615 protein-coding genes, 3 tRNA genes and 4 pseudogenes are annotated in these 672,319 nt (G+C 66.2%); 326 read left to right on the plus strand and 296 right to left on the minus strand.

What is annotated here, in order from left to right; all coding sequences use genetic code 11:
- Positions 1-1,209 precede the first annotated feature (1,209 nt).
- The 4 genes from ACIA8C_RS04055 (at position 1,210) to ACIA8C_RS04070 (ending at position 4,065) form a co-directional block, all read left to right on the plus strand.
- Complete coding sequence (locus ACIA8C_RS04055; protein WP_397130762.1) at positions 1,210-1,323, plus strand: keywimysin-related RiPP; 114 nt, start codon at positions 1,210-1,212, stop codon at positions 1,321-1,323.
- A 254-nt stretch (positions 1,324-1,577) separates the two neighbouring features.
- Positions 1,578-3,335 (plus strand): asparagine synthase-related protein, encoded by a 1,758-nt coding sequence (locus tag ACIA8C_RS04060; RefSeq protein WP_397130763.1) that lies wholly within the window; start codon positions 1,578-1,580, stop codon positions 3,333-3,335.
- The gene (locus tag ACIA8C_RS04065) at positions 3,329-3,601 is read left to right on the plus strand and encodes a lasso peptide biosynthesis PqqD family chaperone (RefSeq protein ID WP_397130764.1); all 273 of its coding nucleotides are present in this window, start codon (positions 3,329-3,331) and stop codon (positions 3,599-3,601) included. Before ACIA8C_RS04060 ends, ACIA8C_RS04065 begins: the two co-directional genes overlap by 7 nt.
- A 2-nt stretch (positions 3,602-3,603) precedes the next feature.
- Positions 3,604-4,065, plus strand: coding sequence for a lasso peptide biosynthesis B2 protein (locus ACIA8C_RS04070; RefSeq protein WP_397131799.1), 462 nt, complete (start codon positions 3,604-3,606; stop codon positions 4,063-4,065).
- A gap of 369 nt (positions 4,066-4,434) precedes the next feature.
- Here the strand turns inward: ACIA8C_RS04070 and ACIA8C_RS04075 are convergent, their stop codons facing one another.
- The gene (locus ACIA8C_RS04075) at positions 4,435-4,929 is read right to left on the minus strand and encodes a hypothetical protein (protein ID WP_397130765.1); all 495 of its coding nucleotides are present in this window, start codon (positions 4,927-4,929) and stop codon (positions 4,435-4,437) included.
- A gap of 363 nt (positions 4,930-5,292) precedes the next feature.
- Positions 5,293-5,898 (minus strand): TetR/AcrR family transcriptional regulator, encoded by a 606-nt coding sequence (locus tag ACIA8C_RS04080; protein WP_397130766.1) that lies wholly within the window; start codon positions 5,896-5,898, stop codon positions 5,293-5,295.
- A gap of 70 nt (positions 5,899-5,968) precedes the next feature.
- Between ACIA8C_RS04080 and ACIA8C_RS04085 the strand changes: the two genes are divergently transcribed.
- On the plus strand, positions 5,969-6,670 hold the full coding sequence (locus tag ACIA8C_RS04085) for an NAD(P)-dependent oxidoreductase (protein WP_397130767.1): 702 nt from the start codon (positions 5,969-5,971) through the stop codon (positions 6,668-6,670).
- Positions 6,671-6,749: 79 nt separating this feature from the next.
- Positions 6,750-7,643: a class I SAM-dependent methyltransferase gene (locus tag ACIA8C_RS04090; RefSeq protein ID WP_397130768.1), complete on the plus strand. Its 894-nt coding sequence runs from the start codon at positions 6,750-6,752 to the stop codon at positions 7,641-7,643.
- Positions 7,644-8,175: 532 nt separating this feature from the next.
- On the opposite strand, the gene ACIA8C_RS04095 is transcribed toward ACIA8C_RS04090, so the two are convergent.
- Positions 8,176-8,257 (minus strand) — tRNA-Leu (locus tag ACIA8C_RS04095).
- 388 nt (positions 8,258-8,645) lie between these two features.
- Between ACIA8C_RS04095 and ACIA8C_RS04100 the strand changes: the two genes are divergently transcribed.
- Positions 8,646-18,005 (plus strand): fatty acid synthase subunit beta domain-containing protein, encoded by a 9,360-nt coding sequence (locus ACIA8C_RS04100; RefSeq protein WP_397130769.1) that lies wholly within the window; start codon positions 8,646-8,648, stop codon positions 18,003-18,005.
- An 11-nt stretch (positions 18,006-18,016) separates the two neighbouring features.
- Entirely contained in the window at positions 18,017-18,448 is a 432-nt protein-coding gene (locus ACIA8C_RS04105) for a holo-ACP synthase (RefSeq protein WP_396997862.1), read from the plus strand.
- A gap of 9 nt (positions 18,449-18,457) precedes the next feature.
- On the opposite strand, the gene ACIA8C_RS04110 is transcribed toward ACIA8C_RS04105, so the two are convergent.
- Positions 18,458-19,615 carry a PucR family transcriptional regulator gene (locus ACIA8C_RS04110; RefSeq protein WP_397130770.1) on the minus strand — a complete coding sequence of 386 codons (1,158 nt, stop codon included), beginning with the start codon at positions 19,613-19,615 and terminating at the stop codon, positions 18,458-18,460.
- 218 nt (positions 19,616-19,833) lie between these two features.
- On the opposite strand from ACIA8C_RS04110, the gene ACIA8C_RS04115 reads away from it, so the two are divergent.
- Entirely contained in the window at positions 19,834-20,646 is an 813-nt protein-coding gene (locus tag ACIA8C_RS04115) for an alpha/beta fold hydrolase (RefSeq protein ID WP_397130771.1), read from the plus strand.
- Here the strand turns inward: ACIA8C_RS04115 and ACIA8C_RS04120 are convergent.
- Complete coding sequence (locus tag ACIA8C_RS04120) at positions 20,643-21,263, minus strand: TetR family transcriptional regulator (RefSeq protein WP_397131801.1); 621 nt, start codon at positions 21,261-21,263, stop codon at positions 20,643-20,645. The two genes, ACIA8C_RS04115 and ACIA8C_RS04120, sit on opposite strands and share 4 nt — an antisense overlap.
- Positions 21,264-21,502: 239 nt before the next feature.
- On the opposite strand from ACIA8C_RS04120, the gene ACIA8C_RS04125 reads away from it, so the two are divergent.
- Entirely contained in the window at positions 21,503-22,786 is a 1,284-nt protein-coding gene (locus ACIA8C_RS04125; RefSeq protein ID WP_397130772.1) for a hypothetical protein, read from the plus strand.
- A 66-nt stretch (positions 22,787-22,852) separates the two neighbouring features.
- Here the strand turns inward: ACIA8C_RS04125 and ACIA8C_RS04130 are convergent, their stop codons facing one another.
- Positions 22,853-23,581, minus strand: a complete 729-nt coding sequence (locus ACIA8C_RS04130) for an ABC transporter permease (RefSeq protein WP_397131803.1) — start codon at positions 23,579-23,581, stop codon at positions 22,853-22,855.
- Positions 23,582-23,628: 47 nt separating this feature from the next.
- On the minus strand, positions 23,629-24,585 hold the full coding sequence (locus tag ACIA8C_RS04135) for an ATP-binding cassette domain-containing protein (protein ID WP_397130773.1): 957 nt from the start codon (positions 24,583-24,585) through the stop codon (positions 23,629-23,631).
- 100 nt (positions 24,586-24,685) lie between these two features.
- Between ACIA8C_RS04135 and ACIA8C_RS04140 the strand changes: the two genes are divergently transcribed.
- On the plus strand, positions 24,686-25,432 hold the full coding sequence (locus ACIA8C_RS04140) for a TetR/AcrR family transcriptional regulator (RefSeq protein ID WP_397130774.1): 747 nt from the start codon (positions 24,686-24,688) through the stop codon (positions 25,430-25,432).
- On the opposite strand, the gene bcp is transcribed toward ACIA8C_RS04140, so the two are convergent.
- A complete protein-coding gene (gene bcp / locus ACIA8C_RS04145; protein ID WP_397130775.1) occupies positions 25,429-25,902 on the minus strand; it encodes a thioredoxin-dependent thiol peroxidase in 474 nt (157 codons plus the stop codon). The two genes, ACIA8C_RS04140 and bcp, sit on opposite strands and share 4 nt — an antisense overlap.
- 243 nt (positions 25,903-26,145) lie before the next feature.
- Between bcp and ACIA8C_RS04150 the strand changes: the two genes are divergently transcribed.
- On the plus strand, positions 26,146-26,367 hold the full coding sequence (locus ACIA8C_RS04150; RefSeq protein WP_218474887.1) for a DUF3618 domain-containing protein: 222 nt from the start codon (positions 26,146-26,148) through the stop codon (positions 26,365-26,367).
- Positions 26,368-26,431: 64 nt separating this feature from the next.
- On the opposite strand, the gene ACIA8C_RS04155 is transcribed toward ACIA8C_RS04150, so the two are convergent.
- Together ACIA8C_RS04155 and ACIA8C_RS04160 are read right to left on the minus strand one after the other, a co-directional pair.
- Positions 26,432-26,782 carry an excalibur calcium-binding domain-containing protein gene (locus ACIA8C_RS04155; RefSeq protein ID WP_396997870.1) on the minus strand — a complete coding sequence of 117 codons (351 nt, stop codon included), beginning with the start codon at positions 26,780-26,782 and terminating at the stop codon, positions 26,432-26,434.
- An 80-nt stretch (positions 26,783-26,862) separates the two neighbouring features.
- Positions 26,863-27,840, minus strand: coding sequence for a pirin family protein (locus tag ACIA8C_RS04160; protein WP_397130776.1), 978 nt, complete (start codon positions 27,838-27,840; stop codon positions 26,863-26,865).
- 62 nt (positions 27,841-27,902) lie between these two features.
- On the opposite strand from ACIA8C_RS04160, the gene ACIA8C_RS04165 reads away from it, so the two are divergent.
- Complete coding sequence (locus ACIA8C_RS04165; RefSeq protein ID WP_397130777.1) at positions 27,903-28,370, plus strand: MarR family winged helix-turn-helix transcriptional regulator; 468 nt, start codon at positions 27,903-27,905, stop codon at positions 28,368-28,370.
- 105 nt (positions 28,371-28,475) lie between these two features.
- Here the strand turns inward: ACIA8C_RS04165 and ACIA8C_RS04170 are convergent, their stop codons facing one another.
- The 3 genes from ACIA8C_RS04170 to ACIA8C_RS04180 all read right to left on the minus strand — a co-directional run bounded on the left by ACIA8C_RS04170 (position 28,476) and on the right by ACIA8C_RS04180 (position 30,055).
- Positions 28,476-28,964, minus strand: a complete 489-nt coding sequence (locus ACIA8C_RS04170; RefSeq protein WP_397130778.1) for a DUF1992 domain-containing protein — start codon at positions 28,962-28,964, stop codon at positions 28,476-28,478.
- Positions 28,965-29,037: 73 nt separating this feature from the next.
- Positions 29,038-29,352 (minus strand): hypothetical protein, encoded by a 315-nt coding sequence (locus ACIA8C_RS04175; RefSeq protein ID WP_397130779.1) that lies wholly within the window; start codon positions 29,350-29,352, stop codon positions 29,038-29,040.
- A gap of 106 nt (positions 29,353-29,458) precedes the next feature.
- Entirely contained in the window at positions 29,459-30,055 is a 597-nt protein-coding gene (locus tag ACIA8C_RS04180; RefSeq protein ID WP_397130780.1) for a transglycosylase SLT domain-containing protein, read from the minus strand.
- Positions 30,056-30,785: 730 nt separating this feature from the next.
- Between ACIA8C_RS04180 and ACIA8C_RS04185 the strand changes: the two genes are divergently transcribed.
- The 3 genes from ACIA8C_RS04185 to ACIA8C_RS04195 all read left to right on the plus strand — a co-directional run bounded on the left by ACIA8C_RS04185 (position 30,786) and on the right by ACIA8C_RS04195 (position 32,766).
- Positions 30,786-31,145 carry a chitin binding peritrophin-A domain-containing protein gene (locus tag ACIA8C_RS04185; protein WP_397130781.1) on the plus strand — a complete coding sequence of 120 codons (360 nt, stop codon included), beginning with the start codon at positions 30,786-30,788 and terminating at the stop codon, positions 31,143-31,145.
- 255 nt (positions 31,146-31,400) lie between these two features.
- Complete coding sequence (locus tag ACIA8C_RS04190) at positions 31,401-32,240, plus strand: hypothetical protein (RefSeq protein ID WP_397130782.1); 840 nt, start codon at positions 31,401-31,403, stop codon at positions 32,238-32,240.
- Positions 32,241-32,259: 19 nt separating this feature from the next.
- A complete protein-coding gene (locus ACIA8C_RS04195; RefSeq protein ID WP_397130783.1) occupies positions 32,260-32,766 on the plus strand; it encodes a hypothetical protein in 507 nt (168 codons plus the stop codon).
- A 188-nt stretch (positions 32,767-32,954) separates the two neighbouring features.
- On the opposite strand, the gene ACIA8C_RS04200 is transcribed toward ACIA8C_RS04195, so the two are convergent.
- The 3 genes from ACIA8C_RS04200 to ACIA8C_RS04210 all read right to left on the minus strand — a co-directional run bounded on the left by ACIA8C_RS04200 (position 32,955) and on the right by ACIA8C_RS04210 (position 35,048).
- Positions 32,955-33,449 carry a DUF3592 domain-containing protein gene (locus tag ACIA8C_RS04200; RefSeq protein ID WP_397130784.1) on the minus strand — a complete coding sequence of 165 codons (495 nt, stop codon included), beginning with the start codon at positions 33,447-33,449 and terminating at the stop codon, positions 32,955-32,957.
- 635 nt (positions 33,450-34,084) lie between these two features.
- Positions 34,085-34,501, minus strand: a complete 417-nt coding sequence (locus ACIA8C_RS04205) for a hypothetical protein (protein ID WP_397130785.1) — start codon at positions 34,499-34,501, stop codon at positions 34,085-34,087.
- A gap of 34 nt (positions 34,502-34,535) precedes the next feature.
- Complete coding sequence (locus tag ACIA8C_RS04210; protein ID WP_397130786.1) at positions 34,536-35,048, minus strand: DUF2231 domain-containing protein; 513 nt, start codon at positions 35,046-35,048, stop codon at positions 34,536-34,538.
- A gap of 126 nt (positions 35,049-35,174) precedes the next feature.
- Between ACIA8C_RS04210 and ACIA8C_RS04215 the strand changes: the two genes are divergently transcribed.
- Complete coding sequence (locus ACIA8C_RS04215) at positions 35,175-35,867, plus strand: helix-turn-helix transcriptional regulator (RefSeq protein WP_397130787.1); 693 nt, start codon at positions 35,175-35,177, stop codon at positions 35,865-35,867.
- Between the two features lie 69 nt (positions 35,868-35,936).
- Here ACIA8C_RS04215 and ACIA8C_RS04220 read toward each other — a convergent pair whose 3' ends face one another.
- The 4 genes from ACIA8C_RS04220 to ACIA8C_RS04235 all read right to left on the minus strand — a co-directional run bounded on the left by ACIA8C_RS04220 (position 35,937) and on the right by ACIA8C_RS04235 (position 41,357).
- A complete protein-coding gene (locus ACIA8C_RS04220) occupies positions 35,937-37,403 on the minus strand; it encodes an amino acid permease (protein WP_397130788.1) in 1,467 nt (488 codons plus the stop codon).
- Between the two features lie 43 nt (positions 37,404-37,446).
- Positions 37,447-38,748 (minus strand): APC family permease, encoded by a 1,302-nt coding sequence (locus ACIA8C_RS04225; protein WP_397130789.1) that lies wholly within the window; start codon positions 38,746-38,748, stop codon positions 37,447-37,449.
- Complete coding sequence (locus tag ACIA8C_RS04230; RefSeq protein WP_397130790.1) at positions 38,741-39,904, minus strand: nitric oxide synthase oxygenase; 1,164 nt, start codon at positions 39,902-39,904, stop codon at positions 38,741-38,743. The genes ACIA8C_RS04225 and ACIA8C_RS04230 overlap by 8 nt, the downstream gene beginning before the upstream one ends.
- Positions 39,905-40,436: 532 nt before the next feature.
- Positions 40,437-41,357: a LysR family transcriptional regulator gene (locus ACIA8C_RS04235; RefSeq protein ID WP_397130791.1), complete on the minus strand. Its 921-nt coding sequence runs from the start codon at positions 41,355-41,357 to the stop codon at positions 40,437-40,439.
- A gap of 113 nt (positions 41,358-41,470) precedes the next feature.
- Between ACIA8C_RS04235 and ACIA8C_RS04240 the strand changes: the two genes are divergently transcribed.
- The 12 genes from ACIA8C_RS04240 to ACIA8C_RS04295 all read left to right on the plus strand — a co-directional run bounded on the left by ACIA8C_RS04240 (position 41,471) and on the right by ACIA8C_RS04295 (position 55,439).
- Entirely contained in the window at positions 41,471-42,151 is a 681-nt protein-coding gene (locus ACIA8C_RS04240) for an L-proline cis-3-hydroxylase (protein ID WP_397130792.1), read from the plus strand.
- Between the two features lie 5 nt (positions 42,152-42,156).
- A complete protein-coding gene (locus ACIA8C_RS04245) occupies positions 42,157-43,065 on the plus strand; it encodes a DMT family transporter (protein ID WP_397130793.1) in 909 nt (302 codons plus the stop codon).
- A gap of 346 nt (positions 43,066-43,411) precedes the next feature.
- Positions 43,412-44,851 carry an MFS transporter gene (locus ACIA8C_RS04250; protein ID WP_397130794.1) on the plus strand — a complete coding sequence of 480 codons (1,440 nt, stop codon included), beginning with the start codon at positions 43,412-43,414 and terminating at the stop codon, positions 44,849-44,851.
- A complete protein-coding gene (locus ACIA8C_RS04255; protein ID WP_397130795.1) occupies positions 44,848-45,276 on the plus strand; it encodes a RidA family protein in 429 nt (142 codons plus the stop codon). Before ACIA8C_RS04250 ends, ACIA8C_RS04255 begins: the two co-directional genes overlap by 4 nt.
- 2 nt (positions 45,277-45,278) lie before the next feature.
- Positions 45,279-46,655, plus strand: coding sequence for a hypothetical protein (locus tag ACIA8C_RS04260; RefSeq protein ID WP_397130796.1), 1,377 nt, complete (start codon positions 45,279-45,281; stop codon positions 46,653-46,655).
- 32 nt (positions 46,656-46,687) lie between these two features.
- Positions 46,688-48,025, plus strand: a complete 1,338-nt coding sequence (aroA, locus tag ACIA8C_RS04265; RefSeq protein ID WP_397130797.1) for a 3-phosphoshikimate 1-carboxyvinyltransferase — start codon at positions 46,688-46,690, stop codon at positions 48,023-48,025.
- 1 nt (position 48,026) lies between these two features.
- Positions 48,027-49,565, plus strand: a complete 1,539-nt coding sequence (asnB, locus tag ACIA8C_RS04270; RefSeq protein ID WP_397130798.1) for an asparagine synthase (glutamine-hydrolyzing) — start codon at positions 48,027-48,029, stop codon at positions 49,563-49,565.
- A gap of 18 nt (positions 49,566-49,583) precedes the next feature.
- On the plus strand, positions 49,584-50,825 hold the full coding sequence (locus tag ACIA8C_RS04275) for an ATP-grasp domain-containing protein (RefSeq protein WP_397130799.1): 1,242 nt from the start codon (positions 49,584-49,586) through the stop codon (positions 50,823-50,825).
- A complete protein-coding gene (locus ACIA8C_RS04280; RefSeq protein ID WP_397130800.1) occupies positions 50,822-51,193 on the plus strand; it encodes a hypothetical protein in 372 nt (123 codons plus the stop codon). Before ACIA8C_RS04275 ends, ACIA8C_RS04280 begins: the two co-directional genes overlap by 4 nt.
- On the plus strand, positions 51,193-53,004 hold the full coding sequence (locus ACIA8C_RS04285; protein ID WP_397130801.1) for an ABC transporter substrate-binding protein/permease: 1,812 nt from the start codon (positions 51,193-51,195) through the stop codon (positions 53,002-53,004). Before ACIA8C_RS04280 ends, ACIA8C_RS04285 begins: the two co-directional genes overlap by 1 nt.
- A complete protein-coding gene (locus tag ACIA8C_RS04290; protein WP_397130802.1) occupies positions 53,001-53,738 on the plus strand; it encodes an amino acid ABC transporter ATP-binding protein in 738 nt (245 codons plus the stop codon). The genes ACIA8C_RS04285 and ACIA8C_RS04290 overlap by 4 nt, the downstream gene beginning before the upstream one ends.
- 669 nt (positions 53,739-54,407) lie before the next feature.
- Entirely contained in the window at positions 54,408-55,439 is a 1,032-nt protein-coding gene (locus tag ACIA8C_RS04295) for an amidohydrolase family protein (protein WP_397130803.1), read from the plus strand.
- A gap of 105 nt (positions 55,440-55,544) precedes the next feature.
- On the opposite strand, the gene ACIA8C_RS04300 is transcribed toward ACIA8C_RS04295, so the two are convergent.
- A complete protein-coding gene (locus tag ACIA8C_RS04300) occupies positions 55,545-56,699 on the minus strand; it encodes a pentapeptide repeat-containing protein (protein ID WP_397130804.1) in 1,155 nt (384 codons plus the stop codon).
- A gap of 631 nt (positions 56,700-57,330) precedes the next feature.
- Here ACIA8C_RS04300 and ACIA8C_RS04305 point away from each other — a divergent pair.
- On the plus strand, positions 57,331-58,263 hold the full coding sequence (locus tag ACIA8C_RS04305; RefSeq protein ID WP_397130805.1) for an alpha/beta fold hydrolase: 933 nt from the start codon (positions 57,331-57,333) through the stop codon (positions 58,261-58,263).
- 274 nt (positions 58,264-58,537) lie between these two features.
- Here the strand turns inward: ACIA8C_RS04305 and ACIA8C_RS04310 are convergent, their stop codons facing one another.
- The gene (locus ACIA8C_RS04310; protein WP_397130806.1) at positions 58,538-59,749 is read right to left on the minus strand and encodes a pyridoxal phosphate-dependent aminotransferase; all 1,212 of its coding nucleotides are present in this window, start codon (positions 59,747-59,749) and stop codon (positions 58,538-58,540) included.
- 91 nt (positions 59,750-59,840) lie between these two features.
- Between ACIA8C_RS04310 and ACIA8C_RS04315 the strand changes: the two genes are divergently transcribed.
- Positions 59,841-60,422, plus strand: coding sequence for a winged helix-turn-helix transcriptional regulator (locus ACIA8C_RS04315; protein ID WP_397130807.1), 582 nt, complete (start codon positions 59,841-59,843; stop codon positions 60,420-60,422).
- On the opposite strand, the gene ACIA8C_RS04320 is transcribed toward ACIA8C_RS04315, so the two are convergent.
- The 4 genes from ACIA8C_RS04320 to ACIA8C_RS04335 form a co-directional block, all read right to left on the minus strand.
- A complete protein-coding gene (locus tag ACIA8C_RS04320) occupies positions 60,408-60,563 on the minus strand; it encodes a hypothetical protein (protein ID WP_397130808.1) in 156 nt (51 codons plus the stop codon). The two genes, ACIA8C_RS04315 and ACIA8C_RS04320, sit on opposite strands and share 15 nt — an antisense overlap.
- A 228-nt stretch (positions 60,564-60,791) precedes the next feature.
- The gene (locus ACIA8C_RS04325; protein ID WP_397130809.1) at positions 60,792-61,373 is read right to left on the minus strand and encodes a dihydrofolate reductase family protein; all 582 of its coding nucleotides are present in this window, start codon (positions 61,371-61,373) and stop codon (positions 60,792-60,794) included.
- Between the two features lie 66 nt (positions 61,374-61,439).
- Positions 61,440-62,348 (minus strand): helix-turn-helix domain-containing protein, encoded by a 909-nt coding sequence (locus ACIA8C_RS04330; RefSeq protein ID WP_397130810.1) that lies wholly within the window; start codon positions 62,346-62,348, stop codon positions 61,440-61,442.
- A gap of 704 nt (positions 62,349-63,052) precedes the next feature.
- A tRNA-Lys gene (locus tag ACIA8C_RS04335) sits at positions 63,053-63,125 on the minus strand.
- 305 nt (positions 63,126-63,430) lie between these two features.
- On the opposite strand from ACIA8C_RS04335, the gene ACIA8C_RS04340 reads away from it, so the two are divergent.
- Both ACIA8C_RS04340 and ACIA8C_RS04345 read left to right on the plus strand, forming a co-directional pair.
- Positions 63,431-64,645, plus strand: coding sequence for an Ig-like domain-containing protein (locus ACIA8C_RS04340; RefSeq protein WP_397130811.1), 1,215 nt, complete (start codon positions 63,431-63,433; stop codon positions 64,643-64,645).
- Between the two features lie 34 nt (positions 64,646-64,679).
- Positions 64,680-64,859, plus strand: coding sequence for a hypothetical protein (locus ACIA8C_RS04345; protein WP_397130812.1), 180 nt, complete (start codon positions 64,680-64,682; stop codon positions 64,857-64,859).
- A gap of 103 nt (positions 64,860-64,962) precedes the next feature.
- On the opposite strand, the gene ACIA8C_RS04350 is transcribed toward ACIA8C_RS04345, so the two are convergent.
- Both ACIA8C_RS04350 and orn read right to left on the minus strand, forming a co-directional pair.
- A tRNA-His gene (locus ACIA8C_RS04350) sits at positions 64,963-65,035 on the minus strand.
- Between the two features lie 55 nt (positions 65,036-65,090).
- Entirely contained in the window at positions 65,091-65,741 is a 651-nt protein-coding gene (gene orn / locus ACIA8C_RS04355) for an oligoribonuclease (protein ID WP_397130813.1), read from the minus strand.
- A 189-nt stretch (positions 65,742-65,930) separates the two neighbouring features.
- Between orn and ACIA8C_RS04360 the strand changes: the two genes are divergently transcribed.
- Positions 65,931-67,703, plus strand: a complete 1,773-nt coding sequence (locus ACIA8C_RS04360) for a helicase HerA-like domain-containing protein (protein WP_397130814.1) — start codon at positions 65,931-65,933, stop codon at positions 67,701-67,703.
- 78 nt (positions 67,704-67,781) lie between these two features.
- On the opposite strand, the gene ACIA8C_RS04365 is transcribed toward ACIA8C_RS04360, so the two are convergent.
- The 4 genes from ACIA8C_RS04365 to ACIA8C_RS04380 form a co-directional block, all read right to left on the minus strand.
- The gene (locus ACIA8C_RS04365) at positions 67,782-69,050 is read right to left on the minus strand and encodes a diaminopimelate decarboxylase family protein (protein ID WP_397130815.1); all 1,269 of its coding nucleotides are present in this window, start codon (positions 69,048-69,050) and stop codon (positions 67,782-67,784) included.
- A gap of 187 nt (positions 69,051-69,237) precedes the next feature.
- Positions 69,238-70,581: a diaminopimelate decarboxylase gene (lysA, locus tag ACIA8C_RS04370; RefSeq protein WP_397130816.1), complete on the minus strand. Its 1,344-nt coding sequence runs from the start codon at positions 70,579-70,581 to the stop codon at positions 69,238-69,240.
- A 153-nt stretch (positions 70,582-70,734) separates the two neighbouring features.
- Positions 70,735-71,538, minus strand: coding sequence for a mycolate reductase (gene cmrA, locus ACIA8C_RS04375; RefSeq protein ID WP_397130817.1), 804 nt, complete (start codon positions 71,536-71,538; stop codon positions 70,735-70,737).
- Between the two features lie 119 nt (positions 71,539-71,657).
- Positions 71,658-73,010, minus strand: a complete 1,353-nt coding sequence (locus ACIA8C_RS04380; protein ID WP_397130818.1) for an MFS transporter — start codon at positions 73,008-73,010, stop codon at positions 71,658-71,660.
- Between the two features lie 165 nt (positions 73,011-73,175).
- Between ACIA8C_RS04380 and ACIA8C_RS04385 the strand changes: the two genes are divergently transcribed.
- On the plus strand, positions 73,176-73,733 hold the full coding sequence (locus ACIA8C_RS04385; protein WP_397130819.1) for a PadR family transcriptional regulator: 558 nt from the start codon (positions 73,176-73,178) through the stop codon (positions 73,731-73,733).
- Between the two features lie 26 nt (positions 73,734-73,759).
- Positions 73,760-75,790, plus strand: coding sequence for an FAD-dependent oxidoreductase (locus ACIA8C_RS04390; protein WP_397130820.1), 2,031 nt, complete (start codon positions 73,760-73,762; stop codon positions 75,788-75,790).
- Between the two features lie 67 nt (positions 75,791-75,857).
- Here ACIA8C_RS04390 and ACIA8C_RS04395 read toward each other — a convergent pair whose 3' ends face one another.
- The gene (locus tag ACIA8C_RS04395) at positions 75,858-76,541 is read right to left on the minus strand and encodes a helix-turn-helix domain-containing protein (RefSeq protein ID WP_397130821.1); all 684 of its coding nucleotides are present in this window, start codon (positions 76,539-76,541) and stop codon (positions 75,858-75,860) included.
- 202 nt (positions 76,542-76,743) lie between these two features.
- On the opposite strand from ACIA8C_RS04395, the gene ACIA8C_RS04400 reads away from it, so the two are divergent.
- Together ACIA8C_RS04400 and ACIA8C_RS04405 are read left to right on the plus strand one after the other, a co-directional pair.
- Positions 76,744-77,952 (plus strand): cytochrome P450, encoded by a 1,209-nt coding sequence (locus tag ACIA8C_RS04400; RefSeq protein WP_397130822.1) that lies wholly within the window; start codon positions 76,744-76,746, stop codon positions 77,950-77,952.
- Between the two features lie 55 nt (positions 77,953-78,007).
- Entirely contained in the window at positions 78,008-78,373 is a 366-nt protein-coding gene (locus ACIA8C_RS04405; protein ID WP_397130823.1) for a VOC family protein, read from the plus strand.
- A gap of 5 nt (positions 78,374-78,378) precedes the next feature.
- Here the strand turns inward: ACIA8C_RS04405 and ACIA8C_RS04410 are convergent, their stop codons facing one another.
- The gene (locus ACIA8C_RS04410) at positions 78,379-78,945 is read right to left on the minus strand and encodes a cupin domain-containing protein (protein WP_397130824.1); all 567 of its coding nucleotides are present in this window, start codon (positions 78,943-78,945) and stop codon (positions 78,379-78,381) included.
- A 296-nt stretch (positions 78,946-79,241) separates the two neighbouring features.
- Between ACIA8C_RS04410 and ACIA8C_RS04415 the strand changes: the two genes are divergently transcribed.
- From ACIA8C_RS04415 to ACIA8C_RS04440, 6 genes are all read left to right on the plus strand, one after another.
- Positions 79,242-79,805 (plus strand): hypothetical protein, encoded by a 564-nt coding sequence (locus tag ACIA8C_RS04415; protein ID WP_397130825.1) that lies wholly within the window; start codon positions 79,242-79,244, stop codon positions 79,803-79,805.
- A 372-nt stretch (positions 79,806-80,177) separates the two neighbouring features.
- A complete protein-coding gene (locus ACIA8C_RS04420; protein WP_397130826.1) occupies positions 80,178-81,419 on the plus strand; it encodes an oxygenase MpaB family protein in 1,242 nt (413 codons plus the stop codon).
- Positions 81,420-81,640: 221 nt separating this feature from the next.
- The gene (locus ACIA8C_RS04425; RefSeq protein WP_397131806.1) at positions 81,641-82,624 is read left to right on the plus strand and encodes an alpha/beta hydrolase; all 984 of its coding nucleotides are present in this window, start codon (positions 81,641-81,643) and stop codon (positions 82,622-82,624) included.
- Positions 82,625-82,821: 197 nt separating this feature from the next.
- A complete protein-coding gene (locus ACIA8C_RS04430) occupies positions 82,822-83,235 on the plus strand; it encodes a nuclear transport factor 2 family protein (protein ID WP_397130827.1) in 414 nt (137 codons plus the stop codon).
- A gap of 30 nt (positions 83,236-83,265) precedes the next feature.
- Positions 83,266-83,697, plus strand: coding sequence for an SDR family NAD(P)-dependent oxidoreductase (locus ACIA8C_RS04435; RefSeq protein WP_397130828.1), 432 nt, complete (start codon positions 83,266-83,268; stop codon positions 83,695-83,697).
- A 14-nt stretch (positions 83,698-83,711) separates the two neighbouring features.
- The gene (locus tag ACIA8C_RS04440; protein WP_397130829.1) at positions 83,712-83,894 is read left to right on the plus strand and encodes an SDR family oxidoreductase; all 183 of its coding nucleotides are present in this window, start codon (positions 83,712-83,714) and stop codon (positions 83,892-83,894) included.
- Between the two features lie 3 nt (positions 83,895-83,897).
- On the opposite strand, the gene ACIA8C_RS04445 is transcribed toward ACIA8C_RS04440, so the two are convergent.
- A complete protein-coding gene (locus ACIA8C_RS04445; protein ID WP_397130830.1) occupies positions 83,898-84,518 on the minus strand; it encodes a TetR family transcriptional regulator in 621 nt (206 codons plus the stop codon).
- Positions 84,519-84,725: 207 nt separating this feature from the next.
- Between ACIA8C_RS04445 and ACIA8C_RS04450 the strand changes: the two genes are divergently transcribed.
- Genes ACIA8C_RS04450 through ACIA8C_RS04460 form a run of 3 tightly spaced genes read left to right on the plus strand, consistent with a single transcriptional unit; the run spans position 84,726 to position 87,329 of the window.
- A complete protein-coding gene (locus tag ACIA8C_RS04450; protein ID WP_397130831.1) occupies positions 84,726-85,841 on the plus strand; it encodes a ferredoxin reductase in 1,116 nt (371 codons plus the stop codon).
- Between the two features lie 21 nt (positions 85,842-85,862).
- Positions 85,863-87,011 (plus strand): fatty acid desaturase family protein, encoded by a 1,149-nt coding sequence (locus tag ACIA8C_RS04455; protein ID WP_397130832.1) that lies wholly within the window; start codon positions 85,863-85,865, stop codon positions 87,009-87,011.
- Between the two features lie 42 nt (positions 87,012-87,053).
- A complete protein-coding gene (locus ACIA8C_RS04460) occupies positions 87,054-87,329 on the plus strand; it encodes a hypothetical protein (protein WP_397130833.1) in 276 nt (91 codons plus the stop codon).
- On the opposite strand, the gene ACIA8C_RS04465 is transcribed toward ACIA8C_RS04460, so the two are convergent.
- Positions 87,330-87,863 (minus strand): DUF4254 domain-containing protein, encoded by a 534-nt coding sequence (locus ACIA8C_RS04465; RefSeq protein ID WP_397130834.1) that lies wholly within the window; start codon positions 87,861-87,863, stop codon positions 87,330-87,332.
- A gap of 395 nt (positions 87,864-88,258) precedes the next feature.
- On the opposite strand from ACIA8C_RS04465, the gene ACIA8C_RS04470 reads away from it, so the two are divergent.
- A complete protein-coding gene (locus tag ACIA8C_RS04470; protein ID WP_397130835.1) occupies positions 88,259-88,579 on the plus strand; it encodes a hypothetical protein in 321 nt (106 codons plus the stop codon).
- On the opposite strand, the gene ACIA8C_RS04475 is transcribed toward ACIA8C_RS04470, so the two are convergent.
- Complete coding sequence (locus tag ACIA8C_RS04475) at positions 88,576-89,238, minus strand: TetR/AcrR family transcriptional regulator (protein ID WP_397130836.1); 663 nt, start codon at positions 89,236-89,238, stop codon at positions 88,576-88,578. The genes ACIA8C_RS04470 and ACIA8C_RS04475 overlap by 4 nt on opposite strands.
- Positions 89,239-89,368: 130 nt before the next feature.
- Here ACIA8C_RS04475 and ACIA8C_RS04480 point away from each other — a divergent pair, with 130 nt between their 5' ends.
- Both ACIA8C_RS04480 and ACIA8C_RS04485 read left to right on the plus strand, forming a co-directional pair.
- Positions 89,369-91,426, plus strand: a complete 2,058-nt coding sequence (locus tag ACIA8C_RS04480; RefSeq protein WP_397130837.1) for a CocE/NonD family hydrolase — start codon at positions 89,369-89,371, stop codon at positions 91,424-91,426.
- A gap of 255 nt (positions 91,427-91,681) precedes the next feature.
- The gene (locus ACIA8C_RS04485) at positions 91,682-92,386 is read left to right on the plus strand and encodes a DUF4389 domain-containing protein (protein ID WP_397130838.1); all 705 of its coding nucleotides are present in this window, start codon (positions 91,682-91,684) and stop codon (positions 92,384-92,386) included.
- 32 nt (positions 92,387-92,418) lie between these two features.
- Here ACIA8C_RS04485 and ACIA8C_RS04490 read toward each other — a convergent pair whose 3' ends face one another.
- The 3 genes from ACIA8C_RS04490 to ACIA8C_RS04500 are packed head-to-tail and all read right to left on the minus strand — an operon-like array spanning position 92,419 to position 95,084.
- Positions 92,419-93,408 carry an ATP-binding cassette domain-containing protein gene (locus tag ACIA8C_RS04490; protein ID WP_397130839.1) on the minus strand — a complete coding sequence of 330 codons (990 nt, stop codon included), beginning with the start codon at positions 93,406-93,408 and terminating at the stop codon, positions 92,419-92,421.
- A gap of 1 nt (position 93,409) precedes the next feature.
- The gene (locus ACIA8C_RS04495) at positions 93,410-94,237 is read right to left on the minus strand and encodes an ABC transporter permease (RefSeq protein ID WP_397130840.1); all 828 of its coding nucleotides are present in this window, start codon (positions 94,235-94,237) and stop codon (positions 93,410-93,412) included.
- Positions 94,230-95,084, minus strand: coding sequence for an ABC transporter permease (locus ACIA8C_RS04500; RefSeq protein ID WP_397130841.1), 855 nt, complete (start codon positions 95,082-95,084; stop codon positions 94,230-94,232). The genes ACIA8C_RS04495 and ACIA8C_RS04500 overlap by 8 nt, the downstream gene beginning before the upstream one ends.
- A gap of 280 nt (positions 95,085-95,364) precedes the next feature.
- Between ACIA8C_RS04500 and ACIA8C_RS04505 the strand changes: the two genes are divergently transcribed.
- From ACIA8C_RS04505 to ACIA8C_RS04515, 3 genes are read left to right on the plus strand one after another with little or no spacing between them, the layout of a single operon-like run.
- Positions 95,365-95,688 (plus strand): hypothetical protein, encoded by a 324-nt coding sequence (locus tag ACIA8C_RS04505; RefSeq protein WP_397130842.1) that lies wholly within the window; start codon positions 95,365-95,367, stop codon positions 95,686-95,688.
- Positions 95,685-97,103 (plus strand): hypothetical protein, encoded by a 1,419-nt coding sequence (locus ACIA8C_RS04510; protein WP_397130843.1) that lies wholly within the window; start codon positions 95,685-95,687, stop codon positions 97,101-97,103. The genes ACIA8C_RS04505 and ACIA8C_RS04510 overlap by 4 nt, the downstream gene beginning before the upstream one ends.
- Positions 97,104-97,161: 58 nt before the next feature.
- A complete protein-coding gene (locus tag ACIA8C_RS04515) occupies positions 97,162-98,109 on the plus strand; it encodes a hypothetical protein (RefSeq protein ID WP_397130844.1) in 948 nt (315 codons plus the stop codon).
- A gap of 4 nt (positions 98,110-98,113) precedes the next feature.
- Here ACIA8C_RS04515 and ACIA8C_RS04520 read toward each other — a convergent pair whose 3' ends face one another.
- Entirely contained in the window at positions 98,114-99,349 is a 1,236-nt protein-coding gene (locus tag ACIA8C_RS04520; RefSeq protein WP_397130845.1) for an MFS transporter, read from the minus strand.
- 172 nt (positions 99,350-99,521) lie between these two features.
- On the opposite strand from ACIA8C_RS04520, the gene ACIA8C_RS04525 reads away from it, so the two are divergent.
- Together ACIA8C_RS04525 and ACIA8C_RS04530 are read left to right on the plus strand one after the other, a co-directional pair.
- Positions 99,522-100,229: a respiratory nitrate reductase subunit gamma gene (locus ACIA8C_RS04525; protein WP_397130846.1), complete on the plus strand. Its 708-nt coding sequence runs from the start codon at positions 99,522-99,524 to the stop codon at positions 100,227-100,229.
- Between the two features lie 108 nt (positions 100,230-100,337).
- Positions 100,338-101,792 carry a purine-cytosine permease family protein gene (locus ACIA8C_RS04530; RefSeq protein WP_397130847.1) on the plus strand — a complete coding sequence of 485 codons (1,455 nt, stop codon included), beginning with the start codon at positions 100,338-100,340 and terminating at the stop codon, positions 101,790-101,792.
- On the opposite strand, the gene ACIA8C_RS04535 is transcribed toward ACIA8C_RS04530, so the two are convergent.
- Both ACIA8C_RS04535 and ACIA8C_RS04540 read right to left on the minus strand, forming a co-directional pair.
- Entirely contained in the window at positions 101,765-102,028 is a 264-nt protein-coding gene (locus ACIA8C_RS04535; protein WP_150403242.1) for a GlsB/YeaQ/YmgE family stress response membrane protein, read from the minus strand. The genes ACIA8C_RS04530 and ACIA8C_RS04535 overlap by 28 nt on opposite strands.
- Before the next feature lie 191 nt (positions 102,029-102,219).
- Entirely contained in the window at positions 102,220-104,349 is a 2,130-nt protein-coding gene (locus ACIA8C_RS04540; protein ID WP_397130848.1) for a putative bifunctional diguanylate cyclase/phosphodiesterase, read from the minus strand.
- A 129-nt stretch (positions 104,350-104,478) separates the two neighbouring features.
- On the opposite strand from ACIA8C_RS04540, the gene ACIA8C_RS04545 reads away from it, so the two are divergent.
- Complete coding sequence (locus ACIA8C_RS04545) at positions 104,479-105,285, plus strand: SAM-dependent methyltransferase (RefSeq protein ID WP_397130849.1); 807 nt, start codon at positions 104,479-104,481, stop codon at positions 105,283-105,285.
- 4 nt (positions 105,286-105,289) lie between these two features.
- Here ACIA8C_RS04545 and ACIA8C_RS04550 read toward each other — a convergent pair whose 3' ends face one another.
- Both ACIA8C_RS04550 and ACIA8C_RS04555 read right to left on the minus strand, forming a co-directional pair.
- A complete protein-coding gene (locus ACIA8C_RS04550) occupies positions 105,290-105,826 on the minus strand; it encodes a hypothetical protein (RefSeq protein ID WP_397130850.1) in 537 nt (178 codons plus the stop codon).
- 176 nt (positions 105,827-106,002) lie between these two features.
- Positions 106,003-106,806 (minus strand): M15 family metallopeptidase, encoded by an 804-nt coding sequence (locus ACIA8C_RS04555; RefSeq protein WP_397130851.1) that lies wholly within the window; start codon positions 106,804-106,806, stop codon positions 106,003-106,005.
- A gap of 85 nt (positions 106,807-106,891) precedes the next feature.
- Between ACIA8C_RS04555 and ACIA8C_RS04560 the strand changes: the two genes are divergently transcribed.
- Positions 106,892-107,575 (plus strand): PAS and ANTAR domain-containing protein, encoded by a 684-nt coding sequence (locus ACIA8C_RS04560; RefSeq protein ID WP_397130852.1) that lies wholly within the window; start codon positions 106,892-106,894, stop codon positions 107,573-107,575.
- A gap of 1 nt (position 107,576) precedes the next feature.
- Here the strand turns inward: ACIA8C_RS04560 and ACIA8C_RS04565 are convergent, their stop codons facing one another.
- The 6 genes from ACIA8C_RS04565 to ACIA8C_RS04590 all read right to left on the minus strand — a co-directional run bounded on the left by ACIA8C_RS04565 (position 107,577) and on the right by ACIA8C_RS04590 (position 111,117).
- Positions 107,577-108,590 carry a YdcF family protein gene (locus ACIA8C_RS04565; protein WP_397130853.1) on the minus strand — a complete coding sequence of 338 codons (1,014 nt, stop codon included), beginning with the start codon at positions 108,588-108,590 and terminating at the stop codon, positions 107,577-107,579.
- A gap of 113 nt (positions 108,591-108,703) precedes the next feature.
- Positions 108,704-109,009 (minus strand): ANTAR domain-containing protein, encoded by a 306-nt coding sequence (locus tag ACIA8C_RS04570; protein ID WP_397130854.1) that lies wholly within the window; start codon positions 109,007-109,009, stop codon positions 108,704-108,706.
- An 81-nt stretch (positions 109,010-109,090) separates the two neighbouring features.
- Positions 109,091-109,486: a hypothetical protein gene (locus tag ACIA8C_RS04575; protein ID WP_397130855.1), complete on the minus strand. Its 396-nt coding sequence runs from the start codon at positions 109,484-109,486 to the stop codon at positions 109,091-109,093.
- Positions 109,486-110,160, minus strand: coding sequence for a hypothetical protein (locus ACIA8C_RS04580; RefSeq protein ID WP_397130856.1), 675 nt, complete (start codon positions 110,158-110,160; stop codon positions 109,486-109,488). The genes ACIA8C_RS04575 and ACIA8C_RS04580 overlap by 1 nt, the downstream gene beginning before the upstream one ends.
- Before the next feature lie 86 nt (positions 110,161-110,246).
- Positions 110,247-110,564 (minus strand): hypothetical protein, encoded by a 318-nt coding sequence (locus tag ACIA8C_RS04585; RefSeq protein ID WP_397130857.1) that lies wholly within the window; start codon positions 110,562-110,564, stop codon positions 110,247-110,249.
- A 40-nt stretch (positions 110,565-110,604) separates the two neighbouring features.
- Positions 110,605-111,117 (minus strand): hypothetical protein, encoded by a 513-nt coding sequence (locus ACIA8C_RS04590; RefSeq protein ID WP_397130858.1) that lies wholly within the window; start codon positions 111,115-111,117, stop codon positions 110,605-110,607.
- A 266-nt stretch (positions 111,118-111,383) separates the two neighbouring features.
- Between ACIA8C_RS04590 and ACIA8C_RS04595 the strand changes: the two genes are divergently transcribed.
- A complete protein-coding gene (locus tag ACIA8C_RS04595) occupies positions 111,384-112,559 on the plus strand; it encodes an alpha/beta hydrolase family protein (RefSeq protein ID WP_397130859.1) in 1,176 nt (391 codons plus the stop codon).
- Between the two features lie 45 nt (positions 112,560-112,604).
- Here the strand turns inward: ACIA8C_RS04595 and ACIA8C_RS04600 are convergent, their stop codons facing one another.
- Complete coding sequence (locus ACIA8C_RS04600) at positions 112,605-113,099, minus strand: MarR family winged helix-turn-helix transcriptional regulator (protein WP_397130860.1); 495 nt, start codon at positions 113,097-113,099, stop codon at positions 112,605-112,607.
- Between the two features lie 62 nt (positions 113,100-113,161).
- On the opposite strand from ACIA8C_RS04600, the gene ACIA8C_RS04605 reads away from it, so the two are divergent.
- Entirely contained in the window at positions 113,162-114,457 is a 1,296-nt protein-coding gene (locus ACIA8C_RS04605) for an amidohydrolase family protein (RefSeq protein ID WP_397130861.1), read from the plus strand.
- 69 nt (positions 114,458-114,526) lie between these two features.
- Positions 114,527-115,411, plus strand: coding sequence for a ketopantoate reductase family protein (locus ACIA8C_RS04610; protein WP_397130862.1), 885 nt, complete (start codon positions 114,527-114,529; stop codon positions 115,409-115,411).
- Between the two features lie 50 nt (positions 115,412-115,461).
- On the opposite strand, the gene ACIA8C_RS04615 is transcribed toward ACIA8C_RS04610, so the two are convergent.
- Both ACIA8C_RS04615 and ACIA8C_RS04620 read right to left on the minus strand, forming a co-directional pair.
- On the minus strand, positions 115,462-115,653 hold the full coding sequence (locus tag ACIA8C_RS04615) for a hypothetical protein (RefSeq protein WP_397130863.1): 192 nt from the start codon (positions 115,651-115,653) through the stop codon (positions 115,462-115,464).
- 73 nt (positions 115,654-115,726) lie between these two features.
- The gene (locus ACIA8C_RS04620) at positions 115,727-116,164 is read right to left on the minus strand and encodes a MarR family winged helix-turn-helix transcriptional regulator (protein WP_397130864.1); all 438 of its coding nucleotides are present in this window, start codon (positions 116,162-116,164) and stop codon (positions 115,727-115,729) included.
- A 75-nt stretch (positions 116,165-116,239) separates the two neighbouring features.
- On the opposite strand from ACIA8C_RS04620, the gene ACIA8C_RS04625 reads away from it, so the two are divergent.
- Positions 116,240-116,905: a maleylpyruvate isomerase family mycothiol-dependent enzyme gene (locus ACIA8C_RS04625; RefSeq protein WP_397130865.1), complete on the plus strand. Its 666-nt coding sequence runs from the start codon at positions 116,240-116,242 to the stop codon at positions 116,903-116,905.
- A gap of 255 nt (positions 116,906-117,160) precedes the next feature.
- Positions 117,161-118,915 carry a flavin monoamine oxidase family protein gene (locus ACIA8C_RS04630; protein WP_397130866.1) on the plus strand — a complete coding sequence of 585 codons (1,755 nt, stop codon included), beginning with the start codon at positions 117,161-117,163 and terminating at the stop codon, positions 118,913-118,915.
- 77 nt (positions 118,916-118,992) lie between these two features.
- Here ACIA8C_RS04630 and ACIA8C_RS04635 read toward each other — a convergent pair whose 3' ends face one another.
- The 9 genes from ACIA8C_RS04635 to ACIA8C_RS04675 form a co-directional block, all read right to left on the minus strand.
- Positions 118,993-120,003 (minus strand): DUF5914 domain-containing protein, encoded by a 1,011-nt coding sequence (locus tag ACIA8C_RS04635; RefSeq protein ID WP_397130867.1) that lies wholly within the window; start codon positions 120,001-120,003, stop codon positions 118,993-118,995.
- Positions 120,000-121,517 (minus strand): FAD-dependent oxidoreductase, encoded by a 1,518-nt coding sequence (locus ACIA8C_RS04640; RefSeq protein WP_397130868.1) that lies wholly within the window; start codon positions 121,515-121,517, stop codon positions 120,000-120,002. Before ACIA8C_RS04640 ends, ACIA8C_RS04635 begins: the two co-directional genes overlap by 4 nt.
- A gap of 68 nt (positions 121,518-121,585) precedes the next feature.
- Positions 121,586-121,912: a lycopene cyclase domain-containing protein gene (locus ACIA8C_RS04645; protein WP_397131808.1), complete on the minus strand. Its 327-nt coding sequence runs from the start codon at positions 121,910-121,912 to the stop codon at positions 121,586-121,588.
- Positions 121,913-121,914: 2 nt separating this feature from the next.
- Complete coding sequence (locus ACIA8C_RS04650) at positions 121,915-122,256, minus strand: lycopene cyclase domain-containing protein (RefSeq protein ID WP_397130869.1); 342 nt, start codon at positions 122,254-122,256, stop codon at positions 121,915-121,917.
- 33 nt (positions 122,257-122,289) lie between these two features.
- Complete coding sequence (locus tag ACIA8C_RS04655; RefSeq protein ID WP_397130870.1) at positions 122,290-123,240, minus strand: phytoene/squalene synthase family protein; 951 nt, start codon at positions 123,238-123,240, stop codon at positions 122,290-122,292.
- Between the two features lie 12 nt (positions 123,241-123,252).
- On the minus strand, positions 123,253-124,779 hold the full coding sequence (gene crtI, locus ACIA8C_RS04660; protein ID WP_397130871.1) for a phytoene desaturase family protein: 1,527 nt from the start codon (positions 124,777-124,779) through the stop codon (positions 123,253-123,255).
- A gap of 12 nt (positions 124,780-124,791) precedes the next feature.
- Positions 124,792-125,883 (minus strand): polyprenyl synthetase family protein, encoded by a 1,092-nt coding sequence (locus ACIA8C_RS04665; RefSeq protein WP_397130872.1) that lies wholly within the window; start codon positions 125,881-125,883, stop codon positions 124,792-124,794.
- 241 nt (positions 125,884-126,124) lie between these two features.
- Positions 126,125-127,009 (minus strand): MerR family transcriptional regulator, encoded by an 885-nt coding sequence (locus tag ACIA8C_RS04670; protein WP_397130873.1) that lies wholly within the window; start codon positions 127,007-127,009, stop codon positions 126,125-126,127.
- A gap of 101 nt (positions 127,010-127,110) precedes the next feature.
- The gene (locus ACIA8C_RS04675) at positions 127,111-127,647 is read right to left on the minus strand and encodes a MarR family winged helix-turn-helix transcriptional regulator (protein ID WP_397130874.1); all 537 of its coding nucleotides are present in this window, start codon (positions 127,645-127,647) and stop codon (positions 127,111-127,113) included.
- An 86-nt stretch (positions 127,648-127,733) separates the two neighbouring features.
- Between ACIA8C_RS04675 and ACIA8C_RS04680 the strand changes: the two genes are divergently transcribed.
- From ACIA8C_RS04680 to ACIA8C_RS04690, 3 genes are all read left to right on the plus strand, one after another.
- Positions 127,734-129,848: an MMPL family transporter gene (locus ACIA8C_RS04680; protein WP_397130875.1), complete on the plus strand. Its 2,115-nt coding sequence runs from the start codon at positions 127,734-127,736 to the stop codon at positions 129,846-129,848.
- 27 nt (positions 129,849-129,875) lie between these two features.
- On the plus strand, positions 129,876-130,736 hold the full coding sequence (locus ACIA8C_RS04685; RefSeq protein WP_397130876.1) for a class I SAM-dependent methyltransferase: 861 nt from the start codon (positions 129,876-129,878) through the stop codon (positions 130,734-130,736).
- A 79-nt stretch (positions 130,737-130,815) separates the two neighbouring features.
- Positions 130,816-131,367, plus strand: a complete 552-nt coding sequence (locus ACIA8C_RS04690) for a TerD family protein (RefSeq protein ID WP_397130877.1) — start codon at positions 130,816-130,818, stop codon at positions 131,365-131,367.
- Between the two features lie 46 nt (positions 131,368-131,413).
- On the opposite strand, the gene ACIA8C_RS04695 is transcribed toward ACIA8C_RS04690, so the two are convergent.
- The 3 genes from ACIA8C_RS04695 to ACIA8C_RS04705 all read right to left on the minus strand — a co-directional run bounded on the left by ACIA8C_RS04695 (position 131,414) and on the right by ACIA8C_RS04705 (position 134,048).
- Positions 131,414-132,010 carry a CocE/NonD family hydrolase C-terminal non-catalytic domain-containing protein gene (locus ACIA8C_RS04695; RefSeq protein ID WP_397130878.1) on the minus strand — a complete coding sequence of 199 codons (597 nt, stop codon included), beginning with the start codon at positions 132,008-132,010 and terminating at the stop codon, positions 131,414-131,416.
- Positions 132,011-132,115: 105 nt separating this feature from the next.
- Positions 132,116-133,177: a CocE/NonD family hydrolase gene (locus ACIA8C_RS04700; RefSeq protein ID WP_397130879.1), complete on the minus strand. Its 1,062-nt coding sequence runs from the start codon at positions 133,175-133,177 to the stop codon at positions 132,116-132,118.
- A 226-nt stretch (positions 133,178-133,403) separates the two neighbouring features.
- Positions 133,404-134,048, minus strand: coding sequence for a hypothetical protein (locus ACIA8C_RS04705; protein ID WP_397130880.1), 645 nt, complete (start codon positions 134,046-134,048; stop codon positions 133,404-133,406).
- A 545-nt stretch (positions 134,049-134,593) separates the two neighbouring features.
- Between ACIA8C_RS04705 and ACIA8C_RS04710 the strand changes: the two genes are divergently transcribed.
- The 3 genes from ACIA8C_RS04710 (at position 134,594) to ACIA8C_RS04720 (ending at position 136,412) form a co-directional block, all read left to right on the plus strand.
- Positions 134,594-135,559: a LysR family transcriptional regulator gene (locus ACIA8C_RS04710; protein ID WP_397130881.1), complete on the plus strand. Its 966-nt coding sequence runs from the start codon at positions 134,594-134,596 to the stop codon at positions 135,557-135,559.
- Positions 135,560-135,728: 169 nt separating this feature from the next.
- Positions 135,729-135,953 carry a hypothetical protein gene (locus ACIA8C_RS04715; protein ID WP_397130882.1) on the plus strand — a complete coding sequence of 75 codons (225 nt, stop codon included), beginning with the start codon at positions 135,729-135,731 and terminating at the stop codon, positions 135,951-135,953.
- A gap of 192 nt (positions 135,954-136,145) precedes the next feature.
- Positions 136,146-136,412 carry a hypothetical protein gene (locus tag ACIA8C_RS04720; protein ID WP_397130883.1) on the plus strand — a complete coding sequence of 89 codons (267 nt, stop codon included), beginning with the start codon at positions 136,146-136,148 and terminating at the stop codon, positions 136,410-136,412.
- A 328-nt stretch (positions 136,413-136,740) separates the two neighbouring features.
- Here the strand turns inward: ACIA8C_RS04720 and ACIA8C_RS04725 are convergent, their stop codons facing one another.
- Both ACIA8C_RS04725 and ACIA8C_RS04730 read right to left on the minus strand, forming a co-directional pair.
- On the minus strand, positions 136,741-137,184 hold the full coding sequence (locus ACIA8C_RS04725) for a response regulator transcription factor (protein WP_397130884.1): 444 nt from the start codon (positions 137,182-137,184) through the stop codon (positions 136,741-136,743).
- Positions 137,181-137,501 carry a sensor histidine kinase gene (locus ACIA8C_RS04730; RefSeq protein WP_397130885.1) on the minus strand — a complete coding sequence of 107 codons (321 nt, stop codon included), beginning with the start codon at positions 137,499-137,501 and terminating at the stop codon, positions 137,181-137,183. The genes ACIA8C_RS04725 and ACIA8C_RS04730 overlap by 4 nt, the downstream gene beginning before the upstream one ends.
- Before the next feature lie 232 nt (positions 137,502-137,733).
- Between ACIA8C_RS04730 and ACIA8C_RS04735 the strand changes: the two genes are divergently transcribed.
- Positions 137,734-138,009: a hypothetical protein gene (locus ACIA8C_RS04735; RefSeq protein ID WP_397131839.1), complete on the plus strand. Its 276-nt coding sequence runs from the start codon at positions 137,734-137,736 to the stop codon at positions 138,007-138,009.
- Here the strand turns inward: ACIA8C_RS04735 and ACIA8C_RS04740 are convergent.
- A protein-coding gene (locus ACIA8C_RS04740; protein ID WP_397130886.1) for an IS5 family transposase occupies positions 138,006-138,924 on the minus strand; the annotation gives its coding sequence in 2 pieces (ribosomal slippage) (positions 138,006-138,537 and positions 138,536-138,924; 921 coding nt in all). The genes ACIA8C_RS04735 and ACIA8C_RS04740 overlap by 4 nt on opposite strands.
- An 18-nt stretch (positions 138,925-138,942) precedes the next feature.
- On the minus strand, positions 138,943-139,275 hold the full coding sequence (locus ACIA8C_RS04745) for a hypothetical protein (protein ID WP_397130887.1): 333 nt from the start codon (positions 139,273-139,275) through the stop codon (positions 138,943-138,945).
- 218 nt (positions 139,276-139,493) lie between these two features.
- Between ACIA8C_RS04745 and ACIA8C_RS04750 the strand changes: the two genes are divergently transcribed.
- Entirely contained in the window at positions 139,494-139,916 is a 423-nt protein-coding gene (locus ACIA8C_RS04750) for a DUF6223 family protein (protein WP_397130888.1), read from the plus strand.
- Between the two features lie 1,297 nt (positions 139,917-141,213).
- Here the strand turns inward: ACIA8C_RS04750 and ACIA8C_RS04755 are convergent.
- The 3 genes from ACIA8C_RS04755 to ACIA8C_RS04765 are packed head-to-tail and all read right to left on the minus strand — an operon-like array spanning position 141,214 to position 150,708.
- Complete coding sequence (locus ACIA8C_RS04755; protein WP_397130889.1) at positions 141,214-146,784, minus strand: DEAD/DEAH box helicase; 5,571 nt, start codon at positions 146,782-146,784, stop codon at positions 141,214-141,216.
- Positions 146,774-147,859 carry a hypothetical protein gene (locus ACIA8C_RS04760; RefSeq protein ID WP_397130890.1) on the minus strand — a complete coding sequence of 362 codons (1,086 nt, stop codon included), beginning with the start codon at positions 147,857-147,859 and terminating at the stop codon, positions 146,774-146,776. The genes ACIA8C_RS04755 and ACIA8C_RS04760 overlap by 11 nt, the downstream gene beginning before the upstream one ends.
- A complete protein-coding gene (locus tag ACIA8C_RS04765; protein ID WP_397130891.1) occupies positions 147,859-150,708 on the minus strand; it encodes a hypothetical protein in 2,850 nt (949 codons plus the stop codon). The genes ACIA8C_RS04760 and ACIA8C_RS04765 overlap by 1 nt, the downstream gene beginning before the upstream one ends.
- Positions 150,709-151,011: 303 nt before the next feature.
- Between ACIA8C_RS04765 and ACIA8C_RS04770 the strand changes: the two genes are divergently transcribed.
- The 9 genes and pseudogenes from ACIA8C_RS04770 to ACIA8C_RS04810 all read left to right on the plus strand — a co-directional run bounded on the left by ACIA8C_RS04770 (position 151,012) and on the right by ACIA8C_RS04810 (position 158,830).
- Positions 151,012-151,374, plus strand: coding sequence for a transposase (locus tag ACIA8C_RS04770; RefSeq protein WP_397130892.1), 363 nt, complete (start codon positions 151,012-151,014; stop codon positions 151,372-151,374).
- Between the two features lie 194 nt (positions 151,375-151,568).
- Positions 151,569-151,721 (plus strand): hypothetical protein, encoded by a 153-nt coding sequence (locus tag ACIA8C_RS04775; RefSeq protein ID WP_397130893.1) that lies wholly within the window; start codon positions 151,569-151,571, stop codon positions 151,719-151,721.
- Between the two features lie 31 nt (positions 151,722-151,752).
- Positions 151,753-152,199, plus strand: a complete 447-nt coding sequence (locus tag ACIA8C_RS04780; protein ID WP_397131810.1) for a transposase — start codon at positions 151,753-151,755, stop codon at positions 152,197-152,199.
- Positions 152,200-152,615: 416 nt separating this feature from the next.
- Positions 152,616-153,266: pseudogene (locus tag ACIA8C_RS04785) on the plus strand (decaprenyl-phosphate phosphoribosyltransferase); the annotation flags it as partial.
- Positions 153,267-153,839: 573 nt separating this feature from the next.
- On the plus strand, positions 153,840-154,187 hold the full coding sequence (locus ACIA8C_RS04790; RefSeq protein WP_397130894.1) for a hypothetical protein: 348 nt from the start codon (positions 153,840-153,842) through the stop codon (positions 154,185-154,187).
- A 567-nt stretch (positions 154,188-154,754) separates the two neighbouring features.
- Positions 154,755-155,468 carry a transposase gene (locus tag ACIA8C_RS04795; protein WP_397130895.1) on the plus strand — a complete coding sequence of 238 codons (714 nt, stop codon included), beginning with the start codon at positions 154,755-154,757 and terminating at the stop codon, positions 155,466-155,468.
- Positions 155,469-156,142: 674 nt separating this feature from the next.
- On the plus strand, positions 156,143-157,306 hold the full coding sequence (locus tag ACIA8C_RS04800) for a protein kinase family protein (RefSeq protein WP_397130896.1): 1,164 nt from the start codon (positions 156,143-156,145) through the stop codon (positions 157,304-157,306).
- 91 nt (positions 157,307-157,397) lie between these two features.
- The gene (locus tag ACIA8C_RS04805; RefSeq protein ID WP_397130897.1) at positions 157,398-158,216 is read left to right on the plus strand and encodes a DUF3137 domain-containing protein; all 819 of its coding nucleotides are present in this window, start codon (positions 157,398-157,400) and stop codon (positions 158,214-158,216) included.
- Positions 158,213-158,830 carry a LemA family protein gene (locus tag ACIA8C_RS04810; RefSeq protein ID WP_397130898.1) on the plus strand — a complete coding sequence of 206 codons (618 nt, stop codon included), beginning with the start codon at positions 158,213-158,215 and terminating at the stop codon, positions 158,828-158,830. Before ACIA8C_RS04805 ends, ACIA8C_RS04810 begins: the two co-directional genes overlap by 4 nt.
- A gap of 18 nt (positions 158,831-158,848) precedes the next feature.
- Here the strand turns inward: ACIA8C_RS04810 and ACIA8C_RS04815 are convergent, their stop codons facing one another.
- Positions 158,849-159,295, minus strand: a complete 447-nt coding sequence (locus tag ACIA8C_RS04815; RefSeq protein ID WP_397131841.1) for a hypothetical protein — start codon at positions 159,293-159,295, stop codon at positions 158,849-158,851.
- Between ACIA8C_RS04815 and ACIA8C_RS04820 the strand changes: the two genes are divergently transcribed.
- The 6 genes from ACIA8C_RS04820 to ACIA8C_RS04845 all read left to right on the plus strand — a co-directional run bounded on the left by ACIA8C_RS04820 (position 159,238) and on the right by ACIA8C_RS04845 (position 165,104).
- Positions 159,238-159,870 (plus strand): pyridoxal-phosphate dependent enzyme, encoded by a 633-nt coding sequence (locus tag ACIA8C_RS04820; protein WP_397130899.1) that lies wholly within the window; start codon positions 159,238-159,240, stop codon positions 159,868-159,870. The genes ACIA8C_RS04815 and ACIA8C_RS04820 overlap by 58 nt on opposite strands.
- Before the next feature lie 385 nt (positions 159,871-160,255).
- Positions 160,256-161,485: a cytochrome P450 gene (locus tag ACIA8C_RS04825; RefSeq protein WP_397130901.1), complete on the plus strand. Its 1,230-nt coding sequence runs from the start codon at positions 160,256-160,258 to the stop codon at positions 161,483-161,485.
- Between the two features lie 69 nt (positions 161,486-161,554).
- Positions 161,555-162,226 (plus strand): DJ-1/PfpI family protein, encoded by a 672-nt coding sequence (locus ACIA8C_RS04830; protein ID WP_397130903.1) that lies wholly within the window; start codon positions 161,555-161,557, stop codon positions 162,224-162,226.
- Between the two features lie 48 nt (positions 162,227-162,274).
- Positions 162,275-163,315 (plus strand): L-tyrosine/L-tryptophan isonitrile synthase family protein, encoded by a 1,041-nt coding sequence (locus ACIA8C_RS04835; protein WP_397130905.1) that lies wholly within the window; start codon positions 162,275-162,277, stop codon positions 163,313-163,315.
- Positions 163,312-164,121, plus strand: a complete 810-nt coding sequence (locus tag ACIA8C_RS04840; RefSeq protein WP_397130907.1) for a TauD/TfdA dioxygenase family protein — start codon at positions 163,312-163,314, stop codon at positions 164,119-164,121. The genes ACIA8C_RS04835 and ACIA8C_RS04840 overlap by 4 nt, the downstream gene beginning before the upstream one ends.
- A 59-nt stretch (positions 164,122-164,180) precedes the next feature.
- Entirely contained in the window at positions 164,181-165,104 is a 924-nt protein-coding gene (locus tag ACIA8C_RS04845) for a UbiA family prenyltransferase (protein WP_397130909.1), read from the plus strand.
- 23 nt (positions 165,105-165,127) lie between these two features.
- On the opposite strand, the gene ACIA8C_RS04850 is transcribed toward ACIA8C_RS04845, so the two are convergent.
- Positions 165,128-165,817, minus strand: coding sequence for an HAD family hydrolase (locus ACIA8C_RS04850; RefSeq protein ID WP_397130911.1), 690 nt, complete (start codon positions 165,815-165,817; stop codon positions 165,128-165,130).
- 429 nt (positions 165,818-166,246) lie between these two features.
- Here ACIA8C_RS04850 and ACIA8C_RS04855 point away from each other — a divergent pair, with 429 nt between their 5' ends.
- Positions 166,247-167,086, plus strand: a complete 840-nt coding sequence (locus ACIA8C_RS04855) for an alpha/beta fold hydrolase (protein WP_397130913.1) — start codon at positions 166,247-166,249, stop codon at positions 167,084-167,086.
- A gap of 8 nt (positions 167,087-167,094) precedes the next feature.
- Positions 167,095-167,520, plus strand: coding sequence for a hypothetical protein (locus ACIA8C_RS04860; RefSeq protein WP_397130915.1), 426 nt, complete (start codon positions 167,095-167,097; stop codon positions 167,518-167,520).
- 179 nt (positions 167,521-167,699) lie between these two features.
- On the opposite strand, the gene ACIA8C_RS04865 is transcribed toward ACIA8C_RS04860, so the two are convergent.
- Positions 167,700-167,906 carry a response regulator transcription factor gene (locus tag ACIA8C_RS04865; RefSeq protein ID WP_397130917.1) on the minus strand — a complete coding sequence of 69 codons (207 nt, stop codon included), beginning with the start codon at positions 167,904-167,906 and terminating at the stop codon, positions 167,700-167,702.
- Between the two features lie 526 nt (positions 167,907-168,432).
- On the opposite strand from ACIA8C_RS04865, the gene ACIA8C_RS04870 reads away from it, so the two are divergent.
- The 18 genes from ACIA8C_RS04870 (at position 168,433) to ACIA8C_RS04955 (ending at position 196,320) form a co-directional block, all read left to right on the plus strand.
- Entirely contained in the window at positions 168,433-168,678 is a 246-nt protein-coding gene (locus ACIA8C_RS04870; protein WP_397130919.1) for an acyl carrier protein, read from the plus strand.
- Positions 168,679-168,738: 60 nt separating this feature from the next.
- Complete coding sequence (locus ACIA8C_RS04875; RefSeq protein WP_397130921.1) at positions 168,739-169,677, plus strand: acyl-CoA desaturase; 939 nt, start codon at positions 168,739-168,741, stop codon at positions 169,675-169,677.
- Positions 169,667-171,337 (plus strand): AMP-binding protein, encoded by a 1,671-nt coding sequence (locus ACIA8C_RS04880; protein WP_397130923.1) that lies wholly within the window; start codon positions 169,667-169,669, stop codon positions 171,335-171,337. The genes ACIA8C_RS04875 and ACIA8C_RS04880 overlap by 11 nt, the downstream gene beginning before the upstream one ends.
- Positions 171,338-171,360: 23 nt before the next feature.
- Positions 171,361-172,377 carry an SDR family oxidoreductase gene (locus ACIA8C_RS04885; RefSeq protein WP_397130925.1) on the plus strand — a complete coding sequence of 339 codons (1,017 nt, stop codon included), beginning with the start codon at positions 171,361-171,363 and terminating at the stop codon, positions 172,375-172,377.
- On the plus strand, positions 172,374-173,306 hold the full coding sequence (locus tag ACIA8C_RS04890) for an SDR family NAD(P)-dependent oxidoreductase (protein WP_397130927.1): 933 nt from the start codon (positions 172,374-172,376) through the stop codon (positions 173,304-173,306). The genes ACIA8C_RS04885 and ACIA8C_RS04890 overlap by 4 nt, the downstream gene beginning before the upstream one ends.
- Positions 173,299-174,159 carry a class I SAM-dependent methyltransferase gene (locus tag ACIA8C_RS04895; RefSeq protein WP_397130929.1) on the plus strand — a complete coding sequence of 287 codons (861 nt, stop codon included), beginning with the start codon at positions 173,299-173,301 and terminating at the stop codon, positions 174,157-174,159. Before ACIA8C_RS04890 ends, ACIA8C_RS04895 begins: the two co-directional genes overlap by 8 nt.
- A 10-nt stretch (positions 174,160-174,169) precedes the next feature.
- The gene (locus ACIA8C_RS04900) at positions 174,170-175,531 is read left to right on the plus strand and encodes an NAD(P)/FAD-dependent oxidoreductase (RefSeq protein WP_397130931.1); all 1,362 of its coding nucleotides are present in this window, start codon (positions 174,170-174,172) and stop codon (positions 175,529-175,531) included.
- Between the two features lie 83 nt (positions 175,532-175,614).
- Positions 175,615-176,349, plus strand: a complete 735-nt coding sequence (locus ACIA8C_RS04905) for an alpha/beta fold hydrolase (RefSeq protein ID WP_397130933.1) — start codon at positions 175,615-175,617, stop codon at positions 176,347-176,349.
- Positions 176,350-176,418: 69 nt separating this feature from the next.
- Complete coding sequence (locus ACIA8C_RS04910; RefSeq protein WP_397130935.1) at positions 176,419-177,474, plus strand: AfsA-related hotdog domain-containing protein; 1,056 nt, start codon at positions 176,419-176,421, stop codon at positions 177,472-177,474.
- Positions 177,471-179,099 (plus strand): FAD-dependent monooxygenase, encoded by a 1,629-nt coding sequence (locus tag ACIA8C_RS04915; protein WP_397130937.1) that lies wholly within the window; start codon positions 177,471-177,473, stop codon positions 179,097-179,099. Before ACIA8C_RS04910 ends, ACIA8C_RS04915 begins: the two co-directional genes overlap by 4 nt.
- Before the next feature lie 9 nt (positions 179,100-179,108).
- A complete protein-coding gene (locus ACIA8C_RS04920) occupies positions 179,109-180,041 on the plus strand; it encodes a TIGR03621 family F420-dependent LLM class oxidoreductase (protein WP_397130939.1) in 933 nt (310 codons plus the stop codon).
- 10 nt (positions 180,042-180,051) lie between these two features.
- Complete coding sequence (locus ACIA8C_RS04925; RefSeq protein WP_397130941.1) at positions 180,052-180,699, plus strand: HAD-IA family hydrolase; 648 nt, start codon at positions 180,052-180,054, stop codon at positions 180,697-180,699.
- A 38-nt stretch (positions 180,700-180,737) separates the two neighbouring features.
- Positions 180,738-182,864 carry an MMPL family transporter gene (locus tag ACIA8C_RS04930; RefSeq protein ID WP_397131812.1) on the plus strand — a complete coding sequence of 709 codons (2,127 nt, stop codon included), beginning with the start codon at positions 180,738-180,740 and terminating at the stop codon, positions 182,862-182,864.
- Positions 182,865-182,875: 11 nt separating this feature from the next.
- A complete protein-coding gene (locus tag ACIA8C_RS04935; RefSeq protein ID WP_397130943.1) occupies positions 182,876-188,677 on the plus strand; it encodes an SDR family NAD(P)-dependent oxidoreductase in 5,802 nt (1,933 codons plus the stop codon).
- 3 nt (positions 188,678-188,680) lie between these two features.
- A complete protein-coding gene (locus ACIA8C_RS04940; protein WP_397130945.1) occupies positions 188,681-192,697 on the plus strand; it encodes a type I polyketide synthase in 4,017 nt (1,338 codons plus the stop codon).
- A 67-nt stretch (positions 192,698-192,764) separates the two neighbouring features.
- Complete coding sequence (locus tag ACIA8C_RS04945; protein ID WP_397130947.1) at positions 192,765-193,781, plus strand: 3-oxoacyl-ACP synthase III family protein; 1,017 nt, start codon at positions 192,765-192,767, stop codon at positions 193,779-193,781.
- Positions 193,782-193,794: 13 nt separating this feature from the next.
- Positions 193,795-195,657 (plus strand): acyl-CoA dehydrogenase, encoded by a 1,863-nt coding sequence (locus ACIA8C_RS04950; RefSeq protein WP_397130949.1) that lies wholly within the window; start codon positions 193,795-193,797, stop codon positions 195,655-195,657.
- Between the two features lie 93 nt (positions 195,658-195,750).
- Positions 195,751-196,320 carry a hypothetical protein gene (locus tag ACIA8C_RS04955; RefSeq protein WP_397130951.1) on the plus strand — a complete coding sequence of 190 codons (570 nt, stop codon included), beginning with the start codon at positions 195,751-195,753 and terminating at the stop codon, positions 196,318-196,320.
- 80 nt (positions 196,321-196,400) lie between these two features.
- Here the strand turns inward: ACIA8C_RS04955 and ACIA8C_RS04960 are convergent, their stop codons facing one another.
- Entirely contained in the window at positions 196,401-198,617 is a 2,217-nt protein-coding gene (locus tag ACIA8C_RS04960) for an MMPL family transporter (protein WP_397130953.1), read from the minus strand.
- A gap of 73 nt (positions 198,618-198,690) precedes the next feature.
- Here ACIA8C_RS04960 and sigJ point away from each other — a divergent pair, with 73 nt between their 5' ends.
- On the plus strand, positions 198,691-199,611 hold the full coding sequence (sigJ, locus tag ACIA8C_RS04965; RefSeq protein ID WP_397130955.1) for an RNA polymerase sigma factor SigJ: 921 nt from the start codon (positions 198,691-198,693) through the stop codon (positions 199,609-199,611).
- Here the strand turns inward: sigJ and ACIA8C_RS04970 are convergent.
- The 13 genes from ACIA8C_RS04970 to ACIA8C_RS05030 are packed head-to-tail and all read right to left on the minus strand — an operon-like array spanning position 199,565 to position 212,539.
- On the minus strand, positions 199,565-200,338 hold the full coding sequence (locus ACIA8C_RS04970; RefSeq protein ID WP_397130957.1) for a hypothetical protein: 774 nt from the start codon (positions 200,336-200,338) through the stop codon (positions 199,565-199,567). The genes sigJ and ACIA8C_RS04970 overlap by 47 nt on opposite strands.
- A 24-nt stretch (positions 200,339-200,362) precedes the next feature.
- Positions 200,363-201,982, minus strand: a complete 1,620-nt coding sequence (locus tag ACIA8C_RS04975; RefSeq protein WP_397130959.1) for a class I adenylate-forming enzyme family protein — start codon at positions 201,980-201,982, stop codon at positions 200,363-200,365.
- A 60-nt stretch (positions 201,983-202,042) separates the two neighbouring features.
- Complete coding sequence (locus ACIA8C_RS04980; RefSeq protein ID WP_397130961.1) at positions 202,043-203,017, minus strand: 3-oxoacyl-ACP synthase III family protein; 975 nt, start codon at positions 203,015-203,017, stop codon at positions 202,043-202,045.
- Positions 203,017-203,181, minus strand: a complete 165-nt coding sequence (locus tag ACIA8C_RS04985; protein ID WP_397130963.1) for a hypothetical protein — start codon at positions 203,179-203,181, stop codon at positions 203,017-203,019. Before ACIA8C_RS04985 ends, ACIA8C_RS04980 begins: the two co-directional genes overlap by 1 nt.
- 6 nt (positions 203,182-203,187) lie before the next feature.
- A complete protein-coding gene (locus ACIA8C_RS04990) occupies positions 203,188-204,372 on the minus strand; it encodes a hydroxymethylglutaryl-CoA synthase (protein ID WP_397130965.1) in 1,185 nt (394 codons plus the stop codon).
- Between the two features lie 11 nt (positions 204,373-204,383).
- Positions 204,384-205,436 carry a hydroxymethylglutaryl-CoA reductase gene (locus ACIA8C_RS04995; RefSeq protein WP_397130967.1) on the minus strand — a complete coding sequence of 351 codons (1,053 nt, stop codon included), beginning with the start codon at positions 205,434-205,436 and terminating at the stop codon, positions 204,384-204,386.
- Positions 205,437-205,449: 13 nt separating this feature from the next.
- A complete protein-coding gene (locus tag ACIA8C_RS05000; RefSeq protein ID WP_397130969.1) occupies positions 205,450-206,547 on the minus strand; it encodes a phosphomevalonate kinase in 1,098 nt (365 codons plus the stop codon).
- On the minus strand, positions 206,544-207,557 hold the full coding sequence (mvaD, locus tag ACIA8C_RS05005) for a diphosphomevalonate decarboxylase (RefSeq protein ID WP_397130971.1): 1,014 nt from the start codon (positions 207,555-207,557) through the stop codon (positions 206,544-206,546). Before mvaD ends, ACIA8C_RS05000 begins: the two co-directional genes overlap by 4 nt.
- A 22-nt stretch (positions 207,558-207,579) precedes the next feature.
- The gene (gene mvk / locus ACIA8C_RS05010) at positions 207,580-208,542 is read right to left on the minus strand and encodes a mevalonate kinase (RefSeq protein ID WP_397130973.1); all 963 of its coding nucleotides are present in this window, start codon (positions 208,540-208,542) and stop codon (positions 207,580-207,582) included.
- A gap of 18 nt (positions 208,543-208,560) precedes the next feature.
- Complete coding sequence (locus ACIA8C_RS05015; protein WP_397130975.1) at positions 208,561-209,667, minus strand: 3-dehydroquinate synthase II; 1,107 nt, start codon at positions 209,665-209,667, stop codon at positions 208,561-208,563.
- Positions 209,668-209,684: 17 nt separating this feature from the next.
- Positions 209,685-210,470, minus strand: coding sequence for a hypothetical protein (locus ACIA8C_RS05020; RefSeq protein WP_397130977.1), 786 nt, complete (start codon positions 210,468-210,470; stop codon positions 209,685-209,687).
- Between the two features lie 38 nt (positions 210,471-210,508).
- Positions 210,509-211,492: a prenyltransferase gene (locus tag ACIA8C_RS05025; protein WP_397130979.1), complete on the minus strand. Its 984-nt coding sequence runs from the start codon at positions 211,490-211,492 to the stop codon at positions 210,509-210,511.
- Between the two features lie 6 nt (positions 211,493-211,498).
- Positions 211,499-212,539, minus strand: a complete 1,041-nt coding sequence (locus ACIA8C_RS05030; protein WP_397130981.1) for a polyprenyl synthetase family protein — start codon at positions 212,537-212,539, stop codon at positions 211,499-211,501.
- A 778-nt stretch (positions 212,540-213,317) separates the two neighbouring features.
- On the opposite strand from ACIA8C_RS05030, the gene ACIA8C_RS05035 reads away from it, so the two are divergent.
- Positions 213,318-213,740, plus strand: a complete 423-nt coding sequence (locus ACIA8C_RS05035) for a hypothetical protein (protein WP_397130983.1) — start codon at positions 213,318-213,320, stop codon at positions 213,738-213,740.
- Positions 213,741-213,786: 46 nt separating this feature from the next.
- Here the strand turns inward: ACIA8C_RS05035 and ACIA8C_RS05040 are convergent, their stop codons facing one another.
- The 5 genes from ACIA8C_RS05040 to idi all read right to left on the minus strand — a co-directional run bounded on the left by ACIA8C_RS05040 (position 213,787) and on the right by idi (position 218,678).
- Positions 213,787-215,139 carry a cytochrome P450 gene (locus ACIA8C_RS05040; RefSeq protein ID WP_397130985.1) on the minus strand — a complete coding sequence of 451 codons (1,353 nt, stop codon included), beginning with the start codon at positions 215,137-215,139 and terminating at the stop codon, positions 213,787-213,789.
- 22 nt (positions 215,140-215,161) lie between these two features.
- On the minus strand, positions 215,162-216,085 hold the full coding sequence (locus tag ACIA8C_RS05045; RefSeq protein WP_397130987.1) for a UbiA family prenyltransferase: 924 nt from the start codon (positions 216,083-216,085) through the stop codon (positions 215,162-215,164).
- 132 nt (positions 216,086-216,217) lie between these two features.
- A complete protein-coding gene (locus tag ACIA8C_RS05050; protein ID WP_397130989.1) occupies positions 216,218-217,027 on the minus strand; it encodes a TauD/TfdA dioxygenase family protein in 810 nt (269 codons plus the stop codon).
- On the minus strand, positions 217,024-218,055 hold the full coding sequence (locus ACIA8C_RS05055; RefSeq protein ID WP_397130991.1) for an L-tyrosine/L-tryptophan isonitrile synthase family protein: 1,032 nt from the start codon (positions 218,053-218,055) through the stop codon (positions 217,024-217,026). Before ACIA8C_RS05055 ends, ACIA8C_RS05050 begins: the two co-directional genes overlap by 4 nt.
- Positions 218,055-218,678 (minus strand): isopentenyl-diphosphate Delta-isomerase, encoded by a 624-nt coding sequence (gene idi / locus ACIA8C_RS05060; protein ID WP_397130993.1) that lies wholly within the window; start codon positions 218,676-218,678, stop codon positions 218,055-218,057. Before idi ends, ACIA8C_RS05055 begins: the two co-directional genes overlap by 1 nt.
- A gap of 529 nt (positions 218,679-219,207) precedes the next feature.
- Here idi and ACIA8C_RS05065 point away from each other — a divergent pair.
- A complete protein-coding gene (locus ACIA8C_RS05065) occupies positions 219,208-220,896 on the plus strand; it encodes an MFS transporter (RefSeq protein WP_397130995.1) in 1,689 nt (562 codons plus the stop codon).
- A 170-nt stretch (positions 220,897-221,066) separates the two neighbouring features.
- Here ACIA8C_RS05065 and ACIA8C_RS05070 read toward each other — a convergent pair whose 3' ends face one another.
- Positions 221,067-221,738: a hypothetical protein gene (locus ACIA8C_RS05070; RefSeq protein WP_397131843.1), complete on the minus strand. Its 672-nt coding sequence runs from the start codon at positions 221,736-221,738 to the stop codon at positions 221,067-221,069.
- On the opposite strand from ACIA8C_RS05070, the gene ACIA8C_RS05075 reads away from it, so the two are divergent.
- Positions 221,667-222,839 carry an IS701 family transposase gene (locus ACIA8C_RS05075; RefSeq protein ID WP_397130997.1) on the plus strand — a complete coding sequence of 391 codons (1,173 nt, stop codon included), beginning with the start codon at positions 221,667-221,669 and terminating at the stop codon, positions 222,837-222,839. The two genes, ACIA8C_RS05070 and ACIA8C_RS05075, sit on opposite strands and share 72 nt — an antisense overlap.
- On the opposite strand, the gene ACIA8C_RS05080 is transcribed toward ACIA8C_RS05075, so the two are convergent.
- Genes ACIA8C_RS05080 through ACIA8C_RS05105 form a run of 6 tightly spaced genes read right to left on the minus strand, consistent with a single transcriptional unit; the run spans position 222,840 to position 228,848 of the window.
- Positions 222,840-223,820 carry an acyltransferase domain-containing protein gene (locus ACIA8C_RS05080; protein ID WP_397130999.1) on the minus strand — a complete coding sequence of 327 codons (981 nt, stop codon included), beginning with the start codon at positions 223,818-223,820 and terminating at the stop codon, positions 222,840-222,842.
- Positions 223,813-224,862, minus strand: coding sequence for a ketoacyl-ACP synthase III family protein (locus ACIA8C_RS05085; protein WP_397131001.1), 1,050 nt, complete (start codon positions 224,860-224,862; stop codon positions 223,813-223,815). Before ACIA8C_RS05085 ends, ACIA8C_RS05080 begins: the two co-directional genes overlap by 8 nt.
- A 16-nt stretch (positions 224,863-224,878) precedes the next feature.
- On the minus strand, positions 224,879-225,874 hold the full coding sequence (locus tag ACIA8C_RS05090; RefSeq protein ID WP_397131003.1) for an LLM class flavin-dependent oxidoreductase: 996 nt from the start codon (positions 225,872-225,874) through the stop codon (positions 224,879-224,881).
- A gap of 39 nt (positions 225,875-225,913) precedes the next feature.
- A complete protein-coding gene (locus tag ACIA8C_RS05095; protein WP_397131005.1) occupies positions 225,914-226,918 on the minus strand; it encodes an NAD-dependent epimerase/dehydratase family protein in 1,005 nt (334 codons plus the stop codon).
- The gene (locus ACIA8C_RS05100; protein ID WP_397131007.1) at positions 226,909-227,523 is read right to left on the minus strand and encodes a dTDP-4-dehydrorhamnose 3,5-epimerase family protein; all 615 of its coding nucleotides are present in this window, start codon (positions 227,521-227,523) and stop codon (positions 226,909-226,911) included. Before ACIA8C_RS05100 ends, ACIA8C_RS05095 begins: the two co-directional genes overlap by 10 nt.
- Complete coding sequence (locus ACIA8C_RS05105; protein ID WP_397131009.1) at positions 227,523-228,848, minus strand: nucleotide disphospho-sugar-binding domain-containing protein; 1,326 nt, start codon at positions 228,846-228,848, stop codon at positions 227,523-227,525. The genes ACIA8C_RS05100 and ACIA8C_RS05105 overlap by 1 nt, the downstream gene beginning before the upstream one ends.
- 370 nt (positions 228,849-229,218) lie before the next feature.
- Here ACIA8C_RS05105 and ACIA8C_RS05110 point away from each other — a divergent pair, with 370 nt between their 5' ends.
- Genes ACIA8C_RS05110 through ACIA8C_RS05170 form a run of 13 tightly spaced genes read left to right on the plus strand, consistent with a single transcriptional unit; the run spans position 229,219 to position 241,857 of the window.
- On the plus strand, positions 229,219-229,548 hold the full coding sequence (locus ACIA8C_RS05110; RefSeq protein WP_397131011.1) for a TcmI family type II polyketide cyclase: 330 nt from the start codon (positions 229,219-229,221) through the stop codon (positions 229,546-229,548).
- The gene (locus tag ACIA8C_RS05115; RefSeq protein WP_397131013.1) at positions 229,545-230,816 is read left to right on the plus strand and encodes a beta-ketoacyl-[acyl-carrier-protein] synthase family protein; all 1,272 of its coding nucleotides are present in this window, start codon (positions 229,545-229,547) and stop codon (positions 230,814-230,816) included. The genes ACIA8C_RS05110 and ACIA8C_RS05115 overlap by 4 nt, the downstream gene beginning before the upstream one ends.
- Positions 230,813-232,012, plus strand: coding sequence for a ketosynthase chain-length factor (locus ACIA8C_RS05120; protein WP_397131015.1), 1,200 nt, complete (start codon positions 230,813-230,815; stop codon positions 232,010-232,012). The genes ACIA8C_RS05115 and ACIA8C_RS05120 overlap by 4 nt, the downstream gene beginning before the upstream one ends.
- Before the next feature lie 12 nt (positions 232,013-232,024).
- Positions 232,025-232,282 (plus strand): acyl carrier protein, encoded by a 258-nt coding sequence (locus ACIA8C_RS05125; RefSeq protein WP_397131017.1) that lies wholly within the window; start codon positions 232,025-232,027, stop codon positions 232,280-232,282.
- Between the two features lie 12 nt (positions 232,283-232,294).
- Complete coding sequence (fabG, locus tag ACIA8C_RS05130; protein ID WP_397131019.1) at positions 232,295-233,080, plus strand: 3-oxoacyl-ACP reductase FabG; 786 nt, start codon at positions 232,295-232,297, stop codon at positions 233,078-233,080.
- A 21-nt stretch (positions 233,081-233,101) separates the two neighbouring features.
- Positions 233,102-234,046: an aromatase/cyclase gene (locus ACIA8C_RS05135; RefSeq protein WP_397131021.1), complete on the plus strand. Its 945-nt coding sequence runs from the start codon at positions 233,102-233,104 to the stop codon at positions 234,044-234,046.
- A 4-nt stretch (positions 234,047-234,050) separates the two neighbouring features.
- Positions 234,051-235,505 (plus strand): FAD-dependent monooxygenase, encoded by a 1,455-nt coding sequence (locus ACIA8C_RS05140; RefSeq protein ID WP_397131023.1) that lies wholly within the window; start codon positions 234,051-234,053, stop codon positions 235,503-235,505.
- Between the two features lie 34 nt (positions 235,506-235,539).
- A complete protein-coding gene (locus ACIA8C_RS05145) occupies positions 235,540-237,051 on the plus strand; it encodes an FAD-dependent monooxygenase (protein WP_397131025.1) in 1,512 nt (503 codons plus the stop codon).
- Complete coding sequence (locus ACIA8C_RS05150; protein ID WP_397131027.1) at positions 237,048-237,974, plus strand: alpha/beta hydrolase; 927 nt, start codon at positions 237,048-237,050, stop codon at positions 237,972-237,974. Before ACIA8C_RS05145 ends, ACIA8C_RS05150 begins: the two co-directional genes overlap by 4 nt.
- 31 nt (positions 237,975-238,005) lie before the next feature.
- Positions 238,006-238,875, plus strand: a complete 870-nt coding sequence (gene rfbA / locus ACIA8C_RS05155) for a glucose-1-phosphate thymidylyltransferase RfbA (protein WP_397131030.1) — start codon at positions 238,006-238,008, stop codon at positions 238,873-238,875.
- 57 nt (positions 238,876-238,932) lie between these two features.
- Positions 238,933-240,054, plus strand: coding sequence for a DegT/DnrJ/EryC1/StrS family aminotransferase (locus ACIA8C_RS05160; RefSeq protein WP_397131032.1), 1,122 nt, complete (start codon positions 238,933-238,935; stop codon positions 240,052-240,054).
- Positions 240,051-241,433 carry an NDP-hexose 2,3-dehydratase family protein gene (locus tag ACIA8C_RS05165; RefSeq protein WP_397131034.1) on the plus strand — a complete coding sequence of 461 codons (1,383 nt, stop codon included), beginning with the start codon at positions 240,051-240,053 and terminating at the stop codon, positions 241,431-241,433. The genes ACIA8C_RS05160 and ACIA8C_RS05165 overlap by 4 nt, the downstream gene beginning before the upstream one ends.
- Positions 241,426-241,857 (plus strand): nuclear transport factor 2 family protein, encoded by a 432-nt coding sequence (locus ACIA8C_RS05170; protein WP_397131037.1) that lies wholly within the window; start codon positions 241,426-241,428, stop codon positions 241,855-241,857. The genes ACIA8C_RS05165 and ACIA8C_RS05170 overlap by 8 nt, the downstream gene beginning before the upstream one ends.
- Positions 241,858-241,865: 8 nt before the next feature.
- Here the strand turns inward: ACIA8C_RS05170 and ACIA8C_RS05175 are convergent, their stop codons facing one another.
- Positions 241,866-242,543, minus strand: coding sequence for a response regulator transcription factor (locus tag ACIA8C_RS05175; protein ID WP_397131039.1), 678 nt, complete (start codon positions 242,541-242,543; stop codon positions 241,866-241,868).
- 720 nt (positions 242,544-243,263) lie between these two features.
- Here ACIA8C_RS05175 and ACIA8C_RS05180 point away from each other — a divergent pair.
- Positions 243,264-243,977 carry a response regulator transcription factor gene (locus ACIA8C_RS05180; RefSeq protein WP_397131042.1) on the plus strand — a complete coding sequence of 238 codons (714 nt, stop codon included), beginning with the start codon at positions 243,264-243,266 and terminating at the stop codon, positions 243,975-243,977.
- A gap of 30 nt (positions 243,978-244,007) precedes the next feature.
- Here the strand turns inward: ACIA8C_RS05180 and ACIA8C_RS05185 are convergent, their stop codons facing one another.
- The gene (locus tag ACIA8C_RS05185; RefSeq protein ID WP_397131045.1) at positions 244,008-244,691 is read right to left on the minus strand and encodes an NAD(P)-dependent oxidoreductase; all 684 of its coding nucleotides are present in this window, start codon (positions 244,689-244,691) and stop codon (positions 244,008-244,010) included.
- 33 nt (positions 244,692-244,724) lie between these two features.
- Positions 244,725-245,333, minus strand: coding sequence for a TetR-like C-terminal domain-containing protein (locus ACIA8C_RS05190; protein WP_397131047.1), 609 nt, complete (start codon positions 245,331-245,333; stop codon positions 244,725-244,727).
- Between the two features lie 110 nt (positions 245,334-245,443).
- On the opposite strand from ACIA8C_RS05190, the gene ACIA8C_RS05195 reads away from it, so the two are divergent.
- A complete protein-coding gene (locus ACIA8C_RS05195; RefSeq protein WP_397131050.1) occupies positions 245,444-246,892 on the plus strand; it encodes an FAD-binding oxidoreductase in 1,449 nt (482 codons plus the stop codon).
- 77 nt (positions 246,893-246,969) lie between these two features.
- Here ACIA8C_RS05195 and ACIA8C_RS05200 read toward each other — a convergent pair whose 3' ends face one another.
- From ACIA8C_RS05200 to ACIA8C_RS05225, 6 genes are all read right to left on the minus strand, one after another.
- Positions 246,970-247,380: an arsenate reductase ArsC gene (locus ACIA8C_RS05200; RefSeq protein ID WP_397131052.1), complete on the minus strand. Its 411-nt coding sequence runs from the start codon at positions 247,378-247,380 to the stop codon at positions 246,970-246,972.
- Positions 247,381-247,399: 19 nt separating this feature from the next.
- On the minus strand, positions 247,400-248,455 hold the full coding sequence (gene arsB, locus ACIA8C_RS05205) for an ACR3 family arsenite efflux transporter (protein WP_397131054.1): 1,056 nt from the start codon (positions 248,453-248,455) through the stop codon (positions 247,400-247,402).
- Complete coding sequence (locus tag ACIA8C_RS05210) at positions 248,452-248,829, minus strand: ArsR/SmtB family transcription factor (protein ID WP_397131057.1); 378 nt, start codon at positions 248,827-248,829, stop codon at positions 248,452-248,454. The genes arsB and ACIA8C_RS05210 overlap by 4 nt, the downstream gene beginning before the upstream one ends.
- Positions 248,830-248,889: 60 nt before the next feature.
- Positions 248,890-249,333 carry a MerR family transcriptional regulator gene (locus ACIA8C_RS05215; protein WP_397131059.1) on the minus strand — a complete coding sequence of 148 codons (444 nt, stop codon included), beginning with the start codon at positions 249,331-249,333 and terminating at the stop codon, positions 248,890-248,892.
- A complete protein-coding gene (locus ACIA8C_RS05220; RefSeq protein WP_397131061.1) occupies positions 249,330-249,677 on the minus strand; it encodes a hypothetical protein in 348 nt (115 codons plus the stop codon). The genes ACIA8C_RS05215 and ACIA8C_RS05220 overlap by 4 nt, the downstream gene beginning before the upstream one ends.
- A gap of 92 nt (positions 249,678-249,769) precedes the next feature.
- A complete protein-coding gene (locus ACIA8C_RS05225) occupies positions 249,770-250,375 on the minus strand; it encodes a TetR/AcrR family transcriptional regulator (protein WP_397131063.1) in 606 nt (201 codons plus the stop codon).
- A 119-nt stretch (positions 250,376-250,494) separates the two neighbouring features.
- On the opposite strand from ACIA8C_RS05225, the gene ACIA8C_RS05230 reads away from it, so the two are divergent.
- Both ACIA8C_RS05230 and ACIA8C_RS05235 read left to right on the plus strand, forming a co-directional pair.
- A complete protein-coding gene (locus ACIA8C_RS05230) occupies positions 250,495-252,006 on the plus strand; it encodes an amidase (RefSeq protein WP_397131066.1) in 1,512 nt (503 codons plus the stop codon).
- A 99-nt stretch (positions 252,007-252,105) separates the two neighbouring features.
- On the plus strand, positions 252,106-252,753 hold the full coding sequence (locus tag ACIA8C_RS05235) for a carboxymuconolactone decarboxylase family protein (RefSeq protein ID WP_397131068.1): 648 nt from the start codon (positions 252,106-252,108) through the stop codon (positions 252,751-252,753).
- A gap of 35 nt (positions 252,754-252,788) precedes the next feature.
- Here the strand turns inward: ACIA8C_RS05235 and ACIA8C_RS05240 are convergent, their stop codons facing one another.
- The 3 genes from ACIA8C_RS05240 to ACIA8C_RS05250 form a co-directional block, all read right to left on the minus strand.
- Positions 252,789-253,580 carry an SDR family oxidoreductase gene (locus tag ACIA8C_RS05240; RefSeq protein WP_397131071.1) on the minus strand — a complete coding sequence of 264 codons (792 nt, stop codon included), beginning with the start codon at positions 253,578-253,580 and terminating at the stop codon, positions 252,789-252,791.
- A gap of 371 nt (positions 253,581-253,951) precedes the next feature.
- A complete protein-coding gene (locus ACIA8C_RS05245) occupies positions 253,952-254,413 on the minus strand; it encodes a hypothetical protein (protein ID WP_397131073.1) in 462 nt (153 codons plus the stop codon).
- Entirely contained in the window at positions 254,413-254,772 is a 360-nt protein-coding gene (locus ACIA8C_RS05250) for a GntR family transcriptional regulator (RefSeq protein WP_397131075.1), read from the minus strand. The genes ACIA8C_RS05245 and ACIA8C_RS05250 overlap by 1 nt, the downstream gene beginning before the upstream one ends.
- Before the next feature lie 275 nt (positions 254,773-255,047).
- Here ACIA8C_RS05250 and ACIA8C_RS05255 point away from each other — a divergent pair, with 275 nt between their 5' ends.
- Positions 255,048-255,422: a hypothetical protein gene (locus tag ACIA8C_RS05255; protein ID WP_397131077.1), complete on the plus strand. Its 375-nt coding sequence runs from the start codon at positions 255,048-255,050 to the stop codon at positions 255,420-255,422.
- A gap of 107 nt (positions 255,423-255,529) precedes the next feature.
- A complete protein-coding gene (locus ACIA8C_RS05260; RefSeq protein ID WP_397131080.1) occupies positions 255,530-255,769 on the plus strand; it encodes a hypothetical protein in 240 nt (79 codons plus the stop codon).
- Between the two features lie 105 nt (positions 255,770-255,874).
- Here ACIA8C_RS05260 and ACIA8C_RS05265 read toward each other — a convergent pair whose 3' ends face one another.
- Together ACIA8C_RS05265 and ACIA8C_RS05270 are read right to left on the minus strand one after the other, a co-directional pair.
- Positions 255,875-256,282 (minus strand): nitroreductase/quinone reductase family protein, encoded by a 408-nt coding sequence (locus tag ACIA8C_RS05265; RefSeq protein WP_397131082.1) that lies wholly within the window; start codon positions 256,280-256,282, stop codon positions 255,875-255,877.
- A 104-nt stretch (positions 256,283-256,386) separates the two neighbouring features.
- Positions 256,387-256,842, minus strand: coding sequence for a MarR family winged helix-turn-helix transcriptional regulator (locus tag ACIA8C_RS05270; protein ID WP_397131085.1), 456 nt, complete (start codon positions 256,840-256,842; stop codon positions 256,387-256,389).
- A 99-nt stretch (positions 256,843-256,941) separates the two neighbouring features.
- Between ACIA8C_RS05270 and ACIA8C_RS05275 the strand changes: the two genes are divergently transcribed.
- Positions 256,942-258,192, plus strand: coding sequence for an alpha/beta hydrolase (locus ACIA8C_RS05275; RefSeq protein WP_397131087.1), 1,251 nt, complete (start codon positions 256,942-256,944; stop codon positions 258,190-258,192).
- 98 nt (positions 258,193-258,290) lie between these two features.
- Here ACIA8C_RS05275 and ACIA8C_RS05280 read toward each other — a convergent pair whose 3' ends face one another.
- Positions 258,291-259,451 (minus strand): GGDEF domain-containing protein, encoded by a 1,161-nt coding sequence (locus ACIA8C_RS05280; RefSeq protein WP_397131089.1) that lies wholly within the window; start codon positions 259,449-259,451, stop codon positions 258,291-258,293.
- A gap of 278 nt (positions 259,452-259,729) precedes the next feature.
- Here ACIA8C_RS05280 and ACIA8C_RS05285 point away from each other — a divergent pair, with 278 nt between their 5' ends.
- Positions 259,730-262,078 carry a transketolase-like TK C-terminal-containing protein gene (locus tag ACIA8C_RS05285; protein ID WP_397131091.1) on the plus strand — a complete coding sequence of 783 codons (2,349 nt, stop codon included), beginning with the start codon at positions 259,730-259,732 and terminating at the stop codon, positions 262,076-262,078.
- Between the two features lie 56 nt (positions 262,079-262,134).
- Here the strand turns inward: ACIA8C_RS05285 and ACIA8C_RS05290 are convergent, their stop codons facing one another.
- Both ACIA8C_RS05290 and ACIA8C_RS05295 read right to left on the minus strand, forming a co-directional pair.
- Positions 262,135-263,481: a permease prefix domain 1-containing protein gene (locus tag ACIA8C_RS05290; RefSeq protein ID WP_397131094.1), complete on the minus strand. Its 1,347-nt coding sequence runs from the start codon at positions 263,479-263,481 to the stop codon at positions 262,135-262,137.
- A complete protein-coding gene (locus ACIA8C_RS05295) occupies positions 263,481-263,843 on the minus strand; it encodes a PadR family transcriptional regulator (protein WP_397131096.1) in 363 nt (120 codons plus the stop codon). Before ACIA8C_RS05295 ends, ACIA8C_RS05290 begins: the two co-directional genes overlap by 1 nt.
- A 202-nt stretch (positions 263,844-264,045) precedes the next feature.
- On the opposite strand from ACIA8C_RS05295, the gene ACIA8C_RS05300 reads away from it, so the two are divergent.
- Both ACIA8C_RS05300 and ACIA8C_RS05305 read left to right on the plus strand, forming a co-directional pair.
- Positions 264,046-264,741: a DUF899 domain-containing protein gene (locus ACIA8C_RS05300; RefSeq protein ID WP_397131098.1), complete on the plus strand. Its 696-nt coding sequence runs from the start codon at positions 264,046-264,048 to the stop codon at positions 264,739-264,741.
- Positions 264,742-264,834: 93 nt separating this feature from the next.
- Positions 264,835-266,304, plus strand: coding sequence for an aldehyde dehydrogenase family protein (locus ACIA8C_RS05305; protein ID WP_397131100.1), 1,470 nt, complete (start codon positions 264,835-264,837; stop codon positions 266,302-266,304).
- Positions 266,305-266,319: 15 nt separating this feature from the next.
- Here ACIA8C_RS05305 and ACIA8C_RS05310 read toward each other — a convergent pair whose 3' ends face one another.
- Positions 266,320-267,645, minus strand: a complete 1,326-nt coding sequence (locus ACIA8C_RS05310) for a bifunctional folylpolyglutamate synthase/dihydrofolate synthase (protein ID WP_397131102.1) — start codon at positions 267,643-267,645, stop codon at positions 266,320-266,322.
- 54 nt (positions 267,646-267,699) lie between these two features.
- Positions 267,700-271,641, minus strand: a complete 3,942-nt coding sequence (locus tag ACIA8C_RS05315; protein WP_397131104.1) for a WD40 repeat domain-containing protein — start codon at positions 271,639-271,641, stop codon at positions 267,700-267,702.
- Positions 271,642-272,275: 634 nt separating this feature from the next.
- Between ACIA8C_RS05315 and ACIA8C_RS05320 the strand changes: the two genes are divergently transcribed.
- Together ACIA8C_RS05320 and ACIA8C_RS05325 are read left to right on the plus strand one after the other, a co-directional pair.
- Complete coding sequence (locus tag ACIA8C_RS05320; protein WP_397131106.1) at positions 272,276-273,028, plus strand: transporter substrate-binding domain-containing protein; 753 nt, start codon at positions 272,276-272,278, stop codon at positions 273,026-273,028.
- Positions 273,029-273,345: 317 nt separating this feature from the next.
- Complete coding sequence (locus ACIA8C_RS05325; protein ID WP_397131108.1) at positions 273,346-273,900, plus strand: dihydrofolate reductase family protein; 555 nt, start codon at positions 273,346-273,348, stop codon at positions 273,898-273,900.
- A 30-nt stretch (positions 273,901-273,930) separates the two neighbouring features.
- Here ACIA8C_RS05325 and ACIA8C_RS05330 read toward each other — a convergent pair whose 3' ends face one another.
- Positions 273,931-275,115 carry an alanine--tRNA ligase-related protein gene (locus ACIA8C_RS05330; RefSeq protein WP_397131110.1) on the minus strand — a complete coding sequence of 395 codons (1,185 nt, stop codon included), beginning with the start codon at positions 275,113-275,115 and terminating at the stop codon, positions 273,931-273,933.
- 294 nt (positions 275,116-275,409) lie between these two features.
- On the opposite strand from ACIA8C_RS05330, the gene ACIA8C_RS05335 reads away from it, so the two are divergent.
- A complete protein-coding gene (locus ACIA8C_RS05335; protein ID WP_397131112.1) occupies positions 275,410-275,946 on the plus strand; it encodes a dihydrofolate reductase family protein in 537 nt (178 codons plus the stop codon).
- A gap of 36 nt (positions 275,947-275,982) precedes the next feature.
- On the opposite strand, the gene ACIA8C_RS05340 is transcribed toward ACIA8C_RS05335, so the two are convergent.
- Positions 275,983-277,236 carry a cytochrome P450 gene (locus tag ACIA8C_RS05340; protein WP_397131114.1) on the minus strand — a complete coding sequence of 418 codons (1,254 nt, stop codon included), beginning with the start codon at positions 277,234-277,236 and terminating at the stop codon, positions 275,983-275,985.
- A gap of 228 nt (positions 277,237-277,464) precedes the next feature.
- On the opposite strand from ACIA8C_RS05340, the gene ACIA8C_RS05345 reads away from it, so the two are divergent.
- Positions 277,465-278,448 carry a helix-turn-helix domain-containing protein gene (locus ACIA8C_RS05345; RefSeq protein ID WP_397131814.1) on the plus strand — a complete coding sequence of 328 codons (984 nt, stop codon included), beginning with the start codon at positions 277,465-277,467 and terminating at the stop codon, positions 278,446-278,448.
- Here ACIA8C_RS05345 and ACIA8C_RS05350 read toward each other — a convergent pair.
- Positions 278,425-279,267, minus strand: coding sequence for a hypothetical protein (locus ACIA8C_RS05350; RefSeq protein ID WP_397131117.1), 843 nt, complete (start codon positions 279,265-279,267; stop codon positions 278,425-278,427). The genes ACIA8C_RS05345 and ACIA8C_RS05350 overlap by 24 nt on opposite strands.
- A gap of 172 nt (positions 279,268-279,439) precedes the next feature.
- On the opposite strand from ACIA8C_RS05350, the gene ACIA8C_RS05355 reads away from it, so the two are divergent.
- From ACIA8C_RS05355 to ACIA8C_RS05365, 3 genes are all read left to right on the plus strand, one after another.
- Positions 279,440-279,985 carry an SDR family NAD(P)-dependent oxidoreductase gene (locus ACIA8C_RS05355; RefSeq protein WP_397131119.1) on the plus strand — a complete coding sequence of 182 codons (546 nt, stop codon included), beginning with the start codon at positions 279,440-279,442 and terminating at the stop codon, positions 279,983-279,985.
- A gap of 188 nt (positions 279,986-280,173) precedes the next feature.
- Positions 280,174-280,956 carry an oxidoreductase gene (locus ACIA8C_RS05360; protein ID WP_397131122.1) on the plus strand — a complete coding sequence of 261 codons (783 nt, stop codon included), beginning with the start codon at positions 280,174-280,176 and terminating at the stop codon, positions 280,954-280,956.
- 34 nt (positions 280,957-280,990) lie between these two features.
- Positions 280,991-281,722: an SDR family NAD(P)-dependent oxidoreductase gene (locus ACIA8C_RS05365; protein WP_397131124.1), complete on the plus strand. Its 732-nt coding sequence runs from the start codon at positions 280,991-280,993 to the stop codon at positions 281,720-281,722.
- On the opposite strand, the gene ACIA8C_RS05370 is transcribed toward ACIA8C_RS05365, so the two are convergent.
- Together ACIA8C_RS05370 and ACIA8C_RS05375 are read right to left on the minus strand one after the other, a co-directional pair.
- The gene (locus tag ACIA8C_RS05370) at positions 281,719-282,609 is read right to left on the minus strand and encodes a LysR family transcriptional regulator (protein ID WP_397131127.1); all 891 of its coding nucleotides are present in this window, start codon (positions 282,607-282,609) and stop codon (positions 281,719-281,721) included. The genes ACIA8C_RS05365 and ACIA8C_RS05370 overlap by 4 nt on opposite strands.
- A 69-nt stretch (positions 282,610-282,678) precedes the next feature.
- Entirely contained in the window at positions 282,679-283,611 is a 933-nt protein-coding gene (locus ACIA8C_RS05375) for an alpha/beta hydrolase (RefSeq protein ID WP_397131129.1), read from the minus strand.
- 95 nt (positions 283,612-283,706) lie between these two features.
- Between ACIA8C_RS05375 and ACIA8C_RS05380 the strand changes: the two genes are divergently transcribed.
- The 4 genes from ACIA8C_RS05380 (at position 283,707) to ACIA8C_RS05395 (ending at position 285,902) form a co-directional block, all read left to right on the plus strand.
- Positions 283,707-284,150 carry a nitroreductase/quinone reductase family protein gene (locus ACIA8C_RS05380; RefSeq protein WP_397131132.1) on the plus strand — a complete coding sequence of 148 codons (444 nt, stop codon included), beginning with the start codon at positions 283,707-283,709 and terminating at the stop codon, positions 284,148-284,150.
- 113 nt (positions 284,151-284,263) lie between these two features.
- Positions 284,264-284,755: a MarR family transcriptional regulator gene (locus tag ACIA8C_RS05385; protein ID WP_397131134.1), complete on the plus strand. Its 492-nt coding sequence runs from the start codon at positions 284,264-284,266 to the stop codon at positions 284,753-284,755.
- 244 nt (positions 284,756-284,999) lie between these two features.
- Positions 285,000-285,413 (plus strand): hypothetical protein, encoded by a 414-nt coding sequence (locus ACIA8C_RS05390; RefSeq protein WP_397131136.1) that lies wholly within the window; start codon positions 285,000-285,002, stop codon positions 285,411-285,413.
- Positions 285,414-285,491: 78 nt separating this feature from the next.
- Positions 285,492-285,902, plus strand: a complete 411-nt coding sequence (locus tag ACIA8C_RS05395; RefSeq protein WP_397131138.1) for a hypothetical protein — start codon at positions 285,492-285,494, stop codon at positions 285,900-285,902.
- Positions 285,903-285,923: 21 nt separating this feature from the next.
- On the opposite strand, the gene ACIA8C_RS05400 is transcribed toward ACIA8C_RS05395, so the two are convergent.
- Positions 285,924-286,553 carry a glyoxalase gene (locus ACIA8C_RS05400; protein WP_397131140.1) on the minus strand — a complete coding sequence of 210 codons (630 nt, stop codon included), beginning with the start codon at positions 286,551-286,553 and terminating at the stop codon, positions 285,924-285,926.
- Positions 286,554-286,753: 200 nt separating this feature from the next.
- Between ACIA8C_RS05400 and ACIA8C_RS05405 the strand changes: the two genes are divergently transcribed.
- Positions 286,754-288,058, plus strand: coding sequence for a glycosyltransferase 87 family protein (locus ACIA8C_RS05405; RefSeq protein ID WP_397131143.1), 1,305 nt, complete (start codon positions 286,754-286,756; stop codon positions 288,056-288,058).
- 47 nt (positions 288,059-288,105) lie between these two features.
- On the opposite strand, the gene ACIA8C_RS05410 is transcribed toward ACIA8C_RS05405, so the two are convergent.
- Positions 288,106-288,504, minus strand: coding sequence for a VOC family protein (locus tag ACIA8C_RS05410; RefSeq protein WP_397131145.1), 399 nt, complete (start codon positions 288,502-288,504; stop codon positions 288,106-288,108).
- 89 nt (positions 288,505-288,593) lie between these two features.
- Between ACIA8C_RS05410 and ACIA8C_RS05415 the strand changes: the two genes are divergently transcribed.
- The 6 genes from ACIA8C_RS05415 to ACIA8C_RS05440 all read left to right on the plus strand — a co-directional run bounded on the left by ACIA8C_RS05415 (position 288,594) and on the right by ACIA8C_RS05440 (position 296,106).
- Positions 288,594-289,601, plus strand: a complete 1,008-nt coding sequence (locus ACIA8C_RS05415; RefSeq protein ID WP_397131147.1) for a helix-turn-helix transcriptional regulator — start codon at positions 288,594-288,596, stop codon at positions 289,599-289,601.
- Positions 289,602-289,706: 105 nt separating this feature from the next.
- A complete protein-coding gene (locus ACIA8C_RS05420; protein ID WP_397131149.1) occupies positions 289,707-290,447 on the plus strand; it encodes an alpha/beta hydrolase family protein in 741 nt (246 codons plus the stop codon).
- 130 nt (positions 290,448-290,577) lie between these two features.
- The gene (locus ACIA8C_RS05425) at positions 290,578-292,035 is read left to right on the plus strand and encodes an AMP nucleosidase (protein WP_397131151.1); all 1,458 of its coding nucleotides are present in this window, start codon (positions 290,578-290,580) and stop codon (positions 292,033-292,035) included.
- Between the two features lie 440 nt (positions 292,036-292,475).
- Positions 292,476-292,976 carry a hypothetical protein gene (locus tag ACIA8C_RS05430; protein WP_397131153.1) on the plus strand — a complete coding sequence of 167 codons (501 nt, stop codon included), beginning with the start codon at positions 292,476-292,478 and terminating at the stop codon, positions 292,974-292,976.
- 87 nt (positions 292,977-293,063) lie between these two features.
- The gene (locus tag ACIA8C_RS05435; RefSeq protein WP_397131816.1) at positions 293,064-294,446 is read left to right on the plus strand and encodes a CAP domain-containing protein; all 1,383 of its coding nucleotides are present in this window, start codon (positions 293,064-293,066) and stop codon (positions 294,444-294,446) included.
- Positions 294,447-294,636: 190 nt separating this feature from the next.
- Complete coding sequence (locus ACIA8C_RS05440) at positions 294,637-296,106, plus strand: aldehyde dehydrogenase family protein (protein ID WP_397131155.1); 1,470 nt, start codon at positions 294,637-294,639, stop codon at positions 296,104-296,106.
- A gap of 3 nt (positions 296,107-296,109) precedes the next feature.
- Here the strand turns inward: ACIA8C_RS05440 and ACIA8C_RS05445 are convergent, their stop codons facing one another.
- Positions 296,110-296,985, minus strand: coding sequence for an LLM class F420-dependent oxidoreductase (locus ACIA8C_RS05445; RefSeq protein WP_397131157.1), 876 nt, complete (start codon positions 296,983-296,985; stop codon positions 296,110-296,112).
- Between the two features lie 206 nt (positions 296,986-297,191).
- On the opposite strand from ACIA8C_RS05445, the gene ACIA8C_RS05450 reads away from it, so the two are divergent.
- Together ACIA8C_RS05450 and ACIA8C_RS05455 are read left to right on the plus strand one after the other, a co-directional pair.
- Positions 297,192-297,761, plus strand: a complete 570-nt coding sequence (locus ACIA8C_RS05450) for a hypothetical protein (protein WP_397131159.1) — start codon at positions 297,192-297,194, stop codon at positions 297,759-297,761.
- Between the two features lie 219 nt (positions 297,762-297,980).
- Positions 297,981-299,030: an alpha/beta hydrolase gene (locus tag ACIA8C_RS05455; RefSeq protein WP_397131161.1), complete on the plus strand. Its 1,050-nt coding sequence runs from the start codon at positions 297,981-297,983 to the stop codon at positions 299,028-299,030.
- A gap of 4 nt (positions 299,031-299,034) precedes the next feature.
- Here the strand turns inward: ACIA8C_RS05455 and ACIA8C_RS05460 are convergent, their stop codons facing one another.
- From ACIA8C_RS05460 to ACIA8C_RS05470, 3 genes are all read right to left on the minus strand, one after another.
- Positions 299,035-300,522, minus strand: a complete 1,488-nt coding sequence (locus ACIA8C_RS05460; protein WP_397131163.1) for a protein kinase — start codon at positions 300,520-300,522, stop codon at positions 299,035-299,037.
- A gap of 79 nt (positions 300,523-300,601) precedes the next feature.
- Complete coding sequence (locus tag ACIA8C_RS05465) at positions 300,602-302,944, minus strand: TIM-barrel domain-containing protein (protein WP_397131165.1); 2,343 nt, start codon at positions 302,942-302,944, stop codon at positions 300,602-300,604.
- Positions 302,945-303,067: 123 nt separating this feature from the next.
- Positions 303,068-304,204, minus strand: coding sequence for a lactonase family protein (locus tag ACIA8C_RS05470; protein WP_397131167.1), 1,137 nt, complete (start codon positions 304,202-304,204; stop codon positions 303,068-303,070).
- A gap of 404 nt (positions 304,205-304,608) precedes the next feature.
- On the opposite strand from ACIA8C_RS05470, the gene ACIA8C_RS05475 reads away from it, so the two are divergent.
- From ACIA8C_RS05475 to ACIA8C_RS05490, 4 genes are all read left to right on the plus strand, one after another.
- Positions 304,609-304,782, plus strand: coding sequence for a hypothetical protein (locus ACIA8C_RS05475; RefSeq protein WP_396993171.1), 174 nt, complete (start codon positions 304,609-304,611; stop codon positions 304,780-304,782).
- A 207-nt stretch (positions 304,783-304,989) separates the two neighbouring features.
- On the plus strand, positions 304,990-306,840 hold the full coding sequence (locus ACIA8C_RS05480; RefSeq protein WP_397131169.1) for a cutinase family protein: 1,851 nt from the start codon (positions 304,990-304,992) through the stop codon (positions 306,838-306,840).
- Positions 306,841-306,893: 53 nt separating this feature from the next.
- Positions 306,894-307,823 carry a carbon-nitrogen hydrolase family protein gene (locus ACIA8C_RS05485; protein ID WP_397131171.1) on the plus strand — a complete coding sequence of 310 codons (930 nt, stop codon included), beginning with the start codon at positions 306,894-306,896 and terminating at the stop codon, positions 307,821-307,823.
- A gap of 249 nt (positions 307,824-308,072) precedes the next feature.
- Positions 308,073-310,826, plus strand: coding sequence for a PQQ-binding-like beta-propeller repeat protein (locus ACIA8C_RS05490; protein ID WP_397131173.1), 2,754 nt, complete (start codon positions 308,073-308,075; stop codon positions 310,824-310,826).
- Positions 310,827-310,833: 7 nt separating this feature from the next.
- Here the strand turns inward: ACIA8C_RS05490 and ACIA8C_RS05495 are convergent, their stop codons facing one another.
- Together ACIA8C_RS05495 and ACIA8C_RS05500 are read right to left on the minus strand one after the other, a co-directional pair.
- On the minus strand, positions 310,834-311,535 hold the full coding sequence (locus ACIA8C_RS05495) for an NUDIX hydrolase (RefSeq protein ID WP_397131175.1): 702 nt from the start codon (positions 311,533-311,535) through the stop codon (positions 310,834-310,836).
- A 29-nt stretch (positions 311,536-311,564) separates the two neighbouring features.
- Entirely contained in the window at positions 311,565-312,425 is an 861-nt protein-coding gene (locus tag ACIA8C_RS05500; protein ID WP_397131177.1) for a DUF1206 domain-containing protein, read from the minus strand.
- A 394-nt stretch (positions 312,426-312,819) separates the two neighbouring features.
- On the opposite strand from ACIA8C_RS05500, the gene ACIA8C_RS05505 reads away from it, so the two are divergent.
- Positions 312,820-314,256: a hypothetical protein gene (locus ACIA8C_RS05505; RefSeq protein WP_397131179.1), complete on the plus strand. Its 1,437-nt coding sequence runs from the start codon at positions 312,820-312,822 to the stop codon at positions 314,254-314,256.
- Here ACIA8C_RS05505 and ACIA8C_RS05510 read toward each other — a convergent pair.
- The 4 genes from ACIA8C_RS05510 to ACIA8C_RS05525 all read right to left on the minus strand — a co-directional run bounded on the left by ACIA8C_RS05510 (position 314,240) and on the right by ACIA8C_RS05525 (position 318,180).
- Entirely contained in the window at positions 314,240-314,377 is a 138-nt protein-coding gene (locus tag ACIA8C_RS05510; protein WP_397131181.1) for a hypothetical protein, read from the minus strand. The two genes, ACIA8C_RS05505 and ACIA8C_RS05510, sit on opposite strands and share 17 nt — an antisense overlap.
- Positions 314,374-315,747, minus strand: coding sequence for an OFA family MFS transporter (locus ACIA8C_RS05515; protein ID WP_397131183.1), 1,374 nt, complete (start codon positions 315,745-315,747; stop codon positions 314,374-314,376). Before ACIA8C_RS05515 ends, ACIA8C_RS05510 begins: the two co-directional genes overlap by 4 nt.
- A 175-nt stretch (positions 315,748-315,922) precedes the next feature.
- Complete coding sequence (gene sph / locus ACIA8C_RS05520; RefSeq protein ID WP_397131185.1) at positions 315,923-316,894, minus strand: sphingomyelin phosphodiesterase; 972 nt, start codon at positions 316,892-316,894, stop codon at positions 315,923-315,925.
- Between the two features lie 227 nt (positions 316,895-317,121).
- Positions 317,122-318,180, minus strand: coding sequence for a metallophosphoesterase (locus ACIA8C_RS05525; RefSeq protein WP_397131187.1), 1,059 nt, complete (start codon positions 318,178-318,180; stop codon positions 317,122-317,124).
- 207 nt (positions 318,181-318,387) lie between these two features.
- Here ACIA8C_RS05525 and ACIA8C_RS05530 point away from each other — a divergent pair, with 207 nt between their 5' ends.
- From ACIA8C_RS05530 to ACIA8C_RS05545, 4 genes are all read left to right on the plus strand, one after another.
- Positions 318,388-318,846 carry an SRPBCC family protein gene (locus tag ACIA8C_RS05530; protein WP_397131189.1) on the plus strand — a complete coding sequence of 153 codons (459 nt, stop codon included), beginning with the start codon at positions 318,388-318,390 and terminating at the stop codon, positions 318,844-318,846.
- 101 nt (positions 318,847-318,947) lie between these two features.
- Positions 318,948-319,502: a cysteine hydrolase family protein gene (locus ACIA8C_RS05535; protein ID WP_397131191.1), complete on the plus strand. Its 555-nt coding sequence runs from the start codon at positions 318,948-318,950 to the stop codon at positions 319,500-319,502.
- Between the two features lie 239 nt (positions 319,503-319,741).
- Entirely contained in the window at positions 319,742-320,914 is a 1,173-nt protein-coding gene (locus ACIA8C_RS05540; protein ID WP_397131193.1) for a methyltransferase, read from the plus strand.
- 88 nt (positions 320,915-321,002) lie between these two features.
- Entirely contained in the window at positions 321,003-321,455 is a 453-nt protein-coding gene (locus ACIA8C_RS05545) for a hypothetical protein (protein WP_397131195.1), read from the plus strand.
- A gap of 2 nt (positions 321,456-321,457) precedes the next feature.
- Here the strand turns inward: ACIA8C_RS05545 and ACIA8C_RS05550 are convergent, their stop codons facing one another.
- The 9 genes from ACIA8C_RS05550 to ACIA8C_RS05590 form a co-directional block, all read right to left on the minus strand.
- Entirely contained in the window at positions 321,458-322,135 is a 678-nt protein-coding gene (locus tag ACIA8C_RS05550) for a GntR family transcriptional regulator (RefSeq protein ID WP_397131197.1), read from the minus strand.
- Positions 322,136-322,175: 40 nt separating this feature from the next.
- A complete protein-coding gene (locus tag ACIA8C_RS05555; protein ID WP_397131199.1) occupies positions 322,176-323,609 on the minus strand; it encodes an amino acid permease in 1,434 nt (477 codons plus the stop codon).
- 46 nt (positions 323,610-323,655) lie between these two features.
- Positions 323,656-324,657 (minus strand): proline racemase family protein, encoded by a 1,002-nt coding sequence (locus ACIA8C_RS05560; RefSeq protein WP_397131201.1) that lies wholly within the window; start codon positions 324,655-324,657, stop codon positions 323,656-323,658.
- Positions 324,657-326,156: an FAD-dependent oxidoreductase gene (locus ACIA8C_RS05565; protein ID WP_397131203.1), complete on the minus strand. Its 1,500-nt coding sequence runs from the start codon at positions 326,154-326,156 to the stop codon at positions 324,657-324,659. The genes ACIA8C_RS05560 and ACIA8C_RS05565 overlap by 1 nt, the downstream gene beginning before the upstream one ends.
- Positions 326,153-326,461, minus strand: coding sequence for a (2Fe-2S)-binding protein (locus ACIA8C_RS05570; protein WP_397131205.1), 309 nt, complete (start codon positions 326,459-326,461; stop codon positions 326,153-326,155). The genes ACIA8C_RS05565 and ACIA8C_RS05570 overlap by 4 nt, the downstream gene beginning before the upstream one ends.
- Before the next feature lie 154 nt (positions 326,462-326,615).
- Entirely contained in the window at positions 326,616-327,824 is a 1,209-nt protein-coding gene (locus tag ACIA8C_RS05575; RefSeq protein ID WP_397131207.1) for an NAD(P)/FAD-dependent oxidoreductase, read from the minus strand.
- Entirely contained in the window at positions 327,821-329,293 is a 1,473-nt protein-coding gene (locus ACIA8C_RS05580) for an aldehyde dehydrogenase (NADP(+)) (protein ID WP_397131208.1), read from the minus strand. The genes ACIA8C_RS05575 and ACIA8C_RS05580 overlap by 4 nt, the downstream gene beginning before the upstream one ends.
- Positions 329,294-329,335: 42 nt before the next feature.
- Entirely contained in the window at positions 329,336-330,247 is a 912-nt protein-coding gene (locus ACIA8C_RS05585; RefSeq protein ID WP_397131209.1) for a dihydrodipicolinate synthase family protein, read from the minus strand.
- Positions 330,248-330,517: 270 nt separating this feature from the next.
- A complete protein-coding gene (locus tag ACIA8C_RS05590) occupies positions 330,518-332,008 on the minus strand; it encodes an alpha/beta fold hydrolase (protein WP_397131211.1) in 1,491 nt (496 codons plus the stop codon).
- Between the two features lie 211 nt (positions 332,009-332,219).
- Here ACIA8C_RS05590 and ACIA8C_RS05595 point away from each other — a divergent pair, with 211 nt between their 5' ends.
- On the plus strand, positions 332,220-332,924 hold the full coding sequence (locus ACIA8C_RS05595; protein ID WP_397131213.1) for a response regulator transcription factor: 705 nt from the start codon (positions 332,220-332,222) through the stop codon (positions 332,922-332,924).
- On the plus strand, positions 332,924-334,243 hold the full coding sequence (locus ACIA8C_RS05600) for an ATP-binding protein (protein WP_397131215.1): 1,320 nt from the start codon (positions 332,924-332,926) through the stop codon (positions 334,241-334,243). Before ACIA8C_RS05595 ends, ACIA8C_RS05600 begins: the two co-directional genes overlap by 1 nt.
- Positions 334,244-334,248: 5 nt before the next feature.
- Here ACIA8C_RS05600 and ACIA8C_RS05605 read toward each other — a convergent pair whose 3' ends face one another.
- On the minus strand, positions 334,249-335,040 hold the full coding sequence (locus ACIA8C_RS05605) for an SAM-dependent methyltransferase (protein ID WP_397131217.1): 792 nt from the start codon (positions 335,038-335,040) through the stop codon (positions 334,249-334,251).
- A gap of 99 nt (positions 335,041-335,139) precedes the next feature.
- The gene (locus ACIA8C_RS05610) at positions 335,140-336,180 is read right to left on the minus strand and encodes a hypothetical protein (protein ID WP_397131219.1); all 1,041 of its coding nucleotides are present in this window, start codon (positions 336,178-336,180) and stop codon (positions 335,140-335,142) included.
- A 209-nt stretch (positions 336,181-336,389) separates the two neighbouring features.
- On the opposite strand from ACIA8C_RS05610, the gene ACIA8C_RS05615 reads away from it, so the two are divergent.
- From ACIA8C_RS05615 to ACIA8C_RS05625, 3 genes are all read left to right on the plus strand, one after another.
- On the plus strand, positions 336,390-336,755 hold the full coding sequence (locus ACIA8C_RS05615) for a hypothetical protein (RefSeq protein ID WP_397131221.1): 366 nt from the start codon (positions 336,390-336,392) through the stop codon (positions 336,753-336,755).
- Positions 336,756-337,139: 384 nt separating this feature from the next.
- Complete coding sequence (locus tag ACIA8C_RS05620) at positions 337,140-337,952, plus strand: alpha/beta fold hydrolase (protein ID WP_397131223.1); 813 nt, start codon at positions 337,140-337,142, stop codon at positions 337,950-337,952.
- A 497-nt stretch (positions 337,953-338,449) separates the two neighbouring features.
- Positions 338,450-339,277 (plus strand): alpha/beta fold hydrolase, encoded by an 828-nt coding sequence (locus ACIA8C_RS05625; RefSeq protein WP_397131224.1) that lies wholly within the window; start codon positions 338,450-338,452, stop codon positions 339,275-339,277.
- 63 nt (positions 339,278-339,340) lie between these two features.
- Here the strand turns inward: ACIA8C_RS05625 and ACIA8C_RS05630 are convergent, their stop codons facing one another.
- Positions 339,341-339,601 (minus strand): hypothetical protein, encoded by a 261-nt coding sequence (locus tag ACIA8C_RS05630; RefSeq protein WP_397131226.1) that lies wholly within the window; start codon positions 339,599-339,601, stop codon positions 339,341-339,343.
- A 9-nt stretch (positions 339,602-339,610) separates the two neighbouring features.
- Positions 339,611-340,945, minus strand: a complete 1,335-nt coding sequence (locus ACIA8C_RS05635) for a S8 family serine peptidase (protein WP_397131228.1) — start codon at positions 340,943-340,945, stop codon at positions 339,611-339,613.
- Positions 340,946-341,395: 450 nt separating this feature from the next.
- Here ACIA8C_RS05635 and ACIA8C_RS05640 point away from each other — a divergent pair, with 450 nt between their 5' ends.
- On the plus strand, positions 341,396-341,857 hold the full coding sequence (locus ACIA8C_RS05640; RefSeq protein ID WP_397131230.1) for a hypothetical protein: 462 nt from the start codon (positions 341,396-341,398) through the stop codon (positions 341,855-341,857).
- Between the two features lie 219 nt (positions 341,858-342,076).
- Here ACIA8C_RS05640 and gndA read toward each other — a convergent pair whose 3' ends face one another.
- A complete protein-coding gene (gene gndA / locus ACIA8C_RS05645) occupies positions 342,077-343,531 on the minus strand; it encodes an NADP-dependent phosphogluconate dehydrogenase (RefSeq protein WP_397131232.1) in 1,455 nt (484 codons plus the stop codon).
- 272 nt (positions 343,532-343,803) lie between these two features.
- On the opposite strand from gndA, the gene ACIA8C_RS05650 reads away from it, so the two are divergent.
- Together ACIA8C_RS05650 and ACIA8C_RS05655 are read left to right on the plus strand one after the other, a co-directional pair.
- A complete protein-coding gene (locus ACIA8C_RS05650) occupies positions 343,804-344,763 on the plus strand; it encodes a purine-nucleoside phosphorylase (protein ID WP_397131234.1) in 960 nt (319 codons plus the stop codon).
- 130 nt (positions 344,764-344,893) lie between these two features.
- Positions 344,894-345,745 carry a siderophore-interacting protein gene (locus tag ACIA8C_RS05655; RefSeq protein WP_397131236.1) on the plus strand — a complete coding sequence of 284 codons (852 nt, stop codon included), beginning with the start codon at positions 344,894-344,896 and terminating at the stop codon, positions 345,743-345,745.
- 43 nt (positions 345,746-345,788) lie between these two features.
- On the opposite strand, the gene ACIA8C_RS05660 is transcribed toward ACIA8C_RS05655, so the two are convergent.
- From ACIA8C_RS05660 to ACIA8C_RS05675, 4 genes are read right to left on the minus strand one after another with little or no spacing between them, the layout of a single operon-like run.
- A complete protein-coding gene (locus ACIA8C_RS05660) occupies positions 345,789-346,904 on the minus strand; it encodes a FecCD family ABC transporter permease (protein ID WP_397131238.1) in 1,116 nt (371 codons plus the stop codon).
- Positions 346,901-347,926: a FecCD family ABC transporter permease gene (locus ACIA8C_RS05665; RefSeq protein ID WP_397131240.1), complete on the minus strand. Its 1,026-nt coding sequence runs from the start codon at positions 347,924-347,926 to the stop codon at positions 346,901-346,903. The genes ACIA8C_RS05660 and ACIA8C_RS05665 overlap by 4 nt, the downstream gene beginning before the upstream one ends.
- Complete coding sequence (locus tag ACIA8C_RS05670; protein ID WP_397131242.1) at positions 347,913-349,007, minus strand: iron-siderophore ABC transporter substrate-binding protein; 1,095 nt, start codon at positions 349,005-349,007, stop codon at positions 347,913-347,915. The genes ACIA8C_RS05665 and ACIA8C_RS05670 overlap by 14 nt, the downstream gene beginning before the upstream one ends.
- Before the next feature lie 7 nt (positions 349,008-349,014).
- Positions 349,015-355,884: an amino acid adenylation domain-containing protein gene (locus ACIA8C_RS05675; RefSeq protein ID WP_397131244.1), complete on the minus strand. Its 6,870-nt coding sequence runs from the start codon at positions 355,882-355,884 to the stop codon at positions 349,015-349,017.
- A 192-nt stretch (positions 355,885-356,076) separates the two neighbouring features.
- Here ACIA8C_RS05675 and ACIA8C_RS05680 point away from each other — a divergent pair, with 192 nt between their 5' ends.
- From ACIA8C_RS05680 to ACIA8C_RS05690, 3 genes are read left to right on the plus strand one after another with little or no spacing between them, the layout of a single operon-like run.
- Positions 356,077-357,012 carry a methionyl-tRNA formyltransferase gene (locus ACIA8C_RS05680; RefSeq protein ID WP_397131246.1) on the plus strand — a complete coding sequence of 312 codons (936 nt, stop codon included), beginning with the start codon at positions 356,077-356,079 and terminating at the stop codon, positions 357,010-357,012.
- A complete protein-coding gene (locus ACIA8C_RS05685) occupies positions 356,996-358,714 on the plus strand; it encodes an ABC transporter transmembrane domain-containing protein (RefSeq protein WP_397131248.1) in 1,719 nt (572 codons plus the stop codon). The genes ACIA8C_RS05680 and ACIA8C_RS05685 overlap by 17 nt, the downstream gene beginning before the upstream one ends.
- Positions 358,711-360,504, plus strand: a complete 1,794-nt coding sequence (locus ACIA8C_RS05690) for an ABC transporter ATP-binding protein (RefSeq protein ID WP_397131250.1) — start codon at positions 358,711-358,713, stop codon at positions 360,502-360,504. Before ACIA8C_RS05685 ends, ACIA8C_RS05690 begins: the two co-directional genes overlap by 4 nt.
- 139 nt (positions 360,505-360,643) lie before the next feature.
- Here ACIA8C_RS05690 and ACIA8C_RS05695 read toward each other — a convergent pair whose 3' ends face one another.
- Positions 360,644-362,290 (minus strand): (2,3-dihydroxybenzoyl)adenylate synthase, encoded by a 1,647-nt coding sequence (locus ACIA8C_RS05695; RefSeq protein WP_397131252.1) that lies wholly within the window; start codon positions 362,288-362,290, stop codon positions 360,644-360,646.
- A 67-nt stretch (positions 362,291-362,357) separates the two neighbouring features.
- Between ACIA8C_RS05695 and ACIA8C_RS05700 the strand changes: the two genes are divergently transcribed.
- The 6 genes from ACIA8C_RS05700 to ACIA8C_RS05725 all read left to right on the plus strand — a co-directional run bounded on the left by ACIA8C_RS05700 (position 362,358) and on the right by ACIA8C_RS05725 (position 367,394).
- Positions 362,358-363,167: an SDR family oxidoreductase gene (locus ACIA8C_RS05700; protein ID WP_397131254.1), complete on the plus strand. Its 810-nt coding sequence runs from the start codon at positions 362,358-362,360 to the stop codon at positions 363,165-363,167.
- Positions 363,168-363,199: 32 nt separating this feature from the next.
- Positions 363,200-363,847, plus strand: a complete 648-nt coding sequence (locus ACIA8C_RS05705) for an isochorismatase family protein (protein ID WP_397131256.1) — start codon at positions 363,200-363,202, stop codon at positions 363,845-363,847.
- Between the two features lie 32 nt (positions 363,848-363,879).
- Complete coding sequence (locus tag ACIA8C_RS05710; RefSeq protein WP_397131258.1) at positions 363,880-364,128, plus strand: phosphopantetheine-binding protein; 249 nt, start codon at positions 363,880-363,882, stop codon at positions 364,126-364,128.
- Entirely contained in the window at positions 364,125-365,432 is a 1,308-nt protein-coding gene (locus ACIA8C_RS05715; RefSeq protein WP_397131260.1) for a lysine N(6)-hydroxylase/L-ornithine N(5)-oxygenase family protein, read from the plus strand. Before ACIA8C_RS05710 ends, ACIA8C_RS05715 begins: the two co-directional genes overlap by 4 nt.
- A 184-nt stretch (positions 365,433-365,616) precedes the next feature.
- Positions 365,617-366,321: a hypothetical protein gene (locus ACIA8C_RS05720; protein ID WP_397131262.1), complete on the plus strand. Its 705-nt coding sequence runs from the start codon at positions 365,617-365,619 to the stop codon at positions 366,319-366,321.
- Between the two features lie 218 nt (positions 366,322-366,539).
- Entirely contained in the window at positions 366,540-367,394 is an 855-nt protein-coding gene (locus ACIA8C_RS05725) for a hypothetical protein (RefSeq protein ID WP_397131264.1), read from the plus strand.
- Between the two features lie 170 nt (positions 367,395-367,564).
- Here ACIA8C_RS05725 and ACIA8C_RS05730 read toward each other — a convergent pair whose 3' ends face one another.
- Positions 367,565-368,182, minus strand: a complete 618-nt coding sequence (locus ACIA8C_RS05730; protein ID WP_397131266.1) for a hypothetical protein — start codon at positions 368,180-368,182, stop codon at positions 367,565-367,567.
- 563 nt (positions 368,183-368,745) lie between these two features.
- On the opposite strand from ACIA8C_RS05730, the gene ACIA8C_RS05735 reads away from it, so the two are divergent.
- Entirely contained in the window at positions 368,746-369,348 is a 603-nt protein-coding gene (locus ACIA8C_RS05735) for a PadR family transcriptional regulator (protein ID WP_397131268.1), read from the plus strand.
- A 50-nt stretch (positions 369,349-369,398) separates the two neighbouring features.
- Positions 369,399-370,124: a VOC family protein gene (locus ACIA8C_RS05740; RefSeq protein WP_397131270.1), complete on the plus strand. Its 726-nt coding sequence runs from the start codon at positions 369,399-369,401 to the stop codon at positions 370,122-370,124.
- A gap of 223 nt (positions 370,125-370,347) precedes the next feature.
- On the opposite strand, the gene ACIA8C_RS05745 is transcribed toward ACIA8C_RS05740, so the two are convergent.
- The 4 genes and pseudogenes from ACIA8C_RS05745 to ACIA8C_RS05760 form a co-directional block, all read right to left on the minus strand.
- Positions 370,348-371,103, minus strand: a complete 756-nt coding sequence (locus ACIA8C_RS05745; protein ID WP_397131272.1) for a class I SAM-dependent methyltransferase — start codon at positions 371,101-371,103, stop codon at positions 370,348-370,350.
- A 38-nt stretch (positions 371,104-371,141) separates the two neighbouring features.
- A pseudogene (locus ACIA8C_RS05750) lies at positions 371,142-371,272 on the minus strand (IS21-like element ISAau2 family helper ATPase IstB); the annotation flags it as partial.
- A pseudogene (locus ACIA8C_RS05755) lies at positions 371,245-371,403 on the minus strand (SDR family oxidoreductase); the annotation flags it as partial. The pseudogenes ACIA8C_RS05755 and ACIA8C_RS05750, both read right to left, overlap by 28 nt.
- A 17-nt stretch (positions 371,404-371,420) precedes the next feature.
- A complete protein-coding gene (locus ACIA8C_RS05760) occupies positions 371,421-371,690 on the minus strand; it encodes a hypothetical protein (protein WP_397131274.1) in 270 nt (89 codons plus the stop codon).
- Here ACIA8C_RS05760 and ACIA8C_RS05765 point away from each other — a divergent pair.
- The gene (locus ACIA8C_RS05765) at positions 371,659-372,159 is read left to right on the plus strand and encodes a hypothetical protein (protein WP_397131276.1); all 501 of its coding nucleotides are present in this window, start codon (positions 371,659-371,661) and stop codon (positions 372,157-372,159) included. The two genes, ACIA8C_RS05760 and ACIA8C_RS05765, sit on opposite strands and share 32 nt — an antisense overlap.
- Before the next feature lie 104 nt (positions 372,160-372,263).
- Here the strand turns inward: ACIA8C_RS05765 and ACIA8C_RS05770 are convergent, their stop codons facing one another.
- Entirely contained in the window at positions 372,264-373,817 is a 1,554-nt protein-coding gene (locus ACIA8C_RS05770; RefSeq protein ID WP_397131278.1) for a CocE/NonD family hydrolase, read from the minus strand.
- Between the two features lie 641 nt (positions 373,818-374,458).
- Here ACIA8C_RS05770 and ACIA8C_RS05775 point away from each other — a divergent pair.
- From ACIA8C_RS05775 to ACIA8C_RS05785, 3 genes are all read left to right on the plus strand, one after another.
- Entirely contained in the window at positions 374,459-376,120 is a 1,662-nt protein-coding gene (locus tag ACIA8C_RS05775) for a CocE/NonD family hydrolase (protein WP_397131280.1), read from the plus strand.
- Between the two features lie 131 nt (positions 376,121-376,251).
- A complete protein-coding gene (locus ACIA8C_RS05780; protein WP_397131281.1) occupies positions 376,252-377,889 on the plus strand; it encodes a long-chain fatty acid--CoA ligase in 1,638 nt (545 codons plus the stop codon).
- Positions 377,890-378,005: 116 nt separating this feature from the next.
- Positions 378,006-378,599 carry a TetR/AcrR family transcriptional regulator gene (locus tag ACIA8C_RS05785; protein WP_397131283.1) on the plus strand — a complete coding sequence of 198 codons (594 nt, stop codon included), beginning with the start codon at positions 378,006-378,008 and terminating at the stop codon, positions 378,597-378,599.
- Positions 378,600-378,732: 133 nt separating this feature from the next.
- Here the strand turns inward: ACIA8C_RS05785 and ACIA8C_RS05790 are convergent, their stop codons facing one another.
- Complete coding sequence (locus ACIA8C_RS05790; protein WP_397131285.1) at positions 378,733-379,275, minus strand: TetR/AcrR family transcriptional regulator; 543 nt, start codon at positions 379,273-379,275, stop codon at positions 378,733-378,735.
- A gap of 455 nt (positions 379,276-379,730) precedes the next feature.
- Between ACIA8C_RS05790 and ACIA8C_RS05795 the strand changes: the two genes are divergently transcribed.
- The 4 genes from ACIA8C_RS05795 to ACIA8C_RS05810 all read left to right on the plus strand — a co-directional run bounded on the left by ACIA8C_RS05795 (position 379,731) and on the right by ACIA8C_RS05810 (position 383,992).
- Positions 379,731-381,089, plus strand: a complete 1,359-nt coding sequence (locus ACIA8C_RS05795; RefSeq protein ID WP_397131287.1) for a lipase family protein — start codon at positions 379,731-379,733, stop codon at positions 381,087-381,089.
- A gap of 93 nt (positions 381,090-381,182) precedes the next feature.
- Complete coding sequence (locus ACIA8C_RS05800) at positions 381,183-382,145, plus strand: AraC family transcriptional regulator (protein WP_397131289.1); 963 nt, start codon at positions 381,183-381,185, stop codon at positions 382,143-382,145.
- Between the two features lie 69 nt (positions 382,146-382,214).
- The gene (locus ACIA8C_RS05805) at positions 382,215-383,060 is read left to right on the plus strand and encodes an NAD(P)H-binding protein (RefSeq protein ID WP_397131291.1); all 846 of its coding nucleotides are present in this window, start codon (positions 382,215-382,217) and stop codon (positions 383,058-383,060) included.
- Positions 383,057-383,992, plus strand: a complete 936-nt coding sequence (locus tag ACIA8C_RS05810) for a TIGR03620 family F420-dependent LLM class oxidoreductase (RefSeq protein WP_397131293.1) — start codon at positions 383,057-383,059, stop codon at positions 383,990-383,992. The genes ACIA8C_RS05805 and ACIA8C_RS05810 overlap by 4 nt, the downstream gene beginning before the upstream one ends.
- 412 nt (positions 383,993-384,404) lie before the next feature.
- On the opposite strand, the gene ACIA8C_RS05815 is transcribed toward ACIA8C_RS05810, so the two are convergent.
- On the minus strand, positions 384,405-385,169 hold the full coding sequence (locus ACIA8C_RS05815; protein WP_397131296.1) for an SDR family NAD(P)-dependent oxidoreductase: 765 nt from the start codon (positions 385,167-385,169) through the stop codon (positions 384,405-384,407).
- Complete coding sequence (locus ACIA8C_RS05820; protein ID WP_397131298.1) at positions 385,166-385,933, minus strand: SDR family NAD(P)-dependent oxidoreductase; 768 nt, start codon at positions 385,931-385,933, stop codon at positions 385,166-385,168. The genes ACIA8C_RS05815 and ACIA8C_RS05820 overlap by 4 nt, the downstream gene beginning before the upstream one ends.
- A gap of 101 nt (positions 385,934-386,034) precedes the next feature.
- Between ACIA8C_RS05820 and ACIA8C_RS05825 the strand changes: the two genes are divergently transcribed.
- Positions 386,035-386,865: a helix-turn-helix transcriptional regulator gene (locus tag ACIA8C_RS05825; RefSeq protein WP_397131300.1), complete on the plus strand. Its 831-nt coding sequence runs from the start codon at positions 386,035-386,037 to the stop codon at positions 386,863-386,865.
- Between the two features lie 349 nt (positions 386,866-387,214).
- Here ACIA8C_RS05825 and ACIA8C_RS05830 read toward each other — a convergent pair whose 3' ends face one another.
- The 3 genes from ACIA8C_RS05830 to ACIA8C_RS05840 all read right to left on the minus strand — a co-directional run bounded on the left by ACIA8C_RS05830 (position 387,215) and on the right by ACIA8C_RS05840 (position 388,901).
- Positions 387,215-387,442, minus strand: a complete 228-nt coding sequence (locus tag ACIA8C_RS05830; protein ID WP_397131302.1) for a hypothetical protein — start codon at positions 387,440-387,442, stop codon at positions 387,215-387,217.
- Between the two features lie 224 nt (positions 387,443-387,666).
- Positions 387,667-387,900 carry a relaxase domain-containing protein gene (locus ACIA8C_RS05835; protein WP_397131304.1) on the minus strand — a complete coding sequence of 78 codons (234 nt, stop codon included), beginning with the start codon at positions 387,898-387,900 and terminating at the stop codon, positions 387,667-387,669.
- Positions 387,901-387,920: 20 nt separating this feature from the next.
- Positions 387,921-388,901, minus strand: a complete 981-nt coding sequence (locus tag ACIA8C_RS05840; protein ID WP_397131306.1) for a LysR family transcriptional regulator — start codon at positions 388,899-388,901, stop codon at positions 387,921-387,923.
- Between the two features lie 853 nt (positions 388,902-389,754).
- Here ACIA8C_RS05840 and ACIA8C_RS05845 point away from each other — a divergent pair.
- Both ACIA8C_RS05845 and ACIA8C_RS05850 read left to right on the plus strand, forming a co-directional pair.
- Positions 389,755-390,663 (plus strand): hypothetical protein, encoded by a 909-nt coding sequence (locus ACIA8C_RS05845; protein ID WP_397131308.1) that lies wholly within the window; start codon positions 389,755-389,757, stop codon positions 390,661-390,663.
- A gap of 64 nt (positions 390,664-390,727) precedes the next feature.
- A complete protein-coding gene (locus ACIA8C_RS05850; protein ID WP_397131310.1) occupies positions 390,728-391,681 on the plus strand; it encodes a CAP domain-containing protein in 954 nt (317 codons plus the stop codon).
- A gap of 213 nt (positions 391,682-391,894) precedes the next feature.
- Here the strand turns inward: ACIA8C_RS05850 and ACIA8C_RS05855 are convergent, their stop codons facing one another.
- The 3 genes from ACIA8C_RS05855 to ACIA8C_RS05865 form a co-directional block, all read right to left on the minus strand.
- Positions 391,895-392,854, minus strand: coding sequence for a lipase family alpha/beta hydrolase (locus ACIA8C_RS05855; protein ID WP_397131312.1), 960 nt, complete (start codon positions 392,852-392,854; stop codon positions 391,895-391,897).
- Positions 392,855-393,074: 220 nt separating this feature from the next.
- Positions 393,075-394,232 (minus strand): GDSL-type esterase/lipase family protein, encoded by a 1,158-nt coding sequence (locus tag ACIA8C_RS05860; protein ID WP_397131314.1) that lies wholly within the window; start codon positions 394,230-394,232, stop codon positions 393,075-393,077.
- Positions 394,233-394,258: 26 nt separating this feature from the next.
- The gene (locus ACIA8C_RS05865) at positions 394,259-395,314 is read right to left on the minus strand and encodes an amidohydrolase family protein (protein ID WP_397131316.1); all 1,056 of its coding nucleotides are present in this window, start codon (positions 395,312-395,314) and stop codon (positions 394,259-394,261) included.
- Between the two features lie 113 nt (positions 395,315-395,427).
- Between ACIA8C_RS05865 and ACIA8C_RS05870 the strand changes: the two genes are divergently transcribed.
- Complete coding sequence (locus ACIA8C_RS05870; RefSeq protein ID WP_397131318.1) at positions 395,428-395,997, plus strand: TetR/AcrR family transcriptional regulator; 570 nt, start codon at positions 395,428-395,430, stop codon at positions 395,995-395,997.
- Positions 395,998-396,099: 102 nt separating this feature from the next.
- Here ACIA8C_RS05870 and ACIA8C_RS05875 read toward each other — a convergent pair whose 3' ends face one another.
- Positions 396,100-396,612, minus strand: a complete 513-nt coding sequence (locus tag ACIA8C_RS05875) for a DUF664 domain-containing protein (protein WP_397131320.1) — start codon at positions 396,610-396,612, stop codon at positions 396,100-396,102.
- Positions 396,613-397,327: 715 nt separating this feature from the next.
- Here ACIA8C_RS05875 and ACIA8C_RS05880 point away from each other — a divergent pair.
- Positions 397,328-398,488 carry a lipase family protein gene (locus ACIA8C_RS05880; protein ID WP_397131818.1) on the plus strand — a complete coding sequence of 387 codons (1,161 nt, stop codon included), beginning with the start codon at positions 397,328-397,330 and terminating at the stop codon, positions 398,486-398,488.
- 63 nt (positions 398,489-398,551) lie between these two features.
- Here ACIA8C_RS05880 and ACIA8C_RS05885 read toward each other — a convergent pair whose 3' ends face one another.
- The gene (locus ACIA8C_RS05885) at positions 398,552-399,271 is read right to left on the minus strand and encodes a DsbA family oxidoreductase (protein WP_397131322.1); all 720 of its coding nucleotides are present in this window, start codon (positions 399,269-399,271) and stop codon (positions 398,552-398,554) included.
- A gap of 140 nt (positions 399,272-399,411) precedes the next feature.
- On the opposite strand from ACIA8C_RS05885, the gene ACIA8C_RS05890 reads away from it, so the two are divergent.
- Positions 399,412-400,410: a diiron oxygenase gene (locus ACIA8C_RS05890; RefSeq protein WP_397131324.1), complete on the plus strand. Its 999-nt coding sequence runs from the start codon at positions 399,412-399,414 to the stop codon at positions 400,408-400,410.
- Between the two features lie 18 nt (positions 400,411-400,428).
- On the opposite strand, the gene ACIA8C_RS05895 is transcribed toward ACIA8C_RS05890, so the two are convergent.
- Both ACIA8C_RS05895 and ACIA8C_RS05900 read right to left on the minus strand, forming a co-directional pair.
- The gene (locus ACIA8C_RS05895) at positions 400,429-401,733 is read right to left on the minus strand and encodes a class I SAM-dependent methyltransferase (RefSeq protein ID WP_397131326.1); all 1,305 of its coding nucleotides are present in this window, start codon (positions 401,731-401,733) and stop codon (positions 400,429-400,431) included.
- Between the two features lie 240 nt (positions 401,734-401,973).
- Positions 401,974-403,185: an ArgE/DapE family deacylase gene (locus tag ACIA8C_RS05900; RefSeq protein WP_397131328.1), complete on the minus strand. Its 1,212-nt coding sequence runs from the start codon at positions 403,183-403,185 to the stop codon at positions 401,974-401,976.
- A 161-nt stretch (positions 403,186-403,346) separates the two neighbouring features.
- On the opposite strand from ACIA8C_RS05900, the gene ACIA8C_RS05905 reads away from it, so the two are divergent.
- Together ACIA8C_RS05905 and ACIA8C_RS05910 are read left to right on the plus strand one after the other, a co-directional pair.
- On the plus strand, positions 403,347-403,574 hold the full coding sequence (locus ACIA8C_RS05905) for a hypothetical protein (protein WP_397131330.1): 228 nt from the start codon (positions 403,347-403,349) through the stop codon (positions 403,572-403,574).
- Between the two features lie 82 nt (positions 403,575-403,656).
- Positions 403,657-404,679, plus strand: coding sequence for a winged helix-turn-helix domain-containing protein (locus ACIA8C_RS05910; RefSeq protein ID WP_397131332.1), 1,023 nt, complete (start codon positions 403,657-403,659; stop codon positions 404,677-404,679).
- A 24-nt stretch (positions 404,680-404,703) separates the two neighbouring features.
- Here ACIA8C_RS05910 and ACIA8C_RS05915 read toward each other — a convergent pair whose 3' ends face one another.
- Entirely contained in the window at positions 404,704-405,708 is a 1,005-nt protein-coding gene (locus ACIA8C_RS05915) for a LacI family DNA-binding transcriptional regulator (protein WP_397131334.1), read from the minus strand.
- A 138-nt stretch (positions 405,709-405,846) separates the two neighbouring features.
- Here ACIA8C_RS05915 and ACIA8C_RS05920 point away from each other — a divergent pair, with 138 nt between their 5' ends.
- The 7 genes from ACIA8C_RS05920 (at position 405,847) to ACIA8C_RS05950 (ending at position 412,125) form a co-directional block, all read left to right on the plus strand.
- Positions 405,847-406,863, plus strand: a complete 1,017-nt coding sequence (locus ACIA8C_RS05920) for a substrate-binding domain-containing protein (RefSeq protein WP_397131336.1) — start codon at positions 405,847-405,849, stop codon at positions 406,861-406,863.
- Positions 406,860-407,834, plus strand: coding sequence for an ABC transporter permease (locus ACIA8C_RS05925; protein ID WP_397131338.1), 975 nt, complete (start codon positions 406,860-406,862; stop codon positions 407,832-407,834). Before ACIA8C_RS05920 ends, ACIA8C_RS05925 begins: the two co-directional genes overlap by 4 nt.
- A gap of 7 nt (positions 407,835-407,841) precedes the next feature.
- Positions 407,842-408,627: an ATP-binding cassette domain-containing protein gene (locus tag ACIA8C_RS05930; RefSeq protein ID WP_397131340.1), complete on the plus strand. Its 786-nt coding sequence runs from the start codon at positions 407,842-407,844 to the stop codon at positions 408,625-408,627.
- Complete coding sequence (locus ACIA8C_RS05935) at positions 408,624-409,610, plus strand: ribokinase (protein WP_397131342.1); 987 nt, start codon at positions 408,624-408,626, stop codon at positions 409,608-409,610. Before ACIA8C_RS05930 ends, ACIA8C_RS05935 begins: the two co-directional genes overlap by 4 nt.
- Positions 409,580-409,981, plus strand: a complete 402-nt coding sequence (rbsD, locus tag ACIA8C_RS05940) for a D-ribose pyranase (RefSeq protein ID WP_397131344.1) — start codon at positions 409,580-409,582, stop codon at positions 409,979-409,981. Before ACIA8C_RS05935 ends, rbsD begins: the two co-directional genes overlap by 31 nt.
- 48 nt (positions 409,982-410,029) lie before the next feature.
- A complete protein-coding gene (locus tag ACIA8C_RS05945; RefSeq protein WP_397131346.1) occupies positions 410,030-411,124 on the plus strand; it encodes a hypothetical protein in 1,095 nt (364 codons plus the stop codon).
- A 68-nt stretch (positions 411,125-411,192) separates the two neighbouring features.
- Positions 411,193-412,125 (plus strand): DMT family transporter, encoded by a 933-nt coding sequence (locus ACIA8C_RS05950; RefSeq protein WP_397131348.1) that lies wholly within the window; start codon positions 411,193-411,195, stop codon positions 412,123-412,125.
- A 30-nt stretch (positions 412,126-412,155) separates the two neighbouring features.
- On the opposite strand, the gene ACIA8C_RS05955 is transcribed toward ACIA8C_RS05950, so the two are convergent.
- Together ACIA8C_RS05955 and ACIA8C_RS05960 are read right to left on the minus strand one after the other, a co-directional pair.
- On the minus strand, positions 412,156-413,136 hold the full coding sequence (locus ACIA8C_RS05955) for an aldo/keto reductase (RefSeq protein ID WP_397131350.1): 981 nt from the start codon (positions 413,134-413,136) through the stop codon (positions 412,156-412,158).
- Entirely contained in the window at positions 413,136-414,014 is an 879-nt protein-coding gene (locus tag ACIA8C_RS05960) for an EamA family transporter (RefSeq protein WP_397131352.1), read from the minus strand. Before ACIA8C_RS05960 ends, ACIA8C_RS05955 begins: the two co-directional genes overlap by 1 nt.
- A gap of 129 nt (positions 414,015-414,143) precedes the next feature.
- On the opposite strand from ACIA8C_RS05960, the gene ACIA8C_RS05965 reads away from it, so the two are divergent.
- From ACIA8C_RS05965 to ACIA8C_RS05975, 3 genes are read left to right on the plus strand one after another with little or no spacing between them, the layout of a single operon-like run.
- Positions 414,144-414,584 carry an Lrp/AsnC family transcriptional regulator gene (locus ACIA8C_RS05965; protein WP_397131354.1) on the plus strand — a complete coding sequence of 147 codons (441 nt, stop codon included), beginning with the start codon at positions 414,144-414,146 and terminating at the stop codon, positions 414,582-414,584.
- Between the two features lie 46 nt (positions 414,585-414,630).
- Complete coding sequence (locus ACIA8C_RS05970) at positions 414,631-415,257, plus strand: vancomycin high temperature exclusion protein (RefSeq protein WP_397131356.1); 627 nt, start codon at positions 414,631-414,633, stop codon at positions 415,255-415,257.
- 6 nt (positions 415,258-415,263) lie between these two features.
- Positions 415,264-415,725, plus strand: coding sequence for an SRPBCC family protein (locus tag ACIA8C_RS05975; protein WP_397131358.1), 462 nt, complete (start codon positions 415,264-415,266; stop codon positions 415,723-415,725).
- A gap of 59 nt (positions 415,726-415,784) precedes the next feature.
- On the opposite strand, the gene ACIA8C_RS05980 is transcribed toward ACIA8C_RS05975, so the two are convergent.
- Positions 415,785-416,519 (minus strand): LppP/LprE family lipoprotein, encoded by a 735-nt coding sequence (locus ACIA8C_RS05980; protein ID WP_397131360.1) that lies wholly within the window; start codon positions 416,517-416,519, stop codon positions 415,785-415,787.
- Between the two features lie 362 nt (positions 416,520-416,881).
- Between ACIA8C_RS05980 and ACIA8C_RS05985 the strand changes: the two genes are divergently transcribed.
- Positions 416,882-417,781, plus strand: a complete 900-nt coding sequence (locus ACIA8C_RS05985; protein ID WP_397131362.1) for a serine hydrolase — start codon at positions 416,882-416,884, stop codon at positions 417,779-417,781.
- A gap of 1 nt (position 417,782) precedes the next feature.
- On the opposite strand, the gene ACIA8C_RS05990 is transcribed toward ACIA8C_RS05985, so the two are convergent.
- The 6 genes from ACIA8C_RS05990 to ACIA8C_RS06015 all read right to left on the minus strand — a co-directional run bounded on the left by ACIA8C_RS05990 (position 417,783) and on the right by ACIA8C_RS06015 (position 421,102).
- Positions 417,783-418,247, minus strand: a complete 465-nt coding sequence (locus ACIA8C_RS05990) for a group II truncated hemoglobin (RefSeq protein ID WP_397131364.1) — start codon at positions 418,245-418,247, stop codon at positions 417,783-417,785.
- A 146-nt stretch (positions 418,248-418,393) separates the two neighbouring features.
- Positions 418,394-418,969 carry a hypothetical protein gene (locus tag ACIA8C_RS05995; protein ID WP_397131366.1) on the minus strand — a complete coding sequence of 192 codons (576 nt, stop codon included), beginning with the start codon at positions 418,967-418,969 and terminating at the stop codon, positions 418,394-418,396.
- The gene (locus ACIA8C_RS06000; protein ID WP_396993257.1) at positions 418,966-419,478 is read right to left on the minus strand and encodes a F0F1 ATP synthase subunit B; all 513 of its coding nucleotides are present in this window, start codon (positions 419,476-419,478) and stop codon (positions 418,966-418,968) included. The genes ACIA8C_RS05995 and ACIA8C_RS06000 overlap by 4 nt, the downstream gene beginning before the upstream one ends.
- 6 nt (positions 419,479-419,484) lie before the next feature.
- The gene (locus tag ACIA8C_RS06005) at positions 419,485-419,742 is read right to left on the minus strand and encodes a F0F1 ATP synthase subunit C (protein ID WP_040742384.1); all 258 of its coding nucleotides are present in this window, start codon (positions 419,740-419,742) and stop codon (positions 419,485-419,487) included.
- A 47-nt stretch (positions 419,743-419,789) separates the two neighbouring features.
- Positions 419,790-420,587: a F0F1 ATP synthase subunit A gene (gene atpB / locus ACIA8C_RS06010; RefSeq protein WP_397131368.1), complete on the minus strand. Its 798-nt coding sequence runs from the start codon at positions 420,585-420,587 to the stop codon at positions 419,790-419,792.
- The gene (locus ACIA8C_RS06015) at positions 420,584-421,102 is read right to left on the minus strand and encodes a hypothetical protein (protein ID WP_397131370.1); all 519 of its coding nucleotides are present in this window, start codon (positions 421,100-421,102) and stop codon (positions 420,584-420,586) included. The genes atpB and ACIA8C_RS06015 overlap by 4 nt, the downstream gene beginning before the upstream one ends.
- 689 nt (positions 421,103-421,791) lie before the next feature.
- Between ACIA8C_RS06015 and ACIA8C_RS06020 the strand changes: the two genes are divergently transcribed.
- The 4 genes from ACIA8C_RS06020 to ACIA8C_RS06035 are packed head-to-tail and all read left to right on the plus strand — an operon-like array spanning position 421,792 to position 425,560.
- The gene (locus ACIA8C_RS06020; protein WP_397131372.1) at positions 421,792-423,636 is read left to right on the plus strand and encodes a hypothetical protein; all 1,845 of its coding nucleotides are present in this window, start codon (positions 421,792-421,794) and stop codon (positions 423,634-423,636) included.
- Positions 423,633-423,806 (plus strand): hypothetical protein, encoded by a 174-nt coding sequence (locus ACIA8C_RS06025; protein WP_397131374.1) that lies wholly within the window; start codon positions 423,633-423,635, stop codon positions 423,804-423,806. The genes ACIA8C_RS06020 and ACIA8C_RS06025 overlap by 4 nt, the downstream gene beginning before the upstream one ends.
- A 15-nt stretch (positions 423,807-423,821) precedes the next feature.
- Positions 423,822-424,226, plus strand: coding sequence for a hypothetical protein (locus tag ACIA8C_RS06030; protein WP_397131376.1), 405 nt, complete (start codon positions 423,822-423,824; stop codon positions 424,224-424,226).
- Positions 424,223-425,560, plus strand: a complete 1,338-nt coding sequence (locus ACIA8C_RS06035) for a hypothetical protein (protein ID WP_397131378.1) — start codon at positions 424,223-424,225, stop codon at positions 425,558-425,560. The genes ACIA8C_RS06030 and ACIA8C_RS06035 overlap by 4 nt, the downstream gene beginning before the upstream one ends.
- Here ACIA8C_RS06035 and ACIA8C_RS06040 read toward each other — a convergent pair whose 3' ends face one another.
- The 5 genes from ACIA8C_RS06040 to ACIA8C_RS06060 form a co-directional block, all read right to left on the minus strand.
- Positions 425,561-426,841 (minus strand): ABC transporter permease, encoded by a 1,281-nt coding sequence (locus ACIA8C_RS06040; protein WP_397131380.1) that lies wholly within the window; start codon positions 426,839-426,841, stop codon positions 425,561-425,563. It lies immediately after the preceding gene.
- Positions 426,841-428,007, minus strand: a complete 1,167-nt coding sequence (locus ACIA8C_RS06045; protein ID WP_397131382.1) for an ABC transporter permease — start codon at positions 428,005-428,007, stop codon at positions 426,841-426,843. Before ACIA8C_RS06045 ends, ACIA8C_RS06040 begins: the two co-directional genes overlap by 1 nt.
- Complete coding sequence (locus ACIA8C_RS06050; protein ID WP_397131384.1) at positions 428,000-429,514, minus strand: ABC transporter ATP-binding protein; 1,515 nt, start codon at positions 429,512-429,514, stop codon at positions 428,000-428,002. The genes ACIA8C_RS06045 and ACIA8C_RS06050 overlap by 8 nt, the downstream gene beginning before the upstream one ends.
- A gap of 24 nt (positions 429,515-429,538) precedes the next feature.
- Positions 429,539-430,633, minus strand: a complete 1,095-nt coding sequence (locus ACIA8C_RS06055; RefSeq protein ID WP_397131386.1) for a BMP family protein — start codon at positions 430,631-430,633, stop codon at positions 429,539-429,541.
- A 136-nt stretch (positions 430,634-430,769) separates the two neighbouring features.
- Positions 430,770-431,912 carry a metallophosphoesterase gene (locus ACIA8C_RS06060; protein ID WP_397131388.1) on the minus strand — a complete coding sequence of 381 codons (1,143 nt, stop codon included), beginning with the start codon at positions 431,910-431,912 and terminating at the stop codon, positions 430,770-430,772.
- A gap of 247 nt (positions 431,913-432,159) precedes the next feature.
- Here ACIA8C_RS06060 and ACIA8C_RS06065 point away from each other — a divergent pair, with 247 nt between their 5' ends.
- The 5 genes from ACIA8C_RS06065 to ACIA8C_RS06085 all read left to right on the plus strand — a co-directional run bounded on the left by ACIA8C_RS06065 (position 432,160) and on the right by ACIA8C_RS06085 (position 437,109).
- A complete protein-coding gene (locus ACIA8C_RS06065) occupies positions 432,160-433,299 on the plus strand; it encodes a diguanylate cyclase (protein ID WP_397131390.1) in 1,140 nt (379 codons plus the stop codon).
- A 362-nt stretch (positions 433,300-433,661) separates the two neighbouring features.
- A complete protein-coding gene (locus ACIA8C_RS06070) occupies positions 433,662-434,612 on the plus strand; it encodes a hypothetical protein (RefSeq protein ID WP_397131392.1) in 951 nt (316 codons plus the stop codon).
- Positions 434,613-434,623: 11 nt separating this feature from the next.
- Positions 434,624-435,244, plus strand: coding sequence for an LGFP repeat-containing protein (locus ACIA8C_RS06075; protein WP_397131394.1), 621 nt, complete (start codon positions 434,624-434,626; stop codon positions 435,242-435,244).
- A gap of 186 nt (positions 435,245-435,430) precedes the next feature.
- Positions 435,431-435,955, plus strand: a complete 525-nt coding sequence (locus tag ACIA8C_RS06080) for a hypothetical protein (RefSeq protein ID WP_397131396.1) — start codon at positions 435,431-435,433, stop codon at positions 435,953-435,955.
- Positions 435,952-437,109 (plus strand): MAB_1171c family putative transporter, encoded by a 1,158-nt coding sequence (locus ACIA8C_RS06085; protein WP_397131398.1) that lies wholly within the window; start codon positions 435,952-435,954, stop codon positions 437,107-437,109. The genes ACIA8C_RS06080 and ACIA8C_RS06085 overlap by 4 nt, the downstream gene beginning before the upstream one ends.
- A 76-nt stretch (positions 437,110-437,185) precedes the next feature.
- Here ACIA8C_RS06085 and ACIA8C_RS06090 read toward each other — a convergent pair whose 3' ends face one another.
- On the minus strand, positions 437,186-438,106 hold the full coding sequence (locus tag ACIA8C_RS06090) for an aldose 1-epimerase family protein (protein WP_397131400.1): 921 nt from the start codon (positions 438,104-438,106) through the stop codon (positions 437,186-437,188).
- Between the two features lie 100 nt (positions 438,107-438,206).
- Between ACIA8C_RS06090 and ACIA8C_RS06095 the strand changes: the two genes are divergently transcribed.
- The 8 genes from ACIA8C_RS06095 to ACIA8C_RS06130 all read left to right on the plus strand — a co-directional run bounded on the left by ACIA8C_RS06095 (position 438,207) and on the right by ACIA8C_RS06130 (position 446,086).
- Positions 438,207-439,007: a hypothetical protein gene (locus ACIA8C_RS06095; RefSeq protein ID WP_397131402.1), complete on the plus strand. Its 801-nt coding sequence runs from the start codon at positions 438,207-438,209 to the stop codon at positions 439,005-439,007.
- A gap of 172 nt (positions 439,008-439,179) precedes the next feature.
- On the plus strand, positions 439,180-439,935 hold the full coding sequence (locus tag ACIA8C_RS06100) for a hypothetical protein (RefSeq protein WP_397131404.1): 756 nt from the start codon (positions 439,180-439,182) through the stop codon (positions 439,933-439,935).
- A 423-nt stretch (positions 439,936-440,358) separates the two neighbouring features.
- Entirely contained in the window at positions 440,359-441,369 is a 1,011-nt protein-coding gene (locus tag ACIA8C_RS06105; protein ID WP_397131406.1) for a hypothetical protein, read from the plus strand.
- Positions 441,370-441,591: 222 nt separating this feature from the next.
- Positions 441,592-442,437, plus strand: a complete 846-nt coding sequence (locus tag ACIA8C_RS06110) for a class I SAM-dependent methyltransferase (protein WP_397131408.1) — start codon at positions 441,592-441,594, stop codon at positions 442,435-442,437.
- Between the two features lie 220 nt (positions 442,438-442,657).
- Complete coding sequence (locus ACIA8C_RS06115; protein ID WP_397131410.1) at positions 442,658-443,011, plus strand: hypothetical protein; 354 nt, start codon at positions 442,658-442,660, stop codon at positions 443,009-443,011.
- 16 nt (positions 443,012-443,027) lie between these two features.
- Positions 443,028-443,723 carry a hypothetical protein gene (locus tag ACIA8C_RS06120; protein ID WP_397131412.1) on the plus strand — a complete coding sequence of 232 codons (696 nt, stop codon included), beginning with the start codon at positions 443,028-443,030 and terminating at the stop codon, positions 443,721-443,723.
- A gap of 426 nt (positions 443,724-444,149) precedes the next feature.
- Positions 444,150-445,646, plus strand: a complete 1,497-nt coding sequence (locus tag ACIA8C_RS06125) for an MFS transporter (RefSeq protein ID WP_397131414.1) — start codon at positions 444,150-444,152, stop codon at positions 445,644-445,646.
- Complete coding sequence (locus ACIA8C_RS06130; protein ID WP_397131416.1) at positions 445,643-446,086, plus strand: hypothetical protein; 444 nt, start codon at positions 445,643-445,645, stop codon at positions 446,084-446,086. The genes ACIA8C_RS06125 and ACIA8C_RS06130 overlap by 4 nt, the downstream gene beginning before the upstream one ends.
- Positions 446,087-446,167: 81 nt before the next feature.
- Here the strand turns inward: ACIA8C_RS06130 and ACIA8C_RS06135 are convergent, their stop codons facing one another.
- The gene (locus ACIA8C_RS06135; RefSeq protein WP_397131418.1) at positions 446,168-446,869 is read right to left on the minus strand and encodes a hypothetical protein; all 702 of its coding nucleotides are present in this window, start codon (positions 446,867-446,869) and stop codon (positions 446,168-446,170) included.
- Positions 446,870-447,022: 153 nt separating this feature from the next.
- Complete coding sequence (locus ACIA8C_RS06140; protein WP_397131420.1) at positions 447,023-447,808, minus strand: hypothetical protein; 786 nt, start codon at positions 447,806-447,808, stop codon at positions 447,023-447,025.
- Between the two features lie 378 nt (positions 447,809-448,186).
- Between ACIA8C_RS06140 and ACIA8C_RS06145 the strand changes: the two genes are divergently transcribed.
- From ACIA8C_RS06145 to ACIA8C_RS06155, 3 genes are all read left to right on the plus strand, one after another.
- Positions 448,187-449,170 (plus strand): Acg family FMN-binding oxidoreductase, encoded by a 984-nt coding sequence (locus tag ACIA8C_RS06145; RefSeq protein WP_397131422.1) that lies wholly within the window; start codon positions 448,187-448,189, stop codon positions 449,168-449,170.
- A 326-nt stretch (positions 449,171-449,496) separates the two neighbouring features.
- Positions 449,497-450,072 carry a DUF6861 domain-containing protein gene (locus ACIA8C_RS06150; protein ID WP_397131424.1) on the plus strand — a complete coding sequence of 192 codons (576 nt, stop codon included), beginning with the start codon at positions 449,497-449,499 and terminating at the stop codon, positions 450,070-450,072.
- A gap of 286 nt (positions 450,073-450,358) precedes the next feature.
- On the plus strand, positions 450,359-450,724 hold the full coding sequence (locus tag ACIA8C_RS06155) for a phosphopantetheine-binding protein (protein ID WP_397131426.1): 366 nt from the start codon (positions 450,359-450,361) through the stop codon (positions 450,722-450,724).
- Between the two features lie 29 nt (positions 450,725-450,753).
- On the opposite strand, the gene ACIA8C_RS06160 is transcribed toward ACIA8C_RS06155, so the two are convergent.
- A complete protein-coding gene (locus ACIA8C_RS06160; RefSeq protein WP_397131428.1) occupies positions 450,754-451,479 on the minus strand; it encodes an SDR family oxidoreductase in 726 nt (241 codons plus the stop codon).
- A 47-nt stretch (positions 451,480-451,526) separates the two neighbouring features.
- Here ACIA8C_RS06160 and ACIA8C_RS06165 point away from each other — a divergent pair, with 47 nt between their 5' ends.
- Positions 451,527-452,423, plus strand: coding sequence for a LysR family transcriptional regulator (locus ACIA8C_RS06165; RefSeq protein ID WP_397131430.1), 897 nt, complete (start codon positions 451,527-451,529; stop codon positions 452,421-452,423).
- Between the two features lie 23 nt (positions 452,424-452,446).
- Here the strand turns inward: ACIA8C_RS06165 and ACIA8C_RS06170 are convergent, their stop codons facing one another.
- On the minus strand, positions 452,447-452,794 hold the full coding sequence (locus ACIA8C_RS06170) for a DoxX family protein (RefSeq protein ID WP_397131432.1): 348 nt from the start codon (positions 452,792-452,794) through the stop codon (positions 452,447-452,449).
- Positions 452,795-452,931: 137 nt separating this feature from the next.
- Between ACIA8C_RS06170 and ACIA8C_RS06175 the strand changes: the two genes are divergently transcribed.
- The gene (locus tag ACIA8C_RS06175) at positions 452,932-453,852 is read left to right on the plus strand and encodes a LysR family transcriptional regulator (RefSeq protein ID WP_397131434.1); all 921 of its coding nucleotides are present in this window, start codon (positions 452,932-452,934) and stop codon (positions 453,850-453,852) included.
- A 201-nt stretch (positions 453,853-454,053) separates the two neighbouring features.
- On the opposite strand, the gene ACIA8C_RS06180 is transcribed toward ACIA8C_RS06175, so the two are convergent.
- The 3 genes from ACIA8C_RS06180 to ACIA8C_RS06190 form a co-directional block, all read right to left on the minus strand.
- A complete protein-coding gene (locus ACIA8C_RS06180) occupies positions 454,054-454,650 on the minus strand; it encodes a peptidoglycan recognition family protein (protein ID WP_397131436.1) in 597 nt (198 codons plus the stop codon).
- Positions 454,651-454,769: 119 nt separating this feature from the next.
- Positions 454,770-455,789, minus strand: a complete 1,020-nt coding sequence (locus tag ACIA8C_RS06185; RefSeq protein ID WP_397131438.1) for an NlpC/P60 family protein — start codon at positions 455,787-455,789, stop codon at positions 454,770-454,772.
- 146 nt (positions 455,790-455,935) lie between these two features.
- On the minus strand, positions 455,936-456,667 hold the full coding sequence (locus ACIA8C_RS06190; protein ID WP_397131440.1) for a hypothetical protein: 732 nt from the start codon (positions 456,665-456,667) through the stop codon (positions 455,936-455,938).
- 110 nt (positions 456,668-456,777) lie between these two features.
- On the opposite strand from ACIA8C_RS06190, the gene ACIA8C_RS06195 reads away from it, so the two are divergent.
- Positions 456,778-458,247, plus strand: coding sequence for an APC family permease (locus tag ACIA8C_RS06195; protein ID WP_397131442.1), 1,470 nt, complete (start codon positions 456,778-456,780; stop codon positions 458,245-458,247).
- A 42-nt stretch (positions 458,248-458,289) separates the two neighbouring features.
- Here the strand turns inward: ACIA8C_RS06195 and ACIA8C_RS06200 are convergent, their stop codons facing one another.
- On the minus strand, positions 458,290-458,442 hold the full coding sequence (locus ACIA8C_RS06200) for a hypothetical protein (RefSeq protein ID WP_397131444.1): 153 nt from the start codon (positions 458,440-458,442) through the stop codon (positions 458,290-458,292).
- A gap of 63 nt (positions 458,443-458,505) precedes the next feature.
- Between ACIA8C_RS06200 and ACIA8C_RS06205 the strand changes: the two genes are divergently transcribed.
- On the plus strand, positions 458,506-459,759 hold the full coding sequence (locus ACIA8C_RS06205; RefSeq protein WP_397131446.1) for a fatty acid desaturase family protein: 1,254 nt from the start codon (positions 458,506-458,508) through the stop codon (positions 459,757-459,759).
- An 18-nt stretch (positions 459,760-459,777) separates the two neighbouring features.
- Here ACIA8C_RS06205 and ACIA8C_RS06210 read toward each other — a convergent pair whose 3' ends face one another.
- Complete coding sequence (locus ACIA8C_RS06210; protein WP_397131448.1) at positions 459,778-460,587, minus strand: SAM-dependent methyltransferase; 810 nt, start codon at positions 460,585-460,587, stop codon at positions 459,778-459,780.
- A 94-nt stretch (positions 460,588-460,681) separates the two neighbouring features.
- On the opposite strand from ACIA8C_RS06210, the gene ACIA8C_RS06215 reads away from it, so the two are divergent.
- The 5 genes from ACIA8C_RS06215 to ACIA8C_RS06235 all read left to right on the plus strand — a co-directional run bounded on the left by ACIA8C_RS06215 (position 460,682) and on the right by ACIA8C_RS06235 (position 465,127).
- Positions 460,682-461,863 (plus strand): cytochrome P450, encoded by a 1,182-nt coding sequence (locus ACIA8C_RS06215; protein ID WP_397131450.1) that lies wholly within the window; start codon positions 460,682-460,684, stop codon positions 461,861-461,863.
- 62 nt (positions 461,864-461,925) lie between these two features.
- Positions 461,926-462,531, plus strand: a complete 606-nt coding sequence (locus ACIA8C_RS06220; RefSeq protein ID WP_397131452.1) for a M23 family metallopeptidase — start codon at positions 461,926-461,928, stop codon at positions 462,529-462,531.
- A gap of 31 nt (positions 462,532-462,562) precedes the next feature.
- Positions 462,563-463,531 (plus strand): DNA polymerase domain-containing protein, encoded by a 969-nt coding sequence (locus tag ACIA8C_RS06225; RefSeq protein ID WP_397131454.1) that lies wholly within the window; start codon positions 462,563-462,565, stop codon positions 463,529-463,531.
- A gap of 27 nt (positions 463,532-463,558) precedes the next feature.
- Entirely contained in the window at positions 463,559-464,119 is a 561-nt protein-coding gene (locus tag ACIA8C_RS06230; protein WP_397131456.1) for a hypothetical protein, read from the plus strand.
- A gap of 132 nt (positions 464,120-464,251) precedes the next feature.
- Positions 464,252-465,127 carry an alpha/beta fold hydrolase gene (locus tag ACIA8C_RS06235; protein ID WP_397131458.1) on the plus strand — a complete coding sequence of 292 codons (876 nt, stop codon included), beginning with the start codon at positions 464,252-464,254 and terminating at the stop codon, positions 465,125-465,127.
- A gap of 15 nt (positions 465,128-465,142) precedes the next feature.
- Here the strand turns inward: ACIA8C_RS06235 and ACIA8C_RS06240 are convergent, their stop codons facing one another.
- From ACIA8C_RS06240 to ACIA8C_RS06285, 10 genes are all read right to left on the minus strand, one after another.
- Complete coding sequence (locus tag ACIA8C_RS06240) at positions 465,143-466,642, minus strand: alpha/beta hydrolase (protein WP_397131460.1); 1,500 nt, start codon at positions 466,640-466,642, stop codon at positions 465,143-465,145.
- A 52-nt stretch (positions 466,643-466,694) separates the two neighbouring features.
- On the minus strand, positions 466,695-467,258 hold the full coding sequence (locus tag ACIA8C_RS06245; RefSeq protein WP_397131462.1) for a phospholipase D-like domain-containing protein: 564 nt from the start codon (positions 467,256-467,258) through the stop codon (positions 466,695-466,697).
- 67 nt (positions 467,259-467,325) lie between these two features.
- Positions 467,326-468,228, minus strand: coding sequence for an N-acetylmuramic acid 6-phosphate etherase (gene murQ / locus ACIA8C_RS06250; protein ID WP_397131464.1), 903 nt, complete (start codon positions 468,226-468,228; stop codon positions 467,326-467,328).
- Positions 468,229-468,275: 47 nt separating this feature from the next.
- Complete coding sequence (locus tag ACIA8C_RS06255; RefSeq protein WP_397131466.1) at positions 468,276-469,151, minus strand: MurR/RpiR family transcriptional regulator; 876 nt, start codon at positions 469,149-469,151, stop codon at positions 468,276-468,278.
- A complete protein-coding gene (locus tag ACIA8C_RS06260; protein WP_397131468.1) occupies positions 469,138-470,310 on the minus strand; it encodes an anhydro-N-acetylmuramic acid kinase in 1,173 nt (390 codons plus the stop codon). The genes ACIA8C_RS06255 and ACIA8C_RS06260 overlap by 14 nt, the downstream gene beginning before the upstream one ends.
- Positions 470,310-471,839, minus strand: coding sequence for a sodium:solute symporter (locus tag ACIA8C_RS06265; protein ID WP_397131470.1), 1,530 nt, complete (start codon positions 471,837-471,839; stop codon positions 470,310-470,312). Before ACIA8C_RS06265 ends, ACIA8C_RS06260 begins: the two co-directional genes overlap by 1 nt.
- A gap of 73 nt (positions 471,840-471,912) precedes the next feature.
- Entirely contained in the window at positions 471,913-472,839 is a 927-nt protein-coding gene (locus ACIA8C_RS06270) for a BadF/BadG/BcrA/BcrD ATPase family protein (protein ID WP_397131472.1), read from the minus strand.
- Between the two features lie 196 nt (positions 472,840-473,035).
- Positions 473,036-473,590: a hypothetical protein gene (locus tag ACIA8C_RS06275; protein ID WP_397131474.1), complete on the minus strand. Its 555-nt coding sequence runs from the start codon at positions 473,588-473,590 to the stop codon at positions 473,036-473,038.
- 174 nt (positions 473,591-473,764) lie between these two features.
- Complete coding sequence (locus tag ACIA8C_RS06280; protein WP_397131476.1) at positions 473,765-474,370, minus strand: NADPH-dependent F420 reductase; 606 nt, start codon at positions 474,368-474,370, stop codon at positions 473,765-473,767.
- Between the two features lie 41 nt (positions 474,371-474,411).
- Positions 474,412-475,230: an inositol monophosphatase family protein gene (locus ACIA8C_RS06285; RefSeq protein ID WP_397131478.1), complete on the minus strand. Its 819-nt coding sequence runs from the start codon at positions 475,228-475,230 to the stop codon at positions 474,412-474,414.
- A gap of 115 nt (positions 475,231-475,345) precedes the next feature.
- On the opposite strand from ACIA8C_RS06285, the gene ACIA8C_RS06290 reads away from it, so the two are divergent.
- The 5 genes from ACIA8C_RS06290 to ACIA8C_RS06310 all read left to right on the plus strand — a co-directional run bounded on the left by ACIA8C_RS06290 (position 475,346) and on the right by ACIA8C_RS06310 (position 480,163).
- Complete coding sequence (locus tag ACIA8C_RS06290) at positions 475,346-476,281, plus strand: LysR family transcriptional regulator (protein WP_397131480.1); 936 nt, start codon at positions 475,346-475,348, stop codon at positions 476,279-476,281.
- A 116-nt stretch (positions 476,282-476,397) separates the two neighbouring features.
- Entirely contained in the window at positions 476,398-478,005 is a 1,608-nt protein-coding gene (locus tag ACIA8C_RS06295; protein WP_397131482.1) for an ABC transporter substrate-binding protein, read from the plus strand.
- A gap of 129 nt (positions 478,006-478,134) precedes the next feature.
- The gene (locus ACIA8C_RS06300) at positions 478,135-478,566 is read left to right on the plus strand and encodes an anti-sigma factor (RefSeq protein ID WP_396991937.1); all 432 of its coding nucleotides are present in this window, start codon (positions 478,135-478,137) and stop codon (positions 478,564-478,566) included.
- Positions 478,556-479,371 (plus strand): RNA polymerase sigma factor SigF, encoded by an 816-nt coding sequence (locus ACIA8C_RS06305; RefSeq protein WP_397131484.1) that lies wholly within the window; start codon positions 478,556-478,558, stop codon positions 479,369-479,371. The genes ACIA8C_RS06300 and ACIA8C_RS06305 overlap by 11 nt, the downstream gene beginning before the upstream one ends.
- A gap of 36 nt (positions 479,372-479,407) precedes the next feature.
- Complete coding sequence (locus ACIA8C_RS06310; protein ID WP_396991939.1) at positions 479,408-480,163, plus strand: NYN domain-containing protein; 756 nt, start codon at positions 479,408-479,410, stop codon at positions 480,161-480,163.
- A gap of 6 nt (positions 480,164-480,169) precedes the next feature.
- On the opposite strand, the gene ACIA8C_RS06315 is transcribed toward ACIA8C_RS06310, so the two are convergent.
- Positions 480,170-481,681 (minus strand): multicopper oxidase family protein, encoded by a 1,512-nt coding sequence (locus ACIA8C_RS06315; RefSeq protein WP_397131486.1) that lies wholly within the window; start codon positions 481,679-481,681, stop codon positions 480,170-480,172.
- A gap of 141 nt (positions 481,682-481,822) precedes the next feature.
- Between ACIA8C_RS06315 and ACIA8C_RS06320 the strand changes: the two genes are divergently transcribed.
- Positions 481,823-482,296, plus strand: coding sequence for a helix-turn-helix domain-containing protein (locus ACIA8C_RS06320; protein ID WP_397131488.1), 474 nt, complete (start codon positions 481,823-481,825; stop codon positions 482,294-482,296).
- Positions 482,297-482,359: 63 nt separating this feature from the next.
- Positions 482,360-482,977 carry a PIN domain-containing protein gene (locus ACIA8C_RS06325; RefSeq protein WP_397131491.1) on the plus strand — a complete coding sequence of 206 codons (618 nt, stop codon included), beginning with the start codon at positions 482,360-482,362 and terminating at the stop codon, positions 482,975-482,977.
- Between the two features lie 9 nt (positions 482,978-482,986).
- Here the strand turns inward: ACIA8C_RS06325 and ACIA8C_RS06330 are convergent, their stop codons facing one another.
- From ACIA8C_RS06330 to ACIA8C_RS06340, 3 genes are all read right to left on the minus strand, one after another.
- A complete protein-coding gene (locus ACIA8C_RS06330; RefSeq protein WP_397131493.1) occupies positions 482,987-483,844 on the minus strand; it encodes a hypothetical protein in 858 nt (285 codons plus the stop codon).
- Positions 483,845-483,907: 63 nt separating this feature from the next.
- Complete coding sequence (locus ACIA8C_RS06335; RefSeq protein ID WP_397131495.1) at positions 483,908-486,607, minus strand: discoidin domain-containing protein; 2,700 nt, start codon at positions 486,605-486,607, stop codon at positions 483,908-483,910.
- Positions 486,608-486,791: 184 nt separating this feature from the next.
- Entirely contained in the window at positions 486,792-487,739 is a 948-nt protein-coding gene (locus ACIA8C_RS06340) for an SMP-30/gluconolactonase/LRE family protein (RefSeq protein ID WP_397131497.1), read from the minus strand.
- Positions 487,740-487,874: 135 nt separating this feature from the next.
- Here ACIA8C_RS06340 and ACIA8C_RS06345 point away from each other — a divergent pair, with 135 nt between their 5' ends.
- The 3 genes from ACIA8C_RS06345 (at position 487,875) to ACIA8C_RS06355 (ending at position 491,470) form a co-directional block, all read left to right on the plus strand.
- Complete coding sequence (locus ACIA8C_RS06345) at positions 487,875-488,462, plus strand: PaaI family thioesterase (protein ID WP_397131499.1); 588 nt, start codon at positions 487,875-487,877, stop codon at positions 488,460-488,462.
- A 425-nt stretch (positions 488,463-488,887) separates the two neighbouring features.
- Complete coding sequence (locus ACIA8C_RS06350) at positions 488,888-489,208, plus strand: transglycosylase family protein (protein WP_397131502.1); 321 nt, start codon at positions 488,888-488,890, stop codon at positions 489,206-489,208.
- Positions 489,209-489,523: 315 nt separating this feature from the next.
- Positions 489,524-491,470: an MFS transporter gene (locus ACIA8C_RS06355; RefSeq protein ID WP_397131504.1), complete on the plus strand. Its 1,947-nt coding sequence runs from the start codon at positions 489,524-489,526 to the stop codon at positions 491,468-491,470.
- An 8-nt stretch (positions 491,471-491,478) separates the two neighbouring features.
- Here ACIA8C_RS06355 and ACIA8C_RS06360 read toward each other — a convergent pair whose 3' ends face one another.
- The 11 genes from ACIA8C_RS06360 to ACIA8C_RS06410 all read right to left on the minus strand — a co-directional run bounded on the left by ACIA8C_RS06360 (position 491,479) and on the right by ACIA8C_RS06410 (position 501,335).
- Positions 491,479-491,688 carry a molybdopterin-binding protein gene (locus ACIA8C_RS06360; protein ID WP_397131506.1) on the minus strand — a complete coding sequence of 70 codons (210 nt, stop codon included), beginning with the start codon at positions 491,686-491,688 and terminating at the stop codon, positions 491,479-491,481.
- Between the two features lie 53 nt (positions 491,689-491,741).
- The gene (locus ACIA8C_RS06365; protein WP_397131508.1) at positions 491,742-492,320 is read right to left on the minus strand and encodes a pyridoxamine 5'-phosphate oxidase family protein; all 579 of its coding nucleotides are present in this window, start codon (positions 492,318-492,320) and stop codon (positions 491,742-491,744) included.
- 109 nt (positions 492,321-492,429) lie between these two features.
- The gene (locus tag ACIA8C_RS06370; protein ID WP_397131510.1) at positions 492,430-493,170 is read right to left on the minus strand and encodes an SDR family NAD(P)-dependent oxidoreductase; all 741 of its coding nucleotides are present in this window, start codon (positions 493,168-493,170) and stop codon (positions 492,430-492,432) included.
- Complete coding sequence (locus tag ACIA8C_RS06375; RefSeq protein ID WP_397131512.1) at positions 493,167-494,186, minus strand: phosphotransferase family protein; 1,020 nt, start codon at positions 494,184-494,186, stop codon at positions 493,167-493,169. The genes ACIA8C_RS06370 and ACIA8C_RS06375 overlap by 4 nt, the downstream gene beginning before the upstream one ends.
- A gap of 49 nt (positions 494,187-494,235) precedes the next feature.
- The gene (locus ACIA8C_RS06380; protein ID WP_397131514.1) at positions 494,236-495,405 is read right to left on the minus strand and encodes a thiolase family protein; all 1,170 of its coding nucleotides are present in this window, start codon (positions 495,403-495,405) and stop codon (positions 494,236-494,238) included.
- Between the two features lie 119 nt (positions 495,406-495,524).
- Entirely contained in the window at positions 495,525-496,391 is an 867-nt protein-coding gene (locus ACIA8C_RS06385; protein WP_397131516.1) for a hypothetical protein, read from the minus strand.
- Between the two features lie 137 nt (positions 496,392-496,528).
- The gene (locus ACIA8C_RS06390; RefSeq protein ID WP_397131518.1) at positions 496,529-497,578 is read right to left on the minus strand and encodes an ABC transporter ATP-binding protein; all 1,050 of its coding nucleotides are present in this window, start codon (positions 497,576-497,578) and stop codon (positions 496,529-496,531) included.
- On the minus strand, positions 497,575-498,387 hold the full coding sequence (modB, locus tag ACIA8C_RS06395; RefSeq protein ID WP_397131520.1) for a molybdate ABC transporter permease subunit: 813 nt from the start codon (positions 498,385-498,387) through the stop codon (positions 497,575-497,577). Before modB ends, ACIA8C_RS06390 begins: the two co-directional genes overlap by 4 nt.
- Positions 498,384-499,163: a molybdate ABC transporter substrate-binding protein gene (modA, locus tag ACIA8C_RS06400; protein ID WP_397131522.1), complete on the minus strand. Its 780-nt coding sequence runs from the start codon at positions 499,161-499,163 to the stop codon at positions 498,384-498,386. The genes modB and modA overlap by 4 nt, the downstream gene beginning before the upstream one ends.
- 11 nt (positions 499,164-499,174) lie before the next feature.
- Entirely contained in the window at positions 499,175-499,573 is a 399-nt protein-coding gene (locus ACIA8C_RS06405) for a molybdopterin-binding protein (protein ID WP_397131524.1), read from the minus strand.
- A 496-nt stretch (positions 499,574-500,069) separates the two neighbouring features.
- Positions 500,070-501,335, minus strand: a complete 1,266-nt coding sequence (locus ACIA8C_RS06410; protein ID WP_397131526.1) for a PucR family transcriptional regulator — start codon at positions 501,333-501,335, stop codon at positions 500,070-500,072.
- A 336-nt stretch (positions 501,336-501,671) separates the two neighbouring features.
- Between ACIA8C_RS06410 and ACIA8C_RS06415 the strand changes: the two genes are divergently transcribed.
- The 5 genes from ACIA8C_RS06415 to ACIA8C_RS06435 all read left to right on the plus strand — a co-directional run bounded on the left by ACIA8C_RS06415 (position 501,672) and on the right by ACIA8C_RS06435 (position 507,536).
- Entirely contained in the window at positions 501,672-503,057 is a 1,386-nt protein-coding gene (locus ACIA8C_RS06415; protein ID WP_397131528.1) for a lipase family protein, read from the plus strand.
- Positions 503,058-503,241: 184 nt separating this feature from the next.
- Entirely contained in the window at positions 503,242-504,606 is a 1,365-nt protein-coding gene (locus ACIA8C_RS06420) for a glutamine synthetase family protein (RefSeq protein WP_397131530.1), read from the plus strand.
- 19 nt (positions 504,607-504,625) lie between these two features.
- Positions 504,626-505,351, plus strand: a complete 726-nt coding sequence (locus ACIA8C_RS06425; RefSeq protein WP_397131532.1) for a gamma-glutamyl-gamma-aminobutyrate hydrolase family protein — start codon at positions 504,626-504,628, stop codon at positions 505,349-505,351.
- On the plus strand, positions 505,348-506,706 hold the full coding sequence (locus tag ACIA8C_RS06430; RefSeq protein ID WP_397131534.1) for an aldehyde dehydrogenase family protein: 1,359 nt from the start codon (positions 505,348-505,350) through the stop codon (positions 506,704-506,706). Before ACIA8C_RS06425 ends, ACIA8C_RS06430 begins: the two co-directional genes overlap by 4 nt.
- A 50-nt stretch (positions 506,707-506,756) precedes the next feature.
- A complete protein-coding gene (locus ACIA8C_RS06435) occupies positions 506,757-507,536 on the plus strand; it encodes a 3-oxoacyl-ACP reductase (RefSeq protein WP_397131536.1) in 780 nt (259 codons plus the stop codon).
- 328 nt (positions 507,537-507,864) lie between these two features.
- On the opposite strand, the gene ACIA8C_RS06440 is transcribed toward ACIA8C_RS06435, so the two are convergent.
- Complete coding sequence (locus ACIA8C_RS06440; protein ID WP_397131538.1) at positions 507,865-508,191, minus strand: hypothetical protein; 327 nt, start codon at positions 508,189-508,191, stop codon at positions 507,865-507,867.
- Between the two features lie 512 nt (positions 508,192-508,703).
- The gene (locus ACIA8C_RS06445) at positions 508,704-509,093 is read right to left on the minus strand and encodes a hypothetical protein (RefSeq protein ID WP_397131541.1); all 390 of its coding nucleotides are present in this window, start codon (positions 509,091-509,093) and stop codon (positions 508,704-508,706) included.
- 123 nt (positions 509,094-509,216) lie between these two features.
- On the opposite strand from ACIA8C_RS06445, the gene ACIA8C_RS06450 reads away from it, so the two are divergent.
- Entirely contained in the window at positions 509,217-509,414 is a 198-nt protein-coding gene (locus tag ACIA8C_RS06450) for a hypothetical protein (protein ID WP_397131543.1), read from the plus strand.
- Positions 509,415-509,527: 113 nt separating this feature from the next.
- Here the strand turns inward: ACIA8C_RS06450 and ACIA8C_RS06455 are convergent, their stop codons facing one another.
- The 8 genes from ACIA8C_RS06455 to ACIA8C_RS06490 form a co-directional block, all read right to left on the minus strand.
- Positions 509,528-510,136 (minus strand): hypothetical protein, encoded by a 609-nt coding sequence (locus ACIA8C_RS06455; protein WP_397131545.1) that lies wholly within the window; start codon positions 510,134-510,136, stop codon positions 509,528-509,530.
- 281 nt (positions 510,137-510,417) lie between these two features.
- Complete coding sequence (locus ACIA8C_RS06460; RefSeq protein WP_397131820.1) at positions 510,418-511,719, minus strand: MFS transporter; 1,302 nt, start codon at positions 511,717-511,719, stop codon at positions 510,418-510,420.
- Between the two features lie 323 nt (positions 511,720-512,042).
- Positions 512,043-513,452, minus strand: coding sequence for a nitrilase-related carbon-nitrogen hydrolase (locus ACIA8C_RS06465; protein ID WP_397131547.1), 1,410 nt, complete (start codon positions 513,450-513,452; stop codon positions 512,043-512,045).
- A 75-nt stretch (positions 513,453-513,527) separates the two neighbouring features.
- Positions 513,528-514,199 carry a response regulator gene (locus ACIA8C_RS06470; RefSeq protein WP_397131549.1) on the minus strand — a complete coding sequence of 224 codons (672 nt, stop codon included), beginning with the start codon at positions 514,197-514,199 and terminating at the stop codon, positions 513,528-513,530.
- Positions 514,196-515,359: a sensor histidine kinase gene (locus ACIA8C_RS06475; protein WP_397131551.1), complete on the minus strand. Its 1,164-nt coding sequence runs from the start codon at positions 515,357-515,359 to the stop codon at positions 514,196-514,198. Before ACIA8C_RS06475 ends, ACIA8C_RS06470 begins: the two co-directional genes overlap by 4 nt.
- Positions 515,360-515,465: 106 nt before the next feature.
- Positions 515,466-516,227 (minus strand): SDR family oxidoreductase, encoded by a 762-nt coding sequence (locus tag ACIA8C_RS06480; protein ID WP_397131553.1) that lies wholly within the window; start codon positions 516,225-516,227, stop codon positions 515,466-515,468.
- Between the two features lie 141 nt (positions 516,228-516,368).
- Entirely contained in the window at positions 516,369-516,761 is a 393-nt protein-coding gene (locus ACIA8C_RS06485; RefSeq protein WP_397131555.1) for a hypothetical protein, read from the minus strand.
- Between the two features lie 95 nt (positions 516,762-516,856).
- Positions 516,857-517,423 (minus strand): TetR/AcrR family transcriptional regulator, encoded by a 567-nt coding sequence (locus ACIA8C_RS06490; protein WP_397131557.1) that lies wholly within the window; start codon positions 517,421-517,423, stop codon positions 516,857-516,859.
- Positions 517,424-517,520: 97 nt separating this feature from the next.
- On the opposite strand from ACIA8C_RS06490, the gene ACIA8C_RS06495 reads away from it, so the two are divergent.
- Positions 517,521-517,958: a hypothetical protein gene (locus ACIA8C_RS06495; protein ID WP_397131559.1), complete on the plus strand. Its 438-nt coding sequence runs from the start codon at positions 517,521-517,523 to the stop codon at positions 517,956-517,958.
- A 134-nt stretch (positions 517,959-518,092) separates the two neighbouring features.
- The gene (locus ACIA8C_RS06500; protein WP_397131561.1) at positions 518,093-519,304 is read left to right on the plus strand and encodes an MAB_1171c family putative transporter; all 1,212 of its coding nucleotides are present in this window, start codon (positions 518,093-518,095) and stop codon (positions 519,302-519,304) included.
- Here the strand turns inward: ACIA8C_RS06500 and ACIA8C_RS06505 are convergent.
- From ACIA8C_RS06505 to ACIA8C_RS06530, 6 genes and pseudogenes are all read right to left on the minus strand, one after another.
- Positions 519,225-519,626 (minus strand): PaaI family thioesterase, encoded by a 402-nt coding sequence (locus tag ACIA8C_RS06505; RefSeq protein WP_397131563.1) that lies wholly within the window; start codon positions 519,624-519,626, stop codon positions 519,225-519,227. The two genes, ACIA8C_RS06500 and ACIA8C_RS06505, sit on opposite strands and share 80 nt — an antisense overlap.
- 53 nt (positions 519,627-519,679) lie before the next feature.
- Entirely contained in the window at positions 519,680-520,885 is a 1,206-nt protein-coding gene (locus tag ACIA8C_RS06510) for an MFS transporter (protein ID WP_397131565.1), read from the minus strand.
- Between the two features lie 75 nt (positions 520,886-520,960).
- Positions 520,961-522,079, minus strand: a pseudogene (locus ACIA8C_RS06515) (transcription termination factor Rho, short form); the annotation flags it as partial.
- A 402-nt stretch (positions 522,080-522,481) separates the two neighbouring features.
- Positions 522,482-523,174 (minus strand): hypothetical protein, encoded by a 693-nt coding sequence (locus ACIA8C_RS06520; protein WP_397131567.1) that lies wholly within the window; start codon positions 523,172-523,174, stop codon positions 522,482-522,484.
- 245 nt (positions 523,175-523,419) lie between these two features.
- Positions 523,420-524,169 carry an SDR family oxidoreductase gene (locus ACIA8C_RS06525; protein WP_397131569.1) on the minus strand — a complete coding sequence of 250 codons (750 nt, stop codon included), beginning with the start codon at positions 524,167-524,169 and terminating at the stop codon, positions 523,420-523,422.
- A gap of 27 nt (positions 524,170-524,196) precedes the next feature.
- Positions 524,197-524,568, minus strand: a complete 372-nt coding sequence (locus tag ACIA8C_RS06530; protein WP_397131571.1) for a hypothetical protein — start codon at positions 524,566-524,568, stop codon at positions 524,197-524,199.
- Between the two features lie 190 nt (positions 524,569-524,758).
- Between ACIA8C_RS06530 and ACIA8C_RS06535 the strand changes: the two genes are divergently transcribed.
- From ACIA8C_RS06535 to ACIA8C_RS06550, 4 genes are all read left to right on the plus strand, one after another.
- The gene (locus ACIA8C_RS06535) at positions 524,759-525,325 is read left to right on the plus strand and encodes a sigma-70 family RNA polymerase sigma factor (RefSeq protein ID WP_397131573.1); all 567 of its coding nucleotides are present in this window, start codon (positions 524,759-524,761) and stop codon (positions 525,323-525,325) included.
- Positions 525,326-525,468: 143 nt separating this feature from the next.
- Positions 525,469-527,010 carry an N-acetylmuramoyl-L-alanine amidase gene (locus ACIA8C_RS06540; protein ID WP_397131575.1) on the plus strand — a complete coding sequence of 514 codons (1,542 nt, stop codon included), beginning with the start codon at positions 525,469-525,471 and terminating at the stop codon, positions 527,008-527,010.
- A gap of 74 nt (positions 527,011-527,084) precedes the next feature.
- Complete coding sequence (locus ACIA8C_RS06545; protein ID WP_397131822.1) at positions 527,085-528,128, plus strand: CobW family GTP-binding protein; 1,044 nt, start codon at positions 527,085-527,087, stop codon at positions 528,126-528,128.
- A 308-nt stretch (positions 528,129-528,436) separates the two neighbouring features.
- The gene (locus tag ACIA8C_RS06550) at positions 528,437-528,628 is read left to right on the plus strand and encodes a hypothetical protein (RefSeq protein ID WP_397131577.1); all 192 of its coding nucleotides are present in this window, start codon (positions 528,437-528,439) and stop codon (positions 528,626-528,628) included.
- 4 nt (positions 528,629-528,632) lie between these two features.
- On the opposite strand, the gene ACIA8C_RS06555 is transcribed toward ACIA8C_RS06550, so the two are convergent.
- The 4 genes from ACIA8C_RS06555 to glp form a co-directional block, all read right to left on the minus strand.
- Entirely contained in the window at positions 528,633-529,640 is a 1,008-nt protein-coding gene (locus tag ACIA8C_RS06555; RefSeq protein ID WP_397131579.1) for an AraC family transcriptional regulator ligand-binding domain-containing protein, read from the minus strand.
- Between the two features lie 89 nt (positions 529,641-529,729).
- Positions 529,730-530,164 carry a molybdenum cofactor biosynthesis protein MoaE gene (locus ACIA8C_RS06560; RefSeq protein WP_397131581.1) on the minus strand — a complete coding sequence of 145 codons (435 nt, stop codon included), beginning with the start codon at positions 530,162-530,164 and terminating at the stop codon, positions 529,730-529,732.
- Entirely contained in the window at positions 530,151-531,164 is a 1,014-nt protein-coding gene (gene moaCB / locus ACIA8C_RS06565) for a bifunctional molybdenum cofactor biosynthesis protein MoaC/MoaB (RefSeq protein ID WP_397131583.1), read from the minus strand. The genes ACIA8C_RS06560 and moaCB overlap by 14 nt, the downstream gene beginning before the upstream one ends.
- A 24-nt stretch (positions 531,165-531,188) precedes the next feature.
- The gene (glp, locus tag ACIA8C_RS06570; RefSeq protein ID WP_397131585.1) at positions 531,189-532,436 is read right to left on the minus strand and encodes a gephyrin-like molybdotransferase Glp; all 1,248 of its coding nucleotides are present in this window, start codon (positions 532,434-532,436) and stop codon (positions 531,189-531,191) included.
- Positions 532,437-532,575: 139 nt separating this feature from the next.
- Here glp and moaA point away from each other — a divergent pair, with 139 nt between their 5' ends.
- From moaA to ACIA8C_RS06595, 5 genes are all read left to right on the plus strand, one after another.
- Positions 532,576-533,634, plus strand: coding sequence for a GTP 3',8-cyclase MoaA (gene moaA, locus ACIA8C_RS06575; protein ID WP_397131587.1), 1,059 nt, complete (start codon positions 532,576-532,578; stop codon positions 533,632-533,634).
- Positions 533,627-533,869, plus strand: a complete 243-nt coding sequence (locus tag ACIA8C_RS06580; protein WP_397131589.1) for a MoaD/ThiS family protein — start codon at positions 533,627-533,629, stop codon at positions 533,867-533,869. Before moaA ends, ACIA8C_RS06580 begins: the two co-directional genes overlap by 8 nt.
- Before the next feature lie 255 nt (positions 533,870-534,124).
- Positions 534,125-534,832, plus strand: a complete 708-nt coding sequence (locus tag ACIA8C_RS06585; protein WP_397131591.1) for a YciI family protein — start codon at positions 534,125-534,127, stop codon at positions 534,830-534,832.
- Positions 534,833-534,834: 2 nt separating this feature from the next.
- Positions 534,835-536,064, plus strand: a complete 1,230-nt coding sequence (locus tag ACIA8C_RS06590) for an RNA polymerase sigma factor (RefSeq protein ID WP_397131593.1) — start codon at positions 534,835-534,837, stop codon at positions 536,062-536,064.
- Positions 536,065-536,256: 192 nt separating this feature from the next.
- On the plus strand, positions 536,257-537,762 hold the full coding sequence (locus ACIA8C_RS06595) for a M28 family metallopeptidase (protein WP_397131595.1): 1,506 nt from the start codon (positions 536,257-536,259) through the stop codon (positions 537,760-537,762).
- 67 nt (positions 537,763-537,829) lie between these two features.
- On the opposite strand, the gene nadE is transcribed toward ACIA8C_RS06595, so the two are convergent.
- Positions 537,830-538,657, minus strand: coding sequence for an ammonia-dependent NAD(+) synthetase (gene nadE / locus ACIA8C_RS06600; protein ID WP_397131597.1), 828 nt, complete (start codon positions 538,655-538,657; stop codon positions 537,830-537,832).
- A gap of 22 nt (positions 538,658-538,679) precedes the next feature.
- Positions 538,680-539,285 (minus strand): TetR/AcrR family transcriptional regulator, encoded by a 606-nt coding sequence (locus ACIA8C_RS06605; RefSeq protein WP_397131824.1) that lies wholly within the window; start codon positions 539,283-539,285, stop codon positions 538,680-538,682.
- A 141-nt stretch (positions 539,286-539,426) separates the two neighbouring features.
- On the opposite strand from ACIA8C_RS06605, the gene ACIA8C_RS06610 reads away from it, so the two are divergent.
- From ACIA8C_RS06610 to ACIA8C_RS06630, 5 genes are all read left to right on the plus strand, one after another.
- A complete protein-coding gene (locus ACIA8C_RS06610; protein ID WP_397131599.1) occupies positions 539,427-539,996 on the plus strand; it encodes an NAD(P)H-dependent oxidoreductase in 570 nt (189 codons plus the stop codon).
- 413 nt (positions 539,997-540,409) lie between these two features.
- On the plus strand, positions 540,410-540,643 hold the full coding sequence (nrdH, locus tag ACIA8C_RS06615) for a glutaredoxin-like protein NrdH (protein ID WP_150407919.1): 234 nt from the start codon (positions 540,410-540,412) through the stop codon (positions 540,641-540,643).
- Positions 540,644-540,683: 40 nt separating this feature from the next.
- Positions 540,684-541,178 (plus strand): class Ib ribonucleoside-diphosphate reductase assembly flavoprotein NrdI, encoded by a 495-nt coding sequence (nrdI, locus tag ACIA8C_RS06620; protein ID WP_397131601.1) that lies wholly within the window; start codon positions 540,684-540,686, stop codon positions 541,176-541,178.
- A 38-nt stretch (positions 541,179-541,216) separates the two neighbouring features.
- Positions 541,217-543,322 (plus strand): class 1b ribonucleoside-diphosphate reductase subunit alpha, encoded by a 2,106-nt coding sequence (nrdE, locus tag ACIA8C_RS06625; protein WP_397131604.1) that lies wholly within the window; start codon positions 541,217-541,219, stop codon positions 543,320-543,322.
- A gap of 172 nt (positions 543,323-543,494) precedes the next feature.
- Positions 543,495-543,893, plus strand: coding sequence for a VOC family protein (locus ACIA8C_RS06630; protein ID WP_397131606.1), 399 nt, complete (start codon positions 543,495-543,497; stop codon positions 543,891-543,893).
- Between the two features lie 34 nt (positions 543,894-543,927).
- Here the strand turns inward: ACIA8C_RS06630 and ACIA8C_RS06635 are convergent, their stop codons facing one another.
- The 3 genes from ACIA8C_RS06635 to ACIA8C_RS06645 all read right to left on the minus strand — a co-directional run bounded on the left by ACIA8C_RS06635 (position 543,928) and on the right by ACIA8C_RS06645 (position 547,170).
- Positions 543,928-544,920 (minus strand): LLM class F420-dependent oxidoreductase, encoded by a 993-nt coding sequence (locus ACIA8C_RS06635; protein ID WP_397131608.1) that lies wholly within the window; start codon positions 544,918-544,920, stop codon positions 543,928-543,930.
- Between the two features lie 33 nt (positions 544,921-544,953).
- Positions 544,954-545,703, minus strand: coding sequence for a class I SAM-dependent DNA methyltransferase (locus ACIA8C_RS06640; protein WP_397131610.1), 750 nt, complete (start codon positions 545,701-545,703; stop codon positions 544,954-544,956).
- A gap of 66 nt (positions 545,704-545,769) precedes the next feature.
- Positions 545,770-547,170 (minus strand): glycosyltransferase, encoded by a 1,401-nt coding sequence (locus tag ACIA8C_RS06645; protein ID WP_397131612.1) that lies wholly within the window; start codon positions 547,168-547,170, stop codon positions 545,770-545,772.
- Between the two features lie 310 nt (positions 547,171-547,480).
- On the opposite strand from ACIA8C_RS06645, the gene ACIA8C_RS06650 reads away from it, so the two are divergent.
- From ACIA8C_RS06650 to ACIA8C_RS06670, 5 genes are all read left to right on the plus strand, one after another.
- The gene (locus tag ACIA8C_RS06650; RefSeq protein ID WP_397131614.1) at positions 547,481-548,071 is read left to right on the plus strand and encodes a DJ-1/PfpI family protein; all 591 of its coding nucleotides are present in this window, start codon (positions 547,481-547,483) and stop codon (positions 548,069-548,071) included.
- A gap of 387 nt (positions 548,072-548,458) precedes the next feature.
- A complete protein-coding gene (gene mgtE, locus ACIA8C_RS06655) occupies positions 548,459-549,817 on the plus strand; it encodes a magnesium transporter (protein ID WP_397131616.1) in 1,359 nt (452 codons plus the stop codon).
- Between the two features lie 219 nt (positions 549,818-550,036).
- Positions 550,037-551,113 carry a phospho-N-acetylmuramoyl-pentapeptide-transferase gene (mraY, locus tag ACIA8C_RS06660; protein WP_397131618.1) on the plus strand — a complete coding sequence of 359 codons (1,077 nt, stop codon included), beginning with the start codon at positions 550,037-550,039 and terminating at the stop codon, positions 551,111-551,113.
- A gap of 142 nt (positions 551,114-551,255) precedes the next feature.
- Positions 551,256-551,783, plus strand: coding sequence for an RICIN domain-containing protein (locus ACIA8C_RS06665; protein ID WP_397131620.1), 528 nt, complete (start codon positions 551,256-551,258; stop codon positions 551,781-551,783).
- An 87-nt stretch (positions 551,784-551,870) separates the two neighbouring features.
- Positions 551,871-552,512 carry an FMN-binding negative transcriptional regulator gene (locus tag ACIA8C_RS06670; protein ID WP_397131622.1) on the plus strand — a complete coding sequence of 214 codons (642 nt, stop codon included), beginning with the start codon at positions 551,871-551,873 and terminating at the stop codon, positions 552,510-552,512.
- 57 nt (positions 552,513-552,569) lie between these two features.
- On the opposite strand, the gene ACIA8C_RS06675 is transcribed toward ACIA8C_RS06670, so the two are convergent.
- The 6 genes from ACIA8C_RS06675 to nrdF form a co-directional block, all read right to left on the minus strand.
- Complete coding sequence (locus ACIA8C_RS06675; protein WP_397131624.1) at positions 552,570-553,022, minus strand: hypothetical protein; 453 nt, start codon at positions 553,020-553,022, stop codon at positions 552,570-552,572.
- Between the two features lie 103 nt (positions 553,023-553,125).
- On the minus strand, positions 553,126-554,040 hold the full coding sequence (locus ACIA8C_RS06680) for a helix-turn-helix domain-containing protein (protein WP_397131626.1): 915 nt from the start codon (positions 554,038-554,040) through the stop codon (positions 553,126-553,128).
- Between the two features lie 876 nt (positions 554,041-554,916).
- The gene (locus ACIA8C_RS06685; protein ID WP_397131629.1) at positions 554,917-555,045 is read right to left on the minus strand and encodes a hypothetical protein; all 129 of its coding nucleotides are present in this window, start codon (positions 555,043-555,045) and stop codon (positions 554,917-554,919) included.
- Between the two features lie 77 nt (positions 555,046-555,122).
- The gene (locus ACIA8C_RS06690; protein ID WP_397131631.1) at positions 555,123-555,767 is read right to left on the minus strand and encodes a TIGR03619 family F420-dependent LLM class oxidoreductase; all 645 of its coding nucleotides are present in this window, start codon (positions 555,765-555,767) and stop codon (positions 555,123-555,125) included.
- Between the two features lie 74 nt (positions 555,768-555,841).
- Positions 555,842-556,207 (minus strand): MerR family transcriptional regulator, encoded by a 366-nt coding sequence (locus ACIA8C_RS06695; RefSeq protein WP_397131633.1) that lies wholly within the window; start codon positions 556,205-556,207, stop codon positions 555,842-555,844.
- 134 nt (positions 556,208-556,341) lie between these two features.
- Positions 556,342-557,304, minus strand: a complete 963-nt coding sequence (gene nrdF / locus ACIA8C_RS06700; RefSeq protein WP_397131635.1) for a class 1b ribonucleoside-diphosphate reductase subunit beta — start codon at positions 557,302-557,304, stop codon at positions 556,342-556,344.
- Positions 557,305-557,712: 408 nt separating this feature from the next.
- Here nrdF and ACIA8C_RS06705 point away from each other — a divergent pair, with 408 nt between their 5' ends.
- A complete protein-coding gene (locus tag ACIA8C_RS06705) occupies positions 557,713-558,120 on the plus strand; it encodes a hypothetical protein (protein WP_397131826.1) in 408 nt (135 codons plus the stop codon).
- 90 nt (positions 558,121-558,210) lie between these two features.
- On the opposite strand, the gene ACIA8C_RS06710 is transcribed toward ACIA8C_RS06705, so the two are convergent.
- Entirely contained in the window at positions 558,211-558,969 is a 759-nt protein-coding gene (locus ACIA8C_RS06710; protein WP_397131637.1) for a glycosyltransferase, read from the minus strand.
- 91 nt (positions 558,970-559,060) lie between these two features.
- On the opposite strand from ACIA8C_RS06710, the gene ACIA8C_RS06715 reads away from it, so the two are divergent.
- Positions 559,061-560,275, plus strand: coding sequence for a hypothetical protein (locus tag ACIA8C_RS06715; RefSeq protein ID WP_397131639.1), 1,215 nt, complete (start codon positions 559,061-559,063; stop codon positions 560,273-560,275).
- Positions 560,276-560,278: 3 nt separating this feature from the next.
- Here ACIA8C_RS06715 and ACIA8C_RS06720 read toward each other — a convergent pair whose 3' ends face one another.
- The 7 genes from ACIA8C_RS06720 to ACIA8C_RS06750 all read right to left on the minus strand — a co-directional run bounded on the left by ACIA8C_RS06720 (position 560,279) and on the right by ACIA8C_RS06750 (position 579,226).
- Positions 560,279-561,097 carry an ABC transporter permease gene (locus ACIA8C_RS06720; protein WP_397131641.1) on the minus strand — a complete coding sequence of 273 codons (819 nt, stop codon included), beginning with the start codon at positions 561,095-561,097 and terminating at the stop codon, positions 560,279-560,281.
- Positions 561,097-561,915, minus strand: coding sequence for an antibiotic transporter (locus ACIA8C_RS06725; protein ID WP_397131643.1), 819 nt, complete (start codon positions 561,913-561,915; stop codon positions 561,097-561,099). Before ACIA8C_RS06725 ends, ACIA8C_RS06720 begins: the two co-directional genes overlap by 1 nt.
- On the minus strand, positions 561,912-562,904 hold the full coding sequence (locus tag ACIA8C_RS06730; protein ID WP_397131645.1) for an ATP-binding cassette domain-containing protein: 993 nt from the start codon (positions 562,902-562,904) through the stop codon (positions 561,912-561,914). Before ACIA8C_RS06730 ends, ACIA8C_RS06725 begins: the two co-directional genes overlap by 4 nt.
- Positions 562,901-576,337, minus strand: coding sequence for an amino acid adenylation domain-containing protein (locus tag ACIA8C_RS06735; RefSeq protein ID WP_397131647.1), 13,437 nt, complete (start codon positions 576,335-576,337; stop codon positions 562,901-562,903). The genes ACIA8C_RS06730 and ACIA8C_RS06735 overlap by 4 nt, the downstream gene beginning before the upstream one ends.
- A 196-nt stretch (positions 576,338-576,533) precedes the next feature.
- On the minus strand, positions 576,534-576,989 hold the full coding sequence (locus tag ACIA8C_RS06740) for an AMP-binding protein (RefSeq protein ID WP_397131649.1): 456 nt from the start codon (positions 576,987-576,989) through the stop codon (positions 576,534-576,536).
- Between the two features lie 170 nt (positions 576,990-577,159).
- Positions 577,160-578,254, minus strand: a complete 1,095-nt coding sequence (locus tag ACIA8C_RS06745; protein ID WP_397131651.1) for an ABC transporter substrate-binding protein — start codon at positions 578,252-578,254, stop codon at positions 577,160-577,162.
- 165 nt (positions 578,255-578,419) lie between these two features.
- Positions 578,420-579,226, minus strand: a complete 807-nt coding sequence (locus ACIA8C_RS06750; protein ID WP_397131652.1) for a VOC family protein — start codon at positions 579,224-579,226, stop codon at positions 578,420-578,422.
- A 248-nt stretch (positions 579,227-579,474) separates the two neighbouring features.
- Here ACIA8C_RS06750 and ctaD point away from each other — a divergent pair, with 248 nt between their 5' ends.
- The 10 genes from ctaD (at position 579,475) to ACIA8C_RS06800 (ending at position 589,277) form a co-directional block, all read left to right on the plus strand.
- Positions 579,475-581,217: a cytochrome c oxidase subunit I gene (gene ctaD / locus ACIA8C_RS06755; protein ID WP_397131653.1), complete on the plus strand. Its 1,743-nt coding sequence runs from the start codon at positions 579,475-579,477 to the stop codon at positions 581,215-581,217.
- 123 nt (positions 581,218-581,340) lie between these two features.
- The gene (gene serB, locus ACIA8C_RS06760; protein ID WP_397131654.1) at positions 581,341-582,564 is read left to right on the plus strand and encodes a phosphoserine phosphatase SerB; all 1,224 of its coding nucleotides are present in this window, start codon (positions 581,341-581,343) and stop codon (positions 582,562-582,564) included.
- Positions 582,565-582,709: 145 nt separating this feature from the next.
- Positions 582,710-583,153, plus strand: a complete 444-nt coding sequence (locus ACIA8C_RS06765; protein ID WP_397131656.1) for a protease inhibitor I42 family protein — start codon at positions 582,710-582,712, stop codon at positions 583,151-583,153.
- Positions 583,153-583,959: an aminoacyl-tRNA hydrolase gene (locus tag ACIA8C_RS06770; RefSeq protein WP_397131658.1), complete on the plus strand. Its 807-nt coding sequence runs from the start codon at positions 583,153-583,155 to the stop codon at positions 583,957-583,959. The genes ACIA8C_RS06765 and ACIA8C_RS06770 overlap by 1 nt, the downstream gene beginning before the upstream one ends.
- 163 nt (positions 583,960-584,122) lie before the next feature.
- Positions 584,123-584,290 carry a hypothetical protein gene (locus ACIA8C_RS06775; RefSeq protein ID WP_397131660.1) on the plus strand — a complete coding sequence of 56 codons (168 nt, stop codon included), beginning with the start codon at positions 584,123-584,125 and terminating at the stop codon, positions 584,288-584,290.
- Between the two features lie 61 nt (positions 584,291-584,351).
- Positions 584,352-585,185 (plus strand): ABC transporter ATP-binding protein, encoded by an 834-nt coding sequence (locus ACIA8C_RS06780; protein WP_397131662.1) that lies wholly within the window; start codon positions 584,352-584,354, stop codon positions 585,183-585,185.
- Positions 585,186-585,353: 168 nt separating this feature from the next.
- The gene (locus ACIA8C_RS06785; RefSeq protein ID WP_397131828.1) at positions 585,354-586,124 is read left to right on the plus strand and encodes an NUDIX hydrolase; all 771 of its coding nucleotides are present in this window, start codon (positions 585,354-585,356) and stop codon (positions 586,122-586,124) included.
- A gap of 30 nt (positions 586,125-586,154) precedes the next feature.
- Positions 586,155-586,931 carry an enoyl-CoA hydratase-related protein gene (locus ACIA8C_RS06790; protein ID WP_397131664.1) on the plus strand — a complete coding sequence of 259 codons (777 nt, stop codon included), beginning with the start codon at positions 586,155-586,157 and terminating at the stop codon, positions 586,929-586,931.
- Positions 586,932-587,124: 193 nt separating this feature from the next.
- Positions 587,125-588,102: a class I SAM-dependent methyltransferase gene (locus ACIA8C_RS06795; RefSeq protein WP_397131666.1), complete on the plus strand. Its 978-nt coding sequence runs from the start codon at positions 587,125-587,127 to the stop codon at positions 588,100-588,102.
- Entirely contained in the window at positions 588,102-589,277 is a 1,176-nt protein-coding gene (locus ACIA8C_RS06800) for a class I SAM-dependent methyltransferase (protein WP_397131668.1), read from the plus strand. Before ACIA8C_RS06795 ends, ACIA8C_RS06800 begins: the two co-directional genes overlap by 1 nt.
- Before the next feature lie 6 nt (positions 589,278-589,283).
- On the opposite strand, the gene ACIA8C_RS06805 is transcribed toward ACIA8C_RS06800, so the two are convergent.
- Positions 589,284-590,624: a PQQ-binding-like beta-propeller repeat protein gene (locus tag ACIA8C_RS06805; RefSeq protein ID WP_397131670.1), complete on the minus strand. Its 1,341-nt coding sequence runs from the start codon at positions 590,622-590,624 to the stop codon at positions 589,284-589,286.
- A 283-nt stretch (positions 590,625-590,907) separates the two neighbouring features.
- Between ACIA8C_RS06805 and ACIA8C_RS06810 the strand changes: the two genes are divergently transcribed.
- Together ACIA8C_RS06810 and ACIA8C_RS06815 are read left to right on the plus strand one after the other, a co-directional pair.
- Positions 590,908-591,654 (plus strand): acyltransferase, encoded by a 747-nt coding sequence (locus ACIA8C_RS06810; RefSeq protein ID WP_397131672.1) that lies wholly within the window; start codon positions 590,908-590,910, stop codon positions 591,652-591,654.
- Positions 591,651-592,196, plus strand: coding sequence for a DUF1697 domain-containing protein (locus tag ACIA8C_RS06815; protein WP_397131674.1), 546 nt, complete (start codon positions 591,651-591,653; stop codon positions 592,194-592,196). Before ACIA8C_RS06810 ends, ACIA8C_RS06815 begins: the two co-directional genes overlap by 4 nt.
- 11 nt (positions 592,197-592,207) lie before the next feature.
- Here ACIA8C_RS06815 and ACIA8C_RS06820 read toward each other — a convergent pair whose 3' ends face one another.
- From ACIA8C_RS06820 to ACIA8C_RS06830, 3 genes are read right to left on the minus strand one after another with little or no spacing between them, the layout of a single operon-like run.
- On the minus strand, positions 592,208-593,461 hold the full coding sequence (locus ACIA8C_RS06820; RefSeq protein WP_397131676.1) for a glycosyltransferase family 4 protein: 1,254 nt from the start codon (positions 593,459-593,461) through the stop codon (positions 592,208-592,210).
- On the minus strand, positions 593,458-595,038 hold the full coding sequence (locus ACIA8C_RS06825) for a 1,4-alpha-glucan branching protein domain-containing protein (protein ID WP_397131678.1): 1,581 nt from the start codon (positions 595,036-595,038) through the stop codon (positions 593,458-593,460). The genes ACIA8C_RS06820 and ACIA8C_RS06825 overlap by 4 nt, the downstream gene beginning before the upstream one ends.
- Positions 595,035-595,808, minus strand: coding sequence for a methyltransferase domain-containing protein (locus ACIA8C_RS06830; RefSeq protein ID WP_397131830.1), 774 nt, complete (start codon positions 595,806-595,808; stop codon positions 595,035-595,037). The genes ACIA8C_RS06825 and ACIA8C_RS06830 overlap by 4 nt, the downstream gene beginning before the upstream one ends.
- 316 nt (positions 595,809-596,124) lie before the next feature.
- Here ACIA8C_RS06830 and ACIA8C_RS06835 point away from each other — a divergent pair, with 316 nt between their 5' ends.
- From ACIA8C_RS06835 to ACIA8C_RS06855, 5 genes are all read left to right on the plus strand, one after another.
- The gene (locus ACIA8C_RS06835; RefSeq protein WP_397131680.1) at positions 596,125-596,910 is read left to right on the plus strand and encodes an electron transfer flavoprotein subunit beta/FixA family protein; all 786 of its coding nucleotides are present in this window, start codon (positions 596,125-596,127) and stop codon (positions 596,908-596,910) included.
- Positions 596,911-596,940: 30 nt separating this feature from the next.
- On the plus strand, positions 596,941-597,897 hold the full coding sequence (locus ACIA8C_RS06840; protein ID WP_397131682.1) for an electron transfer flavoprotein subunit alpha/FixB family protein: 957 nt from the start codon (positions 596,941-596,943) through the stop codon (positions 597,895-597,897).
- A gap of 117 nt (positions 597,898-598,014) precedes the next feature.
- Complete coding sequence (locus ACIA8C_RS06845; RefSeq protein WP_397131684.1) at positions 598,015-598,635, plus strand: PadR family transcriptional regulator; 621 nt, start codon at positions 598,015-598,017, stop codon at positions 598,633-598,635.
- Between the two features lie 56 nt (positions 598,636-598,691).
- Positions 598,692-599,699, plus strand: a complete 1,008-nt coding sequence (locus tag ACIA8C_RS06850; protein ID WP_397131686.1) for an ATP-binding cassette domain-containing protein — start codon at positions 598,692-598,694, stop codon at positions 599,697-599,699.
- Positions 599,696-600,457: an ABC transporter permease gene (locus tag ACIA8C_RS06855; RefSeq protein WP_397131688.1), complete on the plus strand. Its 762-nt coding sequence runs from the start codon at positions 599,696-599,698 to the stop codon at positions 600,455-600,457. Before ACIA8C_RS06850 ends, ACIA8C_RS06855 begins: the two co-directional genes overlap by 4 nt.
- Positions 600,458-600,531: 74 nt before the next feature.
- On the opposite strand, the gene ACIA8C_RS06860 is transcribed toward ACIA8C_RS06855, so the two are convergent.
- A complete protein-coding gene (locus ACIA8C_RS06860) occupies positions 600,532-601,389 on the minus strand; it encodes a LysR substrate-binding domain-containing protein (RefSeq protein ID WP_397131690.1) in 858 nt (285 codons plus the stop codon).
- Between the two features lie 111 nt (positions 601,390-601,500).
- On the opposite strand from ACIA8C_RS06860, the gene ACIA8C_RS06865 reads away from it, so the two are divergent.
- The 3 genes from ACIA8C_RS06865 (at position 601,501) to ACIA8C_RS06875 (ending at position 604,910) form a co-directional block, all read left to right on the plus strand.
- Complete coding sequence (locus ACIA8C_RS06865; protein WP_397131692.1) at positions 601,501-602,793, plus strand: NAD(P)/FAD-dependent oxidoreductase; 1,293 nt, start codon at positions 601,501-601,503, stop codon at positions 602,791-602,793.
- Between the two features lie 252 nt (positions 602,794-603,045).
- Positions 603,046-603,873 carry a GNAT family N-acetyltransferase gene (locus tag ACIA8C_RS06870; RefSeq protein WP_397131694.1) on the plus strand — a complete coding sequence of 276 codons (828 nt, stop codon included), beginning with the start codon at positions 603,046-603,048 and terminating at the stop codon, positions 603,871-603,873.
- Complete coding sequence (locus tag ACIA8C_RS06875; protein ID WP_397131696.1) at positions 603,870-604,910, plus strand: lysophospholipid acyltransferase family protein; 1,041 nt, start codon at positions 603,870-603,872, stop codon at positions 604,908-604,910. The genes ACIA8C_RS06870 and ACIA8C_RS06875 overlap by 4 nt, the downstream gene beginning before the upstream one ends.
- Positions 604,911-604,922: 12 nt before the next feature.
- On the opposite strand, the gene ACIA8C_RS06880 is transcribed toward ACIA8C_RS06875, so the two are convergent.
- Positions 604,923-605,270 (minus strand): DoxX family protein, encoded by a 348-nt coding sequence (locus ACIA8C_RS06880; RefSeq protein WP_397131698.1) that lies wholly within the window; start codon positions 605,268-605,270, stop codon positions 604,923-604,925.
- Positions 605,271-605,520: 250 nt separating this feature from the next.
- Between ACIA8C_RS06880 and ACIA8C_RS06885 the strand changes: the two genes are divergently transcribed.
- The 6 genes from ACIA8C_RS06885 (at position 605,521) to ACIA8C_RS06910 (ending at position 613,229) form a co-directional block, all read left to right on the plus strand.
- A complete protein-coding gene (locus tag ACIA8C_RS06885; RefSeq protein ID WP_397131700.1) occupies positions 605,521-606,750 on the plus strand; it encodes a cysteine desulfurase family protein in 1,230 nt (409 codons plus the stop codon).
- Positions 606,750-607,874, plus strand: coding sequence for a tRNA 2-thiouridine(34) synthase MnmA (mnmA, locus tag ACIA8C_RS06890; RefSeq protein ID WP_397131702.1), 1,125 nt, complete (start codon positions 606,750-606,752; stop codon positions 607,872-607,874). The genes ACIA8C_RS06885 and mnmA overlap by 1 nt, the downstream gene beginning before the upstream one ends.
- A gap of 202 nt (positions 607,875-608,076) precedes the next feature.
- Positions 608,077-609,147 (plus strand): methionine synthase, encoded by a 1,071-nt coding sequence (locus ACIA8C_RS06895; protein WP_397131704.1) that lies wholly within the window; start codon positions 608,077-608,079, stop codon positions 609,145-609,147.
- Between the two features lie 116 nt (positions 609,148-609,263).
- A complete protein-coding gene (ligA, locus tag ACIA8C_RS06900; protein WP_397131832.1) occupies positions 609,264-611,393 on the plus strand; it encodes an NAD-dependent DNA ligase LigA in 2,130 nt (709 codons plus the stop codon).
- 109 nt (positions 611,394-611,502) lie between these two features.
- The gene (locus tag ACIA8C_RS06905) at positions 611,503-612,198 is read left to right on the plus strand and encodes an SDR family oxidoreductase (protein ID WP_397131706.1); all 696 of its coding nucleotides are present in this window, start codon (positions 611,503-611,505) and stop codon (positions 612,196-612,198) included.
- Positions 612,195-613,229 (plus strand): S-adenosylmethionine:tRNA ribosyltransferase-isomerase, encoded by a 1,035-nt coding sequence (locus ACIA8C_RS06910; RefSeq protein WP_397131708.1) that lies wholly within the window; start codon positions 612,195-612,197, stop codon positions 613,227-613,229. Before ACIA8C_RS06905 ends, ACIA8C_RS06910 begins: the two co-directional genes overlap by 4 nt.
- A gap of 21 nt (positions 613,230-613,250) precedes the next feature.
- On the opposite strand, the gene ACIA8C_RS06915 is transcribed toward ACIA8C_RS06910, so the two are convergent.
- The gene (locus ACIA8C_RS06915; protein WP_397131710.1) at positions 613,251-613,598 is read right to left on the minus strand and encodes a hypothetical protein; all 348 of its coding nucleotides are present in this window, start codon (positions 613,596-613,598) and stop codon (positions 613,251-613,253) included.
- A 221-nt stretch (positions 613,599-613,819) separates the two neighbouring features.
- On the opposite strand from ACIA8C_RS06915, the gene ACIA8C_RS06920 reads away from it, so the two are divergent.
- From ACIA8C_RS06920 to ACIA8C_RS06930, 3 genes are read left to right on the plus strand one after another with little or no spacing between them, the layout of a single operon-like run.
- Positions 613,820-615,064, plus strand: a complete 1,245-nt coding sequence (locus tag ACIA8C_RS06920; protein ID WP_397131712.1) for an ATP/GTP-binding protein — start codon at positions 613,820-613,822, stop codon at positions 615,062-615,064.
- Between the two features lie 49 nt (positions 615,065-615,113).
- Positions 615,114-615,461, plus strand: a complete 348-nt coding sequence (locus tag ACIA8C_RS06925) for a hypothetical protein (RefSeq protein ID WP_397131714.1) — start codon at positions 615,114-615,116, stop codon at positions 615,459-615,461.
- A gap of 52 nt (positions 615,462-615,513) precedes the next feature.
- Positions 615,514-616,041 (plus strand): GNAT family N-acetyltransferase, encoded by a 528-nt coding sequence (locus tag ACIA8C_RS06930; protein ID WP_397131716.1) that lies wholly within the window; start codon positions 615,514-615,516, stop codon positions 616,039-616,041.
- A 208-nt stretch (positions 616,042-616,249) separates the two neighbouring features.
- Here ACIA8C_RS06930 and ACIA8C_RS06935 read toward each other — a convergent pair whose 3' ends face one another.
- Complete coding sequence (locus ACIA8C_RS06935) at positions 616,250-616,900, minus strand: amino acid-binding protein (protein ID WP_014987212.1); 651 nt, start codon at positions 616,898-616,900, stop codon at positions 616,250-616,252.
- A 1,019-nt stretch (positions 616,901-617,919) separates the two neighbouring features.
- Here ACIA8C_RS06935 and gatC point away from each other — a divergent pair.
- The gene (gene gatC / locus ACIA8C_RS06940) at positions 617,920-618,219 is read left to right on the plus strand and encodes an Asp-tRNA(Asn)/Glu-tRNA(Gln) amidotransferase subunit GatC (RefSeq protein WP_194834604.1); all 300 of its coding nucleotides are present in this window, start codon (positions 617,920-617,922) and stop codon (positions 618,217-618,219) included.
- Positions 618,216-619,688 (plus strand): Asp-tRNA(Asn)/Glu-tRNA(Gln) amidotransferase subunit GatA, encoded by a 1,473-nt coding sequence (gene gatA / locus ACIA8C_RS06945; RefSeq protein ID WP_397131718.1) that lies wholly within the window; start codon positions 618,216-618,218, stop codon positions 619,686-619,688. The genes gatC and gatA overlap by 4 nt, the downstream gene beginning before the upstream one ends.
- Before the next feature lie 388 nt (positions 619,689-620,076).
- On the opposite strand, the gene ACIA8C_RS06950 is transcribed toward gatA, so the two are convergent.
- Complete coding sequence (locus tag ACIA8C_RS06950) at positions 620,077-620,922, minus strand: SDR family NAD(P)-dependent oxidoreductase (RefSeq protein ID WP_397131720.1); 846 nt, start codon at positions 620,920-620,922, stop codon at positions 620,077-620,079.
- 110 nt (positions 620,923-621,032) lie between these two features.
- Here ACIA8C_RS06950 and ACIA8C_RS06955 point away from each other — a divergent pair, with 110 nt between their 5' ends.
- On the plus strand, positions 621,033-621,620 hold the full coding sequence (locus tag ACIA8C_RS06955; RefSeq protein ID WP_397131722.1) for a TetR/AcrR family transcriptional regulator: 588 nt from the start codon (positions 621,033-621,035) through the stop codon (positions 621,618-621,620).
- A gap of 116 nt (positions 621,621-621,736) precedes the next feature.
- On the opposite strand, the gene ACIA8C_RS06960 is transcribed toward ACIA8C_RS06955, so the two are convergent.
- The 3 genes from ACIA8C_RS06960 to ACIA8C_RS06970 all read right to left on the minus strand — a co-directional run bounded on the left by ACIA8C_RS06960 (position 621,737) and on the right by ACIA8C_RS06970 (position 624,571).
- Positions 621,737-622,180, minus strand: coding sequence for an SRPBCC family protein (locus tag ACIA8C_RS06960; protein ID WP_397131724.1), 444 nt, complete (start codon positions 622,178-622,180; stop codon positions 621,737-621,739).
- A 145-nt stretch (positions 622,181-622,325) separates the two neighbouring features.
- Positions 622,326-623,780, minus strand: coding sequence for an alpha/beta-hydrolase family protein (locus ACIA8C_RS06965; protein ID WP_397131726.1), 1,455 nt, complete (start codon positions 623,778-623,780; stop codon positions 622,326-622,328).
- Positions 623,777-624,571, minus strand: coding sequence for a hypothetical protein (locus tag ACIA8C_RS06970; protein ID WP_397131728.1), 795 nt, complete (start codon positions 624,569-624,571; stop codon positions 623,777-623,779). The genes ACIA8C_RS06965 and ACIA8C_RS06970 overlap by 4 nt, the downstream gene beginning before the upstream one ends.
- 167 nt (positions 624,572-624,738) lie before the next feature.
- Between ACIA8C_RS06970 and ACIA8C_RS06975 the strand changes: the two genes are divergently transcribed.
- Positions 624,739-625,947 (plus strand): sensor histidine kinase, encoded by a 1,209-nt coding sequence (locus ACIA8C_RS06975; RefSeq protein WP_397131730.1) that lies wholly within the window; start codon positions 624,739-624,741, stop codon positions 625,945-625,947.
- Positions 625,948-625,989: 42 nt separating this feature from the next.
- A complete protein-coding gene (locus ACIA8C_RS06980) occupies positions 625,990-626,655 on the plus strand; it encodes a response regulator (protein ID WP_396992064.1) in 666 nt (221 codons plus the stop codon).
- Positions 626,656-626,667: 12 nt separating this feature from the next.
- Here the strand turns inward: ACIA8C_RS06980 and ACIA8C_RS06985 are convergent, their stop codons facing one another.
- A complete protein-coding gene (locus ACIA8C_RS06985) occupies positions 626,668-627,570 on the minus strand; it encodes a hypothetical protein (protein WP_397131732.1) in 903 nt (300 codons plus the stop codon).
- A gap of 272 nt (positions 627,571-627,842) precedes the next feature.
- On the opposite strand from ACIA8C_RS06985, the gene ACIA8C_RS06990 reads away from it, so the two are divergent.
- A complete protein-coding gene (locus ACIA8C_RS06990) occupies positions 627,843-629,663 on the plus strand; it encodes a protein kinase (RefSeq protein ID WP_397131734.1) in 1,821 nt (606 codons plus the stop codon).
- A gap of 10 nt (positions 629,664-629,673) precedes the next feature.
- Here the strand turns inward: ACIA8C_RS06990 and ACIA8C_RS06995 are convergent, their stop codons facing one another.
- The 3 genes from ACIA8C_RS06995 to ACIA8C_RS07005 are packed head-to-tail and all read right to left on the minus strand — an operon-like array spanning position 629,674 to position 633,229.
- The gene (locus tag ACIA8C_RS06995; protein ID WP_397131736.1) at positions 629,674-632,166 is read right to left on the minus strand and encodes an FtsX-like permease family protein; all 2,493 of its coding nucleotides are present in this window, start codon (positions 632,164-632,166) and stop codon (positions 629,674-629,676) included.
- Positions 632,163-632,870: an ABC transporter ATP-binding protein gene (locus tag ACIA8C_RS07000; RefSeq protein ID WP_397131738.1), complete on the minus strand. Its 708-nt coding sequence runs from the start codon at positions 632,868-632,870 to the stop codon at positions 632,163-632,165. Before ACIA8C_RS07000 ends, ACIA8C_RS06995 begins: the two co-directional genes overlap by 4 nt.
- Before the next feature lie 35 nt (positions 632,871-632,905).
- The gene (locus ACIA8C_RS07005; protein WP_397131740.1) at positions 632,906-633,229 is read right to left on the minus strand and encodes a hypothetical protein; all 324 of its coding nucleotides are present in this window, start codon (positions 633,227-633,229) and stop codon (positions 632,906-632,908) included.
- A 159-nt stretch (positions 633,230-633,388) separates the two neighbouring features.
- On the opposite strand from ACIA8C_RS07005, the gene ACIA8C_RS07010 reads away from it, so the two are divergent.
- The 9 genes from ACIA8C_RS07010 to gatB all read left to right on the plus strand — a co-directional run bounded on the left by ACIA8C_RS07010 (position 633,389) and on the right by gatB (position 645,447).
- Complete coding sequence (locus ACIA8C_RS07010) at positions 633,389-634,738, plus strand: sensor histidine kinase (RefSeq protein WP_397131742.1); 1,350 nt, start codon at positions 633,389-633,391, stop codon at positions 634,736-634,738.
- A gap of 28 nt (positions 634,739-634,766) precedes the next feature.
- Positions 634,767-635,462, plus strand: coding sequence for a response regulator (locus ACIA8C_RS07015; RefSeq protein ID WP_397131744.1), 696 nt, complete (start codon positions 634,767-634,769; stop codon positions 635,460-635,462).
- A gap of 43 nt (positions 635,463-635,505) precedes the next feature.
- Positions 635,506-638,034, plus strand: a complete 2,529-nt coding sequence (locus tag ACIA8C_RS07020) for a protein kinase (protein ID WP_397131746.1) — start codon at positions 635,506-635,508, stop codon at positions 638,032-638,034.
- Positions 638,035-638,053: 19 nt separating this feature from the next.
- On the plus strand, positions 638,054-638,914 hold the full coding sequence (locus ACIA8C_RS07025; RefSeq protein WP_397131748.1) for a hypothetical protein: 861 nt from the start codon (positions 638,054-638,056) through the stop codon (positions 638,912-638,914).
- 110 nt (positions 638,915-639,024) lie between these two features.
- The gene (locus tag ACIA8C_RS07030) at positions 639,025-640,593 is read left to right on the plus strand and encodes a protein kinase (RefSeq protein ID WP_397131750.1); all 1,569 of its coding nucleotides are present in this window, start codon (positions 639,025-639,027) and stop codon (positions 640,591-640,593) included.
- 100 nt (positions 640,594-640,693) lie between these two features.
- Positions 640,694-641,728 (plus strand): ATP-dependent 6-phosphofructokinase, encoded by a 1,035-nt coding sequence (locus tag ACIA8C_RS07035; RefSeq protein ID WP_397131752.1) that lies wholly within the window; start codon positions 640,694-640,696, stop codon positions 641,726-641,728.
- A gap of 80 nt (positions 641,729-641,808) precedes the next feature.
- Positions 641,809-642,252 carry a hypothetical protein gene (locus ACIA8C_RS07040; RefSeq protein WP_397131754.1) on the plus strand — a complete coding sequence of 148 codons (444 nt, stop codon included), beginning with the start codon at positions 641,809-641,811 and terminating at the stop codon, positions 642,250-642,252.
- Positions 642,253-642,509: 257 nt separating this feature from the next.
- Positions 642,510-643,889 (plus strand): alpha/beta hydrolase family protein, encoded by a 1,380-nt coding sequence (locus ACIA8C_RS07045; RefSeq protein WP_397131756.1) that lies wholly within the window; start codon positions 642,510-642,512, stop codon positions 643,887-643,889.
- Positions 643,890-643,941: 52 nt separating this feature from the next.
- Positions 643,942-645,447 (plus strand): Asp-tRNA(Asn)/Glu-tRNA(Gln) amidotransferase subunit GatB, encoded by a 1,506-nt coding sequence (gene gatB, locus ACIA8C_RS07050; protein ID WP_397131758.1) that lies wholly within the window; start codon positions 643,942-643,944, stop codon positions 645,445-645,447.
- Positions 645,448-645,592: 145 nt separating this feature from the next.
- Here the strand turns inward: gatB and ACIA8C_RS07055 are convergent, their stop codons facing one another.
- Positions 645,593-646,696 carry a PQQ-dependent sugar dehydrogenase gene (locus ACIA8C_RS07055; protein ID WP_397131760.1) on the minus strand — a complete coding sequence of 368 codons (1,104 nt, stop codon included), beginning with the start codon at positions 646,694-646,696 and terminating at the stop codon, positions 645,593-645,595.
- Positions 646,697-646,944: 248 nt separating this feature from the next.
- Here ACIA8C_RS07055 and ACIA8C_RS07060 point away from each other — a divergent pair, with 248 nt between their 5' ends.
- Positions 646,945-647,793 (plus strand): DoxX family protein, encoded by an 849-nt coding sequence (locus ACIA8C_RS07060; protein WP_397131762.1) that lies wholly within the window; start codon positions 646,945-646,947, stop codon positions 647,791-647,793.
- Between the two features lie 382 nt (positions 647,794-648,175).
- Here the strand turns inward: ACIA8C_RS07060 and ilvD are convergent, their stop codons facing one another.
- Together ilvD and ACIA8C_RS07070 are read right to left on the minus strand one after the other, a co-directional pair.
- Positions 648,176-650,062 carry a dihydroxy-acid dehydratase gene (ilvD, locus tag ACIA8C_RS07065; protein WP_397131764.1) on the minus strand — a complete coding sequence of 629 codons (1,887 nt, stop codon included), beginning with the start codon at positions 650,060-650,062 and terminating at the stop codon, positions 648,176-648,178.
- A 431-nt stretch (positions 650,063-650,493) separates the two neighbouring features.
- Complete coding sequence (locus ACIA8C_RS07070; protein WP_397131766.1) at positions 650,494-651,174, minus strand: PH domain-containing protein; 681 nt, start codon at positions 651,172-651,174, stop codon at positions 650,494-650,496.
- 328 nt (positions 651,175-651,502) lie between these two features.
- Between ACIA8C_RS07070 and ACIA8C_RS07075 the strand changes: the two genes are divergently transcribed.
- From ACIA8C_RS07075 to ACIA8C_RS07090, 4 genes are all read left to right on the plus strand, one after another.
- Complete coding sequence (locus ACIA8C_RS07075; RefSeq protein WP_397131768.1) at positions 651,503-653,431, plus strand: acetolactate synthase large subunit; 1,929 nt, start codon at positions 651,503-651,505, stop codon at positions 653,429-653,431.
- Entirely contained in the window at positions 653,428-653,931 is a 504-nt protein-coding gene (gene ilvN / locus ACIA8C_RS07080; protein ID WP_069163889.1) for an acetolactate synthase small subunit, read from the plus strand. The genes ACIA8C_RS07075 and ilvN overlap by 4 nt, the downstream gene beginning before the upstream one ends.
- A gap of 139 nt (positions 653,932-654,070) precedes the next feature.
- On the plus strand, positions 654,071-655,072 hold the full coding sequence (gene ilvC, locus ACIA8C_RS07085; RefSeq protein ID WP_397131835.1) for a ketol-acid reductoisomerase: 1,002 nt from the start codon (positions 654,071-654,073) through the stop codon (positions 655,070-655,072).
- Between the two features lie 186 nt (positions 655,073-655,258).
- The gene (locus ACIA8C_RS07090; protein ID WP_397131770.1) at positions 655,259-655,642 is read left to right on the plus strand and encodes a VOC family protein; all 384 of its coding nucleotides are present in this window, start codon (positions 655,259-655,261) and stop codon (positions 655,640-655,642) included.
- A gap of 72 nt (positions 655,643-655,714) precedes the next feature.
- Here ACIA8C_RS07090 and ACIA8C_RS07095 read toward each other — a convergent pair whose 3' ends face one another.
- The 3 genes from ACIA8C_RS07095 to ACIA8C_RS07105 all read right to left on the minus strand — a co-directional run bounded on the left by ACIA8C_RS07095 (position 655,715) and on the right by ACIA8C_RS07105 (position 658,656).
- Positions 655,715-656,020 (minus strand): hypothetical protein, encoded by a 306-nt coding sequence (locus ACIA8C_RS07095; protein ID WP_397131772.1) that lies wholly within the window; start codon positions 656,018-656,020, stop codon positions 655,715-655,717.
- An 818-nt stretch (positions 656,021-656,838) separates the two neighbouring features.
- A complete protein-coding gene (locus ACIA8C_RS07100; RefSeq protein ID WP_397131774.1) occupies positions 656,839-658,059 on the minus strand; it encodes a cation:proton antiporter in 1,221 nt (406 codons plus the stop codon).
- 177 nt (positions 658,060-658,236) lie between these two features.
- A complete protein-coding gene (locus ACIA8C_RS07105; RefSeq protein WP_397131776.1) occupies positions 658,237-658,656 on the minus strand; it encodes a PPOX class F420-dependent oxidoreductase in 420 nt (139 codons plus the stop codon).
- 96 nt (positions 658,657-658,752) lie between these two features.
- Between ACIA8C_RS07105 and ACIA8C_RS07110 the strand changes: the two genes are divergently transcribed.
- Positions 658,753-659,631, plus strand: a complete 879-nt coding sequence (locus tag ACIA8C_RS07110; RefSeq protein WP_397131778.1) for an AAA family ATPase — start codon at positions 658,753-658,755, stop codon at positions 659,629-659,631.
- Positions 659,632-659,639: 8 nt separating this feature from the next.
- Here the strand turns inward: ACIA8C_RS07110 and ACIA8C_RS07115 are convergent, their stop codons facing one another.
- Positions 659,640-660,044, minus strand: a complete 405-nt coding sequence (locus ACIA8C_RS07115) for a hypothetical protein (protein ID WP_397131780.1) — start codon at positions 660,042-660,044, stop codon at positions 659,640-659,642.
- 284 nt (positions 660,045-660,328) lie between these two features.
- Between ACIA8C_RS07115 and ACIA8C_RS07120 the strand changes: the two genes are divergently transcribed.
- Complete coding sequence (locus ACIA8C_RS07120) at positions 660,329-661,750, plus strand: VWA domain-containing protein (protein WP_397131782.1); 1,422 nt, start codon at positions 660,329-660,331, stop codon at positions 661,748-661,750.
- Positions 661,751-661,977: 227 nt separating this feature from the next.
- Here ACIA8C_RS07120 and ACIA8C_RS07125 read toward each other — a convergent pair whose 3' ends face one another.
- The 8 genes from ACIA8C_RS07125 to ACIA8C_RS07160 all read right to left on the minus strand — a co-directional run bounded on the left by ACIA8C_RS07125 (position 661,978) and on the right by ACIA8C_RS07160 (position 672,004).
- Entirely contained in the window at positions 661,978-662,457 is a 480-nt protein-coding gene (locus ACIA8C_RS07125; RefSeq protein ID WP_397131784.1) for a very short patch repair endonuclease, read from the minus strand.
- Between the two features lie 320 nt (positions 662,458-662,777).
- Positions 662,778-664,079, minus strand: a complete 1,302-nt coding sequence (locus ACIA8C_RS07130; protein WP_397131786.1) for a DNA cytosine methyltransferase — start codon at positions 664,077-664,079, stop codon at positions 662,778-662,780.
- Positions 664,080-664,111: 32 nt separating this feature from the next.
- Positions 664,112-664,738, minus strand: coding sequence for a hypothetical protein (locus ACIA8C_RS07135; RefSeq protein WP_397131788.1), 627 nt, complete (start codon positions 664,736-664,738; stop codon positions 664,112-664,114).
- A gap of 5 nt (positions 664,739-664,743) precedes the next feature.
- Positions 664,744-667,587 carry a Z1 domain-containing protein gene (locus ACIA8C_RS07140; RefSeq protein WP_397131790.1) on the minus strand — a complete coding sequence of 948 codons (2,844 nt, stop codon included), beginning with the start codon at positions 667,585-667,587 and terminating at the stop codon, positions 664,744-664,746.
- Positions 667,587-668,441, minus strand: a complete 855-nt coding sequence (locus tag ACIA8C_RS07145) for a PD-(D/E)XK motif protein (RefSeq protein WP_397131837.1) — start codon at positions 668,439-668,441, stop codon at positions 667,587-667,589. Before ACIA8C_RS07145 ends, ACIA8C_RS07140 begins: the two co-directional genes overlap by 1 nt.
- 137 nt (positions 668,442-668,578) lie before the next feature.
- Complete coding sequence (locus ACIA8C_RS07150) at positions 668,579-670,081, minus strand: ATP-binding protein (protein WP_397131792.1); 1,503 nt, start codon at positions 670,079-670,081, stop codon at positions 668,579-668,581.
- A gap of 192 nt (positions 670,082-670,273) precedes the next feature.
- Positions 670,274-671,113, minus strand: a complete 840-nt coding sequence (locus ACIA8C_RS07155) for a TIGR02391 family protein (RefSeq protein WP_397131795.1) — start codon at positions 671,111-671,113, stop codon at positions 670,274-670,276.
- A gap of 645 nt (positions 671,114-671,758) precedes the next feature.
- Positions 671,759-672,004, minus strand: a complete 246-nt coding sequence (locus ACIA8C_RS07160) for a hypothetical protein (RefSeq protein WP_397131797.1) — start codon at positions 672,002-672,004, stop codon at positions 671,759-671,761.
- Positions 672,005-672,319: the final 315 nt, after the last annotated feature.

The raw sequence follows: 672,319 nt of genomic DNA on the forward strand, positions 1-672,319 counted from the left end.
GTCCTGCACGACGTGTTCGCCACCGCGGTCGAGCAGATCGGCGCGGACCTCGACTGGGCGAGCGTCGCCGAAGTCACCCGGCAACGGTCCACCGGCCGGCCCAACTGAGCAGCACGTCCAGCTCCAGGACAGTCACCCCCGAGCTCGGCGAATTCATTCGGTCACCGCGCTGAGCAGCTAGCGCGGACAGTGGGTGCTTGTCAGCGATTCGGCCACCATCGCCGTAGACGAGACCGCCGTCAGCTACCCGGACAATCTGGTCGGTAGGTAGTTCGCCGAGGATCTTGTGAGGACACTGCGGCGGGACGGGCGCGTACTGGTTCTCGAACACGCGGTCTCGCATCCGATCGCGTCTTTGCGGTGCCGTGACTCGCGGTCGGCTCGCCGACCTCGGGAGCCCAGTAGATGGGGGTATCGACCGTCGTGGCGCATCAGAAAGTGGCGGCGGGCACTCGCGGAGATGGGGCGTGCCGGTACATCTGCCGATGGTCAGCGGCACGATGCCGAACCGTTGACCTCGGCCCAAGCTCTCGACCAGCGAGCGGCCCGAGTCGATGTCCGGAGCCCCATTTCGATTCGTGTGTTCAGCGCGTGGACACCCTGGACGCCGTGGTTGCCGAAATAACTTGCGAGGAGAGGATTTCCGATCCCGTACCTACGACTATCGGTTCGCGAGCTGCGCGCACAGTCCGCGCTCCCATCCCAGCCGTGTTGCAGCGTAAGGATTGTGGAGAAAGGCGACCAGTCGGAGTCTTGATTCCGTTGTCGTGCAAGGTATGTGACCAAAAGTGATGCAATAATTCAGCCGAACGGTTTGTACGACAAGAATGTATCAATATACATCAGGGGTGCATTCACCCTCTTTGCGGCAGCGCCCGACCGTCGGTTTCCCTGGGCCTTCAGGAACTTGAAGGAGGCCGAAAGGTGTTGCTATCGAACGAAACCCGACTGTCCTGCAGGTTGCTCCGCAGCCGGTGATCTCGCGGGATTCCCGGAAGGGGTGTGGTGATCGTGCGGCCGAATTCGATGATCGTGGCACTGCGTTGCGATCTGAGTTACGGAAACCCCTTACCCCGTAAGGCAATTGGAATAGGGGTGTGGCGTTGACACTGGAGGGTGTTGCGTGGACTATGGATTGGTCGACCGTTTCGGAAAGTCGACATATACACACTCCAGACCCTGAGACGCGGGAGAGGAGGTGAATCAATTATGAGTACCTATGAGCGTCCGACCCTGCGGGAGATCGGTTCCTTCACAGAGAAGACCGGCCTGCTACTTTTCCACCCGCCCGAGATCGATCACTTGACCGGATCACGACCCTGACCAAGGCCGACTCCAGCGGTCGGGTTCGGTAATCCACTGCCCGGCAAGCTGATTCAGTCGTTTGGTCGAGGTGACCGTGTGGTGGCGAGGCGCCCGCCATCACCCGGTTCGCGCCGACGAATGCGCAGTTTCCCAGGAAGGCACTCCTACCAATGGTTAGTCCGGTTGTGTCGGATCGTTTGTGGTCATGGTTCATGGTTCTGCCCGATTGTCCGGCGGCGGACTCGGTCGGCGCGCCCGGTACGGATGACGGTATGACCCGGATCCTCCGGCACGCATCCGGTCGCCCATGGCTACTGGTTCACGAAGGTGCCGGGGCCGACCAGATCGTCACCGCGCGGGCGGGGCAGACCGTGCTCGCGGTCATCGGCGAGCACGCGGTGTCGGCCGCCGCGCTGGCCCGCTTGGCCGACGGGATCGGTAGCGTCGTCGAACTCGAACGGGCGGCCAGATCGTGGGCGGGCAGTCTCCACGTGATCGCCTCGGTAGCTGGGATGGTGTGGGTGCGTGCGCCGATCAGCGGCTGGCGCCGGACGTTTCACGCCCGGGTCGGCGGGATCGCCGTGGCCGCCGACCGCGCCGACGTGCTTGCCCATCTCATCGCCGCCGAGCCCGACCCGTCGCGGGTGGCGCTGGCATTGCTCGGACCGCACGCGCCGACTCCGCTCGGGGATCATCCGATGTGGCGCGGCGTGCACGGCGTGCCGGGAGGCAGAGACCTGACCATCGATGATGTGGGTCGCGTGGTGGTGAAACGCTGGTGGACCGCCCCCGAATCGACGGTGGCGATGGAGCCGGGCGCCGCGGCGCTACGCGATGCCCTGGCCGCCGCGGTCGACCTCCGGACCAACGGCCGCGACCTGGTCAGCACCGATCTGGCCGGACTCGATTCGACCGCGTTGTGCTGCTTGGCTGCTCGTGGCCCCGCCCACGTGGTCGCCTACACCCACACGGGCGTCGATCCACGCGCCGACGACGCGGTCTGGGCACGCCGAACCGCCGCCGCCCTGAACGGCGCTATCGACCATCACGTCATCCCAAGCACGCTGACCGCCTTCGATGTGACCGACAGCGACGATATCGGTCAGGTATTCGATGAGCCGTGCGGACTCGTGCTCGACGGTAGATGGCGCTCGCTGGTCTACCTGGCCGGTGCACACGGATCACGGATGCACCTGTGCGGGCTGGGCGGCGACGAATTGCTCAGTGCCTCGCCAGCCCATCTGCACGATATGTTGCCGCGCACTCCTCGCACCGCACTGCGGAATCTGCGCGGTCACGCCGCGCTCGACCGCTGGCGCTACGCGGCCGCGCTGCGGCAACTACTTGACCGCCGCCCCTACCACGACTGGCTCGCTCGTTTCGCCGCCGGCCTGACCGACCCACCCCTCTCGGCGAGGTTCCCCGTCCTGGACTGGGGTTGGTCGATGCGGATGCCGCCGTGGGCGACGCCGGCCGCCGCCGAGGCCGTTCGCGCCTCGGTCACCGCCGCGGCGCCGACTGCCGAACCGTTAGGCCACGGACACGGGCAGCATCGAGATCTCGCGGCCCTGCAGGCCAACGCCCGCATGTTCCGCCATATCCGCGGGCTGATCGGTCGTCGCGGGATCACCTTGGCCGCACCGTATTACGACGACCACGTGATCGAAGCCGCGCTGTCGGTGCGCCCGCAGGAGCGCGTGACTCCTTGGCGTTACAAGCCGCTGATCGTCGCGGCGACGCGCGGCATCGTTCCCGACGAGAGCCGCACCCGCGACACGAAGGGCATCGGCGCCACCGACGCCGAGACCGGGCTGCGCCGCAACCGGGCCACGCTGCTGAACCTGTGCGAAGACACACTGCTCGCACGCATGGGCCTCATCGACGAAGCCACCCTGCACCGCGTGTGCAGCGGACCACTCGCGTCCGACATGACCATCCTGAACGTGCTGCCGACGCTGGCTTGCGAGCTGTGGCTACGCGGCTTGCCATCCCCTGCCACCACAAGCCGGGAGACCACGACATCATGCTGAATCTACGGAAGAACGTCCTCGACGCCCAGACCGATGACGGGCTGGCACTGCTCGACGGCGACACCGGCCGATACTTCGACCTCAACCCCACCGGCGCGCTCGTGCTGCGCGTTCTGCTGGAGGGCGGCACCCCCGCCGACGCGGCCCGGACCTTGACCATCGAATACGGCATCGACCTGCCCACCGCTACCCGCGACGTCGAAGACCTACTAGCCGAGCTGCGGGCCGCCCACCTCCTCGACGAGGGAAAGGAGCCGCTCCCGTGAGCATGCGCATGGTCATCGACCACGACCCACGAGCGGTGCCACTCGGTCTGCGCACCCGCACCCGCGTCGCCGTGCTGATCGCACGCTGGCTGGCCCGCCGCAGCCCTACCCGCATCCGCCGCACCCTCGAATTACTGCGCCGAGGCGCCCGCCCCGCCACCACCGAGCAGGCCGCCGCGGCCCGCAACGCCGTGGTATTGGTGAGCCTGGCCTGCGCCGGACGCGAGGGCTGCCTGCCCCGATCCCTGGCCACCACCCTGCTGTGCCGAACCCAGGGAACCTGGCCGACCTGGTGCGTCGGCGTCCGCCAACTACCCCCGTTCTGCGCTCACGCGTGGGTCGAGGCCGACGGCACGATGATCGGCGAGGACTACCCCGCCGACTACTTCCGCACCTTCTTTACCGTCCCGGCCACCCCGACACCGGGCCAAACCCTCGACGCCAACGGTGGTACCGCTCTCTAAGCGGGTAAGATCTGCTGTGCCGCAGTCGATTACGACGCACGATAGCGCGTCGAAGTGCAGAATCGGGTCCAACTCGCCGGTCCCGTGGCCGGGCACAGCCCCGGCGTGCCTCCTCATTCGCGTGCCATGGGGCGACAGAGCTGCTGGGTCAGACCGCATCGTATTGCCGCTATCCGGCGGAGCAAGAGGCCACACCCAGGTGCCCGACAGGTCAAAACCTATGCGGGCCCAGAACATCCGACACTGCCAACGCCGGGAAAACATCCGGCCATAGCCCATTATCGTGTGTTCGAAGCGGGTTGCCTGACGAGTGCGACGTCTCATCAAGCGGTGCAAGGGAATTCTGCCGTCAGTGACCGCTGGTCCTGCTTAATCGGGAATGCTCGGTTTCGGGTCGTAGCGGCTCAGGACATCTCGCAGTTCATTGTCGATGCCTCGCAGGAACAGAGCTTGGAGTTCGCTAATCGGCACGCACAGTGGTTGATAGTCGTCATCGAGGTCAGGCTCGTCGTCCGAGTCCTCGGGATCGTCGGGCACGATGACGAAGGGGTCATCGGGCTCGTCGACGTCTGCTCCGGGATGCGGGCGACAGTGCCATACCGTGCCGCAATGGCGGACCTGAACTTCGCCCAGGTACCAGGCCGCGACGGTGCAGAACGGGTCGTGCTCCGCCGCTTTGGCCTCTTCGTAGGTGGTGAACCGCTCCTGCACTATTTCCGCGAGCCGGTCCAGAGATGCGGGGGTGAAGTCCCAGGTGCCCTCGTGGCGCTGGGCCCACTCCGGGAATGCGGCTTCCTGCTCGGCCAGCCAGGTGTTGAGCCGTGGATTGTCCGCCCAGTCGTCCAGCCGTTCTGCGTCAGCCATGCCGGGAGCGTACTGAATCAGTGTGAAGTGGTGGGAGGTGATGGCGCAGATACAGCCGGTGGATCGATCGAGCCCGACGCCCGAATCCAGATGCACTGCTCCGCATTCCGGGCGGCCGGTCTTCGACTAGCTGTTTCAGCGCAATTGAGATGCCGTGGGGTTCAGATGGGTAGGCGCTCCGCGCACACTGCGACCGTCCCTACATGCCGCATGGCGCGCGTTTAGTCATGCGTCGAAATCGGTTGTCTGTCAGCACTTTCCAACGCACTCGTCTGCCGATGAGCGTGCGTACCAAGGACGTGCCCGTCGGAATCGCCTGATGTATTTGCTACTGTCCTGTTCCTTGTTGAAAGCGGTTGAGGGTCAGCGCAATACGGAGTTGTCCAGGGTGGTTGCGAGCCAGTTCTCGTAGTCGTCGTATGACCAGCCGCTGTCGGTGACGAGGCTGTCGTGCACTCCGGCACTCATCAGCGCCGCGACGATGTCGGCGGCCCGTTGATCGGTGGCATGGCCGGAGCCGTGGATTCGGTCGACAATCATCTCGATGCCGAGCCGATTGCGTCGCTGTCCTTCGGCCTGGGTGTCGGCGATGGCAGGGTCGACCGCCGCGCCGGAGTCCAGGATCGCGAGTATGTCGCCGCAACGCTGCCGGACTTGCCTGCTCCCCGCGGCCAGCAGCCGCAGCAGCTCGTGCGGGTCGGTCATGGTTTGCGATCTGGCGACCACGTCTTCTAGACCGGCTTCTTCGTCCATCAGATCGACCAATCCGGTCAGCACCCCGGCCTTGGAACCGAAGTGCGCGTAGATGGTCTGCGGTGCCACCCCGGCCTGTTCTGCGATGAGCCGGATTGGGGTGCGCGCATAGCCGTGCTCGGTGAACAGTCGACGCGCGGCGGTCAGGATCGTCCGCAGCGTCATCGCTTCGCGACGATCGCGCAGGCGGACTATTCCGGGAATGTCCTCGGGCATGTACTCTCCAACTTAGAACGACGTTCTAACTATTAGATAACTGTTCCAAGTCTAGCGAGTGGGGGAACCCATGAATCTTGTCGTGTTCGGTGCCAACGGCCAGACCGGGCGGCTGATCGTCGAACAGGCTGTCGCCGAAGGTCATTCGGTTACCGCGGTGGTCCGGCGCCCCAGCGGATTTCCTTCGAACGCCCGCGCGTTGCGGGTCGCGCAGGCCGACGCGATGGACGCGGACGCGGTCGATCGGGTGATCGCCGGTCACGATGCGGTGATCTCGGCGCTCGGTACTCCCGGCTATACGAAGGATCCGGTCGCCATCTACTCCGTCGGCACCGCCAACATCGTGAAAGCGATGCAGGCACATGGCCTTCGGCGCCTGATCTGTATCAGCAGCACCGGTGCGACGTTCGAAGCTCCGCCAGGTGAGTCGCTGTTCGTGCGCCGGGTGTACTTTCCACTGCTGTTGCGGATGGGCCGCACCGGGTATGAAGACATCGCCCGAATGGAAAGCATCATGCAAGACAGCGACCTGGACTGGACGATCGCCCGCGCGGGCGGGCTGTTCGACCGCACGGCCGACACCGAATACCAGATCGTCGCACCGGGTACCGCCGCGCGTTTTACCGCGCGGGCCGACCTGGCCGACGCGCTGATCCGGATGGCTGTCGATCGCGGAAACGTCGGTGATGTTGTCGATGTCGTCACCACGAAAGGTGCGCCGTCCCTGTGGGAGGTTGCTCGCAGAGAGGCATTCGGCCGGGCACAGCGTTGATATGAACGCGCTCATTCGGCGACACCTGGATGGTCGACGTGTGTCGTAGGATCTGTTTTGGCTATCGAGGGGGAGCATTATGCGTTCCGATGGTGATACCTGGGACATCGTCAGCAGGGTCGGTCGCACCGCGCTGTTCGTCGCGGTCTCGCGCGCGGCAGAGTCTAAGCGGCCTGACGCCCTGGTCCACGACGAATTCGCCGCGTTGTTCATCACGGCCTCCGGCGACCCGGACGCGAACGCACTGATCAAGGATCCAGAACTGTGGGCGCAGAGTCCGCTGAGCACCGGATTCATCGGACTGCGCAGCAAATTCTTCGACAGCCTCTTTCTCACCGCCGCTGAGAACGGGGTGCGGCAGGCGGTGATTCTGGCAGCCGGACTGGATGCCCGCGCCTACCGTCTGGACTGGCCGCAGGGCATGGTCGTCTACGAGATCGACCAGCCCAAGGTGCTGGATTTCAAGCGGGAGGTACTCGCCGACGAGGGCGCCACGCCCAAGGCCGACCGCCGGGAGGTGGCCGTCGACCTGCGGGAGAACTGGCCCGCCGCGCTCATCGACGCAGGCTTCGATCCGACCATGCCCACCGTGTGGTCGGCGGAAGGTCTGCTGACGTATCTGCCCGGCGCCGCCCAAGATGAGCTGTTCACCCGGATAGATGAGCTTTCCGCGCCTGGCAGCAGCATGGCCAGCGACGCCGTCGACATCGATGACGACTTCAAGCAACTCGCAGACAACCAAGCCGCGCAACTGCGGGATACCCCGTTAGAACAGGTCGACCTCACCGAGCTGTTCTACACGGATGAGCGCGCGGATCCGGCCGAGTGGCTCACAAAACAAGGCTGGACTGCGACCACCGCGTCATCCGGCGAACTAGCCGAACGGTACGGCCGACCTCTCACCAAGGCCCTCAACCCGCTGGCTCGGCTGCTCAACAACATCAAATACATGACAGCGGTCAAGCGGTCCTGACCAGAGCCAGGGCCAGCGAATCCATGTGTCCCCGCTCCGCGCCCGATATCTGCTGGTGCCGATGGGGTGTGGAAAGTAGACGCCGCTTATGGAACATGGCCGCTGCTGGCGACGATCACCGTTCCGCGGACGTCGGGACGCAGCAGCAGGGCACCCGAACGGGCATTGGCTACTTCCAGGCGAATGGAGGGGCGGCACCCTAGCGCGGACAGTAGGTGCTTGTCAGCGATTCGGCCACCATCGCCCCCCGGCGACACGCCGTAGACGAGACCGCCGTCAGCTACCCGGACAATCTGGTCGGTAGGTACTTGACCGTGGGTGAGCTCTTGAAGTTGACCTTGGGGCGGGATCAGCGCGGGGATCATGCGCACTCCCGTCCAGCAAACCCCTCGCGTGCCATCGATCGGGCCGTTTCTGGCCACGTGGTCGGAAGTTGGTGCAGGTCAGAGTTGGTAATCACGGCTCGCCTCTCGTGTGCTCGAGAGCGCTTGAACGCACGATGCGAACATCCGGCAGATATGCCGGTCAGAGGTGCGCGAGAGGGGACTTGAACCCCTACGTCCGTGGACACCAGAACCTAAATCTGGCGCGTCTGCCAATTTCGCCACTCGCGCGTGATGGTACGACCGTGCAAACTCTACCGGGCTTGACCGACTTCGCGAAGCTCCGGGCGGGCGTGGCGTACTGGTGGGTAACCCTACCAGGGATTATAACGATTTGATAACCGTCAACATGAGGAGCGCTCATGTTTCCTACGTGTTAGTAACCCGATGGACCAGCGTGTTCAAACATGAGGAAGAGTCATGTTTGGCATGATTCTGGCACGGACGTACACGAATACTCGGCAGTATGCGGTTTGGGCGCCGAGTAAACGTGAGGATTTCCTCATGATTTTGGCTATCCTCGCCGGTATCAGGCCCCAACGCTGAGGAACACCTGCGCACCGGAGGGAGCGGCGTGTCTCGCCAGGGCGCGTCGCCAAGAGAAGGAAGTCGAATCGTCTTGACGATCAACGAGAGCACCGAGACCGGTACCGGACAGAGCGCGAAGGTCGGCGCGGCCAAGGGGGCTGGGACCCGATCGCCACTGCTGGATCGCCTGCTGAGCGGGACGCCGTACGCGCTCGCCTTCGGCGGGCAGGGCGCCCAGTGGCTCGATGAACTGGAAGAGATCGGCCGCGACAGCGCGCTGGAGCCCGAATTGACCGCATTGGTCAACGAGGCGGAAGCGCTGCTGGAACCCGTTGCGGCACAGTTGCTTGTGGTCCGTCCCGTCGGCTTCGACCCGATCGGGTGGATGCTCGAGGACGAACTGGTCGACACCGACCAGGGCGAGGTTTCCGAGGCGCCGTCGGCGCAGGAGTTGCGTTCGGCGGCCGTGTCGATGCCCGGCGTGCTGCTCTCGCAGGTGGCCGCGATGCGCGCGCTGCGACTGCAGGGACTCGATCCCACCGAACACGCGCCGGTGGCCATCGTGGGCCACTCGCAGGGCCGCCTGGCGGCGACCGCGGTGGAGTCCGGCGGGCAGCGCGACGCCGAGATCCTGGCGCTGGCGCAATTGATCGGCGCGGCCGCCGGTTTGGTGGCCCGGCGGCGTGGGCTGATGCCGGTCGGCGAGCGCTCGCCGATGGTCGCGGTGTCCAATGTCGATCCCGAGCAGCTGCGCGCTGTGGTTGCCCAGGTGGCCGAGGGCGTCGATCCGGCGGCGGCCGCGGTGGTGTCCATTCGCAACGGGCGCAGGCGCGCGGTGCTCTCCGGCACGCCGGCGCAGCTCGAGCGAGTTCGCCAGCGCTGCGCGCAGATTCACGACGAGCAGTCGCGTGAGCGCGACACCAAGGTTCGCGGCGGCGCCATCTTCGCGCCGGTCTTCGAGGACGTGGCCGTCGATGTCGCGTTCCATCACCCGGCGCTGGCCGACACGGTGGATCTGGTGACCGCGTGGGCCAACCAGTGCGGATTGGACGCGGCGCTGGCCGGTTCGCTCGCGCAGGAGATCCTGGTCGATCCGATCGACTGGGTGGAAATCGTCGACGGCGTGGTTGCCGCTGGCGCGCAATGGATTCTGGACCTCGGCCCCGGCGACCTGCTGTCCAGGGTGACCGGCGGTTCGCTGAAGGGCACCGGCGTCGGCATGGTCGCCGCCGCGACGCGGGCGGGGCAGCGCAGCCTGCTCACCCCGGGTGCCGCGCCGGAGACGGCCGCACCGTGGACGGCGTTCGCGCCGCGTCCGGTTCGGCTGCCGAACGGCCGGATCGTGGTGGAGACCGCGTTCACCAAACTGACGGGCCGTTCGCCGATTCTGTTGGCGGGCATGACACCTACCACCGTCGACGCGAAAATCGTTGCGGCGGCGGCGAATGCGGGGCACTGGGCGGAGCTGGCCGGTGGCGGCCAGGTGACCGAGCAGATCTTCGCCGATCGAGTCGCCGAGCTGAAGACGCTGCTGCAGCCCGGTCGCACGGTGCAGTTCAACTCGCTGTTCCTCGACCCGTACCTGTGGAAGCTGCAGCTGGGTGGCAAACGACTGGTGCAGAAGGCCCGCACCGCGGGCGCCCCGTTCGACGGCGTGATCGTCACGGCGGGCATCCCCGAGCTCGACGAATCCGTCGCGCTCATCAAAGAACTCACCGAGGTCGGCATCTCCCATGTCGCGTTCAAGCCGGGCACCGTCGCGCAGATCCGCGCGGTGCTGCGGATCGCGGCCGAGGTGCCGGATTACCCGGTGATCATGCACATCGAGGGCGGCCGGGCCGGTGGGCACCACTCCTGGGAAGACCTCGACGACCTGCTGCTGGAGACCTACGCCGAGCTGCGCACCCACGAGAACGTGGTGGTCTGTGTCGGTGGCGGCATCGGAACCCCCGAGCGCGCAACGGAATACCTGACCGGCGAGTGGGCGACCCCGCACGGCTACCCGGTGATGCCGCTGGACGGCGTGCTGGTCGGCACCGCCGCCATGGCCACGCTGGAGGCGACCACCGCGCCCGAGGTCAAGCAGCTGCTCGTCGACACACCCGGCACCCGCGACTGGGTCGGCGCGGGCACCGCGTCCGGCGGAATGGCCTCGGGCCGTAGCCAATTGGGCGCCGACATCCACGAGATCGACAACGCCGCCTCGCGCACCGGGCGCCTGCTCGACGAGGTCGCCGGTGACGCCGACGCCGTCGCCGCCCGCCGCGAGGAGATCATCGAGGCGCTGAACGCCACGGCCAAGCCGTATTTCGGCGATGTGGCCTCGATGACCTACCTGGACTGGCTGGAGCGCTACGTAGAGCTCGCGGTCGGCCTGGACCGCCGCAAGGACTTCGACTGCGGCAGCGACATCGGCGACGCGATCACCGACGCCACCCGCTCGGTGTGGCTCGACATCACCTGGCGTGATCGTTTCGCGGAAATGATGCGGCGCACCGAGTCTCGGCTGCATGCGGCCGATCGCGGCGAGATCCCGACGCTGTTCGCCTCCGACGCGGAATTCGAGAATCCGGTCGGCGCGCTGTGCGCGCTCAAGGCGCGGTACCCGGTCGCCGAGCAGACGCTGCTGCACCCGGCCGACGTCCCGTTCTTCGTGACGCTGTGCAAGACACCGGGCAAGCCGGTCAACTTCGTGCCGGTCGTCGACGGCGACGTGCGTCGCTGGTGGCGCTCGGATTCGCTGTGGCAGGCCCATGATCCGCGCTACTCGGCCGACCAGGTGTGCGTCATCCCCGGCACCGTCGCCGTCGCTGGCATCACCCGCGTCGACGAGCCGGTCGGCGAGCTGCTCGACCGGTTCGAGCAGGACACGGCGTACTCGCTGGTGCGCGCCGGTGTGGTGCCGGTCGCCATCGACGCGCGCCGCGTCGCGAGCGTCACCACCGGTCCGATCGACACGGTGCTCGCCGCGCCGGACATCGAATGGTCCGGCCGCACCACCGTCAACCCGGTACACCGGCTCGGCGATCTCGCCGACTGGACCGTGGACGGCAAGGGCGCCGTGCACCCGCCGAGCGGTGCCACGCTCACCGAGACCACCGGACCCGAGGCCGACAGCTCCTACGTGGAGCTGACCGTTCCGCTGTTGGGCGGCAAGGCGGTTCGCATTCGTGTCACCGTGCCGGCAACCACCTACAACGGTGGCGCTCCGGTCGTCACCGAGGCCGACGCGCACGAGGCGATGGCCGCGCTGCTCGCCATCGCCGCCGGGCAGGAGCTGCCCGAGGTGAAGGGCAAGGTCGCCCATCTCAACATCGCGTGGTCGCCGGACCTGGTCGCCGACCATGCAGGCGTGACCGGCTCGGGTCTGCCCTCGGCACTGAGCACGCTCGGCCGCACGGTTCCCGACGTGCTGGTCGGTGCCTGCTGGCCCGCCGTGTTCGCCGTGCTCGGCGCCTCGCGTGCCGCTGATGGTGCAAGCGTTATCGAAGGCATGCTGGACCTGGTTCACCTGGATCATCAGATCGAGCTGGCTGGCGAACTGCCCAGCAGCCCAAGCGTTCTCGCGGTACGGGCGGAGGCAGGCGAGACGCTCGACACCGACCTCGGCCGCGTCGTCGAGGTGCGGGTGCACATCGCGGGCCTGCTGGACCGGCCGGAAACCGGGCTGTCCATGCCGACCGTCGCCACCCTCACCGAGCGGTTCGCCATCCGCGGCCGCAACGGGGCCGGCGAGCTCACCGATCCGCCGCGCGCGGCGGGCACGGTGTCCGACGAGGCCACCGACACCCCGCGCCGCCGTCGCCGTGACGTTACGGTCGTCGCGCCGCGCACCATGCACGCGTTCGCCGCCGTCTCCGGCGACCACAACCCCATCCACACCAGCGATTCCGCCGCGAAGCTCGCCGGTCTCGGCAGCCCGATCGTGCACGGCATGTGGCTCTCGGCCGCCGCGCAGCACGCGGTCTCGGCGGTCGACCCGGAGAGCGCGGTTCCGGCCCGCACCGTGACGGCGTGGACCACCCGTTTCCTCGGCATGGTCCGCCCTGGCGCGGAGATCGACGTGCGCGTCGAGCGGATCGCGGTGGACGCGGGCAGCGAGATCGTCGAGGTGTCCTGCCGGGCCGCGGGCGATCTGGTGATGACCGCGACCGGTCGCACCGCCGCGCCGAAGACCGTCTACGCGTTCCCGGGCCAGGGTATTCAGCGCAAGGGTATGGGCCTGGACGCGCGTACCCGCTCGAAGGCCGCCAAGGCGATCTGGGACCGTGCCGACAAGCACACCCGCGACGCGCTCGGCTTCTCCATTCTCGCGGTGGTGCGCGACAACCCGACCTACCTCAAGGCGCGCGGAGTCGAACACCGGCACCCGGACGGCGTGCTGCACCTGACCCAGTTCACCCAGGTCGCCATGGCGGTCCTCGGGGTCGCACAGGTGGCCGAGCTGCGGGAGGCCGGAGCGTTCGTCGAGGGCGCGATGCTGGCCGGTCACTCGGTCGGTGAGTACAACGCGCTCGCCGCGGCGGCCGGGGTGCTGCCGCTGGAGGCGGTGCTCGAGGTGGTGTTCCAGCGCGGATCGGCGATGCACGAGCTGGTGCCGCGTGATGCGCAAGGCCGCAGCGACTACCGGTTGGCGGCCATCCGCCCGTCGCAGATCGGGCTGCCCGACGACGAGGTGATCGACTTCGTCACCGGCATCGGCACGGCGACCGGCGAGTTCCTCGAGGTCGTCAACCTGAACCTGCGTGGTTCGCAGTACGCCATCGCGGGCACGGTCGCCGGACTGGAGGCGCTGGAGACCGAGATCGACCGGCGCCGTGCGGAATTCGGTGGCAAGCGGGCATTCATCGTGGTGCCAGGCATCGACGTGCCGTTCCACTCCACCGTGCTGCGCAAGGGTGTGCCGGAGTTCCGGCACAAGCTCGAGCAGCTGCTGCCCGCGGACCTGCACCCGGAAATCCTGATCGGCCGCTACATCCCGAACCTGGTGCCGAAGCCGTTCTCGCTGGAGCGTGAATTCGTCCAGGAGATCGCGGATCTGGTGCCGTCGGAGCCGCTCGCCGCGGTCCTCGCCGACTTCGAGGGTTGGTCGGCGCGACCCGTCGAGTTGTGCCGCGTCGTGCTGGTCGAACTGCTCGCGTGGCAGTTCGCCAGCCCGGTGCGCTGGATCGAGACCCAGGACCTGCTGTTCACCGACACCGCGCACGGCGGTCTCGGGGTCGAGCGGTTCGTCGAAATCGGTTTGGGCGCAACGCCTACCGTGGCGAACCTGGCCACCCAGACGCTGAAGCTGCCCGCGTTCAGCGGCGCGACGGTGGAGGTGCTCAACATCGAGCGCGAGGCCGGGATCGTCTACTCGACCGACACCGATCCCGCGCCGGTCGACGAGCCCGCCGACGAGACCGTCGAAACCGCTTCCGCCGCAACGCCCGCCGCGGCTCCGGCTGCGGTCGCCGCACCGGTGGCCAGCTCGGGCGGACCGCGTCCGGACGACATCGCGTTCACCGCCGCCGACGCCACCCGCGTGCTCATCGCGCTGTGGACCAAGCTGCGGCTGGACCAGATCGGCCCGGTCGACACCATCGAGGGCCTGTGCGACGGCGTCTCCTCGCGCCGCAACCAGCTGCTGGTCGACCTCGGTTCGGAGCTCTCGCTCGGGGCCATCGACGGCGCCGCCGACGCGGACATGGGTGCGCTGTCGGTCACCGTCGAGCGGCTCGCGCGCACCTACAAGCCCTTCGGTTCGGTGCTCTCCGATTCGATCGGCGACCACCTGCGCAAGGTGTTCGGACCGTCCGGCAAGCGGCCTGCCGCGATCGCCGAGCGGGTGAAGAAGGTCTGGGAGCTCGGCGACGGCTGGGCCAACCACGTCACCGCCGAGGTCTCCCTCGGCACCAGGGAAGGCGCCAGCGTCCGCGGTGGCGACCTCGGCGGGCTGGTCTCCGGCGCGCTGGGCGATGCCGCCTCGGTAGACGCCGCGATCGACACCGCCGTGCAGGCGGTCGCCGCGCGCCGCGGTGTCGCGGTATCGCTGCCGTCCACCGGTGGCGGCGGCGGTGGCACCGTCGACGCGGCCGCGCTCGGTGAGTTCACCGAGCAGATCACCGGCCGCGACGGCGTGCTCGCCACGGCCGCCCGGGTGGTGCTCGAACAGCTCGGCCTGGCCGAGCGGGCGACCGCGCCGGAGGCAACCGACAACTCCCTCGTCGACCTGGTCTCGGCCGAATTGGGTTCGGACTGGCCGCGTTTGGTCGCGCCCGCCTTCGATCCCCGCAAGGCTGTACTGCTCGACGACCGATGGGCCACCGCCCGTGAGGATCTGGCTCGGCTCTGGCTCGGCGACGACGCCGAGACCGCGGAGCTGCCGGTCAACGGCTACCTCGGCGCGGGCGAAGCGGTTGCCGCGCAGGCCAACTGGTGGCGTGAGCGGGCCAAGCACGAGGCCCGTTCGGTGCTTGCCGGTGTGTACGAGCGCATCGCGCAGGCGGCACTGAGCACCGACGATCGCGGCATCTGGTCCGCGGATATCGCGGTGATCACCGGTGCCAGCAAGGGTTCCATCGCGGCGGCGGTCACCGGGCGGCTGCTCGGCGGCGGCGCGACCGTGGTGGTCACCACGTCGAGCCTCAACGACGACCGCCTGAGCTTCTACCGGAAGCTGTACCGGGACAACGCCCGGCACGGTGCCGCCCTCTGGGTGGTCCCCGCGAACATGGCGTCGTACCAGGACATCGACGCGCTGATCGAGTGGGTCGGCACCGAGCAGGTCGACAACGCCGGTGGCGCGAAGATCAAGACCAAGGACGCGATGACGCCGACCATGCTGCTGCCGTTCGCGGCGCCGCGGGTGGCCGGTGACCTCGCCGACGCGGGTGCCCGCGCGGAAATGGAAATGCGCGTGCTGCTCTGGTCGGTGGAGCGGCTGATCGGTGGTTTGTCTACCGTCGGCGCCGATCACGACGTCGACGCGAAATTGCATGTGGTGCTGCCGGGTTCGCCCAACCGCGGGCTCTTCGGCGGCGACGGTGCCTACGGCGAATCGAAGGCCGCGCTCGACGCGGTGGTCACCAAGTGGCGGGTCGAGAAGTCGTGGTCGACCCGGGTCACCCTGGTGCACGCGATGATCGGCTGGGTGCGTGGCACCGGGCTGATGGGCCACAACGACCCGATGGTCGATGCCGTGGAGAAGGCGGGCGTGACCACCTGGTCCACTACCGAGATGGCCGACGAACTGCTCAAGTGGTGCACCTCGCGCGCTCGCCAGGTCACCGCGACCGGTCCGCAGCAGATCGACCTGACCGGTGGATTGGCCAGGGCCAAGCTCGATCTGCCCGCGCTGGCCAAGCAGGCCGCCGAACGTGCCGCCGAGGAAGACGCGGAAGTCGATGCGGCGGTTACGATTTCGGCTCTGCCCGCGCCGCCGACCATGTCCTCGGTGCTGCCGGTGCCCGAATGGGGCACGGTCACCACCGATCTCGCCGACATGGTGGTGATCGTCGGTGCCGGTGAGCTCGGCCCGTACGGCTCGGCGCGCACCCGGTTCGAGATGGAGGTCGAGGACCAGCTCTCGGCCGCCGGTGTGCTCGAGCTCGCCTGGACCACCGGCCTGGTCACCTGGGAGAACGACCCCAAGCCCGGCTGGTACGACGCCGAATCCGGTGACTACGTCGCCGAAGCCGAGCTGGCCGACAAGTACCACGACGCGGTGGTCGCCCGCTGCGGCGTGCGTCGCTACGGCGACGACGGCGCCATGATCGACAACAGCGCGCCGTTGATGACTTCGGTGTTCCTCGATCAGGATCTGACGTTCACGGTCGGCGGCGAGACGGAGGCCCGTGCCTTCCACGCGGCCGACCCCGAGCACACGGTCATTGTGCCGGTGGCGGATTCGGCCGACTGGACGGTGACGCGTAAGGCGGGCACCGAGATTCGGGTGCCGCGCCGGGCCAAGCTGTCGCGCACCGTCGGTGGCCAGATCCCGACCGGCTGGGATCCGACCATTTGGGGCATCTCCGCGGAGATGGCGAATTCCGTTGACCGCGTTGCCCTCTGGAACGTCGTCTGCACGGTGGACGCGTTCGTCAGCTCCGGCTTCAGTCCGGCCGAGCTGATGAGCTGGGTACACCCGAGCCTGGTCGCCAACACCCAGGGCACCGGCATGGGCGGCATGTCCTCGATGCGCTCGCTCTACGTCGACAACCTGCTCGGCGAGTCGCGGCCCAACGACATCCTGCAGGAGGCGCTGCCGAACGTGGCGCTCGCCCACGTTGTGCAGTCCTACGTCGGCAGCTACGGCGCGATGGTGCATCCGGTGGCCGCCTGTGCCACCGCCGCGGTGTCGGTGGAAGAGGGCGTCGACAAGATCCGTCTCGGCAAGGCCGAGCTGGTCGTGGCCGGCGGCTTCGACGATCTCGGCATCGAGGGCATCGTCGGCTTCGGTGACATGTCGGCCACCGCGGACTCGGCGGCGATGAGCGCCAAGGGCATCAGCGACCGGTACTTCTCCCGCGCCAACGACCGCCGTCGCGGCGGATTCGTGGAATCGCAGGGTGGTGGCACAGTGCTGCTGGCCCGCGGCGACGTGGCGGTGGAGATGGGCCTGCCGGTGCTCGGCGTGGTCGCCTTCGCGCAGTCCTTCGCCGACGGCGTGCACACCTCCATCCCGGCGCCCGGCCTCGGCGCGCTCGGTGCGGGGCGTGGCGGGCGCGAATCGCGGTTCGCCGCCGAGCTGCGCAAGCTCGGTGTCGGCCCGGACGACATCGCGGTCGTCTCCAAGCACGACACGTCGACGGCGGCCAACGACCCGAACGAGTCCGAGCTGCACACCAGGCTGGCCACGGCCATCGGCCGCTCCGACGGCGCGCCGCTGTTCGTCGTCTCGCAGAAGAGCCTGACCGGGCACGCCAAGGGCGGCGCGGCCGCGTTCCAGCTGATCGGCCTGTGCCAGGTGCTGGAAAACGGTGTGGTGCCGCCGAACCGGAGCCTGGACTGTGTCGACGAGAAGATGCAGGCCTACCCGCACCTGGTGTGGGCGCGCGAGCCGCTGCGCTTCGGCGAGAAGTTCTCGCTCAAGGCCGGTCTGCTGACCTCGCTCGGCTTCGGGCATGTCAACGGGCTGCTCGCGGTGGTGCATCCGGAGGCGTTCATCCAGGCGATCGACCCGGAGCGGCGCGAGGCCTACCAGGAGCGGGCGCAGCAGCGTCAGCTCGCCGGGCGGCAGCGCTTTACCGAGGCGATGTGCGGCGGGGCACCGCTGTACGAGCGTCCGGCGGACCGGCGTATGGGTGGTGACGGGACGCCTGCCAAGCAGTCGCGGCAGCTGGAAGCGGACGTGCTGCTTTCGGCCGAGGCTCGCCTCGGTGGCGACGGCGCGTACCGGGCCGACGGCTTCGGTTGCGGCGCTGGCCACACTGCGGACAGTTCGCGCACCGACCGCCAGACCAGGTCGTAGGCTCCCGGCCTATGACGATTCTCGGTATCGGCCTGGACTTGGTGACCATCTCCGAGTTCGCCGAACAGCTCGAACGCGCCGGAACAACCATGATCCGAGAGAGTTTCACCGCGGGCGAGCGACGCTACTGTCAGAGCAAGGCGACCGATCCGGCGCGCAGTTACGCGGTGCGGTGGGCGGCGAAAGAAGCGGTGATCAAGGCCTGGGCCTCATCTCGCTTCGCCCGCCGCCCGCAGATCGGCGACAATCCTTATCCGCTGATCGAGGTGGTCAACGACGCATGGGGCAGGCCGAGCATCAAGCTGCACGGCCTCGCCGCCGAATTCCTGCCGCGGGTACGGGTGCACCTGTCGTTGACGCACGACGGTGATACCGCCGCAGCAATGGTGGTCCTGGAAGATCCGGGCGAAATGGTCGACTTGATCGAGGGCCGCGAAGGGTAAGGCGGACAGTCACTCTCGGTGCGCGCGCCGCAGCCGCCTGCGCTGCAGCGCCCACCACGCTTCCAGGGCGCGGTCGGGATCGGCGAGATCGATCCCGACCAGCTCCTGGTAGCGGCGCAGCCGGTAGCGCACCGTGTTGGTGTGCAACTGCATCGCCTCGGCGACATGGTCCACTCGCATGCCGTTACTCAAATACTGTTGGGCGGTATCGAGTAGCGCTGTGGCGCCGTCACTTTCGCCGAGCGGCGTGATGTAGCGGTGGACCAGTTCCTCGCCGATTTCGGTGTCGGCCAATACCGCGGGCAACAGGCCGAGGTCGGCCAGATCGTGCACGCCGGCGAGCTCGAAGGCGTCGGCTGTCGCCATCGCCCGGGTGGCGCGGCGGAACGACGGCTCCATCCGGTCCAGCCGGGCGGCCGGGCCGATGCCGACCGCCGTCTCGATGCCGGCCGACGGGACGGCGTCCACGATGCCAGCGACGTCGCCGTCGACGACCGCGAGCAGCCCGTGCGGCCGCTCGCCGCCGACCGGCTCGAGCAGCTTGGCCAGCGGGTCGGCGGGTAGGTCGGCGCTCGGCCTGGCCCGGATCGCGTGGAACTCCCGGTAGGAGTCCAAGCCGTAGCGTTCGACCTGCAGGCGGATCTCGCCGGGACCGAGCGTGCCGAACAGGATGCCGCGCACCAGGTCGGTGCGGTGCTGCTGGTCGTGCCGGGTCTGCTGGAACTCCGCGTCGAGGTGACCGCGGGCCACCGCCAGGATCGCGGTATCGGTGAGCGCGAGGATGTCGTTGGTCAGTTCCAGCAATTCGCCGTCCGAGAGGCCGAGGCGCCGGCCCGTCGTGACTACCTCGTCGATCGCGGTCCGGACCGCGAGCCGCCAGCCGCGCAACATCTCGGTCACCGGAATGCCTTGGCGGCCACGGGTTTCGCCGTGCGCGGTGAAGACGGCCAACTCGCTGTCGGTCAGGTCGCGCTCCGCGGCAAGTGTCCGCAACAACTGCTGGACGGTACGGACCGCGTCCGGCAGCAGCACCGTCGGATCGATTCGCGCGTAGGTCGGAATCTCGGCACGCATCTTGTCGATCGTCCTGGCGGTCAGTTCGGTGGCGTGCGAGAACAACCGAGCCAACAGGGCACGGCGGTCGGCGGGTGGTGGGCGGCTGACCATTACTGAGCAGGGTAACTCTCGTTGGACTCAGCAACAAAAGGCGTGCGAGTAATTCGACGTCCGCACCATAGCCAGCCAGCATTTTCCCGGGTGATACTGGAGAGTCGGCAACGATGCCTATTCGTGCGGTTGTATTTTCGGACAAACAGGGCGGTCGTGGCCGAGTAGCGCAGGCGGATCGTGACTGTGCCCGATCGCACGACGAAGGGGTTTGCCCGATGACCGAATGGAATCGCATCGAACGTGGCGAAGGCCGTCCACTGGTGCTGCTGCACGGTGGTGGCGCGTCGGCACGGTGCTGGCTGCCCGTGCTGGACCGGCTGAGCGCCGAACGCAGGGTGATCGCGTTGGACTTTCCCGGCTTCGGGCAGACCCCAGCGCCGGGGCCGGATGTGCACTTCAGCATGGACTGGATCGTCGACGAGCTGGCCGCCGAGCTACTGCGCCTCGGGATCAACGCGCCGGTCGATCTGGTCGGCAACTCGATGGGCGGCCTGATCGGTCTGGAGGCGACCAAGCGCGGCCTGGCGAGCTCGTTCGTCGGACTTGCGCCGGTCGCGTTGTGGCACAAGCGGATGCCGTTGGCGCTGCGGGCGCAGTTCCAGGTGGGACTTGCCGCCGCGCTGCTGACCAGGACCGCAGCGCGTTCGGTGGTCGGCACGACCAGGTCGGTCGGCCTGTGGTTCCCGGTCGGCCACCCTGATCGGATGACCGCCGCCGAGGCCGTTGATTTCGTGCGCGACTTCGACCGCTCCGGGCCGACGTTGCGCCGCGCGCTGAAGATCGCGAAGAGGCTGCGCTTCGAGGGCGGGCAGGGGATCACCGTGCCGGTCACCATCGCGTTCGGCACCCTGGACCGGATGCTGCCGCCGAGCACCAGTCAGGTGCGCGATCAACTACCCGCGCACACCAAATGGGTCACGCTGCCCGACTGCGGCCACATGCCCATGTGGGACAACCCGCAGCTGGTCGCGGACACCATTCTGGACGGCGTCTCGACCACCCGATCGGCCGGGGAACAGACCGCCTAGCGCCCGCTGGCCGAGCGCGACTCCTTCTCCGCGACCAGCAGATACGCCACCATCAGGCGCTTGAGCTCGGACACCGCCTCGGCGTTGCTCTGCTCGTCCTGGACGGAGAAGTTCAGCATCGAATAGACCACGTGCACCAGCACCTCGGCCATCATGGTGCGGCGCGGCCGCGGTGTGCGCGGCGTGAGCGGTCGCAGCATCTGCGCGACGACCTCCGCGAACTCCTTCTCGTGGATCGCGCCGGTCGCCCTGGTCGACGGAGTGGACTGCATAGCCAGCCACACCTCGCGCCGGGACGGGTCGGTCATCCACAGGTTCGCCATGTGGTCGACGAACTGGTTCATGTGCCGCAGCCAGTCCAGCGACGGGATCTCGCCGTGGAAATCGGCGAGCTCCCGCGAAACGGCAACGAGGTCTTGCCGATTCAGTTCGCAGACGATGACGTACTTGTTGGCGAAGAACTGGTAGAGCGTGCCGATCGGAACCTCGGCGCGTGCCGCCACTTCTTCACAGGTGAACGACTCGAACCCCACCTCTACGAGTAGCTCCCTGGACGCCTGCAACAGCGCGTCGAACTTCTTTTTGCTGCGTTCCTGCGTCGGCCGTCGCCGCGGCATGAGCTCCTGTGGGTCGTCCTGCAGCTCCAACGCAGGGTCCAGCCGTTGCTTCGACCTGGCCTCCGCGCGTACTTCCACCCATCCAGGCTAACGGTAGGGACACACCCACGACACGCGCACGGCTTCTGCGTGTTCATCTTCTGTCCGAATTCACCACCCATCCGGATCGAATGTGGCACCGAACACATACCGAGCGCGCGTGGCTTCTGACACGCGCACGGACCAGGAAGGCGCGACCAGTGGTAGCTCGATCAGTGGTAACTCTCGGCGTTTCCACCGAACGCGGCGCCGTGCACGCGGTAGCTTTCGCCGACACCGGCGCCCGGCTACCCGAGCGCGTGCTGCTGCATCGGGTGAAACGGACGCCAGGCGACACCAAGGCGGACTTGGCCGAAGCGGTCGAGCTGGCGATGGACGAACTCGCCACCGAGCTCGGCCCCGAGCATGAGATCGCCGGTGCGGCGGTCGTTTACCGGGATGCCGCCGAGCGGCGCGCCATCGTCACCCGGCTGGCGTCCGGCCGCTGGCACACCGCGTCGCTGGTGTCGTCCAAGTCGGCCCATCTCAGCGTGGCCGGAATGATGACCTGGCTCGACGAATTCGACGATCTGCTGATCTGTGAGGTGGTGCCGGGACATCAGGCGTTCACCCTGATCGATCACGGCCGTCGCCGGATCCTCGGCGCGACCAGTCAGTCGGGCGGCGCAACGGCGGAGTCGATGGGTGCCGCGGTGACGGCGGCCTGGGATCAGTTCGAGGCGGCGGCGGTCCGGCCGGACGCGGTGGTGCTGATCGGCTCGGCCGCGGGCAAGCCCGCGGTCGTCGCGGCGGTGGACGCGTTCGGCGCGCCGGTGATCCCGTGCAAGACCTCGGCCGCCGCGTCCGCGGCCGGTGCCGCGCTGTACGCCATGGCCGACGTGGACGGTGTCGGCGGGACCGAGGAGCGGGTGCGCCGGGTGCGTGGCGGTGCGGCGGTGTTCGCGGCGGCCAGCGTGCTCGCGGGCGGGCTGGTGGTCGGCGGTGTCTACGTGTCGGGCGGTTCGGCGCGGACGCTGCCGGACGCGGCGCTCAAAGACGCGCACGTCACGGCGGACTCGAAGGTCGTCCGTGGCGAGGGCAGGCCCGAGCGGGTGCGCAACGATCCGCACAGCGTCGACGGCCCGGTGCTGGACCGCCCCGTACCGATCGCCATGCCGGAGCCCGAGATATCGGTCGTCACCATCGATCCCGCCGACGCCAAGCCGCAATACTCCGTGCAGCGGTGGGGCAGCCAGCAGGATCGGCCGGAGTCGCTGGTGCCCGCCGAGCCCGCGCACGAAGCCGAGACGAATCCTGCCTCGTCGCTGCTGTCCGGATCGGGTATTCCGGCCGCCACCACCAAGGTCGGCGCCCCGAACGGCGCGTTGCTCTTTCCTGGCGAGTTGCCGCCACCGGAGGCCTTCACCACGGAGTCCTACAACTGGTGGGACAACCACTTCCGCATGATGCTGCAATGGGCGGCCCAGCAGATCATGCCTGCCTGAGCAGGATTCGCACGACGTAAGGCCCGGCGCTCCCCGCTAGCGCCGGGCCGCAGGTCGGTCGCGAAGTCAGTCCCGCGTCCTGCGCCGGAACAGCGCGCTCGCGGCGAGATACCCCGCCAGCGCGATGCCTGCGCACCAGAGCACCGCCAACAGCGCACTGTTGCCGATCGGGGTGCCCATCAACAGACCGCGCATGGTTTCGGTCACCGGCGTGACCGGCTGGTTCTCGGCGAACCAGTGCAGCGCGCTCGGCATCGACTCCGTCGGAACGAACGCGCTGCTCACATACGGCAGGAACATGAAGAAGAACAGGCAGGAATTCGCCGCTTCGGGATTCTTCACCAGCACTCCGAACGCGGCCGCGAGCCAAGACATCGCGAGCACGAACATCGTGATGATGCCGTAGGCGGCGAGCCAGCGCAGCGGGTCGCCGGTCGGCCGGAAGCCGATCGCGACGGCCACCAGGATCACCACGGTGGTGGTGATCAGATTGCGCAGCACGCTCTCCACCACATGTGCGGTCAGCACCGACGAGCGGGCGATCGCCATGCTGCGAAAACGATCGATGATGCCGTTGGTCAGATCGGTGGACAGGCTCACCGCCGTCGTCGCCGAACCGGATCCGGCGCACAGCAGGATGATGCCGGGCACCACATAGTCGATATACGCGCCGTTGACGTTCATCGCGCCGCCGAACACGTAGACGAACATCAACAGGATCATGACCGGCAACAGGATGGACATGAGCATGGTGTCCGGGCTGCGCACGGTGTGGCGCAGGTTGCGGCTCAACATGGTGGCCGAATCCTGCACGGCCAGGCGGGAGTTGGTGATGGTAGTGGTCACAGCGCCGCTGCCTTCTGGGTGGAGGGGTGCCCGGTGAGCGCGAAGAAAACGTCATCGAGGTCGGGAGTGTGGATGGCGAGCTGATCGATGGTGATCGCCTGATCGTCGAACTGATCGAGCAGCCGTTTGAGGGTGCCGACGCTGCCGTCCGAGGGAACGAGCAGCATCAGCTGCTCGGCATCGATCTCGGCGTCCGGTATGGCGAGCGCCGCGGCGGCCAGCCCCTGCGCATCGGCGAACCGCAGCTGAATGTGCCCGCCGGGGGCGAGTTGCTTCAAGTCACCGGGCGTACCCTCGGCGACGATCTTGCCGTGGTGCAGCACCGCGATCCGATCGGCGAGTTGATCGGCCTCCTCGAGGTATTGCGTGGTGAGGAAGATCGTCACGCCGTCGGCCACCAGGTCCCTGATCACTTGCCAGAGTTCGCGGCGGCTGCGTGGGTCGAGTCCGGTGGTCGGCTCGTCGAGGAAGATGATTCGAGGCGTACCCATCATGCTCATGGCGAGGTCGAGCCGACGTCGCATGCCGCCGGAGTAGGTCGCGACCCGGGCATCGCCTGCCGAGGTGAGTTCGAACTGGGCGAGCAGGCGAGTGGTTCGGCGGCTGATCTCGGGCTTGTCCAGATGTAGCAGCCTGCCCATCAGCCGCAGATTTTCCATACCGGTGAGTACGTCGTCGACCGCGGAGTACTGGCCGGTGACGCCGATCAGTCGGCGCACGGCGTCGGATTCGTGTGCGAGATCGTGGCCTGCCACCCGGATCTCGCCGCTGTCGGCGCCGGTCAGCGTGGCCAGGATGCGCACCATGGTCGTCTTGCCCGCGCCGTTCGGGCCGAGCAGCGAAAAGACCGTTCCCGCAGCGACTTCCAGGTCGATGCCGGCCAGCACGGTCTGGTCACCGAAAGCTTTGGTCAACCCGCTGATGCTGACGGCGGGGATGGATGGGACTGTCATGGGGTTCCTCGGATCGAAACTGTGTATGGGCTAAACTTTGTTTAAACGGTACACAGTTTTTGGCGTGGGGGAAGAGGCAGCGAGAAAGAAAGGGTCAAAAGTGGTGGACACGCCGGAGGCGGACAGCGGCACATCGGCGGTAGCCAAGTCGTTCGCATTGATGTGGGGTCTGGACGAGCCGGGAACTCGCGGACCGAAGCGCGGGCTGAGTCTGGATCAGGTCATCGACGCGGCGATCGAGGTGGCCGACGCCGAGGGCGCGGCCGCGCTGTCGATGAGCCGGGTCGCCAAGCAGCTCGGCTTCACCACGATGTCGCTCTACCGATACGTGGACAGCAAGGACACGCTGATCACTCTGGTGTCGGATCGAGCGATGGGGCTACCGCCGGAACTGCCGACCGGCGTCGGCTGGCGGGCTGGGATCGAAGCGTGGGCTCGGGGAGTGGCCGCGTCGATGCGACGGCATCCGTGGTATCTGGATCTGCCGTTGGCCGCGCCGCCGATGGGGCCGGGCAATATGGCCTGGCTGGACGCAGGCCTGGCCGTGTTCGCCGAGACCGCCGTGCCCGAATCGATCAAACTGCAACTCGTACTGAATGTTTCGTTGTACACGATCGGCCGGATGCGCGTCGCCAAGGAGATGGCGGCGGGCGGGGACACCGACGAGTACCCGGCCCTGTTGAGCCAGGTCCTCGATCCGCGGCGTTTCCCAGCGCTGACGCGCGCCTTCGCTGCCCAAGCCTTCGATGACGACGACGTGGACTGGGACGACGCCGACCTGCGCTTCGGCCTTGACCGGCTGCTCGACGGATACGAGCAGTTCATCCGGTCCTATGAGCCGACCTAGACCGACAGGCCGCGGCGCAGCTTGGCGACGTGGCCGGTGGCGCGCACGCTGTACTGGGCGACCTCGATCTTGCCCGCCTCGTCCACCAGGAAGGTGGAGCGGATGACGCCGGTGACCGTCTTGCCGTACATCATCTTCTCGCCGAAGGCGCCCCACGCGGTGAGCACGGCCCGGTCCGGATCCGACAGCAGCGGGAAGGTGAGCTGCTCGGCGTCGCGGAACTTGGCCAGCTTGGCGGGCTTGTCGGGCGAGATGCCGAGCACGTCGATGCCCGCGCCGTCGAGGTCGGCGAGGTTGTCGCGGAAGTCGCAGGCTTCTTTGGTGCAGCCGGGGGTGCTCGCGGCGGGGTAGAAGTACACGATCACCTTGCGGCCGCGGTAGTCGGCGAGCGACACGTCCTTGCCGTCGGCGTCGGGCAGCGTGAAATCGGGGGCGGCATCGCCGGGGGAGAGTCGTTGATTGTCGGTCACGCCCTGCACCGTAACCGAAGGCTCGGACATAGCGCCGATAGACCGAACGACACTGTACGGACCGACAAGATCGGTCCCGCGCACCAGCCCGGAGCACTGTGTGGAATGACAGAACACCGCGCGCCCCGGGTAACTTCGGGCGGACCGATAGACTCGTCCGGGAGCTGAGGGTGACCCGCGAAGGCCGAGCACGCACCGCGATTCGAGCCCTGGCGCGGCACATCAAACACAGGAGGCCTGAACGTGGCGAAGGATACCGAGCGGATCGAGCAGGAGATCGAGGCCGCGCGCACGCGGCTGGCGAGCACGCTCGACGAACTCGCGGTGCGCGCGGATCCGCAGCGGATCGCGAGCGACAGCAAGCAGATCGTGCTGCGGAAGCTGAACGAGCCGAAGGTGAAGTACAGCCTGATCGGCGCGGCCGCCCTGGTAGTCGGGCTGGTCTTGCTGAAGATCTTCCGCTAGATCGTCGCCGGACAGCAGAACACCCGGTGTGCCTGGCACACCGGGTGTTTCTGTTTCACGAATATCAGACCGTTGGGCAGGCGAACCCGTCACCATCCGGATCCAGGTGCGGACCGTAGCCCGGTTCTCCGCGAAAGAGCGGAGCCCGTCCGGCCGCGCGCGCGTCGTCGCAATTAGCGAAAGCACCGCCCGCCGAACCGGTCTGCGTCAGACCGGCCGAACCGGTTGCGGCGGAGCCGGTATCGACGGCGGACGAACCGGTCCCTGAGGAACCTGAGGGGGGCTGGGCCAGCGCGGTCGGCGCCGCAAGGAGGGTCAGTCCCGCGACGGCAGCGCTGAAGGTAAGCCGACGAACGTTCATGTATTCCTCTAGATAGTTGCTGCGGTGGATAGGGCGTCCGACCGGACGCCGCATCCACTGTCGTGACGCCTCGCCCGCTTGTCAACCGGATCGCCGGAGAACTAGGGCATTAGGGGATGTCCGCGCGGCCGGGTTCACTCGCCCAAACGATGGCCCGCCAGGTGCTCGGCGGGGATGTTTCCCATGCGTCCGGCCTGGTAGTCGTCCATTGCCTGGATGATTTCGGCGCGAGTGTTCATAACGAATGGCCCGTATTGGACAACGGGTTCCTGAATCGGTTGTCCGCCGAGCAACAACACCTCCAAGTCGCCGCTCCGATTGTCTTGGCGCACATCGGCACTCACCGTGATCGCAGCGCCGGGACCGAAAACCGCCAGCTGCCCCTCGCGCAGCGGCCTGCGCTCGGCGCCGGCCGTCCCGCTGCCGGACAACACGTACGCCATCGCCGTGAAGTGTTGCGGCCATGGCGTTTCCAGCTGGCCGCCGGGACTGATCGAGGCGTGCGCGTAGGCGATCGGCGTGTAGGTCGACCCTGGCCCCTCGAAGCCGCCGACCGCGCCCGCGATCAGCCGGACCAGTGCGCCGCCGTCGTGCGAGCTGACCAGGGTCAGTTCGCTGCTCCGCAGATCCTGGTAGCGCGGCGCGGCGAACTTGAGCGCGCGCGGCAGGTTCACCCACAGCTGGATGCCGTGGAACCAGCCACCCGTCATGACCAATTGCTCGGTCGGCAGCTCGTCGTGCAGGATGCCGGAGCCCGCGGTCATCCACTGGGTGTCGCCCTCGCCGATCACGCCACCGCCGCCATTGGAGTCGTGGTGCACCATGGCACCGTCCATCACATAGGTGACGGTCTCGAATCCGCGGTGCGGATGCCACGGCGCGCCCTTCGCCTCGTGCGGCTCGTAGGCGACCGGGCCCATCTGGTCGAGCAGGATGAACGGGTCGGCGGTGCGCAGGTCCACGCTCGGGAACGGCCTGCGCACTTCGAAGCCAGCGCCCTCGCGCTGTTTCGGCGCGCTGACCACGCTGCGCACCGGGCGGTCGCGCATGGTCTCGGTGGGCTTGGGCAGGCGTGGCAGCACCATGAGGTCGGGGACGGTGATGGCTGGCATCGAAACCTCCTGGAAGGGGAGTTGGTGTCCATGTCAACCAAACGCGGGTAGACTTCATTCCCATGGAGTGGCTCAGTGACGACGAACAGGCGACCTGGTCGGCCTACATCCGCCTGCGCCAGCGATTGGACGCGGCGATCGCCGCGGGATTGACCAAAGACGGCCTGTCCGCCGCGGATTACGAACTGATGGTCGCCTTATCCGCCGCACCGGGTGACTGCCTGCGAGCAAAGGATCTGGCCGCCGAGGTCTGCTGGGAGAAGAGCCGATTGTCCAAGCATCTCGCCCGGATGGACGCGCGCGGACTCGTCGACCGGCAACCGGTGGCGGAGGACGCCCGCGGCGTACTGGTCCAGCTGACCACGGCAGGCCGTCGTCTACTCGAACGCGCCGCCCCGAATCATGTCCGGCTGGTGCGCGAGGTATTCATCGATTGCATCACCCCCGCGGAAGCCCGCGCGATGCAAGCACTGTCCGACAAAGTCGTTGTCGCAGTAGAGGAATCAACCCAGCCCGCAATCGGCGCCTGACCCCACAGCTGCGCAGGCACAGGTGCGGGTTAGTCGATCGACGTGAGTCAAAAGGCTGCTGTTGGAGATCAACTAACGACCATTCGACTCACCTCGATGCGGGTGTCAGGTGACGCGGCGCCTGCGGAAGAAAGTGCGCCAGCGGTTGGCGGGCCGCGACGGGGTGGTTGCATGTGTCGGCGCGGGCGAGGGCTTCGGCTGCCGCTCGGCACGCCACTGGGCGACGACTTCCTCGGTATCGACCGGCGCGATCCGGACGTACGGGCCGTGCGGCAGGCGCAGCCACTCGACCACCCGCTTGTTGAGTTCGCGTACCGTCTCGCGGACCGCACGCTCGGAGCTGAGCTTGCGCACGGTCTGCGGAAGGCGCTCGATATCCCGGCGCAGCAGCAGTGACGGCGGCAGCAGTGCGTCGCCGCTCACGCCTTCTCTCCGGAGGTAGCCGTTGAGCCACCAGTTCTCGTCGTCGCGGCCGCGCGGAATGGGTTTGCCCGCGCCGGGCAGATTCTCGAATTCACCACGATCGGTTGCCTCGCGGATCTGCTTGTCGATCCACGATTCGAAGTCCAGGTTCGCTGGTTTGCGCTCGGTCATCTCGTCACCTTTGACGGGCGGGTGCAGTACCACCATGCTACCGAAAGCGCCGAACCCGCTGTCCGGCAACAGGTCACGACCAAGGCGTGATCGGCGGCTTCACCCACATCAGTTTTTCGTCGGTGTGGGCGCGTCGCGCCGCGGGATGATCAGGGTGCTTGGCGGCCCAGTCGGTCTTCTCAGTGAGCAGGTCCGCCACCGTCACCCAGGTCTCCTCGGTGCTCGGTGGGTTCGTGTCGGCCGCCCTGGCGAGCTTGCGCCGCGTCGCCGCGGGCATCGCCAGCAGCTCGGGCCCGGAGATGCCGAGGTGCCAGACGTAGCTCGCAAGGCGCCGGGCCTTCTCGGCGCGGCTCTTGGCCGCCGTATCGCTGTGCGCGTAATCGGTCATCGCGGAAAGTCCAAAGGTCGGTGGTGCACGACCCTAGCCGGAGGGCGGGCCGGATGCGACGACGCCTCCCCGCGGGCAGGCGAGGAGGCGTCGTGGCAGGGGTGGCTCAGTACGCGCTGTTGACGTTGTCCATCGAACCGTAGGTCCGCGCGGCGTAGTTGCAGGCGGCGGCGATGTTGGCGACCGGGTCGTAGATGTCCCAGGAGGTGCCCTCGACGTGGTACGCGCGGAAGGTCGGGTCGATCACCTGCAGCAGGCCCTTGGACGGGATGCCCGCGGCGGCGTTGGAGTCCCACAGATTGATCGCGTGCGGGTTACCGGTCGACTCGCGCATGACATTGCGGTGGATGCCGTCGTAGCTGCCGGGGATGTTGTTGGACTGCAAGATGTCGAGGGCCTGGCGGATCCAGCCGTCGAGGTTGTCCGGGTAGGCAGGGGCCGGGGCAGGTGTCGGCTCCGGGAGCGGCACGGGGATCGGCAGCGGCAGCGGCGCGGGCATGGGTGCCGGGGCGGCCACCTCGACGGCGGGCGCTGCGGCCTTGTGCACCTCGGCCACCATCGCGATGCGAGACGGAACGCTGTCGTCGGCCACCGATACCGCCGAGGAAGCGGCAACGGCCACGACGCCCGCGGCGGCGATGGCGAAAGTTACGCCCTCGCGAAGCGTCGAGCGGCGGAGAGAAGAAAAGCGTCTGTCAGGCATGACGAAATCGGTTCCTTTGTCGGGGACTGGTTTCGATCCGGGCGCGCGCAGGCAGCACGGATCCAGGGCGGGCGCGTGGTTGGCGCTCGCCGGTGCGGGCTGATGTGCTGTTGTGGGGTTTTGTTGTGGGGGACGCTCTGGGTCCCCGGAACGCGACGGTTCAGTGCCGGGGCGCTCTACTGCGAGCCCGGCCGCGATGTCGCGCGGGACTCCGCATCTCGATGCGGAGATAAACGGCCTCTCGGCGCGTCCATTCGGCGGAGGTTAGGGTTAGCGGGTCCTTTGCCGGATCCCGATCCGCCGACCGCGGCGGACGTAGAGCCTGCCATTGCGGTCGTTTTCCGAATGTGGGTAGAAATCTCCTCGGTGTAACCAAACTCCAGGTCGCTTTATGACCTGATCGCAGAATGGTCACACTAGGTGAACGGACGGTAAACGAATCGTGAATGAACAGTGCCAGCGATCTTGGAACGCCACCCTCGCCGTTGCCGAACCGTTACCTACGCAGGGAGTTTGCTCCTAAACCGAATGTGCGTCACGTCACAGAAGTTTTCGGGTAACCCACCGCACTTCCGTTGGCGGACTGCGGTGTTGGTCCGGATTGGGATTCGTGAGACCGCCTCGAGCAGGCGGTTTTCGCCTGGAAACGATCCGACCGGTCCGCAGGACCGAATACAGGGAGCAGCCAGCCGCCGACGCCCCGCATCGGGGAGACAGGGAACTCCCGTCCATGAACTCGAACAGCCTGGTGCGTCGTTCCGGCGCCCTCGCCGCCGGAACCGTGATCGCGGTCCTGCCGTCCCTGGGCGTGGCGGCCTTCACGCTCGGCACCCTGGCCGCCGTTGACCTACCCGACGGGACCGGACGCGACATCGCCGCCCGCCAATACGCCGTCATCCCGATCGCAGCCCCCGCCGATTTCTGCCAGACCAAGGACGAGGGCTACTACGCCGACCCGCACGACCGAGCCGTCTTCTACCGCTGCCTGACGTCCCGAACCCGCCAGATGACCACCTATCAATTCCGCTGCACCGACAATGCGTGGTACGACCGCGAACACTTAGTGTGCGTCGCGCGAGATTCCCACTGACGGGAACTGGCCGATTCCGGGGCAATCCAACCGGCGACGCGGTATCGATGTGAATGGTGTTCCGGCACTGGCCTATTGAGCTAAGGCGTACCGCACGCTTCAGCCTGGACTTCAGGTTCGACAGGCGTGATCCTCGACGCCGGCGGAACCGGTGGATCGCACGGCTGAGCTCGTCGGTCGAACAGTGGATACCGGGTCAGGCCTGGGCGTGGCAATAATGTTCGCAAGAATCATCACCACCGGCTGGAGTCGGAAATGGTATCGCCGCCCGATCTGATCGGTTTGAAAGACTGGATTTATCGTGCGTCCAGCGATTTCGAGGAACGCGTCGCGCAGCATTCCGGCTTGACGTGGCGCGAGCGACGCCGGTTCCGTAATGAGGTCGAGTCGCTACGGCGGACGTGTGATGGATCGTCACACGGGCGGGCCGAGAATGCCGTGCGGCAACTGCTCGCGGCCGGCGCGGCACGGTATCGTGCCGTGTCGTCGTCGAACCAGTCGGGTGGCACACCGGAACATGCTGTCCTCGATTTTGCGGTATTTGCGATATGGCCGGTGGTGATCGCTCCCGATCTGCACGAAGACTGGTTCGAAGCGATCGCCAAACTTACTTCTCCGGACATAGCAAAACTCGTTGTCCATTGCCGTCTTTATCGGATTTCGGGAAATCCGATGAGTCCGAGCGAGCTATTGGCGGCACTGAGTAAGATCAGGTTCTCGTCTGGGATCGTCAATCTTATGGATGATCTCTCGAACCCGAATCGTGGGGGCGGGGCGCTCACCGCACTTGCTATTGCCACGGAGGTCGAACTGCCTCCGGCCGATCGGTCAGGCAAGAAGCTGGCCGCCTGGGTCTTCGGTGGAGTGAGCGCTGTCGTGGGTGCCGCCGGTGCCGGGGTGATCGGAAACCGGGCTGATGCGGCCGCGCTCGATCTATGGGATTGGTTGATACACGACAGCGCCAACGATGGGTCGAGTGGTTCGGGAAGCTCTGACTTCGACCCGTTCGGTTCCGACGTTCATGGAGCGTCGTCGAACGCAGCGGGAAACCACGGTGGGAGTCTGGTGGCGATGATAGAGAGCATATTCAACTAGTTTCAAGTGGAGTTGTCCGATGATACAGACCGCCTGGCAGCATATTTTGCATTACGGCACAGCAGCGTTAGTGCTCGGCGTCGCCGCTGCGGTTATCAACTTGATTCTTTTGCTGCTATGGTTCGGGAATATCAAGCGCGTATATTTTTTGCGTCGACTGCGCGCAGCATTACATGGCATACCCGACCAGATGCTACTCTCCTGCGAGTCCGGCACGGTATCGATTCTTACCTTCGATCGGGCAGCAGGCCGAGAAGTATCTCGGCGGGTGTATACCGGGATTCTGACGTGGCGAGGTAACCCGCGGCCGGCCAAGCGGGTGAAGTCACGCGCGGACCGGCAATATCGCTTCGGCGTCAGCATGATCGTGTTGGTATTGATTCCACTGGTGATCATTTCGATCTGGATGGCGCTGTTCGATGATTGGCGGCTGATCGGTGTCACCGCCATCCTGGCCATACATCAGTTCGTGCCTTTCTACATCTGGGAGTATCCAGGATTCAGCGAGCTGTTCGATAGAGATTGAGAGCGGATTCAGGCCGGGTCTTCGTCCCCGCGAGTGGCGTCGAGGCGTAGGCGCAATGAGGTCGCAAGTTCGACGTGACCAACGAGCGGGACCATCGATCTGAGTGGCGGCATCGCCAGCGGCGAGGACGGGGGTGAACACGAAGAGCGCGGGAGAAGGCCACAAGGCTTGACTGCTCGACGCCGGCGTCAGATTCGTTTGATCGTCGGCTGTTGGACCTCGGCGGGCAGCATCGTCCAAGCGACGGCCAGGAGCATGGCGGCGCCGAGGGCAGCGACGACCAATGACGGGTAGGTGAGGCGGATGAAAAGGAAGGCTTCGTCGACCATCGCGTGGTCGGGATCGTCGGGGTCGTAGCGGACCGAAACCTGTTCGCCCAGAGAGGTATATCGTGACGCGGAGCCGCCGTCGAACCGGACTGTCCGCCCGGCCGCTGTAGTGAACTCGATTATCGCGGAGGTGCCGTCCGGGCGGCTACCTCTGGTGTTGTCGTTGAGTTCCTGTCCGTGCTCGACCGCGGTGCCGCTCGCGAGTCGCGAGTTCGCCAGAAACAGCGCGTTGTATCCGATCGGCGCTGCGGCGAACAGGATTACGATCACTGCCATCAACGAGATCGCGAGCCTGTTGGAGTTCACCTGAGCGGTGAGCGAACGTTGCACGATGGTCCTTCCTGGAGCCCGCATCAGCAATCCTAGTGGGCGCCCGGACGAGATCGGCAGGTCCTGATCGTCACCGCTGTCCGTCGCGACAACACACCCGCCTGTCGCGTGACGCGCGTTGTCCGGCCGACCAGATCGGTCTCAGGCAGTTTGGGCGGGGTGCCGCGCGGGGCATCGACGGTGGTCGTTGCCGATCTCGGCAAGCACGCGGGCTCCGGCCGGTCGGCCGACCCGGGATCAACGCGTAATCGGGATGTTCGCGGAATTCGCGGCGGCCGAGGCTGTTTCGGCGCAAAACGGTCGGCTGGACAGAACCAGCCCACGAATCTTCGTAGGAGTGTTTGTCTGTCCAGACGCCCGTTCGATGTCGTTACATGGGCATGTAGGGGAACATCATGTTCCACATGCCTCGCATCATATCCATCATCTGCGCACACATCGGCGACATCACGATCATCACCTCCTGACTACTCCGTGCTAGCCAGTTGTTGCTTACCCCACGATGTCGTGGATATGCTCTGCGCCACAATTGAAATCGACGTATCCACGAGCATGTTGCACGGCACCGGAGGGCAACACGACGCGCTCCGATGACTTTTCGACTGGCTGAATATCGCGCGCCCTGTAGCGCGTTTTCCGATACGGGGATGTGCTGCGGTTCAGTTCCCGCCGACGCCGAGCGCGGTCAGCAGCACCAGAACGACGGTGGCGACGGCCAGCACGCCGTGTCCTGCGACGATCGCGACCGGGAAGTGGCGCTCGGCGGGCTCGGCCGACTCGGTGGCGGTGCGTGCCCGGTAGACCGGCAGCCACCGCAGCAGCATCGCGAGCCCGAGCAGTGCTACCGGGAGCAGAACCACGAAGGCGACCCAGGCCAGGGTGTCGTTGTCGAGCACGAGGTAGACGATCCACACGACCAGTCCGGCGGCAGCGAGGAGGAAGTGCCCGAAGATCACGGGTGCGGGCAGGTGGCTGGAACTGGGTTGGCGCGCACCGCCTTTGGCGATCCAGGTACCGAGCATAACGAAACCGCCCGCTGCGGTGAGCAGCCAGAGAATCAACGCTGCGATGGCCATGATCAGTCTCCCGAAGGGTGAGTAGGGATGAGTATCAGCGGCGAAAACCGCTGAGCTGGGTTGATTCGTCGGCAACCCGAACGCCGTAGTGATAGGCGAGTTTGCCGCCGAGATAACCGGATCCGCCCAGTACGGCCACGCTGAGGATCGACAGCACCAGCGGACCGACGGGCACCGCGCCGTGCGCGCCGGTGCCAGAATTGCGCCACCAGAAGTTGATCGCGTAGGCGATGGTGACGGCCAGATTCAAGCTCATGTGGATCAGGCCGGTGCGGAACGCGCGTGTACCGGTGGGGATCGCGAGGAAGTCCAGGAAGCCGATCGCGGCGGCGGCGAGAGCGCCGAGGACACCGATCGCGAGCAGCCACACCGCACCGCGCGCGAGAAAGTCTGGGTCGCCAACGATGTGCGATCCGATATCGAACACCAGGCTCGCAACCCACGCACCGATCGGCACCGTCACCAGGATCGGATGGAACGGATGCCCGTACGGTCCGGCCAGTGCGGCACTGACGGGTTGTTTCGCCTGCTGCATGTCCCCGGCCACGACAACCTCCCTGCCGTTGGAATTATGCCAATGATTATTGGCGCAATTAAGAACGCAGTCAACGCTGCCACGCCAGCGGTATCGCGTGAGATCTCGGCCAACAATGTTAGGCGTTATGGTGGTCGGGTGACCAGTGAATCCGCGATCGGTGCCGTGGCGGCCCTCGACGACGAGCTACGTCGTGGGATGTATCGGTTCATCCGAGCCGTCGGCCGTCCGGTCACCCGCGATGAGGCCGCCGAGCATGTCGGCATCTCCCGCAAGCTGGCCGCGTTCCATCTCGACAAGCTGGTAGACACCGGCCTGCTGCAGGCCCGCTATGAACAGGTCGACGGGCTTCGGCGGGTGGGGCGGGCACCGAAGGTGTACGAGCCGACCGAAATCGAAGTCAACGTCAGCATCCCCGAACGTCGCCACGAGGTCTTGGCCGAGATTCTGATGGGCGCGGTCCTCGGCCAAACCAACGGCGAGTCCGCCCACGAGATCGCCACCCGGGTGGCCGCCGATCGCGGTACGGCGCTGGGGCGGGCGACGCGCGAGCAACTACGGCCGGGCAGGCTCGGCACCGAACGGGCGCTCACACTACTGTGCTCAGTGCTCGGCGAGCAGGGATTCGAACCAGCCCGCGTCGCCCCGGACCATGTCCGGTTGCGCAACTGCCCATTCCACCCCTTGGCCGCGCAAGCCCCGGAACTGGTCTGCGGCCTCAACCACGCCTACCTATCCGGGATCCTCACCGGACTCCGAGCCGACACGGTGTCGGCCGTGCTCGCTCCCCAGACCGGCCAATGCTGCGTGGAACTACGTTCCGCCACCTGATCGCTAGGCAAACGAGCTTCGCGTTTTCGCCTCGGCGGGGGAGGCGAACCCGCTGATCGTGTTTGCCGGCTACGGCGTTCTCCGTGCATCAAACTCGGCAGGGTTCAGTTCCGGGCCGCTTTCCGTGACCTTGCCGGCGCGGTTCAGTCGGGAATGCCTTAGGCCGTAGGCGAAGTACCACAGCAGCGCGACGGCGACCCAAAGGAGGAAGACGTATATGGTCGCCCGGCGCAGGTCTTTGATGATCCATATGCAGCCGATCACTGACAGCACCGGAGTTATGGGATAGCCGGGAAGCTTGAAGGTGCGAGGCAGATCCGGCGCTGTTCGCCGCAGCACGATCACCCCGATCGATACGACGAGGAAGGCCACCAATGTTCCGATGCTGGTCATCTCGGCGAGGAAGTTGATCGGGATGAGGCCGGCGAGCATAGCGATGACCACACAGGCGATGACGGTGTTGCGCGCTGGGGACAGCGTGCCCGAGTTCACCTTGTGGAACACCGCGGGGAGCATCCCGTCCCGCGACATGGCGAACAAAATCCTGGTCTGGCCGTAGATGACGACCAGCGTGACACTGAAGATCGACGCCACCGCCCCCGCCGCCAGCAGCGTGCCCGGCCATGCCGCCCCGGTAACGCGTTCCAGGATTGCCGTCAATCCGGCCTTCTGATCGCGGAAGTCCGATGGCGGCTGTGCGCCGATGGCGACCACGACAACTATGAGGTAGATGCCGGTGACAGAGCATAGGGCGATAAAGATCGCCAACGGCATGTTCCGGTGGGGGGTCTTCACCTCTTCACCGGCAGTCGATATGGCGTCGAGGCCGATGTACGAGAAGAAGACGATCCCTGCGGCGGACATGATGCCGCCGACGCCGAACGGGGCGAAATCAGCGAAATGATCGCTGTGCCAACCCGTCATACCTACGACGCCGAACACCACCAGGATCGCCAGCTTGATGGCGACCATGGTGGCGTTGACCCTCGCGGATTCGCTGACGCCACGGATGAGAAGAAGGGCGCACAGCGCGACGAGCGCAACTGCTGGAAGATTGACGACTCCGCCTTGTTCGGGGGACTGCGACACCGCATCGGGCAACTGGAAGCCGAACACGTTGTGTAGCAGTGCGTTTAGATACTCCGACCAACCGACCGCGACGGCCGCCGCCGAGACTCCGTATTCGAGCAAGAGGCATGCGCCGACGGCCACCGCAGGGAGCTCGCCTAACGTGGCGTACGCGTAAGAATACGACGATCCGGAAACCGGAATAGCTCCGGCCAGTTCGGCATAGCACATCGCAGTGAGTCCAGCGACAACACCGGCCACGACGAACGAAATAATTGCCGCCGGACCGGCGACCGGAACAGCCTGCGAGAGAACGAAAAAGATGCCGGTGCCGACCGTCGCGCCGATGCCGAGCATCGACAGCTGGACCAATCCGATGGAGCGCGACAGGTCGCCGACATCGGCGCCGGTCTCGTCCGCCAGTTGCCATACAGGCTTGCGCCGCAACAGCTGCTGAATCAACGTCACTCCGCGCTCCCCGATGGGCCGCCACGCATTGTCCGGCTGTCCGTCATCCACCGACGTTACGGGTCGAAGTGTCGGCTTCCTTGCTCGGTACACTCAGCTCGTTCTTCGTATGACGCTGAGACTTCGCATGTTGCAGTCCCTGCCATATAAGTATGGAGACGAAAACTGCACCAGCTAATATCAGGTCGCGCCACGAGGCGACAAGCGTTACGAGTCCACCGCCAAGGGCGACTACAGAAATCGTCCGCTCACGCACCGATCGACTGAGGCGCAATAATGAACCACACGCCAGTAGATAGATCAGAAGGAAATTTACTCCGGCTATCGAAAACAGAACTGAGGCCGCATCTTTTCGGAACACGCCGAGTAGGCTGACGGTCGATATTATTCCGATACCCAAGGGCAGTGCGGCAATGGCGCTGCCACAGAATATGGGTCTAGAGAGTACGTGCGGCAGCGTTCTTTCGGTCGAGAACGTTGAGATAAGTGAAATGTATCCATACAGGTTCGCAAAAAGGCTGGCCAGCATGATCAGCGAGGCAAGAGCGTAGATGGCGGTCGTGTCGATTCCCAGTACCGATGCCGGAGCCGCGAGCGACAACGTATCATCGGTGCCCGATGATGGACCATCGCTCACTACCAGCAGCAGGTATAGACCGACGACAATTAACCAGCTGGCCGCGAGGACAGCGCGATAGGCACCACGGCCTCCCCGCATGTCCCGGCTGAGGAAAGTAACTAATTCCCAACCGGCAAAAGCAAAGAAGGCAATGCCGACCGCGCTGACCGACGCGGCGGATGGAGCTCCCACGTTGGTCAGATTGTCGCCGCTACCGTTCTTCCACAACGCGCCAGCCACGATACAAACGACAATAAGTAACGAAAACAAGCTCGTGACTGTCTGAAATCGGGATGACGATTTCGTGCCCAGCCACATCACCATGCCGGAACCGACGACAGCAGCGATCGTGACCAACGGGATCGGACTCGTCCAGTTGAATGTCGTCCTGATGTATCCGCCAGTGACCAGGGCTATACCAGGGATGCCGACGCTGAAGGTCGAGATCAGCAGGACTTTTACATAGCCGGACAGGCGTCTACCGAGACCGGCTTGTACCAGCTCGTGTATTCCGGAACTTCCATCGACATAAGTTTCCAGACGGTACAAGCACCACAGAATGGCGGCCATGAGGGCAGATCCTATAATCCAGGTCCACAGCGCGCCGTGCCCGGCGACGAGCCTTACTTGTCCTGGCAAGGCGAGCAGGCCACTGCCGGTAACAATCGATACCGCGAAGGCAAGTGTCGCCGGGGTGCCCAGTTTCTTGCTTCCCGCATCACCCATGTGCCGGGCATCCCTGCGATGCGACCTGTGCTTCTCGCGTCAGAAAGTTCGGGCGCAGAGTGAAATTAGGATTATCATACGACCGGTGAAACGTGGGGGTAGTGGACGCGGAGATCGGCGGGTTTATCCAGGACCAATCCGTGGGCACTTTCCGCTTACTCTGCGATTCGCGTTCCACATGCTTGATGAACTGTTTCGCGGCGGTATGGTGGTCGACGATGTGAACTCCGGCCTCGCTGTAGCTCCATTGCACAGCGTAGGTAAGCTCTACTGCCGCACGATCTTTCCATAATGTCGCGTCCCGCCGCGTATCCAGACCCATAGCGCGGGCAACAGAGGGCAGCATGTTGTACCGGCTCTCATCCGAGAGGTTCCGAGCGCCGATCTCGGATGAGACATACCATCCACTGAACGGCGCGGCGCGGAAATCTAGACCACCGATCGACAGTATCTTGTCGCTGATAGCTGGATTGACGTGCCATCTCAAACCCAACGCCCCGATATCCGGATAGTCCGGATGTTCGATCTGCACTTCCATGATGTATTGCGGCGGAATCTCGCACATCGTCACCCGACCGGATGGAGATTTGATCAACAGCGGCAGCACATCGAACGCTGTTCGAGCAGGGGCCCAACCCAACCGAAGAGCTGAATCGGTCAGCTCGACGTGCAGCGGATCGCCGAGGATCGAGCCGTCCGCTTGCCGATACCCCGCATACCTGATCAGTTGAGGATTCAGGATCTCGAACCCCGCACCGTTGCTCGACTGCGGAAACACGGAGACCACGGCCCGAAGGGCGCCGTTGTTGGTCGAGTAATCCAGGTGCTCCAAGCATCCGTCGAAGACGTCATGAACAGTATCGGCGCGCCGGAAATCGAGAACCTTAAGTGTGCGCCAATGCATTCTTCCATTGCACCGAGCATGGTTGCGCCAAGCGAGCATCGCGCCGAACCTGAGCTCGTCTCCGGTAAGCTCGTACGAACCGCCTTCTGCTATCTCCCGATCGACACTACATATCCTGGAATCAGGCACCGTGACGAACTCTCTCAGCGCCGTACAGAACCGCTGATATTCGTCGAAAAGTGAGGTTTCTGCGGTAATGCGCGGTGCGCTAGGAGACGCAATATGAGCGTCCTGGTGATCCAAATAATTCATGCAAGAGTTGTCGCCGTTTGATAAATGGCTACTCACTGGTGCATCCCCCGATCATATTAATGGTGTCGATAATAAAGCGCAATTCAGTACTTGCCCTGCATCATCCGGAAGTGGTCTTCGATGTGACAAGAATTCCCCTGCCTGCGGGCATCGAAGTGCTGAGGAGACGAGGGCGAATCAGCTTGCCGCGTCAGGCACTGCAATTCCGGAAGGCGATATCGGTTGTCATCAAGGCGCTGGCTCCGCGTCGATGTCATGGCAAACGTTAAGAGGGATTGCCGCATCGCGCAACCTTTTGATTTTCGATTGAGCAGAATGCGCAAGTTCGGGCCGGACTGCGTGTGCGTTCTGCGCACTGTGACAGATTTACGAAGTAAAAGCTGCTCCGCACGCCTGCCGCAGGGCTATCCGGACACGGACCGCTCGGTCAATCTTGCTCGCCTTTAAAGTCGCTCATTTGTTCCATGCTGTTATGGCACTGTTAATCTGCAACGGCTCCACATGCACGCGCTCAGGCTAGACGCGGTGTCCGTCAACCGCACACCGGCGTGAGAGCCGATGTTCCCGCGCGTGGAGTCGTTGGCGCGCTTACTATTTCGGCCAGCGGACGAACGGTGCGCCGGGCATGATCGACGAACGCGTCGATCTCGGGGCGACGGCTCGCACTCCAGATCAGGGACGAGATCACCGCCGGAGCCTGCTGCAGCGGTATGTAGGCGACGGCGGGGTGCTGGTAGAAGTCGGCAGTGGAGACAGGGGTGACCCCGAAGACCGACTGCGTCGTGGCGATCGTGGTTACCCAATCTTCGACATCGCTGGTAATTCTGTCGCGCACGCTGTTATGCGGGTGACCCCAAAGATGGTGCGGCGTAGTCCCGCCCTGGCTGTTGCGAACCAGGCCGTAGGCGGCGAGGTCGGCGAAGGAGACCGTCGCCCGAGTGGCGAGCGGATCGACGGCACTGACCGCGACGACGCGGGGTTCGCGATCGATAGGGAGGTATTCGTAGCGCGGGTTCGCGGTCCATTCGCGCACGAGCGCCAGATCGGCGGTGGCCGTATCAAGTGCCACGAACGGAGACGGCATGCGGGCGAGTTCGACGTCCTGGTGCGGGTTCTGCGCACGCCAGGTGCGAAAGAGCGTTTCCATCGCCGGGATCAATCCGGACCAGGCGTATGCGATGAGCAGGGGTGGAGTCTGCGCTGGCGCGTCCAGCGCACTGTCGAACGTCTTCAGGAGCCGGCGGGCGGTACCGGCGAATTCACGGCCGACGGTGGTCGGAGTTGCACCACGCCCTGCGCGGGTGAGCAGGGTCGTGGACAGTCGTTGCTCGAGTTCCTGCATAGCGCGGGTAACCGAAGGTTGGGTGAGGCCGAGCCGTTGTGCGGCCCGGACCATGCTGCCTTCGTCGACGATGGTCACGAAGATCCGTAGATGGCGCATCTCTACCTGCATACCTGAAGTTATACATCCTACGTATTCGGCATTCGTAGATCGCTGTATCGCCGGAAGTGCCCAGGCGGCAGCCTGATTGCGGAATCACACCTGGGACACGGAGGGGAAGTCTCATGCGTTCTCATGTCATCGCGCGCATCGATCTCGACAACGACCGGCTCGAGCCCGATCTCGAGTACTTGGCCATGGTGCCCCGGCTCGAAGAGGAGTACGACGAGTTCGCCTCGGGGTACTGGAAGAATCTGTCGCTGGCGAACTCCAGTGGCAACGCCGACGACAGTGCCTACCGCGACATCGTGGGTAGCGCGATCACGACCGACCACGGCCGCAACACTCCGTATCTGACGAATCTGGTGGAAACCGTGTTCGATCGGGATCGAGTGAAGATGGTGCGCGCTCGCAACCTGATCGACGCGATCGTTGTCCCACACCGTGACTTCGTGGATCTCGAGCAGGACAACGACACAAGCATCTTTGCCGACCGGTCCACCTATCGGACCGATGTCGAACCCGACATCCGGGCGCGGCGACCCTTCACCGACGATCACAAAGAACGCCTGCTGTCGCTGTCATCGGTCATCGACCGCCGCAACTTCAAGGACATCCTGTTCCTGCTGTCGAAGGTGCACTACGACTACGAGGTGTCTGCCGAGCACGTATACCCGTGGCTGTCGCAGATCTGCCGTTCCTCCGGTGATGAACTGCTCGCGGCTAAATCCGACATGCTCGCTGGCTATATGATCGACGCCCGCGCGCTGACCGAGCGATTCTCCATCAACGGCTGGGCGTCCTAGTCTCCGTGCCTACCGACTCCCGCGCGCTCGCGACACCGGACGCGGACAGCGAGAAACGGACAGCGTGGAATGTCTTGGCGCCCGCGCTGTTCGTTGTGATGTGGTCGTCCGGGGCGATCGCCACACCTTTCGGCCTGTCGCAGGTCTCCCCGCAGGCCTTCCTTGCCGTGCGGGCTGTCGGTTCCGCTGCGGCCGGCTGGGTGATCTGGACACTGATACGCGATCAGCTGCCGACCACTCGACGGCAGTGGGTGCGCACCGTCCTCGTCGCGGTGCTCACGCAATTCGCCTACCAGGGATGCTTCTTCGTCGCCTTGGACCGCGGCATCACCCCTGGTCTGCTTGCCCTCATCGTGTCCGCGCAACCATTGCTCACCGCGGTGCTCATGCAGACGCGGAGCCCGTGGGTATGGACAGCGCTCGTATTCGGCCTCGGGGGCGTAACGATTGCCGCGTCTTCCGAGTTGAGTACAGGGTCTAACACCGTCGCTGGGATCGGCCTCGCAGCAGGAGCGCTGGCCGCCATCACCGTCGGCGTCGTCGTCCAATCCCGCGCCGGCACGGAAGTGGGGCTCTGGGCCGCACTTGCCGTGCAATCCACCTTCAGCGCGGTAATGTTCACGGCGGCAACGGCGCTACTGGGCGTCGGTCGATGGCAACCGGGACTTGCATTCGTCGAATCGGCCGCCTGGATGGTCTTGGTGGTCAGCATCGGCGCCACTGCATTGCTGTACGCCATGGTGCGCAGCCGCGACAATATCTCGGTAACGGGGCTGTTCTTCACTGTGCCTGCGGTCACCGCAATCCTCGACCTCCTTGTCAACGGCACGAAGCTGGCGTTTCCAGTTCTACTCGGAATGCTGCTCACCATCGGCGCATTGTGGATCATTCAGCGCCGAACACGAGGCACGTAGTCGGGCACGTCCTCCGCTACTCGTCACCTGTACGGCAGTTGTCCATACCTTAGTGGGAAGTGGCCTCGTAAATACGCGATGATGTGTTACCGAGAATTCACGCAGGGTTATCAATACCAAGCCGATTGTTTGAACTTACCCGTCCGGATGTAATCGTGTGTGACGATCAACGTGCGGTCCACCTGAGGTATACGTCCTACGTATCCGCCATTCGTGAATCGTCGTATCGGAGGAACCATGCAGGCGGCAACCTGATTGAAGTTCGTTGCGAGGGAAAACGCGCTGGCCACAGCAACGTCGTTCGCTGAGGTCACGATAAAAATAGTAAGCCAGGGGGAGCTGTGCCTTGTTGATTGATAAAACTGAGCCGGGGACCCGATTTACTCATCGCCAAACCCTGGGCCTGATCGTCTTGTCCGCCGCGTTGTTCATGGGCGGGATGGACAGTACCCTGCTCAATGTTGCCTTGCCGGAGCTGTCTCGGGTATTGTCTGCGAATCCAGCCGAGACGGTATGGATCGTGAATAGCTATACCTTGACGGTAGCGGCGACAATAGTAACCTTGACCGATGTCGGATCCCGCTTCGGTCAGAAGCGCACTTTCTTGGTGGGCCTTGCCGGGTTCGCCGTAGCGTCGCTCGCTGCCGCATTCGGCAGATCACCCGTAGAAATTATTATATTACGCTGCGTTCAAGGAGTCTTTGCTGCAGCGCTCATGGCAACTGCTGTTCCGTTATTAAGCGCGATTTTCGCCGGCAGCGCACGACGGCGGCTGGCCATATCTATCTGGACCGCGAGTGCGAGCCTCGGTGCCGCACTGGGCCCGGTCATCGGCGGCATTCTATTGGAGCAATTCTGGTGGGGAGCGAATTTTCTGGTGAATGTTCCGATCGCCGTTGCCGCTGCAGTGGTCGGCTGGATCTATCTCGCGGACACACCGCGTGTCGCACGGCAGGTCGATCTACCCAGCCTGACGTGCAGCATCCTCGGCATCGGCGGGATCGCCTACGCGCTGCAGTCGTTGACCGAACCGGATCTTCGCAATGCCTTCGGGATCGCGGCGATCCCGGTGAGCGTGCTGGCCGTCGTGATCTTTATCAGGCGCCAATTAACGTCGCGCATGCCGATCCTGCAATTGCGGCTATTTCGTAACTCTATATTCACGACCGCGACGGTGGCGATCATGCTGTCCTGGGGCCTGTACGCGGCAGCGATATTCTCGATCACGCAGTATCAGCAGTTGGGGCTGGAGAGAACTCCGCTCATCGCCGGACTATTGATCGTACCGTTAGCCATCGCCAATACGCTCGGTGCGGTGACCACGTCTCGATTGCTGGCCAAATTCCGGCCGACGACCGCGCTGGCGACATCTTTGGTCATCGGCGCCATCGGGTTCCTGCTCCTGGCTGGCCTGGGCCTGAATACCGGATTATGGGCCATTGCCGTCGTCGGGATTTCGACAGGTATCGCCACGGCATCGGGCACCACACTGATGGTGGAAAGCGTCGGCGTCACTGCGCAGTCGGATGCAGGCGCGATACAGGAGACCGCTTTTTCGCTCGGCTCCGGCTTCGGTGTCGCCACCATCGGTATGAGTATCAGCCTCATCTCGAACCAGATCAGCAATCGATACGAAACGACCGTTGTTAGAGAGCTGGCGACGCGGTACTCGTACCTACTTCCCGCGATCGCACTACTTGCCATCTCGTTCGCGGTCCAGATGTCTGCACGCGGGCACCAGCCCGTGGTAGACGCACATAAGCAAGACGAGGAGATCGAAATATGACAATCAGCACCTACGAGGGTGGGACTCTAGAAACTAAAGAGTCGGGTCGCGTCGTTGTCTTCAGTCCCTCTATTTGGGAGCCTCAGATGGGGTATTCACGTGGAGTGCGGCAGGGTAATCACGTCTATGTCGCCGGGACGGTAGCAACCGATGGCGACGGCGCCGTCCAGGGCGAGGGCGCCTATGAACAGACGCAATTCATCCTCTCTAAAATCGAGGCGACTCTTCTGCAACTCGGCAGTTGTCTGGAGGACGTCGTCAGCACGACCACCCATCTTCGGGATTTCCTGCATTTCGATGCGTATTCCGAAGCGTTCAAATCCAGGTTCGCCGAAATCACGCCGGTCAATACCACCATTCGCGCGGAGCTCGTGAAACGTGAGCTATTGGTCGAGATCAGCGCTATAGCCATCGTTGGCGGGTAACAATGATATCGATACACAATGGCCGGAGAGATCTCTGTGGCATCGTCACCGCGCCAGCTTCCAAGCCGCACACCCAGCGCGCGCTCGTCACCAGCGCCTTGGCGCGCTCCGGCACTTCGATCGTCACCAACGCCGCCTGGTCGCGAGAGACCACGCTGCTGCTCGCGGGTTTGCACCAATTCGGTGCGACAACAACCATCGACGGCGAACGGACGTCGATAACGGTGCACCCGCATGCCGCATCGGTCTGCCACGTTCGTGAAGTCGATGTCGCGGGATCGGCGTTCAATCTCCGTACCCTCGGCGTGCTGGCCGCGGTCAGCGGCGGAACAACGCATTTCCAGGCGACCAGGGGAATGATGAATCGCCCGGTCGCGAAACACCTCGGTGTACTCGCGCATCAGCTCGGCTCCGTCTTGAGCAGTTACGGCACCGACTCGGATTATGTTGTCACGATCAAGGGCCGGGGAAGGCGGCGCGATCAGCGGGCGACGCATGTCGTCGATACGACTGATAGCTCGCAGCTCGTGACGGCATTGATGCTGTCTGCGCCGCTGATCAGCGAGGAACTGCGGGTGCGGGCCGCGAGTCGCCGAGTCGTCGGACACCCTTACATCGCGCTGACCCGCGAGATGTTGGGCGCGCTCGGCGTCGACACAGGATTGCGGCACAGCGCACAAGACGGCTGGGAGTGGTCGGCTGCTACCGAGCAAGGCGGGTATCCCGCGAGCACGTATCGGATCGCGACCGATTTCACGTCGATCACCTATTTCGCTGTGGTGGTCGCGGCAGGCGATGCGCTGCAGCACGAGGTCGCGGTCAAAAATTTCACGCCGTCCGGGCTCGAATCGGAGAACCTGTTTTTCCGCGCTATCGCCGCACTCGGCATCGAGGCAGTGCACGATCCGGACGAATCCACGCTCCGGATTCGACGGATCGGCTATCCCTCGGCGCCGGTGGTGATCGACGGAAGCGACGTGCCGACGGCGGTAACCAGCCTCGCTGCCATTGCCGCCTACTCGCGCGGTGCGGTAACGGTCGTCAACTGCGAACACGTGAACAACCACAAGACCCGCAGGGTGGAGTTGATCGTACAGACGCTGGCACGCATGGGATTCGATATCCGCGAGGTGCGCGACCACCGCAATATCGTGACCGGATTTCACACTGAGCCCATTGACGGCACACCGCGGGGCGGGATCGCCATCGATGACGGCGGTGACCATCGCATCCTGCTTCCGGCCATGGCCGCGGCCGTCGGCGCGAGCAACCCGGTCGGGTTCTCGAATCTGCACAGCCTGGTCGATAGCTTTCCAGAGTTCATCGAACAGCTGGAAGCACTCGGCGCCGAGGTAGACCGCACCGGCACTCAGTCCTGAACAGCAGAGATAGCACCATAGGAGGGGAAACCATGTCGACATCCACGGTCGCGCCGATCGCCGCTCGCATCACACCGAGCGGCAAGTTGAGCGGCACTGTCACGCCGCCCGGCTCGAAGAGCTACTCCGCCCGCGCCGTTCTTGCCGCTGGCTTGGCACCCGGCGCGAGCCGGATACGACGGATTGCCAACAGTCGCAATGTCCGGGCGCTGATAGCCGCCGTAGCGACATTGGGCGCTGAAATCAGTTACGAGGACAACGATCTCGTCGTGGTCGGGCCGAGCGAACTCAGGGACAAGCAGACCATCGACGTCGGCAACTCTGGCATCGTGTTGCGGTTGCTGCTCGGCGCCACGGCGCACCTGCACCACACGACGTTCGTGACGACCTACGCCGACTCGCTCGGGCGACGCTCGAATATCGAGATGCTCGACGCACTTCGACAGCTCGGCGTCGACGCCGACTGGCAGGAACGCGACGGACGGCTTCCGATCAGCACGTACGGCGTCGGAATCCACGGAGGAAGCACATCGATCGAATCTCGCAAGAGCTCGCAATTCCTCAGCGGGTTGCTCTATCTGGGTGGCAGGCTCGACTCGGCCCTGGAGATCCATGTGCCCGATGAGCTCAAAGCCCCGGCCATGGTGCGGACCACTCAGCAGGTGCTCGCTACCGCGGGAGTCGAAACCTCGGCATCTCCAGACGGATTGCACTATCAAGTGCCTTCCGGTACGGCGTTCGCGCCGGCCGAATTCTCCGTCGGCAGCGATCCCGCCAGCACGGCGGCCCTGCTGGCGCTCGCCGCAGCCATGGACTCCGAGGTCTCGATCAGGCATACCGGGCTGACCGAACTCGACGGAGTCGTCGATTATGTCCGGTCTGTCGGCGCGACCGTGACGGTCGGGCCCGATGAGATTCGTGTCCAAGGCAATCCGGCGGCGCTGAAGCCGCTCGATTTCGACGGTTCTTTATCACCGGATTCCGTACTTCCCTTGGCTGCGTTGTCCGCACACGCCGACGGAACCAGCGTCTTCCGCAACATCGAACACATCCGTTACAAGGAATGCGACCGGATCTCCGATTTCCGCAAGGAATTGCGCAAGACAGGCATCGAGTCGGAGGAAACCGCGGACAGCCTGGTCATTCACGGCGGCCCATCGGGTGCCACCGAACACGCGGTCATCGACTGCCACTTCGATCATGCGATTGTGCTCGCCTTCACGCTGATCGGCGCTCGAAGCAAGCATGGGTTGGTCATCGAGAACTCAGGGGTTGTCGGCCAGACCTACCCCGACTTCTTCCGCGATGCTGCCGAACTCGGCATCGACCTGAACCTGTCCTCGGAGCCTGTCGTAACGGCGGGTGCCTAGCATGTGCGGGATCGCGGCGATCATCACCAAGGGGGCCCGCTCGACCGATGGCACCTTGGCCGGTGCACTCGAGTCGATGTTGCTCCGGATATCTCATCGGGGCGATGCCGAGAACTTCGGGGAATCGCGGATCGCCGACCGATGGGCGGCAGGCACCAACAGGTTGGCGATCACGGACAGAGAGCACGGAGTACAACCAATTGCGCGAGACGGTCTGACGCTCTTCTACAACGGTGAGCTGTTCAATACCGACTTGCTACGAAACGAGTTGGTAGAACTTGGTTTCGACTTCGAGACCGGAACAGACACCGAGGTTGTCCTCACCGCGTACGTGGCCTGGGGAAAGGAAGCCCTCACCCGGCTCTCCGGCATGTATGCCCTCGTGATCTTCAGCGATGACGATGATAGTTTCGTCGTCGCGCGAGACCCCTTCGGCATCAAACCCCTCTACATCTCCGAGAACGACGAATCGGTGCTGATCGCCTCAGAACTGAAGAGTTTCAACGACATCGAGAGCCACAAGCCGGTGGAGTTCGAACCCGGGCACTGGTACGATGGCTCGACCTACCAGCGTTTCTCTACCGTCCTGGATGTATCGCCCGACCCGGGACAGTATCGAATCGATGAGGGCGCACTCATCCACAGGTATCGGGACCTGTTCCATGCGGCAGTGCGAAGTCATGTCGACACCGACCTCCCGGTAGCGGTCACGTTCAGCGGCGGAATCGATAGCGCCGCCGTGCTCGCGGCGGCGCGCCGCTATCACGACAACGTCGTCGCATTCACTGTTGGGTTCAAGGGCTCTGCGGACATCGCAGTCGCTCGACGGTATTGTGAAGAGCAGGGCATTGCTCATCATGTCGAAGAAATTTCCCTGTCCGATGTTATTGCCGCGATCCCGACCGTCGTGCAGTACGGGGAGTTCTTCGAGGCAATCGACGCGATGGATTCGTGCATCTCCTATTTCGCGTACCGGTTGATCCAACGACACGGCTTCAAAGTGGCGGTCTGCGGCGAGGGCAGCGACGAACTGCTCGGTGGCTACGACCTGTTCCGTATCCACCCCGATCCGATAGAGCTGGTTCGCTACCGCACACGTAACCTGCGCAGGACCGATATTCAGCGTGTCGACCGGATGAGCATGGTTCATTCGGTCGAGACCAGGGTCCCTTTCCTCGATCTGGATCTCGCGACGTTCACGCTCGGCCTCCCGTTCTCGGTGAAAATGCGCAATGGGGTGGAGAAGTGGATACTGCGACAGGCCGTCGCGGATCTGCTTCCGGACTACATCGTCCACCGTCCGAAAATCCGTATGCCGGACGGCAGTGGGCTGAAATCTCAACTTCGTGAATATGCTGCCGAGATGGCAGCGCAGATCGAATTGCCCGGCGGTGTGGACGTCCGGCTGGGCCTGACAGCTCCCGAGGAAAGGTACTTTCTCGCGGAGTACCTCGAGCAAGGTTATCCCGTCCCGGTGCAGCGGCACAAGTTGGCCGGGTACGACTACGACGAAACCGGATACTTTACTTTCGTTTCCTGATTGCAGGAGCTTTGTCACATGATTGATAATCACGCACCCGTAGTGGCCGTGATCGACCCCGTCGCGTCCGGTGGTCCGTACGGATATCACGCCAAACAACTGGGCATCGAGGCGATTGCTGTCCTGTCCCAAGAATTCACGTCGCGGTATGTAACCTCCAGTTTCAGCGCCGACGACTACAGCGATGTACTCAGGTATACCGACTACAGTGGCCTCGACGCACTCGTCGCGGAGCTCGGGTCACGTTCTGTCGGCGCGGTCGTCCCCGGCGCGCAAACGGGAGTCGGGCTCAGCGACAGGCTTGCTGCTCGGTTAGGGCTCTTGCACAACGACATCGGCCTACTCCAAGCGCGCGTGAACAAGGATCAGATGAAAGTCGCCTGGCGTGGTAAGGGCCTGGCGTGCGCGGACTGGCACTCGGTCCACTCGGTGGCAGAAGCTGCTGCCCTCGCAAGCAAGCTAGCGTATCCGGTTATCGCTAAACCCCTCTCCTCATCGGGCTCATCCCATGTGGTCAGATGTGATGAGCCCGGATCGGTCGTGCGGGCGGTCGAACGGATACTCACGATGCCCGACGCGTTCGACAACACCGCGACCTGTGCGTTGATCGAGAGCTACATCGATGGACCGGAATATTTCGCCAATCTCGCTCACTCACCGAATAGCGAGGCTCCGGCGATAGTCTGCGTCGCCAGCTATGAAAAGGTCAGCATCGGCGACAATCTCGGCGTGTACCGGAATTTTCGATCCATCTCGCCCGAGTCGGATATCGCACAAAACTCTATCGAATATCTTTTGTCGGTGAATAGTGCGTTGGGTGTTCGCGTCGGGATCAATGACACAGAGTTCAAATACACCGCAGCCGGGCCCGTCGCTATCGAGGTGAACAACCGGCTGCCTGGTGCGCTGACTCCGGACATGATCGAACAATGTACTGGAATAAGCCTGTATCAAGAAAACCTTCGATTGTTCTTCGGTGCTGAATGCTTCCCGTCGTTTCATTTCAAGAAGAACTTCATAGTCTGCTGCCTGATCAACAGAGGTGACGGAATTCTGCAGCGCGTAAACGGTCTCGATCTGATAGCCGAGTTGCCTTCGTACAGTCGGTCGCGGATCTTCGCGCGTGTGGGCGATCGCGTTCCACCGACGCTCGATCTCGGCAGCGCATGGGGATTGGTCTGCCTGGTGCACGAAGACTCCGATCAACTGGAGGAGGACGCTGAAGTGGTGCACCAGAAATTGACCTTGGAATTGAAGTGAGATCGCTCGATATCCGGCAGGGGCAACCGTTGTCGATGGCAGGATTGTCCGGCGCTCCGGCGCCTGATGGTATTCAGGGGCCGCACGAATCTCAGCACACCGTGCATTCACACGTCGGACTCGCACTAGAGGTGGTGCACCTGTCCGCAGAACGATCGGCGCTGGCCGGGATGCTCAGTGCCGATACCGAGATCGTGGTGACACCACGGTCCGGAGCCTTCACGCCGGGCGTGCCGGTCGACGGATGGCTGGTGAGCCTCTATTCGATCGGCGAAGAAGACTCCGGACCACTTTTACAACGATCCACCTCCGATGCCTCGGCCCAAGGGCTCATCGAGCTGATCGCCTCGGTAAGGAGGCTCCGCTGATGGTCCGCTTCCTGGTTGCGCTGGGAACGTTGCTGATGGTGGCGCCGATGTTGGCGGGGTGCGGCTCGCCTACTTCGGTGGCCGTCGGCGACATGTGTTCGCCGCCTGGTCTCGCGGCGGCGACGCCCGCGAACATGGACGCGGCCACGGCCGACGTGGCGCCGGATCGGTATACGACCGCAAGCGCCGTTCCGGTGCACCAAGTCGACACGAACAAGCTCGGTCTGCTCACGCCGGGCACGCTCAGCGTCGGCACATTGAGCGATGCTCCGCCCAACATCTGCGTGAATTCGAAGGGCTCCTACACAGGGTTCGACAACGAGTTGTTGAAGGCCGTCGGTGCCAAACTCGGTTTGCAGGTGGAGTTCTCGGGAACCGAGTTCACCGGGCTGCTTGCCCAGGTGGCCAACCGGCGGTTCGACGTCGGATCGTCGTCGATCACCACTACTGACGAACGCCGCAAGCTCGTCGGCTTCACCAACGGCTACGACTTCAGCTACTTTTCGCTGGTCGAGCGGAACGACAGCCTCATCAAAGGCTTCTCCGATCTGACAAGCGGAACCAGGATCGGTGTGGTGCAGGGCACCGTACAGGACGATTATGTGGCGAACACACTGCATTTCGACGCGGTGAAATTTCCCGACTACAACACCGCGTACGCCAACCTGAAAACCGGCCAGGTCGACGCCTGGGTCGCGCCGTCAGCGCAAGCCAAAGGCGCCATCAAGCCGGGCGATCCGGTATCGGTCGTGCAGAACACCTACAGCCCGAACAACTTCACCGCGTGGGCGGTGGCTAAAGGGAACCAGCCGCTCACGGACGCGTTGAACGCCGGTCTGGATGCCGTCATCGCGGACGGCACGTACGCCGCGCTGTATGTCGACTGGGAGCCACGTGAGCCGCCGCGCGGATGGCAACCAGGTTCGAGGGCCACGCCGATACCGCAACTGCCGGACATCAAAGCTGTTGCCGAACAACAGAAACCCATCGCCGCCGAGGCCGATGCGACGAAATCTACACTGACGCGGCTTGGTGAGACCTTCTTCGACTGGGGTCTCTATCGCACGGCAATTCCGGACCTGCTGGCAACCGGCTTGCCGAATACGCTTGTCCTCACCCTGGTTTCGGGCGTGCTGGGCACGCTGTTGGGCATGTTGCTCGCGGTGGCCGGCCTATCGGGCACCCGCTGGCTGCGTTGGCCTGCTCATGTTTACACCGACATCTTCCGTGGCCTGCCTGCCGTCGTAATCATCCTGGTCATCGGCCTGGGCATCGGCCCTGTGGTGCGCGATTTCACCGGAAATAACCCGTACTGGCTCGGGGCGGTGGCGCTCGCACTGCTTGCGGCGGCCTACATCGGTGAGATCTTCCGGTCCGGTATCCAGAGCGTCGAGTCCGGTCAGGTCGAGGCGGCTCGCGCCATCGGGTTCAGCTACCGGCAGTCGATGGCACTGGTGGTGATACCGCAGGGCGTACGCCGTGTCTTGCCTGCCCTGGTCAACCAGTTCATCGCGTTGATCAAGGATTCGTCGCTGATCTACTTCCTCGGCCTGTTGGCCACTCAACGTGAATTGTTCGCTGTCGGACGCGATCTCAACGCACAGACCGGAAATCTCTCACCACTGGTCGCGGCCGGACTGTGCTATCTGACGCTGACCGTACCGCTGACGCATCTTGTGAACTACATCGATTTGCGTCTACGAACCGGGAAGATCCCTGGCGTTGGACCACTCGATCCGATCTTCGTCGTAGAAAGGGATTCGCTGGTGACACAACAGCCGAATGGGCTCGGTCCTGGAGCGAGCAAGTGAGCGGACTATCTAGCTCAGCATTGACCGGCGTCGACCTGCATCTGTCCTTCGGTGTCAATCATGTATTGCGGGGAGCGGACATACACGTCGACGCGGGAACGACGACCACCGTCATCGGGCCGTCCGGGTCCGGAAAGTCGACATTGCTGCGGGTGTTGAATCGGCTCTATGAGCCGGATCGTGGTGACATCTCGATCGACGGTCGGTCGGTGCTGGGCGACAACCCTGATCAGTTGCGCAGACGCATAGGGATGGTGTTCCAGCATTTCAACTTGTTTCCGCATAAGACCGTCGCAGAGAATGTGGCGTTCGGCCCGCGCAAGCTGCGTGGCCTATCGCGCGAGGAGGCCAGGGCGCTTGCGGTCCAACAGTTGGACGCGGTCGGCCTGAAAGCGAAAGCGGACGCGCGGCCGGGTAGCTTGTCGGGCGGGCAGCAGCAGCGGGTGGCCATCGCCCGGGCGCTCGCGATGAATCCTAGAATCGTGTTCTTCGATGAGGCGACATCGGCGTTGGACCCGGAGTTAGTGAAGGGCGTGCTGGCGCTGATGGCCGAACTGGCTTCCGGCGGCATGTCGATGATCGTTGTCACTCATGAGATGGGATTCGCGCGGACGGTCTCGGACACAGTGGCTTTCATGGATCAGGGTGTCGTAGTGGAAGCCGGTACGCCAGCCGCGCTATTCGATGATGCGCAGACACCGCGACTACGTCAATTCCTGTCTCAGGTGTTGTAAGGCAATGCCCCACTATCGATACGCGCAACCCCCGAGGCGCCCGCACCTTTCGTGCCTGAAGCAAAACGGAAGCTCAGCGAAGAAAATGTGGCGCAGCATATGCCGGTGTATGCCCTCCCCGGGGCCGGGGCCGGGGCCGGGGCCGGGGGTGGGGCCGGGGGTGGGGGTGGACGGGCGGTCGGTCGCGGATCGCCCCGTCGGTGACCGGGGTCGAATCAGGGCAAATTCAGCTGCTGCGAGGAATGACGGTCTAGCGGTGGATTGACCTGCCCGTCAGTGCGGGCGTTTATCTGGTTGGAGCGGTCGGCGGCGGGCTTGCGGGCGGTGCCGGGATAACGCTGCCGGTCGGTTTCGGAGTCGGAGTAGTGCTAGGAGTCTTCTGCGGTGTCGCTAGGCCCGTCACGTCGGTGGGAAGGCGTGCGGGATCGGGGAGTTTTGGTCGCGTGACCTCGTCTCCAAAAGGTCCATGCCACGCCATAACTCCCGACGTGACCCAGCCTCATGGGATCTTGCGATTAGTCCGATAATCTTCCGTTGTCTCCGTAGCGTGACAGGCTTCAAGTGGTGGTGTGCGGTGAGCCTGCTGAACTTGCCGGTGCGACGCGTAATCGGTGATCTCTACGGCCCGAGCTGAAGGCGAACAGTCCTCGTCGACAATACGGAGGTGTCATGAGCGACAACTCGACGTCGAAGGCGCCCAAACTGCGCACGATCGCGCTCGAGGAACATTTCGGTCATCCTGCGGCGCTGAAGAAGACCCCCGCCGGCAATGTGGACTTTGACGCCTTGAGCGAATCCGAAGGGGTCCCGGCAGATGTGATGAAAATGGCGTGGGGGCTGCTCACCGATTTCGAGCAGACCCGGCTGGCCGAGATGGACGCGCACGGAATCGATATGTCGATCCTGTCGCTGACCACTCCCGGCGCTCAGGGGATGACCGACCCCGCTGCGGCCATCAGCACCGCGCGAGAGATCAACGACTTTCTCGCCGAGCAGGTCGCCAGGCACCCTAGCCGTTTCGCAGGCTTCGCCACCCTCGCCCTTCAGGACCCCAAAGCCGCTGCCACCGAGTTCGAGCGGTGCGTGCACAAGCTCGGCTTCAAAGGCGCGATGATCAACGGCTACACCTCCACCCCCGACGGCGGGGGCCGCTATCTGGACGACCCCAGCTTCCTGGAGTTCTGGGAGTGCGCCGCTGATCTCGGTGCCCCCATCTACCTCCATCCCAGACCTGCCCTGCCCCCGGTGCCCGCCTACGACGGTCACCCCGAGTTCGGCACGGGGGCCGCCCGGGCTTACGGAGTCGAGACCGCCAACCACACACTGAGGTTGATCTTCAGTGGCCTGTTCGACCAGTTCCCCGGCCTGACCCTCATCCTGGGCCACCTCGGCGAGTTGCTCCCGTACACGTTGTGGCGTACCCAGTACATCTTCGAGCGATTGCCCTACGGCAAGAAGACCGACAAGACGCTCGCCGAGTACTTCGCCGACAACATCTACATCACCACCTCCGGTGCGTTCAGCGATCAAACCTTGATCTCCGCACTGCTATTCGTCGGCTCGGACCGGATCCTCTTCTCCGTCGACTACCCCTACGCGGAAATGAAACACGCCACCGAATGGCTCGAGAGAGCGCCTATCAGCGTGTCGGACCGGCGGAAGATCGCCCATGGCAACGCCCAGCGTCTCTTCGGCCTATAGCGTCCCTCAGTAATTCTGCGTCAGCCTTGCGTTTACGGAAGATCGGTGAGAATCGGGCACGGCGTTCTGCTGCGCATAGTTCGGCACGTGAGGGTGTCAAGGCGGTTATTCCGCCCCGGCTCCGATCGGCTCAGGGGGCCAGACCTCCGGCAGTACATTGACCGGCTTCGTCGACGGGTCGGAGTCCCAATCGAACACCGGCGGCGGAGGCCCCCACTGCTTGGGCCCGTCGAACAACACACTCACCCTGCCGAAGTATACTTCCGTGAAATCGCCACCGCCCGCGTATGTCGCGGACACGAAAGTGGCTCCGCCGTCGAACGTCCCGTGCTTGAAGGTGGTTTCACCCGAGAACGTCACGGACTCGAAATCGGCGACACCGTAGATGTGCACGAGCGTGAAGTCGGCGGCGAAGAAGGCCGCGGATTTGAATCGGGTGTCACGCCAGAATGTCACGAAATCGAATCCGGCGCGGCCGGAGAACGTCGCGGATCCGAAGTTGGCGTCGCCGGAGAACGTCGCGGATCCAAAGTTGGCGTCGCCGGAGAACGTCGCGGACTCGAAATCGGCGTAGCGGTCGAACCGGGCATTCGCGAAGCTGACGCTGTCGACGAACGTCGCAGACCTGAAGGACGTGTCACCGGAGAAGACCGCGCGAAAGAAATTGGCATCCACGAGGACGGCGTCGCGGAAATCGAAATCGTTGCTGGACCAGCTGTATTCGACGAGAGGCACGAGGTGGGCGGTGATCACCCGCGTGATCGTCTTGCGAACCTCCCGATCGTTCTGACGATACTCGAAATGATCTTCGATATCCGCCCCGTCGCTGTCCGCCGCTTGTTTCCGGACTCGCTTGGTCTGGTGGTTGGCACCGAGGCCGGGACTGTAGGGCAGGCGGAGGTAGCCGCAGAGGACGTCGATGCATTGCTGGCGGCGCACGCCGTCGGATTCGTCGGCGACCCCGGCCATCGCGTACACCCCGGCCAACCGCACCGCCACGTCGCTCGCACCGAGTTGGGCCGCGGCCGCACCGAAGCGTTCCACGAACCGGCCCTGCTCGAGATCGCTCTGACGCCGGTAGGCGATGACCAGCGCCACCACGCCACCGACACCACCCACCAGGGTCAACGCCAGCTTCGTGACATCCACCGACGTCCCGCCCGCCTGCGGGTGGAAGGCGCCGAACAGTATCCACTCGGCCACCCCGGCCATGACGACGCCGGCCAGAATCGCCGACCCCACCGCCGTGGACAACCGCATCCTACGAAGTCGCCCTTTGCGTGCCAGCCAAGCCACCGAATGATTCTCTCGCACATCAACATCAGCCACCAGGGTTCGATGCCATGGACCAAGTCGGCACCAGAGACGCTGTTACCGCAGCAGATTCCCAATACAAGGACTTGATCCCGGCCTGGATCGGGTCCAGGTGCCCGGTGCGATGCTCCGTAATCGGCTGCCATGTGCGCGCGTTGAGAAGCTGTGTCAGCCAACCATTCTGGACCGCTGACCAACGCGCGCTCGGCGGCAGAACAGTGCGTTGCCTGAGCGCAATGATCGGCGAGATACACCGCATCGATCAGGTTGCCGTGCAACAGATGTGACGTTATCGTGGCCGAAGGTCGGGGGTCCTGGAGGCCAAGACTGAGGTTATCCAGGCTATTCCATCGTGGGGTGCGTATTGTTCGGTCGATTGTCGATGGTGATCGCAGCTGCGGTGTTCGTAGCCCTGATGGGGACGCCGTGCGCGACTGCTCAGCCGTTGATAGGGCTCGGAGCCGTGGTCGGATCGACACCCTTAGCGGACACGGAGCTGATTCCGCACGCGGGCAGTGGCTTTCGAATTGTGTATCGCACCACTGGGCAGAGCGGGGAATCCGAAGTCAGCGGTGGGATGATCTACCTACCCGAGGGGCAGCCACCGGCGGGCGGTTGGCCGGTTGTGTCGTGGGGGCACGGCACCTCCGGAATGACCGAGGGGTGTACGCCGAGCCGCAGCAATGGCGTCATCGATGGCACGCTTGATCAGACTCCGCACCTTTCCCGTTTGCTCGGTGCCGGATATGCCGTCGCCGCAAGCGATTACATCGGGCTCGGGGCGCCGGGTTACCACGAATACCTTGCCGGACGAGCTGAAGGGCACGCGATGATCGACATCGTCCGGGCCGCACGCATCCTCGCGCCGGATCTGTCGACCTCCTATGTCGCCTCCGGGCACTCCCAGGGCGGGCACGCGGCTCTGTTCGCCGCATCGATGGCGCGCGACTACGCGCCGGAGTTGAATCTACGTGGAGTGCTCGCGCTCGCGCCCGCATCGAACGTTGAGCTCTTGCTGGGACTGATGGGCCCGCACACCCCGGTCATCCCGTTGGTCAACGCAATCATGGTCAACGGGGTACTGGCCATCGCCGGTCTGGCGCACGCGCGCCCGGACCTGCCCATCACCGACTTCCTCACCGACCAGGGCCGGGCTGCAGTCCTACTCGCCGAGACGAGCCCCGAGTGTGACCTCGCGTCCCTGACACGCATGGTCCGCGGGCGACCACCAGGTCAATTGCTGGCGAAATCGTTGTCGGACCCGATCTTCGAAACCGCGCTGCGCGACTATCTCACCGTTCCGGCAGCCGGATACGACGTGCCGATCCGCATCGTTCAAGGCGTCCTCGACGACATCATGCCGCTTCCTGCGGCCAGCCTGCTCCAACAGCAGCTCGCCAAGGCCGGCGCATCCGCGGACTTGCGGACCTACGCCACCGCAACCCACAACAGCATCATGTCGATCTCCGGAGCGGACGGCCTCGACTTCCTCCATCAGACACTTGGGTGACGTAGCGCCGCTTGTCCTCAATCAGGCATGAGCGCGCGTCGGGAAACGCTGTGAGCCAACCAGTTTGGCCTTCCTGGCGAATTCCATCACGCTGAGATTCACCAGTGACGCCACAGTTTGGACGATTGACCGACGCGCGCTCCGCGGCAGTACCGAGATGTTCAGCGTTAGATGCCGATCGAGTGTGTGTATGCCGAAAGTCGCTTCTTGCGATAAGTGGGCGACCGCCGAGGCTGAACAGGTGCTGTTCAGTACAGCGGTGTTTGGGAGGCCGCTACTGGTGGTAGGTCGCCAGGAAACGTCCGATGCGTTCGATGATCGCTTCGATGTCGTCGGCGTGCGGGAGAGTCAGGATGCGGAAGTGGTCGGGGTGGGGCCAGTTGAAGCCGGTGCCTTGCACGATGTGGATTTTCTCCTGCAATAGCAGGTCGAGGACGAATTGTTCGTCGTCGCGGATGCGGTACATGTCCAGGTCAATGCGTGGGAACGCGTAGATGGCACCTTGCGGTTTGACGCAGGTGATGCCGGGGATCGCGTTGAGCGCCTCCCATGCCCGGTCGCGTTGTTCACGTAGTCGTCCTCCGGGCAGGGTGAGGTCGAAGATGCTCTGGTGCCCGCCGAGGGCGGCTTGGATTGCTTGCTGGGCAGGAACATTCGCGCACAGTCGCATACCGGCCAGCATGGTCAGGCCTTCCAGGAAGCTCTCCGCGTGCTGGGTGGGACCGGACACCACCAGCCAGCCAGAGCGGAATCCCGCGCATCGGTAGGACTTCGACAGTCCGGAGAAGGTAAGACACAGCAAGTCCGGGGCGAGCGCGGCGGCCGCGGTGTGTGTGGAGCCGTCGTAGCGGATCTTGTCGTAGATTTCGTCGGAGAGAACGATCAGTTGGTGTCGGCGGGCGATCTCGAGCAGTTGGCGCAACATTTCGGGCGGATACACCGCTCCGGTGGGGTTGTTGGGGTTGATGATCACGATCGCGCGGGTTCGGTCGGTGATCTTGGCTTCGATGTCGGCCAGGTCGGGATACCAGTCGGCAGCCTCGTCGCAGAGGTAGTGTACGGCTCGGCCGCCGTTGAGCGTGGTCGCGGCGGTCCACAGCGGGAAATCCGGTGCGGGAATAAGGACTTCGTCACCGTTCTCCAAGAGCGCGGTGAGCGTCATCATCACCAACTCGGACACGCCGTTGCCGAGGAATACCTCCTCGACGTCGATGTCGGTCAGACCGAGCGTCTGGTAGTACTGCACCACCGCGCGCCGCGCAGGCAGCAGGCCCTTCGACGAGGAGTAGCCGCTGGAAGCGGGCAGGCTGCGCACGATGTCCTGCAGGATCTCCGGCGGTGCCTCGAACCCGAACAGCAGCGGGCTGCCGGTGTTGAGTTTCACCACGTGATGCCCCTCGGCTTCTAGCCTGGCCGCGTGTTCGGCCACCGGCCCACGTATCTCGTACGACACTCCCTCGAGCTTGCTGGACTGCCTGAGCTGCATGATCATCCCCTTCTCGCTGCGACTCCCACACTGTACTTGGAATTTCCAAGTACGCACTTGGAAATTCCAAGTGCAAGGCTAGAGTGGATACGTGCCACATCGAAGCTACGACCACTATTGCGCCGTGAGCCGCGCCCTCGACGTCGTCGGCGATCGATGGAGCTTGCTGCTGATCCGCGAATTGTCTTCGGGCCCACGTCGATACAGTGATCTGTTCGCAGACCTGCCCGGCATCAGTACTGACATCCTGGCCGCGCGACTCAAGGACCTCGAACGCGATGGCATCCTGACCCGGCAGCGAGTCGGTCCGCGGTCGAGCATGGTGCTTTATGAACTCACCCCCGCTGGAACGGCATTACGTCCCGTCCTCGACGCACTCTCGGTCTGGGGGACCCCACTGCTCAACCGACGCCGCTCGACCGACGCTGTGCGCGCCCACTGGCTCGCGTTGCCACTGGGACGTGCCATTGCCCAACATATTTCGTCGGGCACCGTCACAGTCCGGGTCGGCGACACCGTCTTTCATGTTGTCGCCGATCGTGCAGGCAGTGTCTCGCACCACGACGGCCCCGCCCTCGCCCCAGATCTCGACCTCGACCTCGACCTGGACACCGCCATAGCTGTGGCAAGTGGCGACCTTCCGCTGACCGCCGCAGCATCAGGTTTCGAATAGCCCATTGTGATTGGTGGCCAGATCTTCGTATGGGGGTGGGTGACCGTCGAACGCGACGGCGACGATCTCGTCGACGTTCCAGAGCATGTACTCCGCGCAGTTGCCAACCGCGCCGGACCCGATCCGATACGGGCGCGACACCGCCGACTTCGATATCGGCGAACCGCTGGGTTCGGTGGCGGATCGCCTCCGAGTCGATGACAACGGCATTCACTGGTGGCTTAGCCTGCGTTGTGAAGCGCTGTCAGCCAACCGGTTTGGACGACTGACCGACGCCCGCCACCCGGCATCACCGGACGGGATTTCCGTCGGCATCCTCGATCTTGTGTCACCTTCGCAGTGGACCTCTCGCGTACCCGCTCAGATCGGTCAACGGTGCACGCGATAGCGGAGGTGAAGCACCCGGTTGCCCTGAATCACCACGTCAGGCTCCTCGAACAGGTGCTGCGCGTGGACCGACCCGAAGAAGCGTTTGCCGGACCCGAACATGACCGGTACGACGTCCATGCGCACCTCGTCGACCAGGCCTGCGGCAAGCACCTGGCCACCGACGTCGCCGGCGGCGACCTCGACTATGCGCTCACCCGCAAGTTCCTGCGCCTTGGCCACGGCTGCCTCGACGCCGTCGACGAAGTGAAACGGCGCCTCGGGGTCCCAGCCCTCGGGTTTCGGCCGGTGCGTCACGACGACCACATGGTCGACCCCGGCCGGAGGTTTCCCGTCCCAGCCGTCAGTGATGTCGAAGACGTGGCGGCCGACGAGCGTCGCCCCGATCTGGTCCCAGTACGGCCGGGTGTAGTCGTAGGACGCCTGCGACACCTTCAGCTCGCCGCTCTCGTCCAACGGGACGTCGCCGCTGGACAGCCAGTCGAACAACGGTCCGGGCTGGTCATGCTCGTCCGCGACGAAGCCGTCCATCGACACCGAGCTGTACATGACCACCTTGCCCACGGGGGCCTCCTTTGCTTTGGGGTGGCCTCAAATTAGCGCGTCGTGGGCTGTCGCTCTTGTAAGAAATCAATCGGCCGGCAGCGGCCAGCTGTCCAGCACGTGGCCGGGATGTTCGCGCAAGAATCGCCGCCGGACTTCGAGGTACCGAGTCGGCGTGAGCCCGGTGAACGCCCGGAACTCGTGGCCGAAGTGGGCCTGGTCGAAGTAGCCTGCGCCGCCGGCGAGGTCACCCCAGTCGATCGGCCCGGCGGGGTCGATCGCGAACACGGTAGTGGCGAAGCGGTAGGTGCGGGCCAGCCGCTTCGGCGTGACGCCGATGAGCTCCTTGAACCGCTGTGCCAGATGAGTGTTGCTGACACCGGCTGCCACGCTCAGGTCGCCGATCGCCACCGCTCCGCTGGTCGCCGCGATGACGCTGCTCGTATGGCGGACCAGCCCCAGACCGGCGGTCTCGCACAGCCGCCGCATCAACTCCTCCTCGAGCAGCGCCAGCATCTTGTGCGGTCCGTCCGCCGTGGCCAGCCGGTCTCGCAGCTCGGCGACGGCGGGCCGGCCCCAAACCTGCTCTACCGTCACCGGCCGGTCACACAGCTCGGCCGCGGGCATCGACAGGAACGGCGCCAGCCCCCACGGCTTGAAGTGCACGCCGACGGACCGGGTCGGGAGTGGGTAGCCGAACTCCAACGCGTGGGTGGGCATGGTAACCACACAGCCGTCGGCGTAGTCGGACGTCTCGATGTCGGTGCCGGCGCGGATGCGGAACGGCGCCCCGAGGTTGACAATGAGCAACGCCGCGGGCATCGGCGGCAGCATCAGCCGGTCGTACGGCGGCGCACCCTCCAGGTAGTAAAGGTCGTCGATCAGCCCGTCCAGTGGCGGTCGCGGCACTCTGGACACGTACTCCACGTCCATAGCATCGCCGACGCCCGCCGACATCGCGCGCTGGGATGGTCCAGCCGCGCTGCCGCCAGGCATCGAGCCGACGCCGATCCCGGACGGGCGCCCGGCTGCGGACCTTTGCGGGGATAACGCGTGCTGCGTGCGAGATGGAGGATTCTCGGCCCTGCTACGCGGTTCGCAAACACCCTGAATTCAGCTAGTTATGGTGCGTCGAGCGGGCCGAGATGATCTCGGCCCGTTGATCTTTCCGGGAGTCACGTGGACGGACCGACCTGAGACCGGCAGCGGGTCTTGCCCGAGGAACTGGTGCCCGTTCACGGCGGACCGATACGAAGCACGGCGTCGGCGTCGGCGCCGGACGGGGCGGGGATGGGGAGCTGACCGTTACGTGCGATCGCATACTCGCTATCGGCTGCCCCCACCACAACGAGCACACTCGGCGAACCGACCCGAATGTCGATCGGAGTGCCAGGCGCCCAACCCAATGACGAGAGCACCGCGCGCTCGGCGAAGCGTCCGGCCCATAAACGGCCGGCACTCGGCCGGCACCGGTCGATGGCATCGGCTCCGGCCGACCACCGCGGAGCCCGAGAGGAGCATTACGTGGAACGAGAGTTGCTGGTGCCCGACTCGTCTCCGGCGCTGGAACGGTTCGCGGTGACCAGCAAACCGTGGGGAAATTGTGGGATGACAGCGAGACTGCGGTTGCGCCGGAACCGGTGAAGGTTCCGTGACATGATGAAAGCCCTGGCTGAAACGCTGCCAGGGCTTTGAAAAGGTGCGCCATCAGGGACTCGAACCCCGAACCCGCTGATTAAGAGTCAGCTGCTCTGCCAATTGAGCTAATGGCGCTTGCTCCGTGTTCCGGTGCGGGACAAACCTTAACAGGCCGAGGCGGCAGTTGTGAAATCGCCTGCTGACCGGGGGTGATGAGCGGGTTGGGTGGGTGTTAACGCGGAACCCGGCAGTTCGGATCTATCGGGTGTAACACGTCTGTGTCGACGCGGCATTTGCGTTGGTGCGAGCAGTTCGCGCTGGCAGAATGACCGAACGTGGTTTCGACCGCTTCGCGAGCACGCCGGGTTGCGCTGTAAGCGGTTGCGATCCGAAGCCATCGGTGTGCTTCTGGTGCGCCGGGACTTGAAACGGGGTTTGAGATGAGCGTTGGTCGAGGTCGGCGTCGGTGGATGCGACATATCACCGCACCTGTCGTCGTGTTCGGGGTGGCCGCGCTGGTGTTGTCGGGATGCTCGTCGTCGAAGGCGCCGGATGCGTCGTCGGTCGTTATCGACCGTAACCCACTGCTCGAGCTGATCAAGCCAAAGCTGTTGTCTCCCATCAAGGATGGCGATATCGGGGTGTCGCCGGGGGTGCCGCTGGCGTTCCGGGTGGAGGACGGCAGGTTCACCAACGTGTCGCTGGTGAACGCGCAGAACCAGCCGGTGGGCGGCAGGCTGGCCGCGGACGGGCAGTCGTGGGAGACCACGGAGGTGCTCGGGTACGGCAAGGTCTACCGGTTGCGGGCGGACGCGATCGGTCTCGGCGGTGTGAGCTCGGCGACGCTGGCCTTCACCACCAGCTCGCCGGACAGCCAGACCCATCCCTACCTGTTGCCGGGCGAGGGTGAGGTGGTCGGTATCGGTCAGCCGGTCGCGGTCTCGTTCGACGAGACCATTCCCGATCGCAGGGCGGCCCAGGATGCGATCAAGATCACCACGGAGCCGCCGGTGGAGGGCGCGTTCTACTGGGTGAACAATCGCGAGGTCCGGTGGCGTCCCGAGCACTTCTGGGCTCCTGGGACCAAGGTCACCATCGATGTGAATGTGTATGGCCGTGATCTCGGTAACGGACTGTTCGGCCAGGACAATCTGCAATCGTTCTTCACCGTCGGCGATGCCACGGTCTTCACCGCCGACGACAACACCAAAGAGGTGGTCGTCGAGCAGAACGGTCAGGTGGTGCGGACCATGCCCACTTCGATGGGCAAGGACAGCACGCCCACCGACAACGGCGTCTACATCGTCAGCGACCGGTTCGACAAGATCATCATGGATTCCTCGACGTACGGCGTGCCGGTGAGCTCGGCGGCCGGATACAAGACACCGGTCGACTACGCCACCCGAATCTCCTACAGCGGCATCTTCTTTCACTCCGCGCCGTGGTCGGTGGGGCAGCAGGGCTACAGCAATACCAGCCACGGTTGCCTGAACCTGAGCCCGGCGAACGCGCTGTGGGTCTATCAGAACGCCAAGCGCGGCGACGTCACCATCATCAAGAACACCGTCGGCGGAACCCTTTCCGGCGTAGACGGTTTGGGTGACTGGAACATCCCGTGGCCGGAGTGGCAGGCGGGCAACGCCGACCGGCGTTGAGCGACAACATAAAACGGGCCACCAGTGTGCGCAGGTGGCGCGTTCGTCGTCGCCGACGATGGCCATCGCGCTGCCGGTCGCGACGCACGCCGGCTTGCCGCCCGACCCACTCGACGCCGAGCCGGTGCCGACGAGCCCGCCCGCCGATCCACTCCACGCCGAGCCGGAGTCCGGCATCCCCGGCAGCCCGATACCGCGGCCGCGGTCCCGGTAGCTCCGGTGAGAAGGGTGGCGCCGAAGAAAGCTGTTCGTGATGCGCGGCCTGATCCAATGAAAAAGCCCAGGTTGGGGATTTCTCCGCAACCTGGGCCTCTCAGGGTGACCGACGGGACTCGAACCCGCGACAGCCAGGATCACAACCTGGTGCTCTACCAACTGAACTACGGTCACCATCACCGGCTGAACACCGGCGCCGTCGATATTAGCGCGTTACCCCTTCGTCTCCCTAATCGGTTTCCGACGCGCCGTTGACCTGGGCCGATGCGGCGGGTGTCGCGGCGTTGCTGATCTCGGCGGCGACTGCGGCGATCTCGGTGGTGGACGGTCCGGGGGGCGCGACGAAGGCGGTGCGGCGGTAGTACTCCAGCTCGCGGATGGATTCCTTGATGTCGGCGAGCGCGCGGTGGGCGAGGCCCTTCTCCGGCTGGCCGAAGTAGATGCGCGGGTACCAGCGGCGGCACAGCTCCTTGATCGAGCTCACGTCGATCATCCGGTAGTGCAGGTGGGCGTCGAGCGCGGGCATGTCGCGGGCCAGGAAGCCGCGGTCGGTGGCGATCGAGTTACCGGCCAGCGGCACGGTGCCCGGCGTCGGCACGTACTGCTTGATGTAGTCGAGCACCTGCTGCTCGGCGTCGGCCATGGTGACGGTGGAGCGGCGCACCTCTTCGGTCAGCCCGGAACGCGTGTGCATGTCGACGACGACCTGCGGCATGGCGGCCAGCGCGGCGTCGTCGGCGTGGATCACCACGTCGACGCCCTCGCCCATGATGTTGAGGTCGCTGTCGGTCACCAGCACAGCCACCTCGATCAGCTTGTCGCTGTCCAGGCGCAGGCCCGTCATTTCACAATCCATCCACACCACGTATTTATCTGACACGGCAGCAACATTAGCTCTGTTGGATTTGCGGCGCGGGTGGCGTTACGTGTTTGCGGCCCTCTTGCTGGGTCGCAGGGCCACGAGCGGCGTGCACGGGGATACAGTTTCTGCAGATCGGCACAGGCGTTTTCGGTACGACAGCAAACACTGCGTTAGCAGTTCGAGTCAGACCCAGACGGAGGACGTGCGATGACTACCCCTCAGGAGAAAGCGGCTGCGGCGCGTAAGGCCGCCGAGGACGCGGCAAAGGTCGCGGCGGAGGCAGCGGCTGCTGCGGAGGCCGCCGAGCGTGAGCTGGCCGAGCAGGAGGCAGGCGCGAGCGGGGCGCAGGCCAAGAAGAAGGCCGAGAGCGCCGCTGCCAAGGCGGACGAGGCCGCCGCTGCCGCCGCGGAAGCCGCGAGCAAGGCAGAGCAGAAAACCGCGGCCGCGGGCGAGGGCGGCAGCGGATCGGCTGCCGCGCAGGAGATCGCCGCCGGGTACGCGTTCGACGGGGTGGCATTGGAGCTGGGCACAGTCGTGGTCGACGGCGAGGTGGATTCCGCCGCGCGCGTGCGCATTCCGATGCGCACCATGAACCGGCACGGCCTGGTGGCCGGCGCGACCGGTACCGGTAAAACAAAGACACTGCAGGGCATTGCCGAACAGCTGTCTGCCGCAGGCGTTCCCGTGGTGCTCGCCGACATCAAGGGCGACCTGTCCGGTCTGTCGCAACCTGGCGCGGCCAACGACAAGCTGAGCGCCCGCGCCGCCGAAACCGGTGCCGAGGACTGGCAGCCGACCGGCTTCCCGACCGAATTCGTGTCGCTCGGCACCAATGGCATCGGCGTCCCGATCCGCGCGACCATCACCTCGTTCGGCCCGGTGCTGCTCAGTAAGGTGCTCGGTCTCAACGAGACTCAGGAATCCACCCTCGGCCTGATCTTCCACTGGGCGGACAAGAACGGCCTCGCGCTGCTCGACCTCAAGGACCTGCGCGCGGTGATCACGCACCTCACCAGCGCCGAGGGCAAGGAGGACCTGAAGGGCATCGGTGGCGTCTCCGCGGCCACCGCGGGCGTCATCCTGCGATCGCTGGTGAACCTGGAGGCCGACGGCGGTGACACGTTCTTCGGTGAGCCGGAACTGGATCCGAGCGATCTGGTGCGCGTCGCGGGCGGCCAGGGCGTCATCACCCTGTTCGAGCTCGGCGCGCAGGCGGCGCGGCCGGTGATGTTCTCCACCTTCCTGATGTGGGTGCTCGCCGACCTGTTTCAGACGCTGCCCGAGGTGGGCGATGTGGACAAGCCCAAGCTGGTCTTCATCTTCGACGAGGCGCACCTGCTGTTCGCGGACGCGTCGAAGGCGTTCCTTGACCAGGTGGAGCAGACCGTCAAGCTGATCCGCTCCAAGGGCGTCGGCGTGTTCTTCTGCACCCAGCTGCCCACCGACATCCCGAATCCGGTGCTGTCCCAACTGGGTGCACGCATCCAGCACGCGCTGCGTGCCTTCACCCCGGACGACCAGAAGGCGCTGTCCAAGACGGTGCGCACCTACCCGAAGACCAGCACCTACGACCTGGAGAAGGCGCTCACGTCGCTCGGCACCGGTGAGGCCGTGGTGACGGTGCTTTCGGAGAAGGGCGCGCCGACTCCGGTGGCGTGGACCAGGATTCAGCCGCCGCGGTCGCTGATGGACACGATCGGCGATGATGCGATCAAGTCGCGGGCGCTGTCGAGTTCGTTGCACAGCAAGTACGGCCAGACTATCGACAGGGAGTCGGCTTACGAGATCCTGGCGGCGAAAGTCGCTGCGGCGGACCAGGCTCCGCAGTCCGCTCCGGCTCCGGGTCGGTCGCCGAAGGAAGAGGACACCACCGCCGAGCGCATCATGAAGAACCCTGCGGTCAAGAGCTTCCTGCGCTCCGCGGCGACCGCGGCGGGCCGGGAGATCAGCCGCAGCATCTTCGGCACGCGAAAGCGCTGACAGCCGCACGGTTCTCGATTTCCCGCATCTGAAATCGCATGCAATTCCCGGTGCGGGGAATCAGAGAGCGTGCGGCGGTCAGCTCGCGTCGCGGTCGAGCAGGGTCGGCTCGCGCCGCACGAGCTGCGCGTAGTGGCCCTCGCGGACCGCGATGACGCGGGTGCGCGGGGACCCGTGCTGGTAGGCGCCGGTGCACGGCACGGCGAGCAGCTCGCCCGGTCGCAGGTCGGCGGGCAGCCTGGCGTCCGTGGCGAGGATGATATCGCCCGCCCGGCCTGCGACTGTCGCGGTCACCAGCGGGCCGCCCGCCCGCCGATTCGCCACCACCACGCCTGCGAAAGTGCCTGTCCTGGTGCGGGTCTCACTGTCGATGACGACGGAGACGTGCCCGCCGTCGCTGTACTTGACCGACAGCACCCGATACAGCGTCACCCCGGCCCGCGCCACGATCCCGCGGCCTGGTTCGAGCGCGATATTCGGTCGCGGGAAGTGCTGACGGGCGCAGGCCGCGTCGAGGGCGTCCTCGATGATGGCGGACAGTTCGGTGAGGTTCATTTCGGCGTCGCCGTTGCGGTAGGCGATCGCGTGCCCGCCGCCGAGATCGAGATCGGTCAGGATGCGGTCGTGATCGTGCCGTACCAGTGCCATCTCGGCGACCATCCGGCGGATGGCTTCGCCGTAGTGATCGGGGTTGTAGATCTGCGAGCCGAGGTGGCAGTGCAGGCCGATCAGATCGAGCATCGGCGTGCCCAATACCCGTGCCACGGCCGCGGCGGTGGCCGCGCCGAGCGGGAAGCCTGCGGGGTTGTCCGGCGCCGAGTCCTGGTCGATGCCGGGCACAACCCGTAACAGCACGCGCTGCGGTCGGGCGGCAGCGGCGGCGAGCAGGTCGATCTCGGCGAGCGAGCCGACCACGATCCGGCCGACCCGCCTGGCGACCGCGACCTCTAGGGTCTCGCGGGATACGCCATTGGCGTGCAGGATGATTCGCTTCGGGTCGACTCCCGCGTCGAACGCGGCGATCAGCTCGCCCGCCGAGCACACGACCACCGAGAGCCCCTCATTGGTGATCCAATCGGCTACCGCGCCGATCAGCAAGGCCGTTGCGGCGTAGGCGATCTCGGCCTCAGGAAAGGCTTTGCGATACGCGCGGCAGCGCTGTCGCACCTCACGCTCGTCGAGCACTCGCGCGGCGGTGCCGTAGGTTTCGGCGATGTCGGCCAGCGCGACGCCACCGACGACGATCCTGCCCTCGGCGTTATAGCGCGCGTCGGAGGGCCATACCGCGGAATCCAGGTGCGCGGCCGTTTCCGACCGCGTCGGCGCGAAGAAGTCCACAAGCGTCACGGGTGCTCTCCTGATCCGCTCCCCGCTTTCTCCATCTGCGGGGCCTACCAAGACCTACGCCGCCAGACCTGGCGCGGGAAGGCTGCTTAGCGCAACGTTGACCACCCCCGACCTGATCTTGACGAATCGCTGACACGCCCGACCGCGCGGCCGGAACTGCCGCGCGGTCCGGGGTGTCTCGGTCAGCTCAGCAGCCGACGTCGCGGCACATCAGGTCCGCGATGGTCTCCCGGCGCACCAGTTCCCGGCACTGCCCGTGCCGCACCGCGACGATCGGCGGGCGGCCGACGCTGTTGTACGACGAGGCCAGGCTGTGGTGGTAGGCGCCCGTGCACGGCACCGCGAGCACCTCGCCGGGCCGCAGGTCCACCGGCAGCTGCACGTCGGTGGCCAGGATGTCGCCCGCCTCGCAGAAGCGGCCTGCGACGGTCGCGGTCATGCTCGCGCAGGTGGGGTGCCGGTTCGCGACGACGACGCTGTAGCGCGCGCCGTACAGCGCGACGCGCGGGTTGTCGCTCATCCCGCCGTCGACGGTGACATAGGTGTGGCCGCCCTCGATGTGCTTGACCGACAGCACCCGGTACAGCGTCACGCCCGCGTGCGCGACGATGGCCCGGCCCGGCTCGAGCGAGATGGTCGGGCGCGGGAAATGCTGTCGCGCGCAGGCCGCGTCGAGCGCGTCCTCGATGATGGCGGCGAGTTCGGTGAGGTTCATCTCGCTGTCGCCGGTGCGATAGGCGACCGCGTGACCGCCGCCGAGATCGAGCTCGGTGAGCAGGTGGCCGTGGTCCTGCCGGACCCGCGCCATCTCGGCGACCACCCGGCGCACCGCCTCGCCGTAATAGTCCGGGTCGCTGATCTGCGAGCCGAGGTGGCAGTGGAAGCCGACCAGGTTGAGCTTCGGTTGACGCAGAATCCGGGCCACCGCCTCCGCGGCCGTGTCGCCGCCGAGCGGGAAACCGAACTTCTGATCGGTGACGCCGGTGCGCACCGCGGGGTGCCCGTGCACGTCGATGCCGGGGGACAGGCGAAGCAGCACATTCTGCGAGTCGGTGACCAGCGCCGAGAGCAGGGTGATCTCGGCCAGCGAGTCGACCACGATCCGGCCGACGCCGGCCTTGATCGCGGCGGTGAGTTCATCGAACGATTTTCCGTTGCCGTGCATGATGATTCGGCGCGGGGCGACGCCGGCGGCCAGCGCGATAGCCAGCTCACCGGACGAGCACACGTCCACCGAAAGCCCCTCCTGGGCAACCCAGTTGGCGACCGCGCGGATCATCAATGCCTTACCCGCGTAGATGATTTCGGCCTCGGGGAAAGCCTTGCGGTAGGCCCGGCAGTGCTCCCTGACCTCGCGCTCGTCCAGGACATAGGTCGGAGTGCCGTACTGATCCGCGATGTCGGCCAGGGCTACCCCGCCGATCGTGATCCGGCCCGCGTCGTCGTAATGCGTGTCGCGCGGCCATACGGCCGAGTCGAGGCGTGAGGGCATCCCCGACTTCAGCGACGGGAAGATTTCCAGCAGCGTCACGGTGTCTCCTGTGTGCGCCCCCGCTATTCCGTATGCGGGGCCGTTGTCAGGACTACGCCGCTTTCCTCTTGGGCAAACGTTCAGCTTACGGGTGCTTGACGACCGGGAGCCCGATCTTGACGGATCCCTGACCCCGCGGTGACGGGGGTCTCCCTAGCCGCCGAGCTTTTTGTAGAAGGCGCCCGCGATCGGCGCGGTCATCGCACGCGGACCGTACTGGCCTGCCACGCTCATCCCCTTGCTGATCAGGCCGGGAACTATGCGCATCTTGTTGCGGGCCAGCGCGTCGATGGACACCTTCGCGGTGTACTCCGAGGACACCCACATGAAGTCGGGCACCAGCCGGTCGACGATCGACGCCTCGGCCGGATCCGGCACATCGGTGCGTACCGGGCCCGGTGCCAGCAGGGTGACGTTGACGCCGGATCCTTTCAACTCGCCTCGAAGCGATTCGGAGAAGGTGTTGGCGAACGCCTTGCTTGCCGCGTAGGTGGCGTTGTTGGGAATAGGCATGTTCCCCGCCGCCGATCCGCTGATCAGGATGCCGCCACCCTTGCGCGCGATCATCCCCGGCAGCACAGCAAGCGTAAGATCGTGCACCGCAACGGCATTCAGCTCCATCTGGGCACGCTCGTAACTCAGGTCCAACTCGGCGACCGCTCCGAACGTGGCGATCCCCGCGTTGTTGCACAGAATCGCGATGTCGCGCGCCGACAGCTCCTCCACCAGTGCCGCACGCTGGGTCCGATCAGCGAGGTCCACCGCCCGCACCTCGGCGGCGATCCCATGCGCCAGGGTCAACCGCTGCGCCAACTCGGTGAGCACCTCACCGCGCCGGGCAACCAGGATCAACGAATAGCCGCGCGCGGCGAGTTCAGCGGCCAGCGCGGTGCCGATGCCGGAGGAGGCGCCGGTAACCACCGCGCGGTTCTCGGAAGTAGGGGAGGGCAAGCTCACGCGAGGAGCCTATGCGATGCGGCCACGTCACTGGGCACGCCCGTCACGGAGTCCGGAGATGACGAGGGGGAAGTGGTGCTGGTAACGCGCGGGAGCGAATTGCACCAGTTCCCCCTCGATCATTTAGTCGGGGTGGGGGCTGCGGCGATCTCGGTGGGGTCGGGCGAGCGGACCGGGAGTAGGGCGAGCAGGCCGAGGGCGAGGACCAGGATGATGCCGATGATGCCTGCGCGGTCGTTGTCGAAGAACCAGACGAAGAGGCCGAAGAAGGTGGGGGCCAGGAAGGAGACGGCGCGGCCGGTGGTGGTGTAGAGGCCGAAGAGCTGGCCTTCGCGGCCGGGTGGGGCGAGGCGGGCGAGGAAGGAGCGGGCGGCGGATTGGGCCGGGCCGACGAAGACGGTGAGCAGCAGGCCGAAGATCCAGAACATCCGTGGGCCGGAGACGACGAGCAGGGCGAGGCCGCAGACGATCATCGAGACGAGCGAGACCACGATGACGATCTTCGGGCCGCCGCGGTCGTCGAAGCGGCCCGCGACGATCGCGCCAAGTGCGGCAACGACATTGGCGGCGATGCCGAACAGCAGCACGTCGGAATCGGCGATGCCGTATACCCGAACCGCAAGTACCGCACCGAAAGTGAACACCCCGGCGAGTCCGTCGCGGAAGATCGCGCTGGCGATCAGGAAGCCTGCCGTGCGCCGATCGGCTGCCCACAGCTCGCGCAGATCGCGGGCAAGCACTCGATAGGACCTGAAGAACCCGGCGTTGGCCGCGCCGGGATCGGCGTCGGTGCGCGGCAATTCGGGCACCGCGAACAGCACCGGCAGCGCGAACGCGGCGAACCAGACCGCCGCGACGATGGCTACCAGGCGGATATTGAGCCCGTCGTCGGTGGGGATGCCGAGCAGTCCTCGACTGTCACCGCTGCCGGAGATGAAGCCGAAGTAGCAGATCAGCAGTAAGAAGATGCCGCCGAAATAACCCATCGCCCAGCCAAATCCGGACACCCGGCCGACCGTCGCCGGTGTCGACACCTGCCGCAGCATGGCGTTGTATGGCACGCTGGCCAGCTCGAAGAACGCCGAGCCGAACCCCAGCAGCACCAGCCCGAGCCACAGATAGTGGTAGTCGTCGTGCACGAAGAACATCAGCGTCATCGACCCGATGCAGAGCCCGGTCAAAACGGCAAGGGAGCGTTTACGTTTCGCGGACGCGTCGAACCGTTGCCCGCTGACCGGCGCCGTCACCGCGACCACCAGGCCCGCGAGCCCCAGTGCCCACCCCAGCCAGGCACTCGGCGAGATCCCGCCCGGCAGATCGTCACCGACCTTGTCAGTCAGATACACCGAGAACACGAACGTCAGAATCACCGCGTTGAACGCCGAGGACCCCCAGTCCCAGAACCCCCACGCCAGCACGTGCCCGCGCCCGGCCGCCTGCCCCACCGTCGCCCGCGCGTCCACCTCACTCATGACTGCTCCTCGCCGGCGCCGCTATCCGCGCGATAACTCGCATCGCTCACTCATTGCCGCGCAGCCTAGTGCGATTTCGCCCACACAACGGGGGCAACACCCGACACCAAACCCAAGGTATGCACTCAGTTGCATAGTACCGTGTGTCACGGCTACTCTGGCCGCATGGCCCTCGAGCACGCGTTGCTGGTTTCGCTGACCGAGCGGGCCGGCTCGGGGTATGAGCTGGCCCGCCGCTTCGACAAGTCCATCGGGTATTTCTGGAGCGCGACGCATCAGCAGATCTACCGGGTGCTCAAGCGCATGGAGGAATCCGGCTGGCTGAACAGCGAGTCGGTGGCGCAGGAGGGCAGGCCCGACAAGAAGGTGTACGCGGTGAGCGCGGCGGGCCGCGCCGAGCTGGCCCGCTGGATCGCCGAACCGTCCGACACCAGCACCCCGCGCAACGAACTCGCGGTCAAGATCCGCGCCGCGGCGTACGGCGATATCGGCGCGCTGCGCGCCGAGGTCGCCCGGCATCGCGACGAACATTCCAAGCGCCTCGAGGTGTATCACCTCATCGAGAAACACGACTTTCCGGCACCGGATCAGCTCTCCGGTACGGCTCTGCACCAGTACCTCGTCCTGCGCGCGGGCGTCCGCGTGGAGGCGGGGTTCGTCGAATGGTGCGACGAAGTTCTACACGCCCTGCACCCGCGCGCGACAGCCCCGCGCGCGGATTGACCAACGGAGAAAGGTGAGACTCGCCGATGAGCGCCTACCCTCATTTATTCGAGCCTCTTGATCTAGGCCACACCACCCTGCGTAATCGCGTGGTGATGGGGTCGATGCACACCGGTCTGGAAGACCGCGCCTGGGATACGAACAGGCTGGCCGCCTACTTCGCCGAACGTGCCCGCGGCGGTGTCGGTCTCATCATCACCGGCGGTTACGCGCCCAACCGCACCGGCTGGCTGCTGCCGTTCGGTGCCAAGCTGACCAACAAGTCCGAGGCCTACCGGCATCGCGCGATCACCAAGGCGGTGCACAAGGAGGGCGGCAAGATCGCCATCCAGATCCTGCACGCAGGCCGCTACTCGTACATGCCGGGCAGCGTTTCCGCGTCGTCGATCAAGGCGCCGATCAACCCGTTCCGGCCGCGCAAGCTCTCGGCCAAGGGGGTCGAGCAGACCATCGACGATTACGCGCGCTGCGCCAAGCTTGCCCAGTTCGCCGGGTACGACGGCTGCGAAATCATGGGTGGTGAAGGCTATTTCATCAACCAGTTCCTCGCGCCGCGCACCAACAAGCGCACCGACAAGTGGGGCGGCTCGCCGGAGAACCGGCGCCGCATCGCGGTGGAGATCGTGCGCCGCACCCGCGCCGCGGTCGGCCCGGACTTCATCATCGTGTTCCGGCTGTCCATGGCCGAGCTGGTCGAGAAGGGTCAGACGTTCGACGAGATCGTCGCGCTGGCAAAGGAACTCGAAGCCGCGGGCGCGGACATCCTGAACACCGACATCGGCTGGCACGAGGCGCGGGTACCCACCATCGTGACCTCGGTGCCGCGCGCGGCTTTCGTCGAGTTCACCGCGAAAATCACCGAGCAGGTGAACATTCCGGTCTGCGCGTCCAACCGGATCAACATGCCGGAGATCGCCGAGGAGATCCTGACTCGCGGTGACGCGCAACTGGTTTCGCTGGCTCGCCCGTTCCTCACCGACCCCGAGTGGGTCAACAAGGCCAAGCAAGACCGGGTCGACGAGATCAACACCTGCATCGCCTGCAACCAGGCCTGCCTTGACCACGCCTTCGTGCACAAGACCGTGTCCTGTCTGCTGAACCCGCGCGCCGGACACGAGACCGAGCTGAAGCTGCTGCCCACCCGGCGCACCAAGCGGGTCGCGGTGGTCGGCGCTGGCCCGGCCGGGCTGTCCGCGGCGGTGAACCTCGCCGAGCGCGGGCACCACGTCGATCTGTTCGAGGCCGACGACAAAATCGGCGGCCAGTTCGACATCGCCCGCCGCATTCCGGGCAAGGAAGAATTCAACGAGTCGATCCGGTACTACCGCCGCAAGCTCGAAATCACCGGTGTGACGGTGCATTTGAACAAGCGGGTGACCGCCGCCGAACTCATCGCAGCCCGCTACGACGAGGTGGTGCTCGCCACCGGCGTGAAGCCGCGCATCCCGAACATCCCCGGCATCGACCACCCGATGGTGCTGTCCTACGCCGAGCTGGTCCGCGAGGAGCGCCCGGTCGGCAAGCGCGTCGCGGTGATCGGCGCGGGTGGCATCGGCTACGACGTCAGCGAATTCCTCACCGTCGAAGGACATCCCACGCTCAAGCTCGACGAGTGGAAGGAAGAGTGGGGCGTCACCGCCGAGGACGAGCAGGTGCGCGGTCAGCTCACCAAGCCGAAGCCGTCGCCCGCCGCCCGCGAAGTCGTGCTGCTGCAACGCAAGTCGACCCCGTTCGGCAAGGACCTCGGCAAGACCACCGGCTGGGTCCACCGCGCCGCACTGAAGGCCAAGGGCGTCGATCACATCGGCGGCGTGAACTACGAGCGCATCGACGACAACGGCCTGCACATCAGCTTCGGCGAGAAACGCCAACGCCCGCAACTGATCCCGGTCGACAACGTGATCATCTGCGCAGGCCAGGAATCCGTCCGCGACCTGGAGGACGAACTGCGCGCCGCGGGCATGAACCTGTACCTCATCGGCGGCGCCGAGCTCGCCGCCGAGCTGGACGCCAAGCGCGCCATCGACCAAGGCACCCGTCTGGCCGCCCGCCTCTGACACCGAGCCCTTCGGGCAACGACACCGGAAGCGCGGAGTTGCTGTCTCATCAGACGAGCACGCCTGCTCACGAGTGCCAGCGTTGCACCACCAGGACCATCTCCCGGCCGAGGTAGTCGAGGTATCGGCTGATCTCGTCCAGCCGGGCGCCCGCGGGCGTCGTGACGCCGAGGAGTTCGGCTCCGTGCCGGGCCGCCTCGACTCGTACGCCCGCGGCGCGGGCGAGGTTGAGCGTGGTGCGGTACCAGGTGGCGTCGTCGATGCAGTATCGCTCGCGGCGCGAATCACGTTCCCGGCGAATGAGATCGCGTTGCTCCAACGCGGCGATGGCGGTGGAGACGGATGCCGGGCTCACGTCGAGCCTGCGGACCAATTCGGCGGCGGTGAGACTGCCGGAATCGGTGAGATGCAGGCACGTCATTATCCGGGCTTGCATCCTTGGCATGCCGTCGTAGACGAACAACTCGGTGAAGTGTGCCGCGAAATCGCGTATCGCCGCGTTGTCAGCCGCGAAGTCCGCCGAAGCCGCTGACTGAGCCGCGGCCGCTTTGCTTCGTCGGGCCCGCGCCGCGGTGGCCCGGTGGGCTCGGTCCGCGCGGTAGCGGCCGGGTCCGCCGTTGCGGGTCACCTCGCGGCTGATCGTCGAGGCCGGGCGTTCGAGCTGGCGGGCGATCTGGGTGTATCCCAGCCCGTCGGCCAGTCCGATCGCGATGCATTCCCGCTCCTGCAGGGTGAGCCTGCCTCCTGGCATCGGTTCTCCTTTCATGCGTTCAGCGACATCTCATTGCATGCCGGGCGCCCGGCGGTTGCGTTCGACGACAAGGTCATTGCACGGACGAAACCGAATTTACCTGCGGTAATCCAGAATTGCAGCGCGATGTCTGTTGAGCAATCGCTGAACGCAACCTAGCGTTCGATGCCTGCTGAACTCGTGCGCCAGTGAGGAATTCGACATGACCGAGCCGCTGACCACCGCTGTCTCGTTGCCTACCACCCGTCCCGCGGGCTGCCCCTTCGATCCACCCGCCGGGCTGGCGCGGATCCGCGAGCGGAATCCGTTGACCCGCATGGTCTTTCCGGACGGTCACCGTGGCTGGTTGGCGACTGGGCATGCCACGGTGCGCGCCATCCTTGCCGATCCGCGCTTCAGCGTGCGCCCCGAGCTCACGCACTCCGCGCTGGCCGATCTCGGCCAACTGCCCCCGGCGCCGCCCGGCGCCTTCCTCAACCTCGACGCCCCCGAGCACACCCGCTATCGAAAGTTCTTGGCCGCCAAGTTCACCGTCCGGCGGATGCGACTGCTCACCGAGCGGGTAGCGCGGATCAGCACCGAATATCTCGATGCGATGGCACGAGCCGGTGGCCCGGTGGATCTGGTGACGGCATTCGCCCGTCCGGTTCCGGCGTTGATGATCTGTGCACTGCTCGGTGTGCCCGACGCCGATCGAGATCGGTTCCAGCGCTTGGTGACCGATCTGGTCGTCCAGCTGAACGACCTTGCGGTGGCCGCGGACGAGCATGTCGAGCGAGGCCTCATCGTCTTCGAGGAGGCCCAGGAATGCCTGCGCGACCTGGTCGCCGCCAAACGCGCCGAACCGACCGACGACCTGCTCAGCGATCTGACCGGCAGCGATCTCGCGGACGTCGAACTCGCCGGCGTTGGCGTGCTGCTGCTGATCGGCGGCTTCGAGACCACCGCGAATACGCTGGCACTCAGCACTTTCGCGCTGCTGCGCCACCCAGAGCAGCTGACCGCACTGCGCGCCGATCCCGATCGGACGGTCGAGGAACTGCTGCGCTACCTGTCCGTCGTGCACACGATGACCCGTTCCGCCCTCGCGGATGTGGAACTGGCCGGACAAGTGATCAAAGCCGGTGAGACGGTGGCGCTTTCGCTGCAGGCCGCCAATCGCGATCCGGCCGAATTCGACGATCCGGACAGTCTCGACCTGGGCCGTAACGCGGTGGGACATGTGGGTTTCGGACACGGCATCCACCAGTGCCTCGGCCAGCAGCTGGCCAGGGTCGAGTTGCGCACCGCGGTGCCCGCTTTGGTATCCCGGTTTCCGAGCTTGCGGCTAGCGGTGCCCGCAGACGAGGTTCGGATGCGCCCAGACGGTCCCGGTATCTATGGTGTGCAACAACTTCCGGTCACCTGGTAAGCATTGCCCACACCAGGCGCTAGAGGATGTCCTAGCACGCCACTATGGTGGACCGATGGCACCGGTCAAGCAGGTTCAAATCACCTTCGACTGCGCGGAACCCGAGCGCGTCGCTCTTTTCTGGAGTGCGGTGCTGGGGTACGAGCATCAGGGATCCGCAGCCGTTGATCCCTCAGGTGTTGGCCCGCGCCTGTACTTCCAGCGCGTGCCAGAAGAAAAGGTTGTCAAGAATCGGGTACATCTCGATGTACGGGTCGGCACCGGGCTCGTGGGTGCCGAACGCCTGGCCGCACTCGAGGCCGAGTGCGTACGACTGGTCGCACTCGGTGCGGTGCGCGGGCAACTACTGCGCGCTGATGGTGTGAACGAGTCGTGCCAGTTGATGCAGGACATCGAGGGCAACGAGTTCTGTCTCGACTGAGCGCGCTAGCGCTTCGGGATGCCGCGGTGCTCCGCGCCGACCATGACGGCGACGAGAACCGACGGTTCGTCGCCGTCGTTGCGCCAGCTGTGCACCACGCCGTTGATCACCAGCCAGTCGCCGGGATTGAGGCGAACCTCGTTGTCTTCCAACACGAATACCGATTCGCCGGACAACTGCATCACGCAGTCGACGGTGGCGCTGGCGTGCATGCCCGCGACGCCGGGCCGCGAGCCGTAGCTGCCGGGCGGATTCGGGTCGACCAGGAATCCGAGCCGCGCCAGGAGTTCCGGGTCGTGTAGCTCCTCGGACAACGCGTCCGGGTTGTACCTGGGCGGAAACGCCAACTTCAGCACCCTGAGTCCGCTGGGTGGCGGGACCTGCGAGTCGCTTACCCCCGGTGCGGTGCCGTCGTCGGGGAGGGTCACGGTGGCGTCGGCCGACCAGATTGCCCAGCGCCCACCGAATTCCGGTGGCGCCATGGACGGCACCCGCTCGTCGCCGACCACGATGGCCTTGCCGGTGCTGTCGTGGCCGGTGACGACCCGTCGAATAGCTTCGTAATCAGTCATAGCCCCACCTTGCTCGCCGGCCAGCCCGCACGCAAGAGAATATTGACCGCCGGTCCAGTTGCTCTGGCGAGCTGAACGCATTAAGTGGACGAACCCGCACACCGTCTGCCTGAGCTGTACTGGGGGTGCGGGTTGCATAGAGGGTGAGCATCCTGAACAAGGGGTGGGCGGCGGCCAGTCCGACGCTGTTCGCGATGTCGCATGAGCCGGTGAGAGCGCGGTGAAACTCGCGTGAGACTGCTGCCGCCGACACTTCGATGCGTACTCATCCATCGGTCACCTGTCTGGGGGCACCCATGAAATCCCTGATCAACACCTTGTCCGTAGCACGCACGGCCGCAACGGCTTTGATCGTGTCGGCCGTCGCCGCGACCACGGTGGGCGCGGCTGGTCCCGCGCACGCCGAGTTCGCGTATTGGCTCATGTACAACCGGGGGACCGGCCAGTGCATGACCACCGAGAACGACCCGCACAACGGGATCGGCGGCACCGCCCGATTCGCCCCGTGCAACGCCGGTGATCGACGCCAGTGGTGGCTGCGCGCGACGACCGGACCGGACACGGTCGCGTTCAGCACGCACGACCTGACCTCGCGAGGCAAGCATCAGTGCCTCGAAAATGCCCCGGGCGGTTGGGGTTTGGCCTTCCTTGCGGTCTGTGACGGCGGGAACTACCGGCAGAACTTCACGCTCGAATACGTCTTGTTCCCCGACGGTACCGGCAGCACCGTCTACAAGGCCGCGTTGGACAGTCGCCGTCTCAGCGTCCCCTACGCCGCGGGCACGTCCTACGTCACCATCCGCAATGACTTCCCGAACGAAGACCCGCGGATGCAATGGGACCAGCTCGGCACGCCGTGACATTCGAGGGTGCGCGATCGGCACTGTGGGGTGTGCCGATCGCTTCGAGGAAGTGACTGATGGTTATCGATGCTCATGACTTGAAGTGATGATGCGGGACGGCTACCGAGTCGATGACTCACCTGCTGTAGCCCCGTAGTTAGGAAGCTTCGTGTGTTGTGAAATATCCAGATGAGTAGCGATTTTGGGCCCTTGGGGGACTCGTATTGATCGCACAGTGAGAGAGATTCTGGATCAGTTTCTCAAACTCGGCACGCGCGGCATCTGCACTTGCTAAGTTAATGACTATTCTTCCATCGAAAGGCGCGAATCGGCGCTACCGCCGTCCCTGCGTCGACCCGATGGCGTCAGGACTCGGCGAGGAGTAGCGGCATGGACGGATTCAGCAGGCGCAACGTGTTGAAGGCGGGCGGGACGCTCGGCGCGTTCGGTGCACTGGCGGCGGTGGCGCCCGCTCGGGCGGAGCCGTGGACGTGGTCACCGGGCGGCTCGGTGGCGGGCAGCGGTTCCGGAGCCGATCCGCTGACGGTGTGGGATGCCGAGGCGGACCCGCTCGTCGCCGCGCTGATCGACGGTGGCGACGTACCGAGGGTGAACGAGCTCTTGCGCACGTGGACCAGAAACGGTCAGCCGTTGCCTGCCGGATTGCCCACGGAGCTAAGGGATTTCATGGAGTATGCCCGGCAGCTCCCGCAGTGGGCCGATCAGGGCAAGCTGGCCACCGCGGTTCAGTTCAACAAGAAGCGCGGCCTGTATCTCGGTGTGCTGTACGGACTGGCCAGCGGCATGATGAGCACCGTCATCCCGAAGGAGGCGCGGGCGGTCTACTACTCCAAGGGTGGTCAAGATCTGAAGGACCGGATCTCCAAGACCGCGAAACTCGGCTACGACATCGGGACCGCGAATGCCTATGCCCCCGATGGCGAAATGGTCGTGACGTGCGTCAAAACCCGGCTGGTGCATGCCGCGGTGCGGCACCTGCTGCCGCAGTCGCCGTACTGGGTGCACTCCGCCGAGGAAGACATTCCGATCAGCCAGAACGACATCATGGTCACCTGGCACAGTCTGCCGACGACCGTCATGAAGCAGCTGACCGCGTGGCAGGTGCCCATCCCGGGCAACGAGTCGGACGCTTTTCTGCATTCGTGGCAGGTGGGTGCGCACCTGCTCGGCGTCCGCGACGAATACATCCCCAATTCGTGGTCCGAGGCCAATGCGCAGGCCGCGCAGGTGCTCGATCCGATTCTGCAGCCGACCCCCGAGGGCGTCGCGCTGGCCGACCGGCTGCTGCGGCTCGGCGTGAACATCGACCTCACCGTGCTGAGTAAGCCCGTCCTCGGCGCGTTCACGCGATTCCTGCTCGGCGACAAGATCGCGGATGGGTTGGCCATCCCGCGGGAGCCGGTCTGGGATCCGCTGCTCCGGGTGAGCTGGGGACCGTTCATCGCGGTGCGCGAGGGCTTGCTGCCCGTCGTCCCACTGGCGCCGGACGCATACTGGCTGTTCGACGAGTTCCTGCGGCAAGCCGCGCTGATCTACCTGGCCGAACTGCGCCTACCGATCAGCATCGAGATCCCGCAGCTGAACCGGGATATGAGCCAGCCGCCACGCTGACCGGGACCCGCCGAAAACAATCGGCGATCGGACCAAACCGCCGCCACAACCAACGCGAATCCCCTTGCAATGCCGTGCCAGGACATCGGCGTCCTGGTACGGCAGCGCAATGCCGCTCCCGGACAGCGACGTCCCGGTGCGTCATCGGCCACCGTGGCCGAGAGTAAGCAAGCGAGAGGGGCTGCGACTTGAGAACACGGCGATCGACACGGAGGAGAACGCTGCACTGGGTGCTTGCCGGTGCGCTGGCCGCTGCGGCCCTGGTCGGCGCGGCAGGCACCGCCACCGCGGAACCCGGTGTGGTTGCGGTGCAGGACGTGAACGACCGGCAACAGGTTGTCACGGTTTTTTCGCCCGCGATGAACCGGCCGATCCCGGTGCAGATCATCCGCGCCGCGGACCGGGCGACGCCACGGCCGACACTGTATCTGCTCAACGGCTCCGGCGGCGGACCGAACGAGAGCGGTTGGGACGTGCAGACCGACGCCGTCAGCTTCTTGAGCGGCAAAGACATCAACGTGGTCACCCCGTTCGGTGGCGCCAATTCGTACTACACCGACTGGCTTCGCCCGGATGCCGTGCTCGGCTACAACAAGTGGCAGACGTTCCTCAACGATGAATTGCCACCGGTCATCGAGGGGTTCTTGGCCGCCGACGGCAATCGCGCGCTGGCAGGCGTGTCGATGAGCGGCACCTCGGTGCTTAACCTGGCGATCGCCAAGCCAGCATTCTGGAACAGCGTGGCGTCCTACAGCGGGTGCGCGCAGACCTCGGATCCGGTCGGGCACGAGTTCGTCCGGCTCACGGTGGAGAACTGGGGCGGTGGGCAAAGCGTGGAGAACATGTGGGGCCCGAGCAACGGGCCGCTGTGGCGCGCCAATGATCCGCTGGTCAACGCGGAACGCCTGCGCGGAACCGCCGTCTATTTGAGTGCGGGCAGCGGCCTCTCGGCCGCCCCGCACGACACCCCGGTCGATCGACGCGTGCAGGAGGGCCGGATTCCGCTGCCGGTGCAGATCGCCTTCGGCGGGCCGATCGAGGCGGCTATCCATTTCTGCACGATGAACCTGACGAACCGGCTGCACGAGTTGAACATCCCGGTGACTTTCGACGATCGGCCGGTCGGGACCCACTCGTGGGGTTATTGGGAGGACGACCTGCGCACCTCATGGCCGTTCCTGGCGCAAGCGCTCGGCAGCCGGTGAACTGAGCCGGGCACGCTATCGATTCGGGCTTGTCATCGTCGCCATGCTCGATTCGGTGCCCGATCGGCGCCTTCGGCGGCCGCATCGTGCGAGAAGTACGAGTCGAGACCGGCCCGGCGAGCAGTGGCGACCCATTCGCCGGTGACCTCGTCTGATTTCCGCCAGCTTTTCACCGGATCATTTGTAGCGTTGACACCGTGACCCAGGGCAACAAGGCTGTCGTGCAGAACGCGTGGAAAGCGTTCGCGGCGCACGACTTCGATGCGATAGCAGCATGTTTCACTGAAGACGCGGAGTGGCTCGCGCCCGCGAACAACGGCACCGCGGTCTACCTCGATGGCCCGAGCCACATGATCGGCCGAGCGGTGATCGCAGACTTCATCGCCCACGGTTTCCCGAAGCTGTTCGCCGAGAACGTCGCGCTCGCCTTCCGCGGCTGCTATGCCGAAGGCGACCGCGTCATCGTGGAAGAGACGATGAGCGCGACCCTCGTCAACGGCAACGCCTACGAGAACGACTACTGCTTCGTCTTCGAACTCCGCGACGGCCTGATCCACCGTGTCCGCGAATACATGGACACCGCCCGCGGCCACCAGATGATCTTCGGCTAGCCCGCGGGTCAGGTTGGCTAGCATCGGCGGATGGCGCTTTCGTATGTGGTGACCGGTGGCGGGCGGGGGATCGGTCGGGGGATCGTGGAGCGGCTGCTCGGCCGGGAGAACGTCGTGGTCGCTGTCGAACGGGATGTCGAGGCGCTGGAATGGGCTGGGGGCCGGGTGATTCCGGTGCTCGGGGATGCGTCGGCCGAAGCGATTGCCGAGGAGGCCGCGGATCTCGCGCAGCAGGCGGGGACGTTGACGGGCTGGGTGAACAACGCGGCCGTATTCCGCGATGCCTCAGTGCATTCCGACTCGGCCGAATGCGTCGTCGATCTGATCACGGCCAACCTGGCTCCGGCGGTGGTCGGCTGCACCACCGCCGTTCGCCGGTTCTTGGCCGCCGAAACTCCAGGTGCGATCGTGAATATCACCTCGCACCAAGCGCAACGAGCGGTGCCTGGGGCGCTGCCCTAGCCCTTGATCCTTCGGTGGCGGGCAAGGTAGAGCGGCAGCTGGCGGAGCTGCATCCGATCGGCCGCGTCGCGACCACCGGGGAGGTGGCCGCGGCCGTGGCGTATTTATTGTCGGCAGACGCGAGCTTTGTCACCGGCGCGGTGTTGCCCGTGGACGGCGGCCGCTCGGTGCTGGCGCTCGATCCCGAGGCGCGCTGAGGATCAGCGCTCCTTCGGCGGCCACCATGCGCCCATGCCGAGTGAGATCAAGCGCATTTGCTGGACGGTGCGGTCGATGATGTTGTCCTGCTCGCGCGGTAGGGCCGAGATGTAGGCGACGATGCCGTCGGTGACCGTTGCGACAAGTAGGTCGGCGGCAACCTCTAGGTCGGCGGGCGCCCAGGAGTCGAGGGCTGGGATGCGGGAGAGGTCCGCGACCAGTTCGCGGACGATCAGTTGGAGTTCCAGCGCGATGGATTTGCGCAGTGCGGCGGAGCCGCCGTGGCGTTCGCGGGTCAGGAAGCCGAACAGTTCGCGCTTCGGGCCGACCTGAGCGAACACGAATCGCACCGTGTCGGACAGGCTCGCGTCGGGTTTGCGCCGCACCTCGCGCAGCGCGAGCCGTAGCGCGGTGATGCCGTCGTCGACCAACTGCGCGCCGAGATCGTCCAGCGACGCGAAGTGCCGGTAGAACGCGGTCGGCACGATGCCCGCCGAGCGGGCGATCTCACGCAGGCTCAGCGCGGCGAACCCACGGTCGGCGGCCAGCGCCAGAGTGCCGTCCAAAAGGGCCTGTCGCGTGCGCTCCTTGCGCTCGCCTCGAGTTGCTGCCTGCTCGCTCATCACGGTGAGCATACATCCGTTCACCATTCCATTAATCCCAAGATGTTGTTCGTGTCACATGTTTTGCCGGTTGACACCGGACCCCGGTCATCCGTCACACTAGTTGAGTGTACATACGTGCACTGAAATTGGAACGCAACGTCGCGGGTCCTCACCCAGTCGAACAGCCCCGACCTGAGGCACCCCGACACGAGGCACGGAGAACAGATGGTGGATCTCATCAACCTGGTGCAGACCCTGACCACGCCACATCCGCTGGACCGATACCTGGAACTCGTGCGCCCCACGCTCACCGCGCGGGAGATGCGCGCCGAGATCCTCCAGGTGGACCGCTCGGTTCCCGGCTCGGTGACGCTCACCCTGCGCCCGACCCGGCAATGGAAGGGCCACGCCGCCGGGCAGTACGTCCAGATCGGCGTAGTGATCAACGGTGTCCGCCACGCCCGCTGCTATTCGCCGGTCAATCCGGCGGGCGGCCGGAGCAGGCACATCCAGCTCACCGTCAAGGCGCACCCCGAAGGCCTGGTATCGCAGTTCCTCGCGCGCAACGCCGCGCCGGGCATGGTGGTCGACCTGGAACCGGCCGCCGGGGTATTCAAGCTGCCCGACCCGCGCCCGGACCGGGTGCTGCTGATCAGCGGCGGCAGCGGCATCACGCCGGTGCTGTCGATGCTGCGCACGCTGGCCGACGAGGGCTACCCGGGTGAGGTCGTCTTCCTGCACTACGCGAAATCGCCCGAGGTGGTGCCGCACCGCGCGGAGCTCGACGCGATCGCCAAGCGGCACAAGAACTTCCGCATCGAACTGCGTCATCCGTGGCGGTCCGACACCACCCGGGTCGACGCGGCCGCACCCTGGGTCGACGTGGCACCCGCGCAATCGAGCGGGTACTTCGACTACGACGAGCTGGAGCGGGTGGCACCGTGGTTCGCCGACGCGCACACCTACGTCTGCGGCCCGCAGCCGCTGATGGACGCGGTGCGCAAGATCTACGAGGCCGAGCAGCTCGACGATCGGCTGCACACCGAGGAATTCACGCTCTCGCTCACGCCGGTCAATGCCGACGACGTGTTCGGCACGGTGAACTTCTCGGCCAGCGGTATCGCCGCGGACAACGACGGCGCGCCCCTGCTGGAACAGGCCGAAGCCGCCGGACTCACCCCGGAATTCGGCTGCCGGATGGGTATTTGCTTCTCCTGCACCGCGGTTCGCCGCACCGGTTGCACCCGCAACCTGCGCACCGGCGAAACCGACAGTGACCCGGATCAACCCATCCAGCTCTGCATCAACGCCCCCGTGGGCGACGTCGACATCGACATCTAGACCAAGCAAAGGATTCCTCTGATGACAATCCTGACCGAAACCAAAGACGGCCCGCTGGTACTGAGCCCGGACCAGATCGAAGAACTCGGCAAGGCGCTCGACGAGCTGCGTGCCAAGACCGTCGCCGACCTCGGCGATCGCGATCGTGAATACCTCTACTCGATCATCAAGGCGCAGCGCGGATTCGAGATCGCTGGGCGCGGCCTGATGTACCTCGGCTTCCTGCCGCCGGTCTGGCTGGCCGCGGTGGCCGCGCTGAGTGTGTCGAAGATCCTGGACAACATGGAGATCGGCCACAACGTCATGCACGGCCAGTACGACTGGATGCGTGAGCCAGGCCTGAATTCCCGTGTCTTCGAATGGGATACGGTCTGCCCGGCGGACCAGTGGAAGCACTCGCACAACTACATCCACCACACCTTCACCAACATCCACAACAAGGACCGCGACATCGGCTACTCCATCCTGCGGATGGACGAGAGCCAGTCGTGGAACCCGCTGCGCCTCGGCCAGCCGCTTTACGCCTTCGCGCTGATGATGCTGTTCGAGTGGGGCGTGATGGCGCACGACCTCGAGATCGAGAACGTGGTGCGCGGCAAGCGATCCTGGACCGACATCAAGCGCACCGTGCTCGGCCAGGTGAAGAAGGCGAGCAAGCAGGCGCTCAAGGATTACCTGATCTTCCCGGCGCTGACCGGCCCGCTGTTCGTCAGCACGCTCGCGGGCAACGTGACCGCGAACCTGGTCCGCAATGTGTGGGCCTACTCGATCATCTTCTGCGGCCACTTCCCCACCGGCGTACAGACGTTCACCGAGGAGGAGACCGCCGACGAGACCCGCGGCGAGTGGTACATCCGGCAGATGCTCGGCTCGGCCAACATCACCGGCAGCAAGCTGTTCCACATCATGTCCGGCAATTTGTCGCACCAGATCGAACACCACCTGTTCCCGGACATCCCGGCCGCGCGTTATCCGGAGATCGCGCCGGAGGTCCGCGCATTGTGCGAAAAATACGGACTGCCGTACAACACGGGATCGTTCAGCAAGCAGATCGGTTCGGTGTGGTGGAAGATTTGCAAGCTCGCGTTGCCGCCGAGCTTGGTCAAGAGCGATCCGTCTCCCGGTGTTATCGTGATGCGTCAGCGAAAGGCAAGCGAAGTGGGCGTGTGAATGATCGGGAAATTCGAAAGCAACAAAGATCTCATTCAAGAATTGACATCCTCGGGCGCCAAGCATGTCGGCAATATCGCCGGCATCATCGCGGGCACCGTCGCGGAGGTCACCAAGGAGATCGGTGAGTGGTTCACCGACGCGATCGAGATGAAGGAAGCCGCCGAGGCCGCCCGGCGTGATGCCGAGGCGCGCCACGGTCTTGATCTCGAGCACGACGACGATCTGGAACCCACGGCACCGAAGCCGACGGTGACCACCGAGGCGCCGTTCGTGGACGCCGAGGTGGTCGAGCCGGGGGTCGACGAGACCCGCTGATCACCACACCGGCAGCCTGCGCCGGTGCTCGGTGACATCGGTGATCAGATCCCGATATCCGTCGGTCAGTTCGGCGAGCCTGCACCACTGCAGGTGGGCTTCCCCGTCCACCTGCACCGGGTGCGTCCGCTGCTGCGGTGTTCGCCGCAAAGCTCGTTGTGCCGCAATCCATTTCGCCGCTAGTCGATCGATCACCGCGCCGAGCGTCTCGGTATGCAACGAGGCGCCGCCGCGGTGCTCGACATTGTCGGCAACCCAGGTGTCGATGCGCCCGACCAGTTCGGCCCGATGCCCGTCGATGTCCTCGACCAGCAGGCTGCACGCCGCGACCCGCCCCGCGGGCGCGCCCGGCGCGTGTGCCGCCTCGATCGCCGTGTTTCTTCGTTCGTGACATTCGACGAGTTCCCGTGCGGCACTGAGCACGCCGTGCCGGTGGTGGTTCGGGCCGTCGGGTTCGCGGAAGGCGCGCAATAGTTCGGCGGGCGGTGGTAACTGTTCGGTCCCGTTACGGACGCCTGCGTATTCGGTCGGCATGTGCGTACACCCCTGCGGTAACGATCCCATTCTGGATGCGCCAGGGCCGAGGGGGATTTCGGGGAGGGGCACCCCTCGGCTCCGGCGCAGCCCCGCGCTCGGACGCCCCCCACACAGTCCACCAGCACGGCAAAGTAACCGGGAAATCCGCGACGATGCGATGAGGAAGACGCCCCGAGAAATCGGGACTCTTTCAGGAAAGCGCGGTTGCCGAATCGGCGCAATAGTATGGTGTACAAATCTGAAAGCAGCTTGTAAATCGTTATGATCCGTTACGGACAGGTCACGCGAGTGCACCATCGGCATTACCGACCAGAGTGCGCAGGCTCACCGGCAGCTACCGGGTTCGGCGCGGCGGCTGCGCGGGGTCGTTCGATCGGCTAGCCTCGACATTCGTGCCCGCCTACGTGTCATCACCCGAGCTGACATTCGGGTTCATGTTCGCGCTGGAAGACCCCGAGCGAATCGGCGAGGTCGTGCGCACGCTCATCGTTCGTAAGACGGTCTCGGTCTTCCGCCTCGCCAGGCTCTCCGACGACGACGGACCGCCCGAGCGATACGTCGTGAACTGGGCCGCGATACCGCAGATTTCGATCACCACCGAGGCGCCGGAACCCGACGAACTCCAGGCGCAACGCATCATGCTGGTCAACGCATTCCTTAGTGAGGATGGCGAAGTGAGCCTGTATTCGGCGCAGGGGACCGGTCCGGGTTAAGCGTCCCATTCCGGAACGCCGAACAGCGCCATGGTGATCTGGTACAGATGTGCACCGAGCGCCGGTAATGCCTGCGGGCCAGGGCCTTCCAGGCAATCGCGGATGCGATCGTCGACGGCGCCGATGAGTGCGTCGAAGATATCCGGCGGAATGTCGGCCGGGATATCGCCCTCGCCGCGGCCGATCCGGAAGGCCGCGCGCATGCGGTGCGCGAGCAGCGTTTTCATCTGCCTGCGCTGCTCGGCGACGATCGGCCCCGCGACCAGGCATTCGATGTGCAGCGCGCGGGCGTAGATGCCGTTGTCGGCCAAGACCTGCAGATAGGTCTCCAGCGTTGTCCGGATGAGCGCGCGCCATTCCGAGCGCGGCATGGCCTGCACGCTGGTGTCGAGTTCGCCGAGTACCAGATCGACCGCGGCCTCGAAGGCCTCGGTGAAGCAGTCGTCCCGGCCGCGGAACAGCTGGTAGAAGGTGCGCCGCGAGACGTTCGCGCGGGCAACGATATCGCCGACGGTCGTTTCGCCGTAACCTCTTTCGGCGACGGCCTCCAGCACCCCCAGATACATCCGCATGCGCTGCGAGTGGGCCACCGCCTCCGGCGTCATGCCGTGCGTGCCACGCGGCAGACGGCCGCGATCGACGCCGGCTTCTAATCCCATCACCTGACAATAGTCGTTCCGCGAGAGTGACCGGAGTCATACTTGCCCATTCGATGTGGTCCTCGTTACTCTCACTTCCACCATAGGTACGCCAGCGTTTCTAAGTAGGCAGCTAAAGGGGTCGAGGTCGATGAGGACAGTTCGCCGCGCGTTGAGTCGGGTCGGGATCATGGCGATCGCGACCGCCATGACCGCGCTATGGGTGGTGCCGAGCACGGCCACCGCCGAGACGCCGCCGGACGGCGGTGACCTGGGGCGGGCGTGGACGGCCGCGCACGACGGCCCGGTGCAATACCCCGGGCCGGTGCACATCGACTTCGATGTACCGATCACCATGAGCGATGGCACGGTCCTGAAGGCCAACATCTATCGGCCGGTCGACGCGGCGGGCCGGATCGTGGACGAGCCGCTGCCCACCATCATCAACCTCACCCCGTACACGAAATTCGCGTCGCTGATCGCGGACCTCGCCCTCAACATTCCGGTCCTGTCCGACGCGCTGATCCAGCTGGTCAACCGGTTCGACTTCAGCGGAACGCCGTTCGACTCGATCACCGATCTGACCAAGGCGCTGGCCGGCGGCGCGCCGCGCACCTTCGGCGCGGACCGCACGCTGGTGCAGCACGGCTACACCTACATCGTGGCCGACGTGCGCGGCACCGGATACTCGCAGGGATCCTGGCAGTTCTTCCAGAGCCGGGAGAACCAGGACACCGTGGAAATGATCGACTGGGCGAGTAAGCAGCGGTGGTCGGACGGCAATATCGGCATGTCGGGCATCTCCTACTCCGGCATCAATCAATTCAAGGCGGCCGAACAGAATCCGCCCGCGCTCAAGGCGATCTTCCCGGTCGAAGGCAGCACGGACACGCTGACCGATGTCGCCTTTCCCGGCGGTGGACTCGGCTTGTTCGGGCCGCTGTATATCGCCGGGGTCGACCTGATCTCGAACTTTCCGGACCCGGTCGGCATCGCGCTCGGCCACCTCGACTACCAATGGCTGCTGGATCGGGTGGCCACGCCGCTGGAATTCTTCGATTACATCCTGATGGCGTTGTCGCTCAACGTGGATTCGGTGCCCAAGCCGTTGAAGGACCAACTGCTGCCCGGCAGCTCGCTGCGGTCGGCGTTCACCGACGGCCATCCGGAGCGGATCCAGGTGCCGACCTTCGCCTACGGCGGCTGGCAGGACATCTTCGCCTCGTCCAGTGCGCGCTCGTTCTCCGACATTCCGCTGCCGCCGGAGCGCAAGAAGCTGATCATGGGCGACACCTATCACTTCAATCCCGGCTCCGGCTTGGGTGATCCAGGCAAGCCGCCGCGCTTGGACGTGCTCCAAATGGCTTGGTACGACAAGTGGCTCAAGGGCATCGACAACGGCATCGACCAGTACGGCCCGGTCGCGCTGTGGCAGCAGGGCGGCGGCTGGACCACCGCGTCGTCGTTCCCGCGCCCGGGCCTGGATTACCAGCGGATGTACCTGTCGCCCGCGATCAGCGGCACCGCGACCAGCGTCTACGACGGCTCGCTGAGCGCGCAAAAACCAGATGCCGCAGCGCAATTGACGGTGTCGCCGATCGCCGGGCTCACCTCGCTGTGCTCCCGCGACGCCGCGGTGGAATCCGCGGGCGTCATCAGCCTGGCCAATTTCTGCGGCCGCGACGATCGCATCCACGAGCTGGGCGGCCTCACCTTCACCGGTGCGCCGGTCGCCGAACCAACGGTGCTGTCCGGCCCGATCAACGTGCACCTCAACACGATGTACGACAACATCGAGGGCTACTGGGCGGTGACCGTGAATGATGTTGCGCCGAACGGACAATCGACGGTGCTGGCCAGCGGTCAGCTCGCCGCCTCGCTGCGCGCGGTGGACGAGGACAGGAGCACCAAGGACGCCGACGGCGACTACACGCACACCGTCTACAAGCTGACCCTCGCCGATCGCCAGACCCTGGTGCCCGGCCAGCCGACCACGCTCGACGTCGCGGTCAACCCGGTCGACGCGGTGTTGCAGCCGGGACATCGGTTGCGGGTGAACGTCTTCGCAAGCAACTTCCCGCGCGGCTTCCTGCCGCCGCCGCTGCTCTTCGACGGCGGCATCCTGAATTCGGTTGCACCGCAACACCTTCTGCTCGACCCCTCGGCGCCCAGCTTCGTGAACGTGCCGTTGAGCAGGCCACTGGGTTAACCGCGCGCGACGGCTAGGCAGGTGTGGGCCGGGCGCTCCGGAGTTTCCGCCGGAGCGCCCGGGTAGCGGATCGCGGGAATCGCGCCTACCGGGCGATTACGGCGGAGTTTGCGACACGCCGATCCGGTGCGCCGCTATTTGTTGGCGTGTCGGTACCCGATCGAGGCGTCGGTGGCCACCGAATACGCGAGAATCACCGTATTCCGCACCTGGTTTGTGGCGTGGATCGAAAGGCACCCGAGAGGAGCGTCGATCATGGAACCCGAAAACCCTGACTACACCGCGCAACTGGCTTATCCGGTCACTCCGGTTCGTGTTAGAGGAGATCTGGATCCCGCGTTGTCACGGTGGATGTGGCTGGTCAAGTGGTTGTTGGCCATCCCGCACTACATTGTGCTTTTCTTTCTGCACATCGCCTATTTCGTCCTCACGGTGGTCGCGTTCTTCGTGATTCTGTTCACCGGTAAATACCCGAGGGCGATGTTCGATTTCAATGTCGGCGTGATGCGCTGGACGTGGCGGGTGGAGTTCTACGCGCTGTCGGTGCTCGGCACCGACAAGTATCCGCCGTTCAGTCTGGCGCCGAACGCGGAGTATCCGGCCGATCTCGAGGTCGACTATCCCGAACGGCTGCGCCGTGGTTTGGTGCTGATCAAATGGTGGCTGCTGGTCATCCCGCACGGCCTGATCCTTGGTGCGCTGTTCGGCGGTGGCGCGACGCTTGTCATGCAGAGCGACGACAATTGGGCGAGCTGGGCAACCGTGCCGCTGATTTTCTTCCTGCTGCTGGTCGCACTGATCGCCCTGCTGTTCACCGCGCGTTACCCGCAGGGCCTGTACGACTTCGTCGTCGGCATCAACCGGTGGAGCATCCGGGTGCAGGCCTACGTCACGCTGATGCGCGACGAGTACCCGCCGTTCCGGCTCGACCAGGGTGCCCGAGAACCCGAAACCCGTTGAGTCGCACTACAACACCGAATCCGCCCGCTGACTCAGCGGGCGGATTCGTATATCCGGCGGACCACGTCCTCGATCTCGGGCTCCTCGATGGACAGATCCAGCACCTCGGCCCGGTCGGAGACCTGCGCGAGCAGCTGTGCGGCCGTGGTCTTTTCCGGATCGAAGGCCAGCCGCTGCCGCATGCCACCGGCCTCGGACGCCAGCAGCTGCGCGCAGGGTAGGTCGTCGATGTCCGGTGTCGGCTCGGCCAGATCGACGACCAGCACGCGCCGCGCGCCCACCGTGGCCGCCAGCCCGGTCAGCGACCCGTCGTAGACCAGCCGCCCGTGATCCACCACGAGCACCCGGCCGCAGAGCCTTTCGATGTCGCCCATGTCGTGGGTGGTGAGCAGGAGCGTGGTGCCGCGTTCGGCGCGTTCGGCACGCAGGAATTCCCGCAGGCGCTGCTTGGACAGCACGTCGAGGCCGATGGTCGGTTCGTCGAGGATCACCAATTCGGGGGAATGCAGCAGCGCCGCCGCCACTTCCGCGCGCATGCGCTGGCCGAGCGAGAGCTGGCGCACCGGGGTGTCCAGTGTCTCGTCCATCTCCAGCTGCTCGATCAGTTCGTGTTTGCGTTTGCGCGCGTCGTCGGGGTCCAGCCGATGGATGGCCGCCAGGATCGAAAAGGATTCGCGCAGCGGCAGATCCCACCACAGCTGGGAGCGTTGTCCGAATACCACGCCGATCCGCGCGGCCAGTTCGCGGCGCTGCCGGACCGGTTCCAGCCCGCAGGTGCGCACGCTGCCCGAGGTCGGTACCAGGATGCCGGTGAGCATCTTTATGGTGGTCGACTTGCCGGCTCCGTTGGCACCGATATAGCCGACCGCCGCGCCCCGTTCGATCCGGAAGGACATTCGGTCCACCGCGGTGAGCGTCTCGCGGCGTCGACGCCAGTGCCTGCCGACCTTGCGGGACAGCACGAATTGCCTTGTCAGGTTCTCGATGTCGATGATCGCGTCCGATGAACCGGAATTCGCCATGTTATCCGCCGCCTCCCTGATAGTGCCGAGTACCGCATCGCCAGAAACTCAATGCCAGCAACCACACCCACAGCACCGCAACTGGGGCGAGCCAGGCCAGCCACGCGGGCAGCAATGGCGGGCCCGGCAGTCCGAGCAAGGCGATGGTGGGCAGATACGCGGTGAAGCAGACCGGGATGGCGAAGCCGAACAACAGCTTCAGCGGCGTCGGGAAGACCGTGGCGGGCTGTACCGCGGCGAACGAGCCGCCGTAGGTGAAGCTGTTGGTGAGCTCGGCGCCGTCGATCAGATAGAACTGTAATCCGGCCGCACACACGAAAACCCCACCGAACAGGGCGATTCCACTGACCAGCGTGAGCAATATCAGCGCGATGGCGGTCAGACTCCAGTCGATGTCGTTGCGCAGGAAGCCCAGGCCGAGCACCGTGATGGCCACGGCGGCGCGGGCGAAGCGGCGCAGCGAGATGTCGCTGGTGATGAGCTGGAGCAGCAGCGGCTGTGGGCGGAGGTGGTACGCGTCGAGCTGGCCCATCCGGATCAGCGTCGGCAGCGTGTCGAGGTGCCCGAACAACACCTGGGCCAGCGCGAAGGTGGACTGGCCGAACCCGAACAGCAGCAGGGCGGCATTCAAATCGAGGCCGCCGAGCACGCGGACGTTGTGGAAGATCACCCACACCTCGGCGAATTCGACTAGGCCGATCAGGAACGCGCTGAACACCTCGCTGACGAACGACAATCGGTAGGCCTGCTGGGCGCGGATCCGGGAGCGCAGCACCGCCGCGTACGGGGTGAACCAGGTCCCCGCCCGCGCGGCGCTCGGCTCAACCACCCTGCACCTCCAGTTTGCGTCGCCCGGCCGCAAGCAGTACCCGCCCGATGCCGCCGATCACGAGCACCCAGCACACCTGGACGGCAACCACACTCACCGCGGCCAGACCGGTGATCCGGCCGGACAGCACGTCGATCGGCGATTGCAGGATCGAGGGGAACGGCGTCGCCTGCGCGACGGTGCGCAGCCAGCCGGGGAACATGTGCACTGGCACAAACAGCCCGGCGAGGAAGGTGCCGGTGACCTGATACAGCACCCGGAGGCCGCGGGTCTCGACCACCCAGAAACCGATCAGCGCGACGGCGAATAGGCAGAGGAACGAAATGGCAACGGCGAGCAGCACGCTCACCGCGCCGAGCAGGTAGGGCAGCGGCGTGTTCGGCATGACCAGACCGAAGGTGAACACGCCGATCAACACGCTCGGCACGCCACGCGGCAGGATGGTGCACGCGGCGCGGCCGAGATCACCGGCCAGGTAACCGAATTGAACGTCGACCGGGCGCAGGAAATCGATCGCGATGTCGCCGTTCTTGACCCGATCGGCCAGGTCGAGCGGCGGCCCCATGAACTGCATCGCGCCGAGCAGGCCCTGCGAAAGCCAGACATACGCGCCGATCGAGCCCTCGGTGTAGCCGCCGAAATCGCCGGTGGCCCGCACCGCGGCGAGCATCACCGCCGCGCGCACGAAGCCGAAGACACAGTTGGTGAACAGGCCCGCGAACATGGCCAGCTTGTACTGGGACTGCCGTCGGAAACCCGCGCGCGCGAGGTGCGCGTAGACCGCGAAAGCGCGCCGAGAATGCCTTGTCGCGCCGAGCTGCCCGTCCCCTCCTGCTCTGTCGCGCACAAAGAGTCAAGCCTAATACTTGCTAGGAGACGCGCGGAACCCCTCTGGGCGGTTTTTGGAAAAGTGCTACATGTCGACCGTGGCAATGGTCCCGCGCACCGCCGCGGTCGCCGCCGTCTGCCGCTGACGCCGCGCCAGCGCATGACATTGTGCGCGATGGTTGCCATACTCAGGCGGCAGTGAGTCGCGAGGATCGGACACAGGGTGTCCAGGTCGCGCAGTAGGCTTGTCATCGAATCATGTCGCGGTAGCGAAAGACTGGGAACCCGGGAGGGGAACGGTGGACACGCTTAAGCTGGATCCGGCGGCGGTGGCCGCTTACACCGCGATCGCGGACGCGGTCTCCCAACAGTTGGCCTCGGCCGCCTCGGTCGCCTCCGGGGCGGTGAATAAAGATCAGCTGGTCGCCGACTTAGGGCTGGTCGGCGCGGATTTCGCCGCGCGATTCACCACGGCGGTCGCCGAACACGCCCAGGCCTTATCCACGGCAGGACAACTCGTCGGTACATACGGTCAAGTGCTGCGCGACTACAGCGCGGACATGCAGGGTGTCGACGCCGACACCGCGGGCGCCATCACCCGGACAGGGGAGACGCTGACATGAGAAGCCTTTCCGGACTACGCAGGCGCCCGGCCCCGGCGCGCACCGATACCGCCGCGCCGACCACCACGTACCTGGATCCGAATGTGGATCCGCCGATCGTCGCCGCGCTGGTCCGCCCGCTGCTGCAATTGCGATCCACCCTCGGCACCGGCGTCGGCGTGCCGAATCAGACCGCGACCAGCGCGCTGTCGTCCGCGTCCACCCAGGCCGCCGATGTGGAGGGCCCGCACCGCGACGGCCTGCACGCGCTCGAGTCGACCTGGACCTCCCGCGGCGCCGACGCCGCGGTGCCCGCGCTGCGCACCACGCAAACCGAGATCGGTGAAATCTCCGACCGGGGACCGGCTTACCTCAGCGTGCTCGGCGACGCGCACGCCACCAGCGCCCGCGCCGCGCAGACGGTGGACCGGATCATCGCGGACTTCCGGCGCGACGCGCGCGAGATCCTCGGCAACGCCACCGCGGCCCCGGACACCGACGCGGTGATCGCGCGGGCCACCCAGGCCCTGCGCGACGCGCTCACCACGGTCGATACCGCGCAGACCGAGATGGACGACCACAGCAGGCGATTGGACGAGATGGGCCCGCTGACGGTCACCCAGCCGTCCGGTGTCACCGCCGCGCAGCCGGGCACAACGGGGCAGTTCATGCCAGGTGGCACCAGCCAGTACGTGCCGAACGGCACCACCCCGCAGTACTACCCGGGCACCACGACTCCTGGCATCGGCGGCACCGGGCAGCCGGTGGACCCGGCCCTGGCCGCCCAGCTCCAGTTGCAGCAGCAGCTCATCTCCGCCGGCGTCCAGGTGGGCACCGCGGCCATCAACGCGGGCGTCGACATCGGCACCAACATCATCGACAAGATCGCCGGTGTCGGCACGCACATCATCGACAAGGTGGCCGACGTCGGCACGCACGCCATCGACACCGTGGCGGCGGGCGCGGACAAGGCGGTGACCGAGGCGATCCGGCCCGGCAGCACCACCAGCGGTGACCAGTCGACGGGCACCTCGAATTCGAGTACCTCGCCGAAGCTGTTCGACTTCGGCGGTGGCGCACGGCCGTCCACGCCGTCGACGCCGTCCGCTCCGTTCCAACCGACCGGTCCCGGCACGGTGATTCCGCCGTCGCAGAATGGATCCGCGCCGTCCGCACAGGTGAACACACCGCCCCCACCGGTGTCCGTGCCTGCGCCCGCGCCGGACGTACCGGAGCAGTCGGACACCCAGTCCAAGCCCGCCACCCCCGACCAGCAGAGCCATCCCGGCACCAATGGCGGCGTGGCGATGCCACCGCCGCCGCGCGCCGACGATCAGGAGCACAAGCCCAAGGACGGTCAACTCGGTGTCACCGTGCCGACCGCGGCAGTTGCGGTGACCCCGGTGCTGGGCGACTACGACGATGACACCCTCTGATCCGAATTCTCCGAGTCGGCAAGAGGGGCATGGTAATCCGTTCGACACGGGCCTGCCCATGCTCCGCACACCCACCGGCAAGGCCAAGAAGCGGCGGCGCTCGTCCGGCCGCCGCGCGCCGGTGCGGCGCCGAGATCCGGAGGTCGCCGTGTCCGAGCAACCAGCCCCGGACCACACGGATCGACCGCGGCGGACCGGGGAGTGGGAGGAATGGCTCGACCCCCCGCTAGCGGCGGAGCCGCCGCAGGCACCGCAGGTCGAGGCCGACCGGCGGCGGGTTCGCGCGGACGAGTTCGCGGCCGACGGCTACGTCGAGGACGTGAATCCGGCGCCCGCGATCATCAACCGGTCCGGCATCCATCCCGGTGTCCCGCTGCGCCACCCCACCAAGCGGCGTGATCCGCGGCGCGGCAACAAGGTGCTCGCGGTGCTGATCGTGTTCGGCATCGGGATCGCGGTCGTCTCGATCCTGCTCGCCGCCGTGCACGGGTTCGGCAAACGCAGTCCGGCGGTCGAGGCCACCCCGACCGGTCTCACCCCGGCGACCGCTCCCGTGCGGAATTCCGCGGGAACCTCGGCCGCGCCGACCACAACGGTGCCCGCCGCGCCCGCGGCCATCGCGACGCAAGGCTGCGAACAGAAACGCACCCCCGAAGCGGTCTCCGGCACCGACCCCGGCGGCACCGCCAACGGACCGGACGCCATCCTCGCCTTCGAATACGCCTACTACGTGGAACGTTCCGGCTATCGGGCGCGCGCGGTGGTCGCCGACAACGCCATCGTGTCGCCCGCCGAGCAGATCCAGCGCGGCATCAACCAGATCCCCGTCGGCACCCGCTACTGCGTGCAGATCACCCAGTCCCGCGACGGCGACGACGGCCTCGCGCACTGGCAGGTGCTGCTCACCCAGCAGTACCCGGGCGAGCAACCCAAGACCTTCACCCAGCTCATTACCACCCGCACCCTCGCGTCCCGCACCCTGATCACCGCGATCGCCTCCGCCTGAGGCGTCATTCGCGGTCCCGCCGCCAGGGCAGCAGAGCCGGTGTGACCAGCATCAGGATCGCCCCGATGGCCAGCGCGGTGCGGGTACTGGTCTGGCTCGCCAGCACGCCCCACACGACGATGGCCGCGGCGGTGACCACGCGGACGGTGATGGTCCAGGCGGTGAGGACGCGCGCGACCTTGTCGTTCTGCGTGTGCAGGAGGCGATAGGTGGCCAGCGACGGGTTGAAAATGCCGATGCAGGTGATCATTCCGAACTCGACGGCGATCACCAGCAGCAGTCCCTTCGCGCCTGCCTGCACGAAGGGCAGGCCGAGCAGCCACGGCACGCGCGCGACGCCGAAGGCGAGCAGGATCTTGCGCTGCCCGTAGCGGCGCACCAGCGGGCGGGCCAGCCGGGCGCCGAGGATCCCGCCGAGGCACGCGACGCCGAAGCCGAGACCGTACTGCCAAGGCGTGAAGGCGAGGTCGTTGAGCATCAGATAGGCCAGCAGCGGCGCGGTCGCCATGATCAGCGTGTTCACCAGCACCGTGTTGCACAGCAGCAGGCGCAGTACGGGATTCGCGGCGATCGTGCGCCACCCCTCGGTGATCTGCACCAGGCGTGACGTGGCGTCGGGCCGGGGTGGCGGGGCGGGCTCGGGGACCTCGATCGAGCGAATGCACAAGGCGGACAACACGAAACTGACCGCGTTCAGCAGCACGGTGACCACGGGGCCCAAGGCGCCGATGAGGACGCCACCCAGCGGTGGCCCTACCGCCGCCGAGACCCAGGTCGCGCTCTCGAAGCGGCCATTGGCCGCCAGCAAATTGTCTTGGGCGACAAAGCCTTTCAGATGCGCACTGCTGGCGCCGAGGAAGACGATATCCGCGACCGCGACGACCATGGCCGCCACCAGCAACTGCGGATAACTCAGCGCGTCCGCGAAGTACGCGACAGGCACCGTCAGCAGCACCAGGAACCGAACCAGATCGGCGCGGATCATCAGCCTGCGCTTGGGCCGGAACTCGATCCAGGTACCCAGCGGAACCGCGAGCACCGCACCCACCGCGCCGCCTGCGGCCGCGATCAACGAAACCTGCAGCGCGCCGACATGCAACACTAGAATGGCGACCAGCGAAAAGGCGTCCAGCGCAAGGAATGTACCCACCATGCTGACGGCGAACCCGCGCCACAGTCGCTCGAAGTCGCGGCCGAGCCCGGCCACCATTGGCTGAGTCGCTATCCGATCGTTGACCATCGAGCGATCAAACCGGGCGGCACCGCCGGAGGCAAGCCCCCAGTTCACCCCGGCACGCGGTGCCGAGGCTGACAATCACGGCAGAACAAGGAGGCCGTTAGGTACTTGTTTGCCGGGCGGGTGTCTGCGAAGGTGGTGCATACCTCGGATAGTTTCAATTTCTATCAGTTCGATGGAGAAGGCGGGTCGGCAGATGATGTCGGTGCTGTGGATCATCCTGCCTTACAGCGCGTTTCTGTCCTTTATCGTCGGCCACCTGTGGCGCTACCGGCACGATAGATTCGGCTGGTACGGCACCGGCGCGGATACCGATCGGACGCAGCGGATCGGGTCGACCGCGTTCCGGATCGGGATGAGCGGCGTGGTCGCCGCTCGAATCACCGACCTGATCGCCTCCGGGCCGCACTCGCGCCCCGACGGCTCGCTCTATGTCACCCTCACAGTCGTCGAGATAGCCGCGCTGGCGACCGCGACGATCGGCGCGGTACTGCTGTTCGTGCCGGACATGATCGGCACCCCGGCCCGGCCCGCGGTCAGTCCGCTGGACCGCATCACCTTTCCGATGCTGGTGGCCGGGCTGCTGACCTGGGTGGCCATCAAGTTCGACCCGAACTCCTCGGACGACAGCTATCGCACCGCCGAGACGCTGTTCACCTGGTTCCGCTCGCTGTTCACGCTGCACCCTGACCCCGAATCGATGGAGCACGCGCCGTTCATCTATCAGGCCCGCGGCCTGGTCCTGATGTTGTTCATCGCGATCTGGCCCTACACCCGGCTGGCGAGCATCATCGCGGAACCGGCGTACCGGGTGGTCCGGCACCTCCGGTCCGCGGCCCCGGCCGCGCCCGCCCGGGAATTGTCCGCTCCGCATCGAATGTGACGCGCCGCAGCCGGTTTCGTAGGCCATACTGCTGGTCGGACACAGTGACAGCTCGACGGGCACTACTCGCACTTCCATAGCTGTTCCCGGACAACGGAAGGCGGGTCCATGACCGACGAGCGACGCGACGCGGGCGGTTCCATCGAGCGCCGCACCATCGAGGTGATTCCCGATGCCGAACGGCACGGCACGCCGTTCAGCCAGTTCACCCTCTGGTTCGGGGCGAACATGCAGATCACCGCGGTCGTCGACGGCGCGCTCGCGGTGGTGTTCGGCGCCGACGCGCGGTGGGCGATTATCGGCCTGCTGCTCGGCAATATCCTCGGCGGCATCGTGATGGCCCTGCATTCGGCGCAGGGTCCTCGGCTCGGCCTGCCCCAAATGATCTCCAGCCGAGCACAATTCGGCGTCTTCGGGGCGGTGCTGCCGCTGCTGCTCGTGGTGGTGATGTATCTCGGGTTCGCCGCGACGGGCACGGTGCTCGCGGGGCAGGCGGTGAACAAGATCCTGCACATCGACAACCCGACGGTCGGCATACTCGTCTTCGGCGCGCTCACCGCGGTGGTCGCGGTGACCGGCTACCGGCTGATCCACATCGTCGGACGGATCGCCACGGTGGTCGGCGTCATCGGCTTCACCTATCTCGGTGTCCGGCTTTTCACCGAGTACGACGTGAGCTCCTATGTCGGCGTGAATTCGTTCGACATGGTGACTTTCGTGCTGGCCATCTCGCTAGGCGCGGGCTGGCAGCTGACCTTCGGACCCTACGTCGCCGATTACTCGCGTTACCTGCCCCGCTCGACCAGCGACCGGACCACCTTCCTGGCGACCTTCGCGGGGAGCGTGCTCGGCTCGCAGTGGTCGATGACGTTCGGCGCGTTGGTGGCGGCAGTGGCGGGAAAGGCGTTCTTGGGCAACCAAGTTGGTTTCATCGGCGACCTCGCGGGCCCGTCCGCGCTCGCGCTGCTGATCTATCTGGTGATCGTGGTCGGCAAGCTGACGGTCAACTGTCTCAACGCCTATGGCGGGTTCATGTCGATCCTGACCTCGGTGACCGCGTTCAACCGGCAGTCACGGACCACACCGTTCGCGCGCGCCGCCTACATCGTCGGCTTCACCGCGGTATCGATGCTCGTCGCGATCGGGGCCAGCGCCGACTTCCTCGGCAACTTCAAGAATTTCGTGCTCACTCTGCTGATGGTGTTCACGCCGTGGAGCGCGATCAACCTGATCGACTACTACCTGATCTCGCGCGAACGCATCGACATCCCGGCGCTGTACGACCCGGACTGCCGGTACGGGCGCTGGAACGGCACCGCGCTGGCCTGCTACGCCCTCGGCGTGCTCGCCCAGATCCCGTTCCTCGCGCAGCAGCTCTACACCGGTCCGATCACCGAAAAGCTTGGCGGCGCAGACGTTTCCTGGATCGTCGGCATCGTCTGCACGGCCGCGATCTACTACCCGCTCGCTCGGCGCACGAGTAACCCGCCGGATCGAATGATCTATCCGGCGGGCACCGTGCACAGTGTCGGCGCTCAGACTCGCGCGCGCACGAACTTGTAGATGACCAGCAGGATCACCGCGCCGACGATGGCGCCGAGGAAGGCATGGTTGACCGGCGGTTGCAGGGTGAACTTATGTGGCGCGAACACCAAGCTGCCCAGCGTGCCGCCGACGTAGCCGCCGACGATGCCGAGCACGATCGTGCCGATCCAGCCGAAGTTCTCCTTGCCGGGAACCAGCAGGCGCGCGATGGCTCCGGCGATGAGACCGATGATGATCATCGAGATGATGCCCATGGATTCGCTCCTTGAAACTCACAGGGTGTGACGCACGGGAGACGCCGCGATCAGTGTGCGGGATACCCGAGTTCCATGGGCGGTAATCGCACGCCGTGTACGTGTCACACGTCGGAAGTTCACCTCGCGTCGAGCATCGGCGCGAGGTAGCGCGCAGTCGCGGCACGCGGGGAGTGCGAGGTTCGGCGCGGCTAGCTCAGGCGCAGATCGGAGACGTCGAGCAGGGTCGTCACCTGATCGGCAGGCATGGGGTAGTGGAAGTGCCAGCCCTGGGCGGTGTCGCAGCCGAGGTCGCGGAGTTGGTCGGCCTGGTGGCGGGTTTCGACGCACTCGGCGGTGACGGTGAAGCCGAGGGCGTGGGTGAGATCGATGATCGTCTCGAGCAGCAGCAGGTCGGTGGGGCTCGCGGTGTCCGGGGTGCGGATGCGCTGGATGAATGGGCCCGCGAGTTTCACCACGTGCAGCGGGAGTTGGCCTAGATAGGCGAGATTGGAGTAGCCGGTGCCGAAATCGTCGATGGCGATGCGGACTCCGGCGTCGGCGAGGGTGTGCAGGGCGCGCAGCGGCCGTCCGGTGGTCTGCATGAACGCCCGCTCGGTGAGTTCCAGTTGCAGCAGGCTCGCGTCGATGCCGGTCTCCGCGATGACCTGTTGCACGTGGCCGAGCCAGGTGGGATCGGCCACCTCGGCGGCGGAAACGTTGACGCTCACGGTGGGGGTGTGCGGAAAGCGGTCGTGCCATTCGCGGCTGGCGCGGCAGGCGGTCTCCAGCACCACCGCGCCGAGCGCGCCGATGTGACCGTTGTCCTCGGCGATATCGACGAACCGGGCCGGGCTGAGCACGCCGAGATCCGGATGCCGCCAGCGCACCAGCGCTTCTACCGCGACGGTCTGCCCGTTGGTGAGCGAGACGATCGGCTGATAGTCGAGGAAGAACTCGCCGCGCCGCAGGGCCGACGGCATGGCCGCCGACAGTTCGGTGCTGGTGTGTTCGCGGCGGCCGCGGTCGACGTCGAAGATCGCGTACCGCCCGCGGCCCGCGGCCTTGGCCCAGTACATGCTGGTGTCGGCCGCCTGCAGGAACTCGCCGGTGGACAGCCGATCCGCGCGTTCCTCCATCACACCGATGCTGGCGGTGACGGTCAGCTGATGCTCGTGCACGTAGAAGGGCTGGGCCAGTGCGTGCAGCACGGTCCTTGCCACGTCGGACATTTCGTCGACGCCGGTGGAATGCGGGATGAGCACCACGAATTCGTCGCCGCCCATGCGCGCGACCAGCTGATCGGTCCGCGAGACGCAGCCGTTCAAGCGCGCGGCGACCTGCGCGAGCAGTTCGTCACCGACCGCGTGCCCGAAGGTGTCGTTGACGGTTTTGAAGTGATCGAGATCGATGTAGCAGAGCCCGACCCTGGCGCAGTCGGCGAAGGCGGCGCTGAGCGCGTCGAAGAAACGGGCCCGGTTCGGCAGCCCGGTCAGCTGGTCGTGGTGCGCGCGGTACTGCAACCGTTCGCGCAGCGCTCGCCGCTCGGAGACGTCCTCCACCAGCACCAGCGTGTACTGCGGATTGCCCCGCTCGTCGCGGATGAGCGAGACGTTGATGTGGGTCCACACCGTGCCGCCGTCGCGGTGCCGGTAGGCCTTCTCCAACTGCACGTTGTCGTATTTGCCCGCGAGCACCCCGGCGTATTTCCGCCACATGTCCGGGCCGTCGTCGGGATGGGTCAGATCGGTGACCGACAGCGAGCACATCTCCTCGGGCCGATAGCCGAGCATGGCCGCGAAGGCGTTGTTGACCTCGATGATTCGCCCGGTCATGTCCGAGAGCCCGGTGCCGATTCCGGCCTGCGAGAACACCGCGCGCAGCCGGGCTTCGCTGGCTCGCAGCTGCTGCTCCATCACGCGGCGCGCGGCGATGTCGGCGGCCCGCACGCTCTCCTGCTCGGCGAGCAGCCAGGCGCGGAAGGCGCGCAGATAACCGGTGGCAAAGGCGGCCAGCAACTCGGCAGCTCGATCGGTGGGCACCGCACCGGGGCCGAGCAGGTAGGCGTTGAGTACGGCCAGGCTGCGCCCGAGCACCTCGTCGCCGACGAAATGCGCGCGGGCAAGCTCGCCGCCGAGTTCGCCGACGCGCGCCGCGGGCGCCGAGCCGACTGCTGCGGCGACGAATTCCTTGGCCAGAGTGGTGAGCAAACGGCGGGTTTCGGCCGAGCTCATGGGCACGACGTGATTGCGCGGCCCGCCACCGAGTGCGGCCGCCCACTGCCCGGCCAGTTCCGCGTGCGGCCCGCCAGGATCGGAACCGCTCCCGGCATCCCACGCCATAAGCTCTGATGGTAGTCCGATTTGCGGTCTTCCGCCCAACTGCACGTGCGCGTGAAGCCCGCTACGATGACGATGCTTTCGTCGCTGGCGTGCGATGTCGTGCGATATTTCGAGAAGGGTTGGCGATCGATGACCAGACCGAGTTGGGCTCCCGAGGGTATCGATCTGGATCGTCCCAGCGCCTCCCGCGTGTACGACTATTTCGTCGGCGGAATGCACAACTTCGAGATCGACCGGATGCTGGCGCGCCAGATCGAGGAGTTCACCCCCGGCGTCGGTGAGACCATGCGCGCCAATCGGGATTTGCTGCGTAGATGCGTGCGATTCCTGGTCGACGCGGGCATCACCCAGTTCCTCGATATCGGCTCCGGCATCCCGACCGTCGGCAATGTGCACGAGGTGGCGCAGGCGGTAAATCCCTCGGCGCGGGTGGTTTACGTCGACATCGACCCGGTCGCGGTCGCGCACAGCCGGGCCATCCTCGACGGAAATCCGGCCGCCACTGTCGTCCAGGCCGACATCGGCCAGCCCGACACCATTCTGTCCGACCCCGAGGTCGCGAAGCTACTCGACTTCGACAAGCCGGTGGCCGTATTGATGCTCGGCGTCCTGCATTTCGTGGCCGAGCACGCCGACCCCGCGGGCTGCGTCGCCCGCCTTCGGGACGCGCTCGCCCCCGGCAGTTACCTCGCCATCACGCACGCCACCGCCGACGGGCAACCCGACGAAGTCCTCGAGGCGCAAAAGTTGTCCGGCCGCACCTCCACCGAGATCGTGCTGCGGGCCAAGCCCGAGATCGCCGCGTTCTTCGAGGGCTGGACCGTGCTCGAGCCCGGCCTCGTCCACCTCCCGCTGTGGCGCCCCGACAACCCGTCCGATGTCGGCGACCACCCCGAACGCTCGGGTGCCTACGGCGCGCTCGCCCGTAAGGACTGACCGCTCAGGCGATTGCCGTGCGGAGCGCGAACCAGCCGGTCGCCGGGTCGGCGAAGCCGTGATAGGTCAGGCGGATTCGCTGGTCTATCGCGAAATGGCGGTAGACCGCGAGCATGGCGCGGCGCATCGCCTCCTCTTGGAAGTCCTCGGTGCGGCGGAAGCCGATGGGGCGTTCGGGGAGTAGGGCCAGCCGGGTCATCTCGGCGGGGTCGTCCAGGTCGAGGCCGACCGGTGCGGTGTCGGTGATGTGGCGGTCGTGCAGGATGGTGCGGATCCGGCCCGGATCGGGCACGCCGGACAGGAACGCGCGGAATTCGGTGTGCACCAATGGGCCTGGCGCGGCGGAGTCGGTTTGGACCAGCTCGACGAGCTCGGTGTCGGGGGTCGGCGCGGCGGTGCCCTCGGCGAGCGGCGCCTGTTCGAGCAGGTGCAGGATGCTGCCGCCGGGGATCAGCGGTTCGGGGGCGAGGAACAGGGTGACGGTGGGGCAGGCGCAGCCGTGGCCGAGCAGGCAGATCTTCCGGTGCGATGGATCGGGCATTGGAGCCTCCTCCAGGAAATGGGCCGCGTGCTCGGGCCCTAGGGCGGATCGGGACTTCGAGATATGCCGATCGCTGAATTGCCGTGGCGCTCCGGCGGTCGACCGTGCCGCAGTTTCTCAGTGTAGGAGCCGGGCCATGCCCGCGTATAGCCGCGGCAGGTCGGTTTTGCCGCGGCTCAGCGAATGGGGAAGTCGAAGAAGGTCGTCGGGAACGGTTCGTTTTTCAGGGTGAAGTGCCACCATTCCTCGGCGAGGTTGGTGAAGCCATGCTCCTGCATCAGTTCCGACAGCAGCGTGCGGACGGCGCGCTGGGTGCCGCCGACGGCCGGGTTGGCGGTGTGCGCCGCCGGATCGAAACAGTCATAGCCGGTGCCGAAGTCGAGCATGTTGTCGTGGAACCGCTGGTCGACGGGGAGGAAGCATTCGCGCAACGGATCGCCGTCGTGATAGGCCTCGGGGTCCGTCGCGGGCAGCGCGACGATGGCGAGGTCCAGCGTGCTGCCGCGACTGTGCCCGGACTTCTCGGCGATGTAGCCGTCGCGGAACAGGTTCGCCTTGTCGACGGTGGGGTAGAACTCCTTCTTCATCTTCACATCGCCGAGATCCTTTGCCCACGTGACGAATTGGTCGACGGCGCGCTGCGGGCGGTAACAATCGTAGGTCTTGAGCGTGAGGTTCATCGGCCGCAGTTCTTGCTGCACCTCGGCCAGCGCGGCCGCCGCCTGCTTGGTCAGCAGGCAGCGTGGTGCCTCATAGCCGGCGATGCGAGTACCGAGAAAGTTGTGCTCGCCGAAATAGCGGGCGTCGACCAGGATCGTCGGATCGAGATCGGTCACCGAAACGAACGCCGTCTCATCGGGCACCGGCGTACTCGAGGCAGGCGCGTCATGGCGCGAATCCCCGCATGCCGCGATGGCCACAACCACCACGCAGGCCAGCGTCAACGAGCCGATACGCCGCAACCGCAGCACAGAATTCATCTCTCGCTCCTCGCGATTCGGGCTGGAGCTTGCAAATTATCGGGCCGGGTTCCGAAGCGGGACCGTTTCGGCGGATACTGGGGTGATGACGCTGGGCGAAGAGGTTGCACCGGAGGCGGTGACCGCGATGGAAGAGACCATCGGCATCGACGCCTGCGCGGAGCCGGGATGGTTTCGATTCTGGTTTGCCGACCAGCGGTGGGAATGGTCCGACGAGCTCGCGGCGATGTACGGCTATGCGCCGGGTGAGGCGAAACCGACGACCGAGCTGCTGTTGTCCCACAAACACCCCGATGACCGGGAGCATGTCGCCAGCTGCATCGCCGCGGCGGTGGAAACCGGGCAGCCGTTCTGCGGCAGGCACCGGATCGTCGACACCAAGGACGAGGTGCGCGAGGTGGTCGTGGTCGGCGATCTGTTCGCCGATGACGACGGCTCGGTGATCGGGACCGCCGGCTACTACGTCGACGTGAGCGAACGGCTCGAGGAGCAGCGCCAGGAAGTGCTCGAGGAGGTCCTGCCCGAGGTGATCGAGGCACGCGCCGTGATCGAGCAGGCCAAGGGCGCGTTGATCCTCGCGTACGGGGTGAACGCGGAGCAGGCGTTCAAGGTGCTGCGCTGGCGCTCCCAGGAGACCAACACCAAACTGCGCGACCTCGCCGCGCGGTTCGTCGACGAGCTCAGGATGCTCAACAAGGAGACCGCCGGGTTCCGCACCCGTTTCGATCACCTGCTGCTGACCGTGCACGAACGCGTCGACCGGTCCTGATTCATCGATAGGCGGGCAAGCCGCCGGTGGCAAGCGCGAGCAGCAGCGGCAACGACACGAGCGTCAGGCACGTGACGGCGTTGGTCCACTTGTAGGCGACGACGATCGCGACGAACTCGCGCAGGATCGCGCTCGGCAGGTAATAGAAGGCGGTGCGCGCGCCGGTCACCTCCGCGTCCAGCTTCAGCCTGCGCGCCAGAATCGCCGTGCGTAAGATGTGAAAGTTGCTGGTAACCAACACCATTCGCGTCGTCGTCCCGCGCTCGCCGAGTAGCCGCTTGATGAACAGCAGGTTCTCCCGCGTCGTGGTCGAGCGATCCTCGCGCGCCACGCTCTGCTCCGGGATGCCGCGGGCCTGCAGATAGTCCGCCATCGCGGCGGCCTCCGACACCGCCTCGTCGGACCCTTTGCCGCCGCTGGCGATGATCACCGGACGGCGGCCCTCGGCCAGTTCCGCCCAGTAGATCTGAGCCGCCCGGTCCAAGCGACTGGCGAGCAGCGGCGACACCCGCGCACCGACCAGACCCGAGCCGTGCACGACGATCGCGTCCATGCCGGGCCGGTACGGCAGCCATCCGTAGAGCAGCGAATACAACACGAAACTGGTGAATACGAATCCGAAGTAGCTCACCGCCATGGCCAGCGACGCAAGCAGGACCGAGCGGACGCTGCCGGTCGCGATGGCCACGCCGAGCAGCACGTAGGGCACCAGCAAGATGATCCCCGGCCCGATGGAGAGCAGGTTCGCGATCCGCAAGCCCTCGCGGCGCACCATCTGCATGCCGTTGGCGATGAGCAGCCCGGCCAGCACGAGCACCACCAGCGGTGACAGCACCACCAGCAGCCCGACCAGCGCGAGGGTCAGATCCGCGTTGTCGCCCGAGCCGATCGCCCACGCGCTCAGCACCGCGACGCCTAGCAAAAGATAGACACCATTGCTCAGCCGCCGTCGGTCCAGATGGAACCGCAGTGCGAAGACACCCAACAGAACCAAGCCGATGGTGAGCAGGATCACCCGCGCACGGTAACCCGCCGGTCGTGCTCGATCGCAGCGGGGCCGGAGTTAGCTATTCGAATGTCCGATACGTCCCAACGGGTTTCGCGCTGATCCGACGGAGTCAGCGCTGGTCAGGGCTCGAGGTTGGGTTTGCGGGGGTGCGCGATGTGCAGCAGGTAGTCGACCTTGGCGCGCAGTTCCGGGGGAGCGAGGTCCAGCGAGGGAAGTTCGGCGATCAGTTGCGCGGCCAGCGCGCGAAGCTTGACGTTGGTGGCCTGCGAACGACGGCGCAACATGGTGAACGCCTGCTCGGCGTCGACGCCGTAGGCCAGCATCAGCGCGCCTTTGGCCTGCTCGATCACCGCCCGAGCCGCCAGCAGATCACGGGAGGGGCGCCCGAGGGACGGTTGGCCGCGTTCCTCGAATACATCGCTCATATTCGGGGACTACCCAACGAGCCGATTGTTATTGGGGCAGTTGGCAAACCTTCCTGGCCGGGTCCAGGACTGGTCGGTCCGCTATGGCGCGATGCGCTCCAGCAGCCAACCGGGTCCGACGGTGCTCGCACCGAGCGCTTCGACGCGCTCGCGCAGCCCGCGGTCCGCCGTCACGACGGTGACCGCTCGCCCGCTGTCCCGCTCGACGGCCGCCGCCACCACATCGACGATCGCGTCGTCTCCCGACCCGTCGGCCAATACCACCCGCACGCCGTCGACCTCCGGATCCGCCGCCTTCGCTTTACCTTCGAGCACGACAACCACCTCGGCGGGCCGAGCCAGCCGCGGTGCCAAACCCGTCAGCTGCTCGAGCAATGTTCGCGCCGCGCCTGCTCGATCACGCCACCAGCCATTCGGCCGCGACCCGACGACATTCGCGGCGTCCACCACGATCAGCTGAAGTTCGGCATCCGGCACTAGGGTGTGTCTCCCAAGGCGGCCACGGTGGAAATGGCCTGACTCGATTCCGCGTCGTCGAGGGCGTCGTGCAGGTTCTTGATCACGCCGCGGGCGAGCGCGTAATTGCCGACACCGCCGACCACCGCGCCGATACCGGCCGGGATCACCTTGCCGAAGGCGAGGGCGCCGCGTTTGACGATGAACTGCACGACGAACCGCTTGACCGGGGTGTCGTTCATCCGCCGGATGATCGGAAGTTTGCTGGCCAGCTTGGTATCCCACTGTTTGGCCGAGCGTCCGGCGGTGCCGAGGGACGCGGTGCCCGCCTGGCCGAGCACGACGGCCGAGACCAGCGGCGGCCGTGGGGCGGTAGCTTTGCGCCCCGAAACCCCGGTCGCGCCAACGGCATACACGGTGGACGCCTCGAGGAAGAACAGCGTGTCCGCCCCGGCCGCGGCCAATCCCACCAGCGTGCCGACGCCGGGAACCGCCGCACTCAACCCGACGACCACGCCGCTCGCGGTCACCGCGACCGAGTAGTGCCGCCCGAGTCGATCGATGAGCTGCTCGGTCGACTCGCTCGGATGCCTACCGCGAACGAACCCCGTGTACTTGCCGACCAGCGGCGCCTGCACCCGCGCCGACCTATCGATCAACGAGACGACACCCTTGTCGAGGAACTTCCGCAGCATTGCCAACAGCCCTTTCGGTCGGTCATTACCCGTACGACAACGCTCGATTGCCGACTGTGCAGTCGACCCGTCTGAGCTTACGTTTGTCACGCCGTGTGGCTGGTGATACCCGCCACCGCGGGTCCGAACCGCGCGTCGCGACCCGACATCGGGTCGGCGCGCAGCAGTTCGCCCGCTCGCACCATCCGGTCGACCATGCCCTCGGAGGGGATACCGGCCTGGAAGCAGCAGCGCGCCCCCTCCAATCGGCCGTGCGCGACGGCCACCTGCAACAGTTCGCGGGAGTGGTGCGCGAACTGCCGGGCCCGCGGGCCGCCGCTGTCGGCCACCTCGGCCGCGCGCGCCAGCCAGCTCTCGAAACTCGGATACGGATAGTGCAGGATCATCGGCGCGTCGACTGCCAAGGAGAACGGTCTTCCCGATGCGGGCTGACCGCGGCCGGTCTCAGCGCGGCAACATGGGTATCGGGCTCGGCTCGGCCACGGTCACCAGCACGACGACATCCGCATAGGGCGCATCCCCGTGCCCGAGACGATGGGCGAAGCGCGCCACCGGAATTCGCCACCGGTACTTCGCGGCGATCTCCGACTCCACATGGGCCAGCAGCGTGCCCGCGGTCACCAACTGGGCTTGGCCTTGCCGCTGGTGCGAGCCGAGCGCCGGGTTGCCGCGCCGGTCACCGGGCTGAACGAGGACCCGGCCGTCCCGCGCCAGCTCTTCGCATTCGGCGGACCGCGACGACACGCGGAAGGCCAGCTGAGTGTCGCCGATCGGAATGACAAGTCGCGGCACCGAGGTCAGCTGCCGTGGCCCGGTAACCCGAGTCACCAGAACGGTTTTGGCGTCACGCCACACAGCCGCGCCGGTCGCGTTTGCACCACCGTTGGCCAATTGCGGTCGGACATCGGGCCGCGCGACTTGCCCGTCGAGGGCGAGGTCGACGAGGGTACCTGTCATAGCGTTCGTTCCTTTCCCCTGAAGAATCCACCGATCAATCGGTGCCGGGTTCCCGACAACACAGGCGGGCCCACATTTCCTCAGCCGTACCCCACCATCGCCCGCTCAATCACACCGGTCGACCGCGGACCCATCCAGCGAAGTCCCGCCGTCGTGGACTCGGGATAGACTTCCACCGCGGCCGGGGGCGAGCGGTGCCAGCGGCAAGGGAGGGAATTGTCTTGCGGACGAGTCTATTTCGATGTGCTGCTGTCCTCGTACTGCTGATGTTGACCACGGTGGATGTCATCGCCCGAGCTGAACCGACCCCGCCGCAACCGGTCTCGGTGCTCGTCACTCTGCCGGAGCCGACCGGTGCCGACGCGATCGGTGTGGTCGACCTGCATCTGGTCGATACCGCGCGGCGCGATCCGTATGAGGCGGCCAATCCACGTGAGCTGATGGTCAGCATCTGGTATCCCGCTACCGACGTGGCGGAATTGCCCGTGCGGCCATGGCTCTCGCCCGGACTCGCCCAAATGTATGCCGACAGCGTGACTCCGGTCGGTGCGCCCTCGCAGCGGCGATGGGCTTTCGGACCCAGTCACGGCTACCTCGGCGCGGGCGCGGAGATCTCCCGTGGGCGCCGGCCGATAGTTGTCTTCTCGCCGGGCAAGGGGCTGCCGCGTGAGCTGAGCACCGCGCAGGCCGAAGATCTCGCCAGCCACGGTTTTGTGGTGGTCACCCTGAGCCACACTCACGAAACATCCGCGACGGAATTCCCCGGCGGGCGGATCGAAGAGAGCCTGCTGCCACCGGCCACCGATCCCGGCGAAGACGAGGCCCAGGGCACTACCGCGTTAGCGACGCGGGTAGCCGACACCCGGTTTGTGCTCGACGAGCTCACCGACCTCGCCGCGGGGCACAACCCGGACGCTGACCAGCACGCGCTGCCCGCGAATCTCGCTGGCGTACTCGATGTTTCGAAGGTCGCGATGTTCGGGCATTCCTTGGGCGGCGCCACCGCGGCGCAGGCGATGCACGACGATCGCCGGATCGCGGCGGGGGCCGATCTCGATGGCCGTCTCTGGGGATCGGTGGTCACCGAAGGACTGGATCGCCCGTTCATGCTCATCAACCGCGAAGGCCACGACCGCGCCAACATCCCGGGCATGAAACAGTTCTGGGCAGCTGGTCGCGGACCGAAACTCAATTTCCGGCTCAACGGCGCACAACACCATTCGTTCTGCGACAACCAGCTGATCGCCGCGCCACTCGTCGCCGCGGGTGCCGTCTCCTCCGCCGCCGCGTCCCAGCTGGTCGGCACCATCGATCCGCGGAACTCGATCGATCTGCAGCGCAGCTACCTGCGCGGTTTCTTCGACATGGCCCTTGGCCGATACGACGATCTACCCCAGGCGCCTGCCGCCTTCCTGCACCCGGAGATGGTCCCGGTGCCATAGGCGCTCGGCCGCATGGACTTTCGTGCCATGTGGCGATAGGCAGAGTCAGGCCGAGTTGGGTTCTTCCGTCGGCGTGCTGTCCGTTCGGCTGTCACCGGCCGACGACACGGCCTGCTCCAAGTTCGCGATCAGTCGCGTCAGCAGAGCCGCGAGAAGCTGGATCTCGCTGTCGTCGAAGCCGGTGAGTGCGTCCGTGTGGCCTTGCGACAACACGGATCTGGCCTCGGGCAGCAGCGACAGCGCCTGATCGGTGAGCGCGACGAGGCTGCTGCGCCGATCGTGCGGGTGCGGTGTGCGCTGGATCAGGCCGTCGCGTTCCATGCGGGCCAGCAGTTCGGCCATGGCTGGCTGCCCGGCGCTGGATCGGGTGGCCAATTCCTTTTGGGTCAGGGCGGATCCGTCCGCCAGCGTGCCGAGAACAGGGATCTGGCCTGCCGTGATGCCCAGTGTGCGCAGGCGACTGTCATGCAGCAGGGCGAATAGCCGGGCCGCATGGTTGATCAGCTGGGCGGGTGCCGCTTCGGGTCGCCATTCCGTCATGCCGTCCAAGATACATCGGATCCGATCTAGAATTAATATCGGATCCGATGTACTTTGCTCACATGATCATTCGAAACGTGACAGTCATCGACGGAACCGGCGCAGCGCCGATCGAAGACGCGGAAGTCGTCGTTACCGGCGACCGGTTTACCGAGGTCCGGCCAAGCACACCGGACGCGGCGCCTGCCGATGGCGAGGTCGTCGACGGCCGTGGCGGCTACCTGATCCCGGCCTTGTGGGAAAGCCACACGCATTTGGCCGGCTACGCGGCCTCCCTGCCGGAACCGGAGCAGGTTCCCTACGTCATCCGGACCCTGGCCGATTTCCTCGCGGCGGGAATCACCACGGTCGTGGACTTGGGTGGATCACTGGCCATCGACCAAGCTGTGCGGACCCAAGCTGATCCGGGCGAGACGGCCGAACTCTTCTACGCAGGCCCGGTGTTCACCGGGGTCGAGGGCTGGCCGATGCAGGCACACGGCAACCCGGCCATGGCCCGTCAGATCAGCGATCCCGAGCAGGGCCGCCGACTGGTGCAAGAGCTGGCCGAGGATGTCGACTTCGTCAAATTCATCTACGACGGCGAACCGGGGGCTCCGGACAAACTGTCCCGCCGCGCCTTACACGTCATGGTGGAGGCCGCGCACGAGGCGGGCAAGAAGGTGCTCGTGCACATCCGCACGCACGCCGACATCGAGGACGCGGTAGCGGCCGGGGCGGACTGCGTCGAACACGCCCCCTTGCCGTCGGGAGACGACGCGCTCACCGAAGCCGGGAAACTCGCCGATCTGCTCGCGAGTTCCGGGACCTACTACTGCCCGACCCTGGTGACCTGGGAACAGCTCGGGCACGGCGGGGACCGCGGCTACCTGGCGGAACTCGTCGTAGCCGGCATCATCGACGAAGCCGCGGCGCGGGCGGTGGCGGCGCGGCCGGGATTCGGTCGGCCGTTCCCGCACCACCCGGCGGACGAATCCATGGCACGTTTCAGGTACGGGATGCGAACGCTGCCGATCATGCACGAGGCAGGGGTGAAAATCGTTGCCGGAAGCGACGTCGCGCTGATGATGCCGTCCCCGCCGTTGGCGTTGCTGCGCGAACTGCAATTGTTCGCCCAGGCGGGGTTGTCACCCGCCGAGATCATCACCACGGTGACCCGGCACGCCGCGGAACGAATCGCGATGCCCGAATACACCGGGACCATCACCGCAGGTTCGGTGGCCGACGCGTTGCTACTCGACCGCGCACCACTCGCGGACCTGAGCGCGCTGTCCGACCCGACCGCCCGCGCGGCCACGATCCGCCAGGGCAAGGTGCTGCCGCGGGGCTGGCGCCCGGAGCGCGACACCGAGGCGTAGCCGCTGGTCGACGGCTGCGATGTGGATGATGGGTTGTCGAATCATGTTGCGGGAGAGTAGGCATCAAGGATGTCCCAACCTATCGACACGCCTGGCTTGCGCGTCGCGGTCATCGGCCCCGGCGGAATCGGCAGTACCTTCGCCTTCCAACTGTCCCGCGCAGGCCACGACGTCACCGTCATCGCTCGCGGCGCTCGACTGCAGCACCTGCGCCAAACCGAGGCAATCGTCACTACCGCCGGTGAACGAGCCGCCGTGCACGTAGCCGACGAGCTGGACACGACCACACCATGGGATCTCGTGCTGGTCACGGTTCTCGTTGCACAGGTCGAGGTGCTGCTTCCGAGTCTCGCCGCCTGCGCCGCGGACACCGTCATGTTCATGTTCAACACCTTCCAGTCCCTGGACCGCCTCCGTGACGCCGTAGGTGCGCAGCGGGTGGTGTTCGGCTTCCCGGGAATAGTGGCCGGTATCGAAGACGGCAGACTGGCGTCGACCATTCTCCGCCGAGGCATACCCACCACTGTCTCGGAGGATCGGTGGGCGACTGTCTTCTCCGACGCCGGGATACCCTCGGCCGCACACCCTGATATGCAGAGTTGGCTGCGTACCCACGCGGCCCTCGCCGTGCCGCTGATGCTCGCCGGACTCAGCGCACATCGTAGGGGCCGGGGGGTGAGCCGACGCGAAGCGACGGAGCTGGCTCGCGCCCTGCGTGAAGGACTGAACCTGGTGCGCCGACTGGGAAACACCCTCACGCCGAGCCCGGTCGCCGTCCTCGACCGCCTTCCTGTTCGGGTAGTCGCCGCGCTGCTGTGGGCCCTCACCCGGCTTCCGGCATTCGTCAGAACAACGTCGGTGGCGCCGAAAGGTGAGGCGGTAATGCTGATCGATGAAATGAACTCCGTTGCACCGCAGGGCACCCCGGCGCTGCTGGCAGTCCGGCCGGGGTGATCCTGGACATCGGCAGGACGACCGCGGTGGCCGCTACTCGCTCCGCCGCGCTAGCCGACGGTGTGCAGCACCGCTAGCACGATCGGCGTGCCTACGGCGACGACTACGGCGAGGAACAGGAGGGCGAGCACGGTCTTGATGGCACGCCACACCGGCGAGACCGGGCGGCGCGATCGCCGCGCGAGACGGTACGAGTCCGCGCTGGATTGCCTTGCCCACGTGGAGAATCCTGGATCGGTCATGATGACCCCCTCTGGTTTTGGTAAGTCTATCTGACTAATTTAACCAGTCTCGCTGACTTATTTCAACCATGGATCAGGCGTATGGATCGGTGATCTCGCGCAGTTCGCCGAGCGCCTCGCGCAGTTCGCGCATGCGCCGGGTGCCCAGGTGTGCGGCCCACTCGGCTTCGATCCGATCGGCGACCGAGTTGGCGAATTCGGCCACCTCCTTGCCGCGGGCGGACAGCCGGACCAGGCGGGCGCGACCGTCGCTCGGATCGGGGACGCGGTGCACGTATCCGGCGCGTTCCAGCTGGTCTACCAGGAATCCGGCGGTCTGCTTGGTGATCTGCGCCTGCTCGGCCAGCTCGGTGAGGCGGGTGCCATCGGCGCCGATGCGCTGGGCCACCCTGCCCTGGGCCACGGTGATGTCGTCGAAGCCGGCCGCGCCGAGTTCGGCGAAGATCCGGTCCTCCATCGACCGGTGCGCGATGTACATCAGCAGCCCCGCGTTCAGTTCGCCGTCGGCCATTCCGCTCCTTGACAATAGTACGACCCACTGACTATTTTAATCAGTGATGCTGACCAATGCTATCGGAGGTGTCCGATGACGGCGCAAGTACGACAGCCGCTCGACCGCGAAGCAAGCTGGCGGGTCATCGAACAGCAGCGCCTCGCCATCGCCGACCTGCTCGCGGAGCTGACCCCCGCGGAGTGGGAGTCGCCGTCGCTGTGCGCGCATTGGCGGATCCGCGACGTCGCCGCGCACCTCGCCCTGACGCCGCAACCGCCGTCGCTCGGCGCGCTGTTCGTCGCCGGTCTGCGCGCGAACGGGAACTACAACCGGCTCATCGACGACCTCACCGTCCGCGCCGCGAATCGTCCGGTCGCCGAGCTGGTATCGGTGATCCGCACCCACGCGGCGTCCCGAAAACTGCCGGGCCCCACCAACTATCGCAACATCCTGTTCGACACCATGGTGCACGGTCAGGACATCGCCATCCCGCTCGGCCGCACCATCGACGTCCCGCTCGAGGCGGCCGCGACGGGCGCCGGCATCGCGGCCGAAATCGGTTGGCCGGTATGGGATAAGCGCCGGCTCGACGGACTCGCCTTGCGCGCCACCGATATCGACTGGTCGCACGGCGAGGGCGCCGAGATCCGCGGCCCGATCAAGGCGCTGCTCCTGGTGGTCACCGGGCGGGCGGCCGCACTGGAAAGCGTGACCGGCGAGGGGGTTCCGGCGCTGACCGCCCGACTGCTCGCCGACTAGGCCTCGACGGACGTAATCGTCTGACTCGTCTCTGGACTCGCCGACTTTACGATCGTGTCGCGCCAGGCGCATTAGCAACCTCTGAGCTATCGTGATGCCCGCGTGCAGGTGCGTGCAAAGGATCGGCGATTCCGGACAGGTGATCAGCAAGCGAACCCGAGAGGAGAACCGCTATGCGTAAGCGAAGCGCGACTGCCGAGGCCGAGCTGCTCGACCCGTCCGGCGTCCAGCCGACCGCCGCTGCCTGAGCCGCAGATGGCAGAGAACGTGATCGGACGGCGTGCGCTGCTCGGCACCGCGGTCGCCGCGGGCGCAATGGCGGCCACCACGTCGTGCGCGGCGCCCTCGGCCCGAACCGATTCCGCGCGCTCTTTGGACCGCAGCGTGGAACTCGCCAGGGAGATGCTGCAGGTCGACGCGGACGGCAAGGACTTGAAGCTGGCGTATCTGCGGACGCTCATCGACGCCGGCCTGCCGAAAACCGTTGCACCGAAACGGGTTCTGGTGATCGGTGCGGGCCCGGCCGGATTGACCGCTGGCAACCTGCTCGCCGATGCCGGGCATCAGGTGACCGTGCTCGAAGCCAACGGCAGCCGAACCGGCGGCCGGGTCAAGACCTTTCGCGGCGTGTTCACCGACCCGAACCTCTACGCGGAGGCCGGTGCCATGCGCCTGCCGAGCGCCCATCCACTGGTGCTCGCCCTGGCCGACAAGCTGGGTCTGCGGCGGCGGCAGTTCCACAACGCCGATGTCGCGCCGGAAGCGCGCTCCGCGTCCGTTACCCCGGTCGCCTACCGGTCGTTCACCGGCGAGCAATGGTCCAACGGCCCCGCGGCCGAGTTCCGGCCGCCACCCGCCGCGGGTCGCAGCCTGATCGACACGAATGGCAAGATCGTCAGCCGCGCCAACTACGCCGCCGATCCCACGACCGTGCACAGTGGCTTCGGCGTCGGCCTGACCACCCAGGCCCGGGTCGCGCTCGACCACGCCCTGCGCCGGGTCGCGGTGTCCGACGACTGGCCGATCGAACGCCGAATCGACAGCTGGGCAAAGGTTTTCAATACTTATGAGGATTACTCCACCCATGGTTATCTGATGGAGCAGGGCTGGAGTCTCGGGCACTTCGCCGCGGTCGGCACCCTGGAGAACCTGACCTCTCGGCTGCACTACGGCGTCATCTCCGCGATGGTCGATCACACGCTTATCCGTCCCGACGCCAGCTACTGGGAACTCGAAGGCGGCACCGCGACACTGACCGATGCGCTCACCCGGAAACTCGGTCCCGCCGTACGGCAGGGCAAACGCATGACCCATATCGAACAGACCGACCGCGGCGTCAAGGTCTGGACCACCGCCGAAACCGGCAATGAGCATACCGATGGCCAACCCGTCGACCCGATCGAAACGTTCGAGGGCGACTACGTCATTCTCGCTATCCCGTTGACCGCCACGCGCTTCTGCACCTTCGAGCCGCCGCTGTCCTACCCCACCCGGCGGGCCATCACCGAACTGCATCACGACGCGGCCACCAAGGTGCTGCTCGAGTTCAAGACCAGGTTCTGGGAGCAGGGCCCCGGCGGTTTCCGCGGCGGCGGCTGTGTGTCGGACTGCCCCAACCGGTTCACCTATTTCCCCTCCCACGTGCCGGAGGCCGAGGGCGGCGTGGTCCTGGCCAGCTACACCTGGTCCGACGACGCCATGCGCTGGGATTCGCTCACCGACAGCGAGCGCGTGCATTTCGCCCTCGCGGGCATGCGCCGCATGTTCGGCCCCCGCGTCGACGCCGAATTCACCGGCGTCGGCCTGTCCCAGTCCTGGCAACGCGCCCGCTACGCCCTCGGCGAAGCCGTCATTCCCACCCCCGGCCAGCTCCACGAGCACCACGCGGCGACCCGCACGATCGAGGGCCGCATCCACTTGGCCGGCGACCACACCAGCCTCAAACCGGCCTGGATCGAAGGTGCGCTGGAAAGCGCGGTCCGCACCGCACTCGAAGTCCATCAACGCTGACGCGCCGGACGTGCGGATCGAATACGTCGAGTGGCATCAGGAGCAACGGCGGCGGATCGGAGGCGCCGCCGCGTAGCTCATCGAGAGCGGGTGCGCAGCTGGTAGCGGCGCTCGGCGTAGGCGAGATCGTCACGCCACAATCGGGTGGCGGTGTGATTCATCAATGGTCGAAGCAGCGGCAGCGCGCGGCGCGCGTGGCGGAAGCCCGGCCGGTCCGAATTCGCGATCACCGCCTCGACCACGGCGGTGCGCGCCTTGCCGTCCGGCCCGAGTCCCATTGGTGTGGCATGGGTTTCGACCACGCTACCGGCTCCCTCGCCGGAGCGGATACGCATCACGATGGTCCGTGGATCGGGGCAGGTGAACTCGGCTTCGACGGGGACGCCGAGGCGCCGGCTCACTCGGAAGGTCACGTTCAGCAGGAAACGGTGATTCTGTTCGGTGATATCCGTCAGCGGCGGTGTCTGCGTGACGTCGAGCCTGGCGAAGGAATAGGGATGGAACCAGGCGCCGTGCCATGGGTCGAGCCGGTTGGCGATGATGTCGCGAGGTTCGCACACCCCCACCAGCCTGGTGACGGCATGCACGGCAGTGTCCGCCGGACGTGACTGGATAATCGGTGCGTCCGTGGGGGTTTCACCACCGACCGCATCGAGGCGGACCCACGCGAGCACGCCGTCGTCGTGGCTGGGGAAAGCGCGCCAGCGCGCCGAACCCGCCGCGCCGACCCGCATCCCGTGCCAGCGGCAGATCAGCGCGGCATCCTCGACCTCCGCGAGGTCGAGCGGAGCGCCCAGATGTGGACACGCTCCGGGGCCGACATGCAGCTCACCGGCCCGGTCGCGCCAGGCGACGATCTCGCGACCGCCGATCGTCGTGCCGAACGGGCGGTCGCCGCGCACGCTGGTGCTCGCGGCGAAGGCGTACCAGTTGCCCGAGGGCCGCTGCTGCGACCAGCGCAGCGCGCTCTCGATCAGCCGCGGGTCGGCGGCATCGTAGGTCGGTTGCTGCCTGGCCCACTTCTCCGGCGAAAAGCGTTGCAATGGCGTCTTTTCCAGCCACTTGGCGGGATCTCGGCGATTACTCATGGGGTACTCCTCTCCCGGGTCGCGAAGCTACGCAGTACCGCGGAACGACCTCGGACCGGGACCGTCTCCAGCGGATGTCCGGCCGCACCCCACTGCCGCAGCAGCGCGTTCGCCGCGAGCCACCCGGTAGTCGCGGCTCGTTCCATCAGGGCGACCGGCAGGTCGACTCGAATGCCGTCACCGGCGAGCGCCAACCGCGGGTGCGGGGTCAGCACACCGGGCCGCCGAGCGAAGTCGCCCGGCGCGAACCGCGGGCAGTCCTGCCGCCACAGCATCCGCTCGGCGACGATCGGCGCACCGGCGGTCTCCGGATAGAGCTCGTGCAGCCGCGCGAGCAGCCGGTCGCGTAGCTCGGCATCGGTGGCAGGCTTGCTCGATACCGCGTAGGCGTGCAGTTCGACCACGCTGCCACCGGTGCGGCGGGCCCATTCGGCGGCCTGGCGTTCGTAGCGGTCCAGCACACTGATGTTGTCGAGTGGGTCGAGACCGCCGGTGGCCAGGAAACCGGTCCGGTCGGCGCGTACCGGCCGGCCCAGCCACAGCCGGTGCACCGCGAACGGCGGAGCGGTCGCCAATTCGGCTACCCGCGAACGCCATTCGCGGTCACCGAGGGTGGGGGAGGCGGCGACGATCGTGCGTAGCGCGGCGACGTCGACGGCCAGCACGACCGCGTCCGCGTCGAGAACCGCGCCGCTCTCGTCGGTCACCTGGAACGTGGCGGCGCCGCCGACGTCGACGCGTGCGACGGCCCCGCCGGTATGGAATTCCACCTGGCCCGCGCGCCCCGGAACCTTCGGCGCGCTGAGGTACTCGGCGAGCGGGTTCCACAGGCTGACGTCGAAATTGTCCTGTGCCACATCGAAAATCAGGCCCTCGCTGGAACCGAGGAAATAGATGTGGAACATCGCCGCCAGCTCGGCAGCGGACATCTGCCGTGGTTCGACGAAGAAGCTGCGAGAGAAGACGTCGAATGCCAGATGGCGGGCCGCTTGCGGAAAGTTGATGGTGCGCAGGAAGGTTTCCGCGTCGAGGTGATCGAGCTGCTCGTAGATCCGCGGGACCGACACCGCGGCCAGCGGTGCGGCGGCGCGTGCGTTCATGCGGATCAGGTCGGGTAGCCGGAAGGTCGGGCTGCGCAGAGCGAAGGCGAGCGCGTTCCACGGTGGGGTGCGCGGCAGGTGGCGGAAGGTGTCGCGGCGGCCGTCCGCGTCGACGAGCGGATAGTCGTCGACGCGGCGCAGCCGAGTCAAGCGGGGATCGCTGCGCGCCAACAGTTTTCGGAGATTATAGTATTGCGCGAAGAAGGCGTGGAAGCCACGATTCATCCCCACGGCGGTGCCGTCGGCCAGTTGCTCGGTCCAACCTCCGGCCCGGCCGCCGAGATACTGTTCCCGTTCGAGGACATCGACGTGAAAGCCCCGTTCGGCCAGCCCGGTCGCGGCCGCGAGTCCGGCGATTCCCGCGCCGACCACCACCGCCCTCGGCCGCGTCCCGCCGGCACCGACATCCGGCACTCCCGGCGCCCCCGGATGGTTGACTCTTCGCCGATCCCGACCGGTTGTCGGCTCTGCCACCCCGTTTCTCACCGGGCACACCTTTCCTGTCGTTGCCGGGCGTGCTCCCAGCCGAGCAGCACCGAGGTCACCAAGGCGAAACCGAACAGGAAGTCCTCAACCGGGATATCCCACGGAAACCGCAGTCCGAGAAGGTGATCAGGGTTGTAGCGAACGATCGGCGCGGTGCGTTTGGTCAGCCAGCCGTCGACCAGGATTTGGAAGCCGAGCACGATCGCCATGGACAGCCAGTAGGCGGGGCGCCGGAAGAGCCCGGTCCGCAACAGTCGGCATTCGGCGAGGCAGACGGCGCCGACGGCCGCGACGGCGGGCAAGGTGTAGCCCAGTCCGGTCACGCTCATCCGCTGGTCTCCGCCCGTGCGCGCGCACCGCGCCTGCGGCCGAGCAGGTGCTCGACCGCGGTGAAGGTGAGCAGTCCGCACAGCGGGATCACCGCGAAGAACAGCAGCTCTTCCAGTGGCATCCCACCCGGCAAACGCACGCCGATCAGATACGCGGGGTTGAAATCCCAGATGTTCGCGGCGATCGCGAGAAGATCCCAGATGATGAACAGCGCCACCGGCAGTACGGCGCCGAGCAGTAGCCGCGGCCGCCGGTAGACACCCGGTCCGAAGAACTCCAGCGGCGCGGTCAGCGCCAGACAGGCGATCAAGAGGAAAAGATAGTGCCAGTGATCCATCGCGCTCCCTTATGTTTTCGGGAATCCGGGGCGTTATGCGGATGACCGCACGGGGTCGGCCCTGCGTCCTCGGCGCGCCCACCAGGCACGCACCAAGCCTTCGACGCCGACCCGAACCCGTCGTCTGGTCCCAACCACGGCGCGCCGGCCGAACACTTCGAAATCGTTGTCCTCGATGCGGCGCAGGATATCGGAGTACAGCACCAGCGCCGTGGCGACACACGGGCGCGATCGCGGGGCCAGCCGCTCGATCCCGCCGCGCGCGAAAGCATAAGTTTGCCTGGTGATTTCGTGCTGCGCGGCCAGCGCCCTGCGCACCCGCGGCTCCACCCGTCCGCGTTGCCTGCACCAGCTCAGCAACTCCCGGTCGACGCCGAACACGGCCAGTTCATCGGCGGGTAGGTAGACCCGGTCGCGGGCCAGATCCTCGTCGACGTCGCGCAGGAAGTTGGTGAGCTGGAACGCTTTTCCGAGGGCCGCCGCGTACGGCGCCGCGTCCTGCGTTGATTCCGTCGTGCCGAGAATCGGCAGGAGTTGCAGTCCGATCACCTCCGCCGACCCGTAGACGTAGCGATCCAGTGCGGCGCGGTCGGGATAGTCGGTGACCGACAGGTCCATTCGCATCGACGCGAGGAAGGCTTCGAACAGCTCACGCGGTATCCGATAGCTGTCCGCGGTATGCAGCACCGCCGCGAGCACCGGATCGCCATCGGTCGCACCGGAGTTGAATTGCCTTGCCAGCGTAGCTAATTGGGCTGCGCGCTCGGCGGGGTCGAGGCGTTCGTCGAAGTCGTCGAGGATGTCGTCCGCGCGGCGGGCGAAGCCGTAGAGTGCGTGCACGCCGGGCCGCTGGTCGGGGGCGAGCAGGCGGGTGGCCAGGAAGAAGGTCTTGCCGTGCTTGGCGTTCAGGGTGCGGCACCGTTGATAGGACTGGCGTAGCGCCGGATCGGTGATCCGTGCCGCATCGAGTTCGGTGCGTGTCATCTCGAAGTCCGATCAGCTCGGGGAGCGGGTTGGGGTGCCCGGCCGCGATAGCGCGCCGGTGCGTACCGGTCCGGTGATGCGGTCGGCGGCGAGACGTCCGGAAACCAGCACCGGCGGGATGCCGACACCGGGCACGGTGGAGCCGCCGGCCAGCACCGCGTTGTCGATACCGCGAATCATGTTGGCGGGCCGGAACGGACCGGTCTGGGCGAAGGTGTGCGCCAAGGCGAAGGGGCTGCCCGCGAGCATGTCCTTGGCTGCCCAGTCCTCGGGAGTGATCACCCGGAGTAGTTCGGCGCCGCGGATTGCTCCGGCGCCAAGGCGATCCCGGGTGATGTCGAGTACCCGCTCGGCGTAGGCGGGCCCGAAACTCGGCCAATCTATCTGTCCGCGTTCGAGATTCGGCACCGGCGCGAGAATGTAGAGCAGTTCGCGCCCGTCCGGTGCCAGCGTGGGGTCGCTCGCGGTGGGACGGGTGAGCAGCAGCGAAGGGTCGGACATGACGCGACCGTCCTGGATGATGTCGCGGAACGCCGATTCCCACGCCGCGCCGAACAGCAGCGAATGGTGCGGGATATCGAGGGCGCCGCGGTCGCAGGCGACATGCAGGATCGCCGCGGAGGGGGCGGCGCGCACCGGAATCGGCCGCCGCGAACGATGGCCGAGCAGCTGGTAGGCACGATGTCGCTCGGTGGTCAGCACGATGGCGTCACAGTCGATTCGCTCGTCGGTGTCGGTATGGACGGCGTGCACTCCGGTGCTGTCGCGGATCAGGTCGGTGACCGTGGTCCCGTAGCGGAACCGCACGCCCGCGGTTTCGGCCGCCGCGGCGAGCGCGTCGGGCAGCGCACGCATCCCACCGCGCGGAAAATAGACTCCCGCCATGGTGTCCATGTAGGCGATCACCGCGTAGGCGGCCAGCGCGTTGGCGGGCGCGACACCCGCGTAGAGCGATTGAAAGGTGAACACCCGCCGCAGCTCCGGGTCGGTGATGAACCGCGCGACCTTGCGATCCCAGCCGCCGAAGCCGCCAAGCGCGGCCAGGCGGGCCAGCGCAGGCGTGGCCAGGGACAGCGGCGAGTCGAAGTTCGACGCGATGAAGCTGTCGAACTCCGCGTGATAGAGCCGAGTGAGCCACTCCCGCAGCCGCCGATAGCCCGCGGCTTGGCCGGCGCCGGCGAACTCGGTGATCGCGCGCACCATAGCCTGCTCGTCGCTGTGCACGTCGAGGGTGCGTCCGTCGGCGAACCGGGCGCGATAGGCGGGCGCTATCCGGTGCAGCTCCAGCCGATCCCGGGTCTGCTCGCCGACCGCGGCGAACACCTCATCGATCAGATCGGGCATGGTCAGCACGGTCGGGCCGGTGTCGATCCGGTAGCCGTCCAGATCCAAGCGGCCCATCCGCCCGCCCGGCACCGACTCCCGCTCGACGACCGTCACCGTCCTGCCCCGACCGGCCAGATGCAGCGCGGTGGCCAGGCCCGCCAAACCGGCTCCCACCACAACGACGTGGTCCGTAGCGCCCTTGACTGTGCGCATCCGATGCCTCCTCTACAGCTGCCGCGCGGTGCACAGCAGCGCCATCTGGTCCAGAGCCGAGCGCTGCCCGAAATCGAGCGGTCCGGCGCGCAACACGGCCCTGGCCGCGTCGACGTGCTCGGCGATCATCGCCTCGATCCGCTCGGGTGCGCCCGACCCGCCGATCAAGGTCCGGCACCGGGCGATCACGGCAGGGTCCAGGATTGGGCGACTCATCAGTTCGAACAGTTCCCGCCGGGACGCCGGGTCCGCCGACTCCAGGGCGACGATCACGACGCTGGTGGCCTTGTGCTGACCGAGGTCGCTGTCCTCGGGTTTCCCGGTGATCGCGGCCGAGCCGAAGATGCCGAGCAGGTCGTCGCGGAGCTGGAACGCTTCGCCGATGTGAGTCCCGTAGTGGGACAACATCTTCAGCGTGCCGTCGGGGCAGCCCGCCAGCGCGGCGCCCAGCTCGAGTGGTCGCTGGACGGTGTAGTTCCCGGACTTCGCGCGGGCGACGTCGAGTACCTCGTCCAGGGTGGGCCGACCGCGAACGTCGTTGGACAGATCGCCGAACTGGCCGATCGCCAACTCGATCCGCATCGCGTCGTAGCCCGGCCACACCCGGGCCAGCGCCGCGGCTTCGACACCGCTCTCGCGCAACATCTGCTCGGCCCACACCAGGCACATGTCGCCGAGCAGCGTCGCCGCGGCGGCGCCGAATCGGTTGTCCTGCTTGCCTTCGGCCAGGCGAATATGTGCCGCTGCTTCGCCGCGGCGCAACACCGCGTCGTCCATCACATCGTCTTGCAGCAGAGCGAACGCGTGCAGCAGTTCCAGACTTGCCGAGGCCCGCAACGCGGCACCGTCCGGTTCGGCGCCACACAGCCAGCCGAGGTACATGAACGTCGAGCGCAGGCACTTGCCCCCGGTGGCGTATTGGCGCAGCACGTCTTCGACGCCTGCCGAGCGCAGGCGGTCGATCCGTAACCCACCGAGGAAGTTCGCGACCTCATAGAGCACGCGGGTCCGCACCTCGGCCCGCCAGCTCTCGAACTCGCTGACGTCGGCGGTTCGGCTTCGGGTGGACGATGGCCACGACGCGTCGACAGAAACGGTGCTCACCGGCGGTTCCCTTCTCGAGTACCCGGCACGCCGCGCCCGTTGCCTGCTGACGCGTCCGGTGGCGAACTGAGCTGCGCGAGCTGGTCCGAAATCGTGTCGGACGGTCGGCGTGCGAGCTCGGGGTATGTGCCCACGCGTCTCCTTCCGAAACGGATCTGCTTATCGTACCTCAAGCGATGCAGAAACGATGCAGTGCGATGGTTCAAACTATTTCAGAAACTTAATCACGTCGCAACTCCGGCTACGTGTCGACATCGGGCGCCGCTGCGGCGCGGCACAGTTCTTCGATCGCCTGCTCGAGCGATTCGGCCTGCTGCGCACCTATCACGTCGGCAGTTCCTGCCCATCCCGGCCCGACCAGCAGCACCTGCGCGGACGCGGCGCGGGCGACGCGGACCGATTCCGGACGCGCGGCGGCGGGCACCTGCGACCACAGCGCCAACACGGGTGTGCGCTCGTGCTTCGACAGCGCGCTGACCAGCGCGTCATCGGGCACCGACTGGCCGAGGAACACGGCGGGCACACCGCGCTCGGCCAAGGCCGCGCGCAGCACCTCGAGCGGAATCGTGTGGTACTCACCGTCGGTGCAGGCGAGCACGACCCGACGGAGCCGCTCGGTATCCCGTAGTGGCGGACTCACCCGGTGTAGTCCGGCGACGACCGCCCAGGAGAGCGCGTGCTCGACGTCGACATCGCCCCCCGCGGCATGCTGTCGGCCGACGACGGCGGCAAAAGCGGGCCGGCACAACCGATTCCAGGTCGCGATCACGCCGTGGTGGGCGAGGTGGGCGGAGATCGTCGCCAGTAGCTGCGTGGAATCCAGTCGCACCGCCGCGGATATCACGGGTTCGATGTCGCCGAGCGCGGGAACCGGAGCGTCGACCGCCCGCGCCGCGTGCGCCGCGCTCTCGGGACTCGCGCCCGCGCGGACCAACTCGACCATCCTGGCGATGATCGCGACATCGTCAGGCGTGTAATGGCGATGCGTGCCCGGACGGTGCCGCGGCGGCCCGAGTCCGTACCGCTGATTCCAGCTCCGCAGCGTCGCCACCGGTATGCCGAACCGGCGAGCAACTAGACCTATGCGGTATTCGACCGGCGGCGCACCCTGCTCTCCGGCTGTCATCCAGGGTGCGCTCCTTCGCGAGTAGGCCTACGTCGAGCATAGGCGCTACGATGCAAAAGCGATGCATATCTCGCGGCTTGTCGCCGCCGCTGCCGAACCGCTCAGTTCGCCTCGCGCGCCGGTGCGGCGTCCGCGCCGTCGGTCAGTTCGGCGAAGTAGGTGCGCATCGCGCCGACGACGGCCGTGAGCACGCGATGGGCCGCCAGCAGATCGGCCTCGGGAAGGTCGGCCATGGCCGCGCGGGTGCGCAAACCGAGAGGGGTGAAGAAGGAGCTGGCGACTTCCATGCCGTGCTCGTCGTAGCGGAGTAGCACCTTGCGGCGATCGCTGGTGTCGGTCTCGCGGCGGATGTGGCGCGAGCTGATCATTCGATCCACCAGGTAGGTGATGGCGGCGGGGGACACGCCCATCGAGGTGCCGAGGTGTCCCGCGGTCAGCGGGGTGCCCTCGGCATCGGCGGTGGCGATGTGGGTCAGCGCCCGGAAGTCGTTGGGACGCAGATTGTTCGACTGGGCGAAGACGTGCCCGAGTTGCTCGGCGGCGGTGGTCAGCGCGCGGATGTCCAGGGCGATGTCGGTTTCCAGGCGGTCGCGGTCGCCGTGCTCGGTGCTGCTCTCGGCCGGGTTATCGATGGGCATCGGCGTCCTTTCTGACTAGATCGCCAGAATATCCGCCGGTGCCGTGCAAGTTGTCATTTAGTTAAGATTCTGAAAGAGTTGGTTCAGTGAACGCATGGGACCGGTACGCGGCAACGGTCACCGGACGTCGCTCATGGGCGTTGCTCGTGGTGCTTCTCGCGGCGTCGGCGGCCCTCATTGGATTCATCGGCGGGAACGACGCGGCAGGTCAGGCGCCGCGATCACTGCCCGATGTGGCCGAATCGGCCAGGGTCGAGCAGGCACTCGACGCGTTTCCTGGCGCCGATGTCGCGTCCGCGATCGTGGTGGCGAGTCGTTCTGATGGTGCGGAGCTGTCCGCACCGGACCTAGCGGCGGCCGACGCGGCGGTAACCCGCATGCTGGCCGTCGAGCGGCAGGCCCCGTCGACACCTGACCGGCCCGCCCTCGTGCCCGCGCCGGATCGCAAGGCGGCGATCGGCCAGGTTCCGGTCCCCGCGGACTCGACCGGCACCGCGCTGGTCGAGCGGATCGGTGAACTTCGGGACGCGGCGAAAAACACTGCGCCGGAAGGTCTTACGGTGCAGGTCACCGGAGGCCCCGCGTTCGCCGCGGACATCGCCGACTCGTTCTCCGGTGCCGACGTGACCCTGCTCGCGGTGACCGCGCTGGTCGTCGCGGTCTTGCTGATCGCGACCTATCGCTCGCCGGTGCTGTGGTTGGCCCCGTTGCTTGTGGTCGCGCTCGCGGACCGCGTGGCCGCCACCGTCGGCACCGGACTCGCCCAACTGACCGGGTTGGCCTTCGACGGTTCAACCTCGGGCATCACCAGCGTGCTGGTGTTCGGCGCCGGAACCAACTACGCGCTGCTGCTCGTCTCCCGCTACCGCGACGAACTGCATCGCACGCCGGATCATCGCGCCGCATTACGGGTGGCCGTCCGGCGTGCGGGTCCGGCGATCCTGGCGAGCAATGTCACCGTGGTCGCGGCGCTGCTGACCTTGCTGGCGGCGCTGCTGCCCAATACCCGCAGCCTCGGCGCGTTCGCGGCCGCCGGGTTGCTCGTCGCGGTGCTGTTCGTGCTGTTCGCGTTGCCCCCGATACTCGCGCTGTGCGGTCGAAAGGTGTTCTGGCCCTTCATTCCTCAGGTGGATGACCGCGACGCGGCGCGGACCGGATGGTGGCACAGGGTCGCGTCCGGCGTGGTGCGGCGCCGCGCGGTGGTGGTCGCGGGCGCGCTGGTGCTCTTGGCGGTGTGCGCGAGCGGACTGCTGAGCACCCAGGTGGGTCTGTCGCAGACCGAGCAGTTCCGCGTCCGCGCCGAATCGGTGGACGGTCTGGACACGCTGGCCGCGCACTTCCCCTCCGGTGCCGTCGACCCGGCGATCGTGCTGGCCAAGAGCGCTTCCGCGCCCGCGGTACAGCAGGTCCTCGACGCGACCCCGGGAGTTTCGAAGTCGAACGCCACCGGCGATACCGACGGGCTGAGCCGATGGTCGGTGGTGCTGGACGCGCCGCCCGGCTCCGGCCAGGCCTTCGGCACCATCGAGAAAATGCGCGCGGGACTGGCCGAGGTGCCCGGCGCGCAGGCCATGGTCGGCGGCAGCGACGCGAAGGCGCTGGACACTCGGGACGCGGCCAGGCGCGACCAGGCACTGGTGATGCCGCTGATCCTCGCGGTGGTGCTCGTCGTGCTGCTGGTATTGCTGCGTGCCATACCCGCGGCGGCGCTGCTGGTCGGCGTCACCGTGCTGAGCGCGGTCGCCGCACTCGGCATCGGCAGTCTGATCAGCGATCATGTCTTCGGGTTCCCGGCACTGGACACCAACGTGCCGCTGTTCGCGTTCTTGTTCCTGGTCGCGCTCGGCGTGGATTACACCATCTTCCTGGTCACCCGTGCCCGCGAGGAAACCCCGGGGCACGGCACCACCGACGGCATCGTGCGCGCGGTCTCGGCCACCGGCGCCGTGATCACCAGCGCCGGAGTGGTTTTGGCCGCGGTGTTCTGCGTGCTCGGGGTGCTGCCGTTGATCACGCTCACCCAGCTCGGCATCGTCGTCGGGTTCGGCATTCTGCTCGACACCTTCTTGGTCCGCACGGTCGTCATCCCCGCGCTGTTCAGCCTGATCGGGCCGAAGATCTGGTGGCCGAGTGCGCTGTCCCGGAGCGTCGCGGCCGAGGAGCTACCTGATCGGACCGACTTGGTCCACCAAAACCGTTGAAACAAAGCACAATACGAGTGGTCACCTATGCAGCAAGGTCAACCGAGTCGGACCGCGCTCGGTGCGGCCCGTGCCCGCGCGTTCCATCAGACCGAGGACGCGCCGCACATCTTCGCCGATCCGCTGGCGGTAACCATCGCCGGTGCCGCCACCGCGGCGGTCGCCTCGACCGAGCGGCCCGATGACGACGGAATTCCCGCTGAGGCAAGGCTTTTCCTGGCAATGCGGCATCGCTTCGCCGAAGACGCCCTCGCCAAGGCCGCAGGCGGCATTCGCCAGGTCGTCGTCCTCGGCGCCGGCTTGGACACCTTCGCCTACCGCAACCCATACCCGGACCTGACCGTGTTCGAGGTCGACCATCCCGCCACCCAGGCCTGGAAGCGCGACCGGCTCGCCGACGCCGGGATCGCGGTCCCCGCCGAGCTGCGGTTCGTCCCGGTCGACTTCGAAACCGGCACGCTCGCCGAAGGCCTTGCCGCCGTGGGATTCTCGCGCACCGAGCCAGCGTTCTTCCTCTGGCTCGGCGTCGTCCAATACCTGACGCCCGACGCGGTCGAAGCCACCCTGCGCTACATCGTCGAGCACGGCGCCGCCGCACAGGTCGTCTTCGATTACAGCGAGCCGCCCTCGGCGCTGCCCGCACCGCATCAGCCGATGGTCGAGGCGCTCGCACAAGTGATGGAACGCCTCGGCGAGCCGTGGCTGTCCCTGTTCACCGTCGATGACATCACCGCGAAACTCCAGACGATCGGGTTCGACGAGATCGAAGATCTCGACTGGCGGCAGATGATCGCCCGATACGCGCCCGACAGCCCGGCCGCCGATCTCGTCGGCGGCCACGTGCTCCGTGCCGCGCACACCGGTCACGTGGAGGTATTGGCGCCGTAAGGATTCCGTTAATGTGATGACCCTGGTTACTCGCGGCGATGCGTTATCAGGATCCGGTCGCCCTGTAGGAGGGGGACATGTGCCCGTCACGCTTCGCGGCAACACCGGTACGCGGCTCGATCACGTCACGATGGCGCTCGGCTGGGATCCGGTGCGCCGCGGCCGCTGGTTCGGGGGCCGCGCCAGGGACATCGATATGAACGCGGCCGCGCTGTTGTTCAGCGGCGAGCAACTCATCGATGCCGTCTATCATGAGCGGCTCACCTCGACCGACGGCTCGATCCGGCACCTCGGCGACAGCGTCAACGGGGAAGGCAAGGGCGACAACGAACTCATCGCGGTCGACCTCACCCGGTTGCCGCTCCAGGTGACGGCGGTGATCTTCCTGGTCACCTGCTACACCGGCCATTCCTTCGCCGAGATCGAGAATGCGTTCTGCCGGTTGGTCGACGGCGGGTCGGGCACCGAGATCGTCCGTTACGAACTGCACGGTGAATCGCACACCGGTCTGGTGATGGGCGCGATGCGCCGCACCGATGACGGCGGTTGGACGTACCACGAGATCGATGCGGGCATCACCGCCCGGCATCCGGCCGAGGCCGCGCCGCAGGTCCGGCAATACCTGTACTGATCGCCTGCACCAGTCGGCGGGCGCCCCGGCCGTGCAGCGCTACCGGCTAGCCGGACGTCCGGACTGGAATCGCGATCCAAGAGGGGCGTTGCGGACCGTGGTGTATGTCGAGGTCGCTGGACTCGAGCAGCCTGTGCGGATCGCCGAGCACATGCGGAAAGTCCGAATTTTGGATGGCGAGACGCGGTCGATGGCCTGGCTGGATCACCGCGCCGGTGGGGAATACTTCGACCTCCACCTCGACCGGTTGATCAATCGGCATGGGCGCCTGGGATTCCCGGGTGAACGGATGCCACGGCCGCACGATCATGCCGTCGCGAACCACCGATTCGGCCTGGTCGAGTTCGCGCAGTGACAATCGCTGGACTCCGGAACTGAGCTGGATGACCGCCCCGTCCGGGGCGACATCTTCGACACGGACGACGACAATGCCGTCCGGAGACCGCGAGCCGACGACCAGATGCGCGCTGATCGCGCCGGCTAGGTGCAGCGGAGTCTCGGCAACGGGCAGGTCATAGGTAAGACCTTCCATGTCGTTTGCCCGCTGATCGGTGACGCACGACTTATCAAGCATCGCAGGCAATCCCGACAGCGCCTGGGCAGTGGACGCCGAGCACAATCCGGCCAGCGGCCGCGCGGGCACGACATCGGGTCCGCCGTCGCCGTCGCCGGTGGTGAGGCCGCCGGGGCGGCCGACCTGCGCGTTGCCTGCCAGGGAAAGCTTTCAGTAACTGACGTCGGCGGGCGGCTACTGGGTGGTCGTCCGGTATTCCCCGGAGCCCAATTCGACATAGGTGACCGGTGCGATGTCGTCGTCCAAGGTGGGGTCGGGCACGTCACGGACGTAGTGGTCGAACCAGCGCAACGCCAGCTCCGGCTGGTTCGGCCCGGAGAGCGGTTCCGTGTGCAGCGGCGATCGGGTGCCGCTCGCCGCGGTCGCGGCGGCGCTGTGCATCCAATCGCCGATGATCATCTTGACCGGTACGTTGTTCGCCGCCAGTCGCTGATAGAGCAGCGGTCCGCCGCGTTGGAACAAGTCGTAATGCGAGGTCGTCATCAGCGTCGGCACGGTGATCTTGTCAGCCACTTCGCTCGCCGAGCGTTCCCGATACCAAGGGCCGTCGAAGGCGAAGTCGCCATCACCTTGCTGTCCGGGTAACACCTGGAATCCGACGTTGTGCTGTAGCCGGTCGATGACCTTCCCGACCGGATCGCCCAACGCCGAGGCAGACACCGGTGGCAGCGAACCGCCGCCAGTGATGATGCCGATCAGCCCCGACTCCATCGCGGTGGAATTGACTCCGCCGTTCATGAACAGATCCCGAAATGCGTCCACCATGCCCACCGCCGGGAAGATCACCCGCAGCGCCTCCGGCTGCTGAGCAGCGGTGGTGAGGGCGGTCAAGCCGCCGTACGAGGCTCCGGTCAGCCCGATCCGCCCATCGCTCCATTCCCGCTCCGGCGCGGCCGCCCAATTCACCAGTTCCTTGCCGTCCAACTGGTCGCGGGCACTGTTGAGACCCCAGACGCCAGCCGAACTTCCGGTACCGCGAATCTCGGCAGTCACCTGCACATACCCGCGCTCCACCAGATAGTCGAAGGGAAAAGCCAGCGGCGGGAGATTCTTCTGGTGGGAGGTCTGGGTGGCGATCACCGGAAACCGTCCCGGCACCGCCCGCCCATTCTCGGCGGGCCTGCGAATATCCGCGCGAAGGACGACCCCGTCGCTCATCCGGATCTCGGTGTCCTTTTCCACCACCATGTCGTACGTCGCCGGTCGTGCACTCCAGGCCGCCGTATCGCCGGGCACCGCATGCGCCGGAACCGTTGTAGCGCAAAGGATCCCAAGCACTCCCGCGAAGTTGCGAACGCCATGCGGCATGGCCCCTGCCCTCCAACCCGTGCGGCGGCGCCGCTGATGGTGCTACTGGGTGTCCCGACCTGTCAGCGTGCCACGCCGACAGCTACGGGCGCGCTAACTCAGTCGCCCCCGCGTTTCCGGTGCTGAGCGGGCTGGAAAACCCGACGGTCTCGGCTCAGAGGTAGGTGGTGTACGAGGTCGCGCTGTCGGGTTCCTCGATCACCAAAACCCCGGCCGGGTCGGCGAAGTACTCGATCGCAGACGAGGCGGTCAACCGTGAGCCGGGGTGCACGAGCAGCCGGTAGCCCGCCGTATGCAGTGCGCCGACCACTGCCAGCGCCGCCCACCGGGTCGACTCCGGGCTGGCCTCGGGTCTGTTGATGTGCAGGCACACCAGACGCCGAGACCATGAGCTGTGCAGCGACACGACCACATCGCCTTCGCGGTCGTTGCCTTCGTCCGCGACGGAGATTCCCGCGTTGCGGAGTACCTGGGCGGCTCGCGCGGTTTGCTCGAACTTGGCCAGTATGTCCAACGTGATCTCCGGCGGCCAGGCCGCCGAGGTGCGTCGCACGATCTCGCTGCTGCCCAATCCCTGCCGCTTCGCCGCGTGCACCAACTGAACCAACCGGCGGTTGGCCGCGACGAAAGCGCTGACAGCCGCATCCAGTTCCGTTGCGGCGGTGGGCACGTCGCCCGCGTGTTCTTCGGCGGCCTGCGCCGCGGCGGCAGGGTGATCGGCTGATTCTCTGTTCGACTCGTGATTTTCGAGCGCTAACGCTCCCGTGTCGTATGTGGTCACGTCGTCGTACAGGTTCATGGCGGCATATTAGGGCCGATCCGGTCGGCGGTGACCATTGTTTAAGGCAATCTAAAGTTCGCTAAGCGATTGTGTTCCCTGGCAGTACGTCGAGATTTGACTTGCGTAGGCGGCTGTCGGAATCGTTTGGCGGATTGCACAACGGCGGGCTCGATTTATGGACAAATGTCACGACCGAGCCGTGGTTGTGTCCAGGCACAAAATTGCGATCTTTCCGGGCCCGGGTTCGCGGGATTGCCCATCGGCGACGGCTCGGAGAAGTAATGCCGCGGCCGCGGCGGCGTGATCTGGGCGCCACTCAGGGTTAGTGTTACTTAGGGTTTGACGTACCTATCGCCGCTAGTAGATACTGCTGACGCAAGACGGCAGAACACTCCGAAAACGGTCCTCACCACGGCAATTCGTGGGATGAACAGCGGGCGGAAGAATACGATTCCGGCCCGCGTGTACAGGCGCGCCATGACCAGGTGACGTAATGCCACTTATCTCTGTTTCTGGACCGAAGGTGCTATAGAAGGGTCGATAGCTCGACATGGAGATTGCCGATGCCTGAATATCCGCTACTCACTCCTAACACCATCACGTTGCGCCAGTTCGACTACTTTGTGAGCGCGGTGCAACTGGGCTCGCTATCGGCCGCCGCCAGGCGGTTCGGAATAACGCCGTCGGCCATGTCGCAACAGATCGACGCGTTGGAGACCTCGCTCGGCCACAAGGTATTCGACCCGCAGTCGCGCAGGTCGCGGCTCACCGAGTTCGGCAGCGCATTCTTCGCGCAAGCCTCGAATGTCGTGGAGTCCGCCCGTCAGGCAGTAGCCATGGGGCAAACGTTCGGCGACGGCGGGATGACCGTCGGCACCACGCCAACCATTGCCCAGAAGCTGCTGCCCCCGCTCATCTACCGGATGCGGCACGAACGAAACATCGACAGCATAGAGGTGCGATCGTTCACCGATATCCGTGAGTTGAACGCGACCTTCGCGGCGGGCACCCTCGATCTCGCCGTCGGCCCGCTCGGGCAGACGAGTTCACCGGTCGTGCACTGCTTCGGTGCGGAAGAACTCGTCGTCGTCTGCCACCCCAGCCGGCGAAATAGCTTCGACGGCTCATGGAAACAACTCGTCGAGGCGCCCTGGATCCGCTGCGGCGCGAACTCCGATCTCACCGACACCGTTACGCGCGAGGCGGGTCTGGCCGGCGTGCAAGTCCGTTTCACCGTCCGCGCACCCGATGTGTCCACCGCCCTGTGCATGGTGGAACACGGTGTCGGGGTCGCGCTGGTGCCGAAGATGGCCTTACACGGCCCGGGCCGCTTGCTGTCCATTGTTCGATTGTCCCGGCCGATCCGCCGGAAACTGGCCGTCCACGCCCGCGACAAATCACCGCATGTAGTGAAATTCCTCGAGGTCATCAGCGACACCGAACTCATCCGAAAGTTCGGGGCCGCGGGACTGCTGGAGATGCGGACCCCGGATCATGAAGCGGAGCAGGCCTGCTCGCTTTCCGGATAGAGCCTTACCTTCGACTGCCAGGTCTCTCTCGGCGACTGCCAAGATCACTTGTGCGGGCTGGTTTGTCGATTTGATTTCAGTACTCTTCAGGTTGGCGAGTGGGAGTTCTCGCCAGCACAGGTAGGGGGCACATGTGATGCCTTCCGCAACCGAGGAGAGGATTCACCTGATGAAGCGCACCGCGTATGGCTTCGCGATCAGTGCCCTGGTCACCGGCGCACTGGCTGGTGCTGTCTGGACCGGCGGTACCGCTGCCGCCCAAGGCGGCGGCATGACGTACCAGGAGTGCATGTCGACGGGCAAGGACAGCTACCGGCAAATGTACGGCTCGGAAGCGGTCTGCGTCGAAGACGGTTACGGCACCTACAAATTGGAGCCCGACGTAGGGCAGTAATAGGCATCTCGCTCACATTCGATATTGCCAAGGTTTTGAGAAACTGATAGCTTTTTCTCGGGACGTCAATCACGGGGAGATGGACGATACATGGGGATGAACTTTAGAACATGTCTCGCCGAAAATCTTGCTCATAATTCCAGGGGTGACGCCTTGTCTGAATCAGCCGTTCATTACATAAGGAGTTTGTAAATGTCTACCAAGAAACTGATCGCTGCCATGTTTATCCCCTGTGTGTCGGCGGTCGCCGTCGCGCTTTCGGCCCCCGCGTCCGCTGCTCCGGCGCAGCAGATCGACGACTGCTACACGATCGAGACCAAGCAGGGCTGCGTCGGCGAGCAGGAGTGGAACGATTTTCAGCACGGTATGGCGTGTGCCGCACGATTCGGTATCAACCCGATCACAGGTATCGGGAACCTCGCCAACGCGGATTACCGCCGCGAGTGCTTGGGTCTGTGAATCACCGATCATACGGGGCGCCAGTCTCTCGGCGCTCCATGTGAATCTCGCGAGTGCGGGCCCGCTCAACCCTGACTGAGCAGACGGGTACGGCTCCCGCCAGGATTGTCCCAACAACCTTGGTGGGAGCCCACCCATACTCCAAACCTAAGACCGTGTCTCACGTGGCCATGATTCGTTCGGATTGTGTCGGGATCGGCTGTGCTGCATGATGTTCGGTTAGTGGTCGATGAATTGCCGAAACGTCTTGTCCCGGACGAGTTGTGCTATTCGGTTATGCACCAACACTTCTCAGTAGCCGAATACCGCGCGGATCGAATGGTCCGCGTCAGAGATTGCGTGGAGCGACCAGCCCTGACTCGTAGGCCAAGACGACGAGCTGGGCACGATCGCGGGCGTGGAGGTTGGTCATAGCGCGGTTGATGTGGGTTTTCGCGGTGAGTGGACTGATGACCATGCTGCGGGTGATCTCGTCGTTGGTCATGCCCCGAGCTACGAGGGTGACGGCCTCGCGTTCACGGACGGTCAGTTCGTTCAGCTGGGCCGCTGACACGATGGGGGTGAGCGGCTGGGAGACGTATCGGTTGATGAGTAGGACAGGCATCTGTCTATCGATGAGCGCGATGTCGGGCAGATACCGGCGAGCCAGGGTTAGGGCTTGGCTGCCGTCGGCGGCCTCGGTTACCACCTCGATATCGTCTTCGAGGTCGAGCAGAGCGCGGAACCCGCTACGAATCAATGGCTGGTCATCGACGAGCAGGATACGGATCATGACGGCTCCACGGGCAGTTCTGCGTGGACAGAGAAGCCGCCCGCTGGCTTGGGTCCGGCGTGCAGGCGTCCGCCGAGGGCGGTGACTCGTTCTCGCATCCCGAGTATTCCGACGCCGTGTACCGGATCGCTGTCCGGGTGCGCCGCGCCGTCGTCATCGACACGCACGAGCACAGCGCCGTGGCGGTAGTCGATACGGACCGAGGCCGTCGCGGCGTGTGCGTGCCGGGAGATGTTGGTCAGCGATTCCTGCACGATTCGGTAGATGGTGCGCTCCAGTGCGGCTGGTAGGTTCTGGTTCTCTCCCGCGATGGTCAACGTAGTGTCCAAACCCGTGGCACGAGCCCGCTTTACCAGCTCTGGAACCTGCTCTGGACCGGGCCGAGATACGTCCACGTCTTCGCGAAGAGCTTCCAACGTCGCGCGTAGTTCGCGGGCTGCTTCCCGGCCGGCCTCCCGGATCGCCAGCAGCGCCGGGGGGCACTTGTTCACCTCGTTTGTGGGCGACGTGCACCGCAGCCTCGGATTGGATTTTGATGACCGAGATCTGGTGGGTGAGCGAGTCGTGCAGTTCCCGCGCGATATGCAGCCGCTCCTCGTCCGCGCGGTGCCGGGCGGTCTCCTCGCGGGTGCGTTCGGCTTCCTCGGCGCGCCGCTCGGCTTGGCGCAATGCCTCACCGGCCGCACCGGCAGCGACCAGCCACGCCAGTTGCAGCGCGCCGCGTGCCTCGGTGAATGCCCGGCCCACAGCCCAATCAGGATGAGCGAGCAGCATCGCGAACGGCAGCGTGAGTACCAGCAGTACCGAACCCGCTACCGCGACTAGGTTATGTCTCCCAATAGCTTGAGCCATTCAACTGCCAGCGCCATCACGAACCCCGCGCGGTAAGTCATGGCGAGTTTGTCGTACCGGGTCGCGACACCACGCCAGTGTTTGGCCTTGTTGAAGGCACGTTCGACGACGTTGCGGCCTTTGTAGGCAGCCGAGTCGAACGCTGGTGGTCGCCCACCGGTGCGTCCGCGCCGTTTCCGGTGGGCGATCTGATCAGCACGCTCGGGAATGACCGAGCCGATACCTTTGCCACGCAACAAGCTCCGGTTGCTCGCCGAGGAGTATGCCTTGTCAGCGAGTACCCGGTCAGGATTGCGTCGCGGCGGGCCACCGGTCAGCCGAGGCACCGCTATCGCGTCGAGCACCGCCGCCATCACCGGTGAATCGTGGGCTTGTCCGCCGCTGAGCAGCACCGCCAGACCACGACCGTTGCCGTCGGTGGCCAGATGAGCTTTCGTGGTCAACCCGCCCCGAGACCGGCCGATGGCATGATCAGCCGGCTCATAACTCACCGTCCGGGCCAGCAGGGGCCCGGTCACCACGAGATGCGTTGGCACCGTGTTGATGCACCCGCATGATCGAAGAATCCACCGACACAACCCAATCCAGATTCCCGGTCGCATCCGCCAGCGCGGTCAACGCGACCAGCACTCGATCCCAGGTCCCATTACCGGCATACCGGCGATGCCGCTTCCATACCGTCTGCCACGGACCGAACACCGCTGGCAGATCCCGCCACGGCACTCCCGTCCGCAACCGAAACAACATCCCCTCCACCACCAGACGATTGTTTGCAAAGTTGCGGCCGACCTGCCCATCGGACTTCGGTAACAACAGCTCGAGCAACTCCCACTGCTTGTCCGTCAGAACCCGATACCGATCACCAACAATCGTCGCCACGGCAAACATGATGCCCGACCCCGCGATCTACCGGACACTATCCACAGAACCCGATTGGGAGACATGACCTAGTCGTTGCCCGGCCCGGAACATGGCGTAGACCGCGACCAGGAACCCGATCGCGGGGGCCTCGAAACCGATGGCCTGATAACCCAACACAGCCGAACCGGAGATCGCCAGGACGGCGAAAGGAGCCTGGCGGGCCGCGGTGAGCGTGAGCCCGGCGATGATCAACAGCGCGTAGCCGAGTACGCCGACAGCGGTCGGCTCACGGTGCGCACTAAGCCCGGCGACCAGCAGCACGGCCGTGACCGCGGCGGCGACCGCCCATTCTGCGATGCCGACGCGCGCTCTGCTCATGGGTGCACCCTAGCCGCGATCGCGTGGCAGTAAATCTTGTGTAGAGACGATCAATCGTCTACTACGAACGCGGTAGTTCCGCGGCGGATACGGCAATTGCGGCAGTCGGCTACCGCGCCAGCAGCGTCACGAATTGTCTACGCCCGCAAGATGTTCGGTGAGTATCCGGCGGACATGATGTAGTGACGCCGCTTCGCCAAAGCTTCAAGGAGCATCCGATGTCTGTCCGCTATCTCCCTGCCGTCACTGCAGCGGTCCTGCTCGCTGGTGTCGCGGTTGCCGCACCGGTCGCAGCCGAAGTCCAGCTCAGCGCTGCCACCGCCGGGCTGACCTCCGGTCGAGTCGGACCCTCCGTGACCGCGTTGTTTGGACTGATCGGCGTTGCGGTCGGCAGCCGCGCGTTGAATCGGGTTGGCCGCGGCGCCGGCAACGTCCGGAAACAGGCAGCGTCGGCTCTGGTCGCAGGGCTGATGAGCCTGGCTCTGGGAAGCTGGTTCGCGGCCACCGCCGAGGGCGGCCCCGGCACCGGCAACGGAATAGTCGGTGCCTGGGCCGCCATGCTGTTCGGACTGGTCGTCGGCGTGGTACCACTCAACCGATCTCGCCGTGGCGCACGCCCGTGTCGGCGAACAAACGGATGATCGCGGTGTCGCGTCAGTCTTCGAAGCTAGTTCCCCCACAGTCGGCCGTAACTTGCGTAAGGCATCGACCGCCGGCACCGGCGTTGGCTTGTCCGGCACGGTCGGCGGGATCATCTTCAGAAACGGGTCCACGTCCAAGATCTCCTCGCGCGCAAGGTATTTGCAGAACTGCTGAAGACTGCGGTACTGCCGGTTTGCGAACTCCGGGGTGATCGGGCGGTCTGTGCGCTAATTGGGGCGAGTCAGGGCGTCTTCGATGTAGGCGTTGAAACATCGGCAACTTCCGCAAGCTCTTGGTGCGCAAGGAGTTGCCGACCACCTCGGTCTCACTGACCAAGCCGATCCCGCGCCGGTAGGTATTGATCGTGCCGGTGGACTTGTTGGCCTGACACGACGCTCCTACGACGCGTAGAGCGGTTCCCGGGACGCCACAGCTGACCTGACCAGCACACACGCACACTCAAAATTCGGCGTTTAGATCCGTAGCCGTGCGGAAACTTTAAGCGCAAAGCTGCGACCCGCTATTTCAGCGAGCCGCAGCCTGTGGCGCCCCCGGCGGGGCGCAATATAGATGGAAACAGTACCGGCCAGGATCTTCTTGCTGGTCGGTTGGTGATGAAGCCGATTTTGCGTTGTGAACGGCGACAGGATCCGCGTGTCGGCTCGAACCGCTGGCCAGGTTCGAACTCGCAACTACTAGTGGTTAGTTCGGGGTGTTTTGTTATTCACGGTTGATCATGGGCGACCACACGTAGCTGCCGACCTGCGTCGATGCGATAACGCACTGCATACCTGTGCATGGAGGATCACGCGGACTCGCCGAGAAAGCTTGGATTTTTGGGATAGGTCGAATCCACCCACCCATGGTCGCGAACCATTCCGTCGGCGGTGTTATGCGGGCTTACTCGAACCAGAACGCCCTAACTTTCAGGTCCGAGCAGATCCGCGAAAATGTCTCTGAACAGGTCAAACGTGAGCTCTCTTTGGATAAGTCGAAACGGCGGAAGCTCAGGCGTCGCCTTACCGATCAGCAACCAGCCGCGATCATCGCGAGGGCGGTTCGTCAACGATCCCGCTCACCACCGAATATCGACTCAGCAAGGACGCCATCCTTATCCGCGACGGTGAGTCGCTCGCCAGAATCGCCGAGCGGCTCGTGGTCGCCCTCATCACGGTCCCCGGTACGCTCCAACGCCGGACAGCCACGGAGCACCAGATAAGTCCGCAAACTCAGATCCGTTTGAACGGCGGATGAGCGGGTTGCAAACTCATCGCCGACACCGGGCGGCGCGACCGCCTACGTGTACAATCTCAGCCCTAGCCACCGCATTACCTGCTGGCTGGCAACCGGCAGGTTGTGCATGATGACCATGTCGTCGATCGGATAGATCGGGACGCTGCCCAATCGTTGGGCCTCGGCCAGCTCCGCAGTAGGCGGGGTATCAACGGTCAGCGGCCTCTGTATGTAGAAGATTCGATTCACACCCGTCCCTCGAGCCAGGATCGGGGCAGTGATCTTTCCTAGTCCGTCGATGACAACAGGCTCGTTTGTAGCAAGTTCTATTCCGTCGAGGTCGCGGCTCCGCAGGTCAGCCAGCAGTTTGTCGGTCGCCTGGCTGATTCTCACGTTGTCGAGTGCCGGAGCGGTGCCATTCAGGACGTACCTGAGTAGCGCCGCGCCCACCTTCCGATCGAGCAGGCCATGTTCGAAACGGTTGCGGAAGCTACGCAAGCACCGATAGCAGGACGCGTCACAATTCGCCGGACAAGCTTCCAATCGTTCGAGCGCCTTCACGAAGATCGCTCGGCCGTATTCGTGGACCCCGCGGGTGAAGCCTGCCCCGCCTGCCAACGTGTCGTATATGTAGATCTCCGCCTCTAAGCCGCTATTTCCGGCCTGAGTCAGGGCGGGGCGATGTTCAGCTTGAAGTTCGGTTGCGTCGATGTCCAACTCGGTCGCCGCCGAGATAGTGAGGGCCTCGGCGATCGTTCGGAGCGCCACCTGGGTGGACAGTAACTCCGGTCGCAAAGTTATCGGCTGATCGACATTGAGCCGCACCAGCAGCACGTCCGAGATGAAGTCGGTGCCGAGCACCACAGCGTTAGACGAGGCAGAGCCCGAACAGCTCGGTTCTCGCTCGTCGGGGTAGGGCTTGCGGTGGATGCCGACAACAGATCCAGTTGCAGCCGCGGACGGCTCGATCAACCCGCAGCGGGTGCAATAGGTGTATCCCTCGCCACGGGGACCGGTGTTCGTGACAAGCAGTCTGCTGCGTTGATACGTCTGCTCCAGATGGTGGGTTGTGTGGATCCACGCACTGTCCTCTTCTGGACCTTCCGCGACAAGCTTCGCTCGCGTTGCGTAACTGTTCGCGGGCACGTCGTCTGGGCTCGTGCCGGGATTGTCGTTCACGCGGTGGGCGAAACCAGGCGGCCGCATCCAGGTCATCGCCTTACCGAATTTTCCGACGGCGCCACAGGCGGGGCAGTCTCGCACTTCACCACGTCTTGCCTGCTCGTATGGGTAGTGCTTGGCGTGGTGGCAGACCTGGCACTCTAGGTAGAGCCGCCGGTCCTGCCACGCTTGAAAGCGCTCCATGTGGACTGGTGCGTAGATGGCGCCAGATGTCCATTCCTTGTTGTCGATCCACACAGATTTGCCCGGAGCGTATTGGCTCAGCGCGATCGGCAGCCCCTGGCTTGGTTCGTAACGGAACTCGGTGTGGAACGGCTCAGAATTGTCGCGGTCGAATACATGGAACGAGACCACATCCGTCGGGAAGGCATACCGCGGCAGCACGCCTTTGTAGAGCAACCGGTCGAGTAGGTTCGTCTGGCTACGCCGCTCGCTCGGCAGCTCTGAGCCGTCCTCAGCAGGCCCTTCGTCCTCGACCACCTCGCCCTCGTGAGTCGCATACTGGTGTGGCTCAGGCCGAGTGCCGTCAGGCTTGATATCAAGAGCGGTGTCAATTTCCCGCATGGTTTCGGCTACCAACCCGTCAAGGATATCCGCGCGATCGGCTTGTGCGAGCTCAGTCGGCAGCCACTTGCTGATGTCATTCCTCAGCGCTGCCCTGCTTTGTTTCAGCCAGTCCTCGAAGTCGGCTCTGTTGAGTGGCGAAGTCGTTTCAAGGAACCCACGTACAGTCCCAAGTACCTCGAAGAGTTGGGGCTGGTCCTCGGGATCGATGCTAGGCAGCCGGTCCTGGTTGTAGCGCTGCAGCAGATACGCGTTCACATGCCTGCGCACAATCGAAACATTGTCAAGTGTCAGCGTCGGGTCATCGACGTCACCACGGATCATGTGTTCGGGGTTGCGGAAGTAATGATCGTCGTGTGTATCCGCGCTCCCGAATGCGATGACCGTGGCGACTGAGTTTCCGCGGCGTCCAGCGCGACCAGCTCGCTGCTGGTAGTTGGCACGGGATGGCGGCAAGTTACGAAGCGCGACCCCTGACAGGCTCCCAATATCGATACCCACCTCCATCGTGGTAGTGCAGGAGAGCACGTCGATGGCGGCACGCTCTGGCTCGCCAGGCCGCGGCAGGCCGACGTTCACGTCCTGGAACAGCAACTCGTACTCTTCAGCGCGCGAGAAGGCCGCATCGGACTGTGACGCGCCTAGCTGCGCCGTGTGCTCGGCCGAAACAATGCTCATGGGTGATTCAGGTGAAGTCTGCAAGGCACGTGAGGTACTAGCACGGTAGTAGCCCTTGCGTGCTTGGAAGACCTCGTCGGTCTCGGGGTCAAGCGTCCGGACCTTGCCGGCACCGCAGCTGATGCACTTGTCGGACCCGGGGAACGGCCGCTGGGTAAACCGGCATCGCTCGCAGTAGCCCCATAGTCCACCCACCTCCAGAGCGACATTTCCGGCCAGCAGCCGGAATTTCTGACCCGTCCGTTCACAGAAGTTGGTCTGAAGCGTCGGAAGCCACGTAGTCTTGAAGTTCTTCATACCATTTGGTTTGCCCATCCATCGTTCGATTGCTTGGAAGGTTCCGGCATGCGGTTTTACCCCGTCTTTTTGGCGCCACCATTCCTCGGTCATCGATGGGAACCAGATACCGAGCGCGGGGGTTGCCCACTGCCCCAACCATATGCGTATTAGCGCAAGTTTTTCCTCGTCAGTGGTTGCGACTCCATCAATACTCGGCAATTCAGCCAGCAATGCTTCAGTCATGCTTGCCTTCTCGCATAGTGATGCAAGGCCAAGCGCATTCAGACCGTAATGCTTGTCCGTGAGTGCGAGGTGCATGGTACGGAGCAGGGATTGAGGCGGCGTAGCCGTCAGCATGAGGAGTTCCACCGTCGCATTGGTGTTGCCTGTAAGCGCCCCATTCTCGATTGCCTTCTCGACATCTCGGAGGACGTGAAGTGATTCGGTCTGCCGCAACTCGGGCCTCAAACGAACCCGTAACACCTTGGCGCCTACCAACACTGCCAGATAGAGACGCTCCAGGCTTAGCTGCGGAAATATGCCAGGCTGAGCGGCGAGGTCCGTCCAGCCACGAAGGATAAGCGGCCGAATGACATCGCGCATCGAGTAAGCCTGCAGGTTGGGTGCCAGCCGAGCTGCGACTTGGCGTGAGTCTGAGAACGCCAGTACCTTACGACCGCGCAGGGGCGCGAAATCTGTGTATTGGGCACTTGGCGGCTGAACCTCAAGTTGTCGGGCTACTAGAGCCTGGAATGGTTGATCGCCCTTTGTTTGGTGATCCTGTACTGACGACCGACCGAATCCAGCGAGTTGACCGCAGACACCGCATGGCTTGAACTCCCCGTCTGCATGGCCCCGGTCATCACCATCCTCGCTGGTCACGTTCTCGCCACGTCGCAGCGGCGTAATGAATACGGTTCGCTGGCGCGTAGGAGGCTTATCTGGACGAAGACAGCCCGTTACGAGGTCGATTTCGCAGACCTTCACAGGACCGGCAGCCGGTTCTTCAAGAAGCAGATCTAGCGGGAATAGCTCAGGGATCGAGCCTGAACTTGTGTGAAAGAAACTGCCTTGCTCATTCCAGAGGAACGAGGGTTCGGCCAAGTTATCGGTATATGTCCGAGCGTAGGCGGAACCACAGTGGCGGCAAGTAAAGAATTCGAACACCCGGGCTCCGCAATCGCAAGTCGCTTGCGGTTGTGCGTAGAGTTTTCCGATCGGGCTCGGTCCCGGCGGCAGCGCGGTGCGATCGACCGCGTCGCATTCAGGGTCGATACACGCCCAGAGCCCTGGAAGGCCCCGGAAGAAGGCGTGGATCCGACATGGCAAAAGGCCAGCCTCGTCTGGGGTGCGCCGTGCCGCACTGCCTAACGTTACTAATGCCGTCACCGCCCGATGAGCCAGCGAAGGCTCGACGCCCGGGAAGATCGTTTGACCGAGATCGCCAACTGCCTGCGCATTCTGCATGAGTTCGTTGACAAGCAGACTCATAGGACCGTAAGTGACAAGCGCCTCGTCGAGCAGCACTCCGATGCTTCGATTTTTATCGTGAACTCGGCGATAACTCAGAAAGTTTGTAATGGCCTCGGCTCGGGCCGCATCGTTTTCTCCGGCGTAGAAGCTGTTAAGCTGCACGGCGGCAAGTATTGTGGCGTCCGTTTCAGTTCCTTCAATGGCGCCCTCCCGAAGGGCCCACTGGCTGGTGACAGTTCGGAAGTCGCTCGGCTTTTTGCCAGTGAGCTGGGCAGAAAAGTTTCGTGCATACTCGGCGCTGGAGAAACTGGCACTGGTGCAGATTACTTGGAGGCGCTCAGCTGGAATCCCAAGTCGAGATCGGAGACGCCGGAGCAGGAGCGCAACTTCGGCTCCCGCGGCCCCTCGGTAGAGGTGCGCTTCATCCACGATCAGAAGGAATTTCTCGTCGGGTTTGTCGACCAGCCACTGGCGAGTGGCATCAAACACTGGTCGCTCCAGCGGCCGCATCAGCATGTACTCCAACATCGAGTAGTTCGTGATGAGTACGTCCGGAGGCGCAGCAAGTACTTCATGGCGGGTCAGCAGTTCGGGATCGTCCGGCAGCGTGACTGCGCGAATGAAGGCACCGTTCTCGTCCTGCCAGCGCGAGCCTTTCGGTCCGTACCATGCTTTCAGGTCACGCTTTGCGGGCCACTTTCCTCGGGCCTCAAGGCTTCCTTTTAACGCCTTGGCTTGTTTGTGCCACGGTGACCTGACATCAGCAGCCTCGTCAATGAGACGCACGTAGAAGTCCTCGATGGCGCGGAGCCGCTGCTGATCCTTTTTTGTGGTGCGGACGCCGGGGTACAGACTGCGGCTGGTGTAGCGGGCAAAGCGTGCCGGCCTTCCTGCCCATGCCTGGAACTGTGTAGTCACGCGGGGGTCGCCGAGCAGCAGCCGCAGACGCCCGAGTTGATCGTTCACGAGCGCGTTCATCGGATAGAGGATCAGCGCACGGACTGCTGGCGCTTTGAAAGATGACGGATTGCTCGCGGCCTCGGTCGCGAGTTTGGCCACCATCGGTAACAGAAATGACTCGGTCTTGCCGGAACCGGTGCCGGTAGTGATCGCGAGGCTCGCCCCGTCGCGCGACGCCCACTCCAGCGCTTCCGCCTGGTGGGTGTACGGCGGGTTGTAGAGAACACGATCGAAGTCACCGCGCCTCTTCGTCAGCTCATCGAATAGCTGGTGGATGGCTCCGTCGAGGTCGAGGTCCTCGAACTTACGGTCTGTCTGATACCTTGGCGTGCTCTCGATAAATGGTGCTCTGAACAGCACGCCTTCGGCCTCAAGCAGCTGCCTACGCTGCTCGATGATCGTTGGGTGACCGACGTGGTACGTCGCCTCGATATAGTCGCGTAACGCAATCTGTATCTTGGAGATCGTCTCCGAGATCGTGGGCGCGTCAGACGTCATCGTGTACCTCCATTTGTGTCATCCAGAGCATGTCTTTCAGAAACGCAGCCGCGCTGTCGACTGCTTTGGTCGGCACGTGAAACGAGAACAGCGCCTGGGTGGTCCGGCCGAGAGAAAGACCGACGAGTTGTAAATATCGTTCAGCGAAGCTGGGCAGCGGCGAGTAGAAGTCGAATCTTGTGTCGGCGTCAAGATCCTGGCCTGTACGAATACCGAATTGCTGGGGAACGCCGTGCAGCGCGTCGACGGCCGCCTGGTAGCGCCAGGCTTCGTCTCGTCCGGGGACGACGGGATCAGCGATCGGCAACTCGACAAGCCGTTGGGGTATGCCTGCCTCGAAGCGGGCCAAACACCAGAGGTCGGCACCGTAGGCCTGCGGCCGCCGAACGACGAAATCACCCGTGTCAGTGGTTGTAGGCGACCGCCATCGACCGCGGTAATAGCGCACACTCCCCGGACCCAGCAGTTTGAGACCATCGAGTTGTCCAGCTTTGTTGGCTACATTGAGACGAGAGCGGTAACGGTCGACAAAGGCAACTTGCGTTGCCGCCGCGGGGCTCGCTACCCACTGTTCCCGCGGAATTTGTTGAAGGCCGAGCGCCTGAAGCGTCCGGGGAGCCTCTGCTGGGTCGAGTCTCAAAGTGCGGGTGTGCCCTTGATACTCGATGTTCATCTCGGTATCGGTTTCAAGTAGCGCTGCGCCGAATGGCCTAATCCCTAAGACGAGATAGGTGCCAGGCATCCGTTCGATATTGGACGGAGGTGCCAGATAAAGCAGGCGTGTTGGCCGGTCGGTCCCCTGTCGGAGCTCAAGAAGGTCCCCAGATGTAACGAGCAATTCGAGTACAGCGGAGACGTCTTCGCGGCTTAGCTTTCCTACACAGAGCGGATGAATTGCGCTGTAGACAGCGTCGATCAGTGCACGTGGGTCGGTAGGACACATGAACGACGCCGCCCGGCGCAGTGAGGCTGACAATCCCTCAGTAGACACAAGTTCAACGGTGGCCTTATCCAAGTGCAACGTTTCGACCGCGAGGTCAGCCGCTGCGCTCGCCGACAACTTGGTGATCTTCATCAAACCACCCGCCATAAGCCATCGGCGTCGTTGAGTGCCCTCGTGCCCAGTACTGCAAAGCGCGCTGCCCGATAAAGGACCGGCGAGTGCAATATGCGGTCGATGAGAGGTGCGGCCTGCGATGCTTCCCACTCGCCAGTGATGGAGCCCGGCTGGTCGGCGAGCATCAGGATGAACCGCAAAGTCGATCGGTTTACTGGGATACCGGATCTTGCCAGGTGAGGCGCAGCGATGGCGCCGAAGCCGCGTAACAGGGCTTCGGGGGTCGACCACTTGTACAGGCTGAAGGCGATATTTGAGGCGATCGCTTTGTGGGTGCTGTTTGTGCCCACCGCGTCCTGCATCGCACCGAGGAGATCCACCGGATCTGCAGCCACCGCAAGGCGGTGCTCGATCTTTGCCCAGTGGCGGCCTCCGACCATGGCACCAATTGCCCGAGCAATAGCCTGACACGCAAGTCGCTGCGGATGGACAGCAAAGGGATCGGCAGGAAGTGCGGCCGTGCCCCATTGGTTGTGAGCCTGGGCGAGTCGAAGGAGCTCCTCTGACCGCCGTGCTTGTGGGGAGACTACGGGGCGCGCAGGAGCCAACTGCCGCACGGCGTTGGGGTCGGTCGGAAGAATGGTTGCGGCTGTTGCGGGGCCTGCACGGGCGACCGCAAGCCCGCCACGTGGTGGCACATCGAGCGGAACACCCGCATCCTTGCGCACGGCCGCCGTTGGTTCCTCGACATCGAAGAAGTCGACGTAGGTGTCACCGCCGTCCGTGCGGTCGACGAGGGTTGCAACAACTTTGCCATCGTTCGAGCGGGCGAAGTGCCAACGCAGCGGCTGGAATCCTCGTTCACAGGTGAGCGCCGCGAAGCCGACACCATCACGTGAAATCGTGACCACACAAGATTCGGACTGGTCGTATGCATTCCGGTAACGGTGGTTCGTTCGGATAGATTTCGAGATCGCCTTCCAACAACTCTCATCAACAGGCAAGCGAACGGACCGCTGGAGTTGTGCGAGATCGTTGCCAAGGTCATCTCGAAGAGCCACTCTAAGTTCCGCATCAGCCCCAGGAGGGCCGTCGATGGTCAAAATCGAACGCCCGTCCCATAATTCGTTCAAGGTCGGGCGCGCTGGCGCACACAGCATACGGATCCCCTCACCAGTGGTCCCGCATTCGGGGCGAACTAGAGGGTCACGGATCCGAATGGCGATTGAACTCATGCCAAGTCTTCTGTCGTTGGCACCGAGCAGGGTCACTCGGATCTCATGCGTGCCGACGGCAAGGTCCTCGACGGTGAACAGCAACTCCGCGTCGCCCGGTGCCCAATCCAGGAACTTTGCCGTGGCGTCGACAAACAACTGGCAACGCTGGGGGAGTAGATCCGACCAGATTCTAAGGGTGACAGGCTCTCCAGCGAGCCAGTCAGCCTCGGCCTCATCGTCTCTGGCACGTGCGACGACGCCAACAGGACTGATGGCAATATGGGAGATGATCTCTAACCCAATGCCGCGAAGCGCTTTCGCCTCGCTCTCATTGACTTGTTCGGGCACGGACAGCTCATAGGCGCGGGCGTCGTGTACGTCCACTTCGACTTCCACACACCACGGGACTGGCATCGGTGGCGTCGTTATCTTCGCGCCGACAAGGAGGTAGCTGCGTCCAGGACGAACGAACTTCCCTTTGATTTCTACCGCAATGCCAGCGCTCTGACGGTAGAACAGCCACCATGGACCCCGTGTGATGCCGCTGCAGTGGTCAGCGAGAACTTTGTTGGTTGCTTCATCTCCATACAGAAGTTGGAAAAATGGCTGTTCTGGATTTGGCCATGTGGCCAATTGCATCTCCTGACCTGGGTAGAGGAGGGCGCTCGGGGGCACAGGCCGGACGCCTCCGTCCACAGTGGCACGTGAAGTCCGCAGTTGCTCGTATGTGCCGGGGAAATCGGCCCTAAGCGAAGAAAGGTCAGGCAGTTCCGCATGGGCGGTCCACCTAGCCTCACCCCTTAGGAACAGGCGCGGATATGTCTGGCGCGACTTCCGTCTGAGTTCAGGCGCACTGTCAGTTACTTCCGTCTGTGAATGGGAGCCACGGAGTTGGCTGGCTGACCGCCGAGCGGACATGAGCCAGTGGCGTGCCTGTTGTTCCGCGGAGAGACTTCTTACGATCCGATGCAGAGCGGCGGCGGTGAGGGACGGTGTCGGCTCATCGTCACCCGATAGGAGCGCGGCAGCGACCTGACCGACCAGCCTCGTATTCTCGCAGAAGATCCGGAACCGCTCGGTGTATGTCGAAGCACGGTGGGCAAGCAGGGTGCCCAGGGTTGCCGGGTCATTAAGTAGCTCCGTCGTCAGCTCCGCGCTGAACTCGTACAGCAATTGAGCTAGTTGGCGCTGTAGGTACGTCGGCAAAACCGCGTGCGTGATTGGCCATGCGATGATCGTGAAGTTGGATGCAAATGCTCCTGTCGGAACTGCACCACCATAGTTACCGGCGAACGTCTGGAACCAGGCTTTGATCCACCGACGATGATCGCTGTGCCAGCCGGGTGTCGACTGCTCGAAGCTCCCCCAGAACTCGGCCCCGGCGTAGTCATACCCAGACTCGGCGGCGTACACGACGAATGGCAGCCACCATTGCCATTCGCGGCAATCCAGCCCCTCCTTAACCGCGACGCGGACGGCAGACATCAGGAGGTTGAGGTCATCGGGAGGAAGGTTGTGCTCAAGCGCGAACACTGGCGATCTTGTCCCCGATTCCTGGCGTGCCGTGCTCAACTCCGAAAAGTGCAGATCGAGCGACTCATGAAGGTACTCAAGCCATTCGACAGCGGTCTGGGGCGCAACGTCGATCACGGCTGCAGATCCTCCCTGTGCGGTCTCAATCTTGCTGTGGCCCTCAGTGTGGCGCAAGGGTCCGACATTGATTATGTAAGGCGTGTTCCCGCGCTGGTCGTGACTCTGGGTCCGACTGACACTCTGCTGGGTTGTCTTCCAGTTGATCTGTCCGGCCAGTGGCGGGAGCCGCAAGTCTCGCACGGAGGAGGAGGCGGACATGACTTAATCAGGAGCCAGGCAGTTCCCTCTTCAATGTCTTGTCTGCCCGCCCCTCCTTCGGCGTGAGCTCCCCGCCGCACGACGAAGGAGCCCTTTCTCAGCATGACAGAACCCCGCGAGGTCGTTGCGGGCGTGGACACCCGCGCCGACACGATCCATGCCGCAGTGATCACCACGACCGGCCGGGAGGTCGATGACCGCGAGTTCCCCACAACACCAGCCGGTTACAAGGCTGCTGTCGCATTCCTGACCGGCCACGGCATGGTGCTACTGGCGGGGGTGGAAGGAACATCGAGCTATGGCGCCGGGATCACGCGGGCACTGACCGCGGCCGGGATCGAGGTCCGCGAGGTGATCCGGCCCGACCGCAGTGACCGGCGCCGTCACGGCAAATGGGATCCCCTCGCCGCCTACACCGCCGCGCGGATCGCCCTGGCCGGTCGCGACCTGGATACCGAAGGCTGAACAGACCACCGCCCTGCGGGCTCTGCTCACCACCCGCCGCTCCGCGGCCAAGGCCCGCACCGCCGCGATCAACCAGATCAAGGGTCTGCTGGTCAGCGCCCCCGATACGATCCGCGAAAAATACCGCAGAACAACAATATCGGCGCTGATCACCGCGGTGGCCCGCTGCCGTCGCCGACCCCATCGCCGCAGCGGTGCTGATCGCGGCGAAGGCGTTGGCCGAGCGGGTCGAGTTCCTGCAGAACCAGGACGCCGCACTGACCGCCCACATCGACCGGGCCGCACCGCCATCAATCCCGCGTTGCGCGCGGCCTACGGTGTCGGGCCCGACACCGCCGCGCAGCTGATCGTCACCGCTGGCACCAACCCCCATACCGCCTGCACAGCGACGCAGCGTTCGTCGCGTTGTGCGCGACCGCGCCGGTCCCGGCGTCGTCCGGGAAGACCCGCTGCCACCGGCTTTCCCGCGGAGGAGACCGGGCCGGCAACAACGCACTGCACCGAATCGCGCTGGTACGCATGTCCAACCACCATCCCACCCGCGACTACGTGACCCGCCAAACCGCCAACGGACCCCGAAGCAGCAAACTCGACATCCTGCGGCTGCTCAAACGCGCTATCGCCCGCGAGGTCTTCAAACTCCTCACCCGAGAAGTCCCCATCCCCGACTACCGCGACCTGCGACCGGCACGGCAAGCCAAAAACATCACCGCCGCCGCCAACCACTTCGACCTCTGGCCCACCACCATCTCCCGCATCGAACGAGGAATCCAACGCAACGACGACCTCGCCAACACCTACCGACAGTGGCTCACCACCGCTTGACAGGGATAGGAGCATCAAGTAGTTCCTGTCGGGCAACTGACGAGGGCCCTAATGCCCCATTGAGACCGGCGAGTTTGTTTTCTGTGGTTCGTGAGGCGCGAGTGAACGCGTACCGTAACCGATCCCGGCTACGTCGCCATGTTTGCTACCTCTGGCCCGCGATCACCGACCCCACTGCCGCCCTGGCCTTGCAGCAGCGGACCGCAGGCGACCAAAGGCCACTATCTTGGGACGGGCTGAATCGTCATAGTGTTAGCGGAAGCTAGCGGTGGGGAGTGAAGAGTTGCACTTACAAACACCGAACCGGCCCCGGGCACTTCAACTGACGGCCTGAGCATCTGAACTTGGTCCGACGAATTGACGATCGCGTAAAGCCGCGATGTAGTGGCCGGGTCCGTATGACGCGGCGGGATCGGAAGCGCTTCCGCCCGATCGCCGCCGGAGTGGTTCCGGTGCGTCTGGCCTACGCGCTGTCGGTGGCGCTGCTGACCGCTTCAATCCTGATCTCGTTCGTGGCGACGTGGCAGCTGGCCGTGGTGATGGCTGCTTACGTCAGCATCCAGCTGGCCTACTGCTTCGGTCTCAAGCACCAGGCCGTCCTCGACGTCTGCACCGTGTCATCGGGCTTCCTGTTGCGCGCGGTTGCCGGTGGCGCGGCGGCGAGTATTTCTCTGTCGCAATGGTTCTTGCTGATCGCGGCGTTCGGTTCGCTGTTCATGGCCGCGGGCAAGCGCTATGCCGAGTTGAAACTCGCGCTGGACACCGGCGCCAAGATTCGTAAGTCGTTGCAGTACTACACGCCCACCTATCTACGTTTCGTCTGGACCTTGTCGGGCACCGCGGTCGTGGTCTTCGATGGGCTGTGGGCGTTCGAGCCCGATCACAAGAACAACCCGTGGTTCGCAATCTCGATGATTCCCTTCACAATCTGCATCCTGCGTTACGCGGTTGACATCGATGGGGCCGGAGCCGGTGAACCCGAAGAGATCGTGCTGGGCGACCGCATTCTGCAGTCATTGGCCCTGGCGTGTGCCGCAACAATCGGTGTGGCCGTCTACCTCACCTGAGCAGACATATGGGGCACTTGCCGCATCATGAGCGGACATCATGGCTTGGGCTCGAAAAACCGACGACCTGAAATCGACAGATCTGGACGTTCCAAAGCGTTGGTTGCCGAGCGGTCCGAGGCCCGGCCACCGTCCGCTCGGAACCCGCGGGTCGCGGCAATAGCGGACGTCACGCAGGAATGGTGAGCCGGGTTCGTCGGCCTTCAGCATGTGGTGGGCGCGTTTCGTTCAGTCCGAAGCCCGGGTATGGGCGAATGACGTGGCTGGTGGGGCGGGCAAGCCTCCCTCAGCATGGTGAAAACTGCTTCCCCGCCAGCGGTGCTGGCGGGCGTGTGTGGCCCAATGGTACTTGCACACAGGAAGCGGCCACGGAGACCTCTCCGTGGATGATTCTTTGTTGGGGCCAAGGCGTTTGAGTTCCATGACGCCCATCCGTGGCGCGGCTGACGCCGAATACCGAGAGGTAGAACGCTGCGCCCGTTCTGATCGGCCCTGGACGCCTTCTAACGGTACCTCGACTGAACGGCAAGCTGCCTGCTGCAACGACACTGCCCCTTGAGAATGGAGATAGAAATGCCCCCTATTGTCGCCAAAGGCGTTACTCTCGGCGTTTGCTGCCTTACGATCGCCGCAGGCTTGAGCGTCTTCGCTCCACCAATCCTGGCTCAGGCTGGCGCCAGTTACCTTTGCGACGAAATCGAGGTCAACAAAACTCCGCGCGGAGAAGGAGCTGGCAATTGCAAGGCATCCGGAGGTGCCCCAAAAAATGGCAAAATCACACAGAATTTCGAGATATTGGATCGCACGGACCCAGATACCTGGCTCGAGTGCAAGTCGGATAAAAAGAATCCTGCCGGTGAAGCATCTCTTCCGTCCAAGGTAACCGGCTCTAAATGCGAAATGATGTCCCAGGGCGAATGATTCTCGACACCGTCGTCGCCGTCTGTGTCGAGGGAGCCCGGTGGTTCTGCTAGCACAGATTCAAACGCTGCAAACACGACGGTCTCTCTTGAACCGACACCCACAACACTTCACAAAGGCTGCTGCGCACCTCTACCCCTAGCTACGTAGGCGTGGAGGCCAATTTCTTCGACCTTCCGAACTAAGCGCGGAATGGGACGACTTCAACGTCCGCGACATCTGCTAGCGATTTGCCCCGACCCGATTTCGTCTCGCGTCGGGGCATTTTGCCGTTTCGTGTTCGAGAAGCTGCGCCGACGGATTTTCAGACGGTCACTGCTCTGGGGACGCACGGAAATCGGCTACTTAACACCGGCGGTAGGACTTGATCCCGGCCAGGATCGGGTCCAAGTACCCGGTGAGAAGCTCGCAAATCGGCTGCCCACCTGCGTCATTGGCGTGGCTCTCACATGGCTTGCGTCTCGCCGGGCATCGTGCCGTGAATGGCTGAAGAGGGGTTTGCCCAGCTCGAAGTAGCGGTGCCTTCCCGCACGGACCTCACACGCCGATTCGGGAAGGACGCCACTGGTGAAGGTCATCATCGGAATGGACCCGCACAAACGCTCAGCCACGATCGAGATCATCGACCCCACCGGCACCGCGCTGGCCACGGGCCGATACGGCACTGACAACGCTGGCTACAGCGAAATGCTTATCGCTGCAAGGAAATACAAGGATCGAGTGTGGGCGATCGAGGGCTGTAACGGCATCGGCCGCCATATCGCGCACCGGCTGGTCCACGACAGCGAGACCGTGATCGACGTGTCGGCGAAACTCTCCGCGCAGATTCGGGTTTTCACGACCGGCAACGGCCGCAAGACCGACCCCGTCGATGCGCATTCGGTGGCGTTGGCGGCGTTGCGGTCACCGAATCTTCGCCAAGTGCACGCCGATTCGGAGCTGATCGCGTGGGCATGCTCGCTGATCGCCGCGGCGAACTCGGCCGCGCCCGCACCGACACCGTCAACCGGCTGCACCGGTTGCTGCTGGAAGCCTGACGATCAGCAGCTGAAGTCGACATTCGAAGGTGCGCTCGCTCGAGCCACCGCCGGTGAAGGGGTTCGGACCGATAGCGGACTGGACTTCGAGACCTTCACCGCGTTGGCGAACGTAAGCGCGGCCTGGCCGACAGTCCCACCGACGCTGATCGAGGCTGCACGAGCAACCTTCGCTCGCCAACTCGACGGTTCCAACGGCGCAGTCGACGTGCCCTCATTCCTGCGCGGAAGGCGAGATAGCTGACGCGGTCAGCCATCTGACCGCACGTGTTCCGGCAGGTTGTCAATGGCGTTGACCTACCGATGCGCCGAGATCACCCGGACTTCCCCGAGCTACCGCACGAAGTCCGGTTCGTCGTCGAAATCGAAGGAGTTCCTTCGTCGCGAACGACCATCGATCCGGCCCCCTCGCTGGATCCGAATGCAGCCCAGCGCAACCCATCCCTGCCGCAGGGTCCTCCATGCTGCCGCGGCCAGCGTGTTCAACTGCATTCCCGTCGTGATCGGGGCTTCTCCCGGCTTGTTCACGATGCCGGTCCCCGGTGCCTGGCAGGCGAGGAGCTAGACATGGGAGAACATGACCAGCGAGAATGCGCACCGAACAGACCCGACCGCCACCGAGCATGATCGTCGGCTGGTTGCTCGTGGACCGCAGCCCGAGGGGGACTTTCGGTCCGCTCCTACGCGTGCCGGTCACACGACTGGAATCCCACTATCGCTGATCTCGCTTCCCCTCGGCTTACCATGCAGGTAGGCAACGAGGCCCTGTGACAAAAGTCAATTCGGTACGAGCGCGCGTTGAGAAGGGCTGTCAGCCAACCAGTTCGGGACGGTTGGCCATCGCGCGCCACGGCGGGATTCGCGGATGTTTGGCAAGTCAAAGATCGCGATAGGCTGCCTGTCGATTGCGGCGGAATCGTGAGTGCAACTGGGGGGATCGTGGTGATGCGCGGCGAAGAAGCGATATCCCGCGACGCGGCGGTGACCCGTGATATCTCGCGCCCGGAGCGCCTGCACGTCCACGGAGCTGTCTCCACGGCCCTGGCACTGCACAGCGATCTTGCGTTGCGCGAGCTCGTAGATGCGGCCGTGCCGATCGGTTCCGGTATCGGCGGGAAGTCGGCGCTGCTGGAGATCGCCGGAAATCCAGTCTTCGTGAAGCGAGTGCCCCTCACCGACCCGGAACGGCAGCCGGAGCACGTCCGGTCCACGGCGAACCTGTTCGATATGCCGATGTTCCTCCATTACGGCGTCGGCCTCATCGGTGGGGCGGGTTTCGGAGCCTGGCGCGAACTCGCCGTGCACACCATGACGACGAATTGGGTGCTCGCTGCCGAACGCGAGGGCTTCCCGCTGATGTACCACTGGCGGGTGCTGCCGGATACGACGCCGCTACCGACCGAACTCGCCGACATCGATCACGCCGTCGCCTACTGGGACGGCCGACCCCAGGTCCGCCACCGGATCGAGACCCTCCGGGACTCTTCGGCGAGCATCGCGCTGTTCCTGGAGTACATCCCGCACACCCTGCACGAGTGGCTGAACGCCCAGATCGAGGCGGGCGATGAGGCCGCCGACCGGGCCTGCGCCATGGTGGAGCGGGAACTGGCCGTCGGCACCGCATCCATGAACAGCCGTGGGCTCCTGCACCTCGACGCGTACTTCCAGAACATCCTCACCGACGGTCGACGCCTCTATTTCGCCGACTTCGGCCTCGCGCTCTCCTCCGGGTTCGACCTCTCGCCGCAGGAAGCCGCGTTCTTCGACCAGAACCAGAGCTATGACCGCGGCTTCACAGCCACCTACCTGGTGAACTGGCTGCTCACCGCCCTGTACGGGCTCCGGCGGGAAGATCGGGAGACACGCGCCGCGATGGTGCGCGCCATCGCCGAGGGCACGCCGCCGGAGGGTTTCCCCGAGAGAGCCGCCGCGGTCCTCACCCGGCAGGCGCCGGTCGCCGCGGCGATGTCCGCGTTCATGCATACGTTCCAGCAGACGAGCCGGAGCACCCCGTATCCGGACGAGGAGATCCGCCGCCTGCTGGACGGCCAGGCTTCTGTGTCCGTCTCCACTCGCCCCTGACCATCAGCCGTTTGTAAGAACATCGCAAGCCTCATGAAGATCATTGAGGCATCCGCGCCCGCGGTGTGACACAAGGAGAGCAGTGAGTGGCATGGCCGATGATCAGAGTGCGAGGGGTCCGATCTGGGCGCGGCCTCGCGTTTTCCACACGTTGACGTTCATTACGTTCGTGGTCCTGGTGATCGTGCAGGGCATGTGGTGGCGCGATCATGGGAAACCGTTGTCGTGGATACTGTTGCCCGCCACGCCGTTTCTGGCCTTCCTGCCCTCGGGGCTGATCGTCAAGGCGTTCCGGAAACGGTGGACCGCGCAGTGGGCCGAGCAACACGGGTTCAGCTATCAACGTAAAGCTGGCTGGGCGGTACCGGTATGGAACTTCCCGCCGTTCACGATCCGCCGGGCGCGGCGCATGCGGGTTCGGGACGCTATGCAAGGCAGCGTCGGCGCCTACCCGGCGAGCTTCTTCCATCTCACCTGGCTCAACAACAACAAAATCAACGTGAGCACCCATTACCGGAATGTTTTCGTCCTGGAACTTCCCACGGCACTGCCCCGGTTGACTATGGGCCCGAACTTCGACACCACCGCCGGCACTCAGGTGGAGTTCGAATCCGCCGACTTCAACGACAAATTCTCGGTGTACTCCTCGAATCCGGCTTTCGCGCATGCGGTTTTCACCCCACGCACCATCGACCGGCTGATCGACATCGGCCGACGCGAACCAGCGGTGCGGCTGACCAAATTCGAGATCACCGGGAATCGCTTGGTCGGCGTAACCACGCTCGGCAATCGTCCCTGGGAGATCGGCTCGGCCTTCGACGCGATGCAGGTAATCGCCGAAGGCATCCCGCGGTTCGTATGGTCCGACAGCACTACGACAGCGACCGCTCCGAAAAGGAATGTGGCATGAGCAGCACCGTATGCATCCTCTTAGCGCTGGCGATAACGCTGATCGTGATCCTCTGGTACTTCGCGGTGTACAACGATTTTGTGCGGTTGCGGAACCTGGTGGCCGAATCTTGGCAGCAGGTCGGCGTCGAACTGCAACGCCGCCACGACCTGGTGCCGAATCTGGTCGCAACGGTCGAGCAGGCAGCGGCCTTCGAACGCGGCAGTTTGACAGCGGTAGTCGAGGCACGCAATCGTGCACACGTCGCCGGAACTTCGACGTCGGCGCCCGGCCAGGGACACCGAGCTGCGGACGTCTCGGAGGTTGCGATTGCGGAAAACGCTCTCACCACGGCATTGGGCAGCTTGCAGGCACTCGCCGAGCAGTACCCCACCATGGGCACCGTACGAAACTACCGAGCGTTGCAAAGCGACCTGGCCGATATCGAAGACCGCATCGCCGCGGCGCGGCGGTTGTACAACGGCAATGTGCGGGCGTTGAATACAAAGATCGAATCCGTGCCCGCCGCCGCCATCGCTTCTTTCCACCATGTTTCGCCCGCCGAATACTTCGAGATCAGTGGCCCCGAAGCAGGGCAGGTAACCGACGTCCGCGGACTGTTCGGCGCCTCATGAACGCCGGCCTTGCTTCTGCTACTTGCCTTCACGTTCTATGCGTCGGGCGCGGTCGTAGTCGGTCTCACCTTTGACGTTCCAGGAGATCGGGTGTGCGCCGGGTCCGCAGTCCTGCGTGAACGTCTCGGTGGTGTTGCCCGCCATCCGGTGCGCGGGTTCGTACAACGTCCTCAGGTCACTGCACACAGTGAGGCCGACTGCGGTGCCCGCGCCGACATCGGTATTGGTGCAGGTGACTTCGAGGCGCGAGTCGACCGGCACCGGAACACAATTCACCTTGCCGGGCGGCGCGGCGTGCACCAGGGGCGCCGCGAGCATCGTTCCCGCTGCCGCGGCGACGGCAACCAATCCCGCGTGTACTGACCGACCGATTCGCACGGAGACCTCCAGCGGGCGTTGTCCGCCGAATGACGGTTTCTGCCTGGCCCGCGCCGTCATGGTGCCACCGCGAACCGGTCCGGACATGCCCCCAATCTCTGGGTTGCCGCACTCAGAGGTGGTGTCACATAACGTATTCCGTTCAATCGATAGATATCCTCGCCGTTGTCGGGTGCTCCCCGTTCGGTATCGAGTACTTCAAGGGCATTGCCCACGAGATCGTGACGATGCATGGCAGGATGCCCGATGCCATGGTGATTCCCAGTTCGCGTGGGGATCTGGCACACGGCATCTACCGAGGATTCACCGAGAGCGGACGGGGCATGCCCAGGCTGTATTTGGTCGAACCGTTTCCCCGGCTGCACGCGGTCCTCGAGCAGGGTGCCGACTTGCGAACAACCTTCGGTGGTGAGACCCAGCTACTCCCCTCGATCGCGGGAGACACCACCACACGTCAGTCAGTCGTGGCGGCCGCCGGTTCCGATGGCGGAGCGGTCGTCGTGTCCGGCCTGCGGATGCCACGGTCGTGGTGGCGGCCTCGCGTGGCTTCAAAGGGCTGTAGGGGTGAAACCAAATGCAGGGCAAGCCGTTTGACAGTTCATCGTCGCCGAGGGGCCCGGTCAGCAGCCCTGTCTGCTCGAGCTGCGTGCTCAGCTCGTTGACAGCGCTGAGCGTCGGGCGCCAGTCACCAGCGTCCATTATCAGACCTCGTTTTCCGTGGTTTCCGTATCCGCGCCAGCGACGCGCGAACACAGTCGATGATCGTAGTCACGGATCCGAAAGCGCAGGGCAGCAGAGGAATCCACCCTGGTGCGATGTCATGACGAGATGTGGCCGCATGCGGCCATCCGGTTGTGCCGGGTCGCGGCGTCGTGCTGTAGTCGAATAGGCCCGGCGGACGGTGGAGCGTCTGCCTGTAAGGCTGGCGTTACGGGTGGAAAGGCTGGGGGTGGGGATCGTTTCGATTGACAGCGAATCAGTGTCCGGACACGGTCGCGAGATTGGCGATCAGGGGAGGACGAATTGGTAATAAATGGAGCGCATGAGATGCCCGATAATATCGTCGTACCCGATCTTGCCGTGCCGGAGATGTTCACGCCGGAGTTCTTCCAGAATCCGTATCCCTTTTATGCCTGGCTGCGCGACAATGCGCCGGTCCACCCGATCACTATCCCGGGTGTGAATATCAGAGTGTGGTTGGTGAGCCGGTACGACGATGTCCGGGCAGGCTTCGCCGACCCGCGGCTGAGCAGCGACTACCGATCCGCGCTGCCCGAATTCCGCGCGGCTCGCCTCGCTTTCGGGGCGGGCACGGTCGGCGAGCGCACGATGGTCAACCTCGATCCGCCGGACCATACCCGCATCCGCGGCCTCGCCGCGGCTACCTTCACGGCGGCGCGGATCGCGCAGTGGGAGGCCACGATTCGCGCAACGGTCGATGAACTGCTCGACGCGCTGCCGGTCGGCGAACCCGTCGACGTGATGGCGCGGCTCGCCGCGCCGCTGTCGATCCGGGCGATCTGTGCGGTCCTCGGCGCGGAGCCGAATGACGAGGATGACCTGCGGCGGTGGGCCGACCTCGTGTTCACCGCCGATCCCACGGAATTGGCCAAGGTGCCCGAGGCTATTGACTGCCTACTGGGGTACGCCGACAAGTTGATCGCGCGCAAGCGGAACCGTCCTGGCGACGACCTGTTGTCCGCATTGATCACAGCGAGTGATGATTCCAATGAACTGAGCTCCGATGAGCTCGTCGGCACCGCCATGGGTTTGATGGTGGCCGGTTACCAAAGCACCATCCAGCTGATCGGCGACACACTGCTCGCGCTGCTCGACCACCCCGATCAACTGAGCGCGCTGCGCGAGGGCAAGCACACCGCGGCGGACGCGATCGAGGAAACACTTCGCTATGACGGTCCACAGGTCAGCTCGCTGTGGCGGTTCGCGACCGAGGACATGACGATCGCGGGCACCGCGATTCCGGCACACGAGGCGGTACTGCTGCTTGTCGCTTCGGCACATCGAGACGAGCGACAGTATCCGAATCCGGAATCCTTCGACCCCGGCCGAGCGGACAAGCGACACTTGGCCTTCGGGTACGGCATACACCGTTGCCTCGGCGCGGCTCTCGCCCGGCTGGAGAGCAGAGTCCTGCTCGAATCACTGCTGGCCCGCTATTCCCGGCTCGAGCTGGCCGTGCCGCGCGTGGAGGTCCGCTACAAGCCGTCCCTCGTGGTTCGCGGGCCCGGCGAATTGCCACTCGTGCTCCACCACTGAACTGACGCCGCAGTGCTGCCGAGCGCGGGCACCTGTTCGCTAGCGCATTCATTCCACCAGGAGGACTTCGTGATCATCGCTCTCGGCCTATATCAGGGCTTCACCGCACTGGACGCGATCGGGCCGTACCAGGTATTCACCACCGTGCCGGATGTCGAGGTGGTGCTGTGCGCCGCCGAAACGGGCCGGCTCGATGACGATCAAAACCTGCTTCACCTGCAGATCGACGCCACGTTCGCCGATGTGCCGCGTCCCGATATCCTCCTTGTCCCCGGCGGCCCGGCCTCGCTCGCACTCGCCAGGGACAACGCCCCAATCGTCGACTGGGTGCGCGAGGCCCACCCGCACACCAGGTGGACCACCTCGGTGTGCACCGGGTCGCTCATCCTCGCGGCCGCGGGCCTGCTCGAAGGGCTGCCCGCCGCCACGCACTGGTTCTTCCGCGACGAACTCGCCAAATACGGTGCGCAGCCGACCGAGCAACGTGTCGTCATGGGCGACCGAATCGCCACCGGCGCAGGCTCTGCCGCGGGCATCGATCTCGCGCTGACGCTGGTGGCGGAATTCGTGGCTCCCGAGCTCGCACAGGGCATCCAACTCGCGCTCGAATACGATCCGCAGCCCCCGTTCGACTCGGGCACCCCGAGCAAAGCGGCTGAACCGATCGTCGACGCCGTCTCGTTCATGATCGGCACACACGCAAATGAGTACGGTCGAACAGCTGCCGCCCGCACCAGGTAGGCGTGACAGGCCCGGCACCGCGCCGCTGACTCTCGAAGGTCCGCCGAAATGACCACCGCCGCAATCAGAATACCCACCGCGACAGCCGATTCCGCGTACAACCTAGCCAATAGCGTTGTTGCCGAGCATGTTCTGCGGATCGTATTCCGCCGCCGCCGTACCGCCGACCCCTCGGCGCCCTGCACCACTGATCCATGCCCGGAATGCTTTGCCCCGCATCTGGATACGGTCCGATGGTTCATCGCGGCGGGCAAGCCGATCCACTTCGTGATTCCGGCCTTCCCCGCCAAGTCGCGCAACCATCGCAAGACCCTCGGCAGGCTGCCCGATCTCGGCGAACGACTCGCACTGGATTCCATGCAAAGCTTCTGCGAGCAGATCTCGGCGGTGTACGCACCCGGCGCCGTGGTCACCATCTGCTCGGACGGGCATGTGTTCAGCGACGTGCTCGGCATTCCGGACGAGCACGTCGACGACTACGGCGCCGAACTGGTGCGGATCATCCGAACGAGCGGCGGTGGTGCGATCGGTCTCTACGGGCTGCGCGATGCCATGCCGGACCTGACCTGGGATGAGCGCAGGCGCGAGCTGCTGGATCGGCATGCCGATACCGTCGACGAGATTCGCGAGGCGGTCCGCACCCAGGTCGCCGCGCGCCGAATGTTCAACGGCATCCACCGCTTCATCACCGAGGATCACGCGGTGCTGCTGCCGGAACTCAGTGCGACGCAACGACGTAACCGCGCCAAACGGACCACCTACGAGGTGGTGCAGCGCAGCCAGGCGTGGAGCCACGTCGTCGAGCAGGCCTTCCCCGCCGCGGTACGGCTGTCCATCCACCCGCAGGCCAAGCACAGCAGGAAGATCGGCTTTCACCTGCTGCGCACCGCAGACAGCTGGCTCACCCCGTGGCACGGCGTCGTACTCGACGACGGCGTCCGGCACGTCCTGGTCAAGCGCGCCGAGGCGGAGGAATTGGGCGGACGGCTGGTGTGGCGCAACAGCAGGCCGAGTCATTTCGTCATCGGGGATCCCATCGATCCCGTTCGCGCCGAATCGGCGCCGGCCTTATCCGGAGGAGAGCCGTGACCAATCAACTGCAGCACGCCGTACTCGCGGGCACCGAGCTGTCGCCGTTCGGACGGCTCGTCACCGCCGACGCGGCCGGGCGCAGCCTGGCCGATGTGCCCGTCGATACCCTGCTGACGACCACCCTGCAGGCCAAAGTCCTTGTGCTGCGCGGATACCGCGCCCTCGACAAGGCCGATCTGGAGTCCTATTGCCGGGCCGCCGGTGAGCTGGCGGAGTGGGAGTTCGGCACGATCATGGACCTGGTGGTTCAGGACGATCCGAAGAACTACCTGTTCGACTCCGGCGACGTACCGTTTCACTGGGACGGCGCCTGGTCGGCGCGAGCGCCGCGCTATTTCCTGTTCCAGTGCATCCAGGGCTGTGAACCGGGTGCCGGCGGCGAGACGGTGTTCTGCGACTCCGCTCAGGTGTATCGCGAGGCACCCGACGATCTGCGCGCCCTATGGGCGCGCGCCATGGTCACCTACCGGACCGATCGACTCGCCCACTACGGCGGCACCATGACGCACCCACTGCTGGCTACCAGCCCGGTGACCGGCGAGACCACCATCCGCTATGCCGAACCGCTGGATCCGGCGATCTATCGAAATCCCTTGTTCCTCACCGTCGAAGGGCTCACCGCCGAGGAAGCCGTGCGGGTGATGGACGACCTGCGTGTCCGCCTGCACGACCCGCGCTACTGCTACCACCATGCCTGGGCGACCGGTGACATCGTCGTCGCCGAGAATCACGCGCTGTTGCACGGCCGCAACCGGTTCACCGGCCCGACCGCGCGGCATATGCAGCGGATCCAGATCATCTGACCCCGAATCCGGAAACCGAGTCCGCACACCAAGATTGGAACACTGCGGTGGTTGATCTCATGACGACAGCCAGGTCTGTACGGGCGTACGGACGGCTGGCCAACCTCTATTTTCTCGACTACAACCTCGCCTATCCGATGGTGGCGACGCTGCTGCCCGCCTCGGTCGCGCGCGGCACCACCACGTGGGTCGCCTTCGGCATCATGATCGCCGGATACTTCCTGGTGCACTGCGCGACCATCGCCTTCGACGACATCACCGGATTCCGCGACGGCAGCGACGCCACGAACTACCGCGACAATCCGAGCGCGCTGCGCCGTGCGCGCTGGAAGCCGTTGGTAACCGGGGAACTTCGACTTCCGGAGGCGCTGCGGTTCGCGTGGACCTGCCTGCTCACGGGTTTGACACTGCTGGTGATCGGCCTGCTCGTCGCGCCCTACCATCCACTGTGGCTGATCGCCCTCGCGGTCGTCGGCGCGTGCGTCTCCGTCCAGTACTCCTACGGTTTGCGGTTGAGCCACATCGGATTTCAGGAGCTGGTGCTCTTCCTGTTCACGCTGGAACTGGTCTTGATTCCCTATGCGGCGCTGACCGCCGCGGTGACCGCGCGCGCTGTCATCGAGGGCTCGCTGTTCGCTTTCTGGCTGATGATGGTGTCGTGGTACTCCAACCTTCGTGATTGCGATACCGACCGGGGCGTCGGGCGGATCAATATCGCGACGATGACCCGTGAGCGCACCTACATCGCCATACTCGGCGTGCTCGCCGTCGCCGATATTGTCGTGGTCCTCGCGCTGATCGCCTGGGGGGCACTGCCGCCGATTTTCGGGGCACTGCTGTGGCCGGTATTCGTCGCCCGGCTGTTCCAGTTCCACTTCGGCGCGACCAAACGCGATCCGCTGTTCGGGCGGTTGGTCGGTCGCCGCCTCGCCTGGGCGGGCGCGCTGCTGATGGCTATCGGCAATGTGCTGACCACCAGCTGAGCGGCGGCACCGAGGCCGCGGCCTCAGCCAGGTAACCGTTCGGCCGGATAGTCGCGCAGCTGGTGGTCGACGTCGCCGACCACCACCGGCCGGCCCACCAGATCGAACATCGCGATGTCGGAATGGTGATCACCGAAGGCCGCACACGCACCGAGGTCGACTCCCGTGCGTTCGGCGTAACCGCGCAGTGCGGCGGCTTTGTCCGTGCCGACCATGGTCGCGCGCACCGCACCGGTGTAGCGACCGTTGGCGACTACCAGTTCGGTGCACAGCGTCTCGTCGGCGCCGATGTGGTCGGCGATCGGACCTAGCGCCGCGTCGAATGACCCGGACACCAGGATGATTCGCGTGCCTGCGGCGGCAAGCTCGCGCAGCCTGCCGACCACCGAGGCATTGAAGAAGTCCGGGGTCCGCATGCGCTCGGTGAACCAGTCGCGGCCGATCCGTCGTATCTCCTCGACTTCGCGTCCGTGCCACAGCCGGTAGAACTCGCGGTGGGATTCGGCACGGCCGGCCCCCGCCGCACGCAGGGCCCGGAACTCGCGCAGCAGCGGCTCCGGATCCGCACCGCGGCAGCGCGCGTCGAAGGTGAACAGGGACAGAAAGCTGATGTCCCGGACCAGGGTGTTATCGACGTCGACAAAGGCGGCGGCCACCGCAGTCGGCGCGGCGGCGGCAGGGCGGCGGGCGGGGTGCACGGGCTTGATCGTCACGAGCGCATCCTCGCATCATTGCCCGGATAACGTGTGAATCCGTCTCTCCTGGAATAGTATTCGAGTTCATCGCGATGGGCGGGATGCCGCGTGCGTGCGCCCGACGGGGGGAGCGTCAGGTCTCGATGAGTGCGATTGGTGAGCACGGCACGCAGGTGCCGCCGGTAGGTGCGGGCAGTGGAAGGAATCCGATACGGTGGTATCGGCGGCGTCGGCCCTGCTCGTCGAAGTCGGCGAAACCGTGGGCTCGGATTCCTCGAATCCGTGGCCGCACTGGGGAGATCACCGAAGGCATCGCCGCCGTGGATGCCGATCATCGCTTGGTTCTGGAGGCGGGTGTGGGTGCGTAGTGACTCAGCCGCGCGAGTGAGACCTGGCCGCGGCAGGCCGAATTCGGCCCGCCGGAGGAATGAACACAGGAGGCAGTGAATGTTCGAAGTGCAACTTCCAGCGGGCGTAATCGAATACGAGGACACCGGCGGCGACGGACCGGTGCTGGTCTTCATTCACGGCCTGCTCATGGACGGTACGGGTTGGCGGCACGTGGTGGACAAGCTGCGCACCGAATACCGATGCATCGTCCCGACCTGGCCGCTCGGCGGACATCGCAAACCCATGAACGAGGACGGAGATGTGTCCTTCCTCGGTATGGCCAAGTTGGTCGGGGACTTCCTCGATGCGCTCGAGCTGCGGAATGTCACGCTGGTCCAAAACGATTGGGGCGGTGCACAGCTGCTGCTCGGCACGCGGGGCAGCGACCGCGTCGGCCGACTCGTGCTTACCTCGTGCGAGGCCTTCGACAACTATCCGCCCAAACCCGCGCGCCTCATCGTCGCCTCGGCGAAGGTGCCCGGCGGGTTGCGCACCGCGATGGCGTTGCTCAACACCCCGCTTGGGCGGCGTGGCCCCGCTACCTGGGGGTGGATGAGCAAGCGCCCGGTGCCGAAAGAGGTGATCGACAGCTGGTTCCGCCCGGCGACGGTCGATCGCCGTATTCGACGGGATCTGGCCAAATACCTGAACACCGTGCCGCCTCGCGCCACACTGCTCGAGATCGCGCAGCGTAATGCGGCCTTCACCGGGCCGGTGCTGATCGCCTGGGCGATCGAGGACAAGATGATGCCGATCGCACACGCCCGCCGCCTCGCCGAGCTCTATCCCGACGCCCGGCTGGTGGAGATCGAGGACAGCTACACCCTGCTGCCCGAAGACCAGCCGGAGCGGCTCACCGAGGTCATCGGCGAGTTCCTCGCTGCAACGGAGTCATGATGGAAGCGGTGTCAGCCCAGACGAATGAATCGGCGGCAGCGGGCGGCGAACGCCGGAAGCGGTTGCTGTTCATCGGAATTCTCGGATATCTGTTCGGCTACGGCGCACATTCGGTGGAACACTGCGTGAGCCTGATGAACGTGACGCCGGTGCCGACGATTATCGCGGGATCACTGGCCTGGGTGCTGTTCGTGCTGGTGGTCGTTGCGGTCCGCCGCGGCCATCGCCTCGCCGCCCAGGCCGAGGTGTTCCTCGGCGCCGTCACGCTGGCCGGGCTACTTGCCGTCCATCTGCTCCCGGACTGGGGGCCGTTCAGTATGCCGTGGGTGAACAGCAGCACAACGATCGTCATGTGGCTGTCGCTGGTAGCGGCGGCGATCGGGTTCGTCGTCACGATCATCGCGGGGTGGCAGGCCCGCACCGCCGTTCGATAGCTGGGAGATCGGCCACCCGCGAATCTCCCGACGTCGGTAGATCCGACGTCGGGAGATTCGCGGAGTTCTGTTCGGACGACCTCCGCCGTTCCAGCGGAACGCGGCTGCGGCGGCGAAGTCCCCCGAGTGGGCGAAGCCGGTTTGGGAACGACACCCAGGACTCGACTCCGGCAGCTCGGTTAGATGAGTCCCATGCGGGCCGCAAGGACGCCGGCCTCGAATCTGCTGCGCGCTCCGAGATGTCCCATGAGTTGTTGTGTCAAACGTCGGACCGTGCGTACCGATAAATTCATCCGACGAGCTGCGGCCTCGTCGGTGTGTCCCTCGCAAAGTAGTTGAATGAGCTCGAGCTCGCGTGCACTTGGCAGTGTTTCTCGAACTATCATGCAAACCCCTCACGACTAGCTCTGAATAGCCACCTGTCTGTCCGTCGATGGTGGCTGGCAGACCCCCGGTTAATTCGTGCTGCCAATCCGATGTTATTGGCGATTCCGGGCGTTGGCAACCCGAAATGGAGCAAACCTGCAGCTCTGGAGGTGAAGCCGTCATTCGACCGGCTGAGCCGAATGCGGGCAATCCACTGGTAACCCTTATCGCGCTTGCCACCAATCTTGGGGGGTCTGCGGTTTACAATTCTATAGTTTTCGCAGTGTATAATTGCAGCGCCTATCCGCAGGCGTGCCCCATGAAATAGGGGATGCCGATTCTTGCCTCTTGGTGCATGTTGTCAAGCCTTGCTGCCTCGTTGGCAGCATGCGGCCATACGGTTGCGCCCGCTGCCGCGGTCATGTTGTAGTCGAATAGAACGTCGGCGCGAATTGTTTATCGAACGGCTGACGTCTCAATCGCCCAGTGGCCGCTGGGTGCATTGTTTAATCCGATCATAAGCACCACATTAAGGGGCGGCAGTCAATGATTGAGCTCGAAGAACTCGTCATTCTTATTCGCAAGCAGCTGCGTGGCCGTCAGGATGTAATTTCGCTGACCGAGGATACCGTGATCGCCGATATCGGTTTATCCAGCTTGCAGTTCGCCGACATCGTCTTCACGCTGGAGGAGGAGTACGAGGTCGAGTTCGACCCGGCGAAGGCTGCCAGCGCCAAGACGGTCGGTGACGTGCTTGCGGTTGCTAATTCCGCGATCTCCGCAAGTTTGTAAAAGCAAAGGATCGAGATGGACGGCCGTCGTCACCAAGTATTCATTCTTCTGATATCGATTGTGCCCTTGCTCGGTGTTTTCGCGGCGATGATCTTGCTGTGGAACAGCTACTTCCAGCTGTCGGACCTTGTGGCGTTCGTCGCGATGTATATCGTTGCCGGACTGGGTGTTTCGACGGGCTACCACCGGCTGTTCGCGCATCGCGCCTTCAAGACGAGCAGGCCGGTACGAATCTTCTTCGCCGTCGCCGGTTCGATCGGGTCGCAAGGCCCGGCGCTGATCTGGACGGCCCATCATCGTCGTCATCACCGGGTAGCCGACAAGGCCGGTGATCCGCACAGTCCTTATCTCGACCTGGAGCCGGGGGCCAAGGCCGGCCTCAAGGGCTTGTGGCACGCTCATCTCGGCTGGTTGTTCGACAAGGAGCTGACCTCGGACCCGGTGCGATATTGTCCGGACCTGGCCCGGGACAAGGACATTCGATGGGCCTCCAACAACTTCGCCTGGCTCGTCCTGCTCGGCATCGTCCTGCCGGGTTTCATCGGCCTTGCTGTCGGGCAGACACCGGCGTCGTTCGTCACCGGCATGCTCTGGGGTGGGTTGGTCCGGATCTTCGTCGGCAACCACGCGACGTATGCGGTGAACTCGATCGGTCATGTCTTCGGGTCCCGCCGCTTCTCGACACCCGATGAATCGCGCAATAACGGCTGGCTCGCCATCCTGTCCTTCGGGGAGAGCTGGCACAACAACCATCACGCGTTCCCCCGCTCGGCGCGGCACGGATTGCGCTGGTACGAACTGGATATCAGCGCGATCGTGATCAAAGTGCTCGAAAAGCTCCACTTGGTGCATGACGTCATTCGAATCGACCGAGCGCGGCAGAGTCAGCGTCAAGCCGTGTGGGCACCGACCGGCGGCGGCCGGTTCGCGCGATCGACGCCTGCCAAGCCGCTCGCGGAATCGGCTCCGACCACCATGGGAATCGTCGATGTGGAGTAGCGACACCAGCGCGAACGGCCTGTGGCAAGGACTGCTCGGGCAGTCTCGTCCCCGCACTCATTCGCTGATGGCCTGGGAGAACGAACGATACGTGCGCACACCGTGGGCAGAGGTCGCCCAGCGCGCGCGGCACATGACCGCCGGTCTGCGCCGGCGTGGTGTCGCGCCAGGGACCCGCGTCGCTTCGGTGCTGACCAATAATTCCGACGTGGTGTCGGGGGTACTCGGCATCTGGCTTGCCGGTGGCGCTTTGGCTTCGTTGCCGGTTCCGTCACGGGGAATGGGGTCCGAGGAGTATCTCGCGTCCCTCGGGGGCATGTGCGAACAGCTCGATCCCCAGCTGGTGGTCCTGGACGCGGGGCTGCTCACCACCTTGCCCGATTGGTTTCTGGCCAGACATCAGATATGCAGTTGGCAGGATCTGATCGGCTCGGGCGTGGTGGACGAGTGCCCGCCCGGCGATGCGGACGTCGCCTTTATCCAGTATTCGTCGGGCAGTACCGGAGTGCCCAAGGGCTGCGTCCTGACTGCCGGGGCGATCGCTCGGCACATCGACATGTTGCTGTCGTGGATCGGTGTCCGCTTCGGCGGCGACGTGGTGTCGTCGTGGTTGCCCCTGTCGCATGACATGGGGATGTTCGGAACATTGCTGTCCTCGTGGCAGAGCGACAATGACCTGTACTTGTCGACGCCCGAGCGGTTCTCGATGTCACCGCGCACCTGGTTCGGCGACATCGCGGAATACGGCGGCACCATCACCGCCGGTACCAACACGGGTGTTTACCTGTCCGCCAGAGGATTTCGGCGCGGCGCACGGCCTCGCGCGGCCATCGATATGCGCACGTGCATTATCGGAGCCGAGCGAATCGAATGGCAGACATTGGAATTCGCGACAGAAGTGCTGGGCGAGTTCGGGCTGACGCCCCGCATGTTCATGCCTGCCTACGGAATGGCCGAGGCCACCCTCGCGGTCACCGCCGCCCGACCGGACGAAACTCCGCGACGGATGACGGTGGACGCGGTCGAGCTGGCCAGGGGCGAACTGCGGCTGGTCGACGGCGATCACGAGTCGGCGACCAGTATTGTCAGCGCTGGCCGTCCGCTGCACGGCGTCAGTGTCGGGGTGAGTGGGGCGGACCAGATCGGTCGAATCCGCATCCAGTCCCCGAGTCTCGGGTCGGGGTACTGGAATTCTCCCGAGCTGACCGACGCCCACTTCCGCGACGGTGAATTGCTCACCAATGACCTCGGCTTCGTGGTCGAGGACAACCTCTATCTGGTCGGTCGTAGCGACGACATGATCAATGTCGCGGGGCGAAAGGTCTACGCGCGGGGCGTCGAGGAGGCGATCGAGCAGGTCGAGGGAGTCCGACGTGGCTGCTCGACCCTGGTGGAACGGACGATCGGCGATCGTGCCACGCTGACACTGCTGCTGGAATTGGACTCCGGCACCAACGGCCATCGCCAGATCGCGGATCAGGCCGCCTCGGCCGCGATGGCGAAAGCCGCTGTCGCGGTGGATGAATGCATGTTCCTTGCGCGTGGCGCGCTGCCCAAGACGCCGAGCGGCAAGATCCAGCGCTATCGGTGCCGTCAACTGTTGGAGGGCGGCGAGCTCGACCCGTGGGCGGTCGTCAGCATGTCGGAAGGCGGGTTGTGACTATGTCCGGACAACGAAGAACAGTGCTTCTCACTGGTGCGTCCGGGGTTGTCGGTCGCGCGATCGCGGCGGAGTTGCGGGAACACCGGGTGATCGGCCTCGCGCACTCGGACCCGACCGCAGGCAGCTCGGAAGAGGTTGTGCTCGGCGACGTCTCGCGCCCACGGTTCGGCCTCGACGCCGAAAGCTGGGCTGCCCTTGCCAAGACGGTCGACGTCATCGTGCACTCGGCGGCGCTCACCGAATGGGGACAGCCCGACGAGCGCTACCAGCGGATCAATATCGATGGCACCGCTCATGTCGCCGAGCTCGCGCAGGCCGCCGATGCGCCGGTGCACTACGTCGGTACCTGTTTCGTCCGGGCGATCGAACTCGGCCGGGTGAGCGAGCTTTCGGACGGCAACGTCGTTCGCCCCTACATCGCGTCGAAGCTGCGCGCCGAACAGGTACTGGCGGATAGCGGTGTTCGGTATTCGGTGTACCGCCCGACCAACCTGGTGGGGGACTCGCGAACCGGGGCCAGCTTCCGCCCGCAGATCGTGCAGATGATGTCGCAATGGATCTGCCGGGGGAAAGCGCCGTTCTTCCCGCTGCACGCGGGTAACCCGATCGATTTGCTGGCCCTGGACACGACAGCGATGGCGATCGCTCGTGCGGTCGAGGCAGATGACCTCGGACGAATCTACTGGTTGACCAGCGGGCAGGACGCGCTGAAGGTCGACGATGCACTGAACGTCGTGCTGGCCCACGCGAGTTCGCGCGGCAAACCCATTTCCGCGCCGCCGGTGCTCGACCCCGATGCCATCGATGCCATTGCCTGGGGCCAGGTTTCGGCGACATCGAGGGCGTTCATCAAGGTGCTGATCGATGTCAGTGAGGTCACGCGTGCAAGCGGTGGTGTGCTTCCCAGCTCATTGCCCGAGCTGACCAGCCGCTACGGACTGCCGGCGGTGTCGGTGGCTGAGGCGTATCGGAAGAGCTTGGAGTTTTGGGCCGGAGAGCGTGCGTCGTCGCACCGGACAACCGAGGAGTTGGTGTGAGTTCCAAACCTATCGGCTGGGTGCCGCCGGATCTGCGCGGCACAGTTGCTCTGGTTACCGGCGCGAGTCGGGGAGTCGGGCGTGGCGTCGCACTCGCCCTGGGCGAGGCCGGCGCAACGGTATACGTGACAGGTCGCAGTCGCGCCGGAAGTGTGACCGAAGATCTGCCGGGGACGGTGGCCGAGACCGCAACCGAGGTTTCCCAACGCGGTGGCCGCGGCATCGCGCTCGTCTGTGATCATTTCGATGACGACGAGACCGCGGACGTTTTCCGGTACATCGAGAAAGAGCAAGGGCGCCTTGATGTCCTGGTGAACAACGCCTGGGCGGGCTATGAACGCGGCGAGGACGCGAAGTTCGACGCGCCGTTCTGGCAGCAGCCGATGTGGCGGTGGGATCTGTTCGAGAAGTCGCTGCGCGGTCAGTACTACGCGGCCCGGTTGGCCGTCCCGCTCATGCAGGCCGCAGGCACGGGGTTGATCGCCAACATGTCGTTTACCAATGGCGATACCTACCTCGGCCAGGTCGCCTATGACATCTCGAAGACGAGCTCGGACCGGATGGTCGTCGGCATGGCCTACGACCTGCGAAAGACCTCGATCACCTCGGTGTCACTGCACCCCGGCCTGGTTCGGACCGAACGGGTCGATGCGGCCTGGCAAGCGCTGGGTGCAGGCCCCGCGGCCGTGGCGCATTCCCCGGAATACGTGGGCCGGGCGGTGGCGTCGTTGCTGTCGGATCCGGATCGGCACCGCTGGGCGGGCCAGAAGCTCGCGGTCGGTGATCTGGCGCAGGCCTATGCCTTCGATGATGTCGACGGCAGGCGACCTGGTGCTTTCACGCTCGAAGGCAGGATGACCTTGGCGACGCGCATGCAGCGGCTGAACGGCATTGTCGCGTCGACGCGGGCGGAGGCGACCGTTGACTGAATACGACGGCGCTTCGGCCACCGCGATCCAGCTCCACTACGACCTCAGCAACGATTTCTACGCTCTCTGGCTCGACAAGCACCAGATCTACTCGTGCGCAATGTGGTCTGAGCAGGACACGCTGGAACAGGCTCAGCTGGCGAAGCTCGACTACCTGATCGCAGGCGCTCGGGCGTCGGGTGTCAAGCGGGTGCTCGATGTCGGATGCGGGTGGGGTGCGCTGCTGCATCGGCTGGTCGATGTCTACGGTTCTGAACAGGCGGTCGGCCTCACGCTCAGTCAGGCGCAGTACGAACATATTTCGGCGGGATCGGAGCCTGCGGTCGAAGCTCGGCTGGAGAACTGGATCGAGCACCAGCCGGACGAGCCGTACGACGCCATCATCTCGATCGGCGCCTTCGAGCACTTCGCCGAGTACGGGATGCCGCGGGCCGAACGTATTGCGGCGTACCAGAAGTTCTTCGCCAGGTGCCACGAATGGCTGCCGGCGGGCGGCCGCCTGGCACTCCAGACAATCGTCAAGGGCAGCAATACGAAGATGTCGCGCCAGACGGTGCGTGACCTGCTTTTCATCATCGACCGGATCTTCACCGAATCGGAATTGCCCTGGCCCTCGGAGATCTTCGAGGCTTCGGAACGACTGTTCGATGTCATCACGGTAACCAACGATGCCGATGACTATGCCCGCACCTGCGCTGCCTGGCGCGAGCGTCTGGACGCGCGCACCACCGAGGCGCGGGCACTGGTCGGCGACGACGCGGTCGCCGACTACCAGCGCTACCTGACCGCGTCGAGCAAGGCCTTTACGGACCGCCACATCGGTTTGGCGCGAATCATTTTCGAGAAAAGGTAACGGAGTCCCGGTGGTTGCTTCAGTTCCGACCCGAGCGGCCGTTGGCGAGCGGGGAATTACCTACGGTGTCTTCTGGCGCGAGACCGAGGAAGTTTCCTACGGTCCGTCGCTGTCCGGCGAGCACGCTGCCGACGTCTGCATTATCGGCGGTGGCTACACCGGGCTGTGGACGGCCCACTATCTGAAGAAGGCGGAACCCGGACTCCGGATCATCGTCCTGGAGTCCGACTACGCGGGTTCGGGAGCCTCCGGTCATGGTGACGGGTTCATGACACCGACGATCGGGCACAATCTGACGAGTTTGCTCAAGGCATACGGGTCTGATCGCGCGAAGCTCGCCTACACGGTGGTGGGGAAGTCGATCCTCGAGGTGCAGCGGTTCGCGGCCAAGCACGGGATCGATGCCCAGATCGAGCCGACCGGGTATCTCAACGTCGCGACGAACGCGCGACAACTGCGAATGTTGGAACGTGACCTGGACCTGATCGATCGTTTGGGCGCCAGCTCGTTGCCCGAGCTGCTGGACGCGCGAGGAATTCGGGCTCGCGTCGACAGTCCCGCGTTGCTCGGTGGTTTCGAAGTCGGTGGGGCCATGGTGAATCCGCATCGCCTGGTGCGCGGCCTGAGCCGGGTCGTGCGGGCCCAAGCGGTCGAGATCTTCGAGCGGTCGCCGGCGGTCAGCGTGGCGAAGGGGCCCTCCGGCTTTCGCGTTCGAACCCCGCTCGGCGCGGTATCGGCCGGCCGTGTCGTTTACGCGACCAATGCCTACCAGCACCAGTTCCCCGAATTGCAAGCGATGGTGCGGCCCATGTGGAGCTACGCCATCGTGACCGAGCCGTTGACGCCGAAGCAGCTGGCGAGCCTGCGTTGGCCAGGTCGTGAGGGCTTTGTGGAAGCCCGCAATCTGATCGCCTTCGCGCGACTCACCGCACAGAACCGGCTGCTGGTCGGTGGCGGTCCGGTTCCGTATCACTACGGCCGCGACATGGCGGACGCGCATATGCGCGCTCGCCGTCCGCAGCGCTACCTGACCGGGTTGCTCGGTAAGTACTTCCCGATGCTGCGTGAGCTGCGGGTCACCCACGCGTACGGCGGATGTATCGACATGACCCCGGACCTGGTGCCGCACGTGGGTCGTCTTCGCAACGGGGCGTTGTACGCGCACGGCTACTGCGGCAACGGGGTTGCCTTCACCAACACGGTCGGGAAGGTGATGCGAGATCTGGTTCTCGATCGCGAGACCACCTACACAGACCTGATGTTCGTTGGGCCGCAACAACGTTTGTATCCCGCTGAGCCGGTCGCTTGGCTGAAGGCCAGGATGCACGACGTGGAAATGCGGGTCCAGGACCGCTTGCCTGCCCTCCCATAGCACTTCTCGTCGGGAGTCCCTCCGGACGAGGCGAATTCGGCGTCGGCCGTGACGTCGGCACTCATCAGAAAGGTTCGAACACCATGAAACCAGTGGTTGTCTACGTCCACGGTGCATTCATCTCCGACAGCACGTGGTGGTGGAGTTTCGTCGCGGAGAAGCTTCGCGAACACGGGATCGAAAGCCGTGCAGTCGATTTGCCGAGCTGCGGTCCTGCGGGCCCACTCGGCACGCTCTCCGACGATGTCGATGCGGTCCGCAAGGTCATCGCGGACGTCGCGACGCCGGTGATCCTCGTCGGGCATTCCTATGGCGGGGCGGTCATCTCGGCTGCCGCGGTCGATCAGCCCAGCGTGAACCATCTCGTCTACATCAGTGCGGTTGTGCCCGAGGGCACTTCGGTCGTGGACTGCGGGTTCATTCCCGAGGATCAGGTTCCGGAGCTCGACATCCGGGAGGACGGCACGGTCAGCGAAGGTCCGCAGCACTTCAAGAGCCGCGTGCTCGAGAGTCTGCCGACCCCGGAGATGACCGAGGAGGCGGTGAGCAGGCTGACCCGCCAGTCGGTCGCGTCCTTCACCGAGATCGCGAGCGGCGAGGCCTGGCGCACCGTTGCCTCCAGCTACATCATCACGCAGTTCGACGCGGACGTGCCGGTCTCGGCGCAGCGCGCGCACGCCGCCCGTACCGGCAAAGTGCACGAGGTGCCGACCAATCACTTCGCCCACCTCGAGCGCCCGGACCTGGTGGCGGAGATCCTGCTCGGCATCGCCGCTGCGGATACGAAAGCCACTGCGGCCGACGCAACTTCGGCCTGAGCATGGCAACAAGGTAGAGCTGCGGACAGACGCGGTGCTGTCGGCGGTGACGTGAGAAACGGGGAAAGCATGGTTTCGACAAGACTCGAGCATCGGATCCTCGATAGGTTCGGCACGGCGGATCGAGGAGTCGCCGAGCTGCGGAAGCTGGTCGATCATCGGCAGACCGTTCCCCGTGAACTGACGCACCGCCGATCAGTATCGGAAGTGTTCGTGTGCGACCGCACTCGCATCGCTCCCGAGCTGTTCGTGATCGCGGTGCAGCTGCCGCGCGCGCATTCGCTCTGGGCGGACGGGCATTACGAATATCACGACACCTTGCTGGCCGCCGAAGCCGTCCGCCAAGCCGCGATCATGTCCGGGCACGATTTCTTCGAGATCGCACCCGAAACGATCATGGTGGCAAGGTCTTTCGATATGGCGGTGCTGAATCCCGATGCGTTCCACGATGATCGGCGAAACCCGCTGGAAGGGGTTCTGCTGTTCGCGTTGACGCCGCTGAACGGGGCCGAGGGGCCGAGTGGGCTGACCTTCGAGACTGTGCTGCTGATCGGTGACGCACCGGCCATGACCATGTCTGGCTCGCTGATGTTCGCGGCAGAGTCCGACTTCGCCCTGGTCCGGGCCATGTCGCGAGCTCAGCTCGGCAACCGTGCCGAGCATGCGGTCACGGTGGGTGAGGTTCCCGCACCCGAGCTGGTCGGGCGAGACTCGGCGCGGCATGTGGCGATCCGAGCTGTCGCCGAACCCGCTGGGATCGACCGCATTTCGGTGCTGGTCGACCTGGATAACGCGGCGTTCTTCGATCACCCGCTGGATCATGTTCCGGGGCAGCTGATTACGGAGGCGGTACGCCAAGCCGCTACCTGGAACCTATCGCGTACCCGGGGTGCGGATAGGGCGGGCGGTGTGCCGATGGTGACCCGCGGCCGCGCGGCGTTCGACGGGTTCGCCGAGCTCGACGTGCCCGCCGAGCTGGAACTGATCGTCAAGGCGCTCGATGCCGCGGATACCTATCAGGTCGATGCCACGGTGGTGCAGTCGAGCAAGCAAATCGGCACTGTCGCAATGGAAGTGGAGTTCAGGTCGGATGCCGGCCGAATCGCGAACGGAGAACGGTCATGAATGAGCGTATCGATGTGCTGATCGTCGGGGCCGGGCCAACCGGGCTGACGCTCGCCTGTGAGCTGATCTCCCAGGGGATTTCGTTTCGAATAATCGACAAGTCGACGAGCTCGACGAAGGCCTCCCGCGCGATCGGCATTTCCGCCCGTGCGCTGGAGGTGCTGCACCACTTCGGTGCCGCGGAGCCGTTGGTGCAGCGCGGTGTCCGGTGCGGGCATGCCTACTTTCAATCCGGCGCGCGGCGAACCGCGAAGATCTCGGCGGCGACCGTGCGGCACTGTCGCTTTCCGTTCATGTTGTCGGTCCCGCAATCGGCGACCGAGGAGGTGCTCGAGCACCGGTTGACCGAGCTCGGTGGCACTGTCGAGCGCGGTGTCGAGCTGGTAGGGCTCAACGTTCGCACCGACAGCGTCATCGCGACGGTGGCCACCGCGGACGGTGCGGCCGAGGAGTCGGTGACGGCAGGCTGGGTTGTCGGCGCCGACGGATCGCACAGCGCTGTGCGGAAATTTTCCGGGATTCCGTTCGAAACTCAGGAGGCACCCGAGACGTTCATGATCGTCGATGTATTCGGCGAACGCTCGTCGACCGATGCCGGTCACTATTACTTCCATCCCGATGGCATGGCTCTCATAGCGCCGCTTCCGGACGGCTCGTTCCGGTTGGCGGCGACGGTGCATGGCGCGCAGGGGCGCACCGCGACCCTGGAATATGTGCAGGAACTGTTCGATCGTCGAACCGGCTCGGGGATTCGGGTGCGGGAGCTACGCGATGCCGGTTGGGGCGTCGCCACGGTCAAGGTGCGTACCGGGATAGCTTCGCGGTACCGGTCGGGCCGGTGCCTGATCGCCGGCGATGCCGCGCACAGCTACGGCCCGCTCGGCGGGCAGGGTATGAATGGCGGCATTCAGGACGCTTTCAATCTGGCCTGGAAACTCGCCTTGGTCTGCCGAGGCGTGGCGGGCGAGTCCCTGCTGGACAGCTACGAGAAGGAACGATTGCACGGGGCGTCGCTCGCGATGCAGGCCGCCACCTCCCAGACGAAGTTGGCCACCATCCGGCCGCGTGTCTTGCGGCAACTCCGTGATGCGTTGCTGGGTCTCGGCACCGTCACCGGCCTGTTGGACCGGCTGCTCGTCCCGACATTGACGCAGCTCTCGATCGGTTATCCGGTCGAGGCGTTGCCGGGCTCCGACAAGGCCACGTCCGCACAGACCGGGCGCCGCGTGCCCGATGTAGCGATCGCCGGTGGCTCGGCGACCGTTCGGGTTCACGATCTACTGAAGCCCGGCCGGTTCACGGCACTTGTCCTCGGGGCGCGGCAGCCGGACGTTCCCGAGATCGAGCGCATCGCAAAGCATTTCGAAGCTCGGCACAAGGGTTTGGTGTCTCCCGTCGTACTCGGTCGGGAAACAATCGCGCTGTCGCTCGCGGGCATCGAGCAGCAGGTGGACGCCGGCGGCGTCGTGCACGACGTGCTGGCTGCCGACCGGCCAACCGTCCTGCTGGTTCGCCCGGACGGACGACTCGCGGGTCGGCGAAGCCTGGCCGAGGCTCAGGAATTCGATAGCGTTCTAGATCAGGTTCTCGGTTCGACGGCGCCTCTGGCCGCCGCGACTCGGTGAGGGGGGATCTTGAGCAGAACATTTCGGTTCGGCGTGCAGGCGAGTGGGGCGTATACCGCAGGAGCGTGGCGGGACAAGGCCCGCGAGGTCGAGGCGCTCGGCTACTCGAGCCTGTTGATACCGGATCACCTTGACACCCAATGGGGTCCGCTGGTTGCGATGACGGTGGCGGCCGAGGCGACCGAGCGCTTGACGGTCGGCACCCTGGTGCTCGCGAACGACTACCGGAATCCCGTTGTTCTCGCCAAGGAGATCGCGACCCTGGACGTCGTGTCCGGCGGCCGGGTCGAATTCGGTATCGGTGCGGGGTGGCGCGAAATGGACTACCGCGCTGCCGGAGTGACGTTCGATCCCGCGGCCGAGCGAATCGATCGACTGGGCGAGAGCTTGGCCATTATGAAGGATATCTGGGCCACCGCCGCGGTGCGGCGCACCGGCGCGCACTACGCGGTGAGCACGAATTACGGTCATCCCCAACCGATTTCGGCACCCTACCCGCCGATCCTGATAGGTGGTGGTGGGAAGCGGATGCTGAGTCTCGCCGCACGGGAGGCCGATATTGTTGGTGTCAATCCCAAGATGTCCTCGGGCCGAATGGATTCCGGTGCGGGCCGCGCCGCGGTCGACGACGCGTTCGACGAGCGAATCGGCTGGATCCGGGATGCGGCCGGAGATCGGTGGGGCGACATCGAGCTGCAATGCCTGGTGGTGACCTGCCGGATTACCGCCGACCGCGAAGCGTCCGTGCGGACCTATGCGAAGGCCATCGGGATGACCGAGGACGAGTTCGGTGCCACGCCGATGGCGCTGGTGGGAAGCGTTGACGAGATCTGTGACCAACTGATCAAGCATCGCGAACGCTGGGGATTCACCTACTGGGTGGTCTCCGACGGCGCGGCGCGAGCGTTCGCCCCCGTCGTAGCCCGACTGACCGGAAGCTAGGTCGACTTCGATGAGTAACGGCGGGAATCAGAGACCGGCGGTCTGGTGCGATTTCGCGGGCGTGCTCACCGCCCCCATCGCCGACACTTTCACTACCTTCTGCGCCAACATTCGGGTGCGTCCTGAGCAGCTGATGGCATCGATGCTTGCGGTGGCCCGCGAGTTCGGTACCGACGACATCATGCTGCCCTTGGATACTCCGTTGCTCAGCGGTATCCAGTGGGTGCGCAAGATGGAGTCATTGCTGGCGCGTGATTTCGCAACGATCGTCGACCTGTCGCGGTTCGCCGAGCTCTGGTTCGCCGAGCGTCCGCCGAACGCGGCCATGATCGACTTCGTGCGGACGCTGCGCGCCGAGGGCGTATTCGTCGGCATGGTGTCGAACATGCCGCCGGACTTCGATCCGTACTGGCGCGCGATCGTTGGGCCCGAGCTGTTCGACGAGGTCGTTCTCTCCTTCGAAGTCGGGTGCCGCAAACCTGATCGCGATATCTACGAACTCTGTGCTGCGAAAGCATCGGTGCCCGCCCCTTCGTGCGTGCTGATCGATGACCTTTCGGTCAATTGCCGCGGCGCCGTCGAGTTCGGCTGGCAGGCTATCGAGTTCAAGGACACCGACGACGCGATTGCGCGTGTCAGAGAGGCGGTTGGTCTGTGAACTGGGTTGACGTGGTGTTGGATCGCTTACGCTCCTTTGTGGAGCGCCATGCGTGGTCCACGGTTGCGGTCTGGGGGTTGTTGATAGCGCTGGCGGCCGCTGGGGCCGCGAATCAGAACGCGCACTTGACAAGTGGCGGCTTCGAAGCGCCTGGAAGTCAGTCTCAGCGTGTCGACGAACGGATAGCGTCGGACTTTCCCGCGGCGGCGTCGGCGACGCTCGCGGTGGTTCTGCGGTCGGCCCCAGCGCAAGTGTCGGTGCTGGGACAGGCACAAGCCGAGGCGGTCTCGCGTATCGGCGACCTGTCCGGCGTCTCGATCGTCCCTTCGGCCCCGGCGGCGGGACAGCAGCATCCGGATATCCGCGTCATCCCGCTGATCGTCACCGGCGGCCAGGATTCGTCGATCGATATCGCGAAGGAAATCGCGAAGCGATTGGGTATCAAGCACCACAAACCCGCGCAGTTGGCCGACGGTCAGGTTCAGGCCTATCTGACCGGACAGGGCGCGCTGTACGCGGAAGTGCAATCCGAGACGACCGACGCCGTCACCAAGGGGGAACTGTTCGCTTTCCCGCTGATCGCGCTGACGCTGTTGCTGGTCTTCGGATCGCTGCTGAGCATGGCGCTTCCGGTCGGGGTTGCCATGGCGGCTGTTGTCGTCACCGGTGGGATCACCTACTTGCTCGCCCAAGTGATCAGCATGTCGATTTTCGTATCGAACGCGGTGTCGATGGTGGGTATCGGGGTGGCCGTCGACTACACGCTGTTTGTGCTCGTCCGCTTTCGTTCGGAGGTCAGGGGCGGCGCAACGATCGAGCAGGCCCGTCGAACCGCGATGCTGACTTCGGGACGTGCGGCGGTGCTGTCCGGGTGCACGGTCGCGCTCGCCCTGGCCAGTCTGTTCATCATCGACTCGACTGCGTTGCGATCCATCGCGATCGGCACCATCACGGTCGTTGCGGTGGCCATGACCGCAACGGTCACGCTGGTGCCCGCCATCGTGGCACTGCTCGGCGCGCGATTCGCGGCAATCAAACCGCGCCGCAATCTGATTCGAGCCCGGCGGGATCCCGCCCGCGCCGGCGATTTCTGGATGCGCTGGTCGGACACCGTGATGCGCCGTCCGGTGCTGTTCGTACTCGCCGCTTCCGCGCTGTTGCTGGCACTCGCACTGCCCGCCACCAGGCTCGAGATGAGCAACAGCGTGCTGCGTCAGCTGCCGGACACCAATCAAGCGCGAGAAGGTACCGAACTCGCGGGATCGGTGCTCGGTCCCGGCACGGGTAGCCCGGTTCAAGTGCTGGTGACCGCTGCGGGCGACGCGGATTCGCTGCCTGCCGACAGTCCATCGGTAGCGCAAGCCCAGCGGATCATCCAAGCGATCGACAACGTCGATGGTGGCGTGTCGACGACCACCGGCACGAGCGGGAAGAGCGTACTGATCCAGGCCGTGCTCACGTCGGATCCCGAATCATCCTCGGCGCGAGACACGGTCACCGAGTTACGGGGCGCGCTCGGCGACATCGCCGGGGTAACCGCCCTCGTCGGCGGGACCACCGCCACCATCATGGACTTCGACAATCTGGTGTCGCAGGCGATGTGGTTGATCGTCGCGTTCATTGTGATCGCTGGATTCGCGCTGCTCATGGTGATTTTGCGCTCGCCGGTCCTGGCGGCCAAGGCGATCGCCATGAACCTGTTGTCGCTGGCCGCCGCCTACGGCGTGCTGGTGATGGTGTTCGAATGGGGATGGCTGTCCTGGCTCGGAATCCAGGCCGCGCCGACGGTAGACACGATTACGCCGCCGCTGATTCTGGCCATCACTTTCGGTCTGTCCATGGACTACGAGATCTTCCTGTTGTCGAGGATCCGTGAAGGGTGGGAGGCCACCGGGGACAACGCGAGGGCCGTCGCCGAGGGGCTCGCCGCCTCGGCGCGCTCGATCTCGAGTGCGGCCCTGCTGATGGTGCTTGTCTTCATCGCGTTCGTCCTCACGGGATTCCCGTCTGCCCAGCGCCTGGGACTGGGGTGCGCGGTTGCCGTCGCGGTCGACGCGACGGTGGTGCGTCTGGTGCTCGTTCCGGCGGCCATGCGGCTGTTCGGGCGCTGGAACTGGTGGTTCCCCGGCCAGCGCGCGCCAGCCCGCGTAGAAGTCGAGATATGAAGGAGCCCAAGATGAATCGCACTTCGCTCGCCGCCAGGCTGGCAACCGCCGAACCGTCGCAGCGATTTGATGCGGTGCTCGCCGAGGTGTGCGCCATCGCGGCCGAGATGCTCGACGGCGATACCACCGTCGAGGTGGACCGCCCCTTCCACGATTACGGCTACACGTCGCTGGCGGCGGTCGAATTCACCCGACGCCTCTCGGCCGCAGCGGGTTTCGAGATCCCCGCCGTGCTCCTCTTCGAGCATCCGACGCCTACGGCTGTGGCCTGGTACCTGTATTCGCACTTCGATTCCGGCGCCGCCGGAGACGGTTCCGGCGACCCGGCGACGCCGCCGCGGCGTCGGATCGAGGAGGTTGCCACCGCCTCGACCGATGAGCCCATCGCCATCATCGGTATGGCGTGCCGGTACCCCGGCGGGGTTGCCGCGCCCGAAGACCTGTGGCGGCTGGTGGAATCCGGCACCGATGCGATCACCGGGTTCCCGGCCGACCGAGGCTGGGATCTGGAAGCGCTGTATCACCCCGACGCGGACCATTCCGGAACCACCTACGTGCGATCCGGCGGCTTCCTGGACCGTATCGGCGAATTCGATCCGGAGTTCTTCCAGATCAGCCCTCGTGAAGCGCTCGCGATGGACCCCCAGCAGCGGCTGCTGTTGGAGGGAGCGTGGGAAGCCTTCGAACACGCCGGAATTCCGATGTCGTCCCGCACCGGAAGCCGGACCGGGACATTTCTTGGCCTCTGCGGATCCGACTACGCATGGGTCGCGCAATCGTCGAGAGCGGAAGTCGAAGGGTATTGGGGGACGGGCACGGCGGGTAGCGTCGCGTCCGGCCGCCTTGCGTACACCTTCGGGTTCGAGGGCCCCGCGATAACGGTCGACACCGCATGTTCCTCGTCGCTGGTCGCGCTCCATCTGGCGGCCGCATCGCTCAGGTCGGGTGAATGCTCGCTGGCGCTCGCCGGCGGCGTTACGGTGATGACGACGCCGAACATGTGGCTGGAATTCACCAAGCACCGGGCGCTGTCGCCGGACGGGAGATGTCGATCGTTCGCCGCCGATGCGAACGGGACGGCCTGGTCGGAAGGCATGGGACTGGTTCTGCTCGAGCGGCTGAGTGACGCGCGGCGCAACGGCAGGCGAATCCTCGGCGTGGTTCGCGGATCGGCCGTCAATCAGGACGGACGCAGCAATGGCTTGACTGCCCCGCGCGGCGGAGCGCAGGAAGCTGTCATCCGGCAGGCGCTGGCCAACGCGGGATTGACGGGTGCCGACATCGATGTTGTCGAAGCCCACGGCACGGGCACACCGCTCGGCGATCCGATCGAGGCGCGCGCGCTGCTCGCCACCTACGGCCGCCAACGCCCGAGTGATCGTCCGCTGCTGCTCGGGTCCCTGAAGTCCAATATCGGGCACACCCAGGCGGCGGCGGGCGTCGGTGGCATCATCAAGATGCTCCTCGCGATGCGCCACCGCATGCTGCCGCGCAGTCTCTACGCCGCCGAACCGACCCCGGATGTCGATTGGTCGAGCGGCGGTGTGGCGCTGCTGCACGACGCGGTCGAGTGGGCGCCCGGAGCGCAACCGCGTCGAGCCGCGGTCTCCGCGTTCGGCGTTGGCGGTACCAATGCCCATCTGATTCTGGAGGAGCCGCCGGCCACGCCCGAGCAGCCGGCAGGGGCAGCCGGTCCGGTCGCCTGGGTGCTGAGTGCGAAAACACCGGCCGCGCTGTCCGAGCGACGTCGGCTGTTGGCCGAATTCCTCAGTGACCGAGCGGAATTGGACCCGCTCCAGATCGCGAGTGCGCTCGCGGCCCAGGAGCAGCAGCTCGAATATCGCACCGTTGTGGTCGGCACCGGTCGAGGCGAACTGCTCGCCGGACTGAGCCCGCTGGTAACCCCGTTCCGCACCGACGAGTCCAGCCGGGACTCCCGCACCCCGCGCGGAAAGGTCGCGTTCGTATTCCCTGGTCAGGGTTCGCAGTGGCGCGGAATGGCGGTGGAGCTATTGGATTCGTCGCCCGCCTTCGCGCAGACGTTCCATGATTGTGCGATCGCGTTGGCGCCGCACTTGGACCGCGCGCCCTCGGATTTCGAGGCGATTGTTCGCGACGGCGACGACGCGTCCTTCGAACAGGTCGATGTCGTGCAGCCGGTGCTGTTCGCCGTTCTCGTATCTCTCGCGACGCTGTGGCGTTCCCATGGGGTAGAGCCCGATGTCGTCGTCGGGCACTCACAGGGCGAGATCGCGGCGGCCTACATCGCCGGTGGCCTGTCTCTCGACGACGCCGCGGCGGTGGTGGCCTTGCGTGCCAAGGCAATCGCCGAGCTGGCCCGCGGTGGCGGCATGATATCGGTCGCCGAGTCGGCCGACGCCGCGGCCGAGCGGATCGAGCGGCACGCCGGGGTGTCCCTCGCCGCTGTCAACAGTCCGACTTCGGTGGTGATCTCCGGCGAACGCTCGGCGTTGACCGCGATCCTCGACGAATGCGAGCGGGAAGGGCTGCGAGCCAGGCGGATTCCGGTGGACTATGCGTCACACTCCGCCCATGTCGAGCCGCTCAAGACCGAACTGGTACGAGCTCTATCGGGCATCTCGCCACATAGCGGCCAGGCGGCCTTCTATTCGAGTGTCACCGGAAACCTGCTGGACACAGCTGATTTGGACGCGCGGTACTGGTACCGGAACCTGCGCCGGACAGTTCGGTTCGAGTCGGCCGTCTCTCGTCTGATCGATATCGGTGTGCGCACCTTTATCGAGATCAGCCCGCATCCTGTGCTGGTTTCGGCGATCGAGGAGACCATCGAGCAAGCGCCGAGTCACGGGGGACGGATTCAGGTCACCGCAACGGTCACCAAGCACGATGGGGGACTGACCGCATTTCTCGGATCGGTCGCGAAGCTCTACACCGATGGCGTGCCGGTCGACTGGCAACGCGCCTATCCGCGAAGATCGGATCTGGCCATCGACTTGCCGACCTATCCGTTCGCCCGTGATCGATACTGGATCCGGCCCGGCCAGGTCGCGGTGCCGTCGGAACTCGGGCTGAGTTCGGTGCCGCACCCGCTGTTGGCCGGTGCCTTGAAATTGGCGGCCGAGCCGGATTGTCATGTGTGGACCGGAACGTGGTCACTGGCGGAGTACCCGTGGATCGCGGACCATCGGGTGTGCGGTGCCGCTCTCGTGCCGGGCACCGCCTTTGTCGAACTGGCCGCCTATGTCACTGCCGCGGTCGGTGGCAACGAGGTCGAAGAGCTCCACCTGGAAGCCCCGTTACCACTGCCGGACTCGGGCTCCGTCCGGATTCAAGTGTGGGTGGGAGCACCCGACTCGAGCGGCAAACGAGCGCTGGCCATCCATTCCACCGAAAGTGGCGCCGCGGCTGCGAGCGGACCGAGCTGGCAGCGACACGCGACAGGCATCATCGCCGACACCGTGCTCGAGACGAACCCAGGGCCTGCGGCGGCTTGGCCGCCTGCGCAGGCGACGCCGATCGACATCCGCACGATGTACGGCGACCTCGCGCGCGAGGGGCTCGGCTACGGGCCGGCGTTTCAGAATGTGCGCAAGGCTTGGTCTGCCCAGGGCGATACCGGCGAATTGCTGTTCGCCGAAGTCGAGTTGCCCGGTGAACTGCTCGGCGGCTCGTATGCCGCGGCGCATCCCGCGCTGCTGGACTCCGCGTTTCACGTCGCCCTGGAGCACGGCGCGGCGGATCGAAATCCGGAAGAGGTATGGATCCCCTTCTCTTGGCGCAATATTCGAGCGCTGCGGCCGTCGGAAGCACGCGGCTCGCTACGTGCCAGCATCTGCCGGACCGGTGACCGTCAGGTTTCGCTGACCGCGACCGACGAGAACGGGGTACCGGTGCTATCGGTGGGGGAGGTGGCGCTGCGACCTATTCCTGCCACCGTGTTGTCGGCGGTGGTAGCTGCGCCCGCCGAGACCTTTCATAGCCTGCGTTGGATTCCGGTGACTCGCCCGATCGAGCCGTCCACCGGCCGCCGCTGGGTCGTCATCGATCCGACCGGTGAATTCGAGTGCGCTGGCATCGATGTCGATCGCTGGGACGGCATCGGCCCGTTGCTCGACGCCATGGACCGGGGTGCCGTCGCACCGCAGCTGGTTCTCGTCCAGCTCGATGGGCCTCGGGATCGATCCGCCGACGTGGTCGAAGCGGGCCTGCTCGCCGGGCTGCGCCTCGTGCAGCGCTGGCTCGCTGACGATCGACTGAGCGATGCTCGATTGGTCCTGCTGACCACGGGGGCTACCGGGTCGAGCGCGCAGGCATCGCTCACCGCGGCGGCGCTGTGGGGGCTGGTCGGCAGTGCGCAATCCGAGCACCCGGGGCGGTTCACCCTGCTAGACCTCGACAATCCGGCGAGCACACATCTGCTGCCCGCGATCGTGGAACTGCCCGAGCCCCGGATCCGAGTGCGCGGCGGATCGGTCGAGGTGGCGAGGCTGTTCGCCGAGCAACGACGCTCGACCGAAAGCGTTCAGCCCGACGCCGACACGACGATTCTCATCACGGGCGGAACCAGCGGAATCGGCGCCGCGATCGCGCGCCATCTTGTCGATCGCGGCGCCCGCCACCTCGTCCTGGTGAGCAGGCGAGGGGAGCGCGCGACGGGCGCCGAATCCCTTGCCGCCGAACTGCGTTCCGCCGGGGCGGTAGTCACGATGGCGGCCTGCGATGTCGCTGACAAGAACGCGATGAGCGAGATCATCGATGCCATCCCCGCGGCGCACCCCTTGGCCGGGCTGATCCACTCGGCGGGCGTGCTCGACGACGGCCTGATCGCGACACTGACCGAGGATCAACTGACCAGGGTATTGCGGCCGAAGATTGCCGGAACCCTGATCCTGCACGAGTTGACCGAACATCTCGACCTGAGGTTCTTCGTGCTGATGTCATCGCTCGCCGGTGTCATCGGTGCTGCCGGACAGGCAAACTACGCCGCGGCGAACTCCTGCATGGACGCCATGGCCCGGCTACGCCGTAGCCAGGGACTAGCGGCCACCTCGATTGCCTGGGGTCTATGGGAGGACGCCTCAGCGATGACCGAGCATCTTGCCGGCGGCGGCGTCGCGCGGCTTGCCGACCGCGGCCTGGCCCCCATGCGCACGCCGGAGGCGCTACGAATGTTCGATGTCGCGGTCGGACAGCCGGACGCATCGATCATCGCGGCAGCCATCGATACGCAGGCGCTGCTGGCGGACCGTGCGTCGGGTGGGTTGGCGCCGATGTTCGATACCTTGCTGCCGGATCGGGGCGAGGAGCGTATCGACCGGGTGGCAAACCCGCTCGAAAACCTTGCGGACCAACCGGATTCGGAATGGGATGCCGCGGTGACCAGGTTCGTCCGGGCCGAGATCGCCGCAGTGCTTCGCTTCGGCGATGGTCCATCGCTCCCCGTCGACCGGTCGTTCCAGGATCTCGGACTCGACTCGCTCGGAGCGCTGCAACTGCGCAACCGAATCAACGCGAGCGTCGGGCTGACTTTGCCGGTATCGGTGGTTTTCGATCACCCGACGGTCTCTCGCCTCGCACAGCACGTGACCGAACAGCTACGGCAGCGAGATCGGGCGAATCGAGATGGCGTCGTGGCCGGGGCGCTGGCAGACCTACGACGCCACGTACAGGCGTTGGATGTCGACGCCAGATCGTCGGCGCTGGCCGGCCTGACGGATCTGGTCCGTGAGCTGAGTGCCGCCACGTCCTCGGGCGAACCGCCGTCGTCGATCGAATCAGCCTCGGTCAGTGAGCTTTTCGACATGATCGACAATGACATGGGGGTGGCTTGAGTAATGGGGGATGAGACAGCGGGGGCGCCTGCGGCGGAGCAGACCCTCCAGTACCTGCGGCGGGTGACAGCCGAGCTCGATCGGACCAGACGGCAGTTGCGGGAGGTCACCGAGCGGGCTGTCGAACCCATCGCGATCGTCGGCATGGCCTGCCGCTACCCGGGCGGGGTGACCTCGCCCGAAGAACTGTGGCGACTCGTCGTATCGGAGACGGACGCGATCTCGGACTTCCCGGCCGACCGCGGCTGGCAGCTTGACGAGCTCTACGATCCGGATCCGGATGCGCCGGGTAAGACATATACGCGCCACGGTGGATTCCTCGGCGACGCACCGGGATTCGACGCCGAATTCTTCGGCATCGGTCCTCGGGAAGCCGCGGCAATGGACCCGCAGCAAAGAATGCTGCTGGAATCGGCGTGGGAAGCGATCGAGCACGCTGGCATCGTTCCTGGCGCACTTCGGGATGGACGCACCGGTGTCTTCGTCGGCCTTATGCACCAGGAGTATTTCCTCGGCGCGCGCGCTGACGCCGACCGGTTCGGCGGCCTGTGGGGCGTGGGAAACGCGGGCAGCGTTGCCTCGGGACGAATCGCGTACCACCTCGGTCTCACCGGGCCCGCACTGACGGTTGACACCGCATGCTCGTCGTCGCTGGTTGCTGTGCATCTTGCCGTCCAATCGCTGCGCCGGGGCGAGTGCACCAGTGCCCTTGCCGCCGGGGTGACGGTGATGTCGAGCCCCAGCGTGTTCGTCGAGTTCAGCAGGCAAGGCGGTTGCTCGGAATCGGGACGATGCCGATCTTTTGCCGCCGCGGCGGACGGAACGGGATGGGCGGAGGGCGTCGGCACGATCGTTCTCATGCGCCTGGCCGACGCCGAGCGGCACGGGCATCAGGTGCTCGCGGTCATTCGGGGCACGGCCGTCAACCAAGACGGTGCGAGTTACGGGCTCACCGCACCAAATGGTGTTGCGCAGCAACGGGTCATCGCCGACGCGCTGGCCGATGCCCGACTCGGGGCCGCCGATATCGATGTCGTAGAGGCGCACGGTACCGGGACCGTGCTCGGCGACCCGATCGAAGCACAGGCGCTGCTCGACGTTTTCGGACCGGGACGGTCACCGGAACGGCCACTGTACGTGGGGTCGGTGAAGTCCAACATCGGGCACACCCAGGCGGCGGCAGGCATCGCGGGGCTCATCAAGATGGTCATGGCGCTGCGCCACGACACGATGCCGAGAAGCCTCCACATCGATAGGCCCACACCGAAGGTCGACTGGACGTCCGGTCCCGTAGCCCTGCTCGAGCAGACCCGGCCATGGCCACGCACGTCCGAGCGGCCGAGGCGGTTCGGGGTGTCGGCGTTCGGGATCAGCGGAACGAACTGCCACCTCATCGTCGAGGATGCCGGCGCGGCAGCACCGTTGCTGGAAACTGCTGGTTCTTTCGAAAAATACTTCAGCTGGATCTTTTCGGCAAAGACCATTCCGTCTCTGCGCGACCAGCTGACGCGTCTGCATACCCAACTCACCGACGATTCACCGTCGACCCCGGCCGAGCTCGCGCGGGCGCTTGCGACGACACGGACGCACTTCGACCAGCGGGTGGCTGTCATCGGCTCCGACCGGCAGCGCATGGCGGACTCGATCCTCGCTCTCACCGGGGAATTGGACTCCGCGGCAGTGCGGGCCGCACGCGAGGGCCGCATCGCGTTCATGTTCACCGGCCAGGGCGCCCAATACGCCGGCATGGGGACGGCACTCGATGACCCCGCTTTTCGCGCATACACCGAAACGCTCGAGCAGGTCTGCGCGGCCTTCGACCCGTACCTGGGCACCGCGCTGATTTCCGCGCTGTCGGACTCCGATGCGCTGGCATCGGCCAGCGTGGTGCAGCCCGCGCTGTTCGCGATGGAGGTCGCGCTGTTCCGGCTGTTCGAAAGCTGGGGGGTACGACCGGATTACCTGATCGGCCATTCCCTCGGTGAGTTCGTCGCGGCATACCTGGCGGGCGTTTTCACACTCGATGATGCTTGCCGGGTCGTAGCCGCGCGTGGTCGCCTGATGCAGTCGCTGAGCACCGATGGCGCGATGTTTTCGATCCAGGCCTCGGAGGCGGAAGTCCGCGCGTCCCTTGCCGACGATGCTTCTCGGATCGCTATCGCCGCGGTGAACGGCCCGCGTTCCATCGTGGTGTCCGGCGAAGCCGAGTCCGTGGCCGCGTGCGCTGATCTTTGGGCTGCGCGCGGTAGGCGAACCCGAAGTCTGCAGGTTTCCCACGCATTCCATTCGCACTATGTGGATGCCATCCTCGAGGACTTCGCGGCGGTCGTCGAGAGCGTGCGGCTCGAACCGCCTGCGACACCGATCGTTTCCGGGATGACCGGTCGGCCGATCACCGCTGCCGAAGCGAAGGACCCCGGATACTGGGTGCGGCATCTGCGGGCAACGGTTCGCTTCCATGACGGGATTCGCTGGCTCGCGGGCGCGGGCGTCACGCATTACTTGGAGTTGGGGCCCGCCGCCGTACTCACCTCGCTCGTCGACGAGTGCCTCATCGGGACCGGTGCCGAGGCAAGAACTGTCGCCGCTCTCGATCGCAAGGTGCCGGCCGCCCAACAGGTCGTCGCGGCCGCGGCAACGCTGCACAGCAATGGTGTGCCCGTCGACTGGGACGCGTACTACGCGAACTCCCCAGCGGGCCACTGTTCGCTGCCGGTCTATGCCTTTCAGCATGCACGGTTCTGGGTTCCTGAAATCCCTTCCGGCGTACGCACATCCGGTATCACCGGCAGCGACAACACGGCGATTCCGATTCAGCCTGCGGCGGTGAGCGCGCCACAGCGATGGCGAATCCCGACCGGGGATCCGGCGCCCACCTTGCTCGAACTCGTCCGGGTGGAGTTCGCGAGGGTGCTCGGTGTGGACGATGCCGCGTCGATCGACCCGGACCGCAGCCTGCTCGAGCTCGGCATCGAGTCGATGAACGCGGTTCGCCTGCACAAGCGATTCGCCGCCCTGACCGGGGCCGAGCTGTCGCCGCAATTCCTCATCGATAATCCCACCGCAACCACGGTGTCGCAGGCGCTGCTCCCGTTGGTGCAGCGATCGGCCGCGGACCTGCCTGCGCAGTCGGCCGTGGCCGAACCCGTTGTCGCTCCTAGCATCGTGCCCGCGGGGATGGACAGCGCAATGGGGACTCTGACGAAGCTGCTGTCCGCCGCGGTGGCCGGGGGCACCACAGCCGACATGATCGGTGTCCTCACCGCGGCATCCAGATTGCGTGCACCGCAACCGGCGCACGCGCAGCGCCCCGACGGGGCGGTGCTGCTGGCAGACGGTCCTGGCGACACCGAAATCATTTGTGTCCCCTCATTTCTGGCGGGGTCTGGGCCGCATCAATTCATCCGCTTCGCCAGTGCCATATCCGCTCTCGGCCGGGTCCGTGGATTGACGCTGCCTGGTTTCGGCACCGCGGATCCGCGTCCCGAGTCCTGGCACGGGGCGATCGCCGCGGCGGCATCGGCGATCGCCGCGGTAACCGGTCAAGCCGATCGGGTGGTCCTGGTCGGGCATTCGATGGGCGGTCTGCTTGCCAACGACATCGCGATCGAGCTCGAATCTCGGGGCTATCCGGTGGTGGGTGTGGTCATGCTGGACACCATCGAGCCAAACCAGGAACTCCTCGACGACACCTTTGCCTGGGCGATGGGGCATATCGTGCGACGAGACCCCGACGGTGCGGTGCTCGACGACAACAACCTGCTTTCGATGGGAACCTATCTCGACCTGTTCTCGCAGTGGAAAGCTCCTGATAGAAAAGAACTTTCGGCCGCGTCCGTGCTACTGGCCGCGGCGCGCACCGTCGAATCCGATCCGGCGTACACCTGGCGTCATTGGGATTTCGCGGACGAGGCGATCAGGGCGGATGCCGATCACTTCTCCATTCTGGAGGCCGACGCCCGTGCGACGGCCGATTCGGTACTCGATTGGTTTGCCCGGCAGAGCAATCGGCGCAACTAGCAATAAGGGAGGACAGGTATGGAGCAACAGCTCGGCAATGTCATCGGAGAATTCCTCGGGGAGACCCGTGCGTGACGTAGGAATCGTGGGATTCGGAAGTTATGTCCCGGCGCGAAGACTCGGCGTCGAGTTCTTCGGTGACGCGTCCGCGGACCAGTCGGCCGCCCCGGCGCTGACCCGCCCGCCGCGCTTTCGGCACCATGTCGCGCCGGACGAGCGAGCGGCCGAAATGATCGAGCGTGCGGCGCGCACCATGTTCGACCGGCTGGCGCTCTCGCCCGAAGGCAACGTCGACATCCTGCTGACCAATGTGCTCCTGCCGGACGCGCTGTTCACCGGATCGGGTGCCGAGGTAGCGCATCGACTCGGGTGTGATCCCAAGATCATTCTCGACCTGCACAACACCGGCTGTGCCTCGTTTCCCTACCTGCTGAAGCTGGCAAAGCTGCTGATCGACAGCGGGGAAGGCGATACGGCACTGATCGCCAACGTGCAGAATTCGGCAGGCCAGATCTTCGCGCAGGACCAAGTTCGAGGGCGCGGGCACGCGTCGACGCCCGGTGACGGGTGCGGGGTTGCCTATCTGACGGCAGGCGGGCCGTCCCCCATCCTGGGTGTCTTCACCAAGAACAGTCCGGAGTATGCCCGCGACGTTCGGCCGGTGCGCCAGGACGGCAGAAAGTACTGGGAGCCCGGCGACAGCGAAGTCGATGTCGAGTTCGACAAGGAGCTCGGGGCCGACATCATTGCTCGCGGCAATCGCCTTGTGCCCGAAGTAGTTTCAGGCGTGTGCGCGACGGCTGGGATAGCACGCGACGATATCGACATCCTCGTTACCAACCAGCCGAACCGGATCTTCCTGAAGAACTGGTCGGCGGATCTCGGACTCAAGTCCCACCAGCACATCGACACGTTCGATCTGTTCGGAAACCTGTACGGGGCAGCGGCCCCGATAACCATGGATCACGCCATCCGGGATGGCTCGATCGATCACGGCGATCTCGTGGTGATCGCCGGATTCGCCCATGCGGGCGACTTCGCGGCCGCCGGTCTCGTGCACTGGCACGGCGCGTCCCAGCACTGAGAGATGGATAAGAATGAGTCATTTCCGAAGCAATGTCAGAGATCTCGAGTTCAACCTCTTCGAGTCGTTGAGCCTTGGCGGACTGCTGGATTCGGGCGCCTTCGGCGACCTGGATTCCGAAACCGTTCGCACGATGCTCGACGAGGTTCGCCGGCTTGCTGAAGGGCCCCTCGGGGCTTCGCACATCGACGCCGACCGGAACCCGCCGGTCTTCGATCCGGCAACCTTCAGCGTGCGGCTCCCGGAAAGCTTCAAGCAGAGCTTCGGCGCCCTGCAGAACGCGGGCTGGGCCGGTGTGGGGAACTTGAAAGAGCTCGGCGGTCTCGGTGCCCCCGCGGTGGTGAATTGGTCGATCGCCGAAATGATCCTCGGCGCCGCGCCCGCCGCCTATATCTACGCCACCGGGTCGGCGTTCCTGAATGCCCTGCACAAAAGCCTCACCGACGAGCAGAAGCGATGGTCGGTACTGATGTCGGCCCAGAACTGGGGCGGGACAATGGCATTGACCGAGGCGGACGCCGGTTCCGATGTCGGGGCAGGCCGGACGAAGGCGATCGAGCAGCAGGACGGCTCCTGGCATATCGAGGGCACCAAGCGTTTCATCACCAACGGTGACTCCGATGATCTGTTTCCCAACATCGTCCACCTGGTACTGGCCCGCCCGGAGGGCGCCGTAGCGGGAACGAAGGGCCTGTCCCTGTTCCTCGTGCCCAAGTTCGACTTCGACCACGACACGGGTGCGCTGGGCGAGCGCAACGGTGTCTTCGCGACCAACCTCGAGCACAAGATGGGCTTGAAGGTCTCGGCCACCTGCGAGGTCACCTTCGGCGGCAACGGCATTCCGGCCAAGGGCTGGCTGGTCGGGGAGACCCACAACGGCATCGCGCAGATGTTCGAAGTCATTCGATCAGCACGAATGATGGTGGGCGTCAAGGCAACCGCGACGCTCTCGTCGGCCTATCTGCATGCTCTCGGCTACGCGAAGACCCGCGTCCAGGGCGCCGACCTCAGTCAGATGGCGGACAAATCCGCACCGCGAGTAGCGATCACGCACCATCCGGATGTACGCCGTTCGCTCATCTTGCAGAAGGCGTACGCCGAGGGCTTGCGTGCCGTATACATGTACACCGCAGCACATGGCGATCCGGTTGTGGCCGAGCATGTTTCAGGTGCCGATGCGACATTGGCCGCCGGCGTCAACGACCTGCTGCTGCCGATCGTCAAGGGTGTCGGCTCCGAGCGGGCCTACCAGTACCTGACCGAGTCGCTGCAGACCTTCGGTGGCTCCGGCTACTTGCAGGACTACCCGATCGAGCAGTACATCCGCGACGCCAAGATCGATTCGCTGTACGAGGGCACCACCGCCATCCAGGCGCAGGACTTCTTCTTCCGCAAGATCATTCGCGACCGCGGCGTCGCGCTGGCACACGTGGCGGGCCAGGTGCAGAAGTTCATCGAGACGGAGGGCGGCAACGGCCGCCTGAAGGCCGAGCGCAAACTGCTCGCCACCGCCCTCGAAGATGTGCAGGGCATGGTGGCTACCCTGACCGGGCACCTGATGGGCGCCGAGCAGGACCCGAAGGAGCTCTACAAGATCGGCCTCGGCAGCGTTCGCTTCCTGATGTCCGTCGGCGACCTGCTCATCGGCTGGCAGCTGCTGCGGCAGGCCGAGATCGCCATCAAGGCCCTGGACGGTGCAGGCCTGAGCGACCTGCGAGCAGGCACCGGCGGCGGCTCCACCGAGGCGTTCTACACCGGCAAGATCGCAACCGCGCAGTACTTCGCGCGCAATATCCTGCCCGAGCTGACCACGACCCGCGCCGTGCTGGCGAACCTCGACAACGACATCATGGAGCTCGACGAGGCCGCGTTCTAGCGCTTGATTTAACAGACTCGTCTGCAATCGAATTGCGGCACCGGGGGAGTGGTCGCGGGTGTACGACAATCGATGTGAAAGAGGGGGTGCGTGATGAACGAGCTTTCACGTCAGAATTCTTCGGCGAGGGTCGCCCATCCGGATCGAAGGCCGGTATCGGTCAGCGCGGTGTCGTGGCAGCCGAGGACGTCGCTGAAGTGCGAAGAGTGGTTACGGCACGGCGAACAGCTCGGCACCATCGGTCGCGCTGCCGCCTGGTGGATCGGGGACTGGGTCAACTACGGCAATGCGAAGTTCGGTGAGAAGTACTCGCGCGCAGCGCGAATCACCGGCTACGACGTGCAGAGCCTGATGAATATGGCCTACGTGGCCTCGCGATTCCCACCGGAACGACGTAGGGGCAAGCTCTCCTGGAGTCACCACGCCGAGGCGGCGGCTCTCGACACCGAGGATCAGGACCGGTGGCTTCGGCACGCCGAGGCGTTACGACTTTCGGTGCGCGGCTTTCGTGAAGTGCTGCGCACCGAACGCCGTAGGTCGAAAGCGGGGCGGGACGGCGAGCAGGGCAGGCCGCAAGAAGATGACGGCGAGGTCGGTGGACAACCGGCGGCCGTGTGCCCGAGCTGTGGCTTCGACTTGCATCAGAGCCAGTTGGCACGCTGAGGAGAACGCCGATCTCAGCCCGAACGGCAGCGGACGTCCGCTCGAAGTGCGGGTCGTGCGCTGCCGTTCGGGCCGTTCGGCTATCCGGTCGTCGAGCGCACCGGCTCGGCCGACTCGGTACCCGAATGGTGCAGGCGGGTTCGTTCGAAGATGTTTCGCAAGAACAGCGGTGCCCACCAAGCCGCCTTGCCGCAGAGTCGCATCGTGGCAGGCAGCAAAGCCCCGCGGACCAGGGTGGCGTCCATCAGCACCGCCAACGGCAACCCGATACCGAACGCCTTCGACAGCGAGATTCCGGAAACCGTGAAGGCCAGGAAGACCACGGAGATGACCAGGGCGGCCGCGGTGACGATCCGGCCCGTTCGCTCCAGACCGACCGCGACGGCAACGGTGCCGTCACCGGACTTGTCGTATTCCTCGCGGATTCGCGCGAGCAGGAAGACCTGGTAGTCCATCGCCAGACCGAAGGAAAGCCCGAAGAGCATCGCCGGTATCGAGGCCGACAGTGCGCCGGTCGCGGTGAAGTCGCCGAGCAGCCAGGACAGGTGCCCGTCCTGGAATATCCACACCAGCGCGCCGAAGGTCGCGGTCAGGCTCAGCACGCTGAGTACCAGCGAAAGGAACGGCACCAGCACGCTGCCGGTCACCAGGAACAACAGCACGACCATGAAGATCGCCACCGAACCGAGGGCGTACGGCAGCCGGTCGATGATCGCCCGGGTCGCGTCGTAGTTGACCGCCGCGATGCCGGTCACCATGGTCGGGAACGGTGCCTGCGTCTGCCGCACCGATTTGACCAGCGCGTCGGAATCGCTCAGGCCCGATGGTGTCGGCAGCACGGAAAAATAGGCCGCCGTCCCGTTGGTGAACCTGGCGCTCTGCGGACCGGCCGCGGCCTTCTGGGTTCCCGATGCGAAGGAGCCGGTGGCCGTATCGACCTGCGCGACCGCGGGCAACGCCGAGAGCCGCGTCGCGTATTCGGTGAGCGCTGCCGGATCGGCGTTCGCCTCGGGCGCGACGATCAACAGGCTGTTCTGACCGCTGGTGTCGAAGTCGCTGCGGAGGGTGTCGGCGACCTGTCGGGCCATGGTCGAGGTCGGCAGGATCCGCTCGTCCGGCATGCCGAGTTTCATGCCGAGTGCCGGTGCGCCGAGCAGCAGCAGAAATGCCGTCACCAGGATGGCGACCGGGATCGGCCGCCGCATGACCGCCGAAGCCAGCCGGTGCCAGAAGCCTTCGGTGACATCGGTTTCGGCCGCCGCCGGGCGGTGCTTAAGCACCCGCCACTTCTCGATCCGGGGGCCGAGGGCGACGAGCAAGGCGGGTAGCACGGTGACCGACGTTGCGCCGGCGGTCAACCCGGTGATCACGCCGACGTAGCCCATCGACCGGATCGCATCGAGGGGGAACCAGATCAGTCCGGTCAACGCGATGGCCACGGTGATCGCGGAGAAGATCACCGTGCGACCCGCGGAGTTCATCGTGATCCGGATCGCGGCGGGAACGTCGCGCCCAGCGCGCAATTCCTCCCGGTACCGGTTGACGAACAGCAGGCTGTAGTCGATCGCCAAACCGAGCCCGAGCAAGGTGACCACGCTGATGGCCAGCGTGGAGAGGGTCGAGACGTACAGCAGCGCCCACATGATCCCCATGCAGATCAGCATGGCCACGATCGCCACCGCCAGTGGCGTCAATGCCGCGACCACGCTGCCGAAGATGAGCACGAGCAAGACCAAGGTGATGGGAAAGGCCAGCGACTCACCTTTCGTCGCGTCCTTCTGCCCCTGCACGTTCATCTCGTGCTGGAAGACGGCATTGCCGCCGACCGTGACCTGCAGGCTGCCGAACTCTTTCTGATAGTCCTTTTGAATTCCGGTGATGCGCTTCTCGACGGCGGTTTCGTCGCCCGCGATGGTCCCGAGGACGAGCGCCTGCCTGCCGTCTCGACTGCGCAGTTGTGGCGCTTGGCCGCTGGTCCAGTACGAGCTGACACCCTCGACTCCCGGCTCGGCGGCCAGTTTCTCGGCCAATGCCCGCCCGTCCCTGGCGGTTTCGGTCGAGTCGATGCTGTCCGGGCTCTGCACCAGCAACGTCAGGTTCGACGCATGGCTGCCGAACTCCGATTGCAGGAGCTCGGCACCGCGCGCCGAGTCCGAGTCCGCCACTGCGAATCCGCCCGCCGACAGCTTGGGATAGAGGGCGGAACCCGCTGCGCCACCGGCGAATACGAGCAGCACCGCGAGGATCAGGCAGATGCGCGATCGGCGCACGATCAGCGCTGAAAGACGCTCCAACATGACTTTCCTCCCGTCATAGGGTTTAGGTACTGATAGGAGATTTGGCGATCCGGAAGTGTGACATCATGGCTGGGTGGTTCATGTCACACCGGGGGATTCGGCGGCGCTCGACGCTGCCACCACGGAGTTCGAACAGCACCGAGATCTGATCTTCGCCGTCAGCTACAACCTGCTCGGCTCGGTAGCCGAGGCCGAGGACGTCGTCCAGGAGGCGTGGCTGGCCTGGGCCTCGGCTCGGCGGGCCGACATCGTCAACGTGCGCGCCTACCTCGTCCGGATCGGCGTCAACGATGCGCTCGCCCGGCTGAACCGCGCGCGCCGCGAACGCGAGACCTACCCGGGACTCTGGCTGCCCGAGCCGTTGCCGACCGACGTGGACGGCGAGGTGAACGCGATGCAGTCCGAGGCGATCTCGTTCGCGATGATGGTCGTGCTGGAGTCGCTGACTCCGCTGGAACGCGCGGTGTTCGTGCTCAACGAGGTTTTCGGCTACAGCTACCGGGAGATTGCCGACGTCGTCGAGCGCAGCCCGGATTCCGTCCGTCAGGTCGGTCACCGGGCACATCAGCACATCCGGCAGCGTCGCGGTCGCTACCAGGCCGATCCCGATGTGCGCCGGGCGGTTACCGCGCGGTTCCTGGTCGCCTCGCAGGGCGGCGACCTCAACGCACTGCTGGAACTGCTCGCCCCGGACGTGGCGATGTGGACCGACAGCGGGGGTCTGGTAAAGACCGCCCGGCGCGTCATAGTCGGACGCGAGAAGGTGCTTCGGCTGCGCGACGGCGCCGAGGCACTGTTCACGGATCAATTGGTGCCGTCGATGGTGCACATCAACGGTGGGCCCGCGATCCTGCTGTCCCGCGACGCCGCCCCCTTCGCTGTGGTCGCGCTCGATATCGATCCGGACGACTACACGATCCGCGGTATCTACTCCGTGGTCAGCCCGGTCAAACTGCGTATCCTCGATCTTTCGGCGCCGCGACGACTGCCGTGACCGGCTTCGCCGCGCCGGACACCCGAGGCAAGGCCCACGGATTCCGGCCCTCCTCCCGCATCTTCCGCACCAGTGCGACGGTGTAGTAGACATCGAATCCGATCACGATCACGCCCAAGACCGGGATGACGAGGCTGTACGGATACAGCGACACCGACATCAGCACACCGAGTGCGGAACCGATGCCCTTACAGAGCGCGATGTACAAGGACTGGCCCGCCGAACTCTGCCTGCGAATCAGGGTGCGCACGAACATCACGCTCATGATGCTGTTCAAGATCAGACCCGTGTAGGCACCGTAGAAGTCGTTGATCTCGATCTCTATCGCGGCGATCATGAGCACGCCGACGCCGCAGACCGCGGCGACCATCCGCTTGAACTGCCGGGCCGACAGCTCCGGATAGTCCTTGTGCCCGTGGCGGAGCACCTGCGCGATGATCAGCAGATCGAGCAGGAACCAGGCGAAATTGAAGGGACGCTGCCAGGCGGAATGGTTCACCACAAACGAGTCGTTCAACTCCCAGCCGATATTGAGTGCGCAGGCGATCGCGGGAATGCCCGCCCGCCCGTCGATCCGCGCCTGGGCGATCGCGAAAACGTAGGCGCTCAACCAGAATGCGCCGACGATGAGGACCAGTCCCACGTAGTACCGGTCCGGCAGATCCTTGGCCGCTCGGATGATCGGCGGTGTCGGGATTCCGGCCACCGGCTCAGGCCACCACATCATTTGTCCTCCATCCCTTTTCGGCGATCAGGTCCACTGACCGCTGCCGAGGCCCATCGCCTCGCCGAGTAGTTGCTCGCGGAGGCCGGATCTGCGCACCTTCCAGGTGGCGGTGCGCGGCACGTCCGCCCAGCGCAGCACCCTCGGCTCGGCCAGTTCGATCAGTCCGGCGACCGCGCGATCCCAGTCCTGTTGGTCGAGTAGGCCATCCGGCGTGCAGACGACCGGAACCGGCGGCCCGTCCGGTGTGGCGAGGACGACCACCTCCGAGGCGCGGGGGAGGCGGTCGAGCAGGGTGCTCTCGATCTCGATGCAGCTGACGCCGGGCAGCAGATCGACCTCGCGGTCGACCAGTTTGATCCGGCCGAAGCCGGCGCGCATGCCGAGATCGCCGGTGTTCCACCACTTTCCGTCGACCTTCGCGCGATGCCGATCGGCTTCGCCGAGGTAGGTCAGACACCGGGTCGGTGTCTTGACCATGATCAGTCCGGGACCGCCGCGTGCGGCGCGCCGGCCGGTGACCGGGTCGACGAGGCGCACGCGCACCAAGGTGGGCCAGCCGATATTGGTGGCATCGTGATTCGCGCGCGGGCCCGGCCGTACGGTGCGCCTGGTGAAGATGTTCGCACTGATTCCGGCGATCTCCGATTGCCCGAGACCCCAGGCCCAGACCGGGAATCGGGCCTGGGAGATGTCGAGGAACTTCCGCACGGTGCGCGGATGGATAGCATCAAAAGTACTGATGAATCGCTTGACCTGCGCAAATAATTCCGGCCTTCGGTCGGCCAGTTCTTCCCAACGTTGGAAGACGTTCGGCAACGCCTCCAACGAGGTCGGTAGATGGCGCGCGAGTGTGCGCGCGGCGCTGTCGGGGTCGGGGTCGGAAATCACGACCATGGCCCGCGGCGCGATGCTGAGTTGCGAGCGTGTCCAGGACAGCGCCCGCATGTGCGCGAACGATATGCAGCTCGCGACCACATCGTCGCGTCCCGAGGTGAGCAACGGAATCCGGGTGGACTCCAGCTGGTACGGCCGGGCACCGAGCGCGGTGTAGGCGGAATGCACGACGAGTTTGGGCACGCCGGTGGTGCCCGAGGTGTGCGTCACGATCATCGGATCGTGGTCGCCGCCGATCCGCACCGGCGGATTCGGTCCACCGCGCAGATCATCGAGCGAGAGCGCGTCGGCAGCGGCGAGCGCGGGGTCCGTGCCGACGGCGATCAGCGGACCGCGATGGACGGCGAGTGTCGTTCCGGCCGCCGCGGCACGGGCAAGCACGCTCGCGCCGGCGACCAGCACCGCTGGATCGATGCGCCCCACCATGATTCGGATCGCTTCGATCGACGCGATCGGTGCGATCATCACCGGTAGCGCGCCGATGCGCGCGGCCGCGGCGGCGGTGAGCACTATATCGAAATGGTTGTCCTTGACGATCGCCAACCGGTCGCCGCGCCGCAGCCCCGCCGCGGCCAGGCAGGCGGACAGCTCGTGCACCAACCCGGCCAGTGCGGCGCCGTCGAGGGTGGTACCCCGGTCCGGCGCGACATCCAACGGCCGATCGAGCTGGATCACGGTCTGTCTGGAATTTGCCGCGTGCCAATCGAAGACAAGGCCGATATTGATCGGCGCGGCATTACGCTTTCCCATTGTTTTCGACATCCTTCTAGGCGTGGATCGCCCACACCGATAGCTGTGTCCGCCTGGTTGTCAATGCCATTCGAGCAGGCCGAGCCCGACCGACATGCCGCCGCCGAAGGCCACGAGCAGAACCTGCTGTCCCTGCTGTATGCGCCCGGCACGCACCGCGTTGTCCAGCGTGATCGGGATCGAGGCCGCACCCGTGTTGCCGTATTCGGTGACCGTGCGATGCATTACCGCCTTGGTCAGCCCGAGCCGGAACGCGATTTCCCCGAGCATCACCCCGTTGGCCTGATGCGGTACGACGTGGTCGATCTCGTGCGCGAGCACGTCGTTGTCGTAGAGGAAATCCTTGACCAGCTCGGGCAGTTCGGTGACGACGAAGGCGCGGACGCCACGGCCGTCCATCGTGAAATAGTGCGATTCCTCGGCGTCCGGGTGCGGTGAATACGGTTGCCTGCTGCCGCCGCCGGGCACCGAAATGAGTTCCGACATATGGCCGAACGTGTGCAGGCGGCAATCCAGCACGCCACCGTTGCCCGCTGTGCGGCCGAGGACAACGGCCCCCGCGCCGTCGCCGAACAGCACGACGGTGCGGCGATCGCGCGGATTGAGGATGCGCGAGTAGACGTCCGCGCCGATCACCAGTGCGTAGCCTGCCGTTTCGGCGACAAGTGCACGCGCCGTTGCCAATCCGAAGACGAACCCGCTACATACCGCGTTCAGATCGAACGCGGCGCCGCCGGCGCCGAGCGCGTGTTGCACATACGCGGCGGTCGGTGGCTGCGGACGGTCCGGCGTAGAGGTCGCCACGATGATCGTGGACAACTGCGTCGCCGAGATCCCCGCGGCTGCCAGCGCCCGCCGCCCGGCCCGCACTGCCAGATCGGAGGTCGCCAGATCGGGCGGCGTCCATCGGCGTTCGCGAATCGCGGTCTTGCGCCGAATCCAGGCGTCGTCGACCTCGGCTGCCGCGCCTGCCACGTCGTTCGTGACGATCAGGTCGGGCACATACGCCCCGGTGCCGAGAATTCCGACGCCCATCAGCGCCGCCTGTCGTTCGGTTCGCGATGCGCGGGCACGGTCGCCGAGTAGTCGGCGACCGCGCAACCGCAACAGCATCCGGCCACGTGCCGGGTGCCGCGGTCCGAACCCACGTGTGCCAGGTACACCCACGCGGTGTCCGCGTACTTTTCTGCTCTTGTCATCGCGCGCTATCTCCGAGACCGTGCCTGATAGATCCGCTTGTGCCCGGAGAGCCCGGCCAGCCGGTACGGGCCGCGCCCCTCCTCGACGAGGGCGTGATCACCACCGTCGACCGGCAGCGAAAGCTCGTGCAGCGAGCGATATCCCGCATAGTCGATCGGTGTCCGATCCGCGATCGCCGCGCGATGCCCCGCGGTGCGCAGGTGCTCGCGATAGCCGGGCATTACGGTGCCGCCGAAGAATTCGGCAACGCTGCCGGACCCGTAGCTGAACATGGCGATCGGCTTGCCGGCGAGATCGTCGCGGTGGTCGAGCAACGAGGCGAGCCCGAGATACAGCGACGCGGTGTAGCTGTTACCGATCACGCGGTTATAGAGCGTGCTGGTGTGGATCGCGTCGTGGATATCGTCGGGTTCGGCTGCCGCGCCGGAGAATTCGGCCAGGTGCCGATGCGCCTTATGGGCCATCTTGGTGAACGGCTGGTGATAGCAGAAGGCGGCGAACTCGTCGATCGGCCTGCCGCCGCGCTCGGTGTAATCCTTCCAGGCACCCTCGATCGCTTGCAGATACGCGGCGATCGACGTCTTTCCGTCGACCACGGCGGTCGAGCGGTAGTTGGGCCGCCAGAAATCCATGATGTCCGCGGCGAACAAGCCGGAGGGCCGATCCAGCCGCAAGATCGCGGGTTCGGCGGTGACCAGCATGGCAGCGGCCGCGGCGCCCTGGGTGGACTCGCCCGGTGAGCCTGCGTCATACCGGGCGATATCGGTCGCGATGACCAGGACGCGCTCGGACGGATCGCGGCTCACCAGCGCCGCGGCGAATTGCAGCGCGGCCGTCGCCGCGTAGCAGGCCTGCTTGAGTTCCAGAACCCTTGCCGCCGAAGGCAATCCGAGCAGCGAGTGCACATAGAGGCCAGCCGACTTGGCCTGGTCGACGCCGGTTTCGGTCGCCAGCAGCACGGTGCGGATATCCGCGGTGCCGTATCGGTCGATGATCGGCCTTGCCGCGGTCGCGGCCATCGTGACGATGTCCTCGTCGGCGGCGGGCACGCTCATCGCCTCCTGGCCGATGCCGAGGTGGAATTTGTTGATGTCGACGCTGTAGTGGTTGGCTATTTCCCTGTGGTCCAGCACGTAGTGGCCGGTTGCGAAGGACAGGTCGTGGATACCGACCGCGGAATCCTTATGCACTTGTTTACTCCTCAGTGTCCGGAAACCAGCTCACGTTCCAGCCGGACGTGAGCTTGCATGAGTTCGCCAGGATTGGTTTGCGCCGCGAGCAGCGAGAGTTCGCCGCAGAGCACCGTGGCGGCGGCGATCACCGCAAGCCGTCGCGCACCGTCGCCGACGTCGCGCACCTCGCGACAGCCGAGCCTGGTCAGGTTCGCCTCGACGAAATCGAGGCGCTTGCCGTTGCCGACGCTGCCGACGATCAAGTTGGGCAGCGTGCAGGAAAAGTAGAGGTCGCCGTCGCGGTCCTCGACGTGGGTGATCCCTTGCGAACCCTCGACGATGTTGGCCGCGTCCTGCCCGGTTGCCAGATAGAAGGCGAGCAGCATGTTGGCGTAATGGGCGTTGGCGGTGCGGATTCCGCCCGCGACGATGCTGCCGATCAGGTTCTTGCGCACGTTGAGCGTGGCGATCCTGGCCGCCGAGGTGCGCAGCACATCGGCCACCGTGGCACGCGGGACGAGCAGTTCGGCGACCACGTTCTTGCCGCGCCCCAGTATCCCGTTGACCGCGCTGGCCTTCTTGTCCGTGCAGTAGTTGCCCGAGATCGACCCGTAGGACACACCGGGAACCGTCTCCAGGATGTGGCGCATCAGCAGGTCGGCCGCCAGGGTGACCATGTTGTGGCCGGAGGCGTCGCCGGTGGTGAATTCGAACCGCAGGAAGATCAGGTTGCCGATCACTTCGGGCCGCATCCCGACCAACTCGATGAACCGGCTACTGGTCGCCGCCACCTCGCGCAATTGTGCTGTGCTCGAGGTGATCTGCCGCACCGCGACATACGCGCTCGCGGCGGTCGCCGCCTCGAGCAGGATGGAGCGGGTCATCCGCTCGTCGATCAGCGTCGCTGTCACGCCCGTTTCAGTCGCCATCGAGATCTTGGCGCCGCGCTGGACCGAGGGCCACAGCGGAGACTCGAAGGTGGCCAGCGGTACCGCGGTCTCGATGTCGGCGACATTGCCCGAGATCTTGATCGGCCCAACCCATTTCATGGGTATCGATGCCGCCAGGAGATTGTCGTCCATTCAGGAACCGTCCTTATCGTTGTCGATCGCCCGGAATATTGATTGCCAGCGGGCGGATGCCTGCGTGGCGCCACCGCGTCCGCAGGTGGTCCAGCTCCGGCTGTTCGGCGCCGGTGAATGCCGCGATACCGCAGTCACCACCACCCGAGCCGGACGGTTTGGCCTCGCCCCCGGCCTCTGCGGCGGTGCGGCACAACGTATTCAGGCGGTCGGTGAAGATCCCCACCCGTGCAACGCGATCGGCCGTCTCCATCAGCTGGCGGAAACGCCGGATCTGTTCAACCAGGCCCGCGCTGTCGCCCGCGCGCAGCGCCGCGAGGCTCAGGTGTACACATTCGTCCGAACGCCACAGGAACGATCGATAAAACGTGCTGTACTTGCGTTTGTGCCGGGCCAGCCCGGCCACCATCACCGGGCTGGAGGATGGTGTCCCGGTCCAGCCCACCTCGAGCGTCAGATTCGCGGGCGGTGTCAGCCGCTGCACCGAAAGACCCGGCCAGTCCGCGTGAATCGTGTGATCGACGCCGAATCGTTCTGTCATGGCCAGGATCTCGGTGCGGTCGGGCGCACTGTAGGCGACCCAGTCCTCCCAGGTGCTTGCGGCGAGGTCGCCACCGGAGGACTTCGGGTCGACCCGCGCGGTGGCGAGCATGGCCAACCGGAATCGCTGCTCCAACGGTAGGTCCAAGCCGTGGAAGGCGCTGAGGGCGGCGACGGTCGCGACCGTGACCGCACCGCTGGAACCCAACCCCAGTTTGATGCCGTCGTCGTGCAATTCGCTGGTGATGGCCACCTGGATGGGCAGCACCGGCAGGCCGCGCTCGGCGACGAAGCGCTGCACCACCTCGATCGCCGAGACCACGTGGCGCAGTTTCGCCGGATGCGGGCTGCCCGCGATGGTCGGCCGCAGGCGTACTTCGGATCGAGTGAATCCGACTGTGCTGGACAGCATGTCGGAGCCGATGGTGACGTCGGGTAGCGGGGCGGGCGCCGCCGCGACAGTGACCGAAACCCGCCGGTCCACCGGCATCACGATCGCTTGCCTGCCCGACTCCACCACGGCGTACTCGCCGACCACGAAGAGTTTTCCAGGGGCGGTGCGGGTGATCATCGAGGCTCCTCCGCCGTGATCCGCGCGCCGGGGCCCGGTCCCGCCACGATCACCTCGCGCGTCACCGTCAGCTCGCGCAGTGCGGTGGCGACCGCGTCGGCCGCGGCCTTGGCGCAGATGACCTTCACATTCGGTCCCGCGTCGACCGTCGCGTAGGCGCCGACACCGGCGCGTCGCAGTTCGGCAACCCGGTCGAGCACCGTGAGTGAGGCTTGCGACAGGTACCGCACCGCGGGACGCGCCGCCAACATGGTTGCGTGCATACCCAACGCGTTGCGCTCGGCGATCTCGCCGATGGTGTCGAGATCGCCGCGCCTGAGCGCCGCTCGCATGGCCGCGAGATCGAGCCTGCTCGACTCGACCCAGGCGCGGAACAGTGGGGACGTGCGCACGGTCCGGCTCATCGCCTCGCGGCTGGAGATCGGTTTCGCCGCGGTCTCGACGACCGCGACGACCAGCGCCAGGTCCACCGCGGCGTCGATGGGTTCGGCGTAGGAGCCGCTGTCGCCCGCCGCTCCCCGGCCGGTGCCCGCATGCCAGATGCTGAAGCCGCCGTAGACGGAACGGCTTGCCGATCCGGACCCGCGCCGGGCAAGCGCGGACAGGGTGACGTCCTGGATGTCGAGCCCGTACACCCGGGTGGCAGCGAGCGCGAGTGCGGCGAAACCGCTTGCCGAGGAAGCCAACCCGGCACCGGTCGGCACCGTGTTCACGGTCTCGACGACCAGGCGTTCTGGCCGTTGCGCGCGAGCCCGGACCAGCTCGAGGAACTGCTCGACCCGGCGCAGTGCCCCGCCATCGGCAGGCACCCCGTTGATGGTCAGCTGGTCGGCCGCGCCGTCGTGGGTCCACACGGTGGTCGTGGTCGGATAGATATCCAGCGTGATCGACAAACTGTCCGAGCACGGCAGGATGTATTCCTCGTCGCGTTTGCCCCAGTACTTGATCAACGCGATATTCGGGTGGGCGACGGCGGTGACCGTCGAAGGACGGATGCTGGTGCTGGTCATGTGCCTCTCCTTTCGCGAAAGGTCAGCCGGAGAATCGCTCGGTCGCGACGGTCCAGGTGGCGGTCGCGCCTGCCTCGCGGAGTGCGGCGGTCACCGTCGCGACGTCGGCCGGTTGCTCGACCAGCGCGACCACGCAGCCGCCGAGGCCACCGCCACTGAGCTTGGCGCCCGCACAGCCCGCGGCCAGTGCGGCGGTAACCAAGCGCTCCGTCTCGACCGTGCTGAGCTCCAGCCCGCGCAGCACCTCGTGGTTGTCGGTGAGCCGGCGCCCAAGGTCGGCGACCCGGCCCCTGGTCAGGTCCTCCACGGCGGCCGCGGTGATCCGGGAGGACTCCTGCAGGAACCGGACCTTGGCCGCGGGCTCCACCTCGAAGCGTCGGCGAAGCTGGTCGACCGCCGTCTTCGTCGCGCTCGACACACCGCTGTCGGCGACCACGAATACGGCGTCGATGCCGATGGCCAGCTCCTTGGTCGCGCCGCTCTGGAACCAGATCGGGCCCGGTGAGCCGGTCGCGACGGTGTCGACCCCGCTCGGTGACCCATGCGCGACGCGTTCGGCGGCCTGGACCAGATCGAAGACCAGCTCCGCATCGGCGGCGCGGTCGAACAGATCGGCGAGCGCCAGCACCACGGCGCGGGCGCATGCCGCGCTCGAGCCGAGACCACGGCCGAGCGGAATCGCGCAATCGACACCGAGATCCACTGCGGGACTGCCGAGGTCGGTCGTCCGCAGAAACGATCGGACCAACTCGTGCAGCCGTGGATCGAGTTGTTGCGGCCGGTCGGTCGAGCCGGCCTGCTCGCCCGTGACCGCGTCGGTCAGCGCCACGCGGCCATCCGGCGCACCGGAAGCGTTGGCCCGCACCGTCACTGCCAGATCAAGCAGGGGCAGTGCGACCGCGGGGGCGCCATAGACCACCGCGTGCTCACCGAACAGAATGGTTTTGGCGTGGGCCCGGCCCACGCCGACCTTGTGTGTACTCACCCCGGTCACCCCGTGCGATCAGTATTCGGTGATCTGTTCGGAGACCTTGATCCCGACATGCCTGCCGGGTTCGGCAAGATGCCCGAGCAGTGCGGTGCCGGGACGCACGTTCGTCAGGTTCAGCGGCTTGCCCTCCGCGCTCATCACCCGGACGTGCCAGTCGTCCTGGAGGAACACGTTGACCTCCACATCGCCGTGCCGGGCGGCGATCAGGCGCAGCGGGCGCAGTTCGACCTTCACCCGGCCGACCGATACCTCACGGAACCGGCCGTCTGCCGAGACAGCGCAGGTGGATTCGCCCGCCGCCAGGTCGGTGATGTAGGCGGTTTCCTCGGTGCCGAAGACATAGGAGTGCACCGCTCCCGCGTTGACCCGGAACGGGCGCAGGTTCATGTACGGCAGATAGTGCACCTCCGCGCAGACGAGAATGCCGCCCGCCGAGGTCGATCCGACGATCATGCCCTCGTCCTCGCCGAAAAGGCTTGTGGTGTCGACACATCCGCGATAGCCCATGCCGATCGGCTCGGCGCGGACCACCTCGAGCGGTACCAGCTCGCGCCGCTCTTCGCGGCGCTTGCGCAGCACTCGGGCCACCCGATCCAGATCGGTGAGATCATTGGCGATCACCACCAGTCCGGCAGGCCCGCTTTCCAGGACCCCAGCGACGCTCACCGCCTCCGCCCCGGAGAGCAGTTCCTTGAAGACCTGCGTGCGGGTGCTCTGGGCGCGGGCCAGCAAAAGCTCCAGCGGGATGTTCGTGGTATCGGTGAAGGCCGCGATCAGCACGTCGACCGAGCCGATGACGGACGCGGCGAGGTTCATGCCGTCGGCATCGTCGATCTGGCAGCGCACGCCGACCGGCCTGCCGTCCGCGATGGCGCGCACGCCGTCGAGCTCCGCCGGGGAGTCGGCGATCAGCGTATGCACCCGCTGATCGTCGAGGGCGCCCAGCTCGTCGGCGGTGCCGAGCCCGGCGATCCGAATGCGTTCCAGCGGTTCCCATTCCGTCAGCTGCGACGGCCGCAGCACGATCGCGGAGATCTCGGAGTTGCGGGCGTAGGCCAGCGCCGCGGGCGTTGCGGCGGTGGTGACGGTGTGAATATCGGCCCAGAGTTCGGCAGTCATGATGATCGATCCCTTCTTCAGTACGACACCGGTTCGGCGTGCGGACGCAGCGCAACCTCGCCGTGGACAATGGATTTCAGCTGTGCGGTGGCCCCGACCGGATCCGCGCTGCCGAAGATGTGCCTGCCGACGCACAGGCCAGCCAGCCCGACGCCGATGGCGTTCTTGGCCGAGCCGATGAAGTCGTCCCAGGATCCGGTGGGCGCCCCGCCCGCGATCACCACCGGTATGTCGACGCACGACGCGAGGTCGGCGAGGTACTCGTCACCCGGATGTGCGGATTTGACGAGGTCGGCGCCGAGTTCGGCCGCCACGCGGGTGGTGTGCAGTACCGCGGGGCCGTGCGGCCGGTCCGACGGGACCGGATAGGTCATCACCAGCAGCGGCAAACCAAGGGAGTCACAGGATTTGGCCACCAGCGCGAGATCGGCGAGGGCCGCGCGATCCTCCGCGGCGCCCGCGCCGAGCGTGACGTGCACGGAGACCGCGTCGGCGCCCATCGCGATCGCGGTTTCCGGATCACAGACCCGGACTTTCACCTCGGGCCGCTGACTCAGATCGGTGCTGCCGGACAGGTGCACGACCAGAGCGGTCTCGCGCTGGACCGGCATCCCGTGCGCTGCCGAGCCGCGATGGGCCACCACCCCGTCGGCCCCGCCGCGCACGACCGCGCGCAGCACCGCGCTCATGTCGGACAACCCGCCGACCGTGCCCGTGGTCAGCGAGTGGTCTACCGCGACAAGCAGAGTTTTCCCGTCGGCACCGAACAATCGCCGCATGCGGCGGCGCTTTCCATCCATCATTTTTCTACCTCGAATGTTGTAGCGAATACGTGCGGTGGCTATCCCGTCACGAATAGGTAGAGCGCGGGGATTCCGATTCCCAGAAATCCCAGGTTGTACGCGATCAGCCCGAGCCTGCGGGCCGCCAGCCAGTCCTTTTTCGCCGGTCCGACAGCGAGCTGGCGCAGGTGCAGCACCGTCGCGGGCAGCATGGTCAGCAGGGTCCACCACGGAAAATATTCGCGGCGGACGGCGAACAGCGTGGTGGCAATGGAGGCGAACGCAAGGAAATACAGCACTGCGGTGATGAGCTGGGGCCCGGCCGTGGTTGCCAACGTTTTCCGGCCGACGCCGCGGTCGCCGACGATATCGTTCATATTCGAATAGCTGCTCACCATGACCATCCACAGCCCGAGCAGCACGCCCGCCGACACCGCCGACCCGGACCACCGGCCGGTGACGGCGACATACGGCGCATAAAGACCGCAGGCGGTCGCCGCGAACAAAATGAACTCGGCACCGCCCCGGTGATAGCTCACCCGCAATCCGGCCGAATACTGCATGCTCAGTACCAGTCCGGCTACGTAGATGAAGTACGCCGCAATCGGCGCTTGCCAATCCAGCGCGTGAAAAGCGATGCCCCCGGAAATAAGGGCAACAGCCGCGGCGCCGATCACGAATATTACTGCGCTACGTTCGGATACCGCGCCACTGAGCAGCGGTTTTCGGCGGACATCGCGCCGGGTATCCCCGTGCAAATAGTTTACCGCGTCGCTGCCATTGCGAAAGCCGACGATATCGTCGAGCGCGCAAGTGGCACCGACGATACCGATCGAACCGACCAGAAACGCGCACATGGCGACCACCACGTCCGCTCGGGTCGCGAGCGATGGAGCCACCAGAATCCAGGCAAGTGCCCAGCCGAAGTAATGCTGGAAAACGGCTACCTTCGACAGCCGGATGAATCCGGCCAGCGTTTCGCCGAGCGAAGGGGTCCGACTAGGTACGGCGGTGCCGATCGCGGTCGGTGAGCTGTTCGCCATCGCCACTCACTTGTCCCGGTAGGCGACCATGTGCGCCATGGCGATGAGTTCCTGGCGCCAGCCGGGTGCCAGGTCCGCGGCGGAGATCGCCTCGCTGCCCAGCGCGACGAGTTCGTTGATGTGCACCTCGACCTCGCCGCAGATGCCGGAGTCGAGTAGTGCGTCGCGCAGTCGGTCTGCCGTCGCGCCGGGCTCGACGACGAGCTCGCGTACCGCCGGATCCCGCTGCATCGCCAGGGACAGCAGCAGTGTCATCTTGTGCTGTTCGAAATCCAATTGGGCGGGCTTGCCGAGGGTTTGCGTGTCGCCGAGTAGGTCGAGCAGGTCGTCGCGCAGCTGGAACGCTTCCCCGACCGCAAGCCCGTAGGTCCGGTACAGCGGCGCCAGCTCCGGCCTGCTCGCCAGGATCGCGCCGATCACCATCGGCCGGTGGATCGTGTAGTTGCCCGACTTGACCTGCGCGATGGTCCGCGACAGCGCCGGGTCGCTGTCGAAGCGCGCGGCGGCGGCGACGTCGAGGTACTGCCCGACGATCAGTTCCGCGCGCAGATCGCGCCACGCCTCGGCGACCATCGGCGTCATGCCTGCCATGAAGTCGTCGGCATAGATCAGGGCAAGATCTCCGGCCAGGATCGCCACGCTTTCCCCGAACCGGCGTGGCTCGCCCTGCCACTGCCCGCTGCGATGTTCGGTGGCGTGCCGTTGATGCACCGTCGCCGCGCCGCGCCGCCAGGCCGAGTCGTCCATGACGTCGTCGTGGATCAGGGCACAGGAATGCAGGAGTTCCAGTGCCGCCGCGGTCGAGACGACCGCGGACCCGTCCGCGTCGCCACCCGCCGCAAGGTAACCGCTGATACAGAATGCGGGGCGGATACGTTTTCCGCCTGCGCGGACCAGATCGGCGATCGCGTCGACCGGCGTCGCGGCCCGCTTATCCAGTGCGGACCACCGCCCTTGCTCTTGCTCCAGAAAGTCGATGGCCAGATTCTCCGCCTTTTTCATCAACTCGCGCCGGATTTCCAGGATCGAATCACTGGAGTTTGTCATGTGCACAGTCATGGGTCACCTCTGACGGTTATTCCGACAACATGAGATAAGGCGTCGCGACGTATGCCTGCGACGGCCGATTAATGCCGATTGCGCACTGATCGCAGATTGCGAAGCTTAGTGCGGAAGATAGTTGAGTTAACCTGATTTTGGGCAGCCTGGCTGCACCTCCAGCATGACAGATCGGGCATAGTGATTGAACCCGAGCGTATGTGACATGCATCACATTGATGGCCTTGGAGGTGATTCCCTTATAATCGGCTAAGTACTCGATATAGCCTCGGTTCAGATATATCGCCGAGACCGCTGGACGCATCATATATTGTCGCGGAATTCGGCCACTGGCACCGTTGCTCGGTATTCGATGTGCATCTGTATGATCGGCAAACCTCCACGTATCTGCGGAGGTGAAACGGGGGAATAAATGCGCAGTACTCGGCTTCCCGTCATGTGCATGTCACAACTCCATGGCAAATCAGAAGCTGTCTCGTTGCCTGGACTGAAGTTGTGCCCCCATTGTTTGGGGCTGACGCGGCGCAATATAGATCTGGCCGCCGATATCTATGACGCCTGCGCGGCTGCCATGGTGCTGCCCGCGGCGGCCGGCGTACGCGAACGAATTCGAGGCAACCGCTCGGATAATCTACCGTTGTCGGAAACGGCATTGACCGCACGTTTGCGTATACACGACTGCCTGACCAGCTGGACCGACATGGTTGTCGATGAGCGAACGTTACCGAACAGGCCGCGACGCACGGTGCCGGACCAAGCAGGTTTCTTGGGCACCCAACTGTCTTGGCTGGCCGGTCATTTCGCGGGCAATGACTTCGCAGGCGAGCTCGACGAGGCCGTCGGCGCCGGACGGGCGGCCGTCGAACTGATCACCGTCACTGCCGAGAATTCCCGGTGGGGATGTCGCGTGCCGGACTGTGACGGCACGCTCCACGTCTCCCGGGACGCGGACACTTCGGGGCGACCGCTCGAGGTGATATGCACCAACGGGCATCGGCTCGGGGTTGGTCGCGAGCACGCGCGACCGTCCAGGCCGGTGCCGACGAAGGTGGCCGCCTGGGCCGCCGGAGTATCGGAAGACACGATCCGGCAGTGGGTTCGGCGCGGCAAGATCACCCGCTACGGCACAACCCGGCGCGCCGAATTCGATCTGACGGAACTGCTGCAAGTGGCCGCCCGGCGGCGATAACGCCGAAAGGCGCGGGCGGCCAACGGTTTACCGCGACGAGCCAGGGCTACGCGGTGGGCAGCGCCACGCGTGGATCCGCGACGGAGCGGCGATCCGAGACCGAGCCCAACCGCACCGGCACCCGGTCGAAACCGCGCAGGACCGCGAGCCCGCGCAGCTCCGGGGTGCCATCGAGCGCGAGATTCGGGAAGCGCTCGAACAGCTTGCGCAACCCGATGGTGCCCTCCAACCGGGCAAGCCGCGCGCCGAGGCAGGTGTGGATGCCCTGACCGAAAGCCACGTGCTCACGCACTTTTTCGCGGGTGACATCGAAGCGTGCCGGTTCGGTGAACCGCTCCGGATCACGGTTGGCGCCACCGAGCAGCAGCATCACCACCTCACCCGCGCGGATGTGATGACCTGCGATCTCGACATCCTCGTGCGCGGTGCGCATGGTCATCTGGGCCGGACTCTCCGTCCGGAGAATCTCCTCCACCGCGGTCGGCCACTGTTCGGGGTCGGCCCGCAGCTTGGCGAGCTGGTCGGGATTGCGCAGCAGCAACACGATGCCGCTGCCGAGCATGTTCATCGCCGTCTCGAATCCGGCACCCATGATGATCGACGCGATGGCCATCAGCTCGTGCTTGGCGAGTCCGCCCGTCGCGACGACATGACCGAAGATGCTGGGGCCCGGCTGGATACGCAACCGATCGACGTGGTCGCCGAAGTACTGCTGCGCCTCGGTGAGCGCCTCGATACCGCGCCGGTAGCCCGCGTGCCGCACGCCGATGTCGAACAGCGGCGCCCCGCTGTTGCCCCATTCGAGCAACTTCGGGTGATCCTGCTCCGGTACCCCGAGCAGGTGCGCGATGATCGCGACCGGCAGTTTCGCCGCGAAGTCATGGATCAGATCGGCGTGCGAGCGTGGTTCGAGCTCGTCGAGCAGTTGCTCGGTCACCACGCCGATTCGGTCGGTCATGTCTCGCATGGCGGCGGCGGTGAACGCCGAGGTGACCGGACGACGCAGGCGACTGTGATCCGGTGGGTCCAGCGCGATCAACGCGGGCGGATCGGTGGGGTTCGGCAAGTCCTGTCCGGTGTGCTCCAACATCCAGCGCACCGGCTTCGGCATGCTCATATGACTGGGCTTGGTCGCCCCGAACCGGCTGTCGCGCATGATGGTTCGAACCACATCGAGGTCGACGGTGAGATTGAGCAACGGTGTCGGCACCACCCGGCCGCTGGCCCGAATCCGCTCCAGGTCCGGGTACGGGTCGATGCCGCGCCCCGGGCCGACGAGCAGGGTGGCGAACGGGTCCCCGCGGCGCGCCATCAACCGCAGCATCATGCCCGCCGCACCGTGCAGCACCAGCCAGCGAACCCAAATCTTGCCTCGCCGTATGGTTTTCGAGATATTCATCAGTGTCCTTTCGCTGCTGAGTTCAGTTCGCGACGATCAGGTTGCCGAGGGTCATCAGCACGGCACCCGTCCAGGCGAGCCTGCGACCGAGTAGCCGGCCGACGAGCGGATTGCGTTTGATCGCGCCGAGCCGGAACTGGACGAATCGCAGTGCGAACACCGGGCACAGCAGCAAGCCGAAGGCAAGGGGTAACTCATCGATGGCGATCAGCGTGAACACCACGATCAGGTCGGCGATCGCCAGCACGCCGAGCAGATTGATGTAGGTACGCTCGCCGGTGATCGTCGCGACGTTGATCCGGCCGACCCCGCGATCGGTTTCGATATCGCGCAGGTTGGAGTACCAGGACACCATCATCAGCCAGAACGCGAACAGCGAGCCCTCGATCATGCTGCGCGTGCTGACGCCACCGGTCAGCGCCCAGAACGGCACGAAGACCAGCTCCATGGTGAACAGGAAAAGCACCAATTCCTGGAATCCGATGTGGCTGAGCTTCAATCCGTAGGAGTACTGCACCGAAACGCAGGCGCCGACGATGGCGAGGGCGATCAGCCAGAGCGGGTGATATGGGGCGATGAGCAGCCCGGCCACCAGCAGGGCAAGGCCGGACAGCAGACAGATCCAGGAGAACCGCAGCGCCTGCGGGAGCCGGAGTTCCCCGGTTACCAAGGGCTTCCAGTGTGCCCGCCGCAGTGCGCTCGGGTTGTCGCGGTAGTTCTTGGCGTCGCTGCCGTCCCGGAATCCGGTGATGTCGTCGAACGCGATCAGCGCACAGTGCACCAGGAAGTATCCGGCGATGATCACGCCGAACGCGGCCCAGGTGCGGCCTTCCCGAACGACGGCGGCGGGCAGCAGCGTCGCCACCATCGGATAGGCGAGGTTGTAGTCGAGGAAATAGAGATTGGCGAGCCGTCCGTACGCTCGCACAGACTTAACGGGTGTCATGACATCGACCACGACGGGTATTCCAATCTTGTTGTGTTGCAGGGTTCGACGCGCGGCGGTCGGCAACGGACAGCAGAAGTTCGGCGCCCGCGTCGCGAGCGCCGTCGTCTGGCGTCGGCGGGGCAGGTTCGGCTAGATGATCTGGATCCGCTGCATGTGCCGGGCCGTCGGGCCGAGGAAGCGGTTGCGGCCGTGCAGCAGCGCGTGATTCTCGGCAATGACGATGTCGCCGGTCTGCCACGCGTGGTCGTAGCAGTAGCGCGGGTCGTGCAGGCGGTCACGCAGGTCGTCCATCACCCGGACCGCGTCGTCGGCGCCGGGTCCTTCGACGGTGAGGAACAACGGGTTTCGATAGCGCGCCGGATCGAGCGGTTCCGCGTAGCGGATGGTCGTTTCGCCGGTCGTCGGATGGGTGGCCAGCAGCGGCTGTGCCATCGTGCCGCCATAGTGCGCCAGCTTGTCGGTGCGGTAGGTCACCGAGGTGCGCGCCCACAGCTCGCGCAGCTCCTCGGGCGCTTCGCGATAGACCTGGGTCGAATCGCAGAAGACGGTCTCACCGCCCGCGCCAGGCGCACAACCCTGCACGCATTGGAACAGGAAGAAGCGCGGTGCGCGCGCCGACCACGCGCCGTCCCAGTGGAACGGGACGTCCCCCGAATCGAACAGGTAGTTCTGCGGATCTTCCTGGACGACCAGATCCAGGATGGTGCCGAACTCCCACTGCACCAGCTCGCCCGCGGCCATGCAGTAGGCCTCCAGGTCGCTCTTGTCGAGCAGGTCGTACCCGCGCAGCACGAGGACTTTGGCCGACAGGGTGGTCGCCAGCAATTGATCGATCGGCACATCCGCCAGGGTGCGCCCACCGATGTCGGCGGTCACCAGGCGGCCGAACGGCGCCAGATCGGTGCCGTCGAGCAGTGTTTGCTGAAGTTGGTCGGTCATAGTTCTCCTCCGGAAATAACCAAGGCTGATTCGGTGCGGTCATCGACCGGCTCGCCGATGACGAAGTGACTCGGCCTGCTGTTGCGCCACACCAGGCGCCCGCCCAATTCCTCTGCGCGAGCACGTTTCACGAGGACATGGCGAACACCGTCGTCGAGCACGACGCCGTGCCACGGGGTGAGCCAGCCGTCGACGGTGCGCAGCAGGTGAAAGCCGATCTTGGCGCTGTGGTGGTCCTGCGGATGGATGGACAGGCGCACCGCGGCGGGGAAGACCGCGCCGACGAGCCTGCTCCAAGCCTGGCTGCGCTGCACTACTTCGTAGGCGGTCTGCTTGGCCTGATTGCGCCTGCGGGTGGCACTGAGTTCGGCATGCAGCACCGCGTCGTCTTCGGTGACGAACCGGTGGATGCCGTTGAACATGCTGCGCGCGGCCGGATCGGTGCGGACCGTCTCCCTGATCTCATCGACGGTCTCGGCGTACTCCGCGAGCAGCCTGGCCCGGCGCTCGCTCCAGGACAGGTCCGGCATCGCATCCCGCAGCCCGTACAGGCCGATCGCGCCGCCGCCGATCGATCGGATCATCCGCATCAGTTCCCGGCCGTAGTCATCGATGTGATCGTCCGGGATGCCGAGCACGTCGCTGAACACATGCCCGTCCGAACACACCGTGACGACCGCGCCGGGCTCGTACACCGTCGACACCTGCTCGCAGAAGCCCTGCACGGATTCGAGCGCGAGCTGCTCACCCAGGTCCGGCAGCCGCCCGATGGTCTTGCGCCGATTGCGTGATTTGGCAGGGAAGGCAGGAATGACGAAGTGGATCGGCTTGTTGGCCGCGATGAACTCCCCGACCGTTTTCAGGTGTGGGGCAAAACAATCCGGGCACGGGTTCGTCGCGCAGGGGTCGGCGGGATCGGCGGTGCGGCGCCGGCGAAAGACAATGCGCAGAATCCGTTCGGCGACAGCGTGGTCGGCGGGGGACAGCGTGGTCTCGCGGATGGCCCCGGCTGCGGCAGTTGTGGTCATTACCCTTCCTTTCCGGAAGTGATCGCGGCAGCGGCGGGCACGCCTAATGGCTCGCGCCATCGCCGTGGCAGTAAGTCGGCGGTCAGCATCGGCCACTGCGCGGGGTTGCCAGGCAGACTCGTCAGCTCGGTCAGTTGTAGTCGGCACCACGGCGAGATCCGCAGCGCTTCGGTGCGCACCAGCGAGCCGAAACCGCGCCAGTCGATCCACGCGTAGTCATCGACCTCGGCCGGGTTCGGCGCCGGGTCGTCGTCGACGAAAGCTACGAATACCGGGCATATTTCGTTCTCGACGATGCCGTCGTCCATGACGGCGCGGTAGCGGAAGTCCGGCAGTGCCATCCCCCATCGGTGCGGCGTCAGGCCGAGCTCATCGGACAGCCTGCGCAGCATCGCGTCGGCCATCTTTTCGCCGGGTTGCGGATGTCCGCAGCAGGAGTTCGTCCAGATACCGGGCCAGGTGCGCTTGCCGGTGGCTCGTCGAGTGACCAAGAATTCGCCCCCCGGCCCGAATACATAACAGGAGAATGCCAGATGCAACGGCGTTTGCCGGTCGTGGACCGAGGCTTTATCCGCCGACCCGAGCGGAATTCCGGATTCATCGACAAGTATTACATGTTCCATGAAAACTCTCATATCACGATATCGACGGAGTTACCTACACGTCTTTTTGAACCCTCCCGGAACCGAAGATACCGCACCTCGGGAGTGGGCGCAATCACATACATCGAGTCGATGGTGTTAGCATGCCATTTCTTCTATGGGCAGGTAGCCGGAATATGACAAATTATCGATTTGACAAATTATCCAGGCGACCGCGTGACGGATGTAACAAACTATCGGACCTGACAAACTATGTCGGGGATTGTGGGCTTTCGGCGTCTGTTGCGGGTCGCAGGGCGGTCGTCGGATTTCCAGGCATCCGCTGAATGATCCTGTGCCGCAGGTGATTACGAGTTTATCCGGCACTGATTTCGGCTGCTGGCGAATGGCAGGTTACCGCTACTGAGGAGGCATTGCAGTCGCTGCCCAGGTCTGTAGCATTCATTCTGTTCGCGGCGAGGTTATGTTGTGTTCGGCCCTGTTGATCAGGTGAGCACCAGAGTCGGCGTGGCGTCGTCGGTCGCATCGTTCGAGCGAAATCAGGAGAGCTGTGGCACAGGATCTCGAGTACCCTCATGTCGACCGGTCGACGCCACCCGATGGCGACCAGGTATCCGTCGACCCGCGCCGCTGGATCACCTTCGCAATCGTGCTGGCAGCGGGCTTTATGGATTTGCTGGACGTCACGATCGTCAATGTCGCGGTGCCGAGTATCCAGGCCGACCTAGGCGCCCGGTATTCGCAGATCGAATGGATCGTCGCGGCCTATGTGCTCGCCTTCGCCGCGGTACTCATCACCGGCGGACGACTCGGTGACCTCTACGGGCGCAAGCGAATCTTTCTCATCGGTATGGTGTGCTTCACCCTGGCCTCGGCGGCCTGCGGCCTGAGCCCCGGCCCGACCGCGCTGATCATCGCGCGCCTCCTGCAAGGGGCGGCGGCAGGCCTGATGGTGCCGCAGATCCTCGCCATTCTCCGGGTCACCTTCCCGGCCAGGGAGCGCGCCAAGGCGATCGCGGTGTACAGCGGCGTCTGTGGGTCCGCGACGGCGGTCGGGCTCGCGCTCGGCGCGCTACTGGTGCAGTGGGATCTGTTCGAACTGAGCTGGCGGCCGATCTTCCTGGTCAACATCCCCTTCGGTATCGCAACGGTGATCGCGGGCTGGCTGGTGATGAAGGAATCCCGCTCGGCGGCCGCGTCGCGGCTGGACATTTTCGGCGTGACGCTGATCGTCGCCGCGATCCTGCTGCTCACCTATCCACTCACCGAGGGCCGCCGACTCGGTTGGCCCACTTGGGCTTTCGCCATGATCGCGGCCTCGTTCGCGGTGCTGCTCGTGTTCATCGGATATGAGCGCAGGCGGCGCGAAACTGTCGGCTCACCGCTGATCGACCTCAGCCTATTCCGGCTCCGCCCGTTCGCGCTCGGTCTGGCGAGCTGGCTGCTCTTCTGGATTTGTTTCGGCGGGTTCTTCCTGGTGTGGACGCTGGTCATGCAGGTCGGCCTCGGCTGGTCGCCGATGCGGGCCGGGCTGACCTCGCTGTTCTTCGCGGTGGCCACCGGTGTCGGTGCCGCGGCATCGGCCGGGGTGCTCGCGCCACGTTTCGGCAGGCGGGTGCTGATCGCCGGCGGCGTGGTCACAGGCATCGGGCTCGGGCTCTACGGCTGGATCGTCACCCATTTCGGGCCCGAAACCACCTCGTTGGACATGCTGGCTCCGCTGCTGGTGATCGGGCTCGGCTTCGGCCTGGTGGTGGCGCCGACCATCGATCTGGTGCTCAGCCAGGTGCAGCACGAGGATGCCGGAGCGGCGTCCGGGCTGCTCAACACCGGACAGCAACTCGGTGTCGCACTCGGTGTCGCACTGGTCGGCATCGTGTTCTTCAACCAGCTGGACCACGACTCCGCGCGTGGTGTCGACGAGACGACCGCGTCGATCCGCACCGAACTCACCGCGGCTGGTCTGCCTGCCCCCGCGCAGGAGCAGATCCTCGCCAATTTCCGTGCCTGCGTGCAGGATCGGTCGGCTCAGGTCGATCCGTCCGAGGTCCCGCACAGCTGCACATCGACCGGCGGCCCAGCCGACGTGGTTGTCGCGCGCGTGCTGGCCGACGCGGGGGAGCGCGCCACCGCGATCAACTTCGCGCATTCCTTCCGGTACACCCTGGCCTACGGCATCGGCATCATGATCCTCATATCGCTGGGCTTCTTGGCCTTGCCGCGCACCGCGAAGCTGTAACGCACGGCGGCGGAATCGGAACTGACCGAGTCCTTTCCGGTCCCGGGCACCGGTTTCGCCGCCACCGTATCGCGCAACGCGCTACTCGACGCGTACGCGCGCTCCGGCGGCGGTCAAAGGGACTGACCGAGGCGGCAGCGCAACGGCGTTCGCCGATCAGGCCGCCGGTGTCACCGTTGCCGACTCGATGAACTGGCGCGCGCCGCGCTCGAGCCGCTCGCTCGGTGATTGCCGAAGGGACCGAGCGAGCGGCGGACGCAGCGGAGATCGAACCCGGCAACGGGGGCTTGGCCGCGTGCAATGCGCCGCGGCCCGCCCGGCTGGATATCGCGCCGCTGGTGCAACGCGACGGCGAAAATGGCGGCGATCATCAGCCAAGGCAACGACGGTTGGCGAGAATCCGTAATTGTTTGGCAATTCACCCTGTTCCACATCGCGAGGTTATCGGCTACCGTTCGCGCGTGATCGATGTCCAGGCCGTCAAAAACCGCGCTGACCTGGGCATTTTCGTGTGTGCGGGCAGAGTCTCCGCGTGTTGGCCGCGGCTCGCTGGTGCTCGATGTCAGATCTTTGTCAGAGATGAAACCGGTATCTCCAATTGCGTGGTGCGGCAATGTCAAATCTTTGTCAAATGCGACGAGGTGAGCTTTTCGAATTATGTCACATGTGTAGAGTAGCAATCGTTGGACGGCGCACTCGCGAGTTGGTCGATAAACTTCGGGGCTGTCTGGAATCTCTGCGTTCACAGCGATATTGGGGTGAGTATTCGTATGTTCGAAGATTTCGAAGAGACTGCCGACCTGTGCAATGTTCTGTTCGCTTCGCTGCCGCGTAAAGATCAACGTAGTCGAGCTGCGCTATATTTGAAAGGGCTGTTGAATTCACCCGGACGCAAATCGGTGCGTAATATCGCTCGTTCGCTCGACGGATCCGTTACCGATCAGAGCCTGCACCATTTCATCAGTGCGTCGAACTGGGATTGGATGCCGATCCGACGCGCGTTCGCCGAGTATCTGTTCGCCAGGCAGCCGATCGAGTCGTGGGTGGTCCACTCGATGGCGATCAAGAAATCGGGACAGCATTCGGTCGGTGTCGAGCGGCGCTTCCTGCCCACCGCGGGGCGAGTGATGAATGTGCAACAGGCGACCGCGATCTGGGCGCTGTCCCCCGAGATCACCGCTCCCGTCGACTGGCGCCTGCACCTGCCGCGCGGTTGGCTCGATGACCAGCACCGGCGCTCGTCCGCCGCGATACCGTCCGACCTGCTGCCGCAGCTGCGGGAGGATCTGATCGTCGAGCTGTGCCTGCAGCTGAAGAACAACTGGCACCTACCCGTCCGGCCGGTGGTGCTCGACGCGCGTGACCTCGATATCCGCGCCGTGGTCCCGCGCTTGCATGCCCACGGTATTCCGTCGCTGTCGCGCATCGATCATTCGACCGAATTGCACGTCGCCGATGAGATGCTGACCGGACACCGCGGTGATTGCCTTATTCCGGCGGGCGGCATCATGAAAGCCGCAAAAGGAAATTGCCGCAGAATTCTGCTGCAGCCAGGGGGAGAGCTGCCGGGCAAAATGCGATCGCCGAGGGTGGCGCCGGTGACCGTCGGTTTCGTCCCTCGTTCGCGAAGTTCTGTCGGCGGCCAGGTCGCGGAGCTTGCGCTGCTGGAAATTCCCGCGCAGACCGGTTCGTCCACCCGGACGCTCTGGCTGACGGATCTGCCGACCGACCGGGTCGGCGACCTGGTCCGGTTGGGGATGGCGCTGTCGCGGGTCGAGCGCGACAGCGCCGAGGTCGCCGACAAGGCAGGTGTCCGAGACTATTCCGGCCGCAGCTACGGCGGCTGGCATCGGCACGTAACGCTGGCCTCCGTTGCGCACGCGCTGATGATGCGGCTGGCGGCTGATCGGGACAAGCTGGCGCCGATGGAGGCGGCCGGGTGATCACGGTAGTGGCGGGCACACCGAGGTAAGGGTGGCGAAGGCAGCGGCCGCGGCCTGCCAATCTTCGCCGCCCGCCCGGGCAGGCGACACCGAAACGACCGCACCACGGCCCCCGCGCATCGCGGGGTGCCTGCGCGCGACGGTCGACAATCCTTGTCCGGGGCCCGCTTCGACACACACGATGTGGTCGCAGGACTCGACCAGTGCGTCGAGGGTCGGCCAGAAGCGCACGGTCGCCACGGGATGATGGGCCCAGTACGCCGGGTCGGCGATCGTCGCCTGGTCGAGCGGCTCGGTTGTATAGCACGAGTAGACCGGTATCCGTGGTGCCCGCGGCGTGAGCGACGCGAGGTACTCGATGCTCCCCGTGGCGGCGGGCAGCAGCATCGGGCTGTGGAACGCGCTGAGCGACGGCACAGTTCGGCAGGTGCGGCCCGCCGATCGCAAACCGGCGGACACCGCGTCCAGCGCGATGTTCGGTCCGGCGAGGATCGTCTGCCTCGGCGCGTTGATCGCCGCGACCGCCACCTCGCGCGACAGGTACGGTTCGACTTCGTCGACCGTCGCGGCGACGGCGAGCATGCCGCCCGCCGGTGCGGCGGCGATCCGGTGCACCCGATCGAGGATCACCCCGGCGGCGTCGGGCAGCGACAGGATGTCCGCGAACGCCGCCGCGGCCAGTTCGCCGATGCTGTGCCCGATGACGACGTCGGGCGCGAAGCCCCAGTTCGTCACCATCCGGGCCATGGCGAGATCGATAGCGAACAACAGTGGCTGGGCCCGCGTGACGTGGTCGATCGGCACGGTGGGCGCCTCGGCCAGCCAATCCGCGCGCAGCGGTGGGCCTTCCGTGCCGAAGGCATCGAAGACCTCGTCCATCGCGTTGGTGAAGGTCGGTTCCTGACGATAGAGTCCGGCGGCCATGCGCGGATACTGCGAACCCTGGCCGGGGAACATCATCGCAATGGTCGGGCTACTCATGGGAATTCCCGTCGGCATCGGCCACCCATGATGGGCGGCTGAGGATTTCGACCACGGCGCAGGACCAGCTGAAGCCCGCGCCGACGCTGGCCAGCAGGCACAGATCGCCGGGGCCGACCGCACCACTGCTGACGAGGTGGTCGAGACCGGCGATGGGATCACCCGCGCCGAGGTGGCCGATGGTCCGGCTCCACGACCAGGTGGTGCGGTCGAGGTCGATGTCGAACTGGGCCAGGAAGCCGGCCTTGATCCGGCGCCACCCCATATGCGGCAACGATATTCGCGTGATGTCGGCGAGGCCGACGCCCGCCTTCGCGAGCGCGCTGTGCAGCGCGGCGCGCTGGCCCGCGGCCACCCGCGCCGCGCTGAACTGACGGCCTCTGGCGGCGACGTACGCACGCTTGTGCGCCTCCAGATCGACGGTGGGTTGGCGGGTCAGCGCGGGCGGGCCGAACGAGTCACCGGCCCGGTGCATCCCTTCCAGCTCCGGGTCGGAGACCGTGTGCAGTGCGCGCAGGACCGCGAAACCGGAACGCCGAGAGACCAGCAGGGCCGTCCCGCCGTCCGCGTAGACCGTGCCGGGGTCACTGCGCCAGCGATCGAACTCCGGCGGGCTCATCCGGTCACCGCTGGTGATGAGCACGCTGTCGCGATCCGCGGACGCCGTGAGGTAGGCACCGGCCAACTCGACCGCGGCCATGCCACCGTTGGAGACCTGCCGTATTTCCATTGCCGGACACTGATTTCCGACGGCGGCCCGTTGGATGTACGACGCGGGCGACCACAGGTGATGGCCCTGGAAGTACAGGCTGGCGTGCAGGATGAGGTCGATCTGGCCTGGCGCGATGCCCGTGCGGTCCAGCACCGCGGTCGCGGCGGCGGCGGCCATCTCCGGCCCGGATTCCTTTTCCGCGACGGTGACCGACGCCATGCCGGTCATGGTCGCCAGCTTCTCGTCGCAATCACCCGCCGCCACGGCCTGCTCGGCCGACATGGTCGGCGGCAACCAGGTGGCGCATCCAGCGATATACAGCTCGCTCATGCGGGTCTCCGCTCGATCATCGTGCCGCGCCTGCCACATCGTGCTGTTCGGCCAGCAAGGGTGGCAACTGCTGGCTCACCAGCTCGATATTGCGCGCCACCAGGTCGTCCGGCATCCCGGCGATATCGGCCCAGAAGATCAAGTGCCGCACCGGCAATCCCGCGATGCGCTCCTTGATCCTGGCCGCGGCCTGTTCGGGCGTCAGTATCTCCAGGTGCCCCCAGGAACCGTCCGCGGGCCGCATCCGCAGGTCGGCCGGTCCGAGCGGCGGCGGCGCAGGCCGGTCGGTGCCTTCGACCGAGGAACTGCGGTAGGTGTTCTTCTGGTGTGCCAGATGGGGAGCGACCCGGGCCCACGCCGCCTCGGGGTCATCGGCCAGCAGAATCGGCACCAAGTCCGAGACGCGGGCGGACTCGGGGTCATGACCACCCTCGATCAGGCCCGCCCGGTAGTGGGCGAACATCTCGTGCGAGATGTGCATCAGGCCGATGCCGAGCCGCCCGGCGAGCCGCGCGCCGCGCGGACGATAGAAACCGCCCCACAGTGGCACCGGCTGTTGTACCGGGCCGGGCGTGACGCCGTCGGTCTCCCACAGTCGGCGCACCTCTTCGATCGTCGCACCGGTGCGCGCGAACCGGGTGTTGAATTCGGCGTCGAACAGCTGGTATTCGGGCACCCGATAGCCTGCGCCGAGGCCGAGTTCGAGTCGGCCACCGCTGATCAGGTCGACCACCGCTGCCTCTTCGGCGAGCTGCGCCGGCTTACGCAGCGCGGGCAGTACGACGGCCGTCCCGATCCGGACGTTGCGGGTGCGGGCCGCCGCGGCGGCCGCGAAGGTCAGCGGCTGCGGCAGGTAGCCGTCCTCGAAGAGGTGGTGCTCGGTAAACCAGATGCCACCCGCCCCGCGCTGGTCGGCCTCCGCGCAGAACTCCAGTGTGCGGGCGTAATGGTCGGCCCAAGGCCGCTGCCACCGGGCGGGGTTTCGGAGATCGAAAACAAATCCGACGTCCATGTGCGCTCCATTCTTCAGCTGCGGCGTCGACGCGCCGGATCAGCCTGGCGTTGGTTCGGTGGTGAGCTGTTCGGCCGCACAGAACTCGATGGTCCGGCGCAGTGCCACGTCGAGCGGCACGGTGGGTTGCCAGCCGGTCACGGCACGGAAGGCGGTGGCGTCGATGGTGATGTTCACCAGGTCACCGGCCTCGGCGTGGGCGGGGGGCGGCACCGAAACGACAGGTACCCGGTTGCCGGTGTGCTCCGCGACCAGGTCCGCGATCGTGCCGAACAACTGCCCGAGTGGAATGCCGTGGCCGGAGCCGAGCACCCAGGCCCGCCCGGCCAATTCGGCGGTGTGCTCGGTCGCCGCCACCAAGGCACGGGCAACGTCCTCGACGTACACGACGTCGCGCCGCACCGTGCCGTCGTGCCACATGGTCAGCGAGTCGCCTGCCAGCGCGCGCCGGACCATCATCGAGACGACCCCCTTGTCCCGCGCGGTCGAGTGCGGGCCGCTGCCGAAAACCGTTGGCAGCCGGATCGATACCGCCCGATGCGGGCCCGCCGCCAGCGATTCGAGCAGCAGTCGCTCGGCGCGCAGCTTCTGCCGGTCGTATTCGCCGGCGGGATTGTCGATCTCGGTGCCGTCGATGACCTCGCCCGCACCCTTTCCGACCTGGGACACGGCACCGGCGAAGACCACACCGACCGGGCTTGCCCGCCGCTCGAGCGCCGCGACCAGGTCACCGACGATGCCGACGTTGACCCGTTCGGCGGCGTCGTCGCCCTCGGCGATCCGCCAGGTGGACGGCCCGTCGTTGATATACGCGACGCAGTGCACGATGACGTCCGCGTCCGCGATGACCCGCGCTACCACGCCGGGCGCGGTGAGGTCTTCGGTGCATATCTCGACCGTGGCGAGCGCGTCCGGCGGCACCGGTGCGGGATGCCGGGCTACCACGCGGAGCCGGATCGGACGCGCGGCCAGTTCCCGCAGCACCGCCGAACCGACGAACCCGGTGGCGCCGAGCAAGGTGACCAGGGGAGGTGTCAGTGCCACAGCTTTGCCTCCAGCTCGACGCAGGTCGCGTAGTCCGGCAGCAGCCCGCGCTTGCCCGCCTCCGCGAGAGTGAGTGCGGCGCTGTCTCTTTCGGACTGCTCCGGCCGCGGGACGCGCGGAATCGGCAGCCCGATCTCCGGGTCGAGCGGGGAAACGGCGAGTTCGTTGGCCGCCTCATACCCTTCCGACATCACATAGACCACGATCGAATCGTCTTCCTGTGCAAGGAAAGCGTGTCCGACGCCCATCGGGATGAACAGCGCCTTGCCCCGGTCGCCGCCGCCCAATTCGGTTTGCTCCCAACGGCCGAACGTCGGCGAGCCGACTCGTAGATCGACCAGGTAATCGGTGACGCGGCCGTGCGGGACGTACACGTACTTCGCGCGGCCGGGCGGGGTGGTCGTGTAGTGGATGCCGCGCAGCACGCCGCGCGCCGAGACATTGTGGCTGATGTCCTTGACCGGAAACAGCCCGTGGCCGAGTGCGGCGTCGAACGCGCCGAGCTGGAACGGGCTGGTGAAAAGCCCACGGCTGTCGCGGTATACCGGCACCGAGAACTCCACCGCGCCTTCGATGCCGAGCTGCCTGATCTCGAACGAGGTCATCACACACCTACCTTCGCCGCGGCGATCGCCGTGCTGATCCGGTCGACCACCGTGCTCGGGGCAGGTAGGCCGTGCATCTCCTGTGCCACCTCGGCACAGGCGTCGCGGTGGCTCGGTGAGTCGAGCAGCGCGCCGAGCGACTGTTCGATCGTGGTCGCCGCGATCTGCGCGGTATCGAGCCGCAGTGCCACCCCGCGCGACACCGCCAGCTGCGCGTTGGTGTCGCTGTCGGTGCCGCGATCCGGGAGCACCAACTGCGGGACACCGGCGTCCAGTGCCGCGTACATGCTGCCCGCGCCGCCGTGATGGACAACGGCCGCACAGGATTCCAGCACCGCGCGCAGCGGCAGCCATGGCACCGGGCGTACGTAGTCGGGCAGCGGGCCGGGCAGCGTGGCGTCACCCGTCATCAGGATCACCTCGACATCCAGGTCCGCGGCGCCTTTGATGATGTGCCGCAGCAGCGTGCCGTCCCCGTAGGTCGCGGTCAGCGAACCGAGGGTGGCCGCGATCCGGCGCCGACCGGTCCGTGGCGCGCGCAGCCACGCGGGCAGCTCGCCGCCCCCGTTGTAGGGGAGGTAGCGCATGTGCTCGATGAGGCCCGCGTAGGTCTCCGTCGGCGCGGGCGTTGTCCGATGGTGGATGGCCTCGAGCGACGGTGGGCTGACATCGATCTCGATGTCCGCCTCGGCGTACTCGGTGACGCCGAGATCGGTTGCGGCGCTGCGCAGATGGGCGAGCGCGGGGCCGTAGGTCGGCCACCGCGTGCCGAGACCGTGCACGATGGCTGTCTTCCCCGTCGCGCGTGCGGCCACCAGGCCCGCGACGGCCATGGGTGTGTACACCACGGCATCGGCGTCCCATTCCCGGATGGCCTCGACCAGTCCGCCCAGCATGAGATTTCCGGTCTCGCCGAAAGCGGCGGCGAACTGGGCGTGTAATTCGGCGGGCGGCAACTTCTCGGTCATGTCGGTTTCGCCGATCCGGCGCACGATTTCGTCGTACGGCCGAGCCGATGCACCGTCGTCCACGGCGAGCGCGTGTAATCCGGCCGCTACCGCGGCGGGCAGCGCGGGTCCGGCGCACGCCACGCGCACCTCGTGTCCTGCGGCGAGTGCCGCCTGCGCGAACGGCACCAACGGCAACAGGTGCGATGTGCCGGGCAGGGTGGTGAGCAGGAATCGCATTACGATCGGTACCTCCGGATATGTCGTTGTGCTGGCGACCGGCTGGATATTCGTCCGGTGTGCGGAATACTTTCTCGACGCGGCGGTGGTCGGCGTCCGCTTGGTCCGCGCCGCACCACGAGGCGGCGAGTCGGTCATATCGATCTCAGGACAATGCTCGCCAGTCGAATGTCGATTGGCAATACTGCGTCTTTCATATTTGTGTCAATTCTTGGTCAAGTCCGAATCGCGGCGCGCTGGCCAGGTCACGGGGCAAAGTTGACACTCCGTTGACATTTCGGCGTATCCCGGTATTTCCGTGCGGCGGCGGGCAGTCAAGTTTGACATTGTCCTGACCGATTCGAATCTTGATAATTGTCGATTGATTCAAGATGATGGAAACCGGGGGGTCGAAATCGCTACCCGATTGCGCGGAGTACCGAATCCTCGCCAGTGCAGTCCGCTCGCCGATGTGGGCGATCTTTTCTGGGATTGCGAGCGTCGAATCTAGTAGAAGGAGATAACTCCGATGCACAGCACATTGATTGTGGCGCGGATGGATCCCGGATCGCATCCGCAGGTCGCTGATCTGTTCGCCGAGTTCGACGGCAGCGAGATGCCGCATCTCATGGGTACCCGGCGCAGGCAGCTGTTCTATTACCGCGGATTGTATTTTCACCTGCAGGATTTCGACGCCGCGGACGGCGGCGAGCGGATCGAGCAGGCCAAGACCGATCCGCGGTTCGTCGGCATCAGCGCGGATCTGCGGCCGTTCATCGACGCCTACGACCCGGCGACCTGGCGGACGCCTGCCGACGCGATGGCCACCCGCTTCTACAGCTGGGCAGCCGAATCGTGAAGGACAGAAGGGTTGTCGTCACCGGCATGGAGGTGCTCGCGCCGGGCGGAGTCGGTCGCGACGCGTTCTGGGATCTGCTGAGCGCAGGCCGCACCGCGACCCGTGGCATCACCTTCTTCGATCCGGCGCCGTTCCGATCCAAGATCGCCGCCGAGGTCGACTTCGATCCCGAGGCGGGTGGCCTGAGTCCGCAAGAGGTCCGGCGGATGGATCGGGCGGCGCAGTTCGTCGTCGTTGCCGCGCGTAACGCGTTGGCGGACAGCGGAATCGATATCGACGCCAACGACCCGTATCGGGTCGGCGTCACGGTTGGCACCGCGGTCGGCGCGGCCACCAGCCTCGACTGGGAGTACCGGGTGGTCAGCGATGCCGGGCGGCTGCACCTGGTCGACCACGAGTACGCGGTGCCGCACCTCTACAACTGCCTGGTGCCGAGCTCGTTCGCCGCGGAGGTGGCCGAGCTGGTCGGGGCGCGCGGTGCGAGCACGGTGATCTCGACCGGTTGTACCTCCGGCATCGACTCCGTCGGCTACGCGGTCGATCTGATCCGCGAGGGCAGCGCCGACGTCATGGTGGCAGGCGCCACCGACGCGCCCATCTCGCCGATCACGGTGGCCAGCTTCGACGCGATCAAGGCGACCTCACCGCGCAACGACGAACCGGGCACCGCCTCACGCCCGTTCGACGGCACCCGCAACGGTTTCGTGCTCGGCGAGGGCGCCGCGATGTTCGTGCTCGAGGAACTCGAATCGGCCAAACGCCGTGGTGCGCGCGTCTATGCCGAGATCGTCGGCTACGCGACCCGGAGCAACGCCTATCACATGACCGGCCTGCGGCCCGACGGCATCGAGATGGCGGAGGCCATCCGGGTGGCGCTGGACGAGGCCGAGATGAACGCCGACGAGATCGACTACATCAATGCGCACGGTTCAGGCACCAAGCAGAACGACCGGCACGAGACGGCGGCCTTCAAACGCAGCCTCGGACAGCGGGCCTACGAGATCCCGGTGAGTTCGATCAAGTCGATGGTCGGACATTCGCTCGGTGCGATCGGCTCGATCGAGATCGCGGCGTCGATACTGGCGATGGCCAACAACACCGTCCCGCCGACCGCCAACCTGCACAACCCGGATCCGGAGTGCGATCTGGACTACGTGCCGCTGACGGCTCGCGAGCACGTGACCGACGCCGTGCTGACCGTAGGCAGTGGTTTCGGCGGTTTCCAGAGCGCCATGGTGCTGGCCCGCGCCGAGCGGAGCGCGGCATGACGGCCGCGGTGGTGACCGGATTCGGCGTGGCCGCGCCCAACGGCCTTGGCACCGAACATTATTGGAATGCCACGGTGGCAGGTAAATCGGGCATCGCCAGGGTGTCGCGGTTCGATGCGAGCGGGTATCCGGCACAGCTTGCCGGGGAGATCCCCGGTTTCGAGGCCGCCGACCATCTGCCGGGCAGATTGCTGCCGCAGACCGACCGGATGACCCAGCTGGCTTTGGCCGCGACGGACTGGGCGTTCGCCGACGCCGGCCTCGCGCCGAGCGAGCTGGCGGAATTCGATCTCGGTGTGATCACCGCGAGCTCCGCGGGCGGATTCGACTTCGGCCAGCGCGAACTGCGGAACCTGTGGCAGCTCGGCAGCCAGTACGTCAGTGCGTATCAGTCCTTCGCCTGGTTCTACGCCGTCAACAGCGGCCAGATCGCCATTCGCAACGGCCTGAAGGGCCCGGCCAGCGTGCTGGTCAGCGACCAGGCGGGTGGCTTGGATGCCGTCGCCGCGGCCAGGCGCGCAATTCGCAAGGGCACCAGCGCCATCGTCACCGGCGCGATCGATTCCGCGCTGTGCCCATGGGGCTGGATCGGGCAGCAGGCGAGCGGACGGTTGAGCACCAGCGACGACCCCGCGGACGCGTACCTGCCGTTCGACGCCCGCGCCAATGGCCATGTGTCCGGCGAAGGCGGTGCGATCCTGATCGTCGAATCCGGCGAGCACGCGCGCAGGCGTGGCGCCCGGTCGTACGGCGAGATCGCCGGTTACGCGGCGACATTCGATCCGGCCGGGCCCGGCCTGCGCAAAGCTATCGAGCTCGCGCTTGCCGATGCCGGGCTGGCACCCGCCGACATCGATGTCGTCTTCGCCGATGCCGCGGGCTTGCCCGAGCTCGATCGCACTGAGGCGCAGGCCATTTCGGAGGTCTTCGGGGCAGGCGCGGTACCGGTTACCGCACCGAAGACGATGACCGGCCGCCTGTACTCGGGTGCAGGCCCGCTCGATCTCGTCGCCGCACTACTGGCCATGCGGCACAGCCTGATCCCGCCGACCGTCCATGTCGAGTGCGATCCCGCTTCTCGGCTCGATCTGGTGGTCGGCCAGGCCCGCCAGGCCGGCGTGCGCGCCGCGTTGGTGGTGGCGCGTGGCTATGGCGGATTCAATTCGGCGCTCGTCCTGACCAACGAAAACTCATGAAGGAGAACGACAATGGCTGAGGGATTCACACTCACCGACCTAGGGCGAATCATGCTCGAGGCGGCGGGTGACGAGGGTATCGACTTCGCCGAACCAGTGCTCGACGTGCTGTTCGACGAGCTCGGTTACGACTCGCTCGCGCTGCTGGAAGCCAGCGGCCGGATCGAGCGCGAGTTCGACATCTCCCTGGACGAGGACACCCTGCTGTCCGCCACCACACCGCGCGCCCTGATCGGCGCAGTCAACGCACGTCTCATGAACGCGGCCTGAGGAGGAGTGCAGATGTCGAATGTCGAAGCGCCGGTGGCCCTGGTGACAGGTGCGACCAGCGGTATCGGACTGGCCGTCGCGCGCTTGCTCGGCGGCTCGGGGCACCGGGTGTTCATCGGCGCGCGTACCGCGGAGAACGTCACCGCCACGGTGAAGCAGTTGCGCTCCGAAGATCTGACGGTGCACGGCGCCGCGGTGGATATCCGCTCGGACACCGAGGTGCGCGGTTTCGTCCGAGCCGCCGTCGACGCGTTCGGGTCGATCGATGTCCTGGTGAACAACGCGGGCCGCAGCGGCGGCGGTGTCACCGCCGATATCACCGACGAGCTGTGGAACGACGTCATCGAGACCAATTTGACCAGCGTCTTCCGCGTGACCCGCGAGGTGCTCAACACCGGCGGCATGCGCACGAAAGACCGCGGCCGCATCATCAACATCGCCTCCACCGCGGGCAAACAGGGGGTGGTGCTCGGCGCGCCGTACTCGGCGTCCAAGCACGGCGTTGTCGGGTTCACCAAGGCGCTTGGTAATGAATTGGCGCCGACCGGCATCACGGTCAATGCCGTATGCCCCGGCTATGTGGAGACGCCGATGGCGGCGCGGGTGCGACAGGGCTACGCGTCCGCGTACGGCCAGAGCGAGGCGGAAATCCTGGCGAAGTTCCAGTCGAAGATCCCGCTCGGCCGCTACTCCACCCCGGAGGAGGTGGCCGGACTGGTCGGCTATCTGGCCTCCGACACTGCCGCATCCATCACGGCGCAAGCGTTGAACGTCTGCGGCGGCCTTGGCAATTTCTGAGCTCGAGGAGTAGGTATTTCGATGACTACCAGCACTATGCGCGAGGTCGAGCACGAGATCGAGATCGCCGCACCCGCCGACACCGTGTACGCCCTGATCGCCGATGTGGCCAGCTGGCCACGCATCTTCGGACCGACGATCTACGTCGAACAGCTCGAGCATGGCGAGGGTGCCGAGCGGATCCGGATCTGGGCCACGGCCAACGGTACCGCGAAGAACTGGACCTCGCGCCGCACGCTCGATCCCGCGGCCCGGAAAATCACCTTCCAGCAAGAGGTTTCGGCTTCGCCCGTGGCCTTCATGAGCGGCACCTGGTTGATCGAGGCCACCTCGGACACCTCCGCGCTGGTCCGGCTGCAACACACCTACCGGGCCGTGGACGACGACCCGGACGGCCTCGCCTGGATCGACCAGGCGGTCGACCGCAATTCGCGCAGTGAGCTGGCGGGGCTGCGGGTGGAGCTCGAATTCGCCTACGCCGCAGCCGAGTCCACCTTCTCGTTCGAGGACTCGGTGCAGATCGCGGGTTCGGCCGCACAGGCATACGAGTTCATCGACCAGGCACAGCTCTGGGCCGAGCGGTTGCCGCACGTCGCGGCGGCGCGGTTTGAAGAGCCGACGCCCGGCCTGCAGACACTCGAGATGGACACCAAGACGCGCGACGGTTCGGTGCACACCACCAAGTCCTACCGGGTGACCTACCCGCACCACACCATCGTCTACAAGCAGGTGACACTGCCCGCGCTGATGTCGCTGCACACGGGCCGGTGGACCTTCGTCGAGAACACCGACGGCGTGCTGGCGACCTCGCAGCACACGGTCACGATCAATGCGGAACGGATCGCGTCGATCCTCGGTGCGGACAAGACGCTCGCGGATGCCAAGGACTATGTGCGGAACGCGTTGAGCACCAACAGCATGACCACTCTGCAACACGCGAAATCCTTCGCTGAGCGACGCGGCTGAGGCGATGACCGAACAGACGCAGGTAGTCGTCGTCGGTGCGGGCCCGGTCGGTCTGATGCTCGCGGGGGAGTTGCGGCTCGGCGGCGCCGAGGTCGTCGTGCTCGAGCTACGGGACACACCGTCGGCGGAGTCGCGGGCGACGACCTTGCACGCGCGGACGATGGAGATCTTCGACGCCCGTGGGTTGCTGGACGAACTCGGCACCGTGCCGAACGATCCGCGCGGTCACTTCGGTGGTATCCCGTTGGATCTCACGCTGCCCAGCCGTTTTCCCGGCCAGTGGAAGGTCCCGCAAACCAGAACCGTTGAGTTGCTGCACGGTTGGGCCTCGGCGCTCGGCGCGGAAGTCCGGCGCGGCTGGCGGGTTTCCGCGGTGCACGACCACGGCGACAGTGTCGAGGTGGTCGCGGCGACCGCGACCGGAACCCGGCGGCTACGTGCGGCATTCGTGGTCGGTTGCGACGGCGCGGAAAGTACCGTGCGCGAGCTCAGCGGGGTGGAGTTCGCCGGCCGGTCGGCTACCCGCGAGCTGCTGCGCGCGGACGTGACGGGCATCGAGATCGAGGACCGCCGGTTCGAGCGTTTCGAGCACGGATTCGCCACGGCGGCGCGTAATCCCGCCGGCATAACCCGGGTGATGGTGCACCGCTTCGGATCCGGCTGCGCCGAGCGTCCAGGGCCGCCGTCGTTCGACGAGGTGGTCTCGGCCTGGCAGCAGGTCACGGGCGAATCCATCGGGCACGGAAAGCCGGTGTGGGTGAACGCCTTCGACGACACCAGCAGGCAGGTACGCGAATACCGCAGGGGCCGAGTGTTCTTCGCGGGCGACGCCGCGCACCAGCAGATGCCAAGCGGTGGCCAGGCGTTGAATCTCGGCCTGCAGGACGCGGTGAACCTGGGCTGGAAGCTCGCCCGCGCCCTGGACGGGACCGCGGGCCAGCTGCTCGACACCTACCACCGGGAGCGAAGCGTGGTCGGCGCACGGATCCTGGCGAACATCCAGGTCCAGACCGAATTGTTGCTCGGCGGACCGGAAGTCGAGTCGTTGCGGACCATGTTGGGCGCGCTGATCGCGGCGGAGCCGGTGCGCGCGCACCTCGCCGGGATGATCAGCGGACTCGACGTGTGTTATCCGGCCGAGCCGGGGGCGCACCCGTGGCTCGGCCGCCGGCTGCCCGACCTGCCGATGCACCAGCACACCGAGTCGAGCACCGCGTTATTGCGCGATGGCCGCGGTCTCGTGCTCGGGTCCGATCGGGCGCAGGTCGACGCGCTGGAGAAGGTCGCGGCGCCCTGGTCGCGGTGGGTCACCGTGGCCGAGGTCGCGCCAGGCGACCAGGTCGGTACCGACGCCGTGCTGGTGCGACCGGACGGCTATGTGATCTGGGCGGGCTCCGTGGACGCGGATCTCGACGGGCGGTTACGGCACTGGTTCGGCACACCCAGGTCCGTGGACTGACCGTGGGCACCGTGCGGAGACAAGGAGGGCACACGTGGACACCGATGTGATAGTGGTCGGCGCCGGACCGACCGGCCTGCTGCTTGCCGGCGAATTGCGGTTGGCCGGAGCCGAAGTTGTAGTCCTGGAACAACTGCCGGCGCCGACGGGGCAGTCCCGCGGGCTCGGCTTCACTGCCCGCGCGATGGAGACCTTCGATCAGCGCGGCCTGCTCGCGGCCGTCGGCGGGCTGGAGCATAGCCCGATGGGCCACTTCGGCGGCCTGCTGTTCGACTACACGGTGCTCGAGGACTGTCATTTCGGTGCTCGCGGTGTACCGCAAGCACAGACCGAGGCGGCGCTGGAGCAGTGGGCGGGTGAACTCGGCGCGGATATCCGGCGCGGCTGGGCGGTGCGTCGGCTGCACGACAACGGTGCGGATATCTCGGTCACCGCGCTGGTCGCAGGCGACGAAAAGACGCTGCGCGCAAAGTATCTGGTCGGCTGCGATGGCGGGCAGAGCGTCGTGCGAAAGCTCGCCGGATTCGAGTTTCCCGGCACCGCGGGCACCCTCGGCATGTATCTGGCCGACGTGGTCGGCTGCGATATCAAGCCGAGGCCGTTCGGCGAGCGTCTCGCAGGCGGGATGGTCATGGCCATGCCGCTCGGGTCCGGCGTGGATCGGGTCGTGGCCTGCGAGCACGGCACCCCCGTGGTCGAGCGCGGAGTCGAGGTCGGTTTCGCCGAACTGGCGGCGGCCTGGGAACGGATCACCGGTGAGTCGATCGCGCACGGTCGCGCGGACTGGGCCAGCTCGTTCTCCGACGCGACCAGGCAGGCTTCGGAATACCGCAGGGGCCGGGTGTTTTTGGCGGGCGACGCGGCGCATATCCATCTCCCGGCCGGCGGTCAGGGTTTGAGCACCGGTGTACAGGATGCGGCCAATCTCGGCTGGAAGCTCGGGGCGGTGGTGCGCGGTCTTGCCGAACCCGAACTGCTCGACACCTATCACGCCGAGCGTCATCCGGTCGGCGCACGACTGCTGGACAACACCCGCGTGCAGGGCATGCTCTACATCACCGGCACCGAGGCGGATCCACTGCGTGCGCTGTTCACCGAATTGATCGCCTACGACGACACCAAGCGGTATCTAGCGGGCACGGTGAGCGGGCTCGATATCAAGTACTCGTCCGACCCGCAGGCACATCCGTTGCAGGGCAGGCGGATTCCGCCACGCCCGCTGCGCACCGCCACCGGCACGATCACGACCACCGAACTGCTCCACCCGGCGCGCGGCGTGCTCCTCGACCTGGCGGCGGACAGCACGCTGCACGCCGTCGCCGAGCCCTGGCGCGACCGGGTCACCGTCGTCACGGCCACGCTGGAACAGCGGCGCGGCCTCGAGGACGTGACAGCCGTGCTGATCCGCCCCGACGGCTACCTGGCGTGGGTAGCCGACGACCACCGCGACACCACGGCGTTGACGGCTGCGCTGCGCCGCTGGTTCGGCCCGGCCGACGGTGTGCCACGCACCGCGCAGGCCTCGGCCACCGAGGCACCGCGGTGACAACGGCCCAGCTCGCGCGCTCCGGCGGCGTCCGTCCGATGCTGCTGGACGGCGACGGGATCATGCTGTCCGCCTTGCTCAGTCGGCCCGATGGGGCGCCGCGCGCCACCATCGTGGCCCTGCACGGCGCCGGGATGAGCGCGGGATACTTCGACGGGCAAGCGGCTGCCGAGGTCTCGCTGCTGACCCTCGGTGCGCGGGTCGGCTACACGGTGCTCGCGGTGGATCGGCCCGGCTACGGTCACTCCAGTGCGCGACTGCCCGAAGGACAATCGCTGGACGCGCAGGTGCGCTCGCTGCGGGCGGCGCTCACCGGATTCGGGGCCGAGCAGGACACCGGTGCGGGCATTTTCCTGCTCGCGCACTCGTTCGGCGGAATGCTCGCGTTGCGGATGGCCGATGGTGGGTTCGGCTCGGCCAGGCTGCTCGGCCTGGACATCTCCGGCTGCGGGCAGCGCCACGCGCGACGCCTGTTCCAACTCGGTGATCCGCGCAGGCGGTCGCTGCGTGGCTGGGGACCGCCGCGGCTGTATCCACCCGCCACCTTTCGAACCAGCGCGACCATCGTCGCGCCGACGCCCACCGTGGAGCTGGCCGAAGCCGCACGCTGGCCGGTGGTGTTCCCCCGGGTCGCCGCCCGCGTCACGGTGCCGGTCCGGTTCACCTTCGCCGAACACGAAGCACTGTGGCGGCACGACCCGGACACACTGCGGGACTTGACCGCCCGCTTCACGTCCGCGCCGAGCGTCGCGGTCGAGCGGCAACTCGGCACCGGGCACAACATCAGTCTCAGCTGGGCCGCGCGCTCGTATCACTTGCGCGCACTCGGATTTCTCGAGCAGTGCCTGCGCACCGACGGCACGACGCCGGGCACCGATGCGGATCGGGTCCGCGCGATGCGGCCGACCACCCCCGAACTATGAAGCTGCACAAGCGATCCTGGAGGCGATGGGCGTGAAGGGGATTATTCTCGCCGGCGGCAGTGGAACCCGGCTGCAGCCGGTCACGCTGGCGGTGTCGAAGCAACTGCTGCCGGTCTACGACAAGCCGATGATCTACTACCCGCTCTCGGTCCTGATGCTGGCGGGCATCACCGACATCGAAATCATTGCCACACCGGAGGATCTGCCGCGCTTCCGGATGTTGCTCGGCGATGGGTCGGCACTCGGGCTGTGCTTGACCTACGCCGAACAGGACAAGCCGCGCGGCCTCGCCGACGCGTTCCTGGTATCCGAGAAGCACATCGGCGACGATCCGGTCGCCTTGATACTGGGCGACAACATCTTTCACGGGCCCGGCTTCGTGGAGGTGCTGCAATCGAGCAGCCTGGACGTCGACGGATGCGTCCTGTTCGGCTACCCGGTGCTCGATCCGCAACGCTACGGGGTCGCCGATATCGACGCCGACGGCAACCTGCTCGACCTGGTGGAGAAGCCGGCCCAACCCCGGTCGAATCTCGCGGTCACCGGTCTGTACTTCTATCACAACGACGTCGTGGCCGTAGCCAAGGAGCTGAAGCCTTCAGCGCGTGGCGAACTGGAGATCACCGACGTCAATCGCACCTTTATGGCGCAGGATCGGGCTCGCCTGGTTCCGCTCGGCCGCGGCTTCGTCTGGCTGGACATGGGCACCCACGAGGCGTTGCTCGAGGCGGGCCAGTACGTGGAAATCATGGAGCGTCGCCAGGGCGTGCGGGTTGCCTGCGTCGAGGAGATCGCGCTGCGCATGGGCTTCATCGACCAGGAGTCGTGCCACCGGCTCGGCAGGCGGCTCGCGAAATCGCCCTACGGCCAATACGTCATGGAGATCGCGGCAGCCGTCTGAGTGCGCCGGTTCCGCGATCGTCTTTCCGACCACCCGAACAATCAGAGGAGCAAACCTATGAATACCCGTGTGTGGGACTACCTACCCGAGTACGAGAAGGAACGGGAGGACATCCTCGACGCGGTGCAGACCGTTTTCGGCTCGGGTCAACTGATCCTCGGCGAGAGCGTACGCGGTTTCGAGCAGGAATTCGCGGCCTACCATGGGCTTTCGCACTGCACCGGCGTCGACAACGGCACCAACGCACTGAAGCTCGGGCTGGAGGCGCTCGGCGTCGGACCAGGCGACGAGGTGATCACCGTGTCGAACACCGCGGCGCCCACCGTCGTCGCGATCGTCGGTGCGGGCGCGACGCCGGTCTTCGTCGACGTGCGGGCCGAGGACTTCCTCATGGACACCGACCAAGTGGCCGCCGCTATCACGCCGCGCACCAAAGCCATTGTGCCGGTCCATCTTTACGGTCAGTGCGTGGACATGGCGGCGATCGAGCGGCTGGCCGCCGAGCACGGGCTGCAGGTCCTGGAGGACTGTGCGCAGGCACACGGCGCCAGGCAGGGCGAGCGCCTGGCCGGCACCATGTCGAATGCCGCGGCGTTCTCGTTTTACCCGACCAAGGTGCTCGGCGCCTACGGTGACGGCGGTGCCGTGATCACCCCAGACCCGGCCATCCAGCGAAATCTGCAGCAGCTGCGCTACTACGGCATGGACAAGGTCTATTACGTGATGCGCACGCCGGGCCACAATGCCAGGCTGGATGAGGTGCAGGCCGAGATCCTGCGCCGCAAGCTCGGTCGCCTGGACGGCTACATCGAGGGCCGCAACGCCGTGGCGCGACGGTACGAGCAGGGCCTCGGCGATCTCGCGGACTCGCACGGATTGCTGCTGCCCGCAACGAATCCCGGCAATACCCACGTCTACTACGTCTACGTGGTGCGCCACCCACAGCGCGACGCGATCATCGAGGCGATGCGGGCGCACGACATCCTGCTCAATATCAGCTACCCGTGGCCGGTGCACACGATGACCGGGTTCGAGTACCTCGGCTGGCGCGAGGGACAGCTGCCGGTGACCGAGGGGCTGGCGAAGGAGATCTTCTCGCTGCCGATGTATCCGGCGCTGAACGAGGCCGAGCAGCACCACGTCATCGATGTGTTGCGCACCGTGGTGGCGGGGTTGTGAGCGTGCGCTCCGTGCGGACCCGCTCCGACGAGGATCTGTCGGAGCGGCTTGCGCTTTCGGCCGCGGCCACCGAGGCGGGGGCGTGGCTGCGCACCGCTGACTTTCCCCAGTGGCTGTCCGGCCGGGCGGCGGCCAACCGATTCGAGGTGCGGCGAATTCCGTTCCACGAGATGGATGCCTGGTCCTTCGCGCCCGACACCGGCAACATGCGGCACCGCACCGGGAAGTTCTTCAGCGTCGAGGGGCTGTCCGTGCAGGTGGACGAGGGTTCGGTGCGGGCGTGGCAGCAGCCGATCATTCTGCAGCCCGAGGTCGGGATACTCGGCATCCTGGCCAAGGAGTTCGACGGCGTCCTGCACTTTCTCATGCAGGCCAAGATGGAGCCGGGCAACCGTAATCTGCTCCAGCTCTCGCCTACCGTGCAGGCCACTCGAAGCAATTACACCGGCGTGCACCGCGGCGGCAATGTCCGATACCTCTCCTACTTCGCCGACCGCGGCACCGGCCGGGTACTTGCCGACGTGCTGCAGTCCGAGCACGGCGCCTGGTTCTATCGCAAGTCCAACCGGAACATGCTGGTGGAGACCGAAGACGACGTCACGGTGCACCCGGACTTCTGCTGGCTGACCCTCGGCCAGATCGGCGCGCTGCTCGGTGCGGACAATGTGGTGAACATGGACTCGCGGACCGTGATCGCGACCTTTCCGATGGACGGAACCAGCGCTGTCGCACTGCGTTCCGACGCGGAGCTGCAGTCGTGGTTCACGGTCGAACGGGCCAGGCACGACGTGGAGATCGCGCTGATTCCGCTTGCCGATGTGGCGGGTTGGCACCGCAGCGAATCTCATATCGCCCGACCCGATGACAGGTTCTTCCGGCTCATTGCCGTGCAGGTGGCGGCGGGCAGCCGGGAGGTCACCTCCTGGACTCAGCCGTTGTTCGAACCGCGCGGCCAGGGGATCGCGGCCTTCGTCTTCCGCCGGATCGACGGTCTGCCACATCTTTTGGTGCAGGCGAAGGTGGAGGCGGGCTTCCTCGACACGGTGGAACTGGCACCGACCGTGCAGTGCGTGCCTGCCAACTGGGATCAGCGGCCGCCGTTCCTGGATGTGGTCCGGGACGCGAGTCCGGATCAGATCCGCTACGACGTCGTGCATTCCGAGGAGGGGGGAAGGTTCCTCAACGCGGAGAGCCGGTACATGTTCGTCGAGGCCGACGTGCCGCTCGAGGTGCCGCGCGACTACTGCTGGGCCACCCCGGCTCAGTTGAATTGGCTTGCGGGGCACGGTCATTACCTCAATGTTCAGGCGCGGACGCTGTTGTCCTGTCTGAACGCGGGGGCCGTCTCGCTGAATCAGGACTTCGCACACCATGGTTGATACTCGAGATCGTCTCGCGGCTTTACTCGACAAGGCAGAGCTGGTCGAGCTCGTCGATCGCTACGTGCACCACCTGGACTTCGACCGGGACAACGACGCGTGGCTCGACACGGTGTTCACCGAGGACGCCGAGCTGATCTTCCCGCAGGGCACCTTTCGCGGCATGGACGAGCTCCGCGAATTCCAGCGCGTGGCGTACGCGAAGTTCCCGCGCTCGCACCACATCGGCGCCAATCACCGGGTGGTGTTCGAGGACGACACCGCGGCGGTGACCGTGCACCTGATCGCCGTGCATATCGGTGCCGCTGCGGGGCCGGCCGGGCACACCTCGTTCGGCGGATTCGGTACAGCCACCGCGATACGGACCACGATGGGCTGGCGGATTCGCCGCTTCGCCTTCACCGTGGCATGGAGCGGGCAGTAACCGGTCGGCTAAGCGTGCTGTGCGCCGTATCGGTGTCCGATGAAACGGAAGCCGATACCGCGCACGGTGACGATCCACTCGCTGGCGCCCAGCTTCTTGCGCAGGCTGTTGATGTGGGTGTCCACGGTGCGACTCGACAACGTTCCGTCCCAGACCTCCTCGGTGATCGCGCTGCGCTCGATGACCTTGCCCGGATTGGACGCGAGCAGGAGCAGCAGGTCGAATTCCTTTCTCGTCGTTTTGACGAGATCGCCGGCCAATTCGACGCGTCTGGCGTCGACATCGATGGAGAGCGGGCCGTGTCGGATCGGTTCCGCCGCGGCGGGTACCGGCGTCACACACCGGTCGGGGATGAATCTGCGCAAGACCGCCTGGATGCGGGCGATCAATTCCCGGGATCCGTAGGGCTTGGTGATGTAGTCGTCTGCGCCGGAACGCAATCCGAGAACTCGATCCAGGACCGATTCCCGGGCGGTCAGGATGATGATCGGGACCGCACTCGTATCGCGGATGGCGCGGCAGACCTCGATTCCGTCCAGGTCGGACAGGTCGACGTCGAGGAGAACCAGATCGGCATCGTGGTAACACTCCAGTGCGCTGCCCGCTGTGTCGACCGCGGTCACCGAGTATCCGTGGCGCATCAGGCGCTCGGCCAGTGAGCGTCGTTCTGCCTCATTGCTTTCCACCAATAGCACGTGGTGGCTCGCCGATCGGTCGGTGTCGAAACATTGTAGCTCCATAGTCCCCCGATGCATCACAGCTGGTATTGCACACTTGCGGTGGGTGAGCGCATTGCTCCGGCGGCCATGCCGTCGGACTCAGCTCCACCGTTCCTCTGAATTGCTTAGTCGCGGTAACCTTTTACCGGGCGGCGCAATGCGTGCTCCGTGGAATAGATGTAATCGTGATGGCCTGGCCGCTCGACGCTGGGCGGTTCGACCGGGATGGTGTAGGGGTCTTGTGAATCATGTTGCGGCAGTTGTTATTTGGCCCCTCTCTGTCGCAGGTCGGACAACGTCCAGGACCATACCAGATGGAATGATACGAGGTCTTCGTATTATCAAGTGGCGCAGGCTATGTCAATGGAATACTAGGTTTTTGGGGCAGCACGAAAAGTAGATGACGCGTGAATTATCTCCTCTCCGAACAATGTGAACTAAACATGAAGCCGACGAATCATGTAGTAGCGCACACGCTCCGAGCTCGGACGGTAGTGCTGTGGTACTGTTGGGTTTGCCGTCGGACGGCGACCTTTGGCCCGGCGGATATCCTGTCTGGGGTACTGCTTTACAGGTTGCCATGCTTCAATATTGGGGAAGTTCGGGGGGTATTTCGACGTGCAGTCTGGACAGCGAAATCTGACACGGGGTCCGATTACTCGACAAGGGGAGCCAAGTGCGGCCGCGATGGCGAAATGGTCTGCCGGGCAACGAATCCTGATTGTCGACGGCAACCCGGCATCGCGGGCGGAGCTGGCCAAATACATGACCCGCCATGGCTACGAAGTGGCGGAAGTGGAGTCCGGCATCGAGGCGGTGGATGCGTGCACCGCCTATGACCTGGTTATCGTGAGCCTGGAACTGCCGGATATGGATGGCCTCTATGTATGTCGAAGTGTCGCCGAGTGCGGCGTACCGATAATTGTTACCGCGGAACGGAAGTCCGAGCTGGATTGCGTGCTCGCGCTGCAGACCGGAGCGGACGACTATATCGCGAGGCCATATCACTTCCGTGAACTCGCGGCAAGGGTCGAGGCGCTGATGTGGCGCCGGTCGGCAGGTATGCGCCATGCCGAGCCGACATTGCAGCGGGGGCCGCTGCGCATCGACGCCTTGGCCCGCGAGGTCACCGTGTTCGGCCGCCGAATCACGCTCACCCGCAAGGAGTTCGACCTGCTTGTGCTGCTGGCGGAGAACAACGGGCGCGTGGTGCTGCGGGCCGAGATCATGCGCGCGGTATGGGGTCACAACTGGTCGCGTCGCACTGCCGATACGCACGTCAGCAGTCTGCGCGCCAAGCTGGGGGCCAGCGAGTGGATCATTTCGGTCCGCGGCGTCGGCTTCAAACTCGTCAGCGACGCCTACCCCACCTCGCATCAGCCCATGGTCGACACCGGCTGACCGCACGCTACCTCGCCTCGGCATCGCGGGCTATTTCTGGCCGCGCCGGAAGCTGTCGGTCAGGCGCGGGACGCCCTCGGTGGTCACCACGTCGACCGTGGCCTTGACATTCCGGTTCTCGGTGACCTCGCGCAGCAGTGCGTCCGCCAGATCCGCGCGTGAGGTGTAGCGGCCGGGGATGCTCGACGCGGCGATGGTGTAGTCGGTGACCCGGGTGCCGTCGAAAAGTCCCGAGGCCCGGACGATGGTCCAGTCGAGGCCACTGTTCCGGACGATCTCCTCCATGCGGCCCATATCGAAGTACGCGGTGCGGCCCAGGGTGCGCAGGATGGGCAGCAGCGCCGCGCGGAAGAGGAATGTTTCGCCCGGTGCGGCTTTTCCAGGGACGCACACCGAGCTGACGCACACCAGACGTTTGACATTATGAGTCGCCATGGCGGGCAGGATGTTTCCCAACCCCTCGGAGAATATCGACACCGGCTTCATCGTGTATTTTCCGCCGAGGATGGATATCACCGCATCCTGGCCGGCCACCGCGTTCTCGACCGATTCGGCGTCGAGGGCGTCCACCCGCACAACCTGCAATGAGGGCGCGGTGAGCGGGAATTCGTCGGGACGACGAACTGCGGCGGTGACTTCGTAACCTTTGTCTATTGCTTGCTGGACGACCTGTAATCCGGTCGGCCCGCTGGCACCGAATACAACAAACCCCATCGTGTTTCTCCCACCAGCCGGTTCATCTATTTGCTATTTCGCATATCCGGTGAGCAGCGGAAGGATCAGTGCATCGATCACCCGCTCGAAATATGCGCCCTCCATTGGTTCTTCCTTGTCGAGCAGTCGATAGAAGATCATCGCCGGAACGACGTCCGCGATAAGTTCGGTGTCGGCCCCTTCGATGATCTCGCCGCGCTCGCGCGCACGCTCCACGATGGCGGCGTAGGCCGCGCGGCGCGGTTGCGAGATGACCCGTTCGACGGTTTCGCGCAATTGCTCGTCGCGATTGATCACCGACGCCAGCGCGGACAGAATCGAGTCACGCTGGCTGCTCGGATCGAGGTACATGGCTCCCACCGCGATCAGGTCGGAGCGCAGGCTGCCCGTATCGGGTATCGGCTCGTCCCAGATCAGGGCCTGGATGGCGTCCCGGACAAGTTCCGACTTGTCTTTCCAGCGTCGATAGACGGTGGCCCGGCCCGCGCCCGCTCTGGCCGCGACGGCATCCATGGTCAGCCGGTCGTAGCCCACCTCGGGCAGGATCTCGGTGACCGCGGCCAATAGCGCGCGGTCGCGGTCCGGATCCCGGGGTCTGCCACCGGATTTGGCCTTGGCGTCGCCGCCCTGTTGTGTCGACACATCGACAGCGTAGCCCCCGAGAGGTTACGAAACAAGCGTGTTCTGTATCGCATCTATAGTTACGAAATGAGTGCGTATCGTTTCGTAATGAATCCCTCGAAAGGAATGAAATGAGTGCAGGTCAGGACGGTAAGGGCGGGTCGTTCGAGCTGAGCCGCCGCCGTTTGCTAGTGGTCGGAAGTGGCCTTGCGGTGGCAGCGTGCACGACGGACGGGTCGAATTCGACGGCTACTCCGGGCAACGATTCGACGCTGCGCCCCGCCGTGCGCGGACGGGTGCTGCTACCCGGCGACGAAGGGTTCGACCTGGCTCGTAAGCCATGGAATCTGACGGTCGACCAGTCGGTGCGCGCCGTCGTCGAACTCGCCGATGTCGAGGACGCCGCGGCGCTGGTGCGGTATGCCAAAGACGCAGGCAGTACGCTGGCGGTGCAGCCGAACGGCCACAATCCCTCGCCCGCGGTGAACGGGACGATTCTGGTACGCACCAAGGCGCTGAACGAGATTCGGGTCGATCCGGTTGCCCGCACCGCCCGAGTCGGTGCAGGCGTCTCCTGGGGGCAGGTCCAGCAGATCGCGAGTTCGCATGGGCTCACCGGTGTAGCAGGAAGCGCGCCGGGTGTCGGCATCACCGGCTACACCCTCGGCGGTGGATTGAGCTGGTTCGCCCGGAAGTTCGGGTGGGCCGCCGACAGCGCCACCGCGTTCGACATCATCGACGCCGACGGCCGGACCAGGCGGGTGACCGCCGCTACCGAACCAGATCTGTTCTGGGCCTTGCGCGGTGGCGGCGGCGACTACGCGCTAGTCACTGCCATCGAGTTCGGACTGCACCCGATTCCGGGTCTCTACGGTGGCCGGGTGCTCTGGCCCGCGGACCGGGCCCCGCAGGTGATGGCGGCGTTCCGTGAGGTCACCGCGACGGCCCCGGACGAGCTGACGCTCTGGTGGAGCCTGCTCCAATTCGACGGCGCCCCACCGATGGTCGGCCTCGACGCCACCTTCCTCGGCGATGAGGCGGCCGGACAAGCGTTGTTGCGTCCGTTCGACGGCATCGACGGCAAGATGCGCGACACCCGCAGGGTGATGGCGATCGCCGAACTGGGCACCATCACCGGAGAACCCGCTGACCCCAGTCCCATCCGCTCACAGATCGAACTGCTGAACGGGCTCACCGACGCCGATGTCGCGACCCTGCTCGCCAAGCCGATGGCACCGGTCGCCGCGATTCAGATCCGTCATCTCGGCGGCAGGCTCGCCCACCCGTCCGACACCCCGGCGGGCACTGTCGCCAGCCCGTACTACATCGGCTTGATCGCACCCGAGGTGACGCCGGAAATGGCCGCCGCCAACATAACCAGGATGGAGGAGTACCTGACTGCCCTTGGCTCGTCCCGTAGCCGTCGGACGCCGCTGACCCTGCTCGGTCCCGGTCAGACCGCCATGGACGCCTTCGCCCCCGAGAGCCTGGCCCGGTTGCGCGACATCAAACGCCAGTCGGACCCACATGGCTTGTTCCGCAGCAACTTCCCGGTCCTCGACTCGAAGTCCGGCCGCTGAACAATAGTAGGTCCACTTGCCTCGCCGGGTCGCGACAGCCGCGCGGGGACGAGGAGTTGCCAGTGCCGTGCCAGTGATCAGGCGTGCGCCGGTCTGAGCTCGGCGATGAGCACCTCGACGCGTGCTCTGATCTCGTCGCGGATCGGGCGCACCGACTCCACGCCCTTGCCGGCGGGGTCCGCGAGAACCCAGTCGCGGTAGCTGACACCTGGGAATACTGGGCAGGTGTCACCGCAGCCCATCGTGATGACGACGTCGGAGGCTTCGACCGCGTCGAAGGTCAGGATTTTCGGGGACTGGTCGGCGATGTCGATACCGAGCTCTGCCATGGCTTGTACCGCGGCGGGGTTGACCGAGTGCGCGGGCGCGCTACCGGCGGAACGGACCTCGATGGCGTCACCGGCGAGATGGGTGAGAAATCCCGCGGCCATCTGGGAGCGTCCCGCGTTGTGCACGCAGACGAAAAGGACGCTGGGTTTGGATGCCATGTGTAAGAACCTCTTTCAACTAATTGGGGAATCGTTTGCGCAGTGCGAGCGAGACATAAACCAGGCCGACGAGGACCGGGACTTCGATCAGCGGTCCGACGACTCCGGCGAGTGCTTGTCCGGAGCTGGCACCGTAGGTGGCGATCGCGACGGCGATGGCGAGTTCGAAGTTGTTGCCCGCGGCGGTGAATGCCAGCGTGGTGGTGCGCTCGTATCCCAAGCCCATGATCGCACCGAGGAGGAAGCCGCCACCCCACATGATCGCGAAGTAGGCCAGCAGTGGGATCGCGATGCGCACGACGTCCAACGGTTGGGAGGTGACCTGTTTGCCTTGCAGCGCAAAGAGAATGACGATTGTGAACAGCAACCCGTAGAGCGCCCACGGCCCGATGCGCGGCAGGAACGTGGATTCGTACCAGGCGCGGCCTTTGGCGCGTTCGCCGAGGCGGCGGGTGAGGAACCCTGCCAGCAGTGGGATGCCGAGGAAGATCAGCACCGATTTCGCGATCTGCCACGGTGCGGTGTCGATGGTGGTTTGTGCCAGGCCGAGCCGGCCGGGCAGCACTGAGAGGTAAAACCAGCCGAGCGCGGCGAACATGATCACCTGGAAAATCGAGTTCAGCGCGACCAGCACGGCTGCGGCCTCGCGGTCACCGCACGCGAGGTCGTTCCAGATGATGACCATGGCGATGCAGCGGGCCAAACCGACGATGATCAGCCCGGTCCGGTACTCCGGCAGATCAGGCAGCAGCAGCCACGCGAGCGCGAACATCAACGCCGGGCCGAGGATCCAGTTCAATACCAGCGAACCGATCAGCAACCTGCGGTCGCCGGTGACGGTGCCGAGGCGGTCGTAGCGGACCTTGGCCAGGACCGGGTACATCATGATCAGCAGCCCGATCGCGATCGGCAGGGAAATGCCATCGATCTCGACCGCGCCCACCGCGTCACCGAGTCCGGGGATCATCCGGCCGAGGAGTAGTCCGGCGGCCATCGCGACGCCGATCCACGCCGGTAGAAACCGATCAAGTGTGGACAGTTTGCCGACCACGCCGGTGCTTGTATTTACGCTCACGCGTTCGCTCCTGCGGTGGCGCCGCTGTCGGCGAGCAGGACGTCCGAGAGTCGTTGCAGTGCACCGGGAACAACGCGGTAGTACACCCAGGACGCGCGTCGTTCACTGTCGAGCAGCCCTGCTTCGCGCAGCACTTTGAGGTGGTGGGAGATGGTGGGCTGGGTCAGGTCGATGCCTTCGGACAGATCGCACACACATGCTTCCTGGCCTTCGCGGCAGGCGATCGAGCTGAGCAGCCGCAACCTGATGGGGTCCGACAACGCTTTGAACACTCCGGCGAGCTCGCCGGCGGTCTCGGCGGTCAACGGTTCGCGGACGATCGGCGCGGCCGAACACGATTGGACCGGTTCCACCACCAGCTCTGACTTCGACATCCGTCTATATTGATCGATATCTAATCGAGGGGCAAGCAAACAATCAGTCAACGTGTGCCTTCAGCGCTGACAGCCGCCCCCGGCCGAAGCGGTATCGGTGGCGAAAGGTATTGGGCAGCAGGGGATTGCGCTGCATTCCAGGAGGTTCTCGCAGCCGGCTTCCACCGCGGCAGCCAGGGTGTTTCGCACGGCGGCGAGTTCGGCGAGTCCGGTGTCGATTTCGGCGAGTTTGGCGGTGGCGTGAGCGCGTAGTCCGGTGTCGGCGCGGCGCTGGCGCAGGGGGGTCGCTTCGAGGAGGTCGGCGACTTCTTCGAGGGTGAACCCGAGCCGTTGGGCGGCCTTGATGACCCGCAGCACCGTCACGGCGTTTTCGGGGTAGAGCCGATGCCCGCCCAGTGAGCGGTCCAGCTCAGCGAGCAGTCCGCGGCGTTCGTAGTAGCGCAGTGTCTGCACGTTGACCCCGGCCGCGGCGGCGAGCTCTCCGGTGCGCAGTCCGGCGCTCACCGTGCATCCTTGACGGTGATGGCGCGCACCCGAGCGTCGAGCGCGTCGAGTACGTCGACGTGCGCGGCCGGGACCTGAATACTCATCACCGCGCCAGTATCGGTGTCCTCGAACGTGAACGTGAAGAACGAGCAGCACCCGGATTCGCGTGCGGCCAATTCCTGCCCGGCCTGGTGCCCACCGGAAGTCAGTCGCAGGTCCAACCTGGTGGGTTCGGGTCGGCTCAATTCGCGCACCGAGGTGTCGAAGAACTCATCGAACTCCGCGACACGGATCGGGCGTTCGACGGTGGGCAGCGTGCAGGACTCCGGTACCCAGTCCTGCGAGGTGAAATTGATCGTCATACCTTCACGGTAAGGCTGTGCCCCGGTACCGAATACCACCCCGGAAGCTGATCGGACGGGCCGAGGACGCAGACGTCTGTGCCTGGCGTGGGTCAGGTCAGGTCGTTGGCGGCGCGTTCGAGCATGGCGACCATCAGTTCGAAGGCCTGGTCCACCCGATCGCGATCGCCGGTGGTGATCAGGTCGATCTGCAACCCGCGGATCTGGGCCAGCACGAACGTCGCCGCTTCGGGAGCGATTTCCGGAGGACAGCCGTAACGGATCAGGGATTCCGCGAGTAGGGTGACCCAATTCGTGATCAGCGTCTCGGACAGGGTGGTGTCCCGGGTGCCCGAATAGCCAACGGCGGCGGCCAATTCGAACAACACCCGGAATTGCCGCATCTCGCGAGGCTGGCACAGGCGATGCCATATCCCGCGCAGCACACCGACTCCCGACGTGGCGTCGCTCAATTCCTCGGAGAGCAAGCGAGTTTCGAAGTCCGCCCGGATGCGGCCGAGCACCTCGGCGATGAGACCGTCCTTGGTCTGGAAGTGCCGGATGAGCGTTCCGTGGCTCACCCCGAGGGCGGTGGCCAGCGGGCGCAGCGACAGATCGGCCACGCCGTGGTCGAGCACGTACTCCGTCGCCGCGGCCAGCAGCTCCGGGCGGCGGTGCTGGTAGCGAAGCTTGCGGCCGTCGATTCGAGGTTCGGTCATCGCCAGTCATCGTAGCTGGTCAGCCGTCAATTCCCAGATAGGCGGACCGATCGGTTGCGTAACCGCGTGGACCTGCTATCGTCGAAAACATAGTTGCTGATCGCGCTCTAGGAGGGCCAATGCGCTACGACGAATACCGAGCCCACGACGCGATCGGCCTGGCCCGCCTTGTCGCCGACAAGCAGGTACACCCCACCGAACTGCTAGAGGCCGCACTCGCCCGCTACGAACAGGTCGATCCAGCGCTCAACGCGGTGAGCCTGCTCATGGCCGAGGTCGGCCGCGCCCGCGCGGCGGAGCCTGTCGAGGGACCATTCGCCGGGGTCCCGTTCCTCGTCAAAGATCTCCTGCAGGATTACGCCGGATACCCGACGGCTTCGGGAACCCGTGTGCTGCAGGCACTTCCCGCCGATAGCCACAGCATCATGGTGCGCCGCTGGCTCGATGCCGGGCTGGTGATCTTCGGCAAGACCACCGTGCCCGAGCTCGGGATCAAGCCCATCACCGAGACCTCGGCCTACGGCGCCACCCGCAACCCGTGGAACCTGAACCGCTCACCCGGCGGCTCGTCGGGCGGCTCGGCCGCGGCGGTGGCCGCGGGCATCGTGCCCGTGGCCGGCGGCAACGACGGCGGCGGCTCGATCCGGATCCCAGCCGCCTGGACTGGACTGTTCGGGCTCAAACCCGGTCGCGGGCTGCTGCCGTGCGGTACCAAAGGGGGCGACTATCTGCACGGCCTCGCGACCGAGGGGGTCCTGTCGCGCAGCGTCCGCGACACCGCAGCCATGCTCGATGTCCTCGCCGGGCCCGATCCCGGCGCACGGTATTGCCACGACGGCCCCGGCTATGTCTTCGCCGAGGCAGTCTGCAACCCGCCCCGCCGACTGCGCGTCGGCGTCGCTCCTGAATCCCCGATCGGCACCACGGTACACAGCGAGGCGCTGCGCGCGACCGAACACACTGCGGCCCTGCTGGAATCGCTCGGCCACCACATCGACTACGCGGCGCCCAAGTTCGACGGCCGACAGCTCGCGGCCGACTTCGGCACGGTCTGGGCCGCACACGCCGCCGCAGACGTCGACCAGATCCGGCGACGCACCGGCGCCTCCGAACGCGACTTCGCCTTCGACACAAGGGTATTGGCGGCCGCCGGGCGGACCACCCCGGCCAACGAACTGGTCGCAGCCTACGAGCGCTGGAACGACTACACCCGAGCCCTCGCCGATTTTCACGAAGACTACGACCTGCTACTCACCCCCACCGTCGCCCAACCCGCACCACGCATCGGCCAAATGGAGACGCCGTCGGTGCTCAAGTTCCTGGCCGGTCCGCTACTGGAACTCGGCGCTGGCCGCCCGATCACCCATAACAGGATCTTCCGCGACTTCGTGATCGCCAACCTCGCGGTCGTCCCGTTCACCCAGCTGGCCAACATCAGCGGACGACCTGCCATCACCGTCCCCCTCTACCGCACCCCCGACGGCCTCCCGCTCGGCACCCAGCTCGTCGGCGGTCCCGGCAGCGAATTCCTACTCCTGCAACTCGCGGCGCAACTGGAAACCGTAAGCCCCTGGGCCCATTTCGAACCGCCGGAACCCGTACTCAACGCACCGGCGGCTCTTGCGCGGTGACGTAACAAGCAGCACCGCAACCGATCCCGGGCTCGGCAATGTTCAACCTCTCGATAACGGCCCCGGACAACCCTCTCAAAAACTCACAAGGAGGTTCGGATGTCTCCGTCGACCACCAAGGACTCGCCCGTATTCCGCAAACGCTTCTACACCCTGCCGCGACTGTTCGCCGACGTGCGAGTGCTGGTCGGCCGCCGAGCGGACGCGCGCGAGATCTTCGGAAAGCAACGGCTGGACCCGCAATTACGCGAGCAGGTGATGCTGGCGGTGTCGGCGGTCAACGCGTGCGGCTTCTGTACTTACATTCATCATGAAACCGCCTTGGCCACCGGAGCCGACATTCGTGAGGTCGCCGAATTCTCCGGCATGGACCCCGATTCCGTCGACGAAGACCATTTGATCGCCGTCATGTGGGCCCAGAGTCGTGCCGAGGCCGGACTCGGCGCGGCGGGTGAGCACCTCGAACGCACCCTGGCGGCACGATTCACCGATCAGCAGCGCCGCGACCTGGACACCGTGGTCCGGACGATGACACTGTCGAACCTGGCAGGCAACACCCTCGAGGCATTCGTCCGCCGTGTCCGAGGACGAAAAGTCCCCGGCAGCAGGCTGTTCGACGAACTGGTCATCGGCGGCGTGTATGTTGCGGGCTCGATTACGACAGGCCTGCGCACCGCCCGGATGCGCGGAAAGTCAGTGCGCGAGGCAGCGCGGGAAGCCGCCGCGACGATTCGCGCGAGTGCGTAAAGGGCGTCGGCCGCGAACCGTTCTCCGCATTTCCGCTACCGCCAATGCAGGTCGCCGACCGCCGCCGCTTCCGAACCTCCGTCGGCGAATATGATCTGGCCGGTCACAAAACGGTTGTCCGCGCTGGACAGCCAGCAGATGAGCTCGGCGACCCATTCGGGCCGCCCCGGAAATCCGCCGAACGGTTGCGGCGCAGCGGATTCGACCGCGTTACGGATGTCTTCGTCGGCGAAGATCCAAGAGGCCGCCGGTGTGTCGACTACCCCCGGGGCCACGACGTTGAGGGCTATGCCGGAGCCAGCCCACTCGGCGGTCGGGGCGACCCTGCGCACCCAGCGATTCAACGCGCGTTTCGCAATCCCGTAGCCACCGGTCACGCCACCGAGCGAAGGATCGGCCTCGAGAGCAGCGACAGCGGCAGCCTCATCGCCATCCAGACATGCCTGCACGACGCGATCGTCCGCCGGTGCCAGCGAGGAAGTCGACGATACAGCCACGGCGCGGGGCGCAGGGCTTTGCGCCAGCAGCGGCCGAAGCCCCTGCAAAGTCGCAACGGCACCGAAGTAGTTCGTCTCCAGCAGACCGGTTTTCCCGCCCCCGGCGATGGCGAGTACCGCATCGATCGGCCCATACCCGGTCACCTGATCGATCAGCGATCGCCGTCCATCGGGTGTGGACACATCGGCTCGAACCTCGGCGTCGTCCAGATCGCAGCCGATGACATCGGCGCCGCGTTCTCGAAGCAGCGCGGCGGTCGCCGCGCCGATACCGGATGCCGAACCAGTGACCACATACGTTCGGCCCGCGAATCCTGCATGCGACGTCACTGTTCCCTCTTTCTGTCAGCCCGTCCACCACTGCCGCGGCTGGTCGCGGGGATCCGTCAGCAGGATATGCGTACCAGAGCACCATATGCGCCTGCCGCTATTGCGTCGCCCCCGGTCTCGATGAGATCGTCTGCGCCGCAGAGCATCCGCTTCAACCGAGCTCGTCGATCGGCACCTGATGCGGTAGTTCGCCAGGTTGCGGCAGAACGTTTTAGGTCCATCCTCAACTCGGCAGATCCGGATGTTCTACAGACTCTGGCGGCCAACGGATCTGGATGCCTGACCGCCGCGCCCTGCGCAGCATGTGAGTGCGTTGAGTGTAGGTATCAAAAGGATCGTGGACTGCTCGGCACCGGTCGGAGGGGAGGTGCCTATGGTGCGATGCCCATCGCCCGCATCGCGGCGGCGGGTTCCGGCATCGAGACGGTGACGGTACGGCCGCTGGCCAAGCGCAAGCGAAGGGCGGGGCCGAGTTTCGGGAGAAGGAACCATCCGCGTGTTCCGCGCCGGAACACGCCCGGAGTGCTCGGCAATTGCATTGTCGAAAGGATCTGCTCGGCGTGGGTGATATTTGTGCGGGCCATCCTGACGCGCGGTATTCCGAAGGGGCCGAGACTCACCGCCAGGCCGGCGGGGCTCGCGGTCACGCGCTGGCTTATCGCGAGCACGCTCATTGCGAGATTGAGAAGCAGACTGGCTGCGACAATGGAAACCGCCCACCACGCCCCATCTGCTATCCAAAAGTAGATGCACTGGCTGGCGAGGAGGGAAACGTTGATCCCGAACATCGACCAGTTCGTGACGCGGCAGGTGTAGACCGTCGCGGCGGGCATTACATCAACTCCTCTATCAAACCGAGCACCTCGGCCTTGCTGTAACCGTTGGTTCTTGCAGCCTCGATCAGCTGGCGTGCAGCCTGCTCCACCGGTGCCGAGGCGGGCGCGGTCGCGGTGACCCGCACGCCACGCCCGCGTCGGAAATCTAGGAGGCCTTCGGCGCGGAGCTGCCGATACGCGGCCAGCACAGTATTGCGGTCGACGGACACTGCCTCGGCCAATTCCGTTGCGGGCGGCAGTTGTTCGTTGACCGCCAACTCCCCGGAGGTGATCGCGCGTCGAGCGCAGGCCGCGATCTGATCTTGCAGCGACGCCCGGGATGCCTGATCGATGAACCACAACATGGTGACAATCAAACTAGCACCATCATCTAGGCGGCGCATCGCGAACGGTACGTCACGGACGTTCGGTCACGGCCTGTTGTCCGACTTCTACACGATCGTCCTCGAACTGCTCGATCATCGATCGACTGTCGCCGATCGCGGCCAGCCGGACGCGCGGGTCGCGGCAGCTGAGTGCGTTCGGGTCTCGATCGGTCGAAGCGGTCAGATGCGACGGCGCCCAGGACGCTGATATGTTCGATCCAGACGGCCGACTGGGGGTAGTTGAATTGGCAAGGGGCAATTCGCAAGTGACGCTGCACGACTATCAGCTGGCGACGCTGCATCCGATGTGCGACAGCGCCCCAACCCGCGCGGCGGAACTGCTGCACGCCGTTGGCGCGACTCGTTCCGATGCCGCGGAGGCCGAACACCGCTGGCTCGCCTGGCTGGAGAACGACCAGACCGTAAACGACTACGAGGCGTTGGGGTGGGGTACCGCCGACTACAACGAGATCCATAACCAGCATGGACACGAAATCCGTTATGCACGATGGGTCGCCCAAGGCCGCCATTGCCGGTCCGGGTCCTGCGCTGAATCCTTGTGCTGCACAGCGTCGCACCGTTCCTGGTCGCCCGAGGCATCCGGCCCGAGCACGCGCCTGCGTGATCCGCAGTGCCGGTAGCGGTGATGCCACCGGCGCTCAGGGCGTAGCAACTGACGGCAGCCGACCGGGTGACCTTCTCACTACCGTTGTGCGCGCATCACGTGCATCAACGAAAGGTGTTGTCGATGAAGCAGTTTGGAATTACCGCACTGGTTGCCGGGGCGGTTGTGGTCGGTGCGGTGTTCGCCGCCGCGCCCGCGATGGCGAGGCCGGGCCTTCCGCTGGAAGCGTCGACTGTCGGCACCGATGCGCAGCAGGTGGGGGACATCTCGCCGTCCGGGTCGGCGAATTCGCTGGCGTCCGGTTCGGCGTGGCTGCCGTGCTTGCTCGGCCAGAAGTCGGCGTTCTGCAATTACGTCGGCTGATTCGGATCGACCGGCCGGTGCCGTGGTTCGGCACCGGCCGCGGCGCGAACGACCGGCACGCGGCGATACAAGACGTTTCTCGGAAGCCCGCGGCCAGGCCACGAATCAACTGATTCGGGTGAGCCGCAGCACCGGGATCCGTCGCCGTGTCTTGGCCTCGAACTCGGCGAAGCCCGGTTGGACGGTTATGGCCTTCGCGAGCAGCCGGGTACGCTCTTCACCCTCGGTGGGCGTCGCTTCGGCCCGGTAGCTGTCGGCACCGACCTCGACGGTGAGTTCCGGGTTGGCGACGAGGTTGTGATACCAGGCCGGATTCCGGTCGGAACCGGCGGCGGAGGCGACGACGAAAATGTCGCCACCGTCGGTGAAGTACACGACAGGGCTGATGCGCGTCAGGCCGGTCCGGGCGCCGACGGTGGTCAGCAATGCCAGATCGAACGCGGCGAATCGGCCGCCGACCCGGCCGCTGTTGGCACGGAACTCGGCGATGACTTCAGGGTTGTACTCGAACATTCCGTTCCGATCGTCGATTCGAATGTTGTTGGGACAACGAGGATCGCATACTCGGCAGTACCGGACGTTTGCGTCCACCGAAGCCTGCCGGACACGCGGCGTTGTCACAGCCGGTCGTAGATTCCGACGAGTCTGTTCAAGACCTCGGTCGCTGAGGCCAGCGCGGCGTTGTCTTGGTCGGCCAGTTCCTCGTTCAGGTTGTCGGACAGGGCGTTCATGCGTTCGCGGCAGCGGGCCCGGCCTGCGTCGGTGAGCGTGACCAGGGCCGAGCGTTTGTCTCCCGATGACCGTTCGCGAGTTACATAGCCGGCTGCGACCAGGCCGTTGACTAGTTGCGTCGTTGCGGCATTGGTGGTTTCGGCTGCGGCGGCCAGTTGACCGATCGTGAGCGCGCCTTGGTCGGCGAGGACGCGCAGGGCGCGAGCGTGGGTAAGGGACAGGGCCTCCGGCGATCGGGTGGCGCGCCCGCGTAGCCGGGAATCGGCGGCGCTGAGGCGGTAGGCGGCGCGGGCGAGTTGGTCGAGTGCCGCTGCGCGTGCCGCGCTTGGCTGCTCCGGCAAGGGTGAGTCTCCCGTCACTGGTTCCGGTGGGTTGACAACCAGCATAACCTAAGTACTTAATGATTAAGTACTTATTCAATACTGGAGAGGACTTCCGCCATGACCACACGTTCGATCGGCCAGAGCTGGGCGCTCGACATCGCCCTCGCGCAGGGCGGCTTCGACGCCTTGCACCCGGAAGCCAAAGGCACCATGGAACAGCTCGGCCACGACCACAGCGATTTCGACAAGGTTTTCGCCCTGGTCAAGAGCGGGGTGATGATGCCGAAAGCCTGGGCGAGCGTCGCCGCGCAGGCACAGGAGCGCGCCGCGCACCACGAGCGCAACGGGTTCACGCGCACCGCGGCCGATCTCTACACGCGGGCCGCGGTGATGTGGGGACGGGCCCAATACTCGATCTTCGACGCCTCCGATCCCAGAAAGCTCGCTCTCCGAGCGCGCGCTGATCACTGTGTCGAGCGCTTGGGGCAGTTGCGTGGCGGCCTGATCCGGCGGGTGGCACTCGACTTCGAGGGCAAACAAATCTTCGCACTACTGCACCTGCCCGCCGGTCCGGTGCACGACGCACCGGCGGTGATCCTCGGGCCCGGCATGGACATGATCAAGGAGGACTACATCCAGGCGGCCGAGCGGTACTACACCTCGCGCGGTGTCGTCGCGCTCTCCATCGAGGGCCCCGGGCAGGGCGAAACCCGCGCTAACGGCCTGACCGTCGATCTCACCAATTACGAACGCGCCGTGGGTCGTTACCTCGACTACCTCACCGAACTCCCCGAAGTGGACCCCGGGCGCATCGGCATGTTCGGGATCAGCATGAGCGGCTATTGGGGATCGCGGGCCGCCGCGACAGATCGCCGACTGGCCGCGCTCGCGGCGTTCGAGGCGCCAACCGGTGATTTCCGCACCATCTTCGAGCGTGCCCAGCCGAGCTTCAAGAACAACTTCATGTACATGGCCGGCTACGACGACGAGACGGCGTTCGACCGCGAACTGATGGCCAACATGCCGTTGGGTGAGCTGGTCGGCGACATCACCTGCCCGGTACTGTACGGAATCGGCGAGTTCGACGAGCTGACCCCACTCGAACAAGCTCTCGCCAATTACGAACTCGTGAAGGCGCCCAAAGAGATTCGCGTCTACGAAGGCGAGTTCCATCCGCTCGGCGGCGTCGCGGCGGAGGTATTCCGTTTCGGCGCCGAATGGCTGGAGCGGGCACTGGCCGGGGAGTTCTCGCAGCCGAAACGCGATGTGCGCCACTATGTTCACCGAGACGGGCGTACCACCGACGGCACCGCCGATCCCCAATGGTGGCTGGGCACAGTACCATCCGAGATCGCGCGACTCCGGTGATCGCGGCTCTGCTTCCGGAGCCGATGAATGGCAATGGTCGCGGCTGTCAGCCGAATTCACCGTTCACGCCGCCCGCAATGCCAGCAGGTTGGTGAGTCCTAGGTTCGGCCGATCGTCCTGAGACAGAAGTGATGTCGCATGTCGTGGTCGGTGTCGGCATCGTGCTCCGGCTCCGCGATCACCACGATATTGCCGCCCTCGCGTTTTGCTTCATACATCGCGGTGTCGCAGCTGTGCATGATGCGTCGCATGACCGCCGGATCGCGTAGATCGGTGGTGGGGCACAGGGCCGCGCCTACGCTGGCGGTGACGACGACCGGCAGGTCCGGCATGGTTTCGATGGCGCCGCGTAGCCGCTCGGCGATGGCGGCGACCGGCTCGTCGCGCACGCGACCAAGGACCACGAATTCCTCACCACCGGTGCGGGCGACGACCGCGTCCGGATCGGCGGTCGAACGCAACCGTTCGGCCGCCCGCGCCAGGACCTGGTCGCCGAACGAGTGGCCGAAGGTGTCGTTCACGTCTTTGAACCGATCGAGATCCAGGTTGGCCACGTAGGCGTATTCCGCCGGGTTCGGGTGGAATACGTAGGACAGGTGGTAATCGAGTCCGCGCCGGTTCAGCAGCATGGTCAACGGGTCGAGTAGGGCGTGCTGGCGCCACAGCCAGTGACAGAACTGAACGGTGGGCAGTCCGACCAGGTTGAGCGCCACCAGGATCAACATGATGGCGACAGCGAGCCGGACGTCGCCGGCCGCGACGCCGGTGTGCACCGGGTCGTCGGCCACCAGCAGCACGACGAGCAGCAAGCCCGACGCCAGCGACCAGCAGATGTGCAGGCCGAGAATCAGCGGTCCCTGGAAGATCACGAACATGCCGACGACCACCATCAGCGTCGATACGAGGGCACCGTAGACGCGGTGCTCGGCGGCAAGCGCACCGAAGGTGATGGCGAGATCGGCTCCGGCGCACCACATCAGCGATTCCGCCCGACTCGGCCAGGGCAGCACCCACCAGCGCACCGCCCACAGCGCGGTGAGCCCGACGATCAGCCAGCAGCCGATCTCGAAGAACGCATTGCGCGGCCCGATGTTCGAGATCAGGGAAACCGCGGTGACCAGGCACATCACCGCACCGCCCGCGCCGATCATCGCCTTGACATAGCGCACCGCCGCGTGGATTTCGAGCACGTCGACCAACCAGTCGTAACCGGCCCGATCGCGCCACCAACTCCGCATCAGCGCCCGGTTGTCGGCCATCAGAACCACCGCCTTGTTCCGGCAGACATATCGTCGGCCGTCTTGTGATCTACGCCCCTACATCTAGGTAGCGGAATGGTAACTGTTTTGCAGTTCATTTCCAATCGGAATTATTTATTCGTCACAAAGCTGGGCCCGAGGACGGTGGTTGGGGGAGTCATGCCGCGGTCGTGCAATGTACGGCGACGCCGGGTTCGCGAACCAGGTGCGCTCGAAGCCGAACTAGGCTCGGACGCATCCGACCACCCGGCGTCGACTCGCCGGAGAGGAGCAAGGCGATGACCGACGTCACCGAACCGAAATACCAGCGCGGCGGCGACGCTGCGGTCGATCTCGGCGCCCTGTCGGAGATCGAGCGCCGCACGCGCTGGCTGGCGGTGGCGATGATTCATCACGCCAACCGGGTGCGGCCGAACCCGAGCGGCTTGAAGGTGGGCGGTCACCAGGCGTCGTGTGCGTCGATGACCACGATCATGACCTCGTTGTGGTTTACCACCTTGCGATCCGGCGACCGGGTCTCGGTCAAACCGCACGCCTCGCCGGTGTTACATGCCATCAATTATCTGCTCGGCGAGTTGGACGAGTCCTACCTGACCACCTTGCGTCAGTTCGGTGGCCTGCAGTCATATCCCAGCCGATCGAAGGACCCTGATCCGGTCGACTACTCCACCGGATCGGTCGGGATCGGCGCGACCGCCCCGATCTGGGGCGCGATCGCCCGCCGCTATCTCAACGACGCACTGGGTGCCGATACCGGCACCGGACGGCAGTACTCCCTGGTCGGCGACGCGGAGCTGGACGAGGGCGCGGTGTGGGAGGCCATTGTCGATCCCGGCAACGTCGATCTCGGTGAGATCGTGTGGATCGTCGATCTGAACCGCCAGTCCCTGGACCGGGTGGTGCCCAATATGGCCGCGGGCCGACTGGAGGCGATGTTCGCCGCCGCCGGTTGGCAGGTGCTCACCGTCAAGTTCGGGCGCCTGCTGGAATCGCTGTTCACCCGGCCCGGCGGTCCGGCGTTGCGCACCAGGGTCCTCGACATGCCCAACCCCGAGTACCAGCGACTGCTGCGCTGCGATGCCGACGAGTTGCGGCGCCGACTGCCCGGCAGCGGCGCCGATCATGCGCAACTGGCGGAATTGATTGCCGGACTGGATGATTCGACGCTGCTGGCGGCGATCCGCAACCTCGGCGGGCACGACATGCAGGCCCTGATCGACGCCTATGCGCAGATCGACGACACCCGCCCGACGGTGATCATCGCCTACACCATCAAAGGCTATGGACTGCCGACGCAGGGGCACCCCCAGAACCATTCGTCGTTGCTTTCGGTGGCCGAGTACGAGTCCCTCGCCGCGGAACTGGGCCGGGATCCGAAGCGGCCTTGGGAACGGTTCGGTGACGACAGTCCGGCCGCCAAGCTGTGCGCGGACACCGCGGCGAGGCTGCGTCGCGATCCCGTCAACCCGGCCGAACCGCCTACTGTGTCAGGGGATTTCGGCCGCACGCCGAAAGGTACCGCCACCACCCAGGCGGCGTTGGGGCGAACGCTGCTCGATCTGACCCGCGCGGCACCGGAACTGGCGCGGCGCGTGATCACCGTCAGCCCCGACGTCAGCTCCACCACCAATCTGGCGGGCTGGATCAACAAGGTCGGCGTGTGGTCGACCGCCGAGCGGCACGACTGGTTCGCCGACGACGCCGAAACCCTGGTGCGGTGGCGCGAGCAACCCACCGGCCAGCACATGGAACTCGGTATCGCCGAGACGAATCTGGTCGGGCTCATCAGCGAACTCGGTGCGACCTGGAGCCGCTGGGGGCAACCCCTGTTCCCGATCGGAGTGCTCTACGACCCGTTCGTCGAACGCGCGCTCGAGCCGTGGACCTACGGCATCTACGCGGGCGGTCAGTCCATTCTGATCGGGACCCCGTCCGGCGTCACCCTTGCTGCCGAAGGTGGTGCCCACCAATCGATTACGACGCCGTCGATCGGCATCGAGACCCCGGGGCTGATCTGCTACGAGCCTGCGTTCGCCATCGACGTGGAATGGACGCTGCTGGCCAGTCTCGCGCGGTTGGGCCGGCCGGACGGGAGCTCGGCGTATCTGCGGCTGTCGACCAGACCGGTCGAGCAGCACCTCGCCGAGGTGCCCACCGATCCCGCCGCCCGCGAACGGCGCCGCAAACAGGTTGTCGCAGGCGGATATCCGCTGCGCCGGCGTGACGGCGCGGTCGTCACCATCGTTGCGATGGGTGCCGTCATGACCGAGGCGGCGGCGGCCGCCGAGCGTCTCGATTCGGCCGGAGTCGTGGCCGACGTCGTCTGCGTCACCAGCCCCGGACTGCTTTTCGAGGCGATGCAGGCCAGGCAGGGCCGCGGCCACGGCGACAGCTGGATCCTGGATCAGCTGTTCCCGGCAAGCCGGGCCACGCCGATGGTCACCGTCCTGGACGGGCACCCACACACGCTGTCCTTCCTGTCCGGAATCAACCGCGTACATCACATCGACCTGGGCGTGACGCGCTACGGACAGGTCGGCTCCCTCGACGAGGTATACCGCTACCACGGCCTCGACACCGACAGTATCGTGTCCGCCGCCCTCGACGTCCTCGGCGCCGCAGGCTGACCTCATGTCGGTTGCTCAGCAGGCAGGTGCGCCAATGGGATTCGTCGGGCTCGTAGTTAAGCGAAGTCGAAAATTGGTGGTAGGACGATGATTACGGCTGCGGCCCAGGTGCCGTAGACCGGCAGGTACTGGGTCTGCCAGCGTTCGACGTCGGCGAATCCGCGTCGGCCGCGGACGAATCCGAAGCCGAGCCGGACCGACCATGCCAGGTTCACCAGCAGTACCAGGTTCATGCCGAGCGCCACTGTCTTGTTCGGGGTGAAGCCGAATTCCGCGATGCGCGACAGCATTGCGGCCAGCATCACCACGTCGACGGCGAGGGCGCTCACGACCAGGATCAGCTGTAGCCAGTCGAAGGTGTCGGGACAGACGTGCGGATCGCGCGCGGAGATCGCGTACAACAGCAATCCGAGCACCACCACGAGGATCAGGTCCATCAGGATCAGCAGATTGCGGTCGATGTCGATGACGCTGCGGTTGGCCGCGAACGCCACCAGCAGCGCGAGCAACATCACGACGGTGAGCGGGGTGAAGACGCGGGTGAGCACCGGGGCGATGTTCTCCACCACGTTCTGTTTGGCCTCGACCAGCCAGGCCGCGACGATCACCGCACCCGCGACGCCGAACGGCATCACCCAATCTTGGATGACCCATTCGATGTTCACGTCGAGCGTGCTGAACGCGTTGACCGTCAGGGCCATCAGTACGCCGCCGCCGAAGGCGAGCAGGGTGAGGTAGACAATCCATTCACCGGTGAATCGGATGAAATCCATTCGGCGCCGGTCGGATCGCCAGTCCCCGCCGACGTAGCCGAGGCCGACGACGAACCACAGCGCGATCGGCGCGTGGATCGCGGTGATGATCTCGGTCGATCCATCCGGGTCGAAGGGAAAAACGTTCAGCACGATGGCGGCCAGTGCGAACGGCACAAGCAACGCGGCGGCGAGGCGCGGCGTCACCTGACGCTTCCACGCGAAATACCCAGCGAGGAACGGTAATACGAACAGGCTCACATTGCGCGCTGCCGCGGCACCATCGAGTACCGCGAGGCCGACCTTCAATGTCAGCGCCGCGATGACGGCCAAGGCGAGCACGACGAGCAATTCGCGTTTGGGCCGGACGTGCCCGTCTTCGGGTTCGGCGGGCAGCAGTACCAGCTGTTTCCACAGCCGATCGGAATGTTCGCGCGCGAACTCGCGGGAGATCGAGTCCACGCTGCCCATTCGTTTGACCGCGACCAGGAACGCCTCGTCGGATGCCAGTCCGGCGCCGGTCAGATCCGAAACCTGTTCGCGCAGATGATCTTCCATCTCCTCGACGTCGGCGGCCGATATCGCGTGCTGCCGCTGGACATATCCGCGCCACTGCCCGATCTGCGATTCCAGCTCGGCATCGGTACTCATCACGCCCATCCCTTCGCCGCGGTCGGCGGCTGCTCGACGCTGCGCCAGACCTGCCCGAGCGCCTCGGCCACGACGGCCCATTGGGTGCGGCGTTCCGCGAGCGCGACCAGGCCCGAATCGGTGATCGCATAATGTTTGCGCCGCCGCCCACTGTCGGCGGCCTGCCAGCTCGACGTCACATGGCCCAGCCGTTCCAGCCGGTGCAGCAGCGGATAGAGCATCCCGTCGGTCCATTGCATACGTCCGCCGGACAGCTCGTTGACCCGCTTGAGGATGGCGTACCCGTAGGACTCGCCGTCGGCGAGTATCCCGAGTACCAGCGGCGTCGCCGACGCCGCCACCAAGTCTTTGTCGATATGCATCGGACTCCTATACCTAGAGCTGCTAGGTATCGACGCTAGCAGAGACCGCTTCTGCTAGCCACGATTTCAGCACCTGCTGTGGTGTGTCCACGGTGCGCCACCGCGGGTCGTCGGCAGACCGTCCGACCGATTCGGCTCGAGTGCGATGAATTTCGGGGCAGTGTCGGGTCACTACTTCATAGCACCGAGCCTGGAGGAAACCGTGACCGAGAAGACCACCACCCCCTTGCCCCCCGTCGTCGATCAGCAGACCTGGCAGGCCGCGCTCGACGAACTCCGGATACGGGAGAAGGCCGCCACTCGTGAACTCGACGCCATCGCCGCCCAACGCCGCAGACTGCCGATGGTCGAGCTCCCGGACTACACGCTGATCGGCCCGGACGGCCCAGTCCGGTTGGTCGATGTGTTCGACGGGCGTTCCCAACTCATCGTCTACAACCACATGTGGTCCGACGGTGCGGAGTGGCAGTGCGGCGGCTGCACGGGACTCACGTCGCAGTACGTTCGCCTGGGTCACTTGGACAATTACGATGCTCGCTTCGTGATCGTCACCAACGGGCCCATCGACGAAGCATTGGCGTACAAGGCCAAGGTCGGCAACACAATGGACTGGTATTCGTCGTCGGAAAGCTCGTTCGGCGCCGACGTCGACGCGCCACCCGGCGCGGGCTTCGCGGTGAACGTCTTTCTCCGCGACGGCGACAAGGTCTACCGCACCTGGCACACCAACGGCCGTGGTACCGAACAGCTCAGCTACACCTTCGCCTTGATCGACATCCTCCCGTGGGGCCGCCAAGAGGAATGGCAGGATTCACCCGACGGTTGGCCGAAGTCGCCCACTTACTCCAACTGGCTCGACTCTCCCGACGTGGCCCGGCTCTACGGACCGACCGGATAACCGCCTGCCGAACACCCAGGCCCGCCGAGTGCGCTGTCGACGCTGTGAGACCATTCGCACGAATCAATTTTCCTGAGCTAAGGATCTCACTCCATGCCGACAGAATTTGATTTCCTCGACCCGGCGACCTGGACAGGCCAGCTATTCAGCGACGGTTGGCATGCGGCGCAGGTGACCGTCCCGGTGATCGAACCAGCCACCGGGTCCGAGATCGGCCGCACGGGCGTGGCCCTGGTCGATAACGTCGCCGGGGCGGCGCGATCCGCGGCTGCGAACCAACGGGCATGGGCTGCTCGTCCATTCACCGAACGGGCTGCCGTGCTGCGTCGGGCCGGCGATCTGTTTCATGAGCACGCCGCCGACCTGCAGCACTGGCTGATCCGCGAGGCGGGATCGGTGCCTGCGAAGGCAGCGGTGGAAGTCGAAGCGGCGGCGCAGGAATGTTTCGAGTCGGCCGCTTTGGCCTCGACGCCGCCGGGAGTGTTGTTACCCACCGAGTACGACCGGCTCTCGATGAGCAGGCGCGTGCCGGTGGGGGTTGTCGGCGTGATCGCGCCGTTCAACTTCCCGCTCACCCTTGCCATCCGCTCGGTCGCCCCCGCTCTTGCCCTCGGCAATGCCGTGTTGCTGAAACCGGATCCGCGCACCGCGGTCTCCGGCGGTGTGGTGCTCGCGCGGATCTTCGAGGCGGCCGGGCTGCCCGAAGGGGTGCTGCACGTGCTGCCGGGTGGCGCCGAGATCGGTGCGGCGTTGATCGTCGATCCGTTCGTGCCGGTTATCTCGTTCACGGGTTCGACAGCGGTCGGTCGCAGGGTCGGCGAGCTGGCCGCCCGTCACCTCAAGCGGGCGCATCTAGAACTCGGTGGCAATTCGGCGTTGATCGTGCTGGACGACGCCGATCTCGATGCGGCTGTTGGTCTCGGTGCGTGGGGAGCATTCCTGCACTCGGGTCAGATATGTATGGCGACCGGCCGTCATCTGGTGCACGAAAGCCTGGTCGACGACTATGTCGAGCGCCTCGCCGCCAAGGCCGATGCTCTCCCGGTCGGCGATCCGGCCACCGAACAGGTCGCACTCGGGCCGGTCATCGACGCCGGACAACGCGACAAGATCCACCAGTTCGTGACGTCAGCGGTCGATGCGGGCGCCGAGTTGGTGGCCGGCGGGAAGTACCGCGAACTGTTCTATCGCCCCACCGTGCTCGCCGGAGTATCGGAGACGATGCCGGTCTACGCGCGCGAGGTGTTCGGCCCGGTCGCCCCCGTGCTGTCGTTCCGCGACGAGGACGAGGCAGTGCGGCTCGCGACAGCCAATGAATACGGACTCAGTCTCGGCATCGTCACTGCGGACGCGGCACACGGGCTCGCGCTCGCCGACCGGATCCCCACCGGGATAGTGCACATCAACGATCAGACCGTCGGCGGTGAAGCGGTCGCGCCGTTCGGCGGATTCGGCGCGTCGGGCACCGGTAGCCGGTTCGGCGGCATTGCCGCGAATCTCGAGGCGTTCACCGAAACCCGTTGGATCACAATGCAGCGCACGCCAGCGACCTACCCGTTCTGAGCAGCGGTCGTGCGGTCAGACCAACAGGGTTCTGGCCTCGCCCGCCGTGACGATCGACCCCGTGATGAGCACGCCGCCACCGGTGACCGGGCAAAGCTGTTGCGCGGCCGTGATCGCGCTGGCCAGTGTCGCTTCGGTGTGCACCCGCTGCTTACCGAAGACCTGCGTGGCGATGACGGCGAGGTCGGTGGCAGGCAGTGCCCGGGCGCTGGCGTTCACGCTGACGACGATGCTGTCCAACACCGGCTCCAGCGCGCGCAGAATGCCTGCGACGTCCTTGTCTCCCATGATGGAAACGACGCCGACGAAGGCGATGCCGGGAAACGCGTCGGCCAGTGCTCGCGCGGTAGTGCGCGCTCCCGCCGGGTTGTGCGCGGCGTCCAGCACGGTCAACGGCGTCGAGCCGACCACCTCCAGCCGGCCGGGTGAGGTCGCCGACGCTATCCCCGCGCGAACGAGATCGAGGTCGAGGTCTGTTTCCGGCCGGAGAAAAGCCTCGGCGGTGGCCAAGGCGACCGCGGCATTCTGCGCCTGGTGCGGGCCGTGCAACGGCAGTTCTAGTTCGCCGAACGTGCGGCCGGACGGCAGCCGCACGTCGAGAACCTGCCCGAAGTCGGTGGGGGTGCGGGCAACAACGGCGAAGTCTTCGTCCTCCCACCATGCGGTCGCGTCGACTTCGGCTACCCGAGCTGACAGCACGGGCCGCACCTCATCGAGTTGGCGGGCGATCACGACGGTGCTGTCTGGTTTGATGATTCCGGCCTTCTCCGTGGCGATCTCGGCGGGGGTGGAGCCCAGGAACTTCTGGTGATCCAGATCGATCGGAGTGATCACCGAGACCACCGAATCGACGACGTTCGTCGCATCCCACGCACCGCCGAGCCCGACCTCGATGACTCCCACGTCGATCCGCGCTTCCGCGAGAGCGGCGAACACCACGCCGATAAACGCCTCGAAATAGGACATGGTCAGCGGCTGCGTGCGATCGACCTGCTCGATGAAGGGCTGCACCCGGCGGTAGGTCTGCACAAAACGTTCGGCCGAGAGCGGCTGACCGTCGATGGTTACCCGCTCGGTCAGTGATTGGAGGTGCGGGCTAGTGAAACCACCTGTTTTCAATCCATGGGCCCGGAGCACCGCCTCGGTGATCCGGCTGGTGGACGTCTTCCCGTTCGTTCCCGTCAGATGCACGACCGGGTAGGCCCGGTGCGTGCCGCCCATCAGATCGGTGAGGGCGCTGACTCGGTCGAGACTCGGTTGCGGAGAGGATTCCGGCACTCGGGACAACAATTCTTGCTCGATGTCCAGAAGCTCTCGATACCAATCTGTCTCGGTCGCCATATCGAACGACGATAGCGGTTGGCCCAGCCGGGGTCAGCGGCCGTGAAGTGAGGGTTAGCACACATCCGACCGGAATGGCACCGCAGGCAGGTAGTGCTCCCACCATTGCCGAGTCAACGTAGCCCGCGCCGCCGCGCACATGCCCGCCACCGCTGTATTCGGGTCCAGGTCCCAGGAATAGGCGCTCCCGTTCTGGCCCACTGCCACCAGGCTGCGGCCGTCGGGCGCGAACTGCAGGTTCCACCGGGTAGGCCGGACTGGCACGATCGAACGCCCGATGGCACTGACCTCGGCCGCATTTGCGGTGTCCCACAGCTGGATTCCGGCGTTGTTGCTGGCCGCCGCCAGCATCCGGCCGTCCGGGCTGAATGCCACTGAGGATATTTCCGAGGGTGCTCCTGTCGGCGCCAGCGTGGACTGCCGTAGCGGATGAGCCGGATCCGCGAGATCGAAGAGTTGAATCGAACCGTCCTGGCTGCCCGCGGCCAGCAGGTGGCCATGGGGGCCGAACGCGAGGGCGCTTACCGCGGGGTAGCCGACCACCAACGGTTCCCCGAGCTGCTTGGGATGGGCCAGGTCGCTGACGTCCCACAACCAGATTCTGCCGTCGGCCGTTCCGACAGCCAGCGTGCGGTCGTCCGCATCGAAAGTCGCGGTGGTGATCCAGCTGCTGCCCTCGGCCGCGACCTTGCCGAGGGGTACCGGTCGGCTCAGATCGGTGAGATCCCAGATGGTCATCGACTGATCGGTGTCCCCGGCGACAAGGTGCTGGCCGTTGTTGTCGAAGGCGAGCCCGGTGAAGTACTTGCTCTGGGTGGGCAGGATGGCGCCGGGCGTGCGTGCGCGATCGGCCAGATTCCAGAGGGTGATATTGCCGCTACCGGAGGCGGCCTCGGCCAGCACCGATCCGCGGGGGTTCATGGCCATGGTCAGGATGGGGATGTTTCCGGGGATGGGGTACTGATCACGCCGCCATTGTGTCGACCCATTCGGGCTGTCCCATTTCAGGACACCCGCTTCGCGAGATTTCAGGGCGAGATGCAATCCATTGGGGCTGATCGCGGCACTCGCGACCCCGGCCTGCTGGTCCGCGATATGCGCCTTCGGCAGCGACCAGATGCGCACCATGCCGTCTTGGTTTCCGGAAGCCAGGATGCCCCGAACCGGATCGAAGGACACACTGTTGACTCCGCTGTTGTCGGCCAGCGGCTCTGCTGCCGGAATCGGTGCCGCTGGGTTGGCTACCTCCCAGATGCTGATCGTTCCGTCCCAGCTGCCCACCGCAAGCTGGGTGCCATCCGGGCCGAACGCCACCGACCAGACCGGGCCCGTCTGGTCGGTCAGAGCCGGACCAACCTGCACGGGTGTGGCGGGAACTGTTACGTCCCAGAGCTTTACGGTGTGATCGTCGCTTCCGGCGGCTAGCAGACGGCTGTCCGGGCTGAACGCCACCGAATGGCTGATGTCGGTGAATCCGGTCAGCGGCGGGCCGAGCGAGGTAGGAGTCAGCGGGTCGGTCACGTCCCAGAGGCTGATCGTGGTGTCATTGCCGCCCGCGGCCAAGAGATGCCCGTCAGGGCTGAACGCAAGAGTGCGCACCGCGTTCTTGGCGCCGCTGATCACCCGGGCCAACGTCGGATGCTCGCTGATACTCCACAACCGGATGGTCGCATCCCGACAGGCCAGGGCCAATATCGGCAGGCGAGGATGGAAGGCAACGGTGAAGATCGAACTGCAGCCCGCGTCGATCGGTGCGCCCACCGGCCGCGGATGCGCCGGATCGGACACGTTCCACAGGTAGATGACGCCACTCTCGGTACCGGCCGCGAGGAATTGACCATCGTTCGAGAAGGAGACCGAACTGACCCACCCCCGCTGGGTGGGCAACGGCGCACCGAGCGGACGGTAATCGGCGGGATCAGCGGTGTCCCAGAGTCGTACGGTGCTGTCATTGCTGGCCGAGGCCAAGACTCGACCGTTCGGGCTGTGCGCGACCATATACACGGCACCGGTATGCCCCGGCAGTGACGTGGCCATCGGGTAGTTCTGCGCGGCCAGCAAGCGCGAATAGACCTGCGGGTCCTTGGGGCGCAATTGGTGGGCGACCAGGATCAGCTTCGCAGCCAGATTGGGATCGTTGGCCCTGGCATCGTCGGCTTGGGCCAACAGCGAGGTGAATATCGCGTTGTCTCGTTGCTCCGCCGAAACCCTGGCCTGCCGAACGGCATACGTTGCCGAGGTGGTCGCGACGACCAGCAGGATCGTCAGCGCCGCGATGGCAGCCACTTTGAGTCTGGTGACCCACTGCCGGTTACGTTGCGAAGCGGACAGGAACTCACTCGCCAGTCCCGCCAGGTGCTGGCGGGAGCGCGCCGCTTCGCTCCACTCGACGGCTTGGCCCAGGCGATGACCGGTGTAGAGCAGCTGCTTGTCCCGTCCGGCCGAATCCCATTCCTTCGCTGCCTCTTCCAGGCGTTGCCGCACGATGTTGCCGCTGCGATCGACATCGATGAGTTTCCGTAGCCGGTCCCAGGAGGTGATCACCGCTTCGTGCGTGAACTCGACCAGCTCCGCGTCGATCGTCACCAGCCGGGCATCGGTGAACACCTCCAACGCCGTACGGGTAGCCCGAGGGTCGCTGGAATGACCGATGAGCTCATCGATGGGAACGCGACGACGCGTATCCGCGGCATCGTCGCCCACATGGACCAGCCGTAACAGCAGATCTTCTGCGACAACCTTGCTCGCGTCGTCGAGCCGTGCCCACGCCTGCTCGCCGGTGACGGTGACCGCGCCCGAGATGCCGCCCGCGTTCCGATAACCCTTGACGGTCAGCCGCACTCCGTTTTCCCGTTGCCGCCAGGTGGCGGCAAGGACATGCGACAGCAGCGGCATCGAGGCGGGTGTGGCCAGCGATTGCTTGGTCCCGCTGACCGCGCCGAAATCGTGCAGGATCATGTCGACCAGCGCGGGTTCCACCCGTAATCCGGCCGACCGTGCGGGCGACAAGATGACGTCACGGAGTTCGCCGAGGTTCATCGGCCGCAGCACCATGGCCCGCCGCTGCACCGAATTCGCGAGTTCTGGATATCCGAGGCAGTACGAATAGAAGTCGGCGCGCACACCCACCACGACGGCACAGCGGGCGGTCGAGTCGCCTGGCATCGGAGTCGATGCCACCGCCAGTGCCGTGATGAAGGCAGCGCGTTCATCCTCGTCCGTGCACAGCGTGAAGATTTCCTCGAGCTGGTCGACCACGACCAGTACCCGGTCCGTCGCCGCTAAGGCCTGCTGGATCTGGTCGCCGAGGACCGTGCGCGGATCTCTGCCCGGCACAAGCAGAATGGTCGACCATGTTTCCCCGGGCTCGAGTCGCAGCAGACCTTGTTGGGCCGCCGGTACCAGACCTGCGCGCAGTAGTGAGGACTTGCCTGCGCCGGAGGCCGCGATCAAACTGACGATCGCACCGTCGGACGACTCCGATAGGGCGGCTCTGGTCACCGCGACCAGCTCGGAAATATGCTTACCCCGACCGAAGAACCGGTCGCTGTCCGCTATCTCGTAGGGGGCGAGGCCCAAATAGGGACACGTGGACTGCGGCAGCACAGCGGTGTCAGCCGGTCTGTCGTTGCCGCCATCGGCGGACGTAGCGGAGCGCGCGTGCTCCCATCGCTGCGACCACCACCGCATTTCGTACATCCCGGGCCGAGGCGCGGGAACGGACCTCATGCGAGCGTTCTTGACGAGAACCTCGAGCACCAGCTGGAAAGCATCGAACCGAGCCGGAACCCGGCGCCCGTTGCGCCACTCGCTGATTCTGGGCGCCGTCACTTTGATCGGAACCGCCCCTTGATATCTGCGCCGTTGGATATCCGATACCTCAGCGGCCAGCCGGGCGAGGGGCGGCTCACCGGCGGCTGTGTACAGCAGTGCGAAGGACTCGGCCAGGACCTCACGCGGGTTCATGCCTGAGGTCTCAGTTGCTTCCGTATCCACGGGCGTACCGTACCCGCCCGTTCGTTTCCGAAAAATGAAAACATGGCTTCACCAGGAGATTCAACCTTGCCGACCGATCTGCCTTCGGGTACCGGCGCGGCTGGGGTCGTGCGACTCCCGCTTCGCTTTCGAAACATCCGAAACCGGTTGTGACCAGCTGTTCTCGCGTGGAAGTTGCCGCACTGCTTGCCCGGTCGCCGACCGTCGATGACGCTGGTGTTCGGCATGCGCTCGCCAGGGGGATCCGCACTGCCACGAACGTACGAACCAGATGTGTGTGCAACTCGCGTCGCCCGGAGGGGAGCCGACGCGGGTGAGACTCGCACCGGAGAACGGAACAGGTAGGTGCGATAGCAGTTCTGTTGACAGGTGTGCGGAATTCGAGTCGGTTCCCTGCCGGATCCTTGGGGTGGAAGCGCCGTCGGCCGGGGATCTCGGCCGGATCGGCGAGCTCAGTGTCGCGTCATTCTGAATGATCGCGGCCGCCGACAGCGTAGGTGCCAACAAGGCCCAATTCCGCATACAGGCACCTCGGTGCACCGTGATGGGGATACTGTCGAGCAGATCGCGCTCAGGTCGGTTTGCGCGGGGCGTGGACGTATTTGCTCTCCGCCCACCGAAGGGAGGGATTCTCGTGCGCCGCAAACTGTTTGCCGCCGTCATGCTCACCGTCGTCGCTGCTAGCGGGCTAAGTGCCTGCGGCAGTGGCGATCCGAACGTGTTGAAGATCGGCACCGAGGGAGTTTACGCGCCCTTCAGCTACCAGGGCTCCGACGGCAAGCTCACCGGATATGACATCGAGGTAGTCCAGGCGGTCGCCGAAAAGCTCGGCAAGAAGGTCGAATTCGTGCAGATTCCGTGGGACGCGATCTTCGCCGGACTCGAGTCGAAACGTTTCGACCTCATCGCCAACCAGGTGACGGTCAATGACGAGCGCAAGGTCAAGTACGCGCTGTCGCAGCCGTACACGTTCTCCGAGGGGGTGATCGTCACCCGAACGGACACCAACGGCATCACCTCGCTCGCCGACCTCAACGGCAAGACCTGCGCAGAGTCCGCGACAACTACCTGGGCCAAGGTCGCGACGAACGCGGGCGCGAAAATCGAAGCGGTAGAAGGCTTTGTGCAGGCTATCCAGCTGCTGAAGATCGGCCGCGTCGACGCCGTCGTCAACGACAACCTCGCCGTCGCCGAATACACCAAGAAGACCGGCGATACCAGCGTGCGGATCGCGGGCAAAACCGGCGCCGCCAGCCTGCAATCGCTCGCGGCTCGCAAGGGTGACGCGCTGATGACCGATGTCGACAAGGCGTTGGACACCCTGCGCGCCGACGGCACGCTGGCGAAGATTTCCGAGAAGTACTTCGGTACCGACGTCAGTAAATAGGAGTCTGTCGCCCGTGGTGACCGCTCAGGCTGGAACTATGGGCGCTTGCGTCGAGCGCCTCGAGCACGGCGTCACCGTTCGCCCTCGCCCATGCATGCTGAAGCTCCGCGGCGGTGAGGTCGCGCAGAACTAGCCGAACTGCCTTACGCCGCAACAGAAAGCCGACGGCTACATCCTGACGTGTGTGGGCCATCCGCTGTCGAAGACCACTCTCGACATCACCAACCCCTGAATTCCGGCTTGCCCGCACCGGTGAATTTCGGATGGATACCCCGTCGATACCACTAGAGATACCGACAGCACTGGAAGGCACTGGGATGCGTAAGTTGATTTTGGGGTTTTACGTTTCGCTCGACGGCAAAAGCGCGGACGCGGACAACGGAATCCGGGACGTGATGATGAGCATCGATGACCCCGAGCAGGAGAAGTACTTTGTCGACCAGTTGTGGGACGCGGGCGCGTTCCTCATGGGCCGCAACACCTACGAGATCATGGCCGGATACTGGCCGAACTCCGACCACCCGTCCGCCAAGGCCATGAACGAGATCCCCAAGGTCGTGTTCTCCCGGACCCTGACATCCGCCGACGAATGGCCAGAGACCCGGATCGCCAGCGGTGACACGGCCGAGGAGATCGCCAAGCTCAAGGCTGAGCCCGGCAAAGACCTCGTCGCCGCGGGCGGCACCGAATTCATGCACTCGCTGATCAAGCTCGGCGTGGTGGACGAGTACCGGCTGTGGGTGCTGCCCGCGGCCACGGGCAAGGGCGCGGCGCTGTTTCCCGAGCTGGATCAGCCGGTGAACCTGCGCTTGGTGAAAAGCACCGCCTTCGCGTCCGGAGTCCTCGAACTGGTGTACACGACAGCCGACTGATCGGCGACGGCCTGCCCGATCTCTGGCGTGTCAGCTGACACCGGCTTCGGTGTTCAGGTACACCACGAGATCGGGGGGCAGGCCGTGGGTGTCGTGCAGGTAGTGGTAGTCGCTCTCGGTCAATGGTCCGGTGAAGCGGCTGTGGGACAAAACTTTTCGTCCCCGCTGGAGCAGTAGGCCGAATTTGCGTTCCTCGTCGAGCAGGGTGGTGCGCACCTCGTGTGGGTGCACGGGTTGCCGGAAGTGCCCGAGGGTGTGTTCCAGCAGCTCGTTCGGCAGGTCGGACAGGGTGCGGGTCGGGTCGTCGCGCCACAGCGTGGTCAGGGTGCGGCGGATCAGGCGGCGGAGTACATGACCGCGGCCGGACGGAGATGGCGTGACCCGGTCGCCGAGAATGACGATGCTGGAACGCAAATGATCCGACAGCAGTCGCAGCGACCGCTCGTCCAACGGGCCCCAGATGCTGAGCAGGGTGCTCAGCCAGGGCTGGAAAACGTCGATCTCGAAGACGGACCGCGTGTTTCGCAGGATTCGCACCAGTCGTTCCACACCGAGGCCGGTGTCGATGCCGGGACGGCGCATCGGTTCGAGGCTGCCGTCGGGATGCCGGACGTATCGCATCATGACGTGATTCCACACCTCCACCCATCGATCATCGGATGTCGGTGTGCCCTGCGGCTTTTCGTCTCCCGTCCAGACGAAGATCTCGGAATCTGGTCCGCAGAGCCCGGTCGAGCCGTTCGACCACCAGTTCTCGTCAGTGGTCGGTTCGACCGGTAAGCCGAGCTCTTCCCAGGTGCGCCAGGATTCGTGGTCAGGTCCGACATGTTCGTCGCCGCCGAACACCGTGACGTGCATCCGGCCGGGGTCGATGCCGAAGCCGTCGCGCAGCAGTTCCAATCCCCAACGCAGGCTCTGCGGACCGCCGTAATCGCCGAGTGACCATGACCCGAGCATCTCGAACACGGTGAGGTGGGTGTCGTCACCGACCTCGTCGAGATCGGTGGTGCGAAGGCATCGCTGCAGGCTGGTGATCCGCTGCCCCAGCGGGTGCGGCCGACCCAGCAGATAGGGGGTCAACGGATGCATTCCGGAGGTGGTGAACAGCACCGGATCTCCCGCCGGGGGAATGAGCGATCCACCCGGCGTGCGTTGATGCCCGCGTTCGCGGAAGAAGTCGAGGAAAGTCTGAACGGTTTGGTCTGTCGTGATCACGGGTGCTCCATCGAGGTGAAATCGACCGGAAGCGACCGCATGGCGAGACCGACGCACACCAGCGGACCGTTTCCGGTCGCCGGCATGGGAAAAGAGGTCAGGCGGCAGCGACCGGCGAGCTGAAAGCTCGTGCGGCCGCAGCAGCGATTCGTGAATAGACCTTCATGCCTGCAAGCTAGCAACCGGGCCGTCCAGAGCGCGACCGATTATCGGGCGACCCACCGGATTCCCCCTGCCTCGATCTGCGCGATCGTCGGAAACTGTTTGCCACGCAGGAGGGGGATAGCGAGTGCGATGTTTGCTTGGTGTGGCCCCACCGCGCACTGGCCGAACCGGACCGAGCCGGGCGGAAGCTACGGACTCGACGACTACTTCACCCGCGATTTTCGCAACAATATCGGCGCTGAAATCATGGGGCGCAACAAGTTCGGCCCACAGCGCGGGCCGTGGGAGAACTATGACTGGCAGGGGTGGTGGGGTGACGAACCGCCGTTCCGTACCCCCGTTTTCGTCCTGACCCACCACCCGCGGTCCTCGATCACCCTGGGCGAAACCACTTTTCATTTCCTCGACGCATCGCCGAAAGAAGCGCTGGCACGGGCATTCGAGGCCGCCGACGGCAAGGATGTGCGCATCGGCGGTGGGGTCAGCGCCGTCCGCGATTTCCTCGCCGCGGACCTGATCGATCAGCTGCACATCGCCGTCGCGCCGGTCGAACTCGGGGGCGGGGAAAGATTGTGGACCAGCCCGGACGAGCTCACGGACCGCTTCAAGCTGGAGTGGGTCCCCAGCCCGAGCGGGGTGACGCACCATCTGTTCCGGCGCCGCTGACCGGAACGAAACCCGTTGTTCCCCAGCGTGATCGGTTCAGGCGGTGCAGTAGACCGGTAGCCGGGAATGCCCGTTGGAGATGAAGCTGCGCACCGGCCGCAACTCGGTCGGATCGGCGGCCAGGCGCAGCTCCGGGAAGCGCGCGAACAGGGCGGGCAGCGCGACCAGCGCTTCGAGCCGGGCCAGCGGCGCGCCCAGGCAGTGGTGGACACCATGCCCGAACGCGAGGTGCTGGTCTTTGGTGCCGCGGTGCACGTCGAAATCGTCGGCAGTAGGCCCGTGGACCTTGGGGTCGCGGCCGGTCGCGGCGTAGGAAGCGAGGATCGCGTCGCCTTGCGGAATGCGCAAGCCGTCGATGTCGAGATCCTCGACCGCGAACCGTAGCGGCAGGTGCGCGAGCGGCGCCTGATAGCGCAGCGTCTCCTCCACCACGCCGGCCCAGTCCAACGTTCCGTCGAGCACGCCGGCCCGCTGCGACGGATGGGTCAGCAGCGCGAAAATCGCTTGGTCGAGCAGGTTTACGGTGGTCTCGTGCCCGGCGCTGATGATAAGCATGAGGGTGTCGACGAGTTCCTTCTCGGTCATCCGAGTGCCGTCTTCGTCGTAGTTGGCGGTCAGCAGGCTGGTGATGTCGTCGCCGGGCTCGGTTCTGCGGTAGGCGACGAGTTCGCTGACCAGCCCGTGCATTTCGAGGTAGTTGGCAGGCGGATCTTTGCGCGTGTCCGAGGTGTCGAAGAACCGATCCACGCAGGCGTGCAGCGGCCCGGCCAAATGATCTGGGACGCCGATCAATTCGCTGATCACGCGAATAGGCACCGGGTAGGCGAACCGCTGTCGCAGATCGACCACCGCGCCGGGCGGGGTCGCCGACAGCTGGTCGAGCAGGTCTGCGGTGATCGCTTCGATCCGCGGCCGGATCGCCATCGTCCGGCGGTGCGTGAACGCCGGAGCCACCAGCTTTCGCAGTCGCCGGTGCTCGGGTCCGTAGGCGGTGAACATGTTGTCGACGCCGACCCACGAGCGCAACGGCCAATTCGAGGGGATCTCTCCCGTGGTGAATGCCGTCCAGTGCTGCCGTGCGTCCTTGGACACCCGGGAGTCGGTCAGCAGTCGGCGGAGCACGGCGGCGTCGGTTACCGACCAGGCGGGCACGCCGCCGGGCAGTACGATCCGGGTGATCGGCCCGCGTCGGCGGATCCGGGCCGACTCGCCTTGGATGTCGATACCGCTGGTGTCCAGCACAATTGGGTCGTGATCGAGCAGTGGGGCGTCCGAATTCTGTTGGCTCACAAGTATCCTCGTCCGCGTACGGATGCCGCGATCGGCTGATCGGGCTACCTGCGAAGCCTAGGAAGATCGGCACCGTGCACGAGTGCACCGCCGCGCCATCTGGATGGAACCTGCCCGCCATGATCTCCACCGCATCGCCAGCAGCCTCGACCCCAGGTGCGCGGGCTTGAACTGGGGCGAGTGCCAAAATAGGCTCCGAGCAGCGAACACGAAATGGATCGGCAGGTGATGGACAGCGCTGGAACAGAGACCGGCGACTCGCACGGAGGGTTCTCCCTGGACTCCACCGGCGCGGGCGCTGTTTCGCGCGGTTTCGACAACTTCCGGCACGGGTGGCAGACGCAGGTCGGCGATGCCTTCCCGCTGCCGACTTTCAGCCAGGCCACGACCGGTGACTTCCGGGTCCGGAGCCGGGTGGCGAAGGTGCGCGATGTGGCGATCACCGATCTCGGCAGCGCGTCCATGATCCGGACTGCAGGCACCCCGTACGGCTATGCCGATCAGGTACGGATGTACGTGGTGCGGCGCGGCATCTGGTCGTTGGGCGGCGTACCCGGGCGCGCCGAACACACGGTGCCTGCCGGGCAATTCCTGCTGCGGCACGGGCCGCCGTTGCATTTCGGGGCGGCGCCACACACCACGGTGCAGATCCTCACGCTGCCCTCCGCCGCGTTCGAGCCACGGCTGCGGAACCGCAGCGTCGCCGAATCGGCGGACTCGGCCGAGATGCGCCTGCTGCTGGCCCATACCAACATGGTTCACGCGACGGTGACCGACCTAGGCCCGGCGGGTGTGCACGCCGCGCATGGTGCCCTGCTCGAACTGGCGAAGGCAGTGCTGGCGGGCCGGTTCGACGACGCCGAACCTGAACTGCGGCCCGCGCTCGTGTACGCGGCGAAGGTAGCGGCGGATCGCCTTCTCACCGACCCGGAGCTGTCTCCGGCGCTGCTTGCCCGGGAACTCCACGTCTCCGTGCGCACCCTGCAACGGGCTTTCACCATGGCGGGTGAGTCGGTGACCGGCTACATCCGGCACCGCAGACTGGAACAGGCCCGGATCGCCCTCGTCACCCAGCCCCGGCTGCCGAGTGTCGCCGAGCTGGCCGCGCACTGGCAATTCTCCGACAGCAGCCACTTCATCCGCGCCTTCAAAAAACGCTACGGCCAGACACCCGTCGAATACGCCCGCTCAGTGCGGCCGGCCGGGTCCTAACGACTCCGGGGAAAGCGCACCTCGTGCGCCGACCGCGTCCGCGACGCCCAAACATGTACTGCCGCCGAAGATTCCGAGCTCATAGCGCACCGAATCGACATCGAAGGAGCGGACCCGAACACCGATCTCGTAGTCGCCGGGATAGGTGACCTCGCCGATGTAGTCGATTCGATACGACGACGGCGACAGATCGGGCACCAGCCCGTCCTCGTCCATCGCCACGGTCGTGAACGCCGCGACGGCCTCGTCATACCAGGTGGTCAGGGCGAGGTAATTGACATGCTGATTGGCGTCGACGTCGCCGATCCGCGCGCGCAGCGGAGCGAAGAACGGGTAGTGATCCCGTTGCGCTCGCTCGGCGCCAGGACGGGTCGTCGCCGTCTCGCTCGAATCCGGGACAGATAAATCGGTGAGATCCGCGATCAACTCCTCCGGAAGAGCGAGCGGCCCCGCGGCACCGAGATTCAACACCGTGGCCTCGCCGCCACCCACCCGCTCGCCGCCGGCGAACACCACTTGTTCATAAGTGAACGACGAACGCCCGATGCGACGAATCCCGGTGTGCACCTGCACATCAGCGTCGGTGCGGTAGACGGGTGCCACTCTTTCGATACTTTGACTGACGAAAATGATCTGATGCGGGCCGAACTCACCGGCAGCGACGAGTCGCTCGAATCGAGGCATCCTCACCCGTATCCGAGCGTCCTCCAGCCACCGTGCCACCCCCACCGTGCTCGCGGCCCCGTCCCGACCGAGATCGCCCTGCCGCACCCGAATATCGCACTGGACCGGAAATACGGAGCTACTGAGAGGACTCATGAAAACACCATAGGAACGTCACCACGGCCCACACTTGAACAACCGCGCCAACCGAATGGAACGGTTACGCCATACGTACATGGGGTCTGTCGGCTTGTCGCCGCCTGTCAGACGGCGTCGAGTCGGCTGGCGGACAACATTCGAGGGGATGCGGACTCGGTAGGATAATCGAATGGATCTCCGCCTTACGGAGCGTTGCATCATCGTTTCCGGCGCCAGTAGCGGAATCGGCTTGGCCACCTCACGAATCCTCCTCGAGGAGGGTGCCTCGGTCGCGGCTTTCGCCCGCGACGCCGAGCGCCTATACGATTCTCATGCCGATCTCTCCGCAGCAGCACGGTCACGCCTGCTATTGGCATCGGCCGACGCCGGAGACCTGCAATCGGTCAGTAATTTCGTCGACCACGCTGTCGATAGGTTCGGCCGCGTCGACGGGGTCGTGGCCAATGCGGGAATCGGCATCGTCGCATCGGTCCAAGCACCCGCCGAGATTTGGCTGGAACAGTTCTCCACCAAGGTATTGAATGCACACAACTTGATTTCTTCGGCCCGCCCGTATCTGGCTGCCAGTGCCGATTCAGCTATTGTGATCATTCGGCTTATACGACCGGCACGTCTATCGATGTGTCGGGGGGTTTGCATGGCAGAACCTGAGCGGCCGAAACTTGCCATTTCGCGCTTGCGTTGTTTTCGCGGTCCCAGCCGTAGCGTCGGATAGGAGTGGCCGGCGGGCTATAGGCTTCCCCTATACCGTCTACTGCAAATTCGTCTTTGCCTCCCGCTCTTTTTCGGACGTACCGTGAAACAGCTCGACGAAGTGCGCACCGCGATTCTCCGAAGATTCGCGTTCCGCGCACGTCCATTTTCCGTCGGGCCGACTATCACGCAATCGAAAGGACCGGTGGCATGACCACGATCGGAAACGGGTCGGGAACGCGGGAATTCGCGGGGAAGCGGGCCCTGGTCACGGGTGGTTCGCGCGGCATCGGAGCGGCCATCGTGCGCCAACTCCTGGATGCGGGCGCCGAGGTGGTCACGACCGCCAGGTCGGCGACGGGCACGGTGCCGGAGGGGGCCACTTTCGTGCAGGCCGACGTGCGGACCCGGGCCGGTGCGGAGGCGATCGCCGCGGCCGCGCAGGAGGTGCTCGGTGGGGTGGATGTCTTGGTGCACAACGCGGGTGGGGCGCAACCGTACAAGAGTGCGTCGGACATCCCCGACGAGGTGTGGCAGGAGGCTTTGGACTTGAATTTCCTGGCGTCGGTGCGGCTGGACTCGCTGCTGGTACCGGCGATGCGGAAGCAGCGCCAGGGGATGATCGTGCACGTCTCCTCGGCCGCGGTCCCCACCGCGTCGCCGCAGTTCCTGCACTACGTGACGGCGAAGGCAGCGCTCGAATCCTACAGCCGGGGAATGGCTTTGGAGCTGGCCCCGTTCGGCATCCGGGTCAACACCGTGTCTCCCGGCAAAACCGCCACCCCCGGTGGTGAAGAAACGCGGGAGCTGTGGGCGCGGGTGGCTTCGGGCGAGAACGACACCGCGGCGCCGACCGGCATCACCACGCCGCTGGGGCGCGATGGTCAGCCCGAGGATATCGCCAACGCGGTGCTGTTCCTCGCGTCCGACCGGGCGAGCTGGCTGACCGGCAGCAATCTCTTCGTCGACGGCGGCGAATTCCCCAGAGGCTGAAGGTCTTTCCCGAAATCACGAGAGGTCACAGAACATGGAATTGCAGGGCAAGACGGCATTGGTCACCGGCGGCACTTCTGGTATCGGTCTGGCGACCGCTCGATTGCTGGCCCGCGCGGGAGCCGAAGTTGTCGTCACCGGCCGTGACGTCGTACGCGGCAAGAACGCCGAGCACGCCGCGCAGGAGGACGGCGCGGTCCGATTCACCCCGGCCGACTTGGCGGATTTGGACTCGGTCGCGGAATTGAGCCGCCAGAGCGGTCCGGTCGACATCCTGGTCAACAACGCGGGCGCTTTTCCCACCGCACTCACCGTCGAACAGAGCCTGCAGGACTACGAACGGATCTTCGACACCAATGTGCGCGGTGCCTATTTCCTGGTCGCCGCGCTCGTGCCGCACATGTTGGAGCGGGGTGAAGGCAGCATCGTCAACGTCACTTCGCTCGCGGCGTTCCGGGGCTTCCCGGGCGCTTCGGTCTACAGCGCGTCCAAAGCCGCGCTGTCCTCGCTGACCCGCACGTGGGCGAAGGAGTTCGCCGATGGCGGCGTGCGGGTCAACAATGTCGCGCCCGGTCCGACCCGCACCGAAGGCGTGGTCGCCGAATGGGGTGCGGACGGAAACGAAGGCGTGGCAAAGGATTTGGGGCTCGCCCGGACCGCCGAGTCACGCGAGATCGCCGAGGCGATCTACTTCCTCGCCTCGCCGCGTGCCAGCTACATCACCGGCACCACGATCCACGTCGACGCGGGCGGCGCGGTCTTCTAGGACGCCGGTGCGAACGACCTGGCCCAACTCTGCTGACGCAGCTGGGCGAGCAGGGCTGCCTCCGCCGCGCCCACCGTGGACCGGACCACGGCGATGACGGGCTGGGTCACGGCCGGGGACACCGGCCGCACGAGGTGCTCGTGGCTGGGCGGCACCGCGGAGGACGGGACGAGCGTCACCCCAAGCCCCTGCGCGGCCCAGCGCACGGCCGTCGCCGTCTGGGATACGCGGGCAGCCGTGGTCGGGGTCAACTCGTTGTCCCGCAACACCTTCAGCAGCACGCGGTCGAGCGCGCTGTCCCGGTCGAACCGCACCCACGGCTCGCCAGCCAGTTCGCGCAGCTCGACCCGGTCCGCGGCGAGCAGTCGGTGTCCGGCGCCGAGCACCACGACGAACTCTTCGTCGCCGAGGTGGTGGGCGTCCTCTGGGGTCCGCTCGCACTCCGCCATCAGCGCGAGATCGAGCATGCCCCGACGACACAGCCGATCCAGCTCGGACGAACTCGGCTCCTCGAAGACGGTGACCTCCAGCCGCGGGAAGCGGCGACGCAGCGCGCTGAGCGCACCCGGCAGCTGCCTGGCACCGAACCCGAGCTGCGCGGCGACCACCAGCTCGCCGACCAGCTCGTCGGCACCGGCTCGCGCCGTCGCCCGCGCCCGCCGGGACGCGCTCACCGCGATCTCCGCCTCGCGCAGGAACGCGTGGCCGACCGCGGTGGGCACCAGCCCGGTCGGCGTGCGGTCGAACAGCTGCACGCCGAGTTCCCGCTCCAGACCGCGGATCTGCTGGGACATCGACGGTTGCGCGACGTGCAGCAGCTCCGCGGCCGCCGTCACCGAGCCCGCCTCGGCGACGGCCAGGGCGTACTCGTACTGACGAAGGCTCATCGGCTCCCGTTCCCTCCGTGCGGTGGACCGCGGTTAGTGACAAGCGCTACAACACGAGACGCGCCACGTTTACTCCACACGTGCCTCGTCCGCGGGCACTGAGCCGAGCAACTGTCGCTGCAGGAAGGACAGTTCGGCTTCGACGGCCTGTTCGTGCGCGTCGAGAAACGGGGTGTAGTGCCCGCCGGGTAGGCGAACCACCTCCGCCCGGGCCGCCCGGCGCGCGGCCCGCACCGAGGGCTCCGGCGGCGCGGTCTGATCCTGGTCGCCCACGAGCACGAGCAGCGGGCAGGTGATGTGAGCGGCGTGGCGGCCGGGGCGGTACAGGGCGATCCGGAGTCCGGTGCGTGCGGCGACGACCTGCTGCCACTCCGGATACCTGTTGCCCGGGTTGAGCGCTCGGTCGCCATCACGACTGTCCGGCGTGGTGAGCATGGCGACCGTGCCCGGCGCTCCGGCGAGCGGCACCAGCAGCGGTCGTCGTCCGACCAGTCCGCCGAGCGCGTCGACGATGCCGCGGCCCAGGTACCGCAGCATGGCGAGCGGCCGCTGATGACGTCCAGACATGGCGGCCGCGGTCACCCCATCGGTGAGCGGTGTCTGCGCGATCGCCGCGCCGAGCCGCGGATTCCGGGCCGCCGCGCGCCAGACGTGCCCGCCTGAGAGGGAGAATCCCCAGATCGCGATCCGGTGTGTTGCCACGTCCGGCAGTGTCGCGGCGTAGGCGATCGCGGCCTCCAGGTCGGCGAGCTGCTCGGGTATGCGGACGACCTGGCGCGGTGTCCCGCCGCTCTCCCCGAGATGCCGGTAGTCGAACGCGAGCACGGTGAACCCCGCGGCGTGAAATCGGCGGGCAAACCGATCTGTACCAGGCTCTTTGGTGACCGCGCCACCGGCAGACATGACCACGCAGGCGCCGTTGCTTCCGCGATAGTGCCAGCCGACGCACTCGGTGTCGCCGCTGCTGAAGCGCACCTTCGTCCGTTCCGAATCCTCTTGCATGTCAACCTCCGACCGAAGCAAATATCGTATGAGTTTGATACTATACTGAAATCGTAGTTTACGGATGCGATACTTTCTGAGAAGGGTGCCAGGCCATGAACGCAGACAGCCACCGCCGGATGACCAACACGATCAACAAGGTCATCGTCGGATTGCAGCGCAGGGGAGTGGCTTTCGGGCCGATGCAACTGCTCACGGTCAAGGGGCGACGGACCGGACAACCGCGCACGTTCCCGATCGCGGTGAACAAACTGGGGGACGGCCGATACATCTTCCAGGCCTTTCCGAAGGCCGCGTGGGTGGCGAACGCGCGGGAGGCGGACACCGTCACGCTGACCCGGGGGCGCAAGTCGTCGACCGCCCGCCTGGTCGAGGTGCCGGTGGAGCAACGTCGTCCACTGCTGCGCGAACTGGTGACGTCCAGCCCGGCGAGTGTCGGCAACCGCTTCGTCACCACCGGCCTGGCCGATGCCGCAACGCCGGACGGGATCGCCGCGGCGGCGCATCGGATCGCGGTATTCCGCGTCGAACCGGCCTGATCTGATCGGCCGGGTTCGTCGAGTACACGCCGACCCGGTCTCGGTGGCATCGAATGGTCCGGCGCCGCGATACGATACGGAATCCATACAAACTGACGTGAGAGTAGTGCTGTGTGAGTTCAGGAGCGGATCGGACCGTGGCGCGGCAGCGACGGCAACTCACTGTTGCCGTCAAAGAAGCGGTGCGCGACTTGAACATTCAGCTGTCGCTGCTCAACCGCAGATTCGGCAACCGGGTCGAGCTCAGGGACATCGACTGGACCTGCCTCGACCTCGTCAATCGGTACGGGCCGATGACTCCGACCGCGTTGGCGCGCCAGGCCGGGCTGCATCCGGCGACCCTCACCGGAATTCTCGACCGGCTGCAGAAGGGCGGCTGGATCGAGCGCACGCGTGATACGGAATCGACCGATCGCCGCGCGGTCACCCTGCGCGCGGTGCGCGAACGCAATTCGACGCTTTTCGAGGTGCTCGCCGGAATGAACACCCGAATGGACGACGTCTGCGACCGCTACTCCGAAGCCGAACTCGAGGTGATCGCCGACTTCCTGCGCCACACCAGCACGGCAGGACAGGAGTCGGCCGAGGAGTTGGCCGAGGGCTGACGCGATCGGTGTTCGTCTCGAATTCGATTGGCGCAGCTGAACTTCAAGCGCGATTAGGCGGGTCTTAACTTGCCGACATGACTGCGGTGTTTCGCTACGCTGACTCCGAAACAGCTGCCGCTGCGCAATGGTGCGCTATCGCCGGGGGTTTGGGGTTCTTGTGGTCGTGCGTGTGGTGCGGCCATGAATGTTGTTATGCGGGAAGGGTTATCGAGTGATAAGGGCACGGCGAAGGTGGGCGGGGATGGTGGCAGCGGTGAGTGCTGTGGTGTGCATGGGAGTGGCGGCGGCGCCGGCGCAGGCGGATCCGCTGCCGCAGGTGACGACGGTCGGCACCACGTTGTTCGCGTTCGGCGACGCGAAGGTCTGTGCGGGCCTGATCGACGTGGCGCTGGAGGCGGCGCCGTGGCGGCCCGGTCACGTGCTGGCGCATGTGACGCCGCGGGGGTATCTGGGTGGTCCGTGTGGCAATCAGGTGAAGCTGGGATGGGTGGGGTCGGCGGGCCCGCGGACTCAGGATGTCTGGGTTGGCGCCGATGCGACGCCTGGGGCATCCGTCACGGCGGATCTGTGGGTCGGGATGGGTCCGGCCAAGGTGATGGCGGCGTCTTGGCCGATCAAGGGCACGTTTGCGGAGTGGTATCTGCTGGTGCCGTAGTTCGGCACTTCCTTGACATACCTTTGACTTCAAATTAACTTTGCAATCAAAGGTATATCGGCGCAGGGAGCGTTCGGCATGGTCCACGAAGAGTCAACGCCACCCGCGACGGGCCGCATCCTGACAATCGGTCTACATCCGAAATCCCTTGACTACAGCCAATTCCCGGACCTGGACGAACCGAAGCTGCTCGCGCGCATCGAAACCGGCCACGCCGCGATGCGCGCGGCAGGCTTCGACGCCGTCTCCTGCTTGGTCGGCGCCGACCCCGACGACGCCGAACGCGACCTCCGCGCACACCTCGCCGAAGGCCCGATCGCCGTCGCGATGATCGGGGGAGCGATCCGGCTGATCCCGGAGCACACCCTGCTGTTCGAACGCATCATCAACGTGCTCAGCGGCACGGTCTTCTGCTTCAACACCTCACCGGAAACGACCGTCGACGCGCTGCGCCGCGCGGGCGTCCCGGCCGCCCTGGCGCCGGAATAGCCGCGAACCGTTCAGCCTCGGCTAGTGCCCGGCTTCCCAGCCGAAACCGTCCGGGTCGGCGAACGGGCCGATACCGCTGCCGAGGACGATCCGATGCGACCCGCTGCCCGCCGGGTCGACGCCGGCGTCCTTGGCGGCGGCCTTGCGCCCGTACAGCGCCAGCTTGACCGACCCGGCCGGCGCCTCGAACTCGACGTACTTGCTACCGAAGCTCTTGCCGACGGTCAGGCCGCGGTCGACGTAGAACTGCTTGGTCGCCTTGACGTTGTCGACGCCGAGGAGCACAACGAAATCGTCGACCTCCCTGGTCGCCGGGCCGGTGTCCTTCTTCGCCGACGTCGCGATCTTCCAGATCGCCCCGTCCGGCGCCTGGACCACGCCGCCGTAACCCCAGAAGCTCTTCTTGGCCGGCTTCACCGTCGTCGCGCCCGCGTCGAGCGCGGTGCCGATGAGGCTGTCGACGGTGCTCGGCTGCGACACCACGAGCGAGAGGATATAGCCGCGGAATCCGGAGGTCGGTGCCTCGGCCGCGCGGACGCGCAGTTGGTCGCCGAGCCCGAACGCGGCGGCGTAGAAAGCGGTGGCGGCCGCGGTGTCGGGCACCTCGAGGGTGACGGCTTCGATAGTGGTCTGATCAGTGCTGATGTTCATGAGGGCAACGCTATGCGCCGGGCGGTAACCGGCGCTTCTCGATTCCTGATCACCTGTTTTCTCGAGGCCCGGCGATACGCGTGCCGGTCGTGTACCCGCGCACGTCCGTGGGTATGCCCAGTTGCGGTCCCGCTGGAAAGAGCGCCCGAGCGCCGCTAGCGTGGGGTGGCGCGAACGAAGTCCGATATCTGGGAGATAGTTTGTCGAGTTCGACCATCGAGAATATTGAGTCCGCCGCCGCACCGAATGCTTCGCCGCGCACCATCGCGCCGGTGGTGTGGTGGACGATCGTAGTGACGGGTGTCGTCGCGGGCGGGTACTACCTGGTGCAGACGCTCGAGCATCGGCAGGTGATGCTGCATCTGATCGACCTGAGCGTCTATCAGATCGCCGGCGACCGAGTGAGCCATCATGTTTCGGTCTACGACAGTCCGCTACTCGGCAACACCCGAGGCGTCTGGGAGTTCGTCTACACGCCGTTCGCCGCGCTGCTGTTCGTTCCGCTGCGCTGGCTACGCGGTGATCTGTACACGGTCGTCGGTGGACTCGGCAATTTCGTGCTGCTTGCCGTGTCGTGCTGGGTGGCACTGTCGATGCTCGGCTATCGACGCGACCGTCGGCTGGCCGTCGCGGCCGTCGCGATCGCCGGACTGCTGCTGTGGTGCGAGCCGATCCGCATGACCATGGCCTTCGGTCAGGTCAATATTCTCCTGCTGCTGATCGTCATCGTGGATATGGCGTTGCCTGACACGTCGCGGTGGAAGGGCGTGCTGACCGGTATTGCCGCGGGCATCAAACTGACTCCGGCTTTCTTCGTGCTCTATCTGCTGGTCACCCGGCGTTACCGGGCGGCGGCGACTGCGCTGGGATCGTTCGCGGCGACGATGGTGATCGGTTTCGCTGTGCTGCCGAAGGATTCGCTGACCTACTGGAGCGGCGCCTTCATGGACCCGCAGCGCGTCGGCATACCCGCGAACCTGTCGAACGAGTCGTTGCGCGGCATGATCGCGCGCTCGGTCGGCGTCGAGGGCGCGCATCAACTGCTTTGGCTGGTCGGCGCGGCCGCGATGGCGGCAGTCTGCCTGTACCTGGCGCGTAGGCTCTCGCAGAGCGGACGCGAGCTGCCCGCCGTGGTCTGCGTCGGCGTCACCATGACAGCGGTTTCGCCGTTCAGCTGGGTACACCACTGGGTCTGGCTCGCACCACTTCTCATCTACCTAGGCGATCTGGCGCTACGCCGCCGCGGCCTCATCGCCCCACTCGCTTTCATCGCGACCGCCCTCGTAGTCTCCAGCGGCGTACTGACCTTCTACGATCCGACCATAGTCAGCATCTTCGACTACGCCGACCGAGCCCGCCCAAGCCTGCTCTACCGCAACGCCTACCTCTGGTTGACGGTCGTCCTCCTCGCGGCCGCCGCCTTAGCCCTACGCCGATCCCCAACCCCCACACCCCCTCCGGTCGGCACGCTCTCCCCACGCGCGGAATCCACCGCCGGCAGTTGACCGTTGGCCGCCCGTCCGGACCGGAGGTTGGGGGCGTCGAGATCAGTTCAGCGAGTGAACTTTTCGATGGCGGTCGGGGTTACGGGGGTGAAGAAGTTGATGAGGTTGCCGTCTGGGTCGCGGAATAGGAGGGCGCGGTTGCCCCAGGGCATGGTGGTGGGCTCGTTGACGAAGTCGGTGACGAATGCGGTGAGGTTTTTGTACACGGTGTCTACGTCGTCGACCAAAAATTCGAGGATGACGCTCTGGTTGGCGGCGGGGTGGGCGGAGCCGGGGGCGAACAGGGGGACGGTGCGGGTGCTGGCGATGGCGAGGGTGGCGGAGGTGGTTTCGAGTTCGGCGAAGTCTTCGGTGGACCAGTTCGCTCGGAGGCCGGTGGCGCGTTCGTAGAAGTCGACGAGGCGGGTGATGTCGCCGGTGATGATGCGGATCGAGACGAAGTTCATGGGTTTCTCCTGATCGGTCGGTGCTGTTGACCAAAGGTTATGACTGATACTGGACAGAATCCGCCCGGTATCAGAGAGAGACTTTCGTCATGTCCCGACCGATCGCTCGCGTGCTCACCCTGCTGGAGCTCTTGCAGGCGGGCGGCACCCGGACCGTGGCCGAACTCGCCGACCGACTCGACGTCGACGAGCGCACGGTGCGCCGGTACGTCGACCACCTGCTCGACCTCGACGTGCCCGTCGAGTCGGTGCGCGGACGCTACGGCGGCTACCGGCTCGCCTCCGGTTACCGCATGCCGCCGCTCATGCTGAGCGATGATGAAGCGCTGGCCGTGCTGCTCGGCCTGGTCGCGGGCCGGCGCGCGGGCTTGCTGACGAGCACGGGCTCGGCCAGCGAAACGGCGGCGGCGAAGATTCGGCGGGTGCTGCCGGAGCGACTCGGGCGCAAGCTCGATGCCGTGCTCGGCTCGCTCGCCTTCACCGCGCCGCCCGGCGAGACGACCGTCCCGGAGACCGCGGTCCTGCTCACGATCGCCGACGCGGTGCGTCAGCACTGGCCGATCTCGATCCGGTACACCGCCGCCGACGGCCGCCGCAGCGAACGCACGCTGCACCCATACGGACTCGTCGCGCACTCGGGTAAGTGGTACGTGACGGGTGCGGATCCCGCGATCGGCGAAGACCGGACTTTCCGGCTGGATCGCATTGCTGCCGCACGGACCATGCCCGGATCGTTCGAGCCGCCTGCCGAATTCGACCCGGCGCAGCGCGTGCTGACCGGACTGGCCACCGCGCCGTACCGACACGAGGTGACGCTCCGCATCCAAGGCACCGCCGAGCAGATCCGCACCCGACTTCCCGCCAGCGTCGCGATCGTGACGGAGAGCGGCGCGGATGCGGACTGGTCCCGCGTCGAACTGCGTGCGGAAAGCCTCGACTGGCTGCCCGCCGTGCTCGCGTCGCTGGACCTGCCCTTCGTCATCGAACGACCCGATGAGCTCCGCACCCTCGTCGCGGCGTTCGCCGCCCGACTCTTGCGTTCGGCCGAACGGAATCCCGGGCAGACTGGAGCGCATGGCGATGGTCACCATTCCTAAAGCGATACCCCGGGACGAACCCGAACTCCTCCACGAATTCCGCATCGAGGGCGCCTACGTCGACGACATCTTCATGGCCCGCACGATCTGAGAGGAGAGTGGCCGATGACCGATCACCAGAGTTTCGAGCAACAGGAACAAGCGGTAATCGAGCGTCTACTGCGGCAGAGCGGCGACATGGGCGCCGTCACCTCCTACGGCTCGCACCCGGACCAGGTGATCGAAGTATTCGGCGAATCGGGGCCGACCGTGGTGTTCGTCCACGGCGGCTACTTTCGACCCGACACCGATCGGACCCACGCCAGGCCGTTCGCCCGCGCCCTGGCCGGTGCCGGTCTGCGCGTCGTGCTGTTGGAATATCGGCGTGTACCAGGCAATCCCAGGGCGGCGATCGAGGATCTGGACCTGTTCGAGACGCGCTTGGACGCACCGGCGTTGTGGGTCGGCCACTCCGCGGGCGGCATGCTGGCGCTGGCCCGGGCTTACCGAGGACAGGCCGCAATCCTGGCCCTGGCACCGGTAGCGGATCTAGCCCGCGCAGCCCGACTCCGCCTGTCCGGCGACGCGGTCACCACCTGGATGGGCGGGACTCCCGAACAGCAGCCGCGCCGGTACGCCGACCTGGACCCCCAGGTACGCCTGCCACCGCGCCCACCCGGCGTGCTCTTGGTGCACGGCAGCAACGATCAATCCGTGCCCGTCGCGTTGAGCCAGGACAGCCCCGCCGAATCGGTCGTCCTGCCGGACGCCCACCACTTCGATCTCATCGACCCCGAGTCCGAAAAGTGGACCCAGATACTGGAATTGGTGCTCTCAGCGGTGCAGGAGCTGGCTCATAGCCAATGAGCCGGCTCGCCGCCGCGATGAAACTTTGCGCCCGGTACGGCGAACATCTCGCGTGCGAGCCGCAGCCGGGTAGGCCCGGTGAAATACGGTGTCCTTGCGACAACTTTCCGAACGCGACGCAGGGAGACTTATGCCGAATCGGCCACTAGCCAGTTCGTTGACCAGCGCCGAGGCACTGGATCAGCTGGAAACGCGCTATCAGCGGTCCGTCGACGCGTTGCGCGAGGCGATCCGGGCCTTCGTCGAGAACGGCACGGTGCCCGACGAGGCAACCCGCGACGCGGGCCTGTTCGTCTATCCCGAACTGCGCATCAGCTGGGACGGCGCCGCACCGCCGAAGAACCGCTCCCGCGCGTGGGGACGATTCACCAGGCCGGGCAGTTATGCCACCACGATCACCCGCCCGGACCTGCTGCGCCACTACCTGACCGAACAACTCGAGATGATCGAGCGCGACTACGAGGTGCGCATCGAGGTATCGCCGTCCCGGCAGGAGATCCCGTTTCCCTACGTGATCGATCGCGCCGATCTCACGCTGGACAGCTCGATGGCCGCGGTGATGGCCCGGTATTTCCCGACCACCGATCTGGCCAGCATCGGCGACGAGACCGCCGACGGCATCTTCAATGCCATCGACACCTTTCCGCTCAGTCATTTCGACGCGCTGCGCACCGATTTCTCGCTGGCCCGACTGCAGCATTACACCGGAACGCCGGTGGACCATTTCCAGCCCTTCGTGCTGTTCACCAACTACACGCGGTACGTCGACGAATTCGTGCGCTGGGCCTGCGAGCAGATCGCCGACCCCGACAGCCCCTACGATGGCCTCTCCTGTCCGGGCGGCACCGTGGTCACCGCCGAAACCCTCGGCGCGGCAACAGCTTCGGATCTCGCCTGGAAGAAACACCAGATGCCTGCCTGGCATCTGAGGTCCGCCGATCGACGCGGCATCACCCTGGTGAACATCGGCGTCGGGCCGTCGAACGCGAAAACCATCTGCGATCACCTGGCGGTGCTGCGCCCGCACGCGTGGCTGATGATCGGCCACTGCGGTGGCCTGCGGGAGAGCCAGGCGATCGGCGACTATGTGCTCGCCCACGCGTATCTGCGCGACGACCACGTGCTGGATTCGGTACTGCCGCCGGACATTCCGATCCCCAGCATCGCCGAGGTGCAGCGGGCGCTGTACGACGCCACCAAGATTGTCAGCGGCATGCCCGGCGAAGCGGTGAAGCAGCGCTTGCGCACCGGCACCGTGGTGACCACCGACGACCGGAACTGGGAACTGCGCTACTCCGCGTCGGCCTTGCGTTTCAACCTGAGTCGCGCGGTCGCCATCGATATGGAAAGCGCCACGATCGCCGCGCAGGGATATCGCTTCCGGGTGCCCTACGGCACTTTGCTGTGCGTCTCGGATAAGCCGCTGCACGGCGAAATAAAACTGCCCGGCCAGGCCAACCGCTTCTACGAAGGGGCCATCTCCGAGCACCTGCAGATCGGCATCCGTGCGGTGGAACTGTTGCGCGCCGAGGGGGATCGGCTGCATTCGCGCAAGCTGCGCACCTTCAACGAGCCGCCGTTCCGGTAACTGTTGCCAGCCACCACAGCCCGGCAGATCAGCGTCCCTGATCGCCGGGCTGCGCTGTGTCGTGCCGAAGGACGCGCGGCAGCATGCACACCACGCCCGAGCGCGGCTTGGTCCGTCGCCCAGCCGGGCGGTCGGCAGCATGTCATCGAGGTCGTTCGTGATCCGATGTGATCGGGGCGTGATCGGACCGTGATCGCCTGTGTCGCTGTTAATCAGCCCTCAACTCGATTTTAGAATTCGGCCTACAACTCGTGGGTTGCCGCGCCGAGTTCTAACCTCGAACGCGGGATCAACAATTTGGTGGCACCGGCGAGCTAGGCCACCCGACCAACGGTGATCGGTAGGTCCCGACATGCAGCTCGACTCGGCAGCACCGAGCCTGTGCCTTTGGGGGACAGGCGATCCGACACGCGATCGACCAACTCCGAAAGAAGCGTCTCATGGGTAAGCACAGCGCACCTAGCAAAAACCAGATCCCGGCCCGATTGGCAATTCTGTCGACGGCCACCCTGATCGGCCTCGGCGTCTCGGCGCACAGCGGAGCGGGACAGGCCGTCGCGGAAACGACGACCACCGTCGCCGACGCGAGCGACCACGTGGCGCCGGCGCCCGCCAAGGCGAAGCGGGTACTCGCCGCGAACGGGCAGGGCCACCACAGCCGAAATGTGGCGCCGCCCAAGAAGAAGAAGCCCGGCGCCAAGCCGAAGGGCAAGCCCGCGGCGGACAAGCCTGCGGCCGACCCGCTGGAGCTGCTGAACAGCGGCAGTGCCACGCTCACCGGTTTGGCGAAGAGCCTGAACACCGGCAGTGCCGCCGTCGCGCCGCTGGCCAAGGCGCTCGGCACCGGCAGCACGGCGGCCGCGGGCAGCGCCGCGACCGGCAGCAAGGCGGCGGGTGGCCTCGCGCCCCTGCTCGGCCTGCTCTCCGGCAGCGCTCTCTGATTTCGAGCGCCGCACGGCCGCCAACCAGCAACAAGAAGGCATTTCATGGGTAAGCACAGTGCACCGCGGAAACTTTCGCCGGGAACAATGCTCACATTGTCGACCGCTTTCGGAGTATCAGCTTTCGCTGCGACTTTTGCTGGAGCTCCTTCGGCCTCGGCGGGCCCCGATTCGCCCGCCGATGAGGTGATCAGCCTGACCAACGCTGCACGCACCAAAGCCGGCTGCTCTGCTTTGAAATCCGAAGAGCATCTCACCGAAGCCGCGCAGGCCCACACCAAGGACATGGCGGCCAGCGGCAATCTGGACCACAACTCGTCGAAAGGTGATCCGGGCGACCGGATCAGCGCGGCGGGCTACAAGGCGCAGACCTGGGCCGAGAACATCGCCGAGGGGCAGACCAGTGCGTCCGAGGTGGTCGACGCGTGGATGAACAGCGAAGGCCACCGCGCGAACATCCTGAACTGCGGACTCAAGGACATCGGTGTCGGCTACGCCAAGAGCGGCGACGGCACCGCCTACTGGACACAGGATTTCGGCGCGAGCAACGGCTCCGACAAGGACAAAGATAAAGACAAGGACAAGGACAAGGACAAGAAGAAAGACAAGGACAAGCCGTCCGGGGGAGACAAGGACAAGCCCTCTGATGGTGACAAGGACAAGCCCGGCGGCGGTGACAAGGACAAGCCCGGCGGCGGTGACAAGGACAAGCCCGGCGGCGGCGACAAAGACAAGCCCGGCGGCGACGGAGACAAAGACAAGCCTGGCGACGACAAGGACAAGCCCGGCGGCGACGAATCCACCGAGGACCCTTCGGATGACGGCTCGCAAGTCCCCTCGGAGGGCGAGGACGATTCGTCCGACGATCCTTCCGGCGACGGCTCCGACGAGTCTTCGGACGGTGCAGGTGATTCGTCCGAGGACCCCTCGGGTGACGGTTCGGACGAGTCTTCGGACGGTGAGGGTGATTCGTCCGAAGACCCGTCGAGTGAGGGTTCGGACGAGTCCGCAGATGACGGAGGTGATTCAGCGGAGGACCCCTGGGGTGAGGGTTCCGACGATTCCTCGGCGGACGGAGGCGATTGGTCCGAGGACTCGTCGGGCGACGGGTCGGACGAATCTGCCGACGACACAGCCGGTTCGCCCGAGGATTCCTGGAGTGACATCTTCTCCGACGACGCAGGCGATTCCTCCGCTTACGGCGATGCGGGCGATGCGTCCGCCGACGGCTTCGATTGGTTCGGGGACGGCGGCGGCGACTCGGCCGACGGTCTCGGAGCCCTCACCGGCGGCGGTGACGACTTCGGCGGTCTCGGCGACCTCCTCGGCGGCCTCGGCGGCGCCGGAGACGCGTTCGGCGGACTCGGCGATGCCGGCGACGCCTTAGGCGGACTCGCCGGTGCGGGTGACGCTTTGGGTGGACTCGGCGGTCTCGGCGATGGCCTCGGCGCACTCGCCGGTGGATTCTAGCCGGTCGGCTATTCCTACTCGATCGCCGAACAGGGTTGACTGCCAACCTTGTTCGGCGATCGCCCGTTATATACCGAAAGCGCCATGATCGTCGGTTCGGACCGGCAGGCCGACATTTGGAAGGACACTGGGGCGGGAGTGCGGAAACCGCACCCGAACGAGAACCTTCCGACGTCGAGGTGGTCGATTCATGCCAACTCCATCAGACCTGCTCGAGCCGACGACGTGGGCAGGCAAGATCTTTCGCGACGGATGGCGCGATGCGGCCAGCACCGCACCGGTCATCGAACCGGCCACCGGCGCCGAGATCGGCCGCCTCGGCATTGCCGGTATCGACGACCTGTCTGCCGCGACCCGATCCGCCGTTGCGAGCCAACGAGACTGGGCCGCCCAGCCGTTCCATGAACGCGCCGCCGTCTTGCGCCGAGCCGGAGATCTGTTCCAGCAGTACGCCTCCGACATACAGCACTGGCTGGTCCGCGAAACAGGATCGGTCCCCGCCAAGGCGACCGTGGAAACCGATGCGGCGGCGCAGGAATGCTTCGAAGCGGCCGCGCTGGCCTCGACGCCGATGGGCGTGCTGTTGCCCACCGAATACGACCGCCTCTCCATGACCCGCCGGGTGCCGGTCGGCGTGGTCGGGGTGATCGCGCCGTTCAACTACCCGCTCATCCTGTCCATCCGTTCCGTCGCGCCCGCCCTCGCCCTCGGCAATGCCGTTGTCCTCAAACCCGATTCGCGCACCGCCGTGTCCGGGGGAGTGGCGCTGGCCCGGGTGTTCGAAGCCGCCGGGCTGCCCGATGGCGTGCTGCAGGTGCTGCCGGGTGGTGCGGATATCGGCGAGGCGTTGGTCACCGATCCGCTCGTCCCCGTCCTCTCGTTCACCGGTTCTACGGCGGTCGGTCGCCGGGTCGGTGAACTGGCCGCGCGCCACCTGAAGCGGGCGCATCTGGAACTCGGCGGCAATTCAGCGTTGATCGTGCTTGACGACGCCGACCTCGCCGCCGCGGCCGGCTTGGGCGCGTTCGGTTCCTTTCTGCACAGTGGCCAGATCTGCATGGCGACCGGCCGCCATCTGGTGCACGAAAGCCTCGTCGACGACTACCTCGCCCTACTCGCCGCCAAGGCCGACGCGCTCCCGGTCGGCGACCCGGCCACCGAACAGGTCGCGCTCGGCCCGGTCATCGACGCGGGCCAGCGCGACAAGATCCATCACCTCGTCACGTCGACGGTCGACGCGGGCGCCCGCCTGGTGGCGGGCGGCAGCTACCGCGACCTGTTCTACCGCCCCACCGTGCTCGCCGGGGTCTCGGCGACGATGCCCGCCTACGCCCAGGAGGTGTTCGGCCCGGTCGCACCCGTCCTCTCGTTCCGCACCGCGGACGAGGCGGTGCGCCTCGCGGCCGACGACGAATATGCGCTCAGCCTCGGCATCGTCACCGCCGACGCGGCGCGGGGTCTGGCCCTCGCCGACCGAATCCCCACGGGGATAGTGCATATCAACGACCAGACCGTCGGCGATGAAGCCGTCGCCCCGTTCGGTGGCTTCGGCGCCTCGGGCACCGGCAGCCGATTCGGCGGTACCGCGGCGAACCTCGAGGCGTTCACCGAAACCCGGTGGATCACCATGCGGCACCGCCCCGCGACCTACCCCTTCTGAGCGTCAGCCGAGTTCGGCGAGCTGCGGCACCGCCGGGGCCATGCTGTCGATCCACGCGGCGGGTGATCCGGTGGTCGGGCTGATGATGACGGCGTGCACGCCGAGCTTCGCGTAATCGGCCATCGTCCGGACGAATTCGTCGCGGGTAGCCGGGGTCGGCCGCGGATTGTTGGCCATGATGGTGATCCGGAGGTCGTCGTAATTCCGGCCGACGTCGTCGCAGTGCCGTCGCAGCACGTCCAGCTTGTGCTCGACATCCGCTGGCGCGCTGCCGAAGAGGTTGCACGCGTCGCCGTACTGCGCGACCAGCCGCAGCGTCTTGCGCTCGCCGCTGCCGCCGATGAGTACCTTGGGACGGTTGATCGGCTGGGGCGCGCAGAGCGTCTCGGCGAGCTGATAATGCTTGCCCTCGAACGGTCCGTTGTTCGCCGGATCCCACATCTGCAGACAGATCCGCAATGCCTCTTCCAGCCGCTCGAATCGTTCGGCGATCGGCGGGTACGGCACGCCCAGCCCGAGGTGCTCGCGCTCGAACCACGCCGCACCGATGCCGAGCGTGGCCCGGCCGCCGGAGAGCACATCGAGGGTGGTGACGATCTTGGCGAGCAGGCCGGGGTGCCGATAGGTCACACCCGTGACGAGCAGGCCGAGTTCGATATTCGAGGTATGCGCGGCCAGGAAGCCGAGCGTGGTGTAGCCCTCGAGCATGTTCGACTCGGCGGGCAGCCCGGTCGGCTCGATCTGGAAGTAGTGGTCCATGAAGGACAGCCAGGTCGCGCCGGACGCCTCCGCCGCGGCACCCACCCTGGCCAGCTCACCGGCGATCGCCGTCGTGCCACCGTCGATATCGAATATCGGAATATGAAAGCCGAGTTCCATGAAAACGATCCCCTCGTATGTCGGCAACTCAGAGGCTCTACGCTACGACCTGGAGTGCACTCCAAGTCAAGGGCTGGCCGGTCACCCGTCCGCACAGGTGCTCCGAGCGGCCGACGCCGCACATGTCCCACGGTTGGCCGAGCGACGAATGTACGTTCGTAGCAGTTCCTAATCGCTGGGAGCCGGTCGACGAGGAAGTAGGTGCGATGCACTGGGACCAGATGACCGCCACGCCGGACGAACTACGCGCGCACGCGAACCGGGTGCGCCGCGCGGCCGGGCAGCTCGGCATGCTGGAGTCGATCATCAACGCGGCGGACGGTCCGTGGCTCGGCGCGATGGATGCCGACGGACGTGGTGCGGCCGAACTCAAAATGCATCTCGCCGGGCGCTACCGCTTGACCGCGGTCGTGACGACCGCCGGAAAGCTCAGTCACGTGCAGATGAACGCGCCGGCCGACGGGCTCGCCGGTGAGCGGGTGCTCTCCGCGAAGACGGCGGCCCGGCGCGGCTGGGACGCCACCGAGGAGATGCCCAAGCAGCCGGACTGGCTCGACTACGTCGTCGCGTGGGTCAGCAAGGCCAGCGAGGACGTCGACCGCCGCGGCGTCATCGAATGGCGCCTGTCCGGCGCCGACCTGAAGCTGGCCGCCATGAACGACACCATCGACAGCATGCGCGCCAGCCTGCTGGAACGCGAACAGCTGCGCGACGAACTCGCCGCCGAGGTCGTCGAACTGCGGAGCGAGCTGGAATCTCTCGACAAGCAAGGGTGATTCACCCGTTCCTGCCCGGAAACTACTGGGACAGTTGCTCGAGGAGGCGATAGCGAAATTCGGAAATGTGGGCGGACACCGTGGCTTTATCGTGGTCCGGCGAACTACTTTCCGCGTGTTTGCTTGACTGCCCGGTGAATTTACCTCACAGTGATCTCGATTCCGCGACCGTCGAGTCGCATTCCCTTGTTTACATTCTTTGGAAACGAGAGGTGAGAGTTGCGTACCGAACGACTCGGTAGGGGTTGGTCGATAAAAACCGGCCGCTCACTAGGTGCTGTTTTTCTCGCGGCCACCGTTCTGGCAGGTCTCGCGATCGGTGCCGCGCCTGCCGCGGTGGCCGAAGATGGTTTCGCGCCAGGCGATGTCCCACTCAGCCGGTATGCCGAACTCGGCCCCTACGAGACGGCGCAAACCACCGCGACGCACAGCTGCGATTCCTCGCCGTACGGGTCGACCATCAACAACACCTGGCGATTCTGGGGAAATCAGTCGGAACTGCAATGCACCAATATATTTCCGTCGGGAACGGATTCACCGATCGGTGTCACCTTCTACTACCCGAAGGACATCGCGAACATGGATCGGCTTCCGGTGCTCGTCTACTCGCCGGGCACCGGCCAGGAACCCGGGTATTACGACGCCAGCGCGCGCTTCTGGGCCAGCTACGGATACGTGATCGCGATGCCGTACGACCTGGTCAATTCGACCCCCGAAATGGGTCTCGGTGGCGTACAGGCTTTGTCGAATGCCAACAAGAATCCGGAAAGCCCGATGTTCGGCAAGGTGGATCTGAGTCGCGTCATCTTCGCCGGACACTCCGGTGGCGGCGGAGCGACTCAGCTCAATGCGAGCCTGCCGCCCGACGCCTGGCACCTCATCGATCCGGACGTGCGGGTTATCGGCGCGGTGCCTACCGAGCCGAGCGCGCTGGCACTTGGCATCCTGCTCACCGTGCCGACCCTTTACCTCACCGGCTGTAACGACGGCCTCGTTTGGCATTGGTACTACCCGATGTGGACCCAATACCACACTGCCATAACGGTTCCGGCCTATCTCGCGTGCGTCAGGGGCGGCACGCACATCACCCCCATGGACGACCCGGCGCACAATCCGTTCGCGCCACTCACGCTGGCGTGGATGCAGTATCTCGCGAAGGGCGACAAGGACGCGGCCGGTTATTTCGTCGGCCCGCACTGGACGCTGCCCGGTGACCCCGGCGTGGAATACGTGATGCGCAACGCCCTGGCCGACCAGCTTCCCGAATAGGGCCTTACCGGCGGGCCCGCAACCAGCGGGCCGTCGGTGGGGACAGGGTGAATATCAGCGTCAGCAACAGCAACGCCAGCCCCATGGCCATCGTCCACCCGGTCGTGCCATTCGGGCTGTCGTATTTGAACCGCACGGGAACCAGGCTCGCCAGATAGCCCAGACTTCCCAGCACCACCAATACCCGACCGAACCGCCTGCGGGCCAACAGCATTAACGCGCCGCAGAACAACAGCACCGCCGCGCCCGCGGCCGCGACACCCGCCGCGGCATAGGGCGCGATGTGCGGGTCGCGAAACTCGACGAGCGCGCGGATGACCCGCACCCGCGGGTTCAGCACGACCAGCGCGGCCACGCAACCGAGCAGAAACGCGAGCACGCAGGCACCCATCGCGCTGCCGCGGCCGCTCGCCGGTACCGGCCGGGGTGCGGGCTGCGCCGAAGTGGACTGGACAGCTGGTGCCGGAGTGGGCTTCGCGGCCGGTGGCTGAGTGTGCTTGGCGACCGACGTCGGAGTGGGCTTCGCGGCCGGTGCCGGAGTGGGCTTGGCGACCGCTGTCGGAGTCGGTGCGCTCGGCCGACTCTGACCGTTCTGATTCACCGCCGTCGGCGCTATCCGGCCGGGCGGCGGCGTTATTCGCGCCGGAGCCGCTCGGCCGTGCAGCGAATCCCACGCCACCGAGGTGAACTCTCGGCAGCTGCCGAAACGCTCGCCGGGCCGCTTGGCCATCGCCTTGGCGATCACCTCGTCCAGCGCGGGCGGTGCGTCGGGCCGAACGGAACTGAGTCGCGGCACCGGCTTGCTGATATGCCCGGCGACGACCTGTCCCGGATTGGTCGCCGCGAACGGCGCGTGCCCCGCAAGCAGCGTGAACAGGGTGCAGGCGAGCGAGTACTGATCCGAACGGTGATCGACCGCCTCGCCGGAGAGCTGTTCGGGCGAGGCGTACGCGAGGGTGGCGTTGAACGTCCCACTCACGGTCAGCTGGGTGTTCGAGTCGAGCAGGCGAGCGATGCCGAAATCGGTCAGCACCGCGCGTTCGGCCCGACCCGTGTCCGGCGACGACAACAGGATGTTGGCCGGTTTGATATCGCGGTGCAGCACCCCACGGCTGTGCGCGTAATCGAGCGCGGCGCCGGTTTCGGCGACGATGCGCAAGGCGCGGTCGATCGGCACGTCCCGCGGATTCAGCCGGGCGGCGTCGGACCCGTGGATATATTGCATGGCGATCCACAGGTGCCCGTCGTGGGTGCCCCGGTCGTGAATGCCGACGATGCCCGGATGATCCAGCCGCGCAACAACATTGGCCTCCTGCTCGAACCGCCGCCGCAATTCCGGATCCGCGGAGACCTCCCGGTTGAGCAGCTTGAGGGCGACCCGGCGCGGTAGCCGCGGATGCTGCGCCAAATACACGGTGCCCATCCCGCCCCGGCCGAGCACACCCTCGATGAGGTAGTCCGCGAACGACTCGTTCACTCCGAGCTGTACCACGCCTACCCCTACTCCCTTCGAGCACCACAGTCCGAGGAGGAGTTAACCACCCTCACTCCCAACCCGCACCCTCCGATAATCAGCGCAGCGTCACCGCCTGACTGTTCGCCGCGGCGATCGGATCGGTTTTGACGTGCACGACGCCGCCGCGATCCGCCGGATCGAACCACCAGCCGTTGGGCGCGCGATCGAAGTCGGCCCGGCTGGACCGTTGCGTCAGCGTACCTGCCGCGGTCTGCACGGTCTTCGGGGCCGAAGCGGTGTGCACCGTGAGTTGGTAGCGACGATCGGCGGGCTTACCCGGATACGAGCCCGTGCTGGCGCCGATGGTCACCTCGACCGAACCGGACTGCGGTGCGCGCACGGCGAAGTTCTGCGAAGCTTGTTCGCCGCGCTGATAGCCGCGGGTCACCCCGTCGTCCTCGACCAGCGTGAAGTTGCCCGCGGCCTGTGGGTAGACATCGAGATCAAGCACGCTCTTGTCGCGGGTCTGCCACGACTGGGTGCCCTCCGCCCACATCGGCACCACCGCGCCCGCGCGCACGAACAGCGGCAGCGTGTCCAGCGGAGCGCGATAATCGTTCACCGTGGTTGGTCCGGTCCAGGAGCGGCCGCTCCAGTAGTCGATCCAGGTGCCCTCGGGCAGGTAGATGCCGTCGCGCTTTTCCGCGTCGTTGTACACGGGAGCGACGAGAAAGTCCTTGCCGGAAAGGAATTCGTAGCGAGCCTGGTCGCCCCACGTCGCGGGATCGTTCGGGTACTCCAGCGCGAGCGGCCGAACCTGGCCGACGCCGGTGCGATTCGCCTCGACCGAGTACGAATAGGTGTAGGGCAGCAGTCTTTCCTTGAGCTGCAAGTACTTTCGGTTGATCGAGGTATAGGGCTCGCCGTAGCGCCACGGCTGCTTGTCGTTGGGTGCCCAGCCGTCCATCGACATGATGGTGGGCAGGAACGCCTTCCACTGCAGGTCGCGCGTGTACGTCCGGGGGCTGCCGCCGAAGATTCCGTCCACGTCGCCGCTGTTGTAGGCGATGCCCGACATCGTCGAACCCGCGTAGGTGGGGATCTGCCAGTGGATGTAATCGTAGGAGCCGGACTGGTCGCCACTCCACAGCACCGCACAACGTTGCGCGCCTGCCCAACTCACCGGAGTCCAGACGAATCCGCGAGCGTCGCTGTTGTCTTCGATGCCGCGGTGCGCGCTGTCGCAGCCGTCCAGCGCGAACTGATAGCCGCGGCCGACCCAGGCCACGTCCAGCTTGCGCACTCGCACACCGGCTTTGACCTCCTCGGCCTGATGCGGCAGCCCGTTCTCGGTCCACAACCCGAGCTGCATGTTGTCCTTGCGCAGGCCCTCGCCGACCTGCGGCAGATTCTCGTACCCGCAGCCGTAGCCGTCGTTGACCAGCATCCAGCCGTTCGGCATCTGATTGCGCACATACCCGTCGGCAATGCCGACCGCGTCGAGAGTGTGCCGCTCACCGCGGTTGGCGTTGTGCAGATAGCAATCGGAGTCGCCCATCTCCAGCCCGTAGATCGGCGGCAGGAACGGCCTGCCGACCAGCCCGGTATAGGCGGAGATCACCGCCTTGGGGCCATTGCCTACGACGTAGACCGCATCGAAGCGGCGTTCCTCGTGGGTGGTGCGGGCCGGATCGGTGAAGGCGTAATTGCCCGGCGCGAAGGTGTTGCGCAGCACGCCATAGCCGTTGCTGGACAGGTAGAAAGGTTGCGAGTTCGGTGCGCCGCCGTCGTTCCAGTTGTCGTCGGCGAAGATCTTGATGGTCTGGTCGCGGTGGCTGAACCGCCCGTTCTGCTCCCCGCCGCCGAAGAACTGCTCGTTCTTGCCCCGGCCGAGGCTCTGCGTTGTCGCGGTCTTGGTCCAGGACAACGGGGCGGTCTCGGCCCAGATCTGCCGCGCGTTGGCACTGTCGTAGAGAGCGAAACGCAGGGGCGATTTGTAGGCGCGCAGGGTGACACCGGAGGTGGCGATCGCCCAGTAGTCGCCCTTGTCGGTCCGTCGCGCGGCGGCGGGCGGGAACTTGGTCGGCAGCATGATCTTGTCCCGGGCCGGGTCGGTGAACTTGCCGTCGGGAGCCAGTTGCACGCGCACCACGCCGGAGTTGGGGAAGCTCACCCGGACCGCGGCCGCGCCGGAACGCAGGGTGGTTGTCAGGCCGTCGTCGGCGATGCTGTTGAGGTTGCCGAGCCGTCCGGCGTCCGCGTCGGCCAAGGCGGTAGGCGTAGCGACCAGGCTGCCTGCCACGATCAGCAAACCCAGCGTGATATGCGTGATCCTGCGCATGTCGATCACTGCGCCGTACTCGGACCTGGCGCCGTGCCGGTGTCGAGATGGCGGGCTGTGGACAGCGATCGCTGCGGTGGCGGCGGCGCGGGCCGCACTGCGATGGGTGCGATTCATGACCAAGTAGAACCACACCCGGCCGTCCATCTCGACTGGGCACACAACTGGGGACCGAGCGGCCCGTATCGTCCGGCGATTCGGAATGTGTTGTGCGAGGGCGGAACTGGGCTGGATACCGCGCTACTCGAACAGTACGCAGGTAACCGTCGGTACGTTCAGCGGAGCCGACGGCGCGGCAGGCAGACCGGTGGTGGGATCGAGGTCGAGCACGGTCACCGCGTTCGACTTCTGATTGGCGGCGTAGAGGTGCCGACCATCCGGACTCGATGTCAGATCGCGGGGGAACTTTCCGCCACACGGCGTGCTGCCCACCGGCATCAGCAACCCGCCGACAATCGCGAAGGTCGCGACGTTGTCGTGGCCACGGTTGGCGAGGTACAGGAAACGGCCGTCCTTGGCGACCACCGGCGCGGACGGATAGTTCCGATCGCCGCCGCCGTTCAGATCCGCGGGCAGCGACTGCCCGGTGCGCAGTTCGCCGCGATCGGCCTGCCAATCCAGCACGGTCACCGTGGAATTCAACTCGTTGGCCAGAAACGCGGTGCGGCCGTCGGGGTGGAAGGTCAGGTGCCGTGGCCCGCTGCCCGGCGCCATCGCGACCCGCGCGTGCTGGTTCAGCGTGCCCCCGGCCAGCTGGTAGACGTAGATCGAGTCGACGCCCAAATCCACCACCAGCACCCATCGTCCGGACGGATCGATCGACACCTGGTGTGCGTGCGGTGCGGACTGCCGCTCGGGATCCGGTCCGCTGCCGGTGTGCTGGACGACATCGACCACCGCGCCGAGTCGTCCGTCGCCGGCCACGTCGAGCACGCTGACGCTGCCCGACTCGTAGTTCGCGGTCAGAACGTACCGGCCATCCGGGGTGACACATAGGTGAGTGGGCGCATTGCCCTGCACCGCAACCGTATTCAATACCGTCGGTCGCGGTGACCGCAGATCGATCGCGGTGGCCGTGCCCGCGCCCGATCCTTCGTTCACCGCGTACAGGTAGCGCCGGTCCGGCGACAACGCCAAGAAGGACGGATCGGCCACGTCGACAGTGCTTTCCACGATCAGCCGACCGGTGCCGGGATCGACGGTGGCGACGCTGATGCCGGAACCGCCTGCGCCACCGGAGGTATACGAACCGAGGAAGGCGCGAGTCCCGCTCGCCGCGCCCGCTATCGCGGGCCGCACCGCTCCGGTCGTAACCGCGATACCCGCGCCACCCAGTATCCCGAGGAATCCTCGCCGTCCGAGCTCACCATTGCGCACCGATTTCTCCTTACGTCCGCAGCGGATCTCTCCGCGTTCGGGTCAATATGTCGCACGACATCCGGGTCCGCAACTGGCGCAACAAATATTGCGTAGTTCGCAATCTGGGTTGCCTGGCGTTGCAAGGGATGGACCGTCTGTGGCCGCCGACGCGAAAATCCTTGCCGGAGATCCCCAGTGCGGAGTGGGGAGATCAGAAAAGCCGCCGGTCTGCCAGTCGCATTCGCTTCGAATGCCCTACTACGGACCAACTTCCCCAGTTGAGTGTCTGGACGCGGCGGGGATCCCAGGGGAATCTTGTGGCTGCCAACATCCCATAGTCACGGCACCTGAGCTCAGGTGCTGCTCGGTGTAATACCGTTACAAGACAGGCGGTTTGAGACATGTCGACTCTCCTCAGCGTTATGGACACCGTTCATTACATTGCCGCGAGCACCGGGTCCAGTGATTCCGGGTCCAGCGATGCCGGCGATTCGCTCAGCGGTGGCGGATCATCGACCGGATCCCTCAGCACCGGGCTGGATGTGGCCAAATTGGCCCTCAAACTTCTCAGCCTGCTGGTCGGCAATGTGTCCTGACCGGTAATTCGCGTTATTCAGCGCGGCGCCAACGGACGCCGCGCTGAATACGCGCGTGATGCTCAGGAAACCCCGCGCGATATCGCATCGTCGGCTTTCCTCGTTGTTCTCCGGTCGAATCGGCCGACTCTGCCGTTCGGCGATGAGCGGTCGACCGAGCTCGGTAGTGAGGTTCAGATGTCAGTCCCGCATTCGTCCAATCGCTACATGGTGGCGACAATAGTGGCCATCGGGGTGGCCGTCGCTTCCGCCACTGTCGCCGCCCCGGCCATCGCGCACGCGGCACCGGCTGACTGCGCGGAGACCTTCAACCTATTCATTCCCGGCACCTGGGAGACCAACGAGAACGCCGACCCCGCGCAGCCGATCGGCATGCTCCGCCCGATCGCCGAGGCCATCCAGCGCCAGCAGGGTCCCAAATCCGACATCTACTTCACGCCCTACATGGCCCGCGCCTTCGACAACGGCCACACCTACGCGGACAGCAAGAACACCGCGCTGGTGAATGCCCGCAAAGCGTTGCGCGACTACGACAACCGTTGCCCCACCGCGAAATTCACCATCACCGGCTACAGCCAGGGCGCGGACGCGGCCGGCGACGTCGCCGCCGAGATCGGCAACGACCGCGGCCCCGTGCCGCCGGACCGGGTCCTGGCCGTCGGCCTCATCGCCGACCCGGCGGCGGGCACCAAGGGCGAAACCGCCATCGGCCCGCACACGGCAGGCTCGGGAATCGCCGATCCCCGCCCGCAAGGCATGGGCAAGCTCACCGGCCGGGTCAGCTCGATCTGCGACCCCGGCGACCTGTATTGCTCGATCAAGAAGGGCGACAACCCGTTACTCGGGAAACTCGGCTCGCTGCTGAGCAAGGTCCTCGGCAATTCCAGCATGGCCAAGACCTTGACCTCGAACGTCAGCAAAGCCGACCTCCCCGGTTTGGCCAACGCCGTCGATGAGCTGTCCACCAGCCGGTCCGCGCCGGGCGGCATCAACCTGACCCGCGTTCGCGACACCGCCGCAAAGCTGGAGGTCACCCTCAAAACGCTGGCGGGCCTGCAAGATTCCAGCGCCGCCGATCGATTGGCCGCCGCCCCGGCCGGATCGGCCGAGCACAACGCGGGCCAGGTGCTGATCAAGGTCGGGGAGTCGGACCTGACCGGCGCCGCGACGGCGGTGAGCACGATTGCCGACACCGCGACCAGCCTGCTGAGCAGGGGTATTCGCACACTCCAAGCGAATTCGCCCGACGCAGCCACCTTGACGATCAAGATCGACGCACTGGTCGGTCAGGTCGAGCCGCTGGCCGACCTGCCCTCGGCCGTGCTCGGCTCGGCCGCGAAGATCCTGGCAATGTTGAAACCCACTGTGCTGGTTGACCAGACGCTCGATGTCGTCGGCAATGTGACCGCGCTGGACTTCCGCGCGATACTGGACAACCTCGCACTGCTGCCGCAGAAGGTCGCGGCGATGGATGCCCAGGGCGCCCATCAGATCGCCGGTGCGCTGAACAACCAGTTCAAACCGCTGGTCGACCTGGTCGCGAGTGCCGACCTGAAGTCGGTCGCACAGGTGCTGTCGACGGTCCCGAACTCGCAGGGCTACGTGCAGATCGCGACGTCGATGACCGCGATCCTGTCCAACGTCGACGTCATCCGGATGGCGACCCTCGTCGGCCAGATCCAGGAAATCGCCTGGTCGGTGCTGGAGAAATTGGCACCGCCGCCCGGGCGGGCGCCCGACCCGGCCGGTGCGGCGGCCGTGCTTTCCGGTCTGCTGCCGGTCGGCTTGGAGTTGGCTACGGTCGCGACCGGCCTGCTCACCAGCAACAACACCCAGCACGTCGACCTCGAGGACTTGAGTGGCGCACTCGCCAAGACCGCGCCGTCGAGCAGGGGCGTCAACCTGCTCGGCCTGATCCGCGACGGGCTCAGTGCCGCAAGCTTTTTCGCCTCGAACGCGCACATCAACTACGGCGCCCTGGTGGTCGATGATTCGGGACGCAACGCCATCCAGTGGCTCGGCGACTGGATGAACGGGCAGATCGGCGAGGGCAATTGAATGAGCGGCCGCCTGAACGGTCGTGCATCAGGCACTGTGGTTAGTGTCGGAACATGAGAATTGCTGCGGCGCAGGCGCGGCCTGCTTGGCTCGACCCCACGGCCGGGACGAAGATCGTTGTCGACTACTTGACGCAGGCCGCGGCGGCGGGGGTGGAACTTGTCGCCTTCCCGGAGACATTCCTCTCCGGCTACCCGATCTGGCTAGCAAGGACCGGCGGTGCCCGGTTCGACAATCCGGCCCAAAAGGCCGCTTACGCTTACTATTTGGATGCGGCGGTGACCCTCGACGGCACACATCTCGCGACGGTGCGCGAGGCGGTCGCCGACCTGGGCGTGTTCTGTTACCTCGGCATCACCGAGCGGGTGCGCGGCACGGTGTACTGCACCCTGGTCGCCATCGACCCGACCCGTGGCGTGGTCAGCGCGCACCGCAAGCTGATGCCGACGCACGAGGAACGGATGGTCTGGGGGATCGGCGACGGGCATGGGCTGCGCGCGCACGACGTGGGTGAGTTCCGCGTCGGGGGATTGTCCTGCTGGGAGAACTGGATGCCGCAGGCTCGGCACGCGCTGTATGCCGACGGTGCGACCCTGCACGTGTCCACCTGGCCGGGCTCGGTCCGAAACACCAAAGACATCACCCGTTTCGTCGCCATGGAAGGTCGGGTCTACTCGCTCGCCGTCGGCGCCGTGCTCGACTATGCCGACGTGCCAACCGATTTCCCATTCCGCGACGAACTTCTCGCGCTCGACAAGTCAGCGGGATACGACGGTGGGTCCGCCATCGCAGGCCCGAATGGCAGCTGGCTGATCGAACCGGTGGTCGGCGAAGAGCGCCTCGTCATCGCCGATATAGATCCGGCCGAAGTGGCAAGGGAGCGGCAGAATTTCGATCCGACCGGTCATTACGCCCGCCCCGATGTGTTCACGGTGACCGTGGATCGCCGGCGCCGGAATGCCGCGACCTTCGTGGAGGACTAGGGGCGTGTCTCCCGATAGCTCGAGCCATACGGATCAAGGCGTCACTCGCCGACGCGGCCAATCAAACGGTCGGCTCCACCACGTTCTCCGGGGATGCCACGATCTTCGTGTGTGGCAGCACCAATTGTTAGCCTGAACATCGGTGATACAGCGCGCGAACTGTAGCGAGAGGCCGCGTCACGGCCGGTTTGTTCCAATAGAATTATTTCCGTGTGGAAATGTCTGATAGGTCTTTTCATTATCCTGACTGTGGTTACCGCACCAGGTCCGGCGTACGCGGCGGACGCCTCGGTCGAGGCGCGGGGCACGGTATTCATCGACTTGAACGGCAACGGAATTCGCGACAGTGGCGAGCAAGGACTGGCCGGCGTATCGGTCACCGATGGAGCGGTCTGGGCGAAGACCGATAGAGATGGCGGTTACCGCCTGCGGATCGATCCGGGTCGTCGGGAGACCGACCTGATCAACATCGTCTCGCCGGACGGATACACCCCGGTACTGCGCGAGGATTCGGTCCCGCGCTACTTTCGCGCGCTCGACGAGGGCAAGCCCCGACAGGACAACATCGACTTCGCCCTTGTTCCCGACAAGCGCGCGGCGGATCCGCGCGAGCCGTGGTTGATGTTGTCCGACAGCGAAACCGACAATCGCAGCGACGCTTCCGCGGCGAACACGCTGGCGCAGTGGACCGGCCAGGTCGAGGCAATGGCGCGGAACCGGGAAGCTACCGTCGCCATCGCGACCGGCGACATCACCGTCACCGATTACACCGCGCCCGAGCGTCGCCAGGGCAGTTACGACATCCTGCGCACCGGCCTGACTAAAGGCCGCTTCGGCCGTCCGTTCTATCCGGTGATGGGCAACCACGACGCGGGCGGGACCGGAAAGACCAATGGCTACGCCGCGAGCATGGAGATCTATCGGCGCAACATGGGACCGGAGTGGTACAGCTTCGACCGCAACGGCCGTCACCTGGTGGTGCTCGAGGACAACTACGACACCTCCGGTCTCGGCCCGCAACTGCAATGGCTACGTGAGGATCTGCGCCGCCATGCCACCGGTAAACAGGTGTTCGTCTTCGCCCACCGGTCGCTGTTCACCAAATGGGGTCCGGGACAAGCCATTCAACCGATCATCGACGAGCTCGCCCGCTACGACGTGCGGATGTTCGCCGCGGGGCACAATCAGCAGACCGAGTTCCGCCGTGGCGCGTTCCCGCGCTCGGTGGAGGTGAACAATATGGGCGCGACCTACGGCATCGACGGCGCTCGGCCCGGCTACAAGGTGCTGGACTTTGCCGGCATCACCAACGATCCGGCGACGCCGGTGAACGAGGACACCGGTTACGTTTCCGGCACGCACCGGCAGTTCTTCGTGCGCGATCGGACGGCACTGGTCAGCCCCGCACCGGACAGCGCGCATCGGGCAGGCGCAATCCCGGTCGACCTGTATGTCGAGGATGCCGGGCGGACTCCAGCTACTGCTCAGGTCCTGGTGCGTGATGAACGCGGCGGCGAGGTATGGCGTGCCGACCTGCGCTTCGGCAGCACGCAAGCACCCCCCGGCTGGGTGAACTGTTATACCCCGCCGGGCGGGCGGGCCGAGTCGTGTCCGGCCGTTCGCGCCAATTGGACGACCGCACATGGCAGCATTCCGTTTCTGCAGCCGGGGACCTACCGCGTCGAGGCGACCGCGACCGATACGGCGGGCGGGAAATGGCCTGCGCTGCAGGGCATGTTCCGCGTGCTGCCCGTCGGCCCGCCGCCCGCGGCCGGTGCCGACTGGCTGCGCCAGGGCGGTACCGAATCAGGGGGATCCACTGCGGCGTCCGACCCGGGCGCGGTGCTGGACCAGCGGTGGTCGGCCAATACCGGCGAGCAGTTCGGACTGAACGGTGCGGCCGTGGCCGGTGACCTCGTCATCGTGGCCTCCCAGGCCTTCGCCTCGCCCTACAACCAGGTGCTGGCCTATCACCGCGACACCGGCAAGGAACTATGGCGCACCTATCTCGATGGTGACGCCGAGTCATTCCCGACCGTGCAGGGCGGCCGGGTGTACCTCACCACCGGAGTCGGCCGGGTCTACGCGCTCAATACGCGCACGGGTGTCGTCGACTGGCAGACCATCGACGATGAGCACCGCACCGGAGAGACCGTGCGCCGCTACGGCCGAGCAGGCGGCCCGGTGAGCGTCTTCGACCTGCCCGAGCAGCATCGCGCGGTCGCGGTCTACCAGGCCTACGACCAGATCGTCTGCCGCGACGCAGGAACCGGGAACCGGCTCGACGGCGGTTTCGCCGCACCCGCAGGGTGGGGCGAGTTCCACAGCACCGCCGTGCGCGGAGCGGACGCGAAAACGGCTTACCTGCAGTCGGGTTCGAGTCAGTCACTCATCGCGATGGACCTGACCACCTGTGCCCGCCGATATTCCGTCGACACCGCTGGCGGACTGTTCAGCCACTCCTCGCCCGCGCTCACCGAGGGAAATCGCCAGCTGATCACCATGACCGGCGGCGGTGTCAGCGGCCATGATCCGCGCGACGGCCGCGCCCTGTGGCATGCCGACATCCCGGGCAGCGCTTGTGAACCGGGGCCGCCGCCGGTGACCAGTCCCGCCGTTCGCGGGCAGCTGGTCTACGTCGCGTCCATCGACGGCACCGTCCGCGCGTTCGACACTTCGGCGAGTAAACCGGCGGAACCCTTGTGGCAGACCGGAATCGGCTACCTGCCAGGCACCGGCCCGCTCGACGACCCCGCACGGGTGGCGGCGGGCTGCACGGCCGCGCCCAACGCACCCGCGATGCACGCCCTGACCACCGAGACGGTGGTGTACGTGGGCACCTGGGACGGGCGGCTGGTCGTGCTCGACCGGCGTACCGGAAAGCTGTTGAACCAGTACGACTTCGGTGGGTCTGTCGCCTCGGCGATGTCGGTGACGGGCGACTGGCTGTTCGTGCTGACCACGGACGGCACCGTGCACGCGCTGGCCCGCCGCGCTGCCTGAAACCGGGTCAGTGCTGGGTCCAGTCGGGTTGGCTGAAGTGGGCTACTCGGGCGTGCGTGTGCTCGTGCCCGAGTAGCACCACCGCACGGAACTGCCAGAGCATCGCGCCGGTCGGGGCGTGGATGGTCATGCCGTCGCCGAGGCGCATCTGTAGCAGGCCAACACTTTCCGGCACCGCCGCCGCCGTGTCGCGGATTTCGGGTTGCCGCACCGCCTCGTGCGGCGCGACCCAGTGCGGCACGTCCTCGGCGGCCAGCCGGGCGAGCCGCACCAGGTGTACCGAGTGCACCTCGTCGGGGCTCGGCTTCAGCTGGGCGGCGTCGGACAGCGCGGCGACGAACGGGGTGATCACGAAACCCGATGCCGCGGGGAAGTCGTCGAGCCTGCCGAGCAGGTCCGCGGGGGTGGCGGTCAAGCCGAGTTCCTCGTGCAGCTCGCGCACTACCGCCTGCGCCGCGGTCTCACCCTCGTCCAGCCTGCCGCCGGGCAAGCCCCACTGCCCGGCGTTGCGTCCACGGTAGGCCCGCCGGATGACGATCACCGACGGCGTGCCGTCGCTTTCTCCGACGACACACAGCAGCACCGCCGCCCGGCGAATACCCGGGTCGTCCGGAACTTCGGTGTGCGGGAATTCGCGCAACCGGGTGCGCGCGAGGTCGCGGAACGCGTCAACGGTCGCGGGGATCAGCGGTCCGGTGGTGGAGCTCATGCCCTCGATCTTGCCCCACCCGGCCGCCGCTACATCTTGGCCTGGCGTGCCATGACGAAGCTGTAGAGACCGTAGGTGATGATGCCGAGGCCGGCCACGATCAGCAGGATCACGCCATAAGGCTGTGCCCCAAGGGTTTTCAACGCACCGTCGAGACCGGCGGCCTTGTCCGGCTGTGCGTGACCGACGGCGAGGATCACCAGCACTCCGATGGCGGCAACGGCAAGTCCCTTTGCGATGTATCCGGCCATACCGAGCCGCCGCACCAAATCGCCGGTGCTGCCTTCGAGGTCCTTCAAGAACTTGCGGCTTATCCCCTTGTAGACGTGGTATCCGCCGACCCCGATGATGATCGACCCGGCCACGACGAGCGCTACCTTGCCCGCCGTATTCTGCATCAACCGCCCGGTCATTCCCGTGCTCTGCGCGCTGCTCGATTTCCCGCTACCGCGCGCGAATCCGAACGCGGACAGGGCGAACGAGAAATAGATTACCGCCAGCGCCACCGCCTTGACCCGGCGGAACGCCTCCGATTTCGTACTGCCGGCATCGGGTTTCGACGCACTGCCGAAGACCGCTTCCGCGAGCCGCCACAGTCCCATCAGCAGGAACGCGAAAACGCCGATCCACATGATGATCACGCCACCCGGCTTGCTCGCCAATTCGGCCATGGCACCGGAGTGATCGGCATTGCCCCCTGGCCCGCCGAGCGCGATCCGAATCGCGATGTACCCGATGATCAGATGCACGATCCCGGTCATGACGAACCCGGCCCGCGCGAACCGCTCGAACACGCTGTTCTGCGCCATCCGCCCGGCGGCGGACGACGAACTACCGGCCCCCGCCCGCTGACCGCGCGACCGGTCCGTCCCTGCCGACAACCCACTCATCAGACGCCCTCATCTCCGTCGAACCGAACGTCCCGCAGATACCCGGCGACGAGCGATCGAAACAGCCGACGAGCCGGACTCCCGTTGGACCACCGCCGCGCTGCGGGTGCTTATCCGGCCGGAAAACTTACGGCTTATTTATGTGGTGGTAATCACCGATGTCTCGATCGGCAGTTACGGTAGATTGGCTAACGAATACCTGTATTCGGTGGGAGCGCATGCTTTCCAATCCGGCCGGGAGACAACCTGTGTCGGATGCGTGACTATTCGGTGCGATAACCGGAATCCGCTATTTGGGCGTATTGCCCGACCTTGTCGATACCGACGAGCTGATCGGTCTCGGCCGCGGACGAAAGACGTAATCGATCGCGCGGCCTGATGTACAGGAGCGTTCATGGCAACCATTACTCGCGGCTTCCGTGCCGATCGGGACAACAGCACTCGGCACGGTAAGTCCGCGTCGGCGGCGCCGGTGTATGTCAACCTCACCGACAAGGCGTTCCTTCGGCTGCACCACGGTTACGGCATGCCCGTCGTCACGCAGACGCTGACGGTGCTCGGCCGCCGCCCCAGTGACGAGCAGCTGAATTCGATGTACGCGCGGCTGAAATCCGGGCCATTGACGCGGCGCGTGCACCGCTCCACGGTGCCGTTCGCCCGTGCGCGCTGGGTACCCGCCGACACCGCGCTGCCACTGTCGGTCGGCACCGATCCTATCGACGAGTCCGACGCCTTGACCTGGGCGAACGAGCAGGCACAGTATCGCCTCGATCCCGACGCGGGATACGGGTGGCGATTGTCGGCGGTGCCAACGCATTCCGGCGGCATGGTTGTCTGCCTGACCAAATCGCACGCCGTCGCCGACGGTCACGCGGGATTGCTGGCCGAGGCCGGTCTGGTCGACCCGGAGCTCGTGATGAACGGCGGTCTCGATACCGAGGTCGGCGTGTGGAACGAACTCGCCGACGGGGCGCGCCGCAGCGTTACCGTTGTGCGACAGGCACTTACAGAAATGCGACGAGCCTCGCGCGACCCTCGCCATCGAGCGGCCGTGCGCACGGCCCTGTTCTCTCGCGCGCCGGAGCCCGAACCCGACCCGAGCGGTTGGCATGAGCAGTCGGTGGTCGTCACCTTCGATGCGGCGCAATGGAAGTCGGCGGCCGAACGCGACGGCGGCACGACCAACACGCTCTATCTCGCGCTGACCGCCGACCTGCTGCGCCGCTGCCCCCTGATCGACAACATCCCGCCGGTGCTGACCCCGGCCGTGCGGATCCTGCGGGAACACGATCAGCAGGACGCGAATTCGTTCACCAGGGTGCCGGTCGTTGTGCAGCGAGAATGGCTGGACAACCACGACCTGGTCGCGCTGCGCGCGGTGAGCAAGGCGGCGTTCGAGGCGGTGTCCACGGTCGGTTCCGGCGTGCTCTCGCAGCCGCGCCAGATGCCGCCCGAGCTGCTCGACGTGCTGCCCGACGGGGTGGTGCATCGCCTGCTGGAGACGGTGCCGATCACCGTCGGAATGTGTTCCAACATGGGCGTGCTCGACTCCTTCATCGCGCCGCAACTCGCCAGCTGCGAGCCGACCCTGCACCTGAAACGTGCCGTGGTGCAAGGCATCGACGTCCCGCGCACCGCACGACAACCGGTCGCGCTGGCGACCTGGCTTTCGGAATCCGGCGGCAAGATCCACTGGGCGCTGGAAAGCCTCAAACCCGAGATGGCGCATACCGCGGCGGAATTGGCCGACCACGCGAAGCGAGTCGCCAGGTCGTGGGGGCTGCACCCGGTGCATGTCTACACCGGAGACACCACTACTGGAACAACTTGAGCAGGTTGACGATCAAGCGGTCCAGTCCGTAGGCGAAGGGCGCGGCGACCCACAGCCAGCTGAAGACCAGCAGCGGAATACGCCGCGGCGCGGCCGTTTCGGCGTCGTCGAGTTCGGTCATGCGAGGGTTCCCTCCGTGCGAACGGCCTCCGTGCGGACCTGCCGATGGTATTTCGCCGCCACCGGGCGAATCAGTTCGTTGGCGACGAAGCCGACGCAGAGCAGGGTGATCATGATGGCGAACGAGAGCCCGTACAGCTCAGGCCCGGACTTTCCATGTCGCGCACCGGAATCCGCGATGGCATTGACGATCAGCGGCCCCGCGACACCCGCCGCGGACCACGCCGTGAGCAGCCTGCCGTGGATCGCCCCCACCTGGTAGGTGCCGAACAAATCCTTGAGATACGCCGGAACCGTGGCGAATCCACCGCCGTAGAACGACAGGATCACCATCGCGCCGAGAATGAACAGCGGCTTGCTGGTCTGGCCGACCGACCACACCAACGCGTAGGCCATCGCGCCGACGCCGAGGTAGATCCGGTACATGTTCTTGCGGCCGATCACGTCGGACAGCGACGACCAGCCGATCCGCCCGGCCATGTTGGCCGCGGACAGCACCGCGACGAAGCCCGCCGCCGCGGCCGCCGTCACCGGGGTCGAGGTCTGCTTGAAGAAGTCGACCACCATCGGCGCCGCCTTCTCCAAGATGCCGATGCCCGCGGTCACGTTGAAGCACAACACAATCCACAGCAGCCAGAACTGCGGCGTCCGGATCGCGTCGTTGGCCGCGACATCGTGTTCGCTGACCAGCTTCGCGGTACTCGTCTTCGGCACCCAGCCCGCCGGTTGCCAGCCCGGCGGCGGCACCCGCACCAGCAGGACGCCGACCGACATGAACACCGCGTAGACCAAGCCCATGACCAGGAAGGTCTCGGCGATGCCGACATGGCCCTTGCCGAAGGTCGAGAGCAGCTGGGTCGTCCACGGCGACGCGATCAGCGCGCCGCCGCCGAAGCCCATGATCGCGAAACCCGTTGCCATGCCTGGCCGGTCGGGGAACCAGCGGATCAGGGTGGAGACGGGGGAGATGTAGCCGATGCCGAGCCCGATCCCGCCGACGAACCCGTACCCGAACACGATGAGCCAGTAGGCATTCGCGTACGCGCCGAGCGCCGAGATCAGCAGGCCGGACGAGAAGCACACCAGCGAAACGGTCATCGCCCAGCGCGGCCCACGCCGTTCGACGAGCGTGCCGCCGAAGGCCGCCGACAGCCCGAGCATGACGATGGCGATCTGGAAGGGCAGCGCACTGCCGGTCCCCGAGATGTCCATCGCCTTTTCGAGGGGCGGCTTGAACACGCTCCAGGCGTAGGCCTGTCCGATGGCGAGATGAATGGACAGCGCGGCGGGCGGAACCAGCCAGCGGCTCCACCCCGGCGGCGCGATGACACGGGAATATCCGGTCGTACCGGCGTTGGTAACTACGGCCATGCGGCGATCTCCACTCTCACTGTGTGGCGATCATAGGGCGCGCGACCCGGTTCTGTGGCAACAACTTTCAGGCGCCATCGCCGCGCCGGAATCGATGCTCGGAATCTTGTGACCTACCAGCGGAAACCGTGCCCGCCCCTGATGGCTGAGAGGCGGGCACGGTCCGCTCAGCGGATCAGACGCCCGCGGTCACCGGGTAGTGGTCGGACAGGTTGGTGTAGGTGTAATCCTTGCCCTGGCTGGTGACGGTCCAGGCGGGACATGACTCCTTGATGACGCGGTTCTGCCAGCTCGCGGGCTTGGCGTGGCCCTTGCGGTGCAGGACGTAGTCGAGATCCTCACGCGGGTCGCTTGGATAGCGGTAGTTCGCGATCGAATTCTCCTTGGTGTCGAAGGAGAACGGGTGGCCGGTGCGGGCGGTCGCGGGCTCGAGGCGGGCGTCGGCCAGCATCGAACCGTATTCGGCGCTGTGCGAGTCGACATTCAGATCGCCGGCCAGCAGCACCTGCTCGTTCGCGGGAATGTTCTTCGCGGTGAGAAACGCGTCGATCTCCTTGAACTGCAAGGACCTATCGCGCGCTGCCTCGCCGGCGCCGCAGCCGGGATCGGTCGACTGGCTGTGGGTGCCGACCACGTGCACCTTGCTGCCGTTGACCGACAGCACCACGTAGGCGATCCCCTTATTGGCCCACCAGTCGGCACCGCAGGCATCGGCGAAGATGAACTGCTCCTTGCGCACGATCGGCCACTTGCTGAGGATGGTGACGCCGCCGTCCTCCGGCGTCGCGGCGCTGTACTTGCCGCCGGTGGCGTCCCAGCCGTCCTTCGAACGGCCGACGACCGGAGTCTGATTCGGGTATTCGGCCTTGGCTTTCGCCTTCAGCGCGTCGGAGGCCTCGTTGTCGAACATCTCCTGCAGCACGACGACGTCGTTGCCCTTGAAGAAGTCGGACTTCGGGATCTCCGCGGCGCGGTGGTCCTGGCCCCAGTTGGGGTACAGGTTCTTGCTCATCAGGAAGGTGTTGTACGTCAGCACCTTGATTGCGGGGGTGGCGGCGGGTGCCGCTGAGACCTGCGGAGCACCCACCATGAGGGTGGTGGCGAGTGCGGCGATGATGCTGAGCCGGGTCGGCTTCGGTAGCGGCATGGCACTTCCTCGAATCTCGTAGATTCCGGATATGACAGGGGTGATAGGACCAGGCGTCGATGACACGCTGATGACGTTTTCATGATCATCCGTCCGCCATCGAGCATCCGATCGATGGCAGACTGGGCGAATCAACCTGGGCCGGAAAACTTCTCGGGGCTGGTCGGGGTAGCAGGCAGTGGCCCAACAAGTTTGACGGCACTTGTTGCGCGGGGGACTGGGGAATATCAGCGTTGACGGACGTGGGTATAAGCCGGGCGTGCCGTGCTGTTCGCGACATCGACGGTGTAGGCGTCGAGGGTGACCGTGCTGCGGCGGATCTTCGCGATCATGAAGCCGAGGCTCGAAAAGTCCTGCCAGAATGACTTGTTCGTGATTGCGGACGAGCCGTCGTTCTTCTTGGCGGAGGCGCCGCAGATGATCTGCTGGGTGCCCCGCGCCGCGTCGGCGGTGTCCAGGATCTGCAGGGTGTGGTCGTGGCCGGACAGGATGTAATCGGCTCTGCCACAGACGACTTCCTCGAACAGCTCCTGCAAATGACGACCGCTCATGTAGTCACCGGAACTGATCCCGTCGTAAGCGCCCGCGTTGCCGTGCTTTCCGTTGTTGCGATACGGATGATGGGTCAGCACGATCTTCCACGTCGCGCGCGACGCGGTCAGCGCGCGATCCAGCCACTGGCGCTGCTGGCGCATGTACGGTCCGTTCCACTGGTAGTTGGGATCGGTCTGCAGCACCGTCGAGGAGACGGGGACGGTGTCCAGCGCGAAGAACTCGGCCAGCGGTTCACCCGAGTTCGGCAGCGCCACCTGGTAATACCGGGACGGCATGTACCAGCGGGCGGAGCGCTGATGGTAGGCGACCTCGTGATCGCCCTTGCTCGGGTTTCCGCCGCTGCCGGGGAAGGTCCCGCTGCAATCGTGATTGCCGAGCACCATCAACCACGGCACGTCGATGCCCGCGTTGGGTTGCTCGAACTTGGTGGCGAACTCGTCGTCGTCATCGCTTTCCGCGCCGTCCTCATAGATGTTGTCGCCGAGGCCCACCGCCAGCGACACACCCTCGGCCTGGCAGATCCGCTTCGCCGCGGTGGCGACCGCGCGCTGTCCCGCCTCGCCGGTGCCCGCGTCGCCGGTGATCAGGACGTTGATGTCGGTGCCGGTAGGCATCGGAAACTTGCTGCCCGCGTTCGCGATACCGGGCAACGCCAAACCCCCGACCAGGACACTGGCGCCGACCAGCAGGCCGCGCCTGGAAAAACACAACTGGGTATAACGATCGTTCACTTACTGGCTCCCCTGTCCGATAGATTGAAGTGACAACGTTTAACTGGGCAGAACGAACTGCGCGCGGTAAACATCGGGCGAATCGCCCTCTTCCGGGCAAACGGGAGGTTGCGGACAGCCCGCGCGACGCTGGCCCGGCAATCGGGGCGCGGTGCTCGCGGCCCTACACCTGGCGCAACCCGGCCGCGAGGTGCTTCGATCAAGGGCATGACGGACAACACCGAGCCTTCGCGCACCGTGACCGCCAGCCGCGACATCGCGGCCGCGCCGGACCGAATCTTCGAGCTGATCGCCGACCCGGCCGAGCAGCCGCTCTGGGACGGCAACGAGAATCTGGCGAAAGCCGCGGCGGGGCAGCGGGTTCGCGCGGTGGGCGACGTATTCACCATGACGCTCACCACCGGCGCCGACCGGGACAACCGCGTAGTCGAGTTCGAGGAGGGCCGGCTCATCGCCTGGCAGCCGTCCGAGCCGGGCAAGCAGCCGCCGGGCCACCTGTGGCGCTGGGAAGTCGAGCCCATCGACGAGACGCACACCCGGGTGACGCACACGTACGACTGGTCGCGGTTGACCGACGAGAAGCGCCTCGTTCGCGCCCGCGCTACCACCCCCACCAAGCTGCGGGCATCCCTCGATCGGCTGGCCGAGATCGCCGAGCGGCAGTGAATTCGCCTGCGGGACAGCTCGGCTCGACCGAACTTGTCGGTGGCCCGGTCTACCGTGGCCGACATCGCCAGCGCCTGTTCGGCCAGTAGAGGAGACCCTTCATGACAGTGCTGTCAGATCGACCCAACACCGCCCTGCTGGTGATCGACGTACAGAACGGCGTCGTGGCCGAGGCGTACCAGCGGGACGCCGTCGTCGCCACCATCGGCCGACTCGTCGACAAGGCGCGTGAACAGGGTGTCCCTGTCGTCTGGGTGCAACACAACTCCGAGGAACTGGTGCGGGGGAGCGACAACTGGGCCTACGTCCCGGAACTGGTCCGCCTCGATTCGGAACCGCTGGTACACAAGATGTTCGGCGACTCCTTCGAGGACACCGACCTGGCAGAGGTGCTGGCGAAGGTCGGCGTCGGACGCTTGGTCGTGGCCGGCGCCGAAACCGATGCCTGCGTCAGGTCCACGATCCACGGCGCGTTCGCCCGCGGCTACGACGTCACCCTCGTCGGTGACGCACACACCACCTTCGACAAGAGCCAATGGGGCGCCCCACCACCGGAGCAGGTCATCGCACACACAAACCTCTACTGGCGTTTCCAGGACGCTCCGGGCCGTACCGCGGCGGTGCGGAACGCCGAGGACGTGGAGTTCAGCGGCTGAGCGAGCGCGGCCACCAGGAGTCAAGGCGTCGTTGTGCGGTGAGATAGCTGGCGGGACACCGTAATTCGTCACGGCATCGCATGCGATAACCCAGCGGGGCAGCCTGGGTTCCGGATATCCTCAGCCCGCGCGGGCTTGCTGGTAGGAATCTTCGGCCGTCCGGCCTGAGAGGACGTCAAGTCATCGCTCGATGATCAGCGCATAGTGACCCGAGGTCAGTACAGCTGAGGAGATGCACGATGGCACATTCCAAAAGCCCGATCGAGGACCGCGCGCCGCTGCCGGATCCGGCAGTTCTACTCGACCCGGGCCCGCACAGCGATCTCCGCCGAGAGCGGTTGCTGATGCGGGCTTTTCAGAGCCGGATCGGCGGTCCGCTGCTGCGGCGCTTCGCCGACCCGCAGCAGATCCTGGAGACCGGGATGGGGTTCTGGCCGTCCCGGGTCGTGCTCACCGCGGTCGAGTACGGCGTGTTCACCGAGCTGGCGGTGGGTGCGCTGTCGCAGCAGGAACTGATGAACCGGCTGAACTGGCATCCGCGTGCGGTGGGGCCTTTCCTCAGCGCGCTCGTCGACATCGGTTTGCTGCGGCGCGATCACGAGGGGCGCTACGCGAATTCGCGGCAGGCCGCGCTGTTCCTGGATCGCGCCGAGCCCAGCTATATCGGCGGGCTGATGGAGCTGTCGAGCACTCGACTCTACGACCTGTGGTCCGGGCTTGGCGATCTGCTCCGGACCGGCCAGCCCGGGGCCGAAGAGGAACAGGGGGAGAGCGAATTCTTTTCCACGCTCTACGGCGACCAGGTAGCGCTGCGGAAATTCCTGGCGGGCATGACCGGAATCTCGACCGGTGAGGCGATGCTGATCGCCGCGCGCTTTCCCTGGAAGCGGTTCCGGACCTTCTTGGATGTCGGTGCGGCGCAGGGGGCATTGCCCGTACGGGTCGCGCTCACCCACTCGCACATCCGCGGGGTCAGCTACGACCTGCCCGCGGTGCAGCCGATCTTCGAGGAATACGTCGCCTCGTTCGGTCTCGGCGAACGGATCCGGTTCACCTCCGGTGACATGTTCGGCGGTCCGCTGCCCGGTGCGGATGTGATCAGCTTCGGCCATGTGCTGCACGGCTACAGCGAAAAGGTGCGGCGCGAATTGATCGCCAAGGCATACGAGGCGGTCCCGCCCGGCGGCGCGCTGCTCGTCTACGACGCCATGACCGACCCCGCGCGCAAGAACAACCTCATCAGTTCGCTGTCCAGCCTGAACATCATGCTGGAGATGCGCGAAGGCTTCGAGGCCACCACTACCCAGTGCGCGGGCTGGCTGCGGGACGCGGGCTTCGTGCAGATCAAGCAGCGGCACCTGATCGGGCCGACGTCAATGGTGTTCGGGCGCAAGCCAGGTCGATTGGCGTAGCCCGGCCAAGTCGGTCGAACGACGGATACAGACCGGATGCTTCGACCCCTAACGTAGGCCATATCACATGGCACACCTTAGGAACCGCATGTCAGGACTCATCGCTCCCGCGAAGGTCGGCATCGTGCTCACCGCGGCGGCGCCGATCACCACCGTCGCCGCCGCGGTGCACATGGCTGCCACGAAGAATCCATCGTTCACCGACCGCAGACTCAAGTACTACAAGACGCCGGGTATCGGCGAGTTCTGGACCGTGCGCGCGCTGAATCCCGGCGAGGCCCGCAGGCTGGTGACCGACCACGAGCCCGCACTGGCGATGTTGATCGACGCGGGCGGCGGCCTGCATATCCAGACAGTGTTCTATCCCGCGGGCAAAGGCGCCCTTGTCTCGTTCCTGGCGATCAACTACGACGTGAACGGTTTCCTCCAGATCGCCAGCGCGTTCTGGTGGGCCGACGCGCTGGCGAAGCGAACCGCGGAGTTCCTCGCGGAGTCGGACGTGTCCAGCGAGTTGGAGACAAAGCGAATGCGCAGCAGATAGTCCTACGGGACATCCTCGTCGGGTGCGTTCCCGGCAGCCCAGATGCCGCGAACGTGCCCGATGTGCTTGCGCAGGAACTGCTCGAGCTGCTCGTCGTGTCGCTGCTCGATCAGGTCGATGATCGTGTGGTGCTCCTGTGCCGACTTGTCCAGCTCGCCGCGCTCGACGAGCGCGGCGAGGCCGAACAGCCGGGTCTGCGCGCGCAGGTCGCCGACGATCTGCGACAGCCGCGGGTTGTGGCAGTAGTCCAGCAGCATCAGGTGGAATTGCCGGTCGGCGTCGACGTATTCGACCAGATCGCCGCGCTTGGCCGCGTCGACGATCTTGTCGGCCTGATTCCGCAGACCTGGCATATCCGATTCGGGGATGTCGCCGACGATCGAGCGAACACTCGGCGGCTCCAGCAGCATCCGGATCTTGGCGATCGAATCGAGGTCGGCGTCGGAGATCTCGGTGACCCGGAAACCCTTGTTCGGAACCGAGATCACCAGACCCTGCTTGACCAGGTCCAGCATCGCCTCGCGCACCGGCGTCGGCGACACCCCGAAGCGCTCCGACAGCCACGGCGCCGAGTAGAGCACGCCGGGCTCGAGCTCACCGGAGATGATCGCGGCACGCAGCGCGTCGGACACGTGATCGCGCAGCGTGGGCCGCTTGGGTATCGCCAACCGTTCGATCATCACCGCTCCGGGTTTCTCCTGTGTGCGAGCACGACTGCTCTCAGACTAGTGAACTTTCACTGTCGTTCAGCTTCGAGTGCCGGTAGCTGAAGGCTACGTATACCCCGAGGCCGAGCAGCAGCCAGACGACGAACCGCAGCCAGGTGACCCAGGTGAGGTGGCTGATCAACCAGATCGAGAAGACGATCCCGATCAGCGGCACCACCGGCACCCACGGCGTGCGGAACGCGCGCTCGACCTCGGGGCGGGTCCGGCGCAGCCGCATGACGCCGAGCGCCACCACGATGAACGCCATCAGGATGCCGACATTGGTGAGCTCGGCGGCCTCCCGGATCGGCAGGAAGCCTGCGATCAACGCCGACACGATGCCGACCGGCCAGATCACCCGCGACGGCACCTTGCGCACCGGGCTCGACTTGGCGAAGTAGGACGGCAGCAGACCGTCGCGACTCATCGCGAAGCCGACCCTGGTCACCGCGAGCATGTTGGCGAACGCCGAGGTGGTGACGCCGACGACGGCGCCGACGGCGATGATCAGGCCGAGGATGCCCATGCCGATCGAATCGAACGCGCTGGAGAACGGCGAGGAGACATTGATGTCGGTGTAGTTGACCATCCCGACGATGACGAGACAGACCAGCAGATAGACCACCGACGCGATGCCGAGGCTGATCATGATCGCCTTGGGCATCAGCTTCTTGCCGTCCTTGGATTCCTCGGCGGCGGCGCTCATCGCGTCATAGCCGTAGACCGCGAAGAAGGCCAGCGCCGCGCCGGAGACCGCGCCGCCGACACCGAACGGGAAGAACGGCTGATAGTTGCCCGACTTGATGTGGAATGCGCCCGCCACCACCACGATGGCGACGATCACCATCTTCAGCGCGACGAGTCCCGTTTGCACGCGCGCGGATTCGCGGGTACCCCGGGACAGCAGGAAGGCCAAGAGCAGACAGAGCAGGACGGCGAAGAGGTCGACTTTGTGTCCCGATCCGGTGCCCGGTGCGCCGAGAGCCCAAGTGGGCAAATCGAATCCGACGTAATGAGTGATGTAGTTCAGGTACCCGGACACCGCGATCGCAACGACGGACACGATGGCGGTGTACTCCAGCAACAGATCCCAGCCGATCATGAAACCGATGATCTCGCCGAGCGCCACATAGGAGTAGGTGTAGGCCGATCCGGCTCGCGGCACCATGCCCGCGAATTCGGCGTAGCAGAGCCCCGCCGCGCCGGACGCGATGATCGCGATGGCGAACGAGACCAGCACCGCAGGCCCCGCGACCTCATTGGCCACCACCCCGGCCAGCGAGAACACCCCGGCCCCAACCAGTCCGCCGAGGCTCAGCGCGACCAGCTGCCATAGGCCCATACTCTTCTTGAAATCGCCTGTGTCGGCGACGATTACCGGCATTCGGCGCAGCACCCCACTCTTGGTGAGCGGCGGGCGTGCGGGTCTGGTGACGACTGTCTTCATTGACGAGGGCCTTTCGAGGTGGAGCTAGTGGAGCGGGTGGTGCTGGTTAGAAGACGAACCCCTCGGGGAAGGGATCGGTGGGGTCGAGGAGGTAGTTGGCGGTGCCGGTGAGCCAGGCTCGGCCGGTGATGGCCGGCACGATGGCGGGGCGATCGCCGACCGTGATGGTTTCCACCGCCTGCGCGTAGAAGGTGGTGCCGATGAACGAATCGTTTTGCAGCACTTGGTCTTCGGTGAGCAGGCCGCGGGCGTGCTGGCGGGCGAGCAGCGCGGAGGTGCCGGTGCCGCAGGGGGAGCGGTCGAACCAGCCGGGGTGGATGGCCATCGCGTGGCGGGTGTGTGCGGGCTCGGACGCGGGGTCGAGGAACAGGACGTGCTTGCATCCGGCGATCTGCTCGTCCTCGGCGTGCACCGGACGGCGGAACTCGTTGATGGCGGCCATGATTCGCAGGCCCGCGTCGAGTATCCGGTCCTTGTGCGCGCGGTCGAACGGCAGTCCGAGTTTGCCGAGGTCGACGATGGCGTAGAAGTTGCCGCCGTAGGCCATGTCGTAGCGGACCGTGCCGAGACCGGGGACCTCGACTGCGTTGTCCAGGCTGTCGCAGTAGGCGGGCACATTGCGCAGGGTGACCGAATCCGCGTGGCCGGCACGCACCGCGACCGACGCGACAACGCGTCCTGCGGGGGTGTCGAGGCGGACTTCGGTGACCGGCTCGGTGACCGGCACCATGCCCGCCTCGACCAAGGCGGTCGCGACGCCGATGGTGCCGTGGCCGCACATCGGCAGCAGGCCGCTGACCTCGATGAACAGCACGCCGTAGTGGCCGTCGGCGGTGGTCGCCTGCTGCAGGATCGCGCCGCTCATCGCCGCGTGCCCGCGCGGCTCGTTGACCAGCAGCTTGCGTAAGCCGTCGAGGTGTTCGATGAAGTGGATTCGCTTGGCCGCCATGGTGTCGCCGGGGATGGTGCCGACGCCGCCGGTGATCACCCGGGTCGGCATGCCCTCGGTGTGGGTGTCGATCGCGGAAATGATGGTGTTGCTTCGCATCAGGACTGTCCTTCGTCTAATCGCGGTGTTCGTTGGCCCTGCGTGGTTACCCGAGCTGCCGCCGCCGGTCCGGTCACTCGCACCGCGTCGCTGTCGAGTTCGGCAAGTTCACGCAGGCGCACCGGCGCGGCCAGCGGACGCCATGCGGGGGTAGCCGCCGCGAGACCTGCCGTCGTCGCGGTCTGGTCGGCGTACGGTGTGCCGCGCAACGCCTCGATGTTCGCCGCGCACATGCGGCCTTGGCACGGGCCGAGTCCGGCGCGGGTGGCCAGCTTGGCGGCGCGATAGCCATCGCCGGTGTCGCTGGACCAGGCGCTGGTCAGCTCGCCACAAGTGGTGCCCTCGCAGCGGCAGATGACGGTGTCGGGTTGCGACCAGGTCAGTACGCCGGGCCGGATCGGGTGCGCGGCCGCGAGGCGGGCCACGAACTGTTCGGCCGTGCGGTGGCGCGCCCGCAGCGCCCGGTCTGGGCTGGCGCCTGCCGCGGCCAGACCGGCAATCGTCCCTTCGACGGCGGCAACCTGAGCTCCGCCGATGCCGGTGATTTCGCCTGCGGCCCAAACGCCTTCGGCGCTGGTCTGCTGGTTGTCGTCCACCCGCACAAAGCCGTTCGCGGTCAGCTTCGATCCGGCGGCGACCGCGAGTTCGTGCTGCGGGGTGAAGCCGTGCGAGACCGCGACCGCGTCCACCGGCACCGTGCTGTGGCTGCCGGGGATCGGTGTCCAGTTCTCGTCGAGCCGGGCAACGGTGGCTTCTTCCACCCTGCCGTCACCCGCGACCGCGACCACCGCGTGTGCGGTGCGTAACGGAATCCGGTGCCGCACACCGGATGCCACGTACTCGACCAGTTCCAGGGCTTTCCCCGCACTGTGCCGGAGCTCCCACGGCCTGGCGGCCCAGTGCCTGGCGATCTTGCGACCAGGGTTGGCTTCGAGCACCGCCCGCACCTGAGCTCCGTTCTCGGCCAGTGATTGTGCGACCGGCAGGAGGAACGGGCCGGTGCCGGAAAGCAATACGGACCTGCCGACCAGCAGTCGCTGCGTCTTCGCGAGAGTCTGTGCGGCACCGGCGGTATAGACGCCGGGCAGATCCCAGCCGGGGAACGGGCACACTCGGTCGTAGGCGCCGGTGGCGAGAACGAGTGCGTCCCCTTGCACTACCCGATGCTCGCGCCGGTCGCCCTCGGCGCCGATCAGCAAACGTACTGCGGGACAACCATCTTCGGAATGTGGCTCGATCTGATAGACCGCCGCCCACGCCAGGTACTCGCAGCGTGGGTGCTCGACCAGCAGCCGGGCCCGCCGAGCGGCCGCGGCGTATCCGTGCCCGATGGCGAGCGGCCGACGAACCCTGTACGCGGCTGGGATGCGCCGGTTGTACTGCCCACCCAGCGCCTCGTTCGAATCGATCAGCGTCACCGTCGCGCCATGCCGCAGCGCGGATTCGGCCGCCGCGGTGCCCGCCGGCCCGCCCCCGATCACCACTACATGCCGACTCATTGTGCGGCCGAACGGTGTTGAATGGTAACGCGGTCACCATCACGAGCCGGGCGACGGCACAGCCGAACATCCGGAACCCCGTTGACGGTGGCGACACAGTCGAAACACACACCGATGCCACAGAACACCCCACGCTGACCACCGGTAGGCGCGGTTCGCCAGTGCGAACGACCATCAGCCATCAGCACGGTCGCAAGCGTCTGACCGTGCACACCAGCAACAGTCGTGCCATCAACAGTCACCACCAGCCCCCGATCATCCCGCCCAACCGAATCGCCCGCCGCCCCGATCAACCGCGGGCTCACTCCATCCCTCCGCCCCGACCGAAGGCGCCCTTCACTCCAAACAACCGATCAAAGGTCGCCTTCGGTCGAACACCCGTCGGCGACCGAAGGGCGCTTCCGGTCGGTCTGGACGGCTGAAGGTGCCCTTCGGTCGAAGGGGGGTTGGTGGGTTCGGTCATCGGGATGCCTTTGCGGTGGGGGTGGTCAGGACGGCGGGGCGGTCTATGGCGAAGGGGGTGATGTCGAGTTCGTCCGGACGACCGGCCAATGCCGACGAAATCAGTTGGGCGGTACCGACGGACAGGCCGATGCCCGCACCCTCGTGGCCGGTCGCGTGCCATAGGCCGGGTAGCCGTGGGTCGGGGCCGATGACCGGGAGGTGGTCGTCGACGTAGGGGCGGAAGCCGCCGTATGCCCGCATGATCGCGACGTCGGCGAGGATCGGGTAGAGGCGCAATGCCTTTCGGGCGATGGCGGCCAGGCTGTCCGGCCGTATCCGATCGTCGAAGCCGCACTGGCGGCGTGACGAACCGAGCAGCAGCGGGCCGCCTCTGGTCGATTCGATTACCGCCGAGGACTGCAAGGCGGCATCGGAGCTACCAACGGCGCCAACGTAATCCGCGTCATAGACCTTGTGGAATACCGTCGGCGGCATCGGTGCGGTGATGAGCACGTCGCCCCGGCGCGGCTTGATCGCGATCGGCGCGCCCAACAGTTCCGACACCGCGCCCGACCACGGACCCGCCGCATTGATCACGACATCGGCATGCCGCGGCCCGCGGGTGGTTTGCACGCCGATCAGTCGCCCGCCGTGCGTCAGCGGCGCGGTGACCTCGCAGCGGGTCTCGACTATCGCGCCCGCGGCGATGGCCGCCTCGAGCAGCGCGGTCGCGGCACCGGCCGGTTGGACCTGCGCGTCCTCGGAGTAGTACACGGCCGCGCACACGTCGCGGGTGAGTGCGGGCTCGGCCGCCGCCAACTGATCCGCGTCGAGATGCTCGCATTGAACCCCGGCACCTCGCTGACCGTCGGCGAACTCGGTCAGCGCGACGGCGCCCGCGTCGGTGGTGGCAACGACTATGCCGCCCTTGGATTCCCATTCGACGGCTGCCGCGCTGGACGACAGCCGTTCGAGGACGATGGGCCACAGTCGCCGAGACAACTGGGCGAGCGCCAACTCGGGCCCCGGCCCCTTGTCCGAGACGAGCACATTGCCTTCGCCGTGCGCGGTGGTGCCGGAGGCGACCCCGCCCCGCTCGCAGACGCGGACCGAGGCGCCGTCCAGCCCCAGTCGGTCCGCGAGCGCGCACCCGATCATTCCGCCACCGATGATCAGGACGTCGGTTCCGCGCGGGGAGGTGGCGTTGGGCGGGGCTGCGGTCATCGCGGGCGTGCTCCGTTCACCGAGCGCGGCACGGAAAGCGGGTTGTCCGTGCGCAATTCGAGCGGCAGCAGTTCCTCGGGCACCGACTGGTAGGTCACCGGGCGCAAGAAACGTGAAATCGCCGCGGTACCAACGGAGGTCGCCGTCGGAGCCGTCGTTGCCGGATAGGGACCGCCGTGCTGCTGCGCGAAGGTCACCGAGAGTCCGGTGGGCCAGCTGTTCCACAGCACCCGCCCGGCCGTGCCCACCGCGGCGGCGGTCAGCGCGCGGGCGGTGTCGTCGACTCGGTCACCGAAGAGCGAGACCGTCAGTTGGCCGCCGACCGAACGGGCCAGCTCGAGCAATTCGCCGCTATCCCGATAGCTGACCAGAAGTGTTGCCGGACCGAACATCTCGTGGAGCAGGGCGTCGGGGTCGGACAGCACCGCGCGTGCCGTGGTGGCGAGCAACAGTGCCTCGCCTGGCCCGCCGCCCGCGAGCAGTTCCACGTTCGGGTGCGCCCGTACCTGCTCGACAGCACGGGTGAATCCGGCGGCGATCTCCGCGTTGAGCAGGTCGCCGGTCGGCACCGGCCGGTTCCGGATCAGCTCGGCCAGCTCGCGGAAAACCGCTGCCCCCTCGGGTATTGCGACCAAGCCAGGCTTGGTACACAACTGACCCGCGCTGGCGCTGACCGCGGTCAGCAGCCCCGACGCGATCTCCGCCGCCCGGGTCCGCGCGGCCTCGGCGGTGACGAATACCGGGTTGATGGAACCGAGTTCGCCGTAGAACGGGATCGGCACCGGACGACGCGACGCCAGGTCGTACAGCGCCCGCCCGCCCGCGGTCGAGCCGGTGAACGCCGCGGCGGCGACGGCAGGGTGGGTGAGCGCGCGCACACCGGCGTCGCGACCGAAGACGAGCCCGAAAGTCCCACTCGACGCTCCACATTCGGCAAGTGCCGCATGTACGAGTCGTCCGACAGCGCGGGAGAGCTCGGGGTGCCCGGGGCTGGCCTTGACGATCACCGGGCAGCCCGCGGCGAGCGCGGCGGCGGTGTCGCCACCCGCCACCGAGAAGGCGAACGGGAAGTTGCTCGCCGCGAAGTTGAGCACCGGCCCGAGCGCGATATTCATCCGCCGCAGGTCCGGGCGCGGCGCACCCATCGGCCACTCGGCGTCCGCGGTGTCGATGCGCACGTCGAGGAAATCGCCGTCGAGCACCACCTGTGCGAACAGGCGCAACTGGAAGGTGGTGCGCCGCAGCTCGCCGACCAGCCGCGGTTCGGACAGGTGCGTCTCCCGCATCGCCAGCGGGATCAGCTCCGTGGCCTGCGCGTCGAGCCGGTCGGCGAGGCCGCGCAGCACCTTGGCTCGATCGGTCAGCGCCATGGCCGCCCAAGCTGCCGCGGCCGCCGCGGCCGTGGTGGCAATGGCGTCGACCTGCTCGGCGGTCGTGTCGCGAATGGATTCGACCGTGCTTTCGGTCATCGCTGGCTCCTCGTCTTTCGTCTGTACCGGCTACGTAACTGCCTACCGGTAACCCTTGGCGAGCACGTCACGGGTGTCCTCGGTGATCTTCGCGATCAGCTCCGGCGCCAGCGGCACCCGCGGCGGACGGCACTTGCCGCCCGGCCTGCCCGCCAGATCCATGGACAGCTTGATGGCGTGCACGAACTGCGGCTTCGAGTCCCATCGCAGCAGCTTGTGCAGCTCGCGGTACAGCGGAAGCGCCTTGTCCAGATCCCGGTTGATCGAGGCGTTGTACAGCTCGACCGTCGCCCGCGGAATCGCGTTCGGGTAGCCGGACACCCAGCCGACCGCACCCGCGATGCCGAGTTCAAGGACCACGTCGTCCGAGCCGACCAGGACGTCGAGTTCGGGGGCGAGTTCCTTGATCTCGTAGAAGCGCCGGACGTCGCCGGTGAACTCCTTGACTCCGACGATCAGCCCCTCGCCGTGCAGTTCGGCCAGGATGTCGGGGGTCAGGTCGATGCGGGTGTCGAACGGGTTGTTGTAGGCCACGATCGGCAGGCCCACCTCGGCCACCGTGCGGTAGTGATCGAGGATCGAGTCCCGGCCGCCGCGATAGGTGTTCGGCGGCAGCAGCATCACGGCCTGTGCGCCGGCCTCGGCGGCTTGCGCGGCCCACTTACGCGCCTGCAAGGCACCGTATGCCGCGATGCCTGGCATCACGGTGAACCCGTCCGGTGCGGCCTCGATGGCCGTCGTCACCACCCTGGCCCGCTCCTCGTCATCGAGGGTCTGGTATTCGCCGAGCGACCCGTTCGGGCTCACCCCGTGGCAGCCGTTCGCGGCCAGCCACTGGACGTGCTGAGCGTAGGCGTCGTAGTCGACCGAGTAGTCCTCAGCGAACGGCAGCGTCGTCGCGACCAGGATCCCGTGCCAGGGCTTGGTCACGGCTGAGGTGATCGGTTCGGACATGTGAAGCCTCCATCTGCGCGTTTATCCGGACTCGGCAAGCAGTCCAGATGTGATGTGACGTGTGACATTGCACAAGATAGCGAAGTGATGGCGGTCACGCAAGCGGGGCAGAGTGACTGGGGAAACGCGAGTTCTACGATCCTGGATACGCGGAAACGCGCAGCCCCGACAACAGCGTCAACCGTCCGCTTGCGCAGGGATGGCGTTGCGGCTGTTCGACTTTCGATCAGCGCGCGCTGTGTCGGGGCTGGACGTTGTTCAGGAGGTAGCTCAGCGGGAAACCGGGGTGACCGCGATCGGCGGGATGGAATTCACGCAGGAGGTCGGCCCGGTGTTGCCGGTTCGGATGAAGCGGGCCACCAGGTCGGTGACGCACCCGCTTGGCTCCAGGTCGGGGACGTGGCCGGTGTTGGGGACGGAGAGGAAGGTCGCGTTCGGGAAGCCTGCGGCCACCCGCTTGCCGTTCGCGTCCGGGGTGATGGCGTCGAGGTCGCCGGACATCACCAGCACCGGGACGTTCGGCAATGCGGAGACCGGGCGGCCGGGGTATGCGCTGGTGACGGCGGGCCACTGGATGCACGCGTCGCCGCCGTCGCGCTGACCGGCACCGAATCCTTCGGCACTGAAGGCGCCGACGCCATCCGGTCCGGCCGAGGCGAGCCCGGCCCGGTATTGCTGAACCCGCTCTGGCAGCGGCGACTGCCGGTTCCAGAGGTTGGGGTAATCGTTGCAGGCGACGGTCATGAAGAGATCGATGTTCTCAGCGGTCGGCTCGGCGCCCGCCTGCTCGGCCCAGTGTCGAAACCCGGTGTCGTCGCCGTTGGCGGCACCGTGCAGGGCGGCAGGCAGCGCGCCCAGCAGGGTCGGTTGCCTCGGATCGGCGCCGACGTTGGTACTTGCCACCTCGAAGACGAGGGTGGCGAGCTTGCTCTCGCTGAGCTGAAACGGATTCCGCCCGGCGATGGTCAGCGGCTGGGCGGCCGAGCGCTGTGCCACGGTGCGCAGGTCGGCGACGGCGGTCGCGCCATCACAGGCCCGGCTGCGGTCGCAGATCCGTTGCAGCGCAAGTGATACCGCTTCAGCGCTGGGTCGTGACAGCAGGTCGAACTCGGGCGGGTAGGCGCCGGACAGCACGATGGACTGCACGGTGTCGGGGTGGCGTTCGGCGTAGATCGGCATCAGGTAGGTGCCGTAGGAGATGCCGTAGAGCACCAGTTTGGGGATGCCGAGCCGCGCGCGGATCGCGTCGAAGTCGTCGGCGGTCGCGGCCGAGGTGTAGCCGGCCGCGCGTTGGCCGAGCTGTTCGGCGCATCGACCGACCGTCTGCTGCTGGTATTCGCGGGTGCCGAGCTCGTAGCCCGCCTCGTCCGCGCCGCAACCCAAGGGGCTGGACAGGCCGGTGCCGCGCGGGTCGATGAGCAGCAGGTCGTGATCGTCGAGCAATTGCGCGGACAGCTGGGTGGCCTGGGCGGCGTGTGCGATCAGCGGAACACCGGGTCCGCCCGGATTCGGCGCGATCGTGCCCGCGGCCGGTACGTCGAGCTTGCTTCGCCGGATGAGCGCGTAACTCACTGCGACGGTACCCAATTCGGGTCGGTCGGCCACCAGCGGCCGGGACTGCACGCCGCAATCGACCTGATGCCCTGGCACGGTCGGGCACCAGTCCGGGCCGCGCGGCGCTTGTTCGCCGCACGCCGTGACCAGCGTCGTGGCTGCCAGCGCGGCTAGTAGGCCCGCGACTGCCCGCATTCCTTTGCGCATCGTCGAAATCCCTTTCCTCGGTACAACTCCCGCATTCAGTGGAGCGTTGAGAAAAATCCTGGGCGGTCGAGGTCAATGGACTGAGAGGGCTACGGAAGAATCAGGTAAGAATCCGTTTTCCGGATCCCAGCGAGCCGAGCGCGGTGACGGCGGTCACGAAGTGAACAGCCTGATACCCACAAACTCGCTACTCGCCAGCAACAATGACAGCGTGACCACACCGAGTTCGTCAGCACCCGCCGCGTCGGTGCTCGTCGTCGAGGACGACCCGCACGTGCGCAGCACCCTGGACCAGCTGCTCCGTTTCGAGGGCTACACCGTGCACCTGGCCGAGGACGGGCAGCAGGCCCTCGACATGCTGACGGAAATAGCGCCGGACCTGGCCGTGGTGGACGTGGTCATGCCGCGCATGGACGGACTGTCGCTGTGCCGCCTGCTGCGCAGGCGCGGTGATCGATTGCCGATCCTGGTGCTCACCGCCCGGCAGCAGATCGGCGATCGGGTCGCGGGGCTGGACGCGGGGGCCGACGACTATCTGCCGAAACCGTTCGCGATCGATGAGCTGCTCGCTCGGCTGCGGGCACTGCTGCGGCGCAGCACCCTGGACGAGGACAGCGCCGTCCTGTCCGTCGCGGATCTGACATTGAATCCGGCGACCCGCGAGGTGTACCGCGGCGATCGGGCGATCGAGCTCACCAAAACCGAATTCGACGTGCTCGAGCTGCTGCTGCGCAACGCGCGAATCGTGTTGACCCGCAGCCGGATCTACGAGCACATCTGGGGTTTCGACTTCGACACCGATTCCCGTTCGCTCGACGTGTACATCGGCTACCTGCGCCGGAAAACCGAGCAGGAGGGCGAATCCCGGTTGATCCACACCGTCCGCAACGTCGGTTACGCCGTGCGTCCCGCGTGATGCTGCGCGCCAGGATCACCCTCGTCGTCATCGTCGCCGTGGTGGCGGCGATCGTCGTCACGCTCGCGACCTCGTATCGCGGGGTCAGCGAGCTGGTCGGCGATCAGATCGATCGCAGCCTCAACGACCGGGTCGATGCCGTCATCGCGGTGTTGCCCGCGGTGTTGCCCGAGCGGTCCGACACCATCGAGCAGCTGCTGTCGGCCGACGGCACGGCCCACCCGGTGGCACCGGGCCGGATGCCGCTCCCGGTGGCCGAGTCCGATCGCGCCGTCGCCCGAAATGGCAGTGGCACAGCCGAATACAATCTCGATCTGGACGGTGAGCCCTATGGGATCCTGACCAAGCCACGCCCCGGTGGCGGTGCGGTGATGGTGGCGCAGCAATACCGCGAGTCCGAACGGATCGATAACGAATTCCTGTGGCGCACCGGCGGTATCACCGCGATCGCGGTGGCGCTGTCGGCATTGCTGAGCTGGCTGGCCATCGGCCGCATCCTGCGACCGGTCCGCCGCTTGCTCGCCGCCACCGAGCACATCAGCTCCACCCAGGACTTATCGGTCCCGCTGCCACCTACCGGTCGCGACGAAATCGGCAGGCTCACCGGCAGTTTCGATACCATGCTCACCGCCCTGCGCCGCTCCCGCGCGCAGCAACACCGGCTCGTTCAGGACGCCAGCCACGAGCTGCGTACCCCACTGACCTCCATCCGAGGCAGCGCCGAACTCTTGCAGCGCGCCAAAGGCCGACTCGGACCCGAGGACGAGACCCAGGTCCTCAACACCCTCGTGCAGGAGTCCGTCGCGCTCGACGACCTGGTCGCCGAACTCGTCGAACTAGCCACCGACCAGCACGCCACGGAGGAACCCGCCGAACTCGATCTGCCGACGCTGGCCGAAGACTGCGCACAACGCTTCCGGCACCGCAGCGGCCGCACCATCACCGTTACCTCAGACCAGCCCGGACCCGTACTGGCCAGGCCGCGGGCCCTCGCCCGGTGCGTCGACAACCTGCTCAGCAACGCGATCAAATTCAGCCCGCCGGACACCCCCGTCGACGTGCACATTCACCACACCGAATTGACGGTGCGCGACCAAGGCCCCGGCATCGCCGCCGACGACACCGCCGCTATCTTCGATCGGTTCTATCGCGCCGCGAACACCCAGGGCACGCCTGGATCCGGGCTGGGTCTTGCCATCGTCGGGGACATCATCACCGCGCACCATGGCACCGTTTTCGCCGAGCATGGACCCGGCGCACGCGTCGGTTTCCGGCTCCCGCCGCTAGCACAGTCGCCGGGGCGAGGTCGCCGAAGCTGATGGGTCTAGCCTGCCTTGCGGCCGAGGCCGCCGTAGATCACCAGGCGGGTGGCGGGCAGGTCGTCGTCGAGCCATTCCTGCGCAGGCGCCACGCCCGGGTCGATCAGGTCGAACCCGTCGAAGAACGCCGCTGTCTCCTCCCGCGATCGGTACTTGACCTGGGATGGACTGTTGTTGGTGTCGTCGTGCGACTGGTTGATGAAGTCGGGATGAGTGTCGTTGGAGCCGTGCGTGATCGCGAGGTAGCTGCCCGGCGCCAGCACATCGCGGAACTTGGCGACAATCCCGTACGGGTCTTCGTCGTCCATCACGTAATGGAGCACGCCGATGATCAACAGGGCGACCGGTTCGTTGAAATCGATGTGCGAGCCGGTTTTCAGGCGGTCGATAATGTCGTCCGGTTGGCGAATGTCGGCTTTCAAGGCGGTCACGCCGGGCGAATGCGCCAGCAGCGCGTCGCAGTGCGCGTGCACGATCGGGTCGTTGTCGATGTAGACCACGCTGGCCGACGGCTCGATCTCGCGGGCCGTCTCGTGCACATTCGGCGAGGTGGGGATGCCGGCGCCTAGATCGATGAACTGCCGGACGCCCGCATCGGCGGCCAGCCGGACCGCCTTCACCAGGAACTGGCGGATGAACCACGCCAAGGTCTTGGTGTCCGGGGCGATGGCTAGCATGCGGTGCGCGATTTCGCGATCGATGTCGTAATTGTCTTTGCCGCCGAGCATGTAGTCGTAGATCCGGGCCGAGCTCGGCACATTCGGATTGAGTCCTGGCGCTCGGTCTACGTCCGACAAGGTGTCCTCCCGATCCTCGACCACAATCGTAGCGATCTTCCCGGCTGGATGTTGTGCTATGCCATAGTGGCGCAGTCGCGCCGAAGTCCACTTACCGAATCACCCTTTCGCGGCAAGTGTATTCGCTCGCGCCATCAGCGCGTCGGCCACCGGCCGTGGGCGGCGACCGAGACCGCACGCGGTGGCCACGCCGTCGACCGATCGACCGAGCGCCCGCTCGATGACCTGCAATGTCTGCAGTTGCTCCGTCTCGGTCGGAGTGTCGTGCACCATGCCCGCGTAGAAGTCGGTGCCCTCGCCCAGCGCCAGATTCTTCAGGGGCACATAGAATTTGGGATTCGTGGAGGGCGGGATGTCGCCTGCCGCGAACGGTGCGTGCACGAACGTCAGGGTGCGATCCGCGGGCCAATGCCGGACTATCGAATTGGCGAGATCCACGAACGGCCGAACGTTGCGCAACGTTGCACGGGCCTTGTTGTTCATGCTGCCGAGGCAGAGGTGCACCCCGAACCGGGTACCCGGCGGGCACGCCGCGGCCAGCTCGGCGATGCCTTTGCCCAAACCGAGCACTCGATTTGCCAGCCGGTGCAGCGGCTGTGTGTTCGCCATCAGCACCAGTTCCGCGGTCGCCTCGAACTGGATGACGACGTCGTCTCCGGCCAATTCTCGAATCGCGACGATGTCGCGCACTGTAGCGTCGGTGAAGGCCTTCTTGTTTCGCAGCACACCGGCGGCACCCATCGTAATGAACGCCATGGTGAAATCGGTCGGCATCCCGAGCTGCAGGGTGATACCGGACAACTCTCGCTCCGCGCGCAGTGCGTTGAATACGGGCACGGCTTCCTCGGCCTCGCGAAAATAGCCGAGATCCATCATGTCGCCGGTGAGCTTCTTGCCGCCCGCGGCTCGATAAATAGTCCGTTCCCGGCTCGTGCGCCACTGGCCGGCTCGCTTCGATTCCAGTGCGCCCTGCTTCACCAGATCGTCGATGATGGGGCGGATGTAGAACTCGTAGCGGGCCGTCTCGCCCGTGGGCAGTGTCCGTAGTTGCGGACCCGCGCTGTCCAGCATCGCTCTCATCGCGGCGTCAGTGCTCTCGGCTGGAAAACTTCCGACGAAGTGCACCGCTCGCGTACCCATGGGTCGGATACTAGACCGACAGGTTGCTGCGCGCGATTCCCATACTGGTTGGGTCCTACTCGTTGTCGTACCGTTACCTCCGGCGAGCACCGGACCGCAGGCTGGGTCCGCCCTGCCATACGGGTGCTGCGAATCATGTTGACGGGTACCATGTTTCGCCGAGTGATGGTTCGAAGCACGACCAGCCCATGCCGAGGAGGCGTTCGACCATGAAGAAGCTCTATGCCCGGATGATGAAGGCCGCGTGTCCGATTGATCCCGAAACGATGGCAACCACAGTTCCGTTCCTGCAACACGACACCATCCCGCACGCTATGGCCGATCACGGCGCGCGGCAGATCTTCTTCTTCGTCGATCACCAGGACGACACGGTCTTCTCGATCACCATCTATGACACACAGGAAGACCTCGACAACGCGATGCGGGAGTCCGGCAGCGAATTTCGGTTCGCAAGCCTCGCCAAGCTGGGGTGTACGGCGCTCGACGCGCGCGCGTTCGAGGTCGTCGCCGGTGCGGTGAATCCGGACGCCCCCGAGGTCGACTTCGCGAAAATCATTCCGCCGATCAATAACTGAGCATTTGTCCAACTGGTTGATGCGGTATACGCAAACATCGCAAAGCATCTCCGTCGGCGGTTCCGACAGTCACGAATAGGTGTAGATCTTTGTGATAGTCGTTGCGCATCAACCAGTTTGCGGGCTAGCCTCCGATTTATCACTGAAGTAGGGTGCCAAAATGGTTATCCTCGTGTAACTCCGAGGGGAGCGCGTCTCGTGCGGGCCTTCTTAAATGCATTTGTCGTGTCAACAATTCTCTGTCTGGCACCTGGGCTTGCCCACGCCGACAATCCCATCCCACCGAATAGCTGTACGGCGGTTTCCTTTCCGGTGCCGCCAACGGGCACTTTGGCCGCAACGCTGTGCATGCCGGCGACGCCGACGAGCACCATCATGGTGTTGATGCCGGGGTCCAACTACAACCACACCTATTGGGATTTCCCGTACGCACCGGAGACGTATAACTTTCGGCGCGCGATGAACGCCGCGGGTTATGCGACGCTGGTGGTCGATCGGCTCGGCGACGGTGCGAGCACCAGGCCGCCGAGTGCAGTGCTGACCGCGACCGGCTCGGTCGTCGCCCTGCATCAGCTGGTCGGCGCGGTACGGCAGGGGCTGCCCGGCGTGCAGCCGTTCAGCAAGATCATTACCGGCGGCCATTCGCTCAGTTCCGGTGTCGCGGTCATCGAGGCGAGCACCCACCATGATGTCGATGGCGTTCTGCTCACCGGGTTTTCGCACAGCCTCGACCTGCTGGGGACGACCGGCGTCGTGGCCACCTATCATCCAGCGGCCGACGACCCGCATTTCGCGGGCCAGGGGTATGACCCCGGCTATTTGACCACCCGGCCAGGAACACGGGCGGCGGATTTCTACGGTGCCGGTGACTACGATCCCGCGGTGCTCGCGACCGACGAAGCCACCAAGGAGGTCTTCTCGCTGACGGAGTATCCCGACGGCCTGACGTCCACCCTGCCGCCCGCGACCAACCTCATCGACGTTCCGGTGCTGGTCACCGACGGAAGCATGGACCGATTGTGCCTGAACGCGTGCGCGAGCACCGCGGCGTTGGCGGCCGAAGAGGCACCGTATTTCAGTCCCGCCGCGAAGCTGCGCACTTATGTGTTGCCAGGTAGCGGGCATTCGGTGAATCTCGCCCTGAACACCGCCGCTTATCAAGCCGCAGTAAAGGATTGGATGGCATCGATGTTCTGACGGTCACACCGCGCGTCGGCGCGGCGGTGGACCACGGGTAGCCCTGAGGGCGGGAGCCGGTCGAGCTCCCGCCTTCAGGCGGCTCTCGCCCGGCTTGCCCGAAAAGCGAAGTCCGGCCGGAGTCTCGACTGGCAGAGCCGGTTATCAAGTGCGGCAACACATCTCCTGCGGCGGTGGTGGGCAGCCGGAGTAGCCACATCTTCGCGATAGGTATTGCGCATCAACGTCGGCGCGGGATAACCTCCCGGTTGATGACTCAACAAGGATGCCAAAGTGGTTATCCTCGTGTACCTCCGAGGGGAGCGCGTCGCGTGCGGGCCTCAATACGGGCTTTTGTCATGTCAACAATGCTCTGTCTGACGCCGGGTATTGCCCAGGCCGATCAAGTTTCGCTGCCGGATCGCTGCCAGGAGATTACTTTCCCGGTGCCGCAGGGAACTTTGGCCGGGACGCTGTGCCAGGCCACGGACAGGCCAACAGATACCGTCATGGTGTTGATGGCGGGTTCCAATTACAACGGCTCGTATTGGGATTTCCAGTACCAGCCGGACACTTACAACTTCCGGCGTGCGATGAATGGCGCGGGCTATGCGACCCTCGTGGTCGACCGGCTCGGCAACGGCGCGAGTACTCGGCCGCCGAGCGCGACGCTCACGGCGACGGCCACCGCGGAAGCGCTGCACCTCATCGTGCAGCAGCTGCGCCAGGGCCTGGCCGGCGCGCGGCCATACGGCAAGATCATCACCGGTGGACATTCGCTGAGCTCGGGCACCTCCGTCATGGAGGCCACCAAGTATCACGACGTCGACGGCGTGCTGCTCACCGGATACTCACACACACTGAACATTCCCGGGGTGCTCGGCGTGATCGGCACGTACTACCCGGCCGTTCAGGATCCGGCATTCGCCGGACGCGGCTACGACCCCGGGTATCTCGTGTCCCGGCCGGGTGCGCGCCGGGCCGACTTCTATGGACCGGATAACTTCGATCCACAGGTGGTCGCGGCCGACGAGGCGACCAAAGAAACCTTCTCGCTCACCGAATATCCCGACGGGCTGACGTCCACCCTGCCCGGCATGTCCAGCTTCATCACCGCGCCAACCATGGTGGTCAACGGCAGCATGGACATCCTGTCCTGTGGGCCGGGATTCGCGATCTGCGCGGACAGCGCGACGCTGCAGGCCGCGGAGGCACCGTATTTCGGACCCGACGCGAGGTTGCGCACCTTCGTGTTGCCCGGCAGCGGGCACGCGGTGAATCTCGCACCCAATACCGCCGAGTATCGGGCCGCCGTCATCGACTGGGCGGACTCGATAGCCCGATAGCAGTACCGAGTCCCGGCGTCACCGATCGGTGGCGCCGGGCTACTGCTGTGCCGGAACCGACTTTCAGGTACGAGGTTTCGGGTCGCAGCCCGATCCGTTACCCGGTTCGATGCGCGGGTCGGCGAAGACCTCGACGCCGGGGCCCGCGGTGGTCATGCGCGCCGCGGCGGCGTCGGTCACCCGCAGCGCGTACAGGCCGGTCGCCGGATCCACGGCGACCAAGCCGTAGGCGGTATCGACGTCGTCAGCGGTGAGCTTCAGCTCCCGCAGGGCGGCCTCCAGGGTCGCCGCCTCCTGCGGGAGCCGAACGGTGAGCAACGGCATGCCCCTACGTTACGCGCGGGCGGCCGTTCGATTCAGCTCCGCGAGGATCGCGGCGGCGTTGGCGACACCGTATCCGTAGTCATAGTTGTAGCCGCCGGTTTGCGCGATCGCGGTGCGCTGCACCAACGCCCGCAGCTGCGCGGGCGGCAGCTGCGTCGCCGACCATTTTGTTCTGATGGCCGTCACCAGGCCCGCCGCGACCGGCGTGGCCGCCGAGGTGCCGGTGTCCGGTTCGGTGGCGCCGAAAGCCGTCGACCCGAGGAAATGGGTGTAGGAGCAGATATCCGGCTTGCGGTCGGCCAGTCGGCCTGGGCCTTGCGAGGAGTAGCCGACCCGCTGGCCCTTGGTGTCGACCCCGCCGATGGACAAGACGCTCGGATGCGAATTGGCGCCGCCGATCGGCTTGTCGGGATAGGCGCAGCGGCCGTCCGGGCAGTCGCGCCCGCAATTTCCCGCGGCGAAGAGGATGTCGGCACCCGCGGCCTCGAGCGAGCCGACAATCACGTTGAACGGGTGGGACGGATTGTCGGAGTAGTTACCGGGCTGCCCGACGGGGAAATCCCAACTCGGCGAGAACGATCCCCAGCTGTTGCTGATCACCAAGGCCCGCGACGCTGCGGGCTGATCGGTGAGCACGGTCCGCAGGTGGGCGTACGCGGCCAGCGCATCCGACAGCAGTCCCGCCATGACGGTGCCGCCCTGCCGCTTGCTCTGCAGCACCGGGATGTCGAGCAGCGACGCCTTCGGTGCGCCGATGAGTGCGTCGAAGGCGCACATCGAGCCGTGGTCCACCGGAAACTCGCCCGGAGTGCCGGTGACACCGGCCGGATTCCAGCTGCGTGCCTTGTCGATGGTGACCTGTCCGCCGCGCACCTGCTTGACCTTCGCGGTGTTGATACCGGTATCGACGATGGCCAGTGCCACCGACGAACCGTCCAAGCCCGCGGCCGTGAGATCGCCGTGCCGCAACAGGGTTTCGACATCGTGCCAGTTGCCGACCGCGGGGGTGCCGCCGCACGTGAGATTGGTCTGAATCACCGGATCCGCGAATACGCCGGTGACACCGCGGGCTGCCGACAATTGCGACACGCTGTCGGCGATAGCGTCATCATCGATCTCGCCGCGCACCAACACCGACGCGTCCGCCGGGTCGTGCGAATAGCTCGGCCGATCGGTATCGGACACCGGCGGAACGGATTTCGGCACCGCGACCGGAACATAGGAGCGATCCAGCACAATCCCGGGCAGATGCCCGGCAACATCGGCGGAGGCGACCGGAACCGCACGATCGGCCACTGCGGTAATCAGATCGACGGACGGACGAAGCTGAATAAGTACGCGCATATCTGCCATGATGCCGCGCCGTTCGGCAAAATTCGCGCCTGACGTGCAAAGTGCCGCCGCCTCGATGCGCAACGGCAACCGGGACAACTGCAAGCTGCCAGCAATTACTCCGCGGATCGTGGTACGGATCACATCCGCTACGCCCGGGCGGGTTTGCCGAATACGAATCAGGCACACCGGACAGCGGCGGCTGGTTCGCGCGCGGCGCTCCGTCCTGCGCCACCTTTTGCGCTGTCTCCGCAGGTCATCGCCAGAAACACTGTGCCACAGAGGTATTGAGGTCTTGCTAGTCGAGATCCCTTTTGCTAGAGCGCATTTCAATTTCGCTAGCATTGCCACGTTCCCGTTGCGCTCGTTAGGCTGGTTCCGGTTGCCGATGCTGTCGACCGTTATACCCAGCGTGGCAACCATGTTCATCCAGTACATCTCGATCATTGATGGGACGGTCCGATGAAATCAGGAACCCGCTCTGGCCTATTGCGCGTCGCCGCGATCGCCTGCCTCGCCGTAACCGCCGCCGGAGCCCCCGCCGCTTTCGCCGCCCCGAACGATCCCTCGGCGCCGATCTGCACGATGAGTTACCCGGTCCCGGTAGAACCGTTCCAAACCCCTGCCTCCAGCGACGTATTCGCGATCTCCAGCAGCGGCGCGGTCGATCTGAAAGTCCACACCAACGCGGGCACGGATTTCGCCTACGACCAGAAATTCACCGTCAACTGGGCAAATATCACCACCGGTAAGAGCGGTGTAGCCGACACCTCCGCCCAGGTAAAAGGCCCCGACAACACCCTGACCGTCACCGGCATCCCAACCAAGCCCGGCCGAATCCTGTTCAACCTGGGCGTCTTCAACCACGGCGAGGGCCAGAACTACACCAACGGCGAATGCAGCGTGGAGTACCAAGCCAGCTGACACTCCAGCCGCCCTTCGCGACTGTGTGAGTCATCCGGCCACTGCCGCCATCCCGCTACCAATGTTATGGATCCACAACATCGACATCACCCTCGCACCGATCTATGACGTAGCGAGTTCACCTCCATATGCTCGCAGCGGGCGAAGGTGGGCGCGGCGGGCTGTTGGACGGCACACGAATGCCCGGCCTTCGACGGCCGGGTACTCGGTTGGGTTTGGTCAGTCGGCCTGGATTTCGGAGCGGTCGGCGCTCCACAGGGTGTGGTACTTGCCTGGCATGTCGATGCGCTCGTAGGTGTGGGCGCCGAAGTAGTCGCGCTGGGCCTGGGTGAGGGCGGCGGGGAGGCGCTTGGCGCGCAGGCCGTCGTAGTAGGCGAGGGAGGACGCGAACGCGGGGACCGGGATGCCGAGTTGGACGGCGGCGGCGACCACGCGGCGCCAGCTGTCGATGGCGTTCTCGATGGCCTGCTGGAAGAAGGGATCCAGGATCAGGCTCGGCAACTGGGCGTTGGTGTCGTAGGCGTCTTTGATGCGGTTGAGGAACTGGGCGCGGATGATGCAGCCGCCGCGCCAGATGGTCGCGAGATCGCCGGGGTGCAGGTTCCAGTCGTATTCGGTGCTCGCGGCGGCGATCTGGTCGAAGCCCTGGGCGTAGGCGACCACCTTGGACGCGTACAGCGCGCGTTCGATGTCCTTGGTGAACTGCTCGGCATCGGTGGGCTTGTCGGCGAGCTGCCCCGAGGCGAGGCCGACCGCGGCGCGGCGCTGGTCGGTGGCGCCGGACAGCGCGCGGGCGAACACGGCCTCGGCGATGCCGGTCACCGGAACGCCGAGATCGAGCGCCGCCTTGACGGTCCAGCGGCCGGTGCCCTTCTGCTCGGCGGCGTCGAGGATGACGTCGACCAGTGGCTTGCCGGTCTTGGCGTCGACCTGCTCGAGCACCTCGGCGGTGATCTCGACCAGGTAGCTTTCCAGCTCGCCCTGGTTCCAGCCGGTGAACACGTCGGCGATCTGCTTGGCGTCGAAGCCGAGCGCGTCGCGGAACAGGTGGTAGGCCTCGCCGATGAGCTGCATGTCGGCGTACTCGATGCCGTTGTGCACCATCTTCACGAAGTGGCCCGAGCCGTCCGGCCCGATGTGCGTGCAGCACGGGGTGCCGTCGACCTGCGCGGCGATCGACTCCAGCAGCGGGCCGAGCACCTCGTAGGACTCCTTGGGGCCGCCGGGCATGATGGCCGGGCCGTTGAGCGCGCCCTCCTCGCCGCCGGAGATGCCCGCGCCGACGAAGAGCAGGCCGCGCTCGCGCAGCGACTTTTCCCGGCGGATGGTGTCGGTGAACAGCGCGTTGCCGCCGTCGATGATGATGTCGCCCTCGTCCATCGCGGCGGCGAGTTCCTCGATCACCGCGTCGGTCGGGTCGCCCGCCTTGACCATGATCAGCACCCGGCGCGGCTTCTGCAGCGCGCCGACGAACTCCTCGATCGTCTCGGTGCGCACGAAATCGCCCTCGTCGCCGTGCGCCGCGAGCAGCGCGTCGGTCTTGGCGATGCTGCGATTGTGCAGCGCGACGGTGTGTCCGTGCCGGGCGAAGTTGCGCGCGATATTGCTGCCCATCACTGCGAGGCCGGTGACCCCGATGTGGGCGCGTGCGTTCGATCCCGCCGATGACGTCATGCTGATGGGCCTTTCACTCGGCGCGGACCTCGCCGCGCTCCACCGACTGTTCGACAAACGAGCGCACAGCTGATCGCTCGAGCAAGCATGCGCACCGAAACCGCAGGTGGTGAGGGTTCGGTGGTTCCGCTTGTGCCGCAAGAAAACCTGTCGTCCAACCTACATGGGTGGCTTTGCGCGATTGTCGGGTCGTCCTCGGTTGGCGCGACCGGCCGTTGGGCCGGCCGCAGTGCGCAGGGTGGCGACAAGGGGCCTTGTCATAGGATCAGCCGATGCCCTTACGTCGCTGGATAGTCGCGTTGACGGTGTTCACGACGGTCGCCATGGCGGCCGGTTGCGGCGACGGGGAGACGTCGAACGCGGCACCGGTCAAAGTCGGTGTGCTGGTCATCACGATGTTCGATCCGGAGGTCGAGCCGTGGCTGCAGCGCGAGTCGCTGCCGATCACCGTGGACGTGCCGACGTCGTACAAGCCGGTGCACTGCAACGCCGATGGACTGTGCGTCGCCGAGACCGGGCAGGGTAAGACCAACGCCGCGGCCACCATGATGGCTGTGCTGGACAGCCCGAAATTCGACTTCACCAATGCCCACTTCCTCACCGTCGGCACCGCGGGCGCGCCGCCCGATCAGGCCACCCTCGGCTCCGCGACCTGGGCCCGCTGGATCGTCGACTTCGATCTCGGTAACCACCTCGTCCCGGCCGAGGCGCCCGGCCTGCCGCACGGCTACCGCCCCGTCGAGAACTACAACACCGCCGCGTACCACCTGAACGAGCAGTTGGTCGACACCGCGTTCGGCCTGACCGAGCACGCCACCCTGGCCGACAGTCCCGAGGCCGCCGCCGAGCGTGCCCAGTTCGGCCAAGGCGACCGGAAACCGTCGGTGACCAAGTGCGACACCATGACCGGCGACGACTGGTACTCCGGCAAGGAGCTCTCCGATACCGCGAGCTACATCATGGGCGTCCGCACGAACGGCCAGGGCAACTACTGCACGACGCAGATGGAAGACAATGCCACCGCCGCCGTGCTCGACCGCCACGGCTACCTCGACCGGTATCTGTCGCTGCGCACCGTGAGCAATTTCGACCAGCCCTACCCGGGCCAAAGCGTGCTCGACCACCTCGAGCAGCGGTCCGCGGGCTTCCGCCTGTCCCTCGACAACGGCTACACCCTCGGCCGCACCGTCGTCGACTACTTCCTGAAGAACCGGTACCAGCCGGCTCGTTGAGTAGCCACCACCTTGCCTGCGAAATTAAGTTAGGCTAACCTCATGTTTTGCGCTGTGGGGGAGCGCGGTCGATGGGGTTTCCATGCAACGCAAGGGATGTCACGCACATGATGAAGATCGGCGCGGCCGAATGAACCGAGCTGCTCATCGCGAACGAATCGCCGAGGTGCTCGATCGGGCGGCCGGTGCGGCCAAGGTGCCGTACCCGATCGGGCTGCGTGAGTTGGCGGTGCGGAACGCGCGCATGGTCGGCGCCGGATTACGGCGGTTGACCTTTGCCGGGCCGGAGCTGGCCGGGTTCGAGAATTACGCGCCCACCGAGCACGTTCGGCTGATCTACCCCGACGCGGATGGCACGCTGCGGCTACCCGAGCAGGTTGACCTCAAGCTGAAATGGCCACGCCCGCTGCCGATTTCGCGGGAATACACGGTGCGCCGCTACGATTCGGTCGCCGGCGAACTCGACATCGATTTCGCGCTGCACCCCGGCGGGCACGCGGCGGAGTGGGCGGCAGCGGCGACGCCGGGGGACACCGTCTACATCGCGGGCCCGCCCGGCGGATTGATCGTGCCGTTCAGCTACGACCGGTACCTGCTCGCCGGCGACATCACCGCACTGCCCGCCATCGCCGGCTGGCTGGAGGCGCTGCCCGCGGACGCCGCGGGCTGGGCGTTCATCGAGGTGGTCGATGCCAGCGAGGAGATCGAGCTGGTCGCCCCCGACGGCATCGAGGTGCGGTGGCTGCACCGCGGCGCTGTGCCCGCCGAGCGCTCGGATCTGCTCGACCAGGCCGTGCGCGCGGTAGCGCTGCCCGAGGGCGAGCGGGTGTACGCGTGGATCGCCGCGGAGGCGGGCGTGGTCCGGCCGTTGCGCCGCTGGGTGCGTGAGGTTCTGCGGGCCGAGCCCGGCGACGCCGAGGTGGCCGCCTACTGGAAAGCGGGGCAAGCGGACTTCGACGAAGACGACGAGGCCGACCACTGAACTGCGTTGTGTCTCAGTGAACTGCGCCGTGTCCCAGGTGCGTTCAGTTCCGCGATTTCCACCATCGCCGCCATGGCGCGCGCTCGAACGCGGTCGCTAGGTTCGCGCGCAGGATCAACAACACCAGGAAGGGACCGCCGATTGCCGCCGTCACCACTCCGACCGGTAGCGGATCGGCGAACAGGGTGCGGGAGCAGAGGTCCGCAGCGGTCAGCAGGAGCGCCCCCATGATTCCGGACGCGAGCAGCGGCGGCGACGCGAGCCGGCTCAGCCGCACGGTCACCTGGGGTGCGATCAACGCCACGGCGAAGACCGGCCCGGCCGCCGCGACCGCGATACCCGTCAACAGCACCGCGGTGAGCAGCAGCGACAGCCGCACCGCGGTGAGCCGGACGCCGAGCATGACGGCGACGTCCTCACCAAGGGTGATCGCACGCAGCGGGAAGGCGAGTGCGATCGCGACGAGCGTCAGTGCCCCGATGCCCCACACCGTCATCCACACCTGCGACCACTGTCGCGGCTCCAGTGCCCCGACCAGCCACAGCTGCGCCTGGCCGACATCGCGAATGTCGGCTTTCACCAACATCCACTGGGTCAGGGCCGTCATGATGGCGGTGACCGCGACACCCACCAGCACCAGCCGCTGATTGCCGACCCGGCCGAGGCCGCTCACCGCGAGCACGAAGATCCCGGTGAGTAGTCCGCCGGTCATCGCGGCCAGTGGCAGTCCGAGCGCGGAGAGCGTCGAAATGGTGTGGCCGCCAACGCCGGTCACCACGGCGACCGCAGCGGCACCCGCACCACCGGTGACACCGAGCACGTCGGGTGACGCGAGCGGATTGCGGGCGATGGTCTGCACGATCGCGCCGCCGACCCCGAGCGCCAGTCCCACCAGCACCCCGAGTACCGCTCGTGGCAGCCGGAGTTCGTGAATAACGAAGGCGTTCATGCTGTTTCCGCGACCGAACAGGGTGGCAAGCACGTCAGGCAGCGAGATCGCGAGATCGCCGGTGCCGAGGCTCAAGCAGAACAGCGCGAAGGTCGCCACGGCGCCCGTCACGGCCACCACGACAGGACGCAAGCGCCAGCGGACCGAGAGCTGGGTACCGGGTATGCGCACCGTGGGTGTCGGCCGTCGAGCCTCGATCTGCGCTGTCATCGCGCCCCCGCCTTCCGCCACAGTACGACCGCGAGAAAGAACGGCGCACCGAGCAGCGCGACGACGATCCCGGCCGGTAGTTCGCCGGGCCGCACCGTCACGCGGCCGACGATATCGGCTGCCAGCAGGATGACCGCACCGATCAGGGCCGAGCACGGCAGCAGCCACCGATAGTCGGGTCCGGTCAGCGCGCGCGCCAACCGGGGAACCATGAGACCAAGGAAGGCGATACTTCCGCACGCCGCCGTCGCCGCCCCCGCGAGCAGGGTGACGGTCAGGATGCCGACCAGCCGACCCCGGAATACCTGGACGCCGAGTGCCGCCGCGACATCGTCACCCAGATCCAGCGCATTGAGCACTGGCGCGCACAGGGCCGCGAGCACGAAGCCGATCACCAGGAACGGCAACACAACTCGAAGAATCGGCCACGCCAGGCCGCCTACCGAACCCGCGCCCCAGAACCGCAGCGCATCCAACGACGTGCGGTCACTCAGCGCGATCGCACCGGTCACCGCCGACAGCGACACCGAGATACCGGCGCCGACCAGCACCACCGACAGCGGCGACGCGCCCGACCCGAGTCCGGCGATGGCGAAAACCATTGCCGCGGCGAGCGCCGCGCCGAGGAATGCGAACCAGACGTAGGCCGTCGGGGAGGTGAAACCGAACACGGTGATCGCTAGCACCACGGCCAGCGCCGCGCCCTGCGTGATGCCGAGCAGACCCGGATCGGCCAGCGGATTACGCGTGTATCCCTGCGTCAGTGCACCGGCGAGGCCGAGTGCCGCACCGAGGACCACCGCGAAGACGGTGCGTGGAATGCGAATGGTGCCAAGGATATCGGCGGCCGCGCCCGGGGCGCCCGACAAGCCGTGCCACACCTGCGCGGGTGTCAGCGATCCCGACCCGATCAGCAGGGACAGAACCATGGCTGCCGCCAGTCCCGCCGCTAGCAGCCCGAGGGCGAGCGGCGGGGCCATGGTCCGGCTACGGCGTGACATCAGCGAGCTACGGCGTGCCATGAGCGGCGGCGCTCAGCTTCGGTAGCGCATGCGCGACGAGCCACGGGATATTCAGCACACTCGGCGCACTGATCGCGTACACCAGTGGCGGATCGGTCAGCGCCACATAAGAATTCCCCTTCACCGCGGCCAGCGAGCGGAAGATGGGATTGGCCTCGACGCTCGACTGGAGCGCCGGTTGCAGGTACCAGCTGAGCAACACATCCGGGTTGTAGCGGGGGATGTTCTCCCAGCTGACCTCCGCCGCGAACTTGGCCGGATCGGTCTGCTGGCGCAGCTGCGCGAGTTCGGGCAGCGGGGCGAAGCCGAATGCCCGCAACAGTTCGATGCGCGGATCGGTATCCAGGTAGACGTTCAGCCCGTCCGGCTTGGTCGCGCTGACCATCGTCGCGGTCTTCCCGGCGAACTCGGGGTGCTTGGCGCGTGCCTGTGCGAGTTGCGTATTCGCGTCGGCGACGAGCGCGGTGGCCTCCGGCTCCTTGCCGAGGGCCTTGCCTGCCAGCATGGTCTGATCCTGCCAGCTGGTCTGCCACGGCTTGCCCGGATAGCCAACGGTCGGGGCGATCGCCGACAGCTTGGCGAACTGGTCCGCGGTGACGCCGGACTGCACGGCCAGAATCACATCCGGACGCAGGGCGGCGATCTTCTCGTACGGCATCGACTTGCTCGAGGCTTCGAACACCTCGGGCGTCGCAGAGCCGAGTTTGTCGCGTACCCAAGGCATTACCGGGTCGGTGCTGCCGGAATCGGACTTCATGTTCGGTATGCCGACTGGTGTCACGCCCAGCGCGACCGCCACCTCGGTGGAGCCCCATCCCAGGGTGACCACTCGCTTCGGCGCACTGGGGATCGTCGCCGGTCCCAGCGCCGACTGGATGGTTAGCGGGAAGACCCCGCCCGCCGGTGCGCTTGACGTGTCGGTGGATTGCCCGTCGCTGGTGCAGCCGGTCGCCAGCAGCATCGACACCGCCGCGGCACCGGCGGCCACGGCCCGGAACATCCGTCGGCGGACCGGGCGACGGCAGCGGGCGTGGGCGGGCGCGGATAGCTCCGGCCCTGGGCGAAGGGAACTTTCTACCATGAGGGGCTCACTCTCCTGTCGACCAACGCCCGAGGGCGTCGTTGAGGATCCGGCCGATCTCGGCGATCGGACCAGGCTGGGTCATATCTTTGTGTTCGCAATCGATGTCGTGGTTTTCGATCCCGCCCGCGAAGTACGGCTGCCACAGGTCATAGGTGGCCTTGGTCGCGGGATTGCGGGACGCCGTGAAGAACAGCAGGTCCCCGTCCACGCGCACCTGGCGCGGCTCGGATTCGAGCACCACCGCGTTCGCGAAGTTATCGATCATGGCGCGCGGTGTCACCTCGGTGATACCCGCCAGCGCACTGCCCTCACCGCGCAAAATGTCCACCACCTGCCGACGATTCAGCGATCGGCCCTCGGTGAGCAGCGGTGCCGGATCGTAACCGACCATGTACAACAGCGCGGCCAACGCATCCTGTTCGGTGGGAATCGACGGCCAAGCATCGGAGGGAAACGAGTCGAGCATCGCTACGATGCCGACCGCGCGCCCCCGCGCCTGCATTTCCGCGGCCATCGCATGCGCGACGACCCCGCCCAGCGACCAGCCGACCAAATGGCAGGGGCCTTCCGGGACAACGGATTCGATGTACTCGAGGTATTCGGCCACCATTGCCTCGAGGGTAGGGGGTGGCGGCGTGCCGGTAGCCAGATTCGTGGCCTGGATGCCATAGAGCGGATATCGTGCGTCGATATGGCGCAGCAACCCGGCGAAGCCCCAACTGATCCCGCCCGCCGGGTGGAAACAGAACACCGGTGTTCCATCGCCGCTGGTGCGCAGCGGCAGCAGCACCTCCAGCCCGGAAGTGCTTGCTGCCGTGCCGGTTTCGATAGCCGAGACCAGCTCAGCTGGCGTCGGTGCCGCGAAAAGCACGGCTACGGTGGCGGTTACCCCGAATTCTGCGGAGATCTCGGCCATCATCGTCGCCGCCAGCAGCGAATGCCCACCCAGATCGAAGAAGTTGTCGTCGATCCCCACCGCGTCCAGCGCCGTTGCGCGCGCGAACAATTGGCACACCTTCTCCTCGCTCGCGTTGCGCGGGCCGCGGCCGATGATGCGGTGCGCGATCTGTGGGGCAGGCAGGTTCGATATGTTCACCTTCCCATTGGGCAGGCGGGGGAATTCATCGAGGACGGCGAAGGTCGACGGCACCATGTAGTCGGGCAGCCGGCTCGCGCAACGGCGCATGAGCGCATCGCGGTCGAGTGCCGTGTCCGGCGCCAGCGTGATATACGCGACCAACCGCTCGGCCACGACCTGGACCACCACATCCTCGACCTGCGGGTCCGCCGCGACCACCGCCTCGATCTCGCCGAGCTCGATCCGGAATCCGCGCAGTTTCACCTGGTGATCGGCGCGCCCGTAGTAGTAGATCTGCCCATCCTCGCCCCACCACACCAGATCGGAGGTGCGGTACATGCGGGTGCCATCCGCAGCGAAGGGATCGGCGACGAACCGCTCCGCGGTCTTGGCGGGTTGGTTGCGGTATCCCCGCGCGACGGATCCACCCGCCAGGTACAGCTCCCCGACGCAGCCCACCGCCACCGGTCGCAGCCAGCGGTCCAGCACATAGGCGGGCTTGCCCGGGTCGGGGTACCCGATCGAGACGGGCCCCCGATGATCGGCGGGCACCAGTGCCAAGGTCGCGTTGACCGTGCATTCGGTGGGACCGTAGGCATTGAACAGTCGGCGCCCTGGCGCGTACCGAGTGATCAGCGCCTGGGTGAGTTTCTCCGCGCCGAGCATGAGATCGATGCCGGGTGGCAGGTCCACACCGGGCGGGAACGCGGCCGCGAAAGTCGGTGGGATGCCGACGAAATTAGCGCGATGGCTGGTGATCACCTCCAGTAGCGGGGTACCAGGCAGCCGGTCTTCCTCGCGGGCGATGATCAGCGTGCCGCCCGAGCAGATTCCCCACATCACCTGCCAGAAGCCGAGATCGAAGCTGATCGATGAGAAGTGCAGCGCCCGGGTGTGCGGTCCCATACCGATCACATCCCGTTGCAGGACAAGTAAGTCCACCAAGCCACGGTGGGTGACCTCTACGCCCTTCGGCACGCCGGTGGAGCCGGAGGTGTAGATCACGTAGGCCAGGTCGTCCGGTCCGGGGGCACGGCGGCGACGTGTTTCGATCGGTGCGGCCGGTTCGCCGGCCCGGAGGCGTGCGATATCCGCCGGATCATCGAGGATCAGCCGGGGTGTGCTGTCGGCGAGCATGTGCGCCAACCGATCCGGGGGATAGGACGGGTCGAGTGGCAGATACGCCGCGCCGACGCGCAGCACCGCGACCACCGCGACCATGAGTTCGGTCGTGCGGGGTAGCTGGAGCCCGACGATATCGCCGGTGCCGACGCCCACCTCGGCGAGCCGATGCGCCAGGCGGTTCGACCAGTCCAGCAGTTCGGCGTAGGTGATGGCGTCGGCGCCGCATTCGATGGCAGTCGCCGTCGCGTGCCGCGTCGCGATAGGAACAAAGATGTCGGCGAACTCCACCGGGGTGCGATCGTGCGGTCGAATGCCGAAGTGCCGCAGCCGGTTCTGCTCGCCCTCGTCGAGTGCGCTGATCCCGGCGATGGGCACGCCCGGTTCGGCGGTGAGGCGTTCGAGCAGCAGCGTCACCCGCCCGAGCATCGCCTCGGCGGTGGCGTCGTCGAACAGTTCGGTCGAATACTCCAGCGCGGCAACAATGCCCGAGACATCGGGCAACTGCGTGAAGCGCAACGACGCCTCGAACTTGGCGGTGTCGGGCGTCACCGTGCGGGTGGTCACCGGGTGGGTGCCGAATACCGTTGTGCCCGAGGGTTCTTCCCAGTGCGTGAGCATGACCTGGAACAGCGGGTGCCGCGATCCGGACCGTGGCGGGTTCACCGCCTCGACGACGGCGTCGAAGGAGGTTCGCGCGTGATCGAAGGCCGCGACGTCGGCAGTGCGGACATCGGCCAGCAACTCGAAAAAGGTCATTTCCTCGCGTACAGCGCAGCGCAGCACCACGGTATTGACGAAGCACCCGATGAGCTCGTCCGCGGCCGAATGGGTGCGGCCCGCGAACGGGGTGCCGATGCTCAGGTCCAGGCCTGCGCCGGTGCGCGCCAGGGCGACGAGCAGAGTGGCGTGCAGCACGATGAAGGGGGTGACGCCCGCCTGGCGGGCCACCGCGAGCACCGCCTGCTGGACCTCGGGCGCCAGCCTGCGGTCGATGGTCCGCCCGGCGTGCGTCGGCAACGCGGGTCGCGGCCGGTCGGTGCGCCAGGACAGTTCGTCCGCCGCACCCGTCAAATAGGACCGCCAGAAGTCGGAGTCGTTGCGGTCGGCACCGTTGTCGATCTGCCATTGCGCGAGTTCGCGCACGCGCGGCCCGGTTTCGGAGAGTTGTGTCGGCAGCGCTCGTCCGGCCAGGCGTGCGGTGTAGGCGTCGGCCAGCTGCCGTACCAGGATCTGCCGGGAGAACTCGTCGCCGATGACGTGATGCATCACCACGCCGATACCGTTGCGCGAGATGAAGAACCGTACCGGAGGGGCGAGCTCGATGTCGAAGCCCGCGGCGAGCGCGTCGGCCAGCGCGGCGTCCAGGTCGTCGACGTCGGCGATGTCGGGTGCCGAGGACGCGGGCTGTTGCACAGGCCGCCCCTGTACCACCGGGAATCGCGTGCGCAGACTCTCTTGCGCCCGGACCACATCGCCGATGGCAGCCCGTGCGACAGCGGGGTCGAGCACCGCGTCGTCGGCGGCGAGTTCGATCGCGAGACCCATCACATAGGTCGCGGGGCCGTCATGTCGGTCGAGCAGCCAGATCCGATGTTGCGCGGGGGTGAGATCAACCGGCGCATCGGCTGCCAAGCGCGCGACGGGCTGGACCGGCCGATGGTCACCGCCGGCTTCGGCCAACGCGGCGAGCGCGCGCGGCGTCGGATGGTCGAAGATATCGCGGAAGCGAAGTCCTTCCAGCCCATCGGTCGTCGCCAGTTCGCGTAGCAGCGCGACCGCGCGCAGCGAGTGCCCGCCGAGTTGAAAGAAGTTGTCGTCGGGGCCGATTCGGTCGACGCCGGTCGTCCGTGCGAAGGCCGCGCAGACCAACCGGGTGATCGGGTCGACGACCTCGTCGGTGCCCGTACCGTGCAACCGCGGCTCGGGCAGGGCACGCTTGTCGACCTTGCCGTTCACGGTGAGCGGTAGGGCGGGGACGATGACGATCAGCGCGGGCACCATATAGTGCGGCAATCGATCGGACAGATACCGCCGAATCGGTTCGGTGGCAGTCGGATCCGCGGGCCCGGTGACGTAGGTGACCAGTGCCTCGGTCTCCTTCGGCAGTGGCCGAGGCACGGTCACCGACGCGGTCACGGCGGGGAATGTGACTGCGACAGCGTCGATTTCGGCGGGTTCGATGCGGTAGCCGCGCACCTGCACCTGATCGTCGCCGCGACCGAGATACCGGAGGTCGCCTGCCGCGGTGACGGTCGCCAGATCGCCGGATCGGTAGAGGCGCCCGCCCGCGGCGTACGGGTCGGCGACGAAGCGGCCTGCCGTCAGGCCGGGCCGGCCGAGGTAGCCGTCGCTGAGACCCGGTCCGGCGATGCAGAGTTCGCCGACGGCACCCGGCACCACCGGCCGCAGCACGCCGTCGAGCACATAGGCGCGCAGATCGGCGATCGATGTCCCGATGACCGACTCATCCCGGTCGGTGTCTTCGAGGCCCACCGGATATGCCGTGACATGCACCGTCGTCTCGGTGATGCCGTACATATTGATCAGCCGCGTTTCCGGCGCGAATGTCAACCATGGCCGCAGCGCGGCGGGTTTCAGCCGCTCGCCGCCGAAGATGATGTAGCGCAACCGATTCGCGCCGAGTTCGCGCAGCTCCGGGATCAGCGCCTCGAATGCGGACGGGGTTTGGTTCAGCACGGTCACCCCGGAATCGACGATCAAGCGCGCGATCGCTGGGGTATCCCGCACATCGGTGTCGGTGGGGACTGTCAGTGTCGCACCGTGCAGGAGTGCACCCCAGATCTCCCACACCGAGAAGTCGAAGGCATAGGAGTGGAACAGTAACCATCGATCGTCTTGCCGATGGTCGACAACGGATTCGGTTGCGGTGAAAAGCCGCAACACGGCCTGGTGGGTGATGGGTACACCTTTAGGCGTACCGGTCGACCCCGAGGTGTAGATGACATACGCCGTGTCTTCGGCAAGACGGCGGGCGTGCGGATCGTGCACGGCGATGCCCGAGATACCCAGAGTGGCAGCGATTTTCGCATCGGCGACGATGAAATCCGTACGCGCAGCAGGCGAATTCGGATCGGTGGGCAGATACCCGGCGCCGCTGCGCAGGACGCCGAGGATCGCCGCGACTACCTCCGGGCCGCGCGGTAACGCGATACGGACGAGATGACCGGGGCGAATGCCGCCGGCGCGCAGTATGCCGGCGATTGTTTCGGATCTGTCGCGCAGCTGGGCGTAGGTGACCGTCGGTTGGCCGGGGCCGATCAGCGCGGGGGAGTCCGGGTACCGGGCGGCGACCGCGTCGAACGCGGTGACAAGATTACCGCCGGAATCCGAGCCGCGAGCGGCACTGGCGATGGGTCCACGGTCCGCGCCGGTCGCGCGCCGCCAGAGCTTCGTGTCGGCTTCGGTACCGAACCCCTCCCCACCGAGGTAGTGCACGAAGCGATCGGCATGCAGGGCGATGTCCGTGGCCGAATAGGTGGCCGGGTTGCCTGCCAGTTCGACGATGAGCAGGGCCTCGTCCGCGGAATCGCCGGGTGCGCTGGTGTCTCGGGTGATGCGGATGGCGATGTCGGCGATCGGACCTTCGGCGAGGATCTCGAGGTGTGCCGGTGCGCCGGGCAGATTCAGCGTCGGCGTGAACGGCATGATGTTGAGCAGCGGGCCGCCGCTCACCGGAGTCGGGCCGTTGTTGTCCCGCTGTTTGCGCAGCTGTTCCGCCGCGGCGTCGATCAGCGACTGGTCGATGCCAGGGGACTGCCTTAGTCGATCGCGATCGAGTGCCGGGAAGTCGAGCGTGGCCAGGTAGGTCTGTGCCAGCGGTGTCCGCCACTGCTGCATGGTTTTTCGACCGAGCACGGGCAGGTCGACGCGAACCGAGTCCATGGCCCGCAATTGTGCGGTGTAGCCGACGACGGCGGCCAGCGCGGTGGTGATCCAATCGTCCGCCGCGATCCGGGCCGTCCGGCCGGCGCGCACCGGCAGTGGCCGTGGCGGCGCGTTGCGCCCCGACCAGGTTGCTGCCGGAGTCGCATCGGTGCGGTCCGGTTCCGGAAGCCGGTTCTCGGGCTGGAGGTCCGACAGTGGTGGGAAGGTGGCGGGCGGTATCTGCTCGCCGCGGAGCCTGGCGGTGTAGATCTTTTCGATTCGCTGCCGCAGCAGCAGATAGCCGAATCCGTCGAGCAGCAGGTGGTGTGCCCGCAGATACCAGGCGACGCGGCCGTCGCCCAGCGAGATGAGCGCGGTCCGGAGCAGCGGTGCGCCGAGGTCGGCTGGGTCCTCGTCGATCGCCTGGATATCGCCGGACATCATCGCGCGGGCCGCTGCCTCGTCCGCGACGTCGAGGAGTTCGACGCTGATGCGCTGGTTCGCGTCGACGATCATGCCGTGATCGGTCTCGTTTGTAGTGAATCGCACTGCACCCAAACGTGATTCGTCGATAGCCCGGGCGATGGCGAATTCCAGGTGCGTGTGGTCGAGGTTGCCCGCACTGTCGAACCAGGTGACCTCGGCCGTCCGATAGGCGGCCGGGTCGACGGCTACCTGGTGTCCCCACCAGAGCTCGCGCTGTGCGGCGGTCAGGTCGAAGTGTTCGGAGCTGGATGGTTCGGTACCGGATACTTCGATACCGCTATCGATCGGGCCCAAGCTCATTGCCACTTCCTCTTAGTTTAGGCTAACCTCTGAACGCTTGGGTAGCCTAACCTAATAATTCTCTGAAGCGGTACCTGCCCATGCGGCGGTAGCCCGGACCGGCTCTGCCCTGAACTGCAGTGAAAGCAATGGTTGACGAATTCACCGCGGCCACCGACCCGTCGGCCGCTCTTCTAGATCGGGTGGGATGACATGCGCATTGTTACTTTCGGCTTCCAGACCTGGGGGCATCGCACCCTGCAGGCCATCATCGGCTCCAAACACGAGGTGGTGCTGGCGGTTACGCATCCGCCCAGCGACAATCCCTATGAGCAGATGTGGAACGACTCGGTCGAGGAACTCGCTATAGCGAACGGGATTCCGGTACACATCGCCAAGCGTCCGGATGCCGAGCTGCGGCGCGTGGTGGACGAGGCCGCGCCGGACCTCATCGTCGCCAATAACTGGCGTACCTGGCTGCCGGAAGAGATCTGGCGCAAGCCCCGCCTCGGCACGCTCAACGTGCACGATTCACTGCTGCCCAAGTACGCGGGCTTCTCCCCGCTGATCTGGGCGCTGATCAACGGCGAGCCGCAGGTCGGCGTGACCGCGCACATGATGGACGAGCGCTTGGACGCCGGGCCGATCGTCGCTCAGGTCGCGGTCCCCGTCGGCGCGCAGGATCGCACCGTCGACCTCTTCCGCCGGACCGTCGACGAAATCGAGCCGCTGCTGTTGCACGCGCTCGATCTGCTCGAATCCGATACCGCACAACTGATTCCACAGGACCCTGCGGCGGCGACGTACTTCCACAAGCGGTCCGCGCGGGATTCCCATATCGACTTCAGCTGGCCGGCCGAGGTCATCGAACGGCTGGTTCGCGCGCAATCCGATCCGTACCCGAATGCCTTCTGCTACTTCAAGGGTGAGCGACTGCGGGTGCTGTCGGCCTCGGTCTCGGCCACCCGATACGGGGGTACCCCCGGCCGGATCACCGTCGAGGATGCCGGCGGTATCGCGGTCACCGCCGGTCCGCAGGCGTGGAGCGGCGCGAATCGGGCGCTGGTGCTGCATCGGCTGCGCACCGACGACGGCGTCGAGCACGATGCCCTGACCTACCTGGGTAATTCGGGTGGCTATCTTGAATAATCCGGACGGTACGGGCTGGCGACCGTTCGCGCTCGCGCCCGAACTTCCGGTGTCGACCACGCAGCCGCGAATCGATCAGAGCACCACCGCGCGACAGCTGGTGCTGCGAGCCATGATGGCGCATCGGGGCCTGATGATTCCGGCGATCGCGCTGTCGGTGCTGCACCAGGCGGGGGTGATGCTGGTCCCGGTGATCGTCGCGCAGACGGTCGATCGCGCGGTGGCCGCCGGCGACGGCGGCGCGCTGGCGAGTTGGATCGCCCTGCTGGCGGCGGTGTTCGTGGTACTGAGCGTCAGCTATCGGTTCGCCTCCCGATTGGGTTGGCTGGCAATGAATTACGTCGATCACGCACTGCGGATGCGGGTGGTCGATCGGATATTCGATGCCGGTGGTCTCGGTGGTCCGCCACGGCAGCCCGGCGAATTGCTGTCCGTCGCTACCGTCGACACGCAAACGGTGGCCAGGGCCAAAGCGGCGCTGATCTATCCGTTCGGTCAGCTGATCGGGATTTTGCTCGGCGCGGGGATCCTGATCACCATCTCGTGGCCGCTCGGCGTGGCAGCGGTGCTCGGCGCGACGCTGGTGGTCGTCGCCGCCGACCGCATTGCCGCGCCGGTCGCCAAGCGCATGCAATCGCAGCGGGGCGCCGCTGCGTCGGCCGCCGCGTCGGCCGCCGACATCGTGGCCGGGCTGCGGGTGATCCGTGGCATGGGTGCCGAGCGCACAGCCTTTGCCCGCTATCAGCGCGCCTCCGAGAAAGCCTTGACCGCAACACATTCCGCGAACCGCGCGGCCGCCGGGCTGACCGCGCGGCTGAGTGGGTTCGGTGGGTTGTTCGTGGTCGGGATCGGGGTCTACGCGGCGATCCTCGCGGTCGACGGTCGGCTGACCATTGGTCAGCTGATCACCGTGATCGGTATTTCGCAACTACTCATCGATCCGATGAGCGCACTGGGCAAGATACTCGGCCTGTTCTGGAATTCCGCGCTGGCCAGTGCGGTGCGTGTGCTCGCGGTCGTGCAGACCCCACCGCTGCTGTCCGCTGCCGAGATTACCGATCCCGCGCCCATACCCGGGCAGGCCGAACTGACCTTCGATCTCGGCGAGCGGACGATCTCGCTGGCCGCGGGGACGTCATTGGTGGTGTCCGCGCCGCATGCCGAGATGGCCCCGCTGGTTCGCGGCCTCGCGCTCGACGGACCGCCGACCGGTGGCCGGATTCTGTTGGGGGGACAAGACTTAGCCGGTCTCGGCCCCCACGCGGTGCGCCGCCGCATCGTGGTCGCACCCCATGAAGCGCAGCTCTTCGAGGGCACCATCCTCGAGAATGTGACCGGTGACAACCAGGGGGAACCGACGGAGCGGCAGGAACGTGCGCTGCTGGCCGCGGGTCTTGCCGATGTGCTCCAGATACTGCCCGACGGCGCAGGCACCCAAGTGGGTGCGGGCGGCTACGAGCTGTCGGGTGGGCAACGGCAGCGGGTAGCGCTTGCCCGCGCGCTGGCCGCCGATCCCGATATCCTCGTCCTCGTCGATCCGACCACCGGAGTCGATTCGGTGACCGAAACCGCCATCGCCGCAGCGGTACTCGCCTTCCGGCGCGGCAGATCCACGCTGGTGCTCACCTACTCACCGGCCTGGCGGGCGGCCGCGGACACCGCGGTCGTGCTGGCACCGGACGTCGTGGGAGCCACCCGATGAATCGTGAACAGCTGACCATTGCGACCCCCGCGCAGGTGCGGCAGGCCGTGCGAGCGCAGCTACCGGGCCAATGGGCCGCCGTGGCAGGCGCCACCGCCGCGCTCACCCTGGCCGCCGCCGCCGCGCTGGTCCCGCCCGCACTGATGGGTGGTCTGGTAGATCTGGTCGCCTCCGATCGTCCGATTCGCTTGCTGGGCAGCGGGTCTGGCGCGGTGTGGCGGGCGGGTGGGGTGATGGTTGTCGCGACGATCGTGTCGGCCGTCGCGGGCGCGTATGGATTCTTCACCAGTGCCAGGATCGTCAGTTCTATCCTGGCCGTACTCCAGCAGCGAGTGGTTCGCGGCGCGCTGCGGCTGCCGCTGGCCCGGATCGAGAAGGCCGGGGCCGGTGACGTGGTCTCCCGCACCGCCGAAGACGTAGCCGTGGTGAACCAGACCATCGGTGAGGCGCTGCCGCTCGTCACCAGCGCCGGATTCGCCGTGGCCGTCACCATGGTCGGAATGGCCTCGGTGGACTGGCGATTCGCGCTGACGATGCTGATTCTGCTGCCCATCTACTGGCTCGGGGTGCGCCGGTATCGGCTCGACGCGCCCCAGGTCTACGCAAGCGAACGTGCCGAACGTGGTCTTCGCGCGGGGGAGATTCTGGCTTCGATCCGGGGTCTGTCGACCGTGCGCGCCTTTGAGCTCGAGCAACGCCAGCGTGCCCGGATTTCCCGGCACTCCTGGTCGGTCGTGCGCCTTTCGGTGCTGACCCGAGTTTTCGCCAATCGCCTCACCGGGCGGATCAACCTGGCGGAATGGGTGGGCATGAGCGCGCTGCTCGTGGTCGGTTTCTACCTGGTGCGCAGCGCGGGGGTGACCGTCGGCGCGGTGACAACGGCAACCCTGTTCTTCCTTCGGCTTTTCGGACCGATCTCGCAGTTGTTGTTCTTGGTCGACCAGCTGTCTTCGGCGGCGGCATCGCTGCGGCGGATGGTCGGCGTCGCCTTGGAGACAGCCGATCTCGTGGACCGCTCGCCCGAGGGCGCGGGCCACGTGGTCGCGGTTGACCGGCCCGGACTCGTCCTGCGGGATGTCGGTTTCGACTACGGCCGTGGTCCGGTGCTGCGCGAGGTGACCGCGCATTTCCCGCCGGGCACCACCACCGCCATTGTGGGGACGTCCGGGGCAGGCAAGTCGACCCTCGCGGCCCTGATCGCCGGGATCCGGGAGCCGGAAACCGGGACGATCACCATCGGCGACACCGATGTCGGTGAGCTCGATCCGAGACTTCGCGCGCGCCAATTATGTTTGGTCACACAGGAAGTGCACATTTTCGCGGGATCAATTCGGGACAACTTGACGTTGGTGCTTCCGGCCGACGCGGCACCCGACGATACGGTGCTCTGGCAGGTCCTGAGGGCCGTCGGCGCGGCCGACTCGGTGGCGACGCTGCCCGACGGGCTGGATACGGTGGTCGGCTCGCACGGCCATCCACTCACGGCTGTGCAGTCCCAACAGGTCGCGCTGGCCAGAGTCCTGCTGCTGGACCCGCCGGTGCTGTTACTCGACGAGGCCACCGCCGAGGCGGGGTCGGAGGGGGCCGGAGAACTCGAACGCGCAGGCTGGCAGGCGACCCGCACGCGCACGTCGATCGTCATCGCCCATCGCCTCAGCCAGGCCAGACATGCCGACGCGGTGCTGCTGATGCACGAGGGCCGGGTCGCCGAACGCGGTACGCACGAGGAACTTCTCGCCGCGAACGGCCGCTATGCCCGCCTCTGGCAGGCCTATGCCGGGGACATGTGAGGAAGGCGGCAAGAACATCCGCCGCGGTTTGACGTGCGCGGCCGTCGTTGCGGCACAGCCGATTTCGCCGATCAGTCGCCGTGATCGCCGACCAGCCGGTCGTCGATCGCGGCGACTGAGCCCGTGCGGCCGACTCCGTTCAGGAGTCGGCCGCCGCGCGTGCACTCAATTCGGCCCGCAGGCTGCGCCGGCTGATCTTGCCGACGCTCGTCTCCGGGAAGCTGTCGACCACCTGAAGCAGATCGGGGATCTTCCAGGTCGCCACGCCGCGGTCCCGCACGAACTGGCGGATTTGGCCGAGCGCGGGCGGGGTCGCCGGGTCGGCGGCAAGCACGAACACGCAGCTGCGCTCGCCGAGCCGCTCGTCAGGCACCGAGACGACGATCGCGTCGCGAATCAACGGATGGTCCAGCAGATGTGCTTCGATCTCCTCGGCCGAGATCTTCTCGCCGCCCCGGTTGACGCGGTCGCCGAGCCTGCCCTTGACCACCAGATTGCCATCCGGACGCAGGTTGACCACATCGCCGGTGCGGTACCAGCCGTCCTCGGTGAACGACGACGCATTGGCCTCCGGATTGCGGTAGTACCCGCGAATCGTGTACGGCCCCTTAGTGATCAGCAAGCCGTCCATGCCAGGCGGGACGTAGTTGCCCGCCTCGTCGACCACCGCGACCTGATCGTGCGGGGACATCGGGCGACCCTGGGTGGCGAGCACCACATCTTCCGGGTCGTCGAGCCGGGTGTAGCAGACCAGGCCCTCGGCCATGCCGAACACCTGCTGCAGGGTCGCGCCGAGGGCCGGGCGGATGCGGCGGGCCAGTTCGTCCGGGCAGCGGGCGCCACCGACGAGCAGCACCCGCAGGCTGGAAATGTCGTACTTGGTACTGGCTTCCGCGCGTTCGACCCACAGCCGGGCCAGCGGCGGCACCAGTCCGGTGATGGTGACGCCGAACCGCTCGATCGCGCTGAATGCGGTGGTGGGGGAGGGGTCGATGGCCATGGCTACCGTGCCGCCCGCGACCAGCGCGCCGAGAATGCCCGGCGAGCTCATCGGGAAGTTGTGTGCCACCGGCAGCGCCGCGAGGTAGACGCTTGCGCTGTCGAGCTCGCACAGCTCGGCGCTGCGGCGCACGCTGTAGAGGTAGTCGTCGTGCGTGCGCGGGATGAGTTTCGGGGTGCCGGTGCTGCCGCCGGACAGCTGCAGGAACCCGACGTCGGAGGCGTCGACCTCCGGCAGATCCCTTGGCGCGGCGCGCATCTCGTCGAGGGCGCGGGTGCCGCCCGGGAGCGCGGCGCCCTGCTGGTCCGGGACGATGATCAGATGCCGCAGCGCGGGCGAGTTGTCGCGCAGGATCGCGGCGAGCGTGGCGTGGTTGAACCGCTGGTGGTGATGGCAGGTGACCATCGCCACCGCGCCGCTGGCCTGTGCGATCGGCACCAGCTCGGACTGGCGGTGCGCGGGCAGGCAGAAGACCGGCAGCGCGCCCGCGTAGAAGAGGCCGAAGATCACCTCGACGAACTCGGCGATATTGGGCAACTGGACCAGCACTCGATCGCCCGGGCGCACGCCGAGTTCCAGGAACCCGGACGCGAGCGATGTGGCGCGCGTCTCCACTTGCGCGTAGGTCCAGCGATTTCGATCGTCTACTACGGCGATCGCGTCCGGCGTCGCCGCGGCGCGGGCGCTGAGCATGCTGCCGAAGGTGTCACCGGTCCAATACCCCAACTCGCGATATTGCTCGACTTCCGTTGCGGGCCAGGGGGTTAGGTCGGATTGAGACGGCATTGTCGAACTCCTTCTTGCCGAAACGTTCGTGTTTACTTTCATTAAGAATTTAGGTTAGGCTAAGCAAATGTCGAGGCAGAGTAAAGCCGATGGCGGTGTGATCATCACCGGCGCGGCCGGTGGTATCGGCCGCGCCGCAGCCCAGATCTTCGCGGCCAGGTCGGCGGCGCCGGTGGTGCTGTGGGATCAGGATCCGTCCGTGCACGCCGCCGCCACCGAGCTCGGTTCGACCCGAGCCGAGAGCAGCACCCATGCGCAACAGGTCGACGTGACCGACGCCGATGCCGTGGACAAGGCGTTCGCCGCGGCGGTCGAACGGGTCGGACCCATCGAGTCCGTCGTGCATGCGGCCGGCATCCTGGAAACCGGATCGGTCTCGGAATTGACCGGGGCGCAATGGGATCGGTGCCTGGCGGTGAACGCCACCGGGACGATGAATGTCACCCGGCGGGCGGCCGCCGTGCTCGCCGCGAACGGCGGCGGTTCGATCGTGGTCGTCACCTCGAACGCCGCGGGCACCCCGCGGGTCGGGATGGCCGCCTACGGGGCGTCGAAGGCCGCGGCGCGCGCGTTCGCCATGGCGCTCGGCCTCGAGGTCGCCGCCCTCGGCGTCCGGGTGAACATGGTGTCTCCGGGATCCACCGACACACCGATGTTGCGCGGCATGTGGACCGAGGCCGCGGCCGAATTGTCCGAGTCTGCCCGCGATCAGGTGCTGGCGGGTGACCCCGCGAACTTCCGCCTCGGTATCCCGCTGCGCCGGGTGGCCCAGCCCGAAGACGTCGCCGAAAGCATCTACTTCCTGACTTCCCCCCTGGCCCGCCACATCACCATGCATGACCTGCGCGTCGACGGTGGCGCGACGTTCGACGCCTGACACCGTCCGAATCACTGAACAGGAGAAGACTGTTGGCCATTCCGCCGATAGCACCGTATTCGATACCGGCGCGCGACGACGTCGTGGCGAATCAGGTGCCGTGGCCGGTGGATCCGTCGCGCGCCGCGCTGCTTATCCACGACATGCAGCGGTACTTCATCGACGCGTATCAGCCGGACCTGGAACCGATCTCGACTGTCATCGCGAACATCCGGCGCCTGCGCGAGCAGTGCAACGCGGCCGGTGTTCCGGTGATCTACACCATGCAGCCCGGCGACCAGCATCCTTCGCGACGTGGCATTCTCGCGGATTTCTGGGGCAGCGGGCTAACCAATGGGCCGTCCACCGAGGTCGTCGGCGACCTGACGCCCGGCCCGGCCGACATCCAGGTCACCAAGTGGCGCTACTCGGCGTTCCAGCGGACCGACCTGCGCGAATTGCTGAACCACTACAACCGCGACCAGCTCCTCATCACCGGCGTGTACGCGCACATGGGCTGCATGCTCAGCGCCGCGGACGCCTTCATGAACGACATCAAGCCGTTCGTCGTGCTGGACGCGACCGCCGACTTCGGCCGCGATGAGCACGTGATGGCCATGAACTACGTAGCCCGCCGGTGTGGCGCGGTGACGACGACCGAGGCGCTGGAATTCGCGCTGCGGCAATCGAATGCGGCCTGACGCGGGTCCGCTGAGCTACACGGAGGATGAACATGACCGAGCCGGTTACCATCGGCCGTCAGGACGTGATCGCCGATATCGCGGCCGCGTTGGGTGTGGCACCACACGAAGTGCCTGAAGACGCGGATCTCACGGACGCGGGCCTGGATTCGGTACGACTGATGTCGCTGGTGGAGAAGTGGCGGTCCGATGGCGCGGATCAGGCCGACTTCGCGACCTTGGCGGCCGAGCCGGTGCTGAGCGCGTGGCTGGACGTCCTCGTGCCGGCGGACCGGGCATGACCGCGCGGTCCGCGGACGAGATCGTCGATATCGCGGGAATCGGTTTCGGACCGTCGAACCTGGCGCTGGCCATCGCGCTCGAGGAGCACAACCAGAACCTCGCACCGCGACAGCAACTGACCGCGCGGTTCGTCGAGGCGAAGCATCGCTTCGAATGGCACCCCGGGATGTTGCTGCCCGGCGCGACGATGCAGATCTCATACCTCAAAGATCTTGTCACGCAACGCAATGTGCGTAGCCGCTACAGCTTCTTGAACTATCTGAAGGAGCACGACCGGCTCAACGACTTCATCAACCTGTCGACGTTCCGGCCGACCCGCCTGGAGTTCCAGGACTACTTGCGTTGGGCCGCGAGGACGGTGGATGTCCAGGTGGACTTCGGCACCACGGCGGTTTCGATCGAGGCGATGGGTGACTGCTTCGAGATCCGCCTAGACGGCCGTGCCGGTGGCGTGCTGCGGGCCCGGAACATCGTGGTGGCGGTTGGTCTTTCGGCACGGATGCTGGACGGGGTCGCCGCGTCCGAGCGGGTCTTCCACAGTCACGTGCTGCTGCCGGGTCTTGCCGCACTGCCGCGGTTGCGGCACAACAGATTCGTGGTGATAGGGGCAGGGCAGAGCGCGGGCGAAGCCGTCGGGCACCTGCATCAGACCTACGGAAGTTCGCGTGTGCACGCCGTTTTCGGCAAGTACGGGCTGACGCCCGCCGATGATAGTTCCTACGCGAACCGGATCTTCGACCCCGCCGCGGTGGACGATTTCTACGCCTCGTCGCCGGAACTGCGCACGCGGTTGATGGGCTATCACCGCGGTACCAACTACTCCGCGGTGGAACCGGAGCTGATCGAGCGGCTGTACGCGCACGAGTACGCCGAACGGGTGGCGGGCGACCGGCGGCTGTTCATGCACGGCGCCTCGGCCATCACCCGTATCGATGATTCCGAGGACGGCGTTCGGGTCGATGTCATGCACGGGCCGACCGGCCTGACCGAGACGCTGGTCTGCGATGCGGTGGTGTGCGCCACCGGTTTCCGGTCCGGCGATGTGCGCTGGCTGCTCGGTGAGTTGTCCGGGTCGGTGGCGTTCGAGGACGCCGGGCCGCAGGTGACGCGGGACTACCGGCTGGTGCCGACTTCGCCGCTGCCAGGCGACATCTACCTGCAGGGTGGTACGGAACACACGCACGGTATCTCGTCGTCGCTGCTGTCCAATATCGCGGTGCGCACCGGCGAGATCGTCCGGTCCGTCGCGCGTTCCGCCGCGGGCGCACGATCGGATAGCGCCGTCGAGCGGGCAGGAAGGTAGCGCCGAGCCGGCCGAACCGGCCGCCGACGGCGGCAACACGGGTAACCCGGTGCCTGTCTTGGCATCCGGGGTGATGAAGCGCGCCCGGAACTGGCCGCTACGCCGAAAACGTACCTGTTGACAGGATTAGGTGTGGCTATCCTAAGCTCGCCTCATCCCGACCACACCTATGAAGGACCTGAGAATGCTGATGAGGAAATTCGCCGTGACGACCACGCTGCTGATCGCGGCGCTGGGTGTCTCGGCAGGCACCGTCAACGCGGCTCCGGCCGCGGCTGCGGACGCGCCGATCAACTTCACCGCCGAGTCCACCGACTCACAGTCCATCGTTTCCATCGACTCGGGCTCCATCGTTGCCGAGGATGGCGCGCTGAAGATCAAGGCGGCCAACGGCAATGTCGTCGCGGGTACCCCGCTGAAGTTCCGTCTCGACGACTTCGAGTTCCCCATCGCCGCGGACATCGCGGGCCGCACCGCGACCCTCACCCCGCAGCTCGACATGAGCAAGGCCGTCTACACCCCGGTCGCGCTGCCCTTCGAGGACAAGGCGCCGTGGAAGTCCGAGTACGACCGTGAGCAGGCCGCCTGGTCGCGGATGACCGGCACCATCGGCCTCGGTGCCAGCATCGCGACCCTGGTCGGCGGCATCGGCGGCGCGGCCGTCGGTTGTGTCCTCGGCGGCATCGTCGGCGTCGTCGCTGCGTCGGCCACCATCATCGGCCTGTTCGGCCCGTTCCTGCCCGCCGCTGCCGTCGGCTGCCTCGGCGGCATCATCGCCGTCGGCGCGCTCGGCACGGTCGCGGGCCAGATCCTGATCACCGCCCCCGTCGCGATCGGCGCGGTAATTCAGTACTTCACTACGATCAATGCCCCATTCCAGGGTAAATGATCTGACCTGGGGAAATAGATCGTCTTAACCTGCTGAACTGCGGGTTTGATGAGTATGCGATATGGGTCACATGCAGCCTCCGGTGCCGGACACTATTAGGGTATCTGGTGCCGGGGCATTCATCGGTCGAAAGCGGCGGTGGCAAGCCCCGTAAGGGCGCGGCAGCAGTTCGAGCGAAGATCGACAACAGAAGCATCTGCGCGAGTTAACATCTAGAAATGACTGTGGGTCGGTACGCGGAGATGCCATTGCAGGATGAAACGGACACCGACAAGTACGGTGCCGTATTCGTGCTTCGACGCAAGCCCGTTCAGGACGCTTCTATTCGACTTGCAGGCTGGTCGGCACACGTAAGGCGCGAGGTGTCCGCAGTTGTCGTACATGGCAACGGTGGCAGCACAGATTTTTCCGGCACCTTACCGGAAGCGCTTGAGGCGGCGAACAACGCGCTAGATTACATGTCCTTCCGAGGGTTAGCGGATGTGGCAATCATCGATGCCGTCGATGACTGCCTGGTTTGGTGGCCAGAGCCCGGCGGAATCGTAATGCGGGCAAATCTTGTTCATACGATGACATCACATTCATCGGCTACCGTAACGGTCCACGATTCCAATGGAAACCTGGTACCCGGCGTGCCGCCCACTCCGCTACAGCGAGATGCGTTTCGATTTGTTCGGATGTCGCGAACCTCCGATTATCTTCATGACGCTTACCGAAACATGTTCCTGGCTCTTGAATCTGTGCTCGATGATATTCTTCCGCATACGCGCGGAGGGGAAGCGGACTGGTTCAAAAATGCGCTTAGGCAGGCAGATCAGTTGGAGTCAGTTTCGCTTCTTGCCCCGGCTGCGATCTCTGATCCGATCGACTGGGTGTACCGCAACATGCACGGGCCTGAGAGATCTGGCCTTATGCATTCGAAGGCAAGCCGCGGGTACATTATTCCGCAGGATCTCAGCACGCGAAATGCGATTCAGGGTTCACTCAGTCGATTGTCTACGTACGTTCTGAGTCTGCTTGGAAAGCGTATCAATATCGACCATATGTCTGGCGGAATTGTCCAGGGCGGATAGGAGCTCTTGGCGGGCAAGGTGCTATCAGAGCATCGTATTGCATTATCTAATGATGCGCCCCTGGTTGAAGTGCGGCGTGTCCAGGTATGGCGTGGGCCAGTGCAGGACTCCAGCTCTCGAATCCGTCCTATGTAATAGTTGCGGGCCAGCATCTCGGCGCTGTCGGCGGATTACCAGTCGATGTCGTGGCCTGTGTCGGGTTCGGGCTGGTATGGGTCATTCTGGTTGGCGCTGTAGTCGTCGGTGTACTCGGTGTGGTGGCCGAGGTCGGCGGCGCGGATGGCGTCTGCGATTTCCTGCCCGGCCGGGTCGGGGTTGGTGGGTTGTGGGTCGGCGGGTTCGGGCTGGGTCTGGCTGTCCGGATGTCGAGTTGGGTCCGGTTGGTTCGTGGTGATGGCGTTTTCGTCGATTTCCAGGCGTGCCCAGAGTGCGGCGGCGGGCATCTCGTCGGGGAGCGGTTGTTGCTGTGCGGCTTGGGTGAGTTGGTGTTCTATGTCGATTCCGGCGCGGGAGGCGGCGTCGACGTGGCTGGCGATGACGGGCAATGTCGGGTCGGTGCTGATGCGGGGGTCGATGCGGGCAACCGTTGCGGCCCAATGGGTTTGGGGCAGTTGGGTATTGGCGTCGTTGTCGAGAATGCGGCGTTGTAGTTGTTGCTGATGTGCGCGTTCGATGGTGGTGTGGCGGGTCGGTCCGGTAGGTCGGTGCTCGGTGTCGAGGATGTGGAGTCCGGCACGCCAAATAGACAGGTCGGCAAGGAGTTCGGCCAGATCAGCGACACCGCCCAAGCGTGGACCCCGGCCACCGCGCCCGATGGGCGCGAAACCTCCTCGCCGCCCCCCACGTCTGAACACGGCACCCGCTCAATTCATGGTGGGAAACGAGGGTCCATCGCACAACACGCCGACGTCTGCGAGTCCGCGTGCTCCCGGCCCCGATCAGTGGCGCAAGCTGCCGCACCGCACAACCCGCACGGGCTCGTGGGGCCACCTTACGCTCGGGAAGATCGACCGGCCGAAATGATCTCGGCCAGCCGATCGCACGGAAATAGCCGATGACCGGATATCTGTGCGTCGGTGAAGGTTCCGGCCGCGATGAGATCGAGCAGACGGCGGTGAAGAGGATCAATCACGTCTCGATGAGATCTAAGTAAATGCAGGTCATCGGTGGTTAATTAGCAAATTCGGATCTTCTCGTGCAGTGCGTTGGTCGCCGCCTGAGGCACAGCTAGATGCTCGTGCGCGGCCTTAGGCAGCACGCGTCTCGCATGTAACCAAATTTGGCTAATACATTCGAAGCGGGTACCGTTCCTGTAGTAGCCAAATTTGGCTACCCAGGCGGAAGGGGTTCCATGAAGTCGGTACGACTTCTGGTCCTGGGAGCGCTGCGCAGGCGCGGTCGCGCACACGGCTATCAGATCCGCACGGATCTGGAGTCCTGGGGTGCACACGAGTGGTCCACTGCCACATCGGGTTCGGTTTATCACGCGCTCAAGAGCATGGCCGGACAGGGCCTGCTGGCGGCGACGTCCGATGGGGATCCCTCGGTCGCCGGGGGCCCGCCCAGGATCGAATACGAGCTGACCGACAAGGGCGAGCAGGAGTATCTCGGCCTCCTGCGTCGGGCCTTGGCCGACCGCGAGCCGAGGCTGGACGTCCTGTGTGCCGCGGTGGGCCTGATCGAGGACCTGCCCCGGGAGCAGGCCCTGCAGGTCCTGCGCACCCGGGCCGACGCGATGCGCGACTGGCGCGCCGGTATCACCGGACACCTGCCCGCGGACGCGGAGCTCGACTCCTGGGGCCCAGTGGGCGAGGTCATCTCGCTGTGGCTGGCGACCGCCGATACCGGCGCCCAGTGGACCCGGCGGCTGATCCACCGCCTGGAAGCGGGCGCATTCAGCATGGCCGGCGAGCCCGGTTCCCCCATCCGCCGCCCCGGGCAGCCGACCGAGTAGTAGCCGCCGTGAGCATCGGCGATGCCTTCCCTTCGAGACGGAGCAATGTCATGGCCCACGAGATAACCGTTCCGCTGCTTCCATGCGGGTCCATCGACGAGATCGTCGAGTTCTACACCATGCTCGGCTTCACCCGGACCTACTACCAGGCCCGGCCGTATCCGTGCGTGGGCCTGCAGCGAGAAGACCTGCAGCTGCAGTTCTTCGGCATGCCGGATTTCCAGCCCGAGGACTCCTACGGCAGTTGTGTGGTACTCGTGCCCGACACCCAGCAGCTCTTCGAGGCGTTCGCCACAGGCATGCGCGCGGTCCACGGCAAGCTCCTGATCGCCGGGATCCCGCGGATGACCCGCCCGCGGAAACGCAAGAACGCCGACAACTACTCCGGGTTCACGGTCGTCGACCCCGGCGGGAACTGGATCCGGATCTTCGCGTCCCCGGGTACTGGCGGCACCGGTGCGCCCGCGGTCGGCAAGCTGGCCAGGGCCCTGGAGAACGCCGTCGTGCTCGGCGACTCCAAGGGCGACAATCAGCAGGCGGCGAAGATCCTGGACGCCATGCTGGCCCGGGAGCAGGGGCGCGCACCGGCTGCCGAACTGGTCGAGGCGTTGGCCTACCGCGCCGAACTCGCCATCCGCGCCGAGGACACCACCGCCGCGGTCGATGCCCTCACCCGCGCCCGCGCCGTCCCCCTCACCGAAGCCGAACGCAGCGAACTCACCACGCACCTGGCCGGCCTCGAAGACCTGCAGGCCGTCCTCGGACTCGCGCCCTAACGGCAACGCGCTTCTGCCGCGTATCGCGCGTTCTGCGCGGCGAGATCGACTGCCGCGCAGAACATCCGATATTGCCGATGTGCGTGCATCCATGTGGACGCGCGCTTCTGCCGATACGTATGCACCTCTGTGTCAAGGCCGATCAGTTGCTCCCCATCTAGTCCGGTTGATCGTGACCCACTCCGGCCGTTGGGGAGGACGTGTCTGGTGTCCGCGCAGTTGGTCAGTCCGTTGCGGTTCGTTTCAGAATGATCAGCGGGGTGACGTAGTGTTCGACCACGTGGCCGCCGAGGTCGTTCACCGCTTGCGCTGCTTCGTCGACTTCGGCGGCGTTCCAGTTGCTGAAGGTGGTGAACAGGTCGTGGATCTGATCGGTGCCCAGTTCGATCGTCCAGCGGAAGTGCTCGACGTGGGTGGTGCTGAAATATCCGCTGCTGGTTAGCTGATCGATCCATGCGTCGGTGTCGAATTCTCCGGGTACCGGCGGCGGTGGCGCGTAGTCGCCTCGGCGCGCGGTGATCGCCGTGATTCGCCGCCGGAACGGAGTGACTGCGATCGAAGGGACACCGAAGGCATTGCGCCACACCGCAAGGTGCCCGTCACGCACCAAGGTGCGATGGAGTTTCGGCAGCACCACGTCGAGGTTGAACCAATGTATCGCGGTCGCCGCGGCGGCGAGATCGAAAGACGCTGCTGGCATGGGGGCGGCTTCGGCGGTGCTGAGGTGAACGGTCGCTTTCGGCCAACGTTGGTGCAGGAGGGCGGCAAGAGCCTCACCAGGCTCGACTGCGATGACGGAGGCGCCGGCCTGGAGCATCGGGCCCGTCGCCAGTCCGGAACCGGCGCCGAGTTCGAGGATCCGAACACCCGGTCGGAGTAGTCCGATGTCCTGCAGCCGTTTCCACAACGCTGCCGGGTACGGCGGCCTGCCGCGATCATAGATCGCGGCGTGAGCGTTGAAGTGCAGCGCGTCGGACACTGCGCCAGCCTATCCAAATGCGCTGTTCCAATCCGTGTTCAATCGTTGGTCTTGGCCGCGGGAACCCGGCCGAGGTCGCGGTCCTTGAGCCGGCTGCCGTCCTTGAGGGAGATGATCTCGGCGCGGTGGACCAGGCGGCGATCATGGCGGCGGCGATGTCGTCGCCGAACCGCCGTCGACCGGGATGATGGCACCGCTGATGTAGGCGGCGTCGTCGGAGGCAAGGAAGCTGATGGCCGCGGCGACTTCGTCGGGTCGGCCGATGCGCGCCGCCGGTATCGCCTTAAGGGCGGCCTCGCGCGCGTCGTCGGATACCTCTACAGAAAAGTGAAGAACGCAGCCAAATCACGGGCGTACCCGTGCTGGGTCGCCAACGCGGCCGACCGCATCCCCGACGAACCGAAGAATCCGTTCAGCTCCACGTCGTACTCGAACAACGGCGACACCAGAAACGGAGTCCCCACCTCGAGACCCGCAGACTCAACCCAGTCCGTCCACCCGGCCACGTCGACCTCGAACGGCAGATCGGTTCGGGCCTGCGGCAACTCCTCGCGGATGAATTGCACCCGCCACACACCAGTGGTCATCGGCCACGATCATTCGGTCAATGACCGGCTGTGCACAAGGTGTGATCAGCAAGAAATTGGACTCCGCCTACGAGCCTGGTCGGCGTTCACCGCGGTGGGTCAAGACACCGTTGCGTCGCACCACCGAAGGCATCGTCGTTGGCTGGATGCCGGGCGGTGGCCTACGTTCGGATCCCTAGTGCTTGCCGGAAATGACGACACCGGACGGCTGCGGTGTATCGGTTGCGTCGGAACAGGATTCACCATGGCTGCCCGCCGGGCCCTACGTAGCGCGCTGGATCAACTCACCCGCACCAACAGCCCACTCGACGCTCCGGCCCCCGCCGCCCGGACGGCACGCTGGGTCGATCCAGTCCTGATCGCCGATATCGGACACCGCGAGCTGACCGTTGAGGGAATCGTCCGGCACCCCAGTTTCCGCGGTATCCGCACCGATCACACCGTCGCCGATGTGGGCTGGCCCCAATGAAACATGACTTCGCAATCAACCCGAACCTCCCATAATGCCGGCCATGGCGGAGACGACGGGGCGGTTGCGGGTCTGGCGCCGTAGGAAGCCGATCCTGCTGGTGTTCAGCCGAAGACGGGTAGTACCAGTTGTGACGGGTGTGCTGGATCGTGGAAGATCTCGATCCGGTACGGAGTCGTGGATACAGCCGTCGCGGCGGGTTCGTCGGTGCCGTGGTTACGAGAAAAGCGGGGGAAGGCGCCCCCGGCCAGCTGTACTCGAATTCGATGACCTCTCCGGAACCGGTAGGCGGTCGGGGTGACTGCCACGTGCGCTGTCACGATGCCGTCGTCATCGGCGGCGGGTGCACCGGGGCGCAAGCGCACGATTCCGTCTGTGACGTTGCGTGAGATGCCTTTCTCATCGACGTCGCATAGGCGCACGAAGACGTCCGCGTGCCCGGAGGTGGTGCGCACGTGGATCGTGGCGGTGAGCTCGCCGATCAGGTCGAGATCGCGTTCGAGCCGGTCGCCGGTGAACACCAGCACGTCCGTGCGTGCCTCGACCTCCCGGTTGTCCTGGTCGTGGGATTTGCCGATCAGGATCAGGCCGCCCGGGGACGGGGTGGGGTCGGCGGGGTCGTAGATGAAGGATTGCGGTGCGGACTCGGCCAACTGCGAGCCGAGGCGACCACTGGCTTGCAGGAACGTCGGCACTGGAGTCGAGGGCGGTGGCCAGTTGTCGAAGTCGAGCCACTGTCTGGCCTGTTGCAGGAACAGTCGCACCGGTGGGCGTTGTAGTTGCGCGCGGTCGTCGAGCAGGTGAGCCCGCAGCCATGACAGTTGGTCACGCAGCATGTAGGGATGCATGTCCGAATCCTGGTGTGCCCAGGGGCCGATGGTGATCCGCGCTTGACGGCCCGCGGCACGCGCGCGTTGGAAATCTTGCAGTTGGGCGGAGATGAACAGGTCATACCAGCCGGTGACGGCGCTGGTCGGGGTGGTCACGGCCTCCACCTCAGCACTGTGATCGATGTGGTCCCAGAACGCGTGGTTCTCGGCGTTGGCGACGATCTCGGAGAAGAATCGCGACGGTTCGCCCATCGCGGCCACGGCCACATCACGCAGTGGCAGCGAGCGCATGGCCGCGCGGGTGCGGCGCCCGAACCCGAGGAGGGGATGTAGCTGTTGGAGTCCGGCGGCTTGCCGTTCCTGAATTCCGGTGAACACCGCCCACTTCAATGCATTATCCAGAGCGATCGTCCCCGCGGGATATATCGAGGTGCCGAACTCCGAGGCGGCCACACCGACACACATCGCTTCCAGTGGCTTGTCCAGATACGGGGCGACCGCCCATTGAGCCCAGCCGAGATAGCTGGCACCGGCCATCGCGATCCGCCCGTCACACCAGGGCTGCTCACGCAACCACGCCACGGTCGCCAGACCGTCTTCGCGCTCCTGATGGAACGCCGAGAATTCTCCGCCGGAACCGAAGGTGCCCCGTGTACTTTGCGTCACCACCTGCAAGCCTTGGCGGGCCAGCACCGGCCCGAACATGCTCACGAACATCCCGCTCCTGCCGTAGGGGCTGCGGATCAACACCACCGGCATGGGTGTCTCGCCCGGTGGGCGCAGCCGATCCGCGAGCAACTCCACCCCGTCGGGCATCGGAATCCGCATGTTCTTTCTCGACTCGGGGACCGCGACCACTGCGCGCGGCACTCCCATGTATGCATCGACCGCGCGGCCGATTGCCGCAGCCGGCGCGTGCCGCCAGCCGAATCCTCGCCGCGCACCGGACTCCCCGGCGACGCCGTCGGTATTCGCATTCGAACGATCTGAACCACTGGTAACCAGCGCTGATATTGTCTCTTTCACCGTGATTTCCCTCTCGCCCACCTCAAACTACAATATGTAACCTACGATTTGTAGCGTAGGTCACACGGTTGCACAAGAGGCGAAGGGCCATCTGCGTTGGCAGCTCGTTCTGTGAAGTGACGCAGCCTCGCTCGATGTCCGCGCCGACGACCTGACTACCCCTGATCGAGTGCTGCTTGCGGGCCAACACCCCGCAGCCCGGGTCGGCAGAACCGAGGATCCCTCTCTTGTGACCCAGCTCTCGTGTAACTACAAAAGGTAGGTTACATTAAGTAGGTAGGTGGGGCTTCGAGAGGAAAGATGACCATGGAACATTCGACATCGTTGTCGCTGTCACGCGGTTCTAGTCACCAACAGGCCGATGCAGCCGCCGCAATCGCCGCACGGTGGGCCTCGGCCCACTCCGGCCTGTGCTGTTGCGGACTCGGGAGCGGAGCGCGGCGATGAGCTTGGATTGGCGATATGCGCGCTCCGCGGCACTCGGACGACTGATCGATGCGTGGCTGAAAGTTCCGGCCGCGACCATTGCCGTTCCGCAGGAGACCCGGGACATGCGAATCCCGATGCCCGATGGAGTCGAACTGCTCGCCGACCGGCTACGCCCGCCGGGCGAGACAGCGATGCCGGTGGTGCTGATCCGCAGTCCGTACGGCCGCAGCGGTGCGTACATGAGCTTGTATGGACCGGTTTTCGCGCGTCGTGGAATGCAAGTGGTGACAGTCAGCTCGCGTGGCACCTTCGGTTCCGGCGGCACGTTCCGGCCCTTCGACAATGAGAAGGAAGACGGACTGGCAGTCATCGAGTGGCTGCGTGAACAGCCGTGGTGTGACGGGCGGGTCGCCACCGCCGGTTCCAGCTATCTCGGCTTCACCCAGTGGGCTGTGGCCCCGTATCTGGACAAGCCTCTGGAAGCGATGTGCGTGGGGGTTGGCGCCTCGGAGTACGTCAGCTCGATGTATCCCGGCGGGGTCCTCGCCCTGGACAACGCGCTGCAGTGGTCTGTGCTGATCGGGGTGCAGGAACAGGATCTGGGCGGGATGCAACAGATCATTCCAGGATTCGGATTCATGCGCCGAACCCGGAAGGCCATGCACATGCTGCCGCTGTCTGGCGCGGATACGGCCGCCCTCGGCAGGCCGTCACCGTTTTTCACCGATCTGGCCAGCAATGCCGAGTCCATCGAACGCTGGGATCCCATCGACCACAGCGCGGGCGTACCGACCCTCATGACTCCTATGGCCAGCACCACCGGGTGGTATGACCTGTTCGTGTCCGAGACGCTGCGTGACTTCGCCCAGATGCGCGCCGCGGGACAACAAGCGCGGCTCACTGTCGGCCCGTGGGGCCACGGTGACCTGGCCAGCCTTGCCTATCTGGTTCGAGACCAACTCTCGTGGCTCAGCGCGCATCTGCTCGGAGACACCACACGATTACAGCGTCCTGCGGTGCGGCTGTTCCTGCAGCAGGCCGATACCTGGCTCGACTTCGACAACTGGCCTCCACCCTCGACTCCGGTCCCGGTGTTCCTGCACACCGCGGGCCGCCTCGACCAGACCCCTGCCGAATCCCCGCCGGACATGATCACCTACGACCCCGCCGACCCCACCCCGTCGGTGGGCGGGTTGATCCTGATCGGCAAAACCCGAGGCCAGAACAACCGTGACATCGAGAAACGCTCCGACGTGCTGGTGTTCACCGGCGAGCGGCTCGAGCGCGATCTGGACCTGATCGGTGAGATCAACGCCACCATCCACGTGCGCACCGCATCCGGGCACGCCGATGTGTTCGTGCGCCTGTGCGACGTCGACGCTAAAGGTGTCTCGCGCAATGTCACCGATGGGATCCTGCGGTTGCGCCCAGGTACGCCCGCCGCCGATGACGACGGCGTGGTGAGCGCACAGGTCGCACTCACCAGCACCGCCTACCGATTCCGGCGCGGGCATCGGGTCCGGGTCCAGGTCAGCGGCGGCGCGTTCCCCCGCTTCGCCCGCAACCACGGAACCGGTGAACCCACCCTCACCGCGATCAGCACCACCCCCTACACCCTCGAGATCTTCCACGACCTGGCCCGACCCTCCCGGGTAGTGCTGCCCGTCTTCGACTGACCCGCCGAAAAGCCCTGCGCACCACAACGGCCCAGGCCGAGACATTCATTGTCCCGGCCTGGGCCTGTGGACCGAACCCCGCCGCGGGCTTCGCGCTGGGACCACCCCCGAAATCGAACGAGAGCCACACCATGTTGAGCACCATGCAGGACGAGCAGCTATCGCTGGCGACATTGCTGCGCTACGCGGCCACCTTCCACGCTGAGAGCACCGTGTCGACTTGGACCGGCGGCGCGGTGCGAACCCAGACCTACGCCGAGATCGGCCAGGATGCGGCACGACTGGCGAACGCGTTGCGGCAGATGGGTATCGGTGAAGGTGACCGGGTCGCCACCTTCATGTGGAACAACAACGAACACATGATCGCCTACGTCGCGGTGCCGGCCATGGGTGCGGTACTGCACGCATTGAACATCCGGTTGTTCCCCGAGCAACTCGTGTTCGTGGCAAATCATGCCGAGGATCAGGTGGTCATCGTCGACGCGACACTGCTGCCCATGTTCGCGCAGTACGTGCCGAGGCTGACATCGGTGCGCCATATCATCGTCGTCAATGAAGATGCCGCCGCGCTGAGAGCGCCCGAGGGCGTACAAGTGCATTCCTACACCGAACTGCTTGCCGTGCAGCCGGAGACCTACGACTACCCGGTCATCGACGAGCGTTCTGCGGCGGGCATGTGTTACACCTCCGGCACCACCGGTGACCCGAAGGGCGTCGTGTACTCCCATCGCTCGAACTGGTTGCACGCCGCGCAGGTGTGCGCGCCCAACGGCATGGGCTTCACCGCCGCCGACACCGTGCTGGCGATCGTGCCACTGTTCCATGCCAATGCCTGGGGTATTCCGTATGCGGCCATGATGTCGGGTGCGAATCTGCTGATGCCGGACCGGTTCCTGCAACCGGGACCGCTACTGGAGATGATGGCCGTGGTGCGCCCGAGCTTCGCCGCGGCGGTACCGACCATCTGGGGCGGCGTGCTGGCAGGTTTGGCGGCGCAACCGCAAGACATCTCGCATCTACGGACCTGTGTGGTCGGCGGCGCCGCGGTGCCACCATCGATGATGCGGGCCTTCGAGGAACACCACGGTGTGAAACTGCTGCACGCGTGGGGCATGACCGAGACCTCCCCGCTGGGATCGGTGGCGCACGCCCCCGCCGCAACCGAAGGCGAGCAGGCGTGGGCCTACCGCTACACCCAGGGCCGGTTCCCGGCCGGTGTGCAAGCACGATTGATCGGCGACGACGGCAACGTAGCCCCCAACGACGGAAAGTCCTTGGGCGAGTTGGAAGTTCGCGGTCCATGGATCACCGGCTCCTACTACTCGCCGACCGGTGAAGTGCTCGACGCGGACAAATTCCACGACGGCTGGCTGCGCACCGGCGATGTCGGCACGATCAGCGCCAACGGCTATCTGACTCTGGTGGACCGCGCCAAGGACGTCATCAAGTCCGGTGGCGAATGGATATCCTCGGTCGATCTGGAAAACGCGGTCGTCGCGCACGCCGCGGTCGCCGAGGCCGCGGTCATCGGCATTCCAGACCCGAAATGGGACGAGCGCCCACTCGTCGCCGTCGTGCTGGCCGAAGGTGCCGAGGCCAACCCCGAAGAGCTGCGCGAGTTCCTGACCGCCAAATTCGCCAAATGGCAGCTGCCCGACTATTGGGCCTTCATCACCGAGGTGCCCAAGACCAGCGTCGGCAAGTTCGACAAGAAACGGTTGCGCGCTCAGCACGCCGACGGCGAGTTGACGGTCATCGAACTGAGCTGAGCCGGGCTCACAGCGGGAAGCCCATCGAGTCGCCACGCACTGGCGGAAGGGGCGACGCCAACCCAGCAACCTACATTTTGTAGCGTATGCTGAGTGGCAACGTATGGGAGGAAAATGTGCCTAGAGTGTCGCCCCGGCTGTCCCGCCAGGACCGCCGCGAGCAGTTACTCGACACCGCGTTGGCGATTGTGCGCACCGAAGGCGCCGACGGCCTGAGTCTGCCGACCCTGGCCGAAGCCGCCGGGGTGAGCAGACCGATCGTCTATGACCACTTCGGCACTCGCCCAGGCCTGCTGGTCGCGCTCTACCGCCAACTTGCCGATCGCCTGCGCACCGTTTCGACCGAGGCGTTAGTCGATGCCGCACCGACAGCCGCCGACATCGCGCGGGTATTGAGCACCAGTTATCTGGCGTGCCTGACCGAAGTGCCGGAGTGGCACGCGATCGCCGCGGCGCTGAAGGGCAATCCGGAATTGGATGCTGTCGAGGGTGAGTTGTGTGATCTGTACGCGGGGGTGATGATCGCCGCGTTGGGCCCGTACTCCAGTCTCGGCCTCGACGAGCTGCGGCTGCGATGCTTCGGCGCGATGGGAGCGGCCGAAGCGATCGGCACCGCGCTCAATCGCGGGCGCACCGACATCGCCGACGCGATCTCCGCGCTGACCGCGCTGATCCTGGGCAGCGTTGCCGTCAACGCCGAGGTCCACTAACCGCCCGACAACAACGGTATGAGAGTGAAAGGTGCAGTCCCGCTAGCGATGTGATGATTACCCATCCTCGTACGCGGGCGGCTACGACAGACAGCGAGTCGCGGGGACGGCATGAGCGGAGACCGTGTACCGCTCAGCAGTCGTTTCGTGCGCCGAGGCCGCTGACCATGAGATCCACCAGTGTGGTGACCGCTTGCTCGCGGGTCGTGCGGCCTCGGTTCAATTCGGCGGCGATCGCGCCGGCCGCACCCAACAGACCTACGCAGCGCAGTGCGAGCGCCGCGGTAGTGAGGTCCGTGTAGGGACGTAGCGCGGCGATCATCGCATCCATATACCTGTCGAACATGACCAGATGGATGGCCTCCATGTCTGGATTGCCTTGCAGCGCCGCAGCGACGGAGTCGAACTCCGGCATGTCGACCGCACAGGCGAAATACACCTCACTCATGACCCTGGCGACCCCTCCGGCGGTGGCTTCAGCATCGGCCAACGCCTGCTCCGAGGCGGTTCGGTGCGCTTGATAGAGACGTTCATACAGCGCCAGCAGTAGCCGCGGCCGATTAGCGAAATGGTCGTAAACGATCGGCTTGCTCACCCCTGCGGCGTCGGCCAGGACCGGCAGGCTCAACCCATCGGCGCCCACGGCACGCACGATCAGCACGGCCTCGTCGAGCAACTGCTCGCGCCTTGCCTGCTTGGACAACCGGTTGGAGGTGGTCATCTTCCAGTCCGCCTTGTCTTCCCGATTAATCTACCAATAGTAGGTTTCAAATAGTAGGTTACAGATGGTAGTTAACTGAGGGATCGAAACGAACTAGCCATACCGTGGCCACAACTTGGTGCTTCACACACAGAAGCTCATGCGACCAGATTCGCTCTTTCGGCGGCCGAGCGCGAGCGGCGGACCCCGCCGCGATTGGAACTTAACCTCTGCACACCCATAGCGAGGAGTCATGGCGGCCTCATACGCAGGTGGGACTGAGCAGCAGAGCGCAGCGCGACCCAACCCGGACGATCGCGGGTGCGATCGCGCGTCCGTTCCGGTGCGTGAAAGAGCAGAACAGACAACATGATCAGCGCGCTGAGCCCATGAAGGCATCAGCATTGCAGCGCCACCGGAAAGGGATCGACATGAACCGTCACACAGCGAAGGTGCGCGTGCGGTGCTCGGCTATCGGGATACTGGCAACAGCGGTGAGCGCGCTCGGCGTCACGCCGATCGCAGCCCATGCTGAGGACAGTTTCTACAGCTATCAGGGTCAGACGGCTCTGGCGTCGTTGGCTCCCGGTGCGGTCCTGAAAACGCGGACCTTGCCCTACCACGTCTTCGGGGTGGCCACACCGATCGAGGCGATCCAGCTGCTGTACCGCTCGACGGACTCGCTCGGGCGCGCCACCGCCAACGTGACCTCGATCCTGCGTCCCCCGGCAGCCGCGCAGCCGGTCAAGGTGGTGTCGTATCAGTCGGTCTATGACTCCCTCAATCCGCGCGATAGTCCCTCGCGGGCCATCGCGGGCGACGCGCGAATCGGCGGCATCACCGAGGCCGGGAACCTCACGGTCGGAGCGATCGTCGCCTCGGGTGAGGCGCCGATGTTCGCACCGCTGCTGAACGCGGGCTACACCGTCGTGATCCCCGACACCGAGGGCCCCAACGCCAACTTCGGGGCCGGCCCCGAATACGGGATGTACACGCTGGATTCCTTGCGGGCCGCCCGCAACACCGCCGCCACCACCATGACCGGGACGACCAAGATCGGCTTGTGGGGCGACTCCGGGGGCGCGATCGCCACGAACTGGGCCGCGATACAGGCACCGACCTACGCACCAGAGATCAACGCCAGCCTCGTCGGCGCCGCGGAGGGCGGTGTGCTCGTAGCCCCCGGGCGCAGCCTGCGTTACGGCGCGGGTACCCCGGCGTGGGCCGGAGTCGTCGCGATGGCGCTGGTCGGGGTATCGCGGGCCTTCGATATCGACCTGACACCGTATGTGAATGATTTCGGCCGGGCGACGATCGCGAAGTTGCGCGATGCCTCGATCCTCAACGCCTATCTGCAATATCCAGGCTTGACCTGGGCGCAGATGGCCTCACCGCCCTACCCCGACCCCAACTCGATCCCCGCGTTCGTCGATGCGATCAACCGCCTCAACATGGGTTTGGCTCCGATTCCCACCACACCAATGTTCATCGCCCAAGCCGCCAACGGCGTCCTGGAAGCCACCCCTGCCGGCGGCCCCGACATCGGTGCCGGCGACGGGGTGATGATCGCCGGTGATGTACGGGCACTGGCCAACCGGTACTGCGAGGCCGGACTCGCGATCCAATACGAGCAATACGACGCGCTGAGCCATGTTTCCAGCGCAGCACTGCGGATGGCCGCACAAGCGCGATGGCTGCTGGAACGATTCGACAACTCTCCAGCACCGAGCAGCTGCGGGCAGATTCCGGCGGGCAACCAGCTCCTGGCCGAACAGCACCACCCGGGGTGACATGACAACCCGGCGGAGCGGCACCGGAACCGCAACGAGACTGGCGATCGACGAATGGAGGCTAGACCTTTGCAAACCTCTAGTGTTGCCCAGGTGGACGCCTTCGCTGACTTGGTCCGCGGGATACGCGCGAACAACGCGTGTGTGGGATACGCGACCTCGACACCTCCGTGGTCACAGCGTTTCGCACACCGCGCGGAGTTGACACTGTGCACGATCCTGCGCGGGGACGCCTGGATCACCCCATGTGGCGGCGACCCGATCCGCGTGCGCGCCGGCGATATCGCGATCGTGCGCGGACCGGACCCCTTCGTGGTCGCCGACGCCCCACACCGCCCACCCCAGATCACCGTCGACGAGGACGGACCCCGCCCGGGCACGGCAGCCGCTGGCATCGACCCCGACACCTGGCCAGGACCGCGACTGCACGCAACCATTCCCGCTGGAGCCTCAGTCCTGGTGATGGGCGCCTATCGAGCACCCGGCGATGTGTGTGGCCGACTGCTCACCGCACTGCCCCCGGTGGTCGTCGTGCCCGGGACACACGCCCCGGGTGCCGAGCTGGCGCTGATCACCAGCGAGGTGTTCACCGAGCAGCCGGGCCAGCAGGTGGTCCTGGACCGGTTGCTCGACCTGCTGCTGGTGTGCACGTTGCGGATCTGGTTCACACTGCCCGATGCCGAACCACCCGCCTGGTATCAGGCACTCGCAGATCCCACCGTCGGACCCGCCTTGCGCGCCATCCACGACAACCCGCACAAACCGTGGACCGTGTGCTCGCTCGCCGAGGTGGCCGGAGTGTCGAGAGCGACGCTGGCCCGTCGCTTCACCGCACTGGTCGGCGAACCACCACTGACCTACCTCACCGACTGGCGGATGACCCTGGCCGCGGATCTGCTCAAACGATCCGGCAATTCCATCGCCTCGGTCGCCGCCACGGTCGGATACAGCGACGCCTTCGCCTTCAGCACCGCCTTCAAACGCCTACGCGGCACCACACCGAGCCAATACCAAAAGCGCGATCGCGCACAGACCGACCGAGCCACCCCGAGTTGAGACGATCACCAAGGTTATTGAGACCAGCGACTATGGATCGGCTCGTCGGTAGCGGGTTGGGTAAGAACCATGACAACAACACTGGTTCTCGGAGCTACAGGTAAGACCGGCCGCCGGGTGGCCTCGCTGCTGCGCGACGCCGGGCACGAGATCCGCGCGGCATCGCGCTCGGGTGACGTGCGCTTCGACTGGTCCGATGAGTCCACCTGGGATCACGTGCTGATCGGAGCCGACGCGGTGTATCTGGTGTGCGCCGACGACAACATCGATCCCGTACCCCGGTTCATGCAACGCGTGACCCACCATGAGGTACGCCGGGTGGTGTTGCTCTCCGGGCGCGGTGCCGAGAAGGTCGATGACCTGCGCTACCTGACCACGGAACGAGCGGTCAAAGAGTCCGGAGTGTCTTGGACGATTCTGCGGCCCGCCTCGTTCTACCAGAACTTCGACGAGGGATTCTTCCGCGACGCGGTGCTGTCGGGATCACTGATCCTGCCGGTGGGCGAGGGCAAAGAATCGTTCATCGACGCCTGGGACATCGCTGAGGTCGCCGTCGCGGCACTGACCGATTCCCGCCACGCCGGGCACACCTACGAGCTGACCGGTCCCCGCGCCTACTCCATCAGCGAAGCGTTCTCCCTGATCTCCGCTGCCGCCGGGCGCGACATCACCTTCACCGACATCGCTCCCGCGGAGTTCAACGCCGGTCTGATCGCCTCAGGGATTTCCGAAGCTAACGTCCAGACTCTCGATCGATACCTGGGCCTGGTACGCGAAGGGGCCACCGAGCCGGTGACCGACGCTGTCGAACACGTCCTAGGTAAACCCGCACGCGACTTCGAGTCCTACGTCGCCACCACCACATGGAATCCGACAACCCAGCAACCGGTCGATTCCGTGACCAGCGCCGGATGAACCCGACACCGCCGGTATCGACCAGCCCAGGACGACACCTCACCGCTCGACTCGGCACAGTCGGTGTGTGGTCGGGCAACCTCAACGCGACATCGACCGAGGTCTCGCAGGCCGCGGCCGCCGAAATCGAACGTCTCGGGTATGGGGCGCTGTGGATCTCCGAAGGCTTCGCGTCCAAGGAGGCATTCACCCACGCCGGGCTCTTGCTCGCCGCGACCGAGCGCATGGTCGTGGCCACCGGGGTGGCCAATATCTGGGCCCGGGACGCGACCGCCGCCAACGCGGCCACCCACACACTGAGCGAGGCCTACCCCGACCGATTCCTGCTCGGACTCGGTGCCAGCCACGGCCCTGAAGTCGACGTTCGCGGCCACGCCTACAGCAAGCCACTGACCGCGATGCGTGCCTACCTCGACGCGCTCGACGCCGCCGGATACGACAGCCCACGCCCGCCGCGGCCCCCGATGCGGGTGCTGGGCGCGTTGCGTCCCAGGATGATGGCCCTGGCCAGGGATCGCGCCGATGGTGCGCACCCATACATGGTGACACCCGACCACACCGCGAAAGCGCGCACGATCCTGGGCGATGGGCCGCTGTTGGCCCCCGAACAGGCCGTGCTGTTGGAAACCGATCCGGCCGTCGCCCGTGCCCTGGGCCGCCGACGCTACCTCGCCCTCTCGATCGAGCGACCCAACTACATCAATCACCTGCGTGAGCTGGGATATGACGAGCAAGACCTCACCGCGGGCGGTAGCGACCGGCTGGTCGACGCGCTCGTGGCTTGGGGCGATCACGAGACGATCCGCCGGCGAATAACGGAACATCTCGACGCCGGCGCCGACCACGTCGCGATTCAACCCATCACCTACGCACCACACCAGCTGGGCCTGGACCAGCTACGAGAACTCGCACCAGCACTCTTACAACGCTGAACCGCGCGGACGCAACCAGTTGTTCCAGCGGCATTACCTGCTCGTGGATGGTCAGCAGCAGGCGGTCGAATTCCGTCACCGCTCGCGGGTAGCAGCACCTTGAACGTCGGCGGCCACGGAGTACTTGAACATCAGCACTCCGTTGGCTCCCTCGATCGCCGCGCGTGACTCGATGACTTCGGGCATGGAGGTGTCCGGGGTGTGGCTTCGATGGAGGCAATGGTGTTACCCAACTCGATGCAATAGCCGCCCCGTGCCCACCGGGTTGAGCGGACGGAGTGCTGAATCCCGGCATCCGCACATGCCGCCTACCGCGCGTCCGGCGACGTGAGATGTCGTGCACGCTGGCACCACGTGGCATGATCACCGCCGCGCGGACCCGATCCCCGTTGACGTTGCGAATTAGCATCCGTCAGTGCGCGGTGAGACCGCCGTCGACAACGAGCTCCGCGCCTGTGATGTACGAGGATTCGGCACTGGCGAGGAAGAGCATGGCGTACGCGATCTCCACAGCCAGACCTGCGCGGCGCATGGGTGTGCGCACAATGTCGGGTTGTTCGTCGCCCTGCTCATCGAGAATGTCCTGGATCATTGGTGTCGCGATGACCCCCGGGTGCACGGAATTGACCCGCACGCCGCGCGTGGCGTACTCGACGGCGGCGGTCTTGGTCAGCAGCCGTACCGCGCCCTTGGACGCGTGGTAGGCGGCGGCCCCGCCACTTCCGACGATGCCGAGAACCGACGAGGTGTTCACGATCGAGGCGGCACCCGATGCACGCAGCAGCGGCATGGCCGTTTTCATCCCAAGCCAAGTGCCGGTCTGATTGACCGCGATCACTCGGTCCCACGCATCGTGCTCAGTGTCTTCGACCCCGCCCCAGTCCACCACCCCCGCGACATTGATCAGGATATCGAGACCGCCGAACTGCCGACCGGTCGACTCGACGACCCGCGCCCACTGCTGCGCCGACGAAACATCCAGCGCGGCACCGAGAACCTCGGCACCGTCGGCCCGAAGTCGCGCCGCGAGCGTCTCGACCGCGTCTTCGTCGAGATCGGTGATGACCAGCCGCGCGTGCTCACGGGCGAACAGTTCCGCGGTAGCCAGCCCGATGCCGCCGGTCGCGCCGGTGATGAGCGCGACCTTGCCGGTGAGTCGTCCGTTCGGCAAGCTCACTGTGCGGTCCAGCCGCCGTCGACGGCCACCAGCGCGCCGGTGATGAAGCTCGACGCATCGGAGCACAGGAAGGCGACGGTCTCGGCTACCTCCTCGGGGCGCCCGATCCGGCCGGTCGGATGCGCCGACCCGAACGAGGCGAGCATCTCGCGGCCGTTGTCGACCACGCCGTCCATGATGTCGGTGTCGATCACGCCGGGCAGCACCGCGTTGGAGCGAATTCCCTTGGGCCCGCCCTCGATCGCGAGCACACGCGTGATCTGCGCGAGCGCGCCCTTCGACGCGGCATAGGCGGTCTGGGTGGCAAAGGCGACGAGCGAGGAGACCGACGCGATTGAAACGATCGCCCCGCCACCGTCGGCCTCCATCACTCGAAACGCCTCACGGGCCTGCACGAAGTTGCCGCGGGCGTTGATCCGCATGATCGCGTCGAACTCATCGACGCTGGTTTCGGTGATCGGCTTGTTCAGGGTGCGGCCCGCGTTGTTGACCAGGATGTCGAGGCGCCCGAACCGGTCGATGGCCGATCGCATGGTGACGCGCGCCAATTCCTCATCGGAGACGTCGCCGACGAGGGCGGCCACGTGCTCCGGGTCGTTCGTGGCCAGCTGCTCGACGGCGTCGAGGCGGTCGGTGACAACCAACCGGGCGCCGCGCGCACGCAGCAGGGTGGCGGTGGCGTGGCCGATGCCGCGGGCAGCGCCGGTGACAACGGCCACCCGGCCGGTGAGATCCCAGGAGGACGGAACAGTCGTTTGTGTCATGCCTACCACGATGGCCGGATCGTGGTCGGCCTGGCAGGCAGCCGTTCTCCTGGGAGTAACGCACCCATGAACGCCGTCGCTATCCCGCATACGATGCGGACATGGCAGCATCCGAACTCGGCGACTATCTGCGTGCCCGCCGCGCACAGCTGCGGCCGGACGAGGTGAATCTCCCGACCAGCGGTACGCGCCGGGTACCCGGCCTGCGGCGCGAAGAGGTCGCACTGTTGGTCGGGCTCAGCGTCGACTACTACGTGCGGCTCGAGCAGGGACGCGAACGCGGACCGTCGGCTCAGGTGGTCGATGCTCTGGCCACCGCGTTGCGCCTGGACGAGGATGGCCGCCTGCACCTGTTCCGGCTGGCCGGGCTCAGCCCACGGGCCCGCGCGGCCGCCGTGGCCGACCGCGTCGACCCGAGCTTGCTCCAGCTCATGGACGCCTGGCCGGACAACCCGACCATCATCTACAACCGCGCCTACGACGTCCTCGCCGCGAACGCGATCGCCGACGCGCTGTTCCACGAGTGGACCCACTCACGCAACCTCATGCACATGGTCTTCACCGATCCGGCCGCGCGAAGGTTCTACGTGGACTGGCATGACGTCGCCCGCAACTCCGTCGCGGGCTTCCGGCTCGGCTACGGCGCGGCCCCGCAAGACCCGAGAATCCAGCAGGTTCTGACCGAATTACGTGACGGCAGTTCCGAATTCGCGCAGCTGTGGATCGCCAACGACGCGCGGGGAAAAACGATGGAGAGCAAGCGCTTCGAGCACCACGCCGTCGGCCCGTTGACACTGACGATGCAGACGTTCGACGTCCGCTCCAGTCCGGGCCAGGCGCTCGTCATCTACCACGCCGCCCCCGGCTCCCCGAGCAGCGAAGCCCTCGCGCTCCTCGGATCACTGGCCGCCACTGCCCGCGAAGGCATTTGATCAACCCTTGCATCGCCATGAGGACCTGCGAGACTGACGGCCTGCGGGCGATAGGGCAGGCATCGTATGCCAAAGTGCTTCAGATCGAACGTCCGCAAATCAGCGTGGCGCGCGTTGGTCAGCAGTCCAAACTGGCTGGCTGACAGGATCTCTCAACGCACCCTCGTAGCCGATGTGCGAGCGTTCGACCGACCGTGATCGAGCGGTCGGCCGAACGCTACGCACACGCCGCGACCCGCGCCTTCCGAGTGGACAGTTGCCATGTCCGGCGCGCCGCAGTTGATCTTTGAGATGCCGCAGCCACAAAGCCCCCGGCGCGGGACGGACAGTTCCGCGCCGGGGGTCTGCGCTAGTTCGACAGGTACAGGTAGTACAGGCCGTCGCCTTCTTGGCGGCAGTCGTAGGTGGTCCACTTGCTGTTGTCCTTGTTCACCTGCACGCTCGGACCGTCGGCTTGACAGGCCGCCAGGGTGGCGTAGCTGCCTTCGACCTGGACTTCGTCGGCCGCTGCGATACCGGCTCCGGTAACAGCGGCGCCGAGGGTGATGAGGCCGGCCGCGACAATGCTCTTGATCATGACTGCTCCTCTCGATACGGCGCGGTTCTGCACGCCAGATGAAGAAACACCACGTGGAAGACCATCTCGTAACTGCACGAGCGGGATTTGGCGTTCGATGACGCGCCCTACGCTCGCACCCATGAGGCTCAGCCAACCTATCATTCAGCTAACTATCAGCTATTGAACTGTGGTCGGGATCACGCAGACACCGACATCGGAGTGTCGGCCAATTAACGTCCGCTTCATGCCGCGGAGCGCGTTCTGCCGTCTATGGTGCGTACGCGGTTGGCGATCAGCACGTGCGTATGCAAGTCGGGATCGCTGGCCCTCGAGTCACGGTGGTCGAACGTCGCGGCGATCGCGCCTTGCACCTGGACTTGGCGAACACCGTTGCGCCCCAACCGGGTGTGTGGCAGTCGGCCAGGACGACTATGTAGCTGCCCGGTAAGCCTGATGCTTACCGGGCCTTCGTGCAATTCGCCTGGCGCCGCGGGGATCAGTTGGGCAATGGCCCGACTGGCACCGGTGTGCGGTGTGCCACTTCGGGTTCCGGGCGCCGGATCTCCAGTAGTCCGGCGGCGCCGAACTTTCGGACGAGTTCCGAGTCGCTGATGACCTCGAGGAATTTCTCGACGTGTAGCGATTTGTCCCGCGCGTGCACCGTCAATTCCCGGCGAATCGGGCGGGACAGTCGAATGATGGATAGCAGCCTGGCCGATCCGTGCAGTGCCATCTTCGGCACCAGCGCGATGCCGACGCCGTGTTCCACCAGGCTGAGCGCGGTGGTCACATCGGGGGCGCGGACAGCGAAGCGGACATGCACGCCCGCGCGGCCCGCCTCGCGCGAAACGGTGTCGGTGAGATCGGAATTCGAGCCGCAGCGGATCCACGGCGCCTCGACCAGTTGTTTCCACGAGCCGTCGAAGCTGCTGCGCTGGCTCGGATGGCAGACGACGACGAGTTCTTCCTCGCCGAAGCAGTGCACGACCCGCGAACTCGACTGCTCCAGCGGTCCGACGGCGACGTCGAGCGCGCCCTCTTCCAGTGTCGCGTTGAGCTCGCGGATGTCGGTGAACGACCTGACCTCGATGCTGTCGATATTTCGTTCGTGCCGCATCCGGTAGATGAGCGGCGGCAACAGCTTCTGCGCGATGGTCGGCGTGGTGCCGACGGTCATCACCCCGTCGCCGAATGTCTGCCCCATGGCCATGGCCTGCCGGGCGGACTCGACGACATCGGAGGCCTGGGTGAAGAACTCGCGGCCGAACTTGGTCAGCCTCGACCGGCGCGACCGCGGATCGAAGACCTTTCGGCCGAGCGAGGTCTCCAATGCGTCGATCTGTTGCGACATCGCGGACGGCGTTATTCCGAACCGCCTGGCGGCGGCCGAGAGCGAGCCGAGTTGGACCGCGTTCACAAAGTAATCGAACTGTCGCAGCGTGATCGTATTGGAAGTTAGTACGGGATAATCAGACATCGGCAACCTTTGTATCGAGCCGTCGGCTCATCTGCAGCACGTTCGGTCCATCACTGAAAATTAAGTGAGCATTCCGTCACCGAGTCCTGGCACCTGCCGGTCGACGTGGACCGGCAAACACATCACATTCTTTCGTTAACTGTGCGTTCATCCGCGAATTGTGGCGAGAGTCTGAAGGACTGCCTTCGAGGTGTTACGCCGACTTGTGTGCAAGCAGTATCTACTGCGTTGATCGTTACGTCAAACGTTACGCCAGGCTAAACCTTCCTGTTACCCAGATCACCTTGTTGCTTCAACTGCATAACTCGAAGAAGCCCCGACCTGGGGCTCATCATTGGAGAACGGTCACTCGCCAAGTGAGGGCGCATGACCTTCCTTCGCGGTCGCAGGATGCTCGTCACGTATCCATTTTGACCACAAATGGCCTTGCCTAGGTGCTGATTCAAGGGAAATCTGACATGACTTTAGCTCCTCTAACAACCGCTGCTCGGCGCCATTAACGACCCATGATCTCGGCATTGCCGAAGATTCGCGACTCGGCTCGAACGGAGTCGTCTGTGGCCGTGGTGTGATGTTGCGGTGATCTGCTGGGGTAGTCCGCGTGATCTGGCTGTGATCGGTCATCTTCATGACAGTTAATCGCATCTTGATTCGATGTAAGAATGTCCGTTCTGCTTGTTCGTCACACCCCCGAGTTCTACGCTTCCAGATGGAAGCCGACAGCCCGAATTGCCGCGTACTTGACCGCAGAGCGGCGGTCGAACGGCTCCCGACCGGCAAGTTCGAACCAGGTCGTACCCAGCGGTGGGCTGTCGGCTTCGCCAGCGAACGGTCATTTCGAAGGAAGGCACTCATGGGCAAGCACAGCGCGCCGCGAAATAACGTCGTCCCGGCCCGATTGGCGATGCTCTCGACGGCGACGCTGATCGGCCTGGCGGTCTCGGCCAACGGCGCTGCGGGGCAAGCCATCGCGGACGACACCAACTCGGCCGCCACGTCCGGCGACGGCGGGTGGGTCGCGCCGTCGAAGAAGGCGGTGCTGACGGCGGTGCCCGCCACCTATCAACAGCAGAGTCGTCCGCATCCGGTCGCGGCCAAGCGGCCTGCACATCGCGCTGATCGTCCGACCGTCCGGCCCGGCGGAAATGCCAAGCCGGGCATGGGCGCTCAGCCCGGCGGCGCGGCCAAGCCCGGCACCGGGGCACCGCTGGCCGCCATCGTGGACTCGCTCGCCACCGGCAGCGCGGCGTTGCCCGCCCCGCTGCGCACGGTACTGGAGGACCTGGTCAAGCAGGTCGGCCCAGTATTGGCGAAGGGCTTGATCGAGATGATCGCCAACGGAAACCCGCAGAGTCCGAAGACACGGCACGCGGCACCCGCGCCTGCCGCGCCTGCCGCCAGTGTTGCCGGGGACGACGCCGGTGACGCTGTCGACGGCGGCTTCGACGCCGCGGACGACGGGGCCGATGTCGGTGCCGCCGACGATGACGGTAGCGCCGCTGCCGCGGACGACGACGGTGCCAATTTTGGTGCGGCGGGCGACGATAGCGACTTCGATGTCGCTGAGGACGACACCGCCGACTTCGCTGCCGCGGACGACGACGGTGCCGCGTTCGGTGCGGCGGGCGAAGACAGCGACTTCGATGCCGCTGAGGATGACGGTGCCAACTTCGGTGCCGCTGCCGACGACATCACCGCCGACCTCCCCGACGACGACGCCGACTGGGCCCCGCTCGCGCTCGGCCCGAGCACGGTCGGCTGACCTGTATTTGTTTCTATAAGTTCGACAACTCTCGAAGGAAATAGTGCGTTTCTCTCCCGCTACAATGCTGTCCTTTTCCACCGCAGTCGGCATCTCGGCTTTTGCCCTCTGTACCGTCGCCGGGGCCCCAGCGGCCATCGCGGCGCCACAATCCCAGTCCGCCGCCGACGAGGTGGTAAGCCTTACCAATAATGAACGCGCCAAGGCGGGATGTGCACCGCTGAAAGCGGAAAGCCACCTTACCCAAGCCGCGCAAGGTCACTCGGAGGATATGGCCGCCGGTGGCTTCATGGATCACAACTCGTCGAAGGGCGATCCCGGCGATCGGATCAGCGCGGCGGGCTATCACGCGCAGACCTGGGCGGAGAACATCGCCGCCGGTCAGCGCAGTGCGTCCGAAGTGGTCAACTCGTGGATGAACAGCGCGGGCCACCGCGCGAACATCCTGAACTGCGGGCTTAAGGACATCGGCGTCGGCTATGCCAAGGCGGGCAACGGTACGGCCTACTGGACGCAGGACTTCGGCACCTCCAATAGGACGGGTGACGAGAAGCCCGCGGAGCCCGGTAAGCCGGGTGACGGTAAGCCCGGCGACGGCAAGCCCGGTAAGCCCGGCGGCGGTAATCCCTCGGATGGCGGCGACGGTAAGCCCGGCGGCGAGCAGCCCGGTGGCGAGCAGCCCGGTGGCGGTGATTCGCCGTGGGATCCATGGAACCCGTGGGATGGTTCCGATGGTAATCCGGACAATGGCGGCGATCCGTGGGGCGACGGCAGTCCGGACAATGGCGACAATTCGCCGTGGGATGGCTCTGACAATGGCGGCGATTCCTGGGATCCCTGGGGTGGTTGGAATCCGTGGGGCGGCGATGCCAAACCAGGTGCGGGCGACACCTCATGGGACCCGTGGAGCAATGGCTTCGACAAGCCGTCGAGCAACGGCGGCGATTCACCGTGGGGCGCGTGGGGACAAGAATTCGACAACCTGCTCGGGCAGCTCGCCGGTAAGGGTGGCTGGTAGCACGCCTCATCAGCGGCGCCGCCGGACTCAACGAGGAGTCCGGCGGTGCTTTTCTGTCCGCTGACCGCGGTGCCGTGGTCAGCGGATTCGTTGTGTCCACAGTCAGTCGTGCCGAGCAGGACGGCACGCACGCATCGATCACAAAGCCCGCCGCGCCAAGGGGTTCGGCGCGGCGGGCGATGAGTTGTGTTGTCGTGGTGGGTAGTTCGGACGTCAGCTGTTCGGCGGGGTGCTCGTGCAGGTGGGTTGCGCGGTATTGTTCGGATCGAGCGCGTTGAGCACGAGTTGGGCCACCACCTTGTCGTAGGGCAGCAGCAGGTGGTCAGTCAGATCACCCGGGCAATAGTCCTGGACGATGTGATTGGTGATGCTCGGACTCTGCACGATCCCACTGGAGTACGGCACCACGAATTCGTCATGGCTGGTGACGATGTTGGTATAGGTGACGCCGGGAACCGTCGGGCCACTGGCGTTCAGCTTGCGCAGGAATTCCGAGCCGGCCTGAATCTGCAAGCAGGCGGCGCAGATCGGGTCGACCACGGCCCCCAGCGCTGGCGTCAGCTTCGATCTGGCGGCAAGCGCGGCGAAAAGGGCCGCGAACCCGAGCGAGTTGGTGCCGTTCCAACCGGGGCCGATCGAGATGAAACGGTCGATCTTGTTCGCGCCACCGAGGAACTTGGCGTAGTAGTCGGTGACCAGGCTGCCTTCCGAATGCGCGACGATGTCGACACTGTGGGCTCCGGTGGCGGCGCGCACCTTGATGATGAAGTCGCGCAGTTGCTGCGCGCTCTGCTCGATCGGCAGCAGCCCGCCGAGTGCGCCGAGCGGCGCGGGCATGCCGGGGAGCGAACCGTAGGTCAAGGCGTAGACGCAGTAGCCGTTGTTGGCCAGCAACGGTGCGAGCGCACCCCAGTCCAGTCGCACGGTCTCCGGACCGCCATGCACCAGCACGATCGGATTCGGGTGTGCCTCAGTCGGTGTGCACGTCCAGTCGTTGGTGCCGGCCGGCGCCGCGCCGGGGTTGTCGGCCTCGGCGTCCACCGCATCGCTGAACAGGTAGGAGACGGGGAACTGCGATCGCGCGTCGGCCGGCGCGCCCGAGGCGGCGGGCGCGGTCATGGCTCCGGCGAAAATCGCGGCAACGGTCATCCAGACAACGGGCTTAAGGCGCATAAACTGGACCCCTTTCTGCGATGTAGTCCAGACCCACTATCTGTCCGCGAAGTGACCACGACAACACACCACGGTTGACATCCTGTTGTGTTTGTCACCGCCGCGCAACGAAGATCAGCGCAACTTAATTTGGATAAGTGGCACAACATATTTGAGCGATCGGGTTCGTGGACAATGCCGTTGACCAGACAGCATTGTCCACGCGCAACCCGCCGCGTGCTCAGGCGCCGAACACGCCCGCTTCGCCGAAGGCCAAGTCGGCGAAGCGTTCTCCGATGCGGCGATGGGTGGCGGGGTCGGGGTGAAGTTGGTCGGGCAGGGGCAGGTCGATGAAATCCTTTTCGCCGTAGAGGGAGCGGCCGTCGAGGTAGTGCAGGTTGGCGTCGTCGGCCGCGCGCTGTTTGATGATGTGGGTGAGTTCGTCGCGGATGACGTTGAGGGTCAGTTTTCCGGCCGCGCGATCGGCTGGGTCGCCGGTGGCGCGGAAACTCACTCTCGTGCCGTCGAATTCGAGGGCACCGGGGCCGGGGGTGTCCTCGTGGATCGGGCAGAGAATGGGCGAGACGACGAGTAGCGGTGTGCTGGGGTGTCCTTCCCGGATGGTGTCGAGGAAGCCGTGCACCGCCGGTCCGAAGGCCCGCAGCCGCATGATGTCGCCGTTGACGATATTGATACCTAGCTTCAGGCTGATCAGGTCCGCCGGTGTATCGCGGATGACGCGTGCGACGAACGGATCGAGCAGCGAATTGCCGCGCAGGCTCAGGTTGATCAGCTCGACACCGCCGCGTGCGGCGGCCAGCGCGGGCCAGGTCGACGTCGGGACGTCGGCGTTGGCGCCGTGGCTGATCGAACTGCCATGGTGCAGCCAGGTTTTGCGGCCGCGGTCGGGCGTCACCTCGACCGGCGCGTCGGTGCGCAAGGCGACCAACTCGGTGATTTCCGTGTGCGGCAGCCAGATTTCGACGTCCTTCGTCTCGGCAGGCAGGTCGGTGAATCGGGCGGTGCCTGCCGATCCCTGCTCGGTGACCGTGGACTGGGTGGCCAGGTCGAAGACGAGCCTGGTGCCGCCGGGCACGCTGGCCCGACCCGCGTGCCTGCCGTCGACGAGCAGTTCGTACACGCCCTCCACAGGCGGCGGTGCGCCCTGGTAGAAGGTCCGCGTTGGCAGCACATCCAGCTCGATGGCGGTCGCGCTGGTGCGGAAGACCACGCGCACGCCGGCGGGCTGGGCCTCGACCATCGCCAGATAGTCGTCCGGGAACTGCTTGCGCGCCCATGCCGGAAGTCGGTGCGGCAGTATGCCGTTCGCGGTGCGTTCGAGATCGAGCGCGCCACGCAGGATGGGGGGTCCGATAGGGGTGGTGATCCAGTTGGTCATGAGGTGTTCCTTAGCGTTCATAAAAGTTACAGCCGATATGTTCGGCGGGCGGTGTCCGAAAACATCGAGGCCAGTTCGGTTGCCGAGGCGCCGGTGGCGAGCCGCTTGAAGGTGTTCCACAGCGTCGCGTATCGAGTTCCCATTTTGTCCACGGGAAAGTTGCTCTCGAACATGCACCGCCGCGGCCCGAAGGCGTCGATGCAGGTCTCGAACCATGGAAGCCACAGGGCGGCAAGCTGTTCCGAGGTCGGCGGGGTCGGTGCGGTCCGATAGTCGAAAGCGGCGGCGGTGGCGAGGATGCCACCGAGCTTGCACACGACGTTCGGCCGCTGCGCGACTTCGCGGATGCCACGCGCCCAGGTCGCGAAGTGCTCGGCACGGTCGGTGGCGTACGGCCCGAAGCCGAGCGGCGCGCCGCAGTGGTTGAGCACCAGCCGCAGCTCCGGAAACGCGTCGGCCAGTTCGGCGACGTCGGCCAACTGCGGGGACAGGATCCACAGATCGAGGGCCAGGTCGCGGTCGGCGACCACGCGCACACAGTCCCGAATGGCCGGCTCGGCGAGCATGCGCGGACGATTGTCGGGATGGCCGAGCTTGATCTCCGGGCTCGCATCCCAGCTCGCCCCGAACCGCAGGCCGCGAAAGCGGCCGTGACCGGCGGCGAGGTGATGCTCGATGACGTTGTCGACGCTCTCGGCGCCGAGGGCGAAGGCGGCCCGCCCGATGATCCCGGCGGCCACCCTGGTCGGGCCACCGGCCGCATCGCTGGCCGCGGCCAGATCGGCGACGAACTCCGTCTCGCCGACCGGACGCAATTCCGTCGGCCCCTCGGTGCGGTAGGCCGACATCGCCTCGGCGTACACCGTCGCGATCACGTGGTGCCCGCTGCCCGTGTCCGCCGCGAATTCCTCTAGGAGATAACGAAATCCGGGGTGATACCAGAGGTGATGGTGCGGATCGATGATGGGCAGCTCGGGTAGCAGGATCTGCTCCCGTGGCTGTCCCGCCAACCAGTTTTCGTCTGGCGGAAAGATCCGGCCGAACTCGGTCGGGCGCGCGGTATGGGAAACCGATGCGTTCATGGTGGAGGTCTCCCCTCGATCGTACCTACTAGCTTGTTTGACAAGTAGGTACGCTAAATTACCTAGAGACATTAGGCAAATGAGTTAAAGATGTAGGCAATGAGGAGAGCGGCATGGCGCGCGCAAGGATGACCGACGAGAGCCTGATCCAGGCGGCGGCGGAACTGGCCGACGAGGTCGGCTTCGACAACGTGACCGTCTCGGCGCTGGCCCGCCGGATCGGCGTCAAAGACGCGAGCCTCTACTCGCGGCTGGAAAACGCGCGCGACCTGCGGGTAAAGGTGGCAGTCCTGGCGCTGGCCGAACTCGCCGACAAGGTCGCGGAGGCGCTGGCCGGCCGCGCGGGCAAGGACGCGCTGGTCGCCTTCGCCAACGCCTACCGCGACTACGCCAAGGAGCACCCGGGCCGTTACGCCGCCGCCCAACTCGACCTCGACCCGGCGACGGCCGCCGCCAGCGCGGCACTGCGGCACTCGGAAATGACCCGCGCGATCCTGCGTGGCTACGACCTGTCCGAGCCCGACCAGACCGACGCGATCCGCCTGCTGCACGGCACGTTTTACGGATACGTCACCTTGGAAACGACTGGGCGCTATGACAGCCACCCGCGCAATGTGGAGGACTCCTGGTCCCGGGCGCTCGACGCGCTCGACGCCGTCTTGAAGAACTGGCCACCGGCCTGAGCTGGCTACGCCTTCGCGCGTGCTCGTTACGAGCAAGAGCCTGCCTGTGCCGCAACGGCGCGGCACAGGCAGGCGCCGGGTAAGCCGTGGCGGTTACCGAGATTACCTGCGGCGCAACAGGACTCCGCGGATGAAGGCGGCCTGGCCGGAGTGCTGGATATCGTCGTCCACGACGCTGATCAGCCGGACGGCGAGGGTGACGGGGGGATTCCAGCGGGTGTCGACGACGCGGGGGAGGTCGGCGTCGGTGAGGCCGGAGACGTACTTGATCGTCTGTTCGTGCACGGCGTCGTAGTAGCCGAGAAGGAGCTCCGCCGATACCTTGCCGAGCTGGGTGATCGCGTCCGGGTTGTCGCCGTAGCCGGTCGCGGTGTCATCGAATGGCAGGGCGAAGCGTTCGGCCCAGCCTGCCGCGGTCCACACCTGTTCGGTGCCCGCGACGTCGGCGATGTGATCGTCCTGCACGCGGGTCAGATGCCAGATCAGCCAGGCGATGGAGTTGGCGCCCGGATCGAGCTGCACTGCCAGTTCGTCGGGGGTCAGGTCGGACACGGCTCCGTGGACGTTCTCTTGAACGCGGCCGAAAGCGTCGATCAACAAATCAGCACTGGTCATGATCGGGTCCAATCGTGGGGTTGGCGTTCATTATTCCCGCGTCCGGTGATCCGCCGCACAGCGGTGTGGGTCTGGCTATCGAGCAGCGCCACGGTTCGCGTGACCGATGGCCGGACGCCCGTGACCCACGCGCGGTGAATTCGGCCGGAGCACTTTGTTAGAACAACATGAATTCTTTGCATCGGTACTTACACGGATAGACCGTCGTTGCCCTCGCTATTACGCTGACCGCACGACAGCAACGAGACAGCCAACTCGGGAGTACGCCACGATCGGATAATTACCGATAACCGTAGGAAAATCTGTGAAGGAAAACTACATACGATTCAAGTCGGCCTACACAGTGCCCGACGGATCTTTTCGCCAAGGCCATGGGTGCCCGGATCGATGATGAAAACCCCTGGCCAGCAAGCTTGTTGCGCACAAGGCCGACCCGTTGGGTATTGCCGCACAGCGGGCGTAGCGCAACTTTAATTCGTATTAAGACCGGCATGTAATCTGCGACACTTTCGCACCGGCACGCCCACGACAAGTGGTGAGTCGATGACTATTGTCGTTTCGCGCCCGTGAAATGCAGTTCACCGGATCACCTGAAATTCTCGCGATGCAGTGGAGGTATAGCCCAGTGGGTAGACGACTTTTTCGGTTGGCAACCGGTGGCACGAAACTCAGACCGATCCTCGCGGCGTTCGGCGCGCTGACGATCAGCGCGGTCATGGCCACCGCGGGCACCGTCACCGCAAACGCCCAGCCGATCTGGCCGAACCCGGACCCGGACCCGTTCTACGCCGCGCCGGCCGACATCGGCAGCAGGGCCAACGGTGACGTGCTGGACAGCCGCCCGATGCCGCCGCTGTTCTTCTTCCCCAACGCCTCGGTCACCCTGATCAAGTTCCGCTCGACCAACTCTCAGGGCAAGCCGATCGCGGCAACCACCACGGTGCTGACGCCGGCCGGCCACCGCGCGGACGCGCCGCTGCTGTCGTTCCAGCACATCATCAATGGGCTCGGCACCCAGTGCGCGATCTCGCACGGGCTCTACGCCAACGACACGAACTTCATTGTCCCGTTCGCGCCTGCGCTGAACATCGCGCTGCTGCGCGGCTGGTCCGTCGCCCTGCCCGATCACCTCGGCCCGAACAGTGCTTACGGCGCGGCGAAATTGGGCGGCCAGATCACCCTCGACGGCGTTCGCGCCGCACAACGACTGTCGCAGCTCAGCCTCGGAAAGAGCCCGGTGGCGTTGGCCGGTTACTCCGGTGGCGGCATGGCGACCGCTTGGGCCGCCGCGCTCGCGCCGAAGTACGCGCCGGAGCTGAACATCGTCGGCGCCGCCGAGGGCGGTGTCCCGATGAACCTGCAGACGATGGGCTGGGCCATCGGGCACAACCAGCACCCGGCCTTCGGTCTCGGCTTCGCCGCCGTGCTCGGCTTGGAGCGGGAGTACCCGGACCGGCTGCCGATCACCGACGCCCTGAGCGCGCGCGGGCTCGCCGCGGCCAGGGACATCGCCAACAGCTGCACCAATGACCTGATCGCGCGTGGTGCCGGACACACCTTCGACGATTACGCGAAAGATAATGTGATGGCTCATGATCCGAAGGCATGGGCGGTGGCGGACGAGAACAGCGTCGAGCTTTACGGCGGTGTGCCCGACGCGCCGATCTTCGAATGGCATTCCCCGCAGGACAACCTGATTCCGCTGGACGCGATCGCGAACACGGTCAACCGCTATTGCCACGCGGGCGTGCGGGTGGAATCCGAGCTCTTCCCCTCGCCGGACCACCTGACGACCGCTGTCGTCGGCTTCCCCTCGATGCTGAACTGGCTCGACGGCCGATACAGCGGCAAGCCTGCGCCGAGTAACTGCGCGTAGTCAGACGGCGATCGCCCCTGATCGGTAGCTATCGGTCAGGGGCGATTCGCTTGTCCGGCAAGGTTAATCGCGCGCGGGCAGCGCGCATCCGTCCGGACCGCACGCGTCCGCGCCGCCGATCGTCTGGATAACCGGTTCGCGCTCGCCCCACGCCTGATCGAGCGCCTGCGCGAACACCGCGACGGGCTGCGCGCCGGAGACGCCGTACTTGCGGTCGATCACGAAGAACGGAACGCCGGTCGCGCCGAGCTGTGCCGCTTCCCGCTCGTCGGCCCGCACCGCGTCGGCATAAGCCTGCGGATCGGCGAGCACCGCGCGCACGCTCGACTCGTCGAGTCCCGCGTCGACCGCGAGCCGGACCAGGCGCTCGTTGTCGCCGAACAGCGACTCCTGCTCCGCGAAATTCCCGCGGTAGAGCGCGTCGAGCAGCTGTTCCTGCTTACCCTGCGCCAACGCGAAGTGCAGCAGCCGATGCATGTCGAAGGAGCTGCCGTAGTCGCGCCCCTCGGTCAGATACGGCAACCCGAGCTCGGCCGCCTGCGCCCCGATACCCCGCTCGTTGGCTGCGGCCTGCGCCTCGCTGATCCCGTACTTCTGCGCGATCTTGGTGATCACCGGCCCGGACTCGTCGGCGGCCAGGCTCGGATCCAACTCGAACGACCGATGCACGACCTCGACGTCGTCACCATGGGCGAACTCCGCCAGCGCCTGCCCGAACCGCTCCTTACCCAGGTAGCAGAACGGACAGTTGATATCAGTCCAAATCTCGACCCGCACGCTCATCCTCAGTCTCGTCTCGACCCCCGCTGAAGCAACACTCGAGCTAAGGGATCTGTTCCGGGCCGAGCTCTAGATATGAGTGAGACAGGCTGTTACTGTAAACATGTGTCACATTAACCTCGACTGGATATGAGGTAGACGTCATGGCTACGAAGTCGGCAACGGCGCCGTCTGGGACCGCGGCGCGTAGCGCGTACGCGGGGATCCTGACGACGCTCTCCGAAGGTTCGGTGAACAAGCACTTCGATCCGTATACCGAGATCGACTGGGATGCGCCGGAGTGGGCGGTGGTGCCCAACGATCCGCGCTGGATTCTGCCTGCGGACAGTGACCCGCTCGGCGCGCATCCCTGGTATCTGGCGCAGTCCGAGGCGCGCAGGATCGAGATCGGGATGTGGCGGCAGGCCAACGTCGCGAAGGTGGGGCTGCAGTTCGAAGAGGTGCTGATCGGCGGCGTGATGAACTATCTGTTCGCCGTGGTGCCCAACGGATCCGGCGAATTCCGCTACCTCAATCACGAGGTCGCCGAGGAGATCAACCACACCCTGATGTTCCAGGAGATGGTCAACCGGATCGGCGCGGACGTGCCGGGTATGAGCCGGTTCATGAAGGCGGCGGGCCCGCTGGTGCCGCTGCTCGGCCGCTTCTTCCCGACCACCTTCTTCGTCGCCGTGCTGGCGGGCGAGGAGCCCATCGATCACGTGCAGAAGTCGGTGCTGCGCGCGGGGGAGAACGTGCACCCGATCATGCGCGACGTGATGCGGATCCACATCGCCGAGGAGGCGCGCCACATCGCCTTCGCGCACGAATACCTGCGGCACCGGGTGCCCAAGCTCGGCCGGGTGCAACGTGGCACGCTGTCGCTGGCCTACCCGATCATCATGTTCATCGCCTGCGACCTGATCGTGAAGCCGCCGCGATCCCTGTTCCGCGAGTTCGACATTCCGCTGCGCATTCGCCGAGAGTTGTTCTGGCGCAGCGCCGAAGCGCGCGCTCGCCGCCGTGACTTCTTCGGCGAGGCTCGGATGCTCGCGTCCGATATCGGGTTGATGAATCCGGCCGCCAAGCTGACGTGGCGGTTGTTGCGGATCAACGGCGGTCGGTCCCGGTATCGCGGCGAACCGGTGCGCACCCGCTCCTGAATCCGCCAGGCCCGGCGCTCACATCCAGGCGCGCCGGGTTCCAGGCATCCCGGTGTGCCCCTGCGCATCCGGCACCACGCCGAGCACCTGGTGCAGCCCGAGCCCGCCGTCCTCGAAACCCAGCGCCGAGGCGGCCATATACAGCCGCCAGATCCGGGCGCGCCCTTCGCTGGCGAGCGAAACCGCTTGATCCCAAGCGCTTTCCAGATTGGCGACCCAGGCACGCAGCGTCAGTGCGTAGTGCTCGCGCAACGCCTCGACGTCGCGCACCTCGAATCCGGCCCGCTGCATCGCCAACGCGACCTCGCCGACGTCGACCAGCTCACCGTCCGGGAAGACGTAGCGACCCACGAACGAGCGAGCGCCCATCACGGACCCGCCCGCGGAGGAGATCGCGTGGTTGAGTAGTCGTCCCTCGGGCCGGAGCAGGGCACGCAAGGTCTCGAAGTACGCCGCGGCCCGTTTGGTGCCGACATGCTCGAACATGCCGATCGAGGAGATGGCGTCGAACTGCTCGCCGCGCAGATCGCGATAGTCGGACAGCCTGATCTCGACGTTCGCGGACAGCCCCGCGTCGGCGACCCGCTTGCGTGCCAGCTCGATCTGGGCGCCGCTGATCGTCACGCCGACCACCTGCACGCCGTAGGTCGAGGCCGCGTGGATCGCCATCGATCCCCAGCCGCACCCGACGTCGAGCAGCCGCATCCCCGGCCGCAGATCGAGCTTGCGGCAGATCAGATCGTGCTTGGCGCGCTGGGCATCCGCCAAGGACACGGTGCCGTTCGCGCCAGCCTGACCGTCGTCGCCGTCCGCGACGAACCGCGCACACGAGTACGTCATGCTCTCCCCGAGCACCAGCCGATAGAACTCGTTCCCGACGTCGTAGTGATGGCTGATCGCCGCCGCGTCTCGCCGTTTGGTGTGCAACGGTCCGCGCTGGGGCCGCGCCTCTTCCGGCGGCAACTCCGGGCGCCGTCCGAGCGCGCCGAGCTGCCTGGCCGCACCGATGGCCTGCCACGCCGCGACGGCGCCCAGCTTGGCATCGCCGGGCGCGGTCGACGCCAGTGATCGAAGGATCGTGAAGATGTCACCGTCGAGGTCGACCATGCCGGATACGAAGGCCCGGCCGATACCGAGTTCGCCTGGGGCCCAGACCATGTGGCTCAGGGCGTCTTTGGAGTTGATGCGGATCGTCCCGGCGCTCGTGCCCTCGGGTTCGATCGAGCTGCCGTCCCAGAACTCGAACCGCACCGACGGGTGCGCCCCGAGCGCGGCCCGTGCCAAGGGTTCGAACACCGCCGCGACCGTCGTCTTATTACCCATGAGTCCACTATGGCCCGAGTCGCCCGCCGACCGGGTCAACGACTGGCGGAAAGTCCGAGCCGTCCGATCGGCGGGTGACTAGAACGTCGTCCAGGACAGCTCAGGTGCAGCTGCTCGGCGCACGGTGAATTGCCTGTGCTGCCCCGCACAGCGTCGTCGCTGGTGCGGCGGCGTGCGCGAATTTTCCAGCCATCGGCTTTCGGCGGAAATGCAACCCGGCCGGGCAAGCGCCGCTCTACGTCACTGCAACAGCTCCTGTGCATAAAGGGTGTAAACGGCTGCGGCCGAACGCATCTTCTGCTCGTCCACATATTCGTCAGGCCCATGTGAGACATCGAGTCGGCCCGCGCCGTAGGCGAAGGCTGGGATGCCGAGCTGGGCGTACCAACGGGTGTCCAGGATGCCTGCGCACATCTCGAACGACGGCTCCGCGCCGGTCACCCGCGAGATGCATTGGGCAAGAGCATGTCCGGCCGGATGGTCTCGATCGGTACTCGCCGAGGGCTGGAACTGGGTCAGCTCCACGGTCACCTCGGCACCGATGCCGTCGGCGGCGGTCTCGATGATCGTCGTCAGGTTCTTCAGTTCGACTTCGAGGTCCTCCTCGGGATTGAACCGGCTGTCGATGGTGAACCAGCTCGTACCGGGAACCACGTTGAAGTTCGACCCGCCGCCGGACAGCCCGCCGACGACGACCATCGAGCCGGGCGCGTCCTTGTTGTCCATCGCGAACGCCGTGTGCCGGTCCTGCATGGTGCGGACGTACTTTTCCAGCGGTACCGCGATCCGCACCATGTGCTGGAACGAGTTGATGCCGAAGGTCGCCTGCCCGACGTGCGCCTCGCGCCCGTGCACGGTGACCCGCAGGCTGACGGCCCCGCGCGCGGCGTGCCAGATCTTGCCCGCGCTCGGCTCCGCGGTGACCATGGCGACCGCGGCCGGATCGATCAGGCCATGCTGCCGTAGAAAACCCGACCCCGCGACGCTGCCGGTCTCCTCGTCGCACACCAGGTGGATCACGATCTTGCCGTCACCGAGCAGCCCGAGTTCCTTCGCCGCGGCGGCGCCGTACAGCATGCTGACGATCCCGCCCTTCATGTCGGCGGTACCACGCCCGATGATCTTGCCGTCCGTCCGCCGAGCGGTGAACTGCCCGCGATCCTGCACCGGTACCACATCGAAATGCCCATGGAAATAAAGGGTTTTCGCGCCATCGCCGACGGCCGCACGGACGATGCACGGATCTTCTTGCGCGTCCATCGCGGGCACCCCGATGATTTCGCCGTCGAGCCCGAGCCCGGCCATCGCGTCGGTCAGCGCTCTGGCACAGTCGCGCAGGCCACGACCGGGCGGATTCTCCGTGTCGTGTGCGACGAGCGCGGTCAGCAATGCCGCCATCTCGTCGGCGCGCGGTGCGAGCCAGGCTTGTACCCGGTTGGAATCGATCGTCACGAATCCGAGTGTTGCCGACATCAGCCGATTACGGGCCGGTTCACCGCCGAGACCTTTGCGAGCCGCACCGGTTGCTCGGTGTTTCGGCCTGAACCGAATCATGGTGACTACGCACCGCACTGCTTCATAGGCTCTGAACAGTGACAACGAGGAGCTGGAAGATGATGGAAAACACAGCGGTGCGGACCGACGGCGGCGTCGCGATGACGGTGGCCCGGCTGGCCGACAGCGTGGTGGCGGAATGGAAACGGGGTCGGCAGCGGTTGGCACCGATGTGGTCGCGGCGCGACGAGTTGGCGATGAAGGAGTCGCTGACCGCGGCGAACGCCGACGACCTTTTGACAAGGCTGGACCCGCTCGTCGCGGTACGGTGGCGTGGTTCTTGGTGATCGGAGGTGCCGTCTTGCGGTATCGGATGGGCGGGGGACCCGGCGTTGCCGGTCCGTCGGCGCGAAGGCGAGGTGGCTGCGGGTGAAGCAGATTGTCTGCACGCCAGAGGATTTGATGCGCGTCCGGATCGGGGCCCCGCTCGGTGCCATCGCGGAAACGATGCTGGCCACTCGGGTGATACAACGCAGGAACATCGCGGGTTTCGCGGGCTGGCGCAGCCAGGTACGTGGCGCGATACCGGCTGATTTCGGGGTGCTCGCCGACATCCTGCCCGCCGACGACGCGTTCCTGGATCTGATCACGCCTACCCTCGGCGCCCGCTCGATGCCCGCGGGTATCGAGGCGTTGCATCTGGCGTCCCGCGACGAACTCCGGATGGAGCTGGACAGTGTCGATCGCCGCCGCGCGGAGGTCGGTCGACCGCCGCTGCCCTCGTGGACGAGGGAGCTGTCGGAGCGCGACGGCGCCGCGCGCCGCAATGTCGCGGCTGCCGTGCAGGCCTTCCACTCGGTGGCGTTCGCCGGGCGTTGGGCGCACATCCAGTCCTATCTCGAAATGGCCGCCGAGCGGATGGCCCGAACGATCGCCACCGAAGGCGTCGAGCAACTGTTCGCCGGGCTGGCGCCGTATGTGACCTGGCGCGCGCCGATGCTCCAAGTACACCGGATGCTGTCCTGTCATAACGAGAATCTCGGCGGCCGCGGATTGGTCATCGTGCCCTCTTTCTTCGCCTGGCCCGAACCGCTGACCCTGATGTCCTTGGCGGACAAGGAAGCGCCGATGATGTTGGTTGTTCCGGTCATGCGCGATATCAGTGATTTCGCTGCCGCGTGGGGACCGCGCGCGACCAACGAGGCATTGACCGCCCTGCTCGGCCGGACCCGCGCCGCCGCCCTCCAGGTGATCGCCGAAGGCTGCAGTACCACCGAACTCGCTCGCCGGCTGAGTGTTTCACCCGCCACGGCGAGCGAGCACGCGTCGATCCTGCGCGAGGCCGGTCTGATCGACAGCTGGCGGCACCGCAATGCCATGCGCCACGAGGTGACAACGCTGGGCGCCGCGCTGCTGGACGGCGATCTGAGCAACAGCGCCCGCATCGCGTAATGCCATGCGCCCCAGCGGGATAAATCAGAACTCATCCGCACAGCCGCAGGAGCCGCGGGTCGTCAATTCCGCGCCGAGGCTGACCACGCCCGGCTCGGCCGAGCCGGTGTCGATCTGCTTCAGCAAGAGCTCGACCGCGAGTTCGCCCATCTTCCGGGTCGGCTGGACCATGGTGGTCAGGCCGGGTCTGGTGTAGCGGGCGTATTCGATGCCGTCGAACCCGACAATCGCGAGATCGTCAGGGACGCGCAGATTCGCGTCGTAGGCCGCCCGCAGCATGCCCATCGCCTGCAGGTCGCTGGTCACGAACACCGCGGTGGGTGTGGTCGCGCCGCGCATCAGCTCGTCGAGCGCGTGGTAACCCGCGGCGCCGCCGAATTCGGCACGCACGACCACGCTTTCGGGCAGCCCCGCGTCGTGTAGCGCCTGCCGGTAGCCCGCAACCCGCTCGTCGGCGGTCGACACGTGTGGCCCGCTGAGGCAGGCGATGGCGCGATGCCCGTGGGAGATCAAGTGCTGCACGGCGATTCGCGCGCCGGACAGTGAATCGCACATGACGTGCGCGCAGCGGGCCGGGTCGATGATCCGGTCCACCGCGACCAACGCCATGTCGGCCGCCGCGCAGGCGTCGGCGATGCCAGACTCCCAGGACGACGAAATGGCAAGCAGCCCTTCGACTCGGCGGTCGATGAACGCGCTGACATACGCGCGCTCCCTTGCCTCGTCGCCCGCGGCGTTCCCGACGATCAGCGGGAAGCCGCGCGCGAACGCGGCCGCCTCGACGACCGCGGACAGCTCGGCGAAAAACGGGTTGGCCCCATCGGGAATGACCATCCCGAGCGCATGGCCGCGGTTCATCCGCAGGCTGCGCGCGGACATGTTGGGCCGGTAGCCGAGCTGCTCGATGGCGGCTTCGATGCGGGCCCTGGTCGCTGGGGCGACGCTGCGCGGACCGTCGTTGAGGACGTAGCTCACCAGCGCCGGTGAGGTGCCTGCGAGCCGGGCCACGTCGGCTCGGGTGACTGCCATCGGGTCACTCCTGTCGTGCTGGCAATTCGTGCGAGCTGCCGAAGAACCCTTGACAGTCTCGTGATTCGGGTCACACACTACGCATCAACTCGTGTTGTCAACACGAGTTGAACTCGTACAGGATAGGTCGAATACCAGATGAGCACTCGATACCGGATCGGGCTTGTGGCCCTGGCCCTCGTCAGCGCGGCGGCCCTCACCGCCGGATGCGGCCGCGGCGGCGACGCCTCGTCGGACTTCAAGATCGCCGTAGTCACCCGCAACTTCACCAACCCCTACTGGGCGGCGCTGCGCGACGGCGCGATGGCGGAGGGCAAGCAGCTCGGGGTCGACGTCGCGGTGCAGGCGGGACAATCCGAGACCGACGCGGACGGCGAAAACGCCCAGATCTCAACCCTGGCCGCGCAGGGCTACGACTGCTTCGCCGTGGTGCCGGTCAACGCGACCAACGTGATCACCCCGCTGGTTCCGGTGGCCCGCAAGAACATTCCCATCCTGAACCTGGACACCCAGATCGACGCGAACGCCTCGAAGCAGGCCGGCGTCGACTACGCGAGCTTCATCGGCTCCGACAACCTCGCGGCAGGCAAGACCGCGGGCGAGAAGATGCTCGACGCGCTCGGCGGCAGCGGCAAAGTGATTGTGCTGCAGGGCATTGCCGGTGAACAGAACGGCATCAACCGGGACAAGGGCTTCACCGACGCCGTCGCGGGCAAGCTGGAAATCGTGCAACGCGCACCCGCCGACTACGAGCAGGACAAGGGCCTTACCGTCACCGAGGCGATCCTGAAGGCGCACCCGGACATCACCGGCATCTTCGCGGCCAACGACACCATGGGACTCGGTGCCGCGCAGGCGATCAAGAACGCAGGTCGGACCGGGCAGGTCAAGGTGATCTCGGTGGACGGCATCCAGGCCGCGCTCGCCGCGGTCAAGGCGGGCACCCTGTACGGCACCGTGACCCAATACCCGTACGCCGAAGGCGAACTCGCGATCCAGGCCTGCCTGGCGAAGCATCAGGGCAAGGCCATTCCGGACCGGGTGGTCGCGCCGATCGCGTTCATCGGGTCGGACAATGTCGATCAGCAGATCGCCGCATTCCCCCGGCCGATCACGACATTCGACAATCCGCTGGCCGGGCTGGTGAACAAATGAGTGTGGTGTCCGACGTCGCGCGCGCCGCGCCCGGCCGGCTTGGTGCGCGGCGCATTCCGACCAAGCTCGCCGACTACGCGGCGCCGATCGCCCTGGTGATCGTGTGGCTCGGATTCTTCATCGCCACGCCGAACTTCTTGACCGCCAGTAACATCGACGATCTGCTCGTCGCGTCGACGATCCTGACCGTGCTCGCGCTCGGGCAGCAGTTCGCGGTGGTGGTCGGCGGAATCGACCTGTCGGTGGGTGCCACGCTGCCATGGTCGGCGGCGCTGCTCGGCTACTTCACCAGCCACGGGTATCCGGTGACGACCGGCATCGTGGTGGCGATTCTGGGCGGCCTGCTGGTCGGGGTGATCAACGGGGTGCTGATCGGGCACTTCCAGATGACCGACTTCGTCGTCACGCTCGGCTCGTTGAGCGTGCTCAGCGGCTGCACCCTGCTGCTCACCAGCGGCAACAGCGTGGCGGTGAATTCACCGTTCCTGCAGAGCCTCGCGCTGGACGGCGCCGGACCGTTGCGCTGGTTCTGGCTGCTCGCGCTGGTCGCGGCGCTCGGTGTGGCGGGCATCCTGTTCCGCACCAGGGTCGGCACGCACCTGCTTGCCACCGGCGGCAATATCGACTCGGCCAGGGAGACCGGCATTCCGGTGCGCCGGATCCGGTTGCTCGCCTACAGCGCCTGCGGGCTGCTGTGCGGTGTCGCCGGGGTGATGCTGGTCGCCCGCAACGGCGGTGCCGACCCGTCCCTGCAGACCACCTACCTGTTGAGCTCGATCGCCGCGGTGGTGCTCGGTGGTTCGTCGTTGAGCGGCGGCAAGGCGTCGGTGCTCGGCACCGTGTGTGGCGCGATCCTGTTCACCTCGCTGATCAACGGGTTCACCATCCTCGGCATCTCGCAGTACTACCAACCGATCGCGGTGGGCGCGGTATTGCTTCTCGCAGCGGCTATTTCGCGATTCCGGAAGTAGGCATGTCATGACCGAACCGATGCTAGAGGCGCGCGGCCTGACGAAGTCGTTCGACTCCGTCCGCGCGCTCGACGATGTCAGCCTGACCATTCCGGCAGGGGAGGTCACCGCGCTTGTCGGTGACAACGGGGCGGGCAAGTCCACCCTGGTGCGCTGCCTTACCGGCGTTCAGCCACCGGATTCGGGGGAGATCCTGTTCCGTGGCGCGCCGGTGCGGCTCGGCTCGCCGGAGGGCGCCCGCAAGATGGGCATCGAGACCGTGTACCAGGATCTTGCCCTCATCGACGATCTGACCGTGTGGCAGAACCTCTTTCTGAACCGGGAGCTCGTCTACCCGTCCTGGCCGATCAAGATCGTCAATCGGAAGGCGATGATCAGCAAGAGCGGGGAGATCCTGCGCGATCTCGATGTCGATGTGCCCTCGGTCCGCACCACCGTGCGCCGGATGAGCGGTGGCCAGCGGCAGAGCATCGCCATCGCCCGCGCGGTCGCCTGGGGCAAGTCGATGGTGATCATGGACGAGCCGACCGCCGCGCTCGGCGTGCGGGAGACCGCCGCCGTCGAGAAGCTGGTGCGCGGGCTGCGCGATCGCGGGGTGACCGTGCTGATCATCAGTCATGATCTGGCGCAGGTGATGCGCGTCTGCGACAACGTGGTGGTGCTGCGGCGGGGTCGCTCGGTGGCCGCGCATCGGGTGGACGAGATCGATGGTGATCGGCTCGTCGCGTTGATCACCGGGGCCGCGCCGGGCAATCTGGAGGCGAAGCCCGCTGTGGAACAACAGGTCTCGTGACCGGGCGGATCACGGTCATCGGATCGGTGAACCAAGATGTGGTCTGCGAGGTAGCGAGACTGCCCGGCCCGGGGGAGACCGTGCTCGCGGTCGGGGCGCGGACGAATCCGGGTGGTAAGGGAGCCAACCAGGCGGTCGCCGCGGCGAAGGCGGGCGGGCGTGTGCAGTTCGTCGGGCGGATCGGTGGTGATTCCGTCGCGGCGACGCTCCTTGACTCGATGGCCGAGGCCGGAGTGAAAACGGTTGGGCTGCGGGAAGTTCCGGGCGAGCGAACCGGCCGGGCCTATGTCACCGTCGCCGCGGGGGAGAACCAGATCGTGGTCGACCCCGGTGCCAACTTCGCCTGGGAATCCGACGCCGACCTGGCGGTGCTGGCCGAGGCCGACCTGCTCGGATCGGCGGATGTGGTTGTCGCACAGCTCGAGATACCGCTCACGGTGGTTACCTGGGCCGCGGGACTGGCCCGCCGGTTCGTGCTCAATGCGGCTCCGGCGGCAGTTCTCGGCGATGAACTGCTGCGCCGGTGCGATCCGCTCGTGGTGAACGAGTACGAGTTGGCCACGGTCAGCGGCGCACCGACCGAGACAAGGGAACAGGTGGGTCGAGCGGCGCGGTCGCTGTGCTTGCGCGGAGCGGCGTCGGTCGTCGTCACGTTGGGCGCGGCCGGTTCGATCCTGGCCCGTCGAACGGCGGCGTCCATCGAGCTCACGTATCAGCCCGCGCCGCGGGTCAACTCGGTGGATTCGACCGGAGCGGGTGACGCGTACGTCGGCGCGTTGTCGACCGCCCTTGCCGACGGCGTCGAGTTGGCCGATGCGGTGGCCTATGCCACGGCCGCCGCGTCCCTGTCCGTCCAGTCGCTCGGCACCCACACGTCCTATCCCACTCGCGAGCGGGTCGTCGCGGCGCTCGCCGCGCTGCCGCCCGCCGACTCGAGTTTCGCCACAACCAGATGGGAAGCACCTTGCGCACCGGTGGATTGATTCACGCCGAACTGATGTCGGCACTCGTCGGCCTCCGCCACACCGACACCTTCGCCGTCAGCGATTCGGGCCTGCCCGTGCCGCCCGGCGTGCCGGTGATCGACCTCGGAATCAGCTACGGCATGCCGCGATTCGCGCCGGTGGTCGAGCTGATCCTCGACGAGGTCGCCGTCGAGGCCGCCTGGGGCAGCGCCGACGTGGTCGCCGCGAACCAGGAGGCGGCCGACCTGCTGACGAACCGGTGGCATGCCGAGTTGCTCGAGCACGAGGAGTTCAAGCGGCGGATCGGCCAGTGCCGCTTCGTCGTTCGCACCGGTGAGGCGCGCCCGTATGCCAACGTGTTGTTCCGCGCCGGAGTGCCGTGGTTGTAATGCGCCGATCGACCGCTATGCGGCGTCGTGATCGGAGAGACTGGGACGGTGCGGGAGCTGACGATGATCCGGCGTCGATCGGTTTCGGTCGCCGCCTGCGCGGCCTCGGCGATGCTGCTCGGTGTCACCGGTTGCACGGACATACCGCCGGGTGTCATCGAACCGCAGGCAAAGACTGACATCTTCGCGTACGCGACCAGTACCGAGCTGATCGTCGCCGACGGCACCACAACCGTGTCGCGGACGCCGGGAGCCTTCGATACGACGCGCGATGTCGGGCTCACGAAGGACGCGAAATTCGCCTTCTGGAAGGAAGATTCGCGTAACGGTGACGGGCCTGTCGTTGCGGCAGTGTCCACGGGAGCGCACGCCACGGCGATCCGCGTGCCCTGCGGCTGCCGTCAGGTCCTGCCGTTCAGCGGTAGCACCATCGTGTGGTTGCAGGCGCCTGGCACCGTGATGCGCATGGACCTCGCTGCGGCGCAACCGAAGCCGGCCGTGTGGCGCACCATCACGCCGGCTCCGCAAGCACAGCAGCACATCGATATCTTGGCGATCGAACAGGATCGACTGTTGCTGAACCGGTATGACATAGAGCAGCAGTACGACTCGATCAAAAGCCAGCTCTTCACGATCGAGGCCAACGGCGAAACACGGACGCGCGGACCGCTCTCCGACATCAAGGCGTACTTCTACAGCGGCGCGTTCAGCCCCGACGGTCAGTCGGCCGCACTGTCGCAATACGCGGTCCCCAGCAGCTATGTCCGCGACATGGCGTGCAGCCAAGCCGTCATCTACTTCCTGGATCTGACCACCGATGCCCTGCGACCCACGGTTCCTGCGCCCGAGAACTGTTCCAGCGCATTGAAACTCCGCTGGGATACGCCGGACGGCCCGACCATCGCCGTCGACCGGTGGCCCGCGTTCAGCGCACCGGCCGGCGCGCAGACAACGCGCTGGCAGCGCAGGCAAGGCACGTGGTCGCCGCTCGACCCGCCGATCGCGGACCGCGCCAAGACCTGGGCAGGCGCGACCATCGAACTCGCCAAGCCGGGCAGTGCCGACTACTACGACGTCTACTTCATCAAGAACGATCAACGAACCAGGATTGCCGAGCAGGTCTATTCCATCGCGGTCCCGTGACCAGCACAACAATCGCGATGGCCGAAAACCGCGTGAGTTCGCGCCGCAGGTGATCTAGCGTTCGGTAAATGGAGCAAGTCGTTCGCTCGGGCGATCGCAGGGCCGTTGTCGCGGCCGCGGTCACCGTGGTGCTGTGGGCCTCGGCCTTTGTGTTCATTCGTGCTGCGGGGGAAGACTTTTCGCCGGGTGCACTGGCGCTGGGGCGGTTGCTGACCGGAGCCATCGCGTTGGTGGTGATCCTGGTCATCCGGGGCGAGGGCATGCCTGCTCGGGGTGCGTGGCGCGGGATTCTCGTGTCCGGTGTGCTCTGGTTCGGGGTCTACATGGTGGCTTTGAACTGGGGCGAGCAGCATGTTGATGCGGGCACCGCGGCGATGGTGATCAACATCGGTCCCATCCTGATCGCGGTGCTGAGCGGACTGGTGCTGAAGGAGGGATTTCCGGTGCGGCTGATTGCGGGGATCGCGGTCGCCTTCGCCGGGGCGGTCGTGGTCGGGCTGTCGAATTCGGGCGGCGGCAGTGCCGCGGTGCTCGGTGTCGTCCTGTGCCTGACCGCCGCGCTGGCCTGGGCGGTCGCTGTCGTCGCGCAGAAGCCCGCGCTGGCGCACGCTTCCGCGTTGCAGGTAACGACCGGAGGGTGCGTCATCGGCACCATCGCCTGCTTGCCGTTCGCGGGCCAGCTGTTCACCGAGGCCGCCGAAGCGCCGCTGTCCTCGACGTTGAGCGTGGTGTATCTGGGTGTGTTCCCAACCGCTTTGGCGTTCACCACCTGGGCTTACGCGCTGTCTCGCACCACGGCGGGGAAGATGGGCGTGACCACCTACGCCGTCCCAGCCCTGGTGATATTGATGGCGTGGATCGCGCTCGACGAGGTCCCCGGGCCACTGGCCGTGGTCGGTGGTCTGCTGTGCCTGTCCGGTGTGGCGATCACCAGGTCACGGGCGGACAAGCCGGTTGAGCCCGAAGATACTGCGGCACAAGAGGTATCGAGCCCGACCTGAAAGCAACACGGGACAGGTATCAGCCGCGGATCAGTGGTGGCCGAGCACGGCGTGCGGCCGATACGGTGCCTGCAGGGTGGCCACTTCGTCCTCGCTCAGCCGTATCCGCGTTGCGGCGACCGCGTCCTCCAGGTGCTTCATCTTGGTCGCTCCGATGATCGGCGCGGTGACCCCGGGGCGACCGAGTAGCCAGGCCAGGGCGATCTGCGCGGGTGGCAGGGCGCGTGCGGCGGCGACTGTGCGCACTGCGTCGACCACATCGAAGTCCTCGTCGACATACATGGCGTCGGCGATGGGATCGGCGCCGGATCGCGCGGTGGTCGGCCCGCCGCCGCGCTCGCGGGTGCCTGCCAGCAGTCCCCGTGCCAGCGGGCTCCACGGGATGATGCCGACACCCTGGTCCAGGCAGAGTGGGATCATCTCCCGTTCCTCCTCGCGGTAGACGAGATTGTAGTGGTTCTGCATCGAGACGAATTTCGTCCAGCCGTGCGCCTCGGCGACCTGCTGTGCCTTGGCGAACTGCCAGGCGAACATGCTCGACGCGCCGAGGTATCTGGCCTTGCCTGCCGCGACCACGTCGTTGAGCGCGCACATGGTCTCTTCGATCGGTGTCTCGTTGTCCCAGCGGTGAATCTGGTACAGGTCGACGTGATCGACGCCGAGCCGGTCGAGCGAGGCGTCGATGGCGGCCATGATGTGCTTGCGCGACAAGCCCTTGTCGTTCGGACCCGCGCCCATCGGGTAGTAGACCTTGGTGGTCAGCACGTAGTCGTCGCGGCGAGGGAACAGCTTGGCGAGCAAGCGCCCGGTGACCAGTTCGCTGACGCCGCCGGAGTACATGTCCGCGGTGTCGAAGAACGTCACCCCCGACTCGATGGCCTGCCGGACGATCGGCTCCGCGGCATCCTCGTCGAGTATCCAATCCCGGGCGACGGGAGTGCCGTAGCTCATCATGCCGAGACAGAGCCGGGACACGGCCAGGCCGGATGTGCCCAATCGAAGGTATTCCATCAGTTCTCCTTGTTTTCCTGTGTTTGCTGGTGGATCGAGACGCCCCCGGCGATCAGCGCGATGCCGATCAGCTCTTGGACGGTGGGGACCTGGTCGAGCAGCACGATCCCGATCACCGTCGCGACCGCGGGCAGCAGGCTCAGCATCAGCGCGAAGGTGTGCCTGCGTAATCGGGCCATGGCGAGCTGGTCGGTCACGTAGGGGATGACCGACGAGCAGATGCCGACGCCTATTCCGGCCAGCAGCGCCGTCGGACTGGTGAAGGCCGGGATCGCGGCGCCGAGGCAGCACGGCGTCGCGACCAGCGCACCGATCAGCATCGCGGCGCCGATCTGGTCGATTCCGGAGATCCCGGCGCCGGTGTTGGCGATGCGGTGGCCGAGGACCACATAGAGCATGAACAGTGCGCAGTTGAGCACCGCGAAAACGAACTCGAGCGGCGCACCGGCGAACTGGATGTCGGTCAACGCGAGCACCCCACCCACGGCGAGCACGAGGGCGATCACGTTGCGGCCGTTGCGCATTCCGATGGCGGCGAGCACGATCACGCCGAGGAACTCGATCGCCCCGACGGTGGCCAGTGGCAGCCGTGCGATGGCCTGGTAGAACGCCGTGTTCATGACCGCGAGCAGCACACCGAGCCCGAGCAGCAGCCGCCGCTGCGCCGGGGTGAGCAGCGCGAGCAACCGCCACGGCCGCCGCCACAGCGCGAACACCACTGCGGCGCTTGCGATCCGGAGCCAGACCACGCCGAGCACGTCCACCCTGGCAAACAACACCACGGCGAGGGCGGGGCCGAGATAGTGGAAGATCGCGCTGAGTCCGAAGTAGGCCGAGGCAGGCACTCGTGGCGCCGTAGTCTCGGACGATGTGATCATGCGGAGTATCTTCCAAAGAAATACCCGCGACCGGAATGGCACTATCCAGGAAGTTGGCGTGAGTTGTCTGGAAAATTAAGGCCAAATGGCCAAGATTCCTTCACCGAGCGATCACGCCTGCTAGATGAGGTGAACGTCCGGCTGCTCAACGAACTGCACGCCGATCCGCGACTGTCCATGTCCGAACTCGCCCGCCGCGTCGGCATGTCGGCGCCCGCGGTGACCGAGCGGGTGCAGCGCTTGACCCGGCTCGGCGTGATCACCGGCTTCCGGATGGAGGTCGACCCGGCGGCCCTCGGCATGCCGGTGACCGCCCTGGTGCGCATCCGGCCGGGACCAGGCCAGCTTCCCAAAATCGTTGCGGCGGCCCGGGACACACCGCAGGTGGTCGAGTGCTTCCGGATCACCGGCGAGGACTGCTTCCTGCTCAAGGTGCACGGGCCGTCGATCGGTGAGCTCGAGGAATTGCTCGACGGGTTTCTCATGTTCGGGCAGACGACCACCTCGATCGTCGTTTCCGAGCCGGTGCCGCGGCGACCACTGCCCGTTCCTGTTCTGGATGGCCGATAGCGAGTCGACGCGTGCACTATGTAGGACCGACTGGAAAGAGGTTGCCGTGGTAGAGGATCGGAAGCCGCCGGGTGCCGCGGGGAAGCGCAGACTGCTCAGGGCGACCGCGGTCGCGGCGACGGGCCTGGTGCTGGTAGTGGTCGGCGCGAATGTCCGGCTGTGGATGGCGTCGTCGGGTCATCGGTTCGGCCCCGGCGCCGCGCCAACGGTGCCGGTCGTGATCGTGCCCGGAGCAAAGGTCGGCCCGGACGGTGCGCCGATGGCGTATCTGCGTGGACGGCTCGATGTCGCGATCGAGCTCCTACAGGCGGGCAAGGCTCGCGAGATCCTGGTGTCCGGTGACGCGGCCGGTACGTCGGGCGACGAGATCGCCTCGATGACAAAGTATCTCGTCGACCACGGGGTCGATCCGGCACTCGTGCGACCCGACGGCGACGGTTTGTCGACACGTGCGACGTGCGAACGTGCGAAGCGGCTGTTCGGCATCGATCGCGCGATCATCGTCACCCAGTACCGCCATCTGCCGCGCGCGGTCGCGCTGTGCCGCGCCGAAGGCATCGACGCCGACGGAGTCACGGCCTATTGCGACTGCCGTCGAAAGACAGTGATACGCAACAACATCCGCGAATGGCTTGCCGCGCCAAAGGCCGTCGCCGCACTGATCGGCCGCTGACCAGCCATGCGACCCATAGTGGTGACCGTCGGCACCGACACTTCGGCTGCGCCGCAACGGCTCTGGGACCTGCTCACCGACTGGGAAAACCAAGGCGAGTGGATGCGCGAAGCCGCCGACTTCGCGGTGACCTCGCCGCAGCGCTGCGGCGTCGGCGTCACGGTAGCGACCACCGTGCGCATCGCCGGAATCGCCACCCGCGACCGAATCCGCGTCGACATCTGGCAGCCACCGGCCGAAGCGAACCCCGGTCACCTAGGAATCGTCCACCTCGGCTGGATCAAGGGGCGCGGCGACATCCGCCTGACAACCCTGCCCGACGGCCGCACCCGCCTCGCCTGGACCGAACGCCTACAACCCCCACTCGGCCCGGTTGGCGCAACCGGAATGCGCCTACTGGCACCGCTTTTCGCCCGAACCTTCCGCCGAGACCTCGCGCTACTCCGCACCTTGGCGGAGCACCCCTGACCCCATCACGCCAAAATCCCGCACCCTCTCTCGGGATGCGGGATTTGGCTTCTCGGGGGTTACTTGTCGGGGTTCGGGGGGAATTGGCCCTGGGCGGTGACACTGGAGCCGTTCAAGGTGAAGGTCACGTTGGTCGGGCCGCCGGACGGGCAGCACAGTGCGTCTTCGGGCTTGGCCCAACGGTATTGGACCGAAACGGTGTTCCTGGTCTTACCGAGCATCGTGGTGTAGCCGTAGTACTTGGATGTCGCCGTCCCCAGGTACTTGCCGTCGGTGAAGAACAAGACGTGGTAGCCGGGGTGGCTGCCGTTCCAGTTGACCAGCAGATAGGACAGGACGCCGGCGCAGCCCGCCGAGATCGGGTCGGTGCTGCCCTCAACGATGGTCCACGGGTAGCCGCCGGCGTTCGGCGCCAATCGGCCTACCGAGCTGTGCGCGAGTTCGGAGTTCAGGTCGAAGCACAGTCCGTGCCCGCTGCCGTAGGGGCTCGGGTTCTGGGGCGGCGGTGGCGGGGCGGGTGCGGGTTCCCGCTGATCGACCGGCACGCTCGCGACCGGCGGCGCGGTGTCGACGTCCGGTGCGTTCTGTCTCGTCTGCGGCGAGTTGGTGGGCTGGTCGGCCTCGCCCGGCTGCGCCGGGGTTGTTGCGTTACCCGGCGTGCCGGGCGCCGCAGGAGCGGCCGACGGGATCGGCGTCCTGGTTGCCGCCTGCGGTGTGGAGCTGGAACCGCAGCCGGTCGCGCCGAGGACGACGCTGGCGGCTAGTGCGGCAAAAGCCCATGACTTGACGTTCAAGTGAACCCCCGGAATCGGTGTGGTCGGTATGTGGTTAGCCCGTACTGCGGTGTCTTCGCAAATGCGCCGGTCGCCCGGAGCACGCACGCGGTCCTCCATCCGCGAACCTGCGATGACTAACTGGACATCGGGCCGATTTCAGTGCGTGTTACTAAGTTTCACGTGATTTGGGGCAGGTAAAAATAGTGCCCCTACTGTCGGGGGCACCGACATGCCAGGCGCGAATTGCCGCCGCTGCCGAGTGTCGGGTTGCTCCCGCGCGGTCCGCTGTGAAAGATGCTGGACAACGAGCACTGCCGGTGACCTGCATTTTTTGTCCAATGACACAGCCCGTCTAGCGATCAAGCGAGGGATGGACGTTCATGCGGAAGTCGAAGGTTCCCCTGATGCTGTCCGGCCTGCTGGTCGCCGGTTCGCTCGTCGCGGCCGCGATGATGTACCAGCCGCGCGGGGCAGCGCACGAGACCCCGGACCGAGCGGGCCCCGCACGCGAGGCGATCGGCGCTCCGCGCGGATTCGATCCCGCGTTCAAATCCCGCATCGCGCAGGCCGAGGCGTATGCGAAGAGCCGTCCCGGGTTCACCGGGATCGTGGTGCGCGATCGCCGCACGGGCGCGGTGTGGCGCAATGCGGATGCGGCGACACCGATCTGGGCCTGTTCCACGCCGAAGTTGGCGATCGCGGTGGACCTGCTGCTGCGCGACGACCTCGGCTCGATCACGCTCGGCGCCGAGGACCGCGAGCTGATGCACCGGATGCTGCATGCCAGCGACAACGATGCGGCGACGAGCCTGTGGGAGCGCTACGGCGGCGAGAAGTCGTTCGCGCCGCGGTTCCGGTCGTTCGGCATGGCGGGCATCAAATTCGCGGGCGGGCACCCGGATTCCTGGGGGTGGATCCAGGCCACCGCCAACGATCTCGAGCAGCTCATCGACTTCGTGCTGGAGAAGCTGCCCGCCCGGCACCGCGACTACCTCGTCGGCGAGATGCGCTCGGTCGACGGCGGCGACTCGCTCGACACCAACCAGCGGTGGGGTGTGTGGGGCGCGGGCGACAAGGCGGCGCCGGGGAACAAGAACGGCTGGTCCGACGACAACGACGACGGCTCCTGGCTGATGAACTCCGTCGGGTTCGTCGGGCCGCGTGAGCAATTCACCGTTGCCATCATGAACAACACCCAGGTGGTCGACGACGGCTACCGGGTCGGCAAGGAGACCGTCACCAAGGTCAGCGAGATCCTGTTCAGGGACTACTTCAGCTGACTCAGGGCTGATAGGGCGGCGCTTCGCCCCAACCCCAGTGCGGCATCGGCGCTTTCAGGGGCGGCGTGGCATCGGGCTGGGAGTTCGAGTGGGCGAGGCGGGTGCCCCATTCGATGTAGGCGAAGAAGGCGGAGCGAAACTCCGGGTCGTTGGGCATGCCCACCTCGTCGGCGGCGTCTATCAGCAGATTCACCCACCGGCGGCGTTGTGCTTCGGTAATCGCCTTGCCGAGGTGCTGGCGGACCATATGCGCGTAGCCGCCGCGTTCGGTGCTGTAGGTCTCGGGGCCGCGGAAGACTTCGGCCAGCCACATCGCGACGTATTTCGGATGTCCCGGATCCATGCCAGCGAACAGCGGGCCGACCAGCTCGTCCTTCAGGACCTCGCGGTAGAAGACCTCGGTAAGCGCCTCGAAAGCCGCTGTGCCACCGGCCCATTCGTACAGGGTGGGTGTTGCCTCCGTCATTATTGAACTCCGATCCATAACGGCATGGCAGTATTCGAACAAGCGCCAGCATAATGACCGCAGCCGGAGAAGGCCGAGCGATTTTCTTGCCGGAGGGCCCCGCTCGAGCGTGGCGAGTGGGGCTCAGGTCCGTCGAGGGTGGGTTGTCAGTTCCACTGGGACTGGGTGCGGGTCCGGCCGGACGATCCGGTGTTCGCCATCGCCTGGAGGTCGTCCAGGAACTTTTCGACGGCATCGGATTTGATCTGTGGCGATTGGACCTGCTCGCGCACGCTCTCGGTGGTGTGCGCCATCACCTGCTTGGAGAAGTCGGCCTTGAGGTCGCGGATCAGCTGCCTGCGCATCAGCTCGATCTGGTCGCGGCCTTGCTTGCCGACCCGTTCGACCTCGGCGGCGGCGGTCTCCCGCATCTTCACCACGATGTTGTCGGCGTCGGCGTGCGCGTCCTCTAGCAGCTGGGCGAGTTCGGCTTTCGCCTCGGCCATGCCCTCGTCATATACCTTCTTGGCCTTGCTGAGCCGAGCCGAGGCCTGCTCGTTCTCTTCGATCTGTTTCCGAATATCACCCTGCGCCTTGGCCATGATCTTTTTGACCCACGGCACAATGTATTTGACCATGAACCAGACGATGACCGCGAAGCCGAGTAGCTGGCTGAAGAACACCTGCCACTCGAAATGGATCTGGTAGATGCCTTCGGCAAGGATGTCGCTGCTAGGAGTCATGACGACGCCCGTCCTGTCTGCTGGCCTCGACTCGTCTCGGCCCGCCGCTCTTCATCGACACCGACCACGCGGTTGGCCAGCGATCGAGCGAGTGGCTCGACGGTCTCGCGCAACTCCGCGGCGATCTGATCCGCCTGCGCCCGCAATTGCGCCTCGGCCTCCGCGACAATGCCGTTGGCCTCTTGCTGCGCCTGCCCGCGCATTTCCTCGAGAATGTCCCGGCCCTCGGCTCGCGCCTTGCTCCGGATCGCGGCCGCTTCCGACCGCGTTTTCTCCAGTGCCGCTTGATGCTTGGCTTCGGCCTCGGCGAACAACTGCCTCGCCTCTTTGGTCGTCGCCAGGGTTTCTGCGGCCCGCTCTTCGCGTTCCTCCAGCACCTTGCGGATCGGTGGAACAACGAAGAACCAGATGACGCCGAGCACGATCAGAAAGATCAGCAACTCGACGAAGAAGGTGCCGTTGGGGATTAGGAAGTTCTCCGCGGCAACTACATCGGTTCTCGGAGACATACCCGGTTACTTGCCGGGAGTCGCGAATACGAAAAGGGCCATGAAGGCTAGATTGATGAAGTACGCCGCCTCGACCAGACCGACGGTCAGGAAGAAGATGCCGCGCAACCGACCCTCGGCCTCCGGCTGACGGGTCACACCATTGATCAGCGCCGCGCCGGCCAGGCCGTCACCGATGCCTGCGCCGATGGCGCCGCCAGCCATGATGATGCCGCCGCCGATGAGGGCGCCCTGGATGATGGACGCGGTGGTTGGGTCTGCCATTTTCTACTTCCTATTCTCGGATGTGGACTCGATCGGCACCTCGCCGATCAGTGGTGTTCGTCTTCCAACGACATCGACTGGCTGAAGTACAGGACTGTCAGCAGCGAGAAGATGAAAGCCTGGATTGCGCCGACGAACAAGTCGAACAGTTTCCAGACGGCATTGGGGCCCCAGCTGATCCAGAAGGGGAAAAGCGTGATCACGGAGAGCATCACGCCACCCGCGAACATGTTTCCGAACAATCGCAGGGACAGCGAAAGCGGCTTGGCGATTTCCTCGATGACGTTGATGAACACCATCGGGCCCCAGCCGGTATGTCCCTTCAGCAGCTGCTTCACGTGTCCGAACGGACCGCGCCGCGCGATGCCCGCGGACTGGTAGGCGAGGAACACGAACAACGCGAGCGCGTAGACGAAGTTGACGTCGGAGGCAGGCGGCGCGAGCAACTCGCCGTCGCCGATCTGCACCGGCAGCACGGACAGCCAGTTCGACAGCAAGATGTAGACGAACAGAGTGACCGCGAGCGGCAGCGCGAACGGCGCGACCTTCATGCCGATGGCGCTTTCCACCTGGGTGCGCATCTGGACCGTCACGGCCTCGAAGAACAGCTGGACGCCGTTCGGCACCCCGGAGGTGATCTTCAGGCGCAGGAAGAAGGCCAGGCCGAGCACGATGAGCGCGGCCACCGCGGTCGACACGATGGTGTCGACATTGAAGGCCATGCCGAACGCGTGCGCGACCGCGTGGTGACCGACCTTGATCTTCGGTTCTTCCGCGGGGGCCTCTTGCGCGAGCACGGTGACGCTCGAGGCCAGCTGGGCAAATGAAATGGCTGGGATCGTCATGGCGTCTGGCGAAGCCCTTTCAATTCAGGCAGGACAGTGTTGAGGACCAGGGCGACTTGAAACAGCGCCAAGCCGAAGAAGATACCGACGCCATTGGGACGCGCGAGGAAAGCCACCAGGAGGGCGACGGCGGTAATGCCGAGCAGTCGTAGCGCGGAGGAACCTACCAAACGCTGCTTGCTCGGGGCTTCGGAACTGGCAATTCGGGTGATGGCCCACAAGGTGAGTTGGGCATTCAACCAACCGACCGCGAGTCCAGCGCACATGAAGGTACCGAGCAACAGTCGGTCGATCAGGCCGGTTATCCCCAGAGCCAGCACACCCAGAGCGATCGCGGCAATGGCCGCGCGCCGTATCTGGATCTTATTCACGTCCACACCGACACCGCCTTCGCCCATACCCCCACCGCATGGTGGGGGACGTGATGAATCCAAAGCATACACATGCCAACCACCCTGCGTGGCAAGGTTTTTGATCTTTCTTGACTCGATCTTGATATTGGCCGCAGGCATCATCTGGTTACTGTGGCGAACCGTTCTTTGTTCACATCTTGTACCGGCGCAGCGCCATTCCTGAAGTCCCGCAAAACCTTTTGAGAACCATCTGACGTGGGAGAAGTCTGCCGTGCGTGGAATCGGTGTTGATGCGAACGATGGGGCCGGGTGCCGCGTGCGAGGAGTATAGCCACTAGGCTGGTAAATCAGCGGCAACTCGGCGACATCCGTCAGGAGCCTTGTCGATGACGCGTCAGCGCCGATTTCAGTTTGCCCCAACTTATACATTTTGTCTGTTTTGTCCGTATTTTGGATGCTGATTACTTGCTGTTCTCGACCGTCTGTTCTTCCACCGCGGTACGTCCCGCTCGGGCAAGTGCACAAGAATCGGCCCGAGCGATTAGAAAGTCCAGGCCACCGCGCCCGCCATCCGTCGGCTGCCTACGTCGAGCATTCGGGAACCGCTGAGTGTCATCTGCCCTGCCTCGGCTCGACTATCGACGAGAAGTGCGGGAATGGCCCGGTTTTCGCGCGCCGCCGGTCGCCGAGCGCGTCGTCAAGATCGGCAAACTGGGATTCGACCCCATTTTGAATGCGTCCGCGCTGTGAGAGGTCCCAGAGATGGCGGCGACGCGTGATCTGTTGCATACCTCCGTGTTCGGTGGGCATCCGAGATTGAAGAGACTTCGAGTTACAGAGAGATGTTCGCGATGACGCCTGAGTTCGCGGTGGTAGCAAAGGGTTCGCAAGGCGGCGGCGCCGCGTTGGATCAGGTCATCGGGCTGACCGTCGCCGCGATGGTGATCGCCGCGGGTTTGTTCTGGCTGGCCTATCTGCATCGCACCCGCCGGATCAGCTGGCTGAAGAACGCGGCCGATCGGCTCGGGCAGTGGGGCAACCGGCCCGGTTGGGTGGCGTTGCCGGTCGCGCTGTTCATCACGACCATCATCACGGCGCTGTTCGGCTTCATCTGGGACGTGAGCCTGCACATCGGCAAGGGGCGTGATCCTGGGCCACTGGCCAATCCGGCGCACTACTTCATCCTCGTCGGCCTGTTCTTCCTCTTCATCGCGGGCATGCTGGCCGTTATCCTGCCGCTGGACGAGAAGCCCGGCCCGGCGGCCATCCGGATCACCCGCACCTGGCACGCCCCCGTCGGCGGGGTGCTGATGGCGGCGGTCGGGTTGTACGCGCTGATCGGCTTCCCGCTCGACGACATCTGGCACCGGTTGTTCGGCCAAGACGTCACCCTGTGGGGGCCGACGCATCTCATGCTGATCGGCGGCGCCGGGCTCTCGCTGGTCGCGGTGCTGCTGCTGGAGTTCGAAGGCAGGCTCGACCGGCCCGATCCGGAGCGCGCCGACGGCCCGTTCCTGTGGGTCTTCCGGTCGCTCGCCTTCGGCGGCTTGCTGATCGGATTGTCGGTCTTCCAGGTCGAATTCGATTTCGGGGTGCAGCAGTTCCGGCTGGTCTTCCAGCCGATGCTGATCGTGGCCGCGAGCACGGTCGCCCTGATCTCGGCCCGATACACGCTCGGGCGGGGGAGTGCGCTGGTGGCGGTGGCGTTCGCGTTCCTCGTGCGCGGTGTGGTCGCGGTGCTGGTAGGCCCGATTCTCGGCGAGCCGCACAACGTATTCCCGCTGTATCTCGGCGTCGCGGTGGTGGTGGAACTGATGGCGCTGCTGCCGCTCATCGACAGGCCGGTGTGGTGGGGTGCGCTCACCGGCTTGGCTGCCGCCACCGTCGGGATCTGGCTCGAATCGCTCTGGGTCGACGGCATGTTCGTCGATCGGTGGCCGACGAGCATGTGGCCGGAACTGCTGGCGATGACGGTGCCGGTCGGTGTCGCGGGCGGCGCGCTCGGTGCGCTGCTCGGCATGGTGCTGCGCGGTGAGCCGTTGCCGCGGCCGCCGCTGCGGCGTGGTCTCGTTGTCGCGGCGGTGCTGATCGCCGCGGCGGCGACCGCGAACGGTTTGCGCATCGATGTCCCCGAGAATGCCGGTGCGGCGGTCCGATTGCAGGACGCCGAACCCGTGCACGGCGGCCGGATGGTGACCGCCGACATCACGCTGACCCCGACGGACCTGGTGAGTGACGACCCCGAGTGGATGCAGCTGCTCGCCTGGCAGGGCGGTGTCGGCTCGGCGCGGCCCGGTCGCGGCCTGGTGGTCGATCAGTTGCGGCGGGTCGGGCCAGGTCACTACGTCAGCACGAAACCTGTTCCGGCCGATGGCAACTGGAAAACGGTGCTGCGGGTGCAGGACGGCCGTACGCAGACCGCGTTGCCGGTCTACCTACCGGACGATCCCGGTATCGACGCCAAAGAGGTGCCCGCGCTCACCGAGTTCACCCGTCCGTTCGTCCGGGAAATCACGGTGCTGCAACGGGAACGCTCGTCGGACTTTCCGTCATGGTTGTTCACGGTGGCGTCATTGATCGTGCTCGTATGTTCGTTGGTGATCGTCTGGGCGCTGGCGTGGGGCGCGGCCCGGATCGTGCTGGCCTACCGCGCCGACGTGCGCGCGGAGCGGATGGCGCAGGCGGTCCGCCGGTGAGGTACGAGCCGGGCGTCGACGTTCTCGCCAGTCACTCCCTACTGCTGGCGATTCCGGCTTTCGTGCCCGCACTCGCCGTGGTTGCGGTGGTGGTGGCGGTCGCGGTACGCGATCGACGAGCGGAGCGCCGCGAGAATACCGAGGCCGCGAAGGAATCCGAAGATGATTGACCGGAAGGGAAATTGATGTCCAACTTCAGGCGGGCGAGCGTACTGGCCGTGGTCGCGGCCGCTTCGGTGCTCATGACGGCGGCGTGTTCAACAACGACTTCCGACCCACCGGCCGCCGGGACGTCGTCCGCGTTATCCGCCGAGGCGTCGCCCGATGTGGTCATCTCGGTACGTATCGCCGGTGGCACGGTCACCCCGACGAACGCACACGCCGAGGCCGAGGTGGGCCAGCCGATCGTGGTCAAGGTCGACAGCGACGCCGACGACGAACTGCACGTCCATTCGGATCCGAGCCAGAGCTTCGAGGTCGAACCGCGGCAGGGGCAGGAGTTCCGCTTCGTGGTGAGCGTGCCGGGCAAGGTCGACATCGAACTCCATCACGCCGGTAAGACGGTGACCACGCTGCTGATCCGGCCGTGACCAGGTCGCTGGCGCACGGGCTGAACGGCTCCGCGGATCTGCCGATTCCATTGCCCTACGCGCTGGTCGGCGCGGCGTGGGCGTTGACCTTTTCGTTCGCGATACTGCTGGTGGCCTGGAAGCGGCCACGGCTGGATCCGGACAACCCCGGCCTGCTGTTGCCTTCGGTCGTCCGTGCGGTGATCGATGCTCGTGCGGTCCGGGTAGTGATCGCGACGGTAAGCATCGCCGCCGCGGTGGTGGTCGGTTCGGTCGCGGTGTTCGGTTCCGCTTCGTCGCAACGCAATCCGGTTCCCGGGGTGTTCTATATCTACATTTGGGTCGGGGTGATGCTGGCGTCGCTCGTGGTCGGCCCGGTCTGGCGGGCCGTCTCGCCGATGCGTGCGCTGCATCGCTTCGGATGCTTCGCGCTGCGGCGCGATCCCGGATACGGCTTCCGCGAGTACCCGTTGTCCTGGGGATGCCGACCTGCGGTGCTCGGGTTGTTCGCTTTCGTGTGGCTCGAACTCGCTTCGCCCGATCCGGGTTCGGTCGCGGCGGTGCGCTGGTGGCTGCTCGGATACGTCGTGCTGACGCTGGCGGGTCTGGTGCTGTTCGGGACAGCGTGGGCCGAGCACGCCGATCCGTTCGAGGTGTACAGCAGTCTGCTCGCCCGGCTCAGTTCGTTCGGACGCCGCGCATCGGGCGAGTTGGTGTTGCGTGCTCCGCTGCACAACCTCGCGGGAACCCCGGTGCTGCCCGGATCGGTGGCGCTCGCGGCGACCTTGCTCGGCTCCACCGCCTTCGACAGTCTTTCCGCGTTGCCCGGTTGGCGTAACCTCGTCGATTCGCTCGGCGGCGGTTCGGTTTTCGGGGCGACAGTGGTGCGCAGCGTTGGTCTGCTCACCGTCATCCTGATCGTCGGCACCGTTTTCACCGTCGCCGCGCGCGCGACCGGCGGTCTGACCCGTGCCGAGCGCGCCGAGCTACCCGGCCTGCTGGCGCACAGCATCACGCCGATCATCGCCGGTTATATCGTCGCGCACTACCTGACCTTTCTGGTGGAGAAGGGGCAGGCGACGTTGTCGCTGTTCGCGGATCCGTTCCAGCGTGGTGCGGACATAGGCGGACTGGCGCACTATCAGGTGCACTACATACTGTCCGACCATCCGACGGTGCTCGCCACCACGAAGGTGCTCGCCGTGCTCGCCGGTCATGTCCTCGGCGTTACGGCCGCGCACGACAAGTGCCTGCGGCTGCTGCCGTCCGAGCATCGGGCCACCGGTCAGCTCGCGCTCATGCTGACGATGGTCGGCTACACCTTCACCGGCTTGTACCTGCTGTTCGGCGGATGATCAACCGGGGACGTACGGTTCGCCGTCGGCCTTGGGCGGGCGCACCTGCCCGACCGCGCCCGCCACGGCGATCACCGTCAGCAGATAGGGCGTCATCTGCAGCACCTCGGTCGGAATGGGCGTCGCCAGCACCTGTAGCTGACCCTGCAGCGCCTTGGTGAAGCCGAAAAACAGTGCCGCACAGGTCGCGCCGAGCGGATGCCAGCGGCCCATGATCACCGCGGCGAGCGCGATGAACCCGTTGCCCGCCGTCATCTCCTTGGTGAAACCGCCGGTCGATCCGATGGTGAAGTAGGCCCCGCCGAGCCCGGCTATCGCACCCGCGAGCAGCACGGCCTGATACCGGACCCGCAGCACCTTGATCCCGACGGTGGCCGCGGCGCGCGGATGCTCGCCGACCGCCCGCACCCGCAACCCCCACCGCGTCCGATACAAGACGAACCCGAGCACGGCGACCGCGACGACCATCGCGTACACCAGCGCGGTCTGATCGAACACCGTCGGGCCGATGATCGGGATGGACGACAACACCGGAATGGCCAGCGGCTGCATGGTTCCCGGATTGTTGAACCGGGACGCACCGTCGGTCAGGTTGACGAGCTGATCGAAAAGGAAGCCGGTGATACCGGTCGCGAACACCACGAGCACCACGCCGAGCACGATCTGATTCACCAGATAGCGGATCGAGAACACCGCGAGCAGCCAGGCGATGAACACCCCCGCGACCACCGCGGCCAGCGCCCCGACGACGAAGCTGCCGCTGACCGTCGCGAGGATCGCGGCCGCGAACGCACCGGCGAGCAGCTGACCTTCGATGGCGATATTGATGACACCGGCCCGTTCACACAGCACGCCCGCCAGCGCACCGAGAATCAGTGGCGTCGACAGGGCGAGGGTGCCCTGAATCTGATTGGTGAGCGGGAAGGTCTTGCCCGACGCCGCCCAGCACACGAAGGTCACCACGAACGCGACACCGAACACGGTGAACAGCACGGCCGCCCACCGCCCGGCCAGGCCACGCCACAGGTGCGCGATCGCGATCGCGAGGGCGACCACCGACAGCAGCAGCGCCGCCGGTTTGGCCGGCACGTTCAGATCGGACGGACCCGCCGCATCCGGTGCCGCCAAACGGAAGTCGACGGTGCCCGACTTGGTGAACACCGCGAGAGCGACCGCGGTGACCGCGAGGACCAACAGCAGGATGCCGAGGCGGAGCCGCTGCTGATGCTTCTCCGGTGACTCGAGCCCGCGGGCGGCGGCACCGGTCGTGGTCGTCACCATCAGTTCCACCCTTTCGCGAGTACCGCGTCCGCGCGCTCGGCCCGGATCCGGAAGACGGTGCGCACCAAGGCCGGTGCCGCGACCAGCACGACGATCACCGCCTGCAACACGGTCACCAGGGTGAGCGGTGTGCCGGTCGCCGCCTGCATCTCGTTGCCGCCCGCGTTCAGCGCGCCGAAGAGCAGCGCCGCGTACACCGTGCCGATCGGACTGCCTCGACCGAGCAACGCCACGGTGATGCCGTCGAAGCCGAACGATCCGGCGATCCCGTTGGTCAGCGGCAGGTCGGTGCCGAGCACCTGCTGGGCACCGGCGAGTCCGGCGAGGCCGCCCGCGATGAGCATCGCCAGCACATACGCGCGGCCGACATTCATCCCGGCCGTGCGCGCCGCGTCCGGGTTGGCGCCGACCGCCCGCAGCTGGAAACCCAGCGTCGATCGGGACAGCAGCCACCACACAAACACCGCCGCGCCCACGGCGACCAACAGGCCGAGATGCAGTCGGGTATCCCCGAATCGGGGCAGTTGCGCGGTGTCGTCGACCACCGGGCTGATCGGCTCGTTGCGGCCGGGCCGCTGCAACCACGAGGTGGTGAGCAGCCAGGTGAGCGCGTACAGCGCGACGTAGTTGCCCATGATCGTGGAGATGACCTCGTGCGCACCGGTGCGCGCCTTCAACAGTCCGACGAGCCCGCCCCACAGCGCGCCACCGGCGATGCCCGCCAGCAGGGCCACCACCACGTGCAGTACCGGCGGCAGATGCACCGCGAAACCGACCCAGCCCGCGAACAGCGCGCCGGCGATGAGCTGGCCCTGCGCGCCGATATTGAACAGACCGGTGCGGAACGCGAGCGTCACCGCGAGGCCGGTGCAGATCAATGGCGTTGCGGCCACCAAGGTTTCGGCGATCTGATGCTTGCCGCCGAACGCGCCGAGGAACAGCGCCTGGTACGTGTCGCCGACCGCGGTGGCCGCCGCCGACACCGTATCCATCGGCCGCGCGAAGAAATAGCCGAACGCGCCGGTCACCTTCGGATCGCTGACGATGATGAGCAGCGCGCCGACGATCAGCGCGAGCAGTACCGCCAGCGCGCTGACGATCAGTTCGCGCACCCAGGGCCGGTCGGATACACCCCGCTTCGAATCGCTACGCGGTGCGTCAGTCAACGTCCCTCCCCGGTTGCACGCCCGCCATCATCAGGCCGAGCTGATCGCGCGGGGTGTCCGGGCCGACGATGCCGACGATCTGCCCGCGATACATGACGATGATCCGGTCGGACAGCGCGTAGATCTCGTCGAGTTCGGTCGAGACGATCAGCACGGCGGTGCCCTGGTCACGTTCGCGGACAATGCGTTTGTGCACGAACTCGATCGATCCGACGTCGAGGCCGCGGGTGGGCTGGCCGGCGACCAGCACCTCCAGCGGCCGGGACAGCTCCCGTGCGAGGACGACCTTCTGCTGATTGCCGCCCGACAGGGTGCGCACCGGATCGGCGGTGGAGCGGACCCGGATGTCGAACTCCTCGACCCGTTGCGCGGCATTGCGTTTCACCGCGGCCGGGGACAGCACGCCATGACGGGAGAACTCGGGGCGATCGATCAGATCCAATACGAGGTTCTCGGCGACACTGAAGGTGCCGATGCAGCCGTCGTGCGAACGGTCCTCGGGCACATAGCCGATGCCCGCGTCCAGGTGCTGGCGCGGCGACCGGCCGACCACCTCCCAGCCGCCCACCGTAATGGTGCCCGACACCGGGGTTCGCAGCCCGAGCAGCGCGCTGACAAGTTCCGACTGCCCGTTGCCGACAACGCCTGCGATGCCGACGATTTCGCCGCCGTCGACCCGGAAGGACACCTCGTCGACCACCACCGTTCCGGCCGCGTCGACCACCGTCAGGTCGGCGACGACCAGGGTGGGTCCGGTCGGCGCGGCGGGCGTCTTGGCGACCACCAGGTCCACCGAACGGCCGACCATCAGCTCCGCGAGTTCGGCTTCGGGCGTGGCCGGTTCGACGGTGCCGACCACCGCGCCGCGGCGGATGACGGTGATCCGATCGGCGATCCGGGTGACTTCCTTCAGCTTGTGCGTGATGAAGATGATCGAGGTGCCGTTCGCGGCGATGGAGCGAAGCACGCCGATCAGCTCGTCGATCTCCTGCGGGGTGAGCACGGCCGTCGGCTCGTCCAGGATCAGCACTTCGACGTTGTTGGCCAGCGCCTTCAGGATCTCCACCCGCTGTTGTTCGCCCACCGAGAGGTTGGCCACCAGCGCGTCCGGGTCCACCGGAAACCCGTAGCGCTGCGACAATTCCCGCACCTGTTTGCGCGCCGCCGCGCGATCGAGCACGGCGAAACCCTTGGTCGGTTCCCGGCCGAGGATGATGTTCTCCGCGACGGTGAACACCGGGACCAGCATGAAGTGCTGATGCACCATGCCGATGCCCGCGGCGATCGCGTCGCTGGGCGACAGGCAGGTCACCGCCGTGCCGTCCAGCAGGATCTCGCCGTCGTCGGGCTGCAGCAGCCCGTAGAGCATGTTCATCAGCGTGCTCTTGCCCGCGCCGTTTTCGCCGAGCAGGCAATGGATTTCGCCCGGTTCGACCACCAGGTCGATGTGGTCGTTGGCCAGCAAAGTGCCGAATCTTTTGGTGAGACCGCGTAGTTCGAGCCGCATATCGCTCCCGGTGACGGCCGCGGCTCACTTGGCTGCGGGCTGGGCCTTCGACGTGAGGGTGATCTTTCCGTTCGCGAGATCGGTGGTGAGCGCGGTGATTTCGGCCTTCAGCTCGGCGGGGATGGTGGCCTCGAACTCGTGGTACGGGGCCAGGCTGACACCCTTGTTCGCGATGGTGCCGACATAGGCCTGGTTGCTGAACTGCTTGTTGTAGGCGTCGGTGATCGTCTTCGCCACGGCGACGTCCATCGCCTTCTCGACGCTGGACAGCAGGGACGAACAGTATTCCGCGGCGCTCACGCAGCCATCGGTGTCGACCCAGATCGCGGTGACCTTGCCGCCCGAGGAGTGCGCGGCCTCCAGCGCGCCGAGGCCCGCCGGACCCGCCACCGGGAGAATGACATCGGCGCCCTGGCTGATCAGATCGTTGGCCTTGGTCTTGCCGATGTTCTTGTCCTGGAAGTCATTGGTGATCACCCCCTGCTGGGTGGCCTCGTCCCAGCCGAGCAGCTGGACCTGCTTGCCCTTCGCCTTGTTGTAGTAGGCGACGCCCTCGGCGAAACCGTCCATGAAGATGGCGACGGTGGGAATGTTGATCCCGCCGAAGGTGCCGACCTTGCCGGTCTTGGTCTGTGCCGCGGCAAGATAGCCCGCCAGGAACGACGGCTGAGCGGAGTTGAAGGTCAACCCCTGCAGGTTCGGCAGCGGCGGGTTCTTCGAGGTATCGGTGTAGGCGTAGTCGACGATCGCGAAGTCGACATCCGGATTGGCCTTCGCCGCGGCGTAGGTGGCGTCGCCCTGCTTGAAGCCGATCGTCACGATGATGTTGCACTTCTGCCGGACCATCGTGTTGATGTTGGTCGGATAGTCGTTGTCCGACTTCGACTCCAGTTGTGCCTTCGAGATGCCGAGGGCGGCGACCGCGTCGGTGACCCCCTTGAGGGAGGTCTGGTTGAACGACTTGTCGTCGAACTTGCCGGAGTCCGACACCATGCAGGCCTTGAAGTCCTTGGTGCCCGCCGCGCCGCTCTTGCCCTGCTCGGACGGCGGACTACCGCACGCGCCGACGGTCAGCACGAGAACACCGGCAGCGGTGAGGGTGTGCAGCCACCTACCCATATTTGCCTCCTGAAACGCGAAACCCCGCAACCCAACTCACCGAAACTGCTGGAGAGTGCAGTGGTGGTGGGAGTTTAAGACGCGGAACCGATCTTGGCTCGGTTTCCGCGCCATCTCCGGCATCCGGTTTGCCCGGTTAGTTGTTCGCGGGGGCCGAGCGCAGGATCAGCACGGTGACTTCGCTCGGTGCGAAAACGCGCAGCTGCGGGCCCCAGAAGCCGGTGCCACGGCTGGTGTAGAGCTGGGTGTGGTCGCCGTGGCGGCTCAGGCCAGCGACAACCGGTTGGTCGAGACGGACCAGGTAGTGGAACGGCCAGATCTGGCCGCCGTGGGTGTGGCCGGAAATCTGCAGCGCGACGCCCGCCTCGACGGCGGCGTTGATCTGCTTGGGCTGGTGGGCCAGCAGCACCACCGGCAGTCGCGGGTCGGCACCGGCCAGCGCGGTCGTCAGGTCGGGGCCGTGGCCGGGGAGACCGACGCCGGTGGGGTCGTCGATGCCCGCGATCACCAGGAGGTCGCCGCCGCGGGTCACCGTCTGGTGCTGGTTGCGCAGCGGCTGCCAGCCGATGGCGGCCATGTGGTCGATCCAGCCCTGCGCGTCGCCGAAGTATTCGTGGTTGCCGGTGATGTAGAAGCGCCCGAGTGCGGCATCGACCTTGCCGAGCGGGTCGACCTGTGAGTGCCGCTTCGCGACCGAGCCGTCCGCGAGATCGCCTGCGTGACAGGCGATATCGGGCCGCTGCTCGTTCACGACCGCGACCACTTTCTCCGACCAGCGCAGGCGATCGAGTGCGGCGAAGTGGGTGTCGGTGACGACCACCATGCGCAGTCCGTCGAGTCCTTGCCCGAGGCCGGGGATGGACACCTCCACCGTGCGCACCCGAGGCACCCGCCGCGCCTCGATGATTCCCCATGCCACCAGGGCGATCGACACCGCGAACACGCCAACGGCGACGATGCGGGAGCGGTCCGGATCGCCTACGCCACCGAGGGCAAGACCCCCTCCGACGATGGTGCCGATCACCGACCAGCTGAACACCACCCACGCGATGCCGAGCAGCGTGTCGCCCACGATGGACGCGGCATCCGACTGCGCGGGTCCGTGGCCGAGGAACATCGACGCGGGCAAGCCGACAAAGGCAAGCGCGAATACCGCGGTGCCGAGCCAGAACATGGGGCCGGTGCCTTCGGTGGGCGCGCCGACCAAGGTCCACCACGGAACCAGGAACAGGATGGCGGGGATCGCCAAGAACAGGGCAACGCGCGGCACGTATTTCAAGAGACCATCCTCGTCGGCGGGGGCGTGCTTCGCGCGGTCCCTCCGCCCCGGCGCTGGCCTTGTCGACGATAACAGCGCGCGGCCGCGGGTTTACCGGTAGCAGATCGGGGCGCAGACGCGCGGATCGGGTTCAGTGCGACTCTCGGTTACAGTTAACTGTCAGCTATGTGCGCAAGCTATGCGGGCAACGGGCCCAACCGGCCGACGGCACGATGCCGGCGCCGGGCCGACACAAGGCGGTGACTCGATGGGTGACGTGCGGTCGATCTTTCAAGCATGGTGGCGAGATCGGGTCGACTATCGCTGGCTGGTCGCCACCTTCCGCGCTCGGTCCGCGCTCGTGCCGATGAAGATCATGGTCGGCTCCGGCGGCCTGGTGATGGTGGTGATCACCCTGCTGGCACTGGTGTCGCGCGCGGGCCAGTCCGGGACAGCCGGGGTGACGCAAGCGATCATCGCGGCCACGCTGGCGGGGCTCTGGACATTGCGCTGGTGGCTGCTGCCGTGGCCGAGTGCGGCGGAGTCGCTGATCTGGGTCGCGGTGGTGGATCTCGCGGTCACCGCCAACAATGTGATGGTGCAGGACCGGCTGCTCGGAGCGCTCGGGATCGTCCTGCTGGTCACCACCGGCGGTTACGTGACGATCTTCCACGGACCACGAATACTTGCCATCCACATCGGCTGGTCGGTGCTGTCGATCGTGCTGGTCGCGACCCTGCTGGTAATCGGCTGGCCCGGGAACGATCCGCACGCTACCGGCGACATCGCGCTCGGTATCGGCGTCGTGTTCGCCAACATCGCGGTGGCCTGCGTCGTGCTCCCCATCGTGCAGTTCTCGCACTGGCTGCTGCGGCTGGACGCGCTGTCGGATCCGCTGACCATGCTGCTGAATCGGCGCGGCCTGGACTTCCACCTGGCGAACCTGTCGAGTTCTACCGTCGAGGGCGCGGTGTATGTCGTGCTGATCGATCTGGATCGATTCAAGTCGGTCAACGACAGCATCGGGCATGCGCTGGGGGACGAGGTGCTGGTGCGGACCGCCCGCTGCCTGCGCGCCGCCGGGCCACCCGGAGCCGTCGCGGCGCGCACCGGCGGTGACGAGTTCGTCGTCGTCGGTTGTCCAGGGGGCGGGGGAGTCGTCGTCGCCGAGCAACTGCGCGGTGCCATCGAGGCGATGGCCGGTCTGCCGATCATGATCACCGCCAGCGTCGGGGTCGCGGTCGCCGATCCGGTGCTGGACGCCGATCCACGCACCGGTTCGATCTATCGGAGCCTGTTCCGGCGCGCGGACTCGGCGATGTATCAGGCAAAGCAACTCGGCGGCAACGCGGTCGTCGTCGCCGAGGCCGCGCCTGAATACCTCACCACGGTCCAGAAATCGGGGTAAGCCACGGTCGCGGCTTCTTCCACTGGTGCCGGGAAGGTCTGCGGTGGCAACGAGGAGGTGTTTCGGTTATTGCCGGAAATGTTGTCCATGTGCACAATTGGCTGCGCCGGCTATCGGGGCGGTGCACATTTTGCTCTGCCGCAGTAGCTCTCGGCGTTACCGGGTGTCCGGATGGTTAACGGAGGGTTGTCGACATGGTGATCTTTTGTGACAACTATTACCGGATGAACACCCTTTTCTTTGTTGACGCCTCTTGAATTATGGCCATAGCGTGGCGTTCCATATTCAGCTCTCGACGAGGTATCGGTACGATGAATGTTCGACTCGCTGTGTTGCCTCGCCTGTCCAGAATTGTTCTCGGAGTGGCTATTTCGGTGTTGATGGTGGACGCTGCGCTGGTGTCGGCCGCGAATGCCGACCCCGATGCGCGGGATCTCGACACGTTGTTCGGTGGGATGGGATCTCACCAGGTGGCGCAGACCGCTGCAACGGTGGCCTGCCCCGGGCCGGGGGCGCTGAGCGGTGAGAATATGGTTGTTCCTCGCCGCTGTCAGGGCACATTCCCGTTCGGGTCCGGATCGCCGGTCGGCGTTCAGTATTACTATCCAGCCGATATCGATCGGTTGGGTAAGGTGCCCGCGGTTGTCTTTACCCCTGGCATCCTCGCCGACCCAGGGTTCTACGACGCGATGTTCAGGCAGTGGGCCAGTTACGGATTCATCGTCGCGGTGTCCTTCGACTACCTCAACACGCTGTCGGAAATGCAATTCGCCGGTCTCGGTGCATTGAAGGAGCGTGACCTCGACCCGGGCTCGCCGCTGGCTGGAAGGGTCGATTTCCGTCGAATCCTGCTGGCCGGTCAGTCGGCTGGCGGCGGCAGCGCGTTGCTCGCCTCGAATATCGCGCCGCGATTCCGTGCGCTCGACCCGGCCTTTCGGGTGGTCGGATCGCTGGCGCTGGAACCGGGTCCGCTGGCGGTCACCAACTTTGTGCCGACGCCGACCTTGATCATTCAGAACGCCAGGGATTCGGTGGTGCCCGCCGGTGGGTGGGTGGACTGGTATCAGTACCCGGGACTGCACGAGGCGCCCGCATATGTGGCGACCCGTAAAGCGGTGACACACACCGATGTAGAGAACGCGTTGCTCGCGCTGAACGGCGAACACAGCCTCGCATTGGCCTGGCTCCTGACGGTCGGCATGGGGGATCCGATCGCGAGTCGCTTCTTCACGGGCCCGGACTGGAAGCTGCCGGACGAGCCGAACTACGCCGACGTCCGGCGCAACTCCAAGGCCGACGAATGGCAGTTGTGAGAGGTATGGCGATGCGAGACAACATGATTCGAGTCTTTGCGGTGCTGACGATGGCGGTGGCGGCTGGGGTCGCGGTGCTGGCAGTCCCCGCCGGAGCCGAAGTATCCGTCGGAGCGTTCGCGGTCGGCGGACCGATCGAGCAGACGTTCCTCGAAACAGGCGGCCGGCCAGTGTGGGGCGGACCCCTCGACAACGCACGAGGCACCGCTGACGGCGGACAATTCCAGCCGTTCGAACACGGCGTCTTCTACACCAAGTCGAACGTCGATGGCGGCAAGGCATATGCGTTGAACGGGCCGATCCTCGCGAAATGGAGGGAACTCGGCTGGGAGCGCGGCGCCCTCGGATATCCGACAAGCAACGTGTACAAGCTGTCCACCGGAGGTTTCGCCATACCGCTGATCGGCTACTTCGGCGACACTCCTGGCCTGTGGAGCAAGTTCGAGCACGGGGTGATCTATTGGACGGAGGGCACCGGCGCACACCCGGTGGCCGGCCCGATCTATGACATCTGGCGCAAGGCCGGATACGAAAGCGGTGCTTACGGATACCCGATCGGCGACGATTACCGCACCCCGGACGGTGCTGTGGCGCAGCGATTTCAGCGCGGAATCATCACGGCCACATCATGATTCGGTCTCATGCGGTGGTGCGGTGGTGGGGCCGCCGAGTGGGTGAGGCTTGGGCTTGACTCGGTTGCGGAGGCAACCTAACCTCGAACGGCCACGCGGCAACCATCGTCGATAGCGTACGTCGATAGCTTTCATTCGGTGGCGTTGCGGACCAGTGGGGGATCGATTGATGGAGTTGAAGGCAGCGTGAAGGGCGAGCGGGAGTTACGTCGCCGCCTGCGTCGTCTGCTCGTCGAGTTGGACATTCAGCCGCCGTTGGACGTGGCCACGTTGTGCCGTCGGGTGGGTGAGCAGCGGGGAAAACCGATCCAGCTGGTGGCGCACCCGATTCCGATCCCTGGCCCATTCGGGGCGTGGATCGCCACCGCTACCGTCGACTACATCCTGTATCAGCAGGAGACCACCAAAGCCCACCAGGATCACATCGTGCTGCACGAACTCGGGCACCTGCTGGCCGGTCACCACAGCGATGAGCAGGATGATTCGCTGATGACCGAGCTGTTCCCGTTCAGCGGCCTGAGCCCCGACGACGTGCGAACCGTGCTGCGCCGCACCTGTTACGACACCGTCGAGGAACGCGAAGCCGAGACGGTGGCCACCATCATCCTGGAATGGGCCTCCGTGCTCGACCAGATCACCACGGGGCCGATATCGGACGCGGCCGCACAACGCCTCGGCTCCGCGCTGAACGACCGGCGGGGCTGGCTGTGATCGGCATCCAGATCGTGGTGGGGATCGGGATTCTCACGCTGGCGTGGATGCTGTCCCTGGTGGCGCTCAAACCGCGCGACGTGCGGTTGCGCTCGATCACCGCGGTAGTCGTGTGCTGGACCATGGGGTTGCCCTTTGTGGTCTACGCCTCCAGAGGCGTGGATTTCCACGGTCTCCAGCCGATGTGGTCCCAGGTGACCAACCATGTGCTGATCATGACCGGCGCGTACTGCCTTGTCTGCTTCTTCTCCTACAGTGCGTTCGATCGCCGCGAGGCCGGTGTCCGAGCCAAATGGCACGCGCTCGTGCTGGTCGCCGTGGTGAGCACGCTGATCGTGACGGCCGCGTTCATTCCCGCTGAACTGCGTACTGTCGCCGCGCAGGTGACGACGGGTAAGGGACAGGAAGCTCGCGGTGTATTCAGCATCAGCCTGTTCTACACAGTCGCGAATTGCTATCTGCTGTCCGCGTTCCTGAGCTCGGCGCTGGCCACTCGGCGCGTCGTGCGGCACGCCAAGGGTGGGCTTCGGTTCGCGCTGCGGATCACCATGGCCGGGCTGGCCACCCTGATCTTGGCCTTCACGATCTTCGCGGTCAGTAGCAGTCTGCACTTCGCGAACACCGACCTGCCCGACCCGGCCCGGGTGGCCGGAGTGATGTTGCTGCTACCCGGCTTCGGGCTGTTCCTGCTCGGCATCACCGTGCCCGCCGCCGTCACCAGGGTGGCCGCCGGGCGCATCTGGTGGCGCCATCTGCGGGCGTATCACACGCTCACGCCGCTGTGGACGCTGCTGCACGCGGAATTCCCCGAGGACGCGCTGATCCGCGTGCCGACCAGCCCGCGACTCGACCGGCTTCGATGCACCGGCGTGCACCGTCGCTTCTACCGCCGGGTCATCGAATGCCGGGACGGGTTGGTCCGGATCAGTCCCTACCTGGCCCACATTCAGGCCGCCGCGCCCCAAACCGCTTCCGCGCCAACTCAACTAGCGCAGCAGCTGCGGCAAGCTCTGCAGGCCCGCGCGTCCGGCGTCGAGGTGCGCGGCAGGCCGATGCCGATCGCCAGTCCGGCGACCGACGGACTCGACGCCGACGTCGACGAACTCCTCGCGCTGGCCAGTGCGCTGCAGCCGGTCGGCGCGTCGGCACGCTGAGGCGATCGGCACGCTGCGGCTATCGTCACGCTGCGGCTATCGTCACGCTGCGGCTATCGTCACGCTGCGGCTATCGTCACGAAGGGGTCAGTCGTGCACCCCAGCTGGTCCGCACGGTGGCGCCGGGCGTCAGCCGGATCAGCCCGTCGCCGCTCTGAAAAGCGTTGGGCGGACAGGTCATCGGCTCGGCGGCGAGGCCGGTTCGACGATGTGACGGAGCGAGGGTGTCGGCGGTGAACAGCTGGATCACCGAATAGGAGTCGTCCACCCAGAGCTCGGCCACGGCTCCGTCGTTGCCCCGCAACCGTACCCAGGCGCGGCCGTCGTCGTCGCGGGCAAGGTCGGTGAACGGATGATCGATCGTCAACGCGCCCAGCGGCTTCGGTGTGGTGAAGTCGAACGGGGTACCGGCGACGGATTCGGTGCCGATCGGAAGCTGACGGTCGTCGTCGGTGACGATCCGGGTCGCGGCCTCGAAATGCAGGACCGCGTCATCGATCAGGCCGTTCCCCGGCGAGAGATACGGGTGCTGGCCACAACCGTAGGGTGCCGCGGTCTCGCCGAGATTGGTTGCGGTGGTGGTGACGGTGAGGCCGTCGTCGGCGAGTGCGTAGCAGATGGCGAGGTCGAGATAGAACGGGTAACCCTTGCGCGGGTGCAGCGTGGTCCGCATGGTGACCTCGTTCTGCTGCGCGTCGGTCGCCCGCCACGGCCGCCAGCGCAGCAGCCCATGGATCGCGTTGTGCTTCGCCGGTTCGGTCAGCGGCAACTGCTGGTCGACACCGTCGAAGCGATACTTGCCGTCCGCCAACCGATTCGGCCAAGGAATCAGCGCGCCACCGCGACCACCATCGGCCATCGCCAGCACGTCGTAGGGCTCCAGCACGTCCCGTCCGGCCATCCGGTACTCCCGGATGCCGCCGCCGACCTCGACGATCACGGCCCGCTGGTCGCCATGGCTGATGGAGAACTGCTGTCCGGATGGTGGCGGAGTCATGACCGAGGACGCTACCGTGCCCCGAGTCCTGAACTTGCCCACCGGTCGGTCGCTATGGATCTACCGTGGTGTTAAGGGGGTCTGCGGGTCAGGAGAACCGATGATCGACATCTTCACATTTCGAGGAACCAACGAGACGCGTAGCCCCGACGGCGCACCGATGGGCATGACGGCGGCCGTCACGGGGCTGCTCGACCCGGGGTATTTCCGCAGTTACGAACCGGATTGGACGGCGTCGATCGGGCCCGACCCGGATCTGTGGGGTCCGTCGCTGGACACCTCGGTGCAGGAAGGCATCGCCGCCGGGGTGCAGGCGATCCAGGATTCACCGAATGTCTGCGGGATGGTGTCTTATTCCCTGGGCGGCATCTGCGCCAGCCGAATCCTCGAGGGGGTGCACTGCGGGCAGTACACCAACACCGACGGCAGCCCGCTGGAGATCGCGTTCGCGGTCAATATCGCCAATCCGCTTCGGCGCGAGGGAGATTCGGTCGACAATCTGTGCCCGCCGTCGACCTTTGGACTGCACGGCCAGCACGGGCCGTGGCCGGAGCGGGTCCAGACACGCGAATACGCCAATCCGGCCGACATCATTACAGCGTCCCCGGCGGACTCGCCGCTGCGGATCATCGATGTGGGCATCTCGCCGTTCTCGTTCGTGGAGGGCGCGCGCTTCGGCGATGTCGGCTATCTGATCTTCGACGAGCTGCTGCGGTGGCTGCTGCACGACCCGGTGGGCAACCTCGACCGCTATGCCGAGGCAGTGCGCGGCGTCATCGGCCTGCTCACGCCCTGGCCGAACGGCCCGCACGTCGCCTATTCGGCGCAGAACCTGCCCGGCACGAACGTGGTGTGGACGACGCACGCGGCGAACTACATCAACGACACGTTCGCCCAATGATTCCGGCAGTAGCGCGATGACGCCGCCTGACATCGATTCAGGCCGACGTCATTTGGGCGTGCTGCCCACAGCTCTGGTGGCCTGAACTCTAACGTCCTGTGGCACAACCGGGTATGAAGCTACTGTCACGCCCATGACTCGCGCTTTATGGCATGTCCGTGGGATAGGCGCAGTGGCGGTACTGGCTTCGACTTGCGCGATGCTGACCGCGTGCGGCACCGACGCGCACAAGACAGCCGATCCGCAGCGCAGCGACTCGGCGACATCGACTCCGGCACAGTTGGGTTCGACCGCGTCGGTGGCGCAGGCCGCCCCGCAGACGATCGTGCCGATCGGCGATGTCCCCGGAAATCCGGACGCCGTCAGGGCGATTCAGCCGTGGGCGCGCGATCTGGTCGCCGACGACCTCGACCGACTGATCCGTAACTGCTGGACCATCGACCCGGCGCGCGCCCGGGAGATGTACAGCGACAAAGCCGGAATCCTCGCGGCGCTGGCACAAACCGGCCGCGACGGGCAGTTCACCGTTTCCTGGAGCGGACCGACCGAGGCTGTCCACTTGTACCGTGACGAAATCGCTTCCGGCTACGCCTGTCCGCGAGTAGCGCCGACCGGATCCGACACCACCCTCGACGAGGCCGACGCGCGTTACGCACTACACCGCTACCTGGCCCGCAGGACCGGATCCCCAGTGCACCCGCAAGATACAGAGCACAAGTACCGCCTCCTCTGTCTCGGTTCACCATTGGCCGACAACCCCGGAAAACTCAACGGCATCACCGTATTCGACGAGCGCAAGTCGGCCCTCGAGCCGACGGACTCGTACGGCTATAAGATCCAGGTTCCAGTGAGCTCCACCCGGGCCCAGTCAGTAACTTTCACGCTGTCGATCGGATCCACGGGCTACTGCGTCAACGATGCCAATTGAATACTGACACAGGAGAACTCGCTACGACACCGGCTCGCCTCCACAGAGCTCGAGGCGGCACATCACGCCGAATACCACGCAGCCGTGGCACCGTCGGCGGTGGGTTTGTCGGCTTCGGTGCGGAAATCACGAAGGACTCGTGGCGCCATGTCCGTGTGACGCCTGCCCGCCCACCTCCGAACACCTTGCGACACTGCAGGTTGCTGCTCGAGCAAACTGACCCGCAGGATCTTCTCGCAGCTGTGTACCGCTACGCCAGCGGAATCCGATTTACCTTGCATGTGTGACCAGATCGATGGACCATCACAATCCGGAGCCGGATCGGGGCCAGCGGGGGATTCGTCCAGTGACGAGAATTCAACCGCAGTCCAACCGAACTCGGCCCAGGCGCAGGATTTCAGCCCACTGCCGCCGATTCCGGTGATGGAGCAACCGGACGCCGAACTGGTGGGCACACCGGAGTGCACCGAACTATTGAAGGCGATCGCCAGACGGCGGGCTCGGATACACCGCCGACTGGTGGGCTCGACGTATTCGGTCTCGATCGTCCTGATGATCGCGCTATGGGTGATGCGGCAGTACGAAATCGCGATCGCGGTGACCGCGGTGGTCGCCTTCTCGGTGTTTCTGCGGCGGCTGGGGGCGGGTCCGTTGGCTCGGTCGTACCGGGCCGTGATCCCGCCGGACGGGCAGGCACTGACCATTCGGTTCGGCCCGGAAGCATTCGAACTGCAGACCACCGACAATCGAGCCCGCTTCCTGCACAGCCACTTCCGCGCGATAACGGTGGAACCGGCTTCGATCACCCTCCGCATGAGAAACACCGAGATCGCATTCCCGCGGCAATTGTTCCCGGACACTACGATCGACTACCTGCGCGCCCGAATCGCCGGGCGTGAAGATGTCGCGACCCCGCCGCCGCTGCCCCCGCTCCCGTCGCTGGATCAGCCGACTGCCACGGTCACCGCGGGACCTCACACCGCCGCACAGCTGGCCTGGGCGGTCACCTGGCGAAGAAACCGGCTGTTGACCCAGACCGGGGCCGCCATTGCCGCGATACTCATGCTGATCGCCGTCGCGATCGCGGGCACGCAGGGGCTGGTCGCCGGTGCCTTCGGGGCGGGCGTGATGATCCTTATCGCGCTGGTCACCCACTCGACCGCGGCGAGGGTCGACTTCGCCCGACTGCGACGAGGATTCACAAACTCCGCCGCCGACGGCGACCTGCTCGCCACCCGGTTCGGCCCCGACGCGGTCGACGTACGCACCCCCGAGTTCTACAGCCATGTGCGATACGACCAAATCACCGAGCTGACCATATGCCGCCACGCGGTGCTCATGAACCACGATGGACGCGCCATGGCCATTCCGCGGGAATTGTTCCCCGACCGCGCGATAGCCCACCTGCGTGCCGCCAACCCGGGCCTGCTCTGAGCTGACACACCCGCGAATCTCCTACGGCGCGGCTGAGCGACCGAACGCGGCAGGAGCGGACGTTCGTTGGGTTCGAACGTAGGGTGAGGGCTCGTGGAGCCAGATCGTGGCTGCCGCGCGATTTGGCTGTGGCCGTCAGGGCGCTTCAGGCGCATCCTGTGAAGTGCGCATGGTGAACGTGCGTGACCGGCATGCTGGGTTCTGGCCGGCGAGGAGGAATGCATGGAGAGCGCGCCGAGCAGGACAGCGATGTTTGCGGCTGTGTCGCGTGGATTGTTTCGCCTGGAGACGGCGTCGCCGTGGGTACTGGACGATGTGCTGGCCCTGGTGCTTGTCGGCCCGGTATGGCAGCAGCTGCGAGACCAGTTCGATCCGCTGTTCCCCGGCCCGGTCCGTCGCGAATCCCGCGCGGCTGTCTGCACCCGCAGCCGGTACGCCGAGGACCGGCTGGCTGCCGGCGCCTTCACGCAGTACGTGATTCTTGGCGCGGGGCTTGACTCGTACGCGTGGCGGCGGCCGGATCTGCTCGGCTCGCTGACGGTGTTCGAGGTCGATCACCCTGCCTCGCAGGCCTGGAAGCTCGAGCGGGTCAGGGAGCTCGGCCTGCCGCTCAACGACTCGCAGGTATTCGTGCCGGCTGATTTCGAGGCCGAACCGGTTCAGGATGTGCTGGGCGCGGCCGGGTTCGACTGGGCGCGGCCGGCGATGTTCTGCTGGACGGGCGTCGCTCCCTATCTGACGGCACCGGCGATCGAGTCGACGTTGCGCACGATCGCGGCGGCTGCTCCCGGGTCTGAGGTGGTGTTCTCCTACCGGGCCGAGGACTGTGTGCTCGACGACGCGGGGACGGAATTCGCCCGTATCTACACGCCGATCGCGGCTTCTGTCGGTGAGCCTCTTCAGCCCGGCTGGCCGGTATCCGAGATCGAGAGGCTGATCAGCCGGTGCGGGCTGAAGGTCGTGGACCATCCCGCACGGGCAGACCTCCAGCAGCGGTACTTCGCCGGCCGTACCGATGGGCTGCGGCCCTATACCTTCGAGACCCTGGTGGCCGCGCGGGTCGTCTGAGCGAGCGGAGACGATGAACTGGTCACCGCGGCGGGCGGCCAAGGTGGCTGCCCTACGGATGGGGCGTAACCGGCCGTCCGGCCCGCTGGCGGCGGCCATGCCAAGTGCCACTACCGACCCCATCACCCCCGATTCGCCACGGCGGGTCGAGGTCACGGCCGTCACACCACCGGCTAGGATTTCTTGCACAATGACGCAGTTACGGGACACACTCGGGGGTGTGGGCTTCCGGGATTGGAAACAGGCCGTTTCACACGGCGACAGCGACCGTGCCATCGCCGCGCGCATGGGCACCAATCAGATGCGGGTGGCACGCCACCTCAGCGACACCCCGGTTGCCGAGACCGTCATCGCATTCAGCCGCACCTATGGCGTGAGCCCGGTAGAGGGCTTGATCGCGGCCGGGTTCCTGACCCGCGCCGAAGTGCAGCGGGCGTCAGTGCGCGAGGCACTGCAGGATGCCAGCTCGGAAGAGCTCGCCGCCGAAGTCGGCCGCCGCCTCACCGCCGACACCCCGCCGCCGGCCCCCCGGTCCCGCCGTGAGCGACTCAGCAAAGGATTACGCGAGGAATGAAGGGAGCACGCGAGGGATGACCGACGGCCTGTTCGGCCTCGCGATCGTGGTGACCGCCCTGACGGCGCTCGCCCGGCTCTCGGTCTGGCGCACCGCCCCGCAGACCCGGCTGCTCACCGTGATACTCGCACTGCTGGCTGCTGCGGCAGTTTTCGCGCACGATCGGCTCAGTGACGCGCTCGACGCCCACTTCGACGACCCAGGCTGGTCCGGCATGGGCTATGACGTGCTGCTGCTCACCGCCGTCTGCCTCCTGTGCGCCTACCTGGCGCGGATTTGGGGACATCCTCGCCTCGCCAGGGGTGCCGCGCTCGCCGCACCCGTCCTCGCGGCGCTGCTGATCATCACCTATGCCCTGGCCGAGCACCACGGCGAGCACCGTCATTACATCGGCGAGGAGCTCAGCCCCACCGCGACCGTGCACGGCCTGCTCGTGTCGAGTGCCCTGCTGCTGGCCAACCTCGTCATGGCCGTCACCGTCGCCGCCGCTCGGCCCCCGACTCGGACCCAATTGTGGTTCGGTGTGGCCGCCCTGGCCGGCCTTGTCGTGGCGACCTTGCGGCTCAGCGCGACCATCGACCCGGGCCGTTTCTCCGACGCCTTCTGGGACCTGCGCTACCCCCTGGATACCGTTGTCCTGCTGGCGGTTTCCGCGGCCGGGATCGATAATCTGCTCCGTAAGCGGCGATCCCAGGCGGCCTCGAATAGTTGATCACGGGCCGCTCGCTGCCCGCTGGAGGGTTCGGATCCACGCGACAGCGACGAGGCCGTCTCCCGTGGCGTGAACTCTGCCTCCATCCGTGGCTTATGCTCACGCGCCCCTTACGGGTACAGGCGACTCATTTTCGAGATATGCACTCAAGAGTGACGCTCGCCTCACCTGCCATCCTTGGCCATCATGACCAGTAGTTTTCTGGTGCGAAGCCGACCATCGGCGGCAAGCGTACCGAAAGCGGCTTGCGTCTGTGAACCATAATTGACACAGTGTGTCTCATAAGTGAGTGACGGCGGCTCTGTCCCGTCTGGCCTGGCCTGATCGACTGCTGATCGGCGGCCCGCTGCCCGGACTCGCCACCGCGCCGGTCCCGTTCCACTACCGACAGCCGAACACCATGTCGAGCATTCTTGGAGAAAATCAATGACCGACCCGAATACGGAGAAAGTAGGTGCCCCGCTCCGAGCTTGGCTCGGTTTGCCGGTGCTGGTTCTGCCGGCGTTCCTTGTTGCGATGGATATGCCCGTTCTGCATCTCGGCATGCCGAATGTTGAGCGCGCGCTGCATCCGTCGCCGACAGCGGCCATGTGGGTTATCGATATCTACGGATTCAGCCTTGCCGCGCTTTTGGTGACGATGGGCAATGTCGGCGACCGGATCGGCCGCCGCAGGATCATGATGATCGGCGCGGGCGTCTTCGGTGCGGCCTCGACGCTGGCGGCGTTCGCCCCGAACGTCGGCATGCTGATCGCGGCACGAACGTTACTCGGGATCGGCGGCGCGATGCTGCTGCCGACGAGTCTCGCACTCATTTCCGACCTTTTCCCTCGCGGTGGCCGCGCACGCAGTGCGGCGGTGGGCATCTGGACCGCGTTTTTCGCCAGCGGTGGCGCCGCGGGATCAGTGATCGGGGGGGCGCTGCTGCACGAATTCTGGTGGGGCTCGGTATTTCTGATCAACCTGCCGGTTGTGCTGATCGTCATGGCGTTGGCACCGTTTGTCCTGACGGAATCTCGCCGGACCGCTCTCGGCCCCATCGACGTGCTCAGTGTCGGCCTGTTCGCCGGCGCCGTGCTGCCGCTGGTCTACGCGATCAAGCACACCGCCGTCGACGGTCTCGACAGATACAGCACGGGCACCGCACTGGCGGGACTCGCCGCGTCTGTTTGGTTTGTCCACCGGCAACGGCGCTTGGCTACGCCATTACTGGATCTGTCACTGTTACGGCGACCCTCCTTCACCATGGCGCTGGCCGCGGCATCGATCGGAGCGCTGTCCTGGGCCGGCATGACCTACCTCACCTGCATCTACCGCCAAACGGTGCTCGGCTGCGATGTGCTCGACGCGGCGTTACTAGGAATGCCCATGGCCGCAGCGGTTTTCCTTTCCTCAGTGGTCGGTGTGCGCATCGGATCACGATGGGGCGTGACCCGGACAATCCTGCTCGCGCTCGGCGCGGCGGCGGCGGGAAATCTATTGCTGGTCGCCACCGGCGTACATGCGGGCCTGCCCTGGTATGTCGCAGGCTCGACTACCGCCGGGCTCGGCTACGGGGTGTTGTTCAACTTCGCCTCGGACGCGGCCGTATCCGCGGTCCCGACATCGGAAACCGGTGCGGCGGCAGGCATTTCCGAGACGAGCCTGGAATTGGGTGGCGGGCTCGGGGTCTGCCTGATCGGATCGCTGACGGCGACGATATTCCGCTCCAGCGGCCATTTCGCCGGCACCTTGGAAGAAACCATTGCGGGAGCGCGCGGCGACCCGGCCACCATCGAATCCGCGCGAAACGCCTTCGTCACGGGTATGCATATTGCGACGGTCGCCAGCGTTGGCGCCGTGGTGATCACGGCCGCCGCAATTTGGGTGATGACCGTGCGGGCCAGGAGGAAAAACCACAACGAAGTAGGAGACCCAGAATGAATCGCAGGAAAATCATGACCGCCGTTTCCGCCCTCGCCGCCGCAGCCGCGCTGCTCGCGACGGCGACACCTGCCACCGCCGATACGGGCGGAGGTTTTGCCACAATGTATTCGCTGGCCGACGGCCCCTGCGTCGCCCAGGTCAAATCCTCCGTGCACAGCCCGGCTTACCCCAACGCCGCCGGGTTCACCGTGGAAACGCTGATGCCCGGCGTCGGTCCCTGCCACCTCGACGTCACCTTGCAATGGCACAACGTGGACACCGGCGAAAGCGGCACCTTCACCCAAACCGCGGTCGGCCCCGGAATATGGATGACACCCGGCCGGTCGCACATCTTCTACCCGGGATTCGGGCGGTTCGTCGGCACGGTCTCGCTCGGCCCGGCGCATTTTCCTGAGTCCGGCGAGGTGGCGTTCACCGTGGAGCCGTATCAGGACTGACAGCATGCGCCACCGTGTACGAGCTGGATATGCGCTGAGGGCCGCGACAACAGTCGCGGCCCTCCGGCACATGTGGAGCGTTCAGGATCGGCGCGTGCCGCGCGCTCGCGATCGCCCTTTGCCGCGCAGGTTGGTTACTCCGGCCGCGGAGATCGCGAGCAGGAAAACCGTGGCGAGGGCGTATCGCGAACTCCAGAACGGATCAGCGAAACGGCCTGGATCGATAGTGGCGCAGGTGCGCAGGCAGGCGAGCACGAGGCCGGCCGCCGCAGCGATCCCGAACCACAGCTGGGTGAGACTCGCCGGTCGGGCCACGAGCACGGTCACAGCCATCACCAGCGTCACGACCAATAGCCCGAAAGACACGATCAGCCCGTACACGGTGGCCGGACGGCTCAACTCCTGCCCGATGTAGTGGCGGTGCCTGCCGGAATGTTCAGCGAAAACGTAGGCGAGCGCCAGTGCCGCGGCAAGTACCGGCGCGGCGCAGGCCGCGACTCGTGCCACAGCGGTGAACCCCCAGACGCGCGCCAGGTAGGCGCACATGAGGCACACGGCGGTCAGCAGCACGACATCATCCACTATCCCGCTCCATCCGGGCAGATGCCGGTTGGCGTCGACGGTCTCCCGCACCCACGGATGCGTCGCGGTCCCCGACACCGCGAACAGCGCCAGCACGACTGTCAGCAAATGGGTCTTCGGCTCGGATTGCCACACCGATATCCGAGCCAGCGTCACCGCGATGGTCACCACCAGCGCAGCCGCGAGCAAATTCTCGGCCATATTGCGATTCCTCTGACAATCCTCGATTAATCCGTTCCAGACGAGATCGCCGCAGCTCCGAGACCAGCCCGGGACTGACCTACCCGGACGCCGCGAGACCCCGCTCCGCGCAAAAGCGGGCGGGGCCTACGTCTGGTTACCCTGTGGCGCAATTCAGGACTGCGGCGCGAAGTCGACAACGGCGGCATTATCGAAAATCGCGGCGGTATCGGCACCCGGAGCATCGTCGACGTTCGGAGCGTTGTCGACATTCGGGTTGTGGGCCGCCTGGTTGGCGCCGTCCAGAGCGCCGACACCGGCGCCGATACCGGCACCGATGAGCGCGCCCGCTCCTGCGCCGAGCGCCACCGGGATCGCCTCGCCCGCGGCGAAGCCCAGTGCGGCCCCGCCCGCACCGCCCGCGGCCGCGCCGACCACCGCGCCCGTGGCGCCGCCGAGCAATCCGCCGACCTGGCCACCCAACATGGTGGCGACCGGAATCGCCGCGATTGCCGCGGGCACGCCTTCGCCGCCGGCCAGAGCCGCTACCACGACGTCCGCGCCGGCGGCGGCTCCGAGCAGTGCGGCGCCGCTGCCTGCGCCGAGCGCACCACCGGCCGCCGTGCCCACACCGGTGCCGACGACCGCACCGCCGACGCCGCCGACCGCAGCGCCTGCCACGCCGAGCGGCAGACCGACGACCCCGCCGGTGATGCCACCGGCCACCGCGCCGATGCGCGCGCCGTCCGCAGCGCCTTGAAGTGCGCCCGCCTGCACCGGATCCACCGGGGGATCGGCCGGTGCGTCAGCCGGCACGACGGCCGCAGTTCGGACAGGAGCCTCGATGGCCTGCGGCCCGTCGACAACGGTGGCGTTCGCGGCGCCGGTACCGGTCAGGGCGACCCCTGCGGCGGTGGGCAGAGCGATGCAGGCGACACAGAGAGCATTACGAATACGCATGATGATTCAACCTCGAATTTTGTTGGGGGACAGTGTTTTCCATATCCGGACAGCGTTCTGATCGCGCTGTACCGAATACGTTTCATACTGTACGGCTATCGTTGCAGGTATGCCAGTTTCTACTCGGTCGATCAAGCGGTTTCAGCACCCAGGCAAAACCGTCTCGCGCACGTATGCACAGCTCAAACGCACACAAGCTGGCTGTCTGTGGGTTGCAGCACACAGTGCGCCTGGACGTCAACTGGCGCGATAGATTGACTCAGATATGTTCCATTGGAGACCTCGGATCCGGCGACCGCAGACCAGTCATTGGACGAATCGCCATTCGCGCGCCGCCACCCAGGCCTTCCCCTCCGCAGTACCGACGAAAGGAACGTCATGAATGCACTCGGACCAGATAGCGACACACTCAGAGCCGCCCTCCGGTTGGCTGCCCGCGCGCCGTCCATACACAACACCCAGCCGTGGCGCTGGGAGCGGCGGTTCGACACCATCGACCTCTACGCCGACCCCGACCGGCAGCTCATCGTCTGCGACCGCCAGCGGCAACAGCTCGAGATCAGCTGCGGCGTAGCGCTGCACCATCTGCGCGCCGCATTCCTCGGCCTCGGTTGGGCCAGTCAGGTCCAGCGCCTGCCCGACGCCGGCGACTCGAACCATTTAGCCCGGCTGTCGCTGCGCCCGCGGTCGGCGCGGGGAATCGACCGCAGCCTGGCCGCGGCGATTCCGCTGCGCCATACCGACCGCCGACGGTTTCTGCGGCGTCCAGTGCCCGCCGGGTATCTGTCGGCAATATCGATCTGCGCGGAGAAATACGGCCAGGCGGAGGTGCACCGGATCCGCGTCGTGGACCAATCCCAGCTTGGCGAGTTGATGTGGTCGGCAGTCCGGCGGCATGCCGCCGACCCCGGATATCAGGCCGAGCTCGCGGCATGGAGCGGCCGCCTGGTCGACGACCACGGTGTCCCGGCCGGTAACGCCGTGCCGGTCGGCGGCGGGGACGCGATCCCGCGTCGAGCGTTCGCGGCGCCGGCCTGTGCGGAATTCTCCGCCCAATCCGACGGGGCCGAATGGCTTGCGGTGTGTACGACGACCGATTGCCAGCTAGCCCGCATCCGCGCCGGCGAGACGCTCAGCGCCCTGCTCCTGTCGGCAACCCATTTGGGCTTGGCGACGGGAGTGCAAACCGAGCCGCTCGAGCTACCGGAGATCCGCGACCGGATCCGCATCTCCATATGCGACGGTCACCACCCCCACACGATGGTCCGCATCGGATGGACCCCCGGGTGCGCGGCACCGATTCCCCTCACCCAGCGCCGCGGCAACGACGAGCTGCTGAGACTTGCTCTCGGCACGTCGTAACCGGCTGACCCACCGGCACGTCGAGCGCCCCACGCAAAGGCAAGGAACCCGGTGGCCTTGCTGGAGCATCCTGCACGCGGAAGTTCGCACCAGATGCGTGTCAAAAATTGTTCGCAGTGCACCATAATCGGACGGGGTGGTGCAGGTCATATATGGCGATACCTGACCAGGTCAGATAGTATTTCGCAGCGAGAAATGCGTTCGTTGACTGCGAGGATCCTTCGCAGACCCCTTGCCGTACTGAACCAAATACGGGACAGTATGAAACGGGAATCAAAAACCATCCATTAGAAGCACGACAGGGGTTAACCATGAAGATCAGGACTTTGACGGCCACCGCACTACTCAGCATCGGCGCGGTTGCGACGGTTACGGGCAGTGCGTACGCGCAGCCCATGCAGATCGAGCACAACCAGGTTCAGCCAGCCGGGGACGTGTTACAGGGTGAGGACCACGGCGTCGGTATCGCCACGGGTTTGGCGCCGGACGCCAACAGCGTGGTAAGCGAGCTCAACGGGGGCACGTTCGCGCTGTCCGGCGATGGCAAAGCTGTCACCGCCACGGCCGACGACGGCACGGTCCTGGACACGATGCCGCTGGCATATCAGGCTGGCGGGCACACCTTCGACCTGACTCCGCAGATCGATGAAACGGGCCGCAAGCTGACCCTGACGCCGGTCGGGTCGCCCACCATGGATCAGGCACAGCGGAGCGATCTGCAGCTCCACTTCGTCGACTATGCCTCCGACCTGGCCCGCCATCAGTACAACGCGGGCGTGGGCGCGCTCATCGGCGGGGGCGTGGGCGCGCTGATCGGTATGCCGTTCTTCGGCGTCGGCATGATTCCCGGCGCGATCGTCGGCGCATTGGTTGGCGCGGGGATCGGCTGGGTGTCGCCGTAAGCGCGCAGCGATAAGCCGAGGCCGATACTGCCCAAAGATCATGGTTACCGCGACCCTGGGGCGGAACCTATGAACTATCCAGCAGTCCGTCTGCAGCGGTTGGTCCGCTGCGGCGGGCGCTGGTCGGCCACCATCGCGGCCGCAGATCGGTGTCGTCAGAAGCGCCCGGTCGTTCCCGGGGACAGGCCGACCGGGCAGGTTACCGGCCAGCACCGCGTTCGGCGCCATCCGGTGCTGGCCGGGACCGCACCAGCCCAGTAATCCGTCAAGATTGGAGTTGATCATTATGCGTGTTCGTAAAGTCGATGCCTGCGCCGCAGGTGTACCCGCCGCCGCCGGAACCGCTCTTCTCGATCCCCCCGCCGCCGAGGTTGGCCGGCTACAGGTCAACAGCGCGCCTGCCCTGATCGGGCCGTCCGATGACGCTCTCGCCGACTTCGACATCGCGGTCAGCCGTATCCGCGCAGTTCTCCGCGAGTCCATCGGTACCGATCCCTATTCCGACAGTTTCACCGAGCTCGACATGAACGAGTACGACGTAGCCGCTTTCCTCTGCGCGGTAGAAGACGAATTCGGCCTCTATATCCCCGACCAGGACGCCGATCGACTCACCAACGTGGGGGACGTCGCCAGATACGTTGAGCACAGCTGATCGTCAGGCGCTCAGCCATCGGCCGCGGGTCACCAGGGCACCGTTCCGGCGTCGTCGAAGAATCCGCCGGTCGGGCCGTCGTCGGGCAGGGTCGCGAGATGAATCGCGATGGCCGCGCCTTGTTGCGGTGTACGGTCGCCGCGAAAACCGTTGAGGTCGGTGGCGGTGAAACCGGGGCAGCCGGAGTTGATCAGGATGTTGGTATCACCCAGTTCCTTGCGGTATTGGATGGTAAGGGCGTTGAGGAAGGTCTTCGAGGCCAAGTAGGCGGCGGGAACCGGGCCCATGTCGATGCCGGGTGTGGTTTGCAGGGCGAGCGAGCCGACGCTGCTGGACATGTTGACGATTCGCGGTGCTGCCGAGGCGCGCAGCATCGGCAGCATCGCGTTGGTGACCCGGATGACCCCGATCACGTTGGTTTCCACCACGATTCGCACGGTCGCGGGATCGAGCGTGGTCGGTGTCTGCGGCATAGCGCCGGTGATCGCGGCATTGTTGACCAGAACATCGAGCCCTCCGGCCTCGTCGGCGATCAAGGTGGCCGCCGCGGCCACGCTTGCGTCGTCGGTCACGTCCAGCGGCACACCGAAGGCATCGGTCCCGGCCGCGCGCAGCTTCGCCACCGCGGTGTCGCGGCGTTGCCGATCACGCGCGCCCACACCGATTCGCCAGCCCAGCGCGCCCAGGCCAGCGGCGATCTCGTATCCGATTCCTTTGTTCGCGCCGGTCACCAGCGCAATCGTCTGTTCACTCACACCCCGATCCTGCTGCGGCCCTGGGTATAGCGTCCAAGACCGATCGGGTGGGCGGCGATACCGCACGGGTATTGGTCGTGGTCATCGCCGGATACCATGACCTGGTGGAGACGCGGGAGTTGCGCTATTTCGTCGCCGTCGCCGAGGAGTTGCACTTCGGACGGGCGGCGCAACGGCTCACGATCGCGCAACCACCACTATCGCGAGCCATCCAGCAGCTCGAACGGCGGCTCGGAGTCGTCCTGCTGCACCGCACTTCTCGCGCAATCACTTTGACCGAGGCCGGGTCGGTGCTGCTGCAGGAGGCCAGGCTCGCCCTCGAAGCGGTCGACGCCGCCGAGCGCCGCACTCGCCGCGCCGCTGTCGACCGGCCCGGTGTGGTGCTGGCCGTCAAGGCGGGAGCGTCCAGAGAACTGTTGTCGAAACTGCTGGACGCCTACGCCGCCGAGCCCTTCGCTGTCGCAGTCGAGGTGGTGCTCTGCGGGCCCGGCGAACCGGAAGGCTTGCTACGCAACGGGAGTGCCGACATTGCTCTGCTCCACCGGCCCTACGACACGACCGCCGGATTCGACACCGAGGATCTGCACACCGAACAGCAGGTCGTGATCCTGCCTGCGGGACATCCCCTCGCCAACCGGGCCCACATGTCGATGGATGAGGTCAACGCCCTGACGGACCTGCCACTGCCACGCTGGCCACGACGGGATGGGAGTTATCCCGACGGCCCCGGACCGCAGGTTCGCGACCACACCCAATTGACCCAGCTGATCACGCTCGGACGGGCCTGCGCGCTCATGCCCGAGTCGCACCGAGCCCAGCTACGCGACGATCACGCCATCGTGCCCGTGCCAGACGCACCGGCCGTCACGACCGTCATCGCCTGGCCACCACACAGCAGATCCAAAGCCGTCGCCGACCTCGTCCGTACTGCGACACGCCTCTAGCCATGAGCCCAGAGCGGGACGGCTTACCTCGCCAGCTGCAGCACTAACGTCGCGGCGGCGGGAACGAGATAGAGCACGGGGAAAATCGAGGTCTTGTAGGAACGCGCCCGAATCGCGGTCGCGCTCGCACCCAGGAAATAGATGATCAACCCGATCGCCGCCGCCACACCCATCACCGGCACGAAGAAGCCGACAACCAGTCCCAATGCGCCGGCGGTCTTGGCTGTGGCCAGCCAGTTCCACCACGGCCGCGGAACCCCGTACTGCTCGAGCGGCTCGACGACGAACTGCTGCTGGGTGAACAGCGAATACCCCGAGAAGCCGACCCAGAGGGCGGCAACCACGCCCACGATGTAGTAAGCGGCGTTCATGGCCGATGTCCTCTCGAAAACTTATGACGTCCCGAAACCTGCTGTGTCGGTGCCATTGAGAGTGCCGGTGCGGGCCAGGCCGAACAAGCAGGCATTATGGAACAATCTATTAGCGATACTCACAGATCGGCGGCGGGATGCTCGAACGGTTCGAACTCGAGGCTTTTCTGACCTTGTCCGAGGAACTGCACTTCACCCGGACCGCCGAACGTCTGCGGGTCACCCCGGGTCGGATCAGCCAGACCATCAAGAAGCTGGAACGCCAGATCGGCGGTCCACTGTTCGAACGCACCAGCCGCCACACCGCCCTGACGCCCCTGGGCCAACGCCTACGTAAGGATCTCCTGCCCGCCTACCACCAGATCCAAGCCGCCGTCGAAACCGCCACGGCCCTCGCCCGCGGCATCCACGCAGTTTTGCGCGTCGGGTTCACCGCGGCCTGGGCCGGGAACCTGATCGTGCGCGCCGCAGAACGTTTCCGAGACCAATATCCCGGCTGTACGGTCGAGCTCCGGGAAGTCACCTACGGTGCGGCACGAGAATCCCTGGGCAGCGGTGAGATCGATCTGATGCTGGCCGAAACCGCGATCATCGGCGGCGATACCGAATTCGTCATCGGGCCCACGATCTTCTCCCGGCCTCGGGTCCTCGCTGTTCCTTCGGTGCACCCCCTTGCCGCCCGCGACAGCGTCTCGGTCGAAGACCTCGCGCAGATCCCGATCATCGCCCCCGCCGGGGTCCCCGACGCCGTTCTCGATATCCATATCTTGCGGCACACCCCCTCCGGTCGTCCGATCCCGCGCGGTCCGGTCGCCGCCGGATGGCAAGAGATGCTGTCACTGATCGGCGCGGGCAAAGGCGCCACTCCGACCTGCGATTGGGCGGCCGATTATTACGCGCGGCCCGACGTCGCCTTCGTCCCGTTCTCCGACCGAACACCCTTCGATCAGGCCCTGATCTGGTCACCCATCAGAGACACCCCCGCGATCCAGGCCTTTGTTCATACCGTCACCGAACTGGCCGACTCCGAGGACGGGCACCACATACCCTCACGCTGAACGCACACTGACGCCACGCCATGGCAATTCGAGCCGCCCGTCTCCATGGGCTGGAAGCGTCGGGTTGGCCGGTTTCCACCGGTCCGACGCCTCGAACATTCGTGAGTGGGTCGATTCTCGACTCTCGCTGCTACCTGGCCCCGATTGCCGGAAGATCTCAGCTCGGATCGGAACGGTTTGTGTCACAACCGGTTCGTCGGGCTAACTGCCATAGGGTTGCAAGGCTTCTGCCCGTAGGAGGGGGAGGCGGTTGTAGAGGTGGTCGCCGGGGCACCCGGTGGGGCCGGCGATGTCGGACCAGTCCCGGTGGCCCGAGATGGCCGGCATGTCGACGGTGAGATTCGTGGTCGGATTGATGTAGCGGACCTGGGTCAGTGGATTCAGACCCAAGCCGGCGCACAGGGTGCCGAGGACATCACGCAGTGCGATGACGGCGGCTGTGGTCGGCTGTGTGACATCGAAATTCCCGATCAGGCAGATGCCGATATTGCCCGGGTTGGCGTTGTAGACATGGCCCGCCTGAACGACTTCCACACCGGGGCGCAGCACTGCGCCGGGCCGGAAGATCGGAGCGGAGTCGCCGGTATCGCGCCCGGCGTAGACGACCCCGTTCGGATCTATAACCAGGTGGTAGCCGATATCGCCCCAGCCCCGGCCACCGTGGGCGGACGAGGCGTGGAATTCGTACACCGCGCGAACGACCTGTCGGTAGTCGGTGGCACCGCTACCGTCGAAATCCAGAGTGTGGTGGACGGTGATCAGTTGAGCCGGATCGAACTGGTGGTCCGTCCATGTCATCAACGACTCGTCGGCCGACCAACCCTTCCGGGTCACTGCGGCGAAGCCCCACGTGAACGACGTTTCGGTGGGATCCCTGAATGGCGGGGCGACGGCCATATCTCCAGAATAGCTGCGGCTCAGTTGTGCAGGTATCGTTCTGCACCCCAATAATCCGTGCCGAAACGGACCGGGGTGATGCGTACCGGCGTGGCGGAGTCATATGCCTCGATCATCAGATCGTCTCCGATGGACATCGCCACGTGATAGATCGAGTCGGGGTCGTGGGTGTCGTGTGCATAGAACAGCAGGTCACCAGGTTGTAGATCATTGCTGTCGACCGTGCGGCCGTTTCCCTCGGTGGCTTGCGGTCCGGCGTCCCTGGGCAGGGTGATCCCATGGACCTGATAGATGGTCGAGGTGAACCCGGAGCAATCCAATCCGAACGCGGAGCGTCCGCCCCACAGATAGGGGCGATCCACGAACATGGACGCGAACCGCACCAGATCGGCGGCGGTTGGATAGGGAATGTCGCTGGCCTTCTCATAGACGTCGACGGTGCGGGCGTCCAGCCATTTCGGACCGCTGTGTGGGGTGGCGACCATAATCCCATCGCCGATGCGGCCCAGCACGGGAAGCCGAGTGCCGGCGCTGATTTCGATGTCTCGACGAGCGAGTCCGGGGTCGCTGTGCAGCCAGGTGGTCGGGTGGTGGTCGACGAGCGCGAAGGGGGCGCGTGCCTTCAGGGCGGCGAAATCCGGGCTGGTGGTCAGCTGAACCGTGGGTATCCAGCCGGGATAACCGAGCGCGTTCTTCGGTGTGGGCTGCCCGGGTACCGCCACCTCGGACCAATCTCCTTGCTGCTGCAGGACATAGACGCGATCTCCATACAGTGCCTGGGTCTGGGTGAGATTGTCGGAGGTGAGGGCTTCCTGCTGTGCCAATGTCATATCCGCTATCCAGCGGGGGACGTCGACCGGGTTGGTCAGGGCCGGCTGGTCAACCGGACGGGGACTCTGCGGCGAGGTCCATACCGTTGCCGCAGCGACATCGACATATGCGCTGGGCGGTTCCGGCGGAGGCGTGGGGTCTGCATGGGCCGGGATCGACAGTGCGACAACGATACTCAGTGCGCACAACAGGATGCCTGGACTGCTCATGACGTCATCCGTTCGGGTCGAGTCCTTCCGGAAAGCTGCCTGAAATCTCACCATACCTCCGTCCGTATATGGTTCAGCTCAATCACTTTCGAATCGCCTCGATCGAGATATCCTGCTCGCACAGCCGGTGTCGCAGCACAGTCCTATTACCGTGGGCATCGTCCAGCGGGTAATTGTCGAAGATGGTTGCCGACCCACTGGGTAAGCCGGTCGAGCAAGGCAATTCCGTCGGCGAAGGTACCCGACTTCGGTCGTGCGCCCAATACCACGGCGGTCCAGCCCGATCCGTTGGGAATCACGCCCAGTTGCCGGGCCAGGTGTACCCCCTTCTCGTCGGGACCCCAGCCGCCCTTGGCGGCTGCCCCGGGCAACCGCGCCAATCCCCATTGATGCTCGGGATCAAGCGTTCGCATCAGCGCGAGGACATCGGTGCCGACCTCGATGCACGGAAGGTGAGCGGTGAACAGGGCTTGTTGAGTAGTGCTCCATTGGGTCTGGCCGAAGGCTGTGTACTCCGACCGGACACGTCGCGATTGCACCCGGGTGACGGTGTCGCCGCCCTCACGCAGCACGGCGTCTACCGCTGCGGCGGCGACAGCCGGGGGCCCCAGCATGGACCACAGCTGCTCGGCCGCGGCGTTGTCGGAACGCGAGATGGCCTGTACCACATGGGGTTTCGCGGCTATCGGAGCTGCCCGCAACGCGGCGACCGCAAGCGGCACCTTGCTAGTCGACCAGGCGACGCCACTGGCCCAATCGCCGAGTGCGACGACCCGCTTTCCGCCGACGGGGGCATAGGCGAGCCCGACGGTTCCGAGCAGTGTCACGCCGTACGAGGCGAAGCTCGAGGCCACGGATCGGCCTGTGTCGGCAGACATACATCAGTATGGTCCTCCCGCGGCGGAACAGAGGCGGGAAAATGACGATCTGGCCGCGCAGGGAGGGAGCAAGCCCGCATGATCGTAGTCAGGAGACGAAGGGGGTGGGTATGACAGCCGCCGATCCCGCCGGAGCCCCGGGTCTGGCACGAGGCGCTATCGGATTGCGCGAGGTCCTGTTCCAATCTGTAACCTCCATGGCGCCTGCGGGCGCGGTCGCGCTGTCGATCGCGGTCGGCGCCAGCTACGCGGGTGGCGCACTGCCGCTCGCCGTCCTGCTCGCATTGGTCGCGTGCCTGCTGGTCGCGAGCTCGATCGGGCAGCTCGCCAAGCACCTGCCGTCGGCAGGCAGCATCTATACCTATCCTGCCGAGGCACTGCACCCGGTGATCGGATTTTTGGTCGGCTGGGGTTACGCGCTGGTCGAGGCGCTGATCGGTCCGACGACGACGGTCCTCGTCGGCTATCTGGTGGGTTCGGTGATGCACAGCGAGTTCGGCTGGCCGTTCACCGCCACCTGGGTCGTGATCATGATCATGGCGGCCGTGGTGATCGCCTTGCTGAACTATCGCGGCGTGCGTGTCAGCGCACAGGTGGGCACCATCCTGGGCCTGTTCGAGATCCTCGTTTTTCTCGTACTGGCAGGCTGGCTGGTGGTCAAGGCGGGGGGAGCGAACACGGGGGCCGTTTTCACCCTGCACTTCGCGACTGTCGAGGGCTACCACGGGTTCTCCGGCGTCGCCGCGGCATCGATCTACACCATCCTCGCGTTCATCGGCTTCGAGGCCTCCGCGCCACTTGCCGAGGAAGCCCGCAAGCCGCGCCGCACGATCCCGGTCGCCGTCATGGCGTCCTGCTGTGCCATCGGCGTGTTCTATGTCTTCACCACTTATGCGGGCGACGTGTTCTTCGGGCCGCACCAGTACTCGGCCTTCGGCGAGCTCGGCAACGGGAGCCCGTGGATAACACTCGCACGCGACGTGTGGGGAGTCGGTTGGGTGGTGGCATTGTTCGCCATCCTGAATTCGACGTTCGCCAACGGGAACGCGGGCACTCTGGCGACGACCCGCACCTGGTACGCCATGTCCCGGATCGGGCTGCTTCCCGCCGCGCTGTCCCGCACGCATCCGCGGTGGAACTCGCCGCACATCGGCGTGGTCGTCCAATTGCTGGTGACCCTCGCCATCGGCCTGCCCATCGGCATCCACTTCGGCCCGACGGTAGCCTTCGTGCTTCTCGCCACGATCCTCGCAGGCGTCATGATCGCCGTCTACATGGTGTTCAACCTGTCGTGCACGATGTTCTACCTACGACGGCAGCGTGCCGAATTCAATTGGCTCCTGCACCTAGTGATTCCGGCCCTCGGCATCTTGGCGTTCGTCCCGGCCTGGCTCACTGCGATGGGGATCGGCGCCTCGGTGCTGAAGTTCGTCACGCCACTGACTTACCCGTCGAGCGAGGCGGGCCTTGTCATCGGAACCTGGTATCTGATCGGGATTGCCGTGCTCGTCTACCTGTATGTGCGACATCCGGCCCGGCTGCCTGAGATGAGGCGGGTGTTCGTCGACGAGCCACGTTGACCGCGCCGAGACCATCGCCGTCGCGATCGAGCAGATGAGAGGTCACGAGTGAAGGTGGCGCCACCAGCGGGTGCGAAAATCGCTTGTGACGAAACGCAATTGGGGGTCGGTGGCATCGAGCGGCAAGTGGGCGAACGCGATCTCGGCGCCGCTGTCGAGCATCCAGGCGTTGTCGTACCTCGTCATCCAGAGCATGTGTTCAACGATGTACGCCTACGCTGTAGATACGCGCTGTGACGGAACTCGAGGGCACCAAGAATGGCAATTAGTGACGTCACTGCCTATGCGCACCTGAGCGCGGGGGATGTCGAGGCGCTCGGGCTCGAGTTGGATGCGATCCGGAGCGACATTCAGGAGCGGCGTGGTGCCCGCGACGCGACCTACATCCGCCGCACGATCACGTTCCAGCGTGCCCTCGATGCCGCGGCCCGGCTGACGATCGAGCTCAGCCGCGGCCGCACCGGCTGGCTTGCCGGGACCGCCGGGCTGGCGCTGGCGAAGAGCATCGAGAACATGGAAATCGGCCACAACGTCTGCCACGGCCAGTGGGATTGGATGAACGACCCTGAGGTCCACTCCAGCACCTGGGAGTGGGACATGGCCGGTGTGTCGGCGCAGTGGCGCTATTCACACAACTATCGCCACCACATCTACACGAACGTGCTCGGCATGGACGATGACATCGGCTTCGGCGTCATGCGGGTGACTCGCGACGAACAGTGGAAGCCGGGACATCTCCTGCAGCCGCTGCGAAACCTATTGCTGGCGGCCGCCTTCGAGTGGGGTATCGCGTTGCACGGTCTGTATTCCGAACGCGATCGCGCGGAGGGCGCGGCGCAGAAGGCCGCGCAGACCAAGGCGCTTTTGGGGAAGATCGTCAGGCAGGCGGGCAAGGACTATCTGCTCTTCCCGGCGATGAGCGGGCGACGCTGGCGGCGCACCCTTGCCGCGGACGCGAGCGCGAATGTGCTGCGCAACCTGTGGGCCTATGTGGTGATCTTCTGCGGCCACTTCCCTGATGGCGCAGAGAAATTCGAGCCGGCGGTGGTGGCGGACGAAACCAAGGGGGAGTGGTATCTGCGGCAGATGCTCGGCACCGCGAATTTCGACGCGGGCCCGATGCTGGCCTTCCTCAGCGGGAACCTCTGCTACCAGATCGAGCACCATCTGTTCCCCGATCTGCCGAGCAATCGGTACGCCGAGATCGCGCTGCGGGTAAGGGCGCTCTGCGAAAAGTACGACCTGCCCTACACCAGCGGGACACTGCTGCACCAATATCTGCTGACCCTGCGCACCATTCACAAACTGGCGCTGCCGGACAGCTTCCTGACCGCGACGCCCGACGACGCTCCGGAAACTGCCTCGGAACGAAAGTTCCACGGCGACAAGGTAATCGACGCGCCCGATAACGGACGCCCAGTCGGCCGCAACGGCCTGCGGACCGCGCTGCGCCACGCCGAGATGTCTCGCGTGGCCATGCGGCGACGCCCGATTCGGATCGATCCGGTCTGACCGCTGATCCGCAGGCGGTCAGGGGAGGCGGGCCACCGCGCCGAGCATGGAGACCGCCTCCGGCCTCGGATGGGGTCGCCACTCGCCGGGCCGCCACGTCATCACCGAGCCGATGCCGGGGGAGACCAGGTCGAAGCCGGTGAAGAAGCGGGTGAATTCCTCGGTGGTGCGTAGCCGGAACGGAACGCCGCTGCGCAGGTTGGCCGCGTTCGTCTCGGCGAGTTCCTCGGCGGAGAGATGGTCGCTGGTGGCGTGGGTCATCACCAGGTAGCTGCCCGAGGGCAGCGCGTCGCAGAGCTTGCGCACCAGTTCGTAGGGGCCGTCGTCGTCGGTCATGAAGTGCATGATGGCCACCAGCATCAGCGCGACGGGCTGGTTCATGTCGAGGACCCTGGTCAGGTCGGGGTGGTTGAGGATGCGGTCGGGATCGCGGATGTCCGCGTCGAGATAAGCCGTCGCGCCCTCCGGTGAACTGTTCAGCAGTTCGCGGGCGTGCGCCAGCACGATCGGGTCGTTGTCGACGTAGACGACGCGCGATTCGGGGGCGATACTCTGCGCGATCTCGTGCACGTTGCCCGCGGTGGGCAGGCCGGCCCCGATATCGAGGAACTGCCGGACGCCCTCGTCGGCGAGGTAGGCCACCGCGCGGCGCAGGAAGCTGCGATTCTCCAGCGCGGCGAGGCGAACGGTGGGAAATGCCTCGGCCACCACGTCGGCGGACTCCCGATCGGCCGGGAAATTGTCTTTACCGCCCAGCCAGTAGTCGTACCGGCGCGCCGGATGCGGTTTCGACACATCGATCTTCGCGGCTACCGGCTCCGAGTTCACAACGCCCTCAATTCATCTCGACTATTGTCATCATGTCAGCTCGAGTTGCGAACCGGTAGCGATGGTGACGTCGCACCGACCGGAAGGCTCCGCCATGCCACTGCAGTACAGCCCTTACGATTTTGACGTACACCGCGACCCATACCCGTACTACGCCGCGCTGCGAACTGAGGCGCCGGTCTACCGCAACGATACCGATGATTTCTGGGCGCTCTCCCGGCACGCGGATGTCCTTGCCGCACTGAGGGATTCGGATCGTTTCTCGAACGCGAACGGTTCCATCCGGATGGAACCGGCGTTCTGGGGGCCGCAGGCGGAGCAGATGTTCTCCTTCGTCGCGATGGATCCGCCGCGGCATACCCGGCTGCGTGGGCTGGTCGCGCGTGCCTTCACCCAGCGCCGGGTGCAGGGGTTGGCGCCCCGGTTGCGGGAGATCGCTCGCGGGCTGCTGGCGCCCATGCTCGAGCGCGGCAGCTTCGATTTGATGTCCGAATTCGCGGGTCCTTTCCCGACCGAGGTGATCGCCGAATTGGTCGGCGTACCCGAGGCCGACCGGGACATGCTCCGCAAGCTCGGCATGGAGATCATGTACAACGACGAGGAATCCACCGACCTGCGCCCCGAGGCGGTGCAGGCGATCGGCGCGGTCATCGGCTACTACACCGATCTGACCATCAAGCGCAGCCAGGACCGGCGCGACGACCTGCTCTCCGGCCTGCTCGAGGCGGCGGACGGCGACGATCGGCTCACCCCGGAGGAGATCGTGGGGGTGCTCATCCTGCTCGTCGGCGCGGGCATCGAGACCACCATGCTGACCATGGGCAACCTCTGGCACGCCGCGTGGCAGCACCCCGACCAGCGTCGCAAGGCGTTCGACGGCCAGATCGACGAGTGGATCGCCGAGGCGATGCGCTACGAACCGTCGACGCAGACCACGCTGCGCACGGCGACCGAGCAGTTCGAGCTGCACGGGGTGACGGTCCCGGCCGGAGCGCGCATGCTCCTGGTGATCGGGTCCGCCAATCGCGACCCCGAGGTTTTCCCGGATCCCGACACGTTCGACCTGGACCGCGACACCAGTGCGTCGCTGGTCTTCGGCAGCGGTCGCCACCACTGCCTCGGCGTCAATCTCGCCCAGTTGCAGATGCGCGTCGCACTCGAGGAGATCGTCGCCAACGTCGCCGACTACGACATCGACCCCGACGGCGTGCGTCGCGTCCACGCCTCCAACACTCGCGGCTTCGCCGCCCTGCCCACCACCATCACGGCCCGCTGAGCGGACCGAACCCGCACGTTCGGTGCCCTGCTCCCGATATCCGATCGGAGAGGAGGGCACTCATGACCCGATACTGGCCCATCGCCCGCGAAACACTGACCATCGGTTCGCCGTTCGGCCCGCGCGAGGACGGTTTCCACACCGGGCAGGACTTTCCGGCGCCCGACGGGACCCCGATCTACGCGTGCGCGGGCGGCACGGTGCTATATCTCGGCGCCGCCGCGGGGTACGGCGAGTGGATCGTCATCGACCATCCGGCCGCGGACGGCGGCGGGGTGAGCGAATACGGGCACATGTGGGACGCGCGCGCCACCGGACTGACGGTCGGTGACCGCGTCGAGGCGGGGCAGCTGATCGCCTACGTCGGCAACAACGGCGGATCCACCGGCCCGCACCTGCATCTGAGCGTCATGCCGTACGGGTACGACCCCGCGGCCAAGATCGACCCGATGGCCTGGCTCGGTGATGCCTGCTTTCCCGGCGATTTCCTCTGGGCGCTCGGCGACGACGAACAGCGCGAACTGCTCGACCGGACTCGCGCGGTGTGGACCCAGCTGTGCGGTCCCGACGGCATGGGCTGGCCGCAGCTCGGCCGCGACCAGGACGGGCGCCACCGCACCGTCGTCGATGCGCTTGCTGCGTTGCCGCCGGTAAAACACTCGGGTTGACCGCGCTGCCCGTGGCGGGCAAGGTGAGCCGATGGGCAGTGCAGAGGTCCGCGCCGGGGTAACGCTGACCAATCTCGACAAGCCGCTGTTCGACGGTGCCGAGGCGACCAAGCGCGATCTGGTCGACTACCTCGAGGCCGTCGGCGAGCGGCTGGTGCGGCAATTGCGGGATCGTCCGCTGTCGGTGAAACGGGTCCGGCCTGGGCAGGAACCGTTCATGCAGAAGAACCTGCCCAAGTACACCCCGGACTGGGTGCCCCGGGTGACGGTGTGGGCCGAGAGCTCGCACCGGGAGGTGACCTACGCGCTGGGCAACGACGTCCGCACGCTGGTCTGGTTCGGCAACCAGCGCGCAGTCGAGTACCACCCGACGCTGCTGCTCGCCGATCGCGGTCAGGGCCCGACGCATTTGATCCTCGATATCGACCCACCACCGGATCAGCCGTTCCGTCAGGCCGTGCTTGCCGCGAAGCTGATCCGCGAGGCGCTCGCCGATGACGGCCTAGCCGGTGCGGTGAAAACCAGTGGCGCCAAGGGTGTGCACGTCTTCGTACCGCTGGTACCCGGCCTCGCCATCGAGGACGTCGCCGCGGCGACCCGCGCGGTCGCGGCGCGGGCCGAGCGCCTCGATCCCGACCTCGCCACCACCGCCTTCATCGTCGAAGACCGTGCTGGGCGTGTCTTCCTCGACTCCACCCGCGCGGGCGGCGCGACGGTCGTGGCCGCCTACAGTCCTCGAATTCGGCCGGGCACCACGGTGTCCTTTCCGGTCGGCTGGTCCGACCTCGATAACGTCACGCCCCGCGATTTCACCGTCCGCTCCGCACCCGGCCAGCTCGGCGATCGAGACCCATGGGCCGACGAGATGCCCGAACCACAAACGCTGCCCGCCGATCTCATCGAGGAAGGGCACACTATTCCCATCGCCCGCGTTCAAGCAATGCACGAGGGTAAACGCCGTGCCCGCGCGCGGCGGGAAAATTCGCCACCTGAGACGTAAATCGGATTGTGCGGTTGATTTCTCCGCGTGCCCGCGCCGGTGCGCGTGAATTCTCTTGCAATACTGGCTGGTCGGTTATCTCGGCTACCAGAAATGGAAGGGATTCAAAAGGTGCTACCTGGAAGTATTTTGCCGTCCGTCAAGGGCTTGGTGCTGGTGTTGGCTGGGGTGTTCGGGATGGGCTTGCTGGTCGGGGTCGCGCCTGCCGCACACGCGGCTACCTGTGCGGCGGTATCTGATCGCAACTCCTACGACGGGGGATGGAAAGGGGGCGAGCACAATACGCTGGTGACCGGATTCAACGGTCTGATCGGCTTCGGGGAGACGAAGTACACCAAAGCGGGCTCCGAGCCGGTGGTCTGGCTCGGCCAATTCACGGTGGACGCGAAGAATGTGCTGACAAAATGGAGCGGAACGCAGCTTATCGGCGACGGCAGCACCCTCGACGCCGTCGTGTCGACGGTGCTCTGCGATGCGAACAACAAGCCGATCAGTTTTACGGCCGACGTCAGCAATACCACCACAGACCACAAGAAGACAGATCTGGGCACTTTCACCCTGAACAGGGTCGCGGTGGGTTCGGCATAGCCGTAGTAGATCTGGCGACCGGCCCCAGCTGGAGATGCGGCTGGGGCCTAGGGGAATGCCCGCGTACTCCCGGTGGTTTCACCAGTCCCGGCGCTACGGCGCCGGATTGGGCTATCAGGAGAAGGGCCAGCGATGCCGGTTAATGATTTACCTCGGGTCGAGCACAAGTTCGTCGAGGTCGACGGGGTTCGAGTGTTCTACCGGCAGGCCGGACCCGACGACGCACCGGTTCTGCTCCTGCTGCATGGTTTTCCGTCCGCGTCACACCAGTTCCGTCGGCTGATCGACGCGCTCGGCCGCAGCTACCGGCTCATCGCGCCCGACTATCCGGGCTTCGGGCACACCGAAGCTCCCGAGTCGTTCACCTATTCCTTCGACCGGCTGGCCGACATCGTCGAAGGCTTCCTGAAGCAGCTGGAACTCACGCAATTCTTCCTGTACGCCTTCGATTTCGGCGCGCCGGTCGGTTTCCGCATCGCGACCAGGCACCCACAATGGGTGGCCGGGCTGGTGGTGCAGAACGGAAACGCCTACGAGGAGGGACTTTCCGACGGAGCCCGCGATTTCGTCGCCTTACGTCCAGACCAGCCTGCCGCCGAACCCGCCATCCGTGAGCTGCTGACCCTGCCCGGCACTCGCGGCCAGTACGAGCACGGTGTCTTCGACCCCGACCTGCTCGCGCCGGACGGCTGGACTCTCGACCAGCACTTCCTCGAGCTGCCCGGTCGCAAGGCAGCCCAGGTCGCGCTGGCCTTCGATTACCACTCCAACGTCGCCCGATATCCGCAGTGGCAGGAATGGCTGCGCACCGCCACCCCGCCGACCCTGATCCTCTGGGGTCGCAACGACCCCTTCTTCCCGGAACCCGGCGCGCACGCTTATCTTTATGACGTCCCCGATGCCGAACTGCACATCTTCGACACCGGCCACTTCGCCCTCGAGGAAAAGCTCCCCGACATCGCACCGCTCATCGCCGACTTCCTGGATCGGCACTGGCCGAAAGACTGACGGCCAGGGCGTGTCCTAGTCGGGCAGCACCAGGCCCGTGGCGGGTGCGGTGCCGTCGATGAGATAGCGGGCGATGATGTCCTGGGTTCGGCCCGGGTGCAGGAACGAGGTGTGTCCGTCACCGTCGCGGGTCACCAGGACGGCTCCCGGAATCTGGGTGAGCATCAGCTGTGCCCAGCCGTAGGACGTCGACGGGTCGTGGGTTGCGTTGACCAGCAGCGGCGTGATGGTGGGCTCGGCACTGGTTTCCCGTGGGGGATTGCTGAATTCGGCGGGCCAGCCCTGGCAGCGCGCGACGTAGCCGTAGGACTGACTGACGCCGCGGGTGTGCGGCGCGACGGTGCTGAGCAGCGTCTGCTGGGCTTGCAATGCGGAGTAGGTATCGAAGTCCGCCTTGAAATCCGCGCAGCCGACGGCGAGGTCGGCGTGGTTGCTGTCGGCGGTTTGCACCGACGGGGCCAACCCGCTCGCATCACCGTTGCGGGCCCGGTCGAGCGCGGAGGCCAGGCCCGCCCAGCCCTCGGTGCCGAAACCAGGGATGGGGTCCTTGAAGATCAGCTGTGCCTGGATGTTGGTCAGCAGGTCGAAGGCGTCGAACCCGTTGCGGCACGCACCGGAGCTCTGGCACCCCGGGGCGGGCAGCGGCTGTTGCGCAGCCCTGGCGACCAGATCGTCCAGGATCTTGGACGGATCCTGGTCGCGCAGTACACATTCGGTGGCTGATCGACACCACTGTGCGAAGCGGTTCCAGCTGTCTTCGAAGGCGATGGATTCGTAGTAGCTCATGGTGCCCGCCGGTTGGGAATGGACGAGAGCTCCATCCAGCGCCAGGGTGCGGCTCTTGTCGGGGAAAAGGCGGGCGTACTCTGCGCCGATCTCGGTGCCGTAGGACAGGCCGAGGTAGTTCAGTGGCGCGCCGCCGAGGCGTTGGCGCAGCACTTCCAGATCGCGGGCGACGTGCACGGTGTCGACATGGTCGAGCAGATCACCGGTCAGGCGCTGACAGGACTCGCCGAATGCCCGATTCGCGGCTACCAGGTTGTCGAATTCCTGCTGACTGCTCGGGAATTGGTTCGGCGGTCGGTTGGCGAGATCGGGATCGCAATGAATGGACGGCCGACTGGTGCCGACCCCGCGCGGATCGAATCCGATCAGGTCGAAGCGCTGCCGGATACTCGCCGGGAACAGGCCGGGTTCGGCGCCTTCGGCCGCCACGATCTCGGTGCCCGCGCCGCCGGGCCCGCCCGGGTTGAACACCAGATCCCCGATCTTGCGCGCCGGGTCGCTCGCGGGGAGCCGATTGACGCCGACTTGAATCTTCTTGCCGCCCGGATCATTCCAGTCGAGGGGCACGTCGATGGTCGCGCATTGCACGGCGGTGCCATACGTAGGCGGGCAGGAGCCCCACGCGATGGGTTGTGTGTTGTCCGGCTTATCGCCGGTGCCACATCCGGCGCAGCACGCGACGGCGGCCATGGCGGAAAGTGCCAGGCGCGCTGCGTTTTTGATGCCCATCGCGGATACCCCTCCAGGTCGGTGAGATCGGTTCGGTGCGACTGTCCGGCATTCAGACCGAGAGCGGGAGCATCGGAATAGACTCGTCGCCGAAGTCGGCCGGGGGTGCCTGCATGAGCTGTAGTTCGCGTTCCTCGGTCCAAGCGTAGTGGCGCAGGGTGTTGAACTGGGCGACGAAATGGTCGCGCCAGACCTGCGCGCCGAAATTCATCGCGGTGTTGACCTGCAGCCAACCGGTGGCGCTGAAGTTGACCGAACCCTCCCAGCATTGCGGGCCGCCCGGGGTGTCCACCACGAGTCCCTTGGTGTGGCAGATGTATTTGCGGCCACTGGTGCTGGTGCCGATGGTGACCTCCACTCCGGCGTCCACCAGCCGCTGCACGATCGGCTGCTGCGTATGGCCCGAGGACTGGGTGTGATCCAGGTAGAGGTGTAGCGGCACGCCGCGGTTGTGCGCGGCGATCAGGTTGTCGGCGGCATCGGTCAGGGTGAAACCGTAGGCGATGAGCCAGGTTTCGCCCGGCGCCGCGACCAGCTCGAGGAAGCGTTGTTCGGCTTCCGCGTGGTCGTCGGGCATCAAGTAGCACGTCATCGGACCATCGATCACGAAGGGCATAACTGCACCGTACCGGCGATATCGGCTGGCGAGCCGGAGGCGACAGCAAGTCGCCCGACTGCACCGCTCAGTTGCCACCGCGGACGGCGGCCCCGACGAATCCGCCGGCACCGGCCAGCAGCTTCCTGGCCGCCGCCACGTCGACGCCGGCCAGCTGCATGACGATCGCGGTCTTCGGGTGGCCGTCGGCGGCGTCGAGCAGCGCGGCGGCGGTGGCGTAGTCGACGCCGGTGGCATCGGCGATGATGCGGCGGGACCGGTCGACGAGCTTGGCGTTGGTGGGCTTCAGGTCCACCATGCGGTTGCCGTAGACCTTGCCGCACTGCACCATGGTCGCGGTCGACAGCATGTTGCACACCATCTTCTGCGCCGTGCCCGCCTTCAGGCGCGTGGAGCCGGTCAATATCTCAGGGCCCGTTTCGATTTCGATGCCGACGTCGGCGTGCTCGCTCAGCTCGGCGTGGCGATTGCAGGAGACGCCGACGGTGGCGGCACCGATGGATCGGCCGTGCCGCAATGCGCCGATCGCGTAGGGGGTCCGGCCGCTCGCCGCCAGCGCCACGATCACATCGTCGGCGGTCAGGTCGATATCGGAGAGGTCGTCGACGGCACGGCCCGGGTCGTCCTCGGCACCTTCGACCGCGTGCGCGAAGGCGACCGGGCCGCCCGCGATGATTCCGATCACCTCGTCGGGCGCGGTGCCGAAGGTGGGCGGGCACTCGACCGCGTCGAGCACGCCGAGCCTGCCGCTGGTCCCCGCGCCGACGTAGATCAACCGGCCGCCGTGCCTGCGCGCGGCGACGATCAGATCGACAGCCCTGGTGATCTCCGGAATCGCCTGTGCGACAGCGGAAGCGATGCCCGCATCCTCGGAGTTCATGGTGCGCAACAACTCCTCGACCGACATGGAGTCGAGCGCGGATGTCCGCGGATTCGCTTCCTCGGTCGTCAAGGTGCTGAGCTCGCTCATATCGCCTCCTGGGTCATAGGGCAATGCCGGTCGAACGAGTGGAGCGGTCATGTCGCCTTCCGCGTGCCGCGCGAGATCCGGCGATCCGCCACGGCGTCATAGGTTCGGCGCAGCGCGATCGCGGCCGAAGGTGTGCGTTGCAGGACTCCGATATACAGCGCGTCGACGATGAGCAGCTGGCTCATCCGGCTAGCCATCGCGGCGGAACGGAAACCGTCCTCGCGACCGGCCACCAGCACCGTGTGCGCCGCCGACCGCGCGAGCCTGGACTGTGCGCCCGCCGTGACGGCGACGGTGGTCGTCGGTCTGCCGACGGCGCGGTCGACGGCGTCGACGATCGCGGCGGTTTCGCCGGAATGGGAGAACGCGATGATCACGTCGCCGGCCTCGAGCAGGCTGGCTTGGACCAGCGCGTCGTCCTCCGATGTGCAAGCGCCACACCACATTCCGATCCGAGTGAGCTTCTGCGCCATGTCCATCGCGACCAGCCCGGACGCGCCGATCCCGATGAGCTCGACGCGCCGGGCGTGCACCAGGGCGTCGACGACCGCGGCCATGGTCGCCGGATCGGCGAGGTCCGCGGTGGCCACCATGCCCTCGGTCTCGAAGGCGGTGAGCTTGAGCAGCACCTTCGACAGCGGGTCGTCGCCGGCGATGTCGGTCGCGAACACCGGCGAGCCGTCGTCCTTGCTGGTGGCCGCCAGTGCCAGCCGCAGCTGCGGATAGCCTTCGTAGCCAAGGGCTTTGGACAATCGGACGACCGCGGACGTGCTGGTCGAAGCGCGCTCGGCAAGCTCGCTGACGGTCAATTGCGCGGCGGCGGCGGGATCGTCGCGGATTACCTGGGCGACCCGCAGCCCGGTCGGGGTGAGCCGCGGAATCGCCCCGAGTAAGCGAGTGCGAACGTCGTCACCCTCGGACATGGCTCACCAGCCTGAGCTGTCGCGGTGCCGCGCTGGGCGTTTCGGGCAGCGGGAGCCGGTCCGCGCCCGGCGTGATGGAACCGAGCACCGCCGCCCGCGACGCTCCGGTGCACGCGGCATGACTACCGGGGAGCCCGTGCATCGTGAGGAAACCGAGCACGGCGAACGCCGCGGCCTCCTTGGCGGCCGACGGCAGCCCGAGCTCGTCGGAGGTGCATAGGGTCGCGGTACCCAATCGCTCGCCGAGCATGCCCATCAACGTCGGATTCCGGGTCCCGCCGCCGGACACGATCACTTCGTCCGGCTCGAACGGCGCCACTGCGTCGGCGATGGTCTGGGCGGTCAGGACGGTCATGGTGGCGACGATATCGTCTGCGGTGAGCGGGTAGTCCGGCAACACTCGCTCGACGTAGGCGCGGTTGAACAGCTCCTTGCCGGTCGTCTTGGGCGGTGCCGCCCGGTAGTAGTTTTCGGCGAGCAGCGCTTTGAGCAGCCCTTCGTCGACCGTTCCTCGCGCGGCGCGCAGGCCGTCACGGTCGAAGTGTTCGGTACCGCCGGTCGCCAGTTCGACGGCCGCGTCGATCAGCGCGTTGCCCGGGCCGGTGTCGAAGGCGACGGGGGTCGGGCCGGTGACGGTCGCGTTGGCGATGCCGCCGATATTGAGCGCGGCCGAGCGTCCTGGCCGCCCCGCGAGCCACAGCAGGTCGAACAGCGCCACGAGCGGCGCACCCTGCCCGCCCGCGGCGATGTCGCGGGAGCGGAAATCGCTGACGACCGGCAGCCCGGTCAACTCCGCGATCCAGGATGGCTGGCCGAGTTGCAGTGTGCCGTAAGTCTTTCCGTCGGCCACCCAGTGGTAGACGGTCTGACCGTGCGACGCGACGAGATCGGCTGTGCCGTCGAAGAACTCGCGCGCCGCGGCATCGGCGGCGGCCGCGAACTCCTGTCCGATCGCGGTATCGAGCCGGCATACCGTGGCCAGCTCGACCGTGCCGGGCGGCAGCGCGGCGATGAGTTCGGCGCGCAGCCGATCGGGGTAGGCGCGGCTCAGCTGCCCGATCACCTCGACGTGAATAGTGCTGTCTCGCAGCTGAATATCCGCGCCGACCGCATCGATCGCATCGTGCGATGTGCCGGACATCAATCCGATGACGCGCACTAGGCCACCGCCTCGACCGGCTCCGGTGGGGTCGGCGCGGGCGCCGGATGGAACAGGCTCGATGCCCCGCCGACGACCAGCGTGACGAGCACCCCGATCGGCACCAGCCACTGCGCGGCGATGCCCTTTTCGGTCACCTTCCCCGCGACGGTCACATCGATCTTGATGACCCGCACCACGAAGGTCATCACGATCACCGTGACCACGAACGCCAGCACCGCGTCGAACTGGTTGGCGCGCTTGATAAGCCGGCCGAGCAGGAACGCGCCGAGCAGCGCGCCGTAGGTATACCCGGCGATCGTCAGCGCGGTGAGGTACACGTTGCCGGTCGTCGCGCTGAAACCCATCGCGAACAGCGCCATCAGCACCGCCCAGACGAGTGTCATGTAGCGCGCCAGCTTCAGCAGCGCGTCATCGGAGATCTCGCGGCGGGAGAAACTGCGGATGATGTCGGCGACGGTCGAGTTCGCCATCGAGTTCAGCGCCGAGGACAGCGATCCCATGGCGGCGCCGAGGATGCCCGCGACAAGCAGCCCGGAGATCACCACCGGCAATCCGTGCAGGATGAAGTTCGGGTACAGGTTGTCGGCGGTGGCCAGGCCGAGCTCCTTGGGCGACTTCCCGCCGTTGTACGACCACAGCAGCGCGCCGACCAGCGAGAACGCGGCGAACTGGATGGCGACGAAGATGCCGGAGCCGATCATCGCCTTTTGGCTGTCGCGCAGCGTCCGCGTCGACAGGATGCGCTGCACGATCAGCTGATCGGAGCCGTGCGAGGCCATCGCGAAGATCGCGCCGCCGACGATCGCCGTCGGCAGGGCGAAGGTGCTGGTGAGCACGTGTGCCAGGCCGAAGTCGGTATCGAAGATGTGGAACTTGCCGTTGTGCAACGCGTCCGACCAGCCCTTGGCCCCGACGTGACCGGTGAGCACGCCGATCGCGATGATCGCGCCGGACAGGTACAGACCCATCTGCAGCGCGTCGGTCCAGATGACCGCCTTGATGCCGCCGAGGTAGGTGTACACGACGGTCAGCAGCGTCAGCGCGATGATGATGATGTCGTAGCCGAGGTCGAGGCCGAACTCGGCGAGCAGCAGCTTGATCGGGATGGCGGAGGCGAACAGCCGCACGCCCTCGGCGAGCAGCCGGGTGAACACGAATGTCACTGAGGCGACGCCCTGGAGGTAGCGGCCGAAGCGCAGCTCGAGATACTGGTAGGCGCTGACGAAGCCGCCGCGTTTGTACAGCGGGATCAGCGCGGTCGCCACGATGGTGCGGCCGATGATGTATCCGATGGCCAGCTCGACGTTGCCGAAGGCCTGGTCGGTGTACGCGCCGCCGGGCACCGAGATCACCGTGAGCACGCTGGTCTCGGTCGCCACGACCGAGAAGCACACCGTCCACCACGGCATCTTGCCTTCGCCGACAAAGTAGTCGGTGCTCGACTTCTGTTTGCCGGAAAGGCGCAGGCCGATCCACGCGACAACGACGAGGTAGACGACGATGACGGCGACGTTGAGTGCGTTCATCGCAGCTCCTCGGTAACGCGACTGGCGGATTGAAAGTAAGTGTCAGGGCCGACTTGAGTTCTGTCAATGAGTGTCACGTGATTCGCACCACCAATGCCTCCAGCACCGTGTTCGGGTCGACGGCGAGTAGCGCGGCACCGTCGATCGGGCCGCCGTGCGCGGTCCGGCGATCGATCACCCGCGCTATCGCCGCGTCGAGCGGGTCGAGCAGCGCCGGGCCGAGGTTGGCCAGTCCGCCGGTGATCGCGTAGGGCACCGGCGGCGTGATGCCGGACCGGTCGATCGTGGCGAGGACGGTGCGCGCGAGCGCGCGGCCCGCGGCCGTCATGATGGCGGCCGCGGTGTCGTCGGTCCCGGCGGCCGCCGCGACGACGGGGGCGAAGCGCGCGGCGAGCAGGGCCGGATTCTCGTGCTGGCCAAGGTGTTTCGGTAGTTCTTCGAGCCGCACCCGGTACTGCTCGGCGGCTTTCGCGGCGAGTTCGGTATGGGCGCCGCGCCCGTCGAAGCAGCGCAGCGCGGCGCGCAGTCCCTCGGTCCCGATCCAGGCACCGCCGCCCTCGTCGCCGAGCAGCGGACCCCAGCCGTCGGTCCTGGTGAATCGTCCCGCCGCGTCGACCGCGGTGGCCACGGCGCCGGTCCCGGCGGCCAGCACCACGCCGGGCGCGCCGCCGAGCGCTCCGGCGTGCGCGGTGACGGCGTCGGAGGTGACGGCGACCGATCGCGCGCCGGGGATATCGGCCAGCCGCCGCGCGAGGAGTTCGGCCGCGTCCGGCGCGGCGGCGGCACCCGCGGCACCGACGAACAGTGTGAAGGTGGTGTCGGCCAGCGCCAACCGCGCGACCACCGCGCGAATCGCGCTGTCCGCCGCCACGACGCCGCCCGCGTTGGCGAGGCCGGGTGCGCCGGGCCCGTCTGCGGATCGCGTCTCGCGTCCGTCGAGCCGAAGGGAACCGCGGCAGCCGGTTTTACCGAGGTCGATCGCGAGAACGTGGTCGGTCATCCGACCATCCTCGCGCGGTTGCCCGCGTTCCGGTGTGCTACGTCGGGAACATTCATCGACGACGAGAACTGGGGAAAGCGCCAAGGGCGGGTACGTGGATCAGACGCACAAGTAGTTTCACCGGCCGCACGCGGCCCGTACTGCTCGGCTGACGCGGACAGTCTGCGGGTGCCCGCGTCAGCCGAGGTTCAGCCGATCACGGTGTGGAGTAACCGATCAGGGCGCCGATGCCCGCGCCGATCGGAATCGTGACCAGCGCGCCGACGCCGCCGAGGAAGAACCCGATCACCGCGCCGATGCCCGCGCCGATCAGTGCGCCGACGCCCGCGTTGTACTGCTTGCGGGCCACGGTGTCGTCTTGCTGATCGACGAGTTGTGCCAGGTGCGAGCTGATTTCCGGGGCACTGACGGGTGTCATGGTCAGGGTGCGCCCTGCATCGGTGAGTTGGGGCCGCAGGGCGAAAGTCTGGCCGTTCGCGGTGAAGGAGGTGGGTAGCGTCGCGATGACATTGCCGACGCCGTCGGTCAGGGTGACCGCGGCAGCATCGCTGGTCAGCGCGAAGACACCGGCGTCGACGGTGGTGCGCACCCCGCTGCCGTCGGTTGCCGTGGTGTATCCGACTCCATGATCAACGCTGGACACGCTGACCTCGGCCGATGGCTCCGTTAGCGGTTGAGCGTCGACGACGCCCGCGGTAATTCCGGTGGCCCCTACTGCGAGAAGGGCGGTGGCAAATCCTTTGACTTTCATCATATTTCCCCACATGTTCTCCTCGGCCATAACAGCCGATACGTCCCCGTGAAGCCGGATCAGGCCACCTCCATTCTCGCTCCGCGGCGCGCGTCTAGTGATCGATTCCGCGAATTCCGCGCAACGAAATCCGGTGTATTTATTTGTGCCGAATCGATAAAGGGCGCAGGGGATTCAGGCCGCGACGGTCAAGGCGAATGGGACGAATCCCCGGTTCCGGATGAGCGAAGGGACAAGCAGCATCAGGGCTTCCGTGCCGCGGGCGGTGCTGAGGTCGCCGAGGTCTTCGATCCACTCGGCGGGCCAGTCGAGATCGGTGAGCAGCGCGGTGACCACTGCTTTCGCGGAATCGTCGTTGCCGGAGAGGAAGGCGGTTGGCGGCACGCGCAGGCTGTGCGGGTCGGTCATGACGGTGAAGAACATGGTGTTGAGTGTCTTCACGACTCGGGTGGCGGGTAGCGCGGTTTGGAGTTGTTCGGCGAGGCTGGGTTCGGATCCGCTGGGGCTGTGCGGGTTCGAGACGTCCACGAGGATCTTGTTCGCCAGCGCCGCGGCGAGTGCGCCGAGTCGTTCGATCGCGCCGTCGCCGGGAGTGGCGTTGATGATGATCTGTGCGCCGCGCGCTGTCGACTCGTAGTCGGCGATGGTGATGGGTGCGCCGGCCCAGTTCAGCGCGTCGGCGTTTCTGGTGCCGAGGGCGACTTCGTGTCCTGCGGTGGCCAGCTTGTTCGCCAGTGCGGTCGCTACGCGTCCGGAGCCAAGTATGCCGATGGTGCTCATGATGTTTTCCTCAGTGGTTGTAGGACAAAAGGTTTCGGCGATCAACGGATTGCGGCGAGGACACGCTGTGCTGCCGCGTGCACTCCGGGAGCGGCCGCGAGGAAGTCCGGGCTGCTCAGTTGCCAGCGGGCGCCATGGATGTCGGTGACGATGCCACCCGCTTCGCCAACCAGCAGCGCACCGGCCACCAGGCCCGATCGGACATCGCTGTACTGCCAGAACACATCCGAGCGTCCGGCCGCGACCTGGATCAACTGCAGTGTCGAGGGCACCGAGACCTTGGTGACGAGTGCGGCGTCGAGCATTGCGGCCACCGATTCGCCGATGCGGCGGAACGTATTTCGGACCTCGCCCGGCTTCGCCTGCCCGGTGCCGACGAGGGCGGCATCGAGGTTCTGCTTGGCCGAGACGCGCATCGCGACACCATTGCGGAAGGCGCCGCCGCCGCGCACCGCGGTGAAGGTCTCGTTCAGCAGCGGGAGGTGCACCGCGGTCAGGACCGGCTCGTTGTCGCGGACGAGAGTGGCGGTCACCGCCCAGTCGGCCATTCCGTGGATGTAATTGATGTTGCCCTCCACCGCGTCGGCGACCCACCATTCGCCGGCAGGCAGGTCGCCTGCGGACTGTTCGTCGTCGATCCACCCGGCGCCCGGCCTGGCCGCCAGCAGCGGTTCGCGCAGGGACCCGAGAGATTCCGCGTCGGCGGCCTGGATCGCGGCGACTACTGCGTCGAGGCTGTCCAGCTCGGTCCGTGGCACAAAACGTTCGTGCAGGTGTGCCCCTGCGGCGTGCACCGCGGAAACCACCGCGGGGAGGAGTTCGCGGTCTGCCTCGACGGCGGCGTTCAGCAAGTTCGACATGATGATCCTGTTCAAAGAGAAATCGGGAGAAGTGTTTTCGTGAGTTGCTCCCTCAACGCTAGGAACCGGAACCGTTGTCGTCAAATGCATTCCAGTAAGTAATAGAATTACTCTCATGCAATTGGATTTGAACCTGCTGACCGCGTTGGACGCGCTGCTGGAGGAGGGCAGCGTGGCCGGTGCGGCGGATCGGCTGCACCTCACCGCACCCGCCGTGAGCCGCGCGCTCGGGCGGATCCGGCGGGTGATGGGCGACGAGATCCTGGTCCGCACCGGCCGGACGATGACCCCGACGCCGCGAGCGCTCGCGGTGCGTGCACAGGTGCACGCGCTGGTGCAGCAGGCGCAGCTGGTGCTGTCGTCCGAACACGATCTCGACCTGACCACGCTCGATCGCACGTTCACGCTGAAAGGGCATGACGCCGTGGTCAATACGATCGGGCCTGACCTGCTCGCGGCGGTCCGCGCGCAGGCGCCCGGCGTCCGGCTGCGTCTGCTGGCCGAAGCGGACACCGATACCGACGAGCTGCGCCACGGTCACGTCGATCTCGAGATCGGGTCGAATCTGCCTGTGTCGGCTGACATTCGGCACGACGTCATGGCGAGCGACCGTCTCGTGGTCGCGGTGCCCGCCGACCATCCGGCGCACGCCTTCACTCTGGAGAATTACGTTGGCGCGGAACACATCACGGTGTCGCGGCGGGGGCGCCTGCACGATCCGATCGATGATCTCCTGTCCGCGCGCGGCCTGACCCGTCGGGTGGTCGCCACCGTGCCGACGGTGGCCGCGGCGCTGCGGTTCGTCCGGCGCGGCGATCTGGTGACGACCGTGCCGGAGCGGATGACCGGTGCGGCGGCGGCCGAACTCGGCCTGCGCCTGATGCCGCTCCCACTGGAGCCGATATCGATCCCGATGATCGTGGCCTGGCATCAGCGCTACGACGGCGACCGGGCGCACACGTGGCTGCGCGAGCAGCTCCGCGCCGCCATCTACCAGGCCGTCGGCCGTCCGGACAAAGCCGACAACGGCCAGCAGCCGCCGATCACATGACAGGGCCCGGTGGAATCGCTACTGTCCGAGGACATTCAAGGCAGATCGTGTCGGCAAGCGCTGGTGACCTCACGCGTGTCGCGGGTTCTGCCCCTTCTCGACCTGGGGAGAACGCAGTGAGATTCACAAGAGCCGGTGCGTTGACGGCGGCGGTATTACTGGCCACAAGCCTCGGTTTGGCGGCGTGCTCGTCGGACGACAGCACCGACGCGGGCATCGTCACGACCAACATCACCGAGCCGCAGAACCCGTTGCTGCCTGCCAACAACAACGACAACAACGGCAGCCGCATCGTCGACCGGCTCTTCGCCGGACTGAAGTACTACGACGCCAACGGCGTGGCCCATAACGACATGGCGCAGTCGATCGATACGACGGACCGGAAGAACTACAAGATCACCATCAAGCCGGACTGGAAGTTCTCCGACGGCACCGCGGTGACGGCGAAGTCGTATGTCGACGCGTGGAACTACGCCGCACTCGGCAGCAACACACAGCTGCAGGGCTATGTCTTTTCCAACATTGTCGGCTACGACGAGGTGGCGGCGGAAAAGCCGACGGCACAGACGATGTCGGGCCTGAAGGTGGTCGACGACCACACCTTCACCATCGCGCTGAAGAGCCCGTCGATCGACTTCGAACTCGCGCTCGGCTTCACCCCGTTCTACCCGCTGCCGGAGGCGGCGTTCAAGGACATCAAGGCGTTCGGCGAGAACCCCATCGGCAACGGCCCGTACAAGCTCGCGCGCACGGGAGCGTGGGAACACAACGTCAAGGTCGATCTGGTGCCGAACCCGGACTACCAGGGCGCGCGCCCGGCCAAGAACAAGGGCCTGCGATTCGTGATGTACCAATCGTTCGACACGGCCTACGCTGACCTGCTCGCGGGCAACCTCGACACCCTCGACACGATCCCGGACAGCGCGGTGTCGTCCTACAAGAAGGACCTCGGCGATCGCGCGATCACCAAGCCGACCGCGCAGAACCAGCACATCAGCAGCCAGACCAACATCCCGCACCTCGGGGGCGCGGAAGGCGTGCTGCGCCGCAAGGCACTCTCGATGGCGATCAATCGGGAGCAGATCTGCGAGAACATCTTCCACGGCACCAGGGTTCCGTCGCGTGACTTCACCGCGATCACGCTGCCCGGCTTCAACGGGAATCTGCCCGGCTCCGAGGTATTGAAGTACAACCCGGAGGAGGCCAAGAAGGTGTGGGCCCAGGCCGACGCCATCTCGCCGTGGTCAGGTCGTTACGAGATCGCCTACAACTCCGACGGCGGCCATCAGGCCTGGATCGAGGCGGTGGCCAACAGCATCAAGAACACCCTCGGCATCGACGCCATCGCCGCGCCGTACCCGACGTTCAAGGACATCAGGACCGCGATCACCGCGCGGACCATCGGTAAGGCGTTCCGCTACGGCTGGCAGGGCGACTATCCGACGATGCTGCAGTTCCTCACCGCCGAGTACTACACCGGCGCGGGCACCAACAACGTCGACTACGCCAACCCCGAGTTCGACAAACTCATCGACGCCGCGCTGGCCGCGTCATCGCCGGAGGAGTCCTACAAGCTGTCCGGCCAGGCGCAGGGCCTGCTGTTCCGCGACATGGCCGACATTCCGGTGCTCGATTACATCGCCACCGCGGGCCTGGGGGAGAAGGTGAAAAAGGTCCAACTCACCTGGAACGGCCAGTTCGATTTCGAGAATATCGAGAAGTAGTAGCGCAGTACGCCGCGCCGTCGGAACCGGCGGCGCGGCGGCACGGGTGTGCCCGCTGCAGGGTCCGGTGTGGTCCGGGTAGGCTGACCCGTCGATCGGACACGCGCACGTAAATGAGGTGGTGGCGGAATGAGTGAACGGGTATCCGAATCCGTGACGGGGACAACCACGGTCGCCGTCACGGTGCCCGCGTCACCGGAGCAGCTGACGATGCTGCGCGCGCTCGCCGAGACCGTGCTGCTGATCGCCGACTTCGGCCTCGACGAGGTGACCGATATCCGCCTCGCGCTCGACGAGATCGCGACCGTGCTGATGCAGGACGCGGCACCGGGTTCGACGATCGATTGCGCGTTCTCCTATCGCGAAGGCGTGCTCAACGCCAATATCCGCGCGGTGGGCGTCTCCGAAACCGAGGTCGGGACAGGCAGTTTCGGCTGGCACATCGTGCAGACCCTGACCGAATCGGTCACCGCGTCCAGGGCGCCGTTCGATGCCGCCGTTTCCGGCTACCCGACTGTCGTGGACTTCGTCTGGGCCCGGGGCGACCTCGATGAACAATGAAGCGACGACGTCCGGCGTCGGCCATGAGCCGCGTCGGCGTGGTGGGGACAGCTACGACAATATCGAGCCGCTGTTCCGCGAGCTGAGCGAGCTCGACGCGGACGACCCGCGGCGCGCGGCGGTACGCGAAGAGCTGATCAGCCGCTGCCTGCCGCTGGCCGAGCACATCGCGCGCAAGTTCACCGGGCGTGGCGAGAACTTCGACGACCTGCTGCAGATCGCCCGCGTCGGCATGGTGGCCGCGGTGGATCGCTTCGACGCGTCGCATGGCTCGCCGTTCCTCGCGTTCGCGGTGCCGACCATCATGGGTGAGGTGCGCAGGCACTTCCGCGACTACACCTGGTCGGTGCGAGTTCCGCGGCGGCTCAAGGAGATTCAGCAGACCATCGCGCCGGCCATCGAGACGCTCGCGCAGCGGCTCGGCCGGATGCCCAAGGCGCGCGAGATCGCCGAGGAGCTCGGCGCCGACCTCGTCGAGGTCACCCAGGCCCTGATCGCCCGCAACGCCTACCAGACCTCCTCCATCGATGTGGGCCTGGACAGCGACGACGACAGCGCGCCGCGCTCGCCGCTGGACACCCTCGGTGCCGAGGAGCCGGAATACCAAACCGTCGAGGACTACCTCGCGGTGAAACCGCTCATCGCGGCGCTGCCGGAACGCGAACGCCAGGTGCTGATCATGCGGTTCTTCGAGTCGAAGACCCAGGATCAGATCGCCGCGCAGCTGGGGGTTTCGCAGATGCAGGTCTCCCGGATCCTCTCCAAAACATTGAGTACGCTGCGCGAACAGGCACTACGCGACTGACCTTGTCCGGTAGTCGACCGACGAACGGGGAGTGGCTTGAGTAGCGACAACGCGACGCGGCTTGCGGTGCTGATCGATGCCGACAACGCGCAGCCCGGTATCGCCGACGGCCTGCTTGCCGAGGTGGCCAAGTACGGGACGGCTCACGTCAAACGGGCCTATGGCGACTGGACCAGTACGAACCTGAAGGGCTGGAAGGATCAGCTGCTCGCGCAGTCGATCCAGCCGATCCAGCAGTTCGGCTATACCACCGGCAAGAACGCCACCGACTCGGCGATGATCATCGACGCGATGGATCTGCTGTACACCGGCAACCTCGACGGGTTCGTGATCGTATCCAGTGACAGCGATTTCACCCGTTTGGCCAGTCGTATCCGCGAATCCGGGCTGACCGTCTACGGATTCGGTCAGCACAAGACGCCGAAGCCGTTCGTCGCCGCCTGCGACAAGTTCGTCTATACCGAAAACCTCACCGGCACAACGGATGAGTCGCCGACGCCGACGCGGCGGCCCGCCGCCAATCAGCTCAAGGGCGACGCCAAGCTGATGAATCTGCTCCGCAACGCGGTCGACGCGGCCTCCGACGACTCGGGCTGGGCCACCCTGTCCAGCGTCGGCTCGATCATCAACAAGCAGCGTCCCGACTTCGACCCGCGCACCTACGGCTACAGCAAGCTCGGTGAATTATTCACGGCGACAACGCTTTTCGATTCGGATACGCGTTCTCCCGGGGAGGGCAAGCAGGCTGTCACCTACGTGCGCGACGTCCGGAATCGGCCTGCCGCCAAGTAACGCGGCTCAGCCGTGGTGACCGGGATGGGTGCCCTCGGTAGGCATGGACGCCATGCCCGGCATGTCCATGCGCGTCGGTGCGGGCTGCTGGCCGGGGGCGAGCACCAGGAATTGGCCCATCATGCCGTGGTCCTCGTGCAGCAATAGGTGGCAGTGGAACATGTAGGGGTAGGTCGGGTCGCTGTGCTGCGCGAAACGCATGGCAAGCCGGTAGGTGAACTGTGGCTCGGTGTACAGGGTGTCCTTCCAGCCTGCGAGGGCTGGCGGTGGGGCATGTCCATCGATGTCGACCACCTGGAACTGGACGTCGTGCACGTGGAAGTTGTGCGGCCAGTTGTCGTTGTTGCGCACCGACCACACCTGGTTGCTGTCGACGGGGATGGTCATGTCGATCCGGTTCATGTCCATCCGGCGGCCGTTGATCATGAACCACTTCAGTTCGAAGGTGTAGTCCGGTGCGGTTCCCGGCGCCACGAGGGCGGGCATCGTGGCGAGCGAATCCGGAACGGGCGCAGACTGTTCGAGGCTTCCCGCGCGCAGTTGCAGGATGTCGATGGTGTCGTCGAAGCCGAAGGCGGCGGCGCGGTCGATATCCCTGCGCTGCTCGATCGCTAACGAGCGCAACATGATTCGCTCTCCGGCGCGCAGTTCGACCACCATCTCGACGCGTTCGCCCGGACTGACCTGGATGTTGCGCAGCGTTGCCGGTGCCGCGAGCAGTCCGCCGTCGGTGGCGATGAGCTGGAAGGCGCGGTGGTCGTCGAAGGCCAAGTTGTAGATCCGGCCCGACGACCCGTTGAGTACGCGCAACCGAACTCGGTCGGTGCGCACGTCCAGATGGGCCCCCGCGATGCCGTTGACGACGATCGTGTCGCCGAGCAGGCCGACGTCGGTGGGATCGGATTCGTCCAGTGCGCCGGACGCGGTGAAGCGCCGGTCCTGGATGACGAGCGGAATATTGTCGACGCCATACTCTTTCGGCAGAGCCAGGGTGTCGGTGGTCTCGTCGTCGACGAGGAACAGCCCCGAAAGCCCTCGGTAGACATGCTTTTCGGTGGCGCCGTGCGGATGCGGGTGATACCAGAGCGTCGCGCCCTGCTGGTCGATGGTCCACGCCGGTTCCCACGTGCCGCCGACGGCGATCGTCTGGTGCGGGCCGCCGTCGCACCGGGCGGGCAGGTGCATGCCGTGCCAGTGCACCGTGGTGGGCTCCGGCAGCGAATTCCGGATGGTGAACGCGACCGATTCGTGGCGCGTCGCCCGTAGCGTCGGGCCGAGGATCGAGCCGTTGTAGCCCCAGGTTGGCGTGTGCTTGCCGGGCAGCAGCTCCGACGTGCCCTGCCGGATGTCGAGGCTGAAGCGGCGAACGCCGTCGGCGTCCACCGCGGACGCGGCGAGCGGGGGAATCGGGAGTGGCCTGGTCGCGGAACCGGGGACCGGCGCGCCCGAACGGGCCGCGCACCCGGCGGCGAGCGGCACTACGGCGAGTCCAGCGAGGAAGCCTCGTCTCGAGACCACGAATTACTCCTTCGATCGGTGTCCGATCCAGCTTTGGTTGCCCTGACCCCCGCTCCGCGGCCATACTCAAGGGGTGTTGCACTTATAAGTGTAATTGGCTATGTTGGATTGACCACGCATTGCGGAAAGGAGCACCAGCCGATGAGCGAGACAATTATTCGCGACGACAGGGCGGTCGTGTCGATCACTTCCAGTGAAGTCGAGCAGGCTCGTGCGTTCAAAGCCCGCGTCGACCAGGTCCACCACGTTGCCGCGGAGGAGGATAGGGCCGGAGTCCTCATCGGGCTCCGCGGCGGCGATACCGTGGAGATGCCTGCCGAACTGTCTTCGCTCATCGGCCAAGTTCTTGACCTGGTCAGCCGCGGCTGCACAGTGACGGTGGCCAGCGTGCCCAACGAACTGACTACGACTACCGCCGCGAAGATTCTCGGCATGTCCCGTCCAACGTTGATGAAGCTCATCAAGGACGGCGCACTGCCTGCGCACAAGGTCCGTTCGCACACCAGACTGCTCAGTAAAGACGTTTTCGCATTCAAACAACAGCAAAGCGCAGAGCAGCGCCTGGCCTTCGAGGATCTCCGTCGACTGGAAGACGAACTTGGCCTGGTCGAATGACCAATTACCCTGTGTATCAGCCTATTTCGTAACCTTTGCCTGATCGCCAGTAGCATGCTCGGCATGGTCAGCGGGTGGGGTACCAAAGTTCTGGTCGACGCCAACATTCTGTATTCACGCACGTTGCGTGATTGGCTGGCCTTGCTGTACCTGCACGGAGGCGGCGAGATGTTCGAAGTGATGTGGACCGACGACATCATGGCTGAGTTCCACTATCACCTGCGCAAAAGGAACCCGTTTCTCGATGACGCTCAGGTTGGTGGCATCCGGCGGAGGCTCGAGGGTGTGTTCAAGGCTGGACGGATCAGCGGTTACACAGTCGATGCTGCTGCGACGTACCCGGACCCGGGCGATGCGCACGTCCACTGTGCCGCAGTCCATGGCAACGTGGACATCCTGCTGACCGATAATGTCAAACACTTCCGAGAAATCGAAGATCTACCGTATGAGACCTACTCAGCCGACGAGTTTTTCGAGCTCGTCGACGATACCGCCCCTCGTGCCGTGCACGCTGTGACGAAGGAACAACTCGTCTACCACGTTCGAAAGAGTGGTGACGGCAGCGTCTCCCTGCCCGAGATGTTGAAGAAGGCCGGTGCGCCGTTGTTTGCCGAGCGGGTTCGACAACACCTGAACGCGCTCGACCTCACAGCGCTGCTGAGCGCGCCCACATCCTCGTAGGTCACCGTCTCAGGTGGCGCGTTCGGCGCGGATCCGTCGGTCGCTGGGGGTGCGGGTGGCGGCGGCTATTAGGCGGGTGAGGGCGTCGGACTCGAGTTGGGTTGGGTCGACGGTTGGGCCGCCGTAGCGGAATAGGTCGCCGTCGACGAGGGTCGCTATTCGTGGTTCGCCGAGGCTGGTTGCGGCGAAGGTGTAGATCGGGACCCGTTTTGGCAGGATCAGGCCGAAGTCGATGGCGCGGGCCGTGCGGCCCTCGTCGGCGAGCAACTGGTGAATCGAGTAGTCGTGCAACGGGTATCGCCTTGGAAAGACGTTGCGCAGGTCCAGGAACAGCCCGACCGACCTGGTGCGCGGATCGGCGAGGCGTGGGCCGAGCCGGGCGAAGCGGCCCAAGGCCAGGGCGGGGCACTCGATCAGGGCGTGCGTGAACAGGACCCGGGCCAGGGTCACATTGATCATGAGCTGTTCGACATCCAGCTCGGCCTCGGCCAGCGGCTGGTTCTCCAGGTAGCCGGAGACGATGCTGAGGTTGTGCGCCCGATACCAGCTGAGCGGGGACGGCGCGGCGAGAAACCGCTGCCACAGTCGCGCGCCGGGCGTCGACGCGCGGTCGCTGTCACCGAGCAGTGTGGCCTCTAGTTGATCGTGCAGGAGACGATCGTTGATCGCGCGCCACCACGGACTGCCCGACACCGGATGCAGGACGCCGCGAGTGAGTTCCCATCGCAGAAAGGTCAGTTCGGCACGCGCGTAGGCACTCAGCTGCGCCGGATAGCAGCTCGCCGTCAGCGCCAACCGCTGGTCGGGGTCCGCGTGCACGGCTCCGACCTGTTGCGCGGCAAGCTCGCTGGCACGATCGTGGTTCATCGTCGCTCACTGTACCGACGCGGCGCGGACTCGGCTTGGGACGCGAAGTGCTGACCGTCCGGCCTATTTCGGTGCAGCGGCGATCTCGAGTTCGCGCAGACCTGGATGGACGGCCGGGTCAGCGGCCGAGATGTCCAGCCGGACATAGCGGGCGGAGATCGGACTGCTGAGGGTGCCGGTTTCCTGGTCGACGGTGACGGTGGTCCAGGTCTTGTCGTCGGGAGATACCGAAACGGTAGGTGCCGTCGGCGCCGGATCCGACCAGTGCGGAAGTATCCGGCCGACAGGGGTTTCTGTGCCGAGGTCGACGGTGAGGGTGCCTCGGTCGGCGTCGGGCGCCCAGCCGGTGGCGACGCTGCCGTCGACCGCCGCCTCGGCGTATCGACCGGGTTCGGCCGAACTCGCGGACACGGACTTGCAGCGGGCAATGTTGTCGGTCGGTGTCAGGTCCGGTCGCCGGGTCTTGACGCTCAGTGGATGGTCGCGGCTGACCAGCTGCGTGCCCGTCGCGGTCCGGACCTGCATCGCCGCACCATCTTTCAGTGTGATCCGGGTATCGTCCGGCCCGATCTCGGCGTCGAAAGTCCTGCCCTGCCAATGCATGCCGCGAATGTGCAGCCCGGCCCTGAGCTCCGGCGGCAGTATCGGATCGATGCGAACCTCGCCTTCGCGCAGGCGTAACCCGAGCAGGCCATTGGTGAACGTCTGCAGGAACCCGCCCGCCGCGGTGACGAAGGTGAAGGCAGGCGCACCCGCCAGCGCGTCCTTGCCACCGGCCTTGTTGCCGCGCGCCTCCGCGAACTGCCCGAACGGCGCGCGCTCGAACGGCCGCACCGCGCGTTCCAGGTAGGTGTCCGTCGCGCAGCCCGGCGTGCCGATCGCCGCGGCGTCGATGGCGTGCACCGAGTCGGTCATCGCGGGACCGTCGGGATCGGTGCGCTCGGCATAGTATTCGAGCGTATCGGCCGAAACCTTTTGCGACATAGGCCATTCCAACGGATAGATCAGCAGCACGGTATCCGCCTGCTTGATCGGCGTGCCGGGATAGCCGTCGTACTGGGCGAATATCTGCCGCGCCGGGTCGAAGGGCATGCGCAGGTGGTCGGCAATCGCGGTCCACTCGGGCGGCGCGGGCTGGCCGAGTATTTCGGCGGCCCGGACCGCATTGCGCAGTGCCAGTGCGGCAACCGCGTTGGTGTAGACCCCGTCGTTGACACCGTTGCTGTATTCATCGGGGCCCGCGACATTGTCGATCGAGTAGCTGCCGTCCGGATCGGGCGTCACCCGCGAGGCCCAGAATTCGGCAAGGGCCCGCATGATCGGCCAGCTCCGACCGCGCAGGTAATCGGTGTCGCCGGTGGCCAGATAGTACTGCCAGGCCGCGAGGGAGATGTCGCCCTGCAGATGGATCTGGGTCAGGCAGTGCGGCGGATCCCAGCTGTGGCATTCCGCGAGGGCGCCCCGGCTTTCGCTGGTCCATGGATAGAAGGCGCCGCGATAGCCGAGCTGTTGGGCGTTGGCCTGCGCGGCGGGCAAGGTCTTGAACCGGTAGTCCACCACGGATTTGGCGAGATCGGGTGCCAGTTGGAGCAGGCCGGGGAACATCCAGATGTCCGCGTCCCAGAACACCGCACCCGCATAGTTGTCGCTGCTGAGTCCGACCGGCGAAATGCTGTTGTCCTGTTGGGAATTCGTGCTCGAGTACAGCGAGTAGAGCGCACCACGGGCCCACGTCTGCAGGTCGGCGCCGCCGGGTATCTCGATATCGCCGCGCCACAGCGCACGCCATTGCGCCGCCGTGCCCGCCAGCAGCTCCGGCCAGCCCTTACGTGCCGCCCGCTGCGCCGCGTCCTTGGCCGCGGCCACCGGATCCCGGGCGGTGAGCGCGGTGTCGACGCCGACGAATTTGGTTACCTCATAAGCCCTTCCGTCGCGCACGGAGAGCCGGTTCTGCTGGCTGACGGTGAGATCGCGCGCCGGGGCGGGTTGCTGCGCGGCCCCGGTGCTCAGCACGGACGCGACCGCGCCGACCACTCCGGTGCCGTCGGTGCGGAAGCCGACCCGAATGGCCCCATCGCCCGCGCCGCCCTCGGTCTGCGTCATCCGGCGGGCGCCCGCGCCGTCGAGCAGATCGGTCACGGCGAGCTCACCGGACCAGTGCGGGACGAGCGTGAGATGGACCGCGCCCACATGCTGATCGACCCGATCCGTGACGACGTCGTACACCAGATCGGTGGCCTTGCCGTCCCGGCTGGTCCAGGTGAGTGCGGTGCGCACCATTCCGCAGCGCAGGTACCCGGTCTGCGAGAAGTTCGTGATCTGAGCGGGCGGTGTGTTCATGGAGTAGGTGTCGTCACCGACGCCGACGGTGAGCGCGGACCAGTTCGGCAGCGCCGCCGCGACCTCACGATCGTCGGCCAGCCCCGGCGTGTGCCCGTACAGACCGGCCACGAACGCCCCGTCGTACCGAGGGGTGTACAGCGGCCAGCCGCTCGGCTCGCCGGTCAGCGCGTACCCCGTGCCGCGCGGCGGCACCCGCAGCCCGAGGTAGCCGTTGCCGACGAACGGATGCCGCTCGAACCCGGCATTGACGTCGGTATTCGACGACGTCCAGCCGGGCGCGGACGAGGCGTCGTCACCCGGGCATACCGGCGTGGCCTCGTCCCGCGCGGTGTCCCGGATCGCGAACAGGATCCCGCAGGCCACCAACGCGATCGCCACGACAAAAGCGGTCCCGATCAGGATCTTGGTGCGCGAACGCAATCCGTACCTCCATGTGCCGCATGGACGACCGTGCCGTGCTCGGCGACGCGGCCCGAGCTCAGGCAACTACGCCCCGGGCGGTCACCTGCAGCCATCCTATGGTCAACCATGGCACCCGAGATGTCGCGGCCGCGGACGGGATCGGTCTCCTCGCAGTCGGCCTGCTTGCGTTGCGTTGGGTGGCCTATGGGGTGGCGGTGCGGGCATTCGGGTCGAAGCCGCCGGGGATTTCGTAGACCACGCCGGTGAAGGTTGCGCCGAAGAGGCGGCCCGCCGAGAAGCCGGTCGTGCCTCGGCCGTAGGTGAGGACGCTGGTCATCGGGTTGCCGCTGCCGAGGACGCAGTACTGGTTCGGTGCGTCGATCCGGATGACCTGGCCTGCCGCATTGAGGGGGACCACCGGGCGGTCCAGCGAGTCCAGTGTCAGGCCGTCCGGCGCGGCGAGCGCGTCACCGCCGCCGAGATCGAGCAGTGACTGGGGCGCGCCCGGGTTGGCGGTGGGGATCCGGCTCACGCCCGGGTTGGCGAATGTCCTGCTGACGTACAGGTATTCGTCGTCCTTGCCGAGGACGGCGCCGTTCGCGCTCGGGAAGGACGTCCAATCGGCTTGGGCCACACCGTTCGGATAGACGCGGCCGACGAGGTTGCCGAAATCGTTGGTGGCGTAGACGGTTCCGTCCTGCGCGACATCCATGCCGTTCGCGGCGCTGAGCCCCGCGGCGAAGGGGCGGACCGCGCCGGTATCCGGATCGAGCTCGATGATCCCGGCATGGCGCAGCGTGTCGCCGACGAAAGAACGCGCGTCCGCGCCATAGCCGACCAGCAGTTTGTCGTCGGGTGTCCAGGCGAGTGCGCCGCCACCGCCGCTCGGCACGGTCGCGATGGGGACCGGTGCCGCGCCTGGCACGTCGATCCGGTACACCCGGCCGGTCGCCAGGTCTGTTGTATAGGCCCGGCCATGTGCGTCGACGGTGAGTCCCTCCAGCGCTCCGGGCAATGCCGCGGCCAGCACCGTCGGCTGGCCCGCACCGCCGCATACCGGTGCGGCGCTCGCCGCGGGCGCGGCAACCGCCGACAACGCGGCGAACGTCAGGGCCGCCACGGCGACCGTTGCCTTGTCCATGCTGCTCATTGCACACCTCGGCTGTCTGGTGATGGGTGCGATTCGCCGCCACGGAGCAGGAATCGCCGAATGGGCCTGGCGATCCAGTGCAGTATGCGCCCGTGCCATGGGAGATTCACGCACCATCGGTGATTCTGGCGTGGCATGTGCGAGACGATCAGCGCCGCACCGGGTTTGCGAGCGCACGGGTTACGCTTCGATGCGATCGGCCGAGGCGGCAGCAACGAGGTGCTTGTCGCCTCCGGTGCGAAGGGATGGTGCGGGATGAGTGACGAGGTGCAGACGCCGCCGTTCGCGGAGATCGTCAACGGGGCACTGGAATTCACCATTCCGGTCGCGCACCGGATGGGAGTGACGGCGGTCGAGGTACGGCCGGGCTTCGCGGCGACGACGGTGCCGATCGAGGGCAACGGCAACCACTTCGGCACCATGTACGCGGGCGTGCTGTTCACGGTCGCGGAAATCCTCGGCGGCGCGATCGCGATCGCCACGTTCGACAACTCCGCGTTCTATCCGCTGGTCAAGGATCTGCACGTGTTCTTCCGCAAGGCCGCGAAGACCGATGTGCGGGCCGAAGCGACCTTGCCCGCGGACGAGATCGCCAGGATCACCAAAGAGGCCGCCGCGAAAGGGAAGTCGGACTTCACCTTGCGGGCCGCCGTCACCGATGCCGACGGCGTACTCGTCGCGGAGACCGAGGGGCTTTATCAACTGCGGGCGCACGGTAAGTAGGAGATTGCGGATCCGTTCGTCCTGCGGGTTCGACGGATATTCGATGCGTGCACAGTGAAGTTTTCATTCGTGTCCCGCTGAGTGGGACGATCGACGCTCGGCGTGCGACCGAAGACACAATTTCTCAGTGATCTCGGGCACATAACGTAACAATTACCGTTCGGCTTGTCGTTTCCTTTTGCCTGCTCGTGATGCATAAACGAGATAACCCTCGACCAGCGGTCAAGGTTGTTCCGGCGTGATCGGAGCGTGATTCGCAGCGACTTCTTCGCTACCGTCGCCGGAGCCCGATCGATGACGGGCTCGAACTCGAACCGCTGAATGCCGGTAACCCTGTCCCGCGGTTCGAGGATCCCCTACCTACCTGGGGACAGGGACACGGCGAGCACGTGCCGTGCCGGTGGGCGCAGGCAGGAATTTCCTACATGTCGCATAACCGCAAGTTCAGCACCCGCGTCCTCGCCGCACTTGGCGCCCTCGTTGCCGTCCCCTTCGGCCTGTCCACCGCCACCGCGTCGGCCAACAACTGGGACGCCGTCGCACAGTGCGAGAGCGGCGGCAACTGGGGGACCGAGACCGGCAACGGCTTCTCCGGCGGCCTGCAGTTCACGCAGAGCACCTGGACCGCCAACGGCGGCGTCGGCAGCCCGAGCAACGCGAGCCGGGCCGAGCAGATCCGCGTCGCGGAGAACGTGCTCGCCACCCAGGGCCCCGGCGCCTGGCCCGTGTGCGGTGCCTACCTGTAAAGCCTTGACCGGCGCTTACCGCGAAAAGCGGTAGGCGCCGGGCTATTTCAGGGCGATCATTTGTTCGATGTAATTATGTGACGTCAGTCGTGTTTTCATTACGGATGAAATTGTTTTCGTAATTTCGAATTCAGATGCGTTGATCAAGCGTCTGGATGTTTCATCCCACGAATTAGAACTAGAACACGTTTCGGTCTCGTGTCGCGAAATGCCTGCGGCCGGTGGTGCCAATCACTAGCCTGTGGCCACCCGGTCCTTCGTGCCGGCTCGACGTAGAGCCGGACGAGATGCCGTGGCTAGAAAGGCATCTCGACCATGAGTTCCACCCAGACCGCCGCACCGCCCACCATTCTCACGGGCCTGTGGCAGCGCAAGCTACCGCACTATCCCGATACGCCCGCCCGCTCCTGGTATCTGACCGTTGTTGTCATCGCGTCGATCGGGCTCTACTACCAGTTGTTCGTTACCGGCGCGGTGGGCAATGAGCTGATCGCCTATTTCCACCTGTCGTTCGCCTACTTCGTCTGGATCTTCATCATCGGCGCCGCGTTCGGCGCGGCCGCCTCGGTGCTGGCCGGCCTGCTCGATCGGTGGGGCCGAGCGAACATCGTCGCCTACGGTGTGGTGATCTGTTCGCTGCTGACGCTGTTCGCGGTGCCCGCGACCACCACGAAGGAGCAGTATCTCTTCGTCTATGTCGTGGTGAGCATCGTCGAAGGCGCGGTGCTGGTGGCCACACCCGCGCTGATCAGAGACTTCTCGCCACAACTCGGCCGGGCCTCCGCGATGGGCTTCTGGACCCTCGGCCCGGTCATCGGCGCCCTGGTCACCACCCAGATCTCCACCCGCTCGCTGGACGCGCATCCGGACTGGCAGTACCACTACCGGCTGTGCGGGGTGATCTGCCTCGTCATTGCGGTGATCGCGCTGATCGGCCTGCGGGAACTCAGCCCGCGGCTGCGCGACCAGATCATGGTGTCACTGCGCGATCGGGCGCTGATCGAGGCGCGCGCCCGCGGACTCGACGTCGGCGCGCTGGAGCAGGGGCAGTGGCGGCAGATGCTGCGGCTCAATATCGTCGGCTCGGCGCTGGCCATCAGCCTGTTCCTGGCCTTCTTCTATACGATCGTGTCCTTCCTGCCCGTCTATATGGCGACGAACTTCGGCTTCAGCCCGGCCAAGGCCAACGCGCTCGGCAACTGGTACTGGACCGCCAACGCGGTCGCGCTGGTGCTGGCCGGGATCGCCTCGGACTTCCTCAAGGTGCGCAAGCCGTTCATGATCGCCGGGGCGGTGATCAGCGTGGTTGGCATGTATCTGTTCATCGGCTACACCGACAAGCCGGACACCGGCTACTACACCTTCGCCTGGGTGTTCGTCATCATCGCCGTCGGCACCGGCATCGCCTACTCGACCTGGATGGCCAGCTTCACCGAGACCGTCGAGGAGCGCAATCCGGCGGCGACCGCGGTGGGGCTCGCGGTGTGGGGCGGCACGCTGCGCAGTGTCGTCACCGTCGTGCTGTTCGGCTTGCTCGTGGTGGTGAACGCGGCCGGTCCGCTGGTCAATTACGGTCCGCGGCTGCAGGAGATTCAGGCGAAGTACGGCCCGCAGCTGGCGACCATTCAGCAGGTCGGCGCGGAAACCCTGGCGGCGCTGAGCAAGAACCCGAACGACCAGACTGCCCAAGTGGCGGCGCTGAACAAGCTGACCGGCGCGTCACCGGCCGAGATCCAGACGGCGTTCGGGCTCACTGCCCGATACTCCGAGGAACTCGCGACGATGCAGGCCATCGAACCGGCCACGCAGGCGACGCTCGCCGCGAACCCGGCCGACGGGAACGCCGGGCTCGCGGCGGTGGGGCAAGTCGCCAGGAAGTTCGACATCCCGGTCGATCAGGCGATCGCCCGGCTCACCGCCGTCCAGCAGATCCCGCCCGCCGACCTCGCTGTCCTCGGCACCGTGGGCTCGAAGCTCGCGCAGGCGGGAGCGCAACTCCAGTCGGTCGGCACCATCCCCGCCGACGACCAGGCTTACCTCGCCGCGCACGCGACCGAGGTGCAGCAGGCCAAGGCCGATTCGCCGCACCAGTGGGCACGCTGGTGGTGGATCTGTCTCATCGCCCAGATCGTGTTCCTGCCGTTCGTCTTCCTGATGGCAGGGCACTGGAGCCCGAAGAAGGCCGCGGCCGAGGCCGCCGCGCATGACCGGCTGGTGCAGCAGGAACTGGCGGAACTGACGCCGCTGCCTACCGCTCGGTAACCGGCGGGCTACTCGACGCCGAGGGTGACCTCGGTGGATTTGATCAGCACCTTGACCCGGACGCCGTCGGCGAGTTGGAGGTCGTCGACGGCGTCGCGGGTGATCGAGGAGGTGATCTCGTTACCGCCCGCGAGGCGGACCCGGACCACCGCCATGGCTTCGCCGCGGGTGACCGAGATGACGGTGCCGTCCATTTGGTTGCGGGTGCTCAGTCGCATGGCGGCGAGCATACGCAGGGCGAACCCGGCCGAGCGGGATATGCGGGCGGTGTCTAGCGGGGAATGGCGGAGGGCAGCGGGTGGTCCGGCTCGAGCGCGGGCAGGCCGTCGAGGCTGGTCGCGTTGTCGCCCGCGATGCGGCGGGCGAAATCGTCGTCGGTGCGGCGGCCGTGCAGCGCGTCGAGCACCGGGCGTTCGTCGATGAGTTCGAGGTAGGGGACCGAGTAACCGCAGGAGTCGGCGATCCGGTCGACGCTGACGACGATGGCGGCGCGCAGGCCCGGGTGCTGCAGGCCGAAATGCGGTCGCATGGCGTCGAATTCGGCGGAGTCGGGGCGCACCACGCGGCCGGTGCCGAAGAGCCGCAGGATCTTCGAGGTGCGGGTGAACGAGCAGAACATGATGGTGATGCGGCCGTTTTCGCGCAGGTGCGCGATGGTTTCCGAGCCGCTGCCGTATAGGTCGAGGTAGGCGACGGTGTGATCGTCGAGGACGGCGAAGGTGTCGCGGTAACCCTTGGGGGACAGGTTGACCCGTCCGCCGTCGACGGGTGCGGTCGCTACGAAGAACATAGACTGCTCGCCGATGAACTTGCGTAGCGCGTCATCGAGATGCGAGAAGACCTTCGCCATCAGGGCCCCTTCCCTAGTCGTCCCATGACAGGACTTGGGTTTCGAGCCTAACTCCGGGCGCGGGCCCCGATGGGCGGCTGAGGCTCAAATCACGTGGTCGGGGTGCCCGCTAGGCCCGCCAGAGTTGGTCTCCCGCGCGGGAGATGACGATGTTCGGCACCACCGCGTTGCGGGACAGACGGGTGATCGCGAGCACCATCTCGGCGATGTCGCCGGTGGTCAGCATGGCCGACTGGTCGAGCACGTCGCGTTTCCACGCGGTCATGTCGGTGTCCACGTAGCCGGGGGAGATGGCGGTCGCGCTGACGTCGTTGGCCGACTCCTCCAGCGAGATGGTTTCGCAGAGCGAGATCAGCGCGGCCTTGGTCGCGCCGTATGCGGCGAGTCCCGCTTCGCCCGCGACACCCGTAATGGAGGCAAGAGCAATGACCTTCGCGCCACGCTGGGGATCGTCCTGTGCGCTCTTGCGTAGCAGCGGGAGTGCGGCCTGGATGAGGGTGATGGGTGCGCGGAAGTTGACGTCGAGCATGCGTTCGTAGGTTTTCACCGGCATGTCCGCGACGGTTCCCGCGGTGCCGGTGCCCGCGCTGAGTACGAGGGCGTGCAGGCCGTCGAAGCGGTCGGCGTGTGCTTGCACGAGCGCGCGCACCTGGTCGAGGTCGTTCATCTGGGCGACAACGGGATTCACCTCGACGCCGGTCTCGTCGTGCAGCCGGGTCGCGGTTTCGGCGAGCACGTCCTTGTTTCTGGCGGCGATGCTCAGGTGGTAACCCTCGTGTGCCAGTCGGCGGGCCACCTCGGCACCGATGCCGCGCGAGCCGCCGGTCACCAGGGCGCTGCGGACGGTCATCCGAGCGTCTCCAGTCCGGCGTCGAGCAGCAGTGGCACGGCCGCGCCGATGGTGGCGAATCCGTCGCCCACCGTCTTGCCCGCGAGGAAACGCTGGTGAATGCCCTCCGCGATGACCGCCAGCTTGAAGTAGCCGAGGGCGCGATAGAAGGGGAGATGTTCCAGGGAGTAACCCGTCGCGGTGGCGTAGCGGTCGGCGATCTCGTCGACGGACAGGAAGCCGGGGTTGGCGCTCGGCGCGTGCCGGACGCCGAGCACCGGCTCGCAGCGGTCGTCCCAATAGACCTGGAGCAGGCCGAGATCGGCGAGCGGGTCGCCGAGGGTGGCCATCTCCCAGTCCACCACGGCCGCGATGGTGCCGAAGTCGGCGCGGTCGACGATCGTATTGTCCAGGCGGTAGTCGCCGTGCACGATGGTTTCGGCCGCTTGCTCCGGCAGTGCGGTGCGCAGTGCGTCGGTGAGCCGGTCGAGGGCGTCGAGTTCGCGGGTGGCGACGCGGTCCCACTGGCCGCGCCAGCGTTTGACCTGACGAGCGAGATATCCTGCGGGGCGGCCGAATTCGGCGAGGCCGACGGCGGTGTAGTCCACCGCGTGCAGCGCGGCCAAGGTGTCGATGAGGGCTGCCGAGCAGGCGCGAGCCTGCTCGGTGCCGAGGGCGGCGGTCTGGTCGCCGTCCTGCAGGACATGGCCGTCGACGAAGGCGACCACCGCGAACGGCACGCCGATCACCTCGGTGTCCTCGCACAACGCGATCGCCTGTGCGACAGGGACGTTCGTGTCTCGCAGGGCCGCGACGATGCGATATTCGCGGGCCATGTCGTGTGCGGTGGGGGTGAGCGGGCCGAGCGGTGGGCGGCGCAGCACCCAGTCGTTCGTTCCGTCGTTCAGGCGGTAGGTGAGGTTGGATTTGCCGCCCTTCAGCAGGGCCGCCGTCAATGGTCCGGCGGTCTGCGGCACGTGTGCCTCGAAATACCGTTGCAGCGCGGGGAGATCGAGGCCGGCCAGTGCCGCCGTCATCGGTGCGCCTTGGCGATGGCCGGGCCGCCGCTTCGTCTGATCGTCGGCGTCATCCGAGGCGCTCGATAATGGTGGCGTTGGCCAATCCGCCTGCCTCGCACATGGTTTGCAGGGCGTAGCGGCCGCCGGTCTGCTCGAGATGATTGACCATGGTGGCCAGGATACGGGTGCCGGAGGCGCCGAGTGGATGACCGAGGGCAATCGCGCCGCCGCGCGGGTTCAGCTTGGCCGGATCCGCGCCGAGTTCGCGCTGCCACACCAGCGGCACCGGCGCGAACGCCTCGTTCACCTCGTAGGCGTCGATGTCGTCGATGCTCAGCCCGGCTCGTTCCAGTACCTTGCGGGTGGCCGGGATGACGGCGGTGAGCATGAGCAACGGATCGTCGCCGACCACCGAGAACGCGTGGAACCGGGCGCGGGGACGCAGGCCAAGCTTGTTCGCCGCCTCCTCGCTCATGATCAACGCGGCCGAGGCGCCGTCGGTGAGCGGTGAGGAATTGCCCGGCGTGATCAGCCATTCGATCTCCGGGAACCGTTCGGTGAACCGCTCGTCCACGAACGCGGGCTTCAGCCCCGCCAATCCCTCGGCGGTCGTTGTCGGGCGGATGGTCTCGTCCGCGGTCAGGGTGCCCGCCGCGACCAGCTCGTTCGCGAACCCGCCCGCCGCGGCCGTTTCCGCGGCGAGCCGATGCGAGCGCGCGGCGAACTCGTCGAGCGCGGCGCGATCGAACTTCCATCGCGCGCTGATCACCTCCGCCGCGATACCTTGCTGCACAAGCCCTTCCGGATACCGATGCGCCAACGGCCCCTGATTCGGATCCTTGCCCTGTGCGTTCGAGAACATCGGTGCCCGGCTCATCGACTCCACGCCGCAGGCGATCGCGATGTCGTACGCGCCGGAGATCACGCCCTGCGCCGCGAAATGCGCCGCCTGCTGACTCGACCCGCACTGCCGATCCACCGTCGTCGCGGGCACCGACTCCGGAAACCCCGCGGCCAGCGCCGCCGTCCGACTGATGTTGAACGCCTGCTCCCCGCTCTGCGTCACACACCCGCCGACCACATCGTCGACCACCGCCGGATCCAGCCCGTTGCGCGTCACCAACTCGGCAAGCACCCCGGCGAGCAGCGTCGCCGGATGCACCTCCGACAACCCACCCCCGACCTTCCCCTTGCCCGACGGGGTACGAACGACATCGACGATGACGGCGGACCTCATAGCCCTCTCCGATCAGCTAAGTTAGTTGCGATTCTCGTCTAAGTTAACACGGATTCGCGGTCGGCTGTGCTGATCGACCAGGGCTGGACATGAGCTGCTCCGGGCGTACGGATGCTCGGCTAGTCGCCGAAGATTGCATCCAGCGAGCTGGCGACAATCGTTTTGTCCATCCAGGCTTCGAGCTGTTCGGTATCCGCGCAGGCGAGGATGTGGGCGCGGAGGTCATCGGGGACCACGAATCCGCGGGCGACAAGGGCGCGCATCAGCATCTTCGCCTCGCCTCTCGCTTCCCCTCTCGCCTCGCCTTGCTCGAGCAAGCCATCGACGAAGTCATCTCGGTAGGTATGGCTGGCCATGAGCTCCTCCAGGGCTTTTTTGGCCGCGTCCGTGGCGGCGTGCTGGACAAATCGAGTGTAAGTGGTGCGGGTCTCGCGATCGAGGGTGGCAAGTTTATCGAGGACCATCCGGCGGTTGCTGTCTTCGGTCAGGTCGAGGGCGTGGGTGAGGGCGGCGAGCACGGTGAGTTCTGGTGCGACGCCCGCGAAAGCGGGGTTCCTGGGATCCGGGGTGTTGTGTGGGCCGATGACGATGGGCTCGAGACTGAATCCTGGATGGCCGGTGTGGATGGTGCGGCGGCAGGCGCGGGCAGTGGCTCGACTCGCGGCGATGACGACCAGCACGGCATCGCAGTTGTGCTGGGATTGGGCTACCGCCACGTAGGCGGGCCAGGCCCTGCGTTTGCGGCGTTTCGGTGCGGCCGACTGGGATTCGGTGATGACGGCCAGCTTGCTGCCGTCGGTGCCGTGGAGCAGCGTCACGGCGTCGGCCCGGAATTCGGGTGGGTTACAGGTGGTGAGGTTGCTGTCGCTGACCGTCGCGGTCGCTCCGGCGGGTAGTTGGATGCCGGTATCGGCGAGCAGCGCGGCTGCTAATTGCGGGTTGTGGCGCAGCAATTCGAGAGGGACCTCGTGGCGGATGCTCGGCATGGCGGGAAGATTGTCACGGGCCACCGACAGGTTTCTGTGGCTCAGGTCGTCTCGGCCGAGACACACCGATTAGCTTCGCACACAGTTTATTTCGGCGTGTGATGGTAGGTGCTGGTGGCCGTGCGTGGGAGTGCGGATTACGCCGGATAGGTGTGTGTTTCAGTGGCTTTTACTGCGGCCCACAGTTGCAGGCCTGGGCGGAGGCGGAGGTCGGCGACGGTGGCGGGGGTGACGTCGGCGAGGACGGGTGGGGTGCCGTCGAGGCGGAGACGGATGGTGTGTGCGTGTTGTTCGATGCCGGCGATGGTGACCGGCCAGGCGTTGCGCTGGCTGCCGGTGGGGCGGTCGGGGTGCAGGCTGACGGCGGTGGGGGCGAAGGCGATGTGTACCGCGCCGCGGCCGGGTTCGGCGGCGGTGAGGGTGCCGCCGGTGTCGAGTTCGACGGTGGTGTCGTTGGCGATGCCGCGATAGAGGTTGAGGCCGACGAGATTCGCGACGTAGTCCGAGCGGGGACGGTGCGCGACTTCGCTCGGGGAACCTTCCTGGACGACGACGCCGTTTTCGAGGATGACGAGGCGGTCGGCCAGCACCATGGCGTCGAGCGGGTCGTGGGTCACCAGCACGGTGTGGCCGGGATAGTCGGCGAGGTGATGGGCGAGGTCGGAGCGCACGCGCAGGCGGGTGCTCGCGTCGAGTGCGGCCAACGGTTCGTCGAGTAGCAGCAGGGCGGGGTCGGTGGCGAGTGCGCGAGCAAGGGCGACGCGTTGGGCTTGACCGCCGGACAGCGCACGCGGTTTGGCCAGCAGGTGTTCCGAGAGGCCGACGCGGTCCAGCCATTCGCTGGCACGGGCTCGGGCCGCGGTGCGGCGCTCGCCCCTGGCACGCAGGCCGAACGCGACATTGTCCAGCGCACTCAGGTGGCCGAACAGCAGGTAGTCCTGGAAGACGACGCCGACCTCGCGCCGCTCGGCGGGTACGAACACCTTCGGCGGTGCGTCCCAAGTCTTTTCGCCGATCCGCAGCATACCGTCGGTCAACGGTGTCAGCCCGGCCAGCGTCCGCAACGCGGTGGTCTTACCCGCACCGTTGGGCCCCAGCAGGGCGACGACTTCGCCCGGCGCCACGGACAATTGGATGTCGAGCTCGAATTGCCCTCGAGTGACTCGCAATTGGGCATCGAGAGTCATACCACGCCCCGAATCCACCGCTCGCGCAACGCGACGAGCACGGCGACCGAGACCGTGAGCAGCACTAGGCTGAGCACGATCGCGTCCTCCGGATCGGCTTCGAGCGCCAGGTACACCGCAAGCGGCATGGTGGTCGTCTTTCCGGGGAAGTTGCCCGCGAACGTGATCGTGGCGCCGAATTCGCCGAGCGCCCGAGCCCAACACAGCACCCCGCCCGCGACCACGCCCGGCAGTACCGAGGGAAGCGTCACGCGCCGGAATGCCAGCCACCGCGACGCGCCCAGCGTCGCCGCCGCCTCCTCGAAGCGCGGATCCGCCGCGCGCAGTGCGCCTTCCACCGAGATCACCAGAAACGGCATCGCCACAAACGCTTCCGCGACAACGACGCCCGCCGTCGTGAAAGGCAATGAGACGCCGAACCATTCGTACAGGTATCGCCCGAACAACCCACGTCTACCGAGCACGAGCAAAAGCGCGACACCGCCGACCACGGGCGGCAGCACCAGCGGCACGGTGACCAGCGCCCGCAGCACCCCGCGTCCCGGCACCTCGCCGCGCGCGAGCAACCACGCCAACGGCACCCCGAATAGCAAGCACAGTAGCGTCGCGAGACTCGCGCACTGCAACGAAAGCCGAAGGGCCTGGCCAACTTCGGCGTTGAACAGCCGACTCGGCAGGCCGCGCCACGGCGTCCGCCACAGCAGTCCTGCCAGCGGAACGAGCAGAAACGTCAGCGCGCACAGCGCGGGCAGCACCAGCACGAGCGGTCGCCGCCCCTTGGCAACCCGTCGCCGCGGCACCCGTGTCACGGTGCGTCGAATCCTGCCTTGGCGAACACCGTCTTCGCCTGCTCGGACTGCACGAAGTCGACGAACGCCGCGGCCGCGGCCGGGTTCGGCGCGTGCGCGAGCGGCGCGACCGGGTAGTCGTTGATCGCCTTCGCTGCCTCGGGGAAGTCGATGCCCGCCACCTGGGCACCCGCGGACTGCACGTCGGTCCGGTACACCAGCGCCGCATCGACCTCGCCGAGCTTGACCTTCGTCAGCACCGCCTTCACGTCGGCCTCGCGGGTATCGGGCTGCGGGGTGACGCCCGCGACGTCGAACACCGTCTTGGCGGCGGCACCGCACGGCACCTGTTCGGCGCACAGCGCGATCTTCGGCTCGGTCTTGCCGAAGTCGGCCAGGCCGGTGATGTGGCCCGGGTTGCCCTTGGGCACCGCGATCTCCAGCCGGTTGCGCACGAAGGTGACCGGCGCGCCGGTCACCTCGCCCTTGTCCTGCACCTGCCGCATGTTCTTCGGCGCGGCCGAGGCGAAGACGTCGGCCGGGGCGCCCTGGTTGATCTGCTCGGCCAGCGCCGAACTGGCCGCGAAGCTGTAGACCACCTTGACGCCGGGGTGCGCGGCCTCGAACTGCTTGCCGAGCTCGGTGAAGGTCTCGGTCAGCGAGGCCGCGGCGAACACCGTGACGGTGCCGCCGACCTTGTCGGTGCCCGCGGGCGCCGCCTTGTCGTCGGAGCCGCAGCCGACCAGCGTCAGTGCGGCCACACCGGCAACGGCGGCGACGCTCAGCGAACGAATCATGGTCGACCTCATCAACTTTCCGGAATCTCGACGACGACGTGTGTCGACTTGACCGAGGCCACCGCGACGCTGCCCACCTCGAGCCCGAGCTCGTCGACCGACTCCCTGCTCAGCAGCGACACCAGCCGGAACGGTCCGGCCTGCATCTCGACCTGCGCCATCACGGTGTCCTTGAGCACCCGCGTGACGATGCCGCGCAGCCGATTGCGGGCGGACGCGGCCACGGTGACGCCCGGCTCCGGGGTCTCCGCGGTGGCCTGCAGGAATTCGGCCAGTTCCCGGCCGCGCACGCCCTTGCGTCCGTTGCCGAGCTGGATGGCGGTGAGCTTGCCCTGCTCGATCCACCGCCGCACGGTGTCGTCGCTGACACCCGCCAGCACCGCCACTTCACTGATCCGCAAATCCGACACGATCCGTAGTTTATTGACGCATCTGCGGAAAGCAAGTGGCAATCGGGGCGGCGTGACGGGCCCGGCCGGGTCGTGGTGCTCGTGGTTCGTCTCGACTGCGCGGCGGGCGGCGATCTCCGTCGCCATCGACACTGTGCGGTATCGCGACCGATTCTTCCGATATGTGGTTGTTGTGGTCGCTGTGGCGGAAATTCCGGTGAACTGTCTCACAACGGCCAGTGCCCGAATTATCGATGGGGTTCTTCGGGAGACGTTGAAATCCCTGTTGGACATATCATTTCGCGAACTATCCGCGCGTCATGTCGTGCCGATTCCGTCGATCGAAAGGCCCGGACGCCTCCCGCGATCATTACATTGGAGGGGATTTCGCAGTCCCATCTGATGGAGGAATTTCGGTGCCGATTATCGATCTGGGTTCGTCAGCGTTGAATCTCGCGAACGTCGTGACGTCCATTGCCGCCAACATCACCTACCTGTTGCAGGCCTGGCACGTCATCTAGTCGACCCCGTGACCCGGCGGCACCGCGGCATCCGCGTCGGCCGCCGGGCACAGTCGATGGATCGTCAGCGCCGCCGCGAGCAGCCGGGAGTCGTGCGGTTCGGTCGGATCGATGCCGGTGAGTTCCGCGATGCGGCGCAGGCGATAGCTGAACGTATTGGGATGGACGTGGATCTGCGCGGCCGCCGTCTTGCGATCCGAACCATGGCGCAGGTGTGCGTCCAGCGCATCGATCAAATGGGGGCTTGGCAGGATCGGCGCGATCCGCTGCACCAGTCGCTCCCGCGCCGGACCCGGCCTGGTGAGCTGGTGTTCGAGCAGTAGATCATCCAGGCGATAGACACCCGGCGGCCTGCCGAGCAGTCGGGCCAGTTCGGCTAGGTCGGTCGCCTCGCGCGCCGCCTCCGGCACGGATTCCCTGGCGACCGAACGATATTCGGCCACGAACACCGCGACACCGAACTGCTCGGCGAGCTCCGCCGCCAGGTGTTCGTAGCGCTGCTCAGCGCGGCCTGATTCGGACACGTTGGGCAGCAACGCGATTCCGGTCGAACCATCGAAGGTGGCCAGCGCGGTGGTGCCGGTGAGCCCGTCCAGCGCCCGCTGCAGGATCCTGATCCGGCGCCTGCTGATCAGCGTGGCCACGGTGCTCGGCTGCTCGCCGTGCCGAATGTGGATGGCCAGCACGGTATATCGCTCGGCCAGCGCGGTATCGGCCCGCGCGGCAAGCTCTTCGGCCGGTAACCCGCCGAGCAGCGCGGCGCACAGCGCGCGCCGGGCTTCGCGCTCGGCGTTGTAGATCGATTGTTCGACCTCGGTATAGGTCTCGACGACGGTGACATTGATGTGCATCAGCAGGTCGAGCAGCCGGCCGCCGATGGCGGTCAGCTCGTGCATCTCCGCCGTCGTGGCCAGCGCCACCGCCTCCTGCAGTACCGATTGCGCGGAGCCGTGGATGGCCTCGATCAACAGTGGCAGCGGAATCCGGTCCTCCGCGTGCCGTTGCGCCACCGGGACGACGAAGCCCGCGACCTGCGCTTTGGTGAACTCGCGCTGCTCGCCGATGGCCTGCAGCACGGCCCGGCCGCACGCGTAGATCGCGGGCAGCACCTCGGCGGTGAAATGTCCCTCGGGCAGATCCGCGGCGGGCGGGGTGGCGCCGAGCCCCGCGGCCAGCATGCGTTCGGAGATCTGCGGCCAGCGGGCGAGCAGCCGAGTGACCAGGGGCGTGCTGCCGGTCGGCAGAGATAGGGCGAGGGACATGAACCGATTGTTTCCAACGACAGGTTTCGCGGCAAGGTAACCCATACATCGACCGGAACTTTGTCTCTGGCAACAACTTCGCGTGGACATTCTCTCTCCGGCGTGCAGTGACAACGGCATGGCAGCGTCGTTCGCGGCCCGATTCCGCTCGGCCGATACGGCGTCGATGCATCGAAGACGCGGCACAGCACGGCCTGAGCACGGTCACGCACTCGATGAAGAAAGATCGGTGCGCGAATTGTGTTCCGCGACAATTCCTTTCCCGTCAGTGGATTGCTAGCTTGACGGTGGACAAATCGCGATGACCCCGGCCGCCGTTCGAGAGGGATGACCACCATGAGCGCCGACCCCGCGCCGGGCGTCACCGGTCCACTGGTCGAGCCGCGCCGCACTGATCCGATACCGCCCGAGGCGGATCCGTTCTACGCACCGCCGCCCACGCTCGAGCAGCTGCCGCCCGGCGGCATCGTCCGCTCGAGGGAGGTCGAGATCGCGTTGTTCGGTCTTGTGCCGCAGCGCATCTCGGCCTGGCAGTTGCTCTACCGGACCTGCGACCTGGACAACGTCCCCGAGGTCGCGGTCACGACCGTGCTCTTGCCGTGGGGCGCCGACCCCGCGGCACCGCGCCCGCTCGTCTCGTTCCAGTGCGCGATCGATGCCGTCGCCTCGAAATGCCTTCCCTCCTACGCACTTCGGCGCGGCGCTCGGGCGGTCGGGTCGATTCCGCAACTGGAGCTGCCACTCGTGGCCAGCGCGCTGGCCCGTGGCTGGGCGGTGTCGGTGCCCGATCACGGCGGAACCGGGGGCCGGTTCGGGGTGGCGCGCGAACCGGGCTACCGTGCGCTCGACGCGATTCGCGCCAGCTTGGCGTTCGTACCACTTGGGCTCGCCGCGACCACTCCCGTTGCGCTGTGGGGCTATTCGGGCGGCGGCTTGGCCACCGCGTGGGCCGCGGAACTCGCCGCCGAATACGCTCCGGAACTAGATATCGTCGGCGCGGTAGCCGCCTCGCCGGTCGGTGACCCGGCCGCCGCCTTCGTCCGCCTCAACGGCTCACTGTTCGCCGGCTTCGCCGCCGTGTTCACCGCGGGCCTGCGCCGCGCCTATCCCGACCTCGACCTCCTGCTGCGCACCCACCTGGACGCGCGCTATCTCGGCTGGCTCGCGCAGACCGAGACCACCGCGACGTTCCAGCTGCTGTACCGCTTCGCCCGCCGCGACCTCGACAAACATTGTCGCGGCGGCCTTACGGCACTGCTGGAGGCACCGGAACTCCAGCGAGTCCTCGGCGACATCCAGCCCGGCCGCCGAACCCCGGCCATGCCGATGCTCATCCTGCAGGGCGTTTACGACGAGGTCATCGCGGTCGCCGACGTCGACGCCCACGTCGACCGCTACCGCGCGGCGGGCGCCGACGTGCGCTACCTCCGCGACCGCCTCAGCACCCATCTGCTGCTGCAGTACATCGCCCTGCCAGTGATGATCGACTGGCTCGCCGATCGCTTCGCCCGCCGTACACCCGCCCCGGCCGCCACCGAAACCGTCTGGTCACTCGCCCTCTCGCGCAGCGCCATCGCCGGTCATCTCGACTTCGCTCGCGTCCTCGCCCGGATGCTCTTCGCCCGCGCGATTCGAGCAATGCGGCAGGCGGATAGCATTCCGCGCCCGGCGGTTCACCTTGTCCATAACCCTCTCGATAGCACCGCCGCACCCTCGGTCTGATCGCGAGAATGTCCTGTCCGAAGTTCTGCTGCGGGCCGCTGGTGGATCGGCCGCCGTACGCCCCCCGACCCGGTCGAGCCGGGTGCGCCTATCCCGGCTGCCCGCGCTGAAGTTTGTGTGTCCGATCACGAATGTCCGGCTTTTGCTCTAGCGTGGGCACGATTGGTGCCGAGAGGGGCTGTGGATGCGTAGCGGGATGTTGAGTCTGGCGCGGTTGCGGGAACTGGTCGCGGTCGGGGAGATCGATACGGTGTTGGTCGCGATGACCGACATGCAGGGTCGTTTGCAGGGAAAGCGTTGCGCGGCACAGTATTTCCTGGACGAGGTGGTGCACCACGCGACCGAGGCGTGCAACTATCTGCTTGCCGTCGACGTGAATATGGCGACGGTCGACGGATACGCGATCTCGTCGTGGGACACCGGCTATGGGGACTTCGTGCTGCGGCCTGACCTGACCACGATGCGCCTGGTGCCGTGGTGGCCGGGCACCGCGCTGGTGCTGTGCGATGTCGAGAAGGTATCGCCGGAAGGCGAGCCCGTCGGTGTGTCGCCGCGGCAGGTGCTGCGCGCGCAACTGGACCGGCTGGCCGAGCGGGGACTGCGCGCGTTCGTCGGGACCGAACTCGAATTCCTGGTGTTCGACGACAGTTACGAGGCGGCGTGGTCGGCGGGCTATCGCGACCTGCGCCCGGCCAACCAGTACAACGTCGATTACTCGCTGCTCGGCACCGGACGCATCGAGCCGCTGCTGCGCCGCATCCGCACCGAAATGGACGGTGCGGGAATGTATGTCGAGTCAGCCAAGGGCGAGTGCAACCCCGGTCAGCACGAGATCACCTTCCGCTTCGACGAGGCGCTGACCACCTGCGACAACCACAGCATCTATAAGACCGGCGCGAAGGAAATCGCCGCCCAGGAGGGGCGCAGCCTCTCGTTCATGGCGAAATACGATGAGCGCGAGGGCAACTCGTGTCACATTCACCTCAGCCTGCGCGGTGAATCCGGCGAGGCCGTGCTGGCCGGCGACGAGGCCAACGGATTCTCGCCGCTCATGCGGCATTTCGTCGCGGGCCAGCTGGACTGCCTGCGTGAGTTCACCTATCTGCTCGCGCCGAACATCAACTCCTACAAGCGATTCGTGCCGGGCAGCTTCGCGCCGACCGCGGTCGCCTGGGGCCGCGACAACCGGACCTGCGCGCTGCGCGTGGTCGGGCACGGGCAGTCGCTGCGGCTGGAGAACCGGGTGCCAGGCGGCGACGTGAATCCCTATCTCGCCGTGGCCGCCGCCATCGCGGCCGGGCTGCACGGCATCGAGCATCGGCTGCCGCTGGAGCCGGAGTTCACCGGCAACGCCTATCGATCGGAGCGGCCGAGGGTGCCGCGCACGCTGCGCGAGGCCGCGCAGCTCTTCGGGGACAGCAAGGTGGCGCGGACCGCGTTCGGTGATGATGTAGTGGAGCACTACCGCAACGCGGCGAAGGTCGAGCTGGACGCCTTCGACGCCGCCGTCACCGACTGGGAGCGAATTCGTGGATTCGAACGACTCTGAGGCTTCACCCACTGGAGTTGTGCATACCGGGCCGCGTCCCGTGATCGGCCTGCCGACCTACCTGGAGCCCGCGCGTTTCGGCTCGTGGAATGTCGACAGTGCCGTGCTGCCCGCCAGCTATGTCCAGATGGTGGCGGAGGCGGGCGGCATCCCGGTCTTGCTGCCGCCGATCGGAGTCGCCCGGCCGGAGCTGGTGGCGCGGCTCGACGGGCTGGTGCTGACCGGCGGGGCCGACGTGTCACCTGCGCGATACGGCGCGGTGGAGCACGCGCTCACCTACACCCGGCCCGATCGGGACGAGTCCGAGTTCGAGCTGTACGCGCTGGCGCGGGCGGCGGCGCTGCCGGTTCTCGCGGTGTGCCGCGGCCTGCAGATCGTGAACGTCGCGTTGGGCGGCACGCTGAGTCAACATCTGCCCGACCTCGTCGGGCACGCCGAGCATTCGGGCACCGTTGGCGGCTTCACCGTCACCGAGGTGGTGACCGTGGCCGGCAGCAAGGTCGCCGCGATCGCCGGGCCACAGGTGAAGGCCAACTGCCATCATCATCAGGCGATCGACGTGCTTGCCGCGGAATTGGTGGCTACCGCGCACGCGGCGGACGGCACCATCGAGGCGGCGGAAACGCCGGACGGCCCGTTCCTCGTCGGCGTGCAATGGCATCCGGAGGTGGACACGGTCGACCGCCGATTGATCAGGGCGCTGGTGGTGGCGGCCGAAGACTATCGAAGGGAGCGGAATTCGTGACGACAGCGCAGGTGGTCAACCCGGCGACCGAGCAGGTGGTTGCGCGGGTCGACTTGCTCGGCGAAGCCGAGACCGACGCCGCGATCGAGCGGGCGCAGCGGGCGGCGGCGGGATGGCGCGAGGTGGCCCCTGGCGATCGGGCCCGGCTGCTGCGCCGGTTCGCCGAAGCCGTCGACGCGGATCTGGAGCGGCTGGCCCAGCTGGAGGTCGCCAACTCCGGGCACACCATCGGCAATGCGCGCTGGGAGGCGGGCAATGTCCGTGACGTGCTGCACTATGCGGCCGGTATCCCAGAACGGTTGCTCGGCAACCAGATTCCGGTGGCGGGCGGTGTCGACATCACCTTCCACGAGCCGCTCGGCGTGGTCGGGGTGATCGTGCCGTGGAACTTTCCGATGCCGATCGCGGCGTGGGGCTTCGGGCCCGCGTTGGCGGCGGGGAACACGGTCGTGCTCAAGCCCGCCGAATTGACGCCGTTGACCGCGATCCGGCTCGGCGAGCTCGCACTCGAAGCCGGCCTGCCGGAATACGTCTTTCAGGTCTTGCCCGGCAAGGGTTCGGTGGTCGGGCAGCGGTTCGTGACCCATCCCGCCGTGCGCAAAGTGGTGTTCACCGGTTCCACCGAGGTGGGCACCCAGATCATGGCCGGTTGCGCGCAGCAGGTGAAGCGGGTGACGCTGGAGCTCGGCGGCAAGAGCGCGAACATCGTGTTCGCCGATGCCGATCTGGAGCGGGCGGCGGCCACCGCGCCGTACGGTGTGTTCGACAATGCCGGCCAGGATTGCTGTGCCCGGTCGCGAATCCTGGTCCAGCGCAGTGTCTTCGATAAGTTCTTGGCGCTGCTGGAGCCCGCGGTCCGCGGGGTGAAGGTGGGTGATCCGGCGCTGGAATCCACCGAGATGGGGCCGCTGATCTCCGCCGCGCACCGCGAGCGAGTCGCCGCGTATATCGAGCCGTCGACCAAGGTCGCGTTCACCGGCGAGCGGCCCGACGGCCCCGGATTCTGGTATCCGCCAACGGTTGTGCTGCCGGACGCGCCTAACGATCGGGTGCTCACCGAGGAGGTGTTCGGTCCGGTTGTCGCGGTGCTCCCGTTCGAGGACGAGGCCGACGCCATCCGGATCGCCAACGACACCGAGTACGGGTTGTCCGGATCGATCTGGACCAACGATGTCGGCCGAGCGCTGCGGGTCTCCCGCGCTGTCGAGGCCGGAAATCTGTCGGTGAATTCGCATTCCTCCGTGCGGTATTGGACGCCGTTCGGCGGTTTCAAGCAGTCCGGGCTCGGCCGTGAACTCGGCCCCGACGCGGCGCTCGCGTTCACCGAAACCAAGAACGTCTTCATCGCCACGTAGTTAACGCCGAACTCACCCGGGCCGGCTCCGTCGGCCTACCGCCCCCTACTTTGACAGGAGATGCCTTGCAGCGCTTACAGGATCGAGTCGCCGTCGTTACCGGCGGCGGGAGCGGCATCGGCCTTGCCACGGTCCGCCGCTTCGCCGCCGAGGGGGCGAAGGTCGTAGTCGCCGACATCGACGCCACCACCGGCGCGGCGGCAGCCACCGAGGTCGGCGGCTTGTACGTCAAGGTTGATGTGACCGACGAGGCGCAGGTCGAAGGACTGTTCCAGACCGCGGTCGATAACTGTGGCGGGCTCGATATCGCCTTCAACAACGCGGGAATCTCACCGCCGGAAGATGATTCGATCCTCACCACCGGCCTCGACGCGTGGCGGCGGGTCCAGGAGGTCAACCTGACCTCGGTGTACCTGTGCAGCAAATACGCGATCCAGCACATGCTGGAGCGTGGCAAGGGGTCGGTCATCAACACCGCCTCGTTCGTCGCGGTGATGGGCGCGGCCACCTCGCAGATCTCCTACACCGCCTCCAAGGGTGGTGTCCTCGCGATGAGCCGGGAACTCGGAGTTCAGTTCGCCCGCAACGGCATCCGGGTCAACGCGCTCTGCCCCGGACCGGTGAACACGCCGCTGCTGCAGGAACTGTTCGCCAAGGATCCGGAGCGGGCCGCCCGCCGCCTGGTACATATCCCGACGGGACGCTTCGCCGAACCCGAGGAGATCGCCGCCGCTGTCGCGTTTCTCGCCAGCGATGACGCCTCGTTCATCACGGCATCGCAGTTCTTGGTGGACGGTGGCATCTCCGGCGCCTATGTGACGCCGTTGTAGAACTGGTTAAAAGTGAACTCCCGCAACACTTCCTGGGGAAGGTTGCGGGAGTTCACTGCGGTCGGCCGCGCGAGCGCGGTGTGTCGCGGCGCGACCCGACGCCGGGGGGTCTAGGGCGTCGCCGATGAAGCCGCACGAGGCTTCAGCAAGTTGTTCAGTTCGGTCAGGCTTTGGGTCAGCCTCTCCACGTTGGCCGCAAGCCCGGGGTCTGCTGGGCTACCAGCACCGCCCGATTTCAACGGGTCGCTTTGCTGGGCCGGGCTGCCTCCGGTGCCTGCACCCGCTCCATCCCCTGTCCCTGCGCCGCCTTGCTGCGGTGCGCCGCCGTCTACTCCGCCCTGTTGAGCTGCGCCACCTGTGCCTGCGCCGCCTTGCTGGGCTGCGCCGCCTTGCTGGGCTGCGCCGCCTTGCTGGGCTGCGCCGCCGCCTGCATCTGCTCCGCCCTGCTGGGTTGCGCCGCCTTCCGCGCCTGGGCCGCCTTGCTGGGCTGCGCCGCCGCCTGCACCTGCTCCGCCCTGCTGGGCTGCGCCGCCTTCCGCGCCTGCGCCACCTTGCTGGGCTGCGCCGCCTTGCTGGGCTGCGCCGCCACCTGCGCCTGCGCCACCCTGTTGGGCTGCGCCGCCTCCTGCGCCGCCTTGCTGGGCTGCGCCGCCACCCGCGCCTGCGCCGCCTTGCGGGGCCGTGCCTGGCGACGATGGTGCCGGGGCACCCGCGGCGGGCGGCTGGAAGGCGTTGGCCTCGGCAACACCGGCGAACAAGAGTGTCGCGGTCAGCCCTGCGGCGGCCGCGGTTCCTAGCAGGATTTTCATGTGGAGCCCCTTCTCGTATCGAAGTGGTGCACGTTTATTCAAATGCTCAACCGCTAGCGGCTCGGCACATTGCGTAAACGCCCGACTTACTGGGGCGACGCAGATCTTCGGTAGTCACGCCATCAGGGGCGCCGCATGGTTCTCCGGCGGATTGGTCGGGAGGTGTAGCCGGGTGTCGTCGCCGAGTATCAGACTCGGCGACGACGCCGGGCAGTTCGGGTCCACGTCGATGCCGCAATATCGCCATTGAATAGCGGCGCCACACTAGGGCTGAACTCCGGATCGCTTGTGGCATTTCGAGCGGACCAACTTGCTGTTCAGCTGTGGCATCGCACGCGCGGTGCCGCAGTGGTGACTATCAGCCGGTCGGCAGTATGCCCTTCGGCAACAGGTTTGCGCCCGGGAGACTATTCAAGTCCGGCATGCTCGGTGCTCCGGGGATGCCACCTTGCGCACCGCCCTGAGCGCCACCTTGGGCGCCGCCCGCACCCGCGCCACCTTGCGCACCGCCCTGGGCGCCGCCTTGCGCGCCACCGGCACCGCCTTGCGCACCGCCCTGGGCGTTACCTTGTGCGCCACCGGTGCCGACGCCACCTTGCGCGCCGCCCTGGGCGCCACCGGCACCGCCCTGTACGCCGCCTTGTGCGGCGGGCGGTGCGGGCTGCGCGGGTGGCTGCTCCGCTGCGGCGACGCCGGCGAACAATAGTGATGCTGTCAACCCGGCGGTGGCCAGGGTTGCGATCTTCATGCGATTCATGTGTAGCCCCTTCTCTAGTCGAAGTGGTACATACGTACATGCTGATCAAACGTTCAACACGATAGTGGCTCACATCACAATGAGCAAAACTGGTCGGTATGCAATGCGCCTGACATGCGGGAATTGGTCCGTATCGGCGAGGCGTTTCGGCGTCGCTTCCGGTGCAGGGTCGAAAAAGCGGGCGGCGTGAAACCCGTCTTGGCTGATGGCCAGCTCGACGCAGCAGAGGCGGAGCTGAAGCCGATGCGCGTCGTCGCCGCGCGGCAGCACGGCGACGACGCCGAACAGTTTCGGGTTCGCTTCGACGCTTGACCCTTACCGCCGGAACGGCGGTTGCCGCCGAGGTGGCGGTGGCACGGGCGGTTGTTGAACACGTCGAGCGTGCCGGATGGCCTGTTCAGGTGCGGAAGTGCACCGAATGAGTATCAGCGAGTTTTGCGGGCGACGCCGCCAGGTGCAGGGGCAGGATCTGTGGCGCCGCTCGGGTCGGACTGGGTGCCCGTGCCCGTGCCCGTCCCGGTGCCCGCGCCGGTGCTGGGAGCGCTCTTGCCGTTGGTGCCCGCGCCGCCGGTGCTGGGAACGCTGTTGCCGTTGGCGCCCGCGCCGCCGGTGCCAGGGGTTTCCGCGCCGGTACTGGGGGTGTCCGTACCCGTGCCGGGTGTATCAGTGCCCGGCGTGGTTTTGCACTTCTTCGGGTCGCTCGTCGTGGCGTCTCCGTCGCCGGTCTGGCCGGTGGTCTTGCCGGTTGCACTGCCGGTGTCGAGGCCGGTCGGCAGCGCGGGCTTGGCGTCGCCGGCTCCGCCGCTCTGCGCGCCGGGGGTGGTTTCTTCCTGCGTGGTGCCGGACTCGCCCTGCTTGCTGCCGTCCGTCCCGCTCTTGCCGTCCGGGCACGTTGGGTCGTTGTCGGTCTGACTCGCCACCGTGAATCCGCCGATCGTTTGATCGGTCTGGAATGTATTCGCCCCGGCGGCGCCGGTTAGCAATAGTGTCGCGGTCAGCCCTGCGGCGGCCGCGGCTCCGATCTTGCCAATCATATGTGTAGCCCCTTCTCGTTTCGAAGTGGTACATGCTGTGCAAACGTTCCACACGTTAGTGCCGATACTTCGAAATGAGCAGGACGCCGGTAGGCCAGGCAAGTCACCCGCGATCATGCCTCGCCAACCAACAGGACCGAATTGGAATTAATCGAGTCCTGCCATTTATCGACCGCGCACCATTCCCGGAATCGAGTGAAATTAAACCCCATGAATCGGAAACAGCCGACAGTGCACGGGACACGGCGCGGACGCCCGGTCATGTCCCGTGCATTGCTCGGTCAGGGGGCGATGGCGGCCTTGCCAGGCAGTAGCGAGTCCAAGCTGAGGTCGTCGCCCGCGTCGGGGACTTCCGTGCCGCGCAGCGACGTTCCGGCGGTCTCTCGGAGGAAGCACCAGGCGACGAGGCCGATGAGGCTGGCGCCGACCATGTAGGCGGCCGGGAACAGCGACCAGCCGGTCCATTCGATCGCGGCCTCGTTGACCAGCGGGGCCGTGCCGCCGAAGGCCGCGGTGGACACGTTGTAGGCGAGCGCGAAGCCCGCGTACCGGACCTGCGTCGGGAAGATCGCGGGGAAGGTGGAGCTGATCGTCGACAACTGCGGGATGTACAGCAGGCCGAGCACGATGAAGCCGGTGATCGCCCAGCCGGTGCCCTGGCCCATCAGCCAATACATCGGGATGGCGAGCAGGCCCAAGCCGACCAGCGAGAACAGCCACATCGGCCGGCGGCCGACCCGGTCGGACAGTCGGCCGAAGAACGGCAGCACCAGCATCATCACCGTCTGGCCGATCAGCATCATCGTGGTGGCGGTCGATTCGCCCATGCCGATGGTCTTCTGCAGATAGGTGGGCTGATAGGTGAGCAGCGTGTAGTTCACGACGTTGAGGGCGACGACCAGCCCGGCCATCGTGAGCAACTCGCGCCGGTACGTGGTCACCAGCTCGCGCAGGCCGCGGAGGCCGCCGGGCGGATGCTTGGTGTCCTCCTGCGCGACCTCGCTGAACACCGGGCTCTCGTCGAGCTTCGAGCGCAGGTACCAGCCGACCAGGCCGAGCGGGACGGCGAGCAGGAACGGGATGCGCCAGCCCCAGCTGTGCATCGCGTCGGAGCCGAACGCGAGCTGGCAGACGAGCACCGTCGCCGATCCGCCGACAAAGCCTGCGAGCGTGCCGAATTCGAGGAAGCTGCCGAGGAAGCCGCGTCGCTTGTCGCTGGCGCATTCGGCGAGATAGGTTGCGGCGCCGCCGTATTCACCGCCGGTCGAGAAGCCCTGCACCACGCGCAGGGAGATCAGCAGAATCGGCGCGAGCACGCCGACCTGGGCATGGGTCGGCAGGATGCCGATGGCGCCGGTGGCCGCGGCCATCAGCAGAATCGTGGTGGCAAGCACCGCTTTTCGGCCGATTCGGTCGCCGAGTGGACCCCACACCATGCCACCCAGCGGGCGCAGCAGGAACGAGACGGCGAAGCCGAGCATGGTGCCGAGGGTGCCGAGATTCCCAGGGAAGAAGGCGTCGGTCAGGTAGGTGGCCGTTGCGGCGTAGACACCGTAGTCGAACCATTCGGTGGCGTTGCCCATCGCGGAAGCGGCGACCGATCGCCGTAGTGGAAATTTCTCTGGGTCCCCGTCAGTCACGTGCGTGTCCTCTCCAGCCCGGCGAGCGGACCTCGTTTCGGCCTGCCTCCGGGTCCTGACACCAGAGACTCGGCACGAATTAGACCGATACCCACGTTTCAATCGGCGCAAACAGTGACGTCCTGGTGCGTACACACCGGACGGGCGGCACGACCTGCGATGAAGTGCGTGAATGTCGAAATGATAACGAATTGATAACGGTGCCGCAACCGGGCAGCGCCTGCTCGTCGCCGAGATCGCTCCAACGGCGCGGCGAACGCCGTTCGTCAGGCCGTCGGTCGTCGCCACGCTGTCCCGCCGAGCGCGGCGCCGAACAGCGCAACGCAGGTCCATCCGAACCAGTTGCCGAATCGCGCGTACATGGTGTTGCCCGAGGTCAACGGAATTTCCGCGAGTACGGCCCTGGTCAGCGTGACATCGGTTGGCGCGGAAGCGAGTACGCGCCCGCGGGAGTCGCTCGCCACGAGTTCGCCGAGTTGCGCCGCCCGTGCGACACCCATCCCGGATTCGACGCCACGCATGACCGCCATTCGGCTGTGCAGCCAGTGATCGTCGGTGAAGTCCAGCGCGGGAACCAATAGCAACATCGCACCGCGGCGCCGGTTGGCCAGGACGAGGTCCGGATGGTCCAGATCGAAGCAGACGGCCAGGGCCCAGGGCTTACCGGGAACGCTCTGCCACTGTGTGCCGGGCTGGTGCTCGTCCTCCAGCCCGGGAATCAGGTAGTGCTTCGCGTACTGCGCGCCGGAGGGGTAGTCGATCGCGGCGTTGTAGCTGACGCCGCCGGTGGTGTGGATCAGTCCGGCGACCACGTCGACGTTGCGTCGAGTCGCTAACTCCGTCAGTGGCCCTGACAGCGCCGCGATGGTGGAATCATCGGCGCGCCAAGACTTTTCCGGAAGTAAGACTACTTGCGCGCCCTGGTCGGCCAATCTTTCGATCTCGCCGACGACCCGCGCCACCATGTCGCGTCCGTCGGCGGACTCGACCGGAACGTAGTCCGGCGGCTGTGCCACCGCCACCAGCCCGACCCGCACCGCCGCACCCTCCTGCGGCGTGGCCAACCGCCAGCAGCCGAAGGCGCCGAGCGCGCTCAGTACCACCGCGGTCGCCCCGCCCACTCGAACGCGTTGCGCCCGAGTAACTTCCGGCGCGCCAAGCACCGCCGCCGCCGACGGCACCAGCAGAATCAGAAAGGTGACGCCCCACGCGCCGGTGAGCGAGGCCGTCTGAATCACCGGCAGCACATCGGCTTGGGTGTAGGCGATGCTCCACCACGCGCCGAACGGACCCGCCACCGCGAGCAGGAATTCCACAGTCACCCATCCGGCGGGCAACGCGACCACCGCGAATCCGGGTCGACCGCGCACCAGCAGCGCCCGCGTCAGCGTGACGGTCCCGCCGAACAGCAGGGCAGTTCCGCCGAGCAGCAGCACCGTCACCGGAACCGGTTGTTCGAGGGTTTCGGTGAAGTAGGGCCAGATCTGGAGCTCGCCACCCAACCACGACAGGGCGCCCGCCGCGAACGCCGTCACCGCGGACACCCGCGGCGCCAGCAGCAATACCGGCAGCGGCGCAAGGAAGACCAACCCGGGCAGCGGCCGAAGGCCGGTACCGTAATGCCACAGCAGCGCGGAGATCAGGGTCGCCGACGCGGCGAGCAGAAAGCGTTTCACCCCTTCGATATTCGGCGCCCGCGCGGTCGGGCACATCGCCGCAAAGACCGAACTCGACCTCGCTCGTGCGGCGGATCAACTCGGTGGCGCCGAGGATCCCGGCTGCACCAGACCCGCCTCGTACGCGAACACCACCGCCTGTACCCGATCGCGCAGGCCGAGCTTCGCCAGCACCGAGCTGACATGGGTCTTCACCGTGTGCTCGCTGACCACCAGCGCCGCGGCGACTTCGGCGTTCGAGAGCCCACGTGCCAACTGACGCAACGTATCTCGTTCCCGCTCGGTCAGCTCGTCGAGGCGGCGCGCGAGCTCGGGCCGCGGGTGGCCCCGCTCGGTGAGCTCGGCGATCAAGCGCCGGGTCACCGTCGGAGCGAGCAAGGCCTCGCCCTTGGCGACGACGCGAACCGCGTCCACCAGCTCCTCGCGGCGAACATCTTTGAGCAGGAACCCGCTTGCCCCGGCTCGCAGGGCATCGAATACATACTCGTCCAAGTCGAACATGGTGAGCACCAACACTTTCGCTGAGGTCTCGGCACAGATGCGGTGGGTAGCGGCCACGCCGTCGAGGCGCGGCATTCTGACGTCCATGACCACCACATCGGGTGCCAGGGCACGAGCCTTGCCGATCGCCTCCAGCCCGTCGGCGGCCTCGCCGACCACGGTGATATCCGGTTGGGCGTCCAGGATCAGGCCGAAGGCGGCGCGGAACAGATCCTGGTCGTCGACGACGAGTACGCGCACGCTCAACCCCGTTGTCCGAGCGGGAGTTCGGCGGCTACGTCGAAACCGTTGCCCGAGGGGCCGTGCCGCAGTGTTCCGCCGTTGCCGGTGACCCGTTCGCGCATCCCGAGCAGCCCGTATCCGCCGGGCTTCGGGTGCACCGGCCCCGTGCCGTCATCGGAAACCCGCACCGTCAGTAGCTGATCCGACCAGCCGAGCGAGACCCGCACGCCGGTCGCACGGGCATGTTTGCTGGTGTTGGTCAACGCTTCCTGCACCACGCGATACGCGGTGACGGCGACATCGTCGGACACCGCACGCCGTGGTCCGTGCTCATCCAGCGACGCGGCGAGCCCGCCCCGGCGCGACAGCTCGACCAGATCGGCGATCGCCTCGATGCCTGGTTGGTGTCGCGGGTCGGCCGATTCGCCGCGCAACGTCTCGAGGCTGCGCCGAAGTTGCTGCACCGCAACGCGGCCCGTCTCCGCGATGCTCGCGAAGGTGTCGTCCGCCCGTGCGCGGTCGGTGCCGGTGAACAGCGGGCCGGTCTCGGCCTGGACGATCATCGCACCCACCGAGTGCGTGACGATGTCGTGCATGTCCCTGGCGATCCGCAGACGTTCCCGGTCCAGCGCCGCAACCCGTTCCTCGTCGAGCCTGCGGGCGCGTTCCTCGAGCATCTCGATCTGCGCCCGCCTGGCTCGGACACCGGTGCCGAGCGCCCAGGCGGTGAGGAAGGACATGGCCGCGTAGGCATAGGAATCCGGGCTTTCGTCGGGAATAACCAGGGACAGCAGGATGCCGACGATGCCGGCCAGGAAGGCACCGCGCCGCCGCACGGGCGGGCTGTACGCGGCGATGGTGTACGCACAGACCACGGTGCCGTAGGGCAGCTCGGGCATGGCGTGCAGGCAGGCGAGCACGGTGATCGCCGGACCGACGACAAGAAAGATGGTGAGCGGCGCGCGCCGCCGCCACAGCACCGGCACGGAGGCCATCGCCGACAGCCCGAGCACCCACCACGGCTGACCCGCCAGCACGGCGGGCAGCACCGTGGCAATGGTGATCACCGCGGTCAACACGAGATCGACCACGCCGGGCGGGAATCGCTCGCACCGTTCGGTGACCCGCCGCGTCACGTCGTCGACGGCACCCGCGGCCCGGGTGATCACATTGAAAGGCCTCACAAGCATCAGTCTGAACTGTCCACGCGCCCCATGGCCTCACTCTTCGGGCTGATACCCCGCTCACCCCTGCGGATGAGATTGCGGCAGCGCGGCTTCGGGGCGGGCCTCAGCCGCGCTGCTCGGCCAAGAACTCTTCCCACGTCCGCTGCCCGAGCTCGGTGCCATCGAAGGTCAGGTTCGTGCCTGCCCGATACACCTTGCCCGCCTTGCCCGGCATCCGCACCGGCAGCAGCGGCCGCCGCTTTCCGCTGGCCCGCAGGTAGTCGCGCACCAGCTCCGCCAGCCCGTACACAGTCGGCCCGGCCAGATCCGGTACCTGCCCGGCCGGTTCGTCCAGCGTCAACTCGACGAGCCGAGCCGCGACGTCCCGCGAATCGACCGGCTGCAGCCGTACCCCACCCGGAATCGGCACCACCGGCAGCTTTGCCAGCGCGCGCACCGCCTTGAACACCAGATCATGGAACTGCGCGGCCCGCAGGGTCGTGAACGGCACGCCCGACTGCGCGACGATCCGCTCCGCCTCCGCCTTGGCCTTGAAGTAGCCGAGCGGAATCGTGTCCGCCGCGATGACCGAGATGTACACGAGGTGCCGCACCCCCGCCCGCGCCGCCGCGTCCACCAGATGCCCGGTGGCTACCTCATCGCCCTTCGGCCCACCCGCGAGATGCAGCACGACGTCGGCCCCGGTGACCGCCGCCGCCACCCCGTCGCCCCCCAGCAGGTCGCCGGTCACATAGTCGATGCCGACCGCAGGCTCATGCGCGTTACGGCTCAACAGCCGCACCTTCGCGCCCGCGTCCAGCAGCAACGGAACCACATGCTGCCCCAACGTGCCGGTTCCACCGGTAACCAGAATCGTCCCAGTCATGATCGTTCCCTCTCGTCCGGACCGAGAGTCCACCTCCCGGCCGCCTCAGCAGCTCTTCACCGATATGACGAGACCGGGTGCGAGAGTGTGACAAGCGGACCTGAGGCATGGCTGGCGGTGCGCGCCGGATGGGGGTGGGGATCAGCTGCTCGCGGGCCAGGTTTCCTCGATGATCAGCCGGTCCGTGCGGACCGCCGCCGCGTGGTGTTCGGCGACCAGGTCGGGCGGGTAGGTGGGCCAGAGGGTGATGGCGCCGCTGGCCTTGTCGATGGTGCTCACCGTGCCGCCGATGGGCAGCGGGCTTGGCGGAGTGCGGGTTTCGGTCGGCGGGGGTGGGGCGAAGATGGCGACGACCACGAAGCAGCTCTCGAATTCGGTGATCCGGTTGGTGATCCCGCGTCCGGCGTCGTCATCGAAGGACAGGTAGCGCTCGGTGAGGCGTTCCGCTTCGGCGAGCGTCACCGGAGTGGTGCACTCGGTCGGGTAGGCATGGATGTCCATGGTGTCGACGGCGGCCACCGGTGGTGGCGCCAACTCCTTTCCGCAATCCTGGTGCCCCACTGTGCCGTACGCGCGCGGAGGTTGCTCGCGTTGTCCGGGATTTGCTGTCGGACGGTGGAGTTTGCCGGTCAGTCGAAGTGCACGGTGGCGAGCATACGGCGCGCGAGCACCTCGGGGTCGGTGCCCGCGGCCAGACTCGAATTATCCAGCGCCCCTTCGCGCCACAGCGCGGCGAACCCGTGCACCAGTGACCAGGCGGCCAACTGCGTGGCCTGCTGCCGTTCGACATTGCCGGGGTGGATGCCGGACACGCCGGAACGCAGCGCGCCCGCGGAGCGGAGTCTGGCCTCGTCCAGGCGCGGATCATCGGCGCGTAACAGGCTGTGCCGGAACATCACATCGAAATGCCCGGGATGTTCGCGCGCGAACCGAATGTAGGCGGCGGCGACCTCGCGGAAGTCGGCACCGGCCAGGGTGAGCTCCGCGGTGAGCAATTCGAAACCCTCGATGGCCAGCGCGGTCAGCACGCCGGCCCGGTCGCCGAAATGGTGCGCGGGCGCCGCGTGGGAAACCCCTGCCCGACGGGCCAGCTCGCGCAGCGACACCGCGTCGACGCCGTCGCTCGCGATCTGGTCGGCCGCCGCGGCCAGGATGGTGGCCCGCAGATCCCCGTGGTGATAACCGCTTTTCGCCATGACTTGATGGTGCCCGAGAATCTAGTCATTGACAAGTTACCGCGTTAGCTCTAATCTTTCCAGTGTCAAGATTGATCGTTGGACGTAGGAGACTTTGATGGCCCCGCTGGTTGTACTCGCCGTCGTTACCGCACTGGCCCGGCTCATCGGCCTGCTGGCCGGACCCGAGTGGCTGGATTCCTGGCCGCACGCCATCGCGCTCGGCCTGGCGGCCATGTTCGTGCTGACCGCAAGCGCGCACTTCCTGCCCCCGCGCCGTGCGGCGCTTATCGCGATGGTGCCGCCCAAGCTGCCGAACCCGGCCGCACTTGTTGCCGTCACCGGCGTCCTCGAACTGGCGGGCGGCGCCGGGCTACTCATCCCGGCCACCTCGAAGCTCGCCGCAGGCGCACTGATCCTCATGTTGATCTGCTTGTTCCCGGCCAACATTCGCGCCGCGAAGGCCGATCTCGGCATCAAGACCATGCCGCTTTCGTTGCGCTTCGTTGTTCAGGTCGTCTTCATCGCGGCCCTGAGTGTGGTCCTGTTCGGCTGAACCTGGGAAAGCCCGCTCTGGCAACGAGAACTGTTGCCAGAGCGGGCTTTGCCGTGTTGTCGTTGGTCCATGGCGAGTCGAGGTCGGCGGTATCCCGCTGGAGTGCAGGCAGTGTCGGGTTCCGGGGAGTGGCATTGACGGCGTGGCTGACCTCGGCACCGGTTGCCTGGTCGGTGATCGGCTACGTCGCGATCATTGTGGGCGGGCGGCTGCTTCTCGTCCGAGAAGCCCTGTTCGACCAGCTGATCAATCAGCTGTTCCTGTGGAGTCTTGCCGCCCTGCTGCTGTACCGGTGCACGCTGACCCCGACCATTACCTCGCTGGCGAATCAGCTCGCGCTGGGCTGCATCCTGATGACCACGACGTATATGGCCACGATCGGCAGGTCGGCGGACGAGGCGGCGGAGGCAAATCCGGGCATCGTGTGGCGATACCATCGGCTCCGCAGCTTGATCGCGCTGGGTGCGACGGTGACGATCGTGGTCGCGGGAACGTCGGCACGCAACGACGGACGCCTGGTCGCGATGAATCCCGACCGGGAAGGCATTGTCACCGGTCTCGCCTTCGGCGTGCCACTGCTGTGGCACACGGTGGTGTACGGCCGGCTCGGTGTCCGCGAACTGCGGTCCGGCAACCTGCCTGTTTGGGAGCGGCTCGTGCTCTGCGTCATGTTCGTCTCCACCGCGTACATCTGGCTCTGCGAAGGACTTTCGATAAGCCAGTCGTTCACCGGATGGCCTGCGCTCGGCCCGCAATTGCCGCGCATCGCGGCGTCCTTCACGCTTTGCGTCATCGTCAATATCACCGTTGTCGCCGTCCCGCTGGTTCGGCTCGTTGGCACGAAGGCGGGCTTGGACAGTGCGGCGCGCTCGTGCCGCAGACTGTCGCCGCTATGGCGAGATCTGACCGCCGCGGTGCCCGAGATCGTGCTGTCCCCGGCCGAGCCGCGCCGCGTCGATGCCACCGCACGGCTGCTCAGGATGACCGTCGAGATCCGGGACGCGCTGCTCCATCTCGGACCGTATCTGCCTGCCGCGCCGGACGTTCCGGGACCGGAACCGGTCCGGCGCGGCAAATCCGACTGGACGACAATCGCTTACGCGCAACAGCTGGCCCATGCCGCGCATGCCAGGAAATACGGCCTGCGGCCGATCGGTACCGGTGGTGCGATGCAGTTGCCGTGGCTCGCCGATGATTTCGACACCGAACTCCGGCAATTGCTCGAACTGGCTCGGGTGTGGTCGGCGACAACTCTTTCCGGGTCGCCTACAGTACAGCCTGGGTCTGCGTCACCTTCACGACCAGTTTTCCTGCGTCATCGCGGATTTCGGTTTCCACCACGATGAACGTGCGGCCCGCGTGCAGCGCAGTCGACGAGGCGGTGGCGTAGCCGGAGCGGACCGCCCTGACGAAGTTGGTCTTCGATTCGACCGTGGTGGTACCCGCCTTGCCCTCCGGCAGGTTCAGGTATGCGCACACCGCGCCGGTCGCGTCCGCCAGTGACATCAGCACGCCGCCGTGCAGCACGCCGCCGAGGGTGCATAGCGATTCGTCCCAGGCGATGCGGCTGCGCACCAGTTCGGGCCCGTGCTCGAGCACCTCGATGCCGAGCCGCTCGGTGAACGGCATGGTCTGGTGGAACAGCTTGGTACCCGGCTCATCGATCATGTCACGATCTTGCCCGATATGCCGCGGCCGGTCGATTACTCGCGAGGTAATGCTTACCGATCGGGCCAGCTGCGACGCTGCGCGGCATGGGTGGCCACCGCGACGATCACCAGCACCGCGGTGCCGCCGCCGAGCAGCATCACGGTGGCGGGCGAGCCGCGGTCCACCACTAGACCGCCGGCCAGCGCGCCGAGCGAGAACGTCGCCTGGAACGAGGCGGTGAAAAGCACCGAGGCCGCCTCGGGCGCGTTCGGCGCCGCCTTGGCGAACCAGCCTTGGCTGGACACCGGCACCGCGCCGTAGCCGATGCCCCAGATAAACAGCAGGACAAGCGCGCCCGCCTCCCAGCGGCCGAGGACCGGCAGCAACAGCATCGCGCCCGCCATCATGGCCGCGGCGCCTGCGAAGGCGGCGTGCGGTCGCCGCACGATCGTGGCGCCGCCGAGGAAATTGCCGAGAATGCCTGCGACACCATAGATCAGGAGCAGCAGCGTGATCATGCCCGGCCCGATATGGGTGACCTGTTCGAGGAACGGTGTTACATAGGTGTATGCACCGAACTGCGCGAGTACGACGAGAAACGTTGCCAGCAAGGCGAATCGGACGTTGATCCCGCGAAGCAGCCCGCGCAGCACCGCCGCTCGGGTGACGGTACGAGCGGGCAGCGGCGGCAGGAACGCCGCCAGCATGCCCAGCACCACCGCCGAGAGCGCGCCGACAACCACGAATGCCATTCGCCAGCCGGCGATTTCGCCGAGCAGGGTGCCTGCGGGCACGCCGAGCACGGAGCCGAGCGGCACCGAGGAGAAGATCACCGCATTGGCCCGGCTCACCGAGGGCGCCGGCACCAGGCGTTCGGCCAATCCCGCCGCGATGGACCAGAACCCGCCGATGGTGACGCCGATCAGCACCCTGGACGCCAGCACGACCCAATATTCGGGCGCGACCGCCATCAGCGCGTTGGCGAGGACAAGCAGAAACATGAATAGGCACAGCATGATTCGGCGATCGATCCGGCCGGTGGCGACGGTCGCCACCGGCGCGGTGACGGCGGCGATCAGTCCAGGCATGGTCATCATCAGTCCGGCCATGCCATCGGAGATGGTGAAGTCGGTGCCGATCGAGGTGAGCAGGCCGATCGGCAGGATTTCGGTGGTGACGATCGAGAAGATGGCGATCATCACCGAGACGACGGCGAGCCAGCCGGTCAGTGCGCTGCGGGCGGGCGCCGGGGCTGGGGCGGTGAGAACTGTGGTCACCTGGCCGAGTTCACCAGCGACCCGGCCGCGGCTCTGGCGGGTTTACGCCATTGCCGTATCAGGGCGAAAACCCGCTCAGCGGCGCCCGGCGCGCATCGGCGCGAGGAACTCGGCGTTCGTCTCGGACTTGCGCAGGCCATCCAGCAGCAGGTCGAGGGCCTGCTGGTTGTCCAGGGTGGCGAGGGTCTTGCGCAAAGTCTGGGTGGCGGCGAGCTCGTCGGGTGTGAGCAGCAACTCGTCCTTGCGGGTGCTGGACTGGTTGATGTCGACGGCGGGGAAGACCCGGCGGTTCGCGGCGCAGCGGTCCAGTTTGAGCTCGGCGTTGCCGGTGCCCTTGTACTCCTCGAAGATCACCGTGTCGGCCAGCGAGCCGGTCTCCACCAGCGTGGTGGCGATGATGGTGAGCGAGCCGCCGTTCTCGATATTGCGGGCGGCGCCGAGGAAGCGCTTGGGCGGGGCGAGGGCGGAGGCTTCGACGCCGCCGGACAGCACCCGGCCGGAGCCCGGACTTGCCAGGTTGTAGGCGCGGGCGAGGCGGGTCAGCGAGTCGAGCAGGACCACCACGTCGCGGCCCATTTCGACGAGGCGTTTGGCGTGTTCGATGGCCAGTTCGGCGACCGCGATGTGTTCGCGCGCGGGCTGGTCGAAGGTGGCCGCGGCGACGTCGGCGGGCACCGCCCTGGTGAGGTCGGTGACCTCCTCTGGACGCTCGCCGACCAGCACCAGCATGAGCTCGCATTCCGGGTGGTTCTTTGCGATGCCGTGCGAGATAGCCTGCAGCACAGAGGTTTTACCGGCCTTCGGGGGCGCGACGATGAGGGCGCGCTGGCCCTTGCCGATCGGCATGACGAGGTCGGTGACGCGGGTGGTCATGGCGTGCTGTTCGGTCTCGAGGCGGAGGCGTTCGTTGGGATAGATCGGCACCAGGTCGGCGAAGGCGGGCCGGTGCCGGATCTTGTCCGGCTGCTGTCCGTTGACGGTGCCGACGGTGAGCAGTGGCGCGGGTTTGCCGTTGTTGCCTGCGGATTGTGTTGTGCCGGTGAGGAAGTCGCCGCGACGCAGGCGGTGTTCGCGGATCAGTCGTTGCGGCACGGTGACGTCGCGCGGTCCGGGCAGGTAGCCGTCGAGGCGCAGGGTGCCGCGGTTGTCGTGTAGGTCGAGGATGCCGGTGACGGTGCGGGTGGAGTGCTGTTCGGCCGCTGGGTCACCGGTGGATGTTTCGTTGATTGTGTTGGTGTTCATGGGATTTCCTTCTGGGAAGTGAGGGTGGGTACGGCGAACGGCCGTGAATGCGACGGCATGGTGCACGTCGCGGGCAGGGATCCTCGGAGGTATTCCGGAACGGCTCTGTTGACCGGGTCGGAAAGGGGGATCTCGAAATTCTTGTGGGAGAACTACCTACATCCACAAGGAGAAGACGTGGCCGAGAGTACAGGTTCGATCATCGGCGCGCAATGCTCTCGATGCACTCAACGACCTTCATCGCAGAAGTATTCCCATGAGCGGTGGTGCGGCAGGCAGGGGTCGGGCAACGACGACGAGGCCCGGCAGGCGACGAAGAGTCACCTGCCGGGCCTCGGCGGTATGTGGTGCTGTTTACCCGTAGACGGAGCTGAAGAACTGGACCGCGCTGGCGATGCCGACCGGAACGCCGAGCAGGATCATGCCCGCCGCCGCGCCGAGGGCGATGCCGACGCCCGCGCCCGCGATGCACAGGCCGATCGGACCGGCGAAGAACGTCGGAACCACCAGCGGTGCGCCGATGATGGCACCCGCGACACAGCCGAGTGCGCCACCGACAATCGTGCCGACCAGCGTGCCGATGGCGGTGGCCAGGCCGAACTGGGTGGCGGCCGTGCTCAGCGCGGTGTTGAAGTCGACACCCGCGACATCTTTCGCGTCCACCGGCTTCAGCATCGCGGCGGGGTGCGCGTCCGCCACGTCGGTGCTCGGGGTGAAAGTGGCGGTGTTGCCGTCGATCTGGGCCGCGATGGGCCATTCCATGCCGTCTTTGAGATAGGTCAGCGGCATGCCAGCAACCAGATGTCCTTGATTATCCAGAACCTGGAATTGCGTGCCCTGTGTCGTCAATGATCCGGCCTCGGTCTTCAGCACTACCGATTTGTCGACCACGTTCGCGGTGTAGTGGATGCCGGGCAGAATGTCGGTCTGCACGGTCGACCCCGGTGCGGGCGCCTGCGCGGTTGGCTCTGCGTAGGCGGTGCCGCTCGTGATCCCGACAGCCGCGATGACCAGTGTGGATGCGGCAGCGAACTTCTTGACCCTCATACTTTTGTGAACACTTTCCTCAGCAGGAGCGCCGTCGGTACCTCGGGGAGCACGAGTCGGCGCGGCCCATCATTACGAACCTCTGCAAAGGGTCGTCGCAATTTATTACGAGGATGTAACAGGGGCTGCCAGGGAAGCGTCAAATACAAGTGGAATGTGTTAAAGAAACATAAATTCAGACATTTGGTTAACTCTTGGCATCCGATAATGTGGCGCGCGACACTTTATTCGTCCAATGCCCGGATTCAGCTGATGCGGGAAACCACGGCGCCCGGCAATAGCGGCAGCAACACGTCGAGCGCGCGCCACGGCCACGCCGGAACGCACGCCCGCCGCTGCTCCTTCTCGATCGCGCCGATCATTGCGGCGACACCCTTGTCCAGCGGCGCCACCAAGCGCGTGTCGCCCGACTTGGCGGCCATGTCGGTGGCGATGAACCCGGGCAGCAGCGTGGTGACCGCGATCGGCGACCTCGCCAATTCGGTGCTGAGCGCCTGCCCGAGCGCGGCCAGACCCGCCTTGCTCGCCGAGTAGGCGGCCTTTTTACCCGGCAGCCCGCGCACCGCGCTCATCGAGGACACCAGCACCAGATGCCCGGCGTGCTGCGCGCGGAAGATCTCCAGCGCCGCCTCGGCCTGCGCGAGGGCGCTGACGAAATTCGTTGTCGCCGTGGCGATATTGGCGCCGGCCCGGCCGCTGCCGATGACCGCGCCCTTGCCGAGACCCGCGTTGACGATGACCCGGTCCAGCCCGCCGAGCTCATCGCGCAGCTCGCCGAAGACCCGAGGTACCGCCGCGTGCTCGTCGACGTCGAGCGCGCGGACCGCGACGGTGATGCCGGGATGGGCCGCGACGAGTTCATCGCGCAGCGCCTCGAGCGCGGTCAGTCGCCGGGCGCACAGCGCGAGGTCGCGGCCCTTGCGCGCGAAGTCGCGTGCCATCGCGGCACCCAGTCCCGCGCTTGCGCCGGTGATCAGAATCTTGGTCCTCGTCATGGGCCTGACCCTAGCGAGGCGTCGGCCTCAGCCGCCGAACGATCCCGTGCGCGGCGGCGGCGGCAGCAGCCGCCACGGCCCGCAGTTGGTGGTCTTGAAGCCGACATCGGTCGGCTTGATCTCCACGCGGACCGGGCTGAGGCGGGTGAAGTTGTTGCCGATGATGTAGTTCATATCGGTGTTGTCGCCCGCCACCTTCCACAACCTGCGCCAATCGCAGCCGGCGGCCGGGTCGGGTGTGCCAGGCGCCTCCCAGACGCCGGGGTAGATATCGACGCCAACCAGGTAGACGCCGTCCGACGGCATGGTGTTCGCGGGTTCGGCCGCCGCCGTTCCGGCTCCGAGTAGGGTCACCGCGGACGTCATGGCACCGGCGATGAGGAGCGTGCTTGCGCGCATGGCGATGTTCTCCCTCGAATCGTGCTGCAACCGCCGCGCAGCGGCTGACCTGGGAGATCCCCAAATCTCCGGGGCCAAGATTTACCAGACGTCCTGGCTGAATGTGCTGCATTCCACATTTCTTGTGCGGATGCATTATTAAATCGCGCACGATGTTGTCATCGGCCAGGCCCGCCGCGATATCCGAGGTATGACATGTGTTCGGCTCGATTCCGTCCGGATGGTGCGGCGGTCGACCTCGTGCGGCGCGCACTGCGCGGGACTGTGCACCGACGCCGGGCTAGCCGCGGTGCTGGCGACCGACCGGGCGTTGCTGCATTGGCGGGCGCTGCGTGCGCTGGGCGATAGCGGGCTCGCCGAACAGGCGGTGCAAGAGTCATTGCTCCGTGCATGGCGCTCGTGCGCGTTCTTCGACAGCGCCAAGGGCAGCGTGCGGACCTGGCTGCTGGCGATCCTGCGCAACGTCATCATCGACACGGTGCGCGCGCGAGCCGCCCGGCCGGGAGACACCGGCTGGGACGAGGTCGGCGAGCTCAGCGACCTCCGCTACGCGCATCCCGATTTCTCGGACGGCCTGGTGGACGGGCTGCTGGTCGCGGAGCTGCTGGCCAGGCTGCCCGGCCCGCAGCGCGAGGCCGTGGTCGAGGTGATCCTGCGCGATCGCGCCTACCAAGAGGTGGCCGACGACATCGGGGTTCCGGTCGGCACGGTGAAGACGCGGGTGCACTACGCCCTGCGGTCGCTGCGCGGCGCCTGATTCCCCTCGAACACACCACCGCAGCGGTAACGGTTGGATAACTGGGGTTGCTATGCTGGTGCTCGCGTTGCGAGAGTGAACCACTGGGTTTGGTGTTACTAATGGGAAGGGAGGGGTGCCCTGTCCCGGGGCACCGACCGAACATGAAGCAGCCAAGCATCATCAGGGCCGGAATCTGTTCCGCCGTCACTGCCGCGGTCACGGTGACGCTGTCCGGTTTCGTCCCGGTCACCGCAACGGCAGATCCGGCACAGCCGGACCTGACGACCAAGCTCGCGGGCAAGACGGTGTTCCTCGATCCGGGCCATCAGGGTTCCGGCCACGGCGAGAACGTCGCCAAGCAGGTCAGCGACGGCCGCGGCGGCACGAAGGACTGCCAGACCACCGGCATGGTCACCGTGAACGGCGTGCCGGAGCACACCATCAATTGGAATGTGGCGCAGCTGGTGAAGACCGCGCTCGAGCAGTTCGGCGCGCAGGTCAAGTTGAGCCGCCAGGACGACCAGGGCTGGGGCGGTTGCATCGATGACCGCGCCAGGGCCGCCAACGAGTCCGGTGCTGCCGTCGCGGTGAGCATTCACGCCGACAGTGCGCCCGCCGACCAGCGTGGCTTCCACCTGATCGTGCCCGAGCTGCCGATCCCCGACGCGACGATCAACGCGATCCAGTCCAACGCGGGTCTGGCCGCGTCGACCGCGATGCGCGACGCCTACCTCGGGGCCGGGTTCGTTCCCGCGAAGTACGCGAGCGCGGACGGCCTGATGCCGCGCAAGGACATCGCCGGTCCCGCGCTCACCGCCGTGCCGGATGTGTTCGTCGAGATGGGCAACGGTGCCAACGCCGAGGATGCCGCGGTGTTGGAGAGCAAAGAAGGTCAGCTCAAGCACGCCGTGACCATCACAACCGGGCTGGTGGGATATCTGCTCGGGCCGCAATCGGTGACGCCGAATGTGACCGGCGAGCGACCTGCCGCGGCGCCCATACCGCAGCAGCACCCGGCGGCGACCGATCCGGCGGGGGCCGGGCCGCAGGCGCAAGCGGCGCCGCAGGTCCAGCCGAATCCGGTGCAGTCGCAGCAGCATCCGGCCTCGACCGAAGCGCCGGCGGGCGCGGCGGCACCGCAGGCGTTGACCGAGCCGCAGGTGCAGGCGCCACTGAATTCGCCGCTGCAGCCTTATCCGGCGTCGACTGAACCGCCGGCGGGCGCATCGGCGCCGCAAGCCGCGCCGCAGCTCCAGTCGAAAATGCCGCAGTTCCAGCCTAATCCGGCGTCGACCGAGCCGCCTGCGGGCGCAATGGCGCCCCAGGCCCAGGCGCCGCAGGTTCAGGCTGCGCCGCAGGTTCAGACCGCACCGCAGGCCCAGGCGCCGCAGGTTCAGGCCGCACCGCAGGCTCAGACCGCACCGCAAGGCCAGTCGTCACCCTTCACGCCTCCGGCACAAACCGGTCCCGGCACCTCGGCCTGGCCGGGCACTACCCAGCAGTCGCAGACAGCGCCGGGCACCACGCCGACCGTGCCAGGCGAGTCCAGTGACATGTCGTCCGTCCGCGAGATCATGGACATGGTCCTGACCCTGCTGATGCCGCTGGCCAAGTCCCTCGGCGTGGACAACAACCTGGTGACCGCCGAGATGATCAACCTCGCCTACGCGTTGGCGGCCAAGTTCATCGCCCCCGCCAAATAGCGCCATCGCACGGCCGGACGTCACCCTCGCCGAGGGTGACGTCCGGCTTTTCCGTGGCCCTTGCGCCGCCAAGTATGGTGGTCGGCGTGGCTGACCGGATTCCTGTGGTGATCGTCGCGGGGTTTCTCGGTTCCGGGAAAACTACGCTGCTCAACCACCTGTTGCGCAACAGCCGAGGCACTCGAATCGGCGTGGTGGTCAACGACTTCGGCGCGATCAATATCGACTCGATGTTGGTCGCCGGGCAGGTCGACGCAATGGTCTCGCTCGGCAACGGCTGCGTCTGCTGTGCCGTCGACGTCAGTGAATTGGACGAGCTGTTCACCCGGCTCGCGCAGCCGCGCGCCAAGATCGACGTGATCGTGGTGGAGGCTAGTGGGCTTGCTGAGCCGCGCAACCTCATCCGGATGGTGGTGGGCAGCGACAATCCGCGCATCCGGTACGGCGGCCTGGTCGAGGTGGTCGATGCCGAGCAGTTCGCGGCGAGCAGCGCGCGCCACCCCGAGCTGACCACGCATTTGCGGTTGGCGGATCTGGTGGTGGTCAACAAGGCTGACAGGGTGCCCGCCGCAGAGCTGAGCGCGTTGCGGCAGGACATCGCGGAGCTGATCGGGCAGGTGCCGGTGTACGCGACCACGCACGGGCGGCTCGAGCCCGGCTTGCTGTTCGACGAACCGTTGCGCGAAACCCCGAGGGTCGCCGAGCAGTTGAGCTTCGACGAGCTGCTCGACACCCACGATCACGACCACACCGAGCACCGTCATCTGCACGACGACTACCTCAGCGTCTGCTTCACCAGCGAGCAGCCGCTGGACCCGCGCGGCTTGGTCGGTTTCCTGGAGGACCCGCCGCCCGGCCTGTTCCGCGCCAAGGGTTTCGCGGCCTTCGCCGTCGCGGACGAGCGCCGCAAGTTCGTGCTGCACCTGGTCGGCCGCCACCTCGTCTTCGAGCCGGCGAACTGGGCGCGCGGCGAATCCCGCACCACCCAACTGGTGCTGATCGGCGCGGGCCTGGACGCCGAGGTGGCAACGAAACGGCTGCAGGACACCGTGCACCTCGAGGAGACCCCGCTCGACCCGCAATCCATGCTCGGCGTGTGGCGCTACACGCCGCATTGAACTCTCACCCACCCCGTCGGCTGCGCCGCCCGCCGTCCCGCTGAACTCACCCACCCCGTCGGCTGCGCCGCCTGCCGTCCCCTGAGTTCACCCACCCCGTCGGCTCCGCCTCCTGCCGTCCCCCGGCAACGAGTTTGGCGCGTTCGGCCCGAAACTGGCGCGTTCGGTGCTAGCGGCGGTGTCGGGAGGACATGAGACTGTCCTGGTGTCCGCCGCGTCGGCACGTGCGCAAAGGTGCGAGCAGGCCGCGCGTGATGTCGGGTCGGCGCACCGATTCATATTCGACCTGCGACCGATGGGAGTTTTCCATGTCAGATTCGCTGGAGAGCGCCACCGCGTACGTGATCGAAGCGCTGGAGGCCAAGGGCACCGCCACGCGCTACGACTTCGACGTGTCCGGCATTGTGGCCGAGTCACATGCCATCGCCAACGGCTGGAATTTCCGCACGATCGAGGACACCACGTTCTGGGGCATCGTGGCGCGTTTCCTGAGACCGTGAGGCCTCAGTCGAAGCGGGCCGCCTGCTGCCCGCGGGGCGCGGCCGTCCAGCGCCGGGCCGCGCGGCGCATCGAGCCCGCGTCGGAGTAGCCGAGCAGTTCGGCCTGTCGTGATCGGCTCAGCGGGCCGCCGGAGGTGGCCTTGCTGAGCCGGGCCGTGCGGGCCCGATCCAGTTCCTGCCGCCACGTGGTGCCCGCCTCCATCAGTCGGCGCTGCAGCGTGCGCGGACTGGTGGCCAGCCTGCGTGCCACCTGATCGAGCGAGGTATCGCCGGTTTCCAGCGCGTCGGCCAACGCGGTCGCGACCCGCTCCGGCCAGGCGGTGGCCAGCGGCGGCGGTGGCGGCAATGCCTCGGCGAGCGGCCGCAGTATCGCGGCGAGCACCGGATCGCTGGTGGTCAGCGGCAGGTCCATGTCGCTGGCGCGAAACACCATCGCGTCCACCGGTGCGTCGAATTCGATCGCGGCGGTGCCGAACACCTCGATGAACGTCTCCATCTTGGCCGGCGCCGATTGACGCAGTGAAATCCGCAGCGGAACAATCGGTTCGCGGACCACCCGCCGCGCGCGGCTGAGCACGGCCGTAAGCCCCCACAGTTGGGTGAGGTCACGACCGCGGCCTTCGCCCCTGATCATGTCGAGGTACAGCGTCACTTCGCCGTCGCGCTCGGTGACCAGGTCGAAACGGTGATTGGTGGTGACGGCGGTGACGTACGGCCCGCAGGTCGCCAGGCCCGCGCCGAGCGTAGGCGCGGTGGAGAACAGGTAGTCGTACAGGCCGAGAGTGGGCAGTTGATAACGCCGCGCCACGTTCAGCGCGACGTCCGGATCGCCGAGCCCGTGTTCGCCGATCTCCCACAGCCGGGAGAAGGTGTGGCTCGGCAGGTGCACGTCGTCACCGGCCATGGTCCACTCGGGCAGCCCGGTCTCGCGGATCAGCCGATCGCGATCGAGACCGGCCGCACTGAGCTGAGAGATGACGAACCGGTGCAGCAAAACCTGATCGGTACCCATCGCGTCCTCCCGCGCCTCCGCCGAACTGCGTGTGCGGAAACGCTATCTCCGGCGTGTTGATTCGTCATGGGGTTCTTGTCACAGATCGGTTAACCGCAGGCGTTCACCCATTCGGATAACCCGTCGGCGAACAGCTGTCTTTTCCAGATCGGCACCTCGTGCTTGATCCGGTCCACCAGGGCCGCGCAGGCGGTGAACGCCTCGGCGCGATGGGCGGCGGCGACCGCGACGACGATCGCGTCGTCACCGACGGTCAGCGCGCCGATCCGGTGCACGGCCGCGACCGGCAGGCCCGCCGATTCGGCCAGCTCGGCGCAGACCTTGTGCAGGAAGCGCTCGGCCTCGGGATGTGCCGAGTACTCCAGCGCGGAAACGGCCTGTCCGCCGTCGTGGTCACGGACCTTGCCGGTGAACACCACGACCGCGCCGTAGTGCGGCCCGGTCACCGCAGCCTCGACCGCGGCGGCGTCTAGGGGCTGGTCGCTGATCCGGGCCAGCCGGACGGTGGGTTCAGTGCTTGTCATGGCTTCCGCCTCCGGCTACTTGCGCGAGCAGATGGTCGAGCAGCGGTTCGAGCACTGCCATGCCGTCCTTGACGCCGCCGGGGGAGCCAGGCAGGTTCACCACCACCGACCGTCCGGCCAGCCCGGCCACGCCGCGGCTGAGGGACGCCAGCGGGAACTTCGCGGTGCCGCGCTGGCGGATCGCCTCGGCGACGCCGGGCAGTTCCCTGGTCAGCACGGCGAGGGTGGCCTCAGGGGTGGCGTCGGTGGGGGAGGCGCCGGTGCCGCCGGTGCTGATCACCAGCGCTGGTTCGAAGCGCAGCGCGTCGGCCAGTCCGACGGTGATGTCGGCGTCCGCGTAGACCAGTGGTCCGCGTACCGAAAAGCCGAGACCGGCAAGCCATTCCGTGAGAACGGGGCCGGTGGTGTCGACCCGGGTGCCCGCGGCCGCGCCGGTCGAGGCGACCAGGACAACCGCGGCGCGGGGCTCCGAAATAGGCTCCGGCGCTGGGTTATTCGCGTCGTTGGCCGCAGATTCGCGGACGGCGGACTCGGGCCGCTCCCAATGTCCGTGTTTGCCACCCTCTTTGGTGAGCAGTCGCACCCCGTTGAGCGTCGCCGCCGGATCGACCGCCTTCACCATGTCGTGCAGCGTGAGCCCGGCGACCGCGACCGCGGTCAGCGCTTCCATCTCGACGCCGGTGGGCCCCTTGGTCTTCGCGGTGGCCTCGATGGTGATGGTGGACTCGGTGAAGCCGAATTCGACCTTCACCGAAGACAACGCGAGCTGATGGCACAGCGGGATCAGCTCCGCGGTCTTCTTCGCCCCGGCGATGCCCGCGATCCGTGCGGTGGACAGCACGTCGGCCTTGGGCATGTCGTCGGCCCGCACCAGCGCGATCACCTCGGCGGTGGTCTGCAGTTCCCCGCCGGCCACCGCGATGCGGGTGGTGTCGGACTTGGCGCTGACATCGACCATGCGGGCCCGGCCCTCGCCGTCCACATGGGACAACTCACTCATCGAAAACTCCTGGGACAGGGCGGTTCACAGCGACCACACGCGGACGACGGCACCCGCGGGTAGCGAGGTGACCTCGGCTGGAATATCGATCAGCACGTCCGCCGACGCCATGCTCGCGACGAGATGAGATCCGGGGCCGGACACCACCTCTACCGCCTCCGGATGCTGGTGCGGCGCAGCAAGATCGCCGCGCGCGGCGCGAATCAGCTTGCCGCGCAAGAACTGCCGCTTGCCATGTGGCGAGCGGGCCACCTCGTTGCGCAGCGGCAGCTCGTAGCTGTCGACGTGCGGCAGCCCGGCGAGGGCACGCAGGATCGGCCGGGCGAACACCTCGAACGACACCATGGTGCTGACCGGATTGCCGGGGAAGCTGAGCACCGGCACCCCGTCGACAACGGTCAGGCCCTGCGGCCCGCCCGGCTGCATGGCGACCGAGCCGAACGTGCCGCCGAGCGGTCCGAGCACGTCCTTGACCACCTCGAAGTCGCCCTTGGACACCCCGCCGGAGGTGAACACCACATCGGCGGATCGGGTCGCGTCGGCCAGCACCCTGCGGAACTGGCCGGGATCGTCGGTGCTGTGCGCGACCGAGACGACGCTGACCCCGTTCGCGGTGAGCGCGGCGGCCAGCGCGATGCCGTTGGAGTTGTAGATCTGTCCTGGCCGCAGCGTGCTGCCTGCCGGCACGAGTTCGTCGCCGGTCGTGATGACCGCCGCCCGGACCGCGCGGAACACCGGCACGGTGGGCAATCCGACCGCCGCGAGCGCCGCGATGTGCCGTGGCTCGAGCGTGGCGCCCGCGTTCACGAGCAGCTCACCGGCCCGCACATCGGTGCCCGCATCACGCACGAATTCGCCTGCGCTGCGGCCGCGTTCGATGGTCACGGTGCCGTTGCCGGAGTGCACGTCCTCCACCGGGACCACGCAGTCCGCGCCGGGCGGGATCGGCGCGCCGGTCATCACCTTGATCGCGGCGCCGGGCGGCAGCGGTGTCTGTCCGGCATTGCCCGCCGCGACGACACCGGCCAGCCGCAGCGTCACCGGCGCGACCACCACGGACGCGGCGCGCACCGCGTAGCCGTCCATCGCCGAGTTGCGGAACACCGGCAGATCGACGGGGGAGCGGAGGTCCTCGGCGAGCTGCCTACCGAGTGCCTCCGGCACCGAGACGGTTTCTATCGGGCGCGCGGCAAGCGGCCGCAACAGCTGTTCGATGCTGTCTCGGTAGTCGTCGACAGGCCGGGCCGAGACGCTGGCGGGCCGAGGGTTCATGTGCGCAAGCCTAACGTCCGCTGATCGAGGTCAATCGGGCGTCTGGCTTGTGTGAACCTCACAATCTCGCGGTGCCCGCGGCGCACTATTCCGTACCTTCCGCGACTGACCAACGACGGACGAAGGTCATAATGGGTAGGTGACTCTGGTCGAGATGGGGATTCCTGCCGTGCGTTCCGGGCGTCCCTCGCTCGACGGACGCCCCGACACACCATTGCTGCTCGACCGATTCGGGCGCGTGGCTCGCGATTTGCGCGTCTCCATCACCGAGAAGTGCTCGTTGCGCTGCACGTACTGCATGCCCGAGGAGGGGCTGCCCGCGATACCGCACCATGAACTGCTCACCGCCGCGGAAATCGTGCGCCTGGTGACGCTGGCGGTGCGCGAGCTCGGGGTGGCGGAGGTCCGGTTCACCGGCGGCGAGCCGTTGATGCGGCGCGATCTCGAACAGATCATCGCGGGCTGTCATGAACAGGTGCCGGATACGCCGTTGGCGATGACCACCAACGGCGTCGGACTCCAGCATCGCGCCAAGGCGCTCGCCGCCGCCGGGCTGAGCCGGGTGAACGTTTCGCTGGACACCGTGGACCGGGCCGGATACGCCGAGCTGACCCGGCGCGACCGGCTCGACTCGGCGCTGGCAGGCATTCGCGCCGCCCGCGACGCCGGACTGGCCCCGGTCAAGGTGAACGCCGTCCTCATGCGCGAAACCCTGTCCGGTGCGGCGGATCTGCTGCAGTGGTGCCTGGACGAGGCGTGCTCGCTGCGGTTCATCGAGGAGATGCCGCTCGACGCCGACCACGAATGGGCCCGCGCCAATATGGTCACCGCCGCCGAACTGCTCGACGTGCTCGGCACCCGCTTCCGGCTCACCGCGGCAGGCCGTGACGATCCCTCGGCCCCGGCCGAGAAATGGCTGGTCGACGGCGGCCCCGCGACCGTCGGCATCATCGCCTCGGTCACCCGCAAGTTCTGCGACACCTGCGACCGCACCCGCCTGACCGCCGACGGCATGCTGCGCTCCTGCCTGTTCAGCGACCAGGAATACGACCTGCGTCAGGTGCTGCGCTCCGGCGCCGACGACGCCGAACTGGCCACGCTGTGGCGCGGCGCGATGTGGAACAAGTGGGCGGGCCACGGCATCGACATCGAGGGCTTCGTCCCGCCGGAACGCACGATGGGAGCCATCGGTGGTTGAGATCCGCTACTTCGCCGCCATCGCCGACGCCGTCGGCAAGGACCGCGAGACCCTCGACCTGCCGGTCGGCGCCACCGTCGCCGACCTGCGCTCGTCGCTGTCCGCCTCGTACGGCCCGGGCCTGGACAAGATGCTGTCGGTGTGTGCTTACCTCGTCGGCGACGAGCTCACCCGCGACCCGCACACGGCGTTGACGCCACGGGTGGACGTGTTGCCGCCGTTCGCGGGCGGCTGAGTCGACGCTGGCGAGTTGGCCCTAGGTTTCTCGCCCAGTCGGGGCAAGCGGGTTAGCATCGGCGCGCCACCGCCTTTCGCCGCTCGAGGAGGCCGACGGGACATGATCCACGCGATGACCACCGAACTGCTGCGTCGCGAGCACGCGAAACCGGAGTAGAAATAATTTCGCGGCGATGTGGATAACGCCGTGTGTTGTTCGTCGTCCAGGTAGGGAAGGGTGACGGGCTCTTCCATTCGAGGAAGGTTGGCGACCATGCATTACTTGGCGACGATTGTGGGCAGCGGGCAGACTCCGGCGCCGGAGAGTCCGGAGTTCAAGGCGGGGGTCGAGCGGTACGCGGCCTTCCAGGCGGCGGCCGGCGCGGCGATCTCGGGCGGCGCGGCGCTGTTCCCGGCGGCCACCGCGATCAATGTCCGGCGCGGCGGCGATCAGACGTTGGTCACCGACGGGCCGTTCACTGAGCAGGCCGAGGTGGTCACCGGTTATTACGTGTTCGACGCGCAGGATCTGGACGAGGCCATCCAGCTGGCCCGCCGGATTCCGGCGGCCGAGAACGGCACGATCGAAGTGCGCCCGATGGCGATGTGGGCGCCGCCCGGCGTGCCCGGCGCGGACTGGTGGCTCGCGCTGCTGTGGGAGTCGCCGGCCAACTTGCTCGCGCCGGAAAGTCCGGAGTGGGCCGCGATGGCGGCGGAACACGGGCAGTTCGCGGAGAAGGTCGGCGATGCTATCCGTGGCGGCGGGGCGTTGCAGCCGCCGGACACCGCGACCATGGTGCGCGTGCAGGACGGACAGTTGCTGCTCACCGACGGGCCGTTCACCGAGGGCGCCGAGGTGGTCGACGGGCTCTACGTTTTCACGGCGGCGAGCCCGGCCGAGGCGACCGAGATCGCGGCCCAGATCCCGCGGGGCCCGCAGGGACGTTCGGAGCTTCGGCGCATCGTCGACCTCGGTTTCTGACCGTGCCGGGCCCGGCCATCGCGTTCGACGGCATCTATCGCGCCGAATTCGGCCGGGCCCTGGCCACGGTCGCCAGGATGATCGGCGACCTCGGGCTGGCCGAGGACGCGGTGCAGGAGGCGTTCGCCGACGCGTTGCGCAGCTGGCCGGACCGCGGCATGCCTGCGAACCCGGGGGCCTGGATCACCACCGCGGCGCGCAATCGCGCACTGGATCGGCTGCGGCGCGAGTCTGCCAGGGGCGGAAAGGAGCAGGACGCCGTCCTGCTGACCGGGCCGAGCGAGGAGATCGACATGTCGCCGGTAGCGGACGACCAACTGCGGATGATCTTCACCTGCTGCCATCCGGCATTGTCGCCGGAGTCCCAGGTCGCGCTGACGCTCCGGTTGGTGTGCGGGTTACGGACGTCGGAGATCGCCAGGGCCTTTCTGCAACCGGAACATACAGTGGCCCAACGTCTTACCCGAGCGAAGGCGAAGATCCGCCAGGCGGGTATTCCGCTGCGGGTGCCGCCGGCGCCGCTGTTGCCGGAGCGGCTCCCCGCGGTGCTGGCATGTATCTATTTGGTCTTCACCGAGGGCTACTTCGCCACCTCTGGTCCGACCGCGGTCCGGGATGAGCTGTGCGACGAGGCAATTCGGCTCGGCAAGTTGTTGTGCGCGCTGCTGCCCGACGCGCCGGAGGCGCGATCATTACTGGCACTGATGCTGCTCAACGACAGTCGTCGCACCCAACGGCGAAGTGCGGAAGGCGAATTGGTGCCGATCGAAGAGCAGGATCGCGCCGAGTGGAATCGGGTGCAGATCGATGCGGGTCTGCGCTGCCTGATCTCGGCCGCCGCTGCGGGCACCGGCCCGTACCTCGCGCAGGCGCGGATCGCAGGCGCCCATGCGATCGCGCCCACCTGGGAGCAAACGGACTGGGCCGCAATAGTTTCCGGTTACGACGAACTGCGCGCCTATTCCGACTCGCCCGTCATCCTGGTGAATCGCGCGATCGCCGTCGGGTTCTTGCGCGGCTTCGCCAGCGGCCTCGCCGCCCTCGACGAGATCGCCGACCATCCGCGCTTGGCCGGTGCGCATCTCGTCGCCGCGACCCGCGCCGACCTGCTCAGGCGGGCCGGCCGCTACCCGGAAGCCGCCACGCACTACCGCATCGCGCTGGACCGCACGTCCAACGAGCAGGTCCGCCGCTTCCTGTGCCGCCGCATCGAGGAGGTGACGACGGAGTAGTCGAGGTGCCGCGCCGAATCTCGTTGTGGCGATCGGCTGCCCGCTGATTCGGTGGCCGGAACCGCTGAGTGTGCGGGCGGATTGCCAACCCCGGCAACGCATTTCCCCACAACAACTGGGGTTTCATCTGGGCGACACACCACTTTAACCTCCGATCCATCGGGATTTATCCGTCCCTTGGAGGAGCTGACTATGCCCCGAATCTTCCGCAGTGCCACCGCCGGTCGTGTCATCGCGACCGCCGCCGCGCTGCCCCTCGCGCTATCCCTGGCCATCGCGGGGTCCGCGTATGCCGACCCCAGTCCGCCGCCGGGCCGACCGGCCGACTCGATCAAGGCGCCCGCCGTCAAGCAGCACCTGGAAAAGTTCCAGTCGATCGCCAATGCCAACGGCCGCACCCGCGCCGCGGGCACCGCAGGCTACGACGCCTCCCGCGACTATGTGGCCGGCGAACTACGTCGCGTGGGCTACCAGGTCACCTTGCAGCCGTTCACCTTCCAGTCCTTCCGGGAACGGACGACGGCGGTCTTGGAGCGGGTCTCGTCCGCTCACACGGCTTATAAGGCCACCCCACCGGACCGTAGCCAGCTCGGCGACTTCGCCACGTTGACCTATTCGGGCTCGGGCAAGACGAAGGCGACGGTTCAGGGCGTCGATCTCACGTTGTCGCCCGGCTCGTCGGCGAACGCCTCCACTTCCGGCTGCGAGGCCGCGGACTTCGCCGGGTTCACCCGCGGGAATATCGCGCTGCTGCAGCGCGGCACCTGCACGTCCGCCGACAAGGCCCGAAACGCCCAGGCCGCCGGGGCTTCCGGGGTGATCATCTGCAATGAGGGCCAGCCCGGCCGCACCGACACTTTCGCCGAGCCGCTCGACGAGACCGGCATCACCGTGCCGGTGGTCGCCACCAGCTTCGCCGTCGGCAAAGACCTTGCGGCCACAGCGAATACGGTCGTCCGGCTCGAGACCGACACCGAGGCGCTGCCCGCCACCACCTACAACATCCTGGCGGAGTCTGCGCAGGGCAACCCGGACAAGGTCGTGATGGCCGGGGCACACCTGGACTCGGTGCGCGCCGGGCCGGGCATCAACGACAACGGTTCCGGCAGCGCGGGTCTGCTCGAGGTCGCCTTGCAGATGGCAACGACCACACCGAAGAACAAGGTCCGCTTCGCTTGGTGGGGCGCCGAGGAACTCGGCCTGGTCGGCTCCAAGTACTACGTGGCGAATCTGTCCGCGGCCAACCGCGACAAGCTCGAGCTCTACCTCAATTTCGACATGATCGGCTCGCCGAACTACGCCTACAAGATCTACAACGGCAGCCAGGGCCCGGCCGGTTCCGCCCAGATCGAGCAGGACTTCAACCGCTACTTCGACGCCAAGGGCCTGCGGCACAACCGCGCGGCGCTCGACGGCCGCTCGGACTACGGCGCATTCATGCGGGCCGGAATCGCGGTCGGCGGCTTGTTCACCGGCGCCGAGGGCATCAAGACCAGCCAGGAACAGCAGTGGTTCGGCGGCCAGGCGGGCCGCCCCTACGACTCCTGCTATCACCGGGCCTGCGACACCATCACCAACCTCAGTGACAAGGCATTGACCGACAACACCGGCGCGATCGCCAATGCGATGCAGACCTATGCCGCCAGCGATGACCCGCCCGGCACTGCCCGCACCGCGGAAAGCCCAGCACACGAGTAGCGACGTGAGCGGTCGGCAATAGCGACCACCGGGGTGCGGGCGGGCACGTGCCCGCCCGCACCCGAGGTCAGTCGCGCCACCAGGTGTCGAGTGGTGTTACCGGAAGGGCCCGCTTGTGCCGCGTGTTGAGGTAGATCGATTCGATCCGCTCGGCCACCTCGGGCGTGACGTCCTTACCCTCGAGGTAGTCGTCGATTTCGCGGTAGGTCAGGCCGAGCGCTTCCTCATCAGGCAGCGACGGCCGGTCGTCTTCCAGATCAGCGGTCGGTACTTTCGACCAAAGATTTTCCGGCGCACCCAATTCCCGCAGCAGTGCCGCACCCTGATGCTTGGTGAGGCCGGTCAGCGGGGTGAGATCGACGCCGCCGTCGCCGTATTTGGTGAAGAAGCCGGTGACCGCCTCCGCCGCGTGGTCGGTGCCGACCACGAGCATGTTCTCCTGACCGGCGAGCGCGTACTGGATCACCATGCGCTCGCGCGCTTTGATATTGCCGCGCACGAAATCCCGGAGCTTGTCGATCTTCAGCGCGGAGGCCACCTCGCCCGCGGTCGCGTTGGCGCTCGGCCGCACATTCACCGACACCGTCTTATCCGGCTGGATGAAGCGCAGCGCGGCTCGCGCGTCGGCCTCGTCGGACTGCACGCCATAGGGCAGGCGCACGGCGATGAACGTGGCGTCCGCCCCGTCCGCCCGCAGCTCTGCCGCGGCCAGCTGGCACAATCGGCCGGTCAGCGAGCTGTCCTGGCCGCCGCTGATGCCGAGCACGAAACCCTTTGCGGGAGTGGCGTTCAGATAGTCCTTCAGGAAATCGATCCGGCGCCGGACCTCGTCCTTCGGCTCGATGCTCGGTTGAACGCCCAACTCGGTGATGATCTGTTCGCGCAGGTTCCGCATGGCAGCCCACTTTACTGTTCATTCACGCCGAGACAACGCGTCGAACGACCGCTTCCCAATTGTCCCCGATCTGATCGCGGCTGTAGCCAAGTGCGCGCATCTGATGCATGACGAGCGCGGCGCTGAGCGCGCCGAGCAGACTGTCGGCGACCAACGGAATGTCGCCGGGCATGCTCGCCTGCCGCAGCAACATCGACACGTGCGCCTTGAGCAACATGTACGGCGCACCCGAGTATCGATCGGCCGCGCTGCCGACCTCCGCGGCGCGATACAGCTCGCCCTCCACATCGATATCGAGCAGTCGGGCGCGACCGAACGCGACGAGCCGCTCTACCGGCGCCGCGCCGGGCCCAAGCGGCGGCGGCCCGAACATGAACGCCTCCTGCGTCTTGCGCTCGGAGTGGTCCAGCAATGCCATCAGCAATCCGGACCGGTTGCCGAACCGCCGGAAGACCGTGCCCTTGCCGACCCCGGCCCGCTTGGCCAGCGCGTCCATGGTGAGGCTGTCGACGCCTTGCTCGCGTACCAGCTGTTGCGCGGCGTCCAGCAGCAGCTGCCGGTTGCGTGCCGCGTCGGCGCGTTCGGGCGGTCCGGCCGTGCCTGGTTCGGGCGGTCCGATGCCGAGCAGCGGACGCGCCCCTGGCACGGGCGGATCCGATGTGGGGTAGCTCACAGCAGGCACGCATTCTCCGCGGGAAGTAATCGGACCACGGTCCGGTTAGTCATCAATGAAAGTTCGGACACCACATTCAGTACACCAGGAGTTGTCATGAGCCAGACCCGCATCCTCGCTCTCGTTGGCAGCCTTCGTGCCGCCTCGATCAACCGGCAGCTTGCCGAGACCGCCGTGCAGACGGCTCCCGAAGGCGTCGAGGTCGCCATCTATGAAGGCCTCGCCGATATTCCTTTCTACAACGAAGACCTCGATGTCGAGGGCGCGGTACCCGTCGCGGCGCAAGCCCTGCGCGACGCTGTCGCCGCCGCCGACGGCCTGCTCGTGGTGACCCCCGAATACAACGGCACCCTGCCCGGCGTGTTGAAGAACGCCATCGACTGGGCCTCCCGTCCGTACGGCGCGGGCGCCATCAAGGCCAAGCCGACCGCCGTGGTCAGCGCGTCGATCAGCCCGAACGCCGCGCAATGGGCACATGGCGACGCGGTCAAATCGCTCGGTGTGGCAGGCGCGCGCGTGGTGGAATCCGCCCACCTGCACTTCGCCACGATCGGTGCGCGGTTCGCCACGACGCACCCGCGCGAGGATGCCGAGGCGCTCACCGAACTGGCCGCCACCGTGCACGAGCTGGTCCAGGCCACTCGGGGCGAATACGCCGCCGTGTAAGCTTCACGTCCGGTCTTCCCGAGGGTCATCTCCGTGTGCTGGAGGTGACCCTCGTCGTCTGATCTGGGAGTTTGCTGGAAATCTGCTGCGGTACGAAATTGTGATCTGCACCACGGTCGTGTCGGGTTGCGAATCGAGCGTCCAGGTACTTACCGCCTTAGAATTTCATCAATGTGACTCGCAACATGTCGTGTTGGATGAATCTGTCGGCCACTAGGTGTAGTGTCTTCGGTACTGGAAGACGGCAAGGCACCCCGCTCTGCGAGCACCAGCCCGAAGGGGCTGAGCAGGGGATTCGAGTCCAGATCCAGGAGTTTGCGCAGCAAGGTCGGAACGTGCATCGCTAGGTCGCTCGAACGATCGGCATACGGATCACAGGCTGTGGATCAGGCACAAGGAGAAGAGGGATACCAATGACCGTCACCGTGTACACCAAGCCCGCTTGCGTCCAGTGCAATGCCACCTACAAGGCCCTCGACAAGGTCGGGGTGGACTACGAGGTGATCGACATCTCCGAGAACGACGAGGCACGTGACTACGTCATGGCCCTCGGCTACCTGCAGGCGCCGGTCGTGGTGGCCGGTGAGGACCACTGGTCCGGCTTCCGTCCCGACCGCATCAAGTCGCTCGCCACCGTGGCGGCCTGACCGCTTCCGCTTTTCGTTCCTCCGGGAGGAGAGGGTGACCGTGTCCGAAGACAGCATTTACGGTCACTCCGCGGGCTACGCTCCAGCCGCGCTCGTCTACTTCTCCAGCGCCTCGGAGAACACGCATCGCTTCGTCGAGAAGCTGGGTCTCCCGGCAACTCGCATTCCACTGCACACCGCCGATTCGCTGCGCGTCGACGAACCCTTCGTGCTGATCGTCCCTACTTACGGGGGCGGTCGGCACGTCCTGGGTGGGAACAGATCCGACAAGGATTTCGTGCCGCGGCAAGTCGCCAAGTTCCTCAACGATCCGCACAACCGTGCTCTGCTGCGCGGGGTGGTCGCGGCGGGAAACACGAACTTCGGCGATACCTACTGCTATGCGGGAGACCTGATCTCGCGTAAATGCGGGGTGCCGTACCTGTATCGCTTCGAACTCATGGGAACCGCCGAGGACGTCGAGCGCGTCCGAGAGGGATTGGGATTGTTTTGGCAACAACAACGACAGCACCGGCCGGAAAAACGGCTCGCTTAGAGCAGCCATCGGGCCGCGGTGCGGAGGCCGGCGAGGTCATGGACTACCACGCCCTCAACGCGATGCTGAACCTGTACGGCCCGAACGGTGAGATCCAGTTCGACAAGGACCGTGAGGCCGCGCACCAGTACTTCCTGCAGCACGTCAACCAGAACACCGTCTTCTTCCACAACCTGGACGAGAAGCTGGACTACCTGGTCGACGAGAAGTACTACGAGCCCGAGGTGCTCGAGCAGTACAGCCGCGGCTTCATCAAGCAGCTGTTCCAGCAGGCCTACGCCAAGAAGTTCCGGTTCCCCACCTTCCTCGGCGCGTTCAAGTACTACACCTCGTACACGCTCAAGACCTTCGACGGCAAGCGCTACCTGGAGCGGTTCGAGGATCGCGTCTGCATGGTCGCGCTCACCCTCGCCGCCGGCGACGAGGTGCTCGCGGGCAAGCTGGTCGACGAGATCATCGACGGCCGCTTCCAGCCCGCCACCCCGACCTTCCTTAACTCGGGCAAGAAGCAGCGCGGCGAGCCGGTGTCCTGCTTCCTGCTGCGCATCGAGGACAACATGGAGTCCATCGGGCGCTCCATCAACTCCGCGCTGCAGCTGTCCAAGCGCGGCGGCGGGGTCGCGCTGCTGCTCAGCAACATTCGCGAGCACGGCGCGCCGATCAAGCAGATCGAGAACCAGAGCTCGGGCGTCATCCCGATCATGAAGCTGCTGGAGGACTCGTTCTCCTACGCCAACCAGCTCGGCGCGCGACAGGGCGCGGGCGCGGTGTACCTGCACGCGCACCACCCGGACATCTACCGGTTCCTCGACACCAAGCGGGAGAACGCGGACGAGAAGATCCGCATCAAGACGCTCTCGCTCGGCGTGGTGATCCCCGACATCACCTTCGAGCTGGCGAAGAAGAACGAGGACATGTACCTGTTCTCGCCGTACGACGTGGAACGCATCTACGGCAAGCCGTTCGCCGACATCGACGTCACCGAGAAGTACTACGAGATGGTCGACGACAAGCGGATCCGCAAGTCGAAGATCAAGGCGCGTGAGTTCTTCCAGACCATCGCCGAGTTGCAGTTCGAGTCCGGTTACCCCTACATCATGTTCGAGGACACGGTGAACCGGGCCAACCCGATCGCGGGCAAGATCACCCACTCGAACCTGTGCTCGGAGATCCTGCAGGTGTCGACGCCGTCGATCTTCAACGACGACCTGTCCTACGCCAAGGTCGGCAAGGACATCTCGTGCAACCTCGGGTCGCTCAACATCGCCAAGGCGATGGACTCACCCGACTTCGCGCAGACCATCGAGACGTCCATCCGGGCGCTCACCGCCGTCTCCGATCAGACGCACATCTACTCGGTGCCGTCGATCGAGCAGGGCAACAACGAGTCGCACGCGATCGGCCTCGGCCAGATGAACCTGCACGGATACCTGGCCCGCGAGCGGGTGCACTACGGGTCCGAAGAGGGCATCGACTTCACCAACATGTACTTCTACACCGTGGTCTACCACGCGATTCGGGCGTCGAACCTGATCGCCAAGGAGCGCGGCAGCTACTTCGGTGGCTTCCCCGAGTCCAAGTACGCCAGCGGTGAGTACTTCGACAAGTACACCGAGCAGGCGTGGGAGCCGAAAACCGAACGGGTGGCGCAGATCTTCGCCGAAGCCGAGGTGCGGATCCCGACCCAGGACGACTGGCGCGAGCTCAAGGCCTCGGTCATGGAGCACGGCATCTACAACCAGAACCTGCAGGCCGTCCCGCCGACCGGTTCGATCTCCTACATCAACCACTCCACCAGCTCCATCCACCCGGTGGCGTCGAAGATCGAGATCCGCAAGGAAGGCAAGATCGGCCGCGTCTACTACCCGGCCCCTTACCTGGACAACGACAACCTCGAGTACTACGACGACGCCTACGAAATCGGCTACGAAAAGATCATCGACACCTACGCCGCCGCCACCCAGCACGTCGACCAGGGCCTGTCGCTGACGCTGTTCTTCAAGGACACCGCCTCCACTCGCGACCTCAACCGCGCCCAGATCTACGCCTGGCGCAAGGGCATCAAAACCCTCTACTACATCCGCCTGCGCCAAATGGCGCTGGAGGGAACCGAAGTCGAGGGTTGCGTCTCCTGCATGCTGTAGGGATCACCTAGGTCTTTACCGCGAAAACCTCAGTGCGATGGCCGCACTGAGGTTTTCGTGTTTCCGGACCCCGTTTGTCCCACTGTTACCTTCTCGCGTCGGCATCCGTCATACCGACGACGACCAAATATGTCCGAGGTCGTCTGGGCGACAATGGGAGTGGAGAACAGCGATGCTGACGAACATCATGTACGCGACGATCTATGTGACCGATCAAGACCGGGCGCTGGCGTTCTATACGGAGGCGCTCGGAATGGAGAAGCGTATCGATGTCACCGGACCCGATGGGCGGTTCCTCACCGTCGGCGTTCCCAGCAGTCCGGTCGAGATCATCTTGTGGTCGCATGCGCCGTCTGCAGGACAGCCGGTCGTGCGAGAAGCGGAGGTGGCTCCCGGTCCGCTGATTCTCGAATTCGATGACCTGAGAAGGGATTTCGAGGTGCTTCGGGAACGAGGCGTGACGTTCACGCAGCCACAACCGGAGGACTATCCGTTCGGCGTCCGGGTCGAAGCGGTAGATCCGGACGGCAACCGGATCTCGCTCCGTCAACAGCGCCGCGCCGAGGGCTGACCGTCCGGACCTGATGGCCGAGGCCTAGCGCGAGCTAGGCCAGTGCGGGCGCTACCTCGCGCTCGAAGAGTTCGATGCCGGAGGTGTCGTAGGCGGATTCGGGGAAGTTGAAGATGGCGTAGCCGAGGCCGAGGTCGCGGAGGGGGGTGAGGCGTTCGATGATCTGTTCCGGGGTGCCGACCGCAGCGGAGGGGCGGAACATGTTGTCGACGAAGGTTTTTGCCTGATCGTCGCCGATCACCGAGGCCAGTTTGGCCTGGACCTCGGCAAGTCGTTCTTCGACTTCGGCTTCGGTGGATGCGATCACCGCGTTGAAGTTCGAGGAGCGCACGATGGCGTCGAAATCGGTGCCGACGTCGGCGCAGTGCGCGCGCAGGATTTCGGACTTCGCCGCGAATTCGTCCGGCGCGCCGCTGAAGTTGGTGTACTGGGCGTACTTCGCCGCGATCCTCAGCGTCTTCTTCTCGCCGCCGCCCGCGATCCACACCGGAATCCCGCCGTCCTGCAACGGAAGTGGCCGCACGATGGCCTCGTCGACCTGGTAGTGCTTGCCGTCCAGGGTGGCCTTACCGGTGGTCCACGCCTGGCGGAAGATCTGCACGCCCTCGTCCAACCGGCCGAGCCGCTCGCCAGCGCCTGGGAAGCCGTAACCGTATGCGCGCCATTCGTGTTCGTACCAGCCGCCGCCGATACCCATCTCGACCCGGCCGCCGGAGATCAGGTCGACGGTGGCCGCGACCTTCGCCAGATATGCCGGATTGCGGTAGCTCATCGCGGTGCACATCTGCCCGAGCCGGATCCGCGAGGTGGACGCCGCGAACGCCGACATGAGGGTCCACGCCTCGTGCGTGGCCTCCTCGGTCGGCACCGGAATGGTGTGGAAGTGGTCGTACACCCACAGGGACTCCCAGGTGTCACTGGCATCCGCGCGTTGCGCGAGATCCCGCATCACCCGCCACTGGTCCGCCGGGTCGATGCCGACCAGGTCGAGCCGCCAGCCCTGTGGGATGAAGATGCCGAAGCGCACAGATTTCTCCTTCGTTGGTTGCCTCAAACCTAGTCAATCATCCCGTGATGGGCCGATCATGGGCTTTTCCCAGAGCGAGACGTGCTTGCGGCTCTCACTGGTGAACGGCTCGCCCGCCCAACCACTCCAGCGATCGCGCAGCCGTAGCCCGGCGAGCTGGGCCATCAGGTCGAGCTCGGCGGGCCACACGTAGCGGAACGGGATCGATCGGTATTCCCCTCGGCCGTCGACGATCTCGAGATAGTTCGAGCTCATCTGCTGGGTGGCGACGTCGTAGCGGTCGAATGCCCAGCTGGTGGGGCCGTCGTGCAACGGGACCATGGTCTGGCCGGGCGGCAGGCTACGCAGGTCGGGCACGCCGACCTCGATGATGAAGCAGCCGCCCGGTTCGAGATGGGTGGCGACGTTGGCGAAACAGGCGACCTGTTCGGCCTGGGTCGTCAGATTCATGATGGTGTTGAAGACCAGGTAGGCGACGGAGAACGGGCCGTTCACCCGGGTCGTCGCGAAGTCGCCGATCGTCACGCCGATCGCGGCGCTATCGGGTTTGGCGCGTAGCCGAGTGACCATCGCGGGCGACAGGTCGATGCCGTGCACCGGGACGCCGCGGCGCGCCAGCGGTAAGGCGACGCGGCCGGTGCCGATGCCGAGCTCCAAGGCCCGGCCACCGTCCGCGAGCCGGACGAGCAGCTCGACCATCGGTCCGACGACCTCCGGCTCGAACAGTTCCGCGTACGACTCGTCGTACCTGGCCGCTACGCGCTCGCCGAAATAGTCGTTCATCGCCGGACGGTACCGCGCCGAACTCCTATGGTGCACACGCTTTTCCGGCGTGCCCGGCCGAATAGGTCAGCGATCGCGGCGTTGCCAGGTCGTCCAATAGCGGTCATCGGTGGGCGGCGAGTCGTTGGGCGGGAGGACGATCGGGTCCGGCTCGCCCGGGGTGATCTCCGGCGCGACCTCATTGGTCGGATAGGGATGCGAACTATGGATCGGCGTGGCACCGGTCTTGGCCGCGTGCCCGATCGGATGTCCGGCGAAATGCCGTTCCAGCAGCTCGGCGCCGCGCAGCGTGCCACCCGCCGCGGCGAATCCGGCGGCTACCGCGCCCGCACCCGTGCGGCAGGCCATCGCGTTGTCGATACCGGCACGCAGGGTGGCGGCGGTGAGTCGCTTCGCGGACACCCAGCTGCCCGCCTCGTTGCTGACCACGCGCCGCGCGACCTCGGACTGGCCGCGGCCGAACGGCACCACGCACACCGGAACGCCTGCGGCCAAGGCCTTTTGGGTGATCCCCATGCCGCCGTGCGAGACGACGACGGCGGTCCGGTCCAGGAGCAGCTGATGCGGCACGAACCGCTCGACCCGCGCGTTCGGCGGGACCGTGAACGTCCCCGGGTCGATCGCCCCCGAGGTGACGACCGTGTACAGGCCGCTGTCGGCCAGCGCGTCCATCGCGGCCTGCGCGAGCTTGCCGTCGTCCTGGAACTCGGTCGAACAGGTCACCAACGCCAGCGGCCGATCGATCTCGTCCAGCCACCCGGGCGGTTCGGCGTCCGGCGCCCACAGGCCCGGCCCGATCTGCTGGACCGACGGCGGCCAGTCACCGCGCGGATCGTCGAACGGTGGTGCGGTGAAGTTGAGCAGCAGCGGCGGCTGCCGCAAGTAGTCGACGGTGTTGTCGAGCAGGTCGAGCCCGTAGTACTGGCGCATGTGATTGAGCTGCGGCAGCACCTCGTTCCAGCGGCGATCGAGGAACCAGCGCAGGCTCCTGTCGCGGGTTCGGCCGAGCAGGTCGGTGCGCGGCCGCAGTCCTGGGCCGAAGGGCGGCACGTCACGGGAGGGGATCGGCAGCAGCGCCGGTGCCCACGACGCCCAGGGCAGTCCGCTGGCCGCGGCGAGGATTTGGGCACCGGGCGCGGTGATGTCGATCAGCAGCGCGTCCGGCCGTTCGGCGATGATCGCGCTGCGCAAGGCCTGGATTTCGTCCGGGATGCGGGCGATCAGCGCGCGGAGCGTCGCGCGCAGGGTCGCGATCCGCGAGGTGGTCGCCCAGTCGTCGAGGGTGTCGCGCGCGAGCACCGGCGGCAGTTCGCGGACCGTGATGCCGAACGGCTCCAAGGCCTGCCCGCTGCCGGGCAGCGTCAGCACGGTCACGTCGTGGCCGCGCGATACCAGCTCCGCCAGGACCGGCGCGATCGGATACAGGTGTCCTTGTGCCGGTGAGGTGAATGCCAGTATTTTGGTCATGCAACAGGCTAACTTGTAGCTAACAGGTACGTCACCTGTCCGGCGATAACGTTATGGGCCGCGAATTTGGGGTGAGGTAGACGATATGGCTTGCCATAAGGCGTGATAGCAGTGGCTTTCATGGCGGAGCCGTGATGACTGGTCGGTCGGCGGGGTGGGAACCAAACTTGAAGTATGAGAAAGCCTCGAGCGCCTTACCGGCTTGCATGGCAAACGGTTAGTTGTCAGATGCCATGGGTCGCCGCTCGCACGGACCGTTACCGTCTATACGAGACTCCAGCCCGCGAGTACGTCAGGCGTGAGGAGAGGTATGACGCGCACCATCGGTCTGCTGCTGTTCCCCGGGGTGGAAGAACTCGACGCGGTCGGCCCGTGGGAGGTGCTCGCCTTCTGGACGCAGTACTACCCCGACGACGGCTACACGGCGTTCACGTTCGCCATGGACGGCGGGCCGATCAAGTGCGCGAAGGGCCTGACGATCGAGGCGGAGTACTCGTTCGACACCGCGCCGCGCCGCGACGTGCTGATCTTCCCCGGCGGCAGGGGCACCCGGCCGATGATCGACGACGAAGCGATGCTGACCTGGACCCGCGCGCAACGCGCGACGACACCGCTGATCACCAGCGTGTGCACCGGCTCGCTGGTGCTCGCATCGGCGGGCCTGCTGGCCGGGCGACCGGCGACCACGCACTGGAAGTCACTCGATCGGCTGGCCGAACTGGACCCCACCATCAAGGTCGACGCCGAGCAGCGATATGTCGACGACGGCGACATCATCACCTCGGCGGGTGTCTCCGCGGGCATCGACATGGCGCTGCACCTGGTGCGACGGCTGGCAAGCGCCGAGCGCGCCGAAGAAGTGCGCCGCCTCATCCAGTACGACCCGATGCCGCCGATCTGACCCGTTGCGCGGGAAAAGAATTCGCTCGCCTCGAAACGGCTGTCCGAGTCATGCTTAGACGGAAATGACGGATAGCTAGCGGCTGTCGCAGCCACGCTGGTCGACTGACCAGCGTGATCGTTCATGGTCAACACTTCAACCGATTGCCTGTATCCTGCACAAGGATGCTTTCGCATCCGATCAACGTTTCACTGATGGTGCAGGCGAGTCGGGTCTGCGGCAGCGACGAGAAGGAGGTGGGGTTGCATGCGCAGCGAACCTCCCAGTCGAAGGCCGCGCGGCGTCGCCCCTTCGCACTCCTGAGTAGTCAGCGACGGTTGGGGCGGGCGCCCGCGGTGTGAATTCTCGCGCTCCCATTCACTCACGCGTATTTGCTGAGGACATCCCATGTCGCAGATCATCGAAGTACGTCCGACGCTGTCCGAATCACTGCAGGACATCGCCGACAGCCACCGCGTCGACGCCGCACTCGCCTGGCTCGACAACCGCCCGCCGCACGTCATCGCCGACCAGCTCGCCCGGATGGACGCCGTCCAGGCCGGGATGGCGTTCCGGCTGCTCGACAAGGACCTGGCGCTGGCCGTCTTCGAAGAGCTCGAACCGGTCGACCAGCAGCAGATCCTGCAGGGCCTGCGGGATCAGAGCTTCCGCGACCTGATCGAGGGCATGGCGCCCGACGACCGCGCCCGCATGCTGCGGGAGGCGCCCGCGAAGGTCGCCAAGAAGGTGCTCGCCGGGCTGAGCCCGCGCGAGCGGCGGATGACCGCCGCGCTGCTCGGCTACCCGGAGGGTTCCGCGGGCCAGTACATGACCCCAGAGGTCGTCGCGCTGCCCCAGAACCTGACCGTCGCCGAGGCGCTGACCATGGTGCGTGCCAAGGGCGCCACCGCCGAAACCGTCTACACGCTGCCCGTCGTCGACGCGGGCAGGCGACTGACCGGCATCGTCGAACTGCGCGAGCTGGTGCTCAGCAAGCCGGACACGATGATCGCCGAACTGGTCGTCACCGAACCGGCCTGCGCACGCGCCACCGATTCCGCCGAGAAGGCGGCTCGGCTGATGCGCGAGACCAACGACCTCAACATGCCCGTGGTGGACAGCGAGAATCGGCTCGTCGGCCTGCTCACCATCGACGACGCCGTCGAGGTCATCGAGGCCGCGGACAGCGAGGACGTGGCCAGGCAGGCCGGCTCGGCGCCGTGGGAGGGCCACTACATGGCCGCGGGCGTGTTCCAGCTGGCCCGCTATCGCGCGATGTGGTTGCTGCTGTTGCTGTTCGCCGCGACGCTCACCGTCAGCGTCACCGACATGTTCGAGGGCACGCTGCAGCAGGCCGCGCACCTCGCGCTGTTCATTCCGCTGCTCATCGGCGCGGGCGGCAACGCGGGCGCGCAGGCCGCCACCTCCTGCGTGCGCGCGCTCGCCGTCGGCGAGGTACGGGTGACCGACCTTTTCAAGGTGATCTGGCGCGAATGCCGGGTCGGTCTGGTGCTCGGATCCATGCTCGCCGCAGCGGGATTGGTGATCGGCGGGCTGTTCGTCGGCCCGCGCGTCGCGGTGGTCGTCGGCATCACCCTGGTGCTGATCTGTGGCTGGGCCGCGACCATCGGCGGCACCATGCCGTTGCTCGCCAAGAAGCTGCGCATCGACCCCGCGGTGGTGTCCGCGCCCATGGTCACCACCCTCGTCGACGCCACCGGCCTGATCATCTACTTCACCACCGCCAAGCTGGTCCTCGGTATCTGAGCCGCGACCGTCCGCCGCGTTTAGCCCAGCTTCAGGAGTCCGCATGGATCCGTTCGGCTTGCTAACGTCGGAGCGATTCGCGAGGGACGATGGCGGGTTCGGTGGACGGCAGCGGCACGAGCGTGCGTCGGGTATCGACCAGGCCGGGCAGTGAAAAGGTGCCCGTGCGTTGATGTTTCAATTACTCGACTTTTCCGTTGACGGCCGCATGAGGGGCGCATGAGACTGATTTTGTACTCGGCGATGATCGCGCTGGCGGTCTCGATCACCTTGACACCCTTGCTGATCAAGGTGATGACGAGGTTGAAGATCGGGCAGGAAATCCGGGCCGAGGGACCGGCCAGCCACCAGGCCAAGCGCGGCACGCCGCAGATGGGTGGCATCGCGATCCTGATCGGTATGTGGGCGGGGTATCTCGGCGCGCACCTGATCGGCATCCGCCACGATGCGGAGGGGATTTCCGTGTCGGGGCTGCTGGTGCTCGGCTTGGCCACCGCGCTTGGTGTGGTGGGTTTCCTCGACGACTTCATCAAGATCCACAAGCGACGCAACCTAGGGTTGACCGCGACCGGCAAGTACATCGGCCAGCTTGCCGCCGCGGTCGTCTTCGGGGTGCTCGCGTTGCGGTTTCCGGATAGCACGGGGCTGACGCCGGGCAGTCGGCACATGTCCTACGTGCGTGATGTGGAGACCGTGTCGTTCGGGCTGGTCGGGTTCCTGCTCGTGGTCAGTTTCCTGGTGGTGGCCTGGTCCAACGCGGCGAACATCACCGACGGCCTCGACGGGCTCGCCGCCGGATCGATGAGCTTCGCGCTCGGCGCCTATGTGATCATCACCTTCTGGCAGTACACCAATTCCTGCGCGGCCACCCCGAACGCCGGGTGCTACAACGTGCGCGATCCGCTCGACCTCGCTGTGGTCTGCGCTGCCGGAGCGGGCGCCTGCATGGGATTCCTGTGGTGGAACGCGGCACCGGCCAAGATATTCATGGGTGACACCGGCTCGCTTGCCCTCGGCGGAATGCTCGCCGGCCTGTCCATCACCACCCGCACCGAACTGCTCACCGCGGTAGTCGGCGCGCTGTTCTTCGCCGAGATCCTCTCCGTCCTGCTCCAGATCGTCGTCTTCCGCACTACCGGCAACCGACTCTTCAAACTGGCCCCCTTCCACCATCATTTCGAACTCAGCAACTGGGCCGAAACCACCGTCATCATCCGCTTCTGGTTGCTGGCAGGCATCGCCTCTGCCGTCGGCCTGATGCTCTTCTACGGCGAATACCTAGCTGCCATCGGCTGACCGGAGGTACCACCCTCGGGGGTGATTTCCGCACCCCGTTGCGGCCCAGCTACCTCCCAAGGGTGCCTTTTGGCGTGGTCGCGTTTGCTCGAACATTGGTTCAGGCAAGCAACGCAACAACTTTCACCAGAGGGATCCGACCTTGACACACTTCATCAGCCGCGCCGCCGCGGGACTGTTCTTCGGAACTGTCACCGTCGCAGGCATTGTCGCTGTTCCCGCCACCGCGAACGCCGCGCAGCCGGACGACATCGTCACGATCCAGCAGGTGTCCAGTGGCCGCTACCTGGACGCGTGGGCCGACGGCTCGCACGACTACAACGTCGTCACCCGGCCGAAGCAGGGCGACGCCAGCCAGCAGTGGCGCATCCACTGGGATCAGAGCGGTACCGGGACCGGCACCGTGCAGCAAGTGAGCAGCCATCGCTACCTCGACGCCCACGAGATCGAGTCCCTCGACTATCACCTGGTCACCCGCCCCGCCCAGAACAACCCCACCCAGGTGTGGCACATCAATTCCATCGGCGCAGGCAAGTACACCATTCAGCAGGCTTCCAACAATCGCTACGTGGATGCCCATGAATACGCCGAGAAGGACTACGGCGTAGTGAGCCGCCCTGCTCAGAACAACCCGACCCAGCAGTTCGTGCTGGTAGTAGTCGGACACTGACCAGCGGTAGTGCCGCCGAAGTGGCACGGGCGAAAGTCGACGAAGTGGTACTGGTGAACGTCAATTCGGCAGACAATGCTGGAAAGCATGTACGTCCCCGCACATTTCGCTGCCGATGAGCAGGCCGTAGACGACCTGCTCGCCCAGCACGGCGCCGCCGATCTGATCATCGCGACACCGGACGGCATGGTCGCCACCATGCTGCCGTTCGTCTACGACTCCGGCGCGCGGACGCTTCGTGGTCACCTCGCCCGCAACAACGATCAGTGGCGGCGCACGGTGCTCGGCGAGGCGCTGGTCATCGTGCGCGGTCCGGACGCGTACGTCTCGCCGGCCTGGTACGCGAGCAAGGCCGAACACGGCCGGGTGGTCCCCACCTGGAACTACATCAGCGCGCACGTCTACGGACAGCTCATCGTGCACGACGACCCGGCCTGGGTCGAACAACTGGTCCGCGACCTGACCGAACACCACGAGTCAGGGCGGCCGCAGCAATGGTCCGTCGACGACGCGCCACCAAAGTTCATCGCCGGTCAACTGCGCGCGATCGTCGGCGTAGAACTCGCGATCACCCGAATCGAAGCCAAGTTCAAACTCAGCCAGAACCGCCCCGCCGCCGACATCGACGGCGTGGTCTCCGGGCTCACCGCCGACGGCCACGAACCCATCGCCGACGCCGTACGGCGTGTGAACATCGGGGACGTACCCGGCGATTTCCGCCGCCCATAGACCTACCGACGGTGCGAGACCCCCACCTCCAGCAGGGGTCTCGCACTCTGTTTCGAACTACTTGTCGCCGTTGGGTTGCCGCAGAATGTACAAAATCTGTGCCACATCGGACTTGATGTCGCTGACATCGGACTCCACCGTCGCCAGCCGGGCCTCCATCGACTTCTGCCGCGCCTCTATCGACTCCAGCCGGGCCTCCATCGACTCCTGCCGGGCCTCCATCGACTTCTGCCGGGCCTCCATCGACTTCTGCCGGGCCTCCATCGAATCCTGTCGAGCCTCCATCGACTCCTGCCGAGACAACAGGTTGCCGATGTCGACACTCATCGAAATCAACCGGGACGCCACCGAGCGCCCGCCCAAATCGCCGATACGGCTGTCCAGAACGCCGATGCTGGCCCGAATTTCACCCAGGCCGGCGTGGACGGCGTCGAACTTCTCCTCGAATCCGGTCACTGTGACAGTATCGCGCGTGATTTGCTGATCGCGCCACCGTTCCAGCTCGTACACACGATCCTCCAAAGATTTACCGCTGTTGTTCATAGGTCGAGCCCTCTCCCCGTGCCGCCACTGCATCGAAAATTGATCGGTTCACATCTGTCGACATCGACACCTAATCGCCTCGGATAGACCGGGTTTCAGACGGTGTGTGCTCACCGAACTCCTTTGCGATATCGAGGATGAGAGCGTGGCTGTCGGCATCCGTCAATGCCAGGCGTTCGAGGTCGGTGTGCGCGGATCGGTACGCCGCAATCTCCTCGGGACGCTCCAAATAAAGATCGTCGGTGAAGCCTTGGACGTAGACCACCGGTGGCTCTGTCAGCTGCGTGGCGGGATGTGGGGGAAACTCCAGCAGGACGAAGGTTCCGAACGTCAGAGCCTGATAGGTGCCTGCCGAAGTGGGTACCACACGCACTGAAACATTCGGTCGCTGTGCGGTTTCGGCGAGATGCGTCAACTGGCCGGCCATGACTCGCGAATCGCCGGTCGAGCGGCGCAGCGCCGACTCGTCGATGAAAACGTCCAGCGTCAGGGGATTGGCATCACTGAAGAGGCGAGCCCGTCGCAGGGTCACGATGTCGATCGTGGTCTCGACATTCGATTGCGGCCTGCTCGGGTTCTCGAGCCACAGCATTGCGCGGCGGTACTCGTTGGTTTGCAACATTCCGGGCAGGAACGTTGTCTGATAAGAAATAATACGGTGCGCCGCTTCTTCCAATCCGAGGAACAGCTCGAAGCTCTTGGGGATCGCATCGTCGAACGCATGCCACCACCCTTTGTCCTTCGTCTCTTCGACGAGCGTCAGCAGTACCTGCGTCAGTTCGGCCGATACCCCGTAGATTTCGCATAACCGCTTGACGAACAACGGGTTCAACCGGGTCGGGATCCCGTTCTCCATGCGCCAGAACGTTTGTTTGCTGACACCGATCTGAATCCGCGCGGCATCCGAGCTCATTCGCGCGGCCGCACGGGCGTTGCGGAGCTCGCGGGCCAGTAGCCTGCGCGGAAGGGTCGAACCAGTCGTCATGGCTGCATCTCCGAAGGGTTGCTGAAGAGGTGGTCAGTAATGGAACGCATAGGTGGCAGCAACCGTGGAACATTCCAGAAATGCTGGCGAGCTCAGTTCTGGAATGTTCCACTGTTTCGCTGCGATATTGCAGTAGTGGCGTGAAAGCCGACCCCAATCGGCCTCCGTGCTCATACAATCAGCTGACTGTAATGGTTGTGCACGAAATTGCCGAATTACCCACTGCCGCACCGCAACAGGAACAATCCAGAATGGCGATTCCTTATCGGAAAGGATTATTTGCAAGTTTTCAAGGGCATGAAATGGCGACGAGAAGTTGGCCCGCCGCGGGCAGTGCTCTGCCCCGGCACTCGGAGGGGAGTGTCGGGTCTCGGGGGCACGCTGTACGGCATCCCACACGTATTGACCGCGCATTCGCTGGAGCCGCGACGGCCGAACACCTCGGCGGCACTGGACGGTTGGTGCACTACGAACCGAGTACGCCCGAGGAGTACGAGCGAGCGTTGGGCGCGGCGATTAACGAGGTTGCCGGCGATCCTGCGCTGGCCGCCGAGTTCGGCGCGGACCCGGGCGATCGCCGAGTTCGATTGGCCACAGCGCCGCACAGACCGTCAGCGTCTACAAACAGGCCCGCAAGTCCTGACCTCACCTCCCGCTGCCGAGAGCGCTCATCGACGTGAGTCAAATGGTCGCCAAAAGATCTTGTAAAGCGACCTTTTGACTCACGTCGATGAGCGAGAACGACCTTTTGGCTCACCTCGATTGCGGAAGGTGCCTCAACGGGACGACCGCACGCTGGGACTTGAGCGTTGCATGTGGAGGAAGGGGCTGGTGTGCGGAGTTGACCTATCTGTCGCTTGGTTTGGTTGGGGTCGGTTAGTTGGTGAGGTTGAAACGTTCAGCGAAGCGGGACATTTCGTCGAATAGGTGCTCGGGGTCGATGCTGCCGATGACGATTCGGGTAACGCCCTCGGACGCGAGGCCTTCGACGCGTTCAATGGGCATATCGATCGACCCCCACCTTGTGTACTCCAGTGCCGCCGGATCGCGTTCTGCGGCAACGGCTTCCGCTCTGGCGAGGTCTAGTTGGTGGGCGCGTTCGAGGGGGCGAGCATGCCGCCGGGGAAGTAGCCGTCGCCGCGCCGGCCGGCCCTTCGGGCGGCGGCGCGACTGGAGCCGCCGATGTGGATCGGTAACAGGGACGCGCCAAGGGGTTTCGGGAAACTGACCAGTGCGTCGAAGGCGAAGAACTCGCCGTCGAAGCTGACACCGTCCGCGCCGCCCGACCACAGCAGTCGCAGCACATCGATCGCCTCGTCGGTTCGTCGGCCGCGGGTGGCGAAGTCGACTCCCGTCGCGGTTGCTTCGCCGGGCAAGGTGCCGAGACCCACGGTCAGCAAACGCATGCGGCCGCGGGACAGGACATCGATGGTCGCGAGGCGTTTGGCCAAGACCACCGGGTGCCGGTACGGCAGCAGCAGCACGCCGGTGCCGAGCAGGATCCGTTCGGTGGCCGCGGCGACGAAGCTCAGGCAGTCGAGCGGATCGGGATAGGGCAGGGTGGCGGGCATCTCGAAATTGCCGACCTTCGCGCCGGGATACAACGCGATGTGGTCCGGGAGATACAGCCCTTCGAATCCACAGGCTTCGGCGTGCTTGGCGAAGGCGATGATCCGGTCGGGGTCTGCTCCGTAATACGGTGTGCTGTAACTGATCGCAAATTTCATCGAGCGTTCCTCGGGTGACGTGGGCAGCGACGATCGCACCACCGGTCTATCGAAACCGGTTGCCGGACAGGTGGTTACCCGAATTCCCAGGCAGGCTCGGCACCGGCCAGCCGGTGCCGGAGTTCCGTCTGCAAAGCGGTCAGCCTGGTGAGCGCGTCGTCCACCTCGTCGAGCTTGCGCCGCAGCACCGCGACCGAGTCGGGGCAACCATCACCGGAGCTGTTGCCCGCCCGCAGGCAGGTGACGAACGGGCGGATGTCGTCGAGGTCGAAACCGTCGTCGAGCAGCGTCCGAATCTTGCGGACCACCGGCAGTTCCGTCTCGTCGTAGACGCGATACCCGTTGGTGGAGCGCCGCGCCCGCACCAGCCCGTGCTGCTCGTAGTACCGCAGGGTGCGGGTACTCGTTCCGGCCTGTTGCGCCAGCTCACCGATCAGCATCCGACCTCCTCCGAGCGACCGTCACGGCCACGCTAAACGTTGTCGCCGGTGTCAACGCAAGCGTCGCCGTGCACCATCCCGGGACGCGAAACGGCGGCGGAAGAATCCGCCGCCGTTGTCACCGGGTGAGTCGCTCAGAACTCCCAGTCTTCGTCTTCGGTGTTCACGGCCTTGCCGATCACGTAGCTCGAACCCGACCCGGAGAAGAAGTCGTGGTTCTCGTCCGCGTTCGGCGAAAGCGCCGACAGGATGGCCGGATTCACCTCGGTCTCGTCCTTCGGGAACAGGCCCTCGTAGCCGAGGTTCATCAGCGCCTTGTTCGCGTTGTAGCGCAGGAACTTTTTGACGTCCTCGGTGAGGCCGACCTCGTCGTAGAGGTCCTGGGTGTATTCGACCTCGTTGTCGTACAGCTCGAACAGCAGCTCGAAGGTGTAGTTCTTCAGTTCCTCGCGCTCGGCCTGGCTGACCAGTTCCAGGCCCTTCTGGTACTTGTAGCCGATGTAGTAGCCGTGCACGGCCTCGTCGCGGATGATGAGCCGGATCAGGTCCGCGGTGTTGGTGAGCTTGGCCCGCGAGGACCAGTACATCGGCAGGTAGAAGCCGGAGTAGAAGAGGAAGCTCTCCAGCAGCGTCGAGGCCACCTTGCGCTTGAGCGGATCGTCGCCGTTGTAGTAGTCCAGCACGATCTCGGCTTTGCGCTGCAGGTTGCGGTTTTCCTCCGACCAGCGGAACGCGTCGTCGATCTCACGCGTGGAGCACAGCGTGGAGAAGATCGAGCTGTAGCTCTTGGCGTGCACCGACTCCATGAACGCGATGTTGGTGTACACCGCCTCCTCGTGCGGGGTGAGCGCGTCCGGGATCAGGCTCACCGCGCCCACGGTGCCCTGGATGGTGTCCAGCAGCGTGAGGCCGGTGAAGACCCGCATGGTGAGCTGCTTCTCGTCGGCGGTCAACGTGCCCCACGAGGGGATGTCGTTGGACACCGGAACCTTCTCCGGCAGCCAGAAGTTGCCGGTCAGCCGGTCCCAGACCTCGGCATCCTTTTCGTCGGGCACCCGATTCCAGTTGATGGCCGATACCCGATCGATCAGTTTCATCCTGCCTCCACACCTTTCCCGAGCCCGCTGCCGTGACGGATTTTCTCTCCCTCGGACACTACTCCTTGGGGGTGACAAGTCCGTGCAGCACAACACCTTGTGTCGCTGCGATGCGTGTCACCGAGGCGAGATACGCCGGGAGCCATCGCGTGCGGCCCCTATTCTGCGTCACGATCGCGCGAACAGCCACATCGGTGCTGGCGCGCCGCGCGAGATCGCTCATTGTTTGCTTGCGAACCTCTCGTGGCCCGCGGCGAGCGGGCACCACCGGACGAACGACGCGCGGCGCGTTTGCCCAGCCCGGATCGGGGGTCGTCACGACCCGGTGACCCGCCCGCCGATCTGCGTCGATTTTGCCTGTTCACGGGCTACGTTGGGCCGAAAGGTGTGCCACGCGTTTCGGAAGGAGTGTGTGTTTTGACCAGTCCCGGCCCCGCCCGACCCGGCCCCGTGCTCAATGACATGACCATCTTCGCCGGCGTCCTCATCCTCATCACCGGCCTACTGCATCTGCTGTCCGCGATAGCCGCCATCGCCGGCCGCGATATCTTCGTCGTCACCAAAGACCAGGTTTTCCTCGTCGACGTCTCCGCATGGGGTTGGATCCACCTGGTAATCGCCGTCCTGATGCTGATCGCCGGCTTCGGCATCGTCACCGGCAAAACCTGGGGCTACCTGGCCGGCATCGTGATGGCCGCGATAAGCATCCTCGACAACTTCCTCTTCGCCCCCATCTACCCGTTCTGGGCCCTGGTCATCATCGCCATCGACATCCTGGTGATCTGGGCGCTGGCCCGTCAATTCTCCGTCCAGTAACCCCCGAATCCCTCGGCCCCGGTATCCCTTTCGGACACCGGGGCCGAGTTGTGCGGTCGAGTGACCCACGACTACCGCGGCAGTCGTGGGTCACTCACCGATTGGGAGAAGATCGGACCAGCCGGGTCCGGCGCGAAGTGTCGCGGCGCGCTGGCGAATCAGCGAAATCTGATCCCCCCCCCCTGTGAAAAGCGACGTTTGAGTGGAGCGTTGGTTGCGGTGGCGGCGGTAGCGCAAGGTACGGGTATCAACGATCGCGCAGGGGGACAAGGCGGAGGCGGACATGAGCAGGCCCGTATCTTCCATGCCGCGCATGGCTGCCCAGCCACCGGTGGCCAGGAGAAGGTTGCGGTGCCACATCACGCCGGCGGGGTGTACAGGTAAGCGGTCGGCCGTCCACGCATCGATCAGTGCCCCGCGGGGGAGCAGGCCTGGCGTAAAGGGGATCGGAACATCCACCAGCTCACCGGAATTCAGTAGGTCCCCGGCCGTGCCGACGGCGAAACCGGCGGACGGGTGCCGGTGCAGTGCGGCGCTGAGTACGGCCAAGGCTGTCGGTTCGAGTTCATCGTCGGCGTCGAGATTCTGGATCAGGGCCGCGGCCGCCCGACCGAGAGCGACGTTCCGGGTGATCGCTGGGCCTTCGCGGGTGCCGTTGAATGCCAGGCGGGTTCGTGGATCGTCCGCGGCGCCGCAGTCGATCAGCGTCGCGCGCACCGCCGCGGCGTCGCCGTCGACCTGCACCAGCCAGTTCCAGTCCGGATGGGTTTGCGCCCGCAGTGACCGCCAAGCCGCCGGCAGGTAGCGGGCATACTCGGCGTGCACCGCTGTGACGACCTCTACCCGCATATCGAGCAGTGTGCCATCGTGACGAGCATGGTCCGGATGTGGTAGGCAGTGAGCTCGGGCATGCTGGGGTCGTCGGGAGGCAGGGGCACGGATGGATCACCAAGTGGTCGAACAGGCACTCGCGGCACTGGCGACCTCGGGTTCGCGACAGCTGGACCGCGACTGCGATCGTTACGCGCGGCGGTACATCGCCGAGGGTGTAGAACCGCAGTTCGATGTGAGCTCAGTGGATTTCGGCCGCGACCCCTACTTCATCTGTGCCGACCGATACTGGAATCACCGGATGTCGGACGAACCGACCCTGCACACCGCTGTCGAATGCGCGGGGTGGCTCCGCGAGCACGTCGCACCGGGGTGCCGCACCGAGATACGCGAAAAGTGGTCTCTTGGTTACGCATTCATCACCCGTGACTCGGTGGAGTCGCTGGACGAGGTCGCCGACGCGACCCGCGACATCGTCGCCAACGACGATCAGGAGTGCAGCCGAGCCTATTTCGCCACGCTGTACCACGCGGGAAAGCTGCGCGCGAACTTCTGCTTCGACGAGCTCAACCAGTTTCTGCAATCCTCGCCGCTGTCCATGGCTGCCGGATCACACCGCGAGACACCGCTTTTCGTCGCACTGCAAGCCTTCGCGGCGTTCGGCAGCCGCCGGGTCACCGAGGAGTACGCGCGCAGCCTGTTCGACCGCGCATGGAGCGCGTCCGGCCGGACCTACGCGGCAACCGATATCGCGCTGAACGGGCTTGCCGTCGGTGTTCCCTTCGCCGGTCAGGGCGAACTACTGAGCGCGCACGCCGAAGCGGCGCTGGCCGAGCACCCCGACAACCACATCTTCTACTACCGGCTTGCCACCGGCCAATACCTGTGCGGCGCCCACGACGCCGCGCTGAACAGCATCGACACGGCCTTGCGACTGCTGCCCGCGATCGGCTGGCGGGTCAGCCACGAGCTACTGCAAGGCCAATACCTGACCAAACGCGAAGCAATCCTCAACGGCCGCACCGAAGCACACCGCGCAGCGGCGGACCGCGAACGCGTACAACACCACGAGCACACGATCGCCGGAATGACCGACACCGTGCGTAACTCGATGCTGCGCACCATAGAGGTCGTCTCGATCTTCGCGGCCGTCATCGCCTTCGCCGTCGGCTCCCTGAACATCTCCCTGAACGGCAACCTCCGCCTCGCCGACCGCCTCTGGATCGTCACCCTCCTAGGCGCCGGCCTGATCCTGTTCGCCCTCCTGATAGTCGGCGGCAGCTGGCTCATCGCCCGCCGCCTCGCCGGGGACCGTAACGAGTAACGGTTATCTTCTGCTGGCGCGGCGGTAGCCGATGGCGGCGGGGATGGCGAACAGGATGATGGCGCCGAGGGACCAGGCGAGGGTGAGGGTCAGGGGGCGGGTCAAGGGGCCTTCTAGGGCAAGGGCTTTCATGGCGTCTACGGCTACCGACATGGGTTGGTTGCGGACTACCGGTTGGATCCATTGGGGGTAGGCGGCCAGGGGGACGAAGCCGGTGCTGAAGAACATCATCAGGGACGTGAGGATGGTAATGCCTTCTACCAGGGCGGCTTTGGCGTTGAAGACGGCCACCGAGGTGACCACGGTGGCGAATGCGAGGCCGAAAAGTACTGGTATGGCAAGGAATAGGAGGGTGGGGAGGGCGCCGTGGTGGAAGCGGAAGCCGAGCAGATAGCCGACGAGGATGATAGTCAGGGTTCCGGCGAAGATGCGGCAGCCTTCGGCGAGGATGCGGGAGGCCAGGCCGGAGGCGCGGTGCACCGGCAGTACCCAGAAGCGGGCGAGCAGGCCCGCTTCGCGTTCGCGGCCGAGCAGGACACCGCAGGAGATCGCTCCGGACACGGCACCGGTAATGGTGACCATCGGCACGGAGCCGTACAGCGCACTGTCGCCGGTGAACTTCCGAATCTGGCCGCCGACCACCGTTTCCAGCATGATCAGCAGTAGACACGGGATGATCAGCGCTTCCAGCAACGTGATCGGGTTGCGCACCCAGCGCAGCAAGAGGCGCTGCGTCTGAATCAGGGTGTGCCGCAACAGGGCTGCGGGCGACACCTCCGAGTCGCCGCGGATTTCTTCGGTGCGATCGGCCAGTAGTGCCATTACGCCCTCCCCGAGCTCAGCCGGATGGTCAGCGGAATACTCAGGACAAGGATCGCGGCCGTCCAGGCCAACGACGGCCCCATCAGCGACCACGTCACCTGCCCCGCGTTCCCCGACGGGTCGCCCGCCAGCGCACGCAGGGCGAGCACGAACTGCGAAACCGGCTGATTGCGCACGAACGGCTGCACCCACGCCGGAAATTGGTGCGCCGGAGCCAGACCCGCGGACAGCATGCCGAAGATCAAGGGTGGCAGCACAAGTGCCTGGGTGACCGCCTCCGGGCTGCGCGACACCGTGCCGATCACATCCGCGCCGAGCGTCAACGCGGTGCCGATGAGCATCGACAACAGCAGGAAGCCGATGGTGTGCGCGGTGTCAAGGTAGAACCGGAACCCGATGACGTAGCCGCAGGCGATGGCGGCGCAGAGGGACAGCGCCAGCCGGAAGACGTTGCCGGACATCCGTGCCCCGGCGGGCACAAGCCGCCCGACCGGCATCGACCCGAATCGCCGATTGAGGCCCGCCACCGAGTCGGTGGCGGATCGGAAGGCGGCCGAGATGGCGGTGAACGCGGCGGCCTGCAACACCACCAGGGGCATCATGAACTGCGCGTAGCTGCTGAACCCGGTGCCCGCGAACGTCATCACCGTCTTGAGCGGAATGTAGAACCCGGCGGTGAAGGTCGCCGGAGCCAAGAGCGAGGTCAGCACCTCACCGGTCTTGATCGAGGGCACGATCAGCCGCGTGGTGAGCACCCACCACTGCCGCGTGCGGTCCGGTGTCGCTCCGACATCGGCCAGCCAGGTGCCTGCGGTCATGAGACCGCCTCCACATCAACCGTTTTCGCTCCGTCAGCGGAGGCGAGGTGCCCGGTCAACTGAAGGAAAACATCATCGAGCGACGGCCTGCGCAGCGCGATATCGACCAGTTCCACCTCCGCGCCGTCCAAGCGGCGCAACGCTTCCGCGAGGGTCTTCGCGCCATCCGGTGCGGGGATGGTGATGCGGTCCGAGTCCGGTGTCAGCGCGGCCCGATTGTCCTCCGGCAGCAGCGATCCGAGCGCCTCGGCAATCACGTCCAGATCCTGCAGGTCCAGCGGCACCACCTCGCAATAACTGCCACCGGTGCGCGACTTCAGTTCATCCGCGGTGCCCTGTGCGATCACCACACCGTGATCGATGACGATGATCCGATCACTCAGCGCGTCGGCCTCTTCCAGATACTGGGTGGTGAGCAGGGTGGTGATGCCCGCCTTCTTGAAACTGCGTACCAGATCCCAGACCCCTTGCCTGCTGCGCGGATCCAGCCCGGTCGTCGGTTCGTCGAGGAACACCACGTCCGGCCGGACGACGAGACCGCAGGCGATGTCGATACGCCGCCGCATGCCTCCCGAATAGGTGCCGACCCGGCGACCCGCCGCCCCGGCGAGATCGAACTCGGTGATCAGCTCGTCCGCGCGGATCCGGGCGGCCCGCTTGCGCAACCCCATCAGCCTGCCGAACATCACGAGATTCTCGTGGCCGCTGAGCATGTCGTCGAGCGCCGCATACTGCCCGGTCAGCATGATCGATCGGCGCACCGCAGCCGGATCGGCGACGACATCGTGCCCGGCGACGACGGCCCGCCCCCGGTCCGGCGCGATCAGCGTCGAGAGGATGTTCACCATGGTGGTCTTGCCCGCGCCGTTCGGGCCGAGGATGCCGAGAATCTCGCCCGGCGCCGCCGTGAAATCGACTCCGCGCAATGCCTTTACGGCGCCGAAGGATTTCTCCACTCCCTCGACGACGACGCCCTGATCGGAATTCATGCCTGTCCCTTCACCTGTTCATCGAGTACGCGCGCGATGATCGGCAGCACGTGCGGTGCGGTCAGCTCGTTGTGGGTGACGTCGATGTCGTAGTTGATGACCGCGCCGGTCGCGTACGGCCGCCAGCCGTCCGGGCCGACGGCATCGGAGCTGTCCACGGTCGCGCTGAAATACAGCAGGTCACCGTCGAATACCGGCCGCTGATACCCCGATCGAGCGCGCGCCGCCGCGTTGTACGACTCGGTCAGTCGCTCGATCATGTCCGCGTCGACGACCGTCACGCCGCCGAGCCGATCGCGGATGAGGTTCGCCGCCTCGGCCGCGGTGGCCTCGGCGGGCACGTCGTGGATCCCGAAGATCGCGCCGAAGCTGTTGACGAAGGCACCCGCGGTGAGTTGCTCGACGTCGGCGCTGTCGATGTCGGCCGACTCCGAGTCAAGCAGCGCGACCAGGCCGACCCGGTCGCCGGTCTCTTGCAGCCGTACCGCGATCGCGTGCGCGATCAGTCCGCCGAATGACCAGCCGAGCAGGTGGTATGGGCCGGACGGCTGGATCGCGCGGATCTCGCGCACGTACCGGTCGGCGAACTCCTCGATCGAGCGCAGGGACGGTTCGTTGCCACTGAGATCCGGTGCCTGCAAGGCGTAGATGGGGCGGCCTGGCCGCAGCGCCTGCGCGAATCCGAGGTAGCTCCACGAGATTCCGGACGACGGGTGGATACAGAACAGCGCGGGCTCGGTGCCGTCCGTTCGGATCGGCAACACCACGTCGAGTCCGAGCGTGGCTGCCAGCGCGGGTCGGCTCACTGCGACCGCCGCCGCTTCCTCGGCCGCGGCGGCTTCCGCCGCGGGGGTTCCGGCGAATTCGGCTGCCGCACGGAGCACATCGACCCACAGCCCCGCCAGTTCGGCGACCTCCCCACGCTCAAGCAGCGTCTTCGGATAGGTGAAGTCGGCACGCAATCGAGCACCGGCCAGCATCGCGTTCACCTCGAGCACCGCCGACGCCGGCGTCCGCGGATCGGCGACGGTGGGCAGGTCGCCGAACTCATCGGTCGATGTCCAGCCGAGGCCGTCCAGCCCGGCCGGGGCATCACCTGCCGAACTCCGGTCGCGGTAGCTGAAGCTGACCTGCCCCGGATCGGCCACGCTCAGTTGCGATCTCGTATCGGCGTTGAGGTAGCGCAGTAGTCCGAACCCGATCCCCTTGTCCGGCACCGACTTCAGTTGATGCTTCACCGCACGGATCGTCGTGCCCATCGCCGGGCCGCCCGCGAACGCGTGATCGACGTCGATGTCGTCGAGCTCGAGCCGCACCGGGTAGCTGGTGGTGAAGGAGCCGATCGTGCGGGAAAGCGCGGCCCCGGTGATCGTTTCGTCGCGCCTGCCGTCCCCCTCGAGCCGGATCGTGACGCCCGTCCCGGTCTCCCCGGATCGCCGCGCACGCCAGCGCTCCAGCGACAGCGTGAGCGCGGCGAGCAGAGTGTCGTGGACGGTGCCCGCGAACTGAGTGGGCAACGTGGTGAGTACCGCGGTGGTGACCTCCTCCGACACCTCACAACGCACGGTGCGCAGCGTGTGTGCCTGATCAACCGTCGCGTCCAGCGCACGGGCACCGAGCGGCGGGTCCGCGGCCGCCAGCACACCTTGCCAATGTCCGAGCTCGAAAACCCGCTCGGCCGACCAAGATTCATCTACCAGGGCGTGTGCCCACCGACGCATCGACGTGCCGGTTTCGGCGAGCACCGGGGCACTGCCGACCGACACCTGCGCCCAAGCTGCCATCAGGTCCGGCAGCAGAATGCCCAAGGACGCGTCATCGATCAGCAGCCGGTGCACCAGCACGATGAGGCGGCCCGCCCTGGTCCGCGTACCGGCATCGCCTACCGGATCGAGCCAGAGCAACCGCAGCACAACGCCGTTCGCCGGATCCAGTCGATTCGACTCGGAACGCAGTTCCGCGGCAACGTATTCCCGCAGGTCGACCGGATCCGCGGCGCCATCGAACTCGATCCGGCGCACCAGTGCGCCGACATCGACCGAGCCGGGCTCGCGCACCGAAAGCCGCCAACCATCCACCTCGTTCACCAGCCGTGCGCGCAGCATGTCGTGCCGGTCGACGGCCGCCGCGAGGGTGGCGACCAGCTGTGCCCGCTCGATGCCGACCGGCAGCTCGAGCACCGCCGTTCGAGCCGAACGGAGCTGCCCGCCTTGTTCGATCAGGTATCGCATCCACGGCGTGAGCGGCATGTCGCCGATGCCGCCGCCGGGCAGCTCGGTCAGTGTCACCACGGTGCTAGCGGTGTCCACCGCCGCGGCCAGGGCGGCCACGGTGCGGTGCTCGAATACCTGCAGCGGGGTGCAGGAGATGCCCCGCTGCTTCGCCAGGGATACCAGCTGGATCGCGAGGATGCTGTCACCACCGAGCTCGAAGAACGAGTCATCGACGCCGACCTTGTCGCGACCGAGGAGCTCGGCGACGATCTGCGCCAATGCTTCTTCCGGCGGTGTCCGGGGCGCCCGATACTCGGTCTCGTCAGCGCTGAATTGCGGCGCGGGCAACGCTTTCCGGTCGAGCTTGCCGACCGCGGTGAGCGGGATCTCGTCGAGGACGACGAAAGCGGACGGGACCATATAGCCGGGCAATGTCGCTGCCGCGATGGCGCGCACCCGGGCGATATCGAGATCCACGTCCGGCTTGCGCACCAGGTAGGCCGCCAATGCGGTCGACCCCGTCGGCCCCGCGACACCGAGGGTGAGGGCGAAATCGACGCCATCCATCCGGCCGAGCACGGCATCGATCTCGCCGAGCTCGATCCGCTGACCGCGCACCTTGACCTGGAAGTCGGTGCGGCCCAGATATTCCAGCGTCAGGCCGCGCTCCGCGTCGGTGGCGGAGCGCGTCCAGCGCACCAGGTCGCCCGTGCGATACATCCGCTCGCCCGGCGCACCATAAGGATTCGCGACGAAGCGGCCTGCGGTCAGACCGTGCCTGGCGTGGTAACCCCGCGCCAGCGCGTGCCCCGCGAGATAGAGCTCACCCGCGACGCCGACCGGAACCGGATGCAACCGCCCATCGAGCACCATGGCGGCCACCCCACGAATGGGCGGACCCAGGGAGACTGGGGCACCGGCGTGCAACGTGGAACCCGTTGCCACCACAGTGAACTCGGTCGGCCCATACAGATTCACCATCTGCCGGTGCGGTGCCCCACGCCGCCGTGCCGGGTTACCGCGACCGTCCAGATCGATCGCGTCGGAGCCGATCCAACGCTCGATGAGCTCGGCACCCACCGCCTCGCCGCCCACCGCGAGCACGCGTACTCCGGAAACCGCCGCGGGATCGATGGTGGCGAGCGCGGACGGGGTGATCATCACGTGGGTGACCTGCTCCGCGGCGATCACCTCGGCGAGCGCGCTACCGCCGAAGACCGCCGCGGGTGCGACGACCGAAGCACCACCCCACCCGAACGCCATCAACGCCTCCAGAATCGACGCGTCGAAACTCGGTGAGGCGACCTGCAACACCCGGGAGCCCGAATCCAAGTCGAGCAGATCACGCTGCGCCGCAACGAAGTCGGCGATACCACGATGCGAGACGGAGACGCCCTTCGGCGTGCCGGTCGATCCGGAGGTGTAGATCAGCCAGGCCGGGTTGTCCAGCCGGATCGGTCGCGGCAACTCGCTGTCGCGCAGTGGCCGCGGGCTCGCGGCGGACCAGCGTTCCACCAAACGCAATTCATCGAGGACCAGCCACTGCGTGCTGTCCGGCAGCATCGACCGGTAGGCGACTGTCGTGAGGCCGACTCGCGCACCGGAATCGGTCAGCATGTGATCGATCCGCTCGATCGGGTGCTTCGGATCGACCGGCAGGAAGGCCGCGCCGATCTTCGCCGCCGCCCACATGCCGGTGAGCAGGTCGGACGAACGCGGAAGGCCGAGGGCAACCACGGTTTCCGGCCCCGCGCCCGCTTCGAGCAGGAGCCGAGCGAGTCGGTTGGCGTGTGCGTCGAGTTCCCGGTAGGTCGTCGTATCTCCGGCGGCGACCACGGCGGGACGATCTGGATAGCGGGCCACGGACGCGGCGAGCAACTCGGGAAGTGTTGTTGTGCAGATGCTTTCGAGACCACGCACCGGGACCAGCGTCGCTCGTTCGCTTTCGTCGAGGATGTCGATATCGGCTAGCCGCACCTCCGGGTCGGCGAGCACGGTCGCGAGCACGCGCCGCCAGCGGGTGGCCAACGCCGCCACTGTCGCCTCGTCGAACAAGTCCGTCGCGTAGGTGAGCACACCGGCCAGCCCGGCCGGGCCGGTCGCGTCGAAACGCTCACGCAGGTCCAGCGTCAGGTCGAATTGTGAAGCGCGCCGGTCGAAGTCCGCCACCTCGAAGCGCAGGCCGGGCAGTTCCAGCACCGGCTCGACGAAGTTCTGCAGCGACAGCGACACCTGGAACAGCGGGTGGTGCGCCGTCGACCGGGTCGGATTCAACGCCTGCACAAGACGTTCGAAGGCCACATCGGCGTTGGCGAAGGCGTCGAGATCGGCCGAGCGGACCGCGTTGAGAAAGTCGAGGAATCCGGCTCCGGGATCGACGGATGTGCGTAAGGCGAGCGTGTTGACGAACATGCCGACGAGTTCGTCCAGGGCTTCCTCGCCGCGCCCGGCCACCGGTGTCCCGATGACCACGTCGTCGGTGCCGCCGAGCCGGGCCAGCAGCAGGGCGAGCGTCGCATGCGCGACCATGAAGACGCTGACGTTGTGCGCACCGGCGAATTCGACCAGGGCACTGTGTAGTTCGGCCTCGACGGCAAAATCGAGGTCGGCGCTGTGCATCGTCTGCACGGCGGGCCGTGGCCGGTCGGCAGGCAACTCCAGCACATCCGGTGCCCCGGTGAGGGTTTCGGTCCAGAACCGAACCTGCCGCGCCGCCACCGATTCCGGATCGGACTCGCTGCCCAGCACCTCGCGATGCCAGAGCGCGAAATCGGCGTACTGCACAGCAAGCGGAACCCTGGTCGTCTCCGCACCCGACGACCGCTCCGAGTACGCGGCGACCAAGTCGGCGGCCAACGGTGCCATCGACGCGCCGTCCGCGCTGATGTGGTGCACCACCAACACGACAACGTGCACTGAAGCGGCTTCCGGCGTGCCACTCACCGGATCGGCGAGATTCGAATCCACGGAATGGCCGGATGACACGGGGGCCACACCAACCGATGGGCTGGAGGATACGGTGGGAGCGCCGACGAACGGCCCTGACGACACCGGCCCGGAACCCGCAGTGTGCGCGGACGCAACCGGCACCTCTCCGGCAGTGAGCACCGGCGCGTTGGCAGTCCCGTCCGTTGCCTCGGGACTCGCGGCGATGCGGAACAGGCTGGCCCGCAGCGGTGGCTCTTTGGCGATGTCGAATCCCTTGCCCGCCAGCCCATTGAGCCGATCCCGCAGGGCGGCACCGTCCTCGGTGACGACCACCGCCAGTGCAGGCGCGGCCATTTCGGTACCCATGATCACCTGGCGCGGGCCCTCGGCGTCGGCAGGATAGATCGTGCGCAGGCTTTCGTGCCGTTCGATGACATCGGCCAACGCCATGCGCATCGCGCCAACGTCCAGTACGCCGGTCAAACGCAGGGCGACCGCGATGTTGTACGCGGGCGAGGCCGGATCGAGCCGGTTCATCACCCACATCCGCTGCTGCGCGGGCGACAGCGGGATGCGGTCCGGCCGGATCCGCGGCGCGAGAGCGGGTCGACCCGGCTGACCGCCGCTCGGGATCACTCGCCCGGACAGTTGCGCGACGGTGGGCGCGTCGAAGAGATCCCGCAGCGCGATCGTCGAGCCGAGCGCCGAATTGACCCGGGCGACAACCTTGGTCGCGCTGAGCGAGTTGCCGCCGAGCTCGAAGAACGACTGGTCGACGCTGACCCGCTCGCTGCCGAGCACCTCGCCGAACACCGCGGCCACCGCCTGCTCCACCGGCGTGCGCGGCGCGAGGTACGGCCGGTGAGTGTCCGAGAAGTCCGGCACCGGAAGGGCTTTGCGGTCCAGCTTGCCGACCGGCGTCAACGGAATGGCATCGAGTACCACGAGATAGCCGGGCACCATGTACCCCGGCAGCGCACCGGCGATCCGCACGCGCAGCCGCTCGGTATCCAGCTCGACGCCCTCGGCGGGCAGCACATACGACACCAGCACGGTCGCACCGGCGGGCCCGGCCCGGCCGATCGTCACCGCGTACTCGACCTGCTCGTCACGCGAGAGCACCGCGTCGATCTCGCCGAGCTCGATGCGCAGGCCACGGATCTTGACCTGGAAGTCACTGCGCCCCAAATACTCGAGCTCATAGCCGTCGCGTCCGGAAACCCAGCGCACCATGTCGCCGGTCCGGTACATCCGCTCGCCCGGATCGCCGAACGGGTCGGCGACGAACCGGCTCGCCGTCATCTCGAAACGGTTGAAGTAGCCACGGGCGAGCGCGGGCCCCGCCAGATACAGTTCACCGGCGATGCCGACGGGCACCGGCCGCAGCCAGGTGTCGAGCACCATGTTCGCCGCGCCACGGATCGGCCCGCCGATCGTGATCGGTTCGCCCGCAACGAGTTCCGCGGGTCCGGTCGCCCAGATGCTGAACTCTGTCGGGCCGTAGAGGTTCACCATTCGCCGACCGGCCGACCAGCGTTCGATCAGCTCCGGCGTGGCCGCCTCACCGGCCACCGACAGCACCCGCAGGTGGTCGAGGTCGGTCGGTTCCATCGTGGCCAGCGCGGACGGCGTGATTACCGCATGGGTCACCCTTTCGGCGCGCAGCAGTCGTTCGAGTTCCGCGCCGCCGTAGACATCCGGCGGCGAGACCACCAGCCTGCCGCCCGAGCCGTGCGCGGTCAGCAACTCGAATACCGAGGCGTCGAAGCTCGGCGAGGCCACTTGTAACGCGCTCGCCGTCGGATCCAGGTCGAGCGAATCACGCTGGGTAGAAACCAGATTCGCGATGCCGCGATGACTGAGCAGCACAGCCTTCGGCTTGCCGGTCGAGCCCGAGGTGTAGATGAGATACGCCGTTTGGTCGATATCGATCGGACCACCGCGCTCCGCGTCGGTGATGGGGTCGGCGGAAACGGTCATGACCCGGCGAATGGTGTTCAGGTCGTCGAGCAGCAGCCAGTCGATGCTGCCGGGCAGCGTCTCGCCGGTCGCGGTGACCGTAACGCCGATGGGCGCCCGCGAGTCGGTGAGCATGTGCTCGATCCGCTCGACCGGATAGTTGGGATCCAGCGGTGCGAACGCCGCACCGGACTTGGCCAGTGCCCACACCGCGACCACCGATTCCAGCGATCGGGTGAGGGCGAGCACGACGAACACCTCCCGCCCGACGCCCCGGCTCAACAGCAGCCGTGCGAACCGGTTCGACCAGGCGTCGAGTTCGCCGTAGGACATGGTGAGTTCGCCCGCGCTGACCGCGATGGCGTCGCTGTCGATCGCGGCACCTGCGGCCAGGATCTCGGGCAGCGTGCGCACGGGCAGCGACCGCGGTCCCCGAACCGGCAGCAGCGCGGCGCGTTCGGTGTCGTCGCAGTACTGCAGCTGCGAGACGAGGGCGCGCGGATGGTCGGCGAGCTGGGTGAGCAACCCGACAAAGCGGTCCAGCAGTGGTTGTGCAACGGCGGGATCGAGCTGATCGGCCATGAACTTCACACTGACGCGCAAGGTGTCGTGGCCGTCGGTGCCGCGCAGCGGAATGACCATGAGATTCAACGGGTATGGCGTCGCGTCGGTGCCCTCGACATCGAGTACCCGCATGCCCGCGATGTCGAGCGCCTGGGAGAGGGCCTCGCGGTCGATCGGGTAGGACTCGAAAACGGTCAGCGTGTCGAACAATTCGGCAAGCCCGACGGCCTGGTGGATCGCGGCAAGCCCGACGTGCTGGTGATCCATCAACCGGGCCTGCTCGGCCTGCAGGCGGCCGAGCAGGTCGACCACCTTCTCGGCGGGATCGAGCCGCACCCGCACCGGCAACGTGTTGATGAACAAGCCGACCATCTCTTCGACACCGGCCAGCTCCGGCGGCCGGCCGGAAACCGTGCCGCCGAACACCACATCGGTGCGGCCGGTGAGCATGGCGAGCAGCATCGCCCAGCTCGCCTGCACGAGAGTGTTGACGGTGGCACCGGATTCGCGGGCGGTCGACTCCAATCGCGCGACGGTGTCGGCGGACAGGTCGGTGGACACCATCCCGGTCTCGGTCGACTCGATGCCGGCCAGGGTGGGCACCGCGCGGGTCGGGGCATCGATCCCGGCCAGCGATTCCGCCCATGCGGCAATCGATTCGGCGTCGTCCCGCTCGTCCAGCCAGGACAGGAACTCGCGATAGGAATGTGCGGGCGGCAGCGCGGACGCGTCGCCCGAGGTGACATATAGCGCGAGTAGCTCGCGCACCAGCAGCGGCGTCGACCAACCGTCCAGCACCAGATGGTGATTGGTGAGGACGAACCGGTACGCGTCGGCGGCGGTCCGGATCAGCGTGCACCGGATCAGCGGCGGCCGGGTGAGCTCGAACCGGGTGCGGGCGTCCAGCGCGATCACCCGGTCCAGTTCCCGCTGCCGCCCCTCGGGATCGGCGATGTCGGTCAGATCCACGTCCTGCCACTGGATCTCGGCCTCGGCCAGGACGAGCTGGCGCGGGCCGTCGTCGGTCTCCACGAAGGCGACCCGCAGGTTCTCGTGCCGGGTCACCAATGCCTGTGCGGCGGTGCGCAATCGGGCCGCGTCGACGGTGCCCGCCAGGGTGAGCAACGACTGCACGGTGTAACCGTCGGCGGTGTCGGAGTCGTACAACGCGTGGAAGAGCAGGCCGTACTGCAGCGGTGAAAGCGGCCACACGTCGGCGAGGTCGGGGTAACCGCGTTCCCACGTGTCGATCTGTCGCTGGGTCACCGGGACGAGGCCGAAGTCGGAGGGCGTGCGCCCGCCCGCGCCCGCGGACTCCGCGTGCGCGGCGAGTGCCCGCAGCGCCTCGGTCCACAGCTCGGCGAGCTGCGCCACCTGGTCCGCGTCGAGCAGCCGAGAGGCGTAGGCCCAGGTCACTTCCAGGCCGGTGTCGGTGAGCACGGCGTTGATATCGACCACGGCAGCCAGTGGCGCGCGATCGTCCTGCGTGGCCGCGAAGCGTTGCGGGAGCCAGGGTCCCGTTTCGGAGCCGCTGTTCGCCCGGCCGAGATAGTTGAAGCTGATCTGCGGGATAGGGCTATCGGCCAGTGCCGCAGCGGATTCGGCGGCGAGGTAGCGCAGCATGCCGAAGCCGATGCCTTTATCCGGCACCGTCCGAAGCTGTTCCTTCGTCGTCTTGATGGCAGCGCCCGCCGCCGGACCACCGGCGAACGCGTCGGCGAGATCGATGCCCGCCAGGTCGACCGCCACCGGGTAGACGCTGGTGAACCAGCCGACCGTGCGCGCGACATCGGCGCCGGGCAGGATCTCCTCGGCGCGCCCGTGCCCCTCCAGGGTGAACAGCGTCGCCGTCCGGCCGCGCCACCGGCCCACCGCCATCGCAAGCGCGGCGAGCAGTACATCGTCTGCGCCGCAATGGAATCGATCGGGCGCGGTGCTCAGCACGGTCTGTGCGATCACCGGAGCGATCACCGTCCGATGGTGTGCCATGGTTGCGACGACATCGACGGCCGGATCGGGCAGATCAGTGCCGAGTGCCGGATCGGGCGTCGCCAGGATGCCTTGCCAGAGCGTCAGTTCGGCGGCACGCTCAGCGGCCTGCTCGGCCTGACCGTGTGCCCAGCGCCGGAACGAGGTGCCGACGGGAGCGAGTACGCCACCCATGGCGGCGGTCGCCAGATCCGGCAGCAGGATGCGCCACGAAACCCCGTCGGTCACCAGATGATGTAGCACGAGCCACAGCACGGGCTCGGTCTCTTCGATGAGCACGAAGCGCGCGACGACACCGGCCGCCGGGTCGAGTAGATCTGCGGCACGCTGCAATTCACGCTCGCGCGTCTCCGCCGCGTCCGTACCGGCCGCGACGGCCTCCACCAGGGATTCGGCATCGATGGCGCCGCGCTCGGCCACCGTCCATTCCCAGCCGTCGTCACCCCGCCGCAGCGCGGAACGCAGCAGATCATGATGATCGAGCAGCGCCTGCACCGCCGCGACGAGCTGCCCGCGCTGAAAGCCGGCGGGCAAGCCGACGAGCACCGCCTGGCTGAACCGCGGCCAACTATCGCCCTGATCCAGCATGGCGTGCACGATCGGCGTGAGCTCGACCGCGCCGACCCCGCCGCCGGGCAGCTCGTGCACCACCTGCGCGCGTACTTCGGTGGCGACGGCGGCCAGCGCGGCAACGGTCTTGCGCTCGAACACATCCCGTGCGCTGAGCCCGATGCCCGCCGCTTTCGCCCGCGACACCAGCTGGATGGATACGATGCTGTCACCGCCGAGTGCGAAGAAGCTCTCGTCGACGCCGACCGTTTCCAGCCCGAGCACCTCGGCGAACAGTGCCGCAAGCGCCTCCTCGCGCGGCGTGGACGGCGGGCGGCTGACGATGGTCCGCGCCCCGAAATCCGGTGCGGGCAACGCCTTGCGGTCCACCTTGCCGAGCGGGGTCAGCGGGATGCGATCGAGCACCATCACCACGGCGGGCACCATGTAGGCCGGAAGTGTCTCCCCGGCAGCGGCTTTCAGCGCCTCGGAATGAACTTCGGCGCCAGGTTTCGGCAGCACGTACGACACCAACGCGGTGGCACCGGCGCCGGTCTCGGCACCGAGGGTGATGGCGAAGTCGATGTCCGGTTGCCGTTGCAGCGCAGCGTCGATCTCGCCGAGCTCGATGCGGAAGCCGCGAACCTTCACCTGGAAGTCGCTGCGGCCCTGGTACTCCAGCTCGAGACGCCCGCCGCCGGTGCGCCAGCGCACCAGATCACCGGTGCGGTACATCCGCGCACCGGCTTCGTAAGGGTTGGCGACGAACCGGCCCGCGGTGAGCCCGTTTCGCTGGTGATAGCCGCGTGCGAGTCCGGCACCCGCCAGATACAGCTCACCGATGGTGCCGGGCGGAACCGGCCGCAACCAAGGGTCGAGCACCACGGCGGAGACGCCGCGCACCAGACTGCCGATGGTGACCGGTGCGCCGGGCACGAGCGCCTCGCTCAATGTCACGGTCACGGTGGTTTCGGTGGGCCCGTACCCGTTCAGCAGCGTGCGTCCGGCCCACTTGGCCACCAGCTCGGGCGGGCAGGCGTCGCCGCCGACGATCACGGTGCGCAGCTCGGGCAGCGTCGCCGGATCGAGCGACCCGACGACCGTCGGCGTGACATTGAGGTGGGTGACGCGGTGGGCGCGCAGCACCTGCGCCATCTCCTCGCCCGCGTACGCGGCGGGTGGCACGACGGCGAGGGTGGCACCGGCGGCCAGGGTCACCAGGATCTCCTCGACCGAAATGTCGAAGCTCGGCGATACCGCGTGTGCCACCACAGCATCGGCGGTCACCCCGAAGCCCGCGGCCGAGCCGGTCGCCAGGTTCGCCAGTCCGCGATGCGAAACCAGCACGCCCTTGGGCAATCCGATCGATCCAGAGGTGTAGATGATGTACGCGATCTGGTCGAGACGCATGGCGACGCCGATGGCGCTCGCGTCCTGTTCGCGCACGTTGCGCGCGGTTGTCTCGTCGTCGAGGATCAGCCAGTTCACCTTGTCCGGCAATGACTTCCGTGCGGCGGCGACGGTCACGCCCGCGACCACTCCGCTGTCGCCGATCATGTGCTCGATCCGGTCGACCGGATAGGTCGGATCGATCGGCACGAACGCCGCGCCCGTCTTGGCGACCGCGATCATCGCGAGCACCGACTCTGCCGAACGAGGGATCGAAATAGCTACGGTGCGTTCAGATCCGGCACCGGCGGCGATGAGCACCCTGGCCAGCCGATTCGTTTGTTCGTCGACCTGCCGATAGGTGAACGAGGTCGTCCCCGCGCGGATCGCCACCGCCTCGGGATCCAGTGCCGCACCGGCCGAAAGGATTTCGGGCAGCGTACGAGGCGTGACACCCGCGGGCCCACGGGCAGGCACCAGCTCGGCCTGCTCATCGCCGGACACCACCGGCACGGTGGACAGCGCCGCCTCGGTTCCGGCGGCGAGAAACGCGTGCAGGAACAACAGGAACCGGCGGTGCTGCGCCGCCAATTCGGCGTCGCTGTACAGGTTTCCGTTGCCCTGGAAGTCGATATGGGTGCTCTCGCCGCCGACGCCGGGATAGACGTTGACGAACAGATCGTCGATCAACCCGGAGGTCAGCACATGCAGCCGCCCGGTGACCGCGCCGAGCTGAATCCTGGTATCCACCATCATCAGGTTCACCGAGGGTCCGAACGACGCGGCCTCGTCCATCGGCCAGCCGAGATCGCGGAAGATGTCCTCCTGCCGGTAGCGCTGCCGCCGCAGCGCCCCGGTCAACTCGCCCTGCGCCGCCCGGATCACGTCACCGACCGTCGTGGTCGGCGTCATGGTCAGCCGCAGCGGAACGACATTGGCGATCATCCCACCGGACCGACGCAGAATCGCCGTGGTGCGCGCCGAAACAGGAAGGCTCAGAACCACTTCCGGAGCACCGGTCATCGCGGCAAGATACGCGCCGAACGCCGCGACCACGGTCGGCGCGACCCCCGACGACGCCGCCTTCGCGACGGTGTCGAGCAGCGCCGTGGTCTCCCGCGGCAACGCCCCGGCAACCCGGCTCGGGTGCGCGTCGACAGCCGCGGTGCGCCCGGCCAGGCTCACCGGATCTGCCATCCCGTTCAGATGGTCGAGCCAGTGCGCCCGGTCGGCACCGAAACGATCCGAATTGCGATAGGCAAGATCGGCTTCGACGATCTTGCGCAGATCCTCGGCCTTCGCTGCGGGCGGCTGCTTGCCTTCGACCGCCGCGTTGTACAGCTCGCCGGTGCGCTGCACCACGGTCAGCGCGCCCATGCCGTCCAGCACGATGTGATGAATCCGCGAGTACCAGTACCAGTGGTCGTCGGCGAGCCGCAGCATCGCGACGCACACCAGCCGGTCCCTGGTCAGCTCGAGCGGTGCCTCGTATTCCGCGCGCATCCACGCGTGCGCGGCGGCCGCCGGATCGCGCTCGCCGCGCAGGTCAAGCGTGAGCAGGCTGTCATCTAAGGAGGTGTCCACGAACTGGTACGGATGGCCGTCCACCTCGATCAGCCGCAGATACCCGGTGCCGAACTCGCGCCCGGCCTGCCGTGCCGCGCCGCCGAGCGCGTCCAGATCGATCGGGCCGCGCAACTCGACGTACTGGGCGATGGAAATCGGGATGTCGCCCGCGATGTGCTGGGCGAACCAGATGCCGCGCTGAGCCGCGGACAACGCGAAGGCTCCTTCGGGCAGAGCTCCGCCGGTCTCGAGGGGCGAGGGGAGAGGCTGTTGCATGAATAGTCCTACGTTCTTACCGCCCGCAGCTGCCGCGGAGTACCGCCGCCAGCCACCGGGGTAGTGGTAGTACCCTGCCGCACAGCTCGCGACAAGGTTCATTCTGAACCGATGACGTGTGCTCCGATGCCGTTTGCCGCATGTCGGGCAAACATGCCGCCAGGCGCGCCCGAACGTCGTCGGATGCGCCTGGGAATCAGGCCGACATGGGCAGCTGGTCGGCCTCGGTGAGCGGTGCGTCGGAACCTGCGAGGTAGCGCTGCAGGGTGGAGCGATCGTCCAGCACCAGCCAGGAGATCGCGTCGGTGAGTTCGCCGCGCCGCGCCTTGGTGGTCACGCCGACGATGGTCCCGAGCATGAACGTCCCGTCCGTGACGGCCGGTACCGGTGTGCCGCCGATCTTGACGATGGCCCGCTCCGCGACCACGGACTCGATCTCGTCGCTGATGGCGATGGCGACCCGGGTGCCGCTGCAGGCGCCGATCCCGAGCAGCAGCCTGGCCAGCCGGTTCGACCAGCGATCGAGCTCGGCGTAGGTGAGCGCGCAGTCGGCGGTGGACACCACGACCGCGTTCGGATCGACCTCGGCGACGGGCCGCGCGAGCGGCAGGTGGCGGATGTTGTCGGCGAGCGTATCGGTCAGCGTGTGCATTGTGGTCGTCCCTCGAAGTCTCGGTGAAGAGGTTCTCTTGCGTACCTCTAAATCTCGTCTACGAGGGGCAACTCCGACAGCAACCCAAGCGCTGGTGGTGCTACCTCCCAGGGTGGAGAAATCCGCACCCCAGGGGGTACTGCGTAACTAGATCGGCTTGTCGCGGCAGATCAATCGGTGACGAAGCCGTTGAGCGTGCCGTTCAGATCGGTGAGCAGGGCGCGGGCGGCGACGAGGCCGTTGCCGTGCCAGACAGTGTCCTCGACGGCGAAGACGCGTTTGTCGGTCGCGGCGCCGAGGTCCTTGAAATCGTCGGTGCGCATCACCGTCTCGCCGTGCTTCTTGCCCTGTTCACCGGCGAGGATCACGTAGATCAGGTCACCCTCGACCTTGGTGGCGAACTGGTCGAGGGCGACGTCGAACGAGGGGCCGCGCTGAGCGGCGGGGCGCTGCACCCCCACGTCACCGAGGATCTGGCCCGCGAAGCTGTTGTTGCCCTGAATCTCGTTGGTATCGGCGGTGAATCGCAGCAGCGAGGCCTGGGTCTGCTGGGCGGAGATCGCGTTGCCGATATCGGTGGCCTCGGTGCGGTAGTTCTCCAGCGCGGTGTCCGCGGCCGCCTTCCGGCCCAATCCCGTTGCGAGCGCGGTGAACTCGGCCTGCCAGCTGTTGCTCGCGCCGACCAGCACGGTGGGCGCGATGTCGCGCAGCGCGTCGAAACTCGCCGTGGCGGTGGGGATATCGCCGAGGATGAGATCGGGGTGCAGGTCGGCGATCAGCGCCGGATTCGGCTGCGCGGCCGTGCCGACGCCGGGAATCTTCAGCACGCCGGTGCCGAGGTACTCGGGCTGCGGGACCGGGCCGTCGAGGGTAACCGCGCCTACGACGCGCTCCCACAGGCCGACCGCGCACACCGCGTCCAGCGCCGAGGTGGTCAGCACGACGATGCGCTGCGGATCGGCGGGCACCTCCGAGACACCGGCGGCGTGCGTGACGCTGCGCGTGCCGCCGCCGGCCGGATCGGGTGCGCTCGGCAGCGCGCAGGCCTTGGTGGTGTCGCGCTCGAGCCCGATGACGCCCGCACCGGCGATGTTGGTGGTGGTGCGGACGATGCTGCTCGCGTCGTCGGGCTTGCTGCTGCAGCCCGCCGCGACGACGGTCCCGCATAACGCCGCGACGGCAACGATCCGGCGCGCCACGCGGGCGATGCCGGATCGGGGTGAAGCTGTGCGGTTTCGGGTACGAACGAAGGCGCTCAGCGGCATGCGGGTGAGGGTACATGCGTGGACGCGGCCGGAGGGGGACAGGTCAGCGCCACCGCGTGCCGTACCGGTGCCTGCGGGAGCCCGGTATGCCGCATCCCCGCCGCACACCGGTCCCGGCCGCGCGCAATCCCACTGTCGGACAGGGAATTCCGCGCGGCCGCGGGATCAAGCCTTGTCCCCGCCGATACTGAACCGGGCGCCGGTGACATCGGTGACGGTCGCCAGCCTGCCGAATTCGCTGTCCTCGGGCGGCTGGACCACCGCACCGCCCAGTTCGACGACCTTGGTGACCGTCTTGTCCACATCGTTCGCGCCGAAGTACACGCCCCAAGCCCCGGGGACACCCTCGGGCAGGAATGCCGAGGCATCGAGGACACCACCCAGCATCGGGCTGTCCGAGTGAATGGTGGTGTAGCGGAACTCGTCCGCGTCCGAGATGGTGAACGGGTCCTGCCAGCCGAAGACGTCACGGTAGAAGTCGAGCGCGGCGCCGTGACTACGGGTGTGCAGCTCGAACCAGGACGGCACGCCCTCGTTGTCGCCCCATTTTCCGCCGGTGACCAAGGCCGCGGTCTCGATGCCGGCGAAGGTGCCCGCCTGCCAGACGCCGACGCCTACCCCGCCCGCGTCGCCGAGCACGGCCATACTGCCCAGATCGCCGACCTGCATCGGCGGCACCACCACTGTCCCGCCCTGCGCGACCGCCTTGTCCGCCGTCGCCTGGATGTCGGTGCTGGCGAGGTAGATGGTCCACTGCTCGCGCGCGTCGGTGTCACCCTCGGTGTGCCCCATCGCGCCCGCGACCGCGAGACCGTTCTGGCGGAACGTGACATACCCGCCGAACTCCGCAGGGCCGCGGTCGGCGGTCCACCCGAACAGTTCGCCGTAGAACGCGATGCTGCGGTCGAGATCGGAAGTGTAGAGATCGATCCAACAGGGATCGCCGGGCTTGGGCTGGTTCTGGTCGGTCATCGCTGGTCTCCTCGGCAGGGGTGGAACACTGGTCATCGATATAGACGCCTGCCGCGAACGAAACTCATCGCTGCCGTCGGGTTCTCTTACCAACGAAATACGACACAGAGTAGGACCCGTGCGGATTGCTGCGGCAGCACGGTTTACGATTCCAGAAGCGCAAGCGAACTGTCGTCTGTTCCGACATGGGGATGGATGCAAGCAGCGGAGCCTGCGGAGCGAACCTAAAGGCACCTTCAGGAGGATCAGTGACTGCGGTAGAGCCCCAGCCAGTCCAGCAGTTGGAAGCGACTCGGCCGTATCCGGCGCGGACCGGGCCGAAGGGTTCGTATCTCTACAAGATGGTCACCACCACCGACCCCAAGGTGCTCGGGGTCATGTACCTGGTGACCGCGATGAGCTTCTTCCTCGTCGGCGGTCTGATGGCCCTGATGATGCGAGCCGAGCTCGCGCGCCCGGGTTTGCAGTTCCTCTCGCCCGAGCAGTTCAACCAGCTGTTCACCATGCACGGCACGATCATGCTGCTGTTCTACGCGACCGCGATCGTGTTCGGCTTCGCGAACATCGTGCTCCCGCTGCAGATCGGCGCCCCTGACGTCGCCTTCCCGCGCCTGAACGCGTTCAGCTACTGGCTGTACCTGTTCGGCGGCACGATGGCGACCGCGGGCTTCATCACCCCGGGTGGCGCCGCCGACTTCGGCTGGACCGCCTACACCCCGTTGACCAGCATCCTGCACTCGCCAGGTGTCGGCGCCGACCTCTGGATCCTCGGCCTCGCCGTCTCCGGCCTCGGCACCATCCTCGGTGGCGTCAACATGCTCACCACCGTCGTCTGCCTGCGTGCCCCCGGCATGACCATGTTCCGGTTGCCGATCTTCACCTGGAACATCGCCGTCACCAGCGTGCTTGTCCTGCTTGCCTTCCCGCTGCTCACCGCCGCGCTGTTCGGCCTCGCCTACGACCGCCACCTCGGTGGCCACATCTACGATCCGGCGACCGGCGGCGTGCTGCTCTACCAGCACTTGTTCTGGTTCTTCGGGCATCCGGAGGTGTACATCATCGCGCTGCCGTTCTTCGGCATCGTGTCCGAAATCTTCCCGGTGTTCTCGCGTAAGCCGATCTTCGGTTACACCACCCTGGTCTACGCGACGCTCGGCATCGCCGCGCTGTCGATCGCGGTGTGGGCGCACCACATGTACGCCACCGGTGCCGTGCTGCTGCCGTACTTCTCGTTCATGACATTCCTGATCGCGGTGCCGACGGGCGTGAAGTTCTTCAACTGGATCGGCACCATGTGGCGCGGGCAGTTGACGTTCGAGACGCCGATGCTCTGGTCGATCGGCTTCCTGGTGACCTTCCTTTTCGGTGGTCTCTCGGGTGTCATCCTGGCCAGCCCGCCGCTGGACTTCCACGTCACCGACTCGTACTTCGTTGTCGCGCACTTCCATTACGTGCTCTTCGGCACCATCGTGTTCGCCACCTTCGCAGGCATCTACTTCTGGTTCCCGAAGATCACCGGCCGGATGATGGACGAGCGACTCGGCAAGTGGCACTTCTGGACCACCTTCGTCGGCTTCCACACCACGTTCCTGGTGCAGCACTGGCTGGGTGCCGAGGGCATGCCGCGTCGTTACGCCGACTACCTGCCCAGCGACGGGTTCACCACGCTGAACACGATCTCCACGATCGGCGCGTTCATCCTGGGTGCCTCGATGTTGCCGTTCATCTGGAACGTCTTCAAGAGCTTCCGGTACGGCGAAGTTGTCACGGTCGATGACCCGTGGGGTTACGGCAACTCCCTGGAATGGGCGACCACCTGCCCGCCGCCGCGGCACAACTTCTACGAACTGCCACGGATCCGATCCGAGCGTCCGGCATTCGAGCTGCACTACCCGCACATGGTCGAGCGGATGCGCGCCGAGGCGCATGTCGGCTGGGGCTCGGGTAAGCACGCCACCGACGTCCACGAAGGCGCAGTGGTCACCAAGTAGGACTTAGTTAACCGACGACGAGTGTGCACCTGCTGGTCCAACGGCGGGTGCACACTCGTTTGTGCAGTACCGGAGCGACGTGACAACGAGGTCAAGCGCAACTTCTAACCTGGAGTGGATCAGTTGGCCGACACCACCGTTCTCGTCACCGTCACCGGACCCGACCGTCCCGGTGTGACGTCCGTGCTGCTCGCGGCGATGTCGCGGCACCACGTGAGCCTGCTGGATGTCGAGCAGGTCGTCATTCGCGGCCGGCTGACCCTCGGCGTGCTGATCACCTGTCCGGGTGACCCGGAGTCGCTGCAGGACGAGCTCGAAGAGGCGATGAATACCGTCGGCGTGCACGTCGACGTGGAGGTCGACGCCGCGATCGGCCGGGAGCCGATGTCCACCCACGCGGTGGTCATCCTTGGCGCCCCCGTCACCGCACACGCGTTCAGCGCGGTGTCGCGGCAACTGGCCGCCCTCGGCGCCAATATCGACACCATTCGCGGGATCGCGGACTACCCGGTTACCGGGATGGAGTTGCTGGTCACCGCGACCGACACCGGGGCAGGCGCCGACTACCGGCTGCGCACGGCGCTGGCCGAGGTCGCGGTGGCCGAGCGGGTCGACGTCGCGGTGGAACGGGCCGGGCTGGCCCGCCGGGCCAAGCGTCTCATCGTGTTCGACGTCGACTCGACCCTGATCCAGGGCGAGGTGATCGAGATGCTCGCCGCGCACGCGGGCGTGGAGGAGGAGGTCCGCAAGGTCACCGAGTCCGCCATGCGCGGCGAGATCGACTTCGGCGAATCGCTGCGGCAGCGGGTCGCGACCCTCGAAGGCCTGGACGAGTCGGTGATCGAGGAGGTGGCCGACCGGATCGAATTGACCCCCGGCGCGCGCACCACCATTCGCACGCTGCGCAGGCTCGGCTTCCGCTGCGGCGTGGTGTCGGGTGGCTTCCGTCAGGTGATCGAGCCGCTGGCGCACGAACTCGAGCTGGACTTCGTGCAGGCCAACACCCTGGAGATCAAGGCGGGCAAGCTGACCGGGCGGGTCGTCGGCGAGATCGTCGACCGCGCGGCCAAGGCCACCGCGCTGCGCAAGTTCGCGGCCGAGGCCGGGGTGCCGATGGAGCAGACGGTCGCGGTCGGCGACGGCGCCAACGACATCGACATGCTCAACGCGGCCGGGCTCGGGGTGGCGTTCAACGCCAAGCCCGCGCTCCGCGAGATCGCCGACGCGGCACTGTCGCACCCCTATCTGGATGCGGTGCTGTACGTCCTCGGCGTCACCCGGCACGAGGTAGAAGCCGCCGACGCACGCGACGGTGGGGTGCGGCGGGTGCCGCTCGTCGAGCAGTGAATGGCCAGTAGGACCGGAGCGTCCACCCGGCGATCTCGGTGCTGCTCGACTGACCGGGCGCACCCGATACCAATGGCCGGATCCGGTCGGCACCGTCGGTAAGCTGGCGCCGACCAGGATCGTCAGGGCGAAATCGGAGGGTGCGTTGCGGAAATCTCTGCTTGTGCTGCTGCTCGGGTTGGCTGTTGTCGGGTGCGGCAAGAACGATTCGTCCTCGGACGCGACCTCCTCGGCCGCGCCGACCTCGAGCCAGGGGCCTGCCCCGGTGACGGCAGGCGAGGCCGACAACGGACAGGAACGACAGGTCGCCGTCGGGCAGTCCCTGGTGGTGACGTTGCCCGCGAATCCGTCCACCGGATACATGTGGCAGATCACCGGACTGGACGCGAATCTGCTTCAGGCGCAAGGCGATCCGGGGTTCAAGCCGGACCCGAACGTGCCGGTCGCGCCCGGCTCCGGTGGCGGTGCGGTGTGGACCTTCGTCGGTAAGGCCGCGGGGATCACCAAGCTCTCGATGGACTATCTGCGGCCGTGGGAGCAGGGTGTCGAGCCCGCGCAAACGTATTCATTGACGGTCAAGGTGGAGTGATGTCGAGCATCCCGGAATGTGGTGCCGGAGTCCGGGACGAGCGGGAAAGCCCGGCTCCGCCGGTCGAATTCGATGAAGAGGGGTTCCGCGTCCGGCACGCGGAACTGGCACAGGGCTACGGCGGCGCGGGCGACCCGGACGATCCGGCCATGGTGCAAGCCATGCAGATCGTGCTGCACCTGCCCAAACTGGATCCGCCGCCGCGTAGCGCATTGCTTGCCGCGGCGGCGACCGCGTCGGTGGCGCTGTGCCTGGACGCTCGGGTCGGTCCCGGCGGCGAGTGGGCGCCGCGCTACCTGGCCTGGAAGCGCTCGCGCATCCGCAAGGTAGCCCGGCGCGCCCGCGGTGCCCAGTGGCTCGTGGCGAACGAGGTGGACGGTGTCACAGTCGATTTCGACGGTGCGCAGGCACGAGCGTTCGTGCCGGGGCCGGTCGGCGACCTCGACCCGCGGATCAGGCGTTTGCAGATCGGTGGCACCGACCTCGAGCACGACGACCCCGGTCCCGCCGATCCCGAACTGCCGGTGCTGTGGGTCGACGCGGAACTGGGCATGACACTGGGCAAGGCCGCCGCGCAGGTGGGTCATGCCAGCATGTTGCTGGCCGGTGCGTTGACCGCGCAGCAGGCACTGCGCTGGGCCGAGCAGGAATTCCGTTGCTCCGTAAGGGAAGCCGATGCGCGACAATGGAAGGCATTAGTCGATGAGGTCGCGCGCGGCACGGCGGTGGCGGTGCGCGACGCCGGGTTCACCGAGGTGGCGCCCGGCTCGATGACGGTGATCGCGGCGCAGGCGCGGTCGGCGTAGCCGCCGGAAAACGCCCGCGCTGAATGAGCGTTGCGCGGGTCGGAATGGGGTATCACTCTGTGCAACTTCACCGAGGACGTTGTGCCCTACCTTCGCTGAGCCCGCCGGGCGGAGGCTGAATATATCGGCATCGCGGCCTTGCCGACCGAAGGAAGGACCAGCTATGACGACGCTGCTGGTGATTCTCGCCCTGTGGGTGCTCCTGTCGGTTCCCTTGGCTCTCATCGTGGCCCGGCTGCTACACAAGTCGGACGATGAGGACCATCACCATCCCGACCAACCCGACGACCAGCGGCTTCGCGATCCCTTCGCGCTCGGCCGCCGCCGCTGACCCGAGCGACACGCTTTTCAGACCCGCCCGCGTTGGCGAGTAGCCGGGCGGGTGGGCCAAGATGGACCGCGTGCCGCAACCGGATCCCGATCTGCTCATCGATTTCACCGACGTCACCGTTCGCCGCTCGGGCCACACGCTCGTCGGCCCGGTGACCTGGCAGGTCGAGCTCGACGAACGCTGGGTCGTGCTCGGCCCCAACGGCGCGGGCAAGACCTCCCTGCTCCGCATGGCCGCGGCCGAGATGCACCCGACCTCGGGCGCCGCCCATCTGCTCGGCGAGGTGCTCGGCAAGGTCGACATCAGCGAGCTGCGGCCGCGGATCGGCTTGTCGTCCGCCGCGGTGGCGGGACGGGTGCCGCGGGACGAGAAGGTCAGCGATCTGGTGGTGTCGGCGGGGTACGCGGTGCTCGGCCGCTGGCGCGAACGCTACGACGACGTCGACACCGACCGCGCCGTCGACATGCTGGAAAGCCTAGGCGCGGAACATCTTTCGGACCGAACCTACGGCACGCTCTCGGAGGGCGAGCGCAAACGGGTGATGATCGCCCGCGCGCTGATGACCGATCCGGAGCTGTTGCTGCTCGACGAACCGGCCGCGGGGCTCGACCTCGGCGGTCGCGAGGAACTGGTGGAGCGGCTCGGCGATCTCGCCGCCGACCCGGACTCGCCCGCCATCGTCCTGGTCACCCATCACGTCGAGGAGATCCCGCCCGGCTTCACGCACGGGCTGTTGCTCAACGAAGGCGAGGTCGTCTCGCAAGGTCTGCTCACCGACGTGCTGACCTCCGAAAACCTGAGCGACGCCTTCCGCCAGTCCATCGCGTTGGATCGCGTGGACGGCCGTTACTTCGCCCGCCGCTCCCGTCGCGCCGGCAAACACCGCACCCGCTGACCCCCGACCGAAGGCGCCTTTCGCCCCGTCTGTCCCGCTCGAGGTCGCCTTCAGTCGCTGTCGGTCGGGGGTGCGGGACCAAGCGGGCGTTAGGGTGCAGGGGTGAGTGAGACAAAAGTGCAGGGTGACTCTCAGTCGGGGGCGTCGCCCAAGGACGCGTCGACGGTGATGCTGGTGCGCGATGGCGCTGCCGGACCTGAGATATTCCTGCAGCGCAGGGTCGGCGCGATGGCTTTCGCGGCCGGGATGACGGTATTCCCCGGCGGTGGGGTGGATCCCTCGGACGGCACGGCCGACATCGAGTGGACCGGGCCCGAACCCGCTTGGTGGGCCGAGCGTTTCGCCACCACCGAGCCGCGCGCCAAGGCGCTCGTCTGCGCCGCCGTGCGTGAGACGTTCGAGGAATGCGGTGTGCTGCTTGCCGGTCCGACCGCCGACACCGTCGTCTCCGACACCACCGGCTATCGCGAGGCGCGAGGCAAACTGGAACGCCGCGAGCTCTCGCTGGCCGGTTTCCTGGCCGCGGAGAAACTGGTGTTGCGCGCGGATCTGCTTCGGCCGTGGGCGAATTGGATCACTCCGGTGGTCGAGCCGCGGCGCTACGACACCAGGTTCTTCGTCGCGGTATTGCCAGCCGGGCAGCTGGCCGACGGCGCCACCTCCGAGGCGGCCGAGGTGCAGTGGCGTACTCCGGCCGAGGCACTGGACCGCTGGCGGGCAGGCACCGACATCCTGTTGCCGCCCACCTGGTCGCAATTGGACGCGCTCGGTGAATTCGATTCCACCGCCGAGATTTTCGCCGCTGAGCCGGTCATCGAGCCGATCATGCCGGTGCTGTCCGCCGACACCGGCGAGCGAATGCTGAGTTTCCCGGACGGGGAACGCTACTTCGCCGGTCTCCCGGATGCGAGCAGGCTCAAGGGATCCGTCCGCAAGTGAGGCACCGGACGGCCGGTAGCGTGGCGTCCCATGGCCGAATTCGTGACCCTGGATCTGCTCGAGGGTGATACCGCGCGCCGCGTCGCCGTCCTCCGGATCGCCCGCCCGCCGATGAACCTGGTGAACGCGCAGCTGGTGCGGGAGCTGGCCGAAGCGGCCGACATCGTCGCCGCGGACCCGACGGTCGCCGCGGTGCTGCTCTACGGCGACGAGCGCGTCTTCTCGGCGGGCGACGACCTGACCGAGCTGGCCGGGCTGAGCGAAGACCAAGCCCGTGCGATGGCCGGCGACCTGCAGCGCGACCTCGGCTGCCTGGCCCGGCTGCCGCAGCCGACCGTCGCGGCGATCAGCGGCTACTGCCTCGGCGGCGGCTTAGAACTCGCGCTCGGCGCGGACCGGCGGATCATCGGCGACAACGTCAAGCTCGGCCTGCCGCAGATCAAGGCCGGGCTCATCCCGTTGGCCGGGATCCGGCGGCTGTCCCTGCTGATCGGGCCGGGACCGGCCAAGGATCTCGTCTACAGCGGCCGGTTCGTCGAGGCCGAGGAGGCTCGCACACTGGGTCTGGTCGACGAGGTCGTGCCGCCCGACGACGTGTACACCGCCGGGCTGACGTGGGCTCAGCGGTTCACCGATGGCCCGGCCCGCGCCCTCGCCGCCGCGAAGGCGGTCTTCGAGGCGGGCCCGCACGGGCTCGACCGTGCACAGACCGAATGGTCTGATTTGTTCGGCACCGAGGACCGTCGCATCGGGACCGAGTCCTACCTGGCCGACGGACCTGGCTCGGCCGCATTCGTCGGTCGGTGAGTGGTGCCTGATGGCATGTGTGGCTGCTCGGCAACCGGTCTGGATCGCACTGCCCGCCGTCACGTCTGATTTCGTGAGTACACGGGTGCGCCCAGAACTGGCTGGCACCTGGCCGCCGGACCGGTGGCGGAATCGAGTTGTACACACGACCGGCAAAATAGGCACAGAGGCGGACAAGCTAGGCTTGGCCTCCATGACGGTACGTCCCGACGACCCCGCGCCTCACCCGCACGCAACCGAGGCAGAGGTCGAAGCAGCGCGCAAGGATACGAAGCTCGCCCAGGTGCTCTATCACGACTGGGAAGCGGAGACCTACGACGACAAATGGTCGATTTCCTATGACGAACGCTGCATCGAATATGCCCGCGGCCGGTTCGACGCGGCCGTCGGCCCGGCGCCGCTGCCCTACGACCGAGCCCTCGAACTCGGCTGTGGCACCGGCTTCTTTTTGCTGAACCTGATGCAGGGCGGTGTGGCCAAGTCCGGCTCCGTCACCGACCTGTCGCCGGGCATGGTGAAGGTCGCGCTGCGCAACGCCGAGAACCTCGGCCTCGACGTGGACGGCCGGGTCGCCGACGCCGAAACCATCCCGTACGAGGACGACACCTTCGATCTCGTGTGCGGGCACGCGGTGCTGCACCACATCCCCGATGTCGAACTCGCGCTGAAGGAATGCCTGCGCGTGCTCAAGCCCGGCGGGCGCTTCGTCTTCGCGGGCGAGCCGACCACCGCGGGTAACTTCTACGCGCGTTGGCTCGGCCGGGCCACCTGGAAGGCCACCACCACCGTCACCAAGCTGCCGCAGCTGGCCGGGTGGCGGCGTCCGCAGACCGAGCTCGACGAGTCCTCGCGGGCCGCGGCGCTCGAGGCGGTCGTCGACCTGCACACCTTCGACCCGCGCGACCTGGAGCGGATGGCGAGCTCGGCCGGTGCCGTCGACGTCAAGGCGACCACCGAGGAGTTCGCGGCCGCGCTGTGGGGCTGGCCGGTGCGCACCTTCGAGGCGGCCGTGCCCGACGAGAAGCTGACCATGGGCTACCGGCTGGCCATGTACAAGGCGTGGCTGCGGCTGAGCTGGCTGGACGAGAATGTCATGCGCCGGGTGGTGCCGCGTCAGTTCTTCTACAACGCGATGATCACCGGCGTGAAGCCTGGCCTCTCCGCCAAATAGTGGGCTACGGCTTCAGTCGAGACGATGTCGCCTTCCTGGGCAGCTCGGTGGGCATCGCCGCGTTGACCGAGGTGGATCGGCTGGAGCTGTCCCAGGCGACGCACCTGCGTGATCTGGAGCGGGTGCGTCGCGAACACGGCGCGTGGGCGGCGGCGCTCGTCGAAACGGTGCGGTTGCGCCGCAAAGCGGGTGCCAAGCTCATCGACGCGGGGGACTGGCTGTTCACCGACGACGCACTCCAGCAGGCGACCCCGACGTTGGTCGCTAGGCAGCGGGCCGCCCGGTTGGCCGGGCGGGCCGTGCACGACGTGACCTGTTCGATCGGGGCGGAGCTGGCCGAGCTGGCGCGGGTGTGTACTGCCGTGATCGGCAGTGACCTGGATGACGCGCGGCTGTCGATGGCCGCGCACAACCTCGCCGGATGCCGAAACGTGTTGCTGGCCAAGGCGGATGCGCTCGTGCCGGTGAGTACGGGCACCGTCGTCATCGCCGATCCCGCGCGGCGCGCGGACGGTCGGCGCACGCACGACCCAGCCAAGTTGCAGCCGCCGCTACCCGACCTGCTCGCCGCCTACCCGGACCGTGATCTCGCCGTAAAGTGCGCCCCCGGACTGGATTTCGACCGACTCGACTGGGCTGGTGAAATCGAGGTGGTCTCCCTCGACGGCGCGGTCCGCGAGGCGTGCCTGTGGTCGGCGGGCCTGACCGAACCGGGGATCACTCGCCGCGCGACCGTATCATCGTCGGCCGGAACGTCTTTCACCCTCACCGACGCGGACCCCGACGATATCCCTGAACAGGACCCCGGTGACTGGATCATCGATCCGGACGGCGCCGTCGTCCGCGCCGGACTGGTCCGCCACTACGCCGCGAAACACGGCCTCTGGCAACTGGACCCACGCATCGCCTACCTCACCGGCAACACCGTCCCGCCGGGAACCCGGGGCTTCCGCATCGTCGACCGCCTCGACTACCGCGAGAAAACCCTCCGCGCCGAACTCCGCCGCCACGACTGCGGCCCCCTGGAAATCCTGATCCGCGGCGTCGACGTAGACCCCGACAAACTCCGCCGCACCCTCAAACCCCAAGGCACCCACCCCTTTACCCTGGTGATCACCCGGATAGGCCGCACCCCAACGGCTTTCCTCTGCACCGCCGTCGCAGCTACGCGCTGATCAGCCTCAGCGTTCGGGTTTGAAGACGAACAGTTCGCCGATGCGGGTGGCGACGACGACCTCGCCCTTGGCGCCGATCGAGGTGCCGGTGGTGCTGCCCTGCGCGCCGGGCAGGACATCGGAATCGATGGTGCTGCCGGTCTTGGTGTCGAAGGTGATGAGGTTCAGGCCCTCGCCGATCGCCGCGGCGGTGTAGCCGGTGCCGCCCGCGGTTTGCACCGGGGTGCCGCGCAGGTCGAGGTCCTTACGCTCCCAAGCGATTTCCGGCGCGTCACCCTTGTCGCGCAGCGCGAGCAGGTAGCCCTCATCGCCGGACGGGATGATCAGACCGTCGCTGGACACCGAAATGCCGCCGCGCGGCGTCCATTCCAGCGGCTGCACCCATTTGGTGCGTCCGTCGGCGGTGTCTACGGCGATCAGCCGGTTGGTGTTGTCGCCCACGTAGACGGTCTTGCCGTCGGGGGAAAGGGTCGGGCTGGTCGCGCTGCCGCCGAACAGCAGGTCGGCGCTCCACTCCTGCTGGATCTTGTTGTCCGCGTAGCGGAGTGCGACGAGCGCGGCGGTCGGCTTGCCCGGCTGCCACACCGTGACGAAGAAGCGCCCGGTGGCGGTGTCCAGGGCCGAGATGTTCGCGACCGGGCACTGCGGTTCGCCCGCGTGGCAATCGCCGAGGCCCTGCCCGGCATCCGGCCAGGAGAGGTTCGGGTTGTTCAGGAAGTCCGGCTGGCCGAGCAGCTGCACGGTGGAGACGACGCGCTGGCCGGTCTGCCGGGAGAGCACGTCGACCTGACCGGATTGGGTGACCGTCAACAGGTTTCCGTCGCCGGTGAACTGCGCCGAGATCGGGGAGCCAGCCACCGTGGTGCGCCACCTCGGCTGGCCGAGGTAGTTGAAGGAGATCACCGCGCCGACGTTGTCCTTGTCGTCGCCGACATAGACATTGGTCATGCCGTCCACCACCGACGGCGTCGCGATCGCGGTCGGGCCGAGCCCGCTGCAGAAACGCTTGCGCCCGGTCAGCATCTGGAAGGAGTAGAGGGTGCAGGTCGGCGTGTTCGTGGTGAGGAACAGCTGTCCGTCGGGGCCGATGGTGACCGGCTCGGCGATCGGGCCGCCGATCGGGCGCGACCAGCTCAGCCCGATCTTCTTGGCGCCGGCCACCGGACTGCTGCCACCGTTGCGGCCGTCGTGATACGCGGCGGGCCAGCCCTTACCCGGGCCGACCGCGATGTCGTCGACATCGGTGCCGCAGCCGGCCACTGCCAGCGCACCGACCGCGGCCAGCGACGCAACTACCCGCAGCCGGGACGGTCGCCACATGGAACTAGCCAGTACGCCACTTCGCACCTGCTGCACTCCTGTCGTCGTTTCCGCTCGCACGAGACTAAAGCGTGCCGACCCACAACTCTGGAGCGACCCGGTTCGGGTGTACGCGTGTGGATTCGGGGGCGCCGCCCGCGGCGCAGCAGTCACTGTACGGTAGGGGCCCGCGCGAGTGTACGAGTCCTGCCGTTGCGGTTCGCGCGCGTGCGCGGTCCGCGCCCGAATCGGCACCGGCCGCGCCCGTTATGCTCTACCCGTCGTCATCGAGGTGGCGACGAGCCGTTGGACCACGACAGGAGAACCGTTCGTGACGAGCATGTGGGGCGCACCGTTGCGCTCGCGCTGGCGAGGATCGCGCCGCCGGGATCCGCAGCAGGCGCGCTTTCTTACCGCGGCGTCGCTGCGCTGGGTGCTCGCGAACCGGGCGTACACGCCCTGGTACCTGGTGCGCTACTACCGGCTGCTCAAGTTCCGGCTGGCCAACCCGCACATCGTGTTGCGCGGCATGGTTTTCCTCGGCAAGCGGGTGGAGGTGCACGCCACCCCCGAGCTGGGCCGGATGGAGATCGGCCGCTGGGTACACATCGGCGACGGCAACGCCATCCGCTGCCACGAGGGTTCGCTGCGCATCGGCGACAAGGTGGTGTTCGGCAAGGACAACGTCGTCAACACCTACCTCGACATCGAGATCGGCGAATCCACCCTGGTCGCCGACTGGTGCTACATCTGCGACTTCGACCACAAGATGGACGACATCACGTTGCCGATCAAGGATCAGGGCATCGTGAAGAGTCCCGTCCGGATCGGTCCCGACACCTGGATCGCCGCCAAGGTCACGGTGCTGCGGGAGACGCGGGTCGGCCGCGGCTGTGTGCTCGGCGCGCACGCCGTCGTCAAGGGCGAGATACCGGATTACAGCATCGCGGTCGGTGCGCCGGCCAAGGTCGTCAAGAACCGCAAGGCCGCCTGGGAGGCGAGCGCCGAGGAGCGCGCGAAATACCTTGCGGCGCTGGAAGATATCGAGCGTAAAAAGAACGGCGCCAAGACGGCATGACGCGCTACGCCGCACTGTTGCGCGGGATCGCGCCGAGCAACCCGAACATGAGCAACGAGAAGTTGCGCGGCGTGTTCGAGAAGCTGGGGTTCGAGCAGGTCGCGTCGGTGCTGGCGAGCGGCAACATCGTTTTCCAGAGCCCCGACACCGACGTCAGCGATCTCGAGGATCGGATTCAGCAGGCGCTCAACGCCGAACTGGGCATTGCCGGTGGCACCATCATCCGCAGTCACGAAGAGCTGCAAGCACTACTGGACACCGATCCGTTCCCCGGCCTCACCCACGGCCGCGGCACCTACCTCATCGCCACGTTCCTCAAGGACCGCAAAAAAGCCGCCCGCAAGCTGCCCGACCAGCCCGATCCGCTGGCCCGCGTGGTCGGCTACGACAAGCCGTGCAGCACCTATCTCGCGGTGATCGACAACAGCGAACCCGGCAAGACCCCGGACTTCATGGCCTGGCTCGAAAAAACCCACGGCAAAGAAATCACCACCCGCACCTGGCTCACCGTCCAGCGCGTCGTCAAAAAGATGGCGCCCTAGCGGTATTCGCGCTACTTGGGGTCGCGCTCGGGGAGGGGGCGTTCGATGATGGTTGGGCGGCCGAGGGGGTTGCGGACGCGGCGTTTGGCGGAGTGGTAGACCTGGGCGGTTTCGGCGGCTACGACGTCCCAGGCGAAGTCGGCGGTGAGGCGTTCGTGGGCGGCGTAGGCGCGGTCTTGGGCGGCGACGGGGTCGTCGAGGGTGGCGCGGGCGGCGTCGACCAGGCCGTCGACGTCGGCGGGGGCGAAGGAGGCGCCGGTGACGCCGTCGATGACGGCCTCGCCGAGTCCGCCCGCGGTGGAGGTGATCAGCGGGGTGCCCGCGGCGGCAGCTTCGAGCGCGACGATGCCGAAGGGTTCGTAGCGGCTCGGCAGCACGATGGCGTCGGCGCCGTGCAGCCAGCCGAGCAGTTGGGTGTGGTCGAGTTGGCCTGCGAAATGCACCGCGCGGGCCACCCGGTGCACCCGGGCGCGCTCACGCAGCCACTCGAATTGGGTGCCGATACCGGCGACGGTGAGCGTGGTGCCGGGGTGCGCGCGGCGGATGCGCGGTAACGCGGCGATCGCGTCCTGCACGCCCTTCTCGTATTCGAGCCTGCCGACATAGAGCAGCCGCGGCGGCCCGGTGCGCGGCGAGCGCGGCCGAAATGTCCAGGCGCCCACGTCGATTCCGTTGCGGATTACCGTCATCGGCACTCGCTCGGGGCCGTAGAGCCGTTCCACTTCGTCCTGCATCGAGGCCGAGCAGGTGATCAGCGCGTCGGATTCGTTGGCGAGCCACCACTCGACGGAATGCACCTGCCGGTTGACCTTGCCCGCGACCCAGCCGCTGTGCCGTCCGGCTTCGGTGGCATGAATGGTCGAGACCAGCGGCACGTCGTAGTACTCGGCCAGCGCGATGCCGGGGTGGGCGACCAGCCAGTCGTGCGCGTGCACCACGTCGGGCGCCCAGCCGTCACCGATGCCGGGCTTGCCGAGCGCGATACCGGCCCGCACCATGGCGTGCCCCATGGCCAGGGTCCAGGCCAGCATGTCCTCGCCGAAGTCGAAGCACGGCGGGTCCTCCGCGACCGCGACCACCAGCACACCCTCGGCGATGAAGGAGTGGGTGGGATGGGTCGAGGAGTCGGTGCCGGAGGGGCGACGGGCCAGCACGACCACCTCGTGGCCCGCAACGGCCAGCTCGGTCGCCAGGTGATGCACATGCCTGCCCAACCCGCCGACCACGACCGGCGGGTATTCCCACGACACCATCAAGATCTTCATGCATGTCCTTCTGCGCTGGACGCGGCGTGCTCGGCGGCCGCGGCGTAGCTTCCTCCGGACCCGGCAGTGCCGAGTCGTCGCGCGTCCACACCGGGGAAGAGTCCGTCAGCCGACCCCCATCCTGCCGCCAACTGCTGTGCTTTCGCGAGTTGACCCGCTCCGACGGCGGCCGCGATCTCCCGCACGGCGTGCGCGTGCCGGTGCGCGCGGTCGCGCGCGTAGCCCGCGGCGGAGTCCTTGCTGACCATGAACGCCCAGTCGCTGGACACGGTGAGGATGGCTTCGCGCAGCAACTGGTCGGCGACGTTGTCGCGCAGCGCGGGCGCACCGTCGGCGGGGCGCATCTTGTCGACCGTGTCCAGGGTGAGCCGCACGATGTCGTCGTTGAGCTCGACCAGGTCCTGCACCTGATCCCCGGCCCAGACCCGCCAGTCCTTGCCGGAGCCCCAGGACGAATCGGCCAATGGCACCGGCGCACCGACGAATCCGCGTTCGCGCGCATCGGCCAGCGTGCCGACATCGACGCCGGCCTCGGGCAGCGCCCGCAACACCTGGGCCAACCATTGTGGCCCCTCGTGCCACCAGTGCCCGAACAATTCGGTGTCGAACGCGGCCACCACCAGCGCGGGCCTGCCGATCCGCGCGGATTCGCTGATCAGTCGCTCGCGCACCGTCTGCACGAAGTCGTCGACGTCGCGGCCGATCGCCGCGGCCGCGAGTTCCGGGTCGTAGGGCGCCTTGTCCGGACCGGCCACCGTCTTGCCGGTGACCCGGGACGGCTTGAGACCGGTCGCGTGGTCGTAGTGATGAAAGTCACGGTAGGCACTCTGGCCCGGGTAGCCGGATTTGGGCGACCAGACCCGGTAACTCACCTGCAGATCGCGCCCGAACGCGACCACATCGGACTCGCGGACCGGGCGGCCGAGGGTGGTGTCGCCGCGCAGCGCGGGTCCGTCGACCATGAAATGGGTCACACCGGCCTCGGCGTAACCGATCTCCATGCCCGGTGTGTAGCCGCATTCCGGCGCCCAGATGCCGGTGGGCGTGTGGCCCCAGCGGTGGCGCGCGTCGCTCAGTCCCTCGGTGAGCTGGAACTGGCGCAGCCGCGGATCGAGCAGCGGCTGGAACGGGTGAGCCAGTGGGCCGCCGAGCAATTCGATGGTGCCCGCGTCGATCAGCCCGCGCCAGACCGGTGCGGCGCCGTGCCGCCAGTGCTCCTCGAAATCGGCCAAAGCCGCTGTGGCCAAACGATGTTCGTGCCTGCCGAGGGCGACATTGCCTGCCATCGCCGCCTCGTCGGCGCGTAGTTGCCAGTTGCCGAGCCAGTGGTGCATGCCCGCGAGGCAGTGCGGGTCGTCCAGCTGCGCCGCGAGCACCGGCGTGATGCCGAGGCTGAGCAGATGCGAACGTCCTTCGGCGGCAAGCGTTCTCAGTACCTCGGCGACCGGAAGGTAAGACGCCGCCCAGGATTGGTAGAGCCATTCCTCGCCGACCGGCCACCGGCCGTGGTGCGCGAACCAGGGCAGATGGGAGTGCAGGACCAGGCTGAACTGACCCGGAACCGCCGCGTCGTTCAAGGCTTCACCGCGATGGCGACCAGGTCGAGGCTCGCGTCGATGTCGTCGGCGATCAGCGCGAAGTCGTCGATGGTGACGGCCGCGACGTCGGCGGTGAGCTCGGCGGGCCACGGTTCACCGGCCAGCGCGCGCTCGATCTGCGCGTCGATGAACGACCCACCGTGCTTGGCGTCCAACGCTTTCAGGCTCGCGCCGTGGTGCACGCCGGTCATCCGCTCGACCTCGAAGCCCGCCTCGACCAGCAGCTCGGTGAGCTCGGCGGCGTTGAGTTCGCGGGTGTGGAACGGGTTGAGCGGGGTATCGCGACCGGGCGAGAAGGTGATCCGGTTCGGCGTGCTGATCAGCAGCTCGCCGCCGGGTCGCAACACCCGTAGGCACTCACGAAGGAACTGGCCCTGATCCCAAAGATGTTCGATCACTTGAAAATTCACCACGACGTCGACCGAGGCGTCGGGCAGCGGCAGCGCGGCGAGGTTGCCCTGGATCATCTCCACCCGCGGGTACCTGGCGCGCACGTGCTCGACCGCGCCGGTGTCGTAGTCGACGCCGGTGACCTTGGTGGCCACCGAGGCGATCATGTCCGCGCCGTAGCCTTCGCCGGATCCGGCCTCCAGCACGGTTTTTCCGGCGCAACGGTCGAGCAGGCGAGCGTAGGCGATCTCGTGTCTGCGGAACCAGTAGTTCTCCTCGGCGATGCCGGGGACGGTCCGCTCGCCGGTCAACGGCAGCGGTTCGACGGCGTCGATGGTCGTCGCTGGCGCGCCGGTCATGCCAGTCGGGTCGTGCAATGCGGCAGGGATCACAGCCTCACTCATCGTTCCGACGTTACTGGTACTGAGTGTTTGCGGGATACCCGCACCCGGTCACCGGGATGCCCCTGCCCAGTCGAGATAGACCGTTCGGCATGGGTGCTCCGACCCGGCACGATATCGCTGGGTCTGGCGTTATGAGAGAGAAGCGGCTAAGTTACCCACGGGTAACTTAACGTAGGGTAGTGTCACGCCCTGAGCTACTCACACGGACGTACGGCGCCGCCTGTGCGACCACTCCATACGTGTAACCAGAACAGGAGGTCGACGAAGACCGATGCCGAACATCGTCGTACTCATCAAGCAGGTTCCCGACACCTGGTCCGAGCGCAAGCTGACCGATGGTGACTACACCCTCGATCGCGAAGCCGCCGACGCCGTCCTCGACGAGATCAACGAGCGCGCCGTCGAAGAAGCGCTGCTGATCAAGGAGGCGCAGGGCGGCGAGGTCACCGTGCTTGCCGCCGGTCCGGACCGGGCCACCGAGGCCATCCGCAAGGCGCTGTCCATGGGCGCCGACAAGGCCATTCACATCAACGACCCGGCGATCCACGGCTCCGACGCGGTGCAGACCGCCTGGGCGCTGGCGAGCGCGCTCGGCCAGGTCGAAGGCGTCGAGCTGGTCATCGCGGGCAACGAGGCGACCGACGGTCGCGCCGGTGCGGTCCCCGCGATCATCGCCGAGTACCTCGGCCTGCCGCAGCTGACGCACCTGCGCAAGCTCACCATCGACGGCGACAAGATCACCGGCGAGCGCGAGACCGATGATGGCGTCTTCAAGCTGGAGGCCACCCTCCCGGCCATCGTCAGCGTGACCGAGAAGATCAACGAGCCGCGCTTCCCGTCCTTCAAGGGCATCATGGCCGCGAAGAAGAAGGAAGTGCAGACCTTCACGCTGGCCGATCTGGGTGTCGACCCGTCGACCGTCGGTGTCGCGAACGCGGGCACCACCGTCACCGGCGCCACCCCGAAGCCGCCGCGGACCGCGGGCGAGAAGATCACGGACGAAGGCGACGGCGGCACCAAGATCGCCCAGTACCTCGTCGGTCAGAAGATCATCTGATCCCGCCGATCTGCTTAGGAGAGAACACAAATGGCTGAAGTACTTGTGCTCATCGAGCACGCGGACGGTGCGATCAAGAAGGTCAGCACCGAACTCCTCACCGCCGCCCGCAACCTGGGCGAGCCTGCCGCCGTCGTGCTCGGCACCGCGGGCACCGGCGAGAAGCTGGCCGACGCGCTCGCCGCGGCCGGTGCGGAGAAGGTCTACATCGCCGAATCCGACGACGTGGACAACTACCTGCTCACCCCGAAGATCGACGTGCTCGCCGCGCTGACCGAGCAGGTCTCCCCGGCCGCCGTCATCGTCGCCGCCTCGGCCGAAGGCAAGGAGGTGTCGGGCCGCCTCGCCGCCCGCATCGGCTCCGGCCTGCTGGTCGACGTGATCGACGTGAAGTCCGACGGCACCGCCGTGCACTCCATCTTCGGTGGCGCGTTCACCGTCGATGCCAAGGCCACCGGCGACGTGCCGGTGATCTCGGTGCGCCCCGGCGCCATCGAGGCGTCCGCGCAGGCCGGTGCCGGCGAGAAGGTCACCGTCGAGGTGCCCGCGCAGGAAGACGGCGTCGTCAAGGTGACCGCTCGCGAGCCGATCGTCGGCGGTGACCGTCCGGAGCTCACCGAGGCGAGCATCGTCGTCTCCGGTGGTCGTGGCGTCGGTTCCGCCGAGAAGTTCTCGGTGGTCGAGGAGCTGGCCGACTCGCTCGGTGCCGCCGTCGGCGCCTCGCGTGCCGCGGTCGACTCCGGCTACTACCCGGGCCAGTTCCAGGTCGGCCAGACCGGTAAGACGGTCTCGCCGCAGCTCTACATCGCCCTCGGCATCTCCGGCGCCATCCAGCACCGGGCAGGCATGCAGACCTCGAAGACCATCGTCGCGGTCAACAAGGACGAAGAGGCCCCGATCTTCGAGATCGCGGACTACGGCATCGTCGGCGACCTGTTCAACGTCGCCCCGCAGCTGACCGAAGCGGTCAAGTCGCACAAGGGCTGATTCGCAGCAGCATCATCGAACGGCCCCTGGCTTCGGCTCGGGGCCGTTCGTGTATCCGGAACCCGCTGTGCGGGAAGAGGTTCCGTTACAGCGTCGCGGGTGCGATAGCCTGCGGGTATGGCTGTTCCTACGACACGGATGCTGGTGCTTGCGGTGACGCGGATGCTGCAACCGGTGCATGGTTATGACGTTCGGCGTGAGCTGCTGTCCTGGCGGGCGGAAAACTGGGCGAACGTGAAGCCCGGCTCGATCTACGGCGCGCTCAAAACGATGCAGCGCGACGGGCTGATCGCCGTCGAAGGGGTGGGGCAGGATGGCGCGCGGCCGGAGCGAACGACCTATCGCATCACTCCCGAAGGGGAGAAGGTGTTCGGGGAGATGGTGCGCGAGTCGTTGTGGTCCGCGGAGTTGCTGCGGCATCCGTACGTCGCTGCGGTGTCGATGTTTCCGCAGGCGCCGCGCGAAGAGGTCGTGGCCGCGTTGCGCAGCCGGATTCTCAAGTTCGAGGCCGAGATCGTGCAGCTGGAACGGGAGGAGGCCCGGATTCTGGCGGGTAGTGGTGACCCGACCGAGACTGAGCCGCACCACGTCGCCGACGCCGTCCGGCTCGCTGCCGACCATCTGCGGGCGGATCTGAACTGGTCGCGAAAGACGTTGGCGCGCATCGAATCCGGCGAACTCGATGTGTGGAGTGGCGTCTTCGCGAAGTCGAGCACGCTGGAGTCGCCGATGTCATGATCAAGCCTGAATAGTAAAGCTTGACTATTCAGTCGATCGTTCCTACCGTAAGCGGTGTGGAAACGATCGACACTGTTCGTGGCCGCACACGTACCGCGGTCATCGAGGTGCGTGGGCTTGCCCGAACGTTCAACACCAGAACCGGTCCCGTCGAGGCGGTCAAGGGGGTCGATTTCGCCGTGCACGACGGCGAAATCCTCGGTCTCCTAGGCCCGAACGGCGCGGGCAAGACAACTACCCTGCGGATGATCAGCACGCTGATCGAGCCCACCGCGGGCGAGGCGACCATCTCCGGCGCCGACCTGCGCACCGAGGCGCGGACCGTGCGTTCGCGGATCGGGTATGTCGCGCAGGGCGGCATGACCAACGACCTCGAACTCGTCATCGACGAATTAGTGCTGCAGGCAAGGCTTTTCGGTCTCAGCAAGGAGCAGGCCCTGCGCAATGCCGAAGAGCTGATGGCCGCGCTGGATCTGGACGGCCTCGCCGGGCGCAAATGCGCCCAGCTGTCCGGTGGTCAGCGGCGGCGCGTCGACATCGCGCTCGGCCTCATGCACGGCCCGAAGCTGATCTACCTGGACGAGCCGACCAGCGGCCTGGATCCGCAGAGCCGGGCCAACCTGTGGGAACACATTCGCCGACTGCGGGATCGGGGCACCACGGTCGTGCTCACCACGCACTACCTGGACGAGGCCGACGCGCTCTGTGACCGGCTGCTGGTGATGGACCACGGCGTCGTGGTCGCCGAGGGCTCGCCCGACGAACTCAAGCGGCGGATCTCCGGCGATGTGGTCAGCCTCGAAATCGCCGACGAGCAAGCCGATCTCGTGCTCGAGGTGGCCGAGGCGGTGCTCCAGCCGAGGTCGGCGGTGCGCGCGGCGGACGCGGACGCGACGGTGGTGCACCTGACGGTCGAGCGAGGTGATGCCGCTGTCGTGCCGCTGCTACGGGCGCTGGACGAGCGGGGTATCGCGGCGGGCGCGATTACCGTCAAACGGCCGAGCCTCGAGGATGTGTTCCTCACTATCACCGGACGTTCACTGCGAGAAGGGAATCGATCATGAGGTTCGCGCACGACACCGGGCTGATCTTCTGGTCCCAGCTGCGAGCCAACCTGCGCAACCCCATGTGGGTGATGATCGGGCTGTCCCAACCGGTGCTGTATCTGGTGCTGTTCGGTCCGTTGATCAAAGGGATCGCGCCCTCGCTCGGCACCGATATCGACCCGTGGAAGATCCTCACGCCAGCCTTGGTCATCCAAACCGGCCTGATGGGTTCGTTGTATGCCGGATTCGCCATCATCTCGGAGCTGCGTGCGGGAGTCATAGAGCGGCAACGGGTTACGCCCGCGGACCGGGGCGCGCTGCTGCTCGGCCGGGTGCTCAAGGACATGGTCGTGCTGATCGTGCAGGCCTTGGTCCTGGTAGGCGTCGCGGTGCTGGCGTTCGGATTGCGGCCGGACCCACTGGGTTTGGTGCTGTCGGTGCTGCTGATCGCGGTGATGTCGGCCGGGCTCGCGTCCGCGTCCTACGCGCTGGGGCTATGGGCCAGGGACGAGGGCACGCTTGCCTCCGTGCTCAACACGCTGACCCTGCCGATCATGCTGCTGTCCGGGATCCTGCTGCCGATGGCCGTCGGGCCGAACTGGCTGCGGTACATCGCGAAGGTAAATCCGTTCTCGCACACCGTCGATGCCGCGCGGGCGCTGTTCCGCGGCGACTTCGGCAGCACCGATGTCTACCTCGGCACCGGCGTTACCGTGGCGGTTGCGTTGGTGCTCATGGTGATCGGTGCCCGCAGCTTCGCTCGGGAGAACGCTTGAGCGAACACGCTTGTGCACTGAAGGATTCATAACGAACGACCCTGAGCTCCGGCTCGGGGTCGTTCGCCTATCGATCAGTGGCGATGGAGTCCGGCGAGCAACGTGGTGAGGATCGGTGAGCGGCGGACGTCGCTGCGCAGCACCGCGGAGACCGGGATGCGCAGCTTCTGGTCGGCCAGTTTGAGCACGACCAAACCCTCGGTGGAGCTTTCCGCATAGAGGACCGTCCAGGCGTCGGGCCGGTTGATCAGCTCCAAGGTCGCGGTGTGATCGGGCGGAATCGGCGGCCCGAACGTCGGCCCGGTGGGCAGCTCGGCGAACGCGGACCGAATCACGTTGTGCAGCAACACCTGTTCCTGTTCGGGCGGCAGCAGCAGCGGATAACGGCTCAGGTCCGAGAGCGTCACCGTCTCCCTGGTGGCCAGCGGGTGCGCGCTCGAGGTGGCGATCACCAGATCCTCGACCCACAGCTGCTCCACTTCTAGCCCCGGCTGGTCGACGCTGCCGCGGATGAGCGCGAGGTCGCAGTCGCCGTCGGCCACCGCGGTGATCCGCTGCCGGAACGGTTTGATCACGAACTCGATCTCCGCCTCGGGATGCGTCGCGCGGGCACCCGCGATCGCCGACAGCGATCGGGTCGCGAAGGACATGTTCGCGGCGAGCCGGATCCGCGGGCCGACGGTCCGCACCGCGGCCCGGATCGCCGACTCGAGGCTCAGCATCTGTTTCGCAAGGGGAAGTAGCCGTGCGGTGGCGTCGGTGGCCACTACTGATCTTGTCGAGCGCTCGAACAACTGCACGCCGAGATCGCGCTCGAGCCGGGAGATCTGATGGCTGATCGCGGACTGTGAGATAAAGCACCTCGCGGCGGCTCCGCTGAAGCTGAGCTCCTCGCAGACGGCCACGAAGTAGGTGAGCTGCCGAAGTTCCACAGCGCCTCCGATTAATGACGGATCGAGATAAGAGTCATCTAGATTATGCGCCCTAACTCCTGAAATATCTTCGTTCCCGATGACGGTTGGTAATGAGAGAAGGAGGCTGTCATGCAGTACGTGGATGCGGGAATCGAAACCGCGGGTGTCGTCATCGTCGGATCGGGGTTCGGCGGACTTTCCGCCGCCAAGCAACTTGCCAAGTCGGGTATCGATTACGTGCTGATCTCCAGCACGCCGGAGCACCTGTTCCAACCGTTGTTGTACCAGGTAGCGACCGGTGTGCTGGCATCGGAGGAGATCGCGCCGCCGATCGCTGCCATTCTGCGCCGTCACCGCGAGGCCGACGTGCGCCTCGGCAAGGTGGTTGCCATCGATCCGGACAAGGCGATCGTCACTTATGAGCACAACGGCGAGCAGCGCCGGATTCGGTACGGCTCGCTGATCGCCGCCACCGGTGCCAGCCAGTCCTACTTCGGCCGCGACGATTTCGCCGAGAAGACTTTTTCGCTCAAGACCATCGACGACGCGAAGCTGCTGCGCGCGCAGATCCAGCGGGTCTTCGCCGAGGCCGCGGGCGCGGACGAGGAGACCAAGCGCAGGCTGCTGAGCTTCGTGGTGGTCGGGGCGGGCGCGACCGGCGTCGAGGTGGCCGGTCAGCTGAAGGAACTCGCGAAAAGGTATTACCACCAAGAAGTTTCGGTCACCCTGGTGGAGGGCGCTGGCGAGGTGCTGCCACCGTTCGGCGGCGGGCTGTCCGAATACGCGAAGAAGTCGTTGACCCGCACCGGTGTCGACGTGCTGCTCGGCACCTTCGTCACCGACATCGAAGAGGGCAAGGTCACCGTCAAGGACAAGAGCGGTGTCGAACGCGGCATCGCGGCGGAGACCATCGTCTGGTCGGCGGGCGTGCAGGTCGGCGGCTTCGCGAAGGTGCTCGCGGAGGCCACCGGCGTCGAAACCGACCGTGCCGGAAGGCTGTTGATCAATCCCGACCTGACCGTCGGCGGCTACGCCGACATCTACGCGATCGGCGACATGACCTCGCTGAACGGCTACCCGGGCCAGTCGCCGGTGGCCATGCAGGAGGGCAGGCACGCCGCCGACATCATTCGCCGAAAGAAGCAGGCGGGCACCGCGTTCAAGTACTGGGACAAGGGCAGCATGGCGGTGATCAGCCGGTTCAGCGCGGTGACCAAGCTGAACGACAAGATCACCTTCCGCGGCCTGATCGCCTGGTTCATGTGGCTCGCGGTGCACCTGTTCTACCTGGTCGGCTTCCGCAACCGCTTCGCCGCGGTCGCCTCCTGGCTGGTCGCCTTCATCGGCACCGGCCGCCCCGGCTTCGCCGAGGTGAACAAGACCGCCGAGCCGGCCCGCGAAGTGGAGAAAACGGCCGCCTAAGGCAGCTCTGCCGTCGATAGCCGCATCGCGAACACCTCGCGATGCGGCTCTTTCGCGACGGCGGCCCATCTCGAAAAGTGTTCGGCGAGAAGCCATAATCAGGCAAAAGACGCGGTTGTGGCGCGCGGGCGCGAACGGGGCGCGACGGTCCGGTGAACGCTCGGTGTGATCATCATCTCGTTCACTGAACCGGCATCGCGGGGACACCTCGGGGTTGCTCCAGCGCAGTCTGCGGCTGGGTTCATTGACGATATGACTATTACGTCCGTGTTGACAGCCCCGGCGCGCTCGACGGACTCCGGGGTGGAACGGTCACGGTACTCGCTGGTCGTCTCGTCCGACGCAGAGCACCGCGCGGCGGCGCAGCGACTGCGCTACGGAGTGTTCGCGAGCGAGCCCGGATTCCATATCCCCGACAACGGCACCGGTCTGGACGCCGACCGGTTCGACGAGCACTGCGATCACCTGCTGGTCCGTGACGACCGCACCGAAGACTTCGTCGGCTGCTACCGAATGCTGCCGCCGGACCAGGTCGCCGCGGCGGGCGGTTACTACACGGCCACGGAATTCGATCTCTCCCAACTGGATCCGGCGGGCCGCCGGATCGTCGAGATGGGCCGTGCCTGCGTCGTCCCCGACCACCGCAACGGCTCGGTGCTCACCCTGATGTGGGCGGGCATCCTGCACTACATCCAGCTCACCGGTTACGACTGGGTGATGGGCTGCGTCTCGGTGCCCATGCAGGACAGCCCAACCGACGAACCCGGCGTGAACGTGCGCGGCGTGCGTGACCTGCTGCTCGGCAGGCACGCCTCCGATCCCGAACAGCGGGTGCGCCCGATTCGCCCGGTGGTCGTCGACGGCAAAACCCTCGACGACATGACCCCGCCCGCCCGCCCCAAGCTGCCGCCGCTGCTGCGCGGTTACCTGCGCCTCGGCGCGGAGATCTGCGGCGAGCCCGCCCACGACCCGGACTTCGGGGTGGCCGATTTCGTGGCCATCCTCGGCCTGGACACCATCAACACCCGCTACCTGAACCGCTTACAAGACGCCGCCGCGACCTTCGACGGGGGACGGTGAGGACTGTGGTCTTCGACGCGCCGCCCGCACAGGCCACCGCACACGCGTGGATGCCGTCGAGCCCGTGTGGGCTCGGCTGCATCGAGTCGATCGACCAGGTCGGCACCGGCCGGGTGATCGGCAGGCTGCTCGGCGTCGCCGGGCTGCTCGTCAGCTTTCCGATGGTGAATCTGGTTACGCCACAAGGCAAACGCGAACGTCTGCAACGCTGCTACGCGCGCACGTTGTTGAGTTGTCTCGGCATGGAATTGCGGATCGTCGATCGCCGGATCGACCTGAACGAGCGCGGTGCTGTCGATGAGGGCAGCACCGCGCCCGCCGTTTACGGGCCCTCCGGTACCGGCGTCATGGTCGTCGTCGGGCACATCGGCTGGACCGATATCGTCGCGCTCGCCGCGGTGCAGCCACTCGGCTTCGTCGCTCGGGCCGACATGGTCGATTGGCCGGTGCTCGGCAAGCTGGCGACGCTGATGCGGGTCATCCCGATCGAACGGGAAAAGCTGCGCGCGCTGCCCGGTGTGATCGCGCAGATCAGTGCCAGGCTCACCGCGGGCGAGCGGATCGCGGTGTTCCCCGAGGGCACCACCTGGTGTGGTCGCGCGTACGGCAGCATGCGGCCAGCGCTGTTCCAAGCGGCGGTCGACACCGCGACTCCGGTGCAGCCGGTGCGGCTGCGCTACCTGGATCGGCACGGGGCCCAGTGCACGGTGCCCGGATTCGTCGGCGAGGACACCTTCGCCTCGTCCGCCCGGCGCGTGCTGCGTTCGCGCGGCATGGTCGCCGAGGTGGTCCTGGAATCGGTGCAGCAGCCGGGCTCCGACCGACGCGATCTGGCTCGTCGCTGCGCGGCCGCCATCCGCGGCGCGGAGCTGTCGCGGCACGGTGCGCTCGACGCCACGGTGTGGATCGAGGCGGGCAAGACCCGGGTTCAGGACCCGTCGGTCGGCTCGGACGCACCAGAGGTCCGCAGGCCACCTCGTCGCATTCGCCCCATCCTGCGCGGGCGCGGCCGTCGCGTCGAAGAGGTCGGCAGCTAACAGGGGTCGTGGCTACCGAGCGAGTTGCAGCGCCAGGGTGGCGGCGGCCGGGACCAGGTACAGCACCGGGAAAATCGCGGTCTGGTACGAGCGTGCCCGAATCGCGGTCGCCGATGCGCCGAAGAAGTACGCGATCAGGCACACGGCCGCCGCGATCCCGATAGCTGGCACGAAGAACCCGACGATCAACCCGAGTGCCCCGGCCGACTTGGCCAGCGCCAGCCAGTTCCACCACGACCGCGGCACCCCGTACTGCTGCAGCGGCTCGACCACGAACTGCTTCTGCGCGGCCAGCGAGTACCCCGAGAACCCGATCCACAGAGCGGCAATCACACCGACGATGTAGTAGGCGACGTTCATTGGTGAATCCTTTGTTCGTTCAGCAGCTTGTCTGCCTGGTTGCCTGGTAGACGAAGCAGCGTTCCCGGGTGTGACATCGCCGCGATCGCAGGTTCCGGACACGGTCGTCGAGCGCGAGGACACGCGGGTTTTGGGAATACCGGAAGACGGTCGGCCTGTTGCGCATCGTGGGTGAGTCGTAGATAAACGTAGGCAGCGAGGGGATACCCCCAAGATGCGCAGGTCAAGGCTGGGATAGGCTTTATTGGTCATGAAGGCGGCTTTTTCGGGTCCGGTCCACGGTGCGGCGGCCCATACGGTCTACCTCGATCATGCGGCCACCACTCCGATGTTCACTGCCGCCATCGAGGCGATGACGGCTGCGCTCGGGATGGCGGGCAACGCGTCGTCGCTGCACGGCTCGGGCCGCGTCGCCCGGCGGACGCTGGAGGAGGCGCGCGAGTCCATCGCCGCCGATCTCGGTGCCCGGCCCTCGGAGGTCATCTTCACCTCCGGCGGGACCGAGAGCGACAATCTGGCGGTCAAGGGCATCTACTGGGCGCGCCGGGATGCCGACCCGCGCCGGACCAGGATCATTGTCAGCTCGGTCGAGCATCACGCGGTGATCGACGCGGTGGAGTGGCTGGAGAAGCACGAAGGCGCCAGGGTGACCTGGCTGCCGGTGGACGCCGAGGGCGTCGTCTCGCCACGCACGCTGCGCGCCGCGCTGTCGGCCAACCCCGACGACGTCGCGCTGGTCACCGTCATGTGGGCGAACAACGAGGTCGGCAGCATCCAGCCGATCGGCGAATTGGTCGCCGTGGCACAGGAATTCGGCGTGCCCATGCACAGTGACGCGGTGCAGGCCGCGGCGCAACTGCCGATCGACTTCGCCGCGAGCGGATTGTCGGCGGCCAGCTTCGCCGGACACAAGGTCGGCGGGCCGCACGGCGTCGGCGTGCTGCTGCTCGGCAGGCAGGTGCCGTGTGTGCCGCTGCTGCACGGCGGCGGGCACGAACGTGACCTGCGTTCCGGCACGTCGGATACCGCGGCCGCGGTCGGCCTGGCCAGCGCGTTGCGCCAGACGGCGATCGAATTGCCCACGCGCACCGCGGAATTGACCGCGTTGCGGGACGCGCTGATCGACGGCGTGCTTGCCATCGAGCCGGACGCGGTGCTCAACGGCGCCCCCGGCGAACGGCGCCTGCCCGGCAACGTGCACTTCACTTTCCCCGGCTGCGAAGGCGATTCGCTGCTGATGCTGCTGGACGCCGCGGGGATCGAGTGTTCGACCGGGTCGGCCTGTACCGCGGGTGTCGCGTCGCCGAGCCACGTGTTGATCGCGATGGGTGTCGAACAGTGGCAGGCCCGTGGGTCGCTGCGTTTTTCGTTGGGGCACACCTCGACTCGCGCCGATGTGGACGCGCTGTTGGGTGTGCTGCCCCAGGTGGTTGAGCGGGCCAGGGCCGCGGGTCTGGCCGGTGCGAAGGGAGGTGTTTGATGCGGGTACTTGCCGCGATGAGTGGTGGTGTTGATTCGGCGGTGGCGGCGGCGCGTGCCGTCGAAGCCGGGCACGAGGTGGTTGGCGTGCATCTCGCGCTGTCCGCGTCGCCGGGCACGTTGCGTACCGGGTCGCGTGGCTGCTGCTCGAAGGAGGACGCCGGTGACGCGCGGCGGGCCGCCGACGTGCTCGGTATCCCCTTCTACGTCTGGGATTTCGCCGATCGTTTCAAGGAAGACGTGATCGACGATTTCGTCGCCGCCTACGCGGCCGGCGAGACACCGAATCCGTGCCTGCGCTGCAACGAGAAGATCAAGTTCTCCGCGCTGGCCGATCGCGCGCTCGCCCTCGGCTTCGACGCCGTGGTCACCGGGCACTACGCGCGGCTCGACGACGGCGTGCTGCGCCGGGCCGTCGACGCCGACAAGGACCAGTCGTACGTGCTCGCGGTGCTCAACGCGCAGCAGCTGTCGCGCGCCATGTTCCCCGTCGGCGACACCCCGAAGCCGCGGATTCGCGAGGAGGCCGCCGAGCGTGGGCTGGCCGTCGCGAACAAGCCGGACAGCCACGACATCTGCTTCATCCCGTCCGGCGACACCCAGGCCTTCCTCGGCGCCAAGATCGGCATCCGGCCCGGTGCCGTGGTCGACGCCGACGGCCAGAAGCTCGCGGATCACGAAGGCGTGCACGGGTTCACGATCGGTCAGCGCAAGGGGCTCGGGCTGCCCGGCCCGGCCGCCGACGGTAAGCCGCGCTATGTGACCGGCATCGATCCCGATTCCGGCACCGTGCGCGTCGGCTCGGTCGAGGACCTGCAGGTGTGGGGCATCGAGGCGGAGCGCGCGATCTGGACCTCCGGTGCCGCACCGGACGGGCCGATCGAGTGCGTCGTGCAGGTGCGCGCGCACGGCGGCACCGCGCCGGCCATCGCCGAGGCGGTCGGCGACGGGCTGTCCGTCCGCCTGCGTGCGCCGCTGACCGGCGTCGCGCGCGGCCAGGCGGTGGTGCTGTATCGCCCGGATGAGCTGGGGGACTTGGTGATCGGCAGCGGAACCATCTCCGGTACCGGCGGCGTCGACAGCGCCGCGCTCGGTAGCGACGTGGGGTCCGCTGCTACGCGGTAAGCCCGGCCCGCGCGCCGATGTGCGAGGGTTACCTCGGGGCCGCGTCGCAGGGCGCGATTCGCACCGGATCGCGCCAGTTCGGCGAATAGGCCTGCCGCGCATACTGATCAGGCCGTGACCGGGCCTCCGGTGGCGCACCACGATCGACTGACGGAAGCGAACAACGGTGTACCAGAACGCGAAAGGCACTGACATCGACCGAGTGAGCGACGCCGAGGACAACCCCGCATCGAGCGGACTGCGCGGCCGGATCGCGACCGGTGTCGGTTCCTGGCCGGGAGCTGATCCCCGCGAGGCCGCCACCATCGTGCTCGGCGAATTGCCGGATCTGCCACATCTGGTGGAACTTCCGGGTCGCGGCGCGGGCGCGGACATGATCGGCCGGATGTCGGCGCTGCTTGTCGACATGCGATTCGACACCACCACCCGGGGCTATCGGCTCGCGCCGCGTCCGGGCGGGGTGTCCCGCCGCGCTCGCGATCTGCTCCGCGGCGACCTCGACGCACTCGAAGAGGCATGGGAGACAGCGGGTTCGGCGGGCTCTGGCCGCCCGATCAAGCTGCAGGTGGCCGGTCCGCTGACCCTCGCGGCACAGGTCGAATTGCCGAGCGGACACCTAGCTGTCACTGATCCCGGTGCGCTGCGCGATCTTTCGGAATCGCTGGCCGAGGGCCTGGTGAACCACGTCGCCGAGGTCCGTAACAGACTCGGCGCGGAAGTTGTTCTGCAACTGGACGAACCGTCGCTGGCCGCCGTACTCGAAGGCTCATTGAGCGGCGTCAGCATGCTCGACGGCGTCCGGTCGCTGCCCGAACCCGAGGCGCTCGCCATCCTGGACACGGTGATCGCCGCCCAGTCCGCGCCGGTGCTGATCCACAGTTGTGCTGAACCGCCCGCGCTCGCCTTCCTGCGGCGAAGTACCGCCGCCGCAATCGGATTCGACATCGCCACGATCGGTACCCGCGACCTCGACAGCATCGGCGAAATTCTGGACGCCGGCAAACATCTGGTTCTCGGCCTTGTCCCGACCACCGCCCCGGCCGCGCCGCCGACCTGGCGCGACATCGCCGAACCGGGCGTCCGCCTCATCGACCGCCTCGGCTTCGCGCGCACCACCTTGGCCGCGCAGGTCCTGGTCAGCCCCGCCTGCGGCCTGGGCAACGCGTCGCTGGCCTGGGCCCGCAAGGCCGTCGGCCTGGCCGCCGAGGTCGCTCGCGCCTACGCCGAAGACCCCGAGTCACTCACCTTCGAGGAGCCGTCGGGCATCGCGTGACCGACTCGTAGCCGGTGCCGCCGCACCGTGACATCCAGTGCTGCGACGTGCGCTAACACTGCCGTGAGATGTCGGTGGGCTCCGCTAATGTGCGTGGGGTGAGTGACAGTGGTGCGGTGAACAATGGCGCGAGCGCGGCGGCCCCGGCGACGGCGGAACAGCGCGTCGAGTGGCAGCGGCTGGCGGACGAGGTGCGTGAGCATCAGTTCCGCTACTACGTGCGCGACGCACCGATCATCACCGACGGTGAGTTCGACGCGTTGCTGCGGCAGTTGCAGGCGATGGAGGAGCAGCATCCCGATCTGCTCACCCCGGATTCGCCCACCCAGCTGGTCGGCGGCGGATTCGCGACCGACTTCACCGCGGTCGATCATCTCGAGCGGATGCTGTCGCTGGACAATGTGTTCGACTTCGACGAGCTGCGCACCTGGGCCAGCCGGGTGGAGGTTGAGACCGGGTCCGATCTGCACTATCTGTGCGAGGTGAAGATCGACGGTGTCGCGCTCAACCTGGTCTACGAGAACGGGCGGCTGGTGCGCGGCGCCACCCGGGGCGACGGACGCACCGGCGAGGACGTCACGCTCAACGCACGCACCATCGAGGACATCCCCGGTGAGCTGACACCGACCGATGAGTTTCCGCTCCCGACGCTGCTGGAAGTGCGCGGCGAGGCGTACATGCGGCTCGAGGATTTCGAGACGCTCAACGCGGCCATCGTGGCCGAAGGCAAAGCGCCCTATGCCAATCCGCGCAATACCGCGGCGGGCTCGCTGCGGCAGAAGGATCCGTCGGTCACCGCGCGGCGCAGGCTGCGGATGATCTGCCACGGATTCGGTCGCATCGAGGGCTACGCCCCCGCCTCGCAGCACGAGGCCTACCGCGCGCTCGCCGCGTGGGGTCTGCCGGTGTCCGAGCACACCAGGCTGGTGCAGGGCATCGACGCCGTCATCGAGCGCGTGGAGTACTGGGGCGTGCACCGGCACGACATCGAACACGAGATCGACGGCCAGGTGATCAAGGTCGACGAGATGGCGCTGCAGCGTCGCCTCGGCTCCACCTCGCGGGCCCCGCGCTGGGCCATCGCGTACAAATACCCGCCCGAGGAGGCGACAACCAAGCTGCTGAACATCGAGGTGAACGTCGGCCGCACCGGCCGGGTCACCCCGTTCGCGGTGATGGAACCGGTCTCCATCGCGGGCTCGACGGTCTCGATGGCCACGCTGCACAACGCCTCGGAGGTCAAGCGCAAGGGCGTGCTGATCGGCGACACGGTCACCATCCGCAAGGCGGGCGATGTGATCCCGGAGGTGCTCGGCCCGGTGGTCGACGCGCGCACCGGCGCGGAGCGCGAATTCGTGATGCCGACGCACTGCCCGGCCTGCGGCACCGAATTGGCGGCGCAAAAGGAGGGCGACGTCGACATTCGCTGCCCCAACCAGCAGTTCTGCCCGGCGCAGCTGCGCGAGCGGGTGTTCCATGTCGCCGGTCGCGGCGCGTTCGATATCGAGTCGCTCGGCTACGAGGCCGCCAATGATCTGCTGAAGTCGCAGGCGATCACCGATGAGGGCGACCTCTTCGACCTCGACGAGGCCGCGCTGCTCACCACCACGCTGTTCGCCAACAAGGACGGCGAGCTGTCGGCCAACGGCAAGCGGCTGCTGGAGAACCTGGAGACGGCCAAGAATCGACCGCTGTGGCGGGTGCTAGTCGCGTTGTCCATCCGGCACGTCGGGCCCACCGCGGCCAGGGTGCTCGCCCGCGAATTCGGCAGCCTCGACCGCATTCAGCACGCCTCGTCCGAGGAGCTGGCCGCCGCCGACGGCGTCGGACCCACCATCGCCGCCGCGGTCGCGGAATGGTTCACCGTCAACTGGCACCACGAGATCGTGGACAAGTGGCGTGATGCGGGCGTGCGGATGGCCGACGAACGCGACGAGTCCATCGAACGCACCCTGGAGGGTCTGTCCATTGTGGTGACCGGCTCGCTGGAAGGGTTCTCCCGCGACGGCGCCAAGGAGGCGATCCTGATTCGCGGCGGCAAGGCCGCGGGGTCGGTGTCGAAGAAGACCGCGTTCGTGGTGATCGGTGACTCGCCGGGGACCAAGGCCGCGAAGGCAGAGGAGCTCGGCGTGCCGATTCTCGACGAGGACGGATTCCGGTTGTTGCTCGAGGCCGGGCCGGAAGCGGTCGCACCGGAGACGGGCGCCGATGCCGATGCCGACGCCGACGCCGACGCGGAAGAGTAAGCGAGCGAGCGGTATTCGCTGACCGTGTGCGCCGTCGGCGAACAGCGCTTGACCTGAACTTCACTTCAGGTATGAGGATGGAGCGGTAGGCAACTACCAGGAGGTTCTCATGGCTCGTCCCACCGCACTGATCACCGGCGCGTCCGCCGGATTCGGGCTGGCGCTCAGTCGCGCACTCGTGCAACGCGGCTGGCGGGTAATCGGCACCGCCCGGCGGGCCGAGCGGTTGGCGCGGGTATCCGAGGAACTCGGTGCCGCGTTCATCGCGATTCCCGGCGACGTGACCGACCCGGCGCATCGGACGCTGCTGGCCGAAACGGCAAGCAGCGCAGGGCAACTCGCGCTGGTCGTGAACAATGCGAGCAGGCTCGGGCCGAGCCCGCTGGCCCGGCTCGCCGACTACCCGCTCGACGAACTCGACCTGGTCTATCGGACGAATGTCCTCGGCCCGCTCGCGGTGCTGCAGTTCGCGCTGCCGCTGCTGGCGCCGGGCGGCAGCGTGGTGAACATCAGCTCCGACGCCGCGATCGAGCCGTATCCCGAATGGGGTGGCTACGGTTCATCGAAGGCGGCGCTCGATCAGCTCACCGCGATACTGGGCGCGGAGCATCCCGAGCTGTCCATCTACGCCTTCGATCCCGGCGACATGCGGACCGAGATGCACCAGGCGGCCTTCCCCGGCGACGACATATCCGACCGGCCGGAACCGGACACGGTGGTGCCCGCGCTGTTGCGACTATTGGACGAGAAACCCAAGAACGCGCGTTATGCCGCAGCCGATTTCGCGGTGGGCCGCGCCTCATGACGATCACGCTGGCGCAGCGCTCGTTCGTCCTGCCGCCCGAACGCAATGCCGTCGCCCCGCCGGAGGCGCGCGGGTTGGCCCGCGACGAGGTCCGCTTGCTGGTGGCCGGCGATCACCTCACGCACGCGCGGTTCCGGGAACTGCCGCAGCATCTGCGCCCGGGAGACCTTGTGGTGGTGAACAATTCGGCCACTCTCGCCGCCGCGGTCGACGGCAGAATGGGCGGCAAGCCGATCGCCGTGCACTTCGCGACTTGGCTGGACGACGGCGGCTGGGTGGTGGAGGTTCGCACCACCGCGCGCACTCCTTATCCCGGGGAAGAGCTTTCGGCGGGAATGGTCATTCAGCTACCGGAGGGTGCGCGAGCCACGCTCCGCGCGCCCTGGCTGGCCGGCGCGCGTCGCCTGTGGGTCGTCGACGTCAGCACTGACCCACGGTGCCTGCTGGAGGTTTACGGCTACCCGATCACCTATTCCTATGTGCCGCAACGATGGTCCATCTCGTACTACGCAACGGTCTTCGGTCGGATTCCGGGAAGTGCGGAAATGCCCAGCGCGGCAAGGCCGTTCACCGAACGTCTGGTACTCGATCTGATCGCCGCCGGTGTCGGGATCGCACCGATCACCCTGCATACCGGGGTGTCGTCGCCGGAGGCGGGTGAACCGCCGAGCCCGGAACGCTTCGTCGTCTCGGATTCGACCGCCCGCACGGTGAACGACGCGAAGGCCGCGGGCGGTCGCATCATCGCGGTCGGCACCACGGTGACCCGTGCCCTGGAGACCGCGGCCGATCCGTCGGGCCGGGTGCGCGCGGCGCGCGGCTGGACCGAGCTGGTCCTCGGTGACGATCGCCCGGCCCACGTGGTGGACGGGCTGATCACCGGCTGGCACGCGCCTGGCGCCTCGCACCTGGATCTGCTGGTCGCGGTGGCCGGCGAGGACACCGTGCACGCGGCCTACTCGGCGGCGTTGGACACGGGGTATCTCTGGCACGAATTCGGCGACAGTGCCTTGTTACTGCGCGGGCGGTAAGGGCCGGAGCAGGTGCGGTGGTCAGTTGGGGGTGACGGAGACGGTGGCGCTCTGCTGGCCCCCGATGATGAATCGCCCGCAGGTGCCATTGCTCAGCTCGAGCCGCGTCGGGACCGGCTGCTTCTTGGAGTTCAGATAGACGGCCTCCGCGACGACATCGGCCCCCGTCATCGAGCACACTTTCGAGATCGTCTCCGCGCTGTAGCTCGCGCTCCCAGTCTGACAGCGGGGCTCGGCGTTGGAGAAGAAGATTCGAGCGGAGCCGTCCGCGCACGTCTCGGCGACGGCCTGTGGCGCGACGACCACAATCGACCCCAAGCCGATGGCGGCGGCGACGGAGCTTCGGAATACCAGACGACGAACCGTCATACCTATCGTTACCCATCAGTGTCGAACGTTTCCAGCAATAACGGCACACGAACAAGTCGTGGCGTCCAGCATGCTAACCCGTAACCAGCGTCGTTGTCGGGGGATCGGTGCGCTCCTACTTCCAATGCGGCCACTATGTGCATTGGCTATGAATCCTTTTCGGGCTTGTGCGGGTAAGCCCTGCTGTCGCGGCGTGGCGGCGGGGACGAAAGGATGTCGGGATGCTGCGCAGTTTTCAAGTGACGAATCACAGATCGCTGGCCGAGGGGCAGGAATTGCGGTTGACCAAGGGCGGTGGACCGGTGGCGGTGCCGGTAACCGCCATCCACGGCGCCGCCGCGGCCGGCAAGACGAACCTGATCGATGCGCTCGCGCAGATGCGCGACGCGGTGCTGCACTCGGTGACCGGCTGGGATCCCTACGCCGGACCGGCGCGTTCGCCGCATCTCGGATTCCCGGACCGCCCTTCGGAATTCGTCGCCGGATTCGTCGCCGAGGGGGTGCCGTACACCTACGGCTTCCGCCTCGACAACGCCGACGTGACGGCCGAATGGCTGTACACCCAGCCGCGCTCGCGCAAGCGAATCGTGTTCGAGCGCAACGGTGACCAGATCAAGATCGGGCCGATGTTCGAGGCGGCACGCTACGGGATCGCCGCGCTGGTGCCGCTTGTGCGCCCGAATGCGTTGCTGCTCAGCCTCGCCGGGCAGATGTACGCCGACGCGCTGGTGCCCGCCTACCGCTGGTTCGAGTCGATGCTGGAGGTGCAGCTCGGCGCGGCCGACCCGGCCGCCATCGCGCACCGGCTCGGCGGTCACATCTCCCGGTCGCCGGAGAACGCGGCGCGCCTGCTCATGCTGTTGCGCACCGCCGAACTCGGCATCACCGATCTGCTCATCGCGGAGAACGATCCGATGTACGCGGACTACCTGCGCGAATTGGACGCCGACATCGCCGCGCTCGGCAAACAGATCGAACTGTGCGCCACCTCGCCCGGCTTCGCCGACCGGCTGCTGCAGGAAAACGGCTTCACCCCGGTGCTGCTGGAGCGCGAGCTGACCAACCTGAAGGCCGCCAGGGACGCGTTGTACGCGCGGATGGTTGCCCGGCGCGGGGTGGGTCTCGGCCTGGTGCACGACGGCATCGCCAATCCGTTCGACATCACCGACGAATCCGCCGCGACCCAGTCGCTGCTGCGGGTGCTGCCGACCATGCTCGACGCCCTGGACTCGGGCCGGGTGCTCGCCATCGACGACATCGGCGCGCGGCTGCCCGCCGAGGAAACCGATCGGCTGATCCAGCTTTTCCAGAATCCGGAAACCAATTCCCATGGCGCTCAACTGATCTACACCACGAACAACCGCGCGCTGATCGATCGCGGCAACGGGCGCTCCGCGCGCACCCGCAGCGCGGTCTGGCAGGTCCGCCGCACCGAACACGGCACCAGCGAGCTCGCCACGGTGTAGCGACCGGCGGATGTGCGAGGTTGCCCGCCGGGCGCAATAGCATGGGCAAATGCTGCAGTTCGGAATGCTGTTGATCATGATCATCGCCCTGGCCGGGGTGGTCGCGGTCTATCTGCGCGGTCGCGGCGGCTTTCGGCCCGCGGCCGGGGAGACCGGCACGCTCTACGTCACCGGCGTGAGCCCGCGGCCGGACGATCTGGCTGGTGAGCAGTTCGTGACCATCACCGGCAACGTGACCGGTCCGACGGTGCAGGGGACCGTCGTTTACGGCCGCTTCGCGTGGGACGTCAACGCGTGGCCGTCGATCGGCGATCTCATCACCGTCGCCTACCCAGCGGGCAAACCGGAGCGCTGGCAGATCGTGCATCCCGGCGCCAGCCCTGGTCTCGGATCCTGACGAAGGCATGTGTGACGTAGACCGTGCTACGTCGAATGGCACCATGCCAGGTATGGATGCGAAGGCAGGTATCGGTGTCGAGAACGCGGGTTTGGTGATCCGAACGGCCCGGCCGGACGAGTACCCGGCGATCGGTGAACTCACGGTCGAGGTCTACGTCGGCGACGGTTTCGTTCGCGCGGACACCCCGTACGCGGCCGAGCTGGCCGATACCGCGCATCGCGGCGCGTCCGCCCAACTCCTGGTGGCCACGCATGCCGACCGGATCGTCGGATCGCTCACCGTCGCCCGCCCCGGCACTCCATACGCGGAGATCGCGCGTCCCGGCGAACTGGAGTTCCGCATGCTCGCCGTGTCGAAGTCGGCGCGCGGGCTCGGCGCGGGAACCGCGTTGGTACGCACCGTGATCGACATCGCCAAGGCGGAAGGCTTCCAAGCCATAGCCCTCACCACCATGCCCGCCATGACCGATGCCCGCCGCATCTACGACCGCTTCGGTTTCGTCCCCACCCCCGACCGCGACTGGCACACCCCCGCGGGCGAACTCCTCACCGTCCTCCGCCTGAACCTGGCGAGCTGACGCCCAACGGGACATGATGGCGCCGTCACTCGCACTTTCGCGCCACTATGTCCCGTTCGCCGGGGGTGTCACCGGGTGGGACATGAGGGCGTGGCTACTCGTACTTTTCCGCCATCGTGTCCCGTTCGCTGCGCAAGGACCACGGGGGAGACGTGAGGGGCGTCGCTTTCTGCCCTTTGCCTTGTCGGCGGGCTTTAGCGGTGAATGGTCAGCCGAGGACGGTGGCGACTATGCCTGCGAGGTAGCCGAGGCGGGCCACTTCCGACGGGCGGAAGTCGGGGCCGCCGGGGCGGCCGAGTAGCAGCACCTTGCCGGTGTTGCCCAGGGGTGCGGCGGCCAGTTTGGTGTCCATGTCGCGCCAGATCTCGGGGACCCACTCGGATTCGGGATCGAGGATGGCGGGCTTTTCCAGCGGCATCCACGGGGCCGAACCCGCTTGTGTCTCCGGCGCACTCGGGCTGCCCACCACGCGGTAGGCGCCCTGCGGACCCATGTCGATGATGGTGCTCCAGCCGACGCGCAACACCCGGGGCACGCCGTCGACGAGCACCTGCAGCCGGTCGTCCTTGGCGCTGGCCACCTGGTCGATGAGTTCGAGTTCGCGATGGGTGTCCAGCACGCCGGAGTACGGGCGGATGGAGTCGACGCGCACATCGCCGATCGATTCGGCGGCGGTGATCAGGGTGTCGGGCAGCGCGCCCTGCGGCACCTCGACAACCAGGTCGTCGACGGCGAAACCGGCGCCGCGCTCCACCACGTCCAACGAGAGAATGTCGGCGCCGACGGAGCCGAGTGCGAGCGCGAGGGCACCGAGGCTTCCCGGTCGATCCGGAAGTTGCACGCGGAGCAGATACGACACGTGCGTTCCTTTCCTAGGGCGGCCGAGGCTCTGAACGGATACCCGGGTCACGCAATACTTACACCCCCGCGCCCCGGTAAACGACTCGAAGTACGGCCAGTGATGTACGCCACGCGGCGATTTCGTGACAATACGGCGTGTCGAGCTAGTTGGGAAACCGTGTCGTCGAACCGGATCGACCGAATCATCGCCGTGCGCGGCCCAGCAAGCCTACCGCCGGGTCCGGACATGAGCGTCCGGTGTCGCACTGTTGTGGCTAGGCTGCGCCCGATATGCGATGTTCGGGCGATTAGCCGTATTCCTTTGTGTCCCTAGGTCGCGATCGCGCCGGGGCCGAGACATTGCGGCAGGTGGCGGTGGCAAGGCTGCCGCGATCGGATACGTCCGATCCGTCGGCGAGGTCGTATTCCCTTGCGCCCGTACGACGCGACCGTGCATGGCTTAGGTTGCGCCAGATCGCGAGGTGTGCGTTTGCGGGGTGCCGCGTCGGAGGGTGCCTGCCGAATCGTGGGCACATCCAACCCGCCACGGTGATGCCGTTGCGACGGGTGCTGGACGCGCAGACCTCCTTGTTCTCCGCAGACCTAGTCACTGGGTGTCAGGGATGTGCCATCAGTTGAGACCTAGTCGCATGCGATTAGGTGTGCGGTGCGTCAGGAGGTGTCGCGGCGGGTGACGGGGCAGCCGTGTCGCGCGGTTAAGCGGCCAGGCGGCGCACGATTAGATGCGCGAGGCCACCGCAGATGCCACAACCTCGGGCGGCCATGTGATGCGATCATTTGGGGCCGAGCCACGGTTGTCGCCAGGCGGCGCCGATCGTGTCCTCGAAGGGCCGGTATCCGTTTGCGGCCGTGCGGCGGGATCGTGCGGGTCGAGGCATGGGCGGCCGGTGTGGTGTCGGCGGCGGTGGCTAGGCTGTACCGGTTGGATATGGCATGTCCGCTCGGGTGGGCCGTATCCTCTTGCGTCCCTGCGACGCGATCCCCACTGTTGACACCGAAGCCGAAAGGGGTCCCGCGGTGCCCGCCATCTCCCGTGACGAGGTAGCACATCTCGCCCGGCTGTCCCGGCTCGCGCTGTCCGAAGCCGAACTGGATCAGTTCGCCGGTCAGCTGGATTCGATCCTGAGCCACGTGCGGACCATTTCCGAGGTCGCCGCCGCCGATGTCCCGGCCACCGCGTCGCCGAACCCGACGACGAACGTGACCCGGCCCGACGTGGTCGTGCCCTGCCTGACCCCGGAGGAAGCGCTGTCCGGCGCCCCGGCGGCCGAGGAGCAGAAGTTCGTGGTTCCGCAGATCCTGGGAGAGGCCGAATGACCGACCTGACTACCTTGTCTGCTGCCGAGCTTGCCGACAAGATCCACGGCGGTGAGGTGTCCTCGGTCGAGGTCACCCAGGCACATCTGGATCGGATCGGCGCGGTCGACGGCGAGTACCACGCGTTCCTGCACGTGGCGGGGGAGCAGGCGCTCGAAGCGGCCGCCGCGGTCGATTCGGCGATCGGCTCCGGTGCCGCGCCCGCGTCGCCGCTGGCCGGAGTTCCGTTGGCGCTCAAGGACGTATTCACCACCACCGACATGCCGACCACCTGCGGATCGAAGATCCTCGAGGGGTGGGTGTCGCCCTACGACGCGACGCTGACCACCCGGTTGCGCGCGGCGGGCATCCCGATCCTCGGCAAGACCAACATGGACGAGTTCGCGATGGGTTCGTCCACCGAGAACTCCGCGTACGGCCCCACCCGTAACCCGTGGGACACCACCCGCATCCCCGGCGGCTCCGGCGGTGGTTCCGCGGCCGCGCTGGCCTCGAACCAGGCACCGCTGGCCATCGGCACCGACACCGGCGGGTCGATCCGTCAGCCCGCCGCGGTGACCGCGACCGTCGGCACCAAGCCGACCTACGGGACGGTGTCGCGCTACGGCCTGGTCGCGTGCGCGTCCTCGCTGGACCAGGGCGGCCCGTGCGGGCGGACGGTGCTCGACACCGCGCTGCTGCACGAGGTGATCGCCGGGTACGACCCGCGCGACTCCACCTCGCGCAACGTGCCGGTAGCACCGGTCGTCGCCGCGGCCCGCGAAGGCGCCAAGGGCGACCTGAGCGGCGTGAAAGTCGGTGTGGTGAAGGAACTTCACTCCGATAGCTACCAGCCGGGTGTGCTCGAATCCTTCGATGCCGCCGTCGCGGTGCTGAAGGAACTCGGCGCCGAGGTGATCGAAGTGTCTTGTCCGCACTTCGAATACGCGCTGTCGGCCTACTACCTGGTGATGCCGTCCGAGGTGTCGTCCAACCTGGCCCGCTTCGACGCGATGCGCTACGGCCTGCGCGTCAGCGACGACGGGTCGCACAGTGCCGAGCAGGTCATGGCGGCCACCCGTGCCGCCGGATTCGGCCCGGAAGTCAAGCGCCGCATCATGATCGGCACCTACGCGCTGTCGGCCGGGTACTACGACGCGTACTACGGCCAGGCCCTGAAGGTCCGCACGCTGATCGCGCGCGACTTCGACAAGGCCTACGAGCAGGTCGACGTGCTCGTCTCGCCGACCAGCCCGTTCACCCCGTGGAAGCTGGGCGAAAAGGTCGACGATCCGCTGGCCATGTACCTGTCCGACCTGTGCACCCTGCCCACCAACCTGGCCGGTCACCCCGCCATGTCGGTCCCGTCGGGGCTGAGCAAGGACGACGGCCTCCCGGTCGGCTTCCAGATCATGGCACCCGCCCTCGCCGACGACCGGCTGTACCGCGTGGGTGCGGCGTACGAAGCGGCCCGCGGCCCCATCGCCTGACGGGTAGGCGAACTTCGCACACCTGCTCGAGACTTCGCACACCAGCCAGCTGACGCGTGTGTGAAGTCCGAGCGGGGTGCGTGAAGTCCCTAGTTGAGCTGGGCGACTGCGAGTCGCGGGATACCCGATTCGCAAATTGCTGCGGACTTCGCACCCCGGACAGCTGGCTGTCCGGGGTGCGAAGCCTTGTATTCGAGCCCGCGATCTGACGGTTGAGCATCGCCCCGACCGAGCGCTCCGACCGATTGGCGGGATAGCGCAACGTCGCAGACTTCCTCGAGACTTCGCACAGCCTTCCATCAGTTGAGTGCGGTGTGTGAAGTGCTAGGTAGTCTGCGAAGTCGGTGGCTGAAGTTGCCGGGCATTTGTCTGCCGTAGACCTCAATGGTCAGGCGGGCCAGGTGAATTCGGGGTCCTTCAAATAGTCCAGGCGGCGCTGGTCCAATGCCATCGATACCATCTGGTGCGCGCCGGGGCCGATGATTTTGCGGACCGGCGGATCGGCCTCGTTCACCAAAGCGATGAGTCCGGCCGCGCCGACCTCCGGTGCGGCCTCCTTCCATTCGGACTCGTAGTCGGTCGCGGGCGGCGGCGCGCTCGGGTCCGGATAGTCGGGCATGCCGAGGATTCCGGTGCGCACCTGTTCGTAGGTGGGGAGTCCGGTACCGAACCGCATGCTCGTCTTCGCCCAGTCGGTGTCGAAACCGCCCAGCTGGGCGAGGGTGACGGCGATGCCGAACGGGCGCAGCTCGTCGGCGAGCGAAGCGCTGAACCCTTCCAGTGCCCACTTGCTCGCGTTGTACATGCCGAACAGCGGGAGGCTGCCGACCGCGCCGACGGTCGAGATCTGCACGATGTGGCCGGAGCCCTGTGCGCGCAGGTGCGGCACGGCCGCCTGGGAAACCCACAGGGCGCCATAGAAATTGGTGTCCATCTGGTCACGGATCTGCGCCTCGGTGAGTTCCTCGAGCGCGCCGACCAGGCCGTAGCCCGCGTTGTTCACGATCACATCGATCGTGCCCATCAGCGCGAAAGCCTTGTCCACGGTGGCGATCACGCCATCGCGGTCGCGAACGTCCAACGGCAGCACGGTGAGCCGGTCGTCGGTGTGGTCGGCCATGGACCGCGGGTCGCGAGCGGTCGCGACAACGCGGTCACCCTCGGCGAGCGCGGCGAGGGTGAAGGCCCGGCCTAGCCCGCGGTTGGCGCCGGTGATGAACCATGTTCTGGTCATGAGGAGATCCTTCCGTCGCGAGACGCTCCGTCTCGTTTCAGTGAGAATGCCAAGCGGATCGTTACTTGTCAATACGAGACGTATCGTCTCGTTGATGTTACGCTGATTACGTGCCCGACACCCCCAGCGTCGCCCGCCGCAGCGAACGCGCCCGCGCCGCGATTCTCGCCGCCGCCGCCGAGCTCATCCGCGAATTGCCCTACGCGAAGCTGAGTGTCGAGGCGATCGCCGCCCGCGCCGGCGTCGGCAAGCAGACCATCTACCGCTGGTGGCCGTCCAAGGGCGCGGTCGTCTTCGACGCGATGCTCGAACTCGATTCCGGCCCAGACGGTCTCGCGCTCCCCGACACCGGCGATATCGCAGCCGACCTGCGCGCCCTGCTCCGCGGCTCGATCGCCGCCCTCACCGACCCGACCTTCGAATCCTTCCTCCGCGCCATGTACATCGAGATCCAGCAGGACCCCGAAATCGGCGCCGCCTACCGCGAGCGCCTGCTGCTCCCCGAACGCGCCGCCATCGCCGACCGCCTCGCCGCAGGCATCCGATCCGGCCAACTCCGCCCCGACCTCGACCTCGAACTCGCCTCCGACCTACTCCTCGGCCCCATCCAATCCCGCTGGTCCCTTGGCCTCGGCGGCCTCACCGAGTCCTACGCCGACGCCGCCCTCACCGCCGCCCTAGCCCACCTGCGCCCCTGACCGCGCCGCGCAGCATCGAAATCCGCACTCCCTCTTGGGATTTGCACTCGGAATAGGCCCTGATCCGAGTGCGGATCCCTGGAAAGAGTGCGGATTTGTAAGCGGCGGCGCGGGGGTCAGCTGGTGTGAAGGTATTCGGCTCGTTCTTTGACGCCCGCGGTCATGGCGGCGAAGCCTCGTTGCAGGTGCTTGCCGAGTAGGGCGACTACTACGGGATGTAGCCAGCCCGCGAGTTCGAAGTGGGACTCGTAGCGGGTGCGGTTGCTGTCGAGGGGGGTGAGGGTGTGTGAGCGCAGGCTGTGCAGGGTGTTGAGCGGGACCGGCTTCATGGCGTAGCTCAGCTCGTGGCCCGGGGTGTGCGAGCGGATGAATTCGCGTTGGCGGCGGGGGCGGGCGCCGAGGTGAACCAGCATGTCGATCGGCTCGCCCGGGACCAGCGAGCTACTGCATTCGCTGACAAACGGATTCCACTCGCCGTAGCGAGGGAAGTCGGTGAGCACCTGCCAGACGAGGTCAGCGGGCGCGTCGATATCCACAGTGGCGTCGATGACAAAGGCCATGCCGCCAATTAGAACACGTTCTACGGGGCGGCGGCTGGCCCGGCCATTCGGCCTCAGCGGAGACGAGTGTTGATCTCACAGAGCGTCGATACCTCGCACAGGGAGTAAACGGCTTGTGCGAGGTATAGACGCTTTGTGGAACCGGTCAGCACGTGCCCATCGCGGTGCCCTGGTCGGTGCCGTAGCGGTGGCCGTGGCCTGCGGGGGCGTTGAGGGCGGCGAGTAGGTCGACGGTTGTTTGGACGAAGCTGAGTACCGGGAGCCACTGGGGTAGTGGCGCGTCCAGGCGGGTGCCGGTCAGGTCGGGCGCGCGCCACAGCAGGGCGGGTGACCAGTGGACCACCGGGTCCGAGCTGTTGGCCAGCACGGTCGCGCCGGCGTGATGCACCTGTCCGGCGGGTGGACCGGCCCAGAGGGCGGCGCAGGTGCGGCGGTCCTGGTCGGCGTCGTCGGCGAAGACCGAGCTGCCGCCGAGGGCGCCGAGGCTCTGGCCGTAGAGGTAGAGGTTGGGCTTGTGGTCGAGTGTGCGGATTCGATTTTCGACGGCGGTGAACAGCGCCCGTGCGGCCGTGACCGCGGCATCGCGTCCGAAGACGAAGGTCACCCAGCTCGGCGCGTACGAGTACTGCAGGCCGACGAGGGCGACGTCGCCGCCGAAGCGCTGATCGAAGCCGCGCACGGCATTGCTGTCGATCCAGCCGGAACCGGTCGGCACCAGCACCACGAGGTTGGACCGGGTGAAGGCGCCCGTGCGATCGAGCTCCCGAACGGTCAGCGCGACACGGGATTCCAGATCCGGCGCCGACTCCACCCCGACATAGACCCGGGCAGGCCCCGCACCACTGACGAACTTCCGTCCCTCGGCACCGAGCGACGACCAACTCACCGCCGACTCCGCACTACCCGAGGCGTCCGAGATCGGCTGCACCAGAGCCGGATCCAGGGCCGCGTTGGCGCTGGCATACGTCGCCTGCCGCCAGCCGACCACCATGGGCGTCGCGACGAGGTACAGGAATGCCGCTGCGGCCGCGACCAATGAAACCCCACGTGCCCACCCCAATTTGCTTAGTACCCAACCTATCCCACGGGAGATCGCCACGAACACACCGGCGATCAGCACCGCTTCGATCAGCCACCGTGGCCAGTAATCGGCCCCGATCGGAGCCGTGCTCATCGCCGCACGCAGCATGTTCTGCCAATGCCCGGCCAGCGCCGCCGCGCCGATCACCAATGCCGACATCACGATCAGCAACGGCTGCCGCACCTGAGGCAACCGCTGATTGATATCGAAACCCCAGCGCCGCAGCACGAATCGAACGATCCCCGCGATCCCCAAAGTCAGCGCAACCAGCAATCCGGTCAGCACCGCCTGCGCATCCGGCGTCCGAGGCAGCAGCCCCGGCGCCAGCGATGCCAGCGTGCCGACCCCGACCGCCAGCGTCGTCCCGATCCGCGGCCGCGAGAAGCGCTGCACCGCAGTCGATGCCGTGGCAGCCGCCCACTTCGGCCGGTGATCGTCACGCAGCGGAGTTCGCGCCCGCAGATCATCGAAGCCGAATGTCGTACCCACCCCGACAGGTCTCGATTGTGTGCTTGTCATCGCTGGACTCCCAGCGCAGCACCATTCAGCGCCCGGCCCGAACCGGCGACCGGCCGAACCCGCTTCTTGTTTCGCACTGTGAGCACCGCCCCGAGACCGGCCATGCCCGCCCCGAGCATTCCGAGCATCGTCCAGCTGGTCGCCGAATCAGCTTCGGCCGCACCGAAAACCGACTCGACGACCGGCGCGCCATAGCCCTGTCGCCGCGAATTCAGATCGACGAAGGTGAAAGCGATCGAGGCCATCGCATTGCACCGAGCCCGCGAGAACGAATCGCCCCGGCTGTCGCAGGCCTCGTGCATATGCCGTTCGAGGGTGTTGTCCAGCGCCTGCCGCGCCCACGGCCCGAGCGGCTCGCCGCGCTGCTCGGCGTAGCGGAGCAGGTCGTACCCCAGGTCGTGCGCCTTGCACGCGGTCTCGAACTCGGCGGGCAGTGTCACCGGTGACGAGCAGTCACCCCGCGGATTCACCACCAGCCCGTCGACGGTGCTCGGCCGATAGCCGAACTGGGCGGTGAAGTCGTCCGAGATGGCGGCCATCGAACCGGGACCACCCGAGGTCAGCTCGGCGACCGCCGCGCCGGCCATGCGGCTCTCGATCGGCGCGCTCGCGGCCGCGGCCTGCGGCGCGGGCGCCAGGAAGACACCCGCCGCCATGGTGGTCAACGCCACGGCGGTCAGTGCCGCGGCGCGCCGCATCGCGGAACTCATTGTGGCGGAAGAAGAAAGGGAGGCGCCTGCGGCCTGTGCGGGCCGCGCCGCCGCGGGCCCCGCGTTGGTCGGTGTGCTCATGATCTACAAGCTAGGGATCCGCCTCGCTCGCGGACCTCACGCCGGAGAGCGGTATCGGTGGCCATGCCGCCGAGGGAGCCCGGTCACGGCCTCGCACCTGGGTACGGGGTACGAAATCACCCGGGGGTATGACGTGGCAGCACGCTGGACTTTCTAGGGTCGTAGGTATGAAGCAGCAGATCCGTGCCCGGAACAAGCGAATGAGCGGGCGGATGCGGTTCGACGCCTTGACGGTGATCGTCGCCCTCATCTTCTTCGCGGTGGCGTGGCCGACGCTGCACGTCACCCATGCGGTGCCGGTCGCGGTGCAGCCGTTCATCGCGGCGCTGGCCGCGTTCCCGGTGCTGCTGGTCCGGGTCAATCCGGCGCTCGGCTGGGCGATCTCTGCGGGGTCAGGGTTGCTCATTTCGCTGGCCATCCCGCATCAGCCGAACAACGATATGCCGATCCAGGTCGTGCACGTGCTGACGCTGTTCGTCTTGCTGCTCGCGGTGGCGGTGCGGGGGACGGTGCCGATCATCGGCGTGGCATGGGCCGCGACGTCGCTGCTGCTCGGCACCACGATGGCGAGCGAGGCCGGCGGGAATTCGGTGTGGGGCTGGCCGATCGCGCTCGGCGCGGTGGTGCTGTTCGGCCTGCTGGTGCGCTGGCTGGTGCAGTCGCGCAAGCAGTTGATGCAGCAGGAAGAGGTGACCGAGGTTGAGCGGGCCCGCCGGGCGATCCTGGAGGAGAAGGCCCGTATCGCCCGCGACCTGCACGACGTGGTTGCGCATCATATGTCGCTGGTGGTGGTGCAGGCGCAGACCGCGCCCTACCGGGTGGATGGGGTAACCCCTGCCGCCCGTGCCGAATTCGAATCCATCGGCGCTACCGCCCGGGAGGCGCTCAACGAGATCCGCGGCATGCTCGGCGTGCTGCGCAGCGACGGCCAGGCCCCCGAGCACGCGCCGCAACCCAAGGCCGCCGATGTGCCGAGCCTGTTCGAGGGCGCGTTGCGCGCGGGTGTGCGGATCGCCTGGACGGTCGACGGTGTGCTGGAGACCGTCCCCGACACCGCCGGTCTCGCGCTCTACCGGATCACCCAGGAGTCGTTGTCGAACGCGTCACGGCACGCGCCGGAGGCACCGATCCAGGTGCACCTGAGCGTCGGCCCGATCGTGGACCTCGTCGTCAGCAACGGCCCCACCGCCACGGTGGCCCGTCCCGTCGGCAACGGCGGGCACGGCATCGCGGGCATGCAGGCCAGGGCAGTAGCCGTCGGCGGCGAGCTGACCGCGGGCCCGAGCGCCGACGGCGGGTTCGAGGTACACGCGCGCATTCCGCTGAGCCAGTCGGTGACACTCGACCCGGCGCTGCTCGGTCAAGCCGGTAACTGAGCCGTCTCGCTCACCGCGCCCGTGTCCGCTTAGGGTAGGGCCGTGGCAATAACCGTGTTGATCGCTGATGACCAGGCGATGGTGCGGCAGGGCTTCGGTGCCCTGCTCGCCGCCCAGACTGACATCAGCGTGGTGGGGGACGCGTCGGACGGGAAGATCGCGGTGGCCGAGGCCAAGCGACTGCGCCCCGACGTGGTCCTGATGGACGTGCGGATGCCGGAGATGAACGGACTCGACGCGGCCCGCCTGATCCTGGCCGCCGGGTTCGACCCGCCGGTGCGGGTGCTCATGCTCACCACGTTCGACATCGACGATTACGTGTACGAGGCGCTGAGCATCGGCGCGAGCGGGTTCCTGCTCAAGGACGCGCCCGCCGAAGAGCTGGTGCGCGCGGTCCGGGTGGTCGCCGACGGCCAGGCCCTGCTGGCCCCGACCGTCACCCGGCGCCTCATCGCCGACGTCACCCGCCGCCGCTCGGCCACCCGCGCGAAACCCGCACCCGCGCTGGCCTCGCTGACGCCGCGCGAGCGCGAGGTGCTGGAGCTGATCGCGAAGGGCATGTCCAACACCGAGATCGCGGAATCGCTGTTCGTCGCCGAGCAGACCGTGAAAACGCATGTCTCCAAGGTCTTTTCGAAGCTGAACCTGCGTGATCGCGCGCAGGCGGTGGTGCTGGCCTACGAATCGGGTCTGGTCACGCCGGGCTGACGCCCGAGCACGTCACTGCGCGCAGGTGCCGCCGCGCAGCTCGGATAGGTGCCTGCCGAGTAGCACGGCCATCCGGCTCAGGATGGCCGTGGCGTCGTCGTAGGTGCCCGAATCGGCCTGTGCCGCAAGGGCGACGGCGACCATGCCGGATTGCGTCGGCACCACACCGAATTGGCGGACCGTGTAGATGCCGGTGTCGTCGTCCGGCCCCCAGCCGCCTTTGAACGCGGAGCCCGCCAAAGTGCCGAGCCCCCAGGACTGATCGGGGGTGATCTCCGACATCAGCTCGGTCACCTTGAACGTCTGCGGCAGGCACGGCAGCCGGGAAGCGAACCGCACCTGGTTCGCCAGCGTCCACTCGGTCTGCCCGAATGCCGTGTAGTCCAACTTGGTTCGTGGCCCGGCCACGCTGGTGGTGGTGTCGGCGCCCTCGTCGATCACTTCCTGCACCGCCTGGGCGGCGGCCTCTCCGTCACCGAGCGATTGCCAGAGTTCCTCTGCCGCATCGTTGTCCGAGACCGTGATCGCGGCCTCGGCGTCCTCGAAGATGCTGGTGTCCGAGTCGTGCCGCAGTGCCGCGATGGCCAGCGGGACCTTGATGGTCGACCAGGCGATGCCGCTGGTCCAGTCGCCGAAGATGGTCATCCGGCCGCCGCCGACCGGCATGATCGCCAGGCCGACCTCGCCGCCGAGGGTGGGCTGCAGCTGGGTGAAGTCGGCGGCCAGCGAGTCGGGGATGGACACCGAGAGTCCGGGCCGGAACGATCCGGCGGTGTCGACGACGACGGCGGGCCGGTCGGCCTGGTGCCGGTTGCCGGGGAGCAGCGCGCACGAGGTCAGGCCGAGCACCGCGACCAGGGCCGTGGCGCGCAGCACACCGCGCAACCCAACACCGGTACCCGTCGACTTCACCACGCGTCCTCCCCACCACCCATCACTGCGTGTCATCGCTGTCAGTCGGCGGTGCAAAATTTAGCTCATCGGTCCGACCCGGTCGGTAACCGGGCGTAAGGCCATTATGAACGCGCCGTACTTCGTTGACGTGACCATGATGTCTCCTGAACAGTTTCACCGATTTTCCCCGAGAATTCGAAACCGCGTGGCCACGGGGTTACCGGCTATGCTCCAAGCTCTGTATGACGCGCTCGGACGTGACATCCGGGGGCCGCGGTTCGATTGAAGGGATTGTGTTGCTGACCAGCGGTGCGGTTTTCGCCGGATTCACCATCGAGAGGCTGCTCGGACAGGGTGGCATGGGATCGGTGTACCTGGCTCGCCATCCCAGGTTGCCCCGGCAAACCGCGCTCAAGCTGCTCAACCGTGAGCTGTTCACCGATACCGAGGTGCGGGCGCGGTTCGAGCGCGAGGCCGATCTGGCCGCGCAACTCGATCATCCGAACATCGTCGCGGTGTACGACCGCGGCACCGAGGACGACCAGCTGTGGATCTCCATGCAGTACGTGGACGGCGTCGACGCGGCAACGGTGACCCCCCGCAACCTGCCGCCGGAGCGCGCGGTGCAGATCATCGAAGGCGTTGCCGGGGCACTGGATTACGCGCACGGCATGGGCGTGCTGCACCGTGACGTGAAGCCGGCCAACATCATGCTGGCCAGGTCCAGTGGCGGGCACAAGGAGCGAGTGTTCCTCACCGACTTCGGAATCGCCAGGCTGCGTGAGGATTCCACGCACCTGACGCAGACCGGGATGTTCACGGCGACGCTGGCCTATGCCTCGCCGGAGCAGATGACCGGCGCGCATCTTGATCACCGCTCCGACCAGTACTCGCTGGCGTGCGCGCTGTTCTGGCTGCTGACCGGCATCGCGCCGTTCGACTCGCCGGCCCCGGCCGACATCATCCGTGGCCACCTGCAGTGGCCGCCGCCGTCCGCGGCCGCGCGGCGGGCGGGCCTGCCGCCCGCGCTCGACACGGTGCTCGCGGTGGCGATGGCCAAACGCCCCGACCAGCGGTTCGCGTCCTGCCTCGACTTCGCCGCCGCCGCACGGCACGCGCTCACGGCGCCTGCCACGCCGTACACCCCGCCGCCGGCCCCGACGGTGCTCGCCCAGCCGCCGAGCCAAGGCCAGTACCCGCCGAACTACGCCACGTCGGCGCCCAGCTACGCGGCACCGCCGCAGTACGCGTCGAACCCGGTTGCCGGGCAGCAGTTCCCGTCCGCCGGTTATTCCGCGCCAGCACCGAACTCCGTTGCCGGACCGTCATTTACCCCGGCCAACCAGGCCAGCGGTGGTTACTCGCCGCCTAACCCCGTTGCCGGGCAATCTTTCTCGCCACCGCCGATGGGTTATGGCCCGGCGAACCCCGGCCCGGCCTACCCGCCGCCCGCGCGCCGTTCGAACACGGGCCTGATCGTGGCACTCGTGCTGATCGTCGTGGTCGTGCTGGCCGGCGCCGGAATCGCGATAGCGAAACTGGGAAAGTCGGATCCGACGTCGCCACTGGACTTCGGCAAGACACCCGGGGCTGGCACGCCCGCGGATCCGGCGGCCGTCGCCAAGGCCTTCCCGAAGATCCTCCCGCAGGGCGTCGACACCCAGTTCGGGATCGGCAGCGGCAAGGGCTATCACGACAAAACCTGCTTCCTGGACACCGCCAAGGCGGGCGACAAAATATCCAGCGACGCCGACGCCCCCGACTTCCCGAACTGGCAGTCCGGCTGGAACTGCTGGGGCGTACCGATCAACGAGCCCGACTTCATCGCGGTCGCCTTCAAGACGCCCGAGGACGCCAAAGCGGCGGTGCGCGACCTGCCGTCGAACACCAAGGCGACCGAACGCAACGGCGGCAAGTCCTACCCGACGTACCGGTGGCAGAAGTCGGCGAGCGGGTTCCCGGACGGTTTCCTGGTCGTGAGCTTCGACTCCGATCCGGCGCGGTCGAGCTATCTGTTCTTCGCCAAGGTGACGCTCACCGACAGCCAACCGGACTCCGGATTCGGCCTGACCCAGCAGAAGTTCAAGGCCTGGTTCGCCGACCTGCCTTTGTAGCCAACAGAATTCAGTCGACCGCCAGGGCTGCCACGATCGGCATGCGGCCCGCGCGCAGTGCGGGCGGTATCGAACCGAGCAGGGCGAGCGCGAGCGCGGCCGAACCGTAGACCAGCAGCATCGGACTCGGCTGATAGACGATGTCGATGGTGAGCGCGTGCGCCATGGCGACCGTGGCCAGGTATTGCACGGCGGCGCCGACGACGAGACCCAGTGCCGCGCCGACCAATCCGATCCCGGCCGCCTCGGCGAGCACCGAGCGCATCAGGAACTTGCGGTTCGTGCCCATGGCCCGCAGCACGCCGAGTTCCCTGCGGCGCTCGAGCACCGATAGCATCAGCGTGTTCAACAGGGCCACCGTGGCGACCAATACCACGATCCACAGGATGGCGTTGCTCAACGCCGAGCCCTGTCGAATGCTGGCGGAGACAGCGGTGACCGCGGCCGCGCCGGTATCCACGTGGATCTGCGGCGGCACCACCTGCCGCACCGCGGCCTGCACCGCCGCGCGGTCGGCGCCGGGCGCGAAGTCGACCGTCACGACCGTCTCGCCCGGCCGCTCGTACCATTGCCGCAGCACGTCGACGTCCATCATGACCACGCCCGATACCGCCGAAAAGTACGGAATCACTTGCCGCACAGTGACGGTGTGTTCGCCGGTGGGGGTCGGCAAACGCAGCTGGGCGCCGACTCCGACGCCGAGCGATTTCGCCACGTCACGCGATACCGCCACGCCATCACCGGCGGACAGCTGTGCGACGACCGCGTCGTCCAGCTTGCCCATCTGGGATTCGCGCGCGTTGGCCGGATAACCCTGCAGCATCACCCGACCGGTGCCGAGCGTGGCGAAGGCCATCTGTGCCGGGCTGACCCGCTCGACGCCGGGAACCGCGGCGATCCGGTCCACCAGTCCGGCGGGCAGCAGCGGACCCGTCGGGAACTCCGCTATCGGGGCGGGGCTGATGTACAGATCGTCCTTGGCCAGGTCTTGGAAGGAGGCGGTGGCGGAGTCGACCATATTGTGCGACGCACCACCCATGGTGACCGTGGCCGCCACACCGATCAGCACGGTCATCGCGGTCGCCCACACCCGGCGCGGCGCCCGCTCCAGCGTGGTCGCGCCGAGGGCACCGGGCGCGCCGAACACGCGGGCGGTCGCCGCGGCGGCCCGGACCAGTGGTCCGGTCGCGGCGAAACAGAGCACGATGGCCGCGGTGAACGCGGAAGAGATGGTGGCCAGCGAATAGCGGCCCAGGTCCAACTCGGCGATCACGATCGCCAGCGCGGCCAGCGCGAGGCCCGCGACGGTCGCGACCCAGCGCAGCAGTGGGCTCGTCACGTCGGTGCGGCCGACGCCGACCGGGACCAGCGCCTCGATCGGTTCCACCTTGTACACCTGGCGCGCGGCCAGCCCGGCCGCGGCCACGCTGGCGACCACACAGGCGCCGATCGCGACCGGAATCGCGTAGCCGGGCACCAGGTACTCGGTGCGCGCCTCCACCGACGCCACGATGGCGGCGGGCAACTGGCCGATCGCCATGCGCCCCATGAAGATTCCGAGCAGCGCGCCGACGCCGCCGCCGAGCACGCCGAGCAGCGCGGCCTCGGCGAGCAGGTCACGCACCATCGGCCCGCGCTTGCCGCCGATCGCGCGCAACAGCGAAAGCATGGGCCTGCGCTGGGCGATCGCCATGCTCATCGCGTTGTAGATGAGAAAGGCCGAAACGATCAGCGCCGCAACCGAAGCCATCATGGTGGAGTACCGCACCAGCTGGACCGCGCCGCCCGCCTGCGCGGTGCGCAGGCTCGGCTCCGCGACCACGGCACGACCGTCGACGACCTTGGTGAGTGCGGCACGCAACGTGTCGACCTTGGTGCCCGGCGCCGGGATGATCTGAATGGAATCGAGCCGACCGACCCGCCCGGTGACCTGCTGCGCAAGTCCGAGCGGCGCCGCGACGAGATGGCCACCGTTGAGTTGCTTCGAGGTCGCCTTGTCGAGAACCCCTGCGACAGTGACGGTTCCGGAGCCGAGGGTGAATCGCTCGCCCTCCGCGTGCCCCATCGCGGCACCGACCAGAACGCCGTTGGGCACCGAGAGCAGCTTGCCGAGCTGCGCCGTCATCGGCCCGGCCAGCTCGCTGCCCAGCGCGCCGATATTCTGGTCCGCGCCGATCAGCAGCGCCCGATCGGCACCGGAGCCGATCTGCGCGCGCAGCATCGGCACCGCCTTCTCGACCCCGGGCGCGGTCGCGATCCGCGGCAGCAGTTGCTGATCGAAGCCCGCATCGGTGACGCCCGTGACCTCGAGCGCGGCCCGGCCGCCGAGGCTGTGCGTGAGCCGGTCCACCGACCCGGTGACCGAACCCGAGATGCTGAGCACCGCGACCAGCAGGCCCGCCGACACCCCCATCACCACCAGCGACATGGCGGTACGCCCGCGATGTGCGAGCAGTTCGCCGATGTTGAACAGCCGCAGTCGATCCCATGCGGCGCCGATCACGCGCGGACCGATCGGTCGGTGCTGTTGTTCGAGCCAATGCGCCCGTCGTGCAACGTGATCACCCGGTCGCAATAGGCGACCGCGTCGTTGTCGTGGGTCACCATCACCACCGAATTGCCGGATCCGGCGATCCCGCCTAGTAATTCGAGGATCGAGGAGCCGGTCTTGGAATCAAGGTTGCCGGTGGGCTCGTCGGCCAGGATCAGCGGCGGATCCATGATCATCGCCCGGGCCACCGCGACCCGCTGCATCTGACCGCCGGACAGCTCGGCGGGCCGATGACTCGCCCGATCGCTCAGCCCGACGAGGTCGAGCAGCTCCAGCGCGCGCGGCTTGGCCTTGCGTAACCCGGTGCCGTCCAGCAACTTCGGGATCGCGACGTTCTCCCACGCGGACAGCGTGGGCAGCAAGTTGAAGAATTGGAAGATGAAGCCGACGCGGTGGCGGCGGAACTCGGACTGGCGCTCATCGTCGAGCGACCCGATCTCCTCGCCCTGGAACAGGATCGAGCCCGCGTCTGGGGTATCGAGGGCGCCGAGCAGGTGCAGCAGCGTGCTCTTGCCCGAGCCGGAGGGCCCGATGATCGAGGTGAATTCGCCGGGTTCGATGCGCAGGCTGATCTCGTCGAGCGCGCGGACCGTCTGCTCGCCGACCCGATATTCCTTGGTCACCCCGGATAATTCGAGCATCGCGGTATTCGACATCGTTGTCCCCCCACCTTGTTCGGTCGGTTATCAGTTCAGTGTCGCGCCAGTACTGCTGCCTCGTGGTTGCGGCGACGATACTGCGCGTCCAGGACGGCACGCAGCGCAGGCTGCTCGGCGGCCAGCTCGAGGTAAGCATCGATCGCCGACTGTCCTTGGGCCAGCGCTTGATCCAGCTTCGCGTCGAGATGGATGTTCCAGCGATAGCGCAGGGCAAGTAACACTCCGTCCGCACCGCCGAACAGCCGCTCCAGGTCCGGGATTCCGGTGAACAGCCGTGGATCGGCCGGATCGACGGCGGCGCGAGCCAGGACGGTGTGCACAACTTCGGTGCGGGCGTGCTGATCTTTCCAGGACATGAGCCTCGCCTTTCCGTGTGACGCTGCGACTCACGGTACGGCCGGGCCGGTCCGGCTGTCTTCGTGCCGGAGACCCGAATCGATCTCCGCCCACGGTAGGAGAAACGACCCGCTCCCGGAACGATGTACCGGCCAGGACCGGGCGGTTAGCCTTACCGGATGGGTGTGATCGGCGTGCCCACCCCGGCGCCTGAATCGAGTTCGGTGGCCCGCGCGTTCCGGCGCGTGGCGCTCGGTCTGCGCCGCTCCGGCGACCGCGTCGCCGAGTTCGCCCGACAGCCGGTGACCGTGTTCCAGCGCAGGGTCGAGGAACTTCCGTTCGACTATCCGCCGTCGGTCATCTTCGTGGTCGATATCGCGGTGTGCCTCGTCGCCATCGCGGCAGCGGTCCAGCGGCACAGCTACTTTCCGACCGCTCTTCCGATTCTTGCCGTGCTGCTGACCACCGCCTTCGGACCGATGTACGCGTTTCTCGGCGTGATGCCGCGGCCGGTGACCCTCGCCCTGCTCGCGATGGGGGCCGAGGCGCTGTTCCTGCTGCAACCGATCTCGCCGGACTTCGCGCCGTTCGTGCTCGTCGCGGCGGCGGGCGAGGTGGCGGCGCTCACCGGACTGCGAGTCAGCGTGCCGATCACCGCCGCGATGATGCTCGAACTGGTCTTGTTCGACATGTACGGCCATCTGTCCGAAGGCTTGCCGACCTACCTGATCACCGTGCTGGTCACCGTCGCCTTCGGATGGATGGCCGGGCTGCTGCTGCAGTATCAACGCCGATTCCTCTATCAGGAACGTGGTTATCAGGACGTCCGCGCGGCCCAGGCCGCGGACGAGGAACGCCGCCGGATCGCCCGCGAGGTACACGACGTGATCGCGCACTCGCTGAGCATCACCCTGCTGCATCTCACCGCGGCGCGGCACGCACTGCAGACCGATCGGGAAGTAGACGAGGCGGTGGATTCGCTCACCGAGGCCGAAAAACTGGGCAGGCAGGCCATGGCCGACATCCGGCGCACCGTCGGGCTGCTCGACGCGCGGCCGTCGAAACATCAGCCGGAACCCGGCGTCGAGGACATCGCGAGTCTGGTCGGCGACTTCGCCAGGGCCGGGCTCGAGGTGCGCTACGTGTGCGCCGAGGATCTGCGCGCGGTGACGCCGGCGGTCGGTCTCGCGCTGTATCGGATCGGGCAGGAGTCGCTGGCCAATGTCGTCAAGCACGCGCCGGGTGCCGCCGCCTCGATCCGGGTCGCGGTGGATAGCGCGTCGGCGATATTGACGGTGCACAACACGCTGCCCGGCGGTCTGCCCGCGCAGCGGGGGACCGGGATGGGCGTGTCGGGGATGGTGCAGCGCGCCGAACTGCTGGGCGGTCGGATGATCGCGGGTCCGTGCGACGGCGGCTGGTCGGTCCGGGTGGCTATTCCGCTCGCTCCCGCCCGCGCGGGTTTCGCGTGCACACCATGGGCCGGGATGTCGCACGGCGGCCCGTCGCCGATACGGGAGTCGTGGTGAGACACCACCGCGAGTGGAAGGAGTCCCTGTGACAGCGGCATCGCCGTCGAGCGCCGACGACGCGGTCACCGTGCTGGTGGTCGACGACCAGGAGTTGGTCCGCGGCGGCCTGCGCCGCATCCTGCGCCGCCGCGACGGATTCGTGGTCAGCGAATGCGCCGACGGTGACGAGGTGCTCGCCGCGGTGGTGGCTCAGCGGCCCGACGTGGTGTTGATGGATCTGCGGATGAAACGCGTCGGCGGCATCGACGCCACCCGCGTCCTGCGCGCTCGCGAGGGGTCACCGCCGGTACTGGTGCTGACCACCTTCGACGACGATCAGCTGCTCTCCGGCGCGCTGCGGGCGGGCGCGGCCGGTTTCATCCTCAAGGACGCACCCGCCGAGGATTTGATCCGCGCGGTGCGGATGGTCGCGGGCGGCGGCGCCTGGCTCGATCCGTCGGTCACCGAGCGCGTGCTGTCGGCCTATCGCACCGTGCGGCCGAGCCCGACACGCGCCAACACGCGGTTGTCGGAGCTGACCGCGCGCGAGTACGAGGTGCTCGAATTGATCGGACGCGGCCGGGTGAACACGGAGATCGCCCGCGAACTAGGTATTTCCGAAGTCACCGTGAAAAGCCATGTCGGACACATATTCGGCAAGCTCGAGCTGCGAGATCGGGCCGCCGCGATCGTCTTTGCGTTTGACCACGGGGTGGTGACACCCGGAGAATCCAACCTTTGACGGGCAGGCGTCGCGAGAGTTATGCGTGCACTCCTGGCCCGGGATGTGGAGGATTGACGGGGTGGAGGCACCTGGGCCGAGAACCGGTACACGGTTTGGGCCGTACGAATTGCGATCGCTGCTGGGCAAGGGGGGGATGGGCGAGGTATACGAGGCCTACGACACGGTGAAGGACCGTGTGGTGGCGGTCAAGCTGCTGCACGAGGAACTAGCCGGCGACCCCGCCTACCAGGTCCGGTTCCGGCGCGAATCGCAGGCGGCGGCGCGGGTTGCCGAGCCGCATATCGTCCCCATTCACGACTGGGGCGTCATCGACGGCGTGTTGTTCATCGACATGCAACTGGTGCCCGGCGTCGACCTGCGCACGCTGTTGCGCACGGAGGGTGCGCTGAGTCCGGTTCGCGCGGTTGGCATCATCGAGCAGATCGCGAGCGCGCTGGACGCCGCACACGCGGGCGGCCTGGTGCATCGCGACGTGAAACCGGCGAACATCCTGGTCACCGCGGCGGATTACGCCTTCCTCGCCGACTTCGGCATCGCGCACACCGAGGGCGACAGCGCCGTCACGGTGGTCGGCATGGCCGTCGGCTCCTACATCTATATGGCGCCGGAACGCTTCGACGTCGCCCAGGTCACCGGCCGCGCGGACATCTACTCGCTGTCCTGTGTGCTGCACGAGTGCCTGACGGGGGCATCGCCTTTCCCGGCGGCCAGCATGAATGTGCTGATCCGGTCGCATCTGTCCGATCCGCCGCCGCGGCCGAGCGCGCAGCAGGCGGGCATCCCGGCCGGACTCGACGCGGTGATCAGCCGTGGCATGGCCAAGGACCCGGCCGATCGATGGCCGACCGCGGCCGCGCTGGCATTGGCCGCGCGGGCCGCGCTCGCCAGCGCGCCCTCGACCAGTGCGCCGCAGGCAGGGTCGCCGTCGACCGGCGCCGCTGCGGCGGACGCGCCCGCGGCCAACGTGCCGCCGCCGACCGGTCCGATGCTGGTGGTTCGCGCGCCGGGGGCGGTGCCGCCGGAATCGACGGGCGAGATCTCCGCCGTGATCCTGCCCGGCGCGCCGACCGTGGTGCGGCCGACCGAAATCCAGTTCACCACGCTGTCCTCGCCGCAGGAGCCCGCGGCTCCGTTCGGACCGTCGCCGCGCTGGACACCCGAGCAGGGGTTGCCGCCGGTGCGGCCGTTCCCTGACGCGCATCTGTACTCGGAGCAGTCCGGTGGACAGGCGTATTCGGAGCATGCCGGTGCCGGGCCGTACCCGGATCGCCCAGGGGGACAGCAGTATCCGGACCAACCGGGCGGACAGCCGTACCCGGGGCGGCCGGGAAACCAGCCGTATCCGGATCAGTCCGGTGGTCGGCCGTATCCGGATCAGGCAGGGGGACAGCTCTACTCGGGACGGCCTGGCGGTCAGCCGTACTCTGAGCAGTCCGGGGATCAGCCATTCTCGGATCAGTCCGGTGGTCGGCCGTATCCGGACCAGGCAGGGGGACAGCCGTATCCAGGACGGTCCGGGAACGAGCCGTACTCGAACGGAAATGAGCCGTACGCGGATCGGCCAGATGACGCGTACTACCCGAATCAGCGCGGCGGACAGCCGTATTCGGATCAGCCCGACGTACCGTTTTCGGGCGGCCGCGGGGCGCAACCGTATGCGGAACCGCCCGCGGACGTGCCGTTCACGGAACATCCTGGTGCGAACGCGTATTCGCAGAATGAGCCCTACGTCGGCGGGCAGGCGTATTCGGACGCCCAGCAGTACGAGACCACGCGATTCCCGGACGCACCGGGCAACCAACCGCCACCGGCTGGCGACTATCCCCCCGATTACTCGGCGACCCAGGCGTATTCGGCCCCGGCCGGGTACACCGCGCCGGAGGCCTACTCCGAGCCCGACGAGTACTACGGAGCCGGCGGCTATTCCGCGCATGGCAGCCACGCTCGCCCCGACTATCCGCCGCAGAGCAACTACGCGGCCCAGAGCGAGTACGCGGAGCAGGGCTACGCGGACGACTACGACGACTATGAGCCGGAGGAAGATCCGTACGCCTCGACCGGTAAGCGCCGATCCGTCCTGCTGCCCATCCTGATCGGTGTGGTGGTGATCGTGGTGGTCGCCGTCGTCGGTGCGATCGGCTGGCAGGTGTTCAGCTCCCGCAACGTCGCGCAGCCGAGCGAGCAGCAAGCCGGTGCTCCGGTGCCGACCGCGAGCCCGCAGGCCCCGGCACCGGGCAGCTCGTCGGCGCCGCCGGTCGCGTCCACCCCGGCCAAGCCCACGACGGTCACCCTGCCCGCCGGTGCCAAGCCGTGCACCCAGGGCACCTCGGCCTCGGGCACGTTCACCAAGTCCGCCACCGGATCCGCCGCGACGACCTGTGCGTTCGCCGAGGAAGTCCGGCGGGCGTACGCCGAAACCACTACCGCGAACACGATTTCGCGGGAGGGGCCGCGCACCGTGACGGCGACCAGTCCGGTGACCGGACGGACCTACACGATGAATTGCCTCAGCGAAGGCCAGCTCGTCACATGCAGTGGCGGCGAAAACGCGGTGGTGTATGTATATTGATCGATCCCGTGCGGCTCGAGTGCGAAAAGCATTGGGCTGTGCGGCATTAGCCATGTTCCTGGTGGCCGGATGCGGATCCGGCAGCGACGGTTCCGGCTCGGACGAGACCAGCATTACCGCGGCCGCGTCGCACGCGGACCAAAAGGGCCTGTCCATCACGGTTCCCGGCACCCTGGCCGCCGCCGTCGCCGAGCTGCAGGCCGGTGTGCGCGGCAAGGTCGGCATGGCGATCATGCCGGTCGGCGGCGACCGGGTGGTCAGCTTCGGTGACTGGACCTCCGGGCCCGCCTGGTCAACGATGAAGGTGCCGTTGGCCATTGCCGCGCTGCGGCTCAGCGGCGGCAATCCAAGCTACGCCGCGACGGCCGCGATCACCGCCTCCGACAACGCCGCCGCCGACACACTGTGGCAGTCGCTCGGCGGCAATCAGGAAGCGGCGCAGGCGGTGCAGCAGGTACTGCGCGAGGGTGGTGACGCCAAGACCACCGTGCCCGCCACCAGGTCCAGACCCGATAATTCGGCCTTCGGTCAGGCGGACTGGTCACTCACCGACCAGGTGCGGTTCGCCGCGCACCTACCGTGCCTGCCGGAGTCGGCGCCCGTGATCAATCTGATGGAACAGATCCAGGCGGCCCAGCGCTGGGGCTTGGGCGCCTTCACCGGCGCCGAGTTCAAGGGCGGCTGGGGTCCGGACACCGCGGGCGCGTATCTGGTCCGGCAGTTCGGTTTGATCTCCACCCCGTCGGGACAGATCGCGATCGCGTTCGCCGCGCAGCCGGACTCCGGCGCGTTCTCCGACGGGATGACCATGCTGGACAAGCTGTCCACCGTTATTTCCCAGCACTTGGACGAGCTGTCCGGCGGTCGCTGCCCCGCCTGATCCGCCGAACTTGACCGGGTAACGGGTACCCCTGAGAATCCCGACTTATCGGATGTAGGCCGCCGGGTGCGACGGTGTGCCGGTCGCGCACGTGAGGTGGAGGTGTCGGGGTGGACGGACCGCGAACGAGGATCGGGACTCGATTCGGTCCTTACGAGCTGCGCTCGCTGCTTGGCCGCGGCGGCATGGGCGAGGTCTACGAGGCCTACGACACGGTGAAGGACCGGGTCGTCGCGGTCAAGCTGCTGCCGCCCGCGCTGGCGAAAGACCCGATGTTCCAGGAGCGGTTCCGCCGCGAATCGCAGGCGGCCGCGCGGGTGGCCGAACCGCACGTCATCCCGATCCACGACTGGGGCGAGATCGACGGCGTGCTCTACATCGACATGCGGCTGGTGCGCGGCCACGACCTGCGTTCGGTGCTGCGCGGCGAGGGGCCGCTCACCCCGGCCCGCGCGATCGGCATCATCGAGCAGATCGGTGCCGCGCTGGACGCCGCGCACGCGGAGGGGCTGGTGCATCGCGACGTCAAGCCCGCCAACATCCTCGTCACCGCGTCGGACTTCGCCTACCTGGCCGACTTCGGCATCGCCAGGTCCGCGAAGGATTCCGAGATGACCGCAACCGGTGCGGCCGCGGTCGGCTCCTACAGCTACATCGCGCCGGAACGCTTCGAGAACGGGCCGATCACCGGCACCGCCGACGTCTATTCGCTCGCCTGCGTCCTGTTCGAATGCCTCACCGGCACACAGCCTTTCCAGGCCAATGAGATGAGTGTGCTCATCCGCTCGCATCTTTCGATGCCGCCGCCGCGTCCGAGCACCATCAGGCGTGGCGTACCAGCGGCATTGGACGAGGTGATCGCGCGCGGCATGGCCAAGCGGCCGACGGACCGTTACTCGACCGCGGGTGGGTTGGCGTCGGCGGCGAAGTCGGCGCTCACGGGGCGGGCGGTGGTCGCGGTGACGGAGTTGCCGACCGACCGAATGGGCTTGGTGCGGCCGAAGGCACCTCCGACGGTGGTGTTCCCGGCCGTCGGACCCCAGCCGATCGCGAATGTCCCTCCGCCGGACGCGATTCCGCGTCGGCCCGGCGACAGTCAGCCCGGATCGAGCCGGATCACGCGGCCGCCGGAACCGAGTCGCGAGGTGAGTCGCCGCAGTGAAGTCGTTCGGCGCGAGCCCGTTCGGATCCCCGAGCCGAGCCGCGTCGAACGCCCGGATACCGGCCCGCGCCCGGCCACGGTAGTGCCGACCGAAGCGAACAAGCCTGCGACACCGCCGAAGCGACGGTCCCGCGCCAAATTGTTCAGAGTGGTCGGTGCGCTCGTCATCGTGCTCGCGCTTGCGGGTGTCGTCGGCTGGCTGAAGCGCGACGCGTTCACCTCCGGCCCCAACGCCCCGACTCTCGCGCCGGTGCCCGCCACGGCCAGGGGCTGCGCAATCAAGTACCCGCCAGCGGGCCGCTTCACCCTTTCGGCGATCGGCAACGGCGTCACGTCGTGCGACTTCGCTGAGGAAGTCCGCAAGGCCTACGGCGAGGGTTCCGACGCCGACGGTAACCGTCAGGTGATCGCGTTCAGCCCGGCCACCCAGAAGAACTACACGATGGAGTGCGTCACCCGCGACGGCCTGGTCACCTGCACCGGCGGCGAAAACGCGTTCGTTTACCTCTATTTCTGACGCATTTGTTTGCCTCCGAGTGAATTAGCGGCGTGGTACTTACCCAGGCTTCCCGGGGGTCGTCCTGCCGTATGCGGCCGGGCGGGGCAAGATAGCGGCCATGCGCATCGGAGTCTTGACCGGCGGCGGAGACTGCCCTGGACTGAACGCGGTCATCCGTGCCGTCGTTCGCACCGCGAACGGCCGCTACGGCGACGCGATCGTCGGGTTCGAGGACGGTTGGCGCGGTTTATTGGAGGATCGCAAGATCCAGATCCACAACGATGACCGCACCGACCGGCTGCTCACCAAGGGCGGCACCATCCTCGGCACCGCCCGCACCAACCCCGACGTGCTGCGCGCGGGGCTCGGCCGGGTCAAACGGACGCTGGACGACAACGGCATCGACGCGCTCATCCCGATCGGCGGCGAGGGCACGCTCACCGCGGCGAGCTGGCTGGCCGACGAGGGCGTCCCGGTCGTCGGCGTGCCGAAGACCATCGACAACGACATCGACTGCACCGACGTCACTTTCGGCCACGACACCGCGCTCAGCATCGCCAGCGAGGCGATCGACCGGCTGCACACCACCGCGGAATCGCACCAGCGCGTGATGCTGGTCGAGGTGATGGGGCGGCACGCGGGCTGGATCGCGGTGAACGCGGGCATGGCGGCGGGCGCGCACTTGACCCTGGTGCCCGAGGTGCCGTTCGACGTCGACGAGGTGTGCGCCATGATCAAGCGCCGCTTCCAGCGCGGCGACAAGCACTTCATCTGTGTCGTCGCCGAAGGGTCGCATCCCGCCGAGGACTCCGGTTTCGCGTTGCGCGAGGGCGGTATCGACGAATTCGGGCACGAGCGGTTCACCGGTGTCGCCCAGCAACTCGGCGCGGAGATCGAACGCCGCATCGGCAAGGAGGTCCGCACCACGGTGCTCGGCCACGTGCAGCGCGGCGGCAGCCCAACCCCGTACGACCGGGTGCTGGCCACCCGGTTCGGCCTGCACGCCGCCGAGGCGGTGCACGCCGGACAGTTCGGGCAGATGGTCGCGCTGCACGGCAGCAACATCGACCTCGTCCCGCTGGCCGAGGCCACCAAGCAGCTCAAGCGAGTGCCGGACGAGCGCTACCGTGAGGCCGAGGCATTCTTCGGCTGATCGGTCGAATTCGCCAGGGCCACAGCCGATCAGCGCAGCCCCGGCCGTGCCGGCCGGCCCGCCGGGCTACGCTGGCGGGCATGGCCGACTTACACGTCAACGACCTGCCGGAGCCCGACGTCGCCGTGCTGCGCCGTCGGGCCCGCGCCGCCGGACTCCCGCTGCTCGGTTACGTGCGCCAGGAACTGCTCGCGCTGGCCGACAGGCGCTGCGCCGACGACACGGTCGTGGAATTCCTGGAGTCCGAAGGCCGCGAACTCATCCCCGAGATCGACACCGCGGCCATCGCCCTCATCGAGATCTATGACCTGCCCGCCGAGGCCCTGCGCACCTTCGGCCGCCGCGCCTTCGCAACCGGCCTGCCGCTCAGCGACTACGTCCGCCAGGCCCTCATCACCTCCGCCCGCCGCAGCACCTTCGACGACGTGATGCTCGAATTCCACGAAGCCCAAGACCGCGACCCGAACCTGAACCTCGACATGGAATCCATTGCCGCCTCGGTCCGCTACGCGCGCGGGGAGTGAGTACCCACGTGACCACCGGCGATGGTCGCCACAGAACTCCCGACCGCTGAGCTTCGGCTGCGCATGGCCCGTTTCGCCGAAGGTCCCAGCGGAGCATCGATCATCGCCGAAATCGACGCGGCCTTCGGTGCAGATCGGTTGGATGACTGAAACCGGGCCTTCTCGGCACTTGTGTGTTTCGCGACCTTGCGCGGCCCTCGGAGTGACGAGTTGCCTTCTGCGCAAAGGTTGTCACCGGCGGTCGGTACTGTGGATTCATGCGCACTGGGCGACTGATCGCGTTGGTCCTGTTCGTTGTCGGCGTGCTGGTTGCGGGTTGCTCGTCGGACTCGAACCCGCCGGAGCCGACCACCGGTGACTGGCACGGGGACATCGAGATCCCCGATCATCCGCTCGCGGTCGGCGTGACGTTCACCAGTAAGGACACGGCGACCATCGATATCCCGTTGCGGGGCATGACTGGTACGCGGTTGACCGACGTGCAGTCCAGCCGCGAGGGGGTGTCCTTCGCGATCGCCGATGTCCCCGGCGACCCGAAATTCCACGGCACCTACGACCAGGGCGCCGATCGGATCACGGGTGACTTCACCCAAAGCGGAAAGACATTCAAGCTGTCGCTGCAGCGCGGCAAGGTCGCCCCGCCGAATCGCCCGCAAACGCCGAAGGAGCCGTTCCCGTACAAATCCGAGGACGTCACCTATCGCAGCGGCGACATCACCATCGCGGGCACGCTCACCAAGCCCGAGGGCAGCGGCCCGTTCCCCGCGGTCCTGCTGATCACCGGCAGCGGACCGCAGGATCGCAACGAAGAACTGATGGGCCACAAGCCTTTCCTGCTGGTCGCGGACACGCTGACGCGATCGGGCTACGCCGTCTTGCGCTCCGATGACCGAGGCGTCGGCGGAACCGGCGGAAAGCTGGACGACGCGAATTACACGGACCTGTCCAATGACGCGGCAGCAGGCGTCGGATTCCTGCGTGGCCGCCCGGACATCGACCCGACGCGCGTCGGACTGTTCGGGCACAGCGAAGGCGGTTATCTCGCGCCGCTGGTGGCCTCGCGTCCCGACAGCGGTGTCGCGTTCGCCATCCTGATGGCCGGTCCGGGTGTGCCGGGCGCCGATGTGCTGGTCGAGCAGACCCGTTTGATCGCCGCTGCCGGTGGTGCCCCCGCCGATGAGGTGGACACCCAGGTGCGGCAAACCACTGAGCTGGCAGCCTTTTTGAAGGCTGGTGACCTGGCGGGCGCGAAGGACGCGGCGCGCAAGCAGAACGCGGCCCTGCCGCCCGAGAAGCGTGCCCCCGAATCCGAGGTGGATGCCGGAATCACCCCGAACCTGGCCGCCCTGGTCGCCTACGATCCGGCACCGGCGCTGAAGGCCCTGCGCATTCCGGTGCTCGCGTTCTACGGCGGGAACGACCTCCAGGTACCACCCAGCCAGAGCGAACAGCCGATGCGCGACAACCTCGCCGCCGACCCCGACGCGACCGTCCACGTGTTCCCCGGCCTCAACCACCTGATGCAACCCACCAAGACCGGCCTGCCCAGCGAGTACAGCAGCATCGAGACGACCATCTCGCCGGAGGTCCTCACCTTCGTCACGGGCTGGTTGACCCAGCGCGTCCAGCCGAAGTAGTTGGCGAGGAGCCCGTGTGCTCCCGCGCGGGGCCTTACATAGAATGTTTCGCATGAGCGCACCCACACTCGACTTGATGGACTATTCGGATGTCATCGCCCGCTTCGAGCCGGTGCTTGGCCTGGAGGTCCACGTCGAGTTGAACACCGCGACCAAGATGTTCTGTGGCTGCCCGACCGAATTCGGTGCCGATCCGAACACCCAGGTGTGCCCGGTGTGCCTCGGCCTGCCCGGCGCGCTGCCGGTGGTCAACGAAAAAGGTGTGGAGTCGGCGATTCGCATCGGCCTGGCGTTGAACTGTTCGATCACGCCGTGGGGACGGTTCGCCAGGAAGAACTACTTCTACCCGGATCAGCCGAAGAACTACCAGATCAGCCAGTACGACGAGCCGATCGCCACGGAGGGCCACCTCGACGTGCTGCTCGACGACGGCAGCACCTTCCGGGTGGAGATCGAGCGCGCGCACATGGAGGAGGACACCGGCAAGTCGACGCACGTCGGCGGTGCCACCGGCCGCATCCACGGCGCCAGCCACTCGTTGCTCGACTACAACCGGGCCGGCGTGCCGCTGGTCGAGATCGTCACCAAGCCGATCACCGGCGCGGGCGAGCGCGCGCCCGAGGTGGCCCGCGCGTACGTGACCGCGCTGCGCGAGGTGCTCAAGTCGCTCGGCGTGTCCGACGTGAAGATGGAGCAGGGTTCGCTGCGCTGCGATGCCAACGTGTCGCTGATGGAGATCGGTGCCAAGGAATTCGGCACCCGCACCGAGACAAAGAACGTGAACTCGCTCAAGAGCGTCGAGGTCGCCGTCCGGTTCGAGATGCGCCGCCAGGGCGCCGTGCTCGCCAACGGCGGCACCATCGTGCAGGAGACCAGGCACTTCCACGAGTCCGACGGCACCACCTCATCGGGCCGGATCAAGGAAACCTCCGAGGACTACCGCTACTTCCCCGAGCCGGACCTGGAACCCGTTGCGCCCGAAGCGGAGTGGGTGGAGCAGCTGCGCGGCACCATCCCGGAATACCCGTGGCTGCGCCGTACCCGCATCCAGTCCGACTGGAACCTGTCCGACGAGGTGATGCGCGACCTGGTCAACGCGGGCGCCCTCGATCTGATCATCGCGACCGTCGACGCGGGCGCTCCCGCCAACGAGGCCCGCTCCTGGTGGGTCGCCTACCTCACCGAAAAGGCCAAGGAGCGCGAGGTTTCGCTCGAAGACCTGCCGATCACCCCGGCCCAGGTGGCCGAGGTGATCAACCTGGTCGAGGCGAAGACGGTGAACAACAAGGTCGCCAAGCAGGTCGTCGACTTCGTACTTGCCGGCGAGGGCGAGCCCGCACAGATCGTCGAGTCCAAGGGTCTCGGCATGGTCAGCGACGATAGCGCCCTGCAGTCCGAGGTCGAAAAGGCGCTCGCCGCCAACCCTGACATCGCCGAGAAGATCCGTTCCGGCAAGGTCCAGGCCGCGGGCAAGATCGTCGGCGACGTCATGAAGGCCACCCGCGGCCAGGCGGACGCTGCCCGCGTGCGCGAGCTCGTGCTGGCTGCTTGCAGCTGAGTCCGGTTCGCCCGCAAGGGGTTCGGATGATTTACGGCAGGTCGGCTGAGCTCCGGTAGCCTGAGCGTGCGCGGGCCGAACCTGTTCGCGCACAAACGAAAGGGCCGACTCCGCGGAGTCGGCCCTTTATCGTTTCGCCCGGCGACTAGTCCGGGCCGTTGCCACCGGCCTGCGGCGGCGGAATGCGCACTACCCGATCATCATTCGGGGTCGGCTGGCCGTCGGTCTTGTTGACGGTGCCGACCCAGATGGTGCCGTCCGCGCCGACCGCGGCACCGCCGAGCTGGCCGTACTTGTCCTGCGCGACCAGGGTCGGGGCGGCGGTGACCGCGTGGGTGGTCGCGTCGGCCGCCGCGATGGCGAGGGCCTTGGCCTTGGTGAGCGCGATCGCGACACCATCGGTCGCGGCGGCGCAGCCCGCGACACCGGGGCGGTCCGGCCAGGTCCACGCGGTGGTGACCACGCCGTCGGCGCCGAGCCGCTGCAGCCGGTCCTCGACGGCGGTGCGGTCGGTGATCCAGACGCTGTCTTTGCTGTCCCGGCAGACATCACCCGCGACCCCGATGCCCGACACCGCGACCTCCGCGGTGGCGCCCGGCGCGGGAGAGTTCACCCGCAGCAGCTTGCCCGCCAGCGAGGACGGGGAGTTCGCGGCACCGGGATTGCCCGCGTCGCCGGTGAGCACCAGCATCTGGGTCGGCGTGGCGAAGTCGATGGCGCCGTGGTTTCCGCTGAGCCCCTTCGGAATTCCGGTCAGGATGTCCTTGGGCGCACCACCGCCGGGGGCGATGCGAACCACCCGATTGTCGCTGGGCGTGGTGATGTAGGCGTAGATCAGCCCGTCCTCCTGGAAGGTCGGGGAGAGCGCGATGTCGTTGAGCCCGCCGTCGCTGGAGCCGTCCACATCCACCCGCGCGAACTCCGACGGCGGCATATCCGGCGCCACCTTGAGGATGCGTCCGGTGCGCCGCTCGGCGACCAGCGCGCCATCGCCGAGCGCGACCAAGCCACCCGTGGTGTCCAGACAGGTCGCCACCACCGCCGGATCCGGGTCGATGCACGGCCCACTGGGCCGGGTGGTCGACGTCGGCGGCTGTGACGGTTTCTTCGGGTCGATGTTCGCCCCGTGCAGCGTCGGCTCCGGCGTGAACGGGCTCGACGCCGAATCATCGAACCGCGCACATCCGGTCACCAGGACCGACCCGAGCGCCAAGCTCACCGCAACGCGACCAACGACAACCAACCTCATAGCTCAGACGTTACGGAAAACCGTCCGGCGCCGCCCCTCCGGCCCACCGATGTGGGCCAACGGGTTTTGCTGACACCGGTCGGTCCCGGAAAATCCATGCCCCCTACCGGGATGGCTCGCACTCAGCACAAATACCCAATCGCGACAGAAGCGGCACGTTCACCGGCTCGTGTCGGCGGAAATTTGTCGACCACCACGCCGTGGTGTTAGGGGCCCGCGGTGGGGCGGCGCAGCATAGGGTATTGGCCGTGACCGAGAAGCCGAAAGACACATCCGACCCCTCGGCGGCCCGCAGTACCGTGCCGTCCACGGCTGAGCAGTCGGCGGTGTCGACCACCGGTCGAGGTGTGAGTTCTCCTTTTGATTCGCCGACCGAGCAGTTTCCCAAGTTGACCAAGGACGTCCCGCGCACCGACGACGAACTCGGCCTCGACCCGCAGGTGCCGTCGGTCGGCGACTCGCCGGACGCGCCCCCCGCCTACGCCTACGCCAGCATCCCGCCCGCCGCGAACGCGCCGAACGACACCGGAAGGCTGCGCCGCCGCAACGGCGACAGTCGCCGCGGCACACTGGATTTCGGCCTGTTCCTGCTGCGCCTGATCGTCGGCGGCGTCTTCATCTACCACGGCCTGCAGAAGCTGACCGGGTGGTTCAACGGCCCCGGCCTCGACGGCACCCGCGACATGATGGCCAGCGGCGGCTGGGACCACCAGACCCTAGCGGCCATCCTGGTCACCATCGGCGAACTCGGCGGCGGCGTACTGCTCGTCCTCGGCCTGGCCACCCCGTTCGCCGCGGGCGCGGTGCTCGCGGTCATCCTCGACGCCTGGGCCTGGAAGCAGGGCATGATCCCCGGCTTCCAATTCAAGGCCGCGGTCCCCACCGGCGTCGAACTCGAAAGCATTCTCGCGGGCACCGCCGCCGTCATCATCCTGACGGGCCCCGGCCGGTGGTCCTTCGACCGCAACCGAGGCTGGGCAACCCGCCCCTTCGCTGGATCGTTCGTCGTCCTGGTCCTGGCCATAGCCGCTGCGATCGGCACCTACTGGTACCTGCACGGCGGCAACCCCTTCACCGGCATCGGCCCCTTCGACTAACCCGCCCGACCCCAAACCTCCGGCGCCCCTCGCACTTCCGAGGGGCGCCGTTTCGTCTGTCCAGACTGTGCATGGTGGCGGCTGGGTCGCGTAGGTCTGCCAGTAGGTCGCGCTCAATGGTCCTGACCCGCTGACCTCCCACTCCGCCGCTGGTTGGGCCGCGCGGTGATGCGCGGGGGAACCCAGCGTCGAGTAGATCGCGCCACCATCCACCGCTTGGCAGCACGTTGCAGCTCATCGAGCGAGACATGGCGGCCGGGTCGAGTAGGCAGCGCCTTTACTTGTCGGCCGCTGTCATGCGTGACTACTGATTTCGTATGGACATGGGTAACTCACCGGGTACGGGCCACCTTGACCCGCACCTGACCGGCGGTCGCCAACGTTACGTACGTGGCACCTGAGTCTGGCCTGAATATCCGGAGAGGCGGGCGGGCACGTGCCGGACGGCGCCCTTGTCGGCGGAGGTGGCCAGCGCGGCGTAGGCGCGGAGCGCGGTGGTGACGGTGCGGTCGCGGTTGACGGGGTGCCAAGGCCGTTCGGAGGCTTCCATTTTGGCGCGCCGCTCGGCGAGCACGGCGTCGTCGACGAGGACCTCGAGGGCCCGGGTGCTGACGTCGATGCGGATCTGGTCGCCGGTTTCGATCAGGCCGATGGTGCCGCCGCTGGCCGCCTCGGGGGAGATGTGGCCGATGGACAGGCCCGAGGTGCCGCCGGAGAAGCGGCCGTCGGTGATCAGCGCGCACTGCTTGCCGAGACCGGCGCCCTTCAGGAATGCGGTGGGGTGCAACATTTCCTGCATGCCAGGACCGCCCGCGGGGCCCTCGTAGCGGACCACGAGCACGTCACCCGCCTTGATCTTCTTGCCGAGGATGGCCGACACGGCCTCCTCCTGAGATTCCACGACGAGCGCCGGTCCCTGGAAGGTGAACAGCTCCTCATCGATGCCCGCGGTCTTGAGCACGGCACCGTCGGGAGCGATGTTGCCGCGCAACACAACCAGGCCACCCTCCCTGGTGTAAGCGTGCTCGAAGTCGCGGATGCAGCCACCTGCGGCATCGGTGTCGAGCGAGGACCAGCGGTTCTCGGTGGAGAACGGCTCGACCGTGCGCACGCCACCCGGCGCGGCGTGGAACAGCTCGATCGCTTCCTCGGATGCCTTGCCGGAGCGGATATCCCAGGTGTCGAGCCACTCGTCGAAGCTGCGCGTGTGCACGGTGCTCACGTCGGTCTCCAGCAGGCCCGCTCGCCGCAGCTCGCCGAGGATGGCGGGGATGCCGCCGGCCCGGTGCACGTCTTCCATGTGGTAGTCGGAGTTGGGCGACACCTTCGACAGGGTCGGCACCCGGCGGCTGGTCTCCTCGATGGTGTGCAGATCGAAGTCGACCTCGCCCTCCTGCGCGGCCGCGAGAGTGTGCAGCACCGTGTTGGTGGAGCCGCCCATCGCCACGTCGAGGGCCATCGCGTTGCGGAAAGCCTTGGCATTGGCCACGTTTCGCGGCAGCACCGACGCGTCGTCCTCGCGGTACCAGCGGTTGGCGATGTCGACAACCACGGTGCCCGCCCGCTCGAACAGCGACCGGCGCGCGGCGTGGGTGGCGAGCGTGGAACCGTTGCCGGGCAACGCGAGTCCGAGCGCCTCGGTGAGGCAGTTCATCGAGTTCGCGGTGAACATGCCCGAGCACGAGCCGCAGGTCGGGCACGCGGACCGCTCGACCTCGCTCAAACCTTCTTCGGACACAGCCTGATTCGCGCTCGCGGAGATCGCGGTGATCAGGTCGGTCGGCGCCTGCGCGACACCGCCGACGACGACGGCCTTACCCGCCTCCATCGGCCCACCGGACACGAACACCGTCGGAATGTTCAGTCGCATAGCGGCATTCAGCATGCCGGGGGTGATCTTGTCGCAGTTGGAGATGCACACCAGCGCGTCGGCGGTGTGCGCGTTCACCATGTATTCGACCGAGTCGGCGATGATTTCGCGCGACGGCAGCGAGTAGAGCATGCCGCCGTGGCCCATCGCGATGCCGTCGTCGACCGCGATGGTGTGGAACTCGCGTGGCACGCCGCCCGCGGCGCGCACCGCCTCGGCCACGATCTCGCCGACGTTCTTCAAGTGCACGTGGCCGGGCACGAACTGGGTGTAGGAGTTCGAGATGGCGACGATCGGCTTGCCGAAGTCGGAGTCGGTCATGCCGGTGGCGCGCCAGAGTGCGCGGGCGCCTGCGGCATTGCGGCCGACGGTGGTGGTGCGTGAACGAAGCGGTGGCATTGATGGTCCTCGATCTGGGTCGCGGGGGCTGGGGTGCGACTGCGCAGAGTTAGCTCGGCGGCCGCTCCACGGTACTCCCGCGTGGGTGTCGGCCTACCTGCCGGTCAGTGCGGCTCGTGGCCGTCGCCGGTGAACCGTTCTCGGTGTCAGTCCGTGCTGGTGTCGCCGCGAAGGGTGTTCGTCGACGCTGACGGTGTCGCCGGAGTTGCCGGACCGCCGGGCTGCGGTGTGCGCGCCGAAGATCGGTCCTCCCGGCACGGGCACCGCTTCGCCGACAACATCGTACCGTCGGGAATTGTTCCGGATCGCGCTGATTGCGGTGTCATCGTCGCGCCCGTAACAACCGCGCTCGTTCCCGCACACCTGTTGATTCCTCACATGCCGAATCGCATGCGATTACCTGTGCGGCCGATCAGGAGGTGTGCGGCCAACTACTCGGAGCGGTCGGGCTCGCCCGTCGTGGCTTCGCGGTCGGGCTTGACGGTCTTGGACTCGGCGGTCTTGGACTCGGCGGTCTCGGGCTTGGCGGTCTTGGACTCGGCGGTCTCGGGCTTGGCGGTCTCGGACTCGGCGGTCTCGGGCTTGGCGGTCTTGGACTCGGCGGTCTTGGACTCGGCGTTGGCCTCGGCCTCGGCCTCGGCCGGCTTCGGCGCGGCAGGCGGCACCGCGTACGGATCCGGGATCCGCCCCTGCGACGCGACCGCGAGGTCGCGCACCCGGTCGTAACTCACCGCGGGCAGTTTCACCTCGGTCCCGTCGACCAGATCGGCGCGTACGTATCCACGTTTCGGGATGCGCACCCCCTTCAGCTGAGACCAGTCCAGGTGCCGCGACCCGAACACGGTCCGCAAGTCCAGCCCGTCCGGGGAGACCGTCGTCTGCGTCCGCAGCACCCATACGGTTACCGCGACGGGGATCAGCAGCAACCACCACAGCCCGATCGGCCAGCCGACGAACATGAAGAACACGCACATGAACAGGATGAACACGCCGAGGAAGGCCAGGCGTGGGATGCGGATCACAGTGGCGGCCGAGCCACCACCCGTGTCCGATCCCTCGGGCGCGGTGTGGGACGATTTAGCCGGTGGCACGGACTGATGCGGTGATGACACACCACCATCCTCGCATCCTGGTGAAGGACCCAAGCAGCCGCACTATCCCACATAATGGGACCTGTTTGACTCTTCGGCTCACGCACACATACCGTCATGCGCGTGAATCGAAACGAGCTTCTCGTAATCGGCCGGCGCGTCCAGCGTTGAGCCTGACTATCTGAGTCGAATACGTCAGCTCGCGTTGCGACGCGCCACCCTCGAACAGCCATGCGCTGTCGGGGGCTTTTTTGTGTTCGGGTGAATATCCGCACGTGGCAAGTCGCAAGACACCGCATGTCAGATACAAATCCGGGGTCAGAACGACAAGCAGTTAGGAACGAAGACGGTGAGTGCACCAACCGCACGGCCCGGGCCATCGGCCCGCAGGCCAGCGCCCTCGGCGAGTCAGCCGACAGCGCCCGCTGGCAGTTCGACGACGTCGGCCAACCGCCGCCAGCTCCCGCCCGAGCGGGTCAGCGGCGCGCAGTCGGTCGTCCGCACGCTCGAGGAGCTCGGCGTCGACACCGTATTCGGCATTCCCGGTGGCGCGATTCTCCCGGTCTACGACCCGCTGTTCGACTCGACCAAGGTACGTCACGTGCTGGTCAGGCACGAGCAGGGCGCGGGTCACGCCGCGACCGGTTATGCCCAGGCCTCCGGTAAGGTCGGCGTCTGCATGGCGACCTCGGGTCCCGGCGCGACCAACCTGGTCACGCCGATCGCCGACGCGCAGATGGACTCGGTGCCGATCGTCGCGATCACCGGCCAGGTCGGCCGCGGACTGATCGGCACGGACGCCTTCCAAGAGGCCGACATCTCCGGCATCACCATGCCGATCACCAAGCACAACTTCCTCATCACCGAGGGCATCGACATCCCGCGGATCATTGCCGAGGCGTTCTACCTGGCCGCCAGCGGTCGCCCGGGCGCCGTGCTCGTCGACATCCCGAAGGACGTGCTGCAGATGCAGACGACCTTCAGCTGGCCGCCGGAAATGCGGCTGCCCGGCTACCGTCCGGTCACCAAGCCGCACGGCAAGCAGGTGCGCGAGGCCGCCCGGATGATCTTGGAAGCCAAGTCGCCCGTGCTCTACGTCGGTGGCGGCGTGATCAAGGCCGATGCCTCGCCCGAGCTGCTCGAACTGGCCGAGATGACCGGCATCCCCGTGGTCACCACGCTGATGGCGCGCGGCGCGTTCCCGGACAGCCACCAGCTCAACATGGGCATGCCCGGCATGCACGGCACCGTGGGAGCCGTTGCGGCACTGCAGCGCTCGGATCTGCTGATCACCCTCGGCGCCCGCTTCGACGACCGGGTCACCGGCCAGCTCGACTCGTTCGCGCCGGACGCACGGGTGATCCACGCCGACATCGACCCGGCCGAGATCGGCAAGAACCGGCATGCGGACGTGCCGATCGTCGGTGACTGCCGCGAGGTGATCGTCGAGCTGATCGAGACCTTGAAGGCCGATCCGGCGGCGAAGTCCCCGCTGCTCGACCTCACCGAATGGTGGAAGTACCTCGACGGCGTCCGCAAGAACTACCCGCTCGGCTGGACCAAGCCCAGCGACGGATCGCTCTCGCCCGAGTTCGTCATCGAGGCGCTCGGCCGCCTGGCCGGACCCGACGCCATCTACTGTGCAGGCGTCGGCCAGCACCAGATGTGGGCCGCGCAGTTCATCAAGTACGAAAAGCCGCGCACCTGGCTGAATTCCGGTGGTCTCGGCACCATGGGCTACGCCGTTCCGGCCGCCATGGGCGCCAAGATGGGCGCGCCGGACAAAGAGGTGTGGGCGGTCGACGGTGACGGCTGCTTCCAGATGACCAACCAGGAGTTGGCCACCTGTGCCGTCGAGGGCGTGCCGATCAAGGTCGCGCTGATCAACAACGGCAACCTCGGCATGGTCCGCCAGTGGCAGACGCTGTTCTACCAGGAGCGTTACTCCAACACCGACCTCGGCACGCACACCCTGCGCATCCCCGACTTCGTCAAGCTCGCGGAAGCCCTCGGCTGCGTCGGCATCCGGGTGGAGCGCGAGGAGGACGTGGAGGACGCGATCCGTCAGGCGCAGGCCATCACCGACCGTCCCGTGGTGATCGACTTCATCGTCGGCAAGGACGCCCAGGTGTGGCCGATGGTCGCCGCAGGCACCAGCAACGACGAGATCATGGCCGCCCACGGCATCCGCCCGCTGTTCGACGACGACGAGCAGGCCAGCGAGCCCGCCGTCATCCACGAGGCGATGTCGCACGAGAAGAACAAGGTGACGGAATGAGTACTACGCACACGCTGAGTGTGCTTGTCGAGGACAAGCCTGGCGTGCTGGCGCGAGTCGCGGCGCTGTTCTCCCGGCGCGGCTTCAATATCGAGTCGCTGGCGGTCGGCGGCACCGAGATTCCGGAGATCTCCCGGATGACCATCGTCGTCACCGTCGAGGACCTGCCGCTCGAGCAGGTCACCAAGCAGCTCAACAAGCTGATCAACGTCATCAAGATCGTGGAGCAGGATTCCGACACCTCGGTTGCCCGCGAACTGATCCTGGTGAAGGTTCGCGCCGATGCCAGCGTGCGGACCCAGGTGATCGAGGCGGTTACGCTCTTCCGGGCGAAAGTGATCGACGTCTCCCCGGACGCGCTCACCGTCGAGGCGACCGGAACCCGGTCCAAGCTCGACGCGCTGCTGCGCATGCTGGAACCGTACGGAATCCGGGAGATCGTGCAGTCCGGTGTCGTCGCGGTCGGCCGTGGTCCGAAGTCGATCACTGCGACTCGCTAGCGCTCGCCGCTGGGTGCCCAAAGGACGGGCTGGCCGGCTAACGCTCGCCGCGCTGTGTTCGTGCTGAATCGCTTCCAACTAAACAACTTTCAAACCTAAGCAAAGTATCCAGAAGGGAACCAACCAAGTGGCAGTCGAGATGTTCTACGACGATGACGCCGACCTGTCGATCATCCAGGGCCGCAAGGTCGCTGTCATCGGCTACGGCAGCCAGGGCCACGCGCACTCGCTGAGCCTGCGCGACTCCGGTGTCGAGGTCAGGGTCGGCCTCGCGGAGGGTTCGAAGTCGCGGCCGAAGGCCGAAGAGGCGGGTCTGACCGTCGGCACCCCGGCCGAGGTTTCGGCGTGGGCCGACGTGATCATGGTGCTGGCCCCCGACACCGCGCAGGCGTCGATCTTCACCAACGACATCGAGCCCAACCTGAAGGACGGCGACGCGCTGTTCTTCGGCCACGGCCTCAACATCCACTTCGGCCTGATCAAGGCGCCGGAGTTCATCACCGTCGCGATGGTCGCCCCGAAGGGCCCCGGCCACCTGGTGCGTCGTCAGTTCGTCGACGGCAAGGGTGTGCCCGCGCTGATCGCCGTCGATCAGGATCCGAAGGGTGAGGGTCAGGCGCTCGCGCTGTCCTACGCGAAGGCGATCGGTGGTGCCCGCGCCGGCGTCATCAAGACCACCTTCAAGGAAGAGACCGAGACCGACCTGTTCGGTGAGCAGGCCGTGCTCTGTGGTGGCACCGAAGAGCTGGTCAAGGCCGGTTTCGAGGTCATGGTCGAGGCCGGCTACGCGCCCGAGATGGCGTACTTCGAGGTGCTGCACGAGCTCAAGCTCATCGTCGACCTGATGTACGAGGGTGGCATCGCCCGGATGAACTACTCGGTCTCCGACACCGCCGAGTTCGGTGGCTACCTGTCGGGCCCGCGGGTCATCGACAAGGACACCAAGAAGCGGATGCAGGACATCCTCAAGGACATCCAGGACGGTAGCTTCGTCAAGCGCCTCGTCGCCAACGTCGAGGGCGGCAACAAGGAGCTCGAGGGTCTGCGCAAGGCCAACGCCGAGCACCCGATCGAGGTCACCGGCGCCAAGCTGCGCGGGCTGATGAGCTGGGTCGACCGGCCGATCACCGAAACCGCCTGAGTTTCAGCCGAACAGCGGCCCGGCACCGAAATGGTGCCGGGCCGTTTGTTGTTCGCGGGTCAGCGATTCGAGTGGAGGCGGCTGGGAGCGGTCTGCGTGGACATTTTCGCCGCCGCCGCGGCAAATACCGCCCGTGTTGCGCCGAAAATGTCCGTTCAGGACGGGTGGCATCCGTAGCCTTCGCCTATGACGTCACTCGCCGCCGCCGAAGTCATCGCGTTCGCACCGTCGACGGACCTGGAGCGGTCGCGGCGGTTCTTCGGCGAGGTGCTCGGGCTAGAGGTCGTCGAGGTGACACCGTTCGCGTGTGTAGTCCGCAACGGGGGCACCATGATCCGGGTCACCGCGGTGCAGAAGCTTGTTCCGCAGGCCTTCACCGTGCTGGGGTGGGCGGTCTCCGATATCGCGGGCACCGTCGCTGAACTCGCCTCGCGCGGTGTGGAATTCGTTCGATACGAGGGACTGGACCAGGGTGACAACGGTGTGTGGACCACGCCTGGTGGTGACATGGTCGTGTGGTTCACCGATCCGGACGGAAACGTATTGTCGCTGACCGAGTTCGTGAGCTGAGCCGTGCGACCGAACGGCTTATCGAGATGAACTGAACGGCCCGGCTCCGCAACGGTGCCGGGCCGAAGTGTTCTAGCTGCTGCCGAACAGCCCGTGCGGCCGGTTCTGCCGGAACTGCCAGAACGGATCCTGATCGTGGCCGCGATCGGAGAACGGGCCGTTGTTGCAGCGCCAGTCCTTGAACGGACCGAAGTCGCAGTTGGGATCGTGGCGCGGATGGTGATGCCGGACCTCGGTGACGCCCGGGACGCCGACGTGCGCGTCGGCCGACGCTGGAATAGCCAACGCGGTCAACGGAACCGCGACGATCGCACCGGCGACAGCCACTCGAGCCAGCATGCGGCGCGAATTAGTGGACTTGGTTGTGGAGAACAACATGGATCCTTTCACTCTGCGGTGAACTGTTCGTTCACCATCCCCCGCTGCGGTCTGTCCACGCGAGCGCGCACGGCGGTCGCTGGGACAGGTCGGGATCAACTGTGTCGCCGCTGCTTTGCGAGCGCCCCCGGCAAACCCGGCGCAGCACCGACTGCACGGTCTCACTCTCGCGCATTTCGCCCGAAAGGTCACGGGTGTTGGCACGTCTACGGAAATTTTCAACCTGGGGTACTAGGGGTTAACCCTCAGTGGCGCAACAGGCTCCGAATATCGATGGCATCGATGTCAGGGGCACGCTATCGGGGTTGCGGCAGTTGTCCTGGGTTCGGACCGCGAGGGCGGCGTCCGCCCCTCGGCCTAACTTGGCACCCCAGGATGCTACGTCGAGTGACACTGCGGCAGGGCCTACTCGGTGTTTGCCACCACCAGTGCCACTCGTGTGCTGACTTCGGGACGGGTCTGCAGGCCGACGAGTTGAATGGCACCGTTTCGCTAGCCATGTGCCCTCGCGATCTGAGCGAACTATTTCGTCCCGTCCGCCGCGCTGTGGTGTTTCTTCCCGCGTGGCGACCGCGCTCTGCTGCGCGGACCAGCTGGTGATTCGTGGCTTCGGCCGTGGCGCGTAGTGCAGCCGAGATACGCATCGCGACGGGCGCCGACCAGTAGGTGGCCCAGCCTGCCGCCACATCGGACAACGCGACTCGCAGGCGGCGTCTCTGGCCGCCGTACTTGCGGCGTTGCGCGCGTGCAACTTTCGGCAGTGGGCGCCGCTAGCGGTTGCTCGTCTCGCAGTTGAATGGCTCGCTCATCCCATCCTGTCAGTCATGTGCACCGCCGATCGCGTTGTCGCGCCGCCGCTTTCCCAGATGCTCGGCGACGAGCGGTGCACCGATTCCGTGCAGGACGACACTGCCCACGACCACCACCAACGTCACGCCGATCACGAGGTACGCGTCGTCGTCTTTGTGTAATCCATTGAAAGCCAGCAGCGCGAACACGATCGACGCCACTCCACGCGGCCCGAGCAGGCCGAGCATGAGTCGCTCACGTTGGGTGAAGGGCGAGCCGAGCAACGAGATCCCGACCGGAACGAGGCGCACCACCGTCAGCGCGAGCAGCCCATAGACGACGACCTGCCAGCTGAGCCAGCCAAAACTGGCCGCCGCGATATTCCCGACCGCGAACCACATGGCCAGACCGCAGAATTCGGCGACGTCCTCGGTCGACTGCAGCGGCTCTCCCGGCAGCTCCCGCCGCGTGGCGCTGTAGGCGATGCCCGCGAGGAAGGCAGCGACGAATCCGTTGCCGTCCACCCACACCGCGATGCTGTAGGTCAGCACAGGTATCGCGATCGTCCCGATGCGCACCGCCCTGGCGTCGGTCCACCGATGGCGGACAGCGTAGGTCATGCAGTATCCGGCCAGCCCGCCCACGGCGAGGCCGATGAGTATCGATTTCAGCACCGACGGCACCGCCTGTCCGAGCGCGTGCAGCGCCTGGTCCGACTCCGCGCTGGCCTCGGCCGCCGCAAGCGCGAACAGGAAGATCGGCGCGACAAGTCCGTCGTTGAACCCGCTCTCCAAATTGAGCGCGTGCCGAACCCGTTCCGGCACACGTAGATCCCGCACGATCGCCTGCGCGGGCACCAGGTCGATGGGGATGACGATGCAGGCGATCAACAGGAGCACCGTCCACGAAACACCCGGCAGGAGAGCGAATCCCAGCAGGTAGGCGGCGGCGAGACTCAGCGGGAACGCGATGAACAGCAGCCGGAAGATCCCCGTGTGCCTGCGCCCCGACAGCCCGTCGCGAACCTCCGTCGCATCGGTGAAAAGGAACAGCGCCAAGATGAATTCGACGACTCGCTGCGCCGAATCGGTGTTGACCGCCGCGGCCAGCCAGTGGTCGCTGCTCCAACTCACCAGCGCGCCGACCACCACCATGGCCAGCGGCGCGGTCACCTTCCAGCGGGCCATCGAGCGCGATAGGCAGGACCACACCAGGATGACCGCCATCGTCGCGGCGATCGCAATGAACATGAGTCTCCCGATTCGTCATGGCGCGGGACCTCCGGGCTCGCCCACCCGGCACACTGACAGCAAACGTAGAGCTTACTCGAGGCGCTCCGTCGTGGCTGGTCCAGCTCGGGATTTCATGATCAACGGGGGGATGCGGGCGGCCCGCTGCGAATGTGGCCGCCCCCTGTCCGGTCCGGCCTATTGGACGGTGCGAGATACCCCTTCCGGGTTGGCTGGATCGAGGTGCCAACTTCTGATGCTGCGCGGGTGGATGCGGATGATGTCGTGCGAGAACCACTCAGGCGCGACCGGGGGAACATCCACCGTCATGGTCTCCGCCACGCCGCGGATTTCGACTCCGCGTCCCCAGCCAGGTTTGACAGCACCGAGCTCATCCGGGGTCATATCGTCGATGAGGAGGCTGACCATCGGGTTGGCCAGGATGTTGCGATAGCGTTTGGTCGCGGCGTGATTCGGCCCGCCGATATCGATGGTGCCGTCTGGGTTCAGCCGGAACCCGAGCGGGCTGACCTGCGGCGCCCCTTCGGGCGAGACGGTGGCGAGCCGGGCCAGACTCTGGCCGGCGAGGTAGGCGCGTTCGACGTCGGTGAAACTCATATCGCGACCCTAGAACCTCAATCGCAGTTCAGATCAAGCCTCGCGACACCGTGCGGATCTGGAGTCACCGAGTCCGGGCGATCTAGACTTCTACTGATGAGTAAGTTCTTCGGCTCCGTCGACGAGGTGACCCGGCGGCTCACCGATGCCGGGTACCTCCCGTCCATCGACATCGCCACCGCCGTCTTCCTCGCCGACCACCTCGGCAAGCCCCTCCTGATCGAGGGGCCCGCGGGCGTGGGCAAAACGGAGCTGGCCAAGGCCGTCGCCGCCGCGTCGACCGCCGACCTCATCCGCCTGCAGTGCTACGAAGGCATTGACGAGGCGCGCGCCCTCTACGAGTGGAATCACGCCAAACAACTGCTCCGCATCACCGCCGAACGTGCGGGCTGGGACGACACCCGCGACCACGTCTTCACCGAGGACTTCCTCCTCGCCCGTCCGCTCCTGGCCGCCATCCGCAACCCGGACCCCACCGTGCTGCTCATCGACGAACTCGACAAGGCCGACGTCGAACTGGAGGGCCTGCTGCTCGAGGTGCTCGGCGACTATCAGGTGAGCATTCCCGAACTCGGCACCATCACCGCCGTCCGCAAGCCCTTCGTCATAGTCACCTCCAACGCCAACCGCGACCTCTCCGAAGCATTGAAGCGCCGCTGCCTCTACCTCCACATCGACTACCCCACAGCCGAATTGGAACGAGCCATCGTCCGCATGAAGGTCCCCGAACTAGACGAAGCCCTCGGCGATCCGGTGGTCCGCGTCGTCGGCGCGCTACGCGAACTCTCCCTGCGCAAGCCGCCCTCCATCGCCGAAACCGTCGACTGGGCAAGAACTCTCGTCACCCTCGGCACCCGCTCCCTGACCGGCGGAGTCATCCGCTCCACCCTCGGCGTATTGCTGAAATATCAAGCGGACCACCGCATTGCGACCGAACGGCTGTCGCTGGACTCCGATGAGGGGACGCAGCGGTGAGTGGACGCTCAGTAGTCGCAGAGTTTGATCCATTCGAAATTGCCGTTGCGATCATCGAGATTGCTGGAATAGCCGCGACTCTCGAGCAAGAACAATCCGGCACCCTCGACGTACGGCACGGCGAGGTCGAAGTCGCTGGCGCGGTAGATGACCCACTTGCTGTCCCGAGCGCCCAACATGCGCGCGTTGTCAGCGGCATCGAGGAAGCCCATGAAGAAGAAGTCGTGGGTCTCCCAAGAACCGACGGTGCCGTCGAAGTCAGGGAACGCGGACTGGTACGTATGCGCGTAAAAGTAGCCTCGATGCCCCGCGGACCCGGAACAGCTTCCAGAGGTGGAATCGGCGTGGGCGGGCCCGATGCCGGTCAGCGGGGTAGCCACCACGGCCAAGAACATGAACAGAACTCGCTTCATAAATGCCACGCTAAAGCGCCAACTTGCCCTGCCGATCATCGCAACATCATCAGCGCCTCACCCGACTGGCTCCCGACCTCGGCCGGCGTCGAGTTCTCTGCGTCCGAGCCGAAATCCGGAGGTCGGGGCCTAGCGACCGCCGATCACATCGCGGCCGGACTTGTGCTCTCCGCGCCGAACGCCATTGCGCGGGCGGGAGGCTGGGATGGTGCGGCAACCGTCGGTCGCCGCGCGGCCGAGCGATTCATGTTGTCCCCGAGCACCATGGTCCGAATGGAGGCGGCATGACGTCTACCCGCCGCGGGGCAACTGCACCGCAACAGCCCTCCGACACGATCACCGATCGCCTTGTCGAGTTCGTCGGACTACTCCGCGACCACGGAATCACCGCAGGCCCCAGCGAGACGATCGATGCCGCCGAAGCAATGCTCGCCCTCGGCCTGTCCGACCGGAACCGGCTGCGGTCGGGTATGGCGGCTTGCCTTCTTCGCCGCAGCGGCCAACGCGCCGTCTTCGACCAACTCTTCGATCTCTATTTCTTGACCACCAAGACCCCGCAGGCGACGGCCGCCGCGACACCGGAATCCGTTGAGTCGCTGCGTGATCGACTGGCCACGGCACTCACCGAGGACGACCCGGACGCCGCCGCCGACCTCGCCCGTCAAGCCCTGACCCAACTCGGCGCCTACGGGGGAGCGGGCAACGGCCAATCCGACACCCCCGTCACCACCGCCTCCGGCGCAGGCTGGTCCTCCTACCTGACCATGAGATCCCTACGCCCAGAAGACCTTATCGATCGCATCGTCGCAGGCATGGCCGGCGCGACCGACCTCGACACCGCCGTCCGCACCATCGAAGCCAACCGCCGCCTCACCCAATTCCGCACCGCAGTTCAAACCGAGGCCCGCCTACGCTCCGTCCAACTCCGCGGCACCGAATACATCGCCCGCCGCGGCGTAGACTCCAGCCCCGACCAAATCGATTTCCTCGGCGCCCGCGAACAAGACCTAGCCGAAATGCGCCGCCTAGTAACCCCTTTGGCCCGCAAACTAGCCACCCGCCTAGCCGCCCGCCGCCGCAAGTCTGTCCGTGGCCAAATAGACATGCGCCGCACCCTCCGCCGCTCCATGTCCACCGGCGGCGTCCCCATCACCCCCGTCCTCCGCTCCCGCAAACACGGCCGCCCCGACCTGGTAGTCCTAGCCGACCTCTCCGGCTCCGTAACCGGCTTCGCCGAATTCACCCTCCAACTAATCCAAGCTCTCCAAGACCAATTCACCAAGGTCCGCAGCTTCGGCTTCATAGACACCTGCGACGAAATCACCAACTACTTCACCCCCGGCGAACCCCCCACCCCCGGCCTAGCCGCCCGAATAGTCCGCGACGCCAACGTAGCCCGCTACGGCAGCAGCAACTACGGCGAATCCCTACAAGGCTTCACCGACAACTACCTCGACGCACTAGGCCCCCGCACCTCCCTCCTAATCCTCGGCGACGCCCGAACCAACCGCACCGACCCCAACCTCCCCGCCCTCCAAACCATGTGCGACAGAGCCAAACACGCCTACTGGCTAAACCCAGAACCCTCCCGCTCCTGGTCCACCGGCGACTCCGCCGCCCACGTCTACGCCAACCACATCACCATGCACGAGTGCCGCAACGTCAAACAGCTCGCGGAAGTCGTCGGCCACCTTTTTGTTGCCTGATATGAATGGTGGCGACTGATCGAACTAGACAGAATAGGAAATGGCACGTGTCCAAGCGTTCCCCCGCGGGTTAAGTATGTATAAACACAGCGTATAAATATTTTCGCAATCGATGGAATATGACAAATTTCTAACGCTGAGGACTCGAAGTGAGGTTCCCGTCGTCGTAGAGAGCTGTCATGTCAACATTATTTCAGCCTGTAACAAATCGCCTTTCGGCGTCGGGTTTAGCCGCGGCGAACGACAGAGCTCATTTGTCGACGGGAGGTTACGGTGTCGGCAATCATACGAGCGGCAATATCCGGATCATCGTGTTCCCAAACGCGGATGACCTGCCAGCCAGCTTCTATCAGCAGGCGGTCGGTTTCGCGGTCGCGGGCCTGAGTTCCTGCAATCTTCAAGCTCCAGAATTCGCTGTTCTTATGAGAGGGCCGATAGTGTTCGGGGCAGCCGTGCCAGTAACAGCCATCGCAGAAGACCGCGACCTTTGGGCCTATGAAAACCACATCCGCCCTGCGACGGACATCGGGCAATGGTCGAGTATCTACCCGATAGTGCAGGCCATGCTGGCGAATCGCAGAACGCAACGCAAGCTCCGGATTTGTGTCTCTTCCCCGATTACCGCGCATCACTGCCCGTACAGCTGGAGAGCTCGCCCAGGAGCTCTCCGGTTCAGCGGACGTCGGGATCAGATTCTTTTCCTTCACAAGGCGCCACGCCTGCATGAGGTTCTGCCGACGAGTCCTGCGGTCGACTTCACCTACATATTTCGTGGGGTACCTACCCCTGTCGGACCATCGGACGTAGGCACGGATACGGCGGGTTTTGGTGTAGAGCTTCAACTCGATCGACGCGCATGAGACTCGGCCAGGACTAAGGTTGACCAGACGGTTGTGGTGACCGCCGGCGGCGCGGTCCTGTTCGACGGTTCTGGCAGCTCGGTCCAGCCCCGCTGGGCACCTCCATGCGCGATCAGGCGGAAGGCTGTCCTTCCATTTGCTTGAGTTCCGGGTAGTCATACGATCCTCTATCGTGCCGATTCTGCCTCTTTAAGAGCAGTCGCAACAGCTAATGCGAACGCCTGACCCAGAAGTACCGGGACAGCATTGCCCAGCTGTCGCATTTTTTCACCACGCGGACCCGCAAGCTGCCAGTGATCGGGAAATGTCATAACTCTCGCGGTCTCACGAACGGTCATATACCTGTGCGTCCCGTCGTCCAAGAGCATCACTGACTCTCCGCCAGGTACGCCATGAACGCCAGCCTTTACAGTCTTGGCTGGACGGTCCAACTCGTTAGGTGTGTGCCCGCGGTAAATACGTGCATCGGGCCAGCCGACGTGGTCGGTGAAACCGCCTAGCTTACGATCCAAACGATCGAGATGCTGAGAGAGGATAGCAGGCAAAGGGCCCTGATTCTCATCAATCCCCTTGAGTTCAATTCCCTTAAGGGCGTCGCGAAGCGTTCGCCAGGGCAATTTACGATCTTCATCTGGTGAGAGCAACGTTCGTGGTGGGAGTCGCGCGATCACCCGTTCGCGCACATCCGTGGGAACCTCCGAGTGTCGATCCCAATAAGGTCCTTTGGGGCGCATATCCTCGTACAGGCTTTCCTCAGAGTATTGGGGCTCAATGAGCTCTTCGAACCGGTCGAAGCTCACTCCCAGATCGCGGCGAAAGGCAATAATTATGACCCGATTTCTAATCTGCGGAACGCCGTAATCCGCTGCATTGACCTCGTAATGTTTAACATCATATTGTGTTTCATCGGGAGGCGGGCTCATCGCAAGCTTATCGCGCAGTATCTGATCGTGATCGCGCCAGTTAGCGCCATCGGCTCGTTTCTCAAACGGCAGTGACAACTCGCGCTTGATATAGTCGAAATAGGGTTTGAATGAAGGGCGTAATAGTCCGCGAACGTTCTCGCAAATTACGGCCTTGGGGCTCATCTCGGTTATCGCGCGAAACATGTGCGGGAAGCCGTTACGGTCGTCCTCATCTCCCTTGGCAGTTCCTCCGAGGGAAAACGGTTGACACGGTGGTCCGCCCGCCAGAACGTCGACGTTGTGGCGCTTCAGATAGTGGAAGTCAACCTTGTCCACATCTCCGACAATGAGAGGCGTTCGCTCCCGCGGTCCCGGAACGTCCGGTCGTTCGGCTGCTTCAAAAGCTGTAGCTTTATTATTGATCGCGAGAGTCTCGCAGGCGCGCTTGGCGAACTCATTGAAGAGCAGCGGGCGAAACCCCGCGCTCTCGACCGCCATCGCCAAACCGCCAGCACCCGCGAATAATTCGACGGATGTGCGCGCCTTCTGAGACCTGCTAGTCATCAGCAAACCATACCGCGGGAACTCAGCGACAGCTACGTTGTTGGCAGCCGACACGAGGCGGATCTCACGAAAATGAGGTGTCGTTCCGCGTAGCGGAGATCTACACGGCAATGTTCCGCGATCTTGGACTGTTTGATGCGCAAACCTTCGTCCACGGTACGGCCTGCTCGTGTGGTCACGATGATCATCGGCCGTGCGGGCAGGTCGATCGCGGCGCTCACCGCTGCCCAAAGTAGGTCACGGAACGTCGTCGGCTTGCCCCAGCAGACGTAGCGAGTCTCCGAGCCGTTGGTGGCGGAACAGTGCATCGGCTTCTCCGCAATCGAATTCGCCACGATCGTCCACTCCGCTCCGAGGGCATCTTGGAGCATGCGCTCTGGACTGGGGTAACGCTTCGTGACAAACTCCGCGTACGCGCCGACGCCCTCCAAAGCGCGACCGTACTCTTTGAGTGGGCCGTCCTTAAGCCAGACTCGGATGCCATCGGTGGTGTACCAGTCGGCAAGGCGACCGCCTATCTCATAGTCCTCAATCCAGAGCGCGTACTGCTCGGACTTTCGTCCTGGCGGCATCGATTCCCAATCGAGATCCTCGACCTGTCGGTACAAAGCCCGGATCACGGCTTCGCGCTCGTCGCGGGGAATCTCAAGTTCTGACACGTCACCTACCCCTCGATGACCGAGTAGCTTGGCATCGTCGAGTCAACAACTTGGTATTGAAGGGGACGCTGACCCCGCGGCATGACCGCATCTGGTAGCCGCAGGCTGATTGCCAGTACAACACCTTTGGGATCCGCCTCGATATCAGTAGCCGATGCGAACACGGCCTTCTTCACGACTGGATACAGAATGAGCCATCCTGTTCGTGGAGTCTCTATCCTCAGCGCATCGACTGCCGCTCGGTGGGCGCTCGTCGAGTTGCCGCGCAAACTGTCGGAAGCCATCGTGCGCCCGTGCAGGCTGAACGGGCCTAGACCACGTAGCGTCGCGCGGCGCCCGCTCTTCAACTTGGGAATGACGATTCTCCAGTTATCGATACGATCTTTGAGCGACCTGAGCCAATTAACGTCTGGTGCAAATGTATCGCTGTACGCCCATGTCAAACCTTCCAGCGCACACATCATCTCGTTGTGGGTAACCGTCCCGACGAACGCGCCGAACCTCTGGGTGCCAGGTCCTATTTCCACTTCGCTATTCGCTGCGGCAAGCAGCGGGACGCAAACATCAATATTGTGGTCAAGCGCGACCTGATCATTCAACTTCGGATAGCCGGAGCTAGGTTCCTTGTTCGGGGTTCGTCGTTCGATGAGTCGCGCGTTGTACATCTTTGCTGCGGTTGTGGGACGCAACTTGTGACTGCTGACGACAGGCGCGACGTCACCCGGCGTAACCAGGGGACGCCCGTCCACCATTTCCGCGAATTGTGCCAGCTCCGTGCGGAAGTCTTCCTCGTCACGGCAAATGGATTCGAAGGTGTCGTGCAGGTCAGGTGTTACGTAGAGCCGAACAAGGTCGCGATAGCTATCACGGAAACCAAACCAGCGGCCCATTTGCATAAGGGCATCGGCACTCTTGACCTCACGACGATAGTAAGACACTGTCAAACCCTCGACAGTGAACCCACGTGCCAGCTTATTGCCCCCGACTAAAATACGCCAAACGTTGTGTTGACTGAAGTTCAACTCTTCCTGCTCGATATCAGTGTCGCTGTTAACCACCAAAACAGGGTTTCCACCGGGGCAGATCTTCATTACCGTTTGCCCGAGATACGGGACAAGATCGTCGAATGTGTCGGGTATAGGCCGGGTCGGAGCCAGTGCACGTGCTACGGGTAAAATATCCGCCTCGTACAACTCACGCAATCGTGAATGGCAGCTGGTCGACAGGTATCCGGCTTTGTTCCAGACATCGCGAATGGCATCAGACTTGACTCGGTGGGCGGCCGTCTTCATCGCTTCATGTACAAGCATCGTATGGTGGTCGAATCGACCGCGCCCAGTCAGCTCAAGGAAGGTCTTCACCACGCCGGACAGGACGAACGAATCCATCGCCTCAAGGAGTTCGGCACGCTCATCCTTGTTGGACAGCAGTCGAACATGTGCCTTCTCCTTCGAATTGGTGAAGTTACGCTCCCCCGGCGGGATCGAAGAGTCCAGATCATGGAAGTCCTCGGCACCCATATACCCTGGTGGGCGTTCCAGCGAAATCAAGAAACTCTTTGGGAAGATGTCTTCGGCGTCAGTTGGGTCGACAAACACATTTGCGAACGGCGTCGCTGTGTACCCGACGTACTGACCACGTGGAAGCTTTCCAAGTAGCTGTGAGATCAGAGCGTTGATGCTGGTACGTTCGCGCTTTCCATCGCGCCAATGATTCGGGTTGCTGGTGTTGATCGAAGCTTGATCCGACTCATCATCGATGATCAAGGCGGGGATCTGGTGGAGACGAGTAGTAATTACGCCGAGGTCACGAACCAACTTCTCTAGAACCCCTTTGTTCTTCTTGACGACGACGAGACGAGCATCGGCGCTGAAGAGGTTATCCGGGTGCATCAACGGTTTCGTACGATCGCGTCGTTCGAAGTCGAGCGCCGTGATCCCTTGTTGGAGGCTTCGATAATCGAAGTGACGCGTAGTCATTCGATGGATATCCGGACGGCCAGCATCGGAGGGTCTGCATCCATGACTGACGAATCCGCTGTTAGCCCATTTCCGGTCATCCTGATAGTCGACACCGGCGAGGGCTTCAGCATCGCCGGTGTCAATACCTCGCAGGATGTTCTCTATGCCAACTAATTCGATGTCCAGACGGCGTTGCGTCTGTTCACGCAGTACGTTGGTTGTACCCGTGAGAACAATGATCAAACGGTAGCCGGCATCTACCGCTTTGGCAATTACGCCAGTGAAGTTGGCAGTCTTGCCACTCTGTACGTAGCCGACCACTAGACCCTTGACTTGGTGCGCACTCCCGGTTGGGTTGCTGAGTCGCTCCACCACATGCGTCGTTGCGCAGTCAAGTTTGCTGACAGCCTCCGCAGACCAGCCACTCTGGGTTTGTAGATAATGTTGATAGTGGTCCCAATAAAAGTTGTGGCGCTGTTGGATTTCGGTCGTGTACCACGGATCCCACGACTCAGCGATGACGATGGTGCCGTCTCGCTCTGCAATCGGAAATAGCCTGTCGAACTGACCTGACAGAGAGATATCTAGGTTTAATCCGAAATAAATACGATCTCGTCGGGCGCGTGTATTCGATTCGGTATCGTCGGTCCAAGGCGACCCGCCAATTCGTGCGTTATCCCAAGTGCGGAGTGCTAGACCAAGCGCCATTGGCAGCTCATCATTCGGATTAGCTGAATTCAGGTAGGAGGACAGTTCGTCGTTGGACGGCGCAACCACCACGTCCAGATCCTCGGCGGCGCTTGATGCCTTGCGATTGAGGTCGCGTGGTCCGGTCCGTTTCATACCGTCGAGCGCGATGAGGTAAGCGGTGACAAGCGACTCTGTCATTAATCCCTCTCGTTCGCTATAGCAGCCGCTACTTCGGTAGGTAACGGTCCATCGCTCGAATATCCGGTCAGATCAATCCGATAACGAACGTCCGGTAATCTCGCCAAATCTCCACCGGAGGCCACGATCATTTCTGGAACGAGCCTCGGGAAATTTCCGGTCACTGGCCAAGCGAGCGAGCGGCCACGGCGTACCCATCGTGTTAGACATTCGTCCGCGAAGCGATCCGCCCATCCTGCGTACCGCAATCCGCGCTCAAGCGCTTCTCGGGGTGCGCCCTCGCCGATCGCTGCGCGTGAATCACGAATCAACTCCGGCAGGCGCGCACCGGAATCGGGTCCTGCCTCCGTAAGTTGATGTGAAACTAGCCAGAGGGGGCGGTTGGTCGTGGGAACTAGTTGCGTTAACGAACTTATCCAATGCATGCGTCGTTCGGTCGACGTAGTCTTCACCTCGACGTCAAGCTCAGGGAATCCGAAATCGTGTTCCGCGGCACCGCCTCGCCAGCTGTTTGCGGCGACCGATCGACCGAATATGGCCAAAATACCCCTGACTGTTAAGAGCTCACCGACCAGTGCGATCTCACGTTCAACGGTCATTGTCGGAACTTCTCGCAATAGAGCATTGAGATTCTCTAAGGTAATTCGCAGCGCTGCAGTTACCGTCATTTTCTCGATCTGAATCCGATCCGCCATCGAGCAGAGAGGACCGTAAGCATCTCGAAACAATGACGGATCATCTATTACTACCTCAAGGAAAGTCGAATCACCTTTCAGTGTGGTGCGGGTAGAAACGTTTTCCAACCGAGTATCTGGTGGTCGCTCACTCGACGAGTACGCTACTCTTAGGCCCATTTCGCTCGTGTGAGGCTCTATGAAGATGAGGACATCCGGTGAACCCGCAATCGGGTGGACGACAGGCACCTGACTTGTGAGGTATCTCTCGAAATTTGCAAGAGATAGATGCCGCGTCTCGGGTTGAACTGAGGCGTTCACTGTCGCTCAGCCTTTACCGCTATCGTCAAAAGCTCCTGCCACATGTCGATATTGTCCTTGTCTCTAGGTCCAAACCGTTCACCCTCAAACAGATTCGCGGCGAGCAAGTAAATTAATGTCTTTAGCAGCGGAAGATCGTTTAATCCTGCCCGTTTGCCTCCGAGTAGCTTATGGCGATACCGCTTATTGAGCCAAACGGTATGAGTATCCCGTTCTAATTCGAAGAACATATCATTGTCGAATTCTCGCCAACGAATGCCTATGCGAGCGTCTCCTGGAACTGGCGGTATCTCTCTTTCGATCGCTGTTCGTAGCAGGGTGGGGAGGCCGTGGCCGGGGTGGATCATTGGACGTCGGCTCTTTTTGCGTTCTTGCGATTTACGATATACTTGCTCGGCCACTGCGAGATAATCGTTGAGCGCGGTGCCGTCGTCGGATTCCGCAGTGGAGCATATGCGAGAGAATTCGAGGCCGACCACCACTTTCGACTTCTCGGCATTCATCATGAAGAGTCCAGGGGGTGCATCGGTGATGTCGATTTCAACCCGCGCTAGCTGTAAACGAGGATGCTGGGTATGAATTCCGTCCCAGCCTCCAAACTGCAGCAGTCGGTCTCGGCGATAGAAATAGAGTCCTTGAAACCTGGCAGGTTCGCCAGACAAGCGGAACTCTCGGAGGCTAGACCTCCCGGGCCAGATATGGCAACGGAATAATAATTCTTTTCCGGGTATCGTAGACTTAATCTCTTTCGGGTAGTCTATTCGAGCGGACCTGCTGTAGCCGAATGGATTCAGGGGAGTCACTGGGATTCGTGTTGGTCTCAATTCTTGTTCTGCGTCGTATACCTCGAATGAGATACTCAGCCGGCGATTGGATAGAAATCTGTGGAAAACAAGACCCAAATGCTCACATGCCGCGTTGATAGTTCGACTAATAAACTCTTCGGCACGACTGATGTCAGCGCCTGTCGGAAATGCACTCACCTCGTCCCAGCGAATTATCGTGCCGGTACCTAATTCTGGCAAATTGAATTGTGTGCCAAGTTCTGAGGCCGCGAACTCTTCTGGCACGATTCCGCAAACTGAACCGTTCGTTATTTCATTGAGCCGCCACTGGCGCCCCACCGCCGGGTGGCCCTCGGACCGGGATATGACTGTGAGGCATTGCGCTTGACTGAAGGAGGCTGCCTTTAGGCCTACGCCGAAGTGGCCGAGGTCATCTGGGCCATAATCCTTCCGTCCCCCCACGGTCATCGCCAGGTCAATTTGTTTGGGCGACATGCCGAGACCGTCGTCCATAACGTAGAGCGACTTCGGGCCGTCAACTGAGCGGATGAGTCTAATGACTACATTTCTTGCGGACGCATCGATGCTGTTGTCGATCAGGTCGGCGAGAGCCGTTTCGAACGAATGATTGCGTCCGATCGCGTCTGAGACTCGCGGATCGGGCGGTAACTCGACCGCGCCTTCGATTGGTACGTACGATCGCCACTCGGTCATCGTACGGCTCCCCTCTGTCCCTACTTCGCCAAAGAAGTGTCCCCCCTCGGCTCTATGCTGTCGATGGACTTGCTGGACGTTAGCCTTTACTGCCTGGCTCCTTCAATGCTTATCGCACCGATGGCAAGGATTGTTCCAGTGTGCCCGATCTGCCATCCTCAACCGCGGCTCTCCTGCGTTGGCGCGGGTCAACTACGAGCTGAGTTTGGCTCGGTCAAGCGCGCGATGCATCGCGCTGACGACGTGCAGCCACTCCACCACTTCGTCAAGGTCGAAGTGTGGGTCGGCAGGTCTGTGAGCTCGGGGGTTGCGGGCGGCCCGGAACAGCGCCATGCCGAGATGCATGTACCCGTCCTGTTCGCTGACCTCTGTTTTTGACGCACCATCGTTTAGCGCGATCAACCTCTTGCTACCCAGAGCTTGCGATACAAGGGACGCTCCATCCTCATCCGCGATGCCGCTCATCTGCCGCAGACGTGCCCCGATGCTCTTACATGCCTCCTCCAGTGCGTCATCACCGTGGCCGTTTCGAAGTCTCGCAATCGCTCCGGCCCTGATTGCCGGATGGAGGTACCGCAGTCGGTCCTCAATCGCCCCAGGACTATCAGCTGCCGCTCCGGTCTGGATCGGGTGGTCGATGATCTGCAGTATGTACTCTTGCATGCGACGGGCAAGGGACTCGCAACTGACCTGTACCGGACCTGATACGTAGATCCATGAGGTATCGCTGCTGTGTTTGCATAAGCTAATAGATAGCGACCAATCGGATCCGCCTTCATCGTTCTTAGAGAACCGAGCCATCGTCACCTTGGTTACATCCCTGACGTCACTCCCGAGGGTGACACGAGCATCCAGTATCGAATTATACCGACCGTGCAGTTGGTTAATGCCGGCGATGTCAACCCTCGACCCGACGTTGGGCCATTGGCTGGTGACGCGGTCCATCTCTTGGTCGATCTTGTGTATCAGACGCCAGTCCTGATGGTGGCTATGAGGGATCCGCGCGTTCGCACTGTAGTCACGTCTCGTCACCGAAGTACCCCCATGTCAAGTGCGCGCCTGCGTATCGTCCAGGAAAGCAACATAATTCCATGCCAGGTTGAGAGCTACACGCTGAGGTCCACCTAATCGATGGCGTGCAACAGGTACTGCGACGGGTGCGTAGTCTGGGCGGGCGGGCCGTCCTTGCCCGGTATCTCGATGTTATGTGAACCTGGCAGTGCTGAAGCCCGTGGAACGCGGTCTTGCTGGGCGTAACAGCCGGGGTCAATGCTGTAGGGCTGAGCTGGTGAAGCTTCGTGTACGGCCGTTCCATGGCCGAGCTACCTGTGGTGTGTTGATGCCGTCCGAGGAGTCTGACGTTCATCGATGCCCACAAAAGTCTTCATGCTAGCGGCCAGCTGCGCTTGGCACGACGTTGAAGCAACCAACTTAGCGTTGTGGAGCCTGGTTGTCAGCCGCCGTTAACAGCTGGGCGTTTGTTCATAACAATCGCCCAGTAGCTCGATTGTCCGCCCGGCCTCGAGAAGTGGACGAGTAGAATTGATTGTGTGGGGAGTTGCGAGTCGATGGCTCGCATTCTCAGGCTTACTTCAAGCTCGCAAGATGGGATTGAGTCGCATAAGCCCGAAAGGGTGTGGAGTATTGGATCATCCAATCCAAGGATGGACCATTAGTTCATCTATCACCTTCGGTTCCCAGGACCGTGCGTCGCTCCGGAAGAGTAGTCAATCGTTTCAGTTCAACGAAGAAACTGCTAGAGAACTTGTTGACGTTCTCCGTGAAGCTTTCGGCGACAAGGATATGTGTGACGCTGATCTGGAAGAACGGCGCCTTGTCACGGCTCATGGGAAGGATCCGAGACGGTTTCGGCAGCTCATTACTGGTGACGAAGCTGCCGGTGACCTTGTAGCTATGGCTCACCGCTGGAAACGGGTCGCGCGGTTTCGCCGTCTGTTGAGCGGCGACGCATATTTTGCGGAGGAGGAGGCTGACAATTGTTCGAGGCGAGGAAAGAACCAGTCTGGCAACGGTTCTTTGAAGAGAACCCGTGGATCTTCGGAGTATCTCTTGCTGGACAGCTGTTGACCTCCTGGGGTCACGAAAGCTCGAACAGATCGTTGCGGGGTCATCAGTATATGGATGAGGTTCCCCCCGAATCGTGGACAGGGGGTTAAGCGGCTTTAGTTGCCGCGGTGAGTGACTTCTCGTAATCGTCGGGACTGAGCATCCCGATGC

The organism is Nocardia sp. NPDC051321 (assembly GCF_044455225.1).
Classification (GTDB): Bacteria; Actinomycetota; Actinomycetes; order Mycobacteriales; family Mycobacteriaceae; genus Nocardia.

What these genes read in the sequence shown, in the direction of transcription:
- ACIA8C_RS04055 (WP_397130762.1), top strand. Translation starts at nt 1,210, where the DNA reads ATGAGTACCTATGAGCGTCCGACCCTGCGGGAGATCGGTTCCTTCACA.
- ACIA8C_RS04060 (WP_397130763.1), top strand. Translation starts at nt 1,578, where the DNA reads ATGACCCGGATCCTCCGGCACGCATCCGGTCGCCCATGGCTACTGGTT.
- ACIA8C_RS04065 (WP_397130764.1), top strand. Translation starts at nt 3,329, where the DNA reads ATGCTGAATCTACGGAAGAACGTCCTCGACGCCCAGACCGATGACGGG.
- ACIA8C_RS04070 (WP_397131799.1), top strand. Translation starts at nt 3,604, where the DNA reads ATGCGCATGGTCATCGACCACGACCCACGAGCGGTGCCACTCGGTCTG.
- ACIA8C_RS04075 (WP_397130765.1), bottom strand. Translation starts at nt 4,929, where the DNA reads ATGGCTGACGCAGAACGGCTGGACGACTGGGCGGACAATCCACGGCTC.
- ACIA8C_RS04080 (WP_397130766.1), bottom strand. Translation starts at nt 5,898, where the DNA reads ATGCCCGAGGACATTCCCGGAATAGTCCGCCTGCGCGATCGTCGCGAA.
- ACIA8C_RS04085 (WP_397130767.1), top strand. Translation starts at nt 5,969, where the DNA reads ATGAATCTTGTCGTGTTCGGTGCCAACGGCCAGACCGGGCGGCTGATC.
- ACIA8C_RS04090 (WP_397130768.1), top strand. Translation starts at nt 6,750, where the DNA reads ATGCGTTCCGATGGTGATACCTGGGACATCGTCAGCAGGGTCGGTCGC.
- ACIA8C_RS04105 (WP_396997862.1), top strand. Translation starts at nt 18,017, where the DNA reads ATGACGATTCTCGGTATCGGCCTGGACTTGGTGACCATCTCCGAGTTC.
- ACIA8C_RS04110 (WP_397130770.1), bottom strand. Translation starts at nt 19,615, where the DNA reads ATGGTCAGCCGCCCACCACCCGCCGACCGCCGTGCCCTGTTGGCTCGG.
- ACIA8C_RS04115 (WP_397130771.1), top strand. Translation starts at nt 19,834, where the DNA reads ATGACCGAATGGAATCGCATCGAACGTGGCGAAGGCCGTCCACTGGTG.
- ACIA8C_RS04120 (WP_397131801.1), bottom strand. Translation starts at nt 21,263, where the DNA reads ATGCCGCGGCGACGGCCGACGCAGGAACGCAGCAAAAAGAAGTTCGAC.
- ACIA8C_RS04130 (WP_397131803.1), bottom strand. Translation starts at nt 23,581, where the DNA reads ATGTTGAGCCGCAACCTGCGCCACACCGTGCGCAGCCCGGACACCATG.
- ACIA8C_RS04135 (WP_397130773.1), bottom strand. Translation starts at nt 24,585, where the DNA reads ATGACAGTCCCATCCATCCCCGCCGTCAGCATCAGCGGGTTGACCAAA.
- ACIA8C_RS04155 (WP_396997870.1), bottom strand. Translation starts at nt 26,782, where the DNA reads ATGCGGCGTCCGGTCGGACGCCCTATCCACCGCAGCAACTATCTAGAG.
- ACIA8C_RS04160 (WP_397130776.1), bottom strand. Translation starts at nt 27,840, where the DNA reads ATGCCAGCCATCACCGTCCCCGACCTCATGGTGCTGCCACGCCTGCCC.
- ACIA8C_RS04165 (WP_397130777.1), top strand. Translation starts at nt 27,903, where the DNA reads ATGGAGTGGCTCAGTGACGACGAACAGGCGACCTGGTCGGCCTACATC.
- ACIA8C_RS04170 (WP_397130778.1), bottom strand. Translation starts at nt 28,964, where the DNA reads ATGACCGAGCGCAAACCAGCGAACCTGGACTTCGAATCGTGGATCGAC.
- ACIA8C_RS04175 (WP_397130779.1), bottom strand. Translation starts at nt 29,352, where the DNA reads ATGACCGATTACGCGCACAGCGATACGGCGGCCAAGAGCCGCGCCGAG.
- ACIA8C_RS04180 (WP_397130780.1), bottom strand. Translation starts at nt 30,055, where the DNA reads ATGCCTGACAGACGCTTTTCTTCTCTCCGCCGCTCGACGCTTCGCGAG.
- ACIA8C_RS04185 (WP_397130781.1), top strand. Translation starts at nt 30,786, where the DNA reads ATGAACTCGAACAGCCTGGTGCGTCGTTCCGGCGCCCTCGCCGCCGGA.
- ACIA8C_RS04190 (WP_397130782.1), top strand. Translation starts at nt 31,401, where the DNA reads ATGGTATCGCCGCCCGATCTGATCGGTTTGAAAGACTGGATTTATCGT.
- ACIA8C_RS04195 (WP_397130783.1), top strand. Translation starts at nt 32,260, where the DNA reads ATGATACAGACCGCCTGGCAGCATATTTTGCATTACGGCACAGCAGCG.
- ACIA8C_RS04200 (WP_397130784.1), bottom strand. Translation starts at nt 33,449, where the DNA reads ATGCGGGCTCCAGGAAGGACCATCGTGCAACGTTCGCTCACCGCTCAG.
- ACIA8C_RS04205 (WP_397130785.1), bottom strand. Translation starts at nt 34,501, where the DNA reads ATGGCCATCGCAGCGTTGATTCTCTGGCTGCTCACCGCAGCGGGCGGT.
- ACIA8C_RS04225 (WP_397130789.1), bottom strand. Translation starts at nt 38,748, where the DNA reads ATGGGTGATGCGGGAAGCAAGAAACTGGGCACCCCGGCGACACTTGCC.
- ACIA8C_RS04230 (WP_397130790.1), bottom strand. Translation starts at nt 39,904, where the DNA reads ATGAATTATTTGGATCACCAGGACGCTCATATTGCGTCTCCTAGCGCA.
- ACIA8C_RS04235 (WP_397130791.1), bottom strand. Translation starts at nt 41,357, where the DNA reads ATGCAGGTAGAGATGCGCCATCTACGGATCTTCGTGACCATCGTCGAC.
- ACIA8C_RS04240 (WP_397130792.1), top strand. Translation starts at nt 41,471, where the DNA reads ATGCGTTCTCATGTCATCGCGCGCATCGATCTCGACAACGACCGGCTC.
- ACIA8C_RS04255 (WP_397130795.1), top strand. Translation starts at nt 44,848, where the DNA reads ATGACAATCAGCACCTACGAGGGTGGGACTCTAGAAACTAAAGAGTCG.
- ACIA8C_RS04260 (WP_397130796.1), top strand. Translation starts at nt 45,279, where the DNA reads ATGATATCGATACACAATGGCCGGAGAGATCTCTGTGGCATCGTCACC.
- aroA (WP_397130797.1), top strand. Translation starts at nt 46,688, where the DNA reads ATGTCGACATCCACGGTCGCGCCGATCGCCGCTCGCATCACACCGAGC.
- asnB (WP_397130798.1), top strand. Translation starts at nt 48,027, where the DNA reads ATGTGCGGGATCGCGGCGATCATCACCAAGGGGGCCCGCTCGACCGAT.
- ACIA8C_RS04275 (WP_397130799.1), top strand. Translation starts at nt 49,584, where the DNA reads ATGATTGATAATCACGCACCCGTAGTGGCCGTGATCGACCCCGTCGCG.
- ACIA8C_RS04285 (WP_397130801.1), top strand. Translation starts at nt 51,193, where the DNA reads ATGGTCCGCTTCCTGGTTGCGCTGGGAACGTTGCTGATGGTGGCGCCG.
- ACIA8C_RS04295 (WP_397130803.1), top strand. Translation starts at nt 54,408, where the DNA reads ATGAGCGACAACTCGACGTCGAAGGCGCCCAAACTGCGCACGATCGCG.
- ACIA8C_RS04300 (WP_397130804.1), bottom strand. Translation starts at nt 56,699, where the DNA reads ATGCGGTTGTCCACGGCGGTGGGGTCGGCGATTCTGGCCGGCGTCGTC.
- ACIA8C_RS04305 (WP_397130805.1), top strand. Translation starts at nt 57,331, where the DNA reads ATGATCTACCTACCCGAGGGGCAGCCACCGGCGGGCGGTTGGCCGGTT.
- ACIA8C_RS04310 (WP_397130806.1), bottom strand. Translation starts at nt 59,749, where the DNA reads ATGCAGCTCAGGCAGTCCAGCAAGCTCGAGGGAGTGTCGTACGAGATA.
- ACIA8C_RS04330 (WP_397130810.1), bottom strand. Translation starts at nt 62,348, where the DNA reads ATGCCTGGCGGCAGCGCGGCTGGACCATCCCAGCGCGCGATGTCGGCG.
- ACIA8C_RS04340 (WP_397130811.1), top strand. Translation starts at nt 63,431, where the DNA reads ATGAGCGTTGGTCGAGGTCGGCGTCGGTGGATGCGACATATCACCGCA.
- ACIA8C_RS04360 (WP_397130814.1), top strand. Translation starts at nt 65,931, where the DNA reads ATGACTACCCCTCAGGAGAAAGCGGCTGCGGCGCGTAAGGCCGCCGAG.
- ACIA8C_RS04380 (WP_397130818.1), bottom strand. Translation starts at nt 73,010, where the DNA reads ATGAGTGAGGTGGACGCGCGGGCGACGGTGGGGCAGGCGGCCGGGCGC.
- ACIA8C_RS04385 (WP_397130819.1), top strand. Translation starts at nt 73,176, where the DNA reads ATGGCCCTCGAGCACGCGTTGCTGGTTTCGCTGACCGAGCGGGCCGGC.
- ACIA8C_RS04390 (WP_397130820.1), top strand. Translation starts at nt 73,760, where the DNA reads ATGAGCGCCTACCCTCATTTATTCGAGCCTCTTGATCTAGGCCACACC.
- ACIA8C_RS04395 (WP_397130821.1), bottom strand. Translation starts at nt 76,541, where the DNA reads ATGCCAGGAGGCAGGCTCACCCTGCAGGAGCGGGAATGCATCGCGATC.
- ACIA8C_RS04400 (WP_397130822.1), top strand. Translation starts at nt 76,744, where the DNA reads ATGACCGAGCCGCTGACCACCGCTGTCTCGTTGCCTACCACCCGTCCC.
- ACIA8C_RS04405 (WP_397130823.1), top strand. Translation starts at nt 78,008, where the DNA reads ATGGCACCGGTCAAGCAGGTTCAAATCACCTTCGACTGCGCGGAACCC.
- ACIA8C_RS04410 (WP_397130824.1), bottom strand. Translation starts at nt 78,945, where the DNA reads ATGACTGATTACGAAGCTATTCGACGGGTCGTCACCGGCCACGACAGC.
- ACIA8C_RS04415 (WP_397130825.1), top strand. Translation starts at nt 79,242, where the DNA reads ATGAAATCCCTGATCAACACCTTGTCCGTAGCACGCACGGCCGCAACG.
- ACIA8C_RS04420 (WP_397130826.1), top strand. Translation starts at nt 80,178, where the DNA reads ATGGACGGATTCAGCAGGCGCAACGTGTTGAAGGCGGGCGGGACGCTC.
- ACIA8C_RS04435 (WP_397130828.1), top strand. Translation starts at nt 83,266, where the DNA reads ATGGCGCTTTCGTATGTGGTGACCGGTGGCGGGCGGGGGATCGGTCGG.
- ACIA8C_RS04445 (WP_397130830.1), bottom strand. Translation starts at nt 84,518, where the DNA reads ATGAGCGAGCAGGCAGCAACTCGAGGCGAGCGCAAGGAGCGCACGCGA.
- ACIA8C_RS04450 (WP_397130831.1), top strand. Translation starts at nt 84,726, where the DNA reads ATGGTGGATCTCATCAACCTGGTGCAGACCCTGACCACGCCACATCCG.
- ACIA8C_RS04455 (WP_397130832.1), top strand. Translation starts at nt 85,863, where the DNA reads ATGACAATCCTGACCGAAACCAAAGACGGCCCGCTGGTACTGAGCCCG.
- ACIA8C_RS04465 (WP_397130834.1), bottom strand. Translation starts at nt 87,863, where the DNA reads ATGCCGACCGAATACGCAGGCGTCCGTAACGGGACCGAACAGTTACCA.
- ACIA8C_RS04475 (WP_397130836.1), bottom strand. Translation starts at nt 89,238, where the DNA reads ATGGGATTAGAAGCCGGCGTCGATCGCGGCCGTCTGCCGCGTGGCACG.
- ACIA8C_RS04480 (WP_397130837.1), top strand. Translation starts at nt 89,369, where the DNA reads ATGAGGACAGTTCGCCGCGCGTTGAGTCGGGTCGGGATCATGGCGATC.
- ACIA8C_RS04485 (WP_397130838.1), top strand. Translation starts at nt 91,682, where the DNA reads ATGGAACCCGAAAACCCTGACTACACCGCGCAACTGGCTTATCCGGTC.
- ACIA8C_RS04490 (WP_397130839.1), bottom strand. Translation starts at nt 93,408, where the DNA reads ATGGCGAATTCCGGTTCATCGGACGCGATCATCGACATCGAGAACCTG.
- ACIA8C_RS04510 (WP_397130843.1), top strand. Translation starts at nt 95,685, where the DNA reads ATGAGAAGCCTTTCCGGACTACGCAGGCGCCCGGCCCCGGCGCGCACC.
- ACIA8C_RS04515 (WP_397130844.1), top strand. Translation starts at nt 97,162, where the DNA reads ATGCTCCGCACACCCACCGGCAAGGCCAAGAAGCGGCGGCGCTCGTCC.
- ACIA8C_RS04520 (WP_397130845.1), bottom strand. Translation starts at nt 99,349, where the DNA reads ATGGTCAACGATCGGATAGCGACTCAGCCAATGGTGGCCGGGCTCGGC.
- ACIA8C_RS04525 (WP_397130846.1), top strand. Translation starts at nt 99,522, where the DNA reads ATGGAGAAGGCGGGTCGGCAGATGATGTCGGTGCTGTGGATCATCCTG.
- ACIA8C_RS04530 (WP_397130847.1), top strand. Translation starts at nt 100,338, where the DNA reads ATGACCGACGAGCGACGCGACGCGGGCGGTTCCATCGAGCGCCGCACC.
- ACIA8C_RS04535 (WP_150403242.1), bottom strand. Translation starts at nt 102,028, where the DNA reads ATGGGCATCATCTCGATGATCATCATCGGTCTCATCGCCGGAGCCATC.
- ACIA8C_RS04540 (WP_397130848.1), bottom strand. Translation starts at nt 104,349, where the DNA reads ATGGCGTGGGATGCCGGGAGCGGTTCCGATCCTGGCGGGCCGCACGCG.
- ACIA8C_RS04545 (WP_397130849.1), top strand. Translation starts at nt 104,479, where the DNA reads ATGACCAGACCGAGTTGGGCTCCCGAGGGTATCGATCTGGATCGTCCC.
- ACIA8C_RS04550 (WP_397130850.1), bottom strand. Translation starts at nt 105,826, where the DNA reads ATGCCCGATCCATCGCACCGGAAGATCTGCCTGCTCGGCCACGGCTGC.
- ACIA8C_RS04555 (WP_397130851.1), bottom strand. Translation starts at nt 106,806, where the DNA reads ATGAATTCTGTGCTGCGGTTGCGGCGTATCGGCTCGTTGACGCTGGCC.
- ACIA8C_RS04560 (WP_397130852.1), top strand. Translation starts at nt 106,892, where the DNA reads ATGACGCTGGGCGAAGAGGTTGCACCGGAGGCGGTGACCGCGATGGAA.
- ACIA8C_RS04570 (WP_397130854.1), bottom strand. Translation starts at nt 109,009, where the DNA reads ATGAGCGATGTATTCGAGGAACGCGGCCAACCGTCCCTCGGGCGCCCC.
- ACIA8C_RS04580 (WP_397130856.1), bottom strand. Translation starts at nt 110,160, where the DNA reads ATGCTGCGGAAGTTCCTCGACAAGGGTGTCGTCTCGTTGATCGATAGG.
- ACIA8C_RS04590 (WP_397130858.1), bottom strand. Translation starts at nt 111,117, where the DNA reads ATGACAGGTACCCTCGTCGACCTCGCCCTCGACGGGCAAGTCGCGCGG.
- ACIA8C_RS04595 (WP_397130859.1), top strand. Translation starts at nt 111,384, where the DNA reads ATGTTGACCACGGTGGATGTCATCGCCCGAGCTGAACCGACCCCGCCG.
- ACIA8C_RS04600 (WP_397130860.1), bottom strand. Translation starts at nt 113,099, where the DNA reads ATGACGGAATGGCGACCCGAAGCGGCACCCGCCCAGCTGATCAACCAT.
- ACIA8C_RS04605 (WP_397130861.1), top strand. Translation starts at nt 113,162, where the DNA reads ATGATCATTCGAAACGTGACAGTCATCGACGGAACCGGCGCAGCGCCG.
- ACIA8C_RS04610 (WP_397130862.1), top strand. Translation starts at nt 114,527, where the DNA reads ATGTCCCAACCTATCGACACGCCTGGCTTGCGCGTCGCGGTCATCGGC.
- ACIA8C_RS04615 (WP_397130863.1), bottom strand. Translation starts at nt 115,653, where the DNA reads ATGACCGATCCAGGATTCTCCACGTGGGCAAGGCAATCCAGCGCGGAC.
- ACIA8C_RS04620 (WP_397130864.1), bottom strand. Translation starts at nt 116,164, where the DNA reads ATGGCCGACGGCGAACTGAACGCGGGGCTGCTGATGTACATCGCGCAC.
- ACIA8C_RS04625 (WP_397130865.1), top strand. Translation starts at nt 116,240, where the DNA reads ATGACGGCGCAAGTACGACAGCCGCTCGACCGCGAAGCAAGCTGGCGG.
- ACIA8C_RS04630 (WP_397130866.1), top strand. Translation starts at nt 117,161, where the DNA reads ATGGCAGAGAACGTGATCGGACGGCGTGCGCTGCTCGGCACCGCGGTC.
- ACIA8C_RS04635 (WP_397130867.1), bottom strand. Translation starts at nt 120,003, where the DNA reads ATGAGTAATCGCCGAGATCCCGCCAAGTGGCTGGAAAAGACGCCATTG.
- ACIA8C_RS04650 (WP_397130869.1), bottom strand. Translation starts at nt 122,256, where the DNA reads ATGGATCACTGGCACTATCTTTTCCTCTTGATCGCCTGTCTGGCGCTG.
- ACIA8C_RS04655 (WP_397130870.1), bottom strand. Translation starts at nt 123,240, where the DNA reads ATGACACGCACCGAACTCGATGCGGCACGGATCACCGATCCGGCGCTA.
- crtI (WP_397130871.1), bottom strand. Translation starts at nt 124,779, where the DNA reads ATGCGCACAGTCAAGGGCGCTACGGACCACGTCGTTGTGGTGGGAGCC.
- ACIA8C_RS04670 (WP_397130873.1), bottom strand. Translation starts at nt 127,009, where the DNA reads ATGACAGCCGGAGAGCAGGGTGCGCCGCCGGTCGAATACCGCATAGGT.
- ACIA8C_RS04675 (WP_397130874.1), bottom strand. Translation starts at nt 127,647, where the DNA reads ATGCCCATCGATAACCCGGCCGAGAGCAGCACCGAGCACGGCGACCGC.
- ACIA8C_RS04685 (WP_397130876.1), top strand. Translation starts at nt 129,876, where the DNA reads ATGCAGCAAGGTCAACCGAGTCGGACCGCGCTCGGTGCGGCCCGTGCC.
- ACIA8C_RS04705 (WP_397130880.1), bottom strand. Translation starts at nt 134,048, where the DNA reads ATGAACCTGTACGACGACGTGACCACATACGACACGGGAGCGTTAGCG.
- ACIA8C_RS04710 (WP_397130881.1), top strand. Translation starts at nt 134,594, where the DNA reads ATGCCTGAATATCCGCTACTCACTCCTAACACCATCACGTTGCGCCAG.
- ACIA8C_RS04715 (WP_397130882.1), top strand. Translation starts at nt 135,729, where the DNA reads ATGAAGCGCACCGCGTATGGCTTCGCGATCAGTGCCCTGGTCACCGGC.
- ACIA8C_RS04720 (WP_397130883.1), top strand. Translation starts at nt 136,146, where the DNA reads ATGTCTACCAAGAAACTGATCGCTGCCATGTTTATCCCCTGTGTGTCG.
- ACIA8C_RS04725 (WP_397130884.1), bottom strand. Translation starts at nt 137,184, where the DNA reads ATGATCCGTATCCTGCTCGTCGATGACCAGCCATTGATTCGTAGCGGG.
- ACIA8C_RS04745 (WP_397130887.1), bottom strand. Translation starts at nt 139,275, where the DNA reads ATGAGCAGAGCGCGCGTCGGCATCGCAGAATGGGCGGTCGCCGCCGCG.
- ACIA8C_RS04750 (WP_397130888.1), top strand. Translation starts at nt 139,494, where the DNA reads ATGTCTGTCCGCTATCTCCCTGCCGTCACTGCAGCGGTCCTGCTCGCT.
- ACIA8C_RS04755 (WP_397130889.1), bottom strand. Translation starts at nt 146,784, where the DNA reads ATGACGTCTGACGCGCCCACGATCTCGGAGACGATCTCCAAGATACAG.
- ACIA8C_RS04760 (WP_397130890.1), bottom strand. Translation starts at nt 147,859, where the DNA reads ATGAAGATCACCAAGTTGTCGGCGAGCGCAGCGGCTGACCTCGCGGTC.
- ACIA8C_RS04770 (WP_397130892.1), top strand. Translation starts at nt 151,012, where the DNA reads ATGACAGAACCCCGCGAGGTCGTTGCGGGCGTGGACACCCGCGCCGAC.
- ACIA8C_RS04790 (WP_397130894.1), top strand. Translation starts at nt 153,840, where the DNA reads ATGCCCCCTATTGTCGCCAAAGGCGTTACTCTCGGCGTTTGCTGCCTT.
- ACIA8C_RS04805 (WP_397130897.1), top strand. Translation starts at nt 157,398, where the DNA reads ATGGCCGATGATCAGAGTGCGAGGGGTCCGATCTGGGCGCGGCCTCGC.
- ACIA8C_RS04810 (WP_397130898.1), top strand. Translation starts at nt 158,213, where the DNA reads ATGAGCAGCACCGTATGCATCCTCTTAGCGCTGGCGATAACGCTGATC.
- ACIA8C_RS04820 (WP_397130899.1), top strand. Translation starts at nt 159,238, where the DNA reads ATGACGGTTTCTGCCTGGCCCGCGCCGTCATGGTGCCACCGCGAACCG.
- ACIA8C_RS04815 (WP_397131841.1), bottom strand. Translation starts at nt 159,295, where the DNA reads ATGTCCGGACCGGTTCGCGGTGGCACCATGACGGCGCGGGCCAGGCAG.
- ACIA8C_RS04825 (WP_397130901.1), top strand. Translation starts at nt 160,256, where the DNA reads ATGCCCGATAATATCGTCGTACCCGATCTTGCCGTGCCGGAGATGTTC.
- ACIA8C_RS04835 (WP_397130905.1), top strand. Translation starts at nt 162,275, where the DNA reads ATGACCACCGCCGCAATCAGAATACCCACCGCGACAGCCGATTCCGCG.
- ACIA8C_RS04845 (WP_397130909.1), top strand. Translation starts at nt 164,181, where the DNA reads ATGACGACAGCCAGGTCTGTACGGGCGTACGGACGGCTGGCCAACCTC.
- ACIA8C_RS04855 (WP_397130913.1), top strand. Translation starts at nt 166,247, where the DNA reads ATGTTCGAAGTGCAACTTCCAGCGGGCGTAATCGAATACGAGGACACC.
- ACIA8C_RS04865 (WP_397130917.1), bottom strand. Translation starts at nt 167,906, where the DNA reads ATGATAGTTCGAGAAACACTGCCAAGTGCACGCGAGCTCGAGCTCATT.
- ACIA8C_RS04870 (WP_397130919.1), top strand. Translation starts at nt 168,433, where the DNA reads ATGATTGAGCTCGAAGAACTCGTCATTCTTATTCGCAAGCAGCTGCGT.
- ACIA8C_RS04880 (WP_397130923.1), top strand. Translation starts at nt 169,667, where the DNA reads ATGTGGAGTAGCGACACCAGCGCGAACGGCCTGTGGCAAGGACTGCTC.
- ACIA8C_RS04905 (WP_397130933.1), top strand. Translation starts at nt 175,615, where the DNA reads ATGAAACCAGTGGTTGTCTACGTCCACGGTGCATTCATCTCCGACAGC.
- ACIA8C_RS04910 (WP_397130935.1), top strand. Translation starts at nt 176,419, where the DNA reads ATGGTTTCGACAAGACTCGAGCATCGGATCCTCGATAGGTTCGGCACG.
- ACIA8C_RS04915 (WP_397130937.1), top strand. Translation starts at nt 177,471, where the DNA reads ATGAATGAGCGTATCGATGTGCTGATCGTCGGGGCCGGGCCAACCGGG.
- ACIA8C_RS04925 (WP_397130941.1), top strand. Translation starts at nt 180,052, where the DNA reads ATGAGTAACGGCGGGAATCAGAGACCGGCGGTCTGGTGCGATTTCGCG.
- ACIA8C_RS04935 (WP_397130943.1), top strand. Translation starts at nt 182,876, where the DNA reads ATGAATCGCACTTCGCTCGCCGCCAGGCTGGCAACCGCCGAACCGTCG.
- ACIA8C_RS04940 (WP_397130945.1), top strand. Translation starts at nt 188,681, where the DNA reads ATGGGGGATGAGACAGCGGGGGCGCCTGCGGCGGAGCAGACCCTCCAG.
- ACIA8C_RS04950 (WP_397130949.1), top strand. Translation starts at nt 193,795, where the DNA reads ATGAGTCATTTCCGAAGCAATGTCAGAGATCTCGAGTTCAACCTCTTC.
- ACIA8C_RS04955 (WP_397130951.1), top strand. Translation starts at nt 195,751, where the DNA reads ATGAACGAGCTTTCACGTCAGAATTCTTCGGCGAGGGTCGCCCATCCG.
- ACIA8C_RS04960 (WP_397130953.1), bottom strand. Translation starts at nt 198,617, where the DNA reads ATGTTGGAGCGTCTTTCAGCGCTGATCGTGCGCCGATCGCGCATCTGC.
- ACIA8C_RS04970 (WP_397130957.1), bottom strand. Translation starts at nt 200,338, where the DNA reads ATGATGTGGTGGCCTGAGCCGGTGGCCGGAATCCCGACACCGCCGATC.
- ACIA8C_RS04975 (WP_397130959.1), bottom strand. Translation starts at nt 201,982, where the DNA reads ATGGGAAAGCGTAATGCCGCGCCGATCAATATCGGCCTTGTCTTCGAT.
- ACIA8C_RS04980 (WP_397130961.1), bottom strand. Translation starts at nt 203,017, where the DNA reads ATGGGCGTCGGAATTCTCGGCACCGGGGCGTATGTGCCCGACCTGATC.
- ACIA8C_RS04985 (WP_397130963.1), bottom strand. Translation starts at nt 203,181, where the DNA reads ATGACAAGAGCAGAAAAGTACGCGGACACCGCGTGGGTGTACCTGGCA.
- ACIA8C_RS04995 (WP_397130967.1), bottom strand. Translation starts at nt 205,436, where the DNA reads ATGGACGACAATCTCCTGGCGGCATCGATACCCATGAAATGGGTTGGG.
- ACIA8C_RS05000 (WP_397130969.1), bottom strand. Translation starts at nt 206,547, where the DNA reads ATGATCACCCGCACCGCCCCTGGAAAACTCTTCGTGGTCGGCGAGTAC.
- mvaD (WP_397130971.1), bottom strand. Translation starts at nt 207,557, where the DNA reads ATGACCAGCACCAGCATCCGTCCTTCGACGGTCACCGCCGTCGCCCAC.
- ACIA8C_RS05015 (WP_397130975.1), bottom strand. Translation starts at nt 209,667, where the DNA reads ATGACTGCCGAACTCTGGGCCGATATTCACACCGTCACCACCGCCGCA.
- ACIA8C_RS05020 (WP_397130977.1), bottom strand. Translation starts at nt 210,470, where the DNA reads ATGATGGATGGAAAGCGCCGCCGCATGCGGCGATTGTTCGGTGCCGAC.
- ACIA8C_RS05025 (WP_397130979.1), bottom strand. Translation starts at nt 211,492, where the DNA reads ATGGCGAACAGCTCACCGACCGCGATCGGCACCGCCGTACCTAGTCGG.
- ACIA8C_RS05030 (WP_397130981.1), bottom strand. Translation starts at nt 212,539, where the DNA reads ATGACAAACTCCAGTGATTCGATCCTGGAAATCCGGCGCGAGTTGATG.
- ACIA8C_RS05040 (WP_397130985.1), bottom strand. Translation starts at nt 215,139, where the DNA reads ATGAATATCTCGAAAACCATACGGCGAGGCAAGATTTGGGTTCGCTGG.
- ACIA8C_RS05045 (WP_397130987.1), bottom strand. Translation starts at nt 216,085, where the DNA reads ATGACACCCGTTAAGTCTGTGCGAGCGTACGGACGGCTCGCCAATCTC.
- ACIA8C_RS05050 (WP_397130989.1), bottom strand. Translation starts at nt 217,027, where the DNA reads ATGACCGACCAACTTCAGCAAACACTGCTCGACGGCACCGATCTGGCG.
- ACIA8C_RS05055 (WP_397130991.1), bottom strand. Translation starts at nt 218,055, where the DNA reads ATGACCACAACTGCCGCAGCCGGGGCCATCCGCGAGACCACGCTGTCC.
- idi (WP_397130993.1), bottom strand. Translation starts at nt 218,678, where the DNA reads ATGGAACATGTAATACTTGTCGATGAATCCGGAATTCCGCTCGGGTCG.
- ACIA8C_RS05075 (WP_397130997.1), top strand. Translation starts at nt 221,667, where the DNA reads ATGTTCGAAGATTTCGAAGAGACTGCCGACCTGTGCAATGTTCTGTTC.
- ACIA8C_RS05080 (WP_397130999.1), bottom strand. Translation starts at nt 223,820, where the DNA reads ATGAGTAGCCCGACCATTGCGATGATGTTCCCCGGCCAGGGTTCGCAG.
- ACIA8C_RS05085 (WP_397131001.1), bottom strand. Translation starts at nt 224,862, where the DNA reads ATGAGCGAGCTGTATATCGCTGGATGCGCCACCTGGTTGCCGCCGACC.
- ACIA8C_RS05090 (WP_397131003.1), bottom strand. Translation starts at nt 225,874, where the DNA reads ATGGACGTCGGATTTGTTTTCGATCTCCGAAACCCCGCCCGGTGGCAG.
- ACIA8C_RS05100 (WP_397131007.1), bottom strand. Translation starts at nt 227,523, where the DNA reads ATGACCTCGTTCGAGATCAGGCAGCTCGGCATCGAAGGCGCGGTGGAG.
- ACIA8C_RS05105 (WP_397131009.1), bottom strand. Translation starts at nt 228,848, where the DNA reads ATGACCGACTCGCCGCCTCGTGGTGCGGCGCGGACCAAGCGGACGCCG.
- ACIA8C_RS05110 (WP_397131011.1), top strand. Translation starts at nt 229,219, where the DNA reads ATGCACAGCACATTGATTGTGGCGCGGATGGATCCCGGATCGCATCCG.
- ACIA8C_RS05120 (WP_397131015.1), top strand. Translation starts at nt 230,813, where the DNA reads ATGACGGCCGCGGTGGTGACCGGATTCGGCGTGGCCGCGCCCAACGGC.
- ACIA8C_RS05125 (WP_397131017.1), top strand. Translation starts at nt 232,025, where the DNA reads ATGGCTGAGGGATTCACACTCACCGACCTAGGGCGAATCATGCTCGAG.
- fabG (WP_397131019.1), top strand. Translation starts at nt 232,295, where the DNA reads ATGTCGAATGTCGAAGCGCCGGTGGCCCTGGTGACAGGTGCGACCAGC.
- ACIA8C_RS05135 (WP_397131021.1), top strand. Translation starts at nt 233,102, where the DNA reads ATGACTACCAGCACTATGCGCGAGGTCGAGCACGAGATCGAGATCGCC.
- ACIA8C_RS05140 (WP_397131023.1), top strand. Translation starts at nt 234,051, where the DNA reads ATGACCGAACAGACGCAGGTAGTCGTCGTCGGTGCGGGCCCGGTCGGT.
- ACIA8C_RS05160 (WP_397131032.1), top strand. Translation starts at nt 238,933, where the DNA reads ATGAATACCCGTGTGTGGGACTACCTACCCGAGTACGAGAAGGAACGG.
- ACIA8C_RS05170 (WP_397131037.1), top strand. Translation starts at nt 241,426, where the DNA reads ATGGTTGATACTCGAGATCGTCTCGCGGCTTTACTCGACAAGGCAGAG.
- ACIA8C_RS05180 (WP_397131042.1), top strand. Translation starts at nt 243,264, where the DNA reads ATGGCGAAATGGTCTGCCGGGCAACGAATCCTGATTGTCGACGGCAAC.
- ACIA8C_RS05185 (WP_397131045.1), bottom strand. Translation starts at nt 244,691, where the DNA reads ATGGGGTTTGTTGTATTCGGTGCCAGCGGGCCGACCGGATTACAGGTC.
- ACIA8C_RS05195 (WP_397131050.1), top strand. Translation starts at nt 245,444, where the DNA reads ATGAGTGCAGGTCAGGACGGTAAGGGCGGGTCGTTCGAGCTGAGCCGC.
- ACIA8C_RS05200 (WP_397131052.1), bottom strand. Translation starts at nt 247,380, where the DNA reads ATGGCATCCAAACCCAGCGTCCTTTTCGTCTGCGTGCACAACGCGGGA.
- ACIA8C_RS05210 (WP_397131057.1), bottom strand. Translation starts at nt 248,829, where the DNA reads ATGTCGAAGTCAGAGCTGGTGGTGGAACCGGTCCAATCGTGTTCGGCC.
- ACIA8C_RS05220 (WP_397131061.1), bottom strand. Translation starts at nt 249,677, where the DNA reads ATGACGATCAATTTCACCTCGCAGGACTGGGTACCGGAGTCCTGCACG.
- ACIA8C_RS05225 (WP_397131063.1), bottom strand. Translation starts at nt 250,375, where the DNA reads ATGACCGAACCTCGAATCGACGGCCGCAAGCTTCGCTACCAGCACCGC.
- ACIA8C_RS05230 (WP_397131066.1), top strand. Translation starts at nt 250,495, where the DNA reads ATGCGCTACGACGAATACCGAGCCCACGACGCGATCGGCCTGGCCCGC.
- ACIA8C_RS05235 (WP_397131068.1), top strand. Translation starts at nt 252,106, where the DNA reads ATGTCTCCGTCGACCACCAAGGACTCGCCCGTATTCCGCAAACGCTTC.
- ACIA8C_RS05245 (WP_397131073.1), bottom strand. Translation starts at nt 254,413, where the DNA reads ATGCCCGCCGCGACGGTCTACACCTGCCGCGTCACGAACTGGTCGATG.
- ACIA8C_RS05260 (WP_397131080.1), top strand. Translation starts at nt 255,530, where the DNA reads ATGAAGCAGTTTGGAATTACCGCACTGGTTGCCGGGGCGGTTGTGGTC.
- ACIA8C_RS05265 (WP_397131082.1), bottom strand. Translation starts at nt 256,282, where the DNA reads ATGTTCGAGTACAACCCTGAAGTCATCGCCGAGTTCCGTGCCAACAGC.
- ACIA8C_RS05275 (WP_397131087.1), top strand. Translation starts at nt 256,942, where the DNA reads ATGACCACACGTTCGATCGGCCAGAGCTGGGCGCTCGACATCGCCCTC.
- ACIA8C_RS05280 (WP_397131089.1), bottom strand. Translation starts at nt 259,451, where the DNA reads ATGGCCGACAACCGGGCGCTGATGCGGAGTTGGTGGCGCGATCGGGCC.
- ACIA8C_RS05285 (WP_397131091.1), top strand. Translation starts at nt 259,730, where the DNA reads ATGACCGACGTCACCGAACCGAAATACCAGCGCGGCGGCGACGCTGCG.
- ACIA8C_RS05290 (WP_397131094.1), bottom strand. Translation starts at nt 263,481, where the DNA reads ATGAGTACCGATGCCGAGCTGGAATCGCAGATCGGGCAGTGGCGCGGA.
- ACIA8C_RS05295 (WP_397131096.1), bottom strand. Translation starts at nt 263,843, where the DNA reads ATGCATATCGACAAAGACTTGGTGGCGGCGTCGGCGACGCCGCTGGTA.
- ACIA8C_RS05305 (WP_397131100.1), top strand. Translation starts at nt 264,835, where the DNA reads ATGCCGACAGAATTTGATTTCCTCGACCCGGCGACCTGGACAGGCCAG.
- ACIA8C_RS05310 (WP_397131102.1), bottom strand. Translation starts at nt 267,645, where the DNA reads ATGGCGACCGAGACAGATTGGTATCGAGAGCTTCTGGACATCGAGCAA.
- ACIA8C_RS05325 (WP_397131108.1), top strand. Translation starts at nt 273,346, where the DNA reads ATGCGTAAGTTGATTTTGGGGTTTTACGTTTCGCTCGACGGCAAAAGC.
- ACIA8C_RS05335 (WP_397131112.1), top strand. Translation starts at nt 275,410, where the DNA reads ATGTTTGCTTGGTGTGGCCCCACCGCGCACTGGCCGAACCGGACCGAG.
- ACIA8C_RS05345 (WP_397131814.1), top strand. Translation starts at nt 277,465, where the DNA reads ATGGACAGCGCTGGAACAGAGACCGGCGACTCGCACGGAGGGTTCTCC.
- ACIA8C_RS05350 (WP_397131117.1), bottom strand. Translation starts at nt 279,267, where the DNA reads ATGAGTCCTCTCAGTAGCTCCGTATTTCCGGTCCAGTGCGATATTCGG.
- ACIA8C_RS05355 (WP_397131119.1), top strand. Translation starts at nt 279,440, where the DNA reads ATGGATCTCCGCCTTACGGAGCGTTGCATCATCGTTTCCGGCGCCAGT.
- ACIA8C_RS05360 (WP_397131122.1), top strand. Translation starts at nt 280,174, where the DNA reads ATGACCACGATCGGAAACGGGTCGGGAACGCGGGAATTCGCGGGGAAG.
- ACIA8C_RS05365 (WP_397131124.1), top strand. Translation starts at nt 280,991, where the DNA reads ATGGAATTGCAGGGCAAGACGGCATTGGTCACCGGCGGCACTTCTGGT.
- ACIA8C_RS05370 (WP_397131127.1), bottom strand. Translation starts at nt 282,609, where the DNA reads ATGAGCCTTCGTCAGTACGAGTACGCCCTGGCCGTCGCCGAGGCGGGC.
- ACIA8C_RS05375 (WP_397131129.1), bottom strand. Translation starts at nt 283,611, where the DNA reads ATGCAAGAGGATTCGGAACGGACGAAGGTGCGCTTCAGCAGCGGCGAC.
- ACIA8C_RS05380 (WP_397131132.1), top strand. Translation starts at nt 283,707, where the DNA reads ATGAACGCAGACAGCCACCGCCGGATGACCAACACGATCAACAAGGTC.
- ACIA8C_RS05390 (WP_397131136.1), top strand. Translation starts at nt 285,000, where the DNA reads ATGGTGGCAGCGGTGAGTGCTGTGGTGTGCATGGGAGTGGCGGCGGCG.
- ACIA8C_RS05395 (WP_397131138.1), top strand. Translation starts at nt 285,492, where the DNA reads ATGGTCCACGAAGAGTCAACGCCACCCGCGACGGGCCGCATCCTGACA.
- ACIA8C_RS05400 (WP_397131140.1), bottom strand. Translation starts at nt 286,553, where the DNA reads ATGAACATCAGCACTGATCAGACCACTATCGAAGCCGTCACCCTCGAG.
- ACIA8C_RS05410 (WP_397131145.1), bottom strand. Translation starts at nt 288,504, where the DNA reads ATGAACTTCGTCTCGATCCGCATCATCACCGGCGACATCACCCGCCTC.
- ACIA8C_RS05415 (WP_397131147.1), top strand. Translation starts at nt 288,594, where the DNA reads ATGTCCCGACCGATCGCTCGCGTGCTCACCCTGCTGGAGCTCTTGCAG.
- ACIA8C_RS05420 (WP_397131149.1), top strand. Translation starts at nt 289,707, where the DNA reads ATGACCGATCACCAGAGTTTCGAGCAACAGGAACAAGCGGTAATCGAG.
- ACIA8C_RS05425 (WP_397131151.1), top strand. Translation starts at nt 290,578, where the DNA reads ATGCCGAATCGGCCACTAGCCAGTTCGTTGACCAGCGCCGAGGCACTG.
- ACIA8C_RS05430 (WP_397131153.1), top strand. Translation starts at nt 292,476, where the DNA reads ATGGGTAAGCACAGCGCACCTAGCAAAAACCAGATCCCGGCCCGATTG.
- ACIA8C_RS05435 (WP_397131816.1), top strand. Translation starts at nt 293,064, where the DNA reads ATGCTCACATTGTCGACCGCTTTCGGAGTATCAGCTTTCGCTGCGACT.
- ACIA8C_RS05440 (WP_397131155.1), top strand. Translation starts at nt 294,637, where the DNA reads ATGCCAACTCCATCAGACCTGCTCGAGCCGACGACGTGGGCAGGCAAG.
- ACIA8C_RS05445 (WP_397131157.1), bottom strand. Translation starts at nt 296,985, where the DNA reads ATGGAACTCGGCTTTCATATTCCGATATTCGATATCGACGGTGGCACG.
- ACIA8C_RS05450 (WP_397131159.1), top strand. Translation starts at nt 297,192, where the DNA reads ATGCACTGGGACCAGATGACCGCCACGCCGGACGAACTACGCGCGCAC.
- ACIA8C_RS05465 (WP_397131165.1), bottom strand. Translation starts at nt 302,944, where the DNA reads ATGAATCGCACCCATCGCAGTGCGGCCCGCGCCGCCGCCACCGCAGCG.
- ACIA8C_RS05475 (WP_396993171.1), top strand. Translation starts at nt 304,609, where the DNA reads ATGGACACCGTTCATTACATTGCCGCGAGCACCGGGTCCAGTGATTCC.
- ACIA8C_RS05480 (WP_397131169.1), top strand. Translation starts at nt 304,990, where the DNA reads ATGGTGGCGACAATAGTGGCCATCGGGGTGGCCGTCGCTTCCGCCACT.
- ACIA8C_RS05485 (WP_397131171.1), top strand. Translation starts at nt 306,894, where the DNA reads ATGAGAATTGCTGCGGCGCAGGCGCGGCCTGCTTGGCTCGACCCCACG.
- ACIA8C_RS05495 (WP_397131175.1), bottom strand. Translation starts at nt 311,535, where the DNA reads ATGAGCTCCACCACCGGACCGCTGATCCCCGCGACCGTTGACGCGTTC.
- ACIA8C_RS05500 (WP_397131177.1), bottom strand. Translation starts at nt 312,425, where the DNA reads ATGAGTGGGTTGTCGGCAGGGACGGACCGGTCGCGCGGTCAGCGGGCG.
- ACIA8C_RS05505 (WP_397131179.1), top strand. Translation starts at nt 312,820, where the DNA reads ATGGCAACCATTACTCGCGGCTTCCGTGCCGATCGGGACAACAGCACT.
- ACIA8C_RS05510 (WP_397131181.1), bottom strand. Translation starts at nt 314,377, where the DNA reads ATGACCGAACTCGACGACGCCGAAACGGCCGCGCCGCGGCGTATTCCG.
- ACIA8C_RS05515 (WP_397131183.1), bottom strand. Translation starts at nt 315,747, where the DNA reads ATGGCCGTAGTTACCAACGCCGGTACGACCGGATATTCCCGTGTCATC.
- sph (WP_397131185.1), bottom strand. Translation starts at nt 316,894, where the DNA reads ATGCCGCTACCGAAGCCGACCCGGCTCAGCATCATCGCCGCACTCGCC.
- ACIA8C_RS05530 (WP_397131189.1), top strand. Translation starts at nt 318,388, where the DNA reads ATGACGGACAACACCGAGCCTTCGCGCACCGTGACCGCCAGCCGCGAC.
- ACIA8C_RS05535 (WP_397131191.1), top strand. Translation starts at nt 318,948, where the DNA reads ATGACAGTGCTGTCAGATCGACCCAACACCGCCCTGCTGGTGATCGAC.
- ACIA8C_RS05540 (WP_397131193.1), top strand. Translation starts at nt 319,742, where the DNA reads ATGGCACATTCCAAAAGCCCGATCGAGGACCGCGCGCCGCTGCCGGAT.
- ACIA8C_RS05545 (WP_397131195.1), top strand. Translation starts at nt 321,003, where the DNA reads ATGTCAGGACTCATCGCTCCCGCGAAGGTCGGCATCGTGCTCACCGCG.
- ACIA8C_RS05550 (WP_397131197.1), bottom strand. Translation starts at nt 322,135, where the DNA reads ATGATCGAACGGTTGGCGATACCCAAGCGGCCCACGCTGCGCGATCAC.
- ACIA8C_RS05555 (WP_397131199.1), bottom strand. Translation starts at nt 323,609, where the DNA reads ATGAAGACAGTCGTCACCAGACCCGCACGCCCGCCGCTCACCAAGAGT.
- ACIA8C_RS05560 (WP_397131201.1), bottom strand. Translation starts at nt 324,657, where the DNA reads ATGCGAAGCAACACCATCATTTCCGCGATCGACACCCACACCGAGGGC.
- ACIA8C_RS05565 (WP_397131203.1), bottom strand. Translation starts at nt 326,156, where the DNA reads ATGAGTCGGCATGTAGTGGTGATCGGGGGCGGGCCGGCGGGCACCGCG.
- ACIA8C_RS05575 (WP_397131207.1), bottom strand. Translation starts at nt 327,824, where the DNA reads ATGACCGCAGCCCCGCCCAACGCCACCTCCCCGCGCGGAACCGACGTC.
- ACIA8C_RS05580 (WP_397131208.1), bottom strand. Translation starts at nt 329,293, where the DNA reads ATGACCGAAAGCACGGTCGAATCCATTCGCGACACGACCGCCGAGCAG.
- ACIA8C_RS05585 (WP_397131209.1), bottom strand. Translation starts at nt 330,247, where the DNA reads ATGTCCGAACCGATCACCTCAGCCGTGACCAAGCCCTGGCACGGGATC.
- ACIA8C_RS05590 (WP_397131211.1), bottom strand. Translation starts at nt 332,008, where the DNA reads ATGCGCAAAGGAATGCGGGCAGTCGCGGGCCTACTAGCCGCGCTGGCA.
- ACIA8C_RS05600 (WP_397131215.1), top strand. Translation starts at nt 332,924, where the DNA reads ATGCTGCGCGCCAGGATCACCCTCGTCGTCATCGTCGCCGTGGTGGCG.
- ACIA8C_RS05610 (WP_397131219.1), bottom strand. Translation starts at nt 336,180, where the DNA reads ATGGGTACGCGAGCGGTGCACTTCGTCGGAAGTTTTCCAGCCGAGAGC.
- ACIA8C_RS05615 (WP_397131221.1), top strand. Translation starts at nt 336,390, where the DNA reads ATGAAGAAGCTCTATGCCCGGATGATGAAGGCCGCGTGTCCGATTGAT.
- ACIA8C_RS05620 (WP_397131223.1), top strand. Translation starts at nt 337,140, where the DNA reads ATGCCGGGGTCCAACTACAACCACACCTATTGGGATTTCCCGTACGCA.
- ACIA8C_RS05625 (WP_397131224.1), top strand. Translation starts at nt 338,450, where the DNA reads ATGGCGGGTTCCAATTACAACGGCTCGTATTGGGATTTCCAGTACCAG.
- ACIA8C_RS05630 (WP_397131226.1), bottom strand. Translation starts at nt 339,601, where the DNA reads ATGCCGTTGCTCACCGTTCGGCTCCCGCAGGAGGCGGCGACCCTGGAG.
- ACIA8C_RS05635 (WP_397131228.1), bottom strand. Translation starts at nt 340,945, where the DNA reads ATGCGCGTACTTATTCAGCTTCGTCCGTCCGTCGATCTGATTACCGCA.
- ACIA8C_RS05640 (WP_397131230.1), top strand. Translation starts at nt 341,396, where the DNA reads ATGAAATCAGGAACCCGCTCTGGCCTATTGCGCGTCGCCGCGATCGCC.
- gndA (WP_397131232.1), bottom strand. Translation starts at nt 343,531, where the DNA reads ATGACGTCATCGGCGGGATCGAACGCACGCGCCCACATCGGGGTCACC.
- ACIA8C_RS05650 (WP_397131234.1), top strand. Translation starts at nt 343,804, where the DNA reads ATGCCCTTACGTCGCTGGATAGTCGCGTTGACGGTGTTCACGACGGTC.
- ACIA8C_RS05655 (WP_397131236.1), top strand. Translation starts at nt 344,894, where the DNA reads ATGAACCGAGCTGCTCATCGCGAACGAATCGCCGAGGTGCTCGATCGG.
- ACIA8C_RS05660 (WP_397131238.1), bottom strand. Translation starts at nt 346,904, where the DNA reads ATGACAGCGCAGATCGAGGCTCGACGGCCGACACCCACGGTGCGCATA.
- ACIA8C_RS05665 (WP_397131240.1), bottom strand. Translation starts at nt 347,926, where the DNA reads ATGGCACGCCGTAGCTCGCTGATGTCACGCCGTAGCCGGACCATGGCC.
- ACIA8C_RS05670 (WP_397131242.1), bottom strand. Translation starts at nt 349,007, where the DNA reads ATGGTAGAAAGTTCCCTTCGCCCAGGGCCGGAGCTATCCGCGCCCGCC.
- ACIA8C_RS05675 (WP_397131244.1), bottom strand. Translation starts at nt 355,884, where the DNA reads ATGAGCTTGGGCCCGATCGATAGCGGTATCGAAGTATCCGGTACCGAA.
- ACIA8C_RS05680 (WP_397131246.1), top strand. Translation starts at nt 356,077, where the DNA reads ATGCGCATTGTTACTTTCGGCTTCCAGACCTGGGGGCATCGCACCCTG.
- ACIA8C_RS05690 (WP_397131250.1), top strand. Translation starts at nt 358,711, where the DNA reads ATGAATCGTGAACAGCTGACCATTGCGACCCCCGCGCAGGTGCGGCAG.
- ACIA8C_RS05695 (WP_397131252.1), bottom strand. Translation starts at nt 362,290, where the DNA reads ATGCCGTCTCAATCCGACCTAACCCCCTGGCCCGCAACGGAAGTCGAG.
- ACIA8C_RS05700 (WP_397131254.1), top strand. Translation starts at nt 362,358, where the DNA reads ATGTCGAGGCAGAGTAAAGCCGATGGCGGTGTGATCATCACCGGCGCG.
- ACIA8C_RS05710 (WP_397131258.1), top strand. Translation starts at nt 363,880, where the DNA reads ATGACCGAGCCGGTTACCATCGGCCGTCAGGACGTGATCGCCGATATC.
- ACIA8C_RS05715 (WP_397131260.1), top strand. Translation starts at nt 364,125, where the DNA reads ATGACCGCGCGGTCCGCGGACGAGATCGTCGATATCGCGGGAATCGGT.
- ACIA8C_RS05720 (WP_397131262.1), top strand. Translation starts at nt 365,617, where the DNA reads ATGCTGATGAGGAAATTCGCCGTGACGACCACGCTGCTGATCGCGGCG.
- ACIA8C_RS05725 (WP_397131264.1), top strand. Translation starts at nt 366,540, where the DNA reads ATGACTGTGGGTCGGTACGCGGAGATGCCATTGCAGGATGAAACGGAC.
- ACIA8C_RS05735 (WP_397131268.1), top strand. Translation starts at nt 368,746, where the DNA reads ATGAAGTCGGTACGACTTCTGGTCCTGGGAGCGCTGCGCAGGCGCGGT.
- ACIA8C_RS05740 (WP_397131270.1), top strand. Translation starts at nt 369,399, where the DNA reads ATGGCCCACGAGATAACCGTTCCGCTGCTTCCATGCGGGTCCATCGAC.
- ACIA8C_RS05765 (WP_397131276.1), top strand. Translation starts at nt 371,659, where the DNA reads ATGAATTGCACCCGCCACACACCAGTGGTCATCGGCCACGATCATTCG.
- ACIA8C_RS05760 (WP_397131274.1), bottom strand. Translation starts at nt 371,690, where the DNA reads ATGACCACTGGTGTGTGGCGGGTGCAATTCATCCGCGAGGAGTTGCCG.
- ACIA8C_RS05770 (WP_397131278.1), bottom strand. Translation starts at nt 373,817, where the DNA reads ATGCGGATTCCGATGCCCGACGGGGTGGAGTTGCTCGCGGATCGGCTG.
- ACIA8C_RS05775 (WP_397131280.1), top strand. Translation starts at nt 374,459, where the DNA reads ATGAGCTTGGATTGGCGATATGCGCGCTCCGCGGCACTCGGACGACTG.
- ACIA8C_RS05780 (WP_397131281.1), top strand. Translation starts at nt 376,252, where the DNA reads ATGTTGAGCACCATGCAGGACGAGCAGCTATCGCTGGCGACATTGCTG.
- ACIA8C_RS05795 (WP_397131287.1), top strand. Translation starts at nt 379,731, where the DNA reads ATGAACCGTCACACAGCGAAGGTGCGCGTGCGGTGCTCGGCTATCGGG.
- ACIA8C_RS05805 (WP_397131291.1), top strand. Translation starts at nt 382,215, where the DNA reads ATGACAACAACACTGGTTCTCGGAGCTACAGGTAAGACCGGCCGCCGG.
- ACIA8C_RS05810 (WP_397131293.1), top strand. Translation starts at nt 383,057, where the DNA reads ATGAACCCGACACCGCCGGTATCGACCAGCCCAGGACGACACCTCACC.
- ACIA8C_RS05820 (WP_397131298.1), bottom strand. Translation starts at nt 385,933, where the DNA reads ATGACACAAACGACTGTTCCGTCCTCCTGGGATCTCACCGGCCGGGTG.
- ACIA8C_RS05825 (WP_397131300.1), top strand. Translation starts at nt 386,035, where the DNA reads ATGGCAGCATCCGAACTCGGCGACTATCTGCGTGCCCGCCGCGCACAG.
- ACIA8C_RS05830 (WP_397131302.1), bottom strand. Translation starts at nt 387,442, where the DNA reads ATGATCAAGAGCATTGTCGCGGCCGGCCTCATCACCCTCGGCGCCGCT.
- ACIA8C_RS05840 (WP_397131306.1), bottom strand. Translation starts at nt 388,901, where the DNA reads ATGTCTGATTATCCCGTACTAACTTCCAATACGATCACGCTGCGACAG.
- ACIA8C_RS05845 (WP_397131308.1), top strand. Translation starts at nt 389,755, where the DNA reads ATGGGCAAGCACAGCGCGCCGCGAAATAACGTCGTCCCGGCCCGATTG.
- ACIA8C_RS05850 (WP_397131310.1), top strand. Translation starts at nt 390,728, where the DNA reads ATGCTGTCCTTTTCCACCGCAGTCGGCATCTCGGCTTTTGCCCTCTGT.
- ACIA8C_RS05855 (WP_397131312.1), bottom strand. Translation starts at nt 392,854, where the DNA reads ATGCGCCTTAAGCCCGTTGTCTGGATGACCGTTGCCGCGATTTTCGCC.
- ACIA8C_RS05860 (WP_397131314.1), bottom strand. Translation starts at nt 394,232, where the DNA reads ATGACCAACTGGATCACCACCCCTATCGGACCCCCCATCCTGCGTGGC.
- ACIA8C_RS05865 (WP_397131316.1), bottom strand. Translation starts at nt 395,314, where the DNA reads ATGAACGCATCGGTTTCCCATACCGCGCGCCCGACCGAGTTCGGCCGG.
- ACIA8C_RS05870 (WP_397131318.1), top strand. Translation starts at nt 395,428, where the DNA reads ATGGCGCGCGCAAGGATGACCGACGAGAGCCTGATCCAGGCGGCGGCG.
- ACIA8C_RS05875 (WP_397131320.1), bottom strand. Translation starts at nt 396,612, where the DNA reads ATGACCAGTGCTGATTTGTTGATCGACGCTTTCGGCCGCGTTCAAGAG.
- ACIA8C_RS05880 (WP_397131818.1), top strand. Translation starts at nt 397,328, where the DNA reads ATGGCCACCGCGGGCACCGTCACCGCAAACGCCCAGCCGATCTGGCCG.
- ACIA8C_RS05885 (WP_397131322.1), bottom strand. Translation starts at nt 399,271, where the DNA reads ATGAGCGTGCGGGTCGAGATTTGGACTGATATCAACTGTCCGTTCTGC.
- ACIA8C_RS05890 (WP_397131324.1), top strand. Translation starts at nt 399,412, where the DNA reads ATGGCTACGAAGTCGGCAACGGCGCCGTCTGGGACCGCGGCGCGTAGC.
- ACIA8C_RS05895 (WP_397131326.1), bottom strand. Translation starts at nt 401,733, where the DNA reads ATGGGTAATAAGACGACGGTCGCGGCGGTGTTCGAACCCTTGGCACGG.
- ACIA8C_RS05905 (WP_397131330.1), top strand. Translation starts at nt 403,347, where the DNA reads ATGATGGAAAACACAGCGGTGCGGACCGACGGCGGCGTCGCGATGACG.
- ACIA8C_RS05915 (WP_397131334.1), bottom strand. Translation starts at nt 405,708, where the DNA reads ATGGCAGTCACCCGAGCCGACGTGGCCCGGCTCGCAGGCACCTCACCG.
- ACIA8C_RS05920 (WP_397131336.1), top strand. Translation starts at nt 405,847, where the DNA reads ATGAGCACTCGATACCGGATCGGGCTTGTGGCCCTGGCCCTCGTCAGC.
- ACIA8C_RS05925 (WP_397131338.1), top strand. Translation starts at nt 406,860, where the DNA reads ATGAGTGTGGTGTCCGACGTCGCGCGCGCCGCGCCCGGCCGGCTTGGT.
- ACIA8C_RS05930 (WP_397131340.1), top strand. Translation starts at nt 407,842, where the DNA reads ATGACCGAACCGATGCTAGAGGCGCGCGGCCTGACGAAGTCGTTCGAC.
- rbsD (WP_397131344.1), top strand. Translation starts at nt 409,580, where the DNA reads ATGGGAAGCACCTTGCGCACCGGTGGATTGATTCACGCCGAACTGATG.
- ACIA8C_RS05950 (WP_397131348.1), top strand. Translation starts at nt 411,193, where the DNA reads ATGGAGCAAGTCGTTCGCTCGGGCGATCGCAGGGCCGTTGTCGCGGCC.
- ACIA8C_RS05955 (WP_397131350.1), bottom strand. Translation starts at nt 413,136, where the DNA reads ATGGAATACCTTCGATTGGGCACATCCGGCCTGGCCGTGTCCCGGCTC.
- ACIA8C_RS05960 (WP_397131352.1), bottom strand. Translation starts at nt 414,014, where the DNA reads ATGATCACATCGTCCGAGACTACGGCGCCACGAGTGCCTGCCTCGGCC.
- ACIA8C_RS05975 (WP_397131358.1), top strand. Translation starts at nt 415,264, where the DNA reads ATGCGACCCATAGTGGTGACCGTCGGCACCGACACTTCGGCTGCGCCG.
- ACIA8C_RS05985 (WP_397131362.1), top strand. Translation starts at nt 416,882, where the DNA reads ATGCGGAAGTCGAAGGTTCCCCTGATGCTGTCCGGCCTGCTGGTCGCC.
- ACIA8C_RS05990 (WP_397131364.1), bottom strand. Translation starts at nt 418,247, where the DNA reads ATGACGGAGGCAACACCCACCCTGTACGAATGGGCCGGTGGCACAGCG.
- ACIA8C_RS05995 (WP_397131366.1), bottom strand. Translation starts at nt 418,969, where the DNA reads ATGACTCCTAGCAGCGACATCCTTGCCGAAGGCATCTACCAGATCCAT.
- ACIA8C_RS06000 (WP_396993257.1), bottom strand. Translation starts at nt 419,478, where the DNA reads ATGTCTCCGAGAACCGATGTAGTTGCCGCGGAGAACTTCCTAATCCCC.
- ACIA8C_RS06005 (WP_040742384.1), bottom strand. Translation starts at nt 419,742, where the DNA reads ATGGCAGACCCAACCACCGCGTCCATCATCCAGGGCGCCCTCATCGGC.
- atpB (WP_397131368.1), bottom strand. Translation starts at nt 420,587, where the DNA reads ATGACGATCCCAGCCATTTCATTTGCCCAGCTGGCCTCGAGCGTCACC.
- ACIA8C_RS06015 (WP_397131370.1), bottom strand. Translation starts at nt 421,102, where the DNA reads ATGATGCCTGCGGCCAATATCAAGATCGAGTCAAGAAAGATCAAAAAC.
- ACIA8C_RS06020 (WP_397131372.1), top strand. Translation starts at nt 421,792, where the DNA reads ATGACGCCTGAGTTCGCGGTGGTAGCAAAGGGTTCGCAAGGCGGCGGC.
- ACIA8C_RS06030 (WP_397131376.1), top strand. Translation starts at nt 423,822, where the DNA reads ATGTCCAACTTCAGGCGGGCGAGCGTACTGGCCGTGGTCGCGGCCGCT.
- ACIA8C_RS06040 (WP_397131380.1), bottom strand. Translation starts at nt 426,841, where the DNA reads ATGGTGACGACCACGACCGGTGCCGCCGCCCGCGGGCTCGAGTCACCG.
- ACIA8C_RS06050 (WP_397131384.1), bottom strand. Translation starts at nt 429,514, where the DNA reads ATGCGGCTCGAACTACGCGGTCTCACCAAAAGATTCGGCACTTTGCTG.
- ACIA8C_RS06055 (WP_397131386.1), bottom strand. Translation starts at nt 430,633, where the DNA reads ATGGGTAGGTGGCTGCACACCCTCACCGCTGCCGGTGTTCTCGTGCTG.
- ACIA8C_RS06065 (WP_397131390.1), top strand. Translation starts at nt 432,160, where the DNA reads ATGGGTGACGTGCGGTCGATCTTTCAAGCATGGTGGCGAGATCGGGTC.
- ACIA8C_RS06075 (WP_397131394.1), top strand. Translation starts at nt 434,624, where the DNA reads ATGCGAGACAACATGATTCGAGTCTTTGCGGTGCTGACGATGGCGGTG.
- ACIA8C_RS06090 (WP_397131400.1), bottom strand. Translation starts at nt 438,106, where the DNA reads ATGACTCCGCCACCATCCGGACAGCAGTTCTCCATCAGCCATGGCGAC.
- ACIA8C_RS06095 (WP_397131402.1), top strand. Translation starts at nt 438,207, where the DNA reads ATGATCGACATCTTCACATTTCGAGGAACCAACGAGACGCGTAGCCCC.
- ACIA8C_RS06105 (WP_397131406.1), top strand. Translation starts at nt 440,359, where the DNA reads ATGGAGCAACCGGACGCCGAACTGGTGGGCACACCGGAGTGCACCGAA.
- ACIA8C_RS06110 (WP_397131408.1), top strand. Translation starts at nt 441,592, where the DNA reads ATGGAGAGCGCGCCGAGCAGGACAGCGATGTTTGCGGCTGTGTCGCGT.
- ACIA8C_RS06120 (WP_397131412.1), top strand. Translation starts at nt 443,028, where the DNA reads ATGACCGACGGCCTGTTCGGCCTCGCGATCGTGGTGACCGCCCTGACG.
- ACIA8C_RS06125 (WP_397131414.1), top strand. Translation starts at nt 444,150, where the DNA reads ATGACCGACCCGAATACGGAGAAAGTAGGTGCCCCGCTCCGAGCTTGG.
- ACIA8C_RS06130 (WP_397131416.1), top strand. Translation starts at nt 445,643, where the DNA reads ATGAATCGCAGGAAAATCATGACCGCCGTTTCCGCCCTCGCCGCCGCA.
- ACIA8C_RS06135 (WP_397131418.1), bottom strand. Translation starts at nt 446,869, where the DNA reads ATGGCCGAGAATTTGCTCGCGGCTGCGCTGGTGGTGACCATCGCGGTG.
- ACIA8C_RS06140 (WP_397131420.1), bottom strand. Translation starts at nt 447,808, where the DNA reads ATGCGTATTCGTAATGCTCTCTGTGTCGCCTGCATCGCTCTGCCCACC.
- ACIA8C_RS06145 (WP_397131422.1), top strand. Translation starts at nt 448,187, where the DNA reads ATGAATGCACTCGGACCAGATAGCGACACACTCAGAGCCGCCCTCCGG.
- ACIA8C_RS06155 (WP_397131426.1), top strand. Translation starts at nt 450,359, where the DNA reads ATGCGTGTTCGTAAAGTCGATGCCTGCGCCGCAGGTGTACCCGCCGCC.
- ACIA8C_RS06170 (WP_397131432.1), bottom strand. Translation starts at nt 452,794, where the DNA reads ATGAACGCCGCTTACTACATCGTGGGCGTGGTTGCCGCCCTCTGGGTC.
- ACIA8C_RS06175 (WP_397131434.1), top strand. Translation starts at nt 452,932, where the DNA reads ATGCTCGAACGGTTCGAACTCGAGGCTTTTCTGACCTTGTCCGAGGAA.
- ACIA8C_RS06180 (WP_397131436.1), bottom strand. Translation starts at nt 454,650, where the DNA reads ATGACATGGACGGACCACCAGTTCGATCCGGCTCAACTGATCACCGTC.
- ACIA8C_RS06185 (WP_397131438.1), bottom strand. Translation starts at nt 455,789, where the DNA reads ATGAGCAGTCCAGGCATCCTGTTGTGCGCACTGAGTATCGTTGTCGCA.
- ACIA8C_RS06190 (WP_397131440.1), bottom strand. Translation starts at nt 456,667, where the DNA reads ATGTCTGCCGACACAGGCCGATCCGTGGCCTCGAGCTTCGCCTCGTAC.
- ACIA8C_RS06195 (WP_397131442.1), top strand. Translation starts at nt 456,778, where the DNA reads ATGACAGCCGCCGATCCCGCCGGAGCCCCGGGTCTGGCACGAGGCGCT.
- ACIA8C_RS06200 (WP_397131444.1), bottom strand. Translation starts at nt 458,442, where the DNA reads ATGCTCTGGATGACGAGGTACGACAACGCCTGGATGCTCGACAGCGGC.
- ACIA8C_RS06205 (WP_397131446.1), top strand. Translation starts at nt 458,506, where the DNA reads ATGGCAATTAGTGACGTCACTGCCTATGCGCACCTGAGCGCGGGGGAT.
- ACIA8C_RS06215 (WP_397131450.1), top strand. Translation starts at nt 460,682, where the DNA reads ATGCCACTGCAGTACAGCCCTTACGATTTTGACGTACACCGCGACCCA.
- ACIA8C_RS06220 (WP_397131452.1), top strand. Translation starts at nt 461,926, where the DNA reads ATGACCCGATACTGGCCCATCGCCCGCGAAACACTGACCATCGGTTCG.
- ACIA8C_RS06225 (WP_397131454.1), top strand. Translation starts at nt 462,563, where the DNA reads ATGGGCAGTGCAGAGGTCCGCGCCGGGGTAACGCTGACCAATCTCGAC.
- ACIA8C_RS06235 (WP_397131458.1), top strand. Translation starts at nt 464,252, where the DNA reads ATGCCGGTTAATGATTTACCTCGGGTCGAGCACAAGTTCGTCGAGGTC.
- ACIA8C_RS06240 (WP_397131460.1), bottom strand. Translation starts at nt 466,642, where the DNA reads ATGGGCATCAAAAACGCAGCGCGCCTGGCACTTTCCGCCATGGCCGCC.
- ACIA8C_RS06245 (WP_397131462.1), bottom strand. Translation starts at nt 467,258, where the DNA reads ATGCCCTTCGTGATCGATGGTCCGATGACGTGCTACTTGATGCCCGAC.
- murQ (WP_397131464.1), bottom strand. Translation starts at nt 468,228, where the DNA reads ATGAGCGAGCTCAGCACCTTGACGACCGAGGAAGCGAATCCGCGGACA.
- ACIA8C_RS06255 (WP_397131466.1), bottom strand. Translation starts at nt 469,151, where the DNA reads ATGTCCGAGGGTGACGACGTTCGCACTCGCTTACTCGGGGCGATTCCG.
- ACIA8C_RS06265 (WP_397131470.1), bottom strand. Translation starts at nt 471,839, where the DNA reads ATGAACGCACTCAACGTCGCCGTCATCGTCGTCTACCTCGTCGTTGTC.
- ACIA8C_RS06270 (WP_397131472.1), bottom strand. Translation starts at nt 472,839, where the DNA reads ATGACCGACCACGTTCTCGCGATCGACCTCGGTAAAACCGGCTGCCGC.
- ACIA8C_RS06275 (WP_397131474.1), bottom strand. Translation starts at nt 473,590, where the DNA reads ATGAAAGTCAAAGGATTTGCCACCGCCCTTCTCGCAGTAGGGGCCACC.
- ACIA8C_RS06280 (WP_397131476.1), bottom strand. Translation starts at nt 474,370, where the DNA reads ATGAGCACCATCGGCATACTTGGCTCCGGACGCGTAGCGACCGCACTG.
- ACIA8C_RS06285 (WP_397131478.1), bottom strand. Translation starts at nt 475,230, where the DNA reads ATGTCGAACTTGCTGAACGCCGCCGTCGAGGCAGACCGCGAACTCCTC.
- ACIA8C_RS06290 (WP_397131480.1), top strand. Translation starts at nt 475,346, where the DNA reads ATGCAATTGGATTTGAACCTGCTGACCGCGTTGGACGCGCTGCTGGAG.
- ACIA8C_RS06300 (WP_396991937.1), top strand. Translation starts at nt 478,135, where the DNA reads ATGAGTGAACGGGTATCCGAATCCGTGACGGGGACAACCACGGTCGCC.
- ACIA8C_RS06305 (WP_397131484.1), top strand. Translation starts at nt 478,556, where the DNA reads ATGAACAATGAAGCGACGACGTCCGGCGTCGGCCATGAGCCGCGTCGG.
- ACIA8C_RS06320 (WP_397131488.1), top strand. Translation starts at nt 481,823, where the DNA reads ATGAGCGAGACAATTATTCGCGACGACAGGGCGGTCGTGTCGATCACT.
- ACIA8C_RS06325 (WP_397131491.1), top strand. Translation starts at nt 482,360, where the DNA reads ATGGTCAGCGGGTGGGGTACCAAAGTTCTGGTCGACGCCAACATTCTG.
- ACIA8C_RS06330 (WP_397131493.1), bottom strand. Translation starts at nt 483,844, where the DNA reads ATGAACCACGATCGTGCCAGCGAGCTTGCCGCGCAACAGGTCGGAGCC.
- ACIA8C_RS06340 (WP_397131497.1), bottom strand. Translation starts at nt 487,739, where the DNA reads ATGAGCAGCATGGACAAGGCAACGGTCGCCGTGGCGGCCCTGACGTTC.
- ACIA8C_RS06345 (WP_397131499.1), top strand. Translation starts at nt 487,875, where the DNA reads ATGTGCGAGACGATCAGCGCCGCACCGGGTTTGCGAGCGCACGGGTTA.
- ACIA8C_RS06350 (WP_397131502.1), top strand. Translation starts at nt 488,888, where the DNA reads ATGTCGCATAACCGCAAGTTCAGCACCCGCGTCCTCGCCGCACTTGGC.
- ACIA8C_RS06355 (WP_397131504.1), top strand. Translation starts at nt 489,524, where the DNA reads ATGAGTTCCACCCAGACCGCCGCACCGCCCACCATTCTCACGGGCCTG.
- ACIA8C_RS06360 (WP_397131506.1), bottom strand. Translation starts at nt 491,688, where the DNA reads ATGCGACTGAGCACCCGCAACCAAATGGACGGCACCGTCATCTCGGTC.
- ACIA8C_RS06365 (WP_397131508.1), bottom strand. Translation starts at nt 492,320, where the DNA reads ATGGCGAAGGTCTTCTCGCATCTCGATGACGCGCTACGCAAGTTCATC.
- ACIA8C_RS06370 (WP_397131510.1), bottom strand. Translation starts at nt 493,170, where the DNA reads ATGACCGTCCGCAGCGCCCTGGTGACCGGCGGCTCGCGCGGCATCGGT.
- ACIA8C_RS06375 (WP_397131512.1), bottom strand. Translation starts at nt 494,186, where the DNA reads ATGACGGCGGCACTGGCCGGCCTCGATCTCCCCGCGCTGCAACGGTAT.
- ACIA8C_RS06380 (WP_397131514.1), bottom strand. Translation starts at nt 495,405, where the DNA reads ATGAGGTCCGCCGTCATCGTCGATGTCGTTCGTACCCCGTCGGGCAAG.
- ACIA8C_RS06385 (WP_397131516.1), bottom strand. Translation starts at nt 496,391, where the DNA reads ATGCCGAGCATCCGCCACGAGGTCCCTCTCGAATTGCTGCGCCACAAC.
- ACIA8C_RS06390 (WP_397131518.1), bottom strand. Translation starts at nt 497,578, where the DNA reads ATGACTCTCGATGCCCAATTGCGAGTCACTCGAGGGCAATTCGAGCTC.
- modA (WP_397131522.1), bottom strand. Translation starts at nt 499,163, where the DNA reads ATGATTCGTTCGCTGAGCGTCGCCGCCGTTGCCGGTGTGGCCGCACTG.
- ACIA8C_RS06410 (WP_397131526.1), bottom strand. Translation starts at nt 501,335, where the DNA reads ATGTCCCTCGCCCTATCTCTGCCGACCGGCAGCACGCCCCTGGTCACT.
- ACIA8C_RS06415 (WP_397131528.1), top strand. Translation starts at nt 501,672, where the DNA reads ATGAGCGCCGACCCCGCGCCGGGCGTCACCGGTCCACTGGTCGAGCCG.
- ACIA8C_RS06420 (WP_397131530.1), top strand. Translation starts at nt 503,242, where the DNA reads ATGCGTAGCGGGATGTTGAGTCTGGCGCGGTTGCGGGAACTGGTCGCG.
- ACIA8C_RS06445 (WP_397131541.1), bottom strand. Translation starts at nt 509,093, where the DNA reads ATGAAGATCGCAACCCTGGCCACCGCCGGGTTGACAGCATCACTATTG.
- ACIA8C_RS06450 (WP_397131543.1), top strand. Translation starts at nt 509,217, where the DNA reads ATGCGGGAATTGGTCCGTATCGGCGAGGCGTTTCGGCGTCGCTTCCGG.
- ACIA8C_RS06455 (WP_397131545.1), bottom strand. Translation starts at nt 510,136, where the DNA reads ATGATTGGCAAGATCGGAGCCGCGGCCGCCGCAGGGCTGACCGCGACA.
- ACIA8C_RS06460 (WP_397131820.1), bottom strand. Translation starts at nt 511,719, where the DNA reads ATGGGCAACGCCACCGAATGGTTCGACTACGGTGTCTACGCCGCAACG.
- ACIA8C_RS06480 (WP_397131553.1), bottom strand. Translation starts at nt 516,227, where the DNA reads ATGACTGGGACGATTCTGGTTACCGGTGGAACCGGCACGTTGGGGCAG.
- ACIA8C_RS06490 (WP_397131557.1), bottom strand. Translation starts at nt 517,423, where the DNA reads ATGGCGAAAAGCGGTTATCACCACGGGGATCTGCGGGCCACCATCCTG.
- ACIA8C_RS06495 (WP_397131559.1), top strand. Translation starts at nt 517,521, where the DNA reads ATGGCCCCGCTGGTTGTACTCGCCGTCGTTACCGCACTGGCCCGGCTC.
- ACIA8C_RS06505 (WP_397131563.1), bottom strand. Translation starts at nt 519,626, where the DNA reads ATGATCGATGAGCCGGGTACCAAGCTGTTCCACCAGACCATGCCGTTC.
- ACIA8C_RS06520 (WP_397131567.1), bottom strand. Translation starts at nt 523,174, where the DNA reads ATGAGGGTCAAGAAGTTCGCTGCCGCATCCACACTGGTCATCGCGGCT.
- ACIA8C_RS06525 (WP_397131569.1), bottom strand. Translation starts at nt 524,169, where the DNA reads ATGACGAGGACCAAGATTCTGATCACCGGCGCAAGCGCGGGACTGGGT.
- ACIA8C_RS06530 (WP_397131571.1), bottom strand. Translation starts at nt 524,568, where the DNA reads ATGCGCGCAAGCACGCTCCTCATCGCCGGTGCCATGACGTCCGCGGTG.
- ACIA8C_RS06535 (WP_397131573.1), top strand. Translation starts at nt 524,759, where the DNA reads ATGACATGTGTTCGGCTCGATTCCGTCCGGATGGTGCGGCGGTCGACC.
- ACIA8C_RS06540 (WP_397131575.1), top strand. Translation starts at nt 525,469, where the DNA reads ATGAAGCAGCCAAGCATCATCAGGGCCGGAATCTGTTCCGCCGTCACT.
- ACIA8C_RS06545 (WP_397131822.1), top strand. Translation starts at nt 527,085, where the DNA reads ATGGTGGTCGGCGTGGCTGACCGGATTCCTGTGGTGATCGTCGCGGGG.
- ACIA8C_RS06550 (WP_397131577.1), top strand. Translation starts at nt 528,437, where the DNA reads ATGTCAGATTCGCTGGAGAGCGCCACCGCGTACGTGATCGAAGCGCTG.
- ACIA8C_RS06555 (WP_397131579.1), bottom strand. Translation starts at nt 529,640, where the DNA reads ATGGGTACCGATCAGGTTTTGCTGCACCGGTTCGTCATCTCTCAGCTC.
- ACIA8C_RS06560 (WP_397131581.1), bottom strand. Translation starts at nt 530,164, where the DNA reads ATGACAAGCACTGAACCCACCGTCCGGCTGGCCCGGATCAGCGACCAG.
- moaCB (WP_397131583.1), bottom strand. Translation starts at nt 531,164, where the DNA reads ATGAGTGAGTTGTCCCATGTGGACGGCGAGGGCCGGGCCCGCATGGTC.
- glp (WP_397131585.1), bottom strand. Translation starts at nt 532,436, where the DNA reads ATGAACCCTCGGCCCGCCAGCGTCTCGGCCCGGCCTGTCGACGACTAC.
- ACIA8C_RS06585 (WP_397131591.1), top strand. Translation starts at nt 534,125, where the DNA reads ATGCATTACTTGGCGACGATTGTGGGCAGCGGGCAGACTCCGGCGCCG.
- ACIA8C_RS06595 (WP_397131595.1), top strand. Translation starts at nt 536,257, where the DNA reads ATGCCCCGAATCTTCCGCAGTGCCACCGCCGGTCGTGTCATCGCGACC.
- nadE (WP_397131597.1), bottom strand. Translation starts at nt 538,657, where the DNA reads ATGCGGAACCTGCGCGAACAGATCATCACCGAGTTGGGCGTTCAACCG.
- ACIA8C_RS06610 (WP_397131599.1), top strand. Translation starts at nt 539,427, where the DNA reads ATGAGCCAGACCCGCATCCTCGCTCTCGTTGGCAGCCTTCGTGCCGCC.
- nrdH (WP_150407919.1), top strand. Translation starts at nt 540,410, where the DNA reads ATGACCGTCACCGTGTACACCAAGCCCGCTTGCGTCCAGTGCAATGCC.
- nrdE (WP_397131604.1), top strand. Translation starts at nt 541,217, where the DNA reads ATGGACTACCACGCCCTCAACGCGATGCTGAACCTGTACGGCCCGAAC.
- ACIA8C_RS06630 (WP_397131606.1), top strand. Translation starts at nt 543,495, where the DNA reads ATGCTGACGAACATCATGTACGCGACGATCTATGTGACCGATCAAGAC.
- ACIA8C_RS06640 (WP_397131610.1), bottom strand. Translation starts at nt 545,703, where the DNA reads ATGAACGACTATTTCGGCGAGCGCGTAGCGGCCAGGTACGACGAGTCG.
- ACIA8C_RS06645 (WP_397131612.1), bottom strand. Translation starts at nt 547,170, where the DNA reads ATGACCAAAATACTGGCATTCACCTCACCGGCACAAGGACACCTGTAT.
- ACIA8C_RS06650 (WP_397131614.1), top strand. Translation starts at nt 547,481, where the DNA reads ATGACGCGCACCATCGGTCTGCTGCTGTTCCCCGGGGTGGAAGAACTC.
- mgtE (WP_397131616.1), top strand. Translation starts at nt 548,459, where the DNA reads ATGTCGCAGATCATCGAAGTACGTCCGACGCTGTCCGAATCACTGCAG.
- mraY (WP_397131618.1), top strand. Translation starts at nt 550,037, where the DNA reads ATGAGACTGATTTTGTACTCGGCGATGATCGCGCTGGCGGTCTCGATC.
- ACIA8C_RS06670 (WP_397131622.1), top strand. Translation starts at nt 551,871, where the DNA reads ATGTACGTCCCCGCACATTTCGCTGCCGATGAGCAGGCCGTAGACGAC.
- ACIA8C_RS06680 (WP_397131626.1), bottom strand. Translation starts at nt 554,040, where the DNA reads ATGACGACTGGTTCGACCCTTCCGCGCAGGCTACTGGCCCGCGAGCTC.
- ACIA8C_RS06685 (WP_397131629.1), bottom strand. Translation starts at nt 555,045, where the DNA reads ATGCCCATTGAACGCGTCGAAGGCCTCGCGTCCGAGGGCGTTACCCGA.
- ACIA8C_RS06690 (WP_397131631.1), bottom strand. Translation starts at nt 555,767, where the DNA reads ATGAAATTTGCGATCAGTTACAGCACACCGTATTACGGAGCAGACCCC.
- ACIA8C_RS06695 (WP_397131633.1), bottom strand. Translation starts at nt 556,207, where the DNA reads ATGCTGATCGGTGAGCTGGCGCAACAGGCCGGAACGAGTACCCGCACC.
- nrdF (WP_397131635.1), bottom strand. Translation starts at nt 557,304, where the DNA reads ATGAAACTGATCGATCGGGTATCGGCCATCAACTGGAATCGGGTGCCC.
- ACIA8C_RS06710 (WP_397131637.1), bottom strand. Translation starts at nt 558,969, where the DNA reads ATGCGGGTAGAGGTCGTCACAGCGGTGCACGCCGAGTATGCCCGCTAC.
- ACIA8C_RS06715 (WP_397131639.1), top strand. Translation starts at nt 559,061, where the DNA reads ATGGATCACCAAGTGGTCGAACAGGCACTCGCGGCACTGGCGACCTCG.
- ACIA8C_RS06720 (WP_397131641.1), bottom strand. Translation starts at nt 561,097, where the DNA reads ATGGCACTACTGGCCGATCGCACCGAAGAAATCCGCGGCGACTCGGAG.
- ACIA8C_RS06725 (WP_397131643.1), bottom strand. Translation starts at nt 561,915, where the DNA reads ATGACCGCAGGCACCTGGCTGGCCGATGTCGGAGCGACACCGGACCGC.
- ACIA8C_RS06730 (WP_397131645.1), bottom strand. Translation starts at nt 562,904, where the DNA reads ATGAATTCCGATCAGGGCGTCGTCGTCGAGGGAGTGGAGAAATCCTTC.
- ACIA8C_RS06735 (WP_397131647.1), bottom strand. Translation starts at nt 576,337, where the DNA reads ATGCAACAGCCTCTCCCCTCGCCCCTCGAGACCGGCGGAGCTCTGCCC.
- ACIA8C_RS06740 (WP_397131649.1), bottom strand. Translation starts at nt 576,989, where the DNA reads ATGCACACGCTGACCGATACGCTCGCCGACAACATCCGCCACCTGCCG.
- ACIA8C_RS06745 (WP_397131651.1), bottom strand. Translation starts at nt 578,254, where the DNA reads ATGCCGCTGAGCGCCTTCGTTCGTACCCGAAACCGCACAGCTTCACCC.
- ACIA8C_RS06750 (WP_397131652.1), bottom strand. Translation starts at nt 579,226, where the DNA reads ATGACCGACCAGAACCAGCCCAAGCCCGGCGATCCCTGTTGGATCGAT.
- ACIA8C_RS06770 (WP_397131658.1), top strand. Translation starts at nt 583,153, where the DNA reads ATGTCGAGCATCCCGGAATGTGGTGCCGGAGTCCGGGACGAGCGGGAA.
- ACIA8C_RS06775 (WP_397131660.1), top strand. Translation starts at nt 584,123, where the DNA reads ATGACGACGCTGCTGGTGATTCTCGCCCTGTGGGTGCTCCTGTCGGTT.
- ACIA8C_RS06780 (WP_397131662.1), top strand. Translation starts at nt 584,352, where the DNA reads ATGGACCGCGTGCCGCAACCGGATCCCGATCTGCTCATCGATTTCACC.
- ACIA8C_RS06785 (WP_397131828.1), top strand. Translation starts at nt 585,354, where the DNA reads ATGCTGGTGCGCGATGGCGCTGCCGGACCTGAGATATTCCTGCAGCGC.
- ACIA8C_RS06790 (WP_397131664.1), top strand. Translation starts at nt 586,155, where the DNA reads ATGGCCGAATTCGTGACCCTGGATCTGCTCGAGGGTGATACCGCGCGC.
- ACIA8C_RS06795 (WP_397131666.1), top strand. Translation starts at nt 587,125, where the DNA reads ATGACGGTACGTCCCGACGACCCCGCGCCTCACCCGCACGCAACCGAG.
- ACIA8C_RS06815 (WP_397131674.1), top strand. Translation starts at nt 591,651, where the DNA reads ATGACGCGCTACGCCGCACTGTTGCGCGGGATCGCGCCGAGCAACCCG.
- ACIA8C_RS06820 (WP_397131676.1), bottom strand. Translation starts at nt 593,461, where the DNA reads ATGAAGATCTTGATGGTGTCGTGGGAATACCCGCCGGTCGTGGTCGGC.
- ACIA8C_RS06830 (WP_397131830.1), bottom strand. Translation starts at nt 595,808, where the DNA reads ATGACCGGCGCGCCAGCGACGACCATCGACGCCGTCGAACCGCTGCCG.
- ACIA8C_RS06835 (WP_397131680.1), top strand. Translation starts at nt 596,125, where the DNA reads ATGCCGAACATCGTCGTACTCATCAAGCAGGTTCCCGACACCTGGTCC.
- ACIA8C_RS06840 (WP_397131682.1), top strand. Translation starts at nt 596,941, where the DNA reads ATGGCTGAAGTACTTGTGCTCATCGAGCACGCGGACGGTGCGATCAAG.
- ACIA8C_RS06845 (WP_397131684.1), top strand. Translation starts at nt 598,015, where the DNA reads ATGGCTGTTCCTACGACACGGATGCTGGTGCTTGCGGTGACGCGGATG.
- ACIA8C_RS06855 (WP_397131688.1), top strand. Translation starts at nt 599,696, where the DNA reads ATGAGGTTCGCGCACGACACCGGGCTGATCTTCTGGTCCCAGCTGCGA.
- ACIA8C_RS06865 (WP_397131692.1), top strand. Translation starts at nt 601,501, where the DNA reads ATGCAGTACGTGGATGCGGGAATCGAAACCGCGGGTGTCGTCATCGTC.
- ACIA8C_RS06870 (WP_397131694.1), top strand. Translation starts at nt 603,046, where the DNA reads ATGACTATTACGTCCGTGTTGACAGCCCCGGCGCGCTCGACGGACTCC.
- ACIA8C_RS06880 (WP_397131698.1), bottom strand. Translation starts at nt 605,270, where the DNA reads ATGAACGTCGCCTACTACATCGTCGGTGTGATTGCCGCTCTGTGGATC.
- ACIA8C_RS06885 (WP_397131700.1), top strand. Translation starts at nt 605,521, where the DNA reads ATGAAGGCGGCTTTTTCGGGTCCGGTCCACGGTGCGGCGGCCCATACG.
- mnmA (WP_397131702.1), top strand. Translation starts at nt 606,750, where the DNA reads ATGCGGGTACTTGCCGCGATGAGTGGTGGTGTTGATTCGGCGGTGGCG.
- ACIA8C_RS06905 (WP_397131706.1), top strand. Translation starts at nt 611,503, where the DNA reads ATGGCTCGTCCCACCGCACTGATCACCGGCGCGTCCGCCGGATTCGGG.
- ACIA8C_RS06910 (WP_397131708.1), top strand. Translation starts at nt 612,195, where the DNA reads ATGACGATCACGCTGGCGCAGCGCTCGTTCGTCCTGCCGCCCGAACGC.
- ACIA8C_RS06915 (WP_397131710.1), bottom strand. Translation starts at nt 613,598, where the DNA reads ATGACGGTTCGTCGTCTGGTATTCCGAAGCTCCGTCGCCGCCGCCATC.
- ACIA8C_RS06920 (WP_397131712.1), top strand. Translation starts at nt 613,820, where the DNA reads ATGCTGCGCAGTTTTCAAGTGACGAATCACAGATCGCTGGCCGAGGGG.
- ACIA8C_RS06925 (WP_397131714.1), top strand. Translation starts at nt 615,114, where the DNA reads ATGCTGCAGTTCGGAATGCTGTTGATCATGATCATCGCCCTGGCCGGG.
- ACIA8C_RS06930 (WP_397131716.1), top strand. Translation starts at nt 615,514, where the DNA reads ATGGATGCGAAGGCAGGTATCGGTGTCGAGAACGCGGGTTTGGTGATC.
- gatA (WP_397131718.1), top strand. Translation starts at nt 618,216, where the DNA reads ATGACCGACCTGACTACCTTGTCTGCTGCCGAGCTTGCCGACAAGATC.
- ACIA8C_RS06950 (WP_397131720.1), bottom strand. Translation starts at nt 620,922, where the DNA reads ATGACCAGAACATGGTTCATCACCGGCGCCAACCGCGGGCTAGGCCGG.
- ACIA8C_RS06960 (WP_397131724.1), bottom strand. Translation starts at nt 622,180, where the DNA reads ATGGCCTTTGTCATCGACGCCACTGTGGATATCGACGCGCCCGCTGAC.
- ACIA8C_RS06965 (WP_397131726.1), bottom strand. Translation starts at nt 623,780, where the DNA reads ATGACAAGCACACAATCGAGACCTGTCGGGGTGGGTACGACATTCGGC.
- ACIA8C_RS06970 (WP_397131728.1), bottom strand. Translation starts at nt 624,571, where the DNA reads ATGAGCACACCGACCAACGCGGGGCCCGCGGCGGCGCGGCCCGCACAG.
- ACIA8C_RS06975 (WP_397131730.1), top strand. Translation starts at nt 624,739, where the DNA reads ATGAAGCAGCAGATCCGTGCCCGGAACAAGCGAATGAGCGGGCGGATG.
- ACIA8C_RS07000 (WP_397131738.1), bottom strand. Translation starts at nt 632,870, where the DNA reads ATGTCGAATACCGCGATGCTCGAATTATCCGGGGTGACCAAGGAATAT.
- ACIA8C_RS07005 (WP_397131740.1), bottom strand. Translation starts at nt 633,229, where the DNA reads ATGTCCTGGAAAGATCAGCACGCCCGCACCGAAGTTGTGCACACCGTC.
- ACIA8C_RS07010 (WP_397131742.1), top strand. Translation starts at nt 633,389, where the DNA reads ATGGGTGTGATCGGCGTGCCCACCCCGGCGCCTGAATCGAGTTCGGTG.
- ACIA8C_RS07020 (WP_397131746.1), top strand. Translation starts at nt 635,506, where the DNA reads ATGTGGAGGATTGACGGGGTGGAGGCACCTGGGCCGAGAACCGGTACA.
- ACIA8C_RS07035 (WP_397131752.1), top strand. Translation starts at nt 640,694, where the DNA reads ATGCGCATCGGAGTCTTGACCGGCGGCGGAGACTGCCCTGGACTGAAC.
- ACIA8C_RS07040 (WP_397131754.1), top strand. Translation starts at nt 641,809, where the DNA reads ATGGCCGACTTACACGTCAACGACCTGCCGGAGCCCGACGTCGCCGTG.
- ACIA8C_RS07045 (WP_397131756.1), top strand. Translation starts at nt 642,510, where the DNA reads ATGCGCACTGGGCGACTGATCGCGTTGGTCCTGTTCGTTGTCGGCGTG.
- gatB (WP_397131758.1), top strand. Translation starts at nt 643,942, where the DNA reads ATGAGCGCACCCACACTCGACTTGATGGACTATTCGGATGTCATCGCC.
- ACIA8C_RS07055 (WP_397131760.1), bottom strand. Translation starts at nt 646,696, where the DNA reads ATGAGGTTGGTTGTCGTTGGTCGCGTTGCGGTGAGCTTGGCGCTCGGG.
- ilvD (WP_397131764.1), bottom strand. Translation starts at nt 650,062, where the DNA reads ATGCCACCGCTTCGTTCACGCACCACCACCGTCGGCCGCAATGCCGCA.
- ilvN (WP_069163889.1), top strand. Translation starts at nt 653,428, where the DNA reads ATGAGTACTACGCACACGCTGAGTGTGCTTGTCGAGGACAAGCCTGGC.
- ilvC (WP_397131835.1), top strand. Translation starts at nt 654,071, where the DNA reads ATGTTCTACGACGATGACGCCGACCTGTCGATCATCCAGGGCCGCAAG.
- ACIA8C_RS07090 (WP_397131770.1), top strand. Translation starts at nt 655,259, where the DNA reads ATGACGTCACTCGCCGCCGCCGAAGTCATCGCGTTCGCACCGTCGACG.
- ACIA8C_RS07095 (WP_397131772.1), bottom strand. Translation starts at nt 656,020, where the DNA reads ATGTTGTTCTCCACAACCAAGTCCACTAATTCGCGCCGCATGCTGGCT.
- ACIA8C_RS07100 (WP_397131774.1), bottom strand. Translation starts at nt 658,059, where the DNA reads ATGTTCATTGCGATCGCCGCGACGATGGCGGTCATCCTGGTGTGGTCC.
- ACIA8C_RS07105 (WP_397131776.1), bottom strand. Translation starts at nt 658,656, where the DNA reads ATGAGTTTCACCGACGTCGAACGCGCCTACCTCGCCGGCCAGAGTCTG.
- ACIA8C_RS07110 (WP_397131778.1), top strand. Translation starts at nt 658,753, where the DNA reads ATGAGTAAGTTCTTCGGCTCCGTCGACGAGGTGACCCGGCGGCTCACC.
- ACIA8C_RS07115 (WP_397131780.1), bottom strand. Translation starts at nt 660,044, where the DNA reads ATGAAGCGAGTTCTGTTCATGTTCTTGGCCGTGGTGGCTACCCCGCTG.
- ACIA8C_RS07120 (WP_397131782.1), top strand. Translation starts at nt 660,329, where the DNA reads ATGACGTCTACCCGCCGCGGGGCAACTGCACCGCAACAGCCCTCCGAC.
- ACIA8C_RS07130 (WP_397131786.1), bottom strand. Translation starts at nt 664,079, where the DNA reads ATGACTAGCAGGTCTCAGAAGGCGCGCACATCCGTCGAATTATTCGCG.
- ACIA8C_RS07140 (WP_397131790.1), bottom strand. Translation starts at nt 667,587, where the DNA reads ATGACAGAGTCGCTTGTCACCGCTTACCTCATCGCGCTCGACGGTATG.
- ACIA8C_RS07145 (WP_397131837.1), bottom strand. Translation starts at nt 668,441, where the DNA reads ATGGGCCTAAGAGTAGCGTACTCGTCGAGTGAGCGACCACCAGATACT.
- ACIA8C_RS07150 (WP_397131792.1), bottom strand. Translation starts at nt 670,081, where the DNA reads ATGACCGAGTGGCGATCGTACGTACCAATCGAAGGCGCGGTCGAGTTA.